Annotated in this window: 823 protein-coding genes, 4 tRNA genes, 1 other RNA gene, 10 pseudogenes, 1 riboswitch and 1 other annotated feature (2 of these 840 running past the window's edge); of the genes and pseudogenes, 671 read left to right on the forward strand and 167 right to left on the reverse strand. The window is 46.3% G+C overall.

The genetic code is table 11. The features are described from left to right. The 3 genes from ACFVQB_RS00275 to ACFVQB_RS00285 all read right to left on the reverse strand — a co-directional run. Nucleotides 1-1,253: the 5' portion of a YheC/YheD family endospore coat-associated protein gene (locus tag ACFVQB_RS00275; protein ID WP_379434352.1), read on the reverse strand. The gene continues 121 nt to the left of window position 1, outside the view; the window shows 1,253 of its 1,374 coding nt (coding positions 1-1,253); it begins with the start codon at nt 1,251-1,253; its stop codon lies off the left edge, out of view. 132 nt (nt 1,254-1,385) lie between these two features. Continuing rightward, nucleotides 1,386-2,504: a YheC/YheD family endospore coat-associated protein gene (locus ACFVQB_RS00280; RefSeq protein WP_379434354.1), complete on the reverse strand. Its 1,119-nt coding sequence runs from the start codon at nt 2,502-2,504 to the stop codon at nt 1,386-1,388. A 30-nt stretch (nt 2,505-2,534) separates the two neighbouring features. After that, the gene (locus ACFVQB_RS00285) at nt 2,535-3,902 is read right to left on the reverse strand and encodes a YheC/YheD family endospore coat-associated protein (RefSeq protein WP_379434356.1); all 1,368 of its coding nucleotides are present in this window, start codon (nt 3,900-3,902) and stop codon (nt 2,535-2,537) included. 270 nt (nt 3,903-4,172) lie between these two features. Between ACFVQB_RS00285 and ACFVQB_RS00290 the strand changes: the two genes are divergently transcribed. From ACFVQB_RS00290 to ACFVQB_RS00300, 3 genes are all read left to right on the forward strand, one after another. Continuing rightward, complete coding sequence (locus tag ACFVQB_RS00290; RefSeq protein WP_076289793.1) at nt 4,173-4,520, forward strand: YlbF/YmcA family competence regulator; 348 nt, start codon at nt 4,173-4,175, stop codon at nt 4,518-4,520. A gap of 114 nt (nt 4,521-4,634) precedes the next feature. Further along, on the forward strand, nt 4,635-4,922 hold the full coding sequence (locus ACFVQB_RS00295) for a hypothetical protein (RefSeq protein ID WP_379434358.1): 288 nt from the start codon (nt 4,635-4,637) through the stop codon (nt 4,920-4,922). 237 nt (nt 4,923-5,159) lie between these two features. Continuing rightward, nucleotides 5,160-6,494 (forward strand): DRTGG domain-containing protein, encoded by a 1,335-nt coding sequence (locus tag ACFVQB_RS00300; protein WP_064639320.1) that lies wholly within the window; start codon nt 5,160-5,162, stop codon nt 6,492-6,494. 166 nt (nt 6,495-6,660) lie between these two features. On the opposite strand, the gene ACFVQB_RS00305 is transcribed toward ACFVQB_RS00300, so the two are convergent. From ACFVQB_RS00305 to ACFVQB_RS00315, 3 genes are all read right to left on the reverse strand, one after another. Then, nucleotides 6,661-7,002, reverse strand: coding sequence for a YtpI family protein (locus tag ACFVQB_RS00305; protein WP_379434360.1), 342 nt, complete (start codon nt 7,000-7,002; stop codon nt 6,661-6,663). Between the two features lie 98 nt (nt 7,003-7,100). Continuing rightward, complete coding sequence (locus ACFVQB_RS00310; protein ID WP_379434362.1) at nt 7,101-7,589, reverse strand: sporulation membrane protein YtrI; 489 nt, start codon at nt 7,587-7,589, stop codon at nt 7,101-7,103. A 21-nt stretch (nt 7,590-7,610) separates the two neighbouring features. Then, nucleotides 7,611-7,940: a YtrH family sporulation protein gene (locus ACFVQB_RS00315; protein WP_024629128.1), complete on the reverse strand. Its 330-nt coding sequence runs from the start codon at nt 7,938-7,940 to the stop codon at nt 7,611-7,613. Nucleotides 7,941-8,251: 311 nt separating this feature from the next. On the opposite strand from ACFVQB_RS00315, the gene ACFVQB_RS00320 reads away from it, so the two are divergent. The 8 genes from ACFVQB_RS00320 to ACFVQB_RS00355 all read left to right on the forward strand — a co-directional run bounded on the left by ACFVQB_RS00320 (nt 8,252) and on the right by ACFVQB_RS00355 (nt 18,537). After that, nucleotides 8,252-12,349, forward strand: a complete 4,098-nt coding sequence (locus ACFVQB_RS00320; protein WP_379434364.1) for a DNA polymerase III subunit alpha — start codon at nt 8,252-8,254, stop codon at nt 12,347-12,349. A gap of 312 nt (nt 12,350-12,661) precedes the next feature. After that, nucleotides 12,662-13,153, forward strand: coding sequence for a phosphatidylglycerophosphatase A family protein (locus ACFVQB_RS00325; RefSeq protein ID WP_024629130.1), 492 nt, complete (start codon nt 12,662-12,664; stop codon nt 13,151-13,153). Nucleotides 13,154-13,439: 286 nt separating this feature from the next. Continuing rightward, nucleotides 13,440-13,628: a hypothetical protein gene (locus ACFVQB_RS00330; protein ID WP_017689496.1), complete on the forward strand. Its 189-nt coding sequence runs from the start codon at nt 13,440-13,442 to the stop codon at nt 13,626-13,628. Between the two features lie 406 nt (nt 13,629-14,034). Continuing rightward, nucleotides 14,035-14,928: an acetyl-CoA carboxylase, carboxyltransferase subunit beta gene (accD, locus tag ACFVQB_RS00335; protein ID WP_379436199.1), complete on the forward strand. Its 894-nt coding sequence runs from the start codon at nt 14,035-14,037 to the stop codon at nt 14,926-14,928. Further along, complete coding sequence (locus ACFVQB_RS00340; protein ID WP_379434367.1) at nt 14,929-15,960, forward strand: acetyl-CoA carboxylase carboxyltransferase subunit alpha; 1,032 nt, start codon at nt 14,929-14,931, stop codon at nt 15,958-15,960. It begins immediately after the preceding gene. A 105-nt stretch (nt 15,961-16,065) separates the two neighbouring features. Continuing rightward, nucleotides 16,066-17,493, forward strand: a complete 1,428-nt coding sequence (gene pyk / locus ACFVQB_RS00345; protein ID WP_379434368.1) for a pyruvate kinase — start codon at nt 16,066-16,068, stop codon at nt 17,491-17,493. Between the two features lie 102 nt (nt 17,494-17,595). After that, entirely contained in the window at nt 17,596-18,129 is a 534-nt protein-coding gene (locus ACFVQB_RS00350; RefSeq protein WP_379434370.1) for an acyl-CoA thioesterase, read from the forward strand. Between the two features lie 6 nt (nt 18,130-18,135). Then, the gene (locus ACFVQB_RS00355) at nt 18,136-18,537 is read left to right on the forward strand and encodes an FxsA family protein (RefSeq protein WP_090895391.1); all 402 of its coding nucleotides are present in this window, start codon (nt 18,136-18,138) and stop codon (nt 18,535-18,537) included. A 111-nt stretch (nt 18,538-18,648) separates the two neighbouring features. On the opposite strand, the gene ytvI is transcribed toward ACFVQB_RS00355, so the two are convergent. Continuing rightward, the gene (gene ytvI, locus ACFVQB_RS00360) at nt 18,649-19,767 is read right to left on the reverse strand and encodes a sporulation integral membrane protein YtvI (RefSeq protein WP_379434372.1); all 1,119 of its coding nucleotides are present in this window, start codon (nt 19,765-19,767) and stop codon (nt 18,649-18,651) included. 480 nt (nt 19,768-20,247) lie between these two features. On the opposite strand from ytvI, the gene citZ reads away from it, so the two are divergent. The 4 genes from citZ (at nt 20,248) to ACFVQB_RS00380 (ending at nt 24,323) form a co-directional block, all read left to right on the forward strand. After that, the gene (gene citZ, locus ACFVQB_RS00365; protein WP_379434374.1) at nt 20,248-21,360 is read left to right on the forward strand and encodes a citrate synthase; all 1,113 of its coding nucleotides are present in this window, start codon (nt 20,248-20,250) and stop codon (nt 21,358-21,360) included. 149 nt (nt 21,361-21,509) lie between these two features. Further along, nucleotides 21,510-22,802, forward strand: a complete 1,293-nt coding sequence (icd, locus tag ACFVQB_RS00370) for an NADP-dependent isocitrate dehydrogenase (protein WP_379434375.1) — start codon at nt 21,510-21,512, stop codon at nt 22,800-22,802. A gap of 15 nt (nt 22,803-22,817) precedes the next feature. Then, on the forward strand, nt 22,818-23,759 hold the full coding sequence (gene mdh, locus ACFVQB_RS00375; RefSeq protein ID WP_379434376.1) for a malate dehydrogenase: 942 nt from the start codon (nt 22,818-22,820) through the stop codon (nt 23,757-23,759). 138 nt (nt 23,760-23,897) lie between these two features. After that, nucleotides 23,898-24,323, forward strand: a complete 426-nt coding sequence (locus ACFVQB_RS00380) for a hypothetical protein (RefSeq protein WP_181586571.1) — start codon at nt 23,898-23,900, stop codon at nt 24,321-24,323. Between the two features lie 229 nt (nt 24,324-24,552). Here ACFVQB_RS00380 and ACFVQB_RS00385 read toward each other — a convergent pair whose 3' ends face one another. Then, on the reverse strand, nt 24,553-26,112 hold the full coding sequence (locus ACFVQB_RS00385) for a histidine kinase N-terminal 7TM domain-containing diguanylate cyclase (RefSeq protein ID WP_379434378.1): 1,560 nt from the start codon (nt 26,110-26,112) through the stop codon (nt 24,553-24,555). 452 nt (nt 26,113-26,564) lie between these two features. Here ACFVQB_RS00385 and ACFVQB_RS00390 point away from each other — a divergent pair, with 452 nt between their 5' ends. The 11 genes from ACFVQB_RS00390 (at nt 26,565) to ACFVQB_RS00440 (ending at nt 39,558) form a co-directional block, all read left to right on the forward strand. Continuing rightward, nucleotides 26,565-27,434, forward strand: coding sequence for an SDR family oxidoreductase (locus ACFVQB_RS00390; RefSeq protein WP_379434380.1), 870 nt, complete (start codon nt 26,565-26,567; stop codon nt 27,432-27,434). 493 nt (nt 27,435-27,927) lie between these two features. After that, entirely contained in the window at nt 27,928-29,757 is a 1,830-nt protein-coding gene (gene pnpS / locus ACFVQB_RS00395) for a two-component system histidine kinase PnpS (protein ID WP_379434382.1), read from the forward strand. Nucleotides 29,758-29,872: 115 nt separating this feature from the next. Further along, nucleotides 29,873-30,601 carry a response regulator transcription factor gene (locus tag ACFVQB_RS00400; protein WP_053783546.1) on the forward strand — a complete coding sequence of 243 codons (729 nt, stop codon included), beginning with the start codon at nt 29,873-29,875 and terminating at the stop codon, nt 30,599-30,601. Between the two features lie 152 nt (nt 30,602-30,753). Next, nucleotides 30,754-31,947, forward strand: coding sequence for a methyl-accepting chemotaxis protein (locus ACFVQB_RS00405; protein ID WP_379434384.1), 1,194 nt, complete (start codon nt 30,754-30,756; stop codon nt 31,945-31,947). A gap of 219 nt (nt 31,948-32,166) precedes the next feature. After that, nucleotides 32,167-32,922 (forward strand): phosphate ABC transporter ATP-binding protein PstB, encoded by a 756-nt coding sequence (gene pstB, locus ACFVQB_RS00410; protein WP_063568101.1) that lies wholly within the window; start codon nt 32,167-32,169, stop codon nt 32,920-32,922. Between the two features lie 63 nt (nt 32,923-32,985). Further along, nucleotides 32,986-33,645 (forward strand): phosphate signaling complex protein PhoU, encoded by a 660-nt coding sequence (gene phoU, locus ACFVQB_RS00415; protein WP_379434386.1) that lies wholly within the window; start codon nt 32,986-32,988, stop codon nt 33,643-33,645. 217 nt (nt 33,646-33,862) lie between these two features. Beyond that, complete coding sequence (gene polA, locus ACFVQB_RS00420; protein WP_379434388.1) at nt 33,863-36,517, forward strand: DNA polymerase I; 2,655 nt, start codon at nt 33,863-33,865, stop codon at nt 36,515-36,517. A gap of 116 nt (nt 36,518-36,633) precedes the next feature. Then, nucleotides 36,634-37,464 carry a DNA-formamidopyrimidine glycosylase gene (mutM, locus tag ACFVQB_RS00425; protein WP_379434390.1) on the forward strand — a complete coding sequence of 277 codons (831 nt, stop codon included), beginning with the start codon at nt 36,634-36,636 and terminating at the stop codon, nt 37,462-37,464. Between the two features lie 154 nt (nt 37,465-37,618). Further along, nucleotides 37,619-38,392, forward strand: coding sequence for a manganese efflux pump (locus ACFVQB_RS00430; protein ID WP_379434392.1), 774 nt, complete (start codon nt 37,619-37,621; stop codon nt 38,390-38,392). A gap of 9 nt (nt 38,393-38,401) precedes the next feature. Further along, nucleotides 38,402-38,998, forward strand: coding sequence for a dephospho-CoA kinase (gene coaE / locus ACFVQB_RS00435; protein WP_379434394.1), 597 nt, complete (start codon nt 38,402-38,404; stop codon nt 38,996-38,998). Further along, the gene (locus ACFVQB_RS00440) at nt 38,995-39,558 is read left to right on the forward strand and encodes a lytic transglycosylase domain-containing protein (protein ID WP_063568107.1); all 564 of its coding nucleotides are present in this window, start codon (nt 38,995-38,997) and stop codon (nt 39,556-39,558) included. The genes coaE and ACFVQB_RS00440 overlap by 4 nt, the downstream gene beginning before the upstream one ends. Nucleotides 39,559-39,665: 107 nt before the next feature. On the opposite strand, the gene ACFVQB_RS00445 is transcribed toward ACFVQB_RS00440, so the two are convergent. Then, nucleotides 39,666-39,887 (reverse strand): alpha/beta-type small acid-soluble spore protein, encoded by a 222-nt coding sequence (locus tag ACFVQB_RS00445; RefSeq protein ID WP_053783555.1) that lies wholly within the window; start codon nt 39,885-39,887, stop codon nt 39,666-39,668. 114 nt (nt 39,888-40,001) lie between these two features. On the opposite strand from ACFVQB_RS00445, the gene nrdR reads away from it, so the two are divergent. The 14 genes and pseudogenes from nrdR to ACFVQB_RS00515 form a co-directional block, all read left to right on the forward strand. Next, the gene (nrdR, locus tag ACFVQB_RS00450; protein WP_247901829.1) at nt 40,002-40,469 is read left to right on the forward strand and encodes a transcriptional regulator NrdR; all 468 of its coding nucleotides are present in this window, start codon (nt 40,002-40,004) and stop codon (nt 40,467-40,469) included. A gap of 182 nt (nt 40,470-40,651) precedes the next feature. Then, nucleotides 40,652-40,727: transfer RNA gene (locus ACFVQB_RS00455), tRNA-Ala, on the forward strand. A 316-nt stretch (nt 40,728-41,043) separates the two neighbouring features. Next, the gene (locus ACFVQB_RS00460; RefSeq protein ID WP_379434396.1) at nt 41,044-41,184 is read left to right on the forward strand and encodes a winged helix-turn-helix domain-containing protein; all 141 of its coding nucleotides are present in this window, start codon (nt 41,044-41,046) and stop codon (nt 41,182-41,184) included. A gap of 128 nt (nt 41,185-41,312) precedes the next feature. Further along, on the forward strand, nt 41,313-41,495 hold the full coding sequence (locus ACFVQB_RS00465) for a transposase (protein WP_379434398.1): 183 nt from the start codon (nt 41,313-41,315) through the stop codon (nt 41,493-41,495). Between the two features lie 92 nt (nt 41,496-41,587). Beyond that, nucleotides 41,588-41,737 (forward strand): annotated as a pseudogene (locus tag ACFVQB_RS00470) (transposase); the annotation flags it as partial. A gap of 210 nt (nt 41,738-41,947) precedes the next feature. Next, nucleotides 41,948-45,532, forward strand: coding sequence for an IPT/TIG domain-containing protein (locus ACFVQB_RS00475; RefSeq protein ID WP_379434400.1), 3,585 nt, complete (start codon nt 41,948-41,950; stop codon nt 45,530-45,532). 56 nt (nt 45,533-45,588) lie between these two features. Continuing rightward, nucleotides 45,589-45,660: transfer RNA gene (locus ACFVQB_RS00480), tRNA-Gly, on the forward strand. Nucleotides 45,661-46,134: 474 nt separating this feature from the next. Continuing rightward, nucleotides 46,135-46,947 (forward strand): lysophospholipase, encoded by an 813-nt coding sequence (locus ACFVQB_RS00485; RefSeq protein ID WP_483874941.1) that lies wholly within the window; start codon nt 46,135-46,137, stop codon nt 46,945-46,947. Between the two features lie 50 nt (nt 46,948-46,997). After that, complete coding sequence (locus ACFVQB_RS00490) at nt 46,998-47,519, forward strand: MarR family winged helix-turn-helix transcriptional regulator (RefSeq protein WP_379434401.1); 522 nt, start codon at nt 46,998-47,000, stop codon at nt 47,517-47,519. Nucleotides 47,520-47,816: 297 nt separating this feature from the next. Continuing rightward, complete coding sequence (locus ACFVQB_RS00495) at nt 47,817-49,463, forward strand: helix-turn-helix domain-containing protein (protein WP_379434403.1); 1,647 nt, start codon at nt 47,817-47,819, stop codon at nt 49,461-49,463. Nucleotides 49,464-49,578: 115 nt separating this feature from the next. After that, nucleotides 49,579-50,553 (forward strand): ABC transporter substrate-binding protein, encoded by a 975-nt coding sequence (locus tag ACFVQB_RS00500; RefSeq protein ID WP_379434405.1) that lies wholly within the window; start codon nt 49,579-49,581, stop codon nt 50,551-50,553. A 12-nt stretch (nt 50,554-50,565) separates the two neighbouring features. Next, a complete protein-coding gene (locus ACFVQB_RS00505; protein WP_379436205.1) occupies nt 50,566-51,573 on the forward strand; it encodes a FecCD family ABC transporter permease in 1,008 nt (335 codons plus the stop codon). After that, on the forward strand, nt 51,570-52,577 hold the full coding sequence (locus ACFVQB_RS00510) for a FecCD family ABC transporter permease (protein WP_099853624.1): 1,008 nt from the start codon (nt 51,570-51,572) through the stop codon (nt 52,575-52,577). Before ACFVQB_RS00505 ends, ACFVQB_RS00510 begins: the two co-directional genes overlap by 4 nt. Before the next feature lie 385 nt (nt 52,578-52,962). After that, a pseudogene (locus ACFVQB_RS00515) lies at nt 52,963-53,307 on the forward strand (thioredoxin reductase); the annotation flags it as partial. A gap of 146 nt (nt 53,308-53,453) precedes the next feature. Here ACFVQB_RS00515 and ACFVQB_RS00520 read toward each other — a convergent pair. The 3 genes from ACFVQB_RS00520 to ACFVQB_RS00530 all read right to left on the reverse strand — a co-directional run bounded on the left by ACFVQB_RS00520 (nt 53,454) and on the right by ACFVQB_RS00530 (nt 54,934). Then, a complete protein-coding gene (locus ACFVQB_RS00520) occupies nt 53,454-53,750 on the reverse strand; it encodes a putative quinol monooxygenase (RefSeq protein WP_379434407.1) in 297 nt (98 codons plus the stop codon). A gap of 86 nt (nt 53,751-53,836) precedes the next feature. Further along, nucleotides 53,837-54,487 carry a nitroreductase family protein gene (locus ACFVQB_RS00525; RefSeq protein ID WP_379434408.1) on the reverse strand — a complete coding sequence of 217 codons (651 nt, stop codon included), beginning with the start codon at nt 54,485-54,487 and terminating at the stop codon, nt 53,837-53,839. A gap of 27 nt (nt 54,488-54,514) precedes the next feature. Beyond that, nucleotides 54,515-54,934 (reverse strand): MarR family winged helix-turn-helix transcriptional regulator, encoded by a 420-nt coding sequence (locus ACFVQB_RS00530; RefSeq protein WP_379434409.1) that lies wholly within the window; start codon nt 54,932-54,934, stop codon nt 54,515-54,517. Nucleotides 54,935-55,352: 418 nt separating this feature from the next. On the opposite strand from ACFVQB_RS00530, the gene ACFVQB_RS00535 reads away from it, so the two are divergent. Continuing rightward, the gene (locus ACFVQB_RS00535) at nt 55,353-57,374 is read left to right on the forward strand and encodes a helix-turn-helix domain-containing protein (protein ID WP_379434410.1); all 2,022 of its coding nucleotides are present in this window, start codon (nt 55,353-55,355) and stop codon (nt 57,372-57,374) included. Nucleotides 57,375-57,450: 76 nt separating this feature from the next. Here the strand turns inward: ACFVQB_RS00535 and ACFVQB_RS00540 are convergent, their stop codons facing one another. Then, nucleotides 57,451-57,819 (reverse strand): hypothetical protein, encoded by a 369-nt coding sequence (locus ACFVQB_RS00540; protein ID WP_379434411.1) that lies wholly within the window; start codon nt 57,817-57,819, stop codon nt 57,451-57,453. Between ACFVQB_RS00540 and ACFVQB_RS00545 the strand changes: the two genes are divergently transcribed. The 6 genes from ACFVQB_RS00545 (at nt 57,818) to ACFVQB_RS00570 (ending at nt 63,356) form a co-directional block, all read left to right on the forward strand. Further along, nucleotides 57,818-58,138: a hypothetical protein gene (locus tag ACFVQB_RS00545; RefSeq protein ID WP_379434412.1), complete on the forward strand. Its 321-nt coding sequence runs from the start codon at nt 57,818-57,820 to the stop codon at nt 58,136-58,138. The two genes, ACFVQB_RS00540 and ACFVQB_RS00545, sit on opposite strands and share 2 nt — an antisense overlap. After that, nucleotides 58,113-58,562 (forward strand): helix-turn-helix transcriptional regulator, encoded by a 450-nt coding sequence (locus tag ACFVQB_RS00550; RefSeq protein WP_379434413.1) that lies wholly within the window; start codon nt 58,113-58,115, stop codon nt 58,560-58,562. Before ACFVQB_RS00545 ends, ACFVQB_RS00550 begins: the two co-directional genes overlap by 26 nt. A gap of 91 nt (nt 58,563-58,653) precedes the next feature. Then, on the forward strand, nt 58,654-59,175 hold the full coding sequence (locus ACFVQB_RS00555) for a TetR/AcrR family transcriptional regulator (protein WP_379434414.1): 522 nt from the start codon (nt 58,654-58,656) through the stop codon (nt 59,173-59,175). Nucleotides 59,176-59,291: 116 nt separating this feature from the next. Then, nucleotides 59,292-60,245, forward strand: a complete 954-nt coding sequence (locus ACFVQB_RS00560) for an NAD-dependent epimerase/dehydratase family protein (RefSeq protein ID WP_379434416.1) — start codon at nt 59,292-59,294, stop codon at nt 60,243-60,245. 1,066 nt (nt 60,246-61,311) lie between these two features. Continuing rightward, the gene (locus tag ACFVQB_RS00565) at nt 61,312-62,739 is read left to right on the forward strand and encodes an FAD/NAD(P)-binding protein (protein ID WP_379436208.1); all 1,428 of its coding nucleotides are present in this window, start codon (nt 61,312-61,314) and stop codon (nt 62,737-62,739) included. A gap of 167 nt (nt 62,740-62,906) precedes the next feature. Then, complete coding sequence (locus tag ACFVQB_RS00570) at nt 62,907-63,356, forward strand: hypothetical protein (RefSeq protein WP_379434417.1); 450 nt, start codon at nt 62,907-62,909, stop codon at nt 63,354-63,356. A 117-nt stretch (nt 63,357-63,473) separates the two neighbouring features. Here the strand turns inward: ACFVQB_RS00570 and ACFVQB_RS00575 are convergent, their stop codons facing one another. Next, nucleotides 63,474-64,157 (reverse strand): G1 family glutamic endopeptidase, encoded by a 684-nt coding sequence (locus tag ACFVQB_RS00575; protein WP_379434419.1) that lies wholly within the window; start codon nt 64,155-64,157, stop codon nt 63,474-63,476. A 262-nt stretch (nt 64,158-64,419) separates the two neighbouring features. Between ACFVQB_RS00575 and ACFVQB_RS00580 the strand changes: the two genes are divergently transcribed. The 4 genes from ACFVQB_RS00580 (at nt 64,420) to ACFVQB_RS00595 (ending at nt 69,172) form a co-directional block, all read left to right on the forward strand. Continuing rightward, the gene (locus tag ACFVQB_RS00580) at nt 64,420-65,166 is read left to right on the forward strand and encodes a DeoR/GlpR family DNA-binding transcription regulator (RefSeq protein ID WP_379434420.1); all 747 of its coding nucleotides are present in this window, start codon (nt 64,420-64,422) and stop codon (nt 65,164-65,166) included. A 2-nt stretch (nt 65,167-65,168) separates the two neighbouring features. Beyond that, nucleotides 65,169-66,080: a 1-phosphofructokinase gene (pfkB, locus tag ACFVQB_RS00585; protein ID WP_379434421.1), complete on the forward strand. Its 912-nt coding sequence runs from the start codon at nt 65,169-65,171 to the stop codon at nt 66,078-66,080. A gap of 136 nt (nt 66,081-66,216) precedes the next feature. Then, nucleotides 66,217-68,211 (forward strand): PTS fructose transporter subunit IIABC, encoded by a 1,995-nt coding sequence (locus tag ACFVQB_RS00590; protein ID WP_379434423.1) that lies wholly within the window; start codon nt 66,217-66,219, stop codon nt 68,209-68,211. Between the two features lie 175 nt (nt 68,212-68,386). After that, complete coding sequence (locus tag ACFVQB_RS00595; RefSeq protein ID WP_379434425.1) at nt 68,387-69,172, forward strand: class I SAM-dependent methyltransferase; 786 nt, start codon at nt 68,387-68,389, stop codon at nt 69,170-69,172. A gap of 122 nt (nt 69,173-69,294) precedes the next feature. On the opposite strand, the pseudogene ACFVQB_RS00600 reads toward ACFVQB_RS00595, so the two are convergent. Together ACFVQB_RS00600 and ACFVQB_RS00605 are read right to left on the reverse strand one after the other, a co-directional pair. Next, nucleotides 69,295-70,172: pseudogene (locus tag ACFVQB_RS00600) on the reverse strand (alcohol dehydrogenase catalytic domain-containing protein). A gap of 37 nt (nt 70,173-70,209) precedes the next feature. After that, nucleotides 70,210-71,370 carry an oxalate decarboxylase family bicupin gene (locus ACFVQB_RS00605; protein ID WP_379434427.1) on the reverse strand — a complete coding sequence of 387 codons (1,161 nt, stop codon included), beginning with the start codon at nt 71,368-71,370 and terminating at the stop codon, nt 70,210-70,212. Nucleotides 71,371-71,521: 151 nt separating this feature from the next. Here ACFVQB_RS00605 and ACFVQB_RS00610 point away from each other — a divergent pair, with 151 nt between their 5' ends. Continuing rightward, entirely contained in the window at nt 71,522-72,916 is a 1,395-nt protein-coding gene (locus ACFVQB_RS00610; protein WP_379434428.1) for a DUF1254 domain-containing protein, read from the forward strand. Between the two features lie 108 nt (nt 72,917-73,024). On the opposite strand, the gene ACFVQB_RS00615 is transcribed toward ACFVQB_RS00610, so the two are convergent. Beyond that, nucleotides 73,025-73,909, reverse strand: coding sequence for an SDR family NAD(P)-dependent oxidoreductase (locus ACFVQB_RS00615; protein WP_379434429.1), 885 nt, complete (start codon nt 73,907-73,909; stop codon nt 73,025-73,027). 206 nt (nt 73,910-74,115) lie between these two features. On the opposite strand from ACFVQB_RS00615, the gene ACFVQB_RS00620 reads away from it, so the two are divergent. Further along, nucleotides 74,116-74,550 carry a MerR family transcriptional regulator gene (locus tag ACFVQB_RS00620; RefSeq protein ID WP_379434430.1) on the forward strand — a complete coding sequence of 145 codons (435 nt, stop codon included), beginning with the start codon at nt 74,116-74,118 and terminating at the stop codon, nt 74,548-74,550. 62 nt (nt 74,551-74,612) lie between these two features. Here ACFVQB_RS00620 and ACFVQB_RS00625 read toward each other — a convergent pair whose 3' ends face one another. Beyond that, a complete protein-coding gene (locus ACFVQB_RS00625; protein WP_379434431.1) occupies nt 74,613-75,545 on the reverse strand; it encodes an AraC family transcriptional regulator in 933 nt (310 codons plus the stop codon). A gap of 165 nt (nt 75,546-75,710) precedes the next feature. Between ACFVQB_RS00625 and ACFVQB_RS00630 the strand changes: the two genes are divergently transcribed. The 5 genes from ACFVQB_RS00630 to ACFVQB_RS00650 all read left to right on the forward strand — a co-directional run bounded on the left by ACFVQB_RS00630 (nt 75,711) and on the right by ACFVQB_RS00650 (nt 80,471). Then, nucleotides 75,711-75,986 carry an Atu4866 domain-containing protein gene (locus ACFVQB_RS00630; protein ID WP_379434433.1) on the forward strand — a complete coding sequence of 92 codons (276 nt, stop codon included), beginning with the start codon at nt 75,711-75,713 and terminating at the stop codon, nt 75,984-75,986. A gap of 25 nt (nt 75,987-76,011) precedes the next feature. Further along, nucleotides 76,012-76,749: an SDR family oxidoreductase gene (locus ACFVQB_RS00635; protein ID WP_379434435.1), complete on the forward strand. Its 738-nt coding sequence runs from the start codon at nt 76,012-76,014 to the stop codon at nt 76,747-76,749. 141 nt (nt 76,750-76,890) lie between these two features. Continuing rightward, nucleotides 76,891-77,793, forward strand: coding sequence for a LysR family transcriptional regulator (locus tag ACFVQB_RS00640; RefSeq protein ID WP_079694876.1), 903 nt, complete (start codon nt 76,891-76,893; stop codon nt 77,791-77,793). Nucleotides 77,794-77,925: 132 nt separating this feature from the next. Continuing rightward, a complete protein-coding gene (locus tag ACFVQB_RS00645; RefSeq protein ID WP_379434436.1) occupies nt 77,926-78,675 on the forward strand; it encodes a spermidine synthase in 750 nt (249 codons plus the stop codon). A 179-nt stretch (nt 78,676-78,854) separates the two neighbouring features. Further along, nucleotides 78,855-80,471 carry a sensor domain-containing diguanylate cyclase gene (locus ACFVQB_RS00650; protein WP_379434437.1) on the forward strand — a complete coding sequence of 539 codons (1,617 nt, stop codon included), beginning with the start codon at nt 78,855-78,857 and terminating at the stop codon, nt 80,469-80,471. 77 nt (nt 80,472-80,548) lie between these two features. Here ACFVQB_RS00650 and ACFVQB_RS00655 read toward each other — a convergent pair whose 3' ends face one another. The 4 genes from ACFVQB_RS00655 to ACFVQB_RS00670 all read right to left on the reverse strand — a co-directional run bounded on the left by ACFVQB_RS00655 (nt 80,549) and on the right by ACFVQB_RS00670 (nt 83,784). Then, a complete protein-coding gene (locus ACFVQB_RS00655; protein WP_379434438.1) occupies nt 80,549-80,908 on the reverse strand; it encodes a winged helix-turn-helix transcriptional regulator in 360 nt (119 codons plus the stop codon). A gap of 202 nt (nt 80,909-81,110) precedes the next feature. Continuing rightward, on the reverse strand, nt 81,111-81,506 hold the full coding sequence (locus ACFVQB_RS00660; RefSeq protein WP_379434439.1) for a DoxX family protein: 396 nt from the start codon (nt 81,504-81,506) through the stop codon (nt 81,111-81,113). A 57-nt stretch (nt 81,507-81,563) separates the two neighbouring features. Beyond that, complete coding sequence (locus ACFVQB_RS00665; RefSeq protein WP_379434440.1) at nt 81,564-82,556, reverse strand: Gfo/Idh/MocA family protein; 993 nt, start codon at nt 82,554-82,556, stop codon at nt 81,564-81,566. 40 nt (nt 82,557-82,596) lie between these two features. Next, entirely contained in the window at nt 82,597-83,784 is a 1,188-nt protein-coding gene (locus ACFVQB_RS00670; RefSeq protein WP_379434442.1) for an adenosylhomocysteinase, read from the reverse strand. Nucleotides 83,785-84,017: 233 nt separating this feature from the next. Between ACFVQB_RS00670 and ACFVQB_RS00675 the strand changes: the two genes are divergently transcribed. Beyond that, nucleotides 84,018-84,101, forward strand: a tRNA-Leu gene (locus ACFVQB_RS00675). A 56-nt stretch (nt 84,102-84,157) separates the two neighbouring features. On the opposite strand, the gene ACFVQB_RS00680 is transcribed toward ACFVQB_RS00675, so the two are convergent. Then, on the reverse strand, nt 84,158-84,337 hold the full coding sequence (locus tag ACFVQB_RS00680) for a hypothetical protein (RefSeq protein WP_063564909.1): 180 nt from the start codon (nt 84,335-84,337) through the stop codon (nt 84,158-84,160). A gap of 159 nt (nt 84,338-84,496) precedes the next feature. Here ACFVQB_RS00680 and ACFVQB_RS00685 point away from each other — a divergent pair, with 159 nt between their 5' ends. Continuing rightward, nucleotides 84,497-85,651, forward strand: coding sequence for a sn-glycerol-1-phosphate dehydrogenase (locus tag ACFVQB_RS00685; RefSeq protein WP_379434444.1), 1,155 nt, complete (start codon nt 84,497-84,499; stop codon nt 85,649-85,651). A gap of 676 nt (nt 85,652-86,327) precedes the next feature. Here ACFVQB_RS00685 and ACFVQB_RS00690 read toward each other — a convergent pair. Continuing rightward, nucleotides 86,328-86,924: a helix-turn-helix domain-containing protein gene (locus tag ACFVQB_RS00690; RefSeq protein ID WP_024629188.1), complete on the reverse strand. Its 597-nt coding sequence runs from the start codon at nt 86,922-86,924 to the stop codon at nt 86,328-86,330. Between the two features lie 439 nt (nt 86,925-87,363). Between ACFVQB_RS00690 and ACFVQB_RS00695 the strand changes: the two are divergent. The 10 genes and pseudogenes from ACFVQB_RS00695 to ACFVQB_RS00740 all read left to right on the forward strand — a co-directional run. Next, nucleotides 87,364-87,756: pseudogene (locus ACFVQB_RS00695) on the forward strand (phage holin family protein); the annotation flags it as partial. 284 nt (nt 87,757-88,040) lie between these two features. Further along, nucleotides 88,041-88,328 (forward strand): Dabb family protein, encoded by a 288-nt coding sequence (locus tag ACFVQB_RS00700; protein ID WP_063564906.1) that lies wholly within the window; start codon nt 88,041-88,043, stop codon nt 88,326-88,328. Nucleotides 88,329-88,501: 173 nt separating this feature from the next. Next, complete coding sequence (locus tag ACFVQB_RS00705; protein ID WP_379434445.1) at nt 88,502-88,963, forward strand: DUF86 domain-containing protein; 462 nt, start codon at nt 88,502-88,504, stop codon at nt 88,961-88,963. An 11-nt stretch (nt 88,964-88,974) separates the two neighbouring features. After that, on the forward strand, nt 88,975-89,880 hold the full coding sequence (locus ACFVQB_RS00710) for a DUF4261 domain-containing protein (protein ID WP_379434447.1): 906 nt from the start codon (nt 88,975-88,977) through the stop codon (nt 89,878-89,880). Between the two features lie 186 nt (nt 89,881-90,066). Beyond that, nucleotides 90,067-90,453: a YtxH domain-containing protein gene (locus ACFVQB_RS00715; RefSeq protein WP_379434449.1), complete on the forward strand. Its 387-nt coding sequence runs from the start codon at nt 90,067-90,069 to the stop codon at nt 90,451-90,453. Nucleotides 90,454-90,678: 225 nt separating this feature from the next. Beyond that, nucleotides 90,679-91,488, forward strand: a complete 810-nt coding sequence (racE, locus tag ACFVQB_RS00720; protein ID WP_379434450.1) for a glutamate racemase — start codon at nt 90,679-90,681, stop codon at nt 91,486-91,488. Between the two features lie 240 nt (nt 91,489-91,728). Next, nucleotides 91,729-92,943 (forward strand): M14 family metallopeptidase, encoded by a 1,215-nt coding sequence (locus ACFVQB_RS00725; protein ID WP_379434452.1) that lies wholly within the window; start codon nt 91,729-91,731, stop codon nt 92,941-92,943. Between the two features lie 228 nt (nt 92,944-93,171). Further along, nucleotides 93,172-93,429, forward strand: coding sequence for a hypothetical protein (locus tag ACFVQB_RS00730; protein WP_379434453.1), 258 nt, complete (start codon nt 93,172-93,174; stop codon nt 93,427-93,429). 144 nt (nt 93,430-93,573) lie between these two features. After that, entirely contained in the window at nt 93,574-93,876 is a 303-nt protein-coding gene (locus ACFVQB_RS00735) for an iron-sulfur cluster assembly accessory protein (RefSeq protein ID WP_379434455.1), read from the forward strand. A 21-nt stretch (nt 93,877-93,897) separates the two neighbouring features. Continuing rightward, nucleotides 93,898-94,119: a YuzB family protein gene (locus tag ACFVQB_RS00740; RefSeq protein ID WP_024629198.1), complete on the forward strand. Its 222-nt coding sequence runs from the start codon at nt 93,898-93,900 to the stop codon at nt 94,117-94,119. A 94-nt stretch (nt 94,120-94,213) separates the two neighbouring features. Here ACFVQB_RS00740 and ACFVQB_RS00745 read toward each other — a convergent pair whose 3' ends face one another. Next, nucleotides 94,214-94,612 (reverse strand): hypothetical protein, encoded by a 399-nt coding sequence (locus tag ACFVQB_RS00745; protein WP_379434458.1) that lies wholly within the window; start codon nt 94,610-94,612, stop codon nt 94,214-94,216. Nucleotides 94,613-94,782: 170 nt separating this feature from the next. On the opposite strand from ACFVQB_RS00745, the gene ACFVQB_RS00750 reads away from it, so the two are divergent. Both ACFVQB_RS00750 and ACFVQB_RS00755 read left to right on the forward strand, forming a co-directional pair. Beyond that, complete coding sequence (locus ACFVQB_RS00750; protein ID WP_379434460.1) at nt 94,783-95,064, forward strand: hypothetical protein; 282 nt, start codon at nt 94,783-94,785, stop codon at nt 95,062-95,064. A 174-nt stretch (nt 95,065-95,238) separates the two neighbouring features. Then, nucleotides 95,239-96,069 carry an aldo/keto reductase gene (locus ACFVQB_RS00755; RefSeq protein ID WP_379434462.1) on the forward strand — a complete coding sequence of 277 codons (831 nt, stop codon included), beginning with the start codon at nt 95,239-95,241 and terminating at the stop codon, nt 96,067-96,069. Nucleotides 96,070-96,385: 316 nt separating this feature from the next. On the opposite strand, the gene ACFVQB_RS00760 is transcribed toward ACFVQB_RS00755, so the two are convergent. From ACFVQB_RS00760 to ACFVQB_RS00775, 4 genes are all read right to left on the reverse strand, one after another. Further along, nucleotides 96,386-97,120 (reverse strand): DsbA family oxidoreductase, encoded by a 735-nt coding sequence (locus ACFVQB_RS00760; protein WP_379434464.1) that lies wholly within the window; start codon nt 97,118-97,120, stop codon nt 96,386-96,388. Nucleotides 97,121-97,277: 157 nt separating this feature from the next. Beyond that, entirely contained in the window at nt 97,278-97,703 is a 426-nt protein-coding gene (locus ACFVQB_RS00765) for a cytidine deaminase (protein ID WP_379434466.1), read from the reverse strand. An 88-nt stretch (nt 97,704-97,791) separates the two neighbouring features. Further along, nucleotides 97,792-99,789: an LTA synthase family protein gene (locus ACFVQB_RS00770; RefSeq protein ID WP_379434468.1), complete on the reverse strand. Its 1,998-nt coding sequence runs from the start codon at nt 99,787-99,789 to the stop codon at nt 97,792-97,794. A gap of 214 nt (nt 99,790-100,003) precedes the next feature. After that, a complete protein-coding gene (locus ACFVQB_RS00775; protein ID WP_379436211.1) occupies nt 100,004-101,155 on the reverse strand; it encodes a THUMP domain-containing class I SAM-dependent RNA methyltransferase in 1,152 nt (383 codons plus the stop codon). A gap of 240 nt (nt 101,156-101,395) precedes the next feature. On the opposite strand from ACFVQB_RS00775, the gene ACFVQB_RS00780 reads away from it, so the two are divergent. Continuing rightward, nucleotides 101,396-102,028: an O-methyltransferase gene (locus ACFVQB_RS00780; RefSeq protein WP_379434470.1), complete on the forward strand. Its 633-nt coding sequence runs from the start codon at nt 101,396-101,398 to the stop codon at nt 102,026-102,028. Nucleotides 102,029-102,159: 131 nt separating this feature from the next. Here ACFVQB_RS00780 and ACFVQB_RS00785 read toward each other — a convergent pair whose 3' ends face one another. Then, a complete protein-coding gene (locus ACFVQB_RS00785; protein ID WP_379434472.1) occupies nt 102,160-103,371 on the reverse strand; it encodes an asparaginase in 1,212 nt (403 codons plus the stop codon). A 507-nt stretch (nt 103,372-103,878) separates the two neighbouring features. Between ACFVQB_RS00785 and ACFVQB_RS00790 the strand changes: the two genes are divergently transcribed. Further along, nucleotides 103,879-105,105 (forward strand): cytochrome P450, encoded by a 1,227-nt coding sequence (locus tag ACFVQB_RS00790; RefSeq protein ID WP_379434474.1) that lies wholly within the window; start codon nt 103,879-103,881, stop codon nt 105,103-105,105. Between the two features lie 107 nt (nt 105,106-105,212). Here the strand turns inward: ACFVQB_RS00790 and ACFVQB_RS00795 are convergent, their stop codons facing one another. Next, complete coding sequence (locus ACFVQB_RS00795) at nt 105,213-106,424, reverse strand: MFS transporter (protein ID WP_379434476.1); 1,212 nt, start codon at nt 106,422-106,424, stop codon at nt 105,213-105,215. 204 nt (nt 106,425-106,628) lie between these two features. Here ACFVQB_RS00795 and hemE point away from each other — a divergent pair, with 204 nt between their 5' ends. From hemE to ACFVQB_RS00825, 6 genes are all read left to right on the forward strand, one after another. Continuing rightward, a complete protein-coding gene (gene hemE / locus ACFVQB_RS00800; RefSeq protein ID WP_379434478.1) occupies nt 106,629-107,693 on the forward strand; it encodes a uroporphyrinogen decarboxylase in 1,065 nt (354 codons plus the stop codon). Beyond that, the gene (gene hemH / locus ACFVQB_RS00805) at nt 107,686-108,636 is read left to right on the forward strand and encodes a ferrochelatase (RefSeq protein ID WP_379434480.1); all 951 of its coding nucleotides are present in this window, start codon (nt 107,686-107,688) and stop codon (nt 108,634-108,636) included. The genes hemE and hemH overlap by 8 nt, the downstream gene beginning before the upstream one ends. Next, nucleotides 108,636-110,060: a protoporphyrinogen oxidase gene (gene hemY / locus ACFVQB_RS00810; protein ID WP_379434482.1), complete on the forward strand. Its 1,425-nt coding sequence runs from the start codon at nt 108,636-108,638 to the stop codon at nt 110,058-110,060. The genes hemH and hemY overlap by 1 nt, the downstream gene beginning before the upstream one ends. Nucleotides 110,061-110,245: 185 nt before the next feature. Beyond that, complete coding sequence (locus tag ACFVQB_RS00815) at nt 110,246-111,655, forward strand: CapA family protein (RefSeq protein ID WP_379434484.1); 1,410 nt, start codon at nt 110,246-110,248, stop codon at nt 111,653-111,655. 32 nt (nt 111,656-111,687) lie between these two features. Further along, nucleotides 111,688-112,440: a glycerophosphodiester phosphodiesterase gene (locus tag ACFVQB_RS00820; protein WP_379434486.1), complete on the forward strand. Its 753-nt coding sequence runs from the start codon at nt 111,688-111,690 to the stop codon at nt 112,438-112,440. A 103-nt stretch (nt 112,441-112,543) separates the two neighbouring features. Then, the gene (locus ACFVQB_RS00825; protein ID WP_379434488.1) at nt 112,544-113,179 is read left to right on the forward strand and encodes a fumarylacetoacetate hydrolase family protein; all 636 of its coding nucleotides are present in this window, start codon (nt 112,544-112,546) and stop codon (nt 113,177-113,179) included. Between the two features lie 118 nt (nt 113,180-113,297). Here the strand turns inward: ACFVQB_RS00825 and ACFVQB_RS00830 are convergent, their stop codons facing one another. Further along, entirely contained in the window at nt 113,298-113,705 is a 408-nt protein-coding gene (locus ACFVQB_RS00830; RefSeq protein WP_379434490.1) for a hypothetical protein, read from the reverse strand. 357 nt (nt 113,706-114,062) lie between these two features. Between ACFVQB_RS00830 and ACFVQB_RS00835 the strand changes: the two genes are divergently transcribed. The 9 genes from ACFVQB_RS00835 to ACFVQB_RS00875 all read left to right on the forward strand — a co-directional run bounded on the left by ACFVQB_RS00835 (nt 114,063) and on the right by ACFVQB_RS00875 (nt 123,536). Continuing rightward, on the forward strand, nt 114,063-114,620 hold the full coding sequence (locus ACFVQB_RS00835) for a MarR family winged helix-turn-helix transcriptional regulator (protein WP_379434492.1): 558 nt from the start codon (nt 114,063-114,065) through the stop codon (nt 114,618-114,620). A 46-nt stretch (nt 114,621-114,666) separates the two neighbouring features. Then, the gene (locus tag ACFVQB_RS00840; RefSeq protein ID WP_379434494.1) at nt 114,667-116,106 is read left to right on the forward strand and encodes an aryl-sulfate sulfotransferase; all 1,440 of its coding nucleotides are present in this window, start codon (nt 114,667-114,669) and stop codon (nt 116,104-116,106) included. Nucleotides 116,107-116,127: 21 nt separating this feature from the next. After that, nucleotides 116,128-117,183 (forward strand): ABC transporter substrate-binding protein, encoded by a 1,056-nt coding sequence (locus tag ACFVQB_RS00845; RefSeq protein ID WP_379434496.1) that lies wholly within the window; start codon nt 116,128-116,130, stop codon nt 117,181-117,183. Between the two features lie 27 nt (nt 117,184-117,210). Further along, nucleotides 117,211-117,987 (forward strand): ABC transporter ATP-binding protein, encoded by a 777-nt coding sequence (locus ACFVQB_RS00850; RefSeq protein ID WP_379434498.1) that lies wholly within the window; start codon nt 117,211-117,213, stop codon nt 117,985-117,987. A gap of 16 nt (nt 117,988-118,003) precedes the next feature. Then, nucleotides 118,004-118,777, forward strand: a complete 774-nt coding sequence (locus ACFVQB_RS00855; RefSeq protein ID WP_379434500.1) for an ABC transporter permease — start codon at nt 118,004-118,006, stop codon at nt 118,775-118,777. A gap of 237 nt (nt 118,778-119,014) precedes the next feature. Beyond that, nucleotides 119,015-119,824, forward strand: coding sequence for a DUF92 domain-containing protein (locus tag ACFVQB_RS00860; RefSeq protein ID WP_379434502.1), 810 nt, complete (start codon nt 119,015-119,017; stop codon nt 119,822-119,824). Between the two features lie 13 nt (nt 119,825-119,837). After that, nucleotides 119,838-120,416 (forward strand): TetR/AcrR family transcriptional regulator, encoded by a 579-nt coding sequence (locus tag ACFVQB_RS00865; protein WP_379434504.1) that lies wholly within the window; start codon nt 119,838-119,840, stop codon nt 120,414-120,416. 74 nt (nt 120,417-120,490) lie between these two features. Next, nucleotides 120,491-122,431: an ABC-F family ATP-binding cassette domain-containing protein gene (locus ACFVQB_RS00870; RefSeq protein WP_379434506.1), complete on the forward strand. Its 1,941-nt coding sequence runs from the start codon at nt 120,491-120,493 to the stop codon at nt 122,429-122,431. A 166-nt stretch (nt 122,432-122,597) separates the two neighbouring features. Further along, the gene (locus ACFVQB_RS00875) at nt 122,598-123,536 is read left to right on the forward strand and encodes a hypothetical protein (protein ID WP_379434508.1); all 939 of its coding nucleotides are present in this window, start codon (nt 122,598-122,600) and stop codon (nt 123,534-123,536) included. Nucleotides 123,537-123,728: 192 nt separating this feature from the next. Here the strand turns inward: ACFVQB_RS00875 and ACFVQB_RS00880 are convergent, their stop codons facing one another. The 5 genes from ACFVQB_RS00880 to ACFVQB_RS00900 all read right to left on the reverse strand — a co-directional run bounded on the left by ACFVQB_RS00880 (nt 123,729) and on the right by ACFVQB_RS00900 (nt 127,826). Beyond that, nucleotides 123,729-124,769, reverse strand: coding sequence for a M42 family metallopeptidase (locus ACFVQB_RS00880; RefSeq protein ID WP_379434510.1), 1,041 nt, complete (start codon nt 124,767-124,769; stop codon nt 123,729-123,731). A gap of 117 nt (nt 124,770-124,886) precedes the next feature. Then, nucleotides 124,887-125,276 carry a LapA family protein gene (locus ACFVQB_RS00885; protein WP_379434512.1) on the reverse strand — a complete coding sequence of 130 codons (390 nt, stop codon included), beginning with the start codon at nt 125,274-125,276 and terminating at the stop codon, nt 124,887-124,889. Nucleotides 125,277-125,412: 136 nt separating this feature from the next. Beyond that, nucleotides 125,413-127,203, reverse strand: a complete 1,791-nt coding sequence (pepF, locus tag ACFVQB_RS00890) for an oligoendopeptidase F (RefSeq protein WP_379434514.1) — start codon at nt 127,201-127,203, stop codon at nt 125,413-125,415. 200 nt (nt 127,204-127,403) lie between these two features. Then, complete coding sequence (locus ACFVQB_RS00895) at nt 127,404-127,589, reverse strand: hypothetical protein (RefSeq protein WP_024629224.1); 186 nt, start codon at nt 127,587-127,589, stop codon at nt 127,404-127,406. A 3-nt stretch (nt 127,590-127,592) separates the two neighbouring features. Next, the gene (locus ACFVQB_RS00900) at nt 127,593-127,826 is read right to left on the reverse strand and encodes a hypothetical protein (protein ID WP_024629225.1); all 234 of its coding nucleotides are present in this window, start codon (nt 127,824-127,826) and stop codon (nt 127,593-127,595) included. 163 nt (nt 127,827-127,989) lie between these two features. Here ACFVQB_RS00900 and ACFVQB_RS00905 point away from each other — a divergent pair, with 163 nt between their 5' ends. Next, on the forward strand, nt 127,990-128,187 hold the full coding sequence (locus ACFVQB_RS00905; RefSeq protein WP_017689394.1) for a cold shock domain-containing protein: 198 nt from the start codon (nt 127,990-127,992) through the stop codon (nt 128,185-128,187). Between the two features lie 138 nt (nt 128,188-128,325). On the opposite strand, the gene ACFVQB_RS00910 is transcribed toward ACFVQB_RS00905, so the two are convergent. Next, entirely contained in the window at nt 128,326-129,495 is a 1,170-nt protein-coding gene (locus ACFVQB_RS00910) for an MFS transporter (RefSeq protein ID WP_379434517.1), read from the reverse strand. A gap of 37 nt (nt 129,496-129,532) precedes the next feature. Further along, a complete protein-coding gene (locus tag ACFVQB_RS00915; protein WP_379434519.1) occupies nt 129,533-130,873 on the reverse strand; it encodes a polysaccharide biosynthesis protein in 1,341 nt (446 codons plus the stop codon). Between the two features lie 179 nt (nt 130,874-131,052). On the opposite strand from ACFVQB_RS00915, the gene ACFVQB_RS00920 reads away from it, so the two are divergent. Together ACFVQB_RS00920 and pfkA are read left to right on the forward strand one after the other, a co-directional pair. After that, nucleotides 131,053-132,132 (forward strand): tetraprenyl-beta-curcumene synthase family protein, encoded by a 1,080-nt coding sequence (locus tag ACFVQB_RS00920; protein WP_175381611.1) that lies wholly within the window; start codon nt 131,053-131,055, stop codon nt 132,130-132,132. A 54-nt stretch (nt 132,133-132,186) separates the two neighbouring features. Continuing rightward, the gene (gene pfkA, locus ACFVQB_RS00925) at nt 132,187-133,158 is read left to right on the forward strand and encodes a 6-phosphofructokinase (RefSeq protein WP_307413894.1); all 972 of its coding nucleotides are present in this window, start codon (nt 132,187-132,189) and stop codon (nt 133,156-133,158) included. 78 nt (nt 133,159-133,236) lie between these two features. Here pfkA and ACFVQB_RS00930 read toward each other — a convergent pair whose 3' ends face one another. The 4 genes from ACFVQB_RS00930 to ACFVQB_RS00945 all read right to left on the reverse strand — a co-directional run bounded on the left by ACFVQB_RS00930 (nt 133,237) and on the right by ACFVQB_RS00945 (nt 137,324). Beyond that, nucleotides 133,237-134,598, reverse strand: a complete 1,362-nt coding sequence (locus tag ACFVQB_RS00930) for an MATE family efflux transporter (RefSeq protein WP_379436214.1) — start codon at nt 134,596-134,598, stop codon at nt 133,237-133,239. A gap of 207 nt (nt 134,599-134,805) precedes the next feature. After that, complete coding sequence (locus ACFVQB_RS00935; RefSeq protein ID WP_079694852.1) at nt 134,806-135,987, reverse strand: putative glycoside hydrolase; 1,182 nt, start codon at nt 135,985-135,987, stop codon at nt 134,806-134,808. Nucleotides 135,988-136,147: 160 nt separating this feature from the next. Further along, nucleotides 136,148-136,336 carry a hypothetical protein gene (locus tag ACFVQB_RS00940; RefSeq protein WP_029880762.1) on the reverse strand — a complete coding sequence of 63 codons (189 nt, stop codon included), beginning with the start codon at nt 136,334-136,336 and terminating at the stop codon, nt 136,148-136,150. Between the two features lie 175 nt (nt 136,337-136,511). Beyond that, complete coding sequence (locus tag ACFVQB_RS00945; protein WP_379436217.1) at nt 136,512-137,324, reverse strand: YitT family protein; 813 nt, start codon at nt 137,322-137,324, stop codon at nt 136,512-136,514. A 312-nt stretch (nt 137,325-137,636) separates the two neighbouring features. Between ACFVQB_RS00945 and cshA the strand changes: the two genes are divergently transcribed. The 4 genes from cshA (at nt 137,637) to ACFVQB_RS00965 (ending at nt 141,067) form a co-directional block, all read left to right on the forward strand. Next, the gene (cshA, locus tag ACFVQB_RS00950) at nt 137,637-139,226 is read left to right on the forward strand and encodes a degradosome RNA helicase CshA (protein WP_379434522.1); all 1,590 of its coding nucleotides are present in this window, start codon (nt 137,637-137,639) and stop codon (nt 139,224-139,226) included. 182 nt (nt 139,227-139,408) lie between these two features. Beyond that, complete coding sequence (locus tag ACFVQB_RS00955) at nt 139,409-140,245, forward strand: YesL family protein (protein WP_379434524.1); 837 nt, start codon at nt 139,409-139,411, stop codon at nt 140,243-140,245. A gap of 51 nt (nt 140,246-140,296) precedes the next feature. Then, a non-coding RNA gene (gene ssrS / locus ACFVQB_RS00960) (6S RNA) lies at nt 140,297-140,489 on the forward strand. 185 nt (nt 140,490-140,674) lie between these two features. Continuing rightward, nucleotides 140,675-141,067, forward strand: coding sequence for a DUF1499 domain-containing protein (locus tag ACFVQB_RS00965; RefSeq protein ID WP_024629239.1), 393 nt, complete (start codon nt 140,675-140,677; stop codon nt 141,065-141,067). Nucleotides 141,068-141,140: 73 nt separating this feature from the next. On the opposite strand, the gene tpx is transcribed toward ACFVQB_RS00965, so the two are convergent. Beyond that, nucleotides 141,141-141,659, reverse strand: a complete 519-nt coding sequence (tpx, locus tag ACFVQB_RS00970; RefSeq protein ID WP_379434526.1) for a thiol peroxidase — start codon at nt 141,657-141,659, stop codon at nt 141,141-141,143. Between the two features lie 148 nt (nt 141,660-141,807). Here tpx and ACFVQB_RS00975 point away from each other — a divergent pair, with 148 nt between their 5' ends. Then, entirely contained in the window at nt 141,808-142,434 is a 627-nt protein-coding gene (locus tag ACFVQB_RS00975; RefSeq protein ID WP_063564796.1) for a rhomboid family intramembrane serine protease, read from the forward strand. Between the two features lie 70 nt (nt 142,435-142,504). Then, entirely contained in the window at nt 142,505-143,416 is a 912-nt protein-coding gene (gltC, locus tag ACFVQB_RS00980; protein ID WP_024629242.1) for a glutamate biosynthesis transcriptional regulator GltC, read from the forward strand. A 30-nt stretch (nt 143,417-143,446) separates the two neighbouring features. Here the strand turns inward: gltC and ACFVQB_RS00985 are convergent, their stop codons facing one another. Together ACFVQB_RS00985 and ACFVQB_RS00990 are read right to left on the reverse strand one after the other, a co-directional pair. Next, entirely contained in the window at nt 143,447-144,127 is a 681-nt protein-coding gene (locus ACFVQB_RS00985; protein WP_062322116.1) for a zinc metallopeptidase, read from the reverse strand. A 29-nt stretch (nt 144,128-144,156) separates the two neighbouring features. Further along, a complete protein-coding gene (locus ACFVQB_RS00990; RefSeq protein ID WP_379436220.1) occupies nt 144,157-144,585 on the reverse strand; it encodes a MerR family transcriptional regulator in 429 nt (142 codons plus the stop codon). 354 nt (nt 144,586-144,939) lie between these two features. Between ACFVQB_RS00990 and ACFVQB_RS00995 the strand changes: the two genes are divergently transcribed. From ACFVQB_RS00995 to ACFVQB_RS01005, 3 genes are read left to right on the forward strand one after another with little or no spacing between them, the layout of a single operon-like run. Continuing rightward, a complete protein-coding gene (locus ACFVQB_RS00995; RefSeq protein WP_076292032.1) occupies nt 144,940-146,340 on the forward strand; it encodes an ammonium transporter in 1,401 nt (466 codons plus the stop codon). A gap of 33 nt (nt 146,341-146,373) precedes the next feature. Next, on the forward strand, nt 146,374-147,468 hold the full coding sequence (locus tag ACFVQB_RS01000; RefSeq protein ID WP_379436222.1) for a DUF294 nucleotidyltransferase-like domain-containing protein: 1,095 nt from the start codon (nt 146,374-146,376) through the stop codon (nt 147,466-147,468). Further along, a complete protein-coding gene (locus ACFVQB_RS01005; RefSeq protein WP_379434529.1) occupies nt 147,465-148,202 on the forward strand; it encodes an exonuclease domain-containing protein in 738 nt (245 codons plus the stop codon). Before ACFVQB_RS01000 ends, ACFVQB_RS01005 begins: the two co-directional genes overlap by 4 nt. Here ACFVQB_RS01005 and ACFVQB_RS01010 read toward each other — a convergent pair. After that, complete coding sequence (locus tag ACFVQB_RS01010; RefSeq protein WP_379434531.1) at nt 148,188-148,676, reverse strand: M67 family metallopeptidase; 489 nt, start codon at nt 148,674-148,676, stop codon at nt 148,188-148,190. The genes ACFVQB_RS01005 and ACFVQB_RS01010 overlap by 15 nt on opposite strands. 184 nt (nt 148,677-148,860) lie before the next feature. Between ACFVQB_RS01010 and ACFVQB_RS01015 the strand changes: the two genes are divergently transcribed. Then, complete coding sequence (locus ACFVQB_RS01015) at nt 148,861-149,412, forward strand: TlpA family protein disulfide reductase (RefSeq protein WP_379434533.1); 552 nt, start codon at nt 148,861-148,863, stop codon at nt 149,410-149,412. A gap of 93 nt (nt 149,413-149,505) precedes the next feature. Here ACFVQB_RS01015 and cimA read toward each other — a convergent pair whose 3' ends face one another. Further along, nucleotides 149,506-151,125: a citramalate synthase gene (cimA, locus tag ACFVQB_RS01020; RefSeq protein WP_339850903.1), complete on the reverse strand. Its 1,620-nt coding sequence runs from the start codon at nt 151,123-151,125 to the stop codon at nt 149,506-149,508. Nucleotides 151,126-151,665: 540 nt separating this feature from the next. On the opposite strand from cimA, the gene ACFVQB_RS01025 reads away from it, so the two are divergent. The 3 genes from ACFVQB_RS01025 to ACFVQB_RS01035 all read left to right on the forward strand — a co-directional run bounded on the left by ACFVQB_RS01025 (nt 151,666) and on the right by ACFVQB_RS01035 (nt 154,942). After that, entirely contained in the window at nt 151,666-152,970 is a 1,305-nt protein-coding gene (locus tag ACFVQB_RS01025; RefSeq protein ID WP_379434535.1) for a DNA polymerase IV, read from the forward strand. Between the two features lie 119 nt (nt 152,971-153,089). After that, the gene (locus tag ACFVQB_RS01030; RefSeq protein ID WP_053783645.1) at nt 153,090-153,332 is read left to right on the forward strand and encodes a ferredoxin; all 243 of its coding nucleotides are present in this window, start codon (nt 153,090-153,092) and stop codon (nt 153,330-153,332) included. Between the two features lie 170 nt (nt 153,333-153,502). Beyond that, entirely contained in the window at nt 153,503-154,942 is a 1,440-nt protein-coding gene (locus tag ACFVQB_RS01035; protein ID WP_379434538.1) for a L,D-transpeptidase family protein, read from the forward strand. Between the two features lie 86 nt (nt 154,943-155,028). On the opposite strand, the gene ACFVQB_RS01040 is transcribed toward ACFVQB_RS01035, so the two are convergent. Next, nucleotides 155,029-155,166 carry a hypothetical protein gene (locus ACFVQB_RS01040; RefSeq protein WP_162842436.1) on the reverse strand — a complete coding sequence of 46 codons (138 nt, stop codon included), beginning with the start codon at nt 155,164-155,166 and terminating at the stop codon, nt 155,029-155,031. Nucleotides 155,167-155,424: 258 nt separating this feature from the next. On the opposite strand from ACFVQB_RS01040, the gene ACFVQB_RS01045 reads away from it, so the two are divergent. The 3 genes from ACFVQB_RS01045 (at nt 155,425) to ACFVQB_RS01055 (ending at nt 157,953) form a co-directional block, all read left to right on the forward strand. Then, nucleotides 155,425-156,522, forward strand: coding sequence for a quinone-dependent dihydroorotate dehydrogenase (locus ACFVQB_RS01045; RefSeq protein WP_379436225.1), 1,098 nt, complete (start codon nt 155,425-155,427; stop codon nt 156,520-156,522). Between the two features lie 134 nt (nt 156,523-156,656). Beyond that, nucleotides 156,657-157,472 (forward strand): GTP diphosphokinase, encoded by an 816-nt coding sequence (yjbM, locus tag ACFVQB_RS01050; RefSeq protein ID WP_053783647.1) that lies wholly within the window; start codon nt 156,657-156,659, stop codon nt 157,470-157,472. Further along, nucleotides 157,459-157,953 carry a DUF309 domain-containing protein gene (locus ACFVQB_RS01055; protein ID WP_379434541.1) on the forward strand — a complete coding sequence of 165 codons (495 nt, stop codon included), beginning with the start codon at nt 157,459-157,461 and terminating at the stop codon, nt 157,951-157,953. The genes yjbM and ACFVQB_RS01055 overlap by 14 nt, the downstream gene beginning before the upstream one ends. Before the next feature lie 216 nt (nt 157,954-158,169). Here the strand turns inward: ACFVQB_RS01055 and ACFVQB_RS01060 are convergent, their stop codons facing one another. Next, on the reverse strand, nt 158,170-158,718 hold the full coding sequence (locus tag ACFVQB_RS01060) for a thioredoxin family protein (RefSeq protein WP_379434543.1): 549 nt from the start codon (nt 158,716-158,718) through the stop codon (nt 158,170-158,172). Between the two features lie 221 nt (nt 158,719-158,939). On the opposite strand from ACFVQB_RS01060, the gene ACFVQB_RS01065 reads away from it, so the two are divergent. From ACFVQB_RS01065 to ACFVQB_RS01090, 6 genes are all read left to right on the forward strand, one after another. Continuing rightward, on the forward strand, nt 158,940-160,628 hold the full coding sequence (locus ACFVQB_RS01065; RefSeq protein WP_379434545.1) for an RsmB/NOP family class I SAM-dependent RNA methyltransferase: 1,689 nt from the start codon (nt 158,940-158,942) through the stop codon (nt 160,626-160,628). Next, nucleotides 160,625-161,371, forward strand: a complete 747-nt coding sequence (locus ACFVQB_RS01070) for a pseudouridine synthase (RefSeq protein WP_379434548.1) — start codon at nt 160,625-160,627, stop codon at nt 161,369-161,371. Before ACFVQB_RS01065 ends, ACFVQB_RS01070 begins: the two co-directional genes overlap by 4 nt. Nucleotides 161,372-161,719: 348 nt before the next feature. Continuing rightward, nucleotides 161,720-162,523, forward strand: a complete 804-nt coding sequence (locus ACFVQB_RS01075; RefSeq protein ID WP_379434550.1) for a Cof-type HAD-IIB family hydrolase — start codon at nt 161,720-161,722, stop codon at nt 162,521-162,523. Nucleotides 162,524-162,623: 100 nt separating this feature from the next. Further along, nucleotides 162,624-163,679, forward strand: a complete 1,056-nt coding sequence (locus ACFVQB_RS01080; RefSeq protein WP_379434552.1) for a hypothetical protein — start codon at nt 162,624-162,626, stop codon at nt 163,677-163,679. 103 nt (nt 163,680-163,782) lie between these two features. Then, on the forward strand, nt 163,783-164,337 hold the full coding sequence (locus ACFVQB_RS01085) for a GNAT family N-acetyltransferase (protein WP_379434553.1): 555 nt from the start codon (nt 163,783-163,785) through the stop codon (nt 164,335-164,337). Nucleotides 164,338-164,783: 446 nt separating this feature from the next. Then, nucleotides 164,784-165,914 (forward strand): glycosyltransferase family 4 protein, encoded by a 1,131-nt coding sequence (locus tag ACFVQB_RS01090; protein WP_379434555.1) that lies wholly within the window; start codon nt 164,784-164,786, stop codon nt 165,912-165,914. Nucleotides 165,915-166,004: 90 nt separating this feature from the next. Here the strand turns inward: ACFVQB_RS01090 and ACFVQB_RS01095 are convergent, their stop codons facing one another. Then, a complete protein-coding gene (locus ACFVQB_RS01095) occupies nt 166,005-167,063 on the reverse strand; it encodes a YkvI family membrane protein (protein WP_379434557.1) in 1,059 nt (352 codons plus the stop codon). 204 nt (nt 167,064-167,267) lie between these two features. Here ACFVQB_RS01095 and ACFVQB_RS01100 point away from each other — a divergent pair, with 204 nt between their 5' ends. The 4 genes from ACFVQB_RS01100 to ACFVQB_RS01115 all read left to right on the forward strand — a co-directional run bounded on the left by ACFVQB_RS01100 (nt 167,268) and on the right by ACFVQB_RS01115 (nt 169,066). Beyond that, complete coding sequence (locus ACFVQB_RS01100; protein WP_063564778.1) at nt 167,268-167,849, forward strand: xanthine phosphoribosyltransferase; 582 nt, start codon at nt 167,268-167,270, stop codon at nt 167,847-167,849. Between the two features lie 98 nt (nt 167,850-167,947). Next, nucleotides 167,948-168,277 carry a hypothetical protein gene (locus ACFVQB_RS01105; RefSeq protein WP_024629266.1) on the forward strand — a complete coding sequence of 110 codons (330 nt, stop codon included), beginning with the start codon at nt 167,948-167,950 and terminating at the stop codon, nt 168,275-168,277. 123 nt (nt 168,278-168,400) lie between these two features. Next, on the forward strand, nt 168,401-168,619 hold the full coding sequence (locus ACFVQB_RS01110) for a hypothetical protein (RefSeq protein WP_379436228.1): 219 nt from the start codon (nt 168,401-168,403) through the stop codon (nt 168,617-168,619). A gap of 117 nt (nt 168,620-168,736) precedes the next feature. Next, on the forward strand, nt 168,737-169,066 hold the full coding sequence (locus ACFVQB_RS01115) for a carboxymuconolactone decarboxylase family protein (RefSeq protein WP_379434558.1): 330 nt from the start codon (nt 168,737-168,739) through the stop codon (nt 169,064-169,066). A 106-nt stretch (nt 169,067-169,172) separates the two neighbouring features. Here ACFVQB_RS01115 and ACFVQB_RS01120 read toward each other — a convergent pair whose 3' ends face one another. Next, nucleotides 169,173-169,637, reverse strand: coding sequence for a C40 family peptidase (locus ACFVQB_RS01120; protein ID WP_379434560.1), 465 nt, complete (start codon nt 169,635-169,637; stop codon nt 169,173-169,175). 5 nt (nt 169,638-169,642) lie between these two features. Beyond that, nucleotides 169,643-169,774: riboswitch (cyclic di-AMP (ydaO/yuaA leader) on the reverse strand. A 412-nt stretch (nt 169,775-170,186) separates the two neighbouring features. On the opposite strand from ACFVQB_RS01120, the gene pelA reads away from it, so the two are divergent. The 14 genes from pelA to ACFVQB_RS01190 all read left to right on the forward strand — a co-directional run bounded on the left by pelA (nt 170,187) and on the right by ACFVQB_RS01190 (nt 199,962). Further along, entirely contained in the window at nt 170,187-171,146 is a 960-nt protein-coding gene (pelA, locus tag ACFVQB_RS01125; protein WP_379434562.1) for a pectate lyase, read from the forward strand. A 265-nt stretch (nt 171,147-171,411) separates the two neighbouring features. Beyond that, nucleotides 171,412-171,495 (forward strand) — tRNA-Leu (locus ACFVQB_RS01130). 330 nt (nt 171,496-171,825) lie between these two features. Further along, nucleotides 171,826-175,746, forward strand: coding sequence for a X2-like carbohydrate binding domain-containing protein (locus ACFVQB_RS01135; protein ID WP_379434564.1), 3,921 nt, complete (start codon nt 171,826-171,828; stop codon nt 175,744-175,746). Between the two features lie 371 nt (nt 175,747-176,117). Continuing rightward, the gene (locus tag ACFVQB_RS01140; RefSeq protein ID WP_379434565.1) at nt 176,118-178,328 is read left to right on the forward strand and encodes a helix-turn-helix domain-containing protein; all 2,211 of its coding nucleotides are present in this window, start codon (nt 176,118-176,120) and stop codon (nt 178,326-178,328) included. 356 nt (nt 178,329-178,684) lie between these two features. Then, entirely contained in the window at nt 178,685-179,539 is an 855-nt protein-coding gene (locus ACFVQB_RS01145; RefSeq protein ID WP_379436231.1) for an ABC transporter permease, read from the forward strand. A gap of 15 nt (nt 179,540-179,554) precedes the next feature. Then, nucleotides 179,555-180,454, forward strand: a complete 900-nt coding sequence (locus ACFVQB_RS01150) for a carbohydrate ABC transporter permease (RefSeq protein ID WP_379434567.1) — start codon at nt 179,555-179,557, stop codon at nt 180,452-180,454. Nucleotides 180,455-180,551: 97 nt separating this feature from the next. Then, complete coding sequence (locus ACFVQB_RS01155; protein ID WP_379434568.1) at nt 180,552-182,195, forward strand: extracellular solute-binding protein; 1,644 nt, start codon at nt 180,552-180,554, stop codon at nt 182,193-182,195. 157 nt (nt 182,196-182,352) lie between these two features. Continuing rightward, a complete protein-coding gene (locus tag ACFVQB_RS01160; RefSeq protein ID WP_379434570.1) occupies nt 182,353-184,074 on the forward strand; it encodes a right-handed parallel beta-helix repeat-containing protein in 1,722 nt (573 codons plus the stop codon). Nucleotides 184,075-184,103: 29 nt separating this feature from the next. After that, nucleotides 184,104-186,479, forward strand: coding sequence for a glycoside hydrolase family 95 protein (locus ACFVQB_RS01165; protein WP_379434572.1), 2,376 nt, complete (start codon nt 184,104-184,106; stop codon nt 186,477-186,479). A gap of 129 nt (nt 186,480-186,608) precedes the next feature. Beyond that, nucleotides 186,609-188,666 (forward strand): alpha-galactosidase, encoded by a 2,058-nt coding sequence (locus ACFVQB_RS01170; RefSeq protein ID WP_379434574.1) that lies wholly within the window; start codon nt 186,609-186,611, stop codon nt 188,664-188,666. A 152-nt stretch (nt 188,667-188,818) separates the two neighbouring features. After that, nucleotides 188,819-191,149 carry a glycoside hydrolase family 95 protein gene (locus tag ACFVQB_RS01175; protein ID WP_379434576.1) on the forward strand — a complete coding sequence of 777 codons (2,331 nt, stop codon included), beginning with the start codon at nt 188,819-188,821 and terminating at the stop codon, nt 191,147-191,149. A gap of 100 nt (nt 191,150-191,249) precedes the next feature. Continuing rightward, the gene (locus tag ACFVQB_RS01180; RefSeq protein WP_379434578.1) at nt 191,250-192,782 is read left to right on the forward strand and encodes a response regulator; all 1,533 of its coding nucleotides are present in this window, start codon (nt 191,250-191,252) and stop codon (nt 192,780-192,782) included. A gap of 297 nt (nt 192,783-193,079) precedes the next feature. After that, a complete protein-coding gene (locus ACFVQB_RS01185; protein WP_379434580.1) occupies nt 193,080-197,675 on the forward strand; it encodes an S-layer homology domain-containing protein in 4,596 nt (1,531 codons plus the stop codon). 166 nt (nt 197,676-197,841) lie between these two features. Next, nucleotides 197,842-199,962, forward strand: coding sequence for an alpha-galactosidase (locus ACFVQB_RS01190; RefSeq protein ID WP_379434582.1), 2,121 nt, complete (start codon nt 197,842-197,844; stop codon nt 199,960-199,962). Nucleotides 199,963-200,027: 65 nt separating this feature from the next. On the opposite strand, the gene ACFVQB_RS01195 is transcribed toward ACFVQB_RS01190, so the two are convergent. Then, complete coding sequence (locus ACFVQB_RS01195; RefSeq protein WP_379434584.1) at nt 200,028-201,785, reverse strand: cache domain-containing sensor histidine kinase; 1,758 nt, start codon at nt 201,783-201,785, stop codon at nt 200,028-200,030. 223 nt (nt 201,786-202,008) lie between these two features. Here ACFVQB_RS01195 and ACFVQB_RS01200 point away from each other — a divergent pair, with 223 nt between their 5' ends. The 3 genes from ACFVQB_RS01200 (at nt 202,009) to ACFVQB_RS01210 (ending at nt 205,622) form a co-directional block, all read left to right on the forward strand. Continuing rightward, entirely contained in the window at nt 202,009-202,965 is a 957-nt protein-coding gene (locus ACFVQB_RS01200) for an ABC transporter permease (RefSeq protein ID WP_076289390.1), read from the forward strand. Nucleotides 202,966-202,993: 28 nt separating this feature from the next. After that, nucleotides 202,994-203,884: a carbohydrate ABC transporter permease gene (locus ACFVQB_RS01205; RefSeq protein WP_029880772.1), complete on the forward strand. Its 891-nt coding sequence runs from the start codon at nt 202,994-202,996 to the stop codon at nt 203,882-203,884. A 133-nt stretch (nt 203,885-204,017) separates the two neighbouring features. Beyond that, nucleotides 204,018-205,622 (forward strand): extracellular solute-binding protein, encoded by a 1,605-nt coding sequence (locus tag ACFVQB_RS01210; protein ID WP_379434586.1) that lies wholly within the window; start codon nt 204,018-204,020, stop codon nt 205,620-205,622. Nucleotides 205,623-205,703: 81 nt separating this feature from the next. On the opposite strand, the gene ACFVQB_RS01215 is transcribed toward ACFVQB_RS01210, so the two are convergent. After that, nucleotides 205,704-208,142 (reverse strand): glycosyl hydrolase family 95 catalytic domain-containing protein, encoded by a 2,439-nt coding sequence (locus ACFVQB_RS01215; protein ID WP_379434587.1) that lies wholly within the window; start codon nt 208,140-208,142, stop codon nt 205,704-205,706. A 209-nt stretch (nt 208,143-208,351) separates the two neighbouring features. Here ACFVQB_RS01215 and ACFVQB_RS01220 point away from each other — a divergent pair, with 209 nt between their 5' ends. Together ACFVQB_RS01220 and ACFVQB_RS01225 are read left to right on the forward strand one after the other, a co-directional pair. After that, nucleotides 208,352-209,248, forward strand: coding sequence for a helix-turn-helix domain-containing protein (locus ACFVQB_RS01220; protein ID WP_379434589.1), 897 nt, complete (start codon nt 208,352-208,354; stop codon nt 209,246-209,248). 76 nt (nt 209,249-209,324) lie between these two features. Further along, entirely contained in the window at nt 209,325-210,272 is a 948-nt protein-coding gene (locus ACFVQB_RS01225) for a divergent polysaccharide deacetylase family protein (RefSeq protein ID WP_379434590.1), read from the forward strand. Here the strand turns inward: ACFVQB_RS01225 and ACFVQB_RS01230 are convergent. After that, on the reverse strand, nt 210,247-211,020 hold the full coding sequence (locus ACFVQB_RS01230; RefSeq protein ID WP_379434591.1) for an N-acetylmuramoyl-L-alanine amidase family protein: 774 nt from the start codon (nt 211,018-211,020) through the stop codon (nt 210,247-210,249). The two genes, ACFVQB_RS01225 and ACFVQB_RS01230, sit on opposite strands and share 26 nt — an antisense overlap. A 195-nt stretch (nt 211,021-211,215) precedes the next feature. On the opposite strand from ACFVQB_RS01230, the gene ACFVQB_RS01235 reads away from it, so the two are divergent. Further along, entirely contained in the window at nt 211,216-211,440 is a 225-nt protein-coding gene (locus tag ACFVQB_RS01235) for a YqzE family protein (RefSeq protein ID WP_379434593.1), read from the forward strand. 94 nt (nt 211,441-211,534) lie between these two features. Here ACFVQB_RS01235 and ACFVQB_RS01240 read toward each other — a convergent pair whose 3' ends face one another. The 3 genes from ACFVQB_RS01240 to ACFVQB_RS01250 all read right to left on the reverse strand — a co-directional run bounded on the left by ACFVQB_RS01240 (nt 211,535) and on the right by ACFVQB_RS01250 (nt 215,757). Continuing rightward, nucleotides 211,535-212,584: a hypothetical protein gene (locus tag ACFVQB_RS01240; RefSeq protein WP_379434595.1), complete on the reverse strand. Its 1,050-nt coding sequence runs from the start codon at nt 212,582-212,584 to the stop codon at nt 211,535-211,537. Nucleotides 212,585-212,767: 183 nt separating this feature from the next. Next, nucleotides 212,768-213,994, reverse strand: a complete 1,227-nt coding sequence (locus ACFVQB_RS01245) for a YqhG family protein (RefSeq protein WP_379434596.1) — start codon at nt 213,992-213,994, stop codon at nt 212,768-212,770. 2 nt (nt 213,995-213,996) lie between these two features. After that, a complete protein-coding gene (locus ACFVQB_RS01250; RefSeq protein ID WP_379434598.1) occupies nt 213,997-215,757 on the reverse strand; it encodes a DEAD/DEAH box helicase in 1,761 nt (586 codons plus the stop codon). Nucleotides 215,758-215,981: 224 nt separating this feature from the next. On the opposite strand from ACFVQB_RS01250, the pseudogene ACFVQB_RS01255 reads away from it, so the two are divergent. Further along, nucleotides 215,982-216,641: pseudogene (locus ACFVQB_RS01255) on the forward strand (HAD family hydrolase); the annotation flags it as partial. Between the two features lie 52 nt (nt 216,642-216,693). Here ACFVQB_RS01255 and msrA read toward each other — a convergent pair. Further along, on the reverse strand, nt 216,694-217,209 hold the full coding sequence (msrA, locus tag ACFVQB_RS01260; protein WP_024629294.1) for a peptide-methionine (S)-S-oxide reductase MsrA: 516 nt from the start codon (nt 217,207-217,209) through the stop codon (nt 216,694-216,696). 279 nt (nt 217,210-217,488) lie between these two features. Here msrA and ACFVQB_RS01265 point away from each other — a divergent pair, with 279 nt between their 5' ends. The 8 genes from ACFVQB_RS01265 (at nt 217,489) to ACFVQB_RS01300 (ending at nt 230,186) form a co-directional block, all read left to right on the forward strand. Next, the gene (locus ACFVQB_RS01265; RefSeq protein WP_379434600.1) at nt 217,489-218,049 is read left to right on the forward strand and encodes a flavin reductase family protein; all 561 of its coding nucleotides are present in this window, start codon (nt 217,489-217,491) and stop codon (nt 218,047-218,049) included. Between the two features lie 514 nt (nt 218,050-218,563). Continuing rightward, entirely contained in the window at nt 218,564-220,657 is a 2,094-nt protein-coding gene (locus ACFVQB_RS01270) for an acyltransferase family protein (protein WP_379434602.1), read from the forward strand. Nucleotides 220,658-220,882: 225 nt separating this feature from the next. Beyond that, nucleotides 220,883-222,196: an extracellular solute-binding protein gene (locus ACFVQB_RS01275; protein ID WP_379434604.1), complete on the forward strand. Its 1,314-nt coding sequence runs from the start codon at nt 220,883-220,885 to the stop codon at nt 222,194-222,196. Nucleotides 222,197-222,340: 144 nt separating this feature from the next. Further along, the gene (locus ACFVQB_RS01280; protein ID WP_379434606.1) at nt 222,341-223,219 is read left to right on the forward strand and encodes a carbohydrate ABC transporter permease; all 879 of its coding nucleotides are present in this window, start codon (nt 222,341-222,343) and stop codon (nt 223,217-223,219) included. A gap of 39 nt (nt 223,220-223,258) precedes the next feature. After that, nucleotides 223,259-224,113 carry a carbohydrate ABC transporter permease gene (locus ACFVQB_RS01285; protein ID WP_379436235.1) on the forward strand — a complete coding sequence of 285 codons (855 nt, stop codon included), beginning with the start codon at nt 223,259-223,261 and terminating at the stop codon, nt 224,111-224,113. Nucleotides 224,114-224,142: 29 nt separating this feature from the next. Continuing rightward, entirely contained in the window at nt 224,143-225,939 is a 1,797-nt protein-coding gene (locus tag ACFVQB_RS01290) for a sensor histidine kinase (RefSeq protein ID WP_379434608.1), read from the forward strand. Beyond that, nucleotides 225,936-227,519: a helix-turn-helix domain-containing protein gene (locus ACFVQB_RS01295; RefSeq protein WP_379434610.1), complete on the forward strand. Its 1,584-nt coding sequence runs from the start codon at nt 225,936-225,938 to the stop codon at nt 227,517-227,519. The genes ACFVQB_RS01290 and ACFVQB_RS01295 overlap by 4 nt, the downstream gene beginning before the upstream one ends. Nucleotides 227,520-227,615: 96 nt before the next feature. Beyond that, nucleotides 227,616-230,186, forward strand: a complete 2,571-nt coding sequence (locus tag ACFVQB_RS01300) for a beta-mannosidase (RefSeq protein WP_379436238.1) — start codon at nt 227,616-227,618, stop codon at nt 230,184-230,186. 102 nt (nt 230,187-230,288) lie between these two features. Here the strand turns inward: ACFVQB_RS01300 and ACFVQB_RS01305 are convergent, their stop codons facing one another. Continuing rightward, nucleotides 230,289-231,395 (reverse strand): FAD-dependent monooxygenase, encoded by a 1,107-nt coding sequence (locus tag ACFVQB_RS01305; RefSeq protein WP_379434611.1) that lies wholly within the window; start codon nt 231,393-231,395, stop codon nt 230,289-230,291. A gap of 254 nt (nt 231,396-231,649) precedes the next feature. After that, entirely contained in the window at nt 231,650-232,174 is a 525-nt protein-coding gene (locus ACFVQB_RS01310; protein ID WP_379434613.1) for an NAD(P)H-dependent oxidoreductase, read from the reverse strand. A gap of 189 nt (nt 232,175-232,363) precedes the next feature. Between ACFVQB_RS01310 and ACFVQB_RS01315 the strand changes: the two genes are divergently transcribed. Continuing rightward, on the forward strand, nt 232,364-232,846 hold the full coding sequence (locus ACFVQB_RS01315) for a MarR family winged helix-turn-helix transcriptional regulator (protein ID WP_379434614.1): 483 nt from the start codon (nt 232,364-232,366) through the stop codon (nt 232,844-232,846). Between the two features lie 87 nt (nt 232,847-232,933). On the opposite strand, the gene ACFVQB_RS01320 is transcribed toward ACFVQB_RS01315, so the two are convergent. Further along, a complete protein-coding gene (locus tag ACFVQB_RS01320) occupies nt 232,934-233,233 on the reverse strand; it encodes a hypothetical protein (protein ID WP_379434615.1) in 300 nt (99 codons plus the stop codon). Between the two features lie 214 nt (nt 233,234-233,447). On the opposite strand from ACFVQB_RS01320, the gene ACFVQB_RS01325 reads away from it, so the two are divergent. The 3 genes from ACFVQB_RS01325 to ACFVQB_RS01335 all read left to right on the forward strand — a co-directional run bounded on the left by ACFVQB_RS01325 (nt 233,448) and on the right by ACFVQB_RS01335 (nt 237,343). Beyond that, nucleotides 233,448-235,472, forward strand: coding sequence for a Na+/H+ antiporter (locus ACFVQB_RS01325; protein ID WP_379434616.1), 2,025 nt, complete (start codon nt 233,448-233,450; stop codon nt 235,470-235,472). Nucleotides 235,473-235,560: 88 nt separating this feature from the next. Next, the gene (locus ACFVQB_RS01330) at nt 235,561-236,499 is read left to right on the forward strand and encodes an aldo/keto reductase (RefSeq protein ID WP_379434618.1); all 939 of its coding nucleotides are present in this window, start codon (nt 235,561-235,563) and stop codon (nt 236,497-236,499) included. Between the two features lie 67 nt (nt 236,500-236,566). Next, nucleotides 236,567-237,343: a polysaccharide deacetylase family protein gene (locus ACFVQB_RS01335; protein WP_379434619.1), complete on the forward strand. Its 777-nt coding sequence runs from the start codon at nt 236,567-236,569 to the stop codon at nt 237,341-237,343. A 136-nt stretch (nt 237,344-237,479) separates the two neighbouring features. Here ACFVQB_RS01335 and ACFVQB_RS01340 read toward each other — a convergent pair whose 3' ends face one another. Together ACFVQB_RS01340 and ACFVQB_RS01345 are read right to left on the reverse strand one after the other, a co-directional pair. Beyond that, nucleotides 237,480-239,021 (reverse strand): DHA2 family efflux MFS transporter permease subunit, encoded by a 1,542-nt coding sequence (locus ACFVQB_RS01340; RefSeq protein ID WP_379434621.1) that lies wholly within the window; start codon nt 239,019-239,021, stop codon nt 237,480-237,482. 8 nt (nt 239,022-239,029) lie between these two features. Next, nucleotides 239,030-239,665, reverse strand: a complete 636-nt coding sequence (locus tag ACFVQB_RS01345) for a biotin/lipoyl-containing protein (protein WP_379434623.1) — start codon at nt 239,663-239,665, stop codon at nt 239,030-239,032. 200 nt (nt 239,666-239,865) lie between these two features. On the opposite strand from ACFVQB_RS01345, the gene ACFVQB_RS01350 reads away from it, so the two are divergent. The 3 genes from ACFVQB_RS01350 (at nt 239,866) to ACFVQB_RS01360 (ending at nt 241,283) form a co-directional block, all read left to right on the forward strand. Beyond that, on the forward strand, nt 239,866-240,336 hold the full coding sequence (locus tag ACFVQB_RS01350; protein WP_379434625.1) for a hypothetical protein: 471 nt from the start codon (nt 239,866-239,868) through the stop codon (nt 240,334-240,336). Nucleotides 240,337-240,464: 128 nt separating this feature from the next. After that, entirely contained in the window at nt 240,465-240,671 is a 207-nt protein-coding gene (locus tag ACFVQB_RS01355) for a YwbE family protein (protein ID WP_063564738.1), read from the forward strand. Between the two features lie 21 nt (nt 240,672-240,692). Beyond that, nucleotides 240,693-241,283 carry a DUF4269 domain-containing protein gene (locus ACFVQB_RS01360; protein ID WP_379434626.1) on the forward strand — a complete coding sequence of 197 codons (591 nt, stop codon included), beginning with the start codon at nt 240,693-240,695 and terminating at the stop codon, nt 241,281-241,283. A 12-nt stretch (nt 241,284-241,295) separates the two neighbouring features. On the opposite strand, the gene ACFVQB_RS01365 is transcribed toward ACFVQB_RS01360, so the two are convergent. Continuing rightward, nucleotides 241,296-242,735 carry a hypothetical protein gene (locus ACFVQB_RS01365; protein ID WP_379434628.1) on the reverse strand — a complete coding sequence of 480 codons (1,440 nt, stop codon included), beginning with the start codon at nt 242,733-242,735 and terminating at the stop codon, nt 241,296-241,298. Nucleotides 242,736-243,154: 419 nt separating this feature from the next. On the opposite strand from ACFVQB_RS01365, the gene ACFVQB_RS01370 reads away from it, so the two are divergent. From ACFVQB_RS01370 to ACFVQB_RS01465, 20 genes are all read left to right on the forward strand, one after another. Further along, a complete protein-coding gene (locus ACFVQB_RS01370) occupies nt 243,155-244,972 on the forward strand; it encodes a sensor histidine kinase (protein ID WP_379434629.1) in 1,818 nt (605 codons plus the stop codon). After that, nucleotides 244,947-246,566: a response regulator transcription factor gene (locus tag ACFVQB_RS01375; RefSeq protein ID WP_379434630.1), complete on the forward strand. Its 1,620-nt coding sequence runs from the start codon at nt 244,947-244,949 to the stop codon at nt 246,564-246,566. Before ACFVQB_RS01370 ends, ACFVQB_RS01375 begins: the two co-directional genes overlap by 26 nt. Before the next feature lie 174 nt (nt 246,567-246,740). After that, the gene (locus ACFVQB_RS01380; protein WP_379434631.1) at nt 246,741-247,736 is read left to right on the forward strand and encodes an ABC transporter permease; all 996 of its coding nucleotides are present in this window, start codon (nt 246,741-246,743) and stop codon (nt 247,734-247,736) included. 17 nt (nt 247,737-247,753) lie between these two features. Further along, nucleotides 247,754-248,662: a carbohydrate ABC transporter permease gene (locus ACFVQB_RS01385; protein ID WP_053783705.1), complete on the forward strand. Its 909-nt coding sequence runs from the start codon at nt 247,754-247,756 to the stop codon at nt 248,660-248,662. Nucleotides 248,663-248,844: 182 nt separating this feature from the next. Beyond that, nucleotides 248,845-250,371, forward strand: coding sequence for an ABC transporter substrate-binding protein (locus ACFVQB_RS01390; RefSeq protein ID WP_379434632.1), 1,527 nt, complete (start codon nt 248,845-248,847; stop codon nt 250,369-250,371). Between the two features lie 127 nt (nt 250,372-250,498). Continuing rightward, nucleotides 250,499-251,197 carry a hypothetical protein gene (locus tag ACFVQB_RS01395; RefSeq protein WP_379434633.1) on the forward strand — a complete coding sequence of 233 codons (699 nt, stop codon included), beginning with the start codon at nt 250,499-250,501 and terminating at the stop codon, nt 251,195-251,197. 330 nt (nt 251,198-251,527) lie between these two features. Then, complete coding sequence (locus tag ACFVQB_RS01400; protein WP_379434634.1) at nt 251,528-253,273, forward strand: sensor histidine kinase; 1,746 nt, start codon at nt 251,528-251,530, stop codon at nt 253,271-253,273. 80 nt (nt 253,274-253,353) lie between these two features. Beyond that, nucleotides 253,354-254,976 (forward strand): response regulator, encoded by a 1,623-nt coding sequence (locus ACFVQB_RS01405; protein ID WP_379434635.1) that lies wholly within the window; start codon nt 253,354-253,356, stop codon nt 254,974-254,976. A 124-nt stretch (nt 254,977-255,100) separates the two neighbouring features. Then, complete coding sequence (locus tag ACFVQB_RS01410) at nt 255,101-256,786, forward strand: type 2 periplasmic-binding domain-containing protein (protein ID WP_379434636.1); 1,686 nt, start codon at nt 255,101-255,103, stop codon at nt 256,784-256,786. 248 nt (nt 256,787-257,034) lie between these two features. Next, on the forward strand, nt 257,035-257,925 hold the full coding sequence (locus ACFVQB_RS01415; RefSeq protein WP_062321959.1) for an ABC transporter permease: 891 nt from the start codon (nt 257,035-257,037) through the stop codon (nt 257,923-257,925). Between the two features lie 29 nt (nt 257,926-257,954). After that, on the forward strand, nt 257,955-258,833 hold the full coding sequence (locus tag ACFVQB_RS01420) for a carbohydrate ABC transporter permease (RefSeq protein WP_062321957.1): 879 nt from the start codon (nt 257,955-257,957) through the stop codon (nt 258,831-258,833). 32 nt (nt 258,834-258,865) lie between these two features. Then, complete coding sequence (locus ACFVQB_RS01425; protein WP_379434637.1) at nt 258,866-259,975, forward strand: glycoside hydrolase family 53 protein; 1,110 nt, start codon at nt 258,866-258,868, stop codon at nt 259,973-259,975. A 35-nt stretch (nt 259,976-260,010) separates the two neighbouring features. Beyond that, nucleotides 260,011-262,083 (forward strand): beta-galactosidase, encoded by a 2,073-nt coding sequence (locus tag ACFVQB_RS01430; RefSeq protein WP_379434638.1) that lies wholly within the window; start codon nt 260,011-260,013, stop codon nt 262,081-262,083. Nucleotides 262,084-262,295: 212 nt separating this feature from the next. Then, nucleotides 262,296-263,735, forward strand: a complete 1,440-nt coding sequence (locus ACFVQB_RS01435) for an NAD-dependent malic enzyme (protein ID WP_379434639.1) — start codon at nt 262,296-262,298, stop codon at nt 263,733-263,735. A gap of 1 nt (nt 263,736) precedes the next feature. Beyond that, nucleotides 263,737-264,462, forward strand: a complete 726-nt coding sequence (locus tag ACFVQB_RS01440) for an HD domain-containing protein (RefSeq protein ID WP_379434640.1) — start codon at nt 263,737-263,739, stop codon at nt 264,460-264,462. Between the two features lie 251 nt (nt 264,463-264,713). Next, entirely contained in the window at nt 264,714-265,781 is a 1,068-nt protein-coding gene (locus tag ACFVQB_RS01445; protein ID WP_113052712.1) for an FUSC family protein, read from the forward strand. A gap of 140 nt (nt 265,782-265,921) precedes the next feature. Continuing rightward, the gene (locus ACFVQB_RS01450; protein ID WP_379434641.1) at nt 265,922-266,383 is read left to right on the forward strand and encodes a pyridoxamine 5'-phosphate oxidase family protein; all 462 of its coding nucleotides are present in this window, start codon (nt 265,922-265,924) and stop codon (nt 266,381-266,383) included. Between the two features lie 241 nt (nt 266,384-266,624). Continuing rightward, entirely contained in the window at nt 266,625-269,000 is a 2,376-nt protein-coding gene (gene helD, locus ACFVQB_RS01455; protein WP_379434642.1) for an RNA polymerase recycling motor HelD, read from the forward strand. Between the two features lie 329 nt (nt 269,001-269,329). Next, a complete protein-coding gene (locus ACFVQB_RS01460; protein ID WP_379434643.1) occupies nt 269,330-271,186 on the forward strand; it encodes an adenine deaminase in 1,857 nt (618 codons plus the stop codon). A 388-nt stretch (nt 271,187-271,574) separates the two neighbouring features. Further along, nucleotides 271,575-272,495, forward strand: a complete 921-nt coding sequence (locus tag ACFVQB_RS01465; protein WP_379434644.1) for a hypothetical protein — start codon at nt 271,575-271,577, stop codon at nt 272,493-272,495. A gap of 154 nt (nt 272,496-272,649) precedes the next feature. Here ACFVQB_RS01465 and ACFVQB_RS01470 read toward each other — a convergent pair whose 3' ends face one another. After that, nucleotides 272,650-273,564 carry an AraC family transcriptional regulator gene (locus tag ACFVQB_RS01470; protein WP_379434645.1) on the reverse strand — a complete coding sequence of 305 codons (915 nt, stop codon included), beginning with the start codon at nt 273,562-273,564 and terminating at the stop codon, nt 272,650-272,652. A 172-nt stretch (nt 273,565-273,736) separates the two neighbouring features. On the opposite strand from ACFVQB_RS01470, the gene yicI reads away from it, so the two are divergent. From yicI to bcbE, 4 genes are all read left to right on the forward strand, one after another. After that, nucleotides 273,737-276,055 carry an alpha-xylosidase gene (yicI, locus tag ACFVQB_RS01475; RefSeq protein WP_379434647.1) on the forward strand — a complete coding sequence of 773 codons (2,319 nt, stop codon included), beginning with the start codon at nt 273,737-273,739 and terminating at the stop codon, nt 276,053-276,055. Between the two features lie 141 nt (nt 276,056-276,196). Continuing rightward, entirely contained in the window at nt 276,197-277,213 is a 1,017-nt protein-coding gene (locus ACFVQB_RS01480; protein ID WP_379434648.1) for a phosphotransferase, read from the forward strand. Nucleotides 277,214-277,228: 15 nt separating this feature from the next. After that, nucleotides 277,229-280,141 carry a glycoside hydrolase family 3 C-terminal domain-containing protein gene (locus ACFVQB_RS01485; protein ID WP_379434649.1) on the forward strand — a complete coding sequence of 971 codons (2,913 nt, stop codon included), beginning with the start codon at nt 277,229-277,231 and terminating at the stop codon, nt 280,139-280,141. Between the two features lie 178 nt (nt 280,142-280,319). Next, on the forward strand, nt 280,320-281,621 hold the full coding sequence (gene bcbE / locus ACFVQB_RS01490; protein WP_379434650.1) for a bacillibactin exporter BcbE: 1,302 nt from the start codon (nt 280,320-280,322) through the stop codon (nt 281,619-281,621). Nucleotides 281,622-281,719: 98 nt separating this feature from the next. On the opposite strand, the gene ACFVQB_RS01495 is transcribed toward bcbE, so the two are convergent. Further along, nucleotides 281,720-283,042, reverse strand: a complete 1,323-nt coding sequence (locus tag ACFVQB_RS01495; protein ID WP_379434651.1) for an MFS transporter — start codon at nt 283,040-283,042, stop codon at nt 281,720-281,722. A 31-nt stretch (nt 283,043-283,073) separates the two neighbouring features. After that, on the reverse strand, nt 283,074-283,502 hold the full coding sequence (locus tag ACFVQB_RS01500) for a MarR family winged helix-turn-helix transcriptional regulator (protein WP_379436241.1): 429 nt from the start codon (nt 283,500-283,502) through the stop codon (nt 283,074-283,076). 303 nt (nt 283,503-283,805) lie between these two features. Here ACFVQB_RS01500 and ACFVQB_RS01505 point away from each other — a divergent pair, with 303 nt between their 5' ends. Then, a complete protein-coding gene (locus ACFVQB_RS01505; RefSeq protein ID WP_379434652.1) occupies nt 283,806-284,279 on the forward strand; it encodes an RbsD/FucU family protein in 474 nt (157 codons plus the stop codon). Between the two features lie 8 nt (nt 284,280-284,287). Here the strand turns inward: ACFVQB_RS01505 and ACFVQB_RS01510 are convergent, their stop codons facing one another. From ACFVQB_RS01510 to ACFVQB_RS01525, 4 genes are read right to left on the reverse strand one after another with little or no spacing between them, the layout of a single operon-like run. Then, nucleotides 284,288-285,406, reverse strand: a complete 1,119-nt coding sequence (locus tag ACFVQB_RS01510; protein WP_379434653.1) for a GerAB/ArcD/ProY family transporter — start codon at nt 285,404-285,406, stop codon at nt 284,288-284,290. Nucleotides 285,407-285,420: 14 nt separating this feature from the next. After that, entirely contained in the window at nt 285,421-285,627 is a 207-nt protein-coding gene (locus ACFVQB_RS01515; RefSeq protein WP_379434654.1) for a hypothetical protein, read from the reverse strand. 43 nt (nt 285,628-285,670) lie between these two features. Continuing rightward, nucleotides 285,671-286,822: a Ger(x)C family spore germination protein gene (locus ACFVQB_RS01520; RefSeq protein ID WP_379434655.1), complete on the reverse strand. Its 1,152-nt coding sequence runs from the start codon at nt 286,820-286,822 to the stop codon at nt 285,671-285,673. After that, complete coding sequence (locus tag ACFVQB_RS01525) at nt 286,819-288,264, reverse strand: spore germination protein (RefSeq protein WP_379434657.1); 1,446 nt, start codon at nt 288,262-288,264, stop codon at nt 286,819-286,821. The genes ACFVQB_RS01520 and ACFVQB_RS01525 overlap by 4 nt, the downstream gene beginning before the upstream one ends. Nucleotides 288,265-288,472: 208 nt before the next feature. On the opposite strand from ACFVQB_RS01525, the gene ACFVQB_RS01530 reads away from it, so the two are divergent. Both ACFVQB_RS01530 and ACFVQB_RS01535 read left to right on the forward strand, forming a co-directional pair. Continuing rightward, a complete protein-coding gene (locus ACFVQB_RS01530; RefSeq protein WP_379434658.1) occupies nt 288,473-288,970 on the forward strand; it encodes a GNAT family N-acetyltransferase in 498 nt (165 codons plus the stop codon). 53 nt (nt 288,971-289,023) lie between these two features. Beyond that, complete coding sequence (locus tag ACFVQB_RS01535) at nt 289,024-289,644, forward strand: TraX family protein (protein WP_379434660.1); 621 nt, start codon at nt 289,024-289,026, stop codon at nt 289,642-289,644. 106 nt (nt 289,645-289,750) lie between these two features. On the opposite strand, the gene ACFVQB_RS01540 is transcribed toward ACFVQB_RS01535, so the two are convergent. Next, nucleotides 289,751-293,458 carry a non-ribosomal peptide synthetase family protein gene (locus ACFVQB_RS01540; RefSeq protein WP_379434661.1) on the reverse strand — a complete coding sequence of 1,236 codons (3,708 nt, stop codon included), beginning with the start codon at nt 293,456-293,458 and terminating at the stop codon, nt 289,751-289,753. A gap of 46 nt (nt 293,459-293,504) precedes the next feature. Beyond that, a complete protein-coding gene (locus ACFVQB_RS01545; protein ID WP_379436244.1) occupies nt 293,505-295,247 on the reverse strand; it encodes a methyl-accepting chemotaxis protein in 1,743 nt (580 codons plus the stop codon). A 632-nt stretch (nt 295,248-295,879) separates the two neighbouring features. Between ACFVQB_RS01545 and rpiA the strand changes: the two genes are divergently transcribed. The 14 genes from rpiA to ACFVQB_RS01615 all read left to right on the forward strand — a co-directional run bounded on the left by rpiA (nt 295,880) and on the right by ACFVQB_RS01615 (nt 307,943). Then, nucleotides 295,880-296,551: a ribose-5-phosphate isomerase RpiA gene (rpiA, locus tag ACFVQB_RS01550; RefSeq protein WP_379434662.1), complete on the forward strand. Its 672-nt coding sequence runs from the start codon at nt 295,880-295,882 to the stop codon at nt 296,549-296,551. A 42-nt stretch (nt 296,552-296,593) separates the two neighbouring features. Continuing rightward, a complete protein-coding gene (locus ACFVQB_RS01555; RefSeq protein ID WP_379434663.1) occupies nt 296,594-297,175 on the forward strand; it encodes a GNAT family N-acetyltransferase in 582 nt (193 codons plus the stop codon). 15 nt (nt 297,176-297,190) lie between these two features. Beyond that, the gene (locus ACFVQB_RS01560) at nt 297,191-297,649 is read left to right on the forward strand and encodes a MarR family winged helix-turn-helix transcriptional regulator (RefSeq protein ID WP_024630132.1); all 459 of its coding nucleotides are present in this window, start codon (nt 297,191-297,193) and stop codon (nt 297,647-297,649) included. A 174-nt stretch (nt 297,650-297,823) separates the two neighbouring features. Beyond that, entirely contained in the window at nt 297,824-298,336 is a 513-nt protein-coding gene (locus ACFVQB_RS01565; protein ID WP_379434665.1) for a response regulator, read from the forward strand. Nucleotides 298,337-298,391: 55 nt separating this feature from the next. Next, the gene (locus ACFVQB_RS01570; RefSeq protein WP_379434667.1) at nt 298,392-299,120 is read left to right on the forward strand and encodes an alpha/beta hydrolase; all 729 of its coding nucleotides are present in this window, start codon (nt 298,392-298,394) and stop codon (nt 299,118-299,120) included. Next, nucleotides 299,072-299,362: an alpha/beta hydrolase gene (locus ACFVQB_RS01575; protein ID WP_379436247.1), complete on the forward strand. Its 291-nt coding sequence runs from the start codon at nt 299,072-299,074 to the stop codon at nt 299,360-299,362. The genes ACFVQB_RS01570 and ACFVQB_RS01575 overlap by 49 nt, the downstream gene beginning before the upstream one ends. A 56-nt stretch (nt 299,363-299,418) precedes the next feature. Beyond that, nucleotides 299,419-299,769, forward strand: a complete 351-nt coding sequence (locus ACFVQB_RS01580) for a hypothetical protein (RefSeq protein ID WP_379434668.1) — start codon at nt 299,419-299,421, stop codon at nt 299,767-299,769. Nucleotides 299,770-299,786: 17 nt separating this feature from the next. Continuing rightward, on the forward strand, nt 299,787-300,500 hold the full coding sequence (locus tag ACFVQB_RS01585) for a class I SAM-dependent methyltransferase (protein WP_379434670.1): 714 nt from the start codon (nt 299,787-299,789) through the stop codon (nt 300,498-300,500). A gap of 122 nt (nt 300,501-300,622) precedes the next feature. Further along, nucleotides 300,623-301,660, forward strand: a complete 1,038-nt coding sequence (locus tag ACFVQB_RS01590) for an N-acetylglucosamine kinase (RefSeq protein WP_379434672.1) — start codon at nt 300,623-300,625, stop codon at nt 301,658-301,660. Between the two features lie 11 nt (nt 301,661-301,671). Then, nucleotides 301,672-302,097: a GNAT family N-acetyltransferase gene (locus ACFVQB_RS01595; RefSeq protein ID WP_379434674.1), complete on the forward strand. Its 426-nt coding sequence runs from the start codon at nt 301,672-301,674 to the stop codon at nt 302,095-302,097. A 224-nt stretch (nt 302,098-302,321) separates the two neighbouring features. Beyond that, complete coding sequence (locus ACFVQB_RS01600; RefSeq protein WP_379434676.1) at nt 302,322-302,780, forward strand: MarR family winged helix-turn-helix transcriptional regulator; 459 nt, start codon at nt 302,322-302,324, stop codon at nt 302,778-302,780. Continuing rightward, nucleotides 302,777-305,944, forward strand: a complete 3,168-nt coding sequence (locus ACFVQB_RS01605) for an MMPL family transporter (protein ID WP_379434678.1) — start codon at nt 302,777-302,779, stop codon at nt 305,942-305,944. The genes ACFVQB_RS01600 and ACFVQB_RS01605 overlap by 4 nt, the downstream gene beginning before the upstream one ends. 195 nt (nt 305,945-306,139) lie before the next feature. Continuing rightward, nucleotides 306,140-306,766, forward strand: coding sequence for an SGNH/GDSL hydrolase family protein (locus ACFVQB_RS01610; protein ID WP_379434679.1), 627 nt, complete (start codon nt 306,140-306,142; stop codon nt 306,764-306,766). A gap of 121 nt (nt 306,767-306,887) precedes the next feature. Further along, the gene (locus ACFVQB_RS01615; protein WP_379434681.1) at nt 306,888-307,943 is read left to right on the forward strand and encodes a phosphotransferase; all 1,056 of its coding nucleotides are present in this window, start codon (nt 306,888-306,890) and stop codon (nt 307,941-307,943) included. 165 nt (nt 307,944-308,108) lie between these two features. Here the strand turns inward: ACFVQB_RS01615 and ACFVQB_RS01620 are convergent, their stop codons facing one another. From ACFVQB_RS01620 to ACFVQB_RS01630, 3 genes are all read right to left on the reverse strand, one after another. Continuing rightward, the gene (locus ACFVQB_RS01620) at nt 308,109-308,786 is read right to left on the reverse strand and encodes a tetratricopeptide repeat protein (protein WP_379434682.1); all 678 of its coding nucleotides are present in this window, start codon (nt 308,784-308,786) and stop codon (nt 308,109-308,111) included. A 17-nt stretch (nt 308,787-308,803) separates the two neighbouring features. Next, nucleotides 308,804-310,792, reverse strand: a complete 1,989-nt coding sequence (locus ACFVQB_RS01625) for a GTP-binding protein (protein ID WP_379434684.1) — start codon at nt 310,790-310,792, stop codon at nt 308,804-308,806. A 136-nt stretch (nt 310,793-310,928) separates the two neighbouring features. After that, nucleotides 310,929-311,810 (reverse strand): helix-turn-helix domain-containing protein, encoded by an 882-nt coding sequence (locus tag ACFVQB_RS01630; protein WP_379434686.1) that lies wholly within the window; start codon nt 311,808-311,810, stop codon nt 310,929-310,931. A gap of 202 nt (nt 311,811-312,012) precedes the next feature. Between ACFVQB_RS01630 and ACFVQB_RS01635 the strand changes: the two genes are divergently transcribed. Further along, nucleotides 312,013-313,527: a tagaturonate reductase gene (locus ACFVQB_RS01635; RefSeq protein ID WP_379434688.1), complete on the forward strand. Its 1,515-nt coding sequence runs from the start codon at nt 312,013-312,015 to the stop codon at nt 313,525-313,527. Continuing rightward, complete coding sequence (locus ACFVQB_RS01640; protein ID WP_379434690.1) at nt 313,527-315,041, forward strand: UxaA family hydrolase; 1,515 nt, start codon at nt 313,527-313,529, stop codon at nt 315,039-315,041. Before ACFVQB_RS01635 ends, ACFVQB_RS01640 begins: the two co-directional genes overlap by 1 nt. A 110-nt stretch (nt 315,042-315,151) precedes the next feature. On the opposite strand, the gene ACFVQB_RS01645 is transcribed toward ACFVQB_RS01640, so the two are convergent. The 3 genes from ACFVQB_RS01645 to ACFVQB_RS01655 all read right to left on the reverse strand — a co-directional run bounded on the left by ACFVQB_RS01645 (nt 315,152) and on the right by ACFVQB_RS01655 (nt 319,272). Then, nucleotides 315,152-315,838, reverse strand: coding sequence for an AlkZ-related protein (locus ACFVQB_RS01645; RefSeq protein ID WP_379434691.1), 687 nt, complete (start codon nt 315,836-315,838; stop codon nt 315,152-315,154). 19 nt (nt 315,839-315,857) lie between these two features. Further along, nucleotides 315,858-316,829, reverse strand: a complete 972-nt coding sequence (locus tag ACFVQB_RS01650) for a helix-turn-helix transcriptional regulator (protein WP_379434693.1) — start codon at nt 316,827-316,829, stop codon at nt 315,858-315,860. A gap of 415 nt (nt 316,830-317,244) precedes the next feature. Beyond that, nucleotides 317,245-319,272: a beta-galactosidase gene (locus ACFVQB_RS01655; protein ID WP_379434695.1), complete on the reverse strand. Its 2,028-nt coding sequence runs from the start codon at nt 319,270-319,272 to the stop codon at nt 317,245-317,247. 132 nt (nt 319,273-319,404) lie between these two features. Here ACFVQB_RS01655 and ACFVQB_RS01660 point away from each other — a divergent pair, with 132 nt between their 5' ends. From ACFVQB_RS01660 to ACFVQB_RS01725, 14 genes are all read left to right on the forward strand, one after another. Next, complete coding sequence (locus tag ACFVQB_RS01660; RefSeq protein ID WP_379434696.1) at nt 319,405-320,238, forward strand: AraC family transcriptional regulator; 834 nt, start codon at nt 319,405-319,407, stop codon at nt 320,236-320,238. A gap of 200 nt (nt 320,239-320,438) precedes the next feature. Further along, nucleotides 320,439-321,227 (forward strand): alpha/beta hydrolase, encoded by a 789-nt coding sequence (locus tag ACFVQB_RS01665; RefSeq protein ID WP_379434698.1) that lies wholly within the window; start codon nt 320,439-320,441, stop codon nt 321,225-321,227. A 99-nt stretch (nt 321,228-321,326) separates the two neighbouring features. Further along, a complete protein-coding gene (locus ACFVQB_RS01670) occupies nt 321,327-321,989 on the forward strand; it encodes an SGNH/GDSL hydrolase family protein (RefSeq protein WP_090895847.1) in 663 nt (220 codons plus the stop codon). Nucleotides 321,990-322,004: 15 nt separating this feature from the next. Then, nucleotides 322,005-322,904 (forward strand): SMP-30/gluconolactonase/LRE family protein, encoded by a 900-nt coding sequence (locus tag ACFVQB_RS01675; protein WP_379434700.1) that lies wholly within the window; start codon nt 322,005-322,007, stop codon nt 322,902-322,904. A 361-nt stretch (nt 322,905-323,265) separates the two neighbouring features. Further along, nucleotides 323,266-326,349, forward strand: coding sequence for a X2-like carbohydrate binding domain-containing protein (locus ACFVQB_RS01680; protein WP_379434701.1), 3,084 nt, complete (start codon nt 323,266-323,268; stop codon nt 326,347-326,349). Between the two features lie 284 nt (nt 326,350-326,633). After that, nucleotides 326,634-328,181 (forward strand): response regulator, encoded by a 1,548-nt coding sequence (locus ACFVQB_RS01685; RefSeq protein WP_379434702.1) that lies wholly within the window; start codon nt 326,634-326,636, stop codon nt 328,179-328,181. A gap of 19 nt (nt 328,182-328,200) precedes the next feature. Then, the gene (locus tag ACFVQB_RS01690) at nt 328,201-329,970 is read left to right on the forward strand and encodes a cache domain-containing sensor histidine kinase (protein ID WP_379434704.1); all 1,770 of its coding nucleotides are present in this window, start codon (nt 328,201-328,203) and stop codon (nt 329,968-329,970) included. A gap of 361 nt (nt 329,971-330,331) precedes the next feature. After that, nucleotides 330,332-331,624 carry an ABC transporter substrate-binding protein gene (locus tag ACFVQB_RS01695; protein ID WP_379381216.1) on the forward strand — a complete coding sequence of 431 codons (1,293 nt, stop codon included), beginning with the start codon at nt 330,332-330,334 and terminating at the stop codon, nt 331,622-331,624. A 132-nt stretch (nt 331,625-331,756) separates the two neighbouring features. Beyond that, the gene (locus ACFVQB_RS01700; protein ID WP_379434706.1) at nt 331,757-332,656 is read left to right on the forward strand and encodes a carbohydrate ABC transporter permease; all 900 of its coding nucleotides are present in this window, start codon (nt 331,757-331,759) and stop codon (nt 332,654-332,656) included. Beyond that, nucleotides 332,649-333,479: a carbohydrate ABC transporter permease gene (locus tag ACFVQB_RS01705; protein WP_247902118.1), complete on the forward strand. Its 831-nt coding sequence runs from the start codon at nt 332,649-332,651 to the stop codon at nt 333,477-333,479. The genes ACFVQB_RS01700 and ACFVQB_RS01705 overlap by 8 nt, the downstream gene beginning before the upstream one ends. Nucleotides 333,480-333,658: 179 nt before the next feature. Then, nucleotides 333,659-336,706 (forward strand): beta-galactosidase, LacZ type, encoded by a 3,048-nt coding sequence (lacZ, locus tag ACFVQB_RS01710; RefSeq protein WP_379434708.1) that lies wholly within the window; start codon nt 333,659-333,661, stop codon nt 336,704-336,706. Nucleotides 336,707-336,848: 142 nt separating this feature from the next. Then, a complete protein-coding gene (locus ACFVQB_RS01715; protein ID WP_379434710.1) occupies nt 336,849-337,154 on the forward strand; it encodes a hypothetical protein in 306 nt (101 codons plus the stop codon). 103 nt (nt 337,155-337,257) lie between these two features. Then, entirely contained in the window at nt 337,258-337,539 is a 282-nt protein-coding gene (locus tag ACFVQB_RS01720) for a hypothetical protein (RefSeq protein ID WP_379434712.1), read from the forward strand. Between the two features lie 425 nt (nt 337,540-337,964). Then, entirely contained in the window at nt 337,965-338,747 is a 783-nt protein-coding gene (locus ACFVQB_RS01725) for a discoidin domain-containing protein (protein ID WP_379434714.1), read from the forward strand. Between the two features lie 103 nt (nt 338,748-338,850). Here ACFVQB_RS01725 and ACFVQB_RS01730 read toward each other — a convergent pair whose 3' ends face one another. Further along, nucleotides 338,851-339,036, reverse strand: coding sequence for a hypothetical protein (locus tag ACFVQB_RS01730; protein WP_379434715.1), 186 nt, complete (start codon nt 339,034-339,036; stop codon nt 338,851-338,853). A gap of 1,209 nt (nt 339,037-340,245) precedes the next feature. On the opposite strand from ACFVQB_RS01730, the gene rsmD reads away from it, so the two are divergent. After that, nucleotides 340,246-340,857 (forward strand): 16S rRNA (guanine(966)-N(2))-methyltransferase RsmD, encoded by a 612-nt coding sequence (gene rsmD, locus ACFVQB_RS01735; RefSeq protein ID WP_379434717.1) that lies wholly within the window; start codon nt 340,246-340,248, stop codon nt 340,855-340,857. A gap of 1 nt (nt 340,858) precedes the next feature. Continuing rightward, nucleotides 340,859-341,365, forward strand: coding sequence for a pantetheine-phosphate adenylyltransferase (coaD, locus tag ACFVQB_RS01740; RefSeq protein ID WP_090807427.1), 507 nt, complete (start codon nt 340,859-340,861; stop codon nt 341,363-341,365). Here the strand turns inward: coaD and ACFVQB_RS01745 are convergent. Next, the gene (locus ACFVQB_RS01745) at nt 341,343-342,659 is read right to left on the reverse strand and encodes a nucleoside recognition domain-containing protein (RefSeq protein WP_379434719.1); all 1,317 of its coding nucleotides are present in this window, start codon (nt 342,657-342,659) and stop codon (nt 341,343-341,345) included. The two genes, coaD and ACFVQB_RS01745, sit on opposite strands and share 23 nt — an antisense overlap. Nucleotides 342,660-342,862: 203 nt before the next feature. Between ACFVQB_RS01745 and ACFVQB_RS01750 the strand changes: the two genes are divergently transcribed. After that, complete coding sequence (locus ACFVQB_RS01750; protein ID WP_379434721.1) at nt 342,863-343,903, forward strand: SepM family pheromone-processing serine protease; 1,041 nt, start codon at nt 342,863-342,865, stop codon at nt 343,901-343,903. A 215-nt stretch (nt 343,904-344,118) separates the two neighbouring features. Here ACFVQB_RS01750 and ACFVQB_RS01755 read toward each other — a convergent pair whose 3' ends face one another. Further along, complete coding sequence (locus ACFVQB_RS01755; protein WP_379436251.1) at nt 344,119-345,351, reverse strand: nucleotidyltransferase; 1,233 nt, start codon at nt 345,349-345,351, stop codon at nt 344,119-344,121. A 360-nt stretch (nt 345,352-345,711) separates the two neighbouring features. Then, on the reverse strand, nt 345,712-346,947 hold the full coding sequence (gene hmpA / locus ACFVQB_RS01760) for an NO-inducible flavohemoprotein (protein ID WP_379434723.1): 1,236 nt from the start codon (nt 346,945-346,947) through the stop codon (nt 345,712-345,714). 454 nt (nt 346,948-347,401) lie between these two features. Here hmpA and ACFVQB_RS01765 point away from each other — a divergent pair, with 454 nt between their 5' ends. From ACFVQB_RS01765 to ACFVQB_RS01860, 20 genes are all read left to right on the forward strand, one after another. Further along, nucleotides 347,402-347,908 carry a YceD family protein gene (locus tag ACFVQB_RS01765; protein WP_090895887.1) on the forward strand — a complete coding sequence of 169 codons (507 nt, stop codon included), beginning with the start codon at nt 347,402-347,404 and terminating at the stop codon, nt 347,906-347,908. A 189-nt stretch (nt 347,909-348,097) separates the two neighbouring features. Beyond that, nucleotides 348,098-348,271: a 50S ribosomal protein L32 gene (gene rpmF / locus ACFVQB_RS01770; protein WP_017689233.1), complete on the forward strand. Its 174-nt coding sequence runs from the start codon at nt 348,098-348,100 to the stop codon at nt 348,269-348,271. A 449-nt stretch (nt 348,272-348,720) separates the two neighbouring features. Next, nucleotides 348,721-349,269, forward strand: a complete 549-nt coding sequence (fapR, locus tag ACFVQB_RS01775; protein WP_205525006.1) for a transcription factor FapR — start codon at nt 348,721-348,723, stop codon at nt 349,267-349,269. Further along, nucleotides 349,266-350,261 carry a phosphate acyltransferase PlsX gene (plsX, locus tag ACFVQB_RS01780; RefSeq protein WP_379434725.1) on the forward strand — a complete coding sequence of 332 codons (996 nt, stop codon included), beginning with the start codon at nt 349,266-349,268 and terminating at the stop codon, nt 350,259-350,261. The genes fapR and plsX overlap by 4 nt, the downstream gene beginning before the upstream one ends. Before the next feature lie 8 nt (nt 350,262-350,269). Continuing rightward, a complete protein-coding gene (locus ACFVQB_RS01785; protein WP_063564927.1) occupies nt 350,270-351,259 on the forward strand; it encodes a beta-ketoacyl-ACP synthase III in 990 nt (329 codons plus the stop codon). Between the two features lie 27 nt (nt 351,260-351,286). Next, entirely contained in the window at nt 351,287-352,219 is a 933-nt protein-coding gene (gene fabD / locus ACFVQB_RS01790) for an ACP S-malonyltransferase (RefSeq protein WP_379434726.1), read from the forward strand. Between the two features lie 37 nt (nt 352,220-352,256). Then, entirely contained in the window at nt 352,257-353,006 is a 750-nt protein-coding gene (gene fabG / locus ACFVQB_RS01795; protein ID WP_063564667.1) for a 3-oxoacyl-[acyl-carrier-protein] reductase, read from the forward strand. Nucleotides 353,007-353,157: 151 nt separating this feature from the next. Then, on the forward strand, nt 353,158-353,391 hold the full coding sequence (gene acpP / locus ACFVQB_RS01800; protein ID WP_024630176.1) for an acyl carrier protein: 234 nt from the start codon (nt 353,158-353,160) through the stop codon (nt 353,389-353,391). Nucleotides 353,392-353,571: 180 nt separating this feature from the next. Then, entirely contained in the window at nt 353,572-354,810 is a 1,239-nt protein-coding gene (fabF, locus tag ACFVQB_RS01805) for a beta-ketoacyl-ACP synthase II (protein ID WP_024630177.1), read from the forward strand. 13 nt (nt 354,811-354,823) lie between these two features. Next, complete coding sequence (gene rnc / locus ACFVQB_RS01810) at nt 354,824-355,522, forward strand: ribonuclease III (protein WP_024630178.1); 699 nt, start codon at nt 354,824-354,826, stop codon at nt 355,520-355,522. A 416-nt stretch (nt 355,523-355,938) separates the two neighbouring features. Further along, the gene (gene smc / locus ACFVQB_RS01815) at nt 355,939-359,508 is read left to right on the forward strand and encodes a chromosome segregation protein SMC (protein ID WP_379434728.1); all 3,570 of its coding nucleotides are present in this window, start codon (nt 355,939-355,941) and stop codon (nt 359,506-359,508) included. Between the two features lie 75 nt (nt 359,509-359,583). Then, complete coding sequence (ftsY, locus tag ACFVQB_RS01820; protein WP_379434729.1) at nt 359,584-360,597, forward strand: signal recognition particle-docking protein FtsY; 1,014 nt, start codon at nt 359,584-359,586, stop codon at nt 360,595-360,597. Between the two features lie 123 nt (nt 360,598-360,720). Beyond that, a complete protein-coding gene (trhA, locus tag ACFVQB_RS01825) occupies nt 360,721-361,368 on the forward strand; it encodes a PAQR family membrane homeostasis protein TrhA (protein ID WP_379434731.1) in 648 nt (215 codons plus the stop codon). Between the two features lie 261 nt (nt 361,369-361,629). Next, a complete protein-coding gene (locus ACFVQB_RS01830; RefSeq protein ID WP_063564663.1) occupies nt 361,630-361,980 on the forward strand; it encodes a putative DNA-binding protein in 351 nt (116 codons plus the stop codon). A 65-nt stretch (nt 361,981-362,045) separates the two neighbouring features. Continuing rightward, nucleotides 362,046-363,422, forward strand: a complete 1,377-nt coding sequence (gene ffh / locus ACFVQB_RS01835; RefSeq protein WP_024630183.1) for a signal recognition particle protein — start codon at nt 362,046-362,048, stop codon at nt 363,420-363,422. Nucleotides 363,423-363,475: 53 nt separating this feature from the next. After that, on the forward strand, nt 363,476-363,748 hold the full coding sequence (gene rpsP, locus ACFVQB_RS01840; protein WP_024630184.1) for a 30S ribosomal protein S16: 273 nt from the start codon (nt 363,476-363,478) through the stop codon (nt 363,746-363,748). Nucleotides 363,749-363,771: 23 nt separating this feature from the next. Then, the gene (locus ACFVQB_RS01845; protein WP_024630185.1) at nt 363,772-364,002 is read left to right on the forward strand and encodes a KH domain-containing protein; all 231 of its coding nucleotides are present in this window, start codon (nt 363,772-363,774) and stop codon (nt 364,000-364,002) included. A 239-nt stretch (nt 364,003-364,241) separates the two neighbouring features. After that, nucleotides 364,242-364,754: a ribosome maturation factor RimM gene (gene rimM / locus ACFVQB_RS01850; RefSeq protein ID WP_379436255.1), complete on the forward strand. Its 513-nt coding sequence runs from the start codon at nt 364,242-364,244 to the stop codon at nt 364,752-364,754. A gap of 1 nt (nt 364,755) precedes the next feature. Beyond that, complete coding sequence (gene trmD / locus ACFVQB_RS01855; protein ID WP_379434734.1) at nt 364,756-365,523, forward strand: tRNA (guanosine(37)-N1)-methyltransferase TrmD; 768 nt, start codon at nt 364,756-364,758, stop codon at nt 365,521-365,523. 214 nt (nt 365,524-365,737) lie between these two features. Then, nucleotides 365,738-366,994, forward strand: coding sequence for a hypothetical protein (locus tag ACFVQB_RS01860; protein WP_379434736.1), 1,257 nt, complete (start codon nt 365,738-365,740; stop codon nt 366,992-366,994). Nucleotide 366,995: 1 nt separating this feature from the next. Here the strand turns inward: ACFVQB_RS01860 and ACFVQB_RS01865 are convergent, their stop codons facing one another. After that, nucleotides 366,996-367,961 (reverse strand): polysaccharide deacetylase family protein, encoded by a 966-nt coding sequence (locus tag ACFVQB_RS01865; RefSeq protein ID WP_379434737.1) that lies wholly within the window; start codon nt 367,959-367,961, stop codon nt 366,996-366,998. Between the two features lie 512 nt (nt 367,962-368,473). Here ACFVQB_RS01865 and rplS point away from each other — a divergent pair. The 10 genes from rplS to ACFVQB_RS01915 all read left to right on the forward strand — a co-directional run bounded on the left by rplS (nt 368,474) and on the right by ACFVQB_RS01915 (nt 377,374). Then, nucleotides 368,474-368,815 carry a 50S ribosomal protein L19 gene (rplS, locus tag ACFVQB_RS01870; RefSeq protein WP_024630190.1) on the forward strand — a complete coding sequence of 114 codons (342 nt, stop codon included), beginning with the start codon at nt 368,474-368,476 and terminating at the stop codon, nt 368,813-368,815. Between the two features lie 256 nt (nt 368,816-369,071). Continuing rightward, nucleotides 369,072-369,692, forward strand: coding sequence for a signal peptidase I (gene lepB / locus ACFVQB_RS01875; protein ID WP_024630191.1), 621 nt, complete (start codon nt 369,072-369,074; stop codon nt 369,690-369,692). A 167-nt stretch (nt 369,693-369,859) separates the two neighbouring features. After that, complete coding sequence (ylqF, locus tag ACFVQB_RS01880) at nt 369,860-370,723, forward strand: ribosome biogenesis GTPase YlqF (protein ID WP_379434739.1); 864 nt, start codon at nt 369,860-369,862, stop codon at nt 370,721-370,723. Nucleotides 370,724-371,152: 429 nt separating this feature from the next. Continuing rightward, entirely contained in the window at nt 371,153-371,830 is a 678-nt protein-coding gene (locus tag ACFVQB_RS01885) for a ribonuclease HII (protein WP_379436258.1), read from the forward strand. 31 nt (nt 371,831-371,861) lie between these two features. Continuing rightward, the gene (locus ACFVQB_RS01890) at nt 371,862-373,913 is read left to right on the forward strand and encodes a DNA ligase (protein ID WP_379434741.1); all 2,052 of its coding nucleotides are present in this window, start codon (nt 371,862-371,864) and stop codon (nt 373,911-373,913) included. Then, nucleotides 373,910-374,218 carry an EscU/YscU/HrcU family type III secretion system export apparatus switch protein gene (locus ACFVQB_RS01895; protein ID WP_379434742.1) on the forward strand — a complete coding sequence of 103 codons (309 nt, stop codon included), beginning with the start codon at nt 373,910-373,912 and terminating at the stop codon, nt 374,216-374,218. Before ACFVQB_RS01890 ends, ACFVQB_RS01895 begins: the two co-directional genes overlap by 4 nt. Then, entirely contained in the window at nt 374,212-374,610 is a 399-nt protein-coding gene (locus ACFVQB_RS01900) for a YraN family protein (RefSeq protein ID WP_379434743.1), read from the forward strand. Before ACFVQB_RS01895 ends, ACFVQB_RS01900 begins: the two co-directional genes overlap by 7 nt. Nucleotides 374,611-375,119: 509 nt before the next feature. Next, the gene (locus ACFVQB_RS01905) at nt 375,120-375,281 is read left to right on the forward strand and encodes a paeninodin family lasso peptide (protein WP_379434744.1); all 162 of its coding nucleotides are present in this window, start codon (nt 375,120-375,122) and stop codon (nt 375,279-375,281) included. A gap of 62 nt (nt 375,282-375,343) precedes the next feature. Beyond that, entirely contained in the window at nt 375,344-376,555 is a 1,212-nt protein-coding gene (locus ACFVQB_RS01910) for a carboxypeptidase-like regulatory domain-containing protein (RefSeq protein ID WP_379434746.1), read from the forward strand. A gap of 267 nt (nt 376,556-376,822) precedes the next feature. Continuing rightward, nucleotides 376,823-377,374: a nitroreductase family protein gene (locus ACFVQB_RS01915; RefSeq protein WP_379434748.1), complete on the forward strand. Its 552-nt coding sequence runs from the start codon at nt 376,823-376,825 to the stop codon at nt 377,372-377,374. A 216-nt stretch (nt 377,375-377,590) separates the two neighbouring features. On the opposite strand, the gene ACFVQB_RS01920 is transcribed toward ACFVQB_RS01915, so the two are convergent. Beyond that, the gene (locus tag ACFVQB_RS01920) at nt 377,591-379,195 is read right to left on the reverse strand and encodes a YifB family Mg chelatase-like AAA ATPase (protein ID WP_379434749.1); all 1,605 of its coding nucleotides are present in this window, start codon (nt 379,193-379,195) and stop codon (nt 377,591-377,593) included. A 394-nt stretch (nt 379,196-379,589) separates the two neighbouring features. Between ACFVQB_RS01920 and ACFVQB_RS01925 the strand changes: the two genes are divergently transcribed. The 103 genes from ACFVQB_RS01925 (at nt 379,590) to ACFVQB_RS02435 (ending at nt 486,617) form a co-directional block, all read left to right on the forward strand. After that, nucleotides 379,590-380,045: a MarR family winged helix-turn-helix transcriptional regulator gene (locus tag ACFVQB_RS01925; protein WP_109999820.1), complete on the forward strand. Its 456-nt coding sequence runs from the start codon at nt 379,590-379,592 to the stop codon at nt 380,043-380,045. A gap of 250 nt (nt 380,046-380,295) precedes the next feature. Further along, nucleotides 380,296-381,456, forward strand: coding sequence for an ADP-forming succinate--CoA ligase subunit beta (sucC, locus tag ACFVQB_RS01930; RefSeq protein ID WP_024630201.1), 1,161 nt, complete (start codon nt 380,296-380,298; stop codon nt 381,454-381,456). Between the two features lie 79 nt (nt 381,457-381,535). Continuing rightward, nucleotides 381,536-382,465 (forward strand): succinate--CoA ligase subunit alpha, encoded by a 930-nt coding sequence (gene sucD, locus ACFVQB_RS01935; RefSeq protein ID WP_024630202.1) that lies wholly within the window; start codon nt 381,536-381,538, stop codon nt 382,463-382,465. A 249-nt stretch (nt 382,466-382,714) separates the two neighbouring features. Further along, entirely contained in the window at nt 382,715-383,845 is a 1,131-nt protein-coding gene (gene dprA / locus ACFVQB_RS01940) for a DNA-processing protein DprA (protein ID WP_379434750.1), read from the forward strand. A gap of 120 nt (nt 383,846-383,965) precedes the next feature. After that, nucleotides 383,966-386,056, forward strand: coding sequence for a type I DNA topoisomerase (gene topA / locus ACFVQB_RS01945; RefSeq protein ID WP_379434751.1), 2,091 nt, complete (start codon nt 383,966-383,968; stop codon nt 386,054-386,056). Nucleotides 386,057-386,079: 23 nt separating this feature from the next. Next, nucleotides 386,080-387,423, forward strand: coding sequence for an FADH(2)-oxidizing methylenetetrahydrofolate--tRNA-(uracil(54)-C(5))-methyltransferase TrmFO (trmFO, locus tag ACFVQB_RS01950; protein ID WP_371121177.1), 1,344 nt, complete (start codon nt 386,080-386,082; stop codon nt 387,421-387,423). Nucleotides 387,424-387,449: 26 nt separating this feature from the next. Continuing rightward, nucleotides 387,450-387,992 carry an ATP-dependent protease subunit HslV gene (gene hslV, locus ACFVQB_RS01955; RefSeq protein WP_024630205.1) on the forward strand — a complete coding sequence of 181 codons (543 nt, stop codon included), beginning with the start codon at nt 387,450-387,452 and terminating at the stop codon, nt 387,990-387,992. A 138-nt stretch (nt 387,993-388,130) separates the two neighbouring features. Then, on the forward strand, nt 388,131-389,531 hold the full coding sequence (gene hslU, locus ACFVQB_RS01960) for an ATP-dependent protease ATPase subunit HslU (protein WP_379434752.1): 1,401 nt from the start codon (nt 388,131-388,133) through the stop codon (nt 389,529-389,531). A gap of 988 nt (nt 389,532-390,519) precedes the next feature. Beyond that, a complete protein-coding gene (gene flgB, locus ACFVQB_RS01965; RefSeq protein ID WP_053783790.1) occupies nt 390,520-390,927 on the forward strand; it encodes a flagellar basal body rod protein FlgB in 408 nt (135 codons plus the stop codon). 5 nt (nt 390,928-390,932) lie between these two features. Continuing rightward, nucleotides 390,933-391,385 (forward strand): flagellar basal body rod protein FlgC, encoded by a 453-nt coding sequence (gene flgC / locus ACFVQB_RS01970; RefSeq protein WP_379434754.1) that lies wholly within the window; start codon nt 390,933-390,935, stop codon nt 391,383-391,385. A 64-nt stretch (nt 391,386-391,449) separates the two neighbouring features. Continuing rightward, nucleotides 391,450-391,761 (forward strand): flagellar hook-basal body complex protein FliE, encoded by a 312-nt coding sequence (gene fliE, locus ACFVQB_RS01975; protein ID WP_024630209.1) that lies wholly within the window; start codon nt 391,450-391,452, stop codon nt 391,759-391,761. Nucleotides 391,762-391,898: 137 nt separating this feature from the next. After that, nucleotides 391,899-393,482: a flagellar basal-body MS-ring/collar protein FliF gene (fliF, locus tag ACFVQB_RS01980; protein WP_379434756.1), complete on the forward strand. Its 1,584-nt coding sequence runs from the start codon at nt 391,899-391,901 to the stop codon at nt 393,480-393,482. Nucleotides 393,483-393,493: 11 nt separating this feature from the next. Beyond that, a complete protein-coding gene (gene fliG, locus ACFVQB_RS01985; RefSeq protein WP_053783792.1) occupies nt 393,494-394,510 on the forward strand; it encodes a flagellar motor switch protein FliG in 1,017 nt (338 codons plus the stop codon). Further along, on the forward strand, nt 394,503-395,363 hold the full coding sequence (locus ACFVQB_RS01990; RefSeq protein ID WP_379434758.1) for a FliH/SctL family protein: 861 nt from the start codon (nt 394,503-394,505) through the stop codon (nt 395,361-395,363). Before fliG ends, ACFVQB_RS01990 begins: the two co-directional genes overlap by 8 nt. Next, entirely contained in the window at nt 395,350-396,669 is a 1,320-nt protein-coding gene (fliI, locus tag ACFVQB_RS01995) for a flagellar protein export ATPase FliI (protein ID WP_379434760.1), read from the forward strand. Before ACFVQB_RS01990 ends, fliI begins: the two co-directional genes overlap by 14 nt. 11 nt (nt 396,670-396,680) lie before the next feature. Then, nucleotides 396,681-397,133 carry a flagellar export protein FliJ gene (fliJ, locus tag ACFVQB_RS02000; protein ID WP_379434762.1) on the forward strand — a complete coding sequence of 151 codons (453 nt, stop codon included), beginning with the start codon at nt 396,681-396,683 and terminating at the stop codon, nt 397,131-397,133. A gap of 42 nt (nt 397,134-397,175) precedes the next feature. Next, nucleotides 397,176-398,111: a MotE family protein gene (locus tag ACFVQB_RS02005; RefSeq protein WP_379434764.1), complete on the forward strand. Its 936-nt coding sequence runs from the start codon at nt 397,176-397,178 to the stop codon at nt 398,109-398,111. A 42-nt stretch (nt 398,112-398,153) separates the two neighbouring features. After that, a complete protein-coding gene (locus ACFVQB_RS02010; RefSeq protein ID WP_379434766.1) occupies nt 398,154-399,533 on the forward strand; it encodes a flagellar hook-length control protein FliK in 1,380 nt (459 codons plus the stop codon). A gap of 19 nt (nt 399,534-399,552) precedes the next feature. Further along, a complete protein-coding gene (locus ACFVQB_RS02015) occupies nt 399,553-400,098 on the forward strand; it encodes a flagellar hook capping FlgD N-terminal domain-containing protein (RefSeq protein WP_379434768.1) in 546 nt (181 codons plus the stop codon). Then, nucleotides 400,095-400,478, forward strand: a complete 384-nt coding sequence (locus ACFVQB_RS02020; RefSeq protein WP_076289509.1) for a TIGR02530 family flagellar biosynthesis protein — start codon at nt 400,095-400,097, stop codon at nt 400,476-400,478. The genes ACFVQB_RS02015 and ACFVQB_RS02020 overlap by 4 nt, the downstream gene beginning before the upstream one ends. 82 nt (nt 400,479-400,560) lie before the next feature. Further along, the gene (gene flgG, locus ACFVQB_RS02025) at nt 400,561-401,379 is read left to right on the forward strand and encodes a flagellar basal body rod protein FlgG (RefSeq protein WP_379434770.1); all 819 of its coding nucleotides are present in this window, start codon (nt 400,561-400,563) and stop codon (nt 401,377-401,379) included. 66 nt (nt 401,380-401,445) lie between these two features. Beyond that, nucleotides 401,446-401,667, forward strand: a complete 222-nt coding sequence (locus ACFVQB_RS02030; protein ID WP_024630220.1) for a flagellar FlbD family protein — start codon at nt 401,446-401,448, stop codon at nt 401,665-401,667. After that, nucleotides 401,667-402,125, forward strand: coding sequence for a flagellar basal body-associated FliL family protein (locus tag ACFVQB_RS02035; protein WP_090895979.1), 459 nt, complete (start codon nt 401,667-401,669; stop codon nt 402,123-402,125). Before ACFVQB_RS02030 ends, ACFVQB_RS02035 begins: the two co-directional genes overlap by 1 nt. 39 nt (nt 402,126-402,164) lie before the next feature. Next, entirely contained in the window at nt 402,165-403,163 is a 999-nt protein-coding gene (fliM, locus tag ACFVQB_RS02040) for a flagellar motor switch protein FliM (RefSeq protein WP_024630222.1), read from the forward strand. Beyond that, the gene (gene fliY, locus ACFVQB_RS02045) at nt 403,153-404,415 is read left to right on the forward strand and encodes a flagellar motor switch phosphatase FliY (protein WP_379434772.1); all 1,263 of its coding nucleotides are present in this window, start codon (nt 403,153-403,155) and stop codon (nt 404,413-404,415) included. The genes fliM and fliY overlap by 11 nt, the downstream gene beginning before the upstream one ends. A gap of 28 nt (nt 404,416-404,443) precedes the next feature. Next, on the forward strand, nt 404,444-404,809 hold the full coding sequence (locus ACFVQB_RS02050; protein WP_017689175.1) for a response regulator: 366 nt from the start codon (nt 404,444-404,446) through the stop codon (nt 404,807-404,809). A gap of 8 nt (nt 404,810-404,817) precedes the next feature. Then, nucleotides 404,818-405,357: a flagellar biosynthetic protein FliO gene (locus ACFVQB_RS02055; protein WP_371121409.1), complete on the forward strand. Its 540-nt coding sequence runs from the start codon at nt 404,818-404,820 to the stop codon at nt 405,355-405,357. After that, complete coding sequence (gene fliP, locus ACFVQB_RS02060) at nt 405,354-406,109, forward strand: flagellar type III secretion system pore protein FliP (protein WP_063566400.1); 756 nt, start codon at nt 405,354-405,356, stop codon at nt 406,107-406,109. Before ACFVQB_RS02055 ends, fliP begins: the two co-directional genes overlap by 4 nt. Before the next feature lie 25 nt (nt 406,110-406,134). Next, nucleotides 406,135-406,404 (forward strand): flagellar biosynthesis protein FliQ, encoded by a 270-nt coding sequence (fliQ, locus tag ACFVQB_RS02065; protein ID WP_024630226.1) that lies wholly within the window; start codon nt 406,135-406,137, stop codon nt 406,402-406,404. A 10-nt stretch (nt 406,405-406,414) separates the two neighbouring features. After that, nucleotides 406,415-407,203 (forward strand): flagellar biosynthetic protein FliR, encoded by a 789-nt coding sequence (gene fliR, locus ACFVQB_RS02070; protein ID WP_379434777.1) that lies wholly within the window; start codon nt 406,415-406,417, stop codon nt 407,201-407,203. A gap of 23 nt (nt 407,204-407,226) precedes the next feature. Beyond that, nucleotides 407,227-408,309 carry a flagellar biosynthesis protein FlhB gene (gene flhB / locus ACFVQB_RS02075; protein ID WP_379434780.1) on the forward strand — a complete coding sequence of 361 codons (1,083 nt, stop codon included), beginning with the start codon at nt 407,227-407,229 and terminating at the stop codon, nt 408,307-408,309. Nucleotides 408,310-408,334: 25 nt separating this feature from the next. After that, complete coding sequence (gene flhA / locus ACFVQB_RS02080) at nt 408,335-410,368, forward strand: flagellar biosynthesis protein FlhA (RefSeq protein ID WP_379434783.1); 2,034 nt, start codon at nt 408,335-408,337, stop codon at nt 410,366-410,368. After that, the gene (flhF, locus tag ACFVQB_RS02085; RefSeq protein ID WP_379434786.1) at nt 410,365-411,723 is read left to right on the forward strand and encodes a flagellar biosynthesis GTPase FlhF; all 1,359 of its coding nucleotides are present in this window, start codon (nt 410,365-410,367) and stop codon (nt 411,721-411,723) included. The genes flhA and flhF overlap by 4 nt, the downstream gene beginning before the upstream one ends. Then, on the forward strand, nt 411,720-412,607 hold the full coding sequence (locus ACFVQB_RS02090) for a MinD/ParA family protein (RefSeq protein WP_379434788.1): 888 nt from the start codon (nt 411,720-411,722) through the stop codon (nt 412,605-412,607). The genes flhF and ACFVQB_RS02090 overlap by 4 nt, the downstream gene beginning before the upstream one ends. Nucleotides 412,608-412,640: 33 nt before the next feature. Next, nucleotides 412,641-414,083 (forward strand): chemotaxis protein CheB, encoded by a 1,443-nt coding sequence (locus ACFVQB_RS02095; RefSeq protein WP_379434791.1) that lies wholly within the window; start codon nt 412,641-412,643, stop codon nt 414,081-414,083. Between the two features lie 33 nt (nt 414,084-414,116). Then, complete coding sequence (locus ACFVQB_RS02100; RefSeq protein ID WP_379434793.1) at nt 414,117-416,192, forward strand: chemotaxis protein CheW; 2,076 nt, start codon at nt 414,117-414,119, stop codon at nt 416,190-416,192. 42 nt (nt 416,193-416,234) lie between these two features. Beyond that, nucleotides 416,235-416,696 carry a chemotaxis protein CheW gene (locus ACFVQB_RS02105; RefSeq protein WP_063566392.1) on the forward strand — a complete coding sequence of 154 codons (462 nt, stop codon included), beginning with the start codon at nt 416,235-416,237 and terminating at the stop codon, nt 416,694-416,696. Nucleotides 416,697-416,733: 37 nt separating this feature from the next. After that, entirely contained in the window at nt 416,734-417,327 is a 594-nt protein-coding gene (locus ACFVQB_RS02110; protein WP_090807429.1) for a chemotaxis protein CheC, read from the forward strand. Then, nucleotides 417,320-417,817, forward strand: coding sequence for a chemotaxis protein CheD (locus ACFVQB_RS02115; protein ID WP_024630236.1), 498 nt, complete (start codon nt 417,320-417,322; stop codon nt 417,815-417,817). Before ACFVQB_RS02110 ends, ACFVQB_RS02115 begins: the two co-directional genes overlap by 8 nt. A gap of 3 nt (nt 417,818-417,820) precedes the next feature. Beyond that, nucleotides 417,821-418,264 carry a hypothetical protein gene (locus ACFVQB_RS02120; protein ID WP_379434797.1) on the forward strand — a complete coding sequence of 148 codons (444 nt, stop codon included), beginning with the start codon at nt 417,821-417,823 and terminating at the stop codon, nt 418,262-418,264. A gap of 15 nt (nt 418,265-418,279) precedes the next feature. Further along, the gene (locus tag ACFVQB_RS02125; protein ID WP_072732409.1) at nt 418,280-419,068 is read left to right on the forward strand and encodes a FliA/WhiG family RNA polymerase sigma factor; all 789 of its coding nucleotides are present in this window, start codon (nt 418,280-418,282) and stop codon (nt 419,066-419,068) included. 74 nt (nt 419,069-419,142) lie between these two features. After that, nucleotides 419,143-420,552, forward strand: coding sequence for a flagellar assembly protein A (locus ACFVQB_RS02130; protein WP_379434800.1), 1,410 nt, complete (start codon nt 419,143-419,145; stop codon nt 420,550-420,552). Between the two features lie 52 nt (nt 420,553-420,604). Further along, a complete protein-coding gene (locus tag ACFVQB_RS02135; protein ID WP_379434802.1) occupies nt 420,605-420,919 on the forward strand; it encodes a hypothetical protein in 315 nt (104 codons plus the stop codon). 66 nt (nt 420,920-420,985) lie between these two features. Beyond that, nucleotides 420,986-421,555: a DUF6115 domain-containing protein gene (locus ACFVQB_RS02140; protein ID WP_379434805.1), complete on the forward strand. Its 570-nt coding sequence runs from the start codon at nt 420,986-420,988 to the stop codon at nt 421,553-421,555. A gap of 4 nt (nt 421,556-421,559) precedes the next feature. Continuing rightward, a complete protein-coding gene (locus ACFVQB_RS02145) occupies nt 421,560-422,192 on the forward strand; it encodes an endolytic transglycosylase MltG (protein WP_379434806.1) in 633 nt (210 codons plus the stop codon). Nucleotides 422,193-422,433: 241 nt separating this feature from the next. Next, a complete protein-coding gene (gene rpsB, locus ACFVQB_RS02150; RefSeq protein ID WP_024630243.1) occupies nt 422,434-423,132 on the forward strand; it encodes a 30S ribosomal protein S2 in 699 nt (232 codons plus the stop codon). Between the two features lie 116 nt (nt 423,133-423,248). After that, a complete protein-coding gene (tsf, locus tag ACFVQB_RS02155) occupies nt 423,249-423,899 on the forward strand; it encodes a translation elongation factor Ts (protein WP_379434807.1) in 651 nt (216 codons plus the stop codon). A gap of 229 nt (nt 423,900-424,128) precedes the next feature. Then, nucleotides 424,129-424,857, forward strand: coding sequence for a UMP kinase (pyrH, locus tag ACFVQB_RS02160; RefSeq protein WP_024630245.1), 729 nt, complete (start codon nt 424,129-424,131; stop codon nt 424,855-424,857). After that, nucleotides 424,857-425,411, forward strand: coding sequence for a ribosome recycling factor (gene frr, locus ACFVQB_RS02165; protein WP_379434808.1), 555 nt, complete (start codon nt 424,857-424,859; stop codon nt 425,409-425,411). The genes pyrH and frr overlap by 1 nt, the downstream gene beginning before the upstream one ends. Before the next feature lie 89 nt (nt 425,412-425,500). Beyond that, on the forward strand, nt 425,501-426,268 hold the full coding sequence (locus ACFVQB_RS02170) for an undecaprenyl pyrophosphate synthase (RefSeq protein WP_063566384.1): 768 nt from the start codon (nt 425,501-425,503) through the stop codon (nt 426,266-426,268). A 16-nt stretch (nt 426,269-426,284) separates the two neighbouring features. Continuing rightward, a complete protein-coding gene (locus tag ACFVQB_RS02175; RefSeq protein ID WP_379434809.1) occupies nt 426,285-427,079 on the forward strand; it encodes a phosphatidate cytidylyltransferase in 795 nt (264 codons plus the stop codon). Nucleotides 427,080-427,146: 67 nt separating this feature from the next. Beyond that, nucleotides 427,147-428,286 (forward strand): 1-deoxy-D-xylulose-5-phosphate reductoisomerase, encoded by a 1,140-nt coding sequence (locus tag ACFVQB_RS02180; protein WP_379434810.1) that lies wholly within the window; start codon nt 427,147-427,149, stop codon nt 428,284-428,286. A 113-nt stretch (nt 428,287-428,399) separates the two neighbouring features. Continuing rightward, entirely contained in the window at nt 428,400-429,671 is a 1,272-nt protein-coding gene (gene rseP, locus ACFVQB_RS02185) for an RIP metalloprotease RseP (RefSeq protein ID WP_379434811.1), read from the forward strand. 62 nt (nt 429,672-429,733) lie between these two features. Next, complete coding sequence (gene proS, locus ACFVQB_RS02190; protein ID WP_379434812.1) at nt 429,734-431,188, forward strand: proline--tRNA ligase; 1,455 nt, start codon at nt 429,734-429,736, stop codon at nt 431,186-431,188. A gap of 382 nt (nt 431,189-431,570) precedes the next feature. After that, the gene (locus tag ACFVQB_RS02195; RefSeq protein WP_379434813.1) at nt 431,571-435,890 is read left to right on the forward strand and encodes a PolC-type DNA polymerase III; all 4,320 of its coding nucleotides are present in this window, start codon (nt 431,571-431,573) and stop codon (nt 435,888-435,890) included. A gap of 259 nt (nt 435,891-436,149) precedes the next feature. Beyond that, on the forward strand, nt 436,150-436,611 hold the full coding sequence (gene rimP / locus ACFVQB_RS02200) for a ribosome maturation factor RimP (RefSeq protein ID WP_024630253.1): 462 nt from the start codon (nt 436,150-436,152) through the stop codon (nt 436,609-436,611). A gap of 123 nt (nt 436,612-436,734) precedes the next feature. Further along, entirely contained in the window at nt 436,735-437,832 is a 1,098-nt protein-coding gene (gene nusA, locus ACFVQB_RS02205) for a transcription termination factor NusA (protein WP_062326087.1), read from the forward strand. 26 nt (nt 437,833-437,858) lie between these two features. After that, on the forward strand, nt 437,859-438,167 hold the full coding sequence (rnpM, locus tag ACFVQB_RS02210; protein WP_053783828.1) for an RNase P modulator RnpM: 309 nt from the start codon (nt 437,859-437,861) through the stop codon (nt 438,165-438,167). After that, the gene (locus ACFVQB_RS02215; protein WP_029880929.1) at nt 438,157-438,486 is read left to right on the forward strand and encodes a YlxQ family RNA-binding protein; all 330 of its coding nucleotides are present in this window, start codon (nt 438,157-438,159) and stop codon (nt 438,484-438,486) included. The genes rnpM and ACFVQB_RS02215 overlap by 11 nt, the downstream gene beginning before the upstream one ends. Further along, nucleotides 438,479-441,061 (forward strand): translation initiation factor IF-2, encoded by a 2,583-nt coding sequence (gene infB, locus ACFVQB_RS02220; RefSeq protein WP_379434814.1) that lies wholly within the window; start codon nt 438,479-438,481, stop codon nt 441,059-441,061. The genes ACFVQB_RS02215 and infB overlap by 8 nt, the downstream gene beginning before the upstream one ends. Nucleotides 441,062-441,086: 25 nt before the next feature. Then, nucleotides 441,087-441,446: a 30S ribosome-binding factor RbfA gene (rbfA, locus tag ACFVQB_RS02225; RefSeq protein WP_062326091.1), complete on the forward strand. Its 360-nt coding sequence runs from the start codon at nt 441,087-441,089 to the stop codon at nt 441,444-441,446. Between the two features lie 19 nt (nt 441,447-441,465). Further along, nucleotides 441,466-442,443, forward strand: coding sequence for a DHH family phosphoesterase (locus ACFVQB_RS02230; protein ID WP_379434815.1), 978 nt, complete (start codon nt 441,466-441,468; stop codon nt 442,441-442,443). Beyond that, nucleotides 442,437-443,360 carry a tRNA pseudouridine(55) synthase TruB gene (gene truB, locus ACFVQB_RS02235; protein WP_379434816.1) on the forward strand — a complete coding sequence of 308 codons (924 nt, stop codon included), beginning with the start codon at nt 442,437-442,439 and terminating at the stop codon, nt 443,358-443,360. Before ACFVQB_RS02230 ends, truB begins: the two co-directional genes overlap by 7 nt. 66 nt (nt 443,361-443,426) lie before the next feature. After that, nucleotides 443,427-444,365 (forward strand): bifunctional riboflavin kinase/FAD synthetase, encoded by a 939-nt coding sequence (locus ACFVQB_RS02240; protein WP_379434817.1) that lies wholly within the window; start codon nt 443,427-443,429, stop codon nt 444,363-444,365. Nucleotides 444,366-444,524: 159 nt separating this feature from the next. After that, complete coding sequence (gene rpsO / locus ACFVQB_RS02245) at nt 444,525-444,794, forward strand: 30S ribosomal protein S15 (RefSeq protein WP_056700672.1); 270 nt, start codon at nt 444,525-444,527, stop codon at nt 444,792-444,794. A gap of 252 nt (nt 444,795-445,046) precedes the next feature. Further along, entirely contained in the window at nt 445,047-447,149 is a 2,103-nt protein-coding gene (gene pnp / locus ACFVQB_RS02250; protein WP_379434818.1) for a polyribonucleotide nucleotidyltransferase, read from the forward strand. Between the two features lie 220 nt (nt 447,150-447,369). Then, complete coding sequence (locus tag ACFVQB_RS02255; protein ID WP_379434819.1) at nt 447,370-448,365, forward strand: polysaccharide deacetylase family protein; 996 nt, start codon at nt 447,370-447,372, stop codon at nt 448,363-448,365. 98 nt (nt 448,366-448,463) lie between these two features. Then, a complete protein-coding gene (locus ACFVQB_RS02260) occupies nt 448,464-449,747 on the forward strand; it encodes a M16 family metallopeptidase (protein ID WP_076289533.1) in 1,284 nt (427 codons plus the stop codon). Beyond that, nucleotides 449,707-450,153 carry a dUTP diphosphatase gene (gene dut / locus ACFVQB_RS02265; RefSeq protein ID WP_170867769.1) on the forward strand — a complete coding sequence of 149 codons (447 nt, stop codon included), beginning with the start codon at nt 449,707-449,709 and terminating at the stop codon, nt 450,151-450,153. Before ACFVQB_RS02260 ends, dut begins: the two co-directional genes overlap by 41 nt. A 227-nt stretch (nt 450,154-450,380) precedes the next feature. Next, entirely contained in the window at nt 450,381-451,280 is a 900-nt protein-coding gene (gene dpsA, locus ACFVQB_RS02270) for a dipicolinate synthase subunit DpsA (protein ID WP_379434820.1), read from the forward strand. Then, the gene (locus ACFVQB_RS02275; RefSeq protein WP_379434821.1) at nt 451,277-451,873 is read left to right on the forward strand and encodes a dipicolinate synthase subunit B; all 597 of its coding nucleotides are present in this window, start codon (nt 451,277-451,279) and stop codon (nt 451,871-451,873) included. Before dpsA ends, ACFVQB_RS02275 begins: the two co-directional genes overlap by 4 nt. Before the next feature lie 422 nt (nt 451,874-452,295). Then, nucleotides 452,296-453,513, forward strand: coding sequence for an aspartate kinase (gene dapG, locus ACFVQB_RS02280; RefSeq protein WP_379434822.1), 1,218 nt, complete (start codon nt 452,296-452,298; stop codon nt 453,511-453,513). Between the two features lie 47 nt (nt 453,514-453,560). Next, nucleotides 453,561-454,436, forward strand: a complete 876-nt coding sequence (gene dapA, locus ACFVQB_RS02285) for a 4-hydroxy-tetrahydrodipicolinate synthase (RefSeq protein WP_379434823.1) — start codon at nt 453,561-453,563, stop codon at nt 454,434-454,436. Between the two features lie 478 nt (nt 454,437-454,914). Then, nucleotides 454,915-456,594 carry a ribonuclease J gene (locus ACFVQB_RS02290; protein WP_053783840.1) on the forward strand — a complete coding sequence of 560 codons (1,680 nt, stop codon included), beginning with the start codon at nt 454,915-454,917 and terminating at the stop codon, nt 456,592-456,594. A gap of 214 nt (nt 456,595-456,808) precedes the next feature. Then, complete coding sequence (locus ACFVQB_RS02295; RefSeq protein ID WP_379434824.1) at nt 456,809-457,582, forward strand: ClpP family protease; 774 nt, start codon at nt 456,809-456,811, stop codon at nt 457,580-457,582. Further along, entirely contained in the window at nt 457,579-457,809 is a 231-nt protein-coding gene (locus ACFVQB_RS02300) for a YlzJ-like family protein (protein WP_379434825.1), read from the forward strand. Before ACFVQB_RS02295 ends, ACFVQB_RS02300 begins: the two co-directional genes overlap by 4 nt. A gap of 90 nt (nt 457,810-457,899) precedes the next feature. After that, nucleotides 457,900-460,635, forward strand: a complete 2,736-nt coding sequence (locus ACFVQB_RS02305) for an FtsK/SpoIIIE family DNA translocase (protein WP_379434826.1) — start codon at nt 457,900-457,902, stop codon at nt 460,633-460,635. Between the two features lie 187 nt (nt 460,636-460,822). Further along, on the forward strand, nt 460,823-461,653 hold the full coding sequence (gene sleB, locus ACFVQB_RS02310; protein ID WP_379434827.1) for a spore cortex-lytic enzyme: 831 nt from the start codon (nt 460,823-460,825) through the stop codon (nt 461,651-461,653). A gap of 126 nt (nt 461,654-461,779) precedes the next feature. Beyond that, complete coding sequence (yfmF, locus tag ACFVQB_RS02315; protein WP_379434828.1) at nt 461,780-463,060, forward strand: EF-P 5-aminopentanol modification-associated protein YfmF; 1,281 nt, start codon at nt 461,780-461,782, stop codon at nt 463,058-463,060. A 3-nt stretch (nt 463,061-463,063) separates the two neighbouring features. Further along, nucleotides 463,064-464,344: an EF-P 5-aminopentanol modification-associated protein YfmH gene (gene yfmH, locus ACFVQB_RS02320; protein ID WP_379434829.1), complete on the forward strand. Its 1,281-nt coding sequence runs from the start codon at nt 463,064-463,066 to the stop codon at nt 464,342-464,344. A 1-nt stretch (nt 464,345) separates the two neighbouring features. Next, nucleotides 464,346-465,116, forward strand: a complete 771-nt coding sequence (gene ymfI, locus ACFVQB_RS02325) for an elongation factor P 5-aminopentanone reductase (protein WP_269055490.1) — start codon at nt 464,346-464,348, stop codon at nt 465,114-465,116. Nucleotides 465,117-465,290: 174 nt separating this feature from the next. Further along, the gene (locus tag ACFVQB_RS02330; protein ID WP_063566361.1) at nt 465,291-465,554 is read left to right on the forward strand and encodes a DUF3243 domain-containing protein; all 264 of its coding nucleotides are present in this window, start codon (nt 465,291-465,293) and stop codon (nt 465,552-465,554) included. Between the two features lie 197 nt (nt 465,555-465,751). Beyond that, on the forward strand, nt 465,752-466,519 hold the full coding sequence (locus ACFVQB_RS02335; protein ID WP_024630282.1) for a DUF3388 domain-containing protein: 768 nt from the start codon (nt 465,752-465,754) through the stop codon (nt 466,517-466,519). A gap of 66 nt (nt 466,520-466,585) precedes the next feature. Beyond that, nucleotides 466,586-467,629 carry a RodZ domain-containing protein gene (locus ACFVQB_RS02340; protein WP_379434830.1) on the forward strand — a complete coding sequence of 348 codons (1,044 nt, stop codon included), beginning with the start codon at nt 466,586-466,588 and terminating at the stop codon, nt 467,627-467,629. A 73-nt stretch (nt 467,630-467,702) separates the two neighbouring features. After that, nucleotides 467,703-467,867, forward strand: coding sequence for a hypothetical protein (locus ACFVQB_RS02345; RefSeq protein ID WP_167434746.1), 165 nt, complete (start codon nt 467,703-467,705; stop codon nt 467,865-467,867). A gap of 153 nt (nt 467,868-468,020) precedes the next feature. After that, the gene (locus ACFVQB_RS02350) at nt 468,021-468,512 is read left to right on the forward strand and encodes a YajQ family cyclic di-GMP-binding protein (RefSeq protein ID WP_017689115.1); all 492 of its coding nucleotides are present in this window, start codon (nt 468,021-468,023) and stop codon (nt 468,510-468,512) included. A 322-nt stretch (nt 468,513-468,834) separates the two neighbouring features. Beyond that, the gene (pgsA, locus tag ACFVQB_RS02355) at nt 468,835-469,422 is read left to right on the forward strand and encodes a CDP-diacylglycerol--glycerol-3-phosphate 3-phosphatidyltransferase (RefSeq protein ID WP_063566359.1); all 588 of its coding nucleotides are present in this window, start codon (nt 468,835-468,837) and stop codon (nt 469,420-469,422) included. A 106-nt stretch (nt 469,423-469,528) separates the two neighbouring features. Next, the gene (locus ACFVQB_RS02360) at nt 469,529-470,785 is read left to right on the forward strand and encodes a competence/damage-inducible protein A (RefSeq protein WP_379434831.1); all 1,257 of its coding nucleotides are present in this window, start codon (nt 469,529-469,531) and stop codon (nt 470,783-470,785) included. 240 nt (nt 470,786-471,025) lie between these two features. After that, complete coding sequence (gene recA / locus ACFVQB_RS02365) at nt 471,026-472,090, forward strand: recombinase RecA (protein ID WP_076289544.1); 1,065 nt, start codon at nt 471,026-471,028, stop codon at nt 472,088-472,090. A gap of 266 nt (nt 472,091-472,356) precedes the next feature. Further along, nucleotides 472,357-473,094 (forward strand): regulatory protein RecX, encoded by a 738-nt coding sequence (locus ACFVQB_RS02370; protein WP_379434832.1) that lies wholly within the window; start codon nt 472,357-472,359, stop codon nt 473,092-473,094. Between the two features lie 310 nt (nt 473,095-473,404). After that, a complete protein-coding gene (rny, locus tag ACFVQB_RS02375; protein ID WP_024630288.1) occupies nt 473,405-474,943 on the forward strand; it encodes a ribonuclease Y in 1,539 nt (512 codons plus the stop codon). 162 nt (nt 474,944-475,105) lie between these two features. Further along, nucleotides 475,106-475,900, forward strand: coding sequence for a TIGR00282 family metallophosphoesterase (locus ACFVQB_RS02380; RefSeq protein WP_379434833.1), 795 nt, complete (start codon nt 475,106-475,108; stop codon nt 475,898-475,900). 117 nt (nt 475,901-476,017) lie between these two features. Next, nucleotides 476,018-476,278, forward strand: a complete 261-nt coding sequence (locus ACFVQB_RS02385; RefSeq protein ID WP_019005392.1) for a stage V sporulation protein S — start codon at nt 476,018-476,020, stop codon at nt 476,276-476,278. Nucleotides 476,279-476,369: 91 nt separating this feature from the next. After that, the gene (locus tag ACFVQB_RS02390) at nt 476,370-477,353 is read left to right on the forward strand and encodes a dipeptidase (protein WP_379434834.1); all 984 of its coding nucleotides are present in this window, start codon (nt 476,370-476,372) and stop codon (nt 477,351-477,353) included. 242 nt (nt 477,354-477,595) lie between these two features. After that, nucleotides 477,596-478,168, forward strand: a complete 573-nt coding sequence (pduL, locus tag ACFVQB_RS02395; protein WP_053783855.1) for a phosphate propanoyltransferase — start codon at nt 477,596-477,598, stop codon at nt 478,166-478,168. A gap of 307 nt (nt 478,169-478,475) precedes the next feature. Then, nucleotides 478,476-480,032 (forward strand): tRNA (N6-isopentenyl adenosine(37)-C2)-methylthiotransferase MiaB, encoded by a 1,557-nt coding sequence (miaB, locus tag ACFVQB_RS02400; RefSeq protein ID WP_379434835.1) that lies wholly within the window; start codon nt 478,476-478,478, stop codon nt 480,030-480,032. A gap of 258 nt (nt 480,033-480,290) precedes the next feature. Then, nucleotides 480,291-480,755 carry a YlbF/YmcA family competence regulator gene (locus ACFVQB_RS02405; RefSeq protein WP_379434836.1) on the forward strand — a complete coding sequence of 155 codons (465 nt, stop codon included), beginning with the start codon at nt 480,291-480,293 and terminating at the stop codon, nt 480,753-480,755. 247 nt (nt 480,756-481,002) lie between these two features. Continuing rightward, nucleotides 481,003-481,428: a PaaI family thioesterase gene (locus ACFVQB_RS02410; RefSeq protein ID WP_379434837.1), complete on the forward strand. Its 426-nt coding sequence runs from the start codon at nt 481,003-481,005 to the stop codon at nt 481,426-481,428. A 58-nt stretch (nt 481,429-481,486) separates the two neighbouring features. Continuing rightward, nucleotides 481,487-482,290 carry an NUDIX hydrolase gene (locus tag ACFVQB_RS02415; protein ID WP_062326181.1) on the forward strand — a complete coding sequence of 268 codons (804 nt, stop codon included), beginning with the start codon at nt 481,487-481,489 and terminating at the stop codon, nt 482,288-482,290. Nucleotides 482,291-482,354: 64 nt separating this feature from the next. Further along, on the forward strand, nt 482,355-482,924 hold the full coding sequence (locus ACFVQB_RS02420) for a cysteine hydrolase family protein (RefSeq protein ID WP_379434838.1): 570 nt from the start codon (nt 482,355-482,357) through the stop codon (nt 482,922-482,924). Nucleotides 482,925-483,125: 201 nt separating this feature from the next. Next, complete coding sequence (locus ACFVQB_RS02425; RefSeq protein ID WP_063566350.1) at nt 483,126-484,580, forward strand: nicotinate phosphoribosyltransferase; 1,455 nt, start codon at nt 483,126-483,128, stop codon at nt 484,578-484,580. A 388-nt stretch (nt 484,581-484,968) separates the two neighbouring features. Next, on the forward strand, nt 484,969-485,988 hold the full coding sequence (locus tag ACFVQB_RS02430) for an acrylyl-CoA reductase family protein (protein ID WP_379434839.1): 1,020 nt from the start codon (nt 484,969-484,971) through the stop codon (nt 485,986-485,988). A gap of 74 nt (nt 485,989-486,062) precedes the next feature. After that, nucleotides 486,063-486,617 (forward strand): hypothetical protein, encoded by a 555-nt coding sequence (locus tag ACFVQB_RS02435; RefSeq protein WP_379434840.1) that lies wholly within the window; start codon nt 486,063-486,065, stop codon nt 486,615-486,617. A gap of 41 nt (nt 486,618-486,658) precedes the next feature. Here the strand turns inward: ACFVQB_RS02435 and ACFVQB_RS02440 are convergent, their stop codons facing one another. Beyond that, complete coding sequence (locus tag ACFVQB_RS02440; RefSeq protein WP_099853702.1) at nt 486,659-487,180, reverse strand: MogA/MoaB family molybdenum cofactor biosynthesis protein; 522 nt, start codon at nt 487,178-487,180, stop codon at nt 486,659-486,661. Between the two features lie 166 nt (nt 487,181-487,346). Between ACFVQB_RS02440 and ACFVQB_RS02445 the strand changes: the two genes are divergently transcribed. The 7 genes from ACFVQB_RS02445 to ACFVQB_RS02475 all read left to right on the forward strand — a co-directional run bounded on the left by ACFVQB_RS02445 (nt 487,347) and on the right by ACFVQB_RS02475 (nt 494,325). Beyond that, nucleotides 487,347-488,495, forward strand: a complete 1,149-nt coding sequence (locus ACFVQB_RS02445) for a CobW family GTP-binding protein (RefSeq protein ID WP_379436263.1) — start codon at nt 487,347-487,349, stop codon at nt 488,493-488,495. A 64-nt stretch (nt 488,496-488,559) separates the two neighbouring features. Then, nucleotides 488,560-488,895: a four-helix bundle copper-binding protein gene (locus tag ACFVQB_RS02450; protein ID WP_192266416.1), complete on the forward strand. Its 336-nt coding sequence runs from the start codon at nt 488,560-488,562 to the stop codon at nt 488,893-488,895. A 640-nt stretch (nt 488,896-489,535) separates the two neighbouring features. After that, nucleotides 489,536-491,269: an arginine--tRNA ligase gene (argS, locus tag ACFVQB_RS02455; RefSeq protein ID WP_379434841.1), complete on the forward strand. Its 1,734-nt coding sequence runs from the start codon at nt 489,536-489,538 to the stop codon at nt 491,267-491,269. Nucleotides 491,270-491,273: 4 nt separating this feature from the next. Next, nucleotides 491,274-492,317, forward strand: coding sequence for an ATP-binding cassette domain-containing protein (locus ACFVQB_RS02460; RefSeq protein ID WP_379434842.1), 1,044 nt, complete (start codon nt 491,274-491,276; stop codon nt 492,315-492,317). Further along, nucleotides 492,314-493,024 carry a hypothetical protein gene (locus ACFVQB_RS02465; RefSeq protein ID WP_379434843.1) on the forward strand — a complete coding sequence of 237 codons (711 nt, stop codon included), beginning with the start codon at nt 492,314-492,316 and terminating at the stop codon, nt 493,022-493,024. The genes ACFVQB_RS02460 and ACFVQB_RS02465 overlap by 4 nt, the downstream gene beginning before the upstream one ends. 102 nt (nt 493,025-493,126) lie before the next feature. After that, complete coding sequence (locus tag ACFVQB_RS02470) at nt 493,127-493,678, forward strand: hypothetical protein (RefSeq protein ID WP_109999877.1); 552 nt, start codon at nt 493,127-493,129, stop codon at nt 493,676-493,678. Continuing rightward, nucleotides 493,678-494,325: a YdcF family protein gene (locus tag ACFVQB_RS02475; RefSeq protein WP_379436266.1), complete on the forward strand. Its 648-nt coding sequence runs from the start codon at nt 493,678-493,680 to the stop codon at nt 494,323-494,325. Before ACFVQB_RS02470 ends, ACFVQB_RS02475 begins: the two co-directional genes overlap by 1 nt. 46 nt (nt 494,326-494,371) lie before the next feature. Here ACFVQB_RS02475 and ACFVQB_RS02480 read toward each other — a convergent pair whose 3' ends face one another. From ACFVQB_RS02480 to ACFVQB_RS02500, 5 genes are all read right to left on the reverse strand, one after another. Continuing rightward, nucleotides 494,372-494,545: a hypothetical protein gene (locus ACFVQB_RS02480; protein ID WP_379434844.1), complete on the reverse strand. Its 174-nt coding sequence runs from the start codon at nt 494,543-494,545 to the stop codon at nt 494,372-494,374. 13 nt (nt 494,546-494,558) lie between these two features. Beyond that, nucleotides 494,559-495,353, reverse strand: coding sequence for a DUF4097 family beta strand repeat-containing protein (locus tag ACFVQB_RS02485; RefSeq protein ID WP_379434845.1), 795 nt, complete (start codon nt 495,351-495,353; stop codon nt 494,559-494,561). A gap of 5 nt (nt 495,354-495,358) precedes the next feature. Further along, on the reverse strand, nt 495,359-496,042 hold the full coding sequence (locus ACFVQB_RS02490) for a TetR/AcrR family transcriptional regulator (protein WP_379434846.1): 684 nt from the start codon (nt 496,040-496,042) through the stop codon (nt 495,359-495,361). A 329-nt stretch (nt 496,043-496,371) separates the two neighbouring features. Further along, entirely contained in the window at nt 496,372-498,462 is a 2,091-nt protein-coding gene (locus ACFVQB_RS02495) for an ABC transporter ATP-binding protein (protein WP_379434847.1), read from the reverse strand. A gap of 12 nt (nt 498,463-498,474) precedes the next feature. Continuing rightward, nucleotides 498,475-500,220 (reverse strand): ABC transporter ATP-binding protein, encoded by a 1,746-nt coding sequence (locus ACFVQB_RS02500; RefSeq protein ID WP_379434848.1) that lies wholly within the window; start codon nt 500,218-500,220, stop codon nt 498,475-498,477. 532 nt (nt 500,221-500,752) lie between these two features. Here ACFVQB_RS02500 and ACFVQB_RS02505 point away from each other — a divergent pair. Together ACFVQB_RS02505 and ACFVQB_RS02510 are read left to right on the forward strand one after the other, a co-directional pair. Continuing rightward, entirely contained in the window at nt 500,753-501,049 is a 297-nt protein-coding gene (locus ACFVQB_RS02505) for a HesB/YadR/YfhF family protein (RefSeq protein WP_024630313.1), read from the forward strand. 71 nt (nt 501,050-501,120) lie between these two features. Beyond that, a complete protein-coding gene (locus ACFVQB_RS02510) occupies nt 501,121-501,570 on the forward strand; it encodes an NUDIX domain-containing protein (protein WP_376033358.1) in 450 nt (149 codons plus the stop codon). Between the two features lie 126 nt (nt 501,571-501,696). Here ACFVQB_RS02510 and ACFVQB_RS02515 read toward each other — a convergent pair whose 3' ends face one another. From ACFVQB_RS02515 to ACFVQB_RS02525, 3 genes are all read right to left on the reverse strand, one after another. Then, entirely contained in the window at nt 501,697-502,212 is a 516-nt protein-coding gene (locus tag ACFVQB_RS02515; RefSeq protein WP_379434849.1) for an ADP-heptose synthase, read from the reverse strand. 185 nt (nt 502,213-502,397) lie between these two features. Further along, a complete protein-coding gene (locus ACFVQB_RS02520) occupies nt 502,398-502,841 on the reverse strand; it encodes a DUF441 domain-containing protein (RefSeq protein WP_024630316.1) in 444 nt (147 codons plus the stop codon). 5 nt (nt 502,842-502,846) lie between these two features. Beyond that, the gene (locus tag ACFVQB_RS02525) at nt 502,847-503,845 is read right to left on the reverse strand and encodes a YpdA family putative bacillithiol disulfide reductase (RefSeq protein WP_379434850.1); all 999 of its coding nucleotides are present in this window, start codon (nt 503,843-503,845) and stop codon (nt 502,847-502,849) included. 176 nt (nt 503,846-504,021) lie between these two features. Here ACFVQB_RS02525 and ACFVQB_RS02530 point away from each other — a divergent pair, with 176 nt between their 5' ends. The 5 genes from ACFVQB_RS02530 to ACFVQB_RS02550 all read left to right on the forward strand — a co-directional run bounded on the left by ACFVQB_RS02530 (nt 504,022) and on the right by ACFVQB_RS02550 (nt 507,653). After that, nucleotides 504,022-504,615 (forward strand): DUF2087 domain-containing protein, encoded by a 594-nt coding sequence (locus tag ACFVQB_RS02530; RefSeq protein WP_379434851.1) that lies wholly within the window; start codon nt 504,022-504,024, stop codon nt 504,613-504,615. A 493-nt stretch (nt 504,616-505,108) separates the two neighbouring features. Next, the gene (gene rsgA, locus ACFVQB_RS02535; RefSeq protein ID WP_379436269.1) at nt 505,109-506,188 is read left to right on the forward strand and encodes a ribosome small subunit-dependent GTPase A; all 1,080 of its coding nucleotides are present in this window, start codon (nt 505,109-505,111) and stop codon (nt 506,186-506,188) included. Between the two features lie 56 nt (nt 506,189-506,244). Beyond that, nucleotides 506,245-506,583, forward strand: a complete 339-nt coding sequence (locus ACFVQB_RS02540) for a L,D-transpeptidase (protein ID WP_379434852.1) — start codon at nt 506,245-506,247, stop codon at nt 506,581-506,583. Between the two features lie 64 nt (nt 506,584-506,647). Next, the gene (locus ACFVQB_RS02545) at nt 506,648-507,187 is read left to right on the forward strand and encodes a GNAT family N-acetyltransferase (protein ID WP_379434853.1); all 540 of its coding nucleotides are present in this window, start codon (nt 506,648-506,650) and stop codon (nt 507,185-507,187) included. A 313-nt stretch (nt 507,188-507,500) separates the two neighbouring features. Then, entirely contained in the window at nt 507,501-507,653 is a 153-nt protein-coding gene (locus ACFVQB_RS02550; protein WP_379434854.1) for a hypothetical protein, read from the forward strand. Nucleotides 507,654-507,778: 125 nt separating this feature from the next. Here the strand turns inward: ACFVQB_RS02550 and ACFVQB_RS02555 are convergent, their stop codons facing one another. After that, the gene (locus ACFVQB_RS02555) at nt 507,779-508,018 is read right to left on the reverse strand and encodes a hypothetical protein (RefSeq protein WP_024630323.1); all 240 of its coding nucleotides are present in this window, start codon (nt 508,016-508,018) and stop codon (nt 507,779-507,781) included. A 423-nt stretch (nt 508,019-508,441) separates the two neighbouring features. Between ACFVQB_RS02555 and ACFVQB_RS02560 the strand changes: the two genes are divergently transcribed. The 11 genes from ACFVQB_RS02560 to ACFVQB_RS02610 all read left to right on the forward strand — a co-directional run bounded on the left by ACFVQB_RS02560 (nt 508,442) and on the right by ACFVQB_RS02610 (nt 523,088). Continuing rightward, the gene (locus ACFVQB_RS02560) at nt 508,442-508,762 is read left to right on the forward strand and encodes a hypothetical protein (protein ID WP_379434855.1); all 321 of its coding nucleotides are present in this window, start codon (nt 508,442-508,444) and stop codon (nt 508,760-508,762) included. Nucleotides 508,763-508,818: 56 nt separating this feature from the next. Continuing rightward, nucleotides 508,819-512,823, forward strand: coding sequence for a type VII secretion protein EssC (essC, locus tag ACFVQB_RS02565; protein ID WP_379434856.1), 4,005 nt, complete (start codon nt 508,819-508,821; stop codon nt 512,821-512,823). A 16-nt stretch (nt 512,824-512,839) separates the two neighbouring features. Beyond that, nucleotides 512,840-513,670, forward strand: coding sequence for a hypothetical protein (locus ACFVQB_RS02570; RefSeq protein ID WP_109999890.1), 831 nt, complete (start codon nt 512,840-512,842; stop codon nt 513,668-513,670). Between the two features lie 6 nt (nt 513,671-513,676). Next, nucleotides 513,677-514,225: a WXG100 family type VII secretion target gene (locus tag ACFVQB_RS02575; RefSeq protein ID WP_063566322.1), complete on the forward strand. Its 549-nt coding sequence runs from the start codon at nt 513,677-513,679 to the stop codon at nt 514,223-514,225. 194 nt (nt 514,226-514,419) lie between these two features. After that, nucleotides 514,420-514,695 carry a WXG100 family type VII secretion target gene (locus tag ACFVQB_RS02580; RefSeq protein WP_017689071.1) on the forward strand — a complete coding sequence of 92 codons (276 nt, stop codon included), beginning with the start codon at nt 514,420-514,422 and terminating at the stop codon, nt 514,693-514,695. 157 nt (nt 514,696-514,852) lie between these two features. Next, nucleotides 514,853-516,901, forward strand: a complete 2,049-nt coding sequence (locus ACFVQB_RS02585; protein WP_379434857.1) for a serine/threonine-protein kinase — start codon at nt 514,853-514,855, stop codon at nt 516,899-516,901. A 33-nt stretch (nt 516,902-516,934) separates the two neighbouring features. Then, nucleotides 516,935-517,687: a vWA domain-containing protein gene (locus ACFVQB_RS02590; RefSeq protein WP_379434858.1), complete on the forward strand. Its 753-nt coding sequence runs from the start codon at nt 516,935-516,937 to the stop codon at nt 517,685-517,687. Nucleotides 517,688-517,697: 10 nt separating this feature from the next. Continuing rightward, nucleotides 517,698-518,540: a protein phosphatase 2C domain-containing protein gene (locus ACFVQB_RS02595; protein WP_379434859.1), complete on the forward strand. Its 843-nt coding sequence runs from the start codon at nt 517,698-517,700 to the stop codon at nt 518,538-518,540. 189 nt (nt 518,541-518,729) lie between these two features. Then, a complete protein-coding gene (locus ACFVQB_RS02600) occupies nt 518,730-519,536 on the forward strand; it encodes an SDR family oxidoreductase (RefSeq protein ID WP_379434860.1) in 807 nt (268 codons plus the stop codon). Nucleotides 519,537-519,834: 298 nt separating this feature from the next. Next, on the forward strand, nt 519,835-522,351 hold the full coding sequence (gene hrpB / locus ACFVQB_RS02605; RefSeq protein WP_379434861.1) for an ATP-dependent helicase HrpB: 2,517 nt from the start codon (nt 519,835-519,837) through the stop codon (nt 522,349-522,351). 134 nt (nt 522,352-522,485) lie between these two features. Beyond that, nucleotides 522,486-523,088, forward strand: coding sequence for a general stress protein (locus tag ACFVQB_RS02610; RefSeq protein WP_379434862.1), 603 nt, complete (start codon nt 522,486-522,488; stop codon nt 523,086-523,088). A gap of 140 nt (nt 523,089-523,228) precedes the next feature. Here ACFVQB_RS02610 and ACFVQB_RS02615 read toward each other — a convergent pair whose 3' ends face one another. Continuing rightward, nucleotides 523,229-523,639, reverse strand: coding sequence for a YidH family protein (locus ACFVQB_RS02615; protein ID WP_379434863.1), 411 nt, complete (start codon nt 523,637-523,639; stop codon nt 523,229-523,231). Between the two features lie 61 nt (nt 523,640-523,700). On the opposite strand from ACFVQB_RS02615, the gene ACFVQB_RS02620 reads away from it, so the two are divergent. The 7 genes from ACFVQB_RS02620 (at nt 523,701) to ACFVQB_RS02650 (ending at nt 530,064) form a co-directional block, all read left to right on the forward strand. Beyond that, the gene (locus ACFVQB_RS02620) at nt 523,701-524,846 is read left to right on the forward strand and encodes an acyltransferase (RefSeq protein ID WP_379434864.1); all 1,146 of its coding nucleotides are present in this window, start codon (nt 523,701-523,703) and stop codon (nt 524,844-524,846) included. Nucleotides 524,847-525,340: 494 nt separating this feature from the next. Further along, a complete protein-coding gene (locus tag ACFVQB_RS02625; RefSeq protein WP_379434865.1) occupies nt 525,341-525,715 on the forward strand; it encodes a replication termination protein in 375 nt (124 codons plus the stop codon). Nucleotides 525,716-525,717: 2 nt separating this feature from the next. Further along, nucleotides 525,718-526,725, forward strand: a complete 1,008-nt coding sequence (locus tag ACFVQB_RS02630; RefSeq protein WP_379434866.1) for a Gfo/Idh/MocA family protein — start codon at nt 525,718-525,720, stop codon at nt 526,723-526,725. A gap of 287 nt (nt 526,726-527,012) precedes the next feature. Beyond that, nucleotides 527,013-527,453, forward strand: coding sequence for a ribonuclease (locus ACFVQB_RS02635; RefSeq protein WP_379434867.1), 441 nt, complete (start codon nt 527,013-527,015; stop codon nt 527,451-527,453). A 17-nt stretch (nt 527,454-527,470) separates the two neighbouring features. Continuing rightward, the gene (locus ACFVQB_RS02640) at nt 527,471-527,746 is read left to right on the forward strand and encodes a barstar family protein (RefSeq protein ID WP_379434868.1); all 276 of its coding nucleotides are present in this window, start codon (nt 527,471-527,473) and stop codon (nt 527,744-527,746) included. Nucleotides 527,747-527,983: 237 nt separating this feature from the next. Next, the gene (locus ACFVQB_RS02645) at nt 527,984-529,270 is read left to right on the forward strand and encodes an MFS transporter (RefSeq protein ID WP_379434869.1); all 1,287 of its coding nucleotides are present in this window, start codon (nt 527,984-527,986) and stop codon (nt 529,268-529,270) included. Nucleotides 529,271-529,380: 110 nt separating this feature from the next. Beyond that, entirely contained in the window at nt 529,381-530,064 is a 684-nt protein-coding gene (locus ACFVQB_RS02650) for an ArsR/SmtB family transcription factor (RefSeq protein ID WP_379434870.1), read from the forward strand. Nucleotides 530,065-530,222: 158 nt separating this feature from the next. On the opposite strand, the gene ACFVQB_RS02655 is transcribed toward ACFVQB_RS02650, so the two are convergent. After that, nucleotides 530,223-530,789, reverse strand: coding sequence for a TraR/DksA C4-type zinc finger protein (locus ACFVQB_RS02655; RefSeq protein WP_379434871.1), 567 nt, complete (start codon nt 530,787-530,789; stop codon nt 530,223-530,225). A 205-nt stretch (nt 530,790-530,994) separates the two neighbouring features. Between ACFVQB_RS02655 and ACFVQB_RS02660 the strand changes: the two genes are divergently transcribed. The 55 genes from ACFVQB_RS02660 (at nt 530,995) to ACFVQB_RS02930 (ending at nt 570,030) form a co-directional block, all read left to right on the forward strand. Next, entirely contained in the window at nt 530,995-531,372 is a 378-nt protein-coding gene (locus ACFVQB_RS02660; protein ID WP_024630343.1) for a DivIVA domain-containing protein, read from the forward strand. A 62-nt stretch (nt 531,373-531,434) separates the two neighbouring features. After that, complete coding sequence (locus ACFVQB_RS02665) at nt 531,435-531,869, forward strand: Rrf2 family transcriptional regulator (protein WP_113052552.1); 435 nt, start codon at nt 531,435-531,437, stop codon at nt 531,867-531,869. 36 nt (nt 531,870-531,905) lie between these two features. Continuing rightward, nucleotides 531,906-532,403: a metallophosphoesterase family protein gene (locus ACFVQB_RS02670; RefSeq protein ID WP_379434872.1), complete on the forward strand. Its 498-nt coding sequence runs from the start codon at nt 531,906-531,908 to the stop codon at nt 532,401-532,403. 231 nt (nt 532,404-532,634) lie between these two features. Further along, entirely contained in the window at nt 532,635-533,549 is a 915-nt protein-coding gene (locus ACFVQB_RS02675) for a sugar phosphate isomerase/epimerase family protein (RefSeq protein ID WP_379434873.1), read from the forward strand. Then, nucleotides 533,546-534,718: a Gfo/Idh/MocA family protein gene (locus tag ACFVQB_RS02680; RefSeq protein ID WP_379434874.1), complete on the forward strand. Its 1,173-nt coding sequence runs from the start codon at nt 533,546-533,548 to the stop codon at nt 534,716-534,718. Before ACFVQB_RS02675 ends, ACFVQB_RS02680 begins: the two co-directional genes overlap by 4 nt. A gap of 52 nt (nt 534,719-534,770) precedes the next feature. Further along, nucleotides 534,771-535,868, forward strand: coding sequence for a Gfo/Idh/MocA family protein (locus ACFVQB_RS02685; RefSeq protein WP_379434875.1), 1,098 nt, complete (start codon nt 534,771-534,773; stop codon nt 535,866-535,868). Nucleotides 535,869-536,079: 211 nt separating this feature from the next. Further along, nucleotides 536,080-536,730, forward strand: coding sequence for a hypothetical protein (locus ACFVQB_RS02690; protein ID WP_379434876.1), 651 nt, complete (start codon nt 536,080-536,082; stop codon nt 536,728-536,730). 197 nt (nt 536,731-536,927) lie between these two features. Next, nucleotides 536,928-537,314, forward strand: coding sequence for a hypothetical protein (locus ACFVQB_RS02695; RefSeq protein ID WP_379434877.1), 387 nt, complete (start codon nt 536,928-536,930; stop codon nt 537,312-537,314). A gap of 91 nt (nt 537,315-537,405) precedes the next feature. After that, nucleotides 537,406-538,188 carry a nucleoside phosphorylase gene (locus tag ACFVQB_RS02700; protein ID WP_379434878.1) on the forward strand — a complete coding sequence of 261 codons (783 nt, stop codon included), beginning with the start codon at nt 537,406-537,408 and terminating at the stop codon, nt 538,186-538,188. 324 nt (nt 538,189-538,512) lie between these two features. Further along, nucleotides 538,513-539,166 (forward strand): lysozyme inhibitor LprI family protein, encoded by a 654-nt coding sequence (locus tag ACFVQB_RS02705; protein WP_379434879.1) that lies wholly within the window; start codon nt 538,513-538,515, stop codon nt 539,164-539,166. Nucleotides 539,167-539,361: 195 nt separating this feature from the next. Next, nucleotides 539,362-540,078: a hypothetical protein gene (locus ACFVQB_RS02710; protein ID WP_379434880.1), complete on the forward strand. Its 717-nt coding sequence runs from the start codon at nt 539,362-539,364 to the stop codon at nt 540,076-540,078. A gap of 208 nt (nt 540,079-540,286) precedes the next feature. Beyond that, the gene (locus ACFVQB_RS02715) at nt 540,287-541,093 is read left to right on the forward strand and encodes an isoprenoid biosynthesis enzyme family protein (RefSeq protein ID WP_379434881.1); all 807 of its coding nucleotides are present in this window, start codon (nt 540,287-540,289) and stop codon (nt 541,091-541,093) included. A 282-nt stretch (nt 541,094-541,375) separates the two neighbouring features. After that, nucleotides 541,376-541,918, forward strand: a complete 543-nt coding sequence (locus ACFVQB_RS02720; protein WP_379434882.1) for a nucleoside/nucleotide kinase family protein — start codon at nt 541,376-541,378, stop codon at nt 541,916-541,918. Between the two features lie 213 nt (nt 541,919-542,131). After that, nucleotides 542,132-543,067 carry an acetamidase/formamidase family protein gene (locus ACFVQB_RS02725; RefSeq protein WP_379434883.1) on the forward strand — a complete coding sequence of 312 codons (936 nt, stop codon included), beginning with the start codon at nt 542,132-542,134 and terminating at the stop codon, nt 543,065-543,067. A 202-nt stretch (nt 543,068-543,269) separates the two neighbouring features. Further along, complete coding sequence (locus tag ACFVQB_RS02730) at nt 543,270-543,821, forward strand: 2'-5' RNA ligase family protein (protein ID WP_379434884.1); 552 nt, start codon at nt 543,270-543,272, stop codon at nt 543,819-543,821. A gap of 181 nt (nt 543,822-544,002) precedes the next feature. Further along, nucleotides 544,003-544,569, forward strand: coding sequence for a histidine phosphatase family protein (locus tag ACFVQB_RS02735; RefSeq protein WP_379434885.1), 567 nt, complete (start codon nt 544,003-544,005; stop codon nt 544,567-544,569). 242 nt (nt 544,570-544,811) lie between these two features. Further along, on the forward strand, nt 544,812-545,339 hold the full coding sequence (locus ACFVQB_RS02740) for a YfiT family bacillithiol transferase (protein WP_379434886.1): 528 nt from the start codon (nt 544,812-544,814) through the stop codon (nt 545,337-545,339). Between the two features lie 275 nt (nt 545,340-545,614). Then, nucleotides 545,615-546,706 (forward strand): DUF3626 domain-containing protein, encoded by a 1,092-nt coding sequence (locus ACFVQB_RS02745; protein WP_379434887.1) that lies wholly within the window; start codon nt 545,615-545,617, stop codon nt 546,704-546,706. Nucleotides 546,707-546,720: 14 nt separating this feature from the next. Next, nucleotides 546,721-547,143 (forward strand): hypothetical protein, encoded by a 423-nt coding sequence (locus ACFVQB_RS02750; protein ID WP_379434888.1) that lies wholly within the window; start codon nt 546,721-546,723, stop codon nt 547,141-547,143. 64 nt (nt 547,144-547,207) lie between these two features. Continuing rightward, the gene (locus ACFVQB_RS02755; RefSeq protein ID WP_379434889.1) at nt 547,208-547,723 is read left to right on the forward strand and encodes a phosphotransferase-like protein; all 516 of its coding nucleotides are present in this window, start codon (nt 547,208-547,210) and stop codon (nt 547,721-547,723) included. Nucleotides 547,724-547,788: 65 nt separating this feature from the next. Beyond that, on the forward strand, nt 547,789-548,409 hold the full coding sequence (locus ACFVQB_RS02760) for a zinc dependent phospholipase C family protein (protein ID WP_379434890.1): 621 nt from the start codon (nt 547,789-547,791) through the stop codon (nt 548,407-548,409). Nucleotides 548,410-548,710: 301 nt separating this feature from the next. Further along, nucleotides 548,711-548,884 (forward strand): hypothetical protein, encoded by a 174-nt coding sequence (locus tag ACFVQB_RS02765; protein WP_379434891.1) that lies wholly within the window; start codon nt 548,711-548,713, stop codon nt 548,882-548,884. 63 nt (nt 548,885-548,947) lie between these two features. Further along, entirely contained in the window at nt 548,948-549,352 is a 405-nt protein-coding gene (locus tag ACFVQB_RS02770) for a hypothetical protein (protein ID WP_379434892.1), read from the forward strand. A gap of 307 nt (nt 549,353-549,659) precedes the next feature. After that, a complete protein-coding gene (locus tag ACFVQB_RS02775; RefSeq protein ID WP_379434893.1) occupies nt 549,660-550,145 on the forward strand; it encodes a hypothetical protein in 486 nt (161 codons plus the stop codon). Nucleotides 550,146-550,436: 291 nt separating this feature from the next. Beyond that, complete coding sequence (locus tag ACFVQB_RS02780; RefSeq protein ID WP_379434894.1) at nt 550,437-551,318, forward strand: GNAT family N-acetyltransferase; 882 nt, start codon at nt 550,437-550,439, stop codon at nt 551,316-551,318. A 77-nt stretch (nt 551,319-551,395) separates the two neighbouring features. Next, nucleotides 551,396-551,707 carry a phosphotransferase gene (locus ACFVQB_RS02785; RefSeq protein WP_379434895.1) on the forward strand — a complete coding sequence of 104 codons (312 nt, stop codon included), beginning with the start codon at nt 551,396-551,398 and terminating at the stop codon, nt 551,705-551,707. Nucleotides 551,708-551,759: 52 nt separating this feature from the next. Then, a complete protein-coding gene (locus ACFVQB_RS02790) occupies nt 551,760-552,140 on the forward strand; it encodes a phosphotransferase family protein (protein ID WP_379434896.1) in 381 nt (126 codons plus the stop codon). A gap of 103 nt (nt 552,141-552,243) precedes the next feature. Then, a complete protein-coding gene (locus ACFVQB_RS02795; protein ID WP_379434897.1) occupies nt 552,244-552,681 on the forward strand; it encodes a hypothetical protein in 438 nt (145 codons plus the stop codon). Between the two features lie 129 nt (nt 552,682-552,810). Then, nucleotides 552,811-553,557, forward strand: a complete 747-nt coding sequence (locus ACFVQB_RS02800) for a class I SAM-dependent methyltransferase (protein ID WP_379434898.1) — start codon at nt 552,811-552,813, stop codon at nt 553,555-553,557. 45 nt (nt 553,558-553,602) lie between these two features. Continuing rightward, nucleotides 553,603-553,860 carry a GNAT family N-acetyltransferase gene (locus tag ACFVQB_RS02805; RefSeq protein WP_379434899.1) on the forward strand — a complete coding sequence of 86 codons (258 nt, stop codon included), beginning with the start codon at nt 553,603-553,605 and terminating at the stop codon, nt 553,858-553,860. A 223-nt stretch (nt 553,861-554,083) separates the two neighbouring features. After that, nucleotides 554,084-555,151 (forward strand): IS1595 family transposase, encoded by a 1,068-nt coding sequence (locus ACFVQB_RS02810; RefSeq protein ID WP_379434900.1) that lies wholly within the window; start codon nt 554,084-554,086, stop codon nt 555,149-555,151. Nucleotides 555,152-555,206: 55 nt separating this feature from the next. After that, complete coding sequence (locus ACFVQB_RS02815; RefSeq protein ID WP_379434901.1) at nt 555,207-556,121, forward strand: phosphotransferase; 915 nt, start codon at nt 555,207-555,209, stop codon at nt 556,119-556,121. Between the two features lie 249 nt (nt 556,122-556,370). Next, entirely contained in the window at nt 556,371-556,601 is a 231-nt protein-coding gene (locus ACFVQB_RS02820; protein WP_379434902.1) for a hypothetical protein, read from the forward strand. Then, nucleotides 556,598-557,170: a hypothetical protein gene (locus ACFVQB_RS02825; RefSeq protein ID WP_379434903.1), complete on the forward strand. Its 573-nt coding sequence runs from the start codon at nt 556,598-556,600 to the stop codon at nt 557,168-557,170. The genes ACFVQB_RS02820 and ACFVQB_RS02825 overlap by 4 nt, the downstream gene beginning before the upstream one ends. A 22-nt stretch (nt 557,171-557,192) precedes the next feature. After that, entirely contained in the window at nt 557,193-557,720 is a 528-nt protein-coding gene (locus ACFVQB_RS02830; RefSeq protein WP_379434904.1) for an AAA family ATPase, read from the forward strand. 195 nt (nt 557,721-557,915) lie between these two features. Further along, the gene (locus ACFVQB_RS02835; protein ID WP_379434905.1) at nt 557,916-558,443 is read left to right on the forward strand and encodes a GNAT family N-acetyltransferase; all 528 of its coding nucleotides are present in this window, start codon (nt 557,916-557,918) and stop codon (nt 558,441-558,443) included. A 313-nt stretch (nt 558,444-558,756) separates the two neighbouring features. Next, nucleotides 558,757-559,305 (forward strand): GNAT family N-acetyltransferase, encoded by a 549-nt coding sequence (locus ACFVQB_RS02840; protein WP_379434906.1) that lies wholly within the window; start codon nt 558,757-558,759, stop codon nt 559,303-559,305. Between the two features lie 25 nt (nt 559,306-559,330). Beyond that, the gene (locus ACFVQB_RS02845; protein WP_379434907.1) at nt 559,331-559,837 is read left to right on the forward strand and encodes a GNAT family N-acetyltransferase; all 507 of its coding nucleotides are present in this window, start codon (nt 559,331-559,333) and stop codon (nt 559,835-559,837) included. 34 nt (nt 559,838-559,871) lie between these two features. Continuing rightward, the gene (locus tag ACFVQB_RS02850) at nt 559,872-560,294 is read left to right on the forward strand and encodes an NUDIX hydrolase (protein ID WP_379434908.1); all 423 of its coding nucleotides are present in this window, start codon (nt 559,872-559,874) and stop codon (nt 560,292-560,294) included. A 415-nt stretch (nt 560,295-560,709) separates the two neighbouring features. Further along, a complete protein-coding gene (locus tag ACFVQB_RS02855; protein ID WP_379434909.1) occupies nt 560,710-561,117 on the forward strand; it encodes an NUDIX hydrolase in 408 nt (135 codons plus the stop codon). Between the two features lie 310 nt (nt 561,118-561,427). Next, a complete protein-coding gene (locus ACFVQB_RS02860) occupies nt 561,428-561,838 on the forward strand; it encodes a DUF1572 family protein (protein ID WP_379436271.1) in 411 nt (136 codons plus the stop codon). 133 nt (nt 561,839-561,971) lie between these two features. Further along, on the forward strand, nt 561,972-562,445 hold the full coding sequence (locus tag ACFVQB_RS02865) for a GNAT family N-acetyltransferase (RefSeq protein WP_379434910.1): 474 nt from the start codon (nt 561,972-561,974) through the stop codon (nt 562,443-562,445). 234 nt (nt 562,446-562,679) lie between these two features. After that, nucleotides 562,680-562,985: an NUDIX hydrolase gene (locus tag ACFVQB_RS02870; protein WP_379434911.1), complete on the forward strand. Its 306-nt coding sequence runs from the start codon at nt 562,680-562,682 to the stop codon at nt 562,983-562,985. A 57-nt stretch (nt 562,986-563,042) separates the two neighbouring features. Then, complete coding sequence (locus ACFVQB_RS02875; protein WP_379434912.1) at nt 563,043-563,318, forward strand: GNAT family N-acetyltransferase; 276 nt, start codon at nt 563,043-563,045, stop codon at nt 563,316-563,318. A 391-nt stretch (nt 563,319-563,709) separates the two neighbouring features. Beyond that, complete coding sequence (locus tag ACFVQB_RS02880; RefSeq protein ID WP_379434913.1) at nt 563,710-564,132, forward strand: DUF1801 domain-containing protein; 423 nt, start codon at nt 563,710-563,712, stop codon at nt 564,130-564,132. A gap of 33 nt (nt 564,133-564,165) precedes the next feature. Next, nucleotides 564,166-564,597 (forward strand): GNAT family N-acetyltransferase, encoded by a 432-nt coding sequence (locus tag ACFVQB_RS02885; protein WP_379434914.1) that lies wholly within the window; start codon nt 564,166-564,168, stop codon nt 564,595-564,597. Nucleotides 564,598-564,667: 70 nt separating this feature from the next. Then, nucleotides 564,668-565,552: a class I SAM-dependent methyltransferase gene (locus tag ACFVQB_RS02890; protein ID WP_379434915.1), complete on the forward strand. Its 885-nt coding sequence runs from the start codon at nt 564,668-564,670 to the stop codon at nt 565,550-565,552. A gap of 8 nt (nt 565,553-565,560) precedes the next feature. Then, the gene (locus tag ACFVQB_RS02895) at nt 565,561-566,019 is read left to right on the forward strand and encodes an NUDIX hydrolase (protein ID WP_379434916.1); all 459 of its coding nucleotides are present in this window, start codon (nt 565,561-565,563) and stop codon (nt 566,017-566,019) included. Between the two features lie 53 nt (nt 566,020-566,072). After that, nucleotides 566,073-566,534 (forward strand): GNAT family N-acetyltransferase, encoded by a 462-nt coding sequence (locus ACFVQB_RS02900; protein ID WP_379434917.1) that lies wholly within the window; start codon nt 566,073-566,075, stop codon nt 566,532-566,534. A 60-nt stretch (nt 566,535-566,594) separates the two neighbouring features. Further along, nucleotides 566,595-567,149 carry a GNAT family N-acetyltransferase gene (locus tag ACFVQB_RS02905; RefSeq protein WP_379434918.1) on the forward strand — a complete coding sequence of 185 codons (555 nt, stop codon included), beginning with the start codon at nt 566,595-566,597 and terminating at the stop codon, nt 567,147-567,149. 71 nt (nt 567,150-567,220) lie between these two features. After that, on the forward strand, nt 567,221-568,027 hold the full coding sequence (locus tag ACFVQB_RS02910; protein ID WP_379434919.1) for a GNAT family N-acetyltransferase: 807 nt from the start codon (nt 567,221-567,223) through the stop codon (nt 568,025-568,027). 27 nt (nt 568,028-568,054) lie between these two features. Then, entirely contained in the window at nt 568,055-568,333 is a 279-nt protein-coding gene (locus ACFVQB_RS02915) for a hypothetical protein (protein WP_179265109.1), read from the forward strand. A gap of 12 nt (nt 568,334-568,345) precedes the next feature. Continuing rightward, the gene (locus ACFVQB_RS02920) at nt 568,346-569,143 is read left to right on the forward strand and encodes a phosphotransferase (protein ID WP_379434920.1); all 798 of its coding nucleotides are present in this window, start codon (nt 568,346-568,348) and stop codon (nt 569,141-569,143) included. A gap of 38 nt (nt 569,144-569,181) precedes the next feature. Beyond that, nucleotides 569,182-569,640, forward strand: coding sequence for a GNAT family N-acetyltransferase (locus tag ACFVQB_RS02925; RefSeq protein WP_379434921.1), 459 nt, complete (start codon nt 569,182-569,184; stop codon nt 569,638-569,640). 21 nt (nt 569,641-569,661) lie between these two features. Continuing rightward, entirely contained in the window at nt 569,662-570,030 is a 369-nt protein-coding gene (locus ACFVQB_RS02930; protein WP_379434922.1) for an NIPSNAP family protein, read from the forward strand. A 145-nt stretch (nt 570,031-570,175) separates the two neighbouring features. Here the strand turns inward: ACFVQB_RS02930 and ACFVQB_RS02935 are convergent, their stop codons facing one another. Further along, nucleotides 570,176-570,523 carry a hypothetical protein gene (locus tag ACFVQB_RS02935; RefSeq protein ID WP_379434923.1) on the reverse strand — a complete coding sequence of 116 codons (348 nt, stop codon included), beginning with the start codon at nt 570,521-570,523 and terminating at the stop codon, nt 570,176-570,178. Between the two features lie 209 nt (nt 570,524-570,732). On the opposite strand from ACFVQB_RS02935, the gene ACFVQB_RS02940 reads away from it, so the two are divergent. The 22 genes from ACFVQB_RS02940 (at nt 570,733) to ACFVQB_RS03045 (ending at nt 589,241) form a co-directional block, all read left to right on the forward strand. Next, nucleotides 570,733-571,392, forward strand: coding sequence for a DUF4367 domain-containing protein (locus ACFVQB_RS02940; RefSeq protein WP_379434924.1), 660 nt, complete (start codon nt 570,733-570,735; stop codon nt 571,390-571,392). Nucleotides 571,393-571,649: 257 nt separating this feature from the next. Continuing rightward, nucleotides 571,650-572,186 (forward strand): GNAT family N-acetyltransferase, encoded by a 537-nt coding sequence (locus ACFVQB_RS02945; RefSeq protein ID WP_379434925.1) that lies wholly within the window; start codon nt 571,650-571,652, stop codon nt 572,184-572,186. Between the two features lie 217 nt (nt 572,187-572,403). Continuing rightward, nucleotides 572,404-572,958, forward strand: a complete 555-nt coding sequence (locus ACFVQB_RS02950; RefSeq protein ID WP_379434926.1) for a GNAT family N-acetyltransferase — start codon at nt 572,404-572,406, stop codon at nt 572,956-572,958. A gap of 67 nt (nt 572,959-573,025) precedes the next feature. Beyond that, nucleotides 573,026-573,502 carry a GNAT family N-acetyltransferase gene (locus tag ACFVQB_RS02955; protein ID WP_379434927.1) on the forward strand — a complete coding sequence of 159 codons (477 nt, stop codon included), beginning with the start codon at nt 573,026-573,028 and terminating at the stop codon, nt 573,500-573,502. 173 nt (nt 573,503-573,675) lie between these two features. Then, nucleotides 573,676-574,611: a cysteine synthase A gene (gene cysK / locus ACFVQB_RS02960; protein ID WP_379434928.1), complete on the forward strand. Its 936-nt coding sequence runs from the start codon at nt 573,676-573,678 to the stop codon at nt 574,609-574,611. A gap of 79 nt (nt 574,612-574,690) precedes the next feature. Beyond that, nucleotides 574,691-575,749, forward strand: coding sequence for an alpha/beta hydrolase (locus tag ACFVQB_RS02965; protein WP_379434929.1), 1,059 nt, complete (start codon nt 574,691-574,693; stop codon nt 575,747-575,749). A 79-nt stretch (nt 575,750-575,828) separates the two neighbouring features. Then, complete coding sequence (locus ACFVQB_RS02970) at nt 575,829-576,767, forward strand: GNAT family N-acetyltransferase (RefSeq protein WP_379434930.1); 939 nt, start codon at nt 575,829-575,831, stop codon at nt 576,765-576,767. A 283-nt stretch (nt 576,768-577,050) separates the two neighbouring features. After that, a complete protein-coding gene (locus ACFVQB_RS02975) occupies nt 577,051-577,572 on the forward strand; it encodes a DinB family protein (RefSeq protein ID WP_379434931.1) in 522 nt (173 codons plus the stop codon). A 318-nt stretch (nt 577,573-577,890) separates the two neighbouring features. After that, nucleotides 577,891-578,748, forward strand: coding sequence for an MBL fold metallo-hydrolase (locus tag ACFVQB_RS02980; protein ID WP_379434932.1), 858 nt, complete (start codon nt 577,891-577,893; stop codon nt 578,746-578,748). Nucleotides 578,749-579,014: 266 nt separating this feature from the next. After that, nucleotides 579,015-579,656, forward strand: a complete 642-nt coding sequence (locus ACFVQB_RS02985; RefSeq protein ID WP_379434933.1) for a FusB/FusC family EF-G-binding protein — start codon at nt 579,015-579,017, stop codon at nt 579,654-579,656. A gap of 147 nt (nt 579,657-579,803) precedes the next feature. Beyond that, nucleotides 579,804-580,307, forward strand: a complete 504-nt coding sequence (locus tag ACFVQB_RS02990; protein WP_379434934.1) for a DUF1648 domain-containing protein — start codon at nt 579,804-579,806, stop codon at nt 580,305-580,307. Nucleotides 580,308-580,372: 65 nt separating this feature from the next. Then, on the forward strand, nt 580,373-581,008 hold the full coding sequence (locus tag ACFVQB_RS02995; RefSeq protein ID WP_379434935.1) for a hypothetical protein: 636 nt from the start codon (nt 580,373-580,375) through the stop codon (nt 581,006-581,008). Between the two features lie 74 nt (nt 581,009-581,082). Continuing rightward, the gene (locus ACFVQB_RS03000) at nt 581,083-581,541 is read left to right on the forward strand and encodes a GNAT family N-acetyltransferase (RefSeq protein WP_379434936.1); all 459 of its coding nucleotides are present in this window, start codon (nt 581,083-581,085) and stop codon (nt 581,539-581,541) included. Between the two features lie 56 nt (nt 581,542-581,597). Further along, nucleotides 581,598-582,110, forward strand: coding sequence for a DUF6886 family protein (locus ACFVQB_RS03005; RefSeq protein ID WP_379434937.1), 513 nt, complete (start codon nt 581,598-581,600; stop codon nt 582,108-582,110). Between the two features lie 81 nt (nt 582,111-582,191). Beyond that, complete coding sequence (locus ACFVQB_RS03010) at nt 582,192-582,668, forward strand: GyrI-like domain-containing protein (protein WP_379434938.1); 477 nt, start codon at nt 582,192-582,194, stop codon at nt 582,666-582,668. A 98-nt stretch (nt 582,669-582,766) separates the two neighbouring features. Beyond that, entirely contained in the window at nt 582,767-583,315 is a 549-nt protein-coding gene (locus ACFVQB_RS03015; protein ID WP_379434939.1) for a glutathione peroxidase, read from the forward strand. A 158-nt stretch (nt 583,316-583,473) separates the two neighbouring features. Beyond that, on the forward strand, nt 583,474-584,334 hold the full coding sequence (locus ACFVQB_RS03020) for an AraC family transcriptional regulator (protein WP_079694585.1): 861 nt from the start codon (nt 583,474-583,476) through the stop codon (nt 584,332-584,334). A gap of 56 nt (nt 584,335-584,390) precedes the next feature. Then, nucleotides 584,391-585,161: an acyl-[acyl-carrier-protein] thioesterase gene (locus ACFVQB_RS03025; protein WP_379434940.1), complete on the forward strand. Its 771-nt coding sequence runs from the start codon at nt 584,391-584,393 to the stop codon at nt 585,159-585,161. A 180-nt stretch (nt 585,162-585,341) separates the two neighbouring features. Next, nucleotides 585,342-585,587: a hypothetical protein gene (locus ACFVQB_RS03030; RefSeq protein WP_379434941.1), complete on the forward strand. Its 246-nt coding sequence runs from the start codon at nt 585,342-585,344 to the stop codon at nt 585,585-585,587. Nucleotides 585,588-585,728: 141 nt separating this feature from the next. Then, entirely contained in the window at nt 585,729-586,331 is a 603-nt protein-coding gene (locus ACFVQB_RS03035; protein WP_379434942.1) for a nitroreductase family protein, read from the forward strand. A gap of 151 nt (nt 586,332-586,482) precedes the next feature. Continuing rightward, the gene (locus ACFVQB_RS03040; protein WP_379434943.1) at nt 586,483-588,114 is read left to right on the forward strand and encodes an S-layer homology domain-containing protein; all 1,632 of its coding nucleotides are present in this window, start codon (nt 586,483-586,485) and stop codon (nt 588,112-588,114) included. A gap of 197 nt (nt 588,115-588,311) precedes the next feature. Further along, entirely contained in the window at nt 588,312-589,241 is a 930-nt protein-coding gene (locus tag ACFVQB_RS03045) for an NAD(P)/FAD-dependent oxidoreductase (RefSeq protein WP_379434944.1), read from the forward strand. Between the two features lie 132 nt (nt 589,242-589,373). Here ACFVQB_RS03045 and ACFVQB_RS03050 read toward each other — a convergent pair whose 3' ends face one another. Next, entirely contained in the window at nt 589,374-589,562 is a 189-nt protein-coding gene (locus ACFVQB_RS03050; protein WP_379434945.1) for a hypothetical protein, read from the reverse strand. A gap of 147 nt (nt 589,563-589,709) precedes the next feature. Here ACFVQB_RS03050 and ACFVQB_RS03055 point away from each other — a divergent pair, with 147 nt between their 5' ends. From ACFVQB_RS03055 to ACFVQB_RS03080, 6 genes are all read left to right on the forward strand, one after another. Continuing rightward, the gene (locus ACFVQB_RS03055) at nt 589,710-591,137 is read left to right on the forward strand and encodes an FAD-binding oxidoreductase (RefSeq protein ID WP_379434946.1); all 1,428 of its coding nucleotides are present in this window, start codon (nt 589,710-589,712) and stop codon (nt 591,135-591,137) included. Beyond that, nucleotides 591,134-591,688 carry an MFS transporter gene (locus ACFVQB_RS03060; RefSeq protein WP_379434947.1) on the forward strand — a complete coding sequence of 185 codons (555 nt, stop codon included), beginning with the start codon at nt 591,134-591,136 and terminating at the stop codon, nt 591,686-591,688. Before ACFVQB_RS03055 ends, ACFVQB_RS03060 begins: the two co-directional genes overlap by 4 nt. Before the next feature lie 116 nt (nt 591,689-591,804). Continuing rightward, nucleotides 591,805-592,158: a DUF3243 domain-containing protein gene (locus ACFVQB_RS03065; protein WP_379434948.1), complete on the forward strand. Its 354-nt coding sequence runs from the start codon at nt 591,805-591,807 to the stop codon at nt 592,156-592,158. 236 nt (nt 592,159-592,394) lie between these two features. Continuing rightward, entirely contained in the window at nt 592,395-592,958 is a 564-nt protein-coding gene (locus tag ACFVQB_RS03070; RefSeq protein WP_379434949.1) for a hypothetical protein, read from the forward strand. A 158-nt stretch (nt 592,959-593,116) separates the two neighbouring features. Next, nucleotides 593,117-593,974 (forward strand): heme o synthase, encoded by an 858-nt coding sequence (gene cyoE / locus ACFVQB_RS03075; RefSeq protein ID WP_379434950.1) that lies wholly within the window; start codon nt 593,117-593,119, stop codon nt 593,972-593,974. A 184-nt stretch (nt 593,975-594,158) separates the two neighbouring features. Continuing rightward, nucleotides 594,159-594,641 carry a tetratricopeptide repeat protein gene (locus tag ACFVQB_RS03080; protein WP_379434951.1) on the forward strand — a complete coding sequence of 161 codons (483 nt, stop codon included), beginning with the start codon at nt 594,159-594,161 and terminating at the stop codon, nt 594,639-594,641. A 20-nt stretch (nt 594,642-594,661) separates the two neighbouring features. Here ACFVQB_RS03080 and ACFVQB_RS03085 read toward each other — a convergent pair whose 3' ends face one another. Continuing rightward, a complete protein-coding gene (locus tag ACFVQB_RS03085) occupies nt 594,662-595,537 on the reverse strand; it encodes a LysR family transcriptional regulator (protein ID WP_379434952.1) in 876 nt (291 codons plus the stop codon). A gap of 165 nt (nt 595,538-595,702) precedes the next feature. Between ACFVQB_RS03085 and ACFVQB_RS03090 the strand changes: the two genes are divergently transcribed. After that, the gene (locus ACFVQB_RS03090) at nt 595,703-596,650 is read left to right on the forward strand and encodes a DMT family transporter (protein WP_379434953.1); all 948 of its coding nucleotides are present in this window, start codon (nt 595,703-595,705) and stop codon (nt 596,648-596,650) included. Nucleotides 596,651-597,246: 596 nt separating this feature from the next. Beyond that, nucleotides 597,247-597,669, forward strand: coding sequence for a hypothetical protein (locus tag ACFVQB_RS03095; RefSeq protein ID WP_379434954.1), 423 nt, complete (start codon nt 597,247-597,249; stop codon nt 597,667-597,669). Nucleotides 597,670-597,944: 275 nt separating this feature from the next. On the opposite strand, the gene ACFVQB_RS03100 is transcribed toward ACFVQB_RS03095, so the two are convergent. Continuing rightward, complete coding sequence (locus tag ACFVQB_RS03100; RefSeq protein ID WP_379434955.1) at nt 597,945-598,577, reverse strand: hypothetical protein; 633 nt, start codon at nt 598,575-598,577, stop codon at nt 597,945-597,947. Between the two features lie 218 nt (nt 598,578-598,795). Between ACFVQB_RS03100 and ACFVQB_RS34525 the strand changes: the two are divergent. Then, a pseudogene (locus tag ACFVQB_RS34525) lies at nt 598,796-598,954 on the forward strand (IS30 family transposase); the annotation flags it as partial. On the opposite strand, the pseudogene ACFVQB_RS34530 reads toward ACFVQB_RS34525, so the two are convergent. After that, a pseudogene (locus tag ACFVQB_RS34530) lies at nt 598,940-599,245 on the reverse strand (transposase family protein); the annotation flags it as partial. The pseudogenes ACFVQB_RS34525 and ACFVQB_RS34530 overlap by 15 nt on opposite strands. Before the next feature lie 690 nt (nt 599,246-599,935). Here ACFVQB_RS34530 and ACFVQB_RS03110 point away from each other — a divergent pair. The 3 genes from ACFVQB_RS03110 to ACFVQB_RS03120 all read left to right on the forward strand — a co-directional run bounded on the left by ACFVQB_RS03110 (nt 599,936) and on the right by ACFVQB_RS03120 (nt 605,881). After that, complete coding sequence (locus tag ACFVQB_RS03110; protein WP_379434956.1) at nt 599,936-600,961, forward strand: LacI family DNA-binding transcriptional regulator; 1,026 nt, start codon at nt 599,936-599,938, stop codon at nt 600,959-600,961. 257 nt (nt 600,962-601,218) lie between these two features. After that, nucleotides 601,219-603,768, forward strand: a complete 2,550-nt coding sequence (locus ACFVQB_RS03115; protein WP_379434957.1) for a beta-mannosidase — start codon at nt 601,219-601,221, stop codon at nt 603,766-603,768. A gap of 202 nt (nt 603,769-603,970) precedes the next feature. Beyond that, a complete protein-coding gene (locus ACFVQB_RS03120; protein WP_379434958.1) occupies nt 603,971-605,881 on the forward strand; it encodes an AraC family transcriptional regulator in 1,911 nt (636 codons plus the stop codon). A gap of 96 nt (nt 605,882-605,977) precedes the next feature. Here the strand turns inward: ACFVQB_RS03120 and ACFVQB_RS03125 are convergent, their stop codons facing one another. After that, on the reverse strand, nt 605,978-607,972 hold the full coding sequence (locus tag ACFVQB_RS03125) for a beta-galactosidase (protein WP_379434959.1): 1,995 nt from the start codon (nt 607,970-607,972) through the stop codon (nt 605,978-605,980). 189 nt (nt 607,973-608,161) lie between these two features. Between ACFVQB_RS03125 and ACFVQB_RS03130 the strand changes: the two genes are divergently transcribed. Continuing rightward, nucleotides 608,162-609,001 (forward strand): helix-turn-helix transcriptional regulator, encoded by an 840-nt coding sequence (locus tag ACFVQB_RS03130; protein WP_379434960.1) that lies wholly within the window; start codon nt 608,162-608,164, stop codon nt 608,999-609,001. 184 nt (nt 609,002-609,185) lie between these two features. Here ACFVQB_RS03130 and ACFVQB_RS03135 read toward each other — a convergent pair whose 3' ends face one another. Beyond that, entirely contained in the window at nt 609,186-609,860 is a 675-nt protein-coding gene (locus tag ACFVQB_RS03135; protein WP_379434961.1) for a hypothetical protein, read from the reverse strand. Nucleotides 609,861-609,903: 43 nt separating this feature from the next. Then, nucleotides 609,904-610,425, reverse strand: coding sequence for a zinc metalloprotease (locus tag ACFVQB_RS03140; protein ID WP_379434962.1), 522 nt, complete (start codon nt 610,423-610,425; stop codon nt 609,904-609,906). A 229-nt stretch (nt 610,426-610,654) separates the two neighbouring features. On the opposite strand from ACFVQB_RS03140, the gene ACFVQB_RS03145 reads away from it, so the two are divergent. From ACFVQB_RS03145 to ACFVQB_RS03165, 5 genes are all read left to right on the forward strand, one after another. Continuing rightward, a complete protein-coding gene (locus ACFVQB_RS03145) occupies nt 610,655-611,332 on the forward strand; it encodes an SOS response-associated peptidase (RefSeq protein ID WP_024632055.1) in 678 nt (225 codons plus the stop codon). Nucleotides 611,333-611,584: 252 nt separating this feature from the next. Next, nucleotides 611,585-612,715 (forward strand): NADH-dependent flavin oxidoreductase, encoded by a 1,131-nt coding sequence (locus ACFVQB_RS03150; RefSeq protein WP_379434963.1) that lies wholly within the window; start codon nt 611,585-611,587, stop codon nt 612,713-612,715. A 149-nt stretch (nt 612,716-612,864) separates the two neighbouring features. Then, on the forward strand, nt 612,865-613,632 hold the full coding sequence (locus tag ACFVQB_RS03155; protein ID WP_379434964.1) for a DeoR/GlpR family DNA-binding transcription regulator: 768 nt from the start codon (nt 612,865-612,867) through the stop codon (nt 613,630-613,632). Between the two features lie 19 nt (nt 613,633-613,651). Further along, nucleotides 613,652-614,110 (forward strand): OsmC family protein, encoded by a 459-nt coding sequence (locus ACFVQB_RS03160; protein ID WP_379434965.1) that lies wholly within the window; start codon nt 613,652-613,654, stop codon nt 614,108-614,110. Nucleotides 614,111-614,168: 58 nt separating this feature from the next. Next, nucleotides 614,169-614,759: a DUF2062 domain-containing protein gene (locus tag ACFVQB_RS03165; protein WP_379434966.1), complete on the forward strand. Its 591-nt coding sequence runs from the start codon at nt 614,169-614,171 to the stop codon at nt 614,757-614,759. Here ACFVQB_RS03165 and ACFVQB_RS03170 read toward each other — a convergent pair. Next, nucleotides 614,737-615,666, reverse strand: a complete 930-nt coding sequence (locus ACFVQB_RS03170) for an AEC family transporter (RefSeq protein ID WP_379434967.1) — start codon at nt 615,664-615,666, stop codon at nt 614,737-614,739. The two genes, ACFVQB_RS03165 and ACFVQB_RS03170, sit on opposite strands and share 23 nt — an antisense overlap. Nucleotides 615,667-615,880: 214 nt before the next feature. On the opposite strand from ACFVQB_RS03170, the gene ACFVQB_RS03175 reads away from it, so the two are divergent. The 14 genes from ACFVQB_RS03175 to ACFVQB_RS03240 all read left to right on the forward strand — a co-directional run bounded on the left by ACFVQB_RS03175 (nt 615,881) and on the right by ACFVQB_RS03240 (nt 632,139). Then, complete coding sequence (locus ACFVQB_RS03175) at nt 615,881-616,963, forward strand: lactonase family protein (protein ID WP_379434968.1); 1,083 nt, start codon at nt 615,881-615,883, stop codon at nt 616,961-616,963. 357 nt (nt 616,964-617,320) lie between these two features. Next, entirely contained in the window at nt 617,321-617,953 is a 633-nt protein-coding gene (gene hxlA, locus ACFVQB_RS03180; RefSeq protein ID WP_379434969.1) for a 3-hexulose-6-phosphate synthase, read from the forward strand. A 5-nt stretch (nt 617,954-617,958) separates the two neighbouring features. Next, nucleotides 617,959-618,522 (forward strand): 6-phospho-3-hexuloisomerase, encoded by a 564-nt coding sequence (gene hxlB / locus ACFVQB_RS03185; protein WP_379434970.1) that lies wholly within the window; start codon nt 617,959-617,961, stop codon nt 618,520-618,522. A 283-nt stretch (nt 618,523-618,805) separates the two neighbouring features. Next, nucleotides 618,806-619,165, forward strand: a complete 360-nt coding sequence (locus ACFVQB_RS03190) for a winged helix-turn-helix transcriptional regulator (protein ID WP_379434971.1) — start codon at nt 618,806-618,808, stop codon at nt 619,163-619,165. A 396-nt stretch (nt 619,166-619,561) separates the two neighbouring features. After that, entirely contained in the window at nt 619,562-621,364 is a 1,803-nt protein-coding gene (gene pepF / locus ACFVQB_RS03195) for an oligoendopeptidase F (protein ID WP_379434972.1), read from the forward strand. A gap of 108 nt (nt 621,365-621,472) precedes the next feature. Further along, nucleotides 621,473-621,988: a DUF2500 domain-containing protein gene (locus tag ACFVQB_RS03200; RefSeq protein ID WP_256222000.1), complete on the forward strand. Its 516-nt coding sequence runs from the start codon at nt 621,473-621,475 to the stop codon at nt 621,986-621,988. A 251-nt stretch (nt 621,989-622,239) separates the two neighbouring features. Beyond that, the gene (locus tag ACFVQB_RS03205) at nt 622,240-623,733 is read left to right on the forward strand and encodes a rhamnulokinase (protein WP_379434973.1); all 1,494 of its coding nucleotides are present in this window, start codon (nt 622,240-622,242) and stop codon (nt 623,731-623,733) included. A 1-nt stretch (nt 623,734) separates the two neighbouring features. Continuing rightward, the gene (locus ACFVQB_RS03210) at nt 623,735-624,496 is read left to right on the forward strand and encodes a DeoR/GlpR family DNA-binding transcription regulator (RefSeq protein WP_379434974.1); all 762 of its coding nucleotides are present in this window, start codon (nt 623,735-623,737) and stop codon (nt 624,494-624,496) included. Nucleotides 624,497-624,564: 68 nt separating this feature from the next. Next, nucleotides 624,565-625,293: a (Fe-S)-binding protein gene (locus ACFVQB_RS03215; protein WP_379434975.1), complete on the forward strand. Its 729-nt coding sequence runs from the start codon at nt 624,565-624,567 to the stop codon at nt 625,291-625,293. Next, nucleotides 625,290-626,807, forward strand: coding sequence for a LutB/LldF family L-lactate oxidation iron-sulfur protein (locus ACFVQB_RS03220; RefSeq protein ID WP_379434976.1), 1,518 nt, complete (start codon nt 625,290-625,292; stop codon nt 626,805-626,807). The genes ACFVQB_RS03215 and ACFVQB_RS03220 overlap by 4 nt, the downstream gene beginning before the upstream one ends. Further along, nucleotides 626,797-627,522, forward strand: coding sequence for a LutC/YkgG family protein (locus ACFVQB_RS03225; RefSeq protein ID WP_379434977.1), 726 nt, complete (start codon nt 626,797-626,799; stop codon nt 627,520-627,522). Before ACFVQB_RS03220 ends, ACFVQB_RS03225 begins: the two co-directional genes overlap by 11 nt. A gap of 259 nt (nt 627,523-627,781) precedes the next feature. After that, nucleotides 627,782-628,336, forward strand: a complete 555-nt coding sequence (locus tag ACFVQB_RS03230; RefSeq protein WP_379434978.1) for a glutathione peroxidase — start codon at nt 627,782-627,784, stop codon at nt 628,334-628,336. Nucleotides 628,337-628,715: 379 nt separating this feature from the next. Beyond that, on the forward strand, nt 628,716-631,889 hold the full coding sequence (locus ACFVQB_RS03235) for a bifunctional cytochrome P450/NADPH--P450 reductase (protein WP_379434979.1): 3,174 nt from the start codon (nt 628,716-628,718) through the stop codon (nt 631,887-631,889). A 112-nt stretch (nt 631,890-632,001) separates the two neighbouring features. Then, nucleotides 632,002-632,139: a hypothetical protein gene (locus ACFVQB_RS03240; protein ID WP_379434980.1), complete on the forward strand. Its 138-nt coding sequence runs from the start codon at nt 632,002-632,004 to the stop codon at nt 632,137-632,139. Here ACFVQB_RS03240 and ACFVQB_RS03245 read toward each other — a convergent pair. Next, nucleotides 632,123-632,521, reverse strand: a complete 399-nt coding sequence (locus ACFVQB_RS03245; RefSeq protein ID WP_379434981.1) for a hypothetical protein — start codon at nt 632,519-632,521, stop codon at nt 632,123-632,125. The two genes, ACFVQB_RS03240 and ACFVQB_RS03245, sit on opposite strands and share 17 nt — an antisense overlap. A gap of 121 nt (nt 632,522-632,642) precedes the next feature. Here ACFVQB_RS03245 and ACFVQB_RS03250 point away from each other — a divergent pair, with 121 nt between their 5' ends. Further along, nucleotides 632,643-632,987, forward strand: coding sequence for a hypothetical protein (locus ACFVQB_RS03250; RefSeq protein ID WP_113052456.1), 345 nt, complete (start codon nt 632,643-632,645; stop codon nt 632,985-632,987). 128 nt (nt 632,988-633,115) lie between these two features. Here ACFVQB_RS03250 and ACFVQB_RS03255 read toward each other — a convergent pair whose 3' ends face one another. From ACFVQB_RS03255 to ACFVQB_RS03285, 7 genes are all read right to left on the reverse strand, one after another. Beyond that, complete coding sequence (locus ACFVQB_RS03255; RefSeq protein ID WP_379434982.1) at nt 633,116-634,762, reverse strand: MGH1-like glycoside hydrolase domain-containing protein; 1,647 nt, start codon at nt 634,760-634,762, stop codon at nt 633,116-633,118. A 27-nt stretch (nt 634,763-634,789) separates the two neighbouring features. Further along, nucleotides 634,790-636,106, reverse strand: coding sequence for an ABC transporter substrate-binding protein (locus ACFVQB_RS03260; protein ID WP_379434983.1), 1,317 nt, complete (start codon nt 636,104-636,106; stop codon nt 634,790-634,792). An 80-nt stretch (nt 636,107-636,186) separates the two neighbouring features. Further along, the gene (locus ACFVQB_RS03265; RefSeq protein ID WP_379434984.1) at nt 636,187-637,026 is read right to left on the reverse strand and encodes a carbohydrate ABC transporter permease; all 840 of its coding nucleotides are present in this window, start codon (nt 637,024-637,026) and stop codon (nt 636,187-636,189) included. Nucleotides 637,027-637,031: 5 nt separating this feature from the next. Further along, the gene (locus tag ACFVQB_RS03270) at nt 637,032-637,946 is read right to left on the reverse strand and encodes a carbohydrate ABC transporter permease (protein ID WP_379436273.1); all 915 of its coding nucleotides are present in this window, start codon (nt 637,944-637,946) and stop codon (nt 637,032-637,034) included. 122 nt (nt 637,947-638,068) lie between these two features. Continuing rightward, nucleotides 638,069-639,634 (reverse strand): response regulator, encoded by a 1,566-nt coding sequence (locus tag ACFVQB_RS03275; protein WP_379434985.1) that lies wholly within the window; start codon nt 639,632-639,634, stop codon nt 638,069-638,071. Beyond that, the gene (locus tag ACFVQB_RS03280) at nt 639,606-641,423 is read right to left on the reverse strand and encodes a cache domain-containing sensor histidine kinase (RefSeq protein ID WP_379434986.1); all 1,818 of its coding nucleotides are present in this window, start codon (nt 641,421-641,423) and stop codon (nt 639,606-639,608) included. Before ACFVQB_RS03280 ends, ACFVQB_RS03275 begins: the two co-directional genes overlap by 29 nt. 108 nt (nt 641,424-641,531) lie before the next feature. Beyond that, nucleotides 641,532-642,821 carry a Gfo/Idh/MocA family oxidoreductase gene (locus tag ACFVQB_RS03285; protein ID WP_379434987.1) on the reverse strand — a complete coding sequence of 430 codons (1,290 nt, stop codon included), beginning with the start codon at nt 642,819-642,821 and terminating at the stop codon, nt 641,532-641,534. A 125-nt stretch (nt 642,822-642,946) separates the two neighbouring features. Between ACFVQB_RS03285 and ACFVQB_RS03290 the strand changes: the two genes are divergently transcribed. Beyond that, a complete protein-coding gene (locus tag ACFVQB_RS03290) occupies nt 642,947-643,831 on the forward strand; it encodes an AraC family transcriptional regulator (RefSeq protein ID WP_379434988.1) in 885 nt (294 codons plus the stop codon). Nucleotides 643,832-644,367: 536 nt separating this feature from the next. Here ACFVQB_RS03290 and ACFVQB_RS03295 read toward each other — a convergent pair. After that, complete coding sequence (locus ACFVQB_RS03295; protein WP_379434989.1) at nt 644,368-645,312, reverse strand: glycoside hydrolase family protein; 945 nt, start codon at nt 645,310-645,312, stop codon at nt 644,368-644,370. Between the two features lie 366 nt (nt 645,313-645,678). On the opposite strand from ACFVQB_RS03295, the gene ACFVQB_RS03300 reads away from it, so the two are divergent. Together ACFVQB_RS03300 and ACFVQB_RS03305 are read left to right on the forward strand one after the other, a co-directional pair. Next, the gene (locus ACFVQB_RS03300) at nt 645,679-646,125 is read left to right on the forward strand and encodes a RidA family protein (protein ID WP_379434990.1); all 447 of its coding nucleotides are present in this window, start codon (nt 645,679-645,681) and stop codon (nt 646,123-646,125) included. Between the two features lie 5 nt (nt 646,126-646,130). Next, nucleotides 646,131-646,721: a GNAT family N-acetyltransferase gene (locus ACFVQB_RS03305; RefSeq protein WP_379434991.1), complete on the forward strand. Its 591-nt coding sequence runs from the start codon at nt 646,131-646,133 to the stop codon at nt 646,719-646,721. Nucleotides 646,722-646,897: 176 nt separating this feature from the next. On the opposite strand, the gene ACFVQB_RS03310 is transcribed toward ACFVQB_RS03305, so the two are convergent. Further along, on the reverse strand, nt 646,898-648,742 hold the full coding sequence (locus ACFVQB_RS03310) for an IucA/IucC family protein (protein ID WP_379434992.1): 1,845 nt from the start codon (nt 648,740-648,742) through the stop codon (nt 646,898-646,900). A 24-nt stretch (nt 648,743-648,766) separates the two neighbouring features. Further along, the gene (locus ACFVQB_RS03315; protein WP_379434993.1) at nt 648,767-650,068 is read right to left on the reverse strand and encodes an MFS transporter; all 1,302 of its coding nucleotides are present in this window, start codon (nt 650,066-650,068) and stop codon (nt 648,767-648,769) included. A gap of 232 nt (nt 650,069-650,300) precedes the next feature. On the opposite strand from ACFVQB_RS03315, the gene sbnA reads away from it, so the two are divergent. From sbnA to ACFVQB_RS03410, 19 genes and pseudogenes are all read left to right on the forward strand, one after another. Further along, on the forward strand, nt 650,301-651,308 hold the full coding sequence (sbnA, locus tag ACFVQB_RS03320; RefSeq protein WP_379434994.1) for a 2,3-diaminopropionate biosynthesis protein SbnA: 1,008 nt from the start codon (nt 650,301-650,303) through the stop codon (nt 651,306-651,308). A 27-nt stretch (nt 651,309-651,335) separates the two neighbouring features. Next, entirely contained in the window at nt 651,336-652,355 is a 1,020-nt protein-coding gene (gene sbnB / locus ACFVQB_RS03325; RefSeq protein WP_379434995.1) for a 2,3-diaminopropionate biosynthesis protein SbnB, read from the forward strand. After that, nucleotides 652,346-653,569 carry a type III PLP-dependent enzyme gene (locus ACFVQB_RS03330; RefSeq protein WP_379434996.1) on the forward strand — a complete coding sequence of 408 codons (1,224 nt, stop codon included), beginning with the start codon at nt 652,346-652,348 and terminating at the stop codon, nt 653,567-653,569. Before sbnB ends, ACFVQB_RS03330 begins: the two co-directional genes overlap by 10 nt. A gap of 42 nt (nt 653,570-653,611) precedes the next feature. Next, nucleotides 653,612-655,492 carry an IucA/IucC family protein gene (locus tag ACFVQB_RS03335; protein WP_379434997.1) on the forward strand — a complete coding sequence of 627 codons (1,881 nt, stop codon included), beginning with the start codon at nt 653,612-653,614 and terminating at the stop codon, nt 655,490-655,492. A gap of 18 nt (nt 655,493-655,510) precedes the next feature. After that, the gene (locus tag ACFVQB_RS03340) at nt 655,511-657,583 is read left to right on the forward strand and encodes an IucA/IucC family protein (protein WP_379434998.1); all 2,073 of its coding nucleotides are present in this window, start codon (nt 655,511-655,513) and stop codon (nt 657,581-657,583) included. 134 nt (nt 657,584-657,717) lie between these two features. Further along, nucleotides 657,718-658,689, forward strand: coding sequence for an ABC transporter substrate-binding protein (locus ACFVQB_RS03345; RefSeq protein ID WP_379434999.1), 972 nt, complete (start codon nt 657,718-657,720; stop codon nt 658,687-658,689). A gap of 299 nt (nt 658,690-658,988) precedes the next feature. Next, the gene (locus tag ACFVQB_RS03350) at nt 658,989-659,990 is read left to right on the forward strand and encodes a FecCD family ABC transporter permease (protein ID WP_379435000.1); all 1,002 of its coding nucleotides are present in this window, start codon (nt 658,989-658,991) and stop codon (nt 659,988-659,990) included. Further along, nucleotides 659,987-660,994 (forward strand): FecCD family ABC transporter permease, encoded by a 1,008-nt coding sequence (locus tag ACFVQB_RS03355; protein WP_379435001.1) that lies wholly within the window; start codon nt 659,987-659,989, stop codon nt 660,992-660,994. Before ACFVQB_RS03350 ends, ACFVQB_RS03355 begins: the two co-directional genes overlap by 4 nt. A gap of 45 nt (nt 660,995-661,039) precedes the next feature. After that, on the forward strand, nt 661,040-662,638 hold the full coding sequence (locus ACFVQB_RS03360) for a helix-turn-helix domain-containing protein (protein ID WP_379435002.1): 1,599 nt from the start codon (nt 661,040-661,042) through the stop codon (nt 662,636-662,638). A gap of 77 nt (nt 662,639-662,715) precedes the next feature. Next, nucleotides 662,716-663,528, forward strand: a complete 813-nt coding sequence (locus ACFVQB_RS03365; protein WP_379435003.1) for a phosphotransferase family protein — start codon at nt 662,716-662,718, stop codon at nt 663,526-663,528. A gap of 43 nt (nt 663,529-663,571) precedes the next feature. Next, the gene (locus ACFVQB_RS03370; protein ID WP_379435004.1) at nt 663,572-665,797 is read left to right on the forward strand and encodes a class I SAM-dependent methyltransferase; all 2,226 of its coding nucleotides are present in this window, start codon (nt 663,572-663,574) and stop codon (nt 665,795-665,797) included. Beyond that, on the forward strand, nt 665,787-666,374 hold the full coding sequence (locus tag ACFVQB_RS03375) for a histidine phosphatase family protein (RefSeq protein WP_379435005.1): 588 nt from the start codon (nt 665,787-665,789) through the stop codon (nt 666,372-666,374). The genes ACFVQB_RS03370 and ACFVQB_RS03375 overlap by 11 nt, the downstream gene beginning before the upstream one ends. Before the next feature lie 46 nt (nt 666,375-666,420). Beyond that, nucleotides 666,421-667,113 carry a 3'-5' exonuclease gene (locus tag ACFVQB_RS03380; protein ID WP_379435006.1) on the forward strand — a complete coding sequence of 231 codons (693 nt, stop codon included), beginning with the start codon at nt 666,421-666,423 and terminating at the stop codon, nt 667,111-667,113. Beyond that, the gene (locus ACFVQB_RS03385) at nt 667,106-667,291 is read left to right on the forward strand and encodes a hypothetical protein (protein ID WP_379435007.1); all 186 of its coding nucleotides are present in this window, start codon (nt 667,106-667,108) and stop codon (nt 667,289-667,291) included. Before ACFVQB_RS03380 ends, ACFVQB_RS03385 begins: the two co-directional genes overlap by 8 nt. Continuing rightward, nucleotides 667,227-667,418 (forward strand): hypothetical protein, encoded by a 192-nt coding sequence (locus ACFVQB_RS03390; protein WP_379435008.1) that lies wholly within the window; start codon nt 667,227-667,229, stop codon nt 667,416-667,418. The genes ACFVQB_RS03385 and ACFVQB_RS03390 overlap by 65 nt, the downstream gene beginning before the upstream one ends. Nucleotides 667,419-667,777: 359 nt before the next feature. Beyond that, a complete protein-coding gene (locus ACFVQB_RS03395; protein WP_379435009.1) occupies nt 667,778-668,344 on the forward strand; it encodes a TetR family transcriptional regulator in 567 nt (188 codons plus the stop codon). Nucleotides 668,345-668,512: 168 nt separating this feature from the next. Further along, complete coding sequence (locus ACFVQB_RS03400; RefSeq protein ID WP_379435010.1) at nt 668,513-669,427, forward strand: NmrA/HSCARG family protein; 915 nt, start codon at nt 668,513-668,515, stop codon at nt 669,425-669,427. Nucleotides 669,428-669,628: 201 nt separating this feature from the next. Further along, nucleotides 669,629-670,192, forward strand: coding sequence for a helix-turn-helix domain-containing protein (locus tag ACFVQB_RS03405; protein WP_379435011.1), 564 nt, complete (start codon nt 669,629-669,631; stop codon nt 670,190-670,192). 107 nt (nt 670,193-670,299) lie between these two features. Then, a pseudogene (locus ACFVQB_RS03410) lies at nt 670,300-670,521 on the forward strand (IS3 family transposase); the annotation flags it as partial. A gap of 78 nt (nt 670,522-670,599) precedes the next feature. On the opposite strand, the gene ACFVQB_RS03415 reads toward ACFVQB_RS03410, so the two are convergent. Further along, nucleotides 670,600-670,977: a VOC family protein gene (locus ACFVQB_RS03415; RefSeq protein WP_379435012.1), complete on the reverse strand. Its 378-nt coding sequence runs from the start codon at nt 670,975-670,977 to the stop codon at nt 670,600-670,602. A gap of 251 nt (nt 670,978-671,228) precedes the next feature. Between ACFVQB_RS03415 and ACFVQB_RS03420 the strand changes: the two genes are divergently transcribed. The 4 genes from ACFVQB_RS03420 (at nt 671,229) to ACFVQB_RS03435 (ending at nt 677,573) form a co-directional block, all read left to right on the forward strand. Beyond that, nucleotides 671,229-673,499 carry a putative PEP-binding protein gene (locus ACFVQB_RS03420; protein WP_379435013.1) on the forward strand — a complete coding sequence of 757 codons (2,271 nt, stop codon included), beginning with the start codon at nt 671,229-671,231 and terminating at the stop codon, nt 673,497-673,499. A gap of 104 nt (nt 673,500-673,603) precedes the next feature. Continuing rightward, entirely contained in the window at nt 673,604-675,541 is a 1,938-nt protein-coding gene (locus ACFVQB_RS03425; protein ID WP_379435014.1) for an LTA synthase family protein, read from the forward strand. A 179-nt stretch (nt 675,542-675,720) separates the two neighbouring features. After that, nucleotides 675,721-676,728 carry an LLM class flavin-dependent oxidoreductase gene (locus ACFVQB_RS03430; protein WP_379435015.1) on the forward strand — a complete coding sequence of 336 codons (1,008 nt, stop codon included), beginning with the start codon at nt 675,721-675,723 and terminating at the stop codon, nt 676,726-676,728. Between the two features lie 113 nt (nt 676,729-676,841). Next, nucleotides 676,842-677,573, forward strand: coding sequence for a metallophosphoesterase family protein (locus ACFVQB_RS03435; RefSeq protein ID WP_379436275.1), 732 nt, complete (start codon nt 676,842-676,844; stop codon nt 677,571-677,573). Here ACFVQB_RS03435 and ACFVQB_RS03440 read toward each other — a convergent pair. Then, complete coding sequence (locus ACFVQB_RS03440) at nt 677,570-677,806, reverse strand: helix-turn-helix domain-containing protein (RefSeq protein WP_053779901.1); 237 nt, start codon at nt 677,804-677,806, stop codon at nt 677,570-677,572. The genes ACFVQB_RS03435 and ACFVQB_RS03440 overlap by 4 nt on opposite strands. A 163-nt stretch (nt 677,807-677,969) precedes the next feature. On the opposite strand from ACFVQB_RS03440, the gene ACFVQB_RS03445 reads away from it, so the two are divergent. The 3 genes from ACFVQB_RS03445 to infC all read left to right on the forward strand — a co-directional run bounded on the left by ACFVQB_RS03445 (nt 677,970) and on the right by infC (nt 680,311). Continuing rightward, nucleotides 677,970-678,338, forward strand: coding sequence for a hypothetical protein (locus ACFVQB_RS03445; protein WP_379435016.1), 369 nt, complete (start codon nt 677,970-677,972; stop codon nt 678,336-678,338). 423 nt (nt 678,339-678,761) lie between these two features. Continuing rightward, nucleotides 678,762-679,694, forward strand: coding sequence for a manganese-dependent inorganic pyrophosphatase (locus tag ACFVQB_RS03450; RefSeq protein WP_090896715.1), 933 nt, complete (start codon nt 678,762-678,764; stop codon nt 679,692-679,694). 125 nt (nt 679,695-679,819) lie between these two features. Further along, nucleotides 679,820-680,311, forward strand: coding sequence for a translation initiation factor IF-3 (infC, locus tag ACFVQB_RS03455; protein WP_379435017.1), 492 nt, complete (start codon nt 679,820-679,822; stop codon nt 680,309-680,311). A gap of 186 nt (nt 680,312-680,497) precedes the next feature. Here the strand turns inward: infC and ACFVQB_RS03460 are convergent, their stop codons facing one another. Then, a complete protein-coding gene (locus tag ACFVQB_RS03460) occupies nt 680,498-681,325 on the reverse strand; it encodes a protein-glutamine gamma-glutamyltransferase (protein ID WP_379435018.1) in 828 nt (275 codons plus the stop codon). A gap of 273 nt (nt 681,326-681,598) precedes the next feature. On the opposite strand from ACFVQB_RS03460, the gene ACFVQB_RS03465 reads away from it, so the two are divergent. Continuing rightward, nucleotides 681,599-684,346 (forward strand): PAS domain-containing hybrid sensor histidine kinase/response regulator, encoded by a 2,748-nt coding sequence (locus tag ACFVQB_RS03465; RefSeq protein WP_379435019.1) that lies wholly within the window; start codon nt 681,599-681,601, stop codon nt 684,344-684,346. A gap of 98 nt (nt 684,347-684,444) precedes the next feature. Here the strand turns inward: ACFVQB_RS03465 and ACFVQB_RS03470 are convergent, their stop codons facing one another. Together ACFVQB_RS03470 and ACFVQB_RS03475 are read right to left on the reverse strand one after the other, a co-directional pair. Next, complete coding sequence (locus tag ACFVQB_RS03470) at nt 684,445-684,657, reverse strand: cation:proton antiporter regulatory subunit (protein ID WP_053779896.1); 213 nt, start codon at nt 684,655-684,657, stop codon at nt 684,445-684,447. A gap of 142 nt (nt 684,658-684,799) precedes the next feature. Beyond that, entirely contained in the window at nt 684,800-685,540 is a 741-nt protein-coding gene (locus tag ACFVQB_RS03475) for a hypothetical protein (protein WP_379435020.1), read from the reverse strand. Between the two features lie 632 nt (nt 685,541-686,172). On the opposite strand from ACFVQB_RS03475, the gene ACFVQB_RS03480 reads away from it, so the two are divergent. The 13 genes from ACFVQB_RS03480 to ACFVQB_RS03540 all read left to right on the forward strand — a co-directional run bounded on the left by ACFVQB_RS03480 (nt 686,173) and on the right by ACFVQB_RS03540 (nt 701,204). Next, complete coding sequence (locus ACFVQB_RS03480) at nt 686,173-686,979, forward strand: glycoside hydrolase family 12 protein (RefSeq protein ID WP_256222011.1); 807 nt, start codon at nt 686,173-686,175, stop codon at nt 686,977-686,979. 262 nt (nt 686,980-687,241) lie between these two features. Next, entirely contained in the window at nt 687,242-688,936 is a 1,695-nt protein-coding gene (locus ACFVQB_RS03485) for a M3 family oligoendopeptidase (protein WP_379435021.1), read from the forward strand. Between the two features lie 132 nt (nt 688,937-689,068). Further along, complete coding sequence (locus ACFVQB_RS03490) at nt 689,069-689,929, forward strand: GNAT family N-acetyltransferase (protein ID WP_379435022.1); 861 nt, start codon at nt 689,069-689,071, stop codon at nt 689,927-689,929. 550 nt (nt 689,930-690,479) lie between these two features. Then, nucleotides 690,480-691,631, forward strand: a complete 1,152-nt coding sequence (locus ACFVQB_RS03495) for an iron-containing alcohol dehydrogenase (protein ID WP_379435023.1) — start codon at nt 690,480-690,482, stop codon at nt 691,629-691,631. A gap of 233 nt (nt 691,632-691,864) precedes the next feature. Then, nucleotides 691,865-693,484 carry an ABC transporter substrate-binding protein gene (locus ACFVQB_RS03500; RefSeq protein ID WP_379435024.1) on the forward strand — a complete coding sequence of 540 codons (1,620 nt, stop codon included), beginning with the start codon at nt 691,865-691,867 and terminating at the stop codon, nt 693,482-693,484. An 11-nt stretch (nt 693,485-693,495) separates the two neighbouring features. Further along, entirely contained in the window at nt 693,496-694,425 is a 930-nt protein-coding gene (locus ACFVQB_RS03505; protein WP_379435025.1) for an ABC transporter permease, read from the forward strand. Further along, on the forward strand, nt 694,422-695,288 hold the full coding sequence (locus tag ACFVQB_RS03510) for an ABC transporter permease (RefSeq protein WP_379435026.1): 867 nt from the start codon (nt 694,422-694,424) through the stop codon (nt 695,286-695,288). The genes ACFVQB_RS03505 and ACFVQB_RS03510 overlap by 4 nt, the downstream gene beginning before the upstream one ends. Then, the gene (locus tag ACFVQB_RS03515; protein ID WP_379435027.1) at nt 695,288-696,040 is read left to right on the forward strand and encodes an ABC transporter ATP-binding protein; all 753 of its coding nucleotides are present in this window, start codon (nt 695,288-695,290) and stop codon (nt 696,038-696,040) included. The genes ACFVQB_RS03510 and ACFVQB_RS03515 overlap by 1 nt, the downstream gene beginning before the upstream one ends. A 2-nt stretch (nt 696,041-696,042) precedes the next feature. Continuing rightward, nucleotides 696,043-696,828, forward strand: a complete 786-nt coding sequence (locus ACFVQB_RS03520) for an ABC transporter ATP-binding protein (RefSeq protein ID WP_379435028.1) — start codon at nt 696,043-696,045, stop codon at nt 696,826-696,828. Further along, nucleotides 696,812-697,870, forward strand: coding sequence for a pyridoxal-phosphate-dependent aminotransferase family protein (locus tag ACFVQB_RS03525; protein ID WP_379435029.1), 1,059 nt, complete (start codon nt 696,812-696,814; stop codon nt 697,868-697,870). Before ACFVQB_RS03520 ends, ACFVQB_RS03525 begins: the two co-directional genes overlap by 17 nt. A 2-nt stretch (nt 697,871-697,872) precedes the next feature. Further along, nucleotides 697,873-699,015, forward strand: a complete 1,143-nt coding sequence (locus tag ACFVQB_RS03530; RefSeq protein ID WP_379435030.1) for an amidohydrolase family protein — start codon at nt 697,873-697,875, stop codon at nt 699,013-699,015. Nucleotides 699,016-699,157: 142 nt separating this feature from the next. After that, nucleotides 699,158-700,096: a tyrosine-type recombinase/integrase gene (locus ACFVQB_RS03535; protein WP_379435031.1), complete on the forward strand. Its 939-nt coding sequence runs from the start codon at nt 699,158-699,160 to the stop codon at nt 700,094-700,096. Nucleotides 700,097-700,139: 43 nt separating this feature from the next. Further along, complete coding sequence (locus tag ACFVQB_RS03540) at nt 700,140-701,204, forward strand: D-alanine--D-alanine ligase family protein (RefSeq protein ID WP_379435032.1); 1,065 nt, start codon at nt 700,140-700,142, stop codon at nt 701,202-701,204. Here ACFVQB_RS03540 and ACFVQB_RS03545 read toward each other — a convergent pair. Continuing rightward, nucleotides 701,199-703,682, reverse strand: a complete 2,484-nt coding sequence (locus ACFVQB_RS03545) for a hypothetical protein (protein WP_379435033.1) — start codon at nt 703,680-703,682, stop codon at nt 701,199-701,201. The two genes, ACFVQB_RS03540 and ACFVQB_RS03545, sit on opposite strands and share 6 nt — an antisense overlap. Nucleotides 703,683-704,300: 618 nt before the next feature. On the opposite strand from ACFVQB_RS03545, the gene ACFVQB_RS03550 reads away from it, so the two are divergent. The 13 genes from ACFVQB_RS03550 to ACFVQB_RS03610 all read left to right on the forward strand — a co-directional run bounded on the left by ACFVQB_RS03550 (nt 704,301) and on the right by ACFVQB_RS03610 (nt 720,973). Next, nucleotides 704,301-705,470, forward strand: a complete 1,170-nt coding sequence (locus ACFVQB_RS03550) for a glucose-1-phosphate adenylyltransferase (protein ID WP_379436277.1) — start codon at nt 704,301-704,303, stop codon at nt 705,468-705,470. Between the two features lie 28 nt (nt 705,471-705,498). Then, entirely contained in the window at nt 705,499-706,602 is a 1,104-nt protein-coding gene (gene glgD / locus ACFVQB_RS03555) for a glucose-1-phosphate adenylyltransferase subunit GlgD (protein WP_379435034.1), read from the forward strand. A 315-nt stretch (nt 706,603-706,917) separates the two neighbouring features. Next, a complete protein-coding gene (locus ACFVQB_RS03560) occupies nt 706,918-709,350 on the forward strand; it encodes a glycogen/starch/alpha-glucan phosphorylase (protein ID WP_379435035.1) in 2,433 nt (810 codons plus the stop codon). A 286-nt stretch (nt 709,351-709,636) separates the two neighbouring features. Continuing rightward, nucleotides 709,637-710,503, forward strand: coding sequence for an AraC family transcriptional regulator (locus tag ACFVQB_RS03565; protein WP_379435036.1), 867 nt, complete (start codon nt 709,637-709,639; stop codon nt 710,501-710,503). A gap of 44 nt (nt 710,504-710,547) precedes the next feature. Further along, on the forward strand, nt 710,548-711,006 hold the full coding sequence (locus tag ACFVQB_RS03570) for a VanZ family protein (protein ID WP_379435037.1): 459 nt from the start codon (nt 710,548-710,550) through the stop codon (nt 711,004-711,006). 120 nt (nt 711,007-711,126) lie between these two features. Continuing rightward, nucleotides 711,127-712,818 carry a glycoside hydrolase family 13 protein gene (locus ACFVQB_RS03575; protein WP_379435038.1) on the forward strand — a complete coding sequence of 564 codons (1,692 nt, stop codon included), beginning with the start codon at nt 711,127-711,129 and terminating at the stop codon, nt 712,816-712,818. Nucleotides 712,819-712,907: 89 nt separating this feature from the next. Beyond that, nucleotides 712,908-713,600 carry a metal-dependent hydrolase gene (locus tag ACFVQB_RS03580; RefSeq protein WP_063563389.1) on the forward strand — a complete coding sequence of 231 codons (693 nt, stop codon included), beginning with the start codon at nt 712,908-712,910 and terminating at the stop codon, nt 713,598-713,600. A gap of 240 nt (nt 713,601-713,840) precedes the next feature. Next, entirely contained in the window at nt 713,841-715,193 is a 1,353-nt protein-coding gene (gene dctA, locus ACFVQB_RS03585; protein ID WP_379435039.1) for a C4-dicarboxylate transporter DctA, read from the forward strand. Nucleotides 715,194-715,509: 316 nt separating this feature from the next. Beyond that, nucleotides 715,510-717,231 carry an alpha,alpha-phosphotrehalase gene (gene treC, locus ACFVQB_RS03590; RefSeq protein WP_379435040.1) on the forward strand — a complete coding sequence of 574 codons (1,722 nt, stop codon included), beginning with the start codon at nt 715,510-715,512 and terminating at the stop codon, nt 717,229-717,231. A gap of 29 nt (nt 717,232-717,260) precedes the next feature. Further along, nucleotides 717,261-719,273 carry a PTS system trehalose-specific EIIBC component gene (treP, locus tag ACFVQB_RS03595; RefSeq protein ID WP_379435041.1) on the forward strand — a complete coding sequence of 671 codons (2,013 nt, stop codon included), beginning with the start codon at nt 717,261-717,263 and terminating at the stop codon, nt 719,271-719,273. Between the two features lie 272 nt (nt 719,274-719,545). Beyond that, nucleotides 719,546-720,400 (forward strand): chemotaxis protein, encoded by an 855-nt coding sequence (locus tag ACFVQB_RS03600; protein WP_379435042.1) that lies wholly within the window; start codon nt 719,546-719,548, stop codon nt 720,398-720,400. A gap of 29 nt (nt 720,401-720,429) precedes the next feature. Next, nucleotides 720,430-720,693 carry a YkgJ family cysteine cluster protein gene (locus ACFVQB_RS03605; protein ID WP_379435043.1) on the forward strand — a complete coding sequence of 88 codons (264 nt, stop codon included), beginning with the start codon at nt 720,430-720,432 and terminating at the stop codon, nt 720,691-720,693. A gap of 76 nt (nt 720,694-720,769) precedes the next feature. Next, nucleotides 720,770-720,973: a hypothetical protein gene (locus ACFVQB_RS03610; RefSeq protein WP_379435044.1), complete on the forward strand. Its 204-nt coding sequence runs from the start codon at nt 720,770-720,772 to the stop codon at nt 720,971-720,973. Nucleotides 720,974-721,055: 82 nt separating this feature from the next. Here ACFVQB_RS03610 and ACFVQB_RS03615 read toward each other — a convergent pair whose 3' ends face one another. The 3 genes from ACFVQB_RS03615 to ACFVQB_RS03625 all read right to left on the reverse strand — a co-directional run bounded on the left by ACFVQB_RS03615 (nt 721,056) and on the right by ACFVQB_RS03625 (nt 724,451). Then, nucleotides 721,056-722,177: an AbrB family transcriptional regulator gene (locus ACFVQB_RS03615; RefSeq protein WP_379435045.1), complete on the reverse strand. Its 1,122-nt coding sequence runs from the start codon at nt 722,175-722,177 to the stop codon at nt 721,056-721,058. A 154-nt stretch (nt 722,178-722,331) separates the two neighbouring features. Further along, on the reverse strand, nt 722,332-723,663 hold the full coding sequence (locus ACFVQB_RS03620; protein ID WP_379435046.1) for an MFS transporter: 1,332 nt from the start codon (nt 723,661-723,663) through the stop codon (nt 722,332-722,334). A gap of 77 nt (nt 723,664-723,740) precedes the next feature. Beyond that, on the reverse strand, nt 723,741-724,451 hold the full coding sequence (locus tag ACFVQB_RS03625) for an O-methyltransferase (RefSeq protein WP_379435047.1): 711 nt from the start codon (nt 724,449-724,451) through the stop codon (nt 723,741-723,743). Between the two features lie 132 nt (nt 724,452-724,583). On the opposite strand from ACFVQB_RS03625, the gene ACFVQB_RS03630 reads away from it, so the two are divergent. Then, nucleotides 724,584-725,480 carry a LysR family transcriptional regulator gene (locus tag ACFVQB_RS03630; RefSeq protein ID WP_379435048.1) on the forward strand — a complete coding sequence of 299 codons (897 nt, stop codon included), beginning with the start codon at nt 724,584-724,586 and terminating at the stop codon, nt 725,478-725,480. 25 nt (nt 725,481-725,505) lie between these two features. Here ACFVQB_RS03630 and ACFVQB_RS03635 read toward each other — a convergent pair whose 3' ends face one another. Together ACFVQB_RS03635 and ACFVQB_RS03640 are read right to left on the reverse strand one after the other, a co-directional pair. Then, nucleotides 725,506-726,234: a YoaK family protein gene (locus ACFVQB_RS03635; RefSeq protein WP_379435049.1), complete on the reverse strand. Its 729-nt coding sequence runs from the start codon at nt 726,232-726,234 to the stop codon at nt 725,506-725,508. A 134-nt stretch (nt 726,235-726,368) separates the two neighbouring features. After that, nucleotides 726,369-727,100 (reverse strand): alpha/beta hydrolase family protein, encoded by a 732-nt coding sequence (locus tag ACFVQB_RS03640; protein ID WP_379435050.1) that lies wholly within the window; start codon nt 727,098-727,100, stop codon nt 726,369-726,371. Nucleotides 727,101-727,481: 381 nt separating this feature from the next. Here ACFVQB_RS03640 and ACFVQB_RS03645 point away from each other — a divergent pair, with 381 nt between their 5' ends. Then, a complete protein-coding gene (locus ACFVQB_RS03645) occupies nt 727,482-728,228 on the forward strand; it encodes a GTP pyrophosphokinase (RefSeq protein WP_379436279.1) in 747 nt (248 codons plus the stop codon). A gap of 41 nt (nt 728,229-728,269) precedes the next feature. Continuing rightward, nucleotides 728,270-729,505 (forward strand): multidrug effflux MFS transporter, encoded by a 1,236-nt coding sequence (locus ACFVQB_RS03650; protein WP_379435051.1) that lies wholly within the window; start codon nt 728,270-728,272, stop codon nt 729,503-729,505. Between the two features lie 129 nt (nt 729,506-729,634). On the opposite strand, the gene ACFVQB_RS03655 is transcribed toward ACFVQB_RS03650, so the two are convergent. After that, the gene (locus tag ACFVQB_RS03655; protein WP_379435052.1) at nt 729,635-730,228 is read right to left on the reverse strand and encodes a hypothetical protein; all 594 of its coding nucleotides are present in this window, start codon (nt 730,226-730,228) and stop codon (nt 729,635-729,637) included. Nucleotides 730,229-730,484: 256 nt separating this feature from the next. Here ACFVQB_RS03655 and ACFVQB_RS03660 point away from each other — a divergent pair, with 256 nt between their 5' ends. From ACFVQB_RS03660 to ACFVQB_RS03685, 6 genes are all read left to right on the forward strand, one after another. Next, nucleotides 730,485-731,480 (forward strand): iron-hydroxamate ABC transporter substrate-binding protein, encoded by a 996-nt coding sequence (locus tag ACFVQB_RS03660; protein WP_379435053.1) that lies wholly within the window; start codon nt 730,485-730,487, stop codon nt 731,478-731,480. Between the two features lie 159 nt (nt 731,481-731,639). After that, the gene (locus ACFVQB_RS03665; protein WP_379436281.1) at nt 731,640-732,257 is read left to right on the forward strand and encodes a flavin reductase family protein; all 618 of its coding nucleotides are present in this window, start codon (nt 731,640-731,642) and stop codon (nt 732,255-732,257) included. 216 nt (nt 732,258-732,473) lie between these two features. After that, nucleotides 732,474-733,628 (forward strand): type III polyketide synthase, encoded by a 1,155-nt coding sequence (locus tag ACFVQB_RS03670; RefSeq protein WP_379435054.1) that lies wholly within the window; start codon nt 732,474-732,476, stop codon nt 733,626-733,628. A 41-nt stretch (nt 733,629-733,669) separates the two neighbouring features. Further along, nucleotides 733,670-735,919 carry an MMPL family transporter gene (locus ACFVQB_RS03675; protein ID WP_379435055.1) on the forward strand — a complete coding sequence of 750 codons (2,250 nt, stop codon included), beginning with the start codon at nt 733,670-733,672 and terminating at the stop codon, nt 735,917-735,919. A 439-nt stretch (nt 735,920-736,358) separates the two neighbouring features. Continuing rightward, complete coding sequence (locus ACFVQB_RS03680; protein ID WP_379435056.1) at nt 736,359-737,378, forward strand: alpha/beta hydrolase family protein; 1,020 nt, start codon at nt 736,359-736,361, stop codon at nt 737,376-737,378. Between the two features lie 40 nt (nt 737,379-737,418). Further along, nucleotides 737,419-738,591, forward strand: a complete 1,173-nt coding sequence (locus ACFVQB_RS03685) for a rhamnogalacturonan acetylesterase (protein ID WP_379435057.1) — start codon at nt 737,419-737,421, stop codon at nt 738,589-738,591. Between the two features lie 139 nt (nt 738,592-738,730). Here the strand turns inward: ACFVQB_RS03685 and mnhG are convergent, their stop codons facing one another. The 6 genes from mnhG to ACFVQB_RS03715 are packed head-to-tail and all read right to left on the reverse strand — an operon-like array spanning nt 738,731 to nt 744,639. Further along, nucleotides 738,731-739,123, reverse strand: a complete 393-nt coding sequence (mnhG, locus tag ACFVQB_RS03690) for a monovalent cation/H(+) antiporter subunit G (protein WP_379435058.1) — start codon at nt 739,121-739,123, stop codon at nt 738,731-738,733. After that, nucleotides 739,107-739,391: a Na(+)/H(+) antiporter subunit F1 gene (locus tag ACFVQB_RS03695; protein WP_053782045.1), complete on the reverse strand. Its 285-nt coding sequence runs from the start codon at nt 739,389-739,391 to the stop codon at nt 739,107-739,109. Before ACFVQB_RS03695 ends, mnhG begins: the two co-directional genes overlap by 17 nt. Next, the gene (locus tag ACFVQB_RS03700; RefSeq protein WP_163753178.1) at nt 739,391-739,867 is read right to left on the reverse strand and encodes a Na+/H+ antiporter subunit E; all 477 of its coding nucleotides are present in this window, start codon (nt 739,865-739,867) and stop codon (nt 739,391-739,393) included. The genes ACFVQB_RS03695 and ACFVQB_RS03700 overlap by 1 nt, the downstream gene beginning before the upstream one ends. 6 nt (nt 739,868-739,873) lie before the next feature. Then, on the reverse strand, nt 739,874-741,352 hold the full coding sequence (locus tag ACFVQB_RS03705) for a Na+/H+ antiporter subunit D (RefSeq protein ID WP_379435059.1): 1,479 nt from the start codon (nt 741,350-741,352) through the stop codon (nt 739,874-739,876). Beyond that, nucleotides 741,345-741,683, reverse strand: coding sequence for a Na(+)/H(+) antiporter subunit C (locus ACFVQB_RS03710; protein ID WP_024631879.1), 339 nt, complete (start codon nt 741,681-741,683; stop codon nt 741,345-741,347). Before ACFVQB_RS03710 ends, ACFVQB_RS03705 begins: the two co-directional genes overlap by 8 nt. A 1-nt stretch (nt 741,684) precedes the next feature. After that, nucleotides 741,685-744,639 (reverse strand): Na+/H+ antiporter subunit A, encoded by a 2,955-nt coding sequence (locus ACFVQB_RS03715; RefSeq protein ID WP_379436284.1) that lies wholly within the window; start codon nt 744,637-744,639, stop codon nt 741,685-741,687. 261 nt (nt 744,640-744,900) lie between these two features. On the opposite strand from ACFVQB_RS03715, the gene ACFVQB_RS03720 reads away from it, so the two are divergent. Both ACFVQB_RS03720 and ACFVQB_RS03725 read left to right on the forward strand, forming a co-directional pair. Further along, nucleotides 744,901-745,077 carry a hypothetical protein gene (locus ACFVQB_RS03720; RefSeq protein WP_379435060.1) on the forward strand — a complete coding sequence of 59 codons (177 nt, stop codon included), beginning with the start codon at nt 744,901-744,903 and terminating at the stop codon, nt 745,075-745,077. A 119-nt stretch (nt 745,078-745,196) separates the two neighbouring features. Further along, nucleotides 745,197-745,718 (forward strand): hypothetical protein, encoded by a 522-nt coding sequence (locus ACFVQB_RS03725; RefSeq protein ID WP_379435061.1) that lies wholly within the window; start codon nt 745,197-745,199, stop codon nt 745,716-745,718. A 94-nt stretch (nt 745,719-745,812) separates the two neighbouring features. Here ACFVQB_RS03725 and ACFVQB_RS03730 read toward each other — a convergent pair whose 3' ends face one another. Beyond that, on the reverse strand, nt 745,813-746,931 hold the full coding sequence (locus ACFVQB_RS03730) for a GGDEF domain-containing protein (RefSeq protein ID WP_379435062.1): 1,119 nt from the start codon (nt 746,929-746,931) through the stop codon (nt 745,813-745,815). A 272-nt stretch (nt 746,932-747,203) separates the two neighbouring features. Between ACFVQB_RS03730 and ACFVQB_RS03735 the strand changes: the two genes are divergently transcribed. Both ACFVQB_RS03735 and ACFVQB_RS03740 read left to right on the forward strand, forming a co-directional pair. Further along, nucleotides 747,204-747,461, forward strand: coding sequence for a YolD-like family protein (locus ACFVQB_RS03735; protein WP_076291006.1), 258 nt, complete (start codon nt 747,204-747,206; stop codon nt 747,459-747,461). A gap of 100 nt (nt 747,462-747,561) precedes the next feature. Next, the gene (locus tag ACFVQB_RS03740) at nt 747,562-747,681 is read left to right on the forward strand and encodes a hypothetical protein (RefSeq protein WP_024631887.1); all 120 of its coding nucleotides are present in this window, start codon (nt 747,562-747,564) and stop codon (nt 747,679-747,681) included. A gap of 48 nt (nt 747,682-747,729) precedes the next feature. Here ACFVQB_RS03740 and ACFVQB_RS03745 read toward each other — a convergent pair whose 3' ends face one another. After that, the gene (locus ACFVQB_RS03745; RefSeq protein WP_379435063.1) at nt 747,730-748,989 is read right to left on the reverse strand and encodes an amino acid permease; all 1,260 of its coding nucleotides are present in this window, start codon (nt 748,987-748,989) and stop codon (nt 747,730-747,732) included. Between the two features lie 173 nt (nt 748,990-749,162). On the opposite strand from ACFVQB_RS03745, the gene ACFVQB_RS03750 reads away from it, so the two are divergent. The 3 genes from ACFVQB_RS03750 to ACFVQB_RS03760 all read left to right on the forward strand — a co-directional run bounded on the left by ACFVQB_RS03750 (nt 749,163) and on the right by ACFVQB_RS03760 (nt 751,778). Further along, entirely contained in the window at nt 749,163-749,666 is a 504-nt protein-coding gene (locus tag ACFVQB_RS03750; protein WP_379435064.1) for a ferritin, read from the forward strand. Between the two features lie 396 nt (nt 749,667-750,062). Beyond that, nucleotides 750,063-750,803, forward strand: coding sequence for a polysaccharide deacetylase family protein (locus ACFVQB_RS03755; protein WP_379435065.1), 741 nt, complete (start codon nt 750,063-750,065; stop codon nt 750,801-750,803). A gap of 60 nt (nt 750,804-750,863) precedes the next feature. Beyond that, a complete protein-coding gene (locus ACFVQB_RS03760; protein WP_379435066.1) occupies nt 750,864-751,778 on the forward strand; it encodes a hypothetical protein in 915 nt (304 codons plus the stop codon). 144 nt (nt 751,779-751,922) lie between these two features. Here ACFVQB_RS03760 and ACFVQB_RS03765 read toward each other — a convergent pair whose 3' ends face one another. The 3 genes from ACFVQB_RS03765 to desA all read right to left on the reverse strand — a co-directional run bounded on the left by ACFVQB_RS03765 (nt 751,923) and on the right by desA (nt 754,819). Then, on the reverse strand, nt 751,923-752,522 hold the full coding sequence (locus ACFVQB_RS03765; RefSeq protein ID WP_053782057.1) for a response regulator transcription factor: 600 nt from the start codon (nt 752,520-752,522) through the stop codon (nt 751,923-751,925). After that, on the reverse strand, nt 752,519-753,667 hold the full coding sequence (locus ACFVQB_RS03770) for a sensor histidine kinase (protein WP_379436286.1): 1,149 nt from the start codon (nt 753,665-753,667) through the stop codon (nt 752,519-752,521). Before ACFVQB_RS03770 ends, ACFVQB_RS03765 begins: the two co-directional genes overlap by 4 nt. Before the next feature lie 93 nt (nt 753,668-753,760). After that, nucleotides 753,761-754,819 carry a Delta(5) desaturase DesA gene (desA, locus tag ACFVQB_RS03775; RefSeq protein ID WP_379435067.1) on the reverse strand — a complete coding sequence of 353 codons (1,059 nt, stop codon included), beginning with the start codon at nt 754,817-754,819 and terminating at the stop codon, nt 753,761-753,763. A gap of 376 nt (nt 754,820-755,195) precedes the next feature. Here desA and ACFVQB_RS03780 point away from each other — a divergent pair, with 376 nt between their 5' ends. The 11 genes from ACFVQB_RS03780 (at nt 755,196) to ACFVQB_RS03830 (ending at nt 771,684) form a co-directional block, all read left to right on the forward strand. Next, nucleotides 755,196-756,035, forward strand: coding sequence for a YitT family protein (locus tag ACFVQB_RS03780; protein WP_113052849.1), 840 nt, complete (start codon nt 755,196-755,198; stop codon nt 756,033-756,035). A 224-nt stretch (nt 756,036-756,259) separates the two neighbouring features. Beyond that, a complete protein-coding gene (locus ACFVQB_RS03785; protein ID WP_379435068.1) occupies nt 756,260-757,456 on the forward strand; it encodes an ROK family transcriptional regulator in 1,197 nt (398 codons plus the stop codon). Beyond that, the gene (locus ACFVQB_RS03790) at nt 757,457-758,563 is read left to right on the forward strand and encodes an ROK family protein (protein WP_379435069.1); all 1,107 of its coding nucleotides are present in this window, start codon (nt 757,457-757,459) and stop codon (nt 758,561-758,563) included. Nucleotides 758,564-758,605: 42 nt separating this feature from the next. Further along, entirely contained in the window at nt 758,606-759,829 is a 1,224-nt protein-coding gene (locus ACFVQB_RS03795; RefSeq protein WP_379435070.1) for an MFS transporter, read from the forward strand. 22 nt (nt 759,830-759,851) lie between these two features. Then, nucleotides 759,852-762,095, forward strand: coding sequence for a helix-turn-helix domain-containing protein (locus ACFVQB_RS03800; RefSeq protein WP_379435071.1), 2,244 nt, complete (start codon nt 759,852-759,854; stop codon nt 762,093-762,095). Between the two features lie 820 nt (nt 762,096-762,915). Then, nucleotides 762,916-764,517, forward strand: a complete 1,602-nt coding sequence (locus ACFVQB_RS03805) for an extracellular solute-binding protein (RefSeq protein WP_379435072.1) — start codon at nt 762,916-762,918, stop codon at nt 764,515-764,517. 123 nt (nt 764,518-764,640) lie between these two features. Next, on the forward strand, nt 764,641-765,543 hold the full coding sequence (locus ACFVQB_RS03810; protein ID WP_379435073.1) for an ABC transporter permease: 903 nt from the start codon (nt 764,641-764,643) through the stop codon (nt 765,541-765,543). Nucleotides 765,544-765,577: 34 nt separating this feature from the next. Beyond that, nucleotides 765,578-766,450 carry a carbohydrate ABC transporter permease gene (locus tag ACFVQB_RS03815; protein ID WP_379435074.1) on the forward strand — a complete coding sequence of 291 codons (873 nt, stop codon included), beginning with the start codon at nt 765,578-765,580 and terminating at the stop codon, nt 766,448-766,450. Between the two features lie 23 nt (nt 766,451-766,473). After that, on the forward strand, nt 766,474-768,165 hold the full coding sequence (locus tag ACFVQB_RS03820) for a hypothetical protein (RefSeq protein WP_379435075.1): 1,692 nt from the start codon (nt 766,474-766,476) through the stop codon (nt 768,163-768,165). A 71-nt stretch (nt 768,166-768,236) separates the two neighbouring features. After that, nucleotides 768,237-769,202 (forward strand): sugar phosphate isomerase/epimerase family protein, encoded by a 966-nt coding sequence (locus tag ACFVQB_RS03825; RefSeq protein ID WP_379435076.1) that lies wholly within the window; start codon nt 768,237-768,239, stop codon nt 769,200-769,202. A 313-nt stretch (nt 769,203-769,515) separates the two neighbouring features. Continuing rightward, the gene (locus ACFVQB_RS03830; RefSeq protein WP_379435077.1) at nt 769,516-771,684 is read left to right on the forward strand and encodes a cytoplasmic protein; all 2,169 of its coding nucleotides are present in this window, start codon (nt 769,516-769,518) and stop codon (nt 771,682-771,684) included. A 170-nt stretch (nt 771,685-771,854) separates the two neighbouring features. Here the strand turns inward: ACFVQB_RS03830 and ACFVQB_RS03835 are convergent, their stop codons facing one another. Continuing rightward, complete coding sequence (locus ACFVQB_RS03835) at nt 771,855-772,439, reverse strand: P-loop nucleotide/nucleoside kinase family protein (RefSeq protein ID WP_379435078.1); 585 nt, start codon at nt 772,437-772,439, stop codon at nt 771,855-771,857. Between the two features lie 299 nt (nt 772,440-772,738). Here ACFVQB_RS03835 and ACFVQB_RS03840 point away from each other — a divergent pair, with 299 nt between their 5' ends. Then, nucleotides 772,739-773,074, forward strand: coding sequence for a PadR family transcriptional regulator (locus ACFVQB_RS03840; RefSeq protein WP_379435079.1), 336 nt, complete (start codon nt 772,739-772,741; stop codon nt 773,072-773,074). Next, nucleotides 773,071-774,423, forward strand: coding sequence for an FtsW/RodA/SpoVE family cell cycle protein (locus ACFVQB_RS03845; protein WP_379435080.1), 1,353 nt, complete (start codon nt 773,071-773,073; stop codon nt 774,421-774,423). The genes ACFVQB_RS03840 and ACFVQB_RS03845 overlap by 4 nt, the downstream gene beginning before the upstream one ends. Nucleotides 774,424-774,484: 61 nt before the next feature. Here ACFVQB_RS03845 and ACFVQB_RS03850 read toward each other — a convergent pair whose 3' ends face one another. Beyond that, entirely contained in the window at nt 774,485-776,254 is a 1,770-nt protein-coding gene (locus tag ACFVQB_RS03850) for an ABC transporter substrate-binding protein (RefSeq protein WP_379435081.1), read from the reverse strand. A 133-nt stretch (nt 776,255-776,387) separates the two neighbouring features. Here ACFVQB_RS03850 and ACFVQB_RS03855 point away from each other — a divergent pair, with 133 nt between their 5' ends. The 3 genes from ACFVQB_RS03855 (at nt 776,388) to yidC (ending at nt 779,265) form a co-directional block, all read left to right on the forward strand. Beyond that, nucleotides 776,388-778,016, forward strand: a complete 1,629-nt coding sequence (locus ACFVQB_RS03855) for a DUF4153 domain-containing protein (RefSeq protein ID WP_379435082.1) — start codon at nt 776,388-776,390, stop codon at nt 778,014-778,016. A gap of 92 nt (nt 778,017-778,108) precedes the next feature. Continuing rightward, the gene (locus tag ACFVQB_RS03860) at nt 778,109-778,462 is read left to right on the forward strand and encodes a hypothetical protein (RefSeq protein WP_379435083.1); all 354 of its coding nucleotides are present in this window, start codon (nt 778,109-778,111) and stop codon (nt 778,460-778,462) included. Continuing rightward, nucleotides 778,399-779,265, forward strand: coding sequence for a membrane protein insertase YidC (gene yidC, locus ACFVQB_RS03865; RefSeq protein WP_379435084.1), 867 nt, complete (start codon nt 778,399-778,401; stop codon nt 779,263-779,265). The genes ACFVQB_RS03860 and yidC overlap by 64 nt, the downstream gene beginning before the upstream one ends. Before the next feature lie 144 nt (nt 779,266-779,409). Here yidC and ACFVQB_RS03870 read toward each other — a convergent pair whose 3' ends face one another. Beyond that, on the reverse strand, nt 779,410-780,525 hold the full coding sequence (locus tag ACFVQB_RS03870; protein ID WP_379435085.1) for a helix-turn-helix transcriptional regulator: 1,116 nt from the start codon (nt 780,523-780,525) through the stop codon (nt 779,410-779,412). Nucleotides 780,526-780,654: 129 nt separating this feature from the next. On the opposite strand from ACFVQB_RS03870, the gene ACFVQB_RS03875 reads away from it, so the two are divergent. The 9 genes from ACFVQB_RS03875 to ACFVQB_RS03915 all read left to right on the forward strand — a co-directional run bounded on the left by ACFVQB_RS03875 (nt 780,655) and on the right by ACFVQB_RS03915 (nt 791,973). Continuing rightward, entirely contained in the window at nt 780,655-781,362 is a 708-nt protein-coding gene (locus tag ACFVQB_RS03875; protein ID WP_379435086.1) for a class I SAM-dependent methyltransferase, read from the forward strand. Further along, the gene (locus tag ACFVQB_RS03880; RefSeq protein ID WP_379435087.1) at nt 781,346-782,443 is read left to right on the forward strand and encodes a saccharopine dehydrogenase family protein; all 1,098 of its coding nucleotides are present in this window, start codon (nt 781,346-781,348) and stop codon (nt 782,441-782,443) included. Before ACFVQB_RS03875 ends, ACFVQB_RS03880 begins: the two co-directional genes overlap by 17 nt. Before the next feature lie 89 nt (nt 782,444-782,532). After that, nucleotides 782,533-782,826 (forward strand): hypothetical protein, encoded by a 294-nt coding sequence (locus ACFVQB_RS03885; protein ID WP_076291026.1) that lies wholly within the window; start codon nt 782,533-782,535, stop codon nt 782,824-782,826. 80 nt (nt 782,827-782,906) lie between these two features. Then, nucleotides 782,907-784,199: an amidohydrolase gene (locus ACFVQB_RS03890; protein WP_379435088.1), complete on the forward strand. Its 1,293-nt coding sequence runs from the start codon at nt 782,907-782,909 to the stop codon at nt 784,197-784,199. Nucleotides 784,200-784,476: 277 nt separating this feature from the next. After that, on the forward strand, nt 784,477-786,441 hold the full coding sequence (locus tag ACFVQB_RS03895; RefSeq protein ID WP_379435089.1) for an ABC transporter ATP-binding protein/permease: 1,965 nt from the start codon (nt 784,477-784,479) through the stop codon (nt 786,439-786,441). 45 nt (nt 786,442-786,486) lie between these two features. Continuing rightward, complete coding sequence (locus ACFVQB_RS03900) at nt 786,487-787,155, forward strand: response regulator transcription factor (protein ID WP_379435090.1); 669 nt, start codon at nt 786,487-786,489, stop codon at nt 787,153-787,155. Next, nucleotides 787,152-788,489, forward strand: coding sequence for a sensor histidine kinase (locus ACFVQB_RS03905; RefSeq protein ID WP_379435091.1), 1,338 nt, complete (start codon nt 787,152-787,154; stop codon nt 788,487-788,489). The genes ACFVQB_RS03900 and ACFVQB_RS03905 overlap by 4 nt, the downstream gene beginning before the upstream one ends. A gap of 280 nt (nt 788,490-788,769) precedes the next feature. Continuing rightward, complete coding sequence (locus tag ACFVQB_RS03910; protein WP_379435092.1) at nt 788,770-790,605, forward strand: UbiD family decarboxylase; 1,836 nt, start codon at nt 788,770-788,772, stop codon at nt 790,603-790,605. Between the two features lie 276 nt (nt 790,606-790,881). Then, entirely contained in the window at nt 790,882-791,973 is a 1,092-nt protein-coding gene (locus ACFVQB_RS03915) for an HD-GYP domain-containing protein (protein WP_379435093.1), read from the forward strand. 125 nt (nt 791,974-792,098) lie between these two features. On the opposite strand, the gene ACFVQB_RS03920 is transcribed toward ACFVQB_RS03915, so the two are convergent. Continuing rightward, the gene (locus ACFVQB_RS03920; RefSeq protein WP_379435094.1) at nt 792,099-792,491 is read right to left on the reverse strand and encodes a VOC family protein; all 393 of its coding nucleotides are present in this window, start codon (nt 792,489-792,491) and stop codon (nt 792,099-792,101) included. Nucleotides 792,492-792,589: 98 nt separating this feature from the next. On the opposite strand from ACFVQB_RS03920, the gene ACFVQB_RS03925 reads away from it, so the two are divergent. From ACFVQB_RS03925 to ACFVQB_RS03935, 3 genes are read left to right on the forward strand one after another with little or no spacing between them, the layout of a single operon-like run. Next, the gene (locus tag ACFVQB_RS03925) at nt 792,590-792,865 is read left to right on the forward strand and encodes an SRPBCC family protein (RefSeq protein ID WP_379435095.1); all 276 of its coding nucleotides are present in this window, start codon (nt 792,590-792,592) and stop codon (nt 792,863-792,865) included. Next, nucleotides 792,862-793,047 carry a hypothetical protein gene (locus ACFVQB_RS03930; RefSeq protein WP_379435096.1) on the forward strand — a complete coding sequence of 62 codons (186 nt, stop codon included), beginning with the start codon at nt 792,862-792,864 and terminating at the stop codon, nt 793,045-793,047. The genes ACFVQB_RS03925 and ACFVQB_RS03930 overlap by 4 nt, the downstream gene beginning before the upstream one ends. A 27-nt stretch (nt 793,048-793,074) precedes the next feature. Then, nucleotides 793,075-793,236 (forward strand): hypothetical protein, encoded by a 162-nt coding sequence (locus ACFVQB_RS03935; RefSeq protein ID WP_167434798.1) that lies wholly within the window; start codon nt 793,075-793,077, stop codon nt 793,234-793,236. A gap of 6 nt (nt 793,237-793,242) precedes the next feature. Here ACFVQB_RS03935 and ACFVQB_RS03940 read toward each other — a convergent pair whose 3' ends face one another. Further along, nucleotides 793,243-794,463 (reverse strand): MFS transporter, encoded by a 1,221-nt coding sequence (locus ACFVQB_RS03940; protein WP_379435097.1) that lies wholly within the window; start codon nt 794,461-794,463, stop codon nt 793,243-793,245. Between the two features lie 245 nt (nt 794,464-794,708). Between ACFVQB_RS03940 and ACFVQB_RS03945 the strand changes: the two genes are divergently transcribed. Both ACFVQB_RS03945 and ACFVQB_RS03950 read left to right on the forward strand, forming a co-directional pair. Further along, nucleotides 794,709-795,293: a TetR/AcrR family transcriptional regulator gene (locus ACFVQB_RS03945; RefSeq protein ID WP_379435098.1), complete on the forward strand. Its 585-nt coding sequence runs from the start codon at nt 794,709-794,711 to the stop codon at nt 795,291-795,293. 378 nt (nt 795,294-795,671) lie between these two features. Further along, entirely contained in the window at nt 795,672-796,646 is a 975-nt protein-coding gene (locus ACFVQB_RS03950) for a D-2-hydroxyacid dehydrogenase family protein (protein WP_379435099.1), read from the forward strand. Nucleotides 796,647-796,796: 150 nt separating this feature from the next. Here ACFVQB_RS03950 and ACFVQB_RS03955 read toward each other — a convergent pair whose 3' ends face one another. Continuing rightward, entirely contained in the window at nt 796,797-797,834 is a 1,038-nt protein-coding gene (locus tag ACFVQB_RS03955; protein WP_379435100.1) for a LacI family DNA-binding transcriptional regulator, read from the reverse strand. Nucleotides 797,835-798,165: 331 nt separating this feature from the next. On the opposite strand from ACFVQB_RS03955, the gene ACFVQB_RS03960 reads away from it, so the two are divergent. The 13 genes from ACFVQB_RS03960 (at nt 798,166) to ACFVQB_RS04020 (ending at nt 814,264) form a co-directional block, all read left to right on the forward strand. Continuing rightward, nucleotides 798,166-799,215 (forward strand): 2,3-butanediol dehydrogenase, encoded by a 1,050-nt coding sequence (locus tag ACFVQB_RS03960; RefSeq protein ID WP_379435101.1) that lies wholly within the window; start codon nt 798,166-798,168, stop codon nt 799,213-799,215. Between the two features lie 280 nt (nt 799,216-799,495). Next, nucleotides 799,496-800,809, forward strand: a complete 1,314-nt coding sequence (locus tag ACFVQB_RS03965) for a hypothetical protein (RefSeq protein ID WP_379435102.1) — start codon at nt 799,496-799,498, stop codon at nt 800,807-800,809. 310 nt (nt 800,810-801,119) lie between these two features. Next, a complete protein-coding gene (locus ACFVQB_RS03970; protein WP_379435103.1) occupies nt 801,120-802,223 on the forward strand; it encodes an NADH:flavin oxidoreductase in 1,104 nt (367 codons plus the stop codon). A gap of 377 nt (nt 802,224-802,600) precedes the next feature. Further along, nucleotides 802,601-803,929, forward strand: coding sequence for a beta-N-acetylhexosaminidase (nagZ, locus tag ACFVQB_RS03975; RefSeq protein ID WP_379435104.1), 1,329 nt, complete (start codon nt 802,601-802,603; stop codon nt 803,927-803,929). Between the two features lie 74 nt (nt 803,930-804,003). Continuing rightward, the gene (locus tag ACFVQB_RS03980) at nt 804,004-804,708 is read left to right on the forward strand and encodes a response regulator transcription factor (RefSeq protein WP_379435105.1); all 705 of its coding nucleotides are present in this window, start codon (nt 804,004-804,006) and stop codon (nt 804,706-804,708) included. Further along, nucleotides 804,705-805,691: a sensor histidine kinase gene (locus ACFVQB_RS03985; RefSeq protein WP_379435106.1), complete on the forward strand. Its 987-nt coding sequence runs from the start codon at nt 804,705-804,707 to the stop codon at nt 805,689-805,691. The genes ACFVQB_RS03980 and ACFVQB_RS03985 overlap by 4 nt, the downstream gene beginning before the upstream one ends. Nucleotides 805,692-805,969: 278 nt before the next feature. Beyond that, nucleotides 805,970-806,740, forward strand: coding sequence for an ABC transporter ATP-binding protein (locus ACFVQB_RS03990; protein WP_192266786.1), 771 nt, complete (start codon nt 805,970-805,972; stop codon nt 806,738-806,740). Beyond that, nucleotides 806,715-808,673: an FtsX-like permease family protein gene (locus ACFVQB_RS03995; RefSeq protein WP_379435107.1), complete on the forward strand. Its 1,959-nt coding sequence runs from the start codon at nt 806,715-806,717 to the stop codon at nt 808,671-808,673. Before ACFVQB_RS03990 ends, ACFVQB_RS03995 begins: the two co-directional genes overlap by 26 nt. A gap of 196 nt (nt 808,674-808,869) precedes the next feature. Continuing rightward, nucleotides 808,870-810,297: a 4-hydroxyphenylacetate 3-hydroxylase family protein gene (locus ACFVQB_RS04000; protein WP_379436290.1), complete on the forward strand. Its 1,428-nt coding sequence runs from the start codon at nt 808,870-808,872 to the stop codon at nt 810,295-810,297. A gap of 220 nt (nt 810,298-810,517) precedes the next feature. Continuing rightward, nucleotides 810,518-811,225 (forward strand): response regulator transcription factor, encoded by a 708-nt coding sequence (locus tag ACFVQB_RS04005; protein ID WP_063563457.1) that lies wholly within the window; start codon nt 810,518-810,520, stop codon nt 811,223-811,225. Next, nucleotides 811,203-812,654 (forward strand): HAMP domain-containing sensor histidine kinase, encoded by a 1,452-nt coding sequence (locus ACFVQB_RS04010; protein ID WP_379435108.1) that lies wholly within the window; start codon nt 811,203-811,205, stop codon nt 812,652-812,654. The genes ACFVQB_RS04005 and ACFVQB_RS04010 overlap by 23 nt, the downstream gene beginning before the upstream one ends. Before the next feature lie 98 nt (nt 812,655-812,752). Next, nucleotides 812,753-813,832 (forward strand): AI-2E family transporter, encoded by a 1,080-nt coding sequence (locus tag ACFVQB_RS04015; RefSeq protein ID WP_379435109.1) that lies wholly within the window; start codon nt 812,753-812,755, stop codon nt 813,830-813,832. Between the two features lie 33 nt (nt 813,833-813,865). Next, entirely contained in the window at nt 813,866-814,264 is a 399-nt protein-coding gene (locus tag ACFVQB_RS04020; RefSeq protein ID WP_379435110.1) for an Asp23/Gls24 family envelope stress response protein, read from the forward strand. An 83-nt stretch (nt 814,265-814,347) separates the two neighbouring features. On the opposite strand, the gene ACFVQB_RS04025 is transcribed toward ACFVQB_RS04020, so the two are convergent. Further along, the gene (locus ACFVQB_RS04025) at nt 814,348-815,193 is read right to left on the reverse strand and encodes an AraC family transcriptional regulator (RefSeq protein ID WP_379435111.1); all 846 of its coding nucleotides are present in this window, start codon (nt 815,191-815,193) and stop codon (nt 814,348-814,350) included. Between the two features lie 203 nt (nt 815,194-815,396). Between ACFVQB_RS04025 and ACFVQB_RS04030 the strand changes: the two genes are divergently transcribed. The 3 genes from ACFVQB_RS04030 to ACFVQB_RS04040 all read left to right on the forward strand — a co-directional run bounded on the left by ACFVQB_RS04030 (nt 815,397) and on the right by ACFVQB_RS04040 (nt 819,584). Then, entirely contained in the window at nt 815,397-816,401 is a 1,005-nt protein-coding gene (locus tag ACFVQB_RS04030) for an aldo/keto reductase (RefSeq protein ID WP_379435112.1), read from the forward strand. Nucleotides 816,402-816,745: 344 nt separating this feature from the next. Continuing rightward, nucleotides 816,746-818,287, forward strand: coding sequence for an acetate--CoA ligase (locus ACFVQB_RS04035; RefSeq protein ID WP_379436293.1), 1,542 nt, complete (start codon nt 816,746-816,748; stop codon nt 818,285-818,287). Nucleotides 818,288-818,339: 52 nt separating this feature from the next. Then, nucleotides 818,340-819,584 carry an aminopeptidase gene (locus ACFVQB_RS04040; RefSeq protein WP_379435113.1) on the forward strand — a complete coding sequence of 415 codons (1,245 nt, stop codon included), beginning with the start codon at nt 818,340-818,342 and terminating at the stop codon, nt 819,582-819,584. 101 nt (nt 819,585-819,685) lie between these two features. Here ACFVQB_RS04040 and ACFVQB_RS04045 read toward each other — a convergent pair whose 3' ends face one another. Beyond that, nucleotides 819,686-820,150, reverse strand: coding sequence for an AraC family transcriptional regulator (locus ACFVQB_RS04045; RefSeq protein WP_379435114.1), 465 nt, complete (start codon nt 820,148-820,150; stop codon nt 819,686-819,688). Between the two features lie 211 nt (nt 820,151-820,361). Next, the gene (locus ACFVQB_RS04050) at nt 820,362-820,994 is read right to left on the reverse strand and encodes a nitroreductase family protein (RefSeq protein WP_379435115.1); all 633 of its coding nucleotides are present in this window, start codon (nt 820,992-820,994) and stop codon (nt 820,362-820,364) included. Nucleotides 820,995-821,124: 130 nt separating this feature from the next. On the opposite strand from ACFVQB_RS04050, the gene ACFVQB_RS04055 reads away from it, so the two are divergent. After that, nucleotides 821,125-821,364, forward strand: coding sequence for a hypothetical protein (locus tag ACFVQB_RS04055; RefSeq protein WP_379435116.1), 240 nt, complete (start codon nt 821,125-821,127; stop codon nt 821,362-821,364). A 164-nt stretch (nt 821,365-821,528) separates the two neighbouring features. On the opposite strand, the gene ACFVQB_RS04060 is transcribed toward ACFVQB_RS04055, so the two are convergent. Both ACFVQB_RS04060 and ACFVQB_RS04065 read right to left on the reverse strand, forming a co-directional pair. Then, nucleotides 821,529-822,305, reverse strand: a complete 777-nt coding sequence (locus ACFVQB_RS04060; protein WP_379435117.1) for a M15 family metallopeptidase — start codon at nt 822,303-822,305, stop codon at nt 821,529-821,531. A gap of 243 nt (nt 822,306-822,548) precedes the next feature. After that, nucleotides 822,549-822,911, reverse strand: a complete 363-nt coding sequence (locus ACFVQB_RS04065) for an iron-sulfur cluster biosynthesis family protein (RefSeq protein ID WP_301248037.1) — start codon at nt 822,909-822,911, stop codon at nt 822,549-822,551. A gap of 167 nt (nt 822,912-823,078) precedes the next feature. Here ACFVQB_RS04065 and ACFVQB_RS04070 point away from each other — a divergent pair, with 167 nt between their 5' ends. From ACFVQB_RS04070 to ACFVQB_RS04095, 6 genes and pseudogenes are all read left to right on the forward strand, one after another. Further along, nucleotides 823,079-823,663 (forward strand): TetR/AcrR family transcriptional regulator, encoded by a 585-nt coding sequence (locus tag ACFVQB_RS04070; protein WP_379435118.1) that lies wholly within the window; start codon nt 823,079-823,081, stop codon nt 823,661-823,663. A 131-nt stretch (nt 823,664-823,794) separates the two neighbouring features. Then, nucleotides 823,795-824,643: an NmrA family NAD(P)-binding protein gene (locus ACFVQB_RS04075; protein ID WP_379436295.1), complete on the forward strand. Its 849-nt coding sequence runs from the start codon at nt 823,795-823,797 to the stop codon at nt 824,641-824,643. Between the two features lie 236 nt (nt 824,644-824,879). Next, a pseudogene (locus tag ACFVQB_RS04080) lies at nt 824,880-825,233 on the forward strand (ATP-binding cassette domain-containing protein); the annotation flags it as partial. Between the two features lie 21 nt (nt 825,234-825,254). Beyond that, nucleotides 825,255-826,329 (forward strand): annotated as a pseudogene (locus tag ACFVQB_RS04085) (ABC transporter permease/substrate-binding protein). 39 nt (nt 826,330-826,368) lie between these two features. Next, nucleotides 826,369-827,712 carry a dihydrolipoyl dehydrogenase family protein gene (locus tag ACFVQB_RS04090; RefSeq protein WP_379435119.1) on the forward strand — a complete coding sequence of 448 codons (1,344 nt, stop codon included), beginning with the start codon at nt 826,369-826,371 and terminating at the stop codon, nt 827,710-827,712. Between the two features lie 29 nt (nt 827,713-827,741). Beyond that, nucleotides 827,742-828,350: a DUF1349 domain-containing protein gene (locus ACFVQB_RS04095; RefSeq protein ID WP_379435120.1), complete on the forward strand. Its 609-nt coding sequence runs from the start codon at nt 827,742-827,744 to the stop codon at nt 828,348-828,350. Between the two features lie 201 nt (nt 828,351-828,551). Here the strand turns inward: ACFVQB_RS04095 and ACFVQB_RS04100 are convergent, their stop codons facing one another. Beyond that, a complete protein-coding gene (locus ACFVQB_RS04100; RefSeq protein ID WP_379436298.1) occupies nt 828,552-829,025 on the reverse strand; it encodes an SET domain-containing protein in 474 nt (157 codons plus the stop codon). A gap of 245 nt (nt 829,026-829,270) precedes the next feature. Between ACFVQB_RS04100 and ACFVQB_RS04105 the strand changes: the two genes are divergently transcribed. From ACFVQB_RS04105 to ACFVQB_RS04115, 3 genes are all read left to right on the forward strand, one after another. Continuing rightward, nucleotides 829,271-830,827, forward strand: coding sequence for an ABC-F family ATP-binding cassette domain-containing protein (locus ACFVQB_RS04105; RefSeq protein ID WP_379435121.1), 1,557 nt, complete (start codon nt 829,271-829,273; stop codon nt 830,825-830,827). 416 nt (nt 830,828-831,243) lie between these two features. After that, nucleotides 831,244-834,795, forward strand: a complete 3,552-nt coding sequence (locus tag ACFVQB_RS04110; RefSeq protein ID WP_379435122.1) for a family 43 glycosylhydrolase — start codon at nt 831,244-831,246, stop codon at nt 834,793-834,795. Then, the gene (locus ACFVQB_RS04115; protein WP_379435123.1) at nt 834,728-836,443 is read left to right on the forward strand and encodes an S-layer homology domain-containing protein; all 1,716 of its coding nucleotides are present in this window, start codon (nt 834,728-834,730) and stop codon (nt 836,441-836,443) included. Before ACFVQB_RS04110 ends, ACFVQB_RS04115 begins: the two co-directional genes overlap by 68 nt. A gap of 160 nt (nt 836,444-836,603) precedes the next feature. On the opposite strand, the gene ACFVQB_RS04120 is transcribed toward ACFVQB_RS04115, so the two are convergent. Then, the gene (locus ACFVQB_RS04120) at nt 836,604-837,164 is read right to left on the reverse strand and encodes an NAD(P)H oxidoreductase (protein WP_379435124.1); all 561 of its coding nucleotides are present in this window, start codon (nt 837,162-837,164) and stop codon (nt 836,604-836,606) included. Nucleotides 837,165-837,340: 176 nt separating this feature from the next. On the opposite strand from ACFVQB_RS04120, the gene ACFVQB_RS04125 reads away from it, so the two are divergent. From ACFVQB_RS04125 to ACFVQB_RS04140, 4 genes are all read left to right on the forward strand, one after another. Further along, complete coding sequence (locus tag ACFVQB_RS04125) at nt 837,341-837,730, forward strand: winged helix-turn-helix transcriptional regulator (protein WP_379435125.1); 390 nt, start codon at nt 837,341-837,343, stop codon at nt 837,728-837,730. Nucleotides 837,731-837,941: 211 nt separating this feature from the next. After that, nucleotides 837,942-839,783, forward strand: coding sequence for an assimilatory sulfite reductase (NADPH) flavoprotein subunit (locus ACFVQB_RS04130; protein ID WP_379436301.1), 1,842 nt, complete (start codon nt 837,942-837,944; stop codon nt 839,781-839,783). Between the two features lie 54 nt (nt 839,784-839,837). Further along, nucleotides 839,838-841,559 carry an assimilatory sulfite reductase (NADPH) hemoprotein subunit gene (gene cysI / locus ACFVQB_RS04135; RefSeq protein WP_379435126.1) on the forward strand — a complete coding sequence of 574 codons (1,722 nt, stop codon included), beginning with the start codon at nt 839,838-839,840 and terminating at the stop codon, nt 841,557-841,559. A 210-nt stretch (nt 841,560-841,769) separates the two neighbouring features. After that, on the forward strand, nt 841,770-842,486 hold the full coding sequence (locus ACFVQB_RS04140; protein ID WP_024633833.1) for a YebC/PmpR family DNA-binding transcriptional regulator: 717 nt from the start codon (nt 841,770-841,772) through the stop codon (nt 842,484-842,486). Nucleotides 842,487-842,571: 85 nt separating this feature from the next. On the opposite strand, the gene ACFVQB_RS04145 is transcribed toward ACFVQB_RS04140, so the two are convergent. From ACFVQB_RS04145 to ACFVQB_RS04160, 4 genes are all read right to left on the reverse strand, one after another. Then, a complete protein-coding gene (locus tag ACFVQB_RS04145; protein WP_379435127.1) occupies nt 842,572-843,060 on the reverse strand; it encodes a DMT family transporter in 489 nt (162 codons plus the stop codon). A 15-nt stretch (nt 843,061-843,075) separates the two neighbouring features. Beyond that, nucleotides 843,076-843,774: a Crp/Fnr family transcriptional regulator gene (locus ACFVQB_RS04150; RefSeq protein ID WP_379435128.1), complete on the reverse strand. Its 699-nt coding sequence runs from the start codon at nt 843,772-843,774 to the stop codon at nt 843,076-843,078. A gap of 34 nt (nt 843,775-843,808) precedes the next feature. Beyond that, nucleotides 843,809-844,234, reverse strand: a complete 426-nt coding sequence (locus ACFVQB_RS04155) for a DMT family transporter (protein ID WP_024633836.1) — start codon at nt 844,232-844,234, stop codon at nt 843,809-843,811. 168 nt (nt 844,235-844,402) lie between these two features. Beyond that, nucleotides 844,403-845,200, reverse strand: coding sequence for a Nif3-like dinuclear metal center hexameric protein (locus ACFVQB_RS04160; RefSeq protein ID WP_379435129.1), 798 nt, complete (start codon nt 845,198-845,200; stop codon nt 844,403-844,405). A 412-nt stretch (nt 845,201-845,612) separates the two neighbouring features. Between ACFVQB_RS04160 and ACFVQB_RS04165 the strand changes: the two genes are divergently transcribed. The 17 genes from ACFVQB_RS04165 to ACFVQB_RS04245 all read left to right on the forward strand — a co-directional run bounded on the left by ACFVQB_RS04165 (nt 845,613) and on the right by ACFVQB_RS04245 (nt 871,838). Next, a complete protein-coding gene (locus tag ACFVQB_RS04165) occupies nt 845,613-846,221 on the forward strand; it encodes a biliverdin-producing heme oxygenase (RefSeq protein WP_379435130.1) in 609 nt (202 codons plus the stop codon). Between the two features lie 81 nt (nt 846,222-846,302). Further along, nucleotides 846,303-846,605, forward strand: coding sequence for a hypothetical protein (locus ACFVQB_RS04170; RefSeq protein ID WP_379435131.1), 303 nt, complete (start codon nt 846,303-846,305; stop codon nt 846,603-846,605). 73 nt (nt 846,606-846,678) lie between these two features. Beyond that, nucleotides 846,679-847,098, forward strand: coding sequence for a hypothetical protein (locus ACFVQB_RS04175; RefSeq protein ID WP_379435132.1), 420 nt, complete (start codon nt 846,679-846,681; stop codon nt 847,096-847,098). Then, nucleotides 847,008-847,484, forward strand: a complete 477-nt coding sequence (locus ACFVQB_RS04180) for a diguanylate cyclase domain-containing protein (protein WP_379435133.1) — start codon at nt 847,008-847,010, stop codon at nt 847,482-847,484. The genes ACFVQB_RS04175 and ACFVQB_RS04180 overlap by 91 nt, the downstream gene beginning before the upstream one ends. Nucleotides 847,485-847,633: 149 nt before the next feature. Further along, a complete protein-coding gene (locus ACFVQB_RS04185) occupies nt 847,634-849,277 on the forward strand; it encodes a TerB N-terminal domain-containing protein (RefSeq protein WP_379435134.1) in 1,644 nt (547 codons plus the stop codon). 7 nt (nt 849,278-849,284) lie between these two features. Beyond that, on the forward strand, nt 849,285-850,628 hold the full coding sequence (locus ACFVQB_RS04190) for an ATP-binding protein (protein WP_379435135.1): 1,344 nt from the start codon (nt 849,285-849,287) through the stop codon (nt 850,626-850,628). Next, entirely contained in the window at nt 850,625-852,838 is a 2,214-nt protein-coding gene (locus ACFVQB_RS04195; protein ID WP_379435136.1) for a DEAD/DEAH box helicase, read from the forward strand. The genes ACFVQB_RS04190 and ACFVQB_RS04195 overlap by 4 nt, the downstream gene beginning before the upstream one ends. Nucleotides 852,839-853,175: 337 nt before the next feature. Beyond that, complete coding sequence (locus ACFVQB_RS04200) at nt 853,176-854,129, forward strand: EamA family transporter (RefSeq protein ID WP_379435137.1); 954 nt, start codon at nt 853,176-853,178, stop codon at nt 854,127-854,129. 202 nt (nt 854,130-854,331) lie between these two features. After that, entirely contained in the window at nt 854,332-854,757 is a 426-nt protein-coding gene (locus tag ACFVQB_RS04205; protein WP_379435138.1) for a cupredoxin domain-containing protein, read from the forward strand. 97 nt (nt 854,758-854,854) lie between these two features. Then, nucleotides 854,855-855,877, forward strand: a complete 1,023-nt coding sequence (locus tag ACFVQB_RS04210; RefSeq protein ID WP_379435139.1) for an SDR family oxidoreductase — start codon at nt 854,855-854,857, stop codon at nt 855,875-855,877. A gap of 9 nt (nt 855,878-855,886) precedes the next feature. Beyond that, nucleotides 855,887-856,543, forward strand: a complete 657-nt coding sequence (locus tag ACFVQB_RS04215) for a carboxylesterase family protein (RefSeq protein ID WP_379435140.1) — start codon at nt 855,887-855,889, stop codon at nt 856,541-856,543. Nucleotides 856,544-856,715: 172 nt separating this feature from the next. Continuing rightward, on the forward strand, nt 856,716-864,272 hold the full coding sequence (locus ACFVQB_RS04220) for a fibronectin type III domain-containing protein (RefSeq protein ID WP_379435141.1): 7,557 nt from the start codon (nt 856,716-856,718) through the stop codon (nt 864,270-864,272). 121 nt (nt 864,273-864,393) lie between these two features. After that, entirely contained in the window at nt 864,394-865,104 is a 711-nt protein-coding gene (gene treR / locus ACFVQB_RS04225; RefSeq protein WP_379436305.1) for a trehalose operon repressor, read from the forward strand. A 366-nt stretch (nt 865,105-865,470) separates the two neighbouring features. After that, entirely contained in the window at nt 865,471-866,403 is a 933-nt protein-coding gene (locus ACFVQB_RS04230; protein WP_379436308.1) for a glycoside hydrolase family 5 protein, read from the forward strand. 240 nt (nt 866,404-866,643) lie between these two features. After that, nucleotides 866,644-868,713 (forward strand): bifunctional aldolase/short-chain dehydrogenase, encoded by a 2,070-nt coding sequence (locus tag ACFVQB_RS04235; RefSeq protein ID WP_379435142.1) that lies wholly within the window; start codon nt 866,644-866,646, stop codon nt 868,711-868,713. 18 nt (nt 868,714-868,731) lie between these two features. Beyond that, the gene (gene rhaA / locus ACFVQB_RS04240) at nt 868,732-870,003 is read left to right on the forward strand and encodes an L-rhamnose isomerase (protein ID WP_379435143.1); all 1,272 of its coding nucleotides are present in this window, start codon (nt 868,732-868,734) and stop codon (nt 870,001-870,003) included. 161 nt (nt 870,004-870,164) lie between these two features. Next, complete coding sequence (locus ACFVQB_RS04245; RefSeq protein ID WP_379435144.1) at nt 870,165-871,838, forward strand: ribonuclease J; 1,674 nt, start codon at nt 870,165-870,167, stop codon at nt 871,836-871,838. Nucleotides 871,839-871,958: 120 nt separating this feature from the next. Here the strand turns inward: ACFVQB_RS04245 and ACFVQB_RS04250 are convergent, their stop codons facing one another. Further along, on the reverse strand, nt 871,959-873,041 hold the full coding sequence (locus ACFVQB_RS04250) for a bifunctional 3-deoxy-7-phosphoheptulonate synthase/chorismate mutase (protein ID WP_379435145.1): 1,083 nt from the start codon (nt 873,039-873,041) through the stop codon (nt 871,959-871,961). Nucleotides 873,042-873,618: 577 nt separating this feature from the next. Here ACFVQB_RS04250 and ACFVQB_RS04255 point away from each other — a divergent pair. The 3 genes from ACFVQB_RS04255 to ACFVQB_RS04265 all read left to right on the forward strand — a co-directional run bounded on the left by ACFVQB_RS04255 (nt 873,619) and on the right by ACFVQB_RS04265 (nt 878,468). Then, nucleotides 873,619-874,602, forward strand: coding sequence for a LacI family DNA-binding transcriptional regulator (locus tag ACFVQB_RS04255; protein WP_379435146.1), 984 nt, complete (start codon nt 873,619-873,621; stop codon nt 874,600-874,602). A 396-nt stretch (nt 874,603-874,998) separates the two neighbouring features. Next, nucleotides 874,999-876,474 (forward strand): glycoside hydrolase family 32 protein, encoded by a 1,476-nt coding sequence (locus ACFVQB_RS04260; protein WP_379435147.1) that lies wholly within the window; start codon nt 874,999-875,001, stop codon nt 876,472-876,474. A gap of 26 nt (nt 876,475-876,500) precedes the next feature. Further along, nucleotides 876,501-878,468, forward strand: coding sequence for a sucrose-specific PTS transporter subunit IIBC (locus tag ACFVQB_RS04265; RefSeq protein WP_379435148.1), 1,968 nt, complete (start codon nt 876,501-876,503; stop codon nt 878,466-878,468). Between the two features lie 102 nt (nt 878,469-878,570). On the opposite strand, the gene ACFVQB_RS04270 is transcribed toward ACFVQB_RS04265, so the two are convergent. Further along, nucleotides 878,571-879,017 carry a hypothetical protein gene (locus ACFVQB_RS04270; protein ID WP_379435149.1) on the reverse strand — a complete coding sequence of 149 codons (447 nt, stop codon included), beginning with the start codon at nt 879,015-879,017 and terminating at the stop codon, nt 878,571-878,573. Nucleotides 879,018-879,438: 421 nt separating this feature from the next. Between ACFVQB_RS04270 and ACFVQB_RS04275 the strand changes: the two genes are divergently transcribed. Then, on the forward strand, nt 879,439-879,834 hold the full coding sequence (locus ACFVQB_RS04275; RefSeq protein ID WP_379435150.1) for a hypothetical protein: 396 nt from the start codon (nt 879,439-879,441) through the stop codon (nt 879,832-879,834). A 141-nt stretch (nt 879,835-879,975) separates the two neighbouring features. Here the strand turns inward: ACFVQB_RS04275 and ACFVQB_RS04280 are convergent, their stop codons facing one another. Both ACFVQB_RS04280 and ACFVQB_RS04285 read right to left on the reverse strand, forming a co-directional pair. After that, on the reverse strand, nt 879,976-881,700 hold the full coding sequence (locus ACFVQB_RS04280; protein WP_379435151.1) for a cellulase family glycosylhydrolase: 1,725 nt from the start codon (nt 881,698-881,700) through the stop codon (nt 879,976-879,978). A gap of 257 nt (nt 881,701-881,957) precedes the next feature. Continuing rightward, nucleotides 881,958-882,548 (reverse strand): TetR/AcrR family transcriptional regulator, encoded by a 591-nt coding sequence (locus tag ACFVQB_RS04285; RefSeq protein WP_379435152.1) that lies wholly within the window; start codon nt 882,546-882,548, stop codon nt 881,958-881,960. Between the two features lie 175 nt (nt 882,549-882,723). On the opposite strand from ACFVQB_RS04285, the gene ACFVQB_RS04290 reads away from it, so the two are divergent. From ACFVQB_RS04290 to ACFVQB_RS04305, 4 genes are all read left to right on the forward strand, one after another. Further along, complete coding sequence (locus tag ACFVQB_RS04290) at nt 882,724-883,494, forward strand: SDR family NAD(P)-dependent oxidoreductase (protein ID WP_379435153.1); 771 nt, start codon at nt 882,724-882,726, stop codon at nt 883,492-883,494. Nucleotides 883,495-883,949: 455 nt separating this feature from the next. Beyond that, entirely contained in the window at nt 883,950-885,392 is a 1,443-nt protein-coding gene (locus ACFVQB_RS04295; RefSeq protein ID WP_379435154.1) for a 6-phospho-beta-glucosidase, read from the forward strand. Nucleotides 885,393-885,678: 286 nt separating this feature from the next. After that, entirely contained in the window at nt 885,679-886,509 is an 831-nt protein-coding gene (gene licT, locus ACFVQB_RS04300; protein WP_379436311.1) for a BglG family transcription antiterminator LicT, read from the forward strand. Nucleotides 886,510-886,723: 214 nt separating this feature from the next. After that, the gene (locus tag ACFVQB_RS04305) at nt 886,724-888,607 is read left to right on the forward strand and encodes a beta-glucoside-specific PTS transporter subunit IIABC (RefSeq protein ID WP_379435155.1); all 1,884 of its coding nucleotides are present in this window, start codon (nt 886,724-886,726) and stop codon (nt 888,605-888,607) included. A gap of 107 nt (nt 888,608-888,714) precedes the next feature. Here ACFVQB_RS04305 and ACFVQB_RS04310 read toward each other — a convergent pair whose 3' ends face one another. Beyond that, nucleotides 888,715-889,305 (reverse strand): biotin transporter BioY, encoded by a 591-nt coding sequence (locus ACFVQB_RS04310; protein WP_379435156.1) that lies wholly within the window; start codon nt 889,303-889,305, stop codon nt 888,715-888,717. A gap of 112 nt (nt 889,306-889,417) precedes the next feature. Between ACFVQB_RS04310 and ACFVQB_RS04315 the strand changes: the two genes are divergently transcribed. The 8 genes from ACFVQB_RS04315 to ACFVQB_RS04350 all read left to right on the forward strand — a co-directional run bounded on the left by ACFVQB_RS04315 (nt 889,418) and on the right by ACFVQB_RS04350 (nt 895,141). Continuing rightward, nucleotides 889,418-890,281: an ATP-binding cassette domain-containing protein gene (locus tag ACFVQB_RS04315; protein WP_379435157.1), complete on the forward strand. Its 864-nt coding sequence runs from the start codon at nt 889,418-889,420 to the stop codon at nt 890,279-890,281. Further along, a complete protein-coding gene (locus ACFVQB_RS04320; protein WP_379435158.1) occupies nt 890,266-892,017 on the forward strand; it encodes an ATP-binding cassette domain-containing protein in 1,752 nt (583 codons plus the stop codon). Before ACFVQB_RS04315 ends, ACFVQB_RS04320 begins: the two co-directional genes overlap by 16 nt. A gap of 97 nt (nt 892,018-892,114) precedes the next feature. After that, complete coding sequence (locus tag ACFVQB_RS04325; protein WP_379435159.1) at nt 892,115-892,417, forward strand: hypothetical protein; 303 nt, start codon at nt 892,115-892,117, stop codon at nt 892,415-892,417. Between the two features lie 657 nt (nt 892,418-893,074). Continuing rightward, complete coding sequence (locus ACFVQB_RS04330) at nt 893,075-893,242, forward strand: hypothetical protein (protein WP_379435160.1); 168 nt, start codon at nt 893,075-893,077, stop codon at nt 893,240-893,242. Continuing rightward, nucleotides 893,239-893,556, forward strand: coding sequence for a GNAT family N-acetyltransferase (locus ACFVQB_RS04335; RefSeq protein WP_379435161.1), 318 nt, complete (start codon nt 893,239-893,241; stop codon nt 893,554-893,556). Before ACFVQB_RS04330 ends, ACFVQB_RS04335 begins: the two co-directional genes overlap by 4 nt. Then, on the forward strand, nt 893,553-893,903 hold the full coding sequence (locus tag ACFVQB_RS04340) for a VOC family protein (RefSeq protein WP_379435162.1): 351 nt from the start codon (nt 893,553-893,555) through the stop codon (nt 893,901-893,903). Before ACFVQB_RS04335 ends, ACFVQB_RS04340 begins: the two co-directional genes overlap by 4 nt. A 28-nt stretch (nt 893,904-893,931) precedes the next feature. Next, nucleotides 893,932-894,507 carry a GNAT family N-acetyltransferase gene (locus ACFVQB_RS04345; protein WP_379435163.1) on the forward strand — a complete coding sequence of 192 codons (576 nt, stop codon included), beginning with the start codon at nt 893,932-893,934 and terminating at the stop codon, nt 894,505-894,507. Between the two features lie 43 nt (nt 894,508-894,550). Continuing rightward, complete coding sequence (locus tag ACFVQB_RS04350; protein ID WP_379435164.1) at nt 894,551-895,141, forward strand: HAD-IA family hydrolase; 591 nt, start codon at nt 894,551-894,553, stop codon at nt 895,139-895,141. Nucleotides 895,142-895,290: 149 nt separating this feature from the next. On the opposite strand, the gene ACFVQB_RS04355 is transcribed toward ACFVQB_RS04350, so the two are convergent. Together ACFVQB_RS04355 and ACFVQB_RS04360 are read right to left on the reverse strand one after the other, a co-directional pair. After that, the gene (locus tag ACFVQB_RS04355) at nt 895,291-896,814 is read right to left on the reverse strand and encodes a sensor histidine kinase (protein ID WP_379435165.1); all 1,524 of its coding nucleotides are present in this window, start codon (nt 896,812-896,814) and stop codon (nt 895,291-895,293) included. Beyond that, complete coding sequence (locus ACFVQB_RS04360) at nt 896,814-897,497, reverse strand: response regulator transcription factor (protein WP_063563521.1); 684 nt, start codon at nt 897,495-897,497, stop codon at nt 896,814-896,816. The genes ACFVQB_RS04355 and ACFVQB_RS04360 overlap by 1 nt, the downstream gene beginning before the upstream one ends. A gap of 203 nt (nt 897,498-897,700) precedes the next feature. Between ACFVQB_RS04360 and ACFVQB_RS04365 the strand changes: the two genes are divergently transcribed. From ACFVQB_RS04365 to ACFVQB_RS04395, 7 genes are all read left to right on the forward strand, one after another. After that, complete coding sequence (locus ACFVQB_RS04365; RefSeq protein WP_379435166.1) at nt 897,701-899,953, forward strand: glycosyltransferase family 39 protein; 2,253 nt, start codon at nt 897,701-897,703, stop codon at nt 899,951-899,953. 73 nt (nt 899,954-900,026) lie between these two features. Then, the gene (locus ACFVQB_RS04370) at nt 900,027-901,013 is read left to right on the forward strand and encodes a glycosyltransferase family 2 protein (protein WP_379435167.1); all 987 of its coding nucleotides are present in this window, start codon (nt 900,027-900,029) and stop codon (nt 901,011-901,013) included. After that, nucleotides 901,006-901,443, forward strand: coding sequence for a GtrA family protein (locus ACFVQB_RS04375; RefSeq protein ID WP_379435168.1), 438 nt, complete (start codon nt 901,006-901,008; stop codon nt 901,441-901,443). The genes ACFVQB_RS04370 and ACFVQB_RS04375 overlap by 8 nt, the downstream gene beginning before the upstream one ends. A 1-nt stretch (nt 901,444) precedes the next feature. After that, nucleotides 901,445-902,317, forward strand: a complete 873-nt coding sequence (galU, locus tag ACFVQB_RS04380; protein WP_379435169.1) for a UTP--glucose-1-phosphate uridylyltransferase GalU — start codon at nt 901,445-901,447, stop codon at nt 902,315-902,317. Nucleotides 902,318-902,468: 151 nt separating this feature from the next. After that, nucleotides 902,469-903,314: a class I SAM-dependent methyltransferase gene (locus ACFVQB_RS04385; protein WP_379435170.1), complete on the forward strand. Its 846-nt coding sequence runs from the start codon at nt 902,469-902,471 to the stop codon at nt 903,312-903,314. A 190-nt stretch (nt 903,315-903,504) separates the two neighbouring features. Next, nucleotides 903,505-903,782 (forward strand) — a binding site (T-box leader). 119 nt (nt 903,783-903,901) lie between these two features. Beyond that, entirely contained in the window at nt 903,902-904,987 is a 1,086-nt protein-coding gene (asd, locus tag ACFVQB_RS04390) for an aspartate-semialdehyde dehydrogenase (protein ID WP_379435171.1), read from the forward strand. A gap of 514 nt (nt 904,988-905,501) precedes the next feature. Continuing rightward, nucleotides 905,502-905,762 carry a hypothetical protein gene (locus tag ACFVQB_RS04395; protein ID WP_379435172.1) on the forward strand — a complete coding sequence of 87 codons (261 nt, stop codon included), beginning with the start codon at nt 905,502-905,504 and terminating at the stop codon, nt 905,760-905,762. A 91-nt stretch (nt 905,763-905,853) separates the two neighbouring features. Here the strand turns inward: ACFVQB_RS04395 and ACFVQB_RS04400 are convergent, their stop codons facing one another. Beyond that, nucleotides 905,854-906,822 (reverse strand): bile acid:sodium symporter family protein, encoded by a 969-nt coding sequence (locus ACFVQB_RS04400; protein WP_063563531.1) that lies wholly within the window; start codon nt 906,820-906,822, stop codon nt 905,854-905,856. A 140-nt stretch (nt 906,823-906,962) separates the two neighbouring features. Here ACFVQB_RS04400 and ACFVQB_RS04405 point away from each other — a divergent pair, with 140 nt between their 5' ends. The 5 genes from ACFVQB_RS04405 (at nt 906,963) to ACFVQB_RS04425 (ending at nt 915,104) form a co-directional block, all read left to right on the forward strand. Then, a complete protein-coding gene (locus ACFVQB_RS04405) occupies nt 906,963-907,439 on the forward strand; it encodes a DUF6376 family protein (protein WP_072732655.1) in 477 nt (158 codons plus the stop codon). 213 nt (nt 907,440-907,652) lie between these two features. Then, entirely contained in the window at nt 907,653-908,408 is a 756-nt protein-coding gene (locus ACFVQB_RS04410; protein WP_379435173.1) for an SDR family NAD(P)-dependent oxidoreductase, read from the forward strand. 474 nt (nt 908,409-908,882) lie between these two features. Further along, nucleotides 908,883-909,680 (forward strand): sulfite exporter TauE/SafE family protein, encoded by a 798-nt coding sequence (locus ACFVQB_RS04415; protein WP_379435174.1) that lies wholly within the window; start codon nt 908,883-908,885, stop codon nt 909,678-909,680. 192 nt (nt 909,681-909,872) lie between these two features. Next, complete coding sequence (locus tag ACFVQB_RS04420) at nt 909,873-912,257, forward strand: polyprenyl synthetase family protein (protein ID WP_379435175.1); 2,385 nt, start codon at nt 909,873-909,875, stop codon at nt 912,255-912,257. Between the two features lie 210 nt (nt 912,258-912,467). Continuing rightward, nucleotides 912,468-915,104 (forward strand): PAS domain S-box protein, encoded by a 2,637-nt coding sequence (locus ACFVQB_RS04425; protein WP_379435176.1) that lies wholly within the window; start codon nt 912,468-912,470, stop codon nt 915,102-915,104. A 144-nt stretch (nt 915,105-915,248) separates the two neighbouring features. Here the strand turns inward: ACFVQB_RS04425 and ACFVQB_RS04430 are convergent, their stop codons facing one another. Then, nucleotides 915,249-917,015, reverse strand: a complete 1,767-nt coding sequence (locus ACFVQB_RS04430) for an ABC transporter substrate-binding protein (protein ID WP_379435177.1) — start codon at nt 917,013-917,015, stop codon at nt 915,249-915,251. Nucleotides 917,016-917,163: 148 nt separating this feature from the next. On the opposite strand from ACFVQB_RS04430, the gene ACFVQB_RS04435 reads away from it, so the two are divergent. From ACFVQB_RS04435 to ACFVQB_RS04455, 5 genes are all read left to right on the forward strand, one after another. Next, on the forward strand, nt 917,164-918,399 hold the full coding sequence (locus ACFVQB_RS04435; RefSeq protein ID WP_379435178.1) for an MDR family MFS transporter: 1,236 nt from the start codon (nt 917,164-917,166) through the stop codon (nt 918,397-918,399). A gap of 122 nt (nt 918,400-918,521) precedes the next feature. Continuing rightward, the gene (locus ACFVQB_RS04440; RefSeq protein ID WP_379435179.1) at nt 918,522-919,346 is read left to right on the forward strand and encodes a stalk domain-containing protein; all 825 of its coding nucleotides are present in this window, start codon (nt 918,522-918,524) and stop codon (nt 919,344-919,346) included. A gap of 445 nt (nt 919,347-919,791) precedes the next feature. Beyond that, the gene (locus ACFVQB_RS04445; RefSeq protein ID WP_379435180.1) at nt 919,792-920,523 is read left to right on the forward strand and encodes a Stf0 family sulfotransferase; all 732 of its coding nucleotides are present in this window, start codon (nt 919,792-919,794) and stop codon (nt 920,521-920,523) included. Nucleotides 920,524-920,660: 137 nt separating this feature from the next. Next, nucleotides 920,661-922,406, forward strand: coding sequence for an ABC transporter ATP-binding protein (locus tag ACFVQB_RS04450; protein WP_379435181.1), 1,746 nt, complete (start codon nt 920,661-920,663; stop codon nt 922,404-922,406). Then, nucleotides 922,403-922,746: the beginning of an ABC transporter ATP-binding protein gene (locus tag ACFVQB_RS04455; RefSeq protein WP_379435182.1), read on the forward strand. The gene runs 1,426 nt beyond the window's last position; 344 of the gene's 1,770 nt are visible here — the first part of the coding sequence; its start codon is at nt 922,403-922,405; its stop codon lies off the right edge, out of view. The genes ACFVQB_RS04450 and ACFVQB_RS04455 overlap by 4 nt, the downstream gene beginning before the upstream one ends.

The following is a 922,746-nucleotide window of genomic DNA, read 5'->3' on the forward strand; positions in this document are numbered from 1 at the left end:
GCGTTCGCTTCGAACATCCATACATGTTCCTCCTGATCAATGCCCAGATCAAAGCCAATCTCACCAATTAGATGCTGGTGCTGGGTTTCAATCGCCTGGGCCAGTGTTATTGCGACAGATTTGGCATGCTGAAGCACTTCTCCAGAGCGGTCACCAAAGTTGCGCTTGAGAGCCTGCTCAGGTGTCATCAGGGAGCCGCCGTTTTTGATATGTGTGGTTACACTGCCGCGACCAGCTTTTTTGGCGCCGATGCCAACGACGACCCATTGATTGTTGCCATTCTTGTGCATGTGGAAACGAAAATCAATAGGGCATTCGTCAATCTCAATAAGCCGGATGCCTTGTTGAACAACATAACCGCGAAGTTGTTTGCCATGTCTGCCTTGAAGCATGCGCATCAGGCTGTTAAATGAGCCGAAACGCAGAAGTGCGTTGCCGCTTTTTTTGCGATATCGGGCAAAATATCCACGTTTGGGCGAGTAGGTCAATCGGTAGATGCCATTGCCCAGACTGCCCGCTGTAGGCTTATAGTAGACAAACTGATGGCGCTCGAGCATCTCTCTCATCTGTTCCACCGTCGGATTGGTGATGGACTCAGGTATATATCTCCCTGCTGCCGGGTCATTCTCCAGCAAATTGTAGATATCTGATTTGTTAAAGAAACTCCAGTTAAAGAAAGGGATTTTGCGCCGAATGAATCGCTCCCTCAGTTGGTTGATCGCTGGTGAGAAGTCGGAGCGGCGGCTGGGCAATCGGTTGTACACGACATCTGGCAGAGGTACCGTTTTCCGACTAAAGCTTCCATTGTCGTTAAGGAAAAAACCGGACACCGTTTCGTTCTGCCAGTTGATATCTTTTGGGGTGAACGCATAGATATAGGATTTACGGCTGCCTTCGCGGAGCAGTTGTTTGATAAAACCGGTACGGGAACCAAACGGATTGGAGCCAGACGAAGGGCCGTCAGACAACACGCCGATCAGTGGACCCAACTGGATCTCATCGTTCTGCAAGTTGCGGAGGTAGATGCTGCCTCGTTTCGGAACGTTCATCAGATTGCGTATGCCCGAAGCAAGATAAAGATGTTTGCCAGCCTTTTTGATCGGTTTGATGGTTGCGGGCACCCGGTCACGGCCAAACCGCAGATGAATCGTTTTTTTGCCGGATAGATTTAGGCTTTTCATTAATGCGTTGGATACATAAACCACTTTATCCGGCTGCTGTGTGAAATGCAGATTGCAAAAGGTCAAACTCATGATTTATCCTCCTATCCTGAAAAGATCCTTCGGCTCCATGGCAAGCGGGGCGCTGCGTGCCTCAACCGCCGTGAATCGGGATGGGTTTCAGGCCAGCTGTGCTGGATGTATTCGGCATTTTCAATGGACGCTTCACGCCGTGAGAACATGTTGTTGCAGCAAATAACGGGCATAGGCAAGCGGCCTAGTGTAGGTCAGACTGTGCATATGGGGGTCACCCGCCTCTGCGAATGAGGAACGTCCCGGTCTGGAGTTCACTTCAAGCAGCCAAAGGCGACCCTGAACATCTGCTCCAAAATCAATACCCATTTCGGCAAGTCTGCCAAAGCGGCTTTCCAACATGGTAGGGATGCGGGCAGTAGCTTGCCTAATCGTCTCCAACAGAACGTTGGATTGCTTGCTCCCATATCGTTCCAGCAGATAAGGATGCACAGGGTACGCCTTTCCCCCTCCATGCAAATTGGATGTGAGTGAGCCAGCTGGTCCTTCCCGTACCATACATCCGGTTAGAGACCAGCGTCCTTGCCCATTTTTTTGCACCAAGGCCCTAATGTCGAACGGTCGTCCATGATGACTCAGTTCCAGATACGGCTGTAAGATCATCTTTTTACCGGCCTTGTGTGAATCCAGCCAGGCAGAGACATCCTGGCGACGCTCAAATGTACGGTGAATCAATTCATTGCGAGTATTTCTGCCCTCCATAATCCAGGAGGTGTGGTGATTTTCGCGATAAAGGCGAAACGTATCTTTACCATGGGTACCCGATACAGGTTTGAAGAAAATGCCTTTAGGCCAGCGCTCCAGCCATTGCTCCCATAAGGTATCTGACTGAAGCAGCATCGTAGGCGCAAGAAGAGCACGCAGTCTTGTATCAGTAGACAAGGCGCGATATACCTTCCATTTACCGGGTAAGGAAGCAGACCAGTAACGGGCATGGTGTCCGTTGCCCGAGGAAACTAGCTGCTGAAGCTGTTGTTTGAATGTTCTGGGGAGCGGCAGCAGACAGCGGTCCATGATCAGGTCCACAGCAGGAAGAGGCACGATGTTCCATTCTCCTCTGTCGAATGCATAGACCTGTGTGAGCCGGGATGCGCTGAGTTTATTCGCTACGGCCAGCACAATGATATTGAGGCCGTAACGGTGGCTTTCCAAACTGAGACGACGACAGAAGAGTTCATCCACGAAAGGAGGCGAGCCTTCTGTTGCCCGAACTAGGATGGCTACTGTGTTTGTCTGATGTTGCAGGAACATTCCGCTGCACCTCCTCTAATGGATGACTCTTCAGAATCCGGCCAGATAGGTGGAGTATTCCAGCATCGCTTTGACCGAAGGCCGGATTTTGCTCTCGTTAAGTGGTGTATTATCGTTCTTGGATGGTTTGGAATTCACTTCAAGTAGCCAGACCCTTCCGCTGGTGTCCAAGGCAAGGTCGATGCCGAGTTCACCGAAATGGGCTGGGATGGCGCCTTCAATGCCTTTGGCGATATCCAGCGCCGCCGTATGCATTCCTTCATAAGCTGAAGCTTTGGCTGATCCGGACAATTGGGTTTTGGCTACAGCTTCCTTGACGGTGCTGAGACTTCCACCTCGTGCCAGGTTGGATACATAGTGACTGCCGCCAGCAGTACGTGCGACGATGGAAGTGACACTCCATTTGCCCGTACGGTTTTTTTGCACAAGCGCACGGAAATCTACGGGTCTGCCGCTGTTATCAATAAGGGAAAGACCCTGTTGGATCTGGTAGCGCGTTGTTTTCATTTTCCCGGAGAGACTGGCATACAGTTTATCCAGAGAAGCATACGTTTGTTTACGGGTACCCCCAACGCTTGTAGCGAGGGTGAGGAAGCTGCCGTCGCTTTGACGGGAGACCCGGATGATACCTTTGCCAAGCGACCCGCGAACTGGCTTCAGAAAGACTACCGGATATCGATTGCACATCGTTTTAAGCGTGGCGGAAGCTTTGAGCAAATGGGATTCGGGTAATACCCTCTTCAGTGTTGAAACGGACTTCAAGGCATCGAATACTTCATTTTTGTCCAGAAACTTTTCGTTGAAGGTTTGTGTACCGTAGAGCGATTTTACTTCTTTCATAAAATGCTGTACGCTAGGTTTGTTCTCAAGCTTCCGGGACGTCAGCCGGTTATTGACGACGTCTGCTATAGGCAGAACGGTCTTTTTCCAGCCGTCATCATACACCCAGCCTTTCATATAACCCGTTACCGCTCCAATATCCTCCGGTGTGAAAAAGGATACATAGGCGCCCTTCTTCCGGCAGGCGTTCACCAGTTCTTGACAGAACATCGTGATGGAGCCAAAGGGCCGATCGGGCTGATCGGGGTAATCCTGGCTAACTAATACACTGATGTAAGGTCCAAGGCGCAACGTACGGCTGGCTGAACGATAAGATATGCTCAGGATCGAACGGGGAACAAGGCCGGTCTTGCTGGCTACCGTCTGATTGATGCGCAGACCGTCATACCTGGGAACAGGGATGACAGTGACCTCACGGCGGAAAGAGCCGAATTGCAGCTGAAGCGTTCGGCCAGAAGGGATTTTAAGCGCCTTGAGCACCCCTTCGCCCAGCATGATGACGTCGTCCTGCAGGATGCCCGAGCCGGTAACCTGAATCGTTACTTTTTTAGTGGACATCACGGATCTCCTTCCGGGCGGCAACTTGATGTCTGATCTTGAAGTTGAACGGCATCTGAACATGGCATGTGCTTCATCATATGAGGACATATAACCCTTGGTGATTGACCCATTTGGATTAAATGCATTTGATGCTCGGCAGGTAATGGATGGCATGTTTCCGCAACCTTTGTTTGACGGAAGTGAAATACGTGTATTAACACGGGTGAACGTTGCGATGAGAATACGAATGGATAACAGAAGAACAACCCAATTTGAGGAGGAATTATAGTGAACATTTATGACAAAGCCAATGATTTGGCCAAAGCACTGAGAGAAAGCAGCGAGGTGGAAGAAATTACTTCTGCGATGAAGCTGATCGAAGCAGACCCGGAAGCAAAGGCTATGCTGGATAATTTCCGTGACCAACAGATGGAATTGCAACAACGTATGATGAGTGGGGATATGCCTGCACCGGACGAGATGGAGAAAATGGAGAAACTGTTCGAAGTATTGAGCCTGAACCTGAATATCCGTCGTCTGTTTGACGCTGAACGTCGCCTGAGTGTCATTATCGAAGACGTGAACAAAATTATTGCAGACAGTCTGGGTCATCTGTACGGTGGCGCTGAAGCCTAAACCTAAACCAAAGCTAAAGCCTTGTCCCGTTTTTTTTGCCTGAACCTCTCATATTAGCTCCTTATCGTTCATAGACTAGACATATAGAGTCGATCAAGAACGAAGGAGCTGTGAATGGTGAAAAGGTTGAATAAAACAAAACATGTGATTTATCTGCTTATCGCGTTGTCGATGCTGGTCATTGCGTTGCCGCGGATTTCCTTTGCTGGTGGAATGGACTGGGTTAATATTTTTGGCATCGTATGGGTGCTGTTCTCGTTATTAATCATTGGTGCACATCTGCATTTTATTCTTGGTGTGGATGAAGAGAAGAAGCGTGCACTGGAAGCTGTTCGGCGGGCAAAGCTGCGGCAGTGGGAAATGAAACTGGTGGACAAGCAGGAACAGAGCAAATCTGTATAAGGTTTGGAGCACATACGACATGGTTATAGAGATGGTTCTATCTGTCTAAGTAAGGCCGGATTCCCTTTGGTATGAAAGGGATCGGTCTTTTTTTATACCCGTAATTCGCTGTTCCGATTATTCAGATCAATGTAGCGCGGTTCTTTAGGAGAATGGTGTGTGGTATGGGGTTATTTTCCTAAGGTCGTGTTATAATAGATACAGAATAGTACAGATGCATCTTTGGGGGTGGTACAGATGGACGGACAGGAAGAAAACGTGACGAAGCACGAACAATTGCTTCAGCATATTGAACAACTGAAGGTAGGCAGTAAAATATCGGTGCGCGGACTGGCGCGGGAGTTGGGCGTAAGCGAAGGAACAGCATATCGTGCGGTAAAAGAGGCAGAGAACTTCGGCCTGGTCGTGACCAAAGAACGAATTGGAACGGTGCGGATCGAAAAGAGACCTCGCGGCATGACAGAGCAGCTGACTTTTGCCGATGTGGTAACCATCGTCGAAGGTCATGTGCTGGGTGGAAGTGACGGTCTGGCCAAACCGCTTCACAAGTACGTCATCGGTGCGATGAAAGAGCAGGCCATGGCCCGTTACATTGACGCGGGAAGCCTGTTGATTGTCGGGAACCGGGACAATGCACATTCCCTTGCCCTCGAACAGGGCGCAGGTGTATTAATTACAGGTGGCTTCGGTACAAGCCGTGAAGTGAGAGTGATGGCTGATGAGTTGGGTCTGCCCATCATTTCCTCCCGACATGACACGTTTACGGTGGCTTCAATGATTAACCGTGCGATCTTTGATCGACTGATTAAGAAAAAAATTATGCTAGTAGAGGATATCATCGGTCAGAAACCACGCCTTCAGGTGCTTAAGGTGACCAGTTCAGCCGCGGATTTTCACCTGCTGGTTTCTGAAACGGGAGAGCATCGCTTCCCGGTAGTAGATGAATGGAACCGGGTTATCGGTATTGTAAGCCTCAAAGATGTCAGCGAGTTAAAAGAGGATCAGAGTATTGAGAAGTGTGTTGTACGTCGCCCGATCACAGCTTCGCTGCAAACCTCACTGGCTTCGGCTGCACAGATCATGACGTGGGAAGGCATTGACTTTCTGCCGATTGTGGATCGGAACCGTAAACTGATTGCATCCGTCACACGTAAGGAAGTATTGCAGGCGATGCGTGATGCACAGAAGCAGCCACAGCTTGGAGAAACGTTTGATCATCTGATCTGGAACGGATTTGCGGAAGAGCGCGGAGAGCAGAACGAATTGTTTTTCCACGGATTCATCATTCCGCAGATGGCGACAGACCTCGGTACGATCTCGGAAGGCGTTCTGCTGAATGTGATGACACAGGCGGGACGGCGTGCAGCCTGGGACGTTACAGGAAACGACCATGTGGTGGATAATGTAACAACGTATTTTGTTCGTCCGGTACAGATTGAAGATCAGATTCTGGTTCGTCCAATTATTCTGGAGACGAGTCGCCGGACCTGCAAAATGGATATTGTCATTTCCCGTGATGGGAATGTTGTATGCAAAGCGGTGATGACCCTGCAATCCATTGACCATGCCTAGAAAAGCGAGAGGTCCTGGATTCGGAAAATATCATGAGTTCAAGAAAAAGAGAGTGCCCTCTTATCGAAAGAGCGAACTGTACCCCGAAATTAACGTGGTTCAGGCTTGTTCGATAGATGAGGGTACTCTCTTTTTGGCACAACGCAATGACATCCCGCTAAATGCATCAGGCAGATTGCCCGGATGTCTTGCCAGTTCCACCGTCTGCATGCTGCTGAAGGCGGGCATAGTAACTGCGGTTACGCAATCCGGCAAATAAATTGTACGCTCCCATAATCAGAAATAGCGCTTCCACAACGACGGATAGCGTAGAACCGGTAAACACAAACATCAGGATGAGGGCAAGAATAATCAACATGCTACCCATCCAGATGTTGGTCCATGAGCGATAAAGACCTGTGGCGATGGGATCAGTGGTCCTGCGTGAACGAATGCTGTTCAGAGCTGAGCAGACCATGGCCAGGGCAAAGATGGCAATTAGGGCATATTTGAGTACATCGATGAACACAAAGACGCAGCTCCTTTTCTGGAAAGCATTTACTGTCCTTATTGTACCATGCAGGCAGAGAGCAAGGGCAGTTTTTTTCCGGGGCTGTCATCCATTTTTTAAGCCGGAACGTGCATCCGAATCTGTACCCAAACTTGCAGCACACCTTCCATCACCAGCATCGTTTTCACCTGGGCGGTATATTCCTTTTCTCTGACCGTGTACACTTTTTGGTTCAGCATGATCCGCGTCATTTTGCTGTACTCATCGATATTGAAGACGTCGCGCCCCCGGAGAACCTCAAGTTCATCCCCCAGTTTCTGCAGCATCACTTTCAGGGAGGCCTCGTCCGGACCTTTGTCAGAATCTTCTGCACGGACCTTGATTTCCTTGATGACGGTTTGGCGTTTGCTGTATTTTTTCAGCGTTTTAATATCCTCCTCATTCTGATGCAGCTGAAGCTGCAACTCCTGATTGTTGAGCCACAACTCGTTGTAACTCAGGTGAAATACACCGTTGTACACGACACAACCGGCGATCATTCCCAGAACAAAGACAGCAGTCATGCGCATAAGCGGGCGGTAACGTGCAAAAGGCGGGATTCTCATGGGCGCTGTCCTGGAGGCATACTAACCCCGTCCTCCACCGCAAACCCATTTCACGAGTTCAGTACCCATGTGGGCGCCCATAAATGCGGATATCAGGTACAAAATTTGTTTGACTGCCGGAGACAGGTTGCCGTCCAGCACGTTGCTTTCGATCACCCGCATCGGATCGATTGTACCGCCAACCGCCGCTGCGAGCGCCCAAATTTTAATTTTCCCAGCGACATCAAGCATCGTCTGTGTCGGAGGCTGGAGAGAGACCACTGCTCCTATACCTCCAATCATCGCGCCGCCCAGCACGATCCCAAACGCAATGAAGAAATCAAGAATGGCTTTGGACAAAAATGTGCTCATCCGGCAACACCCCTTTCAGACCCAGCAGCACACCTCCTGTCTTCGGTCCGTAACAGGGGGAGCGGCTTGTACTTCTATTGTATGGGCGTGCCCCCGAACGTTATGATAAAATAGAATAATAAAGCACTCTTTATTAGAATGAATCCTTATATTTCATTCATTTCATTTATAACAGCATTTTTGCATGAATACAGAACGCAACTTTCGGTCTGAACCGAAGGATGACAAATACGGATAGAAGAAGATAGTGCAGCAACCACGTGATGCAAGACGTTTGCTGCGACTGTCCATGGTGAAAGGAAGAAAAAAACATGAGTTCTTTTGTGCATTTGCACGTTCACAGTGAATATAGTTTGCTGGACGGCGCTGCGCGTATACCGGATCTCGTGAATAAGGCCGCGGATCTCGGAATGACTACGCTGGCATTGACCGACCACGGTGTAATGTATGGTGCCATCCCTTTCTACAAAGCATGCGTTGAGCGAGGAATTAAGCCGATCATTGGATGTGAGGCTTATATGACTGCCGGGTCTCGCAAAGAGCGGGGAAGCCGGAAGGATCAGCCGATCCATCATCTGATTTTACTGGCCAAAAATATGACGGGTTATCGCAATCTGATGAAACTATGCTCCATTGGACATTTGGAAGGCTTCCATTACAAACCACGTATTGATATGGAGAGTCTCGCTACCCATCACGAGGGTATCATCTGTCTAAGTGCTTGTCTGGGGGGAGAGGTTCCCCAGCATTTGCTGCATGGACGAGAGGAAGAGGCGAAGCGTGCGGCGCTGCGTTATAAAAATATTTTTGGTGCCGATTTCTATCTGGAACTGCAGGATCATGGGCTTTCTGAGCAAAAAAGAGTGAATCCCCAACTGATTCGTCTGGCAGCAGAGCTGGATATTCCACTGGTGGCGACCAATGATGCGCACTATCTGTCCGAAGAGGACGCCGAGCTCCAGGATGTGTTGATCTGCATCGGGACAGGGAAAACGGTAGATGACGAGAATCGGCTGCGCATCGGAACCAATCAGCTTTATCTCAAGAGTGAACAAGAAATGGCGCGTTTGTTCCCCCATGTGCCCGAGGCATTGGAGAATACGGTTCGCATCGCGGAGTCGTGTGAGTTGCAGCTGGAATTCGGCAAATCCATTTTGCCGGAGTACAGACCGCTTCCTGAAGGGAAAAGTCCTTCTGCCTATCTGCGTCAGTTGTGCGAAGAAGGAATGGAAGAGCGCTATAGTGAATCATCACGTTGGACAGATACGGAGCTCAGAGCCGAACTTGAACAGCGGCTGGATTATGAGCTCCGGGTTATAGACAGTATGGGGTTCTCGGATTATTTCCTGATCGTATGGGATTTTATCGCTTATGCTCACGCGCGCGGCATTGTTACCGGGCCGGGCCGGGGCTCCTCGGCAGGCAGCCTGGTGGCATATACCTTGCACATCACGGATGTTGATCCGTTGAAGTATAACCTGCTCTTCGAGCGGTTTTTGAATCCGGAACGGATCTCCATGCCCGATATCGATATCGACTTCAGTGATGAGCGGCGGGATGAGGTTATTAATTATGTGGCGCTAAAATACGGCAAAGCCCATGTCGCCCAAATCATTACCTTTGGTACGATGGCTGCCCGTGCAGCCGTTCGGGACGTCGGACGTGCACTCAATGTGCCTTACGGCGAGGTGGACAAGGCAGCAAAGCTGATTCCTGCACAGCTTGGCATTAACATTCAGCGGGCAATGGAAGCAACACCTGAACTGAAGGCTCTGTATGAGACCAAGCCCAAAACACGTGAATTGCTCGATATGGCGATGAAGGTGGAAGGCATGCCTCGTCATGCTTCCACGCATGCGGCAGGGGTTGTCATCTCACGTGATCCGCTGACGGATGTCGTTCCGCTTCAGGAGGGCAGTGAGGGAACGGCCTTAACGCAATATTCCATGGAAAACCTGGAGTCCATTGGACTGCTCAAAATGGACTTCCTTGGTCTGCGTACCCTTTCAATTATTGAACGCTGTCTGCGCTGGATTGGTGAAAATGGCGAAATTCCGGATTTTCGCCATATTCCGGACGACGATGCACTCACGTATGAGATGCTTGGTCGAGGCGACACCATGGGGATATTCCAGCTCGAATCTGCAGGGGTACGACGTGTCCTGAAGGAGCTAAAGCCAAGTGTATTTGAAGATATTATTTCCGTACTGGCCTTGTATCGTCCGGGTCCAATGGAGTTCATATCCAAATACATTCAGGGCAAACATGGCCAGATCGAAGTGGATTACCCCCATGCAGATCTGGAATCCATCCTCAAGGATACGTATGGCATCATTGTATATCAGGAACAAATTATGCAGATTGCTTCCCGGATGGCAGGCTTCTCTCTCGGCGAAGCTGATTTGCTCCGCAGAGCGGTTTCCAAGAAGAAACGGGAAGTACTGGATCTCGAACGTGGACATTTTGTTCAGGGCAGTCTGAAGCAAGGATACAGCGAAGCGGAGGCAGACCTGGTCTATGACATGATCGTCAAGTTTGCCAACTACGGTTTCCCGCGTGCCCATGCCGCTGCGTATGGCGTGCTGGCTTTCCAGACGGCTTATCTGAAAGCACATTATCCCATTCATTTTATGGCATCCATGTTAACAGCCGTGATGGGCAGTCACCGCAAAGTAGCGGAGTACGTTGTGGAATGCCGACGCATGGACATTGAAGTACTTCCACCGGATGTGAATGAAAGCGGCATTCTGTTTACACCTGTGCTTGCATCATCCAGCAGCACCAGGACTGGACAAGCGGTCGAAACCCAACGTTCAGGAGGAGACCGTAGTGAGGGCGATACAGCAAGTCCTGCGATGGAACATGCCGTACAAGATCAAGATCATTATTCGGGACAAGCGGAGTACGGTGAAGTGCCTCTGCCGGATGACCCGGGTCCTGCACCGGACGAAGACGGTGGTGCATATGAGTGGCAGGCAGCGACGGCTGTGCCAGAGCAGTCCGAGGATCGGATTCATTCGGGCGTAGTGACTGTTTCTACAGCAGAACGCCTACATGGGACTGGGGAAGAGGAGTCCTCGCACGCTGAACAGCATGAAATGTCTGGTGTACAGGAGCAAGATGGATTGTCGGATCACAATTCGGATGTGGATAAAGCAACCGGGGCGATACGATTCGGTCTGGCTGCGGTGAAAAATGTAGGTACCCAGGCGATGGAGAGTATCATGATTGTACGGCAGGAAAGATCGTTCGACAGTTTGCTCGATTTTTGTCGTCGCGTCGATTTGCGTGTATGCAACAAACGTGTGATTGAATCGCTTATTCAGGCTGGAGCCTTTGACACATTGCCTGGGCACCGTGCCCAATTACTGGCGATGCTGGATGAGACCGTGGAGGCGGCTCTGAAATGGCGGAAGGAACGCGAGGACCTGCAAATTCAATTGTTTGATTTTGTCGAGACGCCGAACTGGGAGATTGAATATCCCGAAATTCCGCCTTATTCCGGGAGTCAGCAGTTGGAGCTGGAGCGTGAGCTGTTAGGTTTGTATCTCTCTGGTCACCCATTGGATGACTACGAAGATGTGCTTGAATCCAGCGGCGCAGATCGTATTATGGAGCTGACGGAAGCGGCTGACGATACGATGGCCGTGGCAGCCGGGATGGTCGTGTCTGTGAAGTCGATTACGACGAAACAGGGCAAGGCTATGGCGTTCATGGAGCTGGAAGACCAGATCGAACGCTGTGAAGTGGTTCTCTTTCCCGAAGTATGGCGGCGCAGCCAGCAGCATGTCGGGAAAGGTGAACTGCTCGTCGTGCGTGCCAAGGTGCAGCAGCAGGACGAAGGGTTTAAGCTGCTGGCTGAGGAAGTGGCGCCGCTGTCACCAGCGGCACTGGAACAGCAGCTGCGCAGCCGCGAACGGCGCGGCAAGCCCGGCAGCGGCAGCGCTTCGCGCCCGGCGGCTCCGCCACGGCAGGCGGCTGGCGCGGGAGCCGGAGCGCAGCGCAGCAGCGCAGGCGTGAATGCTGGAGCTGCACGCAGCAGCGGAAGCCAGGGCCCGGCAGCGACGCACAGCGCTGGGGGCGGGCCTGGGGCGGCCAATGCCAATGGGGCCGCTTCCGAGGCTCGCCGGGCCGCTGAGGCCGCCGGCGGCACGGAGCAGAGCCGTGAGCCGCGAGTGGTGGAGCAGCGGGTGTTCGTGAAGATCACCCCGCAGGCGGAGAAACCGGAGCTTCTGGCCCGACTGAAACAATTGCTTCAGCAGCATTCGGGCCCGGTGGCGACGGTGCTCTTCTACGAACAGCAGCAGAAGTTGCTTGCATTAAGTGATGCCTATCGGATTAAACCTTCACCCTCTTTGTTCTCCGAGATGGAGAAGATGCTGGGAGAGGGCACGGTCAAAATAAAATAATAGGGTCTCTGGCCATGCTCAAGACTTTAGGACACCCTCATATTCCCAATGATAAAACCTGTTCGGCCAACTGCCGAGCAGGTTTTTTTGTATTTATTTTACCAATTCCATCAGATATGCAGGCGAAGGAGATATTGAACGCACGCAAGAATGTAATATGTGAATCTTTTTACATAATTTATAGGATAAACAGACTGCCATAGCGAATGCGCATTCCGCATTTTTTATGAACATTTTGCGAGTTTGCCGCATACACTTGAGAACACCGAAGGACCTGGGGGTCCTCGGGGGAGCGATGCGGGAGGTCGAGATATGTCATATGAAATCGTAGAAGCCATGCTGGCCCGGCGGGGTGTACAGATTGATGCAATCGCGGAAATTGTATATCGTCTGCAAAAAGGGTACCACCCGGAACTGACTATGGATGACTGTGTCACCAGTGTAAAATCGGTATTGCAGAAACGAGAGGTGCAATATACGCTGTACACAGGTATAGCCCTCGACGAGCTTGCTGAGAAACGCCTTTTGCCGCAACCATTGCAGGCGATTATGGAGGCGGATGAATCCCTGTATGGAGTGGACGAGACTCTTGCTCTTGGCATTACCCATGTGTATGGTATGATCGGTTTAACCAGTTTTGGTTATCTGGATAAAGAAAAGATTGGTGTCATTCATGATCTGAACGAAGCAGGACCAGCTATACATGTTTTTCTGGACGACCTGGTTGCCGGGCTCGCTGCTGCTGCTTCTGCCCGAATTGCTCACAAAAATATTAAAGCCAAGAAATATCCATCGGATATCTGATTTACTTCATTTGTGTTTTCCTTCATTTGTTATCTTTTGTTTGTTGAATGGAAGGTCATCCGGGGCGGCTTTTGCTGCCCTGAGGGGCCTGAAATTCCTTTTTTGAAAAGGAAAGTCCTAGGAACATTGCATCAACCATATCGGTTATCCTCGCGGGACAAATGTCCCTCTAGATCTCGTTTTCTCCCCAAAGGTCCCGAACCCTTCCTTGCAGAAAAAAAGTGAGGTATGTTATCATTAGTCCAATATACGGGCTCTGAACATTAGCTTAGGGGGCGGACATGGCATGTGGACGGTGATTTACATTGCACCGACAGCAAAGGTTGCGGACAAGATTAAGACCAAGCTTTCGGAAGAAGGTTTTCTGGTACAGACCCGTCCCATCAGTTTATCCAAGCAGCAATTTGAGATTCGCGTCCCTTCAGGGGAATTGGAAGAGGTTCAGGAAGTGCTGAATTCGATTCTGCATTCCTGATTCATTCGATATCAGACGTGCCTTGGCAGATGAAGAAGTACCAATGGTACATAAGGGACTGACCGCGTAAGCGGAAAGAGGAATCGACTTGCATGTATTGTATGCTGCTGTCCTTCCTTCTTTTTTTGTTAGGACAAGGACCGACCAGATTGCTCCCAGAGACCCTACCAAGACAGATTCAAACATCAGCGCAACAATCTTTCGGTTATTGCAGGTAACATCAATCGTGCTGACAGAAGCCGCTGATCCTTGCCTTATACCGGCGGATTTTTTTGTTGTGAATGCTGGACAAGGCCCATGGCAGCGTATGGGTCGTAAGCGGTTTACCGCAGCGCGCGGATGAAGTTGCTACATGCAACGGACTGCAGGTTGCGGCCATCAAATCAACGGCTGGAGAGGTGTAGTTGTGTTCAAAGATATATTCCAAAAAAAACGGAAGTACGCCACCATACCTTCCGAGCGTGCGCTTCGTGGCGAAGGTCAGGAAGCTGGAGAACGTCCAAAACGGGAAATACCTGAAGGGCTTATGAACAAGTGCAGCAAATGCGGCACGATTCAATATAGCAAGGAATTGGAAAAAAACCTGAAAGTATGTCCGGCTTGCGGATACCATATGCGTTTGAACGCAATGGAACGTATTGTTATGGTTCTAGATGAGCAAGGGTTTGTGGAGCATGACGCTGATATGGTATCGGTTGATCCGCTTGACTTCCCTGGATATAGCAACAAACTGGAACAGCAGCGCCTGAAGTCAGGACTGAAGGAAGCTGTTATTACGGGTGAGGGAACCATAGAAGGGTTGCCTGTGGTTGTTGCTGTGATGAGCTTCGACTTCTTCACCGGCAGTATGGGTTCAGTTGTAGGGGAGAAAATTACCCGTGCCATTGAGCATGCAACAGAGAAACGCTTGCCTTTGATCATTTTCTCAACATCTGGGGGTGCCCGGATGCAAGAGAGTATTCTTAGCCTTATGCAAATGGCGAAAACAAGCGCGGCTTTGTCCCGCTTGGATGAACAGGGCGGGTTGTATATTTCGGTCATTACCGATCCGACGACAGGTGGAGTTTCGGCTAGTTTTGCGAGCCTTGGTGATATCATTATTGCCGAGCCGGGAGCTGTATTTGGCTTCGCTGGTAGAATTGTTATTGAGCAAACGATCCGCCAGAAACTGCCTGATGATTTCCAGACGGCAGAATTTAATTTGCAGCACGGCCAGCTGGACATGGTGGTCCATCGCAAAGAACTTCGAGCCACCCTTGGCAAGCTTCTAGACATGCATAGTGAAAAAGGAGGGGTCTAAATGGCGGGTGAGTTGCCATATGAAGCGCCTCTGGTTGAGATGCGCAAAAAGATTGAAGAGCTCGTACAGTTTGGACAGGAAAAAGGCATCGACTTCACCGACGAAATTGCCCGCCTGGAAGAACGTTATCATAGACTCGAAGAAGAGATTTATTCCGGCATAACGGCTGCCCAGAAAATGCATCTGGCGCGGCATCAGCAGCGTCCGACTGCACTGGATCTGATCCAGTTGATATTTACCGATTTCATTGAGTTGCACGGTGATCGCATGTTCGGAGACGATCTGGCGGTTGTTGGCGGCCTGGCGAAGCTGAACGGAAAAACAGTAACAGTCATTGGTCAACAGCGAGGAAAAGATACGAAGGACAATATCGCCCGTTTTTTTGGGAGCGCACATCCGGAAGGATTCCGAAAAGGACTGCGTCTGATGAAGCAAGCGAACAAATTTGGTCGTCCAATTATTACATTCGTTGATACTAAAGGGGCATATCCGGGTAATACTGCTGAAGAGAGAGGTCAATCGGAAGCTATTGCCCGTAACCTGCTGGAAATGGCGAAGCTCTCGGTGCCTGTTATTATAGTGGTCATCGGCGAAGGCGGAAGCGGCGGGGCCCTAGCTATGGCTGTGGGTAATCGTGTGTTGATGCTGGAGCATGCGATTTACTCTGCGATCTCTCCGAACGGTGCTGCGTCCATTCTTTGGAAAGATGCATCCAAGGCAGATCAGGCGGCCGAAGCGATGAAAATAACGGCCAAAGACCTTCTGGAGATGGAGGTCATTGAAGAAATAATTCCTGAGCCACGCGGTGGTGCTCATCGGGATTATGAAGAATCTGCGGCTGCAATCAGCGAGGCTTTGGTTCGTCATCTGGACGACATGAAAGGCTGGAGTGGTGACCAATTGAAGCAGGATCGGTATGAGAAATTCCGTAAAATTGGATCAGTCACGTTTGAACCAGAGGTGCAGATTGAAGCCCCTCAAGTACCTGTTGAAGTCGATACAGCAGGTAATTTGTCGGGAAATGCTGAATGATGTGACGAATTTTCTATACAAATGAGCAAAAGTATAGTAAATTTAATAGTTGGAAAAAGAAAAAGAGATAAAAAGATAGACCTTTAAAATCGGAGGAAACCCAAAATGCGCAAAACAAAGATTGTATGTACGATTGGTCCATCCAGTGAATCATTGGAGAATACCAAAAAATTGATTATGGCCGGTATGAATGTGGCCCGTTTGAACTTCTCCCACGGTGATTTCGATGAGCACGGCGGACGGATCACAGCAATTCGCCAAGCATGCGAAGAGCTGAACAAGACAGTAGCGATCTTGCTGGACACCAAAGGACCGGAAATTCGGACAGGTAAACTCGAAGTGGAGCCAGTCGAACTGGTTCAAGACGAGTACATCACTTTGACAACAGAAGAAATTCTGGGAACCAAAGAACGTCTTTCCATTACGTATGCAGATCTTCCGAGTGATGTTGAACCGGGATCTACAATTCTGATCGACGACGGTCTGATCGGACTGACTGTGGTGGAAGTGCAAGGCACCGAGATCAAATGCCGTATCGTTAACGGTGGTACGATCAAAAGCAAAAAAGGTGTTAACGTTCCGGGCGTTGCCATTTCTCTGCCGGGTATTACTGAAAAAGATGCTAACGATATCGTATTTGGTATCGAACAAGGTGTCGATTTCATCGCGGCTTCTTTTGTTCGTAAAGCAAGCGACGTCCTTGAGATTCGTGAATTGCTTGAAAAACACAATGCTGGACATATCCAAATCATCTCCAAAATTGAGAACCAACAAGGTGTGGACAACCTGGATGAAATCCTGGAAGTGTCCGACGGCCTGATGGTTGCTCGTGGAGACCTGGGTGTTGAGATTCCTGCGGAAGAAGTACCATTGGTACAAAAACGCATGATCGAGAAATGTAACGTTGCAGGCAAACCGGTTATCACAGCTACACAAATGCTGGATTCCATGCAACGCAACCCGCGTCCAACACGTGCGGAAGCAAGTGACGTGGCCAATGCGATCTTCGACGGTACAGATGCAATCATGTTGTCTGGTGAGACTGCTGCGGGTAAATACCCAGTTGAATCCGTTCTGACCATGTCCCGTATTGCCGAAAAAGCAGAATCCGCTCTGCCTTATCAAGAGCTGTATCTGAAACAACGTGTTGCTCAACAAACAACAGTTACTGAAGCAATCAGCCAATCTGTTGCCCTGTCAGCTCAAGATCTGAACGCTAAAGCGATCATTACTTCGACTGAATCGGGTCATACAGCACGCATGATTTCTAAATATCGTCCAGAATCTCCAATCATCGCGGTGACAACGGAAGACAGAACTTCCCGTCGTCTTGCACTGGCTTGGGGTGTAACACCAGTCAAAGGAAGACTTGTTGATTCCACTGACGCTTTGTTTGAAAATGCAATTGAAGGCGGCGTGAAATCCGGACTTGTAAAAGAAGGAGACCTTGTTGTTATTACAGCAGGTGTACCTTTGGGTCGTTCCGGTTCCACTAACCTGATCAAAGTAAGCCAAATTCCAAACAACGCATAATCGAGTTTGGACGAAAGCAACAGGAAAGAAGCAATGGGGCGTTTGCGTCCCGTTGCTTTTTTTCCATCTTTATGACACTTTAGCGCCGCTGGATACGTAAGAATGTGTATATCGAAGGAGGCCAGTAACGTGCAACAACAAAGCAATGGCAGTTGGTACACGGCACGCCTTCGCGTGCGTTATCAAGAGAGTGATCAGATGGGTGTGGTCTATCACGCCAACTATTTGAATTGGTTTGAAATCGGTCGAACCGAGATGATTCGCCAAATGGGGTATACATATCGTAAAATGGAGGAACAGGGGTTACTGCTTCCGGTAACCGGACTGGATGTGAAATATCATAAACCTGCCCGGTATGATGATGACATCGTCATTTTCACCCGTATTGCTGCATTTAGTGGTCTGCGACTGAACTACGAGTATGACATAAGGCGCATGACTTCAGACCTGAATGAGCAGATAAGCATCGGGCAACGAGTATGGTCATCTGAGGAGTCCCTTCCTGGTGAACGGTTGGTTACAGGCTCTACCCAGCATGTATGGGTCAATGGGGACTGGAAGCCGGTCAGGCTGGATAAGGCAGCTTCTGAGCTCTACAGCGCGCTTGAGAAAGTGTGGCTTTCAGGAAAGGGGTAATACGTAATGCGAAGATGGATGTGGGCCCTGCTATTAATCATTCCGGTGATTGAACTGTTTGGTTTCATTCTTATGAGTGACTGGATTGGAGCCGGAAAGACATTGCTTCTCATGATTCTCACGTCCTTGATCGGTATAGCAATGTTGCAGTTTGAAGGACGAAAAGTACTTATCGATGCCAAATCCGAGATGGAGCGCGGTAAAGTGCCCGGAAGGAAAATGGTTGATGGACTTTTTATTTTTGTCGGTGGTTTCCTACTGCTGATTCCAGGATTTATCACAGATCTGATCGGATTTACACTGTTGTTTCCAGTAACCCGTTCAGTGTACCGTCTATTCTTCCTGGGCTGGCTGGAGAAGAAAATGAGAAACGGAAGTATTAAGTTTTATCGTGGTCCAAAACAATAGGATATACCAGCCTCAGTTAAAGAAAGGCACCTACCACCAGATTCAGTCTGATGAGCGGTGCCTTTTTTAATCTTGATTATATGCGCATGATAGAAAACAGAAATCATGATTTCATCGGACACGTCCGTTAATAATATATGTTCGGAGATCACGGAATACGTTCGCTCGATTGAATGCATCAAGGATAACGAGGCTTACAGGGCCGATGATCAAACCGAGTACACCAAACAGTTTTAATCCGACAAACATGCCAACCAATGTGGCGAGAGGGTCCAGGCCGACACTGCTGGCAAGCACTTTGGGTTCAATGATTTGGCGGGCAATCAGCACTATGAGATATACAATACTGATGCCGATCCCCAGGTACAGGTCTCCATTCATAAGCAGGTATGCTGCCCAGGGAACCATCACCAGACCAACGCCGAGATAAGGAAGCAGATCCACCAGACCGATAAGCAAAGCGATCGTGAAGGCAGACTTAACCTGGAGCACAAGCAATCCGATCATGACAAATAATGCGGTGATGGAGATCATGATCAACTGGGCTCGTGCATAACCGAACAGTGCTTTTTTGAGATCATTCCATATGTCGGTAATCGGTTTGCGAATGGATGAAGGTACCCAACCTGATACAGTAATGCTGTGTCTGTTCCAGCTTTTGCTGATAAAAAAAGCGGAGAGCAGAACCACGATTAATACGGCTCCCATATTGGGTAGAGAAGTGAGCAGGTTCAGGATCATGTTGAAAAATCCGGTGACCAGATCCGTTACTGCTGTACCTACCGTTTCGGTTGTTTTGCTGATATTACTGTTAATGGTCTCCTGATAGTTGGGATTTTCCTTGTAAAATTCATTGATCTGTCCAATTAAACTCTGAATCGTGTCATTTTGGGTCCAGCGGACGAACGTAGCCTTAATCTCATCGACATGAAGGTCGAAGCTCGTCGTTAGTGAAATCACTTCCTTTACCATACGGGTTACCGCAGCGGACAATACGACAACAATGGCCCCGAAATAAATGATTAGTGATAAGGTTACAGCCAACCAGCGAGGAAATCGGGCCTTGTATTGAAGCAACTTTACCAGAGGATTCATCGCATAGGCGATAACCCAGGCAATGGCAAAAGGATATAACAGTGGGAACAGCAGGTATATGGCAACAGCAATGAGTATGGTCGCGATAATCACCCATAAGCCGCGCAGTAGGCGTTTCATTATGATTCTATCCAAGCATCAACTCTCCTTATTCCATTTCAAGCTATCCATAAAGGAAACGCTGGAAAGCTATCTAGTTAATATAGAGCAAATACAGTGATTTGAAACGCCAGGATGTCGTCGATTTATATCTTTTCTTTTGCCTAGAGTATGCCTTATATTCACAAAATATAGCAATAGAAACTTGATTTATAGCATGGATTTATATAAAAAGAATAAAATGTCAACCTTGTTTTTGTAAAGGTTTTCAAAAATGCTTTATCAGACCGATAAAGAAGTTTGATGTGCGGATGACCTCGCATCATGTTCACATAAACGACAAAATCCAGTATGATGAGAGAAGGAAATACCGATTGACAGATATGAAAACCGGATATTGAGGTATTTATTAATTTTAAAATGTAAATGGTTACAAAAGAAGGACGAGTGCGTTTAAGCACGTAGATGACACTCTGGATGGGTTCTTGATTTCGTTTATTAAAGGAGAGATGTAATATGACAGCTACCAAAGGTCTGGAAGGCATCGTTGCAACAACCTCTTCGATCAGCTCCATTGTAGACGGTGTGCTTACATACCGTGGTTACGATATTGACGATTTGGCTGAACATGCAAGCTTTGAAGAAGTTGCCTATTTGCTGTGGTTTGGTAAATTGCCGACTACCGATGAACTGAAATCCCTTCGCAAAAGCCTGAGCGATTACGCGCCGATTCCGAGCGAGTTGATTGCACAAATCCAATTGTATCCGAAAAACATGAGTACCATGGCAGCACTGCGTTCCGCGGTATCGGCACTGGCTCTGTACGATGAGCAGGCTGATGAGATGACAGCGAAAGCGAATGAGAACAAAGCGGTTAAGCTGCAAGCGCAGTTGCCAACCATTGTGGCAGCCATAGCCCGTATTCGTCAGGGCAAAGAACCTGTGGCTCCAAAAGAAGGCGCTTCCATCGCAGAAAACTTTTTATATATGATGACTGGAGAACAACCAACCGATACCGCTGTTAAAGCCCTTGATCAGGCGCTTGTCCTGCATGCGGATCACGAGTTGAACGCTTCTACATTTGCAGCACGTGTAACAGTAGCTACGCTTTCCGACATCTATTCGGGAGTAACTTCTGCGATTGGCGCATTGAAAGGACCATTGCATGGCGGTGCGAACGAAGCCGTTATGAAAATGCTGAATGAGATTGGTACACCTGATCGTCTGGAGGCGGCTATTCAAGAAAAATTGAACAACCGTGAGAAGATCATGGGCTTTGGACACCGTGTATACAAAAATGGAGATCCACGTGCGAAACATCTGCAAAAGATGTCCAAGGAACTGGGCGAAATGAACAACGATACACGACTGTATGATATGTCAGTGAAGATCGAAGAACTGGTAACAGGACAAAAAGGTCTGAAACCAAATGTAGATTTCTATTCCGCTTCCGTGTATACCCAATTGGGTATTGAAGAGGTACTGTTTACACCGATCTTTGCAATTAGCCGGGTATCAGGTTGGACTGCTCATATTCTGGAACAGCTGGCGGACAACCGTATTATTCGTCCACGTGCCGAGTACACAGGCCCAACAGATCAGAAGTACGTTTCAATCGAACTTCGCTAATGGCATCAAAACCAGTATAATAAAAAAGGACGGGGTGAAGGGTGTAACCTGCTGGCTAAAACTAGCAGCATGTTTATAACCCTTCCTCCAATAAGACAAGCGGTGTGTTATCATACTGTATCTACGAAACCCAAGGAGGAATTATACGAATGAAATTAGAAAAATTTGCTCACCCAACTGAAGGCGAAAAAATTCAAATTGATAACGGTACACTGCAAGTACCTAATAACCCGATCATTCCATTTATTGAAGGTGACGGTACAGGCCGTGACATCTGGAAAGCTTCCAAACGTGTATTGGATGCAGCTGTTGAAAAAGCATATGACGGCAACAAAAAAATCGCATGGTATGAAGTATTTGCTGGCGAGAAAGCCTTCAATACATACGGGGAGTGGCTGCCAAACGATACGCTTGAAGCCATTCGCGAGTATATCGTAGCGATCAAAGGACCACTGACTACACCAATCGGCGGCGGAATTCGTTCCCTGAACGTAGCGCTTCGTCAAGAACTGGATCTGTACACTTGTTTGCGTCCTGTTCGCTACTTCGATGGTGTACCTTCTCCGGTTAAACGTCCTGAGCTGGTAGACATGGTCATTTTCCGTGAGAATACGGAAGATATCTATGCGGGTATTGAATACGCAGAAGGTTCCGAAGAAGTGAAGAAAGTAATCCAATTCTTGCAACAGGAGATGGGTGCCAACAAAATCCGGTTCCCTGAAACTTCCGGTATCGGTATCAAGCCAGTTTCCTCTGAAGGTTCCAAACGTTTGGTACGTGCAGCAGTGCAATATGCCATCGATCACAACCGTAAGAGCGTTACCTTGGTACACAAAGGCAATATCATGAAATTTACTGAAGGTGCCTTCAAAAACTGGGGTTATGAAGTTGCTGAAGAAGAGTTCGCTGACAAAGTGTTCACTTGGGCACAATACGATATTATCAAAGAAAAAGATGGTACGGATGCAGCAAATGCAGCTCAAAAAGCAGCTGAAGATGCTGGCAAAATCATCGTGAAAGATGCTATTGCCGATATCGCTCTGCAACAAGTACTGACTCGTCCAGGCGAGTTCGATGTAATCGCAACGTTGAACCTGAACGGTGACTATCTGTCCGATGCACTGGCTGCACAAGTTGGCGGAATTGGTATCGCTCCAGGAGCTAACATCAACTATTTAACAGGACATGCTATCTTCGAAGCTACTCACGGTACTGCACCTAAATATGCAGACAAAGATGTCGTGAACCCTGGTTCCGTTATTCTGTCCGGCGTTATGTTGCTTGAGCATCTGGGATGGCAAGAAGCGGCTAACCTGATCTACAAAGGTATGGAAACATCCATCAACAACAAAACAGTTACTTATGACTTTGCACGTCTGATGGACGGCGCTACTGAAGTGAAATGTTCTGAATTTGCTGATCAAATCATTAAAAACCTGTAAGGGGAGATGTGAATCGTGACTATTCAGCGCAAAAAAATCACAGTAGTCGGCGCCGGGTTTACCGGAGCTACAACGGCTTTGATGCTTGCCCAAAAAGAACTCGGGGATGTTATTCTAGTTGATATTCCACAATTGGAAAACCCGACTAAAGGTAAAGCGCTCGACATGATGGAAGCTAGTCCTGTTCAGGGATTCGACAGCAATATCGTCGGTACTTCCAACTACGAGGATGCTGCAGGTTCGGAGATTGTTATTATTACGGCAGGTATTGCCCGTAAACCGGGTATGAGTCGTGACGATCTGGTCAATACGAATGCAGGAATCGTAAAGTCCGTTTGTGAAAATGTGAAAAAATATTGCCCTGATTCCATCGTCATTATTCTAAGCAACCCGGTAGATGCAATGACATATGCAGCTTATCAGACGCTGGGTTTCCCTAAAAACCGCGTAATCGGTCAGTCCGGTGTCCTGGATACTGCGCGTTATTGCACATTCATTGCGCAAGAGCTGAATGTATCGGTTGAAGATGTCCGTGGATTCGTTCTTGGCGGTCACGGAGACGATATGGTACCACTCGTTCGTTATTCCAGCGTTGGTGGTATTCCAATCGATACCCTCATCCCGGCAGAGCGCATTGAAGCCATCGTACAACGCACACGTGTTGGCGGCGGTGAGATCGTTAACCTGCTCGGAAACGGCAGCGCTTATTATGCACCGGCAGCTTCATTGGTGCAAATGACCGAAGCCATTTTGAAAGACAAAAAACGAATTATTCCGGTTATTGCTTACCTTGAAGGGGAATATGGCTACAATGACTTGTTCCTTGGTGTGCCAACCATTCTGGGTGGTAGCGGAATCGAAAAAATATTTGAACTGGAACTGACTGCTGAAGAAAAAGCGGGACTGGACAAATCTGCGGATTCGGTTCGTAACGTCATTTCAGTAGTAAACCTGTAAGTTTGAAAACTTTTTGACAGGAACAGACAGAAAACCTTCGGATCATCCGGAGGTTTTCTTTTCTTTGGATAAGTTCCCCAGTATAATGAGATGTGATGTATAGCACACTGACTGAAATTTCTGAGGAGGATGGACATTTTGACAATGATTATGTATCTGCTCCATATTATTGGAGCACTGGCGATGGGCTTCTATCTGATCTTGCCATTCGTGGTTGGCAAAATCCGTACCTTGAGTGTTGCCGCCCAAGAAGGAGCATTTGCATCGCTCCGTTCATTGAACCGTATCGCGCAGTACGGACTTGTGATTCAGCTTCTTACGGGTGGTTATTTGATGACCAAGGGTGAGTATTCCTATCTGTGGATGGGCGTGGTAGTCGTTCTGTTGCTGGCTATTGCGGCAATCGGTGGCATTATGGGTAAACCGCTACGGCTGGCAGCAGAGGCTGTGAAAAGCAATCGTGACGTCAGTGCAGAGCAAAGCAAGATTCGTACGTTCAGCACATTGCTTGCTGTATTCCTGCTCATTATGGTGTATCTGATGGTGAATAACCAGGTTATCTAACAACAGCTGCGAACGAGTTTTATTTACGAGCTGAACTTAAAGCGTTTGCACTTCAAACGCTGGGACAAGCTGAATGAGAAAGTAAGGTCTTGAACCGTATTGAAATAGACAGCCCAGAGGCTGTCTATTTTTGTTCACCTGGTCTTGATTAATGTCTGACCATCAGCAAGGGGTATAGTTTTGAATTAACGACATAATTTGGGGCACGTAGTTATACTCTACATTTTAGTTAACCCAGGCTCACAGCGTGGGAAAATACGGTGTTACGACCGTTACGCTTGGACTCATATAGTGCCGTATCGGCATCGCGCAGCAAGGATTCCAGAGAATCGGACCCTCCATTATATTGTGCTACTCCGAAGCTTGAAGTCAGTGGAATACGAGTACCCTGTACCTCCAGCGGGTCATTTAACAAAGCCACGCGTAACTTCTCAGCGAGCTGTTCACCATCTTGGAGGGATGCATTTGGAACTGCGATAACAAACTCCTCTCCTCCATAACGTGCAAACAACATCTCCGGGTTCAGATAACGATTACATACAGAGACTACATGAATGATGGCCTGATCACCAACGTCATGTCCATAAGTGTCGTTAATTCGTTTGAAATAATCAATGTCAAATAATATAAAGGCCGCAGGCTGCAGATTAAGCTGGGCTTCGCCCAGTATCTCTCGACCTCTGAGCAGGAACTGCGTACGGTTATATATTTTGGTGAGACCATCGAAGTAAGCCAGTTGCTTCAGTTGTTCCTGAAGGAAACGTTGCTCTGTAATATCAATCAGCATTATCAGAGTACCGACGGCTTGTCCTTCTTTGTTATAGACATAGGAGGTTCTGACCTGATAACAGACGGTCTCCCCATTCAATTGCCAGTACAGATCAGTTTGCAGACCTTCTCGGCCATATTCCACCGGAAAGGTCTCGCCGGCAAGCGACAGCCATATATCGTTCAGATATTGACCCACCATGCTCAAATCAAGCTCTGGAAGCATATCACGCAGAGATTTGTTGTAGTCGACGAGACGGTTGGAACTATCCAGTACAATAACGCCTTCACGCATACTCTCAAAGATACTATCCTTGGCAATAGGTACGATGGTTAGCAGACGGGACGAGAGAATAGCCCATATGTACATTGCGGATGTGATACACATGAGAACCGGAACAGGGTCCATACCACCTGGGGTCAGACCAAGCAAATACACAAAGGACGCTACCATGGGAATAATCTGTGAAGTGATTAGTGTGAGTAACTGACGACGATACATCTTTTTGGTATGTCTCCATTGTCTGATGAGAATAAGGCAGGCACATAACAGACAGGAAAAGGTGAATGCACCGTGAACGACGTACCATTGCCCTATGGCAATATCCATCAGAGGGACGGAACTGTCTTCTCTTAGCCATACTCTTTTATAGAAAAGATGATGAAAATCATTTGTTGCCACCATGAACAAGGTAATGGAAGGGATTACAAACAGCGCCGCAGAAGCTTTTTTGGATAACTTTTTACCAGTGTATTGCATCATGAGCATCAGTCCAAGAGAGGCGGAGAAAGGTATGCCGATGTATTCGACGACCGTCCAGAATTTCATCTGTTCCAGTGTATTGCTGGCGAGTTCAATCGCGTATCCGAAGGTGTAAACAGACAGAGCTGCTGTATAGAGAATGAATATTTTCGAACTGGGGATTTCTGCTCTTCTAACATAAGTATATAAACACAGAAAAACATTCAGCACAGCTGAAGTTGCTACAAGTGTTATATAAGAATTAATGTGCGATTCCATGGGTTAGGTCTCCATATTAGATCAGAATATTTGCTTAGTTGGGCAGTATGACAACTTCATTCAAAATGGATTAATGTAGTTTTAAAGCTTATCTGTCTACTGTACATTGTACATCAGCCCATAAGTCATAGGAATACAATTTGGGCGGTGAAACAGTTCAATTTCGGAAAAATTTCGAATGTTGGCAAAATAGGTCGAATTCAATGCGGCTTTGCCTCAGTTGACAGCATGTCTGCGAGAAACGATAAAGAAACAACCATTTTAGTATTGGGAATTTTTCTGTTTGACCCCCAAAAGGGAGTGGTAAGTAAGTAAGTAAGTAAGTAAGTATCGAGACAACAGACAAGGACTTTGGAACATGAATGTTGGAAAAGGGAATAATCTGCACTGTTAATGCCATCCTACAGAATGAGACTGGATCAGACATTCCATTTTGAAAGGAGAAATGCCAGATGTCAACCGACACACAAAACAAAAAGACGATGCCTGCCCAACATCAGGATCAGCGCCCGGGTATCGAATCGGAGATGCACCCCAAACCAGAGTTTGAGAAACCTGAATATAAAGCAGCCGGAAAGTTGTTACATAAGGTTGCTTTGATCACGGGTGGAGACAGTGGAATTGGACGTGCTGTTGCCGTCACATATGCGAAGGAAGGCGCGGATATAGCGATTGTATACCTGAGTGAGCATGAGGATGCAGAAGAGACCAAGCGTCAGGTCGAACAGGAAGGACGCAAATGCATATTGATTGCCGGTGACATTGGTGACAATGCCTTTGCCAAGAAATCCGTGCAACAAACAGTTAATCAACTGGGCAAGCTGGATATTCTCGTGAATAATGCAGCGGAGCAGCATCCCCAGCAGCAGTTGGAGGATATTACTCCAGAACAGTTGGAGCGTACGTTCCGCACAAATATTTTTGGCATGTTTTATATTACACAGGCTGCTCTGCCACATCTCAAGAAAGGCAGTACAATCATTAATACAACCTCCATTACCGCATATCGCGGAAATCCGACGTTGATTGATTATTCATCTACCAAAGGAGCAATCACTTCATTTACACGCTCCTTGTCGATGAACGTTGTTGAGAAGGGAATTCGTGTGAATGCCGTCGCTCCAGGGCCGATTTGGACCCCGCTCATTCCATCCACATTTGACGAGAAAAAGGTCAGCGAATTTGGCGCTACTCAGCCGATGAAACGTCCAGGGCAACCGAATGAACTGGCTCCAGCTTATGTATATCTCGCTTCGGATGATTCTTCCTACGTGAGCGGTCAGGTGATGCACATCAATGGCGGCGAAGTGGTGAACGGGTAATCCATTGACGACGTGTTTCAAATGAAGGCGTATCGTTACCAGCATGACTGGTCGGTACGCCTTTTTTTAATGAGCATATAGCGGAATGGATATGATTTTGATCCTGTTTACAAAAGTCGGGATCGGCGTTGATACAACCATGATATTTTATCAGTAGGCTTGCTTGTGGATCGTTCTAACAGCCGCCGATCTGCTGCTTATCAAAAATGGCAGGGTCTCCATGTTATCTGTGATATGATATAGACCGAACAAGTAAGCTTCGGAGGCGGTCACATGAAGATTAGCAAAACAAAATGTGGCACACTATATAACGGGGAAGAGTTCATGCTCGAACCCCAATGAATGGATAGAGTTTGCACCGGGGATGCCACATCAGATGCAGAATCGGGGCGAAGCAGACGTAGAGTTTCTTGTCATTTCACAGCCTACCACTCGTGATGATCGAATAGAAATGGATATGTAATTATTAATTTTATAACAAAGGAAGAGATAGATGAGACCGTTCCGAATTCGCCTTGCCATTATCATGATGGTGCTGATCGGCATTTCCGTCATTGTGGCGGGTTATACGATGGGTAGAGTTTTTAAGACTACTCACATTAATGCACTGGAGCAAACAATGGTGCGTGAGATCAACTTGCTGAAAGCAACGTTCCCGTTTCATGATGCATCTGACCCGACAAATGTAGAGACACAGAAATATTATTCAGAACGTGCTATCGAACTGGATCGACTGACGGATTCACGGGTAACCTTTATCAATAAAGACGGAACGGTCATTGGCGACTCGGAGAGCGATCCCAAGTCAATGGACAACCACTTGAACCGTCAGGAGATTAAAGAAGCGGTTAGGCAGAACTATGGTCAGTCGATCCGTTATAGTGCAACATTGGGGCAGGACATGCTGTATGTGGCACTTCCTGTGAATTCGGACCAAAGCGACATGATCGAGTTACCCAGTGGGAAATTTGACGGTTACATTCGGCTATCCATGAGTCTTGAAGCTGTAGATCAGGGTCTCCAGCAGGGCTGGATTTTGATGTTCTTCACCTTGGGCCTTCTGTTCCTGATTGTGGCTCTGGTAAGTTACCGGGTTGCGCGGGGACTGACATCACCCATTGAGCATATAACGAAGGTGGCTCACCGAATCACCAAACTGGATTATGATGCGAGAGTGGATGTCACCCGTAATGATGAGATCGGGCAACTGGGACTTGCTATTAATGGAATGGCAGACAGCCTTCAGATGCAGCTAAAGACCATTAGAGATAATGAAGCGCTGCTGCAAAGCGTGCTTGCCAACATGACAGGCGGCATTATCATGATTGATACAGGTCAATCCATTGCCCTGGTCAACCGGGAAGCGGAGCGTATGCTTGGCATTCAGGCGGAGCGGGTTACTGGCAAACCATATATTGAATTGAAGCGGCATTATGAGCTGACGCGCACGATTGAAGAGAGTGTTGCATTGCGAGAACCGATGCATGAAGAAGTGAGTGTGTTCAATCCGGTGGAAAAATTGATTCGCATTGATGGAGTACCGATGTCCGAAGATGATGGCGCTTATCGGGGGATGCTCTTCCTCCTGCAGGATGTAACGGCAATCCGCAGGCTGGAATCAATGCGCAGTGAGTTCGTAGCGAATGTATCTCATGAACTTAAGACGCCGGTAGCTGCAGTCAAAGGTTTTGCCGAAACGCTTCTTAGCGGTGGCGTACAGGATAAAGAGACGGAGCGTTCATTCTTGCAAATCATATATGATGAAGGCGACAGACTGAACCGATTGATCGGAGATATTCTGGAATTGTCCAAAATTGAGTCCAAACGGGCTCCACTGCAATGTTCACCTGTGCATGTGCATTCGTTCTTCGAGATGGTTCTGGGGACCCTGTCCAAGGTGGCGGAGAAGAAAGAGATTCGGCTGGAGATGAATGTTCCCGAAGAATTGTATATTGAAGCGGATGAGGATAAAATGAAGCAGATCTTTATTAATCTGTTATCCAACGGCATTAATTATACCCCCGAGGGTGGTCGGGTAAAATTACAAGTGTCGGTTGAACATAATGAGGATGAAGAAGAAGTTGTTTTTGCGGTATCCGACACAGGAATTGGTATTCCGAAGAAAGATTTGCCGCGGATTTTTGAACGCTTCTATCGGGTAGACAAGGGCAGATCCCGTAATTCGGGAGGGACAGGACTTGGACTTTCAATTGTGAAACATCTGGTTGAATTGCACCATGGCAAACTGTCTGTAGAGAGCGAACTTGGCATGGGGACTACGTTTCGTGTTATCCTTCCATTAATTCAGGATGAAGAAATCTAGTGCGATGGAAGTGAAATGTAAAAGGAATGTGCTGTTTTACACAGAGTTAACAATTAGGTGCTATGATAAAGAAAGTGTTGTGGCAACAGACAACCTATAGGAGAGAAGGGGTATCATGGCGCAGCGTTTGCTCGTTATTGAAGATGAACCAACATTATCAAGATTGCTTACGTACAACCTGACACAAGAGGGCTATGATGTTATTGCTGAGGATCATGGATCTTCAGGTTATGATCGGGCATTGTCCCAGGAGTTTGATCTGATTCTGCTGGATCTGATGCTCCCTGGAATGAATGGTCTGGATATTCTGAACAAGTTACGCATTCAGGGTGTTAGTACGCCGGTCATTATTCTCACAGCCAAAAACGGTGAAGCCGAAGTTGTGCAAGGCTTAAAATCAGGTGCCGATGATTATATTACCAAGCCATTTGGTGTATCCGAATTGCTTGCTCGCGTAGATGCGGTGTTAAGACGTTATTCAAACGGTGAAGATTTGCCGCAGCCAGAGGATAAGGATGGTTCTCGTATTATTCTGGGAGAGCTTGAGATTTATCCTTTGAAGTATGAAGTGACACTGGGTGGACAATCCATCAGTCTTCGTCCCAAGGAGTTCGAGGTGCTGCTTTATCTGGCCAAGAAGCCGGGTGTTGTGCTTACACGGGATGATCTGATGAATGCGGTCTGGGGCTTCGATTATATCGGAGGACAGCGCACGGTGGACGTTCACGTCAGTTCATTGCGGAAAAAGCTCGAGCTGGACCCGGAATCGGTTCACATTGATTCGATTCGAGGTGTAGGTTATAAATTGGTTGTAAAAAGAAAAACTCCCCATCATTCAAGTTAACAATGATCGGGGAGTTTTATTTTACATTCCGTAAACACAAATAATTATTTTCCTTTACGTATAGGGAGTAGGATGAAGCTGTCTGAGTGATACTTTGTACCTACATATTCCACCTCAGGACGGAGCTCATACGTAAAGGAGATTGCGCATTTATGCCCATGTTACTCGAAGTGAAGCCCGACCAGCCCAAAGAAATGAGATATACGCAACAGGAACAAGTCATAACTTCCATTGGAGAACAGAAAGATGATGATGAAGTTGGGGTCACCAAAGAGAATGTAATCTCATTACGGGACTATTGCCGTCAAATACCTGTAGTTGGCGTTCATACGACCTGTGGGGAAGCGGCAAGCCTGCTCAATCAGGATCAGGAGTACCCTTGTATTGTATTATGCGATGATCACATGCACCCATTAGGTTTGTTGATGAGAGAGACATTATACCGAATGTTGAATGGGCGCTTTGCGGCAGATCTCTTCTATCGGAAGCCGGTTGTCCATGCAGCGGACTCCTCTCCTGTCATTGTCGATGTGCATGCAGAAGCGACCGCGATTATTGACATCGCTCTGGCTCGCAGCGAGCAATATTTCTACGATTGTTTGATCGTTACTGAAGAAGATCGATTGCTGGGTGTGCTTACGATGAGGGATGTCATGTCCCTTTCCCGTAAGTTGCAGCATGTCGCTTCGGAAGAACGTGTACATATTATTACACAGAGCAGACAGGAAATAACGAGAATCAACGACTCCGTCATCAAACTGGTTCAAGCAGCTCGAAAGGCGGGGGTAGAAGCGTCTCAAATCATGCAGTTGTCCGAACGGGGAGCGAGCAGTCTCAGTCAGGTTGATGCTTCCTATAACCATGTATATCAGCATATGGAGGTTCAGCAGAAGCACGCTGATGACATGCTGAGCTCTATCGACATGGGTTCCGGGATGGCACGCTCCATTCGTTCATTGGCTGACCAAAGCGGGCTACTCGCCATGAATGCTTCCATTGAAGCGGCACATGCGGGGGAGTATGGACGGGGTTTCCAGGTTGTCGCTGGTGAGATTCGCGCACTAGCCAAGCAGACCCGTGAGGTTGCGGGAAATATGTCCTCTTTGCTGGATGATATCGGAGGGTTGACCAGACAGACTGTAGAACTGGTGAGAGCAAGCGCGGCAGAGATTGACAACAGCTCCGCTCATGTAAACGAAGGAGGGGCTGCATTCAAACAGCTAAACACGGCTGTAGCGGGCATGTCCCATATTGCAGAGGATATTGCCGTAGAAGGCAAAACGGCTGGAGAATTGGCAGAGCACATTCGGGAGAGACTGGAAGATATGGTCCAGGCGGATGACTAAATGAAGGTAGGATGGGCATCATTCATACACAATGATCGGATAGGAGGGTCGTGGGTGTGAAAGATGTCTCTTTTTACATTCCGTTAACATGAAAGTGATACTGTTTTTACAATGAGAGGGTAGGATATTATAGATGACCGAGAGCCAGGTTCAATCATTGGCATCGGTCTACGTAAAGGGAATCTGGTTGTCCCTGCCGCGAAGGAGAAGTGAACATCCATGAAGGACCTCATTCACATTGAAGGACTTAATCTATACTATGATACGCATCACGCGCTTAAAAATATATCGATGGACCTGCCGGAGAAGACGGTTACCGCGTTTATTGGTCCGTCGGGTTGCGGTAAATCGACCTTGCTTCGTACATTGAATCGGATGAATGACATGATTCCAGGCGTACGTGTGGAAGGACAAGTTATGTTGGACGGTTCCGACATTTATAGCAATGAGATTGAAGTAGAGACGCTGCGCAAGCGGGTCGGAATGGTATTTCAGCAGCCTAACCCTTTTCCAAAATCCATCTACGATAACGTGGCCTACGGACCACGACTTCACGGGGTGACGCAAAAAGCCGAACTGGATCGTTTGGTTGAGCAGAGTCTTGTTCATGCTGCACTGTGGGATGAAGTAAAGGATGTGCTCAAAAAATCGGCACTCAGTCTCTCTGGTGGACAACAGCAGCGCCTCTGTATTGCACGTGCCCTGGCCGTGCAGCCTGACGTACTGTTGATGGATGAAGCAACGTCTGCACTTGATCCGATCTCAACGCTCAAAATTGAGGAACTGGTCAAGGAATTGCACCACAAATATACGATTGTGATGGTAACCCACAACATGCACCAAGCTGCACGGGTATCGGGTCGTACTGTATTTTTCCTGAACGGGGAAGTGGTGGAGGCGGCGGATACAGAAACATTGTTCTCCACCCCGCAGGATTCCAGAACCGAGGATTATATATCCGGACGGTTCGGATAAGCAAGCTGAGTTCGAACGATCCCGGCGTGTCCGGAGATGATGGATAAGGAGGACATGGAATCTATGATTCGCAGAAAAGAATTTGATCAGGAGCTTGAGGAACTGCGCACACTGCTTCAGCAAATGGGTGAGCATGTAGGCACAGCGTTGGATGGTGCTATTGAGAGTTTACAGACGATGGATGCCGAGAAAGCTCAGGTCATCATCAAGAATGATGCGAATCTGAATGCCTTGGAAGACAAGATTATGGAACTGGGTTCCAAGCTCATTATTACACAACAGCCGGTAGCGAAGGATTTGCGACGCATTATCGTTGCCTTCAAAATCTCAAGTGACCTGGAGCGTATGGGTGACCTTGCGCTGGATGTGGCAAAAGTGACCCTTCGTATGGATGGGCAGCAGCTCATTAAACCGCTTGTCGATATCCCGAGAATGGCTGAAATTGTGAAAGCCATGATTGAGGAATCCATTGAATCCTTCCTGAAAGAAAATACGGATCTGGCCTACAAAATGGCGCAGACCGATGATCAGGTTGACCAATTGTACAGTCATATGATCAGTGACCTCTACTCGTTTATGACAGACCATCCAAACAAGGCTTCCCAAGCGATGCTCTTGATGATGGTAGGACGTTACATCGAACGGATTGGTGACCACGCAACAAATATTGGTGAGAGCACGGTGTATCTGGTAACAGGAAAACGCCCTGATTTGAATCAATAGGTAACTGCAGCAGTGAATTGGGGTATTATTTGTAACGAAATTGAGGGACTTTCTCTCGGGTGGCCTGTGAACAGGCCGTTCGCGGAGGAAGTTCCTTTTTTCGCAGGCAGATTATGATCTGTACAGATGACTAATTTTTTTGTTGTAACAGATGTGTATGGTATCATGAGAGTAGATGTAATTGAAGGATTGACCATACGATACGCGAGGTGCTGGAATGGACAAGTTTATTCTTATAGATGGAAATAGCATTATTTACAGGGCGTTTTTTGCAATGCCGCCGCTAACTAACTCAAAAGGCTTGCACACCAATGCGGTGTACGGTTTCACTACGATGCTACTGCGCTTGCTGGAAGAACATAAACCGACACATGTGATGGTGGCATTTGATGCAGGCAAAGTCACGTTCCGACATGAAGGTTATCAGGAATATAAGGGTGGCCGGGAGAAAACACCACCGGAGTTGTCAGAGCAATTTCCGCTGCTGAAAGAGCTGCTTCAGGGCTTAGGCATTGCCCAGTTTGAGCTTGCAGGGTTCGAAGCGGATGACATTATCGGAACATTAACGAAACGTGCGGATGAAGCCGGAAGACAGGTTCTCGTTGTGTCGGGTGACAAGGATATGTTGCAGCTTGCCTCTGAACATGTGCATATCGGGCTTACGCGCAAAGGGGTAACCGAGATTGAGTTGTACGATCCTGCTCAGATCAAGGAGCGTTACGGTCTGACTCCGCTTCAAATTATTGACCTCAAAGGTCTGATGGGCGATACGTCCGACAATATTCCGGGCATTCCTGGCGTTGGAGAGAAAACGGCTTTGAAGCTGCTGCACCAGTTCGGTTCGGTTGAGGAAGTTCTTAACGGCACAGGTGAGCTAAAGGGCAAAATGAAAGAAAAAATTGAGGCTCACGCCGAAGATGCCCGTATGAGCAAGCAGCTTGCCACGATCCACCGTGAAGTTCCATTGGAACAAACTTGGGAAGATATGCAGTTCGCCGGGTTAAAAGAGGCACTGGCAGGCCCGGCTTTGGCCAAGCTCGAATTCAAGTCTTTGCTTGAGCGTCTGTCTTTCCGTGGAAGTGTAGTTTCTGAACAGGAAGCCGTTCCAGCTGCTGCGGTAGAGTCCTCCGTTGCAACAGTAGAAACGATTAGTGAACTGTTCGGTTCACTCGAATCCATTGATGTGCTGCATGTGGAGACACATGGTGATAACCCTCATCAAGCGAAACTAATTGGACTTGCCGTAGGTTCGGCTGGAACCTATACATTCCTGTCTCCCGAACTGCTTCAGTCGGAAGCGGCGGCACCAGTACGAGAATGGCTGGGCAATGCAGAACAACCCAAGCGCGGTTATGATCTGCACCGTGTTGATCTGGCACTGCATGCGCATGGCATTGAGTTTGCAGGAGCATCCTTTGATGTGCAGCTGGCTGCCTATTTGCTTGATCCAACCGAATCAAATCAGACGATCAGCGGCCTGACCACGAAGTATGGTCTTCCTTCCCTGGTGGAGGATGATACGGTTATGGGAAAAGGTGCAAAATACAGGGTGCCTGAGGCAGATATACTCGGAGACTTTCTGTGTCGGAAAGCGGCGGCGGTAGCAGCCATTATTCCACTTCAGGAGCAGGCGCTGGAGAGCAATGAGATGAACGCGCTATTCCATGAACTGGAGATGCCGTTGTCACGTATTCTTGCTGATATGGAGAAACAGGGGATTAAGGCTAATACGGCAGATTTGCAGGCTTTGGGCAGTGAGTTCGAAGAAAATATCAGCAGGTTGATGGCGGAAATCTACAAGCTTTCCGGTACGGAATTCAATCTGAATTCACCGAAACAACTGGGTGAGATTTTATTTGATAAACTCGGTCTGCCTGTGGTGAAGAAAACAAAGACAGGATACTCTACGGATGCCGAAGTATTGGAGAAGCTGGCTCCATATAATGATGTGGTTAAGCACATTCTGCAATATCGTCAACTTGCCAAGTTGCAGTCCACATATGTAGAAGGACTGCTCAAAGAGATCTCAGATAAGGATGGCAAGGTGCATACGTATTACCGGCAGACGATCGCGGCTACCGGACGTCTGAGCAGCCAGTTTCCGAACTTGCAGAACATTCCGATTCGGATGGAGGAAGGTCGTAAAATCAGGAAGGTATTTGTTACTTCCGAACCGGGATGGTCCATTTTGGCAGCAGACTATTCGCAGATTGAACTGCGGGTACTCGCACATATTTCAGATGATGAGCGGCTGAAGGAAGCTTTTGTTCAGGACATGGATATCCATACGAAGACGGCCTCCGATGTGTTTGGTGTGAAGCCAGAAGAGGTGGATGGAGACATGCGTCGTTCTGCTAAGGCGGTTAACTTCGGTATCGTATATGGGATCAGCGATTATGGTTTGTCTCAGAACCTGAATATTACGCGTAAAGAAGCAGCGCAGTTTATCGATCAATATTTTGAAGTATTCCAGGGTGTGCGCCGATATATGGATGATATTGTGAAGGAAGCCCGTCAGGATGGTTATGTCAAAACGTTGCTGGAACGCCGTCGTTATCTGCCAGAAATCAATGCAAGCAACTTTAATTTGCGTTCCTTTGCTGAACGGACAGCGATGAATACACCGATTCAGGGAACTGCGGCAGATATCATCAAGCTTGCCATGGTACAGATGGATGAAGCACTGCGTGAACGCAAGCTGAAGAGCCGCATGCTGCTACAGGTACACGATGAACTTGTATTCGAAGTGCCTGCGGATGAGCTGGAACTGATGAAAGAGCTGGTTCCTTTGGTGATGGAGAAAGCATTGGAGCTGTCAGTGCCGCTGAAAGCGGAAGTCAGCTACGGAGAAAACTGGTACGAGGCTAAATAATAGATCCCAAGCGGGTTTTCCGTTATTTGACAAAATATTTTTCAACTGTTTTCGACACAAGAAGGGGTCCCGCTGAGCGCCATCTTCCGTTATAATATAGGGGAGGTGAGAACATCATGCCGGAATTACCGGAAGTCGAAACAGTCAGAAGAACATTGAATCAACTTATTGTTGGCAAGACCATTGACTCAGTTACCGTTAGCTTGCCGCGGATTATTCAGCGGCCGGACGACATAGATGCATTTGCAATGGAACTTGCGGGACATACCGTAATCGGTGTGGAGCGCAGAGGCAAGTTTTTGCGTATTTTACTGGACGGGCTGGTGCTTGTCTCCCATCTGCGGATGGAAGGACGGTACGGGGTGTACCAACAGCATGAGGAAGTGGAGAAGCATACCCATGTCATCTTTCACTTTACCGATGGTACAGAATTACGTTACAAGGATGTCCGTCAATTCGGTACAATGCATCTCTTCAATACAGGAGAGGAACTGGTATCCAAGCCTTTGTTAAAACTGGGGCTGGAGCCGCTTGATCCTGCGTTTACCGTAGCTGCATTCCGTGAGGCTGTTGGCAAACGGACGACCAAAATCAAAGCCGTGTTGTTAAATCAGGCATATGTGGTCGGCATCGGGAATATTTATGTGGACGAGGCTTTGTTCCGCGCAGGTATTCATCCGGAGACCATTGCCAAGACATTGACAGAAGCCCAGTTAACCGTGCTGCATGAAGCGATCGTGGCTACGCTGCAGAATGCGGTGGATGCAGGCGGATCCTCCATTAAGTCCTATGTCAATGGACAGGGCGAGATGGGAATGTTCCAGCATCAGTTAAAAATATATGGACGCAAGTCTGAACCCTGTGCAACTTGTGGCACATTAATCGAGAAAAGCGTAGTAGGCGGTAGGGGCACGCATTACTGTCCGAAGTGTCAACCGCTGCTCTAAATCGGTGATGGGTTTGGCAGCATGAACGAAATCGTCAAATTGTAGCACCCTTGGATTCCTCCCTCCATATACTGATATGGCAGAAATAAGCGGGCGTATACCCATACTGGCAACCGTCAGTTGGAACGAGTTCCGCACAGGGGAGGAATCCGGGGTGCTGCATCATTTTATTTCATTACTGGCGCTTGCTTTGGCGCTTAGTTTAGATGGTTTTGGAGTCGGGATTACATATGGGCTGCGGAGGACTAAAATTCCGCTGTTATCCATTGTCGTCATTTCCATCTGTTCGGGTATGGTTATTGCATTATCCATGCAAGTAGGTGTGCTTCTGTCTCATGTCGTATCTCCGGACGCGGCTTCGATTGTCGGAGCGGTTATTCTGATCGGTATTGGCGCATGGTCGTTGCTGCAACTCATTCGAAAACGGGGCAAGGAGCAGCTGGAAACGGACAATGGAGTGGGTGAGGAAACAGGAGCAGGAACAATCCGCAGTGGTACGCAAGCCTCACAAGAAGCTCAGTCGAAAGGCAGGAATCAGGTGCTCGCGCTGGAGCTTGAGCCATCTGCTTCTGGAGGATCTTTGGAACGAATGGTCTTTACACTTGAGCTGCGGAAGCTGGGTGTGGTTATACAAATCCTGCGTAGCCCTTCGAAGGCGGATATGGATAACTCGGGAAGTATTTCCGTCCAAGAAGCGATGTGGCTTGGTATAGCTCTTTCTCTGGATGCTTTCGGTGCAGGATTGGGGGCAGCATTATTGGGATTCCCGACTTTGTGGACAGCATTAGTTATTGCGTTGTTTAGTGGGGCATTTCTGTCACTGGGCATGAAGGTTGGATTACGCTTTGCTGCTCTGCGTTGGATGCGAAGATTATCTGTGCTACCTGCGCTTTTATTAATGTTTATGGGAATAATGAAGTTGTTGTGAGGTGAAACAATGAATATTGGCTTAACCGGCGGGATCGCGACAGGCAAAAGCAGTGTGTCCACCTTTCTCGCCAGTAAGGGAGCGTTGCTCATTGATGCAGATGTTATTGCCCGGGAAGTAATGCTGCCCGGGCATCCCGTTTTGGCTGCGGCTGTTCAGCGGTTCGGACAAGCCATATTGAATGAGGACGGAACACTGGATCGGAAAAAGCTGGGCAGTATTGTGTTTCAGAATCCAGAGGAGCGCAAGGCACTGGAGGCTATTACACATCCTGCGATCCGCAAGGAGATGCGCGAGCGCGCTGCTGAATATGAACATAAACATCCGGACAAGCTGGTCATATCCGATATTCCGTTGTTGTACGAGTCAGGGCTGGAGGATGGCTTCGAAGAAGTGATGGTGGTATACGTCCCGAGGTCTGTACAGCGGGAACGACTGATGAGCCGGGATGGAATGACGGCGGAACAGGCAGATGCCCGTATAGACGTGCAGATGGACATTGAAGAGAAGAAGCAGCGTGCTGACGTGGTTATTGATAACAGCGGCTTGTGGTCAGAGACGGAGCAGCAAATCATTTTATTTTTGCATCGTAAGGGACTATTATGAGATTGCTGCGTAAGAAACGGGTATTGTTGTTGATGTTTGTGTCTTTTGTATTGGTGCTGTTCCTGAATACCAATTGGATGTCATGGTTCTATCCGATTCATTATAAGGAAGAGATTCGTGCCCAGTCTCAGAGTTATGAGGTCGATCCGTTTCTCATAGCTTCCATCATCAAGGTGGAGACCAATTTTAAGACAAGCAAGGAATCCAAGAGAGGTGCCATCGGGTTAATGCAGCTGATGCCCGACACCGCGAACTGGATTATGGAGCAAGCCAAAATACCGGGCACCTCACTGGAAGAATTGAAGCACGAGCCTGAAAGGAATATCCAGTTGGGTACCTGGTATCTACGTAATCTGTCAGATCAATTTGATGGGAATGAAGCGGCTATGATTGCTGCTTACAATGCAGGTCCTGGCAAAGTGAACTCATGGCTAAGAGATGGCGTATGGGACGGTTCTTTCGAAACTGTCAAAGATATTCCGTTTGGTGAAACCCGGCACTATGTACAACGCGTTATTTATTATTATAATCAATATGTAAAGATCTATAATACGTTCTAAAATAAGACACTCTGGATTCATGGTCTAAAATAAGTAGAAGCACCGAGCAGACCGGTTATTCACCGGCCGCTCCATGCTCCTCTGTGTACCGTATTACGATGCAGATATTATTGGTATTGACCTGCCAATTGCTGTTCTGCAATTGTTACCAGACGCTTCGTGATGTATCCACCGATCGAACCGTTCTCGTAAGAAGTCATGTTACCTTGGTATCCGTCTTGTGGGATGCTGATTCCGAGTTCTTGAGCAACTTCATATTTCAGTTGTTCGAGAGCTGCGGAAGCTTTAGTTACCACCAGGTTGTTGGAGTTGCCATTGCTTTGGGCCATTGCTGTTCACCTCCTCGCGGTTGGTAAAAGTATTATGTGCCCTCAATACGATTTTCATAACTAAATGAATTAGGCAATTTATGGTAAAAAGTAAAACATGGGAAGTGATCTGATTTGAAATGTCCTTACTGCGCCTATCTGGGCACAAAGGTGCTTGATTCAAGGCCGGCCAATGAATCGAAATCGATTCGCCGTCGTCGTGAGTGTGAGCAATGTAGCCGTCGATTTACAACTTTTGAAATGGTGGAAGAAACGCCGCTAATCGTCATCAAAAAAGATGGTAGTCGCGAGGAATTTAGCCGGGACAAGATTCTCCGTGGCCTGATTCGTGCTTGTGAGAAGCGTCCGGTTTCTGTAGAGACGCTGGAGATGATGGTATCCGAGACAGAAAAGGCCCTGCGGAATACAGCTGATGCTGAAGTCGAGAGTCGCCAGATTGGCGAGCTGCTGATGGAGCAGCTGTTTCCCGTTGATGAAGTAGCCTATGTACGCTTTGCTTCGGTTTATCGTCAATTCAAAGACATCAATATGTTCATGAAAGAATTAAAATCTCTTTTGTCCAAAGAAGACATCGAGGAGTAATGAAGCAGGAAAGGAGAAGAGCATTCTGGGGTTACGGTCATGTGTTCCAGGTAAAAGGTTGTTCTTCTCCAATTATTTTGGTTTGTAAAAAAAATATTGACAGCAAAAGCTGTATTTTATATGATATAGGAGTCGCCTGCGGAACATTGCAGAGTTTGGACAACATGTTAGATTCATAATTTGGGGCCTTAGCTCAGCTGGGAGAGCGCATCGCTGGCAGCGATGAGGTCAGGGGTTCGATCCCCCTAGGCTCCACCAAAATAGTAAATGCGCGCAGTTCCTTGGAACTGCGTTTTTTGTTTTTGTATGAACATACGCTGATAGAACGAAGAAAGTGCGTTTCGCAAGAACGTTCGATAATTTACTGAACGAGAACTCATAATGTTATATAATAGCAAATAACTGGACGAGCATTTTCTTGCTACATAATTTGAACTCATAGTTTCTACAAAGTGCTGTACCTCGCCAATACTGATAAAGAAAAAGAAAGTCAACCGAAGGAGGGTATAGACAATAACAACAAAATTCAAGAACTATAATCGCCGAGACGATTGTCAGCAAGAAACCAGTCGATGTGGGTTTCGAAACTCGGCATACCTGGACGCTAGCTATCTTGACCGCTTGGATCAAGCGACAGTTTGGCCAGTCGTTAACAGAAAAAGGTTTATCTAAGTTACTTACACTGCTTGGACTTATCTACACCAAAGATACATAAATACTTGCCCACCCAAACCCGGCTGAGCAAAGAGCATTTCGTGAGATCACGCTCCCAGCACTGAAAGAGCAGGTCATGCAAAGAAAAACAGATCACTTACTATTTAAAAACGAGTCGATGATTCGTGCATGTCTGCGCTGCAATACAACTGGTTTCTCAAGGGGCAACAACGAAAGATCCCAACATACAGCCGCCATGAAGGGGCTAAGTTGCTTGCTGTTGTTAACTACGAAATGGGACGTGTTACACATCAGGAGGTTGAAGAGTGTGACACCGCTGCGTTTAAAAGGTTCCTCGAACGTGTGCTGTAAGAGTACCCGACAGATGAACTGGTCATGGTGATCGATAACGCTCATATCCATCACTCAAAGCAGTTACACTACCTTTTCTCCAAAAGCAGGAACGATTAAAGCTCGTTTTTCTGCCGAAATATAGTCCGCAACTGAACTCTGTTGAGGGACTATGGAAACGGCTTAAGCAGTACGTCGTTAACCATGTTTTTTTTCAGCAAATTCTATCAAATTCGAAAAAATGTCACTGTTTCATGAAATAAATTAATTTATCGTCAACCAGAGTCATTGATCGGCTTCTAACTTGAATATTAGAATCTTCAGTTCATCTTATATAAGTTCGACGGAGTTGAGCTTTTTTTGTGTAAAATTTGTTCGGAACGTTCTATTCGGGTTGGAATATCGCGGTGAATCCTAACTTAGAGAGTGGGTAACAGGATATGTATAAAACAAGAATAATAAGAAAGTTATTTATGGGTGTAATCATTTTAAGTTTGCTGCCATTGTACTTATTTGACAAGGCGTTTGCCGCCACTCCAACAGCCACCATTGTTGTAGCTGACGAACTTCTGACTTCCGGAGAAACGTCATTGGTAACGATTACCTTTTCAGAAGCGGTGACTGGGTTTGACCTTGCTGATTTGACAACAGGTAGCGGCATTCTTAGTGAATTAACAACTTCTGACAATATCACCTATACCGCAACTCTCACGCCGCCTCTAAGCAATCGCAGCGGCCCCTTCCATATTTCGCTCAATCATTCAGGTGTAATTGCCGCAGGCAATGTGGGGAGTGGAACCACCGTATCTAACAATTACTATGTCGACACAGTTATGCCTTCCGTTACAAGTGTATATATTCCTAGCAATGGCACTTATGGTGTAGGAGAGGACTTGAGTTTTACAGTGAACATGGACGAGATCGTGGTCGTAACGGGCATTCCAACAATCTCGATAGTCGTAGGAGCAACGACTGTATATGCGACCTATGCAGGCGGTTCGGGGACAAGCGCGTTGCAATTTAGATATACCGTCCAAACTGGACTATCTGATAGTAACGGGATTACCATAGGAGCCTTGTCACTGAATGGCGGATCAATTAAGGATGAAGCAGGCAACGCTGCAGTATTAACGCTTAATAGCGTGGGCAGTACGGCGGACGTGCTAGTAGATGCAATCCCCCCAACGATATTAAGCGTATCGCCGACATCGGGTCCGACGACCGGAGGCACAACCGTCACGTTGACCGGTACGAAGTTCTCTGGGGCAACCGCGGTGATGTTTGGTGCAACGGCGGCCACGTCCTTTACCATAAATTCGGAAACGTCAATCACGGCAACTGCTCCGGCGGGTAGTGCAGGAACCGTAGACGTAACAGTAAAGAGACGAAGTGGCACATCAACGACATCGGCGGCGGATCAGTATACGTATATAGCCGCGCCAACGATCACAAGCGTGTCGCCAAAATCGGGAACGACGTTCGGAGGCACGACCGTCACGTTGACCGGTACGAATCTGACCGATGCAACGGCGGTGAAGTTCGGTGCAACGGCGGCGACGTCCTATACGGTGAACTCGGCGACACAAATCACGGCCATCGCCCCGGCGGGTAGTGCAGGAACGGTAGACGTAACGGTAACGACGCCGGGCGGTACATCGGCGACATCGGCAGCGGACCAATATACATACCATGCCGCGCCAACGATCGCAAGCGTGTCGCCAACATCGGGTCCGACGACCGGAGGCACGACCGTCACCTTGACCGGTACGAATCTGACCGGGGTGACTGGGGTGACGTTCGGCGGAAGGGCGGCGACGTCCGTAACAGTGATTTCGGCAACGCAAATCACGGCGACTGCTCCACCCGGCACGGCGGGAGCCATAATTATCGCGGTGACGACACCGGGGGGCAGCGCAACGTTGACGGGCGGCTACACGTACTTCGTGGCCGCGCCGACGATCACAAGCGTGTCGCCGGTATCGGGTCCCACATCCGGAGGCACGACTGTCACGTTGACCGGTACGAATCTGACCGATGCAACGGCGGTGAAGTTCGGTGCAACGGCGGCGACGTCCTACACAGTGAACTCGGCGACACAAATCACGGCCATCGCCCCGGCGGGTAGTGCAGGAACGGTAGACGTAACGGTAACGACGCCGGGCGGTACATCGGCGACATCGGCAGCGGACCAATATACATACCATGCCGCGCCAACGATCGCAAGCGTGTCGCCGGCATCGGGTCCGACGACCGGAGGCACGACCGTCACCTTGACCGGTACGAATCTGACCGATGCAACGGCGGTGAAGTTCGGTGCAACGGCGGCGACGTCCTATACAGTGAACTCGGCGACACAAATCACGGCCATCGCCCCGGCGGGTAGTGCAGGAACGGTAGACGTAACGGTAACGACGCCGGGCGGTACATCAGCGATATCGGCGGCGAATCAATTTACGAGGTTTGTTGTTACGTACGTGATCAGCCCGTTGTCGGATAAGGTGCTGAATGCGCTGACCGCAGGGTATGCATCGGGGACGCAGGAAACGAAAACGGTCACCTTGACACGAACGGGAACCGGCGACTTGGCGAGCTTGGCGACAGCGCTCGGCGGAACGAACGCCGGTAGCTTTACGATTACGCAGCCAACGGTGACAACGCTCAATAGTGGGACGTCGTCGACGACCTTTACGGTAAAAGCGAATGACGGACTGGCCGCAGGGACGTATAAGGCTACGGTAACAGTGTCGGCCGGGGGCATGACGCCGGTTACCTTTACTGTAACGCAGGTTGTTAATAGTAGCAGTAGCAGTAGCAGTAGCAGTGGCAGTAGCAGTAGTGGTGGAACTACTCCTGTTACTTCAACCCATTTGGATATTGACCAAAACGGCATTATGATTGACTGGGCTAAAATCGACAGCAGTAAGCCGTCAGTCACTCTTGAAGTTACACCAAAAGACGGCGTTGCCTATGTCAGCATACCAGCAAGCATTTTAACGAGCATTGAGGGCAAGAACGCTACTTTCTTCATCGAGATTAAGACTCCTTACGGCAGCTATCAAGTGCCGGTCAATCTGGCATCGCTCATTCCGGGGCTGAAGGACTTGTTAGCTAAGAATAACGTGAATAACGATGACATTAGCTTTAAAATCACGTTAACCGACAAGTCTGGCGATAAGGACTTCCAAGCAGTATTTGCAAACAGCCTGCCGAATGGCCAAGCAATGGGTGCAATTGTAGATTTTCATATCGATATCATCAACACCAAGACGGGACAAGCAATCGGAACGGCAGATAAGTTCAGCAAGGCGCTTACAAGAGTGATTCCGATGCCCAAGAGCGTGACCGGCATGCCTGCTCAATGGGGGGCATTCCGCTATAACGTAACGACAAAGAAATTGGAGTTCGTGGCAGCTGAGAAAAAACAGATTGACGGCGTATGGGTTGTGAAGATCAACTCCTATTCAAATAGTGTCTACGTTGTGGCACAAAACACGGTAAGCTTTGCCGATGTACAGCAGCATTGGAGCAAATCTGATGTCGATCTTGCTGCTGCGAAAGGTCTAGTCGAAGGCGTAGGCGGTGGACTGTATGATCCTAACAAAGCGGTAACCAGAGCAGAGTTTACCGCTTTGTTAGTCCGGGCGCTTGGACGCGGCACCTCTGATAAGGACATGGCGCCTTATAACGATGTCAAACCAGGTACGTGGTATTCCGGCGAGGTATCCACAGCGAAGGAGCTCGGACTGCTCGCCTTTGTGAAAGGAAACAGCTTTACCCCTAATCAGCCGCTTACACGAGAGGAAATGGCTAGTGTGCTGGCGGCAGTGGGCAGACTTGAACAGTTGCCGATATCCAAAGAGCCGGTGAGCCTTAATGACTTCAAGGATATCGGAAACACGGATATAGCCTATCTTGAGGACGTTCGTCTGATGGTCAAGCTTCATATCATGACAGGCACGAGCGCAAATACGTTCGATCCGAAGGGGGAGACGACGCGTGCGCAAGCGGCGGTTGTGTTCATCAGGATGCTACTGACGCTGGGTTCAATCGATAGATAAGAATGGAAAACCCGCTTGAGCAGATATAATACTGTTCAGGCGAGTTTTTATATCCCGGGCCTTAGCGCAGCTGGGAGAGCGCATCGCTACCAGCGATGAGGTCAGGGGTTCGATCGCCCTAGGCTCCATTGTTAAAAAGCCTTAACAGGCCGTAACGGCTTTGTTCAATAGTTTATCTAAAAGGAACATTAATGTAGTGATTCACCTGTTGAAGGTGGTGTCATCCAGCAAGGAGTTAAGCCCCTTGAGAGGCTGTCTCGAACGGGCCAATCATTTCGCTGTAAGATGCTAACAAACCTGCCGCACCCAAATGTGTCAGGTTCATTAGAACACCAAAACACATTAGAATAACGCGAACCAAGGGCTGTCCCCGTCATATTCATGACTATGGGTCAGTCCTGTTTTTATTCTCGATTCACTCAGATTAATCTGGACAGCGCGTAAAACGGATGTTATATTGTTTCTGTAAGAAACAATATTATTCGTAAAAGAAATTATTAACGATAAACTCTTATGGTTACTTTATGGATAATGTATATCAACAAAATGGCTCAAGACGGTTATGCGGGTTGATGCTTGAGCACAATGAAGGGATGGAATGAATGATGAGCCATATCGAGACAACAATTAAATCTTTTGACGGAACCAAGCTTTATTTCAGCAAGAATATTGTAAGCGATGCCAAGGCGGCCGTAGTCATTGTTCATGGCTTGTGTGAGCATGCTGGACGCTATGATTATTTGACGGATAAACTGAACAAACGTGGTTTTGACGTATATCGTTTTGACCATCGTGGTCATGCAAGATCAGAAGGGCAGCGTACGTTCTACAGTGATTTTCATCAGATCATTGATGATGTGAATGCGGTTGTTGAAGCGGCCTTGCAAGAGAGCGGCGACATTCCGCTTTTTGTCATTGGGCATAGCATGGGTGGCTTCGCATCCTCTTCATTTGGAACGAAATATCCAGGCAAAGTAAAAGGGATCGTTCTATCTGGAGCGCTAACTCGTTACCATACGAAGGTTGCCGGAGAACTTCCACTTGATCTTCCCCTGGGTACGTATTTCCCGAATGAGCTTGGCAGCGGCGTATGCAGTGATCCGGAGGTGGTATCCGCTTACGTTAATGATCCGCTTGTAGAAAAACAGATTTCCGTGGATTTGTTCAATAGCTTGGGGTATGGAGTGACCTGGTTAAAAGCACATGCGAAGCAGTTTGTCGATCCTGTACTTGTTCTGCATGGAGTAAACGACGGGCTGGTGAGCGAACAGGATTCGCGTGACTTTTACGGAGATATTGCCTCAACCGATAAAACGCTGAAAATATATGCACATCTCATGCATGAGATATTTAATGAACCTAATCGCGATGAAGTCATTGAGGAAGCCATCACATGGATTGAAAAACATATCTAAATTCAGTACATTGGAAGAGAGAGAGAATTTGAAGGTGAAAGGGATTATTCATGAAATTAGACTGGATGGGGGACCATCGGGAACTTATTGAGAAGATCATCAAGTACGGTAATGCATACTCGAACACCTATAAGCTTCAGCGAAGCTATGGTACCGATATGATGTTCTCTGCTTCGCAGATTCAGACGCTGGAGTATATTCTGGAAGCGGAGGACAAGGAAGAAAAGATGTCGGAAATGGCAGGACGTCTTGGCGTGAGCCGCAGCACGTTTTCCAAAAATGTGAAGATTCTGACGGAAAAAGGATTGCTCGAAAAATACCATTTAAGTGGTAATCGCAAAGACATTTATGTCAAACCCTCTGCTAATGGACGCGAGGTGTACGCCAAATATACTGAATTTGTTCGTGAGCTGTGCTTTGATGATATCTTTCGGTATGCTGGCAAGATATCAGAGGCTGACAAGGAAAGCTTTATACGCATTATGGATTTGTTTGCAGATGTGTTGGTCTGGTATGGTGAAAAAGAACAGGAACCGCGCAAGCTCATCAAAATTGATCCGAATCGTGATTAAAGGCGTATCATGTAATGAAAGTTGAATAGGTCATCCCTTGTATCAAGTGAACACTTTTGATGGTCATATCCTGTCATGCAGACCACAGGACTGAACGAAAACATTGAAGCTGCGACCGTTTCCCAATCTTGTACCGGGGAACGGTCGTTTTTTTATCCATTCTCAAATAGTTACTTTGGGAAGAATGTATTCCGGATGAATCAGTAATGCTAAAATAGGTATAGCTTATTTAACCGCGTAGAGTGAGCTGAAATTTGAGTTATTACCCACCCGGTAAACGTCACGGAGGATACGAAAATGAACAACTCGGAATGGGCAGAGTCCTATTTTCCAATATATACAGCAGACAGCATTCAATCATTATATAGCACGTCAACGATGCCGATACATACAATCTATGAGAACCTAACCGTTCTGTTGGCCGTTTCAAGTGGTAAGGGCTCACTTCATCTCAACGATTACATATACGAACTCACCGATGGTATGGTAATCCTTATTCCGGCGAAGAGTGATGTTGTTATACAGGGGAATCTGATGCATCCACTTCATATATACACTCTCTCCATCAGCACACAAGAACAGAAGCGATCACTGCCATTGGAAGCCATGGGACGGTCCAGTGTGCTTGCAGCAGGAACCCTTATTGAGTTCTATGAACCAACGATTGCAGCACAGCTTGAGGAGCTGTATATGTATCGTTTACCTGGCAATGAAGTCAGGCATATGCGTAACCAGATTCTGTTTCATCAAGTTCTGATGAGTCTGTTGCAGCGAATGGAAGCAAGATATATTGCGAGTGAGCAGCCGTCCATGGAACGCAGCATCACATTTATGGAGAACCATTTTAGTGAGAAAATAACAACTGAAGGACTCTCCGAAATTGCGGGGGTCAGTCGCTCTCACTACTCCACTCTTTTTAAGCAGCTTACTGGATTCGCACCGAATGAGTATCTTTCACGCTTGCGTGTTCACCGGGCCAAAGAGTTATTAATTAGCGGGTCCGCTTCACTTCGTGAGATTGCGCTGAAGGTTGGATACAAAGATGAATTCTATCTTAGCCGCCGCTTCAAGCAGCAGACAGGAGAGAGTCCTTCAGGTTACACGCGCCGCAGGCCTTTTCAACAAGTGGCTGTGTGGTGTGCTCCTTATGCGAGCCATCTGATGTTACTTGGATTGGAGCCAGCAGTCGTTATCTCGGAAAGCAGCGAATATGTAAGCACAGAGGGAGTGAGCCCACCCCAAACGATACGTTTTATCCATTCCGACAGTTCACCTGAACAAATAAAATCCGCATTACTGGATGCCAATATTGAGCTCATCATTGCAGCAAATCAGCATCTACACATGAACGGATTAAGCTCCGAACGTCTGCGATCTATCGCCCCTATTGTCGAAATTGCGTGGATGGAGCTTGGGTGGAAAGAACATCTGCGGTTCATCGCACAGGCGATTCAAAGGGTGGAGCAGGCAGAACAATGGCTGGCAGACTTTGAAAAGGAAGAACAGCAGGCACGGGAAGCCATTCAAACGAGCCAGATTGTGAATGAGACGCTGACCATTCTCGTTATAAAACCGGATACCTTACGAATATATGGAATCAGAAATGTCGGTTATGTGATGTATCAATCGCTCGGATTACGTCCTCCGGCCAAGATTGCCCAGGAAATACAGAGGTTTGGCGATCAATTTCACTCGGTATCTATCCAACTGTCGGAACTTCAGGATTACGAGGGCACTCGTATGCTCGTCATTGTTTTTCCAGATGGAAAAGGGTCAAAGGCTCATTCAGAAGGTATATTTAACTCGGAATACTGGAAAGGGCTCGAGGCAGTGAAGCAAAATCGGATCTATCATCTGGAGCAGGAAGAGTGGATACCCTACAATCCGGTTTCCATTCGTTTGCAGCTCCGACGGGCTGTATCCTTATGGGCTGGCATTCAATAATCCAAACGTTTTCTCAAACAAAAAGGCATGGTTAGGTTCATCCTGCATGCCTATAATTAGCTATTGTAATGAGAATGATTTTCATATTCAAAGAAAAAGGGGAGAGAGTCATCTAATGAGAAAGCTTTTGGTTCCATTTATATTAGTTCTGGTCTTATTGCTTAGCGCTTGTGGAAGCAATTCAGCCAAAGATACAACGGAGAATGCAACTGCATCCAACGAATCCACTTCTTCGAACACGGATTCAGCAGGTTCTTCATCCGAGTCAGATTCGGGCACATTCACTTATCAATCGGAGACAGGACCTGTGGAAGTTCCTTCCCACCCGCAACGTGTGGTTGTGCTGACCCGGTTCCTGACAGGAAACGTGATGGCACTGGATGTGCCACTGGTTGGTGTGGATGAAATGTCCAAGGAGAACCCGAATTTCAAAGATAAACTGGCGAATACAGAGGCGGTTACCGACGAAAGTCTGGAGAAAATTATTGAATTGAACCCAGATCTGATTATCGGCCTGTCTGATATCAAGAACGTAGATAAACTGAAGCAAATTGCGCCAACAGTCACCTATACATATGGTAAGGTGGACTTCCTCAAGCAACAACTGGAGATCGGAAAGCTTGTGAACAAAGAAAAAGAAGCACAGGCTTGGGTTGACGATTTTGACGCTCGAAGCAAAAAAGTTGGGGAAGAGATCAAAGCCAAAATTGGCGCCAATGCGACTGTATCCGTTATTGAAACGTTCAATAAACAACTTTATGTGTATGGCGAGAAATTCGGACGTGGAACGGAAATACTGTATGATCAATTCGGTTTAGGCATGCCAGATAAAGTCAAGGAAGCTACCAAGAAAGACGGATTCTTTGCTGTATCCAACGAAGTACTGAAAGACTACATGGGAGACTATGTAATATTTAGTAAAAATGCCGACGAGGACAATTCGTTCCAAAATACCGAAACATACAAAAATATTGATGCGGTGAAAAATAATCGAGTATTTGAAACGGATGCCAAGGCATTCTACTTCAATGATCCGTTGAGCATGGAATACCAGCTGGAATTCTTTATCCAACATTTTCTTGGCAAGTAAACATTGAATGTGATGAAAAATAAACGACTTCCTTTTCGGTTTGTGACTAAGCTGCTGGGTAGTGTACTCGTACTTATCGTGTGTTTCATCATCGCCATGATGTTTGGCGCAGAAGAAACGACATTCCGCAATTTGTGGCTGACCCTGACCTCTGCGACCAAGAACGATAATATTCTTATTCTGCGAGAGATCAGACTTCCAAGGGAACTCGCTGCCATGCTGATCGGAGCGGCTCTCGCCGTCTCCGGAGGCATCATGCAGGGCATTACTCGCAATCCGCTGGCTGATCCTGGACTGTTAGGTCTGACTTCAGGTGCCAATATGGCGCTTGCACTGGCTTTTGTTTTTATGCCATCACTCGGATATTTCGGGATTATGGTTGCTTGTTTTGTTGGTGCTGCACTTGGAGCCACATTGGTTATTGTGCTTGGCTCGATGCGAAGGGGGAGCTTGTCTCCTATCCGGGTAGTGCTGGCCGGGGCAGCGGTATCCGCTTTTATGTATGCCATCTCGGATGGCATCAGTATCTATTTCAAAATTTCCAAGGATGTATCCATGTGGACTTCGGGAGGACTCATCGGAACGACATGGGGCCAGATTCAAGCCATTGCGCCTGTCATACTGGTTGGTCTAGTCATTGTTCCGTTCCTTTCCAATCAGATCAATATTCTTAGTCTGAGCGATGAGGTGGCGACTGGATTGGGGCAAAAGCTTGTACTCATCAAAACCGTTCTGTTCCTGCTCGTCATCGTGCTTACCGGAGCGTCGGTTGCATTGATCGGAAACATGGCCTTTGTCGGCTTAATGATCCCGCATATTGTCCGTAAATTGGTGGGCACGGACTATCGGTATATTATACCCGTATCCATTTTTGCCGGAGCATCATTTATGCTTCTTGCCGAAACATTGGGCCGAACGATAAATGCACCTTATGAAACACCTGTGGTCGCCATTGCTTCCATGCTTGGTTTACCTTTCTTCCTGTTCGTTGTGCGTAGAGGGGGCAAAGCGTTCTCATGACAATGTCTGCGCGAATTCGCAAGCAACGACTGATTCTGCTCGTGTGTTTGCTGCTGATCCTCATCACGGCTGTGGTAGGTATGAGCTGGGGTTATTCCTCGTTGTCTTTCAAAAGGGTAATTCCGGTGTTATTTGGTCAAGGTACATTTAAAGAAGACTTTGTTCTGTTTTCGGTCCGATTACCTCGAATTTTTATTACATTACTAGCTGGTATGGCGCTTGCGCTGTCAGGTTCCATTTTGCAGAGTATAACGCGTAATGACTTGGCCGATCCAGGCATCATCGGAATCAATTCCGGAGCAGGTGTTGCCGTTGCGATCTTCTTCCTGTATTTCCCGATTGAAGCGGGCACGTTCGTTTATATGTTGCCGTTAGCTGCTTTTATCGGTGCATTACTGACTGCGGCGCTCATCTATCTGTTCTCCTATAGCCGGACCAAGGGACTTGATCCCATAAAAATGGTGCTGGTCGGGGTTGGATTCTCGATGGCGCTGTCAGGCATCATGATTGTCATCATCTCTTCCGCGGAGCGTTCCAAGGTCGACTTTATTGCCAAATGGATATCCGGAAACATATGGGGGGCAGACTGGCCATTCATATGGGCTTTGCTGCCTTGGCTGATTGTATTAATCCCGCTTACATTGTTCAGAACCAGACGGCTTGATCTGATGGGGCTGAACGAAGAAACAGCAATCGGAGTGGGATTGAAGCTGGAGCGGGAACGCTTGGTACTCATGGTGATTGCCGTTGCAGCCGCCGCTTCTGCTGTATCGGTTACGGGAGGAATCGCATTTATCGGTTTGATGGCTCCACACATTGCCAAAGCGCTGGTCGGTCCACGTAACTCGTTATTTATTCCTGTTGCCGTTCTTCTTGGAGGTTGGCTTCTATTAATTGCCGATACCGTTGGGCGCAACCTGGTTGACCCTGATGGAATTGCGGCAGGAATTATGGTCTCCCTAATCGGTGTACCTTATTTTGTCTATTTATTATTGAAGAAATAATCTAAAAAGCTTTAGACTAATTAAACACTTAGCTAATCAGGCTATCTTTTGTCGTTAAGACAATGGATAGCCTTTGTTTGTACTTTTTACGGGTAGAAGGTGAAACTCAAGCTTCCCAGTATGACTTGATTTGTGTGATAAGATAAAATAAGGACATTTTAAACTGATGCTAAAAGATAGGTGGAATTACCATGTCAGATGTGGATCAATTAGCTTCAATATTTGCAGAAAATTCGTTTAAAATAGATGGAATTAATCGATTGGTTTTGCAACCCAAAAGTATATTGCGTGATTTCAGAACATTAAATCATGGATTTCTTTTTGTGGTACGGGGAGAAGCCAGCATGTCAGTGAATGAAACGATATACGAATTACAGCCCGGGCTTCACTGGAACTCGCCGTGGATGAGGTCATCATTAACTACGGCTATGAGCGGGACAAGGAATTACTGGTGAACAGTCATATTAAGATTGATATGAAGGATCATTGGATTGCAGGCACACCTGTCAGCGAGACCTCCGTATCGGGTATTTTCGCTGCGGGAGATATTTTGCATCATGAAGGAAAGCTTCATTTGATCGCAGGAGCGTTCCAGGACGCTGCCAATGCCGTAAACAAAGCCAAGCTGTACGTGGCACCCGGAGCCACTACACATGGGATGGTTTCCTCGCACAATGACTTGTTTACGCAGAAAAACCGTGAGCTGATGAAACATTTATACACCAAATAAAATACACAAACTCGAATGATTATCCTGAAGTTTTTCATGCAAGATCAAAAAAAACGCTCACCCGTCACCATGACGAGGAGCAGTTTCTTTTTCACAAGCCGACGATTTCGTCGGTCTGCTTAACTAATTAATGTGAGGCTCGTATTTTAGCGTTTAACCGCTTCTCCAGCGAATACTTCAACGTTCATTGGAGCGGCCATGAATGCAGCTGCTTGTTGAACGAAAGCCTGGAAATGGGCGCTTGCATTATGAGAAGCTGTAGCGGCTTCGTCCTTCCACAGCTCAATCATCGTGTAATGATGTTCGCGTTCAGTACTTTTGGCGAGATCATAGCTGATGTTGCCTTCTTCATTGCGTGTTGCAGAGATCAGTACTTTTGTTGCTTCCAAAAAAGCTTGTTCCTGATCTGGTTTAACTTGCAAGTGAGCGTGAATGATAATCATAATATTCAACCTCCATTAGTGTAGTTAGAATGTTGTTATTGTTTCTGAACATAAAGGTGCTGGAACATGTAAAACATTGCCTGATATTATGCCCAGGTCGTAATTTTCTCAACAGGCAGACGGTAGGAAGGATGACCTTCTTTGGCCGATTTACCGATCGAGATTAGCATGACTGGTTGGTAACGATCTTTATCCATGCCGAAAGTTTCAGCAATTTGATCTTTCTCATATCCACCGATCGGGTTAGTATCATAACCATGAGCACGTGCAGCGAGCATCAACTGCATGGAAGCCAAACCTGCGTCAATCAGATTGACATCCCGAAGAGCGGAAGCGGGCATGTTATCGTAGTATGGTTTAACAGCTTTCATTTGCATATCTTTGACTTCTTGTGGCATGTAACCATGCTCAACCGCTTTGCTGAAGATTTCGTCCATGTGTTCCGCATTGTTCATGTCAATAAACACACCAATAACAGCGGCGGAAGTCAGTACCTGATTTTGATTGAATTTCGCGAGAGGAGCAAGCTTTTCTTTGCCTTCAGCCGTATCTACGACCAGAAAACGCCATGGTTGCATATTAACCGAAGAAGGTGCGCGTGAAGCTTCAGCCAAAATCTCTGTCATTTCCTCACGGCTGATTTTGACTTCAGGATCATATAGTTTTACAGACCGGCGGCCGTAAGTAATTTCGTTAAAATCATTTGTCTTTTGAAAAGTGCTTTGGAATGTACTCATGTATGGTTCTCTCCTCTATATATGGGTTTAGAAATTGTTTTGCATACGTTCCAGGAAATCAGCAAGCAGATGAACTTCTTCTTCACTAAAATCCTGTAGAATCTGATTGATAAAATGGGTTTTCTCGATTTTGTAACCTTCGATTTGCTTCCGTCCTTCATCTGTAAGGCGAACAAAGGTAACGCGGTTGTCTTCCGGATTTTTACGTCTGGTGACCATCGAATCGGCTTCAAGCTGTTTCAGATGGCGAGTGATCGCCGCACTGTCGATATTAATGATTTTTTGCAACATGGACTGATTAATCTCGTCCACCTGATCCAGCTCATGCAAAATCTCAAAACGTGATGAGCTGATACCCGTACAGCGTTCGAACTTGGGGCTGATTTTGTTGCCCAGCCCGTTAAGCAGATTGATGATCTGCTCCTCTTTGGAAAAAACACGTGTCATGACTAGACCTCCCGGGTGAATCTCGACCATGAACAACGGCTTATGTGAACAAAATACATAAAGTTGCCATTATACAGTGCCATTGCTTAGTCAGTGAAATCTGCTAAGTTAATCTTTGACGTATCAATATTTGATGCATCAATCATTGATGGCTCAATTAATATATCATGGGTGTTTTGATTTTGCAACAGGGTAGTCATGAGAAGATAAATCCATCTATTCCAAAGCGATAGTCTCCTTAGTTCCGTAGGTGTAGGTTATCCATTCAAGTAACTTTATATCGATTTATATTGTGATTGAGAATAATTATCAACTATAATGAAAGGTAATGTACATATGGACGAAATTGTGGTCACAGAGATGTTTAAACAAAAGAGCTTTTAAACTGTGCTTAGATTGGAGGATGAATGCAAATATCATGAATTTGAATGATCACATCTTGTTATGGAATCATGTTTTTATCAAAATACTGGATGTTCGCAAAAACTCTTTAGCTCCTGGTGAAGGGATTAAGAACTATCAGCTTCCTGCTAGTGCCTATCTATATATGATTGATGGTTCTGCTGTAGTAAGTATGGATCAACAAAGGTATATCGTGGATGGGTTCCATATTGTTCATGGGGGAAAGTTGGCTAACTTGAACATCAAAACGGATTCGGGTCTGGTTTATTATATGATTCTGTACAAAGCCATTCTGGCGCTTCCCTGTCGAATGGAAATTCAGCATTTGATGGAAAATGAACGTCCGTTCCAAGATCAATATTCGCTTATTCCGACCAACCCATTGGTTATGTATCAATATATCAGGACACTGGAGGGAGAGTGGGAGAAGTCCTCGAAACTGGCCAAGTTACACGCAAAAACTTTATTCCATCAGTGGGTGTATGCTTTATTATCCGATCTGTACGGTCAATCCATTCAGCCATATAAGCCGGATGTGGTTACTAGGGCAATCGAGTATATGAGTAATCATTTGCATGAGCCCATTGCGCTAGACACTATGGCAAAGGAATTGGAATGTAGTGCAGGACATATATCCAGATTGTTCAAACAAAAGATGAACATCAGTCCCATTCAATATCTTGCACAGAGACGAGTCGAGAGAGCTGCACATCTCCTGATATACACGGGTGCTACGTTGCAACAAATTGCGGAACAGGTAGGCTATCCAGATGCGCATTCACTCAGTCGCAGCTTCAAAAAAATAAAGGGATGTTCACCTATTCGGTACAAAAAAAACCAAAACCGAGGCATGAAAGAACAAGAATATGTCTCCGGTGTAAACCCCAATCAAGATTTGCCCGGTTTCACGCACGAAAATGCCCTTCAACCTCTATATTCTCAACTATATAATGATATTGATTATCAATATCACAAGGTTGATGGAGGGGAATTATTTATGCAAGGAAAATTCAAAATGACAGCACTAACCATGATGCTGTGTCTATCACTATTGTTGGGGGCTTGTTCGAGTCCTTCACAACCCACAAGTGGTTCGCAGTCAGAGACGAAACCCGCGACATTGCAGACGAGTAACAATACAACCGAAGAAGGAAAATCCTCTGTACAGACAGAGACTCGTACGGTATCCACACTAAGAGGTGACGTTGTTATTCCAGCCAATCCGCAGCGGGTTGCATCAGATCAGTATATGGGCTATCTATTGAAGTTGGGGATTATCCCGGTTGGGGTGAGAACCTTCATGCTGAACGAGGCATGGATCGAGAAGTCAGGGATATCCGCTGATGTCATATCCGGGATCGAAGACCTGGGTGGAGAATTTCCGATGAATCTTGAGAAATTGGTCGCGCTTGAGCCGGATCTGATTATTGGTTCTATTGATAAAAATATCGAGGATTACGAGAAAATTGCGACAACGGTATTTTTACCGTATTGGGAAGGGGAATCTACCTCGGGGCCGTTGTCAAAGCTGCGTCGGATTAGTGAGGTTTTTGGAAAAGAGAAAGAAGCTGAGGAATGGATTGCCACCTATGAACAGAAAGTTGAAGAAGCCAAGAAACAGATTGCTGGTGTGGTAAAAGAAGGAGAGACCGTGTCTATTGTTCAAGTGGCAAACAAATCTCTGTATGTACTGGCTGCTGAAGGGGGGAACTATGGGAGTCCAACCATCTATGAGATGCTGAAGCTGCCTCCGACTGAGCAGGCGCTCAATATGGAAGAAGGATTTGTGAATATTTCGCTTGAAGTGTTGCCTGAGTACATGGGCGATCATATCTTCGTGTACGGTTCATGGGATGAGGGAGCCAATGAAGTGTTGAACAGTGAGGTATGGAAACTCCTGCCCGCAGTACAAAAAGGACAGGTCTACCCATACGGTTCCTTTGGAGACAAAGGGGATGAGTTCGTAATGGAAGACCCGTTCTCATTGGAATTGCAGTTGGACACGATTGTGAACATCATGATCGAAGCCAAGAAATAGGATGCAATGGACTATTTGCAATGTTCTAAAGCAGTGAACTGACGGTTTTGTACCTCATTGTGCGAATCTGCTTAAGTTAATTCATATTGTCATCGAATTGGATGCCGGAGGCCTGACTCAGACCGTGTTCAAAATCTCTCTTGTACAAGAATGGGGCTTCGGGATACAGGGCAATGAAGTGCAACTGATTCCACCCCGGATAATTCGGGTGGTGGACCCAGACCTCTTCGGTCTCCAGGGCATAAAAACTGTGGCACCATGTTCGTTCACTCAAAATGAGATTCATGGCCGGTCCATTTCGGTGCATCATGATATTACGGAACTCATCCAACTGACCCTCATGAACATCGATATGCTCAACAACCTGCAGCGGCTTGAACCACCGCTTGCGGGTTTGTTGTGACTGAGGGGGGAAGTTGCTGTTGGGTGTAAGGAGGATGTGCATGTCTACGTATTATCTACCGGAACAGGCTGGAACAGGCGTATATCAGACCATGCAGCTGGGATCGCAGGCGATGTGGTCATTCTGTGATTTAACCCCTTCCAGGGATACGGTTGTGGATGAGCGAAATGAGCATACGGGGTTGGTTCTCGCTTTTAACTTGTCCGGTCAACAGCAGTGGCGTAATCAGAATACGGGGAGGTTACATACGTTCAAGGAAAACCATTTTCAAATTTTGGACGGAGGTTCTTTTGCTGTATCGAATCTATACGAACAAGGACAGCAGGCTGTGGGAAATGATGGAATGCAACTACACGAATGAGATTCGTGCGTACTACCTGGAAGCGAAGCTAACGGAACTTATTGCCGTTCTTGCTGGTGAGTTGACCGATCGACCACAGCCTGGCACACATGAAGTGAGGTTTAGTGATTCAGATCGTGTGGGTCTGGAAGAGGTGAAACGAATCCTGGACTTCAGTTATGCAGACTCCCCTACGATTCCGGAACTAGTTCGTCCGGCTATGATGAATGAATATAAGCTGAAGCGAGCATTCAAACAGCTATACGGCCACTCGATCCATGCGTATGTCATCCACAAACGGATGGAAAAGGCACGCGAGTTACTGGAAAGTGGGCATGCGAGTGTAACGGAAGCTGCACATCAGGTGGGGTATGCCAATTGCAGTTATTTCATCAGCCGATTCAGGCAAACGTACGGGGATAATCCCAGCAAACTCAAGAAATAAGAGGTGTGAGGTCTCTTTGCAATGCATGAGACTTTCCTATATACTTCAAGCTATTGATCAATTAATTACTAATGAATGGAGGGTGATTATCATGGCTAAAGATGCAACGGTGTCGGTTAATCGACGTAGTGATATCATATCCGCAGCGATTGAGGTGTTTGCTGAAATCGGCTATTTCCGGGCGACCACAGCTCAGGTGGCAGAAAGGGCCAAAATTTCGCAACCGTATATCTTTCGTTTTTTTAAAACCAAAGAAGCTTTGCTGTTAACAGCACTGGAGGTATCCTGGACACGAGTGATTGATTCATTCCGAGCGGTGGTGGAGACAGCTACTCCAGATCAGTTGGAGAACGAGTTGACTGAAGCTTATGAAGAGATTCTTAAATCTCACAAGAACGAAATTTTGCTGCAAATGCAAGCGCAGACGATTCAGGAAGAAGTCATCCGTCAAGCAATGCAAAAAGGATTTACTGAGGTGCGAGACATGGTATTGGAAGCTTTTACAGCGGCAGGCATTGCCAATCCCAAGCAAAGAACGTTAATATTTCTGGCAATCGGCATGTTATGTAATGTATCGACCGCACTGGATATGCCAGAGCTTAAGGATAGATAGAAAGGGAAGTGTCCCTTTTTGTATTTTAATTATTGATCAATCACTAAATATGCGTTTTATTGTGCTTAAGTAAGTAATTGATCAATAACTAATGGAGAGAAAGAGGTTGAGATGAAATGAAAAGAGCAATCGTGGTTGGGGCAACAGGTGGAACGGGTGCAGCGATTACAGAGGAATTGATTAAACGTGGCATTTCTACAATCATTTTTGGCCGCTCACGTCAAAAACTGGAGCAACTTGCGGTAAAACTGGGATCTCCTGATTACCTACAGATCGCTGTCGGAGATGCGTTCCGACCCGATGATATTGCAGCTGCTTCACTAGATGCCGATGTAATGTTTCACTGTGCGAATGTACCTTATAACGAAATGGAGAGCAGGCTGATCCCTCTGGGTGAATCCGTTATGGAGGCGGCAGAACAATTGGGCCTGAAGGTGGTCGTCATAGACGGGATTTATCCGTATGGCAGAAGACAAATGAAAGAAGTGACTGAAGAACATCCAAAGCAGCCGCATACTCGAAAAGGAAAGACTCGGCTTGCATTTGAGCAGATGTTATTTAGCAGTAAATGGCGCAAAGCGCAAGTGATGATTGTTCGCTTGCCTGATTATTATGGCCCTACTGCCAATCAGGCTTCATACCTGGGGTCCACGCTTGAATCAATAGCGGAAGGGAAAATGGCTTTTTTTATCGGAACTATGAAAATGCCACGAGAATATATCTATTTGCCAGATGCAGCGGTCATGGTTGTGGAGTTGGCGCTCAGAGATGATGCCTATCGGCAAAACTGGAATATTCCTGGTGCTGGCATAATATCGGGGAAAGAAATCGTACATATTGCACAACAGGCGGCAGGTACAGCGAAACCGGTGATAGCACTTGGCAAAACAGGACTTTCGCTGCTTGGGTTAGCCGTACCGGTAATGAAAGAAGTTGTTGAAATGTTATATTTGACAGAAGAACCGCTGGTGTTGAGTAAAAAGAAATACGAGGCTAGCATTGGGCCGGTGAAGATGACTTCTTTTGAAGAAGGGATTGCACGGACGATAGGTGAGCTGCAAAAGAAATAAATGTGTTATGTAGATTTGTAAATTTGTAATTGATCAATCAATAATTGAAGTTCGTTAGGACTCCTTGAGATGCTTACGGCCTATACCAAAATGCTGAATGCTGATATGACTTTATTAATGGGCGGTGCACAAAACCTTTCCTAGACATAGAGTGTAGTACTGTAAAAGCGGAGAATAGATACGGTGTACAAGGAGGGGGGGATTTTCTTGTGAGCTATATATTCAAAAAGGAGCGCAAAATTTCCTCAATAAGTACAGCCAGACGCAAATTAAAAAAAGCAGATAACTACCGGAGTAACTGGATCCACGGGAGCCACAGGTGCTACAGGTGCATCAGGGCCCAATCTAGCTGCACAAGGGTTTTCTGCATTTTTGCCTAACCTATCAACAGCAACCAGCACTTAGTTAATCAACTGGAGCACAGCAAGCCCTTACTATGGAAATGCAAATTTTAATGCAACTACAGGCAATTACACGGTGCCCAATACTGGGACCTACTCGATTTTGGCAACAATCAATTTTTCTACAACTGCCGCGATCACCATCTCATTGGGTGCTGGGGTCAATCCAGCGTTTCTGGTGCAAAGAACATCCCCCACTACGACCATTACTCTGAACCTGGGAATTGGAACAACGAACGGTATTGTATGGTCAGTACACGAATTGACATGAGGTATTAATTCTTCATAAAGACAACACGAAAACAGATCCGGGTTGGATCGACTGTTACTATTCAACCTGATCTGTCTTTTTTACATAAAGGACAAAGTCGTTATAAATTGGTTTCGTTATGGTTAACAAGCATGTTAGATATTTTTAGGTTTGGTGACAAGAAAGCTGCCGTAATCTTCAAAAAAATGATCCTAACTCATATAATAACGCTAATCCTAATGAAAATGATGTAAGGGATTGAGACGAAGTTGTCGTCCTTATCCATATGGTAAAGGAATTAGGCTGCTTTGAACTTGCAGAATATCCATTAACAAAACAAATTATCACACCAACATAACATTAAACGAGCGGTTCGTAGAAGTATACGAGTGGACGTTGAAAGGGTTGAGGAATGATGAGCCTTGAAACATTAAACCAACGAGTACAAGATGATCTGGCTTATCTCGCATATGGAGGTGCGGATTGGATTCGCCCGCGAGAACATGACGAAGGCCATATCTATGATGTCGTTATTGTAGGTGGTGGGCAGAGCGGCTTGGGTGCTGCTTTTGGATTCCTGCGTGAGCGGATATCTAACATTCTGGTCATTGACGATAATGCCGCAGGGTTGGAGGGACCTTGGGAGACTTACGCGCGTATGGTCACGTTGCGTACACCGAAACATCTGACCTCCATTGATCTCGGTATCCCTTCGCTGACGTTTCGGGCATGGTGGGAGGCGCAAGCAGGTCCTTCCGGATGGGATGAGGTTGATAAAATTCCGCGCACCGAATGGATGAACTATCTGCGCTGGTACAGACAAGTGCTTAGTCTGCCGGTCATAAATGAAGTGAAACTGAGACTGATTGAACCTGCAGATGGAGGCATACACCGATTGCACATCACAGGTGCAGGGGCTCCAGGTAATATATTGCTGGCACGAAAGGTTGTCTTGGCTACGGGCATCCAGGGTGGCGGGGAGTGGCATGTACCGCCCCTGATCGCTGAGAAAGTACCTAGACATCTGTTCGCTCATACGTCGGAGATGATTAATTTTGAACGGTTACAAGGGAAAAGGATTGCCATACTTGGCGGCGGGGCTTCTGCCTTTGATAATGCGAACTTTGCACTAGCCACAGGCGTGGCTGAGGCTCACGTATTTGTGCGGCGGGAACAATTGCCGAGCGTTAACCCGATTCGTCAGATGGAACAATCCGGTATGATCGAAAGGTTTCATGTTTTGTCAGACGAGGATAAGTATGCGACCATTGCCCATTTTTTCAAATACAATCAGCCACCGACGAACGATACCTTCAACCGGGCCGCTGCATGGCCAGGCTTCCAATTACATCTTCATGCGCCTTGGCTGGATATACAGATGAAGGATGGAAAGGCGGTGGTAACTACGCCACAGGGCCTGCACTCCTTTGATTTTCTAGTCATAAGTACGGGTATGGTGAGTGATCCGTCACTGCGTCCCGAGCTCAGAATGGTGGAGGCACACATTGCACGCTGGGCAGACCGCTTTCAAGCCCCGACGGAACAAAGGAATGCACTGCTTGACGCACATCCCTACCTTAGTCCGGGGTTTGCAATGACCAGTAGAGATGAGGAGGGGCAGGATAAGCTGCATGGGTTGTTTGTCTTTAACTACTCTGCACTAGCAAGTTGCGGCCTCTCCGCCTCGGCAATATCGGGAACAAGGAATGCTGTGCCGAAGTTGGTTTCGGCTGTAGCCGACCAGCTTTTCCTGGATGACCGGGAACAGATCTTGGAACAATTTTTTAAGTATAACGAACAGGAATTTACCGCGAGTTGGGTGAAAAGTGAAGTTGGAATCTGAGTATTCAAAATGACCGTACAGCAGGATAAGATGCTGTACGGTTTTGCTTTTCCTAAAGTTACATTTACGGGTGCTTATATAATGCTGTAAAATATCGAATTATACAGCGTTAAGGCAGGCGATAGATTATTGTGAAAATCATGGATTATGAGGGGTTCAGAACCCATTTGAAGAAAGCGTCACGCAAACGAAACGAACCCTTGATCAAAATTGTGGCTTTTCAGGAAAAGTATATGAAGATTGATGAGATCCAATATTATGATGTAGAGCAGAACTATATGAGTGTTCAGGCGTGTAATACGCTGTGGATGAACTTGAAAGATAAATCTTTCCGCAATCTGGTGTCCCATGATCTGAAGTTTTTCCAAACCATGGACAACCTTGGACGTCATTCATTGGAGAATCTAATTAAAGAACTGTACGACATGGCTGTTCCGATCCTGCTGGATTACGATCCAAGTGATTATTATAGTTTGCAGCAGTTGTCCGAAATTCTGGTATTGGATGAGATGAAGCTAATAGAGAAATTGGAGATGGGGCGTTTCAAAGGTGCATTTATTAATGAAGAAGGAAATTGGGTAAAACCCAAACCAGACAGGGCTGAGCCATTCCTATAAATGAAAAAAAAGAAACTCGTGTCAATCTTATAATGACCGAATATCCATTCTGCAATGGTACGCCGAATACGGCACATTGCAGTTTTTTTCATTATCGAATCTGTCAAAGAAGAAGTTTCAGCCGTTTCGTTTCACGACGAAAGAGTCTCCTCGTGGTCCCGATGCTCCTGGAATGGAAACAACCTGTTTTTGCTGAATCATGATGCCTTTCTCTTTGACGACGAAGCCGGGGGAGCAACCGTTCAGACGACAACACTTGAAGGTGACAGGCGTGATTTTTGCCATCCGGGAGATGGAGTTTCCTACGGATGGAGCTTCTACAATCCACTCCGCGGATGATTGATGACCTGTATATTGCTGAACGGTGCGGAAAGTCCAACTTTGGGTCAGATTATGAAGCGTGATACACCAGCGGGTACGATTGATTCTGTAAATGGCAGCTCTGATCTGATCTCCTGGAGACACAGGAAAAGGGATGACCGTTTCAACGTCCGGCAGAATTTCCCACCAGGCATAATAACTAGCTTGGCCGTTAACCCAATCATGGCCTGTTCCAGTCTGAATGAGATTGGAGTTTTCGTATCCATCAATCCCGATCCAGGCTGAGGAGTATGAGGACTTTGACGAAGGTAAAACAAAGGGCACGTTCCATTCAGCCGAGATACGTCTGAATTCAGCTTTGTCACCCGCTCTTGCATAACCGCTCCAATTGGAGGAAATCCACCCGAAGCGTAGTGAAGAATTCGTTTTGCCTGTATGAGGAATACAGGGCTTTCGGCGTTTGTTTCGATTATTCGCCATAAGGCCACCACCCATGTGGAAATAGAAACGAAATCATTCGTTCGATATTATCAAATGCATGGAAGACGAAAGAGGATATGGACAATCTGAAAAAGAAATAAGTGATGAACGATTTTGAACGATATTCAGGGTTGAATGCGAGGTTTGATGTTCAGAAAATGTCGAATATTGATGGTTTTTGAATGTTTTTAAATTAATTTGAATGAAAGTGATTGTTTTTTGCGGGTTTTATGTTACTATAAAAGCAGTTGGAGGAATGAAAATGCTAACTGAAGAACGATATGCTGCAATTATAGAGCGCTTACACGAAAGAGGCATTGTGAAACTGCAAGAGCTCGTCGATGTGCTGGGTGCTTCTGAATCAACGATACGGCGCGATTTGATTGATCTGGAGAGCCGTCAGATGCTGAAACGGATACATGGTGGTGCTGCTCTTGTGAATGAAAAGACGCCGGAACCTGGTATGGAAGAGAAAACGTTCAAAAACATTCAACAGAAAACGGCAATTGCTCGTTTAGCTGCGCAGGAGATCAACAATGGTGAATGTATCTATCTGGATGCGGGGACGACGACATTAGCCATGATTCCCTATATTGAAGCCAAGGACGTTACGGTAGTGACGAACGGACTTTCTCATGTAGAAGCGCTGGTAAGTAAACGAATACGCAGCTATCTGCTAGGCGGAATGATGAAAATTCACACCAAAGCCGTGATTGGCAGTATCGCATTACAGAATATGGACAACTTCCGTTTTGATAAATGTTTTATCGGAACCAACGGGGTGGACGCCGAAATGGGGTATACAACTCCTGATCCGGAGGAAGCCTTGATAAAAAGGCGTGCACATCAATTGTCCGGAAAATCTTACGTGCTGGCTGATTCCAGCAAAATTGGGGAAATTACTTTTGCCAAACTGTTTGACCTTGAGGAGGCAGACTTGATCACAGAACATATGCCGGAACACTGGCGTTCTGTAATCGCCCAGAAAACTAAAATAATTGAGGGATAGCCATGATATATACCGTAACACTTAATCCTTCCATTGATTACATCGTGGAAGTGGATGATCTGAAGCTTGGTGATTTGAATCGCATGAATCGGGATTTGAAACTTCCGGGAGGAAAAGGCATTAACGTATCGCGAGTGCTTAATCAATTGGGAGCCGAAAACACCGCACTTGGATTTCTGGGAGGGTTCACGGGCCGTTTCATTAATGACAAATTGCAGGAAGATGAGATCCTGACGGACTTCGTTACCATCGCAGATGATACCCGGATTAACATCAAGCTGAAGCATGGAGAAGAGACAGAGATTAACGGACTGGGACCAGCCATTCGACCAGAGGAAGCAGCGGGGTTGCTTAACAAGTTATCCGCATTGCAAAAAGGAGATATCGTTATTCTTTCGGGAAGTGTACCACCTTCGCTGGGAGCTGATTTCTACGATCGTCTGATCAACGTGTGCAAACAAACGAGTGCTGAATTTGTAATCGATACGACAGGACCTGCTTTAATGGATGCTTTGGTGCATGAACCGCTGTTGGTGAAGCCGAACCATCACGAGCTGGCTGAACTTTTCGGAGTAACCATTGACACTCAAGAAGAACTGGTGACATATGGTCGCAAGCTTTTGGAAGCAGGGGCCAAACATGTGTTAATCTCCATGGCAGGAGAAGGTGCACTGTTAATTACCAAAACAGATGTCTACCACGCGAGCGTGCCAAAAGGTGTTGTGAAGAACTCGGTTGGTGCTGGAGACTCCATGATCGGTGGATTCGTAGGGACATTTGGATTAAACGAAGACCTGCTTGAAGCATTCCGAACAGGTGTAGCTTCAGGTAGTGCAACGGCCTTCTCGGATGACCTGGCTACTCGGAAACTCATCGAAGAGCTGCGTACTCAAGTCACCATAACCAAAATATAGTCCGTACAAAATGAATGGCATGCAAGCCCCTTTTTAGAAGAAGGGATTCAGTAAATCGCGGATAACAGCGTAAGAAGTATAATTATGGTTCGGTCTGCATCACGCAGGCCGACTGAATTTAAGGGAGTGTATCAAAATGAGAATAACAGACCTGATGATCCAGGAAACGATGATCATGGACCTGCAAGCCACAACGAAAGAAGAGGCTATTGATGAACTCATTGCAAGTGTAAACCGGAGTGGACGTATTAATGACCCGGTTCTGTTTAAGGAAATGATTTATAAACGCGAAGCTGAATCCAGCACGGGAATCGGTGGCGGTATTGCCATGCCTCATGCCAAGACAACAGCTGTGAATGAACCTACAGTTGTATTTGCCAAGAGTCGAAAAGGACTTGATTTTGAAGCGCTTGATGATGAACCGGCTCATATATTCTTCATGATTGCAGCTCCAGAAGGGGCGGCCAATACACATCTTCGTACGCTTGCGGCTCTTTCCAGGCTGTTGATTGATAGCGATTTCATCTCGCAGTTGATGAGCACCGACACTCCTGAAGAAGTAACCGCATTATTCAATGCCAAACAGGCGGAGGAAGCGGAGAAAAAAGCTGCCAAAGAAAAAGTCGAAGCGGAGAAAGCAGCAAATGCTGCAAATGGAACAAACGCTGTATCTGGCTCGGAAAGTGCGAATGGACAGAAGCAGAATACATCAGGCCTTATTGTTGGCGATGCGGCATCTGAAGATTTTGTCGTTGCAGTAACCGCTTGCCCAACAGGTATTGCTCACACGTTCATGGCTGAAGACGCTCTCAAAAAGAAAGCACAGGAAATGGGCGTTAATATCCGAGTGGAGACCAATGGTTCCGAAGGAGCACAGAACGTACTGACAACTGATGAAATCGCTCGTGCCAAAGGGGTTATCATAGCAGCGGATAAAAATGTGGAAATGGCCCGCTTTGATGGCAAACCGGTATTGCAAAGACCAGTGAGCGATGGCATTCGCAAATCCGAAGAACTGATTCGTAAGGCAGTTAACGGGGACGCTCCGATCTACCGAAGCCAAGGCGGCAACGGTGGCAAGGGTGAAGGAGAGAGCCAAGGAAAAGTGAGCGTGGGCAGCAAGATTTATAAAGATTTGATGAACGGGATCTCGCATATGCTTCCATTTGTCGTGGGTGGCGGGATTTTGCTCGCCATATCCTTCTTGTTTGAACAAATTGCGAGTCCGGAAAATCCTATTGTGCAACTGCTGCAAACCATTGGTGGCGGGACCGGTGCGTTCCACTTCCTGATTCCTGTCCTAGCCGGATTTATTGCAATGAGTATTGGTGATCGTCCAGCCCTGATGCCCGGTATGGTCGGTGGATTGATGGCCGTGAATTCAAACGCCGGTTTCCTTGGTGGTCTGGCTGCCGGTTTCCTGGCAGGTTATGTCGTAATCGGTTTGCGCAAACTGTTTAAAGGATTGCCTAAAGCAATTGACGGATTGAAACCGATCCTGCTGTATCCTGTATTCGGATTGCTTATCGTTGGTGCAATAAGTTTCTATGTCTTCGATCCAATCTTTGGTTCCCTTAACACATGGCTTGTAGATGCACTCGGCAATCTGGGTACCGGTAATGCTGTATTGCTGGGCTTGCTGCTTGGTGGCATGATGTCCATTGATATGGGTGGACCGTTTAACAAAGCAGCCTATACATTTGCTATCGGTGTATTTACATCCAGCGGCAATACGGATGGTGCCTGGATGGCAGCTGTTATGGCAGGCGGTATGGTACCGCCGCTGGCGATCGCACTGGCTACAACGTTCTTCAAATCCAAATTTACGGAGCAAGAACGCAAATCGGGTTTGACGAATTACGTGCTTGGATTTTCCTTCATTACAGAAGGTGCTATTCCATTTGCTGCGGCTGACCCGCTGCGTGTCCTGACGTCCTGTATTCTCGGTTCTGCTGTTGCAGGTGGACTAACTCAACTATGGAGTATTAACGTACCTGCTCCGCATGGCGGAATCTTCGTTGCTGCACTGGCGAATCACGCATTACTCTTCCTGCTTGCTGTAGCAATCGGTGCAGTAATCTCCGGTCTGATCCTCGGACTGTGGAAGAAATCGCCGACTGTTGTTAAATAAGTCCAAAAAGATATAAACAAGCTCTATTTCATAGCGTTGTAAAAAGGCATCTTCTGAGTGAAATTCACTGAGGAGATGCCTTTTTATTTCGCTGCAGGTTATTCTGTGATAAAATAAACAATATCATTTAAATGAAACCTAGTTTCAACTGATGAAACAAAAAGGAGGAAACAGCATGTCTAATGATCAGATTAAAGGACAGGTACGCAAACAATTTGCTAAAAATGCGGAGAAATATGTGACTAGTGCCGGTCATGCCAAAGGGGATGATCTGGCATTGCTTATGGCTTCATCTCAAGCGAGCCTCGATATGAAGGTGCTGGATATTGCCACTGGAGGAGGACATGTTGCCAATGCATTAGCTCCGCTTGTGGAGCAGGTTATTGCACTGGATTTAACGGATGAGATGTTACAAGTGGCTGAGCGCTTTATCCGGGGGAATGGGCACCAGAACGTGGATTTTGTAGCAGGTGATGCTGAACACATCCCTTTCCCGAATGATTTCTTTGACCTTGTGACCTGTCGGATTGCTGCACACCATTTTCCAAACGTATCTTTCTTTATATCAGAGGCGCTTCGAGTAATGAAACCTGGTGGCAGACTGTTATTAATTGATAATGTGGCACCTGAACGTGATGAGAACGACCAATTTTACAATGAAATTGAGAAGTGGCGTGATGCAAGTCATGTTCGGGCCTGGCGTAAGACGGAATGGATTCGGATGTTGGAGCTTGCTGGATTTCGAATGGAAACGATGGTTTCCTTTGAGAAACACTTTAAATTTGAAGACTGGTGCAACAGGGCTGGACTCCCGGAGCCGGAGAGCAGAGAGCTTGAAGCAAGTATGCTGATTGCGCCATCTGTGATTAAAAAGTATTTCAATTTTGAAGTGACGCAACCTGGCAGACTTGTAAGCTTCAAAGGAGAAAGTGTATATATTCAGGCGGTAAAAGCGAAATAAGGATTATTCGCGCTATCAGATTGATCCCTTGAAGGAGCAATAGTTAAAGTGAGCAAAATCAAAATCAAAAAAGGCAGAGGACCCGTGGAAGGGACATCTGCTTTTTTGATTGTCACACATATTCAAGGTTTTAGTATAACTTTGGTGCATTCGTCTTCGTGTTCGTAGAAAATCCGGTAAGCTTCCTTCGCATTCTCGAGCGCAATGCGGTGGGAGATGATCTCGGTAGGGTCGAATTCGCCAGCCTTGATTTTGCGGAAAAGTTCCGGCATATAGTGAATGACAGGGGCTTGTCCCATTCTCAGGTTAATGTTTCGTTCGAACAGATTGCCCAGGGGGAACATGTTGATTTCAATCGCACTCAATGTACCGCCATGAATTTTCAGCTTCTGTCCGATTTCCTCCAAAGTGGATTTTTTGCCATCCATGCCTACGTAGTCGATAACAACATCCGCTCCGCCTCGGGTTATTTCGCGGATATGTTCACCCATATCATCGTATTTTTCGAAATTAAATACTTCGGAATTATTCATTCGTTTGGCTTTGTCCACTCGATATGGGAGGCGATCTACAGCAATGACCCACTTGGCACCTTTCATCCAGGCAAATTTTTGTGCCTGGATAATTACCGTACCGTTCCGTGAAGCCCAATAACCACCGGTATCAATCTCCGGGTTGCGGTTTGAGTTGTCGCACTGGCTTTCCATGTCGTGATCGCAATAAAAGCATTCGCCGCAGGAGATGTTAAAAGGCAACACCACATGATCCCCTTTTTTTACTCGCGTCACTTCAGGTCCCACTTCCTCAACAATGCCCATGGGCTCATGGCCGATGACATAATCCTTCTGGGCTGGCAGTGCTCCCTGATATATATGAAGATCTGATCCACGTATGGCTGTAGAAGTAATACGCACGATGATGTCATCCTTTGCTGGAATCTCGGATCTTCGACCTCTTTTACTTGAATATCCTTGGTTCCTTGAAAAGTAACGGCTTTCATCTTTATATTCCTCCCAGGTATATTTCTTCTATTCCAATTAAACAACAGGCCACTTTTCTTTACGAAGTGCATCAAGCAGTTCAGGGGAAGCGTTCAGGTTGTCACGTACAAGCTCTTCCGGGGTTAATGCCATCCATTGATTTAGGGAAATATCCTCAAAGCGATCACTTCTAAACATCTCCAAAAACCACAACGTGTCGGTGCCCGTATTCTGAATATAATGCCCCATGGCAACAGGCACGTATCCAACATCTCCAGCCCGATAGTCGAATGTGCGTGCAATGCCATTCCCTCCAAAAACCGTCATTCTTCCTTGCCCAGTCAAATAGTATTGCCATTCATCCGCATTGGGATGCCAGTGAAGCTCGCGCATGCCTCCAGGTTTAATTTCCACGAGTGCTGCGGCTACTGTTGTGGAGATTGGAAAGTTGGTGGAGTCCACAATGCGCACACTTCCTCCTGGTGTAATGATCGGTTTCTGGGCTAACAGCCGATGCTTGAAGGAGAGAGGCACCGTACCATAGGGGGACTGCACTTCCTGACTTTCGAGGGAACCAGGGACCTGATCCTGAAAAATATAAACTTGTTCCGTTGGCATGGATTGGAATGCGGATTCGGGTACACCAAAATTGACGGATAACACTTCTGGTGGCGTATGCGCGAACCAATCAGAGATAGATAATGTATTCAGATCGGAGAAGGACCCGTCATCAAATACAAGCAAAAACTCACACCCATCAGCCAGGCCCTGAATGGAATGGGGCAGACCTTTTGGGAAAAACCACAGATCTCCGGGTCCTACATCTGCAATAAAATTACGACCTTGCTGATCCACGGATGTAATTCGTGCTGTGCCCCAGATCATATACGCCCATTCCGATTGCTGATGCCAGTGCAACTCCCTTATGCCTCCAGGGGTAAGACTCATATTGACACCAGCCAGTGTCGTGGCGATGGGCAGATCCCGTACCGTAATTTCGCGGGACCAACCGCCATGGTTCAACTGCATATGTGTATCGGAAAAAGACATTCTCAGGTTGGGTAATAAACCGTTGTCGGTTACCGGAGGCACCAGCATATCCGGATTTTGTAGATCTCTCATCACATCCCGAGGTCCCAGATCGGGTCCTCCGGCACCGTCTTTTCGTATCGGCTGAGGTATAATTAACGGCTTGCCATTGTTGTTTTCATTTTTCATATGCAGATTCCTCCAGTTCATCACTTCATCCCATGACAGATGTTGGTATAGTGAAGATTATGAACCAGAGCCTGGCTATTATGAGGGACGGGAATAATCTGCGCTGGCGAAGTGGAAAATAACGTGAAATTCACGATAGGTGGTGAGCGGAATGCGTAAACGTTTCAGGTTATTGCTATACATCTGTTTCATCGTGGGGCTTGTAGCTTCTTCGATCGCTGCGAGGCCACTGGAGGTTCTGGCCAGTCCGGATTACATAAGCAAAGACAATGCAGCTTCTTCTCAGGAACAGTTGGCTTATTCGCTTGGGGTCCAGGCTTACATATACGGCTATCCGCTGGTAGTTATGGAACAAACGAGACAGATGGCTCTGAAAACAAGGGCCCCGCTCAATCAGTTTTATTACTCCAGCATGCTGGCTACTCCGCAATATCACGATATTGTAACTCCTAATAGCAATACGCTTTATTTTAGTGCCTGGCTGGATCTCTCCAAAGGTCCGGTGATCCTGAACGTTCCGGCCAATACGGATGACCGTTATTACACCGTCCAAATGCTTGATGCGTATACCAATACGTTCAGGAATGTGTCCAATCGTACAACCGGAAACAAGGCCGGACAATTCACCATCGTTGGACCGGGTGGAAGCAGTAATGTAATCAAAGCATCCATCCATGCCCCAACGCCAAACGTTTGGCTGCTCGGTCGTGTGGAAGCGAACGGTGAAGAGGATCTGTCCCGCGCAGTTGCCTTTGAGAAACAATTCACCCTGTCGAAGCCAACCGGTACATCTGCCAACGGCATAGCAGACGGTTTGTCTTCAAATCTGATGTCTTCCATGAAGAACGACCCGTTTACTTTTTATAAAATCATGACGGAACAGATCCGGCGAAACCCTCCGCCGACCTGCGATGCAGTTCTCCTGGATCAGTTCAAGCTAATCGGCATTGATCCTGCTAAGGGATTTGAACCAACGGATTTGAATGCTGCCACGAAAGCCGGACTGTTACGTGCCGCCAAAGATGCGCAACATATTATTGCGAATTCAGTCAAAGCGATTCCGACCACCAATGGATGGTATATCGGTAATGATATTGGAACCTATGGTACCCAATTTCTGCTGCGAGCTGTCGTAGCATATTCCGGTTTGGGCGCCAATGTCTCGGAGGAAGAGCTGTATGCACGTGCATTTGTAGATCAAAATGGGGAAAAGCTGCATGGCACGCAACGTTATGTGTTGCATTTTAACAAAAATGATCTTCCGCAGGTGACTGGATTTTGGTCTCTTACCCTGTACGGCTCGGATTTTTATCTGGTTGATAATGCGATTGGCAGATATTCAATTGGGGATTTGACAAAAGGACTCGTTTACAACGCTGACGGTTCACTGGACATATATATTCAGCAATCCGTTCCTGAAGGGAAAGAATCCAACTGGCTTGCCGCACCACCAGGTGAATTCAATCTGGTGCTGAGAATGTTTGCTCCGAAATCATCCATGCTGGAAGGGGAATATGAAGTACCTCCGGTCGCCCGAATACAATAGGAAGGATGGATACTATAAATGCTCGGAGTAAAATGAATTCAAAGGAACAACAAAAAGACGTGACCGATATGCTCGGTCACGTCTTTTTGGATGAGTACAGAAGAAAGCTTAGATACTTTTTTGGCTTACTGGGTTGGTCTTGGAGTCAAGCTGCAAAAATTCATGCTCATAAATTTCATGTACTCTGTTCAGAATTGCTGAGCCTTGCTCCGTAAAACGAAGATTGGTGGGTTTGTTTTTCATCAGGAACGTACCGGATGTAAGTCTGGTTTGCGCAATGGCAGCGTTATAGAGTAGTGAAGCTCCGTGACTTGGATGTGGGAAGAACAGCTTCATAATTGGCTTGATATAAAAGGGAAGCCCGGATGTTTTATTACCTCTGAGTGTATTGTTGCCTCCGGGGTCCACGCTGAATAACCGAATTCCTTTAGCCGCAGGGGTAGAAGCAGCTTCGTGTGTCCATAAAGATAGTGCGAGCTTCGAAGTCGCATAAGGACCGAACAGCTTTTTGAACTCGGCTGGATGTTCCAGGATGTCCAGGTTAAACTGTTTGACCATATTAAACGCACTGGTGGATGTATTAATAACGGTTTTCAAGTTTCCTTTGTGAAGAAGATCCTGTAGTTCCATGTAAATGATATACGGCACCACGGTCTGTAATTCGAAGTGCATTTCATGCCCCTGCTCCGACAAACGAAGGTCGTAACCACTGCCCCCGGCATTATTGAACAACACATCGATGGTATCCGTTTCGGATTTGATCTGATTCAGTGCTTTTTTAAGACTGTCGTACTGGGTAAGATTAGCTTGAACCCAACGGAGCTGGCCGGAGCGCAATCCGTCCTGAATATCACTGTCTTCCTTCGGAAAAGCGGAACGATTAAGGCCGATAACTTGCCAGCCTTCGACTAACAAAGTGCGGGTCAGTTCAAGGCCAATTCCCGAAGTTGAACCTGTAATTAGAGCTGTACGAAGTGTATGGTTTGAATTCATATCAATACCTCCTGAGTAAATGGGTGACAGCGTCAATCTGTCTAATGCGCTCATTCTATAATTTGGAGTCGACTCCAAGTCAAGCGTACTGTTGGCTGAAATTTTAATTTTCAGGAAGTGGCATGTTTGAACTCATAACAACCTTGACTTGGAGCTGACTCCAAGTTGTAAGATAGAGATCAATGAAGGCGGAGAGGTCAACGATAATGAACGATCCTGTAGTGTTCTCTATTAAAGAGACGTCAGAACAAGCCGGACTATCGGAAGATACCATTCGTTATTATGAGAAGATTGGGCTTCTTCCCCGGGCAGAACGCAAGGCCAATCGCCATCGGGTATACCGTCCGGAGGATATCCAGACGATGAAGCTTATTACTTGTCTGAAAAAAACAGGCATGTCTCTGGAGGAAATGAAGCCTTATTTACAGATGTCGATGGATTCGGACCTGGAAGATTTCCCGGATGAACGTGAAATGCTGTTAAATCATCGAAAGAAGATTGAAGCGCAGATTGCATCCTTGCAGCAGATCGTCGATTTTATTGATGAGAAGATGGAGAAGCGAAGCATGTTTCCGGATGAGTGCCCGATTACCGGGGAGAATCAAATGTCTGTATTTGAAAAAAAGAACATCTTCTCTTGAGAGCTGCAAGCTCAGCGGAACCAAAAAACCACGTCATTATGACGTGGTTTTTTTGCTTATATTTAGCAGTCGATATGGAGTGTATGGCGAAGGCGCTTGATATCACTTTTGGGAGGGAGGCCATACATGCGGGCGTACTCCCGACTGAATTGGGAAGGACTCTCGTACCCAACCTGGAATGCAGCATCGGCTGCATCAGTTGAACCTGCAAGCAGCATTCGCCGGGCCTCCTGCAATCGAATCTGTTTTTGATATTGCAGTGGGCTCATGGCGGTAATGGCTTTGAAATGATAATGCAATGAGGACGTACTCATGTTAATCATGGAAGCCAATTGTTCGATTCGCAGTGGATGGGCGTATTCTGATTGGATCACTTCAATGACTTGAGCGATGTGCTGTGCATGACTGTTCTGAACTGCAAACTGCCTGATGGAGTGTCCATGTTCATCCTGAATCAGACGATATAGAACCTCGCGGATCATAAGCGGTGCAAGTACGGGAATGTCTTCAGGTGTATCCAGCAGTCGAACCAATCGGATTACGGATTCCAGAAGCGGAAGTTTGGTTGAACTTACAAACAACCCACGACGTGTTGAATTGTTGGGTTTGGTCTGTGTAGAGGGAGAATCCTGTATGAGATCAAAAATCTGACCTGAATCAAAATCAAGTCGCAGACAGAGATAAGGATGTTCTATCGTAGCCTGTACAACTTGCCCTGAAATAGGCAAGTTTATGGAAGCAACCAAATACTGTGAAGAGTCATAGGTGTAGCTCTCCTGTCCGAGAATAACCAGTTTGGACCCTTGGGCCACAATGCACAGGGCGGGTTCGTGCACGGCATGAATGGGCTCTGAAACCTGGGAAGCGCGGATCAAAGCAAGCGAAGGAATTGATGTTAGATGAACCCCGTCTTCGTGGGTGAAACGGCCGATTAAGCGAGCCAATTCCTGCTGCTGCTGAATAATTGCTGTATCTGGTTTCATTTTTGAAAGCATGGATTGCAGGCCCTCCTTTCCTCGTACTCGTTTAACTATTTTAGAATGTGCTGGACGAATAGGCAAGAATACTGTGGGATTCTTCTATCGTACAGAGACTGATCCATTACATAATGAAGGTAAGCAATTGAATCTGTTGGCAACAGAAAGGAGTGTCGTGGAAATATGGTAGGCAATAGATCAGGAGGCAGACAAGAAGTGGAACACCCTTATGTTGGGATGTGGGTGACGCAGGACGGGTACATCAGGCATGAGCTTCTCCCTGACGGTCGCTATGATGAAGCGCGGGGAAATAGGCAAAGTGCATATCAAGGACGATATGTAGTCGATGGAGACCATATTGAATATGTGGATGATACTGGATTTACCGCAGATGGAGACTTTAAGGACGGCGTGCTTTACCATGCGGGCATGGTTTTGTACAGAGAAAATGCACAATAAAACATTAAAAGGGAGAGTAATCAATATGTCCAATGTAAAAGGGAAAGTTGTTGTAATCACTGGTGCAAGCAGCGGAATTGGGGAGGCAACGGCGCGTGTGTTGGCAGAGCAGGGTGCTCATGTTGTCATTGGTGCAAGACGAGAGGATCGTCTGGAGGCGCTGGCGTCGTCCATTCGCTCGGAAGGTGGTTCGGTGGAGTATCATACACTTGATGTTACACAGCTGGAAGAGGTGCAAACGATCGTAGAGCTGGCGCTCAGTCGTTATGGACGGTTAGATGTGATTGTTAATAATGCCGGAGTCATGCCGCTCTCGCCCCTTGAAGCACTAAAAGTGGACGAGTGGAACCGTATGATTGATGTTAACATTCGCGGTGTTCTGCACGGCATTGCCGTTGGGCTGCCGGTTATGAAAGAACAGGGTTCCGGCCAGTTTATTAATATCGCCTCCATCGGAGCTTATGCCGTGACACCAACAGCCGCGGTATATTGTGCAACCAAATACGCGGTCCGTGCGATCTCGGAGGGTCTGCGACAGGAAGTAGGCGGGGATATCCGCGTGACCCTTGTATCGCCAGGTGTGACTGAATCCGAACTTGCCGAATCGATCTCTGATGATGAAGCGCGCGAGCTTATGAAAGATTATCGGCGCATATCCATTCCGGCCACGGCTATTGCTCAGAGCATTCTGTATGCGATCAACCAGCCGGCTGAGGTGGATGTGAATGAAATTGTGGTGAGACCCACATCAAGCATGGCTTAAACCTCGCTGTAAGACTACAAAGATGTCCACAACCATATACGGGTTGGGGGCGTCTTTTTGCACCCTGAAAGAGAGCTCGCCTAGGTTGCAATATGGTATAGTAATGATCAAGTAGTGCACCAGAGAGAGGGGAATAATGCATTGACGCTGCAACAGCTCAAATATGTGATTGAAGTCGCCACGCGTGGCTCGATGAATGAAGCCGCCAAGCGGCTGTTTATTTCCCAGCCCAGCCTGTCGAATGCCATTCGGGATCTGGAGCAGGAACTGCGGATTACCATTTTTGAACGTACGAATAAAGGGATAACTTTGTCCAAAGAAGGCGTGGAATTTCTAAGTTATGCGCGCCAGGTGGTGGAGCAGGCGGAATTGCTGGAGAATCGTTATTTGAATGCGAAGCCCTCTCCGCAACATTTCTCCGTTTCCACACAGCACTATGCTTTTGCAGTGAATGCATTCGTGAAACTGGTGCAGCAGTATGGACAGGATGAATATGAACTGGCTCTGCGGGAGACGAAAACATATGAGATTATCCAGGATGTAAAAAGCCTGCGCAGCGAGATTGGCATTCTGTATCTGAATGAATTTAATTCCAAAGTTATTAACAAACTGCTTAAGGATGCGGGACTGGTGTTCAATAGTCTGTTTGTTGCCAAGCCGCATATCTTTATCAGTGTGCAAAATCCGCTGGCGAAGCAGGAGTCGGTTGCAATTGAACAGCTTCAGGATTATCCATACCTGTCCTTTGACCAGGGGGAATATAACTCCTTCCATTTTTCAGAGGAAATCCTAAGCACACTTTCTCATCCCAAAAGCATACAGGTTAACGACCGAGCCACGTTGTTTAATCTGTTAATCGGTTTGAACGGATACACCATCTCGACAGGTGTGCTTAGTGCCGACCTGAATGGGAATGAGATCATCCCCGTCCCGCTGGAGTGTGAAGAGACCATTAATGTTGGCTGGATCAGCCACAAAAATGCTTCGCTTTCCAATCTGGGCATGGAGTATGTCCAGGCTCTGCATGAGGCGATTCAATCCTAAATGGTCATGTAAAACCGTCTCCGTTTCAGCGGAGTCTTTTTTTGCTGTTTTGAGGTACGATACTATCTTCACGTATAATATATAGGAACATACTTATAATCATTGCGTAAAAGGATGAAGGGAGAACGTTCAGTGCGAGTTTTATACCGAAATAAGAGTGAACAGCATGAGTTGACGATATATGACACATCCAAGCTTTATGGGGAAAAGGGCCGGTTTCGTGTGCTGGAGTTCTCCAATGCAGCAGTACAGGGGGCAATGGATCTGGACGATCCCTCCCGAATGGTGCTGGAGTATCCAAGAGCGATGGTTCACTTAATGGAACGAAATAATCCCGGTTATGAATCGGTTTTTGTGGTGGGCCACGGCATTGGAACCTTATCAACCTACCTGTCTAACCGTCGAGTAAAAGTCGCCGAACTCGATGCGGAAGTCGTTGAGCTCAGCAGAACTTTCTTTGGATATAGTGGAGATCATGTGCTGGTTGGTGACGGTCGTGAACGATTGGACCAGGAAGCTTCAGGCTCATACCATTATATTATTGTAGATGCTTTTACGGCTACTGGAACTCCTGCACAGTTTACTTCAAGCTCATTTTTCACGATGCTAAAAGATAAATTGCATTCTGGTGGTATGGTGTTGCTGAATGTATTTGGTCGTGCGGGCAATGACAGACAGGTGAATGCGATTCATACCACGTTACAGGAACACTTCGCTTATACGCGCTCATTTGCATTGCCAGCTGAAACCATCGATGAAGTTCAAAATCGTATTTTGGTTGGTTGTGACGGACCCATTTCATTTCAAACGCGTCATATGGCTGGGTTTGTAGAACAGCAGCCTGGCGAGGGATATGTTATTGTGGATTCAAATGAATCTTAATCTCAAATACAGTTTCAGACGATTTCAAAAAAAGTACCATTGCATGTAATCAATTGTCATTAAATCGTCAATCTTCCTATGTAATTATTCGAACTTCACAAACTATTTATTTCTTCTTAACAACTTTCGTATAAGATAGAAGGAATATGCCTTTTCATGAAAAACCGGGGGAAGCAATAATGATCGCAGAGAATAAAACATCCAGATTAAGAAGAAAAGTAAGGGAGATCAAAAAAATCAGCCTTACCGCTCTGTTGAGTGGATTGGTCACCATTGCCGTTTTGATGACATTGACCATTATGTTTATTTCATCTTATACATCCCAGAAGCAATCGCTAATTGATAACACACTCTCACTTAATTATTCAAGTGCCGTGCAGATGAGCCAAACACTGGACTCGTTGTTTCAATCCATGCAGGCCAGTTTGAAGTATTCAGCTAATTATTTTCCGGAAATAGACTATGCAGACGCCAATAAACTGGATTCCACACTGGATTTGATTCGAAACAGCAGCAATTATTTCAATTCGGTTTCTCTGGTAGATGCATCGGGAATCATTCGGGGTTCATCTCCTTATTTGGAAAAAAGCCTCGGACAACCTATAACTTCTGATGCAGCCAAAAAAGCGTTCAAATCGAGGGATTCCTATATATCCGAAGCGTACCGTGCGCCTTATTCGGAACGAAGAATCGTATTTGTGAGTGAACCAATCTTCAGTCCATCAGGTGATTTCAAAGGTTCGATTAGTGGGAGCATTTATCTACAGGAAAACAACATCTTGAACCTGTCATTTGGCAGTCAGCTGAAGACCAGTAATGGCTCTTATTTTTTTATTGTTGATGCCAAAGGGACATTGTTATTTCACCCGGATACGGAAAGAATCGGTGAAAATCTCAGCAAAAACCAGATTGTGCAGAAATTGCTTAACCACCAGACAGGGAAAGAACAATACAAGAATCTGGCGGGTGTGGATTCACTCGCAGGTTATTATAAGGTCCCGACAACAGATTGGGGCGTTGTTGTCGTATCTCCAACCCAGATGGTATACGATCAGCTGAATCAACATATTCGCATGTTGCTCCTGTACACTTCAATTCCGTTTATCATTCTGACGCTTATCGTTATTCGTGTAGCACGCAAACTGGCCAGTCCGTTTGTTTATCTTGCAGATTTGGTTAACCAGGTGGATCAGGGCAAAGTAGATCTGCCTGTAATGAAGCCACATTGGAACAGGGAAGCGGACTTGTTAACACGCACTGTGCTGAGCGCATTGGCGAATTTTAGAAAGCAGAAGGATCAGCTAACTTATGATGCCAGAACGGATGTATTAACCGGAATGACCAATCGCAGAACATTTGAAGAAGTCATTCAGCACTGGATTGAAGAAGAAGTTCCTTTCTCCATTGTGGTTCTGGATATTGATCGTTTCAAAACCATAAACGATACGTATGGGCATCATGCGGGAGATCAGGTTCTGAAGCATATCGCGGATATCATTAAACTGTCGGTTCGGACGCAGGATGTAAGCTCTCGGTTTGGCGGGGAGGAGTTTGTGGTGTTACTGCGACATACGGATTCCAAAACAGCGTATCAAATTGCCGAGCATATCCGCGTATCCGTGGAACAAAGTATATTGCCTATTGATCGTTCCGTGACCATTTCGGTAGGCATTGCCGAGTATCCGTTGCATTCCACAACGGCGACAGAGTTGTTCCATTTGGCGGACAATGCGTTATATCAAGCCAAGGAAGAGGGACGTAATCGTACCATTACCATTCAAACGGTCATAAAATAAGGTTCACACATCTCCCATATCGGAAACAAAAGAAGCTGATCCCATCTGAGAAAGGGACAGCTTCTTTTGTCTTTTGTTTACACCTCTTGTGATCTGGCCAGGACTTCATTCGTATACTGTTCTCCCCAGTCTCGCATGCTGTAAATAATCGGCCGGAGCGTTTCTCCAAATGGTGTAAGCGAATATTCTACTTTGGGCGGAACTTGAGGATATATTTCCCTGTGAACAATTCCGCTGCTTTCCAGCTCTCTTAACTGGAGAGTTAACATCCGTTGGGTAATATCAGGAAATAATTTTCTGATCTCGTTGAATCTTAACGAACCGGAGAACAGGTGATATAGAATCGCACCTTTCCATTTGCCTCCGATGACACTAAGCGTGACTTCAACGGAACAGCCATAAGGTGAGGGACACGCATCGTTCGGGTTCTTTCTCATTATAGTTGCACCTCCAGTTCGTGGTGGTTATTTATAGTATCCATTTCAGTACTACAGCACATAAATGTACATATCACTCATCTATGAGCATATCACTTCTCCATTGGATTATAAACCCCATGCATCGGCATGATGTTAAATCAACAAAGAACCCCGGTTTCGTATCGCGAAACATCGAGGTTCTCAGGATTGAAAAGCTTGATTATAGTAAAGTGTCCAGGGAGTACGCTCCTGCACCCGCAAGTGCAACACCGATTAGTGATCCGAGCATAACCAGATTGTACTCGAACCCTCCGTTCAGATTCCAAAGTCCTTTACCTGCATGGACTTTCACTATGGCAACAACCATAGGAATAATGAGCAAAATGACAGCAACACCAGTCCAGAGACCTGCCCCAAACAGGAATCCGCCGATCAATTCAAGAAGGCCTCCACAGACAGCCATAACTCTCGCAGGCTTCAGACCAATCGCCCCAAAAAATTCAGCTGTTCCTGATATGCCTTCTCCACCAAACCAGCCAAACAGTTTCTTGCATGCATGACCCATCATAATAAAACCAATAACAAGTCGAATGATAAGTAATCCAGCGTCTAACATATATTTATTTCCTCTTCTCAGGTTGTATAAATTGATTGGCCTTATATCGTATAAACGTCAGATCAGCGACGCCAGAATGGTATCACATAGCGCCATGGTTTCAATATTATCCTTGCCACTGGAATGTGGAACAGCCTTGTTCTGGCAGCATTCCATGAAATGAGCCATCTCACCTACAAACCCTCGTAAGTAAAGGTCACGATAGGCTCCTGACATGGGAGAGCCGGAAGGGGTAAAAACAGTATCCTGCTCCTCAAGGGACTTCCAGGGAAGGTTATCCCCTGTACGAGATTGATGAACCGTAAGTGTATTAATCTCATCTGCTAACGCAAATCCGTCGTCAAAGGTGACTAGTACACTTTCGCTCTCGCGTGACCATGCACTCATGCCAGCAAAGTAGGCACTGCCCACCACACCATGATCAAATTTCAGGGAAATGCTCTGGTTAATATGTTCTCCGTCCTTAACCGTTGTGCCTGTGACCTGTACGGCTTCCCCGAACAGGAAACGCATCAGATCAACCATATGAATGGCAGCGAGCTTCATGAATTGTTCTTCATCCTTGCAGAAGGGTGTGCTGTCTACAGCGAATTTCATTTGGAAAGAACGTGCTCTACCCAATGATCCACCATCAATCAGTTCCTTGAGTTTTATATAGACCGGAGCATATCGTTTCATGAATCCAACCATGACAACCACACCGGCCTTTTGGGCAGCTTCAGCCACAGCAGCAGCTTCGGCAGTATTCCATCCGAGGGGTTTATCGACGTATACATTTTTGCCAGCCCGGATGCATTCAAGGGCAAGGACTGTCTGATCCTCTGGTTGCGCCACAACAATGACGCCATCACAGTCTTCATTTTGCAACATCAGCTGAGTATTGTCATACGCTTTCCCACTGCTCCCAAAACGAAGCAGAGCCGCCGCGGACCGTTCAATACTGCGGGTGGCGATGGCCTGAATTTCTGCTCCTGCTTCAACAGCCGAAGGATATATATTTGTGGATGCATGGAATCCTGCACCGATAAAACAAAGTTTGGCTTTTTTCATGTGAACCTCTCCTTTAAATGCATATTACCATTCACGATGATTAGATCTTGTAGCTTAAATGCTTAAGCATCTGTCCGGCAATGGTGTTGTTAACGTTATGAGGAACCGGCTGTGGTCCGAGGATGAGGTGTTGGCGTTGCTGTACAAGATATAGCAGGGAGGCGGCTTGCAGGGACAAGCCCAAATCCATCGTTTCGGCAGGGTTGCCGCTGCCACCAGCCAGGTTCAGCATCTCGCCTTGAGTAAGTAACATGAGTCGACGTCCGTTGGCTAATGTAAATTGTTCGATATCCGCTGTCAGTTGTTCGGTATGCTTCGCATCCTGACGGAGACTTTCCAATTCCATCTCCCAAGAAAAATGTCCGGCATTGGCGAGGATCGTTCCATCATTCATCTGGGTAAAATGTTCCTTCAGAATGGCGTTAGGACGGCCAGTGACAGTAATGTACACTTGGGCAAATGCAAATGTATGCTCCAGTCGTGCCACTCTGAATCCATCCAGCGCGGCTTCCAGACCCGCAATCGGATCGGTTTCAACGACAACAACCTGGCTGCCCAGATTCCGCAAATACCTGGCGATGCCTCGTCCACATGTTCCATAACCTACGATGACGAAACGACGTGTGGGCAGAATCAGGTTTGTAGTACGCATAAAACCTTCAATAATGGTCTGACCAACACCGTGTTCATTTTCCATGATTCGTTTGAGTGGACTGTCATTAATGACAATGATCGGGAAAGGAATGTTCTCACCCGTCTCTTCACGCAGCAGATTGGCCCCGGTCGTTGTCTCCTCCGTACCGCCAATTAGAGTGCTGGTATCATACTGTTGAATGAGGGTGCGCGCCAGATCAGCTCCGTTATCCATGAGGAGATGGGGGTGATGACGAAGTACACTTTGGATATTTTGCAGGTGCTCATTACGCCTGTCCGCACGTTGACCATATACCGTGATGCCTTCTTCTTGCAGAGCTGCTGCGACGGCGTCTTTGGTTGTGCCCGGGCTGCCAGTCAATACAACTTTGGCTCCACCTGCTTGGAGAGTTCGGCATAACACAGCAGTTTTGGGCTCCACATGAATACATATACCAATGGTTAATCCAGCAAAAGGCAGCTCTTTGGCAAACTGGGATTTCAATTCGCCGAGCAGGGGCATATGCATTTCCGTCCAGTGAATGCTGCGTTTTCCTTCTTCAATACGTTCATGTGTTGTGTTCTTGATCGTCATGCAAACTCCCCTTTTCTATGCAAGGTATAGCGTGTCCATCAGGACACTTGATCTGCTTAATGTCTACGATAGGGAGTTTGATGAGGTTAAAAAAGGACATATGTCCTATCCATTACAACTTGGAAAAAAGGTATTGCAAACTTATTTCAGAGCATGTATACTCTTAATTACGGTAAAACAAGCAATTGCTTAACCGGAATGCTTTTCATCCATGATGAGAAGATACATATTATGCGGTCGTGGCGGAATTGGCAGACGCGCACGGTTCAGGTCCGTGTGGGCTAACCCCCGTGGAGGTTCGAGTCCTCTCGACCGCATCGGAGAAAAAAGCTCGCGAATTGCTCTAAAGGCAATTTGCGAGCTTTTTTGTTTTTTATTTATTGAATATGAATTGTTGCACACATAGACCCGCAATTGCTCCGGCAATACCAAAGAGCGCAACACTGGCCATGACCTCATACGCCTGAAAACGAAACAGAAAAGCAATGCCGCTGCCAAACGTTGTTCCTGCGAGAAATCCGAGAGAAATCCCTATTTCTTTAGTTAATTTCATAGGTTCACCTGCTTGGGGGTGTGAGTTTAGGATTTGCAAATTTTTAAAACAGGAAGTAAAGTGTGATCAGGAAAATACTCACATTTTATTTCCTTTTTTCATTTTGTGGTTTTAACCATGTAATTATGCATGATATTTCTTAAGGGAGGTTAAGGGCGAATGAATATGAACGAGCGAATTGCAGCATGGAATGAAGAAGCGCAGACTTGTACTTGTGGGCATGATCATCGGTTGGTGCAAATGCAGGTCTATTTGGAGCATGGAGCTGTCGAGCGGTTATCTGGCTATTTGTCAGAGCAAGAGTACAAATATGTAACAGTGGTATATGATCGATTTACAGGTCCGGCAGCAGGACACGAGGTGGTAAAGAACATCCGAGAAGCTGGCGTTCATGTGGATGAGATATGCATGCCAGAGAACAAAGCAGGCGACGTGATCGCCGATGAGGGCGGGATTGTGCAAGTACTGCTCGGTGTGAAACAGGAAAGTCAGGCAATCATTGCTGCTGGTTCAGGGACTATTCATGACCTGGTGCGATTTGTTTGCTCCAAAATGAACAAGCCCTTTCTGTCAGTACCTACAGCAGCTTCGGTTGATGGATTTACCTCGGCAGGTGCACCTCTTATTGTAAGCGGCGTCAAACAAACTTTCCAGGCGGTGCCGCCTGAAGCTATTTTCGCGGATATCGATATTTTGGAGCAAGCGCCCCAAGAGATGAATGCCGCCGGATTCGGAGATATGCTTGGTAAATATACATCACTGGCAGACTGGGTGGTTTCCAGGGATCTGGGCGGGGAACCGTTCTGCCCCGTAGCTTATTGCATGACGGAAGAAGCACTAGCGACCTGTGTGGAGCATGTACAAGGTATCGCTGAAGGACGGGCCGATGGTGTGACTGTATTGATGGATGCGCTGATTGCTTCCGGCATTTCCATGCTGATCATTGATCATTCCCGTCCTGCATCCGGTGGAGAACATCATCTGTCCCATCGATGGGAGATGGATCTGATGGAGGCAGGGCACAAGCCTGTTTTGCATGGTGCCAAGGTGGGAGTGGCCTGTGCACTGCTTACCGTAAAATACAAAGATCTTGCACAAAAATCCGAAGAGCCGGTTTTCCATGTATACAATAATCTGCCGGATGCATCTCAGCTTACTGCTTGGCTAGAGCAAGTTGGGGGCCCTACAACAACTGAACAACTGGGTGTATCCAAGGAGATGGTAGAGCATGCTTTTGCCACAGCTCATTTGCTTCGGGATCGTTATACAGGACTGAAATATATCAACGAGATTCTTAACGTGGGTTCGAAATAAGGATAAAAGAAATAATATGGACAAGTGTTATCTCGTGCATTTAATTGTACGTACAAATTAACAGTGAGGAATGTAATGTATGAGACAAGATAGTGTCATTGTTTACAATAGAGGATATTACACTTGATTCGATATCAACATATCTACATGAATTTTTGAAAAACACGGGCATACAAGGGGTTAGGATGGAGCGGAACAAACGTTATACAAGGTGAATTAGAGTGTGAATTAAAGCCTGCTCCTTTGGGGGACAGAGCTTTTTATACTTCATAAAAAAAGTAATGGGTTAAATTGTTCGTACAAATATATGATGAAAATGAAGCTAACGATGAAGTTCTATTTCTTTAAATGATTAAGAATTTAATGGAATGGCTAGTTAGCATTTTTGAGGTATATATTGGCATAACTCTCCGCGTATTTCGACAAAGGGATTTTCGCCTCGTTCAGAGAGCGAGCTGTATCGGCACAGGTTAAGGAGTTACTAGGGATGAAGGAATGATGCGTCCAAAGCTGGTTGGAGGGCAAGAGGGCTGCTTATCGCCCCTTAGAGACGATGCTGAGTACACCCGACTGGAGAAATGGTAACCTAATATAACCTGTACGATGAAAGTGGTATTTTAAAAAGGCTCTGTCTTTCCCAATGGGAGAAGACAGAGCCTTTTGGTTGTTCGCTAATTTAGTTATTGTGGCGATCTTTCAAGATGACATCTGCGAACAAAATAGTTTTCGGGATGCGGAAAAATTGTTCCGCTTGTTCCTGAAACGCAGCAGAAGGCAGCGTTCCCTGATGCAGCCATTTGCGGAAAGTGCCGGGGTGAACCCCGATCCAGTGGCTGACATCTGTCACCGACAAATCATGGACCATACACAAGCCTGTCAGAATACGGTTGCTAACCGGAGAACGGGTCACCGTACGCTTCATGAAGCGGGAAGGCTCGGGCTGACAAATGACAGGGCTTTTGCGTACCACTTCTTCATTAAAAAGAATGTGGCGCGGGTAGCCGAGCAACTGGCATGCCTTGTCCAAATTGGTACTGCCGGGTATCCGTCCTTCATACACCCACGCGCTGACACTGCGTGAAGAGATGGATAGATCTTCGGCGAGCTGGGACAACTTGATATCATTGGCCATCAGCACGGCAAGAAGAACACGGTTGCGGATTTGACAGCGTGTCGGTTTTCGGAATCGTTTAACACGGACGCCTTTTCCCAAATATTTACGGTTGATCAGAGACCACGCCTGGATGGAATGTTGTTCTGGTTGATTAGGCATATTTCCTCCGATTTTTTTAACCAAATACTACAATAAGTATGGGGGTACTTTCAAGTGCCGGGTGCAACTGTTTCAAATGAACGGATGCGTGAATCCGCTCCAAAGGAGGAATTATGAACTAGAACAGACGCATTTCACATCCTAGTATATTCCTAGATTACAATGTTTCACTAAATTTAAGGGATCAAATAGATAATGAATAAAAATAAAATGAGTCTAAATACCTATTGGTGGGACTATAGTACTTTTATCTGTTTTTTGTTGATATGGTGCGGTTTATTTCCCTGATTTACCCATAAATATTCGATTTTCGTTAAAGGAACCAATTTCCAATGTGCACAAATCTGAAATTAGAAATCCGCTTGTTCAGCAAGGCATGTGGACTGTCAAAATCTCTTACTCTTACATATCTTGTATGGAGATCAAGTGAGAGGGAGAGGTGAGAAACGTGAGTCCATCCGTAAGTACCTTTGCTGCCATTTCTGGGGCGTTCATGACGTTTGCTTTTGGTGGATGGGATCAGCTGCTCAGCTTGCTGGCGGTTGCAATGGCTGTGGATTATATTACGGGTCTCGCTGCGGCAGTCAGAACGGGTAAAGGATTGAATAGTAATGTTGGATTCTGGGGGCTGGCGCGCAAAGGTCTCATGCTGACGGTTATTCTGCTTGCCCACCGAATTGATCTGCTCATGGGAACTGACATCATTAAAGGGGGAGCCATCTACTTTTATCTGATGAATGAGCTGATATCCATTACCGAAAATTATGCCCGCATTGGGCTTCCATTGCCTGACAAGCTCAGACAGGCTATAGCGGTGCTGAAAAAACAGGAGGGGTTGTCTGAACGGGAATGGCCTCAACCACAGCCGAACGTGGAGGATAAGGAAACAAAAGAAAAAGCAGCAGAAGTTATTCCGGAAAAACCGACAAACCAAAGTGAGCAGACGGATAATATGTCTCAGGAGAAATCAAAGGCGAATGAAAGCAGCCCCGATTAGATTGTCTTTTAAGAGAACGTTTCCAAGTATCCTTTCGTAATAGAGGACGTTATGATATATTTTGGATACAAGAAAATTCATTCATACCAATTATTATACTCAAATGAGGTGCTTGTCTGATGATTAAACATATTGTTCTGTTTAAAATGAAAGATCGTTCTCCTGAAAGTATTGAAGCGGCTGCGAATGTTCTTCGCAATCTGCAAGGGAAAATTGATGTTCTGGTCTCGCTTGAAGTGGGTATTGACGTGCTTCGTTCGGACAGATCTTTTGACATCTCACTTACGGCAGAATTTGCATCACTGGAAGATCTTCAGGCATATCAGGTGCATCCGCTGCATCAGGAAGTCATCAAGTATATGAACGAGGTCAGAGAGCAGTCGATTGCAGTGGACTACGAAATCTAATCTGTTATTCATTCTACTTTGGATAAAGGGGACTCTGCATGAGCGATTTAAGAGACGTTATGGAATTTTTATATATTTTTGTCGTGTTTCTGATCGCTTGTCCTGTGATGTTATTTTGGCTGAAGCGAAGAGGAAAAAGGAACCGATAATTCACTGAACGGGAAGTGAACACATTGTATTACGTAAACAGGGAACAGATTGCCCGCCGGCTTGCTGCCGTACCGGAGGTGGCCGAAGGCCTTCGCCGCGCGTCACAAGCTTGGGATGGCAGTCTAATGCTGGGTCTGGTACAGGAGCGTTGTCTTCATCTGGCGATTGAAATCGTTACGGATGTGGGAAGTTATCTCATTGACGGCTTCATCATGCGTGATGCGAGCAGCTATGACGATATTATTCAGATTAACCACGAAGAGAACGTTTTTGATCATGCAACCTATGAGGTGCTTAGTCTCCTCGTATCGTTGCGCAAGCCGCTCGTTCAGGACTATTACAGCTGGGAGCGGTCTGAACTGCATCCGCTGAGCAGTGACTTGCCGGGCGTGCTTGAACATTTTTCCCTTCAGGTCAATACTTATGTGGAAAAAGAACTCGGACCTTTCCAGACTGCACAGGCCGAGGGGAAGAGCAAGGAATGAGGGGAAGCAGCATGACGAACGAATGGAAAGAAGATCAAGAAGGAAATAATGAAACGAATGACATACCTTCCGGATTTCATCCGGTATATATGATTGAGTTGTTATTTCAGGAACGTCCCGTTGTAGATCAGGGACGTTTGCAAGATGCACTGAGTCGTCATACCGGACAAGTCCGGCTTGATGTAAAGCAGGGCAATGCGGAGCATAATCCTGAGATGCTGGTTTTCTACCATCTGGACCATAAGGTTTCTTTTCAGGAAGGTAACATTCCGGCACAGACTTGCATGCTCCCCATTACTGAAATTGTAGATCGCGCCCGCTTTGGAGGGGCTTTGCAGCAAGCCTGGCATTGGCCAGAAGCAGGACAAGCTATGGAAACGATCCAATATTCCATCCGGATTCACGATATGTTCACTGCTGCCATGCCGCGCAAACAGCGACTCGAATTGTTCCAAAAGACGATTCAGGCTGTTATGGAAGTGATGCCTTGTGAGGCGTTATACTGGTACGGCAGTGACAAATTGGTTGAGCCGGAAGCCTATGTGCTGTCACAGGAGCGTGAGGAGCATCTCTACGCTGCGATGAATGTGCGCATGTATCAGGCTGGAGGCACGGAGGAACAGCGTCAGCTGGTTATGGACACGGTAGGATTGTCGGCACTTGGTGTGCCTGATGTACAGTGTCATTTCATTGGACTCGATCCGGATACGGTAGCCCAGACATTACTCGGTGCCGCCTATTACATATTTGATCAGGGAGATGTTCTACAGGACGGACAGACGCTGGGATCTTCCGGCGGACGACGCTGGCGTTGTGAGCATCAGGCGGCATTGATCGCACCAGGACGTTATGTAATTGATCTGGACCCGGGGGATGAACATGCCGCTGCTCCGCTTGAGCCGGCGCGGCAGACCTGAGGCATATCAATATAAAGTCAGAAGGTGCGAAAGACGGTATCCAGAATTTTTTTGGTATCCGAGTGTCAGGTCAAGCCCTTGCTGCTTATACTGCATCAACAGAGTAGGCATTCGCCCGGATTGACGAGCAACAGTCCGTTGCTTGGTTATTCGGTACTTCATTTAAGGTAAAGGGAGAGATGCGACGTGAAGGATTCTAACAAAAGTTTGTTGTGGGGAGCATTAATCGGCTCAGTTGTAGGTTCAGTGACAGCTTTGCTGCTGGCGCCAAAATCCGGACGCGAACTTCGTCAAGATATTTCGGAAGGTGCACGTCAGGTGAGTGAGAAGGGTCAGGAACTGGCTAGCAAGGTAGGCGAACAAAGCGCACAGATCGTATCCAAAGTAAAAGAGACGGCAGATGTCGTTATCCAGGATATTCAATCCTGGCGCAATTGCGCTGAAGGTAAAGAAGTGCGCGTATCCGCAGTCATTACTGATTCCGATTCTTCCATCGATGCAGAGGCAGCGAATGAGTCAGGCATTGAAGTCATCGCGAAGCTTCCTGCCGATGATTCCAAAGAAAACATTTAAAGCTAAGCTTGAACGTGAGCAGGCTTTCCTCCATCTGGAGGGGGGCCTGCTTTGTTGTGCGTGGTGGTGCAGGAGTGGTACGATACGGCATTTTGTTTGAACCCTGCGATGAAATCGGGTAAGATGTAGGTACCTTTTTGCCTGAAAATTCATACGGTAGGAAGAAAGCTCTGGGAACCAATTTGTTAGTAGAACCAATTCAATGAAGAAGGAAGCGGTGTGTTCGTGCAGCAAGCAATCGCTATATTAGACTCCGGTGTAGGGGGATTGACCGTCGCCAAGGAAGTGATGCGTCAGCTCCCACGGGAAAAGATCATATATTTTGGAGATACTGCCCGGACACCGTACGGACCCCGTTCGTCCGAACAAGTTAAACAATTCACGGAACAAATCGTTGATTTCTTGATCCAGTTCGATCCGAAGGTTATCGTTATCGCCTGTAATACGGCTACGGCAGCAGCGCTCGACTATATTCGAGCCAAGGTGAAAGTGCCTGTCATTGGTGTCATTCATCCAGGTGCACGAGCAGCCATCACAGCCACACGCACAGGACGCATCGGTGTCATTGGCACCGTGGGGACCATTGGAAGTGGTGCGTATACATCTGCACTCAAACAGTTGTCTCCCTATATTGATGTGGTCAGTCAGGCTTGTCCGGCACTTGTGCCACTGGTGGAGCAAGGCGAATTCCGTTCCGAGCAAACGACAAGTACGGTGGAGCAATCTTTAGGCCAGATTAAACAACAGCCGATTGATTGTCTTATTCTGGGTTGTACGCACTATCCTTTTCTCATGGATACCATTCAGGAGGTTATGGGGCAGGAAGTGAAGCTGATCAGTTCGGCAGATGAAACAGCGAGGGAAATCAGTACGATCTTGTATGATAAACGAAAGCTGGCCAGTGGGGATGAGACGCCCGTACATCAGTTTTTTTGCACAGGGGACCCACGTATGTTCCAGAATATTACCCGCCAATGGTTGGGAGAGCAGATCTCCAAAACGCCAGTTGTGTGGCAGGTTACCCAATTACCATAACTTTTTTTGATTTCTATGTTTATAAGAATCCCGGAACCCTTAGTGTTCCGGGATTTTTTTGTTTATATCAGAAAGTAGAAGAGCTTCGGATGATCATCACGTTTTTCTTATGTTGGAGGGATTTACGCGATTCATGTCACATGACGGACAACCAGATCCGCATACATATTACATACAGTAAGGACACAGGCGAGAAAAGGACGGGAGATTACACAATTTCCTAAGGGAAAGGAGATCGACATGGAGCTGCAATGGATTATTGTTCATCAGGGAGATACCTTGTCGCGTATTGCGGCAGCGAACCATATGACCAAGGAGTTACTGGCCGCTCTCAACCCGGAAACAGCGTCCCAGCCCTATTTGCTGACAGGACAGATGCTGCGCATTACGCCGGGAGCAGGGCGCAGGTATGCAGTGCAGCCTGGGGAGAAAGTGGCCGTGATTGCATTACGTTTTGGACTGAATGAAGAAGAATTGCGCGAGGCCAATCCAGAAATAGCGAACATTCCGGACTGGTGCGGGCGATGTATTCATATTCCGGATTCAAATGGAAAAACTATCGTAAAGTTGCAGGGAGAGTATGGTTACCGCGAAATGAACCGTGATATCGGTTTGCTGGCAAAGAATTATCCATTTATCGAGATTGGCTCAATTGGCAGTAGTGTCATGGGCAAGGCTTTGCCTTATCTGCGTTTGGGTCAAGGACCCAGACATATTCATGTCAACGCATCTGTTCATGCAAATGAGTGGCTGACAACGGCGGTTCTGATGCGGTTCATTGAAGAATATGCGAAGGCCTACAGCACGTATACGCCGTGGCATCAATTCCAGACGGAACGCTGGATGCAGGAAACCACGCTGTGGGCTGTGCCCATGGTCAACCCGGATGGAGTTGAATTGGTGCAAGAGGGCGTGGTCAATGATCATCCCCATGCAGAAAAATTGCTGGAATGGAATGCCGGACGCTCCCATTTTACGCATTGGAAGTCCAATATCAGGGGGGTGGACCTTAACGATCAATTTCCGGCTTATTGGGAGGAAGAGGCAGCTAGAAGAGGGATAACGACTCCAGGGCCCAGAGATTATGCAGGAACCGCTCCTTTATCGGAACCGGAGGCGTGGGCACTTGCACAGTGGACCGAGCAGCATACTTTCGATGCAGTCGTCTCGCTTCACAGCCAGGGACAGGAAATTTATTGGAACTACCGCGATTTGGAGCCAAAGGAGAGTGCCCCGCTGTCACGCAGACTGGCAAGAGCTTCAGGGTACAAGGCAGTTAAGCTGGGTGGAAGCGATGCAGGATACAAAGACTGGTTCATTCAGAAGTTTCGGAAGCCTGGCTTCACGGTAGAAGTGGGACTCGGGGTCAATCCGCTCCCCATGGATCAGTTCGAAGACATCTGCGTAGAGGTTGGCATGCTGTTGGCTGAATTGTTATCAGATCGAGAGCACTGACAAGGAGACGGGAAATTCAAGAAAACTGACTTAACATAATCTGGATGGGAAGACATGAAACTTACGGGTTGTCCAGTCGTATAACAGGAACGGGCGCTGTTACCGGCGTTCGTTTTTTAATCTGCATGTTGCATCTTTCGTTCCGGATTGCTCTGGAACGGTTAATGATGGGTGTGACTATAACGATTGCTGTTTATTTCAGTGCAATAATCATACGGAGGGGTTCATATGAAGTGGAGAAGACTGCTGTCATTCAAACGATGGACACAAGTATTCAAACGGCTGCCGCGTCTGTTGCGGGCTCCGCAGATCCCTTTGGGTGAGAAGCTGCTGTTCATCATCCCAGCGCTGCTCTACTGGGTACTTCCTGACGTGATGCCGTTTATGCCTATAGATGATATCGGGGTTACGTTGTTGCTTATGAACTGGTTTGTAAGTCGTGCTGAGCGCAAATATCCGGTACTTACAGCGGGTGTGTCGTCTTAATCCGACACAAAATGGGTGGTTTTAACATCGATTTTGCATCAATGTTATTGCGAAGCGCAGTAATTTTCTTTACAATAGATGCTGGAGTTTAGAAATACTGAAAAATTGTTGGAACCAGCAATTACAATATAGGAGATGAATGGAATGAACTGCAAAATTACACGTAATGCCGCGAAAGTATTGAAACTTGAACTGGACAAGCCTGAGAACGAAGGTAAATTGCTGCGCGTTGTGATCACGCATGCGCATGGAGATCATGCCCACTACGGACTTGATATCGATACGCCAAAAGAAAATGATACGGTCGTATCTACCGATAAAGAGATCGACGTTATTCTTGAGAATAATCAACCTTTGCTGGATGGCGTTAAAATTGATTACCTTTACTTCCCTGAAGAAGGATTCGTTATTACGAACCCATCCAAAGGCAACCACGGCGACCACTAAGGGAGCGAAGAAGGGGAACTCATGGCTAACGATATCCGCGTATGCGAAAAATGTAATCATATCAGACTAAAATCGATTGTAGCCAAGTTGGAGAAAATGGCTCCGGATACGGAGATCAAAATTGGTTGCAAATCGTATTGCGGTCCTTGTGCGAAGCGTGCTTTTGTCTTTATCAACGGTCGGTACATCAGTGCTCCGTCAGAAGAAGAAGTGCTTGCAAAAGTAGCGAAATTCGTGAAGTAATTGTACTGCATTTGCAGTGGGCAAAATTGTTCACGAAGGGAGAAGAGAGGCCTAGGCCTCTCTTTTTTAGTTTGTAATCGGAAATGCTACAAGATTAAAAAGTGAAGTCCTGCTTCATTTCAAAAATCTCAAAGGTATCCTCTTGAATCTCAATGGCGATAATCGTATCGCTTTTTTTCAAATAATGAACATGTCCCATTCGCTCTTCTTCCACCTCAACCCATCCAGCTTCGGATAACTTCTCGAAATAATCGGATGGTACATATAATCCCTGTTCTCCCCCGATATGTTTCAATTCATATTTAATGCCTGTTTTTATGTTTGGATTGTCTGAATATGCCGTTACGCTCAGCTGTTTTGCATTCACGGGAACCGGAATCTCGTCATTAATGGAGGAGTCTGTATATCCCGTTATTTCATACGTGGAAGGTGCACAGCCACTGGCAAGTAGGAATAAAGGTACCAGAATGAGAACAATCCAAAAGTTCTTCAAAACCAAACCTCCTTGTGAAAAGTTACTTAATTAATTAACGCAGTCAGACCGAAAAAGGTTATGGGGAAAAGCGAAGCAATCCGTCATTTTTCAGCAAAACAAGAATAAGGAAGGCTGATGTCAACCATCCTAAAGGGGTAACAGGAACATGATCCCAAGGAGGAATACTCATGCCGAAGCGTTATGATTCCAGTTTGCAAGCCGATACGACCGTATCCCAGGCGCAGAATGCAGTGAACAAACTTCATTTTGCCGTTTCACAGGCAATGTCACATCCAACAGAACAGACCATTGAACAAGCAGAACGCCGTTTGGCGCATACCGAGCAGGCCATGCGTCAAGCCGAACGTTCGCTTGGAGGTCAGGGCGTTGAGCTGGCAGAAGAGATGTTCATTGAGGAGAAGAGAAGATTGAACTCGATCCAGAGTCTGAATGGGCAAGGGGATTTATAGGCGTTCCTGTCACAACAGAACCCGCAGAGCAGCAGTGCTTTGCGGGTTATTCATGTCTCTTTGGATGGCCCCGAGAAATGGATCTCAGTCAAAACTGTATGTAACGTGCCGCTTAAAATTTGGTGAGAAGGTTAATAGACCAAGAGCAGGCAAATTTCACACAGGAGGTACAGAATGACAAAACATATTACAGATTGTACGATTCTGAACAACGGCGTGACGATGCCATGGCTGGGATTTGGGACCTATCGAGTAAAGGGCAAGGAAGTACAGCAAGCGGTGGAGACCGCATTGGAAGTCGGATATCGGAGCGTTGATACGGCGTCCGTTTATGGAAATGAAGAGGAAGTTGGACAAGCCATTGCGAGCAGTGGTATTGCCCGGAATGAGCTGTTTGTGACAACCAAGCTATGGAATGAAGATCAAGGGTTTGATTCGACCTTGAGAGCATTTGAGGCCAGTCAGAAGGCGCTTGGATTGAATGTCATTGATCTATACTTAATTCACTGGCCTGGCAGAGACCAGTATAAGGAGACGTGGAGAGCATTCGAACGTCTATATAGCGAAGGAAGCGTACGTGCCATTGGTGTAAGTAATTTTGAAGTACACCATTTGCGCGATATCATAGATGAAGGTGGGACGGTACCTGCGGTGAATCAGGTGGAACTGCATCCAGGTCTGATTCAACAGGAGCTGCAGGATTTCTGTGGGGAGCAGGGTATTCAACTGGAGGCATGGAGCCCCATTATGAGAGGCAAACTGAACAAGGAATCGGCCTTGAAAAGTCTGGCCCAGAAATACGGAAAAACACCGGCACAGGTTATTCTGCGCTGGGATATCCAGAACCAGATCGTGACGATTCCGAAATCGGTTACCCCGGAGCGGATTCGCGAGAATGCGGACATTTTTGATTTTGAATTGACTCCAGATGAGTTGAAACTGATTGATGCGCTGGATTCGGATAAACGGACGGGACCACATCCGGATCAGCTGTTTTGGGATTGAGGGTGTAGCTCAATTCCAAAATAAGTGTTTAATGATCTGCTTGTAGTTGTTCCGGTGACGGATCGTTCTTTCGATCGCTGTTGTCTCCAAATTTTTTGATTCAATATTCAAAAGGTGAAAATTAGGAGACAGCTTATGCTTCCGAAGCAGCTTTCTTACAGAAAGCTTCCAGGCGAACGCTTCGCTTCTTCAGAATCGATTCCGTCCCCTCCACTGCAACTGTTCATCGAACACTAAACCTTTATAATGAGCTTGAGTTGTAGAGTGAAAAAAAGCAGCAGGACCAGGGGTATCCCCTGAACCTGCTGCTTTTGTGTTATTTGGATGAATCAGGTTGCGGAACCTCGCAGCCGTCTTCTGTGCATACTCCACTGCCATCTGCGTCAGTGGTGTTGGACTCTACCATTGTGAAAGGGGAACGCTCGTCCCATGCTTTCTGAATCGCATCAAGGAACACCTCATCCGGTTGAGCGCCAGATACAGCGAACTTGCGATCAAATACGAAGAACGGTACACCCCGGATGCCTAACTGTTCACCTTCGGCCTGGTCGGCACGCACTTGGTCTGCGAATTGATTACTGGACAACACTTCTGCTGCGGCATTGCGATCCAGACCCACTTCTTCAGCCAACTCGATCAGTACATCGGTATTGCCGACATGTTTGCCTTCAATGAAGATCGCTTGAAATAGTCGTTCGCTCAGCTCAAGCATTTTCCCTTGTGTTTCTGCCCAATGGGTCAGACGGTGAGCGGAGAAGGAGTTGGTAGGGATCATCTCATCAATGTTGTATTCCAGTCCAGCTGTACGAGCATTGGCGTTCATCTGTGCGTTCATGCCACGTGCCTGCTCCACACTCATATTGTATTTGGCAGCCAGATATTCCGCGTTGGTTTTTCCACTGTTCAATTCAGCATTTGGATCAAGTTCAAAGCTTTTGAACTGTAATTTCACTTCATCGCGGTGTGGGAATTGTGCCAATACATTCTCCAGACGACGTTTGCCAATATAACAGAAAGGACACATAAAGTCGGACCATATTTCAATATTCATCGATTAAAACCTCCATCATCTATAAATGAAACCAATACAGTTACAATTATATAGCGACTTTCCATCATTCGCAAGGTTGTGATTATTGCCAGCCTCGAAAAAAAGAAGTGCTGAAGCATGCAACGAATTGCAGCCTCAACACTTGTAGTTTATCTTCTTACTTATCCCGGTATGCCTTGGTCCAATGGTAAGGCTGAATTTCGTCCAACCTTTTGTAAATTAAAGCTCCGTCAGGATTGTATACGGCGGCCTTAACGTCTTCTCCCCAGAAAAACAGTCGTTCCTGGCACACACCGCAAGGGGTGAGGACCTTGAATTCCGAGTGCTCATCGTCGCGTGCCACACAGATCGAGTGGGTGACCCGCTCGTTTAATTTATGGGCTTCCAAATAGGAGCCTGTTTCCATACATAAGTGCGTGGCGTCATTAATCACTTCTGGAGCTACGCTGATTAACAGTGAACCCGCTTCGGTATAAACAGCAGCCGCACCGCCCCACCCTTGAGGGTAACGATGTTTGACAAAGTTTGCAGCTTCTTCGAACAGCTTTTGTTCGATATTGAATTGATCTGGATGTGACGTCATGGTAATGCACTAGCTCCATTTCATTGTAGTGTCGGGTTAACTTTGAAAAATGAAGTATACAGCTCCTTCAGCGTACCGTTCGTATCTATTAGGATGCGGAATCAGACGCTTGCTCCTCGCGAAAACGCGAGATCAGGTCAAACGTATTGACCGTATCTGACACATGCAGTCGCTTTGTTGCTTCATCATGACCAGATCGGCAAGCATTAATATCCGTTTTGGTGCCTGTAGACAGATCGTAACAGGAGCCGCTGTCATACAGGTAATCATCCGAAGGGATATAGAACAGGGAGCTATCTGTGAATGCACCACTGCGCAATACCACCATGCGGGAGGAACCGTCGTACACATCGTTGCCGATGTGGTAGTAGGATTGATCTGATATCCCCAGCAGATGCAGTACTGAAGGTGTAATATCGAGTTGCCCGGCAGGTTCCTCAATCGTTCCCGCTGCGGCTCCGTCGGGCAGATGCACCAGCAAAGGCACTTCGTTCATAATTTGCTCCATATCCAGATCGTTCAGCGAACGTCCGAGAAATTTCTCGTATTGTGGCTGCTCCTTAATGGAATTATCGTGATCCCCATAGAACATGAAGATCGTTTTGTCCCACAATCCCCGATTTTTCAGGTCTTCCACCATGTTGCCAAGCGCAGAATCCACGTAATGAACGGATTGCAGATAGTTGCCAAACATCGTTCCTTTGAATTCCCCGACATCCAGCTGCTGTTTATCCTGGGGTAACGCGTATGGATGATGACTGCTGAGTGTAATGAGGAATGAATAGAACGGCTCTGTAACCTCACTGCTCATTTTCTCAACGGATTGACGGAAAAAGGATTCATCGGACAAGGACCAGCCTAGCGGGTCATCCTGTTCAAAATCATTTTTACTGTAAAACTTGTCATACTTCATATTCTGATACATCGTATAGCGATTCCAAAATCCGCTCTCATAGGCATGAAATACATTCGTACTGTATCCATGATCCTTCAAGATAGAAGGCAGAGAATCATAACTGTGGTCTGCGTAACGGACAAACGCGGATCCAACCGATAGTGGATGCAATGAAATATTGGCCCCAAAGTCGGCATCCGATGTTCGCCCCTGACCTGTCTGGTGATAAAAGTGACTGTAGTACTGGCTTTCCTTCATCAGCTCGTTAAAATGAGGCGTAATTTCCTGACCGCCAATGCTCTGTCCAATCATGAAATTCATGAAGGCTTCACCTTGGACAATGATTACATTGCTATCTTTGTACTTCCCAAACATCGCATCCTTCAGTGGCTCAGCCTGTTGTCTGCTCGCAAAATAGGCTTCCGCCTGCTCCAAATCGGCAGGATCGACCTCTGGTCCGGAGCCTATCTGGTCTTTGGCATAGTTGTACAGATCATAGCCATGAAAAGCAAGAAGTCCGGTAACATTGTACATGGATACGTTCCACCAGTTGTTATCAAACAACCCTTTTGCCCAGGTTTTACTATAATAATAAATCGGACCTACCGCGAGCCCCAGACCCAACACCAGAGTAATGCTGCCTGCGGTGAGTCGACGACGCATGGTAGTTTTGCGGGAGTTTGATGAGTAAGAGTTCGACCCGTTCGAATATGCGCTGTAACGTCCGCGACGGTTACGTTTGCTGAACAGCAGGATCGCTGCATATGGGATAATTGCAAGCCAATCGACGATGAACCACAGATCACTGGCATAGATGAGCGTAGCAATACTGTCACCCAAAGCGTCGACCTGTCTGGCTTGCATCAACACAGGAATCGTTAGGAAATCCTGAAAGTAGCGATAATAAACCATATCGGCATAGATTAGTGCAGTGAGCAGCAGATTGAGTATAACGAGTGATATAATCATGCCCCGACGAGGCAGCCACCAGGTCCAGAAGGACAGAAGCAGTAGCGAACCGATGGCAATTACTTTGTCCAGAAGCCCCATCGTAATGTTGTAAGCGTGCAGATTGTGGTGGAGCCACATTAATTTGAGCAGCATGAGTACAAGAAAAATAAGATATAACGTAAGTGGATGATTCAGAAGCCCACGCGGCGTAAGGCTGCGTGTTGGCTTAGTGACAAACATATATGTCTCCTCCCTGATGAATGGTTTTGTTAACGGAATGTAAAATAGGACTTTATCCATTATAGCGTGGTGTCATGGCTTTTCAACTACGCCCGAGGGGGAAAAACTTCATGCGGAAGCAATATCACCAAGATCAATCCTAGCTCTCCCGGAATACATGCAAAAAAAGCGCCCCAGCCGTGGAAGGCGGGAGCGCTCTATCTTTCCGATAATATTATTGTTGTGGTGTTTTATTGCGTGGAGGCAGTGGGCCCAAATACTGATAATATTGGGTTTCAATGCGTCCATTGAACAACTTGCGACGCTTGTCTGCCTTGTGGCCAAAGTCTTCCTCGAACGATTTGGTCGACGTGATGGCAAAAAAGGACCATGTCGGTAAATCGAGGTAACTGCGTCCTAAAGAACGCAGCAGCTTTTGTACTTCTTTCTCTTCGCTCAAACGTTCACCATATGGAGGGTTGGTAATAATGACACCATATTCGCCCTGTGGTCTTGCTCGATGAGCAGGCAGGACGCTGACTTCAATGTCTTTGGCGAAGCCGGCACTCTTGATTGCTGCCTGTGCTACCTCGATAGCTTCCGGATCGATGTCGCTGCCCGAAATTTGCAATGGAATATCGTCGCGAACCGCATCAAATGCTTCTTCGCGGGCTTTCTCCCATAGCTCTTCAGGGATGGCATCCCAGTTCTCGGAGTTAAAGGTACGACGCAGTCCTGGTGCAATGTTCCAGCCGATCATGGCGGCTTCAATCAGCATGGTACCTGATCCACAACATGGATCATAGAAGGGACGGGATACATTCCAGCGACTGAGCTGAATAAGCGCTGCAGCAAGCGTTTCTTTGAGCGGAGCTTCGGTTACCAATTTACGATAACCGCGTTTGTGCAGACCGGGTCCAGTTGTATCCAACGTAAGCAGAGCCCGATCGTTCAGCAGAATAACTTCAATGACATAACGAGCCCCGTCTTCCGGGAACCACTCGGTGTGGTGAGTCAGCTTCAGTTTCTCTACGATCGCTTTTTTCACGATACCCTGTGATGCAGGCACGCTGCTTAGCTGGGATTTGTGGGAGCGACCTTCAACCGGAAATTCGCCATCGGCTGGAATCCATTCCTCCCAAGGTAATGCTTTGGTCCCTTCAAACAATTCATCAAAAGTTGTCGCCGGGAATTCACCCATTTTGACCAATACCCGATCGGAACTTCTCAGCCACAGATTACACCGGCAAATATCAATATAATCTCCAGTGAAGAAAACCCGGCCATTGTCGATCGTAACATCCTCATACCCCAGTTGCTTCAGTTCCCGGGCGACAACAGCCTCGAGTCCCATCGCCGAGGTCGCAATCAATTGCAATTGAGCCATGTGATTCATTTCAACTCCATTTCAAGCCGGAGAAGGAATGTCCTTCTCTCAGCTGTATAGTGACGGTGCGGCCTTGCCGCTTTCCGTGAAAAAACTTACAATGAGAAATGCGGTGAGCTTATGCATTCATCTTTCGAGCCGATGCAGCAGTTAACCGCCTGTGTTTGACAACAAACATTTATTATAGAACATTGGCATCCATATGGAAAGCAGTCCAAGTGTCCAAGGAGGATTTTAGCGGTGAATCTGACCCCTGACGAATATGTAAATCAATTATTTCAAGAGGATGATCTCTTGTTAAAGGTAAAAGAAGCCATCCGATCGAACGGCATGCCGGAAGTTTCGGTTGCAGCGGCCTATGGCCGTTTGCTCACTTTTCTCGCGAAGACATCGAAAGCGGAAGCTGTACTCGAAATCGGCGTGTTGGGTGGATACAGCGGTATTTGTCTCGCTCGCGGTTTAAGTGAAGGGGGAACCCTGACTTCGCTGGAACTGAAAGAGGAATACGCAGCGATGGCTCATGGTCATCTGGAGGAAGGAGGCTTTGGGGATATGGTCGAATATCGAATTGGTCCCGCAGCCGACAGCCTGGAGCGGCTGGCGGAGGAAAGACGTACCTTCGATTTCTTCTTCATTGATGCAGACAAGGAGAATTATCCTGTTTATCTCGATTACGCCATTAAGCTCGCGCGGCCCGGGGCGGTCATTGTGGGAGATAACTGTTTCCTGCGCGGCCGTACGCTGAATCCGGACAAGCAGGGTCCGGCTGTCCTCGCGGTTCGGCGCTTCAACGAGCAGATTGCAAGTGACCCGCGCCTCGTAACGACGATGCTGCCGGATTATGATGGTCTGGCTCTGGCCTGGGTGAAGTAAGAAAAAGATGCAGATCCGTTAAAACGGGTGACATGCTCAGTCAATTCAAACAGAAAGAGACGATAACACTCCTGAATCTCAGGGTGTTATCGTCTCTTTCTGTTTATTGGAGTGAAGTTATGAGAGCTTTACTAAACTTCCGGTGTTCCGTAAGTCTCGAACCATTTTTTGATCGTGTCAAAATCATCGCTGAAGGACAGCCCGAGCATCAACAAAATGCGTGCTTGCTGAGGACTGAGGTTGTCACCGGCGATAACGCCCTTTCCTCCGCCATATACACTGCCTGAGCCTGTCCGAGTGGTCGTTACGAAGATTACGCCATCCTCCACCGCTTTGGTACGTGCTTGTCCCATTGCTTTGGAGATACCGCCTGCTCCAGTACCGGACGTTACGATTCCCTTGGCGCCGCCCTTCACAAATCCTTCAATAGCCTCGCCGCCAGCTTCCTGATAGGAAATCGCAATTTCCACCTTGGCGAGATCTGCCTTCGTGATTTTGCTTAGGTCAAATGCCGGTTTCAATGTACCTTCAGGCTTTAAGGCACGTGCAGGGGCACGGTAAATTCGAATGTTTTCTTCATCAATATAACCTACTGCACCAAGCATTGGGGTTTCGAACGTGTCTGTTCGATAATCATTCGTTTTGGTCACCCCACGTGCCAGTTGAATGGTATCGTTCAGCATCAGCACGGTCCCAAATGAAGTGGTGCGCCCGCTGCCTGCGAGCTTGATGGCATTGTACAGATTGGCTTGTGCATCTGAACCGATAACCGTCCAAGGGCGCATGGACCCTGTAATGACGACGGGTTTATCACTTTGTACGGTCATATCGAGGAAGTAGGCTATTTCCTCCATGGTATCTGTTCCGGTGGTAACCACAACGCTGTCATATTGAGCCAGAGCCTTGTCTACCGTCTGGGACAAGTCATAGAGATCAGCCATGGTATAGGAGCCTGAACCTGAATTTCCGAATTGGAGTGTGCTAACATCTGCAATCTTCTGTTTGTCCGGTAAGGCATCAACCATTTCTCCAATCGGGAGTGTACCCGCTTTATAGTTCTGGAAGCTGGTTGCATCCTCGGATTGACCTGCAATCGTACCACCCGTTCCAATGACCAGAACATTAGGCAGAGCGGATTGTTTGAACGAATCCGATACGGCAGGGATGGTTGTATTACGAGCCGGAGTGGATGATGCGGTCTGAACTGCACTGGTTGTACCGCTCACTTCTACCGTAGCTGCCTGAGCTGCATAGGTTCCGATTGGGGACAGGGAGATGGTCAGAGCTGCCAAAGCGGCTGTGCTCCATACAGCCCAAGGACGAAGATTTGAAGTTTTTTTCATGAATAGCACTCTCCTTCAGGTTAGTTTCGTGTGATGTTTGTTGAGGATGATATGTATATGAATTAAAACGATTGTATTTCATGTTAAATAATATGACAATTATAGATATAGGTAGAGTAATCGGTTACATTTATAGATATATAGAGTATAACGTGTATTTATAAGGTTTTATGGATAAATATGAGGGTGGAAAAAAAGAGGAAAAGAAATATGTAATCATACGAAATGAATTATAATGTAATGTTTTATAACATATGAGTCTTTTGTCCTGATAGGGTATAGAAAGATTTTTGGAAGAAGTGTTGCAGGATTGTCTATAGCAGAAGTGATCTTATCCAAAACGAATATCGGGGGTGTAAGTTAGCAAGTCTTGACGATTTTTGTAATACGTTCTAGGAAAAGAGGCTCAATTATTGCCAAATATTTGTATGCTCATAGCGTTGAGTCTATAATATATGGTGATTTCAATATGTAAATAAATATATATAAATGATTGGAGGAGAAACGATGAACCGAGCACCCAGAAAGTATGCCAATTACATTCCGATCCGGGAGCTGGAGGCGGTGGAGCAGCAGTTACTTCCCTTCCAGGTGTACGCTGAACTTCGTGACAACACTCCAGTCCGCTATGACAACCATCGAGAATGCTGGGATGTTTTCCGTTATGAAGATGTTCAATATGTGTTGAAAAACCCTAAACTGTTCTCTTCTGAACGTGATCGCGCAAACGCCAGTATGCTTACTACAGATCCGCCGAAGCACAAACAATTGCGGGATCTGGTTAATCAGGCGTTCACACCTAAAGCGATCGAAGCGTTAGCTCCGCGTATTCAGGAAATCGCTGATGGATTATTGACTCCGCATTTTTCAGAAGGTCGTATGCGTCTTATCGATGATCTTGCGACTCCACTTCCGGTTATCGTGATCGCCGAATTGATTGGAGTCCCTGCCTCAGATCGCCAGAAGTTCAAAGACTGGTCTGATGCACTCGTGAAGGGTGCGCGGGATGACAGTGATGAAGCTTTCCAGGAATTGATGGAAGAAAAGAAACGGAACCAGCAGGAGCTGGCGAGCTACTTCACGGTCATTATGGAAGAAAGACGTCAACGGCCAAAGGATGATCTGGTCTCTTTGCTGCTTGCTGCGGAGATTGAAGGGGAGAAGTTAACGGAAGAGGAAGTGGTCGGATTTTGCATCTTGTTACTTGCTGCCGGTAATGAAACCACGACCAATCTGATTACCAATGCCGTTCGTATTCTGTCAGAGCAGCCTGAGCTTCAGCGGCAGCTGCGAGAACACCCTGAACTTATTTCAACTACAGTAGAGGAAACGTTGCGTTATTATCCGCCAATTGTGGCTATTGGGCGTATTGCCAAAGAAAACGTAGAATTGAACGGACAAACGATTCAGGCGGGGGAACAGGTGATATCCTGGGTAGGATCGGCCAACCGGGACAGGGCTCAATTCGATCAGGCGGAAAAATTCGTGCCTGACCGCAAGCCGAACAGACATATGGGTTTTGGATTTGGAATTCACTTCTGTCTCGGTGCGCCGCTTGCACGGCTTGAAGCGAGGGTTGTACTTCAGACGATGCTTCGGCAAATGAAAGATATTCAGCTTGTGCCAGATACGGTTTTGCAGCCGATTCAAAGTGCCTTTGTATTTGGCGTTAAAGAATACCCGATTCAATTCACAAGTTCAATTCACAAGCCATCTGACTCAATGACTTACTGAATCAATGTTGAAGTTTAAACAAATGAATGACAAAAGCCGCTTTCATGCCTAATAGGCGCTGAAAGCGGCTTTTTCATAAGAACACAAAAATCATTTGAATCGAAGCGTCAGGATTCTCTGAGCAGAGGGGGCTTTTTGTACAGCTTGAGTCTCACCCACACCATGTTGAGCAGCAGCAGCCCACCGGAGACGATGAACAGCCCTTCGATGCCGATGAACCCAGCCATAAAGCCGCCGATTACGGCTCCAAGCATGTTACCCAACGCAAGTGTGCTCGTATTGAAGCTGAACGCCCGGCTAATCATACTATCTGGTGTATAGGAGCGAATGAGCGCGTTGACACTCGGAAGCAGGCCGCCCATGAACACACCCATCATGAAACGGACGATGATGAGCTGCCATACCGTCTGCACGAAAGCTTGAGGTATAAGCATGAGCCCTGTTCCTATAAGAGAGAACGTAAGTACCTTGTGTGAACCTACACTGTCACTGAGCTTCCCGAGAATTGGGGACATGGCCATGTTGGATAGTCCCGTGACTGCGCCGACAAGCCCTGCCCAGAAGGCGACGTTCACATCCGAACCATGTAATTTCTGTACATACAACGGCAAGAGTGACATCGGGCTGATCATGGCAAATTGCAACAGGAATGTCACAGCGAACAAAGCAGGCAACTGGGGTGACTTGTTGAGTTCCTTCAGACCGGATAATACGGATTGTTCCGGCAGTTTGGCCGCTTCCTTGCGGTCAAACTTCTCTCTGACCAGGAACATGGCGAGCATCGAAGCCGTGAAGATCAGTCCGCCAGTAATATAGAAGATAGGGCGGAAGCCCACTGCATCAGCGAGTAAACCACCGATCAGCGGACCCAGAATCGTACCGGCCACCTGGCCGGACTGGCTGATGCCCATGGCAAAACCCATGCGATCCTTCGGCGTTGTACCCGAAATCAATGCAACTGCTGCCGGGTTGAAGCCGGAGATGGTACCGTTGAGCAATCGTAATAAAAGGAGCTGCCACGGGTTCTGTGCAAAACCCATCAGGGCGATAACAATTGCCATCCCGAATCCGGAACGCAGCAACATAATTTTTCGGCCGTACTTGTCAGACAATTTGCCCCACAAGGGCTGGAACAAAAATGAGGTGAGGAAGTTGGCAGCAAATATAAATCCCGCCCATATGCCAATCTCATGCTCACCAACCACGCCAAGATCCTTGGCGAGATAAAGGGACAAAAACGGGGTAATCATGGTCATTCCCGAGTTGACCAGAAATTGTCCAAACCAAAGCACAATGAGGTTTACTTTCCACGTTTTCAAAGTGCTTTCACTTCCTTTCTGATCGTTTCTGCAACGTTTCAAAAAAACACGATTCTTTCATTATAACATAATTTGCATATGGATGAGGGGGTGTAAGGAATGTCATAGTATTGTCATCGGAACAGAACGACACATGGTTGTTACCGCTCTTTAAAAAGGGCATAATGTTATTTATGAGTCCAAAAACTATTGGAGGCTTCTTACATGAGCTATAATGATCGTCTGATTCAGGCCAGCTTCAAACAGCAGGTGGACCGTGTTCCCGTGTGGTACATGCGTCAGGCTGGGCGTTATGATCCCGAATATCGCAAGATTAAGGAAAAGTATTCTTTGCTCGAAATTTGCCGTCAACCTGAGCTAGCAGCTGAAGTTACACTCATGCCGGTACGTAAACTTGGTGTGGATGCGGCTATTTTGTATTCCGATATTATGAATCCGGTTGCTTCCCTCGGTATAGATTTTGATATTGTTAAAAATATTGGACCTGTTATAGACAATCCAATCCGCACGGCGGCAGATGTGGATCGTTTGCGTCCTATTGATGTTGAAGGAGATCTGTCTCATATTCTGGAGACGATTCGAATTTTGGACAAGGAACTGGATGTACCTCTGATTACGTTTGCCGGTGCTCCATTTACCATTGCCAGCTATTTGATTGAAGGCCGACCTTCCAAAGGGTACATACGGACCAAAACGATGATGTACAGTGAACCTGAAGTGTGGCATAAATTAATGCAAAAACTGGGCGATATGGTGATTACATATGTCCGTGCACACATTGCGAACGGCGGCAAGGCATTCCAACTGTTCGACAGCTGGGTTGGCGCGCTATCGCCAAACGACTTTAGAACGTATGTGTTGCCGACGATTACTCGTATCTTTACCGAATTATCGGATTTGAATGTACCGAAAATTTATTTCCCGGGTGTCGCTTCTGGTGAATTGCTGCCAACCCTGCATGATCTGCAAGCTGATGTGATTGGGCTGGATTGGAGAGTATCGATCTCCGAGGGACGTAAACGACTGGGCGGAAAATTTGCTGTGCAAGGAAACCTGGACCCTTATGTGCTGACTGCACCGATGGATCTGATCAAGCAGCATGCCAAATTGATTATTGACGAAGGCATCAAGGAGCCGGGGTATATTTTCAATCTGGGGCACGGGCTATTTCCCGAAGCATCTTTGGATAAATTGAGAGAACTCACGGCGTATATTCATGAATATTCTGCTGAAGCATTGAAGACTGGGGTGATGGTTACTAATGACTAATACAGTAGGTGTACTGGTGATGTCGTATGGCACACCTGAGAATATGGAAAGTATTGAAGCGTACTACACACATATCCGGAGAGGACGTCCGCCTGAACCGGAACAACTGAAGGAATTGACCGACCGTTATGAAGCAATCGTTGGGGGCGTATTCCCTCTTCGAGAAAACACGGATAATCAGGTTAAGGCCCTTCAGGAGACGTTAAACAAGGATGACCGTTCCAAAGAGGTTGAATTCCGTTGTTATCAAGGGTTGAAGCATGCGTATCCGTTCATTGAGGATGGCGTGGAACAGATGGCGAAGGATGGAATCCAGACTGCTATAGGCATCGTACTGGCACCACATTTCTCCACGATGAGTGTAGGGAGCTACATCAAGCGTGCTCGTGAGAAAGCGGAAGAACTGGGTATCCAGATGTCCTTCATTGAGAGTTATCATCTGCATCCGAAATTGATTCAGGCTCTCTCCACACGTGTAAGTGCCAAATTGGATGCTTTCGAGGAAGCGGGAGCCAAACGTGGGGATGTACGAGTGCTATTCAGTGCGCACAGTCTGCCTGCGCGAATTGTAGATATCGGTGATCCATATCCGCAGCAACTGCTGGAGACTTCGGAAGTCATTGCTTCCCGTTTAGGAATTACCAACTGGCAGTTCACGTGGCAAAGTGCGGGGCGGACGGCGGAGCCGTGGCTGGGCCCTGATATTCTGGACACGCTCCAGGATCTTGCTCGGGAACAGGTTGAGGATGTGCTTGTAGCACCAATTGGATTCGTATCGGATCATCTGGAAGTGCTCTATGATCTTGATATTGAGGCCAAAGCGATTGCCAAAGAGATCGACATGCGCCTCATGCGTATCGAATCTCTCAATAGTGACCCGCTTTACATGGAAACGTTAAGTGACGTCATTATTAGCCAGTGGCAGCAAGGAACGGATGAGTAATGGAAGACCATAAACGTCGTGTCGTTGTTGTCGGCGGAGGTCTGACCGGCCTAAGCGCGGCATTTTATATCCGGAAGCATTACCGGGAAGCAGGGGTTGAACCTGTAATTACCTTGGTTGAGAAGAGTTCTTCCATGGGTGGCATGATTGAGACGCTGCACCGGGATGGGTTTGTTATTGAGAAGGGGCCGGATTCTTTCCTAGCCCGCAAAACGGCGATGATTGACTTGGCTAAAGAGCTGGAAATAGACCATGAACTGGTCAGTCAAAATCCGGAATCCAAAAAAACGTACATCATGCAGCGTGGCAAGTTGCATCCCATGCCGGCAGGACTCGTTCTCGGCATTCCGACGGAGTTGAGACCGTTTCTGAGAAGTGGTCTTGTATCTCCGGCAGGCAAGCTGCGGGCATTAATGGATTTTGTCATCCCTCCCCGTCGTACAACGGAGGATGAATCGCTCGGCTATATGATTGAACGCCGTCTTGGAGCGGAAGTGCTGGAAAACCTCACTGAGCCGTTGCTTGCGGGCATCTATGCAGGGGATATGCGGCGATTGAGTCTTCAGGCAACCTTCCCGCAATTCGGCGAAGTGGAGCGGGATTTCGGTAGTTTGATCCGGGGAATGATGACTGGCCGTAAACCGGCAGAAACCCATACGGGAACGAAGAGAAGTGCTTTTCTGAACTTCCGTCAGGGCCTGCAGAGCCTGGTTCATGCGCTTGTACATGAATTGCAGGACGTGGATCAACGTCTGAATACTTCCGTGCAGTCCCTGGAGGTTCAGAATGGAGATGCGGCCAGATATAGCATTCAACTGGATAACGGAGAGCGTCTTGAAGCAGATGATGTAGTTATTACCGTGCCTACATATGTTGCATCCGAACTGCTGCAACCCCACGTGGATACAACGGCTCTGGATGCGATTAACTATGTGTCTGTCGCGAATGTGGTGCTAGCTTTTGAGAAAAAGGATATCGAACATGTATTTGATGGGTCTGGTTTCCTCGTTCCGCGTAAGGAAGGTCGCAATATTACTGCATGTACTTGGACATCAACCAAGTGGCTGCACACCAGCCCGGATGACAAAGTGCTGCTTCGTTGTTATGTTGGCCGTTCCGGAGACGAACAGAATGTGGAACTTCCGGATGATGCACTGACGGATCTGGTACTCAAAGACTTGCGTGAAACGATGGGCGTTGAGGCCGTTCCGATCTTCTCGGAAATTACTCGGCTTCGCAAATCCATGCCACAGTATCCGGTAGGTCATCTGCAGCAGATTGCAGCACTCCGGGAGGAACTTGGCAGCAAATTGCCGGGGGTATATATTGCAGGTGCCGGTTATGAAGGAGTAGGTTTGCCTGACTGCATCAGACAGGCGAAGGAAATGTCAGTTCAAGCTACGCAGCTCCTTGCTGCAAAATAATTAAGTACATGGCTGTCTCGAACGTAGATTTTTTCTACAGGGGAGACGGCCTTTTTTTTGCACCATATAGCGAAAAGGTGAGAGAAGTGAACTCTTTAAATACTTGCAGTTCCAAGGAATGATGGAAATCCAGAATATGCCTGATATAATATGATAAGGATTGCTGTGAAGAAGAGGAGCTGCCTATGTATCCCCCAAGATCAAAACGAAGTGTACAAAAGAAAAAAGTGAAACGTGCCCGCAAACGCCGGATTTGGATCATTAATCTGGTATTGATTGCGGCAATTGGACTCGTCGGCATCTATTACGCAGTAGGCATGCAGGAGCAGCAAATAGACCCGGCGGTGACAGAAACGGCTGTGAATCAGGAACCTGTGAATGAAGAGGGCCCTCAGGGCGGTGATCAGGTGAGTTCACCTGACACGGATTCGGAGGAAGGTAATACTCCGGATGAAGAATCGGAGGATTCTGATAAACAGGTAACTGAAAATTCCGGCGGTAAGTCTGGTGAGAAAAAGCCTGATGCTACAGACTCCAAGGCAAATGGAAAGACAGATACAGGAACGAAAAAAACGACGGATACTTCTGCTTCTTCCGGCTCCAAGGGGAGTGAAGGTACAGGAGCTGAGACGACACAGCCATCTCATTCGGCGAAGGATGTAACCATTAACTTTGTTGGGGATATTCAGTTTTCCGGCAAAGTGGCTGAATTGTTGGATAAGAACGGTTATGACTATCCCTTTGCAAAGCTCGGCAACTTGTTCAAGGAAGATGATCTGACCATTGGAAACCTTGAAACCCCCGTAACCCTTGGTGGAACTGGTGCAGCAGACAAAACCTATGTATACAAATCTTCGCCAAAGGCGCTCGAAGCGATGGCTTCAGCAGGATTTGATGCCGTGAATCTGGCCAACAATCATATTCTGGATCAAGGTGTAGAAGGCTTGGTCGATACGTTAACTTACCTTGAGCAATATGGTATAGCGCACACAGGGGCGGGTATGAACAGGGATGAGGCTTATGCACCTGCATATCTGGAACGCAAAGGCATGAAGATTGCACTGCTTGGATTCAGTCGGGTTGTGCCTGAAACAAGCTGGAAAGCGGAAGGTAATCGGGCCGGTGTTGCCGAAGCTTACGATTCTACAGGGGCAGTAAAGGCGATTCAGGAAGCCCGTCAAAAGGCTGATCTGGTCATTGTTGTTGCACACTGGGGAGAAGAACGGGTCAGCACACCGAATAATGATCAGACCCGACTGGCTCATGAATTTGTAGATGCCGGAGCCGATCTGGTCATAGGTGGGCATCCCCATGTCTTGCAAGGGGTAGAGTACTACAAAGGCAAATGGATTGCATATAGTACAGGCAACTTTATTTTCTCAAAATCAACGACAGAGGAAACGTGGAAAACAGCGGTTTTTCAGGCGAGTTGTAGTAAGGATGCCAAATGCAGCATGAAGGTTATCCCTTATGAAGCAGGGTTGGGTCAGGCCATTCCTATGCTGGATCAAGCCAACAAACTTCTGCTGGAGCAGATGACACAGCTCTCGCCAGGTATTCGTTTTGATGCAAACGGATTCGCATCTACAAGTTAAGATGCATGTTTATTTATTTAGGAGGGGATGGAATGAACAACCTTTGTGTAGCGCACCGTGGATTTTCGTCCATTGCACCAGAAAATACGATGGCTGCATTTCTGCTTGCCATGGAACAGCCGGAAGTTCAGTGGATGGAGCTGGATGTACAGTTATCACGTGACGGTGTGCCGGTCGTTATTCATGACTTTACGCTAAACCGTACCACGGACGGTGAAGGTTTCGTACGAGAGACAGACTGGGCAGATATACAGCAACTGGATGCGGGATCATGGAAAGGAAAAGCCTATAAAGGAGAGCGCGTTCCTGCGCTTAGTGAAGTGTTGGACCGCACCTGTGGCAAAGTGAGATTGAATATCGAACTGAAAACGCAAGGCAACATGTATCCCGGTCTGCCGGCAGCAGTTATTCATGAGGTGAGGAAGAGACATATGCAGCATGATGTGGCCATCACTTCGTTTGAACCTGCAGCTCTGGTTGAAGTGAAGAAACTGGCCCCGGAGTTCAAAACGGGGTTAATTATTGATGCACGTCCAGGGGATCTGGCAGCAGTGCTGCGGCAGATGAATTGCACTTTTCTTTCGATCGGGTACACCAATGTGGACAAATCGCTGATGCACGAGATGCGTAATGAAGGCATTCAGGTGATGGCCTGGACAGTGGATGACAAAATCATTATGAAGCGGCTTGCAGCGATTGATCCGGAGCTGATGTTATGTACGAACCGGCCTGATGTATGGGAACAGGCTTTTCAGGAAACAAGCAGCCGATTTTTCAGGCCGTAAACTCCAATTTTTGAATAGCGAAAATATGATATGTACTTATATAATAAAAAGATGAACATGCTCCATATACGCTAATGAATCCGATAAAGGTGGTCGTAAATCCATGCTGACTAACATTCGCAATGTATACTGTGTTGGACGAAATTATAAACTTCATGCAGAAGAATTGGGTAACGCGGTTCCGGATGAACCGATGATCTTTATGAAGCCTTCCCATGCGGTTGTGGCCTTGAATGGCGAAACGCTGCAACTGCCTGCGACAAAGGGCGAAGTTCATTATGAGGCAGAACTGGTCGTTCAAATCGGTCGGGGATATGAGCCGGGTATGGCGGTGGATGAATTGGTTGACGCGTATGCGTTTGGCATTGATTTTACATTACGTGACGTACAGACAGTCATTAAGAAAAAGGGCCATCCGTGGACTGCAGCCAAAGGCTTCAAGAACTCCGCTCCGGTTACTGCATTCCAGGCATTCCCCGGGGCTCAGGCTCTTCTTGAGAAAGACTTTACACTCACCAAGAACGGTGCCGAGGTCCAACGGGGCAATATTCGTAACATGATCTTCAGCCTCCAGGACATTGTGGATTATGTAGGTCATCATTACGGCCTGGGGCCTGGAGATGTCATCTTTACAGGCACACCAGAAGGGGTTGGACCCACGGCAACAGGAGATGTACTTGAACTGGCCTGGGACGGCGAATCCTTGGGCAAATGCACGATTGCAGCAGCAGTTCAATAAGCACTATACATCATAAATCTGCTTACTTAGAGTAAATATAAAATTGAGGAAGGGGCGTTTTGACGCTCCTTTTTGGCATGCCATCTTTCTTTGCTATAGCCCATGGGAAACTTTTGATTTACGCCAAGTTGTAGGTGGTATTGGCACTCTCCGTGACCAGCTCTTCCAGTTCTCTGATTTGCGATGCGTGTTGCTCCGGGCTAATACTTCCACTTGCGAGTCGTTGATCTAACTGTTCCTTGAGCTGCCTTACTTGCAATGCGACAACCTCGTTGAAGTCACCACCGTTTTCCTCTGCAATCATTCTCAGCGATTTACCCGCGTACAGATCCTGAACCAAATCGTCTTCTGACTGTTGATTGAGAGCACTTAGCAACTCATCTCCGCTCTCGTCTTTGGTATCTATGTTAACGATGGACCATTTCGTCAAAGGGATAGGGGATATCGCTGATCTGCCCCAGGCTGTTCCGGCGAAGGACATGGTAACAATCATTGTTCCGACAATGATTACGCGCTTCATATTCATATGTGTCATCCTCATTTCTATGGTTAAGTACGAACTGAATCGTAGCTGGTTTGATGTAACGCTCTGAGGATAGTGTAACCGGGAAAGCTGAAGTGAAACTTAAAACCGGATAAGTAATCTAAATATGAGAGACATCGAGCTACCAAAAACAAATTTAAATTCACACTTGACAGGTTGGGTTAGTGGGTTATATGATGAACTCAATTATTTTAACACTAATTAAATGAACAGTGAAATAAATTGAACTGAAACGAGCTGATTGGACCACCAAAGGCTCCCGGGACTACTCCACTATGGAATGTCCGCGGGAGCCTTTTTTCGTATTTGCTGCCGTTTCAGTTAGACAGGGAGGATGAAATGAGCAATAAGGACTGGGAAACGTTGGAAAAGACAGATTGGTTGTTTCGTAAAATGGTCAGACGATTCGTGAAAGAACGAGATCGCATATCGGTAGAGGGGGTCAGTCTACCAGGCATGCTCATCCTGCACAAAATCATTCGTGAAGGGGAACAGCGGTTGGGAGATTTGGCTGAACAACTGGACTTCACTTCAGGTGCCATTACAGCTTTAACAGACAAGTTAGAGAAAAAGGGGCTTACGATCCGCAGGCGCAAGGAAGATGACCGTCGGACGGTCTTGCTGGACATTACTGCAAGTGGACGGGAGATGTTTGCTCGGAACAGCAATATCGGTGCCCGATGTATCACGCTTCTGTTTGAGGGCTTTACAACGGAGGAACTGGAGCAGCAAAGCCAATTTTATGAGCGGGTGATAGCGAATCTGGAGGGGTTCTCGGATACGCTGCTGGAATTGGCAGAGAACAACGTGAGTCAGGAACACGATCCGTCTACCGAAAGTGACCCTGAACAGAAGCAGAGGGAGAATATCGGAAAGAGCAATTATCTCAGTTATTAACGTTTGATCCGATGTAAAACCAAACCATTCAAGGGAGAGATGATTAATGGGACATTCAACAATATATCCAACTGGGGCAACCGTATACAACCCTGAAAAGGCTTGGGGCGGTTATACCGTCTATCAGGCAGGCGAGGAAGGGGTTGTACTGATTGACATGAATGGTAAGGAGGTTCACCTGTGGAAAGGATTGCTGGGCTTTCCGGCCAAAGTCTTCCCCGGCGGCTTTGTATTGGGCAGCACGGGCCGAAGAGATCCGAAGTTTGGTATCCAGGACAACGTCGATTTGGTCCAGGTGGATTGGGAAGGCAATATTGTATGGAAATACAACAGCTACGAACACATCGAAGATCCGGGATATGAACCGCTGTGGTACGCTCGTCAGCACCATGATTTCCAGCGTGAGGGCAATCCGGTCGGCTATTACGCCCCTGGGCTCGCACCAAAAACACAGAGTGGGAAGACATTGATTCTTGCTCATAAAAATGTGAACAATCCGTCCATTTCGGATAAGCCTTTACTTGATGATGCAATTATAGAAGTCGATTGGGAGGGAAATGTATTATGGGAATGGCTGCCGAACGAGCACTTTGAGGAACTTGGATTCGATGAGGCCGCCCGTAATGTTCTGTTCCGTGACCCGAACACACGCTCATTTGGACATCTCGGTGGTGGGGTGGGTGATTGGCTGCATATTAATTCAGCTTCTTATGTTGGTCCAAACCATTTCTATGAAAATGGAGACGAGCGGTTCCATCCCGACAATATTATCTGGGATGCCAGAGAAGCAAATATTATCGCAATTACCGACAGACAGAGTGGAAAGATCGTATGGAGACTAGGGCCGGATTATTCCTTGCCTGAAGTAAAGCATATCGGCACCATTATTGGACAGCATCATGCACATATCATTCCTAAAGGTTTGCCTGGAGAGGGGAATCTGCTGGTATTCGACAATGGCGGCTGGGCCGGTTATGGCCTGCCCAATCCGGCTTCTCCATACGGCTTGAAACATGCCGTTCGCGATCATTCACGCGTGCTGGAGATCAATCCGGTGACCCTGGAGATCGTTTGGCAATATACATCCGCAGAAGCGGGATTTTCCGTTCCGACAGATTCCTATAAATTTTATAGTCCGTATATCAGCTCCGCTCAGCGCCTGCCTAATGGCAATACACTGATTACCGAAGGCTCCAATGGCAGACTGTTCGAAGTTACTTCCGAGTATGAGCTGGTTTGGGAATATATATCCCCTTATAAGGATGGACGGAACACCAATATGGTCTATCGTTCGTATCGCGTGCCTTATCACTGGGTACCACAGCTGGAGAAGCCGCAGGAGGTTGCCATTGAAGCCATCGATGTTTCCGCCTACAGAGTGCCGGGAGCAGCACCCAAAGGTTCTTCATCCGTTGTCAGTGTTGAGGTAACACTGCCGTTTGTTGAAGGTGCAGCCTGTGTGGCAACGTCAGATGAAGGCAAGTAAGGCGGCGAAGAGTCACGGACAATGATTAGAACGAATGGGGTGCATATTGTGAGAAAACCATCCACCTTAACTGGTGCATTATTGATGCTCTTATCCATGTTATTGATTTTATCGGGATGTTCTGCAAACGAAGCGGTGTCCGAAGCAAAGGGTGCCTCCGGCACAGACGCCAAAAAAGTGAAAGTCCGGATCGCAGATACAAGTACAAACCCAACGTTCAGGGTAGCCATTGCAAAAGGTTTCTTTGGGAGCCACGGCATTGATGCAGAGAGCATTACGTTTGGTTCGCCGGCGGAAGGTGTAAATGCACTATTTATCAAGCAGGTGGATATTGCGTACGGAGCTGACTTTCCTGTATTGAACGCTTTGGCAAAAGGGGATTATTCGGTCATTGCTTCCGCAGGTCAGGCTACGAATGAAGCAGCAGCTGCGTGGAAGTTGTATGCCAAGAACGACATTCAGAGTGGGGCCGATCTGAAAGGCAAAAAAGTAAGTTTCATCCGCGGTACATTTATTCCTTATTTGTGGGATGAATATTTGAAGGACCAGGGATTGGATCTAAATGATGTAACCCAAGTAGGTCAGGGAGCATTTGATGAAGCCTACATTGCACTAAAGCAGGGCGATCTAGATGCAACCTGGGTCATTGGTTCCGCCTTGACTGATAAGTTCGATGCGCTTGAAGGCGTGCATCAGCTCACGGATATGTCCCAAACCCCTGTACGTCTAGGAATGGGACTCGTAGCAAGCAATGAGTTCATCCAGACGAACCCTGAAACGGTGAGTGGTTTTCTCGCGGCACTGAATGAAGCCTCTGTGTATGCCCAGGCACATCCTGAAGAGGTTGCAGACCTGATGTATAAGGAAACCAAGCAGCCTAAGGAGGCCACTTTGAAGGATCTGCCAATCAATCCATGGGAAGTTGGATTTACCCAGGCAGCTTATGACAGTCTGGCAGGGCAGAAGCAATATATGGTGGATAACGGGATTATCGAACACGATTTTGATCTCGATAACAAACTGAACCTGGAGCTCCTGAAGCAGGTACTGCCAGATAAAGTGACTTATAGCAAATAATTTGCAAATTGCGTTGGAGGTGTTCTCATGTCCTTACCTGCAGATCAGCATACGATTCGTATCGAGCAGCTTCGCAAAACATACAATGCCCCCACCCATGGGGATGTACACTATATTATCAAGGACGTCGATCTGGTCATCAAGGGAGGAGAATTTTTTGTCCTGCTTGGTCCCAGCGGATGTGGCAAGTCCACACTTCTAAATATGATTGCAGGCTTTATCTCCAAGTCGGGCGGACAGCTCAAGGTGGATAATAAGGAGATTGATAGGCCAGGCAAGGATCGGGCCATGGTATTCCAGCAGGCGGATTCTTCTCTCTTCCCGTGGCTTACTGTAAGGGAGAATGTGGAGTTTGGACTTCGCATGTCCAAGGTACCAAAGTCTCAGCGGCGTACGATATCAGACCGATACATCGAGCTAGTTGGACTGGGTAGTCATGAAGCCAAATTTCCGAAGGAACTGTCAGGCGGCATGAAGCAGCGGGTGCAATTGGCCCGGGTGCTAGCCAACGATTCGGCCATCCTGTTAATGGATGAACCCTTTGGAGCGTTGGATGCAATGACTCGGCGTACGATGCAGAAAGAGCTGGTGAATATTTGGCAGGAAACGCACAAGACCGTTATTTTTGTCACCCATGATATTCAGGAGGCGCTCTTGCTGGGTCAGCGGATAGGAATTATGTCAGTAGGACCTTCTTCCAAGATAACGGATATTTACGACAATGCTCTGTCTTATCCGAGGAACATTGCCTCATCGGAGTTCAACACCCTATATGACCAGATTCAAAGCCATTTTGAAGAATAATTGAGGTGATAGCGAAATGAGATGGTTGGAGAAAAAGTGGGTGTCTATCCCTCTATTGTGGGTGACGGTTATTCTGATTTGGCAGCTTGGAGCCCTGCTCTATGGACCTGACGTAATTCCTGGTCCGTGGGATACAATTCTTGGTGCTCGTGAACTGCTTGCTGACGGTACCCTGATGCAGTATATCGGAATTAGTTTTACACGAGTGCTTGCAGGTTGGGTCCTTGGAAGCGTGGTGGCGATCCCGATAGGGCTTATTATCGGCAAGGTTCATATGATCAGGCTGTTTGCCGAACCTTTCCTTAATTTTATCCGCTTTATCCCGCCGATCGCGTTCATTACCCTATTCCTGGTCTGGTTCGGGATCGGGGAGCAATCGAAGATTGCACTGATTATGTATGCAACGTTCTTCATCGTTGTGTTAAATACGCTGACAGGTGTACTCTCCATTGAAGAAGACAAGATCCGGTCAGCCCGCAGTATGGGAGCAGACGAATGGCAGATTTTGCTGCATGTCGTTGTTCCGGCGACGACTCCGTATATCTTCACGGGGGTACGACTGGCAATGGGCACTTCCTATATGGCTATTATCGGCGCAGAGATGATTGCTGCGAATGAAGGTGTGGGTTATCTGATCTGGAATTCCCGTTTGTTCTTTCGGACAGATTGGATCTTTGTCGGCCTGATTTCGCTGGGCTTTATGGGCTTTCTCACCGATCGGTTGTTCAATTGGTTTGGTCGCAGCGTGCTCTACCGTTATGGTGTAATTGGTGGGACGAAGCGGGGCTGAACTGTAACTTGAGGTGATGCAATCCTCGAATCCATGGTCAAACGGAAGTGGGATCACTCATCTCAGTTTTATCGCAATATCATAGACCTGATTTGGTAGCTTTCAAAGTTACCGAATCAGGTTTTTTGTATGCGGGGCTAGGGAGTTTCGGCATTGGGATCAAACCGTGGTATAATTGAATTTCAAAAATATAAAACGTCATGTGGGCCATAGATGCTGCCACATGCAGGAGAACTTATGGACTGGATTATTGGCGCCGTATGCGCTTTTATTGTGGCGGGTGCTGCCTACGCGAAGAAGTCGCTAACCCTGTCCGGCTGCCTCGCGGCTGTGATCATGGGTACGATATATTACGGAGCGGGCAACCTGTTCTGGTTTGGAACACTGCTGTTGTTTTTCATTACCTCAACGCTGTTCTCCAAATTTCGCAAGGATCGCAAGCAGGAGCTTGAGAAATCGTATGCCAAGACGGGCAATCGTGATGCTGGACAGGTTATGGCTAACGGTGGAATCGGCATGTTTCTTGTTCTGGGGAATTGGGTCCTCCCACACCCAGCCTGGATGTATGCTTTTATCGGTGTCATGGCTACCGTTACTTCAGATACATGGGCAACCGAGTGGGGAAGTCTCAGTCGTAAGCCGCCACGCTCTGTCGTGACGTGGAAGGTGCTGACTCCAGGTACCTCTGGAGGTGTTTCATTACTTGGGACACTGGCTGCTGCCATAGGTGGAGCTTTAATCGGCGTGGGTGCTTTTTTCTTTTCCTGGATTGCCGGGATCGGAGGCTTGAGTCTGCTCAGCTGGATGTGTGTCGGCCTTGTAGGCGGATTGGCAGGAGCTTTTGCCGATTCTTATCTGGGCGCGACGGTTCAGTATATGTATCGTTGTACTGTATGCGGCCGTGAGGTCGAGGTAAGTGAACATTGTGGACACAAAACCGTTCGATCTCGTGGCTGGTCTTGGATGAGTAATGATCTGGTGAACGTGCTCAGTTCGTTGATCGGCGGATGTTTGGCGATCGGTTTGGGTATCATTTTGGCGTCGTAGGGAGGGAGTGCGTTTGAGCACTGTGCAAGGAGACAAATCGGAGGCTATTTTGGATGCAGCTTACGGTATTTTCGGTTCAAAAGGATTCTATGAGACGAAAATGTCCGATATTGCGGACGAAGCAGGCATCGCGAAAGGCACCATTTATTTATATTTTAAAAATAAGGAACAATTATTTATCGCCGTATCCAAGCGGGATTGCGACAGTTTTATCAGTCGCCTGGATCATGCGTTGAACTCACATCAGAGTACGGGGGATAAGCTTGGTGCGATCGCCAAGACTCACCTTACGTATTATTATGAGCGTCGCAATCATACCAAGCTGTTTTTTATGGCACCCAATAATGATCCGGACCTGATGAAATTCATGAAGGCATTTATGAATGAATATATGAGCATGGTGCGTGAGGTGTTAGAGAATGCTGGCGTACCTGAGCCTGTGCTGCTCGCAGAAGCTTATATCGGGATTCTCGATCGGCTAAAGATGGACATTATGCTGAATCCGGAGTTTAACGAGGAACATCTGAACAAACGAATTGCCTTTGCAGCAGCTCTGTTTCTGGACGGATGTCGTTCCTTTTTGCAAGTATAGTGTGAGTGGGCGTAATTGCATCTTAAGTGCAGCTTCATATTGAATTTATTTTACAGAGAAGTAGGTTACGAGCAATGAACATAATGACGGTAGAGCAAGTTGCGAAAAGCTATGGTGAGAAAATATTGTTTAAAGACGCCTCATTCGGCATGGGCGATCAGGACAAGATTGGTGTCGTTGGTGTCAATGGGACCGGGAAGTCCACATTTTTGCGTGTCATTGCAGGCATGGAGCCAGCGGACGAAGGGCAGATCTCGATAGGGAATGACGTGCGTATACAGTTCCTGGCACAGAATCCGCAGTTTAACCCGGATAATACGGTCTTGCAACAAGTATTTGAGGGCGACAGCCCGGAGATGAAAACGGTACGTGAGTATACGGAAACGATGGAGCTACTGGAGCTTAATCCTTCTGATCCGGCACTGCAAGAGCGTTTGTTGCGCTTGAACCAGCAAATGGAGCAGCTCCAGGTTTGGCAGTTGGAAAGTGAAGCGAAAAGTATTCTGTCCAAACTGGGCATTCGTCAATTCGATGCGCTGATGGGCACATTGTCTGGTGGACAGCGCAAACGGGTAGCGCTTGCCTCTGCGCTGATTCATCCCTGCGAATTGCTCATTCTGGATGAGCCTACGAACCATATTGATAATGATTCCGTAGTTTGGCTGGAACAGTATCTGCAAAAACGGCGTGGCGCATTGCTCATGATCACGCATGATCGGTACTTCCTGGATCGTGTAGCAAATGTGATGCTGGAGCTGGATCATGGACGTTTATTCCGGTATGAAGCCAACTATACCCGCTTCCTGGAACTGAAGGCTGAGCGTGAAGAGCGTGAATCCGCATCCGAACAAAAGCGGCAAAATCTGCTGCGTACGGAGCTCGCCTGGATTCGTCGCGGTGCAAAAGCACGGAGCACGAAACAAAAAGCGAGAATTGATCGTTTCGAACAGTTGAAGGATCAACAGGGACCCAATCGTTCAGGCTCACTAGAGGTATCCGTGGGTTCGACTCGTTTGGGTAAAAAAATACTGGAGATTGAGCATCTGTCCAAATCGGCAGATGGCCATAAATTGATTGACGATCTCAGTTACATTGCGGTACCTGGTGACCGGGTAGGTATAGTAGGCCCGAATGGCAGCGGTAAGTCAACCTTGCTGCAAATGATTTCCGGCAAGCTGGAACCCGATGCCGGGGAGGTTGTTGTGGGCCCTACGGTTAATCTGGGCTACTTCACTCAGGAGCATCAGGAGATGAATGAATCTCTGCGGGTTATTGAGTACATCAAGGAAGTGGCCGAGAATATAAAAACGGCTGATGGATCTCTCATTACCGCAGCTCAGATGCTGGAACGTTTCCTCTTCACCCCTGCGTCACAGTGGACGCCAATCTCCCGTCTGTCTGGCGGAGAAAAGCGTCGTCTTTATCTTCTGCGGGTGCTGATGGCTGCACCGAATGTTCTGCTGCTGGATGAGCCGACGAACGACTTGGACATTCAGACACTCGCTGTACTCGAAGATTACCTGGATGATTTCCCGGGTGTTGTATTTGTCGTATCCCATGACAGGTACTTCCTGGATCGGACGGTGGATAAAGTACTGTCTTTTGAGGGTGGCGGTGCTGTGCGTGTGCATGTTGGGGACTACAGTGAATATGCAGAATGGATGCTGAAAAATGCCCCTGCATCTGCATCTTCTCAGGAAAGTGCGACGGGGACAGCTGCTAAAGTGAAACCGGCAAACGAGGAAAGTAAACCTGCTGCCTCGGCGGCTAAACCTAAGCTGAAGTTCAGCTTCAAGGAACAGCGTGAATATGACCAGATTGATGAGAATATCGAGAAAGCTGAAGCCAATCTCGCCCGCATTAATAAAGAGATGGAAGAATCGTTCAGCGATTCAGCCCGTCTGCAGGAGTTAATGACAGAGCAGGCTGAGGCGGAGCGTCATCTGGACGAACTGATGGAACGGTGGACCGTTCTGAATGAGCTTGCGGAACAGATTGAAAACAGCAAGTCTTAAAATATATTTCAATGAATCGTCCTCTCTTCAAAAAGCGACTTGCAGTCGCCTTTTGGGGGAGGGCGATTTTTTTGCATGGATGTAAATGAATTTATATGAAACGTTAACCATATTCAAACCGTTTATTAAATAAAGAATTCCATAGAAGGGGGAGAATTTCATATTCATGTATAGAGAACTGAATGAACAATTGGCAGTGATCAAGGAAAAGGGAAGAATGTACGAGAAATGGAATGATCGGCTGGAGAAGCTGAATCAGGAGGAAGCAGAATGGAAAAGGAAAGTACAGCAACGTCTGGAGCACCTACAGAAGGAACAAAACGATGTAGATCGACTCAACAGCATGACGTTATCAGCATTCTTTTATCATTTAATCGGCAAAAAAGAGGATCGACTGGAAAAAGAAGAACTGGAGTTGATGGAAAGTAAGGCAGAGTACGATACGGCTTGCCAGATGTTAACGGATATCCAGGAGCAACGATCGCAAGTTCAGCAGGAACTGGACGGACAGCGGCAATATCAATTCTGGCAGAGTGATTACAAGGTGTTATGGGGCAAGAAGGAAAACGATTTGCTGGAGAAAGATGCAGAATTACAGCAAATGGCTGAGGATCGGGAACATCTGTCGGGAGAGCTTCAGGAGCTGAATGAAGCGGATCGAGAGGGGCAGTATCTGCTCCTTGCACTTGAACGTGCTGAAAAGGCTTTGTCCTCTGCGGGAAATTGGGGAGTATACGACATGATGGGTGGAGGTATGATCTCGACTCATATTAAGCGCAGCAGAATGGATGATGCTCAGGTTGCCATTATGGATGCCGGAAGACGTCTTCGCCGATTTCAGAAGGAACTGGAGGATGTGAAGATGGCTGTAAACACGGAATTACACCTTGGAGGCCTGCTTTCATTCGCAGACTATTTCTTCGACAATCTCTTTGTGGACTGGATGGTTCAAGACAAAATTCGCAAAGCTGAAACCCAGGTGAAGGATGGGCTGAGTGCAGTGCGAAGCACGTTGCGTGTACTGAAGAATGAGATCCGGGAGCACAAGGTGAAGTTGGAGCTTCTGGAACGTCGGTATTGCGAACATATTGAGCGAGCGGATTAAGACATTTCAAAGAAGAAGGACACTTTCAGCGTGCCCCTAAACGGTGCAGCAGAAGTGTCCTTTTTTTACATGATACAGGTGAATCATAGGTATCCAAGTCGGCGTGCATGCCCGACAAGATCGAGATCACGACTCTGATCATTTATTCAAATACTGTATTGCCATTCTAGTTGTGCATGCCATGTTCAAAATTTACTTGGTCGTAATATATGCTGCGAGCAGTCTCGCTGTATTCAGGACAGCGTCTTTATGCGTACGTTCCATGGAGTGGGAAGCGTGAACGCCTGGACCAATCAATGCAGCGCGAATGTTATTTCCTCCACGTAATGCCGCGCTGCCATCGGAGCCGTATTGTGGGTAAATATCAACGACATAATCAAGGTTTGCTTGTTTGGCCAGTTCGATCAGTCGAGTGGTCATATCGTAGTCATATGGTCCTGACGAATCCTTGGCACAGATGGATACATCCGTCTCCTTGCAGCTAAGGTCGTCACCCATTGCGCCCATGTCTACAGCAATTAATTCGCTGATTTCTGCTGGGATATAAGATGCGCCGTGTCCAACTTCTTCATAGTTCGAGATAAGCAGCGAAACGTTATGTAGTGGTTTCCAGTTTTCGCGATGTGCAGATTCCAGGATACCGAACAAGGCAGCTACGCTGGCTTTATCATCAAGGTGACGCGATTTGATATATCCGCTGGGTGTAATGGCCGCACGGGCATCGAAGGAAATAAAGTCCCCGACAGAGATACCCAATGCCAGAACATCTTCTTTGGAAGAGACCACTTCATCGATACGCACTTCCATATGGCTCTCGCTTCGCTCAAACGTACGTGCATCCGGATAGACGTGTACAGAAGGGTGCAGGGAGAGGATCGTGCCTGTATAGGTCTTTCCATCGCGTGTGTGGATGGTGCAATACTCGTTCTCGATACTGTTCATGGTAAATCCGCCGACAGAGGTGAGCTTCAGTGTGCCGTAGGAAGTGATGGAACGCACCATGGCTCCCAGTGTATCCACATGTGCGCTCAGTCCGATTGTTCTGGAAGAATCCTGCCCAGGCAATGTGAGCACAGCTCCGCCTTTGTTGTTCAACTCAAAAGCAACATGTAGTGATTCGGCTTCCTTGCGGATCATCTCAATAATATCGTGGGTATAGCCACTAGGGCTGGGAGTATCGAGTAATTTTTTCAAAAAAGACAGGACATAGGATTCATCAATGGTAAAACTCATATGGAAATTTCCTCCTCGTTAATGAATGTGCAGAAAGTTGTTCTAAAAACAGAATACAGCCTGTCTGGCAGAATGTACAATTCCATTCTTGATAGCCAGCAGGCTGCCTCTGATGTGTTACAGCGTATCCGAAGGATTTCCTTTTCGTTGACTCTGAATGGAATCGGACTCCACAGAAGCGTTGTCCGAATCGATCGTTCCGAATGTATCCATCGATTTAAACGAATCCAGAGAAGAGGAAGAGCTGCTTGCTGCAGAGCTTTCCAACTCGGATACACGCAACTTCAATTGCTTGTTCTCACGTTGCAGTCGATATTGGCGGAAGATGCCATAAGACCCTACAATGATTCCACCGATTAGGGTGCAGCCAAGAATGAGCAGAATCAGCGGGATTTGAACCGTGTTAAATAGCAGGTTGACTTGTACGGAATCCACATTAATGACCGCAAAAATTCCGGTAAGTAATGCAAAAACGAGACCTGCGATGAGTGCCCATTGCATTTTCATGGTGGTGCCTCCTTGTTGAACAATTCAGGACTATGTATGCAATTACCCTGATTCATGGAGCTTGCATCTTGCTTGATTATAAAATCCCTTGCCCGAATGGGCAAGGGACACAGGTCACATGGACGAGAAAGCAACCTTATTTCGTTAGTTGTTCCATTTGCTCAATCAGTTCCTTGAACACACTCATAGCTTCGCGAATCGGCTCTGGCGTTGACATATCCACTCCTGCTTTTTTCAGGATGTTGATGGAATAGTCACTGCCACCGCTCTTGAGGAATCCAAGATAACGGTCTACGGCAGGTTGGCCCTCTTCCAGAATTTGCTTGGAGAAACTGGTCGCTGCTGAGAAGCCGGTCGCATATTTGTACACATAGAAGCTGTTATAGAAGTGGGGAATACGCGCCCATTCCATTTCAATATCTTTGTCCACAACCATGCTGTTTCCATGGTATTTGACATTAAGGTCATAATAAATCTCGGAAAGCAGCTGAGGTGTGAGAGCTTCACCTTGTTCAGCACGCTCGTGAATAATTTTTTCGAATTCTGCAAACATGGTTTGACGGAATACGGTCGTACGGAACTGATCTGCATAATACGTCAGCAAGTACAGTTTTTCCTTTGGATCCGTCGATTTATTGAGCAGATAATCCATCAGCAAGGCTTCATTCGTTGTGGATGCAACCTCAGCCAGGAAAATGGTGTATTGTGCATCACGGTACGGAAGCGTAGTGTCCGAATAGTGGGAATGCAGAGCGTGACCCATTTCATGAGCCAGCGTAAACATGCTGTTCAGATTGTCTTTGTGATTTAACAAGACGTAAGGGTGGGTGCCGTAGGCTCCCCAGCTGTATGCGCCTGAACGTTTATTCTCATTTTCGTATACATCAATCCAGTGATCATCATAGCCGGCCTGCAATGCAGTTACATAATCCTTGCCAAGCGGCTTCAAGCCATCTTTAACCGTTTGTTTTGCTTCCTCGTAGGTAATGTCCATTTTGTATTCATCCACCAGTGGGGCGAAAAGGTCATACATATGCAACTTATCTACGCCGAGCAATTTTTTGCGCAGGTCCATGTAACGGTGTAACAGCGGAAGGCTCTCATGAATCGTATCCACAAGATTGGTATAGACATCCTTCGGAATGTTGTCGCCGTAAAGTGACATTTCCATGACGGAAGGATACTTCCGAACATCGGCATAAAACATGTTTTTGGTAACGTTGGCGTTCAAAGCTGCAGCAATGGTGTTCTTTTGCTTGGCATAGGTTTCATACACCGCTTTGAAGGCACGTTCGCGAACTTCCCGATTCGGATTTTCCAAGAACTGAATATAGCTGCCGTGAGTCAGTTCCACTTCGTTTCCATGCTCATCCTTGATTTTCGGGAACTTGAGATCGGCGTTGTTCAACATGCTAAAGATGGTCTGTGGTGCCTGGGACAGGTTGCCCACCTGTGCAAGCAATGCTTCCTCGGCTTGGCTCAGTACATGAGCCTTTTCGCGTTTCATCTCTTCCAATGTGAACTTATAGGCAGAGAGTTTCTCGTTGGAGATGAGGGCATCCAGCTGATCATCCAGAAGGGACAAGATTTCGGGTGTGACATAAGATAGTGCTTCACCAACCTGCACGCTTAACTTTTGTGCTTTTTGGGACAGGTTTTGATATGTAGGGTTAGCTGTGTCTTCATCTTGATGCATCCGTGCATATACAAAGAGGCGTTCGGTTTTGAGACTGATCTCATCTTCGAGTTCAAAACAGCTTTTGAGTGTCTCAGGTTTGTTCAGTTTGCCCTGGAATTCGGAGGCTTTCTTAGTCAAAGACGATACTTCTTCATATTCCTGATCCCAAGCTTTCTGATCGGCGAATAGATCTTCCAGTTTCCAGGTTTGTTCAGTAGGTACCTCGGAACGTTTCAATAGTTGACTCATGGGAATCCTCCTTTGATGAAGTGATGAATATATAGACGAAGCTGCCTTCGTCCCACTCGCTTGTGCGGAGAGAGACGAAGGAATCAGACTAAGTACCAGCAAAATGAACAGCGATTTGCGGTATTTCAACGGCCTTCCTCCTCACTATACGAATAATCCCGTATAGTATGACCTGAGGGGCATTGAAATATTTGAAGAAGCTAGGCTCCCATATTGACCAAAAAGTAAACGATCAGGAAAAATGCGAAACAAATCAGCAGGGTGGCTATCAGTGCCATGCCCCGTCTTAGACGATCCGGGATGGAATTGCGTCCCAGAATCAGCACGATTCCTAGGGAAAAAGCAAGAATAATAAAGATGACGACATTGCTTGAGTCAAGCTGCATGGGCTAGACCCCTTTGAAGGCAGCCATCAATTGACGCCATTCGTCCTCGCGGTTCTCGAAATCTTCTTTCGGGAAGCGGCGTTCAGCCCAGTGCATCAACGCAGGACGGCTGAGGAATGTATGGCATTCTTCGCCCCATTCTTCCGAGATTTCACGAAGCACCAGATACTTGCCTTGAACTTCTACGGTCATCATATTCCACTTGTCTGTTTTGTATATTTCATGTTTTTTTATCATAGGTAGTCTCCAAACTAACGGTTTTGGTAAAATGATACCGTACCCTTGGATTCAAAGCAAATTTTTTCGACTTTTATGGAAAAGATAAATTGCAATGTAGAAGGCCATACAGTATAATGAGGGTATTCGCCATAGATGGCGATATTTTTAGGAGGTTGTTCATTTGAAAGGTACAGTTAAATGGTTTAACGCAGAAAAAGGCTATGGCTTTATTTCAGTTGAAGGCGGCGAGGACGTATTCGTACATTTCTCCGCAATCCAAGGCGACGGCTTTAAAACATTGGAAGAAGGTCAAGCGGTAGAATTCGAAATCACTGATGGAAACCGTGGTCCTCAAGCAGCTAACGTAAACAAATTGTAAGAATATTTCCGGTCACACGGATTTCTTATAAATGATTGGCTTCTAGCTGAATATACGAACCCAAGCACAGTCCCCCCCATGGGAGGCTGTGCTTTTTTTGATATGTTGAGTTCCATAAGGGAACTCCTTTTTGGATGCTTATGCGCGGCTAGTCATGCTTGACCAAAGCTTCATGCAAAATCCAACAAGTGCGGCCAGGGAAAACGCCATCGCAGTGAGATAGAAGGTGTTTCTGTTGGTATGCTCCAGCAGCAATCCTCCGAGGGTTCCGCTGAGCAGACCGGAAGCGCTGGACCACACAATGGTAAACAGGGCCATACCAGTGGCGCGATAGCCATCCGGAACTAGGCGGGTGATATAACGGACTGCAGTCACGTAGAAGACGCCAAAGGTTACGCTGTGCATCGTCTGAATGGCAACAACCGCTGCGGGTGTATCCGAGATGGACATCAGAAATAAGCGAATCGTATACATCAGCGCAGCGATCGTGAGCAAGGGAAGTTCTTTGTAGCGATTGCCGTATCTGCTTAACAGCAGAAACACCGGGATCTCGCTTACGGAAGAGATCAACAGGGACCAGCCGATCAGCCCTTCACTGGCACCTAGATCTTTTAGCGTAATGGTAAGAAAGGCCTCATTCATTCGGTGACCCAGAGCGAGCAGAAAAACGCAGCCAAAAAAGGTGAGGACATCCCTTCGTTTCAAGACGGACCATAGCCCCGAAAGATCCATTTTAGTGCTGCTGCCCGAAGGCTGATCTTTTAATCGAAAACCGATCAGGAGTGTAGTCGCGGCCAGCGCGATACATACCCACATCGTCCATCCCGGTCCGAAAGATCCGAGAAAGTATCCGATGCTTAACGCAAAGAACGCATAGCCGATCGAGCCAAAAACACGAATAGAAGTGAAATTTCGCCCATACTTGCTCGCGGTTGTAATCGCCATCGTATCGGAAAGTGGATAAACCGGATAGTAGAAAAAGTAAAACAGTGTCACTAGTACAAATACCTGACCAAAGGTTGTGGCGTTGGCAAGCATGACACCGGTGATCAGTTGCCCGGCAAGCAAGATGATCATCACTTTGCGTACGGTGTTGTAGCGGTCACTGGCCATACTCCAGAACATGTTGGAGAATACGGAGACGAGAGGGCCAATTCCGTACAGGTAACCGATTTCGGCCCGGCTGAATCCCAGATGACTGAAATAAAGCTGGAAATACGATACCACCAGTACAGTGGAACCGAAGATGGTGAACATGAGTGCCCGCAGCCAGTTTTGATCTGGCCGGGCGGTATGACTTGATTTCATGATGAAAGGCTCCATTCTTGATTACAGTTCAAATTGATTATCCCTTGAGGGAAGATGATTTCCCGGATGAGGGTACAGACATGGTAGGTTCCTTCTGCGTACGCCGGATGACCAGCCAGACGATGACAAGCTCGGCAAGCAAGCCTAGAGATTGAGCCACTGCGCCGATCATGCCGTTCCAAGCAGGAAATATGCTGACCAGAATGAGCAGGACGATCACCGTACATATGGCATTGGCCGTCTGGGAGCGAAACATCGTTTTGGTCTGTCCGCGCAGCAGAATCAAACCATTGCTGAAGTCGAGAAAAGGTGAAATCAGCGGAAACAGTACAAACGCACGCAGTGTCCACAAGCTTTGCTGTAGCAGATTGCCCTGAACGCTCATTACATTCTCCAGTACCCACGGTCCAAGTGGGGTGTAGGCAATCGATACGGTCATGGCAAAAGGAACAAATCCGGTGACCAGTGCGAACTTCTTCACAAGTTTGGCATCAACATGGTAGAAATTCAGCACGATTTGGTGGATGTATGTAAAAAAACTCAGCATCAGCTGCATCAGGCTACTCGCAACGGCAAAGGAAGAGATGGCCAGAGCAATCCCTGTCGTTTTGCCAAGTACGATATTAATAACGGGTCCGATAAACAGGGCCACGAAACTGGATAATAACAGCGGCTTGTAAAAGCGAAAGACGTCTGCCTTGTTTTCAACAGGATGATCCTCCAGCTTGGCTGGCATCTTGCGCTTGATGCTGTTACCTTCGAGAAAACTGACCAAAGCCTCAATCATCATGCCCGCGGCAAAAATGATAGCGCCTACACGTCCACTGTCAATGCTGTCTGTATATATGAAATACAAGGACAGGCCATACATGCCGGCAAGGCGGAATAACATGCCGATCGTCAGCCATTTCGTACGGTTATTCGTAATAATGATGCCCTGATAGATGTTGCGGATGACCGAAAAGATGCTGACATACATGAGAATCTCGTAGACGTCGATCACTTTCGATAACAGATCCGGGCTTACGCCAAACAGATATTTGAATACACCTGTACCAATGGGAGAATATACGATGAGAAATCCGATCAGAAGCACACAAGCGAGAAATATTTTGGTCACAAACGTGAGGGCCTGAAAGGAAAGGCGATCCCGAACCAGCGCCGAACAGGTTTGACGCAGCAGGGTTGAAGGGCGCTCGGTGAGGGTCAGCAGGCTGCCAGCGATTGCATAGCTGGCAATGACCGTCTCGGGATGAGCGGAACGTGCGAGTGTACTGTTAATAATTACGTGAGAAATGGTAACGAGAGAGGCGGATATGCCAAGCGGCACAAAAAATGCAAATAACCGTCTCCACGAAAGTGGTTCACTTGACGTCATGTCAACGACTCCTTTGATGGATGAAATATGCCTAGTATATCACAAAGCCTCGGAAGCGGATGCGATTTTTTGTGCGGAATATGCGGGAGATCATTTGTACAATTAAGGGGATCATATTATAATAGGATTGGTTAAAAATCGCTCTAATACGTATTCAACCAAGTGGAGGCACATTTATTTTGAGCCAATCAAATCGAAATCGTCATCAATATCCGCGTGGACCGTTGGCATTGATGAGAGGGGTGTACAAATACACCATTCCGGAAACGCGGAAGGAATTGGATGGATGGCGTGCCCAAGCCGAGAAAATTCCGAATGAGGAATTGCGCAATCAGGCACTGGCCAGTCTCAGGGACAAGCAGTTCCACTGTGAAGGCGGGACCGTTTATGCTTTACCTGATTTGCCGAACAGGCACATTCTGATTCCACTGATCGTTTCATATCAGACTATTAGTGATTATTTGGACAATCTGTGTGATCGCAGTACATCGATGGACCCGAATGACTTTCGGCTTCTCCATCAATCTATGCTTGATGCGGTAGATCCCGAAGCAACCCCTGTCAATTATTACGCGCTCCGCGAGGAGCAGGATGATGGCGGGTACCTAAGGAATCTAGTGACCTCATGTCAGGAGTTGACCCGTCAGCTGCCAGGCTATGCATCCGCCAAGCCTCAAATTCAGGATCTGGCAGGCCTATACACGGACCTGCAGGTATATAAGCACATCAAGCCGGAACTGAGAGAAACGGCATTGCTGGAATGGTGGTCGGAACATCGCCACCGCACACCTCAGTTCCGTTGGAACGAATTTGCCGCCGCTACCGGCTCTACGCTGGGCGTATTCATGCTGTTTCTGGCTGCGAGTGATGATCAGCTGACAGAAGAGCAGGCGGCTTCGATCCACACTGCCTATTTTCCTCATGTATGCGCATTGCACATTATGCTCGATTATTTAATCGATCAGGATGAAGATCGTATCGGGGGAGATCTCAACTTCTGCAATTATTATGAGAATGTGGAGACAATGCTGGACCGAATTGCTTTTATTGTGGAGATGGCCCGCAGTGATGTGCAGAAGATTCCGGGAAGTTCGTTCCACCGGATGATTATCGAAGGACTGCTTGCCATTTACCTGTCTGATCCCAAAGTCAGCGAACAGCAGGAAGTTCGCGTCGTTTCCAAGCGTTTGATGAAGAATAGTCCGATGACAAGAGTATTTTTCTTTATCTTTAGCCGCTGGATTCGTAAGCATATGTAAGTCAGGCGTAATTTGGTGGGAGCCTGAAGTGAAACTAGAGGAGGAAGAAACATCATGACAGCAGTAAAGAAAATCGCAGTTTTAACGAGCGGTGGTGATTCACAAGGGATGAACGCGGCTGTTCGTGCGGTTGTTCGCAGCGGACTGTTTCACGGTCTCGAAGTGTACGGGGTTCAACGTGGATACCAGGGTCTTTTGAATAACGATATTTTCCCAATGGACTTGCGGAGTGTAGGGGATATCATCCAGCGTGGGGGAACGGTTCTGCAATCGGCACGCTGCAAGGAATTCTATACCGCTGAAGGTCAGCAAAAAGGTGCAGACATTCTGCGTGCACGCGGCATTGACGGTCTGGTTGTTATTGGTGGGGACGGTTCATATAACGGCGCCAACAAACTGAGCAAGTTGGGCATCAACACGATGGGTCTTCCGGGAACGATTGATAATGACGTTTCTTTCACCGATCACACGATCGGATTCGATACAGCAGTAAGCGTAGTAGTAGATGCAGTCAACAAATTGCGCGATACCATGTCTTCACACGAACGTTCTTCCATCGTTGAAGTCATGGGTCGTCACTGTGGCGATATCGCTTTACATGCAGGACTCGCTTCGGGTGCAGAAACAATTCTTGTACCGGAAGTTCCGTTTGACATGGACGAAGTGGCAGATCGCATGAAAGCCAACTTTGCACATGGCAAACGCCACAGTATCATCATCGTTGCTGAAGGTGTGGGTAAAGGTGAGGATGTAGCGAAAGAACTGATGGAACGCTGCCCAACATATGAGCCACGTGTAACTGTCTTGGGTCACATTCAGCGTGGAGGTACGCCAACTCCGTTTGACCGTAACCTTGCCAGTCGTTTGGGAGATTTCGCCGTACGCAGTCTGATCGCAGGAGAGACAGACAAAGGTTGCGGTATTATCAAGGGTGAACTGACCCTGACCGATATTGATAAAGTTGTTAATACCAAAAAAGACTTCGATATGGAGACTTACCAGCTTGCACAGCGTTTGTCCCAATAATCAAGTCATCACCAAAAGTTCAAATCAAAGGAGCACAGTCCCGTTTTATCACGGGCTGTGCTCTTTGTTATATTTCCATTATTTATTTTCAGCCATGCGTACCGAGGCTTGCTTCTGCACAAGAAACAATCTCCAGAGAAGCGCCGTTGCTCCAACGGCAAGGCCGGCAATCAGTCCAATCCAGTAACCAAAGGCACCGAGTGAAGTATACGTAGCCGTGATGTACCCGACAGGTAGACCGATGATCCAATACGCGACAAACGTTATGATCAATGCAGGATTCACGTCCTTGTAGCCCCGAAGTGCTCCCTGCGTTGGAGTAGCAATGGCATCAGAGATTTGAAAGAAGATGGCGTAAATCAGGAAATGCTGTATCAAAGCAATAACCTCGCGATCATTCGAGTACACGCCCGCAATTTGTTCCCCGAATACAAGCAATACCACAGCTGTTAACAGAGAGAGCCCAATGGCACCTCCGATACCCAGGAGACTGTATTGCTTTGCGTCTCTCACACGCCCTGCGCCGGCCTCGTAGCCCACAAGAATCGTAAGGGCCATACATATACTCACAGGCAGCATATACAGCGTAGAAGCGAAATTCAGGGCCGCCTGGTGGGCAGCAATCGTAATGGTGTCGAACCGGCTCATTAATAAGGTGACTGCTGCAAAAATGGAGGTTTCAAAAAAAGTAGCAAAACCGATGGGAACGCCGATCTTGAGCAGTTCTTTCCATTTGTTCAATGAAATTTTGGGCATTTTTCGAAAAATCCCATATTGGGCAAAGGGCTCAATCCGGTGTACGAAAAAGAGGCTGAGGAGAAAAATGAGCCAATATGTACTTGCTGTAGCCACACCTGCTCCGACACCTCCCAGTTGGGGAAAGCCCCAGCGTCCAAAGATAAGCAAATAGTTCAGGAAGATGTTTACAGGCAGCGATACCAGCGTAATCATCATGGTGATCCGTGTCTGGCCCAGTGCATCCATAAAACTCCGTAGCACAGTGTAGCCGAAAAGGGGGATAACCCCAAAGGCCAAAGCACACAGGAAATAGAAGGCGACTTGGGCAACCCGCGGCTCCAAAGGCATTCCGTTTAGAATCGGACTGAGCAGCAATGTGCCTGCTGCAAGAACGACGATTCCGACCGCCACACCGAGATATAAAGCTTGAATGACGCTATGACCAATCTTGTCATTACGCTTCGAACCGAGCAGGTGGGAGACGACAGGTGTAATGCCGATCAGAATACCACTTAGCCCTGTCTGCACCGGCAACCACAGACTTGTGCCAATGGCGACACCCGCGAGATCAGCCGGTGAGAACTTGCCTGACATATTGGTATCGAAAAACGACATGGCAGAGAGGGCGATTTGTGTGGTGAAGATGGGTAAAAATATAATCAGGAATTGCTTTACTTTTTGAGAAAAGCTGGTGGTGGTCATGTTCACTGGCAGTGCCTCACTATTCTTAAGAGTTATCACTAAACTGTCATGTACGGACAGCTATTTATTGTAGTGGATTTTGCCCGATTTGAATAGGGAGGGGGAATGTGATTGTGCGGAAGGTAAGGTTGAGAGCGTAGTAAAAAACCTCGCTCCAGATAAGACGGAACGAGGTTTTAAATTAAAATGAACCAAAATAAGAGTGCATTATTTATAATTTACGTCTGGCGTATACCGATTGGAGGCATTCCAGAGCAGGTACTCATCCACATCCATGTCTTTCATCGCACGAATTTGGTCCTCTACCTGTTTTTTGCCGTATTTAATGTAATGTCCACTGCCTAGCCAGCTTGCTGTAAAGTCCTGAATCCATGGGCGGATTACGGGTTTAAGCTCCTTGGTTGGATCAAGTTTCTTATGAGTGTCTTTCATGGAGCCTTTGATGGTCGTATATGGATCTTTGTCAGGGTCCTTCACACCGTACCAGCCGGTGGAGTAGTGACTCGGGTAAACCATCGGCGAGATGACATCCACGTTTTCAGATATTTTCACAAAATCCTGTCCAATACCCTCGGCTGCTGGTACTGAGGCCGCGTACCCGAATATATCAACCGAGACTCGGACACCCAGCGGTGCCAGCTCCTTGCGTGCGTACTGCACGAATTCGGCTACAATGTCGACCCGTGACTTGTCGGACTTGGTGTATTTCAATGCGTCTGCACGCGTTTCAAAACCTTCCGGGAAACGAACATAGTCGAACTGAATTTCCTTAAATCCCAATTTAGCAGCTTCCTTGGCAATCTCTATATTGTAATCCCATACTTCCTTGCTGTAGGGATTCACGAAGCTGTCGCCTTTACCATTGGCCCATACAGAACCGTCCTTGTTGCGGAAAGAGAGCTCCGGATTTTTCTTGGCGAGAATCGTATCCTTGAACACTACCACTCGTGCGATCGGGTAAACGTCATGTTTTTGCAGGCGTTTCATCAAGGCATCAATATCACGGATAAAAGGCTGGGATTTGCCCATTTCCTGTAATGTCTTGTTCTCCGTAGGGTAAGTTATGTATCCGAGATCGTCCTTGATATCAATGACCATAGAATTGAGCTCTGTGTTATCCATCAGATCGAGTAATGATGTCATCCGTGCACCACCGGCGCTGTAAGCCGTCACATAGATGCCTTTGACAACGGGTGCATCGGGTTGTGGGTCAATTTTGGCAGGCGGGTTATCCGCATCAATAACGACCTGATCTTTTTGAGATTGAATGATGGCGGTGTTGAAACTGTTCGTTAATGATTGAAAGGGTTGATTCCCTTGATCCGCTGTAGCTGGTGTACCACTGAAGGTTCCCCACGCCATAGCCAGTAAAGCCCAAAACATGTTCATTCATTTCCACTCCCCTATGTGCATTCCATGTTTGAATTATACAATAAAGCCTCTGGGCTTTTAACCATATTATTCAAGTGATGAAACACATGGAAAAAATGAAAACCGCTTCCTGTTGAGGGTAACCCCCACAAGAAGCGGCGTGATCAATCTAAAAAAATTATTGAATGTAGATCTCATTTTGATGCTCACAAATACTGTACTGAATGATTTCCATTGCGTCTCCCTGTTCCAGGATGCCCAGCCCATCCCGGAGAACAATCAGTGAGTCGAGCTCATTCGGTTTTAAGAAAGGGAGCATTTCCGGGCACCATCTGTTGACGATTTCAAACAGTTTTACCGTTTCCATATCCACAATAATCACCCTTTCCTACTCGAATTCCAAAATGGTAAGTCATTCGGCGCGAATCGGAAAAGCACATGGTTCTGTGAAATTGAAGGGCACATCCTGCTATACAACATATTTAGGAGCCGTACACCGTTATTATACCACAATGTTTTGAATTGTTAACCGTACATCTGCCTCAACTTCGGCGGAAAGAGCCCATAACTCCAACCGTTTCCACAATATTCACAAAGGCGTTCGGATCGGTTTCCTTGATAATTTGTTTGATTTCAACGAGTTCGTAGCGAGTAGTCACTGTCATTAACATGTCCTTTTCGATGTCTGTATATGCTCCCTGGGTCTTAATTTTGGTGACCCCGCGAGGGCGAATAAGCAATTTTTTCAACATCGCTTCGGTTTCATTGGTAATAATGTACAATGTGACTTTGACATGGCTGATGTGAATCAGATCCAGCACTTTGCCTGTGATATAGATTGATACCATGGAGGCAAGTGCGATGTTCCAGTTATCATTCAGATAGCCTGCGAGCATAATAATGGCTCCGTTCATGCCAGCCATTACCGTACCAATCGGGAAATCACGATTACGGGTGAAAATGGAACCAACAATGTCCAGCCCGCCCGTCGAGCCGCCGACGCGGAAAGAAACGCCGGTACCCAGTCCCACTAACACGCCGCCAAATACACAGCTAAGAAGGGGATCTGTTGCCACAGCAAAAACAGGCAGAAGCCCGATGAACCATGAAGTGGCTGCTACCGAAACAATACTTAATGTAATGAAACGTCGTCCAAGAATAAACCAACCTGCAATGAGCAGAGGAATGTTTAGAACAAAATACATTATACTAAGATTCAAATTCGTAAAATAGCCGAGAAGCATGGAAATACCGGATACCCCGCCGCTAAGAAGCTGATGGGGAACCAAAAACCAGTTGAAGCCGCAGGCAATAGCTGCAGCACCCAATACGATCACTAAAAAGTGCCAAATCATTTTGGGCAATTTAATCACCTCATTTATATTTAAAACCAGATTGCTGGTAATCTTGAATTGTTTTGTGATATAATGATTTGTGGATATTCTTGAGTAGGAAACTTTTTCCAAATGGAACGATAAAATTTGAAATGTTTCAAACACATGTATGTAGTTTTAGTCTTATGTTGGGGACCCATTCACGAATTATGTTCGTTTGTGAAAATAATTCGACTTGATGGGATAACCTATAAATATTAACGCTACTTAAGAATACAGACAACAAAGTGGATTGTCCACCATGTCCACCATATAGAAGGAGTATGAATAATTTTGACAAATTTAAATTTCACAGATTTCAATCTTGAACCACTGGTGCTGCAAGCGATCACCGAACTTGGTTTTGAAGAGGCAACTCCGATTCAATCCAAATCAATCCCTCTTGCTCTTGAAGGCAGAGACTTGATCGGTCAAGCTCAAACGGGTACTGGTAAAACCGCTGCATTTGGTATTCCATTGATCAGCAAAATCTCCAAAAGTGATGAAAAAATCCGCGCCCTCATTATGGCACCTACACGTGAACTCGCGATCCAGGTTGCCGAAGAAATCGAAAAACTCACCCGCTTTAAAGGTTTGCGCTCCCTGCCAATTTACGGAGGACAAGATATCGTTCGTCAAATCCGTGCACTGAAAAGAAAACCACAGATCATCATTGGTACACCAGGACGTCTCCTGGACCATATCAACCGCAAAACAATCAAACTTGATGATGTACAAACTGTTGTATTGGATGAAGCAGATGAAATGCTCGACATGGGTTTCATGGAGGATATTCAATCCATCCTGAAACAAGTTCCGGACGAGCGTCAAACGATGCTGTTCTCAGCAACAATGCCTCCTAACATTCAAAAATTGGCTCAACAATTCTTGAACAACCCTGAGCACGTATCTGTAATCCCTAAACAAGTAAGCGCACCTTTGATTGATCAAGCTTACATTGAAGTGCCTGAGCGTCAAAAATTTGAAGCACTTAGCCGTTTGCTGGATATGGAATCTCCTGAACTGGCGATCGTATTCGGACGTACTAAACGTCGTGTGGACGAATTGGCTGAAGCTCTGCAAAAACGTGGATATTCTGCTGACGGTCTCCATGGTGACTTGTCGCAAAACCAACGTGATACAGTAATGCGTAAGTTCCGTGACGGCAGCATTGATGTACTCGTTGCAACAGACGTAGCTGCACGTGGTCTCGACGTATCCGGCGTAACTCACGTTGTGAACTTTGACCTTCCGCAAGATCCGGAAAGCTATGTTCACCGTATCGGCCGTACAGGTCGTGCGGGTAAAGAAGGTGCTGCATGGTCTTTCGTTACTCCGCGTGAGATCGACCACCTGCACTTTATCGAGCGTGTAACACGTCACCGTATTCCACGCAAGCCACTGCCAACAATGGCTGAGGCTGTAGAAGGCAAACAACGTTTGACAGCTGAGCGTTTGCTCGAAATCGTACAATCTGGCGAACTGAACGAATACAAAGGTATCGCGATTCAAATGCTTGAGCAATATGATTCTGTTCAACTGCTGTCGGCTGCTCTCAAGCTCCTGACAGGTGACAAAAAAGATGCTCAGGTTGATCTGACTCCGGAAGATCCGATCCGTGCGAAGCGTCGTAAACCGGATGTTCGCTCTGGCGGACGCAAACCATCTGGTTACAGCGGCAACCGCAGCAGTGGTGGTGGCGGTGGTTACAACCGTGATCGCAACAGCAGTGGCGGCGGACGTGGTGGATACAACCGCGATCGTAACAGCAGTGGCAGTGGAAGTGGAAGTGGAAGCAGAGAAGGTGGTTACAACCGTGACCGCAAACCGCGTCCGAGCAACAACGAAGGACGTCGTCCTGCCAAAGATTCTTCTTTCGAATAATATACAAGCTTGAACTGGAAAATGGAGCAGGGCGACTGCTCCATTTTTTTATGGGCGGATTATGCAAACCCGTGTGCCGTCGATCTCTTTTCGGGAAGGGCTGGCTTTTCCTATCTATAATAAGGTATATTAATATTATTAGAATTCAGGTAAGACGCAAGGCTGCGGAGGAGGAGAATTGTTTGGAATTTAAAGGAGCTATGGGTGGGATCTACCGACTTACAGAGTGGATTACGAGACTGGCCGCAACCAATCTGTTGTGGGCTATTTGTTCGTCTCCGTTCTTGTTTTTCTTGATTATGAAACTGCTCGTGATGCAGCAGAACCTGGCCAACGAATCACTACAAATGAACTGGGCTATAGCCATTGTGGCACCGCTTACACTATTCCCGGCGACATCGGCGCTGTTTACGGTTGTACGTAAATGGAATATGGGTGATACGGACGTGCCGATCTTCCGTACTTTCTTTGTAGGTTATAAAGAGAACTACAAACAGAGTTTAATCGGAGGCATCTTCTATACCTTGCTGTTTGCCATCATGTATCTGGATTACACAGTATACATGACACAATTCAAGAATATGCAGCTGGTAGGAATTATTATGCTTGTACTGTTGCTGCTGCTGTTTGTTTCTCTCTTTAACTTCTTCTCGATGGTTGTACATTACCACATGTCCATCGGATTGATTATCAAAAATGCGGTTCTGTTGACGCTGATTAGACCATTCCGTGTATTTTCCACGTTGCTGGGAAGTGGATTGTTGTTCTATATCGGTTTCCGTTATCCGGTCTTGTTCATCTTCTTCATTATTAGCATTGTGGCCTGGTTTGCTTTCTTCAACTTCTATGCAACGTTTAATAAGATGCAAGAGCAGATGGAGAAGATGCAGCTGAAGAAAGAAGAAGAGGAAGCTGCACAAGCCGCTGAACAGGCAGGGGAGTCAGTTGATACGATAGAGACGGCTGAACCATCTAAGCTTAAGCCATCTGACGAAAAACACGATAATCTCCAAAAATAAAACATGAGCTGTCACCATTTACTTTTTACACAGTTAGGGATATAATAATTGTACATCCTGCGATGTACGTTTCGGTTATTCGTTGTTTTGAACCAATGATGATGTCTTCGGGAGATCAATACAGAATGTTGCTGAAACGCCCTGTCTATATGACATGGGGACTTCAAAAATACATTTTTGTGGCCACCCACCTGCTAAGCAGGTTCATAAGACAATGTAGCCGGACGGCATAGGCGGGTTCCTATTTTATCATGTACAGCACCCTGACTCTTCCTCTAATCCAGGAATTTCAGGGTGCTTTTTATTTGAGCTTATTTTGTTGAATTGGCTGTATTTTGTTAAAAGTGTCGCTTGCCCTTTTGTTACTACATGAACAATGTTACACTAGTATACATAAATGGAACGGTTACATTCAAAGGAGGAAGGGTCTTGACCTTAAAGAGAACGCTCGTCGGTATCATCCGCAGCATGGAGGGAACCAGCGATCGAGCCAAGGATCCCAAATTAAAAACACGGTATTATAACTTATCCAAAGACAGAGCCTGGGAAGAGGTTTCTTCGACACTCAAAAAAATTCCAGGTTATAAAGTGTTGCATGAAGTGCCTTCTGTGGGAGAGGTCATACTGGAGAAGCGGACTACCTTTGGACGGACGATGGATATTACGGTTTCCATTATATCGGTAAGTCCTGTACGCAGTGCGGTCGATATGTATTCGGCTTCACGTGGTTCACTTGGAGACCTGGGTTCTAATTATCGCACGATCATGAACTTGTTCTCCGTATTGGATAAGAAGCTGAGTAAGTATAAGTCAAATGATTGAAATAGATGGGTGAATAACAAAAAGCGAGAGAAGGTTAACCTTCCTCGCTTTTGTTCTGAACGTGAACTACCTTTTACAGCAAGGCTTTTACGGCGGAAACCGCTTGCTCAAAGTTAGGGGAGTCTGTCATTTCAGGCAGATATTCCACATATGTAATTCGGTCTTCAGCATCCACCACGAAGATGGAGCGCATGTCCAATTGGAATTCTTTGATCAGAACACCGTAGTCTTCACCGAATGAACGGGTTTTGTAATCAGACAGTGTTACGACGCGGTCAACTCCGGCTGCGCCGCACCAGCGTGCTTGTGCAAATGGAAGGTCAACGCTTACTGTCAATACGACAACATTGTCTCCGAGATCTCCTGCTTCAACATTGAAGCGGCGGGTTTGGGCATCGCATACGCCAGTATCCAGTGAAGGAACAACGCTGATTAATTTGATTTTACCTGCGAAGTCTTTCAGGGATGCATCTTCAACCAGGTTTTTACTTAGTGTAAAATCGGGTGCTTGATCGCCCACTTTCAACTCGGGTCCGATCAATGTAATAGGGTTACCTTTAAAGGTGGCTGCGCCTGTACGTTCTTGTGCCATAATAATGTTCCTCCTTATAAGTTGGTGATCCGTGCCAAAATCCATTATAATCTTTTATGAAAGGCATTGTCCAATTCGGACGAAGGATCATTAGAATGGGTCAGACTTGCAGGCCGATCTGAACAGGGTGGAGTGAAAGCAGAAACTTATGATATTTATAAGGTATGAGAACTGGAAAAGTTATTTAAAATTTTTTCCTTTGACGTCGATTCTTTTAATTGCCAATGTTGTTATGTTTATTGTGTTGAGTTTGAATGGTGGTTCCACAAACAGTATGACGCTGCTTAAGTTTGGAGCACTTGTTAACCATGAGTTATTTGCAGCAGATTGGTGGCGTTATATTACGTCCATGTTCCTGCATGCTGGTTTTAGCCATCTGTTGTTTAACAGCTTCGCTCTCATCGTATTTGCACCACCAATGGAACGGCTGCTTGGGTCGGTAAGGTATGGTGTGCTGTACTTGGGTGGAGGCATCCTGGGCAACATTCTGGCTGTTGCGTGGTATAACTCGGTTGGAGCAACGACAATCTCGGTAGGTGCTTCAGGTGCGATCTATGCAATCTATGGTGCGTTTCTGTATGTAGCCTTGTTCCAGCGGACAATGATGGACGAAACCTCACGTAAAACGTTGTATACACTGCTTGTATTCGGAATTATTTTCTCCTTTGCCATGACAGGCATTAACTGGATGGCGCATTTGGGTGGGTTGTTAGGTGGATTCTTCATTTATGGACTTCTCATCCGCTTGTGGAAACCACGTAGCTTTAAGCAGTAGTCGGATTGATCTGAAGACGGAATGCAATCAAGGATAAGTAGGGTATAGCAGATTGGAGAGATCAGGGGCAGTGGAATTAAGACAGTTGCATTACTTTTTGAAAGTGGCACAGAAGGAGCATGTTACGCAGGCGGCGGAGGAATTGCACGTAGCGCAGTCTGCGGTGAGTCGTCAGATTCATCAGCTGGAGGAAGAACTGGGAGTAGACCTCTTTATGCAAAAAGGGCGAAATCTGCAGTTGACTGCAGTCGGGCAGCTCTTTTGCAAACGGGTTGAAGGCATATTGAAAGATCTGGACAAAGCGGTCGGGGAGGTTCATGAATTTCTCGACCCGGAGCATGGTGAAATTCGTATTGGTTTTCCTCACAGTCTCGGTATTCACTTGATTCCTTCGGTTGTAGCAGCGTTCCGTCAGCGTTATCCTAACGTCAAATTCAGATTCAAGCAAGGCATGTTCCCGACGCTCATTCGTGATGTGTTATCGGCTGAAGTGGACTTGGCATTCATATCTCCATTTCCGGAAAAACACGACCAGGTCGATGGTGACATTGTGCTTACGGAAGAACTGCATGCAATCCTTCCGCCCAATCATCCATTGGCCGGGGAAGAGAGCATTGCGTTAGAACAACTTAAAGATGATAAGTTTGTGTTATTCAGTAAAGGGTATTCTCTGCGTCCGATTGTCTGGCACGCATGTCTTGAAGCTGGGTTTACGCCTAAGATTGCTTTTGAGGGTGAAGAGACGGATACCATTCGCGGGCTGGTTGCCGCTGGTATGGGTGTGAGTTTACTGCCAGAAATGGCGCTTTTCCAGACGAATCCGCTGCAACCGGCGCATGTGGCCATTTCTCATCCAAAAGTGACGCGTACGATCGGGTTGATCCACCGTGCAGATGACAAGCTTCCACTTGTTGCGCAGTCATTTCGTTCATTTTTGCTTAATTATTTCGGTTTACAGCAAAACAATACCCCATCCGATTAACGGTGGGGTATTGTTTTTTTGTGTATTCAATTAGTCACGGCTATTAAAAATTCCGATGTAACGAATTAATTCCAGTAATGAGATTAACGCTGCAGCGACGTAAGTTAATGCTGCGGCATTCAGTACTTTGGCAACGCCTCGTTCTTCTTCATTCCGGATATAACCTTCTGATACCATGATCTCTCTTGCACGGTTACTTGCATTGAACTCGACCGGCAACGTAATGAGTTGGAACGCAACAGTTACGGAGAAGAAAATAATACCAATACCGACTAGGTTCATTGCATTAAAGATGAATCCAGCGATGAGCAAGAAAGGTGCAAGTCCGGATGCAAAGTTGACGATCGGGAATATCCGGTGACGTAGTGCCAACATCGGATAACTTTCCTTGTGCTGGATCGCATGGCCAACTTCGTGACACGCAACGGAAACAGCCGAGATTGAATTTTCATAATATACAGGCTCAGACAACCTCACGACTCGATTAATCGGATCGTAGTGATCAGAGAGTGCTCCACGCACAGGTTCAATAGGAACGTCGTGTAGGCCATTGGAATCAAGCATGTGGCGGGCTGCATCGTAACCGGTCATTCCATTCAGGTTTTTGACATCAGACCAACGATTGAATGTACTCTTAACGCGAAATTGCGCCCATAAGGAGAGCAAAAAGGCGATAATGATCAAAACGAACATACCGTTATTAAAACTCATATTCATTCCTCCGCTTTCTAAATAATAAGCTACATCATGGTGTTCTCAAGCAAGATTTTCAAGGCTTCCATCGTACCGGCACTTTTGGTGAGCAGTCCGGCCATCATCTTGCGTGCTTGTACAGGTTTCATCTCGCCAAGCAGCGGTTTAAGCTCATTCACCTCTCGCTCAAGCTGTTGCACATGGAGCTCCAATGTTGTCAGTTTGCTGGCAACCTGTTCTTCCTTGCTCACCAGACTCCACTTTTCAAGAGATTGCTTAATCTCGTCGAGACTATATTTCTCTTGTTTCATGTGTACAATACGTTCAAGCCTGGTTAAAGTTTCATTACTATAAAGACGATAGTTTTTTTCTGTGCGCTCTTCAGGAGCGATGAGACCGAGCTTTGTGTAATAATCAATCGTCCGTTCGCTTACGCCTGCAGTTTTGGCAAGTTCGCCAATCCGAAACAATTTCATATCCCCAATGATATTCACCTCGCTTGCAAGTTCAAATGTAGGGAATTGTAGATTCCAGTTGCGGCTTTGCATAACCCGCCCAATTTTTTTCTTACTAATAGTTATGATACATGATCTTTAACCATACAGTCAAACGTTACGCTTTGGTAGCAGTCAGGCTTCGTTTCTATATCTATGTACTCATGGGACATGATTATGTACTTAAGTGCAAGAAAAAGACGTATGACTTTATTCCCAGAAATATTTTTCGATTTTGCTGAAAATACTCTTGTCAACTTTCCTGTCTTCTGCTTATAATGGCATTAAGAGTTTCACAATATGTGAAGAAACTTAACATAAGAGGGAGTGGGGTATATGAGAAAGAAATGGTTAGTTTCGGTGTTAATAATGCTTACTTTATTGGCTTTCCCGGTCAGCGCATTTGCAGCTGCGGAGGGGCCGACTAACATCGAGCTTCAAAGCGGTCTGAACTCAGCCTTTACGTTTCTGGCTGTTGTGCTGGTTTTCCTGATGCAAGGGGGATTTGCTCTACTTGAAGCGGGTTCCACTCGAATGAAAAACGCAGGACACATTGCGGGTAAAACAATCCTGACATTGGGGATTTCGGTTATTGCCTTCTGGGCTCTTGGCTTCGGTCTTGGTTTCGGTAATGGTAACAGTTTCTTCGGAACAACTGGATTTTTCCTGAGTGGGGACGGAATGGCTGCTTCATTCGAATCATTGGCCTTCTCTGATGTTCCGCTAACAATTAAATTTGTATTCCATCTTGCCTTTGCAGCGGTATCCCTGGCTATTGCCTGCGGTGGTATGGCAGAACGTGCAAAGATGAGTGTATATATCGTTTTCGGTACGCTGTATACCATTATCATGTATCCGGTTGTTGCTCACTGGGTATGGGGCGGCGGCTGGTTGGCTGAGCTTGGCATGCAAGACTTTGCAGGTTCGACGGTTGTCCACTTGACGGGTGCAACTGCCGCACTGGTAGCTACGATCCTGTTGAAGCCGCGTATCGGCAAATATAACAAAGATGGTAAACCTAACATCATTCCAGGTCATAACCAAGTTTACTCCGTACTCGGTGTAATTATCCTTTGGATTGGTTGGTTCGGTTTCAACCCGGGTAGTACATTATCTGCCATGGGTGATGGATTCTTCGGTTATGTAGCCTTGACTACAAACGTAGCTGCGGCTGCTGGTGGTGTTGCAGCACTGTTGATTTCATGGGCTGTATTGGGTAAATCCGATATTCCTAGCATGCTGAACGGTGTGCTTGCGGCACTCGTTGCCATTACAGGTGCTTGTGCTTTTGTAGAACCATGGGCCGCTCTGGTTATTGGTGCTCTGGCAGGTATTATCACATTCTTCACTGCTCAATTCTTTGAGCGTAAAGGAATTGACGATCCAATCTATGCTTTCTCTGTACACGGTATTGCCGGTATGTGGGGAGCAATCTCCACAGGTTTGTTCGCAACACCGGAACTTGCTGAGAATGCAGGCGTAGGTCAAGCGGGTCTGTTCTACGGTGGCGGCTTCCACCAACTGGGTGTTCAGCTTCTCGGTCTGGCAGGCGCATTTGCCTTTGTACTGATTATGTCCTTCATTATTCTCGGTGGTATGAAAGCTGTCATGGGAATCCGTGTTACGGAAGAAGAAGAAACGATGGGTCTGGATTTAAGCGAGCATGGGACTTACGGGTACCCTGAACAAATGAAAAATGTAGAAACTAAATCCAATGGCGGTACGTTCAGCTCCTAAGAGGAATGATTGCTGAATCATGCTTCAAGGAGGCTGGACATGATGGAACCCATCCCGTATATAAATCAATCCTGGTCCTATCAGGGAATAGATGGTGCGGCATCTTCTCAAGAACTGCGCCAGGCACGAGTGATATTGCAGAATGAGCTCCAGGAACTGTTGTCCGCTTCCTTGTCGCCGATTGAATGGTACCAGACGGTAAATGAACTGCATGACCGGGTTGCTCGGCGAGCAGTAGAGTTATGCATCCAGGGGATGGTAGAGGAAGGCCTAGGCCAACCTCCCGTCCCCTATGCCTTTATCGTTTTTGGCAGTTCCGGCAGGCAAGAAGCGACGTTATGGAGTGATCAGGATAATGGCATGATTATCAGCGATGCCGCGCATGAGGGTAAAGAAACATATTTTGCTGAACTTGGACTTCGAATGACCGATATGCTGGAGGCACTTGGTTACGCTAAATGTGAAGGCAAAGTGATGTGTTCGGAGCCTTTATGGAGAAAAACGCTGGAATCATGGAAGGAACAGCTGAAAGCATGGGGATCGGACCTGTCATGGGAGCCGGTTCGCAATCTGATTATCGCTTCAGACATGCGTTTTGTTGCAGGCGAGCCAGAGCTCGCGGAGGAATGGATTTCTGCATTTTATGAAGGGTTCAGATCGGTTCCTGGGCTTTCCGATGCTGTTCTGCGCAATACCGTCAAACACAAGGCGACACTGAACATCCTCGGAAGGGTAGTAACCGAACGATTCGGTGAACATGCAGGCGGATTTGATGTGAAATACGGCTTGTATATTCCGCTGGTGAACAGTGCGCGTTTTCTGGCTTTGCAGCATGGCATTAAAGAAACATCCACGCTCAAGCGGATTCAGAGGTTGGTTTCGCTCGAAGCAGTTCCGCTTACTTTGCTGGATGCAGCTCAGCGTGCATTTATGACGGCTTTGAAACTGCGACGCAGTACACCCGTTGTGATGAAACAAGGGTTACAGCATAGCGGTGGTTTCCTGAATGAGAAACAGTTGAAGGAAAAACAAATGCTTTATGAACTCCGGAATACGTTAGGGTTGGTGCGGCGAGTACATCGTGCGCTGCAAAGACAACTTCGTTTTGTAGAAAGGAGACGTCCATGAGAGAGCCGGCAAGGGGCAATACTGGATTTTGGAATTCGCTGCGCCATGGAGGGGTTCCTTCCGCCATCGCTTCCATAATGGGAGCCCCTACGGCGCAACATATGGCGTTCATCCGTTCGATGATGAGAGAACAGCGCAGACCCGAGGTGCTGCACACGCCCTTGAACGAATTGAATGCTGTCGTATTCGATCTGGAAACGACGGGCTTCTCTCCCCAGCATGGGGATGAGATCCTTTCCTTTGGGGCCGTTCGTATTAATGGCGGTGTGATGCTGGAGAATGAGCAGTTCTATACGTTGGTTCAGTCCAAAGTCTCCGTTCCGGAACACATTACCGAACTGACGGGAATTACACAGGAAATGACGATGGATGCTCCGTCGCTCCTGGAAGGCTTGCATGACTTCATGTCTTTTGTTGGCGGAAATGTACTGGTTGCCCATGCAAGCGCGCATGATCGGGCTTTTTTGAATGCGGCCTTGTGGCGGACATCCAAAGTAAGGCTAACGCACCGGCTCATCGATACGATGATGCTGGCACGTTGGCTTGAACCGAACAGACCAGGCTATGGTCTGGATGAATTGCTGGAATCCAAAGCCATTCCGATCTATGGACGCCACCACGCTTTGGAGGACGCGAAAATGACTGCACAGTTATGGTCCTGTTATCTGGAGGATATGTCTCGCAAAAATGTAGAAACATTGGGTGATCTGTACACCCGGTTAAGTCACGCATAACTGGGCGGGCTGTAAGCTGTATGGTTGGACATGGCTCATTCCAATGCTTGAATCAACATTTGAATGAATTTGATAACCATTTAGAAGCATCTTTGATTGTGTATCAGCTGTAAGATCAGGCGAGCCTATAAAATAGACTTGAAGTAGTCCGGCGAAAATCGGTAGGTTATGCAGATCCTCATTGGAAGGTATAGGAGTGGTTCGAGGGTGGGAGTGAAAGAGCCCGATAAGTTGTGGCTCATTGAACACACACCGGATCCATTCTGCATCTTCCAATGAGAAATGGTGCAGCGGGTCAGGCGCTACGTTACGAATGGGCTGAAACCGACTGATTCGTATGCCGCCCGCTGCGGCTTCACCCAGCACAACCCCGCAGGCTTCTTGTGGCAGCGAAGCGAACATGTACTTAGACATCTCCTGCTCTACGGAGGAAGGGATGTAGAAGGTGTTTTGCTGCCCATGAGGTGCTGCCATTTGTATTCACCCCTCTCTCTTTGGCTCCTGCTTCAGCAGGAGTCCTTTTTTATTTTATTTTGTGTGACCCGGATTGTAAAATTTTAAAGGAAAAGGGTACAATATGAGAGAGAGCCTGAAATATCTCACATGTTAGAAAAGTGTGAATCTCGATATGTTTGATTATACAAAAGGGTGGCTGGTCATGAAACGAAATATATACATACTGCTGGGTGTTGTTTTGCTTGTGGGCATTGCTTTGGCTCAAAATGCAGGCAATGGAATCGCAGCCGTGTTTAAGCAAGAGGAGCCAATGCCGACAGAGACTGGACCGAAAGCGGGTTTACTGGCACCAGCGTTCTCTTTGAAAGCTATGGATGGGAAAACCTACTCTGTAGGTGGAGCCAAGGAAAAAGCCATCTTCGTCAGTTTCTGGGCATCCTGGTGTGAACCGTGTAAGCAGGAAGCTCCTGCGCTCAATACATTGGCAGCAAAATACAAGGATAAACTGGATCTGTACGGTGTGAATGTAACTACGTACGATAAAATCAGGGATGCCAAAGCTTTTGTGGATGAATACAAACTGACGTTCCCTATTCTGCTTGATGAAGACGGAACAGCATATGCCAAATATAACGGTTTAGCTTTTCCGACGAATGTACTGATTGATTCCCGAGGTGTCGTTCAGGAAATTATCTTGGGGATTTTGCCTGAGAAAGAGCTGGAGCGAAAAATCAAGGAGTTAATTGAGGATTAGTCAAGCAGAAGCTAGCCAAGCGAGAAGCAAAAGCGCCTGTCTTCCAATGTTTTTTGGAGACAGGCGCTTCTTTTATTTTCCGGGAAATATGCATTAATGGTTGCTTAGACCATGAGCTGGAATGTTGACTACACCAGGCTCGTCCTGCAATTTTTCCTGAAGAAGGGCATAACGGAAACTGTGTACGAGGGCTTCCCAGCTCGCTTCAATCACGTTCTCGGATACACCGACCGTATTCCACGTGTTTTCTGTGTTTTTAGATTCAATTAATACACGAACCTTCGCGGCAGTTGCATCTTTCTCATCCAGAACACGTACTTTATAGTCGGACAGATGCATGTTGGCAAGGGAAGGGAAGTACTGCACAAGCGCTTTCCGAAGCGCGTTATCCAGTGCATTGACCGGACCATTGCCTTCAGCTGCGGTATACGCACTTGTTCCGCCTACGTTAAGTTTAACAAAGGCTTCCGAAACAACAGACTTGCCAGCCACTTTTTCAACAAGCATCTTGAACGATTCAAAGGTAAACAATTCTTTCATGTCACCGTTGGCTTCACGGATCAACAATTCAAGGGAGGCATCGGCGCCTTCGAACTGATAGCCCTGGTGTTCCAGATCTTTGATTTTCTCAATAATCTGACGTGAGTTGGCACTGCTTGGATCGAATTCAAGACCCAGTTCCTGTGCTTTGGACACAATGTTACTTTGTCCTGCCAGTTCGGAGACGAGCACACGCTGTTTGTTACCAACCAACTCAGGGACGATGTGTTCGTAGGTCCGAGAATCACGCAATATGGCAGAGACGTGAATACCGCCTTTGTGAGCGAAAGCAGCATTTCCGACATAAGGTTGGTTAATTGGCATATTTACGTTGGCAATCTCGCTGACATAACGGGCAACATTGGTGAGCTGTCTCATCGAATCCTCAGAAACGCACTCATATCCAAGCTTCAGTTGCAGGTTAGGAATAATGGAAGCCAGATTGGCGTTGCCACATCTCTCTCCATAACCGTTCATCGTACCTTGAACTTGTCTGGCACCAGCTTGTACTGCGCTTAAGGTGTTAGCTACAGCAAGTTCACAGTCATTATGTGTATGAATGCCCAGATGGGCTTGGGGAAGGCGTCCAGCGAGTGTGGATACGATCTCGTACACCTCATGTGGCATCGTTCCGCCGTTGGTGTCACACATCACAAGCCAGTCCGCTCCAGCTTCATGGGCTTTGGTCAATACGGCCTGTGCATATTCAGGATTGTGCTTAAATCCATCGAAGAAATGCTCTGCATCAAAAATGACTTCCATACCGTTTTGTTTCAGATAGGCAATGGAGTCGTAGATCATGGACAGGTTTTCTTCCAAAGTGGTTTGCAAAGCGGTGTGTACGTGGAAATCCCACGACTTGCCTACCAGAGTCGCTGCCTGAGCACCGGATTCGATCATGCGCTTCAAGTTGGCGTCTTCACTGGCGATGCTGCCTTTACGACGTGTACTGCCAAAAGCGACAACCTTCGCGTTCAGGTTCAGTTCCTTGACTCTTTTGAAAAACTCAATGTCCTTGGTGTTGCTGCCTGGAATTCCGCCTTCAATATAATGAGCACCCAGGTCATCAAGCTTCTTGGCAATTTTGAGCTTGTCATCTGCCGATAAGCTGACTCCCTCCCCTTGTGTGCCGTCACGTAAAGTCGTATCGAAGATGGAGATGGCCTTTGACATGAAGATCCTCCTTTAAGATGAAGCGCTTTTTTTAGAAAGTTAAATGGTGTGTTTAAAAAACATGGTTGGTGACGAATCCTTCGATTCTGTACCGCTACACTGTATTAAATTCAAAGTGTAGATTTGTCCTAAAATCGTGAATTTGTATAATTAATTATTATAGCACCATTATCGCCAAATGCTACATCGAATTCACCATTTGGTGTAACAAATGATGGATTGTAGAGTAAAGTGAGCTGTAAACGTAGTATTGTAATATGTTATGCTTCATCTAAATACAAGTATTCCTGGATCGAACATGGCTTCAAATTTTGTCTTTATAAATGGAGGGAAAAGAATGAGCTTTGTTTGGGAGAATATAATTATTTCACTCATTATAATCGCTATTATCGTCGTTGCCGTGTGGGGTATCATTCGATCGATCGTAAAGGCTCTCCGAAAATAAGGCGACATAAATGATTTTTACATAAGGGATTTTGATATAATAGAGTAGAGAGTGCTTGTAACGGAATTGTGTATACGAAAGGGCGGTGGTGGATCATGTCTTCAGACCAGACGCATAACAACATAAATGTAGATCGATATTATCCTGCCGCCGGACGAGTGATTTTGCATGTCGATATGAATGCTTTTTATTGCTCTGTACATGAAGCCGAGGAACCGGAATTATATAGAGGAAAAGCGACGGCCGTTGCTGGCAGCAGTGAAGTGCGCAAAGGTGTCATTGTAACTTGTTCGTACACGGCTCGCCGAAGGGGCATTTCCACAGGCATGGTCGTTCATCAAGCATTGAAAAAGTGTCCTGACTTAATTGTGATACGTCCGGATTTTCATTTATATCGAAAGTATTCGAAAGAATTCATGAAAATAGCTTACAGTTATACACCGCTGCTTGAAGCAACCTCAATCGATGAGTGTTACCTCGATATTACGGGGTCCAGACAGTTTGGTACACCGCTGGAAATTGCGGAAAGTATTCAGACCAGAATCCGGGATGAGCTGGGGATGCCTTGTTCGATCGGAATTGCACCCAATAAGCTGCTTGCCAAGATGGCCTCTGATTTGAAAAAGCCTAATGGCATTTCGATTTTGCGGATGAGGGATGTACCTCAGATTTTATGGCATAGACCTTGTAACGAGATGTTTGGGATCGGCAAAAAAACTGCGGAAAAGCTGAAGAAGCTGGGCATTGAAACCATAGGGCAGCTGGCCAAATCAGACGAGCGGATGTTAACCGATGTGTTTGGAATTAACGGCTCATGGTTAAAAAATTCAGCAAACGGCATTAATCATTCGGCAGTTCAGGCTGAACGTGAAGCGAACAAATCGATCGGACACACGACAACGCTACCTGCGGATATATCTGAAATGGATGATGTTCATCGGGTATTGCTGAATATAAGTGACCAGGTTGCCAGACGGTTGCGCAAGCACGAAATGCTCAGTCAAGGCATTCAGATTACGATTCGTACACCAGATATGAAGACCATTACGAGATCACGGATGATGGAAGTGCCTACTGAAGATGCATCAATCATATACCGGGAGGCCTGTGCTTTATTTGCGAAACATTGGGGCGGCGGGAAGCCAGTTCGTATGTTGGGTGTGACCCTTCAAACACTGATTCCACGTGAGGAGTCTGCAATACAGCTTGATCTGTTTGAATATGAGCAGAAGCCAAAGAAGGAAAACCTAATTCGTATTATGGATCAGTTACGTGACAAATTTGGCGAGAATGCTGTCGTTACAGCTGGAATGTTGGGGGATGATCCTTCCGTATTACTGCGCAATCATAAAGAACGGGGAACATCGCTGCAAAAAGATAATTTGCAAAGTCTCGATTAGATAGGGCATAATGGAGTCTTGAGGCTGTTAAAATGATTTGTAATAACTCTTACTTTGTATTAATATGTTTCTAGATAAAAATACTGTACGTTTTTGAATAATAGGAGGAGAGATTGGTAATGAGTAAATTTACTTGGGTAGAAAAAGATACATGTATTGCGTGCGGAGCATGCGGAGCAACGGCGCCAGACATTTATGACTATGATGATGAAGGTTTGGCAGAAGTAATCTTCGATGGGGATGCCAACCAAGGGATCAAAGCAATTCCAGATGACTTGTTCGACGACATGCAGGATGCTTGCGACGGCTGCCCTACGGACTCCATTAAAGTAGCGGATGAACCTTTCAATAAAGAAGGTTAATTCCTTTCATATGAACATACAAAAGCACGTTCTTCTGTCTTTGGACAGTGGAGTGTGCTTTTTTTGTAGAATGTTGAGGCTAAGATCCGGGTACTCAAGTCCTATGGATTTCTTGTCATCATTTGCCGATATATAAAGAAACGGAAAAAGGCGAAATGATGGAGGATCGGATGCAAAATACTCACCTACGAACATATGTAAAGAAACATCCAGATAATAAAATGGCCTGGTATTTACTCGGTAAGGAATATTTGGGTGAAGGGCAGGAGGCCAAGGCGAACTATTGTTTTCAACAGGCGGGTGAAGTCTACGAGGCTTTCGAGCGAAGCAAGGCACCGGCAGATATATGGGTGGATTATCAGGAGAAGCTCGTCGAGATGGCTGAGCAAAAGGAGAAAAAACATCGTGTTCGCAAGATGTGGCTCACCCTGCTGATGTTGCTTGTCCTGGCAGGATTACCGCCTGCAGATGCTCCCGGTTTCAATCGTGATGCAGCCGAGGCTTTGGCTTCAGCGTTGGAATCGACGGACAATTCCACGGATAACGAATCAGAGAATAACCCGATGGAAGACCTGGCTCTTGTTGCGAATTCCAACGTGTTTACAGCTGGAGCTTTCGGTGGAGGTGACCAGGGTGAGGCTGCACTTGCAGCTGCATGGTCGGGCTCTGGTGCGAAAGTGCAGACATCGGCTGTGCTTGGAATGCAGGTAGCGGGTAACTGGTCATTATGGAAGCGAAATATGGCGGTGAAATACATTGTTCAGACGAACAGCAGTGGCAAATTAACGGCACAGAGTTATGATGCCAAACAGTGTAACTGTAAACCACCGGAAGTATCACCGGAGATTAAGCGACTGGCACAGGCCTGGACAGCCAAACAGGAATCCGCCGCAGCTCTGTCGAGTGCAATGATTACATATAAGAAACAAAACGGGAGCTGGCCGAAAAGTGTGGCGCAACTGGCCCGGCCATTTCCCAATAATATTTTGGGAGAGACTGCACCTGGCATGACCCGGATGTTTCCGGCACTGCTAGCCATGCATCAACAAGGGCAAATGGGAAAAGGAAAAAACACAGCTGAGGGAACAGGTGAAAGTTCAGATACGCAACAAGGCAAAAACGCTGCATTTGTGGATACGTTAGGCGGAAAGCCTTTTTTGCAGGATCGGCTTGAGATTATCGTGGACAAGAGAAGACATAAGCTTGCACTGATTAGTGGCAACACCATTATTCGGAATTATGAGGTGGGGCTTGGGGGAGATCGCACTCCAGAGGGTTCGTTTGTCATTTCAGTCAAGGTTGTAAATCCAAATGGTCGCTCCAACGGCGAATTTGGGAGTAGGGGCATGCAGCTATCGGACACGAATTATGCCATCCATGGGACCAACGAGCCAAACAGTATCGGACTGGATGAATCCCTTGGATGTGTGAGAATGAGTACTGAAGATGTGGAAGAGCTATTTGCTCTTGCTCCTCAGGGAACTCCGGTACGCATCGGAAAAGATTTGCTGCCAGAGACAGCTATGGTTCCAGAAGCGAAAGATCGCTACCGGTACACACTTGTTCCCAAGCAAAATAATCCGAATAAGACGTATCATTGGTTGAATTAAAAGAAAAATCAAGTGATTCAGACCGAAGAAAACGTAAAATCCATGCTGGATTGGTATGTAGATGCAGAAACAGTCGGTTGAAGCATTTACAGGTTGGCGATAATAATAAGCGCACCAATGATAATGATCAGTCCACCGACGCTGGCTGCTGTCCAGATAATGGCTTTCCGGTTGACCTCATCTTTCTTTTGCTGCAAAGTAGGTGGTTTGCGTTTGGGAGCCATGGGCTGTTCCTCCTTCATGGAATAAGGCTATATAGATATGTAGCCATGCTCCCATTGTAAAGAATTCAACTCGCCATTTCCAGTAGGCGGGTGGTTTTCTTATGAGCATTTTGCATAATACGATTCCTTCTGTCTATGCTCAAACTACTTTCCTTTTGAAGAAGAAACGGATAGACTTGTGTATAGAGTGTTTTTTTACATATGAAAAAGACGGAAAGCAGTTTTTTCAGCGTACCGGACCAGAACGGAGTGAGTGATTTGTTATACAGAAGTCTTGCTAAACCCTTGTTGTTCAAAATGGACCCTGAGCAGGCCCATCATCTAATTATCGGCGGCCTCAGCGGAATGGGGAGTATTCGCCCGGTTCCTTCAGGTTTACGTGTCATGTATGGCGTGCGTGAAACATCGGATCTGGCTGTGGACATGTTTGGATGCCATTTTCCTACACCTGTAGGACTTGCGGCTGGTTTGGACAAAAACGGACAGGCTGTAACGGGCTTTTCTTCCATCGGGTTTGGCTTTATGGAAGTGGGCACAGTCACACCGCTTGCACAGCCAGGCAACGACCAGCCGCGGTTATTCCGCCTGCCTCCCGATGAGGCATTGGTGAACCGGATGGGATTCAATAACCTCGGAGCCGAAGCCATGGCGGGTGAATTGGCACGCCTCACGGAGCGCCGTATTCCAGTGGCCGTAAATATAGGTAAAAATAAGGCAACACCGAATGAAGAAGCGCATTTGGATTATGCAAAATGCATTCGGGCGCTATACGATTATGCGGACCTGTTTGTGGTGAATATCAGTTCACCAAATACACCGGATTTGCGTAATCTGCAACATGGGAATGAACTGAAGGAATTGCTTGCCGCTGTCATGAAAGAGATGGAGACACAGCGCAAGAGAGCGGGCGGTTCTGTTAAATCGGTGCTGGTCAAAATTGCACCTGATGTGAATGACCAGGAGCTTGAATATATGGTGAGTACCATTGCAGATAGTGGAGTTGCCGGAATCATCGCAACGAATACAACGATCAGCCGAGAAGGTCTGTCCCATCAGCATGCCAAAGAGACAGGTGGACTAAGTGGCAAGCCGCTGCGTGACCGTTCCACGGAAATCATTCGCCAAATCTATCGCCAGACAGAAGGCAAACTGCCAATCATCGGATCGGGGGGCATTTTCACAAGCGAAGATGCTTACGAAAAGATTAAAGCAGGTGCCAGCCTGGTGGAAATATATACGGCATTGATCTATGAAGGACCTGAAGTAAACCGGCGCATTCATGCCGGACTGCGTGAATTGCTGCGCAAAGACGGTTACAATCATATTTCGGAAGCTGTTGGTGCAGAGCATCGTTAAGCAATGTTTCGGAGTTCCCCGGATTGAAAATTAGAAGCGTGGAAGAGGGAATGTCGTACGGGACTCTTCCCCCCGCTTAACATCATGTATAATGGATAAGAACAGGGGAAGCTATAGAGACAGGAGGCATAAGCATGGACGGTAGAGACTGGGGTACATTTTTACTTCCTTATGAACAAGCGGTAGAGGAATTGAAAGTTAAGTTTAAAACGATGCGGGCGGAGCTTAAGAAAAGGGAAGAATACGCCCCGATCGAATTCGTTACCGGTCGTGTCAAAAAAATATCCAGCATTCTGGAGAAATCCAGACGCCTGAATGTGCCGCTTGATCAGGTGGAAACAGGCATTGAGGATATTGCAGGTATCCGCATTATGTGCCAGTTTGTGGATGATATTCGGCGGGTAGCCGAGTATATACGTGGGCGTAAGGATTTGACGGTATTAATCGAGAAAGATTATATCACCAATTTCAAAGAGAGTGGCTACCGCAGTTTCCATATGATTATTGAGTATCCTGTTCAGACGGCTCTTGGGCAGAAGAATGTGCTGGCCGAGATTCAGATTCGGACGCTCGCGATGAACTTCTGGGCCACGATCGAGCACTCCCTGAGTTACAAGTTTCGGGAGAGTCTGCCGGATGATATGCGCGCAAGATTGAAAAAGACGGCGGAAGCCGCTTTTGTACTCGATAATGAAATGTCGGCGATCCGTCTGCAAATTCTGGAGGCACAGAAGGCCTTTGAAGATGATTCCAATATTGTATCAAGAACGCTGAATATCATACATCAATTGTATTTCTACCACCTCGTGAACGAAGCGATAGAGGCACAAAAGCGCTTCAATGACTGCTGGGAGCGTCATGATATGGAAGGGTTGAAAGACCTTCTGGATGATGTGAAAGCACTTCTGAATGCGGCTAGAAAGGGCGAAAACCCGGATGAGCAGCTATGAGCCGCTGTATGTGGACTATCTGATCTATTTCAACCGCGATCAGGATTACTTTGAATGCCATGAGGTATTGGAAGAACTGTGGCTTGAACGGGATCGGGATTCTCTGTACAAAGGATTGCTGCAGATTGCAGTAGGGCTGTATCATTTCAGGAATAATAACCTTCGCGGAGGACGCATGATGTTACAGAGTTCGGTAGATCTGTTACAGTCATATCCGGTAACTTTGCGAGGCATTGCCCTTGGATCGTTGGTGCAGGAAGTACAGGAGCTGGTTCATGGACTTTCGGGTCCTGAGCCGCAGCATTTTCCTTACAGAGACTTGCATATTCAGATTCAGGATGAGGTACTGGTCCAGGAGGTTCGAGAACGAGCTCTTGAACTGAAGCCTAATAATCCTCAACGCCGAAGTCCTACACGTGGACGAATCTATGAAGAGAAGATGAAAGCATTGCAGCAGGAACAAAACTTGCAGAGCGAGTAAGCTTGTAATGGAAAGTCATCATCATTCACTTCATTCATTAACATATTGTTAGACATATGACTATAAAAAACACCCCGACAGTTCCTCTAGAGGAATTGGCCGGGGTATTTGATATTAAAGGACATATCATTAAAGTTTGGAATGATTCCAGGGTTTGTCCATGCAAAGGACAATATAATCCATGCGGTTCCAACGCAACCACGAAGGGTTGTACGATTAGCTTGCCGATGGAGTGGCACTGCCCTTATATTTCTCGAAAAATTGCTTGTAGTCATCCAGCGTATAACCATTGTCACTGCCATTTTCCTGCAGCCCGCCAACCATGCGGTCTTTCTCCACACCATCCTGATAATAGACCAGAGTTGGTGTGTACTCAATGTTATAATCGGTCCAACCGGAATCGAATTCGCGCAGATTGAACTGAGGCAGTTGAATGCCTTCCTCATCGACCAGTGGCATCAACTGAGGTGTTGTCGCACGGCAGTGTGAGCAGTCGGAGGCAAAGAAATAGACAAAGAAGCTGTCTTTGTTATCAATTCTGGCTTTCAGATCGTCAGGCAAAATAATTTGTTGGTAGTTCGGATCGTTCAGCAGTTCGCGAGTTGCGGGATTAAGCTTGGAGGCGGCGATGCCATAGGCATTCTGTACGCTATCCATCTGTTTCTTGGATTGCTGATTCACCAGAACGAGCACTGCAATCATTACGATGAAAACACCCAGGAAAATAAGGATTGCAGCGCTTTTCTTTTTCTTCTTGGATTTCATTAAGACATCCCCCATCGATCATATCGAAATATAGTTTTGGCAAAAAGACAGGATGGGATAATATGCATAAACACCCGAATTTTTGCACATCAATCAATCTACTTGCCATTATACTACATTACACGCTGTAGTGGAATATGTATGAAGCAATAGGAAAGGTATGCCTGGATATGATAACATAGAACTATATGCAATTTTAACAAGACAGGATGAGTGGGATTATGGCTGTACAGCTGCCTTCGATATTTGCTGAGCGAATGAAAAGCTTGTTAGGCGATGAATTTGAACAATTTATGAAATCTTATGAGCAGTCGCCACATGCGGGGCTGAGAGTGAATACGTTGAAAATATCGCTGGAACAATTCAAGGAAATTGCTCCATTTGATATGCGACCCATTCCGTGGTGCGGAACGGGTTTTTATGTGCCTCACGGGGTTAAGCCGGGGTTACATCCTTATTATCATGCGGGCTTGTATTATATTCAGGAACCAAGCGCCATGGCCCCAGTTGAATTATTGAATGTGAAGCCTGGGGAACGGGTGCTGGATCTATGTGCTGCTCCTGGCGGGAAAACAACCCAGATCGCAGCCAAGCTGCAGGGCAAGGGTGTACTCGTTACGAACGACATCCATGCGGAACGTACGAAAGCGCTGGCCAAAAACGTGGAATTGTATGGGGTACGCAATGCTGTTGTATTGAATGAATCACCAGAACGGATTGCGAATGCATTTCCTCATTATTTTGACAAAGTTTTAATCGACGCGCCTTGCTCTGGTGAGGGCATGTTCCGCAAAGATGAGGACATGGTGAAATCCTGGGAAAATCATTCGGTGGAAAAATGTGTGTTGATGCAGCGCGATATTCTGGAGACTGCGGCCAAGCTGCTTGCTCCAGGGGGAACCATCGTATATTCCACATGTACGTTTGCGCCAGAGGAAAATGAAGCGATGATAGCGGAATTTCTGAACATCAATCCTGATTTTGTGGTGAATGACATTCCGGAAAGTGCAGGATTTGCTCCAGGACGACCGGAATGGGTGCGTCAGATGTTGCCCGAAAAAGCAGAAGAGACGGAATCTGTGCTGAACCAAACGCGTGGCACTGCAAGGTTGTGGCCTCACCTGTTGGAGGGGGAGGGACATTATGTTGCTGTATTGCAGCATCGTGCGGAATCTCTTGTAGAAGAAGACGGAAGTCAAGAACAGGGTAGCGGATTACAGACTGGACAGGCAGTGGGCGCAGACTTCTCGGAACCAACTGACTCGATAGAGCAATCTATCCGTGCATCTGCACCAATCAGTAAAGAAGAGCGGAAACGGGAACGTCTAATGAGAACCGAATCCAGAGAACACAATGACAGGCATACCCGTGGCGGCAAGGCTCAGGGAAAACAGGGCAAAGGAAACGAACGTGGTGGTCGCAAAAACGAACGGAGTCAGGGACGAGGAGCCGATCAGGCGAGTGTCGATCCAGGAACGGTGTATGCGAAATTTTTACAAGAAAATTTGGAAATTGAGCTTGCTGGAGAAACGGTATATTACGGCGATCGGGTATATCAATCTTCTGTGGGTGCTGCCCGTCTGGAAGGGCTCAAGGTTATACGACCGGGATGGTTTATGGGTACCGTGAAGAATGGGCGATTTGTGCCCTCTCATCCACTTGCATGTGCTCTGAATGCAGCTGAAGCCCAGAGATCCGTTAATTTATCTTCGGCAGATGGTGAAGCAGTCAGGTATCTCAAAGGAGAGACGTTGAACATCGAAGAGGCACGAGTTGAACGTCAAGCAGATACGGCGGCCAAAGGTTTCGTGTTGGTGTGTGTGGACGGTTTTGCGGCTGGCTGGGGGAAATGGCTGGATGGTGTACTGAAAAATGAATATCCGGCAGGCTGGAGGTGGACATCGGTATGAGTGGAAAAGGCAAACAAACGATGCGACTGGATAAAATATTGAGTCATATGGGCGTGGGGTCTCGAAGTGAGCTCAAAAAGATGGTAAAACAGGGCAGAATCCGTGTGGACGGGAAACCGGTAAAAGACAGCGGTGTGCAGGTTAATCCAGACGTAAACGTAATTGAAGCTGACGGAGAGCGGATCGTGTATCGGGAAATGATCTACCTGATGCTGCACAAACCACCTGGGGTGGTGTCGGCAACCGAAGATAATCGGGATAAAACGGTGATTGATCTGCTACGTAAAGAGGAGCGTGTCTTCGATCCGTTCCCTGTGGGACGGCTCGACAAAGATACCGAGGGTCTGCTCATTCTTACTAATGATGGGCCACTTGCCCATGATCTGTTATCCCCGCGTAAACATGTGCCCAAGACGTATGAAGCTCGTGTGCTGGGAAACGTTGATGAAGAAGATATCGAACGATTCAAATCAGGCATTCAACTGGATGACGGATATGAGACGTTGCCTGCGGAACTGACTGTGCTTCACCGTGAGGAAACGGAAGAAGGCGTATTCTCTTCCGTTTCATTGATCATTCATGAAGGAAAATTCCACCAGGTGAAAAGAATGTTCCAGGCTGTAGGCAAACGTGTGGTTTATCTGAAACGTGTTGCCATGGGTGACCTGGAGCTGGATGCCAATCTGGAAATGGGCAGTTATCGCGAATTAACCGCAGATGAGTTAGATCGTCTGCGGAAGTAACAGCTCCCGCCCTTCGCTCGGGGCAGAGAAGGGAGCCGGGCAGGAGGCGAAGCACTGCCCTCCGCGCCAAAGGCGCAACAGCTCCCGTCCTTCGCAGAGCGGAGCAGGGAGCCTGGGCAGGGGGGCGAAGCCCTGCCCGTAATGGTCCCGCTTGAGCTTGGGCGGGACCGCCGCTGTCAAGCAGAAGACCCGGCAACCAAGCGCTCCCACGCCACCCGTCACATAGCAAGATCCAAACCGCCGCCGGTAAACGAGACGGGAGTCCAGAGGGCAGAGCCCTCTGGGGCCCTCCCTCGGAAGGGAGGTTTTGGGTGGGTGCGACTCTTTTACAGATAAGGAATGAAGACAATGACAATTAAATTAATCGCACTGGATGTCGATGGAACGTTACTTAATGATCATCATGAACTCACCGAAATGACGCAAGAGACCTTAATTCGTGCTTCCCGTCAGGGAGCTGAGATTGTCCTGTGTTCAGGCAGAGGTCCTGCGAACACGATCCCGTTTATGGAGCAGATGGGACTTGACGGATATGTCATTACACATAATGGGGCGGTAACAGCACAGGTCCAGACTCGTGAAGTAGTGCACCATTTTGCCATGGATGGACAGGGACTGGAGCCTTTCATATCCTACTGCCGTACGCAAGGTGTACATTTTGATATCAACACGGCGTTTGGACTCTATGTGGATCAGCCAGAAGGTTTGGAGTTGCAGGTACGCGAGATGTATCAAAACTTCATGGCAGAGCCTTTAAAGCTGCCACAATGGGCTGATATGACAGAGCCGCTTGCGAAATTCACTGCGTTTGGACCAATCGAGCAGATGAATGCGGTGCAACAGGAGTGGTCGACCTGGAATCTTCCATATTATATGACGCGTAGCGGTGATTTTTTCATTGATCTGATGCACCCCGAAGCCTCCAAAGGTGCAGCTCTAAAAAGACTGGCCGAAGCAAAAGGCATCCTGCCTTCCGAGATCATGGCGGTAGGTAACTACTACAATGACATCACAATGTTGACCTTTGCAGGCAAAGGGATTGCGATGGACAATTCCCCGGAGGAAGTCAAGGCTGCTGCGGATGAGGTGACACTTTCGAACAACGATCAGGGTGTGGCCCACGCTATCCAAAAATATGTGTTGTCCGTCTAACAGTGCACTCTTAAATCTAAATAGACGCTGTATCTTATAAACTGTCGCTCTCAAGGGTAACCTAACAGAATAACGTTAGGAAACTGAGGGGGACAGGTACATGGAACTGAAAATAGAGCTGATTCCTGATCTTCGTACATCAGGTGGCGAAGTGCAGGATATTATGGTTGAGGGTCAATATGTGGGTTCGCTGCTGCTTGTGTTCAGAGAAGGGGATCGGGTATCCGGCAGCCTTCAAATTGAGCAGGATTCGCTACCTGACGAGACAGAACAATATATTGTGGAGCAGGTGCACGAATATATTCGTTCTCTCGCGGATGCGGTAAGTGCTGCTGAATATGAAGTGCTTGTGAGCTGCGGTACACTGTACTCTGTGTTACAGAAGTCAGAGTCTCAAACGGATGCGTTAATTCAGTCGTCGCAGTCTGAAGATACGTATCATCACGATGGACAGAATGATCGGGCTGGTGTAAATGAAGTACATGTCATTCCCGGCTCACAAGCCGAGTCATTTACATATGAAGACCCGGAACATCTGCTGGAGATGGAGCTGGTAAGTGCCGGACGCAGCATATCCACCTATGTATTTAATGACGCCAATGGGCAGGAACTGGCTGAAGCCTCTCTGAAACAATATGGTGCTGATGTACAGGGTGAGATCCATTGGTATGATGAACCGGCAGAGAGTTATCAGGATGCGGCTGCCGAGCTGCTGGTACGAGAGTTGGATGAAGAAATTATCGATACGATTACGATTCGCATGTGGCATCAAGGGCAGGAGCTGGAATCGGCGGAATGGGTGCACCGGGATTTTGCGGATGAGGATGAGATAGAGTCCGAAGAAGATCTCGAAGAGATTGAAGCTGCTGAAGAAGCCTGTTATGTCATGTTGGTACGCAAAGATCGGGAGTTTCGGGTATATGAACTGTTTCTACAAGAACGTGGAGGGTTGCCTGTAGGTACAGCAACGATTGATACCTCACAAGCGGATTTGTCAGGTTATATGGATTATCAGGTTCCTGGCACAAGTGCTCAGCGAAAGAATCTGGTTGAAGTTCTGATGCGGGAGCTGGACAAAGAGTTTGAATTTGATACACTACATCTCACGATGTTATACCGAAATCAAATTATTGATGAAGCGAAGATAGAAGGGTGAGAGGCGTAGCCTCTTGCCTTTTTTTGTTTTCTTTTTTGACGAAAAAGCTATTTCCCGGTATAGTACCATTAGTTTAAGAGAGACCTGGAAGTGGAGGAGAATCATGAAGCACTCATTCAGTATCACAACAGACTACATTAATGATGAATTTAAGGCGTTGCAGGCTCAGCCGGAAGACACGGAAGATGTGATGTCTCTGCTTATGGAAACGGCCGAATGGCTGCGGAGCCAGGGGTCTTCTCAATGGAATGCTTTGTTAAAAGGTGAGGATTCTCATAATACGGCGGAGGCCATTCAGCGTGGCGACGTATTTGTATTTAAGAAGGGCACTGACGTAGCTGGCATGGTTATTTTGATGACCCAGCCAAGTGCATGGGATGTGCATTTGTGGGGAAGCAAAGCACATGCGGGGGATGGCGCACTTTATCTGCACCGATTAGCCATTCGCAGAAAGTATGCCCAGAGTGGACTAGGGCGGGCGATTTTGCATTGGTCCAGCAGCGGGATACAGTTTGAGGATAAACATATCGTCCGATTGGATTGCGGAGTGGACAATGCCACATTGAACGCATTCTATGCGCGTAACGACTATACCTTTGTGGGAGAGACAGACGGCTTCAGTACGTACGAGAAGGCGGTCACGTACCTGTCTGTATAACGTTATGTTCAACACATGAAGTACATTCAAAAAGCCGGGAGCTACCATTGCTCACCGGCTTTCATTTGCATGTCGGCAAAAGAGGCTTAACTTTCCATTCATGCATCTGCTTCTTAGCCGAGCATCTTCTGAATATGTTGTATATACGACTCCGGTGTGAGGGCTTATGCTCAAACAAGATGAAAATGATGAACGTATAGGAGAATAAAGGCAGCAGGAGAGCGATTATTTACGGTGGAGTTGCCCCCAGTACCTAACAATATTCGTAATGTCGTCAGCGTCAGAACCAACATGGTACAATTGATATTGAAATGAATTCTATTATTCAGCGGTAAATGACCGAGTGATAAGAAATCTCATTTTGTTGCTTTACTGAACATATGTTCTGATATATCATGATTGAAGATGCAATGAAAAGACTTATGCTAGAAAGGGGGAAACTAACGGTGAGATTGCTGCAGGCGCTTTTCTTTCCTCCGGAGCAGCCCGGAGGTGTATCCTCTATGATTCCGTATATGCAAGAGAGGTTTACAACCCCGAGGTGGGAGATGGATCTGTTCTCGCTGCCTAAGCGAATTCGCAACAAGGGCAGAGAAGATATCCAGTTCGAGACGTTCGATTGGACTCAGTATCAGGATAGTCCTATCGTGCAAAAATATATGCAAACGTACCGGGATTATTTGTGGTGGACCAAGCTGCGTATTCAGAAGCCTTACGATCTGATTCATGCCCATCACCCTATTGCGGGGCTTGCAATGAAGAATGTTTTCCCGGATGTTCCTCTCATTCAAACGGTCCACTCCAGTTATGAGCGAGAGCTGATTCTGAATGGACGCATTGAGCCGAACGGACCGGAGCATCAATTTCTGCTGGCCATCTATGGTGAACTGGAGCATCAGGCAGAGCGGTTGTTAACGGTATCGGATTCTTTCCGTCGTTATCTGGCGCCTTATGTGCAACATCCCGATGTCATCGGTGTCATTCCGAATGGTTTTGATGAGAAAAGGTTTAAGCCAATTCCCCATGAGAATGCGATACCACAGCTGGTCACCGTATGCCGTCTGGTTCCGGCGAAAGGGCTGGACATTCTGTTCAAAGCCTGTGCCGAACTGAAAGCGCGGGGACATGATTATGTGCTTCATATTATTGGGGACGGACCGATCCGTCCAGACTTGGAAGAATTAGCGCAGCGGCTGGGCATTTATAATGAGACTATTTTTTATGGTTACACGCTGCACCCTGAGGAATTCATGCCATTTTTTGATATCTTTGTACTTCCTTCGCGGGCGGAGGCGTTCGGATCTGTTTTCGCGGAAGCAGCGCTTAGCTGTCTTGCCCTTGTAGGTACAGACGTTGGCGGCATACCAGAGCAGATCGAGAACGGCAGTAACGGCTTGCTGGTGCCTTCAGAAGATCCGTCTGCACTGGCAGAAGCGCTGGAGAAGGTGATGGTTGACCCGGCGTACCGTTATGAGCTCGCCCGTTCGGCATGTGAGAAGGCCAAAACCCATTACTCTTTGGGCAGATCGGTCAATGAACTGAAAAAAATGTATTTGCAATTTCCGAGCCAGTTCTAACTTCTGGAAGGGAAAAGAAGGAAGCCGCTGTGTGAACAGCGGCTTTTTTATGTTTAGGGATATGATGTTTCGCAACTAAAAGATACGTTGTTATAGGTGTTTGTTACGTCCGCGAAAGCTTCCCCATCGATCCAATACTAATTTTGCACCCCAGATCAGTGCCAAACTGCCGAAAATGGGGTAAAGGATAGAGAGCAGGGAACTAAATCCAAACTGGCTGAGGGAATAACATAGCAGCATGATGGTCAGTATGATTAGTTTGGGATGTACTTGGACATGCTGTCTAAGTTGGAGGGTCATTCCATAAATATCGGCTACAAACGTACTGAAGATTTCCATGAAAATCAGGGATACATAGATAGACTGGACTACCCATCCAAGTTGAAAGGCAATGCTGCCCATTGGAATTTCAAATTGTGTGATGCCAGGCATCTGGGCCGACATGGCGAAATGGGCTGCCATAAGCATAAATCCTACACCAATCCCGCCCAGAACACCGCCCCATTTCAGTACCTTTCGGCTGCGAATCTGATTCCCCACCGGAACGAGTACAGCTTGGGCAAGTGCCAGGTTGAATGAAGTATACAATAGTGGAGATAACCAGACCTTGATTGGATTACTGTCGGTGGTTAATGTAATAAATCGGTTTGCGCCGGGATGATGTATGGTGCTGGTAATCATAAGCAGAGAGAGCAGGAGCATCATGGGCACCACGATACTGTTCATTTGCAGAATGGCCTGAATACCTCGTCCAAGCAGCAGATATGTACCGATAAGCGTAACAATCAGACCGGTCTGATAGTGAAGCCCCAGATGCTCTACAAAGACCGACCCTGCTCCAGCCAGCATAACACTGTTTACTCCGATGAGAATCACAAGGGTAACCCAGGTAATCCAGTTTCCTGCTTTATGACCGAATAGATGCTTGTTAAGATCTTCATAAGAGCGCGAGCCGGTATCATGGGCAATCAGCATCATTTTTGTACCTAACCAGACAAAGAGCATGGTCGATAAGCCGATGGTAATGGTGGCCCATTTGCCATACTGGGTAAAAAACTGCAATATCTCCTGTCCTGTTGCAAAGCCGGCTCCTACTACCGTTCCAATGTATGTAAATGCGATCTGCAGCACCCGAAATGCCTGTTTCATGCGTTTCCCCTCTCAGGCCCCTGAATAGTTTGGACATGCGGGTGCCATGGTACAAGGTATGCTTGACCCACCAAAGTCATGACAATTGAAGTATGACATAGGGTCATTTATATGCTCTGGACAAGAGCAAAGGCAATTTCGCTTGAACTGATAGCCGGATCTATGATACTTTTACGTCATAGGATAGGCTTGGGAGGTCAAATTATGGAAGTATTGAAACAACGAATTTTACAAGAAGGTGTAGTCATGTCAGATCAGGTGCTGAAGCTGGATGGTTTGCTGAATCACCAGATTGATCCTGCATTGACGATGGAAATGGGACGTGAATTTGCCGCTCGTTTCCGTGAAAGTGGTGTAACTCGGGTCATCACAGTGGAGTCTTCCGGGATTCCGGTCGCCTTTGCTGCCGCACATGAACTGGGTGTCCCACTGGTATTTGCCCGTCGCAAAAAAACACTTTTGGCTGATCCCGACGCTTACTGTGAAAGGGTTCCATCTTTTACCAAAGGGATCGTGACGGATATAATGGTATCCCGTGAATATATTCATGAGAATGACCGTATTTTGTTTATTGACGATATCATTGCGAATGGCGATGCCGCTCGTGGTGTCATCAAAATTATCGAACGTTCGGGTGCGGAACTGGTTGGATTCGGTGTCGTGGTCGAAAAATGTTTTCAGGCCGGAGCGCGTACCATTCGTGAGCAGGGAATCCCGGTTGAAGCATTGGTGCGCATTCGTTCACTGAACGATGGCACCGTGCAATTTGACGATAACGAATTGTGACTTTTTAAAGGAAAAAGTGCCTAATTTTATAACAATGCCTTTGCATGACCGCTGATTTCATTTATAATGGGGTTATGTTAGGGAGAGGAGGCAACACCATGGGTAACCAACCGGCAACAGAACAATTTTTTATTGATAAGCTGGCGGAATCGAAAGTACATTTTGAGCGTGCCCTGGATTGTAAACATACGGAATTCGATGACCTTTATCCCTATATGATTGAACATCCTCAATTTTTCTGGTACAAACGCTACGTTGCCTGGTCAGAATTGCTGACGATTGTAGGCTTGTGCGAAGAGTTGTCCTTCTCTTGGAAAGAACAATTTACACCGCATCAAGTGGAGTACCTTGAAGAACGTGTGATGTCCGCCAAAGTGCTTGATTTTTGGTTTGAGAAGAACGACAGCAAAGAGCACGCGCAGCGGTAACTTTCAGTCGGGACATACTTTCGAATGACATGACAGTCCAATACAGTCACGTGAGACCTAAATGACTTATCATTTAGGTCTCTTTTTGTAAATAATTTTTTGGAGAAAGTAGGCGCCATGAATATGATCAGTGATGCAGAATTGGATGCACTGCGTTTATCGGGTGAAAAGGTAAGGGTGGTACGGGACGAAATTCAGTCCAATGATGTGACGGGCATTGTCGTAGCCTGGGATGGGGAGCAGGTACTCATTCGCCGCCAGAATCGTCGTGTGGTCAAGCTTGACCGGAATTATCGGTATCAGCTGTTCAGCGAACCACGTAAGAGCACGCTCGAAGAATAGTACATGCGTTTTTAGGTTCATTTACCATGGATGTATTGGCATAATTGCACCTCTCGGGAGAAAAAATAGGTACAGTGAGAGCTTGTAACATATCAGCCGAGAGGATGTGCGGTAACCATGACACTGATGAATGATAAGGTACATGCCTATAAAGATCAGATGGGTGAATTAAGCGATGTGCTGCCAGCTGTGGTGAAGTCTTATCATGAGTTCACTGGAGAATGTTTTCAGGCCGGAGCGATGGATGCGAAGACCAAACAGCTGATTGCGCTGGGCATTGGACTGTTTGCAAACAATGAGGTATGTACGTTCTACCATGTGGAAGAGGCTCGTGCCAAAGGAGCGACCGATCAGGAGATTATGGAGACGGTTGCTGTGGCTGGAGCGGTGGGTGGAGGTCATGCGATGTCTCAGGGTGCAATGAGAGTGCAGAAGGCTTTACATTAAAAATGTTATTGCAGCCTGATGACGACTTCATGCTTATGCATCTATAGAAAATCAATGTAGACAAAGAAAAGGCTCCGGTTATAACCGAAGCCTTTTCGTGTTCAAATTATATTTTGCCCAACATTTTGTTATACATAAACTGTCCTGTTACCCGGCGTGCTGTTACGTAACGATCGTTGAAGTAAGGATTGGATAATTGGGTGATGCTTACACCCTTGCTGCTTGAAGCATGAGCGAATTGTCCGCCCCCGATATATACACCTGTATGTGAAATACCATTGCCCATCGTATTAAAGAATACCAGGTCACCCGTACGCAGATTAGCTTTGGATACCGGAGTTCCGGACTTCGCTTGTTGCTGGGAAGTGCGTGGTAATTCAATGCTATATTTGTTGAAAATATATCTCATAAATCCAGAGCAATCAAACCCGGCGAGTGTAGTACCACCCCATTTGTAAGGTATGCCTGTCATGTTGTTAACGACGGTGTTAATACTGCTTGCCTCTGTGCTTGCTGCACCGGATGTAAATAGAACTGCTGCTCCAAAAATGGAGATGATAAGCTTTTTCAAAATTTTTGTTCTCCCTTCGATGCCTACGGAGTTAGCTAAGGGTTCGGTAGAAGGTTCCCTATATTTCCTATGTATAAGAATAATTCACCCAAAATGGTTCCCCCGTTTTCAAACATGAAACTCGGCAAATGAATAATTAAGTTTTTGTAACCTTTTGAAACTATATTGCATAAATGCGAAAATGTCAAACCCATCTTGAACACTTCTTATCATCTCAATGTTAACGGAATTATCGCTTTTTATGTAGAAATAACTCGAATGTTGGGTTCTGATAGATGACAAAAAAGTAACTACTGTTTCAAATGGAGAAAAATTGGACAATTTATTGGTTTTCTCACATGTGATGAGACGATAGCTTTAGGTTAAGCAAAAGAATTTGTTACATATTGTTGCAAATATTGACAAAATTAATTATTTTGCATAGAATTCTGCTTATACAATCCACTTATTGGATGAAAAGAAATAGTTTGAGTTTAAAAGCAAATATAAGGAGGGTAGGGAAACAAGGAAAACAGTTTGCAGAAAATGAATTGGGGAGTGTTCTAAACGATGTTGAAGGCAACAAGAAGGTTTGCGTCTTTGGTTATGGCATGTACAATGGTTTTCTCTGTTGTCGGGATGGTATTTCAGCCTGTTGCTAAGGTATCTGCTGCAGACGCCTCTGGAACGACAGCAAGTATCGCAGATATTTTGAAGAATCAACGTCCTGACGGGGGATGGAAGAAGGATTACAAAGAAACAAGTGGTGAGTGGGCCAAATCTACGATTGATAACAAAGCTACATACTCAGAAATTAGAAGATTAGCCAAGGAATTTAAAAAGACGAATGATCCACGCTACTCTGCTGCTGCCGTCAAAGGAATCAACTTTTTGCTGAATATGCAGTACTCCAATGGAGGGTGGCCACAAGTATACCAGAGCTCGGGCTATCACAAACACATTACCTTCAACGACGATGCCATGATTAATGTCATGTACATGCTGGATGAAGTAGGTGCACGTAAAGGAGATTTCTCATTCATCGACAGTTCTCTTGCAGATCGCAGTAAAAAATCAGTTGCCAAAGGTGTAGAGGTTATTCTCAATACACAGGTTGTAGCGAACGGTAAACTGACTGCATGGGGACAGCAGCATGATTCCAGCTCCCTTAAACCTGCTGGAGCAAGGATTTATGAAATGCCTTCTCTAAGTGCAGGAGAGAGCAGTACGATTGTGAAGTTTTTGAAAACAAGACCGGCGAATTCGAAAATTACCGCTTCAATTCAAGGAGCAGAGGCCTGGTTCAACAAAGTTAAAATTACAGGATACAAGTATGTCAGAGAAGACGGGGATAGCAAACTCATAGCTGATTCAGGTGCAGCGCCAATTTGGGCACGTTTTTACGAAATTGGAACAGATAAACCGATCTTCGTAGGACGTGATGGGGTTGTGAAATACAAACTCAGCGATATCGATAAGGAAAGAAGAGGCGGGTATGCTTGGTACGGCAACTGGCCGTCCAAGATATAATTTTTTAAAAGCTTCTTCTTCAGATTCAGATTCGATCAGACCCATATACAATAACTTGAGTTATGCTTAAACTCGAAACAAAACCATGGCTAATACACGCTTTTTAACTGTGTTGGCCTTGGTTTTCTGCTGTGAATGGAATGTTGGATGAATACAGCATTAGACATTGAATACGAAATTATATATTTTTTGTTGACACTAATTACCTGAACATGATATATTAATTTTTGTCGCCGCGTTATAATTTCTCGGAGATACAACATATGCGGTCGTGGCGGAATTGGCAGACGCGCACGGTTCAGGTCCGTGTGGGCTAACCCCCGTGGAGGTTCGAGTCCTCTCGACCGCATCATATGTAACAATAAAAAGGTTCCTAGAATGGCATTACTGCCACGCTAGGAACCTTTTTTATTTGTTTTCGGATTTTGATATTCGCTCATCCTGATTCTTCACAACCCATTCCTTCAACTTGAGCAGAGAAGAGGTTTATCTTTGTTTATTTATCCATTACTGGAAATATGTTTGTTTTGCGGCGGTTTGCCCCTTTATTTCAGGTTAATTGTACGTAAAATACGGAATTGTACCTATCCTGGGAATCGTGCATCCACTATTCTTTTCTCGTATGGAAGCGCTATCAACAGGAATTTGAATGACCAAATTCAGAGGGGGTAGGGATAATTTGAAACGAATCGGAAAAAGGATGGCAATGTATTTTATGGTGTTCATGATTGCAGTAGTGCAGTTCGGAATTATGGGAACGACAGGCAATGTGGCACAAGCAGCAGATAAGAGTCTGGCCCAAAAGCCGTATATGGGCTGGAGCAGTTACAGCATGCAGGTATATGACGGGGCGGGTAACTGGACATCGGCAGAGAGTATTAAGAAGCAATCGGATGCCATGCGCGAGAAGCTGCAAGCCCATGGATATGAATACATTAATATTGATGCTGGCTGGAACGGTGACGAAGATGAATACGGCCGTCCTATTCCGAGTACTGTTCTTTATCCAAATGGATTTCAGGAGGTCATTGATTATGTCCATAATAACGGACAGAAGATTGGAATCTATCTGATTCCGGGATTATCAATCACCGCCTATGATAAAAATCTTGAGGTTTATGGGACGGGCGGGGCATGTCGTATGCAGGATATTGCGGTAAAGCCGCTCGTTATTATGGATGCCTGGAACTCGTACACTTACAAAATCGATTTTACGAACCCGTGCGCACAGAAGTACATTGACTCCATCGCCGATCTTCTTGGCGAGTGGGGTATCAACTTTGTCAAATTCGACAGTGTGACTCCGGGATCAGGAATCAATAACCTGAGCCGGGATGCACGCGGTGATGTGGAGGCATGGTCCAAAGCCCTGGACAGGAACAACATCTGGTTTGAGCTTTCCTGGGCGCTTGATCACAATTACGTGGATTTCTGGAAAAAGTATGCAAACGGCTGGAGGATCGATTGGGATGTTGAAGCCTATGACAGCAGTAAGGGCTTAACGGAGTGGTCGAGTATTTCACGTTTATTCCCCATAGCGGCCATCTGGTGGCGTGATGCAGGTCCAGGGGGCTGGAACGATTTTGATTCCTTGAATGTCGGGAATGGCTCAATGGATGGTCTGACCAGGGACGAGCGGAAGACCGCTACCACGTTCTGGGCGATCTCTTCAGCACCGCTATATACAGGTAATGATCTGACCAGGCTGGACAGCTATGGACTGGAGCTGCTTACGAATGACGAAGTTATCGCGGTCAATCAGGCCGGCCGTCCAGCTCATCCGGTTTCCATGGACACCAAACAGCAGGTTTGGTATGCCAATAACGGAGATGGTACGTACAGCGTAGCTCTGTTCAATTTGGGCAATCGGAGTGCCGAGGTCAAAGTGAAATGGAGTGATATTGGCCTCGAAGGTCCGGCTTCGGTCCGTGATCTCTGGAACCATTTCGAATTGGGCACCTTTAATACGGAATTTAGTGGCGGTGTGTTGGAACCCCATGCTTCCCGAATGCTTAAGGTAACCGCACTGAGCGGCACATCGGCCGTTAATGATGATGATACGGGCATGCGCTATAGTGGCGATTGGAAGCGGAACGGAGGCAAGGAGCAAATCGATGGCAGACAGGATCTGAGCATCGCCATTACGGACTCCTCGAGCACTGGTCCAGCGAATATAAATACGCAGCAAGGAGCTGACTTGGAAGCTGGGGATGACCCAACCGCGAATGTAGAAAATGCAGCAAATGCTGCTTCCGTGGATGCTGCTGCCGTTACCGATGTGGTTTACATTAATGATGATGACAGCAATATTCAATACACGGGTTCATGGAGTTCGAGTTCCGGGAGAAATTTCGGGGATTACAAGGGAGATGTACATTTTACTGAGAACGACGGCGATTCTTTTGAATATACCTTTACCGGAACAGGCATTGACCTGCTGACGGAGAAGGATCAAGAGCAGGGAGACATGATAGTCACACTCGACAATGGAACGCCTGAAACGGTTAGCGCTTATACCGATGATGAACGAGAAGCCCAACAGGTACTGTATAGTGCTGCTGGGTTGAATAACGGTTCGCATACCTTGAAAGTCGTCAAACAATCGGGCCAGTATATGCTGCTGGATGCGCTTAGAGTAACAAGGGAAATTCCTACAGGAGGACAGAGCAGCACCATTAGTCCGGCTTCTGCTGACTTTGACAAGGCAACAGAACAACAGAAGGACATTGCAGTCACGCTCACATTGAACGGAAATACATTAACTGGCATTGAAAATGACGGAGTAATGCTCAGTGAAGACGACTACACGGTGGTCGATGACCAACTGAACATCAAGAAAGAATATCTCACCCAACTGCCTGTAGGAACAACAGACTTCATTGTCACTTTCAGCGCTGGTGATCCGCAAACTCTTGCGGTTCGAGTCAGTGATACAACGGGCATTCGTTATGTCATGATCAATAACGACGATCCGGCAATTAAATACAATGGCTCATGGTCCCGCAGTACCGGGAGAGGCATGGGCGACTATAAGGATGATGTACAGTATACCGAGACGAATGGTGATTCTTTTGAATATACCTTCAGAGGAACGGGGATCCAGCTGTTCACGGAGGTAGACCAGTCACAGGGAGATATGGATATCTATGTGGACGGTCAATTCAAGGAAACGGTCAGTGCGTATCGCAACGGACGATTGGCACAGCAGAATCTGTACAGCATATCAGGCCTGCCGGATGGGCAGCACACGCTGAAGGCCGTCAAGAAATCGGGCAGATTCATGCTGCTTGATATGCTCAAGGTTGAGCTTCCGAATATGATTAATCCGGTGAATGCGAGCTTTGACAAATTAGCTTCTGCTCAGGCTGACATTGATGTCACGCTGCTGATCCAGGCGGGAAGCTTTAAGGGAATTAGCAACGGCTCCAATGAACTGATACGAGGGACTGATTATACGCTTAATGGCGACCGCGTTACACTGAGCAAAACGTATCTTGCTGCCCAGCCTGAGGGAACGTTGAATCTCAGTTTTTCCTTCGGCGGTGATTATCTCAATGACGTACATTCTACAACGACGGATGGAGATTTCTTCGAATACACCTTCAAGGGCACCGGAATAAGCTTGATTACACCTACTGGACCGGAGCAGGGAGAAGTGGATATTTATGTCGACGGACAACTGAAGCAAACCGTGAACGCATACAGTCCGAGTCGGCAAATGATGCAGGAGATTTACAGCATCTCAGGACTGGCGAAAGGCCAGCATACACTCAAAGTTGTGAAAAAATCCGGTGAGCTTATGCTGGCCGATCAACTGAAATTTACTGTCCCTACTGGAAACGGAAACGGTGAACCAACGAATCCGTCGAATCCAGGTGGACCATCCAATCCAGGCGGACCATCGGCTCCAGTCGTCCAGCCTTCAGACCCTTCTGTGCCTGCGCCAACTCCTGAATCTGGAACTACTGACGGGACAACAGAAACGGAGGGTGGTCAGGATATTCCGTATAAGGCGTATATTCAAGGATATCCGGGCGGTTTGTTCAAGCCGGATAACAAGCTCACCCGTGCAGAGATGGCAACCATAATCGCCATGGTATCTGAGAAAGAAGCCACGGGATCTGCTGTTGCATTCGGTGACGTTAAATCTGAATATTGGGGAGCCGACGCCATTGCCAAGGTAAGCAAGATGGGGCTGATGAATGGGTACAAGGATGGCACGTTTAAGCCAAATCAGCCATTGACTCGTGCGGAGATGGCCAGTCTTGTGGCCCTTCTCGGTCCGGACTCTGGAACTCCAGGCAATGGATTCTCTGATATCGGCAGCCACTGGGCCAAGGAAGCCATTTTGAAAGCGCAAAGCGCAGGCATCCTGAAAGGTTATAGTGATGGAACTTTTCGACCGAATGCCTTACTGACAAGAGCGGAAGCCGTTGTAGCTATCAACAGAGCTTTGGGCAGAGCACCGCTTACGAACGTTTCACAACCGCAGTGGAAGGATGTTTCTTCCACACACTGGGCCTTTGGGGATATTGAAGCAGCATCTACCAATCAGGTTGTAAAACCCCGGACAGAGGGGGAGGAACCAAAGAAGAAATGAGGTGAACTAGGATTGGGGGCCATCTTGGCCCCTTTTTTTCTGAATGAAAAGGAGTTATGGGAAGGCAGGCTTGTCGTACAGAAAAGCGGGCTATTGAGTCACACATCATCTCAAATTAGAGTGCTTCGGAAATGTTAAAAAAAGCAATGATAATCTTCTTTTTATCGTTGCCTTTTATTCATTCCCGAATGAAAAACGATTGAGGAATGAGATAAAACAATTGACTAAGCCGGAAAATATTATTATCTTTGATAACGCTACCAATACCTCAAGGAGGGGGAGGAGGGTTACCCATTAAATATTCCAATGTTTTTCGTAAATTTTTAATTTCCTACGTGATCATTTTGGTGATACCCAGCATTGGCGGTTATATGTCTTATCTGACGTCCATCTCCGTAACACAGTCCATTTCCATTGAGAATAGTGTTACCCAACTTCAGAAAAGCCAGGAAATATTGGAGGGCCGCATGGCGGAAGTGGAGGGTTTCACCCGACAGCTTGCGGTCAATCAGGAATTGAACGTTCTGATGAATGAAAGGGACAACGAAACCAACGTATATGGGATATGGAGAACGATGGAGAATGTGTTGACCTTTGGACAGACCAATGATTTTCTGCAAAATTATTATATTTATCTTGCGAATTACAATCTAATTTTGACCCCGGGCTCTTCTTACAGACCGAATCACTATTACACTGATTTTCGTTATAACGATCTTTCGTTGGAAGAATGGATGAAGGACGTGTTGGGGAAGACCCACCGGAGTGAGATTAAACCCCTCAGTTCCTATGTCAGTAGGGGAAAGCAGACCTCGGTAATCACATATATGCAGTCATTGCCTCTAGACAGCTTCAATGATTCTTCACCGGCTGTCGCCGTTGTAATCATTGACGAGAAAATGATTCTCAGTCTGTTGTCCAGCCTGAATGATCGATACGGTGGCTGGGTTCATATCAGTGATGCGGAGGGCAATACCATTGCACTTCAAGGGAGCGCTGAGCCCGACATGATGAAAATGGCTTCTGACTCTCATTTTGATCCAGGTAGAGTCAGCCAGTTCTATGGGGATGATCTCGTGATCACTACAAGATCCGATAAGAACGGATGGGTATATCAGGCGGGCATTCCCCGTCATGTCCTGATGGAGAATGCAAACAGGATCAAAGGGATGACGCTGCTGATTACTGGCGGCACACTGCTCATCGGACTGATTGTTGGACTCGTGCTGGCCTATCGCAACAGCGTACCAATCAATCGACTGTTAAGTGTAATGAAAGAGCAGTTTGGGAAGGATGATTCGGCTCCCAAAAATGAATTTGATTTTTTGAGTGGAAATATCGCTGATATGCTCACCAAGAACAAGCTGCTCGAATCCGAATTGAATCGCCAGCTCCCACTGGTTAGGGATGCCTTCCTGAAGCGGTTGATCTCCGGCGAATTCAAATCGCGGGATGAGATTCTTTCCGCGGCCGAACAGGCAGATATTAATTTGTATCAAGGCACGGGATATGCAGGAATTGTCCAGATTAAGGGTTATGCCAGTATGGACAGCGTTGAGATCCTGAATGAACTGAATGCCTCCCGACTACTGTTGAAGCAGGCCTTGGCTGATCTAGGCGTAGATGTCCTGATGACGGATATGGGCTCGGATAAAGTAGTCATCCTGTTCTTTTCCAAGGAAACCGACTCCGAAATGGATCGTGAAAAGGAAGATATCACGCATATCATGGAGAATCTAGCGCAGTATGTGTTCAATGAATACAGGATCACCATCCAGTCAGGATTCGGAAATCTCTTCACATCGTTGACAGAGGTCAGTCTTTCCTTTGATCAGGCCAATCAGGCGCTGGAGTATGCAGTCTACATGAACAAAAAAGGCATGATGTGGAACAACGAAGCCCAAACCGAAAATACAACGTATTATTACCCGCTGGATTCGGAGCAGCGAGTAATTGGCACGATTCGTGCAGGGGAACTTGAAGAGGCCAAACGGATCGTCGATGCAATCATTGTGCAGAACATGGAGCAGCGGGAGTTGTCCATGGAAATGAAGCATCAACTTGTCGGAGAAATGAAGGGGACTTTTCTAAAGCTGCTGGATCAAAAGGCGTTTACGGAATATGCCTCCATCGAGAATGTGAAACGACGAGTCATTGATATTGGTTCCTCGGAGCCACTCGAAACGATAAAGGCTGAGTTTTATGAAATCATGGAAGAGCTGTGCTCCGTTATTGCGAACAAGAAGAAGGATGCCCATATTCAAATCATCAAACAGATCAAGGAATATACTGCGAAAATGTATTCAGATACAGAGCTGACTTTGTATCGGGTGGCAGAGCATGTGGAGCGGCCCGAGAAGTACATTTCTCAATTATTCAAAGAGTTTACGGGTGTTAATTTCTCCGACCACCTGATCAAAGTCCGAATGGATCAGGCTGTGATTTTGTTAAAAGAGAGCAATTATACAGTGGACGAGATTGCGTCACGGGTAGGTTACAATAGTTCTCACTCCTTCAGGAGGGCCTTCAAACGATTGAATGGCATTTCGCCCAGTGTGTATAGACAATCGGTTGACGATTAAATGAATGGAAGACCCTTAGGCTGTGTTGTCCGTGTTCCGGACAATGCGGTCTTTTTTTGCGAATACGCCCCCGTAATGGAAAAATGGCTGTCGTACTGCGGATTTGTGCCCCGAAAAACAGGATAACTGTACGTTTAACGGCGCAGGTGTACCTGTTTATGGGACATTCAAATCGACTATGATCAGATTCAAGAAAGCGCTATCATAATTCACGCACCGCAGGCAGCTTGTAAGGGGGGATTGTTCTGGAGAAGGAAATCGTATTGAATCACAAGACATCAACACAGCCGAAGGCACCTGGTTTTCTGACCAATGCCCGCAAAAGAATGATGAAGCACTGGCAGTTACATCTACTGGTGATTCCGCCCTTGCTATTTTTTCTCATCTTCAAGTATTATCCGATGATCAATGCGGTTCTTGCCTTTAAGGACTATAACGTCATCAAGGGAATATGGGGAAGTGATTGGGTTGGTTTTCAAAACTTTCGTCTGTTTTTTGAGAACCCATTATTCTGGACCCTGGTGAAGAACACCATTTTACTTAGTGGTTATTTAGTGTTGGCCGGATTTCCAATTCCGATTGTGCTCGCACTCATGATTAACGAGGTACGAGGAGCCAAGTTCAAGAAATTCGTCCAACTTGTATCCTTTGCACCCTATTTCATCTCAACAGTCGTGATGGTGTCCATGATTATGCTGTTCCTGGCACCGCGGCTCGGATTTGTAAACATCTCCATGAACTTCTTTGGGCTGGATTCCGTGAATTTTCTGGGTGAGCCGGGCATGTTCCGCTCGATCTATGTCTGGTCCGACATTTGGCAGACTGCGGGCTACAGTGCGGTTATTTATTTGGCAGCCCTTGCCGGAATCGATCCCACATTGTACGAAGCAGCCAAAGTCGATGGGGCCTCGCGTTTTCAAAAAATCCGTCACGTGGATCTGCCAGGGCTGGTGCCAACCATTGTCATTATTTTGATCCTGAATGTCGGAAATGTCATGGCGATTGGCTTTGAGAAAGTCTACCTGCTACAAAATCCGCTCAATTTGGCTAATTCTGAAATCATTGCAACTTATGTCTACCGAGTCGGCCTGTTGAATGCCAACTATAGCTTTGCAACCGCCGTAGGGCTGTTCAACTCACTGATCAATCTGGTCTTACTGGTTACGGTGAATGGTTTGGCGAAGAGAGTTACTAAGAATAGCATTTGGTAGGAAAGGAGTTCACCTATGGCTGCAACCGTTCAAACCAAGATTAAAGAGTCCGCCGTGGACAAAACGTTTCTGATTACAATCTACATTTTGCTCAGTCTCGTGGCGCTGGTGGTCATTTACCCCCTGATATTTATCGTCAGCAGCTCAATCAGCAGCCCGGCAGCAGTAACTTCCGGCCGGGTATGGCTATGGCCCGTAGATATTTCCTTCAACGGTTACAAGGCATTATTTAATACACCTGAGATTCTCATCGGCTACGGTAACTCCATTTTCTATACGGCCGCCGGTACGCTGATCAGTGTAGCGTTAACCATCATGATTGCCTATCCGTTGTCACGCAAAACCTTTTTCGGCAGGAACACCCTGATGATGATTATCACCTTCACCATGATTTTCAGTGGTGGGCTGATTCCGACCTATATGGTGGTGAAGCAGCTTCATCTGATTGATACTCGCTGGGCGTTACTGATCCCGAATGCCATCTGGGTATGGCAGGTTATTATTGCTCGCTCGTTCTTTCAATCTTCGATTCCCGGGGAGCTTCTGGAAGCCAGTGAGATTGACGGCTGTAGTGATATGCGGTTCATCTGGAGTGTTGTACTCCCGTTATCGAAGCCGATCATCGCCGTGCTGGTTCTCATGTATGCTGTGGGGCAGTGGAATGCGTACTTTGATGCCCTGATCTATCTCAAATCGGCAGACCTGTTCCCGCTGCAACTCATTTTGCGAAGTATCATCATTCAAAACAACGGTTCGGGTGCCATGGACGTGGCGAAAATGGTGGAAAGACAGCAGCTTACCGAACTGTTAAAATATTCGTTAATTGTGGTCGCCACTTTGCCAGTACTTGTCATCTATCCATTTGTACAACGTCATTTTGTACAGGGGATGCTGGTCGGTTCTGTTAAGGGTTGATCCTTAGATTCGGTGTATGGAGAAAGAAAATATAGACAGTTCATACGCAAGGTACCATCGTCTCAACTGGTAAACTACAAAAAGGGAGTGATCAGATTTGAAGAAAAGTATGGTAACGTTATTGATGCTGGTAGTGGTATTCACAGTTGTCATGAGCGGGTGTTCCAATGGCAGCTCATCTACTGCACAACCGGGGAGCTCAAAAGAGGGCGGCAAGGTGAATATCAGCGTGTTTGCGGTTCAGGACTCTAGCATTGATATTCCGACTAATAAATTCACTGCATTTGTGGAAGACAAATTCAATATCAAATTCAATTGGGAGATCAATCCTTCGGATGGGGCCAAGGAAAAGCGGCAAATCTCGCTGGCAAGCGGCGACTATCCTGATGCCTATCTGCTTACCCACTATATAGACCAATTCTCTCAGGCAGATCTGCTGAAGTATGGCAAGCAGGGTGTGCTCGTTCCTTTGAACGACCTCATTGATCAATACGCTCCCAACATCAAAGCGGCTATGGAGAAGAATCCTAATTTGAAAACGCTTAATACAGCGCCTGATGGCAATATCTATGGACTTGTTGCGTATACGGAATGTTTCCACTGTTCCTACCCGAGCAAGATGTGGATGAATACCGAATGGCTGAAAAAGCTGAATCTGGAAATGCCAAAGACTACCGAAGAATTCAAAAACGTGCTGCAAGCATTCAAAACGCAGGATCCGAACGGAAACGGCAAAGCAGATGAAGTACCGCTGAGTGGTTCCATAGAGGAGTTCGGCGTACGGATTATTCCGTTCCTAATGAACGCATTTGTTTATGATGATGACAGAAACTACCTGCAAATGGAAAATGGAAAAGTTCAATCTGCGGCAATTACACCAGAATGGAAAGAAGGATTGACTTACATCAAGTCCCTCTTTGATGCAGGTCTGATTGATCCTGGTGCCTTCACACAAAACGCAGAAGCGTTCAAGAAAATCGGTGAAAATGCTGATGCTGAAATTCTGGGTGTTGGTGCAGCTATGCATCCCGCGATCTTCGTAAACATCGATGAAGGCAATACTCGCTCGGCACACTATAACCCGCTGCCACCGATTTCTGGGCCACAGGGTGTGTCCTATGCGACGCATGATGCGGGCGGTGTATCTCCAGGAGCGAAATTTGTAATCACAAACAAGGCAAGTGAAGAAGCGCAGATTGCCCTGATCAAAATGGTTGACTACATGTTCACACCAGAAGGCCAAACGAACGGTGCGAGCGGTATGAAGGGGATTGACTGGACTGACCCGGTGGAAGGTGATGTGGCACTGGGTAAAGACGTTAAACCTGTAGTAAAACAAATCCCTATGGCTGAAGGTGAGGCACCACGTAATGCGGGCTGGAGCGGCATGGCTCACTTCTATATGCCAAAAGAATATCGTGATACTTTCGTTCAGGGCACAGATATTTATGCATCCAATGGTTATGAGCGCAGATTATATGACGCATCGCTGTTGTACGAAGGGCATGAGCCCAAAGAGCTGTTCCCGATCTGGTCCGTCTGGATTGATCCAAACGAAATTGACGAAGCCAGCTTGCTGCAAACCAATATCAGAAATTACATTGAGCAAAATGAATTGCAATTCATTACAGGCAACAAGGACTTGAATAAGGACTGGGATGCTTATGTGAAAGGTTTACAGAACCTGAAGCTCGATCGTTATCTGGAAATTTTGCAAAAAGCATATGACACAAGCAAGTAATGAACAGGGATATCGGAATCAGGTGCCTATGATGTACCCGGCACCTGATTTTCCGTGTATTCAAGGCAGAAGAGAAGTTTGATGATGAAGTCAATGTGATGACAGAGGATAAGCGATGGATGGGTTACATACAAAGAAGGGGGGGATCATCATTCCTTTGAAAGAACAAGAAAAAACCCGAAATTTCACGACGATAAGTTTGACGGATTATGGAGCTCAGCCAGACTCTGAGCTAGACACTCAGCCAGCTATGGCACGTGCAATTCAGGCGGCATCCCAAATTCCCGGTCCAGTGGTACTGGACTGTGCGAGAGGCAGGTATCATTTCTACCCGGAGAAGGCCAGCAGGGTGCCTTACTATATCTCCAATACCGCGAGCGAAGAAGAGATTCCGGACGTGACTAAGACCATTGCCATTCTGCTGCAAGGGATGAACGATGTAACACTGGAAGGCAACGGCTCCCTGTTTATTTTTCATGGTAAACAGACCATGTTTCTGCTGGACAAATGCATGAATGTAGAGATTCGTAACCTGCGTACAGATTATCACCAGCCAACGGTGACCGAGATGACGATTATCTCAAGCGGAAAGCATTATTTCGATGCCCGGATTCACCCCCATTCCCGTTATCAGATTCGGGACAACAAGCTAACCTGGCTCGGTGAAGGCTGGAGTTTTGCGAAAGGTCCCATGCAAATCTATGATCCTTTGCGGAATACAACCTGGCGAATCGACAATTGGTTGGAGTTGGCCCAATCTGTGGAAGAACTTGAGCCCATGACCATCCGTTTGCATTTTGATTTTCAACCTGATGTGGTCCCTGGTCATGTGTTACAAAACCGCGATGGCATTCGTGATCAAGTTGGAGCTTTTATTACCGAATGCTCGGATATAACGTGGAGAGACGTGAGTCTGCATTTCCTGCACGGACTCGGTGTCGTCGGACAGTTCAGCACAAATCTGACGTTCTCGCGGATGAACCTGGCTCCCCGCACCGAAACGGAACGTACGGTTGCCGGTTTTGCGGATTTTCTGCACATATCCAGCTGCAGAGGCAAAGTTGCCGTAAGGGACAGCTATTTTTCCGGTTCGCATGATGATCCTGTCAATGTCCACGGTACCTATTTACGAATTGTAGATCAGCCGGCAGTGGATTGCGTGAAGGTTCGATTCATGCATCCCCAAACGTATGGGCTTCCGGCGTTTTATCCTGGTGATGAGGTTGAATTTGTCCGTTCCGGTTCGTTGACGACCTACGCCTCCAACAATGTGCTTGCGGTTGATCGTTTAAGTGCTCGTGAGCTCTTGCTGACTCTTGCTCATCCGGTACCGGATGGTATTGGCAGACATGATGTCATTGAGAACGTAACCTGGACACCAGAAGTGGAAATTACAAATAGTCATTTTGCCCGAGTGCCAACACGAGGCATACTCGTAACGACTCGTCGGAAAGTGCTGATTACCGGGAATACGTTTGAACGTATGTCCATAAATGCTATTTTGATTGCGGTGGATGCCGAGTCCTGGTATGAGTCCGGAAGGGTAGAGGATGTGACGATCTCCGATAACCATTTTATTGAATGTGGCGGCAGTGAGCATCCCGTGATATTCATATCCCCGGAGAATGTGGAGGTGGATGAGAGCGCACCCGTCCACCGGCAGGTCGTTATCCTGAACAACTGTTTCGAAACTTGTAGTGATGTCCCGATTCTAAGTGCCAAGTCCACCCGTGGGTTGGTTTTCAAGTGGAATAAAATATTGTCCACCACAGAGACAGGAAAGTTATCCTGCTTTGAAGAAGCAGTCTATGTAAGCGCCTGCAGCAAGGTTGGAATTATCGATAATACGTTCACTAATGTTCCAGAAGAAACTGACTAGCAAATGAGAAATCATTGAGGAGAGTGCACATGAAACTTCAATATGACAAACCTGCACATGTATGGACCGAAGGCCTTCCCATCGGTAATGGCCGTCTGGGGGGCATGATCTTTGGTGGGGTGGAGCAGGAGAAAATCAGCTTGAATGAGGACACACTGTGGTCCGGTTATCCGAAGGATGGCAACAATCCTGGCGCAAAGGACGTTCTGCCAAAGGTCCGCAAACTGTTACAGGAGGAACGTTATAGGGAAGCAGAGACGCTGACCAAAGAGATGATGGGCCCTTACACCCAGTCGTATCTGCCTTTAGGGGATTTGCTCCTGCGTTTTGAACACGGGGACATCTACCATTCCTACAAGCGGACGCTGGATATAGAAAATGCAGTACACAGCCTTGAATATCAGATTGGCCATGTTATCTATACCCGTGAAATGTTTGCGTCGCATCCTGATCAGGTTCTTGTACTGCGGCTGGCTGCAAGTGTGGAAGGTGCGCTGAATGTACATGCGTGTCTGGATAGCCCGCTTCGGCATACGGCTAGTGTTAGGGAAGACTGCTTTGTTCTGGAAGGAACAGCCCCGGAGCATGTAGATCCCAGCTACTTTGCAAGCGACGATCCGATCCGATATGGTGACCCTGGAAATAACAAGGGTATGGTCTTTGAAGGACAGCTAGCGGTGAAGACAGAGGATGGACAGGTAACGGTGGATGACAGAGGAATTCATGTGTTGGGTGCGACAACGGTAACCTTTTATTTCAGTGCGGCTACAAGTTTTAATGGTATGGATGCCATTTCGGGAGTCGAGGGAAAGGATGCTTCCTTCACTGCAAGTTCATTTCTGAATGAGGCGGTAGGCAAGCCATATGACAGCCTGCTTGACTCACATATTGCGGATTACCGTCTGTTGTTCGAGCGGGTGAAGCTTCAGCTTGGGAATTCACCTGCTTCGGAGCAGATGTCCACTGAACAGCGGATTACGACCTATGGGGCGGAAGATCCGGGGCTTGTGGAGCTACTCTTTCATTATGGGCGCTACTTGTTGATCGCAAGTTCCCGTCCGGGAACGCAGGCTGCGAATCTTCAGGGTATATGGAATACAGTAACTCGTCCTCCCTGGAGCAGCAATTATACGCTGAATATTAACACCGAAATGAACTATTGGCCGGCTGAAATATGCAATCTGGCTGAATGCCATGAGCCCTTGCTGGACTTGATCCGCAATTTGGCGAAGAAGGGCGCTGAGACCGCACAGGTCAACTATGGCACCCGCGGCTGGACCACGCATCATAACACGGATATCTGGGGACAGACGGCTCCGGTGGGCAATTATGGAGACGGTGATCCAAGCTGGGCCTTCTGGCCGATGGGAGGCATATGGCTGACCCAGCATTTGTGGGAGCACTATGCCTTCAGCGGAGACGAGGAGTATTTGCGGAATTCCGCTTATCCAATAATGAAGGAAGCTGCCCTGTTCGCACTGGACTGGCTCATTGACGATGGTAACGGTAGCCTTGTGACTTCACCTTCGACTTCCCCGGAGCATAAATTCCAGACAGCGGATGGTGTAGCAGCCGTCAGTACGGGTTCAACCATGGATATCTCATTGATCTGGGAGTTGTTCACCAACTGTATTGAAGCGTCGGAGATCCTTGGAGCGGACCTGGATTTCAGAAAAGAACTGATGAGCATCCGCGAACGTCTGCTGCCGCTGCAAGTCGGCAAATATGGCCAATTGCAGGAGTGGTCGAAGGATTATGAGGATGAGGACATTTACCACCGGCATACCTCGCATCTGGTAGGCGTGTATCCGGGTCGACAGCTTTCGGACGAAGAGACACCGGAGCTGTTTGTCGCCGCCAGAACCTCACTTGAGCGGCGGGGAGACGAAAGCACGGGCTGGAGCCTGGGGTGGCGCGTTGCGCTTTGGAGTCGTTTCAGGGAAGGAAACCGTTCTTTGCGTTTGCTCTCCAACATGCTACGTCTGGTCAGAGATGGAGCGTCGGAGCAATACAACCATGGCGGTGTATATCCAAATCTTCTGGGCGCACATCCTCCGTTTCAGATCGACGGCAACTTCGCCGCTTCTGCCGGGATTGCCGAAATGCTGCTGCAATCTCACCGTCCTTATATGGAACTGCTTCCTGCACTGCCGGATGCTTGGCAGCAGGGCAATGTTTCCGGCCTGCGTGCCCGAGGTGGCTTCGAGGTCAGCATCCGGTGGGAGAAAGGACAACTTGCAGAAGCGCACATCACTTCACACCTGGGCCGGGACTGCGTGCTTAGAGGTGAAGGACCGGTTGTGGTAACGCTTGACGGCAACGGGGTTGAGACAGAGGATACCGATTTAAATATCATAAGCTTCCCTACATCTGCAGGACGTACCTACAGGGTTAAGTTGAGTTAAATCGCGTTATGGATCGGAAGATCGTTGCATGGAAAATGCTTTATTCGGTCTTTATAATGAGGGCAGACTTGGGCAGGAGAGACATAACCGGCTCCGCTCAGGGCACAGCATGCAACAATAAGGAGGCATATGATGCTAACTAGCGATACAGCCGTACAAGTGCAGCAACAGAATGTTAATCTTGTAAGCATTACAAACGGGCACGTGAGCCTGGAGATCAACCTTGAAAATGGTGAAGTGTCCTGCATTGGCAACCATTCTTCCCATGTGAAGGGTATTCGTAGTGCTTTTCGCTGGCAGGGTCGGGAATACAGCACGGATCATTACCAGAACCATGAGCTGAAGGCGCAGGAAGATATTGTTCGAGAAGGTTTTGGAAAAGGCATACGCTTGGTCGTTCTGCATAAAGCCTCGTTGTTGCCGCAACTGGAGCAGCATTTCTATATGTATGAATCCTCATCGTTTGTATTGGTACAGACCGCTATAGTCGGTGATGAAGAGCTTAAGGCGAATCGCATGGCTGTCATCCAATCCAAAACCATATCACTCGGCGGAGAATCCAGCCAGGATGAACCGAGCATTCTGCGTGTACCGTTTGACAACGATAAATGGGTCAGATATACGGTGGTTAAGCCGCCGCTTGATGTGGAGAGTTACGAGGCGACAGCCTTGTTTGCGCCCGACAGCCGCCGGGGAATTGTGATGGGTTCCCTTTCGCATAAGGTATGGAAAACAGGGATTCGTATGCAAAGCGAAAAAAGCGGACATATCGAGGGACTTGATCTGTACGGCGGTGCTGTGAGTGAACTGACTCGCGATTCCCAGCCTCATGGTTATGTGAAGGGAAAGAGAGTGGAATCGCCCCTGGTATTCATCGGGTTCTATGAAGACTACCGTGAGGGTCTTGAAGCCTACGGTCAGGCCAATACCTGGATTGAGGCTCAATTGCCTTGGGAGGGCGGTGTCCCGATCGGATGGAACAGCTGGTCTGCGGCTATGAGTGATCTGGACTATGATCTGTATACAGCGACCAGCGATTTTCTGAAAAATGAAGTACAGCCGCTTGGATTCGAGAATGAGGATACGTTATACATCAACTTTGATGCTTTCTGGGACAATTTTACACCGGAAGAAATGAAGAATGCACTAGACCGGGTACGGCAAAACGGACATAGGTCGGGAACGTACTGGACCCCATTTGCCTTCTGGGGAGGGCCTGGTCAGTTCGGTCAGGCGGTCGAAGGAACGAACGGTAAATATACTTATGGAGACATCCTGCTGCGTGACAGTGAGGGAGAGATTCTGCCGGATGTAGACGGTGGTCTGGCCATTGACCCAACACATCCTGGCAACCTGCAAAGAATTGACTGGTTCACGGACAAATTCATCTCGGAAGGTTTCGAATATATCAAACTGGATTTCTTGGCGCATGGCTCCCTGGAAGGGCAGCACCACAATCCGGATATTACAACAGGGATCGCGGCTTATCACTATGGCATGTCTTATTTGCAGCATAAGCTCTCGCCAGAAGTAATCGGTCGGCCGTTTTTCATTAACTTGTCCATCGCTCCATTATTTCCATATGCTTTTGCCCACAGCCGCCGTATTTCCTGTGATGTCTTCGGTACACTTGCGGATACGGAATATCTGCTGAACTCGTTGACACACGGCTGGTGGATGAGCAATACGCTCTATCGCTACAATGATCCTGACCATTCCGTGTTGTACAAGAGCTTCAACCAGGAAGCTACCGGCTGGCATGAAGGACGCAGCCGCCTGACCGCTTCAGTCATTGCCGGTACGGTGCTTCTGCTCGGGGATGACTTCCGTAAAGAGGAAGCTGCCGAACGAGCAAGAGAATGGCTTGGTAACACGGATATATTGAACGTTGCTCGTATGGGCAAAACCTTCCGTCCAGTTGAAGGCGATCTTGGGAAGCTGTCTTCTGATGTGTTTGTTCTTGAATCGCCGGAAGAGAAGAGTTTCTATCTCGCCGTCTTCAACTTTGATGCTGAACAAGCTGCGGTGAAGTCGATCTCTCTGGAGCGGGCCGGACTAAACGTCAATGCCGTATACCGCTTGCAAGATCTGTGGGAAGGCTCACAAGGGGAAACGTCTGGAGAGCTTACGGTCTCACTGGAACCGGCGGAATCCAAAATCTTCAGATTGACCGTGAAGGGAAACTGACCTGGGCGAAATGACAATCCAGAGCTGTGATCGGTTTTAGGATATAAAAACAAAGTCAAACGCGCGCTTTTGTATCTCACAGATCGCGCGTTTGTCCTTTTTGGTCATGAGTCTATTTGTAAAGTTAATCATTTTGGACTGGAGGACATGATATGAACGATTTTACTTTGTGGTATTCAACCCCTGCTGCGGATTGGTCTCAAGGCCTGCCGCTGGGCAATGGAAGAATAGGTGCGGTTGTTATGGCGTCTTCGCATCGTGAGGTGTGGAGTATGAGCGAGGTCACCTATTGGTCGGGGCGGATTGACCCGGAGCCCCCTTCTGGAGGAGGCAAGGCTGCACTGCAAGAGATGCGCGGTTATTTCTTCGCTGGCGATTATGATGGAGGAGATCGTCTTGCCAAGCAGCATTTACAGCCAAAGAAGCATAATTTCGGCACCAATCTTGGATTATGTGATGTTGTTATTGATTTTGGGAAGAAGAATTCGGGTTCTGATGAAGCTGGAAGCTTCCAACGTGAGCTGGATCTGACTCATGCGCTGGCCGGGGCGTTCTGGAAGGATGACGACATCACGATTCTTCGTGAAGTTTTCGCTTCTCACGCCGATGATATAGTGGCCTCCCGAATTTGGAGCGATGCTCCGGGTGGCGTATCCTTTACACTTGGCTTGCAGGCAGGCACGGAATCATTCAAGGTTGTAGCCTTAGATAACAACACGCTTGAATTCCAAGGGCAGGCAACGGAAAATGTACATAGTGATGGGACTTGCGGCGTATGGGCCAAGGGTTTGGTCAAGTTGGTTATATCCGGGGGGACCATCGCAAGTAGAGATGGTCGATTGAACGTGACTGGAGCGGATGAGGCATGGATTTATTTTAGTGTAAGCACGGATTATCGCCGTACAGATCAGGATTGGGAAACTGAGAACGAGTATACGCTGTTGAAGGCTTTAAACAAGGGCTATGCCTTGCTGAGGGAGGATCATATCCGCGATTACGGCGAGCAATATGACAAGGTTGATATTCAGTTGGGGGCCAAGGGGAAATCCGGTCTGGCTACAGATCAACGCATTCGTTTGTTGGAACAGGGTGACGGGGATGAAGATTCGCAGCTGTTCGCATTGTTTTTTCAATATGGACGGTATCTGACCATTGCGGGCTCTCGTGAGAACTCTCCGCTGCCACTCCATCTCCAGGGAATCTGGAATGACGGTGAAGCATGCCGAATGGGATGGAGCTGTGATTATCACCTTGACATCAATACCCAGATGAATTATTACCCCACAGAGATTACGAATCTGGGGGAGAGCCATCTTCCGTTATTTCGGTATGTTGAGGATCTGGCACAGGCTGGCAGGGAAACGGCTCGTAATCTATATGGATGCGGTGGATGGGTCGCTCATGTCTTCTCCAATGTATGGGGCTTTACGTTGCCTGGATGGGAGACGTCGTGGGGGCTAAACGTTACAGGCGGATTATGGTTGGCTACACACCTGATTGAGCACTATGAATACAGTCAGGATCAGGTTTTCCTTGAGAAAGTGGCCTATCCTGTACTTAAAGAATCCGCGGCTTTTTATCTGGACTACATGTGTGAGCATCCTCGGAACGGTTGGCTGGTGACAGGTCCTTCCAATTCGCCGGAGAATCATTTCTATCCTGGTAATTCGACAGATGGGGCACAGCAGCTGTCCATGGGAACGACAATGGACCAGATGCTGGTACGCAGGCTCTTTGAATTTTGTCTTAATTCAGTTGAACTTTTGAACAAAGACGAGGAACTCGGACGCAAGCTGGAAGAAGCAATCAGCAAGCTTCCACCATTACAGATCGGCAAGAAAGGGCAGTTACAGGAGTGGCTGGAGGATGTTGAGGAGGTGCAACCGGAGCATCGGCATTTGTCTCATATGTATGCGCTGTATCCGGACAGTCAGATTACACCTGACCGTACACCGGAACTCAGTGCGGCAGCACGAGTAACGCTGGAGAATCGTATGCTCCAGGAAGAGCTGGAGGATGTTGAATTTACAGCTGCCTTGTTTGGACTGGGTTTTGCGAGATTGCATGATGGGGAGACGGCTTATAAACATCTCTCACACCTGATCGGCGGCCTATGCTTCGATAATCTGTTCACCTATTCCAAATCTGGCATTGCCGGAGCAGAGAGCAATATCTTTGTCGTTGATGGAAATTTCGGTGGTACAGCTGTCGTAGCGGAGATGCTGCTGCAAAGTTATGCGGGCGAGATTCACCTGCTCCCAGCGTTGCCAAAGGCATGGAGTACAGGCTCAATAACCGGGCTGAGAGCAAAAGGGAATGCCGAGGTCGATATCGTCTGGGAGAATGGAAAGCTGACCTCTACGAACATTCACACTTTCTCGCCGGGAACGTTCACCATTTGTTGGGGCAACCAAAGAACGATCCTTCATGCCGAAGCAGGCGAAAGTTACTATTTCAATAGCGAGCTGGAGTTGGTAAAATAACGATCTATACTTGAAAATAACTTTCATTTATATGGACCATGGTCCCACGGGGGGGAAAACATATAATAGAGACAGAAAGAGACAAAGGGAGGGGACATTGATGTACAGTATTTTTTTGGTAGACGATGAAGAACTGGGACTTGAGATGATGCGGGATTATATCCGCTGGGAAGAGATGGGCATCTACATTATGGGAACTGCGAGTAACGGCAAGGAGGCCTTGGAGAAAATTGAGGCCACCCAGCCTGATATCGTTCTTACCGATGTTCAGATGCCGATAATGAACGGGATTGATCTGGCGAGAAAGATACATGAGAGCTACGACTCGATCCAGGTGATGTTTCTGACCGGACACGATGAATTTCAATATGTAAAATCGGCTATTAACGTAGGGGCCGTGGGATACATGCTAAAACCGTTGGATTTAAACGAAATTGAAAGCGTTATCGGTAAAGTTAAACAACGTTGTGACGAAGTTGCAATGAAAAACCGTTCCATGGAGGCAGCCAAAGCCAATATCCTGAAGGAGTTATCTTACGAAAAAGATGCAGATCGTGCTATCGATCTCGCGTTTGGTTTCAGCCGTCTAACTCGCCAGCCGGAAACCACCCGATATGCAATGGCTTTGTTCAGTATCGATCCGAAGGAGGCTGAAGAGGAACAACAAAGTCTGGAGGATTGCACAGGTCGACTGGTATCATTTCTCGACCATTTCTTCAAGGCGAAAAACCTGAAAGTGACCTTTGTGGATTACAAGGAAGGGGAGACCGGTGTATTTATGGAAGCGGCCCAGCAGCCAGGACATTATGCGTGGGAAGACTTGGCTGAGGCTATCCGTAGTGCCCTGGATTTTACGGTGACGGCAGCTGTAGGCGGACAAGAGACCGAGTTATCCCATATTCACTGTCTGTATGAACAGACGCGTATCGTTTTGAACGAGCGTTTCTATGAAGGTACAGGCACGATCATTCATGCGGCGATGCTTTCGAATCAGTTTTATACGGAGCATATGCCCCCTTTTGAACAAAAGGAATGGTTTGAGGCCATTAATCGACTGGATTTTGAATGGGCTGCACAGAAGCTGCATGGGTATATTGCGGGATTGGCAACGCTGCGAGTCAAGAAGAAAATCATCTGTGACTGGTCTATAGATCTCGTTAATGAGCTGCTGGAGCAGCTTCATAAACCTGTTCCGAAGCGGGCTGAGCTGTATCATTCCATTTATAATGCGCTGACTCTGCATGAGATCGAGGATCTGATTCTCGGTACTGCGGAAGATGCCGTGAGCATGCTGGGTGAGCGGTTTATGGACAAAAATGCAAAACTGATTCACAAGGTCCGCACCCTCATCGACCAAAATTATAATCAACCGATAACCATTAACAGCCTGTCTGATCAGGTCTATTTGTCACCGAACTATTTGAGATCCATTTTTAAGGACAAAACAGGAATGACAATCCACGATTATCTGACACGCATCAGACTGGACAAAGCCAGGGAACTGCTGGCAGATGGCTCGCTCAAGATTCACGATATCGCGCAGAACGTGGGCTATGAGAGCACGTCCTATTTTATTTCTCTATTCCTGAAGACGCAGGGCGTAACACCCAATGAGTACAGGAAAAGTATATGACCATACTGGCCCTCTGGTAACGATAATGATCCTCCAGTTTTCCTTGAACATGATTTGGATAGGCTCCCTCTTACTAACCCATGATATGGCAAATGAAAGAGGCTTTCCTGTATGAATAGTAACATTGTGGTATGGAACATCCCCCTCCTCCTTTTTACAATTAGGCATATAGAAAAGGAAGGAGGAGAGATGGGATTTAACAGCTCTTTATGAAAGCGATTACAGATAATGGCTGTGAACCACTGCAGGATAGGCATATGGAGACCTAACTCAATCAAAAGAAAATGGAGGCATGTTATGTTGGGACGGATTATGAAAAAAGGATTTGTGTTCTTTATCATTATTTGCTTGATAGTTGGCGGGGGCCAGTTCGTCCGAACAGCTCACGCCGATGATATGAATACCTATGAAGCTGAGGCCGAGGGGAATATTTTGCTTGGCAACGCGAAAATCTCTGATAGCCCGACGGCTTCAGGCGGCAAAAAGGTCGGAGGCATGTACCAAGGCAGTTCCTTGCAATTTAACAATGTTACTGTAAGTGAGACAGGAAATTATAAGATTTCCGTTTACTACATTTCAGGTGATTCGCGGCCATTCAATATTAGTGCGAACGGCGGGGAGAAGCAATTTGAAGAACCGCCCAAGACAGTCGACTGGGATACGGTGGGAATGTATGATGTGACCCTTCCGTTGAACGCTGGTGCCAACACAATCCTGATTGATGACAACAACTGGTATTCTCCCGACATCGACAAGATTGTGATCCGCGGTTTGGACAGTGGCCACCCGGGAGAAGGGGGCGGAGACGACTGGAAGAAAAATTTGCATGGTGCAATCATTGAGGCAGAAGCAGCCGACAATATTTTGAAAGGCAATGCCAAGGTGGTAGACAGCAGCATTAGTTCGGGTGGGAAGAAAGTAACCGACCTGAACAAAAACAGTTCACTGCAATTTACGAATGTCACCGTACCGGCAGATGGTACATATTTGATCCGAATATCTTATATTTCCGGTGACCAGCGGCCTGTCTATATGCAGGTGAACAATGGAACGGATGAGATGATTGATCTGCCCAAAACGGCAAGCTGGAATACGGTAGGCACGTATGATGCGGAGGCTTCCCTCCGTAAGGGCGTTAATACCATCACGTTCTCGGATCATGATTGGTACTCCCCCGATTTTGACCGAATTGAAGTAATTCCGTATACGCTTAGCTATGAAGCCGAAGATTCGGGCAATACGCTGACTGGTGAAGCGCGCGTAACAGACAGTCCCCATGCTTCCGGCGGCAAAAAGGTTGGCTATCTGAATGGCGGGAGCTCCTTGACGTTCAATAAAATTATAGCCCCGATGACAGGTAATTACCGCGTTACGGTAGCTTATTTTTCCGGTGATCCGCGGAGTTTCTATGTCCATGCAAATAGTGGGGAAGAGCAGTTCCACGACCTGCCCAAAACACCGGATTGGGATACGGTGGGTACGTATGATCTTACACTCCCACTAACTGAAGGCGAGAATACGATTACTTTTTCAGACAACAATGGTTATTCTCCCGATCTGGACCGGATTATCGTAGAGCCTGCGATAGAGACAGAACCCGAAAATCCAGGGGAAGGAGATGACGATCTGGGAACACCGGGTGACTCGCAACGATACGGGGATATCACGGTGACTGATTACACCCATGGCCTTCTGGTATCGAACGGACAATACGAAGTGTCTTATAATACCCAGACCGGATTAGCGGGCTACAGCTGGGCAGAAGGGCAGAAGATGCGGGGTGTTTTCAGCAGCATTAAACTTGGTGACAGCCTTGTGGAAACCAAAGGTTATGAGAGTCATGCGAGCGGTGGAACACCAGTGGAGATTCAGGATGGATTCGGCAAAGGCATTGAGTTGAATTTTGTTCATACTTCGACTGGCAAACCAACCCTGAAGCAGGTCTACCGGTTTTATGAAGATAAATCGTATTTCCTCAATCGTCTGGATGCCTTCAGTGATACGGAGATCCAGAGCAATTATATGTCACCAATTACTGTTAAAAATACGGGTGGTGTGGATATTGGCGTCAGCTCGGATAATCGTGTACTGACAGTACCTTTTGACAATGACGCCTGGATTCGCTACAAATCTCAAACGATGAACCGGGCGGATACCAGCTACGAGATGACGACGGTATTTAATAACTCGACTCGTAACGGTCTGGTGATTGGTTCAGTAACCCATGACACCTGGAAGACGGGGATTGACTGGAAAGGCTCAGCTAATCGTCTGAATGAATTTGCTGTGTATGGTGGTGCAGCGAGTGACGTTACTCGCGATACCCAGCCACATGGAAGCCTGACCGGTACTGAACTGTCCTCACCACTGATTATGGTAGGTGGTTTCAGTGATTACCGCACAGGGCTTGAAGAATACGGTAAAGCCAATGCGATTATTACACCTCCCCTGGCATTAAATCCGGAGCTGCCGCAAGGTGTTCCAGTGGGCTGGAATAGCTGGGGAGCTTATGATAGCGGGCTGTCGTATCAGAACGTAGTGGATGTGTCCAATTATTTCAAGAACAGTCTGAAGAAGTTCAATAATAACGGCAACGTATTCATTAATATGGATTCCTACTGGGATAATCTGAGTGATGCAGAGCTTGCCCAAGCCGTATCTGTAATTAAGGACAATGGTCAGCGTGCAGGCATCTATTGGGGACCATTTGTGTATTGGGGCAACGATATGAGCCAAACGGTAGATGGTACGAACGGGCAATATACGTATGGTGATATTGTGCTCAAGGATGCGGAGGGGAAACCTCTGCCTACGCTGGATGGGGCATATGCACTGGATGTGACACATCCGGGGAGTCAATTGCGCATGAATTATTTTCTGGATAAGTTTAAAGCACTTGGATTCACATTCATCAAACTGGATTTCTTGACCCATGGTTCACTGGAAGGCCAACACTATGACACTAACGTGACGACAGGCATCCAGGCTTACAATGAAGGAATGCGTTATGTCGAAGAGCGATTGGATGGAAAAATGTTTATTAGTGCGTCTATCGCACCGATCTTTCCAAGTCAATACGCGCATAGCAGACGCATCTCCTGTGACACCTATGGCAAAATCAATGAAACGGAGTACATGCTCAATTCATTGACATACGGCTTCTGGCAAAACGGAACCATCTATTCCTATACAGATCCAGATCATTTGGCATTAAGCAGTGCTTCAAGCCTGGATGAAGCCCGTAGCCGGGTGAATTCCGGTGTGATTGCCGGCACGGTGATGATGGATTCTGATGATGTGAACGATCCCAAGGCACAGGAATACATGACAGCATTGTACAATAACACGGATGTTCTTCAGGTGGCGCTGAAAGGCAAAGTATTCAAGCCGCTTGAAGGGAATACGAATGCAAACGCCGCAGATTCGTTTGTTCTGAAAGATGGCAATGATTATTACCTTGCCGTATTTAATTACAGCGCCAATAGTTCAGCGAACAAAACGATTAATTTGGGTCGTGCCGGATTGAATGAATCCAAATCGTACACGTTAAAAGACTTGTGGACAGGTGAATCTTCGTCTGCCACGGGTTCATGGTCCATCTCGCTTGGACCGGCTGAATCGAAGTTGGTTAAATTGATCGAAAAACCAGCCACCCCTGAAAATCCAGGCAACCCAGGTAATCCAAGCAACCCAGGTAATCCAAGCAACCCTGGGAACCCTGGCAACAATGGCAGTAACAATAATACTAGCGGGAACTCCGGTAACACCACGGCTCAAGAGAACGATACGGTAACACTGGTCATCACAGCCGATATGCTGAAAGTGAACAGTGGGGCAGGGAAAGCCGTTGTGGACATCAAAGCGGGTACTCAGGAAGTTCAACTGTCATCTGCTGTCATACGCCAGCTTGGCAACCATACACTGGAAGTGAAATCAGGTAAGCTAACTCTGCAAATACCTGCGAGTTTGTTCCAGCAGCTGTTGAGCAAGCTACCAGCGGGGCAACAGGAAGATAGCACTATTTCCCTGAAAATGATTCCGCTTGGCAGCAAGTCCAAAGAGGTCATGGCTGCAGTAGAATCATCATCCCGGGCAACAGTTTCCCTTAAGGGAGAAATCTATGAATTCAGCCTTTCGGCAACAACTAAATCAGGTACAACCGAAACACTCTCTGCGTTTGATCATCCGGTTACTCTGAGTCTGGCAGCGGCTGAAGGCTTCGACCCTTCACAGGGAGGAATATATTATATTAACGAAAATGGGAAATTGGAATTTCTCAAATCGGATTACGTGAATGGCGTATTAACGACTAAAGTGAGCCACTTCAGCAAGTATGCCGTTCTGGAACTGAATCGAGCGTTTGCCGATGTTCCGGCGAATCACTGGGCCAGCTCTGTAATCAAGGAGTTAGCGGCTAAGCTGTTTGTCAATGGTACAAATGAAGATCAATTTGAGCCAGGACGTGCAGTCACCCGCGCTGAATTCACCGCCATGCTCGTTCATTCCCTAGGACTGACCGTAGCAGGGGAAGTACAATTTACAGATGTAGCGACAGATGCCTGGTACGCGGAACCCATCTCGATTGCGACCCAAGCCGGTATTGTAAACGGCCGAAGTGCAGCCAGTTTCCAGCCGGACGCACAGATTACCCGGGAGGAAATAACGGTGATGCTGATGAAGGCATATGAACTGAATGTTGGGAAAGTGCCTGTCGGTTCTACAGATATCTTGTTTACTGATATAGATCAGGTTTCTTCATGGGCAACTGCTTCGGTAAAGGATGCAGCCCGATTGGGACTGGTTCAAGGCCCAAGACAGGGACAGTTTGTACCTAAAGGGATTGCTTCCCGTGCAGAAGCCGCTCAGGTCATCTATAACCTGATTTTGAAGTAAGTTTTAAGGCTGCGAATTGCATCGCAGCCTTATTTTCATAACTTGAAATGACAGATGATTTCCCCTATGGATTGTAAGAATGCGATATGGCTAATTTAACTCCTGCTTCCTACAATAATAGGTATGTTCACAACACACAGCACGAGGTTAACAGAAACTCGAAAGGATGATAAACTTGACGATTCAATATAATGAACAACTACGTATATTTGCAATACAGACGCAAAATTCGTCCTACATTTTCGGAATTAATGAGAGAGAACACCTTCAGCATCTGTATTGGGGTGACCCCGTGGACATCGAGGACAGCGCTCCGTTGCTCCATCTACAATCCCATAGCTCTTTTGACGCGGAAGTGGAAGGAGAGGTAGAGGAGTATAGCTTCTGGGGAGGAGCATCTTATACAGAGCCATCTCTGAAACTGCGCATGCCTGATGGTGTCCGCGATCTTCAGGTAAGATATGACCGTCACGAGATCATTGAACAGGATGGCAGACAGACGCTGATTATCACGTTGAAGGATCAAGTCTATGCACTTGAAACGCAGTTGGTATATCGGGTCATCCAGGAATTCGACCTGGTGGAGCGTTACGCCAATATCGTAAATACAGGACAGGAGGATATCGTGCTGGAAAGCATGCAATCCGCAGCCTGGACTTTGCCATATCTCCAGGATTACCGCCTGACGCATGTTACAGGGAAATGGTCGGGTGAATTCCAACTGCGCAATACCATTTTGACAGAGGGAAAAAAGGTACTTGAATCGCGGAGAGGTTTCACTGACGGTCATGCCAACCCATGGTTTGCCATTGATGATGGTCTTTCGACAGAAAGCGGCGGCGGGGTATGGTTTGGTGCTCTGGCCTGGAGCGGCAACTGGAAGATTGTTGCGGAGAAGACCCCATTCACTCATGTGCGGGTAACAGGCGGCATCAATGATTTTGACAATGAATGGTTGCTGGGTGCGGGCGAAATGTTCGAGACGCCTGTCTTTGTCGGCGGATTCAGCCCTGAGGGTTTTGGCGGCATGAGCCACCGCTTGCATCAATATCAATATAATTACATACTTCCGCGCAGTGAAATCGGGAAAGTGCTTTACAACTCCTGGGAAGCTACTTACTTCGATGTTAACGCACAGGACCAAATGGCGCTTGCCGAGCGGGCAGCCAAGATGGGTGTGGAGCTATTCGTGGTGGATGACGGCTGGTTCGGTCAGCGGCATTCCGACCGTGCGGGATTGGGCGACTGGAACGTGAACAAGGAGAAGTTCCCGAACGGACTTGTTGAGCTGATTGACCGGGTTCACGGACTTGGGATGGAATTCGGCATATGGGTGGAACCGGAGTCGGTCAACCCGGATAGTGATCTCTATAGAGCACATCCAGACTGGGTATATCATTTTGAGACCCGGGGACGTACGGAACTACGCAATCAGCTGCTGCTGAACATTTCCAAGCCGGAGGTTAAGCAATACATTATTGATTTTATGACCGAACTGCTTGGCAACCATGAGATTAAGTTCATTAAATGGGACATGAACCGGACCATCACGGAGCCTGGCATGAAGGGTCACCCTATTAACCGCCAGAAAGAAGTATGGGTAAGGCATGTCCAGAGTCTCTATGATATCTGGTCACAGCTACGAGCCAAGTTCCCGGATGTGGAGTTTGAGACTTGCGCAGGAGGTGGCTCGCGGATTGATCTGGGCATCTTCCGTTATGCCGACCAGTCCTGGCCGAGTGACAATACGGATGCGTTCGACCGTCTGAGCATTCAGGAAGGCTTCTCGTATACATATGCACCACGTATGATGACCTGTTGGGTAACCGAGTCGCCTACAGGAATGAACGGCCGAAACGTCTCTCTGAAGTATCGTTTCCACAGTGCAATGATGGGCACGCTTGGTATTGGCTCCAACCTGAACGAGTGGAGTGATGAATGGATTGAGCAGTCTGGGGAATTCATCGGTCAGTACAAAGCCATTCGCCACCTGGTCCAGTTCGGCAGACAGTTCCGTCTGACTGCGCTTCGCCATAAGGGGGTTACCGCTGTCCAGTACAGCGATGCTGCCGGAAGTGACCATGTGCTGTTCGCTTTTCTTCACTCGCAGAAGCTGGGTGAACCGTTGCCAAGACTCCGTTTGGCAGGTCTTCAGGCTGACAAGACCTATCTCATTGAAGAGCTGGGATTATCGGTCAGTGGGCGTGCGCTGATGAACATCGGGGTGGAGTTGCCTCTACGCGGCGATTTCGACAGCCTGGTGTATCGTATCCGTGAGCAGGTATAATGTTCTGTAGAATTGTTTAAAAGGAGTGCTTTGCAAGCCAATAGTGGCTGCATCGCACTCCTTTTTTATTGGATCTCTTTTTGTGGCAGACGGATCTGGACCGTGGTCCCCATGCTTAGTTTGCTATACACTTTAACACCGTAGTATTCACCAAATTTCAGCTTAATTCGCCGATCCACATTTGAAATGCCATAGCCTCGTCCTTCTTTCTCTTCAAACAAAGACTGAAGCGTTTCACGCCGCATGCCCATTCCGTCGTCTATAACAGATAAGATGATACTATTATTCTCGATGACGCCCTTGATATGGATATTCAGGGGCCGATCCTGATTCCAAATGGCATGAATCACTGCATTCTCCACAAAAGGCTGTAACGCAAGCTTTACGGTCGAGTAGGGCAGAATCGATTGATCTATTGTGTAGATGATGTTCAGCTTGCCCTTAAATCGAATAAGCTGAATGGCATTATAGCTCTGCGTCAGTTTCAATTCCTCATTGATAGTCAGGATGCTCTTTCCTTTATTCAGGGATATCCGATAAAACTTGGCCAGATGAAGGACCATATCCTGAATCTGGGGATCCTGATGCTTTACAGCCAGAGAGGAGATCGAGCCAAGTGTATTATACAGAAAGTGAGGATTGATCTGGGCTTGAAGCAAGTCAAGCTCGGCTTCCTTGCTCTGTAACTCCTTCTGGTAGACCTCTGTAACCAGACTTTTCAACCGGGTTGTCATCTGTTCGAATGCAAAGTGAAGCTGTCCTATCTCATCACTGCCCATTTGTTCCTCATGGGTAGGGTTGAAATCTCCCCGTTCAATGCGTCGAATCATCCGAATTAACGTTCTGATGCGTTTACTGAACAGCGAGGCCGTAATATAAATGAGCAATAGCGCCACGCCGATGAAGCCCAGTGAAATTTTGATAATGAGCTGAGAGAGAGATTTGGCATCCTTGATAATACTGTCATAAGGGAAGATGGACACCGTTTTCCAGCCGTTTTTGAGCGTGTTGTAGACGGCTAGCGCCTTAACCCCTTGGTACGTTGTATCAAATCTGCCTGAAGGCGTCTCGTCAAAATTCTGATGAAGCAATTCGGGCAGGCTTGTGTTGATTAACTGCTTGTCCGCTGAAGACAGAATAATGCCCTTGTCATTTATGATAAAGATATCTTTGCCGCCTGCTTCTTTTTCCATGAGCGAGTAGATGACAGACTCTGAAATTTGAAAGACCAGCATCCCGTAGGGGTACTGATTACTATTGTTGTTCAGCAGCCGGGCGAGCGTAAACATGGCGGGACCATTCTCGGTCTGCGGCGATGAGAGATGAATAAGGTTCCCATAGGATTGTTTCAACTTGTGGAACAGTTCTGTGTTCTGAACTTCGGGTGTAATCGGCCGGATATAATAATTATCTTTGGGCAGAGATGGATTGTCCGAATAAATGAATGCGCTATCAAAATCAGGGTAGGCAGCCATCACGGTGTCGATTCGATTGCCAATATAATTATAGACGTCCAAATAGGATGGATCATCCTGATATTCGTTCGTAAGGTAATTGGCAAGGCGGTTATCCAAATAAATAGAGGCGGAAATATGTTCGTAGCTATCCAGTTTATTCTCCAGATTTTTAGTGATCTGAGCTGTTGAGTTCGTCATGTTGATATAGATCTGCTCGGTAAGTTTCGTTTTGGTAAGTTCATAAGAAAAATAAACCAATAACATCATCGGAATGATGGTGACTAGTACAAATACCATAAATAGTTTGGAACGAAAGCTCAGGTTAACAAAAGGCATGTATATGTATTTTCGATAGAATTGGCGCATTCGGAAGCCCTCTCTTGACTGATTATTCGTTGCACAGTTCATCATAGCAGAGTGAATATGGAAATCCAATCCTCTCTTTGCACAAAAACATCTTTAAAAAGCGGTATCTTTCGGAGAATTCGACTATGGCAAGCGATCTGCGTCAAATTTATGATAAATAGGAGAGAAGTTGAATCAAGATATGGCTGGCCATGCTGCTGTATAGAAAAAGGGAGGGTATTTAATGCATAAGGTAAGCGCTATCAAAACAGTCAGGAGCAATAATCTGATAAGCAGACTAAAAGAGCAAAAATGGTTATTCGTGCTTATGCTTCCTGCCTTCATTGCGACATTGCTATTTTCCTATGGTCCGATGTTTGGACTATATATGGCGTTTACGAATTATCAGCCGGGTGGGGGATCGTTTTTTTACCAGTTCTTCCATGCCGAATTTGTAGGTTTCCAGTGGTTTGAGTATTTCTTTACTACAGGGGATTTCTATCGGGTTATGCGTAATACGCTTGCGACAAGCTTGCTGACGCTGTTCTTCGGATTTCCTGCTCCGATCATTCTCGCGCTTGTGTTGAATGAAGCGAGACAGGGATTTTTCAAGCGTTTTGTACAGACGGTTTCTTATCTGCCGCATTTTATCTCATGGGTTATTGCAGCCAATATTGTGATTACGCTGTTGGCTTCGGATGGAATGCTTAACAATATTCTGGTACTGCTGGGCATTGTCAAGGAACCAGTCGCATTTTTGCAGAACGGGCCTCTATTCTGGTGGATTATCGCACTGTCGAACATGTGGAAAGAGATGGGTTTCAGCGCCATTATGTATCTCGCCGCAATCGCTTCCATTAATCCGGAGCTCTACGAAGCGGCCAGGGTGGACGGAGCCAGCCGATTTAAGCAAATGTGGCATATTACGCTGCCATCCATGCGCCCTACAATTGTCATATTGGCTATTCTCGCGGTCGGAGGCATTTTGAATGCAGGATTTGAACAGCAATACCTGTTGCAAAATAATACCGTGCTTGAATACTCCGAAGTTATTGATATTTATGCCTACAAATACGGACTACAGAACAGTATGTTCTCTTACGGGGCTGCCGTGGGGATGTTCAAATCCGTTGTTGCCTTTATTCTTGTCCTCATCGTGAACCGGATTTCCAGAAAAGTGAACGACCAGGCGTTGTTCTAACTATAAAAGACAGAGGGGAGCGCTTGTGATGATTCTGAACAGATTCGGGGATCGTATTTTCAAAATCATTGTGTATTTCATTCTTATTCTCGTATTACTGGTTACATTTCTTCCGTTTTGGAATATACTCGTTCTTTCATTGAACAGCGCGGAGGATACGGTACGGGGAGGCGTTTACCTGTGGCCCAGGGACTTGACCTTGGACAGTTATCAGCAGATTTTAAAAGATAGCGAGATTCTAAACGGGCTGTGGGTAACCGTCAAACGAACGCTGATTGGCGCACCGCTATCGGTTCTCGTCATTACGATGCTTGCGTATCCGCTAAGTCGGCGGAATTTGATTGGTCGCAAAGGCTGGAACCTGTACTTTATCTTTACCATGTATTTCAGTGGCGGACTCATTCCGTTCTACATGGTGCTTAAGGCACTGAACATGATCGATACATTTTCGGTGTTCATTTTGCCAAGTTTGATGAATGTGTTCTATATGATTATTGTCCGTACCTTTATGGAGCAGCTTCCCCATGAGATTGAAGAATCTGCGAGGGTAGATGGGGCTAACGATCTGACGATATTCTTCCGGATTGTGATGCCGCTGACAACACCTGTACTTGCAACCGTGGGCCTTTTTCAAGCCATTGGGCATTGGAATGCCTGGTTTGATTCCTATGCGTTTACCTACAGCTCGGACCTGAAGACTCTTCAAGCCGTGCTCGTCAAAATATTGAATCAATTTCAGACCGGTGGCATGATTTCACAAACGCAAATGCTGGCCAACTCGGCCAAACGAAATGCGGTTTCCAGCGATACCATTCGAATGGCTGCTACCATGGTAGCCACCTTACCAATCGTTATGGTGTACCCGTTCCTGCAAAAATACTTTGTTAAAGGCATGACTTTGGGAGCGGTGAAGAGTTAATCTATTCGTTAATCCGGTTGCAGGGAAGGCTTGTCCGGTGGCCTCTCCCTGAAAGGGGGTGGGCAAAGATTGTTTTGGAAATGCTCAATCTAGCACTACAGGAATTTATTCATTGGGAGGAATTAGGGTGTCAATGACAAAGACAAAAAAATGGATGACCATGGGGATTACGGCTGCATTAGTCGTTGGTTTGCTGGCGGGCTGCTCTTCCAATGATGGGGAGAACAATACAGCAGGTAAAGATGCGGAAGAAGGGCCGATTACGCTGACCTGGTTTGATGGCAATACCAAAGGAGAACCTTTTACCGATGCGGTTGCCCAGGAAATTACCAAAAAAACAGGCATAGAGATTTCCATCCAACAGCCAACAGGCAATCCAACGGAGAAACTGAGCCTGATGCTCGCCAGTGGTGACTATCCGGATGTGGTGGTCATGAGCCGGGGAGATGCTTCCCTCGATAAGTACATTTCAAGCGGCGCATTCATTCCACTGGATGAGTTAATTGAAAAGTATGGTTCTGATCTGAAAGAAATGTATGGCGAAACCTTGACCAAAACGCGTTATACAGACGGCAAGAACTACTATCTGGCAAACTGGTATGGACTCGACAGTGATCCGGTCTTCGGTATGCTGATGAGACAAAACCTGCTGGAAGAGTTTCTTCCAGACAAAGCAGATGGTTCACAGCCCCTCACAACGGACGAGTTTGAAACTCTTCTGAAAAATTTTAAAGAAAAATACAATACAATTGATGGTAAAGAATCCATCCCCATGACGATGAACGGTGAGAACATGGGCGCGAATCTCGGAACATTCAAAGGCATGTGGGGCTTAAAAACGTATTATGACAACAACGGACGTCTGCAATATGATGTCAAGGACCCCAAATATCGCGAGATGCTGTTATATATGAATCGCTTATATAGAGAAGGTCTGATTGAGAAGGAATTTGCCATCAGCAAAACGCAAACATGGATTCAAAAGCTGACGACTGGCGCGGTATTCGCTACACCGGGTGCATATTGGGACCCGGGTAACGGCAATGGCGCCCTAAAGAAAGATGGCGGGGAAAAGAATCAGTTGTTTGCATACAAGGTTGTTGCTCCAGGTGTAGATCCGGCTCAAACCACATTTGGCCCAAGAAGCTCGCTTGGATGGGATGCGATTGCTATTACCAAAAACAACAAGCACCCGGAAGAAACCATAAAGCTGTTTAATTATCTGGCGAGTGATGAAGGACAGCATTTGCTGCTGTGGGGTAAGGAAGGCGAGCAGTACACCATGGTGGATGGCAAGCGACAACCGGACCCTGCATTCCTGCAAAGCTTCAAGGATAACTGGGATGACACGGTGAAGAAAAGTGGCGTACGTAAATGGTTATGGTTTGTCAAAAATGGTCTGGATCCAAATGGACAGCCGTACGACATGGCGGTTAAATTCCAGCGCAGTGAAGTGGATGAACTGGCCATCAAGAGTCTTGGTGATTCCGTATGGGATACAGCACAGTATGATAACCTGAATCCGGATGGGGGAACACCTCAAGCACTGACAGCCCAGAAGGTGAAGGATATTATGGATCAGAGCATTACGAGAGCGATTATTGCTCCAAGTGAAGCTGAAGCCAATTCTGTATTCGACAAGATGCTGGAGGATATGAAAAAGGCCGGCGATGAGAAAGTGGAAGATATTATTAACGAGAAATATGCTCAGCGTATGGAACTGTGGTCTTCCAAATAATTGAAGAGTAATTTTGGTAATGAAAAGCGTCCCGGGGTGTCCGGGACGCTTCTTATTTATGATCGCATTATACAAGATGAGCTAAACCGTTGCTTTAACAATGGAGATGATATCTCCTGCTACTGTCGAGATCGTGCCAATCTGACCAGATAACATACATTGTTCACCGGAAGGGAGGGTGCACAATGCTCCTTCAGTCCAAGGGATATAGAAGGTCAGGTAACTACCAGCTTCGCTCTCGATCTCGATCCAATGAGTCTCCCCATCCACGAAAGCCGCACTGACAAGGAAGCCACCCACGGCACGGAGGGTATGGAACTCTGCCTTCTGTCCGTTCGGCCAGTTGGGGAAGAAACGCAGGTTCCCATTATAACTTTGAAAAAGGCATTCATTAACAACGGCAGGAAGAGAGAAATTCTCGAACCAGATGCCCATGCGGGACATGAAATCGAAGTTCTCCGTGTCAGCATAGCGACCACCGCTCATCAGGACCCGATCCGTGCAAGTACCGTTTGGCAGCAGACAATACTGGATTTGACGCTTGAAGCGTTCCAGATCCAACACGCCAAGCCGAGCTCCAGCAAGATGATAGAATACCAGTTCATTCCCACCTTCGTTGCGGTGATTAAGGTAGGAGTTTACTGCGGTCTGGTATTCTTCCTCTGGTGAATGAAGCCCGTGATCTTCACCTGGAAATACGGTCGTAATTGGAATCGGGACGTTATACACCACGTCAGGATCCTCGCCCTCGACCGACACAAAGACTGGACCCTTGCCGGATTTGGCTGTGGGATAAGAAGGGAAATGGTTCAAAATCTCTTTTACATTTTCCAGCAGCTCCTGTTCTGATTCTGTCCTTTCAAGAACACCGCAAGCCTGAGTGAACGCATTGAACAGAAATCGCGTCAGTGTCAGGTCAATCAGGCAGTCTTTGTTCTTGCCAAAGCCGGGTGCAATCTCATATAGCTCCGGCACCACCGTCGGAAAAATGTGATAATGGTCATCTCCCCATCGTTCACCCTGTGCTTCTGGACGTTTCATGTAATCGACCATAAACAGCACGGCTTCTTTCATAGGTTGAAATGCACGATCACGCAGGAACGTCTCGTCCATGGAATATAGATAGTGCCACCAGAGACTTTGCACCGTCCAAGGCGTCTCACAGATTTCCCATCCCCAGTGCGGGACAGGATAGGGCATCATAGACATTTCAACAGGGTAGGCTGAGTGGGGGAAGTAAGCTCCGCTCAGTCCGTAATAATCCTGTGCCCACGCTCGGCTGACGGGAAGTAAATGATCAACCATATCCACGTAGGGAAGATGTTTGTCCAGATGGTTGCTGGAGAATGCGAGCCAGAATGGTTGCTGCGTGTTGTAATTCATGTGGTAATCCCCATGCCAGTCTGCACCGATGGTACGGTAGCTCCAGTTGGCGAATAGGCCTGGACAGGTAACGCCCGCTCTCACGGCACAATTAAAAAAGTACAGATTGTGGTACCAGATACGCTCCAGAAATTCATCTTCCAGTGCGACGGAGGAGCGGCTCCAATAATCACGCCACATTGCATTTGACTCTTCCTTAGCTTGATTAAAGTAAGATAGATCTGGCGGGTGGGCCTCATCATCAAGTTCGCTATAAAGGCCTTCCCACAGCTCTGCGCAGGCCAAAAATCCGTGTCCTTCTGTTCCCGGAGAAGAGTGGTTGGCTGCGGGCGTCTGACCGTGCAAAGGATGTTCTTTCAATGTAGTTAACCCAGACGCTCTGACAGCGAGACGGAAAGCTCTATCTTTTTCTTGAGTTATATAGGGCGCAGCCGGATACTCCACGTGCGGCAAAATTTGTGTAAATGACTGTCTACGCGTAATTTCGCTAGTTACGACTGCTGCTTGAGGAAATTCAGGCGGTGTTTCGGGATCAGGTATCAGCCTGATCTCCTCGAATAAGGGAACTAGGGTACCTGTTGCAGCATCGCTTACTTTCATCCAGACCCGGTCATGTTCTCCTTCTATAAAGAGTTCAAATATAGCAGGTTTGCCATTCATCAGGAAATCAATCGTGCAAAGGCCATTGGCAATATCAATGGAATGGCCGATGACTTCGGCCTTTCGCCGATCATATCGCAGCAGCAGCGATCCGCAGGGCATGGGCTTGGGATAAGCTTTACTGTAATTTTGGCCGGCCAGCTCACAATACTGTTTGTACCACGGATGATCCGTTAATTGAACCAAATCAGCTGGCAGAGCAGCAAATCTGTCATATACCTCTTGGAAAGTCATAAGCTCGTCTTTGTGTTCTTCTGCGAGACGAATATCCCAGACATTGTTGTGTCCAAAATGGAGCATTACGGCATCCGGGCGGGTTGTTACAACAATGCCCAATCCTCCGTTGCCCAACAGTGCGCCTTCAAAAAAATCCGGCGCAGGACCAGTGAAGGCTATGGGATGCTGCTTGGCACGTTCATAGCCTCTGTTCTTATTTTTCTCGTGTCTTCTCTTCGTTTGCTTATCATTCTTCTGCACAAGTCGTCCTCCTCATGAAGTCATGCGTGTACAGTTATTACTGTATCTGAACAGCGGTTTGCTGTATTTAGCAAGACGTCCATGATTTGCACGATAGTCTGATCAATTGATGCTCTGCTGAGATGTACCTCTAGTGCCGAATTGTACCTTTCGGTCATGGAGATGAAAGGTTAACATCGTGAGAAACGGAGTCGGAAAGGAAACTTCCAATGAATTTTGCTTCCTTGCATCCCTATGTATATCTGGCGACCCGATACCCTTTTGTAAAAGGACAGTCGAGTTCTCCACGAATTTGCTATACCAGCTCTATTTACTTGATCAGCGAAGGGTATGGGATATTAAGTACAAATGGTCAGAGCAGCAGGCTCGGTCCCGGTTCGCTGGTCTATATTCCAGCAGGTCAATTGCATGAATGGCTGGCTGATTCGGAGAACCCTATGGTACACCTATGTTGCTATTTTGATTGGCATTATGTGGAGCGAAAAGCTGTGTTTGATACGGCCTGTCCGATCTGTTATCCGCCGCAGGTGTTACAACAAGCCTTTGTGGGCCCAGCCTTTCCGTATGAACTTAGGGAGATTTCAAAGGTGGAGTTGCTACGAATCTGGCAGGATCTGTTCCAGGATTTTTATAAAATCGGGTTATATACCAATGAGCAGACTTTTATGCGCAGCTTGACGATTCAGCGTAATTTCCAGAACTTTATCGACTATTTTCTGAACTGCTGCATGGGAAAGGATTTTGTAATCCCCGATCCCCGGATAGCCCATATGCTTAAAATGATGGAGCAGGACTTACTTCACGGAGCACCCAAGCCGCTGGATATCTATTACAAAAGCCTCAATATGAGTCGTGGACATTTTTTCGAGTTGTTCAGGAAATCTACCGGATACTCTCCCATCCAGTATATGAATCACTTTCGTATTGGAAGGGCGAAGCACGATTTGCTTCACACGACATTAAGTATCACTCAAATTGCTGTAAAATATCACTTTAGTTCGGTTCATTACTTCTCCCGCCTCTTTCATCAACTGACAGGTCAGGCTCCGCGCCAATATCGCTTACGACAGTCCAGCCCAGCAGCCTCAAGTGCTCCATTGGAATGAACAGGCTTTTTTTGTCTACATATTCCCCCTTCATTGTTCAAATAATGATGGGACAGAACAAAGGAGGGAACGATGGATGAATAAGGCCGGACGAAAAGGGTGGTCCTGCACCTGGAAATTTAAAATGTCAGTGGTACTTACAGGTACGATATTCATGGTTTATGGTGTGGGCCTTTCTGTCAGCAGTGCGGAACCACTGGTTCGTTCAGGACAGACGCCAGAGCAAATTTTAACGGAGCAAACCGCAATACAAGTACCTGGTTCAACTTCAGGTCAGTTACCACAAGCTCCGGCAGATAAATCACGGCTTAAACGAATGGCGATCATCATTGATGATGCGGGGAATGACATGAAAGGTACTGCTGAAATTTTGGCGACTCCTGTTAAACTTACGTTGGCCGTAATGCCGTTCTTGCCAACAACGAAGAAAGATGCGATTGCGGCACATGAAAAAGGGATGGATGTAATTGTTCACATGCCAATGGAGCCCAAAAAGGGAAGACCAGAATGGCTCGGCCCTGGTGCGATCACATCCAATCTGACGGATGAGGAAGTCCGTGAGCGAGTCGAGAAAGCGATTGATGAAGTTCCTTATGCCGTCGGCATGAACAACCATATGGGTTCAAAAATTACATCTGATAAACGAATCATGTCCATTGTTTTGGATGTATGTCGAGAGCGTGGGCTGTTTTTTGTGGATAGTCGTACCAATTTTCGCTCCGTGGTGGGGGAAATGGCCATCACCAAAAACATGCCACCCGTCGGTAACGACATATTTCTGGATGACCATAATTCCAAACAACATATACGCAAGCAAATGGATTTGGCGGCCAAACGTGCTCTAGACAAAGATGTATGTGTAGTGATCGGTCATGTGGGCCATACCGGATTAAATACCTCTGCTGTCGTCCATGAATCCGTATCACGGCTCAAAGGTCAGATCGAGTTCGTCGGAATTAGCGATCTGGTCCGAGATGTATGGCATTGGCAAGCCGAGCCTAAACTGCCGACAGATAATAAATAATACCATTAGCAATGGACTGTGCAATCCGTTTCTGTTCGCCCGGGTCGCTGATCATTGCACGATCGCGTGCATTGCTCAGAAATCCGGTTTCAACAATTACAGCGGGTTGCTTCACATGATTTAACAGGTAAAAGGGCTTGCCCCATACCACATCGCGCTCCGTCTCGTACAATTGATTAAGTTGATTCTGTATGGAACTCGCGAGTAAGTAGCTGCGTCCCTCGTTCTGATGTAAAACAACCGGTCCTCGTGCAGACGATCTGGGACTCCAATTGGCATGGATACTGACAACGATGTCCGTGCTGACCTCTTCGCTAAGGCTTTTGCGTTGAGCCAAATCCCTGCGATGGCGTGAGCGACTGTTTAACCAGCGATTCTCGTCACTCAGCGCATAGTCGCCGAGTCGGTTGATGATGACTGCATAACCCTTGCTGCGAAGCAGGAGATACACCTTTTGGCTAATGGCTAGGTTGATGTCTTTTTCCAGTACGCCATGGTCTGTTGTTCCACCGTCAATGCCGCCGTGACCAACGTCCAAAAGGATCACAGGTGCTGCAAACGCATGAAGAGTGGAGTGATAGGCATCTCCATCGGTAACCGGCAGCATGGATGGGCTTATGGGTGACTGTTGTAAATGCAATGTAGGCAGATCGGTTAGGGCGAATGTCGCCGCGCTGGCATGGGAGGTCAGGGGGATGGAACTGATGCCGATTAGCAATGCCATCGATGCGGCCAGCAGCTTATACATGAGAATACACGCTCCTTTTTTGAAATAGGCATCTTATGCCATAAAGTGAGTGGATGGATACCTTTGGCATTAGACTGTGCATTCTTTTGTTTTTCATACTCTTTGCAGCAAAAAAAATGTTTATTGATGATCCCTTCTGCACACAATAGAGATAACATAAGCCCCGGCTTTGCCGGAGCTAAGGAGGCAGAGGTTATGGCCAAAAGTGATGAGCTGGTAAAATACATTACAGAGCGAGTCGTTCATTATATCGACACACCGAAGGATGAACGTAAAGGACGCACCAAAACCAAAGAGCCGTGGACAATGAAGTGGTTTGGAATGATTCCTTTTGCCGTGTCCCTGTGGGTTGGGAAAAAGGAAAAAGCGATGAATTCGCAGGGGGAAATGCAGAAACGAAGCTCTTCGGGTAAAGGGTAAATCAAGAACTAACCTAGGTAGCAGCTTCTCCCAAAGAAAAAGACGCATTCCTATGAAGAACCAGAGGAAGGCGTCTTATTTATTGTGCGATCGGTCATGGTTTTACAGCATAGAAATTCCCGTCCCGCAGTAAGGTCTGAAGAGGTACAAATCGTCTTACCGAAGTATTACCGCCAATAGCTATATACTGATTTTGAACTGTTCCACGGTCGTCACGCCAGATCTGATAACCACTAACAGGCAAAGGCCCACCATACATGACATTTTGTTGATCCGCAGAGAAAACGATCTTTTTATGTTCTTTCCATTGCTGATTCAATGTCTTCACGCCGCTGATCGAAAGTGCTTTTGATGTGATCCATAACAGATTGTCCGCGGGATCAAACAGAGGTTGCAGATCCATGGAGTCAACAGACAACATGGGGACTTTTGGTGAAACATCTGGCGTCTTAACGACAGCTTGTACAGATATTGATCTTATAGACTTCATTCGTTTCGTATCCTGCTGTGAGTCCCTATCCAGTGCATTCAGAACACTCGTTGGCAAGGTATCGCCGTTGGTTGCGTCAATATAGATTGCATCATCATTAGGCCTTTCCACTTTCCAATAAGCGAGTAGGGGAGGCGCATAACGTAATTGAAGCCCTCCACCGTCATTAATCATCTTCTTCAAGTCCAGTTGCTGTCGATCCAGGGCTTGATTCAACAAGGAAATGTTGTATGGTCGTTGTTCTCCCTGACCATACTCGCTAAGTTGAAATTGTCCTTGATCGTTAGCTGAAATAATCATATAACCAACGGGTGACCCTACAACATTAGCGTATACCAACCAGCTGCGTGTGCCTGGACCGAGGGGATAAAAATCCAATTGAGCATGATCCCAATGGTTCCCTTCATGTTCAGTACCTAGGATGATGGCTTGCTCGCGAGCAAATTGTTGGACTGCATCAGGAGCCAGTGTGTCGGAATGAAGTTCCGCTGTACTTTTGGCGAATGTAGAGGGTTGCATCGATCTAGATGCATTTTGAATTCCAGCACCTTCAGCTTGCAGTAAGGGGAGCAGGGTGATTACACATAGAAGGCACATTACCATGCCGGTTATTCGGCGAATCACATTCCATCCCTTGTGGAAGGGTCGTTTCATGCTAACACCTACTTTTCTGGGGTACATATCCTGACAAAGCGTACTCAATTTTTGCTGCGTGATCGTTTCTAGTTCCATTTTAGAGGACAGGTTGTGCAAAGGTTGCTGCAACCTGTCGGGCTGCCACTCATAAATAAACACTACTTTTGCCGTCATTTGCGGGAAAAGTAGTGTCTTCGTCGTCTATCTTAGATGAAACATGCCGCTGCTAATCGCGGTTACTTTCACTTTGGGCTCATATTGCCAGATCATCTCGGTACGACGTGTTTCGTATTGCAGCTTCATGGCTTCCCGGTCCATGACTGCTTGGCGGGCTTTATCCTGTTCCGGGTCTGTTTCTGATTCTGCCTGAACAGCAGCTTCAGCCGCGAGTTCGACATCTGATCCGGTCGTCACGCCAATTGGTTCGATGGGCTGTAAATGTGCATTTTGTTGGATACGGGAAGGGCCGGAGCGAGCAGTCTGAATGTGGACAGAAGGCCCCGTCTCCGTCTGAGCCTGATCAGTTGAACTACCGTCTGTGCTGGAGGCTGAGATCGTATCTACTTCGACCTCAGGGGTGTCTTCTCTAAGAACTGCTTCATAGTACGTATCCACAACAGCAAGTTCCAGATCAAGCCGTTCTTTGGCTTTCTCTGCCCAGCTATAGTCGAGTTCCAGCAAGCGATTTGTCAGATGTGATTCCAGAGCTGCTCCCGCATCGGCTAGCGATATTTTGGCTGTCTGTACGTGCATATTTTCGGCCAGCCTTGGGCTGAGGTCACGCCTGTTCAGTTTCGAGCCGAACTTCTCGACAATTTCCCCTGTTCTGAGGGAGATGCCGAAAAAATGAAGTTCCTCCTTTTTTAAATCACAGGCGAATTCCACTTTAAAACACACACCAAGCCATGGCTCATATACTGCTGGTGCGGTAGCGCGCAATTGCCGTTTTGCAGCCTGTTCAAACAGGTTCACGAATGCGCCGCCTTCACGCGCTGCATTGAAGATCTGTTGCAACCTGCGGCTGCCATATACAACATCTTCTTTCAAAATCCGTCCGGGTCCCAGCTGAGGCAGAGAAGGGACAATACCGAAGTACCGACCTAGAATAGTCTCTTTGGAAGCCTCGGGACTACCGGGACCGGCACCTGGTGGGGCTGGAGGAGCTAACTGTGCAGCTTTTGCTTCTTCAGCTTCCAACGCCTGCTGATGGGCATCCGGATCAAAGACAAATGTAAAGGACATCGTCTCCGCAGGTGCTCCGGTTCGCTCCACAAATCCCCAATAATACGGACGGTTGGTTAACGCTTTGTCGGCTTCAGGTGAGAGCTTTACCGTAACATGAGCAGGGGAACGCTCCATAATCTGACAATCAAGCGTTTCCAGGTAAGTGAGCACATACGCCTGCACTTCATGGGGTGACATGGTCATGATCAGAGGCCTCCTTTACGAAGGTCAAGCCCGGATACGGCTGGTGCCTCATCTGCGACTTCGCGCTGAATGGAGTTCAGCGATTGTCCAAGCGAGTCCATTTTACGGCGGATATCCTCTTCGTTTTGCGATTCAAGCATGATTTTGTACAAACTTTTTTCGATCGATTCCTTCTTCTCCAGCCGCTCCAGAATGACGTCTAATCCACCAATGACCATCTCGAACATATTGATCTTCTCATGAAGCAGATTTAGAATATGCTCCTCGATTGTGCCTGTCGTCGAAAGGTTGAAGATGTTCACATCATTCTGCTGTCCCAAACGGTGAACGCGACCGATCCGCTGCTCGACACGCATGGGATTCCAGGGCAGGTCGAAGTTAATCATGTGATGGCAAAATTGCAGGTTGATGCCCTCACCGCCCGCTTCGGTTGCAATCATTGCCTGCACGCGGCCGCGGAAGAGGTCCATCATCCAGTCTTTTTTACCCCGGTTCATGCCGCCCCGGTAGGGAACAGCCGTCAGGCCGTTGTTGCGAAAATAATTGAGCAAGTACTCCTGCGTGGCACGGTATTCGGTGAAAATAATAACCTTCTCGTTCATGTCACGAACGAGTTCCATCGTTTTTTCCGCTTTGGTATTCTCCTTAATCGCTTTAATATGGGCAACGAGTTCCCAAATCTTATCCCGCAGCGGAGAATCCAGTGGAAGCTTCTTCGACAGATTGACCAACGTCACAAACACGGCATCCCGGCTGCTGCATACTTCTCGCTGCAACGTCACAAGGGAAAGCATGCTGCTCAGGTTGCCGCCCGCTTCCTGGTACTGATCCTTCACAAAGGAAGTCACCCCATCGTAAAGGGCTTGTTCTTCAGGCGAAAGCTGCAAATTCACATTGGACACGTTCCGTTTGGTGAATTGAACAGGCCCTTCACCCCGACGGTTACGGATCATGACTTTGGACAACTCATCCTTGAGCTGCTCCTGATTTTTTGGAATGCGTTTGTCGACGACAAAGTTGGCTGCAAAATCACCCTGACGGCCAAGCTGTCCCGGCTTGAGCAGGTTAATGAGGTTGAACAGCTCGCTCATGTCATTCTGCACCGGTGTAGCGGTAAGCAGCAGGCAGTACTTTTTCCGCAATTTCAGCATGAATTGATAGTTGGTCGTTTTTTTATTTTTAAGCTTATGAGCCTCGTCGATAATAATCATGTCGTAATCCGTATTCAGCAGCATATCTTTATGCGGGTCACGCTTTGCTGTATCCATCGAGGCAACTACGATTTCGTTTTGCCAGGAATACGCCTTTTTCTGTGCAACGGCAGGGATGCCAAATTTGGAATTCAGCTCCCGAACCCATTGCAATACAAGGGACGCAGGCACGAGAATCAGGACTTTGGATACGAGTCCACGGACCATATATTCTTTCAAAATCAGGCCAGCTTCAATCGTTTTGCCAAGTCCAACTTCGTCGGCGAGAATGGCACGGCCTGACATTTCAAACAGTACTCTGCGCGCAGTATCCATCTGGTGTGGAAGAGGGGTGAGTCCCTGTAAATGCTTGAGACACTGGATTTCATCAAAGTTGGGAATCAGATTCGTCTCTTCCGCTTGAATGCCAAGTTGAAAGAGTCTGTAATCGCCCCAAGGGCCACCTTTATCGAGTCTGGACTCCAGTTGGGTCAGCCAGCTGCGATCGAATTCAAGCGGAACGGGTAGTTCTGCTGCAGGTTGATTGATTTGATGCGGGTTTTTCCGGTTCATGCTGCTTCCTCCCCTGCCATTCGTGATGACGGTTTATTCGTAGGTAATAGTATGGACGAATGAGAGGCAGTTCATAACCAACCTTGGAATAAGGGGGTATTTCAGTCGGCAAATCTGGAAGGGTTGTCAAATGATAGGTATTCACGTATGTTGATGAATAGTAACTTTACCTATGTAGAGTGACCATTTTATCTCAATATATATTCTGAATATAAAGGAGGGGGAATCTGTTCATGCCTTCATTGATTTTTGATATGGATGGGACGCTATTTCAGACAGATCGAATATTGGAAACTTCTCTGCATGACACGTTTAATCATCTGAGATTAAAGGGATTATGGGAGCAGAATACGCCAATAGAAAAGTACCGTGAAATTATGGGAGTTCCTTTGCCCGTCGTTTGGGAGACTTTATTGCCCGGCTACTCGGACCAGATCAGACAACAAGCAAATGAATGGTTTCATGAGAAGTTGATTGCGAATATCGAGGCTGGCCGTGGTGCACTGTATCCGTACGTAGAAGAGTTCTTTCAATACTGCAAAGAGAAGAGCATACCGATATACATAGCGAGTAATGGACAAATCGAATACTTGAATGCCATCGTAAATTATTATCATTTGGATGAGTGGGTAACCGAAACATTCAGCATACAGCAGATTTCATCACAAAATAAGTCTGATCTCGTACGCTCCATCGTGGAGAAATATAAAATCACTAAAGGGATGGTTATCGGGGATCGATTGTCTGACATTAAGGCTGCGAAGGAAAATGATTTAATCTCCATCGGATGTAATTTTGACTTTGCTCAGGCCGATGAATTAGCTCAGGCGGATCAGGTTATTGATAGCATTAGGGAGATGAAGGCCTTAGTCGGTGTACTGTAAAATGGATGCAACAAAAAAGCGGCCCATGTGGCCGCTTTATTATTTAAAGAGATTAACTCCAATATTTCTTGATAATTTCGTCGCGTCCGGAATAAATCCGGGATTCTTTATAATATTTCGGATCTTTGCGATGGAAATTTTGATGATATTCTTCTGCCGGATAAAATACGGAGGCTTCCTCAATGGCAGTAACGACTGGTTTATCGAATCGGCCCGTTTTGCCCAGTTCCTCTCGTGATTTCAGGGCCAATTGGCGTTGCTCTTCATTGTGATACAGGATGGCAGCCCGATATTGGCTCTTGCGATCATTCCCCTGACCCGTCGCATCTGTTGGATCAATCTGCGGCCAGTACAGCTCAAGCAATTTCTCATATGGGAAAATGGCTGGATCAAACGAGATTTGCACAACTTCCAAATGCCCCGTTTCCCCGGTCAATACTTGTTCATATGTAGGGTTTTCTACGGTTCCACCCATGTATCCGGATATAATCCCGTGAATGCCGGGCTGCTCTTCAAATGGACTTACCATACACCAGAAACATCCCCCGGCAAACGTTGCTTTTTCAATCACTGCTATTCCCCATTTCTCAGTTGTGTTTAATCAAGATTACTATGAATGCTAGTCATAACGCAATCCATTTGGAAGTTCATCCACTCTCCCCCAATCCAGCACAATAAACCCTTTTCTTTTTTTGCACAGGATTTCCAGATCGGACAGTTTCTGAATGAGGCGATTTAAGTGCCGGGGCGTTGTACCTTTTTCATCCTTTACTTATATTGTATAATAATGGATGAGAAAACGGCCTGTTACAGCTTAGGGGCCGATTGAAAACGAAGAGGTGATCAGATGCGGAAACCGATAGATGAACCTATGTTTTATTCGTATCCCGGAATGGTAGCGGTGGTGACATCCCGTCACAATGGAGTGCAGAATGTCATGGCCTCAGGCTGGCATACCTATATTGGATCGTCTCCCGGAATTTATGGGATATCATTACGTAAGGAAACGTACTCTTATGAATTGATTGAGCAGAGTGGAGTATTCGGGGTACACTTCCTTCCGGGTCACCATTCGGAGTGGATTCAGGCGGCGGGAACCTTCAGTGGAAGAGACACAGATAAATTCTCGAAGTTCGGGATTACATACGAAGAAGGAATCAAAGTAAACGTACCAATTCTGACCGAAGCTTATTTTGTTTATGAGTGCAAGGTTATGGATATCACAACGTATGGAGATCATGAATGGATTGCAGGTGAAGTGTTACAGCGGTATCAAGACCCGGAATACTTTCTGGACAATGGAATGGTTAATCTGGATAAATTGCAAATACCAATGTACATAGGACGATCTTCTTATCGGATTCTCAACGGGAGTGCGGAAGAGAAGATTCATCCGTTTTACCTCTAGGGTCCTAGGCACCAAGATGCAATTATGAGTAAAACTTTCATTCCGGCAAGGGATAGGTTTATAATGGTTATTGGCTGCGAGCAAGTCGGCAGCCTTTTCCTATTTGCTCAAGTGTACATTTCAGGCCCCCAGAGGGATCTGCTCATATATGAAATAAAGGGCAAGGTAATATTAGCCATTCCATGAAAAATGCTGTATTTAACAATAAAATTAGAGTATGATTTTACAGCTATATATGCTTGGCAGGAAAGGTTACATCGTTTCACTGAATTGTAACTATTGCTGTAATTTGTGAATAATCTTTCGAGCGTATAATGCTAAACGGGAGATAACAACAAAGATATAAAGAAATTCGTAAACATAAAACATCAAGGTTAAGCAATACGTCTTCTTTATGTTGTAAATGAATGATGGAAGGTGCAATACGTATGTTAATGACAACCAGAACCACAAGGAGTTCTCAAACGCCCCGGACATGGATGATGTCTACTTACTGCAACAAGGAGGGGCATGCATGTCACAATCGTTGAACAGCAAGCGGCATATGAACGGACTGGATGGTTTGCGAGCCATCGCAGTGCTTGCAGTCATAGGGTATCATCTGAATTTAGGTTTTATTCCGGGCGGTTTGCTCGGTGTAGGGATTTTCTTTGTTCTCTCAGGGTATTTGATTACAGACATTCTTTTGACACAATGGCAGGAGCATGGCCGGATATCCCTCGGTGATTTCTGGGTGCGAAGAGTAAGGCGTTTGTTACCTGGCATGATCACGATGACAGCAGTGGTAATGATTTGGCTGCTCTGTACAGATCCTTCTCGACTCGCTGCGTTGCGTGGTGACATTGTCTCGGGATTATTATACATAAGCAATTGGTGGTATATCTTTCATAACGTTTCCTATTTCGAAAGTTTCGGCCCTCCATCACCCTTTGGACATTTCTGGTCGCTGGCTGTGGAAGAACAATTTTACATTGTATGGCCCCTTCTATTGGTCGCGGCAATCGTCTTGTTCAAAAGAAAGGGATGGCTGGTCGTCTTTATTGTCGTGGCAGCTGAATTGTCTGCTGGTGCAATGGCCATCATGTATAATCCGGTTCTGGACCCGAGCCGTGTTTATTATGGAACAGACACAAGAGCATTTGCCTTACTGGCTGGTGCAGCACTGGCCGTGGTATGGCCGAGTCGCAAGTTATCGTCATCCCTTGCTCGCATCAATCGCCTTGTCCTGGACGTGTTAGGCTTAGCTGCACTGGCTTGGTTAATCTACATGATGCTGAATAGCAGCGAGTACGACCCGTCATTGTATCAAGGAGGAATGGTACTTCAGGCCATAGCAACGACATTGCTCGTAGCTGTATTGGCTCATCCAGCATCCTTTCTGGCACGGCTCATTGGCGCTAAGCCATTGCGCTGGATCGGGGAACGATCCTACGGATTATATTTGTGGCACTATCCGGTCATCATTCTGACGAGTCCAACGGTAGACACGGGTGGAGCACATCCTGTGCGAATGATTTTGCAGGTTGCTGCAACGGTTGCACTGGCCTCCTTGTCACTTAAATATATTGAAAATCCCATTCGTCACAACGGATTTCGTGATTCCTGGTCCCGGTTATGGGGAAGAGGGCGCAATGCAACAGGAATTCGCAACGTATGGTGGAAGCGCGCTGGATTGCTGATGAGCATTCTATTGATGTCATTTACGGTATCACAGATGATAATTACGTCCGCAGCGAATTCCGATTCCCATTCGGTATCGATGTCGGCTACGTTGAATGGAGAACACTCCGTAACGGAGGAAAAAGGACAGGACGTCCTCCCCGCAACAGTGAGCACTGCCGGGGCGGACAACCAACCTGCACCACAGAAAAACGATAAACCTGCGGAGAATGCTGAAGATCCACCAGGTAAAGGAGAACAGCAAACGACGAAGCCAGGTAATGCTCCCCAATCTGAGGAACCAACCTCAGGTGAGGAGAAAGGATCAACCCCTGGCGACTCGAACCACGCTGTTGGTAAACCCAAAGGCAGCACCGACAATCCGGGAAATCCAGAAGACAACGGTAACGGACAACGGGAGGAACCGGTCAATACGTCAGATTCCTCCAAAGAGGAAGTGGAAACAGCCCCTCCAGCCAAAGACGGCAAAATTCATTATACGGTCATTGGAGATTCAGTGATTTTGGACGCGAAGCCTTATCTTGAACAAACCATTTCAGGCGTGCACGTGGACGGTCATATTGGTCGTCAGATGTGGGAAGCTGCCGATGTACTGGATGGCCTGAAGAGAAATAACCAATTGGGCAGTCAGGTCGTGCTGGAACTTGGGACGAACGGTTCATTCAATTCCAAAAGTCTGAATTCCGTGCTGGATTATTTGAAAGATGAAGAACATGTATATCTGGTTACCGTGCGAGTTCCTCGCCCATGGGAACGAACGGTGAATAAAGCACTGAACGAAGCGGCTTCCGATTATAGCAATGTATCTCTTATTGACTGGCACACTGCAAGTGAAGGGCATGACGAATATTTCGAAAAAGATGGCGTACATCTCACGAAGGAAGGTTCGGAGGCTTTTGCAGCACTTGTGAAAGACAGTATGAAATAAATCAGAACTTATCTATTCATTTATGTATAGTTCATGAATGGTTCACGAATCCGAATATAGAAAGAGCTCTCATGATGAGGGCTCTTTCTGTATGTAAGCAAAGATTGCAGCATCAACTGGGTATCCGATATTTTTCACCCCTGCATCCGTGCATCGTCACCTTACAGAATGATAGCGTTACCATTTACAATGAGTGTATTCAAATCGCCAAGGGGGAGTATAGAGATGTTGAAAAAATGGCTTTCGGGAATGTTGGCAATGGCGTTGTTTTCCATCGTTCTGGCTGGTTGCGGCGGCGGGGAAAGCTCAGAAGGCAGCGACAACAAGGATAAAGTAACCGTCACCATCTGGCACAACTGGACGGGACAAGACGCCAAAGCGGTGGCGATGCGCAAAATCATTGAAGACTTCCGTGGATCGCATCCGGATATTGAAGTGGTGGATGAAGGTCTGCCGACAGATGGCCTCAAAACAAGGCTCCGGACGGTGGCAGCGGCCAATGAAATGCCGGATCTGTTCGTCATGTGGCCGGATGCGATGACCAAGGAGTTTGTGAAGGGGGATCTGTTGCAGCCGATCAATGCCGAGCTGGACGGGAAGCCGGAATGGAAAGACAACTTTATTCCGAACGCCCTGGATGGATATACGGTCGATGGGGATATCTACTCGGTACCGATGAATCTCGCCCCCACTTCCTTTATTTATTACAATGAAGCACTGTTTAAGCAGTACAACGTGAAAGTACCTGAAACATGGGCTGAGCTGAAGCAGGCTTTTACTACATTTAATGAGAACAAAATCATACCGATCGCACTGGGGAACAAAGCCAATTGGGTGGCCCAATCGACGATCTTCAGTACACTGGCTGACCGGGTAACCGGCACAGACTGGTTCTTAAAAGCAGCAGCCCAGGATGGGGCCAGCTTTACAGACCCACAATTCATCCAGGCGCTGGACAAAATGCAGGAACTCGGTAACAGCAAAGCATTTCAGGATGGCTTCAACAGTATTGACGAAACACAGATGATGCAGCTGTACTTCCAGGGAAAAGCAGCGATGGTGATGAACGGTGGATGGGCATTGGCCAACCTCGTCAACAACGCACCGGAAGACATTTTGAACAATACACACATTACAATTCTACCAGCAGTAGATGGAGGCCAAGGTGAGGCCAGAACGACATCTGGCGTTGTAGGGACAGGCTTGGGTGTAAGCAAAAAGTTAAGCGGTGCCCAGAAGGATGCGGCCATGGAGCTGTTCTACGCTTTGGCAGGTCCTGACGGTCAGAAGGCAACCCTGGATAGCAGCACGTTGGTCAGCTACAAGATTGATCTGGATAAATCTAAAGCCCATCCATTGTTTGTGGAACTCTATGATTTAATGCAGGAGGTAAAGATTACTCCGGTGTATGATTCCAAGCTAGGTTCTGCAACCGTTGAGGTTATCAATAATGGATTGCAGGAGCTATTGATGGGTGGCAAAGCCGCAGACATCGCGAGTAAAATTCAGGCATCCCAAGCCAATGCAGTCGGAAATTAAGGTCATAGGTCATTCCGATCCAGATCTGGATGAGCTGTAAGATGCTTTGCGGTAAGATTCAGACCCCTTCCCGGCAGGGGAGGGGTTTTACATTGATATCAAGAGTTGTAATTACCAAAGGTTTGATGAAAGGAAGTGAGCAAAATGAACGCATTGCGCAGTCGACGTTTTATTATGCTGGGGCTCGCCCCGGCAGTTCTGATTTACGCTTTGTTTGTATTTGTGCCGGTTGTATGGTCAGCGTACTATGGATTCTTCAACTGGTCGGGAATCGGGGAATCAAAATATATCGGACTGGATAACTATGTGGAAATATGGAATGATTCTGTATTTTGGCGGGCACTGAAAAACAACGTCATTTTTGTTCTGGCCTCGGTATTTGGGCAAATTCCGTTAGCGTTGATGCTGGCGGTCATTTTGCACAAAAGCAATCCGTTACAGCGTTTTCTGCGTTCAGCCGTATTTCTGCCGATGGTATTATCCACAGTAGTTATCGGTATGATCTGGCAATATATCTATCACCCGCAGATCGGGATTCTGAACTTCCTGCTGGATGCATTGGGTCTGGAAAGCTGGAAACTTCAGTGGCTTTCGGATGACAAAATTGCGATTTTCTCCCTGGTGCCACCACTGCTCTGGAGTTTTGTCGGTTTGTACCTGATTATTTTTATCTCGGCGCTGCAAAATATTCCGGGAGAAATTCATGACGCTGCCAAGATTGATGGTGCTTCCGGAATCCGCAAGCTGGTTTCCATTTCTTTGCCCATGATCTGGGGAACGGTTCAGGTGGCGATCATCCTATGTATCTCGGGCAGCCTGAAATCATTCGATCTGGTGTACATTATGACCAAAGGTGGCCCGGCACATGCGACAGAGCTGCTGGCAACGTATATGTATAATTCAACCTTCACAACGTATCGCTATGGCTTCGGGAGTGCTATCTCGACCACCATCGTGCTAATCTCCCTGCTGCTTATCGGAACAAGCCAGTGGGCGACAAGCCGTAAGAGAAAAGAGAATTAGGAGAGAGGGGGGACTGTAATGAGTATTACACCGTTATCGATGCCAACACCAGGGAATACTTCAGCTCATCCGGTTCGCCGATTCCGTAGTGGAATTGTTTGGACGCTGTTGATGGTCTATGGTATTTTAACATTATATCCGTTTTACTGGCTTGTGATCAGTGCATTCAAAACGAATGAAGATTTCTATAGCAGGCCCTTCGGGCTGCCGGAAAAATGGAACGTGGAGAATTTCAGCAATGCCTGGGAAAGCTCCAAGCTGGGAACCGCTTTTGGCAATTCCCTGATTGTATCCGTAGGTTCGCTTATCATAACGCTGTTTATTGCCGCGCTGGCCTCATTTATACTCGCACGTTTCCAGTTTCGCTGGAAAGGGCTAATCATGACCTTCTTCGTTGTAGGAATGCTGATTCCCATTCACAGCACATTGGTTCCGTTATTTATTTTGATGAAACAGATGTCCCTGCTGAATACGTATTGGGCACTGATATTGCCGTATACCGCATTTGCGTTGCCAACCGCGATATTTGTGCTGACAGCTTATTTGATCAGCATTCCACGTGACATTGAAGAGGCCGCTTTTATTGATGGAACAGGTCTATGGGGGCTGTTCACCCGGATCATGCTTCCCATGTCGGTGCCTGCCTTGTCAACGGTCACTATTCTGAGTTTTTTGCACGCGTGGAATGACTTTTCGTTCGCACTCGTGTTTATTAACAAAACAGGTTTGAAAACGTTACCGCTCGCGATCGCCAATTTTGCCGACGGATATCAGACCGATTACGGCCTGACTCTTGCTGCCATGACCTTATCCGTAATCCCGACCATCATTCTATACCTGGTATTTCAGGAACAAGTCATGAAAGGCATGACGGCCGGAGCAGTCAAAGGTTAAACGAAAGCGCATCCAGAGGAGGAAAAGGTGTGGGACGCTGGCTAACATCTTCACTGCAACGGAAGCTGTCCGTTGTGGTTACAGCTTCCATGATTGTGCCGCTACTGGCACTGGGGCTGTTCGCCTTTCTCATCTCTTCCCGCATCACAGAACAAAAAACAAAGCTTTCGGGCATGGACACACTGAAGCAGGTGGAAGCGAATTTGCGTTATATGCTGCAGGATGTCGAGACGCTATCGATTTTTCTGATTGGAGAAAGGGACATTCAGCAGTATTTAAGTAGCAATGAGGACGATGTGCAGGAGCGTGTGGATATTCTGGGCAGGATGACCAATCTGGCCGCTTCCAAAAAATATATTGCCAACATTGCCATCTATCCGGACCGTTTTGATGCGGCTCTCTCCACGGCTACATGGTATGAATCATCCAATGTATCGTACCCTCCTGCTCCGCGTGGTGATGCGGTTAAAGCATGGACTGGTGTATATCCGGTTCAGAATTATGCCGGTATCCAAAATGTAATTACATTGGTTCGACCCATTCGCAGCATTCACGATTATCGGCCCATCGGATGGCTGGCGATCAGTCTGGATGAGAAGGCCATCTCGAAAGGATGGGCGGCGCTGGGACTGGGTATGGGTGAAGGTCGACTGGAACTGATCGGCTCCAATGGAGAGATTTTGTCTTCCATGGACAAATCCCGTCTTGGACAGTCATTGGAGAAGATTGAGCCTGAGGCACAGACGCTGATTCAACAAGAAGGAAGCGGGACAGCCACATATGGCAGCGGCGATGAGAAACGTACATTGCTGTATTATCCGGAACAGCTGACCGGCTGGACGCTGACCGGAACGGTTCCCTATGATCAGTATCAGTCCGAAAACGGTTATATTCTCATCCTCACTGCTGTTGCAGTGAGCCTGTCTGCTGCGATCAGTGCAGGACTTGTCTGGTTTACGGTGCGACGAGTCACAAGGCCGCTGCGAGTTCTTACCAGACATCTGTCCCGAATGGACCCCGATCGACCGCTGCCCCTATTCCGATCGGAAAGTGATGATGAAATCGGCAAGCTGGGAGAAAGTTATAATTTGCTCGGTGCACATATTGAGAGATTGAAAGAAGAGGTTATCCGTGGGGAAGCCCGCAAGAAGGAAGCTGATCTCAGAGCACTTCAGGCGCAGATCAATCCTCATTTTCTGTATAACACCCTGTCGTCCATTCACTGGATTGCCTTGATGTCTGAGGAAAAGCGGATCGCAGAGATGGTCGAGGGATTGAGTGATTTTTTGCGCATCAGCTTGAATCAGGGTCGGGATTATTGTCCTGTAGGGCAGGAGATTACCCACATTCGCCATTATGTTCGTGTGCAGTCCATCCGTTTTCCCGACAAGTTCGCCGTACATTATATTGTTGATCCGGCACTTGAACAGCGAATGATGCTGAAATTGCTGCTCCAACCACTCGTCGAAAATGCCATGATTCATGGAATTCAGCCGAAAGCAGGTATGGGCACAATTACGATCATGATTCGACAAGAACAGGAACGAATGAATGTGCTGGTTCTGGATGACGGGGCTGGCATGGAGCGGGACAGACTGGAGCATGTCAGAAGCAGCCTTGTGTCATCGGATGAGGAAGAGCAACATTATTCAAACTACCATTGGACGGAAAAAGAGCCTATGAAGCAAGGGGGTTACGGGCTCCGCAATGTGAACGAGAGACTACTGCTTCATTATGGAGCTGAGGCGCAGCTCGAAGTGGACAGCCGGGTCGGAGGTGGAACCCGAATTTCATTTTCCATTCCAATCTTGGAGGAATCGCCATGAGATTACTGATTGTTGATGATGAAGTGATTATCCGCACAGGGCTCGCCAGTGTAATCGGTTGGCATGAACTGGGGATTGAGCTGCTTTCGCCAGCAGCCTCGGCAGAAGAGGCGTTAACACGCATGGCTGAGGAGAGGCCGCATATTCTGATGACTGATATTCGGATGACGGGAAGGACGGGGCTTGAACTGGCAAAGGAAGGACTGCATATGCTGCCGGAACTCGAGGTCATTATTTTATCGGGATATGATGACTTCTCTTACGCTCAGCAAGCCATTCGTCAAGGTGTCACAGATTATCTGCTTAAGACGAGTAAGCCGGAAGAAATTATCAAGACGGTGCTTCAGGCCAAACAACGGATTACCGAACGATGGGCTGAGAAATCGAGAGAAGGGCAGCTGCTGCGAGAGAACAAACAGCGCTTGTTCGCTGAGTGGATCATTGAGGGAGACGTAGAATCTAACCCTTGTCCTGTATTTCTCCAATCGGGAATAACTGGGAAATTGGAATTCCCCTCCGACATGGAGCATATGCAGAGACAGATTCTGATCTTAAAAGCTGCGGGGTGGAATCGTTCTTCGGCTACTTTGCTGAACTTTGCCGTGCAAAATATGCTGGAGGATGTCCTACCAGGCGCAATTGCACACATTCAAAAGGACCGGATTATCTGTGTTGTACAGCCGCCGCCAGATGAGCAGGATTTCCAATTTACTTTGGGCATTGCGTTAACCCGGATGGAGCAACTGTTGAAATGTACATTGCGTGCAGCAGCAGGTCGACCCTACACGGAGGTTCAACTTCTGCATGAGAGCTACCGAACGGCATCGATCGCATACCGTTACCATGGATTACTTGAGGATAGAATATGGCAATATGAAGACATTTTGCACCGCATAGGAGGTAAAACCGTCCTTCAACATGAGGAAGAAACCACCCTGGGGACATTGTTAATGGATAACGACTCGATTATGCTGACCAAATGGACGCGAGAACTGGTGCATGAACTCCTGATGGACCCCGAAGTAACGCCAGAGTCTTTTGATGCCTGTCTGCATGCTGCGGTGAATGCCGGACAGCGTTGGTTGGTTCGTACCATGCGGACCATTGGAAGAGACGATCTGGAACGGTTCGAACCATGGAGGCCAGACTCGGATGCCGATGCTGGTGAACTTCGGGATCTGCTGTTTCATCATTTATATGGGGTGATGCATACCTATCACAGCCAGATGGGACAAGGGCGGACTACGCATGTACAGAAGGCTATTGCTTATATGGAATCCGGATTGGTACAGGATATTAGCCTGCAACATGTCGCAGGTCAGGTCCATCTGCATCCGGGCCATCTCAGTGAACTGTTTAAGAAGGAAACAGGCGTCACTTTTGGTGATTTTGTAACAGGTATGCGAATTCGGCGCGCGATGGACATGCTGGCGGTTTCTCCCGCGAAAGTAAGTGAAGTGGCCGCCATCAGCGGATATGAGGACGTTAAGTATTTTAGCAGGCTGTTCAAAAAACATACGGGCATGACTCCGAGCGAGTATCGTGAGGAGTCAGTGTCGTACAAGACTTCTGAACATTAAAGGTTAGCAGACAAAACAACGAACGAAGTCATATTTTATTGCAAACGTTTTCGATATTTAATACCAAGCAAACTGGGGAGCGAGGCAAGTGTGAAGATGAATAATTTAAGTCAGGATTTGTCAGGACAGTGGAAGATTCAGCATTTCGAGGTCGGGGAAAAGCGGGCCATGGATGTTGCAGCAGCAGCGCTGGATGATCGATTCTGGATTGGAGCGGAGGTGCCAGGGGATGTGCACACTGCTCTCGCTGAACGCAGCATCATTGATCCGCCCTACTATGGGCATAACGATGCCAAGAGTCGCTGGATCGAGCAGAAGGAATGGTGGTATCGCACCAACTTCAATCTGGTGAAAGATGGGGAAGCGGAGGAGTATTTCGAATTGGTCTTCGACGGGTTGGATACGTTCGCCACCGTATACGTGAACGGACATGAAGTGGGGAAAACGGCTAATATGCTCATGTCCCACACGTTTGATGTGACGACACTGGTTCGTAATGGCTGGAACGCCATAGCGGTCAAGTTCGACCCCCTTTATCTGCATTACAGAGACAAGGAAACGTTTGACTGGTCTTCGTATACGAAGGAACGGCCATGGTTGCGCAAAGCTGCGATGAATTTCGGTTGGGACTGGGGTCCACGGATGGTCACCGTAGGAATTTGGGGCGGGGTACGGCTGGAAAGACGAACGATCGCAAAGCTGGAGAACGTATTTGCACGTACCAAATCAGCCAGCAAACAGCAAGCGGTTGTCCATGTCACTGCTGATGTGAAGTCTGTTTTGTCTTTCCGCAGCAGACACAAACGTGAAAAAGCTGTGGCTTTGTCATGTGATATACGTTTACTGGATGCGAGTGGTCAGGAAGTGGCAAGCTCTGCTGAAGTCGTTGTGGAAAATGGTCTCGCAGATACAACACTGAAATTGGATTCACCGCAATTATGGTGGACGCATGATTTGGGTGAGCCTTACTTGTACAGGCTGGAAGTTACTCTATTTGCGGATGGAGTGGAAGTGGATCAATACAACGAGCCTTACGGTGTACGAACCATTGAACTGGCGCTTCATAATGAGCAGGGTGAGGATGCGTTTACTTTTATCCTGAACGGAGTGCGGGTGTACGCGAAGGGAGCCAACTGGATTCCGGCCGACCATCTGATTGGTGCCATCCCTGCCTCTCGGTATCGTGAGCTGATCGAGCTGACCGTGGAAGGGCATATGAACATGCTGCGTGTCTGGGCAGGCGGTATATATGAGAAGGACGTCTTCTATGATGAATGTGATCGGCAAGGCGTACTGGTGTGGCAGGATTTTGCTTTTGCCAACGCCTTATTTCCGGACTTCAATCGGGACTTCATGAACAATGTACGGGATGAGGTTGAAAATAATGTCCTGCGCCTGCGCAATCGTGCTTCGCTTGCGCTCTGGTGTGGCAATAACGAAATTGACTGGCTTTATGACATGAAGTCTGCCAGTGGAGATATTACCAGTCCCTTTTATGGAGAGCTGATCTACCATGAGCTGATCCCGGAAGTGCTGGAGCGTCTGGATTCGTCTCGTCCATACTGGCCTTCCTCACCGTATGGGGACAGTCACGGCAATGATGCCAACGATCCGGATGTGGGGGATCGTCATAACTGGCAGGTATGGCATGGTTCCGTCTATCCCCGAAAACACGGCGAGCCGCCACTGCTGGACTACAGTATTGAGGGCGTGACTTTCAAAAACTATAAAAAAGATAATGCCCTGTTCAGCAGTGAATTCGGCATGCATGCCTCGGCCAACCGCTACACGTTGGAGAAAAACATGCCTGCAGGGCAATTTTACTGGGGCAGTCCCGAAATGGCTTATCGGAATAAGGATACCAATCATCAGAAAGGCATTCTTCTGATGGAAGGATATACGGGCATTCCGCAAAATATTGAGGAATACATGAATTACTCGATGCTGACACAGGCGGAAGGACTACGGTACGGCATTGAACATTTCCGGCGAATTAATCATCGCAATAGTGGAGCGCTTGTGTGGCAGCTGAATGATAGCTGGCCAGGCACAAGTTGGTCCATGATTGACTACGAGCTACTGCCGAAGGCCTCCTTTTATTATGGAAAAATATTCTTTCATCCGATACTGCTGTCTCTGGAACATGAACCGGGTGAGCCTCTTACGTTATGGGTCGTGAATGATACACGGGAGACTCTGATGGGACAGCTTCGACTTAATGTCTATGGACTGAATGGGGAAAAGATATATTCCAGCTCGCATCATGTGGAGACAGGTTCGCAATGCTCTACTCGCATTGCAGAGCTGAGCGAAGCGGAAGTATTGGGAGGCAGCTTGGCAGAAGAAGTGTTGGTTGAATTGGTCGCCGAAGGTTTCACTGCGCCACTGAATCGATATTTCTTACGTGATCCGAAGGATGTTAACCTGCCTCAAGCGCAGCTCAGTGTGCATGTGAACGAAGAGGAGCAATCCGTATCGGTTACGGCCATTGGTGCAATTGCACGGTTGGTGAAGCTCGAACTGCCCCTTGGACGCGTTCGTTTCAGTGATAACTATTTCGATCTGCTCCCTGGTGAGAGCCGTACGGTGAGATTGCGTCATCCCGATAAGCTGTCTCTGCCTATGACTAAGCTAAGGGTAAGCGCCATGAATGGTAGGGAAGCCTGATTCCTAATTGTTTTTCCACAAAAAACAAAACAGCCGATGATTCCCCAACAGGGAGTAATCGGCTGTTTGTTGATTAACGCGGTGCGTGAATAACACGCCCCATTATTGAAAAGATTCGTACCGCTGCTGGAACGAAGACTCCATTTCCAGTTGCCTAGCCAACTGCTGCTTCACTTTTTCTCCACGTCTGGCTTGCAGCTCTTGCAGCCGTTCTGTGGAAGTGAATTGATCGGCTGCCATTTCAACGATCAGCTCAGCGAGCGTGTCCGCATCTTCCAATGCTGCATTCAATCCAAAAGCGCCCGTCGGAGTCATCGTATGAGCAGCATCACCAAGCAAGACCACGTTGTCCTGTGCCCACGATTCGGCGAAACTGCTCTCTACGGATAACAAAACAAAATCACTCCAGGTCTGGATATGTTGAGCTACCGAATCCGCGAGACAGGGGAAGGCCGCCACGAGTTTCTGTACAAAAGGAGCAAAAGGCTGTTCACGCAGCTTGGAGAAGGACCCTTGCGGGATGTTCCATCCAATCTGCACATAACCTCCGAATTGTGAGAATAACGCCAACTGCTGACCATCCATACTGGCCATCCGAACAGCAGGTTCCCAGCCTGCCGGAGCAGGAATTCGAGCCCATAACAGGTCGTATCCATGTTTGCGGGTATCCGGAGTCAGACCAGCGTGTCTGCGTACAGCTGAATATCTGCCATCCGCACCAACAATAACCGCTGCTTCAATGGAAGCAGGCCGCCCTTCTTGCCGAATGTTGATGCCAATCGTTTGGTCAGCCTTATTCCGTAACAATCCAGTCATAACTGTATTATAAAGGAGTTGTTCGTTTTCCTGGTTCTGTGATTGTGACACGATGACTTCCAGCAGATGATCCTGCGGCACATGAATGCCCACATGGGATTCTTGCTCTCCAGGGAAAATGGTGTGAATGATCTGACCATTCTCCCAATATTGAATTTGCTCTAGCGGCAGCACGCCACGTTGGGTGACAGAAGGGTATAACCCATGCTTTTTCAGTACAGCCTCACCATCTGCATTAAGCACTTCACCACGAAACGACTTAAGCAGGTGCGGCTGGCGTTCGATCAGGATGGAGGATATTCCCTGCCGTTTCAGCAGGAATGAGAGTAGAGCCCCACCAGGACCAGCTCCCACAATACAAACGTCAGTTTTTAAATACGTATTTTGATTCATGTGTAAAATTCCCTTGCTATATAATGGATGAATATCGTATTACTTTATAACAACAGATTTATAAAAATCATTAAGTAACTAAAAGTAACTTTAGAGATATAGGTTATTATAAACAAATTCAATCCAATAATGCAATAGAATCATTCTATTTCTCCATAGGAAGGAGAGTTCAAGCCTGCAGTACTGCTTCTCACTTATGAGCGCAGGCTTGATAAGAACAGCAATTTCTTCTTTTACGGGGAACACTCTGATTTCTATGTGATCAGTCTGTTGGTTATGCGAGCCACGCGTTCTCCCAGAGCTTTACCCAATGCCATACCCTGTTCGCTGAGCAGATCATCACTGTCCACCGGACAAGTCACCCCAACACCATAATAAGATCCATATAATGCATTATCTGCAAAGTTGCCAGGTAGTCCGGTAATAATCATGCCCTGATGGAGCATAGGTGTCAGCAGATGAATCAACGTTGACTCTAATCCACCATGCTCGGTCGCGATGGTACAGAACACTGCACCGACTTTGTCCACAAGTTTGCCCTCTGCCCAGAGGTAGCCCAGCTTGTCGATCCACTTTTTCAAACTCGAACTGATGGAGCCAAAATGTCCGGGGCATCCCCAGATAATGGCGTCCATTTCCACCAGCTTGTAGATGTCGGCTTCTTCTGTGGAATGCAAATGAACGGTCGCACCATGCACGCTGGCTGCGCCAGCAGCAATCGATTCGGCAAGCGCACGTGTATGCCCGCCTTCACTATCGAAAACAATATAAATGTTCATTGCTTGATTCCTCCTTGTGTGGTTATCTGTTCATGCTATAAGGTAGCTTGTCACATGAAACCGCAAAATAAGCATGAACTTTACAGACAAGTAAAGGGTTTTGGGAAACAAGCGCATTTTTCACAAACAAAATAGTACAAATATGTTACAATATAAGGTAGGTTATGATCAAAGGTAGGAGGAACGTTTATGAGCCCGGATACGGAGCGAAACTCTCAATTGGCAAATGTGGATCAATTGTTGGAGGCCTTCTTCAGATATAAAAATAAAGTATTGGATCAGCAGCAAAGAAATGAAACAAACTGCAAATTGAATCCGACGAAAAGTCATATATTGGGCATGATTTTACGTGAAGAACGCTGTATGGCTGTGGATGTGGCCAGACAACTTAGTCTATCTTCAGGAGCAACCACAATTGTGCTGAATCAACTGGAGAGCGAAGGTCTGATCCAGCGGGTGCGCAGTGAAGAGGACCGAAGAATTGTATGGTTGTCCTTAACGGAAGAGGGGCAGCAGCTTGCAAGAACGTTGATTAATAATCGCGGCCGGATGACGTGGGAACTTTTGCAGGCGCTTACGGAAGAGGAACAACTGCAGATGTTTGGCATGCTGAAGAAGATTGAGCTGAAACTGCTGGAAAAAATGAAAACATTGGAGCAAACGCATCGCTAAATATATGGTGTGTAAAACGCCAGTCTTCAAGAATTTGAGCCCGCTTTGGGACTTGATTCTTGAAGGCTGGCGTTTTAATTTTTTCAATCAGAGATGAAAGCGTTGAATGTGTTCTGTCAGACCTTCCTGGATCAGAATTTCCTTTTGTTTTTTACCGAGCAGGTCAAAATGGGGAAAAGGCTGACGCCGATGTATATAACGTGGGTCGAGTCCATGGGTTCTACACCAGTCCTCAAGACGGTTCAGATCTGCACAGCCCACTTTGGTCACACTGGTAATGCCCGGAAAACGGTTGTCGATCCAGAAATGAGTGAGATAGGCAAGGTCGCCACGAGAAACACGTTCTTTCCATTCTCCCAGCTCCTGTCGTTTAATTCCAAATGCCATAGACACCAAGTTCCTTTCCAAACGGGTATTGTCCTGAGCATATTGTAACATCTTATAAACAGAACCAATCAGAAATCTTCAATCCGACTGCTATCCATTCGCTTTCGATGGGCATTGAATATGACAACATTTTTATAATCAACTCTGGTTTATGTTAAAATAAGGCTACTCAAAATGGTTTCACCACTTCATTATTCGGAAAGGGATTGTCATCATGGAACTGTTTATCGCCGTGCTTGTTTTACTGGTACTGATCGGTTTATCGAATATTTTGAACCGGTTTGTACCCTTTATCCCCGTTCCGCTGATTCAGATTGTTCTTGGTGTAGCCATTGCCCTATTACCTGCGGGTGTGCATCTGCCACTGAATCCGGAATTATTTTTCGTGCTCTTTATCGCTCCGTTGCTGTACAATGACGGGAAGCGAACGCCAAGACACGAGCTGTGGAATTTAAGAGCGCCCATCCTTTTGTTAGCTCTGGGCCTTGTATTTGTCACGGTTGTTGTGGCTGGATACGCTATTCATTGGCTCATTCCAACCATTCCGCTTCCTGCGGCTTTTGCACTCGCGGCAATACTGTCCCCGACAGATGCTGTGGCTGTAGGCGCCATGGCAGGACGTGTACATTTGCCCAAGAGTATACATAGGCTTCTTGAGGGAGAAGCATTAATGAATGATGCATCCGGTCTGGTTGCATTCAAATTTGCGATTGCCGCCACGGTTACGGGTGTATTTTCCCTGGCTCAGGCGTCATTTAGCTTTATACTTATCGCGATTGGCGGGTTGCTGATTGGTGCCTTGTTATCGTTCTTGTTGATCCGACTGGGTGTCTGGATTCGGCGTCTGGGTATGGAAGATGTCACCATTCATATGTTATTGCAAATTTTAACGCCCTTCGTCATTTATCTGGTCAGTGAAGAGGTCGGTGTTTCGGGCATTCTTGCGGTCGTCGCCGGCGGGATTATTCATGCTATTGAGCGTGACCGGACCGAGTCTGTACAATTGAAGATGCAGGTGGTATCTGCCAGTACCTGGTCTGTCATTTTATTCATTTTGAACGGGTTGGTCTTTGTCATTCTGGGGGTACAGATCCCGGATGTGCTGAGTACTATCTTCGAGAATGTCTCGTTTGATAACCTCCAAGTACTTGGCTATGTGGGCCTCATTTCAGTGCTGTTGTTGGTGCTTCGTTTTGTTTGGATCTATCTGTTCTGGAAAGGCAATGAAAATTCCGGTGAGGCGTTGTCGAGCGGTAAGCCCCGGCTGAAAGAAATTACGATTATTACTCTTTCGGGTGTGAGAGGGGCTGTAACACTGGCGGGGGCATTCTCCATTCCTTATGTTCTTCAAGACGGGTCTCCTTTTCCTGAAAGGGATCTGATTATATTCTTGGCGGCAGGTGTGATTCTGTTCACTCTGATTGCTGCAAGTGTGTTCCTTCCTATTCTGGCGAAGAACGAAGAAAAAGCGGAAGAGGGCACACCGCAAACGACGGAACGAAAAGCACAGGGCATTATGCTGAATGCTGCCATTCGTGCAGTTAAGTCGGAAATGAATGATGAGAACAAAGCGGCTGCACTTGCGGTTGTTTCCGATCTGTCGAAATATATCAGGCAGGCGGCTGGCGAGCTTACTGCCGGTAAGCGCAAGGACATTTTGAAGCAGGAAACAGCAATTAATCTCATCGCTACACGGGCGGAACGCAAAGAAATTGAAAATATGATGGATGAGAATGTAATTGCTTCCGAAGCCGCCTTTAGATGTAACAGCTGGTTGGATCGTAAGGAAATGATGCTTGCGAACCGCACGAATACCCAGATGATGTTCTCACTCAGTGAAATTGGACGAGTATTTGGACATGTGTTTACGAATCGATCACAGAAGCCGGATCAGCCATTTATGATTGAGAATGCGGACCTGTTCCGTCAAGTGAAGATGCGTACCTCTGAAGCAGCAATCAAAGCAATTCGCGCTAACATGAACGATAGCAACCGGATTGTGGCTCTGTCGGTTATCTCCAGATATGAACGGGTCATTGCCAAATTACGCACCTGGAACCAGGGTAAAACTGAAGATCCATTTGATCAGGAAAAGCTGGAATTGCAAATGGTGGCGATGCAGGAGCAACGTAATACCATACAACAGCTATATGAAAATGGCGAAATTAACCGCGATGTGGCTGCAAAACTCCGTCGATTCATCAATGACGTGGAAGCCACAGCACTGAAAAATACCTAATCCGATAAACCCGATATTTTAAATATGCTTAACCCTTTGATATAATATATGTGAGTTACATACGCTCAGAAAAGGAGATGGATGAGACATGGCAGAACAACGTACTCGCTTGGGCAAAACCGATCTGATTGTTAACCCGATTGGATTGGGGGCAAATGCAGTAGGAGGACATAACATCTATCCGAATATGCTGAATGATGAGACAGGCAAGGATGTCGTTCGTACGGCTTTGAAACAGGGCATTAACTTTTTGGATACTGCTTTCATCTATGGACCTGAGCATTCAGAACGGTTAATTGGTGAAGTGCTGAAAGAAACGGGTCAGCGCCAAGATACCATCATTGCAACGAAAGCTGCACATAAATTCGTGGATGGCAAGGTAGTCTTTGATAACTCGCCTGATTTTCTCAAAACCTCTGTAGATGAGGCTTTGAAACGTCTGCAGACAGATTACATCGACTTGTTTTATATTCATTTCCCGGATGAACGTACACCGAAGGATGAGGCTGTAGGTGCGCTGAAACGTTTGAAGGACGAAGGTAAAATTCGTGCCATCGGAGTTTCCAACTTCTCCATAGATCAGTTGCGTGAGGCGAATCGGGATGGAGATGTGGATGTACTGCAGTCTGAATATAATTTGTTCAAAAGAGAAGCGGAGAAGGAATTACTGCCCTTTACGGCAGAGCATGACATTTCTTTTGTACCTTACTTCCCTCTGGCAGCAGGTCTGCTGGGCGGCAAATATAATCGTGATACAACCTTCCAGGATGGACGGGCGAAGAACCCGTTATTCACTGGGGAAGCCTTTATTCAGAATCTGGACAAGGTGGAACAACTACGCAGCATTGCACAGTCCAAGGATACTGAGGTCGCACATCTCGTTCTGGCCTGGTATTTGACTCAGCCGTCCATCGATGCGCTCATTCCTGGTGCCAAGAAACCAGAGCAGGTCATCAACAATCTGAAAACACTTAATGTTGAGCTCTCAGCTGAGGAAATTGCAGTCATTGATCAAATATTTCGTTAAATAGTTCTGGTGAATCGGGAAATGCTAACAGAGAGTTTACGTTTGAAGATAAAGAGAGGACATAAACATGAACCTGAAGGCAGCCCGATGCATCGGATTGTGTATGCTGGTTATTTTGCTTGGCAGCAGCTCTGCCTACGCGAAACCTGTGCAGAAGAATCGACAGTATTATGAGGAACGGGGAGAGATTGTGTGGGAGGTTCCCACGCATGACAAACTCATCGCATTGACCTTTGATGATGGACCAGATCCGGTCCAGACCCCGCAGATTCTGGCTTTGCTCGAGCAATATCAGGCCAAAGGCACTTTTTTTGTGCTTGGCAAATGGGCGGAAAAATTTCCTGACCTGATTAAGCAGGAGCAGCGGGAAGGACATGAAATCGCCAATCATACGTATGCACATACGTACGCGGTCAGGTCAACAAGGGCGGATAAGTACAGCCATGAAATGAACATTGCGGAGAAATCCATTGTTGAAGCAGGGGCGCAGCGTCCCACGTTGTTCAGACCCCCTGGAGGCTATTACAATGACATGGTCATTCAGGTCGCCAAGCAGCAAGGCTATACAATTGTGCTATGGTCCTGGCATCAGGACACACGTGATTGGGCTTCACCAGGCGTATCAGCCATTGTGAACAAAGTGCTGAAGAACGCACGTAACGGGGATATCGTTCTGTTTCATGACAAGGTGGAAGGCAAGTCCCAGACGGTTGCTGCGCTAAAAACGATTCTGCCCAAGTTGCAGGAGCAAGGCTACCGTTTTGTAACCGTATCGGAACTGCTTGCCGTTAAGGCGAGAGAGGCTGCCAAGGATGACAATGCATCCTTACCCCAGCATCCATAATGGAAGACAAAAACCGCAGGTCTCTGGATTGAAGAGACCTGCGGTTTTTTATTGTTTCATTTTATCTAAGTGAAGCTTGCGAATCATAACTGTCATACAGGGTTGTATATAGGGTATTGGGTTGTCCAGTGCAATTTTAGCGTTCAGGCTTGACTTTACGAGGACGGGAGCGAGCCCGCCGCAGGAATAACGACAGAAACAGACCAATGATCGAAATCCAGGTCGCTACAATGAAAGCATCATTAATACCTTCAATGGTTGACGTCTGAACAGCGATACCATAGAGCTGCTGTAACGCAAGACTGGAACCTTGTTCAGGAGGCATTCCTGCTGCAGTAGCCATTTGCGTACCAAGCATACCCACTTGTTCTGTCAGTGCTACATTGGTTGTGGTCACGGTGTTGCTGTAATCTGCCAAATGAATGCCTGCGCGTGTCGCCATCACGGTAATGAGCAGGGCGGTCCCGATCGAGCCTGCGACCTGCCTGACCGTATTGGACATGGCCGTACCATGACTGGTGAGATGAGGCGGCAATTGGTTTAACCCCTCTGTCTGCACGGACATCATAAGCATGGACATACCGAAGCTGCGGAACGTATATAGCATCATGATATGACCATAGGGCGTCTCCCCCGTCAACTTGCTAAACTCAAAGGTGGAGATGGCGGTAATGATCAAACCGACAATGGCGAGGGGGCGAGAGCCGATCCGGTCAAACAGGGCACCTGAGATAGGAGACATGACGCCCATTAGCAATGCACCAGGCAGCAGCAACAAGCCGGATTGCAGGGGAGAGAATCCCCTTATATTTTGCAGATAGATCGGTAACAGCAACATTCCACCAAAGAGTGCCATGTTAATCGTTGCACTGACCAGCGTAGAGATGGTGAAGATGTCGTATTTGAATACACGAAATTCCAGCAGAGGGTTCTTCATGGCCGTTTCTCTAAGAACAAAGAAGACAATGAAGAGTACTCCGATAATCAGCGTCAACAGCACGGTTGCACTGGTCCAGCCTTTATCCCCGGCAGAGCTGAATCCATATAATAGAAAGCCGAAACCGATGGTGGAGAATAATGCGCCAAAACCATCAAATTTCGGTGAAGTAAGCTTGGACACATTTCTCAGCCAAATGAAGGCAAACAAAATATCAAGCAAGGCAAGCGGGATGACCATGTAGAACAGAATCCGCCATGTATAATGTTCCACGATCCATCCCGATAACGTCGGGCCAATGGCCGGAGCAAACATCATGGCAATGCCCATCGTGCCCATGGCGGTTCCCCGCTTCTCTGGAGGGAAAACGGTCAGAAACACGTTCATAACCAAAGGCATAATAATACCAGCCCCACTGGCTTGTACGATACGACCGATGAGCATGACCGTAAATCCAGGACTGATGGCACAAATCAACGAACCTAACGTAAACAATAGCATCGCAGTCACGAACAATTTACGGGTACCGAACGACTCAATCAAGTAGGCAGTAATCGGAATGAGTACCCCGTTCACCAGCAAATAGGCTGTGGACAGCCACTGCACGGTCGTTGCTGAGACGTTAAAGTCATTCATCAGATGGGGGATGGCTACATTGAGCAAAGTCTGGTTCAGAATGGCGATAAAGGCGCCGAGCAGCAGGACAGCGATGGTTTTCCCAAGTGACACTTGATTATCCATCAGCAGCCTTAGATATGAACGCGCACGGTAGCGCTCATGCCGGGAACCACACCCAGTCCTTTATATCCTTCGATTGTAATGATGATCGGGATGACTTGTGTTACTTTGGTGTAATTCGCATTTGTATTGGACGACGGCAGCAGTGAAAAGGAAGATGCAGTGGCAAGTCCGATCTGGTCTACTTTGCCAGTCAATGTGGTGTCTGGAAAAGCATCGACATATACATCGACGATCTGACCCTCTTTAATTTTATCAATCGCGGTCTCGTCCACATTGGCCGTCACGTACAGGTTATTGAAATCATAGGCCCGTGCGAGGGGCGTACCGGCAGATACTAGCGAATTTTCGACAGCGGTCTGTTGTACAATGGTGCCATTAACAGGCATCGTCACGGAGGTTGATTTTCCCGCAGCGGTGACAGTGGCGACGGTATCACCTGCATTAAATGTTGTACCTACCTTACCTTTCCAGGATCGAAGCTCACCACCTACTGCGGAAGCCACGGAGATAGGCTGTCCGGTAACAAGCGCATTATCGGTTTTAACGTAGCTGGTGGATTGGTTGTAATAGTAGATCCCGGCCGCCCCGGCTCCCAAAATCACCAGAATAACGATGATATTGATCAAAATGGCACGTGAATTCATGCTGATCATTCCTCCTCAATTCGGTTATCTGTAAATCTTCTCTTTAATCGATGCTGAAAGTCTTCTGCTGACAATCCTGTTTGGAGCATTCCCGCTACTTTGTCGGTCTATACGAAACAAGGTGAAATAATATTAGCAGAATAGGGCACCAATATATTGATTAAGGCTGCTTACAGGCGGATGATAAGGAGGATGCTCATATGTTGATCATTTTGGCGGTAATTGTTGTTATTGGGGTTGTGTTTCTGATGATTTATAACTCCAGATCGTCCCGCAAGGCTGCAGAAGCACGAGCTTCCAAAATAGCAGAGGTAAATGAGGGGCCTGTCCTGCTGCATGAAGAAGATCAAACCCGGAAGGAAGACAGAAGTTACGAGCAGACAGAGCATACAGAGGTTTTAGAACATGAAGAGCACAAGCAAACGGAGATTCACCAGATGGATTCCACTTCGGAAGTGGTCCCTTTACCTCAGAAAAGAGAGACGCAGACGACAGATAGCGATCAAGCTTACCGTCAAGCACTGCTTCATTTCCGTAAGCCGGCTGAAGTGGAAGAGGAAGCAGTGCTGACGGATACAAATGAACCTGAAAAAAGTGCAGATGAAGTCTATCGATCAGCTCTGAAAATGATGAAAAGCAAATCTTCTGATTCCTCTTCAAAACGAAAGTAACCATTCAGTTATGTTTTTGAACACTGGGTATGGCTTTCGTTTTCATTCCAAAACGTCTACAATAGATGAAGCTTTGTGTGAATTATGGCTACATGACATGGAATACGTTGAAGAGGAGAGGGAAACCCATGAACGGACAACAACGAGTAAATATCAAACCGGGTCTTGAAGTGGATATCGTGCTCAAGCAAGATCAGCCGACAGGCAAACTGACACGTGGTATCGTGAAGGATTTGTTGACCAAATCGCCTACACACCCGCATGGGATCAAAGTACGTTTGACCAGCGGACAGGTAGGGCGTGTCAAACAAGTCGTTACAGGAGCGTCGGAATGAGTCGATGCCCAAGGTTGTGACATGATTACAACTACGGATGTAATGGCACATCTGGCCTCGGGGAACGAGCGACAGCAGGATGCGTATAAGGTGTTGCAATCTAGTGGATTGTTAAGCATATTGGCTGCTTACCAGCCTTATCCGGCCGGAACAGTGCCCATTGATATTGATATTCCCGGCAGTGATCTTGATCTATTATGTGAGGCAGCGGATCTGGGAGCGTTCGAAACCTTAGTGCACCGACAGCTGGGCGGCATGCAGGGTTTTCGATGCAACCGGGGGGATGGCCGTACAGGCCAGCGTCCTTATGTGACCTGTTGTGTGGATATTGGAAACTGGCCTATAGAGATTTTCGCTCAGTCCGTATCTGTACGCAGACAGAATGCTTATATTCACATGTTGGTAGAGTGGGAATTGTTGCAACTCTGGGGTGCAGCAGGACATCGGGAGATTCGCAAACTGAAGCTGGAAGGCTTGAAGACGGAGCCTGCATTCGCTACTGTATTAGGACTTCAGGGAGACCCCTATGAGGAATTGCTTCATCTGGCCGCAATGAGCAAGGATGAGCTTTGGCAATGGGCCCGCTTGCGTACATCTTTTCGGTTCGAATAAATGTTCCCGCAATCAGATTAAAAAGATAGCCACAATTGTAGTCACTATTAATCCCAGCAGTACCGGCTTCAGATTGCGGCGTGCCAGTTCAAATGGACTGACTCCGCAAATAGCAGCGGCTGGAATTAAGGCCCATGGAATTAAGGTCCCACCGCCTACCCATATGGCGGCGACCTGACCCAGTGCCGTCAATACAGGTGCGGAATCTGCCGAGCCTGCAAACATGGACGCAATGGAGCCGACCAGGGATATCCCTGAGAACCCTGAACCATCCATTCCCGTGACCGCTCCGGTCACCGTCATCGTTATAGCGCCTACCGTATTATTCAATGGCACCAACCCTGCAAGAGCAACCCCTAAATCATTCACAATACCGTGTGATCCAGCAGGCAGCGGGTTGTTGAACAGCTCTGTGATCGCAGCATCCCCAAGATAAAAGAAAGCGGCAATTGGTATGACAGGCCCAAACACCTTGAATCCGAACTGAAATCCTTCAATTAAATAGTTTGTTGTTTCTTCCGGACCTGTATGACGATGTGCGGCAAGTGATACGGCAATCAGAATGAGCACGGCTGTTCCACCAATTAATGCTGTGGCATCCCCACCTTGAAGTTTTAACACAAACATCAGGATGACATCCACTGCGAATAAGAGCGGGATGATTAGAGCGAACGCCTCTTGCAGACGTCGAGGCATAGATTGACGTTGAACCTCCGCTTCCCCGGGCAGGGGTGCAGAATCAGTAGCAAGGGCAGGAGGAGTGATCGTTGCTTGACCAGGCACAGGAAAGTGCAGATGAACAGCGGAACCAGACTTCATCTCTTTGCGCAGCATCCAGAATGCTGTAAATGTAGACACTGCTCCCATAACAATGACCAACGGGATGCTTGCGGTCATCACAGAGGTTACGGGAATTCCAGCTGCATCGGCTGTAAGTTTGGGAGCCCCTTGGATAATATAATCTCCTGACAATGCGATTCCATGGCCGAACAGGTTCATGGCAATGGCGGCGCCAATAGGAGGAAGACCCACTCGTACCGCTACAGGAAGAAGCACAGCTCCGATCAGGGCAACGGCGGGTGAGGGCCAGAAAAACAGGGATACGACCATCATGATCAGTCCAATTCCCCAATACGCGACCTGTGGAGAATGGATAAAACGGGTGAGTGGTGACACCATAACCTCATTAATTCCCGTCCGAATAAGCACTCGGCTCATCGCAACAATAATTGAAATGATAAAAATGGTGCTGAGCAGTTCCTTGGTGGCATAGATAAAACTGCTGAAGATGCCGGCAACCGATCCACTTAATGTTTCTGTCGCCAGAAGTCCAATGGTCATGATACCTGTGATACAAATGATAGTTGTATCTCTGCGCCGGACCATAACGGCAACAATCAGGATGATAAATGCAAGGTATACATAATGCAATGGGACGAGTTGAATATTCATCGTACATGCCTCCCTCCCCCCTGGTATTGACTCCAAGGAGTTCTATATCGTATGCATGTCACCACCGGGCGTTCGTGGAGTAAGGGGACATGGCACAGCTTTTATTTTTAAGGTGAGGTTTCATCCATCAAGTGAGCAGGATTTTTTTTACAGAATGGAGAACTTATGTAGAACATACGGCATTGGACTTAACTGAAAGCCAAGGAGAAGTCACCAGAATTGACAAAGAGAGGTCACGGTAACACATAGACAGAGGCAGGCGACCATAATTACAATTAACATGCTGTAATACGGAAAAAGTTGGAAGTGATGCATGAGGGAATTAACCGAAAAGGAAGAGATGTGGTTATTACTGATAGCGGTTACAACAATAAGCTGTGAAGAAATTAATTCCATGTGGAACAAAAGGGCGGGAATTCATGAATTTTATCCGTTCACTGCGCTTTAAGTTTATTGTGGGTCTGACATTGATCATGCTGCCCTTGTTCTTGCTGCTCTATTACAATAACGTGTACGCCATGAAGGTGGTACGTGATCAAGTATCTCTCACCAATATGAATCATCTTGCCAAGAGTGTAGAACAGAATGAGCGTGTGCTGCAGGAGACCAATCGTTATTTATACAGTCTGGGAGAGAGAGACCCGGATATTATCTCTTTGTTTTTCCTCGAATACGGTAGTGGCGATTATATTATTGCGAAACAGCGTATTATGAACAAATTCATGACGGATATCGGTTTTTATAATCTGATTGACTCTTTTTTTCTATACGATGCGGTGAATGATGATCTGTTATTGGCGACCTCAGGCAATTATGATGTCAAAAAGTCGGTAGTGCAGGAGAGTATGCCTGTCCAGATGCAGCAACTCGAGGGAGATATTCAGAAGCCGGAATGGAGCATTGTTCATGGTGGAACATGGAATGCTCTTGTCAAAACAGTTCGCATTAATTCTCAGTTCTATGCGGGGGCACTCGTTGACATGAATGCAATGAATCACCCCGAACAATTCACGGAATCCGGTGATCGGGGAGGTGCGGTCATCGTGGGGGCAGATGGCGGGGCGCTGTCCGATTCAGCCCTGAACTCGGCACAAATCAAACTGGCCGCAGCCCATATCATCGGATTGAATAATCCCTACCAGGTGATCTCTGAAGTGACCTCCACAGGCAGTGCGCGTCAGTACCTGATGCTTGGCATTGCCTCAGCCATGTCTGAGATGAATTATATTGTGCTGTTACCCGAGGAGGACATGATGCGAAACCTGCCATTTTTTCAGCAGATCATTCGCCTGCTTCCGATTGGGGCAGCTGTCATCCTGATCACTGCGCTGATCTTTCTTAGGCAGCTCCTGTTCCGCCCGATGAATGTGTTGATTCGCGGGATGAGAAGGGTCAGCCTGGGGGAACTTGATGTGAGACTGGAGACACCGTCATCGTCCGAACTGGAGTTTTTCACGCACAGCTTCAATCAAATGACAAGTGAAATCCGGCATCTGAAGATTGATGTGTATGAAGAGCAGCTGCGAACGCGGGAAGCCGAGTTCAAGCAATTACAGATGCAGATCAATCCTCACTTTTATCTGAATTCATTAAATATTATTCATAGTTTGGCTTCACTGCAAAAGCATGAGCTGGTGCAGCAGATGGCTGGCCATCTGGCTGATTATTTCCGGTTCAGCCTGCGTGCTGGCAAGCGTGTCATCCGATTGGATGAAGAATTGGAACATATCCGTCACTACCTGGAAATCCAAAAGCTGAGATTTCCGAACAAGCTGGATTTCATATTGGATATTGCGACTGATCTCGAGCATTATGTGGTACCGCCCTTGACGATTCAGCCTTTTGTGGAAAATGCCATTATTCATGGTTTTCAGCGGCGTTCAGAACCATTTGTAATTCGAATAAGAGCTTGGAAATCGAAAACGTTATCTGAGTCTCATTCAGACAGGGGTACTGAGGATTATTCCGTCCTCCACCTTTCCATTACGGATAACGGTGTTGGATTTGAACAAGACATACTGGAACGTCTGCAACTGGGGCAATACGCCGAAGATCCGGGTGGACAGCACATTGGCATCTGGAATGTGGCTTATCGACTGATCGTGAAGTATGGCGAAAGTGCCGGATTGCAATTCATGAATCAGTCAGACGGAGGAGCAGCAGTCATGATTCATGTCCCTGCCCAGACGGAAGAGGAAGAAGGGGGAGCCTATGCGGAACCTATTGATCGTGGATGATGAAGTGTATGCCTTGCAAGCAATGGTGGAAGGGGTAGATTGGAGCCTGGCTGGAATTGACCAGGTATTCAGTGCTGGCGATGCAGAAGAGGCAAGAATGCTGTTAAAAGCCCAACCCATTGATATTATGATCTGTGATATTGAAATGCCGGGTGAAACGGGACTCGACCTGCAGAGCTGGGTATTGAAACATGATCCTGGCATACTGACAATCTTTCTGACGGGGCATGCCCTGTTCGATTATGCCCAGACGGCGATCAAGCTGAACAGCTTCGACTATGTGCTGAAGCCTGCTCCAGCGGATCAGTTGCTCAAAGTGGTGACGCAGGCAATTGACAAAATCAAGGATGGAGAACAGCATTCACGCACCAATGAAGTATATGAGACCGTGTACAAACGTTGGCAAACCCACAAACCTCTCCTGACAGAGCGTTTCTGGAAAGATGCCGTCTCACAGCGTCTCACCCTAACCCCGCAAAAGTTGCAGGAACTGGCGGAGGTCTATGGAGCCGAGATTGATCCGCAAGCTCGTGTTCTGCCGATTGTCATATCGGTTGAGGAATGGGTTCGGGAATTCGACCTGCGGGATGAGGAGGTGCTGGAATATGCGCTTCGCAATGCGGCCAAGGAGATGCTGCTCGGTGACAAACCCGGCGAAGTGTTTCAAGATCACAGTGGACTGAATATTGTGCTTGCATACGAACAAGATGGTATCGTACCAACGGCGAGTGAAGTGGCACAAAGATGTCAGAGCTATATCAAGGAGTGTGGTACCTATTTTTATTGCCGATTGTCCTGTTACGTCGGAGTCCCGGTTGCTGTTACAGATTTACAGGGGATGCTGAATGAGCTGATGGACATGGAGCGTCGCAATATCAACGAGCTTGAAGGGGTCTTTATCTATGACGAGGTGGGCCGGGATACGGAGGATCGCTTTTTGCCAATACCGTGGTTTTCCGAGCTGTCCATCCTGTTCGAGACGGGAAAGTTTGACGACCTGCGCGAGCGGGTGGATGAAATCTTTGAATTACTGGCTTCACAGGAGCGTTTGTCACCCGAAATGCTGCACTTGTACTATCATGCGATGCTGCATGTAATCTACCCGTTGCTTCATCAGAAAAATGTATCCGTACGCAGCCTGTATCCCGGAGAACGGGAGCCGGAAGAAAACGTTGTGACACGTTCGCTGCCCCAACTGAAGCAGTGGACATCAGACCTGATCAGTCGTGCCATCCCGGTATTGTATCCGGACGATCACAGTCCAATGACGATTGTGGACCAGTTATGCATTTACATTGAAAATCATATTGGTGAAGAGCTGATGCGGGAAGAACTTGCATCCTTTGCCGGATTTAATCCGGCCTATCTATCCCGCCTGTTTCGTAAAGAAAAGGGCATGTCGCTTTCCGAATTCATTCTCCAGCGCAGAGTAGCCAAAGCGAAGACCTTATTGTCCCAGTCTACCGTGAAGGTGACGGATATCGCAGGCAAGGTCGGGTACTACAATTACTCTCATTTTACGAAAATGTTCAAAAAGTGCACGGGCATTACCCCACAGGAGTTTCGCAAACAGTCCCGAACGGTACAGATTTGACGCAGCATGCTGCGTCTTTTGTTTTTTTGTGCCCTAAAGTCATAATTTGATAAGTGAACAGGTCACCACAGCAGATAGTGGAGCTGAACGCCCCGCCGTATACTTGAACCACAGGAGACACAGCGGTGTTTCATCCTGAGGATGAAATTCAAGAGGAGTGAGGGAGAACAAGTTATGAAGACACAACCCCAGGCGGGTAAGGCAGCACGTCTATCGGATGGAAGGAACCTACCGGATATACCGGTTCGAAAACGAAAGTCTGTCCTGTACAATCTAGGTAAATTCAAGGTTTTGTATCTCATGTTTTTGCCAGGCATTCTGTTTCTTCTGGTGAACAACTATATGCCGATGTTCGGCGTTCTGATTGCATTCAAAAATGTAAACTATGCCGACGGTATTTGGGGCAGCCCGTGGAGCGGCTGGGATAATTTCAAGTATTTGTTCTCCACCAGCGATGCTTGGGAGATCACACGTAATACGCTCGCATATAACACCGTATTTATTGCGCTGAATTTATTTGTAGGTGTAGGGCTTGCGATTTTGTTGAATGAAGTGAAGAACAAGGCGATGTCCAAATTGTATCAGTCACTCATGCTGCTTCCGTATTTTCTGTCGATGATTGTAGTCAGCTATCTGGTGCTCGCGTTTCTCGGCAAGGATTCGGGCTTCATGAACTCGACGATTCTTCAGCTCTTTGGCGGACAACCAATTGACTGGTATTCAGAGCCCAAGTATTGGCCGTACATTTTGCCGCTGGTGAATACATGGAAGAATATTGGTTATTATGCCGTCATTTATCTGGCAGCAGTGGTAGGTATCGATGAGGAATATTATGAAGCGGCCGTGCTGGATGGTGCGAGTAAATGGCATCAAATTCGTTTTATTACCGTTCCGTTTCTCGTGCCGCTGATTGTGATTATGACATTGCTGCAGATCGGTCGTATTTTCTATGCGGATTTCAGTCTGTTCTACCAGGTTCCGCTGGAATCGGGCGCATTATTCCCGGTCACGAACGTTCTGGATACGTATGTGTACCGAACCTTCCTTATTGGGGGCGATATCGGGATGTCCTCGGCAGCCGGGCTCTATCAGGCTGTGGTCGGATTTGTGCTTGTTCTCGTATCCAATACCATCGTAAGGAGAATGGACAAAGATAATGCATTATTTTGAGAGGAGGCAAGCCAGCTGTGAAATCACGTGATCCATTAGCCGTGTCGCGGCGTTCCGCGTCTATCATACACGCTATGTTTATATTCTATGCCATTGCCTGCATCGTGCCGATCCTGCTTGTCTTCGCGATCTCATTCTCGGACGAGACGACGGTCATTGCGAACGGGTATAAGCTGATTCCGGAGAAGTTTAGCCTGACTGCCTATGAGTTTCTGTTCAAAGATATGGATCAGATCATCCATTCCTATGGCATTTCAATTATCGTAACCGTGATAGGTACAATAACGAGTGTAGCACTGACGGCATTGTACGCGTACCCGCTCTCCCGGAGGGATTTGCCGTATCGTGGGTGGTTCGCCTTTTTCATCTTTTTCACCATGCTGTTCAATGGCGGTCTGGTCCCTTGGTATCTCGTCTATGTGAACGTACTGGATTTGAAAAACTCGATTCTGGCACTGATTATGCCGCTGCTGCTGTCACCGTTCTTCGTACTTGTCATGCGTACGTTCTTCGCCAATTCCATTCCCGTATCGATTCTTGAGTCGGCACGGATTGATGGAGCGGGTGAATTGAGAACGTTTACACGTATCGTACTTCCGCTCTCCCTTCCGGTGATGGCGACCGTTGCACTGTTCAGCACATTGAATTACTGGAACGACTGGTATCTCAGCATGATTTTTATATCTGATAACCGGACGATCAGCCTTCAGTACCTTATGTACCGGACGCTGCTCGATATTCAATATTTAACATCCAACTCCAATGTCTCTTCACAGATTTCGTCACAGGGCGGATTGCTGAATCTGCCGAATAAAACACTGCAAATGGCGATGGCTGTTGTCGGTATTGGTCCAATCGTACTGGCATATCCATTCTTCCAGCGGTATTTCATCAAAGGCCTTACAGTAGGCGCAGTGAAGGGGTAGCTCCGGCCGGTTAGCGGAGAGGGCAACGGATAATTGAAGATGGACCTGAGAGGGCATATACAAAAAGCAGCCAGTGCAGACACGCCGGAGGGCCGGCAAGCGAACGGACTTTTGCAGATTGGGGAACATTGCGAATTGGGGCAATCGGTTGCAGGGTCCAACATATGACGGGAGGGGTTCACTTGGTTAGAACGTTTAAGGTATGGCCGCGTATCGCGGCAGCAGGTATGGCGCTGAGCCTGGTGCTGGCAGGTTGCTCATCAGACAAAGGCGGAACAACACCGGAAGCACAGGGTGGCGGTGCAGCGGAGAGTGGGGGCAAGCCCTATGAAGTGACGTTGTATTATCCGGGGACACCACAGAAAGATGTGGCTCTGGTCGAAGCCGAGATCAACAAAAAGATGGAGCCAAAGATCGGGGCAACACTCAAGATTAATGCGATCGACTGGGGTCAGTGGGATAACAAGCTGAATCTTATGATCTCTTCCGGCGAAAAATCAGACATCATTTTCACGGCGGCATGGCAAAATTATACCGTCAATGTGGCAAAAGGTGCATTCTTGCCGCTCAATGATCTGCTTGACAAGTATGGGCAGGATATCAAGAAAAATCTCGATCCAGCCTTTCTGGAAGGCTCCCAGGTGGATGGCGTGAATTACGGCGTTCCTACCAACAAGGAATTGGCAGCGACGCGTGGTGTACTGGTACGCAAAGATCTGGCTGACAAATACAAGCTCGATCTGACCGCAGTGAAAACGTGGGCTGACCTGGAGCCGCTGCTCAAAACGATCAAGGAAAACGAGCCGGGCGTTACCCCGTTCTATATGTCCAATACGAATGGTAACGGGCTGCTGGAAAATCTGGACTGGGATTATCTCGGTGATGCATCCGTTCCAGGTGTCATCTCCAAAACAGCGGGTACAACGAAGGTACTGAACGAAGTGGAGACCCCTGAATTTAAGGAAGCGGCTGAGCTTGCACGCAAGTGGTATCAGGCTGGATACATTAACAGTGATGCAGCAACTTCCAATGTATTCCCGAAAGATCAGGCGAAGGCAGGCAAGGCTTTCCTGTGGACCGATGGCATGAAGCCGGGCAAGGATAAGGAAGAAGAAGGGTACGTTGGATATCCACTGACCCAGATTGAGATGACACAGCCTACGATTACTACCGGGGATGCTTCCGGTGCGATGCTGGCGATCTCCCGTTCCTCTGAGCAGCCGGAGAAGGCGATGCAAGTTATTAACCTGCTGCATTCCGACAAAGAAATCAACAACCTGCTCAACTTCGGAATTGAAGGCACACATTATGTGAAAAAAGAAGGACAGGACAACATTATTACCCTCCCGGAAGGGGTAGATGCGAACAGTCGCACATACAATCCGGGCGCACAATGGCAGCTGGGTAACCAGTTCCTGAACTATCTCTGGGATAATGAAGATCCGCAGAAATGGGAAAAGTTCAAGGAATTTAATGCCAAAGGCGTTAAGTCTCCTGCACTGGGCTTTACGTTCAATAGCCAATCCGTCAAAAACGAAATTGCTGCGGTCAACAACGTGAACAAACAGTTCAAACCGGGTATGACCTCGGGTGCAGTAGATCCGAACGAGATGATCCCGAAATATCTGGAGAAGCTGAAAGCCGCAGGTATTGATAAAATCATTGCAGCCAAACAAGAACAGCTCGACGCATTCCTGTCGAAAAAGTAGAGTAGAGTTGAGTTGCAAAACCAAAGACGTTTTCGGTTCAAAACCGGAGCGTCTTTTTTTATTTGGATCGTAAACCATAATAAGGAAAAATATGATATAATCAGGTGGCTGATTAGGGGGTGTTCGTGTGTCGAGAACCAGACTTGTGTTCTCTGCGATGTTATTGCTGTTTGGCATCATTTTTACGTTTAAGCATCACCTTGGTTTCTCTGTGGGAGATACATTGTTATCTGCTATAGGCATATCGCCTTACACCACGTCCTATGTAAGTGGTGTGCATATCACGTTATTTTTTGGGATGGGAATATTAGTGTGCAGTTACTATCTTACACGCAAAGAAATCATGCCATTATATCCGGTCCTGGCCAAACGGCTCTGGCTGATCGTTCTCGCTATTGTTCTCAGTTATTCCTACATGACGGATAAATTGATGTATGTAGCCAAATGGGGGGCTTCCGGTATCCATGGTGTTTCCTATGTCCAAAATGATAGCTCCTGTACCTTTGATGTTCTGGAAAATGGCATTACACGAGTAAACTGTGACCTGACACTCAAAAATTACACCCGAGAGCCTGTAGCAGCTGTGCTTTTGCCTGACTTGGCCCGCAGTTACGAACACCAAGATGATCCGCTTTATGAATCGCTGCAATCTGTCCAGCTGAAGCCTGTGCATATAGAGATTGAGCCGCATGGAACATTTAAGGGTCAACTGGCGTTTTCCGGTTTGGCTGGCTCCCCGCTGCGAGTCAAAGGAAAGCTAACCGATATTGTAATGGATGTCGCCGTAGATGGAGAGAACACCGTGTTTGACTACGATATTCCATAATGATTTTGGGTTAGCAAGATAGAATGAATACATAAGAAGAGCGTTGAGAATTAGAAGAAATTAATCAATATATAGTGTTTAGAAAGGAGCTGGCGGTTGTCGGCTCTTTTTTGCGTGGAAGTTGTAATTAGTGCAGAAAAGTTGGTTTTGTCACCTTTATGCATGTATATGGTAACGCTTACGATATATATAGAGTCTCTTTAAAGAGATTAAGTCAGGAATAACAGATGAGCTGTGGAGCGGATTCGCCCAGAAAAAACAGTTTATGTTTAACGCTTTCATCGTTAAAATTAGATTCACTGACTAATGAAGGCAAGGTGAGGTAAGCAGATGTCATACCGGACGAATCTATTTTCCAAAATGGTCATTTTAATTCTGATTATGCTGGTTCCAGTCGTACTGCTGTACTGGTATTCCAACCATAAAACGACGGCAGTTCTGAGGGATGAACTCAATCGTTCCAATAGCAACCAGCTGGAATTTTTTCAAAATCAAGTCAATACGCACATCGAGCTGTTATCTTCATGGCCCAATCTGCTCATTCATGATCCTGATATTGCGAGCTTCCGGCGGATTTACGCCGACAGCAAATATTTCGACCTGGATACGATCAATCTGGTTAAACGTATTCAGAACAAACTGAGTATCCAGGAAAGTTCATCCAATTGGACAACGAAATTATACCTCTATTCGCCGACGCTGGGCAGGGTCATCTCCGAAAGAGATGCCGGCTTCTACAATCAGGAGACGCTGCGGGGCACCATATCATCCGGATGGAATGTCCGAAAGATTAAGGAGGGAGATGATGAACGATTCATCTTCAGCTGGATCACCGTATCACCATACGGCATTAGTGATCCCGCAGCCAATGCGCAAACCGTGATTAAGCTAGAATTCGACAGTGACAACATTCGAGATATGCTGGACAAATTCAAGGACGATGGTCGCCATGATCCCTTCTATTACCGGGAAGAGACGGGGGTTATCTATAATCGAACTTCGGATCGTGAATTGACAGGTCAGCTGATGGACAAGCTGGCAATCGATAAGCTAAAGGATGTGGATAACCGGACGGTAGTCATAGACGGCGAGCCTTATATGGTGAATACGGTAAAGTCCAGTACGACAGGCTGGTATCTGGTGGATTACATGCCACTATCGGCAATTTTGAAGCCGATTCATCAATCGAATATACTGTTTTATTCAGCGATGATCTGTCTGCTATTGATGAGCTTTGCTGTGGCCTATCTGTTATATGTACAGGTCCAAGTCCCTGTCAAACAGTTGATTCGTGGATTCCAACGATTGAAGCAGGAGGATTATTCAGTCCGAATTACACCCAAAGGACGCAATGAATTCAGCTTTTTGTCCGAACGATTCAACTCCATGGTAGCGCAGATTCAGCAGTTGTTCGAACACGTGTATCTGGAACAGATTCATGTACGTGAAGCCCGGCTGAAACAGCTGCAATCGCAGATTAATCCACACTTTTTCTATAATTGTTTCTCATTCATTACGAGCATGGCAAAGCTGAAGCGTGTCGATGCTGTCGTTGCCATGTCGCATAATCTGTCCCGATACTATCGGTATACGACAAGGCAGGAGCGTGATGTGGTGCCGCTCACAGAGGAAATTGAATTCGTCACCTGTTATCTGGAGATTCAGCAGATGCGTATGGACCGAATACGTTTCAAAATTGACTTATCGGAGGACATTCTGAGGCAAGAGGTACCTCCACTTATCGTACAACCACTGGTGGAGAATGCGGTTATACATGGAATTGAAGCCGATGCCGAAGCTGGGGAAATACGGGTGTCGGGAGAAAAAAGAGATGGCATGATGATTCTTACTGTAGATGACGACGGGCAAGGTATGGATGAATTGGCCCGGCAGATGCTGCTCCACAAACTCACAGGGAGTATGGATCAAGAGATGGGCTGTGGGTTGTGGAACGTCAACCAGCGTCTTCAGCTCAGGTATGGGGAGCAGGCGGGAATTAGCATTACGGAATCATCGCTTGGTGGGCTGCGTGTTACCTTGTCCTGGCCTGCTGACGAGAAACATCTTCTTGAATAGAAGGATAGAAATAGAGCCGTTGCTACAGCATGAGAACCATGCAATACATTGCATAACGAAACAGATAGGGAGTGACTGTCTTGATTGATATCTTACTGGTGGATGATGAAACGTATGTAACTGAAAGTCTGGAATTGACCATTCCCTGGGGAGAGCTCGGGGTTACGACGGTTTTGCGTGCAGCTTCTGGCAAGGAAGCGCTGCAGATCTTGGAAGAGAATGCAGTGGACCTTGTGGTGACCGATATTCGAATGCCGGGCATGTCCGGGCTGGAACTGATAGAGGAGGTAAGCAGTCGATGGTCGCATATCCGCTGCATCCTGCTGACAGGGCACAGTGATTTTCAATATGCCAAAAAAGCAATTCAGCTGCAAGCTGCCGATTATATTCTCAAGCCGGTGAACGATGAGGAATTCATGGCTTCGGTCTCTGCTGCCATCACGTCCCTTCGGGATGATTGGGATGAATTTGATAAATACCATCGGTTGTTATACAGCCGGAAGTCAGATTATAAAATTTTGCGGGAAAATCTGATGCACGATCTGTTGCTGGGACGCGAGATTACAGCTCGGGCACTGGGGGAACAGCTTGAGAAGTATGAGATTGTGCTTCAGCCGGATCAACCGGCAGTCATGATGCTAATTCGCCTCACAGGTCGGTTCTTGTCAATGGATCAACAATCACTGGATTTGATGGAGTTTGCGGTTGGCAATATCGCCGAAGAGGTATTTGATCCCCATTTCAACGTGTGGTTTGGAAGAGGTCCCCATGAGTGTCTGGTCATGATTATACAGAGTCAGGGCTGGACGGAGCCTGTTCAGACGAATGTGGAAGAACTGAAGCAGCCAGTTGGGACTTTCCGCGAGCATGTCATTCGATATCTGCAAGGTGATCTGTCCATGGTGGTCACAGCACCGTTTCAATTTGGAGATCTGACGACTGCTTATCGTAAAGGTTTAGGATCACTCGTACTATCGGGTCCAGAGGAAAATACGATCATTTACATGGATAAAGAGCTGTCCAAACGGCCGGAGAACGATGCGGCACAAGCGCTTGAAGAGCTCTATAAGCCACCCGTACTGCCTCAATTGCTTGAAACCAAACAGTGGGAGGCAGCGGCACGCAAACTGAATGCCGTTTTTGATGCAGCGGACCGCGTTTGTCTCTCCAGAGAGCATGTATATGAGATGTATTTGTCTGTAACGAATGCTTTTATGTATATCGCGCACAAGCAGGGGCATCTCGTACATGAGATTGATCATGCGGGATTTGACCTGCTGCTCGCGCATCAGCTGATTCAATCACCTGATAAGCTTCGCCGCTGGGCGACTGAAATGCTTGCCAAGTTGCAGGAGGAGCTATCGGATCACGAAGGGGTACAGAGTCGCAGACACGTCATCAAGCAGGTTCAGGAGATGGTAACGAGAGACGCAGGACAGGATCTGTCCGTGAAGATGATCGCAGACAAGGTGTATTTGCATCCCGTTTATTTGTCCAAGATCTACAAAGCCGAGACAGGTGAGGGGCTGGGCGATTATATGATTCGTATGCGGATGGAGCGCGCATTGTATTTGCTCAAAAACACGAACAAAAAGATATACGAGATCACCAGTGAGCTGGGGTACCAAAATCCGCAATATTTCAGCAAAATGTTCAAAAAGCATTATGGGATGACACCGAATGAATATCGGGATCAGGCATAATTTCAACACCATTCCAATATATAGGTTGCCAAAGGTGCAGAAATCTTGTTTTCGTGACATAGGCTGAAAGACCCGGCAGGCCTATAATGAAAGGGTAACCAAAATGATTAAGGGGGAACAACAAATGAGAGCGAAATCTACAAAAAAGAGATGGCTACCGCTCCTCGCTACGACAACCTGTCTCGCTGTCATCCTTTCTGCATGTGGAGGAGGTAACAATGGCGGTGAGAACGCGGGTTCGAGCACGTCAGCTGTTGAAAACGAATACAAAGAAAAATATGATCCTGCAGTAACCATTACAACGGCATGGGGAATTGATCCTGAGCTAAAATTCAAAAATGGTGAATCGATGGAAAATAATGTGGCTACCAAGTGGGCCAAAGAGCAATTCGGCATCGACATCAAATCCTTGTGGTCTGTGACGGATACGAACAACGCATTCGCGACAAAACTTCGTCTTGCTATGTCATCAGGACAGGAGATGCCTGATGTGGTAACGGTAGGGGACAACCTGCTTGCACAGGATCTGATTGATTCCGGCATGTATCAGGAAGCGGGTCCGCTGTTCGACAAATATGCTTCCGACACATGGAAAAAAGCGATGGAGCAGGATCCTAATGTATGGAACCAGTATAGCCGTGACGGCAAAAGAATGGGTATTCCCGTACTGGACTACGCCTACAACAATGATTACCTGCTGTGGATTCGCCAGGATTGGCTAGACAAGCTGAATCTGAAAGCACCAAAAACCATTGACGAACTGGAAACGGTAATGGAAGCCTTCAAAAATCAAAATCCGGATGGATTAGCTCCTGACAAGGTTACTCCACTGAGCATCGGTTTCAAAACATCCATGAACACTTGGATGGGTGATCCATCCTGGATTTTCGGTGCATACGGAACACTGCCATTCCAATGGAATGTAGCTGAAGATGGCAAGCTGGAGTATGGTTCCATCAATCCTGGCATGAAGCAAGGTCTGACCAAATTGAGCGAATGGCTCAAAAAAGGATATATCCCGCAGGAAGCAGCATTATGGGATGAAAACAAAACAGCCGAGCCAGCAGTGGCAGGTACAGCTGGTATTATCCCAGGTCCATACTGGATGAGCGGATGGCCGCTTCTGGATACAGTAAAGAATGTGCCAAGTGCCGTTTGGAAACCGATTGAAATCCCGACCGGTCCAGAAGGCAAAGCCATGCGCCACGGTACACAGTTTGTTAACGGCGTCATTCTGATCAAGAAAGACATGGAGCACCCTGAAGCGTTCTTCACGTATGAGAACTACCTGTTCGACAATTATGCAGACCCGGCACCGGGTAGCCCGTATGATAATGGTCTGTTTGCAAAGTATGACTATCAATTGGATGCCAATGGCAAACAAATGCCGATAGACCAAATTGAAGGCGGATATGTGAACGTTGTACGTTATTTGCTCGTTCGTGACGGTGCCCGTATTCCGGATGCTCAGATGAAAGCCCTGCTGAATCTGGCAGATGGCAAGGAGCCTGAGACGAAGCTTGAGAAGGATGTTGCTGTCAACTACGGTAAAGAGACCCCTGCCGCAGCGAAAGTATTGCTCAGTCAGGAAGAAATCTCCTACAAAAACATGTTTACAGGTCCTACAACAGCGACGATGAAATCCAAGCTCGACTACCTGAACAAAATTGAGAATCAAGCATTCAACGAAATTATTTATGGCAAAAATCCGGTAGATGCGTTCGATACATTTGTACAAACGTGGAAATCGGGTGGCGGTGACCAAATCACACAAGAGGTCAACGAATGGTATGACAGTGTGAAAAAATAAGGATACAGGAGCGTGCAGACCAACCAAGTCTGCACGCTTTTTTTGTCGTTATGAGAGCCTGATTTGCTTCGGGAAGGCGTAGGTCAACGGTGGATGAATGATTGAAAAGACAGTGAGTCCAAACTGGTTGCTTTTGTGCCATTTATATTGCTTTTATGTGCTGTTTGACCTATGCAAACGGTTGATATAATCGCAGTATAAGCCACTCAGGGAGTACTTGAGTAGGAAGAATTACAGGGGGAGCAATCATGAGAACTTTAAAACGAACTTGGCCATTTCACGTAATGCTGCTGCCAGCCATCATCTTTCTGATCATATTCAGTTATGTGCCTATGGGCGGAATCGTTATGGCATTTCAGAACTACAAACCATGGCTCGGCATCAGCGGCTCGGAGTGGGTCGGGCTTGATAATTTTAGATATTTGTTTGAACGCGAGGACAGCCTGCAAGTCATTTGGAATACACTGATCATTGCTGTGCTCAAACTCATCTTTAACTTGTTTGTCCCGTTTGTGTTCGCTATTTTGTTGAATGAGGTTCGCAAGATGGCAATCCAGCGAACGATCCAAACCTTGGTGTATCTGCCTCACTTCTTGTCTTGGGTTATCCTGGGCGGAATTCTGATTGATCTGTTATCCACCGGAGGACTGGTGAACCGGGTACTGGGGACATTTGGACTTGGGCCATATTTCTTCCTTGGAGATAACAGCTGGTTCCGACCGACGATCATTCTGACGGATGTGTGGAAGGAATTCGGCTATAACATGATTGTCTTTTTGGCTGCTCTTGCCGGCATTAACCCGGCGCTGTATGAAGCAGCAGAGATTGACGGAGCGGGTCGCTGGAAGCAGACGCTGCATATTACCATCCCGTCTCTTGTACCGATGCTGATGGTGGTTGGAACACTGGCACTGGGTAACGTGCTTAACGCCGGGTTCGATCAGATTTTCAATCTGTACAACCCACTCGTATATCAAACGGGCGACATTATTGATACATTCGTTTATCGCTCGGCGCTGGAAAACGGAGAGATGGGCTTCGCGACCGCAATTGGATTATTTAAATCGGTCATCAGCATGGTCTTGATCCTTGTATCATACAGCTTAGCCAAAAAATACGCCGGATACCGCATATTCTAATCGAATGAACTGAGAAAGAAGGGACCACGATGTATCATAAATCAACGCCTTATCGCGTGTTCAACGTCATCAATATTTGTTTTCTCATTTTGGTTGCCATTATGTGTATTGTACCGATGATTCATGTTCTGGCTGTATCCTTCAGTAACAAGGCTGCCGCAGATGCCAACCTCGTCAGCCTCTGGCCGGTAGGGTTCTCACTTGAAGCATACAAAAAAACGATGAATAATCCGATTTTCCTAAACTCTCTCTGGATTTCCTTGCTGCGGACAGTCATTGGTACGGGAATTACGTTGCTGATTACCTTTTTGGCGGCGTACCCGTTGTCGAAAGAAAATAATGAATTTAAAGGAAGAACCGTCTATTCATGGATTTTTGTTTTTAGTATGATCTTCAATGGGGGACTCGTTCCCTTCTATATGGTCATCCAGAAGATCGGCCTGATGGATTCCTTTTGGGTGTTGGTGCTTCCGGGAGCTGTTAATACCTTCCTCGTGATTCTGATGCTAAACTTCTTCCGGGGTATTCCGAAAGAGCTTGAGGAAGCGGCGCTGATGGATGGAGCCAATCACTTCAGAACGTTGTTCAGTATCTTCCTGCCGATTTCCATGCCATCGATCGCAACAATTGCACTGTTCAGCATGGTGTTTCACTGGAACTCATGGTTTGACGGATTGCTCTACATGAACAATGCCAAGGATTATCCGCTGGCTACTTTCATGCAGACCGTAATTATCAAACGTGATATGAGTACGATGGCCATGAACCCGAAAGAGATGGAAACCATTTCTCAAACCACAGTAAGAGCGGCACAAATTTTTATTGGAAGTGCGCCAATCCTCATTGTGTATCCATTCCTGCAGCGCTTCTTTGTCAAAGGTATGACCTTGGGTTCGGTTAAAGGCTGAGCCTGCATCTAAATTAAACGGAGGTTGATGAAGTGAGCCATTTAAAGGAAGAGTCATTCATTCTCGGAATGGATGTGTCATTTATGGATGAAATTGAGCAGAATGGTGGGAGCTATCGTGACGAGCATGGGCAGCAGGCGGACTTGCTGACCCTTCTCAAGCTGGGGGATGCCAATGCAATCCGATTGCGAATCTGGAATGATCCTGTAGGCGGATTCTGTAATCTGGAGCGGACGGTAGCGGTAGCCAAACGGATCAAGGAACAAGGCTTGCAATTTTTGCTGGATTTTCATTATTCGGATCGCTGGGCTGATCCAGCCAATCAATGGAAGCCAAAGGCGTGGGAGAAGCTGTCCTATGAGGAACTGCAACGTGAGGTATGTACCTATACGGCAGATGTACTGAGAACACTCAAGGAGCATGATGCATTGCCGGACATGGTCCAAGTGGGGAATGAGATTACACCTGGTATGTTATGGGATGAAGGACGTGTCGGTGGGGAAGAGCATGATACCGACGAACAGTGGGAGCGTTTTGCTGGACTTGTGAAGTATGGCATCGCTGCTGTTAAATCGGTTGATTCAGAAATCAAAATTATGATTCATATAGACCGAGGTGGTGATAATGCGGAGAGTCGCAAGTTCTATGATCGATTTGAAGCCCTTGGTGTAGAGTTCGATATCATTGGGCTCTCATATTACCCTTGGTGGCATGGAACACTGGATGCACTGCGGGATAATCTGCATGACCTGGCTAAACGCTACGGCAAACCCATCAATGTGGTTGAAACCGCTTATCCTTGGACATTGGAGCAGCCTGAAGGCCACGAGTGGATTCTGAATCAGGAAGAACTGTTGCTGCCCGGGTATCCGGCAAGTGTGGAAGGACAGACACGTTATCTGAAGGATCTGCTGCAGATTATTCGTGAGGTTCCCGGCGGTCTCGGAGCGGGATTCTATTACTGGGAGCCTGCCTGGATTCCTAGCAAGGAAGAGTGGTCTGTTGGACATCCGAATAACTGGGGCAACCTGACGATGTTTGACTTCAAGGGTCAGAAGTTGCAATCGTTTTCAGCGCTGAAGGCTGGAGAGGAAATTGACACTGCATTGGATGAGCAGCCGAGTGCTGCATTGATCAAATAGATAATTAAAATGAAATGAATGAAGGAGTTGTCAGCATGACATACAAATATCCACCGGTAAGTTCCAAAGCACCCCATATGTTACACGGTGCAGACTATAACCCGGAGCAATGGCTCCGCTATCCTGAAGTACTCGAAGAAGATATCCGCCTGATGAAGCTTGCCAAATGTAATGTGATGTCCATTGGTATCTTCTCATGGGTATCCCTTGAACCGGAAGAGGGTGTGTACACGTTTGAATGGCTCGACCAAGTACTGGATCGTTTTGCTGCCAATGGAATCTATGCATTCCTGGCTACCCCAAGCGGTGCAAGACCTGCCTGGATGTCGGCCAAGTATCCCGAAGTGTTGCGTGTTGGGGCCAATCGGGTTCGCAACCTGCATGGCTTCCGTCACAACCATTGTTATACATCTCCGGTATACCGAGAGAAGGTTACTGCAATTAATACAAAACTTGCAGAACGTTACTCAGATCATCCCGCAGTAATTGGCTGGCACATTTCCAATGAATTCGGCGGGGATTGCCACTGTGATTATTGTCAGGACGCTTTTCGCGGCTGGGTGAAAAACAAATATGGCACACTGGACGAGTTGAATCATTCCTGGTGGACGACTTTCTGGAGCCATACCGTGACGGATTGGAGCCAAGTGGAGTCTCCTGCCCCGCACGGAGAGACACAGGTCCATGCGATGAATTTGGACTGGCGCAGGTTTGTCACCGATCAGACCGCTGATTTTATCGTGCACGAAACGAAACCGCTGAAGGCCAAAAATCCCGATCTGCCAGTAACGACCAACCTGATGGAATTTTATGAAGGATTGAACTACTGGAAGTTCGCTGACATTCTGGATTTCCTGTCATGGGACAGTTATCCGACATGGCATGATGCGGACGAAGAGGATACGCTGGCATCCAGAGTCGCGATGATGCATGATATCGTTCGTTCCATCAAGGGGGGACAACCGTTTCTATTGATGGAGAGCACACCAAGCTCAACTAACTGGCAAGAGACCAGCAAATTGAAACGTCCGGGCATGCATTTGCTGGCGTCTCTACAAGCGGTGGCTCACGGCTCGGACAGTGTACAATACTTCCAGTGGAGAAAGAGTCGGGGTTCCAGTGAAAAGCTTCATGGAGCGGTTGTAGATCATGTTGGACATGAACATACCCGTGTGTTCCAGGATGTAACTGACGTGGGAACGGCACTGGAAGGAATGCAGGCGGTGGTTGGAACGTCCGTTCCAGCCGAGGTTGCCATCATCTTCGACTGGGAAAACCGCTGGGCAGTAAAGGATTCCCAAGGGCCGCGTAACATCGGAGTGAAGTACGAGCAGACGGTGGAATGGCATTATGATGCCTTTTGGAAAAAAGGTGTGCCTGTGGACGTCATCGACATGGATGCTGATCTATCCAAGTACAAACTGCTCATCGCACCTATGCTCTATTTGGTACGTGAAGGAGTGGGCGAACGCATTGAGCGATTCGTGGAAAATGGCGGTACATTTGTAGCAACGTATTGGTCAGGTATCGTAAATGAGAATGATCTGTGCTTCCTCGGAGGATTCCCTGGACCGCTTCGCAAGACGCTGGGGATCTGGTCAGAAGAGATCGACGGCTTGCATGACCGTGATCTGAATGGGGTTGTGCCTGTGAAGGACAACGAGCTTCAACTGAAGGCCGAGTATGATGCTTTCGAATTATGCGACCTGATTCATCTGGAAGGTGCAGAAGCGCTGGCGACGTATCGCTCAGACTTCTATGCCGGACGGCCTGCTTTGACCGTTAATCGTCTTGGTTCAGGTAAAGCCTATTATATGGCTACACGTTTCAAAGCTCCATTTTACGATGATTTCTATGGCAGTCTAATTGCTGATCTGGGTATTGAGCGTGCTCTTGAAACTCAGCTTCCTGCTGGAGTTACGGCACACATCCGTACAGATGGCACGGCGGATTATGTATTTGTGCAGAACTACACACCGGAGCCGAAGCAAGTACAACTGGACAACCAGTCCTATCTTGATCTGCTGAGTGGTGATGCTGTGGAGGGTAGCCTGGATTTGCAGCCATATGACATCCGGGTACTGCGCAGAGCGGCTGAGCGTAAATAATAGATTTGTTACTCATTTGGCTGAACAAGCTGAAATAGTATGCAGAAGGGTCACCCTTAACGTCTCAATCAGACGGAGAGGGTGGTCCTTTTTGTCGTATTAAGATCACGCTGAGTACTTTTTCTGGGCAAGATAAAGGATAAACGTGTCCGCGCAGCGAAGACAAACAGGTAACATTGCAACTCATGACTTTCAGTCTGGGAGGAATTGGAATGAATCAAAGGAATCTAGACGGTAACAGCTTTATTATTCGGCTGGAAATGACAACAAAAGATATCAAGTTTGGCGAAGTGGCCTCGGCCATCTCGGAAGCTGGCGGAGACATTATCGCCATCGACGTAATTTCGACCAATCAGGATGTAAGTGTGCGCGACTTAACTGTCGCTGTAACGGATGCACAAGATAACAGCAAAATTATAGAAGGGGTGCGCCAGCTTAAAGGGGCATCCATCATAAACGTATCGGACCGGACGTTCCTGCTGCACTTGGGCGGCAAGATTGAGGTTACACCGAAAACCCCGATTCATAACCGGGAAGATCTGTCACGCGTATATACACCGGATGTAGCCCGGGTATGTTCGGCCATTTCAGAAGAGCCTGGAAAGGCATTTTCGCTGACAATCAAGCGGAATACGGTTGCCGTAGTATCGGATGGTAGTGCCGTGCTTGGACTCGGCAACATTGGACCACGTGCCGCGATGCCAGTCATGGAAGGTAAAGCGATGTTGTTCAAACAGTTTGCAGGAGTAGACGCTTTCCCGATCTGCCTGGATACACAGGATACCGAGGAAATCATTCGAACTGTGAAAGCGATCTCACCAGCATTTGGCGGGATCAATCTGGAGGATATTTCTTCACCGCGTTGCTTTGAAATTGAGCGTCGCCTGAATGAGGAACTGGACATTCCGGTATTTCATGATGATCAGCATGGTACAGCAGTTGTGTTGTATGCAGGTCTGATCAATGCGCTCAAGCTGGTCGGCAAATCCATCACAGATGTAAAAATTGTCGTCTGTGGTATCGGTGCAGCAGGTGTGGCATGCAGTAATATTTTGCTGTCCGCGGGTGCGAGTCGGGTTGTCGGGGTCGATCGTGAAGGTGCATTGGTAAGGACGAATACCTATGAAAATGAAGTATGGAGCGACTATGCGGCTCGTACCAACCCTGAACTGGAGACAGGTTCACTTCGTGATGTGATTCGCGGGGCAGATGTCTTCATCGGTCTGTCACGCGGTAATCTGTTAACCCGGGAAGATGTGCAAACCATGGCCGCTGACCCGATTGTCTTCGCCATGGCGAATCCGGTACCGGAGATTATGCCGTCTGTGGTGGAAGACATCGTGGCTGTCATGGCGACAGGCCGATCGGATTATCCGAATCAGATCAATAATGTATTGTGTTTCCCGGGTATGTTCAGAGCCGTTCTGGATTGCCGTGCCAGTGAGATTAATGAGGAGATGAAGCTCGCAGCAGCTCAGGCGATTGCTTCAGCCATTTCGGATGAAGAGCGCACCCGTTATTATATTATTCCGAGTGTGTTTAACGATAAAATCGTCAAATCGATGCGCAATCGTGTGATTGAAGCAGCGGTCAAGACCGGTGTGGCAAGACGTATACCGCGTGAACAAACTCGCGAAGGCGGGGACGTGTAAGATGCAAGAGAATTCCCCTCAACATCTGAACCAAAGCACGCTACAATCGGGGCATGAGGATCATGTTGATGGAACGTTAACCGGAGAGACCATTCTTCGCGCGGCTCGTGCTTTTGTACAGGGAGATGCGGCCGCACATACGGATGGTCATGACTGGCCGCATATCGAGCGTGTGACCGCACTTGCGGTCGAGCTTGCACACCGTATGGGTGCCGATCCCTTTATATGTGAACTCGCTGCATTGCTTCATGATGTGCCGGATGAGAAGCTGAACGAAAGTCTTGAAGCCGGGATGGCTAAGCTGAATGCGTGGCTGGATACCCAGCCGCTTGAAGCGGGTACACGTAAAGCCGTGGTAAACATCATTAATTCCATTTCCTATGCAGGAGGACAGCGTCCTGCCGTCTCATCCCTGGAAGCCCAGGTGGTGCAGGATGCGGATCGCCTGGATGCGCTGGGCGCCATTGGTATTGCGCGTACGTTTGCTTTTGCTGGGGCAAGAGGTCGTGAGATGTATGATCCCGCCCTTCCGCCACGAGAGCAGATGACGCGGGAGGAATACCGGAATGGACGCAGTACAACGATCAATCACTTTTACGAAAAGCTGTTCAAGCTGAAAGATCTAATGAACACATCCTATGGCAAGGAACTGGCAGAGCAGCGTCATGACTTTATGGTGCAGTTTGTGGAGCAGTTCAAGCGTGAATGGGATGGAAGGTTTTCATAACTTTCTCCGTATAAGTTAAACATACAATACCCCCTACTTCCGAGAGTGGAGTGTGGGGTATTGTTGTGTATACATAGAAGTAATAGCGAATTTAACTCAGCAACAGGATACAGGGCATGGTAACCCAAAGGCTTCCATGATACAATAAATCGTTCTCCTGAATTGATTCGGGCAAAAAAAGAAATATGGGGTAATAATGATAATGATCATCCAACGAATGAAATCAGTTTCGAAAAAGAGGAGGGGTCACCATGTCATTTGGTGCACGTGTACTTAAGACAGGGATTGCGGTCACGCTGGCCCTGTACCTTAGCAGCATGTTCCTGAACCCGCAATCTCCCGTTCCCGCCGCGATCGCGGCCATCTTTGCGATGCAGCCATCCATTTATCGGTCCTGGAAGTATTTCCTGGATCAGCTGCAGACCACCACACTTGGGGCAATTGTGGCCCTGCTGGGAGGCATGGTGCTGTCCAATGAGCCCATCGCCGTCGGGTTAATTATTGTGCTGGTTATTATGATTTGTCTTAAATTGAATATGGGCGAAACGGTTGGCCTGACGCTGGTAACCGTTGTATCGATTATGGAAGCGTCGGGTGACTGGCATTTTGCATTGAACCGTTTCCTGTTGACACTTGTCGGCATTGTATCTGCTTTTCTTATTAATATTACGGTATTTCCACCCAAGCCAAAGGTTCAGTTCGTGAAGCAGATTCAGAGTGTGTTCAGTGGCATGTCGCTGCTGCTGCGTACATCTATCTCGGATGAGATCAAGGAAGTGGTGTTCCGGGATGAGAAAAACAATCTGGGCGGTTCCATTAAATCTTTGTCAGATAAGTATAATTTGTTTGAAGAAGAACAGAAGAAGATGAAACGTTCCAAATTCAGCGAGACCCGGCAGATGGTCGTATACAAACAGATGCTGCTGAGCCTGCAAAAAGGATTTGATGTGCTGGATTCGGTAGAACGCCATTATTTCCAGGCACAGCGAACACCGGAAATGGATCAGTTCTTTGATACACATCTGGAGCTTGTTATCAAATTCCATGAACATGCGCTGCTCAAATTCGAGGATAAGCTGAAACCAAATGGAGAAGAGGCGGCACAGTTTATTTTGGATAATGATCGTTTCATGGAGCAGGCCATTTCCCAGTTTGATATCGATCAGGAAGGGATGCTGAGACTGTCCATTGTAGCTGCTGCGATCTATGATTATGGCTATCAGCTGGAACGATTAAACCGGCTTGCCGAACATGTGCATAGTGCAAGTGAAGATAAGGAGTCACAGGATAAAATTCTGAATTGGCTTAAATGGCCGTAAACATGGTAATACGGTTTGCGGTGATGTGGTTTCATCATATACAATGGAACCACAACCAGCCCGGACAGCATGTCCGGGTTGTTTTGCATACATAGCGCATAATTTGCGCAACCAACTCAATCGAACCGAGGTAGATACGTATGAATTTAAAAGAGCTTGGCCCTGAATGGATGCAGTGGTTCAATGGACAGGATTTGGAGCAGAAGCAGCACGAAGCGATGCAATTGCTGACTGTTTCCGAAGATGGTTGGCCACATCAGGCGATGATCAGTATGGGGGAAGTCATTGCTATCGCGCCCAACCTGCTGAGACTGGCTTTGTGGCCGGGAACACAGACAAGTATGAATATGAGTCGAACAGGCAAGGCTACCTTGATTGCTGTTCATGAGCACAGCTTGTTATCTATTCGTCTGGATGTGACTTCACTGCCACAACTCATGGAAGCTGTGCATCCGAGAGATCGTTTCGAGGCTCAGGTTTTAAACGTTCGTGTAGATCATGCACCCTATGCAGAGATTACTTCAGGGATAACATTTCAATTAAAAGACGAATCCGGGGCCATTACACGCTGGAGAGAGACTATTGAAGAATTACGACAATAGAATGTGCATAGTTCTATATTCATCCCATTGGAGGGTAATAATAGAATGAAAACAACAAAAAACGCCTCCGCTTGCATCGGGACGTTGTCACTGGTACAATAAAAAATGGTTTTCAGAAAATTAGAACTAATTAACATAAAATAAAAATGTTTACTTTCTAATTAATTATACCATAGCCTTTTCGGGCTTGTCAAATGGGCTTTTGAGGACACAATCCGGGGAAAGAGGGGCGTATTAACATATGAGTACAGACCAGCAATGGAGCGAGGAGCAACAGCGGGTCAACATTGTAACGGAACAGATTGATCGGAAAATCGACATCCTAGAAAAAGAGGTAGGTTCCTTCAGGGACGAAGTTGTGGGGATGAGAAAAGACTTTTGGGACGAAGTCACCATGAACTTCAGCGAAGCGGATGACGTGGGTGAGACCTCCACCAGTATGAGACAGCAATCACAGGTTCTATCGGATCGGGAGCGCAGTCATCTGAATACGGCAGCAGCGCTGGACAAAATGAAACGGCTGCATCATTCACCGTATTTCGGACGCATTGATTTTAAGGAAAGTGGCTATCCAAATGCAGAACGAATCTATCTGGGGATCGCATCATTGCTGGATGAGCAGGAGGAATCCTTCCTTGTCTATGACTGGCGTGCACCTATATCGAACCTGTATTACGATGGTGCGCCAGGTCCGGTTACGTATCATACACCGAGCGGTGAGATAAGTGGGAATATTGAGATGAAGCGGCAGTTTGTCATTCGGGATGGACGTATCCGCTTTATGTTCGACACCGGGGTTACGATTGGGGATGAACTGTTACAGGCCGTTCTCAGTCGAACCTCAGATGCTCAGATGAAAAGCATTGTGGCGACGATTCAGAAGGAGCAGAACCGGATTATCCGTAATGACCGGACTCGCATGCTGATCGTGCAGGGAGCTGCGGGCAGTGGTAAAACATCCGCTGCACTTCAGCGTGTCGCGTATCTTCTCTATAAATACCGCGAGCATCTGCAAGCGGATCAGATGGTCCTTTTCTCGCCAAACCCGATGTTCAACAGTTATGTTTCCACCGTGCTGCCTGAGCTTGGGGAGGAAAATATGCTGCAAACGACCTTCCAGGAGTATCTGGAACGCCGTCTTGGCCGTGAATATCAGCTGGAAGACCCATTCATTCAGCTTGAATACGTACTAACCGGAACAGAAGATCCTCAGTACAAAGCGCGTATGTCCGGCATTCGATTCAAGTCATCCGAATCTTTCCTGAAGGTGATAACGCGCTATAAGGACAGCATGATGTCTGAAGGTATGAAGTTCAAGCCGGTTCGTTTCCAGGGAAAGGCTGTGGTTACAGCAGAGGCCATGGCAGAGAAATTCTATAGCTTCGAGCCATCCGTCAAACTGGTGAATCGATTGGAAATACTGCGGGACTGGATGCTGAAAGAGTTATCAGCCTTTGGTAAGGGCGAATTGGAAGCACCTTGGGTAGATCAACAGTTGGATCTGATGGAGCCGGAGGATCTGCAGCGGGCCTATCAACGTCTGAAGCGTAAGCAAAAAGGGAAGTCGGACACGTTCGATGATTTCCAGCAGGAGCGAGAGATCCTTGCCCGGATGGTGGTCAGTGATCGGCTTAAGCCTTTGCGCAAATGGATTAAATCGTTGCGTTTTGTCGATGTTCGTCAGCTGTACGCGAACTTATTCAACGAACGTGCCCAGATGGTTCGCCTGTTGGGAGAAGAAGCACTGCCTTCACACTGGGAAGAGATTGGCGAGATGACACTGCGCAGACTGAAAGTACAGGAGCTGGCGTATGAGGATATCACACCTTATTTGTATCTGCGTGAGTTGCTGCTCGGTTTCCATATTAACTCCAATATCCGCCATGTGATCATTGACGAGGCACAGGATTACTCTGCTTTCCAGCTGGCCTTTATGAAAAGATTGTTCCCGAGATCGAAAATCACCGCACTTGGAGATTTTAATCAAGCCATCTATGCACACTCTTCGGTATTGAGTGGTACGGGGCCGCTGACTAACCTCTATGGACCGGAAAATACAGAAGTAATTGAGCTGACGAGAAGTTATCGTTCAACACAGGAAATCGTGGAGTTTACACGCGGCATGGTTCCAGGTGGAGAAGAGATTGTTCCATTTAACCGGGGCGGGGAGAAGCCGAAAGTGATTGTTTCCTCCAATGAACAGGAGCATCTGGATGTCATTACAGCTGATCTCAAACATCTGATTCAGGAAGGGTATGAATCGGTTGCGGTCATCTGCAAAACGGCGGAAGAGAGCAAGGACGTACACGAAGCATTAAGCAAAGTACTGGCTGCGGCACCGAAGCTGATCAAGAAAACAACGCTGGCCTTTGAACGCGGTGTGCATGTCATCCCGGCGTATCTGGCCAAAGGTGTGGAGTTTGATGCGGTTCTGATCTATGACGGATCTGCATCGCAATATGCGCAGGAACATGAACGTAAGCTGTTCTATACGGCCTGTACCCGTGCCATGCATTTACTGCATGTCTATTGCATGGGTAAACCAAGCCCGTTCATTACGTCCCAGTCCGAAGAATTGTATGATATGGGCAAGGTGTCTGCGGCTCAAGCCGACTAACTTCGTCTTTCATGTTCATGAAGGAGGCTTCCGTTCGAAAGGACGGGAGTCTTTCTGTGTATTGCGTAATACGATGTGGGGAATAAGAAGCTCCATAAGGTTGGCTTTGGTGTGAGAAGTAGGGAGGAGATCATTGGTAATAGATATCTCTTAATGAATATCTCTTCTGACATCAGATTGGATGGATTAGGTTTCATGGATAAAAAATGATCTATCCTTTGTGTTCATGCACAATAGGTGTGAATTTTCTTTACACATGACGGCGAGACTCATATAATCGTAACAATCTATTTTTTTTGGATCGTTTATTTAATGAAGGAGGCAGCAACATGAACACACCATCTTTTGAACGCCCATTAATGGCGGATTGCGTACCGGATCTGGTGGCAACAGCACGGGGAGACTTGCCTGCTACGTTGGTCATTCGGGGCGGAACGCTGGTTAATGTGGTTTCGGGTGAAATTTTGCCGGGCATGTCTGTAGCGGTACAGGGAGCCCGGATTGCATATGTTGGCAAAGATGTAAGCCACACGATCGGAGAGCATACACGCATCATTGAGGCTGAAGGCAAATACATTGCTCCCGGATTGCTGGATGGGCACTGTCACATTGAAAGTACACAAATGAAAGTAACGGAGTTTGCGAGAGCCGTTCTGCCTTCCGGTACAACGGGAGGATTCTTTGACCCGCATGAAATCTCCAATGTGCTTGGACTCAAAGGTCTGCGATTGATGCTGGATGAAGCTCGGACGACGCCAATGGCTGCTTATATGCAGGTAGCTTCCTGTGTTCCTTCCACACATCCTGGACTGGAGACAACAGGCGCTTATATTGGACCGGAAGAAGTGGCGGAAGCCCTTTCCTGGGGTCCGGATATGATTGGTCTCGGTGAAGTGATGAACTTCCCTGGGGTCGTGTACGGGGATGAGACGATGATTGGTGAGATTCAGGCGACACTCCGAGCCGGCAAGGTGGCTGACGGTCACTTCACCTGGGCGGCGGATGACTGGCGTCTGCCAGCCTACGCAGCAAGCGGTGTTACGGGGGATCATGAATGTGTTACGAAGGAAGATGTGGTGGAACGCCTGCGGCTTGGCATGTACGCCAAAATGCGTCAGGGCTCTGCATGGCATGACGTTGCGGAAACGATCAAAGCCTGCACAGAGCTTGGCCTGGATACACGCCGCATGATGCTGGTTACCGATGACCGGAGTTCGGAATCGCTGCTCAAAGAAGGTCATATGGACTTTGTTGTTCGTTTGGCTATTTCTCAAGGGGTGAAGCCGGTTACCGCTTTCCAGATGGCGACGATCAATACGGCTGAACGTTTCGGTGTAGCACGCGACATTGGTGCGGTTATTCCGGGGAATATCGCTGACATTATTTTGCTGGATGGGCGCTTGGCTGATGTTCGTGTAGGCATGACGATTGCCGCAGGGCATGTCGTGGCAGAGAACGGCAAAATGACTGCGGTCTGGGACAGCTTCACGTATCCGGAAGAGGCGCTGAACACCGTGAAGCTGGAAGCCGACATTCAGCCGAAGGATATGGAGCTATCTGCGCCGATTACCGAAGGTACAATTGGAGCAAAAGTGATTCATGTGACGGAGAATCATGTGGATACCAAAGAGAAGCATGTTAATGTCACGGTGGAACATGGCAATGTCGTCGTTTCAACTTCAGGTGAAATCTGCAAAATTGCGGTGATCGAGCGTCACAAACAAACGGGCAATCGCGCCGTTGCCCTTGTTGGGGGCATTGGCTTCACAGGCCCTGCGGCCATTGCGATGACCGTAGCCCATGACAGTCACAATCTGCTCATTATCGGTAATGATGACACGTTGATGGCTGAGGCGGGCAACCGGGTCATTGGCATGCAGGGTGGCGTAGCCGTTGTGACTGCCTCTGGTGTGACCGAATTCCCGCTGCGCATTGCAGGCTTGATGTCCACGGAATCTTTTGAAGTGGTAGCAGCTCAATCTGCAGCTGTTAGTGAAGCGTTACAGTCTGCTGGCTGTACGTTAAATAACGCATTTATGACGCTGTCTCTGTTGGCACTTGTTGTTATTCCGGAATTGCGCTTGTCTGATAAGGGCTTGGTACGCATTTCGGCAGAAGGCATTGAGCTGGTATCCCTGTTTGATGAGATGGTGGAGAATACACCGGCTGCTCCAGCCGGTAATTAACGAATAACGTCGTATCCTTTCATCCTTGAAACGGGTAGGAAATTGAAGGTCGCCTTTGGGCGGCCTTTTTTATTTTTACAGGAAAACGCTTACTAGGTCTTGAGTCGTCTGTTGTACATATGCAAAAAATGACCCATGTGGAGATGAAATGAAGCTTAAATTAAAAAGTTTTTCATAAATGAGACTTTAGAACTATAAATACAGAAGTGTGAATACCCGAAATAATGTTATATGATTCTTTCGTCGTAAGTCTAAGAGATGATGTTGCATATAAAAGCAATGTAAATAGTCGTACATCGAAATTGTACCAATGAATGAATATAAAACGACAGAATTTCATCGAGATTTGCACGATAGAGCTGCATAACATCAAAGGGAGTGTACAAATATGAAAAGCAAAAAGAGATACCAATTCATTTTGTTAATGAGTTGTTTCATGCTGTTTACGGGGAATGCGTATGTTTGCAAGGCCACTGCACTTGGCTCAGTCGACAGTTATGAAACCATCCATGGAACGGTTCAGGGATCGGTAAGAGCAACCTGGGTATGGGATACCACACAGATTCAAAATAACCCTCAGCTAGTGCTGAAGTTTGCCACAACGAACAAAATCAATACGATCTACCTACAAATGAATCGGGATGTAAAGCTTCCGTACTATACATCTTTCATTCGTCAAGCCAGAGAGAAAAATATTGCCGTGGACGTTATGGATGGAAGACCTGCCTGGGGACTGACGGAGAGCCGGGATCAAATTGCAGACTTTCTGGACTGGGTTGAAGCGTATCAAAATCAAGTTGAGCCCAATGAGAAATTTGCCGGCATTCATCTGGACATTGAACCTCATGTACATCCAGAGTGGAAAACCAATCAGGCCAGTGTGATTACGCAGTGGCAGGGGAACGTTCAATACATCGTCGATCGGGCCGCACGAATGAAGATGCCTGTAGCCGCTGACCTGCCTTTCTGGCTGGATGGTTATAAAATTCCGGGTTCCACGATGAATGTAAGCAGCTGGATGATCCGCAAGTTTGACTCGATCACCATTATGGCTTATCGGGATACGGCTGCGGCCATCTATAATGTAGCGAAGGATGAGCTTGAGGAAGCGTCACTTTTGGGTAAAATGGTATCGATCGCCGTGGAGACCAAGCAAAGCAAGGAAGGCGATTTTATTACCTTTTATGAAGAGGGTACAGCATATATGGAAGCACAGCTCAAGTTGGTAGAGAAAATGGCAAGTGTGCATTCGTCCTTCAACGGATTCTCGGTGCATGAGTACAGCTCATGGGAGACATTGAAAAAGTAAAATGAAATTCCATTCATCAGAATAATATAGAAGGTGCTTACGGCCGAACGGGCTGAAGCACCTTCTTTGCATCTGTTAACTCATATAAAAGTGGAGAACAGTGAAGTATCGTCAGTTCAGAGTGCCGAATGCCGATCCTGAAAGGAGTTTAAGCTTAGACCAGTGCAGGTTCCATCGCTACTTTCTCATAAAACATTTTGCGATATTGGGACGGGGTAATATTTTTGTGTTTTTTGAATGTGGTAATGAAGTAGCTCAAATGCTCGAACCCGACATCCATGGCAATATCCACAATTTTGTGATCGGTATTCTCAAGCTGATAACAGGCCTGCTGGATGCGATAATAGTTGATATAGTCGACCGGACTTTTCTGCACCATCTGTTTGAAAAAGCGGCAAAAGTGTCCTTCGCTCATATTGGCTTCATCTGCCAGTTCTTTTAACTTGAGGGGTTCAGGGTAACGCTTGTGGATATAACTTAACACTGATTTCAGACGCTCCACTTTATCATGACTGCCTGATGGGACGGTGCCTTTGAGTGCAGCAGGTTTCATATGTTCAAACATTTGTGCAAATATTAGATAGAGGTAAGCTTTGGTTGTCATCTCGCAGGTTGGTGTCCCGGCGGCATGATCGGCGAAAATTCGTTTTAAATGAAAAATGATTTCTTGCCCCCACGCTTCATCGGTTTGGATATGGTAAGGGGGGATCACCGTTTTGTGTACAAGCGGGCCAACAAATTTCTCTTGTACAGCATCAAACGTCCGACTGCCTAACAGCTCCGGGTTAAATACAATGGATGAAAACACGCAGGGAACATCGCCCTTCAGATAGCCAGCGTGAATTTCCCCCCGATTAATAAAGATGGCTTCTCCCGCCTGAACCTCTACCGTATTCATATCAATTTGAAAAACAGCGCTGCCCTGAGTGACCATGGTGAATTCCATTTCATCATGCCAGTGGCAATCGAGAATGCTGTCGCCATTCAATTGTTGAATATCCGGGTACACACTGACTGGATACATGGCATTGCCGTGAATTCGGTCTTCCCGTAATCGTTCACGTTCCATATGAGAATCTCCTTTTGCATCATTATTAATGTAAACGTTCCCATAGATTGGTGGTGTTTATAAAGAAACGGATAAGAAATATCAAAATCGTGATATATTTGGTCAAAATATGAGAAGAAATTCGTTATTAATGTCAATATTATTATAGTATAACCGAAGGGGGAAAGAAAACATGAAATTTACTGATGGATTCTGGATGACTCGTGAAGGGTACCACATTCAAAACCCGACTGACATTCGTGATATTGTGCAAAAAGAGGATTCTTTGACCGTATATGCGGCAACTAAATATATTCGCACCAAAGGCGACACTTTGAATGGTACATTGCTTAAAGCGACGTACAGCTCACCTATGCCTAACGTTATTCGTGTAACTTTGAATCACCATAAAGGCGGAGTAAAAAAAGGACCTGTATTTGAGCTTAATACTCAAGATGCGAACGTTGATATCTCAAAAACTGAACAAGGTGCTGTTTTGAAAAGCGGCAATCTGGAAGTTCAAATTGACAAAACAAACGGTTGGGATGTCAGCTTCTTGTATGAAGGAAAACGCATTACAGGTAGCGGTCAAAGAGCGGCTGGTTATATTACAGGTCCGAGCAAGGAAGCGTACTTCCGCGAACAGCTGGATCTCGGCATTGGTGAATACGTTTACGGACTTGGTGAGCGCTTCACGCCATTTGTTAAGAATGGCCAAGTGGTTGACACTTGGAATGAGGACGGCGGTACAAGCAGTGAGCAGTCATATAAGAACATTCCTTTCTACTTGTCCAATAAAGGATATGGCGTATTTGTAAACCATCCTGAACGCGTATCGTATGAGATTGCATCTGAGAATGTATCTAAAGTGCAGTTCAGCGTAGAAGGCGAGACGTTGGAATACTTCATTATCGGCGGTGACAATCCAAAGGATGTACTTGATAATTATACCAAATTAACAGGTAAACCAGCGCTTCCACCAGCATGGACGTTTGGTCTGTGGCTGACAACTTCATTCACAACGGATTATGATGAAGCAACGGTTAACCATTTTGTAGATGGCATGGCTGAACGTGATCTTCCGCTGTCTGTATTCCATTTTGACTGCTTCTGGATGAAGGAATACCAATGGTCTGATTTCGTATGGGATGAAGCGATGTTCCCAGATCCGGAAGGCATGCTTGCACGTCTGAAAGAGAAAGGACTCAAAATCTGTGCGTGGATCAATCCATACATTGCAGAAAAATCCTACTTGTTCGATGAAGGTATGGAGAAAGGTTATCTGGTAAAAACAGCGGATGGCAGCGTATGGCAATGGGATATGTGGCAAGCAGGTATGGCTCTGGTTGATTTCACGAATCCGGATGCTGTTAATTGGTATAAGAGTAAGCTGGAAGTTCTGCTTGATCAAGGTGTTGATTCATTCAAAACAGACTTCGGTGAAAGAATTCCGACAGATGTCGTATACTTCGATGGCTCTGATCCGGTTAAAATGCACAACTATTATACACAGCTCTATAACAAAGCTGTATTTGAATTGCTCGAAGAAAAGATTGGCAAAAACGAAGCGGCCCTGTTTGCACGCTCTGCAACAGCAGGTGGTCAACAGTTCCCGGTTCACTGGGGTGGAGACTGCTCTTCTACTTATGAATCCATGGCTGAATCACTTCGGGGCGGTCTCTCGCTTGGTCTTTCCGGTTTCGGATTCTGGAGCCATGATATCAGTGGCTTTGAAAGCACAGCAACCCCTGACGTATACAAACGCTGGGTACAATTCGGACTTTTATCTTCTCACAGCCGCCTACACGGAAGCACTTCGTATCGTGTGCCTTGGCTGTTCGACGAGGAATCCGTGGACGTTGTTCGTGACTTTACCAAACTCAAAATCAGCTTGATGCCGTATCTCTACAATTCTGCGGTGGAGTCGACTGTAAAAGGTATTCCGATGATGCGCGCTATGCTGCTGGATTTCCCTGACGATCCAACAACATACAGCCTGGATACACAATACATGTTTGGTGATTCGATCCTGGTGGCTCCAATCTTCAACAAGGAGGGTGATGTTCGTTATTACCTGCCTGAAGGTACATGGACCAACTATCTGACATGTGTCAAAGTTGAAGGTGGACGCTGGATTAGCGAAAACCATGACTTCAAAACACTGCCAATGATGGTTAAGCCAAACAGCCTGATTGCTGTTGGTGCTGTAGATAGCAAACCGGATTATGACTTTGCGGATAATGTGTCCCTTCACTTGTTCGAACTGGCTGACGGCAACTCCGCTCAAGCGGTGGTTGTAAACCAAAGTGCTGAGCAGGAGCTGGTTGTTAACGTATCTCGTAACGGCTCTGTTCTGGAAGTTCGTGCTGAAGGTGCAGGCAAACCATGGAATATCGTGCTGCGTGGCATCGAAAGTGTATCCGGCGTAGAGGGCGGTTCCCAAGCGTCTGGTGCAAATGGTGTTGTCGTTACGGCAGCAGCAGGTGTTAGCTCGCTTACAATTCAACTGTAATGTTTATTGGATAAACAGAAGGACGGTGCCGCAAGGTGCCGTCTGTTTGTCTACTGTCGTGCCATGGAAGTATGGTTCTAACAAGGAAATGGTAGTATCATTTAATTGCTAGCGACAGATAAAGATAGGGGATTATATTAAATGAGTACAACGAATTCAGGTTTACACCAAACCATTACAGCAGAGAGACTGCATCAGTTGGTAGAGAATAATTTTGGAACCGCTACCATTGTGAAGAGTTTTGCACTGTTGCAGGGTGGACTTTTTAATACAACGTATCGAATTCAGCTTGAACATGCAACGTATGCGGATGTGATATTACGTTTGGCTCCAGAGCGGGCAGAGATGCCGCTGGGCTCTGCTGGCGATCCGTTATTTTCATTTGAGCGTACGATGATGTCTGCTGAACCTGTTGTTTATGAATATTACCGTAAAGCAGGCATTCCTGCTCCAAATATTATTGCCTGTGATGACAGCGGATTGATCATTCCGAGAACCTACATGTTTATGGAGTTTATCCCCAGTAAACAGCTGGATCATTCATCGATTTCGGAAGCAGATAAAGAACGGTTATATCATCAGCTCGGCGCATATACGGCTGTCATGCATCAGATTAAGGGTGAATCTTTTGGCTGGCCGCAGGGCGATGGGACGATTAAAGGCTCGGATCATTGGTCCGAGGTGCTGCACTCTTTTGCAGAGGAGACGGCACTCAAAGCGGCACAAGCCGGGTATATGCCAGGTGTTGGGGAAGAAATCGCAGATATGTTCATAACAAATAAGGATTTATTTGATCAGGTAACTGTTCCGGTTCTTGTTCATAACGATCTGTGGGAAGCTAACGTGCTTGTCCATGAGGAAAACGGGGAGCTAAACATTGCCGCCATCATTGATGGGGATCGTTCCATGTTTGCGGACAGGGCGTTTGAGGCCATTTTATCGTCAGAATCATCAACTGGTTTTCATGAAGGCTATGGCTGCCCACAGGATATGTCCGATGAGGGACAGGCACGCCTTCTTGCCTATCGCATACTGTCCTCTTATTTTAATGCATATGTGCATGAACATCAGGTTGATCAGCCGGAAGCAGGGCAGAAGTATCGCGAGCGTACGCTGGAACTATTGAAAGAATGGAAAGGACTTAAACTTAACGAATAAGTAGGAGGGTTTAGTATGAAAGAATATATTCAATATCCGATGTGGGACGCAACATTGCCATTGGAAGAACGATTAAATGACTTGATTGCGCGTCTGACAACGGAGGAGAAGATTCGATTAATTCCTACTCGTGAAGCCGCAGTACCCCGATTGGGGATACCTGGATACAATGTGGGAGGAGAGGCGGCTCACGGGGTTGCCTGGATAGGTGAGGCTACCGTTTTCCCGCAGCCGCTCGGTCTGTCGAGCACCTGGAATACGAAGCTCATGCGTGAAATTGGTTCCGTCATCGGAGATGAAGCCAGAGCATACCACCACCGTGCACCGGAGCGTCACGGCTTGACCTTATGGGCGCCAACTGTCGATCTGGAACGGGATCCGCGTTGGGGGAGAACGGAAGAAGGCTATGGTGAGGACCCCGTACTGACAGGTGAAATGTCGGCAGCTCTTGTGAAGGGTATGCAGGGTAACCACTCGTTCTATCTGAAAATGGTAGCGACGTTGAAGCACTTTTTTGCCAACAATAATGAGAAGGATCGGTTGAATTGTTCATCCAGCATCGATCCGCGTAACTTGCGTGAATATTATTTAAAAGCATTCGAGACACCTTTCGTAGAAGGTGGGGCCTTGTCCATGATGACAGCCTACAATTCGATCAACGGCACACCAGCCATTGAAAGTCCCTATGTGAATGATGTAGTCAAGGGTGAGTGGGCCATGCCTGGATTTATCGTGTGTGACGGGGGGGACTTGTCCCAGACGGTCAATTATCACGGTTATCATGCCACGCATGCGGAATCGGCGGCAGGGGCATTAAAGGCAGGCGTGGACTGTCTGACGGATGAGGTCGACTTAGTCGTATCTGCCTTGGAAGAGGCGCTTGAGCGAAACTTGCTGGAGGTCGAGGATCTTGACCGGGCCATTCGTAATATTTTTGGCGTGCGGATGCGGCTTGGACAACTGGATCAGACGGGACTTAACCCGTATGCTTCGATATCGGAATCTGTATTGTGTGCGCCTGAACATGCCAAATTAAGTTATAGAGCAGCAGCCGAGTCTATCGTTTTACTCAAAAATGACGGACTGCTCCCTCTCCAATCGGAAAGATTGAAGAAGGTTAGTGTTATTGGTCCCCTTGCGGATGTGGTCTATACCGATTGGTACAGTGGCACACTGCCTTATCGTGTTACCGCTTTGGAAGGACTGCGTAAGCAGCTTGGCGGTGCGGAAGTATCTTTTGCAGATGGCAATGATCGCATCAGTCTGAAGACAGCCGATGGCAAGGTAATCACGCTTGGTGCGGAAGGAAAGCTTATAGCCGTGCCGGAAGGCAGTGCGGAAGCCGCAGAATTTGTTCATCAGGATTGGGGCTGGGGAAGTCATACGCTGCGAAGTGTGAAGAATAATCGCTATGTTTCGTTAACCGAACAGGGCATCTATCAGGCGAATGCGCCGGAGATTGGTGGCTGGTTCGTCAAGGAAGTGGTACAGATTGATTCACAACCGGATGGAAACAGTACGCTGCGAACGTGGAACGGACTGCCACTAAGGTTGGATGAACATCAGGGGCAACTGGTGCTGTCCCCAGCGCCGGAACAAACAGACGAAAACCTGAGTTCACCTGGTAATCCGGACGCCGTAGAAGGGAAGCAGCAACCTGCTGTGTTCAAGCTGGACATTGTTGCTAACGGAATAGAACAGGCGAAAAAAGCTGCTCAGAATAGTGACGTTTCTGTCGTTGTTGTCGGTAATAGTCCCTATATTAACGGTAAAGAGGAAATTGATCGCCCAAGTCTGCAGCTTCCGCCTGAGCAGGCCCGACTGGTAAGAGAAGTCTGCCAAGTGAATCCTAATACGGTCGTTGTCATTGTTGGCAGTTATCCATTTGCACTGCAAGAGTTAAAAGACGTGGCTCCGGCAATCGTATACCTCACACATGCAGGCCAGGAACTGGGGAATGCGGTTGCGGATGTTCTGCTCGGAAATTATGCTCCTGCTGGCAGATTGAACATGACATGGTATGAGGATGAATCGCAGCTTCCTGATATCATGGATTATGACATTATTCATAACGGTACAACCTATATGTATCATGAAGGCCAAGTCCTGTATCCCTTTGGTCATGGGTTGACCTATTCGGAATTTGAGTATAGATCGATTCGAGTGGAGCGGGTGCAGGGATCTTCTGGAGACGATGTGCTGAAGATTGAAGTACAGGTTGAGAACAAAGGGGAACGTGACAGCGATGAAGTGGTGCAACTGTATGGGCACGCCCAAACTTCACGGGTGAAGCGCCCACAATGTCAGTTGATCGGCTTCCGGCGGATTCATCTTGCTTCAGGCGCCGTGGAAACTCTTTCTTTCGAAATTCCTGTTCAGAAACTGACCTTTTGGGATGTCACTCGAGACAAATATTGTCTTGAAACCGCCGCCTGGTCGATCATGGCTGGACGTTCCTCAGCAGATATTCGTCAGACCGCAGAAATCCATATCGAGGGTGAAACTATTCCTGCACGCACGCTGAATCTCCCTACGTTTGCGGAAAATTATGATGCATATGCAGGCGTTCTGTTGGATGAGTGTTTGGAAGGTCGTTCAGCTGTCCGTGCCATTGATCCAGACGAACCGCTGTATCGTGAAGGTCGTTCTTCCTGGATTTCATTCCATGACAATGCTTTCCGGCAAGCTAGTGAGTTTGAGGGTCGGGTGGCAGCCTTCGGAGTAGGTGGCGAATTGGAGATTCGGGCGGAAGGTCCGGAAGGCCCACTGCTCGGCACTTGTGTCGTTCCCGGTTCCGCTGGGACAGTCAACGGGAAGAATCTTCAGTGGAGCACAGCTCGCTGTTCCCTGAAGGCAGAGCGTGAGATCGAACAGCTCTGCATCGTTTTCAAGGGCGGTGCAGCCCTTCAGCAATTTGTATTGAAATAAATGTTGATTTGTTGATCTTCATAATGATAGTGAAAAGGCTGTCCTGACACTGAATTTAGTGCGATAGCCTTTTTGCGCTGTCATCCCAAGTGACCTTTTTTACATAAGCCGTATATTCAACTGCAGAACAACCCACAATAACGTTGTTGTTTTCTGATTCTGTAAAGGTGGTTGAGGTATGAAAGATAAAAAGTGGGACCTCGTCGCACTCGCTTCCATCCCGGTCATTATGACACTGGGCAACTCCATGCTGATTCCCATCCTACCGCAGATTGAGCGTGAATTGAAAGTGTCCTCATTCAAGGTCAGCATGTTAATTACGGTTTATGCCGTCGTCGCAATCCTGCTCATTCCACTTGCAGGATATCTGTCGGATCGTTTCGGCAGGAAAGCTGTTATTATTCCCAGTCTCATCATTGCAGCCGCAGGAGGCGCGGTAGCAGGAGGAGCAGCCTGGATGCTGAATGGAAATGCGGCATACTGGACCATTCTCGGTGGCAGACTTTTGCAAGGGGTTGGAGCAGCGGGGGCTTTCCCGATTGTCATTCCATTGGTTGGTGACATGTTCGATGATGAAAACGAGGTGAGTAAAAGCCTTGGCATTATTGAAACCTCGAACACCTTTGGCAAGGTACTAAGTCCGATATTGGGTGCAGCTCTGGCTGTGTGGATTTGGTATATGCCTTTTATGGCTATTCCGGTACTCTGTGTGCTTTCATTGGTTCTGGTTATTTTCTTGGTGAAAACACCAAAGAGGAAGGAAGAACCAAAGAGCTTTCCCGAATTTGTGGCTTCTATCCGCAGTGTGCTAAAAGAAAAGGGCCGCTGGCTATATGCGATTTTTGCGATCGGCGGTATTTGCATGTTTGTTCTCTTTGGCGTGCTCTTTTATCTGTCGGAGACATTGGAATCAGAGTTCAAATTAAAAGGGGTACTTAAAGGACTTGTGCTTGCCATACCACTGGCTGCCTTATGTCTGGCGTCTTTTTTTGCTGGAAAATGGATAGGAAAGAACAAGACACGGATGAAATGGCTTGGGTTTATCGGACTTGCTGTTTTAACTGTATCTCTTGGTGTAATCGGACTTTTTGACAACATTTATGTAGTCGTCGGTTTGTTCACCCTTGGCGGAGCAGGAATAGGCGCTACACTGCCATGTCTGGATGCTATGGTTACTGAAGGGGTGGACAAGGAACAACGGGGCACCATCACGGCGTTATTCAGCAGCATGCGTTTTATCGGCGTGTCTCTCGGCCCTCCTGTCGTGTCATTGTTGATCTCTTCCCACCATTTCCTTTTATTTGGTATTCTCGCCGCGTCCGGAGCGGTGGGAGGATTGCTCACGTTATTGGCAGTTAAGCCAGACAAGGGGAACCAGCCCACATCAGGTAGTGGTCAAAATCATCGTGAACGTGAGTATGATGAAGTAAAACAGCCCAGTGGTTATCTGCCAGGGCGACGGAAGAAAAGTCCATTCTGATTTAAGAATATAAAAAAACGCGTTTACTCAGAGGGGCGTATTTTTCCCTCACAGAGTAAACGCATTTTAATGAATCGAAGTACAATAGCTTATTTGCATCAATTATCTTTACGCTGAGGAGTTGTGTCATTTTCAGATGCAGTTTCGGTATGCACATGCCGATCGGAATCCTGCGCAGCGATATGTGTATGAGTCAATAGCGGATGAACAGGCACCGCAAAACCTCCATTTCGTTTCCCTTGAATCAGGTATATCAGGAGAAATAAGATCATGAACACAATGGAATAACGGTACATATCGGTATAACTGGTTATCGAAGCAATAGCGCCGAGCAGAAGCGCTCCCAGAGCAATCCCCAGATCCAGCGTATTCAGAAACATGCCGTTAGCCATACCGCGCTGTGAAGGGGAGACGATCTGAATCATCCAGGTCTGCATGGAGGACTGTATGGAACCATATCCAATTCCGTATAAAAATGCAGCAACAAACAAGATGGACATCGACGTAGCGTAGGAGAGCGTGATCAGTCCAGCAGCGATGAATATCGCTCCGGGAATCAGTAACGCTTTTGGACCCTTACTGTCATATATTCGTCCTGCAAATGGTCTGACCAACAGTACAGCGAGAGCATTAAACAAAAAGAACAGTGCAGGGTTAGCCAGGTTGGCTTCCTTTCCGTACAAAACGATGAATCCGACCAGTCCACCATACGTGATGGACAGCAAACAATTCAGTACACTTGGCAGAATCAGTTTGCGGTTGAAAGGTGTCTTGACCTTGGTGCCTGATATCGCAGCTGTTCCAACTGGTGGAGTAAGTACCGCCTCATCATTGACCTTGCGAGCTTTCTTGCGTGTCAGTGAATAGCTGAGTGGATAGATGACCGCAATAACACCTGCCGTACATAACATGAGTGTCACGAACCCGGCACCATGGAGCAGGGTAACCCCAATAATGGGACCCATGGACATGGCCAGACTTGTGGACAGGCCGAAATAGCCCATACCTTCACCCATCCGTTTCACAGGTACAATATCCGATGCCATAGTCGGGAAAGCCGTGCTACTCATGCCAAATCCGACACCGAACACCATGCGCAGCAATAACAGGACAGCAATCCCGGCTGCAAAGTAATATCCAAGTGTAGCGAGTATGGCAACCGTCAGGCCAATATAGATCATGGCATTACGAAGACCCTTCTCCAATGCTTTGGCTGAATAGAGCCGGGCAGCAATGGCGCTAAGGGCAAAAAGACAAGTGAATAGGCTGACTTCAAAGGCATTGGCGTGAAAACGGTCCTGCACATAGGAAGGCAGTGGGGATACGATCATGTGAAGTTGCAGAAAGAGTAGAAAGTTACATAACATGAGCAGGATAAAATCGGTGGTCCATAGTTTAACTTGCGCTGATTGTGATTTCATTTTTTGTTCATTCCCCCTGGTGTAAAATTCGTTACAAGTTGCTGTTCATGAGGGAAAGAGTATGTCTAAATGCCTCCATCTGATCTTCGGGAATACCTTCAATCAGATTTTTATTCATTTCTCTTTCGAGCGGAACAAGCTGGTCAAGCAATTTTTTTCCTTCTTCGGTCAAATAGAGCAAGTAGGCTCTACGATCCTGTTCGCTGGTCCGACGATCGACCCAGCCTTTCTTTTCCAACAGATCAATAATGCGGGCAGTTGTGGGCTGGTCTTTATAAACGCGAGTGGCAACTTCCTTCTGATTCACGCCTTCGCCTCTACCGATATTGAACAGAACGGAAAATTGCTCTGTCGTAATATCATAGGGTTTGAATCGTATGGCTAGTAAAGCCGACGCCTTGCGGTGTGTCATGCCCAGCATGAATCCAATGGATTGATCGAGTGAATAGTCGCTCCCCATAACATCCTCTCTTTCTTTAAGCAAAATAGTCTCCATTCATATACTTGTTATAACAACTATATGCTAAACAATTAATTTTGTCAAAATGATTTACAATATCAGCGCCATGATAAGATCCTTTGAATATGAAATGAAAATGGAATAATGCTCTATGCGAACATTGAAATATGCAAACGTTGGTAAATACTGATAAAATAGAATTGCCGCTGTATCGCGGAAGTTGGGCTACATAAATATAATGGGTGAGGTTACGAAGACGAATCTGCTCCAGCTGATTCTGGAGCTTACTGAGGAGAGCTGAGTATGCTGAAGAACATTCCCGCAATAATACCTCCGGAACTGCTGAAAATAATGTCTGAAATGGGTCATGGAGATGAACTGGTACTGGCTGATGGTAACTTTCCTGCAGCCAGTCATGCCCAGCGGCTGATTCGCTGTGATGCGCTGGGTACCGTGGAGTTACTGGATGCCATATTAAGTTTGTATCCACTCGATACGTACGCTGAACGGCCGGCAGCCGTTATGCAGGTTGTCAAGGGGGATCAGGTAGTGCCCATCATCTGGGAAGACTACCGTAGGCTGATCCTTGACCATGAGGGCATCACGGATGCCTTTGATCATGAAGAGCGTTTTGCTTTTTATGAGAGGGCTTCTCGCGCCTATGTCATCGTTGCAACTGGTGAACGTGCGCAGTATGCCAATTTGATTTTGAAAAAAGGGGTCATTTTTCCAGATACAGATCCTTACCCACAAGCAAAAAAAGTTGAACTGAACTGAATCCAAAGTCAAGGCGACGAGGCGGCAGAAGCCTCGCTCGCCTTTTTACTTTTCCCGAAACGCAGCCAGTAAACAACAACATATAATATAGGCATACACTCGATAAGCACAGCATATGTAGCAATCGCGTAAGAACGAATGGCTAATTCATAGGAAGCCGCATCTTTTGCATACTGAAGCACATAGGAAGCCGCAGTTCCCGCCAGTAGGTAGACTACCGTTTTATCCTGGCGTATTCCGGTAAGTTTGGCAAGACAAACGGAGGCGACGTATAACAGAAACGAACTGCGAGTAAACATGGTCGTAGACCAAATGGCAATCAGGAAAGGGTCCAGGTTATCCAGAAAATCGCCGTAACGGGCAAAACGTATCATCTCCAGCAAAGGGTAGCGAAGACTGCTGGCTTCGTAAGGTCCAAAATTCATTAAAGTAAACATCCAGAACACGATAATGAATAATACAAGCGTAGAGCCTGCAAATAACATACTTCGGAGAAGCGGACGTCTGAAAGCAATAGCAGGGGCGAGGAACAGGAACATCATCCATTCGGAAAACCAGGGCATGGTTGAAATCGAGCCTGTGAAGATTTCTTTCAAATCATGATGAGTTACCATGGCAAGAAGTACATCAGGATTCCCCCCACCCATTACAGCAGGCATGAGAAAAGTAGACGTGAAGATTTGCACAAGAAATATCCCTTCTGATAAATAGACAATGGTAACCAAACCTGAGCGCGCTGAAAGGCTGATACATAAAATGGTTACGGTTGCTGTCAGCCATATGGGTGTCTCGGGTAAATACATGGATTGCAGAAAAACGATGAAATTCTCTACGTCAACGGATATCAAATACAGGCATAGTAACACAATAAGACCGAGAAACAGCTTGTGAACGACCTTGCCCACAATTTCTTCACCAAAATCAATCCAGGGTCGATCCGGGTGAACGGTTCCCAATCTGTATGTGAAAAAGAGAAGGAGCAGACTGATTGCAAACCCGCCAAGGATGGATATCCACCCTTGATAACCGCTCATTTTGAACAAGCGCTGCAGAAGGAAAGCGATGGGTTCGGAATACAGGTAGACAAACATAAAACGGTACGCTTGTCCGGCAGACAATTTGATCATGGCGTACTCCTTTCTTAGCCAAACAAGCGGTCTGCCCAGCCAAAGACCAGCCTGATGACATCATTGGGATTAGGCCAGCCCGGTACAGAGACAGCCAACGAATTCCACAGAAGAAATATCCCCAGCAGAACGAAATAGGCCCGTTTCATTCCCTTTTTGCTGGACTTGATCATGGGCCACTCCAGTATGTACAGTACGGCAAACAATAAAACAGCAATCATTGGTTTACCTCCTAAAGTGGCCTGACGCTTTCCTCTGTTCCTATCAGTAGCTGGATTCCGAACCTACGAACTGGATGTTGATTTGGGCATGCACTTTATATTGCAATTCGTTTTTGACATAATCATTCCAAACGGGACGCAACTGTTCCCAGATGCGAGGATATGCCCATTCCAGGCGATAACCGAGCATCAGAATATCGGCTTTTTTTCGTTGGCCGGTCCTTATTGCGTTTGTTAGATAGGCACTGACTTTTTCATTGGCCTTTTGCTCGATCTGTTTCACGCCGACAATATCCTTTACTTTGAGAATCGGAATTACGGAATTCAGTTCTGCCTCACCCCTTAAAGTGATGTCAAAAAAAGGTTGTCCATTTACAAGTTTGACCTTGATTTTGGAGCTCATATTATAGACCGTCATACTCGCTTTCTCATCATCGGTTTCCACAGAGACGGCCAAAGTATCCAATTTGCGATTGGCCCAGGCTATGGCTCTTGTTTCATCGGGTAAGATCGAATCAACCATCTTCATCTGTTTGAAAAGAGCACCACCGATCTGACTGGTCCATTGCTTCCGTTTATTTTCCTCACTTGCCATCGGGGTTCCTTTCGATTCCAGCAAGGGGGTGGCAAAGCCCTGATTCATTTTGTCAGCCATAAGTACACTGAGTATTTGCGTCTTTAACATGTTTTCTTCGGTTGCAAATTCTCTTAACACATCACTGGGTGTTTCTTCGAAAACCGGAGTCAGATCAGCCACGTCTCTGGCTCTGCCTTTCGCAACCATGACGTAACTGCTAAGATGGAACAAAGGTTCACGTGAGATCCATTCCATCGCATCTTGAATTCCCTCTCTGGCGTATGCTTCACCGAATACCACTACCCGTGTGTGCCCCCAGGAAATCTTTCGTGTGAGATCTGTTTGGATTTTCTCCATGGCATCAGCGATGGTGGATGCGGTAGCCGAAACGAGAGCATATGGATTTTTTCCGGGTCCTCCCGTTCCTTCTGGAGAGAGACGGTTCGGCAGTGGCATACTTAGTGAAATATCGATTTCACCCGGCTTTTCTCCTTTATCCACATACATGGTCGTTATAAACGTACGTTCATTTATCTCCACTTTGGACCAGCAGCCACTGCACAGTATAATGCATATCAACACGACACTCAGTTTGGTTGTAATCATCAACATTTTCATGTCTTTTGCCTTTTCTTATTAGCATCTTCGTAAGCTGCTGGTCGCTTCTTCATGAGGAACCAGGGCACACGAACGATAGTATCCTTGATATCACGCAGTACGAGAGGAGCAAAGGGCTGCATGTATGGAACGCCGAATGAGCGAAGACTGACCATATACCAATAGATTAGGTAGATCGAGATCACAATGCCGAACAGACCCAGCGTTCCACCCATAAATAGCACTGGAAAACGAAGCAGCCGGAAGGCCAGTCCGAGCTCGAAGTGCGGGATGATAAAGGCGGCAATACCTGTGATGGATACAACGATGACCAATGGTGCTGAGACAATTCCAGCCTGTACGGCCGCCTGACCAATAACAATCCCACCGATAATGGACACCGTTTGCCCGAGCGGCTTCGGAATACGAATCCCCGCTTCGCGCAAACCTTCAAAGGTCACTTCCATAATGAGCGCTTCAATCAGGGCGGGGAAGGGAATGTTTTCTCTAGCAGAAGCGATCGTAATCAGCAGGTTGGTCGGAATGATCTCCGGGTGAAATGTAGTGACAGCGACATAAAAGGATGGGAGAAAAAAGGCTATAAAGGCAAACAGCAGCCGGATAACTCTGATAAAGGACGCAGAGTGAAATCGTTGATAGTAATCTTCTGAAGACTGCATCAAAGAGAAAAAAGTAACAGGAATGAGCAGGGAGAACGGTGTTCCATCCTGCATGACCCCAATCCGCCCTTCAACCAGTGCTGCGGCAACCGTATCAGGCCTTTCAGTATATTGATACTGTGGGAAGGGAGAAAGCGGATGGTCCTCGAGAAATTCAGACAAATAACTCACGCCCAGACTGCTATCCATATCAATCTTACCCAGGCTTGTCAATACATTTTCCAGAATCTCTGGTTTGCATAACCCTTGAATATAGACAACGAATACCTCGGTTTTGGTATATTTTCCGATGGTGAATTTGATCATCTTCAAATCAGGGTGTTTGATTTTGTGCCGAAGCAGTGACATGTTTACATGAATATCCTCAATAAAAGCTTCCTGAGGACCAACAACCACAACTTCGTTGGTTGATTCCTGCACAGAGCGTCTTTGATAATTTTGGAGGGCAAAATGGATCATACCTGAAATACCCTCAATATATAAGGCTGCATTCCCCGATACGATATCATCAACTATTGCTTCTGCTGAATTCGAGTGATGGCTGTTAAGTGTGAAAAATGATCCGGTCACGACACGAGTAATGAATTGATGATCTATTTCATTTCGTGAGGCTTCCTCAAGCAGTGGTTTAACGATGGCTTCCCGCATGGTAGGGGTATCCACAATGGACTGAATATAGATGAGTTCACAATGGAAAGGTCCGATCTGAAAAGGCTGATAGATTATGTCGGCAACACCCAACAGATTAGCTCTAACCTGTTCATAGATATTGTCTTTTTTCATTTCAGTTTCGCCTCCCTCTGCTATAATGCTGAGCCTGTATCTGACTATAGTGTGCGACGCTTCCAATGAAATATACTTTTAAGTTTGGATTACCGGAATATATTACAAACTTTGATGCAGAAGATGAATGGGGAGAACGTCAATTCTGCCTTAAAATAAGAGAATGGAATGAAGCTGTTAGACGTTTTATATAAGGGGTTGAGGGAAGATGGCGTATCGGATCAGACATGCTGAGCTTGGGGATGTTAATGGGGTGGCACAGTTGTTCAATGAATATAGGATGTTTTACGATCAGCTTGCAGATTTGAACGGTGCGAATGAATATATAAGAGAACGTATGGAACGCAATGAATCGTTTATTTTGATTGCAGAATTAGAAATGGATGCAGACAAGAGAGAGGATTGCAGCTTCACGGATAAACCTTTATCGGGTGAGTTTGGTGGATTTGTACAGCTGTATCCCAGCTTTAGTTCAGTGTCCATGAGGCCAATCTGGGTACTTAATGATCTGTACGTACATGCGGATCATCGCCAGCGAGGAATTGCGCGTAAGCTGCTGCAAGCTGCACGACTATGGGGAGATGAGAGTGGAGCTGTGCGAATAGTGCTCTCTACGGCGATAAGCAACAAGAAGGCGCAGGCATTATATGAGTCGGAAGGCTATACGCTGGACACCAAGTTCATGTATTATGAACTTCATATATAAGAAAGACTTGAAGAACCCTGAAGTTCAGGATAATCAGGAGGGATTAGCACATTATGATGCAATGGATAGCCATGATCACGATGTTGATCGATCATATAGGAGCCGTCTTTTATCCACAGGTGGGGGAACTGCGAATCATTGGTCGAATTGCTTTTCCAATCTATGCTTTTGCCGTTTATATCGGTTATAAACATACTCGCAACGTACAAAAATACATATGGCGGTTGTTCTGGATCGCAGTGATTTCTCAATTACCGTTTATGGCGGCTTTTAATCATTTTTCGCTGAATGTGGTATGGACATTGTGGTCTGCCCTGCTTGTATTGCTCGTGCTCGATAAACTTCCGGTCCGTATGCTGGGAATTCCGATTGTCCTCGGGGCAGGCTTGGTCATGGAGATGACCCATATGGATTACGGCATGTATGGTTTACTGCTTGTATTGCTATTCCGTTACTTCCAGGGACCCGTACTGGTAATGGCTCATCTGCTCTTAAATGTGCTGTATATTTATCTGCACAGTAGCTCTATTCAGATGTACAGCGTTATTGCTACGGCAGGAATTGCAATGGCCCAGTATTATAACGCAGGGTTCCGTCTGAAAGGTCCGCGTTGGATTTGGCGTTATTTTTATCCTGCACATTTGGCTGTCATTGCCTTGATCCGCTTGATTTGAGAAGCATTCATGAAGAAAAGAAGCCACCTTATCCGTCATCACTGACGTTTAGGTGGCTTCTTTGTATTCATGAATGGATGCAATAAATGCATTCACTTTATTGGAGTTACTCCATCGTTGGAGAAGTTCCAAACTGCGGTCGGATGGCTTTAGGGAAATAACCAATCTCGATGGCGTGCTCGAGCATTTTTGAGATGAAGCGGTCATCCGTTTTGGCGCATGTAATGCCAGCTGGTTCCACATAGGCAGTTGTTACAGGAGAGGCATACGCGTATGCAGAATCCTTGGCACCGTCTCCTTCAAGCTGAGCGATAGCCAGTTGAAGCGCCTCAGGGTCCTTGCTGACACTGCCATCGAACAACCAGTTGGTATACTCTGCAAAAGGCAGAGTCTCCACTTCATAACCGGCCCGATTCACAGAACGAATCAGATCATCGTAGCTGATAGGCTCCGGATTACAGATATGGAATACACGTCCTGCTGTGTCTTGGCGTAATGCCAGATGAACAATTGCCTGACTTGCATAATCAATAGGTGTAAAATCAACCATCCAGTCGGCTGCCGGTGCTTTGCCCAGCAATAACATTGCTTTAATCATACGATAAAAGGCATTGCTATCGATATTAGACTGGAAAAGTCCCGTCTCGGAATGACAGGTCAGGTTACCTGCACGATAGATGCTCACAGGTACACCTTCTTCAGCAGCAATCATAAGCACTTTCTCGGCTTCAAGCTTGCTGTCCGAATACAGGTTGTCCACGTGCAGGTCCGCTGGGAAGCGATCATACTGCAATGAAGACTCCCACTGTCCACTGAGTGCAAGATCTTCTGGGATCCCCATCGTGGATACATGATGGAAGGAGGCACCTGGTTTGCTGCGAACGAGTTTAAGCAATGCGGTGGTTCCATCCACATTGGTTTTGGCGAATTGTGCTGCATCCCCGAAATGTCGTACATCCGCGGCGCAGTGTATCACACGGTCGATTCGTTCTTGCACGTAAGTTATCTGCTCGACTGAAAGACCAAGATTCGGTTGCTCCAGATCGCCTTCGATAATCTCAACGCGGGATGCGAGGAGAGTTAGAAGTTCCGATCCAAAGTAACCTTTCATGACGCTGCTCAGTCGCTCCATCGCAGAGCTTCCGTCTGCCGGGCGGCGAACAAGAGCATAGATGCGTGTATTCGAAGTTAGAATCAACTGTTGCAGCACATGGGATCCGAGATATCCGGTAGCCCCGGTCAGGAGCACATGCTCGGGATTCAGAATATTCGGATATCCAATCTGGGATCTCAGCTCTATTGGATGTTCTGACAATTGGGTGATTACGCCGTCATTCACTGAGGAATGGGCAATTTCTTCTTTAGCTTGAGCCAACGACTCCACGCGTTGTGCCAAGGCACGAATGGTCTTCTCGGCAAAAAAGTCGGAAATTTTTAGCTGCGGGTAATGCGGCTTCAGAATGACCAGCACATGGATGACCCGAAGGGAATCGCCACCAATGGCGAAGAAGCTGTCCTCCACACCAAAGTCATCATGCTGAAGAATTTCTTTCCAGGCTTCCAGGATAATCGCTTCGGTTTCCGTCTCCGGCAGTACCCGATCAGGTCGGTTTTCATGACGCTCTATGTGAGGAAGAGATACCATCGCTTTGCGATTGATTTTGCCTGTCGGTGCAATCGGCATTTCATCGAGCTGACAAATCCATTTGGGTACAAAATAGGAAGGAAGCTTAACCGTTAGCTCAGCTTTAATGTCTGTAACGGAAAGTGTACTGCCATTTTTGGATGTAAAGTATCCTACGAGCATGTTTTGACCATCCGATTCCTTCTTGGGAATCACGGCAACATCCTGAACCTGATCAAGACGAGCGAAATGATCCTCGATCTCCCCAATCTCAATCCGGTGACCCCGGATTTTTAACTGCGAGTCGCTGCGTCCAACATATTCCAGCAGTCCGTTATCGAGCAATTTGGCTATATCGCCAGACTTATAGATTTTCTCATCGATGGCAAATGGATTATCAATGAACGCCTGCGCTGTACGCTCCGGCTGGTTCAGATAACCTTTGGCAAGTGCTGGTGTTGCAATATATACCTCGCCAGGCACACCTACCGGGCAGAGCTGCTGTTCTTCATTGACGATATACACTTTATAGTTATGAATCGGTCTGCCGATTGGAATGTTAACGACACTTTCCGGAACTTGCTCACTAATTCGATGGGTCGCTGTCGCTACTGTACATTCCGTAGGCCCGTATACATTGACGATATCAATCTGGTTGCCAAATTTGCGCTGGAAGGCACGTACTTGCTCACCATAGAGTGCTTCCCCAGCCACGGTAATGATTTTGACTTTGGCCAGCTTGTGGAAGCCTTCATTAGATAGGAAGGAAGCAAGCTGGTTGAAAAAGATGGTTGGCAGTATCGTAATAATCGTTGTACCTGTACGGTCAATTGCACTCGCAAATTCTTCAACGGATACACGTTCTTCCGCCGACAAAAGGTACAGTTCTGCTCCGTAGAACAAGGCGCCAATCGTATCCCACACTGATGCATCGAAGCTGTATGTAGCAAACTGGGTTAATACGTCACCTGGTTGAATATCGCAATCCCGTTGCACGACACTACCGAGATTGGCAACACCCCGATGGGCAATAAGTGCACCTTTGGGTTTGCCGGTAGATCCCGAGGTATAGATGATATACGCCAGGTCGTCTGGCTGAATATCCAGATTGGGGTTGCTTGCTGCAAATCCGGCGAGGCGTCCATCCACGGCCAGGATTTGGCGAACGGTAGTAATTCCTGAGAATAACCGTGAAGCTTCAGGTAAAGAGGACTCTTTTGTCAGGACAAATGATGAAGCTGTATCTTCGACAATATAGCTGTTGCGTTCTTGCGGATGCTCGGGATCGACAGGAACGTATACTCCGCCAGCTTTGAGAATACCGAGCAAAGAAATAATCGTTTCCAGACTCCGCTCCATAAAGATGCTGACGAATTCTCCTTTTTGCAATCCGTTCGATAACAGCACACGGGCAACCTGATTGGCACGTTCGTTCAATTCTCTATAGGTGTACCGACCAGTTGATGAGGTAATTGCTGGCGATTCCGGATATTCGGCTGCTGTTGCTTCGAACCAGCCATGAATTGTCTGATGCACCGGTTCGAGCACGGAGGTATCATTCATTTCTCGGTATAGCAACCGATCTGAAGCGGATAAAATGTCCACTGTACCGATGGCTTTGTCTTGGTCACGCAACATGGCCAGAAGAAGAGTCTGATAATACTCTGCATATCTTGTGACCGTAGATTCATTAAGAAGTGAGCTGTCATAGAACAAATCCAGCGTGAGCATGCCCTGATCATCACGAATATTCCAATTTAGCAATTGAGGAGCTTTAGGCAGCTGTACACTGTTAAACATGAACAGCGTTTCCGGATTGCCTCCCGTTTGGAGCGTGTAATGAAGCTGGAGTTGATCTGAAATCTGATGGATCAGCTCGTTAAAGGTTAACTTACCTTGAATCTGCAATAACACATGGGAAACTGCCTGATCGGGAGCCAATGTGCCGATAGCAAGTTCCTGTTCAGCTGACAAACGGAACAACAAGGCTGCATAGGCAGACAATAATGCTGGATACACGCCCTCTGAGCCGAATTTTTGTTTCAGTTCCCGACCCAGGGACGATTCCAGTGAAATATGAGCAGACTCATAAGTGAATGATTGTTGACGGCGCCCATAATCCAGTGGAATCTGAAGAACCGGCAGGCCAGATTCCACTGTTTGGGGAGATGATGATTGATTTTCGACCACTTCAGTTGTTCCTCCTTGGTTCAAACCGTTCAAGTTGTGGGTTGAATTATTGTTTACTTACATTAAAATGCGAAATCAGTTCTTGCAATTCCTCGGACATGCTGTTCAAACGGGTAGAGGAATCAACAAGTGTAATCAGTGATGCTTTTTGTTCATCAACGGATGAAGAAATCCGTTCACTGTTGTCAGCTGTCTTACTCACACTGGCAGACAAATCATCAGCAGTTGCGGTCATTTCCTCTGTACCTGCAGAGATTTCTTCTGTAGCACTGGAGACTTCCTGAATCTGATTCGATACTTTCTTGGCAGCTTCCAGAATTTCTTCGAACAATTGACCGGTTTGATCAGCTACACTGAGTCCGGTATCTACCTCAGACGTTCCTTGTTCCATCGCACGAACGGCTTGTCTAATTTCAGCTTGGATCTCCTGGATCAATACAGCAACCTGGCTCGTGGATTGTTCGGACTGCTCAGCAAGCTTACGAACTTCACCTGCTACAACCGCGAATCCTCGGCCTTCTTCACCAACACGTGCTGCTTCAATGGATGCGTTCAGCGCAAGCAAGTTCGTTTGGCTGGAAATGCCAGAGATGATATTCAGAATATCGCCGATTTCCTGAGAGCGACTCTCCAGAACCTGAATGGCCGAAGCGGTGTTTTTAACAGATTCCGTAATCAGATTCATCTGTTCGGACACCTGACGAACCACACTGTTTCCTTGTTGGGATCTGCGTTCCATCTCATAGGCCTCGTCAGCTACGCTCGCTGAACTGCTGGCAATAGTCTGAATGACGATAGCCATCTCGGACATCGCACGGGCACTATCGCGGGTTGCCTGTTCCTGTGCACGAATGTTGGATGTAATCTGAGTAACATTACTATTAATAGAATCAGCATTCTCGCTGTTTCTCTCGGAGACTTCATACAGTTCCTTGGCAGACTCGTTAACTTCTTGTGAAGTGATTTGCACTTTGACGATGGTATCGTTGATCTTGCGAACCATAGTATTGAACTTTTCGTTCACAATGCCCAGATCGTCTTTGCCTGTCGGAATTTTGACATTCAAATTACCCCGGCTTACGTCATCAATCCCTTTGATCAGGTGACGAATAGGGGAAAGCGTGTTTTTCACAACAAGATATTGGATAATTAGGAACAACAGCAGGAACGCTACCAGGATGATAATTCCGTTCTTGAGCAATTTGTTCAGTCCGGCAGGTACTGCGGATGCGTCTGCATCGACTGCAAAGTAAGAGTAAATCTTGCCGTTACTATCCTTGATAGGATAAGCAATGGTTGTCCAGGTTCCGAAATCATCGGAATAAAATGTGGTGAACGTCGGGCGATCAGTATTCACCATTTCTTTCAGCGCATTCGCTACAACGACAGGCTGTTCATACATGTCGCCGATATTTACATTCTCGCTTTGAAAAGCCTCCTTCAGATTGGTCGGCATGGCGACAAGGGAAGTTAACCGCTTGTTGTCTCCGCCAAGTTCGACACCAAAGATGTAGGCTTGTGCAATATTCGGATAATATTGTTGCATTTCATCAAAATAAGCACGCAATTTCGTTTGTACTTTTCCATCGTAGCTACCTTCTTCAATAGCCGCTTGTACTTCAGTAGAATCGATATCCTCTGCCCACTTTTTGGTGATTTGTTCTACTTGTCCATGTAGTTGATCTACGAGAATTGTTTTTTGAAAGTAGTAGCTACTGGCAATGAGTGCCACACCGATGATAATAATGTTTGTAAATGAGAGTAATAGATTTTTAGAAAAAAATGACATGCTTTTCCAACTTAATGATTTCACTTAAGTCCACTCCTGATCTTCTTTTAATTAGAAACATCTATTGGTGCTTTCGTGTAACAATTTAAATCATGTTGCGATCCCCTCCAAAGGCGTAATCTGCGACCATGGTCTTGGGTGTGTAGTCGCTATGTAGAGATATTTTTACCTAGATACCCATAGGTGTCTAATTATTAAAACACATCTATACTTAATATGTCGTATGAAATGTCGTTAAATTGAATAGTTTTATTAAAACTTTTTTAATATTTTACGTATTTATGGACATATGAAGTAATATATAGGTATTTAGAACTGTTTATTTAAAATAATTCCCATTTTTTAGTTTCATTCTGTATTCTATAACATGGTGGGTCAAAAAACATCCTCAAACATTGAAAAAATAATGAAAATGACAGAAAACGGACTTTCTTCTGCCACACCAATAAGATATCAGGGAGGAGAATCTAACCAATAATTTACATAAGCAGCATCAAGGATGCATGTGAAGCAGAGAAACAGGCCAAGTTTCCCAGTTGAATACGTCATGCACAGATATACATCGGAAGCGGTTTTATCTATAATAATTACAGTATGCATTTCTCAAATCATGAGCAGGCGGGGGTTTATAGATGAATCTTAAACAGATAGCAGCTGAGCGCGCGGCAGAATATGTTCAAGATGGAATGAAGGTTGGATTGGGTACAGGCTCAACAGCATATTACGCTATTTGTCGAATTGGTGAGCGGGTACGCGAAGGGTTAAACATTCAGGCTGTAGCTACCTCGGAAGCATCGGACAAGCTCGCCAAAGAGTGGGGAATTCCGATCGTTCCATTTGATCAAATTGGACGTCTGGATCTGACCATTGACGGTGCAGATGAAGTTGACCCCGAGTTTAACCTGATCAAAGGTGGCGGCGGTGCGCTTTTGCGTGAGAAAATTGTAGCTGCAAACAGCGACAAACTGATTATTGTTGCCGATGGCAGCAAAGCAGTTCAAAAACTGGGGAAATTCCCGTTGCCAGTTGAAGTGGTTCCATTTGCGTCAGAGTGGACCTTCCAGGCGCTGGAGAAACTCGGATGTCATCCCGAATGGCGCATGGATGGGGATCAACGTTATCTTACGGATAATGGAAACCTCATTGCGGATTGCCGCATGGAAGCCATAGAACATGCTGCGGATCTTAACGTTCAGTTAAATATGCTCCCAGGTGTTGTCGATAATGGACTGTTTATCAAAATGGCGGACACCGTCATTCTTGCGAAGGATGATGGCAGTATCGATGAGCGTCATCGTTCATGAACGGAAAGCGAGGTCGTTGCATAGATGAGGGGAAACCCGTTAATGGATGGTGAAATTGTTCTTCGATGTGTGAAGAAAGAGGATCTGACTGAACTCTATGAATTGATCTACAGTGAAGACGTACCGGAATGGAAACAATGGGATGCGCCATATTATGCCCTTGAACATGAGAGCTACGAAGACTTCGAACGGAGCATGTTAAGAAGACTTGAAGCAACTCAGAGCAATGCTGATCCGGACTCCATTCGAATTATTGAGTTGAATGGCCGAATCGTCGGTACAATCAGCTATTATTGGGAACATCGGCCATCCATGTGGCTGGAAATGGGAATAGTGCTATATCAATCAGCCCAATGGGGGCGCGGGATCGGCACGCGAGTACTTCAGATGTGGTCCAGTCACTTATTCGAGCAATTGCCCGTGGCACGGGTTGGATTGACGACGTGGTCAGGCAATGAACGAATGATGCGTTCAGCTTCGAAGGCGGGACTGCAGGTGGAAGGACGCATGCGCAAATGCCGCATTGTGGATGGTAAGCATTATGATTCAATTCGTATGGGAATGCTGCGCGAAGAGTGGGAGCAGATACGATCTTCAGGCGCAGGTCGAAATGTAAACAACTGATGGAGGATTATAGAAATGCCGAACAACGAGGACAATCGGGAACTATCTTTGCAATTATTTGTGGTTCTCGCTCGCGCATACAATTCCGTTACATCCAGATCCAACCGGGATATCCAGAGTCATGGACTGAATACGACAGAATTTGGCGTGCTTGATTTGTTATACCATAAGGGGCCGCAGGCGTTGCAAAAGATCGGTGAGAAAGTGTTAATGTCCAGCGGTAATATCACGTATGTTGTGGACAAGCTTCAGAACAAAAATCTGCTGATTCGTCGAGCATCCAAGGAAGATCGGCGTGTCATATACGCTGAATTGACTGAGGAAGGAAGACATCTGTTTACACAAATCTTTCCTCAGCACCACCAGGTGATCATTGATGCGGTGGATGGACTGGAACCTTCGGAAAAGGCAGATGCAATTCGTTTGTTAAAAAAGCTTGGACTCGCTGCAGAGGGTAAGACTGACTTGCGTTAATAACGCAGGTCAGTTTTTTTATATGAATGTATGCCATTCGTCGTTCATGTATAATGAATAAATAGGTTGTATATGAACGGGGACGATCAAGGCTGTTAAGCTGCTGCAAAAGATTGAGTGAAGCCTTCGTATAAGCAGTATGGCATAATTTGCGATTAGGAGAGTGATTATGTGATGTCTAATGAACATGGCGTAATGAAATCATCGCACAGAATGATTGAACCGTTATCCAATCAGATGGTTCACGGCAAGGAGAACCAGGAGCAGAATCATACATCTCTTCCGATATCAATCTTGCTGGCAGATGATAACGTCATCAATCGGCAGGTTGTGCTGATGCAACTCAAAAAGCTGGGCATGACCCAGGTGGATACCGTCTCCAATGGGGAAGAGGCTAGCGAGGCTTTTCTCAGCAATAAATATAGTATGATCCTGATGGATAACATGATGCCTGTAATGGACGGACTGGAGGCGACACGCCATATCAGAGCCATAGAACAGGAAAAGATGTGGCATCCTATTCCGATTATTGCGATGACAGGAAATGTGATGGATGGAGAGAAAGAGAAATGTTTTGAAGCCGGGATGAATGATTTTATTGGCAAACCCTTCACGCTTGAAGCTCTAAACAACGTGATCCAGAAATGGCAACAACCATCTCTGTCCGGAGAAATTACGAAACGATAGATATTATACATATATGTTTCACGTGGAAGATCGACTGAAAGAGAGGTAAATGTTCATGTTATTATACAGCCTTGCCGTTCTGGTGCTGATCGTTCTTGCCTTACTATGGTTAGGTGGACTTTACTTCTTCAAAACCGCCATTCGGCGTGCTCCAAAATCATTTCTGGTTGACAATCCGAATCTGATGCCCGAACCGGATAACGAAATAATAAGCAGTGCGTCTGACTTAACGTGGCTTGATACGCAGCCAATCGAAGATATATATATTAAATCACATGATGGATTAAAGCTGCATGGAACATGGCTTCCTTCCCACAGGGGATCGCAGCAACCAACAGTTATCCTGGCTCATGGTTATTCGGGAAAAGGCAGAGAGATGGCGGGTTTTGCGCGTTTTTATGCTGAAAAGCGGGGCTACAACGTGCTGATGCCGGATGATCGGGGTCATGGTCAAAGTGAAGGCAATATCATCGGGTTCGGCTGGCTGGACCGTAGAGATTATGTTCAGTGGGTCCATTGGGTTCTGGACAAGGTCGGTACGGAGACGGAGATCATCTTGCATGGAATTTCGATGGGAGGCGCTACAGTATTGATGACAGGCGGTGAAGCTCTCCCTAATCAGGTGAAGGCCATCGTATCGGATTGTGCTTATACTTCAGTGAAAGAGGAGCTGACCTTTCAGCTCAAGCAGCTATACAAGTTCCCTGCATTTCCGTTTATTCCGTTACCAGTCTTATTTCTAAATGGAAGGCAGGCTACTTCTTTGGAGAGGAATCGGCACTAAATCAACTCGCCAAAGTTCAAGTTCCCGTTCTTTTTATTTATGGTGAGGCAGATACGTTTGTTCCGACGGAAATGGTTTACAGACTATATGAAGCTTGTCCGACAGAAAAAGAACTGTTGACAATTCCCCGCGCGGGTCATGGAACAGCGTTTCAAGTGGATCGTCCCCAATACGAAGATGTACTTGAATCCTTTATGAAAAAGAACCTATCGAATTCTTCTGCAGTATCATCATTCATCTGATTCCAATAAAGCAACCTGGGTATTAAGTAGAAGATGTCCTTAAGGGGAGGTGCGAGATGCCATATACACCTAGAGTTTGTTCATATTGTCATGAAAAAATGGCAGAGGATGAGTTCAAATGCAAATCTTGCGGCAATCTGGTTACTACCAAAACGGTTCAGCCTGAACAACCGTACATGATTGAAAATGATGAATTTATATTGGATCGATATTCAATTGTGTCGCTTGTTCTGATGACACTGTTTCTTCCTCCGGTAGCCATGACCATCGGCGGCGTGATGTTATTTAATGACAATACGTATAAGCAGGATACAGGTAAATTACTCGTAACTGGGGCATTTGTAGTGATGGTTATTCTCACCATTATTCTGTTTGCAGGTTCGGGGACATTGACGATTAATATCTAATCTATGGAGGTGCTTTTATGGCAAATGAACAATTTGAGGCTGCACGGAAAGCAGAGGCAGGTTACCATTCTAACTTCTATCAGAATAATGAATTATTCGCGTCCGGTACCTGGATGGCGATGCCCATGCCTATGGTTATGGATATGCTGGAGCGTCTCCTTGCCCATAAGACGGAACTGCGAGTTCTCGATTTGGGATGTGGTGTAGGCAGACATACGATACCCATTGCACAGCGTCTCGGGCAAACGAACAGTGAAGTTATCGGGGTGGATTTGCTGGATGAGGCGGTAGATGGACTTCGCAAATATGCGAAAGCGTATCAGGTTGATCATATCGTGCAAGCAGAGAAAGCGGATGTTGAGCATTACGCTATCGAGCCGGATCATTTTGATTATATTGCTGCTTGCTCTTGCCTTGAACATGTTTCAAATAAACAAGCCCTAGTTGAAGCTATTGAACGTTTGCAAGCGGGAACCCGTACAGGCGGCATTCATTGTATCACGATGAGTACGAGTGTAGAGGAAAAGGAAATCAACACAGGACGGGAGATTGAGCCGTTGATTGAATTGAATCTGCCCACAGCGGAGGCTATCGCATTACTGGAGAAGGCTTATACGGATTGGAATATTCTTCTCCAGGAACATGTAACACAGACGATCGAAGAGGAAAAATATGATGAACCAACACAGTTCCGTTGTGAACTGCTTCGTTTCGCTGCACAGAAGCAGTAGCAGCTCTGCCGGGATCGAGTAGTAAGGTCCCGGCAGTTGTATTGCTCGCTAGCTACATAGGAACATCACGAGAAGCATCATGGGACAGGGGATTTCATTACACCAGAACATGGGGGATAAGAATGAGTACATATGTGATTGGGATGGATGGCGGGGGAAGCCACACACGTGTGGCATTGGCTGATGAGAACGGAAAGGTTTTGTCATATGTGCAAAAAGGTGGTTGCAACCGCTATCATGATGCCAATGCAGAGCAGCATGTATTGGAGGGCATCGATGAAGTCATTCACGAAGCCGGGTTAGAAGTGGAGCAGATTGCTTCCATTCAGGCTGGGATGGCAGGGCTGGATCAGCCAGAGGATACAGTCTGGGCTGAAGCCTTACTCGCCCAAACCGGTATATTGGGCAGAATCAGCGCAGTAAATGACACGCATATTGCACATACGGCAGCCTTTGGCGGTGAGCCGGGGATTGTAGCTATTGGAGGGACAGGCTCTCTGATTCTGGGTAAAACGGAACAAGGGACCTGGCTCCGCAATGACCAGTTCGGCCACTATGCGCCAACAGCAGCTCGTTTTTTGGCTTATGACGCGGTGCATTCCATCCTTGCGGGACGTTATGGTCCGCAGGACCAACCCTGGATTGAGCGGATATTAGCCTATTGGAATGTAAATTCGATTCCCGAGCTTGCTGCACTGGGCGTATCAGGTTTTGCTGAAAATAGACAGGCCATCAATCGGATATTTGGTCAAATGGCTCCTTTGGTCACCGAAGCAGCAGCCGAAAATATTCCGCTTGCGGTCAGAGTATGTGACTCAGCAGCGGATACGGCTGTTGTGGGTATTCTCATGCTTGCATCGTGTTTTAAAGATCAGCAAGTGTCCATGACGCTTACAGGAAGTTGTCTGAGTACACCTTATATGGTGGAGGCCGTTCGAAAGGGGCTGGATGCAGCCTATAAACCGGGAGGACAACAGATTCATTACATTACCAGCAATGTGCCGGCAGTCGGAGGTGCGCTGCTGGATGCATATCATTTGGCAGGAATCCAGGTGCCCGAGGGTATCACGTCTGAACTCCAATCGGAGCTGAACGGCATACGACTTGAACTTTTAAAGGCTAGCGACTACAATACGATAACGGAATCAAGCAAGTTATAGGAGGAATCAGGGTGTTAATTCAATTGAAATCACGCATGCAGGAGCCGGAAGTGCAGGAGCTGTTGTCCTACTCGGTCTTTCCAGACCCGGATCATCTGAATCGTGCGTTACAACAGTATGTTGATAAGGACGAGCTGCATTTGGACGGTTATGAAGACGAAGGACAGCTGATCGGTCTGATTGGATATGAGAGTACAGGAACTAGTGAGATTACCATTCATCACATCGCAGTCCTGCCTGAGAACCGTTTTAAAAATTATGGTCGTGGCATGATTTCACAAGTGCTGGCCCAATATAACCCGGATAGACTGATCGCAGAGACCGATGTGGAAGCCGTAGAGTTTTATCGAAATACGGGATTTGTGGTGTACAGCCTTGGTGAATTGTTTCCGGGTGTGGAGCGCTTCCGCTGTGTATTGGAGAAGGACGAGGAGTAAGACGAAGACTAGTAGCTGTCTACTACTGAGTAACGTAAAGAGAGCATAATCATAACAGGATGTTGGATTTGGCGAAGCAGCTGAGTCGGACGTCCTGTTTTTTTGTCGTTTGTTTAAAAAAATAGGAAAAACGTATTGCTTTGCAATATAGTTTCATTATAGAATAGTTTCATTGAAGAATAGTTCTATGGGTGAACTATATTTTTGGGGAAGGAGAATGAAGAATGAACACACCGGATGCTAGAAGTTTGGTTAACCGCTATTTGGATGCTTCTTTCCTGGTAACCAAACGGTTTGATACCCAGATACGTGAACGCCTGGGCCAAACCATTACCACAGATCAGTTCTGTGCACTTCGTTTGATCGAGGAGAAACCGTTTTGTACACCCTCTGATCTCGCAGAGCTTCTGTGTGTGGGCAAGAGCAGTATCACTGCGCTGGTCAACAAGCTGGTGGATCGGGATCTGGTCCATCGGGCCGGGGATGAGCGCGACCGCAGAGTTGTCTATTTGACCCTGACGGACAATGGACGGGAAGTATACAGGGAAACGGAACAGGAAATACAGCAGCTTCTGGAGCCGTATTTGGTCCATTTCAAACCGGAAGAGGTTCAGAATTTCATTGAATCTTTTGAGAGGCTCGCAGCTCTGCTAACGCATGAAGGAGGACAGGAGAACGAATGAGAACGATTTTGAAAGCACGATGGTGGTTGATGGGGCTATGGTTCGTTGTGGCCGCCGTATTAATGTTCACTGCCCCTAACATGAGTGAATTGATTCGGGAAAAGGGACAGTTTTCCGTTCCTGAAGGACACTCTTCCACCCAGGCAGCGGCGATTTTGGAAGAAGCCGCAGCACAAAAGGGTGAGCAGCAGGGCAGCCAGTTGGCTCTTGTATTTTATAATCCGGATGGCTTGGGTGCCGAGGGTAAAGAAGAGGCAGAACAGGCCGTTAAGAAACTGGAGGCCGAAAAAGAGAAACTGGGCATTCTGTCCATACTGGAACCTTTCTCTCAGCCTGAATTGTCAGACAAAATGATCTCTGCCGATGGCAAGACGATCTTAACGTCGCTTTCCATTGATCAGGGAGACCGTAAAGTCAAGGAAATGCGCGAAGACCTCAATGAAGCTTTGTCATCGGTCAATGTGGAGCATTACATAACCGGTAAAGGCTTGATTGATGAGGATACGGTGGAAAGTTCCCAAGAAGGACTCAAAAAATCGGAGTACATTACCGTAGTATTTATTTTGCTCATCCTGTTCCTTGTATTCCGCTCTTTTGTCGCTCCATTTGTTCCACTGCTTACGGTGGGGATCAGCTACATTGTTTCACAGCAGATTGTCGCGTTCCTTGTGGACGGTCTAGACTTCCCTATTTCGACCTTTACGCAGATCTTTATGGTGGCGGTCATGTTCGGGATTGGTACGGACTATTGCATCCTGTTGATTAGCCGGTTCAAGGAAGAATTGGCTCATCATGAAAATACGTGGGATGCTATCATTGCTACCTACCGCACAGCAGGCAAAACGGTATTCTTCTCCGCACTCGCTGTGCTGGTTGGATTCATTGCCATTGGCTTTGCACAGTTTATGCTGTATCGTTCCGCGGTAGCGGTTGCTGTCGGTATTGCCGTGATGATGCTGGCATTAGTCACGATTGTTCCATTTTTCATGGCAGTGCTGGGCAAAAGGCTGTTCTGGCCATCCAAAGGTTCACTGGAGCATGCCGAGAGCAAGATTTATGGTGCAGCCGGTCGTTTCTCCCTAAAACGTCCATGGGCAGCCCTGCTCATCGTTGCAGCGGTATGTGTGCCGTTACTGGCGACTTACGACGGCAAGCTGTCGTTTAACAGTCTCGATGAGATTGGTGAGAAATATGATTCGGTCAAAGCATTCAATATCATTTCGGACAGCTTCGGTCCGGGTGAATCCTTGCCGGGTCAGGTCGTTATTCAGAATGATGAGGCTATGGATAATGCCAAGTATATGGCGCTTGCCGAAAAGATCAGCCGGGAAGTGGAGAAGGTGCCAGGGATCTCTGGTGTCCGCAGTATGACACGTCCAACCGGTGATGAGATCAAAGATTTTGAAGTAACACAGCAAGTGGGGACATTGTCTGATGGTTTGGGCGAAGGTAAAACGGGTCTGGATAAAATCCGTGATGGTCTGAGCGAAGCCAGCAGTCAGTTGAGCAAAAATGAACCACAACTTAAAGAAGCTGCGGATGGAGCAGGAGAACTGTCAAAGGGTACTTCCCAGTTGCAATCGGGTATTACACAGTTATCTGAAGGACTTCAGCAGATTGAGAAAGGGATTCGTGATGGTTCCTCGGGTGCCGGTGATCTAAAAGCAGGTCTTCAGAAAGCCAAAACGAGTGCAGATCAACTTGCACAGGCGAACAATCAGCTGCTTCAAGCCTATCGTCAGGCAGGAGCAGGTGTAGCTGCGCTGGGTGATGGTGTGGGTGAACTGCAACAAAAGCTCACGGGTGTATCTACAGCGTTAACCAGCTTGAATGAATCGTTCACTGCGCTTGAGGAGCGCTATCCTGATTTGCTGCAAGACGCCGATTATCAGCGGGTCAAAGGTACCCTTGGTGAGACAGGTACCGGCACGGCACAGCTCGCTCAAGGTTTGGGTCAAATTCAATCCAAGCTGGGCGAAGCCGCGGCTGGAATCAATCAGGCTAACGAAGGCTTTGCGTCCGCAGCATCCGGACAGAAGGCACTTGCCGATGGTCTGGGTCAAATTGTGACGGGAATCAGTCAGTTGCAATCCGGTCTCAAACAGGCCGCTGACGGTCAAGGTAAAGTGATTAGTGAAATTCCTTCAATCCAGAACGGACTTGGTCAGCTTCAGGGTGGTCAGGAGAAAATTCAGCAAGGCTTCTCGGATCTGAGTGGTCAACTGACTCAATTGACAGATGGTCTTAATCAGAGTGTAGATGGAATCGAACAGGTTTCAGGTGGACTCGATTCAGCACAGGACTACCTGACACAATTGCAAAACTCTCCTGATTCCGATCTGGCGGGCTGGTATGTTCCTGAAGAAGCACTGAACAGTAAGGACTTCACACAGGTATTTGATACGTATCTGTCCAAAGATCGGAAAACGATGACGATTGACGTTATTTTTGCCGAGAATCCATATGGAACAGAAGCGATTGATCGTGTTCCGGATATCGAAGCTGCTGTACATCGTGCCGTACAGGGAAGTGCACTTGAAAAAGCGGATATTGCAATTGGCGGGGTAACCAGTACGTTTGCAGATCTGCAGGAAGTCTCTAACAACGACTACACACGCACAGTTATGCTGATGCTTGCAGGAACGTTTATTATTCTGGTCCTGCTGCTCCGTTCGGTTATTATGCCGCTGTATCTGATCGTCTCGTTGTTGCTGGCTTATTTCACATCCATGGCCCTGACTGAAGCAATCTTTGTGAATATACTCGGGTTCTCTGGTATCAGTTGGGTTACGCCGTTCTTCGGCTTTGTCATGCTGATTGCACTTGGTGTGGATTACAGCATCTTCCTGATGGACCGTTTCAATGAGAACAAAGGCATGAGAGTCCAGGATGCCATGCTGTATGCCATGAAAAACATGGGTACGGTCATCCTGTCTGCAGCCGTCATTCTGAGTGGTACCTTTGCCGCAATGTATCCATCAGGGGTTCTTTCGATGATGCAGATTGCGACGGTTGTGCTCAGCGGACTGATCTTGTATTCCCTGTTGTTCCTGCCATTCTTCGTTCCTGTAATGGTGAAAATGTTTGGTCGTGCGAACTGGTGGCCATTCCCGAACAAGGAACAGGCAGATTCCGTTGATTCGGATCGTAACCTAGGCATGTAATCTATGATTTATGAACAGCCCCGCTGGCATTCCCGGCGGGGCTTTCTGTATGGTTTTGTGCAAACCATTCGTGAAACGGACAAATAAATGTGTATGCCTACGGACACCATCCCGCGCCTTGTCTCCGTTGCTCTCATACGATATATAGGAATTGTATATGGACTGGTCTATAACACAGCAGAGAGGGGCGGCGGGATGGTATATCGATATGTGGCTATAGGAGATTCATTAACGGTAGGTACAGGAGCGCTGCTGGGCACCGGCTTTGTTCCTTTATATCGGAGAATGGCAGAAATGAATGTGCGTACATTTGTATCGATGGATAATTTGGGAGTGAATGGACTTACGTCAGGTGAAATGCTGCAGATGATATCCAGCAATCCAAGAGTACGACAATCGCTGCGTGAAGCGGATATTATTACGTTGTCGATTGGTGGGAACGATCTGATTCGTACGTTCAAAGCAAGCGGTGGGATCCCGAACGCAAGTAAGATGACACAGGTGCTTGGGGATACTCGTAGTAACATGGCCCAGATTATGAGGCACATCCGGCAATTGAAAGGAAACAGTGTATATATGGTCCGTACGATCGGGTTGTACAACCCGTATCCGCAAGCGGCGGAAGCTGCATATTGGGTGCGGCAATATAACTCCTTTCTGAATGGTGCGGGATCGGGGAACTATGCCTGTGCTCAGGTCTATGACCGGTTTGAAGGGCGTGAACGTGAACTGTTATTTTGGGACAGGGTGCATCCAAATGCAAAAGGCTATCGCGTGATTGCAGAACAGCTGAGCCGTACAGGATACTATCCATTTGCCTGATCAGCAGGCAGTGAAGTTTAGAATGACTAATAACTCTTAGCCGACTAGACCGAAAGAAATACTTCCGTTAAGATGAGGACATATAGAGGTTGTATTACGTGAGATAAAGGAGTTATTTTTGGTGCACATCATCGATTCAGGTTCCCTAAACGATTCAGAACAGCAGCTCATATCCACCGTTTTATCCTCATATGGCTTCACGTCCAACTGGAAAGCTCAGCGCGGAAGGGGAGGCATGAACAACTCTACCTTCATGGTAGAGATAGACCAAGAATGTTACGTGCTGAGGCAGTATGAAACGCATAATGATCAAACGAAAATTGCTTTTGAACACGAGGTGCTGTATGCATTGTCACGTTCAGAGTTCGAGCTTCATGTGCCTATGCCCGTTGGCCTTCCTGATGATAAGGATGCAACATTTCTTCCTGTGCAGGATCGTTCCTCGGGCGGGAGCAAAATCGTGACGTTGTTCCATTATCGTGAAGGCCGTAATCCGGTCTGGAATACACCCGATCAACTAATCGGACTGGGTAGGGCGGCAGGCATGCTATCTTCCGTTATGGCGCGCCTTTCCATATCCCTGGCCCCCGTTTACCTGCCTTACTATCAGATTCAGGAGGCTTACCCGCTTTGTTCGCCGGAGATATTGTTACAACTATGCACCTCACCCACTGATACGCTGATGGCATGTGCGGATGACCTGCAGAAGCTGAAGGTTGTATTGCCAGACTTATTCGATACGCTGCGAGGCATGGAGGTTTTGCCGCATCAACTGGTACACGGGGATTTGAATGCATCCAATGTACTCGCAGACTCTCAGGATATCATATGTGCCATTTTGGATTTTGAATTCGCCACATGGGATCTGCGGGTAATGGAGCTCGCTGTTCCCATGTCTGACCTTCTGACGATGGACAAGGAGCAGGCATGGATGTGGGAGGCTTTAGAGGGGCTGATTCTGGGATTTAGGCAACAGGTGAACCTGGAACCAGAGGAGCTGGACGTGATTCCAGGGCTTATTTTGCTTCGAAGTCTGGATGTGGTGATGCATTTTATCAGTCGGTTGTTCGAAGGTACAGATGAGCCTGAAGTGGCTGTGCAGCAAATCAGGAAGCTGAGAGAACGGGTAGACTGGATGAAAGCTAATGAAGAACGACTGCGTGAGCTGCTGATCTAGCTCTGCAACATGCAGATGTATAACAAAAGTGCACTGATTTCCGCCTTGAGGCAAGAATCAGTGCACTTTTTATTTGGTGAAATCGTTTATCATGAATGACTGGATGTGTATATTTCAGATTCACGACGTCGAATCCAATGCTGAAGTAGACGTATCCGAGCGGCTTTACAGTCCACGCTTGCGGAACCAGCTGCGTACAGCCCAGCGACGCTCCTGGCGCTTCTTATATTTTGGCAGGGAGCGATATACGTTCAATGATTGCTCGTAGGCTTGCTTTGCATCAGCAGTTCGCCCGAGGGAGCGGTACACCGAGCCGAGCAGATAATATGCTTCACTGGATGAGGAATGAATCTCCTGGAATTGCTGAACGTATGCCAGAGCTTTGTCCCGGTGAGTATCCTTGAATGCACCTGCAAGTGTCAGATAAGGACGTCCATATTTCACTCTTGGATTAATATCCAATGCCTGCAAAATATGACGCTCGCCTTCTTCCGTTTGTCCCAGATGAAGTTCAGTTGTGCCCAGCGCCTCCCAGTATTCGGCTGATTGCTCGTAAGGACGTTCCAGTTCCAGCAGCAATGTATGAGCTTCGCTATAACGTTTGCGTTCAATCAACAGACGTGCCAGATCCAGCTTGGAAGAGACTTCATTCGGACTCATGGCAAGCTGCTGCTTGAGCCGTGAGATGTTACGCATACGCTTAAGAGGCTTCATGAAGCTTGGCATTACCCCAACATATCGACGATCCAGGAAATACAGAATGATGAGGAAAATAAGAACCGCCAGGAACGGATTGCCTACAATCCGCCACAGCAGGCCCAAAATTAGAAATTTAATCAGCACGACAAAGTCAACTCCAATTATGATGTAATCGCATTTCGAACACTTAAAATATATTTGGATTGGTCCAGCGGGTTAACTCCTCTGCGTTTGCGCGTATGTGTCACATCCGAAGGACAATCCTGATACCCGGCAAAAGAAGTCGTTAGCACCCCGCGTCCGCTCGTCTCTGAACGCAGCTTCACCGGATAATCCATGGAGCTTGCCAGAGGCATACGTCCTTCAACGATACATCGTCCGCCTCCGATGATCGGCGCTTCAAAGGTTGCCCGCATATGTACCAGATCACTAAGCGCTTTGCCGCCGTACTCCTCCGGGACTGTTAACCGGAAATTCAGAATGGGTTCCAGCAGAGTTGTACCGGTGCTTGCCAGTCCGTCCATGATTCCCAGCGGCGTGGCTACCACAAAATCCAGTGGATGGGTATGCCAGACATGGTGCTCTCCTTCGATTAGCGTGATGCGCAGGTCGGTAACTTCCCACCCCAACAACCCCTGAGATAGCGCTTCGGGAATGCGGCGCTCCACTTCATTCTGATAACGAAGCAGGAGATGATCCGTCCGGACGGTGGATGAGTAGATTAGACCGCTGCCACGCGGCAAAGGCTCAATGCTGAATCGAAGAATGGCCCAGCAAGGCTTGGGCATCGTATACGCGATGAATCCTTCCCCAGAAGAACGAGGAGTTTCCTTATAGATGACGGACGGCGGGTCGAATACAACATCCAGTCCGAAACGACTCATCATCAGGCTGGACAGAATCTCAAGCTGAATGGTTCCCATGACTTTAAGATGCAGTTCCCGTTCTTCAGGCAACCATTGCAAATCGAGCAGGGGATCTTCGTCCGTCAGCTCTTGCAATGCGGCTACAAGATCAGGATAACGAGCCGTGTCTTTACCATGAACTTGCACGGTCAACAAGGGAACAGCCAACTGGGGTACAGGAGGCACACCTGCGGGGCTGCCAATAATATCACCAACATGGGTATCGCTTAGTCCATACAGTGCAGCAATCTGTCCGGCATGAACAGCACCCGTATCCGCCCATTTCCGACCATCCATTCGGCGAATCTGTGTCACTTTCTCTTCCAGCTCTCGAGTGGAGTTATAGATCGTATCCCGATTGTGCACGCTGCCACCATACATGCGAACATAGGCAGTACGGCCCATCGTTTTATCCCGTTCAATTTTAAATACAACCCCGGATACTGAAGGTTCTTGAGGCTGCGCGGGTGCAGGAAGAAATTCAATAATGGCATCCAGCAGTTCTGTTACGCCGATCCCTTTGCCAGAGGCGCCATAACAAATGGGGAACACTTCGCCCTGATGCACCTGTTTGCGAAATGCTTCATCTAGCAGGTCAGCAGGCAGCGTTTCACCATTAATGTAGGCTTCCATCAGATCTTCATCGAGTTCGGCCAATAATTCAAAAAGGCCCGGGATAGATGAAGGGGAACCCGTCAACGGCGTTTGGCTCGTATTCCAAAGGGAGTCAATGCCCTCGAACACATCTTCATTCATACGAAAGGATTGGATTTCGCATACGAAGGGAGAGAGACTGGAGCGGATCTGATCCATGACCGTCTCAGCAGAGGCGCCAACCCGATCCATTTTGTTAATATAAATCAGGGTAGGAATTCCAAGCGAGCGGAGAGCATGCCAGATGGTCTCGCTTTGGGATTGAACCCCTTCCACGGCGGATACAATCAGAACGGCTCCGTCCATAACACGCAGGGATCGCTCTACCTCAGAGCTGAAATCGATATGTCCCGGCGTATCAATCAGATCAATAATCGTATCCTTCCAGATCAAAGAGGTCATAGCCGCCTGCACGGAAATGCCTCGTTCCTTTTCAATATCCAGAGAGTCTGTTGCTGTTGTTCCGTCATCTACGCGACCTGGACTACGGACGACACCGCTTTGAAATAACATATGTTCTGTCGTTGTTGTTTTCCCAGCATCGACGTGTGCGAAGATGCCGATATTTCTGCGATTCAATTCGTTTAACATGGGATGTAAGGCTCCTCTGGCAGCAGAAACGCATCGTTTCCGACATTGTAATTCAGTATTATAACATACCACACGAATAGTATGGAAGAATATGTTACACATAAACAAATCTCTACATTTCAGGATGTCGTGACAATCACGTTTGATTCTGACTCTTCATGGTTTTACGGTAGGCAGCAGGTGTGGTGCCTGTCAGTTTCTTGAATTGTCGATAAAAATGGGGCAGGCTCTCAAAGCCGCAGGCATCGGCAACAACGGCCATCGTCTCATCACTTCGAAGCAGATGTTCTTTCGCCATAATGACCCGGCGGGCCAACGCATAGTCAGTTAACGTCATGCCGGTATACCTTTTGAACGCACGGCTGAAGTGAGCCGGAGATACGGCTGCCTGCCGTGCCAGTTCCGGCAAGGAAAGGCCACTTCGCAGCTCTTCATCCATATGAGTCAGCGTAGAAGAGAGCCAGCTTGGTCCAGGGACACTTCTGGCAGGACTTGCAGGACCGACTGCCTCCAATCGCTCCAGATAAATAAGTAAGAGCTGCAACCGCAGCAGAGCTGCGTGGGCACTCAGGTGATTTTCTAACTGGAATTCAGCATGAATGTCGTCAATTAGCGTAGCAACCTGTGCTTGTTCCTTGGGCTCCAGATGCCTCTTGTACAACCTGCGTTTACGACAGCGTTCAAATAGAGAGAGCATGGCCGACGCATTGCCTCCCGCTGTGGAGGCCAGTAATCCTGGACTGAAGAACAAGGCCGACGAAGTCACCGGATTCCCGGCATCCGGCAATGCGCGATGTACCGTGCTGCCAGGAATGATGAACAAATCGCCCTCCTGCATGTCTTCAAGACCGGTATCAATGAAAATGGTGCCCTGACCTCGATATACATAAATAATTTCATGCCAGTCATGAAGATGATCCGGCAACTCGTTCTGGGGGGACTTGGTATCTGCATATACCAGACGAAAAGGAATCCCCGATTCCGCCTGAATAGTTGTACGAACGGGTGAACGTTCCATTTAATCTCCTTTCGAAACAGTGGCTACAAAAAAAGAGAATACACCTGATCATAAAAGAGTACATTTACCGCAATATAAGCAATTAAATTTCCTTTTATTGATGATACAATGAATTTAAAGCGTTTTCAATGGAAGTGTAAGCGGCTGTGTGGCGTGCAGCGGGCATCTGATGTTGACAAATAAAACGATGAGGTGAATGTTCATGTCGGCGAGCACGAAAAGACCAAGGCTGAAGCTGAATCTGCTCGGAAGTGATAGCCAGCGCAAGTGCAAAGAAGTGATGGAACGCCCTGTAAAGGTACTACAGATTGGGGAAGGCAACTTTTTGCGTGGGTTTGCAGACTGGATGCTTCATGAGAGTGCCAGACAAGGCAAATTCCATGGCAGTGTTGCCGTGACCCAACCTCGGCCTGGGGGAAAGGCAAAACTGGAACAAATTCGTGATCAGGACGGATTGTATACGATGATTACCCGAGGTCTGTCACAGGGAAAAGCGGTGGAACGTACGGAAATGATCTCGATTTTTTCACAGTGTATTAATCCGTACGAAGAATGGCAGGATTTTCTGAAGCTTGCGGAGTTGCCTTCCCTGGAGTTTGTCATCTCCAATACAACCGAGTCGGGATTGAAATATACGTATGCAGAGTACACACAGGGTGAACCGGTACAATCGTTTCCGGGTAAACTGACGGTCTTTTTGCATCAGCGTTACCTGCGGTTTGATGGGGACCCATCCCGAGGATTGATTCACCTGCCCTGTGAGTTGCTCGAAGGCAATGGGGATGTACTGCGCAGTTGTGTACTGCGGCATAGTGCAGATTTTGGTTATTCTGAAGGCTTCGTTTCATGGATTGAGAACCATAACTTGTTCCTGAACAATCTGGTTGACCGGATTGTCACGGGTGCACCGACCAAGGAAGAAGCCGATTCCCTGACCAATCGCTGGGGATACGAGGATCAACTGGTCAATACGGCAGAGCCGTACCATTTCTGGGCCATTCAGGCAGATGAAGCACTGGACAAAAAACTTCCCCTTAAACAGGCGGGACTCAACGTACATTGGGTTAAGGATTTGGAACCTTTTCAGCTGCGCAAGGTTCGTATTCTGAATGGTGCTCATACACTCATGTCATCGCTCGGCATTCTGCAAGGCAAGGAACATGTAAGAGAGACGATGGAAGACCCGCAGTTTGGCTCATGGATCAGAGAAGCGGTACATCAGGAGATTGTGCCTGCACTGGATATGCCGGATCATAATCTGGATCAGTACGCAGCCGAAGTGTTTGAACGTTTCCTCAATCCGTATATTAATCACAAGCTGCAGGATATTGCATTAAATACAGTAGGGAAATTCAAGGTTCGTGTGCTGCCTACACTTTTGGCTTTTGAGCAAAATCAGGGAACCTGGCCTGCCCGGCTCGTGAAGGGATTTGCGGGATTGTTGTGTCTTTATCGTCCAGTGAGCACGCCAGACGGTTATATGGGACAGCGACTGAACGGTGAGTCCGTCCTGCTTCGGGATGATGTGGATGTTTTGGCTGCACTCGCCAAGCATTGGGATGGTTATGATCCTCTGAAGAGGGAGAAGCAGCAATTAGACCAGAGTATAGCTGCTGTATTGTCTGATGTATCGATCTGGGGAGAAAATCTGGATGATCGAGAGGGGCTTCGCGAAGCACTCGTTCACGAAATTGGTTTGCTGGAAGGTGAGAGTTGATGAATACAACACGTACAGTCAATGACTGGATTGCGATTCAACCGCAAGATGATGTCATTATAGCCCTTCGAGATTATGTAAAAGGGGAGAGCATTACCCTGCCAGACAGTACTGTTTTTACACTAAGGGATGATGTGCCCAAAGGCCATAAAATTGCTGTGCATACCCTCGCACCGGGCGAGGATGTGATGAAATATGGTTTTTCCATCGGGATTGCCAAAGAACAGATTGAGCAGGGGAGCTGGATTCACAGTCACAATCTGAAAACAGGACTTCACGGATTACTTGAATATCAGTATCAGCCGGGGCAACCTGTTCAGACGGACATGCCTCCGGAACATCTGCGCTCATTTGACGGATATCTGCGGCCTAACGGTGAAGCTGGTATCCGCAATGAAATCTGGATTGTAAATACGGTCGGCTGCATTAATAAAGTATGTGAAGCATTGGCTCGGATGGGCCAGTCACAGTTCGGCAGCAGGGTGGATGGTGTTTACCATTTCCCGCACCCTTTCGGATGCTCGCAGTTGGGTGATGACCTGAAATATACGCAGCAAGTACTGGCTTCCCTGGTGGAACACCCGAATGCCGGCGGCGTGCTGGTTATTGGGTTGGGATGCGAAAATAATCAGGTAGACCAGTTCCGCGAATGTATCGCACCGGAATATCAGGGGAAAGTCCGTTTTCTTAAAGCGCAGGAAACAGATGACGAGCTTGAAGAAGGGCTGCGTTTGATGGAAGAGCTAGTGGAGCTCGTCGAACATGAACAGCGTCAGCCGCTGCCCCTGAGCAAGCTCAAAATTGGATTAAAGTGCGGCGGTTCGGACGGTCTGTCCGGGATTACGGCGAACCCGCTCGTTGGTTCCGTTGCGGATATGCTGGTTGCCGCTGGAGGCACGGCCATATTGACCGAAGTTCCCGAGATGTTTGGTGCAGAGACCATCCTGATGAATCGGGCGGCCAGTGAGCAGGTATTTGATGATTTGGTAGACTTGGTGAACGGTTTCAAGCAATACTTTGTGAATCACGGTCAGAATATATATGAAAATCCTTCACCAGGGAACAAGGCAGGCGGAATTACCACGTTGGAAGAAAAGTCTTTGGGATGTACGCAAAAGGGAGGGCGTTCTTCCGTAGTTGATGTACTTCGTTATGGCAAACGTGTCACTCAAACCGGTCTGAACATTGTGGAAGCTCCGGGGAATGATCTCGTGTCTGTTACGGCACTGTCTGCTGCGGGTGCGCACATTGTTCTCTTCACAACAGGTCGCGGAACGCCGTTTGGAGGCCCGGTACCTACCGTCAAGATTGCAACCCAATCTGACCTCGCAAATCGGAAAAAGCACTGGATCGATTTTAACGCAGGTCAACTGCTGGAAGGAAAGACGATGCAAGACGTGAAAGTACAGCTTTTCAGCCAGCTGATCGATATTGCTTCAGGGCGGGCGCATACGCTCAGCGAGCAGCATGGATTTCGGGAAATTGCGATATTCAAGGATGGAGTCATCCTGTAATTGTATTCGTTCGTTGCTTTATATCTGCTGCATGTATGGACGTATAAACAGTAAATCCCGGTGGCCTACTTCGGCTTCCGGGATTTTTCGTTTGCAGGTATTTATTTCAATCAATGTATCGCAAAGGCTTTTTTGATTTTGGTCAGTGCGGTAGTAGAAACGTGTTTCTCCAATTGTTGTACCAGGAGTTCACTCGCGTCTGCAACGCTGCCCTCAAATGGCTTAATACCTTGACGTTTCATCCAGCAGTCTGAGGTCTCATAAGCAGAGCTGTTCCAGGCCACCTTGCCTTCAGCGAGGCCTTCTTTTTCTTTGGTGCCACAGATGACAATGGCGCTAATGCTTTGAAGGTCCAGCAGTCCCTGATCAAAAGCCTTTTTGTCCTCTTTGGCCCCAAAACCTGCCTGTGAACGCAACGTCCGTCCATCAATCCCCTCATGGTTCTCGATTATTTCATACAGTCTGAATGCATCTCGAGAGAGCAATCCCGCGTCATATTGTTCTTCCATGACTCTGGAGTCCGCGAGCAGACGGTGCACCCATGGGAAATATTCGCGTGAGACCAGGATGGCTTTCTTTTTGACAAATTTGCCATAGGCAGCGATCCCTTCCTCAGCCAGACGTGAACGCCACAACCAGGGATCAAGCGCGTTATCCTTGTGCCAGTTTTCTTTAGGCGTTATGGAGGACAGTGAAGGATATTCAGGGAATAAAGGTGCGAGCGGGAGCAGTCCCACAGCCTCTATTCGCTGAACAGCTTCTTCGTAAGTTACGATGGATTCATTCTCATTCATCATGAATTTGGCAAGCTCCTTTTTAGTGTGTGCTACAACGATTATTGTTGGAAGTAAGATACATCTGGTATACTTCCTCGGCATGTTTGCGAATCTCGCAGCGAAGGTTCTCAGGTTCAAGTACTTCTGCTTCACGTCCAAGTCGATAAAAGAATCGTACGGCCCAGGCCCACTCACCGGGAGGGCAGAGAAAGGACAGTTCCCAGACATCCGGAGCGATCTCGATCATCCGTTCTCCAATATGCTTGTCCTGTTCTGCCTCGATCATTCCGCTGTAACTCAAACGTGCCGTAACACGCGTTGGAGAACGTTCGGGAGATTTCAGTTTGCTGCGCTGTCGTTCAGCCTGTTCAGACAGCTTTTGTGATTCGAGCAGCTCAATCGGCGTAACGTCCAGAATGCGGTCGACCCTGAACAGGCGCTGTTCACCATGCTCCTCCGAATACGCTTCACAATACCAGAAACCTGCCGAAGCATAGATTCGAATAGGGCAGATCGTTAGCCAGCGTTGACGGGAAGCAGAGCGGTACAACATACGCAGCCACCCTTGTTCCGGGATACAAGCCAGAAGCGGTTCCAGATGATGAAGGATGTAGTTCCGCTCGGGGACATCATGCTGCAGTTGTTTGAGCATGGGATCCATTCTTGCCTTGACATCATCCGGAATAATGCTTTTGATTTTGTCCATTAATGTCCAGCGTTTCTCTTGAAAAGGGGTATCTGCATAATGGCTTAGGCCTTCGAGAGCAAAGATGAGAGTAGCTGCTTCAACCGGGTCCAATTGCAGTGGGGGCAGTACATACCCCTCCATAAGTCTGAAGCCGCCTCCGGGACCGGAGATAGCAATGATCGGGACATTCATCTCTGAGAGTGATTGGATATCCCGCAGGATGGTACGGCGGGAAACTTCAAACTTTTCTGCAAGTGAATGTGCCGTTTCGTGACCGTGCTGCAATGCCATAACGATGGCGGCAAGCCGATTTGTTCTATTCATGTCAGCCACTCCGTTTCGAGGGTTGCGCCGCCGGAATGAATGCTGGAGTGTTCCTCCCATTGTAACAGTGTATAAGTGACATCATGGCTGTCACCAATATTTCGCAGCATTATATTAATTATTCAATATAGTGCAGCGCCTGCTTACAGAGGGGCCGCTTCCTTTTCCCGGCGGGGCGTCGTTAAATTGTGTGTCTCGTCCAATTCGCTTCGCTTCTCGGTATTTCCTTCTAACCGAGAGCCTCACAAATAATGACAAAAACCCGTATCCGGTCTAAACGGATACGGGAAGTAGCAGATTGAAACAAGTTCATCCATATAATACTTCAAATTTTAACAATTGACACGCTTTTAAGCCGCAAATTTTGGATCAATGCGATATCCATGTAACATGTTGTATCATCGGTTTTCGAATATTATTTCATTTCAAGCAGTTGTACACCGCGACCTTCAATCTCGATCGTACCTGAAAGGGACCGAGCTGTGAGCAAATCATGAGCCTCAGCCTTGCCCAAATCATAGGATTGAGAGGTAGCATTGTGATTCATGACAAACAGGTACTGTTGTCCATCCTTGGTACGAGCAGTCACTTCAACACCTTCCGGAGTATCCAGAAGAGAATCAATATTTTTGGCTGCGGCCAGTTGTCCCAGCAAGCCGTCCAGGAAGCGATCTTCCGGATCGGAAGCTACATACCAGGCTTCACCTTGACCAAACGTGTTACGGGTTACCACAGGCATGCCTTTGTAGAAGTCGTCTCCATACTCGGCGATGATTTCTGCACCTTCACTGTGCAGCAAGTCACACAACATGCCGCAACCATATTCTCCTTGAAGATCACCATAAGCCTCTTTCAGGATAATACTGTTTTTTTGTTCCGGCAGGAGGGCATCAATTTCTTCGACCCAGATACCAAGCAGTTTGCGAAGTTCGCCCGGGTAACCACCGGTTGTTACAATGTCACTCTCATTGACGATACCACTGAAGAAGGTTGTCAGGAATGTGCCGCCTGCTTCTACAAACTTCTCCAGTTTGGCCGCAAAGCCTGATTTAACCATATAGAGTACCGGAGCGAGCACGATGTCGTATTTACTGATATCGGTATCCACACTAACGATGTCCACCTGAATGTTGCGGCGGAAGAAGGCAGCGTAGTATTTGTGAATTTGATCTACATAGTTCAGTGCAACGGTAGGTCCGCTGGATTTCTCAATTGCCCACCAGTTATCCCAGTCAAACACAATCGCGACTTTGGCATCCACAGTAGCATCCAGCGTTTTATCGCCCAGCAACTGTAATTCCTTGCCCAGCTCCGCGACTTCACGGAATACACGGGTATGTTCATGTCCGACATGTTCAATGACTGCACCATGATATTTCTCGCAGGCGCCAATAGAACGGCGGAGCTGGAAGAACATGATTGTATCCGCGCCGTGAGCGACAGATTGGTAACTCCACAGACGCATGACGCCGGGGCGTTTCAATGAGTTATAAGGCTGCCAGTTCTGCTGGCTTGGTGTCTGCTCCATGAGCATAAACGGCTGACCGTCCTTCAATCCACGCATCAGATCATGAGCCATAGCTGTGAAACTCACCGGGGTCGCAAGACCTGGATAGCTGTCCCAGGAGACGATATCCATATATTTGGCCCATTTGAAATAGTCCAGCTGTTTGAAAAATCCCATCAGATTGGTCGTAACGACCGAATCCGGGATATGTTTTTTGATCGCATCATATTCCAGACGGTAACAATCAAGCATACTGTCGGAGTTGAAGCGGGAGTAATCAAGCGAGATGCCCTGGAACGTGGAATTGTTGTTTCCCCAGTGCTCACTCAGGTTACTTGGCAATACAATCTCATCCCAATCGTAGAATGTATGACCCCAGAAATTGGTGTTCCATGCTTTGTTGAGCTGCTCCAGGGTCTGGTAGCGTTCTTTGAGATGCACGCGGAACGCTTTCTCACAGTTATCACAATAACAATCGCCGCCATATTCGTTGGAGATATGCCATACAAGCACAGCAGGGTGGTCCTTGTAACGTGCCGCCAGCTTGTCTGCAATCCTTTCGGAGTATTTGCGGTAGGTTGGGCTATTCGGACAGGAGTTATGCCGGCCACCGAATTTGCGTTTGCGTCCATCGGCATCCACACGCAGTACATCCGGGTATTTCTTCGCCATCCACGCTGGATGTGCAGCAGTGCTTGTCGCGAGGCAAATGTAAATGCCGCTTTCATAGAGACTGTTAATTAACTGGTCGAGTCCTTCAAAATTATAAGTGACTTCATCAGGCTGAATCAGTGCCCATGAAAATACGTTGATGGTCGCAATATCAATACCTGCCAATTGGAACATGCGCAGATCTTCAAGATGAGTCTCATGATCCCATTGTTCAGGGTTATAGTCGCCGCCGTAGAACATTTTGGGTAACTTGCTGCTAATCAAATGTGTTCACCTCTTGTATAAGAATAATTCTATACTATATGATGGATATGACTTTTAAAATATAAGAAAAGTAATGAAACATATAAGAATATGGAACTGTAACCTTGGCTTTGTTCAAAGGAGAGAATCTCTATGCTCATCACACCCGATCATCGGCGCTACTTTATGACCCCACGGGATCAGCCGCTTCCACTCTACATCGAGAGTATAGGATATAACGGCAATCAGGAGAATGTGTACAGACCTGCCGGATATCCTTGTTATCACTGGCTTCAGACGGTGAAGGGAGCTGGAGAGTTCAGATTTGCAGGTTCAACTGTGCAGCTGGGGGAGACATCCGGCATTTTGCTGCCGCCGAATGAGCCGCACGAGTATGTACGCTCGCAAGGAGAATGGGAGACACTTTACATTACATTTGGAGGCTCCCAGTGCCCGGCCATTACAGAGTCGCTTGGTTTGGGGGAGGCAGCCCTTCACCAGTGGGACTCAGAGAGCCAGCTTGAATATTATGGCAGGGAAGTGCTGGGTTCCATCAGCAGTGACCAGGATTTATCCGGCTTGGAAGCGTCAGCGGACATGTACCGATTTCTGATTTTGCTCAAAAAACATGGCATGACGGGCAGTCGATCTTCGATCTCCCATGCCGTAGAACGGCTGGCTCCGTTAATTTCATTTATGAATGAACACTATGCCGATCCCGAAATCGGTCTTGAACAGATGGCTGCCATACCAGGCATTACGCCTAGGCATCTGAATACCCTTTTCAAACAATCCTTTGGCATGACCGCCTACAGTTATTTCATTCTCCTCCGTATTCGCAAATCGAAAGAATGGATGACAGGGGACAGTAAACTAACCGTCAAGGAAACGGCAGCGAAGGTGGGTTTTCGGGATGCGAGTCATTTTGTGGCTACATTTCGGAGGATTGAGGGCGTAACTCCGGAGCAGTATCGAACGTTATATTAATCATTCAGAGTTATAAATGTGCTATAAAACACTGTTCAAGCATGAGGATTCCGTGTAACCTGTTACAAATTGAACAAAAAGTGATGCCAGGAAGGTATTGATGCGCAAGGGTGCTTCCCGTTATGATGATATCGATTCCTTAGATTGGAAAATGACTATACGGATCAACGTATCCGTTCAACTTAGAGAGGATGATAGAAGTGACAACAACAATACCATTGTGGGACCATGCAGCGCCTTATGCGGCCAAGGGTTATGAGGATGAAATGCCCCATCTTATTCCATTTATTCAGCCAGGTTCCGAGAGCGCTGTCATTATATGTCCGGGTGGGGGCTATGGATTTTTGGCCGATCATGAAGGAGCTCCAATCGCTGAATTGCTGAACCGTGCGGGAATTAGCGCATTTGTGCTGAAGTACCGTGTGGCGCCTCACCAGCATCCGGCACCCATGACAGATGGTCAGCGTGCGATCCGTTATGTACGGGCTCATGCCGAGCAATATGGCATTCAACCTTTCAAAATTGCCGTGCTTGGATTCTCGGCGGGTGGTCATCTTACAGCCACGTTGGGAACCTTGTATGACGAGGGTCAACCAGATCATGAAGACCCTATTGAACGGGAGAGTTCACGCCCGGATCGGGTTATTCTTTGTTATCCGGTAATTACGATGGACTCCTATGGACATGCCGGTTCTCGTGATAATCTGCTTGGGTCAGATGTGTCTGCCGAACAGATCAAGGCCTTCAGTGCGGAGCAGCAGGTGAAAGCCGACGCTCCTGAAGCATTTATCTGGCATACGAGTGATGATCAGGCGGTCCCTGTAGAAAACAGTTTGCGTTACGCGCTCGCCCTGGGTGCACACGGCATTCCTTATGACTTGCATGTATTTGAAAAAGGTTCACATGGTCTGGGATTGGCAGAGGATGACCATGCCGTTCGGGCTTGGTCTGATCTGTGCCTGACCTGGCTTAAGAATCAAGGGTGGTAACACGGCACCTGGCTGAGCTCTGCCTTTCCTGAATATGAAATATGAATACGAGTGATCTCACATATTTTAACGCTTATGAGAGCGAAGGAGAAAACGACAATGAAATTGCAAAAGAATGATAAGCTGCTTTTTATCGGAGATTCAATCACAGATTGTGGCCGTGAACATCCTGTTGGTGAAGGTAGTTCTGGACTGGGGCACGGCTATGTGGCGCAAGTGTATGCCTTGCTGCGTTCCATCTACCCGGAATTGATGTTACGGATTCAAAATGTGGGTAATAGTGGGAATACAATCCGTGATTTGAAGCAGCGCTGGGACCGTGATGTGCTTGATCTCAAACCGGATTGGCTAACCATCATGATCGGGATTAATGATGTATGGCGTCAATTTGACAATCCGTTATCCACAGACTCGCAAGTTTTCCTGGAGGAGTATGAATCTACACTGCGTGATCTGGTTGCTTCTGTTCGTCCTGGATTGAAAGGACTTGTTCTGATGTCTCCTTATTATTTGGAAGCCAATCCGGAAGATCCGATGCGGGCTACGATGGATATATACGGTGAAGCTGTTCGTAGAGTAGCCGCGGAATATGATGCCATTTTCGTGGATACACAGGCTGCATTTACTCCATTCTGGGATCATTTCTATACGTCTGTGCTGACTTACGATCGGGTTCATCCCGATGCAACAGGCCATATGGTGCTTTCCAAAGCGTTCTTGGATGCCATTGGTTTCGAATGGTCAGGCGGCGTCAAATCTTAAAAAGGACGTGATGGCATGAGCAATTTGAACATTGCAGTACATACCCCTGCACTGCTGGGCGAAGGTCCAAGCTGGGATGCTGAACACAATCGATTGTTATGGGTGGATATTGAAAGTTACAAGATCCATGTATACGTTCCGGCTTCAGGAGAGGATTGGACTTATGATGTTGGCGAGCATGTAGGTGCGGTTGTGCCATACCACGATGATGAGGTTGTCGTTGCTTTGCGCAGTGGCTTCCACACCTATAACTTGCTCACGGGAGAGTTGCAGCCGATTGAAGATCCGGAGACAGGCAAGGACAACAACCGTTTCAATGATGGAAAATGTGACGCGCTCGGCCGCTTCTGGGCAGGGACGATGAGCATGAACAATGAAAGCAAGGCAGGGGCATTTTATTGCCTGGAGGAAGGACAGCCTGTTCGAACGTTGTTCAGGGATGTATCCACATCCAATGGTTTGGGATGGAGCCCGGATCAACAGAAGATGTATTACATTGACACACCGACACGATCCATTGACCGTTTTGATTTTGATCTGGCTGCTGGAGAAATTACGAACCGGACCAGTGTAATTACTATACCGGAGGAATTTGGCTATCCGGATGGAATGACGGTAGACAGTGAGGGAATGCTGTGGGTTGCCCACTGGGGCGGAGGAAGAGTCACTCGCTGGAATCCGCATACGGCAGAGCTGCTGCAACAGATTGAGGTACCTGCAGATCAGGTGACATCCTGCTGTTTTGGAGGTCCGGAGTTGGAGGACTTATATATTACGACTGCGCGAATTGGTATTCAAGAAGATCGGCTGACGGAGACGCCGAATGCTGGATCTCTATTCGTAGTCAGACCGGGTGTGAAAGGACAGAAAACCTACGCGTTTGGCGGGGGAGCACAGTCGGATACTAATAAATAAAGAACCGTGCTACTGGAATTGTGTTCTTCTGTTTATTAAATATGTATCAACAGAGAAGGGTGCTGTTTTATACAGCATCCTTTTTTGTGTTTTCAAATGCGAAATACAGAAAAAAATTACAAAAAATAGAATTTGGGCAGAAGGGGTTTTTTAATTGCCATCGAATGTTATTTATTGAAAGGTTAATACAATCCATGGTAATCGAAATCGATTTATGAAAGCGTTTTATAAAATGGAGAGGAGGTGGGGCTGGTTGCCTGATCCAACGCATTAAATGTCTGACACTGCACTCATTAACATGATGGCACAGCGGGGGGTTTACCGGATGCGATGAACATATTGAAGAGGAGGCTAAGTAATTATGAAAACGTTTTTGGAAAAGCTGCGAGTGATGAGCTTGACGGTTGCCGTTGCAGCAGTTTCACTGGGCGTGCTCGCTGGAACAACAGATGCGGCACCGAGTGATTCATATCAGTGGAAAAATGTTGTGACCGGGGCTGGCGGCGGTTTTGTGCCGGGGATTATTTTCAATGAGTCAGAGAAAGATTTGATCTATGCCCGGACGGATATCGGAGGAGCCTATCGCTGGAATCCTGCCAACGAGAGCTGGATCCCGCTCACCGATTTTGTCGGCTGGGATGACTGGAACAAAAACGGTGTTGATGCGCTGGCAACAGACCCGGTTGATCCGAATCGAGTGTATATGGCTGTCGGCACGTACACGAATTCATGGGACAAAAACAACGGCTCCATCCTGCGCTCTACGGACCGCGGTGATACTTGGCAGACAACCACTCTTCCGTTCAAAGTCGGCGGTAACATGCCGGGACGTTCCATGGGGGAACGTCTCACCGTTGATCCAAATAAAAACAGCATTTTGTATTTTGGTGCACGTAGTGGCAATGGCCTCTGGAAAAGTACGGATTACGGTGTAACCTGGAACAAAGTAACGAACTTCCCGAATCCGGGCACGTATGTGGAAGACCCGTCTTATGAGTATACCAGTGACATCGTGGGTCTTTCTTGGATCACGTTTGACAAATCAACAGGTTCTGCTGGACAGGCAACACAGACCATCTATGTCGGGGTAGCCGACAAAAATCAAAGTATATACCGCAGTACAAATGGAGGCGCAACGTGGAGCGCTGTTGCTGGACAGCCTACAGGTTATTTGCCTCATCACGGGGAACTGGATGCGAATGGAAATCTCTATATCTCTTACAGCGATGGTGCAGGCCCTTATGATGGGGAAAAGGGAGACCTGTGGAAATTAAATACGACTACAGGTGTATGGACCAACATTAGTCCAGTGCCGAGCAGCAGCTCGGACAATTATTTTGGATACGGCGGACTGGCTGTAGATGCTCAGCATCCTGGTACACTGATGGTGGCAACCCTCAACTCCTGGTGGCCTGATGCCAATCTGTTCCGCAGTACGGACAGTGGTGCTACTTGGACCCGCATCTGGGAATTCGATGGATATCCAAACCGCAAAATGCGCTACACACAGGATATTTCGGCCGCGCCTTGGTTGACCTTTGGGACGAATCCTGCACCGCCTGAAGTTTCTCCAAAGCTGGGCTGGATGATTGGCGATCTAGAGATTGATCCGTTTGATTCTGACCGTATGATGTATGGGACAGGCGCGACCATCTACGGCACGAAAAATCTGACAGACTGGGATGACGGCAACAAAATCAATATTTCAGTGATGGCCAAAGGGGTCGAGGAGATCGCGGTTCTAGATCTGATCAGCCTGCCAAGCGGGGCTCATTTGTTAAGTGGGGTAGGGGATGTCTCGGGATTCCGTCATAACGATCTGGATCAGGCACCGGCTACGATGTTTACCAGCCCCAACTACTCTTCTACGGAAAGTCTGGATTTTGCAGAGTTAAGTCCGAATACCATGGTTCGCGTAGGGAAAGCAGACTACACGGCTGATCCGAATGCAAAATCCATTGGTTTGTCCAGCGATGGTGGGACGACGTGGTATAAGGCGAACGCAGAGCCTGCCGGCACAACCGGAGGAGGAACCGTAGCGATCTCTGCAAATGGTAATCGACTAGTATGGAGCACGTCAGACAAGGGTGTGCATTATTCCACTGGCGGCAACTCATGGACAGCGAGTTCAGGTATACCCGCGCAGGCAAAAGTGATCTCCGACCGGGTGAACCCGAACAAATTTTATGGATTTGCTGCCGGTAAAGTCTACGTGAGCACCAATGGTGGCGCCTCCTTCACTGCATCTGCGGCTGCCGGACTTCCGGTAGAAGGAAATGCGGATCTGGACGCAGTTCCAGGAACGGAAGGCGTACTTTGGTTTGCAGGCGGCAGTGAAGAGGAAGGGCCATATGGTCTGTGGCATTCCACCGATTCAGGAGCGGCCTTTACCAAGCTTGCAAATGTGGAGGAAGCGGACAGCATCGGTTTTGGTAAAGCGGCACCTGGGCAGAACGTGGTCGCGCTGTACACGATTGCAAAGATCGACGGAACACGTGGATTTTTCCGTTCCGATGATGGCGGGGCGAATTGGGTACGGATTAATGATAATCAGCATCAATATGCACGTGTGACCACCATTACAGGTGATCCACGTCTGTATGGAAGAGTGTATTTGGGTACAAATGGACGGGGGATTTTATATGCTGACCGTATTGGTGGGAACAATGGCGGTGGAGAAGGTGGAGGCGAGTCTCCGGTGACCAGTTCGGCCATCACACCAGTGAATGCGGAATTTGACAAGAATACAAGCAATCAGACCAATATTCCTGTCACGTTGACACTGAACGGAAACACCCTTAGTGCAATACGTAATGGCAGTGCAACACTGGTTTCAGGTACGGATTACACATTATCGGGCAATCAGGTTGTGTTGAGTAAAACCTATCTGGCTTCTTTGCCCAAGGGAAGCGCAGCGTTAACCTTTCATTTCAGTGCAGGCAGTGATGCAATCCTGAATCTGACCATCAAAGACACGACGGCTGTACCCGCGGGAGCCATTCGAATTGAGATGTTTAATGGAACGATTTCAGCAACGGGTAACTCCATTAATCCCAAGCTCAAATTAACGAATACAGGTACTACAGCGATCAATCTTTCCGATGTCAAAATTCGTTACTACTATACGATTAATGGCGCTCAGAACCAAAACTTTTTCTGTGACTGGGCAACAGCTGGAAACGACAATGTTACAGGGACGTTTAGTGCGCTGTCGACCCCAGTGACCGGAGCGGATTACTTGCTGGAGATTGGGTTCAAAGCTTCTGCAGGTTCACTGGCTGCGGGGCAAAGTACTGAAATTCAGGCACGTTTCTCCAAAAGCGACTGGACCAACTACATTCAGACGGATGATTATTCGTTTGCTCCAAGTCAAACAGCCTATGCCGACTGGACCAAAGTAACGGGATATATTGCCGGAAGTCTTCAATGGGGGATCGAACCTTAGGCATGAGCTTGAAATGAAAGTCTGACTTAATCTAAACGTACATCGATAAGAAGTCCTGGCTCGCCGAAAATGATTCATGGCTGGCCAGGGCTTCTTATTTTGTCGAAATATAGTGTACACTAAAGAGAGTTTCCATTGATAAAACGTTCGTTTTGAGATATAAAAAGAAGTACAAAACTTTAAAGTTAATGTAACCGCTAACACGGGTAGGCTATTCTATCCGATATATGATGGTATAACCTGCACAGACATAGAAGAAAGATTAGACAAGGGGGTCAAGGGTCATGAACCGGTTGTGTAAGGTGCTGATTGTTGACGATGAGTTTCTTGTAAGACAAGGTATTAAGCACCATATGAACTGGGAAGCTGAAGGTTTTCAGATTGTAGGTGAAGCTTCCAACGGGGAAGAAGGGCTTGAACAGGTACAGTTGTTACAGCCGGATATTGTCATTACGGACATCGTGATGCCTGTGATGGATGGGGAAACATTTGTCCGGACGTTAAAAGCCAGCCATCCTCAGATTGAAGTTATCGTACTTAGCAGCTTTAGTGAATTTGAATATGTACGTTCAACGCTCCAGAATGGAGCAGCAGACTATATATTGAAACCGAAACTGGATACCAATGAATTATTACAAGTACTTCAGCGTACGGCTGGCAAAATTCCCGAATTGCAGTTTGAGCCTTCACATGATGGGTGGAGGCTCGGACAACTGATGGAAAAGATGCTGTCCGGTTTTACGTTGGATGAGGAAAATGAGATGCATATGATAAGGGAGACGTTTCCTCACCGATGTTTCCGCTTACTCGTATATAAGCCGCAGGATACACAAGTACATGTGCACAAGCTGGATAACGAGCAATTGGAGTTCAGATTACGGAATCTGCTCCCCGACGTAGAATGCGCAATCGTTCCAGCGGAAGGCGCGTCTCCTGTAATGCTCCTTAATGTTGAGCCCTCCAAGGATGAATGGATGGTACAGCGGATCAAGGAGTTGGCCAGCGAGAATAAGGACGGGCAGGACGGACCTTGCTGGGTGCTGAGCGACAGCTTTTCTTCATTTGAAGAGATGGGGGACGTATATCGAACACGTCTGATCAAGCTAATGGAGTATCGCTTTTATTATGAGGACCGATCTATCCTGGTGTATGGCGAACTTCCGCCTCTTCACCCTGCCGGGTATCAGTTCAATGTGAACATGTTTTTGCAGCATGTTAAGCGAAATCGAACAGAAGCAGCAAGAGAATATTTGCAGGAGCATGCCCTTACGCTGGGACGGGATTATATTGCCGATGTGTTTGAAATCAAGTCCTTTCTGGGCAATCTGATCTTTAACGTGACCATTACCTTGGCAGATATGGATGTGCAGTCCGCTGCGCTGGAAGAGAGCAAGTATGCCTATTTCAAACATGTGGACGGCGCTTCCAGTCTGACAGAAGCGATGAAGGTACTGGATCAGTTCATGGCTGAGGTACAGGAGTGCACGACTGGAGAAGGTGGACGACGAAGTGATCCGAATATGAAAATGCTGCTGGAATATATGCATGAGCATTTTGATCAGCCACTCGGACTTGCCGATGTAGCCAAGCATTTTCATTTTAATCCATCGTACTTGTCCAGTTATTTCTCTTCACACAAAAAAGAAGGCTTTAACGAATATTTGAATAAAATTCGGATTGAAAAGGCAGAGGAACTTCTCCGGTCAGACGATGTTACCATTTCCGAAATTAGCAGCATGGTGGGGTATTCCGACCACAGCTACTTTTGCAAGGTGTTCAAAAAATTTACCGGACTGTCACCGAGCCGATACCGGCGAAAATTCTGGGCATAACGTCAGAAGGAAGAAATAAATGAAGAAATGGATGAATGCCTTTTCAAGGCTTGGACTTTTTCCAAAATTGTTTCTGGTTATGGTGATCAGCATTGTTCTCGTGTCGGTACTTATCCTGTGGACGACCATCCACATGTCGACCCGACTGTTTACCGAGACGTTCAGCATTACCAATTCCAAAGTGCTGAACCAGATCAAAACGAATTTTGAGTCATTTAATGATGCCATCGCAGCGGTAGCCAACAATGTGAGCCAGAGCGGCTCGATCCGCGGCTTTTTGTCCGAAGGTGAGGGCGATTCACTTACAATGGCGAAGTCCTACTATCATATGCGAGAGGCGATGGATCGAATTCAGACCATCACCGAATCGTATGAGGTGGGCATCACGATAAGTGGCATCAACGGACGCACGTATTCAACCGATCGTTCTCACTTGAGCATGTCGGTAGACGAGCTGAAACAGATGCCTATTACGATGGAGGCGACCAAGCTGCCCAGCCGATTGATTTTCGACGATTATCGTCTCGACGAGGGCTCGGGTTCAGAACAGATGATATCCGCGACCAAAGCGCTGACCAATCGAAGCGAGGGCAGTATGTATGGCATGTTATACGTCACGATGAGAGAGCGTATGTTCCGTCAGTTCTATAGTAGCTTTACAAGCAGGGGCAATGATGTGGTCATCCTGAACGAAAACGGGGAGATTGTTTCCTCCAATCGGGAAGATTGGATCGGGACTCAGCAATTGCAACTGCTATCGTATGCGAGACAAATGAGCAATGATAACAGTAAAGGGGTTAACGCACATGTAATGGAGCAAGATAGCGTTGTTCTGTCGGAATACTTACCCATTTATCGCTTCTATATCGTCAATGTGGTCGATAAGGAGCAGGCGATGGGACAACTGCTGGATATGAAGACCATTGCCCTGATCTGTGCGGCTATCGTTGCAGGAGCACTTGTGCTGGTGTTTCTTATTACGAATCAGATTACCAAGTCGCTCCGCAGGCTGGTGAAACAGATGTCCAATATTACGAAAAGTGATCTGGATAATTATATTCCGGTCAGTGGCAGCTATGAGAGCCGACAACTGAGTCATGCTTACAATTACATGCTGGACGAACTGCATGATTATGTGGATCAACTGGTGATGACTCAACGTGAGCAACGAAATGCGGAGCTTGCTGCTTTGCAGAGCCAGATTAATCCTCATTTTCTATACAATACACTCGCTTCGGTTAAGGTGCTGGTACAGCAAGGCAATAAGGATCGTGCAGCCGAGACCATCAACGCATTGATCTCGCTCCTGCAAAATACGATTAGTGATGTAAGTGAGACGGTCACGGTGGAGCAGGAAGTGGAGAATTTAAAAAATTATGTGTTCATTAATCACGTCAGGTACGGCGGACGGATCAAGGCAGCTTTCTATATATCCCCGGATTGTACCCTTTATCATGTGCCCAAGCTGGTGATTCAGCCCTTTATCGAGAATGCGTTCTTCCATGCCTTTATCAAGAAGGATACAGGAACGATTCATGTGATGGTGTCCAGAGCAGGTGAATCACTGATCTGTGAGATTATGGACAATGGCGACGGGATTGAGGGGTTCTCCATGGGAGAGTCGCTGCCCAATCCGAAGAACAATCGACAGCTGTTTAGTGGAATCGGTATACGTAATGTTCACGACCGAATTCAACTGCTCTATGGTACGCCATACGGTGTTACGATCATGAGCACGCCTGGCGAGGGAACCAGAGTGACGGTGACGCTCCCTTTAATCACTCAATAATGGCACAACGAGCTGCGAATCTTTATTGACCGCTCCGAAAGAGTCTTCCGAACGCTGCATTGTAGCAGAATAGGAGGGCTCTTTTTAATGCAAAATAATATCCATCGGATGAAGCAAAAAGGATCATTGGTAAACATTTTAGATGGAAAAAGTACAAATTCAAAAGAAATTACCATAATCCAAAATTAATGCAAGCGGTTTCTGTAAAGGTTTTCATTGTGGCAATAAGATGACAAATCGGCACAAAATTATTACTAACGAATGACGATTTGGGAATGATAAGATGATTACATCGAAAGCAACCGCTTTCAGAAAACGTAAACAAATTACACACAAAGAGGTTGAAGGGGAGTTGAATGATTTGAAAAAAATGTGGGTATTGATGCTCGCTACTGTCCTGTTGTTGTCCGCATGTTCATCCGGCGGTGGAGGCAAAACGGCTAGCGGTGGTGACGAAAAAACAAACGAGATCACAATTTGGGCTTGGGACAAAGCATTTAACGTTGCTGCACTTGAAACAGCAAAAGAAGCATATCAGAAACAAAATCCCGATCTGAAAATCAACATCATTGAGAATGCTCAAGATGCTATTATTCAGAAGCTGAACACAGGCCTGAACTCTGGAACAAGCAGCGGTCTTCCTAACATCGTTCTGATTGAGGACTATCGTTCACAAAGCTTCCTGAGTGCATATCCTGATGCATTCAAAGATTTGTCTTCCACGATTAAAGCTTCCGATTTTGCAGATTACAAAATTGGACCAACATCCTATGAGGGCAAACAATATGGAGTTCCATTTGACTCCGGCGTAGCAGGTTTGTACTACAGAACGGACTTGCTGGAACAAGCGGGCTACAAGGCTGCTGACTTGCAAGACATCACTTGGGATGATTACATCCAAATCGGTAAAGACGTAAAAGCAAAAACAGGTAAAGAGCTGCTGTCTCTTGACCCGAATGATCTTGGAATCATTCGCATGATGATCCAGACTGCAGGCAAATGGTACACTGCAGAAGATGGCAAGACACCTGACATCAGCAGCAACCCTGCATTGAAAGAAGCTTTCGAAACGTACAAAAAAATGATGGATGCCAACATTGTTAAATTGCACTCTGACTGGAGTCAATTTGTTGCCAACGCCAATAACGGTAGCGTAGCAACAATTCCTACAGGTAACTGGTTCTCACCATCTGTACGTCAAGAAGCTTCCCAATCCGGTAAATGGGCTGTAGCTCCAATGCCAAAAATGGCTGGCCAACCAAACTCTGTACACGCATCCAACCTGGGTGGTAGCTCCTGGTATGTTATGAATAACGTTCCTGGTGCAGATCAAGCAGCTGACTTCCTGGCAAAAACATTTGGTTCTGACAAACAACTGTATCAAGACTTGTTGACTAACATTGGTGCTATTGGTACGTACAAACCGGCTGTAGATGGTGATGCATACAACAAGGCAGACGAGTTCTTCGGCGGTCAAAAAATCTATAGTGATTTTGCAACATGGACCAAAGAAATTCCAAATGTAAACTACGGTAGTAACACATATGCAATTGAAGACATTCTGGTTGTTGAAATGCAAGCGTACCTGAACGGTAAAGCAATTGATGACGTTCTAGCCGATGCACAAAAACAAGCTGAAGCACAATTAAACTAAGATACCCAAGGTAACTTATAGAACCCTAGGTAACATCGGAGCCGTCTCCCTTGTCTGGCGCAAGCTGAACCGGACAAGGCGAGAGGCTCTGTAGGTTCTACCCATGTTCCATGGAGAGAGAGGAGCCATACTGTGAAAGCCATAAATACAGGAGACAGTCTCCAAAAGAAAAATAATTTGACTGGATGGGCTTTTGTTTTGCTGGCTGTTGTCGGAATTGTAGCATTCTACTTCTATCCGATGATTCAAGCGCTGCTCTTATCATTCAAGTCTGGCAAAGGTGCCAACCTTGAATTTTCGGGCCTTGCGAACTACAAGAGATTGTTGGTTGACACAACTTTCCGTACAGCATTATCGAATACGTTCATTTACTTGATCATTCAAGTACCTGTAATGATTATTCTCGGTTTGTTCATTTCCGTATTGCTAAATGACAGCACACTGCGTTTCCGCAGCTTTTTCCGTACAGCCATTTTCTTGCCTTGTGTTACTTCACTCGTAGCTTACTCGGTTGTATTCAAATATTTGTTTGCACCGGATGGTATGGTGAACCAGGCGTTGTTGGGCTTGCACATCATCGGCACTCCAATTCAATGGATCACGGACCCGTTCTGGGCTAAAATTACGATCATAATCGCCGTGACTTGGCGTTGGACCGGATATAACATGATTTTCTATCTGTCATCTCTGCAAAATATAGATCAATCGATCTATGAAGCAGCCAAAATTGACGGAGCCAATGCATTCACCCAATTTTTCAAAATTACCGTACCTTTGCTCAAACCGATAATCCTCTTCACATCCATTACATCGACCATCGGTACCTTGCAGATCTTTGATGAGATTATGAACATTACCAAAGGTGGTCCGGGTAACGCGACCATGTCCATTTCGCAATATATCTACAACCTTTCGTTCAAATATTCACCGGACTTCGGATATGCGGCAACCGTTTCTTACTCCATCGTAATTTTGATCATAATATTGTCCATTATCCAGTTTAAAGTGGCAGGTGATAATAAAAATGGCTAAAGCTAAAGCAAAACGGATTTTCACTTACGTCTTCCTATCCATCGTCGCCTTTGTATCCATTTTTCCATTTTTCTGGATGCTGGTCAGCTCTACAAATGCATCTGTCGATGTTACCAAAGGCAGATTGCTGCCAGGTTCGGCTTTCCTTGATAACTTCAACAAACTGATTGACTCGACCAATCTGGTGCAGGCTCTGGGGAACTCGGCTATTATCTCCGTTGTCTCAACGGTTCTGGCTCTGCTGATTGGTTCGATGGCAGGTTATGGCTTTGAGGTATATCGTACGAAATCCCGTGATGTTGTGTTTAACATCTTGTTGTTATCCATGATGATTCCGTTCGCAGCGATTATGGTGCCACTGTACCGTATGTTTGCAACGATCTCAAGTGTTACACCGGTCATCGGGATCAACACCATGGCATCCGTCATTTTGCCAACCATTACGACAGCGTTTCTGATCTTCTTCTTCCGTCAGAACACCAAAATGTTCCCGAAAGATCTGCTGGAAGCTGGACGTATTGATGGACTGAGCGAGCTGGGGATCTTCCTGAAGATCTACATGCCAACGATGAAAACAACATACGCAGCAGCAGCGATTATCACATTCATGAGCAGCTGGAACAACTATCTGTGGCCGCTGATTGTATTGCAAACGCCTGACCAACAAACGATTCCGCTGCTGATTTCGAATCTCGGTTCGGGATACGCTCCAGATTATGGCGTAATTATGACAGCGATCGTTATTGCCACGCTGCCGACAGCAATCGTATTCTTCATCATGCAGAAACATTTTGTCGCCGGAATGGTTGGTTCTGTGAAATAATGGAATAACGTTCATACCTGCATGTAAAGGGTTGCATTGCAGGGAGAGTGGAGGCCGCCGCAGGCGTGCCTCTGCCTTTCTGTTTGTCAAGGATTGTTTGTGGTTTTTGGAAAAGGAAAATAAGAATCTGTACTGAATAAGTAATAAATATATTTGTTTCAAGAGGGAGAGAGAGCCGAATGAAAGCAACACATGCAGATATCAACTGGCTGGGCGATGTGAACGTATTTGAAGTAAACCGCCTTAACGCTTACTCGGATCATCGCTATTACCGTACTATGGAAGAAGCGAAAGCATCCGGTGCAATGGCTATGCGTTACGACCTTAACGGAACGTGGAAATTTAATTATGCGATCCGTCCGGATTGCCGCCCCGAAGCTTTTTATAAACAGGACTTCTCCAGTGACGGATGGGATAATATTGAAGTGCCGGGGCATATTCAGCTCCAAGGGTACGGTCAGATCCAATACGTAAATACTCAATATCCTTGGGATGGCTTAAACGATCTGCGTCCGCCTGCATTACCGCAGGACCAAAACCCGGTAGGCAGTTATGTTCGCACATTCCATTTACCAACAGGCTGGCAGAACAGTCCGGTATATATTTCGTTTCAGGGTGTGGAATCTGCGTTCTATGTATGGCTTAACGGACAATTTGTCGGATACGGGGAAGACAGCTTCACGCCATCCGATTTTGATCTGACACCATTCCTTCAGGACGGAGAGAATAAACTGGCTGTGGAAGTGTATCAACGCAGCACAGGCAGTTGGTTGGAAGATCAGGATTTCTGGCGGTTCTCCGGCATTTTCAGAGATGTGTATCTGTATACTGTGCCGGCTGCGCATATTCGCGATGTGCGGGTTGTGACGGATCTGGACAATTCTTATATCAATGGTACGTTAAATGTTGATCTAAAACTTGAAGGAAAAGCTGCTGCTGGAGCCAAAGTGAAGGCTGAACTGCGGGATGCTGAAGGCAACACGGTGAAAATATTTGGTGGTATTGAAGTTACCAATGGTCTGGTGAGTCTTCGTGAGGAGATTGGCAAAGTAAATCTGTGGAGTGCAGAGATTCCTTACCTGTATCGTTTGTACATTCAAGTATATGATGCAGCAGGCGAGCTGTTGGAGGTTGTGCCTCAGGCCGTTGGCTTCCGTACATTTGAAATGATCGATAAAGTGATGCATATCAACGGTAAACGTATTGTTTTCAAAGGGGTAAACCGTCACGAATTCAATCCGCGTCGCGGACGCGCTGTAACCAAGGAAGACATGCTGTGGGATGTTCAGACTATTAAACAAAACAATATGAACGCTGTTCGTACATCTCACTATCCAAACCAAAGCCTATGGTATGAACTGTGTGATGAATATGGATTGTATGTGATTGATGAAATGAACCTGGAGACGCACGGATCATGGCAGAAACTGGGTGCGGTTGAGCCTTCATGGGTTATTCCTGGTGACTGTCCAGAGTGGCATGATATCGTTATGGATCGCGCGGTGTCGATGGTAGAGCGGGATAAAAACCATCCGTCCATTCTGATCTGGTCTTGTGGTAACGAGTCTCATGGTGGTGAAGTTATCTATAAAGTATCTCAGTACTTTAAAACAACAGATCCGACTCGTCTCGTTCATTATGAAGGGGTCTTCCATGACCGTCGTTTCAACGAGACGAGTGACATGGAATCGCGCATGTATGCCAAACCGGCGGACATTGAGGAATTCTTAAACGCGAATCCGGAAAAACCATATATCAGCTGTGAGTACATGCATGCCATGGGTAACTCCATTGGCGGTATGCATAAGTATACGGAACTGGAAGACAAGTATCCGATGTACCAAGGCGGTTTCATCTGGGATTACATCGATCAAGCCATTTACAAAAAAGATCGTTACGGCAAAGAGTTCCTTGCTTATGGCGGAGATTTCGGCGATCGCCCTTCGGACTATTCGTTCTGTGGAGACGGCATTGTGCATGCAGACCGTAAAGTGTCTGCCAAGATGCAGGAAGTCAAATTCCTGTACCAAAACATCAAGCTGTTCCCGGATCGAGAAGGTGTGAAAATCGTTAACGATAATTTGTTTGCGGACACGTCTGAATTCGAACTGGTATACAGTCTGGATCGTGAAGGTCACGAAGTGCTGCGTGGAACGCTGGAAGTAAACGTGGGGGCACAAAGCGAGACCATTGTGAAACTTCCACTTGATGTGCAATCTCTTGCTGATGGGGAATATGCAGTGAATACCGCGTTTGTATTAAAAGCAGCAACATTGTGGGCAGAAAAAGGCGAGGAAGTTGCCTTTGGACAGTTTATATTCGCTCAGGACAAGTCGGAAACTGCGGTGTTGGATCTGAACCTGACAAATGAAATTCAGGTCGTTGAAGGGGACGTTAATATCGGGGTAAGGGTAGGCCAAACCCATGTCCTGTTCTCCAAGGCTTTTGGAACATTGGTATCGCTGAAGCTGTCAGGTCAGGAGACGATTGCACAGCCTCCGATGCCGTTGTTCTGGCGTGCGACCACCGATAATGATAAGGGTACTGCCATGGGCTTCGAGCTTGGGGCTTGGTATGCTGCAAGTCTGCTGCCTAGATGTGTGAACTGGAAAGCGGAACAAAACCCGGATCAATATCGGATTGAATTCACGTACAAACTTAATATTTCGGCAGATGTACAAGTGAAAGTGGCTTATACCGTGCGTGCAGATGGTAGTGTGCATGTGCATAATACGTATAAAGGAACGGCAGGTCTGCCGGATCTTCCGATTCATGCTCTTTCCTTCAAGACTTCACCGGACTATGAAAACGTAGAGTGGCTGGCGCTGGGACCGGAAGAGAACTATGCGGACCGTGCATTTGGTGCTCGACTGGGCATCCATGGCAGCAAGGTAGCGGATACGGTTGCTCCATATCTTGTACCGCAGGAGTCGGGCAACCGTACGGGTGTGCGCTGGGCGAAATTGACTGATAATGCAGGACGCGGCTTCAAAATTGAATCTGCTGCAGCTCCAGTCGAGCTGAATGTATCTCCATATACCGCATTTGAGCTGGAGAATGCACAACATACGTATGAGCTGCCTCCGGTGCATTACACGGTTGTAACGGTAGCCGGCAAACAAATGGGCGTAGGCGGCGACGATAGCTGGGGCGCACCGGTTCATCCGGAATACCGCATCGCCTCGGACGGCGAACTGCAATTTGAATTTGTCATTCGTGCGCTGTAATAGCGCTGTATAAGATGTAGCTAAAGGACAGAGGTCCCCGCAAGTTGGGGGCCTCTGTTTGCTGTTATCAGATGATGAACTATGAAACCGCTACCGTACCTGTCTCGTACTGTACTGGACACGGATAAAGGAGGGGCTTATTTTGAGCAGAAAAGCAAAAACAGGTGTATGGGTAACGATACTCGTCATACTAGGCATCATCGTGGGATGCTTCATCTGGTATTTCAACACGGCTTCAGGTGAACGTGCGCTGAAAACGATGCGGTCCAACAACTCCGGGGGTCTGGAGCGTGTGGTTAACGTATACAGTAATTCGGGAGAATTGATTCATACGTATGAGGGTAAGATTGATTTGCAGGATACGGAGTATGGAAATAAAGTGCTTTTTGATCTGAATGGCAAACGGATTGTGATCTATAACGCGACAGTCATTAGTGAAGAGAAGTAAATGAGGGGCTGTGTGGAGAGTTCAGGCAGGGGCATTCCGATGACACTCTTTCGCTCATATGGTAAAATTGAGGAAATTAGGTTGGTTGAAGGAGGAGGGAATTTTGGGCAATGCTGCTTTAATTGTTTTCTTTGGCATTATTGGAATGGTAGTATTTTATAGTTTGGTTGCCTATTTCCTTATACGAATCATTTCTAAAAAGGCATTTAAGCGTAATCTGGACAGATTTCAGATTATACAGATCATAATCCTGATGGCGATTGTCTTTATTGTTATTCAATCTGTCAGATACCAGTCATGGAATATGGTCTTACCTTCATTGGGATTATTGATTCCGCTGTTAAGTTTGAATTTATCCATTCGTAACAAAAAAGGAAACAACTAAGTAGGATTGAATGGCAAGAGTAGCGGTTTCTAGGATTTTTCACTCCTGTTAGATAGTGTTGGAACACAAAAAGAAGCCCTCTTCTGAGAGTTTCTTTTTCATTGGAGAGGAGAAAAAGTTGGTTTTTGGTATTTTTTAAGTTGTAAAATGTAAGTTAGCCTCTGCGTAAACTAGAAATAAAAATAATAGGGAGCTCGTTAAATGGATTTTGAGAAATGTAGGTTTGGGAATTACATAAAAATGAATGAATTTGAGCAATTTCAATTTTTTTATTATGTTTTTTTTATGTTTATAACTTAGTTTTAAATTTACTGATTATTTAAAATTTCTCGTCTAACACTTAATTGAAAATATAGTTATATTTGTTTAGACATTGATTTTTTAATTGTATAAGATTGAATTAAATAACTATTAAGGAGTAATTTATGAAAAAAATATGTATTATCTTCAGTTTTTTATTAGCTTTTGTGGTTTTCCAAGCTTCGGCGATTTCTGCTGCAGTTGCACCTTCTGGAGGAACAGCAATATCTAGCAGTAATGCACCAAATACTAAACCTGAATATGCTTTTGATGGGATTTTCAAAAAATCAAGCGATGATAATGCTCCATTTTGGCAATCCGCTCCAAATAAGAGTACCAAAGGTAATGCTTATATTGGTTATGATTTTGGTTTGGATAAGGAGGTTACTGTAAGTCAAATAACAGTCCAACAACACCCTACAGCAGGATTTTCAGTTTCTAGTGTAATTGTTCAAAAACTTATTAATGGTCAGTGGGAAGATGTAGGTACATATGATGTGAAGATGTATGATACTACTATTATTAATTTGCCTCAGCCGATAACTGCTCAAGGTTGGAGACTGATGGCAAATTCAAACGTATTATATGAATGGGCAGTCATTGAGGTAGATCTTGGAATTCAAGATATTACAACACCTATAGAACCTGAGCAGCCTTCACAACCAGCTGGGAAGCACGCTTTTCTTGTTGTGACGATGACTACTGGCATGGTGAAAGAATACGATCTTCCAATGAGTGATGTGAATGCGTTCCTAAATTGGTATGATGTTCGAGATACCGGAATTGGCCCATCTAAATTTGCAATAAACAAATACAGCAACAACAAAGGGCCATTTAGCAAGCGGACAGATTACGTGATCTTTGATAAGATTTTGACGTTTGAAGTAAGTGAATATACGACCAACTAAAAAATAGAGCAGTGAGGATATCCCTCCTGCTCTATTTTTTCACCCTTCTTAACCACGGAAATTTCTCTTACCCATGATCTTAATGGATAATTTTTGGCATTGACTACCTATACAACCAATACGCACAAGCAATCAACAAAAACATTCCACCAATCAGGCTTCCATTCACTACGGACGACCAATTGTAACGTTCTCCTTCTCGTGACCCTTCAACTAATCCTATGGCAACAAAAGCGACTCCGAGTATTATTCCTACCCATGCGAGCATGCCAATAACGCCTTCCATCATACAAAAACCTCCTGATACCCAATCCGGTCCGAACAATTCACTCAGATAGATTTAAAATCTAAGTCCACCTCACCCATAACCTTAGAACATGCACCGTGTTCGCTGGTTGGTTCGCCCTAGTCAATGATGTGTTCCAGATACTCTAAAACGAGCCACACCGCTACCCTTTCTTAACTGATTGCTGTAAGCAAATAAATCAAAAAATCCTTCAGTACCCTGTATGTAAATTCTAGCTAGTATTTCTGCGGTAGTTATTTCGAATAAAAAACTCCTGCTACTTAAGCAGGAGCGTCAACTGATATCGTCAGTAGTTTTTCGGGCTTTCTAGCGTGATCACTAATTCGGATCGAATTTTCATCTTGACTCACTCTGTCTAACGGCGGACTCTTAAGTGACTAGAGCATTCTCGGGCAACCTCAGAGAACAGAAAGTTGATGGTGAGATGAGTATATCACAGCTTTTTAAAAAGGTATATTATTAAAAAGGAAAAATTTTCTTATTATCGAGGTATAAATGCTAAATTTGAATCAAGGAGGGAATGAAAATGGAAGAAGAATATAATAGTGTAAAAATATAGGAGTTTTCTTATTGTTGGGTGCATCAATTTTTGATGAAGAAAAAATATAGCTAGCAACACCTTACAAAAAGTGTAATGAGTCATGGAGGGCTTACGAATAATGGATGAGCATTTTCATGGAGGAGAGGGCGACAAAGAGTAATAGGACGAATACAACTCTAAAGTGAACGAGAATTCTTAATGTCATATTCAATAAGGATTATAACTATGAAAGTTTGTCCAGAAGTTGAAAAAAACTGATGAATTATCCTGCGCACAGAATTGAAAATTGCGGGATTAGAGCCGTCTACTGAGAAAAGTAGGTGCTTCTTTCCTTTTTGAGTCAAGACCTTTCTGTATCAGCGTTTAAACAACAAAAAGAAGCCCTCTTTCGAGAGCTTCTTTTTCATGGGAGAGGAGAAACCGGACGAAGAGCTTATGGGGAAACGTAAGTCTTCTCCGCGGTTGTCTACGACACTTGTGATGTCGATAATTACAGGATGGCCTGGAAGTTTCCTTTTTATACATATGCGTCAACAATTCGTCAACAATATTTCGGCGACAAAGCAGACGCACTATTTTTCAAACTGAACCCGATTGTGGTACGATAGCTTTATCAATAAACTTACATAGAGAGAAAAGGTGACTCATCAGTGAGAGTGGTATCTGGGAGTGCGAAAGGCAGACCGCTGAAGGCTGTTCCTGGCACAGGAACGCGGCCGACCACCGACAAGGTGAAGGAAGCGTTGTTTAGTATGATTGGCCCTTATTTTGAGGGAGGTACAGCATTGGATCTGTTTGCAGGCAGTGGAGGTCTCGGTATTGAGGCGCTGAGCCGCGGCATGGACAAGGCTGTTTTTGTTGACTTGGAATCGAAAAGTATTGAAGTGATCCGTGCCAATCTGAAGGCAACCAAGCTGGAAGAGCAGGCGGCCATATATCGTAACGATGCTGGTCGTGCATTGAAGGCGCTCGCCAAGCGAAGCACACAATTTGATCTCGTATTTCTGGATCCGCCCTACCGTATGAAAAATGGGGACGAGTTAATGCTTACGATGCACGAACTGGATCTGCTTGAACCGGAAGCGACCATCGTGCTTGAATATGAATCCAAATATAGTTACCCTGAGCAATTCGGCCCGTTTGAACAAACGCGCAAGGCATTGTATGGGGAGACAGCTGTATCCATCTATCATTATGCACCTGCTGCAACAACAGAAGATGGAGAACCTAGCACAGCGGAAGAGGAGGCTCCTCATGAGTGAAATGATACATCGTCAGGAACGAATTGCCGTATATCCAGGGAGTTTTGATCCCGTAACGATGGGCCATCTGGACATTATTGCCCGAGCGTCGAAGCAGTTTGATCGCGTCATCGTGGCTGTATTGAATAATATGAGCAAAAATCCATTGTTTACGGTGGAAGAACGCAAGAGTCTCATTACAGAAGTCACGAGTCATCTGCCTAATGTGGAAGTGGACAGCTTCCGTGATCTGACGGCGAATTATGTACGGCAAAAAGATGCTCAGGTCATTGTCCGCGGTATCCGCTCGGTGACAGATTTCGAATATGAGCTTCAGCTGGCTTCGACGAACAGCAAGTTGAATCCGGATGCGGAAACCATTTTTATGATGACCAATCCGAAATATTCTTATCTGAGCTCCAGCATTGTCAAGGAAATTGCTCACTACCACGGAGATGTCACCGATCTGGTCTCACCTGAAGTGGAAGCTGCGCTGCGTCAGAAAATCAGCGAGAAAACCGGCGGTTAAACCAGAAGGTCAGCCCGGATAGGCTGATCATGACGGTGATCAGCAAAGCAAGACCAATACAGGTAGCAGGGAAGCCACTCCAAACAGCATCGATGATGTCGGAGGTGTTTATGCCTACCAGGGACTGTTTGGTTAGGAATGGTGTCAAACCATTGCCTGGATTGGTCTGAAACGTGGCCCAGACCTCGGAACTGTAACGGCTGAATGGCAGCCACAGCAGCAAGCTGATTAAAAATGCAACCAATGCATGAAGCAGGCGGATTCCGGCAAAATACAACATGGACGTTGTGGCAAGTCCAGCAGCTTTCAGCACGGCGGAGACTTGCAGATGAGAGCATAGACCTCCCCAGCCGAGAACGGCTGCAAGCAAAGACATAAGCAGAACGGGTGTCAGTGGGCTCTGACTCAGGTGATAGGTTCCCAGATGGAGCTCCAGCAGTGAGGGCCAAAAAGCAACTGAAGTACCGGGGGTGATATAGAGGGTGAGCAGCCGAACAAACACGGCAAACACAATCATATATCCTCCGGTCATCATTAAGGTTTGTACAGCTTGGGAGACCGTGTCACCAAGCAATTTGCCGAACCCGCGCCCATCACGTTCCTGGGCTTCGCGGGCTGAAAACATCATTTGTGACCATAGGCTACGCTTTTTGAGTGAAGCAGCTTGGCTCGCAGATGTGAGCTTTTTTGGTTCGGAAGCAACCTTATTACATTCCAAATCAGCAGATGGAATGGCGATTCGGGTACTTTTTGATTTCGTAGGCAGAAGACGTACTCCGATCATGGTTGCGATCCAGCCACTAACCCAGTGAACGATCAGAAGGAAATATCCGGCAGCAGGCTGGTGGAGAAAAGCTGCACCAATGACAAGGATAATCATCAGTGGATTGGCGAAATGAGCTGCTGCTGCCACAATACCCGCCTGTTTGGCGGTAATTTGTTGATCCTGCACTAAGCGGGATGCGGTATCCGCTCCTGCCGGAAAGCCGCCGCACATGCCGACAGCAATAGCCAGTCCGGCTTTGCCTGGCAGACGGAACCAGCGCTGCATCAATGGCCCAAGTAAGACGCCAAGCGCATGGGTGAAGCCGAATGCAGTCAGCATTTGGGATAACATCAGAAATGGAAGCATGGCAGGAAAGATGATTTTCCACCAAATGTCCAAACCTTGAATAGAGGCATCGAATGCATCTTTCGGAGATACAACTACTGCAACTACCAGCATTAAAGCGCCGGTACTCATAAGTACCGTTCGTAACGGCCCTGAGCCCGTAACTTCGCTCTGCATTGTCATTGTTTCACCTCATATGGATAGTGCCGGATACACTCGGCCAGGATTAGTTGTGGACGGCCGAATGACGTCCGTGGACGCTTCGGCCTTGACTGGATAGGCTACTGTAAACAGCGGCCTATCCGGCCTGTACCATTGTATGCAAAAGCATGAGAGTGTTAGACTTATAATTATTGAAAGATACGCAAAGAACGGGGGCTCATGCAATGAATCGGATTCGGAAATCTGGCGGATTCAGAGCTTCGATCTTTGTGATCGTGGTGGCTCTGGTCGTCTATGTTGCGGTATATATGCCAACGCCATATATCATTTATATGCCTGGCAGTGCCGATGAGGTAAAACCCATGGTTACCGTGAAAGAGGGGGATAAGGAAGAACGTGGTGTGTTTATGATGACGACAGTGTCGGCAACATACGCCAATGTGTTTTTACTAGGAACCTCCTTGTTTAATCGAAATGCCCAAGTGGATAAAAAAGAAGATCGTTTGCGCGGCAAAAGCGAAGCGGAATATTCTGCCGAACAGGTCTGGTTCATGAGTGATTCGCAATCCTCGGCAATGGAGGCAGCTTATGAGCAGGCGGGAGTGAAATACTCCATTGTTCCTGAGCATATTTTTGTATTTGGGCTGTCCGAAGATCCAAAACCTAAGGGAGATATTAAGCCTGGAGATATTATTTTGGGTGTAAACGGAACGGCAACTCCGGACAATACACTGCTGTCTGAGCAGTTAAAGAACAAAAAGGTCGGAGATACGGTTGAAATGCAACTGGAGCGAGGCGGAGAGACCATCAGCCGCGACGTTCAACTGATTGAAGTGAAAGATAGCAAAACAGGTGAAGTTCGCCCGGCACTGGGTGTCATGATCGGAGCGGTTCAGAAGGTGAAAGCAGAAGATCCGGACAAACAGATATCCTTCACGGATACTCAGGTAGGGGGTCCATCTGCCGGATTGATGTTTACCCTGGAAATTTACAATCAGTTGACCCCTGGAGATTTGACGAAAGGTCACCGGATTGCTGGCACAGGCACCATTAACAAAGAAGGTGTGGTTGGCGCCATTGGTGGCGTTGTACACAAAATTGTTGCGGCAGACAGGAAAGAAGCGGAGTTTTTCTTTGTGCCGAAGGACAATTATAAAGAAGCTGAAGCCAAGGCTGAACAGATTGGCACCAAAATGAAACTCATCCCTGTCAGCAAGGTGGATGATGCGCTGGCTTATCTGAAAACCTTGTCTGTCAAATCATAAAACAATTATTCTGATTAATAGAATGGTTGAATGCATATGAGGATAATGTGAAAACCCCCTATTGCATCGATGTCGAATCGGTGCGCAATAGGGGGTTTTGTTTGAGTAATCGATATTAAATAACGCATCATCACCGGAGTCTGATCCATTGAATAGTGTTGAGGACTTCAAAATCGTTTATGTTGAACCAGCTATGGATATGACTGAGCGTAGAGTTAGAGTCTCACAGGTGGTTCATAGTAGTCGCTGTACATCATGCGTGTATTGGTGTGTTCGCAGGCGAGTGCATATGCTGCTTGAGCTTGTACATCCAGCTCCAACTGGTTATGGACAAAGGTTGATGGTTTCAGCAAAACAGGCAGAGTAGCCGTCTTTTTCATCTGTTTCAAGAGGCTCTGTCCTTGTGCATTAAAGCCTAGTACCCGAAGATATGCTGGCCCTTCAGCCAGCTTCTCGGGCGACCACTCGGCTTTGGTATGATTCAGCAGCAAATGGGTCAGCATGCGCTGTAGCTTTGTGCGAGTGTAGCGTTTCGTTTTAAGTGCGTTCAGCAACGCCTCGACTGAAGGCTCCGGGAGCTGAGCAAGAGTACGGCTCAGCCTGTGTTCGAGTCCTTCCGTGACCTCGGCGATCTGCTTCAGCTCGGAGGCACGGCGTGTGGCCGCGATGTGCAGCAGCGGCTGTGCAAAGCGCTCCCAGTGCACGGGAGCGCGCCCTTCCTGCCATTCGCGCCGCAGAATGGCAAGGGTTGCCGCCGGCACGTATGGTGCGGCGGCGTCGGGCCCGTCCGCCATCAGCAGGCGGCGGACGGCGGTTGCACTGGCGATCGCCCCCGGTCCGGGCGTCGCCTCGTGATACGCGGCACCGGTACGCGCCGCGGTAAAGGGCTTGATCGCGCTGCTCAGCCGTTGCAGCGCGATCAGGTAATGCAGCCCAAGCGAATTGTTGGGCTGCCCCAGCAGTGCAGCGGCGGCGTCCGCATCGACGCCGCCAGGCGCCAGTGCTGCCGCCGCACCTGCGTATGCGGCGGGGTAGCTGGCGCCTTCCCGCAGGCGGCGCGCGATATCCTCGCGCAGCCCTGCGGGCTCCACAGCCAGCACGCGCGCAATGCGCTGCAGGCTGTCCAGGTCGCCGGACTCGCTGCCGAAGCAGAGCGAGTCCACAACGCCTGTGCGGTGCAGCAGAGACACCGCACCATAGGCGAACCACTCGGCCGGTTGTACAGCATAGGCAACCGGCAGTTCAAGAACCAGATCGGCGCCAGCATGCAGCGCCATCTCAGTGCGTGCCCTTTTGCCCACGATGGCGGGTTCGCCGCGCTGGAGGAAAGGGCCGCTCATCACGGCCACAACGGCATTTGCTCCGCTGAGTCTTCTGGCCTCACTCAAATGGTAGACATGCCCGTTATGCAAGGGATTATATTCAACAATGACGCCTACGGCTTTCATCATTAGATGTACTCCTTTCGATTGAGATGAAGGGGGATGTAGTGCATGCAGATATAGACAAACTTCATCATGCCAGCTGGGTTGATATCTTTAAGCAAACATTCAATAACCGTACACTTTTTAAACAATGCTGTTTCATTCATTCCATCATAGGGGATGACTTGTGGTAGATCAAATCATTCATTCCTTCAGGCAACGAAAGAAGGCATCAATCCAACATCAGCAGATGTCAAACTGTGCCTTCAAGCATAGACAATTTATGTTGTGAATTTTTGTGAAGAGTGGGGATCTTATAATTCTATTTAATCGGTGCTATTCAGCTACATAAGACTTATACATATGACGTATCATATCGAAACGTCATACAATCTCAGGTAAAGGAGAAAGACTGGCCTTGGGACCAAAAAATTCATAATGGATGTTGTTCGCTGCAACACCAATGGCCTCAAGCTCCGCATACGCTGCCTGCATGAACGAAACGGGACCGCACAGATAATAAGTGGCATCCAGTTCATCAATCACCTGACGAAGCCAGGTCGCATCCAGATAACCTTCCTTGTGGAAATACTCGTTTTCTCGATCAGAAGCAACGGGTTGTGTATAACAATAATACGCTTTAAGGTTATGGTTACGTTCAGCCAGAAGGTTCACATGATCACGAAAAGCATGGGATTGGCCATTCGGACTTACATGTACAAACGTAATTGAACGATTGTCGTTCAAGTCTGCCAGTGTATTTAACATGCTCATCATGGGCGTTAGGCCGACACCGCCACTTAGGAGCACAACAGGACGTTTATCTTCCGCTTTCAGCGTGAAGTCGCCAGCAGGGGCGGATAACTCCACCAGACTGCCTTCTGCGACATGATCGTGGAGATACGTGGAGATGACTCCGTCAGGACGCTCCATCACAGCACGTTCACGTTTAACGGAAATGCGATAATACGGTTTACCCGGCGCATCGGAAAGGCTATACTGACGAATCTGGGTAAACGCCTGCCCTTCTGGTTGAAGTCGGATACTGATATATTTTCCTGGCTCATAGCTGGCAATGGGCAGACCATCCTTCGGAACGAGGTAAAAGGAAGTGATGACTTCACTCTCCTGCACTTTCTTGGCAACCTTGAAGGTACGGAATCCTTCCCAGCCACCACTTTGATCTCCGGCCTCGATGTACATATCCTGCTCAAGGCCGATAAAGGCCTCTGCAATCACACTGTAGGCTTCACCCCATGCCGTTATAATCTCCTCGGTCGCCGCGTCTCCAAGTACATCTTGGATTGCCTGCAGCAGGTACGTGCCTACAATCGCATATTGCTCAGGGACAATGCCGAGGCTGCGATGTTTATGTGCAACCTGCCTTACAGCGGGCAGGATCGAGGACAGATTATCAATATGAAGGGCAGCGATGTATACCATATTGGCAAGTGCGGCTTGCTGTCGTCCTTGCTTCTGGTTAGCATGATTGAAAATATTCAGTAGTTCCGGATGAGCGTTGAACATCGTTTCATAGAAATGGCGTGTTATGGCTTCACCGTGGACTTCAAGAACGGGTACAGTAGACTTGATCACTTTAATGGTATGCTGACTTAACATAATATTTCCTCCCGATAATGAATGAAATAGCTGAAGAATAAATCAGTGACGGGCTTAGCGTGCTTTTGTTTAGAGCAAGTATAGGCAGGTTTTTGGGAGCTTCGTGTGATATAGATCACACTAAACATTAACGATGTGTGACCGGGACGGCATGCAAAATGCATGACTTGTAGTTTAACTTACAGTAAGCCTATAATGTATCAGAGATCGAATGCGGATTAGGATCGGCATTTTCAAAAAAGGGTGTAAAGTTAAAAGTGTTGACAAACGTCTTGAAAAATCGGTATAATGATTTTTGTTTGTTAAGTCAATTTCATAATACTTTTAACGATGAATCGTCAGAATACATACAGTCAAGAATATGATGTGTTGCAAGAGTCAGGCTTGACCTGTATAACTGTCGTAAGGCGTTTATCTTTAATTATGAGATTGGTTTCGTTTGGAGTGATGGGAAATGTTAATGCCATTTCGCAAAGTGGCTACCAGTGACCGACCCCTGCAGTTCAATGAACAGTGGGATATCAAGGAACTGGTTTCTAACCGACAGGATATCACAGCCGTTACCCCGCTGACTGCGGATTTATCTGCAGAACACAGAGAGGGCGACGTTGTGGATGTTCATGGCAAGCTGACAGTAGGAGTGGACATGTTATGCTCCCGATGTCTTAAGCCGATTAATGAACATTTTCATATTGATTTTCATGAGCAATTCAAGCAGGGGAAACAGCCAGAGGAATTGCCCGAAGACGACGATACTTTCTACGTGGATGGAGAGAGCGTTGATCTGAAAGGTTATGCCGAGGAAGCTTTTCTGCTGGATCTTCCGTTTATACCGCTATGCAGCGATACATGCAAAGGGTTATGCCCCAAGTGTGGCCATGAGCTGAACGAAGGTGACTGCGGTTGTGATAACCAAGTTATCGATCCGCGGCTTGCAGGGCTCAAGGATTTTTTTAAATGAGCATGAGTGAAAATCGAACAATGTAACAACGGGGTATTTTGCATAAATCAAAAGAGCGACTTTCAATTAGCAAAATAATGGATCGAAATGGTTTAGTTCGTCCGTATTTTGTTCCCGTGAGCGTATAGATCGAATTATGCAAAATACTAACTACCTGCAAAGGTTGATTTTGATAAGGAGGTGGGAATAATGGCAGTACCTCAACGGAGAACGTCCAAGACGCGTCGCGACAAACGTCGCACTCACTTTAAATTGGCTGTACCGGGCATGGTGAAATGTGAACAATGTGGCGAACTTAAACTTAGTCACCACGTGTGCAAAGTGTGCGGAACGTACAAAGCAAGAGAGATCATCTCTCAATAATAGCTAGACATCAAGTAGCACTTCATTTCGATGAGGTGCTACTTTTTTTAAACTATAGCATCGCAGGAATGGCCACTTCTACCTGTATTCTATCTTCTTGAATAAAGTTCAATATACGTTTTTGATATTTTAGTAAGACTCGTTACTGGTTGTGTTCGGGACTGTGAAGCCAGGCTCCGCAAGGCAGGATTGTTTTTGTTCAGCCAGCCTTTCTTTTTGACACGGGATGAGATATACTATGGTTTAGTACCAGGTTCTAAGATTTGACGTTACATAAACATGAGCCATGATTCGTGTGAGAACGACCCTGCTGAACAGGGATGCAACTATAGAAGCAATGTGAAAGAATGTTGAACTGACCAGAGTGGGCGGTTCCTTAAACGATACAGCGGGGGGTGTCAGGCATCGAACGTGTACCGAAGAGACAGAGGCAGCAGCAGTTAACCAAAATGATCGAAGACAACCCGTTTGTGACGGATCAGGAACTTACACGCCAATTGAAGGTGAGTATTCAGACGATTCGTCTCGACAGACTGGAGCTTGGGATTCCCGAGCTTCGGGAGCGAATGAAACTGATGGCGGAGCGTTCCTATGATCAGGTACGCTCCTTGCCCCTGCATGAGATTATCGGTGATATTGTGGACTTGCAACTGGACAAGAGCGGGATATCCTTGTTTGAGATTAAGGAAGAACACGTATTTTCGAGAACGGGCATTGCTCGGGGACACTATGTTTTTGCACAGGCCAACTCGTTGGCTGTTGCCGTTATTAATGACGAGATTGCTTTGACGGCTTCCGCAGACATTCGTTTTGTCCGTTCGGTCCATTTGTCTGAGAAATGTATTGCGAAGGCTTATGTGCGATCGATCTCGGGTCAAAAGGGCAAAGCTAAAGTGGAAGTATTCACTTATGTGGGTGAAGAAATGGTGTTTCAAGGCAACTTTGTAATCTACCGTTCAGGTGGAGAAGACAGCGTAGAAGGAGGTCATTTGGGATGAAAATCGTCATTGATGCCATGGGAGGCGATAACGCACCTGCGGCAACAGTAGAAGGTGCGATCGCCGCGGCTACGGAATGGGCGGATACACAGATCGTCCTGGTCGGCGATGAAGCCAAGCTGGAACCTCTTCTGAGTCAGTCAGGTGCCAAACCTACTAATCTGACTATTCGGCATGCTTCCGAAGTGATCGGTTCAGATGATGAACCGGTGAAGGCAGTCCGTCGCAAGAAGGATGCCTCCATGGTGGTTGCGGGTCGTATGCTTAAGGAAGGCGAAGCAGACGCCATGATCTCAGCGGGCAATACCGGAGCACTGATGACTGCCGGCTTGCTTGTAGTAGGCCGTATGGAAGGTATTGAGCGACCGGCGCTTGCGCCCATGATTCCAACGATCGATGATGTGGGTGTACTTGCACTTGATCTCGGTGCGAATATGGATGCCAAACCCGAACATCTTGCACAGTATGGTTTGATGGGGAGCTTGTATCGTCAAAAAGTGCAGGGGATCGCGTCGCCAAGAGTGGGCCTGCTCAATGTGGGAACAGAGCCTGGTAAGGGGAATGAGTTGACCAAACATGCCTATCCTTTGCTGGAGCAACTCCCGATTCGTTTTGTTGGTAACGTAGAGGCTCGTGACGTGCTTACAGGTGCGTGTGATGTGCTTGTATGTGATGGATTTGCCGGAAATATATTGCTGAAATCGCTCGAAGGCACAGCGGGTGCCATTTTCGCTCTGCTTAAGGAACAATTCTCATCGTCGCTCAAAAGCAAACTGGCTGCTGCTGTGCTCATGCCTGAGCTGCGCGGTTTGAAACGGAAACTGGATTATACCGAGCATGGTGGTGCACCACTCCTCGGTTTGAGCAGACTTGTGGTGAAAAGTCATGGATCGGCTGATGGCAATGCCATCAAAAATGCTGTGCGCCAAGCACGGATTGCAGTACAGAACCAGCTGGTGGAGAGCATATCTAAGGAAATTAGCGGGAAGTGAGTGACGACATGAATAATTTGCGCCCGGTAGGGGTTATCGGTACAGGTAAATATGTACCTGAGAAAATTTTGACAAACAGCGATTTGGAGAAAATGGTCGATACGAATGATGAGTGGATTGTCAGTCGTACAGGAATCAAGGAGCGTCACATCGCTGCACCGGATCAGGCGACTTCGGATCTGGCATACGAGGCAGCTATTAAAGCACTTGAGTCTGCTGGCATGACTGGCAGTGATCTTGATCTGATTATTGTGGCAACCATTACACCGGATTCTTCATTCCCTTCTACTGCTTGTATTTTGCAAGATAAGCTTGGTGCCAAGGGCGCCGCGGCATTTGACTTGTCTGCTGCCTGCTCAGGCTTTGTATATGGTCTGGCAACAGCAACGAGCTTTATCCAAAGCGGCATGTACAACAATGCACTTGTTATTGGTGCAGATTGCTTGTCTCGCATTACTGACTATACCGACCGTAATACCTGTGTGCTGTTTGGCGATGGCGCGGGTGCGGTTATCGTTGGTGAAGTGCCGGAAGGCCGTGGATTTAAATCATTCGATCTCGGAGCTGAAGGTGCGGGCGGAAGCCTGCTTCAAATGGAGGGCGGAGGTTCACGTCTGCCTGCATCCGTAGAAACGGTTGAGAACAAAAAACATTACATTTACATGAATGGCCGTGAAGTGTTTAAATTTGCAGTACGGGTGATGGGTACAGCGACAATCGAAGTTCTGCGCAAGGCTGGCCTGGAACGTACGGACGTGGATCTGTTTGTTCCTCACCAAGCGAATATCCGGATTATCCAATCTGCAATGCAGCGGCTTGAGCTTCCGGAAGAGAAAGTTGTAGTCAACGTGGATAAATACGCCAACACATCCGCAGCCTCCATTCCGCTTGCTCTGGTAGAAGCTGCTGAAGAAGGCCGCATGAAAGCCGGAGATACCGTGCTTATGGTTGGTTTCGGTGGCGGATTGACGTGGGGCGCATCGGTACTCGTTTGGTAAACTAGACAGCTGGGAGAGATGAATGGGATGGGTAAAATAGCATTTGTATTTCCCGGACAGGGATCGCAGACTGTGGGCATGGCCAAGGACGCGTATGAGTCTGTGCCTGCGGCAACAGAGATTTTTCGCACAGCCGATGAAACGCTAGGTTTCGCACTGAGTAATCTTGTTTTTGAGGGACCAGAGACCGAGTTGAAACAGACATCGAATACGCAACCGGCTCTGTTGACAGCAAGTATTGCATTGCTTGAGGCTTTTAAAGAAAAAGGAATTCAGCCTGATTATACGGCCGGACACAGTCTGGGTGAATACAGTGCACTGGTCGCGGCGGGCGTTCTTTCGTTCGCGGATGCAGTAAGCATTGTACGGGCACGCGGTCAATATATGGAACAGGCTGTTCCTGGTGGACAGGGTGCGATGGCTGCGGTATTGGGTGCGGATCGGGAAGCGCTGGGGGTGCTTTGCCGGGACGTATCCGAAAGTGGTCATGCAGTTGAACTTGCCAACATCAACTGCCCGGGACAAATCGTGATTTCCGGTGTGAAGGAAGGGGTAGCTGCTGTCGCTGAACGGGTTAAGGAAGCGGGCGGCAAACGTGCCATCACACTTGAAGTAAGTGGTCCGTTCCATTCTTCCTTAATGAAAGATGCAGCAGAGAAGCTGGCCGAGAAACTGAAAACTGTTTCGTTCTCAACTGGGTCGGTCCCTGTGGTCGCGAATGTGACTGCAAGACCTGTGGAGGACGGTAAGGTTCAGGATTTATTGACAGCTCAGGTCTATTCTCCGGTTTTATGGGAAGACAGTGTGACATGGCTTATTGAGCAAGGTGTGGATACCTTTATTGAGATTGGTTCTGGCAGTGTGTTAACAGGTTTGATTAAAAAAACAGATAAAACCGTTAAACTGTACAATGTAAACAGTCTTGAGACGCTCGAAACAACGGCAGCTGCACTAATTTGATTAACCATGATTAGATTTGGGGAAAGGAGGAATGATTATGTCTAAACCATTACAAGGCAAAAATGCGCTCGTTACCGGTGCATCCCGTGGTATTGGGCGCAGTATTGCACTCGCTTTGGCCGAGGCAGGCGCCAACGTTGCCGTGAATTATGCGGGCAGTCAAGCGGCAGCTGAGGAAGTAGCGGAAGCAATTCGTGCCAAAGGTGTCCAGGCAATTACGATTCAAGCGAATGTGGGCCAGATGGACGAAGCAGAACAAATGGTCAAAGCTACGATTGAAGCGTGGGGCAACGTTGATATTCTTGTCAACAATGCTGGAATTACCCGCGATAATCTGATCATGCGCATGAAAGAAGAGGAATTTGATCAGGTGATTGAAACCAATCTCAAAGGAGTGTTTAACTGTCTTAAGGCGGTTACGCGTCCAATGATGAAGCAACGGTCTGGAAGAATCATCAATATCTCCTCGGTTGTGGGTGTGCTCGGAAATGCTGGACAAGCAAACTATGTTGCTGCCAAGGCAGGGGTCATCGGTTTGACGAAGGCATCTGCACGTGAGCTTGCCTCCCGCGGCATCACAGTTAACTGCGTTGCACCAGGATTTATTGAGACCGATATGACGAAGGAATTGTCCCAAGAGATCGTGGACAACATGTTGAACGGTATTCCGTTGTCCCGTCTGGGCCAGCCGGATGAAATCGCCGGTGTTGTCACGTTCCTGGCTTCAGAAGCTTCATCCTATATGACAGGGCAGACACTGCATGTTGATGGTGGCATGTACATGTAATTCTTCCCGGACTTGAACAATAGTCGGGGAACAGGCGCTGGACGATCCGAAATGCCGGAAAAAGGCCGGGTTCCCCGGCCGGGAGCCGCATATGTCTTCTATGGCATTTTGCCTGCGATTCTCGTATAATACCAAGGAGGAGGTGAACCGGATGTCCGATGTATTGGAGCGTGTAAAACGCATCGTCGTCGACCGCTTGGGCGCAGACGAAGCTGAAGTTACACTTGAAGCATCTTTCAAAGAAGATTTGGGTGCTGATTCTTTGGATGTAGTGGAATTGGTCATGGAATTGGAAGATGAATTCGATTTGGAAATCTCTGATGAAGATGCAGAAAAAATCACGACCGTAGGTGAAGTTGTAAACTACATACAATCTCATACCTAAAGTCAATTCAGTCCCGCACCTGTTTTCGAACAGGCGGGACTTCTCATCATTCATTGGTTTTTCTCATTCCGCAAGCGGCGCTGGTCAAACGGATCTTCGGATCTTGCTTGGCTAGACGTCTGCTTGCGGATATTCCCACAAAATACTTGCGTAATGCAGTCGATATAGAGGTGAGTCGGTTTGAAACAAAGAGTTGTAATTACCGGAATGGGCGTAATGACATCGCTCGGAAAAGATTTGGAAACGTTCTGGGGCAGTTTAATGGCAGGCAAGTCCGGAATCTCTCAGATTGAGGCATTTGATGTAAGTGAATACACCACTCAAATTGCAGCCGAAATCAAGGATTTCAACCCGGAAGAGTACATGGATCGTAAAGATGCACGTAAAATGGACCGTTTTGTTCAGTTCGCTGTAGCAGCTGGTTTCAAAGCCGTTGAAGACAGTGGTCTGAAAATTGACGAGAACATTGATGCAGAGCGTTTCGGTGTGTCGATCGGATCGGGTATCGGTGGATTGGGTACTTGGGAGGACCAACATAATGCATTGCTGCAAAAAGGTCCTAAACGCGTAAGCCCATTTTTCATTCCGATGATGATCTCCAACATGGCTTCTGGCCAGATGTCGATTTCTCTCGGGGCGAAAGGTCCTAACATCAACGTGGTAACGGCATGTGCTACAGGAACGCACTCCATTGGAGATTCCTTCAAGCTGATTGCAAACGGTGATGCGGATGCGATGATTTGTGGCGGTGCGGAAGCAACCATTAGACCAACCGGTCTGGCTGGGTTCTGTGCAATGCGTGCCATGTCTACACGTAATGATGATCCGGCGAAGTCGAGCCGTCCTTTTGATACAGAACGTGACGGGTTTGTTATGGGCGAAGGCGCGGGTGTTCTGATCCTTGAATCCCTTGAGCATGCTCAAAAACGTGGTGCCCGTATTTATGGTGAAGTGATTGGTTACGGTCTCACTGGTGATGCACATCATATGACGGAGCCTGATCCAGATGGAGCAGCTCGTTGTATGAAGATGGCTTTGCGTAATGCTGGTATCGAACCGGAAGAAGTGGATTATATCAATGCACACGGAACATCAACACCTGTAGGTGACAGATCCGAAACACTTGCGATCAAAAAAGCGTTTGGCGATCATGCGTACAAGCTTGCGGTGAGTTCCACCAAATCGATGACAGGTCATATGCTTGGTGCTGCTGGTGGCGTGGAAGCCGTAATCTGCGGATTATCGCTGACACATCAGACGCTGGCTCCAACGATTAACCTGGAAAATCAGGACCCGGAATGTGATCTGGATTATGTTCCAAATGTTCCGCGTCAAACTAAAGTCAATATTGCCATGTCCAATTCATTTGGGTTCGGCGGTCACAATGCCACCATTATTCTCAAAAAATTTGAAGCATAAGGGGCTAGTTCGTTTGAGTGAAGATCTGAAGCAGTTACAACACAAACTTCAAATCAAATTTGACAACAGGCAGCTTTTAAAACAAGCGTTTACCCATGCTTCTTATGTAAACGAACACCGGTTCAGTCAGCATCAGGATAACGAGCGTCTGGAGTTTTTGGGCGATGCGGTACTGGAACTGACTGTGTCGGAATACTTGTATCACTTGTTTCCTAACCGGCCGGAAGGTGAGTTAACTAAACTGCGGGCATCCATTGTCTGCGAGCCTTCCCTCGTCAAATTTGCTGAAGCGTTGGGTTTTGGGCAGTATGTACTTCTTGGTAAAGGTGAGGAACTGACGGGAGGACGAACTAGACCGGCTTTGCTAGCGGATGTGTTTGAATCTTTTATCGGTGCATTATATCTGGATCAGGGGTTAGCGCCTGTCCGGACATTTCTGGATCAGCATGTATTCCCGTTGATCGTTCTGGGCAGCAAGTTGCAGATGAGCGATTACAAAACGGAATTGCAGGAACTCACTCAGCATCACAATATGGGAGCTTTGGAATACCGTATTGTTGAGGAACGGGGCCCTGCCCATGAACGGGAGTTTGTCTCCGAGGTCCATATGGGTCAAGAACGGCTTGGCAGAGGTACAGGACGTTCCAAAAAGGAAGCCGAACAACAGGCTGCATCCGCAGCACTGGATCGACTGAAGCTTCCGGAAGCCTGAGCTTTACCGTAAGCGCATAGACAAACGAAGAGCAAAGAGCAGCCCGCGGGTCCGCCTGGCGGAATTTATCGGCCGGACTGCTTTTTGCTCTTTTTTTTGTAAGGAAGACTAGGGGGAGGTTGCCTGATCTTAACTAAATAAGTTGAACCTTAATTTTACACAAAACGAAGAGTGCAGAACCAATCTGAAGAAGCGGAGCTAAAAGCTTTCTGCAAGAAAGCTACATCGGAAGCATACGCTTCGCCTTTATCACCGGATTTTTCCCTTGGACCAATGGAATAAAGAAAATCTGGGGATAAGAGCGATCGAAAGATGGTACTGCAATCGGAGTGACCAGGTGTAACATTTCTAGCTCAACTTATATAGGCGCTGAATGCAACATTTGAAATTTGCAAGAGGAGGTGACGGGAAACCCTATGTTTTTGAAACGGATTGAACTGGGTGGATTCAAGTCATTCGCCGACAAAACGGAAATGGAATTCGTTCGTGGCATAACCGCTGTTGTGGGCCCGAACGGAAGTGGGAAAAGTAACATTTCAGACGGCATACGCTGGGTTCTTGGGGAACAAAGCGCCAAATCACTGCGTGGTGGCAAGATGGAAGATATCATTTTTGCCGGCAGTGATGCACGGAAGGCTGTTAATTATGGTGAAGTTTCGTTGACGCTGGATAACGAAGATCATGCGCTTGCTTTGGATTTTGGTGAAGTAACGGTAACGCGTCGTGTACATCGCAGCGGAGACAGTGAATATTTTATCAACAAGCAGTCGTGTCGGTTGAAGGATATTACGGAATTGTTTATGGATACCGGGATCGGCAAGGAAGCTTACTCGATTATTGGACAGGGGCGAATCGAAGAGATTCTGAGTACCCGTTCAGAGGATCGTAGGGGGATCTTTGAAGAGGCATCAGGTATTGTTAAATATAAATCTCGCAAACGGGATGCTACTCGCAAACTGGATGAGACGGAACAGAATTTATTGCGTATTCATGATCTGGTCACCGAGCTGGAAGACCAGATTGGTCCGTTAAAGGAACAATCGGAGAAAGCAATCCATTACAAGGAATTACGTGGACAGCTAAAATCACAGGAAATCTCCATGTATGTGTATCAGATCGAACAAATTCACGCTTCCTGGAGCAAAGCAAACCAACGACTTGAATCGTTGAAACAGGAAGAAGTCGGATTGGCGGCCATCGTCTCCACTCATGATGCCAAGCTGGAAAGTGACCGGAATGCACTGCGTACGCTGGAAACGGAGACGGAACAGCTGCAATCGGCCTTATTGCAATTCAGTGAAGCAACGGAGAAAAGTGAAGGGCTCGGGGAACTGCTCAAGGAGCGTTCACGTCATCTGCAGACAAACCAGGAACAGCTTAAAGTGACGCTTGCAGCGAGTGAAGAGAGACATCGGGAGCGTGAAGCCGAGTTACTTGCACTACGCGAAAAGTTTGCCAAACTTGAGCTTGAACTGGGTGACGTGAAAAACCGCCTGTCCGAAGAAGAGGCCAAACTCATCGGTGTCACTGGTGGCATTAGCCAACAGCAGGAGGAGAGCCTTAAGGGAAACTTGCTGGAACTGATGAATCAGATGGCTCAGACACGAAATGAAATTCGTTATGCGGACCAACAGAAAGAAACGCTGGAACGGCGAATGAACCGCGCGACTGAGGAATCCGGCAAGTGGGAAGGCCAGAAGGAAACGCTGGAAGCCCGCAAAACGGAGATTGAGAAAAAAGTCGTTCGCTTGGGCAAGGAAATCAGTGATCTGCGCGGTGGTTATATTACGGAAAGTGAACGTCTCCAATCGTTGCAGAAGCTGCTCGAAGAAAGCCGGGGAACTGTCCGTAAATGGGAGCAGAAGCGTGAGGCTCAGGTCTCCCGTCGCGATACAATGAAAGAAATGCAGGATGATTTTGACGGTTTCATGCTGGGTGTCAAAGAAGTTCTTAAGGCATCACGTAAAGGTACACTGAACGGGGTTCATGGAGCCGTTGCAGAGCTCGTTAAAGTGCCTGAGAAGATCGAACTTGCGGTAGAGACAGCGATGGGCGCTTCCCTGCAGCATGTCGTTATGGAAAATGAATCTGTTTCCAGACAGGCGATCGCTTTTCTGAAACAACGTCAATTGGGAAGAGCTACGTTCCTCCCGCTGGATGTTATTCGTCCACGTACCATTGGTGCGGGTGAACGTTCGATGATCGAAGGCATGGATGGCTTTGTGGGAATTGGAGCGGATCTCGTACAATACGAATCCCGTTATGCTGCGATCATTGGAAGCTTGCTCGGTAATGTCATTATTGCGGAGAAGCTGGAGGATGCCAATAAGATCGCGGCTCGCTGCCAATATCGTTTCCGGGTGGTAACCCTGGAAGGCGATGTGGTTAACGCGGGTGGTTCGATGACTGGTGGTAGCCAACACAAGAAAAATGTAAGTCTGCTCAGCCGAAAACGGCAGCTGGATCAGTTGGATCAAGATATTTTGGATACGGAAAATCAGATCGTAAAACTGCATCGCAGTGTGGATGATGTAAAAACTCAACTGGAGCAGTGCCAGGACAAGCTGGACGAGCTGCGTCAGTCTGGAGACGACACCCGGAATGCAGAACAGCAGGCTTCAATGGAAATGAAGCAGGTTGAGCATGAGCTGCGTCACGTACTGGAACAGGTTGCCGTAGCCGGGCAGGAAAAGAGCGGGTTTACTGAAGAAATCAAAGAGATGGATGCAGCCCGCGATGTCGCTGTGAAGAAGCTGGAGCAGCTTGAGGAAGAAGAGAAGGCGACGCATCGCGCCATTCATGCCGCAGAATTTGCACGTAAAGCGAATGAATCCGCGAAGGAGGAATTGCAGACCCAGCTTACCGAACTGAAAGTGCGAGAGGGGAAACTGGATCAGGAACGATTCTCCAACGAGGAGCAATTGCGGCGTCTGGAGCGCGAAGTGGATTCACTGGTCAAGGATCTTCGTCAAAATCGCACGTTGCTTGCCTCCATGGAAGCCGATCTGAAGAAAACAGAGACTGAGAGTGTTAAACAAATTGAAGATCTTAACCAATACAAGCTGAAAAAAGCGGAATCTGCACAGGAGCTGGACTTCAAGCGTGCTGCCCGAAGCGAGCTGTCGAAGAAGCTTGAACTTGCCGAGAGCGAAACGAAGGAACAGCGCACACAGCTGAAAGCTGTGGAGGAACAGATGCGACAAACGGAAATATCCGTGAACAGACTTGATGTTGAGTTGGAAAACATTTTGCGCAAACTGATGGATGAGTATGAGCTCGGCTATGAACTTGCCAAAGAGCGTTATCCAGTACCGGAAGATGTGGAGAGCACACAAGCTGAGGTTCAGAAACTGAAGCGCAGCATTGCAGCTCTCGGCGACGTTAATCTGGGAGCCATCGAGGAATTCCAGCGGGTTAACGAGCGATATGAGTTCCTCAGCACGCAGAAGAATGATCTGGTCGAAGCCAAAACAACGTTGTATCAGGTCATTCGAGAAATGGAAGACGAGATGGCCAAACGATTCAAGGCAACGTTTGATGCAATTCGCCGGGAGTTCGGTACCGTCTTCACCAAGTTGTTTGGCGGAGGACGCGCCGATCTTGTACTAATGGACCCTGAGCGCTTGCTCGATACGGGCATTGATATCGTCGCCCAGCCACCAGGCAAAAAGCTACAAAACCTGCAGCTCTTATCCGGTGGGGAACGAGCATTGACTGCGATGGCACTCTTATTCGCTATACTGCATGTTAAGCCTGTACCGTTCTGCGTACTGGATGAAGTGGAAGCAGCGCTGGATGAAGCCAACGTGGTCCGTTTTGCCCAATATTTGCGTGAGTTCTCGGAACAAACACAATTCATCGTTGTGACACATCGCAAAGGCACAATGGAAGAAGCGGATGTGCTGTATGGCGTCACGATGGAAGAGGGCGGAGTATCCAAGCTCGTTTCGGTTAAACTGGAAGATGAGGAAGCTGTTATTGCCTAATCTTTGAGTTGGTTGTCACGCATGAACTCATCTAATATCATTTAAACCAAGAAATGTACACGATGGAGGGGCTTTATGAGTTTTTTTAAAAAGCTGAGAGACAGCATTGCAAGCAAAACGGAGTCGGTCACCAAACAGTTCAAGGACGGGTTGGAAAAGACACGTAAAGGCCTTGTGGAGAAAGTGTCGGATCTCGTTATCCGTCGCAAAAAAATCGACGAGGAATTCTATGAAGAATTGGAAGAGATTCTGATTGGAGCCGACGTAGGTGTCAATACGGTCATGAAACTGATCGAAGATCTGCGTGATGAAGTTAAAAAACGCAAAATTGAGGATGCAGCCGAACTACAGCCTGTATTGTCCGAAAAACTGACGGATTTGCTTCGTGGCGAGCAGAACAATGAACTGAAAATGAATCCGGATGGGATTACGGTCATTTTGTTTGTCGGTGTTAATGGTGTTGGTAAAACAACAACGATTGGCAAGCTGGCCCATCGCTTCAAACAGCAGGGCAAAAAGGTCATCATGGCAGCAGGCGATACGTTCCGTGCCGGAGCGATCGAGCAACTCGAAGTATGGGGACAACGTGCTGGTGTGGAAGTCATTAAGCAACAATCAGGTTCTGACCCTGCCGCTGTAATGTATGATGCTGTACAGGCTGCGAAGCAACGGGGTGCTGATGTGTTGCTCTGTGATACAGCGGGTCGTTTGCAGAATAAATCCAATCTGATGGATGAACTCAACAAAATCTATCGTGTCATTCAACGTGAAATTCCGGAAGCACCTCATGAAGTATTAATGGTGCTGGATGCAACTACAGGTCAGAATGCATTGAATCAGGCCAAACTCTTCGGAGAGAAGAGCGGGGTAACTGGACTAGTACTGACGAAGCTGGATGGTACCGCCAAAGGTGGTATTGTTGTTGCGATTCGTCAGGAGTTGGATCTGCCTGTGAAGCTGGTCGGACTTGGTGAGAAAATTGATGATTTGCAGCCATTCGACTCGGAGCAATTCGTGCATGCGTTGTTTGCAGGATTGATTCAAGAGCAACCGGCTCAGGGCGCAGAAGAAGAGGAAGCAAATTCTTAGAACTTTTCATATGATTGACCCTATTGCCGTTGATAAGCGTGTGTTCCGCATGTAAAGTCACCGGCAATAGGTGTATAATGGGATGAATCAGGCAATTTAATCGGGTTAGAAAGGACGGTTGTTATGGCCAATACCTATACCTATTCCCGCCGTGAGGAAGTCGCCAATGCGGTGACTCATGGAATCGGCGCTGCGCTCAGTGTAGCTGCACTGGTGCTGTTGATTGTATTTTCCAGTATGAAAGGCACGGTCTGGCATGTGGTCAGTTTCACGATCTACGGGATCACGATGCTGTTGCTCTATACGAATTCAACGATGGTCCATGCACTCAAAGAGGGCAAGGCCAAAGATCTGTTTGAGTTTTTTGATCATTCTTCAATTTATCTGTTTATTGCAGGGACGTACACGCCGTTTTTATTTGTCGCGGTGAAGGGAACGCTTGGCTGGAGTCTGTTTGGAGTAATCTGGGGCATAGCGTTGGCCGGGGTTATCTTTAAAGCCTTCTTCACCAAAAAGTTTCTGTTCATGTCCACGATTTTCTATATTGCGATGGGTTGGCTCATCGTCATTGCCTGGCAACCACTTGTGGCTGCTATTCCTACAGGTGGAATCGTGCTGCTGGTCACTGGAGGACTGATGTATACGCTAGGTACGCTATTTTATGTGTGGCGTGGTTTTCCGTATCATCATGCGATCTGGCATCTGTTTGTACTCGCAGGCAGTATCCTTCATTTCTTTGCGGTATTAGTGTACCTGACGCCTCTTCGCTAGGAAGCAGTAGATAGCGTTAAAACGAATCGGCTCCGTCTGTGGAGACGCATTCGTTTTTTGTTCTATATAAAGGACTAAGAAGGCTGTATTCTGCTGTAGAGGAATGGCTAAGATCAACCGTGTGGGCTAGAAATATGATCGCAAAATGGACGTTTTTATTGTGACAAGTATTTTTGCTTGACAACCTGATTTGTTTTAGGTATTATTAGGAACGTTGCAAGAGTGTAAAGTGTTTTTCCTTGACGAAGGGAGTGCCCCGTTATGAGTCAAGAAAACCGGCTTGAGAAGACAAACCGGATTAACTTGCTGTTTGCTTTCTATGAACGGTTGCTTACCGAGAAACAGCAGACTTTTCTAAAATATTACTTTCATGATGATTTCTCCCTGGGCGAGATTGCAGCCGAGTTCGAGATCAGCCGCCAGGCGGTATACGAGCATATCAAGCGTGCCGAACAAGTGCTGGAAAATTACGAAAGCAAGCTTGGCTTGCTGGAGAAGCACGAACGGCGCAACCGTAATCTTGAAGATTTGCAAAATGCATTGGAGCGCGCAGGCGTTTCCATTGATAACAACCAACAAATAAACGATATTATTCATCAGCTCAGAGAATAGTTTGTAAGAGTTGAACGAAACGTATCGGTCCTGAAAACAGTATTACAGCTTAAGGAGGTGGGATCATGGCATTTGAAGGATTAACGACCCGATTGCAGAATGTGTTCAGCAAGCTGCGCGGCAAAGGCAAGGTGTCTGATGAAGATGTTGCCGAAGCTATGCGCGAGGTACGTCTGGCATTGCTCGAAGCGGATGTAAACTTCAAAGTGGTCAAGGAATTCATCGCCAAGGTGAAAGAGAAGGCTGTTGGCAAAGAAGTGATGGAGAGCTTCACGCCCGGAATGGTCATTATCGACATCGTAAACAAGGAACTGACGGATTTGATGGGTGGAAGCCAGTCGAAGCTGGCCAAAGCCAACAAACCGCCCACGGTACTGATGATGGTTGGTTTACAGGGTGCGGGTAAAACGACCACATCCGGTAAACTGGCTAAGATGCTGCAAAAGCAAAATAGCAGACCGTTACTTGTTGCAGGAGATATTTATCGTCCAGCAGCAATCAAGCAGTTGCAAGTGCTCGGCGAGCAGATCAAAGCGCCAGTATTTACACTGGGAGATCAGACAAGCCCTGTAGAGATCGCACGTCAGGGTCTACAGCACGCCAAGGATAACGGTAATGACTACGTCATTATCGATACGGCTGGGCGCCTGCATGTTGATGAAGAACTGATGGAAGAACTTCGTCAGATTCACAGCGTAGTGAACCCGGATGAAGTATTGCTTGTCGTAGACAGCATGACAGGTCAGGATGCAGTTAATGTGGCAGAACACTTTAACCAGCAGCTTGATCTGACCGGAGTGGTTCTGACTAAGCTTGATGGAGATACTCGTGGTGGTGCCGCGCTTTCTGTTAAAGCAGTCACCGGTTGTCCGATCAAGTTTGCTTCCCTTGGAGAGAAACTGGACGCACTTGAGCCCTTCCATCCAGAGCGTATGGCATCACGTATTCTTGGTATGGGTGACATGCTCTCTCTGATTGAGAAGGCTCAGTCCAACATTGATACCGAAAAAGCCAAGGAAATGGAACGGAAGATGCGCAATGCAGAATTCACGTTCGAAGATTTCCTGGAGCAAATGGATCAAGTGAAAAAGCTGGGGCCAATCGATCAGATCATGGATATGATTCCTGGTATGGGCAAGATGAAACAAGCCAAAGACCTGAAGGTTGATGATAAACAGATGGGCCGGATCGAAGCGATCGTGTACTCCATGACGACCGAAGAGAAACGTAACCCGGATATGATCAATCATAGCCGCCGGAAGCGGATTGCTACAGGTAGTGGAACATCCCTGGCCGAAGTAAATCGTCTGATCAAACAGTTTGATGAGATGCGCCGCATGATGAAACAGTTCTCGGATATGATGGGACCTAAAGGCGGCAAAAATAAAGCGATGAAGCAGCTTAAGGGTCTGGGCAAAGGAATGAAGTTTCCTTTCCGTTGATTCCAATGCAGCTGAACGATATACAGATTTCATTGAAGGAGGTGAATTTTCAAATGGCAGTTCGTATTCGTCTGAAACGTATGGGTGCTCACAAAGCTCCTTTCTACCGCGTAGTGGTATCGGATTCCCGTTCCCCACGTGACGGTCGTTTTATCGAGGAGATCGGTTACTACAACCCGGTTGAACAACCGGCTGTTGTTAAGATCGATGAAGATAAAGCATTGCAATGGCTTCAAAACGGTGCGCAAGCATCCGACACTGTCCGCAACTTGCTGAGCAAAGCGGGCGTGATGAAGAAGTTCCACGAGTCTAAATTGACTAAATAAAGTGCTGATTCGGAGGGTCATCTATGGAAGAATTAGTAAGCATAATTGCTAAGGCTTTGGTCGATCATCCGGAAGATGTGGCGGTTCGGACGGTTGAGAAAGATCGGCTTGTCGTATATGAGTTAACCGTTCATCCTGACGATGTTGGGAAAGTAATTGGTAAACAGGGACGAATCGCAAAGTCTCTTCGTACGGTCGTCACATCAGCAGCAGTTAAGATGGATAAACGGGTAACCGTCGATATCATATCTTAAAGATATACGAAAGGGGGTTAGGATGCATGTCCTAGCCCCTTTTCGTGCATGCTGAAACTTAAATAATAGGATTGAAATAGCCCGTCAAGTATGATTATCTGCGGAAGTAGTGAGGGTACGGAATCGATTCTGAAGAAGCGTTAGGATAACAGCGATCCGAAGAACGATCCGTAACCGGAACGGTCGCAGGGAGATCGTCACATATGAGTACCAATATGAATGGATTGCAGGAGGAACTTATGGCAGAATTTATGAATGTAGGTAAGATCGTCAATACGCACGGCATTCGTGGTGAGTTGAGAATCATGCCTTTAACCGATTTTCCGGAAGTGCGGTTTGCTAAAAATGCGGAACTGTTTCTTTTTACACCGGATAATCATCCCGTATTAGTTAATGTGGAATCTGCGCGTTTGCATAAAAATATGTACATTCTTAATCTGAAAGAATACGGAAATATCAATGAAGTCGAAAAGTTTAAGGGTGGCATGGCCAAAGTGTTGAAAGAAAACTTGGCTGAACTGGAAGAGAATGAATACTACTTCCACCAAATTGTTGGATGTTCGGTCATTACTGATGAAGGTGAAACACTTGGAACCATCTCTGAGATTTTGACTCCTGGAGCGAATGATGTATGGGTTGTCAAAACACAGGCAGGCAAAGAAATTCTGCTTCCGGTCATCGATGATGTTGTTCTTGACGTAGACGTTGATCAGCAGCAGGTCAAGGTTCACCTGATGGAAGGACTGCTGTAACATGAAAGTGGATGTATTAACCCTATTCCCGGAAATGTTTGACGGCGTATTCGGAACCAGCATTTTGGGTAAAGCCCAAACCAAGGGGCTTGTATCCCTGGGGGCAACAAACTTTCGGAATTTTGCGACCAATAAACATAATACTGTCGACGATGCACCTTACGGTGGAGGTGGGGGTATGGTATTAAAGCCAGATCCAATCTTTGCTGCTGTCGAGGATGTATTAGAGCAGCGAGGCGAAGCTGCGGCAACGATGAAACCGCCACGTATTATTCTGATGTGTCCGCAAGGTGAGACATTCACACAGAAAAAAGCAGAGGAACTTGTACAGGAAGATCATCTGATTTTTATTTGCGGACATTATGAAGGCTATGATGAGCGTATCCGTGAATTTCTCGTGACAGACGAATTGTCAATTGGTGATTACGTGCTAACGGGTGGCGAGCTGCCTGCTATGGTGGCGATTGACAGTATTGTACGCCTTATTCCGGGTGTACTGGGTAATGAGACAAGTGCTGTAACGGATTCATTCAGTACCGGATTGCTCGAATACCCGCACTATACACGTCCTCCGGAATTCAGAGGTATGAAGGTACCGGATATGCTGTTATCTGGACATCACCTGAATATTGAGGCGTGGCGCAGGGAGCAGTCCTTGCTTCGCACGCTGGAACGTAGACCGGATATGTTGGAGACGGCGGACTTGACGGATAAAGAACGGGTTTGGTTAAATCAGCTTCGTTCCGATCGTGAAAAGAATACAGAGTAATTTGATGAAGTCTCGTTTGAGCACGTAAAATAATCTCATTCGAAAGCTTGAAAGACCAGCCTTGTGATATAAAGGTTGGTCTTTTTTATATTGAACATTTTTGCCGCTTTGAACATTTTTGAATGTTCCGAAATAGGGTTGTATATACTGGGAAATTTCTTTATGGTGATTTCAGCTAGACACGTATGAAGACGACATGCTGAGGAGGAAGAGGATGAATCATCAGCCTTATGAAATTGGTAGAGTGAATATTAGCGAAGCTGGAGAGCGCTGCAAGATGCTTTTGGGGGATCTGAATGGAGATGGCAGGCTTGAGATGCTGTTGGTGCAGGCAGATGGAGGCATAGATGATCGTTATGTTCCGCATCAGGTATGCTGTTTGTCGGCATATGATCTGGATGGAACATTAATGTGGCAGGTCGGAACACCCGCTCCGGATGCAGGAGGTCCAGGATCAGACTATCCCGCTCAGATTGTTGATTGGGATGGGGACGGAAATAATGAAGTGCTGTGTGTAATGAACAAGCAATTTCTTATTCTGGACGGAAGAACCGGGGAGATAAAGAAACGTCATGATTTGCCTGGAGAGCAAGCGCATGACTGTATTATTCTTGCAAACCTGACTGGGGACCAACGCAGAATGGATATCCTACTGAAGGATCGGTATAAGACGCTCTGGGCTTTAGACCATGATTTCAATTTGTTGTGGAAGCATGCAGGTAATGTAGGTCATTTTCCATGGGTATACGATATCGATGGGGATGGCAAGGATGAAGTGATGGCCGGGTATGACATGTTGGATCATGATGGAACATTATTATGGTCCTGTCAGAATCTTGATGATCACGCAGACTGTATATGGTTTGGTGATGTGGACGAGGACGGCGAGGTTGAAATTGTTATCGGTGGCAGTGTCACGGTGATGATGGATCGGTACGGTAATGAAAAATGGCGTTATGAGGATTCGATTGAATCGCAGCATATTGCATTGGGAAAATTTTGTGGAGAAAAGCAAGGATTACAGATTGCAGGCCTGGATCGGATTATTCGTGGAGATGAGAATGGCAAGGATGGAATGTTTATGCTGGATAGCGAAGGAAAAGAACTATGGAAAGAAGATCGTAAAACTCGTGGGTGGTTAACCATTATTGAGCCTGTACGCAACTGGGATGACAGCGGGCTTGACTATATTCTGGCTTATCGCCGAGGTGGGGGTGTCCTGCCGTCTTTAGTTAATGGTTATATGCAAACGGTTGCAGAGTTTGAAAAAGAGGGTTATGCCGTACATGCAGACTTGTGTCAGAGCGGCAGGGAACAGGTCATCATCTATGATGCACATGAGGCCGTGATCTATTCCAGCTCATTGCTGGATGTAACCACTCCAATCTCATTGGACATAAAAAGAGCCCAGCTTCAGCCAAAAAGACTGTATAGCTCGACTCTTTATCCAGGCGGGGAAGTTTCAATTTAACTTAATGACTGATCTCTACGACAGGAAGGATTTCCTGTTGGTCTGATTCAGGATGGAGCAATGCAGCCAAATCGGTGCCTGTCGTAACCGTTAATCGTGGAAGCTTCATAGGATTATCCCCAGGTCGAACAAACCCTGAACGTACGGAAAAGGCCATGCGATACCCATTTTGCTGCAGCTGATAGATCATCTGCGTGCTGGTATAGCCGAAAGGGTAGGCAAGATACGGTGTATCAATACCGGTTTCTTTCATTAGCTTGACGTCATCATTCAGCAGACTTGTGTCGAGTCCGACGGGCACGTTGTCGCCGCAACGCATATAACCCTTGTGATGCAGATTATAGGTATGGCTGTTGAACTCAAAAACGTCCTTAGCAGCCTGCATCTCTTGTTTGGAGATGAACGTTTTTTTGGCTGGATCAAAAGCCGAAGGCTGATCCTGAATTTTGCTGCCGATTACAAACAGGGAAGCATGGAAATTATATTTTTTGAGCACAGGGTAGGCTAAAGTATAATTGTTCTGATACCCATCATCAAAGGTGATGACAATAGACTTTTGGGGCAGGGAAATCTGTCCATTCACATATTGCTCAAGCTGCTCCAGTGTAATTGTGTTGTAGCCTTCTTCATGCAGATATTTCATGTTTTCTTCGAAGTCTTCCAGATTAATGATCGATTTGTTATTTGTTTCATGATTGTTGATTTTGGGCTGTATGTAATGATACATCAGTACAGGTACTTCAGTAGCCGAACCTTGTGCGATGTGAAAGGTAGCCAGATCAAGTGCAGGTTTGCTGGAATAATCGGAGTGAGACATTAGAAATGCCTTACGTTTTACCATATCCCAGGACGTGCATGCTTTGTGAGACATTGCATTGGTAGGATGAGTTACCGCATACGCATACATTGTAATGGTACAAGTGAGTACAGCGAGTGCAGCAAGAGCGATTTTTTTTAAGTGTTTCATAAGTCGATGGTTCTCCTTTTACTATTTCATTTCTTCGTGGAATTACATTTTAGATGCATGCATCAGCACGTAATCCAACAAGCTATATCATAGACGATCTTTCTTGACAGAAAGTTACAGTATTTTTTCCGTCTAATACTTGACTTATTCAAGAATACTAATTATGACAATCCATAGGGGTGGAGCTTCTATGTGCATAAAGGAATCGTGCAGAAAAGCGGATGGATAGGTGTATTTTAATGTAATTGTAATGTGACTATAATAGAATTCAGTGACGTGATGAACACGATAGTTATAGCGGATAAAGACTAATTGGAGTAAAGGGAATTAAAGAGGATTGAAGAACTATTGGAGTTCCGTCAGCAATTTGTTTATTTTTCCTTGTGTTTTGTTATGGTGCGTGATACAATAAGTCTGTTATGTGGAATACGGCGGTCCTCTATGGATAATGAAGGAGACAAGGTGTTCTCTGGAAGAAGTATGAACGCCTGTACGGAAGGAGGGAGTCATAGATGAATATCGTTCAAGCGATTACACAAGAACAACTTCGTAAAGATATTCCGAGTTTTCGTCCTGGTGACACTTTGAAAGTGCACGTTAAGGTAATCGAGGGAACTCGTGAGCGTATCCAATTGTTCGAAGGTGTTGTGATTAAACGCCGTGGTGGTGGAATCAGTGAGACTTTTACAGTTCGTAAAATTTCTTACGGTGTAGGTGTGGAAAGAGCTTTCCCGCTTCATTCCCCTAAAATCGATAGAATCGAAGTGGCTCGCCGTGGTAAAGTGCGTCGTGCGAAGCTTTATTATCTTCGTGAACTACGCGGTAAAGCAGCGAGAATTAAAGAAATTCGTTAATATAACGGATACCGGGGAGGGCTTGGAGACAAGCCCTTTTCGTTTTTGTCCGGGAAAAGTTGAACCGGAGGTGCACTTCCGAGTAAAATGGTATGGCGGCACACGCGCGAATAGTCCGGGAGGCTTGTGAAATCAGTTATTGAAGGACATTTGAATTGTGGATTAAATGTACTGGTAATGCTTGCGTGTAAGATTACATAACTGATGATGTGTAAAAACTGCTATAACATGTACTGTGAAGAGAGGAAGATCATTAATGGAACAGGAAGTTCAACAGGACCAGGGCAATGCTGCCGAAGAGAAAGGCAGTCGATCCAAAAAAGCCAAAAATGAAATTTTCGAATGGCTCAAAGCCATCGTGATCGCACTAGTACTTGTCATTTTGATTCGGTGGTTGCTGTTCAAACCGTTTGTTGTGGACGGTCCTTCCATGCAGCCGAATTTTCATACAGGTGAACGTGTGATCGTCAATGAAATTTTATATGATATCAGGGAACCACAGCGCGGAGAAGTTATCGTATTCCACGTTCCATCCGAAGGCCGTGATTTCATTAAACGTGTCATTGCTGTTGCTGGTGATACCGTTGAGGTTCAGGATGATACGGTTCTCGTCAATGGTAAAAAAGTCGATGAGACTTACATTCAGGGAGCAATCGATGCTGCTGAAGCGAACGGTGGAACCTATAACGTGAAGGACTTCCCTAATGAGCAATTTCCGGATGGGAAAGTACCTGAAGGTCATGTTTTTGTAATGGGGGATAACCGTCCGAACAGTACGGATAGCCGGATGATCGGTTATGTGTCACTGACGGATATTGTAGGTCGTGCAGATGTGATTTTCTGGCCGATCGGCGATATCAAGTGGATTAACCATTAATATGAATGCAGGATATATAAGCAAAATATAAAATATACACTAAAACGTAGAGGGCAGAACGAATCTGGGGATAATAGAGATCGGAAGATTGTTTTGCCAGCGAAGTGATGCGGTGTGGAGGTTATAGATAAAGCTTGTATATCAACAAATAATGAGGTGAAGACAAGGTGACGATTCAATGGTTTCCAGGTCATATGACCCGAGCCAGACGCCAGATTCAGGATAAGTTAAAGCTGATTGACGTGGTCATCGAACTGCTGGATGCCCGTCTGCCTGTCTCCAGCCGCAACCCGATGATTGACGAGATTTTACAAGGCAAACCCCGGATGATTTTGTTGAATAAGTCCGACTTGGCGGATGCGAAAGTGACGCAAGAATGGATTGAATATTTCAAAAAAGAGGGAATCACTGCTTTTCCTGTAGATGCTTCAACAGGTACCAATGTGAAAGAGATCCCAACACAAGCGAAGCTTCTCCTAAAAGAAAAAATTGACCGTCAAATAGCTAAAGGGATTAACCCTCGAGCTGTTCGTGGACTGATTGTTGGTATTCCAAACGTGGGTAAATCCACGCTAATTAACCGACTGGCTGGACGGAACATTGCGGCGACGGGGGATCGTCCTGGTGTGACGAAGGGACAACAGTGGATCAAAGTGGGTAAAGAAATGGAACTGCTGGATACCCCGGGTATTCTTTGGCCGAAGTTTGAAGATCAAAACGTGGGTTATCGTCTTGCGGTAACAGGTGCAATTAAGGAAGAGATTCTGAATGCAGAAGACATCGCCTTTTTTGGCATCAGTTATCTGATGCGTTATTACTGGGATTCTCTTGAAGAACGATATGGACTTCAGGAGTTCTCCAAGGATGCGGATGATTCTGACAGCGTTGTTGCGATCATGGAGCAGGTTGGTCGTATACGTGGTTGTGTGGTAAGTGGTGGGCGTATCGATTTGGAAAAGGCATCGCGAGCATTTCTGCGTGAACTGCGTGCAGGCAAAATGGGACGTTTCTCTATGGAAGCTCCTTATTAAATAAGAAACAACTGCCGAAAGAAGCGGCCGTTACCGGATTACCGGGAGCGGTCGCTTTTTGTCATACTGGAATTTAAAATAGAGCCGCTTTAATTGATCTGGAAGGCGATTCTAGAAAATTGAACTTTATGGGATTGTATTGAACGTATATCTGGGTCTCTTAAATCATGCTATGATGAGTGATGAAGATTTAGCCTGCTCAATGCTGAATATCTTCAATTTAAGTCATCAGATACCGATAAAATAATAACTCACCATCGTATGATCGTATATGCTTCTCAGAAGTTTATTTCGTGTTTAATTGGATCTGATAGAACAAAAATCGGAAATCTACGTCTATATATTAAAAATGATATAAAAGAGATGTTTCAAGCAAGAGTGGTCAGAGGAGATGACACCGTAATGAATGAAATGAATGATTTAACTGAAATGACGCAACTGGATGCCCTGCTTGAACCGAAAAAGAAGAAAAAAGAATGGGTGGAGCCTAAGGATCTGCTGATCTATGAGCGTGAATATTGGGAAAGCGGATTTGAACGTATTGCTGGAATTGATGAAGTGGGACGGGGTTGTTTGTTTGGAGATGTAGTAGCGGCAGCCGTTATTTTGCCTCGTGATCTGATTCTGGAAGGGGTTAATGATTCCAAGAAATTAACGGAGAAGAAGCGTGACGCATTATATGACATTATTATGGAAAAGGCGTTGTCAGTGGGGATCGGTTATGCGGATGCGGAAACGATTGATCAACTGAATATTAAGCAGGCTGCAAGGCTTGCCATGAAACGTGCGGTAGAAGCGCTTGAGGGCGTGCCGGACTACCTGTTGGTGGATGCCGAAAAGGTAGATGTGAATATACCACAGTTGTCCATTATTAAAGGTGATGCCAACAGTCAATCCATTGCGGCAGCATCCATTATTGCGAAGGTTACCCGGGATAGGCTTTGCAAGGAGGATTGGGATACGTTATATCCGGAATATGGTTTATCGATACATAAGGGATATGCAACGAAATTTCATCGTGAACAAATTATGGCTCTTGGTGCTACACCCATGCATCGTCGCAGTTTTCTCGGCAATCTGCTCGGAGAACAGCACACTTTATTTTAATTAAACCATACATGGAGGGAGGGTGAAGAGCATGAATATAAGTTCCGTGATTCGTGGATTGCTGGGGGATAGTAAACCGGGAAATGCCAAGCCACTGGAGTTAAAAGAAGGTCAGGTTGTACGGGGTTCTGTGGTTAGTGTATCCGATGATGGAGCAGATGCGGTTCTTCAGATTCAGGGTGTACAGGTGCGTGCAAAACTGGAAACCCCACTTCGGCCAGGTGAAACAACTTTGCTTCAGGTCCAGCCTCCAGGTGAAAATGGCGTAACGGTTATGAAACCACTGACGGGTACATTGGCAGAGCTGCCACAGGCGTCTTTGAACAATTTGCTTCAGGAGGTAGGTCTGCCGGATACGAAGGGGAATCGGGATCTGCTGTTAGCCATGCAGCGAAGCGGATTACCTTTAACCAAGGATAATGTAACCATGGTTCAAAATATGATGACAGCCAAACCTGCACAGGTGCCTGTTGAAGAGTGGGTACAGGCGACAGGTATTGCTTTTCAGCGTGGTCTTCCGGTTACAGCGGAAACGGTAAAGGGCTTGCATCAAGCTGTATTTGGTCCGCCACTACATCAGTTGTTGAAGGGTTTGGCTGAACAGCTGGAGTCCATGTTGACCCAAACCGCGGGGAAAACGCTGCCGACTGGTGAACAGGCAACCACGGTGAAACCAGCCGTCATGGCTGGATTGCCGGTTTCGGTGACTGGAGAACAGACCGGAGTAAAGGTAGGTGCGTCAGGCGGTGGGAGAGTGACAGGAGGAACTTCTGGCTTGGCAGCAGGGCAACTCGTGCCTGGAGCGCCCGCAGGTGCTGCTCCAGTGGCTGATGGATCGGAGGATACTGCTGCTGGTGGTGCGGTGAAAGGCAATGGGCAGACTGGAGCAGGAAATGCCGAGACTGCTGGGCTTAAGAATGGGGCCAGCCATGTTGAAACTGCTGGCAAGCTGGGTACAGGTATTCCGGCAGGAACCGGAATACCTGGTGAGAGCCCGCGTACAGCTGACGCGGGCGTTGCTGGGAGCCGCCCAGGTACGACGGGGGCGGCCGTGGATGCTGCGGCTGGCCGAGTGATTGCGGGCCAGCCTGAGGGGGGCGTGGCCGGACGAACCGACGGCCGCGTTGAAACGCCTGCTGCTGCGGGGCCTACCGCTTCCGCAGCAGGGCAGGCGGCGCCAGCAGCTCCATCGGCAGCGCAGCTGGCGCCCAAGCTGCTGGCGCTGCTGGACGCGCTGCGCAGCGCGTCCACAGCCGCACCGGCACAGCCTGGTGCGGCGACACAGGCCGCCCCTGCATCGCAGGGCGGCCAGGCGGCTACGGCTGCCGGAGGCGTGCCGCAGCCTTTGCCAGCCGGCGCGGATGCGCTGCCGGCTGGCGGTAGTGCCGCAGCACCTGCGGGAGCTGCGGCGGCGCCTGTCACCCACGAGGGGGACCCGTGGGTGGGGCGTGTGTTGAAGCTGCTCGGTGCGGAGCACGAGCAGCAGGCAGTGCACGGCGCGGCTGCGCAGGCGCGCGTGGGAGATGTGGCGAGTCCGGGAACCGCGGACACGCTCAAGGGCTTGCTGCTGCAGCTGGCCAGCAGCGATGGTGCACCGGCGGCGCTCAAGGATGCCGCCGGACAGGCTGTGCAATTTCTGACAGGTCAGCAGTTATTGCTGACAACGGATCGCAGTGCTACTTTTGCCCAGATGCACTGGTTTATCCCCATTACCGGACCTGACGGAGAAGAGACGGCGTCCGTTCAGATTCAATCACGCCGGGGGCAACGTGGTGAATTGGATGCTTCCAACTGCCGCCTGTGGTTTGATCTGGATATGAAGAGTCTCGGCCCAACGTTGGTCGATGTGCATGTTGTCAATAATATCGTTAGTCTGCGTGTGCTGAATGACGGCGAAGGGATGGGACCGCTCCTGGAAAGTGGGCGCGAGGAGATCCATCGGGCGTTGGACAAGCTGGGCTATCAGTTGCTGACTTTTAAGGCGGAACCCTGGCCTGTTGGCCAGGAACCAGGTGCCGAACGGAAAATGACTGCCTCGGACTACAGTCCTGAACGATATAAAGGGGTGGACATGCGGGTATGAAAGAGGATTCGCAACCGGACCTGATATCCAAAAAGGCCGTTGCTTTAAAATATGTACCTGGTGAGAGCGAAGCGCCAGTGGTCGTAGCCAAAGGCCGTGGCAAAGTGGCAGAAGCCATTTTGGATAAAGCTAAAGAGAACGGTGTGCCCGTTCAGGAGGATGCTGCACTTGTCGAAGTGTTATCCAAGCTGGATTTGGATGAACAGATTCCGTCGGAGCTGTATCAACTGGTGGCTGAAGTGTTAACCTATATTTATCGTGCTGACCGTCTGGCTTCTGGACGAGAGGAAGAGGAACCATGGTAGAGCACAGATCAGAACAGGGTCCAGCTTCAAAACTGACACGTCAGCAAAAAGGACGATTGGGTGAAGAAGCTGCTTGCGACTGGCTTCGGGAGCATGATTATCGCATTTTGAAGCGTAACTGGCGCTGCCGAAGCGGTGAGATTGATATCGTTGCTTCTCTTGAAGGCATGATTATTTTTATTGAAGTCCGCAGTAGAAGTGGAACTGGGCAGTATGGAACACCCCAGGAGTCGGTAGATATCCGTAAAATGCAGCAGGTACGTGCAACCGCATCTGTATATTTGCAAATGACGGGAGAGACAAATCATCAAATCCGTTTTGATGTGATCGCAGTCATGCTGGATAAAGCAGGCGAAACCGTCTCGGTTGATCATATAATTAATGCATTTTGAGTTACTACTATATACGCGATTATTTTGATGTGTTAACCCACGAGAAAGTCACTAGAAAAAGTGACTCTCTCGTGGGTTATTTTTTTTGGAACTGGTTAGAAGTTAGAGGTAAAAAAGAACTTAAGAGCATCTATACGTTACATATCAAACTAAAGATACGATTTGTATCGTTTTGTTGGTAATATCATTTATCCACATTGTTTGTACTCCCCTTTCTGATTGTTAACAGGCCGCATCTAATTAATAATTCTCCAAATAAGAGTTCGAACGATGTGTTTTAATTCAGTCAAAGCTACTGAGTTATCTGCTGTAAGCACTCTCTTTCTCCTCAGCCTGTAATATGCCCTTTCCAAAGTTCGTTCTAAAGCCATAAACAATGCCCGGCTGCGTTGTGTTTCTAACTTGTTGCTAGACGACGAAAGAGATTGGAGCACTTAAAATAGTTGGATACAAAATGTATCATTTATAATAAAATGAAAAAAGAAAATATGAGAAACGAGGTGTGCACTATGAAAGAAATTCAAAGTGTTGCAGTAAAGAAAGAAAAACAGGTGTGGGAGACCCCTCGAATGGAAGTGCTGGATATTAGCGAAACCATGAACGGCGGTGAAGGGATTTGGCAATATGTATGGGGCGGGGAATTTTGGAAGCTCGAAATGCTAGTCAGTTAGATAGAACGATTTCATATTGTCACAGGACTTACTACTATATTTGGATGAGGTGAACGATTGTCATGAGTATTCAATGGAAATGGATGATTCGTTTAAGTGTATTTTTATTATTTTCCGGGGTGTTTGGTCTGCTGCATTCTGGAACGACATATGCTGCATCCAAAGATGCTTCTGCGGGGGGAATAGTTAATCGTCTCGCTCAAACTTCGAAAATTATCGGCCAAATTACCGATAACGATGGTTTCCCAGTGAGAGATGTGAATGTACATATTACGCAGCAAACGGGTGGGACACAAAAACAAATAGTAAAAACCGATTCGAAAGGAGATTTTCGATTTGAAACGGCAATAAGTGAAAGCACAGATTTCTCCATTAAAGCGGTAGCCAAGGGGTACTTGGATTCAGGAATGAATTTTAGTTATGTTACCTTGAATCCGGGGGATACAAAAATAGTGAATTTAGTGCTGTTTGAACCAGCAACAGTTGTAGGCAAAGTTACTGATCGATTAGGAAAACCTGTTGTGGGTGCTGTGGTTAAAGCAACAACTGTCAGCCAGTTTGTGAAGACGGACAAGGATGGGAACTATGCAATTACAGGTATTGATCCTTATTCCGTCGCTGATATTGTGATTCAGGTTGATTCAGATGGCTATGTGCCTTACACAAAATATCTTTATCTATATACCGGGGTTACAGAGAAGTTGAACATAACATTACAAGAGGCTGCCAAGGTGAGTGGCTCAGTGCTAGATGAGAAGGGGAAGGCGATTGCAGGGGCCACGGTAAATATTTATAATCTCCAGACGAAAACAGACAATCAAGGCAGGTATTCCTTGGATCGACTGCCTCCCGGATCAAGCACAATCTCTGTTGAAGCAGATGGTTATCCCAAGCAAACGCTAAAGGTGACCCTGATTAAAGGACCTAACAATGCATTTGATTTTATTCTCAAGAGTAATGTGGACAAAACCCCGCCTGTAACCAAATATGCTTTAGTTCCTCTGACAGAGGTATCCAACGGAAAACAATATATTAATGGATTTAACTTTAAGTTAAAGGCAACGGACGAAGTTAACGGATCTGGTTTGAAAATGACCCAGTACAGAATCAATGGGGGGGAATGGATCATATTTACCGGACCAGTAAAAATTTATGCTCCTGATGTCAAAACAGTGGAGTATTTCAGTACGGATGTCGCCGGTAACCAGGAGAAAATAAACAAAATGGATTTTGTGAATGGGGAGTTTGAAGGAGCAGGATCATACCCGTACTGATTAAATAGCTAAATATAATGAAGAAAGGCGACGTTGACTCTATGATTCCCTTCGCGGGGTAAGAGTCGGAGTCGTCTTTTTGCATCCGAAATGACCAGAACGAAATAATGTTGTCAGCATTCCTTTGAATCCTATGAACCGATCAGTGTATAATCAAGACTGTAATCCAGTTTGCTGCACCGTATGATTTTTCATAAATGAGTCGATTTACATCGCAGGCTTGAACTGCGGTCACGGATAATTTTTTATAACCTGGGAGGCATGGTCATGAGTAAATCTACCCAAGCGGGTAACGCTGTAAGAGAAGCTATTCAAAATCGTCGCACCGTCAAAAAGTTTAAAAAAGAAGCTGTTCCCACACAGCAGATTATTGATTTATTGGACACAGCCGTATGGGCACCCAATCATAAATTGCGTGAGCCGTGGCGGTTTTTGTTGTTTAGTGGAAGTGGATTGAACAAGCTGGCAGACGCTATTGATGCAGAGATGGGAGAGGATAACAAGTTCTCTGCCAATATCAAGCAGGTCCCTGCCGTCATGCTTGTTGTTATGGAAGAAGATCCACGCCAGAATATCTGGGATGAAGATTTTGCAGCAGTGAGTGCATTGGTACAGAACTTCCTACTCGCGGCATGGAGTGAAGACATCGGTACGTTCTGGGTAACCAAGCCTTTCCTGTATGGGCCCAAATTCCGTAAATCCCTTGGTATTCAGGCTGGGGAAAAAATTATCGGTATGGTTTACATGGGATATCCAGATGTTATTCCTTCTGCCAAAGAGCGTACACCAGCCAAGGACAAGCTGACTATATTTGAATAATTGATATCTTGTTCGCCACACATTGGAACGTGATGCTCTATGCAAAGCCCCTGCACGTATGCCTCTCATACAGAGGATATATATGTAGGGGTATTTGACTTGTAAAACTATGTAACCTTGAATTTGAAATCTACAGATATCTCGCTTAAACGTATCATGATGCTGGGTGGTGAGGGTAATGTATTTTTCCTTAAAGCTTCATTGTAAGGTTGACCCTCAAAATAAGTTTAAATCCAGTTGACGATACTGTATCGCCTCAGCCACATGAGCTGTCAAAATTTCTCCCTCATGATCCAGATCTGCGATCGTCTGGGCCATCTTAATAATTCGATCATGTGCACGCATGCTCAGGTTCAGTGCTTGCAGTGTCTGTTTGAGCAGTTGGTCTGCTTCTTCAGACAGACGGATCGTTCGACGTAAAAGGGTTCCTGATAACTGGCTATTCCAGCGAACTGAACTATTAGCATAACGTGCAGCCTGAATATGATGAGCATGAATGACTTTGGCCTGCATTTCCGCAGATGAAGGAGAAGCGCCAGCCTTGCGCCACTCGCCTGGGGGAGGAACTTCGACCTGCAGGTCGATTCGGTCCAGCAAGGGTCCGGAAATTTTGGCACGGTAGGCGGCAACACGAGCAGGACTGCATATACATCTTTGATCGTCTGACTGGGCAGAGAGATATCCGCAAGGACAGGGATTCATAGAGCATGCGAGCATAAATTGGGCTGGAAATGTGAACGCGGCTCTCGCACGGCTAATGGTAACTTTACGATCCTCCAATGGCTGTCTCAACACTTCTAGGACTTGCCGCTGAAACTCTGGCAGCTCATCCAGAAACAATATACCCCGGTGGGCAAGACTTACTTCACCCGGTTTAGGGATGCCGCCACCTCCAATCAGACCTGAAGTGGAGATCGTATGGTGTGGAGAGCGAAAGGGTCTGTCTGCAATGAGACCATTCGAGGTATCTTTAAGCTTGCCTGCGGCACTTAGCACTTTGGTTACTTCCAGCGCTTCGTCTTCGGACAACGGAGGGAGAATCGTAGGCAGTCGTTTAATTAACATGGTTTTCCCAGTTCCTGGTGGTCCGACGAGCAGAATATTGTGCATGCCTGCTGCGGCAATCATGAGTGCACGCTTTACGTGATGCTGTCCCAAAACATCACTATAATCATCATCCAACGATGAAGAGCGCATTGGGCGCTCATGAAGCTCCATATCTCCGAAATTGGGATTTAGAGCAGACAGATGGGCGTAATCTTTTAAAACAACAGGCCCCGTATTCTGCAGCAATCCTTCCTTGTTCTTTGAATTCGTTTCCTGTTCAGGAACGATATCTTGCAAATGACGAATGCCATATACCTGAATACCCCGAATCAGCGAAGCCTCTTCCAGATTATCGGCGGGCAGAAGAACGGAGGTAAAGCCTTGCCGTTTCGCCAAATCTACCATGGACAAAATGCCAGGCACAGATCTCACTGAACCGTCCAATGCCAGCTCACCCACCACCAATGTCCGTTCCTGTACAGGAAGTACCAGCTGACCACTTGTCGTAAGTAAACCAATAGCAATGGCAAGATCAAAAGAAGATCCTTCCTTGCGCAGATCAGCAGGGGCGAGATTAATCGTAATCCGCTGCAACGGATACTGATAGCCACAGTTTTTTATAGCTGCACGAACGCGTTCAACTGCTTCACGAATAGCCGAATCTGGCAATCCGATAATAGACGTCTGGGGTAAACCATTCGACAAATCTGTTTCCACTTCAATTAAAACTCCGTCAATTCCATATAAACAGGCACTATGCAGTTTCCCGTACATAATAAAAGAAACACCTCACTTCGTCCTTGGCGCGCATAATACGGGCCAGTCTACGAATTAAGGTGCTTCCTCAGCTTCTAACAAGCATTTTATATAAAAGAAATCAGGGCGTCAACCCGTCATCGTCATAGCTGCTGTGTATCTATCCCTGACTCCTGGATTGTTTACAGTTTACCCAATGAACTTTCCTGCAAAATTATATTTTATACAATTTAATTTAACACTATTAAATGGAAAAGTAAAATCATTTGTGCTCAATTATTCTGTTTTTTTTCTAATTTATGATAAGATAGATGAAGGGTTCCTGATAATTCGCAAATTCTAGCGGTTATAGCAGGGGGTAACCTCCATTAAAAGGATTATAGAATGCACAATAGGTAGGTGAGACGGATCTATGCAGAATGAAAGTTTGAAGCTGGATAATCAATTATGCTTTGCCATATACGCTTGTTCACGTGAAATTACGAAGATGTACCAGCCCTATCTTGAGGTGCTTGGTGTAACCTATTCTCAATACCTGGTCTTGATGGTTTTGTGGGAACGTGAAGAATGTACGGTTAAGGAAATCGGAGAGGCACTTTACCTCGACTCAGGGACATTGACGCCTCTTCTGAAACGTTTGCAGTCAGCAGGACTTATTCATCGCGAGCGTTCAGCCCAGGATGAACGAAAAGTATTGATTACACTTACAGACGCCGGGCGGGAACTTCGCCATAAAGCCTTGTCTATACCTGAAGCAATCCAGGAAGATGCATGTCTGAATAGTACTGAGTTCGAATCTTTACTGGGACAGTTTAAGGGCCTGCTGGAGAAAGTCCATCAGACCAATACAAAAGAAGCCAGAAAATAAAATGGCAGCATCGTAATACTATCAAGAAACCTTGGCTTATTAGCCAAGGTTTTTCCCATTAATATCCAAGCATTCACAATATGGGATCATACCCATATCAAAATACTGTCTATTAACCATTACTTTTTTAAGGAAAGCGTTTTAAAAACATGTTACAATGAATTGGGTTTAAGTGAAAATAGTCAACATTTGTCTTTTGTTAGTCTACCAACCCGCCTTGTTGCAGTCATGTTGATAGGAGGATTCGAGAATGAATATCCATGAATATCAAGGAAAAGAAGTACTGAAACAGTATGGAGTCACCGTTCCAAACGGAAAGGTTGCTTATACAGTCGATGAAGCGGTTGCGGCCGCAGAGGCACTGGGCAGTCCGGTGACTGTAGTAAAAGCGCAAATTCATGCAGGTGGCCGGGGGAAAGCCGGCGGCGTGAAAGTAGCGAAAAGTATCGACGAAGTTCGTGCTTACGCATCCGAAATTTTGGGAAAAGTATTGGTAACACACCAGACTGGACCTGAAGGTAAAGAAGTGAAGCGTCTTCTGATTGAAGAAGGATGCGATATCCGCAAAGAGTATTATGTGGGTGTTGTTGTGGACCGTGCCACAGGCCGCGTCGTAATGATGGCTTCCGAAGAAGGCGGTACAGAGATCGAAGAAGTAGCTGAAGCTACACCTGAGAAAATTTTCAAGGAAATTATTGACCCTGCAATTGGATTGCAAGTGTTCCAGGCACGTAAACTGGCGTACAGCATCCGTATTCCGAATGAGTTGGTGAACAAAGCAGTTAAGTTTATGCTTGCGTTGTACACAGCATTTGTCGAAAAAGATTGCTCCATTGCCGAGATCAATCCACTCGTTGTTACCGGAGATGGAAACGTTATCGCGCTGGATGCAAAATTGAATTTTGATTCCAACGCCTTGTTCCGTCACAAAGACATTCTGGAACTGCGCGACTTGGATGAAGAAGACGAAAAAGAAATCGAAGCTTCCAAATACGACCTGAGCTACATAGCACTTGATGGCAACATCGGCTGTATGGTCAATGGTGCAGGACTTGCGATGGCGACGATGGATATCATCAAATACTATGGCGGCGACCCGGCCAACTTCCTCGATGTTGGGGGCGGTGCGACAACAGAGAAAGTGACCGAAGCTTTCAAAATCATTTTGTCTGACGCCAAAGTGGCGGGTATCTTCGTTAACATTTTTGGCGGCATTATGCGTTGTGATGTCATTGCCAATGGTGTTGTTGAAGCTGCGAAGCAGCTTGGCCTGACTAAACCGCTGGTTGTTCGTCTTGAAGGAACTAACGTGGAACTTGGTAAACGTATTTTGGGTGAATCTGGCCTGAATATCGTTCCTGCTGATTCTATGGCCGATGGTGCACAGAAAATTGTTGCCCTCGTAAAATAAGTTCATTCCTGGGCAAATTGCTGCCTTAGTTCCGGAGCTGTCCGGCACTTGAAAAATAACCGTAAGGATGTGAAGCAACGTGAGTATTTTGATTGATAAAAATACAAAAGTCATTACGCAAGGCATTACGGGTTCAACGGGAATGTTCCACACGAAGGGCGCATTGGACTACGGAACCCAGATGGTAGGCGGCGTTACACCGGGTAAAGGCGGAACCAATGTTGATATCACGCTGGAAGATGGCAAAGTAGTCAGTCTCCCGGTGTTCAATACGGTACAGGAAGCGAAGGAAGCTACTGGCGCAACAGCGAGCGTCATCTACGTTCCTCCGGCATTTGCAGCGGATTCCATCATGGAAGCTGTTGACGCAGAGCTGGATCTCGTGATCTGTATTACGGAAGGTATCCCGGTACTTGATATGGTCAAGGTTGACCGTTTCATGGAAGGCAAAGATACCGTTCTGATCGGACCAAACTGTCCGGGCGTTATTACACCAGGTGAATGCAAAATCGGCATCATGCCGGGTTATATTCATATGCCTGGTCACGTTGGCGTGGTTTCTCGTAGTGGAACACTCACGTATGAAGCTGTTCATCAATTGTCTGCGCGTGGAATTGGACAATCTTCTGCTGTGGGAATCGGGGGCGACCCGGTTAAAGGCTCCGAGTTCATTGATATCCTGAAACGGTTCAATGAAGATCCGCAGACGCATGCGGTCATCATGATCGGTGAAATCGGTGGTACGGCTGAAGAAGATGCTGCAGAGTGGGTACGCGATAACATGACCAAACCGGTAGTTGGCTTTATTGGTGGTGTTACGGCGCCTCCAGGCAAACGCATGGGTCATGCAGGTGCTATTATCTCTGGTGGTAAAGGTACAGCCAAAGAAAAAATTGCGAAACTGGAATCTTGCGGAATCAAAGTTGCTCCAACGCCGGCTGAAATGGGCTCGACTCTTGTGAGCGTACTTGAAGAACGTGGAATTCTTAATTTGTGCACGACACATTAATTCTTTTCCGTTATAATAGAAGAAACGGTGCAGGAAATTTGTTTTCCTGGTGAACCGACTATTGATAATGCGGAAAAGGTAAGCAACCTTTTGTCCTGAACAGGACGAAGGGTTGCTTTTTTGCGTTTTTTTACTGGGTGTAAAAGGGCACCTGTTGTCTGCCTGTAAGAGTAAACGCTTGCAATCCGTTGTCACTTATCACACAATATGAGGGAAGATTTTCTTCCCGCTATGGGAGGTTTCTGAATTATGGAAGAAAGATGGATTTTGATTGGACTGCATGAAATGGATGGTATTGGTAAGAAAACAATTTCGAAACTGTTATCAGGAGAAGATCAGCTGACGGATCTTCTGCATTATAAAGAAGGAGATTGGATTGCCGCGGGTTTACGCAAAGATCAGGCTACGCGTTTAACTAAGCAATTCAATGTCGACTGGATTGAGCAGAGACAAGAGAGTATTTATAAACAAGGAATTGAGGTCGTTACCTATTTGGATCATGACTACCCGATATTAATGAAGGAAACCGTTCAGGCACCCTGGGTAATGTATGGTCGCGGAGATCTGAATCTGTTGCACACTCCATCCATTGCAATGGTAGGAACCCGCATGCCCACTGTATACGGACGTAAAATTGGTGAGAAGCTGGCCGAGCAATTATGCAAGGCTGGGCTGACTATTGTAAGCGGGCTTGCCAGAGGAATAGATAGTGTATGTCACGATGCGGCTCTTCGTGCAAACGGCAAAACCATTGCGGTATTTGGAACAGGAATTGACAACATCTATCCTCCTGAAAATACAAGTCTTGCCGAACGTATTGCCGAAACAGGGCTACTCTTGTCAGAATATCCTCCAGGTACACGTGCACGTCAGGGATTATTCCCGGAACGTAATCGGATCATTGCAGGGTTAACACTGGGTACGTTAGTCGTTGAAGCTGATATCCGAAGCGGATCACTCATTACAGCAGATGCTGCGCTCGAAGCGGGAAGAGACGTGTTTGCAGTCCCAGGTCCCATTACATCCCCCAAAAGCCGAGGCTCTCACAATCTGATTCGTCAGGGGGCAAAATTGGTGACCTGCGCCACAGATTTATTGGAAGAGTTTCGATTGGACTTGCCAAATGCCGAACAACTTCCTTACAATAGAGGACGTTCGGCGGAAAGTAGTGAAAGTTCCAATGAAGGAATATTCCCTGTCGTAAAACTATCTTCAGATGAACAACGTGTTATTTATCTGCTAGAGCAGGAAGAGCAATCACTGGATCAACTTGTGGAACAGCTCAACTGGGATTTTGGACATTTGCATTCAGTTCTGTTATCTTTAATCATAAAAAAGCAGATTAGCCAATTACCTGGAACCAAATACGCGAGGGTATGACGATGCTGCGATCAAGGCAGCATGTGAAAATAGATTATTAGCGGAAGTTAGTCCTGCTGCTAATGAAGTATGAATCATAAAAACAAGCAGCAGTTTCATGACTGAGAGGAGGATGAACCTATGGCGGATGCACTCGTAATCGTGGAGTCGCCCTCAAAGGCGAAGACGATCGGCAAATATTTAGGCAGCAAGTTCATCGTAAAAGCTTCGATGGGACATGTGCGCGATTTGCCAAAGAGTCAGATCGGCGTTGAGGTGGAGAACGATTTTAATCCGAAATATATTACGATCCGCGGCAAAGGTTCTATTTTAAAAGAACTGAAAGATGCACGAAAGAAAGTGAAAAAAGTGTATCTCGCAGCTGACCCGGATCGCGAAGGTGAGGCTATTGCATGGCATTTAGCCCATGCACTTGAACTGGACGACACAGCAGATTGCCGGGTTGTATTTAATGAAATTACGAAACAGGCGGTCAAAGATGCGTTCAAAACGCCGCGAAAGATCAATATGGATCTGGTTAACGCGCAGCAGGCCAGACGTATTCTCGATCGGCTTGTAGGATATAAAATTAGTCCATTATTATGGAAGAAAGTCAAAAAAGGATTGTCCGCTGGCCGAGTTCAGTCCGTGGCCGTCAAAATCATTTTGGATCGTGAAAATGAAATTAATGATTTTGAACCGGAAGAGTACTGGAGTATTACAGCCAAACTGACAGCAGACGGGAATCCGTTTGAAGCCAAGTTCCATCAATTGAACGGTACCAAAACTGAACTTGGTAGTGAAGCAGAGGTACAGGCCATCCTGAAACAGATCGAGGGCGCTTCTTTTACCGTTAAGGAAGTAAAAGAAAAGGAACGTAGCCGTAACCCTTCTGCTCCGTTCACAACGAGTTCCTTGCAGCAGGAAGCGGCACGTAAATTGAATTTCAGAGCTTCCAAGACGATGTCCGTTGCCCAACAACTGTATGAAGGTGTAGACCTCGGAAAAGAAGGCACAGTGGGTCTCATTACGTATATGCGTACTGACTCCACAAGGATTGCTGCTTCGGCTCAGGAAGAAGCCAAGGAATACATTATTGGCAAGTACGGTGAGCCATTTGCACCAGAGACGCCTAGAAACTATTCTAAAAAAGCAGCCAATGCTCAAGACGCGCATGAAGCGATTCGTCCAACGTCGATTTTGCGTGATCCGGACTCCATTAAATCGTTTATGAGTCGTGATCAATTCCGGTTGTACAAACTGGTTTGGGAACGTTTTATAGCAAGTCAGATGTCATCTGCCGTTCTGGATACACTATCCGTGGACATTGCTGCAGGAGATACCATTTTCCGGGCAGCGGGTTCGAAGGTTCGTTTCCAGGGATTCATGAAGGTATATGTAGAAGGTAATGATGACGGTACAACGGAAGAAGATCGTCTGTTGCCTCCGCTGAAAAGTGGGGATGTGCTGGAGAATCGGGAAATCGAGCCAAAACAGCACTTTACACAGCCGCCACCACGTTATACGGAAGCAAGATTGGTTAAAACGCTTGAAGAACTGGGTATAGGGCGTCCGAGTACATATGCGCCAACGCTGGAGACCATTCAGAAGCGCGGATATGTTGCAATTGAAGAGAAGAAATTCATGCCTACAGAACTGGGCGAACTGGTCATTGAACAGATGGAGGAGTTTTTCCCGGAGATCCTGAATGTGGAGTTCACCGCCAACATGGAAGGTGATCTTGACCATGTGGAGGAAGGGTCGGAGGATTGGGTCAAAGTACTCGCAGAATTCTACGAATCTTTTGAGAAACGGCTGGAGTTTGCAGAAGAAGAAATGAAAGAAATCGAGATTGAAGATGAAGTATCGGATGAAATATGTGAGAAGTGCGGCAAACCGCTCGTTTATAAGCTGGGTCGTTTCGGCAAGTTTCTCGCATGTTCTGGATTTCCGGATTGCCGGAATACCAAACCGATCATCAAGGATATCGGTGTAACTTGTCCGAAATGTAAGGAAGGGCATGTTGTTGAACGCCGCAGTAAAAAGGGACGTATTTTCTATGGTTGCGACAAGTATCCTGAATGTGATTTTGTATCATGGGATAAACCATCAGCGAAACCATGTCCAAGTTGTGGATCACTAATGATTGAGAAACGGAACAAACAGGGAACACGATTACAGTGTACTTCATGTGATCATCAAGAGCCGGTAGAGGAACCGGAAGAAGAATGAGCGGATTAGCATAATGGGGGTAAATGATTTTGACGAATGAACAACAAGTAACCGTTATTGGTGCCGGGTTGGCAGGAACAGAAGCGGCTTGGCAGATCGCAAGTCGCGGTGTGCGCGTAAAACTATACGAGATGAGACCGGTTGTGAAAACGCCGGCTCACCATACAGATAAATTTGCAGAACTGGTGTGCAGCAACTCGCTTCGTGCCAATGGATTGACTAACGCAGTTGGTGTATTGAAGGAAGAAATGAGAATGCTTAATTCTCTCGTCTTGGGTGCAGCAGACCGTCATGCCGTTCCAGCAGGTGGAGCACTTGCTGTGGACCGGGACGGATTTTCAGGCGAGATCACATCTACGCTTCATCAGCATCCACTCATCGAAGTAGTCAATGAAGAGCTGACTTCTTTGCCGGAAGACGGAATCGTTGTAGTTGCAACGGGGCCTTTGACTTCACCAGCATTGTCAGAGCAAATCAAGGCCCTTATGGGTGAAGAATACTTTTACTTCTATGATGCGGCTGCGCCAATTATCGAAAAAGATTCCATTGATATGAATAAAGTTTATCTAGCTTCACGTTATGATAAGGGCGAAGCAGCATACTTGAACTGTCCAATGACAGAAGAGGAATTCGATGTATTCTATGAAGCATTGATCACAGCGGAAGTTGCTCAACTGAAAGAGTTTGAGAAAGAAATTTATTTCGAAGGCTGTATGCCCATTGAAGTCATGATGAAGCGTGGCAAACAAACGGCTTTGTTTGGTCCTATGAAACCTGTAGGACTCGTCAATCCGCATACTGGAGAATTGCCTCATGCTGTTGTTCAGCTTAGACAGGACAATGCAGCAGGAACGCTGTACAATCTGGTAGGATTCCAGACGCATCTGAAATGGGGAGAACAAAAGCGTGTCTTTTCTTTGATCCCTGGACTTGAAAATGCGGAATTCGTCCGTTATGGCGTAATGCACCGTAATACATTTATCAATTCTCCCAAATTGCTCCGTCCAACGTATCAGTTCAAAGAGCGTCCGAACCTGTTCTTTGCAGGTCAAATGACGGGAGTAGAAGGTTATGTAGAATCTGCGGCTTCCGGTTTAATCGCGGGTATGAATGCGGCCAAAGCAGCGCTTGGACAGGAACTGGTGGTATTGCCGGTGGAGACAACACTGGGCAGTATGGCACAGTATATTACTACAGCTGATTTCAAACACTTCCAGCCAATGAATGCTAACTTCGGATTACTGCCGAAGCTGGAAACTAAAATACGCAACAAAAAGGAAAAGAATGAAGCACTTGCGCAGCGTGCACTGGATGGCATTGCCCGTTTTGCAGCAGCAGAAGGTCTAACCGTTCCGGAACGCGTGTAAATTAATCGTGGGAGGAGGCTGATATCATGGATATGTCATTTCATGCTACAACGATCTGTGCAGTTCGTCATAATGGCAAAGCAGCAATTGCCGGTGATGGTCAGGTGACCATGGGGCAAAGTGTTGTAATGAAAAATACAGCCAAAAAGGTAAGACGTTTATATCGTGGACAGGTTGTGGCTGGTTTTGCAGGTTCCGTAGCAGATGCCATTACGTTGTTTGAGAAATTCGAAGGTAAGCTGGAGGAGCACCATGGTAATCTCCAGCGGGCAGCGGTAGAGCTTGCCAAGGATTGGCGCCAGGATCGGATTTTGCGCAAACTGGAAGCACTCCTGATTGTCATGGATAAAACGGGTATGCTGCTGATTTCTGGTGGGGGCGAAATTATCGAGCCGGATGATGACGTTATTGCGATTGGCTCAGGTGGGAACTTCGCCTTATCTGCTGCGCGTGCGTTAAAACGTCATGCAGTGGATCTGGAAGCGAAAGACATTGCTCGTGAATCACTCCAGATTGCTTCAGAGTTATGTGTATATACGAACAATAATATTATTGTTGAAGAGTTATAAGGAAAGCAATCTCCCGTGATGGGGCATGATGATTAAATCGGCTCCAGTTAATTCGTGGAGATTCTTTGTCCTTGTAGGTAAGATTTATAACATTCTATCTCATAAACAAGGTTCGCATACTGGTAGGAGGGAAGCTATATGGATACTCAAGCATTAACGCCAAGACAAATCGTTGCAGAGCTTGATAAGTACATTGTAGGTCAAAAACAGGCTAAAAAATCGGTAGCGGTCGCCCTTCGCAATCGTTATCGCCGTAGCCTTTTGCCCGAACATACCCAAGATGATATTGTACCTAAAAATATTCTGATGATTGGACCTACTGGTGTTGGTAAAACAGAGATTGCACGCCGACTGGCTAAGTTGGTAGGAGCTCCATTCGTAAAGGTGGAGGCTACGAAGTTTACGGAAGTGGGTTATGTTGGCCGTGACGTGGAATCTATGATTCGTGATCTGATTGAAACATCGCTGCGGATGGTCAAGCTGGAGCGTACAGAAAAAGTCAAGGACAAAGCGGAAGAGGCTGCCAATGAACGGATTGTACATATTTTGGCCCCTTCACAATCCAAATCCAAAAATCAACGGAATCCGTTTGAAATGATTTTTGGCAATAATGGCAACAACACGCCAGAGGCCGATGAGCAAGAACCGGATACGGGAGTAGCCGAACGGCGACGCAAAATTAAATTCGATTTGTTATCTGGCAAGCTGGAAGATGACGTTATCGAGATTGATGTGGAAGATACCACGCCTAACATGATGGACATGTTCGCTGGTCAAGGAAATGATCAGATGGGGATGAACATGCAGGAGATGTTTGGCAGTTTATTGCCTCGTCGTACCAAAAAACGTAAACTGGCGATTAAGGAAGCTCGCAAAGTGTTGATTCAGGAAGAAGCGGGCAAGTTGATCGATATGGATGATGTTACTCAGGAGTCCATCCGCCGGGCGGAACAGACAGGTATCATATTCATTGACGAAATTGATAAAGTGGCCAGTCAAGGACGCGGTAGCGGCCCCGATGTATCCCGTGAAGGTGTACAACGTGACATTCTGCCAATAGTGGAAGGATCTACGGTAATGACCAAGTATGGCCCTGTCAAAACGGATTACATCTTGTTTATGGCAGCCGGTGCATTTCACGTAGCGAAACCCTCGGATCTCATTCCAGAGCTCCAGGGGCGTTTCCCGATCCGTGTAGAACTGAACAGTCTGACGCTTGATGAATTTGTATCAATCCTCACTGAACCTAAAAATGCGTTAACCAAGCAGTATGTAGATTTGCTGCGTACGGAGAATATTGAGATTGAGTTCTCGGATGATGCTATTCGTGAGATTGCCAAGCTGGCTGAGTCCGTGAATCAGAATACCGAAAATATCGGTGCACGGCGTCTGCATACCATTCTGGAGAAACTTCTTGAGGATCTGTCTTTTGAAGCGCCGGAACTTACCCTGGAGCGTATGGTAATCACTCCGGAATATGTTCGTGAGAAATTGAATGACATTGCACTTGATCGTGATTTAAGTCAATATATCTTGTAACATAGGTGTAAAGCTCTGTTCAGAGCGTGTTTGAAGTATGAATGACGGTATACAATGGATGAATAAAGATCAAACGACTACACGGAAATAGGATATTCGGTCCTGGTTCTGACTGTAGTAGACTTTATTCAATCCATCTGTATGCCGTTTATTTTTGTTTTAGCCTAATATAATGCAGTATTGTAACCGATAAAAGAGATGGAGTTGTATAAGACGAAAGATAATCTAGGACTTGTGCCGCAGAGATAATGTATTTAAGATTGTCGCCACGGTGGGAGCTAATAATTTATAATTCTAAAAATTCCAATAAAAGTATTTATTTTTTCCAAGTCTGGATATCGGTTTAATCACTGAGAGAAGAGGGGTTTGCGTAAATGCGCAAAATATGAATTTGATTGCATTGCAGATGCGACAAAAATTTATCGGTTCATCAAAATCTGCATACGAGAGATAAATGTTAAAAAAGTGTTGGGAAAATTCAGTAAAATCAAATAATTCAATATGGATATTTTGTCAATTATCTATTTCATTGAAGATCAAAGAGCGTAGTTGAATCGATAAGAAAGCTTATTATATCGGTAAATATTTCTAGCGAAAAACAGATTGAAGCATCTCAATGTATTTCAGGTTTGTATTATTATGATGTGCTTAAACGTGTTGAAGCATAGTATAAATTTTAAGAATGTTTAAGAGCTCCTATAGAGCACTTAAGCTTATTTTTGTTTTGGGCCCCGACATTTACGGAAAAATTCATAATTTGCAGAAAATACACAAAAAGCTCTGTCTTTCAGAAAAGATAGGGCTTTTTTCTTATTGTAATATATCCCAATCTCGAAGAAACTTATGTTATACGACAACATCAGAGTTAATTCTACTTAAGTCCTAGAAAACCGTGTAAAAGCGAATGTTTTTTGTCGAAAAAACATGAGCATCCTGACGGAAAAAGATTGAATCTATTTCCATAATTTCTAAAGAGAGGAGGGCGATTATGAATCTTTTGAATGATATTAGTTTTCAAAGGTTACAAGGTGCACTCGATGCCTCCAACATTAGACAACGAACAATTGCTGACAACATTGCGAATGCGGACACCCCGTATTTCAAGCGTTCGGACGTTGCTTTTGAAGAAATGCTACAGGAACAAATGAATGGAGATATGCCTGTTCTTAAAGGGAAAGTAACGGATTCAAGGCATTTTGTCATAGGTCCTTCCTCTTCCATACCTACACCAGTAGTTAATATGGATCAGTCAACTTCCATGAATAACAACCAGAACAACGTCGATGTAGACAAAGAAATGAGTCTTCTGGCGGAGAACCAGCTGCGCTACAACGCTTATATTCAGCAAGTGAATGAACAGATCAAAATGATGCGTGTTGGAGTCGAAGGGAGATAACTTAGGTGAACATCAGTAACAGTTTCAGTATCAGTGCATCGGCTCTAACAGCTCAGCGTTTGCGGATGGATGTTATATCTTCCAACATTGCCAACGCGGAGACGACGCGCGCGAGTGTAGCCAACGGCGAGGCGGTTCCTTACAAGCGCAAGATGGTTGTGCTTGAACCCAATAAAACCTCCTTCAACAGTTTGCTTCAAAATCAGATGAAAAGCAGTGGGTCTGGAGAGGGAGTTAGGGTATCAGAGATCCGTGAAGATCAGTCGCCTCTGAAACCGGTCTATGATCCTTCACATCCAGATGCCAACGCTGAGGGGTATGTGTACATGCCTAATGTGGATATCGCGAAAGAAATGGTGGACATGATCTCAGCTTCACGCTCATATGAAGCAAACGTCACAGCTTTGAACTCAACCAAAGCAATGATATCCAAGGCATTGGAGATTGGAAGAGCCTAGTTAACGGCTTAACGGTGGAAATATCCATAAAACCAAAGAACAGAATTGAAAGGGAGGGACATTAATGATTCAGAACAACATGTTTAGCACACAGGGGATTCAACCGCTTCAGATGCAAAGTACTGCACAAAGTAAACCATCTACACCAGCCGAAACCATTCAGAGCTTCGGTACATACTTACAGGATGCGCTAGGGTCTGTAGCTGCACAGGAGACCCAAGCACATGAAATGTCAAACCAATTCCTGGTTGGAAAAGTGAATGTTGATCAGGTGATGATCGCTTCTGAACAGGCCCTGTTGAGTCTGCAACTTACGACTCAAGTCCGAAACAAAGTAGTCGAAGCATATCAGGAGATTATGCGTACGCAATTGTAAATTGGCTTACTTGCGCTTCGACAACAGCGCTGATTACTACAACAAGCAGCTGCGATGCTGCTCCTGACCGTTAAACTTTAGAACCTATAGAGATTGCGGAAGGACAGACCAAGCAAAGTTTCGGATGGGGTGACAGAGTGAATGAGAGAATTGCCCAGTACAGGGATAAGGCATCCCAGTATTGGAATAGTTTTAGCAAAAAGCAAAAAGTATTATTTATTTCCACCTTCCTGTTTTTAATTTTGGCTGCAGTTGTACTAACCATGCAATTGTCAAAGACGGAATATGAAGTTGCTTTCACGGATTTGAATGCAAGTGACTCTGCAGGCGTCATTAATTATCTTGATTCATCGAGTATTCCATACAAATTAAGTGCAGACGGCAAGACCATATCTGTACCAAGTACGGATGTTGCTATTGCAAAAGTAAATATCGGATCACAAGGAATTATTCAGAATGGTTCATTAGGATATAAGTCATTCGAGGAGTCATCATCTCCAATCGGGATGACGGATAAAGAGTTCGATGTGAAGTATAACAATGCATTGAACGGAGAAGTGGAGCAGTTGCTTCAACGGATGCAAGGCATACAGGATGCTAAAGTACTGGTGAATATGCCAAAAGATAATATCTTTGCTGGCCTAGAAGAACAGGATAAAGCATCAGCATCGGTGGCCCTGCAGTTTAAACCGGGTTATCACCCTAATCAGGCTGCGGTAGATGGATATTTTAATTTGGTCAAGACAGCCATTCCCAATCTACCTATTGAAAACATAACGATTACGAACACGGATGAAGCGGAACTGATTCCGACGGCCCGAGGTGGTAGCGGGGGATTATCTTCTGAAGTTCAAGAGAACATGGCGTTACAGAAGAAATTCGAAAATGATGTTCGCAATAACGTGAAACAATTTCTCTCCCAGATTGTGGGTGACGAGAACGTCAATGTTCTGGTTGCTTCCAAGCTTAATTTTGACAAGGAAACGCGGAAAGAAAACCTGGTTACGCCGGTCGATGTAGATAATATGAAAGGCATCGAGATCAGTGTACAAGAGATTCAAAAGAGCTACACTGGAGCAAGCAATCCAACAGGTGGCGTTGCTGGCACAGGTCAAGAGGAAGTTCCGGGTTATCCATCATCGGATGCATCAGGCAACTCAACCTCGGAAGAAACATCCAGCACCAAAAACTACGATGTCAACCGAATTGTTAAAGATATCGTTTCCAGTCCATATACTGTAAAAGATTTAACCATTAACGTCGCGGTTGAACCACCGGCAGGACAAACCGAATTACAAGCACCGGTCCGGGATGCGATTGAAAATATTTTGGTTAACATTGTTCGTGCATCATTGGCGGACTCAGGTACTGTAATAAGTGACGCAGACTTGACCAAAAAAGTTTCGGTAATGTCTCAAGGTTTCCAGACTGCTGCGGCAACAAATACAGGCTTCCAGCTTTCCACAGGAATGATGTGGGGCATAGGAGCATTGGTGGCAGCACTGATTGCAGCGGTTGTTATTTTGTTAGTACGCCGTCGTCGCAAACAAAACGAAATAGAAGAAGAGGACATTCCTCTTCCGGTAGCAACAGAGTTTCCGTCCATTACGTTGGACAGTGTAACGAACGAAAGTCAAGTGCGCAAACAATTGGAGAGTTTGGCCAAGAAAAAGCCAGACGAATTCGTCAATCTGCTGCGTACGTGGCTGGCTGACGAATAGAGGTGAACGCATTGGCGAAGGCAAGCAGTCAAGGTCTGACTGGAAGACAAAAAGCAGCAATTTTGTTGATTACATTAGGTCCGGAAGTATCCGCGCAAATCTTCAAACATCTGCGTGATGAGGAGATTGAACAACTGACATTGGAAATTGCCAATGTTCGCAAAGTGGATGCTTCCGAAAAAGATATGATTATGTCTGAGTTTCACCAGATCTGTCTGGCACAGGAGTATATTTCTCAGGGTGGTATTACGTACGCGAGAGAAATTCTGGAGAAAGCACTCGGGTCGCAAAAAGCACTTGAAGTTATTAACCGTTTGACGGCTACGCTGCAAGTTAGACCATTTGACTTTGCGCGTAAGGCGGATCCGAATCAAATATTGAACTTCATTCAGAACGAAAGCCCGCAAACGATTGCTCTAGTGTTATCATATCTGCAATTTGAGCAAGCAGCAGCAATCTTATCCTCGTTACCACAAGAGAAGCAGGCCGATGTAGCACGCCGAGTTGCTGTTATGGACAGTACTTCTCCGGAAGTCATTTCTCAAGTGGAGCGGGTGCTCGAACAGAAATTATCTTCTACTGTTACGCAGGATTATACAAATGCGGGTGGTATTGAATCCATCGTTCAGATCTTGAACGGCGTCGACCGTGGTACGGAACGTACTATCCTCGACTCGTTGGAAATTCAAGATCCGGAACTTGCAGAAGAAATCAAAAAACGCATGTTTGTATTCGAAGATATCGTCAATGTGGACGATCGTTCGATCCAGCGCATTATCCGGGATATCGACAACGCAGATTTGCAGTTGGCACTCAAAGTGGCCAGCGAAGAAGTACGGGATGCTGTATTCCGGAACATGTCGAAACGGATGTCCGAGACATTCAAGGAAGAAATGGAATTTATGGGACCCGTTCGGTTGCGTGATGTTGAGGAAGCTCAGACCCGTATCGTAGGAACGATCCGAAGATTGGAAGAAGCTGGTGAGATCATTATCGCTCGCGGTGGAGGAGATGATATCATTGTCTAATTTGATTAAATCTTTCCAGTATGTACCGGTCGATGACCGCAAACGACTCGAAAATCATCATCATTATGGTGGACCGGGGTCTGATGCAGAGTTAGATGGTGAACGTGCTGAAGGTTCTGAAGCAGAGATGTTTCAGGCACGCGTGGACGAAGAAACACAACGTCTTACCGCGGAGATGCTGGAGGATGCCAAGGAGTTTGCAGAAAAGCAGGTACGTGAAGCTTCGGAGGAAGCGGAGCGATTGCTTCAAGAAGCCCGTGAACAGATTGATAGCTGGTGGCAGGAGCAGCGTCAGCAGGATGAACATCTGACTGAAGCGCTTCGTTCACAAGGTTTCCAGCAGGGTTTTGAAGAAGGCAAAGTACAGGTTGAACTGGATCTCCAGGTGAAGATCGAAGAGATGATGAAGGAAGCCCGTGGGGTGCTTGAAGAAGCTTACGTTGCCAAAGATCAGATTATTCAGGAAGCAGAGCCTTTCCTTGTGGATCTTGCCTGTGGAATTGCTGAGAAGGTAATTGACAAACAGCTCTCGGTTGAACCGGAACACACGCTTGAACTGATTCGTCAGAGTTTGTCTCGCAAACGGGAACAGGGGATGATCACCTTATGCGTGGCATCTGATCAATTTTCTTTTGTGCAGGCCGCACGTGAAGAATTGGCTATGGCAATTGACTCTCAGGCAGAATTGCAGATTTTGCCTGATGCTACGGTAAAAGACAAGGGATGTGTTATACGGTCGTCGTTTGGAAGCGTAGATGCCCGAATTGATACCCAGCTCGCTGAGATTAAAAAAGAACTGATCCGCATAGCACTTGAGGATGAGGGGCGAAAAAATCAACATGAAGATTCTTAGCTCACAGCGATACATGGAACATCTTAAGCAATTTGATCCCGTTCGCATTAACGGTAAGGTCACTCAGGTCATTGGTCTTATGGTTGAGTCTGAAGGTCCAGATGCTAGCATTGGTGATGTATGTTACATTTACCCCGGAAAATCTGCCAAGCCACTTCAGGCAGAGGTTGTCGGGTTTCGGGATAACAAAGTATTGCTCATGCCACTCGGTGAACTTCAATCTATTGGTCCTGGATGTGATGTCGTCGGAACGGGTAAACCACTTGGGGTTCAGGTTGGATCAGAATTGCTTGGTAAGGTGTTAGATGGATTGGGACAACCTTTGGACGGTTCCTTGTTACCCTCCAGAATGCCGATGTACTCCACATCCAATACGCCAGTGAATCCTATGGACCGTCCACGGGTACTTGAAACGATGGGTGTAGGTGTGAGAGCCATTGACGGTCTGTTGACGGTTGGCAAAGGACAGAGGGTCGGCATATTTGCCGGATCGGGTGTTGGTAAAAGTACGCTGATGGGCATGATCGCCCGCAATACAGCAGCAGACGTCAATGTAATTGCTTTGGTTGGGGAGCGGGGTCGTGAGGTTCGTGACTTTATTGAACGGGATCTGGGTCCGGAAGGACTAGAACGATCTGTTGTTATTGTCGCTACTTCTGATCAACCTGCTCTGATTCGAATCAAAGGCGCGGTCATTGCAACTACGATTGCGGAGTATTTCAGAGACAGGGGCATGAATGTCATGTTGATGATGGACTCCGTTACACGTTATGCCATGGCACAGAGGGAAGTGGGACTTGCCGTGGGAGAACCTCCTGCAATGAGAGGATATACTCCTTCTGTTTTTGCGAGTTTACCCAAGTTGCTTGAGCGAGCGGGGACTGGACCCACAGGTTCGATTACGGCTTTTTACACCGTCCTTGTCGACGGGGATGATATGAACGAACCGATTGCAGATGCGGTGAGAGGTATATTGGATGGTCATATTGTACTGAATCGGTCCATCGCGAACAAAGGTCATTTCCCTGCCATTGATGTGCTTGCGAGCATTAGTCGGGTTATGAAGGATATTGCTCCTGAAGAGCAGCTGGAAGCCGTTAATAATATGAAGAGACTGATGGCTGTGTACAAGGAATCAGAGGATTTAATCAACATTGGGGCTTATCAAAGAGGTTCTAATGCTGCCATTGATGAATCGATAGACCAGATTGATAGCATCTGGAATTTTACAAGGCAGAAAGTCGATGAAAAAGTAACGCTGAGTGAAGTGCAGGAACGTTTGATTCTTGAATTTGCAAGGAGATGAATGGGTAAACGATGAAATTTCGATATCATTTCCAGAAGGTTGTTGACCTGAAAAGCAATGAAAAAACGCAAGCGGAGTGGATGTTATCCACAGCGATCGGGAAACTTCAGACAGAGGAAGAGCATCTTTTACAACTATTGAATGATAAAAAGGAACTGATTGATGTCATTCAATCCGCTACGGAAAGTACGGCTTCCGTATCCAGCTTGCAGGAGATGCAGCGGTATGTCCATCACCTTGACGAGTGCATTTCACGCAAAAGTAGTGATGTCAGACATGCTGAGGTCAATGTGCAACGGAATCAGACGTTTCTGAACGGCAAAATGATGGACGAAAAAGTATGGCTTGGGGCGAGAGACAAGGCCAAAATCAAATTTCAGCAGGACATGCTCCTCCGGGAACAGAATGATCTGGACGAGATGGCTACTGTACGCTTCGCTGCCAAAGCCGGACGCGCGAATTGATGTGGCCGGACGCGAAGTTGTCTCGTGAAGGAGGAAAGAACAATGGCTGTTAAAGACACAGATATGGAAAAAGAGTCGAGCGGCGGTTGGGAAAAGTTCTTGATGATTTCAATCCCAATTGTGTTTACTGTGGTTTTGTTAGGTGTATTGCTCACTCTATTTAATGTAGATATTCGCAACAACCTGCTTGAAGTAGCTAACAAAATTCCTGTCGTGAAGGACTGGGTACCTGATCCTGTGCTAGATCCGGAGAAAAAGAAACTGGAGAAGAGCGAGCAGCAGGTCGAGAGTGCAGAAGCGACAATAGATAAGCTGAAGGCACAAGTAAGTGAGAAAGAAACAGAGCTCAAAGCAGCGAAGGATGCCACGACCACAGAGGCGAAGAAAGCAAGCGATTTGCAAAAGAAATTGGATGATGCGGAAAAAGCTGCTGAATCCGCTGCGCAGAATCCAGAGACCGAGTCTGATTATCAGAAACAAATTAAAGATTTGGCGAAGATGTATGCGAACATGAGTCCCAGTAAGGCCGCGCCGATTATGCAAAATATGACGAATGAAGAGATGGTGCTGCTTCTTAGTGCGATGCAATCGGCTGCACGAACCAAGGTACTGGAGAAGATGGACCCAAAAACAGCGGCTGATGTCACGATGATGATGAAGGATGCTAAACCATCCGGTGACCTGGCCCTGGATGCACTGCAATCTCGCTTAAAGAAAGAGACTGCAACGACATCAACGGCGTCTACAACTAACTCCAAAAACTTGGATAAAAATCAGCTTAGTCAAACGTTTGCTTCCATGTCGGCCTCTAGTGGGGCTAAGCTGTTGCTCGAAACATACAAGCTGAGTCCGGACAAAACCTTGACCATTTTGAATTCTGTCGACGATGCTACACGATCTCAATTGCTTGAAAATATGTCAACTGAGAATTCGGTTGAAACTGCAAAGATATTAAATAAATTAATGGGTAACAAGTAAGATTAGTAGCGTCTGCTTACTACGGAGAGGAGGTGAAAACAAATGTCGATTGTATATCAAATGACATCCACATCATCCGCCAAGACAACAGGAGCAGCACAGACAGCTGGAACTGGATCCAAAGGTGCAACAGCTGGTAGCGGTGATTTTCTACAAACTCTTGCCCAATCATTGAATGGTGGTGCAACGGCGGAGAACAGCTCGGCTGCAGCAGGGAACTTAACAGCGACTCCGGTTATGTTTACCTTTGCAGCTAGTGAAGACGGAGAACAAACATCGATCACCGATATCTTGAGTTCGTTATTCGCAGATTTGGATTCGTTAGATGAAGCTTTGGAAAATGATCCGTCACTACTAGGGGATTTACAAAGTCTGATTCAGCAGATGTACGCTCAATTAGATGCTAATTCGGGTATTCAAGCCGAAGGTTCTGATGAGCCTACAAGTGAAACTGGTAATGCAGCATCAGCAATTGATCTGGCGGAACATCCAGCAGCAGTGCGCTTTGTATTACAAGATGTGCTTTCACAGTTAATTGCGGGTATGAATGAGCCGGATAGTACAGTTGTCAAGAATGCTCCAGAATTCAAGCACCTGCTTCAATCTCTTCAAAGTCAGCTGCAAGATGCTGGCGTTGACACCAGTCTTAACAAAGGGTGGACTGAACTTAAATCCATTCTGGATACATTAGCGGTGGCTAAGGATCAGGCTGTGCAAGTAGCTCCAACGAATCCCGTTCAAACGTCCAAGCAAGACTCAGTGGCACCACAAGTTCTTGTTGCGGCGGCTTCAAATACTGGAACTAAAGTTACCGTTGAAACGGACTCAACGCCTACAGCAAATGAAGTCGGAGAAGTGGACCATTCAAGTATCATTACGGCAGGAGAGTTGTCCTTACGTTCATCAGGTACGTCAGCAGGTAAACCGGCTGAGCCTGTCATGCAAGCATCCCAGTTTGCAAAAGAGATGACACAGTTTGTTGTGAATAAGCTGGATATTGTGCAACAAAAGGGATTTTCGGAAGCAACTATCTCATTACGTCCGGAGCATCTGGGTAAGCTGGATGTGCAGATTACTTTGCAAAACGGACAATTGGTTGCACGGTTTATGACCGAGCATACGATGGCGAAAGACATGCTGGAACAGCAAATGGTGCAACTGCGTAGCTCGCTTCAAGCTCAAGGCATTCAAGTGGAACGACTTGAGGTTACTCAGAACAGCTCACTTGGTTCACAAATGTACCAGGATGGTGGACGCCAGCCAGGAAGCAATTCTCAGCAGCAACGTCGTTCACGTGAACGTGAGGAACAATCGGATGATGCTGTAACTACAGCAACTCTCCAGGAAGAATTGCGCAACTGGCGCAGTGAGCATGAGGAAGGAAATGACCTGCGAAGAGACACGTTTACAGCAGAGGCTTAATCAGGAATGAGGTGAAAATATGGCTAATGAAGCGATTTCAACCAATAATACATGGCCTAACTATTCGGCAGCGAATAAAGCTACAACAAGTGCTGCAACAAAGGAGCTGGGCAAGGATCAGTTTCTTAAAATATTGATCACTCAGCTACAAAATCAGGATCCGATGCAGCCAATGGAAGATAAGGAATTTATCGCACAGATGGCTCAGTTCAGTTCGGTAGAACAACTGGTGAATATCTCGTCTCAGCTCAAGACTTTGAATCAGTCTCTTGGGACAGTGTCTGGCATGATTGGCCGCGAGATCAGTTGGCTTTCTTCTAATAAAGAGGATAACGGAACCCTCCGTCAAGGCATTGTGGATTCCATCATCGTACGAGATGGTGTTCAGTACGCTAAAGTAGGCAATGACGAAATCAAGCTGGATGAAATTATCCAGGTAACTAATCCAACACAGGCTGAGGAAAATGAAACTCCAGTTCAGAACGCTGCAGATCCAGCTGTAACGAACGAAAACAAGCAACCAGAACCAGCAGCGCAGCCTGAAGACAATGGAACCACATTATGAGTGATCGGATAACAGTAGGCCAACTTTACACAGGCCCAATTACACCCAATTTGCTTAATCGCTCCAAAGCGGGAGAAGCGTCCAATGTACCTGAACGTCCTTTTGCACAGGTATTGGAAGACAATCTTCTGAAATTGAGTAATCATGCTGCCAAAAGGTTGGAACAGCGCGGTATTGAACTCAAGACTGAGCAGATGCAGCAGATTGGAAATGCCCTGGATAAGGCTGCTGCCAAAGGAGCCAAGGAATCGTTGATTTTGATGAAAGATATGGCTTTTATCGTTAACGTCAAAAATCGCACTGTCGTTACAGCCATGGATAGTGAAAGCATGAAGGATAATGTATTCACCCAGATTGACAGTGCTGTAATCATTTCTTGACCGGCTGGCCCTTCTCGGGAGCCGGAATGCCGCTGACCGACTGAAGCGGTAACCAAATTAAGGCTGGGAGGATTTTTAAAAAATGTTGAAATCAATGTACTCAGGCGTTTCCGGGATGCGGGGTTTTCAAACGAAACTTGATGTTATCGGTAATAATATTGCGAACGTAAATACGGTTGGATTCAAAGGTAGTCGTGTCATGTTCAAAGATATTATGAGCCAAACCACTGCAGGGGTGACTGCACCGACTGATACTCCAACCGGTGGTGTGAATGCGAAGCAAATTGGTTTGGGTGTATCTGTAGGATCTATTGACACATTGCATCTTGCAGGAAGTCCTATGACAACAAACAATCCAACAGATTTGCGTATTAATGGAGATGGTTTTTTCCTGGTACGATTGAGTGAAGACCAGGAAGTTCCCTACCTCACTCGTGCCGGTGATTTCCACGTTGATGCGGCACGAAACCTGCTGACTTCAGACGGTCTGTTTGTAATGGACAGTGGTGGCGGCAACATTACTATTCCAGACGATGTTGTTTCATTCACGATTGGTCAGGATGGAACGATCAACCAGACCATGGCTGACGGAACTATAGAACCGGGTGCACAGATTGGGATCGGTAAAGTAGTTAATCCGGAGGGACTTGAAAAAATCGGGGGCAACCTGTATCGCATGACTGCAAATGCCAATCCAGATGGAGCGCTTGAACCTTTGACAGCCAATAGTGCAGAAGATGGAACTGGTTCAATTATTGCAGGACAACTTGAAATGTCCAACGTAGATCTAACAGGTGAATTCACAGAGATGATCGTGGCTCAGCGTGGATTCCAGGCGAACTCGCGGATCATTACAACATCCGATGAAGTGCTTCAGGAAGTTGTAAACCTGAAACGTTAATAACTGATTAGCAATTTTTAATGCGTGGGGGAGCTTGCTCCTCCACTCTGATCGAGGGGGCTTAGCATGATTTCGGTTACGCGGTTAAATGGTTCTCCCATGTGGTTAAATGCGCTGATGGTTGAAATTGTGGAAGAGACACCAGACACGTATATTACTCTGGTAACCGGAAAGAGACTTATTGTGCTTGAGAAGGCCGATGAGGTTATTTCCAAAATTAAAGATTACAACCGTGAAATCGGGGTTCAGGCAGCCACTATTAAAGTGCAGCAAACGGAGGAGTCCTGATGAAAAAGATGTTGCCTTGGCTTGCAACAAGCTTGCTAGCTATAACACTCATTGTGGTGGTTGTGTTTGTATTTATGCAAGGACAGAACGGGAATAAGATTGATACACATACGGCAGCTGCTGCAGAGAAGAAGATGACTGCGGATGAGATTGTTGCAGTTTCCTCTGAGCTTGGAGAAATTAAAACCAATTTGGCTGATATAGACCATGTTGTAGTTGTAAGTTTTTCTTTCAAATTATCCGACAAAAAGGCTAAAGAAGATTTTGAGAAAATCAAGGAAATTACGGTGAAGCCTATCATCATCCAGACTTTTGCGGATACCAAGTCTGATGAGCTGGCTACAGCGAAAGGTCGTATTCAATTTAATAAAAAATTGACCGAGCTTATTAATGAAGCTTTGCCAGAAGGTAAGCTGGCTAGCACTAGTTTTTCTGCTTTTGTGATGGCGCCAATGTAATGAACAGGACACGCTGTAAATCTGTAAGGGGGTGAGAACATGGTGGATGTATTATCACAAAATGAGATTGACGCCCTATTAGCTGCCCTTTCCTCTGGTGAGATGGATGCTGAGGAATTGAAAAAGGAAGAAACTCAAAAGAAAATTAGATCGTACGATTTTAAGCGGGCGGTTCGTTTTTCCAAAGATCATATTCGAAGCTTGACCCGTATTCACGAAAACTTTGCACGCTTTCTCACCACTTATTTTTCAGCCCAACTGCGGACGTTCGTTCAGATCAATGTCGTTCAGGTTGAACAGTTGCCTTATGATGAGTTTATCCGTTCTATTCCGAAGATGACGATATTGAACATATTTGAGGCGGAGCCATTACAGGGACGGATGGTGATGGAGGTTCATCCCAACGTGGGTTATGCAATGCTGGATCGTCTGCTTGGCGGAACAGGAAATGCACCGACAAAGATCGCATCGATGACGGAAATTGAGACGACGATTATGGAGCGGATTTTCAGCCGTGCGTTTGAGAGTTTGCAGGAAGCATGGAAGACTGTGTTGGATATTTCGCCAAGGATGGAAGCACTGGAGACCAATCCGCAATTTATGCAGATTGTATCCCCCAATGAGACCATTGCTTTGATCTCACTGAGTACCAAAATCGGTGACACCACAGGCATGATCAATTTGTGTATCCCGCATGTCGTTCTTGAACCTATTATGTCCCGGTTGTCGACTCATCAGTGGTTTGTTTCGGAGAAAAAGACGAGAGCTCCGGAAGAATATGATGCTCTCAAAGAGCGTGTGAACAAAGCCAAATTGCCCGTCGTTGCGGAGTTGGGAGAATCCAGGATTTCGATTGCCGAATTTTTGGGTCTGTCGGTTGGCGATGTCATTACGTTGAACAAACCTGTTGATGAGGGACTGTCCATTAAAGTTGGAGACAGGCTGAAGTATATGGGTAGCCCGGGAACGATCAAGGATCGTGTGGCTGTGCAAATAGACAAGATTGTCACCGAAGGAGTTGAAGAATTTGACGAGTAAGGATTATTTATCCCAAGAAGAAATCGATGCTTTGCTCAGACAATCGGAATCGATGAACAGTTCGGAACCGGCTGAGAAAACAGTTGATGATTTTTTGACCGAGCTGGAACAGGATGCCTTGGGGGAGATTGGTAACATTACATTTGGTAGTGCGGCGACAGCTTTGTCCACGCTATTGGGCCTAAAAGTAGATATTACAACACCTAAGGTGTCCATCATCAGTCGGACACAGTTTGATGAAGCATTTCCTAAGCCTCATGTTGCAGTCCATGTGAATTATGTGGATGGATTTGAAGGGATCAACTCGCTAGTCATCAAAAAACGGGATGCTCAAGTCATAGCCGATCTGATGCTTGGCGGCGAAGGAAATCCGGTTGATGAAGAACTGAATGAAATCCATATCAGTGCAGTACAGGAAGCGATGAATCAGATGATGGGTTCGTCTGCTACTTCCATGTCGACAATCTTTAACCGTTTTGTGAATATTTCTCCTCCGGGAATTGATATTCTCAATATGGAAAGTGGTGAGGGAGTCAGCAATCTTCCAGAAGATGAGACGTTGATCCAAGTATCGTTCCGTCTGTTGATCGGTGATCTGATTGATTCCAATCTCATGCAGCTGCTTCCAGTGCATTTTGCCAAAGAAATGGTAGAGATGTTGATTGGAGGCGCCCAAGAGTCTACTGCTAGTGCACCAGTTGCATCTACACCTGCGCCAGCATCGGCAGCAGTACCGGTAGCCCCTGAGCAACCTCCGGTTCAGCAACAGATACCGCCACAGGCGCAACAACCGGCTGTTCAAGATTATAATGGCTATGGACAGGCTCCGATGGGGATGCCGCAAGGAATGCCGCCACAGCAGCCTTATGGCATGCCTCCGCAGCAACCTTATGGTGTACCGCAGCATTACGGCGGTGTGCCGAACAGGAATGTAAACGTACAACCGGTTCAATTCGCCAATTTGCAAAATGGGGCGTTCGGCCAGGTAGACGAAAACAATTTGAATTTATTGATGGACATTCCCCTTAAAGTCACCGTAGAATTAGGAAGGACCCAGAAGCAAATTAAGGATATTTTAGAACTGTCACAAGGTTCAATTGTCGAGCTGGACAAACTGGCCGGTGAACCTGTCGATATTTTGGTAAATAACAAGTTGATTGCCAAAGGTGAGGTTGTCGTAATCGACGAAAACTTTGGTGTTCGTGTTATAGATATCGTAAGCCAATGGGACCGAATTCAGAAATTACAATAAGCACAATTTAGGGAGGACTTGAATCAAGATGGCAAACCGAATTTTAGTCGTGGACGACGCTGCATTTATGAGAATGATGATCCGGGACATTTTGTCCAAAAACGGATACGAGGTCGTTGGCGAAGCACAGGATGGATCACAAGCAATTGAGAAGTTTAAGGAGCTTCGTCCTGATCTGATCACAATGGATATTACCATGCCTGAGATGGATGGTATTGCAGCTTTGAAAGAAATCAAAAAAATTGATGCCAACGCAAAAGTGATTATGTGCTCTGCGATGGGTCAACAAGCGATGGTTATTGATGCAATCCAGGCCGGAGCTAAAGATTTCATCGTGAAGCCGTTCCAATCTGACCGGGTTATCGAAGCAATCAGCAAAACGCTGGGCGTTTAAGAGAAATGATGATGGCTCAGGATAAGATTCCAGATGATGTGGGCACGGGAGTCAATTATTATTTTCAGCTTGTATGGGTGATTGTTGTCCTGGCCGTCATTCTGGTTCTTATAGTCTATCTGATTCGTTTTCTAAACAAGCGGAATCAGCGATGGTTCCGGAACGGCACGATTCGTATTTTGGGTGGGGTCGGACTGGGACCAAACAAGTCGCTGCAAATTATAGAAATTGGCGGTAGCGTTTATCTACTCGGTGTGGGTGATGACATACAGCTGGTGGATAAGGTTTCGGATCTTGAAGAGGCACAGCGAATCATTGATTCATTTGAACGGGATGCTTCAGCACAACAGGGAAGCCTTTCGCCTCTCATTGCAAAGCTGGCAGCCCGCTTGCGCAAAGATGAACCGCCGCGAGAAATGGAACTCGAGGATACAACTTCTTTTCACGAACTGTTTGAATCTAAACTTCGGCAGATGCCTAACCGTAAAGAGAAGATGGAGAAGGTCCTGGAAGAAGACAATACTACAGATCGGTCGAGGGATTCATGAAGAAAAAGATTTGGTTAGCGTGTTTTTTCATAGGACTCATCAGTCTGGCCTCCGTCACTGTTGCCTTTGCCGAACCGATTCCGAATATTGATATTCAAATTGGAAACGGGGATGGGGGCACACCAAGCACGAGTTCACTGTCCATTATCCTATTGATCACGGTACTTAGTATAGCACCAGCTTTGCTGGTACTGATGACCAGTTTTACCCGGATTGTTATCGTTCTCGGTTTTGTGCGGACATCCTTGGGTACGCAGCAAATGCCACCCAATCAGGTGCTGGTCGGTTTGGCGCTTTTTCTGACACTTTTCATCATGTCACCGACGTTGTCTTCCATTAATCAAGTAGCGCTTCAGCCCTATCTCAAGGGAGACATCACACAAACCGAAGCGTTGGAAAAAGCTGCGGATCCCATGAAGAAGTTTATGTTCTCCCACACTAGGGAGAAAGACCTGCTGCTGTTTATGAAGTACAATCAAACCGAAAAGCCTAGCACATACCAGGATATTCCAATTACTGTGATGGTACCGGCATATGCGATCAGTGAGTTGAAGACAGCATTCCAGATGGGATTCATGATCTTTATTCCATTCTTGGTTATAGACATTGTAGTTGCGAGTACACTCATGGCTATGGGGATGATGATGCTTCCACCTGTTATGATCTCATTACCCTTTAAAATACTGTTATTTGTACTTGTCGATGGCTGGTATCTGGTCGTGAAGTCACTGTTGCTGAGTTTTAATACTTGAGCCGGCATATTAAAGGAGGACGGTCATGACTTCGGAGTTTATTATCGGTCTGGCCGGGAAAGCGGTCTATACTTCACTGCTGGCCAGCGCACCCATGCTTATTCTAGCTCTGGTTGTAGGACTCATTATCAGTGTGTTTCAGGCAACCACTCAAATTCAGGAGCAAACCCTGGCCTTTGTGCCTAAGATCATTGCTGTACTTCTGGCAGTACTTTTGTTTGGTCCTTGGATATTGAATATACTGGTCGATTTCACGTATAACATTCTCGATAATTTATACAGATACATAGGGTAGGCTGTTGCAGATGGAGACATTGTTGCAAAGTTTTCCTGTCGCTCTGCTTATGTTTTGTCGAATAGCATCATTTTTTGTAACTGCGCCGGTCTTCTCGGCTCGGAATGTGCCGAATTCTCTTAAGATTGGTTTATCGGCATTTGTAACCTTGACTGTGTATATGGTATACGGCATAGACCAGGTTGTACCAACAGATCTGAGTTATATCCTGCTGGTTATCCGAGAGATATTGATTGGCTTGCTCCTAGGCTTTGTTGCTTATCTGTTAATGACGGCTATACAGACAGCAGGAACCTTTATTGATCTTCAGATCGGTTTTGGTATGGCCAATGTATATGATCCAATGACAGGTGCATCTGCACCGCTTACTGGTAACTTCAAATATGCTTTTGCGGTATTGCTCTTTCTGACAATGAACGGACATCATTATCTGCTCGATGCCATTGTATACAGTTATCGCTGGATTCCGTTGTCGAATGTATTCTTTCTACGATTGGCAGATGGAAGTATTGCTGAATTTTTGGTGCGTACATTAGGCCAATCATTTATGTTGGCTTTTCAGATGTCTGCGCCGATTGTAGTTGCTCTGTTTTTGACAGATGTAGGATTGGGATTCTTGGCGAAGACGGCTCCTCAATTTAACGTATTTGCCGTCGGAATGCCACTTAAAGTACTCGTTGGGCTTGCTATTTTGCTTTTGTTGGTTCCCAGTTTTGCCTTTGTGTTTAGTCAATTGTTCGAAGTAATGTTCAGATCTATGGAAAACTTGCTTGGGACCATTGGACAAAGGCCGGGCTGAGTGAAACGGAGGACAAGATTCGAATGAAATATCAACTCGACCTCCAGATGTTTGCAGGGGAGAAGACAGAGAAGGCTACCCCGAAAAAGAGGCAGGATACGCGAAAAAAAGGACAGGTTGTCAAAAGTATGGAGCTGTCCGGCGCATCCATTCTCCTGTTCACCTTTTTGATCATGATGATGTTCAGTAACTTTTACAAAGAACGTATGGTTCGACTGTTTACGGACATCTTCATAAATCGGCTGAGTATGGAGGTCACTGGGGAGAATGTTGTCGCTCTGATGATGCGATATGGTATCGAGGTAATGCTGTTGCTTGCTCCTGCTTTGCTCGGTGCGGTACTTGTTGCGTTAATCGTCAATTATATGCAGGTAGGTTTCCTGCTTGTAGGAGAGGGTTTAAAGCCGAAACTGGAAAAGTTGGACCCGATTAAAGGGTTCAAAAACATTTTTTCTCTTCGTTCTTTGGTGGAGTTTGCTAAATCCATTATGAAAATGTCGATTATCGGCTTTCTGGTTTACAGTACAATCACAGGGTATCAGTCAGATATTGCTTCACTGTCTCATTTTTCATTGGATGCGATTCTGCATTTTGCTGCTTCAATCACCTTAAACTTGGGAATCAAGATTGCAGTAGCCCTGTTAGTACTTGCCGTACTCGACTATATGTACCAGAAGTATGATTACGAGAAAAACATTAGGATGTCCAAGCAAGACATCAAGGACGAATACAAAAAAATGGAAGGTGACCCTCTGATCAAGGGGAAAATCCGGGAGCGTCAACGTCGTATGGCTGTTCAGCGCATGATGCAGGAAGTTCCCAAAGCGGACGTGATTATCACCAACCCGACTCACTTTGCCGTTGCGCTTAAGTATGAAGGGTCGGAGATGGAAGCGCCGCAGATTATAGCCAAAGGTCAGGATTATGTTGCCTTGCGTATTAAGGAAATTGCCAAAGAGCACGGTGTCATTACAATGGAAAACAAGCCGCTGGCACGGGCATTGTTCCAGAGAGCCGAGATTGGTGACGCCATACCGGCTGATTTGTTTCAAGCGGTAGCCGAAGTGCTGGCTTATGTATATAAATTAAAGGGCAGAACGAAATAACAGGGGATCGGAGGCCGTACATCCATTGAAAATAAAAGATATAGCTGTCCTTGCGGGTATCATCGGCATCGTGTTGATGATGATTCTCCCGATCCCAACCTGGTTGTTGGACATGTTGCTTGTCATCAATATCTCACTTGCACTGATGATACTGCTTGTTGCAATGAACAGCAAAGAAGCACTGCAATTTTCCATCTTTCCTGCATTGCTGCTGATTACGACGTTGTTTCGATTAGCACTCAACATATCAACAACAAAACTGATTTTGGGTCAAGGAAACGCAGGATCGGTAGTCGCTACCTTTGGTAGCTGGATCGCTGGCGGACAGATAGCCATCGGATTTATCGTGTTTCTGATTCTCGTTGTTGTTCAGTTTATCGTTATTACGAAGGGATCGGAGCGTGTAGCTGAAGTTGCAGCACGATTCACCCTCGATGCGATGCCAGGTAAACAGATGAGTATCGACGCAGATTTGAATGCAGGCCTGATCAACGAGCAGCAAGCACGTGAACGCCGTTCCAAAATTGAACGCGAAGCTGATTTTTACGGAGCCATGGATGGAGCCAGTAAATTTGTAAAAGGGGACGCTATTGCAAGTATCATTATTCTCCTGATCAATCTTATTGGTGGTTTTATCATCGGGATGACGGTACATGGTCTCGCTTTTGCCGATGCGCTATCCACCTATTCCGTATTGACGATTGGGGATGGGCTGGTTAGTCAGATTCCTGCACTCCTGATATCTACAGCAGCAGGTCTTATTGTAACAAGAGCATCATCGGAAGGGAACTTGGCCGATGACATTACGGGGCAATTGTTTACATACCCGACGCTCCTTTATATTGTATCTTTTGTAATAGCGATGCTTGGTTTTTTCACGCCGATTCATACTATTACAACGTTGCCCCTTGCAGGGTTGCTGGCTTTTGCCGGATGGAGGATGCAGAACAATCTGAATCAGAAGCAAGAGGCAGAGGAGCAAATGGAAGAGGAGCAGCAGATCGAAGAAGTTAGAAGTCCGGAGAGTGTAATTAACCTTCTTCAGGTGGACCCTATCGAGTTTGAATTTGGTTACGGTTTGATTCCTCTGGCAGACAATCAACAGGGCGGGGACTTATTGGATCGGATTATTATGATTCGTAGGCAGTGTGCTCTTGAACTGGGGTTAGTCGTTCCCGTTATCCGGATTCGGGATAATATCCAATTAAGACCGAATGAATATGTCATCAAAATCAAGGGTAATGTTGTTGGCGGCGGAGAACTGTTGTTGAACCATTATCTGGCTATGAGTCCGGGGTATGAAGAAGAATCTGTTACAGGAATCGAAACGACAGAGCCGGCCTTTGGTCTTCCGGCGTTATGGATAGATGAAGTAACCAAAGACAGAGCTGAACTTGCAGGATATACAGTGGTAGATCCTCCCTCAGTTGTAGCCACACATCTGACTGAATTGATTAAGAAGCATGCGCATGAGTTACTTGGCAGACAAGAAACCAAAGCACTTGTGGATAATCTCAGAGAGAATTATGCTGCGCTGGTGGACGAGCTCATCCCATCCGTCCTGTCCATCGGAGATGTACAGAAAGTGCTCGCCAAGTTGCTGCGTGAGAAAGTTTCCATTCGTGATATGGTTACAATCTTTGAGACACTGGCGGACTACGGAACGTATACTAAAGACCCGGATGTACTGACGGAATACGTGAGACAATCCCTTTCTCGTCAGATTACCCAGCAATTCTCCCAAAAAGGAGAAACGCTTAGAGTAATCACTGTTGGACCTGGTCTGGAGAAGAAAATTGCCGAGAGTGTGCAGCAATCCGATCAAGGCAGTTACCTTGCATTGGATCCGGCTTCAACACAAAGTGTATATCAAAAGTTGACTGAACAAGTTAATCGATTGATCCAGTCGGGCCAGCAGCCAGTTGTATTAACTTCTCCAACCATTCGTATGTATCTTCGTCAGGTGATTGAGCGCACCATGCAGGACATACCAGTGCTTTCCTATAGTGAGTTGGAACCGAATGTTGAAATCCAAAGTGTCGGGGTGGTGAACTTATGAGAGTAAAACAATACGTCGTTGAAACCATGCCCGAAGCTATGCTTCAAATTCGCAAAGACCTGGGAAGTGATGCCGTCATTCTGTCCACCAAGGAAATCAAGGTGGGCGGTGTGCTGGGAATGTTCCGAAAGAAAAGGATCGAAGTTGTAGCAGCTGTAGATAAGGAAGAAAAAAAACAGGCTACAAATCAAGTACAAAACCAATTTACACCCGTACCTCGCGCATTTGTACCTGAAGCATATCGACAAACGGCTCGCTCGTTTGTCGTTGCTTCTGACGAATCGGCTGCGAATATCGCTGAAAAAAATGTGCGAGAGAAAACTACGGATGTCACAGCTATGTCTGAATCGAGTAAACTCGGTTCAGACATGAGCAATGGCAGATCTTCTTTGAGTATCGAGCATAAACCGCGACCGCAAGGGGCGGATTTTTCGGGTTTAACATCTGCCATTGGGCAGAAGGAGCAGGCGAACGATCCGCAGCAGCAAGACCAACTGATGTCTGAATTGCAGGAGCTCAAACTGATGATGACCAAGTTGTCTAAGCAAGGAACTTCAGCAGCCCCGTTACCAGAGGAGTTTCATGCTCTTCGAGAAAGGTTGATGGAGCAAGACATTTGGCCAGAAGTATGGGAATCTTGGTTTGACGTTGTTCTGACGAAGCTCTCTGAAAAAGAATTAAATGAAGTAGAAGCTGTTCAAGCAGTTCAACTGGAAATATCACATTTTTTGGAGAAACGTATCGACGTGGGCATTTTGCCGACCACACGCATTGTATATGTAGCTGGGCCAACTGGCGTTGGTAAAACAACGACCATAGCCAAGCTGGCTGCTGAACAGATGTTCAACAATCAGCGAAAGGTAGGGTTCATCACATCAGATACCTATCGTATCTCAGCGGTAGAACAACTTAGAACGTACGCATCCATTTTAAATGTCCCGCTTGAGGTCGTACAATCCCCAGGTGATACACAACGTGCGATCTCCCGTCTTGAGGAATGTGATCTGATCTTCATGGATACAGCCGGAAGAAACTACAGAAATGAGTTGCTTGTTTCAGAATTGCAAAGTTTACTCGCTCCTGTGGAAAATAGTGAAACCTTTTTGGTTTTGAGCATGACCTCTAAAAGTGCTGATATGGTTCAAATTACGGAGCATTTCAGCAAATATGGGTTGGATAAGGTCATTTTTACGAAGATGGATGAGACAGGAAGCTGTGGCCCGATGTTTAACCTGTTGCATCGTTTTCCACTTAAACTTGCTTATGTGGCTAACGGACAAAATGTGCCGGATGATCTACTCAAGCCTGATGCGGATTCTCTGACCAAACAATTGTTAGGAGAGCTTGTACGATGAAGGACCAGGCAGCCTCACTCAGAAGTATGGTCTCCATGCCTAACGGAGTGGAGGGAAGGGGACTTAATTCACGCTCCTCCAAAATCATAACCGTTGCCAGTGGAAAGGGAGGGGTGGGTAAATCCAACTTCACACTTAACTTTGCACTGAGCTTACAGGCAATGGGGCAAAAGGTATTGGTGTTTGATGCAGATATAGGGATGGCTAATATCGATGTCTTAATGGGAACCTCTTCTCCCTATAATCTGTACCATCTGTTATACCGACAGAAATCCATACAGGAAATCATACAGCTTGGTGCAAGCGGGTTGCCTTATATCGCCGGAGGTTCGGGGATGAAAGAATTGTTCTCATTGTCAGATCGAGATCTGGAGTTTTTTGCTGGACAAGTTGAAGAGATTGCACAGGAGATGGACTATGTCATTTTTGATACAGGGGCAGGACTTTCCAGAGAAAATATGAAATTTATCGGTGCAGCCGATGAATGCCTGATCATCACCACACCTGAACCGACTTCAATAACCGATGCTTATGCTTTAGTTAAAGTTATGCATGGCCAGGAAAATGCCACACCCTTTCGGATGATCGTTAACCGGGTTGAAGACCAGCAAGAGGCGGAACGGGTGGCGGATAAAATAGCTGGAGTGGCAAAGAGATTTTTACAGATCGATATCCCGCTGCTTGGATATATCTCCGAAGATGCCCAGGTTGTAAAGGCAGTTAAAAGGCAAGTGCCATACAGTCTGGCATATCCAAATGCAAAAGCTTCTAGGGATATAGAGAAACTCGCACATCACTATTTGGCTGCACCTGCTGCTCCGGAATCCGAAACCTTGACAGGAATCAGAGGATTTATGAAAAAGTGGCTAAAGCGGACAACATGATTTCTGAATAAAGGAAACAGGGGTGGAAACAACATGGCGGTGTATCAAGTATTGGTTGTCGATGATTCCGCTTTTATGCGTAAAATTGTTTCAGATTTAATTGAAGCAGATTCGGAGTTTAAGGTTACGGCAACAGCATCAAATGGTAAGGAAGCTATTCAAAAAGCTATAGATTTGAAGCCCGATGTCATCACAATGGACGTTGAGATGCCTGAAATGAATGGATTGGACGCATTAAAATCGATCATGAAGCAATCTTTCGTTCCGGTGATTATGCTCTCGGGTATCAATGAACAAGGCATGAAGGAGACCATCATGGCGCTCGAGGCCGGTGCGTTTGATTTCATTCGTAAGCCATCGATTGTTCATGATCAGGATATTGCCCAAGTAGGTAAAGCACTGGTTGAGCGGATGCGAGCAGCTATGGATGAAATCAAGCGAAAAGCCGATCGTGAAGCATCGATGAAGAAACGGGATGATGCACAGAGTAAACTGCTGCAACAGTCCCAGCGAGTTCAGGTTGATCCACCTCCTTTACAAGACCGCAAAGGTGCTTTGAAGAAAACAATAGAACCTTCCCAGCCAGGAACGCGACTTGGCAGCGGACAAGCTGAATCCTTACGAGCAAAACCGAAACAATCTACTGTTCCACTGACGAAGCAGAATACGGGACGTCTGGACAAAAAGATGGAGCCTTTGCGAGATGCAAATCGAGCTTCGGATGCCATTACTGACAAATTAGCAAAGCCAAACAAGCCAATGCAGCACCCAAAGGAAAATCGTTTGTCCAATATATCTCGATTGGCAGAACAGGAGACAGCTGCGGCTTCAGCTGAACCATCCAAAAATATTGCCAAGGTAATTCCGTCTCATAAGGGAGCAGGAGGACCAGAAGGATCATTCAACAAACTTGTGGCTATTGGTTGTTCAACTGGGGGACCGAGAGCCCTCAAGACTTTGCTGGAGCAACTGCCAGGTGATTTACCTGCTCCAGTCATTATTGTACAGCATATGCCGCCCAACTTTACCCGATCCCTTGCCCAGCGATTGAATACGTTCAGTGAACTGCATGTGGTTGAAGCTGAGGAAGGCATGGTTCTACGAAAAGGAACGGCCTATATTGCTCCTGGCGGCTTTCATGTCAAAGTCAACAAAACTGCAGATGGAAGGTTCACCATAAAGCTGACAGAGGAAGAACCAGTCAATGGACACAGGCCTTCAGTAGATACGATGTTTGAGTCGCTGCTGCCGTACACGCCATTGCAACGACATCTGGTTTTGCTGACAGGGATGGGCAGTGATGGCGCTCGTATGATGAAAAAATTGTATGAAGCGGGTGTCACATCAACCTTTGCAGAAAATGAAGAAACTTGTGTTGTGTATGGTATGCCGCGTTCTGCTGTAGAGCTTCAATGCGTGCGTCATCTTCTGCCATTGCAGGAGATTGCGCCTAAACTTGTTCAAGCTTTGAAATAAACGGAGTGTAAATCATGGAGGAGGTGCCTCACAATGGACATGAATCAATATTTATCTATGTTTATTGATGAGTCTAATGATCATCTGCAGTCCCTTAACGAAAATATGCTTCAACTCGAAGGCAGTCCGGAGGATCTGGGAATTGTTCAGGTCATATTCCGCTCTGCTCATACGTTGAAGGGTATGGCTGCAACAATGGGTTTTGAGGATTTGGCATCATTGACGCACAAAATGGAAAATGTGTTGGATCTGGTGCGCAACGAAAAGTTGAAAATGCAGGATTTCATTTTTGATACCCTGTTCAAGAGTTTGGATGCTTTGGAAAATATGGTTCAGGATATTACCGGAGGTGGAGAGGGTAAAGCGGATGTCTCCTCCATCGTAGCTTCTCTCCAAGCAATTGAGAGTGGTGAATGGACGGGAGGTACTGCTCCAGTAGCCGCAGTAAACCAAGCACCAAGTACAGCAACACCAAGCGCGGTTGAACTGGACGAATTCCAGTACTCCGTATTGGATCAGTCCATAGCTGAAGGTCACCGTGTACTCTATATTGAAGTTCTTGTCAGCGAGCAGAGCCAGCTGAAGGGCGTACGTGCATATATGGTCTTCGATCTGTTAGAACGCTCGGGTGAAGTTGTTAAATCGTTCCCAACCGTTCAGGACATCGAGCAAGAGAAGTTTGAGCGCAGTTTTTCGTTGTATTACATAACAACCAAAGAGGCGCAGGAACTTGAAAAAGGCATTATGAGCATCTCTGAAATTGAGAGTGCCAAGGTCATTCAGCTGGATCAAGAGACTCTCCAGCAGATGACTAATCAGGCAGCGGCAACAGCTGAAGTGGAAGCTGTACCTGTTCCTGCTCCAGTAGATGCATCCCCGGAACCAAATTCTTCATCGAAAGAAGAACCAAAGAAACCGGTAGCCACCAAAACAGCTGCACCTAAACAAGCTGCTGCACCTTCACGTACCATCCGGGTGGATATAGAACGTCTGGATGTACTGATGAACTTGTTCAGCGAGTTACTGATCGATCGTTCGCGTCTGGAGCAGCTGGCCAGCGAGACGGGTAATAATGATTTATCGGATACGGTAGCTCATCTGAGCAGAGTCAGTACAGATTTGCAAAATATTGTACTGAAATTGCGGATGGTTCCTGTAGATACGGTATTCAACCGTTTTCCGCGTATGATTCGTGACCTGGCTAAAACACTCGACAAAAAGATTGATCTGGTCATTACGGGTGCCGAAACGGAACTTGATCGGACGGTAATTGATGAGATCGGCGATCCGCTGGTGCATTTGCTGCGTAACGCTGTTGACCATGGTGTTGAATCGATCGCAGAACGTGTGGCAGCAGGTAAACCGGAATTAGGAACAGTTAACCTTCGGGCCTTCCATAGCGGGAATCATGTATTTATCGAAATCGAAGATGACGGTAAAGGCATTTACCGCGATAACCTTTTGAGAACAGCGGTCAAACGTGGAGTTGTTACCGAAGAACAAGGTGCCAAAATGAGCGATGATGAAGTGAACCAGCTGTTGTTTGCACCAGGCTTCAGTACCGCTGATAAAATCTCGGATATCTCCGGCCGTGGAGTAGGCTTGGATGTTGTAAAATCCAAAATCACTTCCCTTGGTGGTAATGTAACCATTCATTCGACACCAGGTAAAGGCACCAACTTCTCTGTTCAGTTACCTTTGACCCTGTCCATTATCGCTGCGATGCTTGTTCGACTTGGATCCGAGAAATACGCTGTTCCTTTGTCTTCCATTGTGGAGACAGCCATTGTACAGCGTGAACAGGTTCGCAACATTCATGGTAATAAAATGATCACGTTCCGTGAGTCTCTAATTCCGTACCTGTCATTGAGCGAAGTTTTCGGAGTGCCTGATTTCAATGATGCGGACGAACAAGAAACTGAAATTGTGGTCATCCGCAAAGGTGAGCGTCTTGCAGCTGTTGCCGTAGAGGAATTTATTGGACAGAGTGAGATTGTTCTTAAATCGATGGGTACTTATCTTCCTTCCATTGAAGGGATCTCTGGTGCAACGATTCTGGGAGACGGACAAGTAGCTCTGATTCTTGACCCTAATGCATTTATTAAATAAGCACACAAGATAAGTCTTACATTTAATAGGGAGGTTTTTTCCATGGAAGAAGAGTTGAAAGTCATTGTCTTTAAATTAGGTTCCGAAGAGTATGGTATTGAGGTAGACAAGGTTCAGACGATTGAGCGTATGATGCCTATTACCCGTGTTCCGAAGACCTTCTCTTTTGTAAAAGGAGTTATTAACTTACGTGGTGTCGTTATTCCCGTTATTGATCTGCGTGGTCGATTCTCTTTGCCGGAAACAGAATATACCGATCAAACACGTATTGTCATTGTAGGTGTGGACGACATGCAAGTTGGCTTTATCGTTGACTCTGCGAATGATGTTATTGACATCAAGCGTGATGCTATTGATAGTCCGCCTGAAGTGGTTGGTGGAGTTAAAGCAAGATACCTGCGCGGTGTAGCCAAGCTGGAGGATGCACGCTTGTTGATTATGCTTAACCTGAACGAAGTATTAAATAAAAGCGAGGTTGTACAGCTGGAAAGTATTGAGGGCTAACACCGTGGAACTGTTCAACCGATTTGAGGGATTCCAAATGGATGTGCTCAAAGAGGTCGGTAACATTGGAGCAGGCAACGCCGCAACGGCGTTGTCTCAGCTTCTCAATAGACCGATTGACATGGGTGTACCTACAGTACAGATGCTTCCTTTTGAAGAAGTTGCTGAAAAAGTGGGCGGAGATGAACGTATTGTTGTTACCGTATTTCTTCGTGTTGAAGGCGAAGCACCAGGAAATCTGTTCTTTATGATGGCACCTGAGGCTGCCAAAATGCTGCTGAACCGACTCGCCGGTTTTGATTTGAAGGAAGGACTTGCCTTCACGGAAATGGAGCAATCGGCTCTATCCGAAATCGGGAATATTTTGGCGGGTTCATACCTTTCTTCTTTGGCAGATTTCACGAAACTATCTATGTATCCAACCGTTCCTGGACTTGCTATTGATATGGCAGGTGCGATTTTGAGTTATGGTCTATTACAGTTTGGTGAAATGGGCGACGATGCATTATTGATTGACACTTCTTTCTTTGAAGGTGAAGATCAGGTAGAGGGTCAGTTTTTTCTGATTCCGGATCCGCCTTCATTTGCTAAAATATTTGAATCTCTAGGGGTGCCACTGGATCATGATTGAGGACAAAAGCGTCGTTAAAGTCGGTATGGCGGATTTGAACATTGCTCATCTACCCGGCGTAATCCGTACGACTGGCTTGGGCTCTTGTGTGGGATTAACAATGTATGACCCGCATTTGAAGCTTGCCGGAATGGCGCATGTCATGCTCCCCACTTCAGAGATTGCTCGTGAAGGAACTTTGAACAAAGCCAAATATGCGGATACGGCATTGCCGGAATTGTTACAAAGAATGATACAACTCGGTGCATCTCGTTCACGTATTGTGTCCAAAATGGCTGGAGGGTCTCAGATGTTTGCCTTCTCGGGGGCAGGGGATACGATGCGTATCGGACCGAGGAATGCGGATTCTTGTCGGGAATGGTTAGAAAAGCTTGGAATTCCACTTCTTGCCGAAGATACAGGTGGGAATTACGGACGAACGATTGAAATGGACTGTGAAACTGGACTTTTGACTATTCGAAGTGTCCAAATGGGTGTAAAGGAACTATAAGACATGATAGGAAACTACCGCATTAATCTTGGAGCAGGCATAGTCGGATTTATTCTGACTTTTTTTGTAGCATACAGCAGCAATGTGTTGATGACCAGTTTAATTCGCGGGTTGATCGGCTTTGTAGCCTGGTTTGTCCTTGCTTATGGTTTACGCTGGGGACTGGGATTGCTGCTGAACCCTTCATCAGAGGGGAATGGGTATGGTTATGATTCACCGGGCGCACAAGAACTAAGAGGTTCACAGGTGGACATTAAACTCGAAGACGATGGACAAGAGCTGAACGACTTGCTCAAACATGGACAGAACGCCTCCTCTGGGGAGAACCTTCCACCATCTGAGACGAAAGCTCCAACGGGATTTGCCCCTTTGGATCCGCCTAAACTTGTCCGGACCAAGGAACCGGAGGAGTTGGCGCAGGCCGTTCGTCACCTGACAGACAAATAAGGAGGGTGAAAGCAATTGAACGAGCGTAAAGCTTCACATTTGAACCACGCGGACTTGTGGGAAAAGTGGAAAGAACAAGGCGATCTTGAAGCCAAGAAAAGTTTGATCGAAAAGTATCTTCATATTGTAAACTATGTATCCGGGCGTTTGGCTGTCGGTCTGCCCAAAAATGTCCCGAAAGATGATCTGGAGAGCAATGGAGTTATGGGATTAATTGATGCGTTGGAGAAATTTGATTATGAACGTGGCCTGCAATTTGAAACGTACGCATCCTGGCGGGTGCGTGGTGCAATCCTTGATGGTCTGCGTCAGGGAGATTGGGTCCCACGTTCCGTGCGGGAGAAAGCAAAGCGGATTGAAGATGCTTACCAGCAACTAGAGCAGACGTATTTGCGCTCTGTTAGTGACGAAGAAATGAGTCAATATCTCGACGTTTCAACAAAAGACTTTCAACATATGCTTCAGGAAGTGGCTGTTATGTCACTTTGCTCTCTAGAAGACCCGATTAGGGAAGAAGAGTCCGAGACTCGACTTTCATTAATGGTCGATGAAAAAGCCAAAAACCCGGATTATAAAGTAAATGAATTCTACTTAAAAGAAGCTTTAGTGCAAGGACTCGAAAAATTGACGGTTAAAGAGAGAACGGTTGTTTCACTTTTATATTATGAAGATCTGTCTCTTAGTGAAATTGCTGAGGTCATGTCTCTATCTCCGTCACGTATCTCGCAGCTGCACTCAAAGGCCATTTTAAGGTTACGTGGAACGCTGGATAAACAGAAAGACTTGCTTATGCGTAAAGATTGATATATTAATTAATAATAGAGAGTTTTAACATAGGATTTTGGGGAGTGGAAAGTCTAAAAGGGGGAAGAAATGCATTGACACAGCAGACTGTTTTGGAACAGTGTTTGAGCATTGTTTTATCAGATGATAAAAGTACGGCCTACCTTGAATTTTCCAAACAGGAAGAAGGTTTTGCCTGTACACCGGAAGAGCTCGAAAAATATTTAGCGAGTCAGGGTATTAAGTATGGTGTGCTGCGTGAAGCGTTGCTCGTTTTTGCAAGTCATCCTGAGACGTATTTGAAGGATCAATACAAGATTGCCGAAGGTATTAAACCAGTACCTGGAACGGATGGATTCATTAAGTTGCTTGTGGGCATGGACGATTCCAATGAACGGCGCCCTCTGGAGGCAGAGGACGGAAAAGTTGATTACAAAGAAGTGACTCGCTTAAACAATGTTCGAACAGGTCAAATTATTGCCGAACGAATTGCTCCTGTGGATGGTACGGTGGGTAGGGATGTAACAGGTGAAGACATACCATTTCGTCCAGGGAAAGAAGCACGTTTCAAAGTGGGAAAAAATGTTGTCGTTAACCCTGATGGATCTGCCATGTATGCCGCTCTGGATGGATTGGTTACCAAAACAGACGGCAACAAATTAAATGTGTTTCCGGTATACGAGATCAATGGCGATGTGGATTATAACATCGGTAACATCGATTTTGTAGGTACGGTTGTCATTCGCGGCAATGTGCTTACCGGATTTAAAGTAAAAGCGGCGGGGGATATACGTGTCGTCGGAGGGGTCGAGGGAGCGGAACTGGAAGCAGGTGGCTCTGTCGAAATTACCGGCGGTATTATTGGTTATAACAAAGGACTCATACAGGCAGGACATAACGTGAAATGTACCTTTATTCAAGAAGGCAACGTCGATGCTGCTGAAAACGTTCTGGTATCCCAAAGTATTATGCATTCCACGATTCGTGCAGGCAATGCGGTAATCTGTGAAGGCACCAAAGGACTTATCGTTGGCGGGTCAATCCAGGCTGGAGAAAACGTCTCCGCACGCGTTGTCGGCAACAGCATGTCTACTGTTACATCCATTGAAGTAGGGGTATTGCCTAAGCTCCGTAATGAGTTGAGCGACTTGCGCAAGGAAGTCAGGGAGCAGATGGATGCTTTGGATAAGACGAGAAAAGCTTTGACATTATTGGATCAGTTAGCTGCTGCAGGCCAACTGAGCCCGGATAAAATGTCCATGCGGATCAAACTTAGTGCTACACAAAAATCTGCCCTTCGTCTTAGCGAGGAAACAAAAACACGTATCTTTGAAATTGAGAAGGTGCTTGAAGATACAAGCAGGGCGCGCGTCGATATTCATAAGATGATTTTTGGTGGCTCTAGAATAGTTATCGGCAGATACACCAAATTTATTAAAGATCCGGTAAGTCGAATATCTTTTTATTATCATGATGGGGATATAACGATGGTTCCATTCGTTTAAGTACAGCATTCAAGCACATGAAGAAATCCATTCGATACCGTGAGGTGAGCGTATGAGTTTCAAAGCGGTTGAATTGCAGATTGCCGTACCTAGAACAAGTGAGGCGGGGCGTTATCAGAGTGAAGCTCAGCAGAGACCGGTCATTGACCAGAACCTGCTAGCGGAACAAACGGCCAAAGAAGCAAATGAAGCAAGGCAACGAAGCGAGGCGCTGGATGAAACAGCCCACACAGATGTACGCGATGGTCAATCTAGAAACAAAGAGCAGCAGAGCGGCTCCAACGAACATGAAGCTATTTCAACGCTGGAAACTGTCAAACCTGCTGAGCATCCATACAAAGGTAAACATATTGACCTGTCGTTGTAATGGATGACATGTGACTCACATGTAGTCTTGAGCATCGATGGCTGCATTAAAAGGAGAGAACCCAATTTGTCACCATGGATCATTATTGTCATATTAGGAGCCTGCGCAATTGCATATGCGCTTATCATGCCCAAGAAAAACAAGGTGCAGGAGCCTGGGCATCACCTGGTGCAAGAGATGGAATCTACGCTTGAACACTATATGGCTGAGATAGAAAACGATAATGATGCTCTCATTCAGCGTGTTGCTGAAATGAAGGGTGAGGCGACGGCGGCAGATCAGCGTATGCAATCGCAGCTTCAGGAATTACAGCGGAGGCTGGATCAACTGGAAGAAAGTAAAACGACAGAAACAGACATATCCTCCATAATTCCGGTACATAGCACAAGCGGATTGCAAGCTCAGGCGCTTGTAGACAGTGTACGAGCAGATTCGGCCCAACAGGTGTCAGAAGCAGAACAGCAGGCCGCTGTACAAGAATCTAAGCCTGTACGTGAATCCATTAAGGACCGATATGCAGAGCTGTTTAATTTATATGCTGAAGGAAAGTCAGTGGATGCCATTGCCAAGCAGACGGGCATACAACGTGGAGAAGTACAGCTGATTTTACAGCTGGCAGAACGGGAGGAGAGCTAAACAGATGGACAAGCGCTCCTTATGGATTGGACTTGGAAGTGGCATGATTGTTGGTGCAGTATTGCTGCAGCTTGCAACGGTTGGACAAAACGCATTGTCTGAGAGTAATCTCGACCCGGAGCTGGCTACAGCCAACCTGACGAAGGAACAGCTGGAAGCAGCCGCGAAGAGCATGGATATGAAGCTTGTAGCTTCTGATGATGAGCTGTTTACAGAGGCTGAGTGGGTAGAGAAGAAGAAACAGGAAAGCAGCGAACTGCAGGGGAAAACGGCAACGGCACCTGAAGCCGCAGAGTCTGCTGTGAAACCGGAGCAACCCGACAATCCAAAGCAACCTGTCACCAATGAAAGCGACAAACAGAACGAAGTCAATCAGCCAAAGACGACCGAGCCGTCAACTCCTAACAGTCCCAAAGCTGCGGCTACCGTATCGTTCAAAGTACGTTCAGGCAACAGTCTGGCCATCGTGGCGGGGAATCTGGAGAAAGCCGGGGTTGTCGATAGTGCACAAGCTTTTATAAAGGCTGGCAGAGCAGAGCGAATTAATACCAAAATACAAGTAGGCACCTATGACTTGGAAAAAGGCGAAAGCTTCAAATCCATTATCGCCAAGATTACGAAAGAACCGTCAAACTGAGTGCGCTCAGGCAGGGCGGTTTTTTTGTATAAATATTGACAAGTTTTATATCGCTATGAATGATCCGAAATTTGCTTTGAAAGACTGTTGCATCAGGCAATCAGTTATGCTATATTAGATAACGGTGTTAAAACACACGCATGTGCTAATTTTGTTGAGGGTGCTTTCCTGATGGAGAGTCTTGGCGAAAAATGATGCCGGCGGAGGACACAATAAAAACCATATTAGGAGGTGTGTGAAGATGGCAGTAATCTCCATGAAGCAGCTTCTCGAAGCTGGGGTACACTTCGGTCACCAAACTCGTCGTTGGAACCCAAAAATGGATCGTTATATCTTCACTGAAAGAAACGGAATTTATATCATTGACTTGCAAAAGACAGTGAAAAAAGTCGAAGAGGCTTACAACTTCGTTAAAGGAATCGCAGGAGAGAATGGTACAATTCTTTTCGTGGGTACTAAGAAACAAGCTCAAGATTCCGTTAAAGAAGAAGCTGAACGCGCTGGTCAATTCTACATTAACCAACGGTGGCTCGGCGGTACCCTGACTAACTTCTCAACTATTCAAAAACGTATTGATCGTTTGAAACAGTTGGAAGCTTGGGAAGAAGACGGTACTTTCGCTGTATTGCCTAAAAAAGAAGTAATCTTGCTTCGCAAAGAGAAAGATCGCCTGGAGAAATTCCTCGGCGGTATTAAAAATATGAAAGGCCTGCCAAGCGCCCTGTTCATCATCGATCCACGCAAAGAGCGTATCGCTGTTGCGGAAGCTCGCAAATTGGGTATCCCAATTGTAGGTATCGTTGATACGAACTGCGATCCGGATGAGATCGATTATGTTATCCCGGGTAACGACGACGCAATCCGCGCCGTTAAGCTGTTGACAGGTAAAATGGCTGATGCCGTTATCGAAGCTAACCAAGGCGAAGAAACTTCCGCTTAATAGATTCGAACATATCTAATGAATTAAATGAAAAGGGTGGTTGGTAGGTGGATAACCTCTCACTGCCCTTTTTTTAGAGTGTACGTACAATTACTTATTTTTGGAGGGAATTAATAATGGCAGTTAATGCGAGTGCAGTAAAAGAACTCCGTGAAAAAACGGGCGCAGGTATGCTCGATTGCAAAAAAGCACTGGAAGAAGCAAACGGTGACATCACGAAAGCAGCTGAATTGCTTCGTGAAAAAGGTCTGTCAGCAGCAGCAAGCAAAGCTGGCCGTGCAGCAACTGAAGGCGTTGTAGAATCTTATATCCACGCTGGTGGCCGTATTGGTGTACTGGTAGAAGTGAACTGCGAAACTGACTTCGTAGGTAAAACAGATCAATTCAAAGATTTCGTTAAGGACATCGCTATGCAAATCGCAGCAGCGAGCCCGAAATTTGTTACTCGTGAAGAAGTTCCTACAGAAGAGCTGGAAAAAGAGAAAGAAATTCTGAAAGCTCAAGCTCTGAACGAAGGCAAACCAGAAAAAATCGTTGAGAAAATGGTTGAAGGCCGTATCGGTAAATATTACGAAGAATTCTGCCTGTTGGAGCAAACCTTTGTTAAAGATCCTGACAAAACGATCTCCCAACTGCTGAACGAAAAAATCAGCCAAATCGGTGAAAATATCTCCATCCGTCGTTTCGTTCGTTATGAACTGGGTGAAGGTCTTGAGAAAAAAGTAGACAACTTCGTAGAAGAAGTTATGGCCCAAGTAAACAAATAAGACGGTTCTCAAACCGGCAAGCAGGAATGATTTTCGAAGATATAAGAATGATGAAACTTCGAAGCGCTACTCCCTTATATCCCAGGAAAACAATGCCTTACCGGTTGATCGTTTTTCCTAAAAGAGCGGAACACAACTGTGTTCCTTTCTTTTTAAGCAGGAGGCCATGCGCGAGAAGTTTTGTTGGTTGAACGCCGAGGGTGTTCAATTCAAAGTGGAGGGTGAATAATTGGAACAGCCAGTATTTAAACGTGTTGTCTTAAAGGTCAGCGGAGAGTCTCTTTCCGGTCAAAATGGCTACGGTATTGATGCAGAGACGATCTCGTCGATTGCCCAGCAAGTAAAAGAAGTAGTTGAACTAGGTGTACAGGTTGCTATCGTGTGCGGCGGCGGAAACATCTGGCGCGGAATTGCCGGTAGCGAAAACGGCATCGACAGAGCGACTGCGGATTATATGGGGATGCTGGCGACGGTTATGAATTCGCTCGCACTGCAAGATGCACTGGAACAGATTGAAGTGCCTACTCGTGTACAGACATCAATTGCCATGCAACAAATTGCAGAGCCTTATATTCGTCGTAGAGCTATTCGTCATCTGGAGAAAGGCCGGGTCGTTATTTTTGCAGCAGGTACAGGTAACCCGTTCTTCTCCACCGATACAACAGCAGCACTGCGCGCAGCGGAGATCGAAGCAGAAGTCATCTTGATGGCCAAAAATAAAGTTGATGGTGTATACTCAGCAGATCCGTTTAAAGACAGCACGGCTGTCAAGTTTGATCAGTTGACTTATATGGATATACTTAACAAAGATCTTGGTGTAATGGACTCAACGGCGTCCTCGCTTTGTAAGGACAACAATATTCCGTTGATCGTATTTGCCATTACGGAACAAGGTAACATCAAACGTGTTGTTCTTGGTGAACGCATCGGGACAATCGTTAAAGGGAGTGTAGATTAATGCCACAAGCGGTTAAAAAACATGCCGAAGAACGTATGGATAAAGCAATTCAAGCGTTACGACGTGATCTTGCCACTTTGCGTGCAGGTCGTGCAACTCCGGCTCTTCTCGACCGGATTCAAGTGGAGTATTACGGTGCAATGACTCCGCTCAACCAATTGGCTAATATCAGTACACCGGATTCCCGGACACTGATGATCCAGCCGTGGGATAAGTCCTCCATGGGGGACATTGAGCGTGCAATTATGAAATCCGATCTTGGCCTTACGCCAGCGAACGACGGAACTATGATTCGTCTGTCCATTCCAGCACTTACGGAAGAACGCAGACAAGAACTTGTGAAGTTGACGAAAAAGTTCGGTGAAGAAGGCAAAGTAGCCATTCGTAATATTCGCCGTGATGCGAATGATGATATTAAAAAAATGGAGAAGTCAGACATTTCCGAGGACGAGTCCCGGAGACATCAAGACGACATCCAAAAATCGACCGACAAGTTTATTACTGAAGTCGATAAGGTACTCGCTGCCAAAGAAAAAGAAATCATGGAAGTGTAAGACAAGCGCAGCCCCTCCAATACGGTGGGGTTTTGTCTCTTTTTCCAAGCTTCAGGTGAAGAAACTTCAGGGATTTTGGAGGAACAGGAATGATCAAACGGGTTCGGTCGTGGTGGAATGGGGCTGACAAGCAGGAAACGCTGACTATATCCGAGGATAATATCCCGCAGCACGTGGCCATCATTATGGACGGCAATGGACGATGGGCGAAACGTTTGGGTCTCCCACGAATAGCTGGCCACCAGAATGGGATGAAGGCGGTCAAACGTGCGACCATCGCGGCGGATGAACTGGGCATCAAATATCTGACGATGTACGCTTTTTCGACAGAAAACTGGACGCGTCCAAAAGAAGAAGTGGATTTTCTGATGCGGCTTCCGCAAGAATTTTTGGCGATAGAGCTGGATGAGCTTATAGAAAAAAATGTACGCATCCGTATGATGGGCCAGGAGGAGCACTTGCCCTCCCATACCATTAATGCTTTGCGTGAAGCTATTCGTCTTACGGAACATAACACAGGGCTTGTTTTGAATTTTGCTATGAACTACGGAAGTCGTCGCGAAATGACGGACTGTGTCAAACAGATCGCTCTGCAGGTAAAGTCGGGGGAACTATCAGCAGACGACATTACGCCTGAACTCATTGACAGGCATATGCTCACTGGAGATATGCCTGATCCGGATTTGCTGATCCGGACGAGCGGAGAGTTGAGATTAAGCAATTTCATGCTTTGGCAGCTTGCATACAGCGAATTATGGTTTACGGATATATACTGGCCCGAATTTGGCAAAAAGCATTTGCTTGAAGCAGTAGCCGAATATCAGCGCAGAACAAGGCGTTACGGCGGTTTGAAATAGATGGAGGATGAAGCCGTTGAAACAGCGATTAACGACAGGAATCATAGCAGGTGTGTTGTTTTTGGGTTTTTGCATGCTGGGCGGACCCTGGTACCATGGCTTGGTATTGCTTATGGCTCTCATCGGTTATTATGAATTTGTGAAAATGACCGGGGTACAGCCTTTTTCAGGTGTAGCCCTAATCGGTTATGCAGGTATCTTTGCAATTGTGTTTCCTTGGGAAATGGTTTGGGAAGCCAGACCACTAACGTTATTCCAGATCGGATGGCTTGTGATGCTTGTATTAATGACAGCCTCTGTGGTAACTAAAAACAAGATTCCTGTAAACACTGTAGCCATGCTCTTTCTGGGAGTAATGTATATCGGAATAGGTTTTTATTACATCGCGGAATCCAGACATTTGCAGCATGGGTTGTTCTGGACGTTTCTTCTGCTGGGTTCCATATGGGCAAGTGATGCTGGTGCCTATTTTGTAGGGAAACTTATCGGGAAGAACAAACTTTGGCCTTCGATCAGCCCTAACAAAACGGTGGAAGGTGCTCTGGGTGGTATTGTGATCGCGGTAGTTACTTCTGTTGTTTTTGCATGGGTGTCAGACGGCTTGTTGTCTTGGCAAAGAGCGGTATGGATTGGGATTGCATGCGCGGTTGTAGGACAGATGGGAGATCTGATTCAATCTGCTTACAAACGAGTGTATAACATCAAAGATTCCGGCACTTTGCTCCCAGGGCATGGCGGTATTCTGGATCGATGCGACAGCTGGATTGTCGTTTTTCCATTCGTACATATACTAATGCTTCTGCCCTATTAAAGATGAGCACAAGCCATATGACGAACTATTTGTCATAGGCATTGGATAAATAAAGATGAGGTGCAGCATGAAAAAAATTGCGATTCTCGGGTCAACCGGTTCCATTGGAACCCAGACACTGGATGTAGTTGATATGCATCCCGAACGCTTTCAAGTAGAGGGTCTGGCTGCTGGGGGCAATATAGAACTGCTGATTGAGCAAGCGAAGCGTTATCGGCCCAAAAAGGTATCAGTTGGCTCAAAAGAGTTAGCAGAGACCGTGGCACCGCACTTGCCTGTCGAAACGCAGCTTTTTTATGGTAAAGAAGGACTGGTGGAAGTTGCTGCCGGAACGGATGCTGATACGGTTGTTACTGCTGTAATGGGGAGTGTTGGGCTGGAGTCGACCCTGGCTGCTATTGATGCAGGCAAACAGATCGGGCTGGCTAACAAAGAGACGCTAATTACAGCGGGACACATTGTTACTGCCAGAGCGGCTGTGAAAGGGGTACCGATTCTGCCTGTGGATAGTGAGCACTCGGCTATCTTCCAATGCTTGAATGGAGAACCTCGTGAACGCGTGACGGGAATTACGCTTACGGCCTCTGGAGGATCATTTCGTAATTTGACTCGTGAACAGCTGCAGGAAGTTACCGTAGAAGATGCACTCAAACATCCGAATTGGTCCATGGGATCGAAGATCACGATAGACTCAGCAACGATGGTGAATAAAGGTCTGGAAGTTATTGAAGCGCATTGGCTTTTTGGACTAAGTTATGATCAGATTGATGTATTGCTTCACCCGGAAAGCATCATTCATTCCTACGTGGAGTTCAATGATACAAGCATTATTGCGCAGCTTGGCAATCCGGACATGCGTGTTCCCATTCAGTATGCACTGACCTATCCTGACCGCTTGCCATCACCTGCACAACGTCTATCCCTAGCACAAGCGGGCAAGCTGCATTTCCGTGAGATGGATATGGAACGGTTCCCTTGTTTAAGAATGGCGTATGAGTGTGGTAAAATAGGGGGAACCGCAACAACGGCGTTTAATGCAGCCAACGAGGTTGCCGTAGCACGTTTCTTGCGTAAAGAGATTTCGTTCCTTAAAATAGAGGATATTATTGCTTCTGTGCTGGAAGCACACCGCAATGTGGACGAGCCTGATCTGGAGGAAATCGCAAGATGTGATCAGGAGAGCCGTCAACTTGCGTTCAGTCTGTAATCTCTTTTTTCAAGATAAAATGGAAGAAGTGATTCTCTTGTGCGGCATCAGAGAATAATGATAATCTAAAGGGACAGACTGCGGTTCGTGCCGTGAAGGAGGATGGATAGGGATTGGAAACCATACAAGTGGTATTTCTAACGGTGCTCATGTTCTTTGTCATCGTGACGGTTCATGAATGGGGACATTATTATTTTGCCAAACGCGCCGGTATTCTTGTACGGGAATTTGCGATCGGTTTTGGTCCCAAATTGTTCTCATATAAAAGAAACGAGACCCAATTCACACTGCGTTTGCTGCCTTTTGGTGGATATGCACGTATGGCTGGGGAAGACCCGGAACTGGTAGAGATTCAAGAAGGTCAGACCATTGCAGTAAGATCGGCTGATGACCAAGTCAAAATGATCTACCTCGATCAATTGGATAACCGAAAAAATGTAATTCGTGGTGAAGTCATCTCCATTGATATGGAGAATGCATTGAAATTGCAACTCGATGTGGATGGCGAAATTCAGCAGTATCGGATACATCCGCAAGCGATGTTGGTAAGTCGTGGAAAACAAACCCAGATTGCACCGAAAGATCGCCAATTTGGCAGTAAAACGGTGGGTCAGCGGGCAATGGCGATTTTTGCCGGACCACTCATGAATTTCATCCTGGCATTTGTGTTGTTTGCAGTATATGCGCAAATGGCAGGTGTTGCCGTTGAGAATCCAACTAATCTGGAAATTGGTGAAGTGCTTGAAGGTGGAGCCGCCTACCAGGCGAATTTGCAAAAGGGAGATATCATTGAGACGATCAATGGTACGGCCATTGGCACGGATTCGCAAAAAATGGTGACGATGATTGCCGATTCCAAAGACAAACCGATGGAATGGACACTGCGTCGGGGGAATGAAACGTTTAATATAACGATTACGCCTCGTGCAGTAGAAGGTCAAGAGGGTGGTAAGGTCGGAATTGTACCAACACTGCCAACCCGATCAGTTGGATTTGTAGAAACCTTTAAAGTGTCAGGTATAGCGATGGTTGATACAACCAAAGTGATCTTTGAAGGCTTCAAACATTTGATCAATCAGTTTAACATGGATGATATTGGTGGCCCTGTGCGTACTTTTGAAGTAACAGGCCAAATTGCGAAGCAAGGGATTGAACAGTTGACGAGATGGGCAGCTATTCTGAGCCTGTACCTCGGTATTTTCAACCTATTGCCGATTCCTGCGCTAGACGGAAGCCGTCTTGTATTCCTCGGAATTGAAGGTCTGCGAGGCAGACCTGTTGACCCCAACCGGGAAGGCATGGTTCATTTTGTCGGCTTCGCGATGTTGTTTGTACTGATGCTAGCAGTAACATACAATGATATATTACGATTAATTAACGGATAATTATGGTTTGACTACGCTCTGAATATTCAGAGATAGTCGTTATGGGAGGACGCTGGAGTCTTATGTCAAAGGAAAATGATAAACAGTTCGTGACTGAAATTACACCTCAGGGCGAGGATTTCTCACGCTGGTACATTGATGTTATTAAAAAAGCTGATCTCATGGACTATTCACCCGTACGCGGTTGTATTGTTTTCAAACCAGACGGCTTCGAAATCTGGGAGCACATCAAGGATGAGATGGACCGTCGTTTCCGTGAAACGGGTCATCGTAATGCTTACTTCCCGATGTTCATCCCCGAGAGCTTTTTCCAAAAAGAAAAAGAACATGTTGAAGGCTTCAATCCCGAATTGCCATGGGTAACGGAAGCAGGCGGAGAAAAGCTGGAAGAACGTCTGGCGATTCGCCCAACCTCGGAAACCATTATTGGTCACATGTACTCCAAGTGGATTCAGTCGTATCGTGACTTGCCAGTACTGATCAACCAATGGGCTAACGTGGTTCGCTGGGAGAAGAGAACACTACCTTTCCTTCGCACAAGTGAATTCCTGTGGCAAGAGGGCCATACGGCGCATGAGACGGAAGAAGAAGCACGTGAAGAGACGATGAAAATGCTTGAAATTTACCGCGAAGTTGTGGAAGAATATCTGGCGATCCCCGTTATTACGGGTCAGAAAACAAAATCCGAGAAATTTGCAGGTGCTGTAGACACCTTCTCCATCGAAGCGATGATGAAGGATGGGCGTGCGGTACAAGCCGGAACTTCTCATTATATGGGTACGAATTTTGCAAAAGCATTTGAGATTCAGTATCTTAGCCGCAACAACGTGCTGGAACTGGCTCACACCACTTCATGGGGAACAAGCACACGTCTGATCGGTGCGTTAATCATGGTTCACGGAGATGACCGTGGTCTGGTTCTTCCTCCTAAAGTTGCACCAACACAAGTGGTCATGATTCCAATTGGACCGCCAAAAACACGTGATGCTGTTGTAGGCCGCGCGGACGAGTTGTTCTCTGAACTGAAACAGGCGGGAATTCGTGTGAAAATGGATGATCGCAGTGATGTTCGTCCAGGCTGGAAATTCAATGAATACGAGATGCGTGGTGTTCCGATTCGTCTCGAAATTGGTCCGCGTGATATGGAGAACGGTGTGTGCGTTCTCGTTTCCCGGATTACTGGAGAGAAGAAAGTTGTTGAACAAGCAAATCTGGTGGAAGAAATCCAGACTATGCTGACGCAAGTGCAAGCCGATATGTTGCAACGTGCTCGCACGTTTATGTCGGACAACTTCTACTCTGTAGATACGCTTGATGAGATGAAGGAACTGATGGAAAACAAACGCGGCTTCACACTGGCTGGATGGTGTGGTTCTGAAGCTTGCGAAGATAAAGTAAGAGAAGTAACAGGTGCAACAAGCCGGAACATTCCGTTCCAGCCTGCGGAAGAAAAGCATACATGTCTGGCTTGTGGTGAAGAAGCGAAACACACGGTAGTGTTTGCAAGAGCGTACTAAGTCAGGAAGACCTGACTATATACATTGAACTAAACATTTACATGAGAACGTAGAGAACAGAAATAACCTGAAGAAGCGGAGCTAAAAGCTTTCTGAAAGAAAGCTACATCGGAAGCATACGCTTCGCTTTTATCCCCGGATTTTCCCCTTTGTAATAGGGAATCAAAAAATCTGGGGATAACAGCGATCGGAAGGTTGTTCTGTTATCGGAGTGGTAAATGTAAATATTCTTTTGTTCAATTTATATAACGGCACTTATTCACCGTAAGAGTAAGGAATGGAGAGCTTCTGTCGGATAAAATGAGTCGGTGCGGGTTCGGATCGGGGACATTTTTGAATGCAGAGGCTTTTCCTGTTTTAAGGGGGTACAAGGAGGAACACGATGAGTGGATTCGAGGAGAAGAGAAAACGATTTGAGTTGTTGATGAAACAGACGGAGCTTCCAGCTGGCCTAATAGAGCCCTACTTTTTGGATGGATGGATTGAACGGGTGGAGACAAGCCGTAGCAACCGCGACTGGACTATTGTGATTGCAAAGGATACCTTGGTGCCTGCTCCAATCTATCGAACATTCTGCCTGCACATCCAGGAGAAAATGAATCATATTTCCAAGATTACGTTTGGTTTCAAATATAGTGAGCAGGTCGAGATTGGTGATATTGTCAGTGAGTATTGGAACTTGTTCCTTGAATGGGTTACTCGAGAGATTCCATCCGTTAATGGTTGGATGAACCGTACCAAGTTTGAATGTGAAGCAGATCTACTGCAATTGACCATGAGTGATGCTATGTCGATGGACCTTGCGAAGAAGAAGCAGATCGATCAGGCTATAACTACTTTTTATGATAAGTATTTTCAACTGCCCTTACGGGTCAAATTGCTGGTTGGTGAGGTTGAAAGCAACAAAGAGGCGATGGAACAATTCCAGCTCAAGAAGCGGGAAGAAGAGCTTCAAGTTATCAAACAGATGATGAGTGAAGTGGACTCAGAAATGCCTGAAGAGGAAGAACAGGGCGATGTTCGCTTACAAATGGGATATGAGATCAAGGAACCACCTGTACCTATGCAGGAAATTCAAGATGAAGAGAAAAAGGTTACGTTGCAGGGGACGGTCTTCGGTCTGGATCGCAAGGAATTGCGTAACGGGAATACCTTGTTTACTTTTTATCTGACGGATTTCACGGATTCCATGCAAATGAAGATGTTTGCCAAAACAAAAGAGGATGTCAAAATTCTGAGCCTGCTGGCCAATGGTAAATGGGTGAAAGTGCGTGGCCGTGTAGAATACGACCGGTTCATGCAAATTCCGGAACTTGCCATGATTCCGTCAGATTTGGTTGAAGTAAAGGCACCACCATCCCGTAAGGATAATGCAGCTGAGAAACGGGTTGAGTTCCATCTGCACTCCACAATGAGTACAATGGATGCCGTAACCTCGATCGACAAATACGTAAAGACTGCAGCGGATTGGGGACACAAAGCAATCGCGGTAAGTGATCATGGCGGTGTGCAAGTGTATCCGGAGGCGTCCAAAGCGGCCAAAAAAAACGGAATTAAAATGATCTACGGCCTTGAGGCCAATGTGGTGAACGATTCGGTTGCTGTTGTTATGGCACCACAGCCGTTGGAACTCAAATCAGCGACATATATCGTCTTTGATATTGAGACCACAGGTTTGTCTGTAACGCAGAACAAGATCATCGAAATTGCGGCAGTGAAGGTGGAGGACGGTAAAGAGATCGACCGCTTTGCTACGTTTGTAAATCCGCATGAGCGCATCCCATATAACATTCAGCAGTTGACTAACATTAACGATGAAATGGTGAAGGATGCACCTGAGCTAGAACCGGTTATCCGTGATTTTGTAAATTTTGCCGGAGATGGCGTATTGGTTGCGCATAATGCGCGATTCGATATGGGCTTTATTCAGGCTTCGCTGAAACTGCTTGCCATGCCTGAGCTTCAGAACCCTGTACTCGATACGTTGGAACTGGCACGGTTGTTATATCCAAAAATGAAGAACCACCGTCTGAATACGTTGGCGGATAAATATAAAGTGGCACTGGAAAGTCATCACCGAGCGATTGATGATACGATTGCGCTCGCAGGTATATTGAATGGATTGGTTAATGATGCTGCCCAGATGAAAGGCCTGACAATGCTTGATCGGCTTAACGATTATGTCGGAGTTGATCTTTCAAATACGCGTCCATTCCATTGCGGCATCTATGCTTTGAATGATGTCGGCAAAAAGAATCTCTATAAACTGGTATCACTTTCCCATACGGAGCATTTCAAACGGGTGCCTTGTATTCCAAAATCGAAGCTGATCAATTTACGTGAAGGCCTCATTATTTTATCCGGTTGTGAAAAAGGTGAGTTTTTCGAGGCTGTGCTGAACAAATCGCTTGAAGAGGCAGAAGAGATAGCGCATTTCTATGACATTCTTGAGATCCAGCCTCTGACAATGTACATGCATTTGGTGGACAAAGGACTGGTGGCTACACCAGAGGAATTGAAGCTCGCTGTTCGTAAAGTTGTTGACATTGGTCAAAAATTGGGGAAACCGGTAATAGCCACAGGTAACGTGCATTATCTGGAGCCACGCGACAAGCTATATCGGGATATCACCATTCACGGAATTACAGGCTTCAGCCCGCTTAAAGATCAACGTAAACCGGATGCTCACCTAAGAACGACGGATGAAATGCTGGAAGAGTTTCAGTACTTGGGCCAAGATAAAGCCTACGAAGTCGTTGTTACGAATACGGTTGAATTGGCGGATCGATTCGAGGAAATCAAGCTGTTCCCGGACAAGCTGTTCACTCCGATTCTGGAAGGCGCGGACGATGAAATCCGTAATACCTGCTATGATACCGCCAAGTCGATTTATGGTGAGGAACTACCGGAAGTCATTGTGGCACGACTGGAGAAAGAATTGAATCCAATCATCAAATACGGTTTTTCTGCCAACTATCTGATCTCGGAACGTCTGGTTAAAAAATCGAATCAGGATGGCTACCTTGTCGGTTCCCGGGGATCAGTTGGTTCGTCTGTAGTTGCTACTTTCCTGGGTATTTCTGAGGTTAATCCGTTGCCAGCACACTATATTTGTGTGAATTCGGAGTGCAAGCACAGTGAGTGGTTCTTAGACGGCAGTGTGCCGAGTGGATTTGACCTTCCTGAGAAAGAATGTCCTGATTGTGGAGGCCGATTAAAAGGCGAAGGGCAGGATATTCCGTTTGAGACTTTCCTTGGTTTTAAAGGGGACAAGGTTCCCGATATCGACTTGAACTTTTCGGGTGATTATCAACCGCATGCCCATAACTATACGAAGGTGCTTTTCAGCGAAAAGAGTGTGTTCCGTGCGGGGACGATTGGTACGGTGGCTGAGAAGACGGCGTTTGGTTTTGCCAAGAAATACGAGGAAGAACATCATAAGAAATGGCGCGGGGCTGAGCTGAACCGTTTGGCTTCCGGTTGTACCGGGGTTAAACGTAGTACAGGACAGCATCCCGGTGGTATTGTCGTTGTACCGGATTATATTGAAGTGGAAGATGTAACGCCTGTACAATTCCCGGCGGATGACGTAAATGCGGAGTGGAAAACAACTCACTTTGACTATCACGCCTTCGAAGAGAACTTGCTAAAACTCGATATTCTGGGGCACGATGATCCAACCATGATGCGGATGCTGCAGGATTTGACGGGTATCGATCCAACGACCATTCCGATGAATGATCCTAAGGTCATGAGCATGTTCAACTCTACGGAGGCACTGGGCGTTACGCCAGAGCAGATTCGTTCACCAGTTGCCACTTTTGGTGTACCAGAGATGGGGACGAAGTTTGTACGTCAGATGCTTATTGAATCCCAGCCTTCCTCTTTTGCCGATCTACTCCAGATCTCCGGATTGTCTCATGGTACGGGGGTATGGCTCGGTAACGCACAAGATCTAATCAAAAATGGAACATGTAACATCAAAACGGTGATTGGTTGCCGGGATGATATCATGTTGTTCCTGATCTATAAGGCGGGCATGGACGCCAGTCTTGCATTTAAAATTACGGAGAGTGTGCGTAAGGGACGTGGTTTGCCGCAAGAATGGATTGATGAGATGAAAAATTGCAAGGTTCCGCAATGGTACATTGATTCCTGTCTTAAAATCCAGTACATGTTTCCAAAGGCCCACGCGGCCGCTTATGTTATCTCGGCAGTGCGTACAGCTTTCTTTAAGCTGTATCACCCAATTGAATACTACGCGACATACTTCACAGTTCGTGCGGATGAGTTTGACATTGAACTGGTATGTCAGGGCTATGAGCCCATCTATCGGAAGATCGTAGAGATTGAACAATTAGGTTTCCAGGCACCGCCAAAAGAAAAAAATATGCTGCCTGTTCTTGAGATGGCATTGGAAATGGCAGCACGCGGATTCTCGCTCAAGCCGATTGATCTGTATCGTTCAGAAGCGACGAAGTTTATCGTTGACGGAAATTCACTTATTCCTCCATTTTCGGCATTGGGAGGAATCGGAGATAATGCTGCACGCAATATCGCTGCGGCAAGAGAGCATGGAGAATTTTTGTCGATTGAAGATTTCCAGCAGAAGTCCAAAGCAAGTAAAACAATTGTTGAATTGCTGACGGGTATGGGATGCTTCCGTGGTTTACCGGAAAGCAATCAATTATCCTTGTTCTAAAATGGCATTTTGAGTATCCATTTATGGTCTGTGTTGTGATTGCGTAAATTTTTCTTCATTAGTGGTTAAAATGGCTGAGTGATCGCTTACTTGTCACTATTACCAGACTATGTTATAATTTTTGAAGTGAACGAGATAGTACGAATTTCTAAAGAGTGGGGAAACCCACTCTTTAGTCTTTGGTATACAAGAATCTTGGGTAATGAAGAAATTGCCAGTCATTATTTGCTGGTGTAACCTAAGTTGGAGGTTATCGGTTTTGAGCACAACGAACATTAAATCTACCGTGGAAGAAATGATCCAACCCTACTTGAACGAACAAGGCTTCGAGCTGGTTGACATCGAATACGTCAAAGAAGGCAGCAACTGGTTTTTACGGGTGTATGTCGACAAAGAGGGTGGCATCGACATCGATGATTGTGTCTTGATCAGCGAAAAGCTAAGCGCCAAGCTGGATGAGAACGATCCGATTCCGACCATCTATTTCCTTGAAGTGTCTTCTCCCGGTGCGGAGCGTCCACTGAAAAAACCGGAGGACGTTGCCAAATCCGTAGGTAAAAATGTATTTGTTACAACCTACGAGCCGGTAAATGGTATAAAGGAATTTGAAGGCAAGCTGCTTTCCTTTGATAATGGGGAACTTGTGATCGAAGCAGGCAAGAAACAGCATGCCATTCTTTATGACAAGGTTGCGAGTGCGCGCCTGGCCATTCTGTTTTAAGTGCCTTGTTCACTTATTAATGAAAAAAGACACATCTCACGATAACGGCAAGGTGCTCATGAGTTTAGAGCCTTTCGCCGTTTTACGTATGAGATGCCATGTTTGAAAGGGGGATCAACATTCATGAGTATGGATTTTATTGAAGCAATGAATGAATTGGAGCGGGAAAAAGGGATCAGCAAGGATGTGCTGTTTGAAGCGATCGAGGCAGCACTCATCTCCAGCTACAAGCGTAATTTCAACACCGCCCAGAATGTGCGTGTTGACATGAACCGCAATACGGGTGTTATCCGGGTATATGCCCGCAAATTGATCGTAGAAGAAGTCCTGGATTCACGTACCGAAATTTCATTGCCTGCTGCACGAGAGATCAACCCACACTTCCAGCTGGAAGATATTGCGGAGATTGAAGTTACGCCGCGTGATTTCGGACGTATCGCCGCACAAACTGCCAAACAGGTAGTGACCCAGCGGATTCGTGAAGCCGAACGCGGCCTGATCTACAACGCTTTCGTTGATAAGGAAGAAGATATCGTTACGGGAGTGGTGCAGCGTCAGGATTTGCGCAATATCTACATCGATCTGGGCAAAATCGAAGCGGCATTGCCGCTGACCGAATTGATGCCGAACGAGAAGTTTGTTCATGGTGACCGTATTAAAGCGTACATCACCAAGGTCGAGAATACGACCAAAGGGCCGCAAATCATTTTGTCCCGTACACATCCGGGCTTGTTGAAACGTCTCTTTGAACTGGAAGTACCTGAAATTTTTGACGGTGTAGTCGAAATTCGCTCCGTCGCACGTGAAGCGGGCTTCCGCTCCAAGATTGCTGTTCATTCCCGCAATGAGGAAGTTGATCCGGTTGGATCATGTGTAGGTCCTAAGGGAATGCGCGTGCAGACCATTGTGGGTGAGCTGCGCGGTGAAAAAATTGACATCGTTCGTTTCTCCGACCAGGTAGACGAATATGTGGCTAATGCACTTAGTCCTTCCAAAGTATTGGAAGTTCAAGTATTCGAGGAAGAAAAGATGGCTCGGGTTATTGTTCCTGACTATCAGCTGTCCCTCGCCATTGGGATCAAAGGCCAAAATGCCCGATTGGCAGCCAAACTGACCGGCTGGAAAATCGACATTAAGAGCGAGAGCCAGGCGGAACAGGAATTCGGCAGAGAGAAAGATTCTTCTTCGGAAATGCACCAAGATTCCGTCTCCGTTGACTAAAGTAAAGCACGGGGGGGCGCTAACGTATGAAAACTAAAAAAGTACCGCTGCGCAAATGTGTGGCGTGTCAGGAAATGATGCCCAAAAAGCAGCTGATCCGTATCGTTAAAACGCCAGAGGATGAAGTGCTGATCGATTTGACTGGCAAAAAGTCCGGACGTGGTGCTTATTTATGCGGCAAAGAGTCCTGTTTTAAGCTTGCACTCAAAAACCGGTCTTTGGATCGGGCGCTAAAGGGTAAAGTCTCACCGGAAATTTATGAGCAATTGGCAGCTGATTTCGTTGCGGTAGAGGACGAATTCATAGCAGCACAGGAGCGTGAACATGATGAATAATAAAACATTGTCTTATCTGGGACTCTCCATGCGTGCAGGCAAACTTGTAACAGGTGAAGAAATTGTACTTAAAGCGATCCGTTCTTCCGAAGCTAAAATGGTTATTGTTGCGGGTGACGCCTCGGCCAATACACAAAAGAAATTTCGCGACAAATGCGGGACATATAAAGTTCCACTGGTGATCGGATTTGACCGGGATAGTCTGGGTTCAAGTATCGGTAAAGAAACGCGGGTTGTTCTTGCAGTAACGGATCGAGGGTTTGCAAAAATGATCTCCAAGCAAGTCGGTATAATGTCGGAGGTGGAGTATATTGAGTAAACAGGAAAACAAGGATAAATTGCGAGTTTATGAATATGCGAAGTCCCTTAATATGAGTAGTAAAGAAATTATAACCATTCTTAAAAAGCTGGATATTCCCGTAAACAATCATATGAGTGTCATGGAGAATGGTTCAGTCGGTAAGGTGGAACAATTTTTTAAAGACATAAAATCCACTGCCGCTTCCAAACAGAGCAATGAAGCAAAATCCGTTGCTACTTCGTCAGTGCGCAGTGACAAAACAGTGGACAGCAACAAGCCGGCCGGCGGAGTGAACACGCCGAATAGCAGCAACCCATCCGGTAGTCCCGTACAAACAAAAATACAACAGGAAAAGCAGGTAGGTATGAACAATAGACCAAATTCCAACAATAACAATGGCTCCCAAAGACCTAGCGGCCAAGACAGCCGCAACAGAACGAACTCTTCCCAAGGCTCAAGCCAAGGAGGACAATCAAGTAATCGTCCAAGACCAGCTCAAGGTGGACAAAGCAGTACAGCATCCCGTCCGCAAAGTACGGGTCAACGTCCATCGAATAGCGGTGGCGGTCAAACAAGAAGCGCAGGACCGAACAGCGGTGGCAATACTGGCACTGGCGGCAACCGTACTGGTGGGCAAGGACAGAGCTCAGGACAAGGCCAACGCAGAGGCGGCCAAGGTAATTCCGGCAATAACAACAATAGCGGCAACCGTTCAAACAGCGGTGGCGGTGGACGTCGTTATGACGACAACCGTGGCGGCAACTTCCGCGGTAATCGTGGCGGCAAGAACAATCGCAACAGAAATCAACAACAGTACCAACAACGTGAGAAAATTGATAACACACCTAAGAAAATCATCGTACGTGGTGACATGACTGTTGGTGAAACAGCGAAATTGCTCCATAAAGATGCTTCTGAAGTTATCAAAAAACTCATCGCAATGGGTGTAATGGCAACGATTAACCAAGAGCTTGATATCGAAACAATCCTGTTGCTTGCTGGAGAGTTCGGTGTTGAGGTTGAAGTGAAAATTGTCCTTGAAGATGATCGCTTCGAAACACTGGAAGAGAATGATGATCCTGCTGATTTGCAGTCTCGTCCACCAGTAGTTACGATTATGGGTCACGTTGACCATGGTAAAACAACATTGCTTGATGCAATTCGTTCAACGAATGTAACGGGCGGAGAAGCAGGCGGTATCACGCAGCATATCGGTGCTTATCAAGTTGAAATTAACAACAAAAAAATCACGTTCCTAGATACACCAGGTCACGAAGCGTTTACTGCTATGCGTGCACGTGGAGCACAGGTTACGGATATTACAATTATTGTTGTAGCTGCAGATGACGGTGTTATGCCACAAACTGTTGAGGCGATTAACCATGCCAAAGCTGCTGGGCTTCCAATTATCGTAGCTGTCAACAAAATTGACAAGCCGGGTGCAGATGCGGATAAAGTAAAACAAGAATTGACCAACTATGAACTCGTTCCGGAAGAGTGGGGCGGCGACACCATCTTTGTTAACGTTTCAGCGAAACAAAGAATTGGTCTAGAAGGTCTGCTTGAAATGATCCTGCTCGTTGCAGAAGTGAACGAGTACAAGGCAAACCCGGACAAACGTGCCCGTGGTACAGTGATCGAAGCCGAGCTGGATAAAGGACGTGGCCCAGTTGCCCGTATTCTCGTACAGCACGGTACACTGAAAGTCGGAGATGCTTTTGTTGCAGGTAACTGCTTCGGTCGTGTACGTGCGATGGTGAATGACAAAGGTCGCCGTTTAAAAGAAGCTGGACCTTCAACACCTGTAGAAATTACCGGTCTGACTGAGGTTCCAGGTGCGGGAGATCCGTTCATGGTGTTTGAAGATGAGCGTAAAGCGCGTTCTATCGCCGACAAACGTGCCATTACACAACGTGAATCCGATCTGGGTACAAACACACGTGTGACATTGGATGATCTGTTCCAACACATCAAAGACGGTGAAATTAAAGACTTGAATGTAATCATCAAAGGTGACGTACAAGGTTCGGTTGAAGCATTGAAGGGTTCCCTTGCGAAGATCGAAGTTGAAGGTGTACGCGTGAAAATCATTCATAGCGGCGCTGGTGCAATCACAGAGTCTGACATCATTTTGGCTGCGGCATCCAATGCCATCGTGATTGGTTTCAACGTTCGTCCTGATAATCAGGCGAAAGCGACTGCAGATCAAGAGCAAGTAGACATTCGTCTGCATCGCGTTATCTACAGCGTTATCGAAGAAATTGAACAAGCAATGAAAGGTATGCTTGATCCGATTTACAAAGAAAAAGTAATCGGTCATGCTGAAGTTCGTAGCACGTTCTCCATCAGTAAAGTCGGCACCATTGCTGGATGTATGGTTACCTCGGGTAAAATTACGCGTTCCGCGGAAGCACGCCTGATTCGTGATGGCATCGTCCTTTACGAAGGTAAGCTGGATTCCCTGAAACGTTACAAAGATGATGCCAAAGAAGTAGCCCAAGGTTACGAGTGCGGTATCACGCTGGATAAATACAATGATCTCAAAGAAGGCGACATTATCGAAGCCTTCATTATGGAGACAGTACAACGATAAGCAAGGAAGCATGAGGTGAACAACAATGGCTAAGATTCGTACAGGTAGAGTGGGCGAGCAGATCAAGAAAGAATTAAGTCTGCTCATCCAGTCTGAACTGAAAGATCCTCGTATCGGCTTTATTACCGTAACGGGAGTCGAAGTGACAGGCGATTTGTCGCAAGCCAAGGTTTATCTGAGTGTCTTCGGTGAACAGGAACAAAAGGATAACTCGCTTAAAGCGCTGGCAAAAGCAAATGGATTTTTGCGTTCAGAACTGGGCAAGCGTATCCGGTTTCGACATGTTCCCGAGTTGATATTCAAGATTGACGAATCTATTGCATATGGCAGCCGAATTGAGAAGCTGCTTGGTGATATCGGTACCGACAAGAACGAATCCGAGTAACAGAATAAAGGAGACGGCAATGCACACTTATGAACAGGCGCTTCAGGACGGAAAGCAATTTCTGCTGGAGCATGATGATTACCTGGTCGTGTCGCATGTACAGCCGGACGGTGACGCAGTCAGCTCGACGGTAACGGTGGGCTGGCTGCTGTCATGTCTGGGCAAGACATTCACGATGATTAATGAAGGTGAAATTCCACAACGCATGAATTTTCTGTGGGAAGCTGGCAAGATCGTGAACATGACCGAACAACCACCGGCGCGGAAATATAAAGCGATAATCTGTGTGGATTGTGCAGACTTTTCCAGAGTAGGGCTGACTCGTCATTGTTTCGAAGAAGATGCTGTCATTTTAAATATTGATCATCATCCGACCAATGACGCGTATGGCACAGTAAACATCATTAAGCCAGACGCTGCAGCAACGGCTGAAATTCTGTTTGATTTCCTCAACCTTTTCCCAGTGAAATGGAACAAGGATTCGGCTACAGCAGTCTATACAGGATTGCTAACAGACACAGGTGGATTCCGCTATGCCAATACGAGTCCTAATGTGATGACCACTGCATCCAAATTGCTTGAACATGGTGTGGATGGACCTTATCTCGCACAGATTTTGCTTGAGCAGGTTACACTTCCCCAAGTCCGAATATTGAATCAGGCCCTCTCAAGTCTGCAAATGTCTGACGATGGCAAGATTGCTTGGGTAGTCATTACACCAGAAGACATGATCGCTTGTGGTGCGGCCAATGAAGATCTTGAAGGGGTAGTCAATTACCCGCGTAACATTCAAGGTGTGGAAGTGGGCATCTTTTTTAAAGTAATCAATGACAATGCGGTGAAAGTATCTCTTCGGTCAGCTGGCAAGGTTGATGTTGCCTCGCTTGCACAGAACTTTGGTGGAGGCGGACATGTACTAGCAGCTGGATGTCGCGTGGAGGGCAAGTTGGAAGATATCGTCGAACTAGTGCTGAAGCAGGTGAATGCTCAATGGTAAAACCATTTGAAGGTGTACTCCCAGTGTATAAACCAGCGGGATTTACTTCTCATGATGTTGTGGCCAAAATGCGTCGCATTCTCAAGATGAAACGTATTGGTCATACAGGCACATTGGACCCGCAAGTTACTGGTGTACTTCCGCTCTGCCTAGGACGGGCAACACGTGTGGTGGAGTACATGCAGGAGCTTCCCAAGGAATACCTGGCTACGCTACGACTGGGTCTGTCCACTGATACGGAGGATATGACGGGTGAGGTTATTGAGCGGTCAGAAACGGCTGTTGAGGTGACACAGGAACAGGTTCAGCAGGTGCTGGAGCAATTCCTGGGCACCATCTCACAGGTTCCGCCAATGTATTCTGCGGTCAAAGTGGATGGGAAGCGTCTCTACGAGCTTGCTCGTGAAGGCAAAACGGTAGAGCGCAAGAGTCGTGAAGTGACGATCTATGAGCTGGAATTGACAGGAATCGAGAATCAAGGCGACACTACGGATATATCGTTCCGCGCTTTATGTTCCAAAGGGACATATATTCGAACGTTATGCGTGGATATCGGCAGAAAATTGGGATATCCGTCCACCATGCTACACCTGGAGCGCACGATATCGGCCGGAATTTCCGCTGATCATTGCCTTCATTTTGAAGAAGTGGAACAACGCATGAGCGATGGGACGTTAGCTGAGGTGTTGATTCCGGTTGATGAAGCCATCTCTTCCATTCCGGCACATACGGTGGGTGCGGATCAGGCCAAGGGAGCACTTCAGGGTCAGAAATTGTCGGCGCGTTTGCTCGAACCGCCTGCAGAGCAACCTGGTCTACTGCGGTTATATGATCAGGATGGGACGTTTCTGGGGATATTTGAGCGGGATGAACTGAAAGCAACGGTGAGAGCTGTTAAAGTCTTTTTGCCGGAATAAAGAGGTTCCTGGTTTGAGTGGTGGTACTCAAGCCTGGCCTATCAAGTGAAATGCAGGTGAATGATTGTGAAAACCGTAATGCTAACCTATCCGCAGACGTTACATTCGGCTGTTCAGGGCACACATCCCCAAGTGCTCGCGATCGGTCAATTTGACGGGCTGCATCTCGGACATGCAAGTGTCATTTTGTCAGCTGTCCGCATTGCACGCGAAACGGGCATGCAGGCAGCGGTGATGACCTTTCATCCTCATCCGAAGGAAGTTATGCGCAAAGGGGATTACGAGGGTTATCTAACTCCCTTGAGAGATAAAGAAGACATCCTGGCAGGGATGGGTGTAGACGTTCTCTACGTGGTCGAATTCAATGAGGAGTTCTCAAGGTTGGAGCCGCAGCAATTTGCACATGATCTACTGCTTCCGCTTCAGACTCGAACAGCGGTAGTTGGTTTTGACTTCCGCTTCGGTCACAAGGGAGCAGGGGATGAGCAGCTTCTTCGCACATTGGGAGAAGGCGAAATGACGGTGGAAACTGTGCCTCCATTCCTGTTAAATGGTGAGAAGGTAAGCAGTTCTCTCATTCGTGGCCTGTTGAAGCGTGGAGATATGGACGAAGCCAGTCAATGGCTCGGACGACCTTACAGCATCAGGGGAACCGTAATTCATGGGGAGAAACGTGGACGGACCATTGGTTTTCCTACCGCTAACCTTGAACTTACAGATCATTATGTTACGCCAGCGAAAGGCGTTTACGCTGTTCGTGTGCAGTATGGGGAGCAGGAACTGCGTGGCGTCATGAACCTTGGTGTGAAACCTACCTTTCACGAAAACGGGATGAAACCTACGTTTGAGGTGCACTTGCTTGATTTTGATGGGCAGATATATGACCAGGAATTAAAGGTTGATCTCGTTCACTACATTCGTGCAGAGCGAAAATTTGACTCGATTGATGCCTTGATCAGTCAGATTCGTGAAGATGCATTAACCGCCGCCCGCCTGTTATCTTAAGGCTCAGGACAAAATATAGGTTTACATTTACTTTGTCTGGGCAACTATGATATAATGTACTACGTTGTCGTTTGAGACAACACATAACCTTGGCTTGGTTGCTCGCTCTCACCGGCGGTGACGAGGCTAATGGCGATTATAATGAAGGAGGTGAATAGGATGGCATTGACTCAAGAACGTAAACAACAACTGATCGACGAGCACAAAACTCATGAGTCCGATACTGGATCACCTGAGGTGCAAGTTGCTATCCTTACGGAAAACATCAGAAGTTTGACAGACCACTTGCGTACGCACAAGAAAGACCACCACTCACGTCGTGGACTTTTGAAAATGGTAGGTCAACGTCGTAAGCTTTTGGCTTACGTGAAAAACAAAGATGTTAAACGTTACAGCGCACTGATCGAAAAACTCGGATTGCGTCGTTAATTATCGTACATGTTTTCAAAATCAACCTGGCTGTTATCCGTCATTCCTTTGTCTAAAAGGACAAGCGGAGCTTACAGCCGGGTTGTTTTGTAGATGAACATGTTGCCATATATTTGTAGCTGATGGCTCCGCAAGGAGCTTTTGTTTTGCAAGTGAGCATGTTGCTGTGGAGTTAATGAATGCAGGACAAGCAGGAAATACTGTGAAAATGCAGAATCCATTGTGTTAGGAACGAATAAAAGGAGGGATTTCATGGAACAGCGTGTTGAAATGCAGCTTGGTGGAAGAACGCTTACGCTTGAAACAGGGCGTTTGGCCAAGCAGGCTAATGCTGCCGTTAAGGTAACGTACGGGGATACCGTTGTATTGTGTACCGTGACAGCATCAAGTGAGCCTAAAGATCTGGACTTTTTCCCATTAACGGTAAACTATGAAGAAAGATTGTATGCCGTAGGTAAAATCCCAGGTGGATTTATTAAACGTGAAGGCAGACCAAGTGAGAAAGCGATTCTTTCGAGCCGTTTGACAGACCGTCCGATTCGTCCTTTGTTCCCGGAAGGTTTCCGGAATGATGTACAAGTTCTGAATATCGTTATGAGTGTGGATCAGGACTGCGAACCGCAAATTGCTGCCATGATCGGTACATCGGCTGCACTGAGCATTTCGGATGTTCCATTTAGCGGACCGATTGGTGGCGTAAAAGTTGGACGTATTGATGGCGAGTTCATCATCAACCCAACGATTGCACAGCTTGAGGTAAGTGAGATTGAGCTCGTTGTTGCAGGAACCAAAGATGCCATCATGATGGTTGAAGCAGAAGCTAACGAAGTTCCGGAAGAAGTAATGCTTGAAGCAATCATGTTCGGACATGACGAAATCAAGAATATTGTTGCAGTAATCGAACAACTCGTACAAGTGGCTGGTAAAGAAAAAATGGCTGTGAAATTGCATGCCGTTAATGCTGAAGTTAGCAGCAGTGTACGTGAGTTTGCCAGTGCTCGTCTGGTTGAAGCTGTTAAAATTGCTGAGAAACATGCGCGTCAGGATGCTATTGATGTCGTGAATGACGAAACCGTTGCTCACTTCGAAGAGAAGTATATCGAGACTCCTGAACTGCTCAAAGATGTGAAAGAAGTGCTACACGATATCGTTAAAGAAGAAGTGCGCCGTCTTATCACACATGATAAAGTTCGTCCGGATGGACGTGGACTCGCTGAGATCCGTCCAATTGAATGTGATACTTCCCTGCTGCCACGTACTCACGGTTCAGGTCTGTTCACTCGTGGTCAAACACAGGCGCTCAGCATCTGTACACTTGGTGCATTGGGTGATGTTCAGATTTTGGACGGAATCAGTCTTGAAGAAACGAAACGTTTCATGCATCATTACAACTTCCCGCCGTTCAGCGTAGGTGAAGCTCGTCCATTGCGTGCTCCAGGCCGTCGCGAAATCGGACATGGTGCTCTGGGTGAGCGTGCTCTTTCCAAAGTAATTCCTTCCGAAACAGACTTCCCATACACAATTCGTCTGGTATCCGAAGTATTGGAATCCAACGGTTCAACTTCCCAGGCCAGTATTTGTGCCAGCACATTGGCTATGATGGATGCAGGTGTACCAATCAAAGCTCCAGTAGCGGGTGTAGCTATGGGTCTGATCAAAGACGGAGATCATGTATCCATCCTGAGTGATATTCAAGGTATGGAAGATCACCTCGGTGACATGGACTTCAAAGTAGCAGGAACACCTGATGGTGTAACAGCTATTCAAATGGACATCAAAATTGATGGCATTGATCGTCAAATTTTGTCCGAAGCATTGGCTCAAGCCAAAGAAGGTCGTATGCACATCTTGAGCAAAATGACCGAAGTGATGAAAACTCCACGTGAGCAGTTGTCACAATATGCCCCTAAAATTACAACGATGCATATCAATCCGGACAAAATCCGTGATGTTATCGGTGCAGGTGGTAAAATTATCAATAAAATCATCGAGGAAACCGGTGTTAAAATTGATATTGAACAGGATGGACGTGTCTTTATCGCTTCTTCCAACCAAGAGATGAACGATAAAGCCAAATCAATCATCGAAGGTATCGTGCGTGAAGTACTGGTCGGTGAGATTTATGTAGGTAAAGTGAAACGTGTTGAGAAGTTTGGTGCATTCGTTGAAGTATTGCCGAACAAAGAAGGTCTGGTTCACATCTCACAATTGTCCACAGAGCGTGTGGCTAAAGTGGAAGATGTTGTTGCCATTGGTGATTCCATTACGGTAAAAGTAACGGAAATTGACCCACAAGGCCGTATCAACTTGTCCCGCAAAGCCGTATTGACTGCCGAAGCTCCGGCTCAATCATAGGCTGCGTGCCTTCGTTTTTTTGAAAAGATAGATTGAATGAAGAGACAGAATGTGAATTTCTGGCTCTTTTTTTAACGTTTAAATACCTTTATGAACGATTGGCTACCCATAAAGCCTTTGAATTCAGCTTTGAAGATACTTTACATGAACAGCTTGTTTTATTCATATTCTTGCCCTTGTCCTCATATGATGGGGACAAAGACGGCGGGAGGATGGAGCTGTGGGAAACCAATCCAAAAAGCTGGCAGCTGTTCTGGTAGGTATGGCAGCTGTCATACTGGTCGGACAAGTGGGCAGTGTACGTACATACATTACGGAAATCCGTGATGGGCCAGGCACGCAAAATGCATTTGATATGTTCAAAGAGGCAACTGGAGAAGAGCAGCTGTTGTCGGCGATCCGGGATAAAGCGGCCGAAACGAAAATCGCTCCGGTCAATGCCAGAGTAGATCGGGTCTGGAAAGCGATACCTGGGTATAACGGAATAGAGATTGATGTGGAAGCCACGTATCGCAAAGCACTTGGTGGGACGCTGAATACCAAGATAGCGTATGTCTATCGGCAGACTGTACCTGAAATCCAGCTTAAAGATTTGGGTGCACACCCGATTTACCGGGGAAATGCCGAAAAACCAATGGTGTCTTTCATGATTAATGTAGCGTGGGGCAATGAATTTATTATCCCGATGCTAGAAACGCTTGATGCCGAAAAAGTCAAAGCTACTTTTTTTCTGGATGGAAGCTGGTTGAGCAAAAACGAGGAACTGGCCAAAGAAATCCAAAAGCGTGGACATGAATTATCAAATCATGCATACTCACATCCGAATATGAGTCGGTTGAGTACGGAGCGGGCCAAGCTGGAAATCAGCAAAACCCAGGACCTGCTCAAAGAAAAGTTGGGTGTGGAGAACCACTGGTTTGCACCACCTTCCGGTGATTTTAATCAACAAACGGTCGACATTGCCTCTGGGATGGGACTTCAAACGGTACTTTGGACACTGGATACCGTGGATTGGCGCAAACCAAGTTCTGATTCTGTTGTAGCAAAGATCGCTAAAAACGTGGAAGCCGGTACATTAATTCTGATGCACCCCACTGCTGCTTCTTCAGGAGCTTTAAAAGGAATGATTGATTCCATACGGGCTAAGGGTTTGACGCTTGGAACCGTTAGTGAAACGTTGTCATCCGAGCGGGTGAAGGGATCAGCGGTTGAGTGAATGATGTTTTTTTGTTAATATCAAACAGTTGGAACCAAATGTCGATTTCAATTTTACGTTGAAATCCAGGCAATTATAGAGATGTAGGAGGGCCAACCGTGAAAAAAATTCAGCTGGGCAATGGCCTCAGAGTTGTCATGGAACAGATTCCGACCTGTCGTTCCGTGTCATTTGGAATATGGGTCAAGACAGGTTCTCGCAATGAGCAGCCTGCAAGCAACGGAGTGTCCCATTTTATTGAGCACATGCTGTTCAAGGGAACGGATCGTTATGATGCCAAAGCGATTGCGGAGCAATTTGATGCAATTGGTGGTAATGTGAATGCGTTCACTTCGAAAGAATACACTTGTTATTACGCCAAAGTATTGGATGAACATCTGCCAATAGCTGTCGATGTGTTGTCCGATATGTTCTTCCGCTCTAAAATGGATGATGGTGAACTGCTCAAGGAGAAAAACGTTATTCTGGAAGAAATATCGATGTATGAGGATACGCCGGATGACATGGTCCATGATCTTATGGCCTTGGCCGCCTATGGTGAGCATCCGCTCGCTTATCCGATTCTGGGTACCGAAGAGCGTCTCAAGGCGATGGACTCCAGCCATCTGCGTGCATATATGAAGGAACACTACACGATTGAGAATACCGTTATTAGTATCGCAGGTAACATTGATGACAGTGTGATCGATTTGATGGAAAAGCATTTTGGTGCTTTTGATGTCAACGGTGTGGCTGAACAAGTTACGCTGCCTGCATTCCAGAGCGGGCAACTCTTCCACAAAAAGAAAACGGAACAAAATCATATCTGTATTTCGTTCCCGGGATGTAAGATCGGAGATCCGCTTCAATTTGCCATGGTCGTGCTGAATAATGCGATTGGCGGAGGCATGAGCTCCAGACTGTTCCAGGAAATTCGGGAGAAACGCGGTTTGGCTTATTCCGTTTATTCGTATCATAGTTCCCATGCGGATAGTGGACTCTTCACCATATATGCGGGTACAGCGCCGAAACAGACGAAAGAAGTTCTGGATCTGACCAAAGAGGTCCTGCACGATCTGGCTGTAAATGGATTGTCTGAAGATGAGCTCCGCAAAGGAAAAGAACAGCTGAAAGGCAGTTTGATCCTCAGTTTGGAAAGCACGGGCAGCCGGATGAACCGTCTTGGCAAAAACGAGTTGATGCTGGGCAGACACCATACGCTGGACGAAATGATTGCCAAAATTGAAGAAGTGACGATGGACGATGTCGATGCTGTGCTGGACCTGATGTTTGCTGAGCCATTTGCGCTCGCTATGGTCGGTGCTTCGGATCGTACGATCGCTGGATTAAGAAGGGATGATTTTGTTGCATTACGTTCAAATTCAAAAGTTACCGGGCAATGAAGATATTAAGTTGCCTCAAAAAATGTCAGAGCTGGCCTCCGGCTTTGATGTAGTTGCGGCATTGCAGGAAGAGGTTGTATTGCAGCCGGGACAGCGTACGTTGATTCCTACGGGACTCGCAATGGCTATGCCAGCTGGATTGGAGGCACAGGTTCGTCCTCGCAGTGGTTTGGCTTTCAAACACGGGATTACGTGTCTGAACACACCAGGTACTATTGATGCCGATTATCGTGGTGAAGTTAAGGTTCTTCTGATCAATCTGGGTCAGGAACCATTCACGATTGTACGTGGGGAACGTATTGCCCAAATCGTCTTTCAAACTGTTCCAGCAGTTGAATTAACAGAAGTAGCTGAACTGTCGGAAACGGTACGTGGAGAAGGCGGATTTGGTCATACTGGAAAATAAAGGATTCGAAACCAAGCTGTAAATAGGAGCATCTTCTGTAATAAGCGCTTCATAGTTTTATTTACTGAACATGTTCTCGAAGAGTCGTCCCCGCGGGGCGGCTCTTTTTTCTTTTTTTGAACGATAGAGTTAATTTTTTCTTTACAAGCTTCAATTATATTGTTTCACCCCCCTGTGGGCCACTGCATACGATAAGGCATACATGTGGTGAAAGGAGTGACGTCCCGATGCTGACCGGTGTCCGGATTATAGTCCTGGGCGGAGATGCGCGGCAGCTTGAAGTCATTCAAAAATGCGCAGAGCTGGATGCTACGGTAAGTGTGGTGGGCTTCGATAAGCTGGAGCGTTCCATTCCGGGTATCGAACACCAGGAATTGGAGGACGATGTATTTGCTTCGGCAGATGTGCTGGTGCTTCCTGTGGTTGGGTGTGACGATAAAGGGGAAGTAAGCACTTCGTTCAGTGATACACCGATTTTTTTGAAAAAGGAACATGTTGCGGCACTGCCGGAGCATTGTATTGTGTTCACGGGTATGGCGAAGCCTTTTTTACGTGATTTGTGCCGGGAAAATGGTCTGCGGCTTGTTGAAGTACTCGATCGTGATGATATCGCGCTCTACAACTCCATTCCGACAGCCGAAGGCGCCATTGCCATGGCGATTCGGGAAACGGACTTCACGATCCACGGCTCGGAATGTATTGTACTTGGATTGGGGCGAACAGGTTTCACAATGGCCAAAACGCTTCAGGGACTTGGGGCAAATGTACGGGTGGGAATCAGGCGCGAAGAGGATGCTGCTCGAGCAGCCATAATGGGCTGGAAGCCTTTCATAACAACGGATTTGGCCGCTCAAACCGGGGAAGTTGACTTGCTTTTTAATACGATACCGACTATGATAATCACAGCACAAATCCTGTCCAAAATGCCGCAAAAAGCAGTCATTATCGACCTCGCATCCGCTCCTGGTGGCTGTGATTTCAGGTATGCCGAAAAACGCGGTATTAAAGCGCTGCTTGCGCCTGGCCTCCCCGGCATTGTTGCTCCCAAAACGGCTGGCGGCATTATTGCCGACGTGTTAATCCGTTTGCTTTTGGAAGAACAAAACGCACGGGAGGTTGAACAATGAACTGGCAGGGAAAAACGGTAGGTTACGCAATTACAGGTTCTCATTGTACGTTTGAAGAGGTTATGCCGGTGATTAGCCGCTTCGTGGCCGAAGGCGCCAATGTTGTCCCGATTATTTCCAATTCGGTTCAGACTACGGATACACGCTTTGGGACCGCGCAAAATTGGCAAAAACAGTTGAAAGATATAACGGGGAATGATATCATTTCTACAATTGTTGAGGCAGAGCCGTTAGGTCCTTCCAAGCTGCTTGATGTGCTCGTAATTGCTCCATGCACAGGCAACACGACGAGCAAGCTGGCTAACGCGATGACGGACAGTCCGGTTTTAATGGCAGCCAAAGCCCAGATGAGAAATCAACGTCCGCTGGTACTCGCCATTTCCACCAATGACGGGCTGGGGTTGAATGCTGCGAACATCGCTAAGCTGCTGGTGGCCAAATATTTGTATTTTGTACCATTTGGGCAGGATGATCCGGTGAAAAAACCGAACTCGTTAGTGGCCAAAATGGAGCTGATTCCGGAGGCATGCTGGAGTGCGCTTGAAGGCAAACAGTTACAGCCAATGATTGTGCAGCGTTCTGCACAGGCTTGATGGTTCTTGGGTCCGCCGTAACATCAGTTTGTTTCAGACAGGGCTCTGTACAGACTTAGTTACGGGGATAACGGTTATACGCTTGAAGAAATGAAGCTGGTTCGAGAGACAAAGAAAATCATGAGGGACGTTATGCTGGCATAAACAGCTACCTGTGTCCACGTTCCTTTCTTTAAAAGGGAATTCCTGCTTGCAACGAGATTAGGTCAGGCAAGCGGGAACAGTGCACGGAGAATGTGTGCGTCATGATCTCGATAACAACCGCGGCCTTCATTTGGGATTGTTTCACACAATCGGATGAAGAGCGGCATGAAATGCCGTATAAAATGCTGAAATTATCGCATCGGAACGCTCCCTAGGGTGATCCATTTGTTGATTGACCCGTGTCCAGTCTTCTTGCGTACACAAATGGAGGAATAAAGATGCGCATCATGGTACAGAAATTCGGAGGTACGTCTCTCTCTACCGTTCAGGCGAGAGAGCATGTGCTCCGTCATGTTAAACGTGAACTTGAAGCAGGATTGAGTCTGGTTATCGTTGTGTCAGCGATGGGTCGCCGCGGCGAGCCTTACGCTACGGATACGTTACTGGACTGGGCTGCACAGAACGGAAATGCACTATCTGCACGCGAAAAGGATTTACTGCTGTGCTGTGGTGAAATTATATCTGCGACGACTTTGAGCAGTCTGCTTGAACATGAAGGCATTCCAACTACAGTGCTGACCGGTGCACAAGCAGGTTTTGTGACGGACGACAATTTCGGGAATGCCCGAATTTTGGATGTCCGTCCTGTTCGTGTGCTGGAGCAGCTTCAGAGTGGGCGTGTTGTCATAGTTACAGGATTCCAGGGGCAGACCGAGAGCGGTGACTTTACGACGCTTGGTCGTGGAGGAAGTGATACGTCAGCAACAGCCCTTGGGGCAGCATTACACGCAGAAATGGTGGATATATATACGGATGTAAATGGGATACTGACAGCAGATCCACGTATTGTGGAGGACGCGCGTCCGTTGACCGTCGTGAGTTATGCTGAGATATGTAATATGGCCCATCAAGGAGCTAAGGTAATTCATCCACGTGCAGTCGAGATTGCGATGCAATCCCAGATTCCAGTGCGTGTACGGTCTACCTTTGCAGATAGTGAAGGGACACTGGTTACGCATCCAGAAGGATTCCAGGATGTGCAGACAGGCATTGTTGACCGATATGTAACAGGGATTGCCTATGTAAGTAATGTTACGCAAATAACGGTGGAAGTGCCAGGCGGTGCAGATCGTTTGCAGCTGAAAGTGTTCAAAACGATGGCTGAAAATTCGATTAGCGTAGATTTTATTAATGTTACCCCCTTGGGAGTTGTCTATACCGTTTTCGATAGTGATTCCGAGAAAGCCATTCAGGTACTGCAGGAAATTGGTCTTAAACCGCAAAGTCTTTCGGGATGTGCCAAAGTTTCCGTCATCGGCGGAGGCATCAACGGAGTGCCAGGCATTATGGCACGGATTGTGGAATCCTTGACACTGGCGGACATCCAGATCCTGCAATCTGCAGATTCCAATACAACGATTTGGGTACTTGTGAAAAAAGAAGATATGGTTCAAGCTCTAAGGGCGCTTCACGCCTCATTCGAACTTCACTTGTAGGACTTTGAAGTCAGCGGAGCCGGACCTGTTTTGAAGGAGGAATCGAATTGGACTTTGGAAGATTGATTACAGCAATGGTCACTCCGTTCAACGAACAAGGGGGGATCCATTGGGAGGAAACTGCACGTCTGATTGACTATTTGATTGAAGATCAAAAGTCAGAGACGCTCGTTATTTCAGGAACAACTGGAGAATCTCCCACGCTTAGCGACAAAGAAAAAGTAGAGCTATTCGAATTCGCAGTAAAACATGTGGCTGGACGGTGCAAAATCATTGCTGGAACGGGTAGCAATAACACCGCCCATTCAATCCATCTGACTCAGGACGCTGAACGTGCTGGTGTAGATGGCGTTTTGCTGGTTGTTCCTTATTACAACAAACCAAGTCAAGAGGGAATGTTTAGACACTTTGAAGCGATCGCAAACGCGACGAAACTGCCAGTTATGTTGTATAACGTTCCTGGACGTACGGCAGCCAGTCTTTCGGCTGCAACAACGCTTCGTTTGGCACAGATTCCTAACATTGTAGCTACGAAGGAATGTGTATCTTTGGAGCAAGTCACGCAGATTGCTGCGGGTGCACCGGGACATTTCAGGGTGTATTCCGGTGACGATGCTTCTGGCTTGCCTGCTATTGCAGTAGGTGCTCACGGGATCGTTAGCGTTGCTAGCCATGTGGTAGGCGCTGAAATGAAACAAATGATTGATGCCTACTTCGGTGGTGCGCCAGTACAGGCAGCTCAGATACATCAGAAGCTGTTTCCGGTGTTCAAAGGCCTGTTCGAGTGCCCGCAGCCTTTACCGAACCCTGTAGCGGTGAAATACGCTCTGACATTGCGTGGTCTGAACGTAGGATCTGTACGCCTTCCGCTTATAGCCGCAACAGAGGATGAGGAAGGCTTTATTCGTGCCTTGTTTAACTAGCAATGATACGATATCGAACTGATTTGTTCACTTTTATAAATCTATAGAAATTGCAGAAGAACCGTTTCTCGTTTAAGACGAGGCGGTTCTTTTTTTTGACGATGATTGTTAGGTTTCTTTTCACAACTGGAGGCAAACGTAGAGGTTAACGAGAGAGTGACTTGTTTTTTTTGTTTTTAATCATGTATAATGATGTCAAGTGACTGGGTGCGGTATTTTTTTGAAATTGAAAGCGACATCGTTTCTGGTGTAGCTTTGTGGTGAAAAAGGAAGGAACGGCTAAGAAGGATCATTTTTCAAAATCCATCTTGTTGGTGAAGGGGAATAACTTCGAAGAACTTCTTCCAAATATCGTGAATAAAGGTGCTCTTTTGCATTTATCCCTATTTACGGGCATGGATGTGATGGACTGCTTTTCTTAACTTACAATAAAATAATAAGGTACGACGTCCAACTACCATAGGAGGTTTAGATTCATTTGTCTAAGAAAAATAACAACGATAAACTGATGATTTTTGCTTTGGGCGGCGTAGGCGAGATTGGTAAAAATATGTACGTCATCCAATACGCGAACGACATTGTAGTCGTAGATGCTGGTCTTAAATTCCCGGAAGAAGATATGCTTGGAATCGACATTGTCATTCCTGACATCTCTTATCTGACTGAAAACCGTGACAAAGTAAGAGGAATTATTTTGACTCACGGACATGAGGATCATATCGGTGGTCTGCCATATGTTCTGAAACACCTGAATGTTCCGGTATACGGAACAAAGCTTACTCTCGGACTTGTGGAGAACAAGCTGAAAGAAGCCAACTTGCTGGGTGAAACAAAACGCATCCTGATTGATGCGGATTCCGAGATCCAACTCGGCTCTGTACTGAAAGCAACGTTCTTCGCTACTAACCATAGTATTCCGGATTCCGTCGGCGTATGTGTCGAAACACCGGAAGGCGCTGTTGTTCATACAGGTGACTTCAAATTTGACCACACTCCAGTCAATGGTCAATATGCAGATCTCCAGCGTATGGCACAGATCGGAACCAATGGCGTACTTGCCCTCTTGTCCGATAGTACCAATGCTGAGAAACCTGGATTTACACCTTCGGAGAAAAATGTGGGTATCGTTCTGGAAGATATTTTCCGTAAAGCAAGCCAGCGTGTCGTTGTAGCAACGTTTGCTTCCAACGTACACCGGATTCAACAGGTTATCAATGCAGCTGAAGTAACTGGACGTAAAGTCGCAGTTATTGGACGCAGTATGGTAAATGTGGTGGGTATTGCTTCTGAACTGGGTTACCTTGAGATTCCAGACGGCATGATCATTGAGCCGGAAGAAGTAGGCAAAATGGCTGCTGACCGTGTAGTAATTCTCTGCACAGGTAGTCAAGGCGAGCCGATGTCAGCATTGACACGTATGGCTCGTTCCACACATCGTAAGGTAGATATTTTGCCTGGTGATACAGTAATTATTGCTGCAACTCCAGTTCCAGGTAATGAGAAATATGTAGGCCGTACAATTGACGAACTGTTCCGTCTGGGTGCCAACGTGCATTACAGCGGTGCAAACAGTGGCGTTCACGTATCCGGTCACGGTAGCCAGGAAGAGCTGAAACTGATGCTTAACCTGATGAAACCTAAATATTTCCTGCCGATTCACGGTGAATTCCGTATGCAGCGCCGCCACGCGGTATTGGCTGAATCTGTAGGTATTGATCCGGACAATATTTTCATTACGGATATCGGTGAAGTGGTTGAAATTCAAGGTGGAGCAGCACGCAAGGCAGGTAAAGTTACTGCAGGTAACGTGTTGATCGACGGCTTGGGTGTAGGCGATGTAGGTAACATCGTATTGCGTGACCGTAAATTGCTGTCACAGGATGGCATTCTGGTTGTCGTGGTAACACTGAGCAAACAGGATGGCAAAATTGTTTCCGGTCCGGACATCATCTCCCGTGGATTTGTCTATGTACGCGAATCGGAAGGACTGCTTGATGAAGCCAATCGCATCGTCAGCAGCACATTGCAGAAGTTGATGAGTGAGAACGTTAACGAATGGGCTTCACTCAAAACGAATGTTAAAGATGCACTCGGACGCTTCTTGTATGAGCAAACTCGTCGTAGACCGATGATTTTGCCAATCATTATGGAAGTTTAAAATAAATCAACAAAAACATAAATTCAGGCACACAGTCGCCTCTTCTCTACGAGTAATATTGGACGGTTCCTCGTAGAGAAGGGGCTTTTTTTGTCGTTTTCTGGCCCTACACCAGATTATGGAGAAATTGATTAGTGATCGGGTATAAGTCAGCTGGAACATTCCCCATACTAAGGAAATACATTACATGTTTCTGGAGAAGGGGATTAATCGAATGAGCGAATATATGAAAAACAAGCAAACACCGAAATCGGAACAACCGGGCACCGAGGCACCGGAAGTGCCTGCACAAGAGGAAAAGACCATGTCACCTGTAACGGAGGCTATTCAGCAATTTGGACAGACGCAGTCACCCGCAGCTGAATCGAACATTTTCTGCATGACCATTATTGGCCAGGTAGAAGGGCATTTAATTTTACCTCCGCAAAATAAAACAACAAAGTATGAACACCTCATTCCGCAGCTGGTTGCAGCAGAGCAGAATCAGCGAATCGAAGGCATTCTGATTATTTTAAACACGGTAGGAGGAGATGTGGAAGCGGGCTTGGCTATTGCCGAAATGATTGCTTCACTCAGCAAACCTACGGTTACCGTCGTCATTGGAGGAGGGCATAGCATCGGGGTTCCAATCGCGGTTGCTTCAACCTATTCCCTGATCGCGGGTAGCGCAACAATGACCATTCATCCGATCCGTATGAACGGACTCGTGATAGGCGTGCCTCAGACGTTTGAGTACATGGAGAAGATGCAGGAACGTGTCGTAAGATTTGTTACGTCGCACTCCAATATCTCTGAAGAAATGTTCAAGGAACTGATGTTTAAGACAGGTGAACTCAACCGCGATATCGGAACAGCTGTGGGTAGCGCAGATGCGGTTAAATATGGATTGATGGATGCCGTAGGCGGGATCGGCCAGGCCATCGCCCAGTTGAATCAACTCATAGGAGACAAAAGACAGACGCTGCAGGCAGGGGGTTATACCCAATGACACTCTACACAGTGATGCCACCTGAACTGCTGTGGTCAGGGATGTGGAATGAGGGAGAAGACACACGGGAGATCAAGATGAACGGATTATTGATGCAGGTCAGACCTGTTAATGAACATGAGGCAGTCATTGTACGTTTACTTGAATGCCCCTTGGAAGCTTATCTGATTCCGGCCAATATGCCTGGATCTATCGTTCCACTTTCGGGTAACCCGGGACCAACATAACGCGACGAAATAAGACAAATTGAGCAGGAAAAGAACATATGTACGGATTATATTTGTATGGTATAATATTCTTCTGGGGGTGACCTGATTTTGGCCAGAAGAAAAAAGAGGAAAAAAAAGGCCGCGGCATTTAGCGGCGTTTTAAAATATGAAATTTACGGCATTGTGCTTATTACCCTTGCCGTCATTGCTTTGTCGGGTGAAGCAACCGTAGGACGCTCGCTTTCCAAGATGTTTGGATTGATGCTTGGCAAGTTCTATTTTGCGATTCCGCTTATAGGGATTTATTATGGCTTAATGGTGATGATTCATCGAAAATGGCCCAGCGGCTGGACAACGCGCAAGACAGGGCTCGTATTGCTGGTGTTTGCCTTAACCCTGATGAGTACTGTCTCTGCCATGCACCAGAAGCTTATACCGGTTGGAGCCCTTGAGCCTGGTGCTGTACTTACACAGATACATAATGATATGCAAACCGAGTTGCTTACGCCTGCTGCGCCAGGCGAACGGGATTCGATGCTCAATAAGGACATTAGCGGCGGTTATATAGGAGCGGCGCAGTTTGCCTTGTTCTTGTGGTTGTTTGGCAGCTTGGGAGCACGATTGATTATGATCGTGATGTTCATAATCAGCTTCATGCTGATTACTAATCTTTCTTATGTCGATTTGATCCGCATTTTCAGAACCAAGATATGGGATGCAGGAAGTGCGATGTACAAAAAGCTGGAGGCTAGACCGGCAGCACGTGCCACTTCAAGCTCTGCGGGCAAGAAAAACGGGAATGTCCGCAAAGTGGTGCCTGTTCCAGTGGACGACGAGGAAGATGATGACGATGATATGCAGGATCAGCAACTACCGAAACGAAAAGCACCGATATTTTTCCAACTCTTTGGAAAATGGGGTTCTGATCGGGAACGGACGAAGACTGAGCGTGGAGTGGACGAGGATGATTCTTTAGACACGGAACATGTCGTCTACCGAGCAGAGCAGGAAACCCCTGCAGATTCATGGCATGACGAGCCAATCATCGCATCCGATGCAATATCTCCCGCAGCAGTTCCTGTGCAATCAAGACCTAATTCGGCTCCAATCATCCGTGACTTCTTTGAACATGTCAGATCCGAGGATGCGGGTAAAGATGATGATCTGGATGATGCGTATCCTTTCCCAGATGATTTAACGGATAACATGCAGGGAGAAGAGCTTCCAATCAAGATCTCAGATGAACTTGTGGATAACAATGAGTGGCCTGGAGCGGCGGATGCTGGAACAGCAGTGATGGATGCTGTTGAAGGTAGTTCAGACGCTGAATCTACGTTGAGCAATGCAGCTCAAGGTCCGGTTGCTTCGGATACGGAAGGACAGGAAGTGCAACCTGTTAAGCCGCCTCCACCACCTCCGAAACCTTATAAACTTCCGTCGTTCAGGCTTCTTTCCAAGCCGAATAACGGAGGTAAGGGTGGCGACCAGAAGGATTATATGCAGACTGCACGCAAGCTGGAAGCAACGCTGGAAAGCTTCGGCGTTCGCGCCAAAGTACTTGAAGTAGTCAGAGGGCCTGCTGTTACACGATATGAGATTCAACCGGATATTGGAGTGAAGGTCAGCAGAATTGTAAGTTTGACAGACGATATTGCATTAGCCCTGGCGGCAAAGGATATCCGGATGGAAGCTCCAATTCCCGGCAAATCCGCTATCGGTATTGAGGTACCTAATGGAGAGGTATCCGTAGTAACGATGCGGGAGGTTATGGAGACTGCCACATTCCAGGAAGCCGAATCCAAAGTGACCATTGCATTTGGACGAGATATCTCTGGACAGACGATCATCGGTAATCTGGCTCGTATGCCCCATTTGCTAGTAGCTGGTGCGACGGGTTCAGGTAAATCAGTATGTATCAATGGTATTATTACCAGCATCCTGTACAAAGCGAAGCCAGATGAAGTGAAATTTCTGATGGTCGATCCCAAAATGGTTGAGTTGAACGTATATAACGGTATTCCGCATCTGATGGCACCTGTCGTAACTGACCCTAAAAGGGCTTCACTTGCTCTCAAAAAGATCGTCGTAGAGATGGAGAAAAGGTATGAGCTGTTCTCCAAATCCGGTACACGTAATGTTGAAGGTTACAACAATCTGATGAAAGACAACCCAGCGGCGGTTTTGCCTTATATCGTTGTTATCGTGGACGAGCTTGCTGACCTCATGATGGTCGCCGCAGGTGATGTGGAAGATGCGATTGCCCGATTGGCTCAGATGGCGCGTGCAGCCGGTATCCATCTGATCATTGCCACACAGCGCCCTTCTGTGGATGTTATCACTGGTGTAATCAAAGCCAACATCCCGTCCCGGATTGCCTTCGGTGTATCCTCTCAAGTGGATTCCCGAACCATTCTGGATATGGGTGGGGCCGAGAAGTTGTTAGGTCGTGGAGATATGCTGTTCATGCCAATGGGAGCTTCGAAGCCGGTTCGTGTACAAGGCGCTTTCATGAGTGATGAAGAAGTGGAAAATATCGTAAATTACGTGCGTGGTCAAGGTGAAGCGCAGTATGACGAATCCCTTGTGCCTGAGGTGGATGATTCCGTTCAGGCAGCAGATGAAGTGCAGGATGAGTTATATGAACAGGCGGTGCAGATTATTTTGGAGGCGAAGCAAGCCTCGGTTTCTCTGCTGCAGCGCCGAATGCGAGTAGGTTATACCCGCGCAGCACGTTTGATTGACTCCATGGAAGCCCGGGGTGTGATTGGTCCTTACGAGGGTAGCAAACCAAGGGAAGTACTGATCTCGCTGGAACAGTATCAACAGAATAAAATAAGCTCGTAATACACAGCACGTGTATACGATGTAATCCCTCAACCTTATTGGTTGAGGGATTTTTGTATGTCCTTTGACTGAAGATTTGCCATGAAGTCCAATGATCGGAGGATTTGGTGCATAGGAACGAAGTATGCTTGTCATAATAACCTTAGCGATTCTGTTAATCCCACAAGAGAAAGGTAGAGCACAGTCGATGCGAAAAATGAACATATGGCTTTTCACTGCTATTTTGCTGATGTCCGCATTGGGAATTCGTTATTTGCTTCCTGGGAATACAGCAACCGAAAGTCCAAACCCAAGTACCCCGCAGGTTGAAGAGAAGTCCTTACCCACCTTTAGCACCAATGCTGTGAAATACGGAAGTTACGGTCAGGATGTATACGAGCTTCAAGGCCGACTGAAGTATTTGGGATTTTACAATGGTAAAATTGACAGTAATTTCGGCAGCACCACATTGAAATCGGTAAAATGGTTTCAATCGGAATTCGGCATGAAGGCAGATGGTGTGGTTGGGGCCAAAACCAAGCTGAAACTTTACAATGCTTCAAAACAATGGTCACCAACAGAAACACCGCTGCACAAGGATCAAACTTCAGGTAATAGTGGCAACAATAACAATACTGCGGATAAAGAGCAGGACAACATGGGCTCAGCCAATTCCATGGGGTTGTCGGAGAACGAAATCAAAATTATGGCTAACGCCGTATATGGTGAATCTCGCGGAGAGCCGTTTGAAGGTCAAGTGGCCGTAGCGGCTGTTATCCTGAATCGCGTTAAATCGCCGAGTTTCCCAAACACACCGTCAGGAGTAATTTTCCAGCCGGGTGCGTTCACCGCTGTTGCAGACGGCCAGATTTATCTGGAACCGAACGCACAAGCTAAAAAAGCAGTTGAACAGGCGATGAATGGTTGGGACCCATCCGGTGGATGCCTCTATTATTTTAATCCGAAGACAGCTACATCCAAATGGATCTGGACACGTCCTCAGGTGAAAACAATCGGGCAGCATATATTCTGTATGTGATGATCTTGGAAGCAACCAGAAGGCGTGACTTCGGTTGCTTCTTGCCTTTTGAATGGGTTAAAATGGTTGTTACGTTTAAGCTTCACTTATTGCACGACAAATGACGCCGTAAAGGGGTTTTGACATTTGAATACATCAGGATTTGAACGAGGAAACCGGAAACAATTCCGCATACATGTTCTTCCTACGAAACGTTTTAAGACATTTGCGATCTCACTTTACGCAGGGGTTGCCCTGCAGGAAGATACGGTTACCAAAGTAGCCTTAACACCTTTCGTGCTTCGGCGAGGGACCGAATCCTATCCGGAAACAACGCAATTTCGTGAACAGTTGGAACATTTGTATGGAGCGGGTTTTGGCTTTGATGTTTATAAACGTGGCGATTACCAGATCGTACAGTTCCGTATGGACACCATTAATGATTCCTTTGTTGGTGGGGACGAGCAGCTGTTGGATCGTTCTTTTGCTTTTCTGGGAGAGGTGCTAACACGCCCTGCACAGGAGGATGGACATTTCCGAACCTCTTATGTTCAAGCTGAGCGGGAGACTGTTCGCAAAATGCTGGAGTCCATCGTTAATGACAAAATGCGTTATGCTGCGGAACGCAGTATTGAGGAGATGTGTAAAAACGAACCTTACCGCTTGCACCCGCTTGGTGAGCGCAAGGATTTGCCGAGCATTGATCCAGATACACTGACAACTTCGTATCAGGAATGGTTGCAGCAGGCAAGTATGGACTTGTATGTGGTGGGCGACACCACGCTGGAAGAGGTAGAGAACCTGGTGCAGCGTTATTTCAATGTGGAACGTGTGACCTCTTCCGACTATCACACACAGGAAGCTATTCGTGGAGATAAAGAAGTGGAAACCGTTGTAGAGCGGCTTAATGTTAATCAGGGTAAGCTCAATATGGGGCTTCGCACGTCAATTACTTATGGTGACCCGCAGTATGCAGCTGCATTGATGTATAACGGCATTCTCGGAGGATATCCTCATTCCAAGCTGTTTGTTAATGTTCGTGAAAAAGAAAGTCTGGCGTACTATGCCTCTTCACGTTATGACGGACATAAGGGTATTGCAACGATCCAATCCGGGATAGAAATCCCCAATTATGAAAAAGCGGTCATGATTATCAAGCAGCAGCTGGATGAAATGAAGAACGGGAATATCACTGACCTGGAGATGTCTCAGACCAAGGCGATGATCCGTAATCTGCTCAAAGAAATGCAGGATTCTGCATTTGAGCTGATTGCTTATGATTTCAATCGACAGTTATCCGGCAAAGTGCGGACCGCCGAGGAACTGCTGACCCAGGTAGAACAGATCAGCAAAGAAAATGTTCGTGAGGCGGCAGAGAAATTCCGTCTGGATACGATTTATTTCTTGCGTGATGAGAAGGGAGAATAGTCGGTGGAAAGCATAACATACGATCGTTTGCAGGAAACGCTGTATTACGGAGTGATGGAAAACGGGCTGCATGTTTATATTTTGCCTAAACCGGGTTTCCAGAAAACATACGCTACGTTTGCAACCAAATACGGTTCGGTCGACAATCATTTTAAGGTTGAAGGACAGGAGGAAGTGAAGGTTCCGGACGGAATTGCTCATTTTCTGGAACACAAAATGTTTGAAGAACCAACGGGTGATATTTTTGCCACATTTGCTTCTCATGGAGCTTCTGCCAATGCCTTTACCAGTTTCGACCAGACGGTTTATTTGTTTTCGGCAACGGAACATATCAATGAAAATATACAAACATTAGTTGATTTTGTGCAAAATCCTTACTTCACCGATCAGAATGTGGAAAAGGAAAAAGGGATCATCGCTCAGGAAATTAATATGTATGCTGATAATCCGGATTGGCGCGTTTATTTTGGCTTGATCGAGGCGATGTATCAGAAACACCCCGTGCATATTGATATCGCCGGCACCGTTGAATCCATAGGCACCATAACCAAAGAAACGTTGTACACGTGTTACAACTCTTTTTATCATCCAAGCAACATGCTTCTGTTTGTCGTGGGAGGAGTAGACCCGCAGGAAGTGATCGATATGGTTCGTTCGAACCAGGCGAAGAAAAATTACAAGCCCCAAGGGAAAATCGAGCGGATATTTGAGCCGGAACCTGAGCAAGTTGGGGAAGCAAGACGTGAATCCAAATTGGCCGTTTCCCTGCCCAAATGTTTGTTTGGTTTTAAGGAAACCGATGTGGGTCTCACTGGAGAAGACCTACTGCGCCGAGATATGACAACCAAACTAATGATGGATCTGTTATTTGGTTCCAGTACCCCGCTATTTCAAAAATTGTATGATGAAGACCTGATTTCGGACAGCTTTGGACATGAATATAACAGTTCGCCCCAATATGCTTTTTCTGCTATTGGCGGGGACACCAAAGACCCGGATCAACTGCTTGCCCGCATCCGTGAAGAAGTCGATGCTATTGTGGAAAAAGGATTTGAGGCAACCGACTTTGAGCGCGCACGCAAAAAGAAAATAGGTGGATATTTGCGCATGCTCAATTCACCAGAAAACATTGCAAATGAATTCACGCGGCAGCAATTCCGTGGTGGTGATTTTTTCAACATGCTCCCGATGTATGAATCGCTTACTCTGGAAGAGGTAAACCGCAGATTGAAAGAGCATATTCGTTGGGATCAACTGGCGATATCGCTTGTCGTGAGTCCTTAATATGGAGAGGGGAACAGGACAATTGAAGCCAATTGGAGAAATGACGGTACTTGTAACGGGGGCGAGCGGAGGCATTGGAGCAGCCATCGCAGAGCGTTTTGCCAAGGTGGGCATGAATGTAGTGATTCACTATATGAAATCGCATGAAGCAGCTAATGAAGCGGCGAGAAGGTGCATGGAACAAGGCAGTGGTAAAGTCATGACGGTGTCTGCTGATCTTCGCAGTCGGGAACAAATTGAACGTATGCGTGAGAAGCTGGAATCACATGGGCTGATGCCGGATATTCTGGTGAATAATGCCGGGATATCTCATTATGGGATGCTGTCTGATGTTACGGAAGAAATCTGGGATGAAGTGATGGCAATCAACCTGAAGGGCACGTTTTTGTGTACACAGGAAATGATGCCTCACATGATCTCCCAAAGATACGGTCGAATCATCAATGTGTCATCTATCTGGGGACTATCGGGTGCTTCTTGTGAAGTGTTGTATTCTACAACCAAAGGTGGTGTAAATGCATTCACTAAAGCTCTCGCCAAAGAGTTGGCTCCATCCGGCGTAACGGTGAATGCTGTAGCTCCCGGTGCGGTTCAAACATCCATGTTGAACCATCTGGACCAGAATGAACTAAAAATGCTGGAAGAGGAAATTCCAGCAGGAAGACTTGCCCAGCCAGATGAAATCTCATCGCTGGTCTACTTCCTTGCACTTCCCGAGTCTGGATACATTAATGGGCAGATTATAAGTCCAAATGGTGGCTGGCTCACGTAATATGTGGGGCATGCATTCAATTTTGTTTTAAATTCGGGGTAGTTTCTTGATGGAAATTAATGATTCATAGATGATCTTCGATTAATTCAAAAATGATCGTATATAAAATGTCCGGGAAGCACATATTACAACTGTTGATTTTAAATCTCATGCGTCAGCTAAGGAGGATTTATCATGTCAACAGAAAAAACGGTGCTCACGAGTTTTGACACCTGGAAGAAGTTTCTGGGTGACCGCGTACAGCAAGCAGAGAAGATGGGGATGAATGAAGAAACCATCAACAAACTTGCGTATGAAATCGGTGACTTCCTGGATGAGAAAGTAGATCCGGCGAACCCTTCCAACCGGGCATTGAAAGAACTATGGGAAGTCGGCGACGAGGATGAACGTCGTACGATTGCGTGCCTGATGGTCAAATTGGCCAAACAAAACGCATAAGATTACAGATGGAAAGCTCCCGCAAGGGGGCTTTTCTCTAATGATTACACATTGATTACAGACCTGTTCTTGTAATTCATTTTCATTTTATATATCATTAACGTGACCCATTTTTAGAAGATAGCTCAGATTATCGTCCAATGGACGCGTTCTGTTACTGTCGAATAATGTGGAATAATGCTTTACGGGGTGTTGAAATGGAATCTAAACAATGGTATATGGAATATAAAATACATAAGAACAGACCGGGCCTGTTAGGGGATATTGCCTCTATGCTGGGGATGCTTGAAGTAAATATATTAACCATTAACGGTGTTGAAGGCAAAACCCGGGGGATGCTGCTGGAATCAGACGATGACGAGAAGATTCGTCTGCTGGGTGAAATGCTTGGCAAAGTGAACAGCATAACTGTGTCTGCTTTGCGTCAACCGAAACTGGTCGATATTCTGGCTGTGCGTCATGGTCGTTATATTGATCGTGATTCGGACGATCGCAAAACATTTCGTTTTACGCGGGACGAACTTGGGTTACTTGTGGACTTTTTGGGTGAAGTATTTAAGAGGGAAGGCAATCAAGTCATTGGTTTGCGTGGAATGCCGCGTGTAGGTAAAACGGAATCCATTATTGCAGGCAGCGTATGTGCGATGAAGCGCTGGACGTTTGTTTCCTCCACACTTCTTCGTCAGACCATAAGAAGCCAGATGTCCGAGGACGAATTGAATCCAAACAATGTGTTTATCATTGACGGAATTGTCAGTACGATTCGTTCAAGCGAACGACATTATAATTTGTTACAGGACATCATGACGATGCCAAGCACCAAGGTTATTGAACATCCGGATATTTTTGTGCAGGAGTCCGAATATGATTTTAATGATTTTGACATTATTATTGAACTCCGCAACAATCCGAATGAAGAAATTATTTATGATACGTTTACGGCCAGCTACACCGACGAACTGTAACGCTCCGTACGGGATCATGAAATAGATAAGCAACAACCACAGAGATAAACATAAGGAGGAGATGGCATGTCTGAACTGGGTCAGCAGTTAAGAGAGGCCCGGCTGCAAAAAGGGATGAGTCTTGACGATGTACAGGAAATGACTAAAATTCGCAAGAGGTATTTGGAGGCAATAGAGGCAGGAGACTACAAAGTGCTGCCTGGCAGCTTCTATGTGCGTGCATTTATTAAAACCTATGCGGAAACGGTGGGACTGAATCCTGATGAGCTGCTGGAGGGACATAAGAAAGATGTACCTGCAGAAGAAACGGAAGCAACTATGGAGCCGGTTATTCAAAAGCGTTCAAGTCGTCCGGTAGAGCGCAGTAACCGCTGGATGTCTGTTGCGCTGATGTGGACTTTTCCGGTATTGATTCTTGTGCTGTTGTACGTGTATGTGGTGATGAACAAGGACGATTCGGATACACAAGGGCTGGATCAGACGAAGATCACAGACAGCCAGCAGCAACCTCAAGATAAACCGGATGTGCCTACAGATAATGGCCAAGCTTCCAATCCTCCAGCTAATGAATCAGGTAGCGGAGAAACGAATGAAGGCGAATCAAAAGGCGGTAACGGTGGCGGAACGGCAGAGGGACAGACTGACGGACAAACGGATGGGCAAACGACGGGTGAAAATGAAGAGAACCCAACAGATAATCCGCCAGCTTCTGTAACCGTTGCTGAAGACGGGAAATCAGGCAATATTACGAACTTTAAAGTGAACGGCAGTGCAGGGCAGCCTGTGACGGTGACCATTAAAGCAACGGGGCATAGTTGGCTGGAAGTATACAAGGGCGAGAACTCTAGTGGCGAGAAGTTGGAATACGGCAATACCGCTGAGGGAGACAGTTATACTTTTGAATTGGACAGTGCAGGAATGTACATTAAGTCCGGTTACGCTGCTGCGACCACAATTGAGGTTGCAGGGCAGGTTGTAACAGATGGGAAAGCGACAAACCGCATTCGGTTAAGACTTGGTGAGGATACGACCTCCACAGGTACTGAAGGCACTACGACGAATGAAACAGGAAGCACTACCGAAGGAAGCACCGGCACTAGCGGCGAATAACCAAAGTTTCTGCGGGAGACACTAACCTTGTCTTAACTTGCAGTCAACTTTTGGTGAAGTGAGGTGGGTGGCTATGACAGTCAGCTGGATCGTAACAGGTTTGGGGATCATTGTCAGCCTCCTGGGTTATTACTTGACCCCAACTGCCTGGGGTTACGGAATTTTGGGTTTTGGACTTGCACATGTGCTTCTGGGTGTGCTCGACATGTTCAGACAGCCTAATCGCAGCCGTTATTAGAACGGGCAGCGCATGGCAAGCATTTTTGGCAACCATATCAAGTGGCAGCCAAAAATGCTTTTTTATTTTGAAAAACCTCATAAAATTAGACTTTTGCTTGGCGTATCCTCTATAATGTTACAGAACATATGATTAACTGAAAGGGTGACTGGTTTGAGTTCAGAAAATTCATTTGATATCGTGTCCAAAATGGACTTGCAGGAATTGACAAATGCCGTTACACAAACGGAAAAGGAAATTGGCACGCGTTATGACTTCAAGGGCAGCAAGAGCAGTCTGAAACTGGATAAGGATGCGTTAACGATCGTATCTGATGATGAGACCAAACTCAAGGCTGTTATCGATGTATTGCAATCCAAGATGGCTAAGCGGGGTTTACCTTTAAAAAACATTGATTATGCAAAAGTAGAGCCAGCTTCTTCAGGTACAGTCCGCCAGCGTTTGAATTTCAAGCAGGGGATTGATCAGGATATCGCTAAAAAAATTAATATTCTGATTCGTGACTCCAAGATGAAAGTGAAGAGTCAGATTCAGGGAGATCAGCTCCGGGTAACAGGTAAAAGTAAGAATGATTTGCAAGCAGTTATGCAGTTGTTGAACGGTGCCAATCTACCTCTGGATCTGCAATATACAAACTTTAAGTAATATCTCCTCATTGCAGCTAGGCATGTTTTTTGACACTGTAATTGGCGTATATTATACTAAGTGTGCATTGCTGGCAGATAAGCATCAAAGCCCAGTCATCATCGTTTGCTGACTTTGTGAAAAGCAGTACATCTTCTGAAAGTCACCGGAACGTTTAAAACGGTTTTGCGTTTGAACGGTTGACTTTATTTTTTGCGTTTTTACATAGTGAGAGCACTTTAGTGCTGATTGACAGTGAAACTGTAAATTTCATGTTCCGGATGATGAATACGGGATTAAGATGAATGTTTGGAGTAATGGAGGATAAGAGGGAGGGCGTCTTGTGAATTTACCCAACCGGATTACGCTTGCACGAATTTGCTTAATCCCTTTTTTGATGGTGTTCCTGCTCGTAGATTTTCCGTTTTATCCAGAGCCGTTGCAATTGGGAAGCTTATCACTTCCGTATAATCAGTTGATTGCTGCTGTCATTTTTATCATTGCAGCAAGCACGGATGGAATTGACGGCTACCTGGCGCGGAAAAATAATATGGTCACCAACCTGGGGAAATTGCTTGATCCGCTGGCTGACAAGTTGTTGGTTACTGCGGTGCTGATTTCACTTGTGGAAATGGGCAAGTTGGATTCCTGGATTGCTGTGGTCATTATTAGTCGTGAGTTTGCGGTTACCGGCTTGCGTCAGATTGCACTATTGGATGGTTCGGTTGTTGCGGCAAGTGCCTGGGGCAAACTGAAGACCGTCGTGCAAATTGTGGCGATTGTGCTGCTGCTGTTGAATAATTTCCCGTTCTCATTCACGGGTATTCACATGGACGTTATTGCCGTTTGGGCTGCAGCGATTATTACGATTTGGTCAGGTATTGATTACTTTATCAAAAACAAAAATTTGCTTCATTTATCGAAAGCGTAACGTTTGAGGTTGAATGGGTAGGCATGAAGAAATCATTTGTACGAGGGCAATAGGAAATTATCCTATTGCCCTTTGATCACTCACCACGTGTACAGGAGGATGCTGAATGAAGGCAGAAATCATTGCAGTTGGCACAGAGTTGTTGCTTGGACAAATTGTGAATACCAATGCTCGATATCTATCCCGTGAATTGGCTGCGATTGGGATTGATGTATATTTCCAAACGGTGGTTGGTGATAATCTAAATCGACTTAGTGACGCAATTCGCATTGCTCAGGGTCGTGCAGACGTCATTTTATTTTCCGGAGGCATCGGGCCTACGCAGGATGACCTGACCAAGGATGCGATCGCGGCGGTCTTGAATCGCAAGCTGCATATAGATCGAATGGCTATGGACAAAATCGAGAGCTTCTTCAGGGATCGCAATGTGGACATGACCGAAAACAATCGTCGTCAGGCGATTGTTATAGAGGGCGGGACACCGCTTGCTAACGAAACAGGCCTTGCCGCAGGAAATGCGATTTCAGACAATGGCAAGCATTATGTAGTGATGCCTGGACCACCGAAAGAGCTGATACCTATGTTTGAACAGGAAGTTAAGCCCTGGTTGTTCCAGCATGTATTGACAGAAGAAATGCCGATCTACTCGAAAATGCTGAAGTTTGCAGGAATTGGAGAATCGGCATTGGAAGACCGACTCCTAGATTTGATTGATACACAGACAGATCCTACCATTGCTCCTTATGCAAGTGAGGGAGAAGTTACGGTACGTGTATCTACAAAGGCTCCAAGTGAGAGTGAGGCGAAGCTGAAGCTGGATGCAATGGAAGTTCAGATTCGGGAACGATTGCCAGAGCATCTCTACGCGAACGAGGATGTGCCTATAGAGTACACAATTGTAACCATGATGTCTGATATGGGTCTGACCCTTAGCGCGGCTGAGAGCTGTACAGGAGGGCTCGTTATGCAGAGTCTGACATCAGTCCCTGGCAGTGCGTCGATGCTTAAGGGCGGAATTGTCTGTTACTCCAATGAGATTAAGAAGAAGCTGCTCCATGTGCCGCATGCCTATCTGGAAGGTGAAGATGCACCGGGCGCAGTGAGTCCAGAAGTCGCCAAAGTGCTGGCAGAGCAGATTCGCATGATTGGGGATGCGGACTTCGGTCTGTCGGTTACAGGGGTTGCGGGACCTGGTTATTCCGAACGCAAACCGCCAGGACTTGTCTTCATCGCTCTGGCAGAGCGTGGTAAAGAGACAGAAATTCATGAACTGCGCATTAATGGCAATCGGGAGACGGTTCGGATTCGTTCAGCGAAAGCGATTCTTTACCGTTTGTGGCGCAAGCTTGTGGAGATGGACTAGTTCACAGCTCGGATTGCATTTGCGAAGGCAAGCAAGTATAATAGATGAAGACGGAAGAACCGTAGAATCAGGCTTTAGAGCCTTGTTTACGGTTCTTTTTTCTGTTTAATGGAAAGTTTCCTTGAGGAAGAGGCGCCTCGGCCTTCACAAAAAAAAACGAATGTATGTTCGAAAAAAAGCTTGGCAAACGTGTTAAAACAAGGTATCATTATCTTATAAACAGTAAAGGGTGTGAGCTTATTGTCAGACCGTCGTGCCGCGCTTGATATGGCGCTCCGTCAAATAGAGAAGCAATTTGGTAAAGGATCCATCATGAAACTGGGTGAGTCGACTCACATGCAAGTGGAAATCATACCCAGCGGTTCCTTGGCTCTGGATATTGCATTAGGAACAGGCGGCTTGCCTAAAGGCCGTATTGTTGAAATATATGGACCAGAATCCTCCGGTAAAACAACGGTAGCATTGCATGCGATCGCTGAAGTACAACGGGTTGGTGGACAAGCTGCATTTATCGATGCAGAGCATGCTCTTGACCCGCAATACGCAAGCAAACTGGGTGTTAACATTGATGAGCTGCTTCTGTCTCAGCCAGATACGGGTGAGCAAGGGCTTGAAATCGCAGAAGCGCTTGTACGTAGTGGCGCTGTGGATATTGTCGTTATTGACTCGGTTGCTGCATTGGTACCAAAAGCGGAAATTGAAGGCGAAATGGGGGATTCCCATGTCGGTTTGCAAGCACGTCTGATGTCTCAGGCGCTGCGTAAACTGTCTGGTGCAATCAGCAAATCCAAAACCATCGCAATCTTTATCAACCAGCTTCGTGAAAAAGTCGGTGTTATGTTTGGTAACCCGGAGACAACACCTGGTGGTCGTGCCCTGAAATTCTACTCTACAGTACGTCTGGATGTACGTCGTATTGAGAGTATTAAATCAGGTAATGACATCATCGGTAACCGTACCCGTATCAAAGTTGTGAAAAATAAAGTGGCACCGCCGTTTAAACAAGCGGAAGTGGACATTATGTACGGTGAAGGTATTTCGAGAGAAGGCAGTATCATTGACATTGGTACAGAGCTGGACATCGTTAACAAAAGTGGTGCGTGGTACTCTTACGAAGGCGAGCGTTTAGGTCAAGGACGTGAGAACGCCAAGCAGTTCATGAAAGAGCATCAAGATATTGCTCAAGTAATCGAGCAAAAAATCCGTGTAGCCAGCAACTTGACTACTGCAGTTCCTGTGCCTACGACTGAAGATCAACAAAAAGAAGCGGCAGAAGAACAAGAATTGTTTGAAATTAACGAGTAATCCTCTGAATTCCCGAAACTTGTCTGATTGAGCTTGGCTCGATCTAGATCTAGCTATTGGGGTAAGGTGTGTGCTCGCGCTGTCCAACAGCCTCTGTCCGAATGGGCAGAGGCTGTTGGCATGCTTACTGTTAGTGAGAGGCCGGACATTGTTTCCGGCCTTTTGTATTAGCGTCTGGTGTCAATGTGGAAATACGTTAAACGTATTCGGTTTAGGATGTAGACCGTACAGTTCAGACACCAAATGATGTGGAAGGGGAGACCGAAATGGATCAACATGAAGATGATTTATATGAAGAAGCCGAGCTGGAGGGAATCTCCCAATTCCCGGATAACGAAGAACTTACCATTACACGAGTTGAACGAACGAAGAGCAGGGAAGCTCGTTACCGAATTACCTTTGGTTTATATTCGATCACGGTGCTTGAAGATGTAATGATTAAATATCGGATGACCCGGGGAAATACGTTTCTGAAAAAGGACTTGGAGGATATCGTAGTAGCTGACGAGCGACAGCGGACGTATGTGCAATCTTTGCGATTTCTGGAGCATAAACCCCGCACACGCCACGAATTAAGCCAGAAACTTCGTCAGAAAGAGTTTGCTACGCCGTTGATTGAAGAGGCATTGGATCGGCTTGAGCGGGAGAATTTGGTCGATGATGAACTGTTTGCGAAGGAATGGACACGTCAGCGTATGGAGGGCCAGCGGAAGGGAAAACTGTGGATAAGGCAAGAGCTGCGTCAGAAGGGCATTGCCAATGAGCTGATTGCTGAAGCGCTGGAAGGTGTAAGTACAGATGCGGAATTTGAGACGGCTCTAACCGCCGGACGCAAAAAATGGAATCAGGTCAAAGGAGACATCCAGGAGAAGAAACGTAAAACGCTTCCCTTCTTGATGCGACGAGGTTTTTCCATGGATATGGTGCGTCGGGTCGTGAATTGTTTAATTGAAGAAGACGAGGTTAAAGACCCCGAAGAAGACGAAGCGTTGTTATGGGATTAGCAGACTGGACTCACTATACTGCATTCTCTTGACAATTTCTTTCGTCAAATACTAAAATGGACATGAGTCTGTAAGAAATGGACAACCCTTTTTCCTTCCAAAAAAGCGGTTTCTGTTTTTTAAGATTTATACCATTCATGATTATGGGTTCGTCGGAGACGGCGGATAGTGCGTGGAGACATGTACACTTGAAATGAAAATCGGCGGGGGATCGCCGTGAGTATTCGTTATTCCCAAAAATATGTTAGGTTTGAAAACTGCAAATTGACCCAAGGAATGCCTTGGAGGAACCAACGAGGAGGTGAACAGTATGATTGCAATCACGATCGTTCTCGTTGTTGCCGCGCTATTCATTGGGTTCGGAGTAGGATACTTTATTCGCAAATCTCTTGCAGAAGCTAAGATCTCCAGTGCGGAACAAGCTGCCGTACAAATCGTGGAGAGCGCGAAGAAAGAGGCAGAAGCACTGAAGAAAGAAACGGTGCTGGAAGCGAAAGATGAAATTCATCGCATTCGCGCCGAAGCTGAAAAAGACACTCGTGAACGTCGGAACGAAATTCAACGACAAGAAAGACGATTGTTGCAAAAAGAAGAGTCGCTGGATAAAAAGTTAGAATCACTCGAACGTAAAGAAGAGCAAGTGGCTAACAAAGAGAAACGAATTGATGAGACACAGCAACAGATCGAGATGATCTACAAAAACCAGGTGACGGAGCTGGAGCGCATATCCAACCTCACTATGGAAGACGCACGCAGTATCATACTGTCCAACGTAGAACAGGAAGTTCGTCATGAGACGGCTCAAATGATCAAGGACATTGAACAGCAAGCGAAGGAAGAAGCGGACAAAAAGTCCCGCGAGATTATTACACTCGCCATCCAACGCTGTGCGGCTGATCACGTAGCGGAGACAACGGTATCCGTTGTTACTTTGCCAAATGAAGAAATGAAAGGCCGGATTATCGGTCGTGAAGGACGTAACATCCGTGCGCTTGAAACCCTTACCGGGATTGACCTCATTATCGATGATACGCCAGAAGCTGTTATTCTGTCGGGCTTTGACCCGATTCGCCGTGAAATCGCCCGTACTGCCCTCGAAAAACTGGTGGCTGATGGACGTATTCACCCGGCACGGATTGAAGAGATGGTCGAGAAATCCCGCAAAGAAGTGGATGAGCGTATCCGTGAATACGGTGAGCAAGCTACCTTTGAAGTGGGCGTGCATGGTCTGCATCCGGACTTGATTAAAATTCTGGGCCGGTTGAAGTTCCGTACAAGCTATGGTCAAAACGTCTTGAAACATTCGATGGAAGTCGCTTATCTGGCTGGATTGATGGCTGGCGAACTCGGAGAAGACGTAACCCTAGCAAGACGTGCAGGTCTATTGCATGACATCGGTAAAGCGCTGGATCACGAAGTGGAAGGATCACACGTCGAAATCGGCGTGGAACTAGCGAAGAAATACAAAGAACATCCGGTTGTAATCAACAGTATCGCGTCCCATCACGGGGATTGCGAAGCGACTTCGGTTATTGCGATGTTGGTTGGCGCAGCAGATGCCCTTTCCGCAGCAAGACCAGGCGCACGCCGCGAAACGCTGGAAACGTATATCAAACGACTGGAGAAGCTGGAAGAGATTTCGGAATCGTTCGAAGGTGTCGAGAAATCGTATGCCATCCAGGCCGGACGCGAAGTTCGCGTTATGGTACAGCCTGAGAAAATCGACGATGCTGAAGCCTTCCGCCTCGCGCGTGACATCACGAAGATGATCGAGAACGAACTCGATTATCCGGGTCACATCAAGGTCACCGTCATCCGGGAAACCCGTGCGGTTGAATACGCAAAATAGAGCATTACGGAAAAGTGGCCGCAGTAGTGGGCCACTTTTCCTGTTGATAGCCTGTTAAAAGGCATTTTTATAATAAAATTGATGAGCAAGAGATAGAGGTCCTGCGAAGTTTCGGATGCTTTGAAGAAGGCTGCGCTTGGTAGGGATTAAGGAGGCAGTAAAATGAAAGTTTTGTTTATTGGTGATATTGTGGGGAATGTGGGGCGTAAGGCACTGAAGGAAAACCTGCCCTACCTCAAAACGAAGTATAAGCCACATGTGGTCATTGTAAATGGGGAAAATGCAGCGGCAGGCCGGGGCATTACCGGCGCAATTGCGAATGAATTTTTCAACTGGGGTGTGCATGGCATCACCCTTGGTAACCATACCTGGGACAATAAGGACATATTTGATTTTATAGATGATGAGCCACGTATGATTCGTCCTGCGAACTTTCCTCCAGGAACACCAGGGCGCGGGTACACGGTAGTCAAAGGAGAAGGCAAGGAGCTGGCGATTGTCAACCTGCAAGGACGGACGTTCCTGCCTGCTCTGGATTGTCCATTCCGCGTTGCCGATGAAATTGTGGATGAATTGCGTCAGAACCACAAATGCATTTTGGTCGATATGCATGCTGAAGCAACGTCTGAGAAAATTGCCATGGGCTGGCATCTGGATGGACGTGCATCGCTTGTCGTAGGTACACATACACATGTGCAGAGCAACGATGATCGTATTTTGCCAGGAGGAACAGCTTATTTAACCGATGCGGGCATGGTAGGGCCCCGTGACGGCATATTGGGCATGGAGCGTGAAGCGGTGCTTCGCAAGTTCTACACCCAGCTTCCGGTACGATTTGTTGTTGATGATGGCAAATGGCATTTCCACGGTGTATTTGTGGAGATTGATGAAGCCACAGGCGCTGCAACACGTATTGAGAAAATTCGTCTGATGGAGGACGAGTGGCGCATGGAATAGGGGTATTGTCCCATTTTGCAGGGAAACCCGTCTAAAAAGAAGGAATTTTTTTGCCTCCCGCGAATAACATCTAGTAAGTGGAAACAAACATTCAACATTCCCAGGGAGGTACTTACCATGGAAGTATTAAAAGTTTCAGCAAAGTCCAATCCCAATTCCGTAGCCGGCGCTCTTGCAGGTGTTCTTCGTGAACGTGGAAATGCTGAACTGCAGGCAATTGGAGCGGGAGCACTGAACCAAGCCATTAAAGCGGTAGCGATAGCCCGGGGATTTGTAGCACCAAGCGGAGTTGACTTGATTTGTATTCCAGCTTTTACAGACATTGTGATCGACGGCGAGGATCGAACGGCCATTAAGCTGATTGTGGAGCCCAGATAATACATGCACTTATGCATTGAACCTGTTTACGAAGTAGACAGGTTTTTTTGCGTTTTATTCCATAACAAAACCGGTAGAAGGAGAGATTGTGATGCACAACTGGCGAGTAGCCGATTTTCATTGTGATGCTTTGAGTAAAATGCTGATGGACCCTAGCCTTTCATTTGAAAATACTTCACAGCTGGATGTGAATCTGAAACGCATGAAAGAAGGCAATATCGGTTTACAGGCCTTTGCAATCTATTTGCCCGAAGTGCTTGGTAGAGGAAAGTTTGAACATGTGATGGGGCAGTTGGACATCTACTGCAAGCGAGTGGAGATAACCAAAGAACGATCTGAAGGTACACATACATTGTTATGGCAGGAACAGCTTACGCAGATCGGGCAGACGGACAGACCGTGGGGACTGCTTACACTTGAGGGTGTCGACGGACTGGAGGGCAACCTCTTTTATCTTGAGTTATGTTATCAAATGGGTGTGCGGATCGTTGGGCTTACCTGGAACTATGCCAATTGGGCAGCTGATGGTGTACTGGAGAAACGTGGGGCGGGACTTACGGAGAAGGGCAGGGAGCTGGTTCACCTGTGTAACCAAATCGGCATGCTGCTGGATGTATCACATCTGACCGAGAAAGGCTTCTGGGAACTTGCTGATCTTAGTGAACGTCCTTTTATCGCTTCTCATTCCAACAGTTACGTCATATGTCCGCATGTGCGTAATCTGAAGGATGATCAGATTCGTGCCATTATAGCCAGGGAAGGGCGTATTGGTCTGACGTTTGTGCCTTGGTTTGTGAAGCAGGAAGGCGAAGTGCTTATCGAAGATCTGTTGCCACATATTGAGCAGATTTGTTCCCTGGGAGGGGAGCATCATCTGATGATGGGGTCTGATTTTGACGGGATTTCTACGTATATCCATGACCTTGAACACACCGGGCAGTATCCAAAGCTGATCAATACGCTGCTCAAGCACTACGACGAATCACTGGTTCGTGGTTGGATGTGGGGCAATGCGATGAGTTATTTAGGAGAAAACTTGCCGGAGAAAAATTTGAAGATGGAACATTCAAAATGATGAAGCTGCAGGTATCTATCTTGAAGCGTCTATTGAAGAGTCTTCTGAAAAAAAGGGATATAAGCAAAATTGACCATGTTCAGTTTTGACTACTAAATTAAGGGGATTAATGATTGCAAAATAAGTGTATTTCATGAATTTTCAGCAGTTCGTTTTCATTTCACTTCAAAAAGGGGTATAATACCATAGGATTGTTAAGAGCCTGGCTACAGGCCATAGATAAACAAGGAGTGAAATTCACAATGAGCAAAACAGTACCTGTGGGCGTATCTGCCCGTCACATTCATGTATCTCAAGAGCACGTTGAAATTTTGTTTGGCAAAGGCTACGAATTGACTGAGTTTAAACCTCTGTCCCAACCTGGGCAATATGCTGCTAACGAAACCGTAGCGGTTATTGGTTCGAAAGGACAGTTTGATAAAGTGCGTATCCTTGGACCTGTTCGTCCGGAAACACAACTGGAAATCTCGATGACAGACTCTTTCGCTATTGGTGTTAAGGCCCCTGTGCGTGAATCCGGAAGCATCGAAGGTACTCCAGGTATTACGATTAAAGGACCTGCTGGCGAAGTTACAATCGATAAAGGCGTTATCGTTGCTGCTCGTCACATCCATTTCCATACTTCTGATGCTGCTAAATGGGGTATTGAGGACAAACAATTGCTGAAAGTCCGTCTGGGTGGAGATCGTGGTCTGGTACTGGAAAATGTATTGGCTCGTGTATCGGACTCCTTTGCACTGGACATGCATATTGATACGGATGAAGCGAATGCAGCTGGCGCTCGTAACGGCGATACTGCTGAAATCATCGACTAATCACATGGAACAATCTTCAGCCGTGATCCTGGCGGCATGAATGAACCTACAAACCTGAGTATATCCACATCGTCGCTACATTCGACCTGAGGATAGCTCAGGTTTTGTGTGTTTTCGGGTTGTTCAGGAGACCTGCGCAGATTTCGGGATAGGCAAAGGGGCAGTGGCTTTGGATGTGGAACTACAGCCCAATTCATGTTATAATTTGCTGTAATGCTCTTTTGATGTATAAAACGTGCAAATCACGTGAAACAAGATGAAATAACGATTTTTTATTAATAGAGGCTGTAAGGAGTGACCGAAGGAAATGGCTAAAGACTCAAAAAAGGATTACTCCCAATATTTTGATTTCTCCGATGCCAAAGTAATTTCGCAAGATGAATTCAGCAAAAAGATAAGAATCCGGGGCCGGGAGATTAACATCAAATCGGAACCCAATCATCGTCAGGAGAAACAACGGGGCAAGGAAGACGTCCAGGTGCTTTACGAAACGGCTGTACCCGATGAACTGAAAAACGTGGGGAAAGGCAAACACTATATTGTATATACGTATGGATGCCAAATGAACGAGCATGATTCGGAGACCATTAAAGGATTACTTGAATCGATGGGGTATCAGGCTACCGAGGATCGCAAAGACGCAGATATCATTCTGTTAAACACATGTGCGATTCGGGAAAATGCGGAAGATAAAGTGTTTGGTGAGCTGGGCCATCTGAAAACCCTGAAAACCGAACGTCCAGGCTTGTTGCTGGGTGTGTGTGGTTGTATGTCGCAGGAAGAAGGCGTCGTGAACCGGATTATGCAGAAGCATGGCTTTGTGGATATGATTTTTGGTACACACAACATACATCGGCTGCCACATCTGATTCAGGAAGCGCTGTTCAGTAAAGAAATGGTTGTTGAGGTATGGTCCAAGGAAGGCGACATCATTGAGAACCTGCCGAAAAAACGTGAGGGCATGCGCGGCTGGGTGAACATTATGTATGGTTGCGACAAGTTCTGTACATATTGTATCGTTCCGTTTACGCGGGGGAAAGAGCGCAGCCGACGTCCGGAAGATGTCATTGCCGAAGTTCGCGAACTGGCAAGACAAGGCTTCAAGGAAATCACGCTGCTTGGCCAGAACGTCAATGCTTATGGCAAAGACTTTACGGATCTGAAGTACAGCTTCGGTGACCTGATGGATGATATCCGCAAAATCGATATTCCACGGGTTCGGTTTACAACCAGTCATCCACGTGACTTCGATGATCATCTGATTGAGGTGCTTGCGAAGGGCGGGAACCTGGTGGAACATATCCATCTGCCTGTGCAGTCCGGCAGCACGGAAGTGCTGAAACGTATGAGCCGCAAGTACAGTCGGGAACACTACCTGAAGCTTGCTGACAAAATTAAAACTGCAATTCCAGGTGTCGTGTTAACCACTGATATTATCGTTGGTTTCCCGGGTGAGACGGAAGAGCAGTTTGAAGATACGCTGTCACTGGTCAAGGAAGTCGGATACGACTTTGCCTATACATTCATCTACTCTCCGCGTGAAGGTACACCTGCTGCGGTGATGGAGGATAACGTGCCGATGGACGTGAAGAAGGAACGTTTGAAACGCTTGAACGAGACGATCAACGCATACAGCCATAGCAGCAATGAGAAGCAGCGCGGCAAGGTTGTTGAGGTGCTGGTCGAAGGTGAGAGCAAACGGAATTCCAATGTTCTGGCCGGACGTACACGCAGCAACAAGCTGGTGCATTTTGAAGGACCTAAAGAATTGATCGGTACTTTTGTACATGTGGAAATCACCGATCCAATGACTTTCTATATTCGGGGCAACCTGCTCTCAGAGCCAGTAGCCGCCAATCAGTAATACACAAACCTAATAAGATGAATCTTGGTGGCTTAATATAAAGGTTTGGACATACAGCGCAAGTAGCGAAGGGAACGGAATCGATTCTGTAGAAGCCAAGCGTTCGCCTTTGTCTCCGAATTTTAAACCTTTGAAAAATATAATCAAGAAAATTCGGAGACAACAGCGATCAAAAGAACGATCCGTAACCGTAGCGGTCATGGAGCAATCGTCTGAATTTATATTGAGCCAGGTTATCATCTTATATCATCTCATAGAATGGAGCGATTTCGAGTGGCGCAGGAAGAAGTGCAGTACAACCATTATGGAATGCCTACCTACGATACGCGCAATCTGGTCATACGCGACGACATTATGGGAAAAGCCAAAGAATTGGCTGATATGCTTGGAACGAGCGAGGAAGTTAAACAGTTCCAACAAGCGGAGTCCAAAATTCGTGATCATGAACGCATCCAGCAATTGATTGCAACGATCAAGAAGAAACAAAAGGAAATCGTTGCTTTTGAAAGCTTCAAAAATGCAGACATGGTCAGCAAAATTGAACAGGAAATTGAGGACCTGCAGGAAGAGTTGGACGGCATTCCACTCGTTACGGAATTCCAGCAAAGTCAAAGCGATATCAATTATTTGCTTCAGCTTGTTATTTCTGTAATTCGGGATACCGTCTCCGAGAAAGTGAATGTGGAGGCAGGTACGGATTCACCTCCGACCAGCTGCGGGTAAATGAACGGAAAAGGGTGCGGACGCAGTCCGCGCCTTTTTTGATCATCTCAGACTCCACGTGGTGGGGTTATTTTGTGTGGTGGCCTGATCAACACAACTTCACTGGATAAGACCTGTTCCGTAAGAGCAGGCTTTATATAATAACGAAGCACTTTAGATCAACTACGATAAGAACCAATACTGGTAAAATCATCAACAACATACATCATGGGCTTTATACTTAAAGTGCACTAAAGGGGAAATCAATATGGGTATTTTGGACAAAATGGTTGCAGAAGGAAACGGAAGATTTTGGGGCTTTCTCGGTTGTCGGTTTATTAAAGGTGACGGAGAAGAAGTACAGATCGCGCTGACAGCGGGCGAACACCACACCAACTCCATGGGGATTATTCATGGCGGAGTGCTGACGTCCCTGATGGATCAGGCGATGGGCATGGTAGCTACAGCCGCAATGGCAGTAGACAGTTGTGTGACCACCAATCTGAATGTTCATTTCTTGGCACCCATGAAACAAGGGGAATTAATCGTGACATCAACGATCCTGCATCAGGCTGGTCGTAGCGTGACGACACAATCCGAGGTACGTGATGCATCAGGAACACTGGGATGCATGGCAACGGCGACATTCCGTATAGCAGGAGCAAAAAAGCAAAACACGGAATCCCAAGGTTGACAAAAGATATTATTATGTCATAATGAAAATATCAAAATGAGAATAGTCGGTGGTGCCCATGAGCGAAAACTACGAACAATTCAATGCTGAAAGCGATGAACAGGCAGCACGTGCCTATAGTTCCAAGAAATATCGTACACCCGATGGTGTTCCTGCGGATATCGTCATGTTCACCTTGACTAAGCGGGAGCGTAAGACGGTAACCAAGACACTCCCCATCCGGGAGTTGAAGGTAATGTTAATTAAACGCAAAGGTTGGCCTTTCGCGGGAAGATGGGCATTGCCAGGTGGATTTTGTCAGGAAAATGAATCCATCTATGGTGCTGCAAAGCGCGAGTTGATGGAAGAGACAGGTGTGGATGGCGGACATCTGGAGTATTTGAATGTGTATAGTCAGCCTGGGCGTGACCCCAGAGGATGGATTATCTCACATGCGTTTTTTGCGCTGGTAGAGGAATGGATGCTGGAACACCGTCAGGCAGCGGATGATGCAGAGGATGTTGGATTATTTACGATTCAGGAAGCCTTGCAGGAGCTCGAGCTTGCCTTTGATCACCGGACGATTATAGAAGATGCATACCGGCGTATTCAGCAGCAAATGCTGGAAACGACGATTGCACGACAGTTCTTGCCTCGTGATTTTACTCTAAGCGAGTTATACCAAGTGATTCAGAGTGTTGTACCTGACTTTGAAGAACCGAATTTCATTCGGAAGATCACTTCAACTCGCAGCCGCAAAGGCATTGTGGAAGAGGTTCGGGATGAGGAGGGCAACCTGTTAAGCTCCAATCAATACTCACAGCGTCCGGCTCAGCTATACCGTTTTACCGAGCTTGTACCTCGTCTTTCCATTTATACTTAATTCGAAAGCGAATCATGATGGATTGAATCAGGATCAACCTATTCTCAAAAAGGGAGTGTGGACGATGAAAGCACTGATTGTAATCGACTTTACACGTGATTTTGTGACAGGTTCGCTGCCTGTAGGCCAGCCTGCTGTGGAGATTGAGGAGACGATTGCAGCGATAACGGAGGTTTATTGCAAGAACAAGCATGAGGTTGTTATGGCTGTGGACTTGCATGAAGAGAATGATCCTTACCATCCTGAAACGGCCCTTTTTCCGCCCCATAACATCAGGGGTACGGAGGGAAGACAGCTTTATGGTCGTCTGGCCAAGGTTATGGAAGAACGGGAATCCCAGATTCGTTGGATGGATAAAACAAGATATAGCGCATTCTGTGGTACAGATCTGGAGCTGCGGCTGCGTGAACGTGGAATAACAGACATTGCACTGATCGGTGTATGTACAGATATTTGCGTACTGCACACGGCAGTGGATGCTTATAATAAAGGTTTTCACATAACGGTATATGAAGACGCCGTGGCCAGCTTCAATCAAGCGGGACATGATTGGGCACTTGGACATTTTCGTTCCAGCCTTGGGGCTCAGGTGGTCAAAGCAAGCGATACTGTTCTCGCAGGCTTGAACCTGTAAACGAACCTGTGATCATATCCATCATACCCTGTTGAACAAGTGTTATGTTGCAGGGGAATATGGTGAATAGGAATAAACCGGAGACTTATGCAATGGTACGTAACCATAATCATGAATCATGAGCAATGAGTCTCCACATGTTGACCCGTGTCAGCAGGCAGAGCCTGTCGGGACAAGCGGAAGTCAGAGAGGATGAGACAAATGCAGACGACTAGCCTGGCTTTACATACGGATAAATATCAAATCAATATGATGTACGCCCATTGGGTGAATGGAACTCACAAACGGAAAGCGGTGTTTGAAGCCTATTTCCGCAAGCTTCCTTTTGGCAACGGATATGCCGTATTTGCCGGATTGGAACGTATTGTGAATTATATCAGCCAGCTTCGGTTTACGATGGAGGACATCAAATATTTATCCAAACAAGAGGAAAATTACGATCCGGTCTTTCTGGAAGAGTTGCTCCAGTTTTCATTTCAGGGGACGATTCATTCCATGAAGGAAGGGGCGCTCGTTTTCCCTGATGAACCGCTCATTCGGGTAGAAGGCTCCATTATGGAGACACAACTGGTGGAGACGGCGATACTTAACTTCATGAATTATCAGACGTTAATTGCAACGAAAGCTTCCCGGATCAAACAGGTGGCAAGTCAGGACACTCTGCTCGAATTCGGAACACGACGTGCACAGGAAGCGGATGCGGCCATTTGGGGTGCGCGTGCCTCGTATGTGGCAGGGTTCCATGCAACATCCAATATGCTTGCTGGAGAGCGCTTTGGAATTCCGACAGCGGGGACACATGCCCATTCATGGGTGCAGAGTTTTATGAGTGAGCAGGAGGCGTTTGACGTCTATGCCAAAGTGCTGCCAGATCAAGTGACACTGCTGGTGGATACTTTCGATACATTGAACAGTGGTGTTCCTCATGCAATCAAGACTGCCAAGAAGCTGGAAAGCCAGGGCAAAAAGATGAACGCGATTCGTCTGGATAGCGGGGACCTTGCGTATCTATCCATTCAAGCTCGGCAGATGCTGGACGACGCCGGACTGGATTACGTCAAGATTGTAGCTTCCAACGACCTGGATGAAAATACGATTTTCAACCTTAAGGCGCAAGGAGCTCGCATCGATACATGGGGAGTGGGTACACAGCTAATTACTGCTTCCGACCAACCTTCTTTGGGTGGCGTGTACAAATTGGTGGAGCGTGAAGTGGATGGTGCCATGCTGCCTACGATCAAAATTTCGGCCAATCCCGAAAAAGTCTCCACACCAGGTAAAAAAGAAGTCTTCCGGATCATTGATCCGAAACATGGCAAGGCGATTGCAGATTATATCTGCTATCCAGGAGAAGAGCAGCCGCTACAGGGCGGGCCGCTCAAGCTGTTCAACCCGCTACACCCTTATCTGAAAAAGACGGTAACCCGGTACGAAGCAGTTAACATGCTGGAACCGATCTTTGTGAATGGGCGCAAAGTGTATGAACTGCCTACCCTGGATGAGATTCGCAGTTATCACCGCGAGCAGATGGATCTCTTCTGGCCGGAATATCTGCGTAAACTCAATCCTGAGATTTACCGTGTAAATATCAGCCCTGCGGCCTGGAATATGAAGCAGAAGCTCATTGCTGAGCACGTACAATCCACCGAAGAATAAATCCAATAAAGGGGCATAACCGGAAGCAAGTAGACCGGGTTATGCCCTTTTGCTCTTGCACCATAGTGTTCAAAGGACGACGTATGGTGTGTGATATATCATGGACTGACTGCCCTGGAACTGCGGTATACTATATCTTCAACGTACGCAGGCTCACAAGGGAAATGAAGCAATTATTTCTCGGGAAAGCGCAGGAGACGTCAAATCCTGCATCTTTCCGAGCCTGTCTTTCGACATGATCCGTTTCTGTGGCTGTTTCAACTGCGCATCGGCCGGGGATGAATGAAAGTTTGACGGATGCCGCCCTTATACTTGTTTAATCTGAAGGCGAACAATTCATGCTGTGAATAGAAAAATATGTAAACTATAACGAAGGAGAGGATAACGAATGAAAAATACTTTTCCTGCCTATGTCGTGCGTAAAGAAGAACAGGGTGGCGTGAAGGCTGCTATGGAGCAGCTTACGAAAGAGGACTTGCCTAATGGTGACGTAACCCTACAGGTTCAATACTCAAGCGTCAATTTTAAAGATGGACTCGCCACAACTGAAAAGGGCGGTGTGGTTCGCGAATATCCGATTGTACCTGGAATCGATCTTGCAGGGATTGTAGAGGAATCCGTGAGCGGCCGATTTGCACCGGGGGATCGGGTGATCAGCACAGGTTTCGAGCCGGGCGTGTCTCATTTTGGAGGGTATAGTCAATATGCGCGTCTGCGCAGCGAATGGCTTGTTCCTCTGCCGCATGGACTTAGTGAGAAGGAAGCGATGGCGATTGGAACGGCAGGGTTCACGGCAGCACTTTCGGTTGATGCTTTGTTGCAGGCTGGAGTGACTCCGGAGATGGGCCATATTCTGGTGACGGGAGCTACCGGAGGGGTAGGCAGTATGGCGGTGGCTATTCTGGCGAAGCTGGGATTTGAAGTGACAGCAAGTACAGGCAAAAAAGATCAACAGGAGCAGCTGCTTCGGAATCTGGGAGCCTCACATGTCATTTCACGCGAAGAAGCGGATGCGCCAGCCAAGGGTGCAATGGGCAAACAGCTCTGGGCAGGTGTAATTGATCCGGCAGCAGGTCCGGCACTGGCCGAGCGCCTGAAACAGATTCAATACGGAGGCGCTGTCGCCGTATCAGGCTTAACCGGAGGGGCTGCGTTCGAGTCCACCGTATTTCCGTTTATTTTGCGGGGGATTCAATTGATTGGGATTGATTCTGTCTATTGCCCGATGGAACGGCGGGAACGGATGTGGAAGCTGCTTGGCGGAGAATGGAAACCCGATCGGGCACTGGAACTGGGGATTCAGGAAATCTCATGGGCACAGCTGCCCCAGACACTGGAAACGATCCTTAAGGGCGGTGCTGTAGGTCGTACTGTAGTTAATACGATGTCGGAAACGCCTGCCGAATAAGATTCTTTTCTCCTAGACATGCTAACTCTACCTGAGAGCGTCACTCTGCATGTGGCGGGAAAGGAAGGATGAGTATGCGTGTTAACGGAAAAGGATTGTATCTTAGATCTGGACGTGTGAAGTCTGTTCTGGTCAGTATGGTCGTGGTGCTATGTGCAATATCTGCAGTGGCTTGTTCGGCCTCAAATGTTGAGCAGGAACGGAAAATATATACCCGACAAGCGACGGATGAAGGAAATGTTCGGGCCAAGAGTCAGGGTCACGGGTTAAATGGTCCATTGATTCAGGAGCTGGATGAAGCTTTTGCTGCAAAAGGCATAAAGTTAATGAATAATATGTTTGCGGATGATGGTGAGGACGGAATCTCTTATATGTACCTGCTGAACGGAAGTGGCAGACATATTGTAAAGGTCCACATTTTCAGTGATGTTCCAACACGAGTAGCCCGGATGAATGAAATGTATGGCAATGGAGGCGACGAGGCTGTGATGGAAAATGGACTTGGCAAAACAACGATTCGCAGCAAAGCCTACGTGTCACTGGTCTATACAGCTTCGGGTGGAGAAAAAGACGATTATGAAGAAGACGTCATGCAAATATTCCAGCATGTGCTTGAGCAACTAAAGTAATGGACGCGCCTAAAATAAACCCGAAAAACCCGTCTGATCCTTCAGACGGGTTTATATATTTCACGCATGACATGCCTCAGCTCTGGCAAAATGAGTTTTTCCATTGCCAGTTTGACAGCTCCTTTGGAGCCTGGCATGGAGAATACGGCCGTACGCCCGATCGTTCCGGCAACTGCTCGGCTAAGAATGGCAGCAGAACCGATATCTTCGGTATAACTAAGGAAGCGAAAGATTTCACCAAAGCCAGGCAGCTCCTTATCGAGGAGAGAGGATACTGCCTCGTATGTTGTATCTCGGGGTGCAATTCCGGTTCCGCCGCTGAGCAGTACGGCTTCGATATCGTCACGAACGGCTGCGTCCTGCAGGATACTTCGAATGGTTTCAGTTTCATCTGGTGTAATGATATATTCGACGATCTGGTAGCCTGAATCGGTCAGCAGCTTATGCATAAGTTGTCCACTTGTATCAGTGTCCTTAGTGCGGGTATCCGATACGGTTACAATCATGCAGGATACCGTGTCAGGGGCTTCCTGACGATGTTGTTCCACTGAATTGGTCATCATGCATCCTCCTCCAATCAACATGTCCTCATAGCATAGACCATTCAGTAGAATGAGGCAATGGACTTGCAAATAGAAGGCCAGGATTGCGCAAAGATTGCAGGATAGTGTACACTCGCTAGGATAGAGATAGACCAGTTCCATTGGACAAATAGAGAGGTGAACAATGATGAGTGAATTAAAAGCAAATGAATCATCCATACCTGTATATATATTGTCAGGCTTTTTGGGGAGTGGCAAAACGACACTGCTTGTTCAACTGATTGAACATTGGCAGCAGCAAGGTCTCAGGCCCGCCGTGGTCATGAATGAATTGGGTGAAGTCAATCTGGATGGTCAGATTGTGGATGCTTCCGTGCCAATGACGGAAATGTTAGGAGGATGTATCTGCTGTACTGTGCGCGGTGACTTAGGGCTGCAACTTGCTGATCTTGTGCAGGAGGAATCGCCTGATGTCATTATCATCGAAGCAACGGGAGCAGCAAACCCGATGGAAATTTTGGATGCAGTAACGGAAACATCACTATATATGCGACTGGAGCTGAAAAGTCTGATTACTGTGGTAGATGCCGCGCATCTGTCAGGGCTGTACCAGGAGCAGAAGGGACAAACCTTCAAGCTAATGCAGGAACAGATTCGCTGTGCGTCTGTACTTCTCCTGAACAAAACGGACCGGGTGAACGAGCATCAGTTGGCAGATCTGCGGGACCTGTTGGCGCGCTGGAACGGTTTCGCTCCGGTACTGCCTACGGTGAAGTGTGAAGTCGACATGGATGTGCTGCTTCGTAGCGGGGACAATGTGCATGCCTATCAATCTGTTGAGGAAACGAGTAAAAACGCGGAGAAGGAACATCACATGCATTCCGAGGCTTGTGCAGAGCATGGATGCAGCCACGATCCTGGACATGAACATCATGAGCAAGTGGATCATGATCACGAAAACCATCAACATTCTCAAGGGAATGACCATGAACATCCTCATGACCACAACCATAGTCATAATCATGCCCATCCCCATGCTTCGCATGAGCATGTCATGGTGTATACACACTATTTCACCCAGCCGGTGAACAGTGAGGCCTTTGAGCGTTTGATAGCTGAGTTGCCACGCGACGTGTACCGGGCAAAAGGGATTTTATCCTTTAGCGATACGTCCAGTCGGTTCTGGTTCCAATATGCTTACCGGGAATCGGATTATATGAAGATCACGCCTCAGGGGGATGTGCCTAACGTTGCTGTGTTTATAGGTGAACATTTTGATCAGTCGGTCATTCGCAACCAATTGCTGGAATTAGAGGCGATAAATCAGGCTGAATGATTCAAGGTTCCTCCAGACGGGGTATTAAGAAGCATAGCAAACTTAGTCTGGGAGGTAACTTTAAATGACACAACAACAATATCAACAATGTATCGATGCTTGCCTGGAGTGTATGAATGCTTGCAACGTATGTTACATATCGAGTCTGAAAGAATATGATCTGGCGATGCTGCGTGATTGCATTCGTTTGGATCGGGAATGTGCAGAAATCTGCAGTTTTGCTGCTCAAGCCATGACACGCGGAAGTGATTTCATCGCCGAAATTTGCGAACTGTGTGTGAAAGCATGTGAAGCTTGTGCTGCTGAGTGTGGCAAACATCAACATGATCACTGCCAGGCTTGTGCAGAAGCTTGCCGCAAATGTGCAGAGGCTTGCAGAATGATGGCCGCAGTAGCGTAAACATAACTCCCTTGAATTAAATTAAATTGAAAATAAAAAGCCCGGACAATGCAAGATGCCAGGCTAATCCCCTCACTGAAGACAACGAAATAAGACATCCGATAAGATGTACTTCAACGTTGTCTGCTGGAGGGGATTTTTTATGGATACAGCATAGTAACGTTCCTGTTCCTCACCACCCGATGGTGAGAATCTCTTTCGACAGCTGGTACTACATTGGCAAATGCATGTAACAGGTTGCCAAAGCAGAGCGTGATCTGTATAATGATGGCAATGAATTGAAACGATGAATATCCGTGATCGGGAGAGTAGCCAGAATCCATGCATGACAGCGAGCCGGGGCAGGTGGAAGCCGGTATGACATGACCTGAGTGAAGCGCACCCGTGAGATGGTTGTCCGAAGGAATGTTTACATCCTTGAGAGGATGCAGAGCAGGTAGTAGAGGGCAATCCGGCAGGCGGCCGTTAATCGCACCGAGCGGAGCAGGCTGTAATGTCCTTTGATGTGCATTGCAATCTGTTCACCTAGAGTGGTACCGCGGGAACTGTGAAGATCAGCTCTCGTCTCTGATATAGAGACGAGGGCTTTTTTTGTTTTCTATATCATGGCTAAATACGATAATGAATAGGAGTGTTCGACATGTTGATGAATCAGGCAGCAGCACATATTGCTTCCTTAACGGGATTGGAGCAAGACGAGGTGTTGAGATTATTGGAGGTTCCACCAAAGGCGGAGATGGGAGATTCGGCGTTTCCATGCTTTATTCTGGCCAAGACGTTGAAGAAAGCACCCGCGGTCATCGCGGCTGATATTGCAGCCGAATTGCAGACAGTTGGGCTGGATGCTTCATCAGCAGGACCCTATGTAAATATACGTTTCAATCGGGATGATCTGGCGCCGAAGATGTTACAAGAACTGGGACATAAAGCATTTGGCAAGCTGCAACTGGGGGCAGGTGCACGCGTCGTGATCGACATGTCGTCGCCCAACATTGCCAAGCCATTCGGAATCGGTCACCTGCGCTCCACCGTGATTGGGGCAGCATTGTATCGGTTATATAACGAGGCAGGCTATACTTCGGTCAGTGTGAATCATCTGGGGGATTGGGGAACGCAATTCGGCAAACAGATTGCAGCCTACAAACGTTGGGGCAACGATGAAGCACTGCAGGCTGAGCCAATTCGTACATCATTGGAACTGTATGTGAGGTTTCACGATGAGGCGGAGAATGATCCATCTCTGGAGATCGAGGCACGAGATTGGTTCCGCAAGCTGGAGCAAGGGGATGAAGAGGCACAGCGGTTATGGACCTTTTTTGTAGAAGTGAGCATGAAAGAATTCAACCGGATGTATGAGCGTCTGAATGTACAGTTTGACCATACGCTGGGTGAGAGCTTTTATAATGACAAGATGGGTGCTGTAGTTGAAGAACTGAAATCCAAAGGATTGCTCGAAGAGAGTGAAGGCGCACTGGTGGTACGTTTGGAGGAGGAGAATATGCCGCCTTGCCTGATTATTAAAAAGGATGGAACAACCATCTATCCAACACGGGATTTGGCAACAGCCGTTTATCGTCATGATGTGATGAAGGCGGATAAAATGCTGTACGTGGTCGGGGGTGAGCAGAAGCTTCATTTCCGTCAGGTATTTGCGGTATTATCCCGGATGGGATATGCGTGGTCTGAGATTTGTGAACATATTCCGTTTGGCTTGATGCGTTTCGAAGGACGGAAGATGTCTACCCGCCGGGGGAAAGTCGTCTTTTTGCAGGAGGTACTGGATGAGGCGGTTGCTCGGGCATTACAGATCATTCAGGAGAAAAATCCGAATCTGCCAAATTCGCAGGAGGTTGCGGAAGCAGTTGGTGTGGGTGCGATTGTATTCGGTGATCTGCGCAATAACCGGTTGAACGACGTCGATTTCTCACTCGAAGATGCGGTGAGCTTCGAAGGGGAGACAGGACCTTATGTGCAGTACACACATGCTCGGATTAACAGTGTGCTTGCGAAGGCAGCAGAGGCAGAGCGCGTGGAAAATGAAAATCAATTGGACCATGTTAGTAGTAGTAACAATGCTTCGGCAAACACACAGAACAAGCCGGTCATTGTTGGTGACACTTCATGGGCATTGCTGAAACTGCTGGCGGATTATCCGCAGCATCTGGAGAAAGCAATTCATCGCAACGAGCCTTCGGTCATTGCCAAATATGCGATAGATGTTGCCCAAGCGTTCAACCGCTTTTACCATGCGGAACGGATTGCGGATGCGCCGGCTGACGTAAAACCCTTCCGGGTGTTGTTAACAGAGCGTACGGCGGAGCGTCTTGCCTACAGCCTATATTTACTTGGAGTTCAGGCTCCTGAACGGATGTGATTTCATGGGATGGCGGGCAAGTACATTCTTTAATAAAGCAGGAAAAGCAGCAGCAGACTCAAACGGAGGAGTGATATCGCTTCAACGGGTGAGCAAACGACTTGGGGATGTGCAGGTACTGAATGATATCAATCTGGAAGTAGATCAGGGGGAGTGCATCGTCCTGGTGGGCAGGAATGGCTCAGGCAAAAGCACATTGCTGCGTGTGCTGGCAGGCATATTACTGCCTGACTCCGGCTCGCTGCGCAAGCCTATGAATGGGCGGGTTATGTATACACTGGATGGACTGCCACGCCTGCCTTTCACTTCAAGAGAGTACCTGTGGGAAATGGGACGTATTCGTGGCATGCGCCCTGAAATATTGCGTCAACGGATAGGCGAATTAAGTGAGCTGTTATTCTTGGGCACGGCGCTGGATCAGAACCTGCCACAGCTGTCAAAAGGTACTTTGCAGAAGGTGAATTTGATTCAGGCTTTGCTGCCTGGCCCTGATGGGTTATTGTTGCTTGATGAACCATTGTCCGGTTTGGACGTTCCGGCGCAGGAAGCAATCGTAGCTTTGCTCAGACAGTGGAAACAGGAAGGAAGCCAGATCGTTACAGCTTGCCATGAGCCCTTGCTGATTGAACACCTCGCGGATCAGGTCATCGTGTTACAGGAGGGAAAGGTGCTGCGTCGCTGGAGCCAGGAAGATTTGCAGCACGCTGGTGAGCCCGCTGTGAGTATTCAAAGTGTGATGGAAGGGCAGGAACAATCCGTTATCGATGCGCTGTTTGTTGAACAACCGGGAATCATTGCATGCCATCGCAGCGTGGTTCGTCCGGATGATGGGCGAGAGGTATGGGATTGGAAAGTGTCACAAAGTTCGGCAGACCGGATCATTGGTAAGATTCTGGCTGTGGGCGGTTCCATCGTGTCTGTGCAGCCGGAAAAAAGCCGATTAAATATGGAAGGATTGATGGAGGGACAGCATCCCGGTGAGGCTATGAGCAGGGAATTGGCAGAGCCCCTTTCCTCCATATCTACGGCAGGAGGCGACCTCCAATGATGCACATGACTCGTTATTTGTTAAAACATTACATACGTTCACAGAAATATGTTGCGCCGGTGATCTTTTATATCATTACGATGCTGCTCATCTATTCCTACAAACCTAATCCGGTTGCGGACAGTTACAGCGTTACGGCCATGCTGCTCTTTTTTGGTGCGGCCTGGCTGGGCTTAACGGTAATGAATACGGAACCTGCGGGGCAGTATCAATTGCTTGTGCTGCATGCAGGAAGCAAACGCAAGGTTGTCTTCGCACAATTGATCTGTGCATTGATCATGCAGTTCGGCCTGACTGCAATTACGGTGTTGTATCCGGTTGTTACGGGCATGTTTGGAAGGCTGCCAAGTGCTGGGGAGTGGATCATGGCTTGGGCCGGGCATCTGGCGTTGTCTCTCCTGGGTCTGGGGCTCAGTGTTTTCTTCCAAAAATCTTACATTCCCATGCTAAGTCGCAGTATGCCGCCTTTCATTGTGGTGTTGTTATTATCGTTTGTCCAAGGTTCATTAAGCGGACGATTGCCTGAATCCATACAGTGGGTTGTCAAAATTCTGCCTCCGGCATTTTATCTGGTTCGTGAGATGATGTTATTTGAAGACTCAAAGTTGGGGGCTGTTTTTTTGACGACAGTGTCGGCTATACTCTATGCCATAGTTCTACTCATCATTCATATATGGTTATCGGGAAGAAGGGATTTGCGGAGTTAGAGGCTATTATTTCGCTTAACTTGAATGTTGGTCTATGTTTCGTTACCATAGAGGGACGTTAGAATGGAACGTATTGTACGGAGATAAAGGGGGCGCTCGCTTATGCAAAATACAGACATGCAGCATGGTGACATGCTGGACAGCGAACACTCCAGGGAATTGTTTGCATATTATGGATTGGCTGTATATTATGGACAGGCGCTTGAACAGCAACTGGTCAATCTGATTTTATTAATGAAAATGTCTCAGGGCAAGGTTGTATCCGAAGAAGATCTGGAAGATCTGTACGAACGGAAGATGAGCAGTTCACTCGGACAACTCATTCATGAGGTGCGCCATCATTTTACCTTTTCGGAGGAAGAGACTCGCCAGTTGAATGAATTATGGAAGCAGCGGAATAGCATTGTACATCACTATTTCAAGGAACGAATTCATGAGACATTCAGTCCTGAAGGACGATCACGCATGATCAAGGAACTGGAAGATTTCAAAGACCGTGCACAGGAACTGGAGATCAGTCTTCAGCAGTACACAGGTGCCTGGATTGCAGAGCTGGGGTTGGATGCTGAATCCGCGGCCGCGCTGCAGACACTCGAACGTATGCATGCAGAGAGCATGCACGCCCGGGCACTGGAAGAGGATGAATCATTGTGATGGAAGGAAAGTCCCGAATACGTAAAATAAAAAGCAGACACTGGCTGGTAATCTCCATTGCATCGCTCGCGTTGCTTGGGGTCATATGGACGATAACTACGGCCTCGCTAATCTGGGCCTACACCGATGAGGAATCATCCAGACAGAGTGATGTGGCTATTATCCTCGGTGCAGCCGTAGAAGGGGACAACCCTTCACCGGTATTTCGCGAACGTATTGAGCACGCCATTTTATTATATCGCCAGGGGACGATCAGCCATCTGCTCTTTACTGGTGGTTCTGGCAGTGCAGGAGAGCGTGCCGAAGCCGAAGTAGGACGAGATTATGCTGTTGCATATGGTGTAGATCCGGCAGATATTCAAATGGAGACAGAGTCGAGAATTACGGAGGAGAATCTGGTGAACTCGCTTAGCGTTGGAAAACAGGCAGGGTTCCACACCTACACAATTGTAAGTGACCCATTACATATGAAACGGGCGATGAAGCTCGCTAGCGGACTCGGCATGGATGCTGTTCCGTCCCCAACACGAACGACGGCTTACCAGACCTGGCGCAGCCAATTTCCTTTTCTGGCAAGAGAAACAATATTATATATGGGATATATGGTCAAAGGATGGATAGACAATCCGCAGCAGCACGGAAAGTGACTGGACTGCGCGATTGTCTTTTTTTGTGCATGTTGACCCGACGTTTCTATGTTCCGGGATAATTAATCGCTGCACTAAGCAGTGCGGCCACTCCAAAACCGATGAACCACCAAGGCCAGCGCCGATTATTGCTTTTGCGCATGCTGATGAACAAACTGATAATCCCCGCAAGTAATACCACGGTAGCCAAGCTGCTGCCAACGATCCAGCCGATGCTCATATGTTTACCTCCTCTATGTGGAATGTAATGAATAGCTCTCTATGGTGAGCTTTCCACCTCTGACCTCTGCTTGAAATGGATAAGTACCGTTACGATACGTATGTTGATTATGATTGGATTGAAGCGGGAGATCACTGCTGAATCGGCCCCCGGCATGCTTGAAGTCTAACTGGAATCCATCGTTATCTGATGGGATTCGCACTTCAACGTTACAACCAGTGGAGAGACTATCCAGAGATTGAAGCATCGTTGAGGAGTGAATAGTGAGTTGGCTGCCCGTCGCTCTGGATTGAATATGTGAGAACTGACCGGATAACTGAACAGGTGAAGCAGTGGCTTGCAGTTGCATATGTTCTGCATGGAGGTCTGTTGCTGTAACCCGACCGCCCACTGATCGTAGACGGATATGCTGGGCATGGCCAGAAAAGGTGAGTTTGCCGGATGTGCAGTGACAATCCCATTGTTCGGAAGAAACGTTTTCCACAAGAAAGTGGGAACCAACTCCGTTGATCGACAGCCTTTTCAATATCTTAGGCGGCAGTACAATATGGAGCGATGTGCGATGGAAGTTTATGCCCAGGGGAAAAGCTTGTTTTCGTCCATCGATGAGATGTAATAAGCCATTGCTGACGTTAGCTTCAAAACATCGAGTTCTTGGAAAACGAGCGGAGCTCCATTGAGTAACACGGATAACAGGTTCTGTACCTTGGCTGATATGCACTTCGCCTTGCATCCATTCCAGAGAAAGGGCGAGAAGGGGTTCTTCAGACAACCATTCTTTGCAAATCATATGTCTATTAGGTTTCAAAATGGTTATCCCTCATTTCTGTCATCCTCTTCATCCAGAATAGGATAAGCGCCCATCGCAGCATGTTGGTCTAGAATACGTTCAATTAGTGATTCACTCATAATATCGGCACCAAGCATGTTCATCAACCGCTGTAAAAAATAAAGACGTTGCTTTGTTTCGCTCGAATTGCGGCCGAACAGTGTTGGATTAATCCATATATTGACCAGCATCATGAATACTTCTGCACAAGCTTCGGGATCTTCGGTATGGATGGATCCATCTGTAATGCCTTCACGCAAAATCGCTGCAATCACCGGGGCATCAATCCGCACAGCCTGTTGAATCCCTCGTACAATGAACACTGGATTTTTGATCTGGGTTCGAAGTACATGATCCAGAGAATGGGCCTGTTGATCAGAGACGACATACTCCAAAATCTGAACTAACTTCTCTCGTGCTGGTGTGGTCGCTGTATTTGTAACTAATTGATCCAGCATCTGAGCGGAATAGTTGAACTGTTGTTCCATGACAGCGCTTAATATTTCCTCTTTGGATCTAAAGTGATGATACACAGCTCCCTTGGACATACCCAGGGCAACAATGATGTCCTGAATACTCGTCTTTTCAAATCCTTTATCTGTGAACAACTGTGCAGCGACGTTCAGAATCTGCTGTACCGTCTGTTCAGGATGCTTGTTTCTGGCCATAATAACCTCCTTATTCTTTGGATACCGACCGTTGGTATGTATAATACAAGGAGATGTTATCATTGTCAATAAGAGGAAATCAGAAGGAGTGAAACACGAAGGAAGTTTATATCGATCAAATCTGAGTTAATTGAGAAAAGGTAAGATCAAGAAAAGATAAATAAGAGCGGAGAAAAGTGAAGTGGGATCAGAGTAAAGTAGATAGAGCAACCAACCTTCTTTCGGATTTTGGGTCATGGACAAAATAAAACCGATATGCCTACAGACCAAGAGGTCTGCGGGCATATCGGTTGGTTGTTGAATGATATTTACATTTATTCCCGTTCTACTTACACGCCGCCTCCAGCAAAGGAGGAAGTGGTTCGAATGGTCTCGCCCAGTGGGTTGTTTCCATTCGTATCCGGTGCTGCTTGAGCACCTTGCTGTAACTGATACATCTGATAATAGCGTCCCTTGAGTTCCATCAGCTCATCATGAGCACCTTGTTCAACAATACGTCCGCGATGCAGGACCAGAATCTGGTCTGCTGAACGAATCGTGGACAGACGGTGGGCGATGATGAAGGTGGTCCGTCCTTTTTTGAGGACTTCGAGCGCATTTTGAATTAATGCTTCTGTTTCAGTATCAATGTTCGCCGTAGCTTCATCGAGAATCAAGATGGCTGGATCGAAAGCCAGTGCACGAGCGAAGGAGATTAATTGCCGTTGTCCGGCAGATAACGTGCTCCCTTTTTCAATAACCGGCTCGTCGAATCCTTGCGGAAGATGGGCGAGAATTCGCTCAGCACCTACGTCCCGCAGTGCCTGTTCAATCTGTGCACGAGTAATCTGCTCATCCCCGAGACTGACATTGGAAGCCACGGTACCCGTGAACAGGTATGGATCTTGCAGTACAATGCCCATATGTTCGCGAATCCACTGTTTAGGCAGATCCTTCACGTTCTGACCGTCAATCGTGATCTTGCCTTTCTGTGGATCATAGAACCGGAACAGCAAGTTGATGATCGAGCTTTTACCGGAACCGGTATGGCCCACGAGGGCGACCGTTTGACCTTGTGATGCTTTGAACGAGATGTTGTTCAGCACATAATCTTTTTTATAAGCAAAGGATACATCGTCAAACACGACATTTCCCTTGTATCTCGGCATCGAGCCATCGGTTACCGGTTCACCTTTCTCATCCATCAGTTCAAATACACGTCCGGCGGATACCAGGGAGGAATCCAGGTTAGCCAGTTGGTTCACCATACCTGTAATCGGCTGGAACAAACGTCCGAGGACGTCAACGAATGCATACAGCACACCCAGCGAGATGATGCTCGTGCCGTCCAACACACTGGAACCGAAGTACCACAGAACAACTGCAAAAGCGATATTCCGCAAAACGTTAACCAGATTGTGTGAGGTGAAAGCGTTCAGGTTGAGCATTTTGTTCTGGTGTTTCATATAATCATCATTCAGATCCTCGAATTCCTGTTTGGTCTGTTTCTGATGACGGAATACCCGGATAATGGACATCCCCTGAATGGATTCGTTAATAATTGCATTAATCTCGCTCAGACGTGAACGAATAATCGTATTGTAACGAGTAGCGATTTTGCGATAAAGCACAATCCACAGAACCAGCATCGGTACAACGAACAGCGAGATCAATCCAAGGCGGAAATCCAGCAGGAAGAGCGCAACGTACACTCCCGTAATCGTAATGATGCCTGAGAAAAAATTCGACAGAACCGCAACGAACAAATCCTTGACGGCTTCGGTATCGTTGGTGACACGAGAGACCACTTTCCCTGCGGGCAGGTTGTCGAAAAAGTGTACCGGCAATCGCTGGATGTGTGCATACACATCGTTACGAAGTCTTTGGATGACTTTGTTGGCAGATGATTGCAGCCAGTATGTTTTGCCAAACTCCATAATGACAGAGATGACAAGGAAGATCATGTAATACACAATCAGTTGATAGATGCTTGGCATTTCCGGTTTGTAAAAGGCAAAGAGTTCACCAGCGGATAAAGGCACCGCCGCATATTGACCCGTCACTTCACCTGTGCGTGTAACCGTCAGTGTTCCGTCCGCATAAGTTCGATCCCCATTGGGGGCACTAACGGGTTCATTTACAAAATAAAAACTTCTACCGGCTTGCAGTACGCGTACCTCGGTACCCTTCGTTTCATCCGGTTCAAACCGGCCTTCACGTTTGTAGTTCTTTCCATTGTAGACCGCCGCTTCGCTTGAAGCTGTAGTCTCATAGAAAGGTTGCTCAATGGCGAGCAAATGATTGTCGATCATGGACTTGGCGATGAAAGGGCCGGCAAGTTCAGCCGCAACTCCAATCGTAAGCATAATTAAAGCGGCAATAAACGTACCTTTGGCTTTTAGGGCGTATTGAAGCAGCCGTTTGCCTGTATTAGACTTCAAAGCGTTGACCTCCTACGTGGACAAATTAGACTCCACCTGCTGCCGTTCATACTGTTCACGGTACCAGCCGTTCATAGCAAGCAGTTCCTGATGGGTTCCTTCTTCCGTTATTTTCCCGTGCTCCAGTACGATGATTCGGTCAGCGTGTTCAATAGCGGACAGGCGGTGAGTCGAGATCAGCGTTGTTTTGCCCGAGCGTTTGTTGCGTATATTTTCAATGATTTTGGCTTCGGTTCGTGCATCGACGGCAGATAAGGCATCATCCAGAATCAAAATGTCTGGATCGGCGATAAAGGCACGCGCCAGCGATACCCGCTGTTTCTGTCCACCAGACAGCGCAATTCCTTTTTCACCAACGAGTGTGTCCAGTCCATCGGATAATGTGCCCAGATCTCCATCAAAGGCTGCGGTGCGAATCGCTTCCATAATCACACTATCATCTGCACCCGGCTTGCCGAATTGAATGTTCTGGCGAACTGATTTGGAGAACAGTACCTGTTCCTGTGGAACGTATCCAATCCAGCTGTGCAGGTCATCTTTGGCGATATCCTGAATCGGATGACCGGAGATGCTTAATTTACCCGATCCGGCCGGGTATTCATGAAGCAATTGTTTGAGCAGGGTGGACTTGCCGCTACCTGTACGTCCCACGATACCTAGTGTCTGCCCGCGACGAAGTGAAAAGCTGACATGACTGAGATTATCGATGGTAGAACTAGGGTAACGGAAGGTGACATCCTGCATGGCGATCTCTTCCGGATTAATAATATGAGCAGGCTGCTCAACATCTTTCACGGCAGGTTCTACAGATAGAGTCTCGTTAACACGATCGAGTGAGGCACTACCACGCTGCATCAGGTTAATCAATTCGCCAATAGCGAACATTGGCCAGATCATCATCCCCAGGTACATATTGAACGATACGAGATCCCCTAGGGTAATTTCATTGTGAAAAACAAGATAAATGCCGTAGGCAAGTGCAATCACATAACTGAGTCCGACACATAACCGGATGGTAGGTTCGAACAGTGCATCCATCTTGGCAACCGCCAGATTTTTGCGGTACACATCTTCGGTGACATCAGCGAACCTTTTCTCGTCCAGACGTTCCTGAACATAGGCACGCACGACTCGAATGCCGGCAATAGATTCAAGCACCTGATCGTTCATATCCCCGAATGCATCCTGCGCCAGTGTGTATCGTTGATGGACGGCTTTACCATAGATCATCATGGCGATGGCGATAAAAGGCAGAGGCAGGATTGCGGCCAGAGTCAGTTTCCAGCTAACCAGAAAACCCATGGCGAATAATACGGTTGCCAGAAAAGCAGTGGAGTCGGTTAACGTCAGCATGCCGAAGCCTGCTGTGGTGGCAATGGAACGAAGATCATTCGTGGCACGTGCCATCAGATCGCCGGTTCTGTTTTTCTCAAAAAAGGGCGGGGTCATCCGCAGCAAATGGTCCATAGAGCGTGACCGCAGCAAGCGTTCAACCAGATTGGCACCGCCAAACAGTTTGTGCATCCATATGTACGTTGTCAGATAGATAATGATGACCGATCCTAGAATAAGTAAAATGTAGCGTGTGAGTGAGGCGCCGGTGACGGAACCCCGTACAATCTCGTCTATGGCATTGCCCAGAAGACGAGGTGGCAGCAGTTCAATGATGCCCACCATAATAAGCAAGGTGACACCAATGAGGTATCGTTTGCGTTCCAGCCGGAAAAACCAGGCCAGATTTTTAAGTACAGAGAACAAGTGGTATCCCTTCCTTTCAAGTTCGTGAAATGCATGTTCCGTTCATGTTTAGCCATTTGAGCCCACAAAAAAAGACATACCGCACGCAGGCGGTATGTCTTGGGTATCATTCATACGGCAGCATGGCTCCGAGAGCAGAGCCACCACCGTAGATAAAGTTCGATTGTGAGAGTACAAAACAGCAAACCTGATTAGAGGCTTCTGTGATGCGGACTTATGAACGGAATAACGATTTCATGGGTGCTCCGGTATTTAGTTGTATGCTGAATTGATGTAGATCGTCATTGTTAAACACCGTAACCACCCTTTCTTTTTTGGTAATAAATTGCATGTGGATCTCGTATGTTTGCATCTTAACACCGAATTTTACAATCTGTCAAACGTTTTTCCAAAACAGAAGATGATGCGGATTGTAATGGGGGAATGACAAAGTGAATGAACTTTTTTTGGGTATTTGGGGTGGTTGAGGTTTGTAATCATGCCATTGTAGCGATATGATGGAACATATATATAGAGAAGGAGCTGACACCAAATGAGTACCATACATGTATCTGACCGCGCTGCTCGCTGGTATAAGGAAGAACTGAATTTGAACGAAGGAGACAGCATTCGATTCTTCGCCCGTTATAGCTCCGGCGGAGGTCTTCATCCTGGCTTCTCCCTTGGAATTGCCGTGGAGGAACCGAGACATCCTGCTGATCAAACGAAGGTATCGGGTATTCAATTTTTTATGGAAGATCATGATTACTGGTATCTGAAAGGTCATCAACTTCATGTAGATGTCGTTGAAGAAGGACAGGATATCGAATATCGCTACACTGAGATTTAACGTGATATCTCTGCGTATATAGAATGGCTCATCACCGGTCGCACCGATTTTCGAACAGGAGGAGATACGACATGAATCCGCCAGCCCGAGATTTGGCCCAGTATATCGCGAATCGCTCTCATATTGTTGTTAAGGCGGCGGTTCGGGCCGAGAATGAACAAGGTGAATTATTGCTGATCCAGCATGCTGAACACGGACATTGGCGTATTCCTGTGGGACAGATGCGCCCGGGAGAAGCCATTGAGGACACCGCGCACAGGGAACTGTGGGAAGAGACGGGGTGGACCACCAATCATATGACACTTGAAGGTTTGCATTCCGGTCCGAATCTGAGACATTTGCATGCCAGTGGAGATGAAGAATATTTTGTCATTGCCATGTTCAGGGCGCAAATTGTTCAGGATTCGCTCGTAGAATCACGAGTAAATAGCGAAGCAGGGCTGAAGTTTTTTGATCTCAAATCATTGCCCAGGCTGAATGATTTTAGCCGCTTGCTGCTGAGGTCTTCCGAAATAGAATGAATACAACAAAGAATACGCCTTTTCCTTCCGGGAAGGCGTATTCTTTGTTGTGGCAATCCGTAATCTATGGCCCCATATCTATGAGTACAATGATTATTCTTGTGAACCAGCAGATTCCTGTCCTAATTAGACTTGATCAAGCGGTTCTTCATCATCCATCGCAAAATCAAAATCGTCAATATCGAAGACCTGCACAGGAGATGCCGATTCAATAATACGTGCAATTAATTCGACCTGATCGGTAAGTATGGGGGTATCCAGGCGCTGTGAAGTGAGAAGCAGTTCGGTCTCAATGGGATCAAAATATTCACCATATTGTGCGGTATCAACCGCATTAATGATGGAGATGGAGACCTGATCACCAAACAGAATGGACGGACTTTTGGCCCAGGGAATAGCCAGGGCTCGCTCTATTTTTTTCTTATTCAACGGTTCTTCAAAATAAGAAATCATTTCGTTTATCTTGGATTTCACATGCTGGTCATCTGCCGGATTATCCATCAAAGGGTCAGGACTGGTCTGAAATTCATATAACTCCAGGATGGTGGTGTAAGGAACAATATATTCAACAGGCGCCGGCGGCGCGAGCAATTGACCGTAAATTGCCACCATCACGACTTCTGTAACAAACTGACGTGACATGGGTTCCTGAATCCTCCTGCGGCCATTAATAGTTGCGAGGTGAATCAATTTTATTTTGAATGAAGGATCATTAAATTGATTTCTCTGCTATGGACTTGGATGCTTGAATTGCATGAATAGAAGTATATCATACAACGGTGGGAAAAACAGCCAGTCAGCAGAAGGATGTCAAGTCCCAACTTTGATCATGATTTTCCGAGCAGTAAGGATAAAATTCCTGCTGCAATCAGGGGACCGACCGGTACACCTTTGAACAAGGCAACCCCAAGTACCGTACCAATAAGCAGCCCGGCAACGACGGTAGGCTGTGTACTCATTAGTGTAGCTCCTCGTCCTCCCAGATGGGCGACAAGCAATCCGACACCAATGGCGAGCAGCGATTTCCAGTGTAGAAAAGACTCTCCAATCGTCTGCAGACTGATCTTGCCGCTGGCAAGAGGTGCCATAACACCAATGGTCAGGATGATGATACCGATCGTAAGTCCGTACTTTTCCAGCCAGGGAAACGCCTGATTAAGGTTTAGCACCCGCAGCAACAACAGAAATACCATAGCTACGGTTACGGGTGTATTACTGCTGATAATACCTAGCGCGGCAAACACAAGCAACAGCAGTGAGGTCATATCCATCGATTTCATTCCCCTTCGGTCTGCCCGCGATGACGACCTACGATATGTTCTGCAATATATCTTCCATGCCAGCGCCCGGATTCAATAAATACTTCATTGGCATTCCGTCCTGATGCAATTACTCCACCAACATATATGCCTGGTACGCTGCTCTCCATTGTCTGCGGGTCATATACGGGTTTATCCATATCCTCGGACATCTCGACACCTACGGAAGAAAGCAGCTTGCGGTCAGGGCGGAATCCGGTCAAGGCCAGCACAAAATCATTGTCGAGTTCACTTGTAGATCCATCAGAATGCAGCAAACGAATGGAATCGTCCAAAATTTCATTTACACGTGAGCCAAGGTGAAGTGAGATTTTGCCTTTCTGCACCATGCTTTCGAACAATGGACGAACCCATGGTTTAATATGTTCCGAAACACCGTTCCCACGATAAACCATGTCAATATGTGCCCCGACACGAACCAGTTCCATGGCAGCATCGACAGCTGAATTACTGCCTCCAATGATGGCGACACGTGTACGCGTGTAAGGATGAGCTTCACGGAAATAATGAGTAACTTTATCCTTGTCTTCGCCAGGGATGCCAAGATAGTTCGGGTGATCAAAATAACCTGTAGCAACAACAACATTTCGTCCTTCATGAACGATTGCCTGCCCGCGTCGATTGACCGTATGTACCTCGAACGTGCCATCGTCCTTACGTTTGATTTCTTGGGCTTCCTCATAGTTATGAACACGCAGGCCGAAATGTTCGGCTACCTTGCGATAATAGGCGAGTGCCTCGTAACGAAAAGGTTTGTCGTTCGGTGTGCTGAACGGAAGATTCCCAATCTCAAGTAATTCCGCTGTACTGAAAAACTGCATATGGGTTGGATACAGATAAATAGATTGGACGATATTGTACTTCTCAACAATTACAGCGGACAGTCCCAGCCGCTCGCATTCAATGGCAGCAGATAGACCGCATGGGCCTCCGCCGATAATAATGACATCTTCCATGTTCTTAATCCTCCTTATTTCAAGCACTATAATCCTACCGTAAATATGGGTTCATTGCCAGTTCAAGAAGGATACGGACGTAAAGAAATAATCCTAATTAGAGGGAATTGACTTGGAAGAGAAAAAAGACTAGTATCAAATTAGATGATCATCTAAACGAAAGTGAGTTGAACGAAATGCAACTGGAGAAGATTGTGGCTTACCATAAAGCCCTGGCTGATCCGACGCGGCTTCGGATGCTGCTGCTGTTATCCCAGGGAGAACTTCATGGTCAAGCGCTTGCCGAGAAGCTTAACTTGTCTCAGCCAACCGTTACACATCATGCATCCAAGCTAAGAGAAGCCGCGCTAATCAAGGAACGAAGAGAGAAAAATACGGTGTTTTTCTCGCTCAATCCCTATTTTATCCGGGAGCACGCGCAGGCTTCAGTTGATTTTATTTTTAGACAAGAGGAGGTTGCCGATATGAGTGATGTGAATGAGACGCTGAAGGCGTCCGTGATGCGGAATTTCTTCTCGAAGGATGGACGATTGCGTCAGATCCCGGCTCAATATAAGAAAAAGCTGATTGTACTGGGTTATTTGGTAGAGCAGCTTGAATTTGGACGGAAATATACGGAGAAAGAGATCAATGCATTTATTCAAAACTATCATGAGGATTTTGCCACTATTCGTCGGGAGTTTATCATGCACCAGTTCATGTACCGTGAAGATGGGATCTATGAACTCAATCCGAAAGAGATGTGGACACGCTGGGATCAAGTGAAATAAATGAAAAATAATTAAACTTGACAAAAGCGGTTGAAGCTGTGTAACATGATGGATAATTCTACAAGGGAGGCGATGTTAAATGACAAATCTAATGGCAGTATACGTTAATTTGAATATGAACAGCGTCTCCGGAACGGATCAATGCATGTAATTTTACGGCAGTTGGGCAGTATTGTTCGCAATATTGTCCATATGTACGTAGCACAGAATAACATGCACAGATGAAGCCACGGGTGACGTACCCGTGGCTTTTTGTTTGCCGAAAATGGGTTGTTTCTGGATAACGAGTATCGGATTGTCGTAATGATGCGTCCGATATGAATGCCATACAAACAATCTTTCATTCGGCTAACTTCTTATTGCCGCGGGTGTAGTGCTGCTCGTGGCTTATTTGGTTTTGATGCCGGACCGGAGCGCTCATTGTTAATTGTTGTCAGTGTCATGAAGGATAACACACCATTTATCGGGAGGAATTTTTATTTTGAATAACACGATGGAGAAATACGGCTGGTCTGCAAAGTGGCAGGAGTTGTGGCAGCAGACGGGCATGGAAGAACAATTAAGAAAACCGGCAAGAATTATTGCGGATCACGGGCAATTGCTTCGCCTGATTACCGCTGAGGGAGAATGCTGGGGAAGAGTATCCGGGCGCATGCGTCATGATCATGAGGAGACTGGCATTGTACCAGCCGTGGGGGATTGGGTCGCTGTTACAGGGCAAGCTGGAGAAGAAGCCATCATTCACAGCATTGTGCCACGGCAGAGCAGGGTATCCAGACAAGCCGCTGGTCCAGTGACCAAAGAGCAATTGATTGCGGCGAATGTGGATACATTGCTGATTGTTGCCGCTCTTAATCATGACTTTAATCTAAGACGGCTCGAAAGATACATTATGATGGCCTGGAATGGTGGAGTCAGACCTGTCATCATTCTAAGCAAAAGTGATCTGTGTGAGAATGTGGAAGAACAAATTTCGCTGGTGGAAGGCATTGCTCCAGGGATTGAAGTGTTGGCAATATCAGCTGTTCAGGATCAGGGCAAATCTTTACTTGAAAAATTTCTGTCTCCAGGCACAACGGTTGCCTTGACGGGTTCTTCCGGTAGTGGCAAGTCTACCCTGGTCAACTGGATGATGGGCGAGAGTGTACAGCTCACGCAGGCCGTTCGTGAAGACGACAGCCGTGGACGACATACGACCACCCATCGGGAAATATTTGTACTGCCGCAGGGAGCGGTATTAATTGACACGCCGGGAATGCGTGAACTCAATCTGTGGGATGAAGGTCAGGATGGGTTGTCACATGCCTTTGGTGAAATTGAGCAGCTCGCAACGGAATGCAGGTTTCAGGATTGCACGCATACCCGGGAAGCCGGTTGCGCCGTGAAGGAGGCTATTCAGGAAGGTTCATTAGATGAAAAAAGGCTGGGTAACTACTTGAAAATGCAGAAGGAACTGAAATTTCAGCAGCGCAAGGAAGAGGCTGCATCCAAACGACGGACCGCTTCAAGCAAACCCGTCAGTTCCCGCAAACCGAAGCATGTCCGCAGTACAAAAGACTGGGAAGAGGCCTGAGACCAGGTGGGCATCCCTCTGTATCCTGCATAGGATAGGTCAGGAGGGATGTCATCATGCCAGATTACAGCATCATCGTAGACCTGTCGGATCACATGTTATATCTTTTGGATGGCCCACAGGTGGTTAAGGGCTATCCTGTCGCTATAGGCAAGATGCTCACGCAGACGCCTAACGGCGTGTTTACGATTATTAACAAACAAGAAAATCCTGGAGGGCCATTTGGCGTTCTTTGGATGGGGTTGTCTGCGCCGCATTATGGGATTCATGGAACCAATGATCCTTCATCCATTGGCAAGTCCGTTTCTCATGGATGCATACGCATGTATAACTCGGATGTGTTGGATCTGTCTTCCAAAGTGTCGGTGGGCACACAAGTAACGATCCGGCCCTAGGGCCGGATTTATGAAGAAGGGGATTCTAAAGTCACGGCGTGGCCGAGAGAAAGGGAGTAATAACATGCGAATCAGACCAGCGCGTGAAGGGGATGCGGAAGCCGTAGCCCATGTACATACAGAGAGTTGGAAGACGACATATCGAGGGATCGTGCCGGATGATTTTTTGGACAATCTGATTACGGAATCAAGGCTGTCCCAATGGGAGCGAAATATCCGTTCTGGCGAAAAGCATCAGATTCTGGTGGTGGCTGAACAAGAAGATGGGAAAATTGTCGGATTCGCCTGCGGTGGAAAGGAACGTGAAGGCAAGCTACCTTACGATGCTGAGCTGTATGCTATTTATTTACTGAAAGAAGTGCAACAAACGGGTATTGGCCAGCAACTGGCGAGACACGTCATTCGTTATCTCCATTCACTGGACATGAGAAATTTGTTGATCTGGGCACTGGAGCAAAACTCAGCCTGTCGTTTCTATGAAAAAATGGGCGGAATTCCTGTCCAAACACAGCATATCCGGATTGGCGGTCAAGATCTGTTAGAGGTTGCTTATGGATGGGAGGACTTGACTCTTTTTGGAGAGAAGACGGTGCCCGGTAGTTGAATGAATGAAAATTTGGCTGAATGTGTTGAGCAATGAGGAGCTTTTTCGTTCCGTAGCCCCGGCTGTTGCTCAGCGAACATGGATTAGAAAATACTTTATTTTATAATCAGATAGGGTTCGAGAAAGAGTGACAAAGATTGCGCAGAGTCCGCCTCAAGCTTGATGGGGCGGTCTTTTGCATGTTTTTACACATATGAAAAATAGGTCAGGAAATGATGCGAAAAAGCTGTTTGGTGTACCTGTAATCTGGTTATTTATGGATACACGGGCAGAACAGATCCGTAAATCCAATAGGTAAAGGGGCCTGAACTTCATGTCCATTGACCGTTTCATTCTGAGAAAGCTGAATACTTGTCAGGAAGAAAATACGCGTGATAATCTGGTTCGGTTGTTTGTCATTCGGATCCAAAAGGCCGAGATGGAAGAAGAACACGAAAATTCTTATGTCGTCAGCAGATTGCATTAGAAATAGATAAAAGGGATTGGGTACACAAAAAAGGAAGCTTGTCCTTAGCGGCAAGCTTCCTTTTCCTTATGTTCGCGAATAAATGAATTCGCCGTTTCCATGTTGAAGTAAACAACTGACCCATCTTAATAAAGGGATAAGGCGAGGGAGTCATTTTCGCTACGGCTGTGAAGAATGGCTTCACCACCGACAATCTCAATACTAATCAATGATTGCAGACATTTCTGTAAAGCGCGTTTACCATTGCTAATCTTATGCTCAAGGGCACTGCTAAGCAATCGGAGTGTCTTTTGCACAGGTTGTTTGTTTTCTTGATTAAAATATACAGGGATTGATTTGTTTTGAAAAGTTATTAGTGTTCTCACTAGAAATCACCTCACGAGAGTTATTTCTTACTGGTTATATTAAATTCCAATGCTTAAAATTACCTTAAAATCAGCTTATGAAAACATAAAGGTGAGCAATGTTTGAAAAGTGTTCACAATTCAATTGTGGGCGAAGCAATAAAATTTCCCGAAAAATCAGTTTACAGCTTCCATTTATATGGAAGAAAGATGTATAGTTTCGCATCCTTGCAATAATTAACGTGACTACTGCCTCGAAAGTTCTGAGTCGAATGGACGATATTTTAATATATACGTGGGTCATATGTAACGAAATTACAGGTTGCACATTGCAAACAGGGTGTTAATGTAAGAAAATAGGGTTGGAATAGCGTTTCATCTGCATTTTTTTAATTTAATTTGACACTAGGACAATTTACATATGAGACCATGGGAGGGATTATTTTGATTCTTACCGTGTATTCCGGCCGGGAGGAAGGCGACTGGTTCGACATCGAGGTCCCGGATGAATGTACTATCGAACATCTGAAGACATTGCTGGGAGTCCGCATTTTCGGTCGGGCACCGGGAGAGGGCATTCAGTACATCCTTGAAGCCAAATTTCCGGAAGGATTGTGGTTCTCGCCACAGAACGCACAACAGTTAATGGAAACAGGGCTGCGTCAAGGAAGCTGTGTACGGGTACAACGGGCGTTCTCCACTACTTCTGAAGAAGCGCCAGTGTATGGAAGACGTTCATTGTTTCAGCAGGACAGCAACGAATGAACGATCTGGGCGTATATATTGATTACGGCAATGAAATATAAGGAGGTCTTCTCTTCGTGAATGTGTTATATCAGCGTTCTCCAAGAATGACACCGGTTCTTAAGGAAGAAAGGCTGGAAATTCTCAGACCTCCAACAGAGCCGAGCAAACCTACGTTTTCAATGATTTCTATTATAATACCGATCATGATGACGATGGTCAGTATCGGATTCTACGTATATATCAACATGACGGGCAAAATGGGCAACCCCAATTATATGATGTTTCAGATGATGACTGTCATGATGATGCTTACGTCATATACCATTCCGTTTTTTGTGTATCTGAGCAACAAGAAGTCCTATCGCAAAAAGCTGGAAGAGCGTACAGCCATGTATCGTGCACAGCTGGAGAAGCACCGTGAAGAACTGAAGGAAGCCCAGTCAGAGCAAGTGAAGAGTCTATATGAGATTCATGGAGATCCTAATGTGTGTCTGCAAGTGGTCAAGAATCGCAACAGTTCGTTATGGGAACGTTCCCCTGAGGATGATGACTTCTTACAGGTGCGAATTGGCACGGGAGAAATTCCTTTTCGGATCAAACTGCAGGTTCCTCGTGTGGACGGGTATGAAAAGGATGAGTTGATTGAAGCGGCTCATGAACTCGCTGCTGAATTCGAGACGGTGCCAGATGCGTCGATTACATTACCCCTGTTTCAGTCCAAAGTGATGGGCCTCGTCGGTAATCGTGAGGAAGTACTTTCTTCACTTCGAGTGATCATCTCACAACTGACCGTTCGTCATTCACCGGATGAATTAAAGATTGCTGCCTTTTATGAAGAAAAGGAATCAAAGGAATGGGATTGGCTGCGCTGGCTGCCCCACATTTGGGATGAAGATCAGGGACAACGCTATATGGCCGACAGGCACAGCGGTGCGCATCAATTGGCGGACAGCTTGTTTTCCGTGTTGAACCGTAGGCGCAATAATAAGGAAGATCGCTACAAGAAAACCGTGCAAACTCCATGTTATGTGGTGGTTCTCTCGGATACTCAATTAATAGAAGAAGAGCCGCTGCTTCCCCTGCTGCTGGAATCGGCACAGGAGATCGATGTGTGTACCATCATTCTGGCAAACCGCAAGGAATCGCTACCCATGCATTGTCAGTTAATTATGGAGGCTTCGAAAGGCAATGGACTCTATATCAAAAAAACCGAGGATGCCGACGTGATCAGACAAACGTACACGCCAGATGTGATCTCCAGAGAGTCCGCAGAGGCGCTCTCGCGTTATATGTCACCGATCCGTCTGAAACGTTCATCCGCTTCGGATATACCACAGATGCTTCCGTTGTTCGATATGTTAAGTACATCACGAGTAGAGGATCTGGACGTGGTCACACGCTGGAGCCAGACACGTTACCCGGACACACTTCCTGTACCAATGGGCGTGCGAGCTGGCGGCAAGAAAATTGCGATTAACTTACATGATAAAATCGAACGTCAGGGCCATGGCCCGCATGGTCTGATCGCAGGTACAACGGGCTCCGGCAAAAGTGAAGTTATCCAGTCGATTGTGGCCTCTCTGGCTGCCGAGTTCCATCCGCATGATCTGGCCTTTATGTTGATTGACTATAAGGGCGGCGGGATGTCGAATACATTTGTGGGCCTGCCTCACGTCGTCGGCACGATCACCAATCTGGATGGGAATTTGATTGAACGAGCCAATATTTCACTTCGGGCGGAACTGGTCAGAAGGCAAAAAATATTAAATGATGCAGGAAATCTCCAGCACATTGACGAGTATTACAAAATTCTGCGTTCCAGACATGAACAGCCGTTGCCGCACTTAGTTATCATCATTGACGAGTTTGCTCAATTAAAGCGGGATCAGCCGGAGTTCATGGATGAATTAATCAGCATAGCGGCCATCGGCCGGACACTGGGTGTACATCTAATACTGGCAACCCAGAAGCCTGCCGGTGTGGTCGATGATAAAATCTGGAGCAATTCTCGTTTCCGTATCTGTCTTCGCGTTCAAAGTGAAGGGGATAGTCGGGATATGATCAAAATTCCGAATGCGGCCTGGATCACCAAGCCGGGTCGTGGATATTTCCAGGTAGGCAGTGATGAAGTGTTTGAGGAAATGCAATTTGCCTGGAGCGGTGCGCCGTATAATCAGCAGGAAGATACAACGACGGTACTGCCTGTTATGGAAGTTCGTTTGAATGGGAAACGGGAGCCACTCTTAACTGGAGAGCGCAGAGCTGTGCTCAAAGGGGAGGATGTGCCCAAGCAGCTTCAGGTATTTATTGATTATGTGGCGGAAGCAGCAGCAGAGGCGGGGATCACCCGATTACCAGGACCATGGTTGCCGCCCTTGCCTGAAACACTCGAATGGGAAAGCCTTAACGACTGGCAGGAAGAAGAGAATCGTGAGGCATTGCTTGACGGCGGTGCCAGTGGCCTGAATCCTGTAGTTGGCCTGCTCGATGATCTGCCTAATCAAAGACAGCAGCCGCTCGCACTTCCGGTGGATCAGGGACATCTGGTTGTATACGGTATGCCTGGTCTGGGGAAAACGACGTTTGTGCAAACCTTGCTGATGTCACTGGCCCGTTCTAAGCGGACTGAGCCTTGGCATGGCTATATTATTGATATGGGCCGGATGATGAAGGATTTCGCAGGCTTGCCTCAGATCGGTGCGGTAATGATGTCTGAAGAGGAAGATCGGATCAAGCGGTTATTCCGATACATCCTGAAACTGTCAGCACAACGCAAAGACATGATCTCGGAAGCCGGGGTTAAGACAATATCAGCCTACCGTCGCACAGCCCATGCAGCCGTACCGCAAATTGTAGTTGTTATCGATGGTTATCTTTCTTTCCGAAATGCGTATCCCGAGGAGAATGAACTTCTGGAAACGATCCTTCGTGAAGGCGGCAGCCTGGGAATCACATTTATCCTCACGGCCAACCGTGTTACGGATGTATTCGAGAAATTCAGAAGCAATATTCCCAATGCGGTTTCGTTTGAATTATCTGATCCAAGCGACTATTATTACGCAGTGGGTCGGCCGTCCAAGGCACCTAGCCAGCTTCCACCTGGAAGAGGATTGGTCAAAGGACAGGTTCCTCCACTGATGTTCCAGGCGGCGTTGCCGTCATCCGGAGCAGATGAAGGCAAGCGTTCCTCCGCTCTGCGCCGCACAATTGCAGAAATCGGAGAAGGCTGGAACGGAGAAGAAGCGCCGCAGATTGCGCCTCTCCCGGAAGAGGTTAAGCTCAAAGATGTGCTTATCCGTACAGGAACCTTCGGGCAAGTCGGAGACGTATCATCCTTAACAGTACCCGTAGGTTTGCTGACCGATGATCTGGAACCCTTCCAGCTGAATTTGCGTGAAGGGCCGCATTTCATGGTTACGAGTCCGATGGAAGGCGGAAAAACGACATTTTTGCTGACCTGGATGTTATCCCTTGCCTATCATGCGTCTCCTGAAGACGTGCAAATATACACGGTAGATATGCGGTATGGTTCCGGAGGACTGGGGGAAATCAGCAGTTTGCCCCATGTCCGTGGACATGTATCCCGTGAAGAACAGCTTGCACCTGTGATCCAACAGTTGTACGATGAAGTTCTAAAAAGAGGCGAGTTAACCGGTGGACCGGAGATCGTTCTTGTTATAGACGATGCGGATACGTTATCCAAACAATTAAATGATTTTAATGTGAAGGATCAATTGGGAGCGATCGTTCGTCAAGGCAGGGATCGAGGCATACATGTGATTCTGTCAGGAGTTCCGGCAGACTTCCCAACCTTTGGTTCTGACTGGGTGAACGATGTGAAGGCTTCCCAGAGCGGATTGTTGTTCGGGACTTTAGACCCTAATGATCTCTCGTTCTTCCGTATACCTTATTCGGAATCCGGGGGGAGTTCAAATGGGCTGAAGGTACTGCCTCCGGGTCAAGGTTATTATGTAAAACGTAAATATTCCAGGGTTAAAGGTGCAATTCCATGTGATGGCACCTGGAAAATGACCGATTGGATTTCTGAAATTCGTGACCGATGGCATGTTGTAGTTTGAGGGGAGGTGGCTCATAATGTTGACGGTTCATGATTCCAAGCAAAAGGTAGTCACTTTGCAAATAAAAGAGCTTTTTTTCCTGGCCGGTATTCTCGGTTCAGACCGATTGCTTGGCGTGGAAGATCCGTTCCGCGGATATATGGCGGAAGACATTGCTTTGGAGTGGGAGCGTGTGAAAACATCCCTGCTCGACAAAGGATATCTGATTCAGGATCAGGACAGCAATGAGCTGATCATGACACCGACCGTTTTCTCCAGGGTAGCCATTGCGGGACTGTCCGACAGGGCTTGCTGGATTCGCTACACGCACAGCGGCAAGTCGTATGAAAGTTATGTGCACTGCACGGATGAACGTGTCGTTGAAGTATCCCGTGTTGCAGACGAACCGGATTCGTTCCGGCTGAGTGATCTGGGGAATGTTCGTGAAGCGATTGATTTTCTGATTCAAAGAATGAATTGGAGTGGTCATTCTCCGGCGGAAAAGCCGGCTCTGATGTGCTCCAAGAAAAAATTCTATGATGTGATGAATGATCTGAAGAACAAAGAATTACAGGCAGTGGCTGATGAGTTGGTACAAGAGACGAGCGATCCTGAGGGGTCACTTGCGCTTGCGCGCTGTCTGGTGAACAAGGAATCAGAGGGGGAACTGCGGTTGCTCGTATGGAACGGAGAAGGGTGGAAATCACAGTCTGCAGCTTTCGCTGCAAGTACGGTATCCAACTGGCTGTTTCGCATGAGTACTGCGGCTTCAGATGATTGGCTTGTTGCAGCACTGACTACAAGAGAACAGTTTCACGAGATGCTGCTGGACTGGCTTAAACAGCCTGCAGGGGAAGAGGAAAGGTGATGGTAAATGCGCATTCGTGTGGAACCGGATGTGCTTCGGGCACTGAGCAGGCAGATTCAGTATGCGGCGGAGCAAATACAGCAAAAGATGACAGTATTGGATCAGGCCATTCATTCGCTGGAGTGGGATCTTGAAGCCCGCGCCGCGATCATGAATGAATGGAATCACAGCAAGCGACTCTGCGAAGCAGCAGTACGTCGTTTTATGGACTTGAGCGTACAGCTGGGACGCAAGGCCTTGTTATTCCAGCAGGTGGACATGGAGTATCGTACAGTGTTGAGTCATGTGAACACAGCCTATGGCAATGCGGTCAATATGTTGAATGTTCTTCAGACGGAGCGTGCAGGAGAGATTATGCCTGCGCATTCGGCAACTGCTGCTGTTGTATCCGATCCATTTTCCGCGGTAGCGGCAGTGTACCGTGTACAGGATGCCGCACCGCCTGATGGCTCGCCGGCGACCCTGATTCAGGCCATGCAGCCTGAACCTGTGGCGTGGAGATTCACAGATCCCTCCTTTCGTGGGAGAAGAGGAACCGAACCTGTGGTTTCCTGAGCTCACGGGGTACAAGGCTGAATAAGCAAGACAGCAGAAAGTGAATTTTTGTATAAATAGGCTGTTAGGTGAAGTTTCGAATGCCAAAAATGGGGTAAATAGGATTAGGTCCTTCGGCTTTTGTCCGATCGATCCTTGTATAGTACAATTTGAACAAGTGAATTTAATTGCACAAACCAAGGAGGAATTTACAAATGGCAGGACGTATTTTAGTTACCCCAGAACAGCTTGATCAGGTTTCCAACCAATTTAAACAAAGCGGTGAGCAAAGTCAGCAAATCGTTTCTACATTGACTCAATCCATCACAAGCATGGAAGGACAATGGGAAGGTATGACGAAACAACGCTTCTTCCAGGAATTCCAGGAAGCCAGCAAACAAATGCAATCTTTCGTTCAAACGCTGAATAGCATCAGCGCGGAACTGACGGCTATTGCCAACAAATTCCGTACGGCAGACCAAGCTCGCTAATCTGCGATACATAGTTCGGGCAGGTTCCATATCCGAATTCGCCCAGAATCATATGCAGGAAGCAAGCTGATGATTTACAACTACAGCAAAAACCGGGCGTTTTCACAACACCCGGTTTTTGTTGCACTATGACAGAATGACAGAGAGAGGGATGAGCATGTCTTTTCAACCAAATCCCGGGGATGAAGTGGTGATTAACGACATTGCCTATATCATTGGGCAGCATCCGGCTGCACCTGGTCTGGCTTACGCCCAAGCTGGAAGGCAGGGTATCGTCTATCAGTTGTTACCCCGAAACGGTTCCATAAGTGGGGCCAAAGCACTAAAAGTATTTTTTCCTAAATTCCGTATCCCGGCTATGGTGTATCAGTCTGAGCATATGGAGTCTTATAGTGAACTGCCAGGTTTGCAGGTATGCAAGCGTGATGTGCTCACTCCGGAAAGAAACGGAGCGCTCATTGGAGAACATCCTGATCTGTTGTATGCGGTATTGATGCCGTGGGTGCATGGTCTGACCTGGTTCGATGTAATCAGCGATCAGAAGCAGCTGACAGCAGAGGAAAGTCTGAAGCTGGCGAGAGCCCTGGCCGGGACCGGCTCGGCCATGGAACAGCGCGGACTGGCTCATTGTGATTTGTCCGCACCCAATGTGATGATTCCGTTTTTTTCCGAAGTGGAGAACCTGAGAGGGGTTTCAGCAGTTGAACTGGTAGATGTAGAGCAGATGTACGGTTCCAGAATGGATCGTCCGGATGCATTGCTTGCCGGTTCACCGGGGTATGCGGCCCATCGGACAGTGCACAGCGGTTTGTGGAGTGCGTATGCCGATCGTTTTGCCGGAGCAGTTATCATTGCTGAAATGTTAAGTTGGTCTGATGCATCGATTGTGGAGAAAGCATGGGGAGAAAGTTATTTTGACCAGCACGAAATGCAGACGGTAAATGAACGTTATTATGCCATGAGAGAGTCGCTGCAGAAGCGCTGGGGATCTAAGGTGTCCGATCTGTTTATTCGTGCCTGGGAGAGTCATGATCTCAGCAACTGTCCTACGTTTGGCGAATGGTTCGTGGCGCTGGCTGCTGTGGACATCCATCTGGCAAGTGCAGCATCTGTTGAAAAATCTGAAGTCAAGACTTCAGACCAGACAAATGCAGTGGAGACGAACCAGATCAAAGGGACAGAAGCAGCGAGCGGTATATCGGATAAGCAGGGAAATACGGATCAGAACGTGCCCGCCGTGGAACCTTCGCCTGGTCAGGAAGCGGTAGTAAATCGTCTCTTCCTTCAGGCGAGAGCATTGGAGGATGAAGGCAAACCGGCTGCGGCGTTGGAAGTGTATCGTTCCCTGCATCATTTCATTCCGGATAACAGTGCGATGCAAATGGAAGTTGAGGCTGCGATTCAAGAGCTGGACGCGAAGCTAAATCCCAAGCATGATGATGCAGCCCAGCCAGCCAAGATTCCTTTTTATCGATCCAAAAAGTTTATGATTTCTTCGGCGGTGCTGATTGTACTGCTGGCTGGAACCGTGCCGACGGTTAAAATATTGGCTGATCAGGCCGAACTAAAGGCTGCGGAAGAGGCTGAAGCTGCGAGGGTGACTGCGCTGAAGCAGCAGGAAGAAGAAAAGAAACAAAAAGAAGCAGATGCAGCGAAGCTTGATGCAGAGGAAAAGAAAAAGTTGGCTGAAGCGGAGAAAAAGCAGGCAGAGGCCAAGAAGAAGGAAGAAGAGCGTAAAGCGCTTCAGGCCAAGTATGATAAGCAGGCGAAATATGAGGCTTATCTTGCCAAGCAGAAGCAACAGAAGCTTGATGCAGCCAAGAAGGCAGAACAGGAAAAGTACGACAAACAGGCGAAATATGAAGCGTATCTGGTCTGGAAAAAAGAAAATGACGCCAAAATTGCTAAGCAGGAAGCCGAGCGCAAGGCAGCAGCCGAGGCTCAGCGAAAACAGGAGGCGGCCCAGAAAGCTGCGCTCAAGAAAAAACGGGCCCAGAATGTTGTCACACTGATTGCCCATTACAATAAAACGTATAATGCGCAAAAAGGCAGGAAAATTGAGAATGCCGAATCATACGCGCGTGATTTCAAAAATCTGTACAATACCGATGCGAGCTATTTCAAAGGTGTCGGTAAAGTGGCAGCACGAATGAATGCGATCAATAAATTCCTGAGCAATACCGATTATACATTGCCCAACTTGTAAAATAACGTAAACGACGGAGGTGACACATCCCAGATGAACTACACAATTCAAGCATCCCAGCGCACACCTGCACTGATTATCTATTTAATTGATATTAGCGCCTCCATGAATATGGTTCTGGACAACCGTCGGCGGATTGATGTCGTCTATGATGCCTTATCTCTGGCTATTCGCCAAATGGTGTTTCGTTCGACCAAGGGGAACCGATTAACACCCCGTTACAGGATCGCGATTCTGGCATACAGCGATGATGTGTACGATCTGTTGAACGGGATTAAGGGCATCGATGAAATCGCTGCTGTAGGCTCCTTGCCCGACTTAACGCCGAAAAGATTCTCGGATTCAGCGAAGGCTTTCCTGCAGGCTGAGAAAATTCTACAGGCTGAAATTCCAAATATGCAGGATTGTCCTGCGCCGCTTGTATGTCATATGACCGATGGGGTAGCTACAGGCGAAGATCCGGAGCCCATTGCCAAAAGAATCATGGGTATGAGTGTGCCTGATGGCAATGTACTCGTCGAGAATATTTTTATATCCGATCATCTGCTGGAAGGCCCTATTCCGGAGCCCCGAAGATGGAAGGGAATATCTCAGCAGACGATCCTTCAGGATGAACATGGGGAGAAGCTGCGCAATATGTCCTCAGTTCTGCCGGAAAGTTATCGTGAAATGCTGGTTGAGGCGGATTATTTGCTTTCACCTGGTGCACTGATGATGCTTCCTGGTACTTGTGCAGAACTGGTATCCATCGGATTTCAGATGTCCGCTGCTACGCCTGTGAGATAGGAGGGGAATCATGAGAGCGATGCGTTTGGCAACATTGTCTGCTGGAGATAAGGGAAGCCGTGCGGACCATTATCAGGGCAACTTTCGCTATGTGAGTGTCCAGACGGGGGAACAGCCCTTGACCCGTTATCAAGGTAGATTCAAGTGCAGGTATGGTTATGGAAGAGCGGCGGAGACCGTTAATCAGGGAGACACCGGACAGGATTTTGCTGCGGTTCGCATGAATGGTAATGTGTGTACTTTCGTATTATGTGATGGGGTAGGCATGAGTTACCTTGGTGATTTTGCTGCACGCTTTCTGGGGAACGCCTTGCTGGAATGGCTGGAAACGACTCAGCATCCTTCTTTGGATGCTATGGAGCGCCTGCTTCATGATTTAACCAGTCCTGCATCCGAACAGCTGGAGAAGTTGCAGCCTTTGGAAAACTCGCCTTTACTGCTGCGGGAAGTGCTGATGGAGAAACGGAGCAGGGGAAGTCAGGCCATGTATGTGTGTGGACGCATCGAGCTCTTGGCAGGCAATCGAAAAAGCAAGGTATGGCTAGCCTGGCAAGGGGACTCCCGTATTCGTCTTTGGCGTAACGGTCGGGAACAATCAGCAGCATTTCAGGTGAACTGTCGTACGAATGAACGTTGGTCTACATTGGAGGGGCCAGTTGGTGGCAAACCGCATATCTATGAGGCCAAACTGTCTGCGAATGAAGCGATTCGTCTGCAACTGTACACGGATGGCCTGAATGACCTGGATGCTATCCAGGCTTATATTCCGGATGAGCACATCCAGGTGCTGCTGGATGCAAGACATACGGGCGGGCTTGAAGATGATGCCGCTTTCATTGAGCTGGAATGGTGAGGTCAAGTGAGGATTCCATGACGACTCTGATCATGCTGCTAAAAATGGTGAGCATCACCTGCGAAAAAACTTGTCCGTGTTGATTTAAAAGACACTCTTTTTGGGTAATCTTGTGAAGAATCTACTTACAGATATTGCATGAACGTACATTCTTACATAATTACTGACCGAGAAGGAGTGGAATGGATAATGACACAACATAACGGCAAGCCACGGTTTGAAGGCAAAGTCGCCATTATTACAGGGGCTGGTTCGGGGATTGGCAAAGCGGCAGCGCTCAAACTGGCGAGTGAGGGAGCACATGTTGCGCTGCTCGATCTGGTTAATGATCGGATCTCGGAGACAGAAGCGGAAATTAATAAGCTGCGTGAAGGTGCGGCAAGAGCATTCGATGTAGATATTTCCGATCCTGCCCGGGTGGAAAAGGCAGTCCTGGAGACCATCGAATTGTTCGGCGGTCTGGATATTGTTTTTGCCAACGCAGGCATTAATGGTGTATCGGCACCGATTGAGGAAATTCAGGTTGAGGATTGGCAGCAGATTATTACGACAAATCTGAACGGGACTTTTTTTACGATCAAGTATGCACTGCCTCATATGAAGAAACGTGGTGGAGGCAGTATCATTATCACGAGCTCCATTAATGGTAATCAGCGTTTCTCCAGCTTCGGCATGTCGGCGTACAGTACGTCCAAGGCGGGGCAGGTTGCTTTTGCGAAGATGGCTGCGCTGGAACTGGCCAAGTTCAAAATTCGTGTCAATGTGATCTGTCCTGGAGCGATTGCAACGAATATTGACCAAAGTACGGTCAAAACGGATGAGTTGCATCAAATCGTCATTCCGATGGAATTCCCGGAAGGCCAGCAACCGCTTGCTGACGGGCCGGGTCAGCCAGAGCATGTCGCTGATCTGGTAGCTTTCCTGGCTTCTTCGGAGTCGAGACACATTACAGGTGCGGAAATTGTTATTGACGGTGCAGAGTCGTTGCTGAGCTAACTGGATGTATCAGTGATGAGCCTATACCGGAAGTGGTTTCTCTTTTGGGTCAACATTCCTTTATACAAATGGCGTGAGAATCTAAAAAGCGACCCAATCGACGAAATAACGTCTTTGTGATTCGTTAAATTTGAGATCTGTGCAAATAGGAGCTAATAGCGAGTGCTCGGTTCATTAGAACGACATAACGTTAACTGGAGCTATCCCCCGTCATGTTTATGACTTCTGGGAGAGCTCTTTTTTTGTTATAATGCTAACATTCGCAAAGACACGTGGAGCATCAATTAGGAGAGATGAGATGAAGACAGATTTACCGATACAACAGATTATTCCTGAGCTGATGCAGTTATTTCAGGAGAAGGATACAGGTGTGCTAATTGCGGAGCCGGGTGCGGGTAAAACGACCGTAGTACCGCTGGCACTGCTGGAGGAGCCATGGGTTGCTGGACTGAAAATCATTATGCTGGAGCCTCGCAGACTCGCCGCGCGCTCGGCAGCTGCACGAATGGCGGCTTCACTTGGTGAAAAAGCGGGACAGACTGTAGGGTATCGGGTGCGGATGGATACTCGTGTAAGTCAGTCCACTCGCATTGAAGTGGTGACGGAGGGTGTATTGACCCGGATGCTTCAACAGGACCAGGGACTGGAAGACACGGCGATGATTATCTTTGATGAATTTCATGAGCGGCATTTGCATGGTGACCTTGGTTTGGCACTTGCGCTTGAATCTAGGGCCATGCTGCGGCCTGATCTGAAACTGCTGGTGATGTCGGCAACGCTGGACCCTGCTCCTGTCTGTGCGTTACTTGGCGAGGGAACCAAATGGATAGACTGTCCTGGACGAACGTTTCCGGTGGAAACCCGGTATATATCCAAATCGGCATCCGAGCAGATCGAGACTTTTACAGCTCGGGCTGTTGTTAAGGCACTGGCAGAACATGAAGGGGATGTGCTGGTTTTCCTTCCGGGTGCAAAAGAAATCCATCGCACAGAGCGAGAGTTGTCCAATCTCATGCTTCCTGCGCATGTTCAGGTACATGCTTTATATGGCAGCATGCCTGTAGAACGGCAGGATGAAGCTGTGAGACCCGCAGAAGAAGGTAAACGGAAGGTTGTGCTGTCCACGTCCATTGCCGAATCCAGTCTAACCTTGGCTGGAGTCAAAGTCGTGGTGGATGCGGGGCTGAGCCGTGCCTCGGTATTCTCGCCGCGGACGGGTATGAGTCGGCTCGTCACCCTGCCGGTGTCCAAGGCGTCAGCCGATCAGCGGCGGGGGCGCGCGGGGCGGATTGCACCGGGCGTGTGTTACCGGCTATGGAGCGAAGAGGCCCATGGCGTGCTGCCAGATGCAGCAAAGCCGGAGATTGCCTCCGCGGACCTTGCGCCGCTGGCGCTGGAGCTTGCGGCCTGGGGTGTCCAGTCCCCTGCAGAGCTGCAGTGGCTGGACACCCCGCCTGCCGCAGCCTACGGCCAGGCACAGGCGCTGCTGCGCCAGCTGGGCGGCCTGGATGACGCAGGCCGCATCACGCCCTTCGGGCGGCGGATGAACACGCTTGGCGTGCATCCGCGACTGGCCAGCATGCTGCTCCGCGCGGCGGAGCTTGGGCTGGCCAGCTACGCCAGCATGCTGGCGGCACTGCTGCAGGAGCCTGCCGGCCTCCGCAGCAGTGGCAGTGCAGGCGCGGGCACCGATCTGCGCCCGCGCGTGGAGGCGCTGCTGACTGCGGACAGCAGCGGCATGCCGCAAGCGGCAGCGTCTGTCGCAGACGGTGCTGCCGTGCGGCGCATGCTCCAGGAGAGCCGCCAGCTGCGCTCGGCGCTCGGCTCGGCGGCCGATCCGGTACAGCCGAATGAGGACAGCTGCGGATGGCTGCTGTCCTTCGCTTATCCGGACCGGATCGGGCAACGCCGGGAGGACGGCCGCTATCTGCTGAGCAGCGGCCGCGGGGTACGGCTCGCAGCGACAGAATCGCTGAGCCGTTCAGCTTATCTGGTCGCAGCCGAAGCCGACGACCAGGGCGCGGATGCGCGCATCCTGCTGGCTGCGCCAGTGCAGGAGAAGAGATTGCTGGAGCTAGGTCCACATCTGCTGCATGAAGAAGTACAGGTGGCCTGGGACCGAAACACCCGCAGTGTGCGGGCACATAGAAGGTTGCGAATTGGAGCCATTACGTTGAAAGAGAGCAGTATTGCACAGCCACCCGAAGAACAGGTGCTGGAAGCATTGCTCTCGGGAATACGTATCGAAGGGCTGGATTGTCTGCCCTGGACAAAATCATCGCGACAGCTGGCGGACAGGATGCGCTTTTTGCATTATCATTTGCCGGAATGGCCGGATCTCATCGAAGATCATCTGACCGAAGAACTGGCAGAGCATCTCAGCCCTTTTCTGACAGGCATGCGATCTGCTGCGGATCTCAAGAGATTGTCGATGCAGGATGTGCTGCTCGGCGGACTAAACTGGGAACAGCGACAGCAATTGGATCGTGAAGCGCCTACACATATTCAGGTGCCTAGTGGTTCGCGCATTCCTGTGGATTACAGCCGACCTGAAGATCCTGCGCTCGCAGTTAGACTGCAGGAGATGTTTGGGCAGCAGGAGACTCCGCGTATTGGCGGTGGTCGAGTACCGCTGACCATGCATTTGTTGTCTCCGGCGCAGCGGCCTGTACAGGTCACACGAGATCTGGCCAATTTTTGGCGGGAGACTTATTTTGAGGTCAAAAAAGATTTAAAAGGCCGTTATCCCAAGCACTATTGGCCGGATGATCCGCTTGAAGCGATAGCGACTAACCGGGCTAAACCAAGAGTTTAGCTAGCATGTGTTTTCAAACCTCGGTCTGAAAGATGGGCCTAAACGCGCTCTGATATTGTGGTGGAAGCGTTTGAAAGAAAACATGGCGGGTAATAACATAGCGAACCACTCAATTAGATGAGGAGGGATTCACTATGCAGAAGAAAATCGTAGGTGTGTTTAATACAGAGCGTGAGGCATCATCGGCAATCGAGGGACTGAAAGCGCAAGGATTCACTTCAGACGAAATCTCGGTAGTCACACAGGATCGGGATGAACTGAAGGCCATTCGCGAAGAGACGGGGACAAAAGCACCCGAAGGTGTAGCTGCAGGTGCGGCAACAGGCGGGGTGCTCGGCGGAGTAGCTGGATTGCTCGCAGGCATTGGGGCTTTGGCGATTCCGGGCATAGGTCCTATTCTGGCCGCAGGCCCCATTGCCACAGCCTTTACGGGTGCAGCTGTAGGTGCAGGAGCAGGCGGACTTGTAGGTGGACTTGTTGGTCTCGGCATTCCGGAGGAGGATGCCAGACAGTATGAGGAATACGTGCAAAGTGGTAAAATCCTGCTGCTCGTGGACTCTACGGATCGGGACACGGATGTTTATGACGTGTTTAGCAGTAACAGTTATGCGAACCGGGACATTATCAAAGTCGATCGGGAAGATGTTCCTGTTGAGCGCACGGATCTCGATATGGAAGAGCGCAGACTGGAAGCTCGGGATAAAGCCGCTCGATTTGGCAACAATACTTTTCTATAATAATTCGGTTCATTAAAGACAGGATTCTTCAACTGGAATGACATATGTGAACCACCAGGTGGTCATCAGCCGGTTTCCTTAGAGGAAGCCGGCTTTTGTACCTGTGTATTATGCATAAATGAACGTCAGAGGTTCAGGTGTTAAACCTGCCAGGCAGGGAATAACAATACATACAGTAATACGGCCAGGGCCAGTCCAATCACCAGCAACATCAGTGTCAGGAACCGTATCAATTTCGTGGATGCCTGGAATGTCTGTGAATTAATCTGATTACGTTTTCGGTGGTAAGCGGAAGCTGAGCACAGGATAATCAGAATACCGCTGACCAAAGAAGTAATACCAATGATGATTGCCGCGATATGTGCCATCCTATCATAGGGCGTTGAACTGAATCCGAAGCCGGCTGCAAGAAAGCCAATCCCGACCATGGCAATGCCGGTACGTACCCAGGCCAGAAAGGTCCGTTCGTTAGCCAGATGCTGTTGTACATATTTGGAGTCAATGGTGGTTATGTCTTGGTCTATATCTGAGATGTAAATCACCCCGTTCATTAATATATGGCTTCATTGTACGTCGTTTTCATGGCAAAACCAAGAAAGGAGGCTGTCTGTTATGCCTCGTAAAGAACGAATTACAGAAATTGAAAGTCTAAGGGGGATTGCTTTTGCAGCAGTCGTCCTTCAGCACTCCATAGCACATTATTCTCTGGTCCCGGAAGCGGGACTTGAAGACGGCGTATTGCTCTCGGTCCTGCTGATGCTGTCCAAATTTGCTGTACCCCTGTTTGTTTTTATCACAGGTATGGTGCTTTTCTATAATACTGGAGACAAGTTGAATTATGGACGTTTCATGCAAAAGCGATTAACCGATGTAATCGTCCCCTATATTATCTGGTCACTGATCTATTTCACACTCGCACCTCGCGGCTGGAACGGATTTGGTTGGCAGGACATCCCTGACCTTGGTTTAAAATTAATCACGGGTAAAACGACCTCGCATTTTTGGTACATTATTATGCTGATTCAATTTTATCTGTTGTTTCCCTTGTTTTTGAAAGTAATCCGGTATGTCTATAACCGATATGAGGCGAAGGGGCGTACAATTGCTCTTCTGATCTCCGGTGTGGTGTACCTTGTGCTTGCCGATCAATTGAGAAATATCGCCAAGTTCATGGAATGGCTGAATGTCCCGGTGCTGACCGATGCCTTTACAACCTATGCTGATCGAAATTTCCTGTATTTCTTTTTTTATTTTGTGCTTGGTGCGGCAGCCGGGCTATCGGTCCAACACTGGAATAAATGGGTCCAACGTTTACACTGGGTATATTGGTCTGTGTTTATTGTACTTGGACTTCGGTTTATATATATGTTAATGCTTGAATTCCAGAAGCCGGAAGGCATACAGATTACGTTCTATACCGTCAGTCTCATCCGTCCGGATATGATTTTATTCCTGATTGCTTCCATCATGGTGATGTACCAGTTGGCCGGCAAGCTCCACAATGTCAGGGTAACCCGATTGCTGGCGTGGATTGGCGGGGTTTCGTACGGGGGCTATCTGATGCACATGCTGATATTGCGCTACAGCTACATTCCGGATGAACAGTTTTATGTAGCAATGGGTTTAAACCCTGTAGTGCGCATGGTTATCACCTGGTTGCTGGCGCTTACGTTATCCTGTGTACTCACATGGCTCATCTCCCGCGCAAGCTGGGGCAAGTGGATTGTGGGAACCGTACCGAAGTCCAAACCTGATTAACAGGTGAATACATCATTATATGAAAAATTCAGAATAACCCAAAGTAACTCACAAATCACAGTAAGTCACAGCAAGGTATACTCAAAGATCCATGGTTACAGCCTATGATCTTGCGAGTCTTGAGAAGTTATGTAATTCTCTAAGTTCTAAGTTCTCAAATTCTCAAGTTCTCATCTCAAAGTTCACTAACTGCTCGTCCAATTGTAAAAAAGAGAGTTGACGGCCAATGAAAATGAAGGCAGTAACCTGGAAAAAAAGTGACGCCAGTACCTTGACGATTACTTTTGAAATAAATTTTAAAATTTCAATACATGAAAAATTCATAACAGAAAACCTCAAATCCTGCTCTATCTTACGTTCCTGTATATCCATTCATTCTCTTTCTTGCTCTCCAACGCCCATCGACTAAAGGAAGAAAGACGGATAAAGATGGCAGAAGGGGAACATAAGTTTTATAATACTAGATATATAGGGCTGACAGGAGGGGATAGAACGTGGCTTTTATGATTGCGCAGCGGGCATTTATCAAGCTTTATCTAATTACGATGGTCGAACAGCATAGGGGATATGGCTATGAAATGCTGGAGGCAATGAAGCAGGAATTCAAAGCCTACGGTTATGTACCACCCCAGAGCGAGATTTACCGGGCGTTGCATGAATTGGTTCAACAGGGTGTCTTTTATCGTACGAAGAAGTTAAAGGGCAATGATCCCAAAGTCGATTTTCAGGAAATCGTTTTATATCACTTCACGGATGATGGTGCGGAGAAAGCTGAATTATATAAAAAACAGGTTAAAGCCGATCTCGATCGTTGTCTCGGCATGTTACACAAGGCAGAAGAGGACAATTACGGAGTGAAAGGAAGATAAGCATGGACAGACACTTACAGTGGGGTGTACTTGGTACATCCACAATCGCGAAAAATGCAGTCATTCCGGCAATTCAACAATCCGAACGTGGTGAGGTCTTGGCGATAGCCAGCCGCAGCAAGGAGAAGGCGGAAGCTCTTGCGAATGAACTCGACATTGCCAGAGCGTATGGCAGCTATGATGAACTCATCGCGGACCCGGACATTGAAGCTGTGTATATTCCTCTGCCAAACCATATGCACAAGGAGTGGACGATTAAGGCTGCTCAGGCTGGAAAACATGTATTATGTGAGAAACCGGCTGCCCTGAATGCGGATGAAGCGGCGGAAATGATTGAGGTATGTCAACAGCACGGCGTACTGTTTGCAGAAGCAATTATGTATCGATACCATCCCAAGCATAGACGTGTGCAAGAGATTATAGCCAGTGGAGAGATTGGTACGGTCAGAGCCCTCCATGGCAATTTCACCTGTAATACCGCTGACGATAAAGACAATGTAAGGTTCAAAAGGGAGATGGGCGGAGGATCATTATTTGATCTTGGCGTATATCCAATCTCGGCAGCCCGCATGTATCTGGGGCAGGAGCCGGAAGCCGTAACGGTACATGCTCTATTTTCGGAAGAGCACGATGGCGTCGATATGATGGCTTCAGGACTTGTGGAGTTTCCCAATTCAGTAGCGTTAACGTTTGACTGTGGCATGTGGGCCTCGGGACGAGCCGAGATGGAGATTCTTGGTACCGATGGACGGATTGAACTGCCCAAAGTGTTTGGCTGGGAGAATAGTGATATTCCGCCACAGATTATCGTGCACACCGATTCCGTCAGCCGTGAGGAACGTGTATCGGTATCCAACTCCTATGTTTTGCAGGTGGAGACCTTTGCAGCCGCAGTGCTTGAAGGAGAACCGTTACCGTTCAGTCCGCAAAATACAATTCAGAATATGCGTGTCATTGATGCTTGCCTGGAATCGGCACGAACCCGTCAACGAGTGCAATTAGTGGATTAAAGCAGGAGCTAACATGATGGCATGATAGATGAAAAGAAATGATCGAAATGGTAGACTCCATCCTCCGGGATGTGAGTCTTTTGTTGTATTTAAATGTTATATTTATATATTTTTACAAAAATAACAGTTGGGTTTGATATTTACTCCAAAATGAAGTGATATAAATAGTAAATAGATGGCTTGTTCACTATAATCTAGCAGAATGTGCATCCTGGCAGATTTCACATCTCACATCACTTACATAGTGGCAACGTTCATCCATTTTAAGTCATTGGGAGGCTGGATTTATGAAAAAGTTTTTGTCTACAGCTCTGCTCGCGGTTATGTTAACGATTGTCTTCTTCACCGGTTCACAGATCGCTCCGGTCGCACAGCAAAAGGCTTCAGCTGCAACGTGTACGATCATCAATACGTTTACTGGTGTGGCCAACTATCTCAGCGCCAATGGTAAACTGCCATGTAACTACATTACCAAAGCGCAAGCAACGGCACTGGGCTGGGTATCGTCCCAAGGCAACCTCGCTACGGTTGCTCCAGGCAAAAGTATCGGTGGAGACGTGTTTAGCAACCGGGAAGGATTGCTTCCAGCAACGAGTGGCCGTACTTGGCGTGAAGCGGATATCAACTACACTTCCGGCTTCCGTAATTCTGACCGCATCCTGTACTCTAATGACGGCTTGATTTACAAAACGACAGACCACTATGCATCATTTACTCGCTTGAAATAAGGAAGGACATGACAGACATGAAGAGGGTAGTACTTAACGGTGAGGACTTCTCCAGCACGACAGAGCTGCATGAGCTGTTGATGCAAAAGCTTGAACTGCCAGACTTTTACGGTGCAAATCTGGACGCCTTGTGGGACTGCCTTACAGGTATGATTGAGCTGCCGCTTGAATTAACCTGGAAGAACTACCAGATCAGCAAGGAACGGCTGGGTAGTGAGGCAGAGAAGGTATACCAGTTGATGCTGGAGGCGGAAGAAGAGAGTATTGGATTTCAATTCAAGACTGAGGACTAGTATATGAACTACGAAACATAGCAGCAAATAAATATTAGTGCTTGGAGAACAGACGAACAGACCCTTCGGTCTGTTTTTTTGTGTTTTATATGGAGAGGGCCCATTAAAAAATCATCAAGCAAAGAATGGGTTAATACAACGTTAAAAATATTTTCACGAAAGGGTTGATTTTCGCATATCATACGTTAAAATAAAATTAACGATAAAAATATTTTCACGTTGAAAGGCGGAGTAATCATGAGCGAAGGTACAGTCGCACGCAAACAAGGGATCGGGGAATTAATTCGGATTAAACCTTATGTGCAGTTTATGGTGAGCAAGGTCGTATCCAGATTCGGCGATTCGATTGATTCCATTGCCTATAGTTGGATGGTGTACATTCTCACAGGTTCAAAGCTGCTGATGGGGACACTGCTGGCTGTTAATTTTTTGCCGAGTATCTTTCTGGGGCTGTTTGTCGGAGCACTGGTTGATCGCATGTCGCCCAAAAAGGTAATTGTACTCACGAATACTGGCCGAGGATTATTTGTTGGCATTACAGCACTTTTGTTTGGTCTGGGTGAGCTGCAAGTTTGGCATCTGTTTGTCATCACCATCCTGAATTCCCTTCTGGAATGTTTCGCATCACCCGCTGAGGTATCCAGTGTACCGCAATTGCTTCCCAAATCGATGCTACTGTCCGGTAACGCCATGGCCACATCCGCAACCCGGGTTGCAGAACTCGCAGGTCTTGCAGTGGCGGGTACGTTAATTGCAACGGCAGGGATCACTTGGACGATATTGATCGATGCTGGCTTGTTTGCTTTAAGTGCACTCCTGATGAGCCGTGTGGGTTACCCGAAAACTACAACATCATCTAACAATGAAAATACACCATTCGACTCATCTGATCCTCCTCCAGCAAGAAAAAGTATATTCTCTGAAATGACAGAAGCCTTTCATTTTATGCGTAAACATGTCTTGTTACTGATCGTCTCGATTCTGTTTGCCTTCGTTAACTTCTGTCTAATGCCATTCAATGTCCTTCGCACGCCATATGTCATTGAAACGCTGCACGCCGGAGCGGGAGGATTAAGTCTACTCAGTGGGCTGATTGTGGCAGGCATGGTACTGAGCGGCTTGTGGCTGTCACACCGAGGATCGAATTACCGAAAAAGTGTACTGGTTATTGTTGGCATTGTCATGTTGGGGCTTAGTTACGCCTTGACTGCACTTCCGGCTTACATGACGTCCTATCAGCTCCCTGTTGCTGCTGTCTTTTGTCTGATGATGGGCATGGGGATTCCACTCGCTACAACACCCCTCGCGTCCTATCTCATGGAAGTTACGCCTTCTGAGATGCTTGGCAGGGTGTATGCCCTTCAAAGTATGCTCGTCGTGAGTGTTGCTCCATTAGGTAGCTTGGTTTCAGGAGCCCTTGCCGATTGGGTGGCATTGCCGATTCTGTTTATCGTGTTTGGTGTTTTGCTTGCCATGTCAGCCGCTCTGGTGCTTCTGAGCAAGACTTTTCGCACCGTTTTATAATAAGGCGTCCTGAATCTTGATATCTCCAGCCTGTTTTGACCGAAACCCTGTCCGGACGGTATAATATACACATGATGGGCAACAGGTACCCCGGAAATGAGGATACAGGTATGCAGCGCAAAGTACTTTCAACGATTGAAGAAATCAAGGTCTACTCCGATCCGTATCGGATACAGATCATGAATATGTTTAATAAACAGGGCAGACCCTCTACGGTTAAAGAGATCGCAGACCAGATGGGCGAAGTGCCAGCCAAGGTACATTATCATGTGAAAAAACTGGAGAAAATCGGTCTGCTCACCATCGTATCCACTCGTGAAATTAATGGAATCATCGCCAAATATTATGAGCCTTTTAAGGGAGAAATCCAGCTCCGTAACGAAGATGAAGAGAATTCACCTTTGAAGGAGGTATTTCGTTCCGAAACCTTCAAATTGTTAAATGAAATGTTTGAGCAGAGCCGTCGGCGATTCATGAATCAGGCGGAAAACGGGGACCGTATGTTTATCTCGGATATGACGTTGTATGCTAGCCGGGAAGAAGTAGAGCAGTTGTACAACAACATTACGAAGATGTGTGAACCCTATTTAACGAAAGACAGGCATGATGCGGACCAAGAGGTCTTTCATTTATTCAGTTCCCTATCCAAAGATACGGTGAATAAGCCCACTTCGGAAACCGCTGGGAAATTGAAAAAGAAGGCTACACCCGATAAGGGCAAGCCCGTTGTGAAAACGTCAAGACCTGCTAAAAAGCAGAAGGAATCCTCGTCTGGTGGTCAGGCGGAAGAGTAACCGAAGCATATTCATCGGCTTTATTGAAGTTTCGTTTGTGTAAAGATGATATGCTCCACCAAGAAAAAAGCCGCCATTGGCGGCTTTTTCATGCGTAATTTGGCATGATGAAAGACATGTACCTATTTTAGCGTAAACGACCTTAATTCGTTCATAAACTACATGTTTTCATCATAATCTTTCACGTCACGTTTGGCTGCGGTTGCGGGGGAGTTCGATGTGCCATATTCCTCGACGGCTTCCCAGGCGTCAGCGTTATCGAACTTGCCAGCATTGCGCTGTCTTATTTCACCGGCACCGCTTGGCGGCATCGTCATGACTTCCTCTTCAACGGGCCGTTCGTTGCTTAACTCGCGGTTAGGCGTATCATCAATACAGTAGGCTGTGTAAGGGATCGCTTCGAGTCGTTCAAAGGGAATATCCTTACCACAGGTCACACAGGAGCCATACGTTCCTTGTTCGATTCGCTCTAACGCTTCATTCATCTGATTGAACTCGTCGGTTAACGTATCATCTATCGCCAAGTCACGGCTTCGCTCAAACGTCTCCGTACCGGCATCTGCCGGGTGATTATCGTATGATGACAGCTCACCAGTTGAATCTTTCAGGGACTCGGCTGGAGCACCGTCTTCCATGCTGGATTCAAAATGGCGCTGTAGGTTTTCACGTTGTTCCAAAAGAGCGTTTTTCAGCTCTTGAAGTTGATCTTTGGTTAATGTACTCATAAGGACATGCTCCTTTCCCACAATGGGGTTGTAGTCAGTCCTTACCCGAATTTCATAAGAAGCAATCAGTTTCGTGTGTAAAGAGGGTCGTTCGATTTTATATCTGACGGATAATGTGTTATAAAAAATATAGAGAGAAAATGCGGCGGTATCGAAGATCTTCTTGTGCTTACCGCGGCGCGTTTGATAATGGAGGGTTGTCAATATGGATGAGCATATGAAACGAAGATTGGACAAACAAAGACAATTGTTCAAACAATTGGGCGTGCAGCTCGACGCTTTATCGATTCATGAAAAACAATTCAATTATAAACTTCGTGGTTATGATCCGGATGAGGTGGATGCCTATCTTGATTTGGTTATTAAAGATTACGAACGTTTCTACGCCAATATAGCGGATCTGATGGACAAGTGGCAAGAGCAGCAGTTAACGATTCGGGATCTGAAGTCATCGGCGAAGCCTGTGGAAGACCCAACGAAGATTGATCGCAAACAACTGGACGATATTGTGAAACAACTGGAATACAGCGTTCGGCAGTTAAAAATCCGGGCGCGCCCTGAACAGGACCTGTTCTCTGAGTAAGCCTACACATCTGGGATGATATAAAATCAGCATTATAATGCTCAAATAAAAGGTGGTTAATCATGAGTACTCATTTTTCGGTCAGTGTGCATTGTTTGTTGTTGTTGTCTTTCAGCGCGCCTGAACGAATCACTTCGGCACTGATTGCAGGTAGTGTGAATACCAACCCTGTCGTGGTCAGACGTATTCTGGGCGGGTTGAAAAAGGCAGGGCTTGTGGACTCCTCACCGGGAACAAGAGGATTTTACCTCGCCAAGCCCTCAAGTGAAATCACATTAGCCATGATCTATCAGGCTGCCAAGGATGAAGGACCATTGTTTCCGATTCATGGTAACTGTAATCCAAATTGTGATGTTGGCCTTCGTATTGATAGCCTTCTGACCAATCTGTATCAGGTTGCCGAAGCAAAGGTGGAACAATTCTTTGCATCCATTACCCTTGAAGATATGGAGCGCTCCTGTTCCCAGCTTGAAGTTCTTCCATCACATGCCGAATAAAGCGTCATATAAGGGAAAGGGAAGGTGTGCTGTACTATGAAAATTATTGTCATTTCGGACACTCATTTACCTCGAAGAGCACGGAAGTTGCCCGATCCCTTGGTTGAGGCGCTTTCAGATGCTGATCTGATTCTCCACGCGGGGGACTGGTCGGACTGGAGTGTATACAAGCTGCTTAGCGCTTATGCACCCGTTGAAGGTGTTGCAGGTAATACGGACCCGCCTGAAATAGGTCAAAAACTCGGGTTCTCCCGCATCGTTGAGGCGGACGGTTTGCGTCTTGGTCTTGTACATGGTCATCTGGGATCGAAGTCTACAGAGCAGAATGCGATCCACACCTTTGCAGGACAGCAGGTGGATGCTGTGATTTTTGGACACTCGCACATTCCGGTGATGCATACGGTCAATGATGTGCTGATATTTAATCCGGGTTCTCCTACGGATCGGCGGCGTCAGCCCCAGTATTCTTTTGGTATCATGACGACACATTTAGGGGAATTGCAGGCGGAACATGTTTTTTTCGATGAAAAATAAAAGTTGAAAATCAGGCATCTCGAATCAGAAGGCTCTTCTGTTAATCGGGGTGCTTTTTGCTATGTATGCATTCAAAAGGGAACTTGCAAGTTATCTCTGAATGGGGAATATGGTCTGCTGTTTATCTGTCATTCATCTCTTCTCGTTACCCCCTATGGGGGCATTTGTATGAATGATACAATGCGTTTACAACAATAAATTGAATACGTTTACATAAGGAGATGAATGTTCATGAAATTGTCTGTATTCACTGTTGCCACTCCAGACTTGACGGCAGATGAGTTGGCTTCTGCTGCAGCTGCAGCCGGCATTGAAGGGATTGAATGGAGATATCGCGGAATCCCGGCGGATGCTTTATCCGAAGAACCTTCTTATTGGAGACATAATCGTTGCTCGATAGATCCGGACCAGTGGGAGGGACAGGTACCTCTATTTCGTGATGCGGCAAAAAAGCATGGCAGACAGTCGATTGCATTGGTGCCATATCTGAGCTGTGGAGATCTGCTTGCCACGGAGCAAGCATTTCAAACTGCACAAGCCTTAGGGGCATCCATGATGCGTGTTGGAGTTCCCGGTTATGATCGGAAAACCAGCTATCCTGAGTTATACAAACAAGCTGTGCATTATCTGAATGAGGTTCAAGAGATGGCCCAACAGTATAAGGTAAAAGCTGTAGTTGAAACCCATCATCAAACGATTGCTCCCACTGCATCGCTGGCTTATCGGCTCGTGCAATCGCTGGATTCCCAGCATATAGGAGTATTGTACGATCCAGGTAACATGGTCCATGAAGGATATGAGAACCATCGTATGGGATTGGAATTACTGGGGCCTTATCTGGCACATGTGCATGTGAAGAATGCGGCTTGGTTCAAGGATGCATCAAACATCAATTCGAATTCCAGTGTGAATGAACAAAATACAGAAATATCGCTAACATCAAACTGGCATTGTCAGTGGGCCCCCTTGACCGAAGGCGTGGTGAATTGGTTGCAAGTATTCCGTGACCTCAAATCGGTTGGATATGATGGATATTACGGGATTGAGGATTTTAGCGGAGTCTTGGAATCGAAGGCGATGTTACAGCATTTTGCAGATGTTTTTGCCGAAATTGAACGTCGTGTGGACGAGGAGGTACAGGTATGAGTTTGGTTCGAGTAGCCGTCATTGGCATTGGAAATATGGGTGCAGCACATGCCAGAACGTTGGTAGCAGGAGAAGTACCGGGTGCAGAACTGGTGGCTGTGTGTGATGTGAGACAAGAAATGGAGAGCTGGGTATCCAGCAACCTTCCGGCTTCAGTCACCTATTGGCAGGATGCGGAACAGATGATGTCCTCTGGAACGATTGATGCAGTAATTATAGCAACCCCGCATTATGACCATCCCGAAAAGGCTATTCAGGCTTTTCAGTATGGCTTGCATGTTATGATCGAGAAACCTGCCGGAGTATACACCAAACAGGTACGCAAGATGAATGAAGCGGCGGCTGCCAGTGGCAAAGTGTTTTCCATGATGTATAACCAGCGAACCAACCCTTTATATATCAAACTAAAAGATCTGATTGCCTCGGGAGAACTGGGTGAGGTACGGCGCACCAACTGGATTATTACGAACTGGTATCGCTCCCAGAGTTATTATGATTCGGGCGGCTGGCGTGCAACGTGGGCTGGTGAAGGGGGCGGTGTTCTGATCAACCAGGACCCCCATCAACTGGACCTGTGGCAATGGACCATCGGCATGATGCCCGTTCGTATGCGTGCATTCTGTTCATTCGGCAAATACCGGAACATTGAAGTGGAAGATGACGTAACGGCATATGTCGAATATGAGAATGGAGCAACAGGTGTATTCGTGACCACGACGGGTGAAGCACCAGGCACCAACCGGTTTGAGGTCAATGGGGATCGCGGCAAAATTGTCATTGAAGATGGTCAGTTGACTTTCTGGCGTCTTCGTGAACCCGAGCCTGAATTCAATCAAAGATTTACCGGAGGATTTGGACAGCCGGAATGCTGGAAATGCGAGGTGCCGATTAACGGTGTGGAAACCGGACATCCTGGCCTGATTCGTAACTGGATCGATGCCATCCTGAAGGGAACACCGCTCATTGCTCCAGGGGAAGAAGGCATCCATGGCTTAACATTGTCCAATGCCATGCTGCTGTCAACCTGGACCGATAACTGGGTGGATCTGCCGATCGATGAAGATTTATTCTATGAGCATTTGCAACAGCGGATTGCCAGTTCAAATACCAAGAAAGACAAGGCAGGCAGCAGCAGTCAGCCTGCCGACCTTTCACAGACATTTAAGTAAGTAATTGTGTAGCTGGTTAATCACGAATCCCAGATGGAAGGACGGAAAAGACATGGCAAAAGACGGAATGTTCTATGCTCCAAAGAGTCTAAAAAAAGAGGTCGTATGCGGTCCAGGTGAGTTTACCATTGCGGCTGTGGCATTGGACCATGGACATATCTACGGTATGGTTGGCGGGCTGGTAGAGGCTGGGGCAACGCTCAAATGGGTATATGATCCTGACCCAGCTAAAGTCGAGGCTTTTCGAAAACAGTTCCCGCAGGCACAGATTGCCGCCTCTGAAGCGGATGTGCTTGCCGACGATGAAGTGCAGCTCGTAGCCGGAGCAGCCATTACATCGGAACGTGCGCCACTTGGCATGAGAGTCATGGCCGCAGGTAAAGATTATTTTACGGACAAAGCCCCCTTTACGACACTGGATCAACTGGCCCTTGCGCGTGAAGAGGTTAAACGCACTGGGAAGAAGTATATGGTCTATTACAGTGAGCGTCTACACGTCGAAAGTGCGATCTACGCTGGACAACTGATCGAACAGGGAGCCATCGGCAAGGTTGTACAGGTGATGGGGACGGGTCCGCATCGATTGAACGCGGGTGGTCGGCCGGAATGGTTCTTCCAGCATGAAAAGTACGGTGGTATTCTCTGTGATATCGGAAGTCATCAGATCGAGCAGTTTCTGACCTTTGCCTCGTGTACGGATGCAGAAGTGGCGTTCAGTCGGGTGAACAACTTCAATCATCCACAATTCCCGGAACTAGAGGACTTTGGCGAAGCATCACTGATCGGCAACAACGGTGCTTCCGGTTACTTCCGGGTAGACTGGTTTACACCGGATGGTCTGGGTACATGGGGCGATGGGCGAACGGTTATTTTGGGAACGGACGGATACATTGAGTTGCGTAAGTATATCGACGTAGCCAGAGAGCCTGAGGGCGATCAGGTGTACCTGGTTAACCATGAAGGGGAATACCGCTACAGTGTCAAAGGACAGGTCGGTTATCCATTCTTTGGTGAACTAATCCGAGACTGTCTGGATCGAACAGAAATCGCGATGACACAGGAGCATGCGTTTAAAGCTGCGGAACTCTGCTTGATTGCACAGCATAAGGCAATGAGTGAGAGAGTGGTATGGAGTAGTGGTGCGAAGTAAACGGTTTTATTTAAAATAGAAATAGATTATGTAATTGGAGAGCAGCCTTTACATCAGGCTGCTCTTTTGTTTGTTGTAGTACCTTCGCAAATGGAACAATATGGTTTATGATGAAAGTAGTTCGGGAATGTAGTTGAATGTGGAGTGTTTACGAAGTACATAAATTAGATGTTAGCTGAAATCGGCGAAGATATTATTCTGGGGTGATCCAATGAAGCAAAAAATAAATAAAATCGTCGAGCTTGTGCACAATGTTGCTAACTATTGGGTTGAGGAAGATGACTATACCAATACTTATAATAGTATTAGGTTGCTAACAAAAGAAGTATGGAACACTCATCACAGTGAGTTACTAAATGAACTAAATCAATTAGATAATCCTACTGCTGACTATCAACTATTTTGGCTGGAATGCCTAAGTTTCCCACGGAAGTCCCCAAACTTGAATGGGTTAGATGGAATGCCTCTATCTTTACCTTATAGTGCATTACCTTCGGATTTAAATGAATTCAGTTTTCATGATTCAAAAATAGAAGGGTTTTCTATTAAAGATCAAAGTAATGTCGTTTTCTATATAAAACTTGATTCCTGGCAATACGATAAATCTGAACTGACTTTTTACGAAGTGAGTAATTGTTTTCATCAAACAGATGAAGGATTGATTATTGAGAACTTAGATAATATTCAAGATTTTTGTATTTTATCAGAGGGTGAGGCTCCGAACATTAGCTTTGCTTTGAAGCATTTAAATATTCCCAACATAAGTTCTATAAAAGATAAGAGATTGTTTTATTTTTTTGGATTAAACTCTTCAAAAACATATGAATCGATATATATATATTTGCAAAAAATTGGAGTATGAAGACCATATAGCTGATTCAAAGAGACACCAACATCGCCTAACATAATATTCACGCTGTGGCTCCTTTCGGAGCCTTGGTCTGCGGAGGGATTTCGAGGAGGGATTTCAGCAGACAACCCCTTTGGGGTTCGTGAATACAGGAACGTTATCAGAAATCATCGGAACAACATTCAAAACTAACTAAAGGAGTGACCTGAATGATAAAGTCGCCTGGAGGTTCACTTTTTCCATATTATTATAAGGGTGGAGAAATCCATTGTCTTAAATATGGAAATAAGTATAAAAAATACGAAGAACTTTTTGAATTAATGAGATTGGAAGAAGAATTTATTTTTAAAGCGAATAAAAAACTGAAGATATGGATTGATCTGTATGAAACATCTACAACAGAAATAGTTCTTCAAGAACTTGTGAACAATCTAAATAACTTGAATGGCTATGTAAAGAAAATCTCATTTGTTGGACTTTCAAGTATAAGTAAATGGAAGTTAAAGCGCAAAATAAAGAATTTAAAGCTAGAATACCCTGTTTCATATTTCTCAGATCCGGAGGAAGCAAAGACTTGGTTGATAAGTGAAAGATAGTGAATGTAGCTCAAGAAGGCGATGACACGTTATATGTAATAGCCGCAAAGAAATAATAAAAAATTTTAAATTACTTTGGAGGTAAGTCGAGATGGAGAGCAAAAAAATCGATAGTAATGAATTCCCGATATTGGAATTTGATGAATCGCGAGTTGCAATAATAGAGGCAACTAATTTTATCAAGCCAAAAGAAGAATTTGAATACTGTGTAATAACATTTTTTCGAGATGTAATTGAAAAAATGAAAACGGAGGGAAAGATGAAAGAAGTTGCATGTCTACATTGCGAGACTGTAGATTTGCCAATATATGAAACATATTATCAAGGAAAAAAAGTACATATTACTTTGGGGTATTTAGGAGCTGCAGGTTCAGCAGGATTCTTAGAAGAACTGATAGCCTATGGTTTTCAGAAATTTATAGTTTGTGGTGGTGCAGGTGTATTAAAAAAAGACATTGCTGTTGGACATGTAATAGTACCAGTTTCTGCAGTGAGAGATGAAGGAGTATCATACCATTACATTAAGCCATCAAGAGAAATTGAATGTAATCTAGAGGTATTAAAAATCATAGAGGACGATTTTAATATACATAATGTCAGGTATATAAAAGCCAAAACCTGGACGACAGATTCATTTTATAGAGAGACTAAAGAAAAAGTTGAGTTGCGGAAAGCAGAAGGGTGTGTAACTGTAGAAATGGAAGCAGCAGCATTTATGGCTGTTTCAAAATTTAGAAATGTAAAATTAGGTATTATCTTGTATGGCGGTGATGATTTAAGTGGTGTCGAATGGGATAGTCGAAGTTGGAATAGCAGATCAGAAATAAGAATAAACCTTGTTGAAATATCAATGCGGATATGCAGTTCTTTATAACTGAAGTAGCTATAATGCATTTATTAAAAGGGAAATGCTAAATAGACAACCAAGAGTTAAATGTAAATATGACAACATAAATAAATTATGCGAAATCGAAGAAGGTAGATACAACATATAACACGGTATTCACGCTACGGTCCCTGATGGGGCCTTGGTCTGCAAGGGGCATTTCGGAAAAGTGGATTCAGCAGTCAACCCTGCGAGGCTAAGTGGCGGAGCCACCCGGTCTTAGCGGACCTTAAGGCTCTCGGGTTCGTGAATACAACAACGTTATGCGCCATTACCGGTAAATATTAAAGATAATATTTAAGGAGATAATTTATGAAAAGTAAGATACTCTTCTTATTTTTTATTACGATAATGTTTTCATCTTGTCAAAATATTATTCATTCGACTACTTTGAACAGCGAAACTAAATCAATAATGAATTCTGAACTGCCTCCTGATGTAGAGAGTACAGGTAATGGAACAGAATCGAAAGAAGTAACTGAAGGTCGATCAGAGCCTTCTAACAATGAAGTGTTATCCATGAGAATTGGGAACTACGATTTGAAAGAAGAATTTTATGATGAAATGCTTCGAAATCCTATAGATCATGATTATGAAGTGGAATTTAATGAATTTCAAAATTCCAAAGAGATTATTACAACAATGGAATGGGGGGCGTTGGAAAGCAAATATACAGAGATTTGGGATAAAGAGTTGAATCAAATATATAAAAAGCTTCTTTCTAAGTTGGATAGAGAACCAAGAGAAGCACTAATCGAATCGCAGAAAGAATGGTTACAGTATCACTTAAGGGAAACAAAATTTGTGGAGAAGACATTTATTAATAATGGTTACCTTGGATCAAAAGGGTCGGTAAGCCTAGGCACGGTTATACGGGAGAGAATTAGGGAAAGAACAATGCAATTAATTGAATATCGATATTTGCTAGATGGTGAAGTTGAGTTTTTATACCAAAGTAAAAAATAGAGTTGGAATCTTGATCAAAGGTTTCTAGGTGATGCTTCGAAGACAGTAACGTCGCATAACAATGTATTCATGTTGCGGGGCTACCACCCCTTGGTTGTCAGATGTATAATCATGGAAGAACACTCAGACAACAAACGAGCCAGCTTAAGATAAGAGCTATCTAAGGCTGGCTCGTTGTGATTACAAGAGCGTTATGTGTCATTACCTACAGGTTTAATGAGGAGGGTTATTTCCAAGAAGATGATTTCAGTTATTATATCGATATTAATGTATCAATCTCCCACCGTTGTTTTTACTAAGGAAGAGATTGAAAAATATGAAGAGTTATCAAAATCAGTTAATGAAGGACGATTAATTGACTATTTTTTACATTACCCCAAGTACCGTTTTCTACAGTATTTATCCTTGAATGGAAAATACGTGTTTCACGGTTCTAATTATCGCAATATTGAAAGATTTGAACCACGTAAGCAGACGTTGTACAACAATGAAATAACGACAGCTGTGTTTGCAACGACAGAACCATTATGGTCTATTTTCTATGCAGTATTTAATCGAAGTGAATTAATTGGGAGTTTTCGAAATGGATGTATTATAGGGCGAAACAAAAAGTACCATTATTATTCAATAAATGAATCTACAATTAAGAATAATCCTTGGACGGATGGCATGCTGTACATACTACCTAGAGAAAAATTTCATATGTCTGGACATGGGAAAGTGCAATTTGATGAGTGGATTTGCAATGAATTTGTAACCCCAATAGCCAGGATAAGCGTATCCTTATCAGATTTTTATTTCTTGAATAGAGTAGCAGTTCACAAAGATAACGAGCCATTGATTAGTACCTGGATATTTTATAAAGCACGAACTTTATTGGCGAATTCGAAGAGGGCAAATAACAGCACATAACACGATATCTACGCCGTGTCGCATTCGCTCCTTGGACCGTCGAGGAATTTTCGAAGAAGTGAATCAGCAGACAACCCTGCACATCCTAACTGCGTCGAGGCCAGTCGCATATGCTCTTTTAAGGCAGTGAGGGTTCGTTGATACCCAAACGTTATGTGAAACTACTGAAAGACGAAAAAAAGATAAAACAATAAAGGAGATTACCTCAATGTGTACTAGTTTCGCTGTTCATTTAGACAAGACATTTATTGGTATGAACTTCGATATTTCTCGAAGACCAATCAAAATTGTTTTGATTGGTGAAGATCAACTTTTAGTTCTTCAGAATGATGATGGACAATTTTATCCAGCATTCGGTTTGAATAGTAGTGGTACATTCATGAACTTATTAATGGTCGATCCAATTGAAGAAGGCAAATATAGACGTGGAAAGAATTGCGTACATATTATGAAATTGTTTGATGAAATTCTTTCAGGACGGATCGAGTTATCTCAATTAAGTGAATATTTAACCAATAACGTAATTGTTAATGTCCCGAGTCATAGTGTCCACAGTTTGATAGCCGGGAGAAATCGGAAGACATATATTGTTGAGCCTGGAAGAAAGAACATTGATATTAACTCTTCCGATAGGGACTTCGTGGTACTAACTAATTTTCCTGTATCGGATAATTTCGATAATGAATATAAGAATGTTGAAGGACCAGGAAATGATAGATATATAAAGGCCTATGAAGTCATTACAAATAACAAAGAAGCATTTAATATCGCAACAGGCCTTAACTTGCTTAAGGATACTGCTCAGCAAAGTGGGGATTATCCAACCCAATTTTCACTTATATTTGTTCCAGAAGAAAGTAAAGTTCATTTTACTTTGAACGGAGATTTTACAAAGATATTTGAATTCTCATTTATCAATAAGCAAATTCAGAGTATTGAAGGTTTTACAAGCAATAATAGTCTTAAACTTACCAAAAAAGGCATATTACTTTCAGAACTTGAAGATTGGTCATGACTGTACAGATATAGGAATAGGATTTCGAGAGTTATTCAATGAAGTCCGAAGCACCACATAACACTATATTCACGCTTAGGGCCATTCGGCCCTTGATTTGACCGGAGTTAGAAGAGGATTCGACGAGGGAAGTAGATTCAATCGGACACACCCGCACCACCTAACCGCATCGCGTCCGGTCTTCCGGACCTTATGGTGGTGGGGCGTCGTGAATACAAGAACGTTAGACGAAATACTTGAAATTATTATATATTTAGCCGTTTGGACAGGAGGATAAAGACAGTGAAAAATGTGAAATCGAAGATAATTGCAATTGCAGCAGTATCAGGCGGAGGTAAAAGTACAATTACTTCCCGACTAAACCAAGCTCTAAATAACTCAAAGACCATATACTTTGATGATTATGATTTCGAAGGGCCCAACGATATCATTGATTGGGTTCAGCGAGGTGCTAACTGTAATGAGTGGAACTTAGATCCTCTAATTTCTGATTTGAGAAGTCATGTTTCTTTAGAAAACATTGAGTTCATTTTGTTAGATTATCCATTTGCTAGACTGCATAACCATTTGAAGAATATAGACCTTACTATTTTCATTGACACACCTCTTGATATAGCAATGGCAAGAAGAATACTAAGAGATTTTAAAAACATGAATGCAGAGGCTATTCTAGATGATCTGAGCAATTATTTATCTCGAGGGAGAATCGGATATGAGAGTATGCTAAAGACTACAAAGCCGAATTCGGATGTAATTATAAGTGGCTTACTCTCTGTTGATGAAATAGTTGACAAGATATTTAATGAGATTGAGTGCCGATTATAGCTGTTCGAAGATGCCAAGAGCTCCGTCTAACACAATATACGCGCTGCGGGCCATTCGGCCCTGGATCTGTCAGAGGTATTTTCAATGGAGCTTAATCAGGCAGATACATCCATTTCCCTAAGATAAGAGCTATCTAAGGGGAATGGACGTCGCGAATACGAAACGTTATACGAAATTGGCATTAAGATAAATAAGCGTATTGGAGGCAATACCGTGGTAGTACACAAAATTGAATTATCCCAAGAATCACTAATTGGTTCATTTACTAAAGAAGTAACTCCTATCCTTTCGGTGTCATCTGGTGATTCCATACGTTTTGAAACATTAGACGCAGGTTGGGGTACTGGGAGAAGTAATGGTGAAAGAAGGAAGCCATATTCAAGAAAAGAAAAAATTGATGGAGGCCACGCCTTGTTGGGACCCATTTATATTGAAGGTGCTAAGAAAGGGATGACTTTAGAGATTGAGTTTAATGATATTATACCTGGGCAATATGGTTTTACTGCTGCAGGTCAGTATCCTAATTGGCAAAACCAGAAGTTACATTTGACCGAATATAAGGAAATTAGCCTTGATTGGAAACTCGATAATAAATCCATGATGGGAGTATGTGAAATCAATGGCAATTCCTTCTCAGTTTCATTACGACCTTTCATGGGCGTTATTGGAATGCCTCCAGATGACATAGGAATTCACTCTACTTGGCCACCTCGATATTGTGGTGGGAATATTGATTGTAAAGAGCTTGTGAGAGGAAGTAAATTGTATCTTCCTATTTCTGTCGATGGGGGTTACCTTGCTATTGGTGATGGACATGCTTTGCAAGGGGATGGAGAAATCAGTTGCCAAGCTATTGAATGTCCGATGGAAGTTGTTGATATAACTGTAAATTTGATTGAAGGGATAGATTTGTTAAACCCCCGAGCTAATACTCCCGCAGGGTGGATTACTTTTGGGTTTCATGAAGATCTTAATGAAGCAACCGTTCAAGCTTTAGATGGAATGCTTACCTTGATGGGTGAGTTGTATGGTTTAAATCGTGTTGAAGCTATTGCTTTAGGGAGTTCAGTTGTTGATCTACGTATAACGCAAATTGTAAATGGGGTTAAAGGGGTACATGCCTGTCTACCACATGGGATTTTGAAGTGATTCGAACGTAACTCGAAGAGGACGCCAACATTTTATAACACCGTATTCACGCTGCGTCGCCTCCGGCTCCTTGAACCGGACCGAAGCAATAAGAAGTGGCTTTAAAGAAGTCGATTCGGTGGCAGGGAAGGTTCGAGAATACGGAAACGTTATACGCAATACCTGAAATAAAGAAAACACAAAAGAAAGGATGGGGGTTCGTTTGTTTGCTGTAGAATTATTCTTCAACAAAGAATTCGATGAGTACGTCAGAAAAGTATGGATGCACTTTGACAAAGAGGGAATCAGCCATTTTATGAATAGATTTGAGAACTTAAGTCCCCATATAACGCTTGCTGTATATACGGATATTTCCGATTTGGAAGGATTTAAAGAACAACTGAAAATCTATTTTGATAATGTTTCTCCTCTTCGTTTACGATTTGATATCGTAGCTACCTTTCCGACTTCGGGAACGATATTTTTAGCGCCAACCATAACGGACGAACTTCAACGTGTACATAAGGATTATTATAAGAAGTTAGACAAATATAATAATCAAGCGAGTATATATTATAGCCCAGATCAATGGAATCCACATTGTACCCTGGGAACACAATTAAGTAGAGAAGCGATAGCTAAGGGAGTTCATGATGTAGTAAATGAATTTGAACCTATGGATGGGATTATAGAAAGAATGAGTTTAGTGAAGATTGAGCTGTCAGAAGAAGGGAACAGGAATATAACCATATTTGATCAATCTTTTGAAAGTTAATTCAAAGAGGTCAGGTACTGCGTATAACATAATATTCACGCTGCGGGCATTCGCCCTGGATCCGACAGGAGTCGGAGCATATGCTGGGTAGTAAACACAAGGGGAATGGACGTCGCGAATATATCAACTTTATGTGAAATCATAATATGACATTTAATGAAAGAATCTAAAGGAGGCTTGTATGAAGACAATTATCTATATGGTTAGGCATGGAGAATCACCATACAACGAAGGAAATGAAAGAACAAGAGGGCTTACCCCAAAAGGAAAGATCGATATTGAAAAAGTAACGAAGTTACTTATAGGTGAAGGAATAGACATGATTATATCAAGTCCTTATACTCGAGCAATTCTGAGTGTTGAGGGATTGGCCGAGCACTTAAAGTTAGATATTAAAGTATTTGAAGATCTTAGAGAACGACATTTTGCATCTTATAATATTGAAAATGCAGAGTTAATGTCTAGTATCAGAGAGAGTTTTAATGATTTTGATTATACCTTGCCGGGTGGAGAGTCCAATGCTGATTGTCAGAAAAGAGCAATCTTAGTTCTAAAACCTTTATTAAAAGAGAACAAAGGGAAGAAAATAGCAATTGGAACTCATGGTCTTGTAATGACTTTGATGATGAATCATTTTGATTCAGCTTTTGGTTTGGAGTTTTTGAATCAATTAAAGAAACCAGATATTTATAAAATGCAATTCGAGGACTTAGAATTAGAAGAAGTAACAAGAATGTGGAATGATTAGATTTCCTAAGGTATATAAAGAGAACTGTGACATTACATGACAGGGTATTCACGCTGCGGGGACAAGCTCCCTTGGTCTGCCCGAAGCAATTCGGTGATGTATGAATCAGGCAAACACAGGCAGACACCCCTGTGAGGCTAAGTGGCGATCCACCTAATCGCTACGCTCCTTTAATCTTTTCGGGAGTAGATACAATAATGTGAGCTCAATTTCTTACTGTTGAGGAGGGAGATGTAAATGAAGTGGACGCAAGTAAGCAGTATCCCATTGGACAATTTAGTCCACGTCATAACATGACTTCTAAAGAACGATCAAACTTGATTAATCAGATTCCACTAATTACAAATACTTTAAAAGAAATATACAAGAGCCTTGACTCTGATCAACTAAATACACCTTATCGTCCTGATGGATGGACTATAAATCAAATCATTCATCATCTAGCTGATAATGATATGAATGCCTATATCAGGTTTAAGAGGGCATTAACTGAAGATGTGCCGCTAGCAAATTCATATCGAGAAGACCTATGGGCAGAACTCATAGATTACAGGAATATACCAATTGAAAATTCAATTCGACTGATAGAAATACTCCACGAACGCTTTATTATTCTTCTCAATAATCTAACCCCTGATGAATTTCAGAGGAAGCTAAGAACTCAAGTTCTAGGCATAATAACATTAGATATAGCACTTCAAAGGTTTATATGGCATAACCGCCATCACACTGCACAAATTGAATCACTAATAATATCAAAAGGTTGGTAAAGTGGTATTTTGTAAGTTTTTTTAAGAAGACAACAACTACGCCTAAAATCTGCGGCCCTTGGTCAATGAGAAGTCAACCGGCTGTGAAGCGAATTCAGCAAATACCTCTGAACCGTCTAACCGCATCACGGTCGGCTCTTAAACGGAGCCTTAAACCGGTAGGATGTCATGAATACCAGAAAGCTGAACAAAATATATGCGATTCTAAGTCTAGTCAAAAACTATATTATAGAGTAGATTGAGATCTCAATTTTTAGAAAAAGGTGGTGATTCTTATGTCGAACAACAGACAACTTACAAGATCTCAGAACGCAGCAATTGAATATATAAGTAATTGCGCGAGATCCCAAAAAAGAGAAGCCCAAGCATCACTCAAAGAAATTTTTCAGTTATCGAATATTCCTTGGAATACCTTTGAAGAAGCAGTTCATAAGATTAAATCCCATGCAAGGGTGGCTTTGCATTTTCATCCGGATCGTCCGGTTTTAGATATGAAAAGTGTAGCTCAATCATTATTTGAGCAGGGAATCTATAAAAGTCAGTTCGAGACTTTCATATCCAATGGGAGCGTATCGGCATATGTAGGTGGTGCACGGGATCTTTGGGAGGAAGAACTATTTGACGGAGCTTATCAGATAGAGGGTGTAACCAACTTTGAAAGGCCAAAGTATGGAGCTCTTCATTTGTTGTTGCATCCGGATGGACCGTCTCCACGATTCGGATCTTGTTATTTTCTTTTAAAACCGAATGCTTTACATCGCTGTACGTTCACTTACGGTGGCTCTCAAGATGCTCCAAAGGAAAAGGGGACATACGAGGAATTAGACGCTATTTTATCTGCACTTTTTACGGATGCTTTCTTTCGGGATTATGCTATTGGAGAAAAAGATCTTACTCCTAAAAAATTGATAGATCAGCTATTGTACAATCTGGAACGTCCGTTAGAGGATCCGTCAAAACTGGCCCCACATCGGAATCTTAACCATTTTATCGAAACTCAAATTCATGGAGATATATATCTTGAAGATGATGTGGAAATTTTAGTAGCTGACCCATCGTTCAAAGGAACAGAAATAGGGAATTACTTAGAGCAAATCTGCATCAAATATTCCATTGAACTATTTTGGCATATGGGATTTGCGATGCGTGCAGAGGAAGTGCCCTCTGATTTTAGGGGTCCAACCATGCCATCATTAGCGAAACAAATTGCAAGCAACGGTAATATTGACGCAAGTGTGATTGGGAATGCTGTCAACGATTTGAAACGCAATCCTGATCTCTGGTCTGACAGAGGTAATTACGAAGAAGTGCTTCAGGAATTAAAATACATGTGGCATATACTCGTTCGATATGGTAAATCGATTTAAAAGCTGTATAAAGGATGATTCTACTGAAGAAATCATTATTAATAAAATTAATAAGTGCTGTATTATCAACGATTATTATGTCTTTTATGTGCGCAACGATATTCTTTCCTGATGAGTTCGGAAGTACATTTTTAGTGGGGATAATAATGTTCATGCTGTTATATGGTATTGGAGGCATTCCATTTTCAGTAATGGCATCAGCGATAATAAAAACCTCAAGAGTTTCTTATAAATTCAACCTAATTGATTTAATAGTACATCTATTTGGCGGATTAATAATTACAATATTATTCTTAGCGATTACAGGAGCTGAACATGGAATAGATCTATTCTTTTCGAACGATGTTATTATCTTTTACGAAATTGGTATTTGTAGTGGCCTCATATTCAACTTAATTGAACAGTTTATAAAAAAAATAAAAGAGGCACAGTTCTAGATATTTAAGCAATTCGAAGAAGTCATAGATACTCAAACATAACCCATGCAGAGGAAGATGAGAAATGGATAAAGGGAAAATTATATTTCTGAATGGCGTAACCAGTTCAGGTAAAACTTCAATCGTAGAAGCGATGCAAAATTACTCTGAACCCTTTTTTTATGTTGTGGCCAATGATCTTTTTGAAAATACGATTGGTGATAAACATTTGCAAACAGACTACTGGAAGTATTTAAGTGAAGCCATCATGATAATGTATCATACAGCAAAATTATTTTCGGATCATGGAAAGAATGTTTTAATCGATGGGATACTTGTTGAAAGACCGGAATTAAAGCCGCATTATGATAAAGTCCAAGATATATTTGATGGATATCCTTTGGATATCGTTGAGGTATACTGCCCGTTAGATCTTTGTCGTAAGCGAAATATAGAACGTGGTGACAGAAGAGAAGATCAATCCGATGAGCAAACTAAAATAATGTCACAACACATTGGCTATAGCTTTTCAGTCGATACGAGTTTGAATACGCCGGAAGAATGTGCAGAAATGATTATCACATCACTATTCAAAAAATAATGATTGGAAATATCAGTTCAAGAAAGCAAAAACACTTCAAACTTTCATTGAAGGGAGGAAGAAGTATGGGTTCAAGAATAATGCATCTGATTGTAGCGAATAGAATTGCAGATTCCCTATCTATTGTAGATAAGACGCCTTTTTTACTTGGAAATATTGCACCAGATGCTGTTACAACAAAAGATTCATCACATTTTTTTGCTGGTGAAATTCAGGATTATTCAAGGAACGTAGACTATAAAGGATTTTTACATAAGTATCGATCACAAGCAGAAGACCTTTACGTTCTGGGTTATTTCACACATTTAATTGCCGATGACATATGGTTGAAAGGTTTTAATTTACCTTGGTTAAGGAACAGAATGGAAGCTAATGAGGGATTATATAAACAGTATCATAATGACTTTAGATTATTGAATGGGAAGTTGCTTGAACATTATGGATATGAAGAGGAATTAAGAAGAAGGCTCAATTATATTCCAACAATCCCGGATTTAGAGGAAGTTAAATCTACAGATGTCAAAAAGTTTGTGCCATGTGTATTTGACGATTTGGATTATGACAAAGAAATTTTAAATGAAACCCTTAATGTTTTTACTTTTGAGCAGATCATTGGATACTTAGAGACATCAGTCGATATGGGAATATTGAATATGAAGTATATAAAGATAAAGTACAACTTGTAAGCAATTTTATGAAGTCTGAGGGCCCCTTAACAATGCATCCACGTATCGCACCCGCATGATAGCTGCTCGGACTAAAGACATGAGAGAAAGTCAATCGCACTGTCATGGCTCGAAGTTTTAAATTTAATGATTAATCTAACGGACAGATTAGTGGGAAATGAAGGAGTAAACTATAATTCGCCGAATACTATTTAGGTATAAATAAGAAAAGGAGGATTATATTATGTGGTTTTGTTGTGTGTATAAAAAACCGATAAGAATCCGTAATCTCCCTCAATATTAAAAATTGAGGAGGATTTAAATGAGAATAAATAACAATTATTTAAAAGAACAATTAAAGCATGTGTATTGGTTAAATGGTGGTTGTTGCGGGGGAAAGACAACGATGACAAAGAAATTTGTTGCAGAGTTAGGATTTCAAACATTGAGCGATGATGTCTTGAAGTATAGACCATTCACTAATCCGACTGAATAACCTGCTCTTCAATATCCCCATCCCGGTTTAAACTGGGAGGAGTGGTTTAATAGGCCTACTGATGTGTATTTTCGATGGCTTTGTGAAATCGTTGAAGAGATGATGGAATTTTTCATTATTGATTTATTGCAAATGCCAACGGATAAACCAATCATTATCGATTTAGGAATAATGCCTGAACGCATCCTACCCTTTATTCCTAAAGAAAGAATGATGTGTCTTTACACATCTGATGAAGAAATAGAAAGGCTATATTACTTTAGAGAAGACCATAAAATGATCTTTGATGTTATTAACCTTACATCAAATCCAACGGAAACGATTAAACATGGCAACAAAACTATGGTGAAATTCTCCCATGAAATTAGAAATGCTTGCGTTAGTCATAATATCAAAATACTTGAAAGAACACCTAACCTGGGTATCGAAGAACAATTCAGATTAGTTTGTGAGCATTTTAATTTATGATATGAGCCCTTGTTAATTTCATATGTAATACGGGTCAGGCTACCGATATAGGTAGCCTGTTTAAATAACGGGACATGATAGGTTGGTTATAGTGAATTATAAAAATCATGCGGCTCTTGACGTCCTATCTTTAGTCAAGGATATGAGCCGAAATCAGATAACAATATGTTTACGCAGCGGCTCTTTACGGAGCCTTGGTCTGCTCGATGGATTTCAGGGAAGCAGGCTCAGTAAAACATTCGACTTCGTCGGACATCGTTAATGCAGAAGCTTTATGTGAAATGCCGGAAATATACAAGGAGGGAAAATGAAAAAATGTATAGTGTTTATATTATTCATATCAACCTTATTAATGGGATGTAACAAGAACGAGCTAATATATAACGCTCCAACCAATGAACAAATCACTGATTATGTAGATAATCATCGTTTAGATTTACAAGATAGTATATGGATTAAGGACTCAGCAATCATTTTGCTCGAGAATTCATTAATTACCCTGTATACAGATCAACATGGGAAGGTATATGACCAAAAACTATCGTGGGGAATAAATTATTCAGATCCTGTGACGGTAGGAAAAGGCAGCCCATATATAGCAGTCATAATTAATAACAAGATGCTAAGCTCTGGAGCCGATCGTATTTTAATTACTTATACTGATGGCAAGTCCTATTCAAGAGGGATTACGGAAAAGACGGGTTATTTGATTCCTAATACTCAAATTAATGAAGTAGAGAACTTAATAATTTTCGATAATAACGGTAAAGAAATTTACAAGAAGCGTGAGTAACTCAGGAAGAAGGCTCTATTAACAACATATTTACACATTGGCGCACTTGCCCAAGGTCTGCCAGGAGAATTAAGCGGCTACAACTGAAGTTCATTTACCAGTTAGCGTGAATACGGGAATGTTAAATGAAATAGTCAGCATTTACGCTAGTAAGCGGAGTAAACCCCTCCAGTTTAAATTGATTTTCACCACTGAACTTGGGGAGTAAAAGATATAGTTTATTTAACGTGTATAAGGCGCATTAGTGTTTTATTGTGACGTAAAAAAATTTATATTGTATGGGGGATAAAAATGAAGATTGTTTTTAGAAATTTCGATGATTCTTATTATGAACAAGTTTGTGATTTTTTGATTGAATTATCAACTGATGACCGCACACATATAAATTGGAATTGGGCAAGGTGGGAGTGGATGTTTTATCATCCTGAATTCAATAGAGATTTAATGGATAAAATTGGTTTGTGGTATTGTAATGACGAGTTAGTAGGGATAGCAACCTATGACCACTATTTCGGTGAAGCATTCTTTTCTACTAAACAAGGGTTTGAAGAATTAGAAAAAGATATATTAGAATATACCACTACTACTTTCAGTAATGAAAATGGCGTTGGGATTGCGGTGAATGACAACGATACTAACACTCTAGATTTATTGCGCAGTCAGAAGTTTGTGGAGAATGATCTGACTGAAAACATACTTGAACTTACACTAGAGAATGTTAGCTTTGATTATGTAATTCCTGAAGGCGTAATAGTAAAAAATATAGATATAGAAAACGACTTATATAAGCTTCATCATTTGCTATGGAGGGCATTTGACAATGAAGGATCTGTACCTACGGATGAAGCTACTATAAGTAGGCAAAAAAGAATGTTGTCAGCAAGAAATATGAATTCATTCCTACATATTGTTGCTGAAAATGAAGACAGGGAATACGTTGCTTATTGTGGCTTATGGTACAGTCAAAAAACGGATTATGTTTATGTTGAACCTGTATGTACAATTCCGGAGTACCGGCAGAAGGGGCTTGGAAAAGCAGTGGTATTAGAAGCTTTGAAAAGAGGTCACTCCTTAGGTGCTGAAAAAGCATATGTTATTTCGGATAGTTCTTTTTATAAATCATTAGGCTTTCAACAGCATTCTCACTATACTTTCTATTGGCATAACATCTGATCCTTCTTAAGCCTCTCGGATTCGTGAATGTAGGGAACGCTCTCTAAAAGTGAATAATTGTAAGAAAGGATGAATGCATGAATATTCAGGACCTCCCAATTGAAATAGTAGAACAAATCGGAAAAGTTCAGAGAATTACTTTTCCCAGGCAAGGTCATACTTCTATCGTAGCTATTTTGGATACGCGCGATAAAAAGTACGTGATCAAAAAGACAGAAAACGATCTCTATAATGAATGGTTGTCTGAAGAATACAAGGTGCTTCAATATCTTTATCATACGGGACTACCAGTTCCGCGAGCATATTCATATCATGTCGAGAATAAAGCGAGATGGCTTTTAATGGATTATATTGATGGAATAAGTTTGAGAGAATTTCTATCTTTTTAACTTTGGACTTTGTTTAAAGAAAATACATGAATGTTCTTGCCCTGTTGAATTATTGAAGAATGATAATCCTTGGTTAGATACGATGCTGAATAAAGCAGAATATAATCTGACTAACTTTGCAGTAGATGGATCAGAAGAACTACTTAAACGCTTGAAAAAATTAAGACCTAAACCAATAGTCAACACTTTGATTCATGGCGATTTTACAATTGATAATGTATTAGTTAATGAATGCAATATAGTCGGAGTTATTGATTGGTCAGGAGCTACGTACGGGGATCCAAGATATGATGTAGCATTGGCAATTAGACCAAAATATAATGCTTTCGATAATGATAGAGATAAAGAAATATTTTTTAGCGCATATAGCAAGTTAAGAATAACTGATGAAGAGTATAACTACTTTGAAGACGGATTATATAGCTTCTTTTAGTATCCCTTCGCAACTTCTCTATTAGATAACACCATGTTCAGATATCGAGCCATTGGCCTTTAAGTCAGTGAAGGTTCGTGATTTCAGTGGATTGTTATATTATTTGAATTTATCAAATACAGTGAATGATTGGGATCTCATAGTTGATTGTCCAAAAGATAGATTGCTTAAGGTTATAGAAGGATATGATTGCATAGAACAGGAAAGTGGCGACTACCCTTTTGCAAGTAAATACAGAATACATATCCCTTCATTAAGAATAGATATAATTGGAGGATTTGCTTTTTATGCTGAAGGAGAAGTAGTTCGTTTACCTACATCTCATATTCAAAATAGAACATGGGATGGAATAAAGGTATCCTGTCTTGAAATCTGGTATGTTGCCTATTATTTAATGGGAAGAAAAGAAAAATCGAATTTGATTTTAGGTCACTTACAAACACACAAAGAAATTGTAGACCAACATTTAATAAGAGATTTATTGATGAAGACTGGTTTGAATTATGAGATCAGAGAAGAACTTAGTAAATTAATTCAATGATGCCCCTACAACTAAACCATTAATATTCAAGGTACTGCTCCAACAGTGCTTTCTGCGAGATCGATTACGAAGAGGCATTAAATTAACAAATGAGCAGCGAACAAAAAATATATTGAGGAGGTTATCAGTATGAACAAGAATATTGTTTATGAAACAAACAGCTCCTATTGGGATACAAAAGGAAATGACTTTTTAAGACCAATCGTGCTTCCTTTTTATGGGGCATTTGTCACAGAGGAAAAATTCCAACTTTTTGGCGATGTCTCAGGAAAAAAGATATTAGAGATAGGCTGTGGAGATGGTCAATCTTTGCAATATCAGGGAGAGCGTAAAGCAGCTGAGCTATGGGGGATGGACATATCAGGAAAACAGATTGAAAAGGCAACGCAACATTTGACGGCGTGTGGTCTTTCAGCAAAATTGATCTGTTCTCCCATGGAAGAAGAGTGTAACATCCCCGTGGATTATTTTGACTTTGTTTATTCAATTTACGCCATTGGCTGGACAACCGATCTTGAAGGTACTTTTGGCCGGATCGCTTCATATTTAAAAAAAGATGGCATATTTATTTTCAGTTGGTCTCATCCAATTCACAAATGTGTTGTTGAAGAAAATAATAGATTGGCTTTTAACAAGTGTTATTTCGATGAATCTTGGTATTCGGTATCTCCTGATTTTTGTCAAGGTGAGCTGACTTTGTCTGATCGTAAACTATCAACCTATATCAATGCGTTGGCAAAAGAAGGTTTTGTAATTGAACAAATGATTGAAGAAACCGAGAATGAAATCATACAATTGCATGATGAAAATAATGATTTCGTAAAAAGAGCGAAGATGTTTCCTGTAACCTTCGTTATCAAAGCAAGAAAACTTTGAAATTACTGAATAGGACCAAAAAAATATTATCTTTGGGGGTAACTCATGGTAACGGTAAAATTACCTACAGAGAAACCTATTCTACAATCTGAACTAATGGGTCTTTATCAAGATGCTGGTTGGTGGCCAAACCGGAATGAAAATGGAATATTACAGTTACTCGTTAGTGGGGTTGCGGTAGGAGCTTGGAAAGATGATATATTAGTTGGTTTCTGTAGGTCTATTTCAGACGGAATATATCGAGCTTATGTAGAGGATGTTGTAGTATTAAGTAATTACAGAAATAGAGGAATAGAGAACTAATGGTCAAAAGACTTTTAGATGAATTAAAAGATATTGACGTTATTAGTTTGTTTTGTACAGACGATTTGGCTGGTTTTTACGAATTGTCAGGATTTAAACGGACAATGCAAATTGTAATGCATTATAAGAATTAGGCTATGTTAAACTTTGTTGTTGATATTTGATAATTACGAACAAGTGTTCTATAATAAGGGCAATATAACTGTTCGGAGATGATTTGCCCATGGATTTAAAGGAACTGAAAAAGCTTGCTGATACGTTGGACGATAATGGTAAGAGAGAACTTATCTACTTTTTGCAGTCCCGAACCAAGGGAGTGGCACTTCCAGCTCGAGCGACTGATGAAATTCAAGAGCAGAAGCATAAAGATGGACTTGTTTGCCCGCATTGCAAAAACCATTCTGTTGTTCGATTTGGAAAGTACGCTGTAAGAACACGCACTGGAGAGGTTAAACGTCAATGTTACCGTTGTAAGTCCTGTCGCCAAAAATTCAATGACCTTACGAACACCCCTCTGCAACGAACGAGGCGACCTCATATGTGGGTTCGTTTTATCGAATGCATGATTGAGGGCTTTTCTCTGAGAAAATGTGCAGAGCAGTTAAACGATGAAGTCACGCATGTCACCTTGTTTTACTGGCGGCATAAGATTCTTTCCGCTCTGAAGCAGATTCCAACCGAAGCATTTCAAGATATTGTTGAAATGGACGAGACCTACTTTCTTTACTCGGAAAAGGGCAAGCGGAATATTGCCGAACGCAAGCCACGTAAACGTGGCGGCAAAGCGAAATATCGTGGTATAAGCCACGATCAAGTGTGCGTGCTGGTTGCCCGTGACCGTCAGAAAATGACTTACTCTGGCGTACTTGTGCATGGACGTATTCGGACTACAAAGTTAGACGAAGCGATTGGTGGTCATCTATCTGACTCAAACGTGTTATGCACTGATTCATGGAGGGCATTTAGCTCCTATGCGAATTCAAAGGGCATGACTCATTACCGATTCAAGTCCGACGGAAAACAACGTGTGAAAGGCGTGTACCATATCCAAAACGTAAACAGCTACCACAGCCGCTTGAAGAAATGGATGGATCGTTTCAATGGTGTTGCAACAAAGTATTTGCAGAATTACTTGGCGTGGTTTCGTTACTTAGACAGCAAGGAATATGAGAATACCGCATCGAATAAGAAAAATATGTTGGTCAAATCGTGCCTGTTTACTGTGACCGACACGAACACCAAACTTCGGCTTTCGCTTATTCTTGTTAAGCTAACGGGCAGTTATGCGTAACTTCCAGGGAATGTAAACATCTAAATAACGTAAGGAACGAGGAGGCAGACAATTCATGGGAGGAACGAATGTATGGGATGCGGAGTGGGAGGTTAACGAAGAGCAGGCGCGGACGCTGATCGGCAGACAATTCCCTCAGCTGTCATCGAAGCAAGTAAAGCGATTGGGCTGGGGCTGGGACAATACGGTTTTTCTCATCGGTGACGAGTACGTGTTCCGGTTTCCAAGAAGAACGATTGCAGTTGGCTCGATTCGTATGGAAGGGAAGCTGCTGCCGAAGCTGGAGGCATATATGACCATCCCCTATCCGAAACCGTTGTTTTATGGCGAAGCAAGTGACGAATACCCGGCACCATTTCTTGGCTATGCCTACGTGCCAGGAGATTTCCCAATCGGTTTGACGGAAGAACGCCGGGCTTTATCGGCAGAGACGTTGGCGAAATTTTTGCGGAGATTGCATGAGTTTCCGGTGCAGGCGGCGCTGAAGTGCGGAGTTCAGCAAGATCATCGAAACTTGACGGACATAGCATCGCGCAAAGTGAAATTGGAGGGCTTTCTATCGAAGGTGGTTGAACACTTGTCGCCGGAGGAGTCCGGTGTGATCGAAGCGTATATTAGCAGGCTGCAAAAGGACCGTGTCGAGGCGGTGAATGCACTGCTACATGGCGATCTTCATTTCAAAAATATGCTTGTGAATGAGAACGGGATCGTTTCCGGCATCATTGATTGGGGCGATCTGAGCGTAGGCCATCCGGCTTGCGATTTGAGCGTTGCTTATAGCTTTTTACCACCTTACGCTCGCGGCGTGTTTTTCGAAACGTACGGAGGAGCGGACGAGGAAACGAAGCTGCTGGCGCGGCTGATCGCGGTATACATCCCCATACTGATCTTAATGCAAGCGGTCGATGACGGGAATGAAGCGATTGCGGTAGAGGCGAAATCAAACATCATGCGGGCACTGTCGGATTAGGCTCATTATTTCGTTGCGGCTATGGGGCTAGGCTATCGGCACCATTTTGTCGTTTAAAGGCCGCTATAAGGTACGATGCGCCTTCTCTGATGCCGCTTTATGTTGAGGAACACGAAATTCAACAGAGTAAGTCATTGCGCTAACGGGACACGATAGCAATAAACCGCCTTTTCAACGAATGCGGTTTTCTTATGGTCAAATATCAACATTAGAATTTAACATAGCCAAGAATTAAAGGAGAATGCGACAATGTTTAAATACGAAATTGATGATTCTTCTTATTTATCGCTATTGGAGGTTAAAGATGCAGAAACATTATATAAATTGATTAACAGAAATAGGGATCATATAGGTGAGTGGTTGAAGTTTCCTAGTCTCACTTTAGAAGAAAATGATTCAAAAAGCTTTATAGAAAGAACACGCATAAGATATGCCAAGGAAGAAGGATACTGGTTAGGAATATGGAGTGAATTACAATGAACAATTCTTGGACCATTTGTATATCAGGAGAATATGACTTGAATTTTCTAATGTTTGTAGCTAATGCATGTGGATTATTAACAGATGAGTTCGAAGAAGGTGTCTGGCCAAATAGTCAATTTTTAAATGTTGAGCGAAGTAACGAAAAATTTAAAGAACAATGGAAAGAACTATGGAATCAGAGCATCTCTAAAAAGGGGGAGCGCAAAAGGGGGAATCACCAATATTTGGTTATAGATCCTCCTAATTTTTCAATGATTAGAGAAGAAGACTTAAAGGCTGTTCTGATTAATATGTGGCCGTCATTCATTAAATGGTGGAACATGCCTGCTGGCGGTCAAGTTGCAATGCATTATTGGGAAGCAAGCCCAGATCCTTTAGCTTTTGTGCAGGAATTCGAAAGTCAAGTTGGAAGAGAGATTAAGCCATTTAGGTTAGATGTCGATTTAGTATATACAGGCTTAAAAGAACCAATTGAAGTAAATGAACAATTTATAATCATGCCAATTAAATCTGAGTATTTAATGAAGAAAGATTGGTGGATAAAGAGATTTAAGGAGTATTATTGAGAAATTTCAAGGAGGATACAACATGTTAAGATCCGTTTATATTATTTCCGGTCCCGCCGGTGTTGGAAAATCAACTACTTCAAGGAAACTTGTTGAACATTTGGATCGCAGTTCATATATATCTGGTGATGATATTAGTCATCTACCTGTAAACGGGAGGGGAAAGCCTTGGATCTGTCAAGAAACTCATAAGCTGACTTGGACAAATATATTGAGTTTAGTGAAGAACCTAATTGAATTTAATTACGATGTTGTTATAGATTATGTGACGTTTCCATCGGAGGCTAACTGGTTAGCTTGTGAACTGGAGAGAATGAATGTAAGGGTTGTTTATGTAGTATTTATGGTTGATCATGAAACAATTATTAGTAGAGATCAGTTAAGAGATCCATCGAAACAAATGGGAGAACGAAGCATAATCCTATTGAATGAATTTAGAGAAGTATTAAAAAACGATAGACATATATTAAATACTCAAGAATATTCTGTTGACCAGCTAGAAGAAGTGATTGAGGAGATAATAAATAATAATAGATTTTTGATAAGCTGATTCAAATGAAAAATACCATGTATTACATAATATTCAAGATAGTTAATGTGACTGGTTTGTTGCGAAGGAAATTAAGCGATAATGATAAATTAAATTTTCACTTAATAAGAATATATGTTCTGGTATAATTGAACTGAGAAAGGTAAATATCTTCCTCTAAATTTGGTGACAAATAAAAATAGTGAGGTGAGTGAGATGGAACAAAGGAATGCGCCAGAGGTGAGAATTGAACTATGGGACAAAGGCGATTTAGGTTTGCTTCGCCAATTAAATTCGCATGAGATGACAGTAGACTTCGGAGGACCAGAGACTGAGGAGAAAATTCTAGCTCGACATAAACGCTATTATGAAATCGCCCAAAATGGAACAGGGAAAATGTTTAAGATCCTCTTGCTTCCGCATCTCGAAGTCGTAGGTAGTGTAGGATATTGGAATCAGACTTGGAAAGAAGAATCTATTTTCGAGATAGGCTGGAGTGTTTTGCCGGAATATCAAGGCAGAGGAATAGCGACAGAAGCAACTGCGAAGGCCATAGCTTCTATCCATTCTGAAAAGAAGAAACATAAATTCATTCACGCTTTTCCTAAAACCAAGAATCCCGCTTCGAATGCCATTTGTCGCAAGCTGGGCTTTTTGTATATTGGTGAGTGTGATTTTGAATACCCTATTGGGACTATCATACGATGTAATGACTGGAGATTAGCAGTCGGGGAAAATGAATAATAGCTTTGGCTTATCCTAGCCCCTCGAAACAGTTGTTACTGATACTTCAAATAAAAGAGGGAAATTAAGATCAAGAGCATTGCAGGAAAATTTAAATCAGCTGCATGGCTTTCTATATATTTCAGGGCAGACGAGAAACCATCTGCTTTTTTGTTTCTTGATTCACTTCATATATGTAATAATATGGGTTAGTACTTAGTGCATATCATTTCCTGATTAAGGGCCTGATAGATGACTAGTTTCTATGGATTTATCTTTATTTGGATCCTAGAGACGCTGATTGAAACTACTTAAACCATTAAGGAGAACTAATATGTCTCAGTTTCCCAAGTTAGAAACAGAAAGATTTATATTAAGAAATCTAACAAAAAATGATTCCACAGATATATTTCAATGTTTTTCTTTGGATGAAGTTACGAAGTTTTATGATGTGGAGAGCTTTACAAACATTAAACAAGCAGAAGAATTAATTCAAAGATGGAATGAAAGATTTGAAACAGGTCAAGCCATCCGTTGGGGAATCACTTTGAAGTCGGAAAACAAGTTAATTGGAACATGTGGCTTTCATGGCTGGATGAAAAATCACTATAAAGCTGTCATTGGATATGAACTAACACCAGAATATTGGCATCAAGGTTTTATGACTGAGGTGGTTGAAAAGGTAATTGAATATGGATTTAATACTCTTGGCCTAAATCGAATTGAAGCATTTGTAGAACCGGAGAATGTGGGATCAAGAAAGGTTCTTGAGAAAATCGGCTTTAGAGAAGAAGGGATATTGAAGGAAAATTATTATTGGAAGAATAGATTTGTTGATAATGCCATTTATGCATTTCTTAAGAGAGACTATAAAGTTCATTAATTACTAACGAAAGAAGGATAACCAGATGATTACAATTAGATTTGTTTCAAATGGGGATATCCCACATATTCAATCAATAGCCCATGAAACATGGAATTATACTTATAAAGGCATATACTCCGAAGCTTACATTCAAAATTTTCTAAGTAGAGCATATTCAAATGAGAATTTAAGTCGATCTGTCGAGAGAGATCTTCAAAGTGCCAAACGGAGTTTTTTAATAGCTGAATTCAATGACGAAGTCGTTGGATATGCTCAAACAAGACAAGTGAATGAAGAAGAATACGAATTGCTAAGAATTTATATACGACCCGAATATCACAAAATGGGAATAGGTAAAGAATTCATTCGGAGATTCACTCAAGTTTTAAAGCCAATAAATAAACTGTTTGCTTGGGTAGGGAAAGAGAATCAAATAGGAAGGGCATTTTATGAGAAGAGTGGGTTCAAAGAAATAGAAGAAATGACCGAAACAATAGAAGGGCTCAGTAAATCGCAAGTTAAATATGAATTGGAAATCTCGAAGGGATAGACATGCAGCTCATATTCAGAAAGGAGAGAGGACAATGAAACGAGTCAACGTAACATACACTCTAATTACAGACGAATCAAAATCGAAAGTCTTAATGGTCAAAAATGTAGGACGTTCGAGCTGGTCTTTACCAGGAGGAGCAGTAGAACCCTATGAATCATTAGAGCAAGCTGCTATCCGAGAAGCCAAAGAAGAGACCGGTTTTGATGTTAAAGTCTATGGCATCGTGGCTATAAATGAATGTAAATTTGAACATTTAAATGAACATGCAATTTTTATAGTCTTCAGGGCTGAAATTACTGGAGGTACTGAACAAATTGTAAGACCTAATGAAATCTCCGAAATTGCTTGGAAGGATATAGAGGAGGCAGATAAATTAATGCCTTTTTATAAAAGGGGTATACGCAACTTAATTGCCGGTAATGAAATAACATATTTAAATGAAGGAACCAAGTGATACATAAAGTGAATTGATAAAAACATACGCACTGTGGCGTTCGCCCTCTGGTTTGACAGGTACATTTTCTAAGACTAGGAGAACTAACCGGATACGCCCAGCTCCTTAAGATAACGAATTAACAAAATTGTTGGCTGGATCAATTCTGTGCCTGAATCCTCAATTATCGAACTTCATCAAACGCCTTCAAACATCAGTGCTGGAATAGTATTTCGACTTCATTCAAGAAGAGATATTACAATCCAATATGATCTTGAGCAAATATATATTACACGAACAGATATAAAGAATAAAGAAACGAAGTATTCCATTGTACAGGACGACTTAAAATCATTTTTTGATGAACAACTCAAGGGATTTTATTTTGGAAAGGATAAAGTAAACGAATAACCCCAAGAGAGGACTATCTATATCTATGAATCCACCTAAGCATATCGTTTCAGCGGCAGCGATTGTAATGAATGAGAACAATGAAATTTTGCTAATCCGAGGACCCCGAAGAGGATGGGAAATGCCCGGAGGGCAAGTTGAAGAAGGAGAATCCTTACAGGATGCGGCAGTCAGGGAGACAAAAGAAGAATCAGGGATTGATATAGAGATTATTCGATTTTGTGGAATATTCCAGAATGTAGATGGTTCAATCGTGAATACATTATTTTTAGCAAGACCGATTGGGGGAGAACCCATAGTAACTAGTGAAAGCCTTGAGACAGGATATTTTCCAATAGAAGAAGCATTAAATAAGGTGACTTGGAAGAACTTCAAACAACGAATTGAATATTGTTTAAGGCCAGATTTGCAACCATTTTATATTGAATTCTAAGGGGATTCTAACAAGTGTTCACGAGGTTGAAGATATGAGGCCAGAAAGTGTATCCAGACTATCCAGACGATTAACCTCTGCGAGTATAAGTCAGCAACTCGTTCGCTGAGCACACTTAAGGCTCTCCTGTTCGTGAGGACAACAACGTTATAGGAAATCAGCACAAGGATTGTTTGGTAGATTAGATAAAACCACAGATTGGAGTGTGCTCATGGAAATTGAATTAGAAGTAATTCAGAGTATGTTAGTTAAATTTAAGTCTGAAGGTAAATGGACTCTCCAAGCAATCTCACAATTATGAGAAGAAGATATCACATGGTCACCAAATCAAGAAAGTAATAGTATTGCAAATCTGGTTGCACACATAAGAGGTTGTGTTCACTCAAGAATTGAAACGATATTTTATGATATTGCTGATTCAAGAGACAGGGATAAGGAGTTTGAATATGGACTTAAAATGACGATAGAAGAAGCCTATAACATGACTAAGGAATCATTCGATATTATCATTCAATATCTCGAACACCTCAGTTTCAACCCAAATTTGTTGTTATCTCAACCTTTCATTAATCGTCCCCCTCTTACATTCAGTCAAGTAAATAATGAAACAACGGTTTTAAATCTAATGATAGCAATGGTAAGAGAAATTCACTATCACACTGGTCAAATCATTTATGCAGCCAAAATAAGGAAAGGACAGCTAATTTGGCAATACGATTGATATCAACAGAATGCAATGATGCAATATATAGAACAATGAGAGCTTCGAAGGAGGCACTGACATCCTTAACACAATATTTTAGTTTCTTACAAGCAGAACACAATTTAGTGTCAATAACGGAGGATGCTATGAAATGGAAATCTCATTATCCAAAGCAGGTCTTAAAGAAGCTTCAATCATTCACGAAATGCAAATAAAAGCATTCATGCCTCTATTAAATAAATATAAAGACTATGAAACAAGCCCAGCAAATCAAACGGTAGAACAAATAGAAGATCGAATAAATCAAAGCTTTACAGATTATTACCTAATAAGAGAAGCAAATATTCCTGTGGGGGCCATTAGAATAGTAAAAAAAGAAAATAGAATCTATCGAGTAAGCCCCGTATTTATTTTACCTGACTACCAAGGGAGAGGGATTGCACAAAAAGTATTTTCAATGATTGAAGATAGATATAGCGATACGAGAATATGGGAGTTGGCTACAATCTCAGAAGAGCAGAGAAATTGTTACCTTTATGAAAAATTAGGATATAGACAGAAGGGAGATGCAAAACAAATTAATGACAAAATGACAATTGTGCTTTATGAAAAACGCATGATGTAGATAATCAAAAAAAGGTCAAAAACATTGAAACTGATGAGCAGCTGAGAACGTCCCTTGAGTTATAAAGAAAATTTGAAACTAATAAAGGACTGGTTGCATGTTCTATGTTAATTCAAGAGCGATCATTGAAAGATCTGGTAACGAAGCAACTGAGATTGTCATACAAAAAAGAACAAAGATGGACTCTTCTTTTCAGTTGAACTTCCTGGAGGTAGAATTGAACCGTTTGAATCGTTGGTCCAAGCTCTGGTAAGAGAGGTTAAAGAAGAAACTGGATTAGATGTTTATGAAATAGAAGGAACTGAAACAAGAATTGATACAACTGGAATAAATCCTGAATTTGAAGTGGAGTGTCTTAGACCATTCGCTGCTTATCAAACCATTAAGGGACCAATTGATTCTGCTGGATATTATTTTAGATGTAAGGCAAGTGGAGATTCGTTAGAAGCTGGTGACGAAACAATAGATATTCAATGGATTGATATTAAGGCACTAAATAAATTATTTATGGAGAACCCATTAGCTTTTTTCCGATGTTGATCGTGCTGGAGTTAAGTATTACTTGAATTATCAAGGATTTTGATAGGAGCTGGATTGATGGATTTTATATATGGAGAATATCTTATCAGTGATAACAAAGAGCTTCTGGACATTCATGCGGTAAAGGGTTTCTTATCTAGAAGCTATTGGGCCAATACGAGATCCGATGAAATAATTGAAAAGTCTATCCATTCTTCAACATGTTTTGGGATTTATAAGGGAGAAATTCAAGTTGGTTTTGCAAGGATTGTCACAGATGATGCGACAATGTATTGGCTTTGTGATGTTTTTATTCATGAGGAGTATAGGGGAGAGGACTTGGTAAGAAACTAATTGAAGTAATAACACAATCGGATCGTTTTAAAGATTTAATGGGGTTACTCGGAACATTAGATGCACATGAATTATATGAACAATATCAATTTAATAGAAATAGTGAACGCTTCATGATAAGACTTCCTGATTATTTGAGGGCGTGATGAGTTTGAAGAGAACTTTTTATTTTCTTTCTTTGATCATCGGGATAGTTTTTATAGTCCTTGGAGTAATACCAGCTATTTTTGCCTATCCCTACAGTGATGAACCAAACTCCGGGCCGGCAAGCTTTTGGGAACTGATTCTAATCATTAGTAACGAACAATGGATATTGTTTCTGATTGTTGGTCTGATACTAATTCTGTTTAACGTGTTACAACTACGAAAGACATGAAGGGAGATTTTATGAATGTACAAACTTAAAACAAAAGAAACAGACAACAGTGTCATTGAATTTATTGAAAGTGTTGAGAATCCCAAAAAACGTGAAGACGCGTATCAACTATTAGATATTTTCACTGAAACAACAGGGTATAAAGCAAAGATGTGGGGACCGAGTATTATTGGATTCGGCGCTTATCATTATAAATATGAATCTGGTCACGAAGGAGATGCACCGCTTGTGGGATTCTCACCCCGAAAAGCAAAAATCAGTTTGTATTTTGCGACTGGTGATTCAGAGCGAGAGAATCTATTAAAAGACTTTGGCAAACATACGACAGGAAAAGGTTGTGTATACATCAATAAAGTTGCAGATATCCATACCGATGTATTAAAAGCGTTGATCAACCAATCCATCAGGTTCTTGAAAGAAACCTATCCGAATCATTAATTCCTGTTCACTGATATTATTGGAGGTCACGTGATGAAAGAAGAGAACATTCATATACGATGGGCGAACGCAAATGATGCAGAGGACCTTCTAAAGCTCAATGATGCTTTTAATGGAGTAGGTACATCCATAGAAGAAGTAAAAGATAGCCTTGCTTTATCTAATGAGCTGATTGCTCTAGCTGTGATTGACGATCAGGCAGTTGGATTCGCTTGTGCTCAATATTTTAAATCTTTTTGTTATCGTGGACTCCAGGGAGAAATCACAGAAATGTATATTACCGAAGTTGCCCGGAGAAGAGGATTGGCTACGTTGTTAATTGCTTTTATAGAGGATGAACTCAGGACACGAGGTGTTACCAGTGTAAAAATCCTGACAGGCCAAAGAAATGAAATGGCTATAAAGACATACGAAAAATCAAACTATGCCAGAACAGAAGAAGTATTGTTTCAAAAGAAACTATGAACCAATAAACGTCGTGCACACATGGACATGCGCTCATACACTAAAAATGAACAATAGGGAGCATAATCGAATGTCTGAATATTATTGGGATAATAAAATTGAATACCTGAAAAATACGAGATGGCTTTACTACAATGACGATTACCTACAATTTTTAGTGCAATTTGTTTGGAAGATAGATAAACCTGTAAGCGTTATCGATTATGGGTGTGGGTTTGGTTATTTGGGTCTTAAACTGCTCCCCTTGTTACCAAAAGGATCAACCTACACTGGAATAGATAAGGGTGAAACATTAATCAATGAAGCTAAGGCAATTTTCTCCCAACTTCCTTATGATACAGAATTTATTACTTGTGATATAGAAGACGTTGTATTGGAGCGGAAGTATGACATTGCATTAAGTCATGCTTTTTTATTGCATATGGATGACTCTGTGGAAATACTCCAAAAGATGATTGAGAGTGTGCTGGATGGTGGAAGAATCATTTGTTTTGAACCTCATTGGATTGGAAATATGGCGAACTATCATGTGGAAGGCGTAGAACAAAGTGAAATCGTTAAACTAGGCGTTTTACAGAAATTATTTGAACAAGATCATATACGTACAGGTAAAGATGGAAATATTGGAATGCGATTGCCCATATTAATGAGTCAATTAGGATTAATGAATGTGGAATGTAGAATGAGTGATAAGGTCAACTTTCTAGATCAAAACATGGACTCTGCGAGAAAAAACATTCTCTATCACTCACTGAAAGAAGAAGGTATAGGGCTGGCCCCTGGTGATTCAATAGAGGTAACCAAATGCTTATCAACTCGGGGCTTAACCCAAAATGAAGCAAAGGCAGAGTATGAAGCTGAATTAACACTCTCCAAAGTATTTGATGATGAATCTTGGTTGACTTATGCAGCCAGCATGAAGATTTCATTTGGAACGGTCCGAAGGGAAGGGTGATAAGAACTGTGGGTTCATATGAAGGTATCTTGAAAAACAACATCGTTGTTGTGGTTAAGGGAGTCATTGAAAATAAAGGCCGGGTATTGATATTAAAACGTTCAGCTGCAGATGAAGTTGCGACGGGAAGTTGGGAAACCGTTGGTGGAAAGATCGATTTTGGAGAAGAACTAGAAGAAGCTTTGGCTCGTGAAGTGAAAGAAGAAGCTGGAATTGAAGTGAGTGTTGAGAAGTTACTATTTGCTACTACTTTTTTTACGGATCCGCATAGACAGATCGTATTACTGACATATTTGTGCAGAGCAACAGAAGACCAAGTGATACTTTCAGAAGAACATAGTGAGTATATGTGGGCAACCCGATCAGAGTTATATGACTATTTACCACAAACTATTTTAAATGATTTTAAAAAATATAACGTAATCGATACAGTTGAAATCATAGCTAAACAATATGGACTCAAGTAAGTCATTAATCTACTCCAATGAAATATAATTCGGCAAACGAAAGGGATATTTGAATGAACCCAATTACTATAGAGCCAATCGATAAAACGAATTGGGAAGAAGCGATCGCGATATCTTTACTTGATACGCAAGTAAATCTTGTACCGACGGTCATCGAATCTTTAGCATATGCCTACGTGAAGCCTTGGGATGCAGCTTTTGATCCATATCTTTTGCGTGAAGGCGATAAAGCTTTCGGTTTTTTCTATTTATCCTACACACCAGCTAGTACTGATAATTATTGGATTGGAGGATTTCAAATAGATAAGGACTATCAAGGAAAAGGATTAGGAAGTCAATCACTTTATACGATACTGGAAAGTATTCAGGAAAAGCATCCACAATGCCAAATCATCTCACTAACCGTAGAAAAAAGTAATGCTCATGCAAGAGTTTTATATGAGAAGATAGGATTTATGAATCAGGAAATAGAAAATCAGGATGGTGAAATGGTATATAAAATAAAATTGAAATAAGCAGATATTAGCCTTTTTGAAGGTATAATGGTCCATTCTAATAAAAGAAGGTGGGATAGCATGGTGTACGACGATATCAATAAAACGATGACCACAGAGAGGTTACTGTTAAGATTATTTACGGAAGAAGATGCTGAAACGGTTACCAGACTATGTAATGACTACAACATTTATAAGAGTACACTCACTTTACCCTACCCATATACATTAGATTGTGCATTGTCTTGGATAGAGCACCATAACGAAAATTTTAATGCGGATAAATTATATGAATTTGCTATTTGTGATAGGGAAACAGGTGATTTATACGGGGCAATAGCATTATCTAATCAACAACGTTACGATAACGGTGAGTTATCTTATTGGGTGGGTCAGCCGTTTTGGGGAAAAGGTTATGCAACGGAAGCAGCTAAAGCCATGTTAGACTTCGCTTTTGATGTGAAAAAATATCATAAGGTATATGCGCGGCACTTTGCTTCTAACCCGGCATCCGGACAAGTTATACAGAAGATTGGCATGATAAAAGAAGGAGTACTACTGGATCATGTCAAGAAAGAAGACCGGTATGAGGATCTGATTTACTACGGAGTAGTGAGAAATATAGTGAAAGAATAAAGTTCAAACCCAACGCGGAGGAATACATATTGATATGCAAATTCTATTGTTATTTTTAATGGAGGTAAGATATGAATACACTGATTCCATCCTTAGATTTGATTAAAGAAATTGAAATCTCGGAAATCGATTATATGACAGATCGCATGCTTGCTATACAAGGTCGGGACTCTAATCCAGAAGGAATTGAGATTCAGCAATTTGGAAATGCCATCTGTTTCTACAGTAAGACCATGCCATGGCCCACTTTCAATACGGTGAAGGGCTTAACAAATAACGATCTGGAACACATGGATGCTATCATCGATTTTTATAGACAGCGAGATCGGAAGATTCTGTTCGAAGTCATTCCATCTGTGGTGGGTCAGAACTTCTTGAAACGCTTAACTGATTTAGGCATGTATGCATCGGGATTTCATTCATCTCTTATCATCAAGCCTGAAGAAAAAAAGAATCACTCAGATCATATCAGAATTCAAGAACTTGAACAGGATCAATTCGACCTATACGCGACCATCCATTGCAGGGGAACCGGTTTGTCGGACGATGGTATCCCTTATGTCGCCCAGAATAATAAGGTTCTTTATCATCGTCCAGGATGGAAATTTTACATCGCATATGTTAATGATATCCCTGCAGCGGTAAGTGTTCTGTTTATTAAAAATCAAAAGGCATCCTTAACCCTTGCAGCAACTTTACCTGAGTTTAGAAATCAGGGTGTACATCAGCAGCTTTTAAATAGAAGAATAACGGAAGCCTTGAATAAGGAATGTAATCTGGTGGTAGGGCAATGTTCATTTGTATCTCAAAGCCATCGAAATATGGAGCATGTTGGAATGAAGTTGGGATATATCCGGACAGCATGGACTGAAAGATAAGAACCAGACTGAAATAGGAGGCAGCTCATGAACAATACAAATAAAATCCTGGGTGCGGTTCTCATGATTAGCAGTATTTTTATTTCAACCTTAGATAGAATTTCCGTGAGAATATCCATGGCCATAGTGGAAGCGGGATACGCTTCAGGTGGGAAAACACGCGAGTTAATCCCAGCGAACGATAATGGTTTCACGGGTTTTCTCGTATACTTCTTATTTTTCGTTGGATTTGTGCTATTGGTTGCTGGATTCCCGGGGAATTCCAGAAAGGATAAAACAAATAGGTACCCACAAAACCGATCATAGGAGGTGTTCATTTTGCCAGAGCACGAAGAAGCCCTAAACGGAGGCAATGTGAACAAGGTTGTAAAAGTAGGTAGCACTGTTCGGCGTGACGCTATACCGAATCCGTATGTATATGAATTGCTTAAGTACCTTGAAAAGGTGGGTTATGCGCATTCCCCTAGATATTTGGGAGTAGATGAGCAGGGTAGAGAAATCCTTTCTTACCTGGATGGTGTGGTTCCGGGAAATGACTATCCTGAGATTGAAAGTTATATGTGGTCTGATGAGACCTTAGACAAAGTAGCGAAGCTTTTAAAAAGCTATCATGATTCTACAGTGGGTTTTGTTACATCTACGGTTTCTTTAAATAACTGCCCAAAGATATTTTCAAAGGAAGAAGTAGTCTGTCATAACGATTTTGCATTGTATAACGTTGTATTTAAAGATCGGCTTCCTGTAGGAATCATCGATTTTGATATGGCAGGGCCTGGTCCGCGTCTATGTGATATCGTTTACAGCCTGTATACCTCTGTCCCACTAGCAGGTTTCTCACCGGGTAAAGATGAAAGGGAAGTCGTTCCATATAATAAACAGGATCATGCATCTGAGCGGAAAAGACGTATAGCGTTATTTTTTAATGCTTATGGTATGGATGTGCCGACAGATCTGAAGGAATGGGTGATTTCTCGAATTCATTTCATGTGTACCACACTATCTGATCGGGCAGCGTCTGGAGAAATAGCTTTTATCAAAATGATTGAAGAGGGTCATTTGGCTCATTATGAGAAAGAAGTAAGGTTCCTTGAGAAACATTTCGGTGACTGGAGTTAATCAAAATAAAAAAACAAAACGGAACGAGTGATTTTATTGTGATCAGATTAATACCTACTACAAGAGAGAACTGGAATGATGCATTAAACTTACAAGTTCAAGCCAATCAAAATCATTATGTTCCATCAGTAGCTGTGTCTCTAGCGAAAGTGCATATTCGTCCAGATGGGGATGAGTACAAGTATCTACCATTTTGCATATATAATACAGAGAATAGCTTAGTGGGTTTTGTCATGATCACTGTAGATGAAACAACAGCTTGGTCCTATTGGTTGAATGGTTTTATGATCGATGTAAGCTATCAAGGTAAGGGATATGGAAGAGCAACGATAGATTCGGTAATTAGCTATATAAAAGAGAACTATGTCCATAGCAAGTGTTTGAATTTAACTGTATGTGCAGATAATGAAGTTGCCAGAAAGCTTTATGAAAAAATGGGGTTTTCAGAGACCGGAGACGTATATGATGATGAAATTGTATATCGGTTCGTTTTTTAATTTAACGAGAGAGGTGCAGTGATGATATATCGGAGGAAGACATATGTTGTAGCATCTTCATTCGTAGAAGAGTTTAATGCTTTATTTAATGATATTCTATTACCTTCACAACTCAAGTACGGAGCGAGATTGATTGGAAGATGGCATACGCATATGAATGATGAAACCAGTGAGATTTTTGCGATGTGGGAATATGATACGTTTGAACAGTATAAAGAGATAGAGCAGAAGATCAAGTCTGACAACGGACATATAATTCGAGTACAAAAACGTTTTGATCAAATTGGTAGAGATAGATATAAGGAAGTATTTCGAAAAGATATTAAGCAAGATTTCTTTGAATCGACAGTTGACAGAGAGAAGACAATTTTAAAGACATTGTGTAACTAATACGTAAACAATCACCCCCGTATCTGAGCCGACCAGTGTGGGGCCGTATGAAACAAATTTTTATACTGAATTTAACATAAAAGACTTGTTAGTTGACATCCCTTTCGGTTTGCATTTACACAGATGAAAGCACTTAAACTAACTCCTACTTCTGCTTAACCAGTACAACACCGATGATGATGACCACAAGACCAATCCACGTTTTCCAAGAAGGTACTTCCTTCATAAACCAATATCCCATCCATATGGAGATGAGCACTTCTATGCATTTGGCAATGACCAGGACATAGCCCAGTTGGTTGACAGCTTTCATACCAAACTTGACGCCGTATCCTACGCTCAGATTAGCGGCGAGAAACAAAGGCAACATCCAAAGATGGAATTTAAACGTAGACCAGAATTGAGAGTCGATATGCTTGCTTTGATATGAAAAAATAATGTTGATACAGGCTAAGCCAGCAAACATGAGCACAAAGCTGATAAAATACAGCATAACATCACTCCCAGGGATAAGTAGTATGATTAATGTTTCCTCGAAGCAAGAATTTTATCCATGGGCATGAAATGCTGTTAGCGAATTTGTTTTTGATCAACGAAAGGAGTTGGCCTGGTAATCGAGAATAAATGAATGAAGCAAACATCGTACTGAGTGGTATGACCAAGTTCCTTGCAAAAAACACTTTGAAAAGAGGAGTTGAAGGCATGGATATTAAAAACAAGAGTGGAGATGTAATTGGGAAAATTCAGTTTCAGACTAGTGAAGATGAGGGCATGGTACATCAAATTATTATGGATCTGAAGCCAGGTGATGGAAAAGGCATTTATATCTCTAACGCCGAGGACAACAAATTTTCTCAACAAACGAGTTATGCAGCCAGAGATTGGGAGGGGGATTTTGGCGCCTTGAGAGAAAAGCTGCACCCTTGGCAACCCCGTTTTCCAACGTGCTCGGTTGTGCAAGATATTAAAGTATTTCACGGCTTCGATAACCTGTCCGACCAAGAAATAAATGAAATGATTGAAGAAAGCGAAAGGACCGGAAGCAATGTCGTGATAAGAGATTTAAAGCCTAATCATGTTATTACAGGCATCAATATCACATATCAATCGGATCGGGGAGTGTTTATGCTTCACGTTTTTGGCACTACCAAGAGCCGAATTAATGTACCGGATACGGAATCATTCAAAATCGAGAAACTGAATGTGTGTGGTCATGAGGCGTATTATATTTCGAATGCTGAGAACAGACAATTGATCTGGATCGAAGAAGATGCGGGTGGTAAGGCATTGCAATATGAGATCGTAGGAAGCGATATGTCGCAAGAATGGGTACTGAATATCGCTGAATCCATGATCGAATGACAAATTCAGTTGGGTAGATGGATTTGAATGTCAAACCTGAAACGATCAAGCAGCAAGCGGATTCTGTCCTTAGTTGGCATGTTAATTTCTTTAAGCTATATGGCAAAAAAAAAGATGTGTTTATGCATGTAATCTGGAAAACATTTCTATGATGGATTTTACATAAAAGCAATGCAGAATTCATTAAATCCCACACGTCCTTTTATATACTTAGTTTGTTTGACTCAGCGAACTAAAAGGACTAGGTGGTTGTTTAAATGTTGAAAAAACGAGACTTGCACGAATGCCACTCACTGCATGATTTGATGATGGACCCCGCTGTTTTTCCATACGTTCGTCATAAGTGCCGATCTTATGAAGAATACTTATTTGCAACCAAACAGGTGATCGATGAAGAAGAGCAAAACACATGTATTTCCAGAACGATCCTTAATGAGCTGGGACATCCCATCGGAACCATTGATTTATATCACATGGAACATAAGACAGGTTTTCTTGCAACATGGATTGGAGCCCCTTATTTCGGAAAAGGTTACAATCAACGAGCAAAGGAAGCCTTTTTCGCTGAGTTGTTTCTTCAACATGAAATTGAAACAGTATTTCTTAAAATTCGAAAACAAAACATTCGATCCAAGAAAGCGGTTGGAAAATTGCCTTATGTCAAATTAGCCAATGATATATATCAGGAAGTGTATAATTTGATAAACAATACGGAACAAATTTATGATTTGTACTACGTGAATCGTTCTGACTTTATGGCAAGTGAAGAGATGAACCAAGTGGTTGCTACGTAACAACTAAAAACGTCTTTCGATATCTATTCAAACGAAATCCCGCCAGGTTATCCTGTCGGGATTATTATTATTTCTTTGACAGTGCATGATGTAGTAGATAGGAAACAATAAGTAAGGATGCAGGAATATGGAAATTAAGGTCGAAAGAAGAGATAATAGCAAGAATGAAACAACGTTATAAGCAAGTCGCAAAGTATTTTAATGCTGGGGTGAAGTAATGGAGATCAAAAAAATAGAGAATCTATCCAATGAAGATTGGCTTCAACTTGGAAACTTTGGTTATAAATCCACTCAAAAATATGAGCTTACCAAAAAGGAGACACAAGGTTCCTTTAGTATGCATTTAACGTTAATAAATTTGGATGACATCTACGAAAAAGAAGAAATGAACAGTACAGATGATTTGGAACGATATGAAGAGATCATACAACTGGGACTTTCTTATGGAATATATATAGGTGGGGAAATCATAGCGCTCGCAATTTCTGAACCACAAACTTGGAATAATACGCTGATGATATGGCATCTTCAGGTGAATGAAAAATACATAAGAAAAGGATATGGAAAACTGTTGATCAATAAAGTGAATGAGATTGCCCACGAACAAGGCTTCAGAGCGATCACGTTAGAAACCCAGAATACGAACGTTCCAGCCATTCATTTTTACATGCAATGCGGTTATCAAATTGAAGGAATTGATGTATCACTATATTCAAATAATCACAGCCAAAACGAAGAAATAGCTTTGTATATGAGAAAGAAGATCAAATAAGAAAGAGTCACTGGGTATTATCTTGAAACCGCTTAAATCTATGATGTTTGGTGAGGAGAGACTCTGCATGATAACGCTCAGAAAAATAACACTAGATAACCGACGATCTATATTTAACTTGGAAGTATCAGAAGAGCAGCGTCAATATGTTGCATCAAACCTTTCAAGTGTAGCATCGTGTTATGTTCTTGCAACCAATGGCGGCTCACCGTTTCCACTTGCAATTTACGCAGATGAGCAACCTGTAGGTTTTGTAATGATAACTTACGGAATCACGGGTTATGATCTTCCTGTCATTGCTGACCATAGCTATTGTATTTTGCGACTGATGATTGACAAGCAGCACCAGAGTATGGGCTATGGCCGAGAAGCATTAAAGAAAATATTGGAGTTTATTCGAACTTTCCCAGCTGGTCCTGCACGTTATTGTTGGATTCCATATAGTCCTGATAACTTGGCTGCCAAAAAGCTATATGAGAGCTTTGGATTCCATGAAAATGGTGAAGTGTGCCACGACGAGCTCATAACAATATTGGAACTGTGAATTTCTTATTTTTAGATGGGAATTTTATAACAAAGGTTTCACGCTCAGTCTAATAGCTCTTGCTTCCCTGTGTCATAAAGTAGAAGTTCAACAGTTGTATTTTTTTACCATACATGATAACGTGATATTAAAACCAACTAATTTAGTTGGAAATGTATTTTGGAGGTATAATAATGACTAATATCGCGAAGAATCTCACAGATCTGATTGGTAATACACCACTTTTGGAGCTTTCTAATTTTGCGAAAAAGTATCAAGTTGAAGCGAAAATCATTGCTAAATTGGAATACTTTAATCCAGCAGGTAGTGTAAAAGATAGAATCGGATATGGAATGATTAAAGATGCTGAAGAGAAGGGGTTAATTAACCAAAATTCAGTGATAATAGAACCGACGAGCGGAAATACAGGTGTAGGGCTTGCTTTTGCAGCTGCAGCATTAGGATACAGATTAATCATAACGCTACCTGAGAGTTTCAGTGTAGAACGTAGGAAGCTGTTGATCGCTCTGGGAGCAGAACTAGTTCTTACACCTGCCACAGAAGGAATGTCTGGAGCCATAAAAAAGGCTGAAGAAATTGCGGCTACAATCCCTAACTCATTTATACCTCAGCAGTTTAAAAATCCAGCAAATCCACAAGTACATAAGGTAACAACCGCAGAAGAGATTTGGAGAGATACCGAAGGCAAAGTGGATATTTTTATTGGTGGAGTTGGTACAGGTGGAACCATATCTGGAGTTGGCGAAGCACTTAAACAAAGAAAAGAAGATGTGGAAATTATAGCTGTAGAGCCTTCGGATTCCCCGGTACTTTCTGGAGGGACTAAAGGAGTGCATACCATTCAAGGAATTGGTGCCGGTTTTGTTCCCGACAATTTCAATAGATCTGTAGTTGATGAGATCGTACAGGTAAGAAATGAAGATGCATTTGAAACAGCACGTTTTTTAGCTAAATCCGAAGGGTTATTAGTTGGTATTTCGTCTGGTGCTGCAGCATATGCAGCAGTGCAAATTGCAAAAAGGCCAGAGAATAAAAATAAATGTATAGTTGTTCTATTCCCAGATACAGGGGAACGATATTTATCAACAGACCTTTATCCAGAAGCATAAGATGAACTAAATGAGCCGTCCTCATTACGTTTAATCACTTCGTTGATGTTTTCTTTAGAAAAATTAAAGGGTGAACGCGATGACTGTTGGAAGAAAGGTTTTTGTTTTAAAGGATGAATCACGTATTGATCCCATAAGTAAAGAACTCAGAGAAGTGCTCATTAGTATATACTATCCTTCCAATCCAGTGGAGCATGAGTCGAAGTACATTTCGTTATTTGAACCTAATATTTCTTCCGCTGTTGATATGCTCTCTAGTATGGGAGTGGATAAGGATTATATTTGTAATCTGGATACAAAAATACATAATGATGAGAGTGTTGATATTAGTGCTAAAAACTGTCCCATTATTTTTATAGCTCCGGCTTTTGGTGTAGTTAAAGATATGTATTCCTTTTGTGTAGAACATTTAGTGGAGTGCGGATTTGTTGTCATAGCTATAGGAGCCACTCATGAATCTATATTTTCAATCTTTCCTGACGGTCGCTTTGTCCAGCAATCCAAAGAGATATCCGAAATAGACAGTTTAGATATTCATTCTTGGAAACAATTATTGAAGCTTAGAGTTGAGGATATTAGTTGGGTTTTGAAAAATCTAGATAAGGTCTTGGATTCAGATAAGGATTTTAGGACCATAGTCGATGTGAATGAAATGGGAATCATGGGTCATTCATTAGGTGGGGCTGCTGCTTATGAATTGCTTAAAAGAGAAAAGAGAATGAAGGCTAGTATTCTATTAGATCCTAGTTTCCATTTAATGACGACGAGTAAGGAAGAGGGAGTATCTGTTCCGTTATTGGTAGCTCGGCAAGAGAAATGCTCGTTTGAAGAACTGGAAAATGAAATCTCTCCAGACCTATTACCTTTGTTACTGAGTGGGTATGAGTCTTTGTTTAACTCGAGTGATCTGAATAGTTCATATATTAAACTAAACGGTGCTCATCATATGACTTTTAGCGATATTCCGATACATTACAACGAAGATGGGATAGAACACAAACATTCCACTATTAATAAGTATATTACTGCTTTCCTTGAGGAGCATTTAAAGAAGGAAGAAAATAAATTTCATGAGCTGCTGAAAAATAAGATTAATGATGGAATTGATCAATTAAATAGTAAGGGACAAGTTATTTAAGGAGGGGACTAGAAATGTTTAGATAACACACGCCTGAAATTTTTTAGAGGTAGTCAGCATTGATGAGGAGGAATGACGCATGGAATTAAATAATTGGTCCGAGGAACTTAATTCTTATGACTTATCAAATGAATATTCCATTCAAAAGGCTGAGCCCGAAGAATGGGGAGTGTATTGTTCTGTCTATTATAATATGGCCTATACTGGATTTTTTAGAGGAGAAGGCTTCAATGCTTCGCGGAATAACTCTTTTTGGATTTATAAAGGAGAATCAAAAATCGGTGGGGTAAGGATGGCACCCAATACGTTATATCATCTATTCTTTATCCCCCCATTCAATGATTCATTTGAGGTACTTAAGCTTCTTAAAAGAATACTCATAAAATGGTCTGATGCAACTCAACGTATCAAGATATATGAAGTTCTCCCCGATCAAGTACATTTATTTACGAGGGCTGGATTCTGGCCAGATGAGTTCAGATGTCGTTGGATGCAGCGTCCCACAGATCATTTCAATGTGCATTGGGATCATGCTCTTATAGTTAAGAGCCCCGAAATTATCGAGAATGAAACAGGGACTAAGCAATACATCAATGAAGAGGAAATCGCTCAGTGTGACTTTGAAAGCTTTGTAGGCGGTTTTGAAGCCTTACGGAGAAAGAAGACATCCCTTGAAGACTTTATCCCGAACGAAGAAATCTATTATACCAATGAGAACCTAACTCAAGCCTCTACACTTGTATATGATAAGGTTACTGGACAGCTCGTAGCCAACTGTCGCCTTTGTTTGCAGGACAATCAAGCAGCAGTATATAGCATCGGAGTCAACCCCGCTTACAGAGGAAAAGGACTTGCTACACGAATGCTGCAAAGAGCCTTGACTGAACTTAAAGACAAGTATCCAGTTCTAAGGTTATATGTCATGGAAGGCAACGATGCCGAATCAGTCTATTTTAATCTTGGATTTGTTCCTGGAGTTCAAGAGATACAAACGATGTATATTCCTGGAAATGAATAGTTTTCATTTAAATTTAATCAATTAACCAAACCCGAGAGGATCTTTTGAATGGGGCAGCATCAGCTCATAGCACGGTGTGCCCTGTTGCTTGAGGAAAGGAAGGTTATTATTAGTGACTATATTAATGTTGGTAGTGTCTTTGTTTCTCGGTATTTTTGTTGTGAAAATCGGAATGGATAATTCCAAGAGTAACCAATATGCCAAAGAAATATTGCAAGAATTAAGAGAGATCAAGGAGATTCTAAGGAAAGAACAATGAAGACAATATCGAGGAGGCGTTAGGGTGCTTAATGATTTAAAAGGCGAATCCAATATGTCACCTGTTGTAGGGATGTTATATTCTGCGGTTAAAGAAAACAGCCAACGACTCCAACGAATCACGGAAGGTATGGCGATAGAAGAAATAGATTATAAAGGACCTAATAACAACTTCAATAGTACCGCTCAATTAATAAAACATATTACGTACGTCGATCTGAATTGGGTTTATCGAATAAAGGGGCTACCACTTCCTCAAAACTTAAGAGAGCAACATGGCCCTATGATTGATGAAAATGGCAGACTTCCGATGGTTCAAGGAATATCTTTGAGTACACTTATGTCGACATATGAAGGTGTCATAACCATGTTGAAGGACGCATGTACACCATTAACGGATGATGATCTAGCGAGGATTGTCACTTTTGGACATGAGAATGAGAAGCAAGCAACCATACGCTGGGGCATATGGCATATCGCTGACCACAGTCGTTATCATCAAGCCCACATTAATCAACTTCGAAGAGGGTATCATGAAGCTCACTAAAGAACGATGAAAAAGCGGTATTCGTATTGCATTTGTCTTTGAACAGCTAACAGCTCATAGAAAACAGCCGAACTTATAACATTTAAAGAGCGTCTAAGATATAGCATCATTAAAATTTCGGTGATTAGTATTTAATATGTTGGTCAAAGATCCTATAAATCATGAGGCAACAGACAGAATAATTTAGATCATGTGAAAAAACAAAGGAGGTGATTCCATTGGTAAACAAATAAAATGAGAAAATCTAAATGTTGATTTAAATAAGCATGCAGATTTTCTCTCTTATGGATCCAGAATTTAATATAGAGGAGAATGAACATGCTAAATCAATTAAGTGAAACGATCTATTATCTATCTAACCAAAATGATAAAGAAAGACCGACATTGGGGTTAGTTTGCGGTGATAAATATAGCCTCGTCGTTGACGGTGGGAATTCGGTTCAACATGCCAGGGATTTCTTACATGAGATAGAGAAGTTAAACGTTCCACCCGTTAAATATGTGGTCATCACTCATGCCCATTGGGATCATTTTTTAGGAATGAATGAATATGGAGCTACGATTATTATGAATAGTCTAACTAGCCAAAAGATGAATGATTGGCGGAACTATTCTTATGATGACGGCTCTCTTCAGGGGTATGTGGATTCCAAGAAGATGACTTCACATTGCATGGAAACGATACAAAATGAAATACCGGAGAGAGACACATTTCAGTTATGTCCTCCGGATATCATTTTTGAAAAGTCTCTCCATCTGGACTTGGGAAACAAAGTTTGTGTGCTTGAAACCATTCGAAGTACGCATACGGATGATTCAACAGTCGTGTATATTCCGGATGAAAAGGTGATATTTCTAGGCGATAGTGCATATTGCACAACTACAAACGCTTTATATCATTTTAAACAGACTCATTTATTGCCTATGATAGAAGATATTCAGAAATATGATGCAACGCATTTTTTGCTTGGTCATGAATCGATTTGTGACTTGGAGGAGATGGATAAATATTATAAAGAGCTCATCTTAGCCAATAATGCTGTGAAATCCACATCCATAGAGGAAGCGATCGAGCAATTTGAGGCAGCCAATGATCGAAAAGCAAATGATGATGAGCTTTTCTTCTTACAAGGATTCGTGAATGATCAGATCTTACAATCAAAAGCAACGGAATAAAAGAACATCCATGAGAACCCATTTCAATTGCTCCATGTGAAGTTCTCTGATATACTTTTCGCATGATATTTGATTGGGGGTTACTCAGATGGCAATGCTGAATTGCTCGTTAGCTAGAAATAACTCATGCAAAGCCTGATCGGGGGCGATACTTTGCGTGGGGCGCGATAGGTTAGATTCTTTCGCCCATACTTAATATTATCGTTTCTAATAACAGGCTTTGCCCTTATTGATTTTTTTCTACGAAAAATAAGGAGCTGAAAGCTATGAGTACACCATTTATTAGAAACCACCAATATAATTTGATTAAAAGACAAGCGGAATTTGTTCGCAAAACCGTGCAATCCGCCGCGGATCGCAGGGTCCTGGAGACTGTAAGATACAGTGCTGCAACAAACATCATTGAAGCATTTACGGATCTGACAGAGAATCAGCAGCAAATGCTGGAGCAAATTTCGTCGCTGGAGACAACAGACGATTTTCAACGGTATATGAAAGCATTAGAACCATACCTGGAGTTGTATCCACCGATTACGTTGAAACAAATTCAGAAGTTATTTCCGAAGAACAAAAAGATGAAAATGCCTGATCTACAATCCATTGATTTTCGATATGTAACGTACCTGAGCTGGGTAGATATTGCGACGAACAAATTATTCGTTGTTTATCCGTTCGAAGGACAGTTTATCGGTATTGAGGGAAGAATAACGCCGACACACAAGAAGGGTTACTGCCTATTCTGTAATCGGCATCAAGAGCTTGCATTCTTCACGGTCAAGACCAAGAACGCTTTACCGGATAATTATTCTGCGATTGGTCAATACGTTTGCATGGAGAACCAAGGATGTAATCACAGCATTACCAATACAGAATCGCTGGAGAAGTTCATTCTCTCCGTTCGTAAATAAGGTTATATCAAGTAAAGGGCTGCCTGAAAGGCGGCCTTTTTTGCTTATGCTTACATTCCTCAATGGTGTTCAGAAATCATTGGAAAAAGAGGTTGATAATTGTTAACATGTAATCATACTGAGTGTAAACGGAGAAGAGGTGGGAAATTGGAAATCAAAGATCGTCCAAAGATAACAATCCCCAAAACGTTACTGGAAAAAACTTTAGATATCACAACCATCATTTTATTTATTATTGGCATTATTTACTGCTTGCAACAATGGATGACCTTACCGGATCAGATACCGATTCATTTTAATATGAAGGGGGAACCTGATGGCTGGGGAGGAAAGTGGGGAGTATGGCTGCCCTTAGTCATTGGCCTTATATTATGGATTGGGCTTTCGCAACTGGAGAAGTATCCTCATACGTATAATTACCTCAATTTAAATTTGGAGAACGCGGAAAGACAATATAAAAATGCACGGCTCATGATTAATCTGATGAAGACGGAGATATCCATATTTTTCATTTATATCAGTTGGATGATCATTGAGTTTTCAAGTGCGGACAAAGTCACTCATAATAATTGGTTGCCCGTTGTCATATTCATTATCGTTTTATTTAGTTCTATAGGTTTCTTTATATACAGATCATTTAAGCTCAAATAACGTTGGGACTGCGTCTTGATTCAAGAATTGAAACAGGACTATGAAACTCACAAAGGAGAAATGATATGACGGTCGTTGGAATCTTGGGGACGATTCATAATCAAGAATTAAGAGAGAAATATAATAGCTCGCTTACCCTGTATCAGGATCTGATTACAGAATTCAACCCGGATATCATCTGCGGTGAAGTCCATCCCCTAAGTTGGATGAAATATATCAAGGATAAACAGGATAAAGGGTACTGGGGAGAGCCGGCCAGTGAGTATTGGGAGCTTATCTTTCCTTTATGCGAAGAACGGAATATAGAGTTTGTGCCGATTGACTGGTTTGAGTTAGATGTCTGGAATGATTTTGATCCATTTAACGGCTTCTCAGAAGAGCAACGTAAAACGTTGGAGAAAATCGATGATGAATGGTTTTCTAAACAAATGAATACACATGACGTTGGATCGATTCCCTTTAACTCGGATGCGTTTGATAATATGACCAAACAAAAATATGAATGGTTGGATCAGATTAATCCAAAAGCAAATAACTTTAGATGGATCGTACGAAATCAGATTATGATTCAACGTGTGAAGAACACTTATCATTCGAATCCGGGTAAGAAAATTCTATGTGTTGTGGGAGCAGATCATAATTATATTTTCAAAGAGGAATTAAGTAATGAACCTATTGAATTGGTATATCCATTACGATAGTTCAATTAATAGACTATAACCTTCAGGAGGCTTATGCCATGATCAGATTGTGCAACAGTATGGACGCAGATGCAATGGTTGAGATCATTAATGATGCAGCAAAGGCATACCAGGGTGTAATTCCTGAGGATCGCTATCATGAACCCTATATGCCATTGCAAGAATTGAATCAGGAAATCCGTGATGGCGTTGTGTTCTGGGGCTTTGAAGAAAATAATAGATTATGGGGCGTTATGGGAATTCAGGATAAAGGTGATGTTGCTTTAATCAGGCACGCATATGTAAGAACTCACCAACGCGGTAGCGGAATAGGCACAAAACTGTTGGCTCATCTGGTGGCATCAACCGATAAACCGATATTAATAGGAACCTGGGATTCCGCAGAATGGGCAATAAAATTCTATTTGAAAAATGGCTTTACACTTGTTTCATCGGATGAGAAGAAGCAGTTATTAACTCGATACTGGAACGTTCCCGAAAGACAAATCGAGACCTCTGTCGTTTTATGTGATGGGAAGTGGAATGCTTTTTGAAATGAGTAAGTATTTTTCGAGGGCTTAAGATTCACTAAATGATGTGAGGTGCTTGTATGCTTTATCATTTTAGCGAGGTTTCAGATATCCAGGTCTTTGTTCCAAGGGAGAAGCAAAACAGAGCTGAATTTCCTGCAGTGGTGTGGGCCATTGATGAAGAGCATGAATATTCATATTACTTTCCAAGAGATTGCCCGAGAATCATCTGTAAGAAGACTGACACTTTAAGTGATGAGAATAATGATAAGTTTTTCAAACATTCTAATTCAGATATCATCGTTACGGTTGAAAGTTCATGGTATCCGAGGATTATGAATCAGATCATATACAGGTACCATTTCGATAACACCAATTTTGAACTCTTTGATCCAACGGCGGGATACTACATTTCTTATCAGGTTACAAAGCCTCTACATATAGACCGTATGGATGGTTTAATAGAGAGATTATTTAAGAAAGGAGTTGAACTCAGATTTACTCCGAATCTGTACCCACTGAGAGAGGCGATACTTACATCGGATTTCAAAGAATTTGGAATACATAGATTCACTAACGCAACGAAAGTTTAGAGCGATTACTTTTCGCTGTGATGTGATGGTACGAAATTATTAGGCACTTACGACATGTTGTAAAAGGATGGGGGATCATTTATGGAAGCTAAAGTTGTGACTTTGCCCGCTTTTCAGGTGGTAGGGTACAAAATTGAAGCCGCGGTTGAAGCGTTTGAATCGGGTCTTGGTAAGATCCATCATGAACAACTGGTCAAAAGAAGAGAGGAGATTCAGCATCGGAAAAATGACAATGTCATATTGATGCAGATTTATCCTATGGAGGCAGATTTTAATCCCAAAGAGGATGTATTTACACATCTGATTGGTTATGAGGTACTCGCAGACAGCGTTGTCCCATCTGACATGATTCTTCACACAGTCAAGGAAAGCCAATATGTGACTTGCACACACAAAGGGCTTGAATCGGAGCTTGATGCTACATATGATTATTTATATGGCCAATGGATTGGTGAAACGGGATACGAGCTGAAGGACTATGATTTTGAAATTTGGGATGAACGATATCAACCTGAACATCCCGATAATGAGATTGATTTGTTCGTAGCGTTGCAGTAGTATAGGCTTTTTTGCGATACAGATTCTTCTATTTCGTATATAATAGAGATTCATATGAGTCTGTATAACTACATAACATCGCGGGGTGCATCAATCTTATGACAACCATCTATGATTTTAGCGTAACCAAAACGAGTGGAGAACGATTCCCGCTCTATCAATACGAAGGAAAACCTGTACTGATCGTGAATACAGCGAGCAAGTGCAAGTACACGCATCAGTTCGACGACATGCAAAAGCTTTATGATCGATATAAAGAGCAAGGGCTCCAGATCATAGGTTTCCCGTGTAACCAATTTGCGGAGCAAGAGCCGGGAAGCAGCGAAGAGGCGGAATCCTTTTGTCAGATTAACTATGGCGTGAAATTTCCCATGTTCTCCAAAATGGATGTCAATGGAGAAGCGGCTCATCCGCTGTATGACTTTTTGAAAAAGTCGGGACCTTTTGCAGGCTTTGATGAGTCAGATGTGCAAGCGAAACTGCTGAAGCTGATGGTGGCGGACAAAGCACCGGAATGGTTGCATGGTGATGCAATCAAGTGGAACTTCACGAAGTTTCTGATTGATGCCGAAGGGCATGTGGTTAAACGTTTTGAACCTGTTGATTCGATTGATGAGATTCAGGCGAGTATAGAACAGCTTCTGTAAGTTATCTTTCACAATCCCAAAGGGCCATGACACGTACCGTGCAAACAAACGGATATGTGCATGGCCTTCTATATTTCAAAGTCTGTTGAGTACTATCCGACATGATGTGAAACGGGTAAAATGGTAAGAAACCTCTCCAGAACAGGAGGTACTTGAACGTGCCGAGTGTAATGCAATTTAGTGGTCCACTGGAATATAGCTACCGCTCCACCAGCACGTACGACCCTGGAGCATCGGACGGATTTCATTCGCATCCGCAATATGAGGTGTACTATTTTCATGATGGAGAATGCACTTATCTGATTGGAGATCGAGTGTACAACCTTGAACCGGGTGATCTGGTCCTGATGCATGGCATGACCCTTCATCGGCCACATCCCATGCCAGGCAGACCGTATGTGCGAACGACGCTGCACTTCGATCCCTCGGCCATCCGCAGCAGTCTGCACCCGGACCGGGTAAGCGAAGTGTTAAAGCCGTTCGAAGAACTGAGAAACTGCCGGATCAATCTGACAGGCAATATTCGCTCCGAATTCGAAGCCCTGCTGCTGAGTCTGCATCAGCTTACGGTGAATCCGGGTGATTTCAAAGAGGAACGCATGAACGTTCGTTTATGTGACCTGCTGTATGTTATAGCTGGGATTTGCCGAGGCAGGGTCGAGGACCACCTTCCCTCTTCCGAGAAGGAGCGACATGTACAGCATATCATTGGTTATGTTGAAACCCATTATATGGAGGACATTGGTCTGGATGATCTGGCAAGTGAGCTTCATCTGTCCAAGCCTTATCTGGCAGGATTGTTTAAAGAAATGACGGGTAGTACCATATTTAAATATGTGTATGACCGCCGCATTAATCAGGCGAAACTATTATTCCAGTTCCAGCCGGATATCAGTGTGACAGAGGCTAGCCGGTTGGCCGGGTTCAAACGTTTATCCCATTTCAGTCGAATGTTCAAACAAAGTGTAGGGTGTGCACCTGATCTGTACCGCAGTCGATTACATCGATCGTTTGATTAATGTAGTGTTACGGATCAAAAAATTTCCATGCTGCACAGCCTGAGGAGGTTTACTCAATGCAAACTGAACAACCATTCAAGCTTGATTACCGAATTGGATCAGCCGATGCCGACTACAGATCGCAATGTCGTCCATCTGCGATACTGGAACATATGCAGTTGGCAGCAGACCGCGATTTAGCAGGCATGGGAGTTACCGTATCGCAGATGCTGGATCAGGGATTGGGCTGGATGCTGTTAACGACAGATGTCACGATCATGCGCCCAGCCCGATTGGAAGAAGAAGTATCCTTGCAGACGTGGCATAAAGAAAATAAAGGTGTGACATGGTTAAGGGATTATATCCTTACAGATCGAGAAGGAACACATCTGGCTGAGGCTCGTACGGCTTGGGCGTTAGTCGATCTAAAGAGACGCAGAGTCGTCAGACCATCAGCTTTACCTTTTGAAGTGAAATCGCATCCTGATTTATCTTTAGGTGAAGCCCCTGCTAAAGTGACGGTCCCTTCTGAACTCAGCTTGCAGGAACAATATCGTCTAACTGTACAATACAGCAGCACAGACAGTAATGGTCACATGAACAATGCCCGATATGCAGACGTATGTTGTGATGCATTAACACTGGATGAACTGGCCGCAGGTATGATCCGTCTGCAAATATCATATCATCGTGAGGTTCGTATGCAGGAGCAATTGATCGTTGAGCGTTCAGCGGTTACAGAGGGAGCTGTGTGGGTCCGAGGAAGATTGGCTGAAGAGAATGAGAGCATTATTTTTGAAGCCAAATTGACTCTCGGAGATTTCATTGCTTCGCCAGTTGATCAATAAAATGGATCTGAATACAAGTAGATGAAGTCAACCAGTACGTTTTGGTTGGCTTTTTTCTATTTTACCTCCTGATGCAGACATGGAATGCATCTGTTAAGTTCATCTCATATCTGCTCCGTGTTTAGAAGCCAGAGAGAAAAGGTAAAAGAAGGGTAAATGAAAACAGAGGAGGAACCACGAATGAAAGAGCGCACACCGGAACAAAATAACAAGGATGCACATAAGGATCGTTCCCATGATAATCCGGAGCAGTATGCAACAGAGCAGGAAAGTTTGCTGGACCAGCATGAAGAAGAGCAGACGGTGGACCCCATTCCGATGGAAGATCTGAATATGGAGAAGCAGGAAGAGAAGAATAAGGATCAGACCAAGAGCAATTCGTCATCGGAAGAGAAGTATCGAGCAGATTATCGCGAGTCGAAGTGATCAGATTCATGCAATAGCTATGTGAAACAAATAAAATGTACACTAAGTGAGAATAAAATAGTTTGTTGACTAATGTATGTTACTATATTATAGTTACTATGTTGGCAACTTAGGAAATACCATTTTGGGAGGCGAATATTTGTGTCTAAATCTTTCTTTGAAGCGTTGAAAAACAGAAGATCTTATTATGGAATCAGCAAGGAATCCACGATCTCGGATGCTAAAATCCAGGAAATCGTGGAAGAAGCGGTAAAATACACTCCGACTTCATTCAACTCACAAACATCTCGTGCCGTAGTATTGCTCGGTGAACAACACGACAAACTGTGGAATCACACGGAAGAAATTTTGCGTGAAGTGGTTGGCAATGAAGAATCCTTCAAATCCACAGCTGAGAAAATGGCTGGATTCCGTAGCGGATACGGTACAGTACTCTTCTTCGAAGACAACAATGTCATTGCACAGCTTCAACAAAATTTTGCAGCTTATGCGGATAACTTCCCGATCTGGGCGAACCAATCCAACGGTATGTTGCAACTGGTGATCTGGACTGCTTTGGAGCAAGAAGGTTTGGGCGCTTCCCTGCAGCACTATAACCCGTTGATTGACGAGAAGGTCAAACAGGAATGGAACATTCCGGAGAACTGGAGACTAATCGCTCAAATGCCATTCGGCAAACCAACAGCAACACCAGGCGAGAAAGAATTCCAACCGATTGAACAACGTGTAAAAGTACACAAGTAAGACTTTTGCTTGAAGCCGAATGTGACCTCGACTCACAAAAAAATTGAGGAGCACTGGCTCAGCAAATTTCCCAATATTTAACCACATACGGCCTCGCTTCAATTTGATACGATGATATAGATCGTACTCCAATGAAGCGAGGCTTTTTGATGTGAATAATAGAATATACAAACGTACCTGGCGAAAGCTATGGAATGCTGTTTTGTGCGGCGTACTGACCATAGGATCAATTTCCATTGGTGAATCCACAGCTCAGGCAGCAGCGTCTCAGCAGGTATTCCAGGATACAACCTCCAGTTATGCCAAGGATGCCATTGCACACCTGGTCAAGACGGGAATTGCTGCCGGAACCTCCGAGAATACGTTTGAACCCAAAAAGGCGGTCACTCGTGCTGAATTTGCAACATTTGCCGTGAGACTGCTAGGTCTGAAGCCCGTTAAAAACAATATTAATCCCTATAACGATGTCAGCATGAACGCATGGTATTACGGCAACATTGCAGCCATGACCAATCTTTCCATACTTGAGGGCAAGAGTCAGGGCGTGTTTCAGCCAAACGCCTCCATTACTAGGGAAGAAGCGGCTGCACTGCTGGTGAGGATGCTGAAACAATCTTCCAAATCAACGAACCTCCTTTCATCCACATATAACGATGCAGCTGACATATCCGACTGGGCGCGTCCGTATGTGCAGACCGTATATCAACTTGGCTTGATGCGCGGCAGTGACGGCAGGTTTCGCCCACATGACCAGGTGACGAGAGAAGAGGCAGCAGTTATGCTGGATGCCATTTTGCAAAAGAAAACCTGGTCAGACCAGCTGAAAAGCGAGGATCAGCTCGGTATTCAGCTGGGATGGCAATATAACGCTTCTACTTCTGAGTTCAAGAAACAGATCGAACAATCGGAAGCAAACACACTGGTTCCCCGTTGGTTCTTCCTGAATAGCAGCATGAAAGTCACGGATCTCACGGACACGTCGCTATTATCTTGGGCATCTGTTACAGACAGACAGGTATGGCCGTTGCTTGGCAATCGTTCGAACCCGGACCTTACTCACCAGATGTTATCCAGTTCAGCCAATCGGGCGGCCGTGATCTCACAGGTCACATCTTTTGTAAAAACATATAAACTGGATGGCATTAATGTGGATTTTGAGAACGTACTGCCAGCTGATCGTGAAGGAATGACCGCATTTATTACTTCGCTGACAACGGCTTTGCATGCACTGGGCGCTGTTGTATCCGTGGATGTATCACCCGATCTGGGGACAGACTGGACCGATGCATTTGATTATGCCCAATTGGGCGCCGTATCGGATTACATGGTACTGATGGGATATGAGGAACATTGGAACGGCGATCCGCAAGCAGGGTCTGTGGCATCTCTTCCTTGGGTTGAAAAGGCTCTGGATACGATGCTCGCTGAGGTAGTTCGCGCCAAAACAATTCTGGCCCTGCCTTTATATACACGGGATTGGTCTTCCGTTAATCCGGGAGCCAGTTCATGGGACATCACTTTGGCAGAACAGGGAACTCGTGCACGAGCTTCAGGTTCCGTGAGACGATGGGATGCAGGTCTGGTTCAATATATCATCGGCTATAACAGTAACAGGACGCCGAGATATATATGGGCAGAGGACAGTCGTTCATTATCCGCGAAAGTAATGATGAGCGGAGAACGTAACATTGCCGGATTGGCTTACTGGTATATGGGCGGAGAGACGGCAGATGTATGGAATGCCATTTCGAATGCTTCACGATTTGAATCATACATTTTCTGAATTCCGAAATCATAACCCTTTCTTAAACCGACCCAAACGCACCGTTATTCAGACGGATGGTTTGGGTTATTTTATTTTGGTAAAAGCTAAGTTGTAACGGATCACGTTTGATTCTGGTTGAACGGTGTAAATGGATAGAAGGATAGTGAACTGTCCAATAACATATAAGAGATAGAAGCATAGGAGGGAGATGGAGCATGCGAGAGTATGATTGCATCATAGTAGGTGGAGGACTCGCAGGACTTCAGGCAGCCATTCAGATGGGGCGCTACTCTTCCCATCGGGTGTTGGTGGTGGACGCAGGAGAAGGCAGATCAACGTTATGCCGAACCTATCATAATATTCTTGGTTTTCCCGATGGAGTATCTGGTGAAGAGCTGCGCTCCAAAGGCAGAATGCAGGCAGAGCGGACTGGAGTATATTTCGAGAAAGACCGTATCGTTAAAGCAGGACGCCTGGGAGAACAGATTCAACTGTTCGGCTCTTCCGGCTCTGAATATATGGCAAAAACAGTTTTACTGGCAACTGGACTAACGGACAGGATACCGGCCATCCCGGGATTAACGCCTACGTTGGGACGAACCGTATATGTGTGCCCGGATTGCGATGGATATGAGATTCAGGATCAGCGCACGATATTGCTGGGTGCAGGCGAAGCCGGTGCAAACATGGCTATGGTTTTGATTCAACGTACGAATGAGTTGTTGTACATCAACCATGAGCAGTCGCCAATCTCCGCTGAGCTTCATCGAAGCATGAAAGAGGCAGGAGTTCGTTACCTTGAGGCGGCCGTCCAAGAAGTGCAACAGATGGAAGATGGCCATATTACGGGTGTGCTGACGGAAGATGGACAAATTTATGAGTCAGAGCGTGGATTTGTCGCGTTTGGAGGCAATCGTGTACATTATGAACTGGCAGAGCAGCTTGGGGCCGTCATCGCGGATAATAAACACGTCGAAGCCAACGCACGTAGCATGCAGGCCGCGCCTAATGTATGGATTGCCGGAGATCTGGGTTTGCACGCGGAACAAGCTACGGTTGCCATGGGCGAAGGCTCGATTGCTGCGATCTGGATTCACAAGGCATTGCAACAGATGAAAAAGGAAAACAAGGTGAATCAGATTTAAACGCAAATTAAAATGCAGATGGTGAACAGCCCATTTGAAAAAAAAAGAAATTAAAAAGTCCCCGACCGTTATGACTAAGGTTGGAGGACTTTTTGCGTTTTCAGAAACTGATTGCAAAAGGATGGTTAAAAATTATTTGCTATTTGTATTGCGGGTCTCGGTCGTTTTGGCTTTGTGAGGATGAGTGATGTTGTCTACGATTTCTCCTACGGCTTCTTCAATCATGTCCGTTGGTCCGGGATTGTCCGGATCCGGGTGCAGAATTGTATTGACACCAGGCTCAAGATCCTTGTTTTTTCGCTCTTTTTTATATTCATTCATGGAAAATCCCTCCTTATTCAGGTATGTTTAAGGTGTTCCTTAACATATCCAATCCTTGTAATCTATATGTAAACGATTAACCAATTGAATCAAATTGAAACGCTACGTGTTAGGTGAGGAGGAGTTCATCTGTTCAAAAAAACGAGCATGCTCCTGTTACTTCTGATTTTATGTGTGTGGACATATTGGAGAACCGATAGCGATGATCAGAATCCATATCTGATTACTGACTACAGCCGCCTTCATCCGGTTAAGGTTGAACGTGTAGTGGAAGGTCGTGAAGAGCAGCAGCTCGTTGAACTGCTTCGGGACGCCCGAGAGCGGAACCTGACAGTATCCATTGCGGGGCAGCGGCATAGTCAGGGAGGACACACCTATTATAAAGATGGCATTATCATAGACATGACCTCGTATGACAAAGTGCTGGAAGTCAATACCGATGCCAAAAAGGTACGTGTGCAAGCTGGGGCAACTTGGGCTGACGTACAGCGAGCCATTAACCCATATGGGTTGGCGGTTAAAAATATGCAGTCCCAAAATATTTTCACCGTAGGCGGATCTATCAGTGTAAATGCACACGGTCGAGAGCTTCAGCAGGGTTCCTTGATTCAAAGTGTCGATTCCTTTCGTCTCCTGACGGCAGATGGTCAGATTCGGCAAGTGAGTCGCACCGAAAATGCTGAGTTTTTCCCGCTTGTATTTGGGGGTTACGGACTGTTTGGCGTGATTCTGGACGTTACGTTGACGTTAACGGATGACGAAGTCTATCGTCTCACAACTGAGCAGATGCAGGTTGAGGACTACCCGTCTTATTTTGAAAAGAATGTCCTGGGAGACCCGATGATGCGAATGCATCTGGCCCGAATTTCAGTTCAGCCCGGTGAAGGCTACTTTCGTGAGATGTACGCTTTGAATTATGCCCTTGATCCAACGGCTTCGCTGGATGATTATAATCATCTGGATGAACGTGAAAGGGGCGTGCTTACCAGCAAACTCCTGTTCAACCTGAACCGTGAATTCGAATGGGGTCGGAACTGGTTTTGGCCTCTGCAACAGCGTTACTTCGAGTCACAGGATGGCAAGAGGCTCAGCCGCAACAATGCCATGGCTTCTGCCTCTGCTTTCATGGAGTATCATCAGCCAGGCGAAAATGATCTGTTGCAGGAATATTTTATTCCGGTTGATGCCTTCCCCGCATTTGTTCAGGAGATGGGTGAGATTGTATCCCAGGAGCAATTGGATCTGCTTAACATTACAGTCAGGTATGTGAAACAGGATGAAGAAGCTGTGCTTTCCTATGCAACGCAGGATATGTTCGGTCTCGTCTGTTTATTTCACGCTTCATTGTCCGAGGCAGAACAAGAGAAGTTCAAGGACAGTATGCAGCAACTGATAGATGCCGTCCTTCGTTATAACGGAACATATTACCTGCCTTATGCAGGTTATGCGACTTCAGAGCAATTCGAACAGGCCTATCCGCGGAAGAATGAGTTTTTGGCAGCCAAAGAAAAGTTTGATCCCAATCATCTTTTTATGAACTATTTTATGGAGCAGTATGGAGGAAATCATCCATGAATATCAAGTGGCTTGTTCGATCTCAAAGCATCGTTACGCTCGCTTCGGGTATGATTTATCCGTATTATCTTTTGTTTCTCAAAAATCTAGGTAACAGCTTCTCCAAATATGGGCTTGCCTTTGCCGTATTTACAATCAGTTCGGCTGCTGCTTCGCAATGGCTTGCTCCCGGGATGGATCGACACGCCAAGCAGTGGCTCATTGTAAGTTCGGTGGGGATGGCCACAGCCATGATTGCATTTCCGTGGGTCATTTCCTACATCTGGGTGCTGCTGCTGCAAATCATGATGGGGATATGTAATGCGATGCAGCGAATGAGTGAACGGGTGTTGCTCGCCGATTATACGGTGGCTGGACAACGAGGCCAGGCTGTAGGTAACTATCATTTCTGGACATCCGCCGCGTCAGGATTTGCGGTTATTGTTGGCGGTGTTTTGATTGATTGGCTGACGATCGATGTTTTATTTTATCTGAGTGCCATACTGTATATGTGGGGAGCTCTGGCAGTATGGCGATTACGAAGCATTTCTGACGAGACAATAGATGGCTAAAGGATAGAAATGGTCTGATTAATCTCCAGCGAGAAGTTTATATTATAGATAACCTGGTATGATTAAGCATTTTGCTTACATTCCACAAAGCGAGTATTCTCAAGGAGGTTTTTCAAATGAATGAACAAAATCATGTTATCCATAAAGATGGCCAAGTTTCAACCGACAAGGTAGACAATGCGATTAATAAGATTGCGCCGGAGGAACGGGAACAAATTTTACAGAACTTTGATGACTTTAAAGGATATCTGGGCAAACGAATTGCAATGGGAGAATCGATTGGGCTGGGTGAAGAACAGATGGCCAAAATCGCCGAGAAAGTAGCCGACTATTTGGCAGCCCGGGAAGAGCCGCGTAACCGTGAAGAGAAGTTGCTGCAAGAGCTGTGGAATGTCGGGAAAGAGGAAGAGCGCCATATGCTGGCTCATATGCTTGTGCGTCTGGCACAAGGTTCAACCCCGAATCATTAAGATTAAGTTTATAACTAAAAGCTAAGCCAATAGAGACTCTGGATGCCGAGGCATTCAGGGTTTCTTTTTTATGACACCTATTGTAACTATTTTTCATCTGGCTGATACTTTTGCAGCGTGCACACCCCGTATGATAGGGAGAGTAAAAAGAAAGATTAAATATTCATATGAGCGTTTGAAGAGAAAGCCTTCCGGTTAAGGAATAGTAACGTTCATAATAAGGAGAGATGCTGCCTATGAAGAACGCGGCGAAACAATGGAAATTACGAATGCTGGGTGCGGCTGTTGCATTGCTTGGCATGATTGTGCTTGCTACATATTTGCTTACACCAGCGAACGCTGAGGAGAGCATGGACTCTGTACAGGCTTCTGCCAAAGCGCAGGCTGCAAACTCTGAGATGTTTACAGCGTATGTGGAAGACATACAGCATGAGAATGGTAAATTGTACTTGATTGTTGACAAGATTGGCTGGTACCAAGGGGCAGAGGCTGATAAAGTTTTTGAACAACGCAATCCGGGCTCTGGTATAGATGGTGCTCCTGATGGTTATTATATTGTTAATGATAGCAAAGAGCAGGAAAAGGTAGAAGTAAGTGCTAATGCTGAAGTGTTGATGCAGTTGTATGATCGTGATGGTACAGTATCGGGTACCAACATTCAATGGAATGAATCAGTGGCGCTCAGCAAATTCGAATCCTTGTATGAGAATACCAATATTCTCGATCTGTCCGTATTCCCGTATCACCTCACTGTACAGGACGGCAAAGTGACCAAAATTGTACAGCAGTACATTCCATAACATTAGATCAAAATGCAACGGTTAAGCATTCCTCCGGTTCCATTGAACCGGCAGGGATGCTTTTTGGTTATGACAAATTCATGAAGGAGATTGTAATTCATGGTATGTACATGTATCATTATAGGAATGGTGTTTTTACATAGTTCAGGAGGCTTCTCATGCTTAAAGACATGATTGCATTAACGAAACCCGGACTTTTGCGGCTGAATGTGTTTGCGGTAGCGGTAGGGTTCTGGGTCGCTTCAAAATGGGATATCTCGTGGATATCTCTGCTCATGGTGTTGATTGGATCAACCTTGGTCATCGCTTCGGCTTGTGTCATTAACAACTACTGGGATCGTGAATTGGATCAGAAGATGGAGCGTACCAAAAAACGGATTGACTACATCAATCATCTTAAACCCAAGTTTGTATTGGGGTATGGAATTGTTCTTGGTGTGGTTGGTTTTGCGCTGCTGTACTTCCTGGTCAATCCGTTATCCGGTTGGATGGCACTCCTCGGATGGTTTGCTTATATCGTGATCTACACGATGTGGCTGAAACGCAGCTCGACCTGGAGTACGTCATTGGGTGGAATTGCGGGGGCGATGCCGCCTGTAATCGGTTATTGTGCGGTAACCAATCAGATTGATGCAGGTGCCTGGTTGCTGTTTGCGCTGTTATTCCTGTGGCAGCCACCTCACTTCTGGTCACTCGGGATTCGCAGAGTGGAAGAATATCGTGCAGCCGGTTTCCCACTGTTGCCGGTAGTCAAAGGTGTGAAGCGTACAAAGGTGCAGATGATTCCTTATGTGTTTCTGTTGCTCCCTGCTGTATTTCTGTTGTATTACTACAACTACGTTGGACTTGTGTTTTTGCTCGTATCCGCCATTGGTGGTCTGATCTGGTTGGTTCATACACTAAGCGGATTGAAAACTCAGGATAATGAGAAATGGGCCAAAGTTAACTTTCTGATCTCTGTCAATTATCTCATGGTTGTATTCATTGTAATGGTGGTAAACACAGCCTGGTCCTAGGCGTTTCATCACTTTTGTGAAATATTCGAACATGAAGATGCCAAGGGAGCTGACATCTTACGAAAAAGCACGCTGTAGAGTAGACTTGGACAACCTTTGGTTGTTCTGGCCATACTTCTAGGGGTGTTTTTTTGCTATAATTATACTATGGAAAATGATTTTGGAAGAATGGGAAGTGGAGTAGATGAATGATTTGGAGCAGGCTATCCTCTTGAGGCAAGAGGGAAAAATGCGGGAGGCGATAGAGCTGCTGCAGGAGCTGGCATTACAGGAACCGGAGAATGCGCAGGTCTGGTACCAGCTGGCTTGGGCTCATGATTCACTTGGACTGGAGCGGGAAGCGGTACCGCATTATGAGAAGGCTCTAAGTCTGGGGCTTCCGGTTGAGGACAGGACAGGTGCCATACTTGGACTTGGCAGTACGTATCGGACGCTAGGGCAGTATGAGCAGGCGAAGGACTGGTTTGAAAAGGGGATAAGTGAATTCCCGGAGAACCGGGAATTTGAAGTTTTTCTTGCCATGGTGCTCTACAATCTGGGCGAGCATGCGGAGGCAATGAAGCGGCTGCTGGTACAACTGGCAGATACATCAAGTGATAAGGGAATAACCGATTACAGTAGAGCAATCCGCTTCTATGCAGATCAGTTGGATCGGGTATGGGACTAGGTTGAGCAATGGAGGACCGATTATAACGATGGAGTTAGCCATTCCTGTACGGCTTCAATGAAACGACGCGAAGCGGGGGACAGATTGGTGAGAGACGGGCAAGCGATGCCAATCGTACGATAAGGATCTCCAGTGAGTGGAACGAGAGCGAGCTCGTTCGTATGGTGTTGAAGAACCATTTCAGGCAAAAGGCTGATGCCAAGACCGTTTCGAACCATCGCCATAATGGCCTGATCCTCGGCAACTTCATAGACCACATTCAACTTGGCCGCATGCTGCCGGATCAACCGTTCGATCTCGTTATCACCGCCCCATTTGGGCAAAATAAAGGGCTGTTCCAGCAATACATCAAATGAGACAGACTTCTCGTTAGCGAGTGGATGTTCCCAAGGCAGGATGCACATCATCCTGTCTTTTTGTAATGGAATCGTCTCAAAGGGCGAAGAATCGCCAAGGGACAGAAAGCCGAGATCGATGGCAGCTCCAGCCAGCCAGCCTTCAATTTCTGCATAGTCTCCCTCCCACAGCTTAATTTCGATTCCGGGATGACGCAGACGAAATTGCTTCAGGATGCCAGGCAGCCACTGCGTGGATACACTGGCGAATGTGCCAATACGCACGGTTCCAATCTCGGCGCCGCGAATCAACGAAATCTCCTGGTTCATCAGTTCCGTCCAACGCAGAATTTCACGAGTATAGCCCAGAATCCGTTCCCCTTCGGCAGTAAGTCGCACACCGGAGCGGCCTCGATTTAGCAGCGAAAAACCACACTCGGTCTCCAGACTGGCGATCGCATGACTGACTGCTGATTGGGTAATATTCAGTGCTTCTGCTGCTTTGGTAAGGCTGCCGTATTCGACTACAGCATTCAAAATTTCGTATTTGACCAATGACATGAAAGATTTCGTTCCTCTCTTCATTTAATACATGAGTTTGTTTCATATTAACTATTATAAATATTCATTTTTATAATGCAAAGAGATCGTATATACTTGCCAAGGCGAGTGAGTTCGACAGAACCTCGCATAGATTACATTACATAGAATGAAGGTAGAAGCAAGATGAACGGAGTACGTGCACCACAAGGTCAGGCATCAAGAAGAGCGGATTTGCAGATGCTGCTCGCAACGGTAATATGGGGATCATCCTATCTGTTTATGAAATCAGGACTGGAGTCCATGCAGGAATTGAATCTGGTCGCTTTCCGGTTTGGCATTGCCTTTATCGCGGCAGCTGTCCTTTTCCATCGGCGACTGTTCAGAATGGATCGAGGAACGCTTGCAGCAGGAGCTATTATGGGAACAGCGTTATTCGCGGCCTTTGTATTTATCACTTATGGAGTACAGCGCACAACGGCTTCCCAGGCAGGGTTTTTGATCAGTTTGGCCGTTATCTTTGTGCCCATTCTGACGACAATTCTACATCGGCGAATGCCAGACTTGCGGTTAACGATAAGTATTCTCGTGGCGGTAACCGGGCTCGCATTGTTGACCCTTCAACATGAGCTCAGTCTGCATATGGGGGATATCCTTTGCATTCTCGCAGCACTGACATATGCCATCTACATTATGATCGCTGGCAAGTATACGCCGAAGCATGATCCGCTAACCCTGGGAACGGTTCAACTGGGCGTTGCAGCCCTGTGGGGAGTGGCTGCTACATTTATGTTGGAAACACCACGTTTACCTGACACGCCGCAATCTTGGGCTGCCATTGTGGGTCTGGGGGTACTGTGCAGCGGCATTGGTTACATTTTGCAGACCCTTGCCCAGCGGCATGCCTCACCAACAAGAACGAGCCTGATCTTTTCGCTTGAACCGTTGTTTGCCGCAGCATTTGCGTTTACTTTTCATGGGGAGTCTCTTACGTTGCAAGGGTATGCGGGTGCAGCACTGATGCTCATTGGTGTCCTGATCACGGAGATCAGAGTCCCTTATCCGGTATTCTGGCGTAGAAAGCGGACGGCATTACAGTCCGAACTGGGAGATCAGGGAGCACCGGGTGTATAATTTTGAAATAAATAAAGGAAAGGTTCTTCCATCATCTTCATTGTGAAGGTGGTGGAGGAACTTTTTTTGTTATTTGCGCGCCTAGCCAAGCTAGACACAACTAGCTGGTGAAAGTCCGGTCGAGGTAAGAGCCAAGTCGCCTCGTAGCTGACAGGCAGCTGGTGGAGAGATCCTAAGGTTGAAGCCCCGTGACAAAGTAACTTCGTAAGGAAGTGCGAGCAAATCTACAGCCGTAACATGAAGTGAATCCTGCCGCACCGTCAAAAAGACCCTTTTTTTTAGGACAAGAGAGAGCCGAGCCTCGAAACAATGGGCGAAGGCCATGGAACGCGTGAAGCCCTTGGAAGCACAACGCGGAAGAACTCTCCGGTGTAAGGGGAGCGGCATGTGGAGAAAGTGGTGTCTGGAACTAGGGAGACCCTCCACCGCACGAAGTTTTTTTTCGTAAGGAGCAAACCTATAAGCCCGAAAGGTGAAATGGAGAGCTGCGGGAAGGGAGTCGGAGGGGGACATAGTACCGTGGAAATGAGGACAACACAACCTCATGGAGGGAAGGGCCTCTGCTTTTGTTCACGTACCGGAGGAGGTAAGAGTCAGTGAATGCCCAAAAGGCTAACTACACCAAAGTCAAAGCTCGACAACTTCAAAACGTACTATACCTGGCGGCCAAGGAGCGTCCAAGGCGCCGGTTTCATGCATTATATGACAAGGTTTACCGAGAAGATGTACTGTGGGAAGCTTGGAAACAGGTCAAGGCGAGTGGTGGCAGTGGCGGTGTCGATGGAGTGACACTGGACACCATCGTTCAGGAGTACGGAGCTGAGCGATTTGTGAATGAACTGGCGAACAAGCTAAGAAGCGGAACCTATCATCCTCAGTCGGCGAGACGGAAAGAGATCCCGAAACCGGACGGGAAGACCAGGCCACTGGGCATCCCTGTTATCGCAGATCGGGTGGTACAAATGGCTGCGAAGATCGTGATGGAGCCCAGCGATATCTGGGTATTAGTCTGCGAATAGCATATTTCAGAATGATATGGAGTAAATAAAAATACTGATGTTCTTTCAGACTGATGAGCATATAGAGGATGTTAGTATTTTAGTGGACTCCGGAGTGTTCTGATTCTGAAGATTGATGAATTTTGTGAGTGATATAATGAATGAGTTTTTAAGAAGAGAAGGATTAGATTTGATAGAAATATATTACTACAAGGAAAGATAATTTAAACTTCAGACTAATCATTAATAAAGCAGCTCCAGTGAAGATTCTCATGGAGCTGCTCATCTTCAGATCATTAATAATCTACAGAAATTTTTTCAACCTCTATGTCATCGGCCGCTTTGTTCCATATATAAAAGTACCCTTCAACGTCCTCTTTTGGGGTGTAAGGAAAACTTCCTCCGGCACCTTTTGTGTCTGCAAACACTTGAAGAACGTTAAAATTTTTGTCCATAAATCCGGCTTCATAGCTCGAATTTCTATATTTAATAGAGAATGTAAATCTTGCCGTAACTCCTTTTCTGACGATCATAGTACCGCCACTTCTTTCAAGCCGCAACCGTGTATTATACCCAATAGTCTGGTCGGGCCAATTAATGACTGCTTGAGGTGTAATTTCAATAGCTTGAGACAGGCTTTTTGATTTAGTCAACTTATTCGAGTTATCATATGTGTACTCTGTAGGCGTGATAGTTATCGTTTTTCCCTCGAGCTTAGTTTCAACACCGTTGGTGGATTTGTCCGAGGGACTATTTAATGTACCTACATCTACATTCGTAGAAGAATTCAAAGCGTTAACCGCTGTTTCCTTACTAGGTTGTTGTTTGCTTGGAGCTTTATCAGCACCAGCGTATGCCGTTGCAGCTAAAGCAGAAATGACAGTAACACTTGAAAGAGCAAAGATAAATGCTTTGGCTTTCTTTTTCACTTGTAAAATCCTCCTTGTATTTTTTTGATTTTAATTCCATCTGTAGAAGTGCGACATGTGTTGAGCATCTTGAATTATCTGTAATATATTTACTATTGTACCACTGAATCACAACGTTAAACAACCTCTTAGCAAGAAATAGGAATTAAAACGTAAGGAATAAATTTATATGATAGGTATAGTTCCCTTATCATATTTTTAAAAGTGATTACAGACCCACGTTAATTGAACGCAAAACGCACTTGTATACCGCCATTCCCATGCCGGATCGTACCGCATTGTCGATGGAGACTGCGCTCGGTGTTGCCATCTCGCAGTACCACAAAAGAACCTTCCTCATAGGCACAGCTGACAGGGGCAAAGAGTGCATCCTTTACTTTTCCACGACCCGATACGACATTGTCTAGCTTCCAATGCCCGAATGTTTCACGAGAATGGATCACTTTCGGGCATCTGAAATGGATCTGCCGACCGCAAATTTCCCGCGTGTTTCTGCGGGTTTCTGGCGCTTACCTTAATGCCAGAGGATTTGCACTGATAGCTACACTGGAGGCCATGTCGCTTGAAGCTTTTCTACCAAAGAAACTGCCAAAGCTGGACCACTTCCTGGAAGAGACGGACGCCTTACGGCGCTACTCATAAGCGCGCTGGGCGTTTTTTGCCTGATAGGGCTATTTTTGTAGCAGCGAATGCCAGCAGAATTACTACCGTATTAAATCAAATCAAGAAGGGGGGGGGGGGGGGTTCAAGGTGATCAGGGTGCTATATATGGCTACATCAATCTTATATACAATCGCAATGAAAAAATGCATTACATTGTGCCCGTATTCCGCTGGCAAGAACATATTAAATCAGGTCTGAAGGGTGACAATAGTGACTTGAGCTTTTCAGTGCTAGGAACTATACGAAGAGACCCCACATTAAACGAAGAGGGAAACATGAGTTACTTAAGCAGCATGGAAGCGTGGTGGATCAAGAAGTATGAAATGGAATATTTCAAAGTCATGAACATTGCTAAACCAAAAATAACAATAGAGGACCTTCGTGAAAAGTAAAATAACCCTATGAGATGGGCTTTTTTCAAAGTGTCCATCTTATAGGGTGCATTTTAAAGAAGAACATCGGAAAGCCGTATGAGGGAAAACCTCACGTACGGTTTGATGAAGGGGGAACTGGAAAAGTAAAACAGAGGGCATACGCCCTCCAATGAAATTTCAGTTTCCTACTCTACTACCGGAGGAGTTCCAAGATTTCTAGCATACTAACCTAACAAAATGAAATTTTTCATAACTTGTTTTGTTCGATTCCTTTTTTTATGCTACACTAAATGAAAAATAAAGGAAAAACGGGTGAGAAGGATGGCCAAAAGAGTAACCATGCAGCAAATTGCCGATGCTGCGGGGGTATCCAAATTCGCAGTCTCCCGTGCGTTGACAGGCAAACCCGGTGTTAGTGAGCATACCCGGGAGATGATTGTCAGGACGGCAGGACAGCTCGGATATTTCAAAGCTGAACCGAAACGTTATTTGGCGGAAACCCCTGGTGAACAGGAGGTGAACATAAATAGACAGGGGACTATTTTGATCTTGTTCCCCAACATTCGTTCGCAGAATCGTTTCTCCCTGTATTGGGGGCCCATCTTTGACGGAATATCTGTACGCCTGAATGAGAAGGGCATGGATATCCTGACCTTGACGGAACCTTCATCGGATCGCATGTTCTCAGTGCTGAATCCCGAAGCCATCAGCGGAATTATTACCGTCGGCTCCATATCCACATCCGTATTACTTGAAATCTATCGACTGAACATTCCGCTTGTGATGGTTGATCATGAAGACCTGGCAATACATGGAGATACGGTGTTTACAGATAACATGAAATGCATGAAGGAACTGGTACTGATGCTTGTTGGTAAAGGATACACGCGATTACAGTTTGCTGGACAGCTGCCTGATGCAGCAAGTTTCAGAGAACGATGGCTCGGCTATCGCTCGGTACTGGAAGAGATGCAGCTGCAGGTCTCGCAGCAAGCAGATTTGCTGGGACCTGATCTGGATCACATTCGGGAATCAATTGTTACCATGAAGATGGAAGACATCCCCGAAGTGATAGTATGTGCCAACGACCACATGGCCGCTGTTGTGATTGGTGCACTCCAAAGCAGGGGCATCAAGGTGCCGGAGCGCTGTGCAGTAACCGGGTTCGATAATACCCGTACAGAAGAGCCTATTCTTGCTACGGTGCATATTGACAAGGAGAATCTGGGCAGACGTGCGGTGGACCAGTTATTGTGGCGCATGGAGCATCCGGACGGGCCTTTTGAAAGAAAGCTGATCTATTCGGAATTAATCATCCGTGATGAGTACAATGCTATTTTGCCGTGAAGTTAACGAACTTGAATTTGGTAATGTTAAGAATAACACATGCCAGTACGATATAAGCCTGGGGTGAAAAGACATGGAGCGATTGGGCTTCATGTCTTTTTTTGTTTGTCGGAAATGGTTTTTTAGAAATAATTCACAAAACAGATTGACTGAATTGAGCATATCGTGTTAATTTTGTTTTGTAAGTTATTCATTTTTATAATAACAAAACCTAACAAAGTGTTTTTTCAACTACTTCAATGATAACGGAGGCTGTCATGAGCAAAATACAATCGCAGACTTTTCAGAATTGGACGTTCAAGGCTTGTGAGGATCAGGAATGGATGCCGGCTCACATACCCGGCTGTGTGCATACGGATTTGCTGAAACTGGGTAAAATACCGGATCCTTTCTATGGAACTAACGAAAAGGACATTCAATGGGTCGATAAGAAAGACTGGGAATATCGCACCGAATTTGATGTGAATGAAGCACTGCTGTCGCAGCAGCATCTGGAGCTGGTCTTTGATGGTCTGGATACCTATGCAGATGTGTACGTGAATGAACAACATGTGTTGTCGGCAGACAATATGTTCCGGGTGTGGACAGCTGACGTGAAATCTGTTGTAAAGGCAAGCGGCAACGTACTCCGAATACGTTTTCGTTCTCCAATAAATGAAGATCTGCCGAAGCTGGAGAAGCTCGGATATGCCCTGCCTGCATCGAATGATCAATCTGATGTGGGGGGACTAGATGACAAAAGAGTGAGTATTTTTGCACGGAAAGCCCCGTATCACTATGGTTGGGACTGGGGTCCACGTTTTGTAACCAGCGGAATCTGGCGTGAAGCACGCCTTGAAGGCTGGACGGACGTACGAATTAATGATGTATTTATTCAGCAAAATGAAGTAACTGCTGCTTCCGCTTCCCTCACTGCGGTCGTGGAAGTGGAGACTGCACAATCCATAGAAGCGGTCATTCGGGTAGGAACGGATGGACAGGGGTGGGAGCAGGCTGTAACTCTGAACCCGGGCGTCCAGACTGTAGAAGTTCCAATCTCGATTGCTGAGCCGAAGTTGTGGTGGAGTCGCGGACTGGGTGACCCGCATATGTATTCTTTCCATACGGAAGTGATTCAGGGCGAACAGGCTGTGGCTGAGTCCACGGTCAAAACGGGTATTCGGTCTATTCGGCTGGTTCGTGACAAAGATGAAGCGGGAGCATCCTTTTATTTTGAGTTAAACGGAGTTGCTGTCTTTGCAAAAGGTGCAAATCACATTCCCAACGACAGCTTCATAACAGAAGTGACACGTGAGCGCTATCTGCATGAGATTGTATCTGCTGCCGAGTCGAACATGAATATGCTCCGTGTATGGGGTGGTGGCTTCTATGAGGAAGACGTGTTCTACGAGTTGTGTGACGAATATGGTTTGCTTGTATGGCAGGACTTTATGTTTGCTTGCAGCATGTATCCTGGAGACGAGGCTTTCCTGAACAGTGTGAAGCATGAGGCGATTGATAATGTGAAACGTCTGCGTAATCATCCAAGCATCGTGCTGTGGTGTGGTAATAACGAGATTGATTCAGCGTGGGCGCATTACATTGAGGATGGCGGCTGGGGCTGGAAAAAAGATTACAACGCAGAGCAAAGAGAACGCATTTGGGCGGATTACGAAGCTATTTTCCATGATCTTTTGCCGCAAGTGGTGGAAACCTATGCTCCTGGCGTGGATTATTGGCCTTCTTCACCACTGGTATCACTGTCGGGAGACGAGAAACAGCATGCTCACCCATCCACGTCAGAAGGGGATATCCACTATTGGGGTGTGTGGCATAATGTAGAGCCATTTGAGAACTACAACGTTCATGTTGGACGCTTCATGAGTGAGTATGGCTTTCAGTCCTTCCCTGAATATGATTCGGTTCGCAAGTATGCGGAGGAAGAGGATTTGGCATTGGAGTCTGAAGTCATGCTGGCCCATCAGAAGAACGGGGCAGGCAATCGTCTGATCAAGCAATACATGGATATGTACATGCATGAACCGAAGGATTTCCCATCCTTCCTTTATATGAGTCAAGTGCTTCAGGCTGAGGCGATGAAAACAGCCATTGAGGCTCATCGTCGCCGCAAACCGTTCTGTATGGGAACGCTCTACTGGCAGATGAACGATTGCTGGCCGGTGGCTTCATGGGCGGGTATGGATTACTTCGGACGTTGGAAAGCATTGCAATATTACGCCAAACGCAGCTTCAGCGATGTCTTGGTTTCAGTAGACGGTACGAAGCAAGACGTGACGGATATTTATCTAATCTCGGATCAGCTTGAACCTGTGAAGGGCAAACTCCAGGTACGCCTGATTGGCTTTGATGGCACGGTATATCGTGAGGAAGAGCATGAAGTCGCTCTGGCATCCAACTCTGGTCAACAGGTGCTGTCATTGATCCAGGCGGAATGGCTGGAAGGTCGCGATGCTGCAACAACATTGCTGCGTATTGATCTGAAGCAGGATGGGGCAGCCGACATCATACAGGAGCATTATTTTGCACCATCAAAGGACATTGCACTGCAACCAGCGCAAATTAAAGTAACTGAAGTTACCGAGAATGATGGCGTGCATCTGGTCCTGGAAAGTGATGTGCTTGCAAAACAAGTATGGATTTCTACTGAGGCAGAAGGGGTGTTCTCGGACAATTTCTTCGACCTCATTCCTGGCATTCCGGTGAAGGTCAAGTTTACATCCAGAGAGGAATTGCAAGGATCTGATGGTGCTGTCTCCAAGGCGGGGGCCATCCAGGTTCGTTCCATGGCTGACTTTATCAAATTGTAATTATAGACGAAGCAGCAAAATCGTTGAGATCTTCCATCGGGGGATTTCGACGATTTTTTATTTTCCAGTGCCAAAACGGAAACGGGCTTCAAAGTTATGAACAAGATTGTTATAATTGATAATCATTATCAATTATAGGTGAGTTCTTTGTCACAATGGCTGACCATTGGGCTTGTTCTATCGCTTAGGAAAGGAAGTCTATATGGGGATTCAGGAGGATATCAAGCTGTGGGATCAGGTTCAGGTGCGCGTGCTTGATGTCCGTCTTATATCATTAACAACAAACGAAAGTTATCGAAATTATGTATTACCAACCAGTGCGTTTGTATATATAAATGGCAAGGGTCAGATTTGGGTGGATGAAGAGGTATGGACTACAGGCAGATTTCTATTGGTGCACGGAGGCAAAGGAAGGCGTCTGACTCTTGAAGCAACCGGAATTATAGAGGTATATCTGATTTTCTACAAATCAACACTGCCCTCCAACGTTCTTCTAGACTATCGCATGATGCTGTTACAGAGCAATCCCTTTGAGCGCTCCTGGGGAATAGAGCCGGACAACGCGCTTCAATTGCATGACCTTGTACGAAATATACATAATTGTTGGACCGGACAGGATCAATTGGGCCAAATCGAGGTGAAAGGATACTTCTTTCAACTGATCCAGCTTATATTGAACCAGCAGATTCGAGTAGAAAATGAAGGACAGCAGCTCTCATTAACGGATCAGGTTTTGCGTTATATCACAACTCATTTTCGTGAATCGATCTCACTGGATTCGCTTGCTCAGACTTTGAATTACAGTCCGCAGTATTTGTCTCGAAAATTCAAAGAACAGACCGGCGTTACACCGACCGAATATTTGATCCGGTTGAGGATTGGAGAGGCCAGGTCTCTGCTCTCTGCTACGGAGGCTTCACTACAAGAGATTGCAATGTATGTGGGTTATCCGGACCCCTTTTATTTCAATCGCATGTTCAAGAAAGAGATGGGCATCACTCCAGGGCAGTATCGATTAAAGCAGCGGGAGAACAAGGATGGAGTTTCAAAAAGTACAGTAAATGCAACAAATGAATCCATTGTAAGAGGAGGAACAGAACGTTATCCTTTAATTGATGATGATTATCATTATCAATATAATAGAGATGAGGAAATCAACATGTTTAACCAGTTAAGATCAGCCATCATATCACTTGTACTTGTGTTTACATTAAGTGCTTGCGGGACAACCGGGCAAGAGGCAGGAACACCAGAGACTTCGGCTGAACCCGAACAACCGGCAATGGTGGAAACGAAAACCGTAAATACAACCTTTGGAGAGGTAGAGGTACCTGTACATCCAGAGCGAGTCGCTGCCATTGACTATTTAGGGACGGTCCTTGCTCTTGGTATCAAACCCATTGCTGGAGGGCAATTTCTCATGAATAGCCCTTATCTCGAAGGGCATTTGGATGGACTAGAAACGATAGGTGACTCCATTGAACAGCTGATGGAGCTGGAACCGGATCTTATTATTACCTTGAATCCGGACAAAGCGGCTTTTGAAAAGTACAGCAAGATTGCACCAACGGTCTCTATTGCATCTATTACTTTCCCAACGCTGAAGGAAGAAGTCACTTATTTTGGCGAAGTGCTTGGCAAACAGGCTGAGGCTAAGCAATGGCTTGCGAATTTCGATCAAGAGATTGCTAAAATAAAGCAGGAAGTGCAGGACGTCGTTCCTGCTGATACGACATTTTCCGTGATGCAGGAATACGATCGGCAAGTATTTATTTTTGGCAATCAATCGGGCCGAGGAGGGCGTAATATCTACGAGTTGCTTGGCTTGCAAGCACCCGCAGTTGTGCCTGCCGAGTTAATGCAAGGCGCATATCATGAATTTTCAATTGAGCTGCTCTCCAAATATGCTGGGGATTACATCATTCTGACCAGTGAATCAAAGCTTGAAGATTTACAGGCAGACCCTGTATGGGGATCATTGCCTGCTGTCAAAAATGGAAGAGTGTACATATGGACGGAGGAGCAGTCCTGGTTCCGTGACCCGATTGCTCTCCTGAAACAGACACAGGATTTGGCTGAATGGATTATTAAAATGAATAAGCAAACACAATGAGGACAGACTGTTTCTACAATTTTTTAAGGCCCGGATGCACTTGATGTGCATACCCGGGCCTTTTCATTTTGTTTTAAGCTGCACAGATTTTCCTTATTATTGAATCTCCAAGATTTCGATATCATAAGGCCCCAGTTCCAATTGAGGTCCTTTCATAATTCCATCCAATGCACTGGTGTATGAAGCTTGCAACGGAATGGACACAGGTTCAGGACTTAAATTCAGGATAAAACGAAACGTTCCATTCGGTCCTGAGCGGGTTGTCACCTGGACACCGTCTGGCAGGGATTGTATCTCGGACAGGCCACATTGTTCAGCGATGGTTCGTAATAACTGGCTCAGATAAGCTTCATCCGGCTGAGTCGCCACATAATAGACCTTACCTTTACCCCAGTTGTTTTGAGTGACAGCCGCACTTTCGGCATAAAATTGATCCGCATAAACCGCAATCGGCTGTGCCGTGTCCAGTTCCAACACATCAGCCCATTGTGAGGCAGCATACGTGTTGCCCTTCTCATCCCGGATCTGAATTTGGTCACCACCGACGGGGTCATATTCGGTAACACGCACGCCCGAACAAGCAGATAACAAACCTGGAAGTTGCGCCATGACACAGACGTTGTTATCGTTTTTGACACCGGAGCGATGCGTTATGACCAACATTCCACCAGCGGCAGCAAAGGCTTGAAGTTGTTCTGCTGTATTCTCGTCCAGCAAATACAAGTGCGGAGCGATGATGATTTTGTAGCCATCCAGTGCTTCCGAGGGATGTATAACATCCGTACCCAGTCCCCATTTGGTCAAGGCACGATGCCATACTTTCATATTCTCGTAGTAATCCAGACCGTCTGCCTGTGGCTGAATTCGTAGAGCGTTTAATTGATCATGCGAATGCAGGATGGCGACTTCGTTATGCAAAGTGGAGCCTTGCAGGCGTTCACTCAAGCTGTTCACTTCGGTACATAATTGCTGAAACTCCTTGAACCGTCGCCCTGGAACATTGCTGTGATCGATCAGCCCATGCCAGAACTGTTCTGCTCCTATAGTGGCACTGCGCCAGCGGAAATGCACGACCGCATCCGCTCCACGAGCAATGGTTTGCCAGGAGTGAGCACGCAGGAAGCCGGGCTGGGGTGTACGCCACATCGGAAACCAGCATCCCGGAGGTCCGCTAAGCTGCTCCATGATCCAGAAGTTTCGCCGTTTGATGCCCCGTGTCAGATCCAACGACAGTGCGCCACTGTAAGGTGCGGTGTCTGTTTTGTTCGGTGAAGGGTTTGGATAATAATCAAAAGAAGCGAAGTCCAGTTCCTGACCGATTTTATATTGATCTGCCTTTTGCGGATAGCTGTGAAAGTTATGAGTGACAAAATGATCGGGACAGTTACGCCGAATGATCTCGATTTGAATGGTTTGAAAAGCGACAATGGAATCCGACTGAAAACGGGAGTAGTCCAGCAGGAACGAAGGATTCTGAAACGGAGAGCCGCCATAGGGTGGCGTCACCTGTTCCCAATCGCTGTATTCTCCACTCCAGACAACGGTACCCCAAGCCTGGTTGAGCTGCCCAAGTGTAATGTATCGGGCACGAACCCACTCGCGAAAAGCCTCTGAACAAGCAGCACACTGACAATCCGTGAAACTGAATTCATTATCGGTCTGCCAGCCAATCACAGCCGGATGCCCTGCATATCGCTCGCTCAGCTTCTGGACAATTCGTGCACTGTACGTCCGCATGCTCGGACTGTTATAACAGCGATGGCCGCGAACTCCTTCGTGATACAACTGTTCATTTGGCAGCACTGGCAGAATATCGGGACATTTTTCGGTGAGCCAGCGCGGAGGTGTCATCGTTGGTGTACCGATCACCACCTGAAGCCCGTTACGATAAAGGGTATTGAGCGCCTGATCAAGCCATGTCCAATCGAATTGTCCATCGGCAGGCTCCATTCGGCTCCAGGCAAATTCACCCACACGGACAATACGTACACCACTTTCGGCCATTAATCGGGCATCCTGCTCCCACAGGTTAGGGTCCCAGTGTTCGGGATAATAATCAACGCCCATTTGAACAGGTCGGTTTTGGTTCATGTATGTTACTCTCCTTTGGTCTGGTATAATGATTTCATGCACGGTCAAGCCCATGCTTAATGACTCCACTATCAACATCTTGTGGAATGGCGTTGACTCTATTTCATTTTATAGTGGATAATGACAGGGGAATATAATAACATGTTGCGATAGGATATCATGATCTTGCTATTTTCGGAGGATGAATATATGCGAAGCCATTGGTTTATGCCGGAGCCCGGGCATGCAGGATATGCATGTTATCCGGTGGCTTACGGAAGATATGTCGATCCAGAGCACAGTGAACATCGTCCGGACGGAATACGAGAGTATAATCTGCATCTGGTTTTTAACGGGCAGGGTGAAGTGAGAACCGAGCAGGGGAACGTTCGATTAACGGCTGGACAAGGCTTTCTATATGCGCCGGGACAGGCACAGCAATATTATGCCGATCCATCCGATCCCTGGGATATCAGATGGATTCATCTGCAAGCCCACGATCTGGAGCGGCTGCTGGGCTTGCGGAATCCGGATAAAGTGTGGCTCTTTTCATTCTCTGGAGAGGACCGTTTCGAAGATTTGCACGAACAATTGTGCCAGCTCGGTGCAGGTTATGAGAGTGTGCATGAACCCAAATTGTCGGCGGTACTGTATGAGCTGCTAGCTGAACTGGCACGGAATTCGGAGTCAATCGAAGGGACGTCATTACTGAACCATCAGGATACGATCCGCTCCACGGCCGATTATATCCGGCGTCACTGCACACAGCCGCTGAGTCTTGCTGAAATGGCGGATACAGCGGGATATAGTGTGTATTATTTTAATCGCATGTTCAAGAGTATCATGGGTGTTCCACCTGGCAGGTATTTGCTGGATTGTCGCATTCTGGTCGCGAAGAGAATGCTCGTAGACTCGGAACTGTCCGTAAAACAAATTGCTTCTCAGTGCGGATTTACACACAGCAGTTATTTTATTCGTATGTTTCGAACCTATATCGGGATGACCCCGCAGCAATTCAGATCATTGTACAGCTCGGGAAGCGGAGGATAAGGAGGGATAAGTGGGACATAAATAAATATCTCAATAAATATGTGAATAAGTTATCACATACCAAATAGGCAGAGCCTATCATTAATAATCAAAAAAAACGTGCTGCCAGTTTCTACTGAGCGGCACGTTTTTTGCAATATGACTGAACAGTAGGGGGAGGGGAAATGGTGCATGTCCAATGAGGTTATTTGTTCTGATCTTTGCTTTGGATTTCCTGCAGCTCATCGATGCTTAACTTGAGATCATTCTCGGGGTTCGCGCTCACAATAACTTCGGACTTCGATTGTTGCTCACCCGGTTGAGTCGATTTGGCTACGGGTTTGATTACATACAGGCTTTGCACGGAATTCAGCAGGCTGGCGGGGGTGTCCTCATACGTTTCCAGGAAGAGTACATAATCTTTGGTGGGAATGAATTTGATATTGTCATCGTTAATAATCTCGGTATTGCCCAGCTGTCCGCCAAGCTGTTTCACTTCAATGGTGTCGCCGGCAGCGTGAGTTCCCTTGAAGGATTCAGCAACCTTAATGGTATAAATCGTATAAATTTTATCAAAGGGAACAATATCCTCACCGCCAGGGTTAATTTGCTCATCCAGAGCACTTTCATTTACAGCAGGAGCTTGTACCATGTCATTCAATGCTTCAACCCGTGTTTGGATGACACTGCCTCTAACGACGGTGTTTGCTCTCTCGGAGAGATCGCCGATGCTTGAGTAACTTGGGAAGTCCTCGGAAGCAATCATCGTAATTGGTTCATCCTTGGTGGCAGCCGTATTTGTCGTTGCTGAGGAGCAGCCTAGGGCAGATAAAATGAAAATGGAAGAGGCAAGCATCGTTAATACTCGAATTTTTTTCATGGGTAAGAATCCTCCTTGGATTTAGGGGTTTGAGAATAGCGGATTAGTACTTGGATCTGACGTTGTTGATATCGAAGGTTTGAGGCTGTGTCATTGTGTTCCGGTTACGGGAGTAGAGCATGATGGAAGGGCTGGTGGTGGATGGGTTGTCCCCGAGCCAAACGGAGTGTCCGAGCTCATGAACGAATACGCTTTGAATAAAGTTGGACAAGTTGGTTGCATCAGCCGTAATGGTGGTTGCATTCAATTCAATGCGGAAGCTTACGACCTGACTGCCAGACACCGAGGCGTAGTTGACGCCATATGCCGTGTTATTGAAGTTTCCGGCCGTAATGGTGTTGGGGGAACTGCTCGTTTTGGTAAACTGTACTTTGGCACCGGCATTGTTCCAGTTGCTGAGGGAGGCATCCATAGGAGTTTGCCATGTGGAGGCGTAGTTGTAAGTGCGAATCGGAATGGTGGAGCTCGGGTAGCCGTAGGTTAGAAAAGTTGCCGCATAGATGGTACTGCCGAACATCGCGATGGCTGAAAACAACATGATGCTCATGAGAAACTTCCTTTTCATACTTAAAACCTCCAATAATTGTATTTTTTCTCTATTATAGTAACAAGGAATAGAGCTATTGAAATGAGTCTTAAGTCTTTGTTTTCGTGTAAAAAAACAAAAAAATTGCTGGATTAGACCTTACTCGTCTGAAAAGTCGATTGCTGTCCATATTTGCATGCATAATTTCCCTGCAATAACAAACAATACAATCAAATTCAATTCAAACAGGGAAAGGAAGTGCCTGAGCATGTGCAACCGTTTTTCATTGGCAGCCGATTTGGATGAGGTCAGGGATCATTTTAAGATTGAACGAGTGATGTATTATTACAAAAACCGTTACAATATCAGCCCAACCCAGCATACACCGATTATTTTGCATCAGGACGGAGAACGGGTATTGGACGAGTTCAGATGGGGATTCATTCCGTTCTGGGGACGCGATGCAGTTAACGCCAATCTCATGACGGTGCATGAGAATCCAGCCTACTACAAGCTGGTAGAGACGAAGCGTTGTGTTATCCCATGCAATGGTTTATATTACTGGCGTCAGGAAGGCAAGAAAAGCTATGCGGTGCGTGTAGTTATGCCGGATCGTGGATTATTTGGCATTGCGGGATTATACGAGGTATGGAAAGATACGCGCAAACAGCCACTGCGTACCTGCACGATGCTGATGGCGGGGGCAAACATGGTTACACGGGAGTTTGGCAGCAAAATGCCGGCGATTCTGTCTGAAGAAGAGATCAATACCTGGCTGGATCCGGCGAATACACGCGTGACGCAGCTGCTGCCGTTGTTGAAATCCTACAACAGTACAGAGATGAATCTGTATCCGGTTACTCCGATGGTAGCCAATGATGAGCATGACTGTTATGAATGTGTGGAAGAGATGGACCAGAAGCTGGCATACGTTCGCAGTTTCTAAGCTGAGCAAGCAGGTTTAATGAGGCGGAGAGTCATAGGACACTCCGTCTTTTTGGGTTGAGAAATAAAAAACAAGTGTAATGGACAAAAGGCGGGAATTGAATGGAGCAGCGAGCTTTAAGCATGGTAGGGATATGGGGTGAAAAATGAAAAGTTGCAATGTGAGTGAAACGTAACTATAATCATTACAGTAATCGAACGCATATATTCATATATCTATTAAAAGAGATACTTAATCAGGAGGGAACCACGAATGAATCCAAAGTATAGCCCATTGTTTGAACAAGTTTCACTGCCAAGCGGAATTACGCTGAAAAACCGGATCGTGCTCGCTCCAATGACTCATATGTCCTCGAATCCAGATGGTACTGTTTCAGACGCTGAACTTGCTTATTATGCACGTCGTACCGGCGGTGCTGGTATGTCTGTTACAGCGGTAACTCATGTAACTCCAAATGGAATTGGTTTTCCGGCTCAATTTGGTAGTTATGACGACAGCTTTATTCCCGGTCTGAAACGTCTGGCCGATACCATTAAGCAGCAAGGTTCCAAAGCCGTACTGCAAATTTTCCATGCAGGTCGTCTCACACCAGAACAAGCGGTACCAGCGGGTCAAGTCGCTGCGCCAAGCGCTGTTGCCAGTGAGCGTCCGGGATCTCCTGTACCAAGAGAGTTGTCTGATGACGAAATTACGTCCATTATCAAGGACTTTGGGGAAGCAACTCGCCGCGCCATTGAAGCTGGATTCGACGGTGTTGAAATTCATGGTGCAAACGGTTATCTGATCCAACAGTTTTTCTCTCCGCATTCCAACCGACGTGAAGATCGTTGGGGTGGAAGCATCGAAAAACGTCTCACATTCCCACTGGCTGTAGTAGATGAAGTCCAGAAGGCGGTAGCTACACATACGAAACTGCCGTTTATCGTTGGATATCGTTTCTCACCAGAAGAGCCAGAAACACCGGGACTGACCATGGAAGAGACATATGCATTGGTTGATGCGCTGAAAGATAAAAATCTGGATTACCTGCATGTATCCGTCAACGAGTTCTGGTCCAAACCAAGACGAGGTGAAGCAGATACTCGCTCCAGAATTGAATTTATCCTTGACCGTGTGGGCGGTAAACTGCCTGTGATTGGCGTAGGTGCCATCCATACCGCAGATGAGGCAGCGGAAGCTCTTCAGAGCGGTGTGCCATTGCTTGCGATTGGCCGTGAGCTGATTATCGAACCTGATTGGGTTGAGAAAATCGAAAGCGGACGTGAGGAAGATATCGAGACGATTCTCACCAAATCGGATCAGGAACGTCTGGTTATCCCTGACGGTCTGTGGAATGCAATTATTCACACACCGGGCTGGTTCCCTATGGCTGACGATAAATAAAACACAATTTCATTCGAAATGGAGGGAGCGTAGCTCCCTCTTTTTTGCACCTTCTGCGCCCTCGATGAAATTCTCCTTCCGGGGGCACTGTGGTATGATGGGATGAACAGGATTCATCTTGGATAATCAACGGTTTGGAGTGAATGAAGATGCTCGTGGCTGAACGTTATGAGAAAATTGTGGAATGGGTAGATGCGCAGGGAAGCATGCGCGTAACCGAGCTTAGTGAGCGCTGCGGTGTGACGGAAGAGACGATCCGTCGTGATCTGGACAAGCTGGAGCAGGCTGGAAGGCTCAGACGTTCCCATGGCGGGGCTGTCAGCGTAAAATATAAAGAAGAGGGGCAGTCGGAAATCCCTTATCCGGAGCGGGCTGTAACTCATGCAGAAGAGAAACGCAGAATTGCGGACGAAGCGGTAAAAATGGTAGAGCATGGTGACCGGATTGCGCTAGATGCCAGTACAACTGCGTGGTATATGGCGGCAGGACTGCCAAATATACCGCTCACCGTGCTGACCAACTCCATCAAGGTCGCAGCTGAGCTAAGTAACAAGGAACAGATCCGTGTAATCGCGACAGGCGGACAGCTTGCTTCAAAGTCCTTGTCGTTTGTAGGGCCGCTTGCTGAACGTTCGCTTGATGCCTATCATGTGGATAAAGTTTTCTTATCCTGCAAAGGTGTACATCTGACCAAGGGCATCAGTGAGTCGAATGAATTGCAGGCACTGGTGAAGCAGAAGATGATCAGCATTGCCGATGAAGTTGTACTGCTGGCGGATTCGAGCAAGTTTGGTGTGCAGGCTTTTACCAGAGTCGCAGAACTCAGCAGTGTGGCAAAAGTAATAACTGATCTGGGCTTAGATGAAGAGCAGGTTACCGCATTGAATGAACAATCTATAACATGTGTCCGTGTCTAATTAGAAAGGAATGAATATAATGAAACATCCTTTTCATCTGAAAGCTACTTGGAATGGTGGACGTAACAGTGAAGGGCATATTGATGCAGGCGGGTTAAAAACAGTCATCTCGATTCCTCAGGAGATGGGTGGTCCGGGTACCGGTACCAATCCGGATGAAATGCTGCTGGGTGCAGCGTCCACCTGTTATTTGATTACGCTGGCAGCAATGCTGGAGCGGTCGGATATTACACCGGCTGAGCTGACACTGGAGTCGGAAGCGACGGTGGATGTCACCAATAACATATTTACGTATGAGCGGATCGTACACAGACCGCGTGTTGTGCTTAAAGCGGGTGCATCTGAGGCAGATTTGACGAAAGCTGAGCGTCTGGCATATAAAGCAGAAGAGTCCTGCATGATCTCCAGAGCGGTAGCAGGTAACGTCGCCATCGAGACACAGCCAGTGATTATAACAGCAGGCGTTAACGCGGTGTGATATACTGAAGAATAGGCGGCTTGAGCCGTCATTTGTGTAAGATAAGGGGAAGTTCGGTATGAACCTACAGAAAAGCAAAAACTCACGTTTTGCGCGTTTAACACGTGCTTTGAAGCTTAATTTTCTCAAATTGTTACGTGCTCCCGGCGGGGCACATAAAGTGTCTACCGGATTTGCTTTAGGTTTTGGTCTGGAACTGATCGTCATTTCCACAGCATCACTGGTATATCTCGTGTTCTATCCGATTGTACGTTTGTCCGGTGGTTCGCTGCCAGCAGCCATTGTGGGCAACGTGGTCGGCAAGCTAACATTCCTGCCCATCATTTTGATGCCGCTTGCCAAGCAAATTGGTTCCTGGATATTGCCGGCGCACAGCATGGGGCAGGGACTTGTTCATGAGAGTGCTTTTATGGAGCTGTTTCGCGGCAACTGGTCCGCGCTAAGTGAACTATTGCTGGGCGGTCTGGATATTCTGGCAGGCATGTCGGTCTTTGGAGTCATCCTGGGTGTGATTTCTTACTTTGTCGTCAAGTTCTTCTATGTCAGAGCACTCAAACGTCGCTTTGAACGCCGATTGGAGAAACGCAAGCAGGCAGCGATGTCTCCAACTTCGGCTCCCGTGCTGATCAGGAAGACATCACAATCATGATCGGCAGAATGACCATGGACGCGGCGGTTGTCCACAGAATACAGCGGGACACAAACTGCGGCGAGGCATTGAATTGCTCGGCCAAAATGACTGCGTTCACTGCGGTCGGCATGGACGCCAGAATCAGCAGCACGCTGAATAACGTTCCTTCTATCTGAAGTGCGGTTAGGATCAGATACGAGAGTACTGGTGCTGCGGCCAGTCGTACTACAAGTCCCGTCCAGAATGCTTTGCGAACGTTGGGTTTCCAGGGTTCGACGGAACCGCGCGGTCTTAGCATCTGTGCACCGAGGATGGCCAGTACCACAGGGGAATAACCGGCAGCGAGCATGGAGATGCCTCCATCCAGTGCTACGGGCAAGCTCAGATCGGATGCACGCAGAATGATGGCTATCGCAGCAGCATAGATGGAGGGCATACGAAAGACGGACAGAATCGCATTTTTGACGGTAAATTCGGATCTGGCGGCGAAAAAGATTCCTACCGTGTTGACAATAATCATCTGTCCAATGACATATACCGAAGCCTTATCCAATCCAAGCTGTCCAAAGGCAAGCAATACAAGCGGGAGCCCGTAATTCACGCAGTTCGTAAACGTGGAGACAAGGGTAAGTCCCGCTTTTTCGCTTGCCCCAAGATGGAACACTCGGCTCAGCAGTTCAGCTAGTGCCCACAGGGCAATTAGATTAATAATAGAAAACCAGAACGTGCCGGTTACGTCTGTCCATGTAATCTCGGCGTGGAGCAGCGTATCAAAGATAAGCGCAGGGCTCAAAATATAAAGGGAAAAGGTCGACAGCGGCCGGGTGTCCCAATGTTTGAACTGTTTTAGCAGAATGCCTCCAATCACCGGAAGCGATATGGGCAGAAATACATGATATAACGTGAGCAGAAATGAATTAAACAACCGAATTCAGTCCTTTCTGGATGAAAAACCTATTTTATCATAGCAGAAGTTGACCTTTGCCGGGAATGGATTTTGGTATTGTCTTACGTAAAGGACGATGTGGATGCCGCTTCTTTCATGGATGCGCAGGGGCGGTGGATTGCTATTTTGATATGGCAGATTTATTATAGAAGAGGTGCAACCAGATTACATACACATAGAGGAGGAAACTGTAATGAGTGAATCAAAACGCTTGCTCGTATTGGTCGGCTCTTATGCCGAAGCGGAAAATGAGGGCATTTACGCATATGAATTGAATGAGGATACAGGTAACCTCTCCAAGCTTGATGGTATCTCGGGCGTGAAAAACCCAACGTTTGTAAACGTGGATGCTGAAGGTAACAAACTGTATGCGATCGGTGAAACAGCGTCTGCCGAAGGCAACAAAATGTCTGAAGCTGTAGCTCTGAGCATTGATCCTTCTACAGGAAAACTGTCATTGCTGAATCGTCATGACTCAATTTCGGCTCCACCATGTCATATCCAACGTGATCCTTCCGGACGTTACTTGATCCTTTCCAGCTACCATGGTGGTCTGGTGGGTCTGCAAGCCCTGACGGATAACGGTGAAGTTGGCGTGCTTCTGGATGAGAAGAAACATGAAGGCAAAGGTGCGCATCCTGAGCGTCAGGACAAGCCACATGTGCATTCTGCATTCTTCAGCCCGGATGGCAAATACATGATGGTACAGGATCTGGGTGCGGACAAAATCGCAATCTACTCCATTGATGCAGACAAGAATGAACTCGTACTGCACAGTGAAACCAAAACACATCCGGGTGCAGGACCCCGTCACCTGGCATTCCATCCGAGCGGTCAATTCGCCTATGTTATTAACGAAGTGGATTCTTCCATTACGTCTTTCCGTTATGATGCAGCAGCGGGTACATTGACAGAGGTTTCTACCGTGTCCACATTGCCTGACGGCTATGACGGCAATGAAAACACAACAGCTGAAATCGCCGTATCAAACGATGGACGTTTCGTATACGGTTCGAACCGTGGGCATGATAGCATCGTGGTATTTGCAGTAGACGCTGAAACAGGATATTTGAAACTGGTTGAGCATGTATCTGCTGAGGGTGAACACCCACGTCATTTTGCTTTGACTCCGAATGGCAAACTGCTGATTGCAGCTAACCGCGATACCAATAATATCGTTTCCTTTACAGTGGATCAGGAGAGCGGACGTCTGAAATACACAGGTCACAGCACAGGTGTATCCAAGCCGGTATGTGTGAAACCTGTATATCTGTAAACTCTGGATTGAATGATTAACCGAGAGGTTTGAATAAGGTTTCGAGATCAATGTATATGATTTTATTGACCTTAAACTTTGGAAAGACCCTGTCCTTGTGGCGGGGTCTTTTTTGATGAGAAGAGCACAGGGATTTGCAGATAGCCTCATGTGTGGATTGTGAAAGAAAACTTATTTTCAAGATTACGGTTCATATAACAATGTAATTCAATCAATAGTATCGTGCAAGTAACTACCTGACTTCAAAGTGCGTACTTCCTGAACGGATAGTCAGGTTCTACAATGAATGAGTAGCCATAACAAACGTGGTTTGCATCGGAACAGACTGATACTCGAACAACAAAGGAGAAATGAATCGTGAAATTGCAATTGGCATTGGACTTGGTAAACATCCCTGAAGGTATTGCACTTGTTAAAGAAGTTGAACAATATATCGATATCGTTGAGATTGGTACGCCAATCGTTATTAATGAAGGACTGCATGCGGTTAAGGCGATGAAAGAAGCCTTCCCTAATCTGCAAGTACTCGCCGATCTGAAAATTATGGACGCTGGTGGCTACGAGATCATGAAAGCGGCTGAAGCTGGTGCGGATCTGGTAACCGTCCTTGGTGCTAGTAACGACATGACCATCAAAGGTGCGGTAGAAGAAGCGAAAAAACAAAACAAACTTGTGCTGGTTGACATGATCAACGTCGCTGATCTCGAAAAACGTGCACGTGAAGTGGATGCCCTTGGCGTAGATTACATCTGTGTACACACAGGTTATGATCTGCAAGCGGTTGGACAAAGCCCGTTCGAAGATCTGCAAACGATCAAGCAAGCCGTGAAAAACGCAAAAACGGCTGTAGCTGGTGGCATCAAGCTGGAAACATTGCCTGAAGTGATCAAAGCACAACCGGATCTGGTGATTGTGGGTGGCGGTATCACGGGCCAAGCAGACAAAGCCAAAGTAGCTGCTGAGATGCAACGCCTGGTTCAACAAGGGTAAGACAGATGAGCAGCCGACAATATGCAGTGGACATCTTGAAGGAGCTGGAACGTACGCTAAGCCAGATAGACGACTCGGAGATGCAGGCCATGGCGGAACATATTCTGGCTGCCGAACAGGTTTTTGTAGCAGGCGCAGGCCGGTCCGGTCTGATGGGCAAGGCTTTTGCCATGAGATTGATGCAGATGGGACTTCGGGTATATGTAGTTGGGGAGACCGTGACGCCAGGTATCAGTCCGAAGGACTTCCTCTTGTTATGCTCAGGCTCAGGGGAGACAGGCAGTCTGGCAGCGATGGCTCAGAAGGCCAGTAAAGCAGGTGCTCCTGTGGGTCTGATCACGATTAAACCAGAGTCCACTATTGGACAGCTGTCAGATACCGTGGTTCGTCTTCAGGCCTCCGCCAAAGAGGATACAGCGAACGCCGGAGCGGCAGTGACTATTCAGCCGATGGGCTCTCTGTTTGAACAGGGGCTGCTGCTGAGTATGGATGCACTGGTGCTCACCATGATGGACATGAAGAATATGACTGGAGCAGACATGTTTGGGCGTCATGCCAACCTGGAATAGTCCATATGTCATAGACTTTATGAATTAGAATAGATTGAAGACCGAAATTTCCTTGAACATGAGGGAGTTCCGGTCTTTTCTGCTATTGTTGCCTGTGATCTGATTGGGGTCTGCTTAACATCAGGGCCGTGCTGTAGTAGAATGTATACAAGCTGTATCTAACCAATGAACCCGTTTTATGATACAAGGGAGCGGCAAGTTCTCCTGTTGCGGAGTGTTCCTGTGATATGCGTATTGCATTTTAGCGATATAAATCGAATGGAAGAAAAGGGGGCTCGGAGCCATGGCAGCCGAAGTCAAGGAACGGATCAACTTGAAAGAGATCAACTGTGAGAAAGAATTGACCCTTGCTGTGATTGGCGGCAAATGGAAACTGATTATTTTATGGCATCTGGGTCTTGAAGGCACCAAACGTTTCAGTGAATTGAAGCGATTAATTCCTCATATTACCCAAAAGATGCTGACCAACCAGCTGCGTGAGTTGGAGGAAGACAAGCTAATTGAGCGCAAGGTGTATGCAGAAGTACCTCCTCGTGTGGAATATACGTTGACGGATCATGGTGAGAGCCTGATGCCCGTGCTGCATGCGATGTATAACTGGGGTAAAAACTATGGTGAAAATGTGATTTGGAAATCTGAATAAGTTATAGTCAGAACGAACCGCCGGGTAAATGGATACTTCCATCACCCGGCGATTTTTTTATATTTTTAAATTTTGGTCAGTGGATCAACAGTTTACTCCAAACACAGCGGGCATAAATAGCTTGAAGAAGTAGAGCTAAAAGCTTTCTGAAAGAAAGCTACATCGGAAGCATATGCTTATCACCAGATTTTCACCTTTGTAAAATTGAATCAAAAAATCTGGGGATAACAGCGATCGGAAGGTTGTTCTGTCATCGGAGTGGTAAGTCTGAATATTCTTTAGTCCAATCTATAATCCCTTGAACCAAAAGGCTCATTTTAGGATATGTAAGGTATAAATGCTCTGAATATGATACGATGAGAGATATTGGAAATGCAAGGAGGATGACATATAACGATGGAAAAAATACGTACACGCGATGAAGTAAGCCAAGAGACTACCTGGGACTTGCGAGACTTGTTTGGGACTGATGCAGAGTGGGAGCAGGAGCTTAGATCACTGCCTGAAGCTGCTGCCCATATCGAAATATTCAAAGGACATCTGGGCGAAGGCGCTGAGCAGCTACTGGCCTGTCTGGATGCCCGTGAAGCACTTCAGGAACGGATTAGCAAAACGGCTTCATATGCCCGGCTGAAACAGTCGGAGGACAGTACCAATCCTGCGAATATTGAGAATTCAGCCAAGGCGGGAGATATCTTATCGAATTTGTCGTCGTCCTTGTCTTTTGTGAATTCCGAGATCGTGGATCTTCCGGATGGAACGGTTAAACGTTATATTGAAGAACTTCCGGGTTTGCAGCCGTATGCTCGCAGTCTGGATCGTCTAATTCAGGAAAAAGCACATCGTCTTTCGCCCGAAACGGAGAAGGTACTTGCTTCCCTTGGGGAAGTACTGGATTCGCCATACCGGATCTATCTGCGCGGCAAACTGGCAGACATGACGTTTGACGATGCACTTGATGGCGATGACAATAATCGCCCGCTGTCCTGGTCATTTTATGAGAACAATTATGAAATGTCATCGGATACGAAGCTGCGCCGCTCTGCGTATGCTGCATTCAGCTCCAAGCTGAATGATTACAAAAATACGTTTGCTGAAGGTTACGCCACCGAAGTGAAGAAGCAGGTCGTCATGTCCAGGCTGCGTGGATATGATGATGTTACGGATATGCTGCTCAGCCCGCAGCAGGTAAGCAAAGAGATGTATAACAATGTATTGGACATCATCCAGCAGGAACTCGCACCTCATATGCGCAGACTGGCAGCACTCAAGAAACGTGAGTTGGGTCTGGACAAACTGATGTTCTGTGATCTGAAAGCACCATTGGACCCTGAATTCAGTCCTGCCATTACATATGAGGAAGCCTGCACGCTCATTCGTGAAGCTCTTGCCGTGCTAGGACCGGAATATGGCGACATTGTGGAACGTGCATTTAGTGAGCGCTGGGTAGATTACGCCGATAATGCGGGCAAGTCGACAGGAGCTTTTTGTTCGTCCATATATGGTTCTCATTCCTATATCCTGATCTCATGGGCAAACAACATGCGCGGAGCATTTACACTTGCCCATGAAGTGGGACATGCCGGACATTTCATGCTTGCCGGGCATTACCAAAGACTTACGAATACACGACCGTCCCTCTATTTCATAGAGGCGCCTTCAACGATGAATGAAATGCTGCTGGCAGATCATTTGTTGAAACGTTCCGATAATCCGAGAATGCGTCGTTGGGTCATTTTGCAATTGCTCAATACGTATTACCATAACTTTGTTACGCATCTGCTTGAAGGTGAATTGCAGCGTCGGGTGTATGCACTCGCAACCAAGGATGAACCTATCACAGCGAAGACGTTAAGTCAGCTGAAAGGAAACATCCTCTCCGAGTTCTGGGGGCCTGATCTGGTGATTGACGAAGGAGCCAAACTGACCTGGATGAGACAACCTCATTATTATATGGGATTGTATCCATATACCTATGCAGCAGGCCTGACGGCATCTACCGCTGCCGCACAGCTGATTCGGGAAGAGGGGCAGCCTGCCGTAGATCGATGGCTTGACGCATTGAAAGCAGGAGGAAGCCTTGATCCGCAAGAGCTGATGAAGCTTGCGGGTGTGGACATGTCCGGGCCTGAGCCGATTCGTGCTGCTGTGGCCTATGTTGGCAGTCTGGTCGATGAACTTGAACGTCTGTATTCGTAATCAGGTTCATATAGTATACGGACAAGGCTTGTAGGGTTGTCTACGTGCACCGTCTCCTTGGCAGGGGACGGTGCATCTTAATTTGCATGGAGAAGGGAACGATGATGAATGACGTCATTGAGCATATCTTCATCACTGGGCTGGTTAAGCATGGATGGCTTCGGTATTTTTGATGACATGAATGATGTTCCGGGTTTTGAGGGCAATCAGGGTGGTTTTTTTGCTGGATTCAATGAGTTTGGTGCAATGAGTGCGTTTGGATCAATCTTTATTGGCGGCATTTTTCTCATCATTGCCGGTGTCATTGTTTATGCCATTATTTCAGGGGTACGCACATGGTCATCGAATAATGCATCAGCGCTGTTAACCTTGCATTCAACCATTGTGGCAAAACGAACAGAAGTCACAGGTGGGAGCGGGGACAGCAGTGCGTCTACCTGGTATTACGCCACGTTTGAATTTGATAATGGAGACCGTGTGGAATTAAATGTTGGCGGCAGTAATTACGGAATGTTTGTAGAAAATGACCGAGGTATGCTGACGTATCAGGGGACAAGGTTTAAGCATTTTGAAAGAGATGTTCAGCCTCAGTCAGGTGTTAGCAAAAACAGCTTTTATACGTAAAATAACAGGAAAGCGGCTCCTCCCGAATGGAGAGAGTCGTTTTTGATATGGGTAAAAGAAACTAATTACAGGGTATTCAAACGCTTACAATGATGATATACTCGTAAAATAAAGCAAAACAGTATAAAACAAAAATAAACAAACAAAAAAGTACAGAATAAAGTAAAGAATAAGTACAGAGCAGCCATGAATGAAATCAAGAAATGTTCAAGGGTGAAATATAGTATGGGATGAAGGGCTGGTGAAGAGCGGTGAGTGTGATGGCGTATGATTTGGGTGCTGGAAGCGGGAGGGCACTGCTGGGTCATCTGAATGATCGGGGAATGGAAACGATGGAGATCCATCGGTTCAAGAATGAGCCGGTAAAAGCGGGGGAGCGGCTTCACTGGGATATATTGAGGCTGCACCATGAATTGCTGGAAGGGCTGAACCTTGTTAAACAAAAGGGGGAGCAGCCTGAAAGTCTGGGGATTGATTCCTGGGCAGTTGATTTTGGACTGCTTGGAAGTCATGGTGAATTGTTGGGCAATCCATATCATTACCGTGATACACAATTTAACGGCATGATGGATCAGGTGCGCCAGGAATTGACCTCTCAGCGAATTTTCGAACGCACAGGCATCCAGTTTCTTAGCTTTAACACATTGTACCAGTTGGCAACACTTAAGCGTAATGGCTCTCCATTACTTAACGAAGCGGAGCGTTTCCTCATGATCCCCGATCTGCTTCGTTACTTTCTAACCGGTGAAGCGGTGAATGAGTTTACCAACGCCACCACAACACAGCTATACAATCCAACTACAGGGCATTGGGACGGTGAACTGCTTGCACATATCGGCATTTCGGAGACGCTGTTTGGCGAAGTGGTCATGCCAGGTACTCGTGTAGGACAGCTGCGCAGCAGCATTTGCAGTGATCTTGGCTTGTCTGCCATCCCGGTTATCGCGGTTGCGGAGCATGACACAGGTTCAGCGGTCGTAGCTGTTCCGGCAACAGAGCGTTCATTTGCTTACCTGAGCTGTGGGACCTGGTCGCTTATGGGCACGGAGATTGATCATCCCGCCATCAGTTCCGAGAGTCTGGCGCTCAACTTTACGAATGAGGGCGGGGCAGGCGGTACGTTCCGTTTGCTCAAGAACATCATGGGACTGTGGATTTTGCAGGAATGCATGCGTGAATGGGAACGGAAGGGACAGGGAATCAGCTATGCGGAGCTACTGAGCAGGGCGGAACTTGCTCCTCCATTTGCAAGCCTGTTTGATCCTGATGATGAGCGGTTTATGCCAGCAGGGGATATGACCTCGCGTATACAACAATATTGTCGTGATACAGGGCAGGCTGAGCCGCAAGATCAGGGGGCCATTGCCCGTTCCATTCTGGAGAGCCTTGCACTGAAGTATCGGAGGGTGCTGGAATGGACAGAACAACTGTCCAGACAGTCATTTAACGGATTGCATATGGTCGGTGGCGGCATTCAGAATCGCCTGTTATGTCAGTGGACGGCCAACTCTATCGGCAAACCGGTATGGGCGGGTCCGGCAGAAGGCAGTGCGATCGGGAACATGGCTGTACAGTGGATGGCAAGTGGAGCCTTTAAGGATATATGGGAAGCCCGCAAGGTCATCCGTGATTCATTCCCAGTAACTGATTATGAGCCAAAGGACAGAACGATCTGGGAAGAAGCCTACGGCAGATTTCTACGGTTGACCGCATCGTCGGAATCACAAGCCGGGAGCGAGGTGTAACATGCTGGCAGCAGAGCGCTATGACCGGATTGTGGAGATGGTTAATGTTAAAGGCAGCATGCGTGTATCCGAGCTTAGTGAGCACTGCCGGGTAACAGAAGAAACCATTCGGCGTGATCTGGACCGGCTGGAACAGGCAGGGCGACTGCGCCGTTCCCATGGCGGCGCTGTTAGCGTGAAGGAAGAGCAGCCCGAGATCCCTTACCGGGTAAGGGAAACAACACATACAGAGGAAAAGAAAAGAATTGCCCAGTCGGCTCTATCCATGATTCGTCCGGGTGATCGAATTCTACTGGATGCCAGCACGACAGCAGGGTATATGGCGGCCAATATGCCGGATATGCCATTGACCGTATTGACCAATTCCATTCAGGTAGCCACTGAACTGAGCAGCAGGGACAAGATTGAAGTCATCTCGACTGGAGGCCAGCTGGCCCAGAGGTCGCTGTCTTTTGTTGGACCGCTCGCCGAACGTTCTCTGGAGACATATCATGTCGATAAATTGTTCCTGTCTTGTAAAGGTGTGCATCTGGAAGGCGGCGGAATCAGTGAATCCAATGAGCTTCAGGCCCGGTTGAAGCAGAAAATGGTTGGTATATCCGACCAGGTCATTTTGCTTGCAGATACGAGCAAGTTTGGGGTTCGTGCATTTGCCCGGGTAACCGGGTTAAATGCGATTCATGCGGTGATCACGGATCAGTCGCTTGATGATGATTTGATAGAACGTCTGAACAGCTATGATATCAAAATCACAAGGGTATAAAAACAATACGATATTCGATACTTATATGCGTTATTACAACAATTCATCAGTTATAGGAGCGTGTAATCATGAAGGTCTCCTTATTCATTACCTGCCTCAGCGATGCCATATATCCCCGTGTGGGGGAGGCGATGGTGAGATTGCTCGCCGCTCATGGCGTTCGGTTGGATTTCCCGCCCGTGCAGACCTGCTGCGGTCAGCCTTCCTACAACAGCGGGTATTGGGATGAGACACGGGTAGCCGCCAAAACGATTCTGCAAGCCTTTGATGACAGTGATTTTGTCGTCTGTCCCTCGGGCTCCTGTACGTACATGATTCATCATTATCCCGAGCTGTTTGCCGATGAACCTGTATGGCTGGAGAAGGCCAAACGCTTGGAAGCCAAAGCCTACGAGTTCACACAGTTTCTTGTTCAGGTGCTTGGCATCACGGATTTGGGTGCCCATTTTCCGCATAAGGTTACATACCATCCCTCCTGTCATGGCAGCCGTTTGTTAGGCGTAAAGGATGAGCCTATGGCATTACTTTCGGCAGTGAAAGGTTTGGAATTTGTTCCCCTTCCTTTCGGAGAGGACTGCTGTGGCTTTGGTGGTACCTTTGCCATCAAAATGCCGGATATATCTGGTGCCATGGTCACGGAGAAGGTAGATCACATCAAAGAGACGGAAGCCGAAGTATTGGTAGGACTGGATATGGCCTGTCTGATGAATATCGCAGGTAATCTGCGGTATCGGAATGAACCAGTACGTGTGATGCATTTGGCCGAACTGCTGTATGAGGGGGTGCAAACAGGATGAGTCAACCCGGTGTAATGGATGTTACCGTCAAAGAACGTGCAGAACTGGCTTTGAATGATGATTTCCTGCGGAAAGCTGTCAAGTTTACGACAGAACGATTGCGTAATGGCAAGAAGTTCGCATCCGAAGAACATGGCAACTGGGAAGAATGGCGCGAACGTGGACGTCAGATTCGTCTGCATACGATCGCACATCTGGATTATTACCTGAATGAATTCGTCAATAATGCACGTGCCAATGGGGTTCATATTCATTTTGCCGATACTTCGGTAGAGGCAGCAGCGATTGCACTGGATATTGCGGCTCACAAGCAGGCTTCAACCGTGGTGAAATCCAAGTCCATGGTGTCCGAGGAAGTGCATCTCAACCATGTATTGGAATCCGCAGGCATTGAAGCGATAGAGACCGATCTGGGTGAATACATCATTCAATTGGCAGGTGAAGCCCCATCTCATATCGTCATTCCGGCTATTCACAAGAACCGTTACCAGATTGCGGACCTGTTATCCAAGGAAGCGGGTGAAATTCTGGAACCGGACACCACCGTACTTGCCGGATTTGTGCGCAAAAAGCTGCGTGAGAAGTTTCTTGAAGCAGATATCGGCATGACCGGCTGCAATTTTGCGATTGCGGAGACGGGGTCCATGGTCCTATTTGAAAATGAAGGCAATGCCCGCATGGTATCCACTGTGCCAAAAACACAGATTACCTTAATGGGCATGGAACGCATCATTCCATCCTGGACGGATCTCGAGGTGATGGCAACCCTGCTGCCACGCTCTGCGACAGGTCAAAAATTAACGATGTATATGTCAGGCATAACCGGACCTCGTCGAACAGAAGACGGGGACGGGCCAGATGAAATGCACATTATAATCGTGGATAATGGACGCTCACTTCAGTTGGGTGATCCCGAATTCCAGGAGCTGTTGAACTGTATTCGCTGCGGGGCCTGCCTGAATGCTTGTCCGGTTTATCGTCATATCGGCGGGCATGCTTACGGTGGAACGTACAGCGGACCGATCGGAGCGGTACTTACACCAGCACTGAATGGCAATATTGATGAATGGAACGACATCGCGGGTGCTTCCAGTTTGTGCGGAGCCTGTTATGAAGCCTGTCCGGTCAAAATTCCGCTGCATGATATGCTCGTATATTTACGCAGACGCAAGGTGGAAGAGGGCCATGGCAATAAGCTTGAGAGCGCTGGCATGAAAGGTTTTGCAGCGGTTGTATCCAATTCTAAACGCTTCGGTGCGGCTATTCGACTTGGACAGATTGGTCAGAAAGCCGTTGTGCGGAATAACGGAATTTCACTTAAACTTGGGCCCCTTAAAGGCTGGAACAGCTATCGGGTTGCGCCAAGCCTCGCGAAGCGTTCCTTCCGGCAGCAATGGAACAAGCTGGATCAGGAGCTGAATCAGGAGAAGAAAGAGATGGATTCCTCCATTCGGAACCGAATGGAACAGATTCTTCGTGAACGCGAGGGGGGCGGCGGCCAACATGAACACTGAACATCAAGAATGGCTGGAGCAATTGGAGAAGAAGTCTCGTGCGAAGCAGGAGCACTTTATGAATGACATTGCGTCCAAATTGAGAAGACCACGGCAGAGGCATGCTCCTACCCAACCTTTTCGCGGTGCCCCCGCGTTCTGGACGGATCTGGAGTGGGACATTGATAAGCGCATTCAGGCATTCACCGATAATTTTGTGAGTGTAGGTGCTCATATCGCGCGGGTAAGAGACATTGGCGAAGCCTCGGATTTCATCGCTAATAAATCTCATGAATTGAGTGTGAAATACATCATACGTCAGAATGAACAGGCGCTGACGGATCTTGGATTGGAAGAGAAACTCCCCGATGTGCAGATTTCTGTATGGAACAGCCAAGCAGAGGAGAACTGGAAGGCACGGGCAGCCGAGGCAGATATCGGTGTAGTAATGGCGGATTATGCTACAGCATATACGGGTTCCGTTACGGTGCTTTCTTCGCCGGAAAAAGGACGCTCAGTTAGTCTATTGCCCACTGTACTCATCATTATTATTCCGATCGAACGGCTCTACACCAGACTTGGTGAAACGCTTGATCGCTTCGATGAAGCGGGAAGAGAGAATCTTCCTTCAGGCATTCATTTTATTTCCGGTCCCAGTCGTTCTTCTGATATTGAAAATGATTTGACGATTGGGGTACATGGACCGGGGATTGTATATGGTCTTATTATGGGGTAACTACATTTCGAAATGCATAACATCACGAATGACTGTCCATAAGCAGCTTCTTGTCTGCGAAGGGCAGTTTTTTCTATGTCTAGTTTGTCCATTATGAAAAGGATAATGTGCCATATAATCATATGGCAGCAGATAAGATGTTTTATAGATAAAAACTATTGATATTATAATTATTATATATTTAATCTATCAAGAGAAGCGGCGTATAATTCATTTCAAGAGAGGGTTCATGTGAGAACCGACCAAGGAGGCGTTATGAATGAGTATTTTTAACTATCAGGTTCCATTCATGGATGGACACACGAGCGATTTATCTGTTTTTGAGGGGAAAGTACTGCTTATTGTGAATACAGCCAGCAAGTGCAGTTACTCTCGACAATTTACGGAGCTTCAGCACCTGTATGAGCAATATCGCGATCAAGGTCTGGAGATCCTGGCGTTTCCCTGTGATCAGTTTAATCACAAGGAACCGGGCAGCAATGATGAAATAGCTCAGTATTGCAGAAATCATTTTAACATATCCTTTCCGATTTTTGAGAAGATCGAGGTTACCGGACAATCCATACATCCTTTGTTTCGCTATCTGGTCGAAACGGTCCCATTTGAGGGTTATGATATGGAATCGGAAGAAGGTCGGTGGATGGATCAATTCCTCAAGGAGAAACATCCCGAATTATACCGGGTAGACGGGATCAAATGGAATTTCACCAAGTTTCTGATTGATCGAACCGGGGAAGTGAGTGGTCGCTATGAGACTACAGTTGCACCGATAGAGATGGAGTCCGCGATTCGGAACCTGCTGAGACAGGCCTAGTTTGAGTTTGAGCGAACTGTGTATCTTCTGAATTCTAGTGTTCGTTCAGAGCAAAATAATCTCTATATGGATGGACCAAAGGGGAAATTTACTCATGCCAATTCGGATGGATACCCATTGGTCCTAAGACTTTGAGACTGTTGAAGATTAGGACTGGAAATGTTAGGGTAAAAGAAAGATAACGAAGGAGCCCATTTTTTTTACTCTAAAATGACCAATATACCATTTCGGTCAATTGGTTCCGGTATGATTTTCAGGTTATCTGGATGAAATATGAAAATTTGCAGAAAATGTAGTCATGTCTGTTGATCTGAAGTCGTAGTTGAATGAAGGTATTATTTTTTAGTCAAACGTAACACTTGGAAGAGGAGTGAGTATTATGGCGCAAATTTCAGTTCCCCAACCCAAAACTTTTGGACCCTTAGGAAACTTACCACAGTTAAACACCGATGAGCCTGTACAATCCCTGGTGAAACTCGCTGAAGAGTATGGACCCATTTTTCGAATGGATTATCCTGGCCGAAGTGAATTGTATATTTCAGGTCATAAACTGGTAGCTGAGGTCACCGACGAATCCAAATTCGATAAACGTGTATGGGCACCACTGGAGAAGGTACGTGCATTTGCCGGAGATGGCCTGTTTACGAGTTGGACTCAAGAACCGAATTGGAAAAAAGCTCACAATGTGTTGCTGCCCAGCTTCAGCCAGCGTGCGATGCAGGGATATCACAACAAAATGATTGATCTCGCTGTACAGCTTGTACAGAAGTGGTCCAGATTAAACCCGGATGAGACGGTTAATGTACCTGATGATATGACTCGTCTCACCCTGGATACGATTGGATTGTGTGGATTCAACTACCGATTTAACAGCTTTTACCGGGAAGAACCGCATCCCTTCATTACCAGTATGGTTCGAGCACTAGACGAATCGATGAGTTCGTTGCAGCGTTTGCGTCTGCAAGACAAGCTGATGATCACCAAAAAGAAACAGTTTGAGCAGGATATCCGTTCGATGTACTCACTGGTGGATCATATTATTGCGGAGCGTAAGGAGCAGCCCCAGGAAGGGGCGGACGATCTGTTGTCCCACATGCTTAGTGGCAAGGACCCGGAAACCGGGGAAACGCTGGACGATGAAAATATCCGTTACCAGATCATCACCTTCCTGATTGCTGGACATGAGACGACGAGTGGCTTGTTGTCCTTTGCCATCTATTATTTAATGAAAAACCCGGATACACTTGCCAAGGCTCAAGCTGAAGCAGATCAGATTCTGAAAGATCCGGTTCCAACATACAATCAGGTCCGCAATCTGAAATATGTTCGCATGGTTTTGAACGAAGCATTGCGGTTGTGGCCTACGGCTCCAGCATTCTCCTTATACGCGAAGAAAGACCTTGTTCTGGACGGGAAATATCCTTTGCAAAAAGGGGATAGTGTCAGTGTACTTATTCCCAAGCTGCACCGGGACCGCGATGCATGGGGCGAAGACGTCGAGGCATTCCGTCCAGAACGGTTCGAAGATCCGAGCAAGGTGCCACATGATGCCTATAAACCGTTTGGTAATGGTCAGCGGGCCTGCATTGGCCAGCAGTTCGCTCTTCAGGAAGCAACACTTGTGCTAGGTATGGTCCTGAAGCATTTTGAATTCATCGATCATGCGGACTATCAGTTGAAAGTGAAAGAAACGTTGACGCTCAAACCCGATAACTTCACGATTCGTGTTCGTGCACGCGGGGGTCAACCGGTCATGGCTGTTCCGGTTGTTGCCGTGGAGGAACCGACTCCGGTTGCCAAAAGACAAGAGCCGGATACAGCAAATGCCCATCACACCCCGATGCTCGTCCTGTATGGATCCAATCTCGGGACTGCGGAAGGCATTGCGCGTGAAATCGCAGATACCGCAAGATATCAGGGCTTCCGCAGCGAGGTGGCTACCCTGGATGATCGTGTAGGCAAACTTCCGAAGGAAGGCGTCGTCATCATTGTGAGTGCATCCTACAATGGTCAACCACCAAGCAATGCCAAGGATTTTGTAGAATGGATTGAACATGCGGATGCAGGGGAATTCCAAGGTGTTCGATTCTCCGTTCTCGGATGTGGGGATCACAACTGGGCCAGCACGTACCAGCGTATCCCGCGTTTGATTGATGAGCAGTTATCTTCCAAAGGAGCAGAACGGTTATCACCCATCGGAGAAAGTGATGCCAGCGGGGACTTTGAGAAACAGGTTGGAGACTGGACCGAGCAACTATGGCCGGATCTGGCACGAACTCTGGGCCTCAAGTTGAATACAAGTTCAGGTAGTGAGCGCAGTTCCTTGTCAGTACAGTTTGTCAGTGGACTGGCAGTAACGCCGCTCGCGGATACGTATGATGCACATGTTGCTGAAGTGCTTGAGAATCGGGAACTTCACGATGCGGGCAGTGAACGAAGCACACGTCATCTGGAGATTAAATTACCTGAAGGTGCAACGTATAAAGAAGGCGATCACCTGGGCATTTTACCGCAAAACCCGTCTGAGCTCGTAGAACGAGTATTGAAACGATATGGATTCACAGGTACGGAACATCTGGTTCTGGATGCATCAGGTCGTAGCGCAGCTCATCTGCCATTACACCAACCGGTTAATCTGGTCGATCTGCTCAGTCACAGTGTGGAACTTCAGGAAGCGGCAACTCGGGCCCAACTGAGGGAACTCGCGGCGTACACGGTATGTCCACCGCATAAGAAGGAGCTCGAAGCGCTTCTTGATGAGTCTGTATACATGGAAGAAGTGCGTAAGAAACGTATATCCATGCTGGATTATTTGGTAAAATACGAAGCATGTGAGCTGCCTTTCGAACGGTTTTTGGAACTGCTGCCTTCCCTGAAAGCCCGATATTATTCAATCTCCAGCTCACCACGAGTGCAGCCAGAACAGGCCAGCATAACCGTTAGCGTAGTACGTGCTCCGGCGTGGAGTGGTCAGGGAGAATATAAAGGTATAGCATCTAACTATCTGGCGAACCTGAAGCCGGGTGAAGAGGTAGTCATGTTCATACGCACGCCTGAGTCCGGGTTCGAACTGCCAGAAAATGCAGAGGCTCCAATTATTATGGTTGGTCCGGGGACGGGCGTAGCTCCATTCCGTGGTTTCCTGCAGGCAAGACGTGTACTGAAGGAACAAGGTCAGCAGGTTGGCGAGGCCCATCTTTATTTTGGATGTCGCAACCCTGAACATGATTATTTATATAAAAATGAACTCGAAACAGCCGAGCAAGAGGGTCTTGTCCAGCTTCATACCGCTTTCTCCCGTGTGGACGGGGAAGAGAAATGTTACGTGCAGCATCTAATGAGAGATGATGCCCACAAATTGATTCCTCTGCTGGAACAGGGTGGACATCTGTATGTTTGCGGCGATGGCAGCAAGATGGCACCTGATGTTGAAGCAACACTTAAGAACGCTTACGCTGATGTCAACGGCAACTCCACGGAGCAAGCCGATGCGTGGTTAGAACGTTTGCAGCAGGAAGGTCGTTATGCCAAAGATGTGTGGACAGGTATCTGAGTGATACGTTCCTGATTCCAATGATTAATAGGCATCTGCGCGGTGAGACACAGAAGGTTCTGTGCTCACCGCTTTTTGCTATGGCACAATATCCGAGCAGACTAATGCACCTATGAGTTATACTAGGGAAGAGCAATATGCATATCATGACATGGGGTTGACCCAAGATGTGAATCGTATCTCTAACCGGGCGATGGCAGGCACAGGTATGAATTCAGCGATGCCTGGTCTCATTATTTCTTCTTTTTAGTCGTTGGACGATAGATCGATTCGACCTGAGTTAGCGGAAAGAGAATACGTGAGGAGAATTTACCTTTTCCCTGCAGTTCAATGTAATCCAGTCCAACACCAACAAGTCGGATATTATTAAATGCGTTCCCAGATGGGAATACCGTGCGGATGCCTACCCGTATGCCTCGCCGTGCTCGTGGTACGTCAAATACACGAATGGAAAACAAACTGAGTGGAATAAATAACTGCCGATTGACTTTGATAAAATTGCGCGGAAATACTTTTCTAATGATTCCAGGTTCCAGACCGGATAATGGAGCATTCAGTTCTGCCAGATGTCCCTGAAACTCGGCCAGACGCTGCTGAAGTGTTTTTCCTGTATGAAGTTGGTGCCAATTCATAAGCAATCCTCCGTTCGCCATTTATACCTACTATATGAATGGGCGAGGGCCAGAGGTGAGCAAAATGGCGCCCATGTTACTCATGATGATGGTACAACTTAAGATATAGGGAGTGATTCAGATGAACGTGGAAATGTATAAAGACCTCATTCGGGATGAACGTGGCAACTATTATATCGCGGTACAGATGGAGGGTAATGAACTTACGCTCGTCAACGCATTTGTTGAAGCATCTTTTACACCGGAACTGATCTATAATGAAGAATTTCGGAATAAACATAAAGAAATGGAAGGCGGTTTTGTGGGCAAAATTGCAATGGACCTTCTCCGGCATGATGTGGTCATGGGTTTGAAACAAATGGACAGAAAGCTGCTGGAGCTGTCGGAAGTTGAACAGAAGTACACGGTGAACTATATAGATACGATTGAGTTCTATCGCCACCCTGCGTGGGAGCGGAAAGCATAAGCGAAAGGTTCATTTTCGTGGGCACTCCATTAGGATATTAAAATCGTAAAAGCGCAAAAGCGCAAGTACAAGGGAGATACCCCTGCCACTTGCGCTTTTGGTGTTGCAACTATTCATCGGGAAACGCACTAGTGATAGGAAGGATAGATGATGCCGATATCCCGTTCTGTTTTCAAGCTTCCCTCAATATACCGCTGGAGTTCATTTCCTTTGATTCGAATCGGAATGGATTTTCCTCGATAGATCAGTTCACCCTCAATCGTGCGCACGCTCATTCCGATTACGCCTTCCAAATGTCCACTGCGATCCATAATTAATCGAATTCCTGCTGGTCCTTCTATAAGAACCTTACCATCCTGATATACCGTTACCCGTTCTGGTGTGTTCACCAATTCAAAATGCAGTCCATTCATCGTGCGGCTGTACGCCGTATGACCAGCTACTTCTTCGCCATGATCCATGTCGATGGGGAGAAGACCGGTAAACCACAGTTGGTCCGATCCAACCGGCATGATGCCGCATAACCGTTCCACATAATCAAGCAGGCATAGGATGGAGGGGGAGTAGGTTTCAGTAAAACCTTCCTCCCCGGTCCACGGGCTTAAAGCCTGCGCAAAGCGTTTTGCTTTGGAAAGGGACGACAGGATGGGTTGCAGCACCCAGGTCAATTCCACATAGCGATGGTGATATTCGAATGCATGTGGTGCACGGATCAGACTCAGGAAGTTGGATGCCCCACCCCAGCTGTTATAAGAAGAAAACGGATCGAACCGTGGATCATCCATCGACATGGAGGTAAACGGGTATTTGGCAAAAAACTTGCTTGTATTCAGCAAATACTGGCTCAGCATGTGATCAAACAATTCATGGTCGCCCACTTCGCAGGCCATCACGCGCAGCAGCACATCGGACTGTACCCTGACCAATTTGTCATTGCGATCCCGGTCGTAGAAGAACATATCCTCTTCGTCATAACAGTAGCGGAAGAGACTTTCCAGACTGGCTTCAGCTTTTGCTATCCAATCACCACCTGACTCCCCAAGTTCCTCAGCCATTCGGGATAAATACATGCGCTGGCAATATATATTGGCGGTTAAGTCTGGTGCCAACAAAGGCAGGAGTGGAGAGTCCGGATGGTAGGACGCGGCATCATTCATATATGGTGTATCCGGGACATGCCAGAACCGTGGGGACAGATCATGCCCGGTATCAAAGGTGCTGAATGCCTCCACACAGCCGGTCCCTCGGGTATTGCGATACGTCGCAATCCATTCGTCGTATTGTACCATGGCCTTGTACATGGTCTTGAGGAAGGAGCGGTTCTTTCCATGAAGCTGGTAGTGGTTCCATACGCTTCGTGCCAATGGTGTAACAAGCTGAATCTGGCGAAAGGAAGGACCGTTCTCCGTTAGCTTATAAGGCAGCAATCCATCTTCTCTTTGGTGTCGGGCAAAAGCGAGATAGGTCGTTTCCGATACGGAAGGAATCAGACGTGACAGCAGCTCCGCATTAATGGTGCCCGTACTCTCCAGCCAGCAACCCAGATAGATGCCACCTTCCTGAAGAATGGGCTCACTGCCGTTCAGGGACACAATGCAAGTGAGTAACTTCTCCAATGCGGAATAATAAGTCCCTTCCAGTCGTCCGCCGGATGCCGCGAATCGAACACCCGACGCCTGCCATTCCTGTATTACCTTTTGATCTTCCGGTTTACCAAGCTGCACATGATCGTGAATCGAGATCTGTCGCAGCTTGTTCAGCAGGGCTTCTGTCATGTCGACCTCCTTGTAGCTAGCGGTTATTTATTGATTGGATTCAAAAATTCGAACGGTGCCATTATAGAAGTCAGTCACAGCTTGCTCCACACTTTTTCGGCCAAAGCCGATTTCCTGGTTGGTTGTCTGGGCCAGCTTGGAGAATTCAGCGAATCCCGGAGGATTATAGCTCACGTCAAAAGGCTCCGTTCTCGTAGCTTCAGATACAAAGCTGGTGTAATTATATACGATCTCCTCAACAGGTCCCGCTTCTTGCTGAAGCAGATTGCGGTTGGCTTCCGTAACGGGCACGCCGCGGTCGTTGCCGAGAATTTGGGCTGCGTCCGGATCATTAATCCAGAAATCCATCAGGATCGCGACTTCTTTTGCATGTTTGGTATTCGCATAACCGGACAACCCCTGACTGGATTCAAATACAACCCCAGTCCCTTTTGGTCCCCTTGGTACAGGCAAAAGAATTAACTTATCTTCCGTGAGACTCTGGAAAGCAGCCAGTTGATTCGAAGGAAGCAGGCTCATAGCCGCCTTGCCCGTAATAAGCAAGGATTTACTCGTATCATCCGGTGGATTGGAAACCTGCAATTCAGGCGTGACCACACCTCCGGATTTGGAAGCCTGCTCCCAGTAAGTGAACCATTCCAAAATGTCTTCTTTTGCAAATCCAAGCGTGCCGTTCTTCATATCATATAGCTGTTTGCCGCGTTGTTTCAAAAAGATGTCCATACCGTCAACCGTGAAATTATAGGTTCCATAATAGCCCTTGCCGAGTTTGTCGGACAGCTCTTTGCTGATTGCAGCATAATCTTCCCAAGTCCAATCCGAAGCGGGCAAAGGGATTCCCGCTTGATCGAACAGCGCCTGATTAACGACAATGCCCCGTGCATTCGCACCAGCGGAAATATGCTGAAGCTTTCCATCAAGACGCCCATACTCAACCATAGTGGCATCCATGCCATCCAGATTCAGTTCACTACCGACATAAGGGTCCAGGTTCAAAAGCACATCCTTCTTGGCATAGTCAACCACATTACCTCCAAGGAAGAAAATATCCGGTGCTGTGCCTGATGCCAACTGTGTATTCAACTTGTCAAAATATCCGGAGGAAGGCGCAAATTCACCTACAATTTTAATATTCGGATGTTTCTCCTGAAAAACCTTCAGGGCTTCATTCGTAAGTTCTGCCCGTTTTTGATCGCCCCACCACATCATGCGCAATTCGACTTGCCCGTCTTCCGCGGTCTTCGTTTCTGTCTGCTCATCAGCGCCGGTATGATCCGTTCCAGAGCAGGCAGTTACCAATAACAGGAGTGAAGCTATAACAGTGATCATTAATCGTTTGAACATGAGAAATCCCCCTGACAATGGATAATGAAAAACATAATATCTGTTGTACACTTATTGCGTCTGGACAGGTATTTTCGTAATCACTTCAGCCCAGTCGTTGCAATTCCCTCTAGAAAATAACGCTGAAATACCAGAAAGATAACGGTCACAGGCAGCAGAGACAGCGTGGACATGGCGAGCAGTGCGCCCCAATCCGATTGTCCCGATGGATCGAACAACGACCGAATCCCAAGCTGTACGGTAAACAAATCAATTTTGCTCAAGTAGATCATCTGGCTAAAGAAGTCATCCCAGCTCCAGATGAAGGTGAAGATCGCTGTTGTGATCAGTGCAGGAACAAGAAGAGGCACCACGATTCTGAAAAAAATCTGCGACTGCCCACAACCGTCAATGGTTGCACTCTCGTCCAGCTCCCGTGGGATACCACGGATGAATTGAACCATGAGCAGAATGAAGAAGGAATCTTGCGCCAACCACTTGGGCAGAATGAGCGGGAAATACGTATTAATCCAATGCAGCTCGTTATATAGGATGTACTGAGGTACCAGGGTTACATGGTAAGGAAGCATGATTGTGACCAGCATAATGCTGAACCACAGGCCTTTGAACTTGAACTCCAATCTGGAAAAGGCGTAGGCTGCAAGGGAGCAAGAGATCACATTTCCCAGCACACTCATGACTGAGATCAGCGCCGAGTTGCCGAAGAAGCGGCCAAAAGACACCCCTTGCAATCCTTTCCAGCCATTCACAAAATGATCGAGGGTGAAGCTGGTTGGAATCAGGCTGCTACTCGTGAAGATGAGATGATTCGGTTTAAATGAACTGAGAATTAACCATAACACCGGATACAACATCAGTAGACCGAAGAGGATAATGGCGGCATGCCTCCCGGCTTGAACCAAACGTCGCTTTAATGGCATGTGCACTATCTCCCTTCCTGATTGTCGCCGTAGAACACCCAGAATTTCGAGGTGAGAAAGACGATTGCGGTGAATACCCCGATAATGACCAGCATGATCCACGCCAGGGCCGAAGCATAACCCATATCAAAGAACGAGAAGCCTTTCAGATACAGGTACAAGGTATAGAACATTGTGGCGTCGAGCGGGCCTCCGCGTCCATCCCCGATAACATAAGCGGGTGTAAAGGCTTGAAACGAATTGATCATGCTCATGATCAGGTTGAAAAAAATAACAGGCGAGAGCATCGGGAGTGTGATGCCGAAGAATTGGCGCACCTTTCCGGCCCCGTCGACGTCCGAAGCTTCATATAAATCGGCTGGAATTTGCTTTAGGCCAGCCAGGAAGATAACCATGGCCGAACCAAATTGCCATACAGAGAGCGTGACGATCGTGTAGACCACATAATCGGGATGGGCAATCCAGGCCGGTCCGGTAATTCCAAACCAGCTCAAAAACTGGTTGACCAAACCACTTCCCTCGAAAATCTGACGCCAGACGATCGCAATAGCGACGCTGCCTCCCAATAGGGAAGGGATGTAATACACGGTCCGGTATAAGCCGAGTCCCCGAATCCCTTTGTTCAGCGCCATCGCCACCAGTAGGGCAAAGGCAAGCCTAAGCGGAACGGATAGAAATACATAATAAAACGTTAGTCCCAAAGATCTGCGAAAGGTATCGTCTTCGGTAAAAATCTGGACATAGTTGCTGAGCCCCGTCCACGTGGGTGATGATAACAAATTAAATTTCGTCAAGGACAGGTAGAGCGATGCAACCATCGGTCCGAGTGTCAGACAGAAAAGTCCGATGAGCCAGGGCAGCAGAAACAAATAGGCTGTCATATTCTGCTGACCGTATAACGGCTTGGACAGCTTTCTCATCATAGGCCTCCCTTCAGGATGGATGTAAATTCGTGATCACCCCAAAATTGAATCCGCTTACAATATTTGCGGTGATTCTCTTGGTAAACTCATCATACCGGGGAGGGGGAGAAGCAGGAATCTCATTTCTTCGGATCATGGTTATCAATTTTTTCGGAATGCAGCAAGCGATAGTCCGAGGGACTCAGGTTGAACATTTTTTTGAATTTTGAACTGAAATAACTTGGCGAACGGAAGCCTGTCAACTCTGTAACATCCCAAACGGTTAGTTGGGTCTCCCTCAGAAGACGTAGGGCATGTTTCATTCGAACTTCCGTTACATATTGAATAAAAGAGATGCCGGCAGCTTCTTTGAATATCTCTGAAAAATAGGTAGGGTTGTAGTTATATTGCTCAGCTAACGAAGTTAATGTCAGTTCCAGCATGTAATTTTCCTCGATATATCGTTTGGCTGATTCAATGACCGTATCTTCTCCAACCTCGGATGGCTGCTGTTGCTTCACGAAATCTTCCGCCCAATGTATCAGCAGCAGTTCTGCCTGGCCTGGAGTCTTTAGCCAGAGCACCCATTCCGGGGAAATCCACGAGGATTCCTGTTCGAACAATAATGAAATTTGAAAAAGGCATCGAATCATATGGGAAGTGGATATTTGAAATGAGTCAGCAAGCTCCTTTCGAATCACGCTGCGGAAGGAATCCAACTCTCCACGAATGAGGCAACGATGCAGCATGCGGTTGGTTTCCTCTGGCAGTAATGGAATATGATCTACTACGGGCACACGATTCTGTGCATCTTTGCGTCCAGCAGAGTTCCATGCCAATAGGGAGTGAATATAACCTTCTTTCCAGCGCTCAAGCCCAGATACGGACAACCCCAATCCAACTTGTACATCTATCTTTAAGATAGAGCGGGTCTGTGCTGTGATCTGCTGAGCAAATTCGTGCTGAATACCTTCCAAAGTTATGAAATGCATAATTCCAGGGTGGGCTCCGTCATGGAACACTTGCACGTTATCTGGATAAGACTGGGCCATTTCGTGACAAAGCAGCTCAAAGGGAAGATGGAGCGTTTCGGAAACACGTCCCACTGAAACAGTCTGTATAACGGAGTCTCGCATACCAGCCGTGATGATACAGACGCTGTGATCCTGCCAGGATTCCAGATGAAACAGCCGCATTCGCTCTGGCAGTGAAGAAGGTGGGAGGCGTTGTCCCCTAACAAGATCAAGCAGGAAACGTTGCTTCATTTCTTTGTAATACTGGGAGAGACGCCATTGCATCATTTCGGAATCGCCGTGCAGCTGTTTCTTTTTATCCAACTCCTCTTTGATTTTACTTAAAGTGGATTTTAGTTCATCCCGGGTTACAGGCTTTAGCAAATAGTCCATGGCCTGGCTGCGCACACCTGCTCTGGCATAGTGGAAATCTTCATATCCAGTGATGATCATAATCTGAATGGAAGGATTAAGGCTTCGGCAAATGTCCAGCAAATGAACACCATCCATGACAGGCATGTTCATGTCAGTAATTAACAAGTCATAATGTTCAGCTTTCAGAAGCGCTTCGGCTTCGATGCCGTTTGCCGCTTCACCTGAAATGACAAAGCCCATGTCTTTCCAGTTCACTTTCAATTTTAGTCCTTCTCGAACCTCGATCTCGTCATCTGCGATCAATACGTTGTACATCATATTCCTCCTGTGCGGGTAGAATCAGTTCAATAGACGTGCCGTTACGTTCTCCGTTCTCGATCTGAATGGCAAACAGACTTCCGTAATGCAAGCGGCAGCGTGCAACCACATTTCCAAGTCCAATGTGCCAGCTTTGGCTTCGTAAGAGAGGTTCCAGTTGAGATGCTTCAACAGGATCGTGCAGTTTCTGGATGATTTCGGCTGAAATACCATGCCCATTGTCTGAAATGTTGAAATGCAGGCGGTTATTTCGTCTGGAGATCCGGATGTGTACTTCGGCGGTTGTCTGGTGTTGGAAGCTGTATTTGACGGCATTCTCAATCAGCGGCTGAAGGATAAATTTGATGATGACCAGGGAATCCAGCTTGCCTTCCTGTGTCAGAGTAATGTCCAGCTTATGACCGAAACGGGTTTGCAGAATGGAGATATAGTGGCGGATATAAGCCAGTTCCTCTGCAAGCTGTACCCTGTCGTCACTTGTATTCATGGAAAATCGCATCATTTTGCCCAGATCCTCAATGACCTGAACCGTATCATCAGTTCGCCGCTGCATAGCGAGACTGCTCACCAGTTCCAGCGTGTTAAACATAAAATGAGGATTAATCTGCATGAGCAACGCTTTATACTCCGCTTGCTGGCGGAGCAGCTTCAGCTCGAATTCATTCTGGATGTGCTGTCGCAATCGGCTGATCATGTAGCGGAAAGTGGAGATGACATAACTGACTTCGCTTTTTACATTTTTGTCCGGAGGCAGAAGGGACTCTGCCTGATCGAATGCGCCGCGCTGTACCTGTCTCATAGCCAGTACCAGTCGTGTTAAAGGTTTGGTGACGCCATAAGAGAGCCAGGCTGCGGCAAACAAAGAGACGAGAATGAGAACAATGGTGACCACCAGAATGGTACTCTGAAGTTTGTGAAGAGAAGAATACAGCTCTTTTTCCGGTGCCAGACCAGCCAGCATCCAGCCCGTACGCCCCAGCTTTTTGTATACCAGAATGTCACGCTGTCCTTCATCGTTGTTCAGGTACACCACACCCGATTTGAGCGAGTTGTTCCGAATCTGATCGATTTCTGCTAAGGCTTCGGCACCAAGCTGATTGGCCTGTTGTGAAAGAATAGGGTTTCCTTGTTCGCTCAGCAGAAAAATAGTGCTGCTCTCGGCCAGATGGATTCGGTTAAGCGGTTCCAGAAAGTAAGATTCGCTGACATTAATTTTCATCACATTCTGGGCTGTAGCATGGTGAAAGGTCCCAATGGGCATCAGCAGGCTAACGACCGGGTTGCCATGATTCCTAATGCTTTCATGTTGATCGGTATGTGCAGGCAGCCAGTGATTCCCCGAAATGAAGAAATTTTTGTACCATGATTCCTGCAAAAAGATAGGGTCGGTGTCTACTTGATTCTCACTGCCAATCCGCAGCCCATTTCGTCGATAGAAGGATACATCGGAGATACTGGTGTAGCTGTTCGTAGCCTGGGTCAGAAAACGGCTCATTGCCAGATTGACAAGCATCTTTTCCCCTTCAGGAAGGTTGGGGTCACTTATCGCGTTATCCCAGTTTTTGGCGGTATCGCTGTTGAAGACGAGAGAGGCTACATCATAGATCTGCATTTGAACCATATCGACATAGGAGCCGTATTCCTCCATCTTCTCAAGAGCAGAGGATTCAATGTAGGAACGAATTACGGTGCGTGACTCCTTGAAGAGTAGGAAGGAGAGTGTGCCAAAACAGAGAACGAAGAGCACAACGATAAAGGCAATCAGGCGGCTTTTTAATGAGAAAAACATGGATACCTCCTTAAAAAAATAGACGTCAAGGCCGTCGTCAAAATGTGAAAAAAGACTGCGTAATATACGCAGCCTTTAATTAAATGTGGTTGGAGAGGCCTTGCATTCCTAGAAACGAACCAGATTGTTGATGCGAACAGGCAAGCCAGTTGCGATGGCACGGTTGGCTGCAATTCCGGTGAGGATGGATCTCGCTCCATCCAATTGGTTGGCAGCGCGATGGTATGGATCTTCCGCAGGCTCTCCGAACAGATCATTCAGAAGTACAGGATCGCCTCCGCCATGGCCGCCTTCTTTCTCCTCTACCTGAACCTCGTACGGGGCATCGAACATGGGAAGGACACGCAGTGTTTTCCCAATCAATGCACCTTCAAGATTTTTGTCACCCAGCGAGTTAACGTAGGATTGTTCCACAATATTCATTTCGATCCGGCCTTTAGTGCCGTTAATGGCGATGCGATAACCTTCCCACGGCTGGTATGCAACCAGTGAATAGGTCAAAATAGCTTTATTCTGATACTGGACAAGAACGCCCATCGTATCCTCAATGTTGATGCCATCTCCGAATACGCTTTGATCTCGCTGGTAGCCGTCTTCTGGCTCAGCATCCAGATACATGGCTTTGAGATGTGCATCCGAATCCAGGTGTAGGGCGAAAGGGTCCTCTTTCGCAAGCGGGTTGCCTGTTGCACGATTGTAGAACTGGGTTACGCCTCGTTCCTCTGCGTTCTCTCTACCATAATACATGAGATCTCCGAATGCGAAAACGGTCTCAGGTTGCGAACCGATCCAGAAATTGACCAAGTCGAAGTGATGGGTGGATTTGTGTACGAGCAGTCCGCCACTATTGCGTTTATCCCGATGCCAGCGGCGGAAGTAATCTGCACCGTGGCGCGTATTCAGCAGCCATTCGAAGTGAACCGAAGTCACTTTCCCGATCGTGTCATTCTGAATCAGTTCCCGTATCTTGGTATGGTGCGGCGCATAGCGGTAGTTAAAGGTGACGCGTATATTTTGTCCAGTCCGTTTGACAGCATCAAGAATATCCTGACATTTGTGTTCATCGATGGTCATGGGCTTCTCGGTCACAACATCACAGCCAAGCTCCATTGCGCGAATGATGTATTTGTGATGGGTGCGGTCGACACTGGTTACAATGACGAAATCAGGCTTCTCGTTCTCAATCATCTGATCGAATTGATCCGCAGGATAAGTAGGTATCTCATCGTATTTATATTTTTCCCTTAGCAGCTGATTGGCGTAATTCATTCGGCTCTGGTTAATATCGCAAAAAGCTGCAAGTTCGGATGTTTCCCTGAAATTTTGGGCTAATGCGCCATAGAAAAATTCAGCACGGCCGCCTGTTCCGACCAATACGTAGCGTTTTTTATTACTCATGTCTATCGCCTCCTTGAATATAGCTCTAGACTATAACAAGGAAGCACTTCTTTCGCCGCTTTTTGTGCGTAATCGCTTTCAAATACCGCTTATTTTGCTATAATTCAACTAAAGGGGGCAGCTGCATGATACAGACATTTCGAGCGGATTACCATGATCCCACCGGATATTTGAATATCGAATATGATCGCCGCATTGGATATTTCTCCATGACCGATGACCATCTGCATGATCATTATGAGCTGTACTACCTGCTATCGGGTGAGCGCTTATATTTCATCAAGGACCGAACCTATCGGGTCAAAGCTGGAGACTTTGTATTCATCAATCGAAATACAGTTCATAAAACGATGGAGAGTGGAAGGCCTGACCATGATCGGATTGTTCTGTATATCAAGCCAGAGCTGTTCACCGAATTGGCCATTTTACCGGAGCTGGCTAAGGGGCTAAAGGAGCCATTCGACTGGGATATTCCCATTCTGAGGCTTCCTTCACAGGTAAGTGAAACTGCGGACCGAATGGTCAGTGAAATGATTGATGAGATGGTCCATACCAGAGCTGGAAGCAGCCTGCTGCTGCGTCACCGATCCGTTGAACTGCTGTTGTTCGCTTACCGTAACAAACATCTGGGCACCGTGCACTCGGCCTACAGTGAGCCGGTTCTGCATCCCAAGGCACAAGCAGTGGTGCGTTATCTCAACGATAACTATCAGCAGGATTTAGCGCTGCCTGAGGTTGCTGCATTATTTCGAATTAGTCCCCATTATCTCAGCCGCCTGTTCAAACAGACCACAGGTTTCACGTTCAGCGATTACCTTAATCTGCTTCGGGTGAAAGAGGCGCAGCGCTTGCTGCGTGATAGCGAGGATTCCATAACGGAGATCGCTCTGCGAGCGGGATTCAGCAATTTTTCTCATTTCGGGAAGATGTTCAAACGGACGGTTCAGGTGTCACCGAGGACATATCGGCAGCAGTTTAGAGAAGCAGGTCCCAAGGGAGTGCTGAAATAGGGTGGACTGCGATATAGATTATAGTCAAGATATGGAACAAGCTTTATCATGTTTATTTCAATCGTTGGAATCCTTTAATAATGATGCTTGTTTTGTCACTTATCTTTTGTAGTTCTTTCAATGAAAGCTTCGCATAGTCTGGAGGGACCACGTGCCAGTACTGATGGAAAAGATCACTTCGCTCAGTATATAACCTTTGTGCTGTTCCATCGATCATATTAGTAATGAGCCCATAATATTCGAAAGCGTTCTTCATATTGTTCGTATAGATGCTCAGGTTTGTTTCATCTGTTAATACGTCCTTGTTTATGTATTTAGTATTTTCCCATTTTGAAAATGGAGTTCTACATCATAACATGCAACGACACGTTAAACCTATAGGTAAATACAGGAAGGGGATTCTTGATAAATCGCGATCCGAAGGCAAACATGTAAAAAAAGAACCTGAGCAATCCTGCGAGCGCAGTCATTGGTTCAGGTCCTTTATTATGTCGTTGTATAACTGAGTTTAAATCTCACGTTATGGATAACGCCGCTCAAACCGAAATATGATTTGTATCGTTCTCTGGACGCAACCTCATCTGTAATTCTTCATCCCTTGGACAGACCATCACACCATTAATCACATCGAGGCGTGCGGCTTGAATGGAGGAACGGCGTGCGGGTTCGCTGGCATGATCGATACCTTCGGTCCGGTCCGGGTGGGTAAAATAAAAGATATAGGCTTCATCATCCTGTACGATGACATCTGCATGCAAACCGATTACACCATCATCCTCACGGTTCCCCGGCTGGTCGAGAATCAGACTGTTCCATTGCCAATGCTCCAGGTCATCTGATTTGTAAACGGCCTGTCCTCTCCATTCGTCAACAATCATCCAATACGAATCACGGAAACGAAATACGTTCGGCCCTTCATGCGCACGTCCTGTAATGACCGGTCCGATGACTTCCCAATGATAGAGATCCGGGCTGTCTGCTGCGTAGGTATGGGATGAATGAGCTTCATCCTTGTACCACATCCGGAATTTTCTATTCGGCAGCGGGTATATACACGCATCAATGACTCGATCCGAGCTAAGTTCCAGTTTGCCATGGAATGTCCAAGAGAGCAGATCCGTACTGGTGTAATGTAAAATGTGCCGATCATGTCCCGCCCAGTCATGAGGCACCCCTTGAATGTAACTGACATACATGTGATACGTGCCTTCATGCCAGAAAATTTCGGGTGCCCAGAATGTATTATGTCCCCATTCATGCTCCAACCCGGTTAACGTACCTCGATATGTCCATGTCTGTCCACCGTCAGCTGAAGAAGCTACGCCCAGATCAGTGCCATGCACCCAGGCGAACTTTGGCCCTCCGGCTGTGGCTCTGCGATTCGTATAGATCATCCACCAGGTTTGCTCGGAACGATTCCACACAACGACCGGATCAGCAGCCCCATCAAAGATGGGATCACGAAACAATGGTGCACTCATGATTGATTCCTCCTTTTATTCAATTCCATTGATTTTGAGAATCATTACTTCTATCGTAAAAGAAATGATTTGAAATTACAATGTAACGTTTCCAATAATGAAGGATTTATATATTTATTAATTTAATAAACCTATTCATTGAATTTATCATGGTAACATGTACCCTTGTATTGTAGTCTGGAGTAATTCATGCAGATCGACATTCGAAATGTAATTAATGACTTATATAGAACGAAAATCTCCGTTCAGCCCAATTTGCATCTTGCGGTTCAGGAGCAACCGGCGTATATTGAGATTTAACTAAATTAGGAATAAATTGAAAGATTGATAGCTTGTAAGGACATTTTGTACATAAAGGAGAAGCCGATGATACAGACCAGATTGGACGAATTGGGCATTGTATTGCCCCAAGCAAGTACGCCGGCAGCAAAGTATACCAATGCGGTGATTGTAAATGGAATCATGTATGTGTCCGGTAAAGGGCCGGATACGATAGAGCGTGGCAAACTCGGGGAGCAGTTTACGACGGAGCAGGGATATGAATTTGCCCGAAATGCTGCCATCGAGGTGTTGGCTGTCGTTCAGGAAGTGCTTGGTTCACTGGATCGGGTGAAGCGGGTGGTCAAAGTGCAGGGGTTCATCAATGCCACCGCCTCGTACGAGGAGCACCATAAAGTGTTAAACGGGTTCTCGGATCTGATGCTGGATGTGTTCGGAGAACAGGGCGTGCACGCCCGTTCCGTATTTGGTGCTGTATCCGTGAGGGATAACTTGCCGCTGATCATTGACTCGATTTTCCAAGTGGAGGAGTAGAGTTCATGACCAATCCCGCTTCAATGAATCCGTTAATGCTGTCTTTTCCCGAAAGTTTCGATACACCGCGTTTGACTATTCGTGCACCGCAGTGGGGAGATGGAGCGGCAGTGAATGAGGCAATCCGTGAAAGTGCGGAGCAGTTGCGTTTGTGGCTGCCTTTTGCCGAGAACATACCTTCACTGGAAGAATCGGAAGAGAATGCTCGCAAAGCCAGGCTGCAATTTCTGGAGCGTACGGACATGATGCTTCATTTACGTGACAGATTTACGGATGAATTCGTGGGCAGCAGCGGACTGCATCGAATAGACTGGAATGCACGCTGTTTTGAGATCGGTTACTGGATTAGAACTTCGCGTGTCGGTGAGGGTCTCATGACGGAAGCGGTCAGAGGTATTGAGCAGTTCGCAATAACTTATCTGGAGGCCAATCGACTGGAAATCCGCTGTGATGCACGCAATGTGCGAAGTGCCAAAGTGGCTGAGCGCGCAGGCTATACTCTTGAAGGTGTACTGCGCAAGATGCGGCGTGACAGTACAGGTACGCTAGTGGATATGATGGTGTTTGCCAAGGTAAGAGGAGATGAGTTCGAATAAAATAGTTTGAGTTGAGATAAGAAATGGATCGGAAAATGATTTGAAAGAAAGAAACGGCTTCTGGAAGAACATGTTGTGTTGTTCTCCAGGGCCGTTTTTTGCTAGGCAAATATTGGAGGCGGAAGGTACTGCTTAATGACCTGCTGAATGAATTGGAGCAGATAAAAGGAATCTCCTTACTTCATTGGATTCGGAATGTTGACGTATAGCGGCGTCTCACCACGTTGGTGGAACCGGCTGAGCATATTGGCTTTGGCCGGTAACGTCTCGGTGGTCAAGAGATCACGAATGACGTCGTTGATGTGCGAGGATTCGCTTGTCTTTTTTTGAAGCTCCTCTAACGTATTTCTCACTACTCTCCAGTAAGGCTGTTCCTGTTGACCTGTATTGTAAGCAAGGCGCTGCACCACATGACTGAGGTGATTGACAAAGAAATAATATTTCAATCGATGACGTGATTCTTCCTCGGTATACAGGACAGGACTGTTGGCGTTGACTACGTGATCGATCCAACCTTGCTGTTCCGCTAAGGCTCTATTGACACTGATGCCCTCCAGATCCCTGACCACAAAAGCGGCAGGCATGCCATCTTCAAGACGCAGCATGGAATTCTGTACATGAGCTTCCAGACTAATGCCTGTCTCGGCATACAACTCCACAAGTGGAACCATGGATAACTCCAGATATTGATGAAGCCATTCATACCAGTCTGTCTGCACCCTCGCATCATGTACATGATCCGGCGACGAAGATGATTGGAGACTTTCCCGGACAGCCCGGAACAACAATGGTTCTGTTTCTCCGGGAAGCACCTCCATTAGAGAGGCCACGACATAAGGCGCCCCTGAAGCAGAGCGGCAAGACGCTGGTGCTTCGCGCAGGATCATGGAGAATCCGGAAATCAGCGCATCCTGAGTGGACGAATGTATTTCCGGTACCTTCAAGGTACGGTAGCCTTTTTCCAGCAAAATCTGAAATTTCTCTGATGTCCAGCGATCCTGAATCTGCTGTACAATTCTGGAGGCATCCAACGTGCGAAGCATCTGCTCTTCATTGTTCTCGCGAATAAAGTTTGTAATTCGAATATGAAGAGACAGCTTGTAGAAACAGCCATCCTTCGGATTCCAAACCGTGCGCACCGATGAGGTAGGATAGACGGAAGGTCCGGTAGAGCCCAGATCTATCAATGTGCCTTGCTGTAATAAGGACTTTACAGGTTCAAGTGTCCGCAAATAGGCAGCCTGCCAAGGATGACACGGGAGGAGGACGTAATGTCTGTTTTCTGGAGGGAGGTGCTTACAGGCGGCCTCGGCCATTTCCGCAGGAACCCAGGGCGCTTCACTGCCATAATCCACGGTATCCAGCCAATCCTCCAACACGAGTCCAGGTGCTGCGGCAAAACAACTGAGAGGAAAGCTAACGCCAAATTCTGGCGAATAGGCATGCGAATCCGAAGAACTGAAGCCCTCCAGACTTTTCGGAGTTGGATGAAATGGATGACCGCATAACAGTGCCTGTTCCAGATAGCGGAAATCCAATGTTACAGGAGATGGTGTATTCATCGCATGCTTCAGATAGGAGGTCATATGCTCCAAACTGTTGTAAATCATCTTCTTTAGTTCAGTTCGTTTCAACATTCGGGCTTCAAGATTGGGTTCTACGGATGATATTTCATCGAGTAACAGCGTCGTTATTTGTTCAAAAGAAACCTCTATCCAACCATCAGGCTGTGCCTCTTCTGATTCTGCAATGTGAAACTTGTCGCCATAGACATGATGTCCAGCGGCAGAACGATGAAGCAGATTTCCATATATCCTCTGATCTGTACGAGGAAGCTCAATAACCAGCGAAATATCTGGCCGGGTGGCAAGTCGAACAAAAGGATCATGATGCTCGGTTTCTCGAAGATAAGCGTTCAACATACGGCTTAACGTCTCCTGACGGGCAAGTTCGCTTGGGGAAATTACAGAAGGATACGCAGTCTGCCTGGATCGATCGATAGTGATATTATCCTTGGTCATAATGAATTATCATCCTTTCACAAATTATTGGAGCGGGAGTTGTACGGGAGCTTTTGGCTCATGAACCGCTGGACGGCGTACAGCAAGCGAAGCGGCGAGCATGACTGTCCCCATGACGAGAAATACCGCTGGAATTCCCCAGACACCTCCGATTAAAACCCCGATGGACGGTCCGACAATCTGACCAGCCATTAACATGCTGTTGGTAGCTCCAATGCGCACGCCCCGATCCTGATCGGTGGAGGATTTCAGCACATTGAGCATGACCGTCTGCAATAGGGCGCTGTAGAAGAATCCTTGTAGAAAACGTACAACCAACAGCCAGGCCACCCCGAGTGGCAGCGTATGTGCAAGCAGGCACAAGCCGCATAACAAACCAGCCAGCCGGAGATTACGTTCGGGTAAGTAACGATCGTTTCGCTTCCCCCACCACGATGCGCCAACCAGTTCGCCAACCGATGACATTGCGAGCAGAACCCCGACCGTAAGCGCTGCTGCACCTGAGGAAGGGACGATTTCACGAATAAACGGGGTGAACATCGTAAACGTTGCAAAATCTGCGAGCTTGAAAATGATGCCTGCGATAACGAGTCTTCGGGCAATAGGATGTGTAACCAGCGAAACGAAGGCATGGATAATTCCGCTCTTGTTCCTGTTTTTTCCACGGTTATTCGACATAGCTGCTGAAGGCTGCTGCTGTACCACAGGAGATACTTGATTATTGTTCTTGGCCATACGGGTCCGATGCGTCGTCGCCCCCGTTAATACGAGTGCGGCAAGCACAGCAAAACTCAATGTCAACGAGGCCGTAATGAACAATAGCGGACGACTTCCCCACGTGTTTACACATATGCTTCCAAGCAGTGGTCCAACGAGCAGGCCTGCTGCCGATGCCCGCTCCAACTGTCCGAGCGCAGATCCCTGCTTTTGGTCAGGGGCATGGGTTCCCACAAACGCACTGCTCGCATCGGATATGCCACCGAAAGCCCCCTGGCATAGACGGAACAAAAAGAATTGAAAGGGCGTCTGGGCAATGCCCATTAGAAACATGCTAAGGGCCAGTCCGACCAGCGCTCTGACAACCATCCATTTTCGACTCCAACGATCTCCGATCTTACCCCAAAAGGGAGTCAGCAGAGCATAGGACAGAGCAGGTGCAGATACGGACAGACCTGTCCACAGCAGCACTTCTTCCGGCGTTCCCGCGTTCAGATGCTCCATGTAGTACGGTATAAAAGGGCTGATTCCAGTCAGCCCGGCACTGGAAAGAAACCGTCCACCCCACAAAATGCGGACGCTCTGTTTCCATGCCATCTGAGACATCATGTGTTCACTTCACCACCTTGATTTTGGCAATTTGAAACCAATTGCTGATCAGATTATCAAGAATGATTCTCAATGTCAATCTTAATTTTTTCAAAAACTTTCCAAAAAATTTAGTGTTGACAGGAAAAAAAAGGATATGCATAATAGGCCCTGTGTCCAATTTTGAAAATGATAATCATTATCAATAAAACGATTTTGGACAACAATATGCCCAGAAAGCTGGTGTAAACACATGGAACAAAGTACTCTGCAAATCAAGGATCGCTCGCTTAAAGTTGCGGATTCCATTATCGATTGTATCGGTCAAACACCACTGGTTCGCTTGAATTCCCTGTTTGGATCTTCAGGACCGTCGGTGTATGCCAAGCTGGAAATGATGAACCCCGGCGGCAGCATGAAAGACCGACCTGCACGATACATTATCGAGCAGGGTCTGCGAGACGGAACGATCAAACCGGATACGCATCTCATCGAGAGCACTTCAGGAAATCTGGGAATTGGTCTCGCATTAACCGCCAAACGATATGGACTGAAATTCACCTGTGTGGTTGATCCGAAAATCACATCGACGAATCTGAGAATGATAACCTACCTCGGGGCACAGGTTGACATGGTGACTGAACCTGACGAACACGGAAGTTATTTGCAAGCCCGCATTCGCAGGGTCAAGGAATTAGCCAGTCAAGACCCGGCAGGTTACTGGATCAACCAGTATGCCAACCCTTTGAACTGGCAAGCTCACTATCATGGTGCAGGTCAGGAGATCGTGGAGCAGATGGAAGGACAGATAGACGTACTGGTGTGTGCAGTGAGTACGACTGGAAGCATTCTGGGCATATCCCGCCGCGTGAAAGAGGCAAATCCGCATGCGCGGATCGTAGCCGTTGATGCAGTCGGCTCGATCATTTTTGGCACACCATCCCGTCAGCGTGAACTGCCGGGTATCGGCGCCAACCGGGTCCCTGAGTTATTCAGCCCAAACGAGATTGACCAAGTTATTCATGTGGATGATCGGGAATCTGTGCTGGGATGCCAGAAGCTGCTGGAACGGGAAGGCATTTTCGCTGGAGGTTCGTCTGGATCACTGGTTGCTGCACTGGAAAAACTGGTTCCAACCTTGCGGCCTTCAGCCAAGGTGGTTACTGTCTTCGCAGATCGAGGAGAACGTTATCTGGACAGTGTATATGACGAGCAATGGGTCAAACAATTGCCGCCAAGCCAAATGATCAAGAGTATATAAAAATTTATCTCGGAGGAGAGATCAGATATGAGTACCGTTCAGGATCATAGCCTTTTGTATATGAGTAAACAGGATATTATAGATCTGGGAGGGCTGTATTCAGAGCCATATGTCAAAGCAGTAACCCGTGCACTGGAGCTTCATGCCAAGCGGGATATCGTGCAGCCGTTGAAGCCTTATCTGCGGGTTAACGAGGAGAGCAGCCATATTGCCGATCGCATTATTGCGATGCCTGCGTATGTAGGTGGCGATGTAGCGATCAGTGGTCTCAAGTGGATTGGGAGCAAACATGATAATCCGGTCAAGCGTCATAAGGAACGTGCAAGCGCTCTTATTATCCTCAATGATCCTGAAAGCAATTATCCGGTGGCGGTGATGGAAGGCAGCGTCATCAGCGGGATGCGCACAGCTGCGGTTACAGCTATCGGGGCAAAGTATTTAGCCAGAGAAGGATTCCATACAGTGAGCGTGATTGGTTGCGGGGTGATCGCCAGAATGCAGATTATCTCACTGCTTGAACAATTTGACTCTATTCGGACCATCCATCTGTATGACCTGAATGCCGATACGGCCCGCCAGCTTGCCGATGAAATTGGTTCGCGTTTTGATCAGGTTGAAGTGCTGGTGGAAGATTCGTCAGAACAAGCGGTACGACAAGCGGATGTACTCGTAACGGCTACGGTAGCCTCATCGCCGCATATTCCATATGAATGGATTGCCAAAGGTACATTTGTCAGCAACATCTCGATCATGGATTTGCACAAGGATGTATTTACGCAGGCAGACAAAGTGGTCGTGGACGACTGGGATCAATCCAACCGGGAGAAAAAGATTATTAATCAGCTGGTGCTGGAAGGCAAATTCTCCCGTGAGCAGCTTCACGCTGAACTCGGCGAGATCCTGATTGGGGAAAAGCCAGGACGCGAACATGAGGATGAGATTATTGTGCTGAACCCGATGGGGATGGCGATTGAGGATATTTCCAGTGCGGCAGAGATGTACACAAGAGCCGTTGAACAAGGAAAGGGCACTCGCTTATGGTTATAGAGTTGAATACATGGCGTATGCCTCAGGTCAAAAGAGTTCGTGAGCACCTATTGGCACTGAAAGAACAGCAGACCGAACCGGTATGTGCCTACATCCGGGATGTAACAGCACTCGTCGCTCATGTGCGTCAACGTGTACAATCCATGCCGGAGTCCAGCCAGCTGTTCTATGCCATCAAAGCCAACTCGGAAGAAGAGGTGCTTCAAGCGCTGGCACCGGTGGTGCATGGTTTCGAAGTGGCATCTTTGGGCGAGATCGTGAAGGTGAGACAAATCTCTGCGGATATTCCGATTCTGTTCGGTGGACCAGGCAAGACGGAAGCCGAGCTTCGGGGAGCAATAGAGCATAAAGTGCAGCTTATTCATGTGGAGAGTATGCACGAGCTGAACAAGCTGAACGAGATTGCCAGTCAAAATGACGTTCGGATATCCGTATTGCTGCGGATTAACCTGAAGGGTCCACTGCCGCAGGCGACACTGGCGATGGGTGGTCGTCCGACCCAGTTCGGGATCGACGAGGTTGTGCTGCCGCAAGTCATGAACCAGCTCCGACATTTGCCACATATTCAGGTCGAAGGGTTTCATTTTCACTCCCTTTCGAACAATCTGGATGCGGAGCAGCATGTGAAATTGGTTGAGTATTATTGCACGATCGCGCGGGATTGGGCGAGGCAATATGGATTCACGTTGCGGTATTTGAATGCTGGGGGTGGAATTGGTGTGAACTATGCGCATCTGGAGCAACAGTTCGACTGGAACACATTTGTGAATGGGATCGCACCGGTATTGCAAAAGGAACTGCCTTCGGAAACGACTTTATTGTTCGAGTGTGGGCGTTACCTCACTGCATCAAGTGGGTATTATGCAACCGAGGTGCTGGACGTTAAAGTCAACCACGGCAAAACCTATGTCATCGTGCGCGGCGGTACACATCATTTCCGCCTGCCCGTTTCCTGGCAGCACAGTCATCCGTTTGAGGTGATTGAGGTGGAGAACTGGACGCATCCGTATGACAGACCCGAGGTGAAGGAAGCCGCTTTTACAGTGGCAGGCCAGTTATGTACTCCGAAAGATATTTTGGCAAGTGATATTACGTCAGGCAGAGTTCGGGCAGGAGACATTTTGCTGTTCCACTTCGCGGGCGCTTACGGGTGGGCGATCTCGCATCATGACTTTTTGAGTCATCCACATCCGCAGCACATTTATTTGCAGTAACACATGAACGGTTGGAGGCAGTGCAATCATGGGAGGTGTCTTATGAACGGTCTAACAGCATCGTTGGTCAGGTCCGAAGAGTGGATACGGGTGCGGCGACGTATTTTCAGGCAATTGGTGGAGTCGTTTCTGTATGAGCAAATCTTGAGTGAACCGGTGATTCGGCATCAAGCGCAGCAAGAGTATACACTGCGAGGGGAGACGGAGACAGGAGAGAAGGTGCAATACACCTTTTGGGCTGTACGAAAAGAGAGCTTTGACCGCATTCGATTGTCAGATAAACCGATTATGCGGATAACATCAGAAGAACGAGCAGAGGCGGATTCCATCCCCCGCTTCCTGCTGGAAATTGCTGCGCATATTCCCACATCCGAAGCTCAGCTGGCGCAATTCATGGATGAGCTTCAGCAAACCCATTTGAAGGACACACTGTCCGTGCGATGGCGTTCTGTTCAGCCCGAACCGCGGGTATCTGAATATGACGAGTGGGAATCCGCCCTGATTGAAGGGCATCCGTATCATCCTTGTTACAAATCCAGAGTTGGATTCACGCTCTCTGACAATGAAGCCTATGGGCCGGAGTTCGGACCCGAATTCAAGCTGGTCTGGATTGCGATGAAACAGGATGCAGCCCAAATATCCATTTCCTCCTCGCTGGACACCTATGCAGAGTTTATCCATATCGAGCTGGGAGAGGAACTGCAGGCATTCAAGTTGATTTTGCACGAAGCTATCTCGAGTGAGAAGTTGAAATGGAGCTCCAATGCCATTGTCGATGCCGAGATGAGAGTGAATACGGATGGGGATGCAAGTGTGGATGCATATGTATTTGTTCCCGTGCACCCTTGGCAGTGGGAGCGAATTATTTCAGTGGCGTGTGCGGAGCAGCTCCGAACAGGGGAGATTGTGTATCTGGGCCAAGCAGGAGACACGTATCGTCCCCAACAATCCATTCGCACATTGTCGAATGTGAGTCATCGCGATAAACCGTACGTCAAACTGCCGTTGAATATGGTGAATACGTCATCCGGACGAATTCTGGCACAGCATACGATCATGAATGCGGCCCGTATCTCGGACTGGCTTGGTCGTGTGGTTGCGGAAGATTCATTTTTGCAAGATGAGCTTGGTCTGATAGTGCTGAAGGAGATTGCGGGGGTATCGTACCATCACCAGAAACTGCCCAATGTGCTGGAGCAAAAAATATACGGATCACTCGGGGCGATCTGGCGGGAAAGCCTGCATCCGCGCTTGATGGCAGGAGAAGATGCTTTGCCATTCAATGCTTTGTGTTATCTCGATCAGCAGGGCACTCCGATTATTAAACCATGGGTAAGCGAATATGGCCTGGATCGCTGGGCCCGGCAATTGCTGAAGGTTGCGGTGGTACCCCTGATACATCTGCTGTACGCACATGGAGCTGCACTGGAATCGCATGCACAGAATATGATCATCGTGTTGAAAGAGGGATGGCCCAGCCGGATTGCTCTTAAGGATTTCCATGACGGAATCCGTTACTGCCCATCCATTCCTCACCCGCTTGCATACCCGGATATTGAATATCCGCCTGCCAACCATCAGCGGGTGAATCGCAATTCGTTTGTGGAGAAGGAAGACCCTTCCGAGGTGAAGGACTTTATGTTGGACGCGTTGCTTTTTATCAACCTGACCGAAGTGGCATTTTTCCTGGAGAAGCATTTTGTCTTGAGCGAAAAGCAATGGTGGCGCATGGCGGCCGAAGTGATTTTGAATTACCAGGATCGGTTCCCAGAGTTACAGGCGCGATTTGAACAGTTTGACGTTTTTGCACCCGAGATTGAAGTGGAACAACTGACCAGACGGCGAATTCATGAAGGGCCGGGGGATTGTGTGCACCGGGTAAGTAATCCACTGCATGTCTACAGGCCAGTGCGGCAGGATTAATCAGGAGGGGAGGATTGCATGCGCATGGAAAGAACGAGAATATCTGAATATCAGAGCCATGACGAGGATCAGGATAGACAACCTTTTTGCATGGAGGAATCATCTAGTCACTCAGGAAATGGTGTTGCAAGTTCTAGACTTGCAGTGGAGAAGGAGCATTGGCAAGAGCAGCAAAGAAAGCTGTACATCGCAGCTCTGTCTTCACAGCACTATACCGATGCACGCAGACGCATATTCAGGCAGTTGGTTGAATCCTTGATGTACGAAGGTGTTATGGAATATACCTCAAAGGAGGAGCAGGGGTTCAACGTTTGGGAAATGGAGGGTCTTGGTCTGAACGGCGAACGGGTTATCTACAAATGCAGGGGAACAAGGCATCTTACCTTTGGTCGTTTGCGGCTGAACCATGAACCGATTACAAGACGTGTCTATGTGGATGATATCCCAGCTTCAAAAAGGTGCTGCATCCAAAAGGGAGAACGTATTCAGCCTGGAACTACAATTGGGCAAGAAGCGGGGTCGATTTCTCTATTTTTGCTGGAAGTTGGACCAGCGATAGGCGCGGATGAAGGGAAGCTGCTGCATTTTGTTAAAGAACTGGAGCAGACGCTGATCAATGACACACTGGCGCGATATGTACGAGCTGAGCGGCAGACGGATCTACATGCTCTTCCCGATGAGGATTGGGAAAGTGGAATTATCGAAGGTCATCCATACCATCCGAGTTATAAATCCCGTATTGGGTTCCAAATTGAAGATCAGCTTGAATATGGACCCGAGTTCGGAGGATGGATTAGACCGATATGGGTCGGAATTCATAAGCAATACGCACGGATAAGTCATGGCGCGAATGAACATGGACCGGCTACAAGGGAATGGCTTCTGGATCAACTTGGCGAACAAGTGTTGGAACAGTTCCTCACTTCACTACAGGAAATGGGCGCTGATCCGGCAGCGTATGTGATGATGCCAGTCCATCCGTGGCAATGGCGAACTACGATCAGTTCCGTTCTTGCAGAAGACATTCGTAACAGGAGCATCGTACTGCTTGGTAGCAGCAAAGACCGATATACGGCTCAACAGTCGATCCGCACGCTAGCTAACCGATCACGTCCTCATTCACCGTACTTGAAGCTGTCGCTCAGTATGATCAATACGTCTACAGGCAGGGTGATCGCCCCACATACGGTGGAGAATGCACCTCGCATTACCGACTGGCTGCAGGGAATTAGCAAGCAAGATCCCTACCTGAGGGATGAGCTGCGTGTCATTCTTCTGGGAGAGATTGCAGGCGTTGCATATGACAATCCCCAGATACCGGATGCTTTGAAGCCCCTCTCATATGGCGTGCTGTCCTGCATTTGGAGGGAAAGTGTACATTCCCGACTGGAACCGGGTGAATCAGCGATTCCGTTTAATGCATTGGCTACACTGGACCATGCAGGGCGGCCGGTGATTGATCCTTGGGTGAAAAAGCTGGGTGCTGATGAATGGCTGTCCGAGCTGCTGCTGACTTCGGTACGACCGCTCATTCACTGGTTGTTCGCTCATGGGATTGCCCTGGAATCTCATGCACAGAATATGCTGCTTATTCACCGGGAAGGCAGGCCCTCGCGCATTGCCCTGAAGGATTTTCACGATGGAATTCGATTTACAAGAGAGGCACTTGCCGATCCAAAGCTCTGTCCAGCGCTTGTCGAGGTACCGGAATATCACCGCCGTGTGAACCGTAATTCATTCCTGGAGACGGAGGCACCGACAGAAGTGCGGGATTTCATACATGATGCCTTTTTCTTTATCAATCTTGGAGAACTGGCTTTGTTCATGCACGAGCATTACCAGATCAGAGAGCAGACCTTCTGGAACAGTGTTCGTAAGATCATTACCGACTATCAACAGCGTTTCCCTGAATTTCACACACGTTACGAATTGTATTCCTTGTTTGATCCTGAGATCGGAGTAGAGCAATTGACGAAGCGTCGTTTGTTTCCAGATGATGAATTGCGCATTCATCAGGTTCCGAATCCACTGGTGCACCCGATTATGGATAAATATGGGTTGTATGAGGATGAATTAAAAAATAGTATATGAGATCAAAAGAATATTGCATGGACAGAAACTGGAATTGTGGGATATTGTTTTAATAATGATAATCATTATTGATTAGGTTATTAAATAGGATCAGGGGGTTGGATGGAATGCAAGTAGAGAGAAAGAGGATTGGAATGAAACCATGGGTACATTTTGCTATGTTGGCGGTACTGATGCTGGTGCTCGCGGGTTGTGGAAATTCGGGATCGGGTGCCGCCAATGGTTCAGCAGCGGAAACAGCTCCCACGGAACCAAAGCAAGAAGAAACTGTAGCCAATACTGGAGATACACGTACCGTCAAAGATGCATATGGTGAGGTTCAGGTTCCGGCAAATGCGAGTCGAATTGTGGTACTGGACATTGGGGCATTGGATAATTTGCTCGAGTTGGGCATTACACCTGTAGGCGCACCTTCTATCCTGGCAGCAGGCGATCCTTACCCGGCTTATCTGAAAGGCACAGAAGGTATTGAGAATATCGGATCGGTAAATGAACCAAGCCTTGAGGCTATCGATGCACTGAAGCCGGACTTGATCATTGGTAATAAAGATACACATGATGCTATCCATGATCAGTTAAAACAAATCGCTCCTACGGTGTTTGTAGAAACACTCGGGGTTACGTGGAAAGAAAATCTGCAGCTTCATGCCGATGCTGTAAACAAGCCGGAAGAAGGCAAGAAGCTGTTGGATACATATCAGCAGCGCATTGAGGAATTGAAGTCCGCACTTGCAGGCAAGGATGCCAAGGAAGTATCGCTGTTCCGTCCGCGTGAAGACAAAATTCAGGTCTATCTGAAAGAAACCTTTGCAGGTACGATTATGGAAGATGCCGGAATTGTTCGTCCCGCAGCACAGCAGGATGCAGGCTTCTCCAAGGATATTACGGAAGAACAGATTGCTGATCTTGATGGTGACGTAATCTTCTGGTTTAACCGTGAGCCGGATGCATTCGCCAAGCTGGAAAAAAGTAAATTGTGGGCGACGTTGAAAGGAGTCCAAAATCAAGCGGTGCACCCGGTAGACTGGGAGTACTGGATGAGTGGATTGGGCATTCAGGCTGTAAACAAGGTTGTGGACGACCTGAGCACGTATGTAGCCAACTAAACGCAAAACAAAACATTCTGCACCTTTTCCAGAGACAATGGATTGGAAAATCAGTACATTATCGATTGCAATTATGCTTTCAAGTGGTCATAGCTTAACTGTAAAATTGGGTCGTCGAATGTGACGATCCAATTTTTCTGATTTTTCTGCATATGGCTCGTTTCACGCTATATTCGTGGTCTATATTCTTTCCCTATTATATATAGAAGGAAAAATTTTTACAGTCCGTTTTTATAAGTGATTTATACAATATATTTTGAGTACATAAAATAGGCAGTATGCAGGTCGGAGGTATAAAAATGAACACAAACACCAGGTTTAAAATCACTGGTTTAGCAACGATCATCGTGTTGACAGTTCTCGCGTTTCTATTCAGCATCATGTATGGCATCGTACAGATTCCAGTGCGTTCAGTTGTGGATGCGTTCTTTGCCTTTGACGGATCGCGTGAACACCTGATTATTCAAACCGTCAGGCTGCCAAGAGCAGTTATTGCCGCAGTAGTTGGCAGCTCACTGGCTGTGGCCGGGTGCCTGATGCAGGCCATTAGCCGCAATGCCCTGGCAGGTCCTGAGCTGTTCGGCATTAATTATGGGGCTGCACTTACGGCGGTGCTGGCTTCCTTTTGGCTGGGAACGACATCGCTGCAATTGTTTGCATGGTCTGCTCTGTTGGGGGCGGCGGTTGCAGGCGTGCTGGTTTTCCTTCTTAGTTCCACGGGCAGACAACCCTTATCTTCAGTTAAGCTTGTCCTGGCAGGGGCTACATTAAATTTGTTATTTGCTTCATTGACACAAGGCATTCTCATCCTGAATGAGCAATCCCTGGATACGATGCGCTTCTGGTTGGCAGGTTCATTGACAGGCAGGGATCTCGATCTTTTTATTCAGATCCTGCCTTATCTGATTATTGGCATCATCTGTGCATTTTCATTGAGCAGTCAATTGAACATTTTTGGTCTGGGAGATGAAGTCGCGCAGGGGCTGGGTCAGCGCATGAAGATGATTAGGATCATCTGTATTATCGCCATTGTTCTGCTGGCTGGCAGTGCCGTGGCACTTGCCGGACCCATCGGATTTATCGGGTTGGCCGTTCCGCATATTGCAAGATCGATCATAGGCAGTGACTATCGCTGGGTAGTTCCGTACTCTGCTGTTCTAGGGGCACTACTGCTGCTCACAGCAGATATTGGGGCGAGATTTGTGTTGCCTGGGCAGGAAATTCCTGTTGGGGTGGTCACAGCCTTTTTCGGTGCACCGTTCCTCATCTATCTGGCCCAAAGAAAGGAGAGATCGATATGATTTCTTCTATTATAAAGAGACGTGCATTCACCATTATTCTGATTCTCTTGCTGTTGAATGTTGGAGCGCTCGTGCTTAATGTAATGTTGGGAGATCGCTCTATTCCTCCGGGAGAAGTATTGCGCAGTCTGATGGGCAGGGGAGATCAGGAATATCACTTCACGATTCATCAGTTAAGGCTGCCCCGGGTACTGACCGGTTTTCTGGTTGGGTGCGGTCTGGCATTGGCGGGTACAATTTTACAGGTCATTACGAGAAATCCTCTGGCATCACCTGGCGTGATCGGTTTGAATTCGGGTGCGGCCGCGGCGGTGGTTGCCGTCATGGTGCTGGTTCCTACTTTTCCGATGCGGCACATGCCGTGGATTGCCTTCATTGGAGCCTTTCTCGCGGCCACGGTAATCTATGGATTGTCATGGAGAAAAGGAGAGGCGAGTTCCACGGTACGCATGCTGCTGATTGGTGTGGGCATATCTGCAATGGCAGGTGCGTTAATCACATATTTGCTGACGGTGGGCAAAATATTCCGGGTCTCCCAGGCATCCGTGTGGATGGCAGGCAGTTTATACGGACGAACATGGGAACACTTTTGGCCCTTATTACCGTGGGTGCTAATTCTGCTTCTTCTATTAATATGGATGTCCAGAAGACTCGATATGTTTCTGCTGGATGTCCAGTCGGCTGCCGGGTTGGGTCTGCGGGTGGAGACCATGCGTGTGTTGTTCCTTCTGATGAGTGTAGGACTCGCCGGGTCTGCGGTGTCGATGGCAGGAACGATTGGCTTTGTTGGCTTAATGGCTCCTCACATGGCAAAACATCTGGCGGGCAGCCGGAGTCTCGTTCGCTTGCCGATTGCGGCGTTGCTTGGAGGACTGATCGTCATGCTCGCAGATCTGGCAGGACGGATATGGTTTGCTCCGTATGAGATTCCTGCCGGATTAATTACGGCGATTATCGGGGCTCCATATATGATGTATTTGCTGTTACGACGCAGAGGGATATAATGAAGAAAAGGATTCAGAATGCAAGAAAGGCTGGTGCATTTTTTCATGCCATCATATGTGAACGAAGCCAATCTAATCTATCTTTTATCTTCAGTACGTAAACGAAAGTTTCCTATGACCCGACAAGCCAAACATGTTCGGGTTCCTGTATACATATTATGCTTTATTACAGAGGGCGAAGGGGGTGTTGTACTGGATGGTGCGCTACAGAAGGTTCGTCCTCTCCAGTTATATTTGCTTGTACCTGGCATGATTGTGGAATTCCCGGAACAAGGCAGTACGTTTGAATATTATGGTATATGGTTTGAACCGATCCGGCTAACCAAGACCAGAGGTAGATATGAAGCATTGCCTTCCTTGTCCTTATCCGGTGCACTCTCACCAGGGCACATTCCCGTGCATCATCCGCAACAGATCCTTCAACAGATCGTGCAGTTGTATCATCACAGTGGGCAGGAACGAAATCGGGATTCATTGAATTTGAGAATTCAGTTAGAGCAATTGATCCAGAATATTATGAAGAATGAATCGGAACAGCAGAGTACCGTAATGGATGAACGGGTTGAACGGAGCATCGTTTATATGGAGCAGCACTATACGGACAAAGTAAGCATTGAACAGCTGGCTGAAGCAGCAGGTGGCATGCCGCCGGTTGCTTTTTCACGTTTGTTCCGAAGTGAAACCGGTTTGCCGCCAGTCGAGTACCTGAGCAATGTACGCATGACCCGTGCGAAGCAAATGTTGAATATGAAGAACAGTCGAGTGAAGGAAGTGGCAGCTGCGGTCGGTTTTCGAAGTGAATTTTACTTTAGTCGCATGTTTCAGCGCATGGTGGGTGTATCACCTACATTATATATGAAGCGAGGCAAGTTAAAGGTGGCTGTAGCATCCTCGCTCGGATTCGACGACCATCTGAAATCCGTTGGAATCGAGCCGGTCTGTGTGGTGGATTTATTCCAGTATCCAGGTCAGAGCAATGAGCAGTATGCGGAACAATTGCACGAACAACTGCTGGAATTGGAGCAGTCCAATCCGGATATGATCATCGCCGATCATTATCATACAGCGTTCAGAGAGCAGTTCAAACAAACGGCTGCGCCTGTATTTCTGGATTTCTCTGTGTGGGACTGGAAAGGAAACTTTGAGAAAATTGCCGAGTTGGTGAACCGGGAACGCGAGGCTGCGGAGATGCTGACACGTCTGGATGTGCAGATTGAGACAACAGGCCAGACATTGCGCCGGATGCTGGGCCAGGAACGGATCACCATCATGCAAGTGAGCCACCGGACGATTGGCATTCAGGGCAGGGTGAATCATCCGCTCAATGAATTGGTATACGGCGAGCTTGGTCTGCGCCCGGGCAATCAGGCACCAGCAGAACTGTGGCGAATGGAGCTGCAACCGGAGGCCATGCCTGTATTGGAGACGGAACATCTGTTAATTCATCATCATCATATTCTCGCTGGTAGTGACAAAATGTATGACGAGTTGACCAGAACGCCCGTATGGCCCCAGATTGCGGCGGTGAAGGATGGAAAAGTTAAGCGTATTCCCAATTGGTTTGTGATGAGTTGGACCCCGCTGGGTAGACAACGAATCATGCATGAATTAATGGCAGCCGTGGGTGAACATCAACAGCGATAAATAGCGCTGAACGGGTAGCATTTTCAACAGGGAGCGCACTGCAATTGGTAGTCTACTCATGTCAGGGAGAGTGAAGAATGAGACGGATTGGGCAAGGAAGAACGGCTGAGATTTATGAGTACCCATCAAATCAGATTATGAAATTATACCATGCGGATTTTCCAACCGAAGCTGTCCAGAATGAGTTTCGAATTACCGAGGCAGTATTCCAAAAGGGCTTACCTGTGCCACAGGCAAGGTTGTTTATGGATGATGTATCGCGTAAAGGGATTATATTTGAACGGATTGAAGGCAATACGATGTTATCCCTCATGATTCAGAAACCCGTGCTGATCGAAGAGCTATCGCGTCAAATGGCAGTCTGTCATCATAGCCTTCACGTGCAGCAGGATGATGAAGGAGCACTCCCCACACAAAAGCAGATTCTTACTGGAGCCATTCGAAATACCTCTCTATTGTCAGAAGAGGATAAGACGCGGGTAATTGCTTATTTGTCGTCTCTTCCAGAGCGAAAGCAAATTTGTCATGGCGACTTTCATCCCGATAATGTCATGTTGAATGAAATGAGAGATCAATATTGGGTTATAGACTGGATGACAGGCATGTCGGGTGATCCAGCGGGTGATGTGGCACGAAGCTGGGTAATATTAATGAGCGGCACGTTGCCGGAGGATACAGACCCAGCTGTTCATAGGGGATTTGAATTGGCTCGCCATGTAATGCTGGATCATTATATCAAGCATTACATCCAGATTTCCGGGATATCCCGCCAGGAGTTGGATGCCTGGATTCTGCCTGTCGCGGCTGCACGTTTAGACGAGAGGTTACCTGCAGTGGAAGCGGATCAGTTAATCAAGCTTGTGCAGGATCGTATTCGTCTGCTGAAATGACATTTTTAGTTTAACTAACAAGGATAACGAGGTGAAGAAATCCATGCTGAACGCATTAAAGGCCATACAATCTTACAAGACAGGCCATCTCCCGGAGGAAGAGCAGCCAACGTGGTTGCAGCTACTGGCAGCGGCAGAGCAGCCGAATATTAACCTGGAACGCATTCATTCCATAGCTGAATTGAAAGGCACGAATCCGGTACTGGATTACGTAGAACGCACACTCCAGGTGCTGGAGCAGCTTCAAGTTTCTTTTTGGATGCGAGAAATTCTGGAGGATGTGCTGGTCTGGTCGGAAACGGCAAAGGCAGGATCACCAAAACAGCGGCGAAAATGGCAGAAACAGGGGGTTAACCTGTTCGTGCACAATGTGGGTTCAGCACAGTTATATGACATGTACGGAAGTGTTGGAAATTTGCATGGCAAGCAAGACCATCGTGAGGAGAAAAATTCATCTCGGTCGGAATCCCTGAGTGATTTATCAAATGATGATCCAAGTGGTAGTACACAAACTGCACACACTGCACATGGTTCACCCACACCTCGGCATGAGATCATTCGTACCCTTATTGCCACACACGGACTTATTGGTCAGTACATCAGAGGAGAAATCCCATTTGCCGAAAATGCCCCGCTGCACTCGTTCATAACTCAAGGGTGGCTGACCGCAGATGAATTGCAGGCCATCCTGATGGTGCTGAATGAATGCGTCATTGCAGGCGTTGAACCAGCGCTATGGAATCAAGTTCAGACTGAAGTGCATCGTATCGTAGGCTGGATCATTACAGAACCAGATCATACAGACTGGAATGTGAAGGAACGGCTGTCACGCTTGCGGAGCTCGTCTATACGTCAAGGAGAAGCGATGGATGAAGCGTATGCCAAACTTCAAGCCGAGCTTGATTTGGATAAACTACTCGCTCCATTGGCTCATCGAACCTTATGGTATGTGGAGTCAGCGCTGCACGATTTTTCGTTGCAGGAGATGGTTAAGATCTTCCTTTTGACGCTGCACAGTGAAGCAATGGAGCAACAAATGGATGTTGTGAGGCATATCAGCTTTGAACCATTAATGAATACGATGTATTACGATTACAAGGGTGTCAAGAAACTGAATATTTACAAGAAACGAATGATCGAAAAGTACCTGGAGCAATATTCATGGGAGCAGATTGAAGCTGGTGAGACAATCGTTTATCCTCACTTGATACATCGAATTGAACGGCATCCGAATTTACGGGATACGTTATTTGTGACATTTGAATTTTCCCCGGCGGCCGAGAAGCTGATTGCGTTCTGTATTGAGGCAGAAAAGTCTCCGTTATATGAGAAGGCTGTGCTGTTGTTATTTGACCTGTTCGGATTGCGACGGGATGCATATGATCGATTCCATAATGAAGAGACGTACCTGGCCGACATGAACAGCTCAGGTGATTACAAGAAAGTACTGCTGGATTATATGGTTGGCAAACGAGTGCTCGATATCGGTCCCGGCGGCGGAATATTGCTCGATCTGATTGAGCAGGAACGACCTGAGATGGAACCAATCGGCATTGATATTTCAGCGAATGTCATTGAGGCATTGGAGCGCAAAAAGCAGCGGGAGGCACATCGCTGGCAAGTATTGAAGGGGGATGCTCTTCAACTGGATCAATACGTGCAGTCAGGCACGGTGGATACGATTATTTTTTCATCCATTCTGCATGAGCTGTATTCGTATATTGAACGTGACGGACGAAGATTTAATAGGGATACCGTCGTTGCTGTACTGAGAAGTTCGTTTAATGTGTTGTCCCCCGGGGGCCGTATTCTGATCCGGGATGGCATTATGACCGAACCCGAAGCACAGAAGCGCCGAATTCGTTTCCTTGAACCGGACGGGATGCTTTGGCTGGAGCGCTACGCGCAGGATTTCCAGGGACGCAGTATCGAATTCGAGCGAATCTCTGAGAACGAGGTGGTGTTGGATATCAATGATGCCATGGAATTTCTGTACACCTATACTTGGGGCGAAGAAGCGTATGTACATGAAATTCAGGAGCAATTCGGCATATTTACCCCGTCAGCATATGAAGACTGTATTCGCGAAGCGCTGGGTGATCAAGCCGTGATTATAACGTTCCGACACTTTCTTCAGGGAGGATATACGGAGGCGCTTGGAGAACGAATACTATTTATGGATGAACAGGGTCAACCTGCACCTTTGCCAGACAGCACCTGCCTGATTGTGATTGAAAGAAGAAAGGAATGGCGGACAGATGACAAATGAAGCCAACACGGCTTTATATTTTGTAAGGCACGCAGAGTCTGAATATATGGAAGGGAAGGAACGCGAGCGAGGTCTGACGGAACAAGGAAAAAGAGATGCGGCTAGCGTTGCGGGTTTGCTCCATCGGGAGCAGATCCAGTTGTTTTATTCCAGTCCTTACAGACGGGCAGTGGATACCATTCAGGGATTAGCCGAAGTGTCAGGCGGCATTGTGGTCACCGAAGAAGATTTGCGTGAGCGCCAGCTGTCTGGTCCTGAAGTGAAGCATGAACATTTTCGGAAAGCCAAACAAAGGCTTTATGATGATCCTGCATTTGCCTATTCAGGTGGAGAATCTGGCGAAGTAGCTGGGGCACGGGCAATCGCTGTTATACAGCGAATTTTGGATAGGCATGCGGGACAAAAAATAGTGATTGGCACCCATGGAGATATCATGACCCTGATTTTCAATTACTATGATCCGTCCTATGGTTATGACTTCTGGGCAAATACAACGATGCCGGACATCTACAAACTGGAGTTTGACCGTGAAGGCAGGTTGGTCCAGGTAACTCGATTGTGGCAGGAACAGGTTTAGTTCTTTGAAATATGCGTTCTATAGATGAAAGGGGGAAAATCGCCAAATGAAGATTATATTTATGCCGAATACGTACACTGTTGAAGAGCTGAGAATCCCTGAATTGCACGATCGAACGTACTGCATATTTGATCTAGAGGGCACAGGGATCGATCCGGCTGAGGAGAGTGTGACTCAATTTGGTGCGATGTATTACAAAAAAGGAGAATCATTAGATTCATCGTTCACTTCACTTGTACGTGCGTCTAAACCGATTCCAGAAGCGGTGGCGAAGTTAACGGGCATTTCAAATGAGGATATGATCCAGGCTCCCTCGTTCGCAGAAGCATACCACGCTTTCTTGGCATTCATCGGGGATAAGGTATTAGTCACGCAGGCGGGTTATGAGTATGATTTGCCCATTTTGAAACGACATTGTGATATGAATGGACTGCCGATGTTTACCAATCCGGTTTTGGATACAAAAGCGATGTTTACTTATATTCATCCTGAAATCTCCGAGGTTATCTCTACCGATTTCCTGATCCGGTATTATGACCTGAATACAGACGGAATTCACAGGCACAATGCCTTGGCCGATTGTGGTGTGATTGCTCGTATATTTGAACATGTCCTGAACGAATATCAGGATCTTGTATTGGAACATTTTACTGCGGATAGGGAACGTGAGATGAAGCGTTTTGTGATTCCTGAGATGTATTTAACAGCACCGATTGGAGGAGGGAAGCCAGATGAGTAGAGTGGATGCGGATAAATTGCTGGCTGATATGAATGAAGGGCGGATTCTTAGTCAGCAGACATTCGAAGGACTGGATGTGGAAGCCTATCTGGATCAACGGGATGCTTCCGAATTTGCCGATGAATGGATGCAGGGAACTGGCTTTCAAACGAACGATTGCTCTTGCGGGCGATCCTGAACTGGCGGGATATGTCAGTGATGATATTGGGTTGATTGGTGCTGCTCTGTTACAGGACGAAATGAAGGATTTATTTGTTATGCAATTACTTGAACGTTATCAACAAGGTACATTACGCCTGCGTTAAGCGGGGGTGACGGTCAAAATATTGGACGGAAAGTTGTGGCAGTCCCTTCCGGCCGTTAAAAATAAACATGTGTACCTGATGGAAAGATCGCACTGGCAATCGGGAGCCGTGATAGCCAATTCAATGAAGATTGATGATCTCTTGCAAAAAATGACTCCATAGGCATACGCAACACGGGCGAACCGCGCTTAGAGCCGATTAATTAGGTTTGACAGTAACGTCTATTCCAAGATTATTCATATATTACCAAGACAAATCAAAGTCAATACTAAAATAACTAAAAACATTACCATGGTAATGTAATATTAATTCTTAGTAAAATGATTTATAATAATGGCAAAGGAGTTGGGGGGGAAGAAATGAGCGTAAGAGGGGCAACCAAAGAAGCAATTTTGACTGCAAGCATCCAGTTATTTAATAAATATGGATTCGATCAAGTTACGATCAATCAAATTTGCAAAGAGATCAATGTGACCAAGACCGCGTTTTATTATCATTTCAAATCCAAGGATGAGTTGATTTCCGAGGTTTTTTCGTTTGACAATATGATCTCCAACAATGATGTACTGGACATTCTGTCCGTCATCGATTACGCCGATCAGGCGATAAAATGCATGGAGATTTACGTGAAGCACATGGTTCGTTTGGGAGTCGAATTGACGAAGGAAAATTACAGGGTCCACCTTCGGAATCAGACCCTTCCGCTCGATAAAGGCAAGTCATCACTATTGAGCAGCGTTATTCCCACGTTGGTACAACGGGCCAAAGACGCGGGTCAAATCAAAAATCCGGCGAGCGCAGAGGATTTGCTTGATTCGATGTGTATAATAGCCAATGGAGTCATTCTGAATTGGGCCATAATGGGCGGCAGCTTCGATATTCTTGAAGAAACCAGAAAACGTTTTGAAATTTTGCTGGTTGTGTAAGCCAAATAGGTATTGTGAAAAGTAACGCTTCTCTCAAAAGAGGGGGCGTTTTTTAGTCTTTTGATACTATTTTAAATATTTATTTCAATAAAAACTTTACCTCGGTATTTACTTTCTTTACCTTATGCAATATAATTCGAATATTCCTTCGGATTGGAGAGGTTAGATATGGAACCCAACAAAGCAAAATTGATACTGGTTATAGGTGGTACAGGAACACAAGGCGGCAACGTAGCTCGCGAGTTGTTAAAGCACGGTCATCGCGTACGGATCCTGACTCGGAACCCGGAGTCGGTTGCTGCTCAAGCGATAGCGTCTAAAGGTGCGGAGTTGATCCAGGGAGACTTGGCTGATGCGGCATCGCTTGAATCTGCCATGGACGATGTATCGGCAATCTTCTCAGTGCAGTACGCCGATCCCTACGATCAGACAGTTGAACCGCGAAATGCCGCAAATATGGTCGAGGCGGCAAAAAAAGCCGAAATCGAACAAATCGTGCATACCTCGGTCGCCGGCAGCAATGTGTTTCCACGGTGGGATAAATACAAATATTTGACTCAGACTTGGGAGAATAAATACGAAATCGAAGAACTCATCCGCAATGGAGGCTTTCAAGCTTGGACCATATTGCATCCATGTTGGTTTATGGAAAATTTTGTAGAGCCTAACTCTGCCATTATGGCGCCGGAGTTGAAAAATGGGGTTTTGTTTGGCACGTTGAAGGCAGATACTCCTCTAAAATTGAATTCCGGGGAGGATACGGCCAAATTTGCGCGCGCAGCTTTTGAGAACCCGCAGAAGTTTCATGGAAAGGATATTAATGTCGCAAGCGACGAACTTTCCTTGACGGAAATTGCGCAAACGCTGAGTCGCGTTCTCGATAAAAAAGTGGTCTTCGAAACCGCAGGCGATGAGGAAACCCGGAAACGCGGAATGTTGGAAGGAACGGTTTATTTTATGGAGTGGTTAGAAGAAGTGCCCGGTTACGGCTTCGACATTCAGGAAACAAGAGCGTATGGCGTTGAGCTTAAATCTTTTGCGGAATGGGTTGAGGAGAACAGACATAGGTTTGAAATTAACTAAAGCTGTGTTGATGGTCAAGCAGATACCGAAAAGCTAAAGGGTCGAGTAGACTGGGAGCGAAATTCCCCTGATCTACTCGACCCTTCGTAAGATACCTTGATTCGAGGGGAAGAATATGTGTTTGCCGAAATAGTCTCGAATTTGTTCTTGATAAAAAACGATAATCTATTCCAGATGGAATGGTCTTGAAAGGAGGCCAGTATGGAGACATCCGAAATAGTCCAGCGGGGAATCGACTATATAGAGGAACATCCTTATGAGCCCCTTTCGTTGGAAAACATCGCAGAGGCAGCCGTGATGTCGGTTCCAAATCTGTACCGCTTGTTTTATGCGATGACGGGCCACCCTATCAAAGAGTATGTACGCAAACGCCGGATTAGCGAAGCAGCCAGTCTTTTGCGTTATACCGATCATGCGACTATCGACATTGGGATTGGTTGCGGATTTCAATCGTACCAAACATTCTTTAATACATTTAAGCGAAGCACTGGTCTGACTCCGGGGCAGTATCGACAAGCCGAATTCATTTTCAGTGTTGAGCAGATCAACCTGCATGAACGAGTGACATACCTTGAAGAAAGAGAGGTGTTCGATCGTTTCCCGAACGTAAAGGTTATCCGACGGATTGGACGAAGAAGGCGGTCGATTACGCTTTTCATGGTCATTGGACAGCGGCAAACCCCATGCAATGTCGAAAGATTAATGAACATTTTGGGAATTCATGACCCGGTACGAATGAAGAGATGGAAGGCGAGTTCGGACTGATGGATCAGCGAGGTCGCCGGAAAGAATACATGGATCAAGATCGCTATGTGCAACACCTGAAACGGGAGAATGAGTTGCTAAAAAAGGTTGGCGCCCGAATCTGCATGTCTCGCCGAGGAAATTGTTATGACAATGCCTCTATGGAGAGTTTCTTCTCACATCTCAAAACGGAAGGACTCTATCCTTATCATATTTGAACGTTTGCCGAAGCACAAAGCAAAATCGAACAATATATCCGTTTTTACAACCGAAAACGGCCACAACGAAAACTAAAAAAACTGACGCCGATAGAAACCGACGCCAGTTTGCAGCCTAGGGTCTTTTTATAATGTCTACAAAATGGGGTCTTGACCAACTACTGAACGGGCTTTTTAGTGTGTGAACTTACCTCAGGTGAACCAGAAGAATTAGTTTTTCTCCATCACCGCAAAGTAATTGTTTTCGTCATCTGCAAAGTTGAATACTCTTCCGCCAGGCATCGTTACAATCTCCCCAACCGTAACTTGTTTATTGGATAAGTGAGTGTAAAGGTGATCCAGGTTATCTGTAAAAAGCATAAGAGATGGTGTGCCAAGGTTTAATTCAGGCGACATTTTGGCAACGAATTCCTTGTCGTGCAGGATGATGGTGGTCTGGGCACCCTTCACAGGAGCAATCTCGATCCAGCGCATGCCATTCCCATTAACTTCGTTAACGATATGGAAACCTGCTTTTTCCGTCCAAAATTGAAGAGCCTTGTCCTGATCGTTTACATACAACATAATTTGCCCGACTTGAGTAAACATTGATTTACACTCCTTATATACGTAGTTAATCATGGTTGAAGCAGGTATGCCTTTGGATGTAGCTTGTTAGATTGAGTCAAGCTTTATATTACCATATATGAGCACCCGCCATACAACTTCAATTCACGCACAAAAAGAGGAAGCAAATGTCCTTGACTGCCGCATTGCGACATACCATTAGATAAAGGACAATTCGAGCGACCGAATTGCCTTTTAAGCACAGCCATGTAATGGCAGATGGGAGCGCTGTAATGACAAAACGGGTAGTTCTATTGGAAGAAGGTACGGCAGAGATGAAAGGGCTGATGGGTAGTAAAGGGGCTGGACTTGCGGCGTTGCTCCAGGCAGGTTGGCCCGTTCCGGCCGGGTTCATTGTAACAAAGGAAGGCTGTCGCGCATTCTGTACCCGTCTTGAACATCTTTCAGCTGAAGGAGCCCAAGAGATTGGCAGCGCAATTCAGCATCTTGAGAAGCAATCCGGCAAATTCTTTGGCGATTCCTTAGCACCGCTGCTGCTTGCCGTCCGGTCAAGTGAAACGTGTTCCCGTGATACAGCATCCCATGTTTTGCTTCATGTAGGACTGAATGATGTGACGGTAGAGGGCTTCGCGAGGCAAACGAATGATCGTCAGTATGCCCTTAATTGTTATCGGATTTTATTGCAGGATTATGGTCAACTGGTACACGACATTCCGTATGCCCTATTTGAAGAAAAATTGGAAGACATCTCGATACTCGATGAAGCGAATCTAGAATTCGCCATCGCGGAATATAAACGTTTAATAGAAGAGAGAGGACATCATCCCTTCCCTCAGGATGTGCAGTTACAGTTAAAAGAAGTGATGCGGGCAGTTTCTGATTCACAACGTGTTCTACGGCCCAACTCACAACAAGAACTTCTTCGCAAACCTTCTCATTTCTCCGATGAAAATCAAGGAGCAGCTGTACTTATACAGGTGATGATCAATGGCGAGAGTGGTGATCGCAGCGGAAACGGAACGGTATATTCTCGTCATCCGGGTACCGGGGAACGAGGCATGACAGGTGATTACGTTTCATCTGCTGCTTCCTGGCGTTCGAATGAAGGACTGGAACAACTACGAAGTGAAGAGCCGGAAGTGTATGATCTTTTGCAGGATGCTTGCAGTTATCTGGAGTCCCACACGAGAGAGGTACAGGAGATCCAATTTGTTGTGGATTCAGGGACCCTGTATCTGGTGGAAATCAGTGAATCCAGGTTAACCTCGCAGGCGACGCTGAGGAGTACTGTAGATCTCGTGGATGAAGGCGTAATCTCCAAAGAGGATGCAATATTGCGTATCCAGCCGTGGCATGTGACGGAATTGATGAAAGCATCTTCAAATTTATCACCAGAGCTACAGCTCCTGCTTGAATGGGCAGATGAAATGAAGGGGCTTACAATACTGTCTAATGTGGATCATCCAAAGGACGCCGTGAAGGCCCGCGCGTTAGGGGCTGAAGGCATTGGATTGTGTCGAACGGAACAGCTGTTGTTGTCTGCTTCGAGATTTCCTTTTGTACAGAAAATGATTCTGGCAGATAGTGAAGCTGAGCGCAAACGCGGACTGCAGCGTCTGCTGCCGATGCAACAGGCTGATTTTGAACAACTCTTCGAAGCAATGGATGGTTATCCGGTAACCATTCGATTGCTTGATCCGCCGCTGCATGAGCTGCTGCCTGATATTGAAAGGTTAAAAGAACAGCGTCAGCAGTTGGCTCTCAGGAAATTGGAGAATAACAACAGTGAAGTGCAGGAGCTTGATCGTGTAATCCGCAGAGTGCTGGAATTGCATGAACAATATCCGTTGCTAGGGCAACGGGACTGTCGACTGGGAAGCGTGTTCCCGGAAATCTACGATATGCAGCTTGAAGCCATTTTTCGTGCAGCGGTGAAGGGCATCCGCCAAGGGCTATGGGTACGGCCTGAGATTATGATCCCTTTGGTGGGTCATGCCAATGAACTTCAGGTCATGAGAGATCTGGTAGATCATGTAGCGGACCAGGTGCTTGGAGAGGAGAAACGTCATTGTCTTTACAGAGTGGGCGCACAAATTGAAGTTCCACGAGCAGCACTGACCGCAGCTCCTATCGCCCGTTATGCTGACTTCTTCTCGTTTGGCACCGATGAGCTGACACAGATGACGTTCGGTTACAGCCGTCACAATACGGAGAAGCCGTTCCTTCATTTTGTTGATCCGCAACGCTCACTGCCCAGCAATCCATTTCAGGTACTGGATATTGACGGAGTGGGGCAATTGGTAGAGATGGCTCTCGTTCAGGGCCGAATTCGGAAACCTCATCTAAAAGCAGGCATCTGTGGTGAGAATGCAGCTGATCCGGATTCCGTTGCTTTTTGCCACCGTATTGGTCTGGATTATGTAAGCTGTCTGCCAGAACAGGTACCGCTTGCCCGTATCGCTGCGGCACAGGCGGCACTCCTTGCCCCGAAGCAGGATCAAAATGAAAACAGGCAGGACGACGATATATCGACGATTGCGTAACATTTCCATATCCCCTCATGGAATACCAACCCCAAAACTGTTATACTGAAATATGCGTTTTGTAAAAGGAACGTAAAAATTTCAGATAAGGGTTGAAAGCGACCATGTTTAATTTCAAAAATGAGCGGACCTCATCACGGACCTTATTTGCCGTGTTATTCATTCTTATGCTGCTGAAGCTGTCGCTTTTGCGGTATTTCTTTTTCCAGGGTCTGTCCGGCATCGGTTTCGTTACTGACGCATTGGGGGCCCTGACCGTGGTATGCATCCTCGATCTGATCGTGCCAAAAGCCTGGAAACGTTCAGTGTACGCAGGTTTCAATGTATTGTTCTCGCTGATATTGTTCGCGGCGACACTCTATAACGTACATTTCAGTTCGGTTCCCACCTATACGGCACTCAGCGAACTGGGCCAGGTTGCCCAAGTGAGGGGCAGTATCGGACCTTTGGTAAGACCTGAGCACTTCCTGTTTTTTGTGGATATCGTCCTGGCGCTGCCGGTATGGTTTATCTTGCGCAGTCGTCGTGCCTCGGCTCGTAACAGCAGCTATCGCGACAGTGGACTCCATTTCGGCAGAAGCCGGAGACGGTATTGGGGCAAGTTGGGTGTAGCCCTTACGGCTGCATTTTGCATCGTGCTGTCAGGCAGCTTCATTGTCAAAGGGGAAACGATTGATAATGAACTGGTTCGTGCCGAAAATCTCGGTTTCCTGAATTATCAGGTGTCATCGGCGATTCTGACGAGCAAAGAGAATGAAGCCATTGCGAATGGCAACATTAACGAAACCATCGACAAGATTAATCAACTGGTTAGCAAGTATCCGTATCAGGATAAGTCCAGTCAGGGCACGGCTATCAAAACCAAATATTTTGGTCAGGCTAAAGGAAGCAACCTGATTGTCCTCCAACTGGAGTCATTTCAAAACTTCCCGATTAATGCTTCTCTCGACGGTCAGGTATTAACCCCGGTTCTGAATGATCTGGCAAAAGAAAGCTATTATTTCTCTCATTTTTTCCAACAGATCGGACAGGGAAATACGTCGGATGCCGAGTTCATGTCGAATACATCCATCTACCCAACCGGAGTTGTACCGATGTCAGCAGGGTATAGTGACCGTGATCTGCCAAGTCTTCCAAAACTGCTTGGCAAAGAAGGATATGAGTCAGAAACGTTCCACGTCAATGACGTCACCTTCTGGAACCGGAACAAAATGTATCCAGCGCTTGGATTCAATCGGTACTTCGACAAGCCTAGCTTCGAGAATGATAAGTTTAATGATTTTGGACCATCGGATGAGGAATTATATCGTGTAGGTGTGGAAAAAATGGCTGCGCATCAGGCTGCTAATCAGCCGTTCTATGCTCAGTTCATTACAGCATCCAGCCACTCGCCGTTTACGGTTCCTGCGGACCGTGCGAGAATTAACATCCCGGCCACAATTACCAATACGTTACTGTATGATTACCTTCAAGCGATCAATTATACGGATTATGCGGTAGGTCAGCTGATCAATGAACTCAAGGCAAACGGGTTATGGGATAACACAACACTGGTTATATATGGCGACCATTTCGGTCTGCCGGCAAACGATGAGATTACTCAGCAGATCCAGACCAATCTGGGCGTGCCCTATGACGGTAACGTAAGTCGCTTCAACATCCCGCTTCTGATCCACACGCCGAAACAGGCAAAAGGTCAAGTCATAGAGCAGCCTGGCGGGCAGTTGGATATTTTGCCCACGGTGATGAACCTGATGGGTGTCTCTCTGAAGGATGAGAAATTCACAGCCTTTGGACATGATTTGCTTAATATGGACCACAATGCGTTCGGTATCCGGTATTACTTGCCGACAGGTTCATTTGTGAATAATGACATTATGTTTATTCCGGGTGCGGGCTTTGATGATGGAACAGCCTACTCGTTAAAAACGTATGAACCCGTCACCGACATTGAGCCGTACCGTTCCGATTATGAACATGTGCTCAGCTTGATGAAGTTGTCTGACGAGTATGTAAAGCTGTTGCCCAAACGTGCACCGTAATTGAATTTTATATGTATGAAACACCATAACGTCACTGGCTCAGGAGCTGGTGGCGTTATTTGTTTATTCATCGTAGATCGAAACGTGTAATGACAAGGAGATAACCTTTGAAACTGTAATTAATAATGTTACAATGGAGGTGCAGCCACTAACGCAGATGACGAAAGGAATGAATATAGATGAAACTTAGTGTACTTGAACATGGACATATTAATGAAGGACGGACGGTACAGGATACCCTTCAGGAGACCGTAACTCTTGCCAAACATGCAGACGAACGGGGCTTCTCCCGCTTCTGGATGTCGGAGCATCACGGCAGCGGGGCACTGTCATTTTCCAGTCCGGAAGTTATGATTGCACACGTTGCAGCACATACAGATCGAATTCGGGTAGGTTCAGGTGGCGTTATGCTACCTCATTACAGTGCATATAAAGTTGCCGAGAACTTCCGTTTGCTGGAAGCGCTACACCCCGGCCGAATCGACCTTGGAATTGGCAGAGCACCGGGAGGCATGCCGATTGCCAGCAGGGCTCTGAATGAAGGGAAGTCATCGAATGTTCAATTTTTCCCGCAGCAGATTGCCGATCTGGGCGGATATTTTCATGAACAGCTGCCGGAGGATCACCGTTTTGCTTCCCTAGTAGCCGGACCATCCGTACCAACTGTTCCGGAAGTATGGCTGCTCGGCTCCAGTTCCGAAGGTGCGCGAATCGCTGCGGCACAAGGGACCGCTTACGCATTTGCCCAATTTTTCGGAACGCCGGGTGGGGAGGAAGCGATGAAGCATTATCGCAGACATTTCAAGCCATCCATCCTGAATGACAAACCACATTCCATGATTGCGGTGTCGGCATTCTGTGCGGAGACCGAGGAAGCGGCAGCTGAACTGGCTCGCAGCAATGAGTTATTCTTCCTGCGGCTTGGCCGGGGTCTGGAGCAGAACTCATTCCCATCCCTGGAAACGGTGAACAGCTATCCATTTACGGCCATGGAGATGGAACAGATCCGTCAACGTCGTTCTTTTTCCATCGTGGGTACACCGGATCAGGTAAAGGACAAAATTACGGCAATGGCTGAACGCTATGAAGCGGATGAAGTTATTATTGCATCAGCGATTCACTCATTCGAGGATCGTTTGCGTTCATTCAGCCTGATAGCAGAAGCCTTTGGTTTAAAGCAGGATTAATGGATACTGAACGGGAATTAGTATTCTGAAATGGCTGGAGCCTTGCCAATCAAGGTTCCGGTTATACTCTTGCGTGATCAGGGAGAGGAGAGATTCACATTCGCAGATGTGTCATTAGTGATATTCATGGCTGTTACGACGAATTCAATGCTCTGCTTGAGCAGGCAGAATACGATCCGGAGCAGGACAAGCTGATTTTGTTAGGTGATTATGTCGACCGCGGACCGAAGAGCAAAGAGGTCGTGGAACAGATTATGCAGATGCACGAACAGTACAACATTATTGCGATCAAAGGAAATCATGATGCGATGATGGTCAAGGCGCTGAACCATGATGTCGAGGAATATGACAAACACTGGATTCGTAATGGAGGTTTACAGACACTGGCCAGCTATGTCGAGGTTTCTTTGGATGATGAGCAGTTGGACTGGGATGTTTATACTGAAGCCAAACAGTGGCTCCGTACACACTATGAGCATCATCTTCGTTTCTTGGAACAGCTCCCCCTTGTATACGAAATTCCTGGTTATATCTTTGTACATGCCGGGATTAATCCAGATGTGGAGGATTGGCGGACCCAATCAGAGCGTGACTTCATTTGGATTCGGGAGCCGTTCTATTCAAGGCCAACCTCGCTTAAGGAGACCGTGGTATTCGGTCATACTCCCGTCAAAAATTTGCATAATGAGCCAGGTATCTGGTTTGATCCGAGTGGGGACAAGATTGGCATTGATGGCGGATGTGCTTATGGTGCTCGATTGAACTTGCTAGAGATCAGCGAAGACGGAAATGTACAGACTCTTTTTGTGAAAAGGGGAGAGACCCGTCAGGGTCCCGAGGTTTAATCCACGCGGCGAATTTCAAATAAATCATTGGGTGTGATATCGAAGTATACACAGAGTTTCACAATGAGGGATGCAGAAATCTTTTTCTTATCCATATTGGTGTTATGCAACAGTTCCATAATGGTTGTTCTACGATGTCCAATTTCTTCTGACAATTTAAGGACAGACATGTTGTTGTGCTTTTTCAAGATCTCATCGAGTTTGCAGTGTAGTGTGACTTTATCGAAATCCATAGTGATCCTCCAGCAAGATTATTTAAAAGTTTTAGTTGGAAATGGTTGCACTTTCAAAGTGCAGATGATATATTTGGAATATGAGTTGCACTATGATAGTGCAGGTTGTCTTCTTGAAACTAGAAATTCAATTTCAGACTCCTAAAGTGGAGGGGATTGATGGATGAGAGACGTTACACCTATGGTAAATCAACAGGCTGTAATACATATTGTTAGGAAGAAGCCGGTTTGGACTGAGTTGGCAGCTATACCTGATGGCATTCATTTCTATCATATTACAGATTCATTGGGAAGAAAATGGAGAACAATTGGTCAGCATATTACAGATGCTATTGAAGTTTTTGGTTTTGGATATCGTGATCCTTGGACAACCATTTTGGAGCAGGCTCCGTATGATTCCGAATTGAGTGTAGAAGAGCTTCTTCGAAAATTGTGTGTCACTATGTACGACGAAGAGTTAATCTGTGATATGCATATCATATTAAATACTCTGGAACGACGCAATGAGTTGTCCAGCGGATTTTGGATATAAATCAACATAGCATATTTCAATTGTTGTATGAGTTGAAGGCAGAGTATTTGGTGCAAGACTCAATGTCAGAGGTTACCTTTAAACAAAAGTATAAATTAAATCCTATTGAAGCTCTGACCTTTTATTTTCTGGAGATTGTGGATTGGTATACATACCGACAATGGATCGAAGCTGGGGGAACGGCAGATTTATGCATTCGTTTACGGAATGTTAATCCATATATAACCCTAACTGAAGCTATCGAAAGGGCTGAACAGAATTTATGCTCACTGTGAGCATAGAGGCGAGACCCTGACATGAATTTGTAATTAATTCGCTGTAAAGGGATTGGAATTAAGCCTTATTAACGCTATAATCAGTAAGGGTATGATTGAAATATTACATTCTATTCATCTAAATCAGAATTGACGGAGGGCTATTAATATGGAAAAAGCATTAATCTTCGGTCACAAAAATCCCGATACGGATACGATCTGCTCGGCCATTGCCTATGCAGACTTGAAAACAAAATTGGGTCAGGACGTTGAAGCTGTTCGTCTCGGCGAAGTCAACGGCGAAACTCAATTTGCACTGGACCAATTCAAAGTGGCAGCGCCACGTCTGATCAAAACAGCAGCCAATGAAGTGAACAAGGTCATCCTGGTTGACCACAACGAGCGTCAGCAAAGTGTCAGCGATATTGAGGAAGTGACTGTTGTTGAAGTTATCGACCATCACCGGATCGCGAACTTTGAGACAAGCCAGCCTCTGTATTTCCGTGCAGAACCTGTAGGTTGTACCGCAACCATTTTGAATAAATTGTACAAAGAAAACGGCGTGGAAATCAGCGCACCGATTGCTGGTCTGATGCTGTCCGCGATTATTTCCGACTCCCTGTTGTTCAAATCGCCAACATGTACAGAGCAGGATGTAGCAGCAGCACGTGAACTGGCTGCCATTGCTGGTGTGGATGCAGATAGCTATGGTCTGGATATGCTGAAAGCGGGCGCGGATCTGAGCCAGAAAACGATTGCTGAACTGATTTCCCTGGATGCGAAAGAATTCGCAATGGGCCAAGCAAAAGTGGAGATTGCACAAGTCAACGCGGTTGACGTGAATGATGTGCTTGTGAAGCAACCTGAGCTTGAAGCAGCGATTGAAGCGATTATTTCCAGCAAAGGTCTGGATCTCTTCGTATTTGTCGTAACCGACATCCTGAACAACGATTCCGTTGCATTGGCTTATGGTGCTTCCACCAAGGCTGTAGAAAAAGCGTACAATGTAACATTGTCGGATAGCAGAGCGCTGCTCAAAGGCGTAGTATCCCGCAAATCGCAAATTGTTCCAGTTCTGACCGAAGCGTTCAACTCGTTGTAAGAGGCACAAAATTGACGTATAACCATTACGTCCACATTTACGCTGAATATTCAGTTACAACATCCAAGCCTGCTCTTGATCTGTCATAGGTCAGGACAGGCTTTTGTTGTAGAGGAGGATGTACCATGATTAAAAATGAAAAGATTAAAGCGACTGAAGTCCAACTGACCGGCCTAAACGGTGAGGATCTGGGCATCATGTCCACTCGTGACGCGCTTGCACTTGCGAAGCAGCACAAGGTGGATCTGATCTGTATGTCTCTAATGACCAGCCCGCCGCCATGCAAACTGATTGGTGCTGGAGCAGCGAGACAGGAAAAGCAGCAAGAGAAGAAGAAAGCTGCGAAATCACCGGATAAACGTAAAGTAAAGGAGATTCGACTGAACCTGCAGATGGAAGACCACGACCGGGAGACCAAGCAATCTCAGGCAGAGCGTATCCTGACAAAGGGTGACTCGGTGAAGCTCGTCATCCAGGTGCATGGAGCCAAGGAAGGAACAGCAGGCAAGGAATGGGCAGAACAGCTGTGCAAATCTCTGGCTGAGTATGGCAGTAAAACGACGGGTATTCAGGTGAGCGGCAAGCAGGTCGTTGTACAGTTGGACCCTATTGGATAATAACGATGAACGAAATCAACTAAATAACATGGAACTGTGGGGCAATCCCGTCGTTAGTGGACTGGCTGTCCCAAGTGCACCAAAAAACCCCGTAGAGCAACAGTTGACCTGCTGCTCTACGGGGTTTTCAGCATGAAATATCGTTACAGCACTTCAACTCCTAATGATAAGTACTCTTCAAGCTGTTTAGGTTTGCAAGTAACGGCTGCCGCCAATGCGTACATACAACTGTCCAGGCAAGACGGGGGTAGACGACGCTGTCTGTGAATTCACTTTATTGTTCTTGGCATAGCGGGATAGATATAGAAAGTCCGGATAAATAACTGTATCCATTAAATAGGCTGACACTGTACTTCCGGGAATGCGGTTTTGATTCAATGAACGAATGATTTCTTCCCCGCTTGCAATCCCGATTCCATGACCATAATATAGGTCTTCACGCAGCATAATGGTATTCTCTCCCTGCCATTCTGGTGTTTCAGGAGAAACATCCGGATTTTTGAAGTACAATACATCTCCAGGAAGCGCAGAGTCGCTGCCGTTCTTCTCCGTTAATCGCAGATCGCTGTCATAGTGCCAGTCGTAGAGCAGCAGGTTGAGAAACAGTGAATTGAAATCATCTTCCCGAATGCTGCCCAATACTCCGCCATACAGGACAATCACTGTCGCTGTTGCACATTCAAAGGCATACAAATGACCATTCTTCCAAATATCCCGGATTCCCTCCGCAGGCGTAACCTCAGCCCTTAGCTCAAAGCCACCTTCAGCATTTCGGTTCCAATATGCCGGGTTACATCTGGATTTCTCGAATGAGGCAAAGCTGACCCCGCTTCGATCAAGCGCTTCCGCTGCATCAACCAGAGACTCGCGCAGCGTCCATTCAAAGTGAAGATGATCCATGGATTGATATGTGTATATTGTTGGACTGTTTTGTAGTTGCTGTAACCAGTGCCATGCAAAAGCAGACCAATCTGAACGCACCAGCTCAATCGGTTGATTCGCAACAATGATCATAATTATAACCTCCAGTATCATTGGGATGTTCAGCCTTGTACAAACGGGTATGCACGCGTATTCTGTAGTATATGACGCCACCTATGCGGTTTTGTATGTCTACCAGGTACAGACAGCATGAACACACGATAAGAATGTCGATTGTTGCCTGGAATTTTGTTGATCTCGTTTATAAATCGTTACTTTTGGGGTACTACTCTTATAGATGAAGTTATGTTCAGGTCGATCTGTTCATACGGAATATATTCAGTTCCCAATAAAGGAGGATATGTGGTGTCGAATCCAATTGCGGAGAATCGCTCTCTGTTCGAGCAGTTATACACACATGCACCGATCGGCATTGCTGTTGCTTCGCATGTGAACGGACGTTGGCTACAGCTTAATCCGGCATTTTGCGAGATGATGGGATGCAGTGAAAATGAATTGATTGACTCCCCGATTATACATATGATTTATGAGGAAGACCTAGAAATGGAGGAGTTTAGATCCAAGTTCTGGGATATGACTAATGGATTAAGCCTGATGTATGAAACCGAGTTACGGCTTAAGCGTAAGGATCATTCTCTTCTGTGGGCGACGGTACGAGCCTGCATCGTCAGGGATGAAGCGAGCGGTGAGCCGCTTTATTTGCTTGTGCAGGCAGCGGATATTTCAAAGCAGAAGGACGCGGAGAGTCGAATGATTGTACAGCGTAAGCAGTTGGAGGAGAGCAGTCGAATCTCAAGATTGCTGGCCGAATCCTCGCTTGACCTGATTGCCATACACCAGGCCGATCCGGAGCGGACGTTCAAGTACGTATCTCCAGCCAGCCAAAGCATGTTGGGATTTGATCCAGAAGAAGTCGTTGGTCAATCTGGCCTGTTCTGCATTCACCCCAACGATGTGCCTCTGGTCGAAGCTTATGTGGCTGGTCAAATTCAGGGCCTTGCTCCTGATCGAATGAGCTATCGGCTCCTGCATAAAGATGGTTCTGTTGTATGGGCAGATACCATCACTCATTATCTATATGACAAACAGGGAAATCTGCAGGAAATGATCGCGGTGACCCGTGATATTACAGCAAGCAAGCAGCAGCAATTAAGTCTTCAGGAATACCAATCATTGTTTGACAGTAACCCACTCGGAGTTGCTTCATTGGATTTGCACGGAAACTTGCTGAAGGCCAACGCAGGTCAGGAGCAATTGACAGGCCACACCAAGGAGGAACTTCTTAGTTTATCCTTTGATCATCTCATTGACCCGGTGGACCTGGATAAGACGAGGCATCACTTTGAAGAGACCGTAAAAGGAACTGCACAGAGCTATGAAGTGGGGTTGATTCACAAAGACGGACAGCGTATTGAAACGAGAGTGATTAATGTTCCGATTTTGCTCGAGGATCGCGTTGTAGGCGTCTATGGAATAACCAGTGATATTACGGAGTCCAAAAGGTATGTAGAGGAAATTGAAAATCTCAGTTATGAAAGGGCATTGATTCTCAATGCCATGTCTGAGGGAGTCATTGGCCTGGATCAGAATGGAAACCTCATATTTGCCAACCCAATTGCAACGGAGATGATGGATTTCTGCCCGTCTCAAATGAATGGCAAGCCGCTTGAAGAGATTATGTTACAAATGCAAAGCGAGGGTATCCCTTATCCGTCCAATGGCACTCCGATTCTTCAAGCTGTACGTGAAGGGCGAAGCCTGCCGCGATCTGAGTCTGTATTTTGGAAGCAGGATGGCTCCAGCTTCCTGGCGGAGTTCCAACTGAAACCGATTATGGAGCAGGGGGACAATCGTGGGGCTGTACTGGTTTTCCGCGATATGACATCGGTGAAAGACATCATTCGTGCCAAGGAAGTGGCCGAACATGCGGACCGGGCTAAGTCCGAATTCTTGGCGATTATGAGTCATGAGCTTCGTACACCTCTGAATGGAATCATGGGCATGGCTCATCTGTTAAAAGAAACAGAGTTGGATGAGGAGCAGAACGGATTCGCCGATATTATCATCGACAGTGGTGAATCACTGCTGCATATTCTGAATGAGATCTTGGATTTCAGCAAGATTGAAGCAGGCAAAATGGATCTCGAACGCCAGCCAGTTGATATAAAATCCGTTCTTGGCGGGGTTATGGAACTATTTGCGCTTAGAGCTTCCGAAAAAAATATTGAACTATACTGCGAAATGTCAGATCAGATTCCCGAACGCGTAAGAGGCGATGAAACACGGATTCGTCAGATTCTAATAAATCTGGTAGGCAATGCCGTCAAATTCACGGAGAAGGGAAGCATTCAGGTTCATGTGAACGTTAAGCCAGCGGAATTTTACGATGAGAATCATCTTATCTTGTTAGTTTCGGTCAAAGATACGGGGATTGGCATTCCGTTCAACAAGCAGCATCAACTGTTCCAGTCCTTCTCACAGCTCGATCCGGCTATCAATCGCAAATATGGAGGTACAGGTCTGGGACTGGCCATCAGCAAGAAGCTGGTGGAATTGATGGGCGGCGCCATTGGTGTACAGAGTGAGACAGGGGAGGGAGCGGATTTTCAATTCACCCTGTTACTTGAACGTTGGCAAGATGAGTCCACGGATCGGATTGAAGAGGTGGCTGATCACGACCTGAAGCTGGATCGAACAAGTCTGGCAGCGGGGATCAAAATTCTTATAGCTGAGGATCAGTCATTGAACAGTCATTTGCTGGAGGAAATGCTTCGTAAGCTCGGCGGTGTATGTGATATCGTGGAGAACGGTGCAGAAGCGGTGAAAGCATTGGAAAGGGAAACATACGACCTGCTCTTTATGGACATCCAAATGCCTGTTATGGATGGGATTGAAGCGACCTGCAGAATTAGGCAAAATCACCCTGAAATTCCGGTCATTGCAGCCATCACGGCATTTGCAGGAGCGAACGACCGTGAAGCCTGTCTGAAATGCGGCATGCAGGACTTCATCAGCAAACCGTTCAGCTCTACGGAAATAAGTCGTGTGCTACACACATGGGTTCCGTATATTCGGTCCCAGCACGAGCGCTGATGGGCGTTTGCACTGTGAATAGAGGGATAAGAAAATAACCTGCCCCTAATTGAGGGAGCAGGTTATTTTGCATACCGTCGGTATAACCCTGACAGATGTCAGGACCATCCTCCAATTAACCCTGAAAGGGTTACGCACTCGTCATCTTCCAGTTCTGCAATTAAGGTAAGTTCTTCGTTGTCATTGGGGTCCACCGAGAATAATTCACGGCGTCCGTCTTCGTGGACAATAATGACCAACTTATTACCGCTTTTTGTATCAAACTGGTACTTCACTCCGATACCAGGCAATGGGCATTCCCGGATATTCATGAAACCTGTCACCTCTTTAGCTTTTCCGTAGTTAAGTTAACCGTTCACACAGTACGGATGTATTCTACTATCCATAACACCGTTTGGCAAGTCGGAAATGAAATAGTAGTCATCTCATCCAAGCTTCTTGAGCTGTGGTTAGTTATACATTTCGACTCTGTCGGGTTCGTCTGCGACGGACCATAAACCAGATAAGTAATGCAATGATCAGCACCAAGGCAATGCCCCCCGTAATAATGATGTTCCGAATATTCGGGACCTGTACGGTCAAATCCAGTTTATTCGTATTCAGTGGGGAGACGTGCCAAATTAGGGTTTTTCCATGATCTTCGACCAGATCAGCATTGGAATCCTGCGCCTTGATCGGCAGCGTCAGCTTGAAATCAAAGTTGACATCTTTCAGCAGCAAGTTTTTGAGAAATCCGGGGACCTTGCTAATTTGGTCTTTGACCTCTCCATCGGGTATAGTCTGCAGCAGGTCTGCTTCCGCAGCAATATGCAATTTGGAAGTGAAAAAGCCGGGTGTAGTGGATTGCTCCACCTGGATTCCATCAGGCAGATCCGACGTACTGAAGGTAGAGACGGTATTACTTTTCTCATAATGGGTCGTCGCTTTGAGTTGTGTCCGATCTCCCTGGTCCGAAACTTCGGCCTGGAAATTATTCTGCTTCAACGTATTTGCGAGCGTTGTCATGAGATTGTCTTGTCCCATCAATCCCAGGGCTGAGTCGGTTACGCTGAGATTCAGATCCAGATCGGATGAACCGTCCATATTAACCGTGACATGAGCTTCACCATCAGCGCAGGCGGATAGTATAAACAGCATAAGAGTTAGTAAAAAAGCGAGTAATAGCTGACGATAATAGGGTGTGCGAGTCGACATTCAGTTCAAACCTTTCTGCGTATAATCCAATTCCAATTCATAGAAGTATAGTATACACCGTAAGTATGGCGGATGAAACTTTGTTCACTACAAGAGCAAGGTGAATCGTACGCTATGATATGATATATCTATAGAAAAAGAGGAATGTTGAATAATCGAATATCCATTAAATCAGCGTGATTAGGACATAACGGTTGAAATTACAATGAAAAAGGACACAATATGTTGAGTGGAGATGAAGATTTCGTATTTTTGTCAATGTTCAGTCAATTCAAAATGGGTTTAACCGTGTAAACTGATAGTAGTGTGAAGAAATACGGAGCAGGGGGGTTACATTCATGACATATATCATTATTATGGCTATCATTATGGTTGTGGGAATGGTCGGAATGGGCTGGTTCTACAAGATTATGGACAACGATCAGCACTAGAGTGTATTGAAAAAAACGTGAAAAGACAAGCCTATAAGCTGGCTTCGCAATGGATGCGAGGCGGGCTTATTTGTATATAATGCCAAATTGTCTAAAAATAGTATGAAATCATGTCGGATTTAAGTGGTATGCTTGTACATGGAAATGTTTTACACTTATAATTGTAAGCGTTTACATTAAAATTTACGGGAGGCTAACATTATGGGCTTGAAGATGAAGAAAAGATCAGGCAAGAAAGCATGGATGCTGCTGGTCATGTCATTACTGATTGCGGCCGTTCCAATTACAGCCAGCGCAGCATCGGATTCCACAGCGTATGCCAAACTTAATTTCAGCAACAATAAGTATTATATATTCAACAATAGTTGGGGTAGTTCTAGTGTCAGTGGCTGGTCCCAGTCCGTGTATGTGAACAGTAATACAGATCTGGGTTACGTTTGGAACTGGCCAACGACTGCGGGTGGAGTGAAAGCTTATCCTTCTCTTGTCAGCGGCTGGCACTGGACAGAGGGCTACACGCCAGGCAGTGGGCTGCCAACACGATTGTCTGCGAACAAAAGTATCAATACCGGCGTAAGTTATTCTAAGGCGTCCAACACCAATGGGGAATATAATAATGCGTATGATATCTGGCTGCATGACATCGGCAATGCGACCTGGTCGAGTACACCTACCGAGGAGATTATGATCTGGAACGAATGGACTTCCGGTGTTGGGCCTATTGGTTCCAAAGTATTCTCGGATGTGTCCATTGGTGGACAAACCTATGATCTGTATCGCGGCGAGATTACCGACAACGGAGTACATCAATGGTGGGTATACTCGTTCCTGAAAAAGTCAAAATCCCCTAATAACTTTAGCATCAACGTCAAAAACTTCACCGATTACCTCATCTCCAAAAGTTACTTTACCAACAGCAAATATGTTAGCAGTGTTGAATATGGAACCGAAATTACGAAAGGCAGCGGCCAGATCAATTACTCTAACTGGTATGTGAACGTTCAGTAACGGCTCTGTTTATCACGCCTATTCTTGATTTAATGAGATGCTGCTCGGAGGAAAACCCATTTCCTGCTGATGCAGCATCTTTTACTTGTGTATTGTACCTAACATTCATGCGTAACATATGTAACGAGTGATGTAGCTCCATTTGACCGATGGACAAATATTTTTCGTAAAGTTGGGATTTTTAGGCTACTCTTTTGTATAATAGGGTTTAGTTCAACTCGGGGAATCCCGAAATATGCCTAACAGGAAAGGGTGTACATAAATGAAATTTAGTGAGTATACGTATACACGTCCCGATCTGGAACAAATCAAAACGTCATTCCGTGAGCTTCTGAGTGGTTTTGAAGCCGCGACTACGGTTGAAGAGCAGAGTGGATATATGGACAAGATTAACGCTTTGCGCAGTGACTTTGAGACTCAGGCACAATTGGTCTATATCCGTCATTCCATTGATACCAATGATACATTTTACAAAGCAGAAAATGAATTTTTGGATGAAAGTTCTCCGATTATTCAAGAATACATCACCGATTATTATCGGGCATTGGTAAACTCCAAATTTCGTGCTGAACTGGAACAAAAATGGGGGTCACAGCTGTTCCAGCTGGCGGATCTGTCCCTGAAAACATTCAGCCCTGAAATTATCGAGGACCTTCAGAAAGAGAACAAACTTTCCACGGAATACAACCAGCTGATTGCTTCGGCCAAAATTCCGTTTGAAGGTGAAGAACGCACATTGCCACAGCTGCATCCTTTTGAGTTGTCCACGGATCGTTCTATGCGGGAACGCGCATCGGAAGCCAGATACACGTTCATGGCTGAACATGAGGCCGAATTTGATCGCATTTACGACGAATTGGTGAAAGTGCGTACACAGATCGCCAAGAAGCTGGGATATCCAACGTATGTGGAACTTGGTTATGACCGAATGAACCGTACGGATTACAACGCGGAGATGGTGTCCAACTTCAGAGCGCAAGTCCGTGATTATATCGTGCCTGTCGCGACGAAGCTTAGAGAGCGTCAGCGCAGCCGGATTGATGTGGATACCCTCTATTATTACGATCAGGGCTTCAGCTTTAAGACGGGGAACCCGACACCTAAAGGGGATGCCGACTGGATCATTGATAATGGTAAGAAAATGTACGCTGAATTGTCACCGGAAACGGATACGTTTTTCCAGATGATGACAGATAATGAATTGATGGATTTGGTGAGTAAAAAAGGCAAGCAGGGCGGGGGCTATTGTACCTTCCTGAATGATTACAAAGTGCCGTTTATTTTCTCCAACTTTAACGGTACATCTGGTGATATCGACGTATTGACACACGAAGCGGGTCACGCGTTCCAGGTATATGAGAGCCGTCACTTCGAAGTGCCTGAGTACAACTGGCCGACGTATGAATCCGCAGAGATCCATTCCATGAGCATGGAATTCTTCACATGGCCGTGGATGGAATTGTTCTTCAAGGAAGATACGGACAAATACAAATTTGATCACCTGTCTTCCGGACTGCTCTTCATTCCTTACGGCGTAGCAGTCGATGAATTCCAGCATTTTGTCTATGCAAATCCGGATGCAACACCAGCGGAGCGTAAGCAGGCATGGCGCAATATTGAGAAGACTTATCTTCCGCACATCAATTACAAGGATAACGCCTATCTGGAACAAGGCGGATTCTGGCATAAGCAGGGTCATATCTTCTCGTCGCCGTTCTATTACATCGACTACACACTGGCACAAATCTGTGCGTTCCAGTTCTGGAAACGCAGCAACCAGGATATGAAGTCCGCGTGGGCTGACTATCTGACATTGTGTAAAGCCGGAGGAAGCCTGTCCTTCACAGGATTGGTAGAACTGGCAGGTTTGAATTCTCCATTTGAGGACGGCTGCGTATCCTCCGTCATCGGCGATATCGAAGCCTGGTTGGACGCAGTAGACGATAAAGCGCTGTAAGCCAGAAATAAAAATAAAGGTCGAAGAGGTGAAAGGGAACGAGGAATAAACCTGACGTTATAGTATTCTGAGGCAGGGCGGATTTGAATGTATTCATTCACCTACCCTATACAAAGAATGCGAGGTTATACCATGTTGGTTTTACTGGATCAACCGACCCAAAGGAAACAATTGGCATCCTTCATCTCGGGAACGAACGGACATGTGGTCATGGGTGGAGTGTTTGCTGGACTTCAATGTGGACGCGTCTATGCAGACCAGCTTCATGCTCCGAAAAGTGCACTGATCTGGGCAAAAAACGAAATGTTTTATCTGATCGGAAGATCGGAGAATGAACAGTTCAACAGTCTTGTCAGAGAGGTACTTGTTCAGGAGCTATTGCCTGAAGCGTTAAGTGCTGGCGAAGACATGCTGAATCTTGAGGTTTACCCCGAGCCAGGCTCAGACTGGTCTCCAGTCTTGGATCACATGTTCAATGGGCGTTTGCGAGAAGGATTGCGAGTTCCTTTTCAATTCAATCTTGCAAAGTATGAAAAGTGGCTGGAACGCAGTTCCAGCTCCTTGTTCGTTCCTCCAGGATATGAGCTTCAAGTGATCGATCGAGCTGTAACGGCAGAGGACAAAAGCCGTATTATTGAGCATGAGATTTTGAAATTCTGGCATTCGGTGGAGGACTTCTTCCGATACGGAGCAGGCACATGTACGGTATTTGAGGGGCAGGTTGTAGGTACGTGTATCTCAGTGTTTGTCAGTGGCACTCACCATGAAACAGGTATCAATACCTACGATCCGATACACCGAGGCAAGGGTCTCGCTACGGCCATGGCAAGCTCTTATGTGCAATTCGTTCTGGAACGGAATTGTGTTCCACATTGGACGACAGAGGATTTCCGTCATGATTCCATTGCGATAGCGGGTAAACTTGGTTTTGAACAAGGCAGATCTTATCCCGTCTATTACATGCCGATTCAGGAGCTTCTGGATTGTGAATAATGTTGTAAAAGGGAAGAAGCACGAGGCTGTACTGAAAGCCGATCTCTTTTTGGTTCCAGTCCCTTATCCCGACGTTAAGGAATCGATGGCGCCTTATAGCGGGAAATAGCGCGGAATGATAAGGCTAACGAACTCCAGACACGTTATTCCGCTGGAATTCTGCCGAACAATAGGCGAAGTGGGCAAATAGAGTGTCTGAGATTCGTTAAATCGCCGGAGTTATGAAGATTGACCGAATAAAGCGTGCCGGGTTCGTTAAAAAGTTCTCAACACTCTGAAGATTTGTAGGGGTTGTCCCAAAAGTCATGAAAATGACCAGGGATAGCCCCTTTTTTCCCAATTCGAGTTGTGAATCCTGTGAAACCGAGATCAACTTGTCTTTTCAATTCACGCACAGATGAGCCAGTTGCTGAAGAGGAGTCACAATCGTTGGGTAAATCCGTCCCAATGAAACATTTATCAACTTGGTTGTGATTTATTTCACTATATCTGAAAACGGATTCAGTTACAATAAAGACAGTAAATCAGGGGTAACAGGAGGCTGGTTCAGATGGCAACACACGCTTATTATGTTCCGCCCGTGAACTTGATGGGCAGAGGGTGTTTACACGAAGCAGGCAAGATGATTGAGAAAATGGGTATTCGCAAAGCGCTTGTCGTAAGTGATCGTCGATTGATTTCTTCCGGCGTTGCTGAACAAGTGCTGTCTATACTAAGAAAATCAGGGTTAGACTATGTGGTATATGATGAGGTTCAGCCCAATCCAACCTGTCAGAATGTACATGACGGACTTCAGGTATTTCAGGATCATGGCTGTGACGCCATTATATCGATAGGCGGAGGTTCACCTCAGGATGCTGCCAAAGGTATTGGCATTGTAGCAACCAACGGTGGACACATCCGTGAGTATGAAGGTTTGCATCAATCAAAACACAAGTCCGTGCCGCTTGTTGCGATTAACACAACAGCGGGCACGTCGAGTGAGGTGACCATGAACTACGTGATTACAGATGAGGAACGTAAGGTGAAAATGGTGATGGTGGATCGAAACAGTCTTGTTGACCTGTCGGTGAATGACCCGGAGCTGATGCTGAGTAAGCCAGCCAGTCTTACTGCGGCCACAGGCATGGATGCATTGACCCATGCGGTGGAAGCCATGGTGACGCCTGGTGGGTTCACGGTGACGAGTGCTACAGCGGCTGCTGCCGTGGAGCTGATCTTTGAATATTTGCCAAGAGCCGTCAGGGACGGGAGTGATCTGGAAGCAAGAGAGCATATGACGTATGCGTGTTTTCTTGGCGGGATTGCTTTTAACAATGCAGGCTTGGGTTATGTTCATGCTATGGCCCATCAACTTGGTGGAGTCTATGATCTGCCGCATGGGGTATGTAACGCGATGTTGCTCCCCTATGTGGAAGAATTGAATGCCAAACATGTGCCAGGTAAATTCCGTCATATAGCCAAAGCAATCGGTATGGATGTGAAGGGCAAACGGGATGAGGAGTGCTCGGAGTACGTGATCGAAGCCATTCGTCAACTTTCCAAGGAGGTTGGTATTCCTGAGAAGCTGTCTGAATTAGGTGTGAAAGACCCTGATGTTGAGTTGCTGGCAGATAACGCGATGAAAGATGCCTGTGCACCCGGAAATCCGTATCAACCTTCCAGGGATGAAGTTATGGAGCTGTTCCGCAAAATCATATAGAGTATCATATAGGGTTAAGTACAAAGAGAGCCGGAATATATGCCAGAATATATTCCGGCTTTTTTGTGTTGTGCGAACTTCTTAGCCTTATAAATACGGATACATTTCCTTCATTGGATAAATTAGTTTTTATCCCGTAGAAGTCATTATTTTTTGTTTGACAGAGGGGGTGCTTTAATTCATAATCAATCCATACTAAACACATAAGATAAATAGGAAGGGGAGAGTCAGACATGTCACAGTTTAAATTATCAGCCAGAAAGTCATTATGGGTAGGCGCGCTAGCCGTTCTATTGTTGGTAATCGTCAGCGGTTGCTCCGGATCGAACAATGATTCCGCTCCCAATGTAGCAGCACAGCCAGGTACGAGTCAAGGTACCGATGAGAATTCCAAAACGGACGAGACTGCAACGGGAGGGACTTTTGTATATGGTCGGCCGGCTTCCGTAACCTCGTTTGATTTGCATAATCAGATTACGTCAAACAATGCTTTTGCCATTGATAAAGTATTTGAATCTCTGGTTGCTTTTGATAGCAAGGGAGAAATTGTGGATTGGCTTGCCAAGTCGCATAACATCAGTGATGACGGCTTGACGTATACGTTTGTGCTGCGTGATGGCTTGAAGTTCTCCAACGGCACAGATGTTACGGCGGAAGATGCCGTATTCTCGCTGGAGCGGCATTTGAAGGTAGGTGGCCCGTTGGCCATATCCGCAAAGGTGGATACGATTAAAGCCAAGGATAGCCACACACTGGTGATTACACTTAAAGAGCCGTATACCCCGTTTATTTCTGAGTTATCCAACTTCTCTAACGGTATTATTCCGAACAATTTTGGAGGAGTTACCGAGGAAGAATTCTTCAAGAAACCGGTAGGTACTGGACCGTTTGTGGTTGAGCAGTGGGACCCTGCAGGCGATGTAACCTTTACGAAGAACACTCACTACTGGCAAGAAGGAAAACCATCGGTTGATAAGCTTGTTTACAAGCTGATAGAAGACGACAGCCAAGCAATTAACCAATTGAAAGCAGGAGAAGTGGATGCGATTGAGTCGCTAGCCCTGCAAAATGCTGATGAAATCAAGAATGGTGCAGATACAACGGTTGTGACCAACGGCAGCTGGGTAACAGAGCAATTGTTCTTTAATACGCTGGATAAGCATTTTTCCGATGTGCATGTTCGTCGTGCCTTGGCTCTGGCACTTGATCGTGACGGTCTGACTAAGGCGCTTACCTTTGGTTATGCACAGACTGCTAATTCATTGCTGCCTACAACGATTCCTTACAATTCGAATGATACACTCAAGGCGCTGAATTTTGATGTGAATGCAGCCAAAGCGGAACTGGCCAAATCGGCCTTCCCTGATGGATTCACTACAAAACTGCTTGTAGCTTCAGGCAACAGCACCAGAGCACAAGAAGCACAAATCATTCAGGCAGCGGGTAAACAAATTGGCATTAACATCGAGATTGAGTCAATTGAATTGGCCACCTTCCGTGAACGATTCTTTGCTTATGATTTCGCAGCAATGCTGAACAGTGGGCAAGCCGATTCTCCAGAAGCGAACTCAATTATTGCGTTCCAGACCGATCCTGAAGGTTTCAGCAAATCATACTGGACGCATTACACCAATGATGAAGTAACCAAACTTCTGTATAAAGGGCAACAAACACCGGACGGCGATGGCCGTGCCGAAATATACTCCAAACTGCTTCAAACGCTTGCCGATGAAGTTCCATACATTCCGCTTTATTATCCGGATATTCTGATTGGTGTTCGTTCTTCAGTAGATGGCATTGTTGTTTTGCCTAACGGCAGTGTGCGTTTTGAAGACGTTCGTATTCAGAAATGAAGAAGTTTTGGTTGATCAGTACTGTGGGAAGAGCATCGGCAGTGATCCTTTGTGTGATGACAGCAGTCTTTTTTCTCATCCGAATGGTGCCAGGCGATCCAGCCAAAATGATTCTCGGCGAGTACAGCACCCCCGAGGCCGTTGAGAGCATGCACCATGCTCTCGGGTTGGATCTCCCGCTGGGGGACCAATTCATACGGTTTGTGAAGACACTGTTTACTCAGGGGGATACCGGGAACTCCATTATTAACGGAACCTCCACTAGAGAGTTGATTGCTGATCGTGCACCTGTTACCTTGCTGCTCATTGGTATGGCAAGTGCATTGGCAATTGTCATTGCACTCGTGCTTGCTACGCTGGCCGCTACACACAAGGATAAGCTGCTGGATCATTTGATACGTATTTTTCCTACGGTAACGCTAGGTATGCCAATCTTCTGGGTTGGCATCCTTTTGATTCTGCTGCTGAGTGTTCATCTTCACTGGTTTCCCGTTGGTGGAGTCGGCGAAGGGTGGTGGGGCACCTTATACAGTTTGACGCTTCCCGCCATTACCGTAGCTTTTTCACAGATTCCGACATTGGTTCGTTCATTGAGAGCCCAGATGCTTGAAGTGCTGGAATCTGATTTTGTAGTTACATTGAAGGCTGCGAGATTACCGAGCCGGGTCATTCTATTCAAACATGTCCTGCGCAATGCGGCGCTTCCGACGCTGATCCTTCTTGGTGTTAATATTTCTTATCTCATTGGCGGCACATTGGTCGTTGAACAGGTATTTGGTATCAAGGGAATTGGCAGTCTTCTGTTTAGTTCCATTTCCAAACGGGATTTCCCGGTCATTCAAGGCATAGCCCTTTACTGTGCTGTATCTGTCGTGATCATCAGTCTCCTGATTGAGCTTCTTTCCAGGTGGCTTGATCCCAGAACGAAAGGAAAACCATGAAAACGATACGAACAGAACCTCAGTTATATGAAGACAGCCAAAACACAAGTCTCATGAATCGCATATTGAAAACTCCTTCCCTGCTTGTGGGGAGTGTGATGTTTGCGGTGCTGATCATCTTGGCTGTGATGATACCGTGGATTAGTCCTTATGACCCTTCTGAGCAAAATTTGAGTGCTTTTTTGCAGCCTCCGTCTGCTGAACATTGGTTGGGCACAGACCAACTGGGACGTGATTTGTTCACTAGATTGATTTATGCGGCGCGAACCGATTTGAGCATTATGGTGCTAGCGGAAATTGTACCTTTTTGCATGGGCGTATTTCTAGGGATGCTTGCAGGGTATTACGGAAAATGGATAGATAAGGTCATATCGTTAGTTACCGATACCTTTATCGCTTTCCCTTTTTATCTAATCGTCATTATCGTGGCTTTTGCCAGCGGAGCAGGTGAGCGGGGGATTTATATTACGTTTATGCTCGTTGGCTGGATTGTATTTGCCCGTGTGGTCAGGGGGCTGAGTGCATCCTACCGCAAGCAGGAATGGATCGCATCTGCACAGACGTTGGGCTTGCCGGGAATACGGATTATCCTTCGCCATCTCCTGCCCAATGTACTGCCTCAGGCGATCGTTGTCCTAATGACGGATATGGTGGGGCTGCTAGTCGCTATTGTTACGCTTGGATACCTGGGCATTGGCATCGCACCACCGACCCCGGATTGGGGTACGATGATCTCGGATGGACAATCTTTTATCACGACAGCCTGGTGGCTCTCGGCAGTTCCGGGATTCGCAGTAGTTTACACGGGGATTGCTTTGTCGCTTGTCGGTGATGGATTGGCCGATGTATGGAGGAAAAAATAATGTCCACAGATCCAATTCTTGAAGTTAAGGCATTGTCTCTGTCAACCAAGTCAAATCAAAAATTAGTTCAAGATGTACATTTCTCCCTCGGCAGAGGGGAGAGCCTGGGATTAGTAGGTGAATCCGGTTCCGGGAAATCACTTACACTTCGTTCGATTCTGGGACTGTTGCCAAGCGGTGTGGAGCAGACGGGCGGAACCATTCGGAGTGACGTGAACAGCGCAATGGTATTTCAAGACCCGAGAGGTGCGCTCGATCCGCTCTGTCCCGTTGTTAAACAGCTGGCAGAGGTTGTATATTACAGGCAAAAGTTAAGCAGGAAGGCCTCAAGGGTGGCAGCGCTGGAATTACTTGAACTGTTGGGTCTTCCCGACTCGTTGAAGCGTGAGGATCGATACCCTAGCCAGCTGTCAGGTGGGCAGTGTCAGCGGGTGGTCATTGCACTGGCCCTGGCGTGCAAGCCAGGCATTCTGCTCTGTGATGAGCCAACAACAGCACTGGACGTTACTGTGCAGCGTCAGATTATGGAGACGATCCAACGTTTGCAGCGTGAACTGGGCTTCGCCATGGTCTTTGTAACCCATAATCTGGCGATTGCAGCGACGCTGTGCTCGAAACTGTGTGTGATGAAGCAGGGGCGGATTGTGGAGCATGGGGATTCGCTTGCCCTTTTGCAAAACCCGCAAGATCCTTACACCCAGATGCTTATTAACTCGGTGCTTCCTTTACCGAAGCTTGAAGGGAGCGAATAACGATGGAACTCTCTTTGCAAGTCCAGAATGTGACGGTTCAATATGGTGACTTTACTGCGCTGGACAATATTAACCTAAATCTCCTTAGGCATACTACGCTCGGTCTTGTTGGTGAGTCCGGTTCAGGCAAATCTACCCTTGCGCGAGTCATTGCCGGGTTAATCACGCCAGATGAGGGACAGATTTTGATGGGAGATCAGCAATTAAAGAAAAAGAGAAGCCGTGAGCAGTATAAAAACATACAGATGATCTTCCAAAATCCGGATGCTTCACTGAATCCCAAACATTCCATTCGGCAGATTCTTGCTGAAGCGCTGTTGTTTCATCGCATTGTAGACCGTTCACAGGTGGAGAAAAGATCGAGAGAGCTCCTTGCCCGTGTTCAGTTGGAAAGCAGGGCACTGGACAAGTATCCGCATGAATTTTCCGGCGGTCAGCGCCAACGTATCGCCATTGCACGTGCATTAAGCGTAGAGCCGAGTCTGCTGATTGCGGATGAGCCGACGAGTGCATTGGATGTTTCTGTGCAGCGGAGTGTGCTCGATCTGTTCAATTCACTTAAGAGAGAGCTTAACCTTACGCTTCTGTTCATTTCCCACGATCTGGGGGTTATACATGCCATTAGTGATACGGTAGCAGTCATGCGGCAGGGACAGCTTGTGGAGATTAGCCCCAAAGATCAATTCTTCACACGACCTGAGACGGCATACAGCCGAGAGCTGCTGTCCGCAGTTCCAAAAATGCCGAAAACAAGTTCTTTAGGAGGTTTATATGAGCCAACAATATAAAGGAAACATACCACTTACCCTGTCGGAATACGATACACTTACACAATTGCTCTCCAGGCTTTTGTCTACAAAGTATACTCCGGTGATCATCCCGGGAGAGGCCATCTTGGGTATAGAGGCCGTGGCAGCTGGAATATCTGCACCGGGTCGTACGATTGTCAATGTCGTAACAGGGCCTTATGGCAGTTTGTTTGGTCAGTGGCTTGAACGCGGAGGGGCAACGGTTATTGAAGTCAAAGTTCCTTTTGATGAAGTTGTACCTGTGGAGAAGGTAGCTGCTGCGATTGAAAAGTATAAACCGTCTGCACTATCCTTTGTACAAGCAGAGGTGGTTACGGGCGGGTCGAATCCCGCAGAAGAAATTATAAAGATTGCGCGTGCCCATAACCTGATTACGGTGAGCGACTCTGTATCAGCAATTGGGGGAGAGCCTCTACTGGTAGATGAATGGGGCGTTGATTTTGTAGCTGTGGGTGCACAAAAAGCTCTGGCCGGGCCTAACGGCATCAGCGCAGTAAGCATTTCGCCGCGTGGATGGGAATTCCTCGAATCCAATGCGCATGCACCGCGCAACTCCATCCTGTCTTTGCTTGATCTGAAACCACCCGGCGAAGGGGCTGTACCCGTAAGGGTTCCTCCCAACATTCCAACGCTGGAAGCCAGAGCACTGATTTTGGCTTTGACAGCCATTGAGTCCGAAGGATTGGAGCAGGTGATTAAGCGTCATGAGCAGGCTGCGTTATCTGCTATAGCGGGAATTCAGGCCCTGGGTCTGGAGCCTTGGCAAAAAGACAATAGAACATATTCGACACTCACGACGACGGTTCGAATTGCAGGGGAGGAGAAGCTGCATATCGATCAGCCGATCGGCATCGTTGCTCCGGGGGATGGAGAACTTTTTGGTCAGCTTCTGCGAATTAATCATTTTGGAGTTAATGCGTCCTTGGCAGGTGTAGAGGAAGCTGTTGCGACCATTGCGGCATTATTGAATGAGGACCATGAGCAAGCAGTCCAGGCTGTCCGACTCGTTTGGGGAGAATGAATATGACCCAAGTGAAATCGGAGGTACAAAGCTTTAAACACATTTTTATAGCAGGTATTGAAGGCAAACGGTTCGATATCTCGATCCAGGATGGCCGGTTTGCATCTATTACAGAATCCGTGCCGCAGAATGATAACTCATCGCTTCCGGGTACAGATTTATGGATAAGTCCCGGAGTTATTGATCTTCATACGCATCTGGCCTGGACAGACTTTGACCATGCGGATCAATTGAAACGTGACAGCCACGAGGTTGAAGCGATGCAGGCGCAAGCTTTTGCAGCCACCCTCCGGACAGGAGTAACTACGGCTCGTGATGCAGGTGGAATGCTGCCAAGCACCGCTCGGCATCTTGCTCAGCACTACCAACACCCCTTAAGGGTTGAAACCAGCAGTGAAATGCTGGGAGCGGCAGATGCCCGCGGTGTGAAGCATCTAGAACAACGCTTGAACGGAATTTTTGAAACAGGCGCGGGATGGGTTAAAATCATGGCGACAGGTGGGCTGGGAGCCCCTACGGAGCAAGTGCTCGATCCTGTATTTTCAGAGGAAGAGTTCGCGTTCATCGTTCGCCATGCCCATGCTCACCATAAAAAGGTGTTGGTTCATACCTGGGGTGGCGTGACGATAGACTGGTCTATCCAGGCCGGGGTGGAATCTGTAGAGCATGGCATGTTCTTATCGGAGGATCAGGCTGGCAGACTTGCGCAGTCCCGAACAGCCTTTGTGCCGACCACATCGATATATCGGATTGCCGCAGATCCGAAAGGCGTGCTGGCGTTGCCTACTGTTATCAGTGATCGTGCAGCGCGCGCTGCTGAAGCTCATTCTACAGCGATCGGATATGCCAAAAGAGCAGGAGTCCGTTTCGGTTTCGGTACCGATTACGCCACACCTTCACTGCATGGCTATAATCTGCAAGAGCTGGATACGCTGATCGATTATGGCTTGACTCGGGCGGAGGCGTGGCAATCTGCGACCACCCATGCGGCTGAGATTCTGGGAAGTGCCAACGAATTGGGACAGATTGCAGAAGGCTATATTGCGGACGCCATTATTTTCAATGCCGATCCGTATCAAACGAAAAATGCAGATCAGCTGCGGGAGAGCATTGTGTCCGTAATTATTGGGGCGCAGAAACCATAACTTGGTTTCTGCGTTTTTTTCTTTTGCAAGAAAATCATTATTGGCCAGTCTATGGCACTTTGGACATCTTCACAAATAAGCTGGCATGCGCAATAATGTAGGTCGAGCGATACGACATATCACATATACATCAGGAGGCAATATGAAACTCGGCAATCACGATTTGAATACATACATCAAGCAATATGAAATCTATTTAAGTGTAGAACGAAACCTGTCCCAAAAATCGATAAAAGCTTATCTGTCTGACCTCAACAGACTCGTTGAATGGTTTAAAGATAATCAAATATATGATGTAAACAGAGATAATTTAAGAAAGTATCTAGAACAATTAACAAGTGAGCAAACGCTTAAAGACTCTACAATTAAAAGAAAATACATATGCTTTAAAGCATTTTTTAATTATTTGGTACAGGAAGGGGATATTGCTGAATCCCCTATTTTTGGTTTCGGAAGAAATTTCAAAACAGCAAAACGTATTCCGAAGACTCTCTCTGTGAATGAGGTTGAAAGGTTGTTAAACGCTCCACAAGAACATATGAAGCAATTACGTACAGATTTTAGGAGACGAATTAACCTGCGCAATGATGCTATTATTGAGTTGCTTTACGTGATCGGAATTCGTATCGGCGAATTAGTGAGTATCGATATTGAACATATAGATCTGGAGGAAAAAACGGTATTGATCTTTGGGAAAGGTCGTAAAGAGCGTTTATTGTATATTTCCAGTAATGAGGTGATCCTCAAGATTAAAGCCTGGTTGCATGAACGTGAGCATTTCGATACCAATTCCAATGCTCTGTTTATCAACAAATATGGCGATCGACTTTCGATTTATTCCATAGAAGATATTTACTCGAAATACAGGGACTTATCTAAAGTCAGTAAAAAATCAACACCTCACTATCTCAGGCACAGTTTCGCCACGCATCTTCTCAACAATGGTGCTGATTTGCGTTCAGTCCAAGAAATACTAGGGCATACGAACGTAAGCACTACGCAAATTTATACAGAAGTGTCAGTTGAACGCAAAAAAGATGTGCTCTCGCGGTTTAATCCGAGAAATAACTTAAAAGTGTAAAATAAGACCTCCAAATAACTATAAATTATTTGGAGGTTTTGTAATGGAGTTGATCAACAATCACCTTAATTTAATAAGTTTACAAAAAGAAAAGATTATGGTGGTAATGGTAACAAACGTAGATAATCATACAAACAAGTTTGATGATTACGAGAAGAATTCTTTAACTTCCGAATATTTAAGTGAGTTAGAAATAGAGGAATTAAATAAGGGTTTTGAAGATTTTGGATTTCAAACAGTAATTCATTTTGATGAGACAGAGTTTATACAGCAAATTGTGGAGAATGACCATCCTATGCTAAGAGGCAGTCAAACTGGAATTGTATTAAGCATGGCACAAAAGGGAAAAAAAGTTGGTAGAAAATCATTGTTACCATCATTTTGTGATCTTTATAATTTAAAGTATACGAGCTCTAATCCTTATACCGTAAGCTTGTGTAGAAACAAGTATCATACAGGTATACTATTAAAAGGACACGGCCTTCAAGTTCCTCAGAGCTGGTTATATACTAAAAAAGGGTGGCTTTTTGGAAAAAAACCACCCGAAGGCATTAAGGTTATAATTAAGCTGAATAACGAATCAGCAAGTATTGGAATTGATCAGAATAGTATTATTAACTACGAAAGTTCATTTGATTCAACCATCCACCAAAGATTTATGGAATATGAACAAGAAATAATTGTTCAAGAGTTCATTGAAGGATATGAAATTGAACATCCTTTTATGGCAAGTGAGAGCATCACACCACTAATTCCTATGGGAATTCAATTAAAGAACAAAAAGTTTCTGGACGAACAAATTCTAACCTATGAAATTCGAGGTAAAGACCAGTATTCTTTCTATAATTACGCCAAATACAATGATGAAGTAAATCAAAAATTGATTGAATCGACTAAAAGGGTTGCGTTGATATTAGGAATCACAGGTTTTGGAAGAATCGATTACCGAATAAATCAAAACAATGAATTTTTTATCACTGATATTGCCACAAATCCTCACATTGTAAAACATAGTTCATTTCATCAATCATTTAAAGAATTAGGCTATACATATGATAAAATGCTTGCTACGTTTATAGCAATTACATTTGAGAAATATAGTTTATGACTCTGACCAAAACTGAATATCTGATACTAAAAAACCGTTTCCGAAGGATTTTTCTTTAGAATGTTCAATAAGATCTGGATGATGTCTATCAATATATGTAAGCCATTCTTCTCCAGAGATTCTGAGATTAGAATCAAATATATCTTTTATAATTTCATGGCGCTTCCTATAATAATTCTCATCACCAATTGAAGGTAAATAAGAAATGCTAGTCCACAATTTCATGGCCTTTAATTTGTTTCCTAACAAATATTCTACAACCATAAGATTGGATTCAATATAATACTGATAATATAGTTCAATATTCGATTTATTAATGAGTAAGTTTCTTAGGCCTGTTAATATGATTAAGGATTCTTCCAATTGATTAGTTGCAGCGTATAGAACTGATTGGTTTATTCGAAGTAAAATTCGATCTGCACTTGACTTTGTTTCTTTAAATATCTCTATAAATATTCCTAATCCTTCCTTTAGGGATATTTTTTTTGCTGCAATTCCGCTTAATACAAAATTGTTTAATGCAGTCTCAGTTCTAGGGAACTCCACTTCAGGGTGCTTTGTTATAAAATCAATCAATTTATTTGCATCTTTGTGGCTTTCCTCAAATTTCCCAAGAACAAAAGTATTTGCGACATGATTGTTTAAAGCAAAGTAGTACTGAATTGGATTAAGTGGAACTCCGCCCTCTTCTGAAGGTCCAAAATATTTAACACTTTTATGTGTGTTTCTTTGTGCTATAGAAATGGAATAGACTGCGCTAGATTTCCTACGCAATATATTTATTTTATCTTTTGCATTGAGATCATATTCGACCCTCTCGTGTAAATATAACATAAGGTCTTTTTCGACCTTCTTGGCACTTTCTTTGTCATTAATATGAATATAACTAATGATCAGAAGGGAAAGTATTCTTGACCATAATTCACTTTCTGCTTCTAGCGTATGAAGATCTTTATAGTTTTCTAAAATAGAAACTGAATCTTGACGATGATTTCTATCTATTTTTTTTGTCAAACACATAGCTAAGAGGTAGTCTCTTTCTGCTCTCAATAGAGTGGGGTGTGTATCTTCAATCCAGCTCAATTTTTCAATCGCTTTATCAAATTCTTTGTTGTTATAATCTGTATAAGCCTGTTGCATTAGTTCTATATATTCCTCTGCTTCGAGTTCTTTAATAGAAATAAATATTTCTTCGAGAAATTCCGTTTTTATAACGTCATTATTCCTTAACTTTTGTATATAAGCTAAAACATATAGTGAGGCTGCTTCTTTTATACAACTTGCCTTTAATAAAGCACGTGCTCTTGCAATATAGTCGTTAGGTTTAATTACTTTTAAACATTCAGCGTAAGCATAGTAATAAGTTTTGATATCCTCAAGTTTTTTTTCAAACAAACTTCTAATAAACTCATGAATAAAATTCACTTTTTTATTAGCTTGCTCAACAAAATATAGTTTATTTGCTTCTTTTATTATATGTTGTAACTCTTCTTGGTTTTTATTTGTGATTTTTTCCAGTTCAAAAAAAGTAAATGAAATTCCTAAAATAGAAGCGTATTTCAATACTTCCTCTACCACCTCGCCAGTTGCTCCAAGGTTTTTTAACCGGTCTTGAATTAATGTTGCGATTTGATTAGTATCAGCTAATTCCTCTAATTTAACAGATGATTGATCGTTTGAATCGTTAAGATAATTTATCATTTCTTTAGTAAGATGTAGATGACCACCTGTTATTGAATATAGACCATCTAGTAAATCAGTTTTTATGCCTTTTTTCAGTCCCATTGAATGTAAAACATTTTTATAATCATCCTTCTTGATCACATCCAATTTGTGTTTAACAAATCCAAATTGCTTTGAAATATCATTTTTTAAATCTTGATAATTTTCAAGTTGTTCATCAGTCCAATTGATTATGATTACAGCGTTTTTCAAGAATGAATTTTCGTTTTGATTCTCTTTCATTATTTGATAAAACAATTCAATTGATTTATCATCCCACCATTGAAAATTTTCTGCGTAAATCAAAAACCTTTTTTTACTAATGTGACGCATTCTGAAGATTATGTTTCGTTCGGTATCTGTTAGGTGTGAATTACGATTTCTAAATTTATTGTCATTAAAATTGAGTAATTCATGTACAAAACTCTCAAGTGCTTTTCCGAACAAGGGTACTGCTCCAGCCGTTTTAGCAACAGTACTCTTAAAAACTTCACTTTGATGTTTAGGGATATTTTGTTTAGATGACAGGCATTGTTCAATGGGGTAGTATTCTCTAGTAATACACTTTTTGTCTCCTTCCATAAGGAAAATTTCAAAATCATTGGTTAAAAAGAGCTCATTTATAATATCTTGTCGTAAATAAGTTTTTCCCGTTCCTGAAACTCCTTCAATTATAAAGAAATTATGAGAATCCTTAATTTTATTGAAAATCTCATGTTTTATTTTCCTCTGATGATCTAATAGAGCATGCTTCATTATTAACCTCCAAATAATTTATAGTTATTAGTATGTAACACTTAGATAGATTGCTTAATACTCCTCAGGGTACTACTTTTATACCACATTCATTATTCGACACATTTCTATATAATCCTCTAAAAATTTACAAAAGAATTAAATTAACTGATTCAAAAGCCCTTTTTATAAATATCTATTAGGTAATAAGGTCTATATTTGACGTGATTTTCCCAAAAGTTTTCCAAAAGGATTTTGAAGACCCATCAGCGAATACAATATTTTATGACAGCGGGATAAAGGAAGGAGTGATATCCGCTTAAACTTTTGTCGAAGTTTTCCAGCAAGATTCCTCAGCCCGTTTCGTGTTTAATGTTATATAGGAGTAGTGTATTGCATTTTTCACGGGTACACCTTAATTTTTACATCCACCTATCACCTCTACACAACAAGTACAGGCAATTCTGCATGTATCATCTACTTTCAGACATTACAAAGAACGACGATCAGCTGGAATTTCCAAGCAATATAGTCTGTACAGCATGCTCCTAATCATGACAAAAGTGTCCACACAACAGCATATCGGATTATGGGCTCTGAAATGAATTAGAACGAATGCACATGGAGGAGGCTGTAATGATGGCAAAAAAAGAAGTTGTAGCGATGCTGCTCGCTGGAGGGCAAGGCAAAAGATTAAAGGGATTGACCAAATCACTGGCCAAGCCAGCTGTTTATTTTGGCGGAACCTACCGCATCATTGATTTTCCTCTAAGTAATTGCTCCAATTCAGGCATCGACACGGTCGGTGTGTTAACCCAATACGAACCTCTGGTGCTGCATTCCTATATCGGCATTGGCAGTGATTGGGATCTGGACCGCAAAAATGGCGGAGTATATGTTCTTCCTCCTCATGAACGTGAAGATGGCAGTAACTGGTACCGCGGTACGGCGGATGCGATCTACCGTAACCTGAATTTTATCGAACAATTCGATCCTGAGCATGTGCTCATTCTGTCAGGGGATCATATCTATAAAATGGACTACGAGAAAATGCTTCAATACCATAAAGAAAAGGATGCAGATTGCACCATATCGGTCATTGACGTTCCGTTGGAAGAAGCCAGCCGGTTCGGGCTGCTCAACACCCACGATGATTATCGCATCTATGAATTCGAAGAAAAACCTCCTGAACCCAAGAGTACGCTCGCTTCCATGGGTATCTATCTCTTCAAGTGGGATGTGCTGAAACGCTTCCTGATCCAGGACGAACAGCAGGCATCCACCTCCTACGATTTTGGCAAAGACATCATTCCCTTGCTGCTTGAAAATGAAAAATCACTATACGCTTATCCATTTGAAGGGTATTGGAAGGACGTCGGTACGATCCATAGTCTGTGGGAATCCAATATGGACCTGCTGGATGAGGAAACTCCGTTTAATCTGAACGACCCGGACTGGCGCATCTATACCCGAAATCCGAATCAGCCTGCGCAATATATTTCACCATCTGCGAAGGTGCGTAATTGCATCATTAGTGAAGGCAGTGTTGTGCATGGTGAGGTTAATCATTCCGTCATGTTCTACGGGGTCGAGGTGGGGGAGAACAGTTCCGTAACCGATTCGGTGATCATGCCAAAAGTGAAGATAGGACAAAATGTGCGCATTCACAAAGCCATTATTGCCGAAGGATTGGTGATCCCGGATGGAGTACACCTGTCGCCCGCCCCTGAGGATGAAAGTGATATATTACTGGTTGATCAGGAAGAATTGGAACATCAGCTTTACGAGGGAATGACAAGCAAAGCCTAATCTAAAAGCCAAAAGGACGGTGCATGCGATGAAACCATTGATCGGAGTTATTAACCTTGACCATGAGCTTGAAGAATTGAAGGAATTGACGTACTTTCGCTGCGGAGCCGCGGTGCCTTATGCCGGGCGTTACCGTCTGATTGATTTTGTATTATCCAATATGATGAATGCTGGCATTGAGAGTATCGGTGTATTTGTCCGTCGCAAGTACCGTTCACTCATGGATCATCTGGGAGACGGTAAGCCTTGGGATCTGGATCGCAAGCATGGCGGCATGTTTATTTTGCCACCGGACTGGAACGATCCAACCGATACGTCACAAGGGGATTTGCAGCATTTTCACAATAATCTCGATTTCTTCCGCCGGGGTGCCGGGCAATATGTAGTTCATGCAGGCAGTCGGCACGTAACCAAAGCAGATCTGCAGGATGTGTACAGGTACCATATAAGCAAGGGCGCGGATGTAACTCTGGTCTGCAAAAAAGTGGATCAACTGCTGCCTGAACATGACGCCTGTGTCAAAGTTGAAGATGACGGGAACGGTAATGTGGTGGACATTCACCAAAGCGCCGATCATCCGAATATATATACAGAAATTTTCATTATGGAAAAAGAACTGTTCCTGCGTCAGGTGCAGCGCTGCATCGCTCATGGCGAAAGCCATTTCTTCCGTGATGTGATTCAGAAAAACCCGGATGGCTTGAACATTGCTGCGTATGCCTATGATGGCTATCATGCCGTAATTAATTCGATCGACAGCTATTACCGCAATAGTCTGGAACTGTTGAATAGCGGACTGTATGAACAACTGTTCAAAGAACAGCCTGTTCAAACCAAGATTAAATACGAGGCTCCTGCGAAATATCTGGACACCGCTGAGGTGAAACATTCCTTGCTCGCGAACGGTTGCATTGTGGGTGGGGAAGTGGAAGACAGCATCCTGTTCCGGGGGGTGCATGTGGCGAAAGGTGCCAAAATTAAAGGCTCCATTATTATGCAAAAATGCTACATCGGAGAAGGCGCCGTTCTGGAGAACGTCATTCTCGACAAAGATGTAAAACTAAGCGGCGGCCAAACGCTGATCGGCGACCCGTCGAACCCGTATATTTTGGCGAAGAGTACTATTATCTAATACCAACACGTAACCGATATCATCTATAAATATATATAAAATAAAAATCCTGTAGGATGGATTTAAGGTTCATGGGCGAAAGTTGTTTGGCAGAAGAGCTCAAAAGTAAGTGAAGGGGACGAAATCATTTCTGGAGAAGCGTAGCGTTCGCCTTTATCACTGTATTTTTTCATTTGAATAATACAATAAAGAAAATACAGGGATAACAGCGATTGAAAGAATGATTCGTAACCGTAACGGGCACATGCTCGAACCAAAATATTGAGTGTATGAACCGCCACTATCCTACAGGATTTCACCGGGAGGAACCTTCTTTTGTTTGACAACAAGGAAACGTTCAAGAGTATTTTTAGGCGGAATCTGGTTAGCAAATTGGGCAAACCGCTAACAGAAGCAACGCAGGAGGATGTCTATCACGTACTTGGAAGCATGATTCGCGAATATGCGGGTCAGGATTGGGCGGCGTCGAATCAGGGGTTTAAGCAGCGCCAGGATAAACAGGTCTATTACTTCTCGCTGGAATTCCTGATTGGACGTCTGCTCGGTAACAACCTGTTAAATGTGAATGAATTGGAACTCGTTCGTGACAGTCTGGCTGAACTGGGCTTCTCTTTGGAAGAGGTGGAAGAACAGGAGGCGGACGCAGGGCTCGGCAACGGAGGTCTGGGAAGACTCGCAGCCTGTTTTCTGGATTCATTGGCGTCGCTCGGTTATGCGGGACATGGATGCGGAATCCGATATAAATATGGCTTGTTTGAGCAAAAAATTATTAAAGGAAACCAGGTGGAATTACCCGATAATTGGCTCGAGAAGGGCAATGAATGGGAAGTGCGCCGTCCGGACAAAAAGGTGGAAGTGCAGTTCTGGGGCCGTGTGGAAGCCTATGAACAGGATGGACATTACCAATTTGTCACGAAGGATGCCGAATCGGTTGTAGCTGTACCTTATGATGTGCCTGTGATTGGTTATGGCCAGCCCCATGTGAACACCTTGCGATTGTGGAGTGCGGAGCCCAAGCGGGAGACTTCGCTCGATACCCCTTCGAACTATTACGGATATCTGGATTACAGCCGTTCGGTAGAATCGATCTCGGAGTTCTTGTACCCGGATGATTCCCAATACGAGGGCAAGCTGCTGCGTCTGAAACAGCAATATTTCATGTGTTCGGCAGGCGTACAGAGTGCTTTGCGTACATTTAACAAGCTTGAGCTTTCGTATGATCGATTGCCGGATAAAGTGGCGTTCCATATCAACGATACTCATCCAACACTCGTGATTCCCGAACTGATGCGTATTCTGATCGATGTCAAAGGCTATGGATGGGATGAAGCGTGGGATATCACGACCCGCACCGTATCGTATACCAACCATACAACGCTAAGTGAGGCGCTTGAAAAGTGGCCTGTAGCCATGATCAGCAAGCTGTTGCCACGCATTTATATGATTATTGAAGAGATCAACAAACGTTTCTGCGGAATGCTGCTCAATCGTTATCCCGGAGACCAGGATCGTATTCAGCAGCTGGCGATTGTTGCGAACGATCAGGTGCGGATGGCTCATCTGGCGATTGTGGGCAGTCATAGCGTAAACGGTGTCGCGGCATTGCATACCGAAATATTGAAGGAACGGGAAATGGCTCCGTTCTATGCACTATATCCTGAGCGCTTCAATAACAAAACCAATGGAATTACCCAACGCCGCTGGCTGATGCACGCCAATCCGAAGCTGTCGAATCTGATCACAGATACGATTGGAAGTGAGTGGATTAGGGAGCCGGGCAGACTGAATGAGCTGGTAGGCGTTGCAGATGATGCTTCATTCCAGCAGCAGTTCCATTCCATTAAACGTGATAATAAGGAGCGACTGGCCGCGTACATCCTGGATCATACCGGAAAGGCTGTTAATCCGGATTCCATTTTTGATGTGCAGGTGAAAAGGCTGCATGGGTACAAACGGCAGTTGCTGAACATTCTGCATGTCATGCATTTGTATAACCGTCTCAAGAGCGATGCTTCGTTTGATATCGTGCCACGAACGTTCATTTTTGGAGCAAAGGCAGCGCCCAGTTATTATTTTGCCAAGAAAATTATCAAGCTGATTAACACGGTGGCAGATACGGTGAATCGTGATGCGGCCGTGAAAGATCGCCTCCAGGTATTTTTCCTGGAGAACTATTCGGTCTCTCTTGCCGAGAAAATCATTCCTGCCGCGGACGTCAGCGAACAGATTTCAACCGCAGGCAAGGAAGCCTCCGGTACGGGGAACATGAAGTTTATGATGAACGGTGCGTTAACCATTGGTACCATGGACGGCGCGAATGTCGAGATGGCAGAGCAGGTCGGTCAAGAAAATATGTTCATCTTTGGTCTGAGTGCAGACGAAGTGCTTGAATATTACCGCTCCGCCAGTTATCGGCCAAGTGAGATTGTGCAGCAGGATGAACGAATTCGCGAGGTAGTGGAGCAACTGGTACATCCGGGAGCGTTCTGTGAACGTGATGGTGAATTCTGGGACATTTACGATTCCTTGCTGGCACATGGTGACGAGTACTTTGTATTACGTGACTTTGCTGCCTATGCCGATGCTCATGCTGCCATTGATTCGTCATACCGCGATGTATCGGGCTGGACCCGCAAGGCGGTGCTGAATACAGCTCAATCCGGCATTTTCTCCAGTGATCGCACCATCAGTGAATATGCGACTGATATCTGGGGCATTCATCCGGTGTCTGGACACTGGAAAGGTTAAAGAATTATTGTTTAACAATTAAATCCCCTTGTTGCACAAGGGGATTTTTTGTATGTTGAGAATTGTAAGGCTTATGTTCATAATCATACCTTACTCAGCTTTCACCAAAAGTCCAAATATTTTTTTGAACAGAATGGTCTGTTCAGAACGCATGTTTGCCAATACATAAGAAATTTTTGATAAACAACAAGTTCGCACGCAATATCAAGAAAATGATTTTGATCTCAGCCATACTAAATTAAGAAATCGTTCCATACTTTGAACCAAGAAAAGGGGATCACTCGCCATGGATCATTACACTCGCATCCAGCTTGCCATTGCGTATCTGGAGCAGCATTTGCAGGATGAATTCAATATCAGGGAGGCGTCAGCCGCTGCCAGTTTTTCTGCTTTTCATTTCCAGCGTTTATTTCAGGCGATAACGGGATTTACGGTACTGGAATATGTGCGCAGACGAAGATTGACCGAAGCCGCAAATCACTTGCAGAACACCTCGGAAGGCATCTTGGATATTGCTTTGAGCTTTGGATATCAATCCCAGGAAGCATTTACCCGTGCCTTTACAGCCCACTGGGGCATGACACCTGCCAGATTGCGCAAGTTGGACGAGCAACCATCGCCCTTGAAAATGCAACGAAGTATTGATTTTAACGATTATCGTACTCGGATTGGAGGACAATTTCATATGAACACACCTCGTCTGTTAACACTGGAACCGAACTGGATTATTGGCTATGAATACAAGACGAACCTGAATGGAAATCAGCACTATGCAGAAATACCCGGGTTCTATCACGACTTTGGGGCAGAGCAGAAATTTATGAACATCCCTGAACGGACACGTCCGGATATAGCCTATGGTGTAGCTTGTCGTTTCGAAGATGATGGAGCGTTCACCTTTATTGTGGGGGAGGAAAGCCTTGCAGCATCTCCGGTACTTAAACCTGGCTATTCTTCCATTGAAATTCCTGGCGGTTTATACGCCGAGTTCACAGTGGAAGGGTCGGGACAAGATATCCGCAAAATGATATATGGCAGCTGGCTTCCGCAGTCTAACTATGAACGAAGGGAAGGACCGGATTTTGAGGTGACGGATGTATGGAAGTCCACGCCTGAGCAGCTGGACATGAAGATCTATATCCCTTTAAAATAGACCTTACCGCGCTCTGCGGAATTAAGGTCGGAGGTATGAAGGGAATGAACGAACGTTCGTGGCTCCACTCCAGATGGATGCTTGTTATCGTTGCCAGCATGGCAGTACTGTACATGTTGATTATGGGTAACCTGCTCTTTGTCAGCGGGAGAACGCCTGGCGTGAATTATCAATATAATCTGGTACCATTGGAAACAATCAAGCCTCTTCTTTTTGAAAAGAACAGATACCCTACGGAAGCCTGGGTGAAGAACCTGTTTGGGAACATTGTTTTGTTCATACCGCTTGGGATATGGATTCCCTGGTTATTTCGCAGGTGCCGAAAGTTTTTGCGATTTACAGGTATTGTCGTCTTACTTTTGTTAGCTGTTGAGATTACGCAATTGATGACCCGTGTTGGTTCGTTTGATGTCGATGACATTATTTTGAATACGGTGGGTGCCTGGATTGGATACATAGGGTTTGCCTTATTCATATTCTCACAGGGAAGGACTCGAAATTGAACTGCGTATAGCGGTCAATGATCGGGTCTTTTTGTGTTCATGGATCTTTTCTGTTTATAAGAGGGGCATTTCGGATAAAACATACTAACGGGTTATATAGTAAAGAGTGATGAAAGTGAGGTGGTCTATATCGTTTGGTGGAAAGAGAGTGTGGTGTACCAGATCTATCCCAACAGCTTCAAAGATTCGGATGGGGACGGTCAGGGTGACTTGCAGGGGATATATGACAAGCTCGATTATTTGACTGGGCTGGGCGTGGATGTGATTTGGATCTGTCCTATTTACGATTCTCCTGGTCATGATAACGGATATGATATCCGAGATTATTACTCCATTTTACGTAAGTATGGCACAATGGAGGATTTTGACCGTTTGCTGGCTGAGGCGCACAAGCGTGGTCTCAAGATCATGATGGATCTGGTGCTGAATCATACGTCGGATGAACACGTGTGGTTTGCCGAATCACGTTCATCGAAAGTGAATCCGAAACGGGATTATTACATTTGGCGTTCAGGCAAAAATGGTCAGGTTCCAAACAACTGGGAGTCCTATTTTGGGGGTTCTGTGTGGAAGCATGATCCGGAGACGAATGAATATTATTTGCATCTCTATTCTGAACACCAGCCTGACCTGAATTGGAACAACGCACAGATGGCAGAAGAGATGTATGAGATGGTACATTGGTGGTTGCAAAAAGGTGTGGATGGTTTCCGTTTAGATGCGGTGGCGCATATCGCCAAGGCAGAGGGGTTACCCAGCGTACATAATCCGGATAATCTGCCGGTCGTTCCTGCGTACCAGCTTTTTTCCAACCTCGAGCAGGTACATTCGATTCTGAACAAACTTAACGATATGATCCTGAAGCCGTATGGTCCAATGACTGTTGGAGAGACTTCCGGGCTTGGACCGGGACAGGCGCTGGCCTATGTTGGGACAGATCGGAATGAGCTCAATATGGTGTTCCAGTTTGAGCATATGTTTGTGGATGCCCGATCGTCCGGAATTGGCAAATGGAACTTTCGGGAGTGGAAGCTGCCCGAGCTGAAAGAAATTATGAGCCGCTGGCAAACCGTGCTGCATGACAGAGGCTGGAATGCCAATTACATGGGCAATCATGACCAGCCGCGTCCGGTATCCCGTTTCGGTGATGATGGAAGGTACAGGGTGCGCTCTGCCCAGATGCTGGCTACGTGGATGCTCACTCTGGAGGGTACGCCTTACATTTATCAAGGGGAAGAGATCGGCATGACCAATGTTGCTTTCCCTGATATTGAGGATTATCGTGATATTGAAACGATGAATTATTATCGGCAGCATATCGGTCAGGGGCGAGCGAAACATGAAGTCATGCAAGCGATCTGGCGCAAGAGTCGTGATAATGCCCGTACACCGATGCAGTGGGATGATACGAATCATGCGGGATTTACCGATGGTGAGCCATGGATTCAGGTGAATGCGAATTATCCTGAGATTAATGTGGCGGATGCCGAACGTGATCCCAAGTCCATTTTGCATTATTACCGTAAACTAATCGCACTTCGCAAACAACATAAAGTACTTATCTATGGGGCATATGAGCTGCTTTTGCCGGATGATCCCGATATTTATGCCTATACCCGAACGCTGGATGATGAGCAGATGCTTGTTATTCTGAATTTCCGTGAACATGAGCCTGAGATGCAATGGCCTGAAGGGTGGAACGATGAGAATGCCAAGACGGTCATCAGCAATGTCAGCAGACGTTATTCCACCGATAAGGGCGCAATTCTTCTTCAGCCTTATGAAGCACGGGTTTATCGAATGCAGCGATGAGACATCATTTTGCTTTGGCGAAGAGTTTTGAATTATAATATAGCTTGAAAATCAAACCAAACAAACGCATATGTCAGGAGGATACCACGTTGCTGAATATTACCTACCACGGACACTCCAGTGTACAACTGGGCACAGAAGAGAAGTCGTTGATCATTGATCCTTTCCTGCGCGGCAATGAGCTTGCTGTCACCAAACCGGAAGACATCAAGACGGACGCCGTTTTACTGACACATGCACATATGGATCACATTTTGGATGCTGAACCGATCGCCAAGGCCAATAATGCCAAGGTGGTTGCGATTGTGGAACTGGCTACATATATGTCATGGAAAGGCCTGGACACCCTTGGCATGAACATGGGAGGAACCGTGGATCTTGGTTTTGCGCAAGCCAAAATGATCCAGGCTTTCCATACGTCCGGAATCGTGCTGGAAGAGGAACAACGGATCATGTACGCAGGATTGCCTGCAGGATATATTATTAACATTGGTGGCAAAACCATTTTGCATGCCGGTGATACTAGCCTGTTCGGTGATATGAAAATGATTGGTGATCGCCATGATATTGACGTAGCATTACTGCCTATTGGTGGACATTTCACCATGGGACCAGAGGATGCTCTGCAAGCCGCTGAATGGTTCAATGCCAAGCTGACGATTCCGGTGCATTATGATACGTTTCCGGTGATTCGTCAGGATGCCGAGAAGTTTGTGGAGCAGCTTGCTTCCAAAGGACTGGAAGGCCGTGTGCTGGCACCGGGACAATCCCTTACCCTGTAATGCTCTTCTAACCCCTGTTTAATCATAAAAGCAAAACGAAGCTAAAGACGAATACCACGTCAAGATAACTGACGTGGTATTCGTCTTTTTTCGGTTTAAAATTCAATTTTGTACGCTACAGTTGGTGCAAATGACAAAAACCTTGAAATCCCATTGTTGAAGTTCATCCTGAAATGTTATAAAAAATTACACGGAAACCAAACGGAAATCCGAATTGACCGAAAAATAGGGGGAGCGTTCATGTCATTTGTGAAATCATTGTTTTTTCAAATCATTGTAGCGGTTATCATCGGGATTGGTGTAGGCATTCTGTGGCCTGATCTGGGTAGTCTGCTGCAACCGCTCGGAACAGGTTTTATCAAGTTGATCAAAATGATCATTGCTCCATTAATCTTTATGGTGATCGTAACAGGCATTGCCAAGATCGGTGATCTGAAATCAGTTGGACGTATTGGGTTCAAAGCCATTCTGTGGTTCGAAATCGCAACGACGGTTGCGCTGGTCCTTGGACTAGGCACAGCCAATCTGCTTCGTCCGGGTGCAAATATGAGCGTGGACCCCTCAACCCTTGATGCAAGTGGCATCGAAGCCAAAACTAATGGCTCTGAACTGCCGCATATCGTCGATTTTATTATGAACATTATTCCAACAAGTGTAGTAGATGCTTTTGCACAAAATGCATTGCTGCAAGTGCTGCTCGTTGCCTGTTTGTTTGGGGTAGCCTTGGCAGCAACGGAAAGTAAGGCGAAGGAGAATGTGCTGACGCTGATTGAAAATGTATTGGGTATCTTGTTCCGCATTATTGGATACATTATGAAACTGGCACCGATCGGAGCATTCGGAGCCATGGCATACACTGTTGGAGCGTATGGGGCTTCCACGCTGTCCTCCTTCGGTTTGCTAATTGTTGCTTGTTACGGGGCCGCGTTACTGTTCCTGGTGATGCTTGCGCTGGCTGCCTGGTGGATTACAGGACTGAACTTTCTGCAATTCGTAAAATATACACGTTCCGAAGTGATGCTGGCGATTGGCACAGGTTCCTCGGAAGTTGTTATGCCCCGCATGATGGACAAGCTGACCAAAGCAGGCTGTGATCGTGCTGTCGTTGGCCTCGTGGTTCCAACAGGGTACTCGTTCAATCTGGATGGAGCTTCGATCTACCTTTCGCTGGCAACGGTTTTTCTGGCTCAGGCGGTTGGCATTGATCTGACGCTGGGACAAGAGATTACAATTTTACTGGTGTTAATGCTTAGCTCCAAAGGTATGGCGGGTGTACCTGGCTCCGCATTCCTTGCTTTGTCTGCTACAGCAGCGGCCCTGAATGCATTCCCGGTAGCTGCTGTTGCCTTACTGCTCGGTGCAGACCGCTTCATGGATACCATGCGAGTATTCACGAACTTGATGGGGAACTGTGTTGCGGCATTTGTAGTGGCGAAATGGGAAGGGCTGTTGGATCAAAAACGCATGCGGGCTGTGCTCTCCGGGGAGATCAGTGCCGAAGAACTGGAGAGAGAAGAACAAGCGTACTTGTCCTCGGTGAAGTTGAACAAAAGGGAACAGGGACAAGGAATGGTTTCAACGGATATGCTGTAAGAAACAGGAATTGAACGGGCTTCGTATGTAGTTTTAACTCATCTCATATCTTTAAATTTGAACCGTCTGTTTACCCGCATGGAATCATGGGGGAAACAGACGGTTTTTGTCGTTTCAGATACAGATATCATGGAGTTCTCGAACGCAAGCAGCAAAATAATTGTTACAGAGGAATCATTAATGGGGAATGTGTAGAAGAGGAAAAAGATAGCATATTAAAGTTTCAACTTGTATATACATGTTTAGTTATGTAATATATAAATGAAGTTAGGCCAAGAGAACCACATAAGCAATACAATTTATTGGAGGCGTTAACATGAGTTCAACCAACACAACTTCATCATCGTGGTGGAAGACTTCCACGGTGTATCAGGTATATCCCAAGAGTTTCAACGATACAACTGGATCGGGTACCGGAGACATTCGGGGATTGACCGAAAAGCTGGATTACTTGCAACATCTCGGTATTGATATCGTGTGGCTGCAGCCCGTATATGTCTCTCCACAGCATGATAACGGTTATGACGTAGCGGACTATTATCGGATTAATCCTGATTTTGGTACGATGGAGGATTTTGACGAACTGCTTAAAGGTCTGAAGGCACGTGACATGAAGCTGATGATTGATATCGTGGTGAATCACTCTTCTACGGATCATGAGTGGTTCCAGCAATCACGCTCTTCCAAGGATAACCCATATCGCGATTATTATATTTGGAAGGACCCTGCTCCGGACGGCGGTGTGCCGAATAACTGGAAATCCAAGTTCGGTGGACCTGCATGGCAGTATGATGAGCAGACAGAACAATATTTCCTGACGTTGTTTGACAAAACACAGGCTGATTTGAATTGGGAGAACGAGCAGGTACGCAAGGCAGTACGGGACATGATCAAGTTCTGGGCGGAGAAGGGTGTAGATGGTTTCCGTATGGACGTCATCAATCTGATCTCCAAGGACCAGCGTTTCCCCGATGATGATGGTAGCGTTTCCCCAGGTGACGGACGTAAGTTCTACACCGATGGACCACGTGTGCATGAGTACATTACAGAGATGTATGAAGAGGTGTTTGGACCATACAATATGGTAACGGTTGGGGAGATGTCTTCGACTACGCTGGAGCACTGTATCAAATATTCGACCCCTGCTTCCCGGGAATTCTCCATGACGTTCAACTTCCACCATCTGAAAGTAGATTATCCGAACGGACAGAAGTGGGAGCTGATGCCTTACGATTTTGAAGCGATGAAACAGCTATTTAGTGAGTGGCAGACAGGCATGCAGGCAGGTGGGGGATGGAATGCATTGTTCCTGAACAACCATGATCAACCGCGGGCGTTATCTCGTTTCGCTGATGATGGCGATTATCGTGCTGAGAGTGCCAAAATGCTCGCTACAACCATTCATGGCATGCAGGGAACACCTTACGTATATCAGGGCGAAGAGATCGGGATGCCGAATCCGGTCTGGAACGACGTTAGCGAGTTCCGTGATATTGAATCGACAAATATGTACCGACTGCTTCAAGAAGAACGGGGCAATTCAGCCGAGGAAGCATTCCAAATTGTGAAAGAGCGTTCGAGGGACAATTCCCGGACACCGATGCAATGGGATGGAAGCGAGAATGCCGGATTTACAACGGGTACACCGTGGATCAAAGTGGACGAACGATATCCTTCGATTCACGTGGCTCAGCAGATGGCTGACCCGAATTCAATCTATTATCACTATCGCAGGCTGATTTCTCTGCGCAAACAGGTTCGTGTGCTGACCGACGGTCTGTATGAACGTTTGGACGATGCACATCCGGATGTATTCGCATATGCACGGACCAATGGAAGCGAGACGCTGCTTGTGGTATCCAACTTCAGCAAGCTGGACGTAAAATTTGCTTTCTCTGAAGCCGTCTGGAATGCTCACATTGCGGGTAAATCCGCAGAGCTGCTGATTGGCAATACGGAAGTATCCCCTGCACTGGAGCAAGAAATCTCTCTGAGCCCGTATTCATCCTATATGTGGCTTGTACCGCAACAGGACTAATTCACATCATATAACTGGGAAGTGACAATATGGAAATTGATAAAAAACAGGTTGAGGAGATCGTACGCGCGGTCGGCGGTAAAGAAAATATTGAAGCTGCAACGCATTGTGTCACACGCCTCCGGTTCGCCCTGTACGACGAAAGCAAAGTAGATACGGAAAGTCTGGAACAGAACGATCTGGTCAAAGGGCAGTTCTCATCTCAAGGACAATTCCAGGTAGTCATCGGACCTGGGCTTGTGGATAAAGTGTATGATGAAATGATTCAGATTACCGGGGGCGAACGTGCTTCCAAGGATGACGTGAAGGCTGTTGCGGGTAAAAAGCAAAATCCAATCCAGCGTGCGATCAAAACGCTATCGGACATCTTCATCCCGATCCTGCCAGCTATCATCACAGCCGGTCTCTTGCTCGGTATTAATAACATTCTGACAGGACCAGGCATATTCTTTGATGGCAAATCACTGGTGGATGTATATCCGGCATGGAAAGACCTCGCATCTATTATCAATACCATCGCGAGCACAGCCTTTACCTTCCTGCCTGCGTTAATTGGTTGGTCCGCTGTAACAAGGTTCGGCGGCAGTCCGTTGCTCGGGATTGTACTTGGTCTGATCCTGGTTCATCCCGATCTGCTGAGTGCTTATGGCTACGCCAATGCAGTCAACGAAGGCACCGTGCCTACGTGGAATCTGTTCGGCTGGCATATTGAGAAGATCGGTTATCAGGGGCAGGTTCTGCCGGTATTGGTATCAGCTTATCTGCTTGCCAAACTGGAGATCTTCCTGAACAAACGGGTGCATGATTCGATCAAACTGCTTGTAGTTGCACCTGTCACTTTATTGATTACCGGCTTCCTGGCATTTACAATCATTGGTCCGGTTACATTTGCCATTGCGAATGGAATTACATCCGGCTTGATCTATATTTACGATTCGTACGCGGCTCTGGGCGGTCTGATCTATGGTGGACTGTACGCATTGCTCGTTATTACAGGAATGCATCATACGTTCCTGGCGGTAGATGTACAGCTGATTGGTAGCCAGGGCGGAACGTTCCTGTGGCCGATGCTGGCACTGTCCAATATCGCGCAAGGTTCTGCCGCACTTGCCATGATGCTCGTGCTTCGTGAGAAGAAAATGAGAGGACTTGCGGCAACTTCATCCGTCTCGGCTTTCCTCGGGGTAACCGAGCCGGCAATCTTTGGGGTAAATATCCGTTATCGTTATCCGTTTATCTTCGGTATGGTCGGTTCTGCAATCGGCGGTGTACTGCTAACGATGAATAATGTTCAGGCCACCTCTATCGGTGTAGGTGGGGTACCTGGATTCCTGTCGATTTTCCCGAACAAATGGGGAGTATTCTTCATCGGTATGGCGATTGTACTGGTTGTTCCGTTCGTACTGACTGTTATTTTCGGAAGAGCGAAGTTGAGAAAAGAAGACCGCAACGCAGATCAAGCTACTGTAGCTGGCGGTCAAACGCCTACAGCTAAATCAGCTTCTAGCACAACTACAACAAATACAGATACAGAGCAACGTACACGCAGTGCTGCTCAGGTGGCGGATGAGCCTGTGAATACACTGGAAATCATGGCACCGTTAACAGGTACAGCCGTCCCGCTTGAACAAGTACCTGATCCGGCGTTTGCAGAGAAACAAATGGGTGAAGGGGTTGCCATTGAACCTTCTGGCAATCAGGTCGTTGCTCCGTTTGATGCTCAGGTTGCCCATGTCATCAAGAGCAAACATGCTGTCATTCTTGAGCACGCGAGTGGCTTGCAGATTCTGATTCATGTCGGAATCAATACGGTATCACTCAAAGGCGAAGGGTTTAACATGCATGTAGAAGCTGGAGAGAAGGTAAGAGCCGGGCAAACGTTGCTTGAATTCGACCGTAAAGTGATTGAAGCTGCGGGATATCCGCTCATTACGCCAATCATTATTCCGGACGGTCAGGACATGGTTGATCGGGTGGAGGTCACTACTGGTGAGGTAACATCCAATCAGAACGGTGTGCTTAAGGTTCATTTGAAAGGCTAAGTTACGAACAAATGGGGAGCTGCGAATATCGCAGCTTCTTTTTTCATCCTGATACCTAGATAAAGCTGAACTCATGTCAACTTGTGTGATGTGACCTTGATGCAGTTCGTTTTTTTTATTTGTAACGTGGTAAACTGTATCTAGAATGTATGTGGCAAAATCTCATGTTCACGGCGATCGGAAAGCTTGTTCATCAGGACTGTGCATGTTCAGGTCGAAAAGTTCATATGGTTCATAGAGAGTGGCTAGTCAATGGACGGAGGAGGAGAGCCATGACTCGTGTTGCGGTAATGGTCATTCATGGTCTGGGTATGCAAAAGGAAGATTATGCGGATACACTGATTTCGCGTTTGCATAAGGAATTTGATCAGGTTATGGTGTTGCCGGGAGCAGCCAAACAGGTTCTGGATATTGAGCCCGTATATTGGGCTGACGTATTTGAGGATCGGGAAGAGGCGCTGTTTCAGCAGCTTGTCAGCTCTCAGGGATTGAACTATCAAGTGTTGCGTCGATTTGTTATCCATTATCTGGCTGATGCTGTCGCGTATCAACCTGTGGAAAATCAAGGTCATAACTATGATGCGGTACATCGTACGCTGAATTGGGCGATGCATGCACTTGCACAGCGGAACGGGCCTGAAGCTCCACTCTGTATCATTGCTCATAGTTTGGGCGCGGTAATTGCAAGTAATTTTTTCTATGATCTGCAATATCCGTCTAGTCGCACGCCTTCCATTGTGGATGTTACTTCCGCATTGGAACGGGGAGATACTTTAACGAACTTTTATTCCTTTGGAACGACATTGCCATTATGGAGCTTACGTTACCATGATTTTAGCCGGCCGATTCAGGTACCTTCGCCACTGGCAGGGCAGTACTTCCCTGGGCTGGAAGGGGAGTGGATTAACTTTTATGATCGGGATGATATTCTGGGTTACCCGCTGCGTCCTATTGATCCAGCCTATGAGGCGGCGGTCAAAGAAGATATGGAGATTAACTCTGGGGGGTTAATCGGGAGCTGGAATCCGTTGAGTCATGGCGGGTATTTCTCAAATGGAGCCATGAATCGGAGAATCGCCCAGGGTCTGGCGCGAACGTGGACGTGGGTGAATCGTGGATCACGTTAAATGTCAGATATGGAGGAAGGTGAATAATTATGGAATGCAGGACAGGCTGTGCCGCATGCTGTATCGCGATTTCGATCTCATCGCCGATACCCGGGATGGCTGATGGCAAACCCGCAGGTGTGCGCTGTGTGCAGCTGACGGAGGACAATCGCTGCGGAATCTTTGGTCAGAAAGAGCGCCCCGCTGTGTGCAGCGGATTGCAGGCTTCGGAAGAGATGTGTGGCAGCACGGATCAGGAGGCTTTTGAACGATTGAGATGGCTGGAGCAGGAAACTGCACCCAGTTCAGCGTGACAGAGTTGTTTTGAGGGGAAAGGATAATTATACTTAATATGGAATTAGTTTGGGATCAGAAAGGGGTATGGGATGAATGGTACTTGCCAAACGGTTTGTAATGATCGTTGTGAATATGATTGGAGAACTGTGGATGGGATTCTACAGGCGAAACTCAGACTTTTATGACAAGCAGACATCAGAGTCAAAAAGCAAACTTGGCTATTATGCATTTATTATTGGGGCTGCCGCTGTAACCGTGGGCATTGTAAGCTGGATGTATAGTCGGGTTTATTCATAACTTGAGCAAAAACATAAAAGAGAGTATCCGCAGAATGGAAATCAGTCGTCGGATACTCTCTTTGGTATGTCCACTTCCTATTTTACGTGACCGAAGAGCGGGTGCTAGCCTCTTTTTTCCTCAACATGTGCATGAGAATCATCTTAAGTAGCGAAGAGACGATAAAGAATATAAATAAGATGCGAAACAACTGATATCCGGACACCACCGAAAGGTTGGCATTGACTTCATGGGCCATGATGCTCATCTGATCCATTCCGCCAGGTGCCATGCTCAACAATGATGTAGCGGCCGAGAGGGAGAACATCTTCATTAATATATAGCTCAAGCCAAGCGAACCTGCGATGAGGAGCACACTGCTTGTGATTGCGAGTGTTACGGTCTGCATCTTGCGTTGCAGCTGCTGAGGACGAAGCATCAGACCCACATGACTGCCAATCATCAATTGTGAAATATTAAGCAGGGACGACGGCAGATTAGGTGTGTGCATCGCTGTGCTTAATTGAATTACACACATGACGATCATGGGTCCAAGCATAAATGCTGTCGGAAACCGCAACTTGCGTGCAACCCAGGCACCAGCGACACAGAGCGGGGCATAGAGCAAGATTTCGGGAAAGAGTGCTGCCCAAGTTGCTGTCTCGATCATTGGCTGATCCGTGCCTACACCTGTCGTTCCCCCGATCCATGGGCTAAACAGCAGGAACGGAACACAGAATACAATCATGATCAGCCGCGTGACCTGCAAAAAAGTAACGAGCGTCAGATTGATCGATTTCATCTCATCCGCAAGGGAGACCATCTGGGACAGTCCGCCTGGAATGCTGCCAACCAGCAGGGAGGGAAAGTCAAAGTCTGTCAGCTTAGAAGCAACATAGGCGGTCAATGTACATAGTCCGATTAAGAGCAGGGTCATGAGCAGCATCATAGGCAGCTGGTGCAGAATGCCTTGAAGCGCTTCTCCCGTCAGTGTTAATCCAATAGAGTAACCCACGATTAGAATACCGTAGTCCCGAATGGAAGCGGGCCATATGAGCGGCAGCCTGGCAATCTGTGAACCAACCAGCATAAAAATCATCGGGCCAAGAAGCCAAGGAATGGGTGTATGGATCACTGTAAATATGAACCCGCCAAGAACAGAGACACCCAAACTGAGAAAAAACCGAAAGACAACGTGGGAACCGAGCTTGTGCATCAGTTCCATCCGTGTCGTCTTTCGGCTGCATGAGGTAGATTGAAGTACATGTAAGATCACTCCTGATGATAAGATACAATGATTGATCCTTGGACGGTGATTGGCTCATTACGAAGCAGGACAGGAAGCCAGTTCATCCACTGTCCTGCTGAATGGTTATCATTTATCTGTTCGCGGCAAGAACACGGGCAGAAGGCTTCGGTTCTTTGAACATCATATAGTACATCAGCGATGAAATCACGTATAAACTGCCTGTAATGCTGAACGTGATCGCGTAACCCCAATACGTGCCATAAGTGGTCACGAGGTGGGATTGAACAGGTCCCATGGTGGCCCATCCAATCATAAAGGCGGTCTGCATCAGTGAATTGGCGATTCCACGGCGTTTGTCCGATACTCTGTCCACCAGAATAGCGGATTGAATCGGATTGGCTGCATTCATCAGCGCTTGTCTGAATAAGAAACTCACTGAAGCGATGAGCAGCAGGTTCGTGAAGCCAGTCAACAGCAGGAAGGGCAGTGACATGACCTGGAAGATGACGACAGCTCGAACACTTCCCACCTTGGCCGCGAGTGTAGGTCCAATCAGCATGGATACAATGGTCATGATTTGGCCCAACGAAATGAGCAGACTCATGGCACTTAAGGATACCGAAAAACGGTTGGTAAAATACAGATTCAGATAAGGCACAACCAGCCCGGAACCAAACCCGATTAATAATTGGGTTATTACAAATTGGCCGATCAAACGGGAATCTTTCTTTTGGCTAAGGATATCGTTCCTGCTGCTTTGTTCTGCGGAATGAAGGACATCCTGTTTGCCATTATTTGCAGATGCCGCAGATTCAGTGATAGGTTGCGCCGGAGTATCAACTTGCGGTGCCTTCTTATCCTCGGATACAAACAACATCGGGATAAATGCAACCAGTGTAGCTGCCCCACCCACGAACAAAACCGTTTGCAAACCAGTGACTTTGGCAAGACCTGCCGTATGAAGCAGGTCTGCAAATACGCCACCACCCAAGCTGCCAAGTACCTGAGAAGCGAGTACGAGGGAGGAGTAGTAGCTGAACATCTTCAGTCGTTGACTTTTCTTCACATTCTCAGCGAGGAAGGGAATGGCCAGTACCTGAAATACGCCAGCGAAAAGTCCTGAAAATACAGCAAACCAGATCAGTCCGCTGGCAGAATAATCAAAGGAACGGCCAATCAGAAAGATTCCACTGAACAAAGCGCCGGTAATCAGCAGTCGCTTACGGCTGAAGAAATCTCCGCATAGTCCGATGGGAACAAACATAATCGCTGTCGCAAGTGATTGAATACTTACAATCTGGCCGTTCATTGTATCATTGTAGCCCAGACCCTGAATGTACAGATTGTACAAGACAGAGAACATGCCATTTCCGATCTGATACAAGATGCTTGCCAGAAAAAACAATTGAATATTGCGGGACCAGCCCCGAATTTCAGCATGAATCTGTTGTAGAAGTCTCAAGTGGTTTCCCCCAGTCTGCCTGTGCAGTGATTTTAGTTTAACAGGAATGGGGGATTTGCGGAAGAATTGACCACTGTTTATTTTGCAGTAGGGGGTTCCAGCACTCGGGCAATCACGAATCCATCGTAGCCTTTACTGCCTACAGTCTGCATTGCTGTAGCTTCAAGACGTGGGTTATCTGCAATTAATTTCAGGAAAGACTGAACGCCCTGAACTCTGTTGTCCGTACTGTCTGCATTGATAACTTCACCGTCCCTGACGATGTTGTCGCCAATAATCAGACTTCCCGGACGAGCCAGACGCAGCGCCCATCGCAAATAGTCTGGATTACTCGGTTTGTCAGCATCGATGAAGATGAAATCAAAGGGCTCTCTGTACTCTTCCTGAACGTCGGGAAGAGTAGTCAGGGCAGGACCTACTCGAAGGTCCACCTTGTGCATAAGCCCTGCACGCGTGAGGTTGGTTCGTGCCATCTCTGCATGGCGTGGCTCTGCTTCCAGTGTGACGATACGTCCGTGTTCGGGAAGGGCTCTTGCCATCCAGATCGTACTGTATCCGCCAAGCGTCCCGATTTCCAGCACACGAGTTGCGCCTTGTATTTGAAGCAGGAGCTGAAGCAATTTCCCTTGATTCGGTGCTACATCATGAGAGGGCAAGCCTGCTTCCGCATTGGCACGTAGTGCCTGCTCCAGCAGGGAATCCGTGGGGATTAATAAGGCGTTCAAATAGTCGTCGACTTGACTCCAGGTTTTCTGTTGAGCAGAACCATTCACATTGTTCATCGTCATCTGTTCCTTTCCGATTGCATGTATTGGTTTTCATACTTCAACTATAAAGTGAACAGATATATAAATAAAATATATAATATGTATGTTAATATAAGCTTAATTTATATAATTTGAGTAGAGAAGGTGTAACGGTTGAATTTGCACGGATTACGATTGTTTCATGCCATCGTGAGATATGGGGGAGTCACGCGTGCGGCGGAAGAACTCAACATTAGTCAGCCAGCGGTATCCTCTCAGGTGAAGAAGTTTGAGCGAGAATTGGGCATTCCATTATTTGCTTCGGAGGGGAGAAGATTGGTTCTTACCGATGCAGGAATGCAATTAACAGGATACGCGGAACGTCTGTTCATGCTGGAGCAGGATGTCGAGAACTTTGTACAGGATTTTCGGGCGGGCAAGAAAGGGCTGATCCGTCTTACCGCAACCTATTTGCCCTCGAACTTTCTGCTGCCAGGCTGGATTGCCCGTTTCAAGCAGATGTACGAGGATGTGGAGCTGGTGGTGAGCACAACCAATACCCGGATGGCTTTTGACCAACTGCTGCGTTATGAGGCTGAGATTGCAGTTTATGGTGGAAGTGGCATTACACATTCAGGTGTTCATTGGGACGAATTGTTTGAAGATGAAATGTGGTTTGTGGTACATCCGGATCATCCCTATGCGGGGAAAGAAATTGAACTTCGGGAGATGGTGGCGGAGCCCTTCATCATGCGCGAGGAAGGCAGCGCTACACGAGAGCGTCTGGTCTCTCTTTGCACAACAAACAACCTGGCCGCTCCCCGCATTGCGCTTCAGTTCAACGGGTTGAACGAAACGATCAGTGCGGTGAAGGCAGGTTATGGGGCCAACTTTATTTCTTCTCTGGTCGTAAAGGAAGATGTACAACAAGGCAGGCTGGCACGTGTATTCGTTCGAGGTGTACAGCTGAAAAACACGGTAGCCGTCTGTACACGAGCAGGCGAAGTGTTATCTCCTGCCGCTCAACATCTGGTTGAACTCATCAGACAGGAAGCATCATTAATGAAATAGAGTAAGTTCAATAATTGCATGAGAGCTAACGTTGAATGTCATCCGTCGCTGTTTTGGTAGTTCCACTGGAGTATAATCGGGCGTACAGGGTGACTCCACCAACGATCAGAACGGGGATCCAGACTGCCATCATGGGTATGTGGTGGAACAACATCGCAGCTAGAATAACGCCGCCCAAATAGATCACAACAGCACCTGCGCGAAGGTACGCATCTGCTGATAGCGCTTTGACCAGCGAGCGGATATTGGCATGTCTCAGCCGTTGGAGAATGCTTACCGCATCCTCAACTACGGCGGCCAGATTATTGGTGAGCACGGTCGTTGAGATACCGGCAATCCCAATGCGGCGCGCCGCAGTCGTTTGCATCCCCATGGCCGCGGCCAGCATGGCAATCAGCAGATAAGACAGTTGCTCCGAATAAGGACTGATCATGGCGATGGCAAAGAGCAGGAGCAGTATACTTTCGACAGTGAACACGGTTGTGACCCGGGAAGACCAGCCATTTTTCGTCTGCACATGTCCGATCATGTGTGCTGCGATGGCATTTCCGGCAATAAAACCAATGAGGGCAACGAGTGCGCGCAGCACGACAAATTCCTGAGCACGGGCAATCGCGATCCCCAGCAGCACAATATTACCCGTCATATTGGCTGTAAGTACATGCCCGAGTCCCAGGTATCCGATCACATCGATCATTCCGGCAGACATGCACAGCAGTAGCATCGCGTACTTTTGGAGGGTATTTTGATTCATGATTATCCGTCCTTTCAAAAAACGTAACCACTCCAGTATACATCCACAACGCGTGATCCTTCAAAATGAAAGTTCATGATGAAATGCAAACTTCCCTTATCAGCAAACATGTTAAAATCGTCCCTACCTTGAAGCTAAGGTGCTGCAAGCCAGTCAAACATATTGTTCACTGCCGCTTGATGCATCCTCTCCTGAAAACGATGATCCTGTCCCCCGTAAGCGTGAAACGTAACGCTCGCACCTCTGCGTTTCAGCCAATGATACATCCGGGTTCCATGACTGTAATCCACCTGCGTATCAGACGTGCCGTGCATGATCAGCACAGGGCAGTGAAGTTTGTGTGCCTTCGACAAGGGTGAACGGGCGAGATAAGCTTCCGGAACGGAACGTGGCGAACCGCCAAGTACCCTTTTCAAAGTGCGTCTCAAGTCCGTTCGTTCATGATAGGTGCGCTCCACATCGGAGACACCGCTCCAAAGCACCAGTTTATGTACCTGCCCAGGTCCTTCATTGTAGGTCGATGCGGTATGTACGGCATTAATGGCTCCACGCGAAAATCCCATCATTGAAATTCGCTTCGTATCGGCAAAGGGCCACTCTTGCACAAGTCGGTATGCGGCATGTACATCTTCGGTATCTCGTCCGCCATACTCGTCATGTCCTTCGCCCCCCTCGTTACCACGATACGATGGAGCGAACACGATATATCCTTTATGGACAAATTGCTCCAGCCAAGCGGTGTTTACCCCACCATAGTTGCCCAGCCCGCCGCGGCAATAGATCAGAACCGGCCAACGTGTACCCTTGCCGTCCATGATGTGTTGTTTTACAGGAGGGTAGCGGCTTGCGAGCTGTTGCAGTTGCATGGATTCTTGCGTGACGGCGAAGCCTTGGAGGGCAGAGCTGGTATTGGTGTTTTCATATGGAGAGAAGGCGGGTAAAGAGCACCCGTCAGGCAGGCACAAATAGCCTTTTACCCGAAGCGCATCGGACGAATACGTCACATGATAGAGCAGGGGGATCGACCTCTTTCATCGGAAATGGCGTGCCAATTGACAATGATTCTTCTTTAGGATGCGCCTAAACGAGGTTACCATACCTTTCAGCCTGCAACAGCAGTTCGGTGCGAGAAATTCGTTTATTGGCTCCATATGATTTATAATGGTTCAGGAGACATGTGGATGGACCTCTGTCCTCATATTTATAAAACTAACTTTAGTGTGCACGAAGAAAGGAAGAAAACCATGATGAACGCTCCACATCCGATTGATCAATTCAAGAAATTTAAATATGAAATTACGAGATTTATGATGATCTATAAATTTGCTTTGGATCAAATGGAGACCAAAATTGAGGTGCTGAAGGAAGAATTTCAGTCCCTGCATGATTACAGCCCAATAGAACATACGAAATCCAGATTAAAGTCACCTGAGAGCATTATGAACAAGATGTTCCGTAAAAATCATGAATTAACCTTTGAAAGTATCAAGAAAAATATTAAGGATATCGCTGGTGTGCGTATTACCTGCTCCTTTATCTCCGATATCTACCGGATTAAGGATATGCTGTGCAATCAAAGTGACCTGCGTGTGCTGGAAGTGAAAGATTACATCCAGAATCCGAAGCCAAACGGTTACCAAAGCCTTCATCTTCTGGTTGAGGTGCCTGTTTACATGTCTAATGGAGAAGAGCGGGCGTGTGTGGAAATTCAGATTCGTACCATTGCGATGGATTTCTGGGCGAGCCTGGAGCATAAAATCTTTTATAAATACAATAAGGATGTTCCCGAGCGTTTAACGAAAGAACTGAAAAGTGCAGCAGACTCTGCGAACGCACTGGATCAACAAATGGAGAGACTGCACCGGGAGATTCAGGAGATCAAGGACGCCGAAAATGAGCGGGATGAAGAAGAGCTGCGTCGTATTATCATTAACAATCAACAGTTCACACTGCCTTCCAACCTGCTCAAGCTGCTGGGAGACGGGGAACACTAAGGAAACGAGAACTACTGCAGGGAAAGGAATATGTTATTCATATGAAAAGTACACCAGCCTCACTAAGCACCAATTCTACATCCCGTGTACGTATGGCATTGATTCTGGGGACACTGTCGGCCTTTGGCCCTCTGTCCCTGGATATGTATTTGCCAGCACTGCCCACACTGGCCGATGAATTCCAATCATCCACTTCTTATGCCCAGCTCAGTCTAACGGCATGTATGGTCGGACTGGCGGCAGGGCAGCTGCTGGCTGGACCTCTAAGTGATGTGCGTGGTCGTCGTACGCCGCTTATTGCGGGTCTTATTCTCTATACGATCGCTTCCATACTCTGCCTGGTCAGCCCAACGATGGGCTCCTTTGTTGTGCTGCGTTTCATTCAGGGAGCTGCGGGAGCTGCGGGAATTGTCATCTCGCGTGCAGTGGTGAGGGATGTGTATTCCGGGCCGGAGCTAACACGTTTCTTCTCCCTCTTAATGCTGATTAATGGGGTCGCACCGATTGCTGCACCAATTATCGGCGGGCAATTGCTTGCGTACACGTCGTGGCGCGGCGTATTTATTTTGCTGAGTATCATCGGTATTTTGACTTTAGTTGCTGTCGTGGTTGGTCTTGGAGAGACACTACCTACTGAACGCCGATCCAGCGGAGGACTGAAGCAAACGCTGGTTACATTCCGCAAAATCGCAGGGGACCGCCTGTTCATGGGATATGCTTTAACCCAAGGGTTTGTATCTGCTGGCATGTTCGCCTACATATCGGGATCGCCATTTGTGCTTCAGAAAATATACGGCATCTCCCCGCAAATGTTCAGTGTCTGCTTCGCCATTAACGGTCTGGGTATCATATTGGCAAGTCAGATCGCCGGAAGACTTGCGGGTAAAGTATCTGAAACTCGTCTGTTGATCGCAGGACTGATAACTGCTGCTCTGGGAGGAACATCGCTGCTCATCGCCATTCTGGTGGGAGGTAATCTGATTTCGGTCCTGATTCCGTTATTTCTCGTGGTATCCAGTGTGGGGCTCGTTAACACGGCTTCATTCGCACTGGCGATGGCCAATCAGGAGAAATCAGCAGGCAGCGCATCAGCACTTATTGGGGTTATGACGTTCCTGTTCGGCGGTATTGTCGCTCCGCTTGTAGGTCTTGGAGGCGAAGGTACAGCTGTGCCAATGGGCATTGTAATCGCTTGTGCGGATCTTGGTGCATTGCTGATTTACGTTGTGATGGTAGGCAAGAGTGGTAGACGTCAGAGTAAACAACGCCTGGCGTGAAATGTATTGCGTTGCTGCTCTGATTAAATGTCTTGCTGACAATAAAGAATTATTGTGACCATAAACAAGCGTTCCAATTGGAAGGTTCTGTCCTCCAACGGGGGCGCTTGTTCTACGTCTGAACGGGCTTTAGCAGAGAGCAAACAAAATCTGTGTATTAAGCAGGATGCCTGGAGTCAGGAACGGATAAAAGTAACCGATGACAAACCCAAACAGATTGGTGGAAGGCCACATTAAGTAAACATCATTGTATGTGAATACAAGAGACCAACGGTTGTAACAGAAATTTTGCAGTACACGTTGCTCGGGATCCCGAGGCGTTGCTACTCCTGTTTGGGCAAATTGCACAGCCTGGGTCAGATTCTGCGGCTGTTGCTGGATAAATAGTGGTAGAAGGCCGGGGCTGCTTTTGATCAGGTTATACAGAAAAACCATCTCTGCAGGGGGCTGACCAACTGGGCGTGGATAAGCGCTTAGCAGGGTAGGCAGATTGCCCTGTGCCAACTGAGTAGGGACACCCGGAGCTGTACCAGGGACGCCTCCAGGAAAGTAAGGAGGTTGACCGCCACTACCACCGCCCGGAATGAATGGGGGATAGGAACCTGGTGCTCCTGGAAAACCTGGCACTGGCTGACCTCCTGGAGCGCCTCCCGGGAGAAGTGGTGGCAATTGAAACGAACGCTCCTCATCATATCCTGAATAGGTGTTATAAACGTAATCCATGTACGAACATCCTTCCTGTCGTCGTATTCTGGACTCAGCATATGGCGGCATCCGCCTAAATGTGAATCGTTCGAATGAAGGCATTCGACCTTAAAAGGCAAAAGCTGCATTGACAACTTCGTTGATAACAATTATCATTGTCAATGGAATTACAAAAGTACATACAAGTATTATATGCATGAATAATGTATAAACGTCTAAGTCTGTTATAACAACTCAATTCATTGAGGTGTTCATCTTGAAAGGGGATAGTCACGTGTTTAAGAAAAATAAAAAAATGATCATGCTTCTGATCACCATAATGGTCATGTCCATCTGGCTGGCAGCATGCGGATCGAAGCCAGCAGACAACGGTACAGCAGCAGGAGAGAACAATACAGCAACGGAGACAGAGACAAAGACAGAAGCTCCGACAGAACGTACATTGACAGATGCAATGGGTCACGAAGTGAAAATTCCTGCAAATCCGGAGCGTATCATCGCTTCGTATCTGGAAGATAATCTGGTTACACTCGGCGTTAAGCCAGTTGCCCAATGGTCTGTAGCCAACGGAATCCAGGAGTATCTGCAAAAAGATCTGGACGGCATACCAACGATTGCCTTCGATCTTCCTTTCGAAGCGGTAGCAAGCTTCAACCCGGATCTGATTATCATCGGTTCCGAAAGTGTGGTTGAAGGCGAGAAATATGCACAATACAGCAAGATCGCGCCTACTTATGTACTTGGCGATGAGATCAATAGCGACTGGCGCAAAGCGCTGCTGAAAATCGGCGAAATTCTGAATAAAGGCGATGAAGCACAAAAAGCGCTGGATGATTATGAAGTAAAAGCCACAGAAATCAAGGGGAAAATCAATGCCGTTACAGGTGGAACGAAATCGGCAGCGGCCATCTGGTTGGTTAGCGGCAAATTCTTCATCGTAAGTGATAATGTATCCAGTGGTGAAGTGATGTACAAGGAACTGGGACTCGCGGAGCCTGAAGTGGTGAAAGAAATCTCTGCCAATGCGACAGGTAACTGGTCTTCCATCTCGCTGGAAAAATTGGCGGAAATGGATGTAGACTATTTATTCTTTGTGAATAGTGATGAAGGTACTGGTTCTGAAGCACTGAAAGATCGGGTATGGCAAAGCATCCCGGCAGTGAAAAATGGTAACTTATTCGAATTCACCCGTTCAAGCAGCTGGTTGTATAGCGGAGTTCAAGCGAACCTTCAAATTATGGAAGACATTCAGAACAGTATTGTAAAATAATAGAACATCAAATACGAAGTCGAATGTGTATAATCCTTGGTGCGATGAGCACCAGGGATTTTTTTGCGATTTCAACATTTTACGATATATAATAAATAATGAAGCGAAGCTTGTGAGAGATGAGTATCGTTTCGCGATTACGGAAGGGGATAACTTATGATGCATACTTTGGACCCGCGAGAATTGACGGGCAGAGATAACTATAAACTGATGAGTGGTTCGGTGGTGCCACGCCCAATCGCATTTGTTACAACACTTTCTCATGATGGTGTTATTAATGCAGCGCCCTTCAGTTTTTTTAATGTTGTTAGCTCTGACCCGCCGATATTGTCCATATCCATTGCTCGCAAGGATGGCGTTATGAAAGATACCGCGCGCAATGTGCTTTCCAGACAAGAACTCGTGGTACATATCTGTGATGAATCGATCGTTCATGACATGAACGAGACTGCTGCCATGCTGGAGCCCCACGAAAGTGAGCTGGAACGGACAAACCTGACGACTGTACCAAGTACTGTGGTTTCCGTACCAGCAATACAGGAAGCACTCATTCGGATGGAATGTAAGTTGTATCAGCATATTCCGATATCGAACGATGAGGAAAAACCTGTGAGTGATCTGCTTCTGGTTCGCATTGTACAATACCATTTCAGTGAGAAGGTGTATGATCCTGCCACCAATTATATATTGATGGATCAGCTCAAACCGATCAGCAGGCTGGCCGGGAATGACTATGCCAAACTTGGCGAGAGATTTACCGTGGTCAGGCCGGAGTAACAGCAGAGCAGGTTGAACGACCTGTTGAAGGAAGGGTCGGGATAAGATATACATAGTAATCATCCTTTAATAAGACGGACAACATGTGCGGAATACGCATGTGTTGTCCGTCTTTGCGTGTTTCGTGAACATAAAGGGGGCAAGCCTCGAATAGACTTGTACTATATCCTGCACATGTGACAAGAACCTATTTTATATATAAGGAGGTTGGAGCCGATGAACCAACTTGATGGAACCGTAGCCGCAAGTATCATGGGAATTGGAACGGCATTGCCTGTTCACCGCATTGAGCAAAAGGATGTGTCTGCTCGGCTCGCACAAGCGTTGGAGCATGAGCCGGATTCCAGACGATGGGCCAAGCGAATATTCAACCAGTGCGGTGTCGAGACACGTTATACATGTGAACCGAACCTGCTGGAGCCTGTAGAGTCTTGCCGTTATCTGCCCTTTACCCAGGCGGAGGACGTTCCGACCACAGCCGAACGTATGGCCAAATATAAGGAAGCAGCCGTTCCACTTGGAATTCAGGCAGCGCGTCAGGCACTTGAGGATGCCGTCGTTTCGACCTCGGAGATTACACATCTCATTACCGTCAGTTGTACAGGGCAATTCCTGCCCGGTCTCGATGTTCGGCTGATTCAGCAGCTTGAACTATCGCCGCGTATTAACCGGATGCCGCTTGTGTTCCAGGGATGCGCTACCGGTCTGAAAGCTATACAGTTGGCGAATTCAATTGTGATGAGTGACCAAGACGCTAAGGTACTTATCGTATGTGTAGAGCTGTGCACCCTTCATTTTCAGCCGTCCGCCAAGCGGGATGATCTGTTCGCAGCGTCCTTCTTCGGGGATGGCGCATCTGCCTGTGTTGTGGGCCTGTCCGGATTAGGACGCAAAGAACTATTCAGACTGGGAACCGGGCATTCCGTGTTGCTGCCAGACTGTGCGGAAGAGATGATCTGGGAAGTGGGCAATACCGGCTTCGACCTGTATCTCTCGCCACAGATTCCGAAGCTGCTCGGCTTACATCTTGGTCCAGAGGTTGAACGATTGCTGAACGGCAGCGATCTACCGGAGATCTGGGCGATCCACCCGGGAGGCAGAGGTATTGTGGATGCGGTACAGAAGCTGTACCAGCTGTCAGATGAGCAGGTCGCTTACAGCCGAAACATTTTACGAGATTATGGAAATCTATCCTCTGTGACGATTTTGTTTGTTTTACAAGCCATCCGCGATGATTATCGAAAAAGGGAAGAAGCTTCCAGCGGAATTGCACTTGCGTTTGGACCGGGACTGACGGCGGAATTGCTTCCTTTTACTTATGTTCCTGCACTCGTTGAAGAAAGAGAAACAGTGAATCAAGGCGCAATTTAAAAAGAACGGAATTACCAATCTGATAGCAGAGGAGCTTGGGTATGGGTTATCGCAGCCTTGCTGTCCTCATTAGCCGATATCCACGATTCATCATTCTCTGCTGGGTGTTTGTCATCGGGATGTCAGCCGTCTGGGCATGGAAATTGCCTGGCATTGTTCAGGATCATGGATTGAATTTGGACCAGGGAGATGCTCATGCTGTAGAGCTTATTCTGGAAGAAGAGTTCCATGTTCCTGCTGATCCGGTTATTCTTCTATTTGAAAAAAAGACAGGCTCTACCCTCGCCGAATTCCGAGGCTGGATTAAAGATCGTCTGCAACAGGTACGCACGCTGTCAGGTGTAACGTCCATAATCTCTCCGCTAGAAGCACGTGGAAGCCGGATGCTGCGGGAGGATGTGGCCTATGCTTTACTGGCGTTTGATGTCCCTCCTCACCAAATGGGTCCGCCGCTTGAACAGCTGCGTTCCGTGCTTACAGCAGACGGCCCTGGAACGATCCGAATAACAGGGAAATCTGTTGTCCAGCAAGATGTAAATCGTCTCAGTTTTCGCGATTTGGAACGGGCAGAGATTGTGGGATTACCGCTTGCCTTCGTCATTTTGTGTTTTGCGTTCAGAGGTCTTTATGCAGCGCTGATTGCAGTCATTATGGGAGTATCCGGTGTCATAACGGCAATGGGGGTTACATCCCTGATGGGTTACCATCTGGCGCTTTCCAACTTTGTGATTAACGTTATTCCGATGGTAGGAATGGCGCTCAGCATAGACTTTGCCCTGATTATTCTCAGCAGATACAGGGAGGAACTCCAGCGTTTTCAGAATAGTGAAGAAGCAGGTACGGGGAACGAGGAAGTACTCCAGAGATTGCTGCGTACAGCGGGAAGAGCCGTATTCTTTTCTGCTGCTTGTGTGCTGTTAGGACTGCTTGGTCTACTCTGGATTAGACTGCCGATGTTCCTGAGTGTATCCCTTGGAGCCATTCTCGTGCTCGTCATATCGGTCCTGCTGAATATAACACTGCTGCCAGCAATTCTATCCCTATATTCTGTGCGAATCTTTAGACAACATTCCGGGCATTCCATCTCTTCAGAGCAGGGGCAGCGCCAACAAACATTGCAGTCACGCTCGATCTGGGTATTTTGGTCAGGCATGATTATGAAACGGCCGGTCCGGATGGCGCTGCTCGGAACAGGTGCGCTGCTTCTTTTTGTTCTACCGGTTGTCCGGTTAGAGATCGCCATCCCGGATGCTTCTTCCTTGCCTGACAGAATGGAGTCTCGCCAAGCGACTGAGCAGATCCAGAGCATTTTTGGACAAAAGAACACCTCTGCTGTAGAGATTGTAATTGGTGGAACGGCAGAGCCGTTGACTGCATCCCACTGGCGAATTGCCTTAAATAAAATGCGAGAGCTTCAGCAGGATTCGAATGTGATGGCTGTTGAATCCGCATGGGGGATCATGCTGCCAGACAAGCTCTCTTCTTTAAGCCAATTTCAAATGAACATTCCATCACCATCTCTGCCTGAAGCGCTGAAAGAAACCAAATCTGAGCAGCCTTCATGGCTCCGTTCATATGTGTCCGACCACGCCATTCGTATGGTGGCTACCATTCACGGAGCACCAGACTCAGATGAGGCTGCATCCTGGCTCAAACAGATGAGCGCGAAGGACGTCGCTGACTCCAATTTCTCCATACCACTGCGTTATGGGGGAGAGGCAGTTGAACAACATGAAATTATGCAAGAAGTCTCAAGCCAACTGCCCAAAGTGCTGGTGTTTGTTGTGGTATCGAATTATATGGTATTACTCGCAGCATTCCGGTCACTTCTCATCCCAATTAAAGCCATTCTGATGAATCTGCTCAGCTTGGCTGCTTCATTCGGCGTGCTCGTTTTGGTCTTCAATCAGGGTCATTTTGGCATGGAGCCATCTGCCATTGCTATCATGATTCCCGTTTTCATTGCCGGGCTTGTCTTTGGTATTTCGATGGACTATGGCGTTTTTATGTTGACCCGCATCCAGGAGGTATACAGACGAACAGGGGATAGTAATCTGGCCGTACAACAAGGATTGGCTTCAACCGGACGTCTGATTACATCGGCGGCGGCGATTCTGCTGGCAGTGACTATACCTTTTGCCTTTGCTGACGTGGCGGGTGTAAAACAGCTAGGAATCGGAATTACATCTGCGGTGTTCATTGATGTAACCATTATCCGCTTGGTGCTGGTACCTGCACTCATGAAACTGATGGGCAGATGGAACTGGTGGCTACCAGGGCACAGGGAATAGAAGGCCAGCCAGTAAGAAGGATGTTTTCGGAGCCTGAAGATCAGGTATGCGAGAACATCCTTTTTTTCATCAAAAAAGTGTGAATGCAGACCAAAACAGGCAATAATGTTCAATTCACGGGCTGGACGGTGATTTATAATAGATTGGACAAGTCCAACATAAATTTTTAAATACATCTATTTAAATTGAACAAAACATTTACACGAGAACGGAGAGGACAGAAAGAACCTGAAGAAGTGGAACTATAAGCTTTCTGAAAGAAAGCTGCATCGGAAGCATACACCTCGCCTTTATCCCCGGATTCTCCCCTTTGAAGGGAATCCAAAAAAATCTGGGGATAACAGCGATCGGAAGGTTGTTCTGTCATCGGAGTGGCAAGTGTAAATGTTCTTTAGTTCAATTTATATATAATTTGAATCCACAGGAGGAATGAACGGTAATGTCGGATATTGAATCTTATCTGCAAAAACAAACAAGCCCGCGTGGACGTTCTGCGTATCAGACGGGTCAATCCCTTGAGCAATGGCGCAGCCAGTTGCGAACACGGATTATAGATCGGCTGGGCGGTTTCCCATCCGTGGCGGCGGAGCTGAATCCCGTATTGCTCGAACGCACCTCATGTGACGGCTACATCCGGGAGCGGGTTGAGATTACGACCTATGCGGGGTTGCGCATACCCATTTATATGTTGATACCCAATTCGGTTAGCGCTACCAAAGAATCGCGCCCAGCCATTATAGCCTGTCATGGACACGGGTATGGCAGCCGGGAGATCTCCGGCATGGAACCCGACGGTTCACCGCGCAGAGGAGAGCCAGGGTTGCATAAAGACTTTGCCGTCGCTCTTGTACAGCGTGGATATGTGGTTGCCGCTCCTGAATTGCTTGGATTTGGTGACCGAAGGCTGGAGGAGGATCGAGATGCACCACCCGGCGCAAGCTCCTGTACCAAAATTGCCGCCCATCTGCTCATGACAGGGCAGACCCTGGCCGGGCACCGAATCTATGAAACGATGCGTGTGCTGGATTACGTAACCACCCGTCCTGAAGCTGATCCAGCACGTATCGGCAGCATGGGCATCTCGGGTGGCGGACTCGTGACGGCATTCACTGCTGCATTGGATGAACGATGCCGTGCGGCTGTCGTGAGCGGTTACGCAAGTACATTCCACGGCAGCATATTGGACAGAAATCATTGTCTCGACAATTATATTCCAGGTATTTTAAGGGAAGCAGAGCTGCCGGATATCATGGGTCTGATCGCACCAAGGCCGCTATTTATTGAAGCCGGAAGTGAAGATCAGGTATTTCCGCTGCCAACAGCAAAAGAAGCCTATGCACGATTGACAGAGATCTATGAACAGGCGGGAGCGCAGAAATGGCTTGATGCAGACTTTTTTACAGGTGGCCATGAAATCAGTGGAGCGAAGGCCTATGGCTGGCTTGATAATGTTCTGTAAGGCAATCATACAAATGAACCTTTGAGAGGAGAGTTTAGTTATGAAATGGTCAAAATCCGTGCGGTATTTGCTCTGTCTTACCCTGTTGACTAGTCTGATTGGGGGGGCTGTGGCAGCTAATGGCGGACGGGTCGCCGAAGCTGCGGCGAATGAGTACAAATTTGATTTTGGTGCTGGTGCAGTTGAGAGCGGTTACACAGGTGTATCGGCAACGGAGACCTACACTTCAGCGAAAGGTTATGGATTCAATACACCTGCCAATATGCGTAATGTCACTGCCTCTGGAACAGGTGTTGCAAGCGATGCTGTACAGTTTGTCACCTTTGGCACGAAAAGTACGAATACGTTTAATGTAGATCTGTCCAATGGTCTCTATGAGGTCAAAGTGGTGTTGGGCAATACAGCCAGATCGAGTGTGGCGGCAGAAGGTGTATACCAGATCATCAATATGATGGGTAACGGGGCAACCGATCAATTCCAAATTCCGGTGACGGATGGACAGTTAAATCTGTTGGTAACGGAAGGGAAGGTAGGCACGGCATTTACACTCAGCGCACTTGAAATTCGGAAAATATCAAATCAGACCGTGACGAACCGTACGATCTATATTGGCGGCGATTCGACGGTCTGCAATTACTATCCGCTCAGCAGCAGCGTACAGGGTGGCTGGGGACAGCTATTTCCTTCCTATGTGAATACCAGTACATTTCAGGTTCGCAATATGGCCTCTAGTGGTCAATTTGCAAGAGGCTTCCGCGATGATGGACAGATGGAAGCGATTCTGAAGTATATTAAGCCAGGAGACTACTTTATTTTGCAATTAGGGATTAATGATACCAATGCCAAGAACAATACAACGGAGGCGGAATTCAAAGAGATCATGCGTGACATGGTCCGTCAGGCCAAAAATAAAGGAGCCACCGTCATTCTATCGACGCCTCAGGGGCGGGCAACTGATTTCAATTCAGCGAATGTGCATACTGCGGAGAATCGCTGGTATAATGCATCTACACGTACACTGGCTCAGGAAGAAGGCGTAACGCTTGTGGAACTGAACAAACTCAGTTCGGCTTATTTCACTTCGATTGGGCCGGCTGCAACACTGGCCTTTTATATGACAGGAGATACGCTTCATCCGAATCGTGAAGGTGCTACTCAGCTTGCACGAATCGTTGCTGCTGATCTGAGAAGACAGGGACTGGATGGATTTTGATCTGGTTAAAATAAAGCTTGGCTCCACTGCTCCACGAACATAGATTGGACAAACTGAATTGTATAAACCAAAAATACCCCCGGGACGGCCACGTAATGTGCGGCATGTCCCGGGGGTATCTGATTGTAAGACCAAGTGACTATTCCATCATATCCTTGGCCTCGTGGTTGACCTTTTTACCTTTCAAGAGCGGTTCAAGTTCATCCTGCACACTCTGTTCCCATAGTGGTACGTCTGTGCGATAGGCAGCCCGTCCGTTGAGATGTCCGGCTACAGGTGCTGTGATAAATACAAAGACAATGCCAAGCAATACACGGGCACTGATATAGTTATCGTAATACCAGAAGAAGAAAAACGTTCCGCTCAGCACACAAAGTACGCCGAGTGTAGTGCTTTTGGTGGCGGCATGCGCCCGTAAATATACATCTGGCAGTCGAATCAGTCCGAACGCGCTAAATGCGCTCAGTAGTGCTCCCAGCAAGACAATGAGCCCAATGACAATACCGGCGGTTCCATCAACGATCTCCTTCATTTTTGAATACCGCCCCCCGTTCAATATATCGTGCAAATGCAACTGTGCTTAGAAAAGCGAGAATGCCAATCAACAGAATGATATCCAGATAAGCTTGGGTATGAAGCATCATGGATAGAACAGCAACGATGGCAATGACGTTAATACCGATCGTATCCAGTGCCGTAATCCGGTCGGCCATGGAGGGTCCCCGCAGCACCCGGTACAGACAACCCAGAATCGCCAGGGAGAGAATGAGCAAGGAAATGAACAACAGTGAGGATAACATTATCGTGTCACCTCCATAATGGCTTTTTCGAACGTATTTTTGATATCATCACTCATTTTCTGTTCGTCTTTGATATCCAGCGCGTGAATAAATAATTTGCGTTGATTTCCTGAAATTTCAAGTGGCAGGGAACCTGGCGTTAACGAGATGAGCAGGCACAGGAGTGTAACCTCCCAGTCGGAGGACAGCTGTGTCTGGTAGGTAAATATGCCGGGCCGAATATCAAGTTTCGGCTTCACAATCTGGCGAATAACTTCAATACTGGCCCGTACCAGCTCCTTGAACAATAAGGCAATCAGCTTGATGATCGCCCAGACACGAACAATATAGAAGCGTTGCGGAAAGAACCGTCGCATGCTCCCAATCAGCAGCAGACCCAGCAGATAACCCGTGAGAAAGCCAACACCATTCCACGCATTGTTCAGAAACATCCATACAAAGGCAATGATCAGATTCAGCACAATCTGAAAGGCCATACGCATCTACTCCTTCAACACTGCATCAATATATACATTGGGATGCAGCAGAATGTCGCCTGCGCGGGAGGTCAGTTGGAACATGCCCTCAGCCCCCACACCCATCGCGATGATGAACACAAACAGAATTCCGGCAGGGATGAGCAGGCCGTTCACGGCATAAGGTCTTCTCACTGCGCCTGCTGGCGGTTCACCCCAGAACGCCTGTATGAAAATGCGCAGTACCGAATATAACATCAGCAGGCTCGAAAGGACGGCAATGCCTGTCAGACCGTACAAGCCAGCCTGTAACCCGCCTTCGAACAGCAACAATTTCCCAGGAAATCCACTGAACGGCGGAATGCCTGCCAGGGCAAGTGCACTGATGAAGAACATCCAGCCAAGCAGTGGATAGCGGTGGATCAGCCCACCCATATTGTCGAGTTTGGAGGTGCCTGCGACCGCAATCAGAGCGCCCCCGAGCAGGAATAGCAGTGTTTTGATGAGCATATCATGCAGCATGTAGAAGAGCAGTCCTTCCAGTGACGGACGACTTGCTGCGGCCATGCCGAAGGCTACAAAACCTACCCCAGCAATCACGTTATAGATCAGAATTTTATTGACATCACGATAGGAAATGGCCCCGATTACCCCGAGTACCATGGTCGCTCCAGCCATCCAGCCGATAAGGGCATGGAAGAAATCCGGATCATGATAGAAAATCAGTGTGAATGTTCGCACAATGGCGTACAGGCCAACTTTGGTCAGCAAACCAGCAAATAGTGCGGTGACGACTGCCGGAGGGGCCGCGTAAGAGCCGGATAACCAGAAGAAAAGGAACAATCCGGCCTTGATACTGAATACAATCAGGAAGAGGACAGCGATTAGAGTGATGACTCCACTCTGTCCGACTTCTGCGATCCGATTGGACAAGTCAGCCATATTTAATGTGCCAGTAATAGAGTAGAGAAAACCAATGGACGCTACAAATAGTGCAGAAGAGACAATGTTAATCAAGACATACTTGATTGTTTCCCGTAATTGTCTTTCCGTACCTCCCAATACAATCAGTGCATAAGAAGAGATGAGCATCAGTTCAAAGCAAACAAACAGGTTAAACAGGTCTCCGGTAAGAAACGAACCGTTCACCCCTGCAATCAGGAAATGAAAGAACGGGTAAAAATGATGCTCTTCCCGTTCCTTATTGACACTGCGGAAGGCATAGAGCAGACACGCCAGTGCAATGATCGAAGCGGCCACGACAAGCAATGCCGATACCATATCTGCAACAAGTACAATACCGTAGGGCGGTTCCCAACCTCCCATATTGAGCGTCTTTATCCCGGACTGTGTCACCTGGGTAATTAGCACAGTGGAAGCGGCTGCCGTCAGCAAAAGGCCAATGACACTCACAACCCGCTGGATGCTTATCCGTCGGAAAAATAGAAGGGCTATAACCCCGGTAATCAGTGGCAGCAGAATGGGTAAAACAACGAGATTATTCATACGGACGCCCCCTTACTTCTTCCATATCGTCTGTTTTCAGCTTCAGATACGAACGATAGGAAAGTACAAAGAAAAAGGCGGTAAGTCCGAAATTAATGACAATGGATGTTAATATCAGGGCCTGGGGAAGTGGATCGACGTAGCGTTCAGCCTGCTCCCCAAGCAGCGGTGGAGCTCCAGTTTTGAGACGGGACATCGTAATCAGCAGCAGATGAACCCCGTGAGTGAGTATGGACATGCCGAGCACGATCCGGAGCAGGCTCCGCGATAAGATTAAAAAGACGGCGACTGCAAACAAAATGCCAACGGCCACACACATCAATATTTCCATATCAGCGATCCTCCCCGATCTGTAGAATGATATTCATGGTGACTCCCAGGACGGCGAGATATACGCCGAGGTCAAACAGCATCGCGGTTGCAAGTTCCGTCTCTCCAAGTATTGGAAGATCGAAATAACCAAAGGTCTGACTGAGGAAGGGTACGCCGAACAAAAACGAGCCTGCTCCAGTCAATAAGGCAATCCCCAGCCCGATGGCCGTCAAAGTACGAAAATCGATAGGTAACGCTTTGCGTACGGTATCTGTACTGAATGCCAGCGCAATTAAAACCAGGCCAGCTGCCGTTACCAAGCCGCCAATGAAGCCGCCACCCGGGTTATGATGTCCTGCGAAGAACAGATGCAGTGCAAAGGTTAGAATGATAAAGACAACAACCTTGGTTGTCGTTTGCAACAATACATCGTTGCTTTGGAGTGGTACGGTATCCCAGGTTGATGAGCTCCGTTCACGGTTGCCATACTTTTTCGTATTGTCCGCGTTGTCATCCGTTTCTTCATCGGTTTCTTCAGTCTGTTCTTTCTTGCGGAATTTCAGTCTAGCGCCAAGGTCCCTCGCTTCGAGATTCAGATTAATCATGGAGTAGATGGACAATGAAGCTACCCCAAGTACCATAATCTCCAGTAGGGTATCGAAACCACGGAAGTCCACCAGCAACACGTTGACGACATTTTTGCCGCCAGCCAGATTGTAACTTTCCTGAATGAAAAAGTCGGAAATGCTCTCCAGTGACGCGGTTCCGCTCGCAGCTAATGCCACAAAGGTCATGACCACGCCTACAGCAATGGCAACAATCATATTCACACGAAGATAGCGTCGGCTTGATTTTCCCCGTTGCAACTCAGGCAGATGGTAGAAGCAGAGCAGGAACAGGGCAACGGATACCGTTTCAACAATCATCTGAGTTAATGCCAGATCCGGCGCTCGGAACAGCACGAACAGTAAAGTGACGAGGTAACCCACTGCACCTGTCATAATGACTGCGGATAGTCTGTTCTTGGCAAAAGGGATCGAAACCGCTGCCGCAATCAGTGCGACGAGCAGTATAGCTTCATAGAAAGAAAAGGGGGCGTTGCCCTTGAAATTCCAGGTGATGTTTTCTCCTGATCGGAAAAAGGCATAAACCAGCAATGCAACGGTGAACGAGAAAATATATACCAGATAATTACGAACCGAGCCATTCATATAGGCTTCCGTCCATTTACGTGCATAATGCTGGAGATTATCGAGTACGACATGATACATATTGTTTATCGTTAACCCTTGAGGATAGTGCTCGTAAATCGTTCTCCAGCGCGGCAGCAGTTTGTACAAGGTAATACCGATGGCGATAACACCGATGGTCATGATTAATTCCGGTGTAATGCCATGCCACAGGGAGAAATGAACATCAAAGTGCTCATTTCCGGTCAGCAGCGATGGAAGTACAGCAGCCATCGCCGGTTCAATTAATGATCCAGCCAGCAGATTCGGGAATAGACCAAATATGATCACAAGAATCCCGAGAATAACCGGAGGAATCAACATGCCGACGGGAGCTTCATGCAGCTTCTCGGCAGGAAGCTCGCTGCGCGTGCGGCCAAGGAACGTTTTGAACACAATAATAAGCGCATAGATCAGTGTGAACACACTTGCGAGCCAGGCGAAGACAGGCAAGAGTACACTCCATGAACCGAGTCCAAAGATGTGGAGGTGTGTCACTTCCACCATAGCCTGGAAGAACAACTCCTTGCTCAGAAATCCGTTAAACGGCGGAATTCCGGCCATGGCGAGTGCTCCGACGAGCGCTACCGTAAAGGTTACAGGCATAAATGAAGCAAGTCCGCCGAGTTTCCTTATATCCCGCGTGCCTGTCTCATGATCCACAATGCCAACAACCATGAACAGTGCCGCCTTGAAGGTAGCGTGATTGAACAGATGAAGCAGTGCTGCCGTAATGGCAACCGTGTACATCGCGGAGGATTCGCCATATCCGAAATAGATGGCCGCCGAGCCAACGCCGAGCAGGGACATGATCAGACCAAGCTGTGAGATGGTAGAATAGGCAAGTATGGCCTTAAGGTCATTTTTTTTCACGGCAAGGAATGATCCATAACACAGGGTGAGCAGTCCAACTCCGGTAACAAGCCAGAACCATAATCCCTGTCCACCAAAGATGGGTGTAAACCGGGCTACAACATACAGTCCCGCCTTGACCATGGTCGCCGAATGCAGATAGGCGCTAACCGGAGTTGGAGCTTCCATGGCGTCAGGCAGCCAGATGTGGAACGGGAACTGCGCCGATTTTGTAAAAGCCCCGATCAGAATTAGCACAAGAGCAGGCAAGAATAGTGCACTGTCCTGAATCTGTCCCCATTCCGTAATGGTTGCTCGGATGCTGAATGTGCCCGTCATGAGATACATCAGCATGAATCCGGCAAGCATGGCGAATCCGCCAAATACGGTAATGAGGAACGACTTCTGTGCGCCTGAGGTGGACGCTTTGCGTTTGTAGTGAAAAGCGATCAGGAGAAAGGACGTAATACTGGTCAACTCCCAGAATCCATACAACACAATCATATTATCCGACAGCACCACGCCAAGCATGGCTCCCATAAACATCAGCAGATACAAGTAAAAGCGGTTTAGGGCTTCTTTGGTATCCATGTAGAAAATAGAGTAGAGCACTACCAGCGTTCCTACGCCGGTGATTAACAATGTCAGCAGCAAACTTAGACCATCCAGATATAGATTAAATCCAATGTCCAGTGACGGAATCCACGGGATATACCCGGATACCGTGATCCGCTGAGACACGGCAGGTACGAGGCTCGCAAAATAAACAAATAATAGGGCCGGGACAAGTAAAACCAGCCATCCCATATGTATTTTACGGAAGAAACGATGCAGCATGGCAAGTACAATACCAGCGGCAAAAGGCAGAATCACAGCAACATGAAGCAGGCTCAACATTACACCCCCAATGACTGAATTTCTAATGCTCTTAGTTGCGGCAAACAGTGCCCATATGGCTCTTTGAGCATGCTTGCTCTCTATATTCATAACCCAAGTATGTATATACAGAATCGTGACTAATCTTTGAATGGAAGAAACACGGTACAAATAGCGTCCCCATATTGTATGGATGTGTATAATGAAAAAAGACATTATTTCCGATAATCCAAGATAGCTTACCCACTTTCTCATGGGTTGAATTCATGAATCCGAGAAGTGGAGGAAAGTGTCCTGGGCGGAGATGAGTTCCTCATTATGCTCTGCTCTGTGGGAAGCAATCCAAGAGAAGAAGCTCGTACCTATGCAGAAGATATCATCCAGAACCTGAATAAGTCGTTTATTATCGAATATGAGCGAATTCATATTGGTTGCAGCATTGGAGGCGCTGTATGAATCGAAACGTGCTGGCAAAAATAGAATGACTTTCTATTCAGAATGGAAGAACACCGTTAGAGAATAATATAATATTAAGTAGCAGGTAACTGTTTAGCATACAGGTAAGGAGCGATGAGATGTCTGGAAAATATACCAATGTACCCTATGGTTATGAACCGCCCCCGGCTACCCGGAAAGGCACGCTGATTTTCTATGATTCATTTGAGCACGTAACGAATGAGCAGCTTGAACGTGCCGCTGCTATTGCGGACACACGTTCTTTTGTGCAACTTGTGCTTTATCCCCTGCATGAGAATACGGTGAAGCGAATGAGCAAGGATGGTGTGCAGCCTTTTTACAAAAGGGAAGACCGCCTTCATGACTGGAGAAGGGAGCATGCTTCCTCCCGCATACGGGTCGAAGGCTGGGAAGGTAAGCGAAAGAAGTATACGCCGATCGAAGCAGCCCTGCGTCATATGGCAGAAGAATATCCTTCTCCCCATTTCTTGTATCTCACAGTGGAGATGGCGAATCAGTTCGCATCATTTGACTCATTCAAAGATTGGATTAAGGAAGTGCGTCTGATTATTGATGGGGAGCCCGTTAAGCTCCATCCGAAGTTGGAACAAAATACACATCGCTGGGAATGGGCAGAGTGAACCAATATTCGGAGTGAGGATTATCGGTAAAAAAAGTAGTGCTGAACAGCCGGCTTCCCGGTGAGCAGCACTACTTTTTGCGTTTTTTGGAGGACTAGACCAGATCAAGGGACGTCATCGTTTTATTTTTCCCCGTTCGTTTGGCGGCATACAGACACGCATCCACTTCCTCAAACAGCTTGTCCTTGGACAGATGGCTGCTGTAGCTTTTGAGACCGACACTTACCGTAATATAAGCGCCTTCAAGCTCCAGATGAACAAGACGGGCGATCTTCTTACGGATCTGCTCCACCAAGGCATATGCCTGCTCGAAAGGTTGCTCAAACATTAACAGTGCAAATTCTTCTCCACCATAACGCGCCGCAATATCGCTTGATGTGATGTTCTCCTGAATGACCTGAGAGACTCGCTCCAGAATGGCGTCTCCCACCCGATGCCCATATGTATCATTAATTGACTTGAAGTTGTCAATATCAATCAGAGCCAGATGAAGACTCATGCCATTAGTGGCATACTCAAACGCTTTTTCATAATAGTCCTTAAAGGAGCTTTGATTATACAGATTGGTTAACCCGTCTGTTTTGGACTGCTTGGTCATAATTGCGTTTCGCACAATCAGATCCTGCTTGGCAAGCATACTGGCCTGAAGATCATCCAGTACCTCGACGCCGCTCGTAACAATTAATTGCGCAACATATGTACCTACAATGAGAAAAGCCGGAATGGAAACCATGTCAAACGAAGATAAGTACAGCCGATAGGCTGGATCGCAGAGCACGATGACATAACCAATCATCTGCATGAGGCATACCGTCCATACTCTTTTCTTGCTGAAGAACAGAACCGAAGCGAAGATCGGCAACAGACAAATGGCCAGGATGATCCGAATATCGTAATTGACATGAATGATAGTCCAGGCAATGACTGTGCTGGCCATGGACATGGAATAGAAGGAAAATGAAACGAAACGGCGTTCTACCCAACTGGCGATCAGAATAGCTAAAGCGCTGGCTAATGTAGGCCAAAATAAAACATAGATCATGAAATCTTCTGGAGTGCGATCATAATCGAGAAACAGAAAGCAGCCTATTTGAATGACAACATGCGTTAAAACGACGACCCAGTAAGCGCGAAGCATTTTTTTGATCCATTTGGAATGCTTGAATTCGTACTCGGTTGGGATATGGTTGTTGTGTGAATGGGGACTCTTCAATATATCACCGCTGACTGCATCATAATGATACGACAGACGCTGCTCTCGTATTACCTGATTATAAAACACATTGTGCGAAACGCAAATCATTTAATTTGTAAATGAAAACTTATCTGACATCTTATAACGTGTTATCATCGATGAATTCTTTGCTTGATTTCTGTGACATGGCATTACACGAAGGTGAATGAATGGTATACTAATTAAATATGACCTCGGCAAATAACCCGTGGATTCGGGACGTCGGATTAGCTATAGAGGAGGCCGCTACATTGGCAAAAGCAAAAGTTGCAAAAAGACCTACCCGGGACGAGTTTGAACTGGAAGAGCTAGGGAACCAACTGGTGGAGGCGTTTCATGAACGTTCGGAAGTGTTGCTGACCGTATGGGGCAAGGAAGATCAGGTTCATGGGGTCATTGTGAAGTTGGACTCGCGTACCCGGCTAGTGCATGTAGAGTATACAGAGGAAGAATTTACGGCCAAAGTGCCGTTCCTGGATATTATGCGTATTGATTCACCACGGTACTAAACAAAAATGATAAACAGGATTTGAAATAGGGCATCCGCCCTGTCAAATCTGATCTCCCTGCATAAGATAACCCATACCTGTTGCAGAGGAGGTACGGTCAATGAGCGAAGTATTAGGTGGAGAAGCAAGAGGCTACGGATACGGAGGTTTTACTTCTGTAGGTGCCATTCTGGTTCTGTTCATCCTGTTGGTTATCATCTCCAAAGCGTTCCTGGTATAATTATTTATTCAAGATGAAGCTCTGCCATCGCGGCAGAGCTTTTTTTGTTTATATGTTGTGTTGCCGTTTGCTGAGCAATCCGTAGAGAACGACGATCACCACCGGGTAGAGAACAGCCCACCCGACAAAAGGAAACACGATAGCTGTCGCCACAAAGGAAATCCAACTGATTGTTACTCCAGTACGACTGCCCTTGAGTAATCGTATTCCGGCTGCGCATCCGCCAAGATAGGTGAGAATAAACGTTGCATTGGGCAACTGAATAAGTGTCGTGAGTGACACGAGACCTGATCCGTATATGCCTAACACGAGAGTAAAGCAGATGGCCAGGAATCCGATTGCAGCAATTGGTGTATGGTACCGACTGGATAAGCGGGACATCCATTGCGGAGCAGATCCTTGTCTTGCCAGTGCATAGGCGACACGGGATGCGGCACCAGCGTATGCAATGACTGTAGCGGTGCAAATAAATATGCCGGTCAACCCAGCAATTAATCCTCCCCAGGAACCGAGAGCCTGACTAATGATCCATACGAGGGAGACGTCTGCTCCGCCATGAAGATAGCTTTGAGTTCCGACTGTCGCCAGCGCAGTCAGGAAATAGAGCACACCTACAATGATGGCTGCAATCGTTACGCCTTTAATAGCTGCCTTGCGTGGATCAGTAAATTCTTCAGACAGGTGAGATACAGCTTCCCAACCGATAAAACACCAGAACAGAATGGCTCCAGCCTGTCCCACGCTGACCCAACCACTTGGCATAAAGGGTGTGAAATGTATGGATTCCATATTCGGAATAGCAAATACAAATGCCATGACGAGCACAATAATAATCGCCAGCACAACGCCAATCTGTACCTTTCCGGCGACCTGCATGCCCACGATGTTAATGATCAGTCCAGCCGCCAGCATGAGGGCGGCAATCGCTGTTCTGTATCCTTCCCCGAGTCCCAGCGCAGCTGTCATGTAGCCTGCACCTGTAAGGGCAGCCACGGGAGCACCGATGGGAACGGACATTAGAAAGAACCAGCCAACTACGGCTCCTGCCCTTTGTCCGAAAGCGAGGGTAACGAAATGGGATACACCGCCTGCGTCCGGGTAACGGGCTGAGAGTAATCCCATGGACAGGGCAAGCGGGAGAATCAGCAGCACCATGCCTCCCCAGGCGAGAAGTGAAGCCGGCCCTGCCAGTTCAGCAGCAAGTCCGGGTACAATCAGGACACCTGAACCGAGAACTGCACTTATATAAAGCGCAACAGCTTGCGGCATACCTATCGTTTTTTTGAGCTGAGAAGAAGATGTGTTCATGAAATAAAAGGCCTGCCTTCCAGAATGAAATGATTTTAGAGCGAGAACTATGTAATTATATAGGAAGAGATGTAATCAGTCATTGGCGAATTTTGTAGAAATTTCGATGTAAGTCGTGCGGACGTTATGATAAAATAAAAACATCCCTAGAGAAAGAATGAGGTGTACCCTTAATGAGTAAAGAGTTGACAGAAGCTTTGAACGAACAGATGAACTTCGAATTTTATTCGGCTCACGTATATCAGGCGATGGCCGCATACTGTTCCGGCGAAAGTCTGGACGGATTTGCTAACTTCTTCATTGTACAGGCAGAAGAAGAGCGGTTCCATGCGATGAAAATATACAAATTCCTGAATGACCGCGGACAACGCGCAACCCTTACTGCATTGCCAGAGCCGAAGAATGAATATTCCTCGATGCTGGATGTGTTTGAACACGGATATGCACACGAGCAGCAAAATACGAAGAAATTCTACAATCTGGCTGACATTGCCCTAAATGAGCGTGAACATGCCACGATGTATTTCCTGAAATGGTTCATCGACGAGCAAGTCGAAGAGGAAGCTCTGTTCGATAATATCATTCAGAAGTTGCGCCGCATCGAAAAAGACAGCAATGCTTTCTACATGCTGGACGCCGAATTTGGTAAACGTTCGTTTACACCTCCTGCGGAGTAAGAGGGGCTAAGCAAAGCAATCAGGATTGATCCGAACGATAAGTAAATCGATCTACATATGAAAAAGTCTGCTCTCGAGCAGGCTTTTTTGTTATTTCATTTTAAGATTCTTCGCTGGCTTCATATAAATTCCAGAAATGAATCTATCAGAAACCACAATTTGGGTTAATAGAATATATGTCAACATTGATCTATCCCGACGGATGTTCTTTTTCGAGCAAATCTTTCAAATTCGTTTTATTTTTTTGGGTAATCTGACAAAAGTGTAACTCGAACGTAGCATTTGAAGCGAGAATGGGACGCACTCTTTTTGATAGTATTAGGATTATCGCCAAGGGCTGCAATAAGAGAAACATAGACACCCCGGGAAATACAAGACATAAGGGAGACTTTTATTATGCTACATATTCGTAAAACGTTCATCACCGCACTTGCTATTCTATTGATCATTCCATTGCTATTGCCGCAGTCGGCTTCAGCTACATCATCCGCATCCAAGAATGCTGGAAATAAAGCGAGCTCCAAGATCATATATCTAACTTTTGATGATGGGCCGACCGCCCACACGGGACAATTACTGGATATTCTGGATCAGTACAATGCCAAGGCAACATTCTTCATGCTTGGACCTCAGATGGAGAAGTTTCAGAAGGCTACTAAGCGTATTGTTGCAGACGGACATGGACTGGGCTTACATGGCGTAACGCATGTTCCCGGTAAATTTTATAAATCCGCATACAGCGGCTTGAAAGAAATGCAGCAGGCCAATGAAAGCTTGAATAAAGTGGCGGGCGTCAAAACCAGCCTCGTTCGTACTCCATATGGCAGCAAACCGTATCTCAAACCGGCATATCGCAATGTTCTACTGGGTCAGGGTGGATTCCATTTGTGGGATTGGAATGTCGATTCCGAAGATTGGAAATACAAGAAGGATCATCAGAAAGTCTACAACAGCGTGATGAAGCAGATCCATAATGTGCAAAAGAACGGAATCACTCCTGTGGTCCTGATGCACGACCAGGAAGCGACATTGAAAGTACTTCCGCAAGTGTTAAAAACACTGAAGGCAGAAGGATACCAGTTTGAAGTGCTGACCAAGAAAGTACAGCCCGTGAATTTCTGGAATGACAAACGTTAAAATGCTGGCTAGACAACAAATTAAGTTCATCTCAATAACGGCATCAAGGAGGACAACAACATGAGTAAACCTAAATTATGGATGACAATTCCCGTGACAACAGCAGTGCTGCTTGCTCTTGCTGGATGTGGTGGTCAGGATACCGAACCATCATCAGTGGATAATACATCCACTGGGGTTGGCGAACAGACTCAGTCGGGAAGTGGAGGAGCTGATTTCTCCAATGGAGCGAAAGATAACGGAACAGATACAACGGGAACAACAGGGACGGAAGGTTCTGCGGGAAGCGGAACATCGACATCGAATTCGGAAACGACCGGTAACGGTCAAGCCCAGCAAAGCTCGAACGACGTCATTCAGGACATTCGCAGTCAGCTGAAGATGAAAAACGCTTCATTACCTACTTCATTTTCCTTGGAAAAGGGAAAACATCTGACTGCATCGATCACATCAAATACTTCAGATGCGTTCCACATTAACTTTTATTCCACTGATCAGCCTGTTGCGGTGAATGATGCTTCGTTGACGGCCTCTGGCAGCAGGGTGCCTGTTCTGGCAACCTATGAAGTGAAGACGTATAAAGACCCGAACAGTACGGATATTTTCCCTGAGACAGACTTGAAAGACGTTCCTAAGGATATGACAGTGGATCTGGGACATGGCATCAAGGGCATGGCTGAAGGCGCGGCGGGCAGTCAGTATCTGACTTGGACAGAAGGTAGATGGACGCTACAGATTCGTTCCGTTTCCGAAGATAACATGAATAATCCCGGGATTGCGAAGAGAATGGTGGAATACCTGGAGTCCCACACACTGCCTGCACCAAAGGATAAAGGATTCGTAAACGTGGAGTACCCAAGTGGTGGTAAAAGCGTCAACGTAACGATTTCCTGGCAAGATGGCAAGCAGATTCATCAGCTCCAGACCGAGCAGGTGCCACTGGAAGCTTTGGGTATGGTTGTTTCTGTAAAGTAGCATGGCCCTCAAATAAGGTTTCAAAAGGAAATAGGCTGGACCGAAGTGAGTTACTCCAGACCAGCCTATCCTTGTATAAGCAAGGTATATCGTCCCATCGATGTGCCTTGCTTATTTATGTTTCATTGGGTTAAAGCGGTACTTTCATTTAAACCACCCTTTTTCTTTGGAACGGGTGATGGCTTCAATGCGGTTACTCGCATTTAACTTGTTGAGGATAATAGAGATGTAATTTCGCACAGTACCGGTAGTAATAAATAGATGTCCGGCTATTTCCTTTGTATTTTTACCGTCTGCCATCAGGCCGAGAACGGCATTTTCACGTTCGGTCAGCGGGTTCTCCTGTACATAAGCCTCGTCCACCAGGTCGGGTGCAAAAATACGTCTTCCATTCATGACTTGACGGATTGCTTCGGCCAGTTCCTCGATCGGGCTATCCTTTAACAGATAACCACGTACACCGCCTTTCAAAGCACGTTCGAAATATCCGGTCCGGGCAAAGGTTGTCAAAATAATGACTTTACAGTTCATGCCCTTAAGTTCCTCAGCGGCCTCCAGGCCACTTTTGACTGGCATTTCAATGTCCATCAGACAGATGTCTGGTGTATGCTCCCTGACGAGAGCAAGAGCTTCCTGTCCATTGCTTGCGCGTCCTACTACTTCCATATCCTCTTCCAGATTGAGTAGGGAAGACAAGGCCCCCAGCATCATACGCTGGTCTTCGGCGATTACGATCCTAATCATTCTTCAACCTCCTTTATCGGTTTGCGTACCAGCTTGGGAACATGGATGACAATGCCTGTTCCTTCCATGTCTGCTCCGGAACGAATATCCAGACAACCGTTCACAAATTCAAGTCGTTCTTTCATCCCCAAGATTCCGGTACCGCGCCGTTCTTGCTTGCGGGTACGTTCGATTCCGACTCCGTTATCTTGAACCGTTAATATATTATCGGCCAGTGTTTCCTCGATACGGATGGTGCATATCGCTGCCTGACTGTGTTTGACGACATTCGTAACGGCTTCTTTCAGACACATGCCGAGTACATTTTCATTTAGTTGTGACGTATCCTGCAACTTCGGATTGCCTTCCAGTACAAATTCAATGGAAGCGGCCTTCAAAATCTGTTCGGCACGGAACAGTTCATCCACCAGTTGTGTGCCACGCATGGTCGTTACCATTTCACGGACTTCCTTCAGGGCCGTACTTGCCGTCTGTCTCAGATCGTTCAGTTCAATCTCGGCCTGATCAGGATTCATGCGAAGCAGACGCTTCGCCAGATCGGTTTTTAGACCGATGAGAGAGAGCTTCTGTCCAAGTGTATCGTGCAGATCGCGTGCGATACGCTGCCGTTCTTCCATTTTCACAAGATCATCCAGCCGTTTGTTGGCATTCTCCAGTTGGCCTTCCAACTGTTCACGCTTATTTTTGTTATACGTGCTGATCGGAAGCAAAATGGATGCCATGAGACTAATGAATACAAACGGGAACTGACTGAGCAACAGGGTGCTCTGTTTGATGAAACTATAATTAATGGTTAGAAAACTGGCTGCCAGGTTCACCGAATAGAGGGTGAAGAAACCGGCTTTATTTTTAATATTCCCAATAAAAAAGGCAAGAAACAATGAGAAATAGGCATAATCATAAGCGATGGTCATCGTAATTGATATGGCGATCAACAGTCCAATCCACATATACACCTGCCAGCCCTTTGTGATGAAGGCAAGCAGATAACAAACAAAGAAGAACAGAATGATGAAAATGCCCGCCACCATGGGCCACAATTTGGAATATTGCGAAATATAATAGAAGGGCAGGATGAAAAAGACGAGCCATACATATGGATTCAAACCTGTATTTTTGTAAAAAAGCTGCATCCACTTTTGAATGGAAATTCTCCTCCTCGGACTTGCAGGGTACTCAAACTTAGCCTGACTGTAGCATGACTTTAGCCTGAATACAAGAAAACGAATCCGACAGAGTTAAGGCTTCTCTGTCAGACCCGATTGTTTGTTTACTCGAATAGGCGGTTGAACGTAAGGCTTGCGGGATAAGGTTTTGATCTCTCTGAAGCTGATAAAGCGCTTGGATTCTTCGTCCCACAGACGGAAGCGCAGGGCAGTCAGACTGGAACGCAGCGTAATCGTTGTAGCCTTCTGCAATGGCGGTGTTGCGTTATGTGCTTCTTCCAAATAATAATTGGGTACACGTGGGCTCAAGTGATGCACATGGTGGAACCCGATATTGCCGCTGATCCACTGCAACAGTTTTGGCAGTTTATAGTATGAACTTCCTTCTACAGCAGCCTTCACATAACTCCATTCATCTTCATGTTCAAAGTACGTATCTTCGAATTGATGCTGTACGTAGAACAGCCAAATACCGAAGAAGCCGGAGAAGAAAAATACGGGTGCTTGCACCAGTACAAAAGCCTGCCAGCCGATTAACCAGCACATGAAGGCATAAAGGGCTACGATCAACACTGTAGTCAGGTGAGTATTAATACGTTCTTTGCGTCTTGCACCTTTACGGTTAAAACGGTAGGCGAACAGGAATACATAAATGGGTCCAATACCGAACATGACAAACGGATTACGATAAATACGGTAGAAGAGACGACCCCAAGGGGAAGCTGCTTTGTATTCTTCAACGGTCATAACCCAGATATCACCTACACCACGTTTGTCGAGATTGCTGCTGGTTGCGTGATGAATGGAATGCTCGTTTTTCCATTGCAGGTAAGGCGTCAGGGTTAATACACCTGTAATCGTGCCGAGAATGTCGTTGGCACGTTTGCTTTTGAAGAATGAACCATGACAGCAGTCATGGAAGATGATAAACGTTCTAAGTACAAATCCCGAGGCTACAAGGGCAATCGGAAATGTCAGCCAGTAGGACACGGACAAGCTATAATACGCTGCAGCCCATAATAATAATAATGGCAGTATGGAATTCACTAATTGTTGGATACTCAGACGAAGATTATTTTTCTCATAAGGGGTGACTTCTTTTTTTAGCGCCATTTCCTTGGTTCTGCTCATAGACGTACGTCCTCCTTCAATGGTCAATAACTGTATTCAGTTATGACCTAACGCTTCCTAGGAAGATGTCTCCAAGTGAGGCGTTTTTATCATTGTATAAGAATGCGTCCAGTGCAGTAAGTCATAAACGTCAGTATAGTGTAATGATGAATATCAATGATGACCCATGACATTTGTCATGGGTGGATGAAGTGAACCTGTCTTGTAGAGCCTGAAAAAACAGTAATTTCAGATTCCTTTGTACAATTCGCGCAACAATTTGTATTATGTATACAAATTTTGTGCCGGGCATGGTAGAATCTATCTTTGAGTGGTTATGACAACTTATGAAATTGGTTGATAGGTTGATTTTCTGATGGATTGGATGGAGTGCATGATGAAGAAAAGAATAACGGATATTCTATTTATTATGGCGGGTGCATTTCTGTTTGCACTTGCAGTAAACCTGTTCGTCATCCCGAATGATCTGGCTGAAGGCGGGGTTACGGGGATTACGATTATTTTGTATTACCTCTTTGAATGGTCTCCAGGACTGATGAACTTGCTCCTGAATGGTATTTTGCTAATTGTGGGGTACAAGTTTCTGGACAGAACGACAACCGTGTATACCATTATTGCGGTGGTATTTAACTCGCTGTTCCTGCACCTGACCGAGAGCTGGACGATTGCATCGGACGAGCTCTGGATTAATACTATTTTTGGGGGATTATTTGCCGGTCTGGGTATCGGCTTGATTGTTAGAGTAGGCGGCACAACGGCGGGGACGGTTATTCTGGCCCGGCTTGCCAATAAATATCTGGATTGGAACATCAGTTATGGACTGTTATTCTTCGATCTGATTGTGGCATTCTCGTCGTTCTTCATTATAGGGCCGCAAGGTTTGATGTGTACGATTGTCATGTTGTTCGTCGGCACCAAAACGATGGAGTTTATTATTGAAGGGCTCAATCCGAAAAAAGCAGTCACGATTATATCTACCAAACAGGATGCTATTGCTCAGCAGGTCATTGAGAAGATGGATCGGGGAGTCACCGTCCTGTCCGGTCATGGCTACTATACGAAGAACCCGAAAGAGATCTTATATATTGTCATTAGCAAACAAGAAGTTCCAATGCTGAAGAAGATTGTGCGAGCGGAGGACGAAATTGCTTTTATAACCATCCATGATGTGCGTGACGTATTTGGTGAAGGGTTCATTGAATTGTCCAAATCGTAATGAAGCGTATAATAAGGAAGTAAGAAGCTGCGGTGTATATCACTGTGGCTTTTTTTGATTTATATTGTGTAAAGTCAAAATTGAATAATTACAATGAGATCAGGCCTTGATTTTGAAATCATATCATCCGATACAGACAAAAAAGCTGTACACGTATTAAACCCGATGATATATTGAATTTAATTCGTTAATAAACTTAACTAACTATAAAAGGAGGCGATAAAATGGCTGGCACACCGCAATATATCCGCAATCTGAACGAGAATCTCATTATGGATGCTTTGATCGCAAGTGGTGCGATGTCCAGGGCAGATATCAGTCGTCAGACCGGACTCAGCAAACCTACGGTGTCGTCGGCGATTGAACATCTGATTGAACGAAATCTGGTGCTGGAAACCGGTAGAGCGGACAATGCTCAGGGTCGCAAAGCAACACTCATTCAATTTAACGAAACAGCTTATTATGTCTGTGGCATCGATATTGGGGCAACCCGAATTCGGATCGCGCTCTCTGATCTGAATGGTGGAATTAAGGACTACAGAACCTATCCGATGTTATCCGGCCAGCGTGGTGATCGAGCAGGGATGGCAATCCTTGATGTTCTTCGAGGACATATGGATGAATTACTGACGGAAAACCAATTGAGTTGGAATCAGATCCAATGTATTGGTTTTGGCATTCCTGCGGTTGTACTACCGGAATCTGGAGATATTGATCGAATCGTTGCCCCGTTAGAGGGATTGGAAAAGTTGCTCTCGCTTGAATCATTGTCGGGGGTCTTCCCATGTGAAGTGATCCTGGAGAACGATGTGAACCTGGCTGCACTGGGGGAGTACAGGGGTGGAGCAGCAGCGGAGTCCAATTTGTTTGTTTTTTTCTCCATCGGTACTGGAACGGGTGCAGGCATCATGGTGAGCGGGCAATTGTTACGAGGCTTGGGCGGGTTGACAGGCGAGCTTGCGGAGATGTTGTTGGAAGAGGGTCGTCGATTGGAGGATGTCCTATCTGCTGATGGTTTGATGGAACTGGCCAGGCGTCAGTTGCATGCCAGTCTTCTTGAGGACCCTGATTCTGGTATAGAAGATCTTCGTAAACACCTGACTCCGGAGAAACTGTTCGAAGCTGCTCGAAGTGGAGAAACGCAGGCTGTGCAGATTCTGAAACAATACAGCCAAATGATCGCTTCGGCTCTCCGTCATATCTGTGTCGTCCTTGCTCCCCATCTCATTGTACTTGGCGGAGGTATAGGGGGAAATGGGGATGTGTTATTGCCGTTTCTCAGACAGATCATATCTGAACAATTCCCGGCGCAGCCGGAACTGATCTGTTCAGAGCTTGGTGAGCGGGCTGTAGTCACTGGAGCAGTGCAGGTAGCCTTGCAACAGACGATGTTGAATCTCCAGCAAGAGGCATTGGAATAATTGAGTCCAAATTTTGATGGTGGGATGGAAATCGACATGAAGGAGGATACGAAGGAAGATATGAACCCTTTAATGAAGGAAGTTCCGTTGGAAACGGATCAGAAACAGACAGGCAGCAGTGATACATCCAACTGGATCGCAGGTATTGATATTGGAGGCACCAAAACGTTAATGCTTCTGTCATCCCAAGGGGTAGCAAGTGAATTACATGAACGTCAACTTCCGACTTGTGTCAGTGAACATCCAGATGTATTCTTCCAGTGGTTGTTCACTGAACTGGGAAAGTTCTGCCATGATGTGGGAATCCGTGTGAGTCAGCTTTCCGGTGTAGGTATGGGCTTCCCAGGAGTTATTTTGCAAGATGAAGGGGTACTACGCAATGCTCCAGCATTCCAGTGGCCCGAACAAGATATCCGACCCGTCATTGTGAGACATTACAGCGGAAATATCATACTGGACAACGATGTAAACTTGGCAGCGATGGGGGAATATGACCAAGGTGCTGCACAGGGGCATAAACATTGCGTGATGGTGACGGTAGGAACCGGAATCGGAGCGGCTCTTATCCTGAACGGGCAGCTGTACAGTGGGCAGAATGGGGCGGCAGGCGAGATTGGACATTTTATTGCTGGAGACGTTGGACTTCACGATTGTTATGTGGCAGAGCCAGATGCATTCGGTGTGTTTGAACAGGTGACTTCAGGTACTGGGATTACGAAACTAGCGAAGCGTTATTTCGCAGATGGACGGGGAAGTTCCTTATCCCTGGTGATGAGTCTTGCAGGAGGTGAAGCAGAACAAATTCAAGCCCGGCATGTATTCAAGGCAGCTGAAGCCGGTGATGCCGCTGCGCTTGAGATTCTGGAACTGCCCCTGCGTTATATGGCGAGAGGGCTTGCCAATATTGTAGCGCTGCTTAATCCTTCGATAATCGTGATCGGTGGAGGGGTAGCCGCATCCAATCCGTCCTACTATTTGAATGAAGTGCGCACACGCCTTAGCCGGTACACTGTACTACCCAGTCATATAGCAGTTGCTGAGCTTGGCAGTTCGGCGGGAGCAATCGGAGCACTGGCCGCAATCAGGTTGAGACTGACACATCAATAGAGAATAGGCGAGCCATTACAGAATTAAAGGATGGAGATCCGGATGAGAAGCAGACATATGAAGGCTTACACAGAGAAAAAAGAAGCCGATTCCAATGATGCAAAACGCGTATTACTCAAACTGCAAGGCTTATATCTGTTCATGGGGCTCGCTGGTGGGATATTTAACCCTTACATTAATCCCATATTGGTTGCACAAGGTTTTTCCAGCAAAGAAACCGGATTTATTATGGCCTTCGGCACACTTGTATCCATTATCCTCCAACCCATATGGGGAATTATGGTAGATAAGTTTAAAAAAACACGCTTTGTTTTGGTGATAAGCTTGCTTGTTCCCGCATCGTTAGCTTACTTTTATAATATTCAAGTGTACATGATATTAATATTGATTTATACTTTATGCACCATATTTCAAGTGACACAAATTCCGGTAGCTGACTCGTATGCGGTAACTGCAGCGAGGGCAGCGAACACGTCGTACGGCATGATACGGTTATTCGGTAGTTTGGGAACGGGGGTTGGCGGATTTGCTGCCGGTGTGTATCTCTCCCAGTTTTCCATTCATATGTTATGGCTGCCATTTCTCATGTTTAACATTCTGAGCGCCATACTGGCAAGTAGACTTCCCCGGCAGACGAGCATATCTTCTTCCTCCGTTACCTTTTCCGTTGGCTTGGCAAGATTACTACGTAACCGGACCTTTCTTCTATTTCTAACGGGTTGTTTCCTGGTAAACCAAACGCTCACTGCGTTCAATTCTTTTTTTGTTATTTCGTTCCAAATGGCTGGTGGTTCTGTTGCCATGACGGGTACAGCTCTTCTTCTGGCTTCCATTACGAACGTACCCTCCATGCTGGTCGCTGCATTTATTCTCCGCAAATGGGGGCATGAACGAACGATGCTGCTTGCAGCCGGAGCTTATATGTTGCGGTGGGGGATACAATGGCTATGGCCGACGCCTGAGGTCATGATCGGAATCCAGGTCCTACATGGATTATCTTTCGGATTTTTCTATATTGCTGCAGTTGAATATGTAGCTTCCGTCACCGGACGAGAGATGCAGGCTACAGGCCAAAGCCTGTTTAATATGGTTTTTGCCGGGCTTGGTGGTATTGTAGGAAATATGCTCAACGGTTATTTGCTGGATACTGGTGGTCCATCGCTGATGTATCTGGCTTGCACAATCAGTGCGGCTCTTGGGGCAATCATCCTGTACATGGTCAGCAGGCAGGCTAGAGCACAGGCAAGATTCTACTCACTAGACTAGAGATTGGAAGGGGTTGAAGCCTATGAAGGTCAAGCTGAAGCGGAACTGGTACACCAAGCTGTTATATTCCTATTTCCCCATTTTTCTGCTGACGATCTCCATCCTGATCTTTCTCTCCTTCCTGATTGTAAATGAACTTTCACGTAACGAAACGAAAAAAGCCGACATGATCTCCACCCGTTACATTGTGGATACACTGGAGCGGTCACTAAGCGATATTGAGCTCCGGTTGCTTGAAGACATCGGTTCGAACAAAATATACACTCGCTTTCTCGAAGCTGATCAGGGCCAATTGTCGAGCCAGTTCATCTATGAAGCGGCGAGTGGGCTGGGCAGGATGCTGGATCAGCAGGACATGATTCAATCCATTTATTTGTATCGCACCTCTGATTCCCAGATCCTTACACCTAGAGGCATGATGGGCATGGAAGATTTCCAAGATCGTGCTTATATTGAACAATCATTAAAGGATCGTGACAATATCGGGTGGAATCTGCCCAGGGAATATAGAGAGCGATCTTTTGACATGCCCTCACAGGTAATTAGCATGAATAAGTGGCTTCCACTACCGTGGGGTGGGGAAGGTTTGCTTGTCATTACCGTACGTATGTATGCGGTGGAACGGCAGATCGATAACATGACCAATGATAAGTTATCCGTCCTGCAGGTTAGGGACTACAACGACAATCTCATATATTCGGCACATCAGATGGATATCTCATCCGGTGAGATTCTGAATCGTGTACATGCAGACAAGCTGGGGTTGGTATTCGAGAGTGGCATTCAATCAGGACAACTATATTCATGGGTTTCACTGATCTCCTATGTGTGGATTGCCATTGGTTTATTGACCATTGGTGGTGCTGTGGCAGGAATTATCTATATTACACGCCGAAATTATCGGCCTATTCAGCTGATCATGAACCGAATCCAGGCTTTGCAGCCACGTGCCGATGAGGATGAGGCAGCGCCTTCGGTGAAGGACGAGCTGGCACTCATTGACCATGCACTTGAACATCTGATTGCCCAAACGGTGGATTATGAGAAGCAGCATCATGAAAATCTGCTTATTCACCGCAGGCAGCTGCTCGTTGATCTGATGGAAGGCGAGCGTATGGATTCCTTCCGTCAGCGTCTGCGTCATCTGAAACCACTCGAAGAGCGGTTCGTAGAACCGGCGAGCGTCGCTGTACTCATTGCGGAGATGAACGGTGAAGATCTGTCAGCTGATCAGAATATTCTGAAGATTGCCATCATGAACGTTGTGGAGGAACTGGTACAGAATGAGACGAGATTCGGTGGCTGGGCTGAATGGTTCGGCAACCGTAGGCTTATCGTTGTGATTGCATCCGATGAGAAGCAGGGACTTGACCGTGAATTGCTTATGGATTTGGCGAAGCAGGTGCATATGTGGATTGCAGATCATTTCCGAATCCGGTTTACCTTTGGAATTGGACGTACGGTTCGAGGATGGGAGGAAATAACCCAATCCTATGCGAGTGCAGATGCCGGCTTACAGCATAGACTTACCCTTGGCAAGGATGCCATTGTTCTGAGTGAACAGCTGCCGGATCGTTCCGAACTGCAATCCTATAAGTACTTGCAGATGCTAGCGGACATCGTCCGTGAATTCAGACTAACTGGTGAGGGTTGGCGGGCTCAGTTGGAGCAGATGTTTATTGCATTCAGTGAGGATCAGATCAAGGATAATGATATCCGCATGTTACTGCAGGCATTGATCCAGATGTTGTCTCGTGAATTCGGAGACTTGTCTGAACGGTTGCAAAGCCAATTTGCAGAAGAGATCCTGAGTCGTTTGCGCAATGATATGCAACAGGCAGAAACGCTGCGCAGTATCCAGGAGATTCTTCAGGAATGGCTCAAAGAGGTATATCGTAACTATGTATCCGTGAATGAAACGAAAAGTCATCGCGCGATGATTAACGAACTAAGAACCTATATTGAAGAACATTTCGATGATCCGGATCTATCGTTGAAACATCTGAGTGATCGTTTCCAGATTTCGGGCAAGTATGCGAGCTACATGTTCAAGGAAGAGTTTGATATGAAATTTGTTGATTTTCTGGTGAAACTGAGGGTGGAAAAAGCTTGCCGCCTGTTGTCTTCATCGGATACTGCGATTCAGGACATTGCGTTGCAGGTAGGTTATGCGAACGCAATCTCATTCGGCAGAGTATTTAAGCGCATTACAGGAGTGACACCGGGAGATTACCGTAAGCAGCACGGCAAACAAAGAGAACGTTAGTCAAGATGACGAGATATCAATAAACAGGTCACAATTACTACTAGCAACAATACTTTTACATTCAGTGTGGATGGCATTTCGTATACAATTACAGTGCCTGTTGGTACGTACACTACAATTCGCGAGAAGCATGAATCAGATCTAATTTTGGCCTTATCATCGGCAGTATTTTCTCAGAACATTCCCGTACAATTTAAGTTGGGTGGCATGCATTATGATCAGAAATATAACGTATTGATTTTGGAGCATACAGACCAAAATAACGAACATGTAATGGATAATTTTACTGGGAATGCAAACACTACATTGTTTGGTAATGTTAAATTTAATCTCGCACCGAGGGATTAAGTTGAATGTAACGACTGTGGAAGGCCTTTTATGAGTTGTTATGATATAACGGACTATGAAATTTGTTTTATAGAAGACTCTTTCAAGAGTAATATTTTATCCTGAAACTTGGAGGCCACCATTGAGGTGGTCTTTTTGTCATTACGTGATGTCCTATGACGCGGAAATAGGATTATAGAGTTTAAGCTCCATTAAATACTATCGTAAATATAGAATATATACCTTCTGTAGTCTCATGGTTTAGTTCATATCAGTCCTTTGAAAATTGTATATTGGCGGGAATTTAGTTTATTTGTCATGTTATCTAACTTGGTGAAATCGCTTACTAGCTTCAGAAAATAGTTTATTGTGCAATTCGAGAGTTTGGTGTGATAATTAGTGACATTCACAGGTGCAGCAAATGGGATGTCCATGATGGAATAGCAATCTTGTGAATCAATTCAGAGTGTGTGTGCGAAAGGGGAAAGGTCAAATGAGATTATTCCAAAGACGTAAGGCCAAAAAGGCAAGTTCAGTTCTTGCGGTGGTAACAGCCTTCACTCTAATGTTATCGGCGTGTTCGTCGGGAAGCGAATCAGCATCTTCATCAGGAGGGGCCGGTTCGGGAGAAAAAACAACTTTAAAAGTAGAGATATTCGACCGGGGAAACACGCCGGCGGGCTACACGATTTCGGACAGTTATTTGACCCGTTTCATTCAAGAGAAATTTGGCACACCCAATAATATTGATGTTCAATTCGTTCCGGTTCCTCGCTCTGAAGAAGTACAGAAACTCAATGTTCTGATGGCGAGCGGCTCGGAAGTTCCCGACATTGTATTCACGTATGATTCCGGAACATTTAATCGTTACGCTCAGCAAGGTGGTCTGACAGAGCTTACTGATCTCATTAACCAAAATGGAAGCAATCTGAAAACCCTGCTTGGAGACGAGACGCTGGCGTACGGTCAATATGATGGTCAACAGTTTGCAGTTCCAGGTAAACGTCTAGTTCTAGGCAAGTATGCTTCCTATGTTCGTCAGGACTGGTTGGACAAACTGGGGCTGCCTGCACCGCAAACGGCTGAAGAGCTGCATACAACGCTGAAGGCTTTTAAGGAGAAAGATCCGGGTAACGTTGGCGCAGGACTTATTCCATTCGGAATGTCCATTGCCTCCGCACAGTATGAACCTTTAATCTGGTCGTTCATTGAACCATTGTCTGAAGAGCAAAAGTATACATTAACACAACAACTGGGCTCCAACGATTATCCAACATTGTTGCCTGGTTTCAAAGAAGCACTCCGATATATGAACACTCTCTATAATGAAGGATTGATGAGTAAGGATTTTGGGCTCGACAAAGATAAGAAAAAGCTGTGGGAAGACGTGTCGAACGGCAAAGTTGGTTTCTACACGGAAGATGCAGGGGAAATCTACATTTCGGGTACGTACAAAAACTTGCAAACCAATCATCCTGATGCAGTTATGACTCCGATTGACGCATTTAAAAACTCCGAAGGCAAATTTGCCAAACCGGCATATGCACCAAATGCCATGTATGTGATGATTCCGAAATCCAGCAAAAATACAGAAGCCGCCATGAAATACCTGGATTGGATGGCTTCGGGCAACAATCTGTTCGATCTGCAATTCGGTGTGGAAAACGAGAACTATGAGCTGGTTGACGGTGTGCCTTTGATCAAGGATGACGCTTCGCCGGAAATTGCAGGTCGCATCTATAACGCTGGCGACCTGGCCATTATCGTTAACGGCAAGTATGTTGGCGATGATAAAAAGAATGAAGAAGCCTATGTCGTTCAGGTTGAATCAAAGTACCGCGATGACATGCGCAAATCGGTGACGATCTCCAACACGGATACCATCCAGCCTGTTCGCTTCTCCAAACCGATTGAAGCTGAGGCGAAATATGGCAATGGTCTAAAGGATAAATTTCAGGAGTTTATCGTTAAGGCTACCATCGCCAAACCGGCTGATTTCGATGCTGCGTTTGACAGTATGATGAAAGACTATATGGCAAGTGGCGGTCAGGCGATTCTGGACGAGCGTACAGCAGCTTATAAGGAGATGAAGTAATCCGCGCAGTCTGTTGACCGGATTTGCATTGAAGCAGCATTGATCAGGTAGTGAACCGGAAAGCGGGGTTAAAACCATCCTCGCCTTCCTGGAACATGCCTGCACCACATGGGGGGAAGAGTTATGAAGAATGGTGTGTATTTACGCAGAAACTGGCAACTGTATGCTTTGCTTCTGCTGCCCATGATCTATTTCATCATTTTCAAATACGGGCCGATGTATGGCGTGCAGATTGCTTTCAAGGATTTTAACTTCTTTCAAGGTATAGCTGGCAGTGAATGGATCGGTCTGGATGCGTTCAGAGAAGTATTCCAAAATCAGGATTTCTACGATGCACTGCGAAACACGATCATGCTGAACTTTCTGGATCTGATCGTTTCATTCCCGGCTCCGTTGATTTTGGCAATCCTGCTCTTCGAGTTGAAGAAGGCCTGGTTCAAAAAGATGGCTCAAACCTTGCTCTACATTCCCCACTTTATCTCATGGGTTATTATCGGAGGAATCGTACTTCAGGTATTCGGCACCCAATCCGGATTTGTTAACAACCTATTGATGAGCATGGGTATGGACCCGCTTCCTTTTCTCAGCGACAAAAACTACTGGCTATTCACGTATCTGGCTGTTGGCGTATGGCAGAGTGCAGGCTGGGGGACGATTCTGTATCTCGCTTCCCTGACCGGGATCAATCGGGAACTGTACGAAGCAGCAGAAGTGGATGGAGCAAGTCGATTGCGTCGAATCTGGCATATCTCTTTACCAGGCATCAAAACAACCATCGTCACTCTACTGATTATCAACGTTGGTAACATGATCTCTATCGGTTTCGATCGACCGTTCATTATTGGTAACGTAGCTGTGCGTGAATACTCCGATGTGCTCAGTACATTTGTGTATCGTGTAGGACTGCAATCCGGTCAGGTCACATTGGCAACGGCAGTAGGGCTGTTCCAGGCGATTGTAGGGCTTGTCTTTATTCTGGGAGCTAACTACACGTCCAAAAAACTGACAGATGAGAGCATCATGTAAAACATTTATAACTGGAGAGTAAGGGGTGGCAGAGATGTCTGAAAATGCAGCGAATCGGATTTTCAACACGGTGAACGTTATTCTTATTGTCATTGCGATGGTGCTCTGTCTTGCGCCGTTCATTCACATTATTGCAATCTCACTCAGCTCGAATCGGGCAATCGGTTCAGGGGAAGTTTCCTTTTTTCCCAAAGAGCTGTCCTTTGAAGCTTACTCCAAAGTATTTGCAGATATGTCGATGATTCGTTCCTTACTGTTTACAATTGGTTTAACCGTCCTGAGCACCATCTTGAGCATGGTCATGACCATTGCAGCGGCATATCCGCTTGCCAAAAGCAGCCTGAAAGGCCGCAAGTGGTTTATGCTCGTGATTGTGGTCACGATGTTCTTCAGCGGGGGAATCATTCCTGAATATATTCTAATCAAAAACCTTCACCTGCTTGATAGCACTTGGGGACTTGTTCTGCCTGGCCTAATCAGCCCGTTCTACATGATTATTCTAATTACCTTCTTCAGAGGCATTCCGGAAAGTTTGGAAGAAGCAGCAGGAATTGATGGAAGCACTCATTTTGGAACGCTCTTGCGCATTATTTTGCCGCTGTCTCTCCCTGTAATGGCAACACTGAGTCTGTTTTACGCCGTTGGACGCTGGAACGGTTTTCAGGATGCGCTCATGTATATTACCAAACCTGAACTATATCCTTTACAATTGAAATTGTATCAAATGATTCAGCAGAACCAGATAACCGAACTGATGCAGAGCGAAGGCATTGCAGCGGTTAAGGTATTGCCGGAAAGTCTCAAGGCAGCCAGTGTTATTTTCTCTACATTGCCGATTCTGCTGGTGTACCCGTGGTTGCAGCGTTATTTCATTAGTGGTGTAATGGTAGGTGCGGTAAAAGGCTAAACTCTCAGGAGGGAAATGGAATCATGACAGAGCGAATGGTTGAAAGGATGTCCAAAGAACAGCAGTTTCTTGTAAACCAGTCCATGTTAATGATGGATAACTTCTATGACAAGGAACTGGATCTGATGGGTAGTTTTGAAGAGGATTCTTCGCAACATAGCACACGGTCAAGTGCACACTATGCGCTCGGTTTGTTGGTGCGAAATGAAACGGGTGATGTGGAGCGCGCTGTTCGGGTGCTCCACAAAGTGCTTGACATGCAATATGATGCACCGGATGAGATCTATCACGGAACCTTTCGGACCAGACCGGATGCAATCCATCCGCCTGCAGGTCACTATGCATGGAAATCCTTTGCACCAGGCACGGCATATTTCCTGGAACGTACTTTTGAAAAGGTGTCTGAGCAGTTCATTTATAATCTGCAGGGCGCGGATTCAATCCTGACAGATCGGGCAGATGCCAAACGGTTGAAGCGGCTTTTTCATGATGCGGTGAATCAGATTCTTCCACCCGTCTGGATCAGTTATGATCCGAACTGGCGTGAGTTTATTGCGTGTGTGTGTGCCATTGTCACCGCAGAATTCGCCACACTTGTGCCAGGAACACTGCTGGAACGAATGGATCAAGCCATGGAACTGGCCGTACAGGCTTCCATTGATCGTCGGATGTCGGACGCCATCCCGATGAATACCAATATTGAACTGATGCATATCTTCATAACCCATTATTATGGACACCGCTTAAACCGAACGGAATGGATTAGCCATTCGGATGAACAGGCTGAAACCTTCCTTCGAGAGTTCGACCAATTTGGTGGTACTTTTGCCGAGTTCAACACAACAACCTATTACGGGGTTGATCTGTCTGTACTGGGCATGTGGAGAAAATATGCATTCACGGAGCGATTGACCGATATAGGGCATAGGATAGAGGCTGGATTGTGGACTAACATTGCACTCTATTATAATGCCAACCTGGAGAATCTGTCCGGACCGTTCGCAAGGGCCTATGACATGGAGATGAGGGAGCACAGTTCCATAGGTGTATTTCTTTACCTTTTGCTTGGAGAAGGATATGAGCATCTTGCAGGCATCAACTGTGAATCTGGACATGACCCTTTAATAGCGCTTGTGGGTGTAGATGTGCCGGTTGAAGCAGTGCCTTATTTCAAGGCACATCAGGGTGATCGACTTGTGCAAAAACAGTTCATGGAGCTTTGCGAACGTAATGAACCTCATGCCAATCGCAATTTATGTACAGCCAAAGCTTGGATTGGCGCGAATCGAATGATGGGGGCGATGTCCGGCAGCCGCAACACCAACGGGCAGATGTACCCTGCGACTATTCATTGGCAATCGGAGACAGGTGAACGTTATGATCTTCGATTGACTCGTCGTGAAGTGGGGGAGGGATGGAACACCCATTTGCGTGGGGTGACATTTGAAGCTGATGTAACGAAAGATTCGTTAGTTATTGAGGTAGAGCTGGACACGGAAGATGAGATCGAAATTTATTTTGAAGTCAGAGGACCATTCATCCGGCAGCAGGACATTATACCAGAGCAATGGCGGTTTCCGGGACTGATGTGTGACGTGAAAGCCGACGCTCCAGAGCCTTCTGTACTATTCTACGTGAATCATGCTGAAATCATCTATCGTTATGTACCTGGGGTAACTGCGAACAAAATGAGATTTGAATTAAACATCAGCTAGACTGATTTAAAAATAGAGAAGATTCATCAGACATTGAACGGGTTGAACATTGCATATAGGAGGATAAAGCTATGTTTACCGACAAAAAGGAATATTCATTTTCGACTTGCTGGAACATCAAACGTCACACTACGGGTCAAGGCATGATCGAGGAGATCAAATCCCTAGGGTTCAGACAGGTAGAGCTGAACTATAACGTGACAGATGAATTGTTGCAAACGATTGAACCGATGATTGAGCGGGGGGAAATCGGCATATCCAGTGTGCACAACACGTTCCCGCATGTAGCTGATCCGGATTACGGAACCGATTCGGTACTGCTCGGTTTCGACGATGAGCCTCGTCGTAAGCGCGCCATTGAACTGCTGCTCCGTTCAGCTGAATATGCACACCGGTATGGTGCGAAAGCAGTCGTCGTACATCCAGGCGAGGTGCCGTTTGATTATAATATTGATGAAGCATTGAAAAAAATATATCACGATCAAGGGCCGGACTCCTCGGACTATCAATCGTTGTGGCAAGAGATGCTGGAGAAGCGTGAGGCGGGGAGCGCACATTACCTGAAGCGGATTCAGGAGAGTCTGGAAGAAGTGTGTGAGTTGTCTGAACAGCGCGGATACGGTGTGAATTTCGGCATTGAAACTCGATCACGCTGTTACCAGATGCCGACGCTGCAGGAGGCAGGCGCAATTATCCGCGGTATGAAAGGTGCACCACTCGGCTTGTGGTACGACATTGGTCATGGCATGATGATGGACCGAATGGGGCTCTATGATAACGTACGTGAAGCAAATGAATTGATTGACCATGTCGTTGGGGTCCATATTCATGAGACGGTGGGATTGTCGGATCATTGGTGTCCTTATATACATAGTAAGGACATGGCGTTTTTTGATTCATTCCTGGATATCATTGATCGTTCTCCGGTCAAAGTGTATGAGTTGAAAGCGGCCTGCACACCGGAAGAGATTGATGAGAGTCACCAGTTAATTACAGCTCGTATCGTTGGACGTCAAGCAGTACGTCAGCACGGATAATCGGGCAAGTGAACAGCGACGATAAATAAACGTAAAGAGAGCGGTCAGAATAATATTACCTTTCGGGTTAAGTGGTATTCTTCCGCTCTCTTTTCGATGTGATATTCTCTAATCTGCAATTATAAGATATAATATGCATTAATCAGGCTATGGTATCCCTTCCTTCTGAACTCTTACAATGGTATTAGGGGTACCGCTTCCCTGATTTTTTTAGTTTTTTGGACTGTGTTATACATATGAAGAACCGCCACGAGCTAGGCCAAGTATACCAATGCTGAATATAATATTATCGTCATGTGGGAGAGTACAAGTGATGGACTTATTCTCAATCTATTTCAGCAGGAATTTGAAAGTGATCATCGCAGAGCGCAAGGGCAAGCTGCCTGTGCGTATATTAGCGACTGCACTGAGAAATTTGGAATCGCTGGGATATACGTTTTCGACGAAACTGATAGATGTGCTGCGCACCTGGGAACGTGATAGATTCATTTCCTGGTTCGAGCGACTGATGGACGAGCTTCGACAGATAAAAGGAATCAATTTAAAGGAAACCCTCATGTATCCCAGATTTCCTAAGCAAAAAATGAATATTCAGGAATGTAAATTTTATTTAAATGCTTTGATGCATTCATGGAGACAGCAGCTTTTTGAACAGGAACAAGAGCAAATAGAGGGGCAGCGGATATTACAGCTGGACAAGCTGCGGCTGCGTGTGATTCATCTTGGCAGTGAAGCAGATTTTCACCAAATAGGAATGGATCTACTTGCAGCGAAATCGGCATTAACGCCTGTTGCAAGAGCTCAGTTGATCTGGTTTGCGACAGAGTACGAAGGATGGGCCGCATTTGAGCCAGAGGCAGGTCAAATAGCTGTGAGAGAAAATGCAGCCGTTTATTGTGCGGCATTATTAAAGGCGGGGCGTGCTTCGGTGGAGCAATTTCAGCGGCATTTGCGCACAGCAACAGATATATTGCGGCTGGCAGTGGCCTGTTCCGATGGAGATGTCACTTTGAAGGAGAATACCCGCTTCCGTTCATTTACCCGATCTGAACGTCGGGTAATACTTGCTTTATTGGAGGGTGTTTCGAACCCGTTGGAAGAATTGTTTCGATATAAAGGGCGCTGGCAGAGATTGGCCGAGCGATTGCATCCGGGTGAATACCGGTACCGCTATCCAGGGGCAATAGCAGCGCTGGAGCAGTTGCGGGGTGGTGAACGACCGCTTACCTTTCTTGGCAGAGTGGAGCGAGCATTTGAACTGAAGGATAGCCAGCTTATTCTGGAGACGCTCGCGGAACGTCCGGAAGAGATGGTTGGTCAACTGGACCGAATGATACGTTCCGGTGTTCCGGTGCAACAAGTGATCGGCAAAATGGAAGCTGTGGAAGAGAAGGTATCGACAAGGTTGCTGCTTCAAGTGTTGGTCCATTTCGGCACACGGACGGAATTTCAGGTCAGAAGGAGCTTTTTCCCCAAAGGCAACACGGCAAATCTGTATGTCTCCACTCAGCCGTTATCGCCCCTCAACGTTGAGGATGTTCATACGGTGATATCTGCGGTAGAGCATATTTTGTTGAAACGGTTTGCCGTGCTTCCACCACTTGGTAATGTCTATATTGATGAAAGACTTCAAGAGTTTTCGGTTCCATCGGGAAAAAGTCGGGCTAGTAAATCCCTTCGAGCTCTATCGCGTGCGTCATGGATATCGTTACCCACAGGAGATACCGTTCGTTTTTTTCTATGGTGGAAGGCAGGCAGGTTTGGTGATGAACCAATCGTTCGTGTGGATACCAATCTATCGAGTGTATTGTATGATCCGAACTGGCGTTATATGGACCAAACATCCCGGACCCATCTGCAATCGAATGAATATGTAGCTGTAAATAGCGGGTTTATGGTGACTGCACCGGATGGAGCGGCGAGGTATATGGATCTGCATTTGCCGTCCGTTTCTAGGTTAGGGGCACGTTATATTGTAATCATGGTTAACGCATTCAGGGATGATGCTTTCAAGGATTTGCCGGAGTGTTATGCTGGCTGGATGATGCGTCAGGCCCCACAGTCGAATGAGATGTTCGAACCTTCAACGGTGCAGGAGCGAATTGATCTGACGGCAGATTCCCGTATTTGTATTCCGGCCATTATTGATGTACAGGAGCGGCGCATTTTGTGGTGCGATCTTGGCTTAAAGAGACATCCTAAAGTGCATCATCCGGTGGGGAACAACAAAGCCGATTTGGCTTTGATCGCCCGGGCAATGACGGAGTTGAAACGACCGGATTTATATACCTTATTTATGCTACACACTAAAGCGCGGGGAACATTGGTTGAAACATTAGGAATGGCCAATCTCGTATTTACAGCGGAGCTGGAATCCAATCGCGTGGCTGAGGTAGCGGAGTATTTGACAGAAGGGCCACCCGTGGAGCGCACCGTGATTACACCTCTGGAGCAGGAGTATATTATGAAGCATTTTTTGTAACGATGTAGGTTCGGATGTTTGGTCATAGATTATTGTAAAAGGGGTATTTGTCACGTTGGACCTGCGCGGGTCACCATGACAAATACCCCTTTTGGGTGTGGATTATATTTCTGAGCATATAGGCAGCATGAAAGTGAACGGAGAGGTTCAGGTTCATTCCATTTCATATTTTATTCGTACATTCGTTGTTCGACTTCAGCAAAAGCGATAGCTAGGTTCTCATCTGAATTATCAATATAAGCCACGGCTGAGGCGGGCAACGGCCAGGCAACTTGTTTACGGGCAAGTGAGGCTGTGAAGGCATCCCAGTTCTCCAGCTTCCACTCATCCAATGGAGATTGTCTGGCTGTAATCCGCTCACGATACAATGCTTCATTTGCAAGATAAATATAGGCCACACGTACATCCGTATCATCCAGGGAACGTCCGATCCGTGCGAGTTCCTGCTCGATCCAGTCCGGCGTTCCGATTTCTTTGGTAAAGGGGCCCACAACAACCGTATCGATACCCAATTGCACGTTGTCCAGTGCAGCATCCATCGTAATACGGTATCCCAAATTACGGCATAGCCGTTTATATTCCGGTGAGTCCCGATCGGATGGATCGAGTCTCTGTAAGGTCATTATTGCTTCAGCAGCTGGACGCAGCAGGATATCCATATCCAAAAAAGCAGCTTTATGTTTACGCGAGAGGGCTTTGGCAAGGGTTGTTTTGCCGCTCCCGGCCCCGCCGAGAAAGAAAATCAGTTTGCTCATGGTTTGAATTGCCTCCTCATAATGAATAGAAAGAATATGTAGAATGTGAGTAAGAATAAGAGATTCATAATGATACCTCAAGTATGAAATGACTTGTTTATTTTATCATAAACGCCTCCAATTGATAGCTAGACAGAAAAGGAAGGATCAGGTAATATTATACCTAATTTTACTATGCATAGCTTTCCGATGTATATAGCCAAGTGGTTTTATTAGGTTCATGTTGAAGTTTTAAGAAGTGTGGTAAAAGTGGTTGTTGTTATTGGACGTGAGAGTATGAACAAAAGGGAGTGACAGCTTTGCAGGTAAACAAACAAATGATTAAAGGCAGCACGGAGACATTGATTCTTACGCTACTGAAGGAACAGCCACTTTATGGTTATGAATTGATCAAGGAACTCCATCGTCAATCCGAAGGTGTGTTTAATTTGAAGGAAGGCACGCTATATCCCATTTTGCACGCGATGGAGCTTGAGGGATGGGTGGAGTCCTACTGGATGGAGGTTGAAGGTAGGAAACGCAAATATTATTCCATATGTGATAAGGGTGTGGAGGTGTTACAGCATAAAAAAGCCGAGTGGCATTTATTCCGCGGAGCCGTGGATCGGGTGCTTGGGGAGGGAGGCTTAACATGACGGATCGACATGAGAAGATTAAACATTATCTTGATCAACTGTGTAGTCAGGTTAAGGCACGTGAAGTACATACTGATCTGCGTGATGAGCTTGGCAATCACATGGAAGAAATGATGTTGGACAAGGAGCAAGAAGGACTGAGCCAGGAAGAGGCAGCTGCATACGCCATTGAGCAGATGGGTGATCCCGCAGTTGTCGGCAAAAGTATGCACAGATTGCATCGTCATCGTATACATTGGGGGCTGTTAGTTGGATTAATTGGTTTGGCTACAGTTAGCCTGTTGTTAATGTGGATTTTTACGACGAATGTCGCAGATGTAAAGTATCAGCCCTTATATAGCAATCATATGATATACACCATTATGGGATTAACATTCATGTTGTTCTTTATTTATTTTGATTATCGTAAGTTGAAAAAAGCTGCTTGGTGGATCTATATTCTACTTAATGCCCTTTTGTGGATTAATCCAATGATATCTACGAATTTTTATGGTATGAGCAGATTCCTGATTGCACCACTTGGATTTGTAATAGACCTTACCACTGCTTCAGTGTGGATTTTGCCACTTGCTATAGGCGCAATTATGCTGGACAAGCTTCGTTCCAATTGTAATATTCAATCCATATTGACTTACATTGCGATGGTAGCGTTACCGCTAGTGCTATTGTTTCAAATGTCGGACTGGGTTCGCATGTTTCTGTTTGGCACAATGTCCATTATTTTATTTGGCTGGCTCACGCGAAAATGGCTTTATACCGTCGTAGGTGCTGTTGTAACAGGAAGTATTTTTGTATTGTTATTGTTTTTTGCAGATCAATACGGACGCCTGGAGAGGCTCTCTGTCGTTTTGAATCTTCAGGATGATCCCTACGGGAGTGGCTATAGCAACAATTCCATTATTGAAATTATTCGATCAGCCGGCTGGTGGGGTAACGGAATTGATACAACGTTCGACATGTTTAAAACGAGTTATTTCGATTACCCAGGTGTGCTTCTCATTGATGTGTTTGGCTGGTCAGCCGGGATACTGTTATTGGTGGGTATCATCTGGTTTGTTGCCAGTATGGTGAAGATGCTCCCTCGTATTCGGGATGGGTTTGGTCGCATGATTATTGTCAGTATCACAGCTATGTTTGCGTTGCAAATCTTCTATTCGTTGGCGATGACTACCGGCAAGGCTCCGATTCTTAGTATTTCTTTTCCTTTTATTGGATACGGAAATCACCTGATGTTTGATTATGCCATGCTCGGTTTACTTCTCGGTATTTACCGCCGGAAGGATACCATTTCCAAGAAAAATGAAAAAATACGGCAGAAGGTGGATGCCGACCCAATGACCAGTTCATAGGCATCCCAAATCATTACCGCACCTTGAAACGAAGGTGTAGTTATACTCGTTAAATGATTACTCACGGGAACCAGATGTGCCGGAGGTTTACCCATCCCTGACTGTTAAAGGAGAGGCCGCGAACGGAAGGCAGGTAGGCAGTCTCCACAGGTTTTTCAGATAAATGGAACAATAGACTATGCTGCACCAAAAATTGTTCGATCCGATCCAGTCCAGCGGTTCGGTCTCCAGATATTTGCGAAACAACAACGGTTTGCAGCATCTCCTCTACCCTCTTCTTGGAAAAGTCCTCCAAATGCTCAGATAAGGTGAGATAAAGATCGTATCTGCGTAATTCTTCGTCCCGGTCACGAATCAGGGAGAAGAGAATCAGATCGGATTCCAGTCTCAGGTTTCCTTTGAATTGCTCCATCGTGCCTATGCGAATAGTACATGAAAAGCCGCATATTTCCAATGACGATGCCAAACGTTTAGCATCCCTCCGATATTGAGGAATGGTTGCGATGTGCAAGGGGATAGGGATATCAAAAGTGGGGTGCTGAGACAAATGATTTAACTTTTCTGCATTCATTAACATCTTCTCAGCATCTCCTGGATCACTGTCATTCATGTCATTCCGATACAATTCAGCAATACATGCCTGAACATGTGCTCTTACATCCGGATCGCTTAGCGGTCCGGTTTTTTGCGTATTACAAGTGAGTAATTTGCGCACCATCACGCCTGCACTAATCTGTGTCCAATCCCTACCCTCAGACGAGGATGGATTATGAACAAGGTGGAAGAAGGGGGATTCGATATCTTGCCTTTCATCCAAATGTGCAGGAGTACTCCACGGAATTTGTAAAATATCTACCCGGTCCAGATGGGCTCTGCCTTGAAAATACATCGGAAAAGCTTCAAGTCTGCACAGGTGATTATCCCAGGCAGTGACCTTGAAAGGCCCCGTTCCTATAGGCTGCTGCATGGTATTCGGTAGATCCGGTTCATTGTCTCCATCTTTATGTTGCCCGTAGGTGCCTTGCGAAACAATCGCTGCACGGCTCGTAGAAAGAAAGGGCAAAAACAATTCGTGAGGGGCTTTGAGCTTGAAACAAACGGTCAAGGGATCTGCTGCTTCTATCGATAGAATTTGTTTACTCACATCGCGGTATAATGTCCGTCGTTCTGTGGATTGCAGTCGTTCGAATGTATATACCACATCCGCCGCTGTCAGCAGATGTCCATTGTGAAAAGTAATCCCTTTACGCAAATAAAAGAACCATGATTTCCGATCTGAACTTACATCCCATGTATGAGACAGACAGGGAACAATCTCTCCATGTTCATTACGCTGAACCAGCCCGTCGAACACATGACTGGTGACAAAAGATTCGGCCAGCAAATTGATATAAAGGGGGTCAAGCGCGTGCAGCTGTTGGCGGATTGGTAACCTCAACGTATCAATTCGCTCGTTATGGCTACCAGCTTCCGTATGGTGTCCAGAATAACCAAGCAGCCACTGGTTTAGGTGATCCTGCATTGTCGTAGAACTGGAGAAAGCACCAACTTGTTCGGCGGCTTGCTGCAACTCGCGGCGATTCATGGCCTGCATCATGTATTCGGCTGCAATTTGATCAGCCGGAACAAGCAGGGTCAGCATAGAACGCCGTCCACGTCCACGTTGGGACATCCACCGAATCCATTCGTGGGCAACCATTTTTTTGACAATCGTTAACGTGTTACGGTGTGTACACTCGAGCAGTTCCGCGAGGTCAGAGAGCGTTACTTCATGTTCTAACAGTTGACCAAACCGGCTATGGAGCAGCAAATATTGCTGATGTAATTTCAATGTTTTGATCCTCCTGAAGGTTGTAGCTGACGCAATATAATAAAATAAGAAGTTTTATCGTTTTTAATTTCTATTTATATTCTTATTTTATCATCTAGAATGAAGCCTAGAAAGTTTAATGGAGGTTTTTCCCATGACTGATAAAATAATGGCTTCACCCAACCGCGCTTTAATTACGCTACTATCCGCATTAATGTTAGCTATCATCCATCAGTATTTGTTCTATGGCGAGGAGGTTGGTGTTTCGTATCCCATCTTTGTTATCCTCTTTTATGGCTATATGTTTTTGTTTGCCAGAGACCGCATGCGGCCGTTGACAATGATTGATGCTTTTATGGCTGGGGTCGTGCTGATGCTGGGGCTAACGTTTCTGTTATACGACAATGAACCGCTGCGTATACTTAATTTTCTGGTCATACCGGGACTTGTTATCTTACATATGACTTATCTTGTCGGCAGAAAACAGAGACAATGGTGGGACATTGGTTTGATCGGTACCGCCATGGACCATTTGCTGCCACAATCCATCCGTCATTGGGGAACCGTCGCAAGCATTGTTGTGAAAACAGGAGGACGTGGGCTGGGTAAAACACAAAAAACGGTTGCATTCAAAGTATTCATTGGTCTTGTCGCATCCGTTCCCATCCTCATCGTGGTCGTAGCACTGCTGACCTCAGCAGATGGGATTTTTAATGAGTATTTGTCCGGTTTTCCCCAATGGTTGAACCAACTGACACTGACACCAGGATTGCCGAGAGTGATCTGGATTCTCATCGCGGGCGTTTTATTGTTCAGTTACGTATGGGGATTCGTGCAGCCGATGCAATATGAAGCAGACAAGAGAGAACATGCATATTGGAAAAATGGAAAAGCTAGTGCAACTGCTTCAGAAATCAAAAAGCAGGAGAATCCTTCATTGAACCCGATAATTGAAGGTCATTCAACAAATATGATCGCACCTGAGGCAATTTCTGCTCAAGTTTATCGAGAACCTTTCAAACCTTTAAGATTGGACCCTATTATTGTGGGCACGATGCTACTGGTCATCAACTGTGTGTATGTTCTGTTTGTGCTTGTACAATTTTCTTATCTTTTTGGAGCTGGTGAGGGGCATCTTCCGTCAGACTTGTCCTATGCCGAGTATGCAAGAAGTGGATTTGTGGAGCTCATACTGGTAACAGGCATTAACTTTTTCATCCTGATCATTGCCCTTCAGTTCACACGTTCAAGCGCCAAAATAGGTTCTGTTGTACATCAGGTGTTGCTTTTTGTCCTGGTGGGTTGTTCCGCAATCATGCTGTACTCGGCGTTTATACGCCTCAACCTGTATGAACAGGCTTATGGTTATACCTACATTCGATTTCTCGTACATGCATTTATGATATTTCTGGCGCTGCTGCTTCTTGTAGCAGCTCTTCGAATCCGTTATACGTCTATACCGTTGATCCGCTGGTATATTGTACTGTCTCTTGCAGCCTATGTGGCAGTCAACTACGTGGGCATGGATAATCGGATTGCAGAGCTTAATATTGAACGATATCATCAGACAGGCCATATTGATGCATCCTATTTGGCAAGTTTATCTACTGATGCGGTTCCGCTACTCCGAGAATTTGCCCAGAGAGAGTACTCGAATTTGAAAGGGGAAATGTTAGAGCGTCAAGCCAACTTCGACTTGGGTGAAGCAGACAGTTCCTGGCCTTCTTTTAATGTCGCGAGACATAGGGCACAGCTAGAATTGTCCAAATTGAGAATGGAATGAATACATCTATCTGTTTTCCAGCAATGAATTTATGCAAAATCAATATGTAAGTGTTATACTATAAAAACTAACCTATAAAGGGGGTGAATCCCTTGTTTGAACTTCAGGAATTGATACCTTATATATTTTCAATCGGACTCATTTTCACAGTCAGTTATGCTTATATTGCCCATCTGCATTGCGGCATTACAGAGTACTGGATGGAAGGTGGGGCCGGAGGTGGCCTGGAACCTGGACTGCCAACCTTGTCCTTGGATGGACAACACAGACCTGAAGCTTTGAGTCGAATCGTCAGACGAAGAGAATCCCCGGATGAAGATGAACCAGATTGCCAGTCCTCGTTGTTGTATGAACGTTCTACAAATCAACGAGGAGGATATATATGGAACATAAGACAAGCAAGGGGTTCACTTTTACATCTGGCAAGGGACGGATCTATGGCCTGATTGCAATTCTTTTTGCAGTTATGCTACTGGCTGGATGCAGTAACAACGTCTCAGAGATTAATTCATCAACACCGGGGTTCTTTAACCATTACGTTGTATTTCCATTGTCGTATCTCATTCAGCACATCGCAACGATATTTAATGGAAGTTATGGGGTAGCCATTATTGTGATTACCCTCATTATCCGACTTGCGTTGTTGCCATTAATGATGCGGCAAGCAAAATCTCAGCAAGGTACCCGAGTGATCATGAATGCTATGAAGCCGGAGATGGATGCGCTCAAGAAAAAGTATGAGGGCAAAAACGACCCAGCTGATAAGCAGAAGCTTTCACAGGAAACGATGGAGCTGTACAAGAAGCACAAGTTCAATCCGCTGAATATCGGATGCTTGCCACTGCTGATTCAGCTGCCCATTCTGTCAGGTATCTACACAGCTATTCGGCTTACGCCGGAGCTGTCATCCCACTCCTTTCTGTGGTTCAAATTAGGAGCGCCTGACTATGTACTTGCAGTCGTGGTAGCTATTATTTATCTGATCCAAGCCAAAGTTTCGCAAGCCAATATGGCGCCGGAACAGCGAAAACAATTCGCAATCATGGGATATATCTCTCCTTTGATGATGGCCTTCTTCTCTCTTTCGGCACCAGCAGCGATGCCGCTGTATTGGACGATCGGCGGTTCATTCCTGGTCTTGCAGACGTTGTTGTTCCGCAAATTGTATCCGGTTGAACACCCGCAAGAGCCCGTGGCTGTGCAGGTGAAGAACAAAAACATCAAACCTGCGAAGCCTGCTAAGTCCTAAGTTTTCATTCATGAGAATGGTGCAGTAGGTTTGCATGAATATAACGTATATGTTGATAAAACTGATTTTCTTCACCTTAATGCAGCGCAAAGATGCCTTGTCCGATGGGACAAGGCATCTTTTTGTACGTCCAGGTTATAACATTCAAATTGCCGGCTCATCAGACAACTGGAAACGGGATACAAAATACCAGATTAGCTCACGGCGGGAGGATACGTCTGTTTTGGCAAAAATGGATTTTAAATGATCCTGTACCGTGTAGGCTGATATATGCATCGCTTCAGCAATCTCTTTGGAAGAATAACTGCGCAGCACGTAACCCAACAGTTCCCGTTCCCGAAGGGACAACCCATGACTCTCGGCGAGCAAAGGCAGTAAGTCCTGTGGCATAGCCTGTTCAAGCCTGATTGCAATCTGATCCGGACCTGAGAGCTGTTGCATGCGGCTGGCATGAAGCACAAGGTAACGACCATCCAGGAGTTGAATGCAGACTTTGGAGGGAGAATTGTGGAAAGGCTCTTGCGCAACCGTTGAATCGGTATGTGTACGAAGCTGACGCTGTAAATGCGAACTGACTGCACGGACTGGGCGTGGCAATACATCTGGACCTACATGCTCCAGCAATCGTAGTTGCGATAGCCAATATTGTGCGGGAGCGTTTACGGATAAGAGCTCGAAAGTGTCGGAAGTGATCATAATACCTGGGTCGGAGGGACTTCCGCTCTTAATCTCGTCCATAAGAGTCAGACTTGTGGATCGTAACATCAATGCAATAGAAGGTGTCCAGGCCTGGATGCTTAGTCGCTCCTCCTCCGTGAATACGGGTTCTTCCGTCCTGCGATATAGGGTTAGATACCCCCAACAGGCTCCGGCACCGACCAGTACAGCCCGAAGCTCATCACCGAAACCTGCTGGTTGAAGGATGTTATGATATCGAACGCTTGATACAGGGTTTTTGCTTATTGATGCATGAAGTATCGCTGTATACTCACCGCTGTGAATCAAATCAGCATACTTATGTATGTCTTCTTCCATGTATTCATTAACGAACAGCCGATCATGAATGGCTTCAATGCCGTCTTCCGTCACGGCACCCGTTGAGAGAAGAGTCTGTGGATCAACCGTTGTGAAGCAATACGCGTCATAGGCAACGATGTTCTGAATTTGTTTCAGTACAGCTTCCCGGTAGGTGCGCGAGGTCCAGTTTCCTTTTTCGAGAGAAGTAATGAGTCGCAGGTTACGTTCCATACGTGATGTCATAAAGCTTTCTCCTCTCCTCATGCAGATATCCCATTGTTCTGGGATTGTACGCTCTGCGTATCATTCTATAATGAAATTAGACGAACGAAGAGTCAAGTCTAACTTGAAGCCATGAGGAGTGTAGTATCAATGGACCACAATCAACCACCAATGAGCTGGGATACGGCGGATGAAAACCGTTACGAACAATCGATAGCCCTGAAAATTCCGGGTTATTCTCATATGCATGATCTGATGGAACGGCTGCTTGCCGCTTCTATCACAGATAACAACGAAGCTAAGATACTAATTGTCGGAGCAGGTGGAGGTAAGGAAATAGCTGTGCTTGGTTCTCGCCATGCGGGATGGACGTTTACCGGAGTAGATCCTTCCCAATCGATGCTTCAGTTAGCAGAGAGAAGAGTCCAGGAAGCGGGTGTCGACGCCAGAGTGCAACTTAAATCCATCACGCTTGAAGCGTTGCCGGAAGATGAGGTCTACGACGGGGCGACAAGCATGCTAATGCTGCATTTTATTCAGGGGATCGAGTCCAAAAGACGGTTCCTGTCCAACCTTGCGGCCAGACTTAAGCCTGGAGCGTCACTCATTATTGCAGCAGTGAATGCCGATCTTCATTCGCCTGTATATCCAACCATGATGCAAGCCTGGCAGGATCACATGTTAAGTAATGGTATTCAGCCTGATGAATGGGAGAGGTTTGCAGCTTCCCTTGGCCGAGAGTCGGATCCCATCTCATCTGAACAAATGATAGAGCTTATGAAAGAATGCGGATTCTCGCACATTACACGTTATTTCGGAGCGTTCTGGGTGGAGGGATATTATGCGAAACGAATCTAAAGTAGAGTCTATGAAAGACCAGATTTGGGTTGTTGGCGGATATGGTCAGGTAGGGCAAATGATATGTACGCAGCTGGGACGCTCGTTTCCCGGCAAGGTATGGGCGGCAGGTACGCGGATGAATCGGGCTGAGGAATTCAGCCGATCTACGGGTGGTATAGTCCAGCCGCTTCAATTGGATGTACGAAAAGCGATTGATCCTGGTCTGCTTCAATCGGTCAAGTTGGTGATCATGTGTGTGGACCAGACGGATACCCGATTTGTCGAGGCTTGTGCGAAAGCAGGGACAGATTATATCGATATTTCAGCCAATTATGATTTTCTGGGTCAGGTCGAACAGTTGCATTCCAAAATGCAGCGTTCCAAAGCAACAGCCATGCTTAGTGTGGGACTCTCGCCTGGTGTGACCAATCTGCTTGTGCGTGAAGCAGGTGCCCATATGGAACAAGTAGACGAAGCGGACATTACCGTCATGCTGGGACTGGGTGAGAAACACGGAAAAGCCGCGGTGGAGTGGACTGTGGATCAGATGAATGCCACTTATCAGGTCATAAAAAAGGGCAAGCCAGTCGAAGTGCAAAGTTTTCACGAAGGTAAATGGATTGATTTTGGCGCAGACCTGGGACGCAGGAAAGCATATCGGTTTAACTTTTCGGATCAACACGTCGTTGCTCGTACACTTCGTATTCCAACAGTGTCCACCCGGTTATGTCTCGATTCCCGTTGGATGACCAGATCCATGGCAATCTTGAAACGTATTGGGCTGTTCACACTACTGCGTATTCCCTCCCTTCGTAATGGTACGGTCAAGGCTTTTGGGGTTACTCCCGGAGGGGAGCCGATGATTGCAGTTAAGGTAGATGCGGTAGGTTGGAAAAAGGGCAAGCAAATCCATGTCGAGCAGCTGCTGGTTGGCGAACGTGAAGCAGATGCAACAGCAGCAGTTGCGGCGGCAGTAGCGGAGCGAATGTATCGGACGGAACTGCCGCATGGTGTTTTCCACATTGAACAATGCCTGTCCTTGCAGAACATTCAGGAAGCACTTCGTTTTCCATTGAAAGTAACAACGAAGATCACGTAAATCATATATGTTGTTGGATCATTTTTTTTGCTCAGGCTCTCTGATCTGCTATGATGGAACAAATAATCATGCCAGAACGGAGGGAGATCATGAACTGCATTGCTGTATTGCCTTATTACAAAGTACAGAGAGAAGTGACGGGTCTCGCACAGGAAGTACTGCAGAGCGATCGGTCCATGATCCTGTACTCGGACAAGATTGTAACGAAATACCGCGAGTTTAATATTACGGAAGTATTCGACATGTCCTTTCGGAGAATGGGAAATGAAGGTGGCTTTTTCTATCTGCATACCAGCACAGGAGTTTACCCTTATATGGTCAACATAGATCCCAAGCCCTTTATTCAAAGTTTCAGAACAATGACGACTCAAAAATTAACTTAATCTTGACCTTGCCGTTACGTGAAGGCTTATCCTCGGATTTGGAAGTATGGCAATCCAAACCTAGAGGAGTTGTGAAACGAATGGGTATATTAATCCAGCAAGCCACAATCTTAACGATGAAAGACACCGATTCCCCCTTCACGGGGGATATTCGCATTGTAGGCGACCGTATCGCAGAGATTGCTCCCCGCATCCAGGCTCAACCGGGTGATGACATTATGGATGGTCAACATAAACTGGCCATGCCGGGACTGATCAATGCTCACCAGCATACACCGATGAGTCTGTTACGGGCATTCTCGGATGATCTGAAGCTGATGGACTGGCTTGACCGTAAGATGCTGCCGGCAGAAGCCCGGATGACCCCCGAAGATATATACTGGGGAGCGCAATTATCCATCGCCGAGATGATCCGTTCAGGAACTACAGCTTACGCGGATATGTACATTCACATGAATGAAATCGCAGAAGCGGTAACAGAAACCGGTATTCGGGCATCGCTCACACGCGGAATGGTATTCGTAGAGGATGACGGAGGGCGCAGATTACAGGAAGCGGTCGATTTGGTGCAGCGTTGGTCGGGTAAGGCAGAGGGTCGAATTACGACGATGTATGGCCCGCATTCTCCCTATACTTGCCCAGTAGAACCTTTGCGGGAAGTAATCGCGATGGCGGAACAGGAGAACGTGCCCATCCACATTCATCTGGCTGAGACGAAAGAGGAAGTTGTGAAGATTCGTGAACGCTATGGCATGACGCCAACGGAGTATTTGGAAGAGGCAGGTATGTTTGAAAAGGCACACGTACTGCTTGCCCATGGCGTACACCTGAATCGCAGAGATATTGGCAGACTGAAAGGCATGCGTGGTGGAGTAGCGCACAATCCGGTCAGCAATCTGAAACTGGGCTGCGGAATTGCCCCAATTACGGAGATGATTGCACAGGGGATTAACGTGGGTCTTGGAACCGACGGGGCAGGAAGTGCGACAACCATCGACATGTTTGAAGAGATCAAGGCTGCAACCTGGCTGCAAAAGCTGGATTATGGTGACCCTACCCGCTTGTCAGCAAGAGAGGTACTATACATGTCTACACGGGGAAGTGCAGGTCTGTTGAACCTTCAGGATGAAGTGGGTGTGCTGGAAGTTGGGCGCAAGGCGGACCTGATTCTGATTGATCTGAAGAAACCGCATTTGCAGCCGGTTCACGAGCTGGAATCATTGCTTGCATACAGCGTGAATGGCGCCGATGTAGATACGACCATTGTGAATGGTCGTGTACTGATGAGAGCCAGGCAGCTGCTAACGATTGATGAGGAAGAACTTTTCCGTCAGGTAGAGGTTCGGGCGAAGCGTATTGTTGAAGGGATTTAATGTCCAAGCAGGTCTGATCTGCATGTAGTCCAAGCAGACTGTTTAAACCAACAAGCATTTCTTTAAACGGTGAATGTCCCAAGCGGATTGCTTTTCCTTACATATTGACACCTGCAATGACTTGATATGGTTCACCTCAAGTCGTTGCAGGTGTATTTCTTTTGCCAGGCAGACGCGGATCGGCCAGTTCATTATCAGTTCACACAAATTTGTTAGAATGCGAAAAGTAAGTCCAACAAATAGATAGAGGGTATGACTTGGAGAGGAAGAGATCAAGATGACTATATTAGAAGTTAAACATGTGAAGAAATCATACACGCTGTATGGTAAGGAAAAGGTTCCCGTGCTCCACGATGTGAATTTGAGCTTTGAGACAGGAGAATTCGTCTCGATCCTTGGTGAATCGGGATGCGGAAAGTCAACCCTTATGAATATTATTGGTGGAATGGACTCCGATTTTGAAGGGGATATTCTCGTTCGCGGGAAGAACTTAAATGCCATGACTGAGAAGGAAATGGATGATTATCGGAAGAATAATATCGGCTTTGTGTTTCAGAATTTCAATCTGATCCCGCATCTGTCTGTGCTGGAAAATGTTACGATTGCCATGCAAATGACGGACACAAGTGAAAAGGAACGCAATAAGCGCGCTATAGATATTTTGACCGAGGTCGGACTGAAGAATCATCTGAACAAACGGCCCAATCAGCTGTCCGGTGGACAAAAGCAAAGGGTTTCCATTGCTCGTGCATTATCAAACAATCCAGACATTATTTTGGCGGATGAACCAACAGGTGCTCTGGATAAGGAGAACGGAGATCAAATCCTGGCTTTGCTGGACAGCATTGCGCAAAAAGGGATGCTGGTCATTGCGGTAACACACTCGCAGAAAGTGGCCGATTCCGGTACGCGTATTGTGAAGGTAGAGGAGGGACGGATTAAGGATGATATCCATTTAAAAGATCGTTCCTTGACTACTTATGAGGGGAGTAGTGGTGCTTCCAGAAACCTCGGCTTACTGGCTTCTTTCAGAATGGCTCTCAAAAATATGAAACTCAACGGCAAGCGTAATGTACTGGTTGCATTGGGTGGGTCGATAGGGATTTTAAGCGTACTGCTGATGTTATCATTGGGAAATGGCATTACGAGTTATATGAATAACGAGATTAATGCAAGCATGGATCCATTGCTCGTGGACATCACTAAACCCAGTGAAGAAGCCAGCGACCTGCGCGGTCCGGAAGCTCTGATGACAACAGGACAGGCATTTACAGACGCTGATATCACAACCATTCGAAATTTTCCAAATGTGGATCATGTGGAGACCATCACCTCTGTGGATGGAAAATCGACTTTGGTTTATGGAGAACAAACGGAGAGCCTCACACAGTTAACGACCTTTACAGATGCTTTTGATCCGAAAATGATTACGGCAGGAACGATCCCAAGTGACGGTCAAATCCTGTTGCCATTGAAAACGGCAAGTCAATTAAGTGGGAATGATCAACCTGATACTATGATTGGCAAATCCATTGAACTGTATATTAATGAAATGGATGCTAACCACAAACCGATCATTTTAGAAAAAGAAGTTACGATCTCAGGTGTGTATGAAGCGACGGGGCAACCAACCCCAATGCAGCAGATTCCGGGGTATCTTCCTTCAAAGACGTTGGAGCAGATGTACACGGATCATGGAATAACTATCGGTCCGATTCAAGTTAATGCGTATGCAACCGATATGAAATATGTGAATGATATTAATGCCGCTGCTGTGGATGCAGGTTTCTCTGGCTCTCAAACAGCGAAAATCATGGAGCGTATCACGACCTATGTAAACATGGCTACAATTGTTCTGGCTGGAATTGCCGGAATTTCATTAATTGTATCAGGGATTATGATATTGGTGGTACTGTACATTAGTGTAGTGGAACGGACGAAGGAAATCGGAATTCTTCGAGCAATTGGTGCAAGGAAAAAGGATATCAAGCGAATATTCTTTTCCGAATCTGCCTTATTAGGTATTTTCAGTGGGGTCATTGCCGTTATCCTTGCAGCGATAATTAGCTACGTACTAAACATCTTCCTGGACAATGCTTTTGGTGCAAAATTGATTAATCTGTCTGGATACTATATCGTGTTTGGCATCGCTGTAAGTACATTAATCAGCATCATCGCTGGTTTGATGCCATCATCCAAAGCTGCCAAGCTGGACCCGATGGAATCCTTACGATATGAATAAATACAAGTTGTGAATAATGAAAATTGCGGAAAGGATAATGCATAAATGAACACGATACTTGTGGTTGATGATGATTCCCATATCCGCAAATTGATTCGAATATACCTTGAAACCAATCAGTTTTCCGTCGTGGAAGCGCCGGATGGCCAAGAAGCACTCAACATCTTGTCTCATACCAAAATTGATTTAGCGATTGTAGATGTGATGATGCCACGTGTAGATGGTATTGAACTGACCGAAGATATTCGATCTTATATGGATATTCCGATCCTGATGGTGACAGCCAAAGGGGAATCCAAGGATAAGGTCAAAGGATTTAATGCAGGGACAGACGATTATTTAGTAAAACCTTTTGATCCAGTAGAGTTAATCTTGCGTGTGAAATCCTTAATGAAGAGATACAACAAGACTTCCTCGAATGTGATTCATATAGGCGGTGCAACAATTAATCTGAGCAATTTGACAGTCGATGCAGGAGCACAAACGGTTGAATTAAAAAAGAAGGAATGTGAATTGTTATTTGCTTTGGCGAGTTTGCCAGGGCAAATATTCACACGTACACAGCTTATCGAAGATATATGGGGAATCGATTATGAAGGTGATGAGCGTACAGTAGATGTGCATATTAAAAGGCTAAGAGAACGACTGGAACCGATCCCCGAGCTGATGATTTCGACCATAAGAGGACTGGGATATCGTCTGGAGAGTGTATGAAAATCGTGAGGAAAAGCCTGCGACTACGAATTGTAGTAACATTTTTTGGTATTGTGATCGTCAGTTTAATTCTCTCCTTTTTACTAAATGTGCGGTCTCAGGAAAACACACCGAATCATTCTATGATTACCATTGCCGAAGATATAGCTACAATGATAAACCTGATCGATGATCCGGGAAAAGTGAAAACAAGCTTGAATATTTTTGCAAGATACGGCTTGAATATAACTTCCGTGAATGAACAAAGTGAACTGCTTGCTTCATTACCAGAAGATAAAGTTCATGAATTATTCGATGAAAATACGACGAAAGCGTTTATGATGTCCAATAAAGATGAAACGACGATCGTCGGTGTTCCCAGGATAAATGAAGAGAAAGATGCGCTTCTGATCCAAATTAATTTTTCATCGATTTTTCATAATGTGAAACGTACACTATTTATCTCGCTATTCACTGTCTTAGTCATAGGAAGCTTATTAATCATGTTCATGTCTGGGTACATTGTGAAACCAATCAAAAGGCTGACCGTTGCAGCCAAGAAAATGGCGTCAGGCGATCTAACAGTCCGGTTGAAACATAATAATCAGGATGAGTTTGGTGAGCTGATGGAGAGCTTTAATCATATGGCCCGTGAGCTGCAAAAAATAGACGCAGTGCGTGATGATTTTGTCAGTAATGTGTCTCATGAAATGCAGTCTCCACTAACATCGATCAGAGGATTTACAAGAGCACTGCAAGATGGTGTTATCCCATTGGAAGAGCAGAAAGAACATCTGGATATCATATATGAGGAAACATTACGCCTGTCCAGGCTGAGTGATAATTTACTTCGATTAGCCTCGCTGGATTCGGAGCACCATCCGTTTAATCTCACCACATTCCAACTAGATGAACAATTAAGAAGAACGATCGTATTGGCCGAACCCCAGTGGGCGCACAAAAATATCAAGATTGAATTGGATTTATTGCCTTGCGAGATCAAGGTTGATAAAGATTTATTCGAACAGGTCTGGCAGAATTTAATGAACAATGCTATAAAATATACGGGTCCCGATGGGGTCATCCACGTTGGAATTGAAATGTCCATGTCATTCGTGAAGGTATCGATTAGAGATTCAGGACAAGGAATACCGGAGGAAGCCCTTCCATATATTTTCGATCGATTTTATATGGTGGACAAAGCCCGGAGCAGTGCTCTTAGAGGGAATGGATTAGGGCTTTCCATCGTAATTAAAATTTTGAAATTACATGATTGTACAATTGATGTGGAGAGCAGGGTTGGAGAAGGAACGCAGTTTACGGTTACGATCCCGAGACCTTCGACTACATCATAAGTAAGCTCAATTTAGCAATATTTAAGCGATCGTGATCCTTATGAATAGAGGACTCCGGTTGATTAAATATTGCTTTTTGGTGAGTGCTGTGTGAGAGCTTTCATATATTGTTTTGTTTAGTGGCAGATCATTTGATAAAATAGAAGAGACGCGAGGAGCAATCCATTTGTAGGGTGACTAGAGTGAAATAGATTCAACGTTATATTCTATCCGCTACCTCAACACATCTATGTGAATATATGAACATAACAATTTATTATATAAAGAATGGAGCCATCCAATGAAATATCGCAATATGGAAGATTGCATTAATGATCTGGAGCAGCATGGACATTTGATTCGAGTGAAGGAAGAAGTGGACCCTCATTTGGAGATGGCAGCGATACATATGAAAGTGCATGAGGCGAAAGGCCCAGCTCTGCTTTTCGAAAATGTGAAAGGCTCGAAGTTCCAGGCCGTTTCGAACCTGTTCGGTACACTGGAACGAAGCAAATTCATGTTCCGTGGAACGCTTGAAGGTGTTCAACGTGTTATGGCTGTCCGGGACGATCCAATGAAGGCACTCAAAACGCCATTTCAGCATATCAGCACAGGTCTTGCCGCCTGGCAGGCTCTCCCTAAGCAGAAGTCCATCAGTTTGCCTGTAACCGCGCAGGAGATTCAGATCTCGGATCTGCCGTTGATCAAGCATTGGCCTATGGATGGTGGAGCATTCGTTACGCTGCCTCAGGTTTATTCGGAGGACCCGGACAAGCCAGGCATCATGAACTCCAATCTGGGCATGTACCGGGTACAGCTAAGTGGAAACGATTATGAACTGAATAAAGAAATTGGACTTCACTATCAGATCCATCGCGGAATTGGTATTCATCAGGCCAAAGCAGTCAAAAAGGGAGAGCCCTTGAAAGTGAGCATCTTTATCGGAGGTCCGCCGGCACATACACTTTCTGCTGTGATGCCTTTGCCTGAAGGACTCAGTGAGATGACTTTCGCAGGATTGCTTGCTGGGCGTCGCTTCCGTTACAGCTATAAGGATGGATATTGCATCAGCAATGACGCCGATTTTGTCATCACGGGTGATATTTACCCGGACGAGACGAAGCCTGAGGGGCCGTTCGGTGATCATCTAGGATACTACAGTCTGACTCATCCATTCCCGTTAATGAGAGTGCATAAAGTGTATGCCAAGCCAAACGCAATTTGGCCATTTACCGTTGTGGGTCGTCCGCCGCAAGAGGATACCGCATTTGGCGATCTGATTCACGAAATTACAGGTGATGCCATTAAACAGGAGATTCCGGGGGTTAAAGAAGTCCACGCAGTCGACGCAGCAGGAGTGCATCCGCTTCTGTTCGCAATAGGGAGTGAGCGTTATACACCCTATCAGACGGTAAAGCAGCCAACAGAGCTGCTGACGATTGCGAGTCGTATTCTGGGTACAGGCCAGCTCAGTCTGGCGAAGTATTTATTTATCACAGCAGAAGATCAGCAGCCGTTGGATACACATCGGGAAGTGGAGTTCCTGACGTATATCCTGGAACGAATGGATCTGCAACGGGACATTCATTTCCATACCAACACAACGATCGATACGCTGGATTACTCGGGAACCGGGTTGAATAGCGGCAGTAAGGTTGTATTTGCAGCCTACGGGGACAAGATTCGGGAGTTGTGCCGTGAAGTACCGGAGACATTGAAGGATATCCGGGGTTATAGTAATTCGCAGCTCGTGATGCCAGGAATTGTAGCCATGCAGGGTGCGCCGTTCACCAGTTATGCCGATACAGAACAAGAAATGAAGGCATTTACGGTTATGCTGAAGGAAAAAGGAGATTTGTCCTCCTGTCCAATGATCGTATTATGTGACGATAGCTCTTTTCTGAGTGCGAATCTCAGCAATTTCTTGTGGGCGACATTTACCCGCAGTAACCCGTCCCATGATATGTACGGTGTGAACAGCAGCTACAGCTATAAACATTGGGGTTGTGACCAGATCATTATCGATGCCAGAGTGAAGCCGCATCAGGCGCCACCGTTAATTCCGGACCCATCTGTTGAGAAAGGGATTGAACGCTTTTTCGTACAGGGAGCGAGTCTGAGCTCGATCAAAATATAGTTGAATTCAATAAAAGCCCAAAGTTTTTTTGGGCTTTTTGGTTATATATGTGTAAAACAAGATATCAGTTATCTAAATACAAATTCAAACCGGGACTTTTTTGAAAATGGGACTGAGAATAAAGTCTTATACGTTCGTATTTCCTTTTGCGATTAAGGTCGTTTGGACTATGGAGAAAAAGAATGTATTTATCGATATAAAGAAGTATAGGGATTTTTGGGACCCGAACTAACGGGTACTGTTGACTATAAATGATTGTTCAGGGGGAATACCGATTTGAGAATCCATATTATGAACCTGCAAGATGGAGACCGTCTAACTGCGGATACATTCAGCGAAGCGGGATTACACGTTCTGGGTCAGGGTACTGTGATCAAAAGTGAAGATATCACCTTGCTGATGCAGCACCGCGTAGACTATGTGGATATTGAACCACGCGAGGAAGAGATCACGGAAGCGGAATTCTTTGCTGCTGCAGCAAAATTTGCATCTGGAGCAAGCACAAGCTCCAAGGAAGAACCGCCTGAAGAAGAAATGAAATCCCAATTTATACAAACTGTACATAATTATCAATCCGCGTTTCTCGAAGCGCTGACAGTGGGCAAGTTCAACGCAACAATGGTGGACGATGCGCTTCAACCGATGGTGGAGGGACTGGACGAGCAAAAGGATGTCGTACATCTCCTGATGATGCTGGAACGGGATGATGTCAATAACTACACACATTCCATTCAGGTTGGACTGTTGTCATTTTACCTGGCCAACTGGCTTGGTTATTCCCAAAAAGAAAGTTATCAAATCAGTCGTGGTGGCTATCTTCACGATATTGGCAAATGCAAGGTATCCCATCGGATTCGCAACAAGATGGAACCGTTAACCGCAGATGAACAGCTCGAATTACAGCGCCATACGATCTACGGACATGATATTATCAAAAGTTCCATGACGGATGAAGCTACAGCGCTTGTAGCTCTTCAGCATCATGAACTGGAGGATGGTACCGGATATCCGATGCAACTGAAGAAAGACGAAATTCATCCATACACACAGATCGTATCTGTCGCTGACATATACATCGGGATGAGATCCGGTAGTCACGGAAGCAGCAATCCGAACCTGATTAACAACTTGCGCGATATCTATGCGATGGGATTCGGCAAATTGAATGAGAAGCCGGTTCAAGCCTTGATGCAGCATCTGCTTCCTAATTTTATTGGTAAACAAGTACTGCTGAGCAACGGCGAGCGGGGTGTTATTGTCATGAACAATACATCCGATATTTTCAAACCATTGATCAAGGTGGAATCGGAACAATATCGTGATCTGTCCAAAGAACGCACTCTTGCCATTAATGAATTAATTATCTAAGTTTAAACAACAAATGAATTCATACAAAACGGGCCTCCTGTACAATGACAGGGGACCCGTTTTTAATTTATATCATGAACTGCGTTGTTCTTCATGGTGACCAGGAGTATACTTTTGCAAAGACCTTAATCTTCCTTTTTAGGCAAATTGAGCTGCCAGTTCACGCCATAACGGTCCTGAACCCAGGCGAATTGCTGACTGACGGGGGATGCAGCCAGCGGCATCAATACCTCTCCTTCTGTGGATAAGGCTTCGAACAACCTGGCAATCTCGTCGGTCGTTTCGCAGTCAACAAACAGTGAGATGGCTGGAGTAAACGCGTGATAAGCGCTAGTGTTGTCGATCGCCATAAAGGTTTGCCCGTTCAGTGTAAAAGTGGCATGCAGAACTTTGCCATTATCCTGATAAAACACGTGCTGAATGGCTGAGTCAGCAAACAAAGAAGTGTACCAGCGAATAGCTTCCTCCGCTTGTCCCGAGAACATTAGAAACGTTGTGATTTTGGATGACGCATTCATGAATCATATACAACTCCTTTCAGTGATCACCAATAGGTTGCAGAGAGGGCCAAGCGCCTATTCATATTGTAACGGAAGAGGGAAAGGAGAGATAGTCCTTGATTGAAGTGGTAACTGAGATTACAATACATGCCCCGATCGAGCGATGTTTTGACTATGCGCGGGACATTGATATTCATACCCGGACGGTCTGGAAACATACTCGTGAGCAGGCTGTAGCGGGTGTTACAACGGGCAGAATTGGTGAAGGCGATACGGTAACTTTCGAAGCAAGCCATTTCGGGATAAGGCAGAAGCTGACTTCCCGGATTGCCGAGTACAATCGGCCGTATCTCTTTGTGGACAGATGGAGAAAGGTGCTTTCAAGAGCATGAGACATGAACACAGCTTCAGCAAGCTTGGCGAGCAGACGACTTGTATGAGAGACACACTGAGATTTGAAGCTCCCCTTGGTGTTCTGGGTTGGGTTGCAGAGCGGGTCGTACTCAAGAGGTATATGCAGGCTTTCCTGGAGAGCCGTAATTTGAAGCTAAAGGCGTTACTAGAGAATAGATAGAGCCGATCTGTAAGGAGGAGATGATGTTTGATGGAAAACGAATATTTTGTGGGTTGGGGTACACTTGCTCTTATTAATGCCGGACTTGCTCAGGGAAAAAACAGAAGTGGACTTAACTGGTTTCTGATTTCCCTGTTATTTGGTCCGTTAGCCACTCTGTTTATCGTGGTATGGAATAAGCTAGATTAAGTTCATTTATTGATCCGTATTCCGATGCATATATCGATCAAAGCCCCAGAACAGAAGCGCAGCGGCACTAACGCCTGCACCCAGCCAGCAAACGCCAGTCCAACCTGCCCAAGCGTATACTTGAGTGGAAGCGATGGAGCCGGTAGCACTGCCTATCGAATAAAAAATCATGTAGGCGCCCGTCAAACGGCTCTGCGCCTCAGGTCGAACTTCATAGATCAGGCTCTGGTTGGTGACATGTACGGCCTGCACGGCAAGGTCCAGCAAAATCACCCCAGCTACAAGCAGCCATAAAGAGTGGTGAACATAGCCTATGGGCAGCCAGGATAGAAGCAATAGTACAAGAGCGACGCCCGTCGCCTTTTGTCCCAATCCCCGATCAGCCAGTCTTCCAGCACGTGCAGCAGCCAGGGCACCAGCAGCTCCCGCGAGACCAAAGGCTCCAATAGCAGTATGTGTCAGGGAAAGTGGCGGAGCGCTAAGTGGCAACACCATGGAAGTCCACAAGGTGCTAAAGGCTGTGAAAATTAACATGGCGAGAACGCCGCGTGTTCGCAGAATAGGCAGCTCACGGTATAGTTGTAGGACAGACACGATCAATTGGGTGTAGCTTAGTTTCTCCCGCTTGGGTTCGTGTTTTGGGAGTACAAGAAACAGGGCGATAATCCCCAGTAATGTCAGACTGGCAGAGAAGAGATAGACTGATCTCCAGCCGACCCAATCGTTTATGGTGCCTGCTATGGTTCGCGCCAGTAATATGCCTATAACGATCCCGCTTGTGACGAGACCGACGATGCGCCCTCGTTCAGAAGGTGCAGCCAGGGAGGCAGCAAAGGCAACGAGTGTTTGTGTAATCACGGCAAGCAACCCGATGGCGGCCATTCCAATGAATAGAACCTGGCTGGATGATGAGGTACCGACAGCGATCAGAGCGATTACGGATAAAAGCATCTGGATGATGATTAGCTTGCGCCGGTTCAATAAATCACCAAGGGGGACCAGTAATAACAATCCGAGGGCGTAACAAATCTGGGTTACGGTAATAACGATCCCAATGGATGAATGCGCGATACTGAACTCTTCAGCAATGGAGTCGAGCAGAGGCTGGGCATAATAAATGTTGGCTACGGCCAGTCCGCTGCACAAGGCAAATAACAGCGCGACAAGGCGGGACATGCTCGGACGTCCTTCGTTGAAGGGATGTGCTTGATGAGTTGGATTTTGCATGGATGATTCACCTTTCCGTATGCGAATGTGGTAAGTTAGGGGAGCAGTAAGAATACTGCTCAATTAAAATATACTGATCAGTACATTATGATTCGGGATAAACATACTTCACGCTTTGATATGATGTCAAGAGTTGAAGGAGGATTATTAATTTTTCTTTTTAGGAATTGAGATAGATTTGACAATGAAATTGGGTATAGATTAAAATAGTTATATACTGATCGATACATAAAGAGGGTGAATGCATGGTTAGACAACGGGAATTTGATACGGATAAGGCACTGGAAGCGGCAATGCAGCTTTTTTGGGATAAGGGATTTGAAGCGACATCCTTAAGTGATTTGACGGCAGCCATGGGGATTCAGCGTCCCAGTTTATATGCGGCTTTTGGTGACAAAAAGGAATTGTTTGAAACAGTACTTCGCAGATATACGACTTTGCATGCCGCTCAGGTCAGATCCAGGCTTCAACATACATCCTCTGTAAAAGAAGCCTTCCGTGCTTTATTTGAACATATTGGAGCAGAAGGGGATCTGACAGATGCTCGTCATGGCTGTTTTTGCATCAATACTATGGTTGAGCTGGCTCCGCATGACCCCAAATTCGCTGTTCTAACACGCGAGCACCAGATGTATCTGGCGGCGATTTTCAAGGAGACGATTGAACGGGGGCAGGAAACCGGGGAATTGTCTAATGATTTCGACGCAAGTGCGTTGTCAAAATCTCTGGTTGTATCGATGATTGGATTGACCGTGATGATGAAATCGGAGCCGGATCGCTCGTTTGTACAGCAGAGTATTAAGGTTACGTTATCGTTGTTTGAGAAATGAGGGAACAATTTCATTTGTAGAAAGGGTGTTCATATGGAGCGTTACTTTCATAGGATCTACCTTGTCGTTTTATACATTATAGGTGTGCTGCTGACGACATACGGCGGGATGGGGATAATCAAGTTCAGTTTGATTGTAATTGGTATGCTTGCTTTTATTGCTATTGTGGGTTCGCTGACAGAGAATGATCAATCGGCGAGAAGCGGGAGTGTGTTCCTGCTCTTTTTGTGTCTGAGGACATTGGGCAGATGAGGGCTTGAGTTGATACAATACAGATAGGGTATAGATTAAATTAGGATGTATAATATGATTTACATATGAGAGTAACATTTTCAAACATTGTTCGACGATGCACATATATGAGGAGGAGATTCAACCATGCAGACGAAGTTGCGTTGTGCCATATTGGATGATTATCAGAATGTTGCCCTTTCTTCAGCGGATTGGACTCCTATCCTGGATCGGGTTGAGGTTCAGACGTTCAATAATTATATGGGATCCGAAGAGAAGGTCGTTCAGGAACTGCAGGATTTTGAAATTATTGTCTTGATGCGTGAGCGTACACCTTTTCCTAAATCCGTGATTACTCAATTGCCCAAACTCAAGCTTCTGATTACAAGCGGCATGCGCAATGCCTCCATTGACCTCCAGGCTGCGGAAGAAAGCGGTATAATCGTCTGTGGCACGGAAGGCAGCTCGAACCCGCCGACGGAACTGACATGGGCGTTGATTCTGGGGCTGTCCAGACAGCTGGTAACTGAAAATAACGCACTGCGTTCCAATCGGAATTGGCAGAGCACCGTTGGCATGGATTTGTACGGAAAGACATTGGGATTGCTCGGTTTAGGTAAAATTGGCAGCCGGATGGCAGAGATTGCACAAGCCTTTGGCATGAAAGTGACCGCATGGAGTGAGAATTTGACACAGGAAAGAGCAGAGGAACAGGGAGTTCAGTGGGCAGAGACAAAGGAACAGCTGCTTGAACAAAGCGATATTGTTTCCATTCATCTGGTGCTTAGTGATCGCACTCGTAATCTGATTGGACGAGCCGAGTTCCAACGGATGAAAAATACCGCTTTATTGATTAATACGTCCCGTGCAGGCATTGTGGATCAAGAGGCGATGGTCGAAGCTTTACAGAATGAGTGGATTGCCGGGGCCGGTCTGGATGTATATGAACAGGAACCTCTGCCTGTAAATCATATGTTGCGTACACTGCCCAATCTGCTGGCAACACCACATCTGGGTTATGTGACTCAAGGTAACTATGCCATTTATTTTAACCATACCGTAGAGGATATTGAGATGTTTATGAAAGGAACACCGATTAGACAATTGCTTACGAAAAAGTAATGGCTCGGAGGCGGGTTTGAGATAAAAGGGTATGTGAGTGAATATAAAAAAGGTGTTTCTCAGGACGAAATTCATCCCTGATGAACACCTTTTTTTGTATTTATCGAAGGTTTGGATTGTCCATTAAATCCGGTGTCTTTGCGATCATTCTTATGTTTGTGGTGCTTGTGAAGATGAGCGGATCATGGCAACACTGGACTCGCGCACAATTAACCGTGGCTCGAACTGGATATGCTCGTAATCGGTAGTACTCATTTCTCGAATTCGTTTTAACAGTAATTCCGTCGCAAGTCGTGCTACTTCTTCGCCCATTATCGAGACTGAACTGATCTGCGGAGACGTAACCGTAGTCCATTGGTTGTTATCAACACCTACAACAGCGATATCTTCAGGCACACGAACGCCCAGTTCTTTAAACCGATTTACAAGTCCGATGGCGACCATATCATTAATCGCATATACAGCATCTGGCATGTGAGTCAGCCCGTAGAAATAATCCGCTGCGTTGGCTCCCGTATTCAATGAAAAATCTTCTCCAAAGTAAACAAGCGAGATATCTACATGTCCGACGGCCTGCTCATAAGCCCGATAACGCTCTTCAATAATGTCTTTGGGAGCGCCGGCGTATGCAATGCGGGTTCGTCCAATCTTAATCAGATGTTCCATGACTAGCTTTCCTTCAGGCTGTGAAAGTGAAACGACATCTGCTTTCATGCCGGGGTCCAGCTTTTTACCGTAATTGATCATGGAAATGGGAAGGGGGGCTTTATCAATTAAGCCAGGCAATGTTTTGGGATATGCCAAAGGCATGAAAATAAGCCCGTCCACGTGCAGTTTTTTGATCGTACGAATGGTCTCCAGTTCCGTTCGTGCATTGCCCGCCGTATTGATTTGAACCACATGATACCCATGCTGCTTCGCCGTTTGTTCAACAGACCAAGAGATCTCGGGAATGATGGCATTGCGTATGTCAGGTACAACCAGTGCGATCTGATGCGTCTGGCGTATTTTCAAACTCTGGGCAGAGGTATTGGGGACAAATCCAAGCTCCTCAATGGCCTGCATGACTTTATCCCGTGTTTTGTTGCTGATGCCATCGGAATTGTTAATGGCTCGGGAGACGGTAGCGATACCTACACCTGCAAGTTCTGCAACGTCCTTGATCGTAACCTTCTGATCTTTACTCACGTTTAGTTAACCTCACTTCAACGGAAACGATTCCGAATTTTGAAAATATATACGAATGAAATGACAATTCTATACCTTGATTATACCATTTGAGCCAATAAGTATCCCGTGAATAGGATTGAAAGGTCATGGATGTCTGTTGTTTTTCAAAAGAGCTGAGAGTGGCAAGTGTATTGAAGGGTAGCACTACACCGGAATTATCGGCTTAAAATTCATAAGATAGACATATGTGTGACAAATTATGTTTGACAGCCTATTTAAAATGTGACATATTTAACTTACGGAAACGTTTCCGATTATATCAAAACTTATGATCTGGGAGATGAAACAAATGAAAGCATTGCGTTGGCATGGAGTAAAAGATTTGCGTCTCGAAAATATTGATGAACCCCGCCCTGAACAGGGAAAGGTTAAAATAAAAGTGGAGTGGTGTGGGATCTGTGGCAGTGACTTGCACGAGTACACTGCTGGCCCGATCTTCATTCCGGCTCAAGCACCGCATCCGCTAACAGGGGAACAAGCACCTGTTGTGATGGGGCATGAATTTTCAGGACAGGTCGTTGAGGTAGGAGAAGGCGTGACACGTTTTCAGGCAGGTGATCGCGTTGTGGTCGAACCGATTTATGCATGCGGTCATTGTGAAGCCTGTAAACAGGGGAAATACAATTTGTGCGATCAGATGGGTTTCTTGGGCCTGGCTGGGGGAGGCGGAGGTTTCTCGGAGTATGTAACGGCTGAGGAATATATGGTGCATGCCATTCCGGATTCCATCTCTTACGAGCAAGGAGCATTGGTAGAGCCTTCCGCAGTAGCTCTTCATGCTGTTCGTCAAAGCAAAATGAAAGTCGGCGACACTGCGGCTGTTTTTGGTGCGGGTCCAATTGGTTTGCTGGTTATTGAAGCGTTGAAAGCTTCCGGCGCATCGGATATTTATGTGGTGGAATTATCCGAGGAACGTAAAGCCAAAGCGGAAGAACTTGGTGCTATTGTTATTGATCCTACACAATACAATGTGGTGGAAGAAATTCATGCCCGCACCCAAGGCGGCGTGAATGTAGCTTATGAAGTAACAGGTGTACCACGGGTGCTGCAACAAGCGATTGATTCAACACGTATTGGCGGTGAATTGATGATCGTCAGCATTTTTGAACAGGAAGCACCGATTCTGCCAAACTCCATTGTCATGAAGGAGCGCACGGTCAATGGCATTATCGGTTACCGTGACGTATTCCCGGCTGTGATTAGCCTGATGGCTAAAGGTTTCTTCCCAGCAGACAAGCTGGTAACCAAACGAATCAGTCTGGACGAAGTGGTCGAGCATGGATTTGAAGCACTGCTGAAAGAGAAAAACCAGGTTAAAATTCTGGTGAAAGCAGAATAAATGTACCAAGCAAATAACAGACAAAAAAATAGAGTGGGAGTCAGCCAATGGCAACATGCACCCAGTGAAAGCTCAACTGGAACTGATGTGCAAACGGTAGGCAGCCACAACGAATTAATGACAAATAGACAACGCATCTTCAGATGCGATTGTCTATTTTTTTTGCACAGAGCGGGCGGAATTTGTTGCAAGTACGTTTTGTTTTACATAATATGAAAAGATACAATTTGTATCATTTTGATGTAAAGGTGTTATCATAAAAATGAAGGAGGAAGCGGACATGCAGAGGAATACAAAATGGGCAGCCGTGATTTTGACCATTGTTGCAGGCATGGGCTGGCTGCTTATGGGCAATTCGAAACCCAAAAACAACGTTTCAACTGATCAGCAGCCGACTGCCGAACGGGCACTTGCCAAGGTGTCCAATGCACCTATCACATCCGCCGATGTGACGTCCAAGATCAAGTTGCTTGGAAAACCTTTTAAGAAAGCACCATATGCCAATAATGTCTGGGACTTGCAGCTGTACAGAGGGAAAATATATATGGGGCACGGGAACAGCAGTAATTTAGGTGTTTCACCTAATGCAGGTCCTATTCCAGTCATTTATTACGATACAGCCAATCCCAAGTTTATAACCCAGTCCGTCACCAATAGCAATCCGAGCATCGTTCCTTCGACCAAATTATTCGTGGATGAGGAACAGATTGACATTTATAAAGTGCTGAACGACAAATTATATATTCCCGGAAATGATTCGGATGGTGAGCAGTGGGATATGGGAAACTTCTACCGGTTAGATGGAGATATATGGACAAAGTATCGCAATCTGCCGCTGGGTGTACACGTATACGATTTGGCGTCCTATCAGGGCAAACTGTTTGCAGCGCTGGGTACCGAGCAGAAACCTACTGTATTAATCTCTCATGATCAAGGCGAAAGTTGGCGAAAATTCGCCACCATTAATACGTTTGGCTTCAGGGCATATACGCTATTTGAAATCAAGGGCAAATTATATGCATCAGGCATGATGTATCCTGCCAATAATATTTGGGGCGATAAAACCAATATATTAGAGATTAATGAGAAGCTTGAAAAGAAAGATGTGGTCATCTATGGTAGCAAAATGCTGCCAGGGTTAACCTATCAAACGGGCACAGTGCCATACAATAAAATAGGCAAAAACATTAATTTCAACAATAAGCTGCTTTATATTGCCGGAGGGGTATTCAATGATGGGCAGCTGTTACCCAAATCCTTGAATGTCATGACGGACATTAATCAGGCATCGCGCGTCATTTTGCCAGACACTCAAGCTCTTCCTACGGATCTACTGCTTCGGGACGGGAAAGTCTATGTGCTTACCTACACACGTAAAAGTGCGAATCTCTATATAAACCGGGTATATCAATCTACAGATCTGAACACATGGAATGAAATCCTCCGTTTTAACCAGGATACGTACGCCAAGTCTTTTGAAGAACATGATGGTGATTTCTACTTTGGGCTGGGCACAGACCCCGACGTTCTATCGACTTCATCCGGCAAATTGCTGAGAGTTAATCGCAATGATATCCCTGTTAATTCTAATTAAAGGAAAGGAAGATTATGGATTATATACTATGCTTCATCCACATTTTTGGTTACAGATAGACCCGTTTAGGTTAATTGTACAGGGCAGGCCCAGATCGTAGAACTTCTTAGATGAAGCTACATCCTGCTTGCTCTATTTTTGTGTTAAAGAAATTAGTAATGCCCCTTTATTTGAAAATAAAAATTAGAAACTATAAAATAGAAAGGTGATATATCTAAACCAACTCGCTGATTAACATCTATGATAGTTATACAAGAGCATGAAGGTGTACATGTTTTCTTCCAATCTGATCGTAAAGGAGCAATACACAATGAATGTACCGTCAGCTTTGTTTAAACCATTTACCTCGGACAAGCTTACCCTGTCCAACCGGATCGTCATGGCACCCATGACTCGTGGATTTTCACCCGAAGGAGTACCCGGACCAGAGGTCGTGGAATATTATCGTCGCAGAGCAGCCGGAGGTGTAGGACTGATCATTACGGAAGGAACGGGCATTAACCACCCATCATCCATTAGTGGCGCAAGCATTCCGTTGTTCCATGGCGAAGAATCGCTGCAGGGATGGGCGAATGTAGTCAAGGCAGTTCATGAGGCAGGTGGCAAAATCATGCCACAATTGTGGCATGTGGGAACAGCCCGACGTTCAGGCGATCTGCCCAATGCAGAAGCTGAGCCGGTAGGCCCATCAGGACTAAGCATGGCAGGTGAACCTGAGAGAGAACCATTGTCAGAGGACGAGATCAAGGGTCTTATCCAGGCGTTTGCCCAAGCAGCAGCAGATGCCCAGCGCATCGGTTTCGATGGTATTGAGCTCCACGGAGCTCATGGCTACCTGATTGATCAATTCTTCTGGGAGCACACCAATCGTCGTACGGATAAATACGGAGGCGATCTGGCACAACGCACGCGTTTTGCTGTTGAAGTTATTGAAGCGTGTCGCGCTGCTGTAGGTCCTGACTTCCCGATCGTGCTTCGTTTCTCCCAATGGAAAATGGGGAACTACGACGCACGGCTGGTGGAAACACCAGAGCAATTGGAGCAATTCCTTGCACCCCTCACGGCTGCAGGCGTAGATATTTTCCACTGCTCCACCCGTCGATTCTGGCTGCCGGAATTTGATGGCTCAGAGCTGAATCTTGCAGGCTGGACACAGAAAATAAGTGGCAAGCCGTCGATCTCCGTGGGATCAGTAGGTCTCGAAGCGGAATTCGTGGATAGAGCGAACGAAAACCAGGGAACAGGTGACGCTCACCTGGATCAGTTGAACGAGAAAATGGAGAATAATGAATTTGACTTGATCGCATTGGGACGTGTACTGCTGAGTGATCCGGAATGGCCGAACAAAGTTCGCGAAGGACGCCAGTCCGAAATCGTTCCCTTTACAGCGGAAGTATTGAAAACACTCTATTAAGAGAAATTTTCAAGAATTCGAAAGAACAAACGTCAATGGCAATGAAAACTGAAAACAAACATGATGCCGCCGAAAGGCGGCTTTTTCACCTCCCTATAATAACAATTTCACCACATGAAAAATTCACAATAGAAAACCATATTTCGCACCGCATACACCTTTTCTCATCCCCTCCAATCACACACGCCCGAAGGAATAACACCATGAAGTACCACACTTTAATCCCAAAAGGAGAATTTTTTTGCGTCATGCAGGCTACATCTTCAGAGTTTGTACTTAAACCACCTCCATTTTGAAAATGAAGCACCTTATGATAAGGTTATGCCTGAACCACATTCAGCCTGAATGACAACAACGCTTAAGGAGGATGACCATCCTTGTATAACCATAATCGCAATTCAAAAAACAAACACATAAACACGCTTCAAATGTTGTTTCTGCTATTCGGAATAGTGCTGCTCTTATCTGCATGTGGGCAGTCGGAGAAGCCCTCCTCGTCAGAGCCAAATAACAATAATGCCGGAACGGAGACCAATGCGAATTCAAACGCAGGTGCAGGTGATCAGGATGATCCGCAGAATACAGTACCTCCGCAGGAAGAGAAAGATCCGGTACAAGAACAGCTTGATCAATTGTCTCTGGATGAGAAGATTGGACAAATGATTCTCGCGGGTGTTCAGGGGACCACATTGGATGCTCAAGCGAAGCAGATGATTATGGATCAGAAGGTGGGAGGGATTATTTTCTATGCCAATAATGTCTCGACCCTGCAGGGAACAGCAACGTTCGTGCAATCCATTAAGGATGCCAATCGTTCCAATCCGGTTCCAATCTTCATGAGTGTGGATCAGGAGGGTGGCAAAGTGAGTCGTATGCCGGAAACGGTAGAGAGCATACCTTCCAATGGGAAAGTCGGCAAGACGAAGGATGCTGATTTGGCTGAAACGATGGGTGAATTATTGGCAAGACAAATTCAGCTCGTAGGCTTTAACGTCGATTTTGCTCCAGTGCTGGATGTAAACAGTAATCCGAATAACCCGGTAATTGGCGATCGTTCATTTGGAAGTTCAGCCAGTCTGGTATCCCAAATGGGTATAGCCGAGATGAAGGGGCTGCGCAGCGAAGGGATTATTCCGGTGGTAAAGCATTTTCCCGGCCATGGGGACACGTCAGTGGACTCTCACCTGGATCTGCCTGTCGTGAACAAAACTAAAAAGCAACTTGCTCAGCTCGAATGGATTCCTTTTGAGGCTGCGGTAAAGGAACAGGTGGAAGCGGTTATGGTAGCCCATATTCTGTTTCCAAAGCTCGATCCCGACCATCCGGCCTCCTTGTCTGACGTTATTATTGGTCAGCATTTGCGTGGCAAATTCAAATATGACGGTGTGGTCATCACAGATGATCTGAGCATGGGCGCGATCGCGAAAAATTATAAGCTGAACGATGCCGCCGTGGCGACGGTTCAGGCGGGGAGCGATATTCTGCTGGTAGCTCACAGTTATGAAAGCGCAAAGACCATTTTTGATACACTGATGAACGCGGTAAAGTCAGGGAAGATCTCTGAATCCCGAATTAATGAAAGTGTATATCGAATTCTGGCTTTGAAACAGAAGTATAACTTGTCCGATGAGGAGCAGCCGTCTGGAGATTTGAAGCAGCTGAACGCTGACATACTGGATTGGCGCAAGCAGGTCGATGCCCGATAGTACCCACCTGTGTTATGATTTTGGAAAGAGAATCGCATATTCCATTATGACAGGTTAGAGGTGAGACCTTTTTTATGTATACGATAATGATTATTGAAGATGATCCGAAGATTGCGGGTCTTCTTCAATCCCATATCGAGCGATATGGTGACAGGGCTGTTACGGTTGAGGATTTTGAGCAGGTCGTCCGGCAGTTTGAACAAATGAAGCCGCATGTCGTGCTTCTGGATATCAACTTGCCGAGTTACGATGGGTTCTATTGGTGCCGCCAAATTCGTTCCATCTCCACATGTCCAATTATTTTCATCTCAGCTCGGAGTGGCAAGATGGATCAGGTCATGGCGCTTGAGAACGGTGCGGACGATTATATTACGAAGCCGTTTGAGCATGAAATTGTCATGGCCAAAATCCGAAGTCAGCTGCGCCGGGTGTATGGTGATTACGCTGTTCGTCATGAAGAACGCAAGGTGGAACTGGATGGACTGACCGTTTATTTGGAAAGATTGGAGATGGAATTGGGTGACCGCAAGATACAGCTGACCAAGAAAGAAACCATTTTGCTGGAGACGCTGCTGCGACGCAGTCCTAAATTGGTTAGCCGTGAAACCATCTTGGAAAAGCTGTGGGACGATTCCTTTGTGGATGATAATACACTTAGCGTGAATGTGACCCGAGTGCGTAAACGATTGACCGAGCTGGGAATTACAGATGCGCTGGAGACGGTAAGAGGCTCGGGTTATCGACTCAACAGTAATTGGAAGGCATCATCGCCCTCATGAGGTTGTTTATCAAAGAACATATTGTACTGACCTGTTGGGTAATCGTTGTGCTGCTCACCGTCGTTGCCGTCTTCTGGTACGACGGTTACGACCACTGGTTAACGGCCGCGTATGCGGTATCTCTGGGGTTATGCCTGTACGCAGCTTATCTCATTTACCGGTATCTGTCCCATCGTATGTTTTATTCCCGGATGTCCCAACGAATGAATGATCTGAAAGAATTTGTTCCACTGAATGAGCCCGCGCCCTTGCCGCAGGCATTGTCAGAACTGCTGGACTCGCAGTACGGTCATTATCATGCGCATCTGCATCGTCTGGAACAGCGTCAACAGGAATACCTGACTTTTATGAATCAATGGGTTCATCAGATGAAGACCCCTTTGTCCGTCATTGAACTGACGGTTGAGGATCAGGAGGATGAGGACCCCCGTTTCATCAGCATTCGAGAGGAAGCAGACCAGATGAGACGAGGACTGGAAACCGTGTTGTACATGGCGCGGCTGGAGACATTTGAACAGGATTTCAGTGTGGAGCCAGTATCCCTCAAGGCGGCCGGAGAAGAAGCCATCCATGAACTGAAACGGTTCTTCATTCGCAATCACGTGTATCCCGAGATGAAAATTGATTCTGCGTTAATGGTCCAGTCAGATGCCAAGTGGATTCGGTTCGTCCTCGTACAGTTATTATCCAATGCCATCAAGTACTCTTCCGGGGGAAATGGGCAAAAGGTAATCATCCAGGCTTACGAATCTACACGATCCATCATTCTTGAAGTGAAGGATCAGGGAGTGGGTATTCCCAAGTCGGATCTCAGCCGAGTGTACCAGCCTTTTTTCACCGGAGAGAATGGGCGTCACTTTAAAGAATCCACGGGCATGGGACTCTATATTGTAAAAGATGTACTGACACGAATGAACCATCGGATTGACCTTACATCTGTCCAGGGAGAAGGGACCACCGTAACCATTACATTTGAAACCTGAGCTATATACTTGCATGATACGGAACGAAATGAGAAGACGTCTGGTGCCTTTAACAGGGATCGACGTCTTTCTCATTTTCTACATAGTAGAAGACGATTGTTGGACAGCGAGACTATATAACCTTACAAAAATGTCATGAAGATGAAAGGTTAATCCATAGGAGAATGGTCGAAACTTCGATAGACTGAAGTCAGAAAGTAGATAACGACATCGAATCGCGAAGAAGTCAGCCCAACTTATTTTAATTCAAATTTGAATGCTAAAAGGAGCTATAACCTATGGAGATATGTTCAGTAAAACAGATTAGCAAAATTTATAAGGGGGTCGTGTCATACGAAGCCTTGTCAGGTATTGATCTCAGTATTCAGGAGGGTGAATTCGTTGGTATCATGGGTCCATCCGGCAGCGGCAAAACAACATTGCTGAACATGATTTCAACCATTGACCACCCTACTTCAGGGGAATTGCAGATTGCAGGAAAGAATCCGTTTGAACTGAATCATGATGAACTGGCATTATTCAGACGCCGAGAGCTCGGGTTTGTATTTCAGTCGTTTAACCTGCTCAACACACTCACGGTAAAAGAAAACATTGTCCTGCCGCTTACGCTGGACGGAGTATCGGTTGAGGAGATGAATGAACGTGTTGATCGACTGGCAGAGAAGTTGGGCATCGCATCTCTTCTGAACAAACGCACGTATGAAATTTCCGGAGGTCAGGCCCAGCGGACGGCAATTGCCCGAGCCCTGATCCATTCTCCCAAGCTCGTGTTGGCAGATGAGCCTACAGGTAATCTGGATTCAAAAGCCGCGCGTGATGTAATGGAGATGCTGGAACGTCGTAACCAGGAAGATCGGGCCACTATGCTGCTGGTCACGCATGATGCTGTTGCAGCAAGTTATTGCAGCCGGGTTGTATTTATCAAGGATGGAAGACTGTACAACGAAATTCATTACGGAGATAACCGATCGACGTTCTATCAACGAATCATCAACGTATTATCCCTGATGGGAGGCTCAGGACATGAATTTTCGCCAGTTCGCCATTAATAATGTCGTTCGGAACAAACGAATTTACCTGGCCCATTTTCTAAGCAGTACGTTTTCGGTCATGATCTTTTTTACGTATGCGCTGCTTTTGTTTCACCCCGATCTGAAGGAAGGATTGAAAGGTTCAAGTAAGACAGTGACCATGCTTGCGAATCAGGGGTTTCTGATTGCAGAGATCATTATTTTCATCTTTTCGTTTTTGTTTCTGCTCTATTCCGTAGGTTCATTTCTAAAGACGCGTAAAAAGGAATTCGGCATATTTCAAATCATCGGCATGACTCGTAAACAGATGAACCGACTGTTATTTATGGAAAACATGTGTATTGGACTCGCCGCCATTGTGGCAGGCGTTGGATTAGGGATGATCTTTGCCAAGCTGATTCTGTTGATCTGCGGTTCCATGCTGGCTGTGGAAGAAAGTCTCCGATTCTATTTTCCACTTAAAGCTATTGCACTAACTGTCGGAGCATTTCTGCTGCTATTTATAGTGATTGCGCTGACCTCATCTCTGCTGATGCGAAAAGGGTCATTGATTGACCTTGTAAAATCAGAGGAAAAACCGAAACCCGAGCCTAAGGCTTCACGTCTGTTAGCACTACTCTCCGTCATGCTCATTGGGGGTGGATATGCGGGTGTATTTGCCTTTGTATGGATCACATTTTCCTTCCCTTTGCTGTTTGGCAGCGTTGTTATGGTTATTGCAGGCACGTATCTGTTATTCACCCAACTTAGTGTGTATGCCATTCGGGCGCTCAAAGGCAATAAGCGTTTGTTTTTCCGCAAAACGAATTTGCTGTTTCTGTCCGAACTTACCTATCGAATGAAAGATAATGCGGTCATGTTTTTTATGGTAAGTGTGATCTCGGCTTCTGCCTTTACGGGCATTGGCACAATGCTGGCGATCGCTGATCCGGGATTATCATCCATGACGAATCCATATGCGTTTACTTACCAAAATTCATGGGATACACCTAACGCAGAACGCCACGTCAGGAAGATCGAAGAGACACTCATTGATAATGAAGTTCCGTATCAAAAAGGAAGTTATATTCCGCTGTATGACAACGAGGGCAACTATATCATCAAACTCAGTGACTATAATCATCTTGCGAAGGCACTCGGTTACAAAGAGCGAACTCTGGAGAATGGCAACGACTCGTTTATGACTCCGGGTAATCTTACGAGTCGCAAGACGTTACGTGCGCAGGTCGGGCAGGATTCAACTCAGAAAAATATCGATATGAGGGTTGGAGAAGCAAATAAAAAGGTACGTTTAACAACACCTGAAAGCGAGATCGTCATCCCGGTTGAATATACAAGGGACGTTTATGTGGTTTCCAATGAGCTGTACGATAAAATGAATAAGGAATTTAAGAATGAAATCCAAGCGGATGAAAATTTTTATTTCGATAAAAAAACTCAATTTGTTGTGACAGATTGGATGGGGACGCGGAAGCTTGCGCCTGATCTGATTGAATCCATTCAAAAGGACTCAAGTAATCAGGGCTACTTCGAGATCAGCGCTCTCGTGCTGGATTGGCTTAATTCCAAACAAACCAATGGCATTATCCTTATTCTGAGTGGGTTGATTGGCATCGTCTTTTTCACTTTTGCTGCAAGCTTTACCTACTTCCGGTTATATGCGGATCTGGAACGCGACGAAGAGCAGTATCGCATGATTGGAAAGATGGGACTGAGTCGCCCCGAGCTTCGCAACATCGTAACGAGACAGCTGGTATTAATGTTTTTCCTGCCAATAGCATTGGCCATTATCCACAGCTCCGTTGCATTTGTCGCATTGCAGCAGTTGGTTGATTTCTCCGTCATGGGTTATACTTTGCGCATTTTCCTGGTATTTGCATCCCTGCAGATTCTGTTCTTCCTGCTGGTACGCTGGCGCTATCTGCGCAATATGTATGCCAAATTGATCTAATATAAATCTAATAGAACAGACACCGGACCTTAGGTCCGGTGTCTGTTGACTTTTTCCTCCAAAGCAAAGTACTATTTCAATAGATACAAAATGTATCATTTTAGTGCAGCTTGATTCTTGTCATGATTAAAAACATTAACACCATTGAGTTTCCTAGCCTTTCTAATGGAGAAGGAGGATTACATTGAGCATAACGATGTCCCGTGGACAAGCTTATCTGCAGCGGTTGAACGACGAACGGAAGGTATGGCTTGATGGAGAATGTATTCGTGTAACGGAGCATCCGGCCTTCCGGGGAACCTTGCAAACGATTGAAAGTCTGTTCAATCTGGTGGATGATGCGGACATGAGAGAAACAGTGGCTTATTGGGATGAGCAGACGAGCGGCTATGTACATCAGGCTTTTCGCGTACCCCGCAGTGCTCAGGAGATCGGCAACAGGGCGGCAGCCTTTCGATTGTGGTCTGATCGCACTTATGGGGTAATGAGCCGTCTCTCGGACTATGCCCGATCCCGCCTGACCGGATGGTATGCCACACGGGATGCCATGGCTGTATATGACCCGGCATATGGAGGTAAAATAGCTGCCTATTATGATGAAGCAAAACGTAAGGATGCCTTTCTGACCATTGTCCAGCGTGACCCGCAGATTAACCGCGCTCTGCCCGTAGGGGAAGATGAAGATGCGATGCTTCGAATCATTCGTACCAATACAGAGGGCGTTGTCCTCCGTGGTGCGAAGATGGTGGCAACTGCTGCTCCATATGCGGATGATATCATTGCATATCCGATTCAGCGCATTCCCGGACATCGCCCGGAATTGGCGCATATGGTTATTGTGGCAGCAGGAAGTCCAGGATTACATATGGTATGTAGAGAATCTTTTGCAACATCAGCTCCAGATACGGCTCATCCACTTAGTATGCAGTATGATGAGATGGATGCTGTATTATTTTTTGACGACGTATTCGTACCTTGGGAGCGTGTACTGCTGCACAACAATCCGGAAGCGGTATGGCAGATTCGCTGCAACGAAGCATCTTCGAGTCTGGCTTATCATCAGAGCATTATTCGGCTGCATTCGAAGCTGGAATTCATTACAGCCGTCACGTCGTCCATTGCCAAGGAAATTGGAGTGGATTCTTTCCTGAACGTACAGGAACAGCTTGGGGAAATGATCAGCCAGATGCAAACGATTGAAGGACTCATCATCGCCTCCGAGGCACAAGCTGCGCCGGATGTTCACGGGAACTGGCTGCCATCATTCAAATATATCGAAACAGCCCGTAATCTGGGGAACCGTTATTATCCGCGTGCTGTTGAGATTTTGAAGACCATTGCAGCCGGTGGCCTCATTCAGATCCCTTCCGGGAAGCTGGAGCTCGAAGGAAGTATCAGCCCCATGATGAACAAGTATCTTGGAGGCGTAACGATGCAGGCACCGGAGAAGATTCGATTATTCCAGCTTGCCTGGGAGCTGACGGGAAGTCCGCTGGGAGCCAGACATGATCTGTATGAACGTTTCTATGCTGGTGACCCTGTACGCAATCGGGCGAGTCAGTATGTGCAATACGATAAGGACCGATTATATGCCCGGGTTGAACCCTGGTTACGTAGCAAGTGATGAATGGTACTGAAACTTTACTTATTTTAGCTTTATATTTGAAGCTCTGGCCTGATGCCCGGGCTTTTTATTTAGGTTATCTTTAGAAATGGTTTAGATTGAATTAAGAGACGTAGTATATAGTAGTAACGTATAGACATATGAACAATAACAAACGGAATGTACGGATACGAATTCGATTGAAAACTGAATGTATTGAAATAGGAATGAGAGGATTCGCATGAGATACACACTATTAATTGCAGATGACGAACCCGAAATTGTGGAACTGCTTCAGCTGTACCTCGAGAAGGACTACAACATTGTGACAGCCGTTAATGGAGTAGAAGCGCTAGAGTGTATCCGTTCAACTCAGATTGATCTGGTCATACTGGATATTATGATGCCCGTGATGGATGGACTCCAGTTGATCAAACAAATCAGGTCCACACATCATATGCCTGTTCTTTTCCTGTCGGCCAAAAGCCAGGATCATGATAAAATCCTTGGACTCGGATTGGGTGCCGACGACTACATCTCCAAACCTTTCAATCCTTTGGAGATTGTCGCCAGAGTGGAAGCTTTGCTCAGAAGAGTCAATCAATTTGATGCACCTGACGTGCCTGCTGCCAAAGAGCTAAATCTTGTGCTGGGTGAGCTCAGGCTTGATCGTTCCCAATGTATCCTTTTTCGCTCGGGTAAGCCAGTGACATTGACCTCTACAGAGTACAAAATCGTGGAGCTTCTGCTGGAGCAGCCAGGCCGTGTCTTCACCCGTAAAAAAATATACGAAGCCGTCTGGGGAGATTATTACGCTCACGAGGACAGCACGATAATGGTACATATCAGTAACATTCGGGAGAAGATCGAGCGCGACTCCAGGCAACCGGAATATTTAAAAACGATAAGGGGACTGGGATACAAAATTGAAGCGCCCATGGAAAGCTAGAGAAAAGAGACTATTGCAAACGTCCCTGACACTGGACTTTTTGCTGTTCAACTTCTTTTTGTTGTTACTGGTAGCCATCGTGTACATTATCATTAATCTGGATGTGGTCGATTTCCGCATTTCGGATCAGGTGGTGGATCCCGATCTGAATGTAGAGGCACATGTATATGTGACAGAACTTGAGAACGAATGGCTGTCCGGTAGTTCCGGTGAGGCCAATAATACCGAGATTCAGCGTCTCAAGGACAGCGGCGGATGGATTGAAGTGCTGGATGCGGATCGCAGGGTCATTCGTTATATTGGGGACAAGCAGGATACGTTCACTCAATACAGTGAAGCCGAGCTATATGCAGGACTGGAAAACCGAAATGAACAGCCGTACTATTACTCCATTAGTCCACTTTCAACAGAGGGAGCTGCCAAGTATGTTTTGTTGAAGATTCCGCGTGACTTGGTCAGTGTGCGAATTAATGATAATCAACTGATTACCAATTTGAAGCATCCATTATCGTTTTACATTATGATCGGGATCGGGTTGGTCTTGCTGCTGATATTTGTATACAGCTATTGGGTCGCCCGGCGAATCAAAAAACCGCTAAGTATTCTCTCTCTAGGTCTTACCCAGATGATCCAGGGGAATTATAGTACACGCATGTCCATCTCGGCAGAGAGGGAATTTGTCCAGATTGGTGAAACCTTCAATTATATGGCGGACGTCATTGAGAATACATCTGCGGAGAAACGTTATGCCGAAGAGAGCAAGCAGCGACTGATTGTGGATCTGTCACATGATCTCAAGACCCCTATCACGAGTATTCAGGGATACGCCCAGGCTTTGGTGGAAGGGCGAGGGGAAGACAAGGACAGGCAGCAGCGATATCTGGGGTATATTTATAACAAGTCCGTTCAGGTCGCGCGCATGATTCAGAATATGCTGGAATTGCTCAAAGTGGATTCACCTGACTTCCGTATGCACATTCAACAGCGGGAAATCGGCGAATTTGTACGTGAGATTATGGCCGACACGTATGGCGAGATTGAGCAGAACCACTTTGGCCTGCATGTGCTCGTGCCTGATGAAGAGATCTATGCAAGGTATGATCCGGAACTGTTGTCCCGAGTAATTCAGAACCTGATTACAAACGCCTTGTCCTACAACCCGCGGGGCACGGAACTGCGTGTGGAGTTGATTTCACTGGATAACCATGTGGTTATTGAGGTTGCTGATACAGGTGTGGGTATCCCTCAGGAGTTGTGGGCAACCATCTTTGATCCATTTGTGCGAGGGGATGAAGCGCGCACGGGAACCGGAGGGACTGGACTTGGACTTGCGATTGCGCGGCGAAACACCGAGAAAATGGGTGGACGGTTAACACTTTCCCGGCGTGGGAGGGAGACGACCGTGTTCACTATACAGATTCCGAAATAAAGAACCGACATAAAGGATAAGGTTGACATAAACTTTCTGTCATGCTGATCACATTACAAAATGCTCATATAGAAAAGGTTAAGTGGAGGGGAAACTTTTTGTTCAAAGTAAATTCGTTTGTACGTTTCAGTATTGCGTTGGCATTGGTACTGATTAATATCTATCTGTTATCACGTGTCAGCTTTATTTTCCAACCACTTGTTACCATGATTACAGTGATTACCGTGCCGATGATGTTGTCCGTATTTTTTTATTATCTGCTGCGGCCACTCGTCAATTATATGGAGAAAAAGAAACTAAATCGCACACTTAGCATTTTACTGATCTATCTGGTGTTTGGTATACTGTTCGCCCTGTTTATTATAGGATTATGGCCTTCACTCCGCGAGCAGTTGATCAACCTGGTAGAAAACGCACCAAATTTAATCAATTCACTGAGTATGCAGCTCAAAGAGCTGGAACAGAACGGTGTCATTACGGCTTTGTTCCCGGAAGGGTCGACTCCGTTTTCGCAGATTACGGATTACATTAACAAAGGCTTCACCTTTGTAACGAACTATGTGAGTGGATTCTTCTCACTTATCTCAAGCTTTGCGATTGTTCTGTTCACCTTCCCGATCATTTTGTTTTATATGCTGAAGCAGGGAGAGAAATTCGGTCGTAAGCTCGTGCACATTGCACCAAAACGCTTCCAAAAAGACAGCCGTGAAGTAGTACTTGAAATCGATCAGGCGTTAAGCGGTTTTATCGTGGGACGAGTTCTCGTGAATCTGGCTCTGGGCGTGCTGATGTATATCGGTTTCCTGATCATTGGTCTCCCATATGCACTGCTGTTAACTGTAATTGCGGTCATTATGAACTTTGTTCCGTTTATCGGGGCGATCCTGTCTTCCGTTCCTATTGTCATTATGGGACTGGTGGTATCCCCTTCGGTTGCGATCTGGTCACTCATTATTATTCTGGTAGCGCAGCAAATTCAAGATAATCTGGTTGCACCGTATGTATTCGGCAAAAAACTCGATATTCATCCGCTTACGACCATTATATTGGTGCTGGGTGCAGGAGATCTGGGCGGCATTATTGCTATTCTGATTATCATCCCTGTCTACATGATCGTTAAAATTATTTTGGTTCGAATCTATCAGCTATTCTTCAAGGGCAAATGGCAGAATGCTTAAACATTTATAAATTATATAGAAGGAGTGGAAATCATGTCTGAAATCATCCCACAACCATACACTGAACCTGAGTATATTGAGCCACAATATGTTCAAATGGGCGCCATTCATATTTCCAACGATGTAGTATCCAAAATTGTCGGCATGGCCGCTCAGACTACAGACGGAATATCCTCCATGTCTGTTGGTCTTACCGAAGGAATCGCCAAGAGCATCAGCGGAAAGAGCTTGCAAAAAGGGATTGACGTTGCGATAAAAGATGACCAGGCATCTATCCAACTGCGAATCAATGTTCAATATGGTAGCAAGATGCATGAAGTCTGTCAGGAACTTCAACATAATGTGCAGCAAGCTGTAGAGCAATTAACAGGCATTATGGTAAATGAAATTAAAGTACAAGTGGTAGGCGTGACCATGCAGGAGCAGGTTTAAAGCAGAACGAGCAGAACGAATGGAATTCAGCCCTAAACAGGTGGTCATATCCTGTGTAAAAATACAAAAACAGCACTATCCCATTAGCTGCATAAATGGGAAGGTGCTGTTTTGTGTTTGCGATAATACGTAGGGGCTTCGCCCATGACTTTTTTGAACATTTTCGAGAAAAGCAGCTGATCGGCATATCCAACGGAACGGGAGATATCCCCAATGGTCAGAGCCGGGTCCAGCGTCAGCTCAGCCGCCCTGCGCATTCGGTAATTGACCAGATAAGACTGAATGCTGGTGCCCATCTTGTCTTTGAAGAGGGAACACAAGTAACTGCGCTGCAAGCCAACATGAGACGCAATGGACTGTACTGTTATGGTATTGGCATAATTAATCTCAATGAAATCCATCACCTGAGTGACATAGGTTTCTTTCGAATAGTCCTGGAACGGAATAGGTCTGTCCTCACTGGCTCGATCAATCAAAATGGAGAAAAACTGAAAGAGCAATCCCGTCATGCTGATCTCCCATCCCTTATGGGTGTTGCGAGAGCTAATCATGCGGTGCAGACAGGAGCGCATCTCGTCATCCTCATTGCCCATCTCAAAGATCGGATGGTGCTCAGACAGGCAAGCCTGCTGCAATAACGAAGGGCAGGTGCTTCCTTGGAAAGCAACCCAGCTATACTCCCACGGATCATTCTGATCTGCTTGATAATGAACGACAGAATGGGGGACGATGAGAAATCCCTGGCCTTTGCGCAGCGTAACCTTTTTACCTCCGACTTCGAATGTACCTTTGCCGTCCAAAATGTAATGGATTTTGTAATAGTCCCGCATGGCCGGGCCGAAATGGTGACCGGGTGCGCAAGCTTCTGTGCCGTAATGAAGGAGCTGCAGCTCCTGAAAATGATTGTTTTTGCACATATACGTAATCAAGGCTATTCACTCCTGTTTTGAGGTCGTTATACCTTGCATTTTAACATATAAAAGGTGAAAAGGGATCGTTTTATGAATATCATTTGATGAAGATACCAATCATTTTTCCATATCGTTGTAGTGAAATGCCATATCGTTTTATACTGAAAGTGTCTAAGATGAAAGGGTATTCAATAACTTTTACAGGAAAAGAGAGATTAACTATGCCTTATACAGCGAGTGAACAACGATACAGTGAAATGAAGTATGCACGCTCTGGCAAAACCGGAATCAAGCTGCCGCAAATTGCCCTTGGCTTATGGCAGAACTTCGGTGGAAACCGAACCCTGGATATTCAGGAAGAGATGATTTTGCGGGCATTCGATCTGGGAATTAACCATTTCGACTTGGCAAACAACTATGGGCCACCTCCAGGATCAGCCGAAGAAAATTTTGGTGTCATTCTTAAAAAACATCTGCGTCCTTATCGCGACGAACTGCTCATCTCAACCAAGGCAGGTTATCATATGTGGAACGGTCCATACGGCGAATGGGGTTCCCGCAAAAACCTGATTGCCAGTCTGGACCAAAGTCTCAGCCGGATGGGACTGGATTACGTAGATATTTTCTATCATCACCGCCCAGATCCAGAGACACCGCTCGAAGAAACGATGACTGCGCTGGATCATATCGTTAGACAGGGGAAAGCTCTGTATGTAGGCTTGTCCAACTATGATGCTGAACAGACTAAGGAAGCAGTTACTATTTTGCGCCGTCTCGGTACACCTTGTCTGGTTCACCAGCCAAATTATTCGATGCTGCATCGCTGGGTTGAGGATGGATTGCAGGATGTGCTGGATGAGCATGGCGTAGGATCGATCGCCTTCTGTCCGCTTGGCCGCGGTCAGTTGACGAATAAATATGTGGACAAGATCAAGGAAGAGCGTGCCAATCCAACAGGCAATTTGAGAAAAGAAGCCTATACTGATGAACGGATTGCCAAGTTCGAAGCACTTCAGGCTGTTGCCGAACGTAGAGGTCAAACGATCTCCCAGTTGGCGCTGAACTGGATTTTGCGTGGCAACCGAGTTACTTCCGCTCTGATCGGCGCAAGCCGTGTGTCCCAGATCGAAGAAAACGTAGCCGCCCTTCAGGCACCAGACCTGACGACGGAAGAGCTGAATGAAATCGAAAGCATCTTGGATGGCATCGGCAACTACGCTTGGTAAACTTGTAACGGAAAGATACGACTATGTAGATTCAGAGTCATGTCTACAATGATTAAATCAATCTATATTTTATAGATATGTTGGGATAACTAAGGTGTCTTCCTGTAGTCGGGAGGACACTTTTTTGTCTTACTTATCTTCTTTATATGTAGATATAAACCTTTTAGAGCTTCGTCTTAATTGACCTATGTTTATTTTTTTCTTAAACTATTTCATATCATAGCACCAGGTCCTAGGATTTAGGGTATAATATATAGATGCTATACATTTGAAATATGAAGGAGAGGCTCCATTTGAATTTTCAACAGTGGATTTCGCCTGAAACCTATAACCTGACATCCGAGATGGAGAATCACCCGTCGGATCGGGTTGCGCTTAGATGGCTAAGCGATCATAAAGAATTGGAAGAGATCACTTATGGTGAGTTATTGAAGCAGGCAAATCGTCTTGCTGGAGGCTTGCGAGATCTTGGTTTGGAGAAGGGCGACCGGGTGCTGGTCATGGTACCACGCCGAATTATTGCCTATGTCATATACATTGCCTGCCTGAAACTGGGCATTGCTGTTATTCCTTCTTCCGAGATGCTGCGTGCGAAAGATCTGGAGTATCGTCTTCGCCATTCGGAGGCCCGGGCTGTCATTGTCTGGTCCCAGACTACTGCTGAAGTTGAAAAGATAGATGCAGATCTGCCAGCATTGGCACACCGCATCGTTGCATCACCAAATGGTGATAATAGCGTACCTGGAGAAGGCTGGGTCAACGTACACCGGTTAATGCAAGGCCAATCCGATGCGATGGCTGCGGTGGAAACACATCGTGACGATATGGCCATTCTCGCATATACCTCCGGTACGACCGGGAATCCAAAAGGCGTAGTACATAGTCATGGTTGGGGTTATGCCCATTTGCGGATTGCTTCATCGTTATGGCTGGATATTCAGCCTTCGGATACGGTATGGGCAACGGCAGCACCTGGATGGCAAAAATGGATCTGGAGTCCGTTTCTGTCCGTACTCGGAAGAGGGGCGACCGGACTGGTCTATAATGGATCATTCCAACCGAAGCGGTATCTGGAACTGATGCAGGAGCACCAGATCAATGTCCTGTGCTGTACGCCTACAGAATATCGTTTAATGGCCAAAGCAGACGATCTGGGTCAGCATGATCTGTCCGCACTGCGCAGTGCCGTGTCTGCCGGTGAGCCGTTGAATCAGGAAGTGATTGAAATTTTCCAGCGTCACTTTGACCTGACGATCCGGGACGGATATGGACAAACCGAGAGCACGCTGCTGATCGGCAGTTTGAAGGATGCTCCCGTACGAATTGGTTCCATGGGGCAGTCCATTACACCAGGCCTCATTGAAATCATCAACGAAGAAGGACAACCTGTACCTGCTGGTGAAGTAGGAGATATCGCAGTGCATAAGGATATGCCAGCCTTGTTCCGTGCCTATTACCAGGATGAGGGCCGAAAGGAAGCGAATCAGCGCGGGGATTATTTTGTAACAGGTGACCGCGCACGAAAAGACGAAGAAGGCTACTTCTGGTTTGAAGGCCGCAGTGATGATATCATTATCAGTTCAGGTTACACGATTGGACCGTTCGAGGTGGAAGAAGCGCTGATGAAACACGCCAGCGTGAAGGAATGTGCCGTTGTGGCAAGTCCCGATGAGATCCGTGGTAACGTAGTGAAAGCATTTGTTGTGCTGAGAGACGAGTCTCTTGCATCACCAGAACTGGCGCGTGAACTGCAAAACCATGTGAAGGAATGGACAGCACCTTACAAATATCCACGCAAAATCGAGTTTGTAGCCGATCTGCCGAAAACAAACTCCGGTAAAATCCGCCGCATCGAGCTACGTGAGCAAGAAAAACGCAAGGTTTAAATCAATTTTGCAGCAATAGTCATTCAAATATGAATCAGGAGTGAACACAACCATGAGTAATTTTGAACAAACCTTTGAAAAATCGTTGGAACAATACGCAGAGCTGGTTGTCAAAGTCGGCGTAAATATTCAGAAGGGACAGGATCTGCTCGTAACGGCACCCATCGAAACATTGGAATTCACCCGTCTGATCGTGCAAAAAGCGTATGCGGCTGGCGCCAAGTATGTACAGGTTGATTTTGATGACGACGATATTACACGCAGTCGTTTTGAACATGGCTCTGATGACAGCTTCGATTATTACCCGGCTTGGAAGGCGGAAATGATGGAGAAGTTTGCCAAAGCAGGCGGCGCTACCCTCACGATCAAAGTACCTGACCCTGAATTGTACAAAGGTATCAATTCCGACAACGTTTCGCGTGCAACCAAAGCGGCGGCTCATGCACGTCGCGGATATTCGAAATATACGCGTAACCACGAAATTAGCTGGTGTCTGATCAAAGCGCCAACCAAGGCGTGGGCGAACAAAGTGTTTGCCGACATTCCAGAGGAAGATCGGATCAACGTCATGTGGGAAACCATCTTCAAAATGAACCGTGTCGATGGTGGAGACGCAGTACAAAACTGGAAAAAACATCTGGACACCCTGAATGCCATGAGTGATTTGCTGAACAAGAAAAACTATAAAAGCCTGCACTACCGCGCACCAGGTACAGATTTGAAAATTGAGCTCGTGAACAATCATATCTGGGGAGGCGGCGGTAGCGAAAACAAGCAAGGTGTGTATACCGTTGCGAACATGCCGACAGAAGAAGTGTTTACGATGCCGAAGCGCAGCGGAGTCAATGGATTTGTCAGCAGCACGATGCCGCTGAACCTGAATGGACAGCTGGTGGACCAGATGAGAATTACGTTCAAGGATGGACAGGTCGTTGCTTTTACAGCAGCTTCCGGCGAAGAGCATCTGAAAAACCTGTTTGCCACCGATGAAGGTGCACGCTATCTTGGTGAAGTGGCGTTGGTGCCGCATGATTCCCCAATTTCCAACTTGAATCGTATTTTCTATAATACCGGCATAGATGAGAATGCATCCTGTCACCTGGCTGTCGGAAGTGCATATCCATTCAACATGAAGGATGGTACGATGATGTCTAACGAGGAATTGCTGAAACATGAATGTAACGTCAGTCTGACCCATGTGGACTTTATGATTGGCTCCGCAGAGCTCGACATCGATGGCGAGTTGCAGGATGGTACAGTGGAACCTGTATTCCGCAAAGGGAACTGGGCATTTTAATTGATCAAAAAACGGCAATAAGTAATAAGCAATAAGTAAAGGCGACTTCAACGTTGAAGTCGCTTTTTTTTTTGTTTTTGGCATCCACAGCTATAGATCATTTAAAGCGGCTTAACCGGTACGCATATTTCGCAAAAATCCAGAAGAAGCAGATCACCCGCATACCTTTCCAAAATGGGTTTGTTGTCCATGATATAACCATTGCTCTGCAAATACGGGAAGATCTCTGTCCAGGCTTGCTTCACATCTTCTGCTGTGTGTTTGACTTTGCAAACCAGATATTGCCCGCCAGGAAACTCAGCTTCTTCAAGTTGGGGAATTGACTCATCCAGGCCATAATCCTCCGATATGACAATACAAGCATCATACCTGCATTGAGAGGGGAGGGTGGTCTCCGGGTTATCCTGCGGAATGCCGAACAAGATGGTCGACCCCGTAAGCAGGTTTTTGGGTCTGGCCCAGGTCTTTAACGTCTCCATCGCGTGGCTGTTGGCGGGACCATACGGACCCACTTGTCGTACATAAGCAATCCGGGATGTTGGCAGGTTTTCGATGTGAAATTCCATTGGCATTCATTCCTTTCGTTACGGTTATGGGGTACATCTCGAATGCTATCATGGTATAAAAAAATATTCATATGTATTTTGGGATAAAGATTGGTTAGTTTGACATGTGATTTCTTTATTTTCGTAAAATAGGAAAGAGGCCGATGATCTAATCATCGACCTCTCTTTTGTAATGGAATCAGTGAAAAGTTATGGATGTCATATTCCCAAGTTATTCGGCATGCATCTTGTTGAAGCTGACATATTCGTTAATCGGTTTGCGGTATCCCCGCGGACGTTGTTTAGCGTCTGATTTTTTGCCAATTGTAATTAGCATAGCAGGTACATAATGGTCGGGAATATCCAAGCTACGTTGCAACTCTTCAGCGTCGAAGCCAATCATGGGGCAGGTGTCCCAACCACGATCTTGAGCGATCAGCATCAATTGCATCGCTGACAGACTGGCATTACGAATTGCATCCTCCCGCTGGAAGAACCTTCCCCGCGTTTCGTAAAATTCGGTGACGCTCTGCGATTCTTGCTCGTATTGGAACGGAGTAAGCACACCAAGGTTCAGCAGGCCCTCATTAATCGTGCGGATGTGATGGTGTGCGTTGACATCGCCGAGGACAACAATGACTGCAGAGGCGGTTTTAACTTTATATTGCTGTGAAGCTTCATAGACTTTTTCTTTCTGAGCCGGGTCCGTCAGCACAAGATAGTGCGTATGCTGGAGGTTAAAGGCGGATGGTGCGAATTTGTTCAGGGCAAACATTTCTTGCAGTTCCGACTCTGGAATCTCAATTCCTTCTTCAAAAATAATGGCCGATCTGCGGTTTTTGACCAGATTCTCCAATTCACTCATGGTAGTTTCCCTCGCTTATGTATGGTTTATAAACTGACTATAACACACTAAGTTACTTTATGTAAGTATTATTTTTGAATAAGACAAGATCTGCCTGCCATACGATAAAATAAAACAGAAGAGGTGATTCATGAAAACATTCATCACAAGGTACAGGGCTCGGAAGTCGCGAAATGAATTTCAGGTATACATCATCGAATCTTCTACGCTAAAACGTTTTTTGGTGGTGGAGATGGTACTGGGTACCCTCGCGTACAATGTTGCACTTTATTGGTTTCATAATGCACTTCTTGCTGGCGTTGGTTCCTGGGCCGGAACGGAAAGCGTGAAGAGGCTGCCAGTCGTTTTCAGAAAAATAGTAGGTCCTTAATCTATGACAAAGTGCTATTTGCCGCTGGGTTATGTAGGTGTAGATGTGATGCAGGAATGAAAGGCCCGATTTCGGGCCTCGTCCTGTATAGTTCATTTGTGCGTTTACATACTATAGTCATCTGAGAGCGGAATGAATACCTTTTATCATCAGATTTCTACTGTTTATTTGGCGCGCTCAAAGTATTGCTCGAGTGTAAGATTCTGGCTTGTAATTTCCCCAGCAATATATACACCAACATAACGCACATGCCATGGTTCATAAGAGTAGCCTGTCAGTTTCTCCTGATCTTTACCATAACGAATGATAAATCCGTATTTATGTGCATTGGTTTTCAGCCATTTGCCTTCCTTGGTGTTTCCAAAACTTTGTTGTAAATCATATCCCGCTGATGCGCTGGAGATATCCATTGCAAGACCCGTCTGATGTTCACTTTGTCCAGGACGAGCACTGGTTTTATTAGCAACGGCTTCGCCTTTGATACTCGCATTACGGTCAAAAATGGATTTTTGGGTGGCATAAGAGCGATAACCAGACACGGCTTTGATATCAATGCCGTCTTTTTTTGCTGCTGCGAACAAGTTCTCGATTGCTGTAGCAGCCACTTTACGCATTTGCTTTTTCGGACTGGAGCCGGAGAAGCTGAATGGAATGTTAGGAACAACCAAATCTTGAGGGGCATAGGTTGAAGGCAAGTTTCTCTTTTTATTCACTAGCACAACCGTGCTTGCTAGATTCGTTACCGTTGCCAGACCGCTGCTGCTCGTTTTGATTGTGCGTCCAGGTGCATTATCGTGCAGGAATTGAGTGAAGCTGGAACTGGCAGCAGATGCGACCGGGTTAAGCACCTTAGTAAAGGGCAGCGTTGTGAATGCTGAGCCTGCTACGACAGAACCTATGAGTATCGTGGATACGATGGATTTACGTGTAAAAGATTTCATGATGTGTGTTCCTCCTCGGGTTATATCAATCTCGTGCTTTGCTATATACCGAGTATACTAGAGGATTATATCCATAGGTTCTCCAATTGTTTCCGAATTGTAAACAAAGTTTGCGAGATTCATAGCTTTTAATTGTCTGACGAGAAAAAGAGCAAAAAAAAGACTCTGCACCTTGAGTGCAAAGTCTTTTTGTGTACATACAGGTGAATCAAATCCTCATCATTTCAGCAACGGAGCTTCGGATTACAGCTCGCACGAAACAGAATTGCCGGAGCTTCCAGCAGCCACTGCGCGGGCATCACGAACACGGACATTGCTGCTAAGTACGCCGGAATCACTGCTTAATTTGAAGGAAGGATAGTTGGGTTCCGTGTCCAGCTTCATGTGCTGCTCCAGATTTAACTGTTGTTTCGGATCGACATAGAACGGCACCAGATTGGTTTCAATTTGCACATCCAGAGCTTCGGGTTCATCCACAATCAGTATGGCGATAATTCCGTTACAGCCACAACCTTCCATGTCATAGATCACTTTGAAATAACCGGGCTGATCATTCAGGCTTTCAGTTAATCGCGCAGCAGCCAAATCTGTAATTTGAATATGCATATCGCTACACTCCTTTATATGTTGGCATGATCGTAATAGTAAATGGATTAATTCAACTTCTATTGTCATTATACCACTTTGGCAAAAATCAAAGCATTTATTTTCTTGACTGATCAGTCTGGAAAAGTGTATTCTTGACTTAATCAAGCGGGAGGTGAGGTCTGAAATTGGGAAGAGCCAAGGAATTTGACACCGAAAGTGTTCTAAGAAAAGCCACGGCTGTATTTGGAGCCTATGGTTATGAAGGTACTTCGTTGACCGTACTGCTGAATGAGCTTGGTATTGCACGTCAAAGTTTGTATGACACCTATGGAACCAAGCATGATTTATTTGTCTCTGCCCTGAAATTTTATATTCAGCAGAAAACAGAGGCGGGTATTCGGCTGTTGAATGAATGCACGAGTGTACGGCAGGGGATGGAACAGCTTTTCAACGAAGCCGTTAACGTATTGACGGACGAGCAGCGTCGCAATGAATGTTTTATCATCAATAGCGCCGTCGAACAGGCACCCCAAAATCATGAAATTGCCGACTTTATTCAAGCCAACAACAAGCGAATGGAAGATATTTTTCTTGCGGCGCTTATCCGTGGGCATAAAAACGGTGAATTTAACCATGCCGAGGATGAATTGCCCGGTATTGCCCGTTTTCTGAATTATTCCCGCCTGTCATTGACCTTCACAGCCAAGAGCGGTGCCAGTACAGAAGTGCTGCGGGAGCTAGTGCGTACAACATTAAGAGTATTGAATTAATGGCAGTATATGAGCAAAGATTCTTGTTGGATTTTTGAAAATGAACGCTTAGGGCGTTTATTTTTTCACTATTTTAGACTGATCAGTCTGGAAAATGAACACAAAGCAAACCGAAGGAGGAAATGAAAATGATCAACGATAAACCTTTAACACTGATTACGGGAGCGAATGGAAAGACAGGAAGCCGCGTTGCGGCCATGCTTCAGAAGCACCAATATCCGGTGCGTTTGGCAGGGAGAAAAAAACCATTTTCTTCTGATTCTGCCGACAACTATGTCTATTTTGATTGGTATGATTCAACCACTTATGGTTCAGCGCTGAAAAATGTGGATCATGTATACCTTGTCGTGCCAGTCATGGATATGAACCCGGAAGCCGTAATGATTCCGTTCATCAAGGAAGCCTTATGGAGCGGCGTTAAACGATTCGTCTTGCTTGGCAGTGCTTCCGTGGATGAAGACGGACCTATATTTGGCAAAGTACATCAAAGTCTGAAGGAGCTTGCTCCCGAGTGGACTGTACTACAGCCTTCCTATTTTATGGAGAACTTTACAGAGGGACCGCATCGGGAGACGATGAAGCAGTTCGGTAAAATCTACAGTGCTGCTGGTGACGGTAAAATTGGTTTTGTCAGCGCAAATGATATCGCAGCAGTGGCCTTCCATGCTCTGATAGATGTTGTCCCCCATAATACAGCTCATATCATTACGGGGCCGGAGACATTGTCTTATGGGCAGGCTGCTGGCATGTTCAGTCGTTTACTGGATCAGCCCATACAGCATGAATCTTTGTCCGATGAAGAATTGAGGAACAGCCTGATTCAGGCGGGAATGTCGGAAGACTACGCCACAGCTCTGGCAGGACTGGATGTATTCATCCGGGAGGAAGGCAGAGAAGATCAAACGACGGAGACGGTGTTGAAAGTCACAGGTCAAGGCCCGGTTTCTCTGGAGCAATTTATTAGGCAGCATATGCAATGAGGGAAATGATATAAGAATTATTATAAAAATATTGGAAGCTAATCCTGCTGAATAACAAGAAGACGGTGCCTGACGGACCGTCTTTTTTTGTTGATTGTTCAACCTTTAGAGGTATTCGTCCATATCCCGATTCCCACAGAAACAACAATATCGAAGTCCAGTACGGTGATTATATGTGTACGCTTTTGGGGAAATAGATGAGAATGAATGTTTGATAAAAGGAGAGAAGAGAACGGATGATTCAGTTCGAAAATGTATCCAAGCAATACCCTGACGGAACCCATGCTCTGCGTCAGGTTAACCTCAATATTAATAAGGGAGAGCTGTTCGTCATGATTGGTCCGAGCGGTTGCGGCAAAACCACAATGCTCAAAATGATCAATATGATCAATCGCCTGATCGAGCGGACAGATGGAACCGTACGAATTAATGGACGGCCTATCGATGAATATAACATTCATGAATTGCGCTGGAATATCGGATATGTGCTGCAACAGATTGCACTGTTCCCACATATGACAATTGCCGAAAATATTGCGGTTGTTCCTGAACTCCGAAAGTGGAAGTCAGGGCAAATCAAGGAGCGCGTACATAAGAACGGGGTGAAGCACATGAGTAGATTTACGGAGGTGTTCAGCGAGCGCAAAGGACAGTTATTGTCCGCACTCCTTGAGCATATTCAGATCTCATTTATCGCATTGTTCTTTGCCGTTATGATCGCTATCCCGCTTGGTATTTATCTGACACGCAAGCCAGGAGTGGCTGAGCCGATTATTGGGGTTACGGCCGTATTGCAAACGATCCCGTCTCTGGCTCTACTCGGACTGCTCATTCCGTTATTCGGCATCGGTACACTTCCTGCAATCATAGCGCTGGTGGTGTATGCCTTGCTTCCGGTACTCCGCAACACGTATACGGGCATATCGTATGTACAAATTGCTGATTGAAAAAGATACCGATCGGAAGGTTGAATTAAAACCAGGATTGGGGAAAACCGCATTTCTGTTCAATGCACTTAAATCGGGTGATATTGATATTTATCCAGAATTTACGGGTACCGCCATATCGGAATTTATGAAAAAAACCGCAGTTAGCACTGATCGCACAGAAGTGTATGAACAAGCAAGAGACGGGATGTTGAGCCAGTTCAATATGGTTCTTCTGAACCCGATGGATTACAACAATACGTATACGTTGGCCGTGTCTCAGAAGGTTGCCGATCAGTATAATTTGAAGACTATATCGGATCTCAAGTCGGTACAGCAGCAGATCAAGGCAGGATTCACACTGGAATTCTCAGATCGGGAAGACGGATATGTTGGCATTCAGAAGAAGTATGGCATCAAATTCCCCAACGTAGCCACGATGGAACCGAAATTGCGTTATGCTGCCGTTCAGCGTGGAGATATCAATTTGCTAGATGCCTATTCCACAGACAGTGAACTGAGACAGTATAAGCTTGTTGTGTTGGAGGATGATCAGGAATTGTTCCCGCCATATCAGGGAGCGCCGATGCTCCGCAAAGAAACGACAGATCAATTTCCGCAGCTGGTGGAGGTACTGAATCAACTTGCAGATCGGATCACGGATGATGAGATGCGCCAAATGAATTACGAAGTGAACGTTAATGGAGCGAGTCCACAACAAGTTGCAACGAATTATCTGCAAAAAGCAGGGTTACTATAGCTTGATATTCACGGTTATATATGAAGAGGAGGAACCAACATGACACAACCTTATGATCTGATCGCGATTGGAACCGGGAGCGCTGCAAGCTCTGTTATATCCCGCTGCGCGGAAGCTGGATGGAAAATTGCCGTGATTGATGAACGAGGGTTTGGCGGAACCTGTGCATTACGGGGCTGTGATCCCAAAAAAGTGCTTGCAGGAGCGGCTGAACTTATCGACCGGAATGAACGAATGAAGGGCAAAGGAGTGGAAGGTAACGTCTCTATTCAGTGGTCGGAACTCATGGCGTTCAAGCGAACATTTACGGAGAGTATTCCGAGAACAAGCGAGGATAAGTTCAAGCAGGCCGGGATGCATGCGTTCCATGGCAAGGCTTCTTTCGTTGACGAAGATCACATTCGTGTTGGGGACGAAGTATTACAGGGGAAACATATTCTAATCGCAACAGGAGCGCGTCCGGCGCCATTACCTATTGATGGTGCAGAGCATCTGAAATACAGCGATGATTTTCTTGATCTGGAACAGCTGCCGGATAAAATGGTTCTGGTGGGTGGGGGTTACATTGCTTTTGAATTTGCACATATTGCGGCCAGAGCTGGTACAGAAGTCCATATTATACATCGAGGCGAAGAGCCACTGGAACAGTTTGATTCGGAACTAGTGGACCTGCTGCTGCAAAAATCCGTAGAAGTAGGCATTCACGTGCACTTGAATGCGGAAGTGAAGGCGATTCGTCAGCAGGGAAACACATATGTGGTCAGTGGAACCCGCAATGGGGCTGATCATCAATGGCAGTGTGGACTTGTCGTTCACGGAGCAGGGCGTATTCCGAATGTAGATGGGCTTGAACTGGAGAAGGGAAATGTCAGCTATACGAAAAAAGGTATCTCCGTTAATGAGTACTTGCAGAGCGAAAGCAATCCAAGAGTCTACGCGGCTGGCGATGTTACCGCAACGGAAGGTCTTCCGTTGACTCCGCTCGCAGGCCAGGAATCACGCGCAGTATCCTTGAATCTGCTTGAAGGCAATCATAACAAACCTAATTATAAAGTAATGCCCTCAATTGTATTTACCGTGCCATCTCTGGGTTCAGTAGGCCTTGATGTGGAGCAGGCCAAGAAAGAGGGCTATGAGGTGAAGGTAAATGACATGTCGAAATGGTATACTTATAAACGTACGAATGAAAAATTTGCCATGGCCAAAGTTGTAGTCGACAAGGCAACAGGGCGTATCCTGGGTGCCCATGTATTGGGTGGCAAAACAGAAGAATTGATTAACCTGTTCGCCATGGCAATTCAGTTCGATTTGACGACCGATCAGTTAAACACCATGAATTTTGCATATCCTACAGCCGCATCGGATATGGGCTCTTTATTTTAATGTGATGGTGTGGAAGGAAGGGAAGAATCATGTCAGTTAATTTTCATCGGATTCATGAAGCCGAGTGGACAACCGAACCGGTTCAGGCGCGGACAGAAGGTGACCGTCTGATTGTGGAGGCACAGGAGGGCAGTGACTTCTGGGAGAAAACATTTTATGGTTTCTGTCATCAGAATGGACATGCCATGCTTGCTCCATGGGATGGAACCAAGGCAATTGAAGTATCATTTGATCTGAGTTCATTCACGGAATTATATGATCAGGCAGGGTTAATGCTCTGGCATGGACAGGATCAATGGATCAAGGCGGGTGTTGAAGTAAATGACGGCGTGGCCCATGTAGGTGCGGTCGTAACGGATCGTTTTTCCGATTGGTCGCTTTCACCTGTACCGGACTGGGGTGGACGCATCGTTACCATTCGGGCTTCATACCATGACGAAGCCGTGGTTATTCGTGCCCGCACGGATGAGCATCCTTGGCGTACTATTCGGGTCGCGAGATTTGCCTATCCGACGAACAAGCAAGCAGGACCGTTTCTCTGTTCTCCGAAGCGTGCCGGGTTTGAGGTTGCATTTACCAAATGGAAATTGACTGAACCGGATCAGGATCTGCACACAGACCCTCCCATTGCCGATTAAGATTGGTTTTGTTTGGGAAATGTGACGCTATCGCAACAAATGAAAACAAGCAAGTCTTCCTTGGTGGAGGACTTGCTTGTTTTCGTTTGCATTAGGCAGCGCCATAGGTTAATTTATCAAGCCTACAACGGATTATGGTGGGGTTTATTTAAGTTTTGTTCACATGAAGTTGCATTGCTGCTGTAGTGAACCATCAAGATCTTATTTGCTTGAGTCAATGTCCTTGGAGTCAGATTCGATGCCATCAGCATCCTCTTCACCATCACTTGCTTCGTTCAGCTCACGCATGCGTTCCTCGTAATCATCCAGAAACCAAAGTGGGTCCATATTATCTTCTTCGCCATTATAATTGATCAAAACTTCTTCGCCGGCTTTGATATCTGTATAAGCATAGAAGTCGAAGGTGTGGTTTTCGAAGTTGATGTCATAGGTAGCATTCGGCTCGTAGGAATGGTTGATCAAACTGCCATAACCCAGCAGGATAGCCGTATGATTGGCTCCGTATTCGAATACGTAATCTTCAAGAATTGTTTTCTCAACATGTTCGTGGTCTTCATTGGGATAAGGGACAACCGGAGCTTGATGGATCAGCTGGCCTTTTGGAATGTCTACAGTCGCAAATACGCCGCGGTTAAATTCGCCATCACCCAATTTGGATTGTTTCACTTCAATCATGATTTTCACCTGATGCTCTCCAAGAGAGCTCCATTCTTATAGTAGTAAGTCGTTTAAGGAAAAATTTTAACTCATCCATACCTATAAGGCAAATGTCATTGATTTCAGATTGAGTGGATTCGGGGTCAACACGAAGGACATTTCATCGAAAAATGGTGCTAAATTTACAATAGGGCGTTGAGTTGTGCATGATATAACGCTTATAATATACAAAGAATTAAGTCTATATAGAAAAGGTGTCATGAATGAGCATATTAAATGTCGAAAAATTAAGTCATGGTTTTGGTGACCGTGCTATCTTTAACAACGTTTCTTTCCGCCTCCTGAAAGGCGAACATATTGGTCTGATCGGGGCCAATGGTGAGGGTAAATCTACCTTCATGAACATTATTACGGGCAAACTCCAGCCGGATGAAGGCAAAGTGGAGTGGTCCAAACGCATGCGTGTCGGATATTTGGATCAGCATGCTGTGCTGAGCAAGGGACAATCCATTCGTGATGTCCTTCGTGGAGCATTCCAGTATTTGTTTGACATGGAACAAGAAATGAATGATATGTACGGCAAGATGGGCGATGTAACTCCGGAGGAATTGGAACAGCTTCTGGAGGATGTAGGTACGATTCAGGATACGCTGACTAACCAGGATTTCTACATGATCGATGCCAAAGTCGACGAGACAGCACGCGGTCTGGGTCTAACCGATATCGGTCTGGACAAAGACGTTAACGACCTTAGTGGTGGACAACGTACGAAGGTATTGCTCGCCAAGCTGCTGCTTGAAAAACCGGATATTCTGCTCCTGGATGAGCCTACGAACTATCTGGATGAATTGCATATCGAATGGCTGAAACGCTATTTGCAGGAATATGAGAATGCCTTTATTCTGATCTCGCATGATATCCCGTTCCTGAACAGTGTAATTAACTTGATCTATCATATGGAAAATCAAGATCTCACCCGCTATGTGGGCGATTATAGTCATTTCCAGGAAGTTCATGAGATGAAAAAACAGCAGCTGGAGTCGGCGTATAAGCGCCAACAACAGGAAATTGCCGATCTTAAGGACTTTGTGGCCCGGAACAAGGCAAGTGTGGCTACGCGCAACATGGCGATGTCCAGACAGAAGAAGCTGGACAAGATGGATGTCATCGAAATCGCCAAGGAAAAACCGAAACCACAGTTTAACTTCCGTGATGCAAGAACGTCCGGCAAGCTCATTTTCGAAACAAAAGGCCTTGTCATTGGATACAATGAGCCATTGTCGAGACCACTGGACCTGCGCATGGAGCGTGGGCAGAAGATCGCCCTTGTGGGTGCGAACGGTATTGGTAAAACGACGCTGATGCGCAGCATTCTGGGCGAGATTCAGGCTTTGGAAGGTACCGTTCAGCGCGGTGAACATCTGGAGATTGGATATTTCCAACAAGAGATGAAGGATGCGAATTATAATACTTGTATTGAAGAGATCTGGCAGGAGTTCCCTTCCTATACCCAATTTGAAGTGCGTGCTGCACTCGCAAAATGTGGACTGACGACCAAGCATATTGAGAGCAAGGTCGCGGTACTGAGCGGTGGCGAGAAAGCCAAAGTGCGTCTCTGCAAACTGATCAATAACGAAACAAATCTGCTCGTACTCGATGAGCCGACGAACCATTTGGACGTTGATGCGAAGGATGAGTTGAAACGCGCACTCAAAGCATACAAAGGCAGCATTCTGCTGATCTCGCACGAACCTGAATTCTATCGTGATGTGGTTACGGAGACATGGAACTGTGAGTCGTGGACAACGAAGGTATTTTAAAGTAAGATGAGCGAGTTTGCGAACAAACTCGAACGGTGATACAAGGCGCGTATTTTGCTTGCATAGCAGGCAGAATACGCGTTTTTTTGCATGTTACAGCGAAAAATGTCCGAGCTGAGTTAATGGTTGACAGCTTCAAATACGTAATCATATAATTCGAGAAAGCGATTACATTTATATAATATAAACCTGTTTCACGACATAGGGGCAAAGAAGACGAGGTATTCCGTTTTGGTAACATTGCACTTAGGAGAGAAGACGGGTCTTTTTTTGCTCCATAATGAAACCGGTTTCATTAAAAAAGGGAGGTGGAGCGCACTTTTTTACCGCATGCTCACTGCTGAGGACAGGCCGGATAACAACACCGCCTTCAAGAACCATGCTTTCATCTTCCAAGTCAAAGGAGAGAATGAACATTGGATAAACTCAGGAAACCCTTGATATTCATGTTATCTGCTACGTTGGTATTGTCTTCAGGACCGTTGATGTTACCAAGCCATGCATATGCCGATGCGGATAGAATGCCTGCCACGTTGTTGCAAGACGATTTTTCTGACGGGGATTACACGGCATCGCCAGTGTGGGACGTAAGCTCAGGTAGTTGGGCGGTAATGGCGGACCCGACGGATGCGTCCAACTCCACACTTTTTCAGAGCGATACTGGGGAAGGCATCATTTCAACAGGAGACGTCATGTCTGACATGACGGTCTCCATGCGTTTTTACACGGGGAGCGGTCAGGGATTTCCGGGAATTTTATCGCGGTTTCAGGATAAGAACAACTTTTATTATTTTCAAATGCAGGCCCCTAACAATAAACTTGTCTTTTCCAAGCGGGTGAACGGAACAGATACGACGTTGAAATCGGTGGACTATGCGTTGGCCAAAAATACGTGGTATACGCTCAAAATGGTGCTGTCGGGTTCTTCCATTCGCGGGTACATCGCCGAAAACGGTTCGGATCGGTTGGTATTCGATTTGGTCGATACTACATACGGGTCGGGTACAGTTGGCATTCGGAATAAGTGGCAGTCGGTACATATAGATGACGTTATCATTGCCGAGCAGCCGCCAGGGAACGATCTTCTACTCTCCAACGATGAACAGACGGCGTCTTCGGTTTCACTGCAATGGACCGAGGCAGTAGGTGCAACGAGCTATTACCTGTACCGTTCCTCTACGCCTGAAAGTGGGTATTCCCTGATTACCAACACCGAGTCTTTGGGTTACGTGGATGAGGGATTAAGTCCGGAAATGGTGTATTATTACAAGCTCGCCTATGAATACGGGGGGATGACCGAATCGTTATGGTCTGCGCCGCTGGAGGTTCGGACGACAGCCGTTGCTCCACAGGCTCCAGGCGAATTGAAGGCTTTGGCACTCGATGCCACGAGCGTGAAGCTGTCCTGGCCGGCCGTGGACAAGGCGACTGGTTATCGCGTGGCTCGGGCCGAAGCTGGTAGTGACCAATACGAGCAGGTGTACGAAGGTACGGGGCTCAGTTACACGGATCAGGGGCTTGAGCCCGGCTACAGCTATCGCGTAACGGCTTTTAATGCTGCCGGAGAATCTGCGTTCACCGTTGCAGAGGCCAACACGTACTCGATTGATTCCCCAGCAGGATTTGCAGCTACGGCTGTAACGGATACGTCGATTTCCCTGGGGTGGAACGAACTTCCTGGATCTGATGTAACATATACGGTGTCCCGTGCAACCAGTGCTGGGGGTACGTATCAGCAGGTGTACAGTGGCAATGAAAGCACGTTTATTGATAGTGGCCTGACGATGGGCACGGGGTATTTTTACATGATCCAGGCTACCGTGGACGACGTCGTTTCCCCGGCATCTGCACCGCTGGGCGTTTCCACCATCCGCACGAGCTTTACGCCGGGGCAGTTATGGCCGGATCAGGGTGGCAAGCCGATTGACGCACATGGCGCAGGATTTTTCTACGATGAACAGACTGAAAAGTATTATTGGTACGGTGAATACCATACGGGCGGATGGCCAGCTGTTGGCGTGCGCGTGTATTCTTCCAAGGACCTGCTGAACTGGACAGATGAAGGCATGGCACTGACGATGATTCAATCGATGGATGATTTCGACAAGAACCCGTTGATCGCCAAGTTGTATGAAGGTCGTGACGACAAGGTGGACATTTGGGCCGATATCCGTAAAGGCCGGATCATTGAACGACCGAAGGTCATCTATAACGACAAAACGAAAAAATACGTGATGTGGGCCCACATGGACGGAGACAAGGACCCCTATAACGATAATGCGAACTACGGTAAAGCGCGAGCCGGCTACGCGATCAGTGACTCCCCGACAGGGCCTTTCGTGTATCAGAAGAGTTACCGGATGGATAGAACTCCAGAAGGGGAGAAAGATTACTTCCCAAGCGATCGGGGCATGGCACGTGACATGACGTTGTTCAAGGACGACGATGGTACGGCATATCTGATCTACTCCAGTGAGGAAAACCTGACGCTGTATATCTCCAAACTGAATGAGGACTACAGTGACGTAACAGGGTGGCATAAGGAAGGACGAACGGATGACAAAGGCAATCCGGTGCGTGATTCCACCTATCAGGCGGAAAACGGCGTCGATTATGTGCGGGTGTTCCCTGGCGGACAGCGTGAAGCGCCAGCGATGTTCAAGTACCAGGGAAAATATTATATTTTGACCTCCGGCGCGTCCGGCTGGGCCCCTAACGAAAACAAAGTGACGGTGGCGGATAACATTTTTGGTCCCTGGTCAACGATGACCAATCCGTTCGTGCGCTCATTGCCGAGCGATCCCGATCCGGGTAAGGCGTTTGGCACGCAAACTACGTCGGTCATTCCAGTCGATCCGGAAAAAGGCAAGTTCATCTACGTGGGGGACACATGGAACGGTGGCAATTTCTCAAATGACGGGGCAAAATACGTATTTTTGCCGATTGAGTTCGGGATCGGATCAGACATTGCTATCAAGTGGTATTACAGTTGGACACCAGATCTGCTGAATTCGATGGGCAAGGTAGACATCGCAGATCCTCTGCCGGAGGCTGTACCACTCGGGAAAGTACCTTCCCTGCCAACGACGGTTAACGTGCGTGACGGAGGTAAGCTTGTGTCAACGCCAGCGGTATGGACGGTCGATAACCGGACCATGACGGCAGATGATTTTGCCAAACCCGGACCGATCACACTTCAGATAACGACACCGGAGTTTGGCAACAAAAAGCAGGCGGTCCGTGTATACGTTATCCCGGAGAACGCACAGTATTTCGTAAACAGCGGTGGATACGAAACGGCCGATTACAAACTTATGGGTGCCTACATAAAAGGCTCGCTCGTCAACTCGGGTACGGCGGATCAGATGTATGCGCCGGTAGAGGGACGGAATTGGGGTTACGTCAGTGCTGATGCGTTGGCTTCCGGTTCAAGCGGCGGGGACATTTTCTCGACCGTCCGTTATTTGAATGGAGGCAATGTCAGCAACTCACCCAAAGGCAGTGATCTGACCTATACCTTCGATGTGCCGAACGGGACATATGATATATACGCCGGGTTCAACGATCCGTGGACGAACACGTCACGCAAAGCGAACTTCCTCATCAATGGAACGAATACCGGTGCAGTTACTTATACACCGGCCAGTGTTAGAGCACACAGAGGCATTGTCGTTACGGGCAACGAGCTGGAATTGACGGTACGAAATACGGCGTCACAGGACCCGCTGATCAGCTGGATCATAATCGCCAAGCCTGATGCGGTGCCACCTACGGACGACAGCGCCGGTCTGAATGCTGATATATCGGCTGCAACAAGTGTATCACTTCGCTGGGATGCAATTCTTGGGGCAGCAAGCTACAAGCTCTATCGCTCGAATCGTGAGAAAGGAGAGTACAGTGTTGTCTACCGGCAGTTTGCGGGAATACACAGACAACGGATTGAGTCCCGGGACCAGTTACTATTATAAAGTGGAAGCTTTTGATGCGTCTGGGCATTCGATACGCGGTTTGTCCTCAGCTTATCAGGTACTTACAGCCCAACAGACCGCTGCCGATGTGGCTGTAAGCATTACGACACTGGAGCAGCCTTCTGCAGGTGTGAAGAGGCTAAAGTTGCCGACCGTGCCGCAAGGTTTTGCGGTGGAGATCGCCTCCAGTTCTGTACCGTCCGTCATTCAAATCGATGGAACAATCATCCCGCCATCGAAGGAAACGTCGGTAACGCTGGAATTGGAAATTACTCGAACCTCTGATGACAGCAAAGCGATGACCATACCGCTGACGGTGAAGGTACCGGCATATACGCCATCAGCAGGCGGAACGGGTTCCGATGGCTCGGGCGGAGGTTCAAGTGGGAATTCAGGCGGTAGTTCGAGCAGCTCCGGAGGGCAACCGGGGAGTGGTATCCCGAGTGCAGGGAATTCCTCACCACGACCTGAATCGCAAAAAGACCGTGCTGTTCTTGAGTTGCAAGGTATTGTTGACCAGAAGGGTGTAGTGCAGACGAAGGTGGATGCTCCAGCGATTGAAGAGGCATTGAAAGTCGCTCCAGCTAGTACGGGGCACCGTCTGGTCGAACTTCGGCAGAAACCGGTCTCGGGAGCAAATGCTTATGAACTATTGCTGCCTGTCTCTGCGTTGGTGAATCAAGGTGACACACATGTATTCAACATCGTTACGGAACTGGGGACGTTAGAATTTCCTGCCACACTTTCAATGAAAGACTTGGCAGGATATGAGACTGTATCGGTGCGATTGATTCGAACTCAGCTGTCGCAGACAGTCGCAGATCAACTCGGAACACAGCACGGGGTTCGATTCGAAATTGATCTGGACGGTGATGCTTGGGCAGCAGCAAGCGAGCTGACGCTACGTCTGCCCTACGAAACATTGCAAAATGTTCAACGGGATATGATCGTAGGGTTTGCCATAGATGCGAATTATGTGGCAACTCCGTTGCCGCAAAGCCGTTATGATCAGAATAGCAAAGAGGTCGTATTCACTGTTACGTCTGCAGCAGGAAATTATGCTGCCGTGTCTGTGCAGCAGACGTTCACAGATCTTGCGGATGTAAAATGGGCCAAGAATGCAATGGAGGCATTGGCAGCCCGAGGAGTTTTTGATGAAGGTGCGAGCGAGGACTCCCGTCAGTTACATCCAAAACAGGAGATGACGCGTGGTCAATACGTGCAGTGGCTGATGACCGCACTAAGCTTGAAAACTTCGCGTGGGAATGCGTTCTCCGATGTCAGCGCGGAGGCAACGTATTATAAAGCGGTAACTGCGGCGCGTTCGTTTGGCATCACTGGCGGCACCGGGGACGGGCGCTTTATGCCTGAGGCAACCATCACCCGTCAGGAAATGATGACGCTGACGGTGAGAGCACTTGAAGCGGCTGGATTAGTCGAGCCGGATTCAGCCTCGGCGGATATCCTGTCTCGTTTCCGCGATGCTTCCACGATCCGTTCATATGCCCGCGATAGCGTAGCCATGCTTGTGAATCTGGGCATCGTCGGCGGATACAACGGAGAGGTGAAGCCTCTTGCCCAAGCGACTCGTGCCGAATCGGCCACACTGCTGTATGCGATGATGAGCAAATTGGTTTGGCCTAACTGACGATAACAACAATTTTTGTGTAAGAAGAGAAGGCATGCTTCAACCTGGATTACAGGATGAAGTATGCCTTTTTCTTTTTGCTTGTGTGCCCGGCATGGGGATAACTTGACGGTGAAGTTCACTCTTAACGAGCAAGTAGCTTTCTGTCCAAATGTAGAGGTTAATTGTAATGTCTGCCGATTTGATACGCTTGCTCCAGCAAGCCCTCGATATGGGTTTTGGATTCGGATATGGTTTCATAGAGAAACTCGACTCGGGATTCCTGCAATCTCGCATAACCCGCAATACCATTATTCAGATAATTCGAAATCATGTTGTAATAATCATATTTATGGAATGAAGCCTCCGTTCCCCCAGCTAGTGCAATCCAGAGTGCCTTTTTGGAGTTTGCCTTGTTCAGCAGCCCCATGTTCCATACCTTGTCCAGATAGGCTTTAAGCATGGAGGGAACGTTGTACCACCATATTGGGAAAACAAATACAATGGCATCAGCCGCCAGCACGCGATCCAGCTCTTTGCGAATTACCGGAGCATGCTGCTTCTCGGGGTTTTGCCAATCGCGCTCATCTTCTACACTATATAACGGATCGAATCCATCACGATACAGATCAAGAATATCGATTTCGTGGTCATTCTCCTTTATACCTTCTATAAAACGATTCATCACGGCAAATGTTAGGGAATCCTGTCTTGGGTGAGTAACGACCAGTTTGATTTTCATGTATGAGTAACCATCCTTTTTCCTTCATTTTTTGGTTTAACGTTCTGACCAATGTTATTATAAGTTTCATGACATCTTATTGAGAAGTACGCACCTTCGAGTGCTGTAGATACCTTGAGGTTCTTCGGTTACTTTTAATAATGGATATACATATATGTGATTTAGGGGGATTAGAAGTGGAACAGGAACTAAAAAAATATGAGAGTGGTGTGCAGGCAATGCTGGAACTGGTCGGTGGAAAATGGAGGATTCTTATTCTGCATCAACTGATAACAGGTAAAAAACGAACAAGCGAACTTCGCAGAGCCATCCCTGGCATTACTCAGAAGGTCCTTACCCAGCAGCTGCGTGATCTTGAAAAGAATGAAATCATCCATCGGATTATTCACCCCCAGATTCCGCCCAAGGTAGAGTATGAGCTGACCGAGTATGGCTTGACACTTCAGGCAATCATCGACCGCATCTGTCTGTGGGGAGAGAATCATCTGGATAGAGTATATGGAGATAAAAACAAAGTGCTGGAGAATCATTTTAGCGAATATATTCCGCTTTCGACTTCGAACTAAACTGCTCCCAGATTAAAAAACAACAAAAACCGTCCTGAATGAGGAGGAGGGTATTTGTTGTTTTTTTGTCCTTTATCAGTGAAACTGATAAATACCATAAAATCATCGAAATTGACCCCTACCATCGGGTATGGTAGGTTCAAGAGAGTAGAAATTAATATGATCATTTTAGTAGGAATTAAAATTGACGTAATGCGCGAGGTGGCAAATGGTGGAACTTCAAGTGACAAACAGCCCTTTTAATCAGGAACAGGTTGAGCTGCTCAATCGCCTTATTCCTACATTGAACGATGGACAGAAAACTTGGCTTAGCGGATATCTGACAGCCATTCAGGGATTTGCGGCTGTAGCTGCACCTGCTGGTGTGGAACAACAGCCTGCATCTTCAGCAGGTATTACTCCTGAAAGCGCACCTGCTGCGGTGTCCAGGGAAGTTACAGTACTTTTTGGATCACAAACCGGGAACTCCAGTGGACTATCCAAAAAATTGGCGAAAAAGCTGGAAGAGCAGGGGCTTCAGGTGACTCTGTCGTCAATGGGAGATTTCAAACCGAACGGACTGAAAAAAGTAGAGAATCTTCTCATTATTGTCAGCACACATGGAGAAGGCGAACCGCCGGATAATGCAATTCCGTTGCATGAATTCCTGCATAGCAAACGGGCTCCGAAGCTCGAGGGATTGCGTTACTCCGTATTGGCTTTGGGAGATACTTCGTATGAGTTCTTCTGTAAGACAGGAAAGGATTTTGACATTCGTTTGCAGGAGCTTGGCGGAACAGCACTTGTACCACGTGTGGACTGTGATGTTGATTTTGATGAAGCGGCTGCAGAGTGGATGAATGATGTGCTTGCTTCACTCAGCAGCACACCTGCTGCTGCGGGAGCGGTGACCAGTGAAGCGGTTGGAACCGCAGTAAGCGGCGGTGAATCCGAGTTCAACCGGACGAATCCATTCAAGGCGGAAGTGCTGGAAAATCTTAACCTGAACGGCAGAGGATCGGACCGCGAGACACGTCATATTGAATTGTCTCTGGAAGGTTCCAAACTGGACTACGAACCTGGCGACAGCCTCGGTGTATTCCCTGAGAACCATCCACGTCTTGTCGATGAGCTGATTGCAGCCATGGAATGGAATGCGGATGAGCGCGTTACGGTTAATAAAAGTGGAGACCAGGTATCTGTACGTGAAGCATTGTTGCGTTACTTCGAAATTACTGCTGTCACAAGACCCGTTGTGGAGCAGTTGGCAAAGCTGAGCCCGGGTAGCGGCTTGCCCGCTCTACTCGCAGATGATTCGGAATTCCGCAAGATCATGAACAGCTGTGATTTGCTGGATCTGGTACAGGATTACGGGCTTAAAGGTATTCCGGCTGCATCGTTCGTAGCTGTGCTTCGCAAAATCCCGGCACGTCTATATTCGATCGCAAGCAGTTCGAAGTCTTTCCCGGATGAAGTTCATCTTACTGTTCGTACAGTACGTTATGAGTCACGCGGCAGAGAGCGCTACGGTGTCTGCTCTGTTCATCTGGCTGAACGAGTCGAATCCGGTGATACATTGCCTGTATTCATTCAGCAAAATCCAAACTTTAAACTGCCAGACAACCCGGATACTCCAATCATCATGGTTGGACCAGGTACAGGTGTAGCTCCGTTCAGATCATTCCTTGGAGAGCGTGAAGAGACGGGTGCAGAAGGCAAGACGTGGCTGTTCTACGGCGATCAGCATTTCTCCACCGATTTCCTCTATCAGACAGAATGGCAGCGCTGGCTCAAAGACGGTGTTCTTACGAAGATGGATGTCGCTTTTTCCCGTGATGCGGAAGAGAAAGTATATGTTCAGCATCGGATGCTGGAACACAGCAAAGAGCTGTATCAATGGTTACAGGAAGGTGCAAGTGTATATATCTGTGGTGACGAGAAAAGAATGGCACATGATGTTCATGCTGCACTCGCAACCATACTTGAACAAGAGGGTGGCCTAACACCTGAACAGGCAGCGGAATATCTGACACGGTTGCAGCAGGAAAAACGTTATCAGCGGGATGTGTATTAATTTCAGATCATATGCCGGATAAGGCATCCCGGAGAGACGAGAGGAGAAAGCAGCATGGCTTATAATAACTTACTTAACCCGCAGCGTACGAACAGCGATGTGGAAGATATAAAGATCAAAAGTGACTACTTGCGCGGAAGTCTGACTGAGACGCTGGCAGATCGGATCAGTGGTGCGATTCCCGAGGACGATAACCGTCTGATGAAACATCACGGCAGCTATATGCAAGACGACCGTGACCTGCGTAACGAACGGAATAAATCCAAGCTGGAGCCTGCTTATCAATTCATGTTGCGTGTGCGTGCTTCCGGAGGAATTGTTACACCCGAACAGTGGTTGATGATGGATCGTGTAGCGCATAAATATGCGAATGAGACCATTCGTCTGACGACACGCCAGTCATTTCAACTGCATGGAGTGCTCAAATGGGACCTCAAAAATACCATTCGTGAAGTGAACGATTCCTTGCTCAGCACCCTGGCTGCGTGTGGTGACGTCAATCGGAACGTCATGTGCAACCCGAATCCGGATCAATCGGATATTCATGCTGAAGTATATGAATGGGCATGCCAGGTGAGCAATCATCTTGATCCACGCACTCGTGCCTATCACGAGCTGTGGTTGGATGGAGAGAAAATTATCGATTCACAGGACACGGATGAAGAAGTGGAGCCGATTTACGGCAAAGTATATTTGCCGCGTAAGTTCAAAATCGGGATTGCTGTTCCACCATCCAATGATGTAGATGTGTTTTCTCAGGATCTTGGGTTTATCGCTATTGTAGAGAACGGTAAGCTGCAAGGCTTTAACGTTTCTGTCGGCGGTGGTATGGGGATGTCTCATGGTGATTCGAAGACTTATCCTCAGGTGTCCAAAGTCATTGGTTTCTGTACACCGGAGCAAATGATAGATGTTGCAGAGAAGACGGTTATGATTCAACGTGATTATGGGGATCGTGCAGTGCGTAAGCATGCCCGTTTCAAATATACAATCGATGACCGCGGCCTCGCCTGGTTCGTGGAAGAACTGACGAGTCGTCTCGGCTGGAAGCTGGATGCGGCGCGCGAGTTCCATTTTGAACATAATGGAGATCGTTACGGTTGGGTGAAAGGCAGCAACGGCAGATGGCACTACACCTTGTTCATTCAAAATGGACGTGTGAAGGATGTGGATGGATATCCGCTCATGACAGGTCTGCGTGAAATTGCCAAAATCCATACCGGAGATTTTCGTCTGACAGCCAATCAGAATCTCATTATCGGGAACATCAGTAGCCAGAAGAAGAAAAAGATTGAGGCACTGATTGAGCAATACAATTTGACCGATGGTGCGCATTACTCAGCGCTTCGCAGAAGTTCTATGGCTTGTGTAGCGCTTCCGACTTGTGGTCTTGCAATGGCGGAATCCGAACGGTATCTGCCTTCACTGATCGACAAGCTGGAGCCTGTACTGGACGAAGCGGGTCTGAGAGACGAAGAGATTGTCATTCGAATGACAGGTTGCCCGAACGGTTGCGCGAGACCGATGCTGGCCGAGATCTCGTTTATCGGCAAAGCTCCGGGAAAATACAATATGTACCTCGGTGGAAGTTTTACCGGGCATCGCTTGAACAAATTGTACAAAGAAAATATTGGCGAATCCGAAATTTTGGATACATTGACTCCGATGGTGAATCAATATGCCAAAGAGCGCAATGATGGTGAGCATTTTGGAGATTTCGTCATTCGTGCCGGTTATGTGCCTGAAGTGCTGGATGGTCAGCAGTTTCATGCCTAATTAGATAAATTCGTGAAGAGAAGCATTCCCTAGGGAAGTGCTTCTTTGACGTTTTTGAATTGTTTCCCTTTGGGATTTCTGAACGTGCCGAGGTTAATTCTACTTGCCTTTTACCATTTTTTCGTGAGTCTAAACTTGTTGAAGTACGCCCAACAAGATATAATGACAAAGTAGAAAGCAGATTATATGTTGAAAGTGAGCGGAAACGATATGGGTCGTAAGTGGAATAATATTAAAGAAAAAAAAGCTTCAAAAGATGCAAATACAAGCCGGGTCTATGCTAAATTCGGCGTTGAGATTTATGTAGCTGCCAAGAAGGGCGAACCGGACCCGGAAGCGAACCGCGCACTAAAAGTCGTGCTGGAACGTGCCAAAACGTATAACGTACCCAAAGCAATTATTGACCGTGCCATGGAAAAGGCAAAAGGCAGCGGGGACGAAAATTATGAAGAACTGCGTTATGAAGGATTCGGGCCCAATGGTGCCATGGTTATCGTGGATGCCCTCACCAATAATGTGAACCGTACTGCACCGGAAGTGCGCTCTGCATTTAACAAAAACGCGGGCAATATGGGTGTGAGTGGTTCAGTTGCTTATATGTTTGATCCTACAGCGGTAATCGGGGTTGAAGGCAAAACTTCGGAAGAAGTGCTGGAGCTCCTGCTTGAAGCGGATGTGGATGTACGCGATATCGTGGATGAGGATGAATCGGTTATTGTATACGCCGAACCGGATCAATTCCATGCGGTACAGGAAGCGTTCAAAGCGGCGGGTGTAACTGAATTTACCGTAGCCGAGCTGACCATGTTGGCGCAAAACCATATTGAACTTCCAGAGGATGCACAAGCCCAGTTCGAGAAACTGATTGATGCGCTTGAAGACCTTGAAGATGTGCAGCAAGTGTATCACAACGTAGAGTTCGTGTAAGCAAATTACACGATACGTGGTTCGATTGCCAAAAAGAGTGTCTAGCCAATCAAAGAATTGGACAGACACTCTTTTTATTGTTCTCCTATGAGTCGGATTGCAGTGCACCGGGAGATTTTTTTGATTTTGCCGATTTGCTACCTCCAAACTTGAATAACACGATACCGCCTACGATGACAAGAACCCCCAGAAGCTGGTTCCACGAGAATGGAATTTTCTCCAGCCCAAGCCATCCCATGGAATCAAACAGCAGGGCGAAACTTAGCTGGGATGTGAGTACTATGGAGATGGCAAAGGTGGGGCCGAGCAGCTTCATGCCCTGAACGAGACAGAAGACTACCCCAACTCCAATGGCTCCGCTAAGCCAGTACCAGGGCTGCATATGTTGGAAGCTGAACGTATTTTTGCCCTCAACCATTAGAGAAATCAGAAACGATGCAATAAACCCGGTGAAAAGCACCATCGTTGTCGTGGACCACGAGCCGGTACGTTCATTTACCTTACTATTAAAGATGGTCTGCAGACTGACAAGAGAACCTGCCAGTAACGCAAGCAAAATACCTGTAATGATCATAGGATATAGATCTCCTTATTCATAGATGTTGTGACCCGCCACTTCTGCCAGACCTGCCCGATCTTTGACCATAATAAATCCCTGATCTCGCATGATTAATCCATCTGCACACAGCTTCTGAATCACCCGATTCAAGTGCCGATAACTCGTACCGATTAAATTCGCGATATCTGTCAAATTAAAGGCGTCCAGTTCTTCGTGGACAACAGTCCCCGCTTCTTCGGTAGAGATGGAGAGCAGATAGCTGGCTAATCGAACCTCGACCGGATACATCAGGTTGAAGTTGGAGAAGTTCGAATCAATATAAAACTTGTGAGAAATAATTTTGAGCAAAAATTTCAACAAGGGTGCGTAATCGCTGGCGAGTTCAGCTAACCAATTATAATGAATGCGCAGCATCACGACAGGTGAGACCGCCTGTACGGTGTTCACAATGTTACTCTCTCGAACGTACTCGATATCACCAACGACCTCAAGCGGTGTTTTGAAGCAAAGAACGAGTGTTTTATCCTGTGGTGAGGTCGTGAAGATTTTGATTTTACCCTCGACCAGCACATATAAATAATCGGATGTTTCGCCTTCACGGCAGATTAATTCGCATTTCTCGAAGTGGCATAACGTCATATGCGGACGCAGGGGCTCGTGAAATACCGATTCGAGCTGATACTGCTTTAAATAGTGCAGCAATTGATGCTGATTCTGGAATTCCTCCATAATGTATTTCACCCCCGACTTTATACTCGACCAGCTACAGTTTCATAATAATGACGCCCGTAACCATTAAGGCTATACCCAGAAATTGCGGTAGTTTCATTTTTTGCTTCACGACGCCAAACCATCCGTTACTGTCGACCAAAAAGGTCAGGAACAGCTGTGCAATCAACAGGGCTGAGATCGTAAAAGTTACCCCGATTTGCTGGATAGCCGTGACTTCGCTGAAAATAATTACTGCACCAAACGCGCCTCCCGCCAGGTACATGGGCTTCACTTGCTTCAATCCTTGCAGGTTGATGTCCCGTACGAATACAAGGATTAGAGCCGCTAATATGAACCCGGTAAGTTGTGTAATGGTTGCGGCTTGCCAGGTACCCATGTCCGTACTGATTCGGGTATTGGCAACCCCTTGCAGGGTAATGCATGCACCGCCTAATAGTGCAAAAATAATTCCTCTCATGGTTGTACTCTCCTTGTCGCGTCATTACTTCTTCGATTTCTATTAAATGATATATCCACTCGAAAAGCCAAGGACAAATGTCCTCAGCTCAGAAGTCATAACATTCAGAGTACAATAAACCCTGTGCAAAATCCAGACAGGATCCAGGATGGCTCGTTATTATAAAAATTACGATACTTGAAACACCGGTTGTTCACCAATAAAATGAACAGGCAATTCAGGGAAAGCTGTAGCCAATCTTTCAGACAAAAGTTTCATTCCGGAAGCCTCACTCTCGGCATGGCCGATCATAAGAAGAGCCTTTTGTTTCCCTTGCTGCACAGCATCACGTATGTACTCCGGTGTCTCCCATTCAAATCCTTCACCTGCGATAATCAGATCCAGCTCTTCCTGTTGAAGCAGAGGAATGGTCAGATTGCCGTTGCCTCGAAAACCGACCAGGACCGCTGCACGTCTGCATACCATCTTTGGATCACCAGCTACGCGTACATATTCGATCCCAAGCGAATGTTTAATATGTTCCGCAATAAGCTGAACTGTCATACCTTCCGGAAAGGACAGAATATCAGCTTCTGGTCTTCTCTGCTCCACAGAAGATGACCACCCCAGTACCTGAACCAATCCTTCCGTAATTCCATCCGGCTGAAAGCGGTGAATGGCATCATGACAGCGATAGATCGCAATTTTTCCGTTCTCAATTAGCTTTCTCTTGGTTTCATAGACCGGATCATCAGCCAGCCAGTCGGTGTGACTATGATGGTTATAGAACGGAGGCTCATGAGCGATAATTAGATTAGCACCACGCTGTATAGCATGCTCAATCACATGTTGTGTAGGCATAAAAGTTACAAAGACGCCTGTGACCGTTTGATTGGGAGAGCCCGTAATCAGTTGATCCACGGTGGTTTCTGGAAGTTCAACTTTGGCAGTAAGGTGATCTATAATGTGTTGAATGGTTATATTCATATACTTCATACCTCCAAGAACAGGATATGCCCAGTTTATCATGTTGATGGAGGATCAGCATTATAGATATGGGTTTTCCTGATGAAAGAAAAGAAGGTGCGCAACGACTTCGATCAATTAGCAGATTTATCTCGAAAGCTTCTGTTAATTATCCTACAGCGGCCTTTCTTTACTATTTTTGCGAAGAGAAGTGAAATCGATGAAAGGTATCAAGTTATTATCTCAATGCATAAACGTATTCAAGATGTAACGATGCTGGATTCATATAGTTTTCTGGAGCAAGAAAAAGTATACTTATATAGAGTCTTTATCTAGATAAAATGGAGTATCCATTCGAACCTACACTGAACATTCAGTTAAGTATAAGTCTTAATTCTGATGAAGAGATCCGACATAGAAGGGCGATGATTACATGACAGCCAGTGCCATTATGGAACGTCTGAAGAGTGAGACGGCTCATTATCACAGACAAGTGGAACAGAACGATTATGCCAAGGCTATTATGAATCAAACCGTTAGCTTGGGAGAGTATAAGAAATATCTGGAGAAATTCTATGGGTTCCTGAAACCATTGGAAGATCAGGCTGTACAGCAGCCTTTCTGGGAAAGCACGGGACTGGATATCGGGATTAGAGGAAAAGCGAATTTGCTTGAAAATGACCTACGGAATCTTGGCACCAGTGAAAAGGAAATCAACCAGGTCCCTTTATGTAAGGATCTCCCGGATATCTCAACACCAGCAAGGTTGTTCGGTTATCTATACGTCATTGAAGGATCTACGAATGGAGGTCAGATCATGACCAAACGTTTGTCGCATTTCCTGCCGATTGAAGCAGATCGAGGGCTGGAATATTTTAATGCCTATGGTACGGAAACCAGAACGAGATGGGCGGAGTTCACGGAACTACTGCGTCAATCCATCACGGGGGAAGAAGATCACGACATCATGGTGCACACGGCTTCGGAAACGTTCCGATTACTTGATCAATGGATCAATACCAATACAGATCATCATTTTTAAGCTGAAAATAACGGGTATCACATCATGAGAGGGGATTTTTTCAGGCTATGGCCGAATGGATGCTTCGGGAAAGAGAATAATATGCTTAACCGTACATTGCTCAATCAGGGTACGTACACCAACGATCCGATTGATCTAAACAACTGTGACAAAGAACCCATTCATATCCCCGGCTTCATTCAACCGCATGGTGTGCTCTTGGCTGTAACCACCAACAATATACCGACTATTGTACAATGCAGCCAAAATACAGAAGAACATCTGGGCCTTACTACGCAAGAAATGCTTGGTCTGCCACTCGAACATCTGATTGGGAAGGATAATATCAGACAGGTGCTGGCCCGCAACTTCAGTGCATTTGTAACATCAGCCTGCAATATATGAATTTCACGATTAAGTATCCGGAAAAGCTCAGGTCTTCACTTCTGTTATTCATGAAATTGAGGGCCTGTTAATTTTGGAAATGGAGCCTTTCTATGAAAAAGGAAATATGGAAGGTAATGATTTTGAGTGGATTTCCAGCTTCTTCAGCCGGATCAAAAGTACTGACAATCGGGTGGAAGCGAGTCAGATTGCAGCCGAGCAAGTGAAAGAAATGCTGGGCTATGACCGGTTTGACGAACAATGGAATGGGAATGTCATCGCAGAAGCACGTGAGGTAGAGCTCGAACCGTTTCTCGGGCACCATTACCCGGCGTCAGATATTCCCAAACAGGCACGGGAATTGTACCTGCGCAATTGGTTGCGCACCATCGTGAACGTGAATTATACGCCTGTTGAGATCGTATGCCGCTTCAGACGATATTTAAATCCCAACTTCAGGATGATTGGAATGAATGTTTGCAGGAGAAATTCAGTTTGGGACTGTTTATTATAGATATCGATGATTTCCGTTCATATAATGCATCTTATGGACTTCAAGGTGGCGATCTGTGCCTTCAGTGGATTGGAGAAGTACTGACGGTTGTCAGTGAACAAAATGATGCCGTCATCTCACGCCTTCGGGGAGGAACCTTCATGTTGAAACTGAAGAATGCAACATCGGAACGCTCAGCCGAGCTTGCCGAAGAAATTAGGCAACATGTGCTTGCACTTCAAATTCAGAGGGATCTTTCCACCCCAAGTGAAGTGGTCACTGTTAGCGTTGGCGGTGCGGTAATGGTTCCTGAAGAGACGCTGATGATGTCGAATCTGATTGAGAATGCCAGTCAGGCCCTTGCTCAAGCAAAGAGTGACGGGAAAAATCGGGCCATCGTGGTTTGAAACGTGGTTGAACTAGGGTTGCTGTAAAGGATGCAGCAAAGGGTATAGAGGGAAGGCATTTAAACTGGATATCAGTTTGAATGCCTTTCTTTTTTCTGCTAAAAGGAAAGTATTATTTTCATCACCGCAGGCACAGGACAAGTGTTATAATGATGAATATGGATACACTTGTTCGTATTCACACGCAGAGGACGGTGAAACGGAATTCAATGAAAGAGGATTCAAGACAACTGGAATTTATGGAGATAGATCTGAGTGAAGAGCCCATCACAGCGGCAGTCCCGGTTCCTGATCGTTCAACGATTGTCCGTGCTGATTTTGATATAAGATTGCCTGGCGGCATATTGTCTTCGGAGAAAAGGTTTGTGGAGGAAGCAAGGCAACTCATTGAAGTGGAAGGGGAGAATGCTCCCTGGGTTCCTTTCATGAGTTATTGGCCGACCTATGGTGTAATGAACGAACCCCAGCTCAAGTGGTATATGTATTGGAGGACGGAAGTCAGGCAAGGACGTTTCCCTGATACGGATCTGTCCTATCTGTTTGTTCATATTTATGAGCTGATTAACGGAATTGGTTGGCAGGAACCTCAGGAAGGTTACGACCAATTAAAACAGCTATGGGTGAACTATCGTGAGCGGCTTCCGCAGTTGGATGTGTACATGCAGGAGTGGGTTATTGATTATGATCTGGTACATGAGTTGAACATGTCATTATCCGAGATGGTGGAGCTTTCGAGTGGATATCTGCCACCGGAGATTCTGGATATGGAATTGCAACGGCTGTTGAGCAGCAATATATCGGATATCTCGATGAAGCTGTTACAACGATATTATGACTACGATATTACGCTCAGCAAATTTTACAGGGATGGCGGTAAACCAGTTTTGGAACTGTACATTCCCCGAGTCATGGCTTTGGTGGATTCTTATCTGCTGCGTACACGCAAGGCAGGCATATTGGATCAGTTTCAGCTAAACCATGAAAGGACAATCGAGCGTACGCTGTTTCGAAAAGCCGTATATGACGAATCCATTTATGGAAAATCAGTTCAAATGACATATGTTCCGATTGGAGAGCATGCAGATTTTGTCCAGTTTGTAACCCGAGTTTTTCGATGCACGGAAAATAAATGCCGTGAATTGCTCGGTTTCAGAGGGCGGCTTCGTGGAAAGACCCTTGAACCTGAGCTTGCAAACGTGATTGAACGTTACCTGGACAAGGCCTTTGCCGTCGAGCAAATGCCAGTAGTAGAGCAACCGATAGTCCGAATTGATGCGGAGAAACTTGCATCGCTGCAACAGGAAAGCGAATATGTACGCAGAGCACTCATGATCGAGGAAAATCATACCGCCGAAGATGAGGATGCGAACAATGCGAGCAGCCAAGCTCCTATGGTGATCCAAAATTCAACGGATGAAGCTGAAAGAGCTGAGGAGTCTAACCAACCGGAGGTTGGCTTTGAGGGAGCGCTTAAAACTGACGGAGTTCAAGAAAACGGGAATAGCGAGCCATTATCATTACAATGGGAGGCGGATTTTTCTGCTGATCTGGATGAAGAGTGGTTACAGTTCTCTGAAATGCTATCTCCGCAGCATGTACAGGCAGTTCACGCCTTGCTTGGAGTTAATCCGGATACGGAGCTGATGAGGGTGGCTGAGCAATACGGCACAATGCCTGCACTCCTGTTGGATGAAATTAATGATATGGCGATGGAGACGATTGGTGACCTTTTGATTGAAGGTGATCGAATGTTTTCTGATTATATGAATGTGTTTGAACATGTGAAGAGGTGATTGGGCAGTGGTAGAACTTAAAATACCGAAGCGGCTGACTACCGCACTAGTGAATTCGTTGACGGCGGGCGTTGTGCCACGAATTGGACTGGAGCAGATTGCTGTTGGCCGGAAGTCTGAAGTGGACGCGATCTTGCGGGATATGGACAATATTGCAGAAGGCGGCGCAGCGTTTAAACTCATTACAGGAAGGTACGGCAGCGGGAAAAGCTTTCTGCTGCAGATGATTCGGAACTATGCGATGGATCGGGAATTCGTTGTGGCGGATGCCGACTTGTCACCTGAGCGCAGACTGGTGGGAACCAAAGGTCAGGGGCTTGCAACATACCGTGAACTGATGACTCGTCTGTCTACTCGTACACGCCCGGATGGCGGGGCACTGGAACCGATTTTGCAGAAATGGATTGCGGGTCTTCAGCAACAAGCGATGCAAAGTCAGGGCTTGCGCCCGGATGATCCGGCTCTTCCTGCTGAAGTCGAGAAGCAGATCTATGCCGTGACAAACGAAATGCAGAATTTGGTGCATGGATTCGATTTTGCCAAAGTGCTGGCTTCGTACTGGAACGGGTATAAATTAGCGGATGATGACCGCAAACAGGCGGCGCTGCGCTGGTTGAGAGGGGAATTCGCAACCAAGACGGAAGCAAAGAAAGAGCTGGCTGTCGGCGTCATCATTGACGATGATAACTGGTATGACTACTTCAAATTATGGTCCGAATTTACGGCACGGATCGGTTATAAAGGATTGCTGTTATTCATTGATGAGGCGGTGAATCTGTATAAAATTACAAACAGCGTATCCCGGCAAAGCAACTACGAGAAGCTGCTTACCATGTTCAATGATACGATGCAGGGCAAAGCAGAACACCTTGGCATTTTTGTAGGCGGCACACCACAATTTGTGGAGGATGAGAGACGAGGGCTGTTCAGTTATGAAGCACTTCGTTCGAGACTCATTGATGGCCGCTATGCAGCAAGAGAATATGCGAATTATACCGGACCGATTCTGAAACTTTCGATGTTGTCCCATGAAGAGATTTTGATTCTGTTGCAGAAGCTGCGTCAGATTCATGCTCTGCATTTTGGATACAGTGTAAGTCTAACGGATGAGGATTTAGTTGATTTTATGCAAACAGCGGTGAATCGGCTCGGTGCGGATGAGTTACTGACCACACGTGAAGTGGTACGGGACTTCATGGATGTGCTGCATACGCTCCATCAGAATCCCGAAGTGACCTATGCTCAATTGCTTGGTGAGCGAGCAGTTAAACCGAAGGAAGCAGGAAAAGGAACGGATTCTTCATCATCTGCTGATGATCTGGATGATTTTCTGGCGGAGTTTGAATTATGAGTGAGAACCCTTTCTATCGACTGGCCCCTTTTGTACAGGAATTTATTTATAAAAAACGATGGGAAACACTTCGGCCTGCCCAGATTGAAGCTTGCAATATTTGTTTTCATACCCCGCATCATATGCTGATTGCGGCAGGTACAGCCTCCGGCAAGACCGAGGCGGCTTTTTTTCCTGCGCTGACCGAGCTATATGAACGACCCTCGAAATCGGTGGGCATCTTGTACATCGGGCCGCTTAAGGCACTGATTAATGATCAATTCGAGCGACTAAAGGACTTGTTGTCCGAGGGCAATATTCCGGTATGGCACTGGCATGGAGATGTGCCTCAGGCAGAGAAAACACGTCTCATGCGAAGCCCCTCCGGTGTGCTTCAGATTACGCCTGAATCGCTGGAAGGTCTGCTGATGAATCGTCCCAATGCGATTCCGGCGCTATTTCATGATCTGCGGTATGTCATTATTGACGAAGTTCATGCATTCATGGGGGCGGATCGCGGCATTCAGGTATTGAGCGAATTGGCTCGAATTGAGCGCATGGCTGGATGTAAACCGAGAAGAGTGGGATTATCTGCCACACTAAGTGATTATGATGCTGCTACAGCCTGGCTCGCTGCGGGAACTGATCAAGGGGTGGATGTGGTTTCTTCCCCAGGTGGTCGCAAGCTGCGTCTGCGGGTGGAGCATTTTTCATTTCCCGATGCACGGGATGAAGAACAAGCAGAATATCTGCATAACGCACGTAAAGTCTATTACGACTTCATCTATGAGAGCACACATCGCAAAAAAGCTTTGATTTTCACGAATAGCCGGACGGATGCCGAAGTCACTATTCTTGAGATGCGGCGTGTCGCCGCACGGAGACAGGAGCGGGACATATTCCATGTTCATCATGGAAGTATCTCCGCCATGCTGAGAGAAGAGACCGAAGCTGCCTTGCGAACCGGGTCAGGGCCAGCAGTAGCTGCGGCTACCGTAACGTTGGAACTGGGTATCGACCTGGGTGAACTGGAGCGGGTTGTGCAGCTTGGAGCGCCATATAGTGCATCAAGCTTTGTTCAGCGTCTTGGACGGTCAGGCAGGCGAGAGGATATGGCTTCCGAGATGCTTTTTGTATGTCCTGAAGAAGAGGATGAGGAAGCTCAATTGCCTGCTCGTATGCCATGGACACTAATGCGGGCTATTGCTGTTATTGAATTGTATGTAAAGACCAAGTGGGTTGAACCGCTTGAGGCACGTAAGATGCCGATGGGTGTGCTCTATCATCAGACGATGAGCATGCTGAAAAGCATGGGGGAGGCTGAACCCAAAGAATTGGCTGAAGCCATGCTTTCGTTGGCACCATTCGCGCAGATTCGTGCAGATCAATATCAGGTTTTTCTAAATTATTTGATTGAGACCGATCATCTGCAATGGACAGAAGATCGGACATTAATCATCGGGCTTACGGGTGAGAAAACCGTGAATAACTATCGCTTTTACGCGGTGTTCAAAGATGATGAGGAGCACAAAGTACTGAACGGTTCCGAGGAGATCGGTTCGATTACAACCGTGCCTCCACCTGGATACTGTTTCTCTCTTGCCGGAAAACTATGGAAAGTGGAAGAGGTAGATCACAAGCATAAATCCGTGTATGTGAAGGCGGCCAAAGGCAAAGTGGATACGTTATGGCTTGGTGCCGGTGGAGACATTCATACGACGGTCGTCCAGAAAATGCGTGAAGTACTGTCAGACACGGTGATATATCCCTATTTGTCCCCGCAAGCGGTAAATCGACTGGAACGCGCCCGTCGACTTGCGCGTGAAAGTGGATTACTGAAACAGGTTGTCATTCCAGCCGGAGGAGATTCCTTATACGTATTACCTTGGGTGGGAAGCAAGTCTTTTCGCACACTGGAACGTTTAATAAAGCACAACTTATCTGACAAGCGTGCCTTGCGATCTGTTGTACCTATGGAGCCTTACTATTTTGTTGTGTCAGGCAAAGTCGATGGTCGCACACTTTTGGCCGAGATCATGAGTGAGTGTCGAGCAGCAGAAGACGCATCTGCGTTACTTTCAGAAGATGAAGCACCGTATCTTGGTAAATACGATGAATTTGTGGCACCTCCTTTGATCCGAGAGGCCTTTGCTGTGGACGGATTGGATTTAAATGGTCTCAAAGAAGGATTGCAGCAAACGTTAACATGGGATTCTTCATCTATGAAATGACGTAATAACGTATGTCGATTACTTTGAATTTGAATTAAAAAAATTAAATTGCGAATCAGGGTTGACACCACCTCACCTGCCATGTAATATATGAAAAGTCGTCACACACGAATCACAAACAACAAATGCATATTTCATTTCGTATAACCTCGCAGGCCGAAAGTGTACACAGGGCGAGGGTCTCTACGGGAAGCCTATACTTCCTAACTACGATGCCAGGGAATCATTGTATTCCTTGCTCGTAGTTAGGATTTTTTGCATTTGGATGGTGTCTGTGACCTTGGCATGGATCAAACATGCGGACGCATTTTTCGATCATCAGGAGGTTTTATCTACAATGAAATATTATTTGTCCGTTCTCGCAGGAGCGATGAGCTATGGCATATTATCCACAATTGTGGTTCTGGCTTACGGCGAAGGGTACAAACTTGGAGAGGTCGTGGGCACACAACTAATCACGGGCTTCATCCTGTCCTGGATGCTGGCATTATACTCGAAGTTTAGAATGAAACGGAAATCACAGGCAGATGGAAAACCATCAGCAGCTATGGCGAAAGCATTCCAGAAATTAACGTGGAAGCAGCGTTTGCTATTAATGGCTGCCGGGACACCGACAGTTATAACTGGTCTTGTCTATTATCAGTCTTTACGATACATTCCCGCGTCACTGGCCATTATTCTTTTGTTCCAATTTACGTGGATTAGCGTATTGATTCAGGCCGTGAGCAAACGTCAGCGTCCTGACAAAGTAACGTTCCTGACTTTGATTATCCTGTTTGGCGGAACATTGCTGGCAGCAGGTTTCCTGGAACAAGGACTCGGAGAGTTTAACGGCTTGGGCATAGCGCTTGGTTTGATGGCGGCTGTAAGTTACTCCCTGTTTGTGCTATTTAGTGGTAAAGCGGTTCCATCAGCACATCCGGCTTTTCGCAGTGCCTGGATGGTCACAGGGGGTCTGGTCTTGCTGTGCATCCTGTTCCCGCCGACGTTCCTGTTTAACGGATTAATTTGGAGCCAGCTGCTTGTCTTCGGATTGTTGCTTGGCTTCTTCGGAGCTTTTATTCCACCAGTACTGTTCGCCGTAGGTGTGCCTCATATTGGTGGCGACATGGCCGGAATCCTTGGTGCGGTTGAGCTCCCAATCGCAGTGTTGCTCTCATCCATTGTGCTTCACGAGCATGTGAGCGCATTGCAATGGATCGGGGTTATCATAGTGCTGATTGGTGTAGCGCTGCCAGAGATCTATAAGTTACGGATGAGACGAAGTCGAAGCACACCTTTATATTCTTGACTGAGAAATAGATGGAATTATAAAGACAATAGCTGTAGCTGAAAGAGCCTGAGTGACACAGGCTCTTTTTTGATGAATATCTTTATTTGGCTAAGTGACATCCGGTCGATATGGCCCATTCGAGTCATTTTCAATTTGGACCGGATAGGGTATGCTGAAGAAGAGTTGCAATAGATGGGAACATAGATAGAGGAGCGTTGAGATGAAAAGCTGGATTAGCAAAACCTGGCCTTGGCTTACGCTGGGAATTACTGTAGTTGTGCTGCTTGGATCTTTTATGGTGTATTTTATGGGCAAGGATATGTCCCCTGGTTCAGGAAGTGCCTTAACGGCCAAAGCCGAGACGTCGGAGGACTTAAAGGGATATGAAGTTATTAATGTTAACGTAAGTAATGACGGCTTTGAACCTGATGTTATTGAAGTTAAATCCGGAGTCCCCACCAAAATTAACTTTATTCTGACCCGGCAGGTCACACACGTTAAATCGGTGGCATCAAGAAAGCTTGGCATGGACCTGTACATGCAAAAGGGAGATAATTACTACACCTTGGACAAAGATCTCCAGCCTGGGGAGTATGAAATACACTGCGGCATGTACATGATTTACGGTACGATCAAGGTCATATAATGGATAGGAGCAAAGATTCTTCAATTGAGTCTTTGCTCCTCTTTTGTGTGCATGATATCATGGACTAGTGATCAATTTCATCTGGAGGTGGCCAAATATGAAAGCGCTATTTATTGGAGGAACAGGTACCATCAGTGCAGCAATTACCGAACAGCTTGCCAAACAGGGCTGTGAACTTTATTTGCTCAACCGGGGAAATCAAAATGATAATCTGCCTGCGCAAATCAACGTGCTGCAAGCTGATATTAACGATGAAGCACGGGTTGCGGAGTTGATTGCTGACCTGGAGTTCGATGTTGTCGCAGACTTTATCGCATTTGTACCTTCCCAGCTGGAGAGAGATTACCGTTTGTTCAAGGACAAAACGAAGCAGTTTATATTTATCAGTTCGGCATCTGCCTACCAGACACCACTTGCTGATTATCGGATCACGGAAGGAACGCCATTATCCAATCCGTATTGGGAATATTCGCGCAACAAAATTGCATGTGAAGACTACTTAATGAAACAGTATCGTGAAGAAGGATTTCCGGTGACCATTGTGCGTCCTAGCCATACGTATAGTGAACGTTCTGTACCTCTCGGTGTGCACGGAGCAGAGGGAAGCTGGCAGGTCCTCAAGCGCATACGTGAAAATAAACCCGTACTCATTCATGGAGATGGCACATCACTCTGGACAATAACGCATAACCGTGATTTTGCCAAAGGATTTATTGGTCTTATGGGCAATATTCACGCGATTGGTGAATCGGTACATATTACCTCGGACGAGTCAGTAACGTGGAATCAGATCTATGAGATTATTGCAGGAGTGCTTGGTGTCAAGCTTCATGCGGTTCATGTATCCTCCGAGTTTTTGGCGGCGTGCAGTGATCAGGATCTTCGAGGCGGTTTGCTGGGAGACAAAGCGAATACGGTTGTATTTGATAACAGTAAATTAAAAAGGCTTGTTCCGGAATTTGTGGCAACGATTAGGGCCGATCAAGGAATCCGGAGTACCATAGAATATATTCTTGCACATCCTGAATTGCAGACCGAAGATCCCAAATTTGATGCTTGGTGTGACAAGGTTGTCGAAGCATTGGACGAGGCGTTGCTGAAAATTAGAGATGAGAAGTGAGGCGAGCTTATGTCCCAAACTGGGCATCGACTGGTAAAAGAAATTACCAAAACCGTCACATTGGAATATTTACTGCACATTCCCGAGACGGAGGAACCACTTGCTGTGGACCAGAAGTGGCCTGTCCTATTGTTTCTTCATGGTGCTGGGGAACGTGGAAATGATCTGGAAATGCTTAAAGCAAACGGGGTTCCGCTTATTGCTGATCAGGACAAGAGTTTCCCGTTTATCGTGATTTCCCCGCAATGTCCTGTGGACGAATTTTGGGGTATGCATCGAGAAGCTGTAATGGCCCTTCTGGAACATGTTTTGGAAAACGAAGCAGCGGACCCGAACCGGGTGTATCTTACAGGTCTGAGTATGGGCGGGTATGGTACTTGGGATCTGCCACTGTTTTACCCCAATACATTTGCAGCATTGGCTCCTGTATGTGGGGGAGCGGACCCTTCCAAAGCGGAAGAGCTGTGTAATATACCGATCTGGGCATTCCATGGTGCCAAGGATGACGTCGTTTATGTTTCGGAATCCGAGAAGATTGTTCACGCGCTTGAAGCGTTGAACGCGGATGTGAAACTGACGATATACCCTGATGGCGATCATGATGCTTGGACTGAAACGTATGACAATCCGGAGTTGTACAAATGGTTTCTCAGCCATACGTTATAATTAATCATTAGTGAATTGACAATACTCAGCATTGTTAAGTATTTACTTTCGTTATTCGAATCGTTATAATCAAGAAAAAATGACACTTGTTAGGGGAGGCACCCCAACAGAGGACTTTGTTCCTTTGTTGGGGTGCCTCCTTTTTTTGGTGTGCAGAAAAGGAGAGTAGACGTTGAAGAAATCTGAGAAGCGTATTAAAAAACAGGCCGAGCAACTGACCAAAGTGGTACTGGCATTTGCCTTGCTGTCACCCCAAGCCTTGCTGGTCGAATGGGGTTCAACGGCAATTATGGCTGAAGCTGTGGAAACCATCAGTATTGTATCCGATACTTCCAGCATGAAGGCTGTTCAATCCTCCAAGGTGAAAGTGGAGATGAATAGTGATGGCAAATATAGAATTGTGCTGCTTCCAAATACGAACGTATTTTACGGTGGTGATACAGGGAATGTATCCACGATTATTGATCATAACGGAACGCCCGTTAATTTTAAGTCACTGCCCCTTAATTATTATCGAATCAATAACAATGTAATTGAAATGTCCAGGCAGAAAGACAATGTAGAGTATATTTTGCGGGTGTCCATCGTTAATGCTACATCTCAGGGTGGTTATATGAAGGTGGAGCTGGAAGCTGTTAACCGCAGCGGCTCTACGCTGAATCTGGGCGGCACGTTCTATTGGGATACGATGGTGAATGGCAACGATGCTTCTCCGTTTGAAGTGATTGAGAACGGCTGGCGCAATTACAGCGGTGGTGTTCAGGTAACCGCTTTTTATGCCAACACGTATAACGTCGTGGACGCAGATCGCATTTTCATGGGGCAGTACAATAGCCCGGACAGTGCGCAGCTAACAGGTGGTTCTTCACCATCTTCCTTTACGCCGGGGCAGACCGTTACCGCAACCGATACCGCTGCGCAGTTCTGGTGGAACGGCAAAGCAACCGCCAACCAGGCTTCACGCAAATTTTCAACGATTGTAGGGATTGGTCCCAAAAATGCACCACCTTCATTTGCACTATCGGCTCCCTCTTCGGGTCAAACCTATTACAAAGGAGAACAGCTTCAAATTTCCGGTACAACCCGGGATACGGATGTGGGGGATCTTTTGACCGTCAAATGGTCGATTGACGGCGGGTCCGAAAACATTTTGACACAGATGACAGCTACAGGTTCCAATCAGTCGTTTAATACGAATTACACATTGCCGGACACGCTCGCAGATGGCGCACATACGTTGCAGGTGTGGGTTATGGATGACAAGGGAGGGGTCTCCTCAGCGGGCACGGTCAACTTCACAGTGAAAAGTTTCGTTGTTCCGGGAACGCCGACATTTACATCAATTAACAATAATAATCTGACGGTGAACTGGGACAAGAAGGCGAATGATGCTTCCGTGACGTATGAATTGAAAAATGTAACGACGAATCAGACCTTTGATACAGGTACATCCAATAGTCGGCAGGTGACCGGGCTTACACCGAATACCCAGTATTCTTTTGCCGTGCGCGCCAAAAATACGGTCGGTTCCTATACGGGGTATTCAAGTCCAGCTAGCAAATTTACACTGGCAAACACACCAAGCGATGCAGCTGTTAGCCAGTCAGGTAACTCCGTTACGGCTAGTTGGAACAACAATGGCAATCCTGCGGGAACGAATTACAAAACGGAAATACGTAACTCAGTCGGACAAGTGCTTGCATCGGGTACAACTTCATCAACTCGTACTGAACTTGCGTTAACTGGACTTGCAGACGGATTGTATGACGTATATGTAGCAGCATTGAATGGAGAAGGCATACAGACTGCATTTACCTCTGCAGGTCAGATCACAAAGGATACAACCGGTCCCACCGCTCCCTCTATAGCAGTTAATCCTTCTTCTTGGACCAAGGAAGATGTATTGGTTACGATTACAGCAGGTTCGGATGCCTTAAGCGGTGTGCAGAAGACACAGTACAAGCTGGGGATTGGAGGAGAATGGAAGGATTACACTGTTCCCGTTACAGTTGTTTCTGAAGGAAACACACTCATTATTGCACGCAGTATAGATACATTTGGCAATACAGGACAGGAGGCTTCTGTTACAGCGCGAGTGGACCGCACAGCTCCTACACCTCCCGTCATTTCGTTGAATCCTCCGGAATGGACCCATTCGGCAGTAACGGTGACGTTAACGGCAGGTACGGATGAAGCAAGTGGAGTAGCTATTACGCAATATAGGCTTGGAGGTGAAGGGACTTGGGTCGATTATCAAGAGCCTTTTACCATCAATACGGAAGGAATAACCGAGATTCAGGCACGAAGTGTGGATCGGGCCTCTAACGTCAGTGCTTCAACTTCAGGAACTGCCCGGATCGACAAGACAGGGCCTGATGAGCCGAAGATTATACTCAGTGACGATGAATGGACGAATCAGGATGTTTCTTTTGAAATAACCAGCGGTGAAGATACAGGCAGTGGACTTGCCAAAAGCCAATATCGTCTAAACGAACAAGGCCCCTGGATCGATTACACCGGAGAAGTGAAGGTTACCAAAGAAGGACAGACCACAGTATATGCGCGCTCGCTTGACCGGGTAGGGAATGTAAGCACTGTAGCGAAAGCACTCATTCGACTGGATAAGACCGCTCCAACAGAGCCGGTTATTACATTAAGTCAGTCCGGCTGGAGCAAGGAAGCCGTACAATTTACGATTGCTGGCAGCGTAGATGAACATGTCATTTCGTATGAATATAGTTTGAATGGGGCCCCGTATATTGTAGGAAACTCAGACACAGTGAGTTCAAACGGTTCCACCGTAATTCGAGCCAGAGCGAGAGACGCTGTCGGAAACGTGAGCAAAGAGATCAGTCGTACGGCTTATGTCGATCAGGCTGCTCCAACGATTATATTTACACCGAATGGACAGGGCTGGAGCGACACTAATATATCTGCTACGGTTCAATATGCAGATTCTGATTCGGGTATTAATGAGAATTCACGATTGTATAGAGTGACCAACAGTACCGCATCGCCAGACAACTGGAATGAAGCCCGTTCGAATGAGCCTGTAATCTCAATCGAATCAGAAGGCATTTGGTATATCCATGCCAAAACAATGGATATGGCGGGAAATACATATGAGACGGTTTCGGAGCCTTATCGAATCCAGCGCAAACCACAGCAACCTGGAAATGCGAGCATCACACAGATCAATGAGACTTCAGCAGAACTTATGTGGGATTTACCGACAGGAGAATGGTATACCGACGGGTATCAGTATGAAATTATAAACCATACGACAGGCCAGTCGTGGACACTGGATTATCCTAAACAAACGCTCACTGATCATGCCCTAAGTGGTGGTCAAGTCTATGATTACGAAGTGAGGGTTCGAAACCAGACTGGCCTAAGTGATGCAGTAACTGTCCGTGCACTGACACTCCCTGCGGCACCGGGATCACTACAAGTTCGAAAAGTCGATTCCCAGTCTGAGCTGGCAGAAGTGCACTTCGATTCAGTTCAAGGCGCTACTGCGTACCGAATCACGGCTGCAACTTCGGATGGAAGAATCGTTTTTGATCAGACGATCTCCGATTCATCCAATATTCCGTATATCACCAATCTGGTTCCGGGGAGCATTCATACGATTTCGGTCACAGCTCTGAATGAGAGTGGTGCCGGAGAAAGTAGCAGGGCTGGATTTCTGACATTGCCTGCAGCACCCGGTGAATTTGCGGCAGTGCAGATTCGGGAGCACGAGATCTCTTTGGCATGGGATACGGTAACTTCAGCCATTTATTACAACCTTTCGCGTAGTGGAGCAGGAGTCTACGAAGGATTGGAAACGGAATATGTGGATGCAGGTCTGGATAGTGGAACAGAGTATAGCTATGAATTGCTGGCCGCAAACGAGACAGGAGAAGGTCCGGTAACAAGTTTGCAGAAGCTGATGACATTGCCGGGGGCCATTGAAAGCTTGAGTATAGATAATGCTACAACAACGAGCTTGCATCTAAGTTGGGATCTTGTAAGAGGCGCGGAGCAATACGAAGTCTTTGTGAATGGAGAGAAGAGGCAGACATTGCCTGCTGGAACTCATGAATATCTGCTACCGGGATTGACCGCGGGGACGTTGTATCAGGTAGACGTTCAAGCAGGCAATGGAAGTGGACAAGGTCAATCCAACCGAGTATCTGGAACGACACTTCCCGAGAGTCCTTCGGGTCTTCACTTTGTTCAGCCGACTGAAACAGGAGCAACACTCAGATGGGATACAGTACCCGGAGCGACAAAGTATCGGGTCATTCTTGAGGGTCAGAGTTATGAGATATCAGATTCACAGCTTGAAGTCCATCAGTTATCAGGCAGCCGCCACTATACGTATCAGGTGGAGGCCGGAAATGCTGCCGGTTACGGTGCACCCACAAGCGGTGAACTGCTTACTTTGCCAACCAGACCTGAAGGACTCACAGTAACACGTACGGATGAAACGAGTATTGGGGTGGAATGGGAATCTGTAAATACAGCCGAATCCTATATTGTGAGTATCAATGGGACCGAAGTGGGTCGAACTTCGGAACTTGCCTATACGGCTGAAGAATTGTTGCCAGGCATGGAGTATTTAGTGGAAGTACAGGCCGTGAACACGTCTGGAACCGGTCAGTCCGCCAGCTTGATTCGATTATCCAAACCAGCATCGCCTTCAGAAATCGTAGTTGAACCAGGGGTACATAATGCCACCTTGTCATGGGCCTCGGTAGCAGGTGCTTCGGAATATGTAATTCAACAGGGGAACAAAGAGATTTACCGTGGACCAGAGCCGACGATCCTTATTTCAGGACTTGAGGATGGAACGATGTACCATTACACACTTGTTGCAGTTAACAGACAAGGGACCCCATCCGAAGCGACGAATGTATCCGTACTGACATTGCCTGAGAAACCAGTCGAGATTCAGGCATTGGAAGTGTCAGAAAATAGTCTTAGTCTGGATTTCACCAAAACAGGGGTAAAAGGTGCAGACGAATACATCATTGAACGCAATGGGCGAGAAATTGCTCGCATGGATGCGAGTGAAACCCGATTCGCAGATGAGAATTTGTCGCCGGGCACGAAATATACGTATAAGATCCGGGCGGTTAATGCAAGTGGTACGGGTGCTTCCCTTACCTATGGAATAACAACTCAAACCCTGCCACTATCCCCAGATGGGATTACAGTAATTAAGGGAACGCACTCGTTTGATCTGGGGTGGGAAGCAATAAAGGGAGCTTCCGCATATGAAATACTCAATCAGACAACGGGGCAAGTACAGACTGTGTCCGAACCATCGGTTCATCTCGCCAGTTTACTGGATGGCACAACGTATGAGTTTGAACTTACTGTTATGAATGAGGATGGTCACCGTTCTTCTCCCGTTCAGGTTCTTTTGTTGACCAAGCCCATATCCCCACAAACAGCAAATATTGCTGCCGTAACCGACCAAACGGTAACGCTGGATCTGAGTGGCAGCGCCACACGAGGTGCGGAACAATTGATCATTTTGCGAGATGGTATTGAAATTGACCGAATTCCTGCTGACAGTATTTCTTATGAAGACAAGGACCTGACGCCGGGAGAGAGATACACCTATACGGTTAAGGCTTCGAATGCTTCCGGCGATAGCGATACGGGATTTGATGTTCAATTGCGTACACTTCCAGCAACAATTACGGAAACGCTGTATCCAGATGTGATCGAAGAGACGGAGGTAGTGATTAAGTGGAAAAAGGTTCGAGGGGCAGAAGGTTACATTGTAATGATATCGGATGACGAATTCACCACAATTACAGAGAGCGATTTGACTGAGGTTACCCTTAATGGACTTACCAGCGCTGCTCAATATGATCAAGTAAAGATCGTTCCTTATAATACGGCGGGTAACGGAAGTCCAATGGTCGTTGCTCCATTTTTCACGTTGCCTCATGTCGATTCTGTTGAGATGAAGCTAAATCCGGAGACTGATCATGCCAGACTGGAGTGGGATTTCCCTTACCTCAACGAAACGTTTGTGGTTCTAATGGATGGTAACGAGCTGTATAGAGGCAAACAAAAAGAGTATATCGTAAATGAGCTGCAGGGCGGAAGGAACTACTCCATCGAACTGTATACCGAGAACGAGCAGGGAGATACATCTCATAAGCTTGAATATACGCTGTTAACCAAACCTGAAGCTCCCAAGGAAGTGGAATATCATTCGACACAGGAGAGCATTCAACTTCAGTTCGAAAAGAGCCATGTCAAAGGTGCCGAGCAATTCATCATTGAACGTGACGGTGCGGAGATCGGCCGAGTGTCTGTTGACGAGACTTTTTACGAGGATCGGGGGCTTGAGCCTGGCATGAATTATGTCTATACCATCAAAACCGTAAATGCTTCCGGTAAGAGCGAGGTCGGTTTCAATCTAAAAGCAGTAACGCTGCCTGGCAAAATTCCTTCTCCACCTCAAGTGGAAGAACGCGCTCAACATGGTGCAGATATTGTATGGGATATAATTCCTGGGGCAATGGGCTATCGGATCTATCAAGAAGACAAGCTGATTGCGACAACAATAGAAACGTCGATACATGTGACTGAATTGAAAAGTGCCCAGCTCTATTCCGACTTCTCTATTGTGCCTTTCAATGAGGCTGGAGACGGAGAGACAGTCAATGTACCCGAGTTTGAGACATTGCCATCAGAAGAATTCACCGTTTCAGCGGTCGCCCAGAGCACAAGCAGCATTGCATTGAACTGGAAGCTGAAATCTTTGAATGAAACGATTGTGCTTTCCCACAGCGGGCGGGAGATTTATCGTGGAAAAGATCGAAGCTACATCTGGACAGGACTAACGGGTGGGCAGCGCTATGATGTAATATTGTGGACTGAAAATTCAGCCGGGGAAAAAAGCGAAAGCCAGCAGGCCACGGCTGTGACTCTGCCATATCCACCTCCAAGCGGAAGTGGAGCCGGTTCACCTGCACCTTCCTCCAAACCGGAGGATGCTCAGTCCGGTGTGTCTCAACCTGAGCAAAATGACAAAGCGGAAACAACAGCCAAGAAAAAGGTCAAGTTTATTGATATTGGCCAAACATTCAATAGAGATCAGATTATATGGCTGGCAGAGCAAAACATCATTCAAGGTGTGAGTGAAACCCGTTTCGAACCCCGTCGTCCCATTACAAGAGCTGAGTTCACAGCACTTATTGTGCGATTAATGGGGGTGGACATATCTGCCAATTATCAGCATGCTTTTCGGGATGTTAACGATCAGGATTGGTTCGCTCCTGAGATAGAAGCAGCCGTAAGCCGTGGTATGGTGCATGGCATGGGGAATGGTAAATTTGCTCCACATGCGCTCGTAACCCGGGAACAGGCATCGAAGATCATTGCGAATGTTATTCGCAAAATCAAGCCGGAACCCGCAACTTCACGTCGGGACTTTACGGATCAGATGGATGTGTCCGATTGGGCCAAAGAAGAGGTTGAAGAGCTTGCTGGAATGTACATGCTTACCGGGTACGAAGACGGCAGTTTCCGTCCCATGCAGCATCTGAGCAGATCTGAAGCCGCAGCCCTGATCTTCCGACTGAACAAGCTGATCCGTATTATTGAAGAGAACCAAACTATGGAGGAAGAGAACCGAACTATGGATGATAAAGGAACGAGTATTGACATAGACGGTAAGGCTAACACGTCAAAAACGGATGTGAACGACTTAGATTGAATCACATGTTAATTCATCATTTCATCATCGTCAGTAGCGACATTATCCGTTATTCGACTTTTAATGTTATAATAGGTTGCCAATATGATAAAAAAAGGGTAATGGACAGTGGTGATGAATGATGAATAATAAATTTATCCGAATCTATGAAGATATTGCAGCTCGTATTCGGACTGGAGAAATTGAAGCAGGCACGTTACTTTCCTCGGAACTGGATTTATCGGAAAGTTATCAAACGTCCAGAGAGACGATTCGCAAAGCGCTGAAAATGCTGTCTGAAGAAGGCTATATTCAAAAAATCCAAGGTAAGGGCTCCATTGTACTGGATATACGTAAAATTGATTTTCCTATTTCGGGCCTCGTTAGCTTCAAGGAACTGGCTAAAAAAATGGGACATCGGGCCAAAACGTACGTTAAGGTTTTTGAAGAAAAAAAGGTTGATCAAGCCTTGTTCAAGAAAATCAATTTTGGTCTGAATGAACAGGTATGGGAGATCAGACGTGTGCGCAAAGTGGATGGCGAACATGTCATTCTGGACAAGGACCATATAAGCCAGAGGCTTATTCCCGGTTTGAGCAAGGAAATATGTAATGACTCCATCTTCGAGTACATTGAGGAAGAGCTCGGGCTGACCATCTCTTTTGCCAAAAAGGAAATTTTGGTGGAGGAGCCTACCGCTGAGGATAGGGAATTGCTTGATCTCGAAGGGTTCCACAATGTAGTTGTGGTTAGGAGCCAGGTTTACCTGGAGGACGCCAGTCAATTCCAGTTCACAGAGGCAAGGCATCGCCCGGACAAGTTCAGATTTGTGGACTTTGCCCGGCGTAGATGATATCCAATGACCATGCATATGGAACAGAGGGTACCTTTTCACTTCTTTTAGCGGTGAATGAGGTACCCTCTTTGCTGTGGAGCACAAAATTTCATTCCTTATCATGGTAAAAATAACTTGACTAGTAAGCGTTTTCATTTTATTATATGTCCATAACCTTAACGATAAGGTAAATAAAAATAATAAAATATCTGAATATAAAGTTATTTATTGATTTTAACAACCTTATGAATGTATGAGTTACTCTTGATTTTAGTTAACTTATTGCCTTGAGCAGGGTTAATTGAAAGAAACAAAAAAAGTAGGAGGTTCTAACGAATGGTCAAGTTTCAAAAGTGTACAGTCTTTACCGTAATTGCTGCACTTATGTTGGTGATTCTGGGGAGTGCTGCACCGAAAGCGTCTGCTGCTACAGGATTTTATGTAAGTGGAGGCAAATTGTACGATTCCACTGGCAAGGCATTTGTTATGAGAGGTGTCAATCATGGACATTCATGGTTTAAGAACGACCTGAACACGGCTATTCCTGCGATTGCCAAAACAGGTGCCAACACCGTACGGATTGTGCTCTCCAATGGCGTGCAGTACACCAAAGACGATCTGAACTCTGTTAAAAACATCATTAATGTTGTGAGCGCAAACAAAATGATTGCGGTGCTTGAAGTACATGATGCAACAGGTAAGGATGACTATAATTCGTTGGATGCAGCTGTGAACTACTGGATTAGCATCAAGGAAGCACTCATTGGCAAAGAAGACAGGGTTATCGTAAATATCGCGAACGAATGGTATGGAACATGGAACGGCAGTGCCTGGGCTGACGGATACAAAAAAGCGATTCCGAAGCTGAGAAATGCCGGTATTAACAATACATTGATCGTGGATGCAGCGGGCTGGGGTCAGTACCCACAATCCATCGTGGATTATGGACAAAGTGTATTTGCAGCGGATTCACAGAAAAACACCGTGTTCTCAATTCACATGTATGAATATGCCGGTAAAGATGCTGCAACCGTAAAAGCCAACATGGAAAGTGTATTGAACAAAGGTTTGGCCCTGATCATCGGTGAATTCGGTGGATACCACACAAACGGGGATGTCGATGAATATGCGATTATGAAATATGGTCAGGAAAAAGGCGTAGGCTGGCTCGCATGGTCCTGGTATGGCAACAGCTCCGATTTGAACTATTTGGACTTGGCTACGGGTCCTAACGGAAGTTTGACAAGCTTTGGAAACACGGTGGTCAACGACACTTATGGAATCAAAAATACTTCAAAAAAAGCAGGGATCTACTAGAGTCTGGGTTTTCTAAAAATATTCATCCAATCAACGAGAAGTATTAAGCTTATTCTGAGGACAAAATCTCACCCAAGCACTCTGACTAACACGTCAGGGTGTTTTTTATTGAAAGAAAAAACACCAAAACAGAAATCTTTTGAATTCTTCCGTTTATATTTAAAATCTTTTGTTTTCAAAACAAAACAAAGATGATAAACTCTGATTAGGAATAAAACAAACATTATCGGAGGGGAACAAATGGTACAGAGTTTATGGATTTCATCACAGGCTTCGGAGAAAACAACCGGACTGGAGCAACTGGTCTACCGATCCAATTTGATTGGGGCAGATCGCCGTGTATGTAACATTTTCGGAGGCAACACGTCTACCAAAACGACGGTGAAAGATTTTCGCGGCCGTGATATAGAAGTGATGTATGTAAAAGGCAGCGGATCTGACCTCGCTTCCATGCAGGCGAAGCATTTTACAGGCCTTGGACTCGAAGACATTCGTCCGTTAATCGAACGTGAATCCATGTCGGATGAAGAGATGGTCGAATATCTGGGACATTGCATGATCGATTCCAAGCACCCGCGTGCGTCCATTGAGACGTTACTGCATGCATTCCTTCCATATAAACACGTGGACCATACTCACCCGGATGCGATTATTAGTCTGTGTTGTGCGGATAACGGAAAAGAACTGGCGAAAGAAATTTACGGGGATCGATTTGTATGGGTTCCTTATGTGCGTCCAGGATTCACACTATCCAAGATGATTGCTGAAAGCGTATTCTCGAATCCGAATGCCGAACTGGTTCTGATGGAGAAGCACGGACTTGTGACTTGGGGAGAAACATCGGAAGAATGTTACGCGCAGACAATCAAAATTATTAATGAAGCGGAAGCCTTCATTGAAGCACGTGTTGACGAAGGAAGCCTGTTTGGCGGAGAGAAGCATCCTGCGTTTGAGGCAGAAGTTCGTCGTCAGATCGTATCCAAAGTAATGCCGACCATTCGGGGAGCGGTATCGGATAGCAAAAAAATGATTTTGTCCTTTGACGATCAGGAGGATGTGCTTACCTTTGTTGGTGGAGTGGATTCGCCGAAGCTGTCACAGGTAGGCGCGGCGTGCCCAGATCATTTGGTGCATACCAAAGTGGTACCTCTATTTATCGACTGGACACCGGATGTGGAGGATATTGAAGGGCTAAAATCCAAGCTGGTGGAAGGCGTGGCCGCCTACAAAGAACAATATCAACAATATTTTGAGAGCAACAAAAATGAAGGTGACGTGATGTTCGAAGCTGCACCTCGCGTTATTCTCATCCCGGGTGTGGGCATGATCAACACAGGCAAGAGCTGGGCACTGTCCCAGGTAAGCGGGGCGTTGTATCATAGAGCCATTGCCGTGATGCGCGGTGCGACAAGTCTGGGCCAATTCGTATCCCTCAGCGCCAATGAATCTTACAATGTAGAGTACTGGCCGCTTGAGCTTTACAAATTATCGCTGGCTCCAGCGGAGACTGAGTTTTCCCGCAAAGTGGCGTTTATTACCGGGGGTGCCGGTGGAATTGGAAGTGAAACGGCTCGCAGATTGGTATCCGAAGGGGCACATGTCGTTCTCGCGGACCTCAACCTTGAAGGAGCGCAGAAGGTAGCTCAGGAAATTAACGATCAATATGGTGCCAATCGCGCATATGCATTGAAGATGGATGTGACCGATGAGGAAGCCGTGCAATCCGCGTATGCTGAAGTTGCCGTACAATATGGCGGAGTGGATATCATCGTTAACAATGCTGGTCTGGCCACCTCAAGCCCATTTGACGAAACCTCATTGAAGGAATGGAACTTGAACATGAATGTGCTGGGTACGGGGTACTTCCTCGTCGCGCGCGAAGCCTTCAAATTGATGAAACAGCAGGGGATTGGCGGTAGTATGGTATTTATCGGCTCCAAAAACTCGGTCTATGCGGGTAAAAGCGCCTCAGCTTACAGCTCGGCCAAAGCGCTTGAGGCTCATTTGGCTCGCTGCATCGCTGCGGAAGGCGGGGAATACGGCATTCGTGTAAATACGATTCTCCCGGATGCTATCCTGCAAGGTTCAGCGATTTGGAACGGTTCGTGGAGAAATGAACGTGCAGCTGCCTATGGCATCGAACCAGATCAACTGGAAGAGTACTATCGTAAACGTACAACTTTGCTCGTCAATATTTATCCGAGAGATATTGCGGAAGGCATCGCATTTTTTGCCTCTTCCAAATCGGAAAAAACGACCGGCTGCATGATGACTATTGATGGCGGTGTGCCGGCAGCATTTACACGATAATAAGGAGGGTTCTCGCACATGGAAGATCAAGTCAAGCAAGCATATGAAGCAGCCAAATCATTATATGCCCAGCATGGAATTGATACGGATGACGTGCTGAAGAAGCTCGCGGAGATCAAAGTGTCTGTTCACTGTTGGCAAGGGGACGATGTGAAAGGTTTTCTGAATAAAGACGGGGAACTTACGGGCGGAATATCCGTTACAGGTCAGTATCCGGGGGCTGCAACGACGCCCGCAGAACTTCGGGCAGACCTGGAGCAAGCTTTCTCGATGATTCCCGGCAAACATAAGGTCAATTTGCATGCGATCTATGCGGATACGGACGAACAAGTGGAGCTGGACCGGATTGAGCCGAAGCATTATGAGAACTGGGTGAAATGGGCCAAAGAGCAGGGGCTCGGTCTGGATTTCAATCCAACTTGCTTTTCGCATGAAAAATCAAGTGACGGCTTCACGCTAAGTCATTCGGATCCGGCGATTCGCAAGTTCTGGATCGATCACTGCAAAGCATCTCGCCGCATTGGTGCTTACTTTGGTGAGCAGCTGGGCCAGACCTGTGTAACCAATGTATGGGTACCGGACGGGTTCAAGGATAATCCGGTCGATCGGATGACACCGCGGAAGCGACTGAAGGATTCACTCGATGAGGTGTTTGCCGAGAAGCTTGATCCGAAGTATCATCTGGATGCGGTCGAGAGCAAGCTGTTTGGCCTCGGTTCCGAAGCGTATGTCGTTGGTTCTCATGAATTCTATATGGGCTATGGACTGCAAAATGATACGTTAATCTGCCTCGATGCTGGACACTTTCATCCAACGGAAGTCATTTCCAACAAACTGTCTTCACTGGCGCTGTTTACCAACGGCATTCTGCTGCATGTTAGCCGTCCAATGCGTTGGGACAGTGACCATGTTGTCATTATGGATGATGAGCTACTGGAAATTGCCCGCGAATTGGTACGTCATGATCTGCTTCCAACGACACATATCGGACTTGATTTCTTTGATGGAAGCATTAACAGGGTTGCTGCGTGGGTGGTTGGTACACGTAACACGATTAAAGCACTGCTACGTGCGATGTTGGAACCTGTAGATGCTCTGAAATCAGCGGAGCTGGAAGGGGATTACACTCTTCGTCTTGCTTTGACGGAAGAGTTCAAGTCCTATCCTTTCGGCGCGATCTGGGATTATTATTGCGCCCAGCAGCAAGTACCTGTACGTGAGCAGTGGATTGCTGAGATTAAAACCTATGAGCAGGAAGTTTTGCTTCAACGAGATAAATCTTTCGTGTAGGATGATGCAGGCTACAGCGGAGCAAGCCCTCCGCTGTGGCTTTTTTGCATGGAAACAGCTGCGAAATGCATAACTTCGATCAGAATTTCCATACTAAAAATACATAAAAAAATGCAAAGAATCATTGCCATTTTTGCAACGAAGAGGAGGATCAATCCAATTTGAATATCGCCCACAACAAATTATATATCGCTGCACTTGGCGGCTTGAATGAAATTGGCAAGAACATGTATCTTATCCAGCATAATGAGGACATCATTGTCATCGACTGTGGTTCCAAATTTCCGGATGAAACCCTGCCGGGGATTGACCTCATCATTCCGGATGTGACATATCTACTGGAGAATCAGGACAAGGTTAGGGCGCTTGTGGTTACTCATGGACATGAGGACCACATTGGCGGCATTCCCTATTTGTTAAAACAAATCAATGTCCCTGTGTATGCGTCCAGACTGACACGAGGATTGATTGAGCTGAAACTGAAAGAGCATGGTCTGCTGCGCAAAGCAGATCTGCATACGGTTGACTCCAATTCCAGCATTACGCTGGGCGACTTTGAGGTTTCTTTTTTTGCAACCAGTCACAGCATACCGGATTGTCTAGGCATTTTCTTTCAGACTCCAGGGGGGAATGTCGTCCATACTGGGGATTTCAAGTTTGATATGTCACCTGTTAATGGGCCGTATCCCGATCTGCACCGTATGGCCGAGATTGGCAAACAAGGTGTTCACGTGTTGTTGTCCGAGAGTACCAATGCAGAGAGACCCGGGTTTACGGCTTCCGAGCGAGTCGTAGGTGACCACATATTGGATGCATTCATTCGTGCCAAACAAAAAGTATTTATTTCAACCTTTGCGTCCAACGTAAGCAGGGTTCAGCAGATTGTAAATGCAGCATTCGAGACGGGGCGCAAGCTGGCTCTGCTGGGCAGAAGCATGATTAATGTAGTGTCCGTAGCCAGTGAACTGGGATACCTGGATGTACCTGATGGGCTGCTCATTGAGGCCATTGATTCGGACCAGTTTCCACCTGATGAGGTCGTTGTGCTCTGTACGGGAAGCCAGGGTGAAACGATGGCAGCATTATCCCGTTTGGCGGCCTCCAAACATCCTCATGTGAAGATAGCACCTGGAGATACCGTCATTATTGCCGCTGGAGCAATCCCGGGAAACGAACGCAATCTAGCGCATGTCATTGATAATCTGTATGTGCTCGGAGCACGCGTTATTTACGGTTCAAGCGGTGCAGCAGGCATGCATGTATCTGGACATGGCAGCCAGGAAGAACTCAAACTGATGCTGACCCTGATGAAGCCTGATTATCTGATTCCTGTGCACGGAGAGTTTCGCATGCTGTATCAGCATAGACAGCTGGCGGAGTCCGTAGGGATCGAACGGGATCATGTATTCATCGTGAACAATGGGGATATGATTCAGTACAAAGACGGCGTGGCTTCTCCTGGTCCCAAAATTGCTTCAGGCAATAGTCTGGTCGATGGTCTGATCATGGGCGATGTCGGGAATATCGTGCTGCGTGATCGCCGGCAACTATCTTCCGATGGAATGTTGTTGATTGTGACTACGTTGAGCAAAACGGAGAAGCATATGGTGACAGCCCCCGAGATTATTTCCAGAGGTTTTGTATTTGTAAAAGACTCCGAGGAATTCATGAAAGAGATTCATGAACTGGTTCAGAACAAGATGGATGAGTTAACCGAAAGTGGAGCGAATCAGTGGAATGTCATCAAAAGAAAGCTGAAAGACGAGATCGGTCGTTACATCTATGCCCAGACGAAACGAAGACCGATGATCCTGCCCATTATTATAGAGGTTTGAGAAAAGTGGAGCATAGCCAAATGTATAGACATTAAGCTGATTAAAAGCCTGAGAAATGTAGGATCATACCGTTTTTCGTATGAACCCTACATTTTATTCAGGCTTTTATTGTTAACTAACCTATTGATCCTTCAGCAACCCGGATTGTCTCACAGAGGAGAGGAACTGGTTGAACTGTTCAATGTTTAATTGCTGTGCGCTATCGGAGAGGGCTACCGCCGGATTCGGATGAACCTCAACCATAACACCATCCGCACCGGCTGCAAGAGCTGCCTTGGCACAAGGAGCAAGGATATCTTTGCGCCCGGTAGAGTGGGTGACATCCACAAGCACAGGCAGATGGGTTTCCTGTTTCAGAATCGGCACAGCAGAGATGTCTAGTGTGTTTCGTGTTGCTTTTTCGTAGGTGCGAATGCCGCGTTCAATCAACATGACCTGTTTGTTCCCCCGGGAGACGACGTATTCCGCAGCATGAACAAATTCATCAATGGTTGCCGCCAAACCACGTTTCAGCAGGATAGGAATCTGAACATCCCCGGCAGCCTTGAGCAGTTCGAAGTTTTGCATGTTACGGGCACCGATCTGGATGACATCAATATACTGGCCAGCCAGTTCGATATGACTTGGATGCACAATCTCACTAATGGTCTTCAACCCGAACTCGTCGGCAACTTCCTTCAGAATTTTCAATCCTTCAATTCCGAGTCCCTGGAAGTCATATGGGGAAGTACGAGGTTTAAATGCACCTCCGCGCATCACGGTAATGCCTGCTTCTTTCAACGCTGCTGCGACCTCACGTACCTGCTCATAACTTTCAACCGAGCACGGTCCAGCAATCATGATCGGTTTGCCTGCGCCAACCTTGACGTTTCCGATGGAGACGACAGTATCTTCCTGCTGATTTTTGCGGCTAACGAGCAGTTGTTTCTTGTGTTCGTCGACCTGAAGGTTCAGGGAAGCCTGGAAAATCTGCTTGAACAGAAGTTTGATGGCATCGTCCTGGAAAGGCCCCGGATTGGCGGCAGTCAGTTCCTCCAGCATTTCTTTTTCCCGTACCGGATCAAATTTGGGTACACCCTGTTTTTCCTTGATTTGACCAATTTCCTGTGTAATTTGTGCCCGTTCTGACAATAAGTGCAGGAGGTTATGATTAATCTCACTCAATCGGCCTCTTAATTGTTCCAAGTTCATGCTTTGATCCATGCTGATCCACTCCTTCAATTTAGATTTATGAAAAAACACAAAAAGGCCCTTCATCCGTAAGGGACGAAGAAGCCGTGGTACCACCCTAATTAGAAACGGTCCTGCTGATTGAATACAGCCGAATTGTTTCTCACTTTGACCTTTTAACGCAAGGAACGGATTGTCCTAGAAGCTGTATCCTGGAGGAGCAGCTCTTCAGCAATCGGCTCGGGAGTGAACTTCGGCGGCATGTTCCTTTCGGGTGCTCTCAGTCTTCGGCACCGCATCCCTGTAATGAACGATAACTCCGCGTACTCTTTCCGTCATAGCCTGTATGGATAATGATGTTCTGTTCTGTATTTCATGATACACGTTATGAATTGAAGTTATACTAGCATCTCATGTTGTTGTCTGCAAGAAGCTGAATTAATGCCATGCATCAATAACGCTTTACCGTGACGCATTATGCATGCACTTCAAGTTTCCCGTGCGATTTACTAATAGCTTCATGGGAATAGTATTCGCAAGGGTTTGCCATTCGAAGTATAATATAAGGTAATATAAGTGAATTCAAGCAATGAGAATAAGAGGAGAAGTTATGAATAAAACGATTTCGGATATCGCCCAAATGGCAGGCGTGGCGAAGAGCACAGTCTCTCGTTTCCTGAATGGTGGTTCGGTTAGTGAAGATACACGGCACAAAATTGAGCGCATTATTAAACAATACAATTACGTACCCAATACGTTTGCACAGAGTCTCAAAGCAAAAAAAACCAGTATTATTGGAACGGTTGTTCCTCGTCTGGATTCCTTTGCAACCTCTCAGACATTGATCGGCATCGATGAAGAATTAAGAAATAACCAGTATCAGATGCTGATCGCTAATACGAGCCAGGATATGCAGCGTGAGATTGATGCTATATATGACTTTGCCAGACAGAAGGTATCCGGCATTATTCTGCTTGCCGCTGAAGTGACCGACGCACATCTCAAAGCCGTTGAAGACATCGGAATTCCGGTCCTATTGGTAGGGCAGCAGCATGAACATCTGCACAGTCTGGTTCATAATGATGATCAGGCGGGGTATGAGATGGGGAAGCATGTTGTGGAGAAGGGCCATCGAAAAATTGTCTATATTGGCGTTACCGAGAAAGATCAGGCGGTGGGTATCCATCGCAAACAGGGGTTCAAGCGTGCGATCGACGAATGTGGCGGATGTGATGTGACGTATTATGAGACAAGCTTCAAAATGTCCGAGGCCATCATTACCGCAGAAGCGATTTTGAAAGAAAGCAAACCGAGCATTATTGTGGGTGCAACAGATAATATCGCACTGGGTGTGATGAAGATATCTTTTTCCAATAAGATACAAATACCGCAGGATTTATCGGTTACCGGATTTGGCGGTTATGAAATTACCGAGATGATTCATCCTACACTAACGACAGTGAAATATCATTATTTTGAGGCAGGTCAAGTGGCGGCCCAGCACATTATTCGTCTGGTAAAAGGCGAGCCAGTGGAACAGTGCACGATCCTTGATGTGGAGATTATTCCACGAGAAAGCGTTGACAAGATATAAATATATCCTTTATGATAATTCCATCGAACCGGTTCCACACTAAATGTCCGATACGGATATGGGAGCACGGTGGCAGGCGAAAAAGCTGCATGGAATTATTTTTTTGAGTGAATTGGAACCGGTTCCTCTGATTATTGGATTTTAAAAATAAATTAAATTAAGAGTTACACGATCACGGAGAGGGCAGAAAAAATCTGTAGAAACGTAGTGTTCGCTTAAAAGCTTTCTGTAAGAAAGCTGCTTCGGAAGCATAAGCTACAGCGGATTTCACCCTTTAGAAATGGGATCAAGGAAATCTGGGGATAACAGCGATCGGAGGATTGTTCTGCCATCGAAGTGGCCAAGTGTAAAATTTCTTGGTCTAATTTATATTAGCTAGGATGGAGAACACTTTTTATGAAAATGACTAGAGAGCAACGCTACAGACGAATCGAACAGGCAGAGCCTGGAGAAATAGGCAAGCTGGAAGCTTTGATCTCTGCTTGTCCGTGGAGACAGCATTACCATATCCAGCCTATAACCGGACTGCTTAACGACCCTAACGGATTTTCCTATTATCAGGGGTATTATCATCTGTTCTATCAGTGGTTCCCACTCGGAACCGAGCATGGATTGAAATATTGGTATCATACCCGTTCAACGGATCTGGTGCACTGGGAAGAAGTCGGAATAGGAATCCAGCCGGGGGACACCTATGACTCACACGGGGCTTATTCGGGCAGTGCTATTGAAAAAGATGGCCAACTTCATTTGCTATACACTGGCAATACAAGAGATGAAGACTGGATTAGACATCCGTATCAGTGTCTGGCGATTATGGATGAAAGCGGTTCAATAACCAAAGTGGATCAACCTGTGATCTCTGAAGTACCTTCTGGCTACACGGAGCATTTCAGAGACCCCAAGGTATGGCAGCAGGGTGACACGTATTATTGTGTGATCGGAGCCCAGCGTGTAGATGAAACTGGATGCACGGTATTATATCGCTCGTCAGATCTCAGAAACTGGACGTTGCTTGGAGAGATTCATACTGGGCTACCTAACTTTGGCTACATGTGGGAGTGCCCCGATTATATGGAGATGCAGGGTCAGGGTGTGCTGATCTTTTCACCTCAAGGAATAGAGAGTCAGGGAGATGAGTATCACAACATTTTTCAGTCAGGCTATCTGATTGGTGAACCACTGGATCTTCAGACAAGGCATTTCGAACATGGTCCGTTTCAGGAGCTGGATCGTGGATTTGACTTTTATGCTCCACAGACGATGCAGGCGCCGGATGGAAGACGAATTTTGGTGGGATGGATGGGACTTCCTGATTTGGAGTATCCGACAGACAAGAGTGGATGGGCACATTGCCTGACGATTCCGCGGCAGTTGTCACTCCGGGAGCGGAAGTTAATTCAGCAGCCAGTCTCTGAAATGGTGAAGCTGCGCGGGGATTCTGAAGGGACTCATATGGAATTCATAATTGGTAATGAGACTCGATCTTTCGCGGACTTTGCCGGGATGGCTTATGAATTGGAATGTGAGATCCGTGATTTTGACGCAGAGGTCGTAGGCATTGAACTGCGGGCGAGTGCAGAAGAGAAGACCGTGCTGCAGTATGACCGGTTGGCACAGAAAGTAATCCTGGATCGCTCCCAGTCAGGCGCCACGCTCGCGGATCAGAACGGGAATGTAAGGCGCTGCGCATTGAATGCAGATGTGCTTAAGTTCCGTATTTTTGTGGATTCCTCTTCCGTTGAGATCTTTGTCAATGATGGAGAAGAGGTATTCACAAGCCGCATCTTCCCGAGCAAGGAAAGTGTGGAAATTCGCTTCTTTGCACATGGAGGCAAGGCAGAATTTCAGGCATCAAAATGGGATTATTAGATATAACGTGAGAGGAATGAAGTACCATGTCGGATAATCAGCAGATTGCCCAGGACGTTATTCGTGCCATCGGGGGCAAAGAAAATATCGCATCATTTGCACACTGTGCAACACGTCTTCGGATCATGGTGAATGACAAGGACAAGATCGATCAGAAGCAGGTCGAGAACATCGACAAAGTTAAAGGGGCCTTTTTCAACTCGGGCCAGTATCAGATCATTTTTGGAACAGGAACAGTGAACCGGATATTCGAAGAGGTTGAGAAGCTCGGAATTGAAGGATCTTCGAAAGAAGACGTGAAAAGTCAGAGCAAAAAGGAAGGCAATGCTTTTCAACGGGCCATTCGCACGTTCGGTGACGTTTTTGTCCCGATTATCCCTGTGCTGGTCGCAACGGGGCTGTTCATGGGTCTGCGGGGGCTGCTCACTCAAAATGAAATTTTATCGCTATTTGGTGCAACACCGGAGGACATTTCGCCCAATTTCTTGCTATTTACTCAGATCCTGACGGATACGGCTTTTGCATTTCTGCCTGCACTCGTAGCCTGGTCTGCGTTCCGTGTGTTTGGCGGAAGTCCAGTTCTCGGCATCGTATTGGGTCTCATGCTTGTGAATCCGGCGCTGCCCAACGCATACGCTGTGGCCGATGGATCAGCACAGCCGCTGCACATGTTCGGATTCATACCGGTGGTCGGTTATCAGGGCTCCGTGCTGCCTGCGTTCTTCGTCGGGTTGATCGGAGCGAAGTTTGAGAAGGTTCTGAGAAGACGCGTGCCAGAGGCGCTCGACTTAATTCTTACCCCTTTTATTACGCTGACGGTTATGATTACGCTGGGGCTCTTCGCGATTGGTCCGGTATTCCATTCCCTGGAGGAGTGGGTGCTGCATGGCACAACAGCCGTATTGGGGCTGCCATTGGGTATTGCGGGTATTATTATTGGTTTCTTCCATCAAATTATTGTCGTTACCGGTGTTCATCACATCTTTAACTTTCTGGAGATTCAATTGCTGGAGAAAACGGGCTTTAATCCGTTCAACGCGATCATTACCTGTGCTATGGCTGCGCAAGGAGCAGCTTGTCTGGCGGTGGGGTTGAAGACCAAAAATACAAAGCTGAAAGCACTCGCACTGCCTTCGTCATTCTCTGCATTTCTAGGGATTACCGAACCTGCTATCTTCGGGGTTAACTTGCGGTATATGAAACCGTTTATCATGGGTCTTGTCGGAGGCGCTGTAGGTGGATTTCTCGCATCCTTGTTCCATTTGCAAGGTACAGGCATGGCGGTGACGGTTATTCCGGGAACCCTGCTGTATTTGAACAGTCAATTGCCTTTGTACATTTTGTCAAACGTGGTTGCCATGGGAATTGCATTTGCACTTACCTGGTTCTTTGGATATAAGGATCAGCCAGTTGCGGAGGAAGTACCAAGCAATGTAGGAAAAGAGAGAAAGTCGAAAGTTCTGTCGCAGAAGTCAAACTCATCTGCCAGCCAGGCCGTTAACCATCGTACCAAGGTGGATATGCTGGAGATTGCATCACCGATCACAGGCACAGCTGTTGCTTTGGAGCAGGTTCCTGATCCTGCATTCTCAGAAAAGCATATGGGAGAAGGGATCGCTATTGAGCCTTCTGAGGGCAAAGTATTTGCACCTTTTGACGGTGTCATCGCTCATGTGATGAATAAGAGCAAACATGCGGTAATCCTGGAACATGAAACAGGTGTTCAGATGCTTGTGCATATTGGAATTAATACCGTTGGACTGAAGGGTGAAGGTTTTACCGCACATGTGAATAGCGGAGACACCGTAACCGCAGGACAACTGTTGATTGAATTTGACATGGAAGCTATTCAGGCTGCAGGACTGCCTTTGATTACACCTGTGCTCATCCCGAATGGGAACGATAGAATTGAACAGGTGATGACAACTATGACAGGCCGTGTTCAAGCCAATGGGGAAGCACTAATCGTTGTGAAATTTACTGAACTGGAATAAGGAATTTTTGAAAAAGGCAGGTCGAAAAATGCAAAGAGACCCGGTGTATAACACCAGGGTTTCTTTGCACTTTTATGTATATTTCTTTCTAAACAAAAGGTGTCAAAAAGAATAATACGTCAGTGCGTATTGCATCAGAAAGGCACGGATTTCTTCCCGGTTTAACTTTACATCAGATGTGCTGCTTTGCTCCAGGTTGAGAAGCAAATTATTGACGGCTTCATGCAGGAACAGCATGCGTTCGTTTCCCCAGAGCGTATGATGCTGCTGAATATAGTGCATGACCTGTGACAGTTCCATGCCTTTTAAAGCTCGGAACATTGAAGCCCATTTTACCAGATCAGAAGGATGGGAGCCCTCAGGTAATTCAAATTCGGCAAAACCATGAACATACCCGCATGAGATTTTGAACAATCCGCAGTAGCAGGATGAATGATCCCGCGCTATGAAGGGTAATTTTTGCATATCGTAACGAATAATCTCCATGGAACTAATCCGAGCTTCAACACGAGTCCCCGGTGGAATTTCTACAGCACAACTTGCAATCACGCGATCCAACCTCCATAGGCAAAATCACCTTATTGTTTTCTATTGTTTTCGTTATCCTGCCGTTTATGTTACGACTGAACAGAGCTCAAGTAAAATCAACCGGGATGGATATACGCCTGATTTTCCGATTTTTGGTTTGGAATCCTCACATGTAAGCGATTAACTAGAGATATATCTTCGTTTTGGACTCGAATAACCCGATTTTTTCTTCCGCTCATGACAGACTGAGCAAATTGCCGCATAACGGCGCAAAGAGAAGATTACACGAGAAATGATCTCCAGGATTGCCTGGAATCGATCAGAACAGTGCAGAAATCGGATGCAGTTGAATTGCGGGGATGGGGATAGAGGACTATGATTCGCACATAACGTACTTCAGACGGCATTTGCAGGGTCTGATGTGAAGGCGAGGTTGGCGGCAATGGATGAAGCATTGATGGTTGTATCGACAGGACACGGTGAGGCGGGGAAAAATTTTGTGAATGTATTACTGAAGAGGGGATTTGCGGTTGTCGTGCTTGTACACAGCGAAGAAGAGAGGGAACAGCTTCAATCGCTTGGTGCAATTACTGTTTGTTATATTCAGGAGATGGCAGACCGTAATCAGCTTCCGCTCAAATTTGTAGTGAAAAACGCCTTTGTATTTGAAAATAGTGTGCCGCAGTGCTGCCAGGACATTGAGCTGTGTCACAGCTTGTGTCCGCAACAACTCTATGTCGTTTCCAGCAACAGGCCTCATGTTGAACTTGTTTATAAAGGTCTGGGAGCAACTTATGTCATTCACAGCCGGAGTGGAGATGTTTCATTTTTATTGTGAATCACCTGATCGCGGGTTCCTTGTCGCCTGTCGGATGAACCAAGTATAAATGAAAAACGTTCTGTCCAGAGCCTGTTGCCCTGGACAGAACGTTTTGTGAATTGAATTCTTATGTGCTACACATTGAGCTGTGAAACCCTATCAGGAAGAGATTCCGACAACACTGGAACCATTCTTCGTAATTTTGTACGTAATGACGTCTCCGCTCCAGAAGTGGAACTTGAGAATGACTTCGCCATTATTTGTTTCGTTGAAGAAGTTTTGTTTCAGTTCAATCACGTTGCTGCTATAATTCGGACTGAAAGCGTATGAAAATTCTTTGAACGAAGTCCAGTTTTGCGGACCTGCGTTTCCTCCACTTGTATAAGTGGCTTCCATGGTGGCCAGCTGATTGCCATTAAAGGTAGTCGGAATCGCAAACGAGCTCGTTGTGCCCGTTACATTGCTCAGTTTAGGCGTATCATACTTGATGATATTCAGGTTCCAGTTTGCGCCTTTGTTGAATTTGACGGTCAGCTTGGCATTAACACCAAGATTGCCGGACGAGGTCAGTCTGGTTAACAGGCTTGATTTTAACGTCAGCACATCACCACTGATCGTGTAATCTGTACCTTGAACTAGGGTAGTGCTGCCATTAGCAAGAGAGCTAAATGTATTGCCATTGAGATTCAGTTTTACGGTTTTATCCTGAATTGCAGCACCTTTTTTCAGATAAACCAGATCCGATTCAGCTGTGGAGGAACGACCTGTCCAGCTTGCTTTCATTGTGTTATACAGGTCTGGGTCAGACCAGGTGAAGCTGGTACGACCGAAATGCTGCCCATTATCCCATAACATGGTGGTCATCTGTTTCTGACGCAGGTACTGGCCAATAAATTCAAAGAATTTCAATTTCTCACCTTGCTCAATGACGCCCGTGTGCTGATCAAAGCCGAGCAAGCCATACTCACCGACGATAACCGGAATGCCTTTGGCTGTAAATGCATTGTACACCCGATCAAATGTAGCGGTAATATCCTGCTGCACTTCAGCATTATATTTGGTGTAACCTGCAATATTCACGCTGAATGGCCAGAAGCCATAGTAGTGAACGGTAGCGATAATATTAGGATCATTTAATTTTGCAATCGTCTGGGATAATGCATCGAGATCTGCTTGAGCGGAGGAAGTATGCATCGTTGGAAGGACCAATGGACGTGTTGCATTATTTCCGCCGGATGCTCTCACGATATTATGAAATGATACATTCAACTCATCCAGCAAAGCGTAAGCAGTAGCGGTATTCGTTGTACCACCTTCGGTGAAGCGTGGTTCATTTACACTTTCGAACATCAGCTTAGTGGATGAGTTTTTGAATTTGTTTGCAATTTGAGTCCAGGCAGAGTTGTAACGAGCAAGAACATTGGCATGGTCATTCTCCATATAACTGATCCACTGCCATGAATCGTGATGGATATTGATCATGACATACAGATTGGCATCAAGCGCCCAGTTTACAACCTGTTGTACACGATTCATGTAAGCGCTATCAATGGTATAGTTGGGTGCTCCACCCATATGAGCTTGCCAGGTCACTGGAATACGAATGCTCTTGTAGCCTTGATTGGCAATATTCTGAATCAGTTGCTGAGTGATCAGCGGGTTACCCCAGGCCGTCTCGTCTGCGCCAACAGCATCAAGGGAGTTGCCCAGATTCCAGCCCGGCTCCATCGCAGTAACATAGGATTGAATATTGGTTGGAGCAGCGGCTGCACTTGCCTGAATCGAGTCATCAGTAGCAGCAGAAGCGATCGCGGATGAGAACAGGGACAGGATCATTGTCGTTACAATAGTGAGTGAGAGAAACGATCTGCGATTTTTGTTCATTAACATATTCTCCTTTGTAATTATTATCGTTGAACTAAAATAGAGCGCTTACAAAAAATGAGGAATTAAGCTCAGCATAGAACAATACCCTGGATTGATTTAAATGGAATCACCACCAAATTAAGTATTGAAAACGTTTTCTGAAATGCAAATATATCATGATCCATTCAAAGAAAATACCATGATAATTGGATGATATTTCATGTGGAAATTAGCGATTATGACAATTATGGAATATCGTAGGTGGATGTGGTGGCTTATTTTTTCACATGAAAAACTTCCGTAGACAACAGCATTAATTCTACAATTTGTGTGTTCATATATTGCGGAGTCGTTGGAAAATCTTCTTCAATCCAGCGAATCAAAAGACCTGCGACTCCATGTGCCCGATAGATATATAGCCATTTGGGATCGATAACCGACCCTTCCTCAAGCTCATACTCATATTCTGCTACAAAAAGATCCTCAATGACTCTCGCCATTTGGTAGCGGAAATCCACCTGGATATGATCACTTAATAACAATTTGTATAATGCAGCTTGTTCTTTCAAATATATAAACAGCGTAATATCTTCGGCATGCATTTCTTTTAAATTGACTTTGGTTATGTACCTGTAGGGATTCTTGATCTGGTGAATAAATTCGGTTAAAACCTCTTGAATAACCTCACGAAGCAAATCCTCTTTGGTTGCAAAATTGGCATAGAATGTGCCCCGATTATAATTGGCCTCCCGGACAATTTCAGATATGGAGATCTGTTGAAAAGGCTTTTGTGAAAGCAAGCGTAGAAAAGTTTCTTTGATATCCGATGTAGAACGCAAAACGCGTTTGTCAATTCGATCTGTCATGAATAGTTCACCTCGTTTACAGTATCGTTCATGTCACTTGTTTCTGCAACTTGGTGTACAAAATATTATCAAGTGTACAGTAACGTACAATTTCAGGCATATTACGGATTGATTCAGGTTAATGATATGGATATATTGAGGATTGTTTAAATTTAATATTATTGGAGGTATTCATATGACATTTCCCGTATTGGAAGGTAAAGTAGCCATTGTAACCGGGGCGGCGATGGGCATGGGTGAAGCAACTGCTCAACTTTTTGCCGCAGCCAAAGCAAAGGTGATCGTTGCAGATTTTAACGAAGAGAAGGGACAGGCTGTAGTTGAATCCATTCGTGCGGCAGGTGGTGAATCCGCTTTCGTAAAAGTCGATATTTCCCAATCAGAAGAAGTACAGGCCATGGTGAAATTCGCAGTCGAGACTTATGGACAACTGGACGTAGCTGTGAATAATGCCGCACTCACACCAGATGACAAACCAGCAGCTGAATTTGACGAAGCCTACTGGCATCGCCTGATTTCGGTTGACCTGACAGGTACTGCGCTGTGTATGAAATATGAACTTCAGCAAATGCTGAAACAAGGCAAAGGCGGTTCCATTATTAACATTTCATCGGTGAGCGGATTCCGTCCCCAACCCAACAACATTGCTTATGTAGCTGCGAAGCATGGCGTGGTTGGCATGACCAAAGTAGCCGCGATGGAGAACGGACCACACAACATTCGTGTTAACTCGGTTGCTCCAGGAGCAATCGATACACCCATGCTACGTGGTGCTTTGGATCAATTCGGTTTTACGGCAGAGGAATATGCTCCTCAGCTGAGCTTGCTTAATCGTTTTGGACAACCTAATGAAATTGCTCAAGCAAGTCTCTGGCTGGCATCTGACGCCGCCTCCTACGTTACAGGTACTACGATTCACGCGGATGCAGGATATACGTCTCGTTAATCGTTAAGGCGAAGAATTGGAAAGATCTAATCCAATTTCTGCTACCCAGTCGCAATAAAATTGACAATTCAGCTATTCCTTGCTAAAGTTTTATCCAATCCGCATAATTGTGATCTGGGAATGTTACCGATATGGGCATAACCTGAGCTGGCTTGTATACACTGCAACGTGTATCCAGGCTGGTTCGGGTTTTTTGTATTTAAGTTGAACGAACGATTTTACATTGGACACTGCGCGGCCAGAACAATCTTCCGATCGTTGTTATCCCCAGTTTTTTTGATTCTCTTTTTAAAGGGGAAATCCGGGGATAAAGGCGAACTCTCCGCTTCTCCAGATTTTTTCTGTCCTCTCCGTTTATGATGTAAATGTGTAGTTCAACATAAATATTTTGTCTTTTTAATATTTCTTGCGATTGGAGCGGATAACAGAATTACATATTTGGAAGGAGAATACGGATGACTAATTTTAAGTTTCCTAAAGACTTTTTGTGGGGGGGAGCCATTGCTGCCAATCAGGCAGAGGGCGCTTATCTGGAAGATGGCAAAGGGCTGAGCATTGTTGACTTGCTGCCGACAGGAGAGAATCGCAGAAGCATTATGAAGGGCAATGTCCTTGCATTGACCCCGCTGGAAACTGAGTTTTATCCTTCGCATGAAGCAATTGATTTCTATCATCGTTATCCCGAGGATATCGCTCTGTTTGCCGAGATGGGATTCAAAGCGCTGCGTGTATCGATTGCCTGGGCACGGATTTTCCCAACCGGAGAAGATGCACAGCCGAATGAAGCGGGCTTGCAATTTTATGATCGATTGTTCGATGAATTGTTGAAGCATGGTATCGAGCCTGTGGTTACGCTTGCTCACTTCGATGTACCGGTCAATCTGATTGAGAAATATGGCAGTTGGAGAAGCCGTGAGTTGGTAACTCTGTTTGAAACCTACGCGAAAACTGTATTTAGCCGTTACAAGGACAAGGTGAAATACTGGATGACATTCAACGAAATTAACATGCTGCTGCATCTGCCATTCCTTGGCGCGGGTCTTGTCTTCAAGGATGGTGATCATGTGAAAGAGATTCAGTATCAGGCGGCACACCATCAATTGGTGGCAAGTGCACTGGCGGTTAAAGCCTGTCACGAGATCATACCGGGTGCAATGATCGGCTGTATGCTTGCGGCAGGAAGCTTCTATCCATATACCTGTAATCCGGAAGATGTGTTCCAGGGCATGGAGAAAGACAGGGAATCCTATTTCTTCATTGATGTTCAGTCTCGTGGAGAGTACCCGGGTTATGCCAAACGTTTCTTCAAGGATCATGGATTGAATATTGCCATGCAGCCAGGTGATGCGGAAATTCTGAAAAACCATACGGTTGATTATATCGGATTTAGTTATTATTCAAGTCGTACAACCTCCACGGATCCAGAAGTCGTTAAAAATATGACAAGCGGCAATGTATTTGGTTCTGTAGCCAATCCATATTTGGCAAAATCGGAATGGGGCTGGACGATTGATCCCAAAGGCATCCGCATTACAGCCAATCAACTGCATGACCGATATCAAAAACCGCTGTTTGTTGTAGAAAATGGATTTGGAGCCAATGATGTGGTTACCCCTGAAGGTGAGGTTGATGATGCCTATCGGATTGATTATCTGAAACGCCATGTGGCCGAGATGGGTGAAGCTCTGCAGGATGGTGTAGAGATCATCGGTTATACAAGCTGGGGACCTATTGATATTGTCAGCGCTTCTTCAGGAGAGATGAGAAAACGCTATGGTTACATCTATGTGGACCGTGACAATGAAGGTAAGGGTGACCTCAAGCGGATCAAGAAAAAGAGCTTCCATTGGTACAAAAATGTGATTGAATCGGATGGCAGCAATTTAGAATCAGAATAAGCAGGGGAGGATGAGGAGCATTCTCCATGATCATATCGGAAGGACCACTCTTCATGGAACTTCCGATTGTTCCCTCATTGAAAGCGTTGACATATGTGTCTCTTCGCGCTATACTTGACGCAATTATATCGTTTTGGGATTGTTACTACTTGAAGTAGGCAAAACCTAAGCACCAAAAAAACAGACGTATATGTCTTGTTTATTTTGTGATGCTTCAGGTTTTTTTTGTATGCCCAAAAGGCGATATATGACTGCCAAGAGAGTGGATCGTGACGGGGGGATTGAAGTGAAAATTGCAAAGGTTATCAACAATAACGTCATTAGCATCTATCAGGCGGATGGAGCAGAGCTTGTGGTGATGGGGCGTGGGATTGCCTTTAAGAAAAAGCCGGGGGATAAAGTAGACGAGACCCGCATCCAGAAAGTATTTGCGCTTAAAAACAAGCAGACATCCGACAATTTCAAAATGCTGCTGCGTGAAGTGCCAATGGAACTGATCGAAATTGTGGAAGAAATTATTACCTACGCCAAAGAGAATCTGGGCCGTAAGCTGAATGAAAATATCTACGTTTCCCTGACAGATCATATTAACTTTGCGATTGAACGATATCGTGAAGGGGTAGAAATCAAGAATGCACTGATGTGGGAAATCAAACAGCTGTACAAGGCTGAGTTCGGACTAGGCCTGAAAACGCTGGAGCAAATCAAGTCGAGACTTAATATTGAGCTTCCGCCGGATGAAGCAGCTTATATTGCCCTGCATATTGTCAATGCGGAGATGAATGAAGAAGTTATTACAACGATGAACATCACGAAGTTTATTCAGCAGATTATTAATATAGCGAAATATCACTTCAAGATGGAATTCGATGAAGAGTCTCTTAGCTATTTTCGCTTCATTACGCATTTGAAGTTTTTCTCCCAGAGGGTATTAAGCGGGACGCATTATGACAACAACTATGACCACTTTTACGACATGATAAAAGAGAAGCACCCGGAAGCAGCGGCATGTACGGAAAAAATCGAAATGTTCGTTAACAAGGAATATAACCATCAGCTTACCAACGAAGAAAAATTGTATCTGACCGTCCACATTGAAAGAGTCGTTAATCGATAATAATTAAAATGTTGACAAATTTGGTTAAATCATAATAATATGAGATTAACAGGAATTGAATACGATTTAACTGGGATTGTTACTGGTTATGCAGGCAAAACCTAAGTCATGAGAAGGCAGGACCGATGTGTCCAAAACTTACTCAAGGCTTAGGTTTTTTGCGTGCAAAAAAATCGGTAAGGTGCCTGTTTTAGTAAATATGGGGGTGCACATCATGAGTCAGGAAAAACTTGCAAAAGAAATCGTCGAGCTGGTCGGCGGTGAAAAGAATGTGGTATCACTGGTACATTGCGCAACACGTTTGCGATTTGTATTGAAGGATGATGCGAAGGCAGACAAAGCCAAGCTAGAAAAGACAGAAGGAATCATCGCAGTCAAGGAAAATGGGGGTCAGTTCCAGGTGGTCGTGGGCAATAAGGTGCCTGAAGTTTATAGCGCCATTGGTCAGATCAGCAACATTTTGGATGACTCTTCCGAAAAGGAAAAGCCGAGTAAGTCCGCGAAAGGCTTAGGCGGGATTATCGATGTGATTTCCAGTATTTTCGCACCGCTGCTAGGTGTTATGGCGGGAGCCGGTATCTTAAAAGGGCTGCTGCTTATTGCAAGCAATGTCGGCTGGCTGGAAACGACGGAAACCACGTATAAGATCTTATTTGCAGCAGCAGACAGCCTGTTTTATTTCCTGCCTTTGCTGTTAGCGGTTACGACCGCTCGCAAATTCCAGGGTAACATGTTTGTGGCGATGACCATTGCTGGCGCATTGATCTATCCTTCCATCGTCACGCTGAAGGCGGAGGGAACACCAACCGATTTCTTCGGTATCCCTGTGATTTTGATGAATTATTCATCTACCGTTATCCCTATTATTCTGGCAGTCATCGTCATGAGCAAATTGGAGAAATTCTTCAATAAAGTCCTTCACGAAAGTGTGAAAAATTTTGTCACTCCATTATTTTTGCTTGTCATTATGGTACCTCTTACCTTGCTCGTATTCGGTCCATTTGGAGTATATGTAGGTAATGCCATTGCATCAGGACTCGTGGCCGCCTTCGGATTCAGTCCACTATTGGCCGGAGCCGTTATGGGTGCAAGCTGGCAGCTGCTCGTTATTTTCGGAATTCACTGGGGCCTCATTCCCGTATTTATTAACAACGTTGCTGTATATGGACGTGATGGCGTCAAACCGGCTGCGACAGCTTCCATCTTCGCACAGACCGGAGCTGCATTCGGCGTTATGCTGAAAACCAAAAATAAAAAGCTGAAAACACTGGCAGGTTCATCGACACTGACAGCCTTGTTCGGGATTACCGAGCCTGCCATCTATGGTGTTACTTTGCCACTCAAACGTCCATTTATCGCAGGAGTTATTGGGGGTGCTGTTGGTGGGGCCATCATTGGTCAGGCAGGTACGCAGGCATTTGCTTCGGGTGCTCCAGGACTACTGACTTTGCCCATCTTCTATGGACCGGGTGGAGAAGGCTTCCCTGGACTGATCCTTGGGATCTGCGTATCCTTTGTTGTCTCGGCTGCATTGACGTACATTATGGGATTCAAAGATCCGGTTGAAGAAGAAGAAAAAAGCACGGAAACTACCAAGCCATCAGTTAGAACAGCGGCATCATCGGATCAAGAAGTACTTAGTCCAATCGAGGGGACCATTGTTGAGCTGACTGAGGTGCCAGATCCGGCATTTTCATCCGGCGCGATGGGCAAAGGCATTGCGATTGAGCCGGCAGTCGGCCGAGTTGTTGCTCCTTTTGACGGTACAATTACTGTGGCTTTCAAAAAGAAACATGCCCTGGCTGTTGTATCGGATACGGGGGCTGAGATTTTGGTCCATGTCGGGGTGGATACCGTCAAGCTTGATGGTCAGCACTTTACATCACATATTCAGGAAGGGGACCGGGTTAAAGCAGGAGATTTGCTGCTGGAATTCGATATCGCTGCTATCAAGGCCGCTGGTTATCATACGGTAACCCCTATTATTGTTACGAATTCTGCGAATTATGAGGAAGTAGTTCCTTTGATTACGGGACAAGTTCGGCTTCAAGAACCGTTACTTACCCTGTATGGTGGAAAGGGACAGGAACAAGAATAGTAATATTAACAAAAGCCGTGTCCAACGTGGAACAGAATGTTTTCTGTTTACGTGGACGCGGCTTTTGTTCACAAATTCAGTTCAATATTATTTTATATGAGTAGCGATCAGGAGTCGGTCTTTACTACTGTTGAATTCATGTTGCCAGTCAATCGCTGTGGGGGGAAGACCATGCGCACAGGCGCGATGATGATCGCAGCGAACAAGGCTTTGATCAGATCACCTATGATGTAGGGATAGAATCCTTGTATCATGGCTTCAGGTAATGACATTTTGTAAGCATAGGCCAACCAGGGCACGCCCGAAACATAGATCAACAATGAACCAAACACCTCAAATACGATAAAGGCCAGGAAATAACCAACGAATCCTTTCAGTTTGATTCTGGTGAGCAATAATCCAATGAGAAATGCGGAGAAGGGCCACATCATAACATATCCCCCGGTAGGCCCGAGGAGTACTGCGAGTCCGCCTGAGCCATGCAGAAGCGGGAAGCCAATTGCAGTCAGGATGACGACCAGAGCGATACTTAGAAAACCATATAATGGGCCAAGTAGTCCTCCTGCCAGCATAACCGCAAGAGTTTGCAGAGTAATCGGCACAGGAGAGAACCCGATGGGAATACTTATGTAACCAAAAAGAACAAGTATGGCTGCCATGAGTGCGCTGAATACAATACCTCGCAAAGATAATTTCATGTTTGAACATTCCTTTCAATTTTGGTAATCTTATTGTTAACCGATAAAACGGATGTGGTTAACGATTTGGATCGTACCACAAAAGATTCAAAAGGGAAAGGACCAATTTGCGATGCAAGACGTTACACCTTTGATTACACTAGATCAAGTTCGTGTTCATTATGCGTCCGAGTCAGGACGTGTTCGTAAGGCAGTGGATAGGGTTTCGCTGGAATTAGCTCCGGGCGAATGGATAAGTATTGTGGGAGCCAATGGTAGCGGCAAAAGTACGCTGGCAGGACTGCTGATTGGATTCACTCCGCTATCGGGCGGAGAAAGGAAAGCTTCATCGGAACTGGTTGTTCGTGGAGTCCTCCAGCAGCCTGATGCGCAGGTACTTGGAGATACCATTGAGGAGGAGTTTCATTTTGCCTTATCCTCGCTGCTCGAATCTCTTGATGAACAATTACGACGGAGAGAGCACGCTTTACATACGGTAGGACTTGAGCACCCGCCAGAAGCGGCAATATCTATGCTGTCTGGAGGACAGAAGCAGTTGCTTAATATCGCGGTAGCGCTGGCGGCCAAGCCGGATGTACTCATTCTGGACGAACCTACGGCCATGCTTGATCCGGGAGCCAGAGATCGAATGGAAGTGGTGGTTCAAACCATTGTCCAGCAAGGGACGGCGGTAATCTGGATTACGCATCATTTGGAGGAAGCGACCCTGTGCGATCGAATTATTGCCATGGAACAGGGACGCTGTGTTTACGATGGAGCACCTGTGGCTTTCTTCTATGGAAGGGAAAAGGAAGAGACGACGGCTGAGGCTGGAAAAGAAGCACAACAACCATCGCCCTGCGAGAAGCTTGGGCTTGCTCCACCTTTTACAGTGCAGACGGCTCTACTTCTGAAACGGAAAGGTCTGCTGCATCATGCTACACCTCTGCGACCAGAGCAGTTGGTTAAGGAGGTAGCCCTTTGGCAATCAAATTAGAACATGTAGGCATAGCTTCGTCACAACCTGACAAAAGAGCGCTGCTTCAAGATATTACTGTCCAACTGAACCGTGGAGAAATCACTTTATTGCTAGGCTGCACAGGATCAGGCAAAACCACACTGCTGCAAACAATCGCTGGCCTAAAACCTCCAGATACGGGTAGCCTCAAGCTGGACGGAGAGCCTTTCTGGCAGAACGGGAAAGTGCCACAGTCCATTCTGTTGCAGATGGGATTGGTCTTTCAGTTCCCGGAGCAGCAGCTGTTCGCCCGAAGCATTGGGCGTGAATTTGCTTATTCCCTGCGTCCATATCGTCTACCGGATGAACAAAAGAAAAAGCAGATTTCTGAGGCGCTGGAGCGCTGGGACTCCCCAGCGGGTCAGGAAGGGGAAGAACGATTCCATTCGGACAGATCACCCTTTGCACTAAGTGGGGGAGAACGGAGAAGACTGGGGCTTGCCCTGGGAACTGCTACGCAGCCTTCATGGCTATTGCTCGATGAACCCAGCGCCGGATTGGAAGCTCAAAGTGTGATCATGCTGCTGGATGCTTTGAATCAGCATCGAACTGCAGGTGAGGGAGCCATTGTGGCTACACACGACCTGGACACATTTTTACCACATGCGGATCGGGTTCTTTTGTTACAGGAGGGACGTCTGGTTGCTGATCTCACGCCACGGGAACTTCATACAAGACCAGATCTGTTGGAGCTTGCCGGAATTGGGCTGCCACCCTCTATGCAACTGGCACAACAATTTGCGGCGGCGGGCGTTCATTTTCCGTTTACTGCGTTGACCCCCGAAGAAATGGCTGAATGCATTGTTCAGTCCGTCAATAAGCCTTTAGAGCAGAAGGTTGATGTTATTGGTAATGAGGATCAATTCAGAGATGAAGCCAAGCTTGCCTTATCACGTTCCGACACATCGGGAGGAGAAGGAAAACAGGAAGCCATATACTCCCACGCTGAATCAGGATCAAACAGAGGATTTTATGGTGCTATAGACCCGCGTCTGAAATGGATTTTATACATTTTGCTCGTGACCGCGACGATGCTTCAACACCACTGGTTAGGCCTATCTCTTACGTTGGTGCCAGTCATCTTGGCGCTCGTTGTGCTGCCACGTCAGGCTCTGATGGGATGCTTGAAATTAATGAAGCCGCTTGTACTATTCTTTCTCATATCAACCGCGTTGTCGGGGACGACTCTTTCTACAGAAGGTGGAGGCCTACAGTTCGGATTTTCCCTGATGCAGGCGGAGGGGACGTTACTGAATGTATACCGTTTGTTTATCGTTACGTTAGCAAGTCTTTGGTTTTCACTGACTACGCCATATGGGCGTATGGTGGAGGGACTGAATTGGGTGCTTGGTGTCGGCAAAAAAATCAAGCTGCCCGTGTCGTCGTTTGCACTCGCTGTGTCCTTAATCTTTCGTTTTATCCCGATGATCTGGAGTGAATGGCAGCGATTCTCGCTGATCGTCCGGGCACGCGGTAAAGCTGCGTTACGACCAAATACGGTACGGGTGCGTGATCTTGGTCCGATGGTCATCCCCTTGCTCATGGCGCTGTTTCAGCGTGCAGAAGATATGACGATTGCGATGGAAATGCGGAAAGTTAGAGAGAATTCACTGCTTGGAGCACGTTCATCCTTATTGGTATGGTCCAAACGAGATACATGGATTTGCATGATTGGACTTATTGTTTTTGTATTTTATATCTGGATCAGAGATTGAAACGCAGTGTTTGCCATGCATCATGCATAAATCCTTTCATTTCCGTTCAAAATAAACATGCTTTGATCACCACGAAGCAGATATGGAGGGACGAACGATGAAGGATAAATTTTTGCAAGAAGAAAGGCAAGAATATACCGATGTGTCCACGGTGGAGTCGCAGCGAAATGATATCACACTCGAAGAGTTCCCTGAAGGTCCTTACGGCTCATCTCTAATGTCTGAATCTCTTGGCAAAAGCTCGCCGTGGCGAGTGGATCAAAGGACCGCGCATCGTTTCGATTATGAAAATCATGAGTTGCATGAAGGGGAAGTTCGGGATTATCCCGGCCAGGACGTCTACGATGAAACGGTCCCCGATAATGTAACCAAGCCTCAATACCCGGAAGAAGAATCGTAATGACGTATTATATAAAATAGATGATAGCCTTCGGCAGGATCGTCCTGTCCGGGGGCTATTTTTAGTTGTATCGTTAAAGAAAACAAATCTCCTCAAATTCCACAATATGGGTTATCATAGGCGTAGCTATTATAAAAGAGTAATTGATATATCAATTATAAGAATTATAAGGAGATAACCATGGATTAGGACTATTTTCAGTATGCGGTGGATTTGAAAAGCTGGAAACTAGGTTGTGTCTTCCAATTCAGGCAAGCTAACCAATGATGGAGGTTATCGTCCAACTAAAAAAGTCAGACACGTTATTTTCCGAAATCCCTAACAAAAACGCTGCAAACGGCTGTTTATCCTAATATAGCGTGTCTCAGGTTCCTTAGATTTCTGCGGTCACTTCAAATCCATGAATAAGACGCCTAGGATTCGTTAGCGCTCGCTCCATACTCTGCTCCAACCGTGAGCCGAGCCGAAAGGCCGACCCAAATCGTTAGGTGGGAAGCTAAGCTTTTAATGGAAGGGAAAAAATCCGCTTTATTGGCGTTTCAATCGCTTACTCGCAAATTTGGGATGCCGTGCGCTTGCCTGCTCCGAACACGCTCAGTTCCGCTTCGGCTTTCAGTAGGTTTGAAGACACACTCTAATAAATTGGGGGATATCAGAATGAGAGAGATTAACTATAGTGATTATTTTTGGCAGGATGATAAGGTCAGATTACGTGAATTGCGTGAGGAAGATTGGGAGGATCATTATTATAACCGCTTCGATACACCCGCTCGTCGTTTACTGGAATGTGCAGTAGAGCTGCCACCTACGAATGCTGAGGCGTGAACCTGAACAGCATCGATGAGAGGAATGGTACCTTTAGCATTGGAATTCAAATTGACAGGGATCATCGTGGAAAAGGATACGGGACGAGAGCCATTCGAATCTTGCTGAAGTATGCCTTTTTCGAGCGCAGGCTTAATAAATTCAATGATTCTGTTCTCGAAGGCAATGAACCTTCCGCAGCCATGATGAGAAAGCTTGGATGTGTGCAGGAAGGCGTGCGTCGTCAGGTGATTTATACCGATGGGATATACCAGGATATGATCCTGTTCGGATTAACCAAAGACGAGTTTATCGATAAGGAGGGACTTGCGTGAGTCCAATTTTAAATCAAATAGGTACGGTGTTTATTCCTGTTCATAACATTGAAAAAGCGCGTGAATGGTACTGCGACATTTTGGGGTTACCTGGCGATGGAGAGATTTTATTTGGACATCTGTACATTATTCCGATGAATGGAACACGTATTGTGCTGGACAGCAAAATTTATTCCGAGGACCGTACGTTTAAAACGCCTGCATTTCATTTCGATACTCTCAACATTGAAAAAGCCTATGCGTTTATGCTATCTAAAAATGTAAATATAAGAACACCAATAGAGCAGGAACACTGGTTTAACTTTCAGGACCCGGACGGAAATTTGCTGATGGTCTGCCAATGTTAGTTGGATAAGGTGTTCACTAGGGGGCATTATGAAACAAACCATACAAAGTGATGAATTAATCATTGATTGCAAAGATATTTATTTGCGCGAGTATCGACCTGAGGATTTGGAGAAATTGCAGGAAATCACCTGGCAACCCGAGGTTTACGAATTTTTGCCGGGATGGAATGCTACGGTTGAAGATAGAGCACTATGGCTCACTCAATACGAAATCCCTGAGAATCAGAGTTTTAAACAAGCTGTTTTGGCGGGAGGGGACATTGGAGACCTCTATTTACGTTTGGCTATAGTGCTCAAAGAAAATGATGAGTTCATAGGATGGTGCTGCTCGGGGATCAAGGACGAACTGCCAGATCCCAATCGGGAGATTATGTACGGCATTTCGAAACACTTCCGGAACCGTGGATATACAACGCAGGCAGTACAAGGAATAACACAGTATTTATTTGAAAATACAAACGTTGAAGTATTGAATGCCATCGCTTTATTGACGAATCAGGCATCCAACAAGGTAATACAGAAATGCAATTTTGATTGGCTGAATTTGATCGAAATCGAGAATGAACCGTACAACCATTACCAACTGCGAAAGCACCAACGATAATTCTACTGCAATTGGCTCAAGATGACTGTACAGGAGTGATCCCATGGATTCCAAACCGCAGCTTGTTTTAGATCTGGCGGGTGTTCTGATCACCAATCTTTCCTCTTCATTCTGGCAGGAGCTTGCTAGGTATGCAGGTACTCCTTTTCCTGTTTTAATCGAGCAATTGATCGGTATACGTAAGGATTTGTGGACAGGAAGGATGACAGAGGAACAGTTCTGGATCTGGATTCAAACACAATATCCCAATATTGAAAAGATGTATGCTTATGAATTACTTGAACAAACAACAGAGTTGCTACCTGCCATGCATTGTCTTGAACGATGGAGCGAGCAGGCAGAACTTCATCTCTTGAGCAATCATTGTCATGAATGGATTCAATCTATTTTGCCGTTGATCCAACCGTATTGCAAGAGCATAACCATTTCCAATCAGGTCGGATATTGCAAGCCAAATATAGAAATATATGAACTTGTACAATCTCATCTACACAGGGATGTACGTATTATATATGTGGATGATCAGGCTAAAAATTTGAAGCCTGCTGCTGAGCTAGGATGGGAAACATTACTTGCTGATGAACAGCATCAATGGATTGCTGAAATCGACGGATGGCTCGCAGACCAACGATAACTCCCGATACAGATGCACTATTTACAAATAAACCAATTCGATACTAAACAAATAACCCTCTCATTTCTCAGCAGAAATGAAAGGGTTATTTGTCATGCGGTAAGAGCCGCAATAAAACGGAAAGCTGCGTCTTGCGAGCCTCGTTCACCTTAGGCTTCGCTCTTTACCAGTGGCAGTGAAATCGTAAATTCCGTTCCTGCGCCTACCTGACTGCGCACTGTAATTTTTCCGCCATACGACTCCACAATCGAGCGGGTAATGGCAAGGCCGAGACCGGCGCCCCCTTGTTTTCTTGAACGGGAAGAGCTTGTTCGATAGAAGCGTTCAAAGATATGAGGGAGATGTTCAGATTCAATCCCGGAACCGTTATCTTTGACGGTTAACTCGGCTTTATGCTGAACGGCATATAACGTGATGCTGATGGTTCCCTGATCTGAATCGGTGTGCTGTACTGCATTGTGAAACAGATTGAGTACAACCTGCTTCAATTTGTATGCATCCGCCATTACATGGACTTCAGCGGTCAGGTCAAGATGAACTTGTCTTTCCTGAGCCATCATGACCAGCTGTGGCTGCATTTCGAGCAGCAGACTGTCGAGTTGGATGACTTCCTGCTCCTGTTGAGGCGCCTGATCCAGTTTGGTCAGCATCAGCAGATCCTCTACAAGTTTGTTAATCCGTACCGATTCACCATACATGCTGTTCAAAGCGCTATATAATTGCTCGCTGTTGGAGGCTGCGCCGCGCTTGAGCACCTCAATGAATCCGTGAATGGAGGTAAGAGGGGTACGCAGTTCATGGGAAGCATCAGACAGAAAACGCTGCATCTGCTCTTTTGACTCCCGCTCCGCTTCAAACGAGTCTTCAAGTCTCTCGAGCATGCCGTTAAATGAAAGCGCCAGCTGATCCACTTCCTGTTGTCCCTGGACAGAAGGAAGACGTTCGGCCAAACTGCCTGCATCGATCCGTTGCACCGTATCTACCATACTGGACAAGGGAATCAGTGTCCGGCGAAGTGCCTTGGTGTAGAGAATGAGTCCAGCTACCATAGCCAGCAGAGATAACATCAAGAAGATCAGAAGCTGCTTCACAATCAGATCTTTTAACGGTTTTGTAGCGGTGCCCATCTGCACCATGGGTAAGCCGCGATTACGCGGTCCAGGCGAGGAGAAGACGATTAGCTGCTCATTGCCTCGATTATCCGTTACAATCCGGTACGGAACATGTTGTTTATCGTTGATCTGATCTGTGATGTTCTGATATTCAACTGACGTCAAGCGAGGAGCGGTCAGACCGTCTTCACCAAAGATGTCCTCGAAGCCATTTTGATTATCGAATAAGGCCAGTGAACGATCAGGAATGTACAAGAAACGATTGCCTGATCCTCTTGGATCTGATCCAGATTGCCCGCCAAAAGGATTATTTGTCGCACCACTTCGTGACGATCCGAGCCACACAGGGGGCATGGACATGAGCTGCTCTTCCATGGTTTTCGCCTGGTTGCGATACAGAAAGCTTTCCATGATCCAGAATTGAAGAATACCAATTAACAATAGCAGAGCAGCCAGAATGAACAGGGAGCGCGCGAGTAATTGAGAGCGGAGCGAACGTGGCGAAATCCATTGATGCAGCCATGTCCAAAGATGTTTATCTTTCTTTAATAAAGAGACCATCAGAGATCCACCCTGTATCCGACACCTCGAAGTGTACGAATGAGTTTATGCTCTTTATCCCCCAGCTTGTCACGCAAGGAGCGGACGTACACCTCCACAATATTCTCTTCTCCACCAAAATCGTATCCCCATACACGGTTCAGAATGGTCGCTTTACTCAGGACAATGCCATGATTAAGCACGATGAATTTTAATAGTTCATATTCGGTTGGAGATAACTCCAGAATCTGATCGTGATAGGTAATCTCTTTACGTTGATCATCAATTCGGAATGGACCATGAGTCACTGCCCCTATCAATAAAGGAAACTGATTACGCAGCCTTGCCTGAATTCGTGCAAGCAGTTCATCGAACGCAAAAGGCTTAATCATGTAATCGTCAGCCCCAAGCCATAGACCCTTTACCCGATTCTCGACTTCATCTTTGGCTGTCAGCATGATCACCCCGACCTGAGCCCCGCTTTTGCGCAGACGCTCAACAACCTCAAACCCATCCATCTCGGGCATCATGACATCCAGAATGGCCATATGTGGACGAAAGTCGAGTGCCAATTCAAGCGCAGCAGCTCCGTCCGGGGCCGTACGGACATCAAAGCCTTCATTGCTTAGTCCAAGCTCCAGAAATTGCAAAATATGTGGTTCATCATCTGCCAAAAGTATTTTAATGCCAGTACTTAGCTTCATAAGCAGGCGTTCCTCCCCGTTAAATCCATCGATTACATACCCTCAATTCTAAAAGTCTATATGCTGTATTATCGCTCGCCAAACTGAAAATTAGCTGAAAAGTTTGCAAGTTATCCTCAGGCAACATTCAGCGGGCACTCATCCCAGTTTTACTTTGGCATGTCACAATAGTAGACATGAAGAACTTGAAGGAGTGATTGAGATTGAATAACGCCAAACGAAGGATTGATCTGGTCCTTCTGCCGATTGTTTTACTGGCGGCATTTCTGAATGGATATGGCATCTGGAACGATCAATATGCCAATTCCTATTATACGACCGCGGTTGGGAGCATGCTGAGGAATTTCCATAACTTTTTCTACGCATCGCTCGACTCGGCTGGTTCGGTAACCGTAGACAAACCACCGGTTGTCTTCTGGATTCAAACCGCTTTTGCTTACGTTTTTGGATTGCATGGATGGAGTGTTATTTTACCGCAAGCGTTAGCGGGGATCGGTTCGGTGCTGCTGATATATTTCATGGTCAAGCCTACATTCGGTCTTGCCGCGGCGCGAATCTCGGCACTTGCGATGGCGACTGTTCCTGTTGTGGCAGCGGTCAGCCGTACCAACAATATTGACAGCATGCTGGTATTCACGCTGCTGCTGGGTTCATGGTTTTTGTTCAAGGGAAGCAAGCAAGGCAGTACGTGGCGTATCCTGGTTGCCTTTGCACTCATTGGACTTGCTTTTAATATGAAAATGCTGCAAGCCTACATGATTCTTCCGGCTTTCTACTTGTTCTATCTGCTTGCATTTAACGCAAAGTGTAGAAGAAAAATCATCCTGCTGATTGGAAGTACGGCGGTGCTGGCAGTCGTTTCCTTATCCTGGGCAGTCACCGTGGATTCTATACCGACAGATGAACGGCCTTATATCGGCAGCAGTGAAACCAATTCGGTGCTGGAGCTGGCTTTTGGATATAACGGCTTATCCCGTCTCACGGGACAACAGAACAGATCAGCGAATGCAGGCATGCCAAACGCCTCTGACGAAGGCAAGGTCCGTGGCAACACAACTTCCCAGACATCAGGATCCGATCAGTCGGGCAGCGGCTCGGCTCCAACAGGCAATCCACCGGGAAATGGTGAAATGGGTGGCATGAACGGAATGACTTTCCCGGGCGGTCAGATGCCAAACGGTGGCGAGATGCCTAATGGAAGGAATTTCGGAGGCGGTAATGGCGGTGGAGGCATGGGCGGCATGTTTGGTACCGGGGAAAAAGGTCCTCTGCGCTTATTCCAGACCGAACTGTCCGGTCAGGCCAGTTGGCTTTTGCCGATGGTATTGCTTGGCTGCATCGCCATTTTTGCAGGGTTAAGACGGAGAAACATAACCGATAAGCATAAAGAAGCTTTGTTCTGGCTGGCCTGGCTGCTTCCGGTAGCTGCTTTCTTCAGTGTGGCTGGTTTCTTCCATCAATATTATCTGATCATGCTCGCACCACCGGTAGCCGCATTAACTGGTGCGGGATTTGCAGCCATGTGGACCGCATATCGTGAACGCAATGGCTGGCAAGCATGGCTGCTTCCGTTATCCGTACTGCTTACGACCATCTTCGGCTGGTATATCATGCAGGTGTATAACGAGACTATTGGGGCAGGTTGGTCCATAGGTGAATTAATTGCTGGCATTCTGATCACGGTTATTCTGATTGTGATGCTTAATCGTTCACACCCATGGAAACAGGGATTGATCATCGCAGGCTTCATGGTCATGTTGATTGGTCCAACCTATTGGGCATTCACACCCATCACGTATGGAGGCAACAGCATGATCCCGGCGGCTGGACCTACAGGTTCCAATGGAATGTTCGGTGGAATGGGTATGGCTGTGGGAGATAGACAAGGTGATCGCAATGGTGGTGGTATGGATATGGCTCCGCCGAATGCATCAAATGACACCGACACCGATCAGGCTTTCCCATCGTCCGATGAAGCGGACCCGAACAATGCAGGCATGGGAACACTTCCGAATTCAGGAGGAAACATGAATGGCGGCGGAGGAATGCCTACAACAGGTGGTCGAGGTGGAGCGGGAAACCGCAACGAAGAAGTGGACACCACAACACTGAATTATCTGAGAGAACATAACACTGGTGAAACCTATCTCTTCGCAACGACGGACTATAACCAGGCAGCTCCTTATATCATCGACGAAAATGAAGCGGTTATTACGCTTGGCGGGTTCTCCGGCTCAGATCCGGTGTATACCACGGAAAAATTGGAACAACTCGTGAAAAGTGGACAAGTGAAATACTTCATGGTAGGTGGCATGGGCGGCCGAGGCGGCAGTTCTGATATTGGCGACTGGATCAAGGAGCATGGTACCGAAATTCCAACGTCAGAGTGGAAGACGGGTACGGATAGCGGTTCCGGTTTTGGCGGTCAAACCACTTTATATGAAGTGAAATTATAAGCGTGACCACATGACAAAACATGTGAACTTGAAACGTTCGAACGAAAACAATGGGAAAAGGGAGGGGACGAACATGGCTCAAAAGTGCCGTTACAGCATTATCATTCCAATGTATAACGAGGAAGCGGTGATTGAGGAAACCTATCGGCGTCTGAAAAAAGTCATGGGCAGTACGGGAGAGAGTTACGAACTGCTGTTTGTCAATGACGGTAGCGTGGACCAAAGTGCACAGATGATCCGTGACTACGCCCGTTGGGACGAGAGTGTAAAGCTGATTGATTTTGCACGCAACTTCGGTCACCAGATCGCGATTACGGCAGGGATGGATTATGCAGTAGGTGATGCAGTCGTCATTATTGATGCGGATCTTCAGGACCCTCCCGAGCTGATATTGGACATGATCGCCAAGTGGAAAGAGGGCTATGAGGTTGTCTATGCCCGTCGGACCAGACGAAGCGGGGAAACCCGCTTCAAGAAATGGTCGGCAAGCCTGTTCTACCGCGTACTGCGTGCGTCGACGGATACGGATATTCCAGTGGATACTGGGGATTTTCGCCTGATGGATCGCAAGGTATGTGATGAGATGAAACGTCTTCCGGAAAAGAATCGATTTGTCCGCGGTCTGGTCAGTTGGGTAGGGTTCCGTCAGACGGCCATTGAGTATGAACGGGATGAACGCTTGGCAGGGGAGACGAAATACCCGCTGAAACGCATGCTGAAGCTGAGTCTGGACGGCATTACATCATTTTCACACAAACCGCTCAAGCTTGCAGGTTACGTGGGAGCTGTTCTATCCATCGGCGGTTTCATCTATATGCTAAGTGTCATTGCTTCAGCGATTTTTACAGATTCAACGATCAAAGGATGGCCCTCGATGGTCAGCATCATGCTGATCTTTAACGGCTTCATTCTGATTATGCTGGGCATCCTTGGTGAGTATGTTGGCCGAATCTATGATGAAACCAAGGCGCGTCCGCTATACATCGTAAGAGATGTGTATCAGGTGGAGAGTCAGTCGAGTCAGTCAAGGTTAGCGGGCAGAGTTGCTCATCATGACTAATCGTTTGGTCACTTTATTTAAGTTCGGAATTGTGGGCGTCCTGAATACGGCGGTGGATGCAATAGCATTCACATTGCTCGCTGCCGCAGGCACACCTGCTCTAATTGCCCAGGTGATCTCATATAGCTGTGGGGTCATGAACAGCTACTGGTGGAACGGCAGATGGACCTTCCAGGATGCGAGAAGGCAGGGCAAAAAGAACGAAATCATGCGTTTTGTAATCACCAATCTCGTGGTTCTCGCGTTATCCTCCCTGATTCTGTACATCTGCAATAGTACATTAGGTTGGAGCGTTGTAATGAGTAAAATACTGGTGACTCTCTCGGGCATGGTTATAAACTATATTGCCAGTCGGTATTGGGTGTTCCGCGCAGATCCCGTTCAAGGGTCTGACCCTTCATCTGATGCTAATGAAAGGAGTGTTTCATGATATGAGAATTAAAAAAGCAGTCATTCCGGCAGCGGGGCTTGGCACCCGATTTTTGCCGGCAACCAAGGCACAACCCAAAGAAATGCTGCCAATAGTGGACAAACCGGCCATTCAATACATTGTGGAAGAAGCGGTACAATCGGGCATTGAAAATATCATTATCGTAACCGGACGCAATAAAAAATCGATCGAGGATCATTTTGACAAATCGGTTGAATTGGAGCATTCCCTGTACGCCAAAGGCAAGCAAGCACTACTGGAAGAAGTGCAAGCGATCAGCGAAATGGCCAGTATTCATTTTATCCGTCAAAAAGAGCCGCTGGGATTGGGCCATGCGATTGGATGTGCACGTCAGTTTGTGGGAGATGATCCGTTCGCGGTACTGCTTGGAGATGATATTATGGTGTCTGATCCACCGGCGCTCGCACAGATGATTCATTTATATGAAAAGACAGGCAGCCAGATTGTTGGCGTGCGGCAGGTGCAGGCTGCTGACGTGAGTAAATACGGGATTATTGATTCACAGGGGGCAGAGGATCGGGTACATCGGATCACCAATTTGGTAGAAAAGCCTTCAATTGCAGAAGCGCCCTCGCGAACAGCCGTGATGGGACGCTATATACTCAAACCTTCCATCTTTCCCATTCTCGATCGAATCGAGAGAGGAGCTGGAGGAGAATATCAGCTAACGGATGCGCTAAAAGAAGTAAGCCAGGTGGAAGAGCTGCTGGCCCTTGAGCTTGAGGGACGCCGCTACGATATTGGCGATCAGTTCGGATATATTCAGGCGATCTTGGAGATCGGACTGATGCGTAAGGAATTACAGCCCATGCTGACTCCATATCTTCAGAAGCTTGCAACCCAGTGGGGATAGGGGGTCATATGTAGCAGAGGTTTATATCTGCTGTAGGACGGGGGATCCTCCGTGCCATGGTTCTGGCATAGACTCCAGCATTGTACAATGGTGCCTGTCACGCTACAATGAGCTTGAAGTTCAAGTTGCTCTTTGAGGAGTGAAGGATCATATGAATGAATCTGTCATAAAGGATCTTATTCAGTATATGGACGTGGAAGACAACGCCGCCATTCAATACATTCAGACCGAGCATCGGATGAAACTGGGACTCTTTTGGGGAATCCGGGAAGGTAGCCGCGTTCTGGAAATCGGTTGTGGTCAGGGGGATACAACGGCCGTGCTTGCGCAATTGGTGGGGGAGCATGGGTACGTTCATGGTGTAGACATTGCACCAGAGGATTATGGTGCACCACTGACCGTAGGGGAAGCGGCAGCCAAGTTGCGGAAATCTCCGCTGGGTGACCGAATTCGAATGGATTATGATTTCGACATTTTAAGTGATCAGGCCCAATTCGCTGAAAATGAGTTTGATGTGATTGTACTTTCCCATTGTTCATGGTATCTGAAATCATTTGACGAACTCGCGCAGATTCTTAGCAAGGTTAGGACATGGGGACATCAGCTATGTTTCGCCGAATGGGATGCAAGAGTTACAGATGTGAGCCAGCTCTCGCACTGGTTATCCGTTCTGATTCAGTCCCAGATCGAATGCTACAAGGAGAACAGCTTCTCCAATGTGCGCACGCTCTTTACACCGGAGGATATCCAAGAGCTTGTCTATGCGACGGGCTGGACGATTAAGGAAGAGGTTTCGATCCATTCTCCCGAGCTGCAGGACGGTCGCTGGGAAACCGAAATGACACTGGAAGAAGCGCCTGTGGAACTGAAAATGCTTCCGATCCCGGACAAGGTAAAAACCCTACTTCTTTCCGAATTGAAGTTACTTAGGACACATCATGCCGCAGGGCCTGGGAGTCCATTGGGAACGTATGCCATTGTTGCGAAAAAGCAGTAAAGAAATAGCCAATTGCAGCAATTTATAAGAAAAACGTCTATCGACGTACTTTCACAGAAGACAGACCGCGTTTAGCTGAAGTTTTTCTTGCGATAATTGAATTGTTCAGCTCCGCTGAAAACGTATAAATTCCATGATCTAAAAAAATGTGTTTACTTCACGATGGTAATTTTGATATTATAATCGCAATACAAATGCGACGAAGAGATGAGTAGATAAAAGGTTTCTTTCACAGAGAGCTCCGGCAGCTGAAAAGGGGTAAAGAATTTTTTGTTGAATAAAGACTCAGAGCAGCACATCGGAACTTTAAGGATTGAGGGATGGTGTGACAGGAGCTCCTGTTACAGAGCGAGAGTATAAGCGGATACGGCATGATTGAATGCGGTTATCCTTAACTCGAAGAGGCTGGTATGGCGACATAGTGGCGAATCTGGGTGGTACCACGAGTGTAACAATCTCGTCCCTGAGACTTTTGTCTTGGGGATGGGATTTTTTGGTTTTTTTCCGGGATGTTGGCTACACGCTTTGGAAATGCCTGAATAGTGTTTAATAAGGGAAAACTCACACCGAAAGGAAATGATGATTTTATGTCAGCAAAATTGAAAGTCGGTATCGTCGGAGGAACGGGGATGGTAGGTCAGCGTTTTGTAGATCTGCTCAATGAACACCCATGGTTTGAAGTAACGGCTATTTCAGCAAGTGCCAACTCGGCAGGCAAAACATACGAAGAGTCCGTACAAGGCAGATGGAAGCTCGCTGTTCCGATCCCGGAAGCAGTGAAAAACATTGTTGTGCAGGATGCTTCCCAAGTGGAAGCTTTTGCGAGCCAGGTTGATTTTATATTCTGTGCTGTGGATATGAAAAAAAATGAAATTCAAGCGCTCGAAGAGGCTTATGCCAAAACGGGAACTCCGGTTGTTTCCAACAACTCGGCTCACCGCTGGACTGCGGATGTGCCAATGGTCATTCCGGAAATTAACCCAGGACATCTGGACGTGATTGAAGCTCAACGCAAACGTCTCGGAACCAAAACCGGATTCATCGCGGTTAAACCAAACTGCTCGATTCAAAGCTATGTGCCTGCACTTCACGCGTTGCGTGAGTTCAATCCAACTCAAGTGGTGGCTTCCACATACCAAGCGATCTCTGGCGCAGGTAAAAACTTTACCGACTGGCCGGAAATGCTGGATAACGTGATTCCATATATCGGTGGCGAGGAAGAAAAAAGTGAACAGGAGCCGCTGCGTATCTGGGGAAGCATTCAAAATAATGAGATTGTAAAAGCTTCCTCACCATTAATTACGACACAATGTATTCGTGTTCCGGTAACGGATGGTCACCTGGCGACAGTATTTGTATCCTTTGAGAAAAAACCATCCAAAGAAGAAATTCTGGAGCGTTGGTTACAATTCAAAGGTCGCCCGCAAGAACTGGGTCTGCCAAACGCACCGAAACAGTTCATTACGTACTTTGAAGAAGAGAACAGACCACAAACCAAGCTGGATCGTGACATCGAGCGCGGTATGGGCGTATCAACGGGCAGACTGCGCGAAGACTCCCTGTATGATTACAAATTTGTAGGGCTGTCCCACAACACGCTGCGCGGAGCAGCAGGCGGTGCTGTTCTGATCGCTGAATTGCTCAAAGCTGAAGGATATATTCAGCCGAAATAAACAGGTATTGTAGAAATAGGAATAGAAGTTAAAGAAAATCACTGACAGGCTACCCCTTTTAGTAGACAAGAGTAAAGAGACATCTGGGAAGATGAATTTATTTTTGTTGAACAGAGGGGTATTTTTATATCAATACAAGCCGTTGGTGTACCTGATGGGCTTCATCCCAATCAGGCCGGACATGAAAGACTTGCCTCCAGAATCGTGGGCTTTCTGAATACGTTGTGATACCACCTTGTGAATTAGTGTGAGGAAAATGGAAACAGATTGAATATGGCCTGCAGGGTAGGCACTTTAATCATAAGTGCATTCACTCATTGCAGGTCCTTTGTGTATTGGAGATTCGAGATAAGTTATAAAAAATATATGTCAAAACTAATATGGTAAATATTACATTGTAAATTCATGAGATTTCCGGTATTTTTATTAACGGCAAACTTATATTCTATAACTTAGAGGTAGATTGTCTTAGCAGGTAGCCATTGAAATGAAGAAGAAAGGAGGAAGAAATATTATGTCAGAAGTTGCTAATCAAAGAGTACATAAACCAGGACCACCGCCAGTAAGTTTCGGTAGTTGGATGCTCACGTTGTTCCTTATGATGATCCCGCTTGTAAACATTATTATGTTGTTTGTTTGGGCATTTGGAGATTCGAATCCTTCGAAAGCCAATTATGCCAAAGCAGCGTTGCTGTGGGCAGCGATCGGAATTGTTATTTATATTCTTGTGTTCGTGCTCATCATTGGAGCTGGAATTTCGCTCTCGGATTACTAGGTTTATGAATGCGTAGCTTGATATTAGTTTGAACCAAAAAAACGCCGACAATAATGAATGTCGGCGTTTTTTTTAATTTCCTTATGCTGCACTAGGCCGCAGAAGTCTTATCGGCATTGTGAAGAGTCTGCGAGCGGCGGCCAAGCAGGTATCCTGCAAGCGAGGCCAACATCTGCTGAAATACCATGCCGAGTACAACCGGGACGGCAACTGGTGGAGGGAAATACGATACGGCAAGCACCGCTCCCGCACTAATATTGCGCATGCCTCCGTTGAATACAAGTGCGACTTGATCGGCTTCATTCCAACCGAGCAATCGGGCAACAAAGTAACTTAGAGCATAGCCAAATGAGGCCAGAAAAATAATGATGGCTGCTAGACCAGCGAGCTGCCAGTTAAAGTCAGCCAAATAGGGAGCAACAACAGAGCCATTAATCGCGACAACCGCTGCCATGAATAATTTGGAGAATGGATTTAGCCTTGGCCCCCAGACCGGAACAATGGCCCCTTTGGTCCATTCATTCAAAAGCATTCCGAGCAAGGAGGGGACAACGATCATCCAGAATAGACTGCTCATCATGGCTGCTATATCCAGCGATACGCTAGTGCCAATCAGCAAGGATAACACACCGGGTACCACGAAAGGAGCAAGCATGGTGTCAATCAGGATAATCGACAGCGTCAGAGCGATATTGCCCCGATAGATACTGACCCAGATAAAGCTGCTCACACCTGTCGGAATAACGGCAGCCAGAACAAGGCCGGTTATCGTGTAGGCATCCGTTGGGAAGACCAGGTGACCCATGCCCAGAGCAATCAGAGGCATCGCCAGATGCAAAATAAAAAGACAAACAAACAGTGGAAAAGGCTTCTTCAGCACGTTCACAAAATCCCGTATCCCGAGACTGATGCTTCCGGCAAACGTCATGAACGCAAAAAGCCATGGCGACAAAAAGGTATAAGAAGAAAGAAGACTCCCGCAAAGAACGCCAATAATAATGCTGATTGGGGTAATCAGTGGCATGATGCGGTTCAAGCGTACATTTAAGGCCTGAAGCATATTCATGACATCCCTTTACCGTGTGATTTCTTTATTATACATGTTAATAACGCTGAATGCAGACCCATTTGCAATGAAGCATACGGAGCAGTTATCATAAATCTGGAAGAAACACTTCATTTGAAGAAGGGGAGATGATCATGATTAAACGGAAAAGAAAGCACACATTAATGATGGCAGGCCTCATTGCGTCAAGTATTCTTGTGATATCCGCCTGTTCTGTTGTAGAACAAGCGAATCAAAGTTTGAATTACGTTAGTGGGGCTACTGATTATATAGAGCAAGTATCGAACGCCGGAGCCGATCTGCAAGAACTCGCATCTGGAGCGGTGAGTAACCCGGAAATAACAACTCAGGTACAGGAGAAAATTGATCAGATTCAGGCGGAAGCCAGCGAATTCTCTCAACTGACAGCACCAGCGATAGGGGAAAGCATTCATGAAAATCTGGTCAGTTACAACAATCAATTAACCGAAGTGGTGGGTCAATTTGAGAACACGCTTGCAGAGCAGGGTTTTACGGCAGAAAACTGGGAGAAGACAGGGATTCCCGAATTGATCACCAATATTAATGGTTTAAAAGATCCGTTAAGCGGGCTTGGAATCGAAGCCAACTAACCTTTAAACAAGCATGGCCTTGAGCAATAGCAGGGTCCTCCCGGGAAAAGGGCACTATACAAGAGTGGTTTAATCACTTGTGTACAGTGTCTTTTTTTCATGCTTTTAATTTTTCGAGCCCGCTTTGAAGTCGGATGAATATTTAGCTTCGCACTAGCAAAACTATATAGTGGATTTATGTGTGTGATATTACATTTAAAGGAGACCTGCGTTATGTCTGAACAAAATGGAAAAGTAATCATTATCACCGGCGGAGCGAGTGGTATTGGTAAGGAAACAGCGCTGCAACTTTCGGATTTGGGTGCAACAATTGTTGTAGCAGACTATAACGAAGAGGGTGCCAAAAAGCTTGCATCGCAGATTGAAGCAGGTGGCGGCACAGCCGGGGCATACAAAGTGGACGTGTCCAAAGGAGATGAGATCAAAGCCCTGATCGACTGGACCGTAGAGAAATACGGAACATTGAGCGGTATGTTCAACAACGCTGGCATTGGACTCGTGAAGCCATTTCTGGAGATGGACCCGGAATCCTATCACAGAGTAATCGATGTGGATCAGCATAGTGTGTATTACGGCATGTATTATGGCGCGAAGAAAATGGTTGAATTGAATGTACAGGGGACCTTTGTCAATACAGCATCGATCTATGGCAGTATTGCCGCTGTGGGAAGCTTTAACTACAATGCAGCCAAGGCAGCTGTCGTGATGATGTCCAAATCCGGTGCCTTGGAACTTGCCGAGCATGGCATTCGTGTGGTTGGTGTAGCGCCAGGTTTCATTGAGACACCGATTCTGGGTGATGACAGAGCAATGAAGGACGCGCTTGCCACCCAACATATGCGGGGAGAGCTCATTCAACCGGAGAAAGTAGCGAGTGTTGTTACCTTCCTGTTCAGTGACGCTGCCAGTGCAGTGAATGGTACAACGGTTGCAGTAGATGATGGATTCCTCAGCTTCAAAACAAAATAAGATTTGAGCTGTAAGGTAGCCCAGTTCGTCTTGGAAAATAAAAGAAAAAACGGTGCAGAACGAATAAATCGTTCTGCACCGTTTTTTTTGCATCTATTATTATGGAGAGTATTTATTATGAAAATAATTCTATATAGTCATCCCGGTAGTTCAGATATCATGATACAATAAGCAGGCATGCGTCTTTTATCATTTTGTGGTGTCATAGACAATACGCACACCGAGAGAGCCATAGCTCTCTTCTTTGTAGTGACATTGGGAGCATGCTTTTGTAGCACATAACGCATCACTGTGAACTTGTAATTTTTCGTTGCATAGCGGGCATTTATTTTCAAAAAGAGTCTTCAACACGTTAAACATGCTTAATCACTCATTTCGGATTAATTTACTTGGTTTTTATTATAGCCGATTATTTTAACTGCGTATACTGTTTTTTGCATCATTTTTTACACCGCAAGAAAGGAAGAAAAACCGATGGATACTCTGCTTTTTGTCATCATGTTTATACTGGGTCTGGTCGGTTCCTTCTTCTCCGGTTTGTTGGGTATTGGTGGAGCCATAATTAATTACCCGCTGTTGTTGTATGTACCTTCTCTCATGGGGCTGGAGCCGTTCTCGGCACATGAGGTATCATCGATCAGTATGTTCCAGGTGTTTTTTGCCTCACTCGCTGGTGTGATAGCCTACTTTAGGAGAACAGGGAATGGGAAAAAGAGTGAAGTTCTCATTCATAAAGGTCTGGTGGCTTATATGGGCTCCAGTATTCTTGTTGGCAGTCTGATTGGCGGCTTCATATCCGGTCATCTGAATGGAGAAGTCATCAATCTGATCTATGGCATTCTGGCCATTATTGCGATTGTGCTCATGCTGATCCCTGGTAAGGGAACAGAAGGCTCTACTGGACAGCTGACATTCAACACATATGTTGCGGCAGGATCGGCTCTTGCCGTGGGGATCGTCTCGGGAATTGTCGGTGCGGGTGGTGCTTTTATATTAATTCCGATCATGCTCACCGTGCTTAAGATCCCTACCCGGACGACCATTGCTTCTTCGCTTGCGATTGTGTTCATCTCCGCCATCGGTGGGGTAGTGGGAAAGATTCTGGGTGGAGATATTCCGCTGGAGCCCATCATTTATACGGTTATCGGGAGTCTGCTTGGAGCTTCACTTGGTTCCAAAGTTAGTTCAATGATTAATGTGAGACTGCTTCGGTACGGACTGATGGTTCTTATCGCCATTACAGCAGTGAAGGTATGGTCTTCGATTTTGTAAAACCACATAGGATTGAAGCGTCCATGACGATTTCGTAACCAAACGGATGGAATGCCGTATAAAGGTTATGAACATGAGCTGGCGAATTTGTTGTTGTTTCATGAATTCACATCAGTTTTCGTCCATGGAGCACCCTCAAACTCCTTTCATGGATACATGTTTAACATTATGAGAAGTTGAGGTATCCATCCTATGAATAACGTACTCACAGATCAGGCTGATGCAGGATATCGGCTGGCTGAGCAGAAGGCAGCTCAGTATTTTACTTCTCTTCATGAACAACTTCTGGATAATACGTATACCACTGCGCTTACGCAAGATATTCACTTGTGGCAAAAAAAACATATTCAACCTTTTTCCTGGTTATCCTTTTTATCACCAAGTCAAAGAAAACCGGATTTCCGGGATGCTCATAGATATATCCATTGGCTAAATGTTACAGGCAAACTGGATGATTACCTGGATCGCAGTATTTCTTACATTTATATGCGAGATCTGGGCAAAGCACTGGATTCCCCGGATACCCAAGCACGCATTCAGCGTGTCGCTCAGGATACCAAAGCGTATTTTATGCGTTCAAATACAACCCACCGCAAGGGAAGCCCGGATTATATCAGTCTGGCCGCCTTGTATCGCTGGGCTCAGAAGGAGAACGTGGAAACAGCTGTTATCTGGGTAATCAGCAAATTAAAGAATGTCGCTTCCAATATCCCCAAGGAACTGGACGCAGAACAGGCACAGCGCAAGTTACTCAAGATCATTCTTGGTGTTGTTCTGCATGTGAACGATGATATGAATGATGAGACTCCCAAAGCCGAGCGTTCCGAGAGGCTGGATGCTGCGATTCGGCTTGGTTATTCTTACGGGTTAACCTATCCATTTATTGATGACCTGCTTGATTCACAGGCTTTGACCGTACAAGAGAAGGAACAGTACTCTCTCCTGATCAGGGATGCGCTTCTCACCGGAATTGTGCCGGACATCGGCGAATGGAACGGAGCCAATCTCGATGTCATTCGATATGTTCATTCCGAGCTGCGAGATGCCTTCGAGTATATCAAGAACTATCAGCGTCTTGAGACTCAGCGCACGTTCTTCGAGCAATCTTACGTATTCTTTCAGTCCCAGGAAATAGACCGGGCCAAGAAACTATCCAATGCGAATTATTCCAATGATGAACTTTATATCCCGATTATTATCAAATCCTCTTCTTCCAGACTCATTGTTCGTTCCGTCCTCAGTGCATCTGCGGATGAAGGTTTTGATCTGCGGACATTCTATTATGGCATTTACAATCAGCTCGCAGACGATTTCGCTGATATGTTTGACGATATGGAGGAGGGGACAGTGACCCCTTATACCTACTATCTGAAGTATCGTGACCTACGGCCCGATCTGATCAATCCGTATGAACTATACTGGGCGGTGATCTCTTATCTGATTCATAAGGTGTACCATTCGGATGCGAAGACCCGTGAGGTCATACTGGATCGTGCTATTAATGGTCTTAAGCGTTGTAAAGAGCGTTTGGGTCAAGATCAATACAACGAAGTGATGAATATTTTTGCCTCCGGACAACCGGAATTCAATCGCCTAATTCAACAAATGGTGCGAAAAGCCGATGATGTGGATTTCTTGGATAAATTGCTCCGGGATCAGGTCATCATTCAATTGCAGAACGATAAGCAGGAAAAACAGGATTTTCTGGATACGATTCGCACGGTTCGTGAGCAGATCAATATAGAATTGCAGATTTCCAAGCCGAGTGGACTTCCAGAGATGAAAGAAACGCTTATTGATGCAGCGAATTACAGTCTGCAAGGGGATGGGAAGCGGCTAAGGCCGATACTGACCTGGGTTATGGGTGTGCGTGAATATGGACTACATGAATCGTCTATCGTTCCTCTTCTGAGATCACTGGAGTACATGCATACAGCTTCACTGATCTTTGATGATCTGCCGACTCAGGATAATGCTTCGACCCGACGAGGTCGTTCCACCTTGCATCAGGTGCATAACAGTGCGACAGCAGAATTAACGGGTTTATTTCTCATTCAAAAAGCCATTGGCGAGCAATCTTCCCTTAATCAGTTTGATGCCGCAACCGTGCTCACCCTGATTCAATATTCGGCTGAAAAAGCAGAAGATATGTGTATGGGACAGGCGATGGATCTGAACGCCAAAGGAAAAGCACTGACCTTGGAACAATTGAACATGATTTGTTTCTACAAAACAGGCATTGCTTTCGAGGCTGCACTTGTGATGCCGGCCATTCTGGCTCAGGTGAAGGAAGTGGAGATTGCATCCTTGAAGAAGTTTGCATATCATGCGGGTATCGCCTTTCAAATCAAGGATGATCTGCTGGATCTGGAAGGGGACCATCTTGTACTTGGTAAACCGGCAGGTCAGGATGTGCGGAACAACAGTTCAACCTTTGTCTCGATTCTGGGTGAGGAAGGCGCAAAGAAAGAGATGTGGCAGCACTATTGTCTCGCAACCGATGCGTTGAACGAGATGCCAAAGCCGATCTCTTTTCTGAGACATCTGTTGGATTACATCATTGGACGGGAGCGGTGACATATTTTTCTGACCAATCCATGCTTCACATGGGTTATAATGAATTAAACGACAAATGCCTGGATTCCATACTTATAGAATCCAGGTCTTGTTTTGTTTCAAGGACAAATCTTTAAAAAATGAGATGTTTCAACAATTGAAAAACGGGTTATTAAGCAAATATTGTGTTTTTAATAACTTGGAGTTTATACAATAAAAGGAGAGCTCAAGATGCAGGTTCAAAAGGTCGATCATCACGAATTGTTTGAGCAGATTTATAATCAAGCACCTATTGGGATTGCGCTCCTTGCTCCGTCAGGACATTGGATGAAAGTGAATCCTGCTTTTTGCTGTATGCTAGGTTATACAACTGAAGAAGTAATGCTTCTCAATTACCAGGACCTCACTCATCCCGATGATTGTGCACTGGATTCGATCTATGAGCGTGAATTGTTTGAAGGTAAATCGAAGGAGCTTAAATACGAAAAGCGTTACATCCAAAAAAATGGTGACGTGTTATGGGTTGCGTTACACATATCGTTGGCTCGGGACGAAATAACAGATGAGCCTCTTTATTTTATTTGCCACGCTCTGGATATTTCGGATCGTAAAACCTCCGAACAAAAGCTTCTTCACAGTGAAGAGATGTTCAAGCTCATTTCAGACAACGCACAGGAAATCATATATGTCGCTACCTTTGATGGTATTTGTCGCTACTGTTCTCCCTCAATCAGTACGCTGCTCGGTTATTCGTCAGAAGAAGTGGTTGGTAGAAACAATAACGCGTATTTCCATCAACAAGATCTGGAACGTATCTCGCAGATGGACTTGAACACAGGTAATCTGTTGAACATAAGGGTTCGCCATAAAGATGGGCACTATCTTTGGTTTGAAACAACATATAAGATTATCGGAGACTCCAAGCATGAACAACAAATTCTTGCGATTGGTCGAGATATATCGGAGAGAAAGAAACATGAGGAAATTAGTGCGGAAGCTGAGCGCATTGCCATGATCGGCAGTTGGGAGTGGGACATGGTCAATGACCATGTTTCAATGTCCGATCAGATATTTGAGATTTTTGAAATAGACAACAATAAACCTTATAAGGCGAGCAATATCTTTACATTCATGGAGCCATCAGAGGAGCAGCGGTTGAAGGAATGTATTGAATGGGTGAAAAAAGGAGAACCGCTTGATTTTGAATATCGGCATCTAGGGACTGACGGTAAAGAAAAGTATCTTCATCTGAGAGGGTTAATCACCTATGATGAATATCATCAACCGATACAGTTAAACGGAACATTGCAGGATATCACTGAACGTAAACTTGTGGAATTCAAACTTCAGGAATCAGTGGAACGCTATACTTCACTCAAAAAATATAATCATGATGCCATCATTTCCTTTGACATGGACGGGAATATCATAAATGCCAATCCGGTAGCCATGAAAGTGACAGGATGCCCGGTTGTGGAAATGATTGGAACTAGCATATCTAGGTTTATCGGACTGTATCATCTTGGACTTATCCTCAATAGCCATTATGAGATGGCTGAAAAAGAGATCAACGCTATTCAGCACACAGATGGTTATGAGACAGAAGTGTTGGCAACCCTTGCTCCGATCATTATTAATGAAAAAAATGTAGGCTTCTACCTGATTGCGAAGGATATTACAGAGCAGAAAAAGCTTCTTGTAGCCAAAGAAACGGCCGAACGAATGAATAAGGCAAAAAGTGAATTTTTGGCGATGATGAGCCATGAAATCCGTACACCCATGAACGGAGTGATCGGGATGACGGATTTGCTTCTGGATACGCCAGGACTTAGCGGAGAACAAAAGGAATACATTGAAATTATCCAAAAGAGCGGGGATTCGTTGCTTGCGATTATCAATGATATCCTGGACTTTTCCAAGATAGAGTCGGGTAAAACTGATCTGGTGGATGAACCCTTTGATCTCAGGGGAATCGTGACAGAGACGGTTGATATTGTAACGCCAATGATTCGGGAGAAACAGCTGGATCTTCGTCTAAGCCTGGATGATGCGATTCCGATTCCCGTATTTGGGGATGCTTACCGTCTGAAACAAGTCCTTACCAACATCATTGGGAATGCTGTGAAGTTCACCTTAGAAGGCAGTGTTGAAATCGAGGTGAAAGTTATCGGACAAAAATATAATGATGTTCAATTTCAATTCAAAGTGAAGGATACGGGGATTGGAATCCCAGCTGAGAAGAGAGAGCATTTATTTGAAGCCTTCTACCAATTGGAGAACTTCATGACTCGCAAGCCTCAAGGTACTGGCCTTGGGCTGGCGATCAGCAAGAAGCTTATAGAGCTCATGGAGGGAGATATCTGGATTGAAGAATCCAATGAGCCAGGGACCACATTTGTATTTACAGTTTCGTTTAAAACGACTAACATCGAGGAAATGAGCAGTTACGATCTTCAACAGAAAAAGAACAAGACAGATCTATTGCGAATTTTAATCGCTGAAGACAATGAAGTGAACCAGCTTGTTCTACGCCGAATGATTGAAAAGAAAGGACATCTTGTGGATTATGTGGTGAACGGTGTAGAAGCCGTTGAAGCTGTTAAACGGAGTGCGTATGATATTGTATTTATGGATGTGCACATGCCTCGACTGAACGGATTTGAAGCGACCAAAGTGATTAAGGAATCATTGCGGCCAGAGGCATGCCCTTATATTGTTGCGGTTACTGCGAACGCAGTTAGAGGGGATATGGACAAATGTCTGAAGGCTGGAATGGATGCGTATGTAAGCAAACCAATTAAAAGTGAATCCATTATGCAAGTGATGGAGGAGTTTTTCAAAATAAAGAAACAACCCGGTCGTTTATGATTTTGCAAAACAGTCCCCATCAATTGCATACAATTGAGTTCAACATTCCGTAGGAACGAGACTCTTGATCGGCAATGGAGCCGCTAACTTATCGATGGATAAGTTAGCGGTTTTTTTGGCACATTCCTTTCCCGGAATGCTAAACTACTGATTTTTGATCCATAGTTTGGAGATATCCATGAACCCAAACTCAGCGGTATGAAGGCCGAAGAGACTTTGATTAAGCAGGGCTTTTTTATTCATATGGCAGCCGTACAATATCCAGCAGTTATCGCGAAGCAAATCTTCTGCTTCATTGAGCAGCGTCGACCTTTGCTCTTCATTCTGCTGAAGGAAATTCTCCATTTTTCGATAAAATATGGACTGTAAAGCGGGTGATAAACAAATATGAAAATAGTTGCGTTTGTTTATGAAGAAATTAATCATGCCAAATTGCCAGTCATCTTCCAAAACTTCTTCTGCGATAATCAAGTCAGCTTCGCTTGTTTCCCTCACATTGGGAAATTCAACGAAGGGTTGCAACTCAATACATAAGCCGATTGTAGCTCCGCGTTGTTTAAGCCATTCTGCTTCTTTTTGGTCTTTAGCTACAGTGTACGCAAGTATGATCTTTTCCCCCTGGTATCCGCTGCTGTGCAGGAGATCACGGGCATCCTCAAGAGAAGACTCGCGCCAAGCATGCTCAGCGCTCTTCCAAGGAAGAAAGCTGTTTGCTGGTGTAATTCGATTGCTGCCCAGTTCTCTTACCAAAGCGACTGGATCGAAAACAATTCGCATAGCTTGCCGAAATTCCAGTTGATGGTGAAGACCGGCTTTACGAAAATTAATGAGCATGTATCGGCATCCTGTTGCTGGATAATCGATACTGTTAGTCCCCGTATCGTCTGTAGCCAACTTCAGTCGGTCTGTTCCCGGCAACTCATAATGACGTTCATAAGGACCCAGATTGGGCACAAACCAAATGTCTACTCGATCCAGATGAGGACGGATTCCATAATAGCCATCAAATGCGTTTATTACCAGCACAGTTTCATTTATTTCATGGATGCGAAAAGGTCCGGTACCGATCAATTGTTGGGATACATCGACATCATAGGGGAGAATCGTCATTGAAACACAACTAAGCAAGTGAAGGAAGAAACGATTAGGCCGACTTAGATAAAAACGAATGCAGCAATCCCCGACAGCTTCGGCACGCTCAATATCCCGGTATAGCCAAATGAATGGACTATCTACAGTACGCAAACGCTCTAATGTAGCTTGGACATCCCGGGATGTCATTACCCGACCATGGTGGAACCGTACACCTTTGCGCAGATAAAAAACCCATACCCTTTGATCCTCGTTGTACTCCCACATATGCGCCAGATCTGGCAAGAAGGTTCCTGTTTTGGCATCATAGGTGATCAGCGTGCTGCAAACCTGACCAAGCAGATAGGTTTCAAAAGCAGTATACACAAAAGCAGGGTCCAGTTCTGCTAATCTTCGTGATCTCACCATGCGAAGCACGTCCTGACCGGAAGAGCTTTCGGCATGACTGTGGAATCCCATCTGCTTATTCAACGAATTCAGCAGCCGCTCCCGGAGAGCATCGTTCTTCTCTGTGCTGCCGATCAACTCGATCGCTTCCTTCATTTTGCCTCTGCCCATGAGTTCCAAAAAGCTCTCCTCGAGCGCCTCATTCACACTGCGCAGCAATGTCATCTCAGAATGATGTCCCCGGCCTCGCCCGGGCTGCCAGTGAATAAAGCCTTGTTCCTCCAGCTTGCGCAGAATAAACTTCACGTTGCGTGGGGTGCAGCATAGGGCAGCGGAGAGGTTGTCAATGGTTACCGGAACCGATTTATGAAGCTTAAGAGAAAGTTCTTTTGCTGTGGCAAGACGCAGATAATGGGTTGTTGCTGTATCCATATGAATGTGCTCCTTCATAAAGGGTGAAATGTGCTCTCGTTTTCTTACACTTTTATTTCCCCCTTTGATCCATACAATTATACATAAAGGGATAGGGCAAAGGTAGCCCATCTGAGACAAAAACATCTAGAACAGGAGAACCATACGCATGAAGCAACATTTACGTCAAATTCACCCTTTAGCCTGGACAATCATTGTTGGAACGATGTTTGGACGTCTTGTTACATCCATGAGCATCCCGTTTTTATCCATTTATCTGACTCAGGTACTGGGAGCTACACCCACACAGACCGGAATTACCGTCGCGGTTAGTTCTCTGGCGGGGGTCATGGTCAGCTTTTATGGAGGTTATATTTCGGATCGAATCGGCCGCAAAGTGGTCATGATGGTCTCTGTATTTGGCTGGGCCTGTGTTTTCTTCATCTTTTCAGCAGCTGAGCATCTGTGGGTATTTTTTGTGGCCAATACGTTAAACGGGTTATGCCGCGCCGTGTTTGAGCCCACGTCACGTGCGCTTCTATCGGATATTACTCCACCGCAGAATAAACTGCTTGTCTTCAATCTCAGATATGCCGCCATTAATCTGGGTGTTGTGTTTGGACCCATTATTGGTCTTCAGCTTGGATCAGCGCAGTCTACATTTCCGTTTATGATCTCCGGGTTGGTGTATATCGTTTACGGCCTGGTTTTGTTCCTGCAATTTCAATTGCAGCGCGCAAATCTGCCGGAACATGTTCAGGTCACTGCACCTCGTTTACGAGATGCACTCGCTACCACCGGACGTGACCGTGTATTTTTGCCGGTACTTATTGGGACTACTTTTTGCGTGCTCGGGTATGGGCATTTTAGCTCGACCCTGGCTCAGTATGTTGCCCAGAATCCTCTTTTTGAACATGGAAGTCAAGTGTTTTCCTATATGCTTTCGCTCAATGCGTTGACTGTGCTTGTAATCCAATTTCCGATTGTGCGGGTGGCCAGCAAATTCCCGCCGGTTGTGCCCCTCATTCTTGGAAACGTGCTGGTCGCTACAAGCTTGTTCCTGTTTGGCATAGCTGAAGGCGTTATGCTGCTGATGATCAGTGTCATTCTGTTCACCGTAGGGGAAGTGCTTATGTTCACCATGATGGATATGCTGATTGACCGTATCGCCAAACCGGAATGGAAAGGGACTTACTTTGGCACGATTGGATTCAATAACTTAGGAAGCGTCATGGCACCGATTTTGGGAGGGCTGTTATTAACCCAATTTGGGACGGGGAATGGCCTGTTCATTTTTGTACCGCTGGCACTAACGACTGCACTCGGACTGCCTTTTCTTATCGTAGCGCATAAGCGCCTTGTCGTTAGGGAGAAGGAAACAACACCAATACAAGTGAGTGCCTAGCTGAAGCGATGCTAGTTGCATGGCACATAAGTATTAGCTGTTTTAACTTTTTTTTGGAGAAAGGCAACTTTCATTGAGAAATCAGTGTTAATTAGTTAAACATTTCCTTATGGGGGTTCCAAATGATATTTAAAAATTTCGCTTTAACATTGCTGGCGTGTGTTATGTTTGCCGCGTTTTCAACGCCGAGTTTAGCTGAGGATGCGACGCTAGAGATTGGGACTGGCGTATTGTCCAATAACCGGGTGCTAATTCCTTTGAGGGTCGTGTCCAGCAACTTGGGGGCAGACGTAACGTGGTATAAGGAAGGGAAGAGCATTCGAATTAAAACGGATGAGAAAGAAATTTGGCTTGTGGTTAACTTTAAAAATGCGAGAGTGAATGAACAGATAATTAGAATGGATTCTCCTGTTGAAATAATTGGCGATACAGCATATGTTCCGCTGCGATTTGTCAGCCAAACGTTAGGAGCCAAGCTAGAGTGGAATTCACAAACTAAACAGGCAACTATCCACTTGAATAATCAAAACATGATTGTAAGTATGCAAGAGGAGACGATCCAGATACCTAATTCTGTGAAAATAACTCAGGGACGATTGAATGTTTTGTCAGAGAAATTGAACGAAATCTCAAGATTGTCTCAAATTAAGCAGATCAGTACGTATTTCAAGCCTTATTTTACAGAAGATTTAATCCAATTTATTCTCAAGAGGCAGGATCTAGTAAGTGATTGGATGGTGTATGATGCTCCAGAGACTTCCGTTTATTATACAAGCAGTACAACAGCGACGTTATCCCAATCGTTCGTTATCGGAAATACATTAACGGGTGATTCTCATTATGTAAATGATCGAAATATTGAACTTGTTTACAGTAATGGTGTATGGAAAGTGAATCAGTTGAGGTTTAATCTTAGAGAAATTCCTTATCTGGGTTATGATCGTTGAAATCGCAGCATATGATGTGCAGTGGCATGAAGGAAATAACAATTGAGTTAATATTATCTTGACGGATTACGGTGGAGCGAATACAATAAACAACAAATATGTGTGACGGGTGGTTAAGATGAACATGTTCCAGACAGGGCGCATTCTGAATCGATAACTGAATACGCATGAGCAAGTGACTTTAACCAATGTTTTTGTGTTGGCGTTTGGACAGTCATGTTTGTGCACCCCTGTCGTGGACGCTCATCATTATTGCGTGCAGAGGAGAAATCCGGAAACGCTTCTTATTTCATATGGTTCTCTTGTTGTTACAAGCTGTAGATGAACATTAGTTCATCTATGGCTTTTTTGCATGCATTCCGCCCAATTTGTTGCACATGGAAGGGAGATTTTGCAGTGTTTTTGGCATGAAACTACCCCTAAGGGGAGAAAGAGAGGCAGCGATATGAAACGACCTGCTCAAAGTTTTACCATTTGGTTTTCTCAACGAACGGGTAGTACTCTGCTAGGTGAAGCATTAAGTTCTACAGGTGTCGCAGGATATCCGAGGGAGTGGCTGCACTATCAGCATAAGAGCCCAGACACATTAAAGCGTGAAGATCTGGAGCAGATTTGGGATCAGGGAACAACGTCGAACGGAGTATTCGGAATCAAAATTAATTTTGAACAACGATGGATTGACGCATTCCGCAGTCTCTATAGTCTGCCAGCAGCGTTATCGCGGGCTGAGGTATGGAGTACGGGTTTCCCTAATTGCACCAAGCATATTTACATGACACGTCGCAACAAGGTCAGATTGGCTGTGTCATGGTGGAGAGCCATTGTCTCGGGTGAGTGGCACCGCAAGCACGGAGACAGCCCTCAGTTACAAGATATTGCTGATCAATATAATTTTGATGCGATTAAACATCTGCTTGTGGAGAGTAATATGTGCGAAGCAGCAATTGAAGATTTCCTGTCCGAATCAGGCATTGTGCCGCTGACGATTGTTTATGAGGATTTTATAGCGGATTACGAGGGGACCGTCATGAATGTGCTAGAGTTTCTGGATGTTCAATCTGACGGTGTAACCGTATCGCCCCCGTTCTTTGACCCGATCGCAGACGAGATTTCTGAGCAATGGGTGCAAAGATTTCGGGAAGAATGCCAGAGGGATTGGGAGAATGTTAAATGGTAAACACACTTGGTAAGATTCATCCACGGGTTGGAAATGTTGCATTTATTGTTATTATGTATGATTCATCTTAGCGAGGGACCAGAAAGCTTTGAATCTCAAAATTGGAATAGAAATGTCATACGAAGGGGTGAGGGGCTATGCCCAAAACAGAGAAACGCTCCATGTCCTGGCTGCTGCAATATCTAAGGCCCGTCAAAGGCCGATTGGTCTTGCTGATGGTGATGTTGTTAACGTCAACGGGACTGCAGCTCCTGAATCCACAAATTATCAAACGCTTTATTGATACAGCCGCAAGTGGGGGCGTACTTTCTAACCTAATCCAGCTTGCCGGATTGTTTCTGGTTGTTGCGGTCGTCAATCAACTGATTACAGTAGCCGTCAGTTATCTGGGGAATGATGTGGCCTGGCGGGCAACGAACCGATTACGGGGAGATCTCCTGAAGCATTGTCTGCGTCTGGATATGCGGTTTCATAATGTGAAGACGCCGGGAGAGATGATAGAACGGGTGGATGGTGATGTAACGAGTATCTCCAACTTCTTCGCCATGTTCATTGTGCAGGTGGTGGGGAGCTTTGTCTTGCTTGCCGGAATCCTCGGATTTATGTTCACTGTAAACGTACCGATTGCGATCGTCATGACGGTGTTTACATTATTATCGATTCTGTTTATGGTGTTCATTCGGAATCTGGGAGTAAACTCTTCCAAAAATGAGCGGGAAGCGAGTGCATCCTTGTTCGGATTGATTGAAGAGCGTATTGCGGGAATTGAAGATATTCAAGCGAACGGGCATGTTCCGTATGTGATGAATCGCTTTTATCGTACGATGCGTGTTGTATTTCAAAAGGGAAGGAAAGCCTGGCTGCTTCGGGTTATTCCATGGAATACGACGGTCATTCTGTTCGCACTTGCAGTCACGGCAGTACTTCTACTCGGTGTTCATTACTACATGCAAGGCATCATCAGCATCGGAACCTTGTTCCTGATATATCAATACACACAGATGCTTAATGATCCGATTGAGATGTTGGGTGATCAGGTTCAAGAGTTTCAGAAAGCGAAATCCGGCATGCTTCGCTCGAGAGAACTGTTGTCTTTACGTAGTGAGATCGAAAACGGAAGAGAGGATCAGCTGCCAGAAGGGCCGCTTGGTCTGGAATTCAAGCAGGTGAACTTCAGTTATAACGAGGATAAACCTGTATTGCAAAATATTAACTTTGCCATTAAACCTGGCGAACGGCTTGGCATCATCGGTCGTACCGGTAGCGGCAAGTCAAGTCTCAGTCGTGTGCTTCTGCGCCTGTACAATCTGGATAGCGGAACAATTCGTGTGGGTGGCAAAGATATTTCAGAGCTTACCTTGCCTGCATTTTACCGCAGGGTGGGTATGGTTACGCAGGATGTACAGCTGTTCGACGGTACACTGCGAGACAATTTAACGCTGTTCAATCAGGATGTCTCGGATCAGATCATTAAGGAGACAACGGATCGACTGGGATTAAGTCACTGGATCGAATCACAGCCCGCAGGACTGGATACTCATCTGAAAGCAGGTGGTTCTTCCTTGTCCGCAGGGGAAGCTCAATTGTTTGCCCTGACGCGAGTATTTCTGACTGAACCAAGCCTGGTTATTCTGGATGAACCATCCTCACGTCTGGATGCCGCTACAGAGAGCATGCTTCAGTCTGCCATCGATCAGTTGATGATGCAATGCACCGGAATTATCATTGCACATCGGCTGGCTACTTTGGAGAAGGTCGATCAGATTATGGTGCTGGGTGATGGCAAGGTGCTGGAATTCGGAGCCAGAGAAGAACTCGCCACTGATCCGTCTTCACATTATGCCAGGTTGCTGATTACGGGTCGAGAGGAGGAATTGGCGTGACTGTAACAGGATTTATAGGCCGTTTGTTTCGATTCAGGCCCTTTCTATTTTTGATCAACGGATTGTCATGGTGCATATTTCATTCTTTGCCGCTGGCAATAGGAATTGGGATGCAGTGGTTCTTTGACCGCGCAACAGCGGGGTCCAGTGATTATATGTGGCTGGCAGCTCCGCTGATCTTCATTGCTCTAATTAGAGCAACAAGGGTAGGGACGTTTTTTGCCGCATTCTATGCATGGATCACGTATATCTACCATATTCAGGCTATTCTGCGCACCAACATGCTCGCTGGGATTATGCGCTGGCCTGGACGCAATCTGCCAGCTTCACCGGGGGAGGC

Source organism: Paenibacillus sp. NPDC057886, from assembly GCF_042796655.1.
Classification (GTDB): Bacteria; Bacillota; Bacilli; order Paenibacillales; family Paenibacillaceae; genus Paenibacillus.

Coding starts and splice junctions, on each gene's coding strand:
- ACFVQB_RS00280 (WP_379434354.1), bottom strand. CDS start 2,504: ATGTTCCTGCAACATCAGACAAACACAGTAGCCATCCTAGTTCGGGCA.
- ACFVQB_RS00285 (WP_379434356.1), bottom strand. CDS start 3,902: ATGTCCACTAAAAAAGTAACGATTCAGGTTACCGGCTCGGGCATCCTG.
- ACFVQB_RS00295 (WP_379434358.1), top strand. CDS start 4,635: ATGGTGAAAAGGTTGAATAAAACAAAACATGTGATTTATCTGCTTATC.
- ACFVQB_RS00300 (WP_064639320.1), top strand. CDS start 5,160: ATGGACGGACAGGAAGAAAACGTGACGAAGCACGAACAATTGCTTCAG.
- ACFVQB_RS00310 (WP_379434362.1), bottom strand. CDS start 7,589: ATGAGAATCCCGCCTTTTGCACGTTACCGCCCGCTTATGCGCATGACT.
- ACFVQB_RS00315 (WP_024629128.1), bottom strand. CDS start 7,940: ATGAGCACATTTTTGTCCAAAGCCATTCTTGATTTCTTCATTGCGTTT.
- ACFVQB_RS00320 (WP_379434364.1), top strand. CDS start 8,252: ATGAGTTCTTTTGTGCATTTGCACGTTCACAGTGAATATAGTTTGCTG.
- ACFVQB_RS00325 (WP_024629130.1), top strand. CDS start 12,662: ATGTCATATGAAATCGTAGAAGCCATGCTGGCCCGGCGGGGTGTACAG.
- ACFVQB_RS00330 (WP_017689496.1), top strand. CDS start 13,440: ATGTGGACGGTGATTTACATTGCACCGACAGCAAAGGTTGCGGACAAG.
- ACFVQB_RS00340 (WP_379434367.1), top strand. CDS start 14,929: ATGGCGGGTGAGTTGCCATATGAAGCGCCTCTGGTTGAGATGCGCAAA.
- pyk (WP_379434368.1), top strand. CDS start 16,066: ATGCGCAAAACAAAGATTGTATGTACGATTGGTCCATCCAGTGAATCA.
- ACFVQB_RS00350 (WP_379434370.1), top strand. CDS start 17,596: ATGTGTATATCGAAGGAGGCCAGTAACGTGCAACAACAAAGCAATGGC.
- ACFVQB_RS00355 (WP_090895391.1), top strand. CDS start 18,136: ATGCGAAGATGGATGTGGGCCCTGCTATTAATCATTCCGGTGATTGAA.
- citZ (WP_379434374.1), top strand. CDS start 20,248: ATGACAGCTACCAAAGGTCTGGAAGGCATCGTTGCAACAACCTCTTCG.
- icd (WP_379434375.1), top strand. CDS start 21,510: ATGAAATTAGAAAAATTTGCTCACCCAACTGAAGGCGAAAAAATTCAA.
- ACFVQB_RS00385 (WP_379434378.1), bottom strand. CDS start 26,112: ATGGAATCGCACATTAATTCTTATATAACACTTGTAGCAACTTCAGCT.
- ACFVQB_RS00390 (WP_379434380.1), top strand. CDS start 26,565: ATGTCAACCGACACACAAAACAAAAAGACGATGCCTGCCCAACATCAG.
- pnpS (WP_379434382.1), top strand. CDS start 27,928: ATGAGACCGTTCCGAATTCGCCTTGCCATTATCATGATGGTGCTGATC.
- ACFVQB_RS00400 (WP_053783546.1), top strand. CDS start 29,873: ATGGCGCAGCGTTTGCTCGTTATTGAAGATGAACCAACATTATCAAGA.
- ACFVQB_RS00405 (WP_379434384.1), top strand. CDS start 30,754: ATGCCCATGTTACTCGAAGTGAAGCCCGACCAGCCCAAAGAAATGAGA.
- pstB (WP_063568101.1), top strand. CDS start 32,167: ATGAAGGACCTCATTCACATTGAAGGACTTAATCTATACTATGATACG.
- phoU (WP_379434386.1), top strand. CDS start 32,986: ATGATTCGCAGAAAAGAATTTGATCAGGAGCTTGAGGAACTGCGCACA.
- polA (WP_379434388.1), top strand. CDS start 33,863: ATGGACAAGTTTATTCTTATAGATGGAAATAGCATTATTTACAGGGCG.
- mutM (WP_379434390.1), top strand. CDS start 36,634: ATGCCGGAATTACCGGAAGTCGAAACAGTCAGAAGAACATTGAATCAA.
- coaE (WP_379434394.1), top strand. CDS start 38,402: ATGAATATTGGCTTAACCGGCGGGATCGCGACAGGCAAAAGCAGTGTG.
- ACFVQB_RS00440 (WP_063568107.1), top strand. CDS start 38,995: ATGAGATTGCTGCGTAAGAAACGGGTATTGTTGTTGATGTTTGTGTCT.
- ACFVQB_RS00445 (WP_053783555.1), bottom strand. CDS start 39,887: ATGGCCCAAAGCAATGGCAACTCCAACAACCTGGTGGTAACTAAAGCT.
- ACFVQB_RS00465 (WP_379434398.1), top strand. CDS start 41,313: ATGTCTGCGCTGCAATACAACTGGTTTCTCAAGGGGCAACAACGAAAG.
- ACFVQB_RS00475 (WP_379434400.1), top strand. CDS start 41,948: ATGGGTGTAATCATTTTAAGTTTGCTGCCATTGTACTTATTTGACAAG.
- ACFVQB_RS00485 (WP_483874941.1), top strand. CDS start 46,135: ATGATGAGCCATATCGAGACAACAATTAAATCTTTTGACGGAACCAAG.
- ACFVQB_RS00490 (WP_379434401.1), top strand. CDS start 46,998: ATGAAATTAGACTGGATGGGGGACCATCGGGAACTTATTGAGAAGATC.
- ACFVQB_RS00495 (WP_379434403.1), top strand. CDS start 47,817: ATGAACAACTCGGAATGGGCAGAGTCCTATTTTCCAATATATACAGCA.
- ACFVQB_RS00500 (WP_379434405.1), top strand. CDS start 49,579: ATGAGAAAGCTTTTGGTTCCATTTATATTAGTTCTGGTCTTATTGCTT.
- ACFVQB_RS00505 (WP_379436205.1), top strand. CDS start 50,566: ATGAAAAATAAACGACTTCCTTTTCGGTTTGTGACTAAGCTGCTGGGT.
- ACFVQB_RS00510 (WP_099853624.1), top strand. CDS start 51,570: ATGACAATGTCTGCGCGAATTCGCAAGCAACGACTGATTCTGCTCGTG.
- ACFVQB_RS00520 (WP_379434407.1), bottom strand. CDS start 53,750: ATGATTATCATTCACGCTCACTTGCAAGTTAAACCAGATCAGGAACAA.
- ACFVQB_RS00525 (WP_379434408.1), bottom strand. CDS start 54,487: ATGAGTACATTCCAAAGCACTTTTCAAAAGACAAATGATTTTAACGAA.
- ACFVQB_RS00530 (WP_379434409.1), bottom strand. CDS start 54,934: ATGACACGTGTTTTTTCCAAAGAGGAGCAGATCATCAATCTGCTTAAC.
- ACFVQB_RS00535 (WP_379434410.1), top strand. CDS start 55,353: ATGAATTTGAATGATCACATCTTGTTATGGAATCATGTTTTTATCAAA.
- ACFVQB_RS00545 (WP_379434412.1), top strand. CDS start 57,818: ATGTCTACGTATTATCTACCGGAACAGGCTGGAACAGGCGTATATCAG.
- ACFVQB_RS00540 (WP_379434411.1), bottom strand. CDS start 57,819: ATGCACATCCTCCTTACACCCAACAGCAACTTCCCCCCTCAGTCACAA.
- ACFVQB_RS00550 (WP_379434413.1), top strand. CDS start 58,113: ATGATGGAATGCAACTACACGAATGAGATTCGTGCGTACTACCTGGAA.
- ACFVQB_RS00555 (WP_379434414.1), top strand. CDS start 58,654: ATGGCTAAAGATGCAACGGTGTCGGTTAATCGACGTAGTGATATCATA.
- ACFVQB_RS00560 (WP_379434416.1), top strand. CDS start 59,292: ATGAAAAGAGCAATCGTGGTTGGGGCAACAGGTGGAACGGGTGCAGCG.
- ACFVQB_RS00565 (WP_379436208.1), top strand. CDS start 61,312: ATGAGCCTTGAAACATTAAACCAACGAGTACAAGATGATCTGGCTTAT.
- ACFVQB_RS00575 (WP_379434419.1), bottom strand. CDS start 64,157: ATGGCGAATAATCGAAACAAACGCCGAAAGCCCTGTATTCCTCATACA.
- ACFVQB_RS00580 (WP_379434420.1), top strand. CDS start 64,420: ATGCTAACTGAAGAACGATATGCTGCAATTATAGAGCGCTTACACGAA.
- pfkB (WP_379434421.1), top strand. CDS start 65,169: ATGATATATACCGTAACACTTAATCCTTCCATTGATTACATCGTGGAA.
- ACFVQB_RS00590 (WP_379434423.1), top strand. CDS start 66,217: ATGAGAATAACAGACCTGATGATCCAGGAAACGATGATCATGGACCTG.
- ACFVQB_RS00595 (WP_379434425.1), top strand. CDS start 68,387: ATGTCTAATGATCAGATTAAAGGACAGGTACGCAAACAATTTGCTAAA.
- ACFVQB_RS00605 (WP_379434427.1), bottom strand. CDS start 71,370: ATGAAAAATGAAAACAACAATGGCAAGCCGTTAATTATACCTCAGCCG.
- ACFVQB_RS00610 (WP_379434428.1), top strand. CDS start 71,522: ATGCGTAAACGTTTCAGGTTATTGCTATACATCTGTTTCATCGTGGGG.
- ACFVQB_RS00615 (WP_379434429.1), bottom strand. CDS start 73,909: ATGAATTCAAACCATACACTTCGTACAGCTCTAATTACAGGTTCAACT.
- ACFVQB_RS00620 (WP_379434430.1), top strand. CDS start 74,116: ATGAACGATCCTGTAGTGTTCTCTATTAAAGAGACGTCAGAACAAGCC.
- ACFVQB_RS00625 (WP_379434431.1), bottom strand. CDS start 75,545: ATGCTTTCAAAAATGAAACCAGATACAGCAATTATTCAGCAGCAGCAG.
- ACFVQB_RS00630 (WP_379434433.1), top strand. CDS start 75,711: ATGGTAGGCAATAGATCAGGAGGCAGACAAGAAGTGGAACACCCTTAT.
- ACFVQB_RS00635 (WP_379434435.1), top strand. CDS start 76,012: ATGTCCAATGTAAAAGGGAAAGTTGTTGTAATCACTGGTGCAAGCAGC.
- ACFVQB_RS00650 (WP_379434437.1), top strand. CDS start 78,855: ATGATCGCAGAGAATAAAACATCCAGATTAAGAAGAAAAGTAAGGGAG.
- ACFVQB_RS00655 (WP_379434438.1), bottom strand. CDS start 80,908: ATGAGAAAGAACCCGAACGATGCGTGTCCCTCACCTTATGGCTGTTCC.
- ACFVQB_RS00660 (WP_379434439.1), bottom strand. CDS start 81,506: ATGTTAGACGCTGGATTACTTATCATTCGACTTGTTATTGGTTTTATT.
- ACFVQB_RS00665 (WP_379434440.1), bottom strand. CDS start 82,556: ATGAAAAAAGCCAAACTTTGTTTTATCGGTGCAGGATTCCATGCATCC.
- ACFVQB_RS00670 (WP_379434442.1), bottom strand. CDS start 83,784: ATGACGATCAAGAACACAACACATGAACGTATTGAAGAAGGAAAACGC.
- ACFVQB_RS00680 (WP_063564909.1), bottom strand. CDS start 84,337: ATGAAATTAACTAAAGAAATAGGGATTTCTCTCGGATTTCTCGCAGGA.
- ACFVQB_RS00685 (WP_379434444.1), top strand. CDS start 84,497: ATGAATATGAACGAGCGAATTGCAGCATGGAATGAAGAAGCGCAGACT.
- ACFVQB_RS00690 (WP_024629188.1), bottom strand. CDS start 86,924: ATGCCTAATCAACCAGAACAACATTCCATCCAGGCGTGGTCTCTGATC.
- ACFVQB_RS00700 (WP_063564906.1), top strand. CDS start 88,041: ATGATTAAACATATTGTTCTGTTTAAAATGAAAGATCGTTCTCCTGAA.
- ACFVQB_RS00710 (WP_379434447.1), top strand. CDS start 88,975: ATGACGAACGAATGGAAAGAAGATCAAGAAGGAAATAATGAAACGAAT.
- ACFVQB_RS00725 (WP_379434452.1), top strand. CDS start 91,729: ATGGAGCTGCAATGGATTATTGTTCATCAGGGAGATACCTTGTCGCGT.
- ACFVQB_RS00730 (WP_379434453.1), top strand. CDS start 93,172: ATGAAGTGGAGAAGACTGCTGTCATTCAAACGATGGACACAAGTATTC.
- ACFVQB_RS00735 (WP_379434455.1), top strand. CDS start 93,574: ATGAACTGCAAAATTACACGTAATGCCGCGAAAGTATTGAAACTTGAA.
- ACFVQB_RS00740 (WP_024629198.1), top strand. CDS start 93,898: ATGGCTAACGATATCCGCGTATGCGAAAAATGTAATCATATCAGACTA.
- ACFVQB_RS00750 (WP_379434460.1), top strand. CDS start 94,783: ATGCCGAAGCGTTATGATTCCAGTTTGCAAGCCGATACGACCGTATCC.
- ACFVQB_RS00755 (WP_379434462.1), top strand. CDS start 95,239: ATGACAAAACATATTACAGATTGTACGATTCTGAACAACGGCGTGACG.
- ACFVQB_RS00760 (WP_379434464.1), bottom strand. CDS start 97,120: ATGAATATTGAAATATGGTCCGACTTTATGTGTCCTTTCTGTTATATT.
- ACFVQB_RS00765 (WP_379434466.1), bottom strand. CDS start 97,703: ATGACGTCACATCCAGATCAATTCAATATCGAACAAAAGCTGTTCGAA.
- ACFVQB_RS00770 (WP_379434468.1), bottom strand. CDS start 99,789: ATGTTTGTCACTAAGCCAACACGCAGCCTTACGCCGCGTGGGCTTCTG.
- ACFVQB_RS00775 (WP_379436211.1), bottom strand. CDS start 101,155: ATGGCTCAATTGCAATTGATTGCGACCTCGGCGATGGGACTCGAGGCT.
- ACFVQB_RS00785 (WP_379434472.1), bottom strand. CDS start 103,371: ATGAAAAAAACTTCAAATCTTCGTCCTTGGGCTGTATGGAGCACAGCC.
- ACFVQB_RS00790 (WP_379434474.1), top strand. CDS start 103,879: ATGAACCGAGCACCCAGAAAGTATGCCAATTACATTCCGATCCGGGAG.
- hemE (WP_379434478.1), top strand. CDS start 106,629: ATGAGCTATAATGATCGTCTGATTCAGGCCAGCTTCAAACAGCAGGTG.
- hemH (WP_379434480.1), top strand. CDS start 107,686: ATGACTAATACAGTAGGTGTACTGGTGATGTCGTATGGCACACCTGAG.
- hemY (WP_379434482.1), top strand. CDS start 108,636: ATGGAAGACCATAAACGTCGTGTCGTTGTTGTCGGCGGAGGTCTGACC.
- ACFVQB_RS00815 (WP_379434484.1), top strand. CDS start 110,246: ATGTATCCCCCAAGATCAAAACGAAGTGTACAAAAGAAAAAAGTGAAA.
- ACFVQB_RS00820 (WP_379434486.1), top strand. CDS start 111,688: ATGAACAACCTTTGTGTAGCGCACCGTGGATTTTCGTCCATTGCACCA.
- ACFVQB_RS00825 (WP_379434488.1), top strand. CDS start 112,544: ATGCTGACTAACATTCGCAATGTATACTGTGTTGGACGAAATTATAAA.
- ACFVQB_RS00830 (WP_379434490.1), bottom strand. CDS start 113,705: ATGAATATGAAGCGCGTAATCATTGTCGGAACAATGATTGTTACCATG.
- ACFVQB_RS00835 (WP_379434492.1), top strand. CDS start 114,063: ATGAGCAATAAGGACTGGGAAACGTTGGAAAAGACAGATTGGTTGTTT.
- ACFVQB_RS00840 (WP_379434494.1), top strand. CDS start 114,667: ATGGGACATTCAACAATATATCCAACTGGGGCAACCGTATACAACCCT.
- ACFVQB_RS00845 (WP_379434496.1), top strand. CDS start 116,128: ATGATTAGAACGAATGGGGTGCATATTGTGAGAAAACCATCCACCTTA.
- ACFVQB_RS00850 (WP_379434498.1), top strand. CDS start 117,211: ATGTCCTTACCTGCAGATCAGCATACGATTCGTATCGAGCAGCTTCGC.
- ACFVQB_RS00855 (WP_379434500.1), top strand. CDS start 118,004: ATGAGATGGTTGGAGAAAAAGTGGGTGTCTATCCCTCTATTGTGGGTG.
- ACFVQB_RS00860 (WP_379434502.1), top strand. CDS start 119,015: ATGGACTGGATTATTGGCGCCGTATGCGCTTTTATTGTGGCGGGTGCT.
- ACFVQB_RS00870 (WP_379434506.1), top strand. CDS start 120,491: ATGAACATAATGACGGTAGAGCAAGTTGCGAAAAGCTATGGTGAGAAA.
- ACFVQB_RS00875 (WP_379434508.1), top strand. CDS start 122,598: ATGTATAGAGAACTGAATGAACAATTGGCAGTGATCAAGGAAAAGGGA.
- ACFVQB_RS00880 (WP_379434510.1), bottom strand. CDS start 124,769: ATGAGTTTTACCATTGATGAATCCTATGTCCTGTCTTTTTTGAAAAAA.
- ACFVQB_RS00885 (WP_379434512.1), bottom strand. CDS start 125,276: ATGAAAATGCAATGGGCACTCATCGCAGGTCTCGTTTTTGCATTACTT.
- pepF (WP_379434514.1), bottom strand. CDS start 127,203: ATGAGTCAACTATTGAAACGTTCCGAGGTACCTACTGAACAAACCTGG.
- ACFVQB_RS00895 (WP_024629224.1), bottom strand. CDS start 127,589: ATGCAGCTTGACTCAAGCAATGTCGTCATCTTTATTATTCTTGCTTTT.
- ACFVQB_RS00900 (WP_024629225.1), bottom strand. CDS start 127,826: ATGATAAAAAAACATGAAATATACAAAACAGACAAGTGGAATATGATG.
- ACFVQB_RS00910 (WP_379434517.1), bottom strand. CDS start 129,495: ATGAAATCAAGTCATACCGCCCGGCCAGATCAAAACTGGCTGCGGGCA.
- ACFVQB_RS00915 (WP_379434519.1), bottom strand. CDS start 130,873: ATGACGTCAAGTGAACCACTTTCGTGGAGACGGTTATTTGCATTTTTT.
- pfkA (WP_307413894.1), top strand. CDS start 132,187: ATGACAGCAGTAAAGAAAATCGCAGTTTTAACGAGCGGTGGTGATTCA.
- ACFVQB_RS00930 (WP_379436214.1), bottom strand. CDS start 134,598: ATGACCACCACCAGCTTTTCTCAAAAAGTAAAGCAATTCCTGATTATA.
- ACFVQB_RS00935 (WP_079694852.1), bottom strand. CDS start 135,987: ATGAACATGTTTTGGGCTTTACTGGCTATGGCGTGGGGAACCTTCAGT.
- ACFVQB_RS00940 (WP_029880762.1), bottom strand. CDS start 136,336: ATGGAAACGGTAAAACTGTTTGAAATCGTCAACAGATGGTGCCCGGAA.
- ACFVQB_RS00945 (WP_379436217.1), bottom strand. CDS start 137,324: ATGATTTGGCACTTTTTAGTGATCGTATTGGGTGCTGCAGCTATTGCC.
- tpx (WP_379434526.1), bottom strand. CDS start 141,659: ATGGCACAAGAACGTACAGGCGCAGCCACCTTTAAAGGTAACCCTATT.
- ACFVQB_RS00975 (WP_063564796.1), top strand. CDS start 141,808: ATGATATTTATAAGGTATGAGAACTGGAAAAGTTATTTAAAATTTTTT.
- ACFVQB_RS00985 (WP_062322116.1), bottom strand. CDS start 144,127: ATGAGTTTTAATAACGGTATGTTCGTTTTGATCATTATCGCCTTTTTG.
- ACFVQB_RS00990 (WP_379436220.1), bottom strand. CDS start 144,585: ATGAAATTGTTTCGGATTGGCGAACTTGCCAAAACTGCAGGCGTAAGC.
- ACFVQB_RS00995 (WP_076292032.1), top strand. CDS start 144,940: ATGAGAAAGAAATGGTTAGTTTCGGTGTTAATAATGCTTACTTTATTG.
- ACFVQB_RS01005 (WP_379434529.1), top strand. CDS start 147,465: ATGAGAGAGCCGGCAAGGGGCAATACTGGATTTTGGAATTCGCTGCGC.
- ACFVQB_RS01010 (WP_379434531.1), bottom strand. CDS start 148,676: ATGGCAGCACCTCATGGGCAGCAAAACACCTTCTACATCCCTTCCTCC.
- ACFVQB_RS01015 (WP_379434533.1), top strand. CDS start 148,861: ATGAAACGAAATATATACATACTGCTGGGTGTTGTTTTGCTTGTGGGC.
- cimA (WP_339850903.1), bottom strand. CDS start 151,125: ATGTCAAAGGCCATCTCCATCTTCGATACGACTTTACGTGACGGCACA.
- ACFVQB_RS01025 (WP_379434535.1), top strand. CDS start 151,666: ATGTCTTCAGACCAGACGCATAACAACATAAATGTAGATCGATATTAT.
- ACFVQB_RS01030 (WP_053783645.1), top strand. CDS start 153,090: ATGAGTAAATTTACTTGGGTAGAAAAAGATACATGTATTGCGTGCGGA.
- ACFVQB_RS01035 (WP_379434538.1), top strand. CDS start 153,503: ATGCAAAATACTCACCTACGAACATATGTAAAGAAACATCCAGATAAT.
- ACFVQB_RS01040 (WP_162842436.1), bottom strand. CDS start 155,166: ATGGCTCCCAAACGCAAACCACCTACTTTGCAGCAAAAGAAAGATGAG.
- yjbM (WP_053783647.1), top strand. CDS start 156,657: ATGGACGGTAGAGACTGGGGTACATTTTTACTTCCTTATGAACAAGCG.
- ACFVQB_RS01055 (WP_379434541.1), top strand. CDS start 157,459: ATGAGCAGCTATGAGCCGCTGTATGTGGACTATCTGATCTATTTCAAC.
- ACFVQB_RS01060 (WP_379434543.1), bottom strand. CDS start 158,718: ATGAAATCCAAGAAGAAAAAGAAAAGCGCTGCAATCCTTATTTTCCTG.
- ACFVQB_RS01065 (WP_379434545.1), top strand. CDS start 158,940: ATGGCTGTACAGCTGCCTTCGATATTTGCTGAGCGAATGAAAAGCTTG.
- ACFVQB_RS01070 (WP_379434548.1), top strand. CDS start 160,625: ATGAGTGGAAAAGGCAAACAAACGATGCGACTGGATAAAATATTGAGT.
- ACFVQB_RS01075 (WP_379434550.1), top strand. CDS start 161,720: ATGACAATTAAATTAATCGCACTGGATGTCGATGGAACGTTACTTAAT.
- ACFVQB_RS01080 (WP_379434552.1), top strand. CDS start 162,624: ATGGAACTGAAAATAGAGCTGATTCCTGATCTTCGTACATCAGGTGGC.
- ACFVQB_RS01085 (WP_379434553.1), top strand. CDS start 163,783: ATGAAGCACTCATTCAGTATCACAACAGACTACATTAATGATGAATTT.
- ACFVQB_RS01095 (WP_379434557.1), bottom strand. CDS start 167,063: ATGAAACAGGCATTTCGGGTGCTGCAGATCGCATTTACATACATTGGA.
- ACFVQB_RS01100 (WP_063564778.1), top strand. CDS start 167,268: ATGGAAGTATTGAAACAACGAATTTTACAAGAAGGTGTAGTCATGTCA.
- ACFVQB_RS01105 (WP_024629266.1), top strand. CDS start 167,948: ATGGGTAACCAACCGGCAACAGAACAATTTTTTATTGATAAGCTGGCG.
- ACFVQB_RS01110 (WP_379436228.1), top strand. CDS start 168,401: ATGATCAGTGATGCAGAATTGGATGCACTGCGTTTATCGGGTGAAAAG.
- ACFVQB_RS01115 (WP_379434558.1), top strand. CDS start 168,737: ATGACACTGATGAATGATAAGGTACATGCCTATAAAGATCAGATGGGT.
- pelA (WP_379434562.1), top strand. CDS start 170,187: ATGTTGAAGGCAACAAGAAGGTTTGCGTCTTTGGTTATGGCATGTACA.
- ACFVQB_RS01140 (WP_379434565.1), top strand. CDS start 176,118: ATGTCTTATCTGACGTCCATCTCCGTAACACAGTCCATTTCCATTGAG.
- ACFVQB_RS01150 (WP_379434567.1), top strand. CDS start 179,555: ATGGCTGCAACCGTTCAAACCAAGATTAAAGAGTCCGCCGTGGACAAA.
- ACFVQB_RS01165 (WP_379434572.1), top strand. CDS start 184,104: ATGAAACTTCAATATGACAAACCTGCACATGTATGGACCGAAGGCCTT.
- ACFVQB_RS01170 (WP_379434574.1), top strand. CDS start 186,609: ATGATGCTAACTAGCGATACAGCCGTACAAGTGCAGCAACAGAATGTT.
- ACFVQB_RS01175 (WP_379434576.1), top strand. CDS start 188,819: ATGAACGATTTTACTTTGTGGTATTCAACCCCTGCTGCGGATTGGTCT.
- ACFVQB_RS01180 (WP_379434578.1), top strand. CDS start 191,250: ATGTACAGTATTTTTTTGGTAGACGATGAAGAACTGGGACTTGAGATG.
- ACFVQB_RS01185 (WP_379434580.1), top strand. CDS start 193,080: ATGTTGGGACGGATTATGAAAAAAGGATTTGTGTTCTTTATCATTATT.
- ACFVQB_RS01190 (WP_379434582.1), top strand. CDS start 197,842: ATGATAAACTTGACGATTCAATATAATGAACAACTACGTATATTTGCA.
- ACFVQB_RS01195 (WP_379434584.1), bottom strand. CDS start 201,785: ATGCGCCAATTCTATCGAAAATACATATACATGCCTTTTGTTAACCTG.
- ACFVQB_RS01200 (WP_076289390.1), top strand. CDS start 202,009: ATGCATAAGGTAAGCGCTATCAAAACAGTCAGGAGCAATAATCTGATA.
- ACFVQB_RS01205 (WP_029880772.1), top strand. CDS start 202,994: ATGATTCTGAACAGATTCGGGGATCGTATTTTCAAAATCATTGTGTAT.
- ACFVQB_RS01210 (WP_379434586.1), top strand. CDS start 204,018: ATGACAAAGACAAAAAAATGGATGACCATGGGGATTACGGCTGCATTA.
- ACFVQB_RS01220 (WP_379434589.1), top strand. CDS start 208,352: ATGAATTTTGCTTCCTTGCATCCCTATGTATATCTGGCGACCCGATAC.
- ACFVQB_RS01225 (WP_379434590.1), top strand. CDS start 209,325: ATGAATAAGGCCGGACGAAAAGGGTGGTCCTGCACCTGGAAATTTAAA.
- ACFVQB_RS01230 (WP_379434591.1), bottom strand. CDS start 211,020: ATGTATAAGCTGCTGGCCGCATCGATGGCATTGCTAATCGGCATCAGT.
- ACFVQB_RS01235 (WP_379434593.1), top strand. CDS start 211,216: ATGGCCAAAAGTGATGAGCTGGTAAAATACATTACAGAGCGAGTCGTT.
- ACFVQB_RS01240 (WP_379434595.1), bottom strand. CDS start 212,584: ATGAAACGACCCTTCCACAAGGGATGGAATGTGATTCGCCGAATAACC.
- ACFVQB_RS01245 (WP_379434596.1), bottom strand. CDS start 213,994: ATGACCATGTCACCCCATGAAGTGCAGGCGTATGTGCTCACTTACCTG.
- ACFVQB_RS01250 (WP_379434598.1), bottom strand. CDS start 215,757: ATGAACCGGAAAAACCCGCATCAAATCAATCAACCTGCAGCAGAACTA.
- ACFVQB_RS01265 (WP_379434600.1), top strand. CDS start 217,489: ATGCGGAAACCGATAGATGAACCTATGTTTTATTCGTATCCCGGAATG.
- ACFVQB_RS01270 (WP_379434602.1), top strand. CDS start 218,564: ATGTCACAATCGTTGAACAGCAAGCGGCATATGAACGGACTGGATGGT.
- ACFVQB_RS01275 (WP_379434604.1), top strand. CDS start 220,883: ATGTTGAAAAAATGGCTTTCGGGAATGTTGGCAATGGCGTTGTTTTCC.
- ACFVQB_RS01280 (WP_379434606.1), top strand. CDS start 222,341: ATGAACGCATTGCGCAGTCGACGTTTTATTATGCTGGGGCTCGCCCCG.
- ACFVQB_RS01285 (WP_379436235.1), top strand. CDS start 223,259: ATGCCAACACCAGGGAATACTTCAGCTCATCCGGTTCGCCGATTCCGT.
- ACFVQB_RS01295 (WP_379434610.1), top strand. CDS start 225,936: ATGAGATTACTGATTGTTGATGATGAAGTGATTATCCGCACAGGGCTC.
- ACFVQB_RS01300 (WP_379436238.1), top strand. CDS start 227,616: ATGAATAATTTAAGTCAGGATTTGTCAGGACAGTGGAAGATTCAGCAT.
- ACFVQB_RS01305 (WP_379434611.1), bottom strand. CDS start 231,395: ATGAATCAAAATACGTATTTAAAAACTGACGTTTGTATTGTGGGAGCT.
- ACFVQB_RS01310 (WP_379434613.1), bottom strand. CDS start 232,174: ATGAACATTTATATTGTTTTCGATAGTGAAGGCGGGCATACACGTGCG.
- ACFVQB_RS01315 (WP_379434614.1), top strand. CDS start 232,364: ATGAGCCCGGATACGGAGCGAAACTCTCAATTGGCAAATGTGGATCAA.
- ACFVQB_RS01320 (WP_379434615.1), bottom strand. CDS start 233,233: ATGGCATTTGGAATTAAACGACAGGAGCTGGGAGAATGGAAAGAACGT.
- ACFVQB_RS01325 (WP_379434616.1), top strand. CDS start 233,448: ATGGAACTGTTTATCGCCGTGCTTGTTTTACTGGTACTGATCGGTTTA.
- ACFVQB_RS01330 (WP_379434618.1), top strand. CDS start 235,561: ATGGCAGAACAACGTACTCGCTTGGGCAAAACCGATCTGATTGTTAAC.
- ACFVQB_RS01335 (WP_379434619.1), top strand. CDS start 236,567: ATGAACCTGAAGGCAGCCCGATGCATCGGATTGTGTATGCTGGTTATT.
- ACFVQB_RS01340 (WP_379434621.1), bottom strand. CDS start 239,021: ATGGATAATCAAGTGTCACTTGGGAAAACCATCGCTGTCCTGCTGCTC.
- ACFVQB_RS01345 (WP_379434623.1), bottom strand. CDS start 239,665: ATGAATTCACGTGCCATTTTGATCAATATCATCGTTATTCTGGTGATT.
- ACFVQB_RS01350 (WP_379434625.1), top strand. CDS start 239,866: ATGTTGATCATTTTGGCGGTAATTGTTGTTATTGGGGTTGTGTTTCTG.
- ACFVQB_RS01355 (WP_063564738.1), top strand. CDS start 240,465: ATGAACGGACAACAACGAGTAAATATCAAACCGGGTCTTGAAGTGGAT.
- ACFVQB_RS01360 (WP_379434626.1), top strand. CDS start 240,693: ATGATTACAACTACGGATGTAATGGCACATCTGGCCTCGGGGAACGAG.
- ACFVQB_RS01365 (WP_379434628.1), bottom strand. CDS start 242,735: ATGAATATTCAACTCGTCCCATTGCATTATGTATACCTTGCATTTATC.
- ACFVQB_RS01370 (WP_379434629.1), top strand. CDS start 243,155: ATGAATTTTATCCGTTCACTGCGCTTTAAGTTTATTGTGGGTCTGACA.
- ACFVQB_RS01375 (WP_379434630.1), top strand. CDS start 244,947: ATGCGGAACCTATTGATCGTGGATGATGAAGTGTATGCCTTGCAAGCA.
- ACFVQB_RS01380 (WP_379434631.1), top strand. CDS start 246,741: ATGAAGACACAACCCCAGGCGGGTAAGGCAGCACGTCTATCGGATGGA.
- ACFVQB_RS01400 (WP_379434634.1), top strand. CDS start 251,528: ATGTCATACCGGACGAATCTATTTTCCAAAATGGTCATTTTAATTCTG.
- ACFVQB_RS01410 (WP_379434636.1), top strand. CDS start 255,101: ATGAGAGCGAAATCTACAAAAAAGAGATGGCTACCGCTCCTCGCTACG.
- ACFVQB_RS01415 (WP_062321959.1), top strand. CDS start 257,035: ATGAGAACTTTAAAACGAACTTGGCCATTTCACGTAATGCTGCTGCCA.
- ACFVQB_RS01420 (WP_062321957.1), top strand. CDS start 257,955: ATGTATCATAAATCAACGCCTTATCGCGTGTTCAACGTCATCAATATT.
- ACFVQB_RS01430 (WP_379434638.1), top strand. CDS start 260,011: ATGACATACAAATATCCACCGGTAAGTTCCAAAGCACCCCATATGTTA.
- ACFVQB_RS01435 (WP_379434639.1), top strand. CDS start 262,296: ATGAATCAAAGGAATCTAGACGGTAACAGCTTTATTATTCGGCTGGAA.
- ACFVQB_RS01440 (WP_379434640.1), top strand. CDS start 263,737: ATGCAAGAGAATTCCCCTCAACATCTGAACCAAAGCACGCTACAATCG.
- ACFVQB_RS01445 (WP_113052712.1), top strand. CDS start 264,714: ATGTCATTTGGTGCACGTGTACTTAAGACAGGGATTGCGGTCACGCTG.
- ACFVQB_RS01450 (WP_379434641.1), top strand. CDS start 265,922: ATGAATTTAAAAGAGCTTGGCCCTGAATGGATGCAGTGGTTCAATGGA.
- helD (WP_379434642.1), top strand. CDS start 266,625: ATGAGTACAGACCAGCAATGGAGCGAGGAGCAACAGCGGGTCAACATT.
- ACFVQB_RS01460 (WP_379434643.1), top strand. CDS start 269,330: ATGAACACACCATCTTTTGAACGCCCATTAATGGCGGATTGCGTACCG.
- ACFVQB_RS01465 (WP_379434644.1), top strand. CDS start 271,575: ATGAAAAGCAAAAAGAGATACCAATTCATTTTGTTAATGAGTTGTTTC.
- ACFVQB_RS01470 (WP_379434645.1), bottom strand. CDS start 273,564: ATGGAACGTGAACGATTACGGGAAGACCGAATTCACGGCAATGCCATG.
- yicI (WP_379434647.1), top strand. CDS start 273,737: ATGAAATTTACTGATGGATTCTGGATGACTCGTGAAGGGTACCACATT.
- ACFVQB_RS01480 (WP_379434648.1), top strand. CDS start 276,197: ATGAGTACAACGAATTCAGGTTTACACCAAACCATTACAGCAGAGAGA.
- ACFVQB_RS01485 (WP_379434649.1), top strand. CDS start 277,229: ATGAAAGAATATATTCAATATCCGATGTGGGACGCAACATTGCCATTG.
- bcbE (WP_379434650.1), top strand. CDS start 280,320: ATGAAAGATAAAAAGTGGGACCTCGTCGCACTCGCTTCCATCCCGGTC.
- ACFVQB_RS01495 (WP_379434651.1), bottom strand. CDS start 283,042: ATGAAATCACAATCAGCGCAAGTTAAACTATGGACCACCGATTTTATC.
- ACFVQB_RS01500 (WP_379436241.1), bottom strand. CDS start 283,502: ATGGGGAGCGACTATTCACTCGATCAATCCATTGGATTCATGCTGGGC.
- ACFVQB_RS01505 (WP_379434652.1), top strand. CDS start 283,806: ATGCTGAAGAACATTCCCGCAATAATACCTCCGGAACTGCTGAAAATA.
- ACFVQB_RS01510 (WP_379434653.1), bottom strand. CDS start 285,406: ATGATCAAATTGTCTGCCGGACAAGCGTACCGTTTTATGTTTGTCTAC.
- ACFVQB_RS01515 (WP_379434654.1), bottom strand. CDS start 285,627: ATGATTGCTGTTTTATTGTTTGCCGTACTGTACATACTGGAGTGGCCC.
- ACFVQB_RS01520 (WP_379434655.1), bottom strand. CDS start 286,822: ATGAAAATGTTGATGATTACAACCAAACTGAGTGTCGTGTTGATATGC.
- ACFVQB_RS01525 (WP_379434657.1), bottom strand. CDS start 288,264: ATGAAAAAAGACAATATCTATGAACAGGTTAGAGCTAATCTGTTGGGT.
- ACFVQB_RS01530 (WP_379434658.1), top strand. CDS start 288,473: ATGGCGTATCGGATCAGACATGCTGAGCTTGGGGATGTTAATGGGGTG.
- ACFVQB_RS01535 (WP_379434660.1), top strand. CDS start 289,024: ATGATGCAATGGATAGCCATGATCACGATGTTGATCGATCATATAGGA.
- ACFVQB_RS01545 (WP_379436244.1), bottom strand. CDS start 295,247: ATGTCATTTTTTTCTAAAAATCTATTACTCTCATTTACAAACATTATT.
- rpiA (WP_379434662.1), top strand. CDS start 295,880: ATGAATCTTAAACAGATAGCAGCTGAGCGCGCGGCAGAATATGTTCAA.
- ACFVQB_RS01555 (WP_379434663.1), top strand. CDS start 296,594: ATGGATGGTGAAATTGTTCTTCGATGTGTGAAGAAAGAGGATCTGACT.
- ACFVQB_RS01560 (WP_024630132.1), top strand. CDS start 297,191: ATGCCGAACAACGAGGACAATCGGGAACTATCTTTGCAATTATTTGTG.
- ACFVQB_RS01565 (WP_379434665.1), top strand. CDS start 297,824: ATGTCTAATGAACATGGCGTAATGAAATCATCGCACAGAATGATTGAA.
- ACFVQB_RS01570 (WP_379434667.1), top strand. CDS start 298,392: ATGTTATTATACAGCCTTGCCGTTCTGGTGCTGATCGTTCTTGCCTTA.
- ACFVQB_RS01580 (WP_379434668.1), top strand. CDS start 299,419: ATGCCATATACACCTAGAGTTTGTTCATATTGTCATGAAAAAATGGCA.
- ACFVQB_RS01585 (WP_379434670.1), top strand. CDS start 299,787: ATGGCAAATGAACAATTTGAGGCTGCACGGAAAGCAGAGGCAGGTTAC.
- ACFVQB_RS01590 (WP_379434672.1), top strand. CDS start 300,623: ATGAGTACATATGTGATTGGGATGGATGGCGGGGGAAGCCACACACGT.
- ACFVQB_RS01600 (WP_379434676.1), top strand. CDS start 302,322: ATGAACACACCGGATGCTAGAAGTTTGGTTAACCGCTATTTGGATGCT.
- ACFVQB_RS01605 (WP_379434678.1), top strand. CDS start 302,777: ATGAGAACGATTTTGAAAGCACGATGGTGGTTGATGGGGCTATGGTTC.
- ACFVQB_RS01610 (WP_379434679.1), top strand. CDS start 306,140: ATGGTATATCGATATGTGGCTATAGGAGATTCATTAACGGTAGGTACA.
- ACFVQB_RS01625 (WP_379434684.1), bottom strand. CDS start 310,792: ATGTTAAACGAATTGAATCGCAGAAATATCGGCATCTTCGCACACGTC.
- ACFVQB_RS01630 (WP_379434686.1), bottom strand. CDS start 311,810: ATGGAACGTTCACCCGTTCGTACAACTATTCAGGCGGAATCGGGGATT.
- ACFVQB_RS01635 (WP_379434688.1), top strand. CDS start 312,013: ATGTCGGCGAGCACGAAAAGACCAAGGCTGAAGCTGAATCTGCTCGGA.
- ACFVQB_RS01640 (WP_379434690.1), top strand. CDS start 313,527: ATGAATACAACACGTACAGTCAATGACTGGATTGCGATTCAACCGCAA.
- ACFVQB_RS01645 (WP_379434691.1), bottom strand. CDS start 315,838: ATGATGAATGAGAATGAATCCATCGTAACTTACGAAGAAGCTGTTCAG.
- ACFVQB_RS01650 (WP_379434693.1), bottom strand. CDS start 316,829: ATGAATAGAACAAATCGGCTTGCCGCCATCGTTATGGCATTGCAGCAC.
- ACFVQB_RS01660 (WP_379434696.1), top strand. CDS start 319,405: ATGCTCATCACACCCGATCATCGGCGCTACTTTATGACCCCACGGGAT.
- ACFVQB_RS01670 (WP_090895847.1), top strand. CDS start 321,327: ATGAAATTGCAAAAGAATGATAAGCTGCTTTTTATCGGAGATTCAATC.
- ACFVQB_RS01675 (WP_379434700.1), top strand. CDS start 322,005: ATGAGCAATTTGAACATTGCAGTACATACCCCTGCACTGCTGGGCGAA.
- ACFVQB_RS01680 (WP_379434701.1), top strand. CDS start 323,266: ATGAAAACGTTTTTGGAAAAGCTGCGAGTGATGAGCTTGACGGTTGCC.
- ACFVQB_RS01685 (WP_379434702.1), top strand. CDS start 326,634: ATGAACCGGTTGTGTAAGGTGCTGATTGTTGACGATGAGTTTCTTGTA.
- ACFVQB_RS01690 (WP_379434704.1), top strand. CDS start 328,201: ATGAAGAAATGGATGAATGCCTTTTCAAGGCTTGGACTTTTTCCAAAA.
- ACFVQB_RS01705 (WP_247902118.1), top strand. CDS start 332,649: ATGGCTAAAGCTAAAGCAAAACGGATTTTCACTTACGTCTTCCTATCC.
- lacZ (WP_379434708.1), top strand. CDS start 333,659: ATGAAAGCAACACATGCAGATATCAACTGGCTGGGCGATGTGAACGTA.
- ACFVQB_RS01725 (WP_379434714.1), top strand. CDS start 337,965: ATGAAAAAAATATGTATTATCTTCAGTTTTTTATTAGCTTTTGTGGTT.
- ACFVQB_RS01730 (WP_379434715.1), bottom strand. CDS start 339,036: ATGATGGAAGGCGTTATTGGCATGCTCGCATGGGTAGGAATAATACTC.
- coaD (WP_090807427.1), top strand. CDS start 340,859: ATGATACATCGTCAGGAACGAATTGCCGTATATCCAGGGAGTTTTGAT.
- ACFVQB_RS01745 (WP_379434719.1), bottom strand. CDS start 342,659: ATGACAATGCAGAGCGAAGTTACGGGCTCAGGGCCGTTACGAACGGTA.
- ACFVQB_RS01750 (WP_379434721.1), top strand. CDS start 342,863: ATGAATCGGATTCGGAAATCTGGCGGATTCAGAGCTTCGATCTTTGTG.
- ACFVQB_RS01755 (WP_379436251.1), bottom strand. CDS start 345,351: ATGAAAGCCGTAGGCGTCATTGTTGAATATAATCCCTTGCATAACGGG.
- hmpA (WP_379434723.1), bottom strand. CDS start 346,947: ATGTTAAGTCAGCATACCATTAAAGTGATCAAGTCTACTGTACCCGTT.
- ACFVQB_RS01765 (WP_090895887.1), top strand. CDS start 347,402: ATGTTAATGCCATTTCGCAAAGTGGCTACCAGTGACCGACCCCTGCAG.
- rpmF (WP_017689233.1), top strand. CDS start 348,098: ATGGCAGTACCTCAACGGAGAACGTCCAAGACGCGTCGCGACAAACGT.
- fapR (WP_205525006.1), top strand. CDS start 348,721: ATGATCGAAGACAACCCGTTTGTGACGGATCAGGAACTTACACGCCAA.
- plsX (WP_379434725.1), top strand. CDS start 349,266: ATGAAAATCGTCATTGATGCCATGGGAGGCGATAACGCACCTGCGGCA.
- ACFVQB_RS01785 (WP_063564927.1), top strand. CDS start 350,270: ATGAATAATTTGCGCCCGGTAGGGGTTATCGGTACAGGTAAATATGTA.
- fabD (WP_379434726.1), top strand. CDS start 351,287: ATGGGTAAAATAGCATTTGTATTTCCCGGACAGGGATCGCAGACTGTG.
- fabG (WP_063564667.1), top strand. CDS start 352,257: ATGTCTAAACCATTACAAGGCAAAAATGCGCTCGTTACCGGTGCATCC.
- acpP (WP_024630176.1), top strand. CDS start 353,158: ATGTCCGATGTATTGGAGCGTGTAAAACGCATCGTCGTCGACCGCTTG.
- smc (WP_379434728.1), top strand. CDS start 355,939: ATGTTTTTGAAACGGATTGAACTGGGTGGATTCAAGTCATTCGCCGAC.
- ftsY (WP_379434729.1), top strand. CDS start 359,584: ATGAGTTTTTTTAAAAAGCTGAGAGACAGCATTGCAAGCAAAACGGAG.
- trhA (WP_379434731.1), top strand. CDS start 360,721: ATGGCCAATACCTATACCTATTCCCGCCGTGAGGAAGTCGCCAATGCG.
- ACFVQB_RS01830 (WP_063564663.1), top strand. CDS start 361,630: ATGAGTCAAGAAAACCGGCTTGAGAAGACAAACCGGATTAACTTGCTG.
- ffh (WP_024630183.1), top strand. CDS start 362,046: ATGGCATTTGAAGGATTAACGACCCGATTGCAGAATGTGTTCAGCAAG.
- rpsP (WP_024630184.1), top strand. CDS start 363,476: ATGGCAGTTCGTATTCGTCTGAAACGTATGGGTGCTCACAAAGCTCCT.
- ACFVQB_RS01845 (WP_024630185.1), top strand. CDS start 363,772: ATGGAAGAATTAGTAAGCATAATTGCTAAGGCTTTGGTCGATCATCCG.
- rimM (WP_379436255.1), top strand. CDS start 364,242: ATGGCAGAATTTATGAATGTAGGTAAGATCGTCAATACGCACGGCATT.
- trmD (WP_379434734.1), top strand. CDS start 364,756: ATGAAAGTGGATGTATTAACCCTATTCCCGGAAATGTTTGACGGCGTA.
- ACFVQB_RS01860 (WP_379434736.1), top strand. CDS start 365,738: ATGAATCATCAGCCTTATGAAATTGGTAGAGTGAATATTAGCGAAGCT.
- ACFVQB_RS01865 (WP_379434737.1), bottom strand. CDS start 367,961: ATGAAACACTTAAAAAAAATCGCTCTTGCTGCACTCGCTGTACTCACT.
- rplS (WP_024630190.1), top strand. CDS start 368,474: ATGAATATCGTTCAAGCGATTACACAAGAACAACTTCGTAAAGATATT.
- lepB (WP_024630191.1), top strand. CDS start 369,072: ATGGAACAGGAAGTTCAACAGGACCAGGGCAATGCTGCCGAAGAGAAA.
- ACFVQB_RS01885 (WP_379436258.1), top strand. CDS start 371,153: ATGACGCAACTGGATGCCCTGCTTGAACCGAAAAAGAAGAAAAAAGAA.
- ACFVQB_RS01890 (WP_379434741.1), top strand. CDS start 371,862: ATGAATATAAGTTCCGTGATTCGTGGATTGCTGGGGGATAGTAAACCG.
- ACFVQB_RS01895 (WP_379434742.1), top strand. CDS start 373,910: ATGAAAGAGGATTCGCAACCGGACCTGATATCCAAAAAGGCCGTTGCT.
- ACFVQB_RS01900 (WP_379434743.1), top strand. CDS start 374,212: ATGGTAGAGCACAGATCAGAACAGGGTCCAGCTTCAAAACTGACACGT.
- ACFVQB_RS01905 (WP_379434744.1), top strand. CDS start 375,120: ATGAAAGAAATTCAAAGTGTTGCAGTAAAGAAAGAAAAACAGGTGTGG.
- ACFVQB_RS01910 (WP_379434746.1), top strand. CDS start 375,344: ATGAGTATTCAATGGAAATGGATGATTCGTTTAAGTGTATTTTTATTA.
- ACFVQB_RS01915 (WP_379434748.1), top strand. CDS start 376,823: ATGAGTAAATCTACCCAAGCGGGTAACGCTGTAAGAGAAGCTATTCAA.
- ACFVQB_RS01920 (WP_379434749.1), bottom strand. CDS start 379,195: ATGTACGGGAAACTGCATAGTGCCTGTTTATATGGAATTGACGGAGTT.
- ACFVQB_RS01925 (WP_109999820.1), top strand. CDS start 379,590: ATGCAGAATGAAAGTTTGAAGCTGGATAATCAATTATGCTTTGCCATA.
- sucC (WP_024630201.1), top strand. CDS start 380,296: ATGAATATCCATGAATATCAAGGAAAAGAAGTACTGAAACAGTATGGA.
- dprA (WP_379434750.1), top strand. CDS start 382,715: ATGGAAGAAAGATGGATTTTGATTGGACTGCATGAAATGGATGGTATT.
- topA (WP_379434751.1), top strand. CDS start 383,966: ATGGCGGATGCACTCGTAATCGTGGAGTCGCCCTCAAAGGCGAAGACG.
- trmFO (WP_371121177.1), top strand. CDS start 386,080: ATGATTTTGACGAATGAACAACAAGTAACCGTTATTGGTGCCGGGTTG.
- hslV (WP_024630205.1), top strand. CDS start 387,450: ATGGATATGTCATTTCATGCTACAACGATCTGTGCAGTTCGTCATAAT.
- hslU (WP_379434752.1), top strand. CDS start 388,131: ATGGATACTCAAGCATTAACGCCAAGACAAATCGTTGCAGAGCTTGAT.
- flgB (WP_053783790.1), top strand. CDS start 390,520: ATGAATCTTTTGAATGATATTAGTTTTCAAAGGTTACAAGGTGCACTC.
- fliE (WP_024630209.1), top strand. CDS start 391,450: ATGATTCAGAACAACATGTTTAGCACACAGGGGATTCAACCGCTTCAG.
- fliI (WP_379434760.1), top strand. CDS start 395,350: ATGAAGATTCTTAGCTCACAGCGATACATGGAACATCTTAAGCAATTT.
- fliJ (WP_379434762.1), top strand. CDS start 396,681: ATGAAATTTCGATATCATTTCCAGAAGGTTGTTGACCTGAAAAGCAAT.
- ACFVQB_RS02005 (WP_379434764.1), top strand. CDS start 397,176: ATGGCTGTTAAAGACACAGATATGGAAAAAGAGTCGAGCGGCGGTTGG.
- ACFVQB_RS02010 (WP_379434766.1), top strand. CDS start 398,154: ATGTCGATTGTATATCAAATGACATCCACATCATCCGCCAAGACAACA.
- ACFVQB_RS02015 (WP_379434768.1), top strand. CDS start 399,553: ATGGCTAATGAAGCGATTTCAACCAATAATACATGGCCTAACTATTCG.
- ACFVQB_RS02020 (WP_076289509.1), top strand. CDS start 400,095: ATGAGTGATCGGATAACAGTAGGCCAACTTTACACAGGCCCAATTACA.
- flgG (WP_379434770.1), top strand. CDS start 400,561: ATGTTGAAATCAATGTACTCAGGCGTTTCCGGGATGCGGGGTTTTCAA.
- ACFVQB_RS02030 (WP_024630220.1), top strand. CDS start 401,446: ATGATTTCGGTTACGCGGTTAAATGGTTCTCCCATGTGGTTAAATGCG.
- ACFVQB_RS02035 (WP_090895979.1), top strand. CDS start 401,667: ATGAAAAAGATGTTGCCTTGGCTTGCAACAAGCTTGCTAGCTATAACA.
- fliM (WP_024630222.1), top strand. CDS start 402,165: ATGGTGGATGTATTATCACAAAATGAGATTGACGCCCTATTAGCTGCC.
- ACFVQB_RS02050 (WP_017689175.1), top strand. CDS start 404,444: ATGGCAAACCGAATTTTAGTCGTGGACGACGCTGCATTTATGAGAATG.
- ACFVQB_RS02055 (WP_371121409.1), top strand. CDS start 404,818: ATGATGGCTCAGGATAAGATTCCAGATGATGTGGGCACGGGAGTCAAT.
- fliP (WP_063566400.1), top strand. CDS start 405,354: ATGAAGAAAAAGATTTGGTTAGCGTGTTTTTTCATAGGACTCATCAGT.
- fliQ (WP_024630226.1), top strand. CDS start 406,135: ATGACTTCGGAGTTTATTATCGGTCTGGCCGGGAAAGCGGTCTATACT.
- fliR (WP_379434777.1), top strand. CDS start 406,415: ATGGAGACATTGTTGCAAAGTTTTCCTGTCGCTCTGCTTATGTTTTGT.
- flhB (WP_379434780.1), top strand. CDS start 407,227: ATGAAATATCAACTCGACCTCCAGATGTTTGCAGGGGAGAAGACAGAG.
- flhF (WP_379434786.1), top strand. CDS start 410,365: ATGAGAGTAAAACAATACGTCGTTGAAACCATGCCCGAAGCTATGCTT.
- ACFVQB_RS02090 (WP_379434788.1), top strand. CDS start 411,720: ATGAAGGACCAGGCAGCCTCACTCAGAAGTATGGTCTCCATGCCTAAC.
- ACFVQB_RS02095 (WP_379434791.1), top strand. CDS start 412,641: ATGGCGGTGTATCAAGTATTGGTTGTCGATGATTCCGCTTTTATGCGT.
- ACFVQB_RS02100 (WP_379434793.1), top strand. CDS start 414,117: ATGGACATGAATCAATATTTATCTATGTTTATTGATGAGTCTAATGAT.
- ACFVQB_RS02105 (WP_063566392.1), top strand. CDS start 416,235: ATGGAAGAAGAGTTGAAAGTCATTGTCTTTAAATTAGGTTCCGAAGAG.
- ACFVQB_RS02110 (WP_090807429.1), top strand. CDS start 416,734: ATGGATGTGCTCAAAGAGGTCGGTAACATTGGAGCAGGCAACGCCGCA.
- ACFVQB_RS02115 (WP_024630236.1), top strand. CDS start 417,320: ATGATTGAGGACAAAAGCGTCGTTAAAGTCGGTATGGCGGATTTGAAC.
- ACFVQB_RS02120 (WP_379434797.1), top strand. CDS start 417,821: ATGATAGGAAACTACCGCATTAATCTTGGAGCAGGCATAGTCGGATTT.
- ACFVQB_RS02135 (WP_379434802.1), top strand. CDS start 420,605: ATGAGTTTCAAAGCGGTTGAATTGCAGATTGCCGTACCTAGAACAAGT.
- ACFVQB_RS02145 (WP_379434806.1), top strand. CDS start 421,560: ATGGACAAGCGCTCCTTATGGATTGGACTTGGAAGTGGCATGATTGTT.
- rpsB (WP_024630243.1), top strand. CDS start 422,434: ATGGCAGTAATCTCCATGAAGCAGCTTCTCGAAGCTGGGGTACACTTC.
- tsf (WP_379434807.1), top strand. CDS start 423,249: ATGGCAGTTAATGCGAGTGCAGTAAAAGAACTCCGTGAAAAAACGGGC.
- frr (WP_379434808.1), top strand. CDS start 424,857: ATGCCACAAGCGGTTAAAAAACATGCCGAAGAACGTATGGATAAAGCA.
- ACFVQB_RS02170 (WP_063566384.1), top strand. CDS start 425,501: ATGATCAAACGGGTTCGGTCGTGGTGGAATGGGGCTGACAAGCAGGAA.
- ACFVQB_RS02180 (WP_379434810.1), top strand. CDS start 427,147: ATGAAAAAAATTGCGATTCTCGGGTCAACCGGTTCCATTGGAACCCAG.
- proS (WP_379434812.1), top strand. CDS start 429,734: ATGTCAAAGGAAAATGATAAACAGTTCGTGACTGAAATTACACCTCAG.
- ACFVQB_RS02195 (WP_379434813.1), top strand. CDS start 431,571: ATGAGTGGATTCGAGGAGAAGAGAAAACGATTTGAGTTGTTGATGAAA.
- nusA (WP_062326087.1), top strand. CDS start 436,735: ATGAGTATGGATTTTATTGAAGCAATGAATGAATTGGAGCGGGAAAAA.
- rnpM (WP_053783828.1), top strand. CDS start 437,859: ATGAAAACTAAAAAAGTACCGCTGCGCAAATGTGTGGCGTGTCAGGAA.
- ACFVQB_RS02215 (WP_029880929.1), top strand. CDS start 438,157: ATGATGAATAATAAAACATTGTCTTATCTGGGACTCTCCATGCGTGCA.
- rbfA (WP_062326091.1), top strand. CDS start 441,087: ATGGCTAAGATTCGTACAGGTAGAGTGGGCGAGCAGATCAAGAAAGAA.
- ACFVQB_RS02230 (WP_379434815.1), top strand. CDS start 441,466: ATGCACACTTATGAACAGGCGCTTCAGGACGGAAAGCAATTTCTGCTG.
- truB (WP_379434816.1), top strand. CDS start 442,437: ATGGTAAAACCATTTGAAGGTGTACTCCCAGTGTATAAACCAGCGGGA.
- rpsO (WP_056700672.1), top strand. CDS start 444,525: ATGGCATTGACTCAAGAACGTAAACAACAACTGATCGACGAGCACAAA.
- pnp (WP_379434818.1), top strand. CDS start 445,047: ATGGAACAGCGTGTTGAAATGCAGCTTGGTGGAAGAACGCTTACGCTT.
- dpsA (WP_379434820.1), top strand. CDS start 450,381: ATGCTGACCGGTGTCCGGATTATAGTCCTGGGCGGAGATGCGCGGCAG.
- ACFVQB_RS02275 (WP_379434821.1), top strand. CDS start 451,277: ATGAACTGGCAGGGAAAAACGGTAGGTTACGCAATTACAGGTTCTCAT.
- dapG (WP_379434822.1), top strand. CDS start 452,296: ATGCGCATCATGGTACAGAAATTCGGAGGTACGTCTCTCTCTACCGTT.
- ACFVQB_RS02295 (WP_379434824.1), top strand. CDS start 456,809: ATGAGCGAATATATGAAAAACAAGCAAACACCGAAATCGGAACAACCG.
- ACFVQB_RS02300 (WP_379434825.1), top strand. CDS start 457,579: ATGACACTCTACACAGTGATGCCACCTGAACTGCTGTGGTCAGGGATG.
- sleB (WP_379434827.1), top strand. CDS start 460,823: ATGCGAAAAATGAACATATGGCTTTTCACTGCTATTTTGCTGATGTCC.
- ymfI (WP_269055490.1), top strand. CDS start 464,346: ATGGAGAGGGGAACAGGACAATTGAAGCCAATTGGAGAAATGACGGTA.
- ACFVQB_RS02330 (WP_063566361.1), top strand. CDS start 465,291: ATGTCAACAGAAAAAACGGTGCTCACGAGTTTTGACACCTGGAAGAAG.
- ACFVQB_RS02335 (WP_024630282.1), top strand. CDS start 465,752: ATGGAATCTAAACAATGGTATATGGAATATAAAATACATAAGAACAGA.
- ACFVQB_RS02340 (WP_379434830.1), top strand. CDS start 466,586: ATGTCTGAACTGGGTCAGCAGTTAAGAGAGGCCCGGCTGCAAAAAGGG.
- ACFVQB_RS02345 (WP_167434746.1), top strand. CDS start 467,703: ATGACAGTCAGCTGGATCGTAACAGGTTTGGGGATCATTGTCAGCCTC.
- ACFVQB_RS02360 (WP_379434831.1), top strand. CDS start 469,529: ATGAAGGCAGAAATCATTGCAGTTGGCACAGAGTTGTTGCTTGGACAA.
- ACFVQB_RS02370 (WP_379434832.1), top strand. CDS start 472,357: ATGGATCAACATGAAGATGATTTATATGAAGAAGCCGAGCTGGAGGGA.
- rny (WP_024630288.1), top strand. CDS start 473,405: ATGATTGCAATCACGATCGTTCTCGTTGTTGCCGCGCTATTCATTGGG.
- ACFVQB_RS02380 (WP_379434833.1), top strand. CDS start 475,106: ATGAAAGTTTTGTTTATTGGTGATATTGTGGGGAATGTGGGGCGTAAG.
- ACFVQB_RS02385 (WP_019005392.1), top strand. CDS start 476,018: ATGGAAGTATTAAAAGTTTCAGCAAAGTCCAATCCCAATTCCGTAGCC.
- ACFVQB_RS02390 (WP_379434834.1), top strand. CDS start 476,370: ATGCACAACTGGCGAGTAGCCGATTTTCATTGTGATGCTTTGAGTAAA.
- pduL (WP_053783855.1), top strand. CDS start 477,596: ATGAGCAAAACAGTACCTGTGGGCGTATCTGCCCGTCACATTCATGTA.
- miaB (WP_379434835.1), top strand. CDS start 478,476: ATGGCTAAAGACTCAAAAAAGGATTACTCCCAATATTTTGATTTCTCC.
- ACFVQB_RS02405 (WP_379434836.1), top strand. CDS start 480,291: ATGGAGCGATTTCGAGTGGCGCAGGAAGAAGTGCAGTACAACCATTAT.
- ACFVQB_RS02410 (WP_379434837.1), top strand. CDS start 481,003: ATGGGTATTTTGGACAAAATGGTTGCAGAAGGAAACGGAAGATTTTGG.
- ACFVQB_RS02415 (WP_062326181.1), top strand. CDS start 481,487: ATGAGCGAAAACTACGAACAATTCAATGCTGAAAGCGATGAACAGGCA.
- ACFVQB_RS02420 (WP_379434838.1), top strand. CDS start 482,355: ATGAAAGCACTGATTGTAATCGACTTTACACGTGATTTTGTGACAGGT.
- ACFVQB_RS02425 (WP_063566350.1), top strand. CDS start 483,126: ATGCAGACGACTAGCCTGGCTTTACATACGGATAAATATCAAATCAAT.
- ACFVQB_RS02430 (WP_379434839.1), top strand. CDS start 484,969: ATGAAAAATACTTTTCCTGCCTATGTCGTGCGTAAAGAAGAACAGGGT.
- ACFVQB_RS02435 (WP_379434840.1), top strand. CDS start 486,063: ATGCGTGTTAACGGAAAAGGATTGTATCTTAGATCTGGACGTGTGAAG.
- ACFVQB_RS02440 (WP_099853702.1), bottom strand. CDS start 487,180: ATGATGACCAATTCAGTGGAACAACATCGTCAGGAAGCCCCTGACACG.
- ACFVQB_RS02445 (WP_379436263.1), top strand. CDS start 487,347: ATGAGTGAATTAAAAGCAAATGAATCATCCATACCTGTATATATATTG.
- ACFVQB_RS02450 (WP_192266416.1), top strand. CDS start 488,560: ATGACACAACAACAATATCAACAATGTATCGATGCTTGCCTGGAGTGT.
- argS (WP_379434841.1), top strand. CDS start 489,536: ATGTTGATGAATCAGGCAGCAGCACATATTGCTTCCTTAACGGGATTG.
- ACFVQB_RS02460 (WP_379434842.1), top strand. CDS start 491,274: ATGGGATGGCGGGCAAGTACATTCTTTAATAAAGCAGGAAAAGCAGCA.
- ACFVQB_RS02465 (WP_379434843.1), top strand. CDS start 492,314: ATGATGCACATGACTCGTTATTTGTTAAAACATTACATACGTTCACAG.
- ACFVQB_RS02470 (WP_109999877.1), top strand. CDS start 493,127: ATGCAAAATACAGACATGCAGCATGGTGACATGCTGGACAGCGAACAC.
- ACFVQB_RS02475 (WP_379436266.1), top strand. CDS start 493,678: ATGGAAGGAAAGTCCCGAATACGTAAAATAAAAAGCAGACACTGGCTG.
- ACFVQB_RS02480 (WP_379434844.1), bottom strand. CDS start 494,545: ATGAGCATCGGCTGGATCGTTGGCAGCAGCTTGGCTACCGTGGTATTA.
- ACFVQB_RS02490 (WP_379434846.1), bottom strand. CDS start 496,042: ATGGCCAGAAACAAGCATCCTGAACAGACGGTACAGCAGATTCTGAAC.
- ACFVQB_RS02505 (WP_024630313.1), top strand. CDS start 500,753: ATGAGTACCATACATGTATCTGACCGCGCTGCTCGCTGGTATAAGGAA.
- ACFVQB_RS02510 (WP_376033358.1), top strand. CDS start 501,121: ATGAATCCGCCAGCCCGAGATTTGGCCCAGTATATCGCGAATCGCTCT.
- ACFVQB_RS02515 (WP_379434849.1), bottom strand. CDS start 502,212: ATGTCACGTCAGTTTGTTACAGAAGTCGTGATGGTGGCAATTTACGGT.
- ACFVQB_RS02520 (WP_024630316.1), bottom strand. CDS start 502,841: ATGGATATGACCTCACTGCTGTTGCTTGTGTTTGCCGCGCTAGGTATT.
- ACFVQB_RS02525 (WP_379434850.1), bottom strand. CDS start 503,845: ATGGAAGATGTCATTATTATCGGCGGAGGCCCATGCGGTCTATCTGCT.
- ACFVQB_RS02530 (WP_379434851.1), top strand. CDS start 504,022: ATGCAACTGGAGAAGATTGTGGCTTACCATAAAGCCCTGGCTGATCCG.
- rsgA (WP_379436269.1), top strand. CDS start 505,109: ATGGAGAAATACGGCTGGTCTGCAAAGTGGCAGGAGTTGTGGCAGCAG.
- ACFVQB_RS02540 (WP_379434852.1), top strand. CDS start 506,245: ATGCCAGATTACAGCATCATCGTAGACCTGTCGGATCACATGTTATAT.
- ACFVQB_RS02545 (WP_379434853.1), top strand. CDS start 506,648: ATGCGAATCAGACCAGCGCGTGAAGGGGATGCGGAAGCCGTAGCCCAT.
- ACFVQB_RS02550 (WP_379434854.1), top strand. CDS start 507,501: ATGTCCATTGACCGTTTCATTCTGAGAAAGCTGAATACTTGTCAGGAA.
- ACFVQB_RS02570 (WP_109999890.1), top strand. CDS start 512,840: ATGTTGACGGTTCATGATTCCAAGCAAAAGGTAGTCACTTTGCAAATA.
- ACFVQB_RS02575 (WP_063566322.1), top strand. CDS start 513,677: ATGCGCATTCGTGTGGAACCGGATGTGCTTCGGGCACTGAGCAGGCAG.
- ACFVQB_RS02580 (WP_017689071.1), top strand. CDS start 514,420: ATGGCAGGACGTATTTTAGTTACCCCAGAACAGCTTGATCAGGTTTCC.
- ACFVQB_RS02585 (WP_379434857.1), top strand. CDS start 514,853: ATGTCTTTTCAACCAAATCCCGGGGATGAAGTGGTGATTAACGACATT.
- ACFVQB_RS02590 (WP_379434858.1), top strand. CDS start 516,935: ATGAACTACACAATTCAAGCATCCCAGCGCACACCTGCACTGATTATC.
- ACFVQB_RS02595 (WP_379434859.1), top strand. CDS start 517,698: ATGAGAGCGATGCGTTTGGCAACATTGTCTGCTGGAGATAAGGGAAGC.
- ACFVQB_RS02600 (WP_379434860.1), top strand. CDS start 518,730: ATGACACAACATAACGGCAAGCCACGGTTTGAAGGCAAAGTCGCCATT.
- hrpB (WP_379434861.1), top strand. CDS start 519,835: ATGAAGACAGATTTACCGATACAACAGATTATTCCTGAGCTGATGCAG.
- ACFVQB_RS02610 (WP_379434862.1), top strand. CDS start 522,486: ATGCAGAAGAAAATCGTAGGTGTGTTTAATACAGAGCGTGAGGCATCA.
- ACFVQB_RS02615 (WP_379434863.1), bottom strand. CDS start 523,639: ATGAACGGGGTGATTTACATCTCAGATATAGACCAAGACATAACCACC.
- ACFVQB_RS02620 (WP_379434864.1), top strand. CDS start 523,701: ATGCCTCGTAAAGAACGAATTACAGAAATTGAAAGTCTAAGGGGGATT.
- ACFVQB_RS02630 (WP_379434866.1), top strand. CDS start 525,718: ATGGACAGACACTTACAGTGGGGTGTACTTGGTACATCCACAATCGCG.
- ACFVQB_RS02635 (WP_379434867.1), top strand. CDS start 527,013: ATGAAAAAGTTTTTGTCTACAGCTCTGCTCGCGGTTATGTTAACGATT.
- ACFVQB_RS02640 (WP_379434868.1), top strand. CDS start 527,471: ATGAAGAGGGTAGTACTTAACGGTGAGGACTTCTCCAGCACGACAGAG.
- ACFVQB_RS02645 (WP_379434869.1), top strand. CDS start 527,984: ATGAGCGAAGGTACAGTCGCACGCAAACAAGGGATCGGGGAATTAATT.
- ACFVQB_RS02650 (WP_379434870.1), top strand. CDS start 529,381: ATGCAGCGCAAAGTACTTTCAACGATTGAAGAAATCAAGGTCTACTCC.
- ACFVQB_RS02655 (WP_379434871.1), bottom strand. CDS start 530,789: ATGAGTACATTAACCAAAGATCAACTTCAAGAGCTGAAAAACGCTCTT.
- ACFVQB_RS02660 (WP_024630343.1), top strand. CDS start 530,995: ATGGATGAGCATATGAAACGAAGATTGGACAAACAAAGACAATTGTTC.
- ACFVQB_RS02665 (WP_113052552.1), top strand. CDS start 531,435: ATGAGTACTCATTTTTCGGTCAGTGTGCATTGTTTGTTGTTGTTGTCT.
- ACFVQB_RS02670 (WP_379434872.1), top strand. CDS start 531,906: ATGAAAATTATTGTCATTTCGGACACTCATTTACCTCGAAGAGCACGG.
- ACFVQB_RS02675 (WP_379434873.1), top strand. CDS start 532,635: ATGAAATTGTCTGTATTCACTGTTGCCACTCCAGACTTGACGGCAGAT.
- ACFVQB_RS02680 (WP_379434874.1), top strand. CDS start 533,546: ATGAGTTTGGTTCGAGTAGCCGTCATTGGCATTGGAAATATGGGTGCA.
- ACFVQB_RS02685 (WP_379434875.1), top strand. CDS start 534,771: ATGGCAAAAGACGGAATGTTCTATGCTCCAAAGAGTCTAAAAAAAGAG.
- ACFVQB_RS02690 (WP_379434876.1), top strand. CDS start 536,080: ATGAAGCAAAAAATAAATAAAATCGTCGAGCTTGTGCACAATGTTGCT.
- ACFVQB_RS02695 (WP_379434877.1), top strand. CDS start 536,928: ATGATAAAGTCGCCTGGAGGTTCACTTTTTCCATATTATTATAAGGGT.
- ACFVQB_RS02700 (WP_379434878.1), top strand. CDS start 537,406: ATGGAGAGCAAAAAAATCGATAGTAATGAATTCCCGATATTGGAATTT.
- ACFVQB_RS02705 (WP_379434879.1), top strand. CDS start 538,513: ATGAAAAGTAAGATACTCTTCTTATTTTTTATTACGATAATGTTTTCA.
- ACFVQB_RS02715 (WP_379434881.1), top strand. CDS start 540,287: ATGTGTACTAGTTTCGCTGTTCATTTAGACAAGACATTTATTGGTATG.
- ACFVQB_RS02735 (WP_379434885.1), top strand. CDS start 544,003: ATGAAGACAATTATCTATATGGTTAGGCATGGAGAATCACCATACAAC.
- ACFVQB_RS02745 (WP_379434887.1), top strand. CDS start 545,615: ATGTCGAACAACAGACAACTTACAAGATCTCAGAACGCAGCAATTGAA.
- ACFVQB_RS02750 (WP_379434888.1), top strand. CDS start 546,721: ATGATTCTACTGAAGAAATCATTATTAATAAAATTAATAAGTGCTGTA.
- ACFVQB_RS02755 (WP_379434889.1), top strand. CDS start 547,208: ATGGATAAAGGGAAAATTATATTTCTGAATGGCGTAACCAGTTCAGGT.
- ACFVQB_RS02760 (WP_379434890.1), top strand. CDS start 547,789: ATGGGTTCAAGAATAATGCATCTGATTGTAGCGAATAGAATTGCAGAT.
- ACFVQB_RS02765 (WP_379434891.1), top strand. CDS start 548,711: ATGAGAATAAATAACAATTATTTAAAAGAACAATTAAAGCATGTGTAT.
- ACFVQB_RS02775 (WP_379434893.1), top strand. CDS start 549,660: ATGAAAAAATGTATAGTGTTTATATTATTCATATCAACCTTATTAATG.
- ACFVQB_RS02780 (WP_379434894.1), top strand. CDS start 550,437: ATGAAGATTGTTTTTAGAAATTTCGATGATTCTTATTATGAACAAGTT.
- ACFVQB_RS02785 (WP_379434895.1), top strand. CDS start 551,396: ATGAATATTCAGGACCTCCCAATTGAAATAGTAGAACAAATCGGAAAA.
- ACFVQB_RS02800 (WP_379434898.1), top strand. CDS start 552,811: ATGAACAAGAATATTGTTTATGAAACAAACAGCTCCTATTGGGATACA.
- ACFVQB_RS02805 (WP_379434899.1), top strand. CDS start 553,603: ATGGTAACGGTAAAATTACCTACAGAGAAACCTATTCTACAATCTGAA.
- ACFVQB_RS02810 (WP_379434900.1), top strand. CDS start 554,084: ATGGATTTAAAGGAACTGAAAAAGCTTGCTGATACGTTGGACGATAAT.
- ACFVQB_RS02815 (WP_379434901.1), top strand. CDS start 555,207: ATGGGAGGAACGAATGTATGGGATGCGGAGTGGGAGGTTAACGAAGAG.
- ACFVQB_RS02820 (WP_379434902.1), top strand. CDS start 556,371: ATGTTTAAATACGAAATTGATGATTCTTCTTATTTATCGCTATTGGAG.
- ACFVQB_RS02825 (WP_379434903.1), top strand. CDS start 556,598: ATGAACAATTCTTGGACCATTTGTATATCAGGAGAATATGACTTGAAT.
- ACFVQB_RS02830 (WP_379434904.1), top strand. CDS start 557,193: ATGTTAAGATCCGTTTATATTATTTCCGGTCCCGCCGGTGTTGGAAAA.
- ACFVQB_RS02835 (WP_379434905.1), top strand. CDS start 557,916: ATGGAACAAAGGAATGCGCCAGAGGTGAGAATTGAACTATGGGACAAA.
- ACFVQB_RS02840 (WP_379434906.1), top strand. CDS start 558,757: ATGTCTCAGTTTCCCAAGTTAGAAACAGAAAGATTTATATTAAGAAAT.
- ACFVQB_RS02845 (WP_379434907.1), top strand. CDS start 559,331: ATGATTACAATTAGATTTGTTTCAAATGGGGATATCCCACATATTCAA.
- ACFVQB_RS02850 (WP_379434908.1), top strand. CDS start 559,872: ATGAAACGAGTCAACGTAACATACACTCTAATTACAGACGAATCAAAA.
- ACFVQB_RS02855 (WP_379434909.1), top strand. CDS start 560,710: ATGAATCCACCTAAGCATATCGTTTCAGCGGCAGCGATTGTAATGAAT.
- ACFVQB_RS02865 (WP_379434910.1), top strand. CDS start 561,972: ATGGAAATCTCATTATCCAAAGCAGGTCTTAAAGAAGCTTCAATCATT.
- ACFVQB_RS02875 (WP_379434912.1), top strand. CDS start 563,043: ATGGATTTTATATATGGAGAATATCTTATCAGTGATAACAAAGAGCTT.
- ACFVQB_RS02880 (WP_379434913.1), top strand. CDS start 563,710: ATGTACAAACTTAAAACAAAAGAAACAGACAACAGTGTCATTGAATTT.
- ACFVQB_RS02885 (WP_379434914.1), top strand. CDS start 564,166: ATGAAAGAAGAGAACATTCATATACGATGGGCGAACGCAAATGATGCA.
- ACFVQB_RS02890 (WP_379434915.1), top strand. CDS start 564,668: ATGTCTGAATATTATTGGGATAATAAAATTGAATACCTGAAAAATACG.
- ACFVQB_RS02900 (WP_379434917.1), top strand. CDS start 566,073: ATGAACCCAATTACTATAGAGCCAATCGATAAAACGAATTGGGAAGAA.
- ACFVQB_RS02905 (WP_379434918.1), top strand. CDS start 566,595: ATGGTGTACGACGATATCAATAAAACGATGACCACAGAGAGGTTACTG.
- ACFVQB_RS02910 (WP_379434919.1), top strand. CDS start 567,221: ATGAATACACTGATTCCATCCTTAGATTTGATTAAAGAAATTGAAATC.
- ACFVQB_RS02915 (WP_179265109.1), top strand. CDS start 568,055: ATGAACAATACAAATAAAATCCTGGGTGCGGTTCTCATGATTAGCAGT.
- ACFVQB_RS02930 (WP_379434922.1), top strand. CDS start 569,662: ATGATATATCGGAGGAAGACATATGTTGTAGCATCTTCATTCGTAGAA.
- ACFVQB_RS02935 (WP_379434923.1), bottom strand. CDS start 570,523: ATGCTGTATTTTATCAGCTTTGTGCTCATGTTTGCTGGCTTAGCCTGT.
- ACFVQB_RS02940 (WP_379434924.1), top strand. CDS start 570,733: ATGGATATTAAAAACAAGAGTGGAGATGTAATTGGGAAAATTCAGTTT.
- ACFVQB_RS02945 (WP_379434925.1), top strand. CDS start 571,650: ATGTTGAAAAAACGAGACTTGCACGAATGCCACTCACTGCATGATTTG.
- ACFVQB_RS02950 (WP_379434926.1), top strand. CDS start 572,404: ATGGAGATCAAAAAAATAGAGAATCTATCCAATGAAGATTGGCTTCAA.
- ACFVQB_RS02955 (WP_379434927.1), top strand. CDS start 573,026: ATGATAACGCTCAGAAAAATAACACTAGATAACCGACGATCTATATTT.
- cysK (WP_379434928.1), top strand. CDS start 573,676: ATGACTAATATCGCGAAGAATCTCACAGATCTGATTGGTAATACACCA.
- ACFVQB_RS02965 (WP_379434929.1), top strand. CDS start 574,691: ATGACTGTTGGAAGAAAGGTTTTTGTTTTAAAGGATGAATCACGTATT.
- ACFVQB_RS02970 (WP_379434930.1), top strand. CDS start 575,829: ATGGAATTAAATAATTGGTCCGAGGAACTTAATTCTTATGACTTATCA.
- ACFVQB_RS02980 (WP_379434932.1), top strand. CDS start 577,891: ATGCTAAATCAATTAAGTGAAACGATCTATTATCTATCTAACCAAAAT.
- ACFVQB_RS02985 (WP_379434933.1), top strand. CDS start 579,015: ATGAGTACACCATTTATTAGAAACCACCAATATAATTTGATTAAAAGA.
- ACFVQB_RS02995 (WP_379434935.1), top strand. CDS start 580,373: ATGACGGTCGTTGGAATCTTGGGGACGATTCATAATCAAGAATTAAGA.
- ACFVQB_RS03000 (WP_379434936.1), top strand. CDS start 581,083: ATGGTTGAGATCATTAATGATGCAGCAAAGGCATACCAGGGTGTAATT.
- ACFVQB_RS03005 (WP_379434937.1), top strand. CDS start 581,598: ATGCTTTATCATTTTAGCGAGGTTTCAGATATCCAGGTCTTTGTTCCA.
- ACFVQB_RS03010 (WP_379434938.1), top strand. CDS start 582,192: ATGGAAGCTAAAGTTGTGACTTTGCCCGCTTTTCAGGTGGTAGGGTAC.
- ACFVQB_RS03015 (WP_379434939.1), top strand. CDS start 582,767: ATGACAACCATCTATGATTTTAGCGTAACCAAAACGAGTGGAGAACGA.
- ACFVQB_RS03025 (WP_379434940.1), top strand. CDS start 584,391: ATGCAAACTGAACAACCATTCAAGCTTGATTACCGAATTGGATCAGCC.
- ACFVQB_RS03030 (WP_379434941.1), top strand. CDS start 585,342: ATGAAAGAGCGCACACCGGAACAAAATAACAAGGATGCACATAAGGAT.
- ACFVQB_RS03045 (WP_379434944.1), top strand. CDS start 588,312: ATGCGAGAGTATGATTGCATCATAGTAGGTGGAGGACTCGCAGGACTT.
- ACFVQB_RS03050 (WP_379434945.1), bottom strand. CDS start 589,562: ATGAATGAATATAAAAAAGAGCGAAAAAACAAGGATCTTGAGCCTGGT.
- ACFVQB_RS03055 (WP_379434946.1), top strand. CDS start 589,710: ATGCTCCTGTTACTTCTGATTTTATGTGTGTGGACATATTGGAGAACC.
- ACFVQB_RS03060 (WP_379434947.1), top strand. CDS start 591,134: ATGAATATCAAGTGGCTTGTTCGATCTCAAAGCATCGTTACGCTCGCT.
- ACFVQB_RS03065 (WP_379434948.1), top strand. CDS start 591,805: ATGAATGAACAAAATCATGTTATCCATAAAGATGGCCAAGTTTCAACC.
- ACFVQB_RS03070 (WP_379434949.1), top strand. CDS start 592,395: ATGAAGAACGCGGCGAAACAATGGAAATTACGAATGCTGGGTGCGGCT.
- cyoE (WP_379434950.1), top strand. CDS start 593,117: ATGCTTAAAGACATGATTGCATTAACGAAACCCGGACTTTTGCGGCTG.
- ACFVQB_RS03080 (WP_379434951.1), top strand. CDS start 594,159: ATGAATGATTTGGAGCAGGCTATCCTCTTGAGGCAAGAGGGAAAAATG.
- ACFVQB_RS03085 (WP_379434952.1), bottom strand. CDS start 595,537: ATGTCATTGGTCAAATACGAAATTTTGAATGCTGTAGTCGAATACGGC.
- ACFVQB_RS03090 (WP_379434953.1), top strand. CDS start 595,703: ATGAACGGAGTACGTGCACCACAAGGTCAGGCATCAAGAAGAGCGGAT.
- ACFVQB_RS03110 (WP_379434956.1), top strand. CDS start 599,936: ATGGCCAAAAGAGTAACCATGCAGCAAATTGCCGATGCTGCGGGGGTA.
- ACFVQB_RS03115 (WP_379434957.1), top strand. CDS start 601,219: ATGAGCAAAATACAATCGCAGACTTTTCAGAATTGGACGTTCAAGGCT.
- ACFVQB_RS03120 (WP_379434958.1), top strand. CDS start 603,971: ATGGGGATTCAGGAGGATATCAAGCTGTGGGATCAGGTTCAGGTGCGC.
- ACFVQB_RS03125 (WP_379434959.1), bottom strand. CDS start 607,972: ATGAACCAAAACCGACCTGTTCAAATGGGCGTTGATTATTATCCCGAA.
- ACFVQB_RS03130 (WP_379434960.1), top strand. CDS start 608,162: ATGCGAAGCCATTGGTTTATGCCGGAGCCCGGGCATGCAGGATATGCA.
- ACFVQB_RS03135 (WP_379434961.1), bottom strand. CDS start 609,860: ATGAAAAAAATTCGAGTATTAACGATGCTTGCCTCTTCCATTTTCATT.
- ACFVQB_RS03140 (WP_379434962.1), bottom strand. CDS start 610,425: ATGAAAAGGAAGTTTCTCATGAGCATCATGTTGTTTTCAGCCATCGCG.
- ACFVQB_RS03145 (WP_024632055.1), top strand. CDS start 610,655: ATGTGCAACCGTTTTTCATTGGCAGCCGATTTGGATGAGGTCAGGGAT.
- ACFVQB_RS03150 (WP_379434963.1), top strand. CDS start 611,585: ATGAATCCAAAGTATAGCCCATTGTTTGAACAAGTTTCACTGCCAAGC.
- ACFVQB_RS03155 (WP_379434964.1), top strand. CDS start 612,865: ATGCTCGTGGCTGAACGTTATGAGAAAATTGTGGAATGGGTAGATGCG.
- ACFVQB_RS03160 (WP_379434965.1), top strand. CDS start 613,652: ATGAAACATCCTTTTCATCTGAAAGCTACTTGGAATGGTGGACGTAAC.
- ACFVQB_RS03165 (WP_379434966.1), top strand. CDS start 614,169: ATGAACCTACAGAAAAGCAAAAACTCACGTTTTGCGCGTTTAACACGT.
- ACFVQB_RS03175 (WP_379434968.1), top strand. CDS start 615,881: ATGAGTGAATCAAAACGCTTGCTCGTATTGGTCGGCTCTTATGCCGAA.
- hxlB (WP_379434970.1), top strand. CDS start 617,959: ATGAGCAGCCGACAATATGCAGTGGACATCTTGAAGGAGCTGGAACGT.
- ACFVQB_RS03190 (WP_379434971.1), top strand. CDS start 618,806: ATGGCAGCCGAAGTCAAGGAACGGATCAACTTGAAAGAGATCAACTGT.
- pepF (WP_379434972.1), top strand. CDS start 619,562: ATGGAAAAAATACGTACACGCGATGAAGTAAGCCAAGAGACTACCTGG.
- ACFVQB_RS03200 (WP_256222000.1), top strand. CDS start 621,473: ATGACGTCATTGAGCATATCTTCATCACTGGGCTGGTTAAGCATGGAT.
- ACFVQB_RS03210 (WP_379434974.1), top strand. CDS start 623,735: ATGCTGGCAGCAGAGCGCTATGACCGGATTGTGGAGATGGTTAATGTT.
- ACFVQB_RS03215 (WP_379434975.1), top strand. CDS start 624,565: ATGAAGGTCTCCTTATTCATTACCTGCCTCAGCGATGCCATATATCCC.
- ACFVQB_RS03220 (WP_379434976.1), top strand. CDS start 625,290: ATGAGTCAACCCGGTGTAATGGATGTTACCGTCAAAGAACGTGCAGAA.
- ACFVQB_RS03225 (WP_379434977.1), top strand. CDS start 626,797: ATGAACACTGAACATCAAGAATGGCTGGAGCAATTGGAGAAGAAGTCT.
- ACFVQB_RS03230 (WP_379434978.1), top strand. CDS start 627,782: ATGAGTATTTTTAACTATCAGGTTCCATTCATGGATGGACACACGAGC.
- ACFVQB_RS03235 (WP_379434979.1), top strand. CDS start 628,716: ATGGCGCAAATTTCAGTTCCCCAACCCAAAACTTTTGGACCCTTAGGA.
- ACFVQB_RS03240 (WP_379434980.1), top strand. CDS start 632,002: ATGAGTTATACTAGGGAAGAGCAATATGCATATCATGACATGGGGTTG.
- ACFVQB_RS03245 (WP_379434981.1), bottom strand. CDS start 632,521: ATGAATTGGCACCAACTTCATACAGGAAAAACACTTCAGCAGCGTCTG.
- ACFVQB_RS03250 (WP_113052456.1), top strand. CDS start 632,643: ATGAACGTGGAAATGTATAAAGACCTCATTCGGGATGAACGTGGCAAC.
- ACFVQB_RS03255 (WP_379434982.1), bottom strand. CDS start 634,762: ATGACAGAAGCCCTGCTGAACAAGCTGCGACAGATCTCGATTCACGAT.
- ACFVQB_RS03260 (WP_379434983.1), bottom strand. CDS start 636,106: ATGTTCAAACGATTAATGATCACTGTTATAGCTTCACTCCTGTTATTG.
- ACFVQB_RS03265 (WP_379434984.1), bottom strand. CDS start 637,026: ATGCCATTAAAGCGACGTTTGGTTCAAGCCGGGAGGCATGCCGCCATT.
- ACFVQB_RS03270 (WP_379436273.1), bottom strand. CDS start 637,946: ATGAGAAAGCTGTCCAAGCCGTTATACGGTCAGCAGAATATGACAGCC.
- ACFVQB_RS03275 (WP_379434985.1), bottom strand. CDS start 639,634: ATGATGTACAACGTATTGATCGCAGATGACGAGATCGAGGTTCGAGAA.
- ACFVQB_RS03280 (WP_379434986.1), bottom strand. CDS start 641,423: ATGTTTTTCTCATTAAAAAGCCGCCTGATTGCCTTTATCGTTGTGCTC.
- ACFVQB_RS03285 (WP_379434987.1), bottom strand. CDS start 642,821: ATGAGTAATAAAAAACGCTACGTATTGGTCGGAACAGGCGGCCGTGCT.
- ACFVQB_RS03290 (WP_379434988.1), top strand. CDS start 642,947: ATGATACAGACATTTCGAGCGGATTACCATGATCCCACCGGATATTTG.
- ACFVQB_RS03295 (WP_379434989.1), bottom strand. CDS start 645,312: ATGAGTGCACCATTGTTTCGTGATCCCATCTTTGATGGGGCTGCTGAT.
- ACFVQB_RS03300 (WP_379434990.1), top strand. CDS start 645,679: ATGATACAGACCAGATTGGACGAATTGGGCATTGTATTGCCCCAAGCA.
- ACFVQB_RS03305 (WP_379434991.1), top strand. CDS start 646,131: ATGACCAATCCCGCTTCAATGAATCCGTTAATGCTGTCTTTTCCCGAA.
- ACFVQB_RS03310 (WP_379434992.1), bottom strand. CDS start 648,742: ATGACCAAGGATAATATCACTATCGATCGATCCAGGCAGACTGCGTAT.
- ACFVQB_RS03315 (WP_379434993.1), bottom strand. CDS start 650,068: ATGATGTCTCAGATGGCATGGAAACAGAGCGTCCGCATTTTGTGGGGT.
- sbnA (WP_379434994.1), top strand. CDS start 650,301: ATGGAACAAAGTACTCTGCAAATCAAGGATCGCTCGCTTAAAGTTGCG.
- sbnB (WP_379434995.1), top strand. CDS start 651,336: ATGAGTACCGTTCAGGATCATAGCCTTTTGTATATGAGTAAACAGGAT.
- ACFVQB_RS03330 (WP_379434996.1), top strand. CDS start 652,346: ATGGTTATAGAGTTGAATACATGGCGTATGCCTCAGGTCAAAAGAGTT.
- ACFVQB_RS03335 (WP_379434997.1), top strand. CDS start 653,612: ATGAACGGTCTAACAGCATCGTTGGTCAGGTCCGAAGAGTGGATACGG.
- ACFVQB_RS03340 (WP_379434998.1), top strand. CDS start 655,511: ATGCGCATGGAAAGAACGAGAATATCTGAATATCAGAGCCATGACGAG.
- ACFVQB_RS03345 (WP_379434999.1), top strand. CDS start 657,718: ATGAAACCATGGGTACATTTTGCTATGTTGGCGGTACTGATGCTGGTG.
- ACFVQB_RS03350 (WP_379435000.1), top strand. CDS start 658,989: ATGAACACAAACACCAGGTTTAAAATCACTGGTTTAGCAACGATCATC.
- ACFVQB_RS03355 (WP_379435001.1), top strand. CDS start 659,987: ATGATTTCTTCTATTATAAAGAGACGTGCATTCACCATTATTCTGATT.
- ACFVQB_RS03360 (WP_379435002.1), top strand. CDS start 661,040: ATGCCATCATATGTGAACGAAGCCAATCTAATCTATCTTTTATCTTCA.
- ACFVQB_RS03365 (WP_379435003.1), top strand. CDS start 662,716: ATGAGACGGATTGGGCAAGGAAGAACGGCTGAGATTTATGAGTACCCA.
- ACFVQB_RS03370 (WP_379435004.1), top strand. CDS start 663,572: ATGCTGAACGCATTAAAGGCCATACAATCTTACAAGACAGGCCATCTC.
- ACFVQB_RS03375 (WP_379435005.1), top strand. CDS start 665,787: ATGACAAATGAAGCCAACACGGCTTTATATTTTGTAAGGCACGCAGAG.
- ACFVQB_RS03380 (WP_379435006.1), top strand. CDS start 666,421: ATGAAGATTATATTTATGCCGAATACGTACACTGTTGAAGAGCTGAGA.
- ACFVQB_RS03385 (WP_379435007.1), top strand. CDS start 667,106: ATGAGTAGAGTGGATGCGGATAAATTGCTGGCTGATATGAATGAAGGG.
- ACFVQB_RS03395 (WP_379435009.1), top strand. CDS start 667,778: ATGAGCGTAAGAGGGGCAACCAAAGAAGCAATTTTGACTGCAAGCATC.
- ACFVQB_RS03400 (WP_379435010.1), top strand. CDS start 668,513: ATGGAACCCAACAAAGCAAAATTGATACTGGTTATAGGTGGTACAGGA.
- ACFVQB_RS03405 (WP_379435011.1), top strand. CDS start 669,629: ATGGAGACATCCGAAATAGTCCAGCGGGGAATCGACTATATAGAGGAA.
- ACFVQB_RS03415 (WP_379435012.1), bottom strand. CDS start 670,977: ATGTTTACTCAAGTCGGGCAAATTATGTTGTATGTAAACGATCAGGAC.
- ACFVQB_RS03420 (WP_379435013.1), top strand. CDS start 671,229: ATGACAAAACGGGTAGTTCTATTGGAAGAAGGTACGGCAGAGATGAAA.
- ACFVQB_RS03425 (WP_379435014.1), top strand. CDS start 673,604: ATGTTTAATTTCAAAAATGAGCGGACCTCATCACGGACCTTATTTGCC.
- ACFVQB_RS03430 (WP_379435015.1), top strand. CDS start 675,721: ATGAAACTTAGTGTACTTGAACATGGACATATTAATGAAGGACGGACG.
- ACFVQB_RS03440 (WP_053779901.1), bottom strand. CDS start 677,806: ATGGATTTCGATAAAGTCACACTACACTGCAAACTCGATGAGATCTTG.
- ACFVQB_RS03445 (WP_379435016.1), top strand. CDS start 677,970: ATGAGAGACGTTACACCTATGGTAAATCAACAGGCTGTAATACATATT.
- ACFVQB_RS03450 (WP_090896715.1), top strand. CDS start 678,762: ATGGAAAAAGCATTAATCTTCGGTCACAAAAATCCCGATACGGATACG.
- infC (WP_379435017.1), top strand. CDS start 679,820: ATGATTAAAAATGAAAAGATTAAAGCGACTGAAGTCCAACTGACCGGC.
- ACFVQB_RS03460 (WP_379435018.1), bottom strand. CDS start 681,325: ATGATCATTGTTGCGAATCAACCGATTGAGCTGGTGCGTTCAGATTGG.
- ACFVQB_RS03470 (WP_053779896.1), bottom strand. CDS start 684,657: ATGAATATCCGGGAATGCCCATTGCCTGGTATCGGAGTGAAGTACCAG.
- ACFVQB_RS03475 (WP_379435020.1), bottom strand. CDS start 685,540: ATGTCGACTCGCACACCCTATTATCGTCAGCTATTACTCGCTTTTTTA.
- ACFVQB_RS03480 (WP_256222011.1), top strand. CDS start 686,173: ATGGGCTTGAAGATGAAGAAAAGATCAGGCAAGAAAGCATGGATGCTG.
- ACFVQB_RS03485 (WP_379435021.1), top strand. CDS start 687,242: ATGAAATTTAGTGAGTATACGTATACACGTCCCGATCTGGAACAAATC.
- ACFVQB_RS03490 (WP_379435022.1), top strand. CDS start 689,069: ATGTTGGTTTTACTGGATCAACCGACCCAAAGGAAACAATTGGCATCC.
- ACFVQB_RS03495 (WP_379435023.1), top strand. CDS start 690,480: ATGGCAACACACGCTTATTATGTTCCGCCCGTGAACTTGATGGGCAGA.
- ACFVQB_RS03500 (WP_379435024.1), top strand. CDS start 691,865: ATGTCACAGTTTAAATTATCAGCCAGAAAGTCATTATGGGTAGGCGCG.
- ACFVQB_RS03510 (WP_379435026.1), top strand. CDS start 694,422: ATGAAAACGATACGAACAGAACCTCAGTTATATGAAGACAGCCAAAAC.
- ACFVQB_RS03515 (WP_379435027.1), top strand. CDS start 695,288: ATGTCCACAGATCCAATTCTTGAAGTTAAGGCATTGTCTCTGTCAACC.
- ACFVQB_RS03520 (WP_379435028.1), top strand. CDS start 696,043: ATGGAACTCTCTTTGCAAGTCCAGAATGTGACGGTTCAATATGGTGAC.
- ACFVQB_RS03525 (WP_379435029.1), top strand. CDS start 696,812: ATGAGCCAACAATATAAAGGAAACATACCACTTACCCTGTCGGAATAC.
- ACFVQB_RS03530 (WP_379435030.1), top strand. CDS start 697,873: ATGACCCAAGTGAAATCGGAGGTACAAAGCTTTAAACACATTTTTATA.
- ACFVQB_RS03535 (WP_379435031.1), top strand. CDS start 699,158: ATGAAACTCGGCAATCACGATTTGAATACATACATCAAGCAATATGAA.
- ACFVQB_RS03540 (WP_379435032.1), top strand. CDS start 700,140: ATGGAGTTGATCAACAATCACCTTAATTTAATAAGTTTACAAAAAGAA.
- ACFVQB_RS03545 (WP_379435033.1), bottom strand. CDS start 703,682: ATGAAGCATGCTCTATTAGATCATCAGAGGAAAATAAAACATGAGATT.
- ACFVQB_RS03550 (WP_379436277.1), top strand. CDS start 704,301: ATGGCAAAAAAAGAAGTTGTAGCGATGCTGCTCGCTGGAGGGCAAGGC.
- glgD (WP_379435034.1), top strand. CDS start 705,499: ATGAAACCATTGATCGGAGTTATTAACCTTGACCATGAGCTTGAAGAA.
- ACFVQB_RS03565 (WP_379435036.1), top strand. CDS start 709,637: ATGGATCATTACACTCGCATCCAGCTTGCCATTGCGTATCTGGAGCAG.
- ACFVQB_RS03570 (WP_379435037.1), top strand. CDS start 710,548: ATGAACGAACGTTCGTGGCTCCACTCCAGATGGATGCTTGTTATCGTT.
- dctA (WP_379435039.1), top strand. CDS start 713,841: ATGTCATTTGTGAAATCATTGTTTTTTCAAATCATTGTAGCGGTTATC.
- treC (WP_379435040.1), top strand. CDS start 715,510: ATGAGTTCAACCAACACAACTTCATCATCGTGGTGGAAGACTTCCACG.
- treP (WP_379435041.1), top strand. CDS start 717,261: ATGGAAATTGATAAAAAACAGGTTGAGGAGATCGTACGCGCGGTCGGC.
- ACFVQB_RS03600 (WP_379435042.1), top strand. CDS start 719,546: ATGACTCGTGTTGCGGTAATGGTCATTCATGGTCTGGGTATGCAAAAG.
- ACFVQB_RS03605 (WP_379435043.1), top strand. CDS start 720,430: ATGGAATGCAGGACAGGCTGTGCCGCATGCTGTATCGCGATTTCGATC.
- ACFVQB_RS03610 (WP_379435044.1), top strand. CDS start 720,770: ATGGTACTTGCCAAACGGTTTGTAATGATCGTTGTGAATATGATTGGA.
- ACFVQB_RS03615 (WP_379435045.1), bottom strand. CDS start 722,177: ATGGAACTGATGCACAAGCTCGGTTCCCACGTTGTCTTTCGGTTTTTT.
- ACFVQB_RS03625 (WP_379435047.1), bottom strand. CDS start 724,451: ATGACGATGAACAATGTGAATGGTTCTGCTCAACAGAAAACCTGGAGT.
- ACFVQB_RS03635 (WP_379435049.1), bottom strand. CDS start 726,234: ATGAATCAAAATACCCTCCAAAAGTACGCGATGCTACTGCTGTGCATG.
- ACFVQB_RS03640 (WP_379435050.1), bottom strand. CDS start 727,100: ATGCAACTGCAACAGCTCGCAAGCCGCTACCCTCCTGTAAAACAACAC.
- ACFVQB_RS03645 (WP_379436279.1), top strand. CDS start 727,482: ATGAACGCTCCACATCCGATTGATCAATTCAAGAAATTTAAATATGAA.
- ACFVQB_RS03650 (WP_379435051.1), top strand. CDS start 728,270: ATGAAAAGTACACCAGCCTCACTAAGCACCAATTCTACATCCCGTGTA.
- ACFVQB_RS03655 (WP_379435052.1), bottom strand. CDS start 730,228: ATGGATTACGTTTATAACACCTATTCAGGATATGATGAGGAGCGTTCG.
- ACFVQB_RS03665 (WP_379436281.1), top strand. CDS start 731,640: ATGCATACTTTGGACCCGCGAGAATTGACGGGCAGAGATAACTATAAA.
- ACFVQB_RS03670 (WP_379435054.1), top strand. CDS start 732,474: ATGAACCAACTTGATGGAACCGTAGCCGCAAGTATCATGGGAATTGGA.
- ACFVQB_RS03675 (WP_379435055.1), top strand. CDS start 733,670: ATGGGTTATCGCAGCCTTGCTGTCCTCATTAGCCGATATCCACGATTC.
- ACFVQB_RS03680 (WP_379435056.1), top strand. CDS start 736,359: ATGTCGGATATTGAATCTTATCTGCAAAAACAAACAAGCCCGCGTGGA.
- ACFVQB_RS03685 (WP_379435057.1), top strand. CDS start 737,419: ATGAAATGGTCAAAATCCGTGCGGTATTTGCTCTGTCTTACCCTGTTG.
- mnhG (WP_379435058.1), bottom strand. CDS start 739,123: ATGAAGGAGATCGTTGATGGAACCGCCGGTATTGTCATTGGGCTCATT.
- ACFVQB_RS03695 (WP_053782045.1), bottom strand. CDS start 739,391: ATGTTATCCTCACTGTTGTTCATTTCCTTGCTCATTCTCTCCCTGGCG.
- ACFVQB_RS03700 (WP_163753178.1), bottom strand. CDS start 739,867: ATGGCCTTTCAGATTGTGCTGAATCTGATCATTGCCTTTGTATGGATG.
- ACFVQB_RS03705 (WP_379435059.1), bottom strand. CDS start 741,352: ATGAATAATCTCGTTGTTTTACCCATTCTGCTGCCACTGATTACCGGG.
- ACFVQB_RS03710 (WP_024631879.1), bottom strand. CDS start 741,683: ATGGAAATATTGATGTGTGTGGCCGTTGGCATTTTGTTTGCAGTCGCC.
- ACFVQB_RS03725 (WP_379435061.1), top strand. CDS start 745,197: ATGTCTGGAAAATATACCAATGTACCCTATGGTTATGAACCGCCCCCG.
- ACFVQB_RS03740 (WP_024631887.1), top strand. CDS start 747,562: ATGAGCGAAGTATTAGGTGGAGAAGCAAGAGGCTACGGATACGGAGGT.
- ACFVQB_RS03745 (WP_379435063.1), bottom strand. CDS start 748,989: ATGAACACATCTTCTTCTCAGCTCAAAAAAACGATAGGTATGCCGCAA.
- ACFVQB_RS03750 (WP_379435064.1), top strand. CDS start 749,163: ATGAGTAAAGAGTTGACAGAAGCTTTGAACGAACAGATGAACTTCGAA.
- ACFVQB_RS03755 (WP_379435065.1), top strand. CDS start 750,063: ATGCTACATATTCGTAAAACGTTCATCACCGCACTTGCTATTCTATTG.
- ACFVQB_RS03760 (WP_379435066.1), top strand. CDS start 750,864: ATGAGTAAACCTAAATTATGGATGACAATTCCCGTGACAACAGCAGTG.
- ACFVQB_RS03765 (WP_053782057.1), bottom strand. CDS start 752,522: ATGATTAGGATCGTAATCGCCGAAGACCAGCGTATGATGCTGGGGGCC.
- desA (WP_379435067.1), bottom strand. CDS start 754,819: ATGAGCAGAACCAAGGAAATGGCGCTAAAAAAAGAAGTCACCCCTTAT.
- ACFVQB_RS03780 (WP_113052849.1), top strand. CDS start 755,196: ATGAAGAAAAGAATAACGGATATTCTATTTATTATGGCGGGTGCATTT.
- ACFVQB_RS03785 (WP_379435068.1), top strand. CDS start 756,260: ATGGCTGGCACACCGCAATATATCCGCAATCTGAACGAGAATCTCATT.
- ACFVQB_RS03795 (WP_379435070.1), top strand. CDS start 758,606: ATGAGAAGCAGACATATGAAGGCTTACACAGAGAAAAAAGAAGCCGAT.
- ACFVQB_RS03800 (WP_379435071.1), top strand. CDS start 759,852: ATGAAGGTCAAGCTGAAGCGGAACTGGTACACCAAGCTGTTATATTCC.
- ACFVQB_RS03805 (WP_379435072.1), top strand. CDS start 762,916: ATGAGATTATTCCAAAGACGTAAGGCCAAAAAGGCAAGTTCAGTTCTT.
- ACFVQB_RS03810 (WP_379435073.1), top strand. CDS start 764,641: ATGAAGAATGGTGTGTATTTACGCAGAAACTGGCAACTGTATGCTTTG.
- ACFVQB_RS03815 (WP_379435074.1), top strand. CDS start 765,578: ATGTCTGAAAATGCAGCGAATCGGATTTTCAACACGGTGAACGTTATT.
- ACFVQB_RS03820 (WP_379435075.1), top strand. CDS start 766,474: ATGACAGAGCGAATGGTTGAAAGGATGTCCAAAGAACAGCAGTTTCTT.
- ACFVQB_RS03825 (WP_379435076.1), top strand. CDS start 768,237: ATGTTTACCGACAAAAAGGAATATTCATTTTCGACTTGCTGGAACATC.
- ACFVQB_RS03830 (WP_379435077.1), top strand. CDS start 769,516: ATGGACTTATTCTCAATCTATTTCAGCAGGAATTTGAAAGTGATCATC.
- ACFVQB_RS03835 (WP_379435078.1), bottom strand. CDS start 772,439: ATGAGCAAACTGATTTTCTTTCTCGGCGGGGCCGGGAGCGGCAAAACA.
- ACFVQB_RS03845 (WP_379435080.1), top strand. CDS start 773,071: ATGACGGATCGACATGAGAAGATTAAACATTATCTTGATCAACTGTGT.
- ACFVQB_RS03855 (WP_379435082.1), top strand. CDS start 776,388: ATGACTGATAAAATAATGGCTTCACCCAACCGCGCTTTAATTACGCTA.
- yidC (WP_379435084.1), top strand. CDS start 778,399: ATGGAACATAAGACAAGCAAGGGGTTCACTTTTACATCTGGCAAGGGA.
- ACFVQB_RS03870 (WP_379435085.1), bottom strand. CDS start 780,525: ATGACATCACGTATGGAACGTAACCTGCGACTCATTACTTCTCTCGAA.
- ACFVQB_RS03875 (WP_379435086.1), top strand. CDS start 780,655: ATGGACCACAATCAACCACCAATGAGCTGGGATACGGCGGATGAAAAC.
- ACFVQB_RS03880 (WP_379435087.1), top strand. CDS start 781,346: ATGCGAAACGAATCTAAAGTAGAGTCTATGAAAGACCAGATTTGGGTT.
- ACFVQB_RS03885 (WP_076291026.1), top strand. CDS start 782,533: ATGAACTGCATTGCTGTATTGCCTTATTACAAAGTACAGAGAGAAGTG.
- ACFVQB_RS03890 (WP_379435088.1), top strand. CDS start 782,907: ATGGGTATATTAATCCAGCAAGCCACAATCTTAACGATGAAAGACACC.
- ACFVQB_RS03895 (WP_379435089.1), top strand. CDS start 784,477: ATGACTATATTAGAAGTTAAACATGTGAAGAAATCATACACGCTGTAT.
- ACFVQB_RS03900 (WP_379435090.1), top strand. CDS start 786,487: ATGAACACGATACTTGTGGTTGATGATGATTCCCATATCCGCAAATTG.
- ACFVQB_RS03905 (WP_379435091.1), top strand. CDS start 787,152: ATGAAAATCGTGAGGAAAAGCCTGCGACTACGAATTGTAGTAACATTT.
- ACFVQB_RS03910 (WP_379435092.1), top strand. CDS start 788,770: ATGAAATATCGCAATATGGAAGATTGCATTAATGATCTGGAGCAGCAT.
- ACFVQB_RS03920 (WP_379435094.1), bottom strand. CDS start 792,491: ATGAATGCGTCATCCAAAATCACAACGTTTCTAATGTTCTCGGGACAA.
- ACFVQB_RS03930 (WP_379435096.1), top strand. CDS start 792,862: ATGAGACATGAACACAGCTTCAGCAAGCTTGGCGAGCAGACGACTTGT.
- ACFVQB_RS03940 (WP_379435097.1), bottom strand. CDS start 794,463: ATGCAAAATCCAACTCATCAAGCACATCCCTTCAACGAAGGACGTCCG.
- ACFVQB_RS03945 (WP_379435098.1), top strand. CDS start 794,709: ATGGTTAGACAACGGGAATTTGATACGGATAAGGCACTGGAAGCGGCA.
- ACFVQB_RS03950 (WP_379435099.1), top strand. CDS start 795,672: ATGCAGACGAAGTTGCGTTGTGCCATATTGGATGATTATCAGAATGTT.
- ACFVQB_RS03960 (WP_379435101.1), top strand. CDS start 798,166: ATGAAAGCATTGCGTTGGCATGGAGTAAAAGATTTGCGTCTCGAAAAT.
- ACFVQB_RS03965 (WP_379435102.1), top strand. CDS start 799,496: ATGCAGAGGAATACAAAATGGGCAGCCGTGATTTTGACCATTGTTGCA.
- ACFVQB_RS03970 (WP_379435103.1), top strand. CDS start 801,120: ATGAATGTACCGTCAGCTTTGTTTAAACCATTTACCTCGGACAAGCTT.
- ACFVQB_RS03980 (WP_379435105.1), top strand. CDS start 804,004: ATGTATACGATAATGATTATTGAAGATGATCCGAAGATTGCGGGTCTT.
- ACFVQB_RS03985 (WP_379435106.1), top strand. CDS start 804,705: ATGAGGTTGTTTATCAAAGAACATATTGTACTGACCTGTTGGGTAATC.
- ACFVQB_RS03990 (WP_192266786.1), top strand. CDS start 805,970: ATGGAGATATGTTCAGTAAAACAGATTAGCAAAATTTATAAGGGGGTC.
- ACFVQB_RS03995 (WP_379435107.1), top strand. CDS start 806,715: ATGAATTTTCGCCAGTTCGCCATTAATAATGTCGTTCGGAACAAACGA.
- ACFVQB_RS04000 (WP_379436290.1), top strand. CDS start 808,870: ATGTCCCGTGGACAAGCTTATCTGCAGCGGTTGAACGACGAACGGAAG.
- ACFVQB_RS04005 (WP_063563457.1), top strand. CDS start 810,518: ATGAGATACACACTATTAATTGCAGATGACGAACCCGAAATTGTGGAA.
- ACFVQB_RS04020 (WP_379435110.1), top strand. CDS start 813,866: ATGTCTGAAATCATCCCACAACCATACACTGAACCTGAGTATATTGAG.
- ACFVQB_RS04030 (WP_379435112.1), top strand. CDS start 815,397: ATGCCTTATACAGCGAGTGAACAACGATACAGTGAAATGAAGTATGCA.
- ACFVQB_RS04035 (WP_379436293.1), top strand. CDS start 816,746: ATGGAGAATCACCCGTCGGATCGGGTTGCGCTTAGATGGCTAAGCGAT.
- ACFVQB_RS04040 (WP_379435113.1), top strand. CDS start 818,340: ATGAGTAATTTTGAACAAACCTTTGAAAAATCGTTGGAACAATACGCA.
- ACFVQB_RS04045 (WP_379435114.1), bottom strand. CDS start 820,150: ATGGAATTTCACATCGAAAACCTGCCAACATCCCGGATTGCTTATGTA.
- ACFVQB_RS04050 (WP_379435115.1), bottom strand. CDS start 820,994: ATGAGTGAATTGGAGAATCTGGTCAAAAACCGCAGATCGGCCATTATT.
- ACFVQB_RS04055 (WP_379435116.1), top strand. CDS start 821,125: ATGAAAACATTCATCACAAGGTACAGGGCTCGGAAGTCGCGAAATGAA.
- ACFVQB_RS04060 (WP_379435117.1), bottom strand. CDS start 822,305: ATGAAATCTTTTACACGTAAATCCATCGTATCCACGATACTCATAGGT.
- ACFVQB_RS04065 (WP_301248037.1), bottom strand. CDS start 822,911: ATGCATATTCAAATTACAGATTTGGCTGCTGCGCGATTAACTGAAAGC.
- ACFVQB_RS04090 (WP_379435119.1), top strand. CDS start 826,369: ATGACACAACCTTATGATCTGATCGCGATTGGAACCGGGAGCGCTGCA.
- ACFVQB_RS04095 (WP_379435120.1), top strand. CDS start 827,742: ATGTCAGTTAATTTTCATCGGATTCATGAAGCCGAGTGGACAACCGAA.
- ACFVQB_RS04100 (WP_379436298.1), bottom strand. CDS start 829,025: ATGATTGAAGTGAAACAATCCAAATTGGGTGATGGCGAATTTAACCGC.
- ACFVQB_RS04105 (WP_379435121.1), top strand. CDS start 829,271: ATGAGCATATTAAATGTCGAAAAATTAAGTCATGGTTTTGGTGACCGT.
- ACFVQB_RS04120 (WP_379435124.1), bottom strand. CDS start 837,164: ATGAAAATCAAACTGGTCGTTACTCACCCAAGACAGGATTCCCTAACA.
- cysI (WP_379435126.1), top strand. CDS start 839,838: ATGGCTTATAATAACTTACTTAACCCGCAGCGTACGAACAGCGATGTG.
- ACFVQB_RS04140 (WP_024633833.1), top strand. CDS start 841,770: ATGGGTCGTAAGTGGAATAATATTAAAGAAAAAAAAGCTTCAAAAGAT.
- ACFVQB_RS04145 (WP_379435127.1), bottom strand. CDS start 843,060: ATGATCATTACAGGTATTTTGCTTGCGTTACTGGCAGGTTCTCTTGTC.
- ACFVQB_RS04150 (WP_379435128.1), bottom strand. CDS start 843,774: ATGGAGGAATTCCAGAATCAGCATCAATTGCTGCACTATTTAAAGCAG.
- ACFVQB_RS04155 (WP_024633836.1), bottom strand. CDS start 844,234: ATGAGAGGAATTATTTTTGCACTATTAGGCGGTGCATGCATTACCCTG.
- ACFVQB_RS04160 (WP_379435129.1), bottom strand. CDS start 845,200: ATGAATATAACCATTCAACACATTATAGATCACCTTACTGCCAAAGTT.
- ACFVQB_RS04165 (WP_379435130.1), top strand. CDS start 845,613: ATGACAGCCAGTGCCATTATGGAACGTCTGAAGAGTGAGACGGCTCAT.
- ACFVQB_RS04170 (WP_379435131.1), top strand. CDS start 846,303: ATGCTTAACCGTACATTGCTCAATCAGGGTACGTACACCAACGATCCG.
- ACFVQB_RS04180 (WP_379435133.1), top strand. CDS start 847,008: ATGCCGCTTCAGACGATATTTAAATCCCAACTTCAGGATGATTGGAAT.
- ACFVQB_RS04185 (WP_379435134.1), top strand. CDS start 847,634: ATGATGAATATGGATACACTTGTTCGTATTCACACGCAGAGGACGGTG.
- ACFVQB_RS04195 (WP_379435136.1), top strand. CDS start 850,625: ATGAGTGAGAACCCTTTCTATCGACTGGCCCCTTTTGTACAGGAATTT.
- ACFVQB_RS04200 (WP_379435137.1), top strand. CDS start 853,176: ATGAAATATTATTTGTCCGTTCTCGCAGGAGCGATGAGCTATGGCATA.
- ACFVQB_RS04205 (WP_379435138.1), top strand. CDS start 854,332: ATGAAAAGCTGGATTAGCAAAACCTGGCCTTGGCTTACGCTGGGAATT.
- ACFVQB_RS04210 (WP_379435139.1), top strand. CDS start 854,855: ATGAAAGCGCTATTTATTGGAGGAACAGGTACCATCAGTGCAGCAATT.
- ACFVQB_RS04215 (WP_379435140.1), top strand. CDS start 855,887: ATGTCCCAAACTGGGCATCGACTGGTAAAAGAAATTACCAAAACCGTC.
- treR (WP_379436305.1), top strand. CDS start 864,394: ATGAATAATAAATTTATCCGAATCTATGAAGATATTGCAGCTCGTATT.
- ACFVQB_RS04230 (WP_379436308.1), top strand. CDS start 865,471: ATGTTGGTGATTCTGGGGAGTGCTGCACCGAAAGCGTCTGCTGCTACA.
- ACFVQB_RS04235 (WP_379435142.1), top strand. CDS start 866,644: ATGGTACAGAGTTTATGGATTTCATCACAGGCTTCGGAGAAAACAACC.
- rhaA (WP_379435143.1), top strand. CDS start 868,732: ATGGAAGATCAAGTCAAGCAAGCATATGAAGCAGCCAAATCATTATAT.
- ACFVQB_RS04250 (WP_379435145.1), bottom strand. CDS start 873,041: ATGGATCAAAGCATGAACTTGGAACAATTAAGAGGCCGATTGAGTGAG.
- ACFVQB_RS04255 (WP_379435146.1), top strand. CDS start 873,619: ATGAATAAAACGATTTCGGATATCGCCCAAATGGCAGGCGTGGCGAAG.
- ACFVQB_RS04260 (WP_379435147.1), top strand. CDS start 874,999: ATGAAAATGACTAGAGAGCAACGCTACAGACGAATCGAACAGGCAGAG.
- ACFVQB_RS04265 (WP_379435148.1), top strand. CDS start 876,501: ATGTCGGATAATCAGCAGATTGCCCAGGACGTTATTCGTGCCATCGGG.
- ACFVQB_RS04275 (WP_379435150.1), top strand. CDS start 879,439: ATGGATGAAGCATTGATGGTTGTATCGACAGGACACGGTGAGGCGGGG.
- ACFVQB_RS04280 (WP_379435151.1), bottom strand. CDS start 881,700: ATGAACAAAAATCGCAGATCGTTTCTCTCACTCACTATTGTAACGACA.
- ACFVQB_RS04285 (WP_379435152.1), bottom strand. CDS start 882,548: ATGACAGATCGAATTGACAAACGCGTTTTGCGTTCTACATCGGATATC.
- ACFVQB_RS04290 (WP_379435153.1), top strand. CDS start 882,724: ATGACATTTCCCGTATTGGAAGGTAAAGTAGCCATTGTAACCGGGGCG.
- ACFVQB_RS04295 (WP_379435154.1), top strand. CDS start 883,950: ATGACTAATTTTAAGTTTCCTAAAGACTTTTTGTGGGGGGGAGCCATT.
- ACFVQB_RS04305 (WP_379435155.1), top strand. CDS start 886,724: ATGAGTCAGGAAAAACTTGCAAAAGAAATCGTCGAGCTGGTCGGCGGT.
- ACFVQB_RS04310 (WP_379435156.1), bottom strand. CDS start 889,305: ATGAAATTATCTTTGCGAGGTATTGTATTCAGCGCACTCATGGCAGCC.
- ACFVQB_RS04315 (WP_379435157.1), top strand. CDS start 889,418: ATGCAAGACGTTACACCTTTGATTACACTAGATCAAGTTCGTGTTCAT.
- ACFVQB_RS04325 (WP_379435159.1), top strand. CDS start 892,115: ATGAAGGATAAATTTTTGCAAGAAGAAAGGCAAGAATATACCGATGTG.
- ACFVQB_RS04330 (WP_379435160.1), top strand. CDS start 893,075: ATGAGAGAGATTAACTATAGTGATTATTTTTGGCAGGATGATAAGGTC.
- ACFVQB_RS04345 (WP_379435163.1), top strand. CDS start 893,932: ATGAAACAAACCATACAAAGTGATGAATTAATCATTGATTGCAAAGAT.
- ACFVQB_RS04350 (WP_379435164.1), top strand. CDS start 894,551: ATGGATTCCAAACCGCAGCTTGTTTTAGATCTGGCGGGTGTTCTGATC.
- ACFVQB_RS04355 (WP_379435165.1), bottom strand. CDS start 896,814: ATGGTCTCTTTATTAAAGAAAGATAAACATCTTTGGACATGGCTGCAT.
- ACFVQB_RS04360 (WP_063563521.1), bottom strand. CDS start 897,497: ATGAAGCTAAGTACTGGCATTAAAATACTTTTGGCAGATGATGAACCA.
- ACFVQB_RS04370 (WP_379435167.1), top strand. CDS start 900,027: ATGGCTCAAAAGTGCCGTTACAGCATTATCATTCCAATGTATAACGAG.
- ACFVQB_RS04375 (WP_379435168.1), top strand. CDS start 901,006: ATGACTAATCGTTTGGTCACTTTATTTAAGTTCGGAATTGTGGGCGTC.
- galU (WP_379435169.1), top strand. CDS start 901,445: ATGAGAATTAAAAAAGCAGTCATTCCGGCAGCGGGGCTTGGCACCCGA.
- ACFVQB_RS04385 (WP_379435170.1), top strand. CDS start 902,469: ATGAATGAATCTGTCATAAAGGATCTTATTCAGTATATGGACGTGGAA.
- asd (WP_379435171.1), top strand. CDS start 903,902: ATGTCAGCAAAATTGAAAGTCGGTATCGTCGGAGGAACGGGGATGGTA.
- ACFVQB_RS04395 (WP_379435172.1), top strand. CDS start 905,502: ATGTCAGAAGTTGCTAATCAAAGAGTACATAAACCAGGACCACCGCCA.
- ACFVQB_RS04400 (WP_063563531.1), bottom strand. CDS start 906,822: ATGCTTCAGGCCTTAAATGTACGCTTGAACCGCATCATGCCACTGATT.
- ACFVQB_RS04405 (WP_072732655.1), top strand. CDS start 906,963: ATGATTAAACGGAAAAGAAAGCACACATTAATGATGGCAGGCCTCATT.
- ACFVQB_RS04410 (WP_379435173.1), top strand. CDS start 907,653: ATGTCTGAACAAAATGGAAAAGTAATCATTATCACCGGCGGAGCGAGT.
- ACFVQB_RS04415 (WP_379435174.1), top strand. CDS start 908,883: ATGGATACTCTGCTTTTTGTCATCATGTTTATACTGGGTCTGGTCGGT.
- ACFVQB_RS04420 (WP_379435175.1), top strand. CDS start 909,873: ATGAATAACGTACTCACAGATCAGGCTGATGCAGGATATCGGCTGGCT.
- ACFVQB_RS04425 (WP_379435176.1), top strand. CDS start 912,468: ATGCAGGTTCAAAAGGTCGATCATCACGAATTGTTTGAGCAGATTTAT.
- ACFVQB_RS04430 (WP_379435177.1), bottom strand. CDS start 917,015: ATGGATACAGCAACAACCCATTATCTGCGTCTTGCCACAGCAAAAGAA.
- ACFVQB_RS04435 (WP_379435178.1), top strand. CDS start 917,164: ATGAAGCAACATTTACGTCAAATTCACCCTTTAGCCTGGACAATCATT.
- ACFVQB_RS04440 (WP_379435179.1), top strand. CDS start 918,522: ATGATATTTAAAAATTTCGCTTTAACATTGCTGGCGTGTGTTATGTTT.
- ACFVQB_RS04445 (WP_379435180.1), top strand. CDS start 919,792: ATGAAACGACCTGCTCAAAGTTTTACCATTTGGTTTTCTCAACGAACG.
- ACFVQB_RS04450 (WP_379435181.1), top strand. CDS start 920,661: ATGCCCAAAACAGAGAAACGCTCCATGTCCTGGCTGCTGCAATATCTA.